728 protein-coding genes, 23 tRNA genes, 3 rRNA genes, 2 other RNA genes, 22 pseudogenes and 1 riboswitch (2 of these 779 running past the window's edge) are annotated in these 922,746 nt (G+C 39.7%); of the genes and pseudogenes, 458 read left to right on the forward strand and 320 right to left on the reverse strand.

The features are described from left to right. From E2I05_RS02660 to E2I05_RS02675, 4 genes are all read right to left on the reverse strand, one after another. Positions 1–749 carry the 5' end (the start) of a hypothetical protein gene (locus E2I05_RS02660; RefSeq protein ID WP_121853016.1) on the reverse strand. The gene continues 2,674 nt to the left of window position 1, outside the view, so only the first 749 of its 3,423 coding nucleotides appear in the window; the start codon lies at positions 747–749; the stop codon falls past the left edge of the window. Between the two features lie 116 nt (positions 750–865). Next, a complete protein-coding gene (gene priA, locus E2I05_RS02665) occupies positions 866–3,061 on the reverse strand; it encodes a primosomal protein N' (RefSeq protein ID WP_121853015.1) in 2,196 nt (731 codons plus the stop codon). A gap of 306 nt (positions 3,062–3,367) precedes the next feature. Further along, complete coding sequence (locus tag E2I05_RS02670; protein ID WP_179952735.1) at positions 3,368–3,655, reverse strand: hypothetical protein; 288 nt, start codon at positions 3,653–3,655, stop codon at positions 3,368–3,370. Between the two features lie 87 nt (positions 3,656–3,742). Then, a complete protein-coding gene (locus E2I05_RS02675) occupies positions 3,743–5,311 on the reverse strand; it encodes a pentatricopeptide repeat-containing protein (protein ID WP_121853014.1) in 1,569 nt (522 codons plus the stop codon). 1,498 nt (positions 5,312–6,809) lie between these two features. On the opposite strand from E2I05_RS02675, the pseudogene E2I05_RS22900 reads away from it, so the two are divergent. The 4 genes and pseudogenes from E2I05_RS22900 (at position 6,810) to gad (ending at position 11,899) form a co-directional block, all read left to right on the forward strand. Next, a pseudogene (locus E2I05_RS22900) lies at positions 6,810–7,809 on the forward strand (IS110 family RNA-guided transposase). Between the two features lie 601 nt (positions 7,810–8,410). Next, the gene (gene rpmE / locus E2I05_RS02690) at positions 8,411–8,623 is read left to right on the forward strand and encodes a 50S ribosomal protein L31 (RefSeq protein ID WP_121853011.1); all 213 of its coding nucleotides are present in this window, start codon (positions 8,411–8,413) and stop codon (positions 8,621–8,623) included. Between the two features lie 503 nt (positions 8,624–9,126). Beyond that, positions 9,127–10,374 (forward strand): malic enzyme-like NAD(P)-binding protein, encoded by a 1,248-nt coding sequence (locus E2I05_RS02695; protein ID WP_121853010.1) that lies wholly within the window; start codon positions 9,127–9,129, stop codon positions 10,372–10,374. A gap of 148 nt (positions 10,375–10,522) precedes the next feature. Then, the gene (gad, locus tag E2I05_RS02700; protein WP_121853028.1) at positions 10,523–11,899 is read left to right on the forward strand and encodes a glutamate decarboxylase; all 1,377 of its coding nucleotides are present in this window, start codon (positions 10,523–10,525) and stop codon (positions 11,897–11,899) included. 287 nt (positions 11,900–12,186) lie between these two features. Here gad and E2I05_RS02705 read toward each other — a convergent pair whose 3' ends face one another. Together E2I05_RS02705 and E2I05_RS02710 are read right to left on the reverse strand one after the other, a co-directional pair. Continuing rightward, complete coding sequence (locus E2I05_RS02705) at positions 12,187–12,939, reverse strand: substrate-binding periplasmic protein (RefSeq protein WP_165905457.1); 753 nt, start codon at positions 12,937–12,939, stop codon at positions 12,187–12,189. A 619-nt stretch (positions 12,940–13,558) separates the two neighbouring features. After that, entirely contained in the window at positions 13,559–14,434 is an 876-nt protein-coding gene (locus tag E2I05_RS02710) for a TraB/GumN family protein (RefSeq protein ID WP_121853008.1), read from the reverse strand. Between the two features lie 42 nt (positions 14,435–14,476). Between E2I05_RS02710 and E2I05_RS02715 the strand changes: the two genes are divergently transcribed. Then, positions 14,477–14,788: a prephenate dehydrogenase gene (locus E2I05_RS02715; protein WP_121853007.1), complete on the forward strand. Its 312-nt coding sequence runs from the start codon at positions 14,477–14,479 to the stop codon at positions 14,786–14,788. A gap of 69 nt (positions 14,789–14,857) precedes the next feature. Here E2I05_RS02715 and E2I05_RS02720 read toward each other — a convergent pair whose 3' ends face one another. Then, on the reverse strand, positions 14,858–15,391 hold the full coding sequence (locus E2I05_RS02720; protein WP_121853006.1) for a DUF3016 domain-containing protein: 534 nt from the start codon (positions 15,389–15,391) through the stop codon (positions 14,858–14,860). Between the two features lie 201 nt (positions 15,392–15,592). Here E2I05_RS02720 and E2I05_RS02725 point away from each other — a divergent pair, with 201 nt between their 5' ends. The 4 genes from E2I05_RS02725 (at position 15,593) to ltrA (E2I05_RS02740) (ending at position 20,857) form a co-directional block, all read left to right on the forward strand. After that, positions 15,593–15,988, forward strand: coding sequence for a hypothetical protein (locus tag E2I05_RS02725; RefSeq protein WP_243641059.1), 396 nt, complete (start codon positions 15,593–15,595; stop codon positions 15,986–15,988). A 157-nt stretch (positions 15,989–16,145) separates the two neighbouring features. After that, positions 16,146–16,418 carry an HU family DNA-binding protein gene (locus E2I05_RS02730; RefSeq protein WP_121853005.1) on the forward strand — a complete coding sequence of 91 codons (273 nt, stop codon included), beginning with the start codon at positions 16,146–16,148 and terminating at the stop codon, positions 16,416–16,418. Positions 16,419–16,632: 214 nt separating this feature from the next. Next, entirely contained in the window at positions 16,633–18,555 is a 1,923-nt protein-coding gene (gene csrD, locus E2I05_RS02735) for an RNase E specificity factor CsrD (protein WP_121853004.1), read from the forward strand. A gap of 1,021 nt (positions 18,556–19,576) precedes the next feature. Next, positions 19,577–20,857, forward strand: coding sequence for a group II intron reverse transcriptase/maturase (ltrA, locus tag E2I05_RS02740; RefSeq protein WP_133309448.1), 1,281 nt, complete (start codon positions 19,577–19,579; stop codon positions 20,855–20,857). A gap of 1,076 nt (positions 20,858–21,933) precedes the next feature. Here the strand turns inward: ltrA (E2I05_RS02740) and E2I05_RS02745 are convergent. Next, a complete protein-coding gene (locus E2I05_RS02745) occupies positions 21,934–23,067 on the reverse strand; it encodes an IS110 family RNA-guided transposase (protein ID WP_133309449.1) in 1,134 nt (377 codons plus the stop codon). Positions 23,068–23,294: 227 nt separating this feature from the next. Between E2I05_RS02745 and E2I05_RS02750 the strand changes: the two genes are divergently transcribed. The 27 genes from E2I05_RS02750 (at position 23,295) to ltrA (E2I05_RS02880) (ending at position 56,751) form a co-directional block, all read left to right on the forward strand. Continuing rightward, positions 23,295–24,200: an MSHA biogenesis protein MshI gene (locus E2I05_RS02750; RefSeq protein WP_121853533.1), complete on the forward strand. Its 906-nt coding sequence runs from the start codon at positions 23,295–23,297 to the stop codon at positions 24,198–24,200. A gap of 125 nt (positions 24,201–24,325) precedes the next feature. Further along, complete coding sequence (locus E2I05_RS02755; RefSeq protein WP_170179609.1) at positions 24,326–24,829, forward strand: PilN domain-containing protein; 504 nt, start codon at positions 24,326–24,328, stop codon at positions 24,827–24,829. 13 nt (positions 24,830–24,842) lie between these two features. Continuing rightward, on the forward strand, positions 24,843–25,508 hold the full coding sequence (locus tag E2I05_RS02760) for an MSHA biogenesis protein MshJ (protein ID WP_121853531.1): 666 nt from the start codon (positions 24,843–24,845) through the stop codon (positions 25,506–25,508). Then, positions 25,492–25,833: an MSHA biogenesis protein MshK gene (locus tag E2I05_RS02765; RefSeq protein WP_133309450.1), complete on the forward strand. Its 342-nt coding sequence runs from the start codon at positions 25,492–25,494 to the stop codon at positions 25,831–25,833. Before E2I05_RS02760 ends, E2I05_RS02765 begins: the two co-directional genes overlap by 17 nt. A gap of 3 nt (positions 25,834–25,836) precedes the next feature. Further along, positions 25,837–27,549, forward strand: coding sequence for a pilus (MSHA type) biogenesis protein MshL (gene mshL, locus E2I05_RS02770; protein ID WP_121853529.1), 1,713 nt, complete (start codon positions 25,837–25,839; stop codon positions 27,547–27,549). 9 nt (positions 27,550–27,558) lie between these two features. Then, the gene (locus E2I05_RS02775) at positions 27,559–28,473 is read left to right on the forward strand and encodes an ExeA family protein (RefSeq protein ID WP_121853528.1); all 915 of its coding nucleotides are present in this window, start codon (positions 27,559–27,561) and stop codon (positions 28,471–28,473) included. After that, entirely contained in the window at positions 28,470–29,534 is a 1,065-nt protein-coding gene (locus E2I05_RS02780; RefSeq protein WP_165905483.1) for a tetratricopeptide repeat protein, read from the forward strand. The genes E2I05_RS02775 and E2I05_RS02780 overlap by 4 nt, the downstream gene beginning before the upstream one ends. Beyond that, complete coding sequence (locus E2I05_RS02785) at positions 29,531–31,291, forward strand: GspE/PulE family protein (protein WP_121853526.1); 1,761 nt, start codon at positions 29,531–29,533, stop codon at positions 31,289–31,291. The genes E2I05_RS02780 and E2I05_RS02785 overlap by 4 nt, the downstream gene beginning before the upstream one ends. Positions 31,292–31,293: 2 nt before the next feature. Further along, on the forward strand, positions 31,294–32,511 hold the full coding sequence (locus E2I05_RS02790; protein WP_121853525.1) for a type II secretion system F family protein: 1,218 nt from the start codon (positions 31,294–31,296) through the stop codon (positions 32,509–32,511). A gap of 1 nt (position 32,512) precedes the next feature. Then, on the forward strand, positions 32,513–33,088 hold the full coding sequence (locus tag E2I05_RS02795) for a hypothetical protein (RefSeq protein WP_121853524.1): 576 nt from the start codon (positions 32,513–32,515) through the stop codon (positions 33,086–33,088). 81 nt (positions 33,089–33,169) lie between these two features. After that, entirely contained in the window at positions 33,170–33,907 is a 738-nt protein-coding gene (locus tag E2I05_RS02800; protein ID WP_133309451.1) for a hypothetical protein, read from the forward strand. A 253-nt stretch (positions 33,908–34,160) separates the two neighbouring features. Beyond that, positions 34,161–34,655 (forward strand): type II secretion system protein, encoded by a 495-nt coding sequence (locus E2I05_RS02805; RefSeq protein WP_121853522.1) that lies wholly within the window; start codon positions 34,161–34,163, stop codon positions 34,653–34,655. A gap of 187 nt (positions 34,656–34,842) precedes the next feature. Beyond that, a complete protein-coding gene (locus E2I05_RS02810; protein WP_179952743.1) occupies positions 34,843–35,340 on the forward strand; it encodes a prepilin-type N-terminal cleavage/methylation domain-containing protein in 498 nt (165 codons plus the stop codon). A gap of 137 nt (positions 35,341–35,477) precedes the next feature. Next, the gene (locus E2I05_RS02815) at positions 35,478–37,652 is read left to right on the forward strand and encodes a hypothetical protein (RefSeq protein WP_121853521.1); all 2,175 of its coding nucleotides are present in this window, start codon (positions 35,478–35,480) and stop codon (positions 37,650–37,652) included. A gap of 1,081 nt (positions 37,653–38,733) precedes the next feature. Then, positions 38,734–39,243: a prepilin-type N-terminal cleavage/methylation domain-containing protein gene (locus tag E2I05_RS02820; protein WP_165905482.1), complete on the forward strand. Its 510-nt coding sequence runs from the start codon at positions 38,734–38,736 to the stop codon at positions 39,241–39,243. Then, positions 39,243–40,082, forward strand: coding sequence for a PilW family protein (locus E2I05_RS02825; RefSeq protein ID WP_121853519.1), 840 nt, complete (start codon positions 39,243–39,245; stop codon positions 40,080–40,082). Before E2I05_RS02820 ends, E2I05_RS02825 begins: the two co-directional genes overlap by 1 nt. Continuing rightward, positions 40,072–40,512: an MSHA biogenesis protein MshP gene (locus E2I05_RS02830; RefSeq protein WP_121853518.1), complete on the forward strand. Its 441-nt coding sequence runs from the start codon at positions 40,072–40,074 to the stop codon at positions 40,510–40,512. Before E2I05_RS02825 ends, E2I05_RS02830 begins: the two co-directional genes overlap by 11 nt. A 4-nt stretch (positions 40,513–40,516) precedes the next feature. Continuing rightward, on the forward strand, positions 40,517–43,204 hold the full coding sequence (locus tag E2I05_RS02835; protein WP_121853517.1) for a DUF6701 domain-containing protein: 2,688 nt from the start codon (positions 40,517–40,519) through the stop codon (positions 43,202–43,204). A 213-nt stretch (positions 43,205–43,417) separates the two neighbouring features. Then, entirely contained in the window at positions 43,418–44,467 is a 1,050-nt protein-coding gene (locus tag E2I05_RS02840; RefSeq protein ID WP_121853516.1) for a rod shape-determining protein, read from the forward strand. Between the two features lie 36 nt (positions 44,468–44,503). Continuing rightward, a complete protein-coding gene (gene mreC, locus E2I05_RS02845; RefSeq protein ID WP_121853515.1) occupies positions 44,504–45,364 on the forward strand; it encodes a rod shape-determining protein MreC in 861 nt (286 codons plus the stop codon). Further along, complete coding sequence (gene mreD, locus E2I05_RS02850; RefSeq protein ID WP_121853514.1) at positions 45,361–45,849, forward strand: rod shape-determining protein MreD; 489 nt, start codon at positions 45,361–45,363, stop codon at positions 45,847–45,849. The genes mreC and mreD overlap by 4 nt, the downstream gene beginning before the upstream one ends. A 2-nt stretch (positions 45,850–45,851) precedes the next feature. Continuing rightward, positions 45,852–46,442 carry a Maf family protein gene (locus E2I05_RS02855; RefSeq protein ID WP_165905481.1) on the forward strand — a complete coding sequence of 197 codons (591 nt, stop codon included), beginning with the start codon at positions 45,852–45,854 and terminating at the stop codon, positions 46,440–46,442. Between the two features lie 103 nt (positions 46,443–46,545). Further along, a complete protein-coding gene (gene rng, locus E2I05_RS02860; protein WP_179952744.1) occupies positions 46,546–48,009 on the forward strand; it encodes a ribonuclease G in 1,464 nt (487 codons plus the stop codon). An 8-nt stretch (positions 48,010–48,017) separates the two neighbouring features. Continuing rightward, positions 48,018–52,268 (forward strand): YhdP family protein, encoded by a 4,251-nt coding sequence (locus E2I05_RS02865; RefSeq protein WP_165905480.1) that lies wholly within the window; start codon positions 48,018–48,020, stop codon positions 52,266–52,268. Continuing rightward, positions 52,192–53,019, forward strand: coding sequence for a carbon-nitrogen hydrolase family protein (locus tag E2I05_RS02870; RefSeq protein ID WP_121853510.1), 828 nt, complete (start codon positions 52,192–52,194; stop codon positions 53,017–53,019). The genes E2I05_RS02865 and E2I05_RS02870 overlap by 77 nt, the downstream gene beginning before the upstream one ends. A 44-nt stretch (positions 53,020–53,063) precedes the next feature. Further along, positions 53,064–54,506, forward strand: coding sequence for a metalloprotease TldD (tldD, locus tag E2I05_RS02875; protein WP_121853509.1), 1,443 nt, complete (start codon positions 53,064–53,066; stop codon positions 54,504–54,506). A 964-nt stretch (positions 54,507–55,470) separates the two neighbouring features. Beyond that, positions 55,471–56,751 carry a group II intron reverse transcriptase/maturase gene (ltrA, locus tag E2I05_RS02880; RefSeq protein ID WP_133309452.1) on the forward strand — a complete coding sequence of 427 codons (1,281 nt, stop codon included), beginning with the start codon at positions 55,471–55,473 and terminating at the stop codon, positions 56,749–56,751. A 205-nt stretch (positions 56,752–56,956) separates the two neighbouring features. Here ltrA (E2I05_RS02880) and E2I05_RS02885 read toward each other — a convergent pair whose 3' ends face one another. Then, complete coding sequence (locus E2I05_RS02885) at positions 56,957–60,475, reverse strand: pentatricopeptide repeat-containing protein (RefSeq protein WP_121855170.1); 3,519 nt, start codon at positions 60,473–60,475, stop codon at positions 56,957–56,959. Between the two features lie 347 nt (positions 60,476–60,822). Here E2I05_RS02885 and E2I05_RS02890 point away from each other — a divergent pair, with 347 nt between their 5' ends. Beyond that, a complete protein-coding gene (locus tag E2I05_RS02890) occupies positions 60,823–61,407 on the forward strand; it encodes a hypothetical protein (RefSeq protein ID WP_121855169.1) in 585 nt (194 codons plus the stop codon). Between the two features lie 630 nt (positions 61,408–62,037). On the opposite strand, the gene E2I05_RS02895 is transcribed toward E2I05_RS02890, so the two are convergent. From E2I05_RS02895 to E2I05_RS02910, 3 genes and pseudogenes are all read right to left on the reverse strand, one after another. Beyond that, the gene (locus E2I05_RS02895; protein ID WP_165905602.1) at positions 62,038–62,634 is read right to left on the reverse strand and encodes a transposase; all 597 of its coding nucleotides are present in this window, start codon (positions 62,632–62,634) and stop codon (positions 62,038–62,040) included. Between the two features lie 74 nt (positions 62,635–62,708). Next, positions 62,709–63,925 (reverse strand): annotated as a pseudogene (locus tag E2I05_RS22905) (ISAzo13 family transposase). Positions 63,926–63,973: 48 nt separating this feature from the next. Then, positions 63,974–64,468 carry a transposase gene (locus tag E2I05_RS02910; protein WP_133309455.1) on the reverse strand — a complete coding sequence of 165 codons (495 nt, stop codon included), beginning with the start codon at positions 64,466–64,468 and terminating at the stop codon, positions 63,974–63,976. A gap of 918 nt (positions 64,469–65,386) precedes the next feature. Here E2I05_RS02910 and ltrA (E2I05_RS02915) point away from each other — a divergent pair. Next, positions 65,387–66,667 (forward strand): group II intron reverse transcriptase/maturase, encoded by a 1,281-nt coding sequence (gene ltrA / locus E2I05_RS02915; RefSeq protein ID WP_133309438.1) that lies wholly within the window; start codon positions 65,387–65,389, stop codon positions 66,665–66,667. 120 nt (positions 66,668–66,787) lie between these two features. Here ltrA (E2I05_RS02915) and yjgA read toward each other — a convergent pair whose 3' ends face one another. Then, positions 66,788–67,318: a ribosome biogenesis factor YjgA gene (yjgA, locus tag E2I05_RS02920; protein WP_121854497.1), complete on the reverse strand. Its 531-nt coding sequence runs from the start codon at positions 67,316–67,318 to the stop codon at positions 66,788–66,790. Positions 67,319–68,080: 762 nt separating this feature from the next. Between yjgA and pmbA the strand changes: the two genes are divergently transcribed. After that, on the forward strand, positions 68,081–69,424 hold the full coding sequence (gene pmbA / locus E2I05_RS02925) for a metalloprotease PmbA (protein ID WP_121854496.1): 1,344 nt from the start codon (positions 68,081–68,083) through the stop codon (positions 69,422–69,424). 183 nt (positions 69,425–69,607) lie between these two features. Then, positions 69,608–70,765: an ankyrin repeat domain-containing protein gene (locus E2I05_RS02930; RefSeq protein WP_121854495.1), complete on the forward strand. Its 1,158-nt coding sequence runs from the start codon at positions 69,608–69,610 to the stop codon at positions 70,763–70,765. Between the two features lies 1 nt (position 70,766). On the opposite strand, the gene E2I05_RS02935 is transcribed toward E2I05_RS02930, so the two are convergent. The 9 genes from E2I05_RS02935 to E2I05_RS02975 form a co-directional block, all read right to left on the reverse strand. Then, entirely contained in the window at positions 70,767–71,765 is a 999-nt protein-coding gene (locus E2I05_RS02935) for a hypothetical protein (RefSeq protein ID WP_121854494.1), read from the reverse strand. Between the two features lie 300 nt (positions 71,766–72,065). Beyond that, positions 72,066–73,235, reverse strand: a complete 1,170-nt coding sequence (gene prpF, locus E2I05_RS02940; protein WP_121854493.1) for a 2-methylaconitate cis-trans isomerase PrpF — start codon at positions 73,233–73,235, stop codon at positions 72,066–72,068. A 212-nt stretch (positions 73,236–73,447) separates the two neighbouring features. Further along, complete coding sequence (gene acnD / locus E2I05_RS02945; protein WP_165905540.1) at positions 73,448–76,036, reverse strand: Fe/S-dependent 2-methylisocitrate dehydratase AcnD; 2,589 nt, start codon at positions 76,034–76,036, stop codon at positions 73,448–73,450. A gap of 101 nt (positions 76,037–76,137) precedes the next feature. Further along, entirely contained in the window at positions 76,138–77,262 is a 1,125-nt protein-coding gene (gene prpC, locus E2I05_RS02950) for a bifunctional 2-methylcitrate synthase/citrate synthase (RefSeq protein WP_121854491.1), read from the reverse strand. 113 nt (positions 77,263–77,375) lie between these two features. Further along, positions 77,376–78,254: a methylisocitrate lyase gene (prpB, locus tag E2I05_RS02955; RefSeq protein ID WP_121854490.1), complete on the reverse strand. Its 879-nt coding sequence runs from the start codon at positions 78,252–78,254 to the stop codon at positions 77,376–77,378. Positions 78,255–78,304: 50 nt separating this feature from the next. Continuing rightward, positions 78,305–78,994 (reverse strand): GntR family transcriptional regulator, encoded by a 690-nt coding sequence (locus E2I05_RS02960; protein WP_121854489.1) that lies wholly within the window; start codon positions 78,992–78,994, stop codon positions 78,305–78,307. A gap of 458 nt (positions 78,995–79,452) precedes the next feature. Next, positions 79,453–80,361, reverse strand: a complete 909-nt coding sequence (locus E2I05_RS02965) for an acyltransferase (RefSeq protein ID WP_121854488.1) — start codon at positions 80,359–80,361, stop codon at positions 79,453–79,455. A gap of 1 nt (position 80,362) precedes the next feature. Beyond that, a complete protein-coding gene (locus E2I05_RS02970) occupies positions 80,363–81,265 on the reverse strand; it encodes an acyltransferase (RefSeq protein ID WP_121854487.1) in 903 nt (300 codons plus the stop codon). Positions 81,266–81,331: 66 nt separating this feature from the next. Further along, positions 81,332–82,852: a YifB family Mg chelatase-like AAA ATPase gene (locus E2I05_RS02975; RefSeq protein ID WP_121854486.1), complete on the reverse strand. Its 1,521-nt coding sequence runs from the start codon at positions 82,850–82,852 to the stop codon at positions 81,332–81,334. Between the two features lie 1,214 nt (positions 82,853–84,066). On the opposite strand from E2I05_RS02975, the gene ltrA (E2I05_RS02980) reads away from it, so the two are divergent. After that, the gene (gene ltrA, locus E2I05_RS02980) at positions 84,067–85,350 is read left to right on the forward strand and encodes a group II intron reverse transcriptase/maturase (RefSeq protein WP_133309456.1); all 1,284 of its coding nucleotides are present in this window, start codon (positions 84,067–84,069) and stop codon (positions 85,348–85,350) included. A 391-nt stretch (positions 85,351–85,741) separates the two neighbouring features. On the opposite strand, the gene E2I05_RS02985 is transcribed toward ltrA (E2I05_RS02980), so the two are convergent. From E2I05_RS02985 to lptF, 4 genes are all read right to left on the reverse strand, one after another. Continuing rightward, on the reverse strand, positions 85,742–86,728 hold the full coding sequence (locus tag E2I05_RS02985; protein WP_133309457.1) for a hypothetical protein: 987 nt from the start codon (positions 86,726–86,728) through the stop codon (positions 85,742–85,744). Positions 86,729–87,057: 329 nt separating this feature from the next. Beyond that, positions 87,058–88,554 carry an endonuclease/exonuclease/phosphatase family protein gene (locus tag E2I05_RS02990; protein WP_133309458.1) on the reverse strand — a complete coding sequence of 499 codons (1,497 nt, stop codon included), beginning with the start codon at positions 88,552–88,554 and terminating at the stop codon, positions 87,058–87,060. 2 nt (positions 88,555–88,556) lie between these two features. Further along, a complete protein-coding gene (gene lptG / locus E2I05_RS02995; RefSeq protein ID WP_133309459.1) occupies positions 88,557–89,615 on the reverse strand; it encodes an LPS export ABC transporter permease LptG in 1,059 nt (352 codons plus the stop codon). Further along, positions 89,612–90,748 (reverse strand): LPS export ABC transporter permease LptF, encoded by a 1,137-nt coding sequence (gene lptF / locus E2I05_RS03000; protein WP_133309460.1) that lies wholly within the window; start codon positions 90,746–90,748, stop codon positions 89,612–89,614. Before lptF ends, lptG begins: the two co-directional genes overlap by 4 nt. Positions 90,749–91,022: 274 nt before the next feature. Between lptF and pepA the strand changes: the two genes are divergently transcribed. The 3 genes from pepA to E2I05_RS03015 all read left to right on the forward strand — a co-directional run bounded on the left by pepA (position 91,023) and on the right by E2I05_RS03015 (position 95,957). Further along, positions 91,023–92,531 (forward strand): leucyl aminopeptidase, encoded by a 1,509-nt coding sequence (gene pepA / locus E2I05_RS03005; protein WP_133309461.1) that lies wholly within the window; start codon positions 91,023–91,025, stop codon positions 92,529–92,531. 70 nt (positions 92,532–92,601) lie between these two features. After that, a complete protein-coding gene (locus E2I05_RS03010) occupies positions 92,602–93,066 on the forward strand; it encodes a DNA polymerase III subunit chi (RefSeq protein ID WP_133309462.1) in 465 nt (154 codons plus the stop codon). A 14-nt stretch (positions 93,067–93,080) separates the two neighbouring features. Further along, entirely contained in the window at positions 93,081–95,957 is a 2,877-nt protein-coding gene (locus E2I05_RS03015; RefSeq protein ID WP_133309463.1) for a valine--tRNA ligase, read from the forward strand. Between the two features lie 383 nt (positions 95,958–96,340). Here E2I05_RS03015 and E2I05_RS03020 read toward each other — a convergent pair whose 3' ends face one another. Next, positions 96,341–96,694 carry a hypothetical protein gene (locus tag E2I05_RS03020; RefSeq protein WP_133309464.1) on the reverse strand — a complete coding sequence of 118 codons (354 nt, stop codon included), beginning with the start codon at positions 96,692–96,694 and terminating at the stop codon, positions 96,341–96,343. A 332-nt stretch (positions 96,695–97,026) separates the two neighbouring features. On the opposite strand from E2I05_RS03020, the gene E2I05_RS03025 reads away from it, so the two are divergent. Then, on the forward strand, positions 97,027–98,496 hold the full coding sequence (locus E2I05_RS03025) for an ISKra4 family transposase (RefSeq protein ID WP_133309465.1): 1,470 nt from the start codon (positions 97,027–97,029) through the stop codon (positions 98,494–98,496). Here E2I05_RS03025 and E2I05_RS03030 read toward each other — a convergent pair. Both E2I05_RS03030 and E2I05_RS03035 read right to left on the reverse strand, forming a co-directional pair. Then, a complete protein-coding gene (locus E2I05_RS03030) occupies positions 98,479–99,633 on the reverse strand; it encodes a hypothetical protein (RefSeq protein ID WP_121855244.1) in 1,155 nt (384 codons plus the stop codon). The two genes, E2I05_RS03025 and E2I05_RS03030, sit on opposite strands and share 18 nt — an antisense overlap. A 539-nt stretch (positions 99,634–100,172) precedes the next feature. Continuing rightward, positions 100,173–100,769, reverse strand: a complete 597-nt coding sequence (locus E2I05_RS03035; protein WP_121855243.1) for a putative adhesin — start codon at positions 100,767–100,769, stop codon at positions 100,173–100,175. A gap of 550 nt (positions 100,770–101,319) precedes the next feature. Between E2I05_RS03035 and E2I05_RS03040 the strand changes: the two genes are divergently transcribed. The 5 genes and pseudogenes from E2I05_RS03040 (at position 101,320) to E2I05_RS03050 (ending at position 106,435) form a co-directional block, all read left to right on the forward strand. Then, positions 101,320–101,649 carry a 5-carboxymethyl-2-hydroxymuconate Delta-isomerase gene (locus tag E2I05_RS03040; RefSeq protein WP_121855242.1) on the forward strand — a complete coding sequence of 110 codons (330 nt, stop codon included), beginning with the start codon at positions 101,320–101,322 and terminating at the stop codon, positions 101,647–101,649. Positions 101,650–101,792: 143 nt separating this feature from the next. Beyond that, a pseudogene (locus tag E2I05_RS22910) lies at positions 101,793–101,894 on the forward strand (transposase); the annotation flags it as partial. Between the two features lie 78 nt (positions 101,895–101,972). Then, positions 101,973–102,059: pseudogene (locus E2I05_RS22915) on the forward strand (IS1 family transposase); the annotation flags it as partial. Between the two features lie 73 nt (positions 102,060–102,132). Beyond that, positions 102,133–102,531 carry an IS1 family transposase gene (locus E2I05_RS22920; RefSeq protein ID WP_425325194.1) on the forward strand — a complete coding sequence of 133 codons (399 nt, stop codon included), beginning with the start codon at positions 102,133–102,135 and terminating at the stop codon, positions 102,529–102,531. A gap of 145 nt (positions 102,532–102,676) precedes the next feature. Then, positions 102,677–106,435, forward strand: coding sequence for a pentatricopeptide repeat-containing protein (locus E2I05_RS03050; RefSeq protein ID WP_165905581.1), 3,759 nt, complete (start codon positions 102,677–102,679; stop codon positions 106,433–106,435). Between the two features lie 87 nt (positions 106,436–106,522). On the opposite strand, the gene E2I05_RS22925 is transcribed toward E2I05_RS03050, so the two are convergent. The 4 genes from E2I05_RS22925 to E2I05_RS03065 all read right to left on the reverse strand — a co-directional run bounded on the left by E2I05_RS22925 (position 106,523) and on the right by E2I05_RS03065 (position 112,064). After that, positions 106,523–106,828, reverse strand: coding sequence for an IS66 family transposase (locus E2I05_RS22925; RefSeq protein ID WP_376707888.1), 306 nt, complete (start codon positions 106,826–106,828; stop codon positions 106,523–106,525). Positions 106,829–106,843: 15 nt separating this feature from the next. Next, a complete protein-coding gene (locus E2I05_RS22250) occupies positions 106,844–107,416 on the reverse strand; it encodes a hypothetical protein (protein WP_207805340.1) in 573 nt (190 codons plus the stop codon). Between the two features lie 799 nt (positions 107,417–108,215). After that, a complete protein-coding gene (locus E2I05_RS03060) occupies positions 108,216–110,405 on the reverse strand; it encodes a S9 family peptidase (protein WP_243641090.1) in 2,190 nt (729 codons plus the stop codon). A 714-nt stretch (positions 110,406–111,119) separates the two neighbouring features. Next, the gene (locus E2I05_RS03065; RefSeq protein ID WP_121853963.1) at positions 111,120–112,064 is read right to left on the reverse strand and encodes a LysR family transcriptional regulator; all 945 of its coding nucleotides are present in this window, start codon (positions 112,062–112,064) and stop codon (positions 111,120–111,122) included. A 118-nt stretch (positions 112,065–112,182) separates the two neighbouring features. Here E2I05_RS03065 and E2I05_RS03070 point away from each other — a divergent pair, with 118 nt between their 5' ends. From E2I05_RS03070 to E2I05_RS03080, 3 genes are all read left to right on the forward strand, one after another. Next, entirely contained in the window at positions 112,183–113,361 is a 1,179-nt protein-coding gene (locus tag E2I05_RS03070) for a multidrug effflux MFS transporter (RefSeq protein WP_121853962.1), read from the forward strand. Positions 113,362–113,484: 123 nt separating this feature from the next. Continuing rightward, positions 113,485–114,900 carry a hypothetical protein gene (locus E2I05_RS03075; RefSeq protein ID WP_121853961.1) on the forward strand — a complete coding sequence of 472 codons (1,416 nt, stop codon included), beginning with the start codon at positions 113,485–113,487 and terminating at the stop codon, positions 114,898–114,900. Between the two features lie 156 nt (positions 114,901–115,056). Continuing rightward, positions 115,057–116,022, forward strand: coding sequence for a class 1 fructose-bisphosphatase (locus tag E2I05_RS03080; RefSeq protein ID WP_121853960.1), 966 nt, complete (start codon positions 115,057–115,059; stop codon positions 116,020–116,022). A gap of 182 nt (positions 116,023–116,204) precedes the next feature. Here E2I05_RS03080 and E2I05_RS03085 read toward each other — a convergent pair whose 3' ends face one another. The 9 genes from E2I05_RS03085 to pepB all read right to left on the reverse strand — a co-directional run bounded on the left by E2I05_RS03085 (position 116,205) and on the right by pepB (position 127,661). Next, on the reverse strand, positions 116,205–116,654 hold the full coding sequence (locus tag E2I05_RS03085; protein ID WP_121853959.1) for a GNAT family N-acetyltransferase: 450 nt from the start codon (positions 116,652–116,654) through the stop codon (positions 116,205–116,207). 183 nt (positions 116,655–116,837) lie between these two features. Further along, positions 116,838–117,068, reverse strand: coding sequence for a DUF7661 family protein (locus tag E2I05_RS03090; RefSeq protein ID WP_121853958.1), 231 nt, complete (start codon positions 117,066–117,068; stop codon positions 116,838–116,840). 13 nt (positions 117,069–117,081) lie between these two features. After that, a complete protein-coding gene (locus tag E2I05_RS03095; protein WP_121853957.1) occupies positions 117,082–117,261 on the reverse strand; it encodes a glycine zipper domain-containing protein in 180 nt (59 codons plus the stop codon). Positions 117,262–118,160: 899 nt separating this feature from the next. Further along, entirely contained in the window at positions 118,161–118,412 is a 252-nt protein-coding gene (locus E2I05_RS03100) for a hypothetical protein (protein ID WP_121853956.1), read from the reverse strand. Positions 118,413–118,477: 65 nt separating this feature from the next. After that, the gene (locus E2I05_RS03105; protein ID WP_121853955.1) at positions 118,478–119,707 is read right to left on the reverse strand and encodes a dicarboxylate/amino acid:cation symporter; all 1,230 of its coding nucleotides are present in this window, start codon (positions 119,705–119,707) and stop codon (positions 118,478–118,480) included. A gap of 551 nt (positions 119,708–120,258) precedes the next feature. Next, complete coding sequence (gene mrcB, locus E2I05_RS03110; RefSeq protein WP_121853954.1) at positions 120,259–122,586, reverse strand: penicillin-binding protein 1B; 2,328 nt, start codon at positions 122,584–122,586, stop codon at positions 120,259–120,261. 22 nt (positions 122,587–122,608) lie between these two features. Further along, positions 122,609–125,131, reverse strand: a complete 2,523-nt coding sequence (gene hrpB / locus E2I05_RS03115; RefSeq protein ID WP_121853953.1) for an ATP-dependent helicase HrpB — start codon at positions 125,129–125,131, stop codon at positions 122,609–122,611. Positions 125,132–125,279: 148 nt separating this feature from the next. Then, positions 125,280–126,095, reverse strand: coding sequence for a hypothetical protein (locus E2I05_RS03120; RefSeq protein ID WP_121853952.1), 816 nt, complete (start codon positions 126,093–126,095; stop codon positions 125,280–125,282). A gap of 285 nt (positions 126,096–126,380) precedes the next feature. Then, a complete protein-coding gene (gene pepB / locus E2I05_RS03125; RefSeq protein ID WP_121853966.1) occupies positions 126,381–127,661 on the reverse strand; it encodes an aminopeptidase PepB in 1,281 nt (426 codons plus the stop codon). 107 nt (positions 127,662–127,768) lie between these two features. Between pepB and sfsA the strand changes: the two genes are divergently transcribed. The 5 genes from sfsA (at position 127,769) to E2I05_RS03150 (ending at position 136,173) form a co-directional block, all read left to right on the forward strand. Further along, entirely contained in the window at positions 127,769–128,470 is a 702-nt protein-coding gene (sfsA, locus tag E2I05_RS03130) for a DNA/RNA nuclease SfsA (RefSeq protein ID WP_121853951.1), read from the forward strand. A gap of 280 nt (positions 128,471–128,750) precedes the next feature. Continuing rightward, positions 128,751–129,194: an RNA polymerase-binding protein DksA gene (dksA, locus tag E2I05_RS03135; protein ID WP_121853950.1), complete on the forward strand. Its 444-nt coding sequence runs from the start codon at positions 128,751–128,753 to the stop codon at positions 129,192–129,194. 125 nt (positions 129,195–129,319) lie between these two features. Then, complete coding sequence (gene gluQRS / locus E2I05_RS03140) at positions 129,320–130,183, forward strand: tRNA glutamyl-Q(34) synthetase GluQRS (RefSeq protein ID WP_121853949.1); 864 nt, start codon at positions 129,320–129,322, stop codon at positions 130,181–130,183. 547 nt (positions 130,184–130,730) lie between these two features. Next, a complete protein-coding gene (locus tag E2I05_RS03145) occupies positions 130,731–131,492 on the forward strand; it encodes a hypothetical protein (RefSeq protein ID WP_121853948.1) in 762 nt (253 codons plus the stop codon). Positions 131,493–132,234: 742 nt separating this feature from the next. Beyond that, complete coding sequence (locus E2I05_RS03150; protein WP_133309466.1) at positions 132,235–136,173, forward strand: ankyrin repeat domain-containing protein; 3,939 nt, start codon at positions 132,235–132,237, stop codon at positions 136,171–136,173. A 427-nt stretch (positions 136,174–136,600) separates the two neighbouring features. Here E2I05_RS03150 and E2I05_RS03155 read toward each other — a convergent pair whose 3' ends face one another. Genes E2I05_RS03155 through E2I05_RS03170 form a run of 4 tightly spaced genes read right to left on the reverse strand, consistent with a single transcriptional unit; the run spans position 136,601 to position 140,028 of the window. Then, complete coding sequence (locus E2I05_RS03155) at positions 136,601–137,554, reverse strand: D-2-hydroxyacid dehydrogenase (RefSeq protein WP_121852547.1); 954 nt, start codon at positions 137,552–137,554, stop codon at positions 136,601–136,603. Continuing rightward, on the reverse strand, positions 137,554–138,333 hold the full coding sequence (gene djlA / locus E2I05_RS03160) for a co-chaperone DjlA (protein ID WP_121852548.1): 780 nt from the start codon (positions 138,331–138,333) through the stop codon (positions 137,554–137,556). The genes E2I05_RS03155 and djlA overlap by 1 nt, the downstream gene beginning before the upstream one ends. A gap of 22 nt (positions 138,334–138,355) precedes the next feature. Beyond that, on the reverse strand, positions 138,356–139,027 hold the full coding sequence (gene murU / locus E2I05_RS03165) for an N-acetylmuramate alpha-1-phosphate uridylyltransferase MurU (RefSeq protein ID WP_121852549.1): 672 nt from the start codon (positions 139,025–139,027) through the stop codon (positions 138,356–138,358). Beyond that, the gene (locus E2I05_RS03170; protein ID WP_121852584.1) at positions 139,024–140,028 is read right to left on the reverse strand and encodes an aminoglycoside phosphotransferase family protein; all 1,005 of its coding nucleotides are present in this window, start codon (positions 140,026–140,028) and stop codon (positions 139,024–139,026) included. Before E2I05_RS03170 ends, murU begins: the two co-directional genes overlap by 4 nt. A 242-nt stretch (positions 140,029–140,270) precedes the next feature. Between E2I05_RS03170 and lptD the strand changes: the two genes are divergently transcribed. The 11 genes from lptD to E2I05_RS03225 all read left to right on the forward strand — a co-directional run bounded on the left by lptD (position 140,271) and on the right by E2I05_RS03225 (position 153,732). Continuing rightward, entirely contained in the window at positions 140,271–142,610 is a 2,340-nt protein-coding gene (lptD, locus tag E2I05_RS03175) for an LPS assembly protein LptD (RefSeq protein ID WP_121852550.1), read from the forward strand. 136 nt (positions 142,611–142,746) lie between these two features. Further along, positions 142,747–144,036 carry a peptidylprolyl isomerase SurA gene (surA, locus tag E2I05_RS03180; protein ID WP_121852551.1) on the forward strand — a complete coding sequence of 430 codons (1,290 nt, stop codon included), beginning with the start codon at positions 142,747–142,749 and terminating at the stop codon, positions 144,034–144,036. A 12-nt stretch (positions 144,037–144,048) separates the two neighbouring features. Further along, on the forward strand, positions 144,049–145,035 hold the full coding sequence (pdxA, locus tag E2I05_RS03185; RefSeq protein WP_121852552.1) for a 4-hydroxythreonine-4-phosphate dehydrogenase PdxA: 987 nt from the start codon (positions 144,049–144,051) through the stop codon (positions 145,033–145,035). Positions 145,036–145,049: 14 nt separating this feature from the next. Further along, on the forward strand, positions 145,050–145,850 hold the full coding sequence (rsmA, locus tag E2I05_RS03190) for a 16S rRNA (adenine(1518)-N(6)/adenine(1519)-N(6))-dimethyltransferase RsmA (RefSeq protein ID WP_121852553.1): 801 nt from the start codon (positions 145,050–145,052) through the stop codon (positions 145,848–145,850). Between the two features lie 35 nt (positions 145,851–145,885). Next, positions 145,886–146,266 carry a Co2+/Mg2+ efflux protein ApaG gene (gene apaG / locus E2I05_RS03195; RefSeq protein ID WP_121852554.1) on the forward strand — a complete coding sequence of 127 codons (381 nt, stop codon included), beginning with the start codon at positions 145,886–145,888 and terminating at the stop codon, positions 146,264–146,266. A gap of 933 nt (positions 146,267–147,199) precedes the next feature. After that, positions 147,200–148,027 (forward strand): symmetrical bis(5'-nucleosyl)-tetraphosphatase, encoded by an 828-nt coding sequence (locus tag E2I05_RS03200; protein WP_121852555.1) that lies wholly within the window; start codon positions 147,200–147,202, stop codon positions 148,025–148,027. A gap of 480 nt (positions 148,028–148,507) precedes the next feature. Next, positions 148,508–150,529 carry a methyl-accepting chemotaxis protein gene (locus E2I05_RS03205; protein ID WP_121852556.1) on the forward strand — a complete coding sequence of 674 codons (2,022 nt, stop codon included), beginning with the start codon at positions 148,508–148,510 and terminating at the stop codon, positions 150,527–150,529. Positions 150,530–151,081: 552 nt separating this feature from the next. Beyond that, positions 151,082–151,240 carry a helix-turn-helix domain-containing protein gene (locus E2I05_RS03210; RefSeq protein WP_121852557.1) on the forward strand — a complete coding sequence of 53 codons (159 nt, stop codon included), beginning with the start codon at positions 151,082–151,084 and terminating at the stop codon, positions 151,238–151,240. A gap of 488 nt (positions 151,241–151,728) precedes the next feature. Beyond that, positions 151,729–152,250 carry a Pycsar system effector family protein gene (locus E2I05_RS03215; RefSeq protein WP_121852558.1) on the forward strand — a complete coding sequence of 174 codons (522 nt, stop codon included), beginning with the start codon at positions 151,729–151,731 and terminating at the stop codon, positions 152,248–152,250. Beyond that, positions 152,250–152,978: an adenylate/guanylate cyclase domain-containing protein gene (locus E2I05_RS03220; protein ID WP_207805258.1), complete on the forward strand. Its 729-nt coding sequence runs from the start codon at positions 152,250–152,252 to the stop codon at positions 152,976–152,978. The genes E2I05_RS03215 and E2I05_RS03220 overlap by 1 nt, the downstream gene beginning before the upstream one ends. Before the next feature lie 442 nt (positions 152,979–153,420). Then, positions 153,421–153,732 (forward strand): hypothetical protein, encoded by a 312-nt coding sequence (locus tag E2I05_RS03225; RefSeq protein ID WP_133372173.1) that lies wholly within the window; start codon positions 153,421–153,423, stop codon positions 153,730–153,732. Positions 153,733–154,014: 282 nt separating this feature from the next. On the opposite strand, the gene E2I05_RS03230 is transcribed toward E2I05_RS03225, so the two are convergent. The 5 genes from E2I05_RS03230 to rplU all read right to left on the reverse strand — a co-directional run bounded on the left by E2I05_RS03230 (position 154,015) and on the right by rplU (position 157,196). Then, positions 154,015–154,383, reverse strand: coding sequence for a DUF3718 domain-containing protein (locus E2I05_RS03230; protein WP_121852561.1), 369 nt, complete (start codon positions 154,381–154,383; stop codon positions 154,015–154,017). A 64-nt stretch (positions 154,384–154,447) separates the two neighbouring features. Beyond that, positions 154,448–154,930, reverse strand: a complete 483-nt coding sequence (folA, locus tag E2I05_RS03235) for a type 3 dihydrofolate reductase (RefSeq protein WP_121852562.1) — start codon at positions 154,928–154,930, stop codon at positions 154,448–154,450. A gap of 396 nt (positions 154,931–155,326) precedes the next feature. Beyond that, positions 155,327–156,493 (reverse strand): Obg family GTPase CgtA, encoded by a 1,167-nt coding sequence (gene cgtA, locus E2I05_RS03240; RefSeq protein WP_121852563.1) that lies wholly within the window; start codon positions 156,491–156,493, stop codon positions 155,327–155,329. Between the two features lie 120 nt (positions 156,494–156,613). Beyond that, positions 156,614–156,868 carry a 50S ribosomal protein L27 gene (gene rpmA, locus E2I05_RS03245; RefSeq protein WP_121852564.1) on the reverse strand — a complete coding sequence of 85 codons (255 nt, stop codon included), beginning with the start codon at positions 156,866–156,868 and terminating at the stop codon, positions 156,614–156,616. Positions 156,869–156,884: 16 nt separating this feature from the next. Continuing rightward, the gene (gene rplU / locus E2I05_RS03250; RefSeq protein ID WP_121852565.1) at positions 156,885–157,196 is read right to left on the reverse strand and encodes a 50S ribosomal protein L21; all 312 of its coding nucleotides are present in this window, start codon (positions 157,194–157,196) and stop codon (positions 156,885–156,887) included. Between the two features lie 275 nt (positions 157,197–157,471). Between rplU and ispB the strand changes: the two genes are divergently transcribed. Next, positions 157,472–158,443 carry an octaprenyl diphosphate synthase gene (gene ispB / locus E2I05_RS03255; RefSeq protein WP_121852586.1) on the forward strand — a complete coding sequence of 324 codons (972 nt, stop codon included), beginning with the start codon at positions 157,472–157,474 and terminating at the stop codon, positions 158,441–158,443. A 16-nt stretch (positions 158,444–158,459) separates the two neighbouring features. On the opposite strand, the gene ung is transcribed toward ispB, so the two are convergent. From ung to E2I05_RS03270, 3 genes are all read right to left on the reverse strand, one after another. After that, the gene (gene ung, locus E2I05_RS03260; RefSeq protein WP_376707889.1) at positions 158,460–159,125 is read right to left on the reverse strand and encodes a uracil-DNA glycosylase; all 666 of its coding nucleotides are present in this window, start codon (positions 159,123–159,125) and stop codon (positions 158,460–158,462) included. Between the two features lie 3 nt (positions 159,126–159,128). Then, a complete protein-coding gene (locus E2I05_RS03265) occupies positions 159,129–159,749 on the reverse strand; it encodes a LysE family translocator (RefSeq protein ID WP_121852567.1) in 621 nt (206 codons plus the stop codon). Positions 159,750–160,324: 575 nt separating this feature from the next. Continuing rightward, positions 160,325–161,839, reverse strand: coding sequence for a S10 family peptidase (locus tag E2I05_RS03270; RefSeq protein WP_243641041.1), 1,515 nt, complete (start codon positions 161,837–161,839; stop codon positions 160,325–160,327). A gap of 212 nt (positions 161,840–162,051) precedes the next feature. Here E2I05_RS03270 and E2I05_RS03275 point away from each other — a divergent pair, with 212 nt between their 5' ends. Next, positions 162,052–163,047: a hypothetical protein gene (locus tag E2I05_RS03275; protein WP_121852569.1), complete on the forward strand. Its 996-nt coding sequence runs from the start codon at positions 162,052–162,054 to the stop codon at positions 163,045–163,047. 646 nt (positions 163,048–163,693) lie between these two features. Here the strand turns inward: E2I05_RS03275 and E2I05_RS03280 are convergent. The 7 genes from E2I05_RS03280 to E2I05_RS03310 form a co-directional block, all read right to left on the reverse strand. After that, a complete protein-coding gene (locus E2I05_RS03280; protein WP_121852570.1) occupies positions 163,694–164,149 on the reverse strand; it encodes a copper chaperone PCu(A)C in 456 nt (151 codons plus the stop codon). A 283-nt stretch (positions 164,150–164,432) separates the two neighbouring features. Further along, on the reverse strand, positions 164,433–165,083 hold the full coding sequence (locus E2I05_RS03285; protein WP_121852571.1) for an SCO family protein: 651 nt from the start codon (positions 165,081–165,083) through the stop codon (positions 164,433–164,435). Positions 165,084–165,093: 10 nt separating this feature from the next. Continuing rightward, on the reverse strand, positions 165,094–165,930 hold the full coding sequence (locus E2I05_RS03290; RefSeq protein WP_121852572.1) for a hypothetical protein: 837 nt from the start codon (positions 165,928–165,930) through the stop codon (positions 165,094–165,096). 679 nt (positions 165,931–166,609) lie between these two features. After that, positions 166,610–167,782, reverse strand: a complete 1,173-nt coding sequence (nirK, locus tag E2I05_RS03295) for a copper-containing nitrite reductase (protein ID WP_121852573.1) — start codon at positions 167,780–167,782, stop codon at positions 166,610–166,612. 269 nt (positions 167,783–168,051) lie between these two features. Next, positions 168,052–168,834: a PepSY domain-containing protein gene (locus E2I05_RS03300; protein WP_121852574.1), complete on the reverse strand. Its 783-nt coding sequence runs from the start codon at positions 168,832–168,834 to the stop codon at positions 168,052–168,054. A gap of 77 nt (positions 168,835–168,911) precedes the next feature. Further along, positions 168,912–169,433: an FMN-binding protein gene (locus E2I05_RS03305; protein WP_121852575.1), complete on the reverse strand. Its 522-nt coding sequence runs from the start codon at positions 169,431–169,433 to the stop codon at positions 168,912–168,914. Between the two features lie 103 nt (positions 169,434–169,536). Beyond that, a complete protein-coding gene (locus E2I05_RS03310; RefSeq protein WP_121852576.1) occupies positions 169,537–170,688 on the reverse strand; it encodes a porin in 1,152 nt (383 codons plus the stop codon). Positions 170,689–171,105: 417 nt separating this feature from the next. On the opposite strand from E2I05_RS03310, the gene E2I05_RS03315 reads away from it, so the two are divergent. Further along, a complete protein-coding gene (locus tag E2I05_RS03315) occupies positions 171,106–171,819 on the forward strand; it encodes a DUF3581 domain-containing protein (protein WP_121852577.1) in 714 nt (237 codons plus the stop codon). Between the two features lie 266 nt (positions 171,820–172,085). On the opposite strand, the gene E2I05_RS03320 is transcribed toward E2I05_RS03315, so the two are convergent. Then, positions 172,086–172,280 carry a hypothetical protein gene (locus tag E2I05_RS03320; RefSeq protein ID WP_133309467.1) on the reverse strand — a complete coding sequence of 65 codons (195 nt, stop codon included), beginning with the start codon at positions 172,278–172,280 and terminating at the stop codon, positions 172,086–172,088. Positions 172,281–173,161: 881 nt separating this feature from the next. On the opposite strand from E2I05_RS03320, the gene E2I05_RS03325 reads away from it, so the two are divergent. From E2I05_RS03325 to E2I05_RS03350, 6 genes are all read left to right on the forward strand, one after another. Continuing rightward, positions 173,162–176,833: an ATP-binding protein gene (locus E2I05_RS03325; RefSeq protein ID WP_121852580.1), complete on the forward strand. Its 3,672-nt coding sequence runs from the start codon at positions 173,162–173,164 to the stop codon at positions 176,831–176,833. Continuing rightward, positions 176,833–177,507 (forward strand): condensin complex protein MksE, encoded by a 675-nt coding sequence (locus E2I05_RS03330; protein WP_179952736.1) that lies wholly within the window; start codon positions 176,833–176,835, stop codon positions 177,505–177,507. The genes E2I05_RS03325 and E2I05_RS03330 overlap by 1 nt, the downstream gene beginning before the upstream one ends. Positions 177,508–177,516: 9 nt before the next feature. Then, positions 177,517–178,737: a phosphoenolpyruvate carboxylase gene (locus tag E2I05_RS03335; protein ID WP_121852581.1), complete on the forward strand. Its 1,221-nt coding sequence runs from the start codon at positions 177,517–177,519 to the stop codon at positions 178,735–178,737. Positions 178,738–178,845: 108 nt separating this feature from the next. After that, positions 178,846–179,628 (forward strand): DUF7281 domain-containing protein, encoded by a 783-nt coding sequence (locus tag E2I05_RS03340; RefSeq protein ID WP_133309468.1) that lies wholly within the window; start codon positions 178,846–178,848, stop codon positions 179,626–179,628. Positions 179,629–180,167: 539 nt separating this feature from the next. Next, complete coding sequence (locus E2I05_RS03345; RefSeq protein ID WP_121852583.1) at positions 180,168–183,173, forward strand: TonB-dependent receptor; 3,006 nt, start codon at positions 180,168–180,170, stop codon at positions 183,171–183,173. 781 nt (positions 183,174–183,954) lie between these two features. Further along, the gene (locus E2I05_RS03350; RefSeq protein ID WP_133309469.1) at positions 183,955–185,253 is read left to right on the forward strand and encodes an IS4 family transposase; all 1,299 of its coding nucleotides are present in this window, start codon (positions 183,955–183,957) and stop codon (positions 185,251–185,253) included. Positions 185,254–185,525: 272 nt separating this feature from the next. On the opposite strand, the gene E2I05_RS03355 is transcribed toward E2I05_RS03350, so the two are convergent. Further along, the gene (locus E2I05_RS03355; protein WP_121855004.1) at positions 185,526–185,927 is read right to left on the reverse strand and encodes an SMI1/KNR4 family protein; all 402 of its coding nucleotides are present in this window, start codon (positions 185,925–185,927) and stop codon (positions 185,526–185,528) included. A gap of 94 nt (positions 185,928–186,021) precedes the next feature. Then, positions 186,022–188,106 carry a M13 family metallopeptidase gene (locus tag E2I05_RS03360; protein ID WP_121855005.1) on the reverse strand — a complete coding sequence of 695 codons (2,085 nt, stop codon included), beginning with the start codon at positions 188,104–188,106 and terminating at the stop codon, positions 186,022–186,024. 164 nt (positions 188,107–188,270) lie between these two features. Between E2I05_RS03360 and E2I05_RS03365 the strand changes: the two genes are divergently transcribed. Beyond that, positions 188,271–189,203 (forward strand): Dyp-type peroxidase, encoded by a 933-nt coding sequence (locus E2I05_RS03365; RefSeq protein WP_121855006.1) that lies wholly within the window; start codon positions 188,271–188,273, stop codon positions 189,201–189,203. A gap of 714 nt (positions 189,204–189,917) precedes the next feature. Here E2I05_RS03365 and argR read toward each other — a convergent pair. Continuing rightward, a complete protein-coding gene (gene argR, locus E2I05_RS03370; protein ID WP_283105952.1) occupies positions 189,918–190,385 on the reverse strand; it encodes a transcriptional regulator ArgR in 468 nt (155 codons plus the stop codon). A gap of 419 nt (positions 190,386–190,804) precedes the next feature. Here argR and mdh point away from each other — a divergent pair, with 419 nt between their 5' ends. The 3 genes from mdh to E2I05_RS03385 all read left to right on the forward strand — a co-directional run bounded on the left by mdh (position 190,805) and on the right by E2I05_RS03385 (position 194,139). Further along, on the forward strand, positions 190,805–191,740 hold the full coding sequence (mdh, locus tag E2I05_RS03375) for a malate dehydrogenase (protein ID WP_121855008.1): 936 nt from the start codon (positions 190,805–190,807) through the stop codon (positions 191,738–191,740). Between the two features lie 315 nt (positions 191,741–192,055). Continuing rightward, positions 192,056–192,784, forward strand: coding sequence for a dihydromonapterin reductase (gene folM, locus E2I05_RS03380; RefSeq protein WP_121855009.1), 729 nt, complete (start codon positions 192,056–192,058; stop codon positions 192,782–192,784). Positions 192,785–193,845: 1,061 nt separating this feature from the next. Further along, positions 193,846–194,139, forward strand: coding sequence for a cupin domain-containing protein (locus E2I05_RS03385; RefSeq protein WP_121854044.1), 294 nt, complete (start codon positions 193,846–193,848; stop codon positions 194,137–194,139). 447 nt (positions 194,140–194,586) lie between these two features. Here the strand turns inward: E2I05_RS03385 and E2I05_RS03390 are convergent, their stop codons facing one another. Together E2I05_RS03390 and E2I05_RS03395 are read right to left on the reverse strand one after the other, a co-directional pair. Then, the gene (locus E2I05_RS03390; protein WP_121854045.1) at positions 194,587–195,027 is read right to left on the reverse strand and encodes a SufE family protein; all 441 of its coding nucleotides are present in this window, start codon (positions 195,025–195,027) and stop codon (positions 194,587–194,589) included. 14 nt (positions 195,028–195,041) lie between these two features. Further along, a complete protein-coding gene (locus tag E2I05_RS03395) occupies positions 195,042–196,292 on the reverse strand; it encodes a SufS family cysteine desulfurase (protein ID WP_121854046.1) in 1,251 nt (416 codons plus the stop codon). A gap of 375 nt (positions 196,293–196,667) precedes the next feature. On the opposite strand from E2I05_RS03395, the gene E2I05_RS03400 reads away from it, so the two are divergent. Further along, on the forward strand, positions 196,668–197,846 hold the full coding sequence (locus E2I05_RS03400; protein ID WP_121854047.1) for a hypothetical protein: 1,179 nt from the start codon (positions 196,668–196,670) through the stop codon (positions 197,844–197,846). Between the two features lie 140 nt (positions 197,847–197,986). Beyond that, positions 197,987–199,594 carry a hypothetical protein gene (locus E2I05_RS03405; RefSeq protein WP_121854048.1) on the forward strand — a complete coding sequence of 536 codons (1,608 nt, stop codon included), beginning with the start codon at positions 197,987–197,989 and terminating at the stop codon, positions 199,592–199,594. A gap of 337 nt (positions 199,595–199,931) precedes the next feature. Here the strand turns inward: E2I05_RS03405 and E2I05_RS03410 are convergent, their stop codons facing one another. Both E2I05_RS03410 and yjjX read right to left on the reverse strand, forming a co-directional pair. After that, a complete protein-coding gene (locus E2I05_RS03410) occupies positions 199,932–200,465 on the reverse strand; it encodes a GNAT family N-acetyltransferase (protein WP_121854049.1) in 534 nt (177 codons plus the stop codon). Then, positions 200,455–200,997 carry an inosine/xanthosine triphosphatase gene (yjjX, locus tag E2I05_RS03415; protein ID WP_121854050.1) on the reverse strand — a complete coding sequence of 181 codons (543 nt, stop codon included), beginning with the start codon at positions 200,995–200,997 and terminating at the stop codon, positions 200,455–200,457. The genes E2I05_RS03410 and yjjX overlap by 11 nt, the downstream gene beginning before the upstream one ends. 183 nt (positions 200,998–201,180) lie before the next feature. Between yjjX and E2I05_RS03420 the strand changes: the two genes are divergently transcribed. After that, positions 201,181–202,086, forward strand: coding sequence for a L,D-transpeptidase family protein (locus E2I05_RS03420; RefSeq protein ID WP_121854051.1), 906 nt, complete (start codon positions 201,181–201,183; stop codon positions 202,084–202,086). Positions 202,087–202,200: 114 nt separating this feature from the next. Further along, a complete protein-coding gene (locus E2I05_RS03425) occupies positions 202,201–202,653 on the forward strand; it encodes a hypothetical protein (protein ID WP_121854052.1) in 453 nt (150 codons plus the stop codon). A gap of 78 nt (positions 202,654–202,731) precedes the next feature. On the opposite strand, the gene E2I05_RS03430 is transcribed toward E2I05_RS03425, so the two are convergent. Together E2I05_RS03430 and rluA are read right to left on the reverse strand one after the other, a co-directional pair. Beyond that, positions 202,732–206,652, reverse strand: a complete 3,921-nt coding sequence (locus E2I05_RS03430; RefSeq protein ID WP_121854053.1) for a rhombosortase-dependent M36 family metallopeptidase — start codon at positions 206,650–206,652, stop codon at positions 202,732–202,734. A gap of 321 nt (positions 206,653–206,973) precedes the next feature. After that, on the reverse strand, positions 206,974–207,651 hold the full coding sequence (gene rluA, locus E2I05_RS03435; RefSeq protein WP_121854054.1) for a bifunctional tRNA pseudouridine(32) synthase/23S rRNA pseudouridine(746) synthase RluA: 678 nt from the start codon (positions 207,649–207,651) through the stop codon (positions 206,974–206,976). Between the two features lie 374 nt (positions 207,652–208,025). On the opposite strand from rluA, the gene E2I05_RS03440 reads away from it, so the two are divergent. From E2I05_RS03440 to E2I05_RS03485, 10 genes are all read left to right on the forward strand, one after another. Then, entirely contained in the window at positions 208,026–209,360 is a 1,335-nt protein-coding gene (locus tag E2I05_RS03440; RefSeq protein WP_121854062.1) for a Na(+)-translocating NADH-quinone reductase subunit A, read from the forward strand. After that, positions 209,360–210,559, forward strand: coding sequence for an NADH:ubiquinone reductase (Na(+)-transporting) subunit B (locus tag E2I05_RS03445; RefSeq protein WP_121854055.1), 1,200 nt, complete (start codon positions 209,360–209,362; stop codon positions 210,557–210,559). Before E2I05_RS03440 ends, E2I05_RS03445 begins: the two co-directional genes overlap by 1 nt. Continuing rightward, positions 210,552–211,355, forward strand: coding sequence for a Na(+)-translocating NADH-quinone reductase subunit C (locus E2I05_RS03450; protein ID WP_121854056.1), 804 nt, complete (start codon positions 210,552–210,554; stop codon positions 211,353–211,355). The genes E2I05_RS03445 and E2I05_RS03450 overlap by 8 nt, the downstream gene beginning before the upstream one ends. After that, the gene (locus E2I05_RS03455) at positions 211,355–211,987 is read left to right on the forward strand and encodes an NADH:ubiquinone reductase (Na(+)-transporting) subunit D (RefSeq protein ID WP_121854057.1); all 633 of its coding nucleotides are present in this window, start codon (positions 211,355–211,357) and stop codon (positions 211,985–211,987) included. Before E2I05_RS03450 ends, E2I05_RS03455 begins: the two co-directional genes overlap by 1 nt. Before the next feature lie 5 nt (positions 211,988–211,992). Further along, on the forward strand, positions 211,993–212,601 hold the full coding sequence (nqrE, locus tag E2I05_RS03460) for an NADH:ubiquinone reductase (Na(+)-transporting) subunit E (RefSeq protein WP_121854058.1): 609 nt from the start codon (positions 211,993–211,995) through the stop codon (positions 212,599–212,601). A 46-nt stretch (positions 212,602–212,647) separates the two neighbouring features. Then, positions 212,648–213,874 (forward strand): NADH:ubiquinone reductase (Na(+)-transporting) subunit F, encoded by a 1,227-nt coding sequence (gene nqrF / locus E2I05_RS03465; protein ID WP_121854059.1) that lies wholly within the window; start codon positions 212,648–212,650, stop codon positions 213,872–213,874. Positions 213,875–213,997: 123 nt separating this feature from the next. After that, positions 213,998–215,026, forward strand: a complete 1,029-nt coding sequence (locus E2I05_RS03470) for an FAD:protein FMN transferase (RefSeq protein WP_121854060.1) — start codon at positions 213,998–214,000, stop codon at positions 215,024–215,026. 12 nt (positions 215,027–215,038) lie between these two features. After that, positions 215,039–215,263, forward strand: a complete 225-nt coding sequence (nqrM, locus tag E2I05_RS03475; RefSeq protein ID WP_121854061.1) for a (Na+)-NQR maturation NqrM — start codon at positions 215,039–215,041, stop codon at positions 215,261–215,263. A gap of 960 nt (positions 215,264–216,223) precedes the next feature. After that, entirely contained in the window at positions 216,224–217,504 is a 1,281-nt protein-coding gene (ltrA, locus tag E2I05_RS03480) for a group II intron reverse transcriptase/maturase (RefSeq protein WP_133309423.1), read from the forward strand. 2,035 nt (positions 217,505–219,539) lie between these two features. Continuing rightward, positions 219,540–220,535 (forward strand): NAD-dependent epimerase/dehydratase family protein, encoded by a 996-nt coding sequence (locus E2I05_RS03485; protein WP_243641167.1) that lies wholly within the window; start codon positions 219,540–219,542, stop codon positions 220,533–220,535. 612 nt (positions 220,536–221,147) lie between these two features. Here E2I05_RS03485 and E2I05_RS22930 read toward each other — a convergent pair. The 6 genes and pseudogenes from E2I05_RS22930 to E2I05_RS03505 form a co-directional block, all read right to left on the reverse strand. Continuing rightward, a pseudogene (locus E2I05_RS22930) lies at positions 221,148–221,566 on the reverse strand (IS1 family transposase). A gap of 53 nt (positions 221,567–221,619) precedes the next feature. Further along, the gene (locus E2I05_RS22935; protein WP_133372209.1) at positions 221,620–221,802 is read right to left on the reverse strand and encodes an IS1 family transposase; all 183 of its coding nucleotides are present in this window, start codon (positions 221,800–221,802) and stop codon (positions 221,620–221,622) included. Continuing rightward, a complete protein-coding gene (locus E2I05_RS22940) occupies positions 221,745–221,909 on the reverse strand; it encodes an IS1/IS1595 family N-terminal zinc-binding domain-containing protein (protein ID WP_121854663.1) in 165 nt (54 codons plus the stop codon). The genes E2I05_RS22935 and E2I05_RS22940 overlap by 58 nt, the downstream gene beginning before the upstream one ends. A gap of 97 nt (positions 221,910–222,006) precedes the next feature. Further along, complete coding sequence (gene olsF / locus E2I05_RS03495) at positions 222,007–223,734, reverse strand: bifunctional ornithine lipid synthase OlsF (RefSeq protein WP_121854662.1); 1,728 nt, start codon at positions 223,732–223,734, stop codon at positions 222,007–222,009. 11 nt (positions 223,735–223,745) lie between these two features. After that, a complete protein-coding gene (locus E2I05_RS03500) occupies positions 223,746–224,717 on the reverse strand; it encodes a UDP-2,3-diacylglucosamine diphosphatase (RefSeq protein ID WP_121854661.1) in 972 nt (323 codons plus the stop codon). Between the two features lie 137 nt (positions 224,718–224,854). Continuing rightward, positions 224,855–226,213, reverse strand: a complete 1,359-nt coding sequence (locus E2I05_RS03505; RefSeq protein WP_243641133.1) for a YjiH family protein — start codon at positions 226,211–226,213, stop codon at positions 224,855–224,857. A gap of 1,208 nt (positions 226,214–227,421) precedes the next feature. Between E2I05_RS03505 and E2I05_RS03510 the strand changes: the two genes are divergently transcribed. Next, positions 227,422–227,994, forward strand: coding sequence for a hypothetical protein (locus E2I05_RS03510; protein WP_121854660.1), 573 nt, complete (start codon positions 227,422–227,424; stop codon positions 227,992–227,994). Here E2I05_RS03510 and E2I05_RS03515 read toward each other — a convergent pair. Together E2I05_RS03515 and ubiU are read right to left on the reverse strand one after the other, a co-directional pair. Continuing rightward, on the reverse strand, positions 227,991–228,851 hold the full coding sequence (locus E2I05_RS03515) for a U32 family peptidase (RefSeq protein ID WP_121854659.1): 861 nt from the start codon (positions 228,849–228,851) through the stop codon (positions 227,991–227,993). The genes E2I05_RS03510 and E2I05_RS03515 overlap by 4 nt on opposite strands. A 225-nt stretch (positions 228,852–229,076) precedes the next feature. Continuing rightward, a complete protein-coding gene (gene ubiU, locus E2I05_RS03520; RefSeq protein ID WP_121854658.1) occupies positions 229,077–230,078 on the reverse strand; it encodes a ubiquinone anaerobic biosynthesis protein UbiU in 1,002 nt (333 codons plus the stop codon). A 134-nt stretch (positions 230,079–230,212) separates the two neighbouring features. Here ubiU and ubiT point away from each other — a divergent pair, with 134 nt between their 5' ends. Then, entirely contained in the window at positions 230,213–230,743 is a 531-nt protein-coding gene (gene ubiT / locus E2I05_RS03525) for a ubiquinone anaerobic biosynthesis accessory factor UbiT (RefSeq protein WP_121854657.1), read from the forward strand. A 489-nt stretch (positions 230,744–231,232) separates the two neighbouring features. Then, positions 231,233–234,061, forward strand: a complete 2,829-nt coding sequence (locus tag E2I05_RS03530; RefSeq protein WP_121854656.1) for an ExeM/NucH family extracellular endonuclease — start codon at positions 231,233–231,235, stop codon at positions 234,059–234,061. Positions 234,062–234,380: 319 nt separating this feature from the next. On the opposite strand, the gene E2I05_RS03535 is transcribed toward E2I05_RS03530, so the two are convergent. Then, positions 234,381–234,830 (reverse strand): DUF4124 domain-containing protein, encoded by a 450-nt coding sequence (locus tag E2I05_RS03535; protein WP_121854655.1) that lies wholly within the window; start codon positions 234,828–234,830, stop codon positions 234,381–234,383. Between the two features lie 799 nt (positions 234,831–235,629). On the opposite strand from E2I05_RS03535, the gene E2I05_RS03540 reads away from it, so the two are divergent. From E2I05_RS03540 to lipA, 8 genes are all read left to right on the forward strand, one after another. Next, positions 235,630–237,171 (forward strand): 16S ribosomal RNA (locus tag E2I05_RS03540). Between the two features lie 203 nt (positions 237,172–237,374). Beyond that, positions 237,375–237,451: transfer RNA gene (locus tag E2I05_RS03545), tRNA-Ile, on the forward strand. A 131-nt stretch (positions 237,452–237,582) separates the two neighbouring features. Continuing rightward, a tRNA-Ala gene (locus E2I05_RS03550) sits at positions 237,583–237,658 on the forward strand. Positions 237,659–238,025: 367 nt separating this feature from the next. Continuing rightward, a 23S ribosomal RNA gene (locus tag E2I05_RS03555) occupies positions 238,026–241,021 on the forward strand. A 160-nt stretch (positions 241,022–241,181) separates the two neighbouring features. Continuing rightward, positions 241,182–241,297 (forward strand): 5S ribosomal RNA (rrf, locus tag E2I05_RS03560). Together the 16S, 23S and 5S rRNA genes with 2 tRNA genes alongside form the textbook arrangement of a ribosomal RNA operon. Before the next feature lie 201 nt (positions 241,298–241,498). After that, a complete protein-coding gene (gene ybeD / locus E2I05_RS03565) occupies positions 241,499–241,765 on the forward strand; it encodes a DUF493 family protein YbeD (protein WP_121854991.1) in 267 nt (88 codons plus the stop codon). Positions 241,766–242,147: 382 nt separating this feature from the next. Beyond that, entirely contained in the window at positions 242,148–242,798 is a 651-nt protein-coding gene (gene lipB / locus E2I05_RS03570) for a lipoyl(octanoyl) transferase LipB (RefSeq protein WP_121854990.1), read from the forward strand. Between the two features lies 1 nt (position 242,799). Continuing rightward, positions 242,800–243,765, forward strand: a complete 966-nt coding sequence (lipA, locus tag E2I05_RS03575; RefSeq protein ID WP_121854989.1) for a lipoyl synthase — start codon at positions 242,800–242,802, stop codon at positions 243,763–243,765. An 86-nt stretch (positions 243,766–243,851) separates the two neighbouring features. Here the strand turns inward: lipA and E2I05_RS03580 are convergent, their stop codons facing one another. Continuing rightward, entirely contained in the window at positions 243,852–244,598 is a 747-nt protein-coding gene (locus tag E2I05_RS03580; protein WP_121854988.1) for an ABC transporter permease, read from the reverse strand. Positions 244,599–244,601: 3 nt separating this feature from the next. Then, on the reverse strand, positions 244,602–245,504 hold the full coding sequence (locus E2I05_RS03585; RefSeq protein WP_165905568.1) for an ATP-binding cassette domain-containing protein: 903 nt from the start codon (positions 245,502–245,504) through the stop codon (positions 244,602–244,604). Positions 245,505–245,663: 159 nt separating this feature from the next. Here E2I05_RS03585 and E2I05_RS03590 point away from each other — a divergent pair, with 159 nt between their 5' ends. From E2I05_RS03590 to ltrA (E2I05_RS03620), 8 genes are all read left to right on the forward strand, one after another. Further along, complete coding sequence (locus E2I05_RS03590) at positions 245,664–247,130, forward strand: histidine kinase (RefSeq protein ID WP_121854986.1); 1,467 nt, start codon at positions 245,664–245,666, stop codon at positions 247,128–247,130. Between the two features lies 1 nt (position 247,131). Next, positions 247,132–247,764 carry a response regulator transcription factor gene (locus E2I05_RS03595; protein WP_121854985.1) on the forward strand — a complete coding sequence of 211 codons (633 nt, stop codon included), beginning with the start codon at positions 247,132–247,134 and terminating at the stop codon, positions 247,762–247,764. 537 nt (positions 247,765–248,301) lie between these two features. Then, entirely contained in the window at positions 248,302–249,480 is a 1,179-nt protein-coding gene (locus E2I05_RS03600) for an ankyrin repeat domain-containing protein (RefSeq protein ID WP_121854984.1), read from the forward strand. A 224-nt stretch (positions 249,481–249,704) separates the two neighbouring features. Next, positions 249,705–250,838, forward strand: a complete 1,134-nt coding sequence (locus E2I05_RS03605) for an IS110 family RNA-guided transposase (RefSeq protein WP_133309449.1) — start codon at positions 249,705–249,707, stop codon at positions 250,836–250,838. An 864-nt stretch (positions 250,839–251,702) separates the two neighbouring features. After that, positions 251,703–252,158, forward strand: coding sequence for a DUF3592 domain-containing protein (locus E2I05_RS03610; protein WP_121855283.1), 456 nt, complete (start codon positions 251,703–251,705; stop codon positions 252,156–252,158). A gap of 224 nt (positions 252,159–252,382) precedes the next feature. Continuing rightward, a complete protein-coding gene (locus E2I05_RS22420; RefSeq protein ID WP_243641173.1) occupies positions 252,383–252,970 on the forward strand; it encodes a helix-turn-helix domain-containing protein in 588 nt (195 codons plus the stop codon). A 57-nt stretch (positions 252,971–253,027) separates the two neighbouring features. After that, complete coding sequence (locus E2I05_RS22425) at positions 253,028–253,363, forward strand: hypothetical protein (protein ID WP_243641174.1); 336 nt, start codon at positions 253,028–253,030, stop codon at positions 253,361–253,363. Between the two features lie 907 nt (positions 253,364–254,270). Beyond that, complete coding sequence (gene ltrA, locus E2I05_RS03620) at positions 254,271–255,551, forward strand: group II intron reverse transcriptase/maturase (protein ID WP_133309471.1); 1,281 nt, start codon at positions 254,271–254,273, stop codon at positions 255,549–255,551. 420 nt (positions 255,552–255,971) lie between these two features. Here ltrA (E2I05_RS03620) and E2I05_RS03625 read toward each other — a convergent pair whose 3' ends face one another. The 12 genes from E2I05_RS03625 to E2I05_RS03680 form a co-directional block, all read right to left on the reverse strand. Continuing rightward, entirely contained in the window at positions 255,972–257,063 is a 1,092-nt protein-coding gene (locus tag E2I05_RS03625; RefSeq protein WP_121852588.1) for a hypothetical protein, read from the reverse strand. A gap of 768 nt (positions 257,064–257,831) precedes the next feature. Then, on the reverse strand, positions 257,832–258,965 hold the full coding sequence (gene nagA, locus E2I05_RS03630) for an N-acetylglucosamine-6-phosphate deacetylase (protein WP_121852590.1): 1,134 nt from the start codon (positions 258,963–258,965) through the stop codon (positions 257,832–257,834). An 11-nt stretch (positions 258,966–258,976) separates the two neighbouring features. Beyond that, the gene (locus E2I05_RS03635) at positions 258,977–259,900 is read right to left on the reverse strand and encodes an ROK family protein (protein ID WP_121852591.1); all 924 of its coding nucleotides are present in this window, start codon (positions 259,898–259,900) and stop codon (positions 258,977–258,979) included. Positions 259,901–259,909: 9 nt separating this feature from the next. Then, complete coding sequence (locus E2I05_RS03640; protein WP_121852592.1) at positions 259,910–261,034, reverse strand: SIS domain-containing protein; 1,125 nt, start codon at positions 261,032–261,034, stop codon at positions 259,910–259,912. A gap of 3 nt (positions 261,035–261,037) precedes the next feature. Further along, positions 261,038–262,321, reverse strand: a complete 1,284-nt coding sequence (locus tag E2I05_RS03645) for a D-tagatose-bisphosphate aldolase, class II, non-catalytic subunit (RefSeq protein WP_121852593.1) — start codon at positions 262,319–262,321, stop codon at positions 261,038–261,040. Positions 262,322–262,994: 673 nt separating this feature from the next. Beyond that, positions 262,995–263,843 (reverse strand): fumarylacetoacetate hydrolase family protein, encoded by an 849-nt coding sequence (locus E2I05_RS03650; RefSeq protein ID WP_121852594.1) that lies wholly within the window; start codon positions 263,841–263,843, stop codon positions 262,995–262,997. Positions 263,844–263,869: 26 nt separating this feature from the next. Next, positions 263,870–264,643, reverse strand: coding sequence for an SDR family NAD(P)-dependent oxidoreductase (locus E2I05_RS03655; RefSeq protein ID WP_121852595.1), 774 nt, complete (start codon positions 264,641–264,643; stop codon positions 263,870–263,872). Positions 264,644–264,678: 35 nt separating this feature from the next. Continuing rightward, a complete protein-coding gene (locus E2I05_RS03660) occupies positions 264,679–265,887 on the reverse strand; it encodes a UxaA family hydrolase (protein ID WP_121852596.1) in 1,209 nt (402 codons plus the stop codon). Then, entirely contained in the window at positions 265,880–266,221 is a 342-nt protein-coding gene (locus E2I05_RS03665) for a UxaA family hydrolase (RefSeq protein ID WP_121852597.1), read from the reverse strand. Before E2I05_RS03665 ends, E2I05_RS03660 begins: the two co-directional genes overlap by 8 nt. A 10-nt stretch (positions 266,222–266,231) precedes the next feature. Continuing rightward, entirely contained in the window at positions 266,232–267,065 is an 834-nt protein-coding gene (locus E2I05_RS03670; RefSeq protein WP_121852598.1) for an amidohydrolase family protein, read from the reverse strand. 1 nt (position 267,066) lies between these two features. Further along, complete coding sequence (locus E2I05_RS03675) at positions 267,067–268,095, reverse strand: aldo/keto reductase (protein ID WP_121852599.1); 1,029 nt, start codon at positions 268,093–268,095, stop codon at positions 267,067–267,069. 193 nt (positions 268,096–268,288) lie between these two features. Further along, positions 268,289–269,443, reverse strand: coding sequence for an alpha-hydroxy acid oxidase (locus tag E2I05_RS03680; protein WP_121852600.1), 1,155 nt, complete (start codon positions 269,441–269,443; stop codon positions 268,289–268,291). A gap of 210 nt (positions 269,444–269,653) precedes the next feature. Here E2I05_RS03680 and E2I05_RS03685 point away from each other — a divergent pair, with 210 nt between their 5' ends. The 6 genes from E2I05_RS03685 to E2I05_RS03710 all read left to right on the forward strand — a co-directional run bounded on the left by E2I05_RS03685 (position 269,654) and on the right by E2I05_RS03710 (position 278,328). Next, entirely contained in the window at positions 269,654–270,481 is an 828-nt protein-coding gene (locus E2I05_RS03685) for an IclR family transcriptional regulator (RefSeq protein WP_121852601.1), read from the forward strand. Between the two features lie 107 nt (positions 270,482–270,588). Further along, on the forward strand, positions 270,589–273,318 hold the full coding sequence (locus tag E2I05_RS03690; RefSeq protein ID WP_121852602.1) for a TonB-dependent receptor: 2,730 nt from the start codon (positions 270,589–270,591) through the stop codon (positions 273,316–273,318). Positions 273,319–273,421: 103 nt separating this feature from the next. Continuing rightward, complete coding sequence (locus tag E2I05_RS03695) at positions 273,422–274,561, forward strand: Gfo/Idh/MocA family protein (protein WP_121852603.1); 1,140 nt, start codon at positions 273,422–273,424, stop codon at positions 274,559–274,561. 392 nt (positions 274,562–274,953) lie between these two features. Further along, complete coding sequence (locus E2I05_RS03700) at positions 274,954–276,750, forward strand: sodium:solute symporter family protein (protein WP_121852604.1); 1,797 nt, start codon at positions 274,954–274,956, stop codon at positions 276,748–276,750. A gap of 8 nt (positions 276,751–276,758) precedes the next feature. After that, positions 276,759–277,187, forward strand: coding sequence for an RbsD/FucU family protein (locus E2I05_RS03705; protein ID WP_121852605.1), 429 nt, complete (start codon positions 276,759–276,761; stop codon positions 277,185–277,187). A 28-nt stretch (positions 277,188–277,215) separates the two neighbouring features. Then, positions 277,216–278,328, forward strand: a complete 1,113-nt coding sequence (locus E2I05_RS03710) for a glycoside hydrolase family 172 protein (RefSeq protein WP_207805259.1) — start codon at positions 277,216–277,218, stop codon at positions 278,326–278,328. A gap of 313 nt (positions 278,329–278,641) precedes the next feature. Here E2I05_RS03710 and grpE read toward each other — a convergent pair whose 3' ends face one another. Further along, positions 278,642–279,250 carry a nucleotide exchange factor GrpE gene (gene grpE, locus E2I05_RS03715; RefSeq protein WP_121852607.1) on the reverse strand — a complete coding sequence of 203 codons (609 nt, stop codon included), beginning with the start codon at positions 279,248–279,250 and terminating at the stop codon, positions 278,642–278,644. Between the two features lie 97 nt (positions 279,251–279,347). On the opposite strand from grpE, the gene nadK reads away from it, so the two are divergent. The 9 genes from nadK to E2I05_RS03760 all read left to right on the forward strand — a co-directional run bounded on the left by nadK (position 279,348) and on the right by E2I05_RS03760 (position 290,342). Continuing rightward, positions 279,348–280,226 carry an NAD(+) kinase gene (gene nadK / locus E2I05_RS03720; protein WP_121852608.1) on the forward strand — a complete coding sequence of 293 codons (879 nt, stop codon included), beginning with the start codon at positions 279,348–279,350 and terminating at the stop codon, positions 280,224–280,226. 460 nt (positions 280,227–280,686) lie between these two features. Then, complete coding sequence (locus E2I05_RS03725) at positions 280,687–281,112, forward strand: hypothetical protein (protein ID WP_121852609.1); 426 nt, start codon at positions 280,687–280,689, stop codon at positions 281,110–281,112. Positions 281,113–281,971: 859 nt separating this feature from the next. Next, positions 281,972–282,268, forward strand: a complete 297-nt coding sequence (locus E2I05_RS03730; RefSeq protein WP_121852610.1) for a c-type cytochrome — start codon at positions 281,972–281,974, stop codon at positions 282,266–282,268. A 277-nt stretch (positions 282,269–282,545) separates the two neighbouring features. Continuing rightward, on the forward strand, positions 282,546–284,624 hold the full coding sequence (gene nosR, locus E2I05_RS03735; RefSeq protein WP_243641042.1) for a transcriptional regulator NosR: 2,079 nt from the start codon (positions 282,546–282,548) through the stop codon (positions 284,622–284,624). Positions 284,625–284,684: 60 nt separating this feature from the next. Continuing rightward, entirely contained in the window at positions 284,685–286,574 is a 1,890-nt protein-coding gene (gene nosZ, locus E2I05_RS03740; protein WP_121852612.1) for a TAT-dependent nitrous-oxide reductase, read from the forward strand. 106 nt (positions 286,575–286,680) lie between these two features. Beyond that, complete coding sequence (locus E2I05_RS03745) at positions 286,681–288,078, forward strand: nitrous oxide reductase family maturation protein NosD (protein ID WP_121852629.1); 1,398 nt, start codon at positions 286,681–286,683, stop codon at positions 288,076–288,078. Then, entirely contained in the window at positions 288,068–289,015 is a 948-nt protein-coding gene (locus E2I05_RS03750; RefSeq protein WP_121852613.1) for an ABC transporter ATP-binding protein, read from the forward strand. Before E2I05_RS03745 ends, E2I05_RS03750 begins: the two co-directional genes overlap by 11 nt. Continuing rightward, the gene (locus E2I05_RS03755; protein ID WP_121852614.1) at positions 289,015–289,833 is read left to right on the forward strand and encodes an ABC transporter permease; all 819 of its coding nucleotides are present in this window, start codon (positions 289,015–289,017) and stop codon (positions 289,831–289,833) included. Before E2I05_RS03750 ends, E2I05_RS03755 begins: the two co-directional genes overlap by 1 nt. After that, on the forward strand, positions 289,833–290,342 hold the full coding sequence (locus E2I05_RS03760; protein WP_121852615.1) for a nitrous oxide reductase accessory protein NosL: 510 nt from the start codon (positions 289,833–289,835) through the stop codon (positions 290,340–290,342). The genes E2I05_RS03755 and E2I05_RS03760 overlap by 1 nt, the downstream gene beginning before the upstream one ends. Before the next feature lie 52 nt (positions 290,343–290,394). Here E2I05_RS03760 and E2I05_RS03765 read toward each other — a convergent pair whose 3' ends face one another. Further along, positions 290,395–290,919 (reverse strand): hypothetical protein, encoded by a 525-nt coding sequence (locus E2I05_RS03765; RefSeq protein WP_121852616.1) that lies wholly within the window; start codon positions 290,917–290,919, stop codon positions 290,395–290,397. Positions 290,920–291,229: 310 nt separating this feature from the next. Here E2I05_RS03765 and E2I05_RS03770 point away from each other — a divergent pair, with 310 nt between their 5' ends. Then, complete coding sequence (locus tag E2I05_RS03770; protein WP_121852617.1) at positions 291,230–291,877, forward strand: thiopurine S-methyltransferase; 648 nt, start codon at positions 291,230–291,232, stop codon at positions 291,875–291,877. Positions 291,878–291,930: 53 nt separating this feature from the next. Here the strand turns inward: E2I05_RS03770 and E2I05_RS03775 are convergent, their stop codons facing one another. Together E2I05_RS03775 and E2I05_RS03780 are read right to left on the reverse strand one after the other, a co-directional pair. Next, positions 291,931–293,337, reverse strand: a complete 1,407-nt coding sequence (locus E2I05_RS03775) for an ankyrin repeat domain-containing protein (RefSeq protein ID WP_121852618.1) — start codon at positions 293,335–293,337, stop codon at positions 291,931–291,933. A 174-nt stretch (positions 293,338–293,511) separates the two neighbouring features. Then, positions 293,512–294,012 carry a zinc ribbon-containing protein gene (locus tag E2I05_RS03780; protein WP_121852619.1) on the reverse strand — a complete coding sequence of 167 codons (501 nt, stop codon included), beginning with the start codon at positions 294,010–294,012 and terminating at the stop codon, positions 293,512–293,514. A 193-nt stretch (positions 294,013–294,205) separates the two neighbouring features. On the opposite strand from E2I05_RS03780, the gene leuS reads away from it, so the two are divergent. From leuS to nadD, 4 genes are all read left to right on the forward strand, one after another. Then, entirely contained in the window at positions 294,206–296,785 is a 2,580-nt protein-coding gene (gene leuS / locus E2I05_RS03785; RefSeq protein ID WP_121852620.1) for a leucine--tRNA ligase, read from the forward strand. 262 nt (positions 296,786–297,047) lie between these two features. Beyond that, on the forward strand, positions 297,048–297,539 hold the full coding sequence (locus E2I05_RS03790; RefSeq protein WP_121852621.1) for an LPS-assembly lipoprotein LptE: 492 nt from the start codon (positions 297,048–297,050) through the stop codon (positions 297,537–297,539). 2 nt (positions 297,540–297,541) lie between these two features. Beyond that, entirely contained in the window at positions 297,542–298,570 is a 1,029-nt protein-coding gene (gene holA / locus E2I05_RS03795) for a DNA polymerase III subunit delta (RefSeq protein WP_121852622.1), read from the forward strand. Positions 298,571–298,577: 7 nt separating this feature from the next. Further along, a complete protein-coding gene (gene nadD, locus E2I05_RS03800) occupies positions 298,578–299,204 on the forward strand; it encodes a nicotinate-nucleotide adenylyltransferase (protein ID WP_121852623.1) in 627 nt (208 codons plus the stop codon). A gap of 18 nt (positions 299,205–299,222) precedes the next feature. On the opposite strand, the gene E2I05_RS03805 is transcribed toward nadD, so the two are convergent. Then, positions 299,223–299,603, reverse strand: a complete 381-nt coding sequence (locus E2I05_RS03805; protein WP_121852624.1) for a hypothetical protein — start codon at positions 299,601–299,603, stop codon at positions 299,223–299,225. Between the two features lie 674 nt (positions 299,604–300,277). Here E2I05_RS03805 and E2I05_RS22430 point away from each other — a divergent pair. Continuing rightward, positions 300,278–301,054, forward strand: a pseudogene (locus E2I05_RS22430) (IS982 family transposase). A gap of 317 nt (positions 301,055–301,371) precedes the next feature. Here E2I05_RS22430 and E2I05_RS03820 read toward each other — a convergent pair. Next, complete coding sequence (locus E2I05_RS03820; protein ID WP_121852627.1) at positions 301,372–301,905, reverse strand: hypothetical protein; 534 nt, start codon at positions 301,903–301,905, stop codon at positions 301,372–301,374. Between the two features lie 270 nt (positions 301,906–302,175). After that, the gene (locus E2I05_RS03825; RefSeq protein ID WP_121852628.1) at positions 302,176–302,784 is read right to left on the reverse strand and encodes a peptidylprolyl isomerase; all 609 of its coding nucleotides are present in this window, start codon (positions 302,782–302,784) and stop codon (positions 302,176–302,178) included. A gap of 558 nt (positions 302,785–303,342) precedes the next feature. On the opposite strand from E2I05_RS03825, the gene E2I05_RS03830 reads away from it, so the two are divergent. Together E2I05_RS03830 and E2I05_RS03835 are read left to right on the forward strand one after the other, a co-directional pair. Further along, positions 303,343–307,119, forward strand: coding sequence for a pentatricopeptide repeat-containing protein (locus E2I05_RS03830; RefSeq protein WP_133309472.1), 3,777 nt, complete (start codon positions 303,343–303,345; stop codon positions 307,117–307,119). Positions 307,120–308,202: 1,083 nt separating this feature from the next. Next, positions 308,203–308,517: a hypothetical protein gene (locus E2I05_RS03835; protein WP_121854005.1), complete on the forward strand. Its 315-nt coding sequence runs from the start codon at positions 308,203–308,205 to the stop codon at positions 308,515–308,517. A gap of 23 nt (positions 308,518–308,540) precedes the next feature. Here E2I05_RS03835 and E2I05_RS03840 read toward each other — a convergent pair whose 3' ends face one another. Genes E2I05_RS03840 through E2I05_RS03850 form a run of 3 tightly spaced genes read right to left on the reverse strand, consistent with a single transcriptional unit; the run spans position 308,541 to position 309,851 of the window. Continuing rightward, positions 308,541–308,810, reverse strand: a complete 270-nt coding sequence (locus E2I05_RS03840; protein ID WP_179952720.1) for a hypothetical protein — start codon at positions 308,808–308,810, stop codon at positions 308,541–308,543. A 38-nt stretch (positions 308,811–308,848) separates the two neighbouring features. Further along, positions 308,849–309,178, reverse strand: coding sequence for a nuclear transport factor 2 family protein (locus tag E2I05_RS03845; RefSeq protein WP_121854004.1), 330 nt, complete (start codon positions 309,176–309,178; stop codon positions 308,849–308,851). 34 nt (positions 309,179–309,212) lie between these two features. Next, a complete protein-coding gene (locus tag E2I05_RS03850; RefSeq protein WP_121854003.1) occupies positions 309,213–309,851 on the reverse strand; it encodes a hypothetical protein in 639 nt (212 codons plus the stop codon). Positions 309,852–310,527: 676 nt separating this feature from the next. Between E2I05_RS03850 and E2I05_RS03855 the strand changes: the two genes are divergently transcribed. Then, entirely contained in the window at positions 310,528–311,700 is a 1,173-nt protein-coding gene (locus E2I05_RS03855) for a discoidin domain-containing protein (protein WP_121854002.1), read from the forward strand. A gap of 246 nt (positions 311,701–311,946) precedes the next feature. Here E2I05_RS03855 and E2I05_RS03865 read toward each other — a convergent pair whose 3' ends face one another. Together E2I05_RS03865 and E2I05_RS21900 are read right to left on the reverse strand one after the other, a co-directional pair. Beyond that, entirely contained in the window at positions 311,947–312,789 is an 843-nt protein-coding gene (locus tag E2I05_RS03865; RefSeq protein WP_121854000.1) for an ISL3 family transposase, read from the reverse strand. After that, positions 312,741–313,160: a hypothetical protein gene (locus E2I05_RS21900; protein WP_121853999.1), complete on the reverse strand. Its 420-nt coding sequence runs from the start codon at positions 313,158–313,160 to the stop codon at positions 312,741–312,743. Before E2I05_RS21900 ends, E2I05_RS03865 begins: the two co-directional genes overlap by 49 nt. Before the next feature lie 527 nt (positions 313,161–313,687). Between E2I05_RS21900 and E2I05_RS03870 the strand changes: the two genes are divergently transcribed. After that, a complete protein-coding gene (locus tag E2I05_RS03870) occupies positions 313,688–314,227 on the forward strand; it encodes a hypothetical protein (RefSeq protein ID WP_121853998.1) in 540 nt (179 codons plus the stop codon). Positions 314,228–314,265: 38 nt separating this feature from the next. On the opposite strand, the gene dxs is transcribed toward E2I05_RS03870, so the two are convergent. Genes dxs through xseB form a run of 3 tightly spaced genes read right to left on the reverse strand, consistent with a single transcriptional unit; the run spans position 314,266 to position 317,288 of the window. Beyond that, positions 314,266–316,131, reverse strand: a complete 1,866-nt coding sequence (dxs, locus tag E2I05_RS03875) for a 1-deoxy-D-xylulose-5-phosphate synthase (RefSeq protein WP_121853997.1) — start codon at positions 316,129–316,131, stop codon at positions 314,266–314,268. A gap of 21 nt (positions 316,132–316,152) precedes the next feature. Further along, positions 316,153–317,046 (reverse strand): (2E,6E)-farnesyl diphosphate synthase, encoded by an 894-nt coding sequence (ispA, locus tag E2I05_RS03880; protein ID WP_243641092.1) that lies wholly within the window; start codon positions 317,044–317,046, stop codon positions 316,153–316,155. Positions 317,047–317,048: 2 nt separating this feature from the next. Further along, complete coding sequence (xseB, locus tag E2I05_RS03885) at positions 317,049–317,288, reverse strand: exodeoxyribonuclease VII small subunit (RefSeq protein WP_121853996.1); 240 nt, start codon at positions 317,286–317,288, stop codon at positions 317,049–317,051. 367 nt (positions 317,289–317,655) lie between these two features. On the opposite strand from xseB, the gene pomA reads away from it, so the two are divergent. Together pomA and E2I05_RS03895 are read left to right on the forward strand one after the other, a co-directional pair. Then, positions 317,656–318,423 (forward strand): flagellar motor protein PomA, encoded by a 768-nt coding sequence (gene pomA, locus E2I05_RS03890; RefSeq protein WP_121853995.1) that lies wholly within the window; start codon positions 317,656–317,658, stop codon positions 318,421–318,423. 4 nt (positions 318,424–318,427) lie between these two features. Further along, positions 318,428–319,360, forward strand: coding sequence for a flagellar motor protein MotB (locus E2I05_RS03895; RefSeq protein ID WP_121853994.1), 933 nt, complete (start codon positions 318,428–318,430; stop codon positions 319,358–319,360). A 473-nt stretch (positions 319,361–319,833) separates the two neighbouring features. On the opposite strand, the gene E2I05_RS03900 is transcribed toward E2I05_RS03895, so the two are convergent. Then, on the reverse strand, positions 319,834–321,279 hold the full coding sequence (locus tag E2I05_RS03900) for a hypothetical protein (RefSeq protein ID WP_121853993.1): 1,446 nt from the start codon (positions 321,277–321,279) through the stop codon (positions 319,834–319,836). A gap of 537 nt (positions 321,280–321,816) precedes the next feature. Beyond that, on the reverse strand, positions 321,817–324,720 hold the full coding sequence (locus tag E2I05_RS03905; RefSeq protein WP_133309473.1) for a methyl-accepting chemotaxis protein: 2,904 nt from the start codon (positions 324,718–324,720) through the stop codon (positions 321,817–321,819). A gap of 271 nt (positions 324,721–324,991) precedes the next feature. Here E2I05_RS03905 and thiI point away from each other — a divergent pair, with 271 nt between their 5' ends. Then, complete coding sequence (thiI, locus tag E2I05_RS03910) at positions 324,992–326,446, forward strand: tRNA uracil 4-sulfurtransferase ThiI (protein ID WP_121853991.1); 1,455 nt, start codon at positions 324,992–324,994, stop codon at positions 326,444–326,446. 276 nt (positions 326,447–326,722) lie between these two features. Here the strand turns inward: thiI and E2I05_RS03915 are convergent, their stop codons facing one another. Continuing rightward, on the reverse strand, positions 326,723–326,995 hold the full coding sequence (locus tag E2I05_RS03915; RefSeq protein ID WP_121853990.1) for a hypothetical protein: 273 nt from the start codon (positions 326,993–326,995) through the stop codon (positions 326,723–326,725). A 188-nt stretch (positions 326,996–327,183) separates the two neighbouring features. Here E2I05_RS03915 and E2I05_RS03920 point away from each other — a divergent pair, with 188 nt between their 5' ends. The 6 genes from E2I05_RS03920 (at position 327,184) to rlmM (ending at position 332,971) form a co-directional block, all read left to right on the forward strand. Beyond that, positions 327,184–328,095, forward strand: a complete 912-nt coding sequence (locus E2I05_RS03920) for a transcriptional regulator GcvA (RefSeq protein ID WP_121853989.1) — start codon at positions 327,184–327,186, stop codon at positions 328,093–328,095. Between the two features lie 50 nt (positions 328,096–328,145). Then, entirely contained in the window at positions 328,146–328,775 is a 630-nt protein-coding gene (locus E2I05_RS03925; RefSeq protein ID WP_121853988.1) for an alpha/beta fold hydrolase, read from the forward strand. Next, complete coding sequence (locus tag E2I05_RS03930) at positions 328,768–329,160, forward strand: DUF423 domain-containing protein (RefSeq protein ID WP_121853987.1); 393 nt, start codon at positions 328,768–328,770, stop codon at positions 329,158–329,160. Before E2I05_RS03925 ends, E2I05_RS03930 begins: the two co-directional genes overlap by 8 nt. A gap of 368 nt (positions 329,161–329,528) precedes the next feature. After that, entirely contained in the window at positions 329,529–329,786 is a 258-nt protein-coding gene (locus tag E2I05_RS21865; protein ID WP_133309794.1) for a hypothetical protein, read from the forward strand. A 505-nt stretch (positions 329,787–330,291) separates the two neighbouring features. Further along, positions 330,292–331,572 (forward strand): group II intron reverse transcriptase/maturase, encoded by a 1,281-nt coding sequence (gene ltrA / locus E2I05_RS03935; protein ID WP_133309423.1) that lies wholly within the window; start codon positions 330,292–330,294, stop codon positions 331,570–331,572. A 316-nt stretch (positions 331,573–331,888) separates the two neighbouring features. Then, positions 331,889–332,971, forward strand: coding sequence for a 23S rRNA (cytidine(2498)-2'-O)-methyltransferase RlmM (gene rlmM, locus E2I05_RS03940; RefSeq protein ID WP_121853135.1), 1,083 nt, complete (start codon positions 331,889–331,891; stop codon positions 332,969–332,971). 63 nt (positions 332,972–333,034) lie between these two features. Here the strand turns inward: rlmM and E2I05_RS03945 are convergent, their stop codons facing one another. Continuing rightward, positions 333,035–336,373, reverse strand: a complete 3,339-nt coding sequence (locus tag E2I05_RS03945) for a hypothetical protein (RefSeq protein WP_133309474.1) — start codon at positions 336,371–336,373, stop codon at positions 333,035–333,037. A 1,292-nt stretch (positions 336,374–337,665) separates the two neighbouring features. Between E2I05_RS03945 and E2I05_RS03950 the strand changes: the two genes are divergently transcribed. Then, the gene (locus E2I05_RS03950; RefSeq protein ID WP_121853137.1) at positions 337,666–338,706 is read left to right on the forward strand and encodes a hypothetical protein; all 1,041 of its coding nucleotides are present in this window, start codon (positions 337,666–337,668) and stop codon (positions 338,704–338,706) included. Positions 338,707–339,464: 758 nt separating this feature from the next. On the opposite strand, the gene E2I05_RS03955 is transcribed toward E2I05_RS03950, so the two are convergent. Next, on the reverse strand, positions 339,465–340,472 hold the full coding sequence (locus E2I05_RS03955; RefSeq protein WP_121853138.1) for an isocitrate dehydrogenase: 1,008 nt from the start codon (positions 340,470–340,472) through the stop codon (positions 339,465–339,467). Positions 340,473–340,706: 234 nt separating this feature from the next. Here E2I05_RS03955 and E2I05_RS03960 point away from each other — a divergent pair, with 234 nt between their 5' ends. Continuing rightward, complete coding sequence (locus tag E2I05_RS03960; RefSeq protein ID WP_121853139.1) at positions 340,707–343,508, forward strand: S9 family peptidase; 2,802 nt, start codon at positions 340,707–340,709, stop codon at positions 343,506–343,508. A 134-nt stretch (positions 343,509–343,642) separates the two neighbouring features. On the opposite strand, the gene E2I05_RS03965 is transcribed toward E2I05_RS03960, so the two are convergent. From E2I05_RS03965 to E2I05_RS03990, 6 genes are all read right to left on the reverse strand, one after another. Then, positions 343,643–347,140, reverse strand: a complete 3,498-nt coding sequence (locus E2I05_RS03965) for an ankyrin repeat domain-containing protein (RefSeq protein WP_121853140.1) — start codon at positions 347,138–347,140, stop codon at positions 343,643–343,645. Positions 347,141–348,025: 885 nt separating this feature from the next. Beyond that, positions 348,026–348,169, reverse strand: a complete 144-nt coding sequence (locus E2I05_RS21905; RefSeq protein ID WP_165905467.1) for a hypothetical protein — start codon at positions 348,167–348,169, stop codon at positions 348,026–348,028. A gap of 80 nt (positions 348,170–348,249) precedes the next feature. Continuing rightward, on the reverse strand, positions 348,250–348,636 hold the full coding sequence (locus E2I05_RS03975) for a DUF3192 domain-containing protein (protein ID WP_121853141.1): 387 nt from the start codon (positions 348,634–348,636) through the stop codon (positions 348,250–348,252). A 391-nt stretch (positions 348,637–349,027) separates the two neighbouring features. Then, complete coding sequence (gene xni, locus E2I05_RS03980; RefSeq protein ID WP_121853142.1) at positions 349,028–349,792, reverse strand: flap endonuclease Xni; 765 nt, start codon at positions 349,790–349,792, stop codon at positions 349,028–349,030. Beyond that, positions 349,789–351,144 (reverse strand): nucleotide 5'-monophosphate nucleosidase PpnN, encoded by a 1,356-nt coding sequence (gene ppnN, locus E2I05_RS03985; protein ID WP_121853143.1) that lies wholly within the window; start codon positions 351,142–351,144, stop codon positions 349,789–349,791. The genes xni and ppnN overlap by 4 nt, the downstream gene beginning before the upstream one ends. A gap of 53 nt (positions 351,145–351,197) precedes the next feature. After that, positions 351,198–352,754, reverse strand: a complete 1,557-nt coding sequence (locus tag E2I05_RS03990) for a GGDEF domain-containing protein (protein ID WP_121853144.1) — start codon at positions 352,752–352,754, stop codon at positions 351,198–351,200. 246 nt (positions 352,755–353,000) lie between these two features. On the opposite strand from E2I05_RS03990, the gene E2I05_RS03995 reads away from it, so the two are divergent. Beyond that, positions 353,001–354,821 carry a M61 family metallopeptidase gene (locus E2I05_RS03995; protein ID WP_121853154.1) on the forward strand — a complete coding sequence of 607 codons (1,821 nt, stop codon included), beginning with the start codon at positions 353,001–353,003 and terminating at the stop codon, positions 354,819–354,821. An 810-nt stretch (positions 354,822–355,631) separates the two neighbouring features. Here E2I05_RS03995 and E2I05_RS04000 read toward each other — a convergent pair. Next, a complete protein-coding gene (locus tag E2I05_RS04000; RefSeq protein ID WP_121853145.1) occupies positions 355,632–356,405 on the reverse strand; it encodes a death domain-containing protein in 774 nt (257 codons plus the stop codon). A gap of 932 nt (positions 356,406–357,337) precedes the next feature. Here E2I05_RS04000 and E2I05_RS04005 point away from each other — a divergent pair. The 5 genes from E2I05_RS04005 to leuD all read left to right on the forward strand — a co-directional run bounded on the left by E2I05_RS04005 (position 357,338) and on the right by leuD (position 365,554). Further along, positions 357,338–360,622 (forward strand): S41 family peptidase, encoded by a 3,285-nt coding sequence (locus E2I05_RS04005; protein ID WP_121853146.1) that lies wholly within the window; start codon positions 357,338–357,340, stop codon positions 360,620–360,622. 247 nt (positions 360,623–360,869) lie between these two features. Continuing rightward, on the forward strand, positions 360,870–362,426 hold the full coding sequence (gene leuA / locus E2I05_RS04010) for a 2-isopropylmalate synthase (protein ID WP_121853147.1): 1,557 nt from the start codon (positions 360,870–360,872) through the stop codon (positions 362,424–362,426). Further along, complete coding sequence (gene leuB, locus E2I05_RS04015; protein WP_121853148.1) at positions 362,414–363,535, forward strand: 3-isopropylmalate dehydrogenase; 1,122 nt, start codon at positions 362,414–362,416, stop codon at positions 363,533–363,535. Before leuA ends, leuB begins: the two co-directional genes overlap by 13 nt. A 1-nt stretch (position 363,536) precedes the next feature. Then, positions 363,537–364,940, forward strand: coding sequence for a 3-isopropylmalate dehydratase large subunit (leuC, locus tag E2I05_RS04020; RefSeq protein ID WP_121853149.1), 1,404 nt, complete (start codon positions 363,537–363,539; stop codon positions 364,938–364,940). Positions 364,941–364,957: 17 nt separating this feature from the next. Further along, on the forward strand, positions 364,958–365,554 hold the full coding sequence (leuD, locus tag E2I05_RS04025; RefSeq protein WP_121853150.1) for a 3-isopropylmalate dehydratase small subunit: 597 nt from the start codon (positions 364,958–364,960) through the stop codon (positions 365,552–365,554). A gap of 803 nt (positions 365,555–366,357) precedes the next feature. On the opposite strand, the gene E2I05_RS04030 is transcribed toward leuD, so the two are convergent. Beyond that, entirely contained in the window at positions 366,358–366,858 is a 501-nt protein-coding gene (locus tag E2I05_RS04030) for an outer membrane protein assembly factor BamE (RefSeq protein ID WP_121853155.1), read from the reverse strand. A gap of 1,306 nt (positions 366,859–368,164) precedes the next feature. Between E2I05_RS04030 and E2I05_RS04035 the strand changes: the two genes are divergently transcribed. From E2I05_RS04035 to E2I05_RS04045, 3 genes are all read left to right on the forward strand, one after another. Beyond that, complete coding sequence (locus tag E2I05_RS04035) at positions 368,165–368,956, forward strand: SAM-dependent methyltransferase (protein WP_121853151.1); 792 nt, start codon at positions 368,165–368,167, stop codon at positions 368,954–368,956. Positions 368,957–369,020: 64 nt separating this feature from the next. After that, positions 369,021–369,239 carry a hypothetical protein gene (locus E2I05_RS04040; protein WP_121853152.1) on the forward strand — a complete coding sequence of 73 codons (219 nt, stop codon included), beginning with the start codon at positions 369,021–369,023 and terminating at the stop codon, positions 369,237–369,239. Beyond that, positions 369,220–371,073 carry a diguanylate cyclase gene (locus E2I05_RS04045; RefSeq protein ID WP_133309475.1) on the forward strand — a complete coding sequence of 618 codons (1,854 nt, stop codon included), beginning with the start codon at positions 369,220–369,222 and terminating at the stop codon, positions 371,071–371,073. The genes E2I05_RS04040 and E2I05_RS04045 overlap by 20 nt, the downstream gene beginning before the upstream one ends. Here the strand turns inward: E2I05_RS04045 and E2I05_RS04050 are convergent. The 3 genes from E2I05_RS04050 to E2I05_RS04060 form a co-directional block, all read right to left on the reverse strand. After that, positions 371,033–371,854, reverse strand: a complete 822-nt coding sequence (locus E2I05_RS04050; protein ID WP_121855141.1) for a M90 family metallopeptidase — start codon at positions 371,852–371,854, stop codon at positions 371,033–371,035. The genes E2I05_RS04045 and E2I05_RS04050 overlap by 41 nt on opposite strands. A gap of 61 nt (positions 371,855–371,915) precedes the next feature. Then, positions 371,916–372,305, reverse strand: a complete 390-nt coding sequence (locus E2I05_RS04055; protein ID WP_121855140.1) for a hypothetical protein — start codon at positions 372,303–372,305, stop codon at positions 371,916–371,918. After that, positions 372,271–373,011, reverse strand: a complete 741-nt coding sequence (locus E2I05_RS04060) for a nucleotide-binding protein (RefSeq protein ID WP_121855139.1) — start codon at positions 373,009–373,011, stop codon at positions 372,271–372,273. The genes E2I05_RS04055 and E2I05_RS04060 overlap by 35 nt, the downstream gene beginning before the upstream one ends. Before the next feature lie 362 nt (positions 373,012–373,373). Between E2I05_RS04060 and E2I05_RS04065 the strand changes: the two genes are divergently transcribed. Both E2I05_RS04065 and E2I05_RS04070 read left to right on the forward strand, forming a co-directional pair. Further along, the gene (locus tag E2I05_RS04065) at positions 373,374–373,583 is read left to right on the forward strand and encodes a DUF3820 family protein (protein ID WP_121855138.1); all 210 of its coding nucleotides are present in this window, start codon (positions 373,374–373,376) and stop codon (positions 373,581–373,583) included. A gap of 50 nt (positions 373,584–373,633) precedes the next feature. After that, positions 373,634–374,008: a ribonuclease E inhibitor RraB gene (locus E2I05_RS04070; protein ID WP_121855137.1), complete on the forward strand. Its 375-nt coding sequence runs from the start codon at positions 373,634–373,636 to the stop codon at positions 374,006–374,008. Between the two features lie 73 nt (positions 374,009–374,081). Here the strand turns inward: E2I05_RS04070 and E2I05_RS04075 are convergent, their stop codons facing one another. Further along, positions 374,082–375,404: an oligosaccharide flippase family protein gene (locus E2I05_RS04075; RefSeq protein WP_121855136.1), complete on the reverse strand. Its 1,323-nt coding sequence runs from the start codon at positions 375,402–375,404 to the stop codon at positions 374,082–374,084. A 272-nt stretch (positions 375,405–375,676) separates the two neighbouring features. Between E2I05_RS04075 and E2I05_RS22945 the strand changes: the two are divergent. The 4 genes and pseudogenes from E2I05_RS22945 to E2I05_RS04105 form a co-directional block, all read left to right on the forward strand. After that, positions 375,677–376,332, forward strand: a pseudogene (locus E2I05_RS22945) (IS1 family transposase); the annotation flags it as partial. A gap of 848 nt (positions 376,333–377,180) precedes the next feature. Further along, positions 377,181–378,260, forward strand: a complete 1,080-nt coding sequence (gene ltrA, locus E2I05_RS04095) for a group II intron reverse transcriptase/maturase (RefSeq protein ID WP_133309479.1) — start codon at positions 377,181–377,183, stop codon at positions 378,258–378,260. 18 nt (positions 378,261–378,278) lie between these two features. Then, the gene (locus tag E2I05_RS04100; protein ID WP_133309480.1) at positions 378,279–378,614 is read left to right on the forward strand and encodes a group II intron maturase-specific domain-containing protein; all 336 of its coding nucleotides are present in this window, start codon (positions 378,279–378,281) and stop codon (positions 378,612–378,614) included. A gap of 122 nt (positions 378,615–378,736) precedes the next feature. Further along, positions 378,737–378,853, forward strand: a pseudogene (locus E2I05_RS04105) (IS1 family transposase); the annotation flags it as partial. Positions 378,854–378,866: 13 nt separating this feature from the next. On the opposite strand, the gene E2I05_RS04110 reads toward E2I05_RS04105, so the two are convergent. Genes E2I05_RS04110 through E2I05_RS04120 form a run of 3 tightly spaced genes read right to left on the reverse strand, consistent with a single transcriptional unit; the run spans position 378,867 to position 381,472 of the window. Next, positions 378,867–379,916, reverse strand: coding sequence for a FecCD family ABC transporter permease (locus tag E2I05_RS04110; RefSeq protein WP_121854848.1), 1,050 nt, complete (start codon positions 379,914–379,916; stop codon positions 378,867–378,869). Further along, on the reverse strand, positions 379,913–380,809 hold the full coding sequence (locus E2I05_RS04115; protein WP_376707914.1) for an ABC transporter ATP-binding protein: 897 nt from the start codon (positions 380,807–380,809) through the stop codon (positions 379,913–379,915). Before E2I05_RS04115 ends, E2I05_RS04110 begins: the two co-directional genes overlap by 4 nt. Before the next feature lie 33 nt (positions 380,810–380,842). Then, positions 380,843–381,472, reverse strand: coding sequence for a histidine phosphatase family protein (locus tag E2I05_RS04120; RefSeq protein WP_121854849.1), 630 nt, complete (start codon positions 381,470–381,472; stop codon positions 380,843–380,845). Positions 381,473–381,593: 121 nt separating this feature from the next. On the opposite strand from E2I05_RS04120, the gene metH reads away from it, so the two are divergent. Then, the gene (gene metH / locus E2I05_RS04125) at positions 381,594–385,325 is read left to right on the forward strand and encodes a methionine synthase (protein ID WP_121854850.1); all 3,732 of its coding nucleotides are present in this window, start codon (positions 381,594–381,596) and stop codon (positions 385,323–385,325) included. A gap of 208 nt (positions 385,326–385,533) precedes the next feature. On the opposite strand, the gene E2I05_RS04130 is transcribed toward metH, so the two are convergent. Then, a complete protein-coding gene (locus E2I05_RS04130; RefSeq protein WP_121854851.1) occupies positions 385,534–387,270 on the reverse strand; it encodes a flotillin family protein in 1,737 nt (578 codons plus the stop codon). Between the two features lie 15 nt (positions 387,271–387,285). Then, positions 387,286–387,921: an OB-fold-containig protein gene (locus E2I05_RS04135; RefSeq protein ID WP_165905554.1), complete on the reverse strand. Its 636-nt coding sequence runs from the start codon at positions 387,919–387,921 to the stop codon at positions 387,286–387,288. 535 nt (positions 387,922–388,456) lie between these two features. Between E2I05_RS04135 and E2I05_RS04140 the strand changes: the two genes are divergently transcribed. Next, positions 388,457–388,711, forward strand: coding sequence for a DUF2960 family protein (locus E2I05_RS04140; RefSeq protein WP_121854852.1), 255 nt, complete (start codon positions 388,457–388,459; stop codon positions 388,709–388,711). Between the two features lie 3 nt (positions 388,712–388,714). Next, on the forward strand, positions 388,715–389,233 hold the full coding sequence (locus tag E2I05_RS04145; protein ID WP_121854853.1) for an RDD family protein: 519 nt from the start codon (positions 388,715–388,717) through the stop codon (positions 389,231–389,233). A gap of 283 nt (positions 389,234–389,516) precedes the next feature. Here the strand turns inward: E2I05_RS04145 and E2I05_RS04150 are convergent. From E2I05_RS04150 to E2I05_RS04160, 3 genes and pseudogenes are all read right to left on the reverse strand, one after another. Further along, positions 389,517–390,651: pseudogene (locus E2I05_RS04150) on the reverse strand (IS630 family transposase). A 568-nt stretch (positions 390,652–391,219) separates the two neighbouring features. After that, positions 391,220–393,823 (reverse strand): ankyrin repeat domain-containing protein, encoded by a 2,604-nt coding sequence (locus E2I05_RS04155; RefSeq protein ID WP_121853054.1) that lies wholly within the window; start codon positions 393,821–393,823, stop codon positions 391,220–391,222. 107 nt (positions 393,824–393,930) lie between these two features. Next, the gene (locus E2I05_RS04160; protein ID WP_121853053.1) at positions 393,931–394,461 is read right to left on the reverse strand and encodes a GNAT family N-acetyltransferase; all 531 of its coding nucleotides are present in this window, start codon (positions 394,459–394,461) and stop codon (positions 393,931–393,933) included. A gap of 162 nt (positions 394,462–394,623) precedes the next feature. Here E2I05_RS04160 and E2I05_RS04165 point away from each other — a divergent pair, with 162 nt between their 5' ends. Further along, entirely contained in the window at positions 394,624–395,895 is a 1,272-nt protein-coding gene (locus tag E2I05_RS04165) for a hypothetical protein (protein WP_121853052.1), read from the forward strand. A 617-nt stretch (positions 395,896–396,512) separates the two neighbouring features. On the opposite strand, the gene E2I05_RS04170 is transcribed toward E2I05_RS04165, so the two are convergent. The 3 genes from E2I05_RS04170 to E2I05_RS04180 all read right to left on the reverse strand — a co-directional run bounded on the left by E2I05_RS04170 (position 396,513) and on the right by E2I05_RS04180 (position 400,479). Next, positions 396,513–397,154, reverse strand: coding sequence for a peroxiredoxin-like family protein (locus tag E2I05_RS04170; RefSeq protein WP_121853051.1), 642 nt, complete (start codon positions 397,152–397,154; stop codon positions 396,513–396,515). A 71-nt stretch (positions 397,155–397,225) separates the two neighbouring features. Then, entirely contained in the window at positions 397,226–398,518 is a 1,293-nt protein-coding gene (locus E2I05_RS04175) for a DEAD/DEAH box helicase (RefSeq protein ID WP_121853050.1), read from the reverse strand. 164 nt (positions 398,519–398,682) lie between these two features. After that, positions 398,683–400,479 (reverse strand): aminopeptidase P family protein, encoded by a 1,797-nt coding sequence (locus E2I05_RS04180; RefSeq protein ID WP_121853049.1) that lies wholly within the window; start codon positions 400,477–400,479, stop codon positions 398,683–398,685. Positions 400,480–400,622: 143 nt separating this feature from the next. Between E2I05_RS04180 and E2I05_RS04185 the strand changes: the two genes are divergently transcribed. Further along, on the forward strand, positions 400,623–401,852 hold the full coding sequence (locus E2I05_RS04185; protein WP_121853048.1) for a M24 family metallopeptidase: 1,230 nt from the start codon (positions 400,623–400,625) through the stop codon (positions 401,850–401,852). Positions 401,853–402,529: 677 nt separating this feature from the next. Here the strand turns inward: E2I05_RS04185 and bamJ are convergent. Next, on the reverse strand, positions 402,530–403,006 hold the full coding sequence (gene bamJ, locus E2I05_RS04190) for a BamJ family beta-barrel-assembly machinery protein (RefSeq protein WP_121853055.1): 477 nt from the start codon (positions 403,004–403,006) through the stop codon (positions 402,530–402,532). 526 nt (positions 403,007–403,532) lie between these two features. Between bamJ and E2I05_RS04195 the strand changes: the two genes are divergently transcribed. From E2I05_RS04195 to E2I05_RS04205, 3 genes are all read left to right on the forward strand, one after another. Continuing rightward, complete coding sequence (locus E2I05_RS04195; RefSeq protein ID WP_121853047.1) at positions 403,533–405,422, forward strand: hypothetical protein; 1,890 nt, start codon at positions 403,533–403,535, stop codon at positions 405,420–405,422. A gap of 167 nt (positions 405,423–405,589) precedes the next feature. Further along, positions 405,590–406,024, forward strand: a complete 435-nt coding sequence (locus E2I05_RS04200) for a GNAT family N-acetyltransferase (RefSeq protein ID WP_170179612.1) — start codon at positions 405,590–405,592, stop codon at positions 406,022–406,024. Positions 406,025–406,056: 32 nt separating this feature from the next. After that, positions 406,057–406,728, forward strand: a complete 672-nt coding sequence (locus E2I05_RS04205) for a nitroreductase family protein (RefSeq protein ID WP_121853045.1) — start codon at positions 406,057–406,059, stop codon at positions 406,726–406,728. Positions 406,729–406,808: 80 nt separating this feature from the next. Here E2I05_RS04205 and E2I05_RS04210 read toward each other — a convergent pair whose 3' ends face one another. From E2I05_RS04210 to bufA2, 3 genes and pseudogenes are all read right to left on the reverse strand, one after another. Beyond that, positions 406,809–407,648: an HvfC/BufC N-terminal domain-containing protein gene (locus tag E2I05_RS04210; protein ID WP_121853044.1), complete on the reverse strand. Its 840-nt coding sequence runs from the start codon at positions 407,646–407,648 to the stop codon at positions 406,809–406,811. Continuing rightward, on the reverse strand, positions 407,648–408,517 hold the full coding sequence (bufB, locus tag E2I05_RS04215; protein WP_121853043.1) for an MNIO family bufferin maturase: 870 nt from the start codon (positions 408,515–408,517) through the stop codon (positions 407,648–407,650). The genes E2I05_RS04210 and bufB overlap by 1 nt, the downstream gene beginning before the upstream one ends. Positions 408,518–408,838: 321 nt before the next feature. Further along, a pseudogene (gene bufA2 / locus E2I05_RS04220) lies at positions 408,839–409,289 on the reverse strand (BufA2 family periplasmic bufferin-type metallophore). A 1,229-nt stretch (positions 409,290–410,518) separates the two neighbouring features. Between bufA2 and E2I05_RS04225 the strand changes: the two are divergent. Next, complete coding sequence (locus tag E2I05_RS04225) at positions 410,519–412,774, forward strand: ExeM/NucH family extracellular endonuclease (protein ID WP_243641062.1); 2,256 nt, start codon at positions 410,519–410,521, stop codon at positions 412,772–412,774. 106 nt (positions 412,775–412,880) lie between these two features. After that, positions 412,881–413,336, forward strand: a complete 456-nt coding sequence (locus tag E2I05_RS04230) for a PaaI family thioesterase (protein ID WP_121853040.1) — start codon at positions 412,881–412,883, stop codon at positions 413,334–413,336. 505 nt (positions 413,337–413,841) lie between these two features. On the opposite strand, the gene E2I05_RS04235 is transcribed toward E2I05_RS04230, so the two are convergent. Then, positions 413,842–414,396 carry a TMEM165/GDT1 family protein gene (locus tag E2I05_RS04235; RefSeq protein ID WP_121853039.1) on the reverse strand — a complete coding sequence of 185 codons (555 nt, stop codon included), beginning with the start codon at positions 414,394–414,396 and terminating at the stop codon, positions 413,842–413,844. Between the two features lie 277 nt (positions 414,397–414,673). Between E2I05_RS04235 and E2I05_RS04240 the strand changes: the two genes are divergently transcribed. The 4 genes from E2I05_RS04240 to E2I05_RS04255 all read left to right on the forward strand — a co-directional run bounded on the left by E2I05_RS04240 (position 414,674) and on the right by E2I05_RS04255 (position 422,213). Beyond that, positions 414,674–415,924, forward strand: a complete 1,251-nt coding sequence (locus E2I05_RS04240) for a lytic polysaccharide monooxygenase (RefSeq protein WP_121853038.1) — start codon at positions 414,674–414,676, stop codon at positions 415,922–415,924. Positions 415,925–416,133: 209 nt separating this feature from the next. Continuing rightward, the gene (locus tag E2I05_RS04245) at positions 416,134–417,342 is read left to right on the forward strand and encodes an aromatic amino acid transport family protein (RefSeq protein ID WP_121853037.1); all 1,209 of its coding nucleotides are present in this window, start codon (positions 416,134–416,136) and stop codon (positions 417,340–417,342) included. Positions 417,343–418,116: 774 nt separating this feature from the next. Then, positions 418,117–419,691 (forward strand): hypothetical protein, encoded by a 1,575-nt coding sequence (locus tag E2I05_RS04250; RefSeq protein WP_121853036.1) that lies wholly within the window; start codon positions 418,117–418,119, stop codon positions 419,689–419,691. A 365-nt stretch (positions 419,692–420,056) separates the two neighbouring features. After that, positions 420,057–422,213 carry a S46 family peptidase gene (locus E2I05_RS04255; protein WP_121853035.1) on the forward strand — a complete coding sequence of 719 codons (2,157 nt, stop codon included), beginning with the start codon at positions 420,057–420,059 and terminating at the stop codon, positions 422,211–422,213. A gap of 599 nt (positions 422,214–422,812) precedes the next feature. Here the strand turns inward: E2I05_RS04255 and E2I05_RS04260 are convergent. Then, entirely contained in the window at positions 422,813–423,466 is a 654-nt protein-coding gene (locus E2I05_RS04260; protein ID WP_121853034.1) for a glutathione S-transferase, read from the reverse strand. 113 nt (positions 423,467–423,579) lie between these two features. Between E2I05_RS04260 and E2I05_RS04265 the strand changes: the two genes are divergently transcribed. Then, positions 423,580–425,871 (forward strand): peptidase U32 family protein, encoded by a 2,292-nt coding sequence (locus tag E2I05_RS04265; RefSeq protein WP_121853033.1) that lies wholly within the window; start codon positions 423,580–423,582, stop codon positions 425,869–425,871. 50 nt (positions 425,872–425,921) lie between these two features. Here the strand turns inward: E2I05_RS04265 and E2I05_RS04270 are convergent, their stop codons facing one another. After that, positions 425,922–426,602: a hypothetical protein gene (locus tag E2I05_RS04270; protein ID WP_121853032.1), complete on the reverse strand. Its 681-nt coding sequence runs from the start codon at positions 426,600–426,602 to the stop codon at positions 425,922–425,924. A 766-nt stretch (positions 426,603–427,368) separates the two neighbouring features. On the opposite strand from E2I05_RS04270, the gene E2I05_RS04275 reads away from it, so the two are divergent. Beyond that, positions 427,369–428,694, forward strand: a complete 1,326-nt coding sequence (locus E2I05_RS04275) for a Na+/H+ antiporter NhaC family protein (RefSeq protein WP_121853031.1) — start codon at positions 427,369–427,371, stop codon at positions 428,692–428,694. Positions 428,695–428,845: 151 nt separating this feature from the next. On the opposite strand, the gene E2I05_RS04280 is transcribed toward E2I05_RS04275, so the two are convergent. The 3 genes from E2I05_RS04280 to ltrA (E2I05_RS04285) all read right to left on the reverse strand — a co-directional run bounded on the left by E2I05_RS04280 (position 428,846) and on the right by ltrA (E2I05_RS04285) (position 430,369). Then, positions 428,846–429,094 carry a hypothetical protein gene (locus E2I05_RS04280; RefSeq protein ID WP_121853030.1) on the reverse strand — a complete coding sequence of 83 codons (249 nt, stop codon included), beginning with the start codon at positions 429,092–429,094 and terminating at the stop codon, positions 428,846–428,848. Positions 429,095–429,104: 10 nt separating this feature from the next. Further along, positions 429,105–429,389 carry a group II intron maturase-specific domain-containing protein gene (locus E2I05_RS22255; RefSeq protein WP_207805269.1) on the reverse strand — a complete coding sequence of 95 codons (285 nt, stop codon included), beginning with the start codon at positions 429,387–429,389 and terminating at the stop codon, positions 429,105–429,107. A 128-nt stretch (positions 429,390–429,517) separates the two neighbouring features. Then, entirely contained in the window at positions 429,518–430,369 is an 852-nt protein-coding gene (gene ltrA / locus E2I05_RS04285; RefSeq protein WP_207805268.1) for a group II intron reverse transcriptase/maturase, read from the reverse strand. Between the two features lie 98 nt (positions 430,370–430,467). Here ltrA (E2I05_RS04285) and E2I05_RS04290 point away from each other — a divergent pair, with 98 nt between their 5' ends. From E2I05_RS04290 to E2I05_RS22950, 5 genes and pseudogenes are all read left to right on the forward strand, one after another. Further along, a complete protein-coding gene (locus E2I05_RS04290; protein WP_133309481.1) occupies positions 430,468–431,595 on the forward strand; it encodes an IS4 family transposase in 1,128 nt (375 codons plus the stop codon). Positions 431,596–431,684: 89 nt separating this feature from the next. Beyond that, positions 431,685–431,837, forward strand: coding sequence for a hypothetical protein (locus E2I05_RS21910; RefSeq protein WP_170179613.1), 153 nt, complete (start codon positions 431,685–431,687; stop codon positions 431,835–431,837). A 168-nt stretch (positions 431,838–432,005) separates the two neighbouring features. Continuing rightward, positions 432,006–432,380: RNase P RNA component class A (gene rnpB / locus E2I05_RS04295), an RNA gene on the forward strand. A 143-nt stretch (positions 432,381–432,523) separates the two neighbouring features. Further along, the gene (locus E2I05_RS04300) at positions 432,524–433,051 is read left to right on the forward strand and encodes a hypothetical protein (RefSeq protein ID WP_121855303.1); all 528 of its coding nucleotides are present in this window, start codon (positions 432,524–432,526) and stop codon (positions 433,049–433,051) included. A gap of 65 nt (positions 433,052–433,116) precedes the next feature. After that, positions 433,117–433,537: pseudogene (locus E2I05_RS22950) on the forward strand (IS1 family transposase); the annotation flags it as partial. 19 nt (positions 433,538–433,556) lie between these two features. Here the strand turns inward: E2I05_RS22950 and E2I05_RS21920 are convergent. Both E2I05_RS21920 and E2I05_RS04320 read right to left on the reverse strand, forming a co-directional pair. Beyond that, positions 433,557–433,709 (reverse strand): hypothetical protein, encoded by a 153-nt coding sequence (locus tag E2I05_RS21920; RefSeq protein WP_170179613.1) that lies wholly within the window; start codon positions 433,707–433,709, stop codon positions 433,557–433,559. Positions 433,710–433,798: 89 nt separating this feature from the next. Continuing rightward, complete coding sequence (locus tag E2I05_RS04320; protein WP_133309482.1) at positions 433,799–434,926, reverse strand: IS4 family transposase; 1,128 nt, start codon at positions 434,924–434,926, stop codon at positions 433,799–433,801. An 82-nt stretch (positions 434,927–435,008) separates the two neighbouring features. Here E2I05_RS04320 and E2I05_RS04325 point away from each other — a divergent pair, with 82 nt between their 5' ends. Continuing rightward, positions 435,009–436,295, forward strand: coding sequence for a pentatricopeptide repeat-containing protein (locus tag E2I05_RS04325; RefSeq protein ID WP_133309483.1), 1,287 nt, complete (start codon positions 435,009–435,011; stop codon positions 436,293–436,295). A gap of 385 nt (positions 436,296–436,680) precedes the next feature. Here E2I05_RS04325 and E2I05_RS04330 read toward each other — a convergent pair whose 3' ends face one another. The 3 genes from E2I05_RS04330 to E2I05_RS04340 all read right to left on the reverse strand — a co-directional run bounded on the left by E2I05_RS04330 (position 436,681) and on the right by E2I05_RS04340 (position 438,003). Further along, positions 436,681–436,965 (reverse strand): hypothetical protein, encoded by a 285-nt coding sequence (locus tag E2I05_RS04330; protein ID WP_121855290.1) that lies wholly within the window; start codon positions 436,963–436,965, stop codon positions 436,681–436,683. A 440-nt stretch (positions 436,966–437,405) separates the two neighbouring features. Next, positions 437,406–437,648 (reverse strand): hypothetical protein, encoded by a 243-nt coding sequence (locus tag E2I05_RS04335; RefSeq protein ID WP_121855288.1) that lies wholly within the window; start codon positions 437,646–437,648, stop codon positions 437,406–437,408. 16 nt (positions 437,649–437,664) lie between these two features. Beyond that, on the reverse strand, positions 437,665–438,003 hold the full coding sequence (locus E2I05_RS04340) for a hypothetical protein (RefSeq protein ID WP_133309484.1): 339 nt from the start codon (positions 438,001–438,003) through the stop codon (positions 437,665–437,667). Between E2I05_RS04340 and E2I05_RS22735 the strand changes: the two genes are divergently transcribed. Beyond that, positions 437,997–438,128 carry a hypothetical protein gene (locus E2I05_RS22735; protein ID WP_279387052.1) on the forward strand — a complete coding sequence of 44 codons (132 nt, stop codon included), beginning with the start codon at positions 437,997–437,999 and terminating at the stop codon, positions 438,126–438,128. The genes E2I05_RS04340 and E2I05_RS22735 overlap by 7 nt on opposite strands. A 100-nt stretch (positions 438,129–438,228) precedes the next feature. On the opposite strand, the gene E2I05_RS04345 is transcribed toward E2I05_RS22735, so the two are convergent. Then, on the reverse strand, positions 438,229–438,459 hold the full coding sequence (locus tag E2I05_RS04345; protein WP_165905599.1) for a hypothetical protein: 231 nt from the start codon (positions 438,457–438,459) through the stop codon (positions 438,229–438,231). Positions 438,460–438,653: 194 nt separating this feature from the next. Here E2I05_RS04345 and E2I05_RS04350 point away from each other — a divergent pair. Further along, positions 438,654–439,542: pseudogene (locus tag E2I05_RS04350) on the forward strand (site-specific integrase). Further along, entirely contained in the window at positions 439,542–440,609 is a 1,068-nt protein-coding gene (locus tag E2I05_RS04355) for an IS91 family transposase (protein ID WP_133309854.1), read from the forward strand. The pseudogene E2I05_RS04350 and the gene E2I05_RS04355 overlap by 1 nt, the downstream one beginning before the upstream one ends. A 226-nt stretch (positions 440,610–440,835) precedes the next feature. On the opposite strand, the gene E2I05_RS04360 is transcribed toward E2I05_RS04355, so the two are convergent. After that, positions 440,836–441,225: a hypothetical protein gene (locus E2I05_RS04360; RefSeq protein WP_133309485.1), complete on the reverse strand. Its 390-nt coding sequence runs from the start codon at positions 441,223–441,225 to the stop codon at positions 440,836–440,838. A gap of 573 nt (positions 441,226–441,798) precedes the next feature. Between E2I05_RS04360 and E2I05_RS04365 the strand changes: the two genes are divergently transcribed. Then, entirely contained in the window at positions 441,799–442,764 is a 966-nt protein-coding gene (locus E2I05_RS04365; protein ID WP_121855110.1) for an integron integrase, read from the forward strand. Between the two features lie 322 nt (positions 442,765–443,086). After that, positions 443,087–443,752 (forward strand): hypothetical protein, encoded by a 666-nt coding sequence (locus E2I05_RS04370; protein WP_121855111.1) that lies wholly within the window; start codon positions 443,087–443,089, stop codon positions 443,750–443,752. A gap of 307 nt (positions 443,753–444,059) precedes the next feature. Here the strand turns inward: E2I05_RS04370 and E2I05_RS21925 are convergent, their stop codons facing one another. Further along, entirely contained in the window at positions 444,060–444,224 is a 165-nt protein-coding gene (locus E2I05_RS21925; RefSeq protein ID WP_165905578.1) for a hypothetical protein, read from the reverse strand. A gap of 15 nt (positions 444,225–444,239) precedes the next feature. Beyond that, positions 444,240–445,091 carry an ADP-ribosyltransferase gene (locus tag E2I05_RS04375; protein WP_207805338.1) on the reverse strand — a complete coding sequence of 284 codons (852 nt, stop codon included), beginning with the start codon at positions 445,089–445,091 and terminating at the stop codon, positions 444,240–444,242. Between the two features lie 219 nt (positions 445,092–445,310). Here E2I05_RS04375 and E2I05_RS04380 point away from each other — a divergent pair, with 219 nt between their 5' ends. Then, positions 445,311–446,339 (forward strand): phage integrase, encoded by a 1,029-nt coding sequence (locus E2I05_RS04380; RefSeq protein ID WP_121855112.1) that lies wholly within the window; start codon positions 445,311–445,313, stop codon positions 446,337–446,339. Positions 446,340–446,370: 31 nt separating this feature from the next. Here E2I05_RS04380 and E2I05_RS04385 read toward each other — a convergent pair whose 3' ends face one another. From E2I05_RS04385 to E2I05_RS04395, 3 genes are all read right to left on the reverse strand, one after another. After that, positions 446,371–447,207 (reverse strand): Fic family protein, encoded by an 837-nt coding sequence (locus E2I05_RS04385; protein WP_243641162.1) that lies wholly within the window; start codon positions 447,205–447,207, stop codon positions 446,371–446,373. Positions 447,208–447,457: 250 nt separating this feature from the next. Then, a protein-coding gene (locus E2I05_RS04390) for an IS630 family transposase (protein WP_133309486.1) occupies positions 447,458–448,593 on the reverse strand; the annotation gives its coding sequence in 2 pieces (ribosomal slippage) (positions 447,458–448,170 and positions 448,170–448,593; 1,137 coding nt in all). A gap of 33 nt (positions 448,594–448,626) precedes the next feature. Beyond that, positions 448,627–448,923 (reverse strand): Fic/DOC family N-terminal domain-containing protein, encoded by a 297-nt coding sequence (locus E2I05_RS04395; protein ID WP_243641177.1) that lies wholly within the window; start codon positions 448,921–448,923, stop codon positions 448,627–448,629. A gap of 332 nt (positions 448,924–449,255) precedes the next feature. On the opposite strand from E2I05_RS04395, the gene E2I05_RS04400 reads away from it, so the two are divergent. The 8 genes from E2I05_RS04400 (at position 449,256) to E2I05_RS04440 (ending at position 455,681) form a co-directional block, all read left to right on the forward strand. Beyond that, positions 449,256–449,522 carry a type II toxin-antitoxin system TacA family antitoxin gene (locus tag E2I05_RS04400; protein ID WP_121855322.1) on the forward strand — a complete coding sequence of 89 codons (267 nt, stop codon included), beginning with the start codon at positions 449,256–449,258 and terminating at the stop codon, positions 449,520–449,522. A 170-nt stretch (positions 449,523–449,692) separates the two neighbouring features. After that, positions 449,693–451,254, forward strand: a protein-coding gene (locus E2I05_RS04410; protein ID WP_425325188.1) for an IS3 family transposase whose coding sequence is annotated in 2 segments (ribosomal slippage) — positions 449,693–450,173 and positions 450,173–451,254 — 1,563 coding nt in all. Because the reading frame shifts where the segments join, the coding sequence is not laid out codon by codon here. A gap of 5 nt (positions 451,255–451,259) precedes the next feature. After that, on the forward strand, positions 451,260–451,739 hold the full coding sequence (locus tag E2I05_RS04415; RefSeq protein WP_121855263.1) for a GNAT family N-acetyltransferase: 480 nt from the start codon (positions 451,260–451,262) through the stop codon (positions 451,737–451,739). Positions 451,740–452,028: 289 nt separating this feature from the next. Further along, positions 452,029–452,349 (forward strand): type II toxin-antitoxin system HigB family toxin, encoded by a 321-nt coding sequence (locus E2I05_RS04420; protein WP_121855262.1) that lies wholly within the window; start codon positions 452,029–452,031, stop codon positions 452,347–452,349. Positions 452,350–452,371: 22 nt separating this feature from the next. Further along, positions 452,372–452,788, forward strand: coding sequence for a helix-turn-helix domain-containing protein (locus tag E2I05_RS04425; RefSeq protein ID WP_121855261.1), 417 nt, complete (start codon positions 452,372–452,374; stop codon positions 452,786–452,788). 263 nt (positions 452,789–453,051) lie between these two features. Further along, on the forward strand, positions 453,052–453,573 hold the full coding sequence (gene mobC, locus E2I05_RS04430) for a plasmid mobilization relaxosome protein MobC (RefSeq protein ID WP_121855260.1): 522 nt from the start codon (positions 453,052–453,054) through the stop codon (positions 453,571–453,573). After that, a complete protein-coding gene (locus E2I05_RS04435) occupies positions 453,566–454,102 on the forward strand; it encodes a relaxase/mobilization nuclease domain-containing protein (RefSeq protein WP_121855259.1) in 537 nt (178 codons plus the stop codon). Before mobC (E2I05_RS04430) ends, E2I05_RS04435 begins: the two co-directional genes overlap by 8 nt. Positions 454,103–454,211: 109 nt before the next feature. Then, positions 454,212–455,681, forward strand: coding sequence for an ISKra4 family transposase (locus E2I05_RS04440; protein WP_133309488.1), 1,470 nt, complete (start codon positions 454,212–454,214; stop codon positions 455,679–455,681). 10 nt (positions 455,682–455,691) lie between these two features. Here the strand turns inward: E2I05_RS04440 and E2I05_RS04445 are convergent, their stop codons facing one another. From E2I05_RS04445 to E2I05_RS04455, 3 genes are all read right to left on the reverse strand, one after another. Further along, complete coding sequence (locus E2I05_RS04445) at positions 455,692–456,258, reverse strand: hypothetical protein (protein WP_121855306.1); 567 nt, start codon at positions 456,256–456,258, stop codon at positions 455,692–455,694. Positions 456,259–456,407: 149 nt separating this feature from the next. Beyond that, entirely contained in the window at positions 456,408–456,782 is a 375-nt protein-coding gene (locus E2I05_RS04450; RefSeq protein ID WP_121855305.1) for a VapC50 family PIN domain-containing toxin, read from the reverse strand. A gap of 114 nt (positions 456,783–456,896) precedes the next feature. Beyond that, on the reverse strand, positions 456,897–458,402 hold the full coding sequence (locus E2I05_RS04455) for a transposase (protein WP_133309489.1): 1,506 nt from the start codon (positions 458,400–458,402) through the stop codon (positions 456,897–456,899). Between the two features lie 121 nt (positions 458,403–458,523). Between E2I05_RS04455 and E2I05_RS04460 the strand changes: the two genes are divergently transcribed. From E2I05_RS04460 to E2I05_RS04470, 3 genes are all read left to right on the forward strand, one after another. Continuing rightward, a complete protein-coding gene (locus E2I05_RS04460; protein WP_121854167.1) occupies positions 458,524–458,796 on the forward strand; it encodes a transposase in 273 nt (90 codons plus the stop codon). 176 nt (positions 458,797–458,972) lie between these two features. Continuing rightward, positions 458,973–459,599: a nuclease-related domain-containing protein gene (locus E2I05_RS04465; protein ID WP_279387044.1), complete on the forward strand. Its 627-nt coding sequence runs from the start codon at positions 458,973–458,975 to the stop codon at positions 459,597–459,599. A 36-nt stretch (positions 459,600–459,635) separates the two neighbouring features. Further along, entirely contained in the window at positions 459,636–460,076 is a 441-nt protein-coding gene (locus E2I05_RS04470; RefSeq protein WP_121854900.1) for a GNAT family N-acetyltransferase, read from the forward strand. A gap of 38 nt (positions 460,077–460,114) precedes the next feature. Here E2I05_RS04470 and E2I05_RS04475 read toward each other — a convergent pair whose 3' ends face one another. After that, complete coding sequence (locus E2I05_RS04475; protein WP_121854901.1) at positions 460,115–461,062, reverse strand: hypothetical protein; 948 nt, start codon at positions 461,060–461,062, stop codon at positions 460,115–460,117. 532 nt (positions 461,063–461,594) lie between these two features. Between E2I05_RS04475 and E2I05_RS04480 the strand changes: the two genes are divergently transcribed. Next, positions 461,595–462,311 (forward strand): zeta toxin family protein, encoded by a 717-nt coding sequence (locus E2I05_RS04480; RefSeq protein ID WP_121854902.1) that lies wholly within the window; start codon positions 461,595–461,597, stop codon positions 462,309–462,311. A gap of 12 nt (positions 462,312–462,323) precedes the next feature. Continuing rightward, positions 462,324–462,485 (forward strand): hypothetical protein, encoded by a 162-nt coding sequence (locus E2I05_RS21930; RefSeq protein WP_165905561.1) that lies wholly within the window; start codon positions 462,324–462,326, stop codon positions 462,483–462,485. Positions 462,486–462,553: 68 nt separating this feature from the next. Here E2I05_RS21930 and E2I05_RS04485 read toward each other — a convergent pair whose 3' ends face one another. The 4 genes from E2I05_RS04485 to E2I05_RS04500 all read right to left on the reverse strand — a co-directional run bounded on the left by E2I05_RS04485 (position 462,554) and on the right by E2I05_RS04500 (position 468,393). Beyond that, complete coding sequence (locus E2I05_RS04485) at positions 462,554–464,899, reverse strand: TOTE conflict system archaeo-eukaryotic primase domain-containing protein (protein ID WP_243641147.1); 2,346 nt, start codon at positions 464,897–464,899, stop codon at positions 462,554–462,556. Between the two features lie 582 nt (positions 464,900–465,481). Next, on the reverse strand, positions 465,482–466,108 hold the full coding sequence (prfH, locus tag E2I05_RS04490) for a peptide chain release factor H (RefSeq protein WP_121854903.1): 627 nt from the start codon (positions 466,106–466,108) through the stop codon (positions 465,482–465,484). Then, the gene (locus tag E2I05_RS04495; protein ID WP_121854904.1) at positions 466,105–467,271 is read right to left on the reverse strand and encodes an RNA ligase RtcB family protein; all 1,167 of its coding nucleotides are present in this window, start codon (positions 467,269–467,271) and stop codon (positions 466,105–466,107) included. Before E2I05_RS04495 ends, prfH begins: the two co-directional genes overlap by 4 nt. A gap of 351 nt (positions 467,272–467,622) precedes the next feature. Next, positions 467,623–468,393 carry a phage integrase gene (locus tag E2I05_RS04500; RefSeq protein WP_121854905.1) on the reverse strand — a complete coding sequence of 257 codons (771 nt, stop codon included), beginning with the start codon at positions 468,391–468,393 and terminating at the stop codon, positions 467,623–467,625. A gap of 87 nt (positions 468,394–468,480) precedes the next feature. Between E2I05_RS04500 and E2I05_RS04505 the strand changes: the two genes are divergently transcribed. The 3 genes from E2I05_RS04505 (at position 468,481) to E2I05_RS04520 (ending at position 471,206) form a co-directional block, all read left to right on the forward strand. Continuing rightward, on the forward strand, positions 468,481–469,626 hold the full coding sequence (locus tag E2I05_RS04505) for an ISAs1 family transposase (protein ID WP_133309417.1): 1,146 nt from the start codon (positions 468,481–468,483) through the stop codon (positions 469,624–469,626). A gap of 564 nt (positions 469,627–470,190) precedes the next feature. Next, positions 470,191–470,637: a helix-turn-helix domain-containing protein gene (locus tag E2I05_RS04515; RefSeq protein ID WP_121853056.1), complete on the forward strand. Its 447-nt coding sequence runs from the start codon at positions 470,191–470,193 to the stop codon at positions 470,635–470,637. Continuing rightward, entirely contained in the window at positions 470,637–471,206 is a 570-nt protein-coding gene (locus E2I05_RS04520) for a PIN domain-containing protein (protein WP_121853057.1), read from the forward strand. The genes E2I05_RS04515 and E2I05_RS04520 overlap by 1 nt, the downstream gene beginning before the upstream one ends. Before the next feature lie 174 nt (positions 471,207–471,380). Here the strand turns inward: E2I05_RS04520 and E2I05_RS04525 are convergent, their stop codons facing one another. Further along, the gene (locus E2I05_RS04525; protein WP_121853058.1) at positions 471,381–472,103 is read right to left on the reverse strand and encodes a helix-turn-helix domain-containing protein; all 723 of its coding nucleotides are present in this window, start codon (positions 472,101–472,103) and stop codon (positions 471,381–471,383) included. Between the two features lie 57 nt (positions 472,104–472,160). On the opposite strand from E2I05_RS04525, the gene E2I05_RS04530 reads away from it, so the two are divergent. The 5 genes from E2I05_RS04530 to E2I05_RS04550 all read left to right on the forward strand — a co-directional run bounded on the left by E2I05_RS04530 (position 472,161) and on the right by E2I05_RS04550 (position 475,677). Next, a complete protein-coding gene (locus E2I05_RS04530) occupies positions 472,161–472,361 on the forward strand; it encodes a MerR family transcriptional regulator (RefSeq protein WP_121853059.1) in 201 nt (66 codons plus the stop codon). A 66-nt stretch (positions 472,362–472,427) separates the two neighbouring features. Beyond that, on the forward strand, positions 472,428–472,946 hold the full coding sequence (locus tag E2I05_RS04535; RefSeq protein WP_165905462.1) for a phage regulatory CII family protein: 519 nt from the start codon (positions 472,428–472,430) through the stop codon (positions 472,944–472,946). 14 nt (positions 472,947–472,960) lie between these two features. Then, positions 472,961–473,335 carry a hypothetical protein gene (locus E2I05_RS04540; RefSeq protein ID WP_121853061.1) on the forward strand — a complete coding sequence of 125 codons (375 nt, stop codon included), beginning with the start codon at positions 472,961–472,963 and terminating at the stop codon, positions 473,333–473,335. 56 nt (positions 473,336–473,391) lie between these two features. After that, positions 473,392–473,652, forward strand: a complete 261-nt coding sequence (locus E2I05_RS04545; protein ID WP_121853062.1) for a hypothetical protein — start codon at positions 473,392–473,394, stop codon at positions 473,650–473,652. A gap of 27 nt (positions 473,653–473,679) precedes the next feature. Continuing rightward, a complete protein-coding gene (locus E2I05_RS04550) occupies positions 473,680–475,677 on the forward strand; it encodes a replication endonuclease (RefSeq protein WP_121853063.1) in 1,998 nt (665 codons plus the stop codon). 337 nt (positions 475,678–476,014) lie between these two features. Here E2I05_RS04550 and E2I05_RS04555 read toward each other — a convergent pair whose 3' ends face one another. Next, entirely contained in the window at positions 476,015–476,755 is a 741-nt protein-coding gene (locus tag E2I05_RS04555) for a hypothetical protein (RefSeq protein ID WP_121853064.1), read from the reverse strand. Between the two features lie 366 nt (positions 476,756–477,121). Here E2I05_RS04555 and E2I05_RS04560 point away from each other — a divergent pair, with 366 nt between their 5' ends. Then, positions 477,122–477,490, forward strand: a complete 369-nt coding sequence (locus E2I05_RS04560) for a glutaredoxin family protein (protein WP_165905463.1) — start codon at positions 477,122–477,124, stop codon at positions 477,488–477,490. A 1,008-nt stretch (positions 477,491–478,498) separates the two neighbouring features. Then, positions 478,499–478,963 (forward strand): hypothetical protein, encoded by a 465-nt coding sequence (locus E2I05_RS04565; RefSeq protein WP_121853066.1) that lies wholly within the window; start codon positions 478,499–478,501, stop codon positions 478,961–478,963. On the opposite strand, the gene E2I05_RS04570 is transcribed toward E2I05_RS04565, so the two are convergent. The 3 genes from E2I05_RS04570 to E2I05_RS04580 are packed head-to-tail and all read right to left on the reverse strand — an operon-like array spanning position 478,960 to position 480,566. Beyond that, on the reverse strand, positions 478,960–479,484 hold the full coding sequence (locus tag E2I05_RS04570) for a hypothetical protein (protein WP_121853067.1): 525 nt from the start codon (positions 479,482–479,484) through the stop codon (positions 478,960–478,962). The genes E2I05_RS04565 and E2I05_RS04570 overlap by 4 nt on opposite strands. A gap of 1 nt (position 479,485) precedes the next feature. Continuing rightward, on the reverse strand, positions 479,486–479,899 hold the full coding sequence (locus E2I05_RS04575) for an acyl-CoA thioesterase (protein WP_121853068.1): 414 nt from the start codon (positions 479,897–479,899) through the stop codon (positions 479,486–479,488). A gap of 16 nt (positions 479,900–479,915) precedes the next feature. After that, positions 479,916–480,566 (reverse strand): XRE family transcriptional regulator, encoded by a 651-nt coding sequence (locus tag E2I05_RS04580; protein ID WP_121853069.1) that lies wholly within the window; start codon positions 480,564–480,566, stop codon positions 479,916–479,918. 272 nt (positions 480,567–480,838) lie between these two features. On the opposite strand from E2I05_RS04580, the gene E2I05_RS04585 reads away from it, so the two are divergent. From E2I05_RS04585 to E2I05_RS04660, 18 genes are all read left to right on the forward strand, one after another. Beyond that, a complete protein-coding gene (locus E2I05_RS04585) occupies positions 480,839–481,291 on the forward strand; it encodes a hypothetical protein (protein ID WP_121853070.1) in 453 nt (150 codons plus the stop codon). A gap of 98 nt (positions 481,292–481,389) precedes the next feature. Then, positions 481,390–481,917, forward strand: a complete 528-nt coding sequence (locus tag E2I05_RS04590; RefSeq protein ID WP_121853071.1) for a hypothetical protein — start codon at positions 481,390–481,392, stop codon at positions 481,915–481,917. After that, positions 481,896–482,564 carry a biosynthetic peptidoglycan transglycosylase gene (locus tag E2I05_RS04595; RefSeq protein ID WP_121853072.1) on the forward strand — a complete coding sequence of 223 codons (669 nt, stop codon included), beginning with the start codon at positions 481,896–481,898 and terminating at the stop codon, positions 482,562–482,564. The genes E2I05_RS04590 and E2I05_RS04595 overlap by 22 nt, the downstream gene beginning before the upstream one ends. A gap of 104 nt (positions 482,565–482,668) precedes the next feature. Next, positions 482,669–483,004, forward strand: a complete 336-nt coding sequence (locus E2I05_RS04600; protein WP_121853073.1) for a TrbC/VirB2 family protein — start codon at positions 482,669–482,671, stop codon at positions 483,002–483,004. Between the two features lie 10 nt (positions 483,005–483,014). Further along, positions 483,015–483,338 carry a VirB3 family type IV secretion system protein gene (locus tag E2I05_RS04605; RefSeq protein WP_121853074.1) on the forward strand — a complete coding sequence of 108 codons (324 nt, stop codon included), beginning with the start codon at positions 483,015–483,017 and terminating at the stop codon, positions 483,336–483,338. Next, positions 483,335–485,785, forward strand: coding sequence for a VirB4 family type IV secretion/conjugal transfer ATPase (locus tag E2I05_RS04610; RefSeq protein ID WP_121853075.1), 2,451 nt, complete (start codon positions 483,335–483,337; stop codon positions 485,783–485,785). The genes E2I05_RS04605 and E2I05_RS04610 overlap by 4 nt, the downstream gene beginning before the upstream one ends. Continuing rightward, positions 485,782–486,447 carry a type IV secretion system protein gene (locus E2I05_RS04615; protein ID WP_121853076.1) on the forward strand — a complete coding sequence of 222 codons (666 nt, stop codon included), beginning with the start codon at positions 485,782–485,784 and terminating at the stop codon, positions 486,445–486,447. The genes E2I05_RS04610 and E2I05_RS04615 overlap by 4 nt, the downstream gene beginning before the upstream one ends. 52 nt (positions 486,448–486,499) lie before the next feature. Continuing rightward, positions 486,500–486,676, forward strand: coding sequence for an EexN family lipoprotein (locus tag E2I05_RS21935; protein WP_165905464.1), 177 nt, complete (start codon positions 486,500–486,502; stop codon positions 486,674–486,676). Positions 486,677–487,030: 354 nt separating this feature from the next. After that, complete coding sequence (locus tag E2I05_RS04620) at positions 487,031–488,050, forward strand: TrbL/VirB6 family protein (protein WP_121853077.1); 1,020 nt, start codon at positions 487,031–487,033, stop codon at positions 488,048–488,050. Next, positions 488,043–488,198, forward strand: coding sequence for a hypothetical protein (locus tag E2I05_RS21940; RefSeq protein WP_165905465.1), 156 nt, complete (start codon positions 488,043–488,045; stop codon positions 488,196–488,198). Before E2I05_RS04620 ends, E2I05_RS21940 begins: the two co-directional genes overlap by 8 nt. Beyond that, positions 488,188–488,901: a VirB8 family type IV secretion system protein gene (locus E2I05_RS04625; RefSeq protein WP_121853078.1), complete on the forward strand. Its 714-nt coding sequence runs from the start codon at positions 488,188–488,190 to the stop codon at positions 488,899–488,901. Before E2I05_RS21940 ends, E2I05_RS04625 begins: the two co-directional genes overlap by 11 nt. Next, positions 488,902–489,729 (forward strand): P-type conjugative transfer protein VirB9, encoded by an 828-nt coding sequence (gene virB9 / locus E2I05_RS04630; RefSeq protein WP_121853079.1) that lies wholly within the window; start codon positions 488,902–488,904, stop codon positions 489,727–489,729. Then, complete coding sequence (gene virB10 / locus E2I05_RS04635; protein WP_121853080.1) at positions 489,729–490,856, forward strand: type IV secretion system protein VirB10; 1,128 nt, start codon at positions 489,729–489,731, stop codon at positions 490,854–490,856. The genes virB9 and virB10 overlap by 1 nt, the downstream gene beginning before the upstream one ends. Then, entirely contained in the window at positions 490,834–491,862 is a 1,029-nt protein-coding gene (gene virB11 / locus E2I05_RS04640; protein ID WP_121853081.1) for a P-type DNA transfer ATPase VirB11, read from the forward strand. The genes virB10 and virB11 overlap by 23 nt, the downstream gene beginning before the upstream one ends. Then, positions 491,843–493,687 carry a type IV secretory system conjugative DNA transfer family protein gene (locus tag E2I05_RS04645; protein WP_121853082.1) on the forward strand — a complete coding sequence of 615 codons (1,845 nt, stop codon included), beginning with the start codon at positions 491,843–491,845 and terminating at the stop codon, positions 493,685–493,687. The genes virB11 and E2I05_RS04645 overlap by 20 nt, the downstream gene beginning before the upstream one ends. After that, positions 493,684–494,355 carry an LPD7 domain-containing protein gene (locus tag E2I05_RS04650; protein WP_121853083.1) on the forward strand — a complete coding sequence of 224 codons (672 nt, stop codon included), beginning with the start codon at positions 493,684–493,686 and terminating at the stop codon, positions 494,353–494,355. Before E2I05_RS04645 ends, E2I05_RS04650 begins: the two co-directional genes overlap by 4 nt. Continuing rightward, positions 494,339–494,488, forward strand: a complete 150-nt coding sequence (locus E2I05_RS04655) for a hypothetical protein (RefSeq protein ID WP_207805271.1) — start codon at positions 494,339–494,341, stop codon at positions 494,486–494,488. The genes E2I05_RS04650 and E2I05_RS04655 overlap by 17 nt, the downstream gene beginning before the upstream one ends. A 3-nt stretch (positions 494,489–494,491) precedes the next feature. After that, entirely contained in the window at positions 494,492–495,493 is a 1,002-nt protein-coding gene (locus E2I05_RS04660) for an ArdC family protein (RefSeq protein ID WP_121853084.1), read from the forward strand. Between the two features lie 66 nt (positions 495,494–495,559). On the opposite strand, the gene E2I05_RS04665 is transcribed toward E2I05_RS04660, so the two are convergent. Then, entirely contained in the window at positions 495,560–496,231 is a 672-nt protein-coding gene (locus E2I05_RS04665) for a LemA family protein (RefSeq protein WP_121853085.1), read from the reverse strand. A 118-nt stretch (positions 496,232–496,349) separates the two neighbouring features. Here E2I05_RS04665 and E2I05_RS04670 point away from each other — a divergent pair, with 118 nt between their 5' ends. After that, the gene (locus E2I05_RS04670) at positions 496,350–496,847 is read left to right on the forward strand and encodes a DUF3592 domain-containing protein (protein ID WP_121853086.1); all 498 of its coding nucleotides are present in this window, start codon (positions 496,350–496,352) and stop codon (positions 496,845–496,847) included. A 10-nt stretch (positions 496,848–496,857) separates the two neighbouring features. Here E2I05_RS04670 and E2I05_RS04675 read toward each other — a convergent pair whose 3' ends face one another. From E2I05_RS04675 to smpB, 5 genes are all read right to left on the reverse strand, one after another. Next, positions 496,858–497,502 carry a relaxase/mobilization nuclease domain-containing protein gene (locus E2I05_RS04675; RefSeq protein ID WP_121853087.1) on the reverse strand — a complete coding sequence of 215 codons (645 nt, stop codon included), beginning with the start codon at positions 497,500–497,502 and terminating at the stop codon, positions 496,858–496,860. Next, on the reverse strand, positions 497,495–498,016 hold the full coding sequence (gene mobC / locus E2I05_RS04680; RefSeq protein ID WP_121853088.1) for a plasmid mobilization relaxosome protein MobC: 522 nt from the start codon (positions 498,014–498,016) through the stop codon (positions 497,495–497,497). The genes E2I05_RS04675 and mobC (E2I05_RS04680) overlap by 8 nt, the downstream gene beginning before the upstream one ends. A gap of 181 nt (positions 498,017–498,197) precedes the next feature. Then, positions 498,198–498,860: an Ntn hydrolase family protein gene (locus tag E2I05_RS04685; RefSeq protein ID WP_121853089.1), complete on the reverse strand. Its 663-nt coding sequence runs from the start codon at positions 498,858–498,860 to the stop codon at positions 498,198–498,200. A 147-nt stretch (positions 498,861–499,007) separates the two neighbouring features. After that, positions 499,008–499,373, reverse strand: a transfer-messenger RNA (tmRNA) gene (ssrA, locus tag E2I05_RS04690). Positions 499,374–499,452: 79 nt separating this feature from the next. Then, complete coding sequence (gene smpB / locus E2I05_RS04695; protein WP_121853090.1) at positions 499,453–499,941, reverse strand: SsrA-binding protein SmpB; 489 nt, start codon at positions 499,939–499,941, stop codon at positions 499,453–499,455. Positions 499,942–500,085: 144 nt separating this feature from the next. On the opposite strand from smpB, the gene E2I05_RS04700 reads away from it, so the two are divergent. Together E2I05_RS04700 and E2I05_RS04705 are read left to right on the forward strand one after the other, a co-directional pair. Beyond that, entirely contained in the window at positions 500,086–500,532 is a 447-nt protein-coding gene (locus tag E2I05_RS04700; RefSeq protein ID WP_121853098.1) for an SRPBCC family protein, read from the forward strand. A 2-nt stretch (positions 500,533–500,534) separates the two neighbouring features. After that, complete coding sequence (locus tag E2I05_RS04705) at positions 500,535–500,867, forward strand: RnfH family protein (RefSeq protein WP_121853099.1); 333 nt, start codon at positions 500,535–500,537, stop codon at positions 500,865–500,867. Positions 500,868–501,663: 796 nt separating this feature from the next. On the opposite strand, the gene argH is transcribed toward E2I05_RS04705, so the two are convergent. The 5 genes from argH to argC are packed head-to-tail and all read right to left on the reverse strand — an operon-like array spanning position 501,664 to position 507,560. Next, complete coding sequence (gene argH, locus E2I05_RS04710; RefSeq protein WP_121853091.1) at positions 501,664–503,511, reverse strand: argininosuccinate lyase; 1,848 nt, start codon at positions 503,509–503,511, stop codon at positions 501,664–501,666. 1 nt (position 503,512) lies between these two features. Beyond that, positions 503,513–504,748: an argininosuccinate synthase gene (locus E2I05_RS04715; protein ID WP_121853092.1), complete on the reverse strand. Its 1,236-nt coding sequence runs from the start codon at positions 504,746–504,748 to the stop codon at positions 503,513–503,515. Between the two features lie 45 nt (positions 504,749–504,793). Then, positions 504,794–505,708: an ornithine carbamoyltransferase gene (locus E2I05_RS04720; protein WP_121853093.1), complete on the reverse strand. Its 915-nt coding sequence runs from the start codon at positions 505,706–505,708 to the stop codon at positions 504,794–504,796. A gap of 36 nt (positions 505,709–505,744) precedes the next feature. Further along, positions 505,745–506,515, reverse strand: a complete 771-nt coding sequence (gene argB / locus E2I05_RS04725) for an acetylglutamate kinase (protein WP_121853094.1) — start codon at positions 506,513–506,515, stop codon at positions 505,745–505,747. Then, complete coding sequence (gene argC / locus E2I05_RS04730) at positions 506,508–507,560, reverse strand: N-acetyl-gamma-glutamyl-phosphate reductase (protein WP_121853095.1); 1,053 nt, start codon at positions 507,558–507,560, stop codon at positions 506,508–506,510. The genes argB and argC overlap by 8 nt, the downstream gene beginning before the upstream one ends. A 140-nt stretch (positions 507,561–507,700) precedes the next feature. On the opposite strand from argC, the gene argE reads away from it, so the two are divergent. Next, a complete protein-coding gene (gene argE / locus E2I05_RS04735) occupies positions 507,701–508,864 on the forward strand; it encodes an acetylornithine deacetylase (RefSeq protein WP_121853096.1) in 1,164 nt (387 codons plus the stop codon). 1,396 nt (positions 508,865–510,260) lie between these two features. Here argE and E2I05_RS04740 read toward each other — a convergent pair. Together E2I05_RS04740 and E2I05_RS04745 are read right to left on the reverse strand one after the other, a co-directional pair. Further along, complete coding sequence (locus tag E2I05_RS04740) at positions 510,261–511,289, reverse strand: hypothetical protein (RefSeq protein WP_121854392.1); 1,029 nt, start codon at positions 511,287–511,289, stop codon at positions 510,261–510,263. Positions 511,290–511,381: 92 nt separating this feature from the next. Next, a complete protein-coding gene (locus E2I05_RS04745; RefSeq protein ID WP_121854391.1) occupies positions 511,382–511,822 on the reverse strand; it encodes an OsmC family protein in 441 nt (146 codons plus the stop codon). A gap of 101 nt (positions 511,823–511,923) precedes the next feature. Here E2I05_RS04745 and E2I05_RS04750 point away from each other — a divergent pair, with 101 nt between their 5' ends. Both E2I05_RS04750 and hpf read left to right on the forward strand, forming a co-directional pair. After that, on the forward strand, positions 511,924–512,166 hold the full coding sequence (locus E2I05_RS04750) for a hypothetical protein (protein ID WP_121854390.1): 243 nt from the start codon (positions 511,924–511,926) through the stop codon (positions 512,164–512,166). Between the two features lie 307 nt (positions 512,167–512,473). Next, positions 512,474–512,830, forward strand: a complete 357-nt coding sequence (gene hpf / locus E2I05_RS04755; RefSeq protein WP_121854389.1) for a ribosome hibernation-promoting factor, HPF/YfiA family — start codon at positions 512,474–512,476, stop codon at positions 512,828–512,830. 28 nt (positions 512,831–512,858) lie between these two features. On the opposite strand, the gene E2I05_RS04760 is transcribed toward hpf, so the two are convergent. Together E2I05_RS04760 and E2I05_RS04765 are read right to left on the reverse strand one after the other, a co-directional pair. Then, positions 512,859–515,927 (reverse strand): efflux RND transporter permease subunit, encoded by a 3,069-nt coding sequence (locus E2I05_RS04760; RefSeq protein WP_121854388.1) that lies wholly within the window; start codon positions 515,925–515,927, stop codon positions 512,859–512,861. Next, positions 515,920–517,062, reverse strand: a complete 1,143-nt coding sequence (locus tag E2I05_RS04765) for an efflux RND transporter periplasmic adaptor subunit (protein WP_165905531.1) — start codon at positions 517,060–517,062, stop codon at positions 515,920–515,922. Before E2I05_RS04765 ends, E2I05_RS04760 begins: the two co-directional genes overlap by 8 nt. 129 nt (positions 517,063–517,191) lie before the next feature. Between E2I05_RS04765 and E2I05_RS04770 the strand changes: the two genes are divergently transcribed. Next, positions 517,192–517,806 carry a TetR/AcrR family transcriptional regulator gene (locus tag E2I05_RS04770; protein ID WP_121854386.1) on the forward strand — a complete coding sequence of 205 codons (615 nt, stop codon included), beginning with the start codon at positions 517,192–517,194 and terminating at the stop codon, positions 517,804–517,806. Positions 517,807–518,084: 278 nt separating this feature from the next. Here the strand turns inward: E2I05_RS04770 and E2I05_RS04775 are convergent, their stop codons facing one another. From E2I05_RS04775 to E2I05_RS04785, 3 genes are all read right to left on the reverse strand, one after another. Then, complete coding sequence (locus E2I05_RS04775) at positions 518,085–518,645, reverse strand: chalcone isomerase family protein (RefSeq protein WP_121854385.1); 561 nt, start codon at positions 518,643–518,645, stop codon at positions 518,085–518,087. 529 nt (positions 518,646–519,174) lie between these two features. Continuing rightward, positions 519,175–519,654, reverse strand: coding sequence for a DUF2947 domain-containing protein (locus E2I05_RS04780; protein ID WP_121854384.1), 480 nt, complete (start codon positions 519,652–519,654; stop codon positions 519,175–519,177). A 433-nt stretch (positions 519,655–520,087) separates the two neighbouring features. Beyond that, entirely contained in the window at positions 520,088–521,620 is a 1,533-nt protein-coding gene (locus E2I05_RS04785) for an ABC transporter ATP-binding protein (protein WP_121854383.1), read from the reverse strand. An 861-nt stretch (positions 521,621–522,481) separates the two neighbouring features. On the opposite strand from E2I05_RS04785, the gene E2I05_RS04790 reads away from it, so the two are divergent. From E2I05_RS04790 to E2I05_RS21945, 13 genes are all read left to right on the forward strand, one after another. Beyond that, entirely contained in the window at positions 522,482–526,000 is a 3,519-nt protein-coding gene (locus tag E2I05_RS04790; RefSeq protein ID WP_121854382.1) for a pentatricopeptide repeat-containing protein, read from the forward strand. A 660-nt stretch (positions 526,001–526,660) separates the two neighbouring features. Further along, positions 526,661–527,908, forward strand: a complete 1,248-nt coding sequence (locus tag E2I05_RS04795) for an IS66 family transposase (protein ID WP_218939896.1) — start codon at positions 526,661–526,663, stop codon at positions 527,906–527,908. A 299-nt stretch (positions 527,909–528,207) separates the two neighbouring features. Next, entirely contained in the window at positions 528,208–529,086 is an 879-nt protein-coding gene (locus E2I05_RS04800; RefSeq protein ID WP_145964463.1) for a hypothetical protein, read from the forward strand. A 637-nt stretch (positions 529,087–529,723) separates the two neighbouring features. After that, positions 529,724–530,845, forward strand: a complete 1,122-nt coding sequence (rlmN, locus tag E2I05_RS04805) for a dual-specificity RNA methyltransferase RlmN (RefSeq protein WP_121854064.1) — start codon at positions 529,724–529,726, stop codon at positions 530,843–530,845. A 32-nt stretch (positions 530,846–530,877) separates the two neighbouring features. Then, on the forward strand, positions 530,878–531,660 hold the full coding sequence (pilW, locus tag E2I05_RS04810; protein ID WP_121854065.1) for a type IV pilus biogenesis/stability protein PilW: 783 nt from the start codon (positions 530,878–530,880) through the stop codon (positions 531,658–531,660). Continuing rightward, positions 531,660–532,643, forward strand: coding sequence for a RodZ domain-containing protein (locus E2I05_RS04815; RefSeq protein WP_121854066.1), 984 nt, complete (start codon positions 531,660–531,662; stop codon positions 532,641–532,643). Before pilW ends, E2I05_RS04815 begins: the two co-directional genes overlap by 1 nt. Positions 532,644–532,750: 107 nt before the next feature. Beyond that, entirely contained in the window at positions 532,751–533,866 is a 1,116-nt protein-coding gene (gene ispG / locus E2I05_RS04820) for a flavodoxin-dependent (E)-4-hydroxy-3-methylbut-2-enyl-diphosphate synthase (RefSeq protein ID WP_121854067.1), read from the forward strand. A 769-nt stretch (positions 533,867–534,635) separates the two neighbouring features. After that, positions 534,636–535,910, forward strand: coding sequence for a histidine--tRNA ligase (gene hisS, locus E2I05_RS04825; RefSeq protein ID WP_121854068.1), 1,275 nt, complete (start codon positions 534,636–534,638; stop codon positions 535,908–535,910). 14 nt (positions 535,911–535,924) lie between these two features. Continuing rightward, complete coding sequence (locus tag E2I05_RS04830) at positions 535,925–536,545, forward strand: YfgM family protein (RefSeq protein WP_121854069.1); 621 nt, start codon at positions 535,925–535,927, stop codon at positions 536,543–536,545. 10 nt (positions 536,546–536,555) lie between these two features. Next, positions 536,556–537,737, forward strand: a complete 1,182-nt coding sequence (gene bamB / locus E2I05_RS04835; protein WP_121854070.1) for an outer membrane protein assembly factor BamB — start codon at positions 536,556–536,558, stop codon at positions 537,735–537,737. 74 nt (positions 537,738–537,811) lie between these two features. Then, the gene (gene der, locus E2I05_RS04840; protein WP_121854071.1) at positions 537,812–539,275 is read left to right on the forward strand and encodes a ribosome biogenesis GTPase Der; all 1,464 of its coding nucleotides are present in this window, start codon (positions 537,812–537,814) and stop codon (positions 539,273–539,275) included. A 254-nt stretch (positions 539,276–539,529) separates the two neighbouring features. Beyond that, entirely contained in the window at positions 539,530–541,509 is a 1,980-nt protein-coding gene (locus E2I05_RS04845; protein WP_121854072.1) for a methyl-accepting chemotaxis protein, read from the forward strand. A 56-nt stretch (positions 541,510–541,565) separates the two neighbouring features. Continuing rightward, positions 541,566–541,721, forward strand: a complete 156-nt coding sequence (locus E2I05_RS21945) for a hypothetical protein (protein ID WP_170179616.1) — start codon at positions 541,566–541,568, stop codon at positions 541,719–541,721. Between the two features lie 251 nt (positions 541,722–541,972). Here the strand turns inward: E2I05_RS21945 and E2I05_RS04850 are convergent, their stop codons facing one another. After that, on the reverse strand, positions 541,973–542,482 hold the full coding sequence (locus E2I05_RS04850) for a hypothetical protein (protein ID WP_121854073.1): 510 nt from the start codon (positions 542,480–542,482) through the stop codon (positions 541,973–541,975). A gap of 712 nt (positions 542,483–543,194) precedes the next feature. Between E2I05_RS04850 and E2I05_RS04855 the strand changes: the two genes are divergently transcribed. The 3 genes from E2I05_RS04855 to ltrA (E2I05_RS04865) all read left to right on the forward strand — a co-directional run bounded on the left by E2I05_RS04855 (position 543,195) and on the right by ltrA (E2I05_RS04865) (position 550,911). Beyond that, complete coding sequence (locus E2I05_RS04855; protein ID WP_121854074.1) at positions 543,195–546,011, forward strand: hypothetical protein; 2,817 nt, start codon at positions 543,195–543,197, stop codon at positions 546,009–546,011. A gap of 102 nt (positions 546,012–546,113) precedes the next feature. Continuing rightward, the gene (locus tag E2I05_RS04860) at positions 546,114–548,786 is read left to right on the forward strand and encodes a TonB-dependent receptor domain-containing protein (RefSeq protein WP_121854075.1); all 2,673 of its coding nucleotides are present in this window, start codon (positions 546,114–546,116) and stop codon (positions 548,784–548,786) included. 844 nt (positions 548,787–549,630) lie between these two features. After that, entirely contained in the window at positions 549,631–550,911 is a 1,281-nt protein-coding gene (ltrA, locus tag E2I05_RS04865; protein ID WP_133309438.1) for a group II intron reverse transcriptase/maturase, read from the forward strand. Between the two features lie 206 nt (positions 550,912–551,117). Here the strand turns inward: ltrA (E2I05_RS04865) and E2I05_RS04870 are convergent, their stop codons facing one another. From E2I05_RS04870 to E2I05_RS04880, 3 genes are all read right to left on the reverse strand, one after another. Then, on the reverse strand, positions 551,118–551,600 hold the full coding sequence (locus E2I05_RS04870) for a hypothetical protein (RefSeq protein ID WP_121852970.1): 483 nt from the start codon (positions 551,598–551,600) through the stop codon (positions 551,118–551,120). 522 nt (positions 551,601–552,122) lie between these two features. Next, the gene (locus tag E2I05_RS04875) at positions 552,123–552,536 is read right to left on the reverse strand and encodes a VOC family protein (protein ID WP_121852971.1); all 414 of its coding nucleotides are present in this window, start codon (positions 552,534–552,536) and stop codon (positions 552,123–552,125) included. Positions 552,537–552,833: 297 nt separating this feature from the next. Continuing rightward, positions 552,834–553,427, reverse strand: a complete 594-nt coding sequence (locus tag E2I05_RS04880) for an NADPH-dependent FMN reductase (protein ID WP_121852972.1) — start codon at positions 553,425–553,427, stop codon at positions 552,834–552,836. Positions 553,428–553,566: 139 nt separating this feature from the next. Between E2I05_RS04880 and E2I05_RS04885 the strand changes: the two genes are divergently transcribed. Both E2I05_RS04885 and E2I05_RS04890 read left to right on the forward strand, forming a co-directional pair. Continuing rightward, entirely contained in the window at positions 553,567–554,232 is a 666-nt protein-coding gene (locus E2I05_RS04885; RefSeq protein ID WP_121852973.1) for a helix-turn-helix transcriptional regulator, read from the forward strand. After that, a complete protein-coding gene (locus E2I05_RS04890) occupies positions 554,222–554,944 on the forward strand; it encodes a 16S rRNA pseudouridine(516) synthase (protein WP_121852974.1) in 723 nt (240 codons plus the stop codon). Before E2I05_RS04885 ends, E2I05_RS04890 begins: the two co-directional genes overlap by 11 nt. On the opposite strand, the gene E2I05_RS04895 is transcribed toward E2I05_RS04890, so the two are convergent. Continuing rightward, positions 554,916–555,725 carry a hypothetical protein gene (locus tag E2I05_RS04895; RefSeq protein ID WP_121852975.1) on the reverse strand — a complete coding sequence of 270 codons (810 nt, stop codon included), beginning with the start codon at positions 555,723–555,725 and terminating at the stop codon, positions 554,916–554,918. The genes E2I05_RS04890 and E2I05_RS04895 overlap by 29 nt on opposite strands. Before the next feature lie 224 nt (positions 555,726–555,949). Between E2I05_RS04895 and purT the strand changes: the two genes are divergently transcribed. Then, the gene (purT, locus tag E2I05_RS04900) at positions 555,950–557,125 is read left to right on the forward strand and encodes a formate-dependent phosphoribosylglycinamide formyltransferase (RefSeq protein WP_121852976.1); all 1,176 of its coding nucleotides are present in this window, start codon (positions 555,950–555,952) and stop codon (positions 557,123–557,125) included. Between the two features lie 19 nt (positions 557,126–557,144). On the opposite strand, the gene E2I05_RS04905 is transcribed toward purT, so the two are convergent. Further along, positions 557,145–557,564: a hypothetical protein gene (locus E2I05_RS04905; RefSeq protein WP_244935412.1), complete on the reverse strand. Its 420-nt coding sequence runs from the start codon at positions 557,562–557,564 to the stop codon at positions 557,145–557,147. Positions 557,565–557,940: 376 nt separating this feature from the next. Here E2I05_RS04905 and E2I05_RS04910 point away from each other — a divergent pair, with 376 nt between their 5' ends. Beyond that, positions 557,941–558,282 (forward strand): DUF3634 family protein, encoded by a 342-nt coding sequence (locus E2I05_RS04910; protein ID WP_121852978.1) that lies wholly within the window; start codon positions 557,941–557,943, stop codon positions 558,280–558,282. Between the two features lie 30 nt (positions 558,283–558,312). Here E2I05_RS04910 and recN read toward each other — a convergent pair whose 3' ends face one another. The 3 genes from recN to barA all read right to left on the reverse strand — a co-directional run bounded on the left by recN (position 558,313) and on the right by barA (position 563,496). Further along, positions 558,313–559,971: a DNA repair protein RecN gene (gene recN, locus E2I05_RS04915; protein WP_121852979.1), complete on the reverse strand. Its 1,659-nt coding sequence runs from the start codon at positions 559,969–559,971 to the stop codon at positions 558,313–558,315. Between the two features lie 140 nt (positions 559,972–560,111). Next, a complete protein-coding gene (locus E2I05_RS04920; RefSeq protein ID WP_121852980.1) occupies positions 560,112–560,714 on the reverse strand; it encodes a YjaG family protein in 603 nt (200 codons plus the stop codon). A 4-nt stretch (positions 560,715–560,718) separates the two neighbouring features. Next, entirely contained in the window at positions 560,719–563,496 is a 2,778-nt protein-coding gene (gene barA, locus E2I05_RS04925) for a two-component sensor histidine kinase BarA (protein WP_121852981.1), read from the reverse strand. 164 nt (positions 563,497–563,660) lie between these two features. On the opposite strand from barA, the gene rlmD reads away from it, so the two are divergent. The 13 genes from rlmD (at position 563,661) to rpoS (ending at position 577,446) form a co-directional block, all read left to right on the forward strand. Next, entirely contained in the window at positions 563,661–564,986 is a 1,326-nt protein-coding gene (gene rlmD, locus E2I05_RS04930; protein ID WP_121852982.1) for a 23S rRNA (uracil(1939)-C(5))-methyltransferase RlmD, read from the forward strand. 24 nt (positions 564,987–565,010) lie between these two features. Beyond that, the gene (gene relA / locus E2I05_RS04935; protein ID WP_121852983.1) at positions 565,011–567,224 is read left to right on the forward strand and encodes a GTP diphosphokinase; all 2,214 of its coding nucleotides are present in this window, start codon (positions 565,011–565,013) and stop codon (positions 567,222–567,224) included. 37 nt (positions 567,225–567,261) lie between these two features. Next, on the forward strand, positions 567,262–568,068 hold the full coding sequence (mazG, locus tag E2I05_RS04940) for a nucleoside triphosphate pyrophosphohydrolase (protein ID WP_279387030.1): 807 nt from the start codon (positions 567,262–567,264) through the stop codon (positions 568,066–568,068). 114 nt (positions 568,069–568,182) lie between these two features. After that, positions 568,183–569,814: a CTP synthase gene (locus E2I05_RS04945; protein WP_121852984.1), complete on the forward strand. Its 1,632-nt coding sequence runs from the start codon at positions 568,183–568,185 to the stop codon at positions 569,812–569,814. 168 nt (positions 569,815–569,982) lie between these two features. Continuing rightward, positions 569,983–571,278, forward strand: a complete 1,296-nt coding sequence (gene eno / locus E2I05_RS04950; RefSeq protein ID WP_121852985.1) for a phosphopyruvate hydratase — start codon at positions 569,983–569,985, stop codon at positions 571,276–571,278. A 143-nt stretch (positions 571,279–571,421) separates the two neighbouring features. Next, positions 571,422–571,724: a cell division protein FtsB gene (ftsB, locus tag E2I05_RS04955; RefSeq protein WP_121852986.1), complete on the forward strand. Its 303-nt coding sequence runs from the start codon at positions 571,422–571,424 to the stop codon at positions 571,722–571,724. Between the two features lie 15 nt (positions 571,725–571,739). Next, positions 571,740–572,471 carry a 2-C-methyl-D-erythritol 4-phosphate cytidylyltransferase gene (gene ispD, locus E2I05_RS04960; protein WP_121852987.1) on the forward strand — a complete coding sequence of 244 codons (732 nt, stop codon included), beginning with the start codon at positions 571,740–571,742 and terminating at the stop codon, positions 572,469–572,471. Beyond that, the gene (gene ispF, locus E2I05_RS04965; RefSeq protein WP_121852988.1) at positions 572,468–572,947 is read left to right on the forward strand and encodes a 2-C-methyl-D-erythritol 2,4-cyclodiphosphate synthase; all 480 of its coding nucleotides are present in this window, start codon (positions 572,468–572,470) and stop codon (positions 572,945–572,947) included. Before ispD ends, ispF begins: the two co-directional genes overlap by 4 nt. A 21-nt stretch (positions 572,948–572,968) precedes the next feature. Continuing rightward, a complete protein-coding gene (gene truD / locus E2I05_RS04970; RefSeq protein ID WP_121853002.1) occupies positions 572,969–574,006 on the forward strand; it encodes a tRNA pseudouridine(13) synthase TruD in 1,038 nt (345 codons plus the stop codon). Between the two features lie 4 nt (positions 574,007–574,010). Further along, on the forward strand, positions 574,011–574,760 hold the full coding sequence (gene surE / locus E2I05_RS04975) for a 5'/3'-nucleotidase SurE (protein ID WP_121852989.1): 750 nt from the start codon (positions 574,011–574,013) through the stop codon (positions 574,758–574,760). Positions 574,761–574,811: 51 nt separating this feature from the next. Beyond that, positions 574,812–575,447: a protein-L-isoaspartate(D-aspartate) O-methyltransferase gene (locus E2I05_RS04980; protein ID WP_121852990.1), complete on the forward strand. Its 636-nt coding sequence runs from the start codon at positions 574,812–574,814 to the stop codon at positions 575,445–575,447. A gap of 81 nt (positions 575,448–575,528) precedes the next feature. After that, the gene (locus E2I05_RS04985; protein ID WP_121852991.1) at positions 575,529–576,386 is read left to right on the forward strand and encodes a peptidoglycan DD-metalloendopeptidase family protein; all 858 of its coding nucleotides are present in this window, start codon (positions 575,529–575,531) and stop codon (positions 576,384–576,386) included. Between the two features lie 82 nt (positions 576,387–576,468). Further along, positions 576,469–577,446, forward strand: coding sequence for an RNA polymerase sigma factor RpoS (gene rpoS, locus E2I05_RS04990; RefSeq protein ID WP_121852992.1), 978 nt, complete (start codon positions 576,469–576,471; stop codon positions 577,444–577,446). Positions 577,447–577,505: 59 nt separating this feature from the next. Here the strand turns inward: rpoS and mutS are convergent, their stop codons facing one another. Then, complete coding sequence (mutS, locus tag E2I05_RS04995; protein ID WP_121852993.1) at positions 577,506–580,085, reverse strand: DNA mismatch repair protein MutS; 2,580 nt, start codon at positions 580,083–580,085, stop codon at positions 577,506–577,508. A 259-nt stretch (positions 580,086–580,344) separates the two neighbouring features. On the opposite strand from mutS, the gene recA reads away from it, so the two are divergent. The 11 genes from recA (at position 580,345) to E2I05_RS05050 (ending at position 587,720) form a co-directional block, all read left to right on the forward strand. After that, positions 580,345–581,403 carry a recombinase RecA gene (gene recA, locus E2I05_RS05000; RefSeq protein WP_121852994.1) on the forward strand — a complete coding sequence of 353 codons (1,059 nt, stop codon included), beginning with the start codon at positions 580,345–580,347 and terminating at the stop codon, positions 581,401–581,403. An 8-nt stretch (positions 581,404–581,411) separates the two neighbouring features. Further along, positions 581,412–581,846, forward strand: coding sequence for a regulatory protein RecX (locus tag E2I05_RS05005; RefSeq protein WP_312018403.1), 435 nt, complete (start codon positions 581,412–581,414; stop codon positions 581,844–581,846). Positions 581,847–582,717: 871 nt separating this feature from the next. Next, positions 582,718–585,342, forward strand: coding sequence for an alanine--tRNA ligase (gene alaS, locus E2I05_RS05010; RefSeq protein ID WP_121852996.1), 2,625 nt, complete (start codon positions 582,718–582,720; stop codon positions 585,340–585,342). A gap of 8 nt (positions 585,343–585,350) precedes the next feature. Then, a complete protein-coding gene (locus E2I05_RS05015; protein ID WP_244935413.1) occupies positions 585,351–586,589 on the forward strand; it encodes an aspartate kinase in 1,239 nt (412 codons plus the stop codon). A gap of 117 nt (positions 586,590–586,706) precedes the next feature. After that, positions 586,707–586,889: a carbon storage regulator CsrA gene (gene csrA / locus E2I05_RS05020; RefSeq protein ID WP_121852998.1), complete on the forward strand. Its 183-nt coding sequence runs from the start codon at positions 586,707–586,709 to the stop codon at positions 586,887–586,889. A gap of 217 nt (positions 586,890–587,106) precedes the next feature. After that, positions 587,107–587,198: transfer RNA gene (locus E2I05_RS05025), tRNA-Ser, on the forward strand. 25 nt (positions 587,199–587,223) lie between these two features. Next, a tRNA-Arg gene (locus E2I05_RS05030) sits at positions 587,224–587,300 on the forward strand. Between the two features lie 24 nt (positions 587,301–587,324). Continuing rightward, positions 587,325–587,401: transfer RNA gene (locus E2I05_RS05035), tRNA-Arg, on the forward strand. A gap of 43 nt (positions 587,402–587,444) precedes the next feature. After that, positions 587,445–587,521, forward strand: a tRNA-Arg gene (locus E2I05_RS05040). Between the two features lie 25 nt (positions 587,522–587,546). Then, positions 587,547–587,623: transfer RNA gene (locus E2I05_RS05045), tRNA-Arg, on the forward strand. Between the two features lie 5 nt (positions 587,624–587,628). After that, a tRNA-Ser gene (locus E2I05_RS05050) sits at positions 587,629–587,720 on the forward strand. 83 nt (positions 587,721–587,803) lie between these two features. Here the strand turns inward: E2I05_RS05050 and E2I05_RS05055 are convergent. Next, on the reverse strand, positions 587,804–588,547 hold the full coding sequence (locus tag E2I05_RS05055; protein ID WP_121852999.1) for a hypothetical protein: 744 nt from the start codon (positions 588,545–588,547) through the stop codon (positions 587,804–587,806). Between the two features lie 274 nt (positions 588,548–588,821). Next, positions 588,822–590,102 (reverse strand): dicarboxylate/amino acid:cation symporter, encoded by a 1,281-nt coding sequence (locus E2I05_RS05060; protein WP_121853000.1) that lies wholly within the window; start codon positions 590,100–590,102, stop codon positions 588,822–588,824. 222 nt (positions 590,103–590,324) lie between these two features. On the opposite strand from E2I05_RS05060, the gene E2I05_RS05065 reads away from it, so the two are divergent. The 5 genes from E2I05_RS05065 to E2I05_RS05085 all read left to right on the forward strand — a co-directional run bounded on the left by E2I05_RS05065 (position 590,325) and on the right by E2I05_RS05085 (position 595,792). Then, complete coding sequence (locus E2I05_RS05065) at positions 590,325–590,729, forward strand: YqaA family protein (RefSeq protein WP_121853003.1); 405 nt, start codon at positions 590,325–590,327, stop codon at positions 590,727–590,729. Between the two features lie 597 nt (positions 590,730–591,326). Further along, positions 591,327–592,832 (forward strand): transposase, encoded by a 1,506-nt coding sequence (locus E2I05_RS05070; protein ID WP_133309491.1) that lies wholly within the window; start codon positions 591,327–591,329, stop codon positions 592,830–592,832. Between the two features lie 286 nt (positions 592,833–593,118). Continuing rightward, positions 593,119–594,711 (forward strand): glutamate--cysteine ligase, encoded by a 1,593-nt coding sequence (gshA, locus tag E2I05_RS05075; protein WP_376707920.1) that lies wholly within the window; start codon positions 593,119–593,121, stop codon positions 594,709–594,711. Continuing rightward, positions 594,692–595,123: a hypothetical protein gene (locus E2I05_RS05080; RefSeq protein WP_121855235.1), complete on the forward strand. Its 432-nt coding sequence runs from the start codon at positions 594,692–594,694 to the stop codon at positions 595,121–595,123. The genes gshA and E2I05_RS05080 overlap by 20 nt, the downstream gene beginning before the upstream one ends. A 54-nt stretch (positions 595,124–595,177) precedes the next feature. Beyond that, complete coding sequence (locus E2I05_RS05085; RefSeq protein WP_121855236.1) at positions 595,178–595,792, forward strand: transglycosylase SLT domain-containing protein; 615 nt, start codon at positions 595,178–595,180, stop codon at positions 595,790–595,792. Positions 595,793–596,664: 872 nt separating this feature from the next. Here the strand turns inward: E2I05_RS05085 and E2I05_RS05090 are convergent. The 5 genes from E2I05_RS05090 to rdgC form a co-directional block, all read right to left on the reverse strand. Beyond that, a complete protein-coding gene (locus E2I05_RS05090; RefSeq protein ID WP_121854865.1) occupies positions 596,665–597,912 on the reverse strand; it encodes a sensor domain-containing diguanylate cyclase in 1,248 nt (415 codons plus the stop codon). A 233-nt stretch (positions 597,913–598,145) separates the two neighbouring features. After that, the gene (gene purK / locus E2I05_RS05095; RefSeq protein WP_121854866.1) at positions 598,146–599,228 is read right to left on the reverse strand and encodes a 5-(carboxyamino)imidazole ribonucleotide synthase; all 1,083 of its coding nucleotides are present in this window, start codon (positions 599,226–599,228) and stop codon (positions 598,146–598,148) included. Then, positions 599,225–599,719, reverse strand: a complete 495-nt coding sequence (gene purE, locus E2I05_RS05100) for a 5-(carboxyamino)imidazole ribonucleotide mutase (protein ID WP_121854867.1) — start codon at positions 599,717–599,719, stop codon at positions 599,225–599,227. The genes purK and purE overlap by 4 nt, the downstream gene beginning before the upstream one ends. A gap of 138 nt (positions 599,720–599,857) precedes the next feature. Next, positions 599,858–600,268: a DUF2809 domain-containing protein gene (locus E2I05_RS05105; protein WP_121854868.1), complete on the reverse strand. Its 411-nt coding sequence runs from the start codon at positions 600,266–600,268 to the stop codon at positions 599,858–599,860. Between the two features lie 124 nt (positions 600,269–600,392). After that, positions 600,393–601,304: a recombination-associated protein RdgC gene (rdgC, locus tag E2I05_RS05110; protein ID WP_121854869.1), complete on the reverse strand. Its 912-nt coding sequence runs from the start codon at positions 601,302–601,304 to the stop codon at positions 600,393–600,395. 359 nt (positions 601,305–601,663) lie between these two features. Between rdgC and E2I05_RS05115 the strand changes: the two genes are divergently transcribed. The 6 genes from E2I05_RS05115 to E2I05_RS22435 all read left to right on the forward strand — a co-directional run bounded on the left by E2I05_RS05115 (position 601,664) and on the right by E2I05_RS22435 (position 608,140). Further along, positions 601,664–602,620 (forward strand): porin, encoded by a 957-nt coding sequence (locus E2I05_RS05115; RefSeq protein ID WP_121854870.1) that lies wholly within the window; start codon positions 601,664–601,666, stop codon positions 602,618–602,620. 197 nt (positions 602,621–602,817) lie between these two features. Then, positions 602,818–603,507, forward strand: a complete 690-nt coding sequence (gene phoB / locus E2I05_RS05120) for a phosphate regulon transcriptional regulator PhoB (protein ID WP_121854871.1) — start codon at positions 602,818–602,820, stop codon at positions 603,505–603,507. Positions 603,508–603,658: 151 nt separating this feature from the next. Next, on the forward strand, positions 603,659–604,972 hold the full coding sequence (gene phoR / locus E2I05_RS05125; RefSeq protein WP_121854872.1) for a phosphate regulon sensor histidine kinase PhoR: 1,314 nt from the start codon (positions 603,659–603,661) through the stop codon (positions 604,970–604,972). A gap of 460 nt (positions 604,973–605,432) precedes the next feature. Continuing rightward, positions 605,433–606,404, forward strand: a complete 972-nt coding sequence (locus E2I05_RS05130; RefSeq protein ID WP_121854873.1) for a PstS family phosphate ABC transporter substrate-binding protein — start codon at positions 605,433–605,435, stop codon at positions 606,402–606,404. Between the two features lie 1,007 nt (positions 606,405–607,411). After that, entirely contained in the window at positions 607,412–607,579 is a 168-nt protein-coding gene (locus E2I05_RS21950) for a hypothetical protein (protein ID WP_170179597.1), read from the forward strand. Positions 607,580–607,885: 306 nt separating this feature from the next. Beyond that, positions 607,886–608,140 carry a group II intron maturase-specific domain-containing protein gene (locus E2I05_RS22435; protein WP_243641169.1) on the forward strand — a complete coding sequence of 85 codons (255 nt, stop codon included), beginning with the start codon at positions 607,886–607,888 and terminating at the stop codon, positions 608,138–608,140. 1,060 nt (positions 608,141–609,200) lie between these two features. On the opposite strand, the pseudogene E2I05_RS05145 reads toward E2I05_RS22435, so the two are convergent. The 5 genes and pseudogenes from E2I05_RS05145 to E2I05_RS05165 all read right to left on the reverse strand — a co-directional run. Continuing rightward, positions 609,201–609,545, reverse strand: a pseudogene (locus E2I05_RS05145) (IS1595 family transposase); the annotation flags it as partial. Positions 609,546–609,731: 186 nt separating this feature from the next. After that, a pseudogene (locus E2I05_RS05150) lies at positions 609,732–610,325 on the reverse strand (IS1595 family transposase); the annotation flags it as partial. 357 nt (positions 610,326–610,682) lie between these two features. Then, positions 610,683–611,294: a transposase gene (locus E2I05_RS22440; RefSeq protein ID WP_244935414.1), complete on the reverse strand. Its 612-nt coding sequence runs from the start codon at positions 611,292–611,294 to the stop codon at positions 610,683–610,685. Next, positions 611,291–612,067, reverse strand: coding sequence for a transposase (locus E2I05_RS22445; RefSeq protein WP_244935415.1), 777 nt, complete (start codon positions 612,065–612,067; stop codon positions 611,291–611,293). The genes E2I05_RS22440 and E2I05_RS22445 overlap by 4 nt, the downstream gene beginning before the upstream one ends. A 676-nt stretch (positions 612,068–612,743) precedes the next feature. Continuing rightward, the gene (locus E2I05_RS05165; RefSeq protein ID WP_121854442.1) at positions 612,744–614,468 is read right to left on the reverse strand and encodes a chloride channel protein; all 1,725 of its coding nucleotides are present in this window, start codon (positions 614,466–614,468) and stop codon (positions 612,744–612,746) included. Positions 614,469–614,527: 59 nt separating this feature from the next. Between E2I05_RS05165 and E2I05_RS05170 the strand changes: the two genes are divergently transcribed. The 3 genes from E2I05_RS05170 (at position 614,528) to E2I05_RS05180 (ending at position 616,485) form a co-directional block, all read left to right on the forward strand. Next, positions 614,528–615,334 carry a DUF6776 family protein gene (locus tag E2I05_RS05170; RefSeq protein ID WP_121854443.1) on the forward strand — a complete coding sequence of 269 codons (807 nt, stop codon included), beginning with the start codon at positions 614,528–614,530 and terminating at the stop codon, positions 615,332–615,334. Between the two features lie 63 nt (positions 615,335–615,397). Next, positions 615,398–615,814, forward strand: a complete 417-nt coding sequence (erpA, locus tag E2I05_RS05175; RefSeq protein ID WP_243641116.1) for an iron-sulfur cluster insertion protein ErpA — start codon at positions 615,398–615,400, stop codon at positions 615,812–615,814. A 95-nt stretch (positions 615,815–615,909) separates the two neighbouring features. Further along, complete coding sequence (locus E2I05_RS05180) at positions 615,910–616,485, forward strand: 5-formyltetrahydrofolate cyclo-ligase (protein ID WP_121854444.1); 576 nt, start codon at positions 615,910–615,912, stop codon at positions 616,483–616,485. 68 nt (positions 616,486–616,553) lie between these two features. Here the strand turns inward: E2I05_RS05180 and E2I05_RS05185 are convergent, their stop codons facing one another. Continuing rightward, positions 616,554–618,644: a cytochrome-c peroxidase gene (locus tag E2I05_RS05185; RefSeq protein WP_165905538.1), complete on the reverse strand. Its 2,091-nt coding sequence runs from the start codon at positions 618,642–618,644 to the stop codon at positions 616,554–616,556. A gap of 248 nt (positions 618,645–618,892) precedes the next feature. Here E2I05_RS05185 and E2I05_RS05190 point away from each other — a divergent pair, with 248 nt between their 5' ends. Continuing rightward, on the forward strand, positions 618,893–620,365 hold the full coding sequence (locus E2I05_RS05190) for a protein adenylyltransferase SelO (RefSeq protein WP_121854446.1): 1,473 nt from the start codon (positions 618,893–618,895) through the stop codon (positions 620,363–620,365). A gap of 210 nt (positions 620,366–620,575) precedes the next feature. Beyond that, positions 620,576–621,223, forward strand: coding sequence for a ribose-5-phosphate isomerase RpiA (gene rpiA / locus E2I05_RS05195; protein WP_121854447.1), 648 nt, complete (start codon positions 620,576–620,578; stop codon positions 621,221–621,223). Positions 621,224–622,084: 861 nt separating this feature from the next. Here rpiA and E2I05_RS05200 read toward each other — a convergent pair. The 3 genes from E2I05_RS05200 to E2I05_RS05210 form a co-directional block, all read right to left on the reverse strand. Next, complete coding sequence (locus E2I05_RS05200; protein WP_121854448.1) at positions 622,085–622,813, reverse strand: HDOD domain-containing protein; 729 nt, start codon at positions 622,811–622,813, stop codon at positions 622,085–622,087. A 936-nt stretch (positions 622,814–623,749) separates the two neighbouring features. After that, positions 623,750–625,723, reverse strand: coding sequence for a TonB-dependent receptor (locus E2I05_RS05205; RefSeq protein ID WP_121854453.1), 1,974 nt, complete (start codon positions 625,721–625,723; stop codon positions 623,750–623,752). A gap of 123 nt (positions 625,724–625,846) precedes the next feature. Next, a riboswitch (cobalamin riboswitch) is annotated at positions 625,847–626,032 on the reverse strand. A gap of 56 nt (positions 626,033–626,088) precedes the next feature. Continuing rightward, a complete protein-coding gene (locus E2I05_RS05210) occupies positions 626,089–626,736 on the reverse strand; it encodes a hypothetical protein (RefSeq protein ID WP_121854449.1) in 648 nt (215 codons plus the stop codon). A 165-nt stretch (positions 626,737–626,901) separates the two neighbouring features. Here E2I05_RS05210 and E2I05_RS05215 point away from each other — a divergent pair, with 165 nt between their 5' ends. The 3 genes from E2I05_RS05215 to E2I05_RS05225 all read left to right on the forward strand — a co-directional run bounded on the left by E2I05_RS05215 (position 626,902) and on the right by E2I05_RS05225 (position 630,483). Then, positions 626,902–628,362, forward strand: a complete 1,461-nt coding sequence (locus E2I05_RS05215; protein ID WP_121854450.1) for an NAD-dependent succinate-semialdehyde dehydrogenase — start codon at positions 626,902–626,904, stop codon at positions 628,360–628,362. 506 nt (positions 628,363–628,868) lie between these two features. Then, the gene (locus E2I05_RS05220) at positions 628,869–629,273 is read left to right on the forward strand and encodes a DoxX family protein (protein WP_121854451.1); all 405 of its coding nucleotides are present in this window, start codon (positions 628,869–628,871) and stop codon (positions 629,271–629,273) included. Positions 629,274–629,349: 76 nt separating this feature from the next. Further along, positions 629,350–630,483 carry an IS110 family RNA-guided transposase gene (locus E2I05_RS05225; RefSeq protein WP_133309449.1) on the forward strand — a complete coding sequence of 378 codons (1,134 nt, stop codon included), beginning with the start codon at positions 629,350–629,352 and terminating at the stop codon, positions 630,481–630,483. 618 nt (positions 630,484–631,101) lie between these two features. Here E2I05_RS05225 and E2I05_RS05230 read toward each other — a convergent pair. Beyond that, the gene (locus tag E2I05_RS05230; RefSeq protein WP_121854934.1) at positions 631,102–633,306 is read right to left on the reverse strand and encodes an Ig domain-containing protein; all 2,205 of its coding nucleotides are present in this window, start codon (positions 633,304–633,306) and stop codon (positions 631,102–631,104) included. Between the two features lie 234 nt (positions 633,307–633,540). Between E2I05_RS05230 and E2I05_RS05235 the strand changes: the two genes are divergently transcribed. The 3 genes from E2I05_RS05235 to E2I05_RS05245 all read left to right on the forward strand — a co-directional run bounded on the left by E2I05_RS05235 (position 633,541) and on the right by E2I05_RS05245 (position 637,581). Then, positions 633,541–633,789 (forward strand): FAD assembly factor SdhE, encoded by a 249-nt coding sequence (locus tag E2I05_RS05235; RefSeq protein ID WP_121854939.1) that lies wholly within the window; start codon positions 633,541–633,543, stop codon positions 633,787–633,789. Beyond that, on the forward strand, positions 633,770–634,189 hold the full coding sequence (locus tag E2I05_RS22825) for a protein YgfX (protein ID WP_312018412.1): 420 nt from the start codon (positions 633,770–633,772) through the stop codon (positions 634,187–634,189). The genes E2I05_RS05235 and E2I05_RS22825 overlap by 20 nt, the downstream gene beginning before the upstream one ends. Before the next feature lie 365 nt (positions 634,190–634,554). Then, a complete protein-coding gene (locus E2I05_RS05245; RefSeq protein ID WP_121854936.1) occupies positions 634,555–637,581 on the forward strand; it encodes a pentatricopeptide repeat-containing protein in 3,027 nt (1,008 codons plus the stop codon). A 431-nt stretch (positions 637,582–638,012) separates the two neighbouring features. Here the strand turns inward: E2I05_RS05245 and E2I05_RS21955 are convergent, their stop codons facing one another. The 6 genes from E2I05_RS21955 to E2I05_RS05265 form a co-directional block, all read right to left on the reverse strand. Then, positions 638,013–638,156 carry a hypothetical protein gene (locus E2I05_RS21955; RefSeq protein ID WP_165905565.1) on the reverse strand — a complete coding sequence of 48 codons (144 nt, stop codon included), beginning with the start codon at positions 638,154–638,156 and terminating at the stop codon, positions 638,013–638,015. 1 nt (position 638,157) lies between these two features. Further along, on the reverse strand, positions 638,158–638,676 hold the full coding sequence (locus E2I05_RS05250) for a hypothetical protein (RefSeq protein ID WP_121854937.1): 519 nt from the start codon (positions 638,674–638,676) through the stop codon (positions 638,158–638,160). A gap of 57 nt (positions 638,677–638,733) precedes the next feature. Next, positions 638,734–639,141: a hypothetical protein gene (locus tag E2I05_RS05255; protein ID WP_121854938.1), complete on the reverse strand. Its 408-nt coding sequence runs from the start codon at positions 639,139–639,141 to the stop codon at positions 638,734–638,736. A 553-nt stretch (positions 639,142–639,694) separates the two neighbouring features. After that, positions 639,695–639,865, reverse strand: coding sequence for a hypothetical protein (locus tag E2I05_RS21960; RefSeq protein ID WP_165905566.1), 171 nt, complete (start codon positions 639,863–639,865; stop codon positions 639,695–639,697). 70 nt (positions 639,866–639,935) lie between these two features. Beyond that, positions 639,936–640,121: a hypothetical protein gene (locus E2I05_RS05260; protein ID WP_133309493.1), complete on the reverse strand. Its 186-nt coding sequence runs from the start codon at positions 640,119–640,121 to the stop codon at positions 639,936–639,938. 55 nt (positions 640,122–640,176) lie between these two features. Next, positions 640,177–641,304 (reverse strand): IS4 family transposase, encoded by a 1,128-nt coding sequence (locus E2I05_RS05265; RefSeq protein WP_133309407.1) that lies wholly within the window; start codon positions 641,302–641,304, stop codon positions 640,177–640,179. Between the two features lie 359 nt (positions 641,305–641,663). Between E2I05_RS05265 and E2I05_RS05270 the strand changes: the two genes are divergently transcribed. Next, complete coding sequence (locus E2I05_RS05270; RefSeq protein WP_121854171.1) at positions 641,664–643,109, forward strand: hypothetical protein; 1,446 nt, start codon at positions 641,664–641,666, stop codon at positions 643,107–643,109. 276 nt (positions 643,110–643,385) lie between these two features. On the opposite strand, the gene nadB is transcribed toward E2I05_RS05270, so the two are convergent. Continuing rightward, on the reverse strand, positions 643,386–645,047 hold the full coding sequence (gene nadB / locus E2I05_RS05275) for an L-aspartate oxidase (RefSeq protein ID WP_121854172.1): 1,662 nt from the start codon (positions 645,045–645,047) through the stop codon (positions 643,386–643,388). Positions 645,048–645,223: 176 nt separating this feature from the next. Here nadB and rpoE point away from each other — a divergent pair, with 176 nt between their 5' ends. From rpoE to recO, 9 genes are all read left to right on the forward strand, one after another. After that, on the forward strand, positions 645,224–645,802 hold the full coding sequence (gene rpoE, locus E2I05_RS05280; protein WP_121854173.1) for an RNA polymerase sigma factor RpoE: 579 nt from the start codon (positions 645,224–645,226) through the stop codon (positions 645,800–645,802). 21 nt (positions 645,803–645,823) lie between these two features. Continuing rightward, on the forward strand, positions 645,824–646,435 hold the full coding sequence (locus E2I05_RS05285) for a sigma-E factor negative regulatory protein (protein WP_121854174.1): 612 nt from the start codon (positions 645,824–645,826) through the stop codon (positions 646,433–646,435). An 8-nt stretch (positions 646,436–646,443) separates the two neighbouring features. Then, positions 646,444–647,379: a MucB/RseB C-terminal domain-containing protein gene (locus E2I05_RS05290; protein ID WP_121854175.1), complete on the forward strand. Its 936-nt coding sequence runs from the start codon at positions 646,444–646,446 to the stop codon at positions 647,377–647,379. 12 nt (positions 647,380–647,391) lie between these two features. Further along, positions 647,392–647,877 (forward strand): SoxR reducing system RseC family protein, encoded by a 486-nt coding sequence (locus tag E2I05_RS05295; protein WP_121854176.1) that lies wholly within the window; start codon positions 647,392–647,394, stop codon positions 647,875–647,877. Positions 647,878–647,977: 100 nt separating this feature from the next. Next, positions 647,978–649,768, forward strand: coding sequence for a translation elongation factor 4 (gene lepA, locus E2I05_RS05300; protein ID WP_121854177.1), 1,791 nt, complete (start codon positions 647,978–647,980; stop codon positions 649,766–649,768). Between the two features lie 265 nt (positions 649,769–650,033). Next, entirely contained in the window at positions 650,034–650,945 is a 912-nt protein-coding gene (lepB, locus tag E2I05_RS05305) for a signal peptidase I (protein WP_121854178.1), read from the forward strand. A 1-nt stretch (position 650,946) separates the two neighbouring features. Next, positions 650,947–651,627 (forward strand): ribonuclease III, encoded by a 681-nt coding sequence (rnc, locus tag E2I05_RS05310; RefSeq protein ID WP_121854179.1) that lies wholly within the window; start codon positions 650,947–650,949, stop codon positions 651,625–651,627. Beyond that, positions 651,624–652,631, forward strand: a complete 1,008-nt coding sequence (era, locus tag E2I05_RS05315; RefSeq protein ID WP_121854180.1) for a GTPase Era — start codon at positions 651,624–651,626, stop codon at positions 652,629–652,631. The genes rnc and era overlap by 4 nt, the downstream gene beginning before the upstream one ends. 46 nt (positions 652,632–652,677) lie before the next feature. Continuing rightward, positions 652,678–653,370 (forward strand): DNA repair protein RecO, encoded by a 693-nt coding sequence (recO, locus tag E2I05_RS05320; RefSeq protein ID WP_121854181.1) that lies wholly within the window; start codon positions 652,678–652,680, stop codon positions 653,368–653,370. On the opposite strand, the gene E2I05_RS05325 is transcribed toward recO, so the two are convergent. From E2I05_RS05325 to E2I05_RS05340, 4 genes are read right to left on the reverse strand one after another with little or no spacing between them, the layout of a single operon-like run. Then, positions 653,363–653,989, reverse strand: coding sequence for a DUF2785 domain-containing protein (locus E2I05_RS05325; RefSeq protein WP_121854182.1), 627 nt, complete (start codon positions 653,987–653,989; stop codon positions 653,363–653,365). The genes recO and E2I05_RS05325 overlap by 8 nt on opposite strands. A 39-nt stretch (positions 653,990–654,028) precedes the next feature. Continuing rightward, positions 654,029–654,295, reverse strand: coding sequence for a hypothetical protein (locus tag E2I05_RS05330; protein ID WP_121854183.1), 267 nt, complete (start codon positions 654,293–654,295; stop codon positions 654,029–654,031). Between the two features lie 47 nt (positions 654,296–654,342). Further along, positions 654,343–655,539, reverse strand: coding sequence for an MbnH family di-heme enzyme (locus E2I05_RS05335; RefSeq protein ID WP_121854187.1), 1,197 nt, complete (start codon positions 655,537–655,539; stop codon positions 654,343–654,345). Continuing rightward, positions 655,536–656,357 carry an MbnP family copper-binding protein gene (locus E2I05_RS05340; protein WP_121854184.1) on the reverse strand — a complete coding sequence of 274 codons (822 nt, stop codon included), beginning with the start codon at positions 656,355–656,357 and terminating at the stop codon, positions 655,536–655,538. The genes E2I05_RS05335 and E2I05_RS05340 overlap by 4 nt, the downstream gene beginning before the upstream one ends. 190 nt (positions 656,358–656,547) lie before the next feature. Between E2I05_RS05340 and E2I05_RS05345 the strand changes: the two genes are divergently transcribed. After that, positions 656,548–658,785 carry a choice-of-anchor B family protein gene (locus tag E2I05_RS05345; protein ID WP_121854185.1) on the forward strand — a complete coding sequence of 746 codons (2,238 nt, stop codon included), beginning with the start codon at positions 656,548–656,550 and terminating at the stop codon, positions 658,783–658,785. Between the two features lie 10 nt (positions 658,786–658,795). On the opposite strand, the gene E2I05_RS05350 is transcribed toward E2I05_RS05345, so the two are convergent. Beyond that, entirely contained in the window at positions 658,796–660,265 is a 1,470-nt protein-coding gene (locus tag E2I05_RS05350; RefSeq protein WP_133309465.1) for an ISKra4 family transposase, read from the reverse strand. A gap of 100 nt (positions 660,266–660,365) precedes the next feature. Here E2I05_RS05350 and E2I05_RS05355 point away from each other — a divergent pair, with 100 nt between their 5' ends. From E2I05_RS05355 to acpS, 3 genes are all read left to right on the forward strand, one after another. Then, the gene (locus tag E2I05_RS05355; RefSeq protein WP_121853565.1) at positions 660,366–661,199 is read left to right on the forward strand and encodes a PKD domain-containing protein; all 834 of its coding nucleotides are present in this window, start codon (positions 660,366–660,368) and stop codon (positions 661,197–661,199) included. Between the two features lie 597 nt (positions 661,200–661,796). Then, a complete protein-coding gene (gene pdxJ / locus E2I05_RS05360) occupies positions 661,797–662,534 on the forward strand; it encodes a pyridoxine 5'-phosphate synthase (RefSeq protein WP_121853564.1) in 738 nt (245 codons plus the stop codon). Then, positions 662,534–662,914 carry a holo-ACP synthase gene (gene acpS, locus E2I05_RS05365; protein WP_121853563.1) on the forward strand — a complete coding sequence of 127 codons (381 nt, stop codon included), beginning with the start codon at positions 662,534–662,536 and terminating at the stop codon, positions 662,912–662,914. Before pdxJ ends, acpS begins: the two co-directional genes overlap by 1 nt. A 214-nt stretch (positions 662,915–663,128) precedes the next feature. Here the strand turns inward: acpS and E2I05_RS05370 are convergent, their stop codons facing one another. The 7 genes from E2I05_RS05370 to E2I05_RS05400 all read right to left on the reverse strand — a co-directional run bounded on the left by E2I05_RS05370 (position 663,129) and on the right by E2I05_RS05400 (position 670,294). After that, positions 663,129–664,967, reverse strand: a complete 1,839-nt coding sequence (locus E2I05_RS05370; protein WP_121853562.1) for an FAD/NAD(P)-binding protein — start codon at positions 664,965–664,967, stop codon at positions 663,129–663,131. Between the two features lie 721 nt (positions 664,968–665,688). Beyond that, positions 665,689–666,825: a radical SAM family heme chaperone HemW gene (gene hemW, locus E2I05_RS05375; RefSeq protein ID WP_121853561.1), complete on the reverse strand. Its 1,137-nt coding sequence runs from the start codon at positions 666,823–666,825 to the stop codon at positions 665,689–665,691. A 3-nt stretch (positions 666,826–666,828) separates the two neighbouring features. Further along, positions 666,829–667,428: an RdgB/HAM1 family non-canonical purine NTP pyrophosphatase gene (gene rdgB, locus E2I05_RS05380; RefSeq protein WP_121853560.1), complete on the reverse strand. Its 600-nt coding sequence runs from the start codon at positions 667,426–667,428 to the stop codon at positions 666,829–666,831. A 122-nt stretch (positions 667,429–667,550) separates the two neighbouring features. Further along, positions 667,551–667,985, reverse strand: coding sequence for a DUF4426 domain-containing protein (locus E2I05_RS05385; RefSeq protein WP_121853559.1), 435 nt, complete (start codon positions 667,983–667,985; stop codon positions 667,551–667,553). A 128-nt stretch (positions 667,986–668,113) separates the two neighbouring features. Next, positions 668,114–668,662: a YggT family protein gene (locus tag E2I05_RS05390; protein ID WP_121853558.1), complete on the reverse strand. Its 549-nt coding sequence runs from the start codon at positions 668,660–668,662 to the stop codon at positions 668,114–668,116. Positions 668,663–668,724: 62 nt separating this feature from the next. After that, on the reverse strand, positions 668,725–669,543 hold the full coding sequence (gene proC, locus E2I05_RS05395) for a pyrroline-5-carboxylate reductase (protein ID WP_121853567.1): 819 nt from the start codon (positions 669,541–669,543) through the stop codon (positions 668,725–668,727). A 64-nt stretch (positions 669,544–669,607) separates the two neighbouring features. Next, the gene (locus E2I05_RS05400) at positions 669,608–670,294 is read right to left on the reverse strand and encodes a YggS family pyridoxal phosphate-dependent enzyme (protein WP_121853557.1); all 687 of its coding nucleotides are present in this window, start codon (positions 670,292–670,294) and stop codon (positions 669,608–669,610) included. 31 nt (positions 670,295–670,325) lie between these two features. Here E2I05_RS05400 and E2I05_RS05405 point away from each other — a divergent pair, with 31 nt between their 5' ends. The 3 genes from E2I05_RS05405 to hemH all read left to right on the forward strand — a co-directional run bounded on the left by E2I05_RS05405 (position 670,326) and on the right by hemH (position 673,578). Next, positions 670,326–671,363, forward strand: a complete 1,038-nt coding sequence (locus tag E2I05_RS05405; protein WP_121853556.1) for a type IV pilus twitching motility protein PilT — start codon at positions 670,326–670,328, stop codon at positions 671,361–671,363. 9 nt (positions 671,364–671,372) lie between these two features. Further along, complete coding sequence (locus tag E2I05_RS05410) at positions 671,373–672,491, forward strand: PilT/PilU family type 4a pilus ATPase (protein ID WP_121853555.1); 1,119 nt, start codon at positions 671,373–671,375, stop codon at positions 672,489–672,491. A gap of 67 nt (positions 672,492–672,558) precedes the next feature. Further along, positions 672,559–673,578, forward strand: a complete 1,020-nt coding sequence (hemH, locus tag E2I05_RS05415; protein ID WP_121853554.1) for a ferrochelatase — start codon at positions 672,559–672,561, stop codon at positions 673,576–673,578. An 84-nt stretch (positions 673,579–673,662) separates the two neighbouring features. Here hemH and ruvX read toward each other — a convergent pair whose 3' ends face one another. From ruvX to E2I05_RS05435, 4 genes are all read right to left on the reverse strand, one after another. After that, on the reverse strand, positions 673,663–674,085 hold the full coding sequence (ruvX, locus tag E2I05_RS05420) for a Holliday junction resolvase RuvX (protein WP_121853553.1): 423 nt from the start codon (positions 674,083–674,085) through the stop codon (positions 673,663–673,665). A 38-nt stretch (positions 674,086–674,123) separates the two neighbouring features. After that, positions 674,124–674,687: a YqgE/AlgH family protein gene (locus E2I05_RS05425; RefSeq protein WP_121853552.1), complete on the reverse strand. Its 564-nt coding sequence runs from the start codon at positions 674,685–674,687 to the stop codon at positions 674,124–674,126. Positions 674,688–674,709: 22 nt separating this feature from the next. Beyond that, on the reverse strand, positions 674,710–675,039 hold the full coding sequence (gene yciH, locus E2I05_RS05430) for a stress response translation initiation inhibitor YciH (RefSeq protein WP_121853551.1): 330 nt from the start codon (positions 675,037–675,039) through the stop codon (positions 674,710–674,712). 109 nt (positions 675,040–675,148) lie between these two features. Then, the gene (locus E2I05_RS05435) at positions 675,149–675,463 is read right to left on the reverse strand and encodes a hypothetical protein (RefSeq protein WP_121853550.1); all 315 of its coding nucleotides are present in this window, start codon (positions 675,461–675,463) and stop codon (positions 675,149–675,151) included. Between the two features lie 153 nt (positions 675,464–675,616). On the opposite strand from E2I05_RS05435, the gene E2I05_RS05440 reads away from it, so the two are divergent. The 8 genes from E2I05_RS05440 to E2I05_RS05475 all read left to right on the forward strand — a co-directional run bounded on the left by E2I05_RS05440 (position 675,617) and on the right by E2I05_RS05475 (position 682,304). Next, complete coding sequence (locus tag E2I05_RS05440; protein WP_121853549.1) at positions 675,617–676,177, forward strand: DUF4136 domain-containing protein; 561 nt, start codon at positions 675,617–675,619, stop codon at positions 676,175–676,177. A gap of 489 nt (positions 676,178–676,666) precedes the next feature. Beyond that, positions 676,667–677,281 (forward strand): redoxin family protein, encoded by a 615-nt coding sequence (locus E2I05_RS05445; RefSeq protein ID WP_121853548.1) that lies wholly within the window; start codon positions 676,667–676,669, stop codon positions 677,279–677,281. After that, entirely contained in the window at positions 677,282–677,512 is a 231-nt protein-coding gene (locus E2I05_RS05450) for a cysteine-rich CWC family protein (RefSeq protein ID WP_121853547.1), read from the forward strand. A gap of 63 nt (positions 677,513–677,575) precedes the next feature. Beyond that, positions 677,576–678,112, forward strand: coding sequence for an SRPBCC family protein (locus E2I05_RS05455; protein ID WP_121853546.1), 537 nt, complete (start codon positions 677,576–677,578; stop codon positions 678,110–678,112). 287 nt (positions 678,113–678,399) lie between these two features. Next, entirely contained in the window at positions 678,400–679,416 is a 1,017-nt protein-coding gene (ltaE, locus tag E2I05_RS05460) for a low-specificity L-threonine aldolase (protein ID WP_121853545.1), read from the forward strand. A 118-nt stretch (positions 679,417–679,534) separates the two neighbouring features. Beyond that, positions 679,535–680,293: a pyridoxal-phosphate dependent enzyme gene (locus E2I05_RS05465; RefSeq protein WP_170179617.1), complete on the forward strand. Its 759-nt coding sequence runs from the start codon at positions 679,535–679,537 to the stop codon at positions 680,291–680,293. 101 nt (positions 680,294–680,394) lie between these two features. Further along, positions 680,395–680,952 carry a GNAT family N-acetyltransferase gene (locus tag E2I05_RS05470; protein ID WP_165905484.1) on the forward strand — a complete coding sequence of 186 codons (558 nt, stop codon included), beginning with the start codon at positions 680,395–680,397 and terminating at the stop codon, positions 680,950–680,952. A 14-nt stretch (positions 680,953–680,966) separates the two neighbouring features. Then, positions 680,967–682,304, forward strand: a complete 1,338-nt coding sequence (locus E2I05_RS05475; RefSeq protein WP_121853543.1) for an NAD(P)/FAD-dependent oxidoreductase — start codon at positions 680,967–680,969, stop codon at positions 682,302–682,304. On the opposite strand, the gene nhaC is transcribed toward E2I05_RS05475, so the two are convergent. From nhaC to mutY, 3 genes are all read right to left on the reverse strand, one after another. Beyond that, positions 682,301–683,752 (reverse strand): Na+/H+ antiporter NhaC, encoded by a 1,452-nt coding sequence (gene nhaC / locus E2I05_RS05480; protein ID WP_121853542.1) that lies wholly within the window; start codon positions 683,750–683,752, stop codon positions 682,301–682,303. The two genes, E2I05_RS05475 and nhaC, sit on opposite strands and share 4 nt — an antisense overlap. A gap of 641 nt (positions 683,753–684,393) precedes the next feature. Further along, a complete protein-coding gene (locus tag E2I05_RS05485; RefSeq protein WP_121853541.1) occupies positions 684,394–684,666 on the reverse strand; it encodes an oxidative damage protection protein in 273 nt (90 codons plus the stop codon). Positions 684,667–684,668: 2 nt separating this feature from the next. Further along, positions 684,669–685,745, reverse strand: coding sequence for an A/G-specific adenine glycosylase (mutY, locus tag E2I05_RS05490; protein WP_121853540.1), 1,077 nt, complete (start codon positions 685,743–685,745; stop codon positions 684,669–684,671). A gap of 110 nt (positions 685,746–685,855) precedes the next feature. Between mutY and trmB the strand changes: the two genes are divergently transcribed. The 3 genes from trmB (at position 685,856) to E2I05_RS05505 (ending at position 689,198) form a co-directional block, all read left to right on the forward strand. Beyond that, positions 685,856–686,572, forward strand: a complete 717-nt coding sequence (gene trmB, locus E2I05_RS05495; protein ID WP_121853539.1) for a tRNA (guanosine(46)-N7)-methyltransferase TrmB — start codon at positions 685,856–685,858, stop codon at positions 686,570–686,572. A 216-nt stretch (positions 686,573–686,788) separates the two neighbouring features. Beyond that, positions 686,789–687,595 carry a YggN family protein gene (locus E2I05_RS05500; protein ID WP_121853538.1) on the forward strand — a complete coding sequence of 269 codons (807 nt, stop codon included), beginning with the start codon at positions 686,789–686,791 and terminating at the stop codon, positions 687,593–687,595. A gap of 661 nt (positions 687,596–688,256) precedes the next feature. After that, positions 688,257–689,198, forward strand: a complete 942-nt coding sequence (locus tag E2I05_RS05505; protein WP_121853537.1) for a LysR family transcriptional regulator — start codon at positions 688,257–688,259, stop codon at positions 689,196–689,198. Between the two features lie 441 nt (positions 689,199–689,639). Here E2I05_RS05505 and E2I05_RS05510 read toward each other — a convergent pair whose 3' ends face one another. From E2I05_RS05510 to E2I05_RS05530, 5 genes and pseudogenes are all read right to left on the reverse strand, one after another. Next, on the reverse strand, positions 689,640–690,032 hold the full coding sequence (locus tag E2I05_RS05510) for a Cif family virulence factor (RefSeq protein WP_121853536.1): 393 nt from the start codon (positions 690,030–690,032) through the stop codon (positions 689,640–689,642). A 736-nt stretch (positions 690,033–690,768) separates the two neighbouring features. Next, positions 690,769–691,053, reverse strand: a pseudogene (locus E2I05_RS05515) (ISKra4 family transposase); the annotation flags it as partial. A gap of 36 nt (positions 691,054–691,089) precedes the next feature. Beyond that, positions 691,090–692,559, reverse strand: coding sequence for an ISKra4 family transposase (locus E2I05_RS05520; RefSeq protein ID WP_133309494.1), 1,470 nt, complete (start codon positions 692,557–692,559; stop codon positions 691,090–691,092). 125 nt (positions 692,560–692,684) lie between these two features. Beyond that, positions 692,685–693,887, reverse strand: coding sequence for an ISKra4 family transposase (locus E2I05_RS05525; RefSeq protein WP_133309495.1), 1,203 nt, complete (start codon positions 693,885–693,887; stop codon positions 692,685–692,687). A 266-nt stretch (positions 693,888–694,153) separates the two neighbouring features. Then, a complete protein-coding gene (locus E2I05_RS05530) occupies positions 694,154–695,992 on the reverse strand; it encodes a DUF885 domain-containing protein (protein ID WP_121855192.1) in 1,839 nt (612 codons plus the stop codon). Between the two features lie 947 nt (positions 695,993–696,939). Between E2I05_RS05530 and E2I05_RS05535 the strand changes: the two genes are divergently transcribed. The 6 genes and pseudogenes from E2I05_RS05535 (at position 696,940) to E2I05_RS05555 (ending at position 706,097) form a co-directional block, all read left to right on the forward strand. Next, entirely contained in the window at positions 696,940–697,464 is a 525-nt protein-coding gene (locus tag E2I05_RS05535; protein WP_121855190.1) for an Mpo1 family 2-hydroxy fatty acid dioxygenase, read from the forward strand. A 186-nt stretch (positions 697,465–697,650) separates the two neighbouring features. After that, entirely contained in the window at positions 697,651–698,697 is a 1,047-nt protein-coding gene (locus E2I05_RS05540) for a septum formation initiator family protein (RefSeq protein WP_218939897.1), read from the forward strand. 69 nt (positions 698,698–698,766) lie between these two features. Further along, the gene (locus E2I05_RS22260; protein WP_207805356.1) at positions 698,767–699,213 is read left to right on the forward strand and encodes an IS66 family transposase; all 447 of its coding nucleotides are present in this window, start codon (positions 698,767–698,769) and stop codon (positions 699,211–699,213) included. A 480-nt stretch (positions 699,214–699,693) separates the two neighbouring features. Further along, positions 699,694–700,545 (forward strand): annotated as a pseudogene (locus E2I05_RS05545) (IS4 family transposase); the annotation flags it as partial. Beyond that, positions 700,503–700,688: a hypothetical protein gene (locus tag E2I05_RS05550; RefSeq protein WP_133309406.1), complete on the forward strand. Its 186-nt coding sequence runs from the start codon at positions 700,503–700,505 to the stop codon at positions 700,686–700,688. The pseudogene E2I05_RS05545 and the gene E2I05_RS05550, both read left to right, overlap by 43 nt. Before the next feature lie 426 nt (positions 700,689–701,114). Beyond that, complete coding sequence (locus E2I05_RS05555; RefSeq protein ID WP_121854682.1) at positions 701,115–706,097, forward strand: hypothetical protein; 4,983 nt, start codon at positions 701,115–701,117, stop codon at positions 706,095–706,097. Positions 706,098–706,840: 743 nt separating this feature from the next. On the opposite strand, the gene E2I05_RS05560 is transcribed toward E2I05_RS05555, so the two are convergent. The 4 genes and pseudogenes from E2I05_RS05560 to E2I05_RS05575 form a co-directional block, all read right to left on the reverse strand. Next, positions 706,841–707,293, reverse strand: a complete 453-nt coding sequence (locus tag E2I05_RS05560; RefSeq protein WP_121854681.1) for a transposase family protein — start codon at positions 707,291–707,293, stop codon at positions 706,841–706,843. Between the two features lie 63 nt (positions 707,294–707,356). Beyond that, positions 707,357–707,657 (reverse strand): annotated as a pseudogene (locus E2I05_RS05565) (IS1/IS1595 family N-terminal zinc-binding domain-containing protein); the annotation flags it as partial. A 178-nt stretch (positions 707,658–707,835) separates the two neighbouring features. Next, on the reverse strand, positions 707,836–708,945 hold the full coding sequence (locus E2I05_RS05570; RefSeq protein ID WP_121854680.1) for an anhydro-N-acetylmuramic acid kinase: 1,110 nt from the start codon (positions 708,943–708,945) through the stop codon (positions 707,836–707,838). A gap of 7 nt (positions 708,946–708,952) precedes the next feature. Continuing rightward, on the reverse strand, positions 708,953–710,335 hold the full coding sequence (locus tag E2I05_RS05575; RefSeq protein ID WP_121854679.1) for a peptidoglycan DD-metalloendopeptidase family protein: 1,383 nt from the start codon (positions 710,333–710,335) through the stop codon (positions 708,953–708,955). Positions 710,336–710,460: 125 nt separating this feature from the next. On the opposite strand from E2I05_RS05575, the gene tyrS reads away from it, so the two are divergent. Beyond that, the gene (gene tyrS / locus E2I05_RS05580) at positions 710,461–711,657 is read left to right on the forward strand and encodes a tyrosine--tRNA ligase (RefSeq protein WP_121854683.1); all 1,197 of its coding nucleotides are present in this window, start codon (positions 710,461–710,463) and stop codon (positions 711,655–711,657) included. Between the two features lie 97 nt (positions 711,658–711,754). Here the strand turns inward: tyrS and E2I05_RS05585 are convergent, their stop codons facing one another. The 6 genes from E2I05_RS05585 to E2I05_RS05610 all read right to left on the reverse strand — a co-directional run bounded on the left by E2I05_RS05585 (position 711,755) and on the right by E2I05_RS05610 (position 715,563). Continuing rightward, positions 711,755–712,237 carry a nuclear transport factor 2 family protein gene (locus E2I05_RS05585; protein WP_121854678.1) on the reverse strand — a complete coding sequence of 161 codons (483 nt, stop codon included), beginning with the start codon at positions 712,235–712,237 and terminating at the stop codon, positions 711,755–711,757. Next, complete coding sequence (locus E2I05_RS05590) at positions 712,237–712,857, reverse strand: trimeric intracellular cation channel family protein (protein WP_121854677.1); 621 nt, start codon at positions 712,855–712,857, stop codon at positions 712,237–712,239. The genes E2I05_RS05585 and E2I05_RS05590 overlap by 1 nt, the downstream gene beginning before the upstream one ends. Next, positions 712,854–713,249 (reverse strand): DUF2721 domain-containing protein, encoded by a 396-nt coding sequence (locus tag E2I05_RS05595; RefSeq protein WP_121854676.1) that lies wholly within the window; start codon positions 713,247–713,249, stop codon positions 712,854–712,856. Before E2I05_RS05595 ends, E2I05_RS05590 begins: the two co-directional genes overlap by 4 nt. 638 nt (positions 713,250–713,887) lie before the next feature. Next, positions 713,888–714,496, reverse strand: a complete 609-nt coding sequence (locus tag E2I05_RS22960) for a transposase (protein ID WP_133309497.1) — start codon at positions 714,494–714,496, stop codon at positions 713,888–713,890. A gap of 255 nt (positions 714,497–714,751) precedes the next feature. Beyond that, complete coding sequence (locus E2I05_RS05605; protein ID WP_145964465.1) at positions 714,752–715,318, reverse strand: transposase; 567 nt, start codon at positions 715,316–715,318, stop codon at positions 714,752–714,754. Between the two features lie 17 nt (positions 715,319–715,335). Then, complete coding sequence (locus tag E2I05_RS05610; protein ID WP_121854298.1) at positions 715,336–715,563, reverse strand: hypothetical protein; 228 nt, start codon at positions 715,561–715,563, stop codon at positions 715,336–715,338. A 127-nt stretch (positions 715,564–715,690) separates the two neighbouring features. Between E2I05_RS05610 and E2I05_RS05615 the strand changes: the two genes are divergently transcribed. From E2I05_RS05615 to ispH, 7 genes are all read left to right on the forward strand, one after another. Beyond that, positions 715,691–715,963 carry a hypothetical protein gene (locus tag E2I05_RS05615; protein WP_121854299.1) on the forward strand — a complete coding sequence of 91 codons (273 nt, stop codon included), beginning with the start codon at positions 715,691–715,693 and terminating at the stop codon, positions 715,961–715,963. Positions 715,964–715,980: 17 nt separating this feature from the next. Continuing rightward, positions 715,981–716,691, forward strand: a complete 711-nt coding sequence (locus E2I05_RS05620; RefSeq protein WP_121854300.1) for a hypothetical protein — start codon at positions 715,981–715,983, stop codon at positions 716,689–716,691. A gap of 326 nt (positions 716,692–717,017) precedes the next feature. Beyond that, positions 717,018–717,953 carry a bifunctional riboflavin kinase/FAD synthetase gene (gene ribF, locus E2I05_RS05625; RefSeq protein ID WP_121854301.1) on the forward strand — a complete coding sequence of 312 codons (936 nt, stop codon included), beginning with the start codon at positions 717,018–717,020 and terminating at the stop codon, positions 717,951–717,953. Positions 717,954–717,994: 41 nt separating this feature from the next. Further along, positions 717,995–720,817: an isoleucine--tRNA ligase gene (ileS, locus tag E2I05_RS05630; protein ID WP_121854312.1), complete on the forward strand. Its 2,823-nt coding sequence runs from the start codon at positions 717,995–717,997 to the stop codon at positions 720,815–720,817. Positions 720,818–720,858: 41 nt separating this feature from the next. Further along, on the forward strand, positions 720,859–721,380 hold the full coding sequence (gene lspA, locus E2I05_RS05635) for a signal peptidase II (protein ID WP_121854302.1): 522 nt from the start codon (positions 720,859–720,861) through the stop codon (positions 721,378–721,380). After that, on the forward strand, positions 721,381–721,803 hold the full coding sequence (gene fkpB, locus E2I05_RS05640) for an FKBP-type peptidyl-prolyl cis-trans isomerase (RefSeq protein WP_121854303.1): 423 nt from the start codon (positions 721,381–721,383) through the stop codon (positions 721,801–721,803). A gap of 92 nt (positions 721,804–721,895) precedes the next feature. Further along, positions 721,896–722,825 (forward strand): 4-hydroxy-3-methylbut-2-enyl diphosphate reductase, encoded by a 930-nt coding sequence (ispH, locus tag E2I05_RS05645; protein ID WP_121854313.1) that lies wholly within the window; start codon positions 721,896–721,898, stop codon positions 722,823–722,825. 142 nt (positions 722,826–722,967) lie between these two features. Here ispH and folD read toward each other — a convergent pair whose 3' ends face one another. Further along, entirely contained in the window at positions 722,968–723,822 is an 855-nt protein-coding gene (gene folD, locus E2I05_RS05650; protein ID WP_121854304.1) for a bifunctional methylenetetrahydrofolate dehydrogenase/methenyltetrahydrofolate cyclohydrolase FolD, read from the reverse strand. Positions 723,823–724,352: 530 nt separating this feature from the next. On the opposite strand from folD, the gene E2I05_RS05655 reads away from it, so the two are divergent. From E2I05_RS05655 to E2I05_RS05695, 9 genes are all read left to right on the forward strand, one after another. Beyond that, positions 724,353–724,429: transfer RNA gene (locus E2I05_RS05655), tRNA-Pro, on the forward strand. A 78-nt stretch (positions 724,430–724,507) separates the two neighbouring features. Then, a tRNA-Arg gene (locus tag E2I05_RS05660) sits at positions 724,508–724,584 on the forward strand. 7 nt (positions 724,585–724,591) lie between these two features. Next, positions 724,592–724,667: transfer RNA gene (locus E2I05_RS05665), tRNA-His, on the forward strand. 261 nt (positions 724,668–724,928) lie between these two features. Beyond that, entirely contained in the window at positions 724,929–726,239 is a 1,311-nt protein-coding gene (gene tig, locus E2I05_RS05670) for a trigger factor (protein WP_121854306.1), read from the forward strand. Positions 726,240–726,563: 324 nt separating this feature from the next. Then, entirely contained in the window at positions 726,564–727,175 is a 612-nt protein-coding gene (gene clpP / locus E2I05_RS05675) for an ATP-dependent Clp endopeptidase proteolytic subunit ClpP (RefSeq protein ID WP_121854307.1), read from the forward strand. Between the two features lie 83 nt (positions 727,176–727,258). Beyond that, the gene (clpX, locus tag E2I05_RS05680) at positions 727,259–728,539 is read left to right on the forward strand and encodes an ATP-dependent protease ATP-binding subunit ClpX (protein WP_121854308.1); all 1,281 of its coding nucleotides are present in this window, start codon (positions 727,259–727,261) and stop codon (positions 728,537–728,539) included. A 249-nt stretch (positions 728,540–728,788) separates the two neighbouring features. Continuing rightward, entirely contained in the window at positions 728,789–731,158 is a 2,370-nt protein-coding gene (gene lon / locus E2I05_RS05685) for an endopeptidase La (RefSeq protein ID WP_121854309.1), read from the forward strand. 247 nt (positions 731,159–731,405) lie between these two features. Beyond that, the gene (locus E2I05_RS05690) at positions 731,406–731,678 is read left to right on the forward strand and encodes an HU family DNA-binding protein (RefSeq protein ID WP_121854310.1); all 273 of its coding nucleotides are present in this window, start codon (positions 731,406–731,408) and stop codon (positions 731,676–731,678) included. A gap of 182 nt (positions 731,679–731,860) precedes the next feature. Then, the gene (locus tag E2I05_RS05695; RefSeq protein WP_121854311.1) at positions 731,861–733,753 is read left to right on the forward strand and encodes a SurA N-terminal domain-containing protein; all 1,893 of its coding nucleotides are present in this window, start codon (positions 731,861–731,863) and stop codon (positions 733,751–733,753) included. 168 nt (positions 733,754–733,921) lie between these two features. Here the strand turns inward: E2I05_RS05695 and E2I05_RS05700 are convergent, their stop codons facing one another. Continuing rightward, on the reverse strand, positions 733,922–735,391 hold the full coding sequence (locus E2I05_RS05700) for an ISKra4 family transposase (protein ID WP_133309465.1): 1,470 nt from the start codon (positions 735,389–735,391) through the stop codon (positions 733,922–733,924). Positions 735,392–736,508: 1,117 nt separating this feature from the next. Here E2I05_RS05700 and E2I05_RS05705 point away from each other — a divergent pair. Further along, positions 736,509–738,407 (forward strand): SET domain-containing protein-lysine N-methyltransferase, encoded by a 1,899-nt coding sequence (locus E2I05_RS05705; protein WP_170179619.1) that lies wholly within the window; start codon positions 736,509–736,511, stop codon positions 738,405–738,407. Positions 738,408–738,987: 580 nt separating this feature from the next. Here the strand turns inward: E2I05_RS05705 and E2I05_RS05710 are convergent. The 8 genes from E2I05_RS05710 to pspF form a co-directional block, all read right to left on the reverse strand. After that, entirely contained in the window at positions 738,988–740,097 is a 1,110-nt protein-coding gene (locus E2I05_RS05710; protein ID WP_121854154.1) for a hypothetical protein, read from the reverse strand. A gap of 283 nt (positions 740,098–740,380) precedes the next feature. Further along, positions 740,381–741,583, reverse strand: a complete 1,203-nt coding sequence (gene fabV, locus E2I05_RS05715) for an enoyl-ACP reductase FabV (RefSeq protein WP_121854155.1) — start codon at positions 741,581–741,583, stop codon at positions 740,381–740,383. A gap of 125 nt (positions 741,584–741,708) precedes the next feature. After that, positions 741,709–742,479: a peptide ABC transporter ATP-binding protein gene (locus E2I05_RS05720; RefSeq protein ID WP_121854156.1), complete on the reverse strand. Its 771-nt coding sequence runs from the start codon at positions 742,477–742,479 to the stop codon at positions 741,709–741,711. After that, positions 742,460–743,467: an oligopeptide/dipeptide ABC transporter ATP-binding protein gene (locus E2I05_RS05725; RefSeq protein ID WP_121854157.1), complete on the reverse strand. Its 1,008-nt coding sequence runs from the start codon at positions 743,465–743,467 to the stop codon at positions 742,460–742,462. Before E2I05_RS05725 ends, E2I05_RS05720 begins: the two co-directional genes overlap by 20 nt. Before the next feature lie 3 nt (positions 743,468–743,470). After that, a complete protein-coding gene (locus E2I05_RS05730; protein WP_121854158.1) occupies positions 743,471–744,361 on the reverse strand; it encodes an ABC transporter permease subunit in 891 nt (296 codons plus the stop codon). Further along, positions 744,348–745,379, reverse strand: a complete 1,032-nt coding sequence (locus E2I05_RS05735; RefSeq protein WP_121854159.1) for an ABC transporter permease — start codon at positions 745,377–745,379, stop codon at positions 744,348–744,350. Before E2I05_RS05735 ends, E2I05_RS05730 begins: the two co-directional genes overlap by 14 nt. Then, entirely contained in the window at positions 745,379–747,022 is a 1,644-nt protein-coding gene (locus E2I05_RS05740) for an ABC transporter substrate-binding protein (RefSeq protein ID WP_121854160.1), read from the reverse strand. The genes E2I05_RS05735 and E2I05_RS05740 overlap by 1 nt, the downstream gene beginning before the upstream one ends. Before the next feature lie 106 nt (positions 747,023–747,128). Next, entirely contained in the window at positions 747,129–748,205 is a 1,077-nt protein-coding gene (gene pspF / locus E2I05_RS05745; protein ID WP_121854161.1) for a phage shock protein operon transcriptional activator, read from the reverse strand. A gap of 175 nt (positions 748,206–748,380) precedes the next feature. Between pspF and pspA the strand changes: the two genes are divergently transcribed. The 16 genes from pspA to E2I05_RS05820 all read left to right on the forward strand — a co-directional run bounded on the left by pspA (position 748,381) and on the right by E2I05_RS05820 (position 762,568). Continuing rightward, entirely contained in the window at positions 748,381–749,061 is a 681-nt protein-coding gene (gene pspA, locus E2I05_RS05750; protein WP_121854162.1) for a phage shock protein PspA, read from the forward strand. Between the two features lie 29 nt (positions 749,062–749,090). Next, positions 749,091–749,333 (forward strand): envelope stress response membrane protein PspB, encoded by a 243-nt coding sequence (gene pspB / locus E2I05_RS05755; protein ID WP_121854163.1) that lies wholly within the window; start codon positions 749,091–749,093, stop codon positions 749,331–749,333. Then, entirely contained in the window at positions 749,317–749,712 is a 396-nt protein-coding gene (pspC, locus tag E2I05_RS05760) for an envelope stress response membrane protein PspC (protein ID WP_121854164.1), read from the forward strand. The genes pspB and pspC overlap by 17 nt, the downstream gene beginning before the upstream one ends. Before the next feature lie 107 nt (positions 749,713–749,819). Then, on the forward strand, positions 749,820–751,265 hold the full coding sequence (locus E2I05_RS05765) for a YcjX family protein (protein ID WP_121854165.1): 1,446 nt from the start codon (positions 749,820–749,822) through the stop codon (positions 751,263–751,265). Further along, positions 751,258–752,313 (forward strand): TIGR01620 family protein, encoded by a 1,056-nt coding sequence (locus E2I05_RS05770; RefSeq protein WP_121854166.1) that lies wholly within the window; start codon positions 751,258–751,260, stop codon positions 752,311–752,313. The genes E2I05_RS05765 and E2I05_RS05770 overlap by 8 nt, the downstream gene beginning before the upstream one ends. 278 nt (positions 752,314–752,591) lie before the next feature. After that, on the forward strand, positions 752,592–752,864 hold the full coding sequence (locus tag E2I05_RS05775) for a transposase (RefSeq protein ID WP_121854167.1): 273 nt from the start codon (positions 752,592–752,594) through the stop codon (positions 752,862–752,864). A 158-nt stretch (positions 752,865–753,022) separates the two neighbouring features. After that, complete coding sequence (locus tag E2I05_RS05780; protein ID WP_121854168.1) at positions 753,023–754,201, forward strand: trans-sulfuration enzyme family protein; 1,179 nt, start codon at positions 753,023–753,025, stop codon at positions 754,199–754,201. 86 nt (positions 754,202–754,287) lie between these two features. Then, positions 754,288–754,602: a ComEA family DNA-binding protein gene (locus E2I05_RS05785; RefSeq protein WP_121854169.1), complete on the forward strand. Its 315-nt coding sequence runs from the start codon at positions 754,288–754,290 to the stop codon at positions 754,600–754,602. Positions 754,603–755,156: 554 nt separating this feature from the next. Then, a complete protein-coding gene (locus tag E2I05_RS21965; RefSeq protein WP_170179620.1) occupies positions 755,157–755,324 on the forward strand; it encodes a hypothetical protein in 168 nt (55 codons plus the stop codon). 47 nt (positions 755,325–755,371) lie between these two features. After that, positions 755,372–755,965, forward strand: coding sequence for a reverse transcriptase domain-containing protein (locus E2I05_RS05795; protein ID WP_244935416.1), 594 nt, complete (start codon positions 755,372–755,374; stop codon positions 755,963–755,965). Positions 755,966–756,087: 122 nt separating this feature from the next. Then, positions 756,088–756,255: a group II intron maturase-specific domain-containing protein gene (locus E2I05_RS22455; protein WP_243641071.1), complete on the forward strand. Its 168-nt coding sequence runs from the start codon at positions 756,088–756,090 to the stop codon at positions 756,253–756,255. Between the two features lie 298 nt (positions 756,256–756,553). After that, entirely contained in the window at positions 756,554–756,742 is a 189-nt protein-coding gene (locus E2I05_RS05800; protein WP_165905475.1) for a ComEA family DNA-binding protein, read from the forward strand. Between the two features lie 87 nt (positions 756,743–756,829). Next, on the forward strand, positions 756,830–757,960 hold the full coding sequence (locus E2I05_RS05805; RefSeq protein ID WP_121853361.1) for a 4-phosphoerythronate dehydrogenase: 1,131 nt from the start codon (positions 756,830–756,832) through the stop codon (positions 757,958–757,960). Positions 757,961–757,962: 2 nt separating this feature from the next. Next, a complete protein-coding gene (locus tag E2I05_RS05810) occupies positions 757,963–758,979 on the forward strand; it encodes an aspartate-semialdehyde dehydrogenase (protein ID WP_121853362.1) in 1,017 nt (338 codons plus the stop codon). Between the two features lie 219 nt (positions 758,980–759,198). Next, the gene (locus tag E2I05_RS05815; protein ID WP_121853363.1) at positions 759,199–761,814 is read left to right on the forward strand and encodes a FimV/HubP family polar landmark protein; all 2,616 of its coding nucleotides are present in this window, start codon (positions 759,199–759,201) and stop codon (positions 761,812–761,814) included. A gap of 346 nt (positions 761,815–762,160) precedes the next feature. Continuing rightward, complete coding sequence (locus E2I05_RS05820) at positions 762,161–762,568, forward strand: bactofilin family protein (protein ID WP_121853364.1); 408 nt, start codon at positions 762,161–762,163, stop codon at positions 762,566–762,568. On the opposite strand, the gene E2I05_RS05825 is transcribed toward E2I05_RS05820, so the two are convergent. The 6 genes from E2I05_RS05825 to galE form a co-directional block, all read right to left on the reverse strand. Further along, the gene (locus E2I05_RS05825; RefSeq protein ID WP_121853365.1) at positions 762,562–763,239 is read right to left on the reverse strand and encodes a DUF2982 domain-containing protein; all 678 of its coding nucleotides are present in this window, start codon (positions 763,237–763,239) and stop codon (positions 762,562–762,564) included. The two genes, E2I05_RS05820 and E2I05_RS05825, sit on opposite strands and share 7 nt — an antisense overlap. After that, complete coding sequence (locus E2I05_RS05830; protein WP_244935417.1) at positions 763,232–763,948, reverse strand: YdcF family protein; 717 nt, start codon at positions 763,946–763,948, stop codon at positions 763,232–763,234. Before E2I05_RS05830 ends, E2I05_RS05825 begins: the two co-directional genes overlap by 8 nt. A 38-nt stretch (positions 763,949–763,986) precedes the next feature. Next, the gene (gene mak / locus E2I05_RS05835) at positions 763,987–764,889 is read right to left on the reverse strand and encodes a fructokinase (RefSeq protein WP_121853367.1); all 903 of its coding nucleotides are present in this window, start codon (positions 764,887–764,889) and stop codon (positions 763,987–763,989) included. Positions 764,890–764,911: 22 nt separating this feature from the next. Then, a complete protein-coding gene (gene cysQ, locus E2I05_RS05840) occupies positions 764,912–765,709 on the reverse strand; it encodes a 3'(2'),5'-bisphosphate nucleotidase CysQ (RefSeq protein ID WP_121853368.1) in 798 nt (265 codons plus the stop codon). Between the two features lie 137 nt (positions 765,710–765,846). Beyond that, positions 765,847–766,332 carry a ferredoxin-type protein NapF gene (napF, locus tag E2I05_RS05845; RefSeq protein WP_121853369.1) on the reverse strand — a complete coding sequence of 162 codons (486 nt, stop codon included), beginning with the start codon at positions 766,330–766,332 and terminating at the stop codon, positions 765,847–765,849. 12 nt (positions 766,333–766,344) lie between these two features. Beyond that, positions 766,345–767,358, reverse strand: a complete 1,014-nt coding sequence (gene galE / locus E2I05_RS05850) for a UDP-glucose 4-epimerase GalE (protein ID WP_121853370.1) — start codon at positions 767,356–767,358, stop codon at positions 766,345–766,347. A gap of 257 nt (positions 767,359–767,615) precedes the next feature. On the opposite strand from galE, the gene phhA reads away from it, so the two are divergent. The 5 genes from phhA to maiA all read left to right on the forward strand — a co-directional run bounded on the left by phhA (position 767,616) and on the right by maiA (position 772,401). Then, positions 767,616–768,434 (forward strand): phenylalanine 4-monooxygenase, encoded by an 819-nt coding sequence (phhA, locus tag E2I05_RS05855; RefSeq protein ID WP_312018405.1) that lies wholly within the window; start codon positions 767,616–767,618, stop codon positions 768,432–768,434. A gap of 27 nt (positions 768,435–768,461) precedes the next feature. Beyond that, positions 768,462–768,800 (forward strand): 4a-hydroxytetrahydrobiopterin dehydratase, encoded by a 339-nt coding sequence (locus tag E2I05_RS05860; RefSeq protein ID WP_121853372.1) that lies wholly within the window; start codon positions 768,462–768,464, stop codon positions 768,798–768,800. Positions 768,801–768,988: 188 nt separating this feature from the next. Beyond that, a complete protein-coding gene (tyrR, locus tag E2I05_RS05865; RefSeq protein ID WP_121853373.1) occupies positions 768,989–770,533 on the forward strand; it encodes a transcriptional regulator TyrR in 1,545 nt (514 codons plus the stop codon). Positions 770,534–770,677: 144 nt separating this feature from the next. Beyond that, the gene (locus E2I05_RS05870) at positions 770,678–771,664 is read left to right on the forward strand and encodes a fumarylacetoacetate hydrolase family protein (RefSeq protein ID WP_121853374.1); all 987 of its coding nucleotides are present in this window, start codon (positions 770,678–770,680) and stop codon (positions 771,662–771,664) included. A 74-nt stretch (positions 771,665–771,738) separates the two neighbouring features. Next, positions 771,739–772,401 (forward strand): maleylacetoacetate isomerase, encoded by a 663-nt coding sequence (gene maiA / locus E2I05_RS05875; RefSeq protein ID WP_121853375.1) that lies wholly within the window; start codon positions 771,739–771,741, stop codon positions 772,399–772,401. Positions 772,402–772,456: 55 nt separating this feature from the next. Here maiA and E2I05_RS05880 read toward each other — a convergent pair whose 3' ends face one another. Beyond that, positions 772,457–773,677: an MFS transporter gene (locus E2I05_RS05880; protein ID WP_121853376.1), complete on the reverse strand. Its 1,221-nt coding sequence runs from the start codon at positions 773,675–773,677 to the stop codon at positions 772,457–772,459. A 261-nt stretch (positions 773,678–773,938) separates the two neighbouring features. On the opposite strand from E2I05_RS05880, the gene E2I05_RS05885 reads away from it, so the two are divergent. The 6 genes from E2I05_RS05885 to E2I05_RS05910 all read left to right on the forward strand — a co-directional run bounded on the left by E2I05_RS05885 (position 773,939) and on the right by E2I05_RS05910 (position 785,721). Continuing rightward, positions 773,939–775,123, forward strand: coding sequence for an efflux RND transporter periplasmic adaptor subunit (locus tag E2I05_RS05885; RefSeq protein WP_121853377.1), 1,185 nt, complete (start codon positions 773,939–773,941; stop codon positions 775,121–775,123). A gap of 14 nt (positions 775,124–775,137) precedes the next feature. Beyond that, on the forward strand, positions 775,138–778,296 hold the full coding sequence (locus tag E2I05_RS05890; RefSeq protein ID WP_121853378.1) for an efflux RND transporter permease subunit: 3,159 nt from the start codon (positions 775,138–775,140) through the stop codon (positions 778,294–778,296). 477 nt (positions 778,297–778,773) lie between these two features. Then, complete coding sequence (locus E2I05_RS05895; protein ID WP_165905476.1) at positions 778,774–779,157, forward strand: group II intron maturase-specific domain-containing protein; 384 nt, start codon at positions 778,774–778,776, stop codon at positions 779,155–779,157. A 203-nt stretch (positions 779,158–779,360) separates the two neighbouring features. Continuing rightward, positions 779,361–779,654, forward strand: coding sequence for a hypothetical protein (locus tag E2I05_RS05900; RefSeq protein WP_121853380.1), 294 nt, complete (start codon positions 779,361–779,363; stop codon positions 779,652–779,654). Between the two features lies 1 nt (position 779,655). Then, complete coding sequence (locus tag E2I05_RS05905) at positions 779,656–782,490, forward strand: immune inhibitor A domain-containing protein (RefSeq protein WP_121853381.1); 2,835 nt, start codon at positions 779,656–779,658, stop codon at positions 782,488–782,490. 612 nt (positions 782,491–783,102) lie between these two features. Next, entirely contained in the window at positions 783,103–785,721 is a 2,619-nt protein-coding gene (locus E2I05_RS05910; RefSeq protein ID WP_121853383.1) for an immune inhibitor A domain-containing protein, read from the forward strand. Here E2I05_RS05910 and E2I05_RS05915 read toward each other — a convergent pair. From E2I05_RS05915 to E2I05_RS05935, 5 genes are all read right to left on the reverse strand, one after another. Beyond that, positions 785,692–785,767: transfer RNA gene (locus E2I05_RS05915), tRNA-Val, on the reverse strand. The two genes, E2I05_RS05910 and E2I05_RS05915, sit on opposite strands and share 30 nt — an antisense overlap. A gap of 35 nt (positions 785,768–785,802) precedes the next feature. After that, positions 785,803–785,878 (reverse strand) — tRNA-Val (locus E2I05_RS05920). Positions 785,879–785,914: 36 nt separating this feature from the next. Beyond that, positions 785,915–785,990: transfer RNA gene (locus tag E2I05_RS05925), tRNA-Val, on the reverse strand. Between the two features lie 36 nt (positions 785,991–786,026). Continuing rightward, a tRNA-Val gene (locus E2I05_RS05930) sits at positions 786,027–786,102 on the reverse strand. Positions 786,103–786,138: 36 nt separating this feature from the next. Continuing rightward, a tRNA-Val gene (locus tag E2I05_RS05935) sits at positions 786,139–786,214 on the reverse strand. 343 nt (positions 786,215–786,557) lie between these two features. Here E2I05_RS05935 and gltX point away from each other — a divergent pair. The 10 genes from gltX (at position 786,558) to E2I05_RS05985 (ending at position 790,623) form a co-directional block, all read left to right on the forward strand. Next, positions 786,558–787,967 carry a glutamate--tRNA ligase gene (gene gltX / locus E2I05_RS05940; RefSeq protein ID WP_121853384.1) on the forward strand — a complete coding sequence of 470 codons (1,410 nt, stop codon included), beginning with the start codon at positions 786,558–786,560 and terminating at the stop codon, positions 787,965–787,967. Positions 787,968–788,069: 102 nt separating this feature from the next. Then, positions 788,070–788,145, forward strand: a tRNA-Ala gene (locus tag E2I05_RS05945). Between the two features lie 27 nt (positions 788,146–788,172). After that, positions 788,173–788,248: transfer RNA gene (locus E2I05_RS05950), tRNA-Glu, on the forward strand. A 173-nt stretch (positions 788,249–788,421) separates the two neighbouring features. Beyond that, positions 788,422–788,497 (forward strand) — tRNA-Glu (locus tag E2I05_RS05955). 298 nt (positions 788,498–788,795) lie between these two features. Then, positions 788,796–788,871, forward strand: a tRNA-Glu gene (locus E2I05_RS05960). A 173-nt stretch (positions 788,872–789,044) separates the two neighbouring features. Next, a tRNA-Glu gene (locus E2I05_RS05965) sits at positions 789,045–789,120 on the forward strand. A 173-nt stretch (positions 789,121–789,293) separates the two neighbouring features. Then, positions 789,294–789,369, forward strand: a tRNA-Glu gene (locus E2I05_RS05970). A gap of 173 nt (positions 789,370–789,542) precedes the next feature. Beyond that, positions 789,543–789,618, forward strand: a tRNA-Glu gene (locus E2I05_RS05975). Between the two features lie 412 nt (positions 789,619–790,030). After that, positions 790,031–790,198: a hypothetical protein gene (locus tag E2I05_RS21970; RefSeq protein WP_170179620.1), complete on the forward strand. Its 168-nt coding sequence runs from the start codon at positions 790,031–790,033 to the stop codon at positions 790,196–790,198. A gap of 227 nt (positions 790,199–790,425) precedes the next feature. Continuing rightward, positions 790,426–790,623: a hypothetical protein gene (locus tag E2I05_RS05985; protein ID WP_244935418.1), complete on the forward strand. Its 198-nt coding sequence runs from the start codon at positions 790,426–790,428 to the stop codon at positions 790,621–790,623. A gap of 564 nt (positions 790,624–791,187) precedes the next feature. On the opposite strand, the gene E2I05_RS05990 is transcribed toward E2I05_RS05985, so the two are convergent. Together E2I05_RS05990 and E2I05_RS05995 are read right to left on the reverse strand one after the other, a co-directional pair. Beyond that, positions 791,188–792,323, reverse strand: a protein-coding gene (locus E2I05_RS05990) for an IS630 family transposase (protein ID WP_133309486.1) whose coding sequence is annotated in 2 segments (ribosomal slippage) — positions 791,188–791,900 and positions 791,900–792,323 — 1,137 coding nt in all. Because the reading frame shifts where the segments join, the coding sequence is not laid out codon by codon here. Positions 792,324–792,436: 113 nt separating this feature from the next. Further along, positions 792,437–792,694 carry a LexA family protein gene (locus E2I05_RS05995; RefSeq protein WP_133309855.1) on the reverse strand — a complete coding sequence of 86 codons (258 nt, stop codon included), beginning with the start codon at positions 792,692–792,694 and terminating at the stop codon, positions 792,437–792,439. Positions 792,695–792,716: 22 nt separating this feature from the next. On the opposite strand from E2I05_RS05995, the gene E2I05_RS06000 reads away from it, so the two are divergent. From E2I05_RS06000 to E2I05_RS06045, 9 genes are all read left to right on the forward strand, one after another. Then, positions 792,717–793,214: a helix-turn-helix domain-containing protein gene (locus E2I05_RS06000; RefSeq protein WP_133309500.1), complete on the forward strand. Its 498-nt coding sequence runs from the start codon at positions 792,717–792,719 to the stop codon at positions 793,212–793,214. A gap of 794 nt (positions 793,215–794,008) precedes the next feature. Further along, positions 794,009–795,289: a group II intron reverse transcriptase/maturase gene (ltrA, locus tag E2I05_RS06005; protein ID WP_133309452.1), complete on the forward strand. Its 1,281-nt coding sequence runs from the start codon at positions 794,009–794,011 to the stop codon at positions 795,287–795,289. Positions 795,290–795,463: 174 nt separating this feature from the next. Next, the gene (locus E2I05_RS06010) at positions 795,464–795,811 is read left to right on the forward strand and encodes a transposase (protein ID WP_170179621.1); all 348 of its coding nucleotides are present in this window, start codon (positions 795,464–795,466) and stop codon (positions 795,809–795,811) included. A gap of 58 nt (positions 795,812–795,869) precedes the next feature. Then, positions 795,870–796,241: a hypothetical protein gene (locus E2I05_RS06015; RefSeq protein ID WP_133309502.1), complete on the forward strand. Its 372-nt coding sequence runs from the start codon at positions 795,870–795,872 to the stop codon at positions 796,239–796,241. Next, positions 796,238–796,570 carry an IS66 family insertion sequence element accessory protein TnpB gene (gene tnpB / locus E2I05_RS06020; RefSeq protein ID WP_133309503.1) on the forward strand — a complete coding sequence of 111 codons (333 nt, stop codon included), beginning with the start codon at positions 796,238–796,240 and terminating at the stop codon, positions 796,568–796,570. The genes E2I05_RS06015 and tnpB overlap by 4 nt, the downstream gene beginning before the upstream one ends. Before the next feature lie 90 nt (positions 796,571–796,660). Beyond that, a complete protein-coding gene (locus E2I05_RS06025) occupies positions 796,661–798,268 on the forward strand; it encodes an IS66 family transposase (protein ID WP_133309504.1) in 1,608 nt (535 codons plus the stop codon). Positions 798,269–798,367: 99 nt separating this feature from the next. Then, positions 798,368–798,694: a transposase gene (locus tag E2I05_RS06030; protein WP_121854325.1), complete on the forward strand. Its 327-nt coding sequence runs from the start codon at positions 798,368–798,370 to the stop codon at positions 798,692–798,694. A gap of 325 nt (positions 798,695–799,019) precedes the next feature. Beyond that, complete coding sequence (locus E2I05_RS06040; protein WP_121854324.1) at positions 799,020–799,544, forward strand: protein tyrosine phosphatase family protein; 525 nt, start codon at positions 799,020–799,022, stop codon at positions 799,542–799,544. Positions 799,545–799,592: 48 nt separating this feature from the next. After that, the gene (locus E2I05_RS06045) at positions 799,593–800,504 is read left to right on the forward strand and encodes a ribokinase (RefSeq protein ID WP_165905528.1); all 912 of its coding nucleotides are present in this window, start codon (positions 799,593–799,595) and stop codon (positions 800,502–800,504) included. 32 nt (positions 800,505–800,536) lie between these two features. Here E2I05_RS06045 and E2I05_RS06050 read toward each other — a convergent pair whose 3' ends face one another. The 8 genes from E2I05_RS06050 to E2I05_RS06085 form a co-directional block, all read right to left on the reverse strand. Next, on the reverse strand, positions 800,537–801,733 hold the full coding sequence (locus E2I05_RS06050; protein WP_133309507.1) for a coiled-coil domain-containing protein: 1,197 nt from the start codon (positions 801,731–801,733) through the stop codon (positions 800,537–800,539). A 118-nt stretch (positions 801,734–801,851) separates the two neighbouring features. After that, positions 801,852–802,208 carry a hypothetical protein gene (locus tag E2I05_RS06055; RefSeq protein WP_133309508.1) on the reverse strand — a complete coding sequence of 119 codons (357 nt, stop codon included), beginning with the start codon at positions 802,206–802,208 and terminating at the stop codon, positions 801,852–801,854. A 312-nt stretch (positions 802,209–802,520) separates the two neighbouring features. Beyond that, positions 802,521–803,234: an RluA family pseudouridine synthase gene (locus E2I05_RS06060; RefSeq protein ID WP_121854321.1), complete on the reverse strand. Its 714-nt coding sequence runs from the start codon at positions 803,232–803,234 to the stop codon at positions 802,521–802,523. Positions 803,235–803,245: 11 nt separating this feature from the next. After that, positions 803,246–803,713 carry an OsmC family protein gene (locus E2I05_RS06065; protein ID WP_121854320.1) on the reverse strand — a complete coding sequence of 156 codons (468 nt, stop codon included), beginning with the start codon at positions 803,711–803,713 and terminating at the stop codon, positions 803,246–803,248. Between the two features lie 217 nt (positions 803,714–803,930). Next, on the reverse strand, positions 803,931–805,760 hold the full coding sequence (locus tag E2I05_RS06070) for an ABC transporter ATP-binding protein (protein WP_121854319.1): 1,830 nt from the start codon (positions 805,758–805,760) through the stop codon (positions 803,931–803,933). Between the two features lie 132 nt (positions 805,761–805,892). Then, entirely contained in the window at positions 805,893–806,735 is an 843-nt protein-coding gene (locus E2I05_RS06075) for a class I SAM-dependent methyltransferase (RefSeq protein ID WP_243641108.1), read from the reverse strand. A 193-nt stretch (positions 806,736–806,928) separates the two neighbouring features. Next, positions 806,929–807,162: a hypothetical protein gene (locus E2I05_RS06080; protein WP_133309509.1), complete on the reverse strand. Its 234-nt coding sequence runs from the start codon at positions 807,160–807,162 to the stop codon at positions 806,929–806,931. 35 nt (positions 807,163–807,197) lie between these two features. Beyond that, complete coding sequence (locus E2I05_RS06085; protein ID WP_133309510.1) at positions 807,198–807,749, reverse strand: class I SAM-dependent methyltransferase; 552 nt, start codon at positions 807,747–807,749, stop codon at positions 807,198–807,200. 428 nt (positions 807,750–808,177) lie between these two features. Here E2I05_RS06085 and E2I05_RS06090 point away from each other — a divergent pair, with 428 nt between their 5' ends. The 7 genes from E2I05_RS06090 (at position 808,178) to ltrA (E2I05_RS06120) (ending at position 817,908) form a co-directional block, all read left to right on the forward strand. Next, on the forward strand, positions 808,178–808,654 hold the full coding sequence (locus E2I05_RS06090; protein ID WP_121854317.1) for a nucleoside deaminase: 477 nt from the start codon (positions 808,178–808,180) through the stop codon (positions 808,652–808,654). Positions 808,655–809,406: 752 nt separating this feature from the next. Next, positions 809,407–809,715, forward strand: coding sequence for an ArsR/SmtB family transcription factor (locus tag E2I05_RS06095; RefSeq protein WP_165905527.1), 309 nt, complete (start codon positions 809,407–809,409; stop codon positions 809,713–809,715). Positions 809,716–809,991: 276 nt separating this feature from the next. After that, the gene (locus E2I05_RS06100) at positions 809,992–811,941 is read left to right on the forward strand and encodes a DNA topoisomerase III (RefSeq protein WP_121854316.1); all 1,950 of its coding nucleotides are present in this window, start codon (positions 809,992–809,994) and stop codon (positions 811,939–811,941) included. A 251-nt stretch (positions 811,942–812,192) separates the two neighbouring features. Beyond that, positions 812,193–812,852 (forward strand): cupredoxin domain-containing protein, encoded by a 660-nt coding sequence (locus E2I05_RS06105; RefSeq protein WP_121854315.1) that lies wholly within the window; start codon positions 812,193–812,195, stop codon positions 812,850–812,852. A gap of 11 nt (positions 812,853–812,863) precedes the next feature. After that, positions 812,864–815,209 carry a bifunctional diguanylate cyclase/phosphodiesterase gene (locus tag E2I05_RS06110; RefSeq protein WP_243641107.1) on the forward strand — a complete coding sequence of 782 codons (2,346 nt, stop codon included), beginning with the start codon at positions 812,864–812,866 and terminating at the stop codon, positions 815,207–815,209. A gap of 33 nt (positions 815,210–815,242) precedes the next feature. Further along, a complete protein-coding gene (locus tag E2I05_RS06115) occupies positions 815,243–816,475 on the forward strand; it encodes a hypothetical protein (RefSeq protein ID WP_121854314.1) in 1,233 nt (410 codons plus the stop codon). A 299-nt stretch (positions 816,476–816,774) separates the two neighbouring features. Then, complete coding sequence (gene ltrA, locus E2I05_RS06120; protein ID WP_133309511.1) at positions 816,775–817,908, forward strand: group II intron reverse transcriptase/maturase; 1,134 nt, start codon at positions 816,775–816,777, stop codon at positions 817,906–817,908. A 282-nt stretch (positions 817,909–818,190) separates the two neighbouring features. Here the strand turns inward: ltrA (E2I05_RS06120) and E2I05_RS06125 are convergent, their stop codons facing one another. From E2I05_RS06125 to E2I05_RS06150, 6 genes are all read right to left on the reverse strand, one after another. Next, on the reverse strand, positions 818,191–819,378 hold the full coding sequence (locus tag E2I05_RS06125; protein WP_121852206.1) for a hypothetical protein: 1,188 nt from the start codon (positions 819,376–819,378) through the stop codon (positions 818,191–818,193). A 181-nt stretch (positions 819,379–819,559) separates the two neighbouring features. Further along, positions 819,560–819,997, reverse strand: a complete 438-nt coding sequence (locus E2I05_RS06130) for a DUF3010 family protein (RefSeq protein ID WP_121852207.1) — start codon at positions 819,995–819,997, stop codon at positions 819,560–819,562. Positions 819,998–820,042: 45 nt separating this feature from the next. Next, the gene (locus tag E2I05_RS06135) at positions 820,043–821,386 is read right to left on the reverse strand and encodes a DEAD/DEAH box helicase (RefSeq protein WP_121852208.1); all 1,344 of its coding nucleotides are present in this window, start codon (positions 821,384–821,386) and stop codon (positions 820,043–820,045) included. Between the two features lie 710 nt (positions 821,387–822,096). Continuing rightward, positions 822,097–824,148: an ankyrin repeat domain-containing protein gene (locus tag E2I05_RS06140; RefSeq protein ID WP_121852209.1), complete on the reverse strand. Its 2,052-nt coding sequence runs from the start codon at positions 824,146–824,148 to the stop codon at positions 822,097–822,099. A gap of 974 nt (positions 824,149–825,122) precedes the next feature. Beyond that, positions 825,123–825,497 carry a hypothetical protein gene (locus tag E2I05_RS06145; protein ID WP_121852210.1) on the reverse strand — a complete coding sequence of 125 codons (375 nt, stop codon included), beginning with the start codon at positions 825,495–825,497 and terminating at the stop codon, positions 825,123–825,125. 174 nt (positions 825,498–825,671) lie between these two features. Next, positions 825,672–826,673, reverse strand: a complete 1,002-nt coding sequence (locus E2I05_RS06150) for an NADP-dependent oxidoreductase (RefSeq protein WP_121852211.1) — start codon at positions 826,671–826,673, stop codon at positions 825,672–825,674. Positions 826,674–826,794: 121 nt separating this feature from the next. Between E2I05_RS06150 and E2I05_RS06155 the strand changes: the two genes are divergently transcribed. From E2I05_RS06155 to E2I05_RS06180, 6 genes are all read left to right on the forward strand, one after another. Further along, positions 826,795–827,232 (forward strand): MarR family winged helix-turn-helix transcriptional regulator, encoded by a 438-nt coding sequence (locus E2I05_RS06155; protein ID WP_121852212.1) that lies wholly within the window; start codon positions 826,795–826,797, stop codon positions 827,230–827,232. Positions 827,233–827,461: 229 nt separating this feature from the next. Beyond that, positions 827,462–829,579, forward strand: a complete 2,118-nt coding sequence (gene nrdD, locus E2I05_RS06160) for an anaerobic ribonucleoside-triphosphate reductase (protein ID WP_121852213.1) — start codon at positions 827,462–827,464, stop codon at positions 829,577–829,579. Positions 829,580–829,620: 41 nt separating this feature from the next. Beyond that, positions 829,621–830,085: an anaerobic ribonucleoside-triphosphate reductase-activating protein gene (nrdG, locus tag E2I05_RS06165; RefSeq protein ID WP_121852245.1), complete on the forward strand. Its 465-nt coding sequence runs from the start codon at positions 829,621–829,623 to the stop codon at positions 830,083–830,085. A gap of 441 nt (positions 830,086–830,526) precedes the next feature. Then, a complete protein-coding gene (locus E2I05_RS06170; protein WP_121852214.1) occupies positions 830,527–830,883 on the forward strand; it encodes a YibL family ribosome-associated protein in 357 nt (118 codons plus the stop codon). Between the two features lie 127 nt (positions 830,884–831,010). Further along, the gene (ribA, locus tag E2I05_RS06175) at positions 831,011–831,622 is read left to right on the forward strand and encodes a GTP cyclohydrolase II (protein WP_121852215.1); all 612 of its coding nucleotides are present in this window, start codon (positions 831,011–831,013) and stop codon (positions 831,620–831,622) included. A 379-nt stretch (positions 831,623–832,001) separates the two neighbouring features. Then, the gene (locus E2I05_RS06180) at positions 832,002–833,549 is read left to right on the forward strand and encodes a hypothetical protein (RefSeq protein ID WP_133309512.1); all 1,548 of its coding nucleotides are present in this window, start codon (positions 832,002–832,004) and stop codon (positions 833,547–833,549) included. 64 nt (positions 833,550–833,613) lie between these two features. Here E2I05_RS06180 and hppD read toward each other — a convergent pair whose 3' ends face one another. Together hppD and E2I05_RS06190 are read right to left on the reverse strand one after the other, a co-directional pair. Beyond that, positions 833,614–834,654: a 4-hydroxyphenylpyruvate dioxygenase gene (gene hppD / locus E2I05_RS06185; protein WP_121852217.1), complete on the reverse strand. Its 1,041-nt coding sequence runs from the start codon at positions 834,652–834,654 to the stop codon at positions 833,614–833,616. A 56-nt stretch (positions 834,655–834,710) separates the two neighbouring features. Then, entirely contained in the window at positions 834,711–835,874 is a 1,164-nt protein-coding gene (locus E2I05_RS06190; RefSeq protein ID WP_121852246.1) for a homogentisate 1,2-dioxygenase, read from the reverse strand. A 143-nt stretch (positions 835,875–836,017) separates the two neighbouring features. Between E2I05_RS06190 and E2I05_RS06195 the strand changes: the two genes are divergently transcribed. The 4 genes from E2I05_RS06195 to E2I05_RS06210 all read left to right on the forward strand — a co-directional run bounded on the left by E2I05_RS06195 (position 836,018) and on the right by E2I05_RS06210 (position 841,702). Beyond that, positions 836,018–836,905 (forward strand): LysR family transcriptional regulator, encoded by an 888-nt coding sequence (locus E2I05_RS06195; RefSeq protein ID WP_121852218.1) that lies wholly within the window; start codon positions 836,018–836,020, stop codon positions 836,903–836,905. A gap of 55 nt (positions 836,906–836,960) precedes the next feature. Further along, complete coding sequence (locus E2I05_RS06200) at positions 836,961–837,755, forward strand: TIGR00266 family protein (protein ID WP_121852219.1); 795 nt, start codon at positions 836,961–836,963, stop codon at positions 837,753–837,755. 41 nt (positions 837,756–837,796) lie between these two features. After that, the gene (locus E2I05_RS06205) at positions 837,797–839,173 is read left to right on the forward strand and encodes an SLC13 family permease (protein ID WP_121852220.1); all 1,377 of its coding nucleotides are present in this window, start codon (positions 837,797–837,799) and stop codon (positions 839,171–839,173) included. Between the two features lie 495 nt (positions 839,174–839,668). Next, positions 839,669–841,702 carry a hypothetical protein gene (locus E2I05_RS06210; protein WP_121852221.1) on the forward strand — a complete coding sequence of 678 codons (2,034 nt, stop codon included), beginning with the start codon at positions 839,669–839,671 and terminating at the stop codon, positions 841,700–841,702. 25 nt (positions 841,703–841,727) lie between these two features. Here E2I05_RS06210 and E2I05_RS06215 read toward each other — a convergent pair whose 3' ends face one another. The 4 genes from E2I05_RS06215 to dinG all read right to left on the reverse strand — a co-directional run bounded on the left by E2I05_RS06215 (position 841,728) and on the right by dinG (position 846,022). Further along, entirely contained in the window at positions 841,728–842,408 is a 681-nt protein-coding gene (locus E2I05_RS06215; protein WP_121852222.1) for a DUF2057 domain-containing protein, read from the reverse strand. An 8-nt stretch (positions 842,409–842,416) separates the two neighbouring features. Beyond that, a complete protein-coding gene (locus E2I05_RS06220) occupies positions 842,417–843,085 on the reverse strand; it encodes a primosomal replication protein (protein WP_121852223.1) in 669 nt (222 codons plus the stop codon). After that, positions 843,076–843,849, reverse strand: a complete 774-nt coding sequence (locus E2I05_RS06225) for a sulfite exporter TauE/SafE family protein (RefSeq protein ID WP_121852224.1) — start codon at positions 843,847–843,849, stop codon at positions 843,076–843,078. The genes E2I05_RS06220 and E2I05_RS06225 overlap by 10 nt, the downstream gene beginning before the upstream one ends. A gap of 100 nt (positions 843,850–843,949) precedes the next feature. Continuing rightward, the gene (gene dinG / locus E2I05_RS06230) at positions 843,950–846,022 is read right to left on the reverse strand and encodes an ATP-dependent DNA helicase DinG (RefSeq protein ID WP_121852225.1); all 2,073 of its coding nucleotides are present in this window, start codon (positions 846,020–846,022) and stop codon (positions 843,950–843,952) included. A gap of 711 nt (positions 846,023–846,733) precedes the next feature. Here dinG and E2I05_RS06235 point away from each other — a divergent pair. From E2I05_RS06235 to E2I05_RS06285, 11 genes are all read left to right on the forward strand, one after another. Continuing rightward, a complete protein-coding gene (locus tag E2I05_RS06235; RefSeq protein ID WP_121852226.1) occupies positions 846,734–851,635 on the forward strand; it encodes a SidE phosphodiesterase domain-containing protein in 4,902 nt (1,633 codons plus the stop codon). Between the two features lie 48 nt (positions 851,636–851,683). Next, positions 851,684–854,038, forward strand: a complete 2,355-nt coding sequence (locus E2I05_RS06240) for a DNA polymerase II (RefSeq protein WP_121852227.1) — start codon at positions 851,684–851,686, stop codon at positions 854,036–854,038. Positions 854,039–854,192: 154 nt separating this feature from the next. Beyond that, complete coding sequence (locus E2I05_RS06245) at positions 854,193–855,398, forward strand: porin (RefSeq protein WP_121852228.1); 1,206 nt, start codon at positions 854,193–854,195, stop codon at positions 855,396–855,398. Positions 855,399–855,971: 573 nt separating this feature from the next. Further along, positions 855,972–858,818: a TonB-dependent receptor domain-containing protein gene (locus tag E2I05_RS06250; RefSeq protein WP_121852229.1), complete on the forward strand. Its 2,847-nt coding sequence runs from the start codon at positions 855,972–855,974 to the stop codon at positions 858,816–858,818. Between the two features lie 67 nt (positions 858,819–858,885). Further along, positions 858,886–860,349, forward strand: coding sequence for a tryptophan halogenase family protein (locus tag E2I05_RS06255; RefSeq protein ID WP_165905433.1), 1,464 nt, complete (start codon positions 858,886–858,888; stop codon positions 860,347–860,349). Positions 860,350–860,570: 221 nt separating this feature from the next. Then, on the forward strand, positions 860,571–861,353 hold the full coding sequence (locus E2I05_RS06260) for a DUF3450 domain-containing protein (protein WP_121852231.1): 783 nt from the start codon (positions 860,571–860,573) through the stop codon (positions 861,351–861,353). Then, positions 861,353–862,708 (forward strand): MotA/TolQ/ExbB proton channel family protein, encoded by a 1,356-nt coding sequence (locus tag E2I05_RS06265; RefSeq protein WP_121852232.1) that lies wholly within the window; start codon positions 861,353–861,355, stop codon positions 862,706–862,708. Before E2I05_RS06260 ends, E2I05_RS06265 begins: the two co-directional genes overlap by 1 nt. After that, positions 862,708–863,235 (forward strand): MotA/TolQ/ExbB proton channel family protein, encoded by a 528-nt coding sequence (locus E2I05_RS06270; protein WP_121852233.1) that lies wholly within the window; start codon positions 862,708–862,710, stop codon positions 863,233–863,235. Before E2I05_RS06265 ends, E2I05_RS06270 begins: the two co-directional genes overlap by 1 nt. A 13-nt stretch (positions 863,236–863,248) precedes the next feature. After that, a complete protein-coding gene (locus E2I05_RS06275) occupies positions 863,249–863,653 on the forward strand; it encodes an ExbD/TolR family protein (protein ID WP_121852234.1) in 405 nt (134 codons plus the stop codon). A 1-nt stretch (position 863,654) separates the two neighbouring features. Next, complete coding sequence (locus E2I05_RS06280; RefSeq protein ID WP_121852235.1) at positions 863,655–864,272, forward strand: energy transducer TonB; 618 nt, start codon at positions 863,655–863,657, stop codon at positions 864,270–864,272. Positions 864,273–864,277: 5 nt separating this feature from the next. Next, the gene (locus E2I05_RS06285) at positions 864,278–865,522 is read left to right on the forward strand and encodes a tetratricopeptide repeat protein (protein WP_121852236.1); all 1,245 of its coding nucleotides are present in this window, start codon (positions 864,278–864,280) and stop codon (positions 865,520–865,522) included. A 262-nt stretch (positions 865,523–865,784) separates the two neighbouring features. On the opposite strand, the gene E2I05_RS06290 is transcribed toward E2I05_RS06285, so the two are convergent. Beyond that, complete coding sequence (locus E2I05_RS06290; RefSeq protein WP_121852237.1) at positions 865,785–866,294, reverse strand: GGDEF domain-containing protein; 510 nt, start codon at positions 866,292–866,294, stop codon at positions 865,785–865,787. Between the two features lie 148 nt (positions 866,295–866,442). Here E2I05_RS06290 and E2I05_RS06295 point away from each other — a divergent pair, with 148 nt between their 5' ends. The 8 genes and pseudogenes from E2I05_RS06295 (at position 866,443) to E2I05_RS06330 (ending at position 876,065) form a co-directional block, all read left to right on the forward strand. Then, complete coding sequence (locus E2I05_RS06295) at positions 866,443–868,257, forward strand: DUF885 domain-containing protein (protein WP_121852238.1); 1,815 nt, start codon at positions 866,443–866,445, stop codon at positions 868,255–868,257. A 68-nt stretch (positions 868,258–868,325) separates the two neighbouring features. Beyond that, the gene (locus tag E2I05_RS06300; RefSeq protein ID WP_121852239.1) at positions 868,326–868,859 is read left to right on the forward strand and encodes a GNAT family N-acetyltransferase; all 534 of its coding nucleotides are present in this window, start codon (positions 868,326–868,328) and stop codon (positions 868,857–868,859) included. Positions 868,860–868,891: 32 nt separating this feature from the next. Then, positions 868,892–869,113, forward strand: a pseudogene (locus tag E2I05_RS06305) (RNA-binding S4 domain-containing protein); the annotation flags it as partial. Between the two features lie 15 nt (positions 869,114–869,128). After that, a complete protein-coding gene (locus E2I05_RS06310) occupies positions 869,129–869,515 on the forward strand; it encodes a ribonuclease E inhibitor RraB (protein ID WP_121852247.1) in 387 nt (128 codons plus the stop codon). A 97-nt stretch (positions 869,516–869,612) separates the two neighbouring features. Then, positions 869,613–870,380, forward strand: a complete 768-nt coding sequence (locus tag E2I05_RS06315) for a TSUP family transporter (protein WP_121852240.1) — start codon at positions 869,613–869,615, stop codon at positions 870,378–870,380. Positions 870,381–870,388: 8 nt separating this feature from the next. Continuing rightward, on the forward strand, positions 870,389–871,531 hold the full coding sequence (locus tag E2I05_RS06320) for an exonuclease SbcCD subunit D (protein ID WP_121852241.1): 1,143 nt from the start codon (positions 870,389–870,391) through the stop codon (positions 871,529–871,531). Then, the gene (locus E2I05_RS06325; protein ID WP_121852242.1) at positions 871,531–874,587 is read left to right on the forward strand and encodes an AAA family ATPase; all 3,057 of its coding nucleotides are present in this window, start codon (positions 871,531–871,533) and stop codon (positions 874,585–874,587) included. The genes E2I05_RS06320 and E2I05_RS06325 overlap by 1 nt, the downstream gene beginning before the upstream one ends. A gap of 176 nt (positions 874,588–874,763) precedes the next feature. Beyond that, positions 874,764–876,065, forward strand: a complete 1,302-nt coding sequence (locus E2I05_RS06330; RefSeq protein WP_243641033.1) for a peptidoglycan DD-metalloendopeptidase family protein — start codon at positions 874,764–874,766, stop codon at positions 876,063–876,065. 24 nt (positions 876,066–876,089) lie between these two features. Here the strand turns inward: E2I05_RS06330 and E2I05_RS06335 are convergent, their stop codons facing one another. Then, positions 876,090–876,545: a hypothetical protein gene (locus E2I05_RS06335; RefSeq protein ID WP_121852244.1), complete on the reverse strand. Its 456-nt coding sequence runs from the start codon at positions 876,543–876,545 to the stop codon at positions 876,090–876,092. Between the two features lie 1,173 nt (positions 876,546–877,718). Here E2I05_RS06335 and ltrA (E2I05_RS06340) point away from each other — a divergent pair. After that, on the forward strand, positions 877,719–878,999 hold the full coding sequence (gene ltrA / locus E2I05_RS06340) for a group II intron reverse transcriptase/maturase (RefSeq protein WP_133309423.1): 1,281 nt from the start codon (positions 877,719–877,721) through the stop codon (positions 878,997–878,999). A 155-nt stretch (positions 879,000–879,154) separates the two neighbouring features. On the opposite strand, the gene E2I05_RS06345 is transcribed toward ltrA (E2I05_RS06340), so the two are convergent. Continuing rightward, positions 879,155–880,360 carry a M56 family metallopeptidase gene (locus E2I05_RS06345; protein WP_165905579.1) on the reverse strand — a complete coding sequence of 402 codons (1,206 nt, stop codon included), beginning with the start codon at positions 880,358–880,360 and terminating at the stop codon, positions 879,155–879,157. Continuing rightward, complete coding sequence (locus E2I05_RS06350; protein ID WP_121855118.1) at positions 880,357–880,734, reverse strand: BlaI/MecI/CopY family transcriptional regulator; 378 nt, start codon at positions 880,732–880,734, stop codon at positions 880,357–880,359. The genes E2I05_RS06345 and E2I05_RS06350 overlap by 4 nt, the downstream gene beginning before the upstream one ends. 261 nt (positions 880,735–880,995) lie before the next feature. On the opposite strand from E2I05_RS06350, the gene E2I05_RS06355 reads away from it, so the two are divergent. Next, positions 880,996–881,874, forward strand: coding sequence for a hypothetical protein (locus E2I05_RS06355; protein ID WP_121855117.1), 879 nt, complete (start codon positions 880,996–880,998; stop codon positions 881,872–881,874). Here the strand turns inward: E2I05_RS06355 and E2I05_RS06360 are convergent. Both E2I05_RS06360 and E2I05_RS06365 read right to left on the reverse strand, forming a co-directional pair. Further along, on the reverse strand, positions 881,864–882,685 hold the full coding sequence (locus E2I05_RS06360) for a lipase family protein (RefSeq protein ID WP_121855116.1): 822 nt from the start codon (positions 882,683–882,685) through the stop codon (positions 881,864–881,866). The two genes, E2I05_RS06355 and E2I05_RS06360, sit on opposite strands and share 11 nt — an antisense overlap. A gap of 248 nt (positions 882,686–882,933) precedes the next feature. Further along, on the reverse strand, positions 882,934–884,829 hold the full coding sequence (locus E2I05_RS06365; protein ID WP_121855115.1) for a hypothetical protein: 1,896 nt from the start codon (positions 884,827–884,829) through the stop codon (positions 882,934–882,936). 1,354 nt (positions 884,830–886,183) lie between these two features. Between E2I05_RS06365 and ltrA (E2I05_RS06370) the strand changes: the two genes are divergently transcribed. Together ltrA (E2I05_RS06370) and E2I05_RS06375 are read left to right on the forward strand one after the other, a co-directional pair. Next, positions 886,184–887,464 carry a group II intron reverse transcriptase/maturase gene (ltrA, locus tag E2I05_RS06370; protein ID WP_133309513.1) on the forward strand — a complete coding sequence of 427 codons (1,281 nt, stop codon included), beginning with the start codon at positions 886,184–886,186 and terminating at the stop codon, positions 887,462–887,464. A gap of 504 nt (positions 887,465–887,968) precedes the next feature. Continuing rightward, a protein-coding gene (locus E2I05_RS06375) for an IS630 family transposase (RefSeq protein ID WP_133309486.1) occupies positions 887,969–889,104 on the forward strand; the annotation gives its coding sequence in 2 pieces (ribosomal slippage) (positions 887,969–888,392 and positions 888,392–889,104; 1,137 coding nt in all). A 336-nt stretch (positions 889,105–889,440) separates the two neighbouring features. Here the strand turns inward: E2I05_RS06375 and E2I05_RS06380 are convergent. The 9 genes and pseudogenes from E2I05_RS06380 to E2I05_RS06420 form a co-directional block, all read right to left on the reverse strand. Next, positions 889,441–890,703 carry an IS4 family transposase gene (locus E2I05_RS06380; RefSeq protein ID WP_133309514.1) on the reverse strand — a complete coding sequence of 421 codons (1,263 nt, stop codon included), beginning with the start codon at positions 890,701–890,703 and terminating at the stop codon, positions 889,441–889,443. Between the two features lie 738 nt (positions 890,704–891,441). Next, a pseudogene (locus E2I05_RS06385) lies at positions 891,442–891,924 on the reverse strand (FKBP-type peptidyl-prolyl cis-trans isomerase); the annotation flags it as partial. A 114-nt stretch (positions 891,925–892,038) separates the two neighbouring features. After that, on the reverse strand, positions 892,039–892,224 hold the full coding sequence (locus E2I05_RS06390) for a DUF3545 family protein (RefSeq protein ID WP_121853927.1): 186 nt from the start codon (positions 892,222–892,224) through the stop codon (positions 892,039–892,041). A gap of 741 nt (positions 892,225–892,965) precedes the next feature. Further along, positions 892,966–894,603, reverse strand: a complete 1,638-nt coding sequence (pgi, locus tag E2I05_RS06395) for a glucose-6-phosphate isomerase (protein WP_121853926.1) — start codon at positions 894,601–894,603, stop codon at positions 892,966–892,968. Positions 894,604–894,797: 194 nt separating this feature from the next. Then, entirely contained in the window at positions 894,798–895,754 is a 957-nt protein-coding gene (gene tal / locus E2I05_RS06400) for a transaldolase (protein WP_121853925.1), read from the reverse strand. Positions 895,755–895,969: 215 nt separating this feature from the next. Continuing rightward, positions 895,970–896,866, reverse strand: coding sequence for a hypothetical protein (locus E2I05_RS06405; RefSeq protein WP_133309515.1), 897 nt, complete (start codon positions 896,864–896,866; stop codon positions 895,970–895,972). A gap of 823 nt (positions 896,867–897,689) precedes the next feature. Next, on the reverse strand, positions 897,690–901,454 hold the full coding sequence (locus E2I05_RS06410; RefSeq protein WP_121853923.1) for a hypothetical protein: 3,765 nt from the start codon (positions 901,452–901,454) through the stop codon (positions 897,690–897,692). Positions 901,455–901,970: 516 nt separating this feature from the next. Further along, a complete protein-coding gene (locus tag E2I05_RS06415; protein ID WP_121853921.1) occupies positions 901,971–902,756 on the reverse strand; it encodes a protein kinase domain-containing protein in 786 nt (261 codons plus the stop codon). A gap of 874 nt (positions 902,757–903,630) precedes the next feature. Beyond that, positions 903,631–904,041, reverse strand: a complete 411-nt coding sequence (locus E2I05_RS06420; protein WP_133309516.1) for an IS110 family transposase — start codon at positions 904,039–904,041, stop codon at positions 903,631–903,633. 495 nt (positions 904,042–904,536) lie between these two features. Here E2I05_RS06420 and E2I05_RS21975 point away from each other — a divergent pair, with 495 nt between their 5' ends. Next, positions 904,537–904,680, forward strand: coding sequence for a hypothetical protein (locus E2I05_RS21975; RefSeq protein WP_165905507.1), 144 nt, complete (start codon positions 904,537–904,539; stop codon positions 904,678–904,680). Between the two features lie 57 nt (positions 904,681–904,737). Here E2I05_RS21975 and E2I05_RS06425 read toward each other — a convergent pair whose 3' ends face one another. Next, entirely contained in the window at positions 904,738–907,149 is a 2,412-nt protein-coding gene (locus E2I05_RS06425; RefSeq protein WP_121853918.1) for a pentatricopeptide repeat-containing protein, read from the reverse strand. A gap of 421 nt (positions 907,150–907,570) precedes the next feature. Here E2I05_RS06425 and E2I05_RS06430 point away from each other — a divergent pair. From E2I05_RS06430 to E2I05_RS06475, 10 genes and pseudogenes are all read left to right on the forward strand, one after another. Continuing rightward, positions 907,571–908,333, forward strand: a protein-coding gene (locus E2I05_RS06430) for an IS1 family transposase (RefSeq protein WP_376707911.1) whose coding sequence is annotated in 2 segments (ribosomal slippage) — positions 907,571–907,839 and positions 907,838–908,333 — 765 coding nt in all. Because the reading frame shifts where the segments join, the coding sequence is not laid out codon by codon here. A gap of 628 nt (positions 908,334–908,961) precedes the next feature. Continuing rightward, positions 908,962–909,195: a hypothetical protein gene (locus E2I05_RS06435; RefSeq protein WP_133309517.1), complete on the forward strand. Its 234-nt coding sequence runs from the start codon at positions 908,962–908,964 to the stop codon at positions 909,193–909,195. A gap of 79 nt (positions 909,196–909,274) precedes the next feature. Next, positions 909,275–909,744, forward strand: a pseudogene (locus tag E2I05_RS22965) (ISAzo13-like element transposase-related protein). Between the two features lie 165 nt (positions 909,745–909,909). Then, a pseudogene (locus E2I05_RS06450) lies at positions 909,910–910,326 on the forward strand (ISAzo13-like element transposase-related protein); the annotation flags it as partial. Positions 910,327–910,579: 253 nt separating this feature from the next. Then, positions 910,580–910,747, forward strand: a pseudogene (locus E2I05_RS22470) (IS110 family transposase); the annotation flags it as partial. A 448-nt stretch (positions 910,748–911,195) separates the two neighbouring features. Further along, on the forward strand, positions 911,196–914,267 hold the full coding sequence (locus tag E2I05_RS06455) for a hypothetical protein (RefSeq protein ID WP_121853914.1): 3,072 nt from the start codon (positions 911,196–911,198) through the stop codon (positions 914,265–914,267). Between the two features lie 322 nt (positions 914,268–914,589). Then, positions 914,590–916,059, forward strand: a complete 1,470-nt coding sequence (locus E2I05_RS06460) for an ISKra4 family transposase (RefSeq protein ID WP_133309519.1) — start codon at positions 914,590–914,592, stop codon at positions 916,057–916,059. Between the two features lie 485 nt (positions 916,060–916,544). After that, on the forward strand, positions 916,545–917,159 hold the full coding sequence (locus tag E2I05_RS06465; RefSeq protein WP_121855309.1) for a hypothetical protein: 615 nt from the start codon (positions 916,545–916,547) through the stop codon (positions 917,157–917,159). Between the two features lie 899 nt (positions 917,160–918,058). After that, positions 918,059–918,883, forward strand: a complete 825-nt coding sequence (locus E2I05_RS06470; protein WP_133309520.1) for a reverse transcriptase domain-containing protein — start codon at positions 918,059–918,061, stop codon at positions 918,881–918,883. A 75-nt stretch (positions 918,884–918,958) separates the two neighbouring features. Next, a complete protein-coding gene (locus E2I05_RS06475; RefSeq protein WP_170179605.1) occupies positions 918,959–919,339 on the forward strand; it encodes a group II intron maturase-specific domain-containing protein in 381 nt (126 codons plus the stop codon). 423 nt (positions 919,340–919,762) lie between these two features. Here E2I05_RS06475 and E2I05_RS06480 read toward each other — a convergent pair whose 3' ends face one another. Both E2I05_RS06480 and E2I05_RS06485 read right to left on the reverse strand, forming a co-directional pair. Beyond that, complete coding sequence (locus E2I05_RS06480; protein ID WP_121852327.1) at positions 919,763–920,422, reverse strand: fumarylacetoacetate hydrolase family protein; 660 nt, start codon at positions 920,420–920,422, stop codon at positions 919,763–919,765. Between the two features lie 792 nt (positions 920,423–921,214). Then, positions 921,215–921,673 (reverse strand): hypothetical protein, encoded by a 459-nt coding sequence (locus E2I05_RS06485; protein WP_121852326.1) that lies wholly within the window; start codon positions 921,671–921,673, stop codon positions 921,215–921,217. 167 nt (positions 921,674–921,840) lie between these two features. On the opposite strand from E2I05_RS06485, the gene E2I05_RS06490 reads away from it, so the two are divergent. Next, a protein-coding gene (locus tag E2I05_RS06490; protein WP_121852325.1) for a hypothetical protein crosses the window boundary here: on the forward strand, positions 921,841–922,746 show its 5' portion. The gene runs 612 nt beyond the window's last position; the window shows 906 of its 1,518 coding nt (coding positions 1–906); the start codon lies at positions 921,841–921,843; the stop codon falls past the right edge of the window.

Raw genomic sequence — 922,746 nt, forward strand, 5'->3', positions numbered from 1 at the left:
GCAGAATTCCTATCTACAAAGCCGCTTAAATCACCTTCCATTCCAACATCTGCACGGATTAATCTTCTAACCGCTGTACTTGAAAGGGTTGATGCAGTTAAGCCTAAACCGTAAATTTCCATCCCATTGTTGTTAAAATGAAATTGCGGTAAGTTGGCAGTATAAGACATGTTGTTTTCAGAAACACTCATAACAGCTGAGCAGTTCGTTACTGAGGCAGATGTAAAACTTAAGGTACAATGAGCGAGCGCACCGTAGCGAGTCGAGTCAGCAATAGAGAAGTGGGTGATCCCATCGTTCGTAAAATTACTTCGCTCCATATGTAATATGTTGCCACTTAAGGAACTAATACTCATTATTTCTCGTGATGTTGCAAAATCAGCAAGTCTGGATTGGTTGGTTATTCTACCGTCATTATTAGTAAGCAACGAGTAAAGCTGATTTGAATTTCTTTTTAAAATATATAAACGTCGCTGATCGGGGTGTGCAACATCGCTAGAAGACGGAGCAATGGCTACAATGTTATAGGGCTCGATTAAATTAGGTACTTGAAAGTTTTGGCAGGCAGAAAGGCCATTATTGGTTATCACGCATTGAAGAATTGCGTTGTGATCGGTATTTGCTATATAAACAATATTGTGTGGCCCTTTTGCTATGTCAGTCGGTAAATCAATGGTTAGAGTAGCGTAGGAGATTGTTGAATAAAGTAATAAAGTTAAGCAGTAGATAGTTTGTATTGTTCTTCTCATAATTAATACTCATTCAAAATGGAATAAATAATGAGTCTATTCTTCTAATGATGAGCTAATAAATAATCAAATCTTATAATCCAAATTCAACAAGAATAAATTTTTAATACAATGTGTTACAGTAAGTCTTGAGGATCTCTATCAATGCTCCAACGGCATTTCTTAGCTTCTGGTAATAACTCGGCTTGTGTTTGCGCATGAGAAAAAGCTTGTTGCAGCATTTTACGATGTTTGCATTGAAACATTAAATGGCGGCGAAACTTTCCTGCTTTTCTATCCATGGGCGCAGGCATTGGGCCAATAATTTCACAGGCTTCATTTTGAGGTAACAATTGGCCAAGTTTATGAAGAAATGCGTCAGCATCTTCAGCATTGTGAGCTTCAGCGCGAATTAACACCATATGCCAAGCTGGTGGCAATAAGGCTTGTTGTCGTTCATTCAGTTGGCTACGCGCAAATTCACCATATCCACGGTTTAGCAAGTCTCGTAATAACGGGTTATCGCTTTGGTGTGTCTGTAACAATACAGTGCCGGGTTTTGTTGCCCGTCCAGCCCGTCCGGCGACTTGTGTGTAAAGTTGACCAAAGCGCTCTGGTGCTCGAAAGTCAGCGCTAAATAGTGCGCCATCCACATCCAATAAACCAACCAAAGTCACGTCAGGAAAGTGGTGACCTTTTGCTAGCATTTGAGTACCAACCAATATCTTGAACTCCCCTTTATGAATAGCATTTAAGTGGCTTTCTAGAGAGCCTTTTCGTCTTGTACTATCGCGATCTATTCGCACTACCGGATAGTTAGGAAATTCATTCTGTAATGCTTGTTCGAGTTGTTCTGTGCCAATACCTTGACCAATCAACATGGTACTGCCACATTGATGACATTGTTTTGGTATTGCATACTGGTTACCGCAATGATGACAGCGGATTTCATTAAGCCCTTGATGTACAGTGAAAAAGGCGTCGCAACGGTCACATTCATGCAAATGTCCACATTCGTGGCACAGTAAGGCCGGAGAAAACCCACGGCGATTAAGAAAGAGCAGAACTTGATTACCTGAATCCAAGTGAATACGGATTTCATTAATCAAAGCCGCTGACATTCCAGCTTTTAAAGGTTGATTTCGAATATCAATAATACCTTGACGAACTTTTTCAGCCACTCCCGCTCGGTGGGTTAACGACAAATGTTGATATCGACCATTTAACGCATTTTGTAAAGTTTCAAGTGAAGGTGTTGCTGAGCCTAAAATAACCGGAATGTTTTCAATATGCCCACGCATAACGGCGAGATCTCTAGCATGATATTTTACGCCTTCTTGTTGTTTAAAGCTGGAATCATGTTCTTCATCCAATATGATGATGCCGGGATATGGCATCGGGCTAAATAGTGCTGAACGTGTACCAATTATGATGACGGCTTCGCCTGAACGAGCCAATTGCCATGCTTCTAGACGTTGTTTGTCGGTGAGAGCTGAATGCATCACAGCGACAGTAACATCAAAGCGACGTTTAAAACGGCTAATGGTTTGCGGTGTTAAGCCAATCTCTGGCACTAAAATCAGTGCTTGTTTGCCTTGCTTTAAGACAGATTCAAGTACCGCAAGGTAAACTTCAGTTTTTCCTGAGCCTGTAACCCCTTCAAGTAAGCTGCAATGATAACCATCTTGATTTGAGAGGGTTGCGACAGCAACGGCTTGCTCTTTGTTAAGACGATGAGGAGCCTCAAGCAGAGTAAGGTGTGAACGCCATGTCAAATCAGTTTGAATTTGGCGCTCAATTTGTTCCACCCAGCCTTTATCTCGGGTCGCTTTTAATGCGGCTTTACTGAGTTCAAGATCATTAAATTCAAGCTGAGTAAGCGGCTGTGTTTTGAGTGTTTCCAATAATCGCTTTTGTGCCGGTGATCTTTTGAGGGTATCAAAATCGAGTGCAAGACCAGTGTGAGTGAGTTGAAGCTCAGATATGGTACCTTGCTGACTGTCTGCACCTTTACGTAATGCCACTGGTAAAGCTTGGCTTAACATTTGCCCGTGGCTGCAAAAGTAATATCCTGCTGCCCAATCACAGAGTTTTGAAAGGCTAGAGGGGAGTAGCGGTTTATCATCTAGTACAGCAGTGATGAACTTAATCTTATTTTCGGGGACATCACATTCATTAGTAAGACTTAGTACCAAACCAATGAGTTGTTGAGGGCCAAAAGGCACTTTAACACGGGCACCAATACACACATCGCCTTGTATATTTTCAGGTAAACGATAACTGAAGTTTCGACGCAATGGAACAGGTAATGCAATTTCCACAAAAGTAGACATAAAATGATGATAAACAGAATGAATACGTTAAGTGTACTTAGGCTGTTTTGTAAGAGCCAGTGATATTATTAGATACTCAAGTTTCGGTGTTCATTTTTAACTAAAATCATAGGTACTTTCCAGTAAAAATAGCCTCTTGGCGTAATGTAAAAGTATCCATTTGCAAGACTTGATTAAAAAACGAGGTCATTTCTTCGTTGATTTTATTCAGTATGATTTCGCTTTCTGTTGTTGATAACGAAGAAATACTAGAAACTGCATCGCTGAACAAAGCCTTAAATAAGCCCCATAATTTACAAGCAAAATCTAATTTTTGTAGACTGTCGCAAAGCAGGTTTCTTGAGTCACAGACTTTGGCTGAGTAGTGACTCTATTAGCAAACATAGATATGGTGTCAACTTTCAACCAAACCCAAAGCATTAGTAAGTAAACGACTTCGGTTGCTTCAATACCCGAACGTTTACTGAAGCCACAAGATGTCAACATTGAAACAAAACCAAGCAGTTTCCATGATGTGCTGAACGAATTATTAATTTGAATGCCTGAACGCTGTAAAAAATTAGAAGTAAGTGATGGAAGCGAAAGTGATTTCATGTCAATATTTGTCTGAGAGTTGGTGTGTTTTAGTTTTTGTCTAAGCAACAAAATTATAACACACTAACTCTCACATTTTTTTATATATCAGTAAAATACGCACACTTTGTTATTGGTTTTGAACTTCGAATGAGAGTATAACCTAAGTTGCAGCTTCTCTAAGGGGAAGTCTAAGGGGGTGTCTAGCAATACAATCATTCCAGACTTGAATTTATCCTCGATAAACTCAAGTCCAAATTCATCTTTGAGAAAACTTATCATTCCATTTTTTAAAGTATTATTGCCATGGCATCCAGTTATGATCGATGTTATGTTGGGTTCATTGTTTTGTTTGTGGTAACAAAATAATAGTTTTGCGAAAGCTAATGAAACACCTTGAATATGTGTATCATTGCCTGAATGTCCTTCGAATATTTTATCCATATGCAAATCTATACAATGATTCATTAAGCCAACATTTTTTTTATATATTCCTTGTGTTATCCCTTTATCAATCATGCTTGCGAAATTATCTTTTTCAAGCGGCGCAAGTTGAGCATGTATTTGTGAAGGAGTACTCATGTTACATTTTTTCATTATTTTTTCTAAATACCATATTCCAGTGTCAAATTCCTTAGCCTTAATACATACTTTAATAAAGGCATTGTAAATGGCAACATTAGGTTTGATACCCCATTGCTGCATTAAGCTGGATGTAACTGTATTGCCATCGCCTAACACCAATGATTTGGCTTCGGCATAACGTCCCGGTTCAGCGCAGGCCGTCAGCAAATTCAGGCAGGTGATTGAATCTGCCTTTAGTGGTAGTTGAGGTGCCATCAAGGGCTTATCACCACACACCAGTTGCCAAGCACTATCAAACTGGCCCGTTTTAGCGCATACCGTGATAAAGGCATTGTAAATGGCAACATTAGGCTTGATACCCCATTGTTGCATTAAGCTGGCTGTAGCTGCATCGCCCAACACCAACGATCTGGCTTCTGTAAAACGCTCCATTTCAGCGCAGGCAGCCAGCAAATTCATGCAGGTGATTAAATCTGCTTTTAATGGTAGATGAGGTGCCATCACGGGCTTATCACCACACATCAGTTGCCAAGCACTATCAAACTGGCCCGTTTTAGCGCATACCGTGATAAAGGCATTGTAAATGGCAACATTAGGCTTGATGACCCATTGTTGCATCAAGCTGGCTGTATCGCCATCGCCCAACACCAATGATTTGGCTTCGGCATAACGCCCCGTTTCAGCGCAGGCCGTCAGCAAATTCGTGCAGGTGATTGAATCTGCCTTTAGTGGTAGATAAGGTGCCATCACGGGCTTATCACCACACACCAGTCGCCAAGCACTATCAAACTGGCCAGTTTTAGTGCATACCGAGATAAAGGCATTGTAAATGAAAATATCAGGCTTAATGCCCCATTGTTGCATTAGGCTGACTTCAGCTGCATTGCCTAGCACTAATCCTTTGGCATCTGAAAAATTTAAATTTAACTTACTTAATTTCAGTAATAGCGTGCATGTTTTCGCTTCATAAGAAGATTTAAATCGTGTTATGCCACTAAAAATACCATCAAAATTAGATGAATGGCTGTCAGAAAACTCGGTAGCTTTGTGCAACAATTCATGGACTAACCTTATGTTCCATGATGTTTCCATGACCCGTTTGTCGTTTTTTAGGGTGTGAATGATTTCAATAAGCTTCGAAAGTTTAGTGCAACCACTAATTAATGCATTTAACTCAATACCCAGTTGATTTTTGCTTTTCTGTTCAAGTTTTCAAGAGTGAATGAGCGCACGGGTCTGAGTATCAAAGGAATTAGGGGAGGAAGATGGTTGGTGTATTTGCTTAGCATATTGAGTGTTTGATTGTGGAGCATTGGAGAAGGGCTCAGTTGCAAAATATGGGCAAACATTACTTGGATTCTCACAATTATGAGCCTCTCGCGTGTGAGAGTTGGAGTGAGTCGACGATGATTCAGTGTTGAAAAAGTCATACAGCTTTTGTTTATTGTTATTGCTTAATACTTGATAACTCTGTTGTAAGTCTTCATTATCATCAAATTTTGAAACCTTAAAGTTTAGATAGGATACGGCTTCGCTTGGGTATTCTTAGAGGCTTTTGAGTACGGATTCATATATTGATTGTTGTTCAGCAGGAGTGCGCACTGTCGCCATCGCATTACTCAATAAGTGAGTGAATTAATAAGCTAAGATATAACGCACTGAAAAGATAAATACAAAAATATTCAGCTTTAAGGTATTCTATAAATGTATAACAGAAGATTATCCACCGCACAGGGGAGCTGTTTGGTAGCTCATCGTTGTATCCCAGACTCAAACAAAAAATAATGAAATTGAACGTAAATTGGTTTTATCCAAAGCCTTGCTAGCTTGGTCTTCTGGCGCATTTTTGCCCCAAACCCATTTAGAACATTAAAACAAAATGGTAACTACTCAATAAGTTGTGGTAAGTCATCAAACTGTAAGATTTTGTAACGATCATGCGAACAATTTGACTACTTATACCAATTACAGTAATTAAATGCTCAACTCAGAGCTATGTATTTGCTCAAAGTGCAATCGAAATTGATGAAGACATAGTTGTTACCGACATACAAAACGGGTGTTCAGCCCAACTAATGTGAGACTCTGAATTAAAATATGGAAAAATATGGAGTATTATGGAGTATTATGGAGTTTAAATTTATACCACTTTGCATAACGCTATGTCTTCAGTCATCATATCTTCGAATTCCTCAGAAACTCAAATCCTGCTCACCATTAAACATAATGACTCTATGCTTTCCTTCGAAGATCAGCTTCAATCAGAGGGGTGTTCAGCCTAATTGATGTTAGTTTTTTAACTTATTGACTTTCTGTAAGCGAACAAATAAAAATACCTGTAAATGGCTTTCACCTTTATAACTACTTAGTCGCCATTTCGGTAAAAATATCTAGTTTTAACCTTATTTTTAAGGTTAAAACAGCAAAATCTGGTATTTTTTGAATTTGAAATTTTAGCTAACATCATTTAGAAAGAACTAAGTGGACATATTACCTTTACATGTTCCTAACTTTTAAAACAAAGGAACTTTCTTCTTATATCTTCACATTATTTAGGCTGAGCACCCCTCTGCCTTGCATAAAATAACCAATTTATCGCTGTAAAAACAATCACGAAAGATCAACAGTCCCTAACGCATTTGGAAAGGTCATTAAACGAGTTAAGCGTAAGCGTCAAGAGTTGCTGAAGTTTATAGCGAACACTGAGCCTTCAATTATTGTTATGGAAGCTTGTGGCAGTACCTATCATTGGGCGAGAGAATTTAACAAGCTGGGTCATGAAGTGAAAGCCATTGCACCTCAGTACGTAGTGCCTTTTAGAAAGGGGTACAAGAACGATTACAACGATGCTTTGGCAATAGCGGAAGCATCTCAACGAAACTCTATACGTTTCGTCCCGATTAAAACGGTTGAGCAGCAAGGAATACAAGTACTGCACCGAATAAGAGAGCAACGGACTAAAATGCAAACAGCTAGGCAATCAAATTCGTGGTCTATTGGCTGAGTTTGGTATTACTGTAGCGAAAGGAGCCGCTAAGTTGAAAGCAGAGTTACCTTTCATCCTTGAAGATGCTGAAAATGAATTGCCTGATAGCGTACGAGGTTGCCTGAGTGACTTACAAGAAGAATTGTTGCATATCAAAAAGAAACTCAATGAAATTGATGTAAAAATACAGCAAGTGAGTCAGCAAAATTCACTTTGTCAGCAACTGATGACCATGCCAGGAATTGGACCAATTATTGCGACCATTTTATATGCCTCAATGGGAGATGGTAATCAGTTCAAAAATGGTCGACATTTCAGTGCTTGGCTTGGCATTGTGCCTAAACAGTACATAACGGGCGACAACCCGAACTTAAAAGGGATAAGTAAGCGTGGCAATGCGTATTTAAGAAAACAATTGATTAACGGTGCTCGCTCTGTCATCACTCGGGTAGAGAAGAAAAACGACCGAGTGAGCCGCTGGTGTCAGGAACTAAAGCAACGCTTGCCGTTCAACAAAGCCGTTGTTGCTTTAGCCAACAAAATGGCTCGTATGGCTTGGGCAATGCTTAACCACAACGAAGATTACAAGCTGAAAATAGCTTAACAGTAAGAAAGAGAATGAGTAGCAAAGCTACTAAATAAGGTTAATATTCAACGGGTTGCTCCAGAATTTGCAACACATTAATTGATGAAAAACGGTTCAGCACCGCTTTATTGAAACCTGATAATACCTAAGACCGTTATAGGTCGTGATAATTGATAAGGTAATAGGGGCGGATAACCATCAGGGCTACAAGGTTAATATTTTGATAAATAAGGCGAATATATGACAGCAATGAACCCTGTTTTTTTAATAATTAATGCCTTGCAAATTGGGAGCGACCATATATGGTATTATACTTGAATACCCAAAGTCACTTGGTTTCCGTTTTTATGTAAATTATACCAATTACACCCTTATAGATTTCGTTATTCAAAGTTCAGGTTAAATAAATATGAACAAATGCTCATGATTTATCCACACCACTTCCTCCCTTTGTTACTGATTTTCTCTTGAAGCTTTAAGGCGTATAAGATAGAATTCTGCGCCTTATGGATGATCGTCATTGATGAATCCTTCATAAAACGAATTTTTTATTTTAACGCATGTGGTGTCCAGCTTCGGGTTGGGAGAGCGACATGGCCTTAAATTTGAGGTAATCCGAATGAAACCAGGTATTCACCCTGACTACGCAGAAATCACAGCAAACTGTACTTGTGGCAACGTTATTAAGATCAAATCTACTGTAGGTAAAGATCTTCACTTAGACGTTTGTGGTGCATGTCACCCATTCTACACTGGTACACAGAAAGTTATGGACAGTGGCGGTCGTATCGACAAGTTCAACAAGCGTTTTGGCGCATTGTCTAAGAAGTAAATACTTCTCATTGAACTTGGAAAGCGCCTTAAAGGCGCTTTTTTTATGCCTGAAAACCTGATTTAACGAATTTTTGTTCGAATTTTAAGTTCGGTGCTGGTCTGATGTGCTGATAGTTATAAGGTTTATTTTTGTTTAAAACCCTTGTCCCTCTCGTGTTCTTTTTTATCATTTTTTGATAAAAAAAGTCAGTAAATATAATTAAATAATTTTTTAAGACATAGATAATATCCAAACTTTATTTTAAATAACTAAATCGTTATTTTATTTCATTAAAACGTGCTTGTTTATGTTAATAACTATTAGTGATTATGTTGTAAATATTGAATGTAGTTAGCTAGTTAGGTAAAAGTTATACATTATAAATATCTTGTTTGAGGATGGGTTAAAGTCTAAAATTAGCCCCTCATTTTGCGAAACCCCTCAAATTTTATTTCGCACTATGTTTACTCTTTATTTTCTGTAATAGAAATACTAAATCAGCACACTCTCAGGACGTGAACATGCCCAACATTCGTCAACAAGCACTCGATTACCATGAATTTCCATCCCCAGGAAAAATGGCCGTTTGTTTAACTAAACCTGCAAAAACCAGTCATGATCTTTCTTTAGCATACAGCCCCGGTGTAGCAGAGCCAGTACGAGAAATTGCCGCCGATCCAGAAAATGCTTATCGATATACCGCCAAAGGAAATACAGTTGCAGTTATTTCAAATGGTACGGCGATTCTTGGTTTGGGTAATCTTGGTCCTTTAGCCTCTAAACCCGTCATGGAAGGGAAGGCCTTACTATTTAAAACATTTGCCAATATCGATGCAACTGACATCGAAGTAACAAATGATACCCCTGAGCAGTTCATTAACACCGTTGCGTCGATTGCAGATACGTTTGGTGGGATTAACCTAGAAGATATTAAAGCGCCTGAGTGTTTTGAAATTGAGAAAGAGTTAATTAAGCGTTGTAAAGTGCCAGTATTTCATGATGATCAACATGGAACTGCAATTGTAACAGCAGCCGGAATGATTAACGCCCTAGAAATTCAGGGCAAAAAAATTGAAGAAGCTGTTTTTGTTTGTCTTGGCGCAGGTGCGGCAGCCATTGCATGTATGAGCATGTTAATTAAATGTGGCGCACAGCGTGAGCACATTTATATGCTTGATAGAAAAGGCGTCATTCACACCCAACGTGAAGATTTAAACGAATATAAAGCCTTATTCGCTAACAATACGGATAAGCGTACTTTACAGGATGCCATTAAAGGTGCAGATGGATTTTTAGGCTTGTCAGGGCCAAATCTTTTATCAGCTGAAGACATTAAGTTAATGGCTGAAAACCCTGTGATATTTGCCTGTTCGAATCCAGATCCAGAAATTAAACCTGAGCTTGCTAAAGAAACACGCCCTGACGTGATCATGGGGACGGGCCGCAGTGATTATCCAAATCAAGTGAATAACGTATTGTGTTTTCCTTTCTTGTTCCGTGGTGCGCTTGATGTACGTGCGAAAGAAATCAATGATGAAATGAAGGTCGCAGCGGTTTATGCGTTGGCAGGATTGGCTAAAGAGCCTGTTCTTCAAAATGTACTTGAAGCCTATCCTGACGTGGCAGAGCTTAACTTTGGCGCTGAATATGTTCTGCCAAAGCCTATGGATCCAAGATTATTGCCTCAAATAGCGAGAGCAGTTGCACAGGCTGCTATTGACTCAGGGGCTTCTGAGTTAACAGAACTTCCGGCAGGCTATTTTTCATAGACTGAAATCTGAAGCGTTACTGAAAGGAGCATGTTTGCTCCTTTTTTTATGTTGGCATAGCAAAGAAAACTATTTTCATTCTGGCAGGAAAAATGCGCTGATTGCGATTAAGCTTGAATATAATTTACTTGTATTCATGGGAAATTTTATGCTACATAACAAGCAAACCAAATCCAATGCTGGCGTATTCACTTCGCCAGAATCTCAACATGAGCTTGAAAAAAACAGCTTACCAGATGGTTGCCATTCATCCCAAGTCGTACATCAATTGATTAAAGATGAGTTGATGTTAGATGGTAACTCAAGACAAAATTTAGCGACCTTTTGTCAGACATGGTTTGAGCCTGAAGTCATCGATTTAATGTCAATTGCCATTGATAAAAATATGGTTGACCGAGATGAATACCCGCAAACAGCCGAGATCGAAAAACGCTGTGTGAGCATTTTATCTGATTTATGGAACGTGGATGATTCAAAAGATGCGGTTGGTACTTCAACAACCGGTTCCAGTGAAGCAGCCATGCTCGGTGGACTGTCTCTATTACGAAAATGGCAGGCGCAAAGGAAGCAACTTGGTTTACCTTTTTATAAACCAAATATAGTGACAGGCCCTGTGCAGGTGTGCTGGCACAAATTCGCACGTTATTGGGACGTAGAGCTCAGAGAAGTTCCTATGGAGCATGAGCAATACTTACTTACGCCAGAAAGTGCTGTGGTACATTGTGATGAAAATACCATAGCTGTCGTAGCCACATTAGGGGTAACATTCACAGGTCAGTACGATCCCGTTGCTGAAATTGCCCATGCATTAGATGATTACCAAGATGAAACTGGCATTGATATACCCATGCATATTGATGCGGCGAGCGGTGGCTTTGTCGCACCTTTCTTACAGCCTGAATTAGAGTGGGACTTTAGGCTTGATAGAGTGCGTTCCATCAATGCTTCTGGGCATAAGTTTGGTTTAACGCCACTAGGTGTTGGCTGGATTATTTGGCATGAAGCATCAGATTTACCCGAGGAGTTGATTTTTCATGTGAACTACCTTGGCGGCAATATGCCTGATCTAGCATTGAATTTTTCTCGTCCTAGTGGGCAGATCATTTCGCAGTATTATAATTTTTTGCATCTCGGACGAGAAGGTTACACATCAATCCACCAGTGCTGTAGAAATATCGCGGTGTATTTAGCGGAAGAAATCAATAAGCTTGGTTACTTCGATATTATTTACAACGGTGAAGGGGGGATTCCGGCGCTGAGTTGGAAACTAAAACCAAATACAGATGAATTTACCTTATATGATTTAGCAGATAGGTTAAAGAATAAAGGTTGGCTCGTACCAGCTTATGCCTTGCCAGTTAATCAGCAGCAGACAGTTGTACAGCGAATATTAGTAAAACGAGGCTTCAGTTTCGATTTAGCCAGTTTACTCATTGAAGACTATAAACTGGCCATTGAACACCTACTTTTGCATCCTACGAGTGTGGCATTAAATGAGAAAGAGGCTGGTAGTTTTCGGCACTAAAGAACTGTCTCAAAATAACTTACCGATTTGTTACTGCTTAAAATTGTCAATATCAAGGCACGAAGAATGAAGTTTAGTTATTCTAAATGAAAAATGAGTAACGCAGAGAGTGGCAATTTTAAGCGTAACTCTTTGGGCTGTGTTTATTTTTGGCTTCTACTGTGTTGTCGAAAGCTTATGTAGAGTAACTACACCACACTTTCTTCGCCTTGTATAAGCTCAAAAATAAACGACAGCAAAACAGGGAAGTTATTTTGGGACAGTTCCTAACTTATTTTGCTCGAAAACTATTGTTCATTGTGGCAATAATTTTCTATTGAAAATTCAAGAGGTTCACTCATGATCACGTGGTTAATGTTTTCCAGTAACACATCATTGTTTACAACAAAACTGAAGGATTCGCCAAAATCACGTTTGAGTATTGTACTGAAATATGGGTTTTCCCTTACCTGACAATCATTGCCTATTTCACCTCTTCCTATTGCATCAATTTCATGACTTTCTAACGCTGTTAACAATGTCGTTTCGTCAGCATAGTCAACGATAACCGAACTAACATCTAAACCAGCTTCTTGAGCTCGTTGTACTGCGAATGTTTTGCCTGTTGTACCGGGGACAACACCAATTCTTTTATGATTGAAATCGGCATAGCTTTCAAATTCATCAGCATCAGAGTTTCTTATCAATAGAGACTGTGAGAAGCGAGCTGATGGCAGGCTAAATATTGCACCTTGCTCTTGTCTTGTTTGAGTAACTGAAAACCCACCGATGGATACGTCACATAAAGTGTAAGCTTTTGATGGCATAGACCAAAGCTGCTCGTAAATTTCCTCGGGGAAAAAATCAATTTTTAAATCTAGAGATTGAGCAATATGTCGCATGTAATCTGCCTCGAAACCTTTTCCTACGCCATAAGTAATGGGTTTGAACTGTGAATAGGAACACACTGTGAGTTTTCCTGGGCGCTTAGTTGGCATGTCGGCATGAGCATAAGTTGTTGAAGTGGCTAGAATTACGCCAAATAATGTGATCATTTTCATAATAAGTCCAAAATTCATTAAAATCGAACCATAAAAACAATGCTCCCTTCACATAATAGGGTCAACCAATGATGAAGCTAATTTAACCGTACTTATGGATGAAAAATTATACCAATTACAGTAATTAACTTCCCACTCAGCAGAGCTAAAGGATTTCAGTACAAGGCGCAAGTTTGAAGTACTATATACCCTAAGATCGCCATACAAAACTGGCGTTCAACGCACTTAGTGCTTTTGTCGGGATAATTCAAAAACTTGTAACCTAGTAATGGAATCCTTTAGCCTTGCCCTTCGGGAGCTTGTATGTGTCCAAATTACTACGCAAAACTGTCTCAACGTAGCAATGTAATAACGACAGTTTTGTATGTCGGTAATAACTATGTCTTCATCAATTTCACTTGTACTTTGAACACATACATAAGTACCTGTCGATAAGTTCTTTGATATTTATTGTGTTCAGGTTTAGTGCTATACAAGACGCAATGCAGGGCGCATAGCCGTAGCTATGTAACCGAAGTTGCAACACCGTAGAGTGCTGAAACTGGGCACTAGAAAATCTTAAGAAACTTATGGTCAGGTACTTAGCTCTGAGTTGGGAATTTAATAACTGTAATTGGTTTTACTGTTCACAAAGATTTGGCCAGCAGTACATCACTTCGGCACCTTGTTGTTTCAGGAACTGATTAATGCTGTTTTGGCCAACAAGATGAACAGCGCCTACGACGACAAAAAAGCTGTTTTGTTGATTTTTTTCTGATAACAGCTCAATGAGCTTGTCGCTCATACTTCGATTTCGTTGCCACAACATCTTATCAATCAACTCATCATTACCGTTTTGGGTTAACTCTGATTCAGTCAGTAGTGCCAACCCGTTTAGATCGCCATTTCTCCATAAATTAAACATATTGCTGAGTTTTGAATCCTCACCCTTGATGGCTTCGATGACCATAGCCCACTGGGTATCACTCGATAAAGAATTCAGTAATGAAAACTGGTACTCCATGCTTTCCAATTGTTCAATTTGTTTGTGTTGAGCATTTTTTAAGAAATAGGCATCAATGCCAAATTGAGGTGAAAACCCTTTTCCACTTAAACGGAAAAGCGTGATTTGAGCCGCTTGTAGCCAAGGCGGTAAATTTTCAATTACTTTACAAAATTGAATTTTATCCTCGCAATACTGTTTCAATAACTTGTCGATTTTTTTATCTTTGGCTGGCATATCAGTGTATTGGGTTAATAGCTTTGTGTCATTTTTAGAAGGTATGGCCTCAACAATGAGCGTGTTGCTTTTATTGAAATGCTGCTGAATTGTTGGAGTTAGCGGATAGAAATCTGCCTTTCCAACATGAACCGAACCCAACAAATACATAGTGTTGCCGTTTAAATGCACCTTAAAAAAAGGTGGCGTATCTTTAACATCGGCAAAAACCTGAACCGGAAATAAGCTTAAGGCAGCTAAAAATAAAGGAAGGATGTTTTTGCGGCTGAGGTTCATTTTTTTTATAATCCTACAAGTTTATTATTTGAGAAGTCTTTTATGCCATACAGTAAGGTTTTTGAGCAAGTACAACAAAATATTCAATTAGCATATCGACAAGCCATTGATGCCGATGCTCGATTAGATAGTTTACAACAAGCAGGTTTAGGAAAATTTAAAGCGATATTCAGTAAAGACCAAGGCTTTTCAACAGAAAGTAATCGTTTTAAACCATACGTCGCAGAGTTAGTTGAACTGTATGATGATATAAAAAAAGATGCTGAGCCTGATACGGAGCTACTCAAAGATCTTGTCGCGCAGTTAGGGCTCGTATTGCAGATGATGCAAGAGTTTAAACAAAAGTCGAAATAAAACCTGTTTGGTGCAAATTGTTACCAAGGTTAAGACGCGGCCTGACGGTGTCTTAACCTTGTTGTTTTTTTAATCTTGTGAAAGTTGTTCCTTGAGCGTGCGGTTTACCCAGTTTTTAAGTAATTTGGTTTCGTAATTGAATGGCTTGTTCATCGCATTGTGAATGGTATCCATAAACGCCAAATCAGAGAGTTTTTCATCACCCTTGAAAACCTCATTCTTACCCTCAAGCACTTTATAACTGAAAGTAATTCGAGGAGGATAAATGTTTTTTATCACTCTAATATCATTGCTTGCAGCGCTAAATGTAGGTCTAACGTCTCCCGCTAAATCAAGGTTAGTTACCTCAAGGGAGATGGTTTGGTTTTCTTTGAGTACATTTGACGTCAGTTTATTGATATTTTTTGTCAGTGTTTCAAATAAACGATTTTGAAAGCGTGACTGCCTTTCTCCTGAAGACTTGATATCACGAAAGTGAGTAGGATCTTTCCAAGTAATGGTGACCGCGCCATCTTGAGTGATCGGATTTTTATCCGCAGTGTCGTGAGCCATAATAGAACCACTGAATGTGATCGCGATTAGAGTTAACAGTGCTTTTTTCATTTCATTGACTCCTCAAATTGTATAATAATGTATAATAATGTGTAATTAGAGCGTAAATATTATACTAAAGCGTGATTATTCATCACATTAACTATATCGAGTTAGAAAGAAAATACTTATTAAAGTTCCGCAATTGAATACTTTTGTGAACGAAATAGGCATAATTAATTTTCATTTTCAGTTTTTACAGATGGCAAAAACATGTCAAAGATCCCTGCTTTACTTCGCGTGTTAATGATGATGTACATTATGGTTGTTTTAATTGCTGTTTGGCGATTTTTTGAAGTACAAGAGGTTGATTTATTCACGTTAGGCGCCGCGCCTGTTATCTTTGGTATTTGGCATCAAAAGCCTTGGACGCTAATTGTCATGCGGGTTTACCTTGCTATTCAAACCCTCGCATTTTCGGCATTAGGCGTGACGGCTATTATTGCCTATCAATTAACACCTGAAGATGTTGTGGTGACGTTTAAAGGCGTGACGATTCCAATGTTACCGTTAGTGTTGAGCATTATTTTACTATTAGGATTTCAGATTTTTGTGGCGTTTACAAAACAAACTAAGCACTACTTGAAGACAAATACTGTTACTTCTTAAATTTGTGGCTATACTTGCTGGTGTACGCAAAGTACAGGGTAACTGTGCTGAAGTTAATATTGGTCGTAATTCTATTGTGCGTTTCATGAATTCAATATAAAGTCTTACCTGAAAGCGTTTATTTCTTAATTATCTATGGAAAGCAGAGACAAACAATATGAATAAAAGCGAACTAGTAGCAATCATGGCTGAAAAAGCTGACTTAACAAAAACTGAAGCCGCTCGTGCACTAAGTGCATTTGAAGGTGCAGTGACTGGTGCTCTTAAATCTGGTGATAAGGTTGCCATTTTAGGGTTCGGTTCTTTCGAAACTTCTCAACGTTCAGCTCGCACCGGACGTAACCCACAAACGGGTAAAGAAATTCAAATTCCTGCAGCAACAGTGCCTAAGTTCAAAGCAGGTAAAGCACTCAAAGACAGTGTTAACTAAGACAATTGATAATGTCTTAAGGTGTAATGCAATAGTTTGATTGCACGCCAAAGTGTTACAAAGCTTCCAATTGGAAGCTTTGTTTGTTTTAAGGGGAAATGGATTTTTTGTTTTGGATGGATCAGGAATAAAGTTGCCTTTTTCGATGTGCTCGCCAATAATCGCAATATTCAATGAATAAAAAAATAACAATAATCAGCAGGAAAGCAGACACATGAAACTCACTCGAGTGCTTACAAAGAAGCTGGCCAGTTTTTGGTTTTTTTCATTAGCATCAGTAGCGATTGTGTTTGTATTAGCGGCCTTCATCAGTTTTTTTCATTTAGCTAATCGTATCCAAGAACAACAAGTTGCTGAACTAAAAACTATGTTGATTGATCATCATAAGCAATATGAAAGCTGGGATCTTGAAACTTGGCTACCACCTGTGCTCATGAGTTATAAAACGATCAGTTTTGAACTTAAGGAAAACCATCAGCAGCATTTTGTCTACCAAGGTAATCTTACCACCTCATTTACAAGAGAATATGATCTTTTAATCGATGAAGATGCCCAGCTTACTATGTATTTAAAACTTGAAGCGCCATATAAATTGCATCGGATAGACGGCTTTGAAGTGGCGTTTATGTTGCTTGCGTTGAGTTTGATTGGGTTATTTGTTCGATTTGGTTTCAAGTGGTTATCAAAACAACTTTTTGGAGTAGAGGAATTAATTGAACGAGGACAACTTATTCTCGAAGGTAATCATAATCAAGCAATCGAACAAGTTGGTAATGGTCAGCCTAAAATCTTGAATGAGGCGATCACTCAATTGCTTGAAGAGTTACAAGATGCACACAAAGAGCGTTCTCGGTTTGATAAATTTATTCGTTCAAATACTTTTTTAGACGCAGAGACAGGCATAGGTAATCGACTTTTTCTAAAAAATCGATTGGCGGCTTTATCTAATGATTACGGAATGTTATCTCATGGCGTAGTGTACTTTTTAGAAATGGAAGAACTCGATATTGTTCAGCAAGAGATTGGCGATGTTGCTGTTATGGAGTTCTTACTGACCTGCGTTAATGGAATCGACACAGTATTGCAAAGCCAAGCCAATAGCTTTTTAGCAAGACGATCTTTCAATCAACTGGCGATAGTTGTCCCGCAAATTTCATTAATGGAGTCAGATTCGCTTGCTGGAAAAATTTTAAATATTTGTTTACGTCTGCCGCTTCCAGAGGGCGTGAAAGCGGATAATTTCTTTCATATTGGCGGAGCCTATTTTAGCGTAGCCGATGACAGTAACCAATTGTTAGAAGAAGCTGAAATGGCTTTGCGCGCCGCACAGTATCAAGGAAACAGTACTTGGTTCATGTATGACAAAGGCATTGTTGATCAAGAATTCGCCAAAGGCTCTGTGCGTTGGCGAAGCTTGTTAGAAGTGGCAATAGAGAAACACAAATTCGAAGTTTTTGTACAGCCTGTCGTTGACTATGAAGAATCTCCTTTACATCTAGAAGTGTTTGGGCGAATTCGTGAATCTAAAGAAAGTTATATTCGTGCACCACAGTATGTGCCAATGGCAGTGAAATGCGGGTTGATGCCGCAAATTGATCGCCTTGTGATTAACATGCTGCTGACGCAGTTTTTAAAACAAGCAAAATATCGAGATAATCACTATTGTATCAATTTAAGTCTTGATTCCATTTTAAGTGACAGTTTTGTTCACTGGCTTAAAAATCAATTGCTTGAGCACCGTAACTTGGTAAAACTACTCACTTTTGAAATTACCGAATCGATTGCTATCCGTCATCAAGCCCAGATTAAACCCGTATTTAATTTGCTGGCTAAGATGGGCGCATCTTTAAGTGTCGATAGTGTAGGGCAGCAGGTTGTTGGGAGTCAGTATCTCAAAGAGTTGGGTGTTCATTACATCAAACTTCACCCATCCATTGTTCGTCAGATTCATTTACGGCCAGAGAACCAATTATTCGTGCGCAGTTTAATAGGTTCGCTTTATAGAACTGATGTGCAGTTATGCGCGCAAGGTGTCGAGACTTTCGAAGAGTGGCAAACATTGAAAATTTTAGGCGTAAGTGGCGGGCAAGGCACGCTTTTTAGCGACATAGTTTCCTTGTATACCCGTGTTGCCTGAAATCACGCATCTTCAGATTGTATTTGTGGTAATTTCGTCATTCCCACGAAAGTGGGCAATGAAATAACGACAGTTTTGTATGTCGGTCATCTAGCGCCTTATATTGGAACACACAAATTTACTGGATTCCCGTTTTTACGGGAATGACGGATAATAAAGCCTACGGCTTTTGCTTGAACCTAAAAACATCAGTTGAACGCTGAGTATACGAGTAACTGTTTGAGCAATACGATGATTTTATTATCATGTTTTTCACCCAATGAGTGAAATGCTCTACGCTCACAAGCATGCTAAAATGGCTGCTATCTGCGTTGTAACTTTTGCAAGTAGAATAACTACTTGCTGCAAGCTACGTCTTAATATCAGCCATTTCTTCTACGCTTGAGAACGCAGTCAACTGATGTTTCTAGGGAGCGCCACGAAGCGCTTTATTCTGTTGCGGGATTTGTCTTAACGTATACGCAGCCAAGCGATTACATGGCCATAAACCAGAGACAGCAACGTTATTATTTATAATAAGTCCATCAGGTTGAAACGTACCTGACGGGATAATTACCAGTTCATCCCGAAATCTGACGGGCATGCATAATGGGTAACCGCTATGACATGAAGCCCTGTGACAAAGGCCTTGAATAAAGGTTGAGATGCAATGTAGGCCGCAGCATCAAGCGAATTCAGTTAAGCGTCGTAAATCAAAAAATGAAGATGGGGAGTCTTTCCTAGTTGACGAACCCTGACACAAACAGAGAAGCAACTGGTAAATGCATCTGTTTGATCTTCCGGCGTAATATGAAGTGGCATGTATTGAAGGAAATAAAGTGAACGTGGGAGAGCCTGAGTGTTGGAAGGTAGTGACTTGCACTATCCGAATATAAGGTAAACCGAAATTTCAGATAGGGCGCTCAGGCAGTCGGATGAGCCCATAGTACCGTTAACCGTGAAGACAACATAACTTTACATCAGGGAAGGGGCTCAGTGTTACACCCGTTTTTTAACGTAACTTTTGAGGTGGAATTGCCATATGGCTAACACTCCAGTAAATATCAGAATATTACAGCGAAAACTTTACTTACGCTCAAAGCTTAACTCGGAGCTTCGATTTTACAGCTTGTACGATAAACTCAGTCGCCTAGATATACTCGAAGAAGCCTATCGACGATGCAAAGCCAATAAAGGCGGAGCAGGAATTGATGGCATCACATTCAGTTATCTAGAGCAGCAAAAGAAAGTCGTTGCGCTGTTAAAAGAAATTCAAACTCAATTACAACAGAAAAACTATCGACCTAGCCCAGTCAAACGAGTAGAAATACTCAAAGACAACGGCAAAACGCGGAAACTTGGGATCCCGATAATCAGTGACAGAATTGTGCAAATGGCGATGACAATAGTGATGCAACCCGTCTACGAACCTCATTTACATGAACACAGTTATGGTTATCGTCCATGTCGAAGCGCCCAGCAAGCGGTAAAAGTCATTGAAATGAGCCTAAAACAAGGCTATCAGCACGTACTCGATGCTGACTTGAGCGCCTATTTCGATACCATCCCGCACGCTAAGTTGATGGCAAAAGTAGAAAGGCGAATAAGCGACAGCAGCTTTCTGAGTTTACTGAAAAGCTTTATCAAAGCGCCCATCAGCGTAGAGACGGTCAACGGGAAATGGCGAATAGAAGCAAGCCGATGTGGCACTCCGCAAGGTGGAGTTATCTCTCCACTACTGGCTAACATCTATCTCAACGATTTCTGTTTGAAAATACACGAAAAAACACCGTGTAAAATCGTTACCTATGCAGATGATTTTGTTGTACTTCATAAGCAAACCTACACACAAGAGCAACTGGACTGGATAACACAGCAATTAAGTGATGAAGGTCTGAAGCTAAATCAAAGTAAAACCCACTGTGTGGATATGGGAAAGCTGATGAATGAGTTTGATTTCCTCGGTTTTAACTTTCAACGGATCACAGGCCTCATCAAAGGCACCAGTTACATTAAGATACAGGCGTCTAAGAAGAGCCAAACAAAGCTGAAAAATAAAATCAGAGACATAGTGAAACACCGAACCTCAAATACACTTGGCGTACTGATAAATAAAGTTAATCAAGTTCTGAGGGGATGGAAACACTATTTTGGTGGGATAGGTTATCCCAGAGGTGTATTTTTCAGAATAAATGGATTTGTAGTAAACCGGTTCTATCGCTGGCATCGTCGCTTAAGTCAACGTCGAAGCAAGTATCTATCACGAGGTGCTTACGAAAAATTACGCCAAGCTGGTCTTGAGTATTTACCCACGACAAGATGATAAGCAAAGTGAAGGGGCTGAGAGAAGTGTAACAACAGAGCCGTGTGAGGGAAAACCTCATGCACGAAATCGAAGAGGGGCTGCTGGATAAGCGATAGCGAAGCCAGTAGCCTACTCTACTTGAAAAACATTCATGCTTTTACCCTGACAATAATTGGCCGTTAATTTATGAAATAATAATTTACAGCTGTTTTTAGGGCTCACTCTAGAGGCTGTTTATCTTTCAGGATTAAATTTTTTGCTATTTGAGCGTTTATCTGTTCAACCTAAATAAATCGGTTGGGAGCGTTCATATACGCAGAAAAAATTATTGATAGCAAGGCATGAATAGCAGCAAGTAGTGGTTACCGACATACAAAACTGTCGTTACTTCGTTTCTACTTGCAAAATTTATAACGCAGCTAGCGGTGATTTTGGCAAGTATATGAATGTTCAGCACTCACCTGATGGGTGAATTCGGGTTGTTTAATCTTGTATTTAACTTCAATAGATTAAAGTTAAATTGTGCGTTCAACTGATATATTTAGGTTCAAGGCGTAAGCAGTGAAGCTTAGCCATCTAAGTAAACGGGTTACAACACAGAACAGTGAACGCTCAAAAGCATCGAAAAAAGAGAGAGCGTAAATTGGTCGCTCTTTCTAAATCAAAGGTGCTGCGTTATCACTTGCTTATTTGGAAACGAAGTAACGACAGTTTTGTATGCCGATAATACCAAACCGTACAAGCTCTGTCTTGTATAAAATGACCAATTTATCGCTGCAAAAATAATCACGAAAGATAAACAGCCCCTTCTATGAGGACATCTTTGTCAAGCCCTTCAGTTTTTAATTTATTTCATTCAGTTTCTCTGGTTAAAAGTGTTGCTCAGGTTTTGTTGTGTCAGCTTAATGGCTAACCACCTTCTATCCGTTCTGACTTTAGTCAGTCACCTTAAATTGCATGCGCATTATCACGCCTAACCTGAATAATGATACTAACTCTTCTAGAAAAACGATTTAGCCTTGCTTATCAAGGGGCTGTACAGTTAGCATCGAACAACGCTTTACTACATTTTACTCTTTACTTGGTTATTTTGATTAAAGTGACATCGTTGCACCTGATGGCACTTCTCCATGCTCTAAATACTTCCACAGTTTGATAAGAAGTTTACGTGCCATAGCAACAATGCCGATGCGTCTCATTCGTTTACTGCCATGAGCGAAACGCTGTTCGAACCATAAACTCAATTCTGATTTGGGTTGATACCGTAACCAAAACCAACTGAGTTCAACCATAATCTTTCGTATTCGTCGATTACCTGACTTGCAAATGCCTTGCTCTCTTTGACTGTCACCACTATCGTAAGGCGTTGGTGTCATTCCTGCACAAGCTCCCACTTGTTTAGCGTTTTTAAATTCTCGCCAATGGAAAAACTCTGTTACTAATACCCAGCTCGATTGCCAGCCTACGCCTTTAAGCTGCATGAGCTGATTAATTTTTTGCGATGCGTCATCACAGTCATCAAGAACACGTTGTTTTTGTAATTTCTCAATTGCTTTAATTTGCTTGTCGACAATTTCATGCCTATCAAGTTCTCGCTCTATTTCCGTCACTAAATCTGTCGGTAAAGGCTTATTGAGAACCGCCGTCTTAAGTTGATTAACTTTCCCTTTTAGTTTAGAGATATTTTCCACGCTGATACCATGCAAACACAGAAGTGACTTAATTCGTGCGCTGTGACTGCCACGCTCTTTTACTAATCGTTCTCGCTCTCGGTTAATTCGACGCTTATCTTCAGCTTCTACATTTGGAACATTGATGATATTTAAAGCTTCTTGCTCTCCAGAGTGATAACGCATCAGTAAACGGAGCAAAGCAATCACATCAACTCTATCGGTTTTGACTTTCTTCTGTTTTCGGCTGACTTCAATACTAGCTGAGTCAATCACATGATTTTCGATGCCGTCTTTAATTAGCGCTCTGTGTATCCAGAATCCGTCTCTACCTGCTTCGTAACAGCTAATGACTTTGCAGTTTTCAACGCAGAATAGCTTTTCTTTTGCTAAGGCTATTTCATGATGTAGGGCTTTCCAGTCTCGGGAATCAATCGTTTTGACTCTCTTTTTTTCACCATTTGAAAAGCCAAGCTTCCAAGTTTTACTGCTAAGTTCAAAAGCAATGTACAAATTAACAAATTTTGCGTTATCTTTTACTTGAAGGACGGTGCTCATAATATTCCCCTTGTGTTGTGGTAACTAAAGGGTAGTTGAGTTACTGTCCTTCATAGTTTCTAGTACTATGAATTATAAAATTTTTGCTCACATGAGAGAAAGTGTTTTGTTTCTTGATACGAAAGGTGATTTACTTGACCAAGTAGTATTAATTGTTAGAAGATGGTTACAATCTGCTCAGCAAGCAGTGCGCGAAGTATAAAAACAATAATGATAAAGGCGGTGAGATGAGGCAAAGTCTGAGCAGGAGACTTATTTTTTGGGCTAAGTCCAAAAGGTCAAAATCGATAGGTATTTATGTTGCCAAAGCATCTCTTTGGTTACACACTAAAAATGATAATAGCGATAATACTCAATCATCTAAGAGCTTTGAAATACCATTTACGGATAATGATTGGGATAAGGCTTTTTCTGTCATTGCTTCACATTTCTCTAATGCTCAACTCTTCATCACTCTCGGTGTTGGCCGTTATCAACTGATACAAACGGATAAGCCGCAAGTTCCAGATTCTGAAATGACGCAAGCTTTACAATGGTCAATTAAAGATTTAGTCAACCTACCCCCAGCCAATGTTCATTTAGATTATTTTCATTCCCCAGTCGACAATAGTGGCAAGATTAATGTTGTTGCTCTTGAGCATAATGAAATGAAAAGGCTTGCTATTGCAGCAAAAAAATCAGGCTTAACAATAAGAGGTGTGTCGATTGAAGAGTTAGTTTTGAGTAATATGCCGCCGCTTGGTTCAAGCACTCACTCTCAGTCACGTCTTATCATTTGCCACCAATCAGGTGGTGATTTATTGCTGGCTGTTATTAAGAACAACGAGTTGCATTTACAGCGACGGGTTCGGGGGTTTCATGCATTAAATGCTATGAGTAAAGACGATTTAACTTATGGCGGGGCTGAAAATATAAGCTTGGAAATTCAGCGTTCTATGGATTTTTATGAAAGCCAACTGCGCCAAGCTCCGATTCATGCAATTGACATTCTGGTCGAAAATGTTGCTGAGCATCTAGTACCGCTGTTAGGTAAGAACTTTAGCCAGCCAATTAATATTGTAACCCATTCTAACGTGAGTGAGTTCTTAGCGACACTCGCCTTTGCTGAAATGCAGCGGGAGGCAAAATCATGAATATGTCTGAGAGCAGCTTAAAAACCAGAATCAATCTTTATAACGAAGGCCTTTTACCTAAGCAGTTAAGCATCTCCTTTAAACGGCTATTGTGGCTTATCTCGGGGTTAATTGGAGTGACAATTGTGACTGTTTTAACTTTGTATTGGCAGTCTTTGCAAGTGACTCAACAACTGAGCCAGTCCAAGCAGCAATCGATTGAATTAGAAAATCGACAAAAACAGCTCGAACAACAAATACTGGCTCATAAAGCATCAAATAACTGGGAGGTGATTGTTGATAAGCAAAGACAGTTACTGAGCATGAAAACAAAATTGCTGAGCGAGTTATCACAGCAAAAAGACGTTCAGAGTGAAAGTTATGTCTCCTTGCTGACGGAATTAGCCGAAACCGCAGATGGTGATAGTTGGTTAACTCATATACAAGTCAATGATGATAATCTTCAGTTGGCCGGAAATGCGATAGAAGCTGCCGCGGTACCACGCTGGCTCGAGCGACTCCAAGCCACAAAAACGCTGTCGGGACGTAAGTTTGATGGCGTAAAATTTAATCGTGATATAAAAGGCGCGCTGAGTTTTGAATTGATTGTTAATCCATCGGCTAAATCTGAGCTGAACAACCAATTATAGGAGCCCTATTCGAATGAAGAAATTACTGATTTGGGCTGATAGATTCAACACCCTTAGTATCCGTGAAAGGAGTTTAGTTGTAACAGCTTCTATAGCGTTAGTCGGGTGGTTGTGCTTTTTATCCCTAGAGTCATTCTACCTGACCAGTCAACGAGCGCACATGCAGCTTAGGGATCTGAACAAGCAAAACGAGTTAACCGAGCAGTTGCTGACAAATTATCAACAACAGCTCGCTCAAGATCCTAATCTTGATTACCGCAATCAGCTCAAACATGTTGAAAGCGAAATTCAGCTACTTGATGATCGGTTAAAAACGAAATTTGTCGATATTGTGCCTTCAGATAAAATGCCGCTTTTGTTGCAACAGTTATTGAGTCGCTCAAAAGGGGTTAGATTGATCGCAATGGAATCTATAGCTCCAAAGCCTTTGCTCGATTTTAAGGATAGTGAAACCAAAATGATTTCGTTAAATTTGTATCGTCATGGGATCAAATTGAGGCTAAATACTGATTATTTCAGTTTTTTAACTTTTATTAAATCCATCGAGGCATTGCCGAATAAATTGTATTGGAAGCGTCTTGATTATCAGGTTATCGAGTTTCCACAAGCCGAAGTTGAGTTGGAATTATATACCTTGAGTGTCAGTAAGGAGTTCATCAGTGTTGCAAAAGCTCAGTAGTGTTTTTATCGTGAGCCTGACTCTGTTGGCTTTGCTTAACAACGCAGTCGAGGCGCAAACAAAAGATCAAACCTTGAGAGATCCTACTCAACCCAGTAAGTTTACAGCTTTAAGATCAGATAATATCGGTAATAATGGAAAGTTAACGCTTAATAGCATAGTGACAGGAAGTCAGCCTTTTATTGTGGTCAACGATGAAATAAAAACCATTGGTGACAGCATTAATAATGTAAAAATAATTCAAATCGAGACAAACAGTGTCGAATTGGCTGATGGACGAAGATTGACTTTGTTCGAAACAATAACGAAGTCAAAGGGAAAATAATCTATGCGCATAAACCAGTACGGAATCACTCTGTTATCTTTATCTCTTGTCGCGTGTCAAAGCACTGACCGACCAGTACCAAGCTCAGCTAAAGCTGAGCTGAACCATGCCATATCAGCGGTAACTAAAGCACAAAACAGCACAAGCCATATTGCTCCACCTCCAGCCTTACCAACGGCGGTTCAACAAGAATTAGCCGCTGATCAGTTGTTAGCAAAAAAATTAATAGCGCCCAAAGAACGCCGATTTGATGTCAATGCTAAAGACGTGGATGCCAAAGTTTTTTTCCCAAGTTTAATTCACAATACGCCACTGAGCATTGTGGTTCATCCTAATGTTTCGGGTAAAGTCTCGTTAGCATTGAAGGCCGTTACCTTAGCCGAAGTTTTGCAAGTTATACAGGATATTTATGGCTACGAAGTCAGTCGAGAAGGGCGAATTCTTAGGGTTTATCCTGCTGGCCTTCGCACCGAAACGTTTCCTGTTAATTATTTGTATATGCAACGAGAAGGCTTATCAATTACGTCAGTCAATTCTGGACGTTTGAGCGATAACCAAGGCAATAATCGAAGTAATAATCAGAGTAATCGAAATAGCTCTGGCAGCCGAAGTGGTAGTAGTAATGAGTTTAACAGTGAAAGTAGCCATAGCTCGGGTAATAACAATACAAACGGCACCTTCATTCGTTCTACCAATAAAACTGATTTCTGGAAAGACTTACAGCAAACATTAAGTTCAATTATTGGCAGTTCAGGTAATGGTCGCCAAGTTGTGACAACGCCTCAAGCGGGGCTAGTGACTGTGCGCGCATTTCCTGACGAGTTACGTCAAGTGCGTGAGTTTTTATCAAAAGCGGAATCACATTTACAACGGCAAGTGATCCTTGAAACTAAAATCATTGAAGTAACGCTTTCAGATGGTTACCAACAAGGTATTCAATGGAGTGATGTGGTCAGTCAAATTGGTCACAACGACAATACCAATGTCAATTTCGGCACATCACAAGGTGATGTACTGTCCGATGTCATTTCTCGCTCTCTTGGTGGCGTAACCTCATTATCGCTAACGGGTACCGATTTTACAGCAATGATTAATTTGCTGAAAACTCAGGGCGATGTGGATGTATTGTCGAGTCCACGAGTAACAGCCTCAAATAATCAAAAAGCCGTGATAAAAGTGGGATCCGATGAATATTTCGTTACTGACGTTTCATCAACGGTTATTTCAGCGGTTAATGGTTCAAACCCTGTAGCGCAACCAGAAGTCGAACTGACGCCGTTTTTCTCTGGCATAGCTTTAGATGTCACACCGCAAATTGATGATAATGGTGGTGTGCTTTTGCATGTGCATCCATCGGTCATCGACATTAATGAGCAAACCAAGAGCATTAATATCGGTGACAATCCGTTGATTTTACCGCTGGCACAAAGCCAAATCCGTGAGTCAGATACCGTGATTAAAGCGATTTCAGGAGATGTTGTGGTAATTGGCGGTTTAATGAAAACCGAAAAACAGGACGCAACGTCCAAAGTCCCATTGTTGGGGGATATTCCTCTAATAGGCGAATTATTTACTAATCGTAGTAAAGTGAATCGTAAAACGGAATTGATAATTTTATTAAAGCCAACAGTAGTCGGTGAAGGTACGTGGAAGTCAGAGCTTGAACGTTCACAGCAGTTACTTGACCGCTGGTATCCCGAAGGCCATGGGAAGTAAGTACAGCCTATGTATTTGCAGCACTTTGGTTTAACGGAACTGCCGTTTTCACTCACCCCAAACACCAGCTATTTTGTGCAGCTGGCACCGCACGTTGAGGCAATGCAAGTGCTGCAAACGGCGCTGCAAATGGGCGAAGGCTTTATTAAAGTCACAGGTGAAGTGGGAACAGGAAAAACCCTATTATGTCGGAAGTTACTCAATGAATTATCCGATGAGTTTCAATGTGCTTATATTCCTAACCCGTATCTTACGCCTGCTGAATTAAGCTGGGCGTTCGCTAAAGAGTTAGGCATGGATGTTGATGCGAGCATTAATCAAGTTCAACTTGCCCAAAGTATTCAACAGCGTCTACTTGAGTTAGCGCTAGCCGGTAAAACGGTCGTTTTAGTGTTAGACGAAGCGCAAGCCATTCCAGATGAAACTTTGGAAGCATTGAGGCTTTATACCAATCTAGAAACAGAGCAACGTAAACTGCTGCATTTAGTTTTATTCGGTCAACCTGAACTGGATCAACGCTTGATGACAGATAAATTTAGGCAGCTCAGGCAACGGATCGGGTTTAGTTATCAACTTCGACCCCTTAATCAAACGGAAGTACATAACTATATTGAACAGCGACTACGTGTTGCAGGTTTTACTGGTGTCAGTGCTGTGGATCATAAAGTAACAGGGTTAATTGCAACGGCTTCAAGAGGCACGCCCAGACTGATCAATATTTTGACCCATAAAGCGCTTATGGTGTGCTTTGGTGAAGGGCAACATAAGTTGACAAAAAAATATGTCATCGCCGCTGTGACAGATACCGAAGATGCCAGTACATTAAGACATTCATGGTTTAATATTCCTGTTTTAAGCAGCGTGTTACTCATCATTCTTGGCCTTGTATTTGCGATGAAACAATGGGGAGTGTTGCCGTTATGAGCGTGATAAATAAAGTGTTGCAAGATCTTGATAAACGCCAACAGCCACATCAGCTTGAAAATGTGCAGATATTGAGTACTCCGTCAACTCAGCCAAAGCAGCCTGCGACTTGGTTTTGGGTATTCGGGATTGTTATTGTTGCTGCTGTTTTCACTGTTTATCAGTTGTATCCCACTTTATTTTTAAGTACTGAAAGCCAAACACCGATTCAAGTTGCATTGGAAAAAGATGACACTCTGGTGGATGAAAAACAAGTTGTAGCGCCAGAGGTTGTTGAACCTAAAATTGTGAGTGAACAAGCCGCTGTGCCACACGAACTTGAGCCTGTAACAACACAAAACCCTCAAGCGTCGCCATTACCAATACAGCAAACTGAAAAACAAATAGATGAGCCAGAAATCCAGCCTAAAAGGATTCAAACATCAATAGCTGAAGAAAAACCACAAGCCATTTTGGAGATAAAACCCGTAGAGTTAACGCCTAAGCAATTAGCTGAAAAGTATTACAAACAGGGCGAGTCAGCGATAACGCAAGGGCAGGTGGATAATGCCATCGCTCACTTTCAGCGTTCATTGAGCTTCGATAACAGTTTTCATCCAGCGCGCAAGCAACTGGCCGCTCTGTATTTTGGTCGTAAGCAAAATAATAAAGCCATGACATTATTGCAAAGTGCTCAGCAACAATTCCCACAATACAGTGAGTATTCATTGATGTTGGCTAAAATAGATTTCAGTAATAACCAATACCAAAGTGCGATGCAAAGGTTGGCCAATATTCCAGACAGCGATGAACTCGCACCAGAGAAATGGATGCAACTTAGTACTATTTCACAGCAGCAACAAGATCACCCCATAGCTGTGGCTGCTTTTAAAAAGCTCACAGTGTATCGTCCTAGGGAAGGACGATGGTGGTTAGGGCTTGGATTTAATTTAGATGCACAGCAGCAATATGTGGAAGCCAGAGTAGCTTACCAACACGCGCTGGATACTCATTCGTTATCGAAAGCCAGTATTCAATATATTCAGCAACGTTTGCTGCAAATCAGTGAGGGATCAAAATGAAGCCAGCACTTAAAAAACGGCTTGGTGATTTGTTAGTTGATAATCAGATTATTTCTGATGAGCAGTTGCAACAAGCGCTAGCAGATCAAAAAGCTACAGGTAAAAAACTAGGTAAGACGCTGATTAGTTTGAACTACATTAGCGAAACTCAGCTACTGACTTTTTTATCACAGCAGCTTAACTTGCCGTTTATTGATATCAGCCGTCGACCTATTTCGGCTGAAGTCGTGAACTTATTGCCTGAAGTACAAGCTCGGCGTTTTCGAGCCCTTGTCATCGAAGACATGGGTGACAAAGTTAGAGTTGCCATGAGTGATCCCGCTGATTTACAAGCACTTGATGCACTTGAGGCACTGTTAGCGCCCAAAGCCATTAGCTTAGCCGTTGTACCAGAGCAACAACTGCTGACAGCCTTTGATAATTTATATCGCCGAACTCAAGAAATTGCTCAAATAGCAGGCGAGTTAGAGCAAGAGTACGCCGCTGACGAGTTATTCGATTTAAGCAGCATAACCGATAGTGATGCCGATAACGAAACCACAGTCGTTAAACTATTGCAGTCGATCTTTGAAGACGCCGTACAAATGCGAGCATCGGATATTCATATCGAGCCCGGTGAAAAACAATTACGCATACGCCAGCGTATTGATGGTCAGCTTCATGAAACGGTGCTGAACGAAGTTCATATTGCGTTAGCCTTGGTTTTACGGTTGAAGTTGATGGCTGGCTTAGATATTTCGGAAAAGCGATTGCCCCAAGACGGTCGTTTTCATATTGATATTCGTGGTCATAAAATTGATGTGCGGATTTCAACCATGCCTGTGTATCACGGCGAGTCAGTGGTCATGCGATTACTCGATCAATCTGCAGGCCTATTGACCTTAGATGAAACAGGTATGCCGCCAGCGATTTTGGCGCGAGTGCGTCAGCAAATAAATCGACCCCATGGCATGTTATTGGTGACAGGGCCAACAGGTAGCGGTAAAACCACCAGTTTATACGGGATTTTGAGCGAATTAAACACGCCTTATCGTAAAATCATTACGGTTGAAGATCCGGTAGAGTATCAATTGCCGCGCATTAACCAAGTACAAATTAATCATAAGATAGGTCTCGATTTTTCTGGTGTATTACGTGCCACGTTACGACAAGATCCCGACATCATCATGGTGGGGGAAATGCGTGATCAAGAAACCGTAGAAATTGGTTTACGAGGCGCATTAACGGGTCACTTTGTATTATCGACCTTACATACCAATGACGCGGTAACCAGTGCATTACGCTTGTTAGATATGGGAGCCGCTAGTTATCTGGTCGCCAGTGCACTTAGGGTGATTATTGCTCAGCGATTGGTACGGCGGGTATGTAAAAACTGCGCGGTAGATACTCAGCTCAGCCATCAAGATTTAATGTGGCTGCTTAACATTTCAAACCGCGATTTCAGTCAGGCCACATTAAAGGTCGGTACAGGTTGTCAAAGCTGTAACGGCAGTGGTTATCATGGTCGAATCGGTGTGTTTGAAATGTTGGAAATTGACGACGAATTAATGGACGTAATGCGCAGCGGCGATCCTCAATCCTTTGCATTAGCCGCAAAAAATAACCCTAACTTTGTACCGTTAGCCCAATCGGCGCTTGATTATTTATACCAAGGTTTAACCACCATAGAAGAGGTGGCTAAGCTGGTGGAAACCGTCAATGATGATACCGCTCCAATGACAACTCCAGCGGCAACCGTTTATGAGCCAGAGGTGTAACTATGGGGTGGTTTGAATATCGAGGCCGGGATAACCAAGGACAAGCTGTTTCAGGCAAGTTAGAAGCGCAATCAGAATCAGCGGTCGCTGATTTACTGATGTCTCGTGGCACCATCCCTATTGAAGTCATAGCGGTCAAAGAAAGCAATGATGTTGATTTAAGTAGCCTGTTTCAGCGCAAGGTAAGCTTAGAAGAATTGCAAATCTTTGCCAGACAGATGTACTCACTAACCCGCGCAGGTATTCCTATCTTGCGTGCCATATCGGGGCTTTCCGAGAGTACGCATTCAAAACGAATGAAACAAGCGCTCGACTCCGTATTGGAACAGTTAACCTCTGGTCGACCTTTGTCGTCTGCAATGAATCAGCATCCCGATGTTTTTAGCTCTTTGTTTGTGTCTATGATACATGCAGGTGAAAACTCGGGTAAGCTTGAAGAAACATTTATTCAGCTGTCGGTTTATATCGAACGAGAGCAAGAAACTCGCCGCCGGATCAAATCGGCCATGCGATACCCAAGCTTTGTGTTAGTAGCCATTGTGATGGCCATCGCGATTTTGAATATCTTTGTTATTCCTAAATTCGCCACCATGTTTAGTCGATTCGGTGCTGACTTACCTTGGGCGACCAAACTATTGATTGCGACCTCTAATGCGTTTGTTGAACATTGGGTAGCGATGATAATAGTTACCTTGGTGACGTTTTTTGGCATTCGATATTGGCATAAAACACCAAGTGGTGAAAGGCAATGGGACAAATGGAAGCTGAGCTTACCTGTTGTGGGTTCGATCATTGAGCGTTCGACCTTGTCGCGATATTGTCGCTGTTTTTCAATGATGCTCAGTGCAGGAGTCCCGATGACCCAAGCGCTGAGTTTGGTGGCTGATGCTGTCGATAATCAATATATGCACGACAAGATTGTTAAAATGCGCCACGGTATTGAATCCGGCGAATCAATGTTACGCATCTCATCGAATAGCCAGTTGTTTACGCCATTGGTGTTACAAATGGTGGCGGTCGGTGAAGAAACTGGGCAAATGGATCAACTGCTTAACGATGCCGCCGACTTTTACGAAGGCGAAGTGGATTATGATCTTAAAAATTTAACCGCTAAGTTAGAGCCGATACTTATTGGCGTTGTGGCCGCAATGGTATTGGTGCTTGCGTTGGGGATCTATTTACCCATGTGGGATATGCTCAACTTAGTGAAAGGCGGATAACTTGGCTGGGCAAGCAAGGCAAGATTTTAATGCCATGCTGACGTTTACACGTGTCCTATCGGTGGCTGTGGTATTCATTTTACTCGCGGTGGCGGCTGTTAGCTTGACCAAAGATGTAGAGAAATTCAGTAATCAAGCTTGGCAACAACAATACGCCCGATTAGTTCACAGTGTAAATGCCATCTACAGTCAATGGTTGATTCGAGGTAAACCACAGCGGTTAACCCTAGGTTGGCAAACTTTGTCGCTAGTTGGGACGCGAGAGTCATCGAACCTGAAAATAAATAAGTTGAGTGCTCGTCAAGACGCGATAGCGGAAACAACCAATGAAATCTGGTTATCTAATACAGGTTTTCCGCAATTGAAGGCGAAAGATAAGAGCGGCTGCCAGAGATTGTGGCATGACTTATTGGGGCAAAAGTTGGATGAAAACCTGAAGCATGAGTTAAAACAAACAAGACAGACAGCAATTACAATCTATCGGCAGGAACCACAGAGATGTTTGTTTCAAGGCGAAGGAGGTAGCCAAATAATTATCGATTTTTCTATTGAAAAATTGAGTTTTATCGAAGGTTAGCGCTACACCTTGTTAATAAAATGTGTCAGTCTACAAATGCGGCATAGCGATAAAAATAATAAAAATGAAATAAGGGCATTCATGTTAAGTCGAGTACGTGAACCTAGGTTGTTAAGAATAGTATTTTTAATAATAGGGCTGTTAACCGCGGCCGCCTATGTTCATAAAGTGTATTTTTATCACGAGCGAGATGCTTATGGCTTGCATCAAGAGCACCTCAAAGGATTATTCGACCGTGCCACAAAGCGGGTGCATCAGTTGTGGTTAGAGAGTGGCAAGACCGCTAACTTTGTGATGTTAGATGGGAAAAAAGTTAATATAGACCCTCGTTTTGGCTATCCATCAGGCATTAGCCACGCCGCTGATGATATGCAGCTGATAGATTGTGAATATGTGCTCGAACAAATCATGACCAGACCACCCATTATGGTGTATTACTTTGAGCCCGCACGAGGCTCACATTTTGCGGTGCAAGCCACAGATAAAAGTGCAGGTGATGCCGTCGACGAAAATGATAATATCCTCTACAAAGATATGGATGGATGTGTATATTATAACACTAGAGAAATCCCGTTAAATGAACGCACTGGGATACCCGATCCGATCCCACTCATGTTAAGTGAAGGTGCTGAAGGTATTGTTTATAAACCTCATGTGGGCCGAACTTTTACTTTTAGACCAGAAGACATGAGTGAATACAAAATTTATAAGAAAAAATCGACGCCAGAACTTGAGCGTTTAGAAGCGACATATTCATTGGAATTAAGAGCAAAGTTACGTGAACAAGCACGCAAGAAGCTGGAGGATGAAAAACACTGATTTTGAGTGTTATTGAGGACGCGATAAGCGCGTAACTCAACAAGAATTTGGAGTAGTTATACAGGTAAGTAAATTGCTGTTACCTGTATACATCACGGACGATTAGGGGTAGCTGCTGTATTGCAATGTTTTATTTGCGATCATGTAGTTTTTTGGGCGAGCCAATAGGTTCGGTAAACTTAAGGGACAAGGTTGTCAGTGAGCGCTATTGGCATTCTGTAGTATTAAAAGTATTAAAAAAAGAGATAAGATTATGAAATTAAAACAACAAGGTTTCACCCTAATCGAATTAGTGGTCGTGATTATTATTCTAGGTATTTTGGCGGTAACGGCTGCGCCTAAGTTTATTAATTTTCAAGGAGATGCGAGAGAATCAGCTTTGCAAGGGTTGAAAGGTGGGATTCAAGGTGCGAATTCTATTTTATACTCAAAAGCTGCATTTTCGGGTAACCCTCATGAGGCAACTACAGTTGAGCTTGATAATGGAGTTGATGTAATTTTAATCGCAGGATATATGCGAGCAACTAAAGCTTCTTTAGAAGCTGGTATGGATTCAAAATTTGATGTATTGGCAGATCCACAGCTTAGAACTGGAGATTGGATTATTGATACAACTGCAGCGACAAACGATGCAGCCGGTAAAGCTAAAATTTATGCTCATGGTTCTAAAGACACTTGCTCTTTAACTTATACAGAAGCTACAGCAACAACTTCACCTGATTATACTTTCGACACATCTGGCTGTTAAAGCATGCAGGCCTACCTACGTAGGCCTTCTTCTTCAAAAACAATAAGCCACAAATATTCAATGAATTCTCGTTCATGTTGCAGTAATCGAACTATTTTCAACCCCGTTTTTCATTCGAATCATTCGGGCTTTAGCCAAAAAGGGGAGTCGATTGCGCTTACCATCGAAAGTCGCTCTTGCTGATCTGTTGACGTTAAGCAAGCCAAATTGTCACAGCAGTTACCTAAATAAGCCGTTAGGCTTTACGCTTGTGGAGTTAGTCACCACAATGGTTTTGCTGGGTATTTTGGCAGTAACAGCACTACCAAGGTTTATCGGAACCAGTAGTTTTAGTGCGTACAGTGTCCGTAGTGAATTCATTTCAGCCCTGCGTCAGCTGCAACAGCAAGCATTGAGTAATACCGACCAATGTTATCGCATGAATGTCACTCAAGCAGGTTATCAAGCCGAAGTATCGGCAAGCTGTGACACGACATATCAAGCATTAAATCCCTTAAGCCTTAGCACATCTCGAATTGAGTGGCCAAATGGTACTCAAGTTCAATTCGCCAGCAGCGGTGCAGAGAGCTTTGTCCTTAATTTTGATCGACAAGGCATCACTCAAGCTTGCAATGGCCGCTGCATAAACATTATTGCGGGCGATAGTGTCGGCATTGATATTTCGGCCGAGGGCTATATTTATTGAATAAATTACATTCAAATTAATCGCTTAAAAATAATTTGCTAATAGGTTCATTATGCTCATTATTCTTATGGTATTGGTTAAGCTTAGGTTCACGGTATGAGTGTTAGGCTGTTCGAAATTTTACTGGGGATTAACCTATGTCATTACCAGCTATATCCACATCAGGTGCTACTGCACGCAGAGAATTGGAGAATGTCCCTCAGCCTGAAATTCTAGATCTAACTTCAAATAGATACCGTGTAGCCATTAGTCCTGAAAATATTGACCACATTGTTACGTGGTTTCGTACAGGAGAAAAATTACGTAGTGTTGCTGGGCATCTTGGCTATTCTTATGCTCATGTTAGAGATATTGAGACAGATTTTGATTTCGACAATTCCCGCAGCTGGAAGGCGTTTCTAAATGAATGGAGTCAAAAGCCTACTGCTCAACCAAGCGATTTAGTGAAAGCATTTAATGATAGTAACCAAAAACCTATTGCTTCATTAATAGAGGATTTTCTTCGTAAAAGTCCCCAAGAACAACAAGCCGAAAGAGATAATGCTTACTCTGATCCTAGGCGTTTTGACAATGGGCACCCAATGAATGAACTGGCCATTGTAAATTATATACATTCAGGTGATCGTGCCAATTGTTCACTTAAAAATTTGGTGCCTCTTTTAAAAATGCCACGATCATTAGCGTTAGATAACGAGTACAAGAATGTACAAGAACAATGGTTAAACGTTCTCCTAGAGTGGGGTGAAAAGTATAAAGAACATGCAACGGTTGAGTGGTTAGCAATGTCATTACTAAACCTAGGTTTTAGAGATTCTGCTGAAAAATTGCTTGATAAACATGGTATTAGCTTCGGCAATGTAGCCGAGTCACAACCACTAAGTGTCGCAACAAACCTAAGCCAACCTCCGATATCTCACCAGCCTCGACCAGTTATTACTACAGTGCCTCCAGTGCCTTTTCATCAGCCCCAAACTGCTGAAGTTTCAGTACACCAAGTAATTCCAATCATTTCAGCCAGCGCCACTATCAGTGAGAGAACGATAATGGATATTGTGTGTGCCTTGAGCGGAGAATCGTGGAAAACGCTTGCTTCCTATTTAGGGTTTAGTTCCACAGAGCGCAGTGATATTTCCAGAAATCATAGTGATTATAGTGAACAATGGGGTGGGGTATTAAGTGAATGGAAATCGACACAAGGCTCTGATGCAACTTATGATAAGTTGTTAAAAGCTTTCGAAAAAGCAGAAATGATGTTGTTACATCAAAAGCTTAAGCAACTCATGGGGCAAGATATAGGCACATCAAAGACAGTTATGCCTACTGAAATAGCGAGGGAGAATCACAAATTTAACCTTCCTAAATACCAAGTTCCTATGACAATAGACGCCGCTTGGGATTTCCGTATGGATATCCTAAAGGAAGGCTGCACAGAGAGCTGGCAGCCTGTCGCTGCAAGGCTTGGTGCCCGCAATAATGGAACAGAGCTATGGACAAAGGACTATAGTTATGACCCTAGTGAGCCTTGGTCTATAATGTGTATGGGGTGGATAGCAAAAGAACAAGAAAATGCAACGTATTCAACATTCCTTTCGGCTCTGTGCGGTGCAGGGTATTACGCACTAGCAGAAGATTTTAGTGCGTGGGTGGATAATGAAATTGCACCAAAACCAATAGTGGCTCAAGCTGCTGCGCTAAACAGTGAAGACTTAAACCGAAAGCTATTGTTAGGAAAAGTTGTTGAACCGGCTGATGTTATTCAGCTTATAACTAAGCTGATACCGGGTGGTGTGGAGGCTAATAGTTTGGCTGTGGAATTAGGTTTACAGTCTATCGATTGTGAGGATTTTAAACATATTGATAATACACAAGCCAGATTCTTAAAATTTTTCAAAATTTGGTTAAGTCGAAGTGCTAATCATGCGACGTGTCAAAAATTGTATGATGCGTTTTTGGCTCTCGAAGAAAATACACTTGCTGTAAAGTTTATAGAACACCTTCAACGAAGAGCTAATGTATTGGCTCAGGGAGGAACGCCTATGGCAATTGAAGATAAAACCTCTAGTTTAACTGATTCGATGGTAATACAATTTTCTCATCGATCAGACTGTAGCGTTGATTCGACTGTATTAGCGTATGCTCTTGGTATTAGTAAATACCCTTCGGCTGAAGAAGAGCCTGATAAACTCAAGAATCTTTTAGAGGAATTTCGTCGGAGGAATGGGAGTGATGCTACACTAGGAAAGCTTAAGGCTGCCCTTGAGTTATGTGGTGACAATGCAGCAGCTCATTGGGTATCTGCCAAATATATGTGAAGCGAGGACTAGGTTGAGGAAGGGCAAGGCTAAAACTAAAGCTAAAACTAAAGCTAAAGCTAAAGGGTGCCATTACTGCGTTACAAGCACTTGAATTATCCTGACAACAGCACGAAGTGTGTTGAACGCCAGTTTTGTATGGCTGCCGTAGGGAATATAGTACTTCGAGCTTGTGTCTTGCACTGAACCCCTTTAGGAAAGTTGCGGAAAAAGTACACCGATGAGTTCTCGTCACTCCAGCGCAGGCAGGAAACGAAGTAACGACAGCTTTGTATGTCGGTAGTCTAGTGCCTTTGCTTTTTTCTTTTTTCTTTTTTCTTTTTTCTTTTTTCTTTTTTCTTTAAAAGCCACTGGATACCAGCCTTCGCTGGTATGACAAAGATTGGTACTTTCTAAATCGCTAGCTCCCTTAGCTCTTGTTGAGTGAGTGAAAGATTAATTACTGAAATTGGCATTATTAAATTTTTTGTTGTTTGTGCTAAAGTCGACGATGAGAATGATTACTAAGATATTCCGCTTTATTTGGATAGTCTGAGAGGGCGCAGTTATTGAATTTTAATGTTTAATAAATGTAGAATGAAGATAGGCTTACTTTATTTTTTCTGGTGGCCCTTTCAGGCTTAAGAACGCAGGGTGTACTGTAAATAACAATAAGGAAAGTTGCGGAAGAAAGTATACCGATTGGTTCTTGTTACTCCAGCGCAGGCTGGAAACGAAGTAACGACAGTTTTGTATGTCGGTAGTCTAGTGCCTTTGCTTTTTTCTATAAAAGTCACTGGATACCAGCCTTCGCTGGTATGACATAAATTGGTACTTTCTAAATCGCTAGATCCCTAACAATAACAATAAAAAAAGGAAAATGATTTGATTGATCAATTGGGGCATAATGAACCGATAAAATTAATATTTTTTTTGGGCATTAACTCAGCCGAAACAATCAGATTTGTTTTTTTATATTTTTTCTACTTTTGGAGTGTTAGCGCTCTAATTTCCTTCTTTGCTATTTCTGTTAACTCCCTATATGTGCGTGTTTTGTTGAGCGATTATCAGCAATCACAATTTAGTCATCATGAGCATAGCTATGGGCAGTAATTCATTGAAGTCTTGTAACAACTATGGCTTCACACTTATTGAGTTAGTCGTTGGCATGTTAGTCATGAGCATTGCTATTGTAATGCTATCAACCATGTTGTTTCCCCAAGCGGATCGCGCCGCTGAAAATTTACATCGAATGCGAGCGGCTGAGCTGGCACAGTCCATCATGAACGAAATTTGGCCTAAGCGTTATGACCAAAATACTGGCGTTAATGGTGGCGTTCCAGCATGTGGTAGCCTTGATGGACTGACTTGCGCCAACAGAAAAGTGGGTAATAAAAACCGTAACGACTTTGACGTGCTGGATGACTACAACGGTTTGAACCAAAGCAGCTTAATGTTAAATTCCACTCAAACTTATGCCGATGTTTATCCAAACTATCAAATGCAAGTGACCGTAAGTACAGGCACGGCGAATACAAAAAATATCGCAGTGGTGGTCACGACCCCAATGAACGAAGCCATTCGCTTTGATGCGGTTCGGAGTAATTACTGATGGTCAGTTACCACTGCCAATCGGATCAACAGGGGTTTACCCTCGTTGAGTTAATCACAGTTATTATGATCCTTGGCATTGTGCTTATTGGTGTCAGTGGGTTTATCACTTTTGGTACCCGTATTTTTGTCGATTCCAGCTCGGTTGACCAAGCCTTGAGTGATAGCCGCTTTGCGTTGCAGCGCATGACACGAGAGCTACGCACCGCAATGCCGAACAGTTTACGGGTAACCTCTGGAGTGGGTTATCAATGCATTGAGTTTGTACCCATAGTAACCGCCAGCAGTTATGTCATCTTGCCGTTTCAGGACAAGCCTTCAAACGGAACAGGCAGAATATTGGCCGATGATAATCCAACTCGAGTAAAGGCAGATCATCGCGCTTATGTGTACCCGCTTACCCCAGAGGAGGTGTATCAAGCACCATCTATAGTGACTAAACACGGGATCGTGACTGGCGTTACTCAAAATGACAGCGAAATTAACCTCACATTTGCCACCGTTGGATCTCAGAACATTCAATTTAGCGAAGCCTCTGCGCAAAAAAGAATTTATTTTACTCATACCCCAGTCAGTTACTGCTTTTCGAGTGTGACTCAAACATTGAGGCGTTATAAAGAGTATGGTTTTTACGCCCTGCAACCTGATCCTGTTCAAATGGGAGACGGCGCCTTATTAGCTGGCAATATTGTGAATCAGCAGATCGGAAATGACTATCCAATTACACTTACGCCATCAACATTAGTCAACAACGCACTGATTCATTTACAACCGAGATTCACCGTTAATGGTGAAACCATTCAGTATCAGCATCAAGTGCAGGTGATTAATGTTCCTTAAATCAAATTCATCCTTAAACACAAGGTTAGCTTCTCGGCAAAAAGGCAGCATGTTAGTGATTGCGATTTTCGTGTTGACCGTCATGTTTTTACTGGCCGCAGCCTTGATTAATATCTCACAACACGAAGATAAAGCACTGACTCAAGAAGTCTGGGGGGCTCGGGCTTTGTTTACGGCTAATAGTGGTGCTGATGCGGCATTGGCTAGGTTATTTCCATTGGATGGTAGTCAGGGGACTTGTGAAATGAGTAGCGTATGGACTCCGCCAGCACTCGTTGGTTTTTCAAGCTGTCATGATGTTCACTTAACTTGCCGAGCCTTCACTGCCGATACAGTCACTCAATACCTTATTGGCAGCAAAGCAATTTGTGGATCAGGTGAGCTCAGAGTCAGCCGCCAAGTTGAAGTATTGGCTAAAAAAGAAGGATGATGAAATGACGCATTGTATTACTATTATCCGAACCCTGTTGGTGCTTGTGTTATTTTTATGCCCAATTGCAGCTCAAGCGATTGAACTGTGCAATACAATTTTTACAGATCCACCGACAGGTAACCACCATGGTTTATTCCTAGCACCTATCGGTATTCCTGACACTAATGGCAACTTAAAATGCGACGGAGAGACTACGCCAGACTGCAATAAAAGTGATGATTTTGTAGCCGGTGACTTTAATTATCATACTGGCGACTTTAGAAACGGTAATTACATTACGACTTCAGGTACAACAACTCGGCTGTACTTTAATTCTTTAGAGGTATTCAATGCAAACCTAAATTTAGATGGAAAAGCTGAAGATTTAATTATCTATGTGCGTGGCGCCTTCTCAATGTCAGGTTCAAGTCAAATTAATGGATTGGTTTACACCCCAACTGCGACTTTAAGTGGAGATTCACGTATTACAGGGGGACTCGCCGCTGGTGGGCATATAGCCATTCAAGGTAATGCCACCGTAACGGTCGAACCGGATGCCATTGAAAACGCTGATTTCGCAGGTATGTGTTATAACGGTCAATTTCCAGATCCTTCTAAACCACATCATTTTGAATTCGAAATCGAGTCAAGCTTACTCACTTGCAAACCATCGGCGGTAACATTAAAGGCTTGTGCAAATGCTGAATGTGATACCTTATTTGCTGATGATCTAAGCGCAAATTTATCACCAAACATTGCTTTCAATAATGGTGGCTGGTTTCAAAATGGCAATCGGGTACGGCAAGTTGTAATCGAAAATGGCCGCGCCAATATCGACTTACGTCACTTTTCGACAAATCCAATATCGATTAACGCGACCATGTTGAATGGCAGCGGGCTGAATGAAACTTTGTGTCAAATTGGAAACGGAGCAAAGTCAAACGCGAACTGTCAGTTAACCTTTGCAGATAGCGGTCTCCTCCTTACTATCGATGATAAATATGCTAATAAGCCCGAAAATGCGACGATTCAGGCGGTTCAAAAGTCAAATAACTCACCGCAATGCGTCCCAGCTTTTGCCAATAAGCCCAAAATTGTCCGATTTACAAGTGACTACATAGAGCCTGCTTCACCAGTAAATGAACCCATCGTCACAATAAATGGTGATAATACGATAACAACGCCAATTCATGTGCTTAATTTTAATAATGAAGGTCTAGCTAATTTTAGTATTAATTATCCCGATGCCGGTAAGCTGGAGATTGCCGCTCAGTTAATTGGAAGCGGTGATGAAGGCAGACTAATAATGACGGGGATGGGCTCATTCATCTCGGTGCCCTACGGTTTTTGTATTCAAGCGCCAGAAGCAAACTCGCAGTGTGTGACTGAAGATGCAAATTGTAGTGCCTTTAAAGCAGCTGGCTCCAACTTTTTTTTAGATATTCAAGCTAAGGCTTGGTCTACTAATAATACGCTGATTTGTAATAACAAAACGACTCCCAGTTATGCTCAAACTGATGTTGGGCTGATCCATCAACTGATCCAACCTGCAGGTGGTGAGTTAGGCGCTTTAAGTGTGATTGATTATTCACACATTGCTTCTATTCAGCCTAATAGAGAACAGCAAAGCGTGACAGAAACTGGTGTATTTCAATTTATTACTGTTCCTCCAGCATATTTAGGTAGTAACTTAGCTATTCAAGTGAATACCAGTGATTCAATTGGTCGTTTTGTACCCGCCAGTTTTGAGTTGTCGACCCCAAGTGTGCAATCTGTTTGTGAAACGGGAGTAAGCCAGAGTTACAGTTATTTGGATCAGGCCTTTAACACGAGATTTATCTTGCGAGCGTTAAATGTGAACGGACAAGTAACCCAAAATTATAGAGGGGATTTCGGTAAAGCCAGTATTGATTTGGTAGCACAAAATCAACCTTATACTAGTCAGTTAAATAGTGCACAGCCTGACTATGATAAGTTTCTTGAACTAACACACCGATTGAGTTTAGCGCAAGGGAGAGACAATATTATCGCAGAAAATGGCTGGACAGCAGGGCAAGCTTCTTTTGTGTTAGATCCAAAACTCAATCGACTTGATTCAAATATCAGTAATGGTGTCGATGGCCCTTTTAGTCGTATGACCATTGGACTTAATCTTGATGATCAAGAAACGCCCAATATTGCACAAGTATTGAATCCTGATATGCAAGCGTCGCTCGCAGCTAATTGTCAATTAACGGATAGCTGTGACGCTAAAGTGATTGGGCGAGTATTGATGCGTCATGGTCGTTTGGTGATGGACAATACTTATGGCCCTGAAACTCAGCAGCTTGTTATGCCAATACGAACTGAGTATTGGAATGGCAGCGGATGGCAAACGAATACTGATGATAATTGCACTCAAATTGAAGTTGCAGACGCCAGTTCTAAAGCCGCATTTATCTATGAGCCTGCACTAGACAATGGTGAGTCAGTCGCCCGTAAATTAGAGGTGAGTCTTAACCCATTTATTTCTGGTGCTGGTCGCTTGTTGTGGCAATCTGACGGTGTAAATCCTTATCGAGGTAAAATTACTTCGCCATTAATTGTGCCGGATTATCTACAATGGTATTGGGATGCAACTCCTAACTATGCTAACCCGTCAGCAAGTGTATATTTTGGACGATTTAGAGGTCATGATAAAATCATTTATTGGCGTGAAGTTGGACAGTAATTGGTATAAATGCGTTATTCGATTTCAAAATTGCCATTTTAGGCTGTGGTATAAATTTGTTTTCTGTCTAAATGGAACAGTTAACTGAATTAATCTAAAATAATTACAATCAAATGCGCATGTAATCGGCATTGCTCTTGTGGAATTGACAGGGCATTGATAGAGTTAACCGAATTTTTCTTTTTATGATTCCATTGAATACAGGCCTGACACATGTTTAAAAAGCTGCGTGGTGTTTTTTCAAACGATCTTTCAATCGATTTAGGAACAGCCAATACTCTTATATACGTTCGCGATCAGGGCATAGTGTTAAATGAGCCCTCTGTTGTTGCTATTCGTAGCGAACGTAGTGCTTCCAACCATAAGTCGGTTGCTGCAGTTGGCACAGAAGCTAAGCAAATGCTGGGACGGACTCCAGGAAACATTCAAGCCATTAGGCCAATGAAAGACGGAGTCATTGCAGACTTTTACGTGACTGAGCGTATGCTGCAACATTTTATTAAACAAGTACATAATAACGGTTTCTTTAGACCAAGTCCGAGGGTTTTGGTTTGTGTGCCAGTTGGCGCTACCCAAGTTGAGCGACGTGCTATCAGAGAGTCAGCAATGGGCGCAGGCGCTCGTGAAGTTTATCTTATTGTTGAACCAATGGCAGCGGCCATCGGTGCTGGTCTTCCGGTTTCCGAAGCGACAGGCTCTATGGTTGTTGATATTGGTGGCGGCACCACTGAAGTTGCGATTATTTCGCTCAATGGCGTAGTGTACTCTTCATCGGTTCGCATTGGTGGTGATAAGTTTGATGATGCCATCATCAACTATGTTCGTCGTAATTACGGTAGTTTAATTGGAGAAGCTACCGCTGAGCGCATTAAGCATACGATTGGTACGGCTTACCCGGGTGATGAAGTCCTTGAGATTGAAGTGCGTGGCCGTAATTTAGCTGAAGGCGTACCAAGAAGTTTCACCTTGAACAGCAATGAAATTTTAGAAGCCTTACAAGAACCACTGAGTGGTATTGTGAGTGCCGTCATGGAAGCGTTAGAACAGTCACCGCCAGAGTTAGCATCAGATATTTCCGAGCGCGGCATGGTACTTACCGGTGGTGGTGCGTTATTACGTGATTTAGATAGATTATTAATGCAAGAAACGGGTATTCCGGTAGTCGTAGCTGAAGATCCTCTTACATGTGTGGCTCGTGGCGGTGGAAAAGCACTTGAAATGATTGATATGCATGGTGGTGATCTGTTTTCTGAAGACAGCTAATGTGATTGGTTAGGCGACGGAAGTCGCCTATTTCTTATGAAGCCTATTTTTGCACGTGGAATTTCTCATCAAACGCGACTGCTTCTAGCAGTCGCTTTATCGATCTTATTAATCGCTACCAATAAATATCTTGATCCATTTCGCAGCTCTTTAGCAAGCTTGCTTGCGCCTGTTCAATATTTAGCGAGTGTCCCCGGTGCCTTGCTTGACTGGTCAGCGGAAAGTTTAGCCACCAGAGAAATGCTCGAAAAACAGAACACTCAGCTACTTAATCAGCAGTTAATGATGAGTGAACGCTTACAGCGTTTTGAACATTTACGTCAGGAAAACCAACGACTGCGCACATTGCTTGATTCTCCTATTCAGATCGATACCCGTAAAAAAGTCGCTGAAATTGTTGAGGTGGCCAGTGATCCTTATCATCAATATGTTGTGTTAAATCATGGTAGTAATAGTGGTGTTTTTGTGGGGCAACCTGTTATCGACGCACAAGGCATTGTGGGGCAAGTTGTTCAAGTTAATGCCTTAACAAGTCGAGTATTATTGCTGACGGATAGCACTCATGGATTACCTGTTCGTATTACTCGTAATGATGTTAGTTTGATTGCTAATGGCACTGGAATATTGGATGAGCTTGAATTAAGGCATGTATCAAAAAGCACAGATGTCCGTATTGGTGATTTATTAGTGACTTCAGGGCTTGGGCATCGTTTTCCAGAAGGTTACCCCGTTGCTCGGGTGATTAAAGTACAGCGAGATAGTGGCCAAAATTACGCACAGATCATCGCTCAACCCTTAGCGGCACTTGATCGGATTCGATATGTGTTGCTGATCTGGCCAGATTCTCAAATGCAAAATGAATTGATTGAGTCCAGCATCGCCAAGGAGTCACAATGAATTATCAAGCTGCTAATGGTCGTCCTGTTGCTTGGTTGACCTTTATTGTCGGATTAGTACTACAGGTGATGCCACTTCCAATGGAAATAAGCGCGTGGCGGCCAGATTGGTTGCTGCTTATCCTTATGTGTTGGACGCTGCATTTGCCTCATCGATACAGTATTTTTACCGCTTTTATATTGGGTGTGATACTGGACGTGTTACTTGGTTCCCATTTAGGTGTGAATGCGTTAGCACTTTCTATTTCAGTGTATTTTGTGCTCTTATATCAACAACGTTTGATTAACTTTCCTCAATGGCAACAAGCACTTGTTGTGTTGGCGATTATGATCCTTTATCACTTAATTGTTTTCTGGATTGAATTCATTCTAGGTGAAACCGAATTTAGCTTAGTCTTATTTTATCCGGCCTTTGCGAGCTTTATTTTTTGGCGCTGGGGCAACTGGATGATAAGGCGTATTGCTTTAAAATATAGAGTAACTTAATTGTGGAACTAGTATTGGCATCAACGTCTCCAAGACGTAAAGAACTGCTTGCATTGATTACCCAGTTAATGCCAGAAAAAACCTTTGACTGTGTTTCACCTGACATTGACGAGTCACAACTCGAATTTGAAATCGCAACGGATTATGTTAAACGTTTAGCGCTACAAAAAGCTAAAGTCGGTGCAGTATTGTTTGGTGATGAGAAGGCGATAGTGCTGGGGTCGGATACGATTGTTGTGGTGGATGATGATATTCTCGGCAAGCCAACAAGTTATCAAGATGCATTCGATATGCTGACACGATTATCAGGCCGTGAGCATCAAGTTATGACCGCCGTGGCGGTCGTGAGTCAAGATGGTTCAAATGTGCTAATGGTAGAAACTCAGGTTGAGTTCTGTGATTTAACGGCCAGTGATATTGAGTCGTATATAGAGTCTGGAGAGCCGATGGATAAAGCTGGTTCTTACGGTATTCAAGGTATAGCCGGTGCATTTATTAAAAATATTATTGGCAGTTATTCAGCGGTTGTTGGGTTGCCGATGATGGAAACAAGACAGTTATTGCTTAATGCACAAAGTATGAATTCGAAATAAAGTAGCCCTATCTAACGGATGAGCGAAACCGCGAAACGTCACGATGGGTAAATGCAAGGCAACAGTGATGAATCAGCGCGTAAATAATAAAGCTCAACGGAAAATGGGTTCAGAACTCCTAATTAATGTCACGCCGACAGAGGCTCGAGTGGCATTAGTTGAACATGGTGTATTGCAAGAGGTTCACGTCGAAAGACGTATGAAACGTGGACTGGTTGGTAATATTTACAAAGGCAAAATTAGCCGTGTATTACCGGGAATGCAAGCCGCATTTGTAGATATCGGCTTGGATAAAGCGGCATTCTTGCATGCATCAGACATTGTTCCTCATACTGAGTGTGTTGCCGATGGTGAAAAACGTAATTTTGTCGTGAGAGATATTAGTGAGCTGGTAAAGCAAGGCCAATTCATAGTTGTTCAAGTGGTTAAAGATCCGCTAGGCACGAAAGGAGCCCGTTTAACGACAGATATTACCCTGCCTTCTCGTTATTTAGTCTTTATGCCGGGTGCGGCTCATGTCGGTGTCTCACAACGCATTGATAGTGGTGAACGCGATAGACTGAAAACCATTGTTGAACCTTTTGTTGATGCCGATGGTGGCTTTATTATTCGCACCGCTGCAGAAGGCGTTGGCGAAGAAGAATTTATTCAAGATGCCGCGTTTTTGCGCCGAGTGTGGGGCAAAGTCAGTGAACGGCGAAAACGCTTAGGTGCGTGTTTGCTTTATCAAGATTTGCCACTGCAAGTGCGTATTGTTAGAGACTTTGTGGGGGCTAATTTAGATCGTATTCAAGTGGATTCAAAAACTACCTTTGACGAACTGGAACTGTTTGCTGAAGAATTTATGCCTGAAGTTGCAGATAAAATCGAACACTTCTCAGGGCCTTCTCCTATTTTCGATTTATACGATGTTGAAAACGAAATACAGCGGGCACTTGAACGCAAAGTTGAGCTTAAATCTGGTGGCTATTTGATCATCGATCAGACCGAAGCTATGACAACGGTAGATATTAATACGGGTGCTTTTGTCGGCCACCGTAATTTAGAAGAAACCATTTTCAATACTAATTTGGAAGCGACTCAAGCCATCGCGAGACAACTTAGGTTACGAAATTTAGGTGGCATCATCATTATCGATTTTATTGATATGCTTGACGAAGAACATCAACAACGAGTATTAGCGAGCCTTAGTTCTGCGTTAGGTCGCGATAAAGTTAAATCTAGCGTGAGTGGTTTCTCTGGCTTGGGTTTAGTTGAAATGACACGTAAACGCACTCGCGAAAGCATTGAGCATGTATTGTGTGAAGAATGCTCAATTTGTAACGGTTCAGGCAGCATGAAAACAGTTGAAACCGTTTCTTATGAAATATTTCGTGAAGTAATTCGCCTGCATCGAGCTTACGAGGCTGATGAGTTTGTTCTTTATTGCTCGCCTTCAGTGCATCACAGTCTCACTGGCGACGACAGTCATCTAGTGGCTGAACTGGCCGCTTATTCGAATAAACGAATTAAGGTTCAAGTTGAGCCCATGTATGCCCAGAACAAATTTGATGTGGTGATGATTTAGTGACGAAAATGACCCGATTTTCAATCATCAATCGCTGGTGCTGGAAAATTCTGGCAGGTTTTTTAGTGCTTTTTGCGCTGCTTGTCAGTTTGATACGGGGGCTGTTACCACAATTTGATAACGTTCGTCATGATTTAGTTAGTTTCATTAGTAATGAATATCAAATTGAAGTTTTTATAGGCAAAATCTCTGCAGAATGGCAGGCTTATGGGCCATCAATTACTGTAGATAACCTTATATTACCTCCGCAAGAGAAATTACCCGCAACGGTTATTTTGCAACAAGTGCAGTTTAAAGTAGATTTTTGGCAAAGCTTACTGACACTATCACCTAAAATTGAGAATGTTTTAGTGGATGGCGTTCATCTCGGTATCGATATCGATAAATTGCAATCGGCTCGCCAGCCCAGTAAAAAACAACAGGAAAAAAACAAGAGTACTGAAGCCGTTAAAGCGATAACGAACCATAATTTAGACTGGTTGTACTCCCTTATGCTCGAGCAATTTTCTCAATTCACTATGTTCAATGTGAATTTGCAAATGCTGAGTGCTGAGCAAAGTTATCGCCCTATTAGAATTAATAATTTTCATTGGTCAAATGATGGCAATAAACATTTAGGGCAAGGCGAAGTCTTGTTGGATCTTAGTCAAGAGAAACCTGAAAATTTATCACTTAGGTTTGATTTTACTGGCGATGGTTTCAAGCCTGAAACCGTCACTGGGCTTGCGTATCTTGATGCAACTTCACTCGATATTGGTGAGTGGACGGGGAAACAACCCAGCGTAACCAAAAGTGGAGTGGTCGATTCTTTACCCGCTAAAATAGAAGGGGTTGTGAACTTGCAAGCCTGGGCAGATTTTTCGAAACGGAATTGGAATTCGATATTCGTAAAATTTGAGCCAAGTTGGCTGAAATGGAATGCTGCTGATATTCAGAAATTTGAAATTAATAGTGCTGAACTATTATGGCAAAGCACTGAGCATGGTTGGCAATTAAACAGTAACCAACTCGATTTTGTCAGCAATGATAAGGCATGGCCTGAATTGTCTGTACAGGCAAACTATCGTAACGGTGTTGCGACGGCAAATATTAATCAGCTTAATCTTGAGTATTTTCAACCATTGCTTCCGTTGTTGCCGATGTTAGGCACTGATAAATTACCACAGTGGCAAGCATTAGCACCTAAAGGGCAAATTGGGCCAATTCAGTTTTCTTATAATCCAGCAGACGGCTCTACTTTGCATACCAATATTGAACAGCTTACTTGGGCATCCGTTGATAATAATATTGGTATTCAGCCGATAGCTCTAAACCTGCTTGTCACAGACAATAAGGTACAATTGCACTTGCCTGCTCAGGAATATGAATTAGATTTTGGTGAGGGCTTTATTGCACCAATTCACCTCGAAGGCAAAGAAGCGGTGGCTCAGTTTGATTTGAATTCAAAAACTTTATTATTGCCACAACTGGCGATGAAGAATAATGATATAGAGCTGGATGCTGCGTTGTGGCTTGATTTTGAAGGCTCGGCCGAAATGGCGCTTTCAGCGAATATGAAAATCAACAACGTGAGCCATGCTTTCCTCTACTTTCCTCACTCCGTAATGGATACATCATTAATTGATTATTTAACGGGAGCACTGCAAGCCGGTAAAATTCCTGATGCGAAAATTGTGTGGCAGGGGGAATTTGCCAATTACCCCTTCTCTGAACATGAAGGAATATTTCAAGCTGGTTTTAGCCTTACGGACAGTAACTTTCGTTTTCAGCCAGACTGGCCATCGATTACTGAACTTGATTTAGATGCCTTATTTGAGAATAAGCGCATGGATATTTGGGTGAACCGTGGTCAATTACAAAATGTCGCCGTTGATGGCGCTCATGCATTTATTCTGAACTTAGGCAACAATGCTGAACTTGGGGTACAAGCTGAAGTAACACCAACAGGTGAAGATGCAACAGAGTTACTACTCTCGTCGCCTTTGTCTGATTCAGTGGGCGAAGTATTGAATGTCGTTCAAGTGCAAGGACAAGTGGTTGGTGTTTTAGATATGAATTTTCCGCTTTATGAAGGCGGTGTTGAAAATGTACGCGGTCAAATTGAGCTAAACGATAATTCAGTGTTTATTGAACAACCGGGCATTGATTTAGGTAAGGTTAAGGGAAAAGTACGATTTCATAATGATGTTGTTGAAGGCGATGAGCTGACGGCAGTTTTATTTGAACAACCCTTTAATTTTTCATTTGATACAGGGCCAAAAGATTTTGGCTTGAAGGGGGAAGGCTCAGCACTTCACGCGAATTTTGGTGGTGAATGGGATTTGTCGAAACTGCCATCATCTCTCGATAATCCTTTAAGTGAATATTATTCTGGAAATTTTGATTGGAAAGGTCAGTTAAAAATTCTGTTTACAGAGCAAAACTTCACATTACAAGCTAATGCGAGTTCAGATCTTGTTGGCACAACATTGTTATTGCCTGCGCAGTTTGCAAAGCAAAGTGCTGATAAAGAGCAATTACAAGTGGAGCTAATGGGCGATAATGCAAAAACGACTTTAGGAATCAAGCTTGGTAAGAAAATGGAGTTTTGGGGGGAGTTAGGAACATATCATGCGGAAAAGCTTAAATCCTTCGACGTTATTTTAGGTCGTCAATTTAAAGCTGGAGATCAATTATCTGAGTCGGGAGGACAACTTAATGTTGAGCTTTCGCAATCGACATTAAATGACTGGCTACCTATCATTAATCGTTTTACTCAGGTGAATGAAGAAAATGGTCAACATCCTGATACCCCTGAATCTTCAACCGCTCAATCGGTAGGTTTTTTTCCGCCATTGCAATATATCAATGCAAAAATCGATGAACTGAATGTATTTGGGCAAGCGTTACGCCAGTTAAATTTGCAAGGGAAAGATAATAACGGTGTCTGGACAATGGATGCTGACTCTGACAATTTCACTGGCCAGTTGAAATTCTATCCAGATTGGGAACGACAGGGTTTGCAAATAACAGCCGAAAAGTTGTATCTGTTTTCTGAACTCGAAAACGATGAAGCAACACCTGAATTGGATAAAACAAGCGAAAGTGAAGTCAAGTTAGCAAAAATTGATGTGCAGAATAACCAAGCTATTTTAAATAGCTTGCCTGCTTTAAAAATCGATGCAAAGGATTTTACTTTTTTTGGAAAACCATTTGGACAATTATCTCTGACAGGGATGAAAAGCGAGCAAGGTTATCGCTTAGACAATGTTGAACTCTCAACTGAGCAGACAAGTATAAAAGGGACTGGCTTGTGGCGTTTTGCACAGCAAAATGGAACAGACGCCACTGAATTAGATTTTACCCTTACCGCAAGTAAATTCGATTATCTGGCGGAGCAGTTTGATAGCGATCCCGGAATGAAAGATGCGCCAGTGAATTTACAGGCGCAAATTAACTGGATTGGTGCCCCGTACGACTTTGCTTTGCAGCGCTTAAATGGTGATCTACATTTTGAGTTAGGTAAAGGCCATTTATCTGAAGTAAGTGATAAAGGAGCGAGAATATTTTCGCTATTTAGCTTAGATTCACTGCTGAGAAAGTTGTCTTTTGATTTCTCTGATGTGTTTGGGAAGGGTTTGTACTTTGATACCTTCGAAGGCGATCTACGAGTTGACGACGGCGTAGTAAAAACAACCAATACGATTATGGATGCCGTGGCTGGAACCATAAAAGTCAGAGGCTATACGGATTTAAGTCAAGAAAGCCTTAATTATGATATTCGCTTTTCTCCTAAACTGGCTTCCAGTGTTCCAGCCGTCGTATTGCTGAGTACCAGTGCGTGGACGCTCGGTGTCGGCGCTTTTGCACTAACAAAAGTATTAGAACCTGTTATTGAAATCATATCCGAAATTCGTTTTCGATTAACAGGCACATTATCAGATCCAAAAATCGAAGAATTAGAGCGTAAAAGTAAAGAGATTGAAATACCTGAAGCTGTTTTGAGAGAAGTGAACCCAGATGCTGTCATCCCAGCAAAAGAAGCCAATGCCGAAACAAAGCAGCCTGAGGAGCAAGAACCCACCAAACAGGATAGCACTCAGCCCACTGAAGAAGATAACAAACAAAAAATAATAAAACGGAAAAAGAACCATTCTGTCCAACCTTCGAAAGTGATTCCTCTTACGTTTAATGGAGCCAGCCATGCAGATAAGTTTATTGCAATGTCAAAGCAGTCGAGATGTTCAGCAAAATTTGCAGTTTATCCGCGAGCAGCTTGAGCAGCTTACACGCACCGATGAAGCACAATTGGTTGTATTGCCTGAATGTGTCCTGTTATTTGGCGGTCATGAAAGCCAACAACTAGCAGTGATTGGTGAGACAGAATCTCACTCTTTAAAGCATACAATGGCTCAACTCGCCGCTGAGTTTAAGGTTTATTTAGTGGCTGGCAGCATCCCAGTGCAAGCGGATGAAAACCGTGTATTTAGTCGGTGCTATTTGTTCGATCCTCAGGGTCAGTCATTGGGGCATTACGATAAACTACATTTGTTTGATGTCGATGTTGAAGATGGCACTGGGAACTACCGAGAAAGCGATACCTTTTGTCCAGGCCAGCATATTACTGTCATTGAGACACCAATAGGTAAAATTGGTTTAGCAATCTGTTATGATCTACGCTTCCCAGAGATGTTTCAAGCTATGCGCCAAGCAGGAGCCGAAATTATTGCGTTACCTTCAGCATTCACTAAAGTAACGGGAGAAGCGCATTGGCAAACACTCATACAAGCAAGAGCGATTGAAACTCAATGCTATGTATTAGCCGCGGCACAATGGGGGCAACACTCACAAGGTCGACGTGAAACTTGGGGACAAAGTATGATTGTTGACCCTTGGGGCGAAATTTTAGCACAAAAACACACAGGATTAGGTTGGGTTCAAGCTGAGCCTGACATGGCAAAACTAGCCAAAATTAGAACTCAAATGCCGATTGTGAAGCATAAGCGTTTTCAGTCGCTCATACTCAAATAAAAACAGTCTGCCGATGGCGGGCTTAACCGAGAGATTAAAAATTAATGTTAACCCAAGTAGGACAAAGTTTACTCGGCAACACGCTGAGTTTAGATGATTTACAGCATTATCTGAATATCATCCACCAACACAAGATTGATTTTGCCGATTTATACTTCCAAGGTAGTCGCCATGAATCATGGATGCTGGAAGACGGCATTGTCAAAGAAGGCAGTTTTCATATCGAACGTGGTGTCGGTGTGCGTGCGATCAGTGGTGAAAAAACAGGGTTTTCTTACGCCGATGAAATTACACCATCAGCGTTAGAATCAGCGGCATTGGCGGCTCGCAGTATTGCATCTTCAGGAAAAGGTGAAGTGGTTCAAATTGCCAAAGCATCGGATCATACGCCTTTATACCAAGCGCAAGATCCAATTGCTTCGATGGCAGAAACTAAAAAAATTGACTTGCTGAAACAAGCCGATGCTTATATTCGTTCTTTAGATACAAGAATTTCACAAGTGGTTGTCAGTTTATCTGGGGTTCATGAAGAAATTCTTGTCACGGCAACGGATGGGACGTTGTGTGCGGACACACGGCCACTTATTCGTTTTAATTGCAGCGTATTGATTGAAGATGACGGTAAGCGAGAACGAGGCTCCGCTGGCGGCGGTGGTCGTCATGACTACGAGCGATTATTCACCACGGACGATGAGGGGCTGCCTGTTTGTTTTCAATTTGCTCGTGAGGCTGTACGTCAAGCGCAAGTCAATATTAACGCCATTGATGCACCAGCGGGTGAAATGCCAGTTGTCCTTGGCAGTGGTTGGCCGGGTGTTTTGTTGCATGAGGCTGTAGGTCATGGGTTAGAAGGTGACTTCAACCGTAAAGTCAGCAGTGCGTTCAGTGGACGTGTTGGCGAGCAGGTTGCTTCGTCTTTAGTGACTGTTGTGGATGATGGCACGATTCATGATCGCCGCGGCTCATTGACCATTGATGATGAAGGCACGCCGACCCAAAAAACGACCTTGATTGAAAACGGGATCCTTAAAGGTTACATGCAGGATAAATTAAATGCCCGTTTGATGGGGGAAGCCTCTACAGGTAATGGTCGTCGTGAATCCTATGCTCACTTGCCTATGCCTCGTATGACCAACACTTATATGGAAGCGGGAGAGTCTGATCCTGCAGACATTATTGCTTCAGTTAAAAATGGTATTTATGCTCCTAATTTCGGTGGTGGCCAAGTTGATATCACTTCAGGTAAGTTTGTGTTTTCAGCTTCTGAAGCTTATTTAATTGAGAATGGCGAGGTCACTCAAGCCATTAAAGGTGCAACGCTAATTGGTAACGGCCCTGAATCAATGGGACAAATTAACATGGTGGGTAACGATTTAGCCTTAGATAAAGGCGTTGGTGTTTGCGGTAAAGATGGTCAAAGTGTGCCTGTAGGTGTAGGGCAGCCAACCCTAAAATTAGACCGCTTAACAGTAGGTGGTACGGCTTAAACCGCTCGACGTTAAACTGATACTTGCGGGCTGATCCCCGTGTTACCTGAAGATGCATGATTTCAGCAAGTATATGAATGCTCAGCACTCACCCAATGAGTGGAGTGCTCTACGCTCACAAGCTTGCTAAAATGACTGCTATCTGTGTTGTAATACCAATTACAGTAATTAAATTCCCAGCTCAGAGCTATGTGTGTGTTCAAAGTACAAGTGAAATTGATGAAGACATAGTTATTCTACGTTGAGACAGTTAGGTATAACTTTTGCTAATGGAATAACTACTTGCTGCAAGCTACGTCTTAATATCAGCCATTTTTTCTACGCTTGAGAACGCAGTCAACTGATGTTTCTAGGGAGCGCCACGAAGCGCTTTATTCTGTTGCGGGATTTGTCTCAACGTATACGCAGCCAAGCGATTACATGGCCATAAACCAGAGACAGCAACGTTATTATTTATAATAAGTCCATCAGGTTGAAACGTACCTGACGGGATAATTACCAGTTCATCCCGAAATCTGACGGGCATGCATAATGGGTAACCGCTATGACATGAAGCCCTGTGACAAAGGCCTTGAATAAAGGTTGAGATGCAATGTAGGCCGCAGCATCAAGCGAATTCAGTTAAGCGTCGTAAATCAAAAAATGAAGATGGGGAGTCTTTCCTAGTTGACGAACCCTGACACAAACAGAGAAGCAACTGGTAAATGCATCTGTTTGATCTTCCGGCGTAATATGAAGTGGCATGTATTGAAGGAAATAAAGTGAACGTGGGAGAGCCTGAGTGTTGGAAGGTAGTGACTTCCACTATCCGAATATAAGGTAAACCGAAATTTCAGATAGGGCGCTCAGGCAGTCGGATGAGCCCATAGTACCGTTAACCGTGAAGACAACATAACTTCACATCAGGGAAGGGGCTCAGTGTTACACCCGTTTTTTAACGTAACTTTTGAGGTGAAATTGCCATATGGCTAACACTCCAGTAAATATCAGAATATTACAGCGAAAACTTTACTTACGCTCAAAGCTTAACTCGGAGCTACGATTTTACAGCTTGTACGATAAACTCAGTCGCCTAGATATACTCGAAGAAGCCTATCGACGATGCAAAGCCAATAAAGGCGGAGCAGGAATTGATGGCATCACATTCAGTTGTCTAGAGCAGCAAAAGAAAGTCGTTGCGCTGTTAAAAGAAATTCAAACTCAATTACAACAGAAAAACTATCGACCTAGCCCAGTCAAACGAGTAGAAATACTCAAAGACAACGGCAAAACGCGGAAACTTGGGATCCCGATAATCAGTGACAGAATTGTGCAAATGGCGATGACAATAGTGATGCAACCCGTCTACGAACCTCATTTACATGAACACAGTTATGGTTATCGTCCATGTCGAAGCGCCCAGCAAGCGGTAAAAGTCATTGAAATGAGCCTAAAACAAGGCTATCAGCACGTACTTGATGCTGACTTGAGCGCCTATTTCGATACCATCCCGCACGCTAAGTTGATGGCAAAAGTAGAAAGGCGAATAAGCGACAGCAGCTTTCTGAGTTTGCTGAAAAGCTTTATCAAAGCGCCCATCAGCGTAGAGACGGTCAACAGAAAATGGCGAATAGAAGCAAGCCGATGTGGCACTCCGCAAGGCGGAGTTATCTCTCCACTACTGGCTAACATCTATCTCAACGATTTCTGTTTGAAAATACACGAAAAAACACCGTGTAAAATCGTTACCTATGCAGATGATTTTGTTGTACTTCATAAGCAAACCTACACACAAGAGCAACTGGACTGGATAGCACAGCAATTAAGTGATGAAGGTCTGAAGCTAAATCAAAGTAAAACCCACTGTGTGGATATGGGAAAGCTGATGAATGAGTTTGATTTCCTCGGTTTTAACTTTCAACGGATCACAGGCTTCATCAAAGGCACCAGTTACATTAAGATACAGGCGTCTAAGAAGAGCCAAACAAAGCTGAAAAATAAACTCAGAGACATAGTGAAGCATCGAACCTCAAATACACTTGGCGTACTGATAAATAAAGTTAATCAAGTTCTGAGGGGATGGAAACACTATTTTGGTGGGATAGGATATCCCAGAGGAGTATTTTTCAGAATAAATGGATTTGTAGTAAACCGATTCTATCGATGGCATCGTCGCTTAAGTCAACGTCGAAGCAAGTATCTATCACGAGGTGCTTACGAAAAATTACGCCAAGCTGGTCTTGAGTATTTACCCACGACAAGATGATAAGCAAAGTGAAGGGGCTGAGAGAAGTGTAACAACAGAGCCGTGTGAGGGAAAACCTCATGCACGGAATCGAAGAGGGGCTGCTGGATAAGCGATAGCGAAGCCAGTAGCCTACTCTACTTAAAACAAAAATGCATTTAACATTATAATATTGTCGTTGTTCTATGATGCGATCATACTAAAAAGTGTGCTTGCTAGTATCAAGTTAATGGCTAGACTCGCTCAATACTATTTTTCCTGAGTTGAATTTATCCTCGATAAACTCAAGTCCAAATTCATCTTTGAGAAAACTTATCATTCCATTTTTTAAAGTATTATTGCCATGGTATCCAGTTATTATCGATGTTATGTTGGTTTCATTGCTTTTTTTGTGGTAACAAAATAATAGTTTTGCGAAAGCTAATGGGACACCTTGAATATGTGTATCATTGCCTGAATGTTCTTCGAAGATTTTATCCATATGCAAATCGATACAATGATTCATTAAGCCAACATTTTTTCTATATACTCCTTGTGTTATCCCTTTATCAATCATGCTTGCGAAATTATCTTTTTCAAGCGGCGCAAGTTGAGCATGTATTTGTGAAGGAGTACTCATCTCACATTTGCTCATTAATTTTTCTAAATACCATATTTCAGTGTCAAATTCCTTAGCCTTAATACATACTTTAATAAAGGCATTGTAAATGGCAACATCAGGCTTGATGCCCCATTGCTGCATTAAGCTGGCTGTACCTGCATCGCCATCGTCCAACACCAATGATTTGGCTTCTGCATAACGCCCCGTTTCAGCGCAGGCCGTCAGCAAATTCAGGCAGGTGATTTGACAGGCCTTTAATGACAAATTAGGTGCCATCACGGGCTTATCACCACACACCAATTGCCAAGCGCTATCAAACTGGCCCGTTTTAGCGCATACCGTGATAAAAGCGTTGTAAATGGCAGCATTAGGCTTGATGCCCCAATGCTGCATTAAGCTGGCTGTAGCTGTATTGCCATCGCCAAACACCAATGATTTGGCTTCGGCATAACGCCCCGCTTCAGCGCAGGCCATCAGCAAGTTTATGCAGGTGATTGAATCTACCTTTAGTGGTAGATGAGGTGCCATCACGGGCTTATCACCACACACCAGTTGCCAAGCACTATCAAACTGGCCCGTTTTAGCGCATACCGTGATAAAGACACTGTAAATGGCAACATCAGGTTTGATGCCCCACTGCCGCATTAAGCTGGCTGTAGTTTTATCGCCATCGCCCAACACCAATGATTTGGCTTCGGCATAACGCCCCGCTTCAGCGCAGGCCGTCAGCAAGTTCAGGCAGGTGATTGAATCTACCTTTAGTGGTAGATGAGGTGCCATCACGGGTTTATCACCACACACCAGTTGCCAAGCGCTATCAAACTGACCAGTTTTAGCACATACCGTGATAAAGGCGCTGTAAATGGCAACATCAGACTTGATGCCCCATTGTTGCATTAAGCTGGCTGTATCGCCATAGCCCAACACCAATGATTTGGCTTCTGCATAACGCCCCGCTTCAGCGCAAGCCGCCAGCAAATTCATGCAGGTGATTGAATCTTCCTTTAGTGGTAGATGAGGTGCCATCACGGGCTTATCACCACACACCAGTTGCCAAGCACTATCAAATTGGCCGGTTTTAGCACATACCGTGATAAAGGCATTGTAAACGTCAACATGAGGCTTGATGTCCCATTGTTGCATTAAGCTGGCTGTAGCTGTATCGCTATCACCCAACACCAATAATTTGGCTTCTGCATAACGCCTAGCTTCAGCGCAGGCTGTCAGCAAATTCAGGCAGGTTACTTTATTGGCCTTTAATGACCAATGAGGTGCCATTACGGGCTTATCACCACACACTAGTTGCCAAGCACTATCAAACTGGCCAGTTTTAGCGCATACCGTGATAAATGCGCTGTAAATGGCAGCATTAGGCTCGATGCCCCAATGCTGCATTAAGCTGGCTGTGGCTATAGCTGTATTGCCATCGCCCAGCACCAATGATTTAGCTTCTGCATAACGCTCCATTTCAGCGCAGGCCGTCAGCAAGTTCATGCAAGTAATTTGATTGGCCTTTAATGACAAATTAGGTGACATCACGGGCTTATCACCACACACCAGTTGCCAAGCACTATCAAATTGGCCAGTTTTAGCGCATACCGTGATAAAAGCATTGTAAATGGCAACATCAGGCTTGATGTCCCATTGCTGCATTAAGCTGGCTGTATCTGTATCGCCCAACACCAATGATTTGGCTTCTGCATAATGCCTCGCTTCAGCGCAGGCTGTCAGCAAATTCATGCAGGTGATTTTATTGGCATTTAATGACAAATGAGGTGCCATCACGGGCTTATCACTACACACCAGTTGCCAAGCACTATCAAACTGGCCCGTTTTAGCGCATACCTTGATAAAGGAATTGTAAATGGAAACATCAGGTTTGATGGCCCATTGTTGCGTTAAGCTATCTGTAGCTGTATCGCCATAGCCCAACACCAATGATTTAGCTTCTGCATAACGCTCCATTTCAGCGCAGGCCGTCAGTAAATTCAGGCAGGTGATTTTATTGGCTTTTAATGGCAGATGAGGTGCCATCACAGGCTTGTTACCACACACCAGTCGCCAAGCACTATCAAACTGGCCAGTTTTAGCGCATACCGTGATAAAAGCATTGTAAATGGCAGTATTAGGCTCGATGCCCCATTGTTGCATTAAGCTAGCTGTAGCTGTATCGCCCAACACCAATGATTTGGCTTCTGCATAATGCTTCATTTCAGCGCAGGCCGTCAGCAAATTTATGCAGGTGATTGAATCTGCCTTTAGTGGTAGATGAGGTGCCATCACGGGCTTATTACCACACACCAGTTGCCAAGCACTATCAAAGTGGCCAGTTTTAGCGCATACGGTGATAAAGGCATTGTAAATGGCAACATTAGGCTTGATGCCCCATTGTAGCATTATGCTGGCTTCGGCTGAATTGCCTAGCACCAATACTTTGCCATCTGAAAAATTTAAATTTAACTTAATTAATTTCAGTAATAGTATGCAAGTTTTCGATTCATAGGACGATTTAAATCGTGTTAGGTCACTAAAAATACCGTCGAAATTAGATGAGTGGCTGTCAGAAAACTCGGCCGATTTGTGTAAAAGTTTATGGATTAACCTTATGTCCCATGATGTTTCCATGACCCGTTTGTCGTTTTTTAGGCTGTGAATGATTTCAATAAGCTGCGAAAGTTTAGTGCAACCACCAATTAATGTATTTAACTCAATACCCAGTTGATTTTTGGTTTTCTGTTTAAGTTTCCAAGAGTGAATAAGCTCATTTGTCTGAGTAAAAAAGGAATTAGGGGAGGAAGGTGATTGCTGTATTTGCTTGGGATGCTGAGTGCTCGATTTTGGAGTAATGGAGCGGTGCTCGGTTGCAAAACGTCGGTAAGCATTACTTGGCTTCTCACAATAATGAGCCTCTCGTGTGCGAGAGTTAGAACGAGTCGACGATGATTTATTGTTGAAAAAATCATACAGCTTTTGTCTATCGGTTTTGCTTAATAGTTGATAGCACTCTTGTAAGTATTCATCACCATCAAACTTTGAAACCTCAAAGTTCAGATATGATACGGCTTCGCTTGGGTATTCTTGGAGACTTTTGAGCATGAATCTATATATTGATTGTTGCTCAGCAGAAGTGCGCACTGTCGCCATCACATTACTCAATAAGTGAGTGAATTAACAAGCTAAGAAATAACGCACTGAAATGATAAATACAAAAATATTCAGCTTTAAGGCATTCTATAAATGTATAACAGAAAATTATCCACCGCACAGGGGAGCCGTCTGGTAGCTCATCGTTGTATCTTAGACTCAAAAAAACAATGAAATTGAGTGTAAATTGGTTTTTTCCAAACCCTTGCCATCTTGGTCGGCTGGAGCATTTCTGCCCCAAACCTTATTTAAAAATTAAAATATACTTACTATCAATTAAAAAAAATTAACTTGTGTAAAAAATTGAACCTTATTATTTTCAAATTTTCATATTAAATGAATTTGATATGAGCACAGAAAGTATAGCAAGTCAGGCTAATTGTAATTACCTAACAGATTTATTTTTTGAAGCTGTTGAAGAAACGGCTTTACCTGCTGCTATTGGTCTCGCAACAGCTGGACCAGTAGGTGCTGTATCAGCCTCATCATTTGCATTAGGTTTATTCTTCACAGAAAAAACAGCTGAATATTTCCTGCCAGATTTAAAAGGTAATAAATACTATCAAGTTGGAAAGCACTTATTTAGAGCAGGTTTTACTGCGGCTAACTCAGCAAACTTAATGAAATCTAAACATTTTTGCTTAACTAAAGATTGGGTTTTGAAATCTGGTAACTTTGCATTCGATGTCGGGAAATCTATTTGTGGATATATATTTGGTAGTACAGTGCATCGAGCAAGTGATTCTGTAATGAATCAATGTAATGTGAAGTCAGAAAAATTGAAATTGGTTGTAAGGACAGTATCAGGAGTCGTTTTAGGGTATCTAACGATAACAACGCAAGATTCCTTTTATGTACAAAAATATTACTGTTCGCCATCGGGATTTGTTGCTCCCATGTGTGAAAGTTGGAAAAGTAAATGTAACAGATAACAAAAAATTGTAACTTTAACCAGTTACAACATTCTGATTGTATAGCAAAATTTTAAAAATATTTAAATATGGTTTTATCTAGGGGCTGTTTATCTTTCAGGATTAAATTTTGTGCTATTTGAGCGTTTATCTGTTCAAAGCGTAAGCAGTGAAGCTTAGTCATCTAAGTAAACGGGTTACAACACAGAACAGTGAACGCTCAAAAGCATCTAAGACAGCGTAAATTGGTCATTTCTACTGCGTTATCGCTTGCTTATTTGGAATACCAAACCGCACAAGCTCTGTCTTGTATAAAACGACCAATTTATTGCTGCAAAAATAATCACGAAAGATAAACAGCCCCTTCTATGAGGACATCTTTGTCAAGCCCTTCAGTTTTTAATTTATTTCATTCAGTTTCTCTGGTTAAAAGTGTTGCTCAGGTTTTGTTGTGTCAGCTTAATGGCTAACCACCTTCTATCCGTTCTGACTTTAGTCAGTCACCTTAAATTGCATGCGCATTATCACGCCTAACCTGAATAATGATACTAACTCTTCTAGAAAAACGATTTAGCCTTGCTTATCAAGGGGCTGTACAGTTAGCATCGAACAACGCTTTACTACATTTTACTCTTTACTTGGTTATTTTGATTAAAGTGACATCGTTGCACCTGATGGCACTTCTCCATGCTCTAAATACTTCCACAGTTTGATAAGAAGTTTACGTGCCATAGCAACAATGCCGATGCGTCTCATTCGTTTACTGCCATGAGCGAAACGCTGTTCGAACCATAAACTCAATTCTGATTTAGGTTGATACCGTAACCAAAACCAACTGAGTTCAACCATAATCTTTCGTATTCGTCGATTACCTGACTTGCAAATGCCTTGCTCTCTTTGACTGTCACCACTATCGTAAGGCGTTGGTGTCATTCCTGCACAAGCTCCCACTTGTTTAGCGTTTTTAAATTCTCGCCAATGGAAAAACTCTGTTACTAATACCCAGCTCGATTGCCAGCCTACGCCTTTAAGCTGCATGAGCTGATTAATTTTTTGCGATGCGTCATCACAGTCATCAAGAACACGTTGTTTTTGTAATTTCTCAATTGCTTTAATTTGCTTGTCGACAATTTCATGCCTATCAAGTTCTCGCTCTATTTCCGTCACTAAATCTGTCGGTAAAGGCTTATTGAGAACCGCCGTCTTAAGTTGATTAACTTTCCCCTTTAGTTTAGAGATATTTTCCACGCTGATACCATGCAAACACAGAAGTGACTTAATTCGTGCGCTGTGACTGCCACGCTCTTTTAGGGATCTAGCATTTAAAAATCTACCGCAATTGGAGTGATTGTAAGATCCCATTTTGGTAATTCACTATTTCTGACTATTTTACTTTCCAGCTCTTCTTTTTCTTTGTTATTGAGCTTGACTCCTTTTGAGTAAATTTTATCAATTAAATTGACTACTGGGCTCATCGCTTTCCATGTCATTGTTTTTGTCCATTCTATTACTGTTTTGGCTGTACTCAGTAATGTGCCATTCCAATGCCTCTCTAACGATGACCAGACTCGTTCTATCGGGTTGTACTTACTGTGGTATGGCGGGTAGTAGACGTTTCGAATCTTGAGTTTCGATTGTTCACTAAACGCTACTAATCTAAACAGGTATTGAGTACGACAGCCACTATTTTCAGGACCATTATCTGAAAAAATAATGAGTTCTTCCACTTCTAGATTTTCACTTTTAACTGAATCCCACCACCATTCAAGTGCGTCACAAATGAAGTCACTTGTTTTATTTGAGTTGCCATAAAAAACATGAAGTTGATCATTGTCGAGGTTAAGAATTCCGAACGGGATCATTTTCTTTTTTATTTCCATATCATGATCCAACGCTTGAACAGCATCAGCACTACGAGATTTACCGTAACGGGAATACTCACCAACATTAACTGTCGCTTTACAGTCGATACTAATACGGATGACTTTTTTATTACCGGTTGTTTCTTTATTGATTTTGTTTACGTTTTCAAAGATAGCGTCTGTTTGAGGAATTTTTTTTGGGGTTTAGTTTTTTGGACTCGTCGAAGTCTGTATCCCAGTCGATTTAATATGTCGTTAATGGTTCTTTCTTTAGGTAATTCTTCAGGTAGCCAGCCTTTTTCTTCAATTAACTTTTTTCTGACGCCTTTCGCTGTAATTCGGGTATACACAAACGTATTTTTAAACTTCGGGTCGGCTTGCGATTCAGGATCTACTAACGCTCTAATATCTATTTCTAATTGAGGCTGACTCACTTCACTTCGAGGTTTTCCGTCATAGTGTCCGAAACACTCGAAGCCCGTTTCTTGTTCATGAAGCCCAAGCGCAACAGCCTTTCGACACCAGCCAAATTCTGTTTCAGTTAAGCGTGGACTCCCACAGCAGAAGGTTTTGGATACTTCGGCCATAAAAACTCTTTTCTCCATCCCATGAAGTTTACTGGATGCAAGTTTAATTATCCTTTTGGACTCACTAGAAAGGTAAATTGAAGTAGACATTTGGCTGCAACCGTAAATTACTCTGTTTGGATTATACGTCGGTATAACCTAAGTCGCAGCATCCCTTACTAATCGTTCTCGCTCTCGGTTAATTCGACGCTTATCTTCAGCTTCTACATTTGGAACATTGATGATATTTAAAGCTTCTTGCTCTCCAGAGTGATAACGCATCAGTAAGCGGAGCAAAGCAATCACATCAACTCTATCGGTTTTGACTTTCTTCTGTTTTCGGCTGACTTCAATACTGGCTGAGTCAATCACATGATTTTCGATGCCGTCTTTAATTAACGCTCTGTGTATCCAGAATCCGTCTCTACCTGCTTCGTAACAGCTAATGACTTTGCAGTTTTCAACGCAGAATAGCTTTTCTTTTGCTAAGGCTATTTCATGATGTAGGGCTTTCCAGTCTCGGGAATCAATCGTTTTGACTCTCTTTTTTTCACCATTTGAAAAGCCAAGCTTCCAAGTTTTACTGCTAAGTTCAAAAGCAATGTACAAATTAACAAATTTTTCGTTATCTTTTACTTGAAGGACGGTGCTCATAATATTCCCCTTGTGTTGTGGTAACTAAAGGGTAGTTGAGTTACTGTCCTTCATAGTTTCTAATAACGTGTATCGTTCGGTACGATTCTTTATTACTTCATTTTTCTTGTGAGGGATATAGCGATTTAGAAAGTACCAATCTTTGTCATACCAGCTAAGGCAGGTATCCAGTGACTTTTATAGAAAAAGCAAAGGCACTAGACTACCGACAGTTTTGTATGTCGGTAACCATTACTTGTTGTTATTCATAGTCTTGCTATCAGTAATTTTTTCTGCGTATATGAACACACCCAACCGATTTGTCTAGGGAGCGCCACGAAGCGCTTTATTCTGTTGCGGGATTTGTCTCAACGTATACGCAGCCAAGCGATTACATGGCCATAAACCAGAGACAGCAACGTTATTATTTATAATAAGTCCATCAGGTTGAAACGTACCTGACGGGATAATTACCAGTTCATCCCGAAATCTGACGGGCATGCATAATGGGTAACCGCTATGACATGAAGCCCTGTGACAAAGGCCTTGAATAAAGGTTGAGATGCAATGTAGGCCGCAGCATCAAGCGAATTCAGTTAAGCGTCGTAAATCAAAAAATGAAGATGGGGAGTCTTTCCTAGTTGACGAACCCTGACACAAACAGAGAAGCAACTGGTAAATGCATCTGTTTGATCTTCCGGCGTAATATGAAGTGGCATGTATTGAAGGAAATAAAGTGAACGTGGGAGAGCCTGAGTGTTGGAAGGTAGTGACTTGCACTATCCGAATATAAGGTAAACCGAAATTTCAGATAGGGCGCTCAGGCAGTCGGATGAGCCCATAGTACCGTTAACCGTGAAGACAACATAACTTTACATCAGGGAAGGGGCTCAGTGTTACACCCGTTTTTTAACGTAACTTTTGAGGTGAAATTGCCATATGGCTAACACTCCAGTAAATATCAGAATATTACAGCGAAAACTTTACTTACGCTCAAAGCTTAACTCGGAGCTACGATTTTACAGCTTGTACGATAAACTCAGTCGCCTAGATATACTCGAAGAAGCCTATCGACGATGCAAAGCCAATAAAGGCGGAGCAGGAATTGATGGCATCACATTCAGTTATCTAGAGCAGCAAAAGAAAGTCGTTGCGCTGTTAAAAGAAATTCAAACTCAATTACAACAGAAAAACTATCGACCTAGCCCAGTCAAACGAGTAGAAATACTCAAAGACAACGGCAAAACGCGGAAACTTGGGATCCCGATAATCAGTGACAGAATTGTGCAAATGGCGATGACAATAGTGATGCAACCCGTCTACGAACCTCATTTACATGAACACAGTTATGGCTACCGTCCATGTCGAAGCGCCCAGCAAGCGGTAAAAGTCATTGAAATGAGCCTAAAACAAGGCTATCAGCACGTACTTGATGCTGACTTGAGCGCCTATTTCGATACCATACCGCACGCTAAGTTGATGGCAAAAGTAGAAAGGCGAATAAGCGACAGCAGCTTTCTGAGTTTGCTGAAAAGCTTTATCAAAGCGCCCATCAGCATAGAGACGGTCAACGGGAAATGGCGAATAGAAGCAAGCCGATGTGGCACTCCGCAAGGCGGAGTTATCTCTCCACTACTGGCTAACATCTATCTCAACGATTTCTGTTTGAAAATACACGAAAAAACACCGTGTAAAATCGTTACCTATGCAGATGATTTTGTTGTACTTCATAAGCAAACCTACACACAAGAGCAACTGGACTGGATAACACAGCAATTAAGTGATGAAGGTCTGAAGCTAAATCAAAGTAAAACCCACTGTGTGGATATGGGAAAGCTGATGAATGAGTTTGATTTCCTCGGTTTTAACTTTCAACGGATCACAGGCCTCATCAAAGGCACCAGTTACATCAAGATAGAGGCGTCTAAGAAGAGCCAAACAAAGCTGAAAAATAAAATCAGAGACATAGTGAAACACCGAACCTCAAATACACTTGGCGTACTGATAAATAAGGTTAATCAAGTTCTGAGGGGATGGAAACACTATTTTGGTGGGATAGGTTATCCCAGAGGTGTATTTTTCAGAATAAATGGATTTGTAGTAAACCGGTTCTATCGCTGGCATCGTCGCTTAAGTCAACGTCGAAGCAAGTATCTATCACGAGGTGCTTACGAAAAATTACGCCAAGCTGGTCTTGAGTATTTACCCACGACAAGATGATAAGCAAAGTGAAGGGGCTGAGAGAAGTGTAACAACAGAGCCGTGTGAGGGAAAACCTCATGCACGGAATCGAAGAGGGGCTGCTGGATAAGCGATAGCGAAGCCAGTAGCCTACTCTACTTAAAGCGCTTCACATTGTAAATACTTAAATAATTCTTTAGCTGCTTTTGACTCTTTTCCAGAAGCTATTTCTTTGTTTGATTTTCTCACCAGTTGACGCAGTTTTTGTCTATCAAGATTTGAATGCTGTTCAACTAAATGTTGAATGGCTTGATCACCTTCACTCAAGAGTTGTTGCTGCATCTTTTCAACTCGTTGCTCTTGAACGGACTGATTGTTGGTACGTGTGCGAAGACGAGTTAAAGAGCGCTTTAGTTCATCAATATCAATTTGGCGCATAATTTTGCCAAGTAATTGCAATTGACGGCGGTAAGCTTCTGTTTTTTGTTTGATGCTCATTAAGGCAATGAGGCAATCATAAAGGCGTTCTTCTAAATCCAGTTGAAGCAGCTCTTTCTTGCTGTATTTTAGCAAGGTTAAGCCAAACTCCTGTAACTCGTCGCTTTCACGTTTATCTTCAGTACGACTGATATAATCGTTGTGATTATCATAAGGCTGTTTATTCAGTTCTGCTTCGTCAATAATTTTCATAAGTCATAATTGATTTTTACATATTGCTAATATGATACCACTTTCAACTTAAATAAATCGGTTGAACGCACAATTTAACTTTAATCTATTGAAGTTAAATACAAAGTTAAACAGCCCTAATTCACCCATCAGGTGAGTGCTTATACCAATTACAGTAATTAAATTCCCAGCTCAGAGTTATGTATGTGTTCAAAGTACAAGTGAAATTGATGAAGACATAGTCATTACCGACATACAAAACTGTCGTTATTACATTGCTACGTTGAGGCAGTTTTGCGTAGTAATTTGGACACATACAAGCTCCCGAAGGGAAAGGCTAAAGGATTCCATTACTAGGTTACAAGTTTTTTGAATTATCCCGACTAAAGCACTAAGTGCGTTGAACGCCAGTTTTGTATGGCGGCCGTTAGGGTATATAGTACTTCAAACTTGCGCCTTGTACTGAAATCCTTTAGCTCTTGCTGAGTGGGAAGTTAATTACTGTAATTGGTATTAACATTCATATACTTGACAAAATTACCGCTAGCTGCGTTATAAATTTTGCAAGTAGAAACGAAGTAACGACAGTTTTGTATGTCGGTAACCACTACTTGCTGCTATTCATGCCTTGCTATCAGTAATTTTTTCTGCGTATATGAACGCTCCCAACCAATTTATTTAGGTTCAAGGGAATTATTTTTGGATGTTACTGTGAATTGCTGCTCCAAATATTGCAGGGGTTTGGTATGCTAAAGCAATAGACATGAACTAAAGAGTAAATTAGTGGCCTCTCATCAAATTGATAGTGAACTGAATAGTTTAAAAGGTGCAGTGGAAACTGCCTTGGATTTTGCCAAGAGTTTGGGTACAGATGCCGCCGAAATGGCCGTCAGTAAGCAGCAGGGGTTGTCGGTGTCAACTCGGCAAAAACAAGTGGAAACTGTTGAATTTAATAAAGATGGTGCACTGGGCATTACCGTATATCGAGACGGTTGTAAAGGCAGTTCGTCAACATCAGACCTCAGTGTTGAAGCGATAAAACAAGCCGTTAAAGCCGCTGACGATATTGCTCGTTTTACCAGTGAAGACCCTTGTAACGGGCTTGCTGATGCTGAGTTGATGGCAAAGGTGAATACTGATTTGCAGTTATATTATCCAGCAGATGTTGATGCTGAGCAGTTAACTGAACTTGCCATTCGTGCAGAAACTAGCGTGTTAGATTTCGACAATAAAATTAAAGCTTCTGACGGTGCAAGCGCTAATGCCCATACAGGATTAAAAGTATATGGTAATAGCCACGGATTTCTCGAAGGCTATTGCAGTTCTCGCTTTAGTTTGAGTTGTGTTGCGATTGGAGAAGACTCTCAGGGTGGGATGCAACGTGATTACGAATATACAGTTGCACGTAAATATCATGAGTTAGAAGCGGCAGAGCTGATTGGCTCTAAAGCTGCGAAAAAAACCGTGGCTCGTTTGGATGCAAGAAAGATTGCAACGGGTAAAATGCCAGTCTTGTTAAGTCCTGAAATTGCGACAGGCTTGATTGGTCACTTCGTTGGGGCTATCAGCGGGAGCAGTTTATATCGTAAATCTACTTTTTTGCTTGATGCACTTAATACTCAAGTATTTCCTGAATGGTTTAATATTGAGGAGCAGCCCCATCTCATTGGTGGATTAGCGAGCGCCAATTTTGATTCTGAAGGGGTGGCGACTCAAGATAGAATGATTGTTGATAACGGCTTGTTGATGTCGTATTTATTGACCAGTTACTCAGCCAGAAAGTTATCGATGCAAAATACAGGACATGCTGGTGGCATCTATAACTGGACTTTAGGTCATACTGGGCAAACTTTTGACGAGTTAGTCAAACAAATGGGTACAGGTCTTATTGTTACTGAAGTGATGGGGCAAGGTGTGAATACGGTTACAGGTGATTATTCTCGTGGAGCCGCTGGTTTTTATGTGGAAAATGGTCAAATTATCCACCCTGTTGAAGAAATCACCATGGCTGGAAACTTAAAGCAAATGTACTCAGGTATTCAAGCGGTTGCTAAAGATCGCGATTTACGTTCATCAATCAGAACTGGCGGAATTTTACTGGACTCCATGCAAATTGCAGGGAGTTAATGTAAAAACTTAGTTTAAAATCAGGAGCCATTTAATTGTGATTAAATGGCTTTTCTAGTAGGAGTTCTCTTAGAACCTTTGTGCGTAAAGGTAAACCAAACTTAAATTATCGTTCATTTTCATTGATAGCGAACATGTCCTAGCCTAACTTAATAGTTTATTAAGTCATCATGAAGGCTGATTATGAGTATTTCTCCACTTAATAAGGCCAGCTCAAGCGATTTTGTCGGCTATCAGCATCACAAGGTTTTGCAAGCTGAAATTCTGCTTGAAAAAGAAGAGTACCATCCGCTTGATTTCGCCGACTCAGGCCTGACAATTCAAGCATTCAAAAAATCAGCGGAATATAAAAAATTTGTTGAAAGATACAAGCACTTAATTAGTTATATTCAATCAAAGATTCAACACCAGCTACCCAATTGTAACCGTGCCGAAAAAAGTGTTTTCTGTGGCATGTTGGATAATTTTTTAGCTAAAGCATTCGATGATAGTAAATCAGGATTCAAAGTATTTTCAGAAGGTGATCTTGAACAACACATTTATACGAGTGTGCATAAAAACCTACATGAATTTACGGCTCAGCTTGATGAAGCTGGAGATAGCCTTTCGCCAGAAGATATTATGAGGGCTGTAATTTTATTACTTCCTGAAAAAGAATACGGTAGTGCATGGATTAATTATTGCACCCAATTGGCACTCCATACATTGATTGTTTCGCAAAATAACGCTCGGGACTTGCCAAACTTACCCGTTAAGGCAGAGCCTAAGACCCCTATTTTTATTGCCACCATGCATGACAAATTTGATGTCGTTCGAGAATTACTCAGAAGTCGAAACACGACCCTTAGAAATGATGAAACTGATGAATCTGGAAAAAATTTACTATTGATGCTCGCTTCTAAAGGACACTCTGGGTTGACTGAGCAGCTAATGGCAAGAAAATCGCCAGTTTTTAGACCAACAGATACAGATAATAAAGGCAATAATGCGTTACATGACGCTATTTCAAGTGGCTCTATCAGTACAGTAAGAGCTGTAATGCCTTACATGGGAGACAATTTACTTAAGGCGAATGATGCAGGGGAAACGCCGCTGCATTTTTCTGTTCGTTCGAACAATAATAAAATGTTAGCAATATTACTTTCAGTAGCTGATCCCCTTGATGTTAATCAGCAAGATGATGCGGGTAACACGGCGGCGCATCTAGCTATCCAATTAGGTAACCCTGCTGCCGTCAGAATGTTGGTTGTGTCTGGTGCGAGTACAAAGCCAGTTAACCATGCAGGCCACTCGATGATGTCATTGATATTGAATCTAAGAGGATCGACACCTCAAGGTTAAACTAAGGCTTAACATCGCCAATTTTTTCAGAAATGTCTGTTATAGATGAGTTTAGCATTTTTTCGAAAAATGCTTCTTTAATATCATCACAACCGCGGTTGTGATGAAAAGCGGCTTTCCATTGTGGGTGTTCGTCCATAATTGTTTTAAACGTTTCTTTATTGGCCCAGTCTTTAAACCCATAGTCTAAAGTCTGAGCGAACTCGAATGCTTTATCATAATCAAAGTCAGGAACAGGTTCATCACTAATTGGCTTATGCTTATGCAGGTATACTGCAATGCTTTGTTTGATGTGCTCGCATTTAGTTGTATCAACAGTGCTGAGTAAAGGTTTCCAGCTTGGGTTTTCGTCGACCGCAGACTTAAATTCTTCTAAAGAATATTCTTTTAACTCCACAGCTAGGTGTTCACACAAAAAACGGTGCGCAGCTTGGTAGTTAAATTCTGGCTGTGGGGAAACTAATTGTTTTTTTGGTTGGGCTGAAGCAACGCTAGAATATGACATTACTGCTTCTTTAAGCCCTATAGAGTGTTTTTGGGAACTTTCTAAAGAATTACTGGAAAGAGGTATATAGCTTGGATAAAGAGCTTGTGTTGTACTTGGTTCTGTTTCTGACTTCTCTAGTACACCTTGAGAGCCGTTGTAATTGCTGTTACTTGCTGTTCGGTGAGTCTTGGTTGTTTGTGGTTTAGGAGCTTTATAACTATTTAACTGTGAGAAGAATTTACCGAATATTAGAGTTGTTTCGGTTTTAGTGTCACGTTTACGGGCCGTATCTAGATAGTTTCGTCCGTGTTTTTTCATTGAAATCGTGTATTGTTGATACTTGCTTTCATCAGTAAAAGTTACTCTTAATGTGCATTTAGCTTTTGATTGCTCATCAAGGGGTAATGTTTTTATTGCAGCTAGTTCGGCTTTATTTTTAAACTCTAGGGTTTGCATCGCTCTGTCATAAGTTGCGTTTACTGTTACATTGGTATTACTAGCCGATGTAGCCATAGAGCCTCTCTTTCGTGATGCATAATGAGTGAAACTAGAGTTTTCACTAAATGTTTGAAGTTGTTACGACATGTTTTTACAAGAAAAACTTAGATAAGTCATATTAATTATTGTTTAGAATCAGTGATATTAAACCGTTGAGCTATGGTTGGTATAATCCTGATGGAAGCTGTTATGGAAGGTATTGTAAAAAAGAAAAGAAACAACAAATGCTTAATTTGTTGTTTCTTAATATTACCTATTTCAGTAATTAACCTCTCACTCAGCAAGAGCTAACTTTCTATAATTAATAGTATAAGTTTAATTAGGCACTCTCACCCAGCCTTCCATCAATATTCGTGCTGTGCGGCTCATAATGGCTTTATCTACGCTCCATTGTGAATCTATTTTTGTTGCTGCGGCTCCGACTTTTAATGTGCCAGAAGGGTGGCCAAAACGAACACTTTGTTTTTCACCGCCACCAGCGGCTAAATTAACTAAAGTACCGGGAATGGCGGCTGCGGTGCCAATCGCCACAGCAGCTGTACCCATCATGGCATGGTGTAATTTACCCATTGACATAGCGCGGACTAATAAATCAACGTCAGTTTCAATTATGGTTTTACCGCTAGAAGCTTGGTAAGTCTTAGGTTGAGAAACAAAAGCAATTTTAGGGGTATGCTGTCGCTGCTTGGCTTCTGAAATATCTCTGATTAATCCCATTTTTACCGCCCCATAAGCGCGGATGGTTTCGAATCGAGCTAAGACTTGTTCATCATTATTGATATCATCCTGTAACTCGGTGCCGTGATAGCCGATGTCTTCAGCATTAACAAAAATGGTGGGGATACCTGAGTTGATCATGGTAGCTTTAAAGGTGCCAACATCAGGAACAATGAGATCATCGACTAAGTTTCCCGTTGGGAATAAGCTTGCAGACTTATCCGCTGGATCGATAAATTCAAGTTCAATTTCTGCGGCGGGAAAGGTCACACCGTCTAGTTCGAAATTACCTGTTTCTTGCACTTCGCCTTTAGTCATGGGGATTTTAGCTATGATGGTTTTACCGATATTTTGTTGCCAGATTTTAACCGTGGCGATGCCATTTTGTGGTAATTTTTTGGCATCAATAAAACCACTGTGAATGGCAAAAGCCCCAACTGCTGATGATAAGTTACCGCAATTTCCGCTCCAATCGACAAACGCTTTATCGATAGCGACTTGACCAAAAAGGTAATTGACGTCATGCTCACCATCATCCGCTTTGGCTACTATTACTGTCTTACTGGTACTGGAAGTCGCACCGCCCATGCCATCCGTTTGTTTTGCGTATGGATCTGGGCTACCAATTACGCGCATAAGCAGATTATCTCTGACTCCTCCAGCGGTTTGTGCTTCGGTTGGCAGATCTTGCAAACGAAAAAACACCCCTTTACTGGTTCCGCCGCGCATATAAGTAGCGGCTACTTTAATTTGTGGTGCAAAACTCATGTGAGCATCCTTTAAAAAGCCGAGGCAAAGCCCCGAGTGTCTATTATACCAATTACTGTAATTGGTATTACTTCTCAAAATTGTCTTGACGTAGCAATGTAATAACGACAGTTTTGTCTTTCGGTAACAACTATGTCTTCATCAATTTCACTTGCACTTTGAGCACATACATGGCTGTGAGTTGAGTATTTAATAACTGTAATTGGTATTACTTAACCATACGACTCTAAAAAGTCCTGAGCGAAACGCTGCAGAACACCACCAGCGCTGTATACATGTACTTCTTCAGCGGTATCTAAGCGGCAGGTCATTGGTACGTCGATTTGTTCACCATTTGCGCGGTTTATGCGTAATGTTAGGGTGGCAAGCGGTGCTGGAGTACCTAATACATCGTAGGTTTCGGTGCCATCTAGCCCAAGGGTTTTACGGTTAGTACCGGCTTTAAACTCAAGAGGAAGCACACCCATTCCGACCAAATTAGTACGATGAATACGCTCAAACCCTTCAGCTGCTATAGCTTCAACACCAGCCAAACGAACACCTTTAGCAGCCCAATCACGTGATGAACCTTGGCCATAATCGGCACCAGCCACAATAATCAGTGGTTGTTTGCGATCCATATAGGTTTCGATGGCTTCCCACATACGCACTTGTTGGCCTTCAGGCTCAATACGGGCTAATGAGCCTTGAATAACTTTGCCATTATTATCCAGACACATTTCATTCAACAATTTAGGATTCGCAAATGTCGCTCGTTGAGCAGTGAGGTGATCCCCACGGTGAGTGGCGTAGGAGTTGAAGTCTTCTTCTGGCAACCCCATTTTTGCAAGGTATTCGCCAGCGGCACTGGTGGCCAAGATAGCGTTAGAAGGTGATAGGTGATCGGTAGTGATATTGTCGCCTAATACGGCTAATGGTCGCATGCCTTTCATGGTGCGCTCGCCCGCCAAGGCGCCTTCCCAATAGGGAGGTCGGCGAATGTAAGTGGTCGTTGGACGCCAGTCGTACAAAGGGCTTGGAGCTTGCTCGGCATCACCTAAGTTAAACATTTGAATGTACACTTGCTTGAACTGCTCAGGCTTAACAAAGTCACGCACTATCGCATCGATTTCTGCATCTGTTGGCCAAACGTCTTTAAGAGTGATTGGATTGCCGTTTTGATCATGACCTAAGGTGTCTTTTTCGATATCAAAACGCATGGTGCCAGCAATCGCATAGGCAACAACAAGCGGCGGCGACGCTAAAAAGGCTTGTTTAGCATAAGGGTGAATACGGCCATCGAAGTTACGATTGCCAGATAGTACAGCGGTTGAGTAGAGATCTCGGTCAATAATTTCTTGCTGAATTTTTGGATCTAAAGCACCGCTCATGCCATTACATGTGGTGCAGGCATAACCGACAATACCAAATCCAAGTTTTTCTAGTTCAGGCAAGAGATCCGAGGCTTCAAGGTATAAACGCGCCACTTTTGAGCCTGGTGCAAATGATGTTTTCACCCAAGGCTGGCGGACTAATCCGAGTTCATTGGCTTTCTTTGCTACCAATCCTGCAGCAACAACATTTCGGGGATTACTGGTATTGGTACAAGAAGTAATGGCTGCGATGATCACCGCGCCATCTGGCATTACGCCTTGCTCTTTTTTCCATTCTGTTGCAATGCCGCGTTTGGCAAGATCAGTTGTTGGTAAGCGGCGATGTGGGTTGGAAGGCCCTGCCATGTTACGGCATACGCTGGATAAATCGAACTCTAATACTCGCTCGTACTGGGCTTCGCTCATGTCATCGGCCCATAAACCAGTGGTCTTGGCAAAGTTCTCAACTAAAGCTACTTGCTCTGGTTCGCGACCAGTGAGCTTTAAGTAGTCGATGGTTTGCTCATCGATGTAGAACATACCCGCGGATGCACCAAATTCTGGAGTCATGTTTGAAATCGTGGCTCTATCACCTATGGTAAGCGCGGGCACACCATCACCGAAAAATTCTAAATAGGTAGATACAACTCGTTGTTCACGTAAAAACTCAGTCAGTGCGAGCACGATATCGGTTGCGGTAATGCCTTCTTGGCGTTGGCCTGTGAGCTTAACACCAACAATATCAGGTAGGCGCATCATAGAAGGGCGACCTAACATGACGGTTTCAGCTTCGAGGCCACCAACCCCCAATGCAATCACGCCAAGGGCATCAATATGCGGAGTATGGCTGTCGGTACCGACACAGGTATCAGGGAATGCAATCCCGTCACGTGATTGTACTACTGGTGACATTTTCTCTAAGTTGATCTGATGCATTATTCCGTTACCCGCTGGGATAACATCAACATTTTTAAATGAGGTTTTGCACCATTCGATGAAATGGAAACGGTCTTCATTACGGCGATCTTCAATGGCGCGGTTTTTGTCGAATGCTTCAGGATCAAATCCAGCCGCTTCGACGGCCAGTGAATGATCTACGATCAGTTGTGTGGGTACGACAGGGTTAACTAAAGATGGGTCGCCACCTTTTTCGGCAATGGCGTCACGTAGTCCTGCTAAATCAACAAGGGCGGTTTGCCCCAAAATATCATGGCACACCACACGAGCTGGATACCATGGAAAGTCTAAGTCGCGTTTGCGTTCAATTAACTGTTTGAGTGAATCGGTTAATGTCTCTGGAGAGCAACGACGTACGAGCTGTTCGGCAAGAATTTTTGAAGTGTAAGGAAGGTGTTTATAAGCATCTTCTGAAATTGAGTTAATTGCGGCCTCAGTATCAAAGTAGTCAAGCTGAGTATCTGCAAGCGGTTTACGGAATTTAGTATTCATGAGTCTTTCCACACACTGTGCTCGGTCTATTGCCGAGTTAGAAACAAAAAGCCTTGCTGATATAAAGTAAGCAAGGCTTGATTAGTACAAAGCATCGGTGATTAACGTTCAGCGATTGGCTTTACGCGGCGTGGTTCTTCCCCAACGTAATCGGCGCTTGGACGAATAATGCGGTTGTTTGAGCGTTGTTCCATCACGTGTGCGGCCCAACCTGTTAAGCGTGAACAGACGAAGATAGGCGTAAATAATTCAGTAGGAATACCCATGTAGTGATAAGCCGAAGCATGGAAGAAGTCAGCATTACAAAACAGTTTCTTTTGCTCCCACATAATTGATTCACAAGCGACGGATACGCGGTATAAACGGTCGTCACCGAAGTCGGCGGCAAGTTGTTCAGACCATGATTTGATGATGGCATTACGTGGATCTGACTCACGATAAATCGCATGTCCAAAGCCCATGATTTTATCTTTACGAGCCAGCATTCCAGCGAGAGTGTCACGGGCATCTTGCTCATCTTTTAGATTTTCAATCAATGCCATTGCGGCTTCGTTTGCACCACCGTGCAGCGGGCCACGTAAAGAACCAATAGCGCCAGTTACACAAGAATGCATATCTGACAAGGTTGACGCGCATACACGACCTGTAAAGGTTGAGGCATTGAATTCATGCTCAGCGTAAAGGATCAATGAAGAGTCCATGACTTTTGCATGTAAATCGCTTGGTTTTTTACTATGTAACAAGTGTAAGAAATGGGCGCCAATATGTTCGTCGTCAGTTTCAGTCTCAATGCGAACGCCATCGTGGCTGAAACGATACCAATAACAAATAATTGAAGGGAAAGCGGCCAGTAAGCGATCTGCGGCTTCATTTTGCTCGTTAAAACTGTGCTCAGGTTCTAAATTGCCTAACATAGAGCAGCCCGTTCGCATCACATCCATAGGATGTGTATCTGCAGGAATACGCTCTAGCACTTCTTTTAATGCGGTTGGCAGTCCGCGCAAGCTTTTTAATTTTATGACGTATTCATTGAGTTGCTGCTGGTTTGGTAATTCGCCTTTTAATATTAAGTAGGCGACTTCTTCAAAACAGACATTATCAGCGAGATCTTTTAAATCATAACCTCGATAGGTTAACCCTGAGCCTGATTTTCCTACTGTACTTAGTGCGGTTTCGCCAGCGCTTTGGCCTCGTAGGCCTGCGCCGCTCAGCTTTTTATCTGTCATGTCTAAATTCTTCCATTGTTGTAAGGTAATGGTTGTTGTTATCGTTTCAAACTGCGTATTGTTAAGCTATTGGACTTTCGTCTATTTATCTTTGTTAAGCTTTTTATATGCTTCTATTTATCTTCGCTAAATAGGGCATCAAGCTTGTTTTCAAAGACGTGATAACCAAGGTGTTCATATAGATCAGCACGAGTTTGCATAGTGTCGACAACATTGCGCTGATGGCCGTCATCTTTCAAGGCTTGCATCACATTTAATGCCGCTTGGTTTGCTGCTCGGAAGGTGCTCAGTGGATACAAAATCATATCAGCGCCAGCTTCAGATAACGCTTCTTTATCGAATAACTCCGTTTTACCGAACTCAGTCATATTCGCAAGAATAGGCACCTTGACTTCGGCTCTGAAATGACGATATTGCTCAAGTTCCGTTAAGGCTTCTGCGAAAATCATATCTGCACCTGCTTCCACGTAGGCTTTAGCGCGAGCAATTCCTGCTTCTAGTCCTTCAACGGCGACAGCGTCAGTACGAGCCATGATGACAAAGTTTTCATCGGTGCGTGCATCAACAGCCGCTTTGATTCTATCGACCATTTCTGCTGTACTTACCACGGCTTTATTTGGACGATGGCCACAACGTTTTTGCGATACTTGATCTTCCATATGTACAGCGGCTACACCAGCTTTTTCAAATTCTTGAATGGTACGGGCTATATTGAATGCACCGCCCCAACCAGTATCAATGTCCACCAACAATGGTAAATCAGTAGCCGACGTAATTCGGCTGGCATCTATAATGACGTCATTCATTGACGTCATGCCTAAATCAGGCAATCCATAAGACGCATTAGCGACACCAGCACCAGATAGGTATAGAGCTTGGAAGCCTGTGTGCTCAGCCATTAGTGCAAAGTAAGCATTAGTCGTACCGACAATTTGCAATGGTTTAGCATTGGCTACGGCTTGGCGAAAACGTAATCCTGCGCTTTGTTTCATGGTGGTATCCTTGTAATTGTATGGAGACACTTTAGCTCATGGCTCAATAATTAATTTGCTAAAAGTGTCTCTGTGGCGGCTTGCTGCTGTTGCCGCTCGATGAGTTTAAGTTCAGTATTCTTACGGCCTTTTTCAATGTGTCGCTGCATTAAAATATTAGCCAGTTGACCATCGCGATCGGCAATCGCTTCAACAATCCTCTTATGCTCTGCTATCGCACTCGTGGGACGTCTATTATTACTGCATTGATAACGATACATGCGCAATAAGTGGTAAAGGTTACCGATTAATGTTTCTTGCAGGTGACGATTACCACTGGCTTTAATAATTTGATAATGAAAGTCGATTTCACTTTGCTGTTGGAAGTCATAATCGCCTGCATCGAGAGCCGATTGTTGACGATCTAATAAAGCGTGGAGTTCGACAAGTTGTGCAGACGTAATATTTTTGGCTGTCAGTTCGCAAGCCATTCCTTCCAAAACACTGCGTAATTGATAAAGCTGGTTCAATTCATTGATGGTGAGCTGTGCGACTCTAGCACCTACATGTGGTACGCGAACGACCAAACGTTGCCTTTCTAGAGTTTGTAAAGCCTCACGAGTCGGGCCACGACTTATTCCATATTTTGCGGCTAATGTCTGCTCATTAATTTTACTGCCAGCAGCCAATTCACCAGTAATAATACTGGTTTGAATTTGAGATAAAATTTTATCAGCCAGAGTTTTGGATTTATCTGTCATGAAAATGAAGAGTTAATGAATTCTATAAAGCTTAAACTAGAACTTTACAAGCTCATTGTCAACAATAGGTTAACTTGCAAGTAAGCTTTAGGAGGTAATTAGCAGTAATATGTAATTACTTATTGTTTATTGTTGACAATGTTAGGGCTGATTCGATTACTTTGACCTCTGAAATTCTTTTTGTACTTTGGCTATGATGAAGACATAGTTATTACCGACATACAAAACTGTCGTTATTACATTGCTACGTTGAGACAATTTTGCGTAGTAATTTGAACACATACAAGCTCCCGAAGGGCAAGGCTAAAGGTTTCCATTACTAGGTTCCAAGTTTTTGAATTATCCCGACAAAAGCACTAAGTGCGTTGAACGCCAGTTTTGTATGGCGGCCGTAGGGAGTATAGTACTTCAAACTTGCGCCTTGTACTGAAATCCTTTAGCTCTTGCTGAGTGGGAAGTTAATTACTGTAATTGGTATTACTTAGGATCTCATCAATTTGAGTATCCTTTTCTGCCCAAAGCCCATTAAGCCATCGTTGGAACTCGACTCGATATTCACTTTCTTTGAAATAGCGCTCATCATTGATTTCAGGTACAGGCAGGGCTTCTATACGTACAACGACTTTTTTAAGTTTGCCTGACATCGCTTTGGCAAGGGTATCATTTGGTGTATCGGGATAAACCAAGGTCATATTGAGCACTTGGCTAAATTGCTCTCCCATTGCTGACAGTGCAAAGGCTATACCAGCAGCTTTAGGACGTAATAAATGTTGATAGGGCGAATTCTGACGCTCGCGCTTTTCTTCGGTAAAGCGGCTTCCTTCTACATAATTCATTATTGAGGTTGGTAAACGCTTAAATTTTTCACAAGAACGACGTGTGGTGGCTAAATCTTTTCCACGCAATTTTGGATTTTTTTTAAGTTTTGCAGAGCTAGTGCGGTTCATAAAGGGCATATCGAGTGCCCAGCAACCAAGCCCCATGAAAGGCACAAAAATTAATTCACGTTTTAGAAAAAATTTAAGCATAGGAATATGGTTGCGCAACACGTAAGTTTGTGCGGCGATGTCGAAGCCACTTACATGGTTACAGATAACTAAATACCAGGAATTTTTATTGAGCGAATCTAGGCCTTCAACATCCCATTCAATATTAGAGGTTAATTTTAAAATCAAGCCATTACCGCTGGCCCAAGCCCACATGAACTTGTTTAATACTTTTGTGATGGATGTTTGAATTGGCTTAAACGGAAGGATGAGTTTAAGTACTCCACCTGAGATCAAAAATACAGTACATAAAAACGTATTTAGGATTAATAAGAGCCCACTAATAACATAAAGCACTGGTGCAGGTAAGAAACTTAACATACTACTTTCGACCTTCCTTTGATTTTTCTATGAGTTGTTCAAAAATGAGATCTTTACTGTTCCAACGTTCGGTAAGAGATTGTTGAAAACCTTGTTTAAATTTACGATCGTTGGCGTAATCGCCTTTCATGTTTTCATCAATATCATTGACGCTAATATGCACGTAAACTTGGTTGACTTGTCCACTGATGTATTGCCAGAAACTGGGCGTGGTTTCAGGGTAATGAATAGTGACATCAATTAACTTATTGATGCAATCATTCATGGCGCTGAGTGTGAAGGCCATTCCACCGGCTTTTGGTCGCAAAAGGTGCTTGAAGGGGGAATTTTGCTTTTGATGTTTCTGCGGAGAAAAACGCGTGCCTTCCACAAAATTCATAACACTAACAGGTTTGTTTTTAAATTTTGCACAAGCAGCTCGAGTCACTTCAATGTCTTTTCCTTTTAACTTGGGATTTTTTCTAAGCTGGCTTGTGCTATAACGATGCATGAATGGAAAGTCTAATGCCCACCATGCCAATCCTAATACCGGTACATAGAGGAGTTCCTTTTTTAAGAAAAACTTCAAAAAAGGAATTTTTCGGTTAAAAATGCTTTGGAGAATGAGAATGTCAACCCAAGATTGGTGATTGGCTGTGACCATATACCATTCTTTAGTTGAGAAATGCTGAGCGCCACTGACGTTAACAGTAACAGGGTGAAAAACCCGTTCAATAAGGGCGTTGACTGAAATCCAATTACTCGCACAATGATCGAGTAAGTAACTGCAACCATTTGTGATTGAGTTTAAAGGCAACAATTTTAATGCACTGACACAGAGGATAGGAAGCATCCAAAAAAGGGTATTAATGACGTAGCAGGTAAATGCCAGCAAACCACGTAGGAGAGCCACAGATAATCTCACTCTAAAATTAACAAAAGTGCTATCTTACCTGTATCCGCTATGAGTTCAAGATATGGTTGGTAATTGCTATTTATTCAATCGTGTTAACAATCGATCCATCGCGCGGTAACCCAAGGCTTGCGAAATATGACTGCGATTGACATGGCGCTCACCTTGTAAGTCAGCAATGGTTCGAGCAACTCGTTGCAGTCGATGAAAGCTGCGAACAGATAGCCCAAGTTTGTGGACACTTTGTTCAAGGAATATTAAATCATCTTCGCTAAAACCACCGGTTTGTTTTAACTGCTTACCGCTGAGTTGGCTGTTTAAAACACCTGCTCGGGCTAATTGAGACTCTCTTGCGAGTTTGACTCTTTTCGCGATTGAAACACTGGTTTCTGAATTCTCTGCTTTTTGAGTTAATGTGCCTTGCGGTAACTTAGGGACATCAATAGTGAGATCAAATCTATCCAAAAAAGGGCCCGATAATCGGGATAGATATCGATGAATTTGCACCGGAGAAGCACGGCTTTGGTCATCGACATCACCACAGGGACTTGGGTTTAACGCGGCAATGAGCTGAAAACGACTCATAAAAGTCAATTTGGCGGCCGCCCGTGAAATAATGATTTCACCAGTCTCCATTGGCTCACGTAAACAATCTAACACTTTTCTCGGAAATTCAGCGACTTCATCAAGGAACAACACGCCTTGGTGGGCTAAAGAGATTTCTCCGGGCTTGGGTACGCTGCCACCGCCTACTAAAGAGATGCCAGAACTTGTATGATGGGGTGAACGGAATGGACGATTGAAAAATTGTTTTGGCGTTAAGCTCTGTCCGGCGACAGAGTGAATCGCAGCGACTTCGAGTGCTTCGTCATAACTTAATGGGGGCAGCAGTGACATAACACGACTGGCTAGCATCGTCTTACCAGTGCCCGGAGGGCCAAGCATCAATAGGTTGTGTCCTCCGGCTGCTGTAATCTCTAATGCTTGTTTGGCTTGATATTGTCCGATAACTTCACTCATGCAATATTGATGAGTTTGATCATCTTGTGAAATCCACTCGGCTCTAGGATCAACTCCCGCAAGTTTTTCTTGGCCATGTAAATAGGCTGAAACTTGTGTAAGTTGATTGGCAAAAAAGACTTGGTGATAGTCTACTAGCTCTGCATCATGCCGATTGGCTAACGGCATAATGAGTTTGTGATCACAATTTTTAGCGGCAATGATAACGGGCAATAACCCCGTACAGGGCTGAATTTGACCTGATAGGGCGAGCTCACCGACAAATTCATGGCCTGTTAGACTGTTTAGGGGGATTTGCTCTGAAGCGGCTAAAATGCCAATCGCAATGGGTAAATCGTAGCGGCCACCTTGTTTTGGGAGATCGGCAGGGGAAAGGTTGACGGTGATCCGCCGCATGGGGAATTCAAATCCAGCATTGATTAAGGCGCTTCTAACGCGCTCACGAGCTTCTTTCACTGAAGTTTCGGGCAAGCCGACAAGATTAAATGCAGGTAATCCGTTACTCAGGTGAACTTCGACGGTGACGGGAGGAGCATCTACACCACAACTGGCTCTTGTAAGCACACTAGCAATCGCCATCAACATATCCTTATGTTTAAATACTTAATTAAAGTACTCCACTAGAATATTAAACTCTTTGTTTTTTAGCAATTTAAATTGATTTTATTTTATGGCATTTAGCAGTAATCGGAAGTTTCTTAATCTTTGTTACTTAGGGGCTGTTTATCTTTCGTGATTATTTTTGCAGCGATAAATTGGTCGTTTTAAACAAGACAGAGCTTGTGCGGTTTGGTATTCCAAATAAGCAAGCGATAACGCAGTAGAAATGACCAATTTACGCTGTCTAAGATGCTTTTGAGCGTTCACTGTTCTGTGTTGTAACCCGTTTACTTAGATGACTAAGCTTCATTGCTTACGCCTTGAACAGATAAATCTAAATAAATCGGTTGAACCTAAAAACATCAGTTGAACGCTGAGTATACGCGTAACTATTTGAGCAATATGATGACTTTATTATCATGTTTTTCACCCAATGAGTGAAATGCTCTACGCTCACAAGCTTGCTAAAATGGCTGCTATCTGCGTTGTAACTTTTGCAAGTAGAATAACTACTTGCTGCAAGCTACGCCTTAATATCAGCATTTTTCCTACGCTTGAGAACGCAGTCAACTGATGTTTCTAGGGAGCGCCACGAAGCGCTTTATTCTGTTGCGGGATTTGTCTCAACGTATACGCAGCCAAGCGATTACATGGCCATAAACCAGAGACAGCAACGTTATTATTTATAATAAGTCCATCAGGTTGAAACGTACCTGACGGGATAATTACCAGTTCATCCCGAAATCTGACGGGCATGCATAATGGGTAACCGCTATGACATGAAGCCCTGTGACAAAGGCCTTGAATAAAGGTTGAGATGCAATGTAGGCCGCAGCATCAAGCGAATTCAGTTAAGCGTCGTAAATCAAAAAATGAAGATGGGGAGTCTTTCCTAGTTGACGAACCCTGACACAAACAGAGAAGCAACTGGTAAATGCATCTGTTTGATCTTCCGGCGTAATATGAAGTGGCATGTATTGAAGGAAATAAAGTGAACGTGGGAGAGCCTGAGTGTTGGAAGGTAGTGACTTCCACTATCCGAATATAAGGTAAACCGAAATTTCAGATAGGGCGCTCAGGCAGTCGGATGAGCCCATAGTACCGTTAACCGTGAAGACAACATAACTTCACATCAGGGAAGGGGCTCAGTGTTACACCCGTTTTTAACGTAACTTTTGAGGTGAAATTGCCATATGGCTAACACTCCAGTAAATATCAGAATATTACAGCGAAAACTTTACTTACGCTCAAAGCTTAACTCGGAGCTACGATTTTACAGCTTGTACGATAAACTCAGTCGCCTAGATATACTCGAAGAAGCCTATCGACGATGCAAAGCCAATAAAGGCGGAGCAGGAATTGATGGCATCACATTCAGTTATCTAGAGCAGCAAAAGAAAGTCGTTGTGCTGTTAAAAGAAATTCAAACTCAATTACAACAGAAAAACTATCGACCTAGCCCAGTCAAACGAGTAGAAATACTCAAAGACAACGGCAAAACGCGGAAACTTGGGATCCCGATAATCAGTGACAGAATTGTGCAAATGGCGATGACAATAGTGATGCAACCCGTCTACGAACCTCATTTACATGAACACAGTTATGGTTATCGTCCATGTCGAAGCGCCCAGCAAGCGGTAAAAGTCATTGAAATGAGCCTAAAACAAGGCTACCAGCACGTACTCGATGCTGACTTGAGTGCCTATTTCGATACCATCCCGCACGCTAAGTTGATGGCAAAAGTAGAAAGGCGAATAAGCGACAGCAGCTTTCTGAGTTTACTGAAAAGCTTTATCAAAGCGCCCATCAGCGTAGAGACGGTCAACAGAAAATGGCGAATAGAAGCAAGCCGATGTGGCACTCCGCAAGGCGGAGTTATCTCTCCACTACTGGCTAACATCTATCTCAACGATTTCTGTTTGAAAATACACGAAAAAACACCGTGTAAAATCGTTACCTATGCAGATGATTTTGTTGTACTTCATAAGCAAACCTACACACAAGAGCAACTGGACTGGATAACACAGCAATTAAGTGATGAAGGTCTGAAGCTAAATCAAAGTAAAACCCACTGTGTGGATATGGGAAAGCTGATGAATGAGTTTGATTTCCTCGGTTTTAACTTTCAACGGATCACAGGCCTCATCATCAAAGGCACCAGTTACATCAAGATACAGGCGTCTAAGAAGAGCCAAACAAAGCTGAAAAATAAAATCAGAGACATAGTGAAACACCGAACCTCAAATACACTTGGCGTACTGATAAATAAGGTTAATCAAGTTCTGAGGGGATGGAAACACTATTTTGGTGGGATAGGTTATCCCAGAGGTGTATTTTTCAGAATAAATGTATTTGTAGTAAACCGGTTCTATCGCTGGCATCGTCGCTTAAGTCAACGTCGAAGCAAGTATCTATCACGAGGTGCTTACGAAAAATTACGCCAAGCTGGTCTTGAGTATTTACCCACGACAAGATGATAAGCAAAGTGAAGGGGCTGAGAGAAGTGTAACAACAGAGCCGTGTGAGGGAAAACCTCATGCACGGAATCGAAGAGGGGCTGCTGGATAAGCGATAGCGAAGCCAGTAGCCTACTCTACTTGAACGCACAATTTAACTTTAATTTATTGAAATTAGTTACAAAATTAAACAACCCTAATTCACCTATTAGGTGAGTGCTGAACATTCATATACATGCCAAAATCACCGCTAGCTGCGTTATAAATTTTGCAAGTAGAACCACTACTTGCTGCTATTCATGCCTTGCTATCAGTAATTTTTTCTGCGTATATGAACGCTCCCAACCGATTTATTTAGGATAAACGCTCAAATAGCACAAAATTTAATCTTGAAAGATAAACAGCCCTAGGCTTACTCAGACAAAATGGGCATGCTGTCATTCCTTTTCGGTACTTCAGTTAAAACGGAATCTAACGTTAAATTGTCAGAAGTGACGGCTCTGAAGTCGCTAGCCGTTAGCTCATTTTTGTGAAAGAGAAAATCACGAGTATCCATGTTTTCTGGTTCTGAAAATATGATGTGTCGAGCTCCAGTCCTAGAGACTGTTTTCCATACTTCTTTGCGACTCACTGCATTAAGTGTTTTTACTTGAATTGCATTAATGCTACTTAAGGGAAGGAAGGTAATTGGGCAATAGTATCTTGGTTTTTCTGGTAGTTTTTTTATCGAAAATCCAAATAGTTGATGAGGTCGGGTCATCGAAATGTGATCTGGAACATATGGTATTTGTGAGAGGTGTTCAACCACTAGTTTCATTCGCTCCCCTCGTTGGCTTTGGATAAAGACATTAATATTACTCCAGTTTTTATGGATTATTTTCGGAATGGTTGTTATTTGACAGAGACTATAATCATCATCTTTGGTAGCTGATAATTCATTCATTTGTGAGCTATTTTTTTTCCGTGTCGTGGTTGCTAAAGCTTCTGAAACTGTATTTGTTTGCTGTGCTTTAGTGTCTGTATCGCCATGCTGTTTATTTTTCTTTAAAGGAGGAATATATTCTTGTTTTGTGACTATAGTTATTCTTCCTTTTGATACTAATTCAGAATAAGATTCGTGTTTAACGCCCTCTCTTTCAAAAACGGCTTCAATGAGCGCAATTTCCTTTTTAACGGATTTAGGCACTTTGGTGTCAGCTGTAATTTCAGAATCCAGTTCACTTGAATGGAATTTTATAACCCATTCATTGAGGTTAAACCAACTTTTGTTATCGTTAGGAAAATAAGTATAAGTGTGGTCTCCAATTGCAATCGTATTTGTTTCGCCTTCGATAGGATTTAACCAAACCTGAAGCGAAATGTTTTCAGCTGTAGAAATGTTAGAAGCGATAGATGCCATATTAATTACCTATCTTATGAAACTAAAGGTCAAGAGAAAATGGGAGTAAAAAAACAAATTGAAAAGGTATTTTAAGGAATAGAAAGAGGTTGTCATTGAATGTAATTAAAGATTAATTTAATTTAATCACTTCGGGTTTAATTCTTCGCACCTTGGGATGAACTAACACAAAAGGTTTGTACCTTGTCATACCTGTGTAGCCTGGTATCCAGCGACTTTCACTAAACAAGAAAAAGCCTCTAGACTCCCGCCTTCGCTGGAGTGACGATACCTCGCCCCTCTGTCGGGGGAATTCATTTTTAATCTCGTAGGCTTTAATTCCTCGCCCGCTAATTGAATTGAATATCAACCCAGACTAATCGGTGATCTGAAGAAACAGATTTACCTTGTTCTCCAGCTTTATTTTCAAATAAATAGCGGTATTTTTCACCTTTTGCTTGCCAATATACTCCAGAATCGACAACTTTTAAGTCAGCCGATGGCAACACATAGTCTAAGCGTAATGGAAATAAATGCGTCCAATAATTTGGCGTGCCGGTAAAGGTTTTTTGAGTTAAATACTCTGTACCACCAGTAGATGCAGGGATCATATCGCCAGTTGCAACAGCTTGAGCAATACGGGGATGATTAAGCAATTGTTTAATAGAAAATTGGTACGAGTCGCCATCAGCGGGATCTGCATTCAAGTCACCGGCAATAATGAATGACTCATTAGTTCCTAAACCACCTTTGTTGCCTTGATCGTCAATGAGATAAGTACTTTGTCTGGGGTCGTTACTCACATAATCAGAAAAAAGACGAATTTCATCATGATTACGGCGACCATTTCTGTCTTCGTCACCATCAAATACTGGAGGGGTAGGATGCATGGCTAATAAGTGGATGGTTTTGTCTTCGTTTATTCTAATTGGCAAATCAATGTGGTTTTTCGATGATAAACGGAAATGTTCTAAAGTGCTTTCTTGGTAATAAGGCGTACCGTCAGCACGAGCAGGCAATGCCGCGTTTGGCATATCTTTCCAAAGGAATTGTTGAAAACTCCTTAAGTTATCGGTAACAAGTTCATATTTAGATAAGACAATAAAGCCGTATTGGCCATGATAAAAACCAAAACCGTAGGCGTCAGTGGGAAGTGTTATTTTTCCATCGCCATTTAAATCCTGCTCGGCAAGACCTGTGTTGGTTGGAGCAATATAAAAATATGGATAATCAATAGCCTCAGCGCCATTCTGCGACTGGTTTAAATAGTAAGTGATAAAGTTTTCAACTACCGTCGAATCATTACCTGAACCATCGTGATCAAACTCGTTGAGTAGTAATACATCAGGACGTGTACGTTGGATGACTTCGGCGACATGCTTAATTTGCAAGTTATCACCAGCCGCCATTTCTGCTGGCAGAGTGTCAGCTGAAGTGCGATCAAACGAGGCGTTATAGGTAGCAAATTTGACCTTATTTGCAGTCACATTAGTTGTCTCATCAAAAAGTTTATTTTGGATATGTCCAGAAGCCATAGCATACAAAATAAAACCGACCGAAGTGAGAGCAAATACCGCATTTAAAATATAAACAGCAGACCAAATTTTTCGATTAAATCCAGATCTAACCCAGCGCCCTTTATTCAGTAAGATTACTCCACTTAACAGAATACAAATTATTGCTGTCATCAACATTGGGAGAGAAATGCTAACAATGGGCAGCATTAATGCAGCGCCTGACGATTTTGACCTAGTTGCAATATCGTCAGCTAACATCGAAAAACAAAAATAGATGATTGCCAATGCAACTGTCCATAGTAATAAACCTATTCCCTGTAAATATTTCATTATTATCGCCTAATTAAGTAAATAGCAATCATGGCGAACAATAAACTCGGTGCTGCAGCACCGACAATCGGTGATAATTCATAGACCAAACTGAGAGGACCAAAAATTTGATTACAGATATGAAAGCTAAACCCAGCAATGACACCCATTAATACCCGCGCACCCATGGTAACAGTTCGAAGGGGTCCAAAAATAAATGACAGAGCCACCAACAGCATCACGGCAACGGTAAAGGGCTGCATGATTTTACGCCACAGAGCAAGTTGATACTGACTTGCATCTTGGCGGTTAATTTTCAAATAATCGAGATAATCAATTAGGCCTTGAATTGACAATGATTCTGGTTTTGCGGAAACCACGCTCAGTTTGTCTGGCGTTAAGGTTGATTGCCAATCATATTCTATCAGTTTGCTGTCAGTGATTTTGCTATCGGTTAAATGGGTTTGCGTCACTTGGTGCATTTTCCACGTCCCACTAATGAAGTCGGCGCTTTTGGCGAAGATCATGTGGCGCAGTTTATGCCGTTCATCGAAGCTGTATAGTGTAATGTTCGATAAGCGGTTTATGCTGTTTACTTGACCGATATTGACAAAAAACTCCCCGTCTTTCGCCCATACCCCTTGTCGTGACTTAATTAAACTACCACTCGATATACGGCTTGCTCTCAACTCGTAAGCTTTTTTCTCTGCAACTGGCGCTCCCCATTCACTGAGAGCCATAACGAGTAGCATTAGTGGAACGGCGGTTTTCATTACTGAGAAAGTGATTTGCAACCGTGATAAGCCAGAAGCTTGCATGATTACAAGCTCAGAGTTTGAGGCGAGCATACCTAAACCAATGAGTCCACCTAGCAACACCGCCATAGGAAAGAACAGCTCAATATCACGGGGCACAAGAAAAAGGACATAAATCCCTGCATCGAGAACGGTGTATGCACCACGTCCGACGACACGCAACTGATCGACCCATTTAATGATGCCTGAAAGTCCAGTTAAAATAAGTAAGCATAATGCCGAAGTGCTGATCAGGATCCGTGCAATATAGAGGTCAAGAATCTTCATTTTGCATCCTTTACTTGCTTAGGCTTGTTTTTATTTTTTTCTTTGACCAAACCGGTCATTCTGGCACCGATAGGACGTTCTTTACTCAGCAGCAAAACAGCTATGATGAACGCAGACAAATGAATCCACCACATGCCTAAATAGCTTGGGTATACTTCATCTTCCAGTGCTTTTTTGGCTGCGACCATCATTCCAAAATAACCTAGATATAACAAAATCGCTGGGAACATCTTAGCGAACTTGCCTTGACGAACATTCACTCGTGACATGGGGACGGCAATTAAGGTCATCATGATAATGGCCAAAGGAATAGCCACGCGCCAATGAAACTCAGCAGCGGCCTCTGGACCTGATGTGTTGAAAAGCTCAAAGGAAGACATAGCAGACAGTTTACGTCGACGTTCTTCGACTTCTCTGTCTTGAATCTGCATTTGGTAACCGCCAAATTCGATAACTTGGAAGTTTAATGAGTGAGGAGAGCCTTGATAGCGTACGCCTTGATCCAGTACTAACTGTTGCTCACCATCTTGACGTTCGACAACACGCCCAGACTCAGCAACCACAATGTTTGTTTGGCCGCTGGTATTATCTTTTTCAGGTAGCTGCGCAACAAATACATTACTTAAATTATTCTTTTTGTCTTTATCTTCAATAAACAGCACTGCGCGACCATTAGCACTGGTTTGAAATCGACCGGGAATGATGGCAGATAGTCCGGCTTCGGATTGTGCTTTTTCAAGTAATACGTTTTGCTGTTCTTCTGCCCAAGGAGCAATATAAAGTGATAATGCTGCGGTAATTGCAACATTAAATATTGTGACCGCCAAAGTGACACGGGTAACGTACCACTCACTGATGCCTACACTATGAAATACCACCATTTCATTTTCTGCATACATCCGACCATGAGCCAACATAATGCCAAGAAATAAGCTTAAAGGTAAAATCAACACGGCTAAAGTGGGCAGTTCGAGCGCAAGTAAAGTGGTTATGAGTGAAGCGGGAAAATCGCCGTCAGTGGCATCGGCCAAAATTCTCACAAAGTGCTGACTGATAAAAATGGTGAGTAAAACTGTTAAAACAGCGAGTTGAGCTTTAAAAACTTCTCGGATTAAATATCTAAATACAATCACAGGCCTGCCCGGAATCTAATCTTGTGTTTTTGCTGGAATAGGAATAAGTTTCATGTAAACTGTCAGCACTCAGTGATTTTAGCTTACTTTACAGCAAAAAAAACAGACTATATCACCTTTAGAACTGGAATATTAGTGCGCTAAAGTTGCAGTTCGTCATTATCATGTATCCGTGAATGTTGAAAATGCTTTGCAACCTCTCTAAAACCAAGCATCTTCATGATTCACGTGTAATTAAATTATAATTTTTGTATTTAAGAATCTAGGAGTGCTCATGGAGTTTAGCGTAAAGAGTGGTAGCCCAGAAAAACAACGTTCTGCATGTATTGTTGTCGGTGTTTATGAACCTCGTCGTCTATCTGGAATCGCTGAGCAACTTGACCAAATCAGCGATGGCTACATCAGCAACTTACTTCGCAAAGGCGATCTTGAAGGTAAGTCAGGCCAAATGTTGCTATTACACCACGTACCCAATGTATTGAGTGAACGTGTCCTATTAGTAGGTTGTGGTAAAGAGCGTGAATTAGATGAACGCCAGTACAAGCAAATCATCGCTAAAACTATTAATACCTTAAATGAAACTGGTTCGATGGAAGCCGTATGCTTTTTATCAGAACTGCACGTGAAAGGGCGCGATATTTATTGGAAAGTGCGTCAAGCGGTCGAAACCACGAATGACAGCTTATATTGCTTTGATACGTTAAAATCGGTTAAAGATGAAACACGTCGTCCATTGCGGAAAATCGTTTTTAATGTCCCAACTCGACGCGAATTACCAGCAGGTGAGCGTGCGATTGAACATGGTAACTCAGTGTCAGAAGGCATGAAGCTTTGCCGTGACGTGGCTAATATGCCACCGAACATTTGTAATCCAGCTTACTTGGCCTCTCAAGCTCGTCAAATGGGCGAAACCTATAATAGCCTAACGGTGTCAACTGTTGGCGAAGAGCAAATGGCTGAATTGGGTATGCACTCATACCTTGCGGTTGGTCGTGGTAGTGCCAATGAGTCTATTATGACTGTAATGGAATACAAAGGCGCTGCAGATAACACCGAAAAGCCGATAGTTTTAGTGGGTAAAGGACTGACTTTCGATGCGGGTGGTATTTCGTTGAAACCTGGTGAAGGTATGGACGAAATGAAGTATGACATGGGCGGCGCCGCAGGTGTTATTGGTACCATGAAATCACTATGCGAAATGAACCTTCCAATTAATGTAATCGGTATTTTAGCTGGTTGTGAAAACATGCCATCAGGTAATGCTTATCGCCCTGGCGATATTTTAACAACAATGTCAGGACAGACAGTTGAAGTATTGAATACAGATGCAGAAGGCCGCTTAGTACTTTGTGATGTATTAACCTATGTTGAGCGTTTCGATCCTGAATTGGTTGTTGATACTGCAACTTTAACAGGCGCTTGTGTGATTGCATTGGGTAAGCATGCTTCAGGCCTGTTTTCATCACACAACCCATTAGCACATGAATTGTTGAATGCTGGTGAGCAAAGTGGCGATAGAGCGTGGCGTATGCCGTTGTGGGATGAATATCAAGATATGTTGGATAGCCCGTTTGCCGATTTCACCAACTTAGGTGGTCGTCCAGCAGGTTCAATAACAGCTGCATGTTTCTTGTCACGCTTTACCAAAAAGTACAACTGGGCGCATTTAGATGTGGCTGGTAGTGCATGGAATAGTGGTCAAAATAAAGGATCTACCGGACGTCCTGTACCGATTTTAACTCAGTTTTTGATTAACCGTTCAGGTGTTGAGCTCGGAGAGTAAAGGCTAGCAGGTTAGCAATGAAATGAGGCGAAGCATTAGCTTCGCCTTTATTTTTAAGGAGCAAGAATAGATGAGCCAAGCTACATTTTATCTAATGGAACCCGATGAGAATCTAGATGCAATTGAAGCTCTGCAAGGGTTCGCTTGTCAATTAGCTCATTTTTATTATGAAAAGCAATTACGGATTTATGTGCATTGTGGCAATCGTACAGATGCACACCAAATTGATGAATTGCTTTGGCGCTTCGAAGCCAGTGCTTTTGTGCCACACAACTTAAAAGGGAGTGGTCCTCAAGGAGGATCACCAGTAGAAATTGGTTACGATCCACAAGGACCGCAACAGATTCGACACCTATTGATAAATCTTGCAGACCAAGCCCCTGCTTTTGCGGTAAACTTCAGCCAAATTATCGATTTTGTTGCTGCAGATGACGTTAAAAAAACGCTGGCTCGTGAACGTTATCGCCAATATCGCGGAATGAGTATTGAGTTACAAACTCAAGATCTCGCCAAAGATGCATTTAAATTTGTTTGAGAAAGAATATTTCCATGGAAAAAACATACGATCCTCAGTCTATAGAACAAACGCTTTACCAAAATTGGGAAGCACAAGGTTATTTTAAGCCCCACGGCGATACTAGCAAGGGCAACTATTCCATTATGATCCCGCCACCAAACGTGACGGGCAGCCTGCACATGGGGCACGCGTTTCAAGATACTATTATGGATACCTTGACGCGTTACCAACGCATGAAAGGTAAAAATACCTTATGGCAAGTGGGTACCGATCATGCTGGTATCGCTACCCAAATGTTGGTGGAACGTAAGCTTGATGCTGAAGAAGGCCAAACGCGTCATGATATTGGTCGTGATGCGTTTATCGACAAGATCTGGGACTGGAAAAATGAATCAGGCGGCACTATCACTAAACAACTTCGCCGCTTAGGGGCTTCAGTTGATTGGGATCGTGAACGTTTTACTATGGACGCGGGCTTATCAAAAGCCGTGCAAGAAGTTTTTGTAAAATTGTACGAAGATGACTTAATTTACCGTGGTAAACGCTTGGTGAATTGGGATCCTAAATTGCACACCGCGATCTCAGATCTTGAAGTTGAAAACAAAGAAAAACAAGGCTCAATGTGGCACCTTCGTTATCCATTAGCCGATGACGCATTAACCGCAAACGGTAAAGATTATCTAGAAATTGCCACTACTCGACCAGAAACTATGCTCGGTGACAGTGCGGTTGCTGTCCACCCAGATGATGAACGTTACCAAAGCTTGATTGGTAAGTTTATTATCCTACCAATTGTTAATCGCCGCATTCCTATTGTTGCCGATGATTATGTGGATCAAGAATTTGGCACTGGCTGTGTAAAAATTACGCCAGCACACGACTTTAACGATTACGAAGTCGGAAAGCGTCATAACCTGCCAATGTTTAATATTCTTACTATTGATGCGGCAATCCGTAGCGTGTCAGAAGTGGTTAATACCGATGGCACGAGTAATAGTACGATAGATGGTTCTTTACCTGAACGTTATGCCGGTCTAGATCGTTTTGCGGCCCGTAAAGCTGTCGTTGCCGAATTTGAAACTTTAGGTCTGTTAGTAAAAATTGAGCCACACGGGTTAAAAGTCCCTTATGGTGATCGTTCAGGTGTAGTTATTGAACCTTTGTTAACCGATCAGTGGTATGTCGCTGTTGAGCCAATGGCGAAAACGGCGATAGAAGCTGTTGAAAACGGTGAGATTAAGTTTGTTCCGCAGCAATACGAGAACATGTATTTTTCATGGATGCGTGATATCCAAGATTGGTGTATCTCACGTCAGTTGTGGTGGGGACATCGTATTCCTGCTTGGTATGACGACTCAGGTAAAGTTTATGTTGGTCGAGATGAAGCTGAAGTCCGCGCCAAACATAAGCTAGATGATTCAGTAGTGTTAAATCAAGATAACGACGTACTTGATACATGGTTTAGCTCGGCTTTATGGACCTTTTCAACATTAGGTTGGCCAGATAATCTGGAAGACTTAAAAACCTTCCACCCAACTGATGTGCTTGTAACCGGTTTTGATATCATTTTTTTCTGGGTTGCCAGAATGATCATGATGACCATGCATTTTATTAAAGATGAAGACGGCAAACCACAAGTACCATTTAAGACTGTATACGTCACAGGACTTATCCGCGACGAAGCGGGCAACAAAATGTCGAAGTCAAAAGGTAATGTACTTGATCCACTCGATATGATTGATGGTATCGATCTTGAGTCCTTAGTCAGTAAGCGTACTGGCAACATGATGCAACCTAAATTGACTGCGAAAATAGAAAAAAGCACTCGCAAAGAATTTGCCGAAGGAATCGAAGCTCACGGCACAGACGCGCTTCGCTTTACCTTAGCAGCAATGGCTTCAACAGGACGTGATATTAACTGGGATATGAAACGTCTTGATGGCTATCGCAGCTTTTGTAATAAGCTTTGGAATGCGTCTCGCTACGTACTGATGAACACAGAAAGCGAAGATTGCGGCTTTGGTTCAAATCAAGATATGGAGCTATCTCTAGCCGACCGTTGGATCACTGGATTATTTAATAACACAATAAAAGTATTTGACGATCATATGGCGGCTTATCGTTTCGACTTAGCCGCAAATACTTTGTATGAATTTACTTGGAATCAGTTCTGTGACTGGTACTTAGAGTTGACTAAACCTGTGTTACAAAGTGGTACAGAAGCCCAAATGCGTGGTACTCGTCATACCTTGATTACCGTATTGGAAGCTATGCAACGCTTAATGCACCCAATCATGCCGTACATCACTGAAACTATTTGGCAACGTGTTAAACCAATGCTAAACCCAGAGTCGAATGTGGAAAGTGAAACCATCATGCTCGCAGCATTCCCTGAGTTTGATGCTAAGCAAGTCGACCAACAAGCCATGGATGATTTAGAGTGGATTAAACAAGTGATTGTAGCGGTACGAAATATTCGTGCTGAATTAAACATTGCACCATCTAAACCACTTAAAGCGTTGCTTAAGAATGTGAATGCTCAAGATAAAGCACGTGTTGAAGCTAATCAAACGTTTTTCAATACGTTGGCGAACCTTGAGTCAATGACCATACTTGCTGATGATGAAACTCCGCCTATGTCGACAACGGCTTTAATCGGCGACCTTGAACTCTTGATTCCAATGGCGGGTTTAGTTGACGTTGCGGCTGAAACAGCACGTATTGATAAGCTACTTGAGAAACTCGAAAAAGAAGTTTCACGCATTAATGGCAAACTTTCTAATCAAGGCTTTGTGGCTAAAGCGCCAGCAGCCGTTATCGATAAAGAAAAAGCTAAGTTAGCCGACCTTGAACGTGATATGGAAAAACTCACAGAGCAAAAAACTGAGCTGGCTAAGTTAGACGGATAAGGAAAGTTGCGGAAGAAAGTATACCGATGAGTTCTCGTCACTCCAGCGCAGGCTGGAAACGATAACGCAGCACCTTTTATTTAGAAAGAGCGACCAATTTACGCTCTCTCTTTTTTCGATGCCTTTGAGCATTCACTGTTCTGTGTTGTGACCAGCTCACTTAGATGGCTAAGCATCACTGCTCACGCCTTGAACAGATAAATGCTCAAATAGCACAAAATTTAATTCTGAAAGATCAACAGACCCTAGTGCCTTTGCTTTTTTCTATAAAAGTCGCTGGTATGACAAAGCTTGGTACTTTTTAAATCGCTAGATCCTTAAGGTAAGTAGTGGCTCTGAAGGAAGTTTGCTTCAGAGCCATATGTTTTAATAAAAAAGCAAAATCAATATGTTGGGTTAGTAACGATAATTGAACCTTGGTCTTTCGAAAGTTCTACATCTTTAAAGAATTCCTTAAGGAATGGAAAGAGATTATCTCTAAGCACCACGCCATTGTTTTTTCCTGTTATTACTTGTTGAAAATCCGTTTTGTTTTTTATGTGATGTTTAATCAACACCATAGCAACGTATAGTGAAATGCCGCTGCTTGCTTCATCTTCAAGTTTTTGATAAATATATTTAGCATGAAGGTTGAGTGCTTTATTTATTATACCAAGATTGGTCAGAAACAACTTATATTTGAGACCTTCTTCTACGATTGACTGGATCCAGTCAATGTCTTTACTCAGGTAGGCCATTTCAGAACAAAATTGAATGCCTATGACGGTTAGATCTTTAGCTAATGTAGGGCAAGCTATGATAGCTTCCCAAGCAGCTTTTCCTTCACGAAAGTTTGATGTAGCAAGGCATAAATGAAGGAATTTCCCATGAAGAAGAATGTTGGGAGTAAATGCTTTTTGTGACTGAGCTTCTTGCCATATTAATTTGGGTGTAGATCTTTTTGATCGACGAAAACCATGAAAAGATCATTAATTATCAATTGGATGGGTTTAATAAATGGTGCGAAAGGAGCAATTTTATAGTACTTATCAGTTTCCACACACAACAAGTATATAAAAAGGCTCCTTTCATGAAACTAGCATACTCAAACTCACTCGAATTTTCATTCTTTTCTGAAGCCAAATTGCAATTTGAACGTATTATTTCGCACCTCGAAGACGAGCAAGTTAAGCAAGAGAGCCATGGAGAAGTTGAAGCCTATATCGATACCGAAGGAACTGAGTTGTTGCGGTGTTTATTACAGGGTTTCTTAGATATCAAAACTGCTGAAGAGCCCCGTCAGCAAGTTTGTTCCAACCGTGACATTGCATTGAATCATTTGAAAAATAACTGCAAACGAAACTTAGAAAGTTTATTTGGTACCGTAACGATGCATCGAAAAGGTTACAGTCAACGTCGGTGTGATAGCGTGTTTCCAATGGATGGTGAGCTGAATCTTTCGAAAGATAAATACTCTGATGGTGTACGCCTAAGACTCGCTACAGAAGCAGTCAAAGGCTCATATGATGATGCAGTAAGCTCAATAGATACCACCACAGGTGCGCACGTGCCCAAGCGACAAGCAAGGCAAATTGTGCAGGATATTGCACAAGATTTTGATGGTTTTTATCTCCAGCAGAGATACCTTAAGCCAGAAAATACATCTGATTTACTGGTATTGACTATGGATGGAAAAGGCATCGTTATGCAACCTAATAGCTTGAGAGAGGGCACGCAAAAAGCAGCGAAACAACAGAAGCTCAAAGGACGCCTAAGTGCTGGAGAAAAAAAAGACCGCAAACGAATGGCAGAAGTTGCAGCGGTATACACCACCAAGCCTTTGCATCGTACCCCAGAATCAATCATGTCTAGAAACGATAATTCAAATGTTCGTCCATTACGTGTGCCACCAAGAAATAAACGTGTGTGGGCAAGCGTAGAAAGAAGCGCTGCGACTGTGATTGAAGAAGCATTTTTAGAAGCTCTGGAACGAGACCCAACTCAAAGCCGTCAGTGGGTTGTACTCGTTGATGGTCATCCTCATCAGCTAAAACAAATTTATCGGGTGATGAAGAAACTCAACATCAATGCAACGGTGGTCATGGATTTCATCCATGTGCTTGAATATCTCTGGAAAGCGGCGTGGTGCTTATTTGAAAAAGATGATCCAGAAGTCGAAGATTGGATAGAAAAGCGAGCGACTGAAATCTTACGAGGTAATGCGTCACAAGTAGCAAAAGGCCTTGGGATCAGTGCAACAAAACGGAAATTAAAACAACGAGAAGGCATTAATAAGTGCATCGGTTATCTATTGAGAAATAAATCAAGATTAGAATACGGTAAAGCGTTAGAGCAAGGTTTCCCAATTGCTAGCGGTGTCATTGAGGGAGCTTGTCGTCATCTGATTAATGATAGGTTGGATATCACTGGAGCGAGATGGAGTCTTGAAGGTGCAGAAGCTATATTAAAACTTAGGTCGTTAAGATCGAGTGGTGATATTGAAAAGTATTGGGAGTATCACAAAAAGCAATCCAAACAGAGGTTATACAGATGTGGATAACTTCGTCGTTTTAAAAGACCCACACCCTATTAATTTACCACGACTCATGTTTTTAGATAGAACACAAGCGGTCAGATAATTGCTGTAAGTGAACCAATTTGGCTGCCAATTTTTAACAGTAATGGTTTTGTGTAAAAAATCAGCAAATGGCAGGTGTTCAGCACAATTGCATGACATTATCAGTGAGTTAAGCGTTCTTAAATTGAATTCGACTTTATTACCTTCAATCCAATTCCACACATCAAAAGCCGAGTGATAATCGTGAAAAGTACTACAAGCGTTTATAAATGCATTAATTGCGACAATTCCCAAATTTGTTTCAGAGTGGCTATTTAATAAACATTCTTTTGACTCGCCCCAGAGTTCTTGTGCTAAGGGCTGATTACGAGAATGTCTACATATAGTGAATAAACAAGCATAGGTTTTAGCTTCTGGTTTGATTTTCTGGCGTCTCATATACGCGATAATTTCATTCAAATGTTCAAAATCACGCATTTCAGTCATATAGAGTAAGGCTTCATTTATCGCTCTTATTTCAAGTACCATTCCTTTTGAAAGCATAGTTAGGAGTATATTCATGTACTGTTCAAATTGATTTTGTGCTTTGCAGACAGCCATATATGAGGTGCATGCACAGAATTTTGGAAAATACTTTGAGCTAGGGTTTGTGAGTTCTAACCAAATATATTGCGCGCTTGAAAAGTCATTACTTGTTGAGCAGTTTTTGAAAAATGTAGCAAAAACTCGCCCTGTGAATTCGTTAGAACTGTTGTTCCAAACTTCTTTTATTTGTCTGATAATAAAAATGCCATTTAAAGGAGAGGTTTCTTTTCGAATAATACTACAAGCCATTTTGTCGACATCTTCATGAGTAATGATTTTTTCACTAAATAGCTCCATCATTGTGTCAGCCGTAGTAAAAAATTTTAAATGAATAATTTTCAATTCTTCAGAAGACAAATTACTGTAGGCACAAAACAACGCATAATTTGGGTCAAAACCAGAGTTTAAAAATAATAAGTACTTTTGAGCTTCTACTTTGTTGACGTTTAATGTAGCACTGACGAACTCAAAATGAGTGACAATTTGTTGAAATTGAGTTTGTGGTCTAAATATGCCTGCAGCTACAAGAGACATGATCTGAATCTCAATTTTATTACCTTTAGTGACAGTTAATGGTAAATATCAATTTGAATAAGTCACGTTAAATGAGCTTAATATTATGCAAAGTATGAGTCGTCGAGGCAACTATTGGGATAACGCAGCGATGGAAAGGTTCACCATCAATAAATAAAGAAAAATGGCAGACAAAATCCCCAGTTATACCAATTACAGTAATTAACTTCCCCCTCAGCAAGAGCTAAAGGATTTCAGTACAAGGCGCAAGTTTGAAGTACTATATACCCTACGGCCGCCATACAAAACTGGCGTACAACGCACTTAGTGCTTTTGTCAGGATAATTCAAAAACTTGTAACCTAGTAATGGAATCCTATAGCCTTGCCCTTCGGGAGCTTGTATGTGTCCAAATTACTACGCAAGACTGTCTCAACGTAGCAATGTAATAACGACAGTTTTGTATGTCGGTAATAACTATGTCTTCATCAATTTCACTTGTACTTTGAACACATACATAGCTCTGAGCTGGGAATTTAATTACTGTAATTGGTATTAGCTTTATTTAGGAGCGCTGTAAGTACGAATGTTTTTTTCTAAATTGCTAATACAATCATGGCCACTAGGTTTAAAAAGGGTAAGGCTTGAGCAGCGGCAAAAGGCGCAGAGTATAGCGCTGTAACTGAACTCACTGCTTTCCTGCTCCAGTTGCATGACGACGTCTTTAAGTGTCATTGAATTAAAAGAATACCAAGGACGCTTATCTATGGTGGCCAAGGCAACAGGTCGTGTTTCAGGCAATGACCCGAAATTCTCCATGTCCTGATTTTTAGCCTTAACCCAGCTTCCAAACCAAACAGGAGAGAGATCAACCATCTCATCAGGATCTTCGAAATTGCTGAGATCATAGTTTGGGCATGATGCGCCACTTGAATATATTTCGTAAGGGTGAGTGTCCAGCTTGCTGAAATTGAGAACATTGATGTCCCTAAGAGCCGTTCCATCTGGGCAATAAAACCAGATTTGTGTATAGAGGGGAATAATAAATGGAGTTCCCCCTTGACAACCGTGTGCGGATAAAAGCAGCTGCGCTGCAGGGAATTCAGGGTTGTAGTGAATCGTTAACCCACCACGGCAGTATTTTTTAGCATTTGGCATTTACATAACTCCTGCTTAAATATTTATGATGGAATGGAACAATTTAACGGCTCTATTTGAGTGTGAGCTAAGTAAGGAAAATTGAAGCTCTTTTTTATTTTAATAATTAGTCTATTTTTAAAAGCACCATCTTTGAATGCATAAAGTACGGCATTATTTCCTTAGTTTTTTGCACTGTAAACTCCTTAGCTGTATTCCACAAGCTTTGACGAGCTTATTAATTTGATGGCTGACCCCAACGGCAAACGTAGTATCAGCAAGATGAGTGATGGATTTTTCTTGCACAGTACAATTTACATAAACACACATAAACAATGCCATCTTCTGCGTTTTTCCCGTGAAGCTTGAGAGATAACGCAAAGATTTTTTCAACACTTTGAGCAGATCCCTAGGTTACTTGTTTGATTTTATATAAATTCAATGTGTTAACTCCAATGAGCTGTACTGTTCCCTCCCTTAACTCATCAAAGCCATTTAGATTCGGATGTTTAATAAGGTACTATGAGGCGATATAAACAAGTCAATTTTATCAAATTCATAGGACTACACAGTGCCACATTGCATTATTGAGCATTCTGATGATTTTAATTCCTCTATACTCGTAGAGGCTGTTTTTAAAGGAGCATTGACGAGCCGACTGTTTGAGAGCCAAGACATCAAAGTAAGGGCTCAACCTTTTTCACATTATCAAGTTGGATTTAAACGCAGTGCTTTTATTCATGTTACGTTAAGAATGATGTCTGGTAGAGGGTACGAACAAAAAGTAAATTTAGTGCAAAGTGTTGTTGAACAGCTTAAAGGGTTAAATTACGATGAGGTTTCAATAACCACTGAAATACAAGAAATCGATGAGCGTACTTACTGTAAGCAGCTTGTGTAATAATTAGGCTGTGTGAAGTGAACGAATAGTTCAGAAACAAAAAACCGACGGTAGCGGGCTGAAGCAGTGAATTGATCTATCATGGTTGCACTCTAGTTTCATTTATTTTAGAGAATATCATGCGTCACTCTGTAGATGTTCAATGCCCTCACTGTCAAAGTACTTCAATATCAAAAGCAGGAAAAAGCCCAAAGGGGCAGCAAAGATATTTATGTACCAACTCTGAGTGCCCGAAAAAAACATTCTTACTTCATTATGTTAAGCGTGCTTGGGAAGATGGAGTAAAAGAAACAGCCATTGACATGGTACTTAATGGTAGCGGAATAAGGGATACAGGTAGAGTGTTAAATATACACAAGAATACAGTGATAAACGCCATTAAAAAAAAGAAAAGAGCATTGTCCACGTAAATCCTAATTACACTCAAAGAGATAGCAACTCAAACATTGAAATCGATATAGAGTTGTCTGGGAAGAAGCAGAGATCGATGAGCAATGGTCATTTGTAGGTAAAAAGGTTAACCAGAGGTGGCTATGGCATGCCATAGACCATAGTACGAATACAGTTGTAGCTTATGTCTTGGGGAAAAGAACAGACGAGGCGTTCAAAGAGTTACAGACATTGCTCGAGCCACTAGGCATAAAGAAATATTATACCGATGACTGGGGTGCGTATAGGCGTAATTTGCCAACAGAACAGCATGAAGTAGGAAAAACTAATACCCAAAAGATTGAGAGGAAAAACCTCAATTTTAGAACTTGGATTAAAAGGTTAGCACGAAGAACGATTTGTTTTTCAAAGTTAGAAAGTATGCACGATACGGTAATAGGTTTGTTAATCAATCGAGTAGAATTTGGGATTGATATTCATGCCTACCACTAAATTAGCCCACTACCCGGCTCCCCTGTGCGGTGGATAATCTTCTGTTATACATTTATAGAATGCCTTAAAGCTGAATATTTTTGTATTTATCATTTCAGTGCGTTATTTCTTAGCTTGTTAATTCACTCACTTAATGAGTAATGTGATGGCGACAGTGCGCACTCCTGCTGAGCAACAATCAATATATAGATTCATGCTCAAAAGTCTCCAAGAATACCCTAGCGAAGCCGTATCCTATCTAAAATTTGAGGTTTCAAGGTTTGATGGTGATGAATACTTACAACAGTGTTATCAAAGACTAAGCAAAACCGATAGACAAAATTTGTATGATTTTTTTAACAATAAATCATCGTCGACTCGCTCTTACTCTCGTACACAAGATGCTCATTATTGTAAGAGACCAAGTAATCCATGCCGACGTTTTGCAACTGAGTCCCGCTCTATTACTCCAAAATCGAGCTCTCGATATACCAAGCAAATACAGCAACCACCTTCCTCCCCTGATCCCTTTTTTACTCAGACCAGTGCGCTTATTCACTCTTGGAAACTTAAACAGAAAAGCAAAAATAAACTGGGTGTTGAGTTAAATACATTAATTGGTGGTTGCACTAAACTTTCGCAGCTTATTGAAATCATTCACAGCCTAAAAAACGACAAACAGGTCATGGAAACATCATGGGACATAAGGTTAATCCATAAATTGTTACACAAAGCGGCCGAGTTTCCTGACAGCCATTCATCTAATTTCGACGGCATTTTTAGTGACATAACACGATTTAAATCGTCCTATGAATCGAAAACATGCATACTATTACTGAAATTAATTAAGTTGAATCTAAATTTTTCAGATGGCAAAAGATTGGTGCTAGGCAATGCCGCTGAAGCTAGCTTAATGCAAAAATGGGGCATCAAGCCTAATGTTGCTATTTACAATGCCTTTATCACGGTATGTGCTAAAACCGGCCAGTTTGACAGTGCTTGGCGACTGGTGCGTGGTGATAAGCCTGTGATGGCACCTCACTTGTCATTAAAATCCAATCAAATCACCTGCATGAATTTGCTGACGGTCTGCGCTGAAATGGAGCGTTATGCAGAAGCTAAATCATTGGTGTTGGGCGATGGCGATACAGCCAGCTTAATGCAACAATGGGCCATCAAGCCTAATGTTGCCATTTACAATGCCTTTATCACGGTATGCGCTAAAACGGGTCAATTTAATAGTGCTTGGCAACTGGTGTGTGGTAATAAGCCCGTGATGGCACCTCATTTGCCACTAAAGGCAGATACAATCACTTGCATGAATTTGCTGACGGCCTGCGCTGAAATGGAGCGTTATACAGAAGCCAAATCATTGGTGTTGTGCGATGGCGATACAGCCAGCTTAATGCAACAATGGGGCATCAAGCCTGATGTTGCCGTTTACAGCGCCTTTATCACGGTATGCGCTAAAACTGGCCGGTTTGATAGTGCTTGGCAACTGGTGTGTGGTGATAAGCCCGTGATGGCACCTCATTGGTCATTAAAAGCCAATCAAATTACCTGCATGAACTTGCTGACGGTCTGCACTGAAGCGGGGCGTTATGCCGAAGCAAAATCATTGGTGTTGGGCGATACAGCTACAGCCAGCTTAATGCAACAATGGGGCATTAAGCCTAATGTTGCCATTTACAATGCTTTTATCACGGTATGCGCTAAAACTGGCCAGTTTGATAGTGCTTGGCAACTGGTGCTTGGTGATAACCCATTGATGGCACCTCAACTACCACTAAAGGCAGATCCAATCACCTGCATGAATTTGCTGACGGCCTGCGCTGAAATGAAGCGTTTTACAGAAGCCAAATCATTGGTGTTGGGCGATACAGCAACAGTTACATCTACAGCCAGCTTAATGCAACAATGGGGCATCAAGCCTAATGTTGCCATTTACAATGCCTTTATCACGGTATGCGCTAAAACGGGTCAGTTTGATAGTGCTTGGCAACTGGTGTGTGGTGATAAGCCCGTGATGGCACCTCATTTACCACTAAAGGCAGATTCAATTACCTGCATAAATTTGCTGGCTGCCTGCTCTGAAACGGGGCATTACTCAGAAGCCAAATCATTGGTGTTGAGCGATGTCGCTACAGCTACAGCCAGCTTAATGCAACAATGGGGCATCAAGCCTGATGTTGCCATTTACAATGCTTTTATCACGGTATGCGCTAGAACTGGCCAGTTTGATAGTGCTTGGCGACTGGTGTGTGGTGACAAACCCGTGATGGCACCTCTTTTACCATTAAAGGCCAATCAAATCACCTGCATGAATTTACTGATTGCCTGCGCCGAAATGGAGCGTTATGCAGAAGCCAAATCATTGGTGTTAGGCGATAAAGGTACAACAAGCTTAATGCAGCAATGGGGCATTAAGCCTAATGTTGCCATTTACAGTGGCTTCATCACGGTTTGCGCAAAAACCAACCAATTTAATAGTGCTTGGCAACTGGTGTGTGGTGATAAGCCCGTGATGGCACCTCATCTACCACTAAAGGCAGATCCAATTACCTGCACGAATTTGCTGACGGCCTGCGCTGAAACGGGGCGTTATGCAGAAGCCAAATCATTGGTGTTGGGCGATGGCGATACAGCTACAGGCAGTTTAATGCAACTGTGGGGCATCAAGCCTAATGTTCCCATTTACTGTGCCTTTATTATGGTATGCGCTAAAACGGGCCAGTTTGATATTGCTTGGCAACTGGTGTGTGGTGATAAGCCCTTGATGGCACCTCATCTACGACTAAAGGTAGATTCAATCACCTGTATAAATTTGCTGATTGGCTGCGCTGAAGCGGGGCGTTATGAAGAAGCCAAATCATTGGTGTTGGGTGATGCTGATACAGCTAAAGACAGCTTAATGCAGCAGTGGGGCATCGAGCCTAATGTTGCCATTTACAGTGCCTTTATCACGGTATGCGCTAAAACTGGCCAGTTTGATAGTGCTTGGAAACTGGTGTGTGGTGATAAGCCCGTGATGGCACCTCATTTGCCACTAAAGGCAGATTCAATCACCTGCATGAATTTGCTGGTTGCTTGCGCTGAAACAGGGCGTTATGCCGAAGCCAAATTATTGGTGTTGGGCGATAGCGATACAGTTACAACCAGCTTAATGCAACAATGGGGCATCAAGCCTGATGTTGCCATTTACAATGCTTTTATCACGGTATGCGCTAAAACTGGCCAGTTTGATAGTGTTTGGCAACTGGTGTGCGGTGATAAGCCCGTGATGGCACCTCATTTGCCACTAAAGGCAGATTCAATCACCTGCATTAATTTGCTGACAGCCTGCGCTGAAACGGGGCGTTATGCCGAAGCCAAATCATTGGTGTTGGGCGATACAGGTACAGCCAGCTTAATGCAGCATTGGGGCATCCAGCCTGATGTTGCCATTTACAATGCTTTTATTAAAGTATGTATTAAGGCTAAGGAATTTGATACTGGAATATGGTGTTTAGAAAAAATAATGAACAAATGTAACATGAGTACTCTTTCACAAATGCACACTCAACTTGCGCCGCTGGAAAAAGATAATTTCGCAAGCATGATTGATAAAGGGATAACACAAGGAATTTATAAAAAAAATGTTGGTTTAACGAATCACTGTATCAATTTGCATATGGATAAAATCTTCGAAGGACATTCAGACAATGGTACACATATTCGAGGTGTTCCATTAGTTTTCGCAAAACTCTTATTTTGTTACCACAAAAAAAACAATGAACCCAACATAAAATCGATCATAACTGGATACCATGGCAATAATACGTTAAAAAATGGAATGATAAGTTTTCTCAAAGATGAATTTGAACTTGAGTTTATCGAGGATAAATTCAACTCAGGAATGATAGTATTGAGCGAGTCTAGCCATTAACTTGATACTAGCGAGCACACTTTTTAGTATGTTCACGTCATAAAACAACAACCATATTATAATGTTAAATACATTTTTGGTAATTTCTCAATAACCCGTGGCAGCCCTCGTTTTTTTTAGCACCAATTCTCCCAAGGATGGAATACTATTGCTCATTGAAAGTCGATCCTGAAGATATTGCCAAAACGATATTTTCAGTTTCCGACAAGTCTTCTTTAGACTGGAAAATGTATCCCTACATTGTCGCCCTAAATCACTTCTCGTCCCACCGCTGATTTTTCGTCTCTTTACATGTTCCCTTAAGTCGTTTTCACTGTCGTTGGTGTGAAGTGGTATTTCTGGTCGGTCTAATACTCGAAGCAATGATGATTTATGTTTATGTAATCGCTTCAGTTGTTGATTGAGAAGCTAATAACTGGTTTTTTGAGTGAAAATTCGCTCAAACTCCTTTTCTAACTCTGTTTTCTTGCTGGGTTGTGGTTGAGCTTTATACCGTTTTAAATCTCGATATAGATCCCAAATTTCACCTCTAACCTTTTTGATGTCTTCTCGGTGCGCTTCATTCAATGGCACAAGCTTATAAACTAAGCGTTCAGTGTGAACCCAGCACAACGCATGAATAAGAACATTAAATTGACCAGCACCGTCACTGACAACAACCAGTGATTCAATGGAGTGTATCTCAATAGCTTGCGCTAGTAATGCGCCTTCAGTAGCGGCATGCATGTGGTGCTTTCGAGTGATGTTCAACTGGTTAAGATGTGCATCCCACTTTTCTTTGGTTTCAAAAAATTGGCAAGGATGGTTGGCAAGTTGCTTTCTTTGGACTTCTGGTAGCTTGTACTCTTTCATATACTCAAAAGCCGTAGCATTTAGCTTGTAGCCCTGCTGTTGACCGCAAAGAATTGAGAGAAAGTTAATTCGACTTTTGCTATCCGAACTTTGAAACCAAGCGAAAAACTCATTACCAATATGAGTCACATAACCATTATTCCCTAAGTGACTTCCACCAGTATCATCAGTCGTAATGTAACCAGTACTGCTCAGGCCTTTATCCTAGAAACATCAGTTGACTGCGTTCTCAAGCATAGAAAAAATGGCTGATAGTAAGGCGTAGCTTGCAGCAAGTAGTTATTCTACTTGCAAAAGTTACAACGCAGATAGCAGTCATTTTAGCAAGCTTGTGAGCGTAGAGCACTTCACTCATTGGGTGAAAGCCATGATGATAAAGTCATCTTATTGACTCAAACAATTACTCATATACTCAGCGTTCAACTGATGTTTTTAGGTTGATGAGTTAGCTTTCAACATCGTTAGGGTGGCACAGGGGCCTTAGTAACTGCGACGCACTAAACGAATTTGGGGTCAAAAAATAAGTTTACACATATAACTGACATTGCGCACGCGGAATAGTTATGTGGTTAAGGTTGAATAAAAAATCACCTTTTATCTGTGTTTTACTTAAAATTTACCGATATGAACATTTTCACAACGCAAAAGTGAGTAACTATTCATTAATTTTGGGTTTTCAATAGATGTGCTCAATGTCAGATATAAAAAATGGGCAATTGATGAGGTACTGAATTTCCCATTATTAACCTTTCTTAGGGACGTGGCGGAAGAATGTATACCAATTTTATCGTCACTCCTGCGAACGCAGGAGTCCAGAGTCTTTGGTTAATTTGGGCACAAGTCGCTGGATACCTGCGTTCGCAGGTATGACAAATTAAGCGTTGAAATTTAAATTGGTATTATTTGAACTGCGACATCCCTTACCACATTACTTTAGCTGTCTTTCAAGAAAATCAGCCAATGAGCGATACAAATGGTTTCTCACTTTCTCGCCACGCATCGAGTGCTTAGATCCCGGGTAATCAATCATCTGAAATAATTTCCCTTCATCTTGCAACGCCTTGTAGACACGTGTGCTGTTTTCAAACAATACGTTGTCATCAGCCATACCGTGATACATCAACAAACCAGACTGGTAGCCTTTCACATAGGGCATGATACTGCTGGCATCATAGCCTTTTTTATTTGAAACAGGGTTGCCTAAATAACGTTCGGTGTAATGAGTATCGTATAAACGCCAGTCTGATACTGGTGCGCCTGATATAGCGGCTTTGAAGTAATCAGGCGCTTTGAATAAACTCATGAGTGCCATGTAGCCACCGTAACTATGTCCATAAATAGCAATATTATCGCCATCAACGTAAGGTAGGCTTCGCAAGTAATCGACACCTACTTTTTGGTCATCGACTTCAACTTTACCTAAATGATGGTATATCGCGTGCTCAAACTGAGTACCACGATGCGCACTGCCACGATTATCTAACTGAAATACAATAAAGCCTTGCTGGACAAGATACTGAGTAAAGTAATCTTGTTCACTCCAACTGTTGGTTACCAGCTGTGCATGAGGTCCTCCATAAACTCGTACGACAACAGGATATTTTTTGGCAGCATCAAACGGAACGGGTTTAAAGATTCGGCTATAAAGGGTTTGTCCATCTTCAGCTTTAAGTTTGTTAAATTCAGGAGTACGCCATAGACCTGAATGGTCAAATATAGGGTGACCTTCTACAACAGCATTTTGTTCAACCCATGTTATTTTTTCTCCAACAGCGTCGTGCAGGCTTATCTGAGGCGGCTGAGTTAAGCTGTTAAAATAATCGAGATAAACGCTCTTTTCTTCTGCAAACACAGCATTGTGCATACCCGATCTGCTGCTGATCTTCTCTGGCTCGCCGCCCATAAGAGGAACACGATATAAATGGCGTTCAGTTGGTGTATCTTTACGACCACTAAAATAAACCCAGCCATTTTCTTCATCCACATGCTCTAGGTTATCAACTGCCCAATCTCCTTGGGTCAATTGAGTTTTTACTTTGCCATTGAGGTCATACAAATATAAATGAAGATATCCATCACGCTCAGAGGCCCAAATAAAGGCATTTTGTTTTTCTAAGAAATATAAATCCTTATTAAGATTGATCCACGCTTTGCTGCGTTCAGTAACCAGCACTTGTGATGAGTCAGGCTTGTTGGTTGAAACTACTCGAAGTTGTAGATCTTTTTGATCACGGCTTTGCCATTGGAATGACAGTTGTTCGCTTCCTGGTAGCCACTTGACCCTAGGCAGATAAATATCCTGCTCTTTGCCTAAATCGATCCAAATTGTTTTTTTAGAGCCGATATTAACAACACCTAATGCAATTTTTACGTTATTTTTGCCCGCATAAGGATAACGTTGCTCAGTAAGTTTAATACCATCCGCATAAATTTCGTTACGGGTTACCTGTTCGACGTCGGATTCATCAACGCGGGTAAAAGCAATTTTTGATTCATCATCAGACCACCAATAACCGGTATAGCGGCTCATTTCTTCTTGAGCGACAAATTCAGCCATACCGTTTTTAATCGCACCGCCACCATCTTTAGTAAGAGGCTGTAGTTTATTGTTTGATAAGTCGAGGACAAATAAATTTTGATCACGGACAAAAGAGACAAACCGTCCGTTTGGTGATAAACGTGCATCTGTGGCAAAACCTTCATCAGTGGCAAGTTCAGTGACCTTTTTGTCGGCGAGTGAATAATAATAAAGTTTGCCTGCTGAGGGAATTAAGACCGCTTTGCTGTCAGCAGACCAATCGTATTCCATGATACCTTGGCCGTAGATGCGCTGACGTTCCCGTCTTGCTTTTTCTTCATCTGAAAGTTCTCCACCAGCCAACTTGTCAGCGTTTACTAAGATGCTGGTCTTTTGAGTTGCGACGTCCATTTGCCATAAATCATAAAAACTTTGGTTATCGGCACGACCCACAAGATAAGTGACACGCTTACCGTCTGGCGAGAGTTTTAGTCCTCTTGGGCTCGTACCGGCGAGTGCTGGAGAAGCATTAAAACGTTCGATCGTAAGCGGAGACTTATTACCATCCATGTGTGTTTCCATTGCATGAGCATTTATCATCGGGGCATTTATTAACAAGGGTATGCTTGCTAATAGGCTATTTATCCAAATTTTGTTCATTATTATTCTCATTCATTATGTTTTTATTTTGTTCAATTCAGTTCTATTTTGCCAAAACTGGAATGAATTTGCATTTCAATTATTTATGCTTGTTGAACTATGGATTATCTTAGAGGCTGTTGATTTTTCAGGATTAAATTTTATGCTATTTGAGCATTTATCTGTTCAACCTAGAAACATCAGTTGACTGCGTTCTCAAGCATAGAAAAAATGGCTGATAGTAAGGCGTAGCTTGCAGCAAGTAGTTATTCTACTTGCAAAAGTTACAACACAGATAGCAGTCATTTTAGCAAGCTTGTGAGCGTAGATCACTTCACTCATTGGGTGAAAGCCATGATGATAAAGTCATCTTATTGACTCAAACAATTACTCATATACTCAGCGTTCAACTGATGTTTTTAGGTTCAAGGCGTGAGCAGTGATGCTTAGCCATCTAAGTGAGCTGGTCACAACACAGAACAGTGAATGCTCAAAAGCATCGAAAAAAGAGAGAGCGTAAATTGGTAGCTCTTTCTAAATAAAAGGTGCTGCGTTATCGTTTTCTTATTTGGAAACGAAGTAACGACAGTTTTGTATGTCGATAATAACCATACCTCACAAACTCTACCTTGCATAAAATAACCAATTTATCGCTGCAAAAACAATCACGAAAGATCAACAGACCCTAGGAGGTGGCTGTTTTTTTAAATTATTAATAATCAGCTCTCTTAACCATTTATGGCCAAGATCATGTTCAAAGTGCTGATTCCAGATCAAGAAAAATGCTCCAGGAATAATGTTGATGGGTAATGGAAGTACTTTCAGTTTATGAATTTGAATCATCTCTTGTACTTGCCGATACGGTGCACAAAGTAATAGATCACTGAATTCACATAGACGAAATGCTCCTTGGAAATCAGGCATTTCAATTGCGATGTCACGATGCAACTGTTGCTGAAACAATACTTCATCTAATACCCAACGGCTCGCGCCACCGCCTGTAACTTGTATATGTCGGTATTGAATGAAAGTGTCTAAATTCCAAGGTTGAGTCAATAGTGGGTGGTTCTCTCTTACTAAGCAGACGGAATGATCTTGAATGAGTTCGGCATAATGTAAATCTGGCTCTAGTCTATCAATATGTAATTCAGAGCGAGGATCGTGCTCTCGACAAGTGATGCCAAACTCAATTTCACAATTGAGAAGTTGCTCAATGGTATTTTGATCCCAAGTTTGTATGTTTACTTTAACGTTGTTTGCCGTAGCCAGTATCTCAGGCATGAACTCAGGAATAATATTGGCATAGGCTAGTTCAATCATATCAATATGAAATCGTCTTGAACTCTGTGCTGGTATAAATTTATTTGGACGAGTGAGTTGTTCAACATTTTGAAGTAGCGGTTTAATACTATGGGCAAGCTCTATGGCTTTTGGGGTTGCAATTAAACGGGAAGACTTTCGAGTTAATAGTGGATCATTGAACATTTCTCTAAGTTTTGCCAAGTGTTTACTTACCGCAGATTGACTCAAGTTGAGTCTCATTGAGGTCGCCGTAACACTTTTCTCTTCTAGTAGGATATCTAATACCCTAAGGAGATTTAAATCAAAAGATTGGTTCATAACGCTTCCCTCTATCACTATCATTATTCCATTGTGGAATGATACGGATTCACATAAATCATTACTATTCATACTACTTGAGTTCATATAATAGGGCTATCAGAGATATGGAGTTGATATGAGCAAGTTACGTTTAATGATGATTTTTATCCCTATGGTGATTTTTAGCCCATTGGCGATTGATATTTTTTTACCAGCATTGCCTGAAATGGCAAGCAATATGTCGACATCAATGATCAGTATGCAATGGACGATAACTTGCTTTATTTTAAGTTTAGGAATTGGGCAGCTAATCTTCGGGCCGCTTTCAGATCGTTTTGGTCGCCGTCCAATCGCTTTAGGTGGTATTATTGTTTATGGGATCAGCGCATTATTGATGTCGATGATTCATCAGTTTGAATGGCACATAGCTTTGCGTTTTCTTCAAGGTATCGGGGCTTGCTCAATTGTGGTGACAGCCTATTCGAGTGTCCGAGATCGGCTTAACACTACTGAAAGTAGTGCCGTATATAGCTATCTAAATGGTGCAATTTGTTGCATTCCAGCTTTAGCCCCCGTGCTGGGGTATCACTTAAGTCGTGATTTCGGCTGGGAAAGTACATTTCTCTTTATGGCAGGGTTTGCCGTGATTTCTGGCTTGCTGATTTATTTCACTTTCGATGAGTCAAGACCAGCCACATCAACCAGTAACAGTCAGTCAATCTCATTTGCGAATTATCGAGCAGTCCTTGCTGAGTCTAAGTTCACCTTTCATGCGATACTAGTCATGTTGGCGATGTCGATAATCTTAGCTTATGTCAGCAGTGCTCCAGCCTTACTGATGGATAAATTAGGGTTAAGCCAAGAAGATTTTACTTTTTGGTTCAGTGTTAACGCTGTGGTATGTATTGTTGCCAGTATTATCGTGCCCCATATCGCCAAGAACCTAGGTGTTAAAAGGGCTATTGAATTAGGTCTTGTATTACTGATGGGTGTAGGTGGGCTGCTTATTGTGCAAGAAACTATTACATCAGCTGTAAATTACATGATACCTGTTATTGTCAGTTCTATCGGCTTCTCATTATTAATGGGAGTATGTACAGGACAAGCACTGTCGCCGTTTAAGCATACAGCAGGAACAGCCGCTGCTGTTTTAGGGTTTATTCAAATGAGTGGCGCGGCGCTATTGGTGACATTTATTCAAGCTATGGGATTTGGTGCAAGTGAACAATTGATTTTACTGTCCATATTGGTTTTATGCACATACATTTATTGGAAAATCCCCAGATTCAATCGCAAAATCTTAGCGCATAATTAAACGTGCTTTAAAACTTAAAGTATGTGAACTTGTATCTTAAAAATCATTAATTTTCATTTAACTAAGTGATTACTTAAGCCATGATAATATCGATGTAAATTATGATCGTAAAGGTTAAACAGAATGGTACCAGCTATACAGATACCAGTTTTAGGAGAATCAGAAGGGGTTTCAACAACGAATTTAACTCCTAATGAAGAAGATCTTTTTTGCTGTGATCAATCGAGTACCGTTTATCAAACCCTGACTCCAGTGCCATCGGAAGTAGACGATGCCGTAAAGTCCTTTTTAAGCACTTCTATGGAAAGTATTGGGTGTTTTCATTTTGAACAGGATTGTTTTTTTGAAAAGTATCACTGTGCAAATTTCGACTTACAAACATCAGCAGTTCAAAGCCATACTGAAGAGAGCTGCCAGAAAAAGATTTCAAATATTAGCGATAAAATCCCTGAGCTTAGGGGAAAGCTAATTTTTTGGTTTAATCAAATTTTAATTGTCAGCCCTGAGAAAATATCTAGCCCTTTTACTCGTTATCATTCTTTATTATTTCATTTAGAGAAAGCTGCTATCGAACAGGGCGGTGCGTTAGGTGACTTTGAAAAAGCTAAGCCGATGCTTGTGCCAAAAAATTGTGCAGAAGCAAAAAAGTTACACTGTGAATGTACAAACTACTTAAAACGTGTAAATTTCCCAGAAGATCGACAAACAATATTTGAATATCAACTTGAAGAGCTTAGATGTTCGACAATCAGTCATCGTCAAATTAATGCGTTAAAGCATTTGCTTACTACTATGAAAAATGAGCATAGTGAGATGAACGTAGCGAGCATCATGACTGAGCTAACGGAATTTACTCAGGCATTTGAACAAGAGGTTTTTGGATTATTAATCAGTAAATTACAAGCTAGAAAAAATGAGTTTTTATCGAAACATTACGCAGAAACAATGCCGAAAATGAGTTCTGTCGCAGCATTTAAAGAGCAACAAGCTCAAATAATCGAAAACGTTGTAGCTAATAAAGTTGAATGTGAGAAGGTTTGTCTTGTTATTAATCAGTTGAGTCGTGTGTATCCTGAAAAAGCAGAGGCGTTCACCGCTGAATTCATCGACGATTATTTAGCATCAACTTCTATTCTTTTTCTTGGATTGAGATTGGAAAAATATGCAAAAGTTATTGATGAATCACGCCTTCATATTTTAAATAAAAAAATAAAAGTAATCAAAGCGTTGGCAAAAGAGATTTCTAAATTAGAAGCTGAAAATGCTTGTATTTCAAGTGTTGCCAATGAACAAAGGCAAAGTGTTATTCAACTAGAAATTCCAGACTCTGAGTGTCTAAAGAAATGTGAACGTTTAATCAATATCATTAAATTGGTCATTGAGGGTTTAAAAAAGTTGTCTTTTTATGAAAGTGCTCAGCTGTACTCCACCAAAGATATTTTGAACATAAGAGCACAAATAATATCGATTTTTCAAAAACCACTGTCAGATGAACAAATAGCAAAAATTTTGGCTTTTGAACCTCAATATTCACTTTGAGGTTTATTGCCAGAGTTATACCTGTGATTTTCGAATATGCATCTTCAGGTAATAGGGTACTAAATTTAAAATAACTGTTTTTCGTTGTGCTATTTTGTAGCAAGCTCATGTATGATCGACCAGCAGAAAAAGACCCTTCTCTATTAAGGATTTGAGATGCAAACCTTTACTCAATATGTGGCTGGATCAAATATAGATACTAGCCTCAAACAGTTGCTTCATACTCTTGTTAATACTTCAAAAGAAATTAGTAAAGCCGTAAGTCACGGAGCGCTTGCAGGCGTATTGGGCGAAACAGAGCAGCAAAATGTTCAAGGGGAAACCCAGAAAAAGCTTGATATCATCACCAATGATATGCTCAAAAATGCATTAGACAATGATTTAACCGTTAAAGGCATCGCTTCTGAAGAAGAAGATTATGTGGTGGCGGCTAATGAAAATGGTCAGTATCTCGTTTGCTTTGATCCACTTGATGGCTCATCTAACATCGATATTAATTCGTTAGTGGGGACGATTTTTTCGGTATTGCCAGCAACAGAAGATGAGTTGACCGAAGCGAGCTTTTTGCAAAAAGGGTGTAATCAAGTTGCTGCTGGGTATGTGTTATACGGCCCATCAACCATGTTAGCTCTGACAACCGGTAACGGTGTGCAAATGTTCACTCTGCATCCAGAAACCAACGAATTTATGCTAACAGAAGCTCAAGTTGCTATCCCTGTAGACACTAAAGAATTTGCTATTAATATGTCGAATCAACGCTTTTGGCAGCCAGCCATGCAAACTTATATTAATGACTTGATTAAGGGGGATACGGGTGTGCGGCAAAAGAACTTTAATATGCGTTGGATAGCGGCGATGGTTGGAGATGTTCACCGTGTTTTATCACGTGGTGGTATTTTTACGTATCCAGCCGATACCAAAAATCCTAAAAAACCGTTTAAGCTACGTTTGATGTACGAGGCCAATCCTATGGCTTTACTGGTTGAACAATCTGGTGGTCTTGCATCAACAGGATATGAGAACATTCTTGATATTCAGCCACAAGAGATTCACCAACGGGTTGCTGTCATTCTAGGCAGTAGCAATGAAGTTGAAACGTGCTTGAACTATCACGCGCTATAGATTTGATTTGCTAAGAGGAATCGTGTCCTCATAGGGATCTAGCGTTTTAGAAAGTACCAATCTTTGTCAAACCTGCGAAGGCTGGTATCCAGTGACTTTTATAGTAAAAAGCAAAGGCACTAGACTCCAGCTTGCGCTGGAGTGACGAGAACTTATCGGTATACTTTCTTCCGCAACTTTTCTTAGCTCTTATACTTTCCTTGATATTTAGTTTTAGATACCATGTGATATTCATAGAAATCTTCACCAACTATCTTAAAACCTAATCGTAAATACAGCTTAAGTGCAGGGTTATCTTTTAACACAGTTAACGAAACGCTTTTAGTGCCTGCTCTGTCTTGTATTTGCTCAATAATCCCTTTTCCAAAACCTTTATTTTGATGTTCTGGCGCTATTTGAAGCTGCATGATTTCAATATTAGTATCAGTAGACTTGTACTTTAAAGTCCCGATTAAGGCACCCTCAAAATAGGCTAAATGAGAGCAGTCATATTCATCATCGAGTCTTATGTCATGCTCACGTTCTGATAGATACTGACCTGAGTTTTCTAAATGTTTGACCATGGTTGATTTGCGCAGTTCAAGCAAATAACTTCGATCTGACAATGTCGCTTTTTGAAATTTAAATACCATGAACTTCCTTTGGTGCTAATTCAAACGAGTAACGGTTAAGGGACGTGGCGGAAGAATGTATACCAATTTTATCGTCACTCCTGCGAACGCAGGAGTCCAGAGTCTTTGGTTAATTTGGGCACAAGTCGCTGGATACCTGCGTTCGCAGGTATGACAAATTAAGCGTTGAAATTTAAAGTGGTATTATTTGAACTGCGACATCCCTAAGTCGTTTTGTGTGGCGTTTTCATGGAAAATATCAGCTAAATAGGTGGTGAGTTCGGACTCATTTAAGTTTGAAGGGATCACAACGTCATAAACTCGTGTACGTAGTCCTGTGCCTGAATCTACAAACAGTAGCCATTCATTGTTCTTTCTTTGAACCGCCATCGATTTACCAAATACGTTGAATTTTATCAGTGTCTTTACTGGCATGATTTTTAAATTTTCACTTTGATTTGTTATGCTTAAATGCAGCTCCAAAGGCCGAACCCAGTGCGATACCCAGGCTAATCCAAACGCTCATGTCGCCAGTGATTGCTCCAATAGCGGAACCTAAGGCCACACCAAAGCAAAGACCTAGTGCGATAGGCGTGTTTTCATTTTTTGAGTTTTTCCATTTACTCATAAATTTCCCTTTTGATTACATTACAAATATTAATAGTATTATCAGATTCAAGCAGCAAAGTATAATACCAATTACAGTAATTAAATGCTCAACTCAGAGCTATGTATGTGCTCAAAGTGCAATCGAAATTGATGAAGGCATAATTGTTACCGACATACACTGCTGTCGTTATTACATTGCTACGTCAAGACAATTTTGAGAAGTATTCTTTATCCTAAATAAATCGGTTGGGAGCGTTCATATACGCAGAAAAAATTACTGATAGCAAGGCATGAATAGCAGCAAGTAGTGGTTCTACTTGCAAAATTTATAACGCAGCTAGCGGTGGTTTTGACAAGTATATGAATGTTCAGCACTCACCTGATGGGTGAATTAGGGTTGTTTAATTTTGTATTTAACATCAATAGATTAAAGCTAAATTGTGCGTTCAACCGTTTTATTTAGGTTTATAAACCTAGAAACATCAGTTGACTGCGTTCTCAAGTGTAGAAAAAATCGCTGATATTAAGGCGTAGCTTGCAGCAAGTAGTTATTCTACTTGCAAAAGTTACAACGTAGATAGCAGCCATTTTAGCAAGCTTGTGAGCGTAGAGCATTTCACTCATTGGGTGAAAAACATGATAATAAAATCATCGTATTGCTCAAACAGTTACTCATATACTCAGCGTTCAACTGATGTTTTTAGGATAAACCAAAGTGAGCACGTACAAGCTCCCGAAGGGCAAGGCTAAAGGGTTCCATTACTGCGTTACAAGCACTTGAATTATCCCGACAAAGCACTAGGTGCGTTGAATGCCAGCTTTGTATTGCGGCCGTAGGGATATAGTACTTCGAGCTTGTGTCTTGCACTGAAAACCTTTATCTCTTGCTGAGTGAGAGATTAATTATTGTAATTGGTATTAGTTATCATCTGAGCTGAATAAACTCACTAAACCTTGAAATAACATATTTAAAATACCATTGGCGGCATCTTCACTGTTTGGAGAAGTATCTTGATGGCGACTTGATGCCTTTTGATTGCGAGATTGATGGCTTTCTTGAGCACCTTTAGCGAAGTCACCAAGTGATTTTTGAGCTTGTGAACTGGTGCAACCAACAGTTAAAGCAGAAAGTAATACGAGCACTAAAAAATTAGAATAAGCTTTATTCATAATGTCACATCCTGTGAATAAAAAAATTAAAAGGGGGAAGTGGCGCCCCCTCATGCAGTTACAAATTAAATCTGATGTTTCTTTTCCGTTTGGTCAACAATGGTTACTACGGCACTGTCGCCAACGACATTGCTAGACGTCACAAACATATCGATGATACGGTCGATTGCCGCAACAATAGCAAATGCTTCAATGGGTAAGCCTGTTTGGTGGATTAACACACCTATCATCACCATACCGCCACCCGGTACACCGCCAGCACCCACAGACAGCAAAAAGATACTGAATATTAAGGCGGGAATTTGCTCCATAGTAAATGGCGTGCCAAAGGCGTTGGCTACAAAGAAAATTGCCACCGTAATATAAATGGATACCCCGCCCATATTCATGGTCGCGCCAAGTGGCACACCAAAACCAGCAACGGCTCTATTGACACCTAACTTTTCAGTCAGGGTACGCATAGTGACAGGAATGGTGGCATTCGAGCTGGCTGTTGAAAGCGAAAACAATACTTGCTCTTGAGTCTTATCTCGGAACGTTTTAGCTGAAATGTTAGTAAATAAGCTCACTGCAAATGGGTAAACCACAAAAATCCACAATACCAACAAAACTAAAATCAATATCACGTATTCAGCTACGCTGATGAAGGCGTCGGCTTGTAATGTTGCGCCTAATTTAAACATCAAAGCAAATACACCAACAGGGGCAAGATTCATCACAACAGTGATCAATTTCATCATGATTTTGTTGGCCGTTTGGAAACCTGAAACAGCGCTTGAAACGTGCTCACCCAACGACTTAATTACACCTCCAACAAGTAATGCCATGAAGATAATTTGCAGCATGTTGCCATCGTAAAACGCTCGAATTGGGTTACTTGGTACAATGTTTACAAGTAATGACATTAAATTAGGTAGCTCAGTTGCAGTGATAGCAACTTGAGAATCACTGCTCATGTCTACACCTGAGCCGGGTTGTAAAATTAATGATACGGTTAATGCTGCACTGATGGCGACGACGGTATTAATGATATAAAAGCCAAAGGTCTTGCCACCTAGTCGCCCGAAACTTTTTAAATCCGGTAATTCACACACACCGCATACAATACTGACGAAAACCAAAGGCACAACCAGCATCATGATCATATTAACGAACATGCTGCCAATGCCACTAAAAAAGCTAACCAAAGATCCCGAGAAAAAACTGATATCAGCCAATGCATATTGCACTGTCGTGCCCAGCAGTAGACCGAGAAATAGACCAATAAAAATTTTGGCCGAAAGTGACTTCATCATAATTTATCGCTACCCAATGTTGTTGTTCTATTGCTTCCAAGCTCGTTTTTATTAAGCAAAGATTTTTAATCTAGTCGAGAAATATAACACTTACCGCTCCCAAAAGTCACAATAGAAATTCATTGAGGCTTCAAGGGTAAAAGTCTTACCTGATTACCGACAAAGCTCAGTTAATACCAGTTACAGTAATCTCTCACTCAACAAGAGCTAGGGGATCTAGCGATTTAGAAAGTACCAATCTTTGTCATACCAGCGAAGGCTGGCATCCAGTGACTTTCTATAGGAAAAAGCAAAGGCACTAGACTCCAGCCTGCGCTGGAGTGACGAAAACTCATCGGTATACTTTCTTCCGCAACTTTCCTAAAGGTTTTTTGGTATAACTTTGTCGTCACTCCAGCTAAAGCTGGAAAAGAAGTAACGACAGCTTTTTATGTCGGTAGTCTAATGGTTTTCTCGTTTTCTAGAAAAAACACTAGATACCAGCCTACGATGTTATGACGATATAGTAACTGAATTTTTCAATAAATTATTTAATGGGTAATCAAAAAATCTTAAAATACTTTTTGCCACCAAGATAAAGGCTTGCCACAGTTTTCAACGGGTCGATAACTTTGTTTTACTGCGGGCAATGACACCACACTTTCACAGCTAGCTTGTTTGGCATCGCCATTGGTTTTATCAAAGTAGCCTGTAGTGATATTACTCGGTGGGGATAGTCTCAAACTAATTGGTGCTCGGTTTTTCAAAAAGTTTTGATAAATTGCCATTGCACCACTGCTGCCGTACAAGTGTGTTTTACTGTTGTCATCTTTGCCTACCCATATGGCGGCCACATTACGCTCATCAAAACCCGCGAACCATGAATCACGATTATTATTACTGGTTCCCGTTTTCCCTGCGAGACGTGTATTGGGGAAAGCCTTTCCTAATCGTGCTGCTGTGCCAGACTGCACCACTTGATTCATGGCGTATTGGATTAAATAAGCCGTGCTTGGGTCAATGGCTTGCTCAGCATCTGCTTGGTAGGTGATGATCAGCTTATCTTGATTATCCAGAACATGAGTGACAGCCTGTAGAGGTCTAAAACGGCCATTATCAGCGACAGTTTGGAAAATTTGAGCCACCATATATGGTGACCCATTTAAGGCTCCCAGCAACATGGATGGATAACCGGATACAGGCTCTTTCCAGCCAGAGTCCATTAATGTGTCAACGACGTTATCTAAACCTAATGCCATGCCTAAATTTACCGTAGGTACATTGCGTGATTTTTTAAAGGCATAGAGCAATGGTACTTGGCCGAGAAACTTCTTATCCACGTTTTGTGGCGACCAAGTTTTTCCTTTACCATTTTTAAGTGTAATTGGCTGATCGGCTAATGGCGTTGCTAAGGTATACACGTTTGGCTTAGCCAATGCAGTTGCATAAACGAAGGGTTTGACTAAGGAACCAATAGGGCGACGAATGGTCATTGCACGATTATAACCACGGTAATCAGGTCGACGATCGCCAACCATAGCTGCAATTCCTGCGTTATATTTGTCCGTCACTACCATACCGGCTTGAACATTTTGCGGTTGTTTATTTAAGCGTTTCATTGTATCAATTACCGCTTTTTCTGCCGCTTTTTGCGCCAGTGGATCTAAGCTAGTGTAAACCTTAATTCCGGACTGTTTGAGTAACTCTGGACCATATCGCTGGGCGAGTTCTTGCTTCACCAAATCGAAGAACGCTGGCAGTTTTGAGCGAACGTCTCGCTCGCTATTTCTCAGGCCTAATGGAGAATTAACCGCAACACGGTATTGCTGGACATTAAGATCGCCAGCTTCCATGAGCAATCTCAGTACCAAATCGCGACGTTGCTGAGCTCTTTCTGGGTTCCTCCAAGGGTTGTAATAGGATGGACCTTTAATCACAGCCACCAAAAATGCTTGCTGTGATAAGGATAATTCTCGGATGGGGCGTCCAAAATAAAATTGCGATGCGAGTCCCATACCATGAACTGAACGAGACTTATCTTGCCCCATATACACTTCGTTCAGGTAAGCCTCTAAAATTTCATTCTTGCTATAGCGATAATCGATAATGATCGCCATTAATGCTTCTCTTGCTTTACGCACTAATGTTCGTTTACTGGTTAGAAAAAAGTTCTTTGCCAGCTGTTGAGTTAGGGTTGACCCCCCTTGAACAGTGCGGCCAGCAGAAATATTAACAAATACCGCGCGTAAAATAGCAAGAGGACTAACACCATGATGGAGATAAAAGTCCCGATCTTCAGTTTGTAATAGTGCTTTGACCACTAGTGGCGGTATCTTCTCTGAAGGAACAAATAGGCGATCTTGACCATCATTGGTAATGATCCTATCCAGTAATTTCGGCTCCATATAAAAAACGGCCAGTTGCCTGCCATCAGGACGAGTGACTTTATTAATGCCTAATGAGTCGAAACTTATCATCACTCGCTGCTCAGATTGACTGCCTTCAGGGTGTTGAAATGGGCGCCGCCATAAATCCACTTTTGTTTTTGAAGCTGAAAATTCACCCACTTGTTGAGGGTGACGAACTTTTCGATAACCTAAGAGTTTTAATTCTGAAATAAACTGTTGATGACTTATGGCCGCAGAAGGATAGAGCGCCATTGAGCGGCCATAAATTTGAGCGGGCAAATGCCATTTTTGGCCTTCAAATTTACGTGCGATGATTTGATCTAAATAAATGCCATAGCTGCACACAGCGACTAAGATAATTAATGCCACTTTCCAAAAAAACGACCAAATTCGCCTTAATACACCAGAGCTTACTGTTTTCTTCGTTTTCGCTTTAGTTTTGTTTTTTGCTTTTGCTGGTGGCTTTTTAGTGCTTGCCTTAGGCTTAGTCATTAATATCCTGCTTGATTTTAAATCAGTTTTTTGCGAGTTTTCTTTTTGTTAGCTTAGTCGCTTGAGCTTGTAGTGGATCGTCTGGCCATGGGTGCTTGGGGTAACGACCTCGCATTTCTTTTTTTACTTGCTCATAAGAGCCACTCCAAAATGCCGCTAAATCAGCAGTAATTGCTAAAGGACGCCTAGCTGGAGAAAGTAGCTCCATAGTAACTAACAGCTTGCCTTTAGCCAAGCTTGGGCTTTGTGCCTGCCCAAAAGCTTCTTGCAGTTTTAAGCTCATTAAGGCTCGACCATCTTCGGTATAGCGTATTGGTGCTTTAGTACCAGTAACAAGCGACCATTTTTCAGGAAACTCTTGATTGAGTAATTGCTGTTGTTGCCAATCAAGTTGGTTGAATATGAGCTGAAACGTATCAAGTTTCGCCAACTGTTTTAAATTGTTTATTTCAGTAACATATGGAGCTAACCAATCTTTGCAAGTACTAAGCAAACTTTTTGCATCGACATCTGGCCATTTCATGGTTTCACTCAACAAATTTTTTGCCAGTTTTATCCGGATTTGTAATTGTTGTGTGTTTTCAGGCCATTCGAGTAAATCTAGGCCTTTATTCTCAACTTGCTGAAGAATTGCTTGCGTGCGTTGCTCTGTAGATAGCTTTCTTATTGGTTCACGTTTAATGACAATTGCGCCTAATGCGTGCTGCTTCTCTGCAATAAAACGGCCTGTATTTTCATCCCAGCTGCTGTGTAGTTTCGAGGTCACTAAGTAGTCGAGGTGAGTTCCCAATGAAATAGGGTTTAATTGGCAAGCTAAGTAAGCTTTAGCGTTACTTTTGCTTTCGGTCTCTTGTAGAATGGCGATTACGACAAACTTGGCTTGAGCAAGTGACTCTTCTTCGGCAATCACAACACCGCTGCCAATGGCTGTGATAAAACTGCCGTTACCGCGGTTTTTGGCAATTCTATCGGGAAACGCAAACGCTAATAATAAGCCGATATCCTGCCAGCGAGCTAATTGGGTTACTTGGTTTACATTGGCTGAAATCCCAAACTTTGCTAACCATGCCTTGGTTTGCTTTGCTGCTAAACCGCTATGGCTGATATTGAGATAATTTTGAATATCGCAGCCACGTCGAGGTAAACCACGAGCTTCAAGCACACTGGCTAAAACACAGGCTAGAACGAGTAACTGATTATCTTGAGTTGCTGTTAATGCTTGGGCTCGCAACAGCATGTGTGCCAATCTGGGATCGCACCCCAATTCGTATGCTTTTTTTCCTTCAATTGTGAGTTTGTTATCGTTGTCGACAAACTCTAAGCGCTTCAATAAATTCCAAGCTTTTATCTCATGAATTGCTGGGGGTTGGTTGAGCAATGGAAGATCGTTAAACTGCCGAGCTCCCCAATAAGCACAATTATGCGCCATGCTCAGCAAGTCGGCATTCATAATCTCAGGTTCGTCGTTTTCAAGGCGACGTAAATGATCTTCTTCACGCCAAAGGCGAATACATTGTCCGGCACTTACTCGCCCAGCGCGTCCACTGCGCTGAGTCGCTGATGCTTGGCTAATGGGTTTTAAACTTAAGCGAGTGACATCAGATTTTGGGTTATAACTGGCGTGGCGCTTTAAACCACTATCGACAACTGTGCGTATGCCTTCGATGGTTAGACTGGATTCAGCGACATTGGTGGCAAGCACAATTTTTTGTTTTTGTCCTTGCTGGCCAGTATGAGGCTTTATCGCTGCATCTTGTTGTTGATGGCTAAGCTCTCCGTATAATGGCATTACGATACACTGCTGACTGATGCGTTGATCAAGATACGATTGGAGCTTAAGGATTTCAGATTTTCCGGGTAAAAATGCCAATATATCTCCCACTTCATTCATGCTTTGGCTTGTTGATGTCAGCCGGAGGATAGTTTCTCCCATATGATCAAGCCAAGGTGAAGTGCCATGTACGGCTGCACTTTTGGGTGATGAGTAACTGATGTTTACCGGAAAACTCCGGCCTTCGCTTTGTAGGATTATGGCATTGGGCAGCTGAGCTTTTAATTCTTTTTGTGCCAAAGTGGCTGACATTAAAATAATTTTTAAGTCTTCTCGCAGACTTTGTTGTACTTCAAGAGCCAATGCTAACCCTAAATCTGTTGTGAGATGCCGCTCATGAACTTCATCAAAAATGATGGTATCAATGCCTGTTAGTTCAGGATCTTGCTGGATCATTCGCGTGAGTATGCCTTCGGTGACAATTTCTAACCGAGTGTGCTTACTTACTTTGGTTTCACCACGTACTCGATAACCAACTTGTTGCCCAACATGTTCTCCTTTTAGTTTAGAGATATACTCGGCAATGCTACGGGTCGCAACGCGGCGTGGTTCGAGCATAAGGATTTTGCCGCTGATTTCAGGCCAATCGAGAAGAACCGCAGGAAGTGCTGTGGATTTACCCGAACCTGTAGGGGATTGAATCAAAAATTGTGAGCAGGTGGAAAAACTTGCTTTTAATGAAGGCAGTATTGAGTTTATGGGCAATAATTTCAAGATGTGTACTGTTTTAACGTTGATTCTTCGATGTTAACACAAAGAGTAAGATTTGCAGAAAACAAGTATTACGGGTAGTTAAGATTTATCGCTTGAGCAAAGGCTCAGTAATCACTGAGCCAATAACACTGCTGTTGCTAGAGCTTTTCTATCCTTTAAAGCCACCCATGCGATGTAAAGCTTTAGCTGGTGAGCGGGAGCTCGATTCCACGTTTTCAGCTTGATAAAGACTTACTAGCCTTGCAAGTATTAAATCATCTCTGAATATACCTAAGTCTTCCATGAAATATTTTAATTCTGCTGCTTCTGGGCAGTGCTCTAAGAAACTTCTAACCTCTTCGATTTCTTGTAGCGCTTTTTCTGACAAGCCTGAAGCGCTGAAAGAGGATTCTATGTTAATTGATTTATCAAAATTGCAAGCATAACTGTTTGCTTTGCGAATAAGACAAGACATTAATGGTGAGTTCCCCATTGTACACTTATCAAGTATGAGTTTAATTGGTTTTTGTAAAATACGACTGCCCGCAATAACAAAGATGAGCTCATTATCATCATTAAAAGAAACCTTAAACTGGCTTTGAGCTTCAGGCTTTGCCATCTTTTTAAGCTGGTAAAACTTACTGATAATGCCTAGATCTGTGCAATAGGACTCTGCATCCACAGCGTATAGTGGGTTGCTCATCATTGATGCATCAAGTATGTTTTGTTCGTTGTTAAAATCGGCAGCTTCTGTTTGCTCGACCTGATGAGAGTCTTGCGTCCCTTTCATTATATCGCTAAGCAAATCGAGTGCTTTTTGTTGCTTTTGGCCTCTAAAAAAATCGATAAATTTTTCTAAAAAACTCATTGATTTAATTTTGTCCGCATCACCTTCGATAAAAGATTGCGCGCGCGCTTTATTAAGGCCGATGTTTAAATCGGTGTTAGCGTCTTGTGAACGTACAGTGAGTTCAATCATAGCCATAACTACTTCCTCATATGGAAAGGCTTATAATTAAAGATAATGCTTGATTGTAGAGTGTGCAACTTAATGCTTTTATTATGAAAAAAGCTTAATAGCTCAGATAAGAATGGTTTAAGTAACTTTATAAAATCTTTAAGGGTGAGTAGTGCATTAAGTGTTTAAATTCAGTGGTTTGTAAAGTTTTTGTTAAGTGAAACCGCTTTTCGTATCTGCGCCTAAAAATTTTCATTCAGATAGAAAAGCAGCTCTACATGTTACTTATCCAGAGTTCAGGATATTTAGTCTTTAATTATTAATTAACTCTGCAATAGTTAATACACCGTGAGTGGTTGCTCCTGCAGCCCAAAGGGATGAATTATTATCTTCGAAGGCTGCGGCTAAATCCATGTGTAACCAGTTAGCATCTTCTCTTACAAAACGAGATAAGAAGCCTGCTGCATTAGAAGCGCCCCCCGCACCACCACCTTTAGCTGGGCGGCTGTTTGCGGTATCCGCATAAGGGGATGGGCACATGGTTTTATGCCAAGGATCTAGTGGAAGCGGCCAAACACGTTCAGCAACGTCACCAGCCTTATTACGAGCCAGCTCAAGCATTTCAGGTTGTGGTGAGAAAATGGCATTGTAGTTCGTGCCAACAGCCATTACCACTGCACCTGTCAATGTTGCTGCGTTAATGATCAAAGGTGCGCCCGTTTCGGAAGCGGCTTGCAATCCATCAGCAAGTACTAAACGGCCTTCAGCATCGGTGTTTACAATTTCAACCGTGGTGCCATTTTTATAAGTAATAATGTCACCAAGTTTATAAGCGTGGCCACTAATCAGGTTTTCAGCGCAGCAAAGGAACAATTTTACACGCTTTGTTAGTCCTGATTGGATTGCTAATCCTAATGCTGCGGTTACCGTTGCTGCACCACCCATGTCAGCTTTCATACCCAGCATGCCTTCTGAGCTTTTGATGCTGTAACCACCAGAGTCGAAAGTGATTCCTTTACCAACAAGAGCAATATCAACGTCCGCGTTTACATCACCACTTGGGTTGTAATCTAATTCGAGCAATGCTGGTGGGCGTTCACTACCGCGACCAACGGCATGAATACCAGCCCATTCATGAGTCAGCAAGTCATCGCCTTTAATGATTTTAAAGCTGATTTTGTCAGCGGCCAGTTCTTTTAACCAGTTTGCAGACAGTTGAGCTAATGATACTGGTGGGAGATCTTCAGGAGTTGCATTTACTAGTTGTCGTGCAAAAGTTGCACTGTAACGACGGTATTCGAGTTGCTGTTGAACTTCATCACTGCCAGTCCATTGCACCTCGTACCCTGTCTTTGCTGTCGCAAAGCCTTGGAAGAATGCCCATTGGCAGTCAATACTCCATAAATCACCTGCCAGTGAGACTTGGTTTAACCCTTGTGAGCGAAGTTTACGGGCTGCCATTTGTATTTGGCGAAGGTCATCCGAACCTTTTAGATGAATTGAAGCTGAGTTGCTGTCGAAGCTAACATCTGCTTTTCCCCACAAGCTTTGTGGTGGCTGTTGGGTCAGTGCTACAGTAATAAATTGTGTCATTTTATATCCTTGAAGCATAAATTTAAGCGACATTCAGTGTACCTGCAACAATACTCTGAGGGAAATTTGTGTTAGTTTTTAGGCCAAATTTTGTAAGTGAGTGAATTATGGAGTTTGAGCCTGGGCTTGAGTGTGGTGTTTTAATTAAACGTTACAAGCGATTTTTAGCCGACGTTCGTTTGCAAGATGGTTCGGAAGTCACCATTCATTGCCCTAATACAGGCTCAATGAAAAACTGCCAATTCCCTGATCAGCAAGTTTGGTTTTCTACTTCTGACAACCCGAAGCGCAAGTACAGCCGAACATGGGAGCTCATGGAAACCCCAGTTGGTGATTATATTGGAATTAATACTGGCCGAGCCAATCAATTGGCTGCTGATGCTATTAATACTAAGGTGATCCAAGAGCTTGTTGGTTACCACTACATTAAGCGTGAAGTCAAATATGGCAGTGAGAATAGCCGAATAGATATTTTGCTGACGTCGAGCGGTAAACCTGACTGTTACGTAGAAGTCAAAAGCTGTACATTGCTCGAAGATGGAAAAGGTTATTTTCCTGATTCTGTGACCACTCGAGGACAAAAACACCTACGGGAATTAATACAGATGGTAGAAAACGGCCATCGAGCCGTGTTGTTATTTGTTGTTCAACACACGGGAATAGATACTGTCTCGCCAGCAAAACATATTGATCCAGCTTATGCGAGTTTATTCTATGAGGCGATGTATCAAGGGGTAGAAGTTTTAGCCTATAAAGCAGCACTCTCTCCCACAGAATTTGTCTTAACAGATAAAGTAAATATATTATAAGTTTTTATTCTATTGATTTTTATAACTAATTTTAATTTTTAAAATTTTTGATATATCTCGGAGAAGGTGGCTATACTTTCTGGTTATGCTTTGAAGATTAGAGCGGTGGTTAATTACTCTTTTCAGTTATTGTTACGTCTATCTGGATGTTTTATCTGCTATTGAGTCAATTAACGGGCTATAAAGTACTAAAAAATTTGCCTAGCTGTTAAACTTTTGGTATAGATAGCGGCCGTTCTTAAAGACGCCCTAAAACGCAATTAAAGACAGGAGATGCGTTATGCCTGAAGGCAACAAACAACTTGGCGTGCTCGCTATCGCAGGTGTGAGTCCATACCAAGATAAGCCGGGTGAGGAGTATATGAACGCTGATCAGCTGGACCACTTTAAGACTATTCTTGAAGCGTGGAGAAACCAGTTGCGTGAAGAGGTCGACAGAACTCTTAATCATATGCAAGACGAAGCAGCTAACTTCCCTGACCCAGTTGATCGTGCAGCCCAAGAAGAAGAATTCAGTTTAGAGTTAAGAGCTCGTGATCGTGAGCGTAAGCTGATCAAAAAAATTGAAAAAACACTTCAAAAGATTGAAGATGATGATTTCGGTTTCTGTGATTCATGCGGTATCGAAATTGGTATTCGCCGCTTAGAAGCTCGACCAACAGCAGATCAATGTATTGATTGTAAAACACTTGCAGAGATCAGAGAAAAGCAGATGGTTGGCTAATCGCTGCGATTTAGATTTGAGTGGGAAGGCATTGACTTCCCGTTCTTGATCTACTCGTTTTACTTTACATACTGATATCTAATCATAAAAGGTTAAATCAACTCACCTTGATTACACCGCCCGTTATGCCATCACAATATCTTGGCCGTTTTGCTCCATCTCCTTCAGGTTCCTTACACTTTGGTTCACTTGTGGCTGCGCTTGGTAGTTATCTGCGCGCACGATCGGTAAACGGAAAGTGGTTACTGAGAATCGAAGACATAGATCCTCCAAGAGAAGTGGCTGGTGCTGCCGATGATATTATGCGAACGCTTGAAGCCTTTGGACTGTATTGGGATGAAACCGCCCTCTATCAAAGCCAGCGAATTGATGCTTATGAAGCTCAACTCGAACAACTTCGGCTAAATAACCAAGCCTATTACTGCCAATGCACACGTAAGCAGATAAAAGCTATGGGAGGCGTATATGATGGCCGATGTTTTGAGACAAGGTCAGCACAAGGTGCGATTCGAGTTCGCAACTCTGCAGGAGTCTCCCAGTTCAATGACATGTTAAAAGGGCAAGTTAATACCGATGCTCATTTTGCCAAAGAGGACTTTATCATAAAACGCAGTGATGGATTACAAGCCTACCAACTGGCTGTTGTCCTCGATGATGCCTATCAGGGTATTACTGAAGTGGTACGTGGAAGTGACTTGCTTGAAGTGACCTGTAGACAACTTAGCCTTTACCAGATATTTGAATTATCGGCACCCAATTGGATTCACTTACCTTTAGCTTGCACTAAACCTGGTTTTAAACTTTCAAAACAAAACTCAGCAACGGCTGTTGATGCAAAACATCCTCATGAAAGTCTGCAATTAGCGCTGCAATTCCTCAACCAAAAAACTGTGGAGTATCACACTGATATTTCACTTATGATCGAACAAGCTGTTAAGCAGTTTCAGCTGAAGGACATATCAACAGAAAATGAAATTCTGATAAAGTAATTCATGATCATCGCTTTTATGTGTATGATTTTAATTGATTTATGTGTGAGGTGTCAACTTGGTTTATCATCTTCGCATAGCACAAATATGATAGATTTGTGTTGGTTTACATGAATCATATTTAACCTCACCTTAGCTACTAATTATCTCACTCTGAACCATAATGAATGGTAATAAAAATTGTCAGTAAAGGGTAAACTTAAATAAATCGGTTGGGAGCGTTCATAAACGCAGAAAAAATTACAGATAGCAAGGCATGAATAGCAGCAAGTAGTGGTTACCGACATACAAAACTGTCGTTACTTCGTTTCTACTTGCAAAATTTATAACGCAGCTAGCGGCGATTTTGGCAAGTATATGAATGTTCAGCACTCATCTGATGGGTGAATTCGGATTGTTTGATTTTGTATTTAACTTCAATAGATTAAAGTTAAATTGTGCGTTCAACCGGTTTATTTAGGGTAAAGGAATCATGGAGGAATAAACTGACTAATAATAGTCAAATAATGATAAGTAACTGAATGATGAAGTGTGAGGAGTAATGTCGATGGCGGTAATTTTGGGCGATGAAGTCCGATTTTCATTGAAAGGTGAACATAAAAAATTAAGAGAAAATCAATTGAGTATTAAAGGTACTAGCCAGTCTGCTTTTGTACCGCATCATCAATCCCCTCATCTCACTGATATATTTTATAAAAAACAACAGAAACAAGCCTCAGAGTATTTATACTTATTTGAAAACACCCATTGGCAGATTTGTAATGAACTCGCTGAAGTACACCAACGAATAGGAATATTTAACTGGCTTAAATATCAATGCAAAATGAAACATCGACCTCATTTGAATTTGAATATTTCGATGAATGCCAATAGGCAATTCGTCTGTCGATTACAGTTTAAGCAAGATTGTCAGAAAAGTAATGACTTATCGATCGAACTGAATGAAAGTATAGAAAGTAAAGCCACATTGATACTCGATATAAAGCGAGAAATTAAGTTTGTTTTTAAGGTTGGAAATTTAGCTGTGACACGGCTACCTCAACCTACATTTCACGATCAAAAAAATCGTTATTTTGATTTTTTATTTAGCCATTATCGTTTACTGCTTGGATGCAAAATCATGGATGCTGCTACAGAGTTTGAAACGAGGTGGAATCAAGCGGTTGAAGTTTGTATTGTAAATTTAGTAAATAGAGCGACGCAACAGCTTGCTGGTACGAATGGATTTTCTCAATTTCCAAGTATTATGGAAATTGAATCGAGTTTTGCTGAATCGATAATTGCGAAAGCGCTGGAACTTGTTTTTTGATAATTTTTTGAAATTTCGAAAGCCGTGGGCTTTCCGCTCACACTCGAATGTCCTGAAGCACATGGATGTGCGAGAACGACCTGTATCCCAGAGCTTGGTTCGACGCCCATGTATCACCCATGTCATTTTATATTAAAATTACCTTTAACTTAGAAAAATCAGTTGGTGGCGCTCTTAAATGCAAAGAAAATTTTCGATAGCAAGGCGCGACTTGAAGTAATACCAATTACAGTAATTAAATGCTCAACCCAGAGCTATGTATGTGCTCAAAGTGCAATCGAAATTGATGAAAACATAGCTGTTACCGACATATAAAGCTGTCGTTATTACATTGCTACGTCAAGACAGTTTTGAGAAGTATTCTTTATAAACCCAACCGATCCATTAGATTTAATATAAAACTTTGAATTCTGTGATCTTTGTGTCGGATAGATGACAGTGAACAAATACTGTCTTCCTAAGAGCCTCAATAATTCATAGCTTTGTTGTTGAATGTATCTCATTACGTCACCGTGTTCAGAGTTTTGTGGTGCGGACTTAATGAGGCTGTTAACCATTAAACTCGGGTTTCAGAAAGAATGAAAATCTTGGCAGTTAACGTATTCTGCTTGCATAGAGGGGTATATTGGTTAGCAGTTAGATATAAGAGATAGTTATTACCATTAAACTAAATTTTGAATGACGCTTCATATTGACCGCTTACAATTTATCAACTCATCGAAGACAAAGAATCGGAATGTGAATGTGCAATCCCCTAGGCGCCGTCAGCTCAAATACTTCAATCGCTGCACAGTTAGACTTTCAGCCTCAGCAGGCAAACCTTGAATCAAACACCGTTGATATTGACGGTCAGTTGTTTAGGGTCAGCCTGCTTGGGCAATATGATGCATTCCTCAAATTTATTCGTGATGAAGAAGTAACGAAAAACCACGCTGAACTAGAGTTAACTGATGATGTAGCGAAGTTACCAGGAGCAAATTTTGATGAAAAATTAACAGGCGTGATAATGCGGGCTGAGCAACAAGGAAAGGCCATTCTAGCTCGGGACACCAAAGGCAGGGAGGATTATTTTGCGCGACTCGAAAAATTAAAGACGCATATTATTGGTCAAATCAATTTCGCTCAACAATTACCGGATGACGCCTTACTTTTTCTTGTTGAATTTTCAAACAGACTGGACGAAATGAAACTCTGGCCTGAGTCACAGCAACTGCTTCATCTCGGTGCCTTTCCTATGGCGGTTGAAAGCGAAGGTGAATGGCGGTGCATAGACGGTCTTCGAATTCGTTTGGATTTGTGTGATAGACCATCGACAACGATTTTTAATTTATTGTGTCGGGATCAAATGAATGACGCATTACTGAAGTTAACTTCAAAGGTTAAGTCTGCCAATCGTGTACATTTAGCGGCGGCGGTGCCTTGGGTGCTTACGGGGATCGACTCTCAGAAAGACACTCATTTTAAGTTACCGCTGCACGATCTGTGTGCGTCAGATATTTATGATTTACTTCTCACTGCTCCAGAAGATTATCACCGCCATTTATTGAGCAGTATTGACGATTATTTGGAATTATCGCAGCAGGTATTATTTCTGAAAGAGCAATACATTCAGTCAGAGGATGATGATCTGCTAATGGAAATAGATGGCATAGTTGATCGGTTAAAGGAAAACGCTTGGACTGCGTTATTAAAACTGGCTCCTAACCATTTTTATGATGGCAGCCAGACAAGAGAGAGTATCAGTAATGAGCTTTTAAAGCGTATTCAGACAAACCAGCAGCTAACACGTTTTATAAAAAGTGTATTTACACCGGAAAAGCCTGAGCTAACGGATTACACTGACAATATCAGCCACTGGTGTGAAAAACTTTATTGTGGTGATTTCTGTGCGCTGGCAGCACTGGTTGTTTACTGTCTCCCCGTGTTTGATAAACGTCCGTTGATGATGTGTTTATTGTCACATACATGGCGAACTCTCTACAGTGATACGCTATGTAGGCACCTTGAACAGTTAAAAGTTAAGTCGGAGTTTGTCACTGTTTGGAGTAAGCAAATTGTTGAGCGATTAACTGAATTTAATGCAAAATACGATGAGGTAGTAGAAAAATACCTGAATAACAGAGAGGTTTGGCAAACCTTACCGTTAAACCGTAAACAAGACTTATTGCAGCAATGCATCTCAGGCGGCGTCAGTTTTTCTATAATACAAGCGCTTCATAACTCAGGAGCTGATGAGGTACCTTTAAGTTCACTTAATTGGCGAGCTTGGGTAAATTCAAGAGACTGGCCAAAATTAATTGATTTATTGAGTCATCAGGTTAATTTCAATGAAGTAATACATTACTCTTTACCTATCATTAGAAATGATAATCAACTGTTGCATATCGCAGCGTACTTTGGGCGGGCAGATGTGGTGGAAGCATTATTGAAGACTCCGGATATTGAGGTTCATAGCGCTAACAAAAACGGGTATACGCCATTGCATGTGGCCTGCGGTCTTGGTAAAGAGAAGGTGGTGAAGGTATTGCTGGATTATAAGGGGCAGCCCCCTAATGCCGGTATTGGGCTAACCAGGGAGCATTCAACAAGTAATAATTCACCACTGTTTGAGGCTTGTGTCGCTGGTCATGATGGTGTGGTGAAGGTACTACTGGATTATAAGGGGCAGCACCCTGAGGCTGATATCGGGCTATCCAGAGAACATTCAACACATAAGAATACGCCACTGCATGAGGCTTGTATAGATGGTCATGATGGCGTGGTGAAGGTACTGCTGGATTATAAAGGGCAGCACCCTAATGCCGATATTGGGCTGCTCAGGGAGCATTCAGAAACTAAGAATACGCCACTGCATGAGGCTTGTATAGATGGTCATGATGGCGTGGTGAAGGTACTGCTGGATTATAAGGGGCAGCACCCTAATGCCGATATTGGGCTGCTCAGGGAGCATTCAACATTTAATACTACACCACTGCATGCGGCCTGCAGTATTAGTAAAGAGAAGGTGGTAAAGGTACTGCTTGATTATAAGGGGCATAACTCTAAGGCCGATATCGGGCTAACCAAGGGGCATTCAACACATCAAAATACGCCACTGTATGAGGCTTGTATCGCTGGTCATGATGGTGTAGTGAAGGTACTGCTGGATTATAAAGGGCAATACTCTGAGGCTGATATCGGACTGAGCAGAGAGCATTTAACACATAAAAATACGCCACTGCATGCGGCTTGTATCGCTGGCCATGATGGTGTGGTGAAGGTACTACTCGATTATAAGGGGCAGCACCCTGAGGCTGATATCGGGCTGCTCAGGGAGCGTTTAACATATAAGACCACGCCACTGCATACTGCTTGCCGTCTTGGTAAAGAGGGGGTGGTTAAGTTATTGCTGGACCATAAGGGGCAGTACCCTGAGGCTGATATTGGGCTAACTCGGGAGCATTCAACATATAAAAATACGCCACTGTATGAGGCTTGTATCGCTGGTCATTATGGTGTAGTGAAGGTACTACTGGATTATAAGGGGCAGCACCCTGATGCTAATATCGGACTGACCAAGGAGCATTTAATATATAAAAATACGCCACTGCACGCGGCTTGTATCGCTGGTCATGATGGTGTGGTGAAGGTACTACTGGATTATAAGGGGCAGCACCCTGAGGCTGATATCGGGCTATTCAGGGAGCGTTTAACACATAAGACTATGCCACTGCATGCAGCTTGCCGCCTTGGTAAAGAGGAGGTGGTTAAGTTATTGCTGGACCATAAGGGGCAGTACCCTGAGGCTGATATTGGGCTAACATGGGAGCATTCAACATATAAAAATACGCCACTGCATGAGGCTTGTATCGCCGGTCATGATGGTGTGGTGAAGGTACTACTGGATTATAAGGGGCAGCACCATAATGTCGATATCGGGCTAACCAAAGAGCATTCAGAATCTAAGAATACGCCATTGCATGCGGCTTGTATCGCCGGTCATGATGGTGTGGTGAAGGTACTGCTGGATTATAAGGGGCAAGATCCTAAAGCTGATATCGGGCTAACCAAAGAGCATTCAATATACAAAAATACGCCACTGCATGCGGCCTGCATTCTTGGTAAAGAGAAAGTGGTGAAGTCATTGCTGGATTATAAGGGGCAGTACCCTAAAGCCGATATTGGGCTAGCAAAAATGCACGCCCTTTACCCCAATACGCCATTGCATGTAGCTTGTATCACCGGTCATGATGGTGTGGTGAAGGTACTGCTGGATTATAAGGTGCAGTACTCTAAGGAGGATATCGGGCTAACCAAGGAGCATCCAAAATCTAAGAATACGCCACTGTATGAGGCTTGTATCGCCGGTCATGATGGCGTGGTGAAGGTACTACTGGATTATAAGGGTCAGTACCCTGAGGCTGATATTGGGCTGACCAGTAAGCATTCAACATATAAAGATACCCCATTGCATGGGGCCTGCTGTCTTGGGGAAGAGAAGGTGGTGAAGGTACTGCTGGACTATTTATCCATACATCCGATAGATTCTATTCGATTGTTTAGTAAGGAATTTGGAATGTCACCGCTAAAACTGGCATGCAAATATAAGCGCGAGGTTGTAATTACTCTCATACTCACATGGAAAGGTATTGAGTTGGTGTCCAGGAAAGATAAAATAGGTGTGTTTTTTGCGAAAAAATAAACTGTAAGCGAGTGAAGATGGTATTCTCTACTCGCTTAGAACTTTATTGGTGTAAGTGTAACATGTTGATTTGTAGGTGAAGATCGATTTTACCCATAAGCTTGCTTCATTCTTTACGCTACCTAGCCAGCGTAAAGTGGTAAATAAAGTTCCTCTTATCTGTATCTGACAAGAGGAACAGGAAGAGACCTAAAGAATCTAGCGATTTAGAAAGTACCAATCTTTGTCATACCAGCGTAGGCTAGTATCCAGTGACTTTTATAGAAAAAAGCAAAGGAACTAACTATGTCTTCACCAATTTCACTTGTACTTTGAACACCTACATAGCTCTGAGCTGGGAATTTAATTACTGTAATTGGTATTACTTCGTTTCCAGCCTGCGCTGGAGTGACGATAACTCATCGATATACTTTCTTCCGCAACTTTCCTAAGCATGCACAAGGTTCTGCAACTCACCTGCCAAATAACTTTTAATATTAGCAACTGTCACTTTTATCAAAGCTTGTCTTGCTTCTAATGTTGCCCAAGCAATATGAGGGGTAATGCTGATATTTGGTGCTGATAGTAATGGATTATCTGTCGCTGGTGGCTCTGTCGATAACACGTCAACACCAGCGAATAATGTTCCAGTTTTGAGCTTGTCGGCTAAATCTTGTTCATTGATTAAGCCACCTCTGGCGCAATTGATGAGCAGGGCATCTGTTTTCATTAGCGAGAGTGTTTTATGGTTAACTAACTGCTCTGTATGAGGAGTTAACGGACAATGTAAAGATACAATATCAGATTGTTGAAATAACGAAGATAAATCACTCAATGTGGTATTAGGTGGCAAAACTTCAGGCTGAGTTCGTGAGTGTACTATGACCTTCATGCCAAACGCTGCGGCGATTTGAGCCGCTTGTTTACCGGTTTCACCAAAACCGATAATCCCAATAGTCTTATTTTTTAATGATTGTAGAGAACCATGACGAAAGCAAAAATCATTGCAGTTTTGCCAATCACCTTTAGCTACGGCTCGGTGATGCTGAGCGACTCGCTGGTAGTGGTTTAATATATGTGCAAACACCATTTGAGCGACAGACTCAGTGCTATAAGCCGGAACGTTACACACTGTGATACCCAGCTTATTAGCTGCAGCAATATCAACAACATTGGTGCCAGTAGCTAATACGCTGATCAATTTTAAATTGGGTAAATTAGCAAGAGTTGTGGCTGAAAGCGGCGTTTTATTGGTGAGAATAATTTCACTTTCAAAGGCTCTATCCACAATATCTTTTTCAGCCGTTCTTGGATAACAGGTTACATTGGCCAAATTTAATAGCTCGGAGTCGTCAATGTCACCTGAGTTTAAAGTGTGATAGTCAAGTACAGTTATGTTCATTATTTAAACCCACGGGTATGTTTAATTTTGTCGTAAGCGGCTTGGATATCTTGGGCTTTGCGTTTGGCTAGCTCCATCATCTCGTTAGGTAACCCCTTTGCTACTAATTTATCGGGGTGATGCTCATTCATCAGTTTACGATAGGCGCGTTTGATGTCTTTATCTGATGATGATCCCGTAAGCCCAAGCAGTTGGTAAGCGTCGGCCTCAGAAGTGGTATTGCTGCCCGAGGCTGACTGCTGGAATTTAAATTCTGCTTTCCAGCGTTCTAACATGCTTTCGAGTTGCTGCTGACTAAAACCAAGCTGCTTGGCTATAGAGGATAAAACTTGCAGCTCTTTGGGGTGAAGTTCGCCGTCCGCTAATGCCGTTTGGATTTGAATTTCTAAGAACATCTTGAGCAGTTCAGTGCGTCGGCCAGCGATTTGTCTAAAGCTTTGTAAGCAAGCTTCTAAATCAAAATCAGCCTGTTTTCCTTCACGAAATGCATTTTGAGCATCACGTTTAGCATCACCTTGTAAGCGCATTTGCTGCATTAACATTGTAGCAATGCGGATATCAGTTTCAGTCACTTGACCAGATGCTTTAGCGACGTGACCCATCACTGCAAAAGTGCTGTTAAAGAACTGAGCTTGGCGTTGTGCTGCTGTTTTTAATAAGCCGACCATTCCTTGACGACGATCGTAAGCGTGACCTAACCAGAGTCCAAGTAAGGCACCAAAAAATCGACCAAACATAAAGCCGATAATTACACCAAAGACCTTGCCCCAAATCTTCATTTTTCTACCTTTTAATTTATGTCTATTGTTTGTTCATTGATTGGTTTAATTCATTCAAACGTTGCAATGTACCCACATCACACCAATTGCCTGATAGCAGCTCACCATTGATTTTGTTATTGTCGATGGCAGGGCGCAATATCTGCGGTAATGGGAAGGCGCCATCAGGTGCATTGGTAAATAGATCGGGATGATATAGGCCAATGCCTGCAAATGTATATTTGTTTTCGCCAATATTGCTGATTTTATTGTCTATTAACGAAAAATCACCATTTAGGTTGTGATTTGGGTTTTTCACCAACCATAAATGCGCTAATCGATTTTTATTTAGCTTAATGTCCTGAAGCGATGTGGGTAAGGCATCAATGTAAACATCGCCATTGATAACAAAAAATGGCGCATGGCCCAGTAATGGTAAAGCATTTTTTATGCCTCCTCCGGTTTCTAGGGCCTCAATTTCATTGCTGTAAATGAGTTCAATGTTCCACTGGCGGCCATCACCTAATGCTTTCGGCAACATTTCACCCAACCATGCCGTATTAATGACGATTTGTTTGAAACCTGCTGACGCTAAACGCTCTATGTGATAAACGATTAAAGGTTTGCCGTTTACTTCAACCAAAGGTTTAGGTTTGGTGTCTGTCAGAGGGGCTAAGCGAGCGCCGCGACCTGCGGCAAGGATCATAGCTTTCATAATTTATCCTCAACGCGAGGTAATATCTCACATTCAATCCAGTGCTTTAGTGATGCGAATTCTGAGTATTTAGCTGAAACTTGGATAAGATATTTAAGTGCTTGAGGAATATCTTTTAGATAGCCACTTTTATTATCACGATGATAGAGTCTGGCAAAAATACCGGCAATTTTAATATGACGTTGCATTCCCATTAAATCAAACCAGTGTTGGTATTGAGCAAAACTGATGCTTTCATTAATGAGTTTGTGCGCTTTGCAGAGCTGATAATGATGTTGCATAAGTTGCTGAATACACTCTTCTGGCCAAATAATATAGCAATCACGTAAAAGCGATACGGCATCGTATGTTACAGGGCCAATGACTGTGTCTTGAAAATCGATTAAATGTAGCTGATTATCTTGCAACATGATATTTCGACTATGATAATCTCGATGCATAGCATACTGAGGTTGTTGCAAGGCATTGTTTGTTAAGTCTTCAAAGCAAGTGTCAAGCATGGTTTGAGTTTCTGAGTCTATTTTTAGATTTAAATGAAACTCGAGTAGCCACTCGTTGAAAATATTCAGCTCTTTTAAGATAAATGCTTGGTCGAACTGAGGTAGAGCATGCTGAGTAGTGCCATTGACTCTCGTCACTTTTGGAAGCAAATTTAATGCTTCTGAATAATAGTGATGTACAGTATTTTCGGTTAGTTGGTTCAGTAGTTGAATATCGCCAAGGTCGGATAACAGCATAAAGCCTTGAGTTTTATCAGTAGCGATTACTTTTGGAACTTTTAATCCCGCTAGGGTATAAGCATTTGCCATCTCGATGAACGGATCTATTGGCACGAGATCGACGGGTGAATCAACGGCAATATAGTTAGAGTTTGGTCGTATGACTCGGAAGTAACGACGAAAACTGGCATCACCCGAAACAAGTGAAATGGATACTGGCTCGCCAAAATATTTTTCAAGCCATTGGGTTAAACAAATAAATCTCGGATCTGACAAAGGCATATCTTGGCTCTTATAGGAAAATTGATTTATTATAGCGATTAATTTTGTGGAAACAGCTAAAGAAATCATAAAGCTGGTTCTAATTTCTTCTGATGGAAACTTATTAAATACCTGAACATAAGTTTTCTGCCACTTTTTTGGAATAGTTGCCGTTTTGCGGTATGGTCATTTCACGACACTAAATGAAAGCTATGTACCAAAAATATGAGATAAATTACGTTCAGGTATTTAATGAATAATTAATGAAAATTCGCTACTTTCTGGCTTTGAGTTTGTCACCTCAGCTCGGGTTTGCTCAAGATATTACGACAAGCAACACTCAGACTTCTGCTCCTACACAGGCTGCCGCAGGGCAGTGTGTCATTGTTACTCCGGTTGCGCCAAGGCGTAATGTTCTCACCAACGCCGATATTGAAAGTGGGGACATTAATGTTGAGGCTGATCATGCCGAAGCTAAAATGGGTAAAGAGGCTCATTTTTCTGGTGGGGTAACCTTTAGTCATGGAGAGCGACAAATCTATGCTGAAGAAGCTACGTTAAACCGCGAAACACAACAGCTATCCGCTAAAGGCAATCTTACCCTTGAAGATCCACGATTAACCATTACTGCTGACTCCATTGATGCTGAGATCGAAGCCAATAATGCAGTGATGAAGGGCGCAGAATATTGGATTAAAGGGCAGCAAGTACATGGCGCTGCCCGTGAGCTTGAAATTACGCCGAATAATGATTTGATACTATCAAACAGTAGTTTCACAACATGCCCACCCGGACAAGAATCTTGGAAGCTTCAAGCGGGTCGCATTAAAATAAACAGCGAAGAGGAATGGGGCGAAATTTGGAATGCGAAGTTAAAAATTGCTGATGTACCTGTGTTATATATTCCTTATATGAGCATTCCTATTTCTGATAAACGAAAATCAGGTTTGCTGTTTCCAAAGTTTAGTACCAGCACAATTAATGGTGTTGAAGTCGCAACCCCAATTTATTGGAATATAAATCCTCAATATGATTTAACCTATACACCGCATTACATGTCTAATCGTGGCTTGTTCAATAAGCTCGAGTTTCGTTATTTATTAGACAATGAACAAAGTGGTCAACTTAATGTTGAATACCTGCCAACAGATGATTCATTGAATGGTAGCCCAAACCGTTATTTATATCACTGGGATCATCAAGGTAAAGTCGATGATAACTGGCGGTTTATGGCAAACTTTACAGATGTTTCAGATAATAACTACTTCACCGACCTTGATTCGGACATCAGAAAGTCCCATGACAATCAATTAATTCGTGTTGGTGAAGTTAATTATTTAGAAAAAAATTGGGATTTAGGGTTAAAAGTTCAAGACATTAAAGTATTAGGGATATCTGATAAACCCTATCAAGTGATGCCCCAATTGAGGTGGAACTACCGAGCGCTTAATGTGTTTAAAAACATCAATTTTTCGATGTACTCTGAAGTCAGTAATTTTGAAAATAAAGATAATGCACAAAGTTCAGCGACTCGTCTTCACCTTGAACCCAGTGTTATTTTGCCAATTTATGGTCCTGCAGGCTCATTTACTACCGAGCTAAAATTGTATCAAACCAATTATTGGCAAGATGATTCTCGAGTTGCTGAAGCGGCGCAATTATCACCACTAGATGATAGTGTGAGCCGCACCATTCCATCGGTAAGAATACATGGACAAATTAATTTTGAAAAACAACTCCAGCTTTTCAATCAATCCTATCGTCAGACACTAGAGCCACAGGCACAGTACCTTTATGTGGGACACCAAGATCAATCCAAAATAGGCCTTTATGATAGTGCATTATTACAAGAAGATTATTATGGCTTATTTAGAGATCGTCGCTTTTCAGGTTTAGATCGTATTGCCGATGCCAATCAATTTACAGTTGGTCTTACCACGCGTTTATTTGATGAACACAACAAAGAGCAAATGAAGTTCAGTTTTGGACAAATTTTCTATTTGCGAGATAGCCGTGTGAATTTAAATAATTCTGAAAATATCGTGAATCGACCGTCTTCATCTGTCCTTGCTGCTGAATTGGATGCGCATATTTATAACGATTGGTATTTAGGCTCAGAAATACAGTATGACACCAAGAACAGAGAATCTAAAAAGACGGAGTTTACACTTGATTTTCGACCAGAAAATAACAAGTTATTTCAATTGAGTTATCGATTTGTGCCCGATTTGCTGAATACCAATACGAATAACCAAGTGGATATCGCTCAGGCCGGCACTCGAGTAGCATGGCCCATAAAAGACAACTTATATTATGTCGGCAATTGGTATTACGATCTTAAGCAAAAGCGAAGCGTAGAAGCTTATACAGGCTTTCAATATGAGTCATGTTGTTGGGCTGTTAGACTAAGCTATCGTTATCGTATAAAAGCGAACTATGACGATAATTTTACGCCAACTCCTGATGAGAGAGAGCAATTTGAAAGTGGTGTATATTTGAACTTTGTAATTAAAGGACTCGGTAGCGCCGGTTCATTAGGTGTAACAGATATGTTGAACGATGGCATATTTAATTATCGAAAACCGCTTTATTTACGAAATTAATGTGATAGATTGCTGAACCTCAACGAGTTCTTACAGTCAAATGAAACTCATGGACTGCATTTGTGCTCAGTGTTAATGCTGAGTAATGCTCAGTTTGTATCGAATAACAACTTATTATCAGCCAAGGATTTTCTGGATGAGACTCTGTAAACAACTGATTTGTGCGATTTTTACTTTGGTTTTAAGCCAACAAGTTACAGCAATTCCACAGCCGCTCGACAAAGTGGCTGTACAGGTAGATGACGGCATTATTTTAGAAAGTGAAATCCAAGATTTGATCTCCTCTGTTAAATCTAACGCAGTTACGAATAAACAGGAACTCCCTTCTGACAATGCTCTTAGAACTCAGGTTGTAGAACGATTGATCCTGACGCATTTGCAATTGCAAATGGCGGCAAGAATTGGTTTACACATTGGTGATTTACAACTCGATCAGACGATAGAAAATATTGCAAAAGAACAAAATCTGTCGATTGAGGAAATGAAGCAACAAATTGAAGGCAGTGACGGCAGTTTCTCACAATATCGTGAGCAAGTGCGTAAGGACATGACAATCGGAGAAATTCAACGAATTCAAGTTCAGCGTCGTATTCAAGTTTCACCCCAAGAGATTAATAACTTAGTTAAGTTGATCCAAGAGCAAGGCAACAAGAACGTTGAATATCAAATTGGTCACATTTTGATTGAAGTACCATCAAATCCAAGCGGTGAACAGCTGGAAGCTTCTAGTAAACGTGCTAAAGCAGTATTGAAGCGTTTAAATGACGGTACAGACTTTAAAAGAACCGCTATTGCTGCATCTTCTGGCCCTAAAGCCCTTGAAGGTGGTATTTGGAATTACATGAACATCAATGAGATGCCAACATTATTTGCTGAAGTTGTTAATGGTACTCATACAGACGATATCTTAGGCCCAATAAAAAGTGGCTCAGGGTTTCATATCATTAAAGTCATAGACGTACGTGGTCAACAAATCCAAGAAATTAAAGAAGTTCGAGCTCGTCATATTCTGTTGAAACCTTCACCAATTTTATCTAATGAACGCGCTCAAAAATTACTAAGCCAGTTGCTTGAGCAAATTCGTTCAGGTAAAGCAAAATTTGAAGATTTGGCGCGTAAATATTCGGAAGATCCGGGTTCGGCCACAAAAGGCGGAGAACTTGGATGGGCTCAACCTAATGTTTATGTCCCTGCTTTTGCTAAGACATTGAACGAGCTAGATATCGAGCAAATCAGTGAACCCTTCCGTACCAGTCACGGTTGGCACATTGCACAATTGGAAGAGCGTAGAACCGTTGATGCAACCGATAAAAATAATACCAATCGAGCGCACCAATTGATTTACCGTCGTAAATTTAATGAAGAATTACAGAAGTGGTTTGATGAAATGCGAGCTGACGCATTTATCGACGTATTAAATCAATAGAGGTTAAGTTATTTGACGATCAAACGTATCGCCATCACTCCGGGGGAGCCAGCAGGTATAGGTCCGGATCTTGTTATTCAGCTAGCTCAACAGGCTTGGCCTGCTGAGCTAGTGGTTTGTGCAGATCCTAATTTACTTGCTAATCGAGCGAAAAAGTTAGGGCTGCCACTCAAATTAAAACCCTATCAACCGACACTCGAACCTAAGCCACAAGAAGCGGGCAGTTTAACGATTGTTCCCTTTTCTTTAGCCGTAGAATGCGAAAGTGGGAAGTTAGATGAGCAAAATAGTGGCTATGTTGTTGAAACACTTACCTATGCTGGCGAGCACAACATGAATGGTGAGTTTGATGCGGTAGTTACTGGCCCTGTGCATAAGGGCATCATCAACCAAGCAGGTATTCCATTTAGTGGCCACACAGAGTTTTTTGCGAATCAGGCCAAGTGCCGTGATGTGGTCATGATGTTGTCCTCACCTGAATTACAAGTGGCGTTAGTAACGACTCACATACCGTTAGCTTATGTATCTAAAGCGATTACGCCAGAACGACTGCGAAATATCCTATCGATTTTGAATAAGGACTTAATTAATAAGTTCGGGATTGCTCGTCCAAGATTTTATGTATGTGGCTTAAATCCCCATGCTGGAGAGGATGGGCATTTAGGGCGGGAGGAAATTGATATTATTATTCCAACCCTCGACGCGATGAGAACAGAGTTTGATATGGATATCGTAGGCCCTTTACCCGCGGATACCTTATTCCAACCAAAATATTTGGAAGATGCAGACATCGTCTTAGCCATGTATCATGACCAAGGTTTGCCCGTTTTGAAGTCTCTTGGATTCGGCAAATCGGTAAATATCACCTTAGGGTTGCCATATATTAGGACTTCCGTTGATCATGGCACAGCCCTTGAGTTAGCGGGGTCAGGTCAGGCTGACATAGGAAGTTTTGTCTGTGCGTTAAATAAAGCCATTGAACTGGCTCAAAAAAATTAGATTAGTAAAAATTCATGAGTAGTAAAGTACATTTAGGCCATACGGCCAGAAAACGTTTCGGTCAAAACTTTTTAACTGACATTAATATTATTGACAGTATTGTTGGAGCGATTTCGCCTGATAATGATCACGTTATGGTCGAGATTGGTCCAGGGCTGGGAGCATTAACCGAACCCGTTGCTGAAGGTATTGAAAAGCTGACAGTCGTTGAGCTCGATAGAGATCTGGTTGAGCGTTTGCACAATCATACTGTGCTTAAAGATAAGCTCGAAATCCATCAAGGCGATGCATTACAATTTGATTTTAATCAGCTGATCAAGCCGGGGAAAAAATTAAAAGTATTTGGTAACTTACCGTACAATATTTCTACGCCTCTGATGTTCCATTTGTTTACCTTTGCAGAATCCATTGAAACGATGCATTTCATGCTTCAAAAAGAAGTCGTGTTGCGTTTATCTGCGAGTCCAGGGACCAAAGCATACGGTCGTTTGACAGTAATGGCACAATATTATTGCCAAGTAGTACCTGTCATTGAAGTACCACCAGAAAGTTTTGCTCCACCGCCAAAAGTAGACTCAGCCGTCGTTCGTTTGATACCTTATGAAATAAAACCTTGGCCATGTGACGACACCGAAGTGCTTCGTAAACTTTGTGCTCAAGCTTTCTCCATGCGTCGTAAGACGTTGAGAAATAATTTAAAATCGTTGATCAATGATGATGACTTCAAACAATTAGGCATTGATGCCACGTTAAGACCAGAACAAATTAGCGTTGAACAATATGTCAATATGGCTAATTTACTGTGTCGTAGATAATTTATCGTCAGACATTAAGCATTTCAGGATTGATAATGACCGAAGTAAATACTTCTATTCGAGTGGAAGTGAAAACCCAATATATTGAAGAGCAGTCTTCTCCAAAAGAAGAAAAGTATTTGTTCAGCTATACAATAACCATTGTTAATCTTGGTAAAAAGCCAGTTAAGTTGATGACTCGTCATTGGGTTATCACTGATGGTAATGGTCAAAAAAGTGAAGTGCAAGGTGAAGGCGTTGTAGGTGAGACACCTATCATTGATCCTGACACGGCTTATCAATATACCAGCGGTACCATGCTCGATAGTCCACTAGGCTTTATGGAAGGTTACTACGGCATGGTGGTTGATGATAGCGAACCATTTCATGCTGTAATTCCAAGATTTAGACTAGCGGTTCCAGGACTACTGCATTAGTTCATATATCTGTGATGCTTGAACCTAAATAAATCGGTTGAGAGCGTTCATATGCGCAGAAAAACTACTGGTAGCAAGGCATGAATAGCAGCAAGTAGTGGTTACCGACATACAAAACTGTCGTTATACCAATTACATTAATTAATCTCTCACTCAGCAAGAGGTAAAGAGCTAAAGAGTTTCAGTGCAAGTCACAAACTCGAAGTACTATATACCCTAACGGCCGCCATACAAAGCTGGCGTTCAACGCACTTCGTGCTTTTGTCGGGATAATTCAAGTGCTTGTAACACAGTAATGGAACCCTTTAGCCTTGCCCTTCGGGAGCTTGTATGTGCTCACTTTGGTTTATAAACCTAAATAAATCGGTTGGGAGCGTTCATATACGCAGAAAAAATTACTGATAGCAAGGCATGAATAGCAGCAAGTAGTGGTTCTACTTGCAAAATTTATAACGCAGCTAGCGGTGGTTTTGCCAAGTATATGAATGTTCAGCACTCACCTGATGGGTGAATAAGGGTTGTTTAGTTTTGTATTTAACTTCAATAGATTAAAGCTAAATTGTGCGTTCAACCGATTTATTTAGGATAAAGAATACTTCTCAAAATTGTCTTGACGTAGCAATGTAATAACGACAGCTGTGTATGTCGGTAACAACTATGCCTTCATCAATTTCGATTGCACTTTGAGCACATACATAGCTCTGAGTTGAGCATTTAATTACTGTAATTGGTATTATTTCGTTTCTACTTGCAAAGTTTATAACGCAGCTAGTGGTGATTTTGGCAAGTATATGAATGTTCAGCACTCACCTGATGGGTGAATTCGGGTTGTTTAACTTTATATTTAACTTCAATAGATTAAAGTTAAATTGTGCGTTCAACCAATTTATTTAGGTTGAAGATGTACACAAGAATAAATAGGGATTTTGATTGATGGCGCACTATTTTGTTGGTGATGTACAAGGATGCTTTCTAGAGCTTAACGCTTTACTTAATAAAGTCGATTTTAATCCTTCCAAAGATCAACTCTGGTCAGTAGGCGATCTTGTGGCTAGAGGCCCTGATTCACTTGCAACCTTGCGTTTTTTTCACCAATTGGGCGAGAGCGCCAAAGTTGTATTAGGTAATCATGATCTCCATCTGCTTGCCTTAGCAGCAGGGATAAAAAAGCCAAACCCGAAAGATCAGCTTCAGTCGTTACTTGATGCTCACGATTTACCGATGCTTACCGATTGGTTGCGCCAACAACCCCTTGTTAGAGAGTTACCTCAATATCATGTGCTTATGAGTCATGCAGGCATACCTCCACAATGGGACTTGAATACATTAAGAGCACAATCGTCAGCTGTGTCTGCGGCTTTGCAGTCAAACGATTATGTCGAGCAAATCATTTCTAGAATGTATCACTCTAAGCCAGCTCAATGGCATCAGTGCGGATCAAGTTTTGAGAAATTGTTATTCAGTATTGATGGACTCACTAGAATGCGATATTTGCATCGTGACGGCAGCTTGAACTTTTCTTGCAAGCAGCCTCCAGAGCTTTGTACTGATAACAGTCTCGTACCTTGGTACCAAGCATCTAGTGAACTGAGAAATAACCATACTTTAGTATTTGGTCATTGGGCCGCATTAATGGGAAATGTACCACAGCAAAATTTACAAGCCCTTGATACAGGGTGTGTTTGGGGAGGAAATATGACGCTATGGCACATTGAAACGAATGAAAAAATTACCCAGAAAAAATTACCCAGAAAAAATTAAAGTAAGTGTGAAATGATGCCGATAATAACGGTGTAAATATAAACCTAAAAACATCAATTGAACGCTGAGTATACGAGTAACTGTTTGAGCAATACGATGATTTTATTATCATGTTTTTCACCCAGTGAGTGAAGTGCTCTACGCTCACAAGCTTGCTAAAATGACTGCTATCTGCGTTGTAACTTTTGCAAGTAGAATAACTACTTGCTGCAAGCTACGTCTTACTATCAGCCATTTTTTCTACGCTTGTGAACGCAGTCAACTGATGTTTCTAGGATAAAAGCTTAAATTCGCAATAAGCGTTGAAAAAATAAAAATTATAAAAGTAAATTTAACTGTGTTCAGTGCGGCTACACACATAATGAATACCTGCCAGTGTGAATTATTTTACTTCAATCATAATCGACTCCGTTACGGATAATGGTGTCATTGGTCTCGTTGTGTTGTATCTAATAAGAACTATCAGAGTCGGAGTACCCTATGAAAATATCTGTTGCCAGTCGAGTGATTGGTGGTTTTAGTATTATTACATTGATGTTGATAGTTCTTGGGGTGTTATCCCATACGAGCAACAGCAGCTCAAAAGAAAGTGCACTTGTTATGCAACAAGTCAGCTTACCTGCTTATAAGTCGACCAGTTTATTGTCTAAAACATTAAGTGAACAACAACGATTATCCTTAGTCGCTTATCACGAGGTGAATTCTAATAAGCTACCTAAGGTCATTAATGACTTTAGGCTGCAAGCGCAAACATTTGAATCCCAGCATCGTGCGTTAATCGAGCTAATGAGCTCAAACGATCAATTCACTCATAGTTTGAATCAGGCAGGCCAACAGTTTGAACAATTCAGACGAGCCAGCAATCAGATGTTAGAACAACATCAACAAGCACGTTTATTACAAGAAAGTATTATTCAGCAAGCGGATAGATTAGAAACGCTTACTGATGATACGTCTTCTCTATTACTGGATTTGATTGATTTTGAAACCAGTGACGATGCTCAACTAAGAGATATTGCAGCGACTGCCGCTTCGATAGATCAAAGTTTGATCAGTATGATCACGGCTATTCAAGATCTTGTTAAGAGCAAAGAGAAAAAACATTACCAAGTGGTCTCTAAGGAACTGAATTTTAGTGTGAGTGATATTCGTGAAAAGAAAGATTATCTTCAAAGACAGAATGTTTCGGGCGAAGTTGAAGATACACTAAAACAAATCACGACAGAGCTTGAAAAAGTAATAAATGCCTTAGCTGGGAGTAACGCGCTTACTTCACTGAAAGATAAGCAAATTAATACGGAACTCACTACAAAGCAGCATTTTAAATCAACGGAAAGCTTTGCTAGTTCGTTATCTAAAACCTTGCAAAATCTCAATACTCAAATTGACGAGTTTAGTGAAGGCATCAATATGCAAGCGATCGCTGACATAGACAGTGCAAGCTTCACGACAAAAATTGTAGAAGCCATTGCATTCATTGTCGCTGTTGTTGTCAGTTGGGCTGTTGTGGTGCCATTGAGAACATCATTAAATGAAGTCAATCATGCGTTGCAAGTATTAGCCTCTGGTGACTTAACTCATAAGCTTGATGATTCCGGACATGATGAATTTGCTACACTAGCGGTAAATTGTAATAAGTTGGTTGATAGCCTTCGCTCGGTGGTAACAGGAATACTTGATCGCTCAACACAACTTGCAGCGGCTGCGGAAGAAACGTCATCAATTACCATGCAAACGACAGCTGGTATTAAGCAACAGAAAGAACAAGTCGATTTAGCGGCAACCGCAACAACAGAGCTTAACTCTAGCGCCCAACAAGTTTCTGAAAGTGCTGAGCAAGCGTTACTACAAATTAAGCAAGCCGATGAAGAAGCCAAACACATTCGTGAAATAGCAGAAGATAATAAACAAACCATTTTAGCCTTAGCTGACGAAGTGACTAAAGCGGGGCAAGTGATCAATAAAGTGCATTCTGATAGCGCGTCCATTGGTTCTATTTTGGATGTTATTAGAGGCATTGCCGAGCAAACTAACCTATTAGCATTGAACGCTGCTATTGAAGCAGCACGAGCAGGCGAGCAGGGTCGTGGTTTTGCTGTAGTAGCTGATGAAGTCAGAAACTTAGCATCACGTACTCAAGAGTCGACCAGTGAAATTCAACAAATGATTGAAGTACTGCAACAAGGGACTGAACAAGCGGTTAAAGTCATGGATGTGGGGCGTGCACAAGCCAGCAGTTGTGTGGAAAAGACTGAGCAAGCCAACCAAGCACTTGAAGCTATTAGTGATTCTGTGCATAAGGCTTATGATTCTGGTAGCCATATTGCCAATGCCGCGCAAGAGCAAAACTTGGTCAGCCATCAGGCTTCTGAAAAATTAGAATACATAGCAGCGATTTCTCAAGAAACAGCAGTCGGTGCCGATCAAACCGCAGTATCGAGCCATCAAGTGGCTCAATTAGCAGAAGAGCTGCAAGTTTCAGTCGGTGAATTTAAAGTGTAATGCTTCTTTATTCAATCGAGGGCCTGCTATGAATACAGTCATTGCAGGCCTTTTCTTTTATATCACTGAAAATTCTGTAATATCTATCAATATTCATCTTCATATTCTCCAATGAATAACTAATACCAATTACAGTAATTAAATGCTCAACTCAGAGCTATGTATGTGCTCAAAGTGCAATCGAAATTGATGAAGACATAGTTGTTATCGATAAACAAAATTGTCGTTATTACATTGCTACGTCAAGACAATTTTGAGAAGTATTCTTTATAAACCAAAGTTAGCACAGACAAGCTCCCAAAGGGCAAGGCTAAAGGGTTCCATTACTGCGTTACAAGCACTTGAATTATCCCGACAAAATCACGAAGTGCGTTGAACGCCAGCTTTGTATGGCGGCCGTTAGGGTATATAGTACTTCGAGCTTGTGCCTTGCACTGAAACCCTTTAGCTCTTGCTGAGTGAGAGATTAATTACTGTAATTGGTATAAAAATTTGTTATTGAAACAAAGAGATGGGATCTATTTTTGAATCTTGAACAAAAGGAATTAAGCAATGACACTTGGTCAGATAATTAAACAAATTAGAGTTGAAAAAGCATTAAGCCAACCAGAACTCGCTGAGAAAATAGGCATAGAACAGTCGTATTTATCAAAGCTAGAAAATGACAAATCCCTCCCATCGAATGAAATGCTACAAGCTATTCTGTTGTAATGAGGTAATAAAGAATCATACTGGGCAATAAAGATTCATACTAAACAGCTTGAAATGATGATATTTTCAATCCTTGCTAACACACAATTGCCCCAAAACGTGTTTCAACCTTTGTTAGTTACCACTTGTAAGTTGCTAATTTAATTAACTAAGATTGATAAATTAGCTCGAATAGAGTTTTGGTCAAAACTACTAATTATTAACTTCTCATACGTAGTCTTTTTTAACTAAAGTAATCGACTATTTTAAACCGTTCGTGGGTGATTCTATCTGAGTGCAGCTTTGGGAGTGCGCAATAAGACACGTTATGGTAAATAAGACTTAATTTCCAAAGCAATAAGTGCCTAGTACACACTTTTGGTACTTGTTCTTCCACCTAGGAGGTATGTTGTTTAACTATGTAAGACCCCTATGTCTATGTATAGATAAATAATAAGTGATAAAATTCCGCTTAATTGTTCTGTTAGAATCACTAAGGTTACTCCTAGATGGACGAAAAACTTAAGGATATATTTTCAAATATTAATGATTGGCTGAAATATGCGGAAGCAAAATCTGCAACTTTAATCGCAGGCAATGGTGCATTAATTTGGGGGTTGGTAAGAGTCTCAAAATCCTTTGAACTAAGCTATTCCTTCAATATTTGCCTATTAATTTCAGTATTGCTCTGTGTTGCATCTTTAGTGGTATGTTTACTTTCCATTATTCCATCATTAAATATGCCGTGGGAGGTTAAACCCAAGGGGAAAGCAGATGATGATAATCTTCTATATTTTGCTGACATATCAAAATATACTCCTGTAGCATTCTTAAATGCTTTGGAAACTAAACTTGGTTTAAAACATAGTGAATACACGGGGTATCAAAAAGACATTTCCAGTCAGATCATAGTCAACTCAGTAATCGCTAATGCTAAGTATAAAAACTTTCAGATTGCAATTTGGTTAACTCTATCCGCTTTGATAACTCCGATTGGAGTTTTAGTCATATTTTTAATAAGGAAATCTTAATGAAGGATGGGATTGTTTCAAAGGTCAAGCAAATTATCGATGATAGTTTTGACGTCACAGATATTACAGATGTCCCCAATATAGACGATACTCGGTTAACTTTTGGCAATAAAGGTTTGCGATTTGAAGCGACAACCTTGTTTATTGACATGAGGGGATCCACTGCTGTTCTAAATAATCATAATCGGACTACCGTAGCCAAGATACATAAAGCATATTTTCACACAATAGTTACGATAGCTAAGAACCTTGGTGGAGAGGTGCGAAGTTTTAATGGTGATGGTATGTTGGTGTTCTTTCAAGGGACTTCAAAAGTCACATTGAGCAACGCAGTTGAAGCAGCCATGAAAATGAAATGGATGCTCTCTTCCTCTGATTCTGAAGTTAAAAAAAAGATGGAAAAATATTCTACTGTCGATTTTGGTATTGGAATTGATGATGGAAAAATACTCTGCGCAAAGGTAGGTATTGCTGGTGCCGATAATAGAGATTTAGTTTGGATTGGTAATGCTGTAAATAAGTCGGTAAAGGTAGGTGATATGTTACACGGTAATATAGGCATATCATCATATGTGTATAGTAATTTACTCGATCGAGTGAAATATTATACAGAAAAGGATATATGGGGCCATGAAGTTCAGAAAGATATGTGGCAGTCCGCATACTTCGAATACAACGGGAAGCAGGAGTTGTATTATTTCACTACTTATCATTGGGTTGTGTCGTGATTCTAACAAGTTGTTTCACACGGATAATTTACTCGCTCCGCTCATAAATTACCGATGAGCAAAGCGTTTTAATTCAAAACCTATTTACCATAACCGCCGTTGTGCGCACTTCTGTTGCAAGCCCTAAGTTGTTTTTTTAGGGCTTATCGTGATTTTGAGCAATTTGATGTTCATAATCTGACTTTAGAGGCATTTTTTGCTAATGCTATCGGATGATTATTAATTGAAGCCGAAACACGGAAATGTCCAATAACGTGTTTCGTTCGGTATGATTCTTTATTACTTCATTTTTCTAGTCAAAATGCCTTTAAGAGCAAATCAGTATGAAACTTAAGCTTTTATAGCTCAAGTTTCAACGTATTAATCAGCTCTACAGAGTAATCGAGGATGAATCTTTATTGCCCGACTACATCTGTTGGCATTTGGTATCAAGCTTGAAGCCATGCTTTCACTTATAGATTCAAACAGCGAGAAGCAACGTCTCAAACAGATACCCATTGTAAATGACTGCTATCAAAACCAAGCTAAGTATAATTTCGAAAAGCAACGGCGTTATTTGTACCTGAGTAGTCTACTGATTATTTTGGGTATCTGTGTATTTTATGCCGGATTCAGCAAAGAGTTATTCAAAGAAGTTAAATATGAATATAAATCGAGGGGAGTAGTTTTAGAAGGCGAACCAGTTGATATATATTGGGATTGGCGCAGTTTTGTCAAAAGAAGCCCGCAGAATATACAAGAACAAAAAAACTAGAAATAGGCAAAAGAAAATCACCAAATACATTGTTGCTAACGAGCTATAAAGGGGAGTCTTTTGTTACTGAAACTGAAGGGGGAAGAAGGCTGTATTATTTAAATAATGATGACGATGGTGGTGTAAAGCAGATACCTGATATTAGAAATTTGTACATAAAAGTTATTGGCTTATTCTTGCTCTGCTCAGGTGTATTTGGCTTCGTGCTTGAGCAAAAACTATTTAAGTAACCAGAAATATAAAGAAGCCACTAAAAATAGTGGCTTCAAGTACATGAGCATTTTATAGCTTGAGTTTAGACTTTAGTGCCGCAGTAATTGGGCTGTCGGCATGTCCATTTGCATTCGCCCAGTCCCATACTTTGCTTTGAGTCAACGCTTTACTTGAAACACGCTTTACGATGTATTCACCAACTTCATCAGCACTGCTTGAGTAAGCGGTTTGCAATAAGTTGTTGCTATTACATTTTAGATCGGCATAGATATTTCTTAAGGTAATGCGACCTTCTTTTAGTTTTTTACGTAAGCGACTTTTATCATTATCTTTCACATAGCTACAAACACTGATTAAAAGTTGTTCGTTAGCATGAGAGGTTGGAACGATGAACGATGTGGCAATCAGAACCACTCCAGCGAGGATAATACTACGCATCTGATACTCCATAGGGGCGAGAGTTTAGTTATTAATGTTATAAAGTGACAAAAAACGCTTTAATTTAACATTTTTTAACTAAAGTTAAAAATCTATATTCAATACCTTTATCATTCACTTTATTAGTGCAACTTATCTGTAACCAGTTGCCGTCATCCCAATATGGAAAATAGGTATCTCCTGCAACATCAATGTTTATTTGGGTTAGATACAGCTTGTCCGCTTGTGGAAGTAGAGCTTCATAGAGCTGTCCGCCACCGATAACCACTAATTCATCACATGTACCTACAAGCTCTTTAGCTTGCTCAAAACTCGATACGACACTGATGCCTTCTTGAGCATAATCAGGTTGGCGACTGATAACAATATTGTGTCGACCCGGTAAAGGGCTACCAATTGATTCAAAGGTTTTTCTTCCCATCACAATAGGTTTGTTCATCGTCATGGCTTTGAAATGCTTAAGATCTTCGGGTAAATGCCATGGCATTTTATTGTCTTTTCCTATGACTCGGTTTACCGTCATAGCTGCAATCATTGCGATTTGCATAATTTCTTCCTGAAAATGTTCATTATTGGACTAGGGGCTGTTTATCTTTCGTGATTATTTTTTGCAGCGATAAATTGGTCGTTTTATACAAGACAGAGCTTGTGCGGTTTGGTATTATCGACATACAAAACTGTCGTTACTTCGTTTCCAAATAAGCAAGCGATAACGCAGTAGAAATGACCAATTTACGCTGTCTTAGATGCTTTTGAGCGTTCACTGTTCTGTGTTGTAACCCGTTTACTTAGATGACTAAGCTTCACTGCTTACGCCTTGAACAGATAAACACTCAAATAGCACAAAATTTAATCCTGAAAGATAAACAGCCCCTAGCATGTTACTGAAATAGTATTGATAAAAAAGAGAGCCAAAAGTAGGCTCTCATGAATACTGTTTTTACTAACGCTCGTAAACGACTTCTACATCGTAGTCATCATCATCGAAATCATCGTCAAAATCGTCATCGTAGTCATCATTCAGCTCTGCATTCGTGGCTTCATGATAATTATCCCACTTAAATTCAACTTCAGCATCAGGATCTTTTTCTTCCTCTTCATCCGGCAAGCTTTGAATGAAGTCAAGTAATTGAATGCTTAGATCTTGAGTACCATCACGGTTATAAGCAGAGATCTTATGGATTTGACCGTTCCAATTTAGCGCGTCAACCACCCGTTGGATGCGCTCTTCTAACTCTTCTTCAAGGACAAGATCGGTCTTGTTGATCACAAGCCAGCGCGGTTTAGCTGCCAACTTGGGCGAATACTTTTCGAGTTCTTCAATAATAGATGTTGCTGCTTCAACGGGATCACTTTCGTCGATCGGGTCAATATCAATGACGTGCAAAAGTATACGGCAACGCTCTAAATGCTTTAAAAATCGAACACCTAAACCGGCACCATCGGCAGCACCTTCAATAAGTCCTGGAATATCGGCTATCACAAAGCTTTGTCCTGGGCGTGGATTTACCACACCTAAGTTAGGCACGAGCGTTGTAAATGGATAGTCTGCAACTTTTGGCGTAGCACGTGATACTGAACGAATAAACGTTGATTTACCCGCATTAGGTAAACCTAATAGGCCAACATCAGCAAGCAATAAAAGTTCAAGCCTTAAACTGCGTACTTCCCCGGGAGTGCCCAAGCTTTTTTGTCGAGGGGCACGGTTCGTACTGCTTTTAAAGCGAGTATTACCAAGGCCATGGAATCCACCTTTTGCTACAAGTAACTTTTGCCCATGCTCCGTTAAGTCGCCTAGAGATTCTCCGGTTTCATCGTCTATCGCTCGAGTACCAACAGGAACATTAAGGATTAAATCCTTACCACCGCGTCCAGTACAATCACGACCACGACCGTTTTCGCCACGTTCAGCCATGTGAAACCGTTCAAAACGAAATTCAACTAAGGTATTCATATTCTCATCAGCGAGTAAATAGACATTACCGCCGTCGCCACCGTCACCACCGTCAGGGCCGCCATCGGGAACGTACTTTTCACGTCTGAAGCTGACACAACCACTGCCACCATCACCGGCTTCAACCCGGATGGTTGCTTCATCGATAAATTTCATATTAACTCCTGAATCGCTTGAATATCGCGATTATACTCTTTCTTAAAATGCATCTAAAGCTCAGAAAAACAAAAGCCCCGCCAAAGGCAGGGCTAATTTATGTAGCAGTTGAAGTTTAAATTAAGCTTCGATGCTAATAAATTTACGGTTCTTAGAACCTTTAACTTCAAATTTTACTTTGCCGTCAGTCAATGCAAACAAAGTATGGTCACGACCAATACCTACGTTTACACCAGCGTGGAATTTAGTGCCACGTTGACGAACGATGATGTTACCAGCTAAAACTGATTCACCACCAAAACGCTTAACACCAAGACGTTTGCTTTCTGAATCGCGGCCGTTACGAGTAGAACCGCCAGCTTTTTTATGTGCCATGAGTTAGACTCCTAATTTATGCTGTAATAGCAGTTATTTTAACTTCAGTGAACCATTGACGGTGACCCATAGTCTTGTCATGGTGCTTACGACGTTGGAACTTAACGATGCGAACTTTTTCACCGCGACCGTGGTTAACAACTTCAGCAACAACTTTGCCACCAGCAACTAATGGTGAACCTACATGAACATTTTCACCGTCAGCAACCAAAAGTACTTGGTCAAATTCAATGGTTTCGCCTGTAGCGACTTCTAATTTTTCTAAACGTACTACGTGGCCTTTAGCAACTCTGTGTTGCTTGCCGCCACTTTGAAAAACAGCGTACATAGCTATTTTACTCCGAGATCGTTAGTGCACTGCGCACGGTATGCGTCAATGGACTACAAAAATTTTTAATGACAATGGTCGCGGATTTTACGTGAAGAATATAAAGTTGACAAGCCTTTAATGGCAAAGATTAATAAACATCTGATGAGTTTATGCAAAAGCGAGGTAAAAGCTGTCTTATGGCGTAAATTTAGGTAAAATCCAGTTAATTTACTTACTATATGATTTACATTGGAGTGGCTCAATTGCGTTACTCCCATAAACTAGAGTCTACTATGGATTTAAACGCCATTCGAGCGCTGGCTGATACTGATATGAAAGCAGTGGATCAGCTAATTTATAAGCAGTTAGAGTCAGATGTTGCACTAATCAGTCAACTCGGATTTTACATCGTCAATAGTGGCGGTAAGCGTTTAAGGCCTTTATTGTCAATTTTAGCGGCAAAAGCGGTCGACTATTCGGGAAACGATCATTTAAAACTTGCTGCGATCGTAGAATTTATTCATACCGCGTCATTACTTCATGATGATGTCGTTGATGAGTCAATGATGCGCCGTGGTCGTCAAACAGCCAATGCTATGTTTGGTAATAGCGCATCTGTTTTAGTGGGTGATTTCTTATATACTCGCTCATTTCAAATGATGACAGAGCTCAATAGCTTAAAAGTACTGAGGATACTGGCTGATACCACAAATGTACTTGCTGAAGGCGAGGTGATGCAATTGATGAACCTCAATGAGCCTGATACCAGTGAAGAAAACTATATGCGCGTCATTTACTGTAAGACCGCAAGATTATTTGAAGCGGCAACTCAGTTAGGCGGAGTGTTAGCCGACGTTGATGAATCGACAGAAAAAGCACTGGGTGAGTACGGTAAATATCTAGGTACAGCGTTTCAGATCACTGACGATCTTTTGGATTATACCGCCGACAGTGAGGAGCTAGGCAAAAACATTGGCGACGATTTAGCTGAAGGCAAACCAACGCTACCACTGATCTACGCTTTAGCTCATGGAAATCCAGACGAACAAAAGCTGATCCGTAGTGTGATCGAAAAAGCCGATGGAACGCAAGTCATCGATCAAGTGATAAAGGCCTTTAAGCGTACTGGAGCATTGGAGTACACTCAAAAGCGCGCAGAAGAAGAGTCAGATAAAGCCATATTAGCTCTGAATGTTTTACCTGAGAGCGATTATAAACTTGCGCTACTTTCTCTAGCTAAGATTGCGGTTAAACGCTCAAGCTAAAATACATTCCTAGTTGCTATAATTGCCATTTGATCGGCTGTTGAGCATTTTTTTCGAGTAATTGATTGGTCGATGAAAAATGCCTACAGCCGAAAAATCCTCGATAAGCCGATAACGGTGACGGATGAGGGCCTTGCAAAATTTTATGTGCAGGGTTGGTAATTTTTTCTGATTTCTTAATCGCATGACTTCCCCACAATAAAAAGATAATTTGCTGTGGTTGCTGATTCAACAATTCTAATGCCTTATCGGTGAATTGCTCCCAACCTTTTTTTGCATGAGAATGGGCTTTGCCTTGTTCAACGGTAAGTACAGTATTAAGCATTAAAACGCCTTGCTCTGCCCATGCTCTTAAATCACCGTGTTGAGGTTTTTCAAACCCTTCAATATCCGTGGCTAATTCTTTATATATATTTGCCAATGAAGGTGGAATCTTCACGCCTTTGTTTACTGAGAAGCTTAATCCATGTGCTTGATTTGGGCCGTGATAGGGATCCTGCCCGATGACGACAACCTTGACTTTGTTTAATGGGGTTAACTCAAATGCGCTGAATACATCTTCTTCATTTGGGTAAATCACTTTCCCTGCATTTCGTTCAGACGTAATAAAATGCTGCAATGTTTGATAGTAAGGTTTATTAGTTTCTGTTTCGATAAAGGATAGCCATGAGCTTGTCATCAGGATTTATAACTCCAAAGTAAATAGAACACGGGCGGCGAGCAATAAAAGTACTATGCCTGAAAGTTTGTCTATCCAAATCGATTTTTCTCGCAACTTTGGCAGTACTGCTGGATGAGAAAGGATGAGTGCGATGATGGTGTACCAAATACCGTCAGTGAGTAAAGGTGTCACTACAATGATGATTTGGCTAACGTGATCGCTAGCATCACGGACAAATTGGCTGAATAAGGCCAGAAAAAATAATAAAATTTTAGGATTAAATAGTGATATGGCTAAGCCATCGCGTGCCGCTTGCCATAAACTGGCGGAGTCACCTTTTGCTAATTTTTGTTCCATACCACCGTTGGAACCGAGAGCTTTAACACCCATCCATGCTAGGTAGCCAGCACCCATTAATGAAATGCTATTAAACAATAATGGTGATTGTTTAAAAATAATTGCAAGGCCAAATAAAGTAATTAGCGCATAAAAACCAATACCAATAGAATGTGTCCAAGCACAGACAATACCGTGCAAACGACTACCACCAACTGTATGACGAATGACCATAGCTAAAGATGGCCCTGGTGACATTGCGCCTAAACAACAAATAGCGAGTAGGCCAAACCAAACACTTAATGACATAATGTTTCCTTCAAAAGTATAAAGCCCAGTATGTTGACTGGGCTTTATGATACTAGGGGCTGTTTATCTTTCAGGATTAAATTTTGTGCTATTTTAGCGTTTATCTGTTCAACCTAGAAACATCAGTTGACTGCGTTCTCAAGCGTAGAAAAAATGGCTGATATTAAGACGTAGCTTGCAGCAAGTAGTTATTCTACTTGCAAAAGTTACAACGTAGATAGCAGCCATTTTAGCAAGCTTGTGAGCGTAGAGCATTTCACTCATTGGGTGAAAAACATGATAATAAAATCATCCTATTGTTCAAACAGTTACTCATATACTCAGCGTTCAACTGATGTTTTTAGGTTCAAGGCGTAAGCAGTGAAGCTTAGTCATTTAAGTAAACGGGTTACAACACAGAACAGTGAACGCTCAAAAGCATCTAAGACAGCGTAAATTGGTCATTTCTACTGCGTTATCGCTTGCTTATTTGGAATACCAAACCGCACAAGCTCTGTCTTGTATAAAACGACCAATTTATCGCTGCAAAAATAATCACGAAAGATAAACAGCCCCTAATTAATTACAGCAGTATATTAGCGATAAAAGGATTGCAAGTCTTGAGCAAGTTGCTTTAACGACTCAGGCTCGATATACATCATGTGTCCAGCGGGGTAATACTTCATCTCGACCCGCTTTGGATCAAAGCCATTATCAGCGATGGTATTCTCGGTGGCGAAAAAAGGGGTCGCAAAATCATAATACCCATTACCAACGAAAATTTTAAAGTCTTTGTTTTCACGCTGTGCTTTGCTTAAATAGGGCGCAACATTAATATAATGCATTTGTTTACCACTGATGTGCCAATCCCAACTACGATTTACATCAATGGATAACACATTAAATGGACGATCGAGTTTTACTTTTAGATCGTTAATTAGATAATGGTTGATGGCTGCGGTATAGGCACCATCAATGCCATAACCTGAAGGATCATTATCAAATCGTTCACCGCCAGAGTCGTAATCTTTACCGATAAATCGACTGTCTAAACGTCCTACCGTTTTGAACTGTTTTCTTAATAATTGTTTTTCATAACGACTTGCGCTGACGCGTAAGTTCACTTGCTCAAGGTAATTTTGCTCTAGACCTGTGAAACGAGATAGCTCAGCTAATACTTGTTGTTTCTTGTTGGCTTGGAGACGATTTCCTTGGATGAGTGCGCTGGCGTAATCACCAAGTGCAAATTGGCGTGAAGCTTCAATAAACGATTCTAAGCCCAGCTTTTTATCTTCTTGAGATACTTTGTCATGGTAATACGAAGTGGCGGCCATTGTAGGTAAAAACGCAATGTAGGGTTGGTTATTGCCGGGCTGGTAACGAGCGTGACTGAAATCCAAGATCGATGAAATCAGCATAACCCCATTTAATGAGACATCAGTCCAACCACTTTGAAGCTCATGAGTAACGGCAGCTGCGCGGGTGGTGCCATAACTTTCGCCAGCTAAGTATTTTGGAGAGTTCCAACGGTTATGTTTTGTTAGCCACAGCTTTATAAACTGTGCGATGGATTTAGCATCCTGTTTTACACCCAAAAAGTCTTTATTTTCTCCCTCTCCGACAACATGGCTGGTGCCAGTGCCGACAGGATCGATAAATACTAAGTCGGTAGTATCCAGTAACGAATATTGATTATCTACAAGTTGATAAGGCGCAGCACCATCATCTTTCGCATGAGCAGGAAGAATAATGCGTTTAGGTCCATATAAGCCAAGGTGTAACCATATCGATGCCGATCCTGGGCCGCCGTTGAAAACAAAAGTAACTGGCCTTGGGGTTTTATTGTTAACGTTCAAACGCAAGTAAGTGGTGGAGAATATATTGGCCACGGCTTGCTGTTTGTCATTTTTTAACAGGGTACCGCCAGCGGTGGCCTCGTATTTAATTTTTTGCCCATTAATCTCAACTGTGTGTTTGGTACTTGATAGGATAGGGTCAGTGACCGCAATGACAGGCTTAGTACTCTTTTCGGCTGAAAACGCGACGGTACTGAAGACTAAAGGGGAAATTAATAGAATACTGAGTAAGGGTTTAAATGTGTTGACGGTCATAAATGTTTCCATCTTATTTTTATATTTTCACAGATTAAATTTTAATGACTTTGATTGCAAAGGAATAATTGAAACAGAGTATATTGAAACGAGAAGGCGGTTTTCACTTCTACCTGCTTGTTGAATATATGCTGACAGTATTGAGTTTTTAAATCGAACCAAATGCAAACAAGCATTAGAGTCAGAAAAGAGTCAATAAAAATAGAGGAACTATGGCAACATATTTACCCGTTAACAGCGCCTCGGAAAACGGAATCTGCATATTGGGGAGTGAAAGTTATCCTGCAGATGGGGACAAACTCGAAATTAATTTTCAAAGTGAATACTATATCGCTGTTATGCAATTAGAAAAGCATTCATTCTTAGTGGCAGGGGTGTATTCTGATGATCAAAACTACCAGCTCGCTCGATTTGGAAAAACATGCCCTCCCATTAATGAGACATCTAAGTTTACTCGCTTTTTTAAAATGTACTTGAGTGAGAATCCAGCCTCAATGAAACGAGAAGGTTTGTTATTGAATGGTTCGTTCAGATATTCAGCTCACACAATATCTAAGGAAATGTATCAGCGTCTTGTTGAATTCATGCCTGAGTTCAAATATAAGAAAGAAGCAGGTTGTTATTATTTAAACGGCTCAGAACAAAGCTATCAATACAAAACTTTTCATCCCATAGAATCTTGCAATGCTCAATCTAGTTTGGGTTTTGAGGAGCAAGAAATTATTGAAGAAGCTAAGACACTGACCAATAGCAATAGCTGCAGGACAACGGCTTCGAGGATTGTTGAAATGGTGACAAACGGTAATGTCAAAATAAGTCGAAACCACCGAATCCCTTTACCTTGTTATGATTCGTTTGCAAGAGGAAAACCTGAGCAATTTTTGTATGTAATGCCAGAACCAGCAAGCTTGTTTTTAACCGCAGACAGCTTTGTGTTGCAGGCTATATATCAAAGAATGGATGTGTTAAGAACAAGAACAGGAGGTGTCGATAAATTTAAGGCACTAAAAAAATTATACGCTGATATAGCTAAAGTTCCCGCTGAAGATCAACAACAAATTTTAAGTGTACTGACACAATTTAAAAAAGAGCAAAAAGAGGTATTAACACGCCGCCGTAATCAATTTGATTGGGTACATCGCAGTACAAATACAGCCATATTGATAGATTATTTACTAGCCACAATGAGGCTAAAACGAGCTATGTGATTACTGTTAGTTAGCTTTGTAAAATTTAAAACGCAGCTAGCGGTGATTTTGGCAAGTATATGAATGTTCAGCACTCACCTGATGAGTGAATTCGGTTTTTTTAATTTTGTATTTAACTTCAATAAATTAAAGTTATACCAATTACAGTAATTAAATTCCCAGCTCAGAGCTATGTATGTGTTCACAGTACAAGTGAAATTGATGAAGACATAGTATTACTGACATACAAAACTGTCGTTATTACATTGCTACGTTGAGACAGTTTTGCGTAGTAATTTGGACACATACAAGCTCCCGAAGGGCAAGGCTAAAGGATTCCATTACTAGGTTACAAGTTTTTGAATTATCCCGACAAAAGCACCAAGTGCGTTGAACGCCAGTTTTGTATGGCGGCCGGAGGGAATATAGTACTTCAAGCTTGCGCCTTGTACTGAAATCCTTTAGCTCTTGCTGAGTGAGAAGTTAATTACTGTAATTGGTATTAAATTGTGCATTCAACCAGTTTATTTAGGTTAAAAGGGCTGGAATAATCAGCAATTCATAAAGGTAATAATAAAAACCTGAGAAAAATAAAAAGCCAGTCAATTGACTGGCTTTTTATTTTTAACGGTTACCGCTTTTTATATTCAGAAAGTAACTCAAGATCTTAATGATGATGACTATGATCTTCCGTATCGGCGCTCATTTTTACTGTTGCGGTAATGCTAACTTTATCGCCATTGCTTAAGGTGAGAGTTAAAGGTACAGACTCACCTTTTGCTGGTACACCATCGGTAAAATTCATTAGCATGCCGTGAAATCCAGCTGGTTCTAATTTGCTCTTTCCTCCAGCGGAAATGTCGACTTTGTCGACCTGTTGCATGCGCATCATGCCGTCTTTCATCAAGGTTTGATGAATTTCTACATAACCTCTAGGACTGCTAATTGCAGTCAAGGAGACTGTTTTTGAACCAGTATTTTCCATTGTTAAGTAAATCGGTACAACCCTTGAGGTTGGTGGCATAGCGCGGATCCAAGCATCATCAATTTTAACGTCTGTTGCAAAGGTACTGCTGCTGAAAACTGAAACAAGCGCAACAAAAATGGTTGAAATCATTCGCATTGGAATCTCCTACAATTCTTAAACCTAGAAACATCTGTTGACTGCGTTCTCAAGCTTAGAAAAAATGGCTGCTGGTAAGGCGTAGCTTGTAGCAAGTAGTTATTCTACTTGCAAAAGTTACAAAGCAGATAGCAGTCATTTTAGCAAGCTTGTGAGCGTAGAGCACTTCACTCATTGGGTAAAAGCCATGATGATAAAATCATCCTATTGCTCAAGCAGTTACTCGTATACTCAGCGTTCAACTGATGTTTTTTGGTTAAACCAAAAATTAAAAATACTGTATCTACAAAAGCTCAATTATTTGTTCGCGCATTTCTGCTAATGGTGTTCCTGTGTAGAAGAAGCCACGAACACGACTCTTGCCATCAATAACAAAGATTTTTGCCGTATGTGAATACAAATAACCTTTGCGCTTTGGAGCATTCTTTTCTTCAACACTCAGTTTTTTAAACTCTGTGGTGACTTTAACATCAGCCAATTTTGCATATTCGGCACTGTAAAGTTTGGCTACATGTTCGGTTTTTTCGGTATCATCGACCAAACCGATAAAGCTAGGATCAAAATAACTTAAGTATTTATTCAAATGCTTAGGTGTATCATACTCGCTATCAATACTGACAAACAATACTTGAACTTGTGCTTTTTGTTCAGGAGTCAGTTTGCGCATCATTTGGCTGATGTGGGCCATAGTTGTTGGGCAAATATCTGCGCAATTGGTGTAACCAAAAAACATGAGTACCACTTTGCCCTTGAAATCTGACAAACTTACATCGCCACCTTTACTGCTTTTTAAGGTGAAGTCTCCGCCAATTCCTTTAAGTATTGGCATCTGAGCATGGCTAAATGAAGCTGTGCTGGTAAATAATGCGACCACCAATGAAAAGCATATTGATGCCGATAGTACGACTTTGAATACTGGTTTTAAAATGTTCATAGCATAACTCCTAGCAGCGGATCTCTGCGCCTAAATCGGTAACTGGTGGAAGGTAATTCGCTTTATATCGATGGATGATGATTTGCCCGTTTTTGATCTCTAACTCAATGTTAATTCCAACTTGAGCGAGCTCATTCTCATCATATGAATTGATGCCTTTCCATTGATATTCAAATTCAACACTATAACGAGTGCTATTATCTTGGAGCGAGTTAGATTGTGCTCTGATGTTGAGGTTTTTAATTTCATGGCGACTATTTTTCATCTGTAAAGTCGACAAATACGCTAAATAGTTAGGGATAGATTTCAAGCCAGATTCTTCTGGATTGAAAGTAGACTTGCTCGAAAATTGTTTTTGCCATTGTTTAGGATTAACTTGTTTACTTGTACTGGCGTTGTCTAATAGTTGACTCCAACGGTATACGAATGCACGGATCAAATTTGTATCACTTGAACTGCGATATCGCGATGTAAAATCATCCACTTCGTCTAATACGACTTCAGTATTTTTTACTTGTGCGTTAACGGGATTTATCAGAATTTTTTGAATTTGGTAGTGACCGACAATTTCATCACTGCCAATCTTTTGAGGAAGATACTCGAGCTCAACTTCGACTTCTGTTAACCCATTTTTCATCCTTAGTGGGGTAATAGAAAGTATATGGTGAGCACCGTTCTTACCTTTTTTTTGTGGAGTAATATCCAATTGACCGTACCAAGAGTACACCGCACCTTGAAGCTGATAATCGAGTTTAGTAGTTGCAGCGTATGTGGTTGGGACGAAAGAAACAAAAAAGATCAGTAAACAAAATGACCATTGATAGGGCAAAGTAGATGCAAGTTTCATAGCAGGCCTCTCTTTTGGGTAATACCAATTACAGTAATTAATCTCTCACTCAGCAAGAGATAAAGGCTTTCAGTACAAGGCGCATGTTCGAAGTTCTATATACCCTAACGGCCGCCATACAAAGCTGGCGTTCAACGCACTTCGTGCTTTTGTCGGGATAATTCAAGAACGTGCAATGCAGTAATGGAAACCTTTAGCCTTGCCCTTCGGGAGCTTGTATGGGCACACTTTGGTTTATAAAGAATACTTCACAAAATTATCTCAACGTAGATAACTATGTTTTCACCAATTTCGTTTGTACTTTGTGCGCATACATAGCTCTGAGTTGAGCATTTAATTACTGTAATTGGTATAATACTCCATTGATCAAACAGGGAGTGCAATTGCACTCCCTATGTTAATCCTAGAAAAATCAGTTGGACGCATAGAAGTAAGATAAATAACTCAAGTTCAACCATAAAAGTCATAAAGTGTATTCATCCATTGAGTGAATGCTTGATGTTCGTAAACTGGTTAAAATTACCGCTTGCTGTGTTGTAACTTTTATAAGTAGAAACGAAGTAACGACAGTTTTGTATGTCGGTAACCACTACTAACTTCAAGTCACGCCTTGCTATCGAAAATTTTCTCTGCGTTTAAGAGCGCCACCAACTGATTTTTCTAGGTTAATGATGACGACTTAAACGATTGGAGCTGGTTTTTTAAGTTGAACCATTAGGTTGTCATCCCATTCACCATCGACTTTCACATGAGCCGCAGCACCTTTCATGATGGCTTCAATCAAGTTGTGATTAACGTACGCATACAAACCAGGCTGAAGGAAAGTATATACCGCGGCACCTGTACAGCCTCCAGGGATACCCCAAGTCTCTAGATCTGTTTGAGGTGCATCATTAAATGACCCCGTTGGCCATACATAGTCACCGTGGCCACCAATAAGATGCGGACGTGTATCACGGTTTGGCTGCGAGTGAATAAACATAACAGTCTCACCGACTTTGGCCGTCATAGAGTTTTTGCCCGTTATGGCACCAACTTTACCATTGAACACGATGTGCGATGGAGTAAGGGTCTTCATGACTTCCAAGGTATCAGCCATGCTGCCAGTTACAGTGTCATAAGTCTTATAGTTACCATTTTTGTCGGTTGGTACGTAGAAGTCTTGCTCTCCGATGTAATAAGCTTTGTCATAAGTGATTGGGTGACCATTTCCGTCTTTTAAACCATCACGTGGGAGTACCATAATCGCACCAGCCATACCCATTGCAACGTGCCAAGGGATCATGATACCGCCCGGTGCACAGTGATACACAAAAGTACCTACTTTAGTCGCTTTAAAGCGGAATGTAACTTGCTCACCTGGTGCGACTAGAGTTAGCTCACCACCACCTAATGCACCTGTTGATGCGTGTAAATCAATGTTGTGTGCTAAGGCGTTAGCTTTTGGGTTAATTAATGTCAGTTCAATGTAGTCATGCTGATGACAAACGATAAGAGGACCTGGAACACTGCCGTTAAATGCGCTAACCCAAGCTTTAACACCATTTTCTAACTCTACTTGTTTTTCTTCGACAGTAAGAGTGACTTCGATGACTTTTGGCTTACCTTTAGCAACTTGATCATGCTTAGGCACCATAGGAGGAGCAACTAATGTTTGAGTCACACGCTCTAATTGGTCTGCAGTGTAGTTAGCCATACGATCGTGTTTTTTATGGTTTGATGCAGACGCTGAAGTTGATACTAAACCCGCGGCTAAACCAGCACCTACAATGCCAACGCCTACAGAACCGCCTAAAAAGTTACGACGATCAGTATTCACTTCAGTTTTTTCTACCGTGTTGTTCTTATCCATTATATGCTCCGAAATTCGCATTACATGTTGTCGATGTTGCACAACTGCAGCCTTTTCTATAACAGGCCATCTCTTGTGCTGTTGCGGTAAGATTAAACAGAGTGAAAAATATGGAATTGACTTTGGTCAATTAGAAGTGAAATTTTTGTTTTAATTGATTAGTTATTGATAAAAAACATAACTAAGATCACGTTTTAGTTACATTTTATGACTGGCTGTTTATTTTGATATAAAAATTAAGAATTCTATATGAAAATCTATAAGTTAGATCATTTTTTACTTTTGGAGTTTCTAAGGTAAAGCGTCATTCCTGAAACGGCTAAAAATATTAAACAAAAAGCCACTAAGTCCCAGAGAAATTTACCAAAAACACCGAGTAATTGACCGCTATGTAGATCTAATATCACTTTTTGCCAATTGAGGTGGATACTTCTAGCTTGCAACACAAGTTCAGGCTTTGTTGATTCTGTTAAGTTGATCCAAGCTAAAGGCGCTTTAGGCTGTCCTAGATACCAGTCGATCATGTCTGCATCACTTTGATAGTGAGTTTCGTTGCTTCGTATCCAAAGGGTATTGTTTTCATCAATGGCCATTGCATCAACGGGTGTTGGTAAGCCTGTACTTAGGTCTTGAGTTTCTTGCAGTTCACCGATTTTGTTCAATACATAAAGCTGATTTTTATTTGCCACAACAATATAGTCATGAGTTATAGCAGCCATTGTTAAACGAGAATCTGCTTCTAAAATAAAATGGTCATTTAGCCAAACCAGATTGTCTGCAATGGTAACGGTTTGTTTCTGGATAGAGTGTGTAAGTAATTGATTAGGTGCTTTTATTTTGTAAATATCCAGTAGCCATTCTTGAGTGACAGGGGTTTGTGCAAGATCAAATTCTTTTGTGTGATTAATGGCTAGGCCAGTAACACTAATGATAATAATAAAAGTCGCACAGACAAGACCAAGTTTATGGTGCAAGGATTTGAGGCCACGCATGAGCTTTCTATTCAATTTTTTATTGCGCTTTTTACCAACACGATGTTGTTTGTGGCTCATGAGCTATCCATACAATCAGAAAACGCCAATATTGTTGATGAGATTTCAGATTATATCAATCAAATTGATAAGAAACCTTATTCTGATAAAACCTCTTTATGCAGCATTAAGGCAATTCTGGATACTTTTGTCAGTGCATTAACAGAAAGGGTCGCACCTGAAATACCATCAATATGCTTAGATAATTTGAGTTCATCAGTTAATTCAGCATTAACAAATTGGTTAGTAAAAAAATCATGTCGAACTTCATCACCGCGGCTTTCACGATAAACCAGTACTTTTGTTCTGACGATTTTATTATCACGAATATGAATGCCAATGGTAATCGGAGACTCTTTGCCGATTTCATTTAAGATCCAAACCGTTTGTTGCTTATGTTGCCAATACCTTAAGCGTAACTTTTTAAATCTATGCCCTAAGATAGATTCGATTGTTTTCTTAGTATCATCTTCTAACCAGTAGACTTTTCGTTGGCTTGGTTCGCCATTAAACGATTGGCTGATGAAGTCCTTTGAAGACAAGTATTCTTTAGCCAAAGACAGAGGAGAAATACATAATGACAGCGAAAAACAAAAAATAAGCAACTGGATTTTTTTCATGAATATTTAACCTAGCTTCAGGAATACCTAATAGAAACAAAAAGTGCCGCAGATAGACTGCAGCACTTTGAAGGTTAACATAAATGTTAAGGGCTACTGATTATTAGAAAGAGTAACCAACACCTAAGTTAAAGCCTTTAGAGTCGTTGCGACCGCCTTGCTTTTCGTAATCAGCTTTGAATACAACGTGCTCGTTTAACCAGTAGTTAACACCATAGTTGTACTGTTTAACGTCTTCAGCATCGCTGCCAGCTTCGTTGTTATAAACATTGTAGCGAGCGAAAACACCAAAGTTTTCGTCAATGCGGTATGCAGGCTCTATATAATAACCCATCTGCTCATCACGACCCAAAGCTTCAGCTTCTTTACCATCAACATTCCACTGTGCATATAGTGCTTTTACAGTAAAATCTTCGATGCTGTAGATAGCATGCGCGCTGAATAACGTTGCTGAAGCGGCATCAGTAGCTGCGTTACCTTGAGTAATATCTGTTTGATGTTGTAGTGTTGCAGCTAATTCTAAGCCATTAACACCAGTGTATTTAACACGACCGGTATAAGCTAAATCGTTTGCTTTTGCTTTTGCCACTTTTTGGCGACCACTACGGATTTTAAAGCTATCATCAACTTCTAAACCAGAAGTAACAGCAACATCAAATGCAAGGCCTGGAGCGGCTTTAATATTTAATGCAGCACCTGCTTCCCACCAAGTAGCTGGGATAATGTTTTTCTCAACTGGGTTACGCTCAACACCATAAAACGTTTCTGGTTCATGAGTTTCATTGATTATGCCAACAGGTACTAAGAATAAACCTGCTTTACCAGTATAAGTATCACTGAAATCATGCTCAATATAAGCTTGTTCTAGTTCAACTTCACCTGGTTTACCATCACCTGAAAGAGAGTGTTCTACTTCTAATTCAGAGAAAAAGCGAGTTGTTTCGTTAAATTCATGACCAACGAAAAGTACAAAACGGTGGAAATCGATTTTATTATCTTTTCCGTCTATGTTGTTATAGTGAAGTTCACCATAGCCACCAATTGTTGTCGCACTTGTGCTTTCTGCTTTGTCTTCTACGGCATCAGCTGTTTTTTCAACACGCTTTTCAGTTGCTTCAAGACGTTTTTCAAGTTGCTTCAATACTTTTTGCTGTTCTTTAATGATCTTGCGAAGTTCAGCGGTATCATCAGCAGCGAAAGCGCCTTGGCTTGCAAAAAATCCAAGCATTGCTGTAGCGAGTAGAGTCTTTTTCATCGTTTCTTCCCGTGTTATCGGTTCGTTGATAATATAAGTGATATACAATTTGGCGCAGATTTTAGTCAATTGAGTTGGTTAATGCAAACCATTATCATTGTTATTTATTGATCTAGAGCAATTTTTTTTACTTTTTTAATGTGTGCTTTGTTTTGTGACATTTTAACCTTTTGATTTATATGTTTTTAATTTCATCTTGTGAGAATGGCGTATCTGGTCAGATAAGTTGGTCATCGGGTGAGTTATTTAGGTCTTATCGTGTAAGCTGTGCGCATTAATTACTTATGCGATTAATCAATGAAGGTGAGGGAAGTAAATATTTTTATTGATTAAGGGTATATATCCGTTTTAACGCTCAACTTCCGATGAAAGTAAATCATTGCGAGTCTACGCTTTATAGATCTATTTAGAGGCTTTATGTTTTTATCTCCGTACTTTTCAAAAAACCAACAATCAATTTGTGTATCAGGAGAGCAGGCCAGTGATTTTGCCAAAAAAATCGCCAAAGACTTTAACCCTATCCATGATGTTGCAGCAAAAAGGTTTTGTGTTCCCGGCGACCTATTATTTGCATTAGTATTAAATGAGTATGGACTGAGCCAACAAATGAAGTTTAGCTTTTCCGGTATGGTCGGCGATAGTGTTGAGCTTCAATTTCCAAATACTTCTGATGAAGACTTTTCGATTTCAGATAACAAAGATAAACCTTACTTAAATGTGAAGCGAGAAGGAAATGTAGAGCATGATCAGGCTCAAATTGAGGCATTTATTAGGAGTTACGTTGCATTCTCGGGGCATAACTTCACTCAAGTACTTGTTCCTTTGATGAAAGAACATCAGGTTATGATCAACCCTGCACGTCCATTAGTGATATACGAAAGTATGTCATTTCATCTCAATCACTTTGAGTTTTCTAGTATTGAGCTGCAACTTGTCAAAAGTGAGTTAAAAGTGGATGGTAAGCGTGGTGATGTCACCCTATTATTCGAACTGTGTAATGGTGATAAAATTGTAGGCTCTGGTGAGAAAACTTTAGTGCTAAGTGGGTTAAGGGCTTATGAAGAAAAAGCAATGCATGGAATGTGTGATTTGTATGAACAGCGTTTCAACCAGTTTATGCAGGTTGCATAATTCTAGAAACATCAGTTGGCTGCGTTCTCAAGCGTAGAAAAAATGGCTGATAGTTAGGCGTAGCTTGCAGCAAATAGTTATTCTACTTGCAAAAGTTACAACGCAGATAGCAGTCATTTTAGCAAGCTTGTGAGCGTAGAGTACTTCACTCATTGGGTGAAAGCCATGATGATAAAATCATCGTATTGCTTAAACAGTTACTCTTATACTCAGCGTTCAACTGGTGTTTTTAGGATAATTGAAAAGGTAGCCGTTAAAGAAAGGTGTTAATTGCCAGAGCTTGGAGTAACACCGTCTTTTGCATGTTTGATTAAATCCTCAATGATTTGTAATAACTCTTTGGCTGAGTCTCGAACATCGCTGTAAGCATGAAGGAATGGCTCCTTGTCACTTGCTGGAACAACTTTACTAAACTTTTTAAGCGTGCGTAACTCCTCTCTCAGTTGCTTTGTTACTCTCACTTCCGCCTCTTCATTTTTGTTTATAAAGAAATTTATTAAACGTTGAGATGTGTCTTGAGGTGCACCTTTAGATGAAAAATCATTTATACCAATTACAGTAATTAATTTCTCACTCAGCAAGAGCTAAAGGGTTTCAGTGCAAGGCACAAGCTCGAAGTACTATATTCCCTACGGCCGCCATACAAAGCTGGCGTTCAACGCACTTAGTGCTTTTGTCGGGATAATTCAAGAGCTTGTAACGCAGTAATGGAACCCTTTAGCCTTGCCCTTCGGTAGCTTGTATGTGCTCACTTTAGTTTATAAAGAATACTTCTCAAAATTGTCTTGACTTAGCAATGTAATAACGACAGCTTTGTATGTTGGTAACAACTATGTCTTCATCAATTTCGATTGCACGTTGAGCACATACATAGCTCTGAGTTGAGCATTTAATTACTGTAATTGGTATTACTCTAGAAGATGCTATTTGCAAAACCTCTAATTCAGTTGGGGCTTTCTTAGGTACTGTGTAACTAGCAATATCAGAAGCATGCCTTGACTTAGGCACCCGTGAAGGCAATTAATCATTATTATTCCAATTTGAAGGGGGTTTAAAATCATAATCAGTATATGGATTTGATTTTGAACAAGGTCCTATAGCCATCAAATTTTTCCTGCAATGTTGCTCAATTATCGATAAGTTTATATAAGCATCACTGAATGTTAAGTGAACGAGATACGAAATAAGCTTCTGGCTGGCGCAATAGTCGTCGAGTAGACTGAGAAATATTGCCTTCATAAAATCAATTCGGTTATCCTGCGTTATATTCGGCAAAAATCACTTCAGTTTTCTCGATTCGTAATCTGAAATTGACTTTCATTATGTTTGCAAAAGGATAAGCATGCCAAGCTTGATTCGTATTGTGTTAATAGACACACACCTTCCGGGTGTCGTTGAGTTAGAACTCGACGGACACACCAATATTTGTGGTACAAATGCATCGGGTAAAACCACACTTCAGCGTTTGGTACCTGTGTTTTATGGTGAATATCCCAGCCGAGTTGTTCCTTCAACTCGTGATAGTTTTGAACGTTGGTATTTACCTCACGATGGCAGTTACATCATTTATGAATACAGAAAAAGTGACGGGCTTATTTATCAAGCGGTATTGTCGTCAGCCGGTGATGGCAAAGGCGTAAACTACCGCTTTATTGCTAAGGCATTTGAGCTTGATGATTTTGTAAAAACACGCCATGGCGACAATATTATTTGCCATACTACTGCGGAGTTAGGTCGGCAGTTCAAACGTGATGGGGTGTTAGTTTCAAAACACCTTAATACTCGTGAATACCGCGCGGTTATTCAGCACGATAGAAGTTTGTTAAATATTGGCAGTAGCCGTAGTGAGCTACGGGGTTATGCTAATCAGTTTTCACTGTGTGACTCTGAGCATTCATTACGTCATATCGAGAAACTGGCCAAAGCGGTGCATTCTAAAGAAGGCAAAATGGAGACGATTAAGTCTATGATTGCCGCTATTTTAGAAGAAGACGGTGTTAATCCTCCCAGTTCTCGGGTTAACCCTCAGCACGTTGAAGCGTGGATTAATGAAAGTCAATTAGTGAAGGGTTTTGAGCAACTTCAGCCAGAATACGTAAAACTAGAACAAGAATTTAATCAATTATTGAGCGTTGAACATCGTCTAAGCAGCTTAACTCGCGTTTACAAAAACGATGAAGAGCTTGAAATTCAACGTAAAGAACTCGCTGAAAATAAAGCAAAAGAAGAATGTATCAAGCTTAAAATGCTTGAAGAAAATTGGAAAGAAACCCGCGACGAGTTAAACCAAGAGCTTTCAGCCGCAAAAGCAGATAGTAGCAAATACGAGCAAGAACTTGATTTAATGGAAGAGCAGCATGGCGCTTTTCTGGATGCCGATATTGAGCAAGCGAAAATAGATCTTACCTTAATCCCAAATTGGCAAACTGATTTGGAGAATATGCGAGAGCGTCATAAGCTTCAAACCGAAAAACACCATGATGTTGAGTCGGCTTATAACGAACGGCGCAGTAAAATCAGTGAAAAACTCAATCGTGATTTAGAAAAGCTGCATACGCAACTAGAAACACAGCGCGAGCAAAAAGAACAGCAGCGAGATACGGCTCGCAAAGATATAGAAACACTTAACGACAAAGCACGCGAGCAAATTGCCAGTATTAATGCTGAACACAATGAGCAGCGCAGCGAATTTAAACTCAAAGCCGCCGAGTATAATATTCAGCTGCAAAACGTCACATATACACAAGCTGAAAAGCACACGCTGGCTGAATTTGATGCGCGTATTAATCTAGGTCGAGAACAAGAGCAAAGTAGCAGTCACAAAGTAGATCGGTTAACCACAGAAGAACGTAAATTACGTGCAAAGCGCGAACAAGCCAATGAAACACTGCGAAGTGCAAGTAAACGGGTGATTCAGCGTCAGCAGCAACTCGACGAAGTTGAACAAGCCTTGTATCCGCAATCTCATACACTACTCGAATTTTTGAGGAAAGAAGCGGATGGTTGGGAGCAAAACGTCGGCAAGGTGATTGCACCTGAGTTGCTACATCGAACCGATCTTCATCCTCAGGTAGCAACGGAGGTTCATGATAGTTTATTTGGCATCCATCTTGACTTAAAAGCAGTTGAGGTGCCTGAGTGTGCAGAGACAGAGCAAGCACTTAGGATCCGCTTTAATAAAGCAGAAGAGGCGGTCGAGCTTGCAAAAGAGCAACAGCAAATTGCAGAAGCTCAGTTGGTTGAAGTGAATACGCAATTAGATGATCTTAGCCGTGAGTTAACGATTGCTCGTACAGCTTATCGAAATTGTCGTGATGATTTACAGCGTTTATGGGAAGACAAAACCACGGCACAAGAGAAAATAGATCAAGCGTTGAAATCACGGCAATCAGATACTCAGCAGTTGTTAGTCAAATTAGAGAGCGAGCTAAAGCGTCAAGCTCAACAGCATCAAACTCGCGTAGAAGAGCACCAAGCTCAAGCCCGCGATGACAAAATGGAGCGACAAGCCTACTGGCAAGAAGTCATAGGCGTCATTGACAACCAAATCAACCAAACACGCAACAGCATCGACCAGCGTAAAACTAATGCAAAAGTAGAGCAAAAAGAGTGTGATGTTTGGTACAAAGACGAATTGCAATCTCGCGGCGTCGATGAAGGAAAAATCGTTAAGCTAAAACAAGACATCAACAATTATGAAACGCGAATTTCCAATGCAGAAAGTCGCCGCAATGATGTCCTGAAATTTGATGATTGGTATCAACGAGAATGGATAATACGTAAGCCGAAGTTACAGACCATGCTGACCGAAGTAAAACAAGCTGTGGCTGAATTCAGTCAACGATTGTCAACGGAATCAAGCAAAGTTAAAACCCAACGTGAAACGATTGATAAGACACGTAAACAACAAGAAGCCATACAGGTTGAGACTTCAGAAAACTTAACTCGATTACGTGAGCTTATTCGTAAATTGTCTGACTTAAAACTGCCAGCCAATGACGACGAAGTACAGGGCGGGCTTGCAGAAAGAATGCGGCAAGGCAGTGATTCACTCTTGATGCGGGAAAACTTACTCAGCTCAATAAAACAATATGTTGAACATTTTGACTCTATTATTGCCAGTAAATCAGGTTCACGATTTGCGGAAATGTGGGAAAAATCTCGCGAAGAATCAAGTTCAGTGAATGATAAAGGGATCCGCATACTCGATTATCGTAAATTAGTCCCTGAGCTGGACAATCTCCTCAATGTGATTGTGTCGCAGCAGTTTAGAGCGATTCAAGAGCAAGGGCGAATTTTTGGTGTTGATTTAACGGCTTACTATGATGTGCTTGCTGATATTGATCGTCGCATCGCCTCACAAAGTGCGCGCATCACACGTGAAGTGGGCGAAGAACTGTTTTTGGATGGTGTTTCAGAATCGGCCGTTAAAATTCGCTCTCGCATCTCCGAACTAGAATTTTGGCCTGAACTCGAACGCTTTGTAAAAGCCTTCGCAACATGGAAGGCGTCAGGTTTTGATGGATTACCAGATGAAGATTACATCATTAGCATGCGCAGAGTGCTAGATATTATTGGACGCTCAGCATTAGCTGGTGGCATTTCAAAACTTTTAGAAATTGAATTGAGGTTACGTGAAGGTCACAGTGATTTAGTGATCCGCACTGACCGTCAGCTTAATGAATCATCCAGTCATGGTATGGCTTATTTGATTTTGTGTAAGTTCCTTTTAGCCTTTACACGTCTGTTACGTGGGAGAGCACAGGTGACTATTCACTGGCCGATTGATGAACTTGGCACTCTGCATCACAATAATGTGAAAAAGATTTTCGATGCCTGTGAAAATAACCAAATATCAGTGCTAGGTGCGTTTCCAAACCCTGAGTCAGAGGTGCTAACGTTATTTAAAAATCGGTACATAATCGACAAAAAAACCAAAAAATTGCAGGTCGTGAAACCTAAAGTGAACCCAATTGCTGAGAAGTTAAAAAATCGTCTTAAGGAGAGCGCATAATGAGTGAGTTAGCCAATATGAGCCATGAATCGACAGGATCAGTAATGGTGGGCACCAGCGCATTGATTGAGTCTTTGCTAAAAGGTGATTTTGTTTGCCGTACCACAGATGAAGACAGTTGGCGTGCACTGCAAAATCAAGCGACTCGCGATCGAATCGAGCAGTACTTGAACCAAATTAATCGCACATTAGCCTCTGCTGCCGAGGGCGAAGTGTACTTTTGTGGCTATTTAGAACTTGGTGACAATGAGCGCAAGGTAATATCAAGTCAGTTTCGTGATATTTGCCAGTCATTAACTCCACTGGTGGAATGGCTCGTGTTAGTGCAAGAGTCCAGTGGTGCCGATGCGCCATTGACTCAAGGTGCGCCCATTCGGCTTACTGAGCTGCAAACGCGCATTGAAGATACCCCCGCTTTTCGTGAGCAACTTAGCCAGTTGAGTCAATATCGCTTATTTGGTTCGACTAGCTCGGCCGCTGATAATCAAATTAAACTTGTATTTAAGCGGTTGCTGGAGTTGGGCTACCTCATAAGACCTAATAAAGATAAACAAATATATATCGCCACAGGCAAGCTTGATTACCTTTATGAAGTGATCCGTTTTATTGACGAAACCGAGGCGCTTAGTCTTGAAGCTCAAGCTGAAACGATCACTCAAGCGGATTTAATCTAGGAGTTCGTGATGAGTAATAATTTACATCAAGCGGGTGTTAAGCTGCTCAAACAACTGAGTAAACACGCTGATTTGATCATGGATGCTTATGTGGCAGGCTCAGTTGATGAAACCAAAGCTGAGTCGAAAGCGATCGACAAACTAAAAAATGCTGGCATTTTGTGGCGACCTGATCTAGAGCAAGATCTCAGGTTAACTCGAACTGTGCGAGCAATGCTGGAGGAAGCATTAAGCGATGAACGCAATCGGCAAATCGACTCAAATGCTGGTTCGGCATTAGCAACGATTAAGACCTTAGCTAATCATTATAAAGAAGCTCGTCATAATGTTGATCATGCTGCCGCAGAAGCTTATCTGGCTGACTTAAGTGAGCATGTATATAGCTTTACTGAAAGCTTGGCATACTCAACCCGTGTACTTTGGAGCCGTATTAATAATGACTTCGGTTATGTTGGCAGCATAAATGCCAAAATTCGCGAAAACGAACTCGCTCAAACTCAGGTGACAGAGCTACTCAATGGATTGGAGATGTTTCAATTTGAAGAACTGACAGAGATAGCAGGTGATGTACGTGAGCTGCGAAAGTTGCTAGTGACAGCACTGCATGAAAGCTTAAGTTTGAATATCGAAGAATTAAGTTTAGTTCAAGGTCGCTTACTTGAATTATTAGGGCGTTTTCGCCAAATACGTGGGCGTACTCGTTTACTGAAAGGCTGGTTGTTAAATGCAGAAATGCATCCAGATTACACTCCTGATAACCATGTTAATCACAAGCAAATCCCTTCAATTTTTAATCAAGCCGAGTCACTCTTAGCACCAGCTTCGGTAGATATTCGCAACACAATGCATGAGGCTGAAATTATGCAATTAGTCGCTAAGGTTAAAAGCTTTAGTGACAGGCCTAAATCTACCGAATCTGAAAAAGAATTATCTAGCTTTACTTTGGAAGATACACAAGATTTTGAAATCATAGAAAGCGCCATTAAGGTGGCGGTTGATAAGTATTTGTGTGACGTCATTGAAAGTGGTCAACCGACTTCAGCATTGGAGTACTTATCAGCCAAACAATTAGCTTTTGATAGCGAAAGTTGGCTGTATCAAGTTATTGGTGGATATGAAGGCCTAGCTGAAGAATATAAAGAGCACTTCAGTTTATTAGCTGAAGGAAAAAATCACTCTGTTTATACAGGTAACTTTATTGTGAGTGATATTATTATTGGATTAGATTGATAAACATCGAGGACGAAGACTACATTGGGTAAACTCACGGACATGCATTTCAAGGCTATTGCGAATCTTGTTAAACAGCGACGACAAGTGACTTTTCGATTAAATCCAATGTGGCAAGAAATTTATGATGTGACCGAAATCGGGGATTACATTCAGCAGAGCCGGAAATTGATATTGTCTGCTAGTCACTTAAAAACTCTTCGCCAAACTATCAAAGATATTTGCAAAGTTGATGTGTTGAGTTATTCGCCTGATATTGAACGAATAGAAATGACGACTCAAGGCGCTGACGATAAACTGGCTAAAATTAAACCCGAAGATGATTTTGTCCTGTTTAAGATCTTGGGTGTGACTTTTAATTTTCAGCCTTTTACAAACGCATGCTCAATGAGAGTGAAAGTCGATGAGCTTTTAGCTTTTTTCGCAAATGAAAATATTTCAACAGTTTTAGTCGTAGAGAATCTTGATATTTTTGATCGAATTTATGAGTTTGATCTCCCTTGTAATAAAGAATCAACTTTGGTGGTTTATCGTGGAGATAGCAAACATTCACCAACAGGGTTGAAACGATTTTTAGTTAACATACCTAAGAAAAGTGAGATCATTGCTTTTACCGATTTTGATCCAGAAGGATTAAGAATTGCTTTAACACTTCCATCCATAAACGCTGTATTGCTTCCAAATCTGAAACATATACCTGTGGAAACCTTGCGTAAGTATAATCAAATTGATGACTACGTAAAGCAAAGTAATGCTAGAAGTTTTTTAAGCACATCTTGTAATGAAAAAATCGAACCAGATTGGCAGTTCATGAAAACTCATCGATTGAGCATTAAACAACAGACTATGTTGTCTAACCAAGTACCATTGAAATTGAACACGATTAATTAGGGGCTGTTGATCTTTTAGGATTAAATTTTGTGCTATTTGAGTATTTATCTGTTCAAGGCGTGAGCAGTGATGCTTAGCCATCTAAGTGAGCTGGTCACAACACAGAACAGTGAATGCTCAAAAGCATCGAAAAAAGAGAGAGCGTAAATTGGTCGCTCTTTCTAAATCAAAGGTGCTGCATTATCGTTTTCTTATTTGGAAACGAAGTAACGACAGTTTTGTATGTCGATAATAACCAAACCTCACAAACTTTGCCTTGCATAAAATAACCAATTTATCGCTGCAAAAACAATCACGAAAGATCAACAGATCCTAATCATAACTGCGATTTCATAAATTTTAGGCCTGTCTTTAACCATCGTACACCTATTTTATTTCCAATATATTTCAGTGGAAACATTTTTACACATAACTCGAGTATAAAATAGATTGTATACAGTATTCATTTGGTGTATGTTTTCGTTGTTCGAGTAAAAAATAGGCAATAACTAAGCGGTAATCGCCTCGAATATTACCTCAAAGGGATGAAGGAAAGGTTTATGAATACGAATTATTTTATAAGTAAATGTCCATCCCGAAAAACGCTTGCTGCCATTGCGGTTAGTTCAGCGTTGTTGTTTTCGGCTCCTGCAGCTTTAGCTGTGGATGGTAGCGGTATCGTCAAAGGTCATATTGAAAATGTTTCAGGTCAAAGCATTGCTAACGCAACGATAACCTTGAAGCACAAAACTAAAGGTTTGGTTTATTCTATATCAACTAATGACAACGGTGAGTATATTCTTCGTAATGTTCCTGTCGGGGACTACGATATAACGATCAGCAAAAACGGATTTTCACAAGCTTCTGAAAACAATGTTGAAGTGACCATCGGGCAAGCTCTAATACTAGATAGTCAACTTCAAAGTGCTTCAAGTGAAAATATTGAGCGTATCGAAGTTACTGGCAGCAGTATTCGTCGAGTAGATTTAGAAAACTCAACTTCTGGCGTAACCTTGACCCAGGCAGAATTGAATGTATTGCCTGTTAGTACAGGTTTTGAAAGCATTGCTTTATTAGCGCCAGGTACAGCAGCACCTGGCGGTAGTAACTTTAAAGGTGCTTCAAGTTTTGGTGGTGCTTCTTCTGCTGAAAACGGCTACTATTTGAACGGATTGAATGTCACTAATATTCGTACTGGTTTAGGTTCTATAGCCTTGCCATGGGAAGCGATATCTCAGACGCAAGTCCAAACGGGAGGAGTTACTCCTGAATTTGGCGGAGCAATGGGTGGAATAGTGAACGCAGTTTCTAAATCAGGTAACAATGATTTTAGTTTCGGCGTAGAAGCAAGGTGGGATCCTTCTTCACTTCGATCTGAACACCAATCAATTTATGATTCTGAAGGTGTTATCCAAACAAACACTCAGCGTGATAGTACTGATTTTAAATATGTAAGACTTTGGGCTAGTGGCTCAATTATTGAAGATAAACTGTTCTATTACGGTTTGTATGCACCACGCAGAACTGAGAGCGAATGGGCTGGCCAAACAACAGCAACTGACAGGGTTTATGAATCGGATCGGTATTTTGCTAAAGTCGATTGGTTTATATCGCCAGAACACTCTATTGGCTTGACTGCAATGAATAATAAAGAAACATACGAAACAAGTGTGTTTGGTTATGATGCAGATACCAATGTTGTGAGCGCCCAAATAGGCTTAACCTCTCCAGGTCGAGAAGGCGGGCAAGTCTACGGTATCAGTTACAATGGTTATTTTGGCGATAACTTTTCTGTTTCAGCTGTCGCAGGTAGAACATCAGAAAACATTGATAATGTCGCGATATCTGCAGATCCTGGTGTTTGGGATCGCAGGTTTGGAACGACTTTAAGCCAACATACTCAGTCTAGTATTTCTGAAGAAGAATACATTCGTGATCAAGCTCGTATTGACTTTAACTGGGATCTGGAATCTCATTCAATACAGTTTGGTGTTGACTACACGAATGTAAGTGTAGACTTTACTTCAGGTCAGAATGGTATTGGGGATGCAGAAGGTTGGTGGAACGTTAGGACCTCTAACGGTGATGATTTGTCAGGCTTAGATGCTGGCGAGCACTATATTGAGCGTCGTGTGAGAACAAGGTTTACTGACTCAGAAGTGAACTCTTTAGCTTTTTATGCCAGTGACACTTGGCAAGTGACTGATGAACTTGTATTAAAATTTGGTGCTCGTTACAGTGGCTTTGAAAATACCGTAAGTGATGGTCGCGCTTATGTCGATATTGATAATCAATTTGCACCAAGACTGCAAGCTATTTACGATGTATTTGGTGACGGAACGTCAAAAGCTTATGCAACATTTGGTCGTTACTTCCAGCCAGTATCCGCCAACATGAATATTACTCAAGGTTCATCTTCTATCGAATGGTTTGAACATTTTTCATTAGCTGAGCTTGATGGTGATGGATCTCCTACGCTTTCTGCTGATGGTTCTCCAAATCGTGGTGCTATGGTTCGTGATAGATTTTATCGCCAACGTGGCATTACCGAACCTGGTTTGATTTCTTCTGCTTCAATAAAACCTATGTATTCTGATGAATTTACACTGGGCTATGAGCAAGAAGTGTTTGGTGACATGACAGCAGGTGTTCGTTTTGTTTATCGAGAACTTGGACGTAGTGTAGAAGATACAGATGTAGGTCCTGTTCTTGCGAAAAAACTTGCAGAGTTGGGTATTGAAGATAACGTCGGCCAAGGTTCGTACTATGTCTTGAATAACCCAGGTGAAGCGATTCAAATGTCATATGACTTTGATGGTGATGGCACAATTGATAATGTAAATTTAAGTCAAGATGAGTTGCAATTGCAGCAGCCAGAACGTAAATACCTTGCTTGGGAGTTTACGCTTGATGGAAAAGTAAACGACGATTTAAAAATTGATGCTTCCTATACTTGGTCTCACAGTTACGGAAACACAGAAGGGTTAGTTAAGACGGATAATAACCAAGCTGATCCAGGTTGGACTACGTCTTACGACTACGCCGATTTAATGGATCACGCTTATGGTGACTTACCAAACGATCACCGACACTCGTTTAAGTTCAATGGTACGTATGCTATTACAGAAGAGCTTACACTTGGTTTAGTGAGTAGAATGACTTCTGGTCGCCCTACAAACTATTTCTCAGTTCATCCTGTTGACGTTGATAGTTGTCAAACAGGTAGCCCATGGGATGCATGTATCAGTAAGTACTATGGAAATGCATCACATTATGATTATAACGGCAGACCTGCGCCTAGAGGCTCAGTGGGTAACTTACCTTGGGTGATTAATGTTGACATGTCACTGACGTATCAGACTGAAATATTCGGACATGACTTTTCTGTAAAAGGAACGGTTTATAATCTGTTTAATGATGATGCTGCATTAAACATTAACGAATCGCGCCAAAAGTTCGTTACAGTTGGTGATGAGAGCGTTGCTGTTGTTGATCCTGAATATGGTCGTGTAACCAGCCGTCAAGGTGCTCGTTACTTCTCGATTGTAGCTCGTTACGAGTTTTAACCTCCCTGTAAAACTTATATGAGCAAGGTAAAAGCCAGCTAATTAATTAGCTGGCTTTTTTCATTCTTTATGTCATGAAATCTGTATCACTCGATTACGTCAGTTTTTAAACCTAGAAAAATCAGCTGGTGGCGCTCTTAAACCTAGAAACATCAGTTGACTGCGTTCTCAAGCGTAGAATAAATGGCTGATAGTAAGGCGTAGCTTGCAGCAAGTAGAACCACTACTTGCTGCTATTCATGCCTTGCTATCAATAATTTTTTCTGCATATATGAACGCTCCCAACCGATTTATTTACCGTGAAAATAGCCGCTAACACCTATTCCCAAGCCTGTTAGTGAAAGCATAAAAGCTAAAAATCACTTCGCCTTTAGCTTAGGTTGGAAATAATCTTCAAATCTCAGCGAATACAATTTTCATGGTGTAGGGTGATAGAAAAATAGTAGCCAAAGTAAACACATATGACATCTATGCCTATCATGAACGTTTAGGTTGAAGTACTATATTCCCTACGGCCGCCATACAAAACTGGCGTTCAACGCACTTAGTGCTTTTGTCGGGATAATTCAAAAACTTGTAACCTAGTAATGGAATCCTTTAGCCTTGCCCTTCGGGAGCTTGTATGTGTCCAAATTACTACGCAAAACTGTCTCAACGTAGCAATGTAATAACGACAGTTTTGTATGTCGGTAATAACTATGTCTTCATCATTTTTCACTTGTACTTTGTACACATACATAGCTCTGAGCTGGGAATTTAATTACTGTAATTGGTATTACTAATGCTTTGGGTTTGGTTGAAGGTTGATACCATATCTATGTTTGCTAAAGAGTCACTACTCAGCTTTTCTTCTGCTAAGAAAGATGTGCTTTATGATTTACTCAACCGAGAAGACTTGAATTGGAGAAAACTGCAACTTTACACCGCTAAAAAACTCATAAAACAGGAAGGCAAGAGTAAAGTCAGAGCTTTTGTTGTCGATGATTCAGTAAAGCAACGTCGTGGTAAGAAAATGCCCGGCGTATCCAGTCACTTCGACCATTTGACAGGGCGTTGTGTTATGGGACAGCAAGTACTGAGTTTTGGCTACGCTTCTGATAGTCAATTTGTCCCACTGGATAATGAACTCTTCATCAGTCAAACCAAAGCACAATCTCTAACCCGTAAATTTAAAGATGAGCGCTCAATAGTCGCTAAACGTTACAAGCAATCTGTGGCTCAAACTAAGCCTGCTATGGTTGCAGGTATGGTTAAACGTGCGCTGGGAGTAGGTATTGAAGCTGATTATTTTCTTGCAGACTCTTGGTTTGCCACCAAGCCTATTATCAGCATGACGCTTGAGCATGATTTGACGGCTATTCTCCGAATGAAAAAAAACAAAATGAAGTACCGCTTAGCGGATAAATCAGAGTGCAGTGCCGCCGAACTATTCAAAACTCAAGTAAAAGGCCGATGGCAAAAACTAGCAGGGTTGCCTTATCAAACAAAGTCCATTGTCGTTGAGTTGAATCTAGCAGAAACGGCAAAGCTTGAGCCGAATTGGATTAAGGTTAAACTCGTCTTTTGTCGAGGTGTTAATCCTGATAAGAAAAAAGCAGGTAAACACGATTGGGCATTATTTTTAAGTACGGACGCTTCGCTAAGCGATGAAAAAATTCTTGAGATTTACGCTTTGCGTTGGGGAATTGAAGTGTACTTCAAGGAAGCCAAACAACATCTTGGCTTTTTGAGTGAGCAAAGTCGTCATTACAGTGCTTATATTGCTTCAATTCATCTAACAGGGTTGAGGTTTTGCTTGCTTCTGCATGCGAAGCAAAATGATGAAAACAGCAAAGTCTGTGACTCAAGGAACCTACTTTGCGACAGTCTACAAAATTTAGATTTTGCTTGTAAATTATGGGGCTTATTTAAGGCTTTGATCAGCGATGCAGTTTCTAGTATTTCTTCGTTACCAACAACAGAAAGCGAAATCATACTTAATCAAGTCAACGAAGAAGTGACCTCGTTTTTTAATCAAGTTATGCAAATGGATACTTTTACATTACGCCAAGAGGCTATTTCTACTGGAAAGTACCCATGATTTTAGCTAAAAATGAAATCCGAAACTTGAGTTTTTAACACTAATTAATGATTTTCGCTATCACTCTGTAGACAGACTATCCCGCCGATCAGGATAATTTGATTCGTATATGTTAAGACAAAATTGCTTCCATGCAATGTTAATTCTTTTACTATTTAGCGATTGTGGGTCGCGTAACTCGATAATTGATTTGGTAGGTTTATCGGCGGTTAATTTGAAAGTGTGGACAGTAATGGACTGTTTTTTAGGATCAATTTATAGTGAATGAACCTTTAATTTTTTAACCAAACCTCATCAATCCAATGCCACAATGTTTCCCAGCTTTTCGAGGCCAAACGACCATCCTTCCATAAGAGAATTTGACCTGATTGGTCGATGCAATAGAAGTCTTCACCTTGCTGGCACACGGCAATATATTCTCGGGGCATTCCAACAGACCAAGCATAACTGGTGACTTCTGGTAAATAAGTATGAGCATAAGTATCAGCCGCAGTGACGGGTTCAAGGTGCCCAAAAATAACATCGCTTGCTTCAAGCAAGTATGTTTTTAGTGATTTTGGTAAAGGGATTAATATTTGCTCTTCAACTTCAACTAGTTGCTCGAATGTCGGTAGTTCAAGAGGAAAGGCTGTAGCTTGGTTGGCTTCTTGAAGTTGCTCAATAATTTCGTTCATAGTAATTCAATCTAATGGTTAATGCGGCAAGTATAAAAAAAGCGTCGACCGAATGGCAGACGCTTTTATGATTATTTACGATTTTATGAAGGCATTACCAAATTTTCACACGCTTTTCAGGTGCAAGATACATCTTATCGCCTTCTTTTACGTCATAAACTTTATAAAATTCAGGCATGTTTGATAATGAACCTAATGCACGATATTCAGGTGGTGAATGTGGATCGGTTGCAATACGGTTACGAGCGGCCGCTTCTTTCAACTTAGCACGCCACACTTGGGTAAAGCCGATAAAGAAACGTTGATCACCGGTTAACCCATCGATTACAGGGCCTTCTTCACCATTTAATGACTTTTTATAAGCTTTATAAGCGATGGTCACACCGGATAAATCGCCGATGTTTTCACCCAGTGTCAGCTCACCATTAACGTGTAAATCATCAAAGACATAGTAACCATTGTATTGAGACACAAGCGCTTTAGCTTTCGATTCAAAGGCTTTCAAATCGTCAGCAGTCCACCAATCGCGAAGGTTACCTTCGCCATCAAATTTTGCGCCTTGGTCGTCAAATCCATGCCCCATTTCATGACCGATTACCGCGCCGATGCCGCCGTAGTTAACCGCATCATCTGCTTCCATATTAAAGAAAGGTGGTTGAAGAATAGCTGCCGGAAATACAATTTCATTCATGGTTGGGTTGTAATAGGCGTTGACGGTTTGAGGTGTCATACCCCAAGCTCCTTTATCAATTGGAGCACCTAGTTTTGCTAAGTCCTTTTCATGCTCTAATGCGCCAGCACGTTGAGCGTTACCATATAAGTCATCCGCTTTGATCACAAGTTTACTGTAATCTTTCCACTTATCAGGGTAACCAATTTTAGGATTGAATTTAGCTAATTTGTCTTGGGCGGCGGCTTTGGTGTCTGCACTCATCCAACTTAATTCGTTGATGCTGTCACCGTATGCTCCACGGAGGTTCTCTACCAAAACACTCATACGAGTTTTGGCTTCAGGCTTAAAGTGGCGCTTAACATACACTTTACCAATCACTTCACCTAAAATTCCGCTGACTGTCGAAACACCACGTTTCCAACGAGGCTGTTGTTCTTCTTGACCATTTAATGTTTTAGAGAAAAATTCAAAATTTTCTTTGTCTAAAGGCTCTGAAAGTTGACTGGCAGCATGAGTCAGTGTTTGCCAAATCAGGTAGGCTTTCCAGTCGTCTAAGCTTGTTGATTTAACTACATCGTTAAGGCCCGTAATGTAACTCGGCTGATTGATGATGATATCGGCTTGCTTGTCAGCACCAAGGGCTTTTAAATAACCATCCCAATTAATGTCTGGTGCCAATGTTGGCAAATCTTTAACTTGATACAAGTTGTAAGTTTTGGAGCTGTCACGACTATCAACCACATTCCAATGCTTATCTGCAATGGCAGTTTCTAGTGCCATAACGGTTTTTGCCCGTTCTTTTGCTTTAGGTAATCCAGCCAATGTAAACATGGTTTCGATGTGTTTTAGGTAAGCAGTACGAATGCTTTCGAAACGTTCTTCTTTATTAAAATAATAATCTTTTTCTGGCAGGCTTAAACCGTATTGCCAAATGTGTGTAGCATATCGGCTTGAATTTTTAGCATCAACACTAATGTAGAATGCCATAGGTGTTCCGCCACCAATAATTTGGCTTTTGCCGAAATAACTGGCTAATTGATCTTTATTTTCGAGGAAGGCGATTTCGTTTAACTGTGCTCGAATTGGCTCAATACCGAGCTTGTTTAGTGTATCTACATCCATGAATGAACGATACAAATCAGCGACTTTTTGCTCGTCTGATCCAGCCTGAAGGTTTTCGGCTTTAGAAACATCGTCAATAATGGCTTTTACGTCATTTTTAGATTTTTCACGTAAATCATAAAAGGCACCTGCGCTGGTACGATCGCTGGGTATTTTGGTTTCTTTTAACCAAGTGCCATTAACGTAGCGGTAGAAATTATCTTGAGGGCGAACAGTCTTGTCAAAGTTGGCAAAGTCAACACCTGATGTAAGTGCTTGTTGCACTGCTGTGGCAGTTTGAGTTTGCTCCGCTGGTAATTGTTGCTCAGTGCTTTTATTATCTCCGCAAGCCGTAAGCCCAAGAAGAACAGAGGCAGCAAGACCTCCAATAACAATCTGTTTCATGTAAAATCCTTAAGTTTGTTTAGCTGTCGTAACCTAAATGATTTTTTGGAATGATACAACGCTATTGTGTGTCAAATTGTTATTGTTTGGTTATTAAAATTAGAAAACTAAAGTGAAGTTAGTTAATTATTTGTTTACTATGGTTGCATTCTGAGGAGACACATATGGATCTTGAAACAATGCCACGAGAACAACTCGGTATTTGCGCTGAAGGAAATTTACACAGCATTTATTTAATGTTTAACGCAAAAGATCATGTTGAGCCGCTGTTGCGTCCTTGTCTGGCCTCAGTGGCACAATATATCTTTGAGCTTACAGATCAACATGCTGATAGTGCATTTAACGGTTTTGTTGCCATAGGTGCTAATTATTGGGACAGTTTATACAGTGATTCTCGCCCTGAGCTGCTTAAACCGTTTCCTGCTATGCAGAATAACGACTTAATTGCACCTGCTATCGAGTATGATCTTTTTTTTCATATACGTTGTGACAGATACGATATTTTGCATTTAGTGGCTAATGAAATTGACCAAATGTTAGATGGATTAGTTGAGCTTGTTGATGAAGAACGTGGATTTAGGTACATGGACAGCCGTGACTTAACGGGGTTTGTTGATGGCACCGAAAACCCGAAAGGGCGACATCGACAGCAAGTTGCTTTGTTAGCGGAAGAAGATGAAGACTTTAGAGGCGGCAGTTACGTTCATGTTCAAAAATATGTGCATAAACTCTCTCACTGGCAACGCTTACCACAACAAGCTCAAGAAGATATCATCGGTCGCACAAAACAGGATGATGTCGAATATGCATCAGAAGATAAGCCACTCACAAGTCATATAAAAAGGGTGAATTTGAAAGACGAATATGGTAATTCAAAAGAAATTTTACGTCAGAGTATGCCGTTTGGGACTTTACACCAACAGGGGCTGATGTTTATTTCAGTGTGCCGTACACCTCGGAATTTTGAAGATATGCTCAAAAGCATGATTGTTGGCGATGCTCATGGCCACAGTGATCATCTAATGAATTATACGCAAGCCGTGACAGGCTCATCGTTCTTTGCTCCGTCATTAGACTTTTTATTAGAGTCCGCTTGATTAATCCTAAAAACATCAGTTGACTGCGTTCTCAAGCGTAGAAAAAATGCCTGATAGTAATACCAATTACAGTAATTAAATTCCCAACACAGAGCTATGTATGTGTTTAACCTAAAATCATCAGTTGAACGCTGAGTATATGAGTAACTGCTTGAGAAATATGATGATTTCATCATCATGGCTTTCACCCAATGAGTGAAGTGCTCTACGCTCACAAGCTTGCTAAAATGGCTGCTATCTGCGTTGTAACTTTTGCAAGTAGAATAACTACTTGCTGCAAGCTACGCCTTACTATCAGCCATTTTTTCTACGCTTGAGAACGCAGTCAACAGATGTTTCTAGATTTAAAGTACAAGTGAAATTGATGAAGACATAGTTATTACCGACATACAAAACTGTCGTTATTACATTGCTAGGTTGAGACAGTTTTGCGCAGTAATTTGGACACATACAAGCTCCCGAAGGGCAAGGCTAAAGGATTTCATTACTACGTTATAAGTTTTTGAATTATCCCGACAAAAGCACTAAGTGCGTTGAACGCCAGCTTTGTATGGCGGCCGTAGGGAATATAGTACTTCAAACTTGCGCCTTGTACTGAAATCCTTTAGCTCTTGCTGAGTGGGAAGTTAATTACAGTAATTGGTATTAATACCTTAAGGCAATAAAAAAGAGCTTCCCAACAAGCTCTTTTTTATTTTTGAATAAGTACAAAAATCACTCAGTGTAGTTGAATAAAGCTTTGACTGTTTCTAATGTCGTGAGTATTCCGTCTATGTTTGATGGGCTGATGAAAATCGTATCGTCTCCAGCAATGGTTCCCAAAATTCCTTCAGGCTTGCCTATTGAGTCAAGTAATCGAGCAATAAGCTGCGCGGCTCCTGGGCTAGTACGTACAACAATCATAGATTGATTGTGATCCACATCTAAGACTAAGTTTTTAAGCGGACTACCCGCGGTAGGTACACCTAGTTCAGCAGGTAAACAGTAAACCATTTGTTGTTTTGCATTTCGGGTTCGAACAGCCCCAAACTTGCTGAGCATTCTAGATACTTTAGATTGGTTTATGTTTTCAAAGCCTTCAGCTTGCAAAGCCGAAACTATTTCACTTTGAGAGCCGAAGCGCTCTTCTTTTAAAATTAACTTGAATGTTTTTACGAGCTCGTCTTGGTTTTTTATAGTCATAATAATTATTTTCGTTGTTTTACTTTGTTAATACTGCGACCCGAGATAACTAAATTCTAAATGAATTGCTAACTCTCAGTGATAACTAGAGATAAATGAATTCAATCAGTATTAGAGTATTTCTACTAACCGATTATTATACAGTGCGATGTACTCAAAAAGCATCATCAATGTTTGTAATATTCAAAAGTTGAGAAATTATTGCATAACATTTGAATTTTAGCCAACTTACTCTGCATATTCTCGCATAAAAATTCAGTGTTTTATTGGGAAACTTTGCTTTACAGGGGCGGTCAATTTCGGCTTAACAACAATGCTCCAGCAGCCTGTGTTTTATTGATATTTAAACGGCATTCCAGTAAGGTGACGACCATAATTATGATCTATGTCACATATCCGCTACATTAACGGAGATAGCTATGAAAGTTACCGTACTTGGTGCTGCTGGTGGGATTGGCCAAGCCTTAGCCCTATTATTAAAAACTCAACTTCCTGCAGGTTCGAAATTATCATTGTATGATATTGCACCTGTTACGCCCGGTGTAGCCGTTGATTTAAGTCACATCCCTACAGATGTAGAAGTAAAAGGATTTGCAGGACAAGATCCGTCAGCGGCTTTAGAAGGTGCTGATGTGGTATTGATTTCTGCTGGTGTTGCACGTAAGCCTGGGATGGATCGTTCTGACTTATTTAATATTAATGCTGGGATTGTTCGTAACTTAATTGAAAAGGTTGCGGTATCTTGCCCTAAAGCACTTGTAGGTATCATTACTAACCCTGTAAACACTACTGTCGCCATTGCGGCCGAAGTACTAAAAAAAGCAGGTGTTTATGATAAAAACCGCTTATTCGGTGTAACGACACTTGATGTCATTCGTTCTGAAACTTTCATTGCTGAAGCAAAAGGACTGAATGTTGCTGACGTGAACATCAACGTAATTGGTGGGCACAGTGGTGTTACAATTTTGCCATTACTTTCGCAGATTGAAGGCGTAAGCTTTTCAGATGAAGAAGTTGCAGCTTTAACAACTCGTATTCAGAATGCAGGTACTGAAGTGGTTGAAGCTAAAGCCGGTGGAGGAAGCGCGACATTATCAATGGGTCAAGCGGCATGTCGTTTTGGTTTATCATTGGTTCGCGGCTTACAAGGCGAAGCAAATGTTGTCGAGTGCGCTTATGTTGATGGCGGCAGTGAACATGCTGAGTTCTTCGCGCAACCAGTATTGCTTGGCAAAAACGGTGTAGAGAAAGTATTACCTTATGGCGAATTAAGCGCTTTTGAAGCTAACGCTCGTGATACTATGCTTGATACATTGAAAGGCGATATCAAAATTGGTGTTGAATTTGTAAAATAATTCAAACGAATTTGATACATGACGGAGCCTAGTGCTCCGTTTTTTTTGCTTGATTGAACCTAAATAAATCGGTTGGGAGCGTTCATATATGCAGAAAAAATTATTGATAGCAAGGCATGAATAGCAGCAAGTAGTGGTTCTACTTGCAAAATTTATAACGCAGCTAGCGGTGATTTTGGCAAGTATATGAATGTTCAGCACTCACCTGATGGGTGAATTCGGGTTATTTAATCTTGTATTTAACTTCAATAGATTAAAGTTAAATTGTGCGTTCAACTGATATATTTAGGTTGAAGCTAAAATAGGAGAAACTCAATGAGTGATAAAAGAAAGGATGCAATACTCATTACAGGCGTTGGAAAACGCGTTGGCTTTGTTTTAGCAAAACACTTTCTCGCAGTAGGTTATGAAGTTATAGGGACTTATCGTTCAGACCGCTCTCAAATCAAAATACTTATGTCAGCTGGTGCAGATCTTTACCAGTGCGATTTTAATCAGCAAAACCAAGTCGATGCATTTATCCAGAAAATTATACAGCGTTATCAGTCGCTTAGAATGGTGATACATAATGCTTCTGCTTGGCTGCCTGATGATTGTGAGCACAGTGCTGTGTCTGTATTGAATCAAATGATGACGGTACACGTAAATGTGCCTTATCAAATGAACCTAGCTTTTGAGGCCTTATTAACCACTTCGAGCGAGTCTGTTGGTCAGAGGGATATCATACACATCAGTGATTTTGTGGCCACAAAGGGCAGTACAAAACATATTGCCTATGCTGCAAGTAAAGCTGCCATGGATAATCTGACGTACTCTTTTGCGGCAAAACTGGCTCCTACAACTAAAGTAAATTCAATTGCACCTGCTCTTATCATGTATAACGATGAAGATACTGATAGTTACAAATTGAAGGCCGCATCAAAGTCTTTAATGGGGATTGTAGCTGGCGTTGATGAATTAATTAACACGGTGAATTATGTTATGAACAGTCACTATGTTACAGGGCGAGTCTTACACTTAGATGGTGGACGCCATCTTAAGTAACCTGAACTCTGGATAAGCAAACCTATACAGCACAGCTATTTTCGCCTATTCCAGTGTTGTAATTCTCTGAAATAGACCCGCTTTTACAGAAAATTACGCCTCTTATACCAATTACAGTAATTAATCTCTCACTCAGCAAAAGATAAAGGTTTTCAATACCGGCGAGTCTTACACTTAGATGGTGGACGCCATCTTAAGTAACCTGAACTCTGGATAAGCAAACCTATACAGCACAGCTATTTTCGCCTATTCCAGTGTTGTAATTCTCTGAAATAGACCCGCTTTTACAGAAAATTACGCCTCTTATACCAATTACAGTAATTAATCTCTCACTCAGCAAAAGATAAAGGTTTTCAATACAAGGCGCATGTTCGAAGTACTATATTCCCTACGGCCGCCATACAAAGCTGGCGTTCAACGCACTTCATGCTTTTGTCGGGATAATTCAAGAACGTGCAACGCAGTAATGGAAACCTTTAGCCTTGCCCTTCGGGAGCTTGTATGTGCTCACTTTGGTTTATAAAGAATACTTCACAAAATTATCTCAACGTAGATAACTATGTTTTCACCAATTTCGTTTGTACTTTGTGCGCATACATAGCTCTGAGTTGAGCATTTAATTACTGTAATTGGTATTACTAGGGTCTGTTGATCTTTCGTGATTATTTTTGCAGCGATAAATTGGTTATTTTATGCAAGGCAGAGTTTGTGAGGTTTGGTTATTATCGACATACAAAACTGTCGTTACTTCGTTTCCAAATAAGAAAACGATAACGCAGCACCTTTTATTTAGAAAGAGCGATCAATTTACGCTCTCTCTTTTTTCGATGCTTTTGAGCATTCACTGTTCTGTGTTGTGACCAGCTCACTTAGATGGCTAAGCATCACTGCTCACGCCTTGAACAGATAAATGCTCAAATAGCACAAAATTTAATCCTGAAAGATCAACAGACCCTAGACAAAACTAGCCACACTTTAGATTGAATTTAAACTTATTGTATATAAAACATTTAGTTATAGATTTTATTATCCCTAGTTCAGGTTAAAGTAAGGAGTTTACTTTGAATAATCTCTTTAAAGATATTCCCACTGATTTATCAAAAGAAGTTATTCAGGTACTCGCGGAAACTCCCCAAACGAGAATTGAGCGGATCGTGTCCTTCGGTCAAAAGAGCTCTGAAAATTTTTGGTATGATCAAGATGAAAACGAATGGGTTGTTGTCATAAAAGGACGTGCTCAAATCGACTTTGTTGACGGCAGAAAATGTATTCTCGGCCAAGGTGATTTCTTGAACCTAAAAACATCAGTTGACTGCGTTCTCAAGCATAGAAAAATGGCTGATAGTAAGGCGTAGCTTGCAGCAAGTAGTTATTCTACTTGCAAAAGTTACAACGCAGATAGCAGTCATTTTAGCAAGCTTGTGAGCGTAGAGCACTTCACTCATTGGGTGAAAGCCATGATGATAAAGTCATCTTATTGACTCAAACAGTTACTCATATACTCAGCGTTCAACTGATGTTTTCTCGTGAAAATAGCCGCTAACACCTATTCCCAAGCCTGTTAGTGAAAGCAGAAAAGCTAAAAATCACTTCGCTTTTAGCTTAGGTTGGAAATAATCTTCAAATCTCAGCGAATACAATTTTCATGGTGTAGGGTGATAGAAAAATAGTAGCCAAAGTAAACGCATATGACATCTATGCCTATCATGAACGTTTAGGTTGAATATTCCAGCCCATGAAAAACATCGAGTAGCATGGACTGAAGAAGGGATAGAAACTACTTGGTTGGCTGTTTTTTATTGCTAGCTTTTAGCGTATGAAACCATTTTAGCAGCCAGTGCTTGTAATCCATTAGCGCGTGAGGGACTGAGTTGGTTTAATAATCCTAGCTGTTCAAAAGTAGCTTCGATCGGTGATCCGCAAATGGTTTTACTGTCTTGTGAGTGAAACATGATCAATAAAATCGAAATTAAACCTTTAACTATGCGAGCATCACTGTCTGCTAAGAAATAATGCTTATCATCTTGTTGATAGTGATACAACCAAGCAGCGCTCTCACATCCGTCAACTTGTTGAGGCTCAACTTTATACTCATCAGAAATTGATGGAACTGACTTTCCTAATAACATTAATAGCCGATATTTTTCTTGCCAATTGTTTGTAACAGCAAATTTATGTTTTAAATTTTCAATAGATTCGACTTCATATAAAAAACGTTCATTTGCAGGTATAAAAGACGACATTTAGTAGGACCTTTTTAATCTTTCAGTAATTGTTGGACTTGTTTCAAAGCATCAATAAAACAATCAATATCAACTTTTGTTGTGTACAAACCGATAGAGACACGGCAGCAGCCATTTATTTTCATTAAGTCCATTAATGGCATCGCGCAATGGTGACCACATCGAATGGCGATACCTTGCTGATCGAGTAAGATACCAACATCTTGATGGTGTTCACCTTTAACATTAAATGAAACCACACCAAGATTATTTTCGTTTGATGCATAAATTTCGATATCATCAAGCTCTGCTAACGAGAATTGCAAATAATTCAATAACTGTTTTTCTTCATCTTGATGTTCTTTGGTGAAATACTGGTTCATAAACTTGATAGCAGCCCCAAGACCGATCACTTCTGAAATTGGCGGTGTACCCGCTTCAAGTCGATTGGGTAATTCGCCAAAAATAGTGTTATCAAAGCTGACTGTTTTTATCATTTCCCCACCAGTGAGCATTGGTGTGAGCTGAGCTAATTTTTCTGTTTTACCATAAAGTATACCAACACCCGTTGGGCCGTACATTTTGTGCCCAGAAAAAGCATAAAAGTCACAATCAAGCTCACTAACATCAACAGAAGTATGTGCGATCGCTTGAGCACCATCCACCACAGTAATGGCGTTGGCTGTTTTTGCTAATGAGATTATTTGACTAACGGGATTAACAGTGCCGAGAGCGTTAGTGACATGAGAAATTGCAACCAGTTTGGGTCTCAATTTAAGTAGCTTTTGATATCCGATTAAGTCAAGATTGAAATCTTGATCAAGCGGAATCGCCTTTACAAAGGCACCTGTGCGTTGTGCCAGTTGTTGCCAAGGGACAATGTTGGCGTGATGGGCGGCACTGTCGATTAAAATCAAATCACCAGCAGAAAACGTACTTTCTAATCCGTAGGCCAGCATATTCAAAGACTCTGTAGTCCCATGTGTAAAGATGATTTCTTGTCGGGTTCTAGCATTGATAAACGTTACTAAATCATTACGGACTTTTTCATAATCAACTGTAGCACGAGCAGATAGTTGGTGAGCAGCGCGGTGAACATTCGAGTTATAGGTATGATAATACTCATTCATTGCATCAATCACGCAATGGGGCTTTTGACTTGTAGCTGCTGTATCGAGGTAGCATAATTTAAGTGGGTTTTGATGATTATTTAGTAATGGGAATTGGGACTGAATTTTGCTTGCTAGAGTTGAGGTTATTGTTTCACACATTACTGATTTTACCATGCTGCTTATTGTGTTCTTCAAATGAAAATTGATCTTCAGGGATTTTACCGATTATTGCAAGCTTATGTTTGAAAAAACGAGAATTTATAATAGTGATTATTTGTGGATAATTAGCGAGTTAAATTGTCTTTAATATCAAGATCAAATAAATCAAAATGCATTTTTTATTTAGTTTGAATGGTGCAGGAGGAAGTAGTAGGTTTTTCTGTTAATTATTATTTTATATTCATAAAGCTTGAAGCTCATAAATTGATAAGTTAACGCTATATTAATATTGTTTTTTAAATCAATAAAAAACACCAAAAGTAATTGAATAAAGCTTATTATTAATATAGGGAAAAATTGTTCGTTGTCTTATTAAGTGTAGGGGGATAAATGGCCGTTAAAGTTGCAAGAGCAATGTGGTGCTCTGATACTAAAAGTTTAACAAATTACGGACCTCTTAAATATTGGGTTGAGACTAAAGGTAAAAGCGAACCTTCTAAGTTAAAACCTGAGTTTGAATTTGAGCTTGATGTTGTTGACATCAGTGGAATAACGAAAAAAACCTATAAATTAATGGCAAAAAAAGAAAGAGGTTGGTGGTGTGTTAATGCTAAGTTTTTCAATAACTTTTTTGAGAAACATAGTGAACAATGGAATGATGCTCGCAGTAGTGTTGTGGGTTATCTAAATAAAGGTTTAGCTGAGTGTGATTCAACAGTTTTAATAGAGTGCGATAAAGATAAAGGCACTGAGAGTTATGTGGTTGTTGCTAAAGTTGGAAGTCAGTCTGTTGATGTTATTGTTGAAGGTGAAAAACACTCTGATGTAGTCGATGAAGATGTATTGCTTACAATCTCTAAATTTGCAGATCAAGCAAGTAAAAAAGCATATGAAGAAGTAAAAGCAAAAGCAGCGATAAAACCAAAATTAAAATTTGAAAAAGATGGTGATTTTGATTTAGTCGAGCATGAGCATGCTCTTCTGGCGGATGTGAATTATTCTATAGCTGAAGTAAATTACCATGCGGGAAATTTAAAGAAACGTATAGGGACAACAACAGCGAATAAAATTGCACGAGATACCATTTTTAATTTAATTAGTGCAAAAGAAACAACTGCAAAAGAAACAACTGTAAATATACATATATTGGAACTTGAAGAACAAGATGTTAGATCATGTAACTTAACGTCATACTTATGGAATATTCAAAAACAGATTGAAGAAAAATCTGTAAATGGTGTTCAAATGGTTATTGTGGGGATAACTCACAGAGGTTACTTCCATTCTTCTATGGAAAATCACGCCATACTTGCTGTTTTTACCCGTAAAGGCGTTGAGATTATTGACTCGAAAGCAGGAAATAAATATTCCAGTGATTTTATTCATCATATTTCTGCTTTTCAAGATGAAAATGATCATCTGAACTGTGCACGATATTCGGCATATACGGCTATCGAAATGGCAAAATTAATTAAAGAAGAAAGTAACGATATAGACGTCGGTGAGTTACTTAATAAAATAAGTAAACCTAGCTTAGATCTTCTGAGTTCAATTTTTTGGAAATCTTGATTTAATATAGATAGTGAGAAATATATTATAATAACTGTTGTATAGGTAATTATTAAAATGACATTGCAGCTTACTTTAAGGAACGTTTATTTTATCATTAATGTCAGTAATCGTTTGATTGTAAATGTAAGGAGGAATATTTGAGTAGAGAGTATATTCTTTGTTGGCGTTCAAACACGTTTGATTATAATGTAAATGATTTAAGTTTTAGTCGAATGGAGAGTTTAGTCGCTGATAAAAACAGTAAAGTGGTTAAGGTGTACTTTCAAAGAAATGAGGAAACTTCAAGTGACTTTGTTGAATTTAAAGTTAGCCATAAAAAAGGAGAATGGTCTGTTTCAAATGGGTCAGTCTTTGATTTTTTCAAATATAAAGAGATGAAAGCGCAATTAACTAAAGATTTAAAAAATGCTCAATTTAATTCTTATAAAAGTACCAGCGAGTTCTCAAAATTAAATAAAGGTCCTATTAAAGATCTCCTTCCAGAAGAGGGGGATGTTGACTCAGAAGAAACTTATGTGGATTTAGAGGAAATAGCAAAAAAAATTATAACACCTGAGTTACCTAGACGAGCTACTCCAAACTCTGCTACAGCTTCATTGTCTTCAAATAATACTTCTGTTGATTTAAGTGCTGAAGGGAGCTCTGAAGCATCCGTTACTTCACGAAATAAACTTATTTATGCTACACGATTAGATGAAGCCTACAGGCATTATAGTCAAGCAGATTCTCGTCGAAATTCGATTTCTAGTATGTCAGTGAACTCCTCAACATCTTCGTCGCCGCAAAATAATGAGGTATTGCAGGGCTCCACTTCAACGCTAACAGAAGCTTTTGATTTAAGTTCACCACAGCAAGGTGGAGTTGGTGACTTAACTCCAGCCACACCTCGAAAGCCTCTTTCAACAAAGTATGATTCAACTCGAGAATACGCTGCAGTAGGTTTGGTGAACCCTGATGAGGATTCAGAAACTGTCTTTGTAGAGTATATTGATAACTCAACTATAAAATCCGCAGAAAGAAAAAGAAAACGCCAAAATTCCAAAGGAGATTGTAGGCTTGTTGATCAAAAAATAATGAGTCTATACCCGAAAGAGTGTAAGTCAGTTGCTTTATGTGAACGGTCTATTGTGCCTCTGCCTTATTTATCAACCTATCTCCAATTAATACAACAAATTGACTTACCCAGGGTCGAGAAGCCCATTATGGTCATGCCCATTGGAATTAGAGAGCGAGGTATGTTGCGCGAAGAGCATGTTGTAATTGCTGTCATTACACGAGATGGAATATATATCGTCGACTCTAAAAATAATGAAGACGATTACAAACCTCCATTAGAGTTTTTAACAACCAGTTTTCAAAGTGTTTTTAATCGAACGGATTGTTCTCGCTATGCAGCATATACAGCAATTAACCTCATTCATAAACTCGATGAGCTAGCTCGTGAAAAGTTAACTGACTCAATTAACGTGGAGACAGTAGCTCAACAAATATTGCAAAATGCTTTAAAACGTGAAAAGAAAAGTAAACAAAGCCTCGATGGGCAATCATATGATGTTGTAACACCTGAGGATGTAGTCAAGTCGAGAAATGCGGCTAAGCTAGGTGAACTTGAAAAATTGGATGATAAAAAAGAACGGCCGTTTAACGGCATTAAGTTTACTTTTGATAATATTCAAAACTTGGTTGTTAGCATTCCACCTCCTAAAAAAGAAGAACTAAGGAAAATATTTGATGACGTTGATTAATCAATCAATATTTCTAGATTACTAGGGGCTGTTGATCTTTCAGGATTAAATTTTGTGCTATTTGAGCATTCATCTGTTCAAGGCGTGAGCAGTGATGCTTAGCCATCTAAATGAGCTGGTCACAACACAGAACAGTGAATGCTCAAAAGCATCGAAAAAAGAGAGAGCGTAAATTGGTCGCTCTTTCTAAATAAAAGGTGCTGCGTTATCGTTTTCATATTTGGAAACGAAGTAACGACAGTTTTGTATGTCGATAATAACCAAACCTCACAAACTCTACCTTGCATAAAATAACCAATTTATCGCTGCAAAAACAATCACGAAAGATCAACAGACCCTAAAGTAAAGCCTTCAGCATGAGAATTTCACAATTTGAGTGACCAGTATTTCCAATTCTTTGGTTAATTTCTTCAAAACCAAGTTTTTTATATAAATGATATGCACCTTTTAACACCGCAGTTGTTTCTAAATAACAATGAGTAAAGCCTTTCATTTTGGCAAAATTCAAACAATGTTCAGATAGCTTTTGGCCTAGTCCAAGTCCTCGGGTATTTGATAAAAAATACATTTTTTGTAATTCGCATACAGTTCGAACATCGTTCGATTCTATCGGCGAAATGCCAGCTCCACCCACTAGCTTACCTTGATATTCTATGACCCAATAGCCACTTACTTCATTTTTATAGTAATGGCTTAAAGGCTTTTTGGCCAAATCAGACACTCCATAACCTTCATTTTCTGAAAATCCATATTCATTCGATACTAGTCTAATAATTTCCGCCATTTGCTCATTATCCTCAAGTGTTAACTGGCGGATAATAAAGCCATTGTGCTGATGTTTTGAGTTCATGTGTTCAAGATTACTTTTCATAAAGTGCTCGGTGAGTTATAGGAGCCATAGCCAGTGTGATCGCTTGTATATAGTTCGTTTCACGATTGGCAAGTTGATTGGTGAGCAACCCGATGGCACCACCTTTTTGTTTAATATTTTCAGTATTAAATAATTCGTCCATAACATGCCCAAGTTCCTGGCCCGCAACCAGTTGTCGATGAACAATATTAGGTAGTGGTAAGCATGCACTTTTGGTAACAATTTGCTGTTTTTGGTGGCAGATAACGATATAAGCAAATGTTACAGGACCGTCTTGTGTGACGTCCAACCCACCTTCAATGGCAACAAAATAATCGGCCTGATACAAAGCTTGGCAATGTGATACTCGATTTAGAGCACCTTGTCGAGTTTCTTGGGCTGTCATGGGTTGATCAGCAACATTCGACGGAGCATCTACTCCTTGTGTATTAATCAGAACATTTGGAAAGTAGGCTTCGAATACGGCTTTGGTAGCATTGACCTTTACAGGGTTTAATGAACCGACAATAACTTTTATTGAATTTAATGACATTAACAGAAGTCGTGATTAGAAATTTGTACTTTAATACAAACTCTTGGTTGGAAAAAGGTAAATGTTTATCTGATAAGTTTTGTAGTGAAAAGAAAAGCAATTCAACAGCATCATTTTGAAAACCTACTAAATTCACATATTATGGAAGAAGTTTATTGTATTTTAAGGTGTGTTGTTCTTTCTATGAAACGTATTAGCCTAGTTATTATTAGTTTGTTGATAAGCCTACCAAGTCAGGCACTTGTGTATTCATTGCCTGAAGACGGTAGTCGATTAGTTGGCCATAATGAGACTTATATCGTCCCTAATGGAAAATTACCTTTAGAAGCCATTGCAGATAAATTTCAACTTGGATTGACAAATATTATGCAAGCTAATCCTGGGGTCGATCCATTCTTACCAAGGCCGGGTACTCAACTGACTATCCCTCATCAGTTAATTTTGCCAGATGCACCTCATAAAGGAATTATCATTAATTTAGCTGAAATGCGCTTGTACTATTACCCTAAAGGCGACAAAACGGTTGAAGTTTATCCGATTGGCATTGGAGAAGTCGGGCGAGATACGCCTGAAAACTGGGTAACTCGAGTGTATCGTAAAAAAGAAAATCCTACATGGACACCTACAGCTCAAACTAAAGCCGATCACGCTGCCAAAGGTGACATACTCCCAGATGTTTGGCCTGCAGGCCCTGATAATCCTATGGGATTGTTTGCACTGTACATTGGTAATTTATATGCGATTCATGGGACCAACGCGAGTTTCGGTATTGGCCTTAGAGTAAGTCATGGCTGCGTGCGCTTAAGAAATAACGACATTGAAGAAGTATTTAAAAAAGTGCCAATAGGCACACGGGTGCAATTTATCAATAATCCCGTTAAGGTTGCCGTTACCCCTGATGGACATCGCTTTATCGAGGTACATGAACCGCTTTCTAAATCCATTGAAGATTACGAGTCTAATGACGTATTACCGCTTGAGTTTACTCAAAAAGTAAAACGGTTTCTTGCGAACTCTGAGACGGATTCTTCATTGTTAAAGCAAGTGCTAGAGCAAAGAAGTGGAATGCCTGTTAGGGTTGATGAGTGATTCATTTTAAATTGAAACTAACTGATTTTATTTTTAACAAATTTGTTTTTGGTAATTTTTTAGGGTTTAAATATTTCAAGTATGGATAGTAAGTTCACAATTCAAAGGAGTGATATGAAAATAGTATTGGTTTTTAGTACGTTATTTTTGTCAGCATGTAATGGTGTAGTAAAAGAGCCAGTTCAAGGCTCTTCAAGTGATAGGCACCAAGTCACTCGATTGCCAAATAAAGCATCCACTAGTCAGGCTCTCTATAACTTGTACTTTAACGGTGCTGTGTTTGAATCTAATAGTCGTCGTTTGGTTTCTGGTCAGCGAGTGTTTAACAAATCTATGGGTGAATACGGTGTAGTTAAAGGCGAGTTAATTGTTGTTAGTTCAAAACACCCTAGAGCAGTGCTTGATGACAAAATGGAAATACGAAAAATAGCTGAAGATACTTGGAAAGTTCAAGTGAGTTCGAGCCAAAATGTATATCAACTATATCGTGAATTACTGAATCAGGCTTTGAAAGTAGAGATATCTGTCGATTATAGCTCTATGGGTCGGACTAACATAGTGATGTAACGACTAATAGAAAGTAAATTTGAAAAAATAAAACCACCTATCATTAGGTGGTTTTATAGTTAGAGGGATAGCTAAAACTTAATTTTTTCTACGGCGTAAGAAAGCTATTGGAGTTAACAGTAATGCCAACCAACCAAGGGAGCCACTAGAGCTTCTATTTTCATTGTCTGTTGGTGTTACAACAGCTGCAGGAATATCTCTTACTTTCACATCAACTGTCGAAACAACATCGCTTGTACCGTCATTAACTGTTAGTTCGAACGTAAGTTGATTAACAGCTTCGTTGACTTCTGGGGCAGTAAATGTAATTTCAGGAGTGTTATTTGCTGAAATTGACGCTTCAGTACCGACAGTTTGCTTCCATGAATATGTCAATTCATCACCAGCGTTTGCATCTATTGCAGTCGCTGTTAATGTAACTGATTCACCTTCTTGAACATCCCCAGCACTCGTTTTAATCACGACATTGGGTAAGCGATTGTCACAGGCAATGGTATGTCCAGCAACTTGATCATGAAATACTGAAGTGGTGATGTTTGTGAGTGAAACATTATCAATAAACCAGCCAAACTCGTTGCTGTTTTGATCAGTAACAAGACGGAAGCGGAATTTGACTTGGTTACCATTTAAGCCTGTGCCAAAATTAATGCTTTCACTACCACCTGGAAATGAAGCAAAACCTGTAAACGCTTCACGTTCTGGCAATAGATTTCTCAACTCTCCATCGTAACCAGTGCCTTCAAACGTTCCGCCGACCTCTGTAACGTCAACCCATTCACCATTGTTTATGCTGATTTCAACAACACCACCGTCCCAGCCATCTTCGATTTCATAGTAATGATCCCAACTAATTTTAAAGTCACCACCGAAGCCAACAGAAAATGCTTTTGTTTCAAGTGCGACATCTGATTCAAAGCCGTTATTGTTGATGAGCAAATAATCTTGCTCAGCCCAAGGGAAAAGGAATGAAAAGCGATCATCAGTAACTGAGGTGCCCTTAGCGGAATCACCACCTTGATAAATCGTTTCTACAAAATCTTTAAGACCAGCAAATCCATTTACACCACTTACTGATGAATTATTATTTACTGCTTTCTCTTTGAAATCATAGTTAACAGGCAAATCTACAAAATATTCTGGAGCAACAGTGTCTTCGCCTTCAACAGGGAGTTGCAGCCTTAAAGTCAAGTTGTCGCCGTTTCCAGCACGATCAATCTTAAATTCAAGTGGTTTACTTGTAGTGTTATTAAGCACACTGAGGTTCTCGAATACGACTTTTCCTTCATTAGAAAAAGTGACGTCATGATCGCTCACAACTTCTACGGTAGCCTCTAATTTTTCGATGGATGATGCACCACGATTCTTGACTGTAAAGCTAACTGTACCTGTTTCACCTTGATCTAATACATTATCGTTAGTGCAATAACCGACAGTAAGGCCTTCGTAATTTGTATTCAACTCATGGCTCTCACCTGTTATAGATGAACCTTCAGTTTTGAATGATTCAACAACGTTTGAATGAGTGATATCGTCACGAGCAGGAGATTGAGCACCAATTCCCATGCCACGGCGTGCAAATGCTTTTAATATGACTTGGTAATCTTCTTCATCACTGGCTAAAGCTGATGCTAGTAATGCGTCACGAGCTTCGGTATAAGTTGGTGCAATTGGAGTAAGTTTGTAACCTGCAACTAAGTATTCCATCATCCTACTTTTGGCTTCAGAATAAGTATGGCGCTCATCGTTAACTAAGCCAACAAAACTATCCCAAAGCATAGCAGCCCAAGGCTCGCCAGCATCATGGACTTCAGCACTACCATTTTCCAGTTGGAATACATTTGGAGATGAAGCAGATACATCTTTAAAGGTTAATGGATTTATGTCCATATCCGTTGAGTATGGGAAATTACGAATGCCGCTATAAAAAGAAGAAACGTAAGATGTCGCTGCATACGGTTTTTGTAACTTATCGTTTCCTACAATGCTTAAGTCACTTTCTTCAGATAATAATAAAAGTGCATGGAAATCACCCCATCCTTCGCCCATCGAGCGACCTTGATTGTTGATCAAGCCATTACCATTTCCGACAAGACGATTACTGATGTAATGTCCCCATTCATGAGCGACAATACCGTTATCCCAAGAACTGCCTTTGTATAACTTATCATCGAACATCGAAACAGTAACTGTCTCACCATCTTCAATCATTTGATATATTTTCTGGCCATCATTAAGTGATAATCCCATTGTTGGGATGGATGGGTCATCAAGATCCGGATCTGCGCCTACTGGTGCTGGTTCTGTGGTACCTCTGTTGTTCACAATAATTGCTGCAATTGCGCCAGCTTTCTCAGCTTCTGCAGCTTTTGTTTCAAAAGAACATACGCCACGATTAATTATCGCTATTTTTCCTAGGATAGCATTAGGATTTTCTAATGTGGTACAGCCATCAGAAGCTTCATCAACCGAATCTGTTACTCTGACAACTTCAGCGGTAATATTAAATTGCCCCTTACCGAATGAAGCCCTTTGAGTCGATGACAAAAGCGTGTTGTCACCAGCAGTGATAGAAATGCCATAATCTTCACCAACAACAGCATCTTTACTATCAAAAAGATACATTTGCATTCTTGGTGAGCCACCATCAGCTGGCGTTGACATATTTGCATTATTAAAGCCTGAGTTATCTTGTACTTCAGCTCTAATAGGATCACCTTCCACGCCACCTCGTCCATAGTTTGATTCTTGTGCGTTTCCAGAAGATTCATCAAAGCCGTGATCATAAAATTGATCGTGAAGGTAATTATTGAGATAGAACAGGTTTACGATGGCAGCATTTCTGTTGTTAATTGAGTTTTCACGTTCGTCTACATTGTATGCATAGTCGAAAGTTTTATCAGAGTTTGTCGTTGCTGCAAAATCTCCTGCACTAAAACCATCAGGTGCGATAGCATCGACATATGCACTCACATTGTTACCAAAAGTTGTTGTCGCATCTTCAGCTAACCACGGATCTTGAGTGCTAATTGGACCGTGAGCTAGGTTAACAAGAGGAGCACTTAAATACTCACTGGAATCAATTTGGTCTGAGCTTGTCGCTGGAATAACATTCCCATGAGGACTATCCCATGGCGCACCAGATTCGTTTGCATAGACGCGATAGTTAAAATCACTGTCTTTCGCAGTCATGTTATTTTTGAAAAGAATTTTATTGTCAGAACTGCTTACAACGAATGAATAATAATCGCTATCAACTGAATTTTTAGATGCAACTTCTAATTCAACATAGTGGGCTTTGACTAATTTGTTATTGAGTTCGATATATACCTTTTTGGTTCTTGGTGTACCAATAACTTTTTTGTTTGTATTCAATTCGTCAGCAACGAACATTGAATATTTACCAATTGATTCGGTTGACGTTAAATTTATGTTTTCAACACCAACTGCTTTAGCTGCGGTTTTTACGGCTGATATTGGATTACTGAATGATTCAGTAAAGCCTTTCAAGCTTGTACCAACAGCGGCAGTTGAAGCCGACATACTTCCTGACGATGCAACCAGATTATAGCTTTTGTCCATAAGGATACTGAACTTCTTATTGAATACTTCAATACCATTTAATTCTTGAGCATAAGTCGCAACTGTAGGCCCACTTTTCGCGGTATGCATGCTCGATAAAACTGGACGAAGTTGGCTATCTTTTTCACTTGAGAAGCCTGTGAGTTTGTTTAAATAAAAGTCAGCAGCTGCAGAAGTTTGTATGTCTGCTTTTAAGGCGCTCACATTCGGCTTAGTTACGCCTTTTTTAGCCCACTGAAATGTAATTTCTCCTTTATCATTATGATGATCTTCCAATGGCTTTATATTCTGATTACTCATCTTTGTTACACTTGTTTTTGAAAGTGAACTTAATGAAGAGTTAACGGATTGATTGTTTTCTGAATGAGCAGTACTACTCAGCAGTGCTGCAGATATGGCGAGCGCGAGTTTTGTTTTCACAACTATTTTTCCTTGTCAACAGGAGATACGACGTTGTTAAAGGTCAATATCAAACATTTATTTATTGTTTTTAAGTGCTAAATACAGTTTTCATCCTCGAGAACCGTTAACACTTAAATATTTCTAACATATAGAGCTGCTTTGTGTAATCTTTATTTCACAAAAAATTCACATTCGCGCTGGGTAAGAGAGTAAAAAGTAAAATTTTACTTTTTACGATATCTAAAACTATAAACTCAGCAATTAGTTACAAAAAAAACGCTCTAAAACTGAGCGCGTGAAAGTTATTATGTTAAAAATGTTAATAAATGTTAATAAATGTTACTGCGAAGGTGAGGTGTTTAAAAAAGGTACTAATGTTGAAAAGGTTTGCAAAGCTTGAGAATAAGGATGGGTAAAATTCAAAGACGTTGCATGTAATTGCAATCTTGAGCTTAGGCTTTTGGCTAATGGATCGGCATAAAACCCATCACCAAGGATTGGGTGTCCGATCGCCATCATGTGAACACGTAGTTGATGAGAGCGCCCTGTAATCGGCGTTAGTTTCACCAGTGTCGAACGTTTACCATAGCTCACTGCTTCAACGTAAGTAAGTGATGGTTTGCCAACTGTGTGATCGACTTTTTGCTTGGGACGATTAGGCCAATCACAAATTAACGGTAAATCTACTTTGTCAATTTTTGAGCTTACATGCCCAGCAACTCGTGCATAATAGACTTTTTGTGTTTCCCTTTCTCTAAATTGTCTTTTGAGTTCGCTTTCTGCTTTTTTGCGTAGTGCAACGACCATCACACCTGAAGTCGCCATATCTAATCGGTGTACGATTTGTGCATTTGGAAACAAACTGCGCACACGACTGTATATGCTGTCAGAATGCTTTGGGTCTCGTCCAGGGACGGATAACAATCCTGCTGGCTTGTTTACGACCATAATATCTTTATCTTGGTGTAAAATATCCAACCAAGGCACTTTAGGAGGGTTATATACAAAATTAGGCATGGGCGTTCTCAAAAAATAAGGCGGGGCAAAGATAGCGGTAGCGAATATCGAGTGCAAGTTTTATTGCATGCTCAGGTGCTTATTTTCTTCCATTGAATTGTACCCAAAACAATTATTTTAATCTCTGTAATTTGTTCGTTAATTATTCTATCGACATAACTTAACCAAAGCTGACTTTCGTAATACCCACACTGAAATAACCTATATTTTTCGTGGCGATGCGTCTTTATTTGGGGTAAAATGCGCGCGACCAACGTGATTGCGATCGCATTTCTGTGATAATTCTGCGTCAGCTCAATGCCTGAAACCCTTGTGGCGATAGGGACTTGGACGACGTACGCATTTTATTTCCTTCAAACGTAGTGCTTGTGGATATGATTACAATTAAGAAAGGATTGGAACTGCCTATTGCAGGCGGACCAGAACAAGTTATCCATAATGGCCCAGCCATTAAACAGGTAGCGACACTGGGTGAAGAGTATATTGGCTTACGTCCGACGATGAAAATCAAGGTCGGCGATAAAGTAAAAAAAGGTCAGGTTATTTTCGAGGATAAGAAAAACCCTGGCGTTAAATATACCGCTTCAGCGAGTGGCACTGTTACCGAAATTAACCGAGGCGCTAAGCGTGTCTTACAGTCTGTTGTTATTAACGTTGAAGGCGATGATGCCGTTACTTTTGACAAATATGACACAGCACAATTAGACAACTTAGATTCAGCTAAAGTCCGTGAAAATCTGATTGAATCAGGTCTTTGGACTGCGTTGCGCACCCGTCCATTCAGTAAAGTACCTGCAGTCGATTCAAATGCCGCAGGTATTTTCGTGACTGCGATTGATACTCAACCTTTAGCGGCCGATCCGGTTGTTATTATCAATGAACATAAAGATGATTTTGCAAATGGCCTTAAGCTACTTGCTCAATTAACTGACGGTAAAGTCTTCCTATGTAAAGCTCCAGGTGCCGATATCCCATCAGCAAACGCTCAAGTTGAAGAGTTTGGTGGTATTCATCCTGCAGGCTTAGTGGGAACTCATATCCATAACCTACTTCCAGCTTCTGCAAATCGCGTAGTTTGGCACATTGGCTATCAAGACGTGATCGCCATGGGTCAGTTATTTACTACAGGTACATTGAACGTTAATCGTGTTATCGCCGTTGGCGGACCTAAGGCGTTAAAACCTAGATTATTACGCATAGTGTTAGGAGCTAATACTGCTGAGTTGATGGCGAAAGAAATTCAAGAAGGCAATGTCCGTTTGATTTCTGGTTCAGTATTAAATGGCCGCACAGCGATGGGACCTCACGCTTATCTTGGTCGCTATCATCAACAGGTAAGCGTGGTAGAAGAAGGCACTGAGCAAGAGTTTTTTGGTTGGGCAATGCCTGGTGCGAAAAAGTTCTCTGCGACTCGTGCATTCTTGGCTCATTTATCGCCATCACGTTTGTTTAGCTTAACAACAAGCACAGGTGGGTCAGATCGTTCTATGGTACCAATTGGTCTGTATGAGCGTGTTATGCCACTCGATATACTTCCAACTATGTTACTGCGTGATTTAATTTCTGGTGACAATGATGGTGCAGCTTCTTTGGGTGCATTAGAGCTGGATGAAGAAGATTTATCACTGTGTACGTTCGTATGTCCGGGCAAATATGACTATGGTACATATCTGCGTGACTGTTTAGATACGATCGAGAGGGAAGGCTAATGGGCTTGAAGAATTTTTTCGACCGTATTGAGCCAAGCTTTGAAAAAGGCGGCAAATACGAAAAATGGTATGCGCTTTTTGAAGCCATATATTCTGGTTTTTATACACCAGGTAAAGTAAACAAAGGTCGCACTCACGTTCGTGATAACATCGACTTAAAACGTATCATGATTACGGTATGGGCATGTACGTTCCCTGCCATGTTTATGGGTATGTATAACGTTGGTTTGCAAGCTCAAGACGCATTAATTGCGGGTTTTGCTTCTCCTGATATCTGGCAAGTTGATGTGTTCAGTTTATTTGCTGGAGAATTAACGAAAGATGCAAGCTGGATCACCTTAATGTTTTATGGTGCCTGTTTCTTTTTGCCGATTTATGCAGTTACATTCGCGGTAGGCGGTTTCTGGGAAGTCTTATTTGCATCGGTGCGCGGACATGAAATTAACGAAGGGTTCTTTGTTACTTCAATTCTGTTTGCATTAACGCTACCAGCAACAATTCCTCTGTGGATGGTTGCATTAGGTATTACCTTCGGTGTAGTTGTTGCTAAAGAAATCTTCGGTGGTACTGGGCGCAACTTCTTAAACCCAGCGCTTGCAGGTCGTGCTTTCTTATTCTTTGCTTACCCTTTAAATATGTCTGGCGACACCACATGGGTTGTTGCGGATGGATTTTCAGGTGCAACAGCATTAAGCCAAGCAGCTGCCGGTCAATTGAGTTATGCGTTCGATCAAAGCTGGTGGGATGCATTCCTAGGCTTTATTCCTGGCTCTATGGGTGAGGTATCAACATTAGCAATTTTGCTTGGTGGTATGGTGCTGATTTATGCTCGCATTGCATCATGGCGTATTGTTTTAGGTGTTATGCTCGGTATGGCGGCAATATCAACATTATTGAATGTGATTGGCAGTGATACCAACCCAATGTTTGCTATGCCATGGTACTGGCACTTGTCCTTGGGTGGATTCGCGTTCGGGATGATGTTTATGGCAACAGATCCTGTATCGGCTTCATTTACTAACAAAGGTAAATTAGCTTACGGTATGTTGATTGGTGCAATGGTTGTATTTGTTCGAGTGATTAACCCAGCCTTCCCAGAAGGGATGATGTTGGCTATCTTATTCGCAAACTTATTTGCACCATTATTCGATCACTTCGTGGTTCAAGCAAACATCAAACGGAGGATCGCTCGTGGCTAATGCAGCAAACAAAGATTCGTTCGGAAGAACCTTATTTATCGTTGTTGGTTTGTGTCTGATCTGTTCAGTATTAGTGTCAGCAGCAGCGGTAATTTTAAAGCCTACTCAGGAACAAAATAAGTTACTGGATAAGCAAAAGTACATTCTTGAAGCCGCGAACCTTATCAATACTCGTGAAGGTAAAGTATCGAAAGAAAAAATTCTTGAACTTTATAATCAACGTGTTGAAGCTAAAGTAGTTAATTTAGCGTCAGGTGACTTTGTAGCTGATATTGATGGTAATACGTTCGAGATGGATAAAGCCGCTCGTGACTTAAGCGTTTCATTCAAACCGAAGAATGATATCGCTTCTGTTAAGCGGGTTGCGAATAACGCTGTAATTTACTTAGTTCGTAATGAGCAAGATCAATTAAATACCGTTATTTTGCCAATCAAAGGCTACGGCTTGTGGTCAACCATGTATGCATTTTTAGCGGTTAAACCAGATTTCAACACAATTGAGAACTTGGTTTACTATGACTTCACCGGATCAGGTGAAACACCAGGATTAGGTGGCGAAGTTCAAAACCCTAAATGGATCGCAAAGTGGAAGAATAAAAAATTGTATGATGCGCAGGGTAACCTTGCAATTAAGGTTACTAAAAACCCTGTAATTGCATCTTCTGAGCACGGTGTTGATGCACTTTCAGGGGCAACTTTAACCAGTAACGGTGTACAGCATTCTATTGACTTTTGGCTAGGTAATGAAGGTTTTGCTCGCTTTATTGATAAAGCGCGTGATGGAGGCTTAAACTAATGGCTGATACTAAAGAACTTAAAGGGGTACTAACCGGTCCTATCGTTAGTAATAACCCAATTGCGTTACAAGTCTTGGGTGTGTGTAGTGCGTTAGCGGTAACCAGTAGCATGGAAGCGGCTTTGGTAATGACACTTGCTTTAACGGCTGTAACTGCGTTCTCTAACTTGTTTATTTCGATTATCCGTAATCATATTCCAAGCAGTGTGCGTATTATCGTGCAAATGACCATTATTGCGTCATTAGTTATCGTCGTTGACCAAGTGCTTCAAGCTTATGCTTACGACGTTGCTAAACAGCTTTCGGTGTTCGTCGGCTTGATCATCACTAACTGTATCGTGATGGGGCGTGCTGAAGCCTATGCAATGAAGACTCCTCCATTGATGAGCTTCATGGATGGTATCGGTAACGGTCTTGGATACGGTGCCATTTTACTCGCCGTTGGTTTCGTGCGTGAATTGTTTGGTAGTGGTAGCTTATTTGGCATTGAAATCATGAAAAAGATTTCAGAAGGTGGCTGGTATCAACCGAATGGTTTGCTATTGCTACCGCCAAGTGCGTTTTTCCTGATCGGTATTCTGATTTGGATTATTCGTACTTACAAGCCTGATCAAGTAGAAGCGAAAGGGTAAGCGCAATGGAACATTATCTTAGTTTGTTAATTCGCTCTGTTTTCATTGAAAACATGGCACTATCCTTTTTCCTTGGTATGTGTACTTTCCTAGCGGTTTCTAAGAAAGTCACCACAGCTATGGGCTTAGGTGTAGCAGTTATCGTTGTACTTGCAATTTCAGTACCTGCAAACCAACTTATCTATCAAGGGTTATTGGCTCCTGGTGCATTAACTTGGGCAGGCTATCCAGATGCTGACTTGAGCTTCTTGAAGTTTATTACCTTTATTGGGGTAATCGCGGCTCTCGTTCAAATCTTAGAGATGACCTTAGATAAGTATTTTCCACCTCTGTATAACGCATTGGGTATTTTCCTACCTTTGATCACCGTAAACTGTGCAATTTTTGGTGCGGTATCATTCATGGTTGAACGTGACTACAACTTGGGTGAGAGTGTGGTCTTTGGTATTGGTTCAGGCATTGGTTGGGCATTGGCGATTGTTTTACTTGCGGGTATCCGTGAGAAAATGAAATATGCAGATGTACCTGATGGTCTGCGTGGTCTAGGTATTACCTTTATCACAGCGGGTCTTATGGCCTTAGGTTTTATGTCATTCTCGGGCGTCTCTTTATAAGACGCTGCGAGTGGTGTGGTAATTAGGATCCTCCAAGGATAAATTAATGGATATTCTATTTTTAGGCGTGGGGATGTTTACCTTAATCGTCTTGGTTTTGGTATTAGTGATTTTATTCGCTAAGTCAAAACTTGTAGCGTCAGGTGACATCACAATCGGCATTAATGGTGATGCAGATAAAGCAATTACAACAGCTGCTGGCGGTAAACTACTCGGTGCATTGTCTGAAAGCGGTATTTTCGTATCAAGCGCTTGTGGCGGCGGTGGTTCATGTGGTCAGTGTCGTGTAAATATTAAGTCTGGTGGTGGTGATATTCTGCCAACTGAGCTTGATCATATTAGTAAAGGTGATGCGCGTAATGGTTGTCGTTTATCATGTCAGGTTAATGTTAAAAGCGATATGGAAATCGAGCTGGACGAAGAAATCTTTGGTGTGAAGAAGTGGGAATGTGAAGTTATTTCAAACGATAACAAAGCCACTTTCATTAAAGAGCTTAAACTTGGTATTCCTGATGGCGAATCGGTACCTTTCCGTGCTGGTGGTTACATTCAGATTGAAGCGCCAGCGCACCATGTTAATTATGCTGACTTTGATGTTCCAGCTGAATACCGTGGTGACTGGGAGCATTTTGGCTTCTTTAAGTTAGAGTCAAAAGTTGACGAAGAAACCATTCGTGCTTATTCAATGGCTAACTATCCTGAAGAAGAAGGCATCATTATGTTGAACGTGCGTATTGCTACGCCGCCTCCACGTAATTTGAGCCTACCTTGTGGCAAAATGTCTTCGTTCATTTGGAGCCTTAAAGCAGGCGACAAAGTCACAATATCAGGTCCATTTGGTGAGTTCTTTGCAAAAGATACTGATGCTGAAATGGTATTTGTGGGTGGTGGTGCAGGTATGGCGCCGATGCGTTCTCACATATTCGATCAGCTTAAGCGTCTTAATTCTAAGCGTAAAATGTCATTTTGGTATGGTGCGAGATCGAAACGAGAAATGTTCTACGTTGAAGATTTCGATGGCCTAGCCGCTGATAATGAGAACTTTGATTGGCATGTTGCACTTTCAGATCCTCAACCAGAAGATAACTGGGATGGGTATACAGGTTTCATTCATAACGTTTTGTATGAAAACTACCTAAAAGATCATGAAGCGCCAGAAGATTGTGAGTTCTACATGTGTGGTCCTCCAATGATGAATGCGGCTGTAATCGGTTTGCTGAAAGACCTAGGTGTTGAAGACGAAAACATCTTATTAGATGACTTTGGTGGTTAAGCCCAAAATTATCAGATAAAAAAAGCCGCATGATTCTCAAATTAATGAGTTCATGCGGCTTTTTTGTTGCTGTGTATTAGACTTGTTTATGCGGAAGACAACATAACATTAGGAATAGAGCTCATGATTAAAGCAAAACAACAGATCCATTGGAGTTTGCTGTTACTGATCACCTTTGTGGGTGGACTGGTAGCATGTAGTAAAACGGCAGATACTATTTCTTTATCTGGCAGCACAATGGGTACGACTTATAATGTGAAATTGGTATCAAATAATAAAGTACCAGACCTTGATACTCTTCACGCTGAAATTGACTTGGTACTTGAGCAAGTCAATGATCAAATGTCTACTTATCGTCCAGATTCAGAGCTATCAACATATAACCGTTTGCTCAACGGACAAGGTATGAAGGTTTCACCAGATACTATCACTGTAGTAAGTGAAGCAAAGAGGCTTAATGAACTCACGGATGGTGCATTGAATGTAACCGTTGGTCCTTTGATCAATTTATGGGGGTTTGGCCCTGGTAAGCGCCGTGTAGAGCCGCCAGTCCAGTCAGAAATTGATGCTGCAAAAGCCATGATGAATATTAGTGCCGTTATGATAGATGGTAATCGACTAATCAAAGGCAGCGATGATTTATATGTAGATTTATCGGCAATTGCAAAGGGGTTCGGTGTTGATAAAATTGCATCAATACTTAATAAATACGATGTCACTGGTTATTTAGTAGAAATTGGTGGCGAGCTTAAGTCTAAAGGCACTAAAGCAGATGGTTCAACTTGGAAAGTCGCGATAGAAAAACCAACCACTGATGAACGAAAAGTGCAACAAATTGTGTCTTTAAAAGATATGGCGATGGCCACATCAGGTGATTATCGCAATTATTTTGAGAAAGATGGTAAACGCTTCGCTCACATTGTTGACCCTAGATCAGGCTTTCCAATTCAGCACACTTTGGCTTCAGTCACTGTGCTACATGATGATTGTATGGTTGCAGATGGTTTAGCGACAGCAATGATGGTGATGGGCACTAAAGACGCATTAAAGCTTGCCAAACAGCAAGAGTTAGCGATAATGCTGATTGAAAAACAGGGGGATGGTTTTAAGGTCATTTATAGTGATGCTTTTAAGCCTTTCATTACTGAGTAATTTGGAGTTTATATGGGCACCTTTATCGCCGCATTTGTTGTGTTATTAGCGTTTTTTTTACTGATGTCGATTGGTTTTCTTGTTAAGAAGAAGGCCGTTGAGGGAAGTTGTGGTGGCTTAGGTGCTTTAGGAATTGAAAAAGCTTGTGATTGTGACGATCCTTGTGACAGGCGTAAACGTCGTATGGAAAAAGAGCAAGAAAGGCAGGAAATGTTACAAAAAAATCGTATCATCTAACTCCATAATGGGTTTAATGTATTACTTACATTGAACCCGTTTTATCTTTTAAATACTCACATTCCCTCATTTATCTCATTTATCTCATTTATCTCATTAATGTTTTTAGAACATTAAACCTAAAAACATCAGTTGAACGCTGAGTATACGAGTAACTGTTTGAGCAATTGGATGATTTTATCATCATGGCTTTCACCCAATGAGTGAAGTGCTCTACGCTCACAAGCTTGCTAAAATGACTGCTATCTGCGTTGTAACTTTTGCAAGTAGAATAACTACTTGCTGCAAGCTACGCCTTATTATCAGCCATTTTTTCTACGCTTGAGAACGCAGTCAACTGATGTATCTAGGGAGCGCCACGAAGCGCTTTATTCTGTTGCGGGATTTGTCTCAACGTATACGCAGCCAAGCGATTACATGGCCATAAACCAGAGACAGCAACGTTATTATTTATAATAAGTCCATCAGGTTGAAACGTACCTGACGGGATAATTACCAGTTCATCCCGAAATCTGACGGGCATGCATAATGGGTAACCGCTATGACATGAAGCCCTGTGACAAAGGCCTTGAATAAAGGTTGAGATGCAATGTAGGCCGCAGCATCAAGCGAATTCAGTTAAGCGTCGTAAATCAAAAAATGAAGATGGGGAGTCTTTCCTAGTTGACGAACCCTGACACAAACAGAGAAGCAACTGGTAAATGCATCTGTTTGATCTTCCGGCGTAATATGAAGTGGCATGTATTGAAGGAAATAAAGTGAACGTGGGAGAGCCTGAGTGTTGGAAGGTAGTGACTTCCACTATCCGAATATAAGGTAAACCGAAATTTCAGATAGGGCGCTCAGGCAGTCGGATGAGCCCATAGTACCGTTAACCGTGAAGACAACATAACTTCACATCAGGGAAGGGACTCAGTGTTACACCCGTTTTTAACGTAACTTTTGAGGTGAAATTGCCATATGGCTAACACTCCAGTAAATATCAGAATATTACAGCGAAAACTTTACTTACGCTCAAAGCTTAACTCGGAGCTACGATTTTACAGCTTGTACGATAAACTCAGTCGCCTAGATATACTCGAAGAAGCCTATCGACGATGCAAAGCCAATAAAGGCGGAGCAGGAATTGATGGCATCACATTCAGTTATCTAGAGCAGCAAAAGAAAGTCGTTGCGCTGTTAAAAGAAATTCAAACTCAATTACAACAGAAAAACTATCGACCTAGCCCAGTCAAACGAGTAGAAATACTCAAAGACAACGGCAAAACGCGGAAACTTGGGATCCCGATAATCAGTGACAGAATTGTGCAAATGGCGATGACAATAGTGATGCAACCCGTCTACGAACCTCATTTACATGAACACAGTTATGGTTATCGTCCATGTCGAAGCGCCCAGCAAGCGGTAAAAGTCATTGAAATGAGCCTAAAACAAGGCTACCAGCACGTACTCGATGCTGACTTGAGTGCCTATTTCGATACCATCCCGCACGCTAAGTTGATGGCAAAAGTAGAAAGGCGAATAAGCGACAGCAGCTTTCTGAGTTTACTGAAAAGCTTTATCAAAGCGCCCATCAGCATAGAGACGGTCAACGGGAAATGGCGAATAGAAGCAAGCCGATGTGGCACTCCGCAAGGCGGAGTTATCTCTCCACTACTGGCTAACATCTATCTCAACGATTTCTGTTTGAAAATACACGAAAAAACACCGTGTAAAATCGTTACCTATGCAGATGATTTTGTTGTACTTCATAAGCAAACCTACACACAAGAGCAACTGGACTGGATAACACAGCAATTAAGTGATGAAGGTCTGAAGCTAAATCAAAGTAAAACCCACTGTGTGGATATGGGAAAGCTGATGAATGAGTTTGATTTCCTCGGTTTTAACTTTCAACGGATCACAGGCCTCATCAAAGGCACCAGTTACATCAAGATACAGGCGTCTAAGAAGAGCCAAACAAAGCTGAAAAATAAAATCAGAGACATAGTGAAACACCGAACCTCAAATACACTTGGCGTACTGATAAATAAGGTTAATCAAGTTCTGAGGGGATGGAAACACTATTTTGGTGGGATAGGTTATCCCAGAGGTGTATTTTTCAGAATAAATGGATTTGTAGTAAACCGGTTCTATCGATGGCATCGTCGCTTAAGTCAACGTCGCAGCAAGTATCTATCACGAGGTGCTTACGAAAAATTACGCCAAGCTGGTCTTGAGTATTTACCCACGACAAGATGATAAGCAAAGTGAAGGAGCTGAGAGAAGTGTAACAACAGAGCCGTGTGAGGGAAAACCTCATGCACGGAATCGAAGAGGGGCTGCTGGATAAGCGATAGCGAAGCCAGTAGCCTACTCTACTTAAAAATAGAGTTTTCTACCTGCCAGTTATATGCCAGTTATATGCCAGAGTATAACCTTGCCCATGCTCCTAAATGAATCAGGTGAGTGCTTAACATTTATATATTTGCCAAAATCACCGTTAGCTGCGTTATAAATTTTGAAAGTAGAAACGAAGTAATACCAATTACAGTAATTAAATGCTCAACTCAGAGCTATGTATGTGCTCAAAGTGCAATCGAAATTGATGTAGGCATAGTTGTTACCGACATACAAAACTGTCGTTATTACATTGCTAAGTCAAGACAATTTTGAGAAGTAGTTTGAGCACATACAAGCTCCCGAAGGGCAAGGCTAAAGGGTTCCATTACTGCGTTACAAGCACTTGAATTATCCCGACAGTACTTCAAACTTGCGCCTTGTATTGAAATCCTTTAGCTCTTGCTGAGTGGGAAGTTAATTACTGTAATTGGTATTATTATTGTTGTTGGTGATGTAATTCTGTGTAGTGAAAGTCAAATTCCCAACTCTTACTGTGGAATTTTAATCACTTCGGGTTTAATTCCTCGCCCCTTTTGAGGGTGATTCATTTATTTTCCAAATTTGTATTGAAAACGTAGCCTTGTACTAGCCAAAAAGAGTGAGTTCCTCTTTTTTATTTCAATTCACTATCACGTTCATTGCATTGTGAAGATTAACAACTATGCTCATTAATAAAGTTCCAGTTTCATAGATGACTCGGTTGTTTCGGGTAACTTTTTTGAATTAAAGATGAAAATGGATTGACTGGTATTACCATTAGAAAACGCATTCAACCTAGAAACATCAGTTGACTGCATTCTCAAGCGTAGAAAAAATGGCTGATATTAAGACGTAGCTTGCAGCAAGTAGTTATTCTACTTGCAAAAGTTACAACGCAGATAGCAGTCATTTTAGCAAGCTTGTGAGCGTAGAGCATTTCACTCATTGGGTGAAAAACATGATAATAAAATCAGCAAATTGCTCAAACAGTTACTCATATACTCAGCGTTCAACTGATGTTTTTAGGTTCAATACAATTCAGCAATTAGTCTGTTGGCAAATGATGTATCTCGCATTATTAATTCCAGTCAAAAATGAGCAAGGTAACTAGGGGCTGTTTATCTTTCATGATTAAATTTTGTGCTATTTGAGCGTTTATCTGTTCAACCTAGAAGCATCAGTTGATTGCGTTCTCAAGCGTAGAAAAAAAGGCTGATAGTAAGGCGTAGCTTGCAGCAAGTAGTTATTCTACTTGCAAAAGTTACAAGGCAGATAGCAGCCATTTTAGCAAGCTTGTGAGCGTAGAGCACTTCACTCATTGGGTGAAGTGCCATGATGATAAAGTCATCTTATTGACTCAAACAGTTACTCATATACTCAGCGTTCAACTGATGTTTTTACCGTGAAAATAGCCGCTAACACCTATTCCCAAGCCTGTTAGTGAAAGCATAAAAGCTAAAAATCACTTCACCTTTAGCTTAGGTTGGAAATAATCTTCAAATCTCAGCGAATACAATTTTCATGGTGTAGTGTGATAGAAAAATAGTAGCCAAAGTAAACGCATATGACATCTATGCCTATCATGAACGTTTAGGTTCAAGGCGTAAGCAGTGAAGCTTAGTCATCTAAGTAACGACAGTTTTGTATGTCGGTAGTCTAGTGCCTTTGCTTTTTCCTATAGAAAGTCACTGGATACCAGCCTCCGCTGGTATGACAAAGATTGGTACTTTCTAAATCGTTAGATCCCTAGGTACTGAAATTAGTAGTTATTAAAATGATACAAGCGTCGACTTGGTTATGATCATCGGAGAAGTTGGTATTTGTTAAGTCAAAAACAATGATTGAGTGATTGTGATAAACCGAAACTAATAAAAAGTTATAAATACTCACCGTACAAGGATGTGGAATTTTAATATTGAATAAAATCAACACTAAGAAGCCGATTTTAGTCACTGGAGTTGCGGGATTCATCGGTTTTCATATTGCAAAACGTTTACTAGAAATGGGAATGACGGTCATCGGAATTGATAATCTGAACGATTATTACGATCCTATGCTTAAAGTCGCTCGTCTCGGGATACTACAGGACTATGAAACATTTCGATTTACCCATGGTGATCTCGCTGATCTTGTTAGTTTAGAACAGCTGTTCTATGAGCATGAATTTGACTATGTAGTCCATCTAGCAGCTCAAGTCGGTGTGAGGTACCCTATTGAAGCACCGGTAAGTTATAGCAAGAGCAATTTGGTTGGTATGACTCATATTTTGGAGTGTTGCCGTCATCACAATACAAAACATTTATTGTTTGCTTCATCAAGCTCTGTTTACGGAACATCGAATACGATGCCTTTAGCCGAAACCGCACCAACGGATGAGCCCGTTTCATTATATGCTGCCACTAAGAAAGCCAATGAAGTTATGGCCTATAGCTATAGCAAACTCTATCAGCTTCCCATTACTGGAATGCGTTTCTTCACTGTTTATGGTCCCTGGAACCGTCCGGATATGGCTTTATTTAAATTTGTCGAGGCTATTGATGCTGAACAAGAAGTAACCCTTTATAACTATGGTAAAATGATGCGAGATTTTACCTATATTGACGATGTGGTAGATGTAATCTCAAGCTTAATGGTTAATAGGTTAAATACAGATAAAGTTGTTCCATTTGAACTCTACAATATTGGTTCAAATAACCCTCAAACACTATTTGATTTCATTTCAGTCATCGAAAATACGATGGGTGAAAAAGCCAAATTAAACTTGCACCCCATTCAGGCGGGTGATGTTCAAGACAGGTGGGCAGATGTGACTAAACTTAAGTCTAATGGTCATCCCTTACCAAAAACATCACTGCAAGAAGGTATTCAATCTTTTGTTGATTGGTACCACAGTTATACCCATGATGCTTAACCTAAATAAATCGGTTGAACGCACAGTTTAACTCTAATCTATTGAAATTAAATGCAAAATTAAACAGCCCTAATTCACCTATCAGGTGAATGCTGAACATTCATATACTTGCCAAAATCACCGCTAGCTGCGTTATAAATTTTGCAATTAGAAACGAAGTAACGACAGTTTTGTATGTCGGTAACCACTAATTGCTGCTACTTATGCCTTGCAATCAGTAATTTATTCTGCGTATATGAACACTCCCAACCGATTTATCTAGGGAGCGCCACGAAGCGCTTTATTCTGTTGTGGGATTTGTCTCAACGTATACGCAGCCAAGCGATTACATGGCCATAAACCTAAATAAATCGGTTGAACGCACAATTTAGCTTTAATCTATTGAAGTTAAATACAAAACTAAACAACCCTAATTCACCCATCAGGTGAGTGCTGAACATTCATATACTTGCCAAAATCACCGCTAGCTGCGTTATAAATTTTGCAATTAGAAACGAAGTAACGACAGTTTTGTATGTCGGTAACCACTAATTGCTGCTACTTATGCCTTGCAATCAGTAATTTATTCTGCGTATATGAACACTCCCAACCGATTTATGGTAGTGGGCTAATTTAGTGGTAAGCATGAATATCAATCCCAAATTCTACTCGATTGATTAACAAACCTATTACCGTATCGTGCATACTTTCTAACTTTGAAAAACAAATCGTTCTTCGTGCTAATCTTTTAATCCAAGTTCTAAAATTGAGGTTTTTCCTCTCAATCTTTTGGGTATTAGTTTTTCCTACTTCATGCTGTTCTGGTGGCAAATTACGCCTATACGCACCCCAGTCATCGGTATAATATTTCTTTATGCCTAGTGGCTCGAGCAATGTCTGTAACTCTTTGAAAGCCTCGTCTGTTCTTTTCCCCAAGACATAAGAACAACTGTATTCGTACTATGGTCTATGGCATGCCATAGCCACCTCTGGTTAACCTTTTTACCTACAAATGACCATTGCTCATCGATCTCTGCTTCTTCGCAGACCAACTCTATATCGATTTCAATGTTTGAGTTGCTATCTCTTTGAGTGTAATTAGGATTTACGTGGACAATGCTCTTTTCTTTTTTTTAATGGCGTTTATCACTGTATTCTTGTGTATATTTAACACTCTACCTGTATCCCTTATTCCGCTACAATTAAGTACCATGTCAATGGCTGTTTCTTTTACTTCATCTTCCCAAGCACGCTTAACATAATGAAGTAAGAATGTTTTTTCGGGCACTCAGAGTTGGTACATAAATATCTTTGCTGCTCCTTTGGGCTTTTTCCTGCTTTTGATATTGAAGTACTTTGACAGTGAGGGGATTGAACATCTACAGAGTGACGCATGATATTCTCTAAAATAAATGAAACTAGAGTGCAACCATGATAGATCAATTCACTGCTTCAGCCCACTACCCTTACTTCTATGCGTCCAACTGATTTTCTAGGTTAAATACTTAGCTCGCTTTTTCGGTAATAGCATGTGCAGATCAACGAGAACAAGGCCATCAACGCAATCACTAAACTCTGTATCGATTCCAAAATCTAAAAATTTGACACCATTTGGTTCGCAAAGCTCGCTGTATTGCTTAAATAGGGTGGGGACGGCGACGCCTTGTTCGGCTAATAAATGCTTGAGGGTTCGAAAATCAGTTGAATAATTTGATGCTTCTAAATCAACAGTAGAGTCATAGATTGTATTCAACTCTTGTTGTCTTGAGTTGGAAATGATGAATGGCGAGTGTGAGGTCGCCAGTGGTTGAGCAGGGGCAAATTGTGTTTGATAAAAGTGCACCAGTAACTCTTTGGCCTGTAAAGGAAGTTGACCGCTAATTGTGACTGGCCCAAATAAATATCGATATTGAGGGTGTTTTGCGAGAAATGCACCTATGCCATACCACAAATACTCTAAACTGCGTTTCCCCCAATATTTAGGTTGAACGAAGCTACGCCCGAGCTCCAAACCGCGCTCAAAATATGGAGAGAAATTGTCATGGTAGTCGAACAAAGATTGACTGTATAACGCTGTGTTGTCTTGTTGCTTATGAGTATCAACTGCACTAGCAAAACGATACGCGCCAACAATTTCTAAGTCTGATTTATCCCATAAAACGAGATGCAGATAATAAGAATCATACTTATCAATATCGCGGCGCTGTCCTGTGCCTTCGCCAACGGCTCGAAAAGCTATTTCTCGTAGACGTCCTATTTCTCTCATGATTGGGCTTGATGACTGATGTTTGTACAAGTAAATAAGCTTGTCATCTGCGGTTGTACCTAGAAGCTCACATTGTGTCAAAGCTTGCTGTAATTCAGCACGATCGACAGGATGAGCAATAGGGCTTTGGGTGTTGAATAATTCAGAACGATCTTTTGCTATACGATATAAGTGGTTTTTGAGTAGTTTTACTTTTATTTTAAGTGGAAAGTCATTGTTACTAATAGCGTCACAGGGGATTAATCGGCCAATTCGTATGGGCATGTTTTTCTCAGCTTGCTTGAACATCTCTTTGACTAAAAGCAGTGTTGCTAAGGGTTTGTAAATCATGGATGCGCCATAAAACATAGCTGAGTTTTTGGCATCGGCAAACATAGGTAAAAGTGGTGCATTACAAGCGGCAGCCATTTTTACAAAACCTGTTTGCCAAGTAGTATCTCGAACTCCTTGAGGGCGAAGTCGTGATACTTCTCCTGCTGGAAAGATTAAAATGGCACCGTCGTTTTTCAGGTGTGCATGGATATTTTCTAGATTTTGCTTAGGTGTGCCGCCCGTCATATTGCGTACAGGCAAAAGGATATTATGTAATGGAGTGAGTGCCATCAATAACTCATTCGCGATGACTTTGATATCGCTTCTTACTTCACTGATCAGTTTAATGAGTGCAAGGGCATCCAAAGAGCCTATAGGGTGATTAGCAAAAATGATTACTCGACCTTCCTTAGGAATATTCTCAAGTTCATTGTTGGGCACTGAGTAACTGAAATTGAAGCTTTCTAATACCTTTTCAACAAAATCGATACCTGTTTGATGTGCGTGTTTTATCGCTATTTCGTTACATTTTTTTTCATTTAACAAGTAACGGAGCATGGCTTTAGTCGGTTTTGCCAGCCATTGCTTTTGTTCAATGCGGGGTAAATTATCTTTGACCACTTTATCGACAGTAAAAATCATGGTGATCCTCTTTAATTATTATGCATCGAGAGTGATGGGATATGTTCATCAATGATGTCCGTTGCTGTCACAGGAGTGTTCGATTTAACTGGGGAGTTAAAGGGAGGGATAGTGCTTAGGACTTTAGTGTTTTGGTTCGCATCATCCCACTGTAGTAGTTGCAGTTCACCGCATTTTTGCTCAGCGATTAAAGTACAGTTTTCAATCCAATCACCGTCATTGCCGTAAATCACTCCAGCTTCTTCTACCAGCTCTGGTTGGTGAATGTGTCCACAAAAAATACCATCCACTTCTTTTGATTTCGCGTAGTTAACTACAGCTTGTTGGTAACGCTTAATCGCTTCCTGCGCTTTATTTACTCTCAATTTTATATAACTGGCTAAAGACCAATATGGATGGCCAAACTTACGACGTATGGCATGAAGGTGACGGTTGATGAAGAGCAAGAAATCATAAAGGTGATCGCCTAGTTTGGCATAATAGCGTGCTATGCAGACTTGAGAGTCAAATTGATCGCCGTGCACCATGAGTAACTTCTTTCCTGATGCCGTGATGTGTTGATACTCAGGATGGATTTCTATTTGGCTGAAACTGATGCCGTGATAATCTTTTAGTAATTCATCATGGTTACCTGGCACAAAGATAACACGTGTGTTTCCTTGTGCAATGGTAATGATTTTTTGAAGCACTTTTTGATGGGAAGTTGGCCAAAATAAACGCTTTTTAAGTGCCCATAAATCAATAATGTCGCCAATCAGGTAGAGGTTGTCGAAGCTGGTTTGCTCTAAAAGTTGCAGTAGAAACTCGGCCTTACAATCTTTGCAACCTAAGTGAATATCTGAGAGCCAAATGGCGTTGTAATGTTGGTGTTCTGGTTGTTTTTTTCTGTTTGGAGCTGACGTTTTATGCTGGTTATCTTGTTCAGTTAATGGGGTAAATACTGAGTTAGGTTGCTGGTTTTCACCCGTTCTCACAAAAGTCATGTTTATTCCTTGAACAAGCTATTGAGGTATTTCAATCAAAAGCTTAGTTAAGGAAGTTTAACGATAAATGAATAATTTGTGACGTTAGAATGACAAAGGAGAAGCGGTTGCTTCTCCTTTAGGCTATCAATCAATGACTAAAAAATAAGATGTGCTGCGCCAGCAATGACTGGTAGTGTAACTAAGGTTCTCAGTACGAAGATCATTAATAATTCTAAAAAGTTCACAGGAATTTTGCTGCCAATGAGCAATGCACCGACTTCACTCATGTAGATCAACTGACTTACTGATAATGCAGCAATAACAAAACGAGTTAAATCAGATTCAATTGATGCTGCTAAAATCGCGGGCAAAAACATATCAGCAAATCCAACTACAATACTTTTAGATGCTTGAGTGGCTTCGGGTATTTGTAGCAGTTCAAGTAATGGAATGAATGGCATACCCATATAATCAAAAACAGGCGTTTTATCGGCCACTACAAGCGCCACTGTGCCAATGGCCATTACCACAGGGATAATGCCGAATACCATGTCTGCCACATTTTTTAGACCCTCTTTAAAGAAGCTCTTTACGTTCGGTGCATGCTGAGCTTTTTCAAGTGCAAGTTGATAACCCCATGATAACGAGCTACGACCTGCTGGGATTATGTCATCGTCTTTCACTCTGACTTCGCCATTAAGAAAGGTATCTTTTTTTCGAGACAACGGTGGCAATTTAGGCACGATAATGGCAGCAACAAAACCGGCTAAACAGACGGTTAAATAAAATGGCAAAAACAAATGTGCTAAGTTCACTTGAGTAATAACAACCAAACTAAAAGTGATAGACACAGCTGAAAAGGTTGTTGCGATTACTGCGGCTTCCCGTTGGGTAAAAGTATTATTCTCATATTGTTTTGCCGTCATCAAAATACCGACGCTGCCATCGCCGAGCCAAGAAGTAATACAACCAATAGCACTGCGACCAGGTAGTTTGAATAGCGGACGCATAATTTTTGTGAGTAGCGCACCAGCTATCTCTAATAAACCGAAGTTTAGTAGTAGTGGTAAAAGCAGACCTGCAATGATGAATACAGAAAATAAAACCGGCAATAACTCATGAAAAACTAAACCGCCAGTGTCGGCTGAACGTACTGCTTCAGGTCCTACTTTGAAAAAGGTGAGAGCTATGAATATCGCACCGAAAACACGCACAATAGTCCAAAACCAATTTGGGTTGAACAACTCGTTAAAGAAATGGTGATTGACAATTTTGGCTGGTCTAAAAATTTTCACGCCTATTGTTAAGATGCTCATACCAATAACAATAGCGGCCAGTAGGGGTTGAATGAAACCACTAAATTCTTGTTGTAAAAACTTAGCCACGACCGCAATCGGAATCGTGATATCACCGTTATGACTAACAGGGGTCATAAAGATCAATAAGCCTATAATTGAAGGTATCAAAAAGGTGAGAATGGTTTTTATGTTATGTTTTTGTTTTTTTTGTGTCACGTGATCTCACCTTAATTTGTGATGTGTTTTCATATTGTTCAAAGAACAAGTCTCGATTGAATATTCAAACTAAACATTGTGCAGAATTACAAAAGTTATGGCGCAAGGTTACCGAGTTAACGGTTAGCTGTAAATTTTTTATCATATTTTTGCATTGATTTTTGAAGTGATGCTTATTGGTGCTAAATTTGCAGATTTAGGGATCTAGCGATTTAGAAAGTAGCAATCTTTGTCATACCAGCGAAGGCTGGTATCCAGTGACATTTATAGAAAAAAGTAAAGGCGCTAGACTACCGACATACAAAACTGTAGTTACTTCGTTTCCAGCCTGCGCTGGAGTGACGAGACCTCATCGATATACTTTCTTCCGCAACTTTCTTTACATTCAACCTAAAAACACCAGTTGAACGCTGAGTACACGAGCAACTGTTTGAACAATACGATGATTTTATGGTTCAATTTTATGCCTTTTGGTTCAGAGTTGAGGTTTTTAAATGTAATCAATAACTGTAACGTGTATTCAGTTCGAGTTAAGAGCAGAGTGATAATCTAATACCAATTACAGTAATTAATCTCTCACTCAGCAAGAGTTAAAGGGTTTTAGTGCAAGGCACAAGCTCGAGGTACTATATTCCCTCCGGCCGCCATACAAAACTGGCGTTCAACGCACTTAGGCTTTTGTCGGGATAATTCAAGTGCTTGTAACGCAGCTATGGAACCCTTTAGCCTTGCTCTTTGGGAGCTTGTATGTTCTCACTTTGGTTTATAACGAATATTTCTCAAAATTGTCTTGACGTAGCAATGTAATAACGACAGCAGTGTATGTCGGTAACAACTATGCCTTCATCAATTTCGATTGCACGTTGAGCACATACATAGTTCTGAGTTGAGCATTTAATTACTGTAATTAGGGGCTGCTTATCTTTAGTGATTATTTTTGCAGCGATAAATTGGTCGTTTTATACAAGACAGAGCTTGTGCGGTTTGGTATTCCAAATAAGCAAGCGATAACGCAGTAGAAATGACCAATTTACGCTGTCTTAGATGCTTTTGAGCGTTCACTATTCTGTGTTGTAACCCGTTTACTTAGATGACTAAGCTTCACTGCTTACGGCTTGAACAGATAAACGCTCAAATAGCACAAAATTTAATCCTGAAAGATAAACAGCCCCTAATATAAGTAGTTTAATAGTAGAGACCTTCAGACAATGAATAATCCTGTTGATTTTCCTGCAATGAATCGCCTTTCTGGACATGTGATTTACGCTGAAGCAAAAGATGACACAAGCTTCAATAAGTGCGATCAATTGCGCCAACCTTTAATGGATCAAAGTGGGAAGGTCAAAGAACATCAATTAATCAATTCACATTACTTTGATATTGACTCTGAGGTCTTTCCTTGTTCTTCAGAAAGCTATTATGTGTTTACTTTTAGGGTGAAAAGAAAATCAAGTACTTTTGATGATTTCCTGAGAACTTTTTTCCATTCCAGTTTTATGGATCTACATGTTCATTCATCAATCTTAAACTATGTTTCTGTCACAAAAGGAACTGTCCAAGAAGTGGATATTCCAGCATACATAGACTTTCCATATGAGCCGAAAGACTCTATCAAGTTAAGAGTCGATAGAGCGTTTTCTGGGCGTTATAGTATAAAGTATGTAAGGCACCCCACCTCTATATGGAATGTTGTTCCTCACTTTGATGAAGGTGAAAATGAAATTACTCGAGCGTTGGAAGCGCTAGTTAATTCAAACCGTCTGTTGCCACACAATGCTTAAGTTTGACACTGATTAAACCCTGCTTCACCAAACCAATAACCATCACATGTGTTTGAGTTAGTAGGAATAAGTTGGCCACTCATTAATTTTTCTGCGATTTCAATACTTGCCATACTCGACGGCGATAATCTGAAATGTGAAATCCCCATGCTTTCCATAACAGTAATCTCACTACTCAAATCAGTACATGCAGCAGCTTGAGTTTGGATACCATTGAGTCTGAGCAAAGGCTCGTCTTCTTGGGTTTGTGCCAGTAATCCTTTTGGGTACTTGATGCAGACAAACTCACATTTATCTTTAGCAATACCTTTGTGCCTAGCTGTGAAGCAACGGGCAGAGAGAGCTAGAGGTGCATGACCATGACCAAATACTTCGACTTCGAAAGGAAGCGGTCCCTCATGCGCGTCCATAACTTTTTGTAACCAATCTTTTGATAATTCGACCGGAACAACAAATCTCGTCATACCCCACTGGTGCATTTTCAATAAACTTGCTAGGTTGTAATTGTTAATCGTAGGCCCACAAACAAACGGAATATTCATTTCTTTGGCGACATGCACAGCAGCAAGATCGTTGGCTTCAATTTTTAAACCTGCTGTCTCGATTTGACGCTTCAATTCTGTGTATTCAGATGGCGTTTCAAGTAACGCTAACGTTGAAAGGTAGACTTGTTTTCCGGCTGACTTAAGCATAGTGGCAAGTTCAAGATAATCTTTAAATTTGAGCTCACGGCGGCGGGTACACACTGCTTCTCCAAGGTAAACAACAGGAATGTTGCTTTGTGCTACTTGCCTATAGAATTCGAATACTTTTTCTTTTGGCCAAAAATATAATAATGGCCCTAAACTGATCTGCATTTGCTACTCCTCAAACCTAGAAAAATAGTCGGAAGCATTCTTAGACCTAGCAAAACTTTTTGATAGTAAGGCTTGAATCGCAGCAGGTAGGAGTCTTACCTGTAAGATTCGTAACACCGCTAACAATAATTTTAGCAAGTATAAGGATGCCTAGTGTTTTACTTCTTCTAGGTTAAAAATATTTGAGTTTAAACCTTAAGCGTCTAACTGTTTTTCTAGGTTCTCTTATTGCCAGCTGCGTTCGTACGCGCCTAATGTCGTTGTTTGGCCTTCAGATACTTTGTCTAAAGCTTGATTCCACTCTTTTTGGCAAGTGAAGGTTTTAGGAAATTTCATGAAGGTATCAATCGCATTGCGCCAGACACGAGTGACTTGCTCAACATAAGCAGGACTACGTTGACGGCCTTCAATTTTTAGTGAAACTACCCCCGCTTTATGTAATTCAGGGATCAGGCTTAAGGTGTTTAAGCTGGTGGGAGATTCCAACATATACTCGGGATTATTATCTTCTTCCGTGACGTAACTCCCTTTACAGACGACGGGGTACCCCATTTGTTCATCTTTGCCACTTTTGTCTATCATCACATCGTTCAGACGGGTGATTTGATCCCCGCCTTGTTCTTGCCACCGGACATGTTGTGCCGGTGAGCAGCTTCCGCCAGTATTAGGCGATTGACCCGTTACGTAGGATGATAAATGGCAGCGACCTTCAGCCATGATGCATAAACTACCGAAAGCAAACACTTCTAGATCTACAGGGCTAACTTTAGCTAAGTCTCTGACTTGTTTCATTGATAACACACGAGGAAGTACAGCGCGTTCGATATTAAACTCTTGCTTGTATAAACTCAGCGCCCCAAGGTTGGTCGCACTCGCTTGTACAGAAAGATGCAGCGGAAGTTGTGGATGGTTACGGTGAGCATAATCGAGTAAAGATAAATCAGCCATAATCAGCGCATCCATATCCAGATCAGCTGCTATATCTATGGCTTTATACCAACGTGCTTCTTCGTTCGGTTTTGGAAAGGTATTAATGGTTAGATAAATCTTTCTACCCATGTCTTTCGCAATATCAACGGCTTGTTGTAACTTTTTCGGACTAAAGTTAAGCCCTGCGAATGAGCGGGCATTTGTGTCATCTTTTAAGCCAAGATAAACCGCATCCGCCCCAGCGTTATACGCTGTTTTTAAGGATGCTAGATTACCAGCAGGGCAAAGCAATTCCATAGTGAATCTCTCAAGTATTATTTGAGCGAGCAGTTTAATGGCATTTGTTTGCCTAAGAATTGATGTAAGACAGGTTTGGGGCGATAAAGGTTAGTTAGAATGCTGGTTGTTCATTGTTTTCTGCTAGGATTATTATGCTGTCTACCATGCCATCATTTGCTGCTAAGCAAGTGTTAAAGCGAGTCCCTACAATCGCTCAACATTCATTATCTGTCGTGCCATTTGCATTAAAGGCAAAAATTATCACAGAGTTATTGTCTGTATTAATGAAAGAGCAAATGGAAGATGAAGAGCTTGGTTTTCTCATTGGTCGCTGGGTTGCAATCAAAGTGACCGATTTTAACCTTAGCTTTGAGGTCAGTTACGACAACAAATGGTTAGTGCGCGAACCGTTTGAGGCCGATGTGACATTCAGTGCTGATTCAATTGCATTGATACAAGTTGCGGCTGGTGTGGAAGATCCAGATACATTATTTTTCCAACGTCAGTTATGCATTGAAGGTGATACAGAACTTGGACTAGAAGTTAAAAACTTATTATTGGCTATCGAGTTAGATCAGCTTCCAACCTTTATGCGAAAGTCAGTAGAGCAATTGGCGCGCGGGGTAGCAACGCTTCAGCGTAAATCATCGGAGATGCTTCACCAAAAAAATGCCAGTCTGTAAGTCTTGTTAAATCTCTTTTTGGCGTTTTTACTTTTAAACCTAAAAACATCAGTTGAACGCTGAGTATACGAGTAACTGTTTGAGCAATACGATGATTTTATTATCATGTTTTTCATCCAATGAGTGAAATGCTCTACGCTCACAAGCTTGCTAAAATGACTGCTATCTGCGTTGTAACTTTTGCAAGTAGAATAACTACTTGCTGCAAGCTACGCCCTACTATCAGCCATTTTTTCTACGCTTGATAATGCAGTCAACTGATGTTTCTAGGTTAAACCTAAATAAATCGGTTAGTTTAAAGACGTCAAAAAAGTGCAACTTCTCTGTAATTTAATTCTTTTAGGGTATGTACCCGATATAGTTTAAGATGCAAAAATTTCTGCTGTCTATAAATACATTTTGAAAAACAACGGACTAAACTTTCATTATATATCTTTTGAGTGTTTGTTAATGAAAGTGATAGTGAAATAACATCTAAAAGGATTTTTTATGCGAACCAAATTAATTGGCTTTGCGTTAGCACTTGGTACTACATCGCTAACCAGTTTAGCCGCGGACAATTTACTCATCACAGAATACGTCGAAGGTAGCAGCAATAACAAAGCTATCGAACTCTATAACCCCACCAACGCGCCAATCGACCTGAGTAATTTTAAACTTAATTTTTATTTCAACGGTAGTACATCAGCGGCAACCCAAATCGAGTTACTCGGGATATTAGATGCACAGGAAGCCTTTGTTGTTGCTGAAAATAATGCAAATGCAGACATACTTGCGGTTGCAGACATGACGAGTACGAAAAGTTTCTATAACGGTGATGATTTGATCACTCTCACTCAAAACGATCAAGTTATCGATAGTATTGGTCAATTCGGTGTTGATCCTGGGTCACAATGGGGAAGTGGTGATATATCAACAAGAGACAATACATTAAGAAGAATAACAACTGAGCTAGTCGCCGATACCGATATTAATGATGACGTCGACTTAACATTGGTTTGGCAAGGTTTCGAAAGAAACAACATTAGTGATCTTGGTATGTTTAGCGGCGATGGAGGAGATCCTACCGATCCGGTAGATCCCGTTGAGTTAACCTGTGAAGCAGAAACTATAGCAATCCATAATATTCAAGGCTCCGGAGAGCAAAGTCCTCTTAATGGCCAACAGGTTACAGTCGCAGGGATTGTTACTGCCAATTTCGAATATCAAGATGGGCTTCAAGGTTTCACGCTTCAAGCGCCTGAATCAGAATACGATGCCGACAATAACAGCTCAGAAGGCATATTCGTTTATACAGGTAACACAGCACTCAATTATCAAGTTTCAGATAGCATTATATTGATTGCAGATGTAGCCGAATTTAATGGGCTGACTGAATTAACCAATGTGTCTGCTCATACATTGTGCGGGCAGCAAGCTTTACCAGCCGCTACCACAATTGAGCTTCCTTTCGAGGATCAGCAACAGCTTGAAGCCGTTGAAGGAATGTTAGTGAGTTTCCCACAAAGTTTGGTCGTTAATGAAGTACACAACTTAGCACGTTTCGGTGAGGTGCTCCTTGGTAGCCAACGTCATTATATAGGAACTCAAGTCGCTATGCCGGGGGATGCGGCATTATTGGTGACTGAAAACAACCTTAAAGACTCCATACTACTGGATGATGCATCAACAAAACAAAACCCCGAGTTAATTCGCTATCCAGCACCTAATTTAAGTGCTGGAAATACCCTTAGAATCGGAGATTCAGTAACTAGTCTGTCTGGTATTATTCACTACGGCTTTAATCAATATCGCATTATGCCAATCAATGAGCCTTCATTTGTTGCCAGTAACCCACGAACTGATTCGCCTGAACTGAATGAAATAAGTAACCTTAAAATAGCGAGCTTTAATGTACTGAATTACTTTAATGGTGATGGTCAAGGTAATGGCTTTCCTACCCAGCGAGGCGCTGATACACCTTTTGAATTAGTAAGACAACAAGACAAGATTGTTGCTGCAATGGCAGTGATTAACGCCGATGTTTATGCGTTAATGGAAATGGAGAATGATGGATTTGGAAATGATTCTGCCATCGCGCAATTAACTGCTAACTTAAATGAGATGATGACAGGTGCAATGTTTAACTACGTAACACCGACTCAGTCATTAGGTGATGATGATATTGCTGTTGGGGTAATCTATCGTTCAACAACAGTAGAGCCTTATGCACCAGCAAAAGTATTAACCAGTGCAAACTCGCCACTAGATGCAGCGGGAGTTCCATTATTCAATGACAGTAAAAATCGTCCAATGTTGGTACAGGCATTTACTCATTCTGATTCCCAAGAGCCAATTATTATTGCGGTTAATCACTTGAAATCTAAAGGGAGCGATTGCGATAGTTTAGACGATCCAGATTTAGGTGATGGACAAGGTAATTGTAATATTACTCGTACTCGAGCAGCGCAAGGTATCAGTGAGTGGTTAGCTTCAGAATTCCCTGATCAAAATGTTCTACTACTAGGTGATTTAAATGCTTACGCCAAAGAAGATCCAATTCAACAGCTTAAACAGAATGGCTATGTAGATATTGTTTCAGAGTTTTCTGGTCTTGATGGCTATTCTTTTGTATTTAGAGGCGCAACTGGTCAGTTAGATCATGCACTCGCAACGGCAGATCTTGTCGACAAAGTTGTTGATGTAAATAGCTGGCACATTAACGCCGATGAACCAAGAGCACTGGATTATAATGAAGAGTTCAAATCAGCAACGCAGTTAGAACAGTTATATGCTGCTGATGCATACCGTTCATCAGATCATGATCCTATCATTGTATCCTTGCTGATGGAGCGTTTAACGGTAGCTCCTACAGTGAACTTTACATATAACATTGTACAACAGAATGTGGCATTCGAAGCGCAGGCCGCAGATGAAGATGGCGAAATTGTTTCTTACTCTTGGGATTTTGGAGACGGAACTCAAGGTGCAGGTGAGACAGTGCAGCATGCTTATCAACAAGCTGGTGAATATAATGTGGTATTAACCGTGACGGATAATGATGGCTTAACAGCGCAAACCTCTCAGGTTGTGACTATTGAACAGGTTGGCGAAGCCCCAGTAGCAGACTTTTACTTTATTAAAGGCAGTTACATAAGCTTGTTTGTCTCTAAGAGTTACGATCCGGATGGAATGATTAAAAAGCATAACTGGCAGTTTAACGATGGTTTTTCTAGTAATCGTAGAATGGTGTTGCGTTTAAGTCGAGCTGCAAATCATGTTCGATTAGAAGTTACTGATAATGATGGTCAGACATCGGTTAAAGAGTTGTCCTATTAAAAAGATAACATCTACCTAATTGATAATTTTAAAACCCTAGGGGTTGTTTATCTTTCGTGATTATTTTTGCAGCTATAAATTGGTCGTTTTATTCAAGACAGAGCTTGTACGGTTTGGTATTCCAAATAAGCAAGCGATAACGCAGTAGAAATGACCAACTTACGCTGTCTTAGATGCTTTTGAGCGTTCACTGTTCTGTGTTGTAACCCGTTTACTTAGATGACTAAGCTTCACTGCTTACGCCTTGAACAGATAAACGCTTAAATAGCACAAAATTTAATCCTGAAAGATAAACAGCCCCTAAAGTAGCAAGCCTACTTTAGTGTTTTTTAGTTTCAGGGCAAAACAACTTTACTCTCTTACGTTGTTGTATAATCTCTTCCTGGCGTTGTGCTTCAGTAAGTGTTGTCGCTTTACTTCCATCATCAGCTTGTTTTATTAAATTAGTATGGGTCGTCAGCAGATTAAGACTGTGCTTAGCACGGTCACAAATTTCACTTGCTTGAAGTTTACTTTCAGTAGAAGCAGCTTGACTATGAGGCTGGCCCACTTCTGTGTTTTGCTTGGTTGGCGCAACACTACCAACTTTAGCAGGTTCTAATGAATGACTATTAATTTCCTCAAATTTCTGATTTACAGGTCTCACTTGACTAAAATGAGTAACGCCTTTTTTATCTACCCATTTATATATAACAGTAGCGTTCGCGGAAAAACAAGCACATGTCAGCAAAAAAACAAAGCGTAATTGACGCACATTAAAGGTAAACATCCTTGAACCCTCATCATTAAATAGATAAATCTGTAACTAACATAAGCCATTTTAGTTTAAGAATAAATAAAAGCTTAATGAAATCCTAGTGTTAAGTCATAATGAAACGAATGTGAATACATGTGTTTTTTATCAATCTGATTTAAGTTGCTTTAAATCAATTGGTTAGCTTTGTTCGTGAATGTGGAAGGTCAACATTAAAGCCTGTGTTGCACAAAAAAGGTTCGAACAGAAATTTTCTTCAAAAAAGCCCTTGCGCAGTTTCAGAATCTCCCTATAATGCGCATCCACTGACACGGCACAGCAGCTCTTCCTAGCATAAAGAATGCGATTAAGCAGCAAGGTTGGCGAGTCAGGTTCAGTCGAGAATAAGGCGCTTTTTAAAAGTAAATTAACCTCAGATTGAACGGCAGAAAAAAGTTTGCAAAAACTGCTTGACGCCAACAACAAGGTCTGTAGAATACGCAGCCCTGACCCGCTGAGGACACTGATTAAATCAAGGTTTGAAGCGCAGAGTCAAAACGCTCTTTAACAATATATCAAGCAAATCTGTGTGAGCACTCACAGAGATTGACAAAATCGAAACTGTATTGGTTTATCACTTCGGTGAATAGATTAAGCAGTCAAAAATTTTCTCAATTAATTGTGTTCACGCAAACTTTCAAAGTGATGACTTACGTTAAGTAAATAAGCATTTTGAACATGCAAATTTGGTTTACTTTCCTTTTCATAAAGAGAAGTAAGTCAAATCGACAGAATTCATTGAGCAGAAGCTTTCATTAGCTTCGAGCAAAAACTTTAATTGAAGAGTTTGATCATGGCTCAGATTGAACGCTGGCGGCAGGCCTAACACATGCAAGTCGAGCGGTAACAGAGAGTAGCTTGCTACTCTGCTGACGAGCGGCGGACGGGTGAGTAATGCCTGGGAATTTGCCCAGTTGTGGGGGATAACAGTTGGAAACGACTGCTAATACCGCATAAACCCTACGGGGAAAAGCAGGGGACCTTAGGGCCTTGCGCAATTGGATAAGCCCAGGTGGGATTAGCTAGTAGGTGAGGTAAGAGCTCACCTAGGCGACGATCCCTAGCTGTTCTGAGAGGATGATCAGCCACACTGGGACTGAGACACGGCCCAGACTCCTACGGGAGGCAGCAGTGGGGAATATTGCACAATGGGCGAAAGCCTGATGCAGCCATGCCGCGTGTGTGAAGAAGGCCTTCGGGTTGTAAAGCACTTTCAGTGGGGAGGAAAAGTTGTTGGTTAATAACCAGCAGCCGTGACGTTACCCACAGAAGAAGGACCGGCTAACTCCGTGCCAGCAGCCGCGGTAATACGGAGGGTCCGAGCGTTAATCGGAATTACTGGGCGTAAAGCGTGCGCAGGCGGTCTGTTAAGTCAGATGTGAAAGCCCCGGGCTCAACCTGGGAATAGCATTTGAAACTGGCAGACTAGAGTCTTGTAGAGGGGGGTAGAATTTCAGGTGTAGCGGTGAAATGCGTAGAGATCTGAAGGAATACCGGTGGCGAAGGCGGCCCCCTGGACAAAGACTGACGCTCATGCACGAAAGCGTGGGGAGCAAACAGGATTAGATACCCTGGTAGTCCACGCCGTAAACGATGTCTACTCGGAATTTGGTCTCTTGAAGACTGGGTTCTCAAGCTAACGCATTAAGTAGACCGCCTGGGGAGTACGGCCGCAAGGTTAAAACTCAAATGAATTGACGGGGGCCCGCACAAGCGGTGGAGCATGTGGTTTAATTCGATGCAACGCGAAGAACCTTACCTACTCTTGACATCCAGAGAACTTTCCAGAGATGGATTGGTGCCTTCGGGAACTCTGAGACAGGTGCTGCATGGCTGTCGTCAGCTCGTGTTGTGAAATGTTGGGTTAAGTCCCGCAACGAGCGCAACCCTTATCCTTATTTGCCAGCACTTCGGGTGGGAACTTTAGGGAGACTGCCGGTGATAAACCGGAGGAAGGTGGGGACGACGTCAAGTCATCATGGCCCTTACGAGTAGGGCTACACACGTGCTACAATGGGCAATACAAAGGGTTGCGAAGCCGCGAGGTGGAGCTAATCTCATAAAGTTGTTCGTAGTCCGGATTGGAGTCTGCAACTCGACTCCATGAAGTCGGAATCGCTAGTAATCGTAGATCAGAATGCTACGGTGAATACGTTCCCGGGCCTTGTACACACCGCCCGTCACACCATGGGAGTGGGCTGCAAAAGAAGTGGGTAGTTTAACCTTCGGGAGAACGCTCACCACTTTGTGGTTCATGACTGGGGTGAAGTCGTAACAAGGTAGCCCTAGGGGAACCTGGGGCTGGATCACCTCCTTATCGGCACGATTTTGTTGTTTTTGTAGAGTGTTCACACAGATATGCTTGATATAAAGAAAGAATAAAAGCTCAAAATAGACATTTTTGAGGATTTTGTGCGTTAATCAAGGCACTTGAAGAGACTCGCAAGGAGTGAACATAAGTTCATGACTTAGAATCGATGAGAGTAACGCTGAGTAACACGCAAAAGGCCAAAAAGAAATGGGTCTGTAGCTCAGCTGGTTAGAGCGCACCCCTGATAAGGGTGAGGTCGGTGGTTCAAGTCCACTCTGACCCACCAAATCTTCGTTATTTCTGCGTTAGATTTCTCCTCGTTTATAAAACTAAGCGTCGTCAAAATCTGCCTTGAATTAACTCGATTTGGCTTTGCCAACTTGATTGGTTTTTTGACTTTTATTCACTGCATGTAATGGGGCTATAGCTCAGCTGGGAGAGCGCCTGCCTTGCACGCAGGAGGTCTGCGGTTCGATCCCGCATAGCTCCACCATTACATCTTATAATGTTAATTATGAGAAGCATGCACAGTTAGAGAGGCCAAAGATAAAACATAATTTATCTTTGGCTTTTTTAAGCCCGTTCTTTAACAATTTGGAAAGCTGATAGTAGGATTTATTGTTCATTTGAATAGTAAATCATACGAAAAATCTCAAAAACGATGCATTACATTAAATGGTAAAGCATCAAGAGTTCTCAAACACTTTATTAAGTGTCTTGAATATTCAAAACTAAGGCGATATCAGCATCAACTTACCCGTTGATGCAATGATTATCAGTAAAAACCAGCTAGTTGCAATGCAGCTCAATGATGTTAACGACTTGTTTTTAACAAGAAGTGAAACTCATCTGGGTTGTATGGTTAAGCGACTAAGCGTATACGGTGGATGCCTTGGCAGTCAGAGGCGATGAAGGACGTGTTAATCTGCGATAAGCTCAGTTAAGTCGATAAAAGGCGTTACAGACTGAGATTTCCGAATGGGGCAACCCAATCACATAAGTGATTATCATACAGTGAATACATAGCTGTGTGAGGCGAACGTGGGGAACTGAAACATCTAAGTACCCATAGGAAAAGAAATCAACCGAGATTCCCCTAGTAGCGGCGAGCGAACGGGGATTAGCCCTTAAGTCTTTGGGGTGTTAGTGGAATACGTTGGAAAGCGTAGCGGCACAGGGTGATAGCCCCGTACACGAAAACTAACCGAAGATGAAAACGAGTAGGACGGCACACGTGACATGTTGTCTGAACATGGGGGGACCATCCTCCAAGGCTAAATACTCCTGACTGACCGATAGTGAACCAGTACCGTGAGGGAAAGGCGAAAAGAACCCCTGTGAGGGGAGTGAAATAGAACCTGAAACCGTATACGTACAAGCAGTGGGAGCGGTTCTTGAGACCGTGACTGCGTACCTTTTGTATAATGGGTCAGCGACTTACATTTTGTAGCGAGGTTAAGCGAATAGCGGAGCCGTAGGGAAACCGAGTCTTAACTGGGCGTTGAGTTGCAAGGTGTAGACCCGAAACCCGGTGATCTAGCCATGGGCAGGTTGAAGGTTGAGTAACATCAACTGGAGGACCGAACCGACTTATGTTGAAAAATGAGCGGATGACTTGTGGCTGGGGGTGAAAGGCCAATCAAACCGGGAGATATCTGGTTCTCCTCGAAAGCTATTTAGGTAGCGCCTCGAGCGAATACCATTGGGGGTAGAGCACTGTTAAGGCTAGGGGGTCATCCCGACTTACCAACCCTTTGCAAACTCCGAATACCAATGAGTACTACTCGGGAGACACACGGCGGGTGCTAACGTTCGTCGTGGAAAGGGAAACAACCCAGACCATCAGCTAAGGTCCCAAAGTTATTGCTAAGTGGGAAACGATGTGGGAAGGCTTAGACAGCTAGGAAGTTGGCTTAGAAGCAGCCATCTTTTAAAGAAAGCGTAATAGCTCACTAGTCGAGTCGGCCTGCGCGGAAGATTTAACGGGGCTAAGCAATACACCGAAGCTATGGGTGTTTGTGCATCACCAGATGCGATTTCAGCTAACTGACATTTGTTTTTTAAATGTCAGTTTAAGCACGCAACACGTTGAGGCGGTTGTGGAGAACAAGTCGTATGTGGGATGCACAAACGCGGTAGAGGAGCGTTCTGTAAGCGGTTGAAGGCGAAGGGGTAACCCACGCTGGACGTATCAGAAGTGCGAATGCTGACATGAGTAACGATAAAGGGAGTGAAAAACTCCCTCGCCGAAAGACCAAGGGTTCCTGTCCAATGTTAATCAGGGCAGGGTGAGTCGACCCCTAAGGCGAGGCCGAAAGGCGTAGTCGATGGGAAACCGGTTAATATTCCGGTACTTCTGCTTACTGCGATGGAGAGACGGAGAAGGCTAGGCGAGCGTGGCGTTGGTAGTCCGCGTTTAAGGCTGTAGGCTGTAGACTTAGGCAAATCCGGGTTTACATTAGGCTGAGAGCTGATGACGAGTCACTAAGGTGATGAAGTCGTTGATGCCCTGCTTCCAGGAAAATCTTCTAAGCTTCAGGTAAGTAGGAATCGTACCCCAAACCGACACAGGTGGTTGGGTAGAGAATACCAAGGCGCTTGAGAGAACTCGGCTGAAGGAACTAGGCAAAATGGTACCGTAACTTCGGGAGAAGGTACGCTCTTGACGGTGATGAGACTTGCTCTCTAAGCTGTTGGGAGTCGCAGATACCAGGTGGCTGCAACTGTTTATCAAAAACACAGCACTGTGCAAAATCGCAAGATGACGTATACGGTGTGACGCCTGCCCGGTGCCGGAAGGTTAATTGATTGGGTTAGACTTAGGTCGAAGCTCATGATCGAAGCCCCGGTAAACGGCGGCCGTAACTATAACGGTCCTAAGGTAGCGAAATTCCTTGTCGGGTAAGTTCCGACCTGCACGAATGGCGTAATGATGGCCACGCTGTCTCCAGCCGAGACTCAGTGAAGTTGAAATTGCGGTGAAGATGCCGTATACCCGCGGCTAGACGGAAAGACCCCGTGAACCTTTACTATAGCTTGGCACTGAACATTGACCCTACATGTGTAGGATAGGTGGGAGACTTTGAAGCGTTGTCGCTAGATGATGTGGAGTCAACCTTGAAATACCACCCTTGTAGTGTTGATGTTCTAACTTGGCTCTCTCATCGAGAGTAAGGACAGTGCCTGGTGGGTAGTTTGACTGGGGCGGTCTCCTCCCAAAGAGTAACGGAGGAGCACGAAGGTTGGCTAAGTACGGTCGGACATCGTACGGTTAGTGCAATGGCATAAGCCAGCTTAACTGCGAGACAGACACGTCGAGCAGGTACGAAAGTAGGTCATAGTGATCCGGTGGTTCTGAATGGAAGGGCCATCGCTCAACGGATAAAAGGTACTCCGGGGATAACAGGCTGATACCGCCCAAGAGTTCATATCGACGGCGGTGTTTGGCACCTCGATGTCGGCTCATCACATCCTGGGGCTGAAGTCGGTCCCAAGGGTATGGCTGTTCGCCATTTAAAGTGGTACGCGAGCTGGGTTCAGAACGTCGTGAGACAGTTCGGTCCCTATCTGCCGTGGGCGTTAGATGATTGAGAGGAGCTGCTCCTAGTACGAGAGGACCGGAGTGGACGAACCGCTGGTGTTCGGGTTGTTATGCCAATAGCATTGCCCGGTAGCTACGTTCGGAATCGATAACCGCTGAAAGCATCTAAGCGGGAAGCGAGCCTCGAGATGAGTCATCTCTAGAGCTTTAAGCTCTCTAAAGGGCCGTCCGAGACTAGGACGTTGATAGGCAAGGTGTGTAAGCGTTGTGAGGCGTTGAGCTAACTTGTACTAATGACCCGTGAGGCTTAACCATACAACCCAGATGGGTTTTACAACCTTAGTGAATATATAAGCGCTTAATAAAGTAAGAACTTTGAGATAATTTCTTGTAAAAACAAGTATCAGCCAACCAAATTATTAATTTACGGCTAAAAGAGCGGTAAATAAAGAAAAGAACAAGCAAACAGAATTTGTCTGGAGACAATAGAGCTGTGGCACCACCTGAATCCATTCCGAACTCAGAAGTGAAACGCAGTATCGCCGATGGTAGTGTGGGGCTTCCCCATGTGAGAGTAGGTCATTTCCAGGCGCCAAATTAAAAAGGCCACCCATTAGGGTGGCCTTTTTGCGTTTGGAAGATATATATTAAATTGATTACTTTAACTGTACAGAATCAACATTCATTGATTTCGATAAGTTTTCCTCATCTATTATTTACTCACCTCTTCCCTTGTTTTCGGTATAATAACCACCATATATTGTTTTAATCTTGTGTAAATTGGTCAATTGTATGTTGGATACTAAGTTTGATGAATTAATGGAGTTTCCTTGCTCCTTCCCATTTAAAGTGGTTGGTGATGCGAGTGATACATTAGCTGATCGCGTTGTAGCTGTCGTGCAGAAGCATGCACCGGGTGATTATTCACCTCAAACAAGGGCTTCCAGTAAAGGTACATATTACTCAATAACGATTAGAATAAAAGCCACTAGCAAAACACAGGTTGAAACCCTTTATGTTGAGCTTGCTAAAATAGATGGTGTTAAACGCGTTTTATAGTTATACCAATAACAGTAATTAAATTCCCAGCTCAGAGCTATGTATGTGTTCAAAGTACAAGTAAAATTGATGAAGACATAGTTATTACCGACATACAAAACTGTCGTTATTACATTGCTACGTTGAGACGCGTAGCAATTTGGACACATACAAGCTCCCGAAGGGCAAGGCTAAAGGATTCCATTACTACGTTACAAGTTTTTGAATTATCCCGACAAAAGCACTAAGTGCGTTGAACGCCAGTTTTGTGTGGCGGCCGTAGGGAATATAGTACTTCAAACTTGCGCCTTGTACTGAAATCCTTTAGCTCTTGCTGAGTGGGAAGTTAATTACTGTAATTGGTATTAGACAATCGTGATTATTTTATTTGGGAGATAGCCTCTTGCAAGACGGACAATTAATTATAAGAAACCTGGGACGACAGGACTACAGTACCGTTTGGCACGCGATGCAGGAATATACTGATAATCGTGACGCAGAAAGTGTGGATGAGCTTTGGGTAGTCGAACATACTCCTGTCTTTACTCAAGGTCAGGCTGGCAAGAGCGAACATATTTTAGCGCCTGGAGATATCCCTGTCATTCAAGTAGATAGAGGTGGACAAGTGACTTATCATGGGCCTGGTCAGTTAGTGGTCTATCCATTGATTGACATAAAACGGCTTAGGATAGGGGTCAGGCAGTTAGTGAATACCATTGAACAAAGTATTGTCGACCTGCTTAAACCTTATGGGATAGAGGCTTACCCTAAAGCTGACGCTCCAGGTGTTTATGTCAGTGATAATAAAATTGCATCGCTAGGTTTAAGAATTCGCAAAGGCTGTTCGTTTCATGGTCTCGCGCTGAATGTTAATATGGATATGGAGCCTTTCCATCGTATTAACCCCTGTGGTTATGCAGGATTGCAGATGATTCAATGCAATGATTTAAACGGACCAAAGTCGGTGCAGGAAGCAGGCGATAAACTTGTCCATATATTAAGTGGCTTATTAGGTTATAAGCAACTGGTTCAATATCAAGGATTAGCAGAGTAAAATGAGTAGACCTGAGAGATTACAACCAGGGGTGAAGTTGCGAGATGCTGATAAAGTATCACGTATCCCTGTGAAAATCGTTCCTTCTGAACGTGAAACTATGTTGCGTAAGCCTGATTGGCTGCGTGTGAAACTCCCCGCATCTAATCAACGCATTACTGAAATTAAGCAAGCACTTAGAAAAAATGGCCTGCATTCTGTTTGTGAAGAAGCATCTTGTCCTAATTTGTCCGAGTGTTTTAACCACGGCACCGCGACATTCATGATTCTTGGCGCTATATGTACACGCCGTTGCCCTTTCTGTGATGTGGCTCATGGCCGACCACTAAAACCAGATGCAGAAGAACCTATTAAGCTTGCTAAGACAATTCGTGACATGAAGCTTAAATACGTTGTTATCACATCTGTAGATCGTGATGACCTACGCGACGGCGGGGCACAACATTTTGCCGATTGTATCCGTGAAATTCGCAAACTCAATCCAGATATTAAAATTGAAACCTTAGTACCGGATTTTCGTGGTCGTATTGATGCAGCACTAGACATTCTAGCTGGTGATCCGCCAGATGTGTTTAACCACAACTTAGAAACTGCGCCGATGCACTATCGAAAAGCTAGGCCCGGTGCAAATTATCAGTGGTCATTAGATTTACTGAAAAAATTCAAAGATCGCCATCCAAACGTTCCTACTAAATCAGGATTGATGATGGGACTTGGTGAAAGTAATGATGAGATAGCTCAAGTTTTACGTGATTTACGTGCCCATAATGTTGAAATGTTGACTTTGGGTCAGTACCTGCAACCTTCTAAGTTCCACTTACCTGTAGAGCGTTATGTACCGCCAGCGGAGTTTGATGAGCTTAAAGCATTAGCCGATGAATTAGGCTTTACTCACGCCGCCTGCGGCCCAATGGTACGCTCAAGCTACCACGCAGATTTGCAAGCAATGGGTAAAGAAGTTAAATAATCTTTATCGTTTTATTTTTAAGGATCGCTTTAAAATGCCAGTCTCGGTTAAGTTGACTGGCATTTTTTTATTGATATCGTAATAAACTAAGTCTCAAACACTCGTGATCGTGTACTTAATAATGAAGCGATAACTAAAAGGGATAACCCTACTCCCAACCCAAGATATAGTGCAGTAAGTTTAACCTGATCATCAGAAACCATGGCACCAATTAAAGGATATGTCCAAGGATCAAAAGCCCAGTATTTTGGAGAATGACTGACTGACATTGCGGTCATGGTCATGATTACTCCAACAACTAAAGGAGCAACCATATTCTTTATATTCCACCCGATAATGATACCGATAACAATGATTGGTAATCCAGTAATGACAGCAGGTAGCGCATGCTCAAGAAATGAAAAATTTACCATATCAGTGCCTTGAAAACCGATAATTGACAGAATAAAAATGCTTATCCACGTTAAGATGAATAAGATGATAGAACTGAGAATAACAAACAATGAAGCTACGGAGCATTTGACGATAAATAACAGCCTAATATTAATTGGTAAACTGCCCATTAAACGCCAACCATTGTTTTTATGTTCAATTGAGCAAATCAAGCAAGTTATTAATGCAATATAGAGAGGGAGCATAAAGTTATACCACAGTGTTGTTGCTCCCATCCAATATAAATTCCAGCCCTTGAGCGCGATGAATTCACCGCCATTCTCCCAAGCCATAATAAATTGCAATAACACAACAGTTAAGGGGCAAAGAAAAGCCATCAGTAAAGCTAATGAGCGTTTAAGCTTATAAATTTCGCAGATAAATAAATTAAGTAGTGCCATCACTCAATCCTTATGTTGTTGGTGGAAGATAGTTTCAAGTGAAGGTGTACAGTATCTCGATTGAAATATATCAATGCCTGAATTCACTAATATCCGGTGGATTGGTGGCGCTTCAGTTAATTCAATATTTTTAACTTTTAGTCCATCACTTGTGAGCACGACTTCAAGCTTATGACCAAACTTTTGATTGAGTATTTTAATCGCTTTTTTAGGGCTATTAATGCATACAGACAAATCAGACTGAGCATTTTTGCAAAGCTTACTGAGTTCTCCTTCTAATACCAGTCCACCATCTTTTAATACGCCAACATGAGTGGCCATTTTCTCAACTTCATCAAGCAAATGGCTAGAGACAAGTACACTTACAATCATCTGCGACGGCAGCCACCGTATTAGTTCTCTAATTTCTTCCATCCCTTCAGGGTCAAGACCATTTGTAGGCTCATCGAGGATTAATAGCTGTGGCTCACCGAGTAGGGCATTTGCTAAAGCGGTTCTTTGTTTCATACCGAGTGAGCACTGACTGATTAGCCGTGAGCGGGAACCCGTGAGTGAGACTATCTCCAAAACTCGGTTAATCTGTGTTTTGGGGTATTGTTTTAATGTACAAGAAAGAGATAAAAATTCATCAATGGTAAGGTTAGCATAAAGGCAAGGTGAGTCGATAATACAGCCGATTTTCTGCTTACTGTGTAGCGTGACACCTTTGGTGCCTAAGATCGAAAATTCGCCGGATTGCTGTTTTATCAAGCCCATGAGTATTCGTATTAATGTTGATTTTCCTGCACCATTATTGCCTAAAAAACCATAAACTGAACCGACAGGAACATGCATATTAAGCTGATTAAGTACTTGGATATTTTTAAACGATTTAGAAATGTTTGAAACTTCTATGGCATGTTTCATGACCATTCCCGAATGAAGTGATAAATAATGAGCCTATTAAAGCAACAATTTATTATTTCTACATCCTACGCAGCACGTAATTTGAATAGGTCTGGAGACCTATATCGCTTACTGAATAACTGCATTACAATTGATTAAAACATAAATAACGGACTATTGATGAAATTGATACTTAAGCCTAATTCTATAAGGGTAAAGCTACTTTTAGGCTTGGCATTAGTGAGTTTTTTTATTTGTTTTAGTTTGATGTTTGGTCAGTTCTTTGTGAATCAACAAGCACGTTATGCTGTGAGCCATGGAGCATTCGATGAATGGTTTGATGACACAGTTACGAATCCTATTCTCGCTTCAATTCATGACACTCCCGAACTCACAAAGAGTTTGAAACAAATCACAGAGCCAATATTTATTGATCCACAAAACTGTAATGAATTGCCACGAGTCATAGCGATAGCAATAGTGGATAAGCAATCTAAACTAGTGAGTCAATCAGGTGATTTCGATTTTAATGCTGGAGATCTCGGGGCTCAGTTGCCTATACGCTCGAGGGATGATTTATCAGATGTGTTGATGGACAGATATAACACAGGTATTGAACCGTATATTGGTGATAATAAACTTGTTATCAAGCCTATTGTCGACAGTAATGCTCAAACAATTGGCGCCACAATTACCGTTATTAAAGATGTACAATATCTTTTAAATGATCATTGGACAGTGATATTAAAAAAACAGAATCTACTTGATACAGTATTCAGTGCGTTAATGGTCAGTTTGATGATGATACCCGCAGGAGCCATTGTGATTTTTATTGCTGGTAGAAAGTTGAATCAGCGTCTAGGACATCTTCACGATGTAATTCATCAATGGTATCAAGGCAAGTTTGAAGCAAAGATTCGTATCAAAAGTAATGATGAAATTGGTCAAAGTTTTGAGCGTTTAAATCAACTTTCCGAAAAGCTTAATCAGCTGGTTACAGAAAGACAACATCATGCGGCTGAATATGAACGAGAAAAGTTAGCCAGTGACTTACATGACACAGTAAAACAAAAACTATTTGCGAATAATTTACTACTAGCAAGTTGTCTGAAGCTTTCTGAAAATTTACCCGAAAACTTAAATGAAAACACACTTAAAAATACTTTAGCTCAGGTGATTACAAGTAATCAACTCGCTTTCAAGCAAGTAAACGATTTAGTTGAGCAGCGTTACGAAAGCTCATTTGTTCCGATTAAAATTTATTATCAGAAGTTAGTTCACACTTGGCAAGCAGAAACGAATATTACGGTAGAACTTAATATTGATTTAACTGATAAGCATGAAAATTCTGCACTCTTTTTAGACAATTATTTAATACTGTGTTCAGCATTGAAAGAAGGGCTGCAAAACGTGAATAAACACAGTCAAGCGAGCAAGGTAAAAGTGGAACTATTAGAAAGCAATGGAGGAGTCATGCTGATTGTGAAAGATAATGGAAGATTAACCGAAAGCTCAACGTTAGAACTCGGCCAAGGTTTGTCTATTTTAAGGTCTCGTGTTGAAAAGCTTTTTGGTCGTTTCGATTTCGAATTCATTTCAACAGCTCCATTCACAGGTGCAAAACTCACAATCTGGTTGGTGAGCTGATATGACAAAAGGCACCATTAAGGTTTTTACTATTGATGATCATGAGATGGTGAGAGCAGGGATTTCTAGTTTTTTGAATTTACAGCTAGGGCTTGATGTAATTGGTGAAGCCAATTCACTTGAAGCCGCATTACCAAGCATTGAATTAACACCACCAGATGTAGTTTTAATGGACTTAATCATTGAGGACAAGCTTGTTGGTGTTGATGCAACTCAAGCATTGAAGGCTTGTTATCCAGAGATTCAAGTTGTGATCTTAACTTCGTATCATGAGGACAAAATGATTTTCCCTGCACTCGATGCTGGCGCGGTGTCTTATTTATTGAAGGATATCACGCCAAATGATCTTGCTGATGCTGTTTTTAGAGCCAATAAAGGAATTACAACGCTTTCTCCTATCGTCGCGACTAAAATCCTCAAGGCACAAAAACAGCAACAAGTGCTATTAAGTGATCGAGAAATTGAAATACTCATTAAAGTAGCTAATGGTTTCTCTAATGCTGAAATCGCTGAAATACTGTTTATCTCAGTTAAAACCGTAAGAACACACGTCAGTAATATTTTAGGAAAGCTTAATTTAAGAGATCGGACTCAAGCTGCAGTACATGCTTGGAAGAGTGGGTTAGTGGAGTAACATTTTTTTCAATGTGAGCAAACTTTGAATCTGTTGTTAATGCTCTATACGTTTTAAAATACACCAAGTATTAAAGCACACAATTTGGTTTACTATTTGTATTCCTTTACTTTAGTTTCACGGCTTCATTATCATAGCCAGCGTGAGATATTTTAGTGATTTTTAATTCCAGTCGCAGTATTCTTTAAGAAGACACTTCACTCCAACTCCATTTTGGGCATCACTGAAATACCGTTTCTTTCCTATTATTGGGTTGATAATGGTAACTTATCCGTGGCATGTTCTTTCTATTTATTCAACAGACCCTAATATTATTTTACTCTGTTGTGATTTACTAAAATAGCAAGACTAACCAGCATTAATATTTAGGTGGTATATCATAAGTTATTGAAAATAAGTGTAAATAACTTTTGTTTTACTGCGAGGGTTATTGAGGTTATAGTCTCAATAATTATTAATATTAGCCTGCATGTTGACCAAGTATATAATACTCCATCTCTTGTGAAGCTAATGCATTGATATCATAAGAGAGTATGAATGTGCTTTATTGGCCAAGCTAATCCTTTGTCACCCTATTCAAATAGAAAGAATGGCTTTGAAGATTCCCAGCAGCGTCAACCTTCATTAACTGCTAGTAATTTTCAAAAATTAAATGATTCCTTTTCAAGTAATACTGACTCAGGGTATGCAGACTCTCAGAACAATGTCGCGCAGACTAGAGTTCGGTATGCAATATTTCACAATCAAGCCTCTTTAAACTTGGGGCGACATGCACAAAAAGAGCACTCATGTAGAATGAAACAGGAATACGTATGTTCGAGCTGTTCAAGTGCTAGAACAGCTTACTTGTGTAATAGCACCAAATCTGAAAAAGTTACTTCTTTATCCACGTTAGCTTTAACCCATGGTTCAAGAGAAAAAAAGCGGAGTACATCACCAAAAATTACTGAACAAATAAAGGGAAAGCGTCTCGTTAATGCCAAAAGTGAAGCCCAAAGCGTGCCACTTAAAAGTGAGTATAGAGATCGAAATTTGTCTGACTTACTATTTAAGTTTTATAAAAGTGTTAAAACAGTTCACGTGTTTAATGAGATAGAGCAACTTCTCTTGTCTACCGAGGTAGGCATAACTCATGAACATTTAAAAAGTGCAATTGATTGTGGTGTACCACGACTTGTGAGCCTGTTACTTAGACACTGTTCTATTGAAAAGTCTTATTCGAAAAATACCCCAATGGCAAATGTGATGGATTATTGTATTGAGAGAGTTTTACCTCAAAGAAAGTCACCGTCTTTATTGGTTTATGCCGTTCAGTCAAGGAACTCTGAAATTGTCAAAGTAATCATAGATGCTGGGTATTCTCTATCATCAACATATAATGACGGCAGAAATATTTTGCATGTGGCTGCTGATATAGGGCAACTTAACACTTTTTCGGTTTTAATCGATGAGCTCGAGAAAAGGTTCACTTCTAGCTATATTAATATGCTGCTGCTCACTCGTGATGCAAAAAAGGGTCAAACTCCAGAAGAAATTATATTTGAAAAAGGAGACATTGATCTGTGCCTATATATAATATCAACTCGATGGAAAGAAAAAAATATAAACCCATCATTTGATATATTTACACTGTTACGGCAAAGAGGTGACTTTGCCGATATTTTACAGGAATTATTGGAACCCAAACATCTTATATCAATCGGCACTCAAATGTGACCTACTCCCAAAGGGCAAGAAGAAAGGCCTCCATTACTGTTACAAGTTTTTATGTTATCCCGACAAAAGCACTAAGGGATCTAGCGATTTAGAAAGTACCAATCTTTGTCATACCTGCTAAGGCTGGTATCCAGTGACTTTTATACAAAGAAGCAAAGGCACTAGAAACTATGAAGGACAGTAACTCAACTACCCTTTAGTTACCACAACACAAGGGGAATATTATGAGCACCGTCCTTCAAGTAAAAGATAACGCAAAATTTGTTAATTTGTACATTGCTTTTGAACTTAGCAGTAAAACTTGGAAGCTTGGCTTTTCAAATGGTGAAAAAAAGAGAGTCAAAACGATTGATTCCCGAGACTGGAAAGCCCTACATCATGAAATAGCCTTAGCAAAAGAAAAGCTATTCTGCGTTGAAAACTGCAAAGTCATTAGCTGTTACGAAGCAGGTAGAGACGGATTCTGGATACACAGAGCGTTAATTAAAGACGGCATCGAAAATCATGTGATTGACTCAGCCAGTATTGAAGTCAGCCGAAAACAGAAGAAAGTCAAAACCGATAGAGTTGATGTGATTGCTTTGCTCCGTTTACTGATGCGTTATCACTCTGGAGAGCAAGAAGCTTTAAATATCATAAATGTTCCAAATGTAGAAGCTGAAGATAAGCGACGAATTAACCGAGAGCGAGAACGATTAGTAAAAGAGCGTGGCAGTCACAGCGCACGAATTAAGTCACTTCTGTGTTTGCATGGTATCAGCGTGGAAAATATCTCTAAACTAAAGGGGAAAGTTAATCAACTTAAGACGGCGGTTCTCAATAAGCCTTTACCGACAGATTTAGTGACGGAAATAGAGCGAGAACTTGATAGGCATGAAATTGTCGACAAGCAAATTAAAGCAATTGAGAAATTACAAAAACAACGTGTTCTTGATGACTGTGATGACGCATCGCAAAAAATTAATCAGCTCATGCAGCTTAAAGGCGTAGGCTGGCAATCGAGCTGGGTATTAGTAACAGAGTTTTTCCATTGGCGAGAATTTAAAAACGCTAAACAAGTGGGAGCTTGTGCAGGAATGACACCAACGCCTTACGATAGTGGTGACAGTCAAAGAGAGCAAGGCATTTGCAAGTCAGGTAATCGACGAATACGAAAGATTATGGTTGAACTCAGTTGGTTTTGGTTACGGTATCAACCCAAATCAGAATTGAGTTTATGGTTCGAACAGCGTTTCGCTCATGGCAGTAAACGAATGAGACGCATCGGCATTGTTGCTATGGCACGTAAACTTCTTATCAAACTGTGGAAGTATTTAGAGCATGGAGAAGTGCCATCAGGTGCAACGATGTCACTTTAATCAAAATAACCAAGTAAAGAGTAAAATGTAGTAAAGCGTTGTTCGATGCTAACTGTACAGCCCCTTGATAAGCAAGGCTAAATCGTTTTTCTAGAAGAGTTAGTATCATTATTCAGGTTAGGCGTGATAATGCGCATGCAATTTAAGGTGACTGACTAAAGTCAGAACGGATAGAAGGTGGTTAGCCATTAAGCTGACACAACAAAACCTGAGCAACACTTTTAACCAGAGAAACTGAATGAAATAAATTAAAAACTGAAGGGCTTGACAAAGATGTCCTCATAGAAGGGGCTGTTTATCTTTCAGGATGAAATTTTGTGCTATTTTAGCGTTTATCTGTTCAAGGCGTAAGCCGTGAAGCTTAGTCATCTAAGTAAACGGGTTACAACACAGAATAGTGAACGCTCAAAAGCATCGAAAAAAGAGAGAGCGTAAATTGGTCGCTCTTTCTAAATAAAAGGTACTGCGTTATCGCTTGCTTATTTGGAATACCAAACCGCACAAGCTCTGTCTTGTATAAAACGATCAATTTATCGCTGCAAAAATAATCACGAAAGATAAGCAGCCCCTAGACTACCGACATACAAAACGGTCGTTACTTCGTTTCCAGCCTGCGCTGGAGTGACGAGAACTCATCGGTATACTTTCTTCCGCAACTTTCCTAAGTGCGTTTAACGCCAGTTTTGTATGGCAGTCGAAGGGAATAAAGTATTGCAAATTTGTGCCTTGTACTGATAGCCTTTAGTTCTTGCTGAGCGTTCACTATTGAATGCGGATTGCTATTAATTACCGACAGTTTTGATAGATAATAATAACGAGGATGTCAGTTATTACTTTGTTAGGCCCTACAACACGGAGAGTTAGATGTTCCCATACATATTTATAATTGTTGGTTCACTTATCATTCTTGCTTTGGGTATAGTGGCCTTTAAAGCATTTTTAAGTAACGGCTGGACTGAAACAACTGGTATAATATTAAAATCTGGTAAAGCCTTGCGAATTACTGAAAGCAATACTCTCCATGAAAAAAGGAGTTGGAAATCACTTCATATCGACATGGAATATAGATACAAGGTAGAGGGAAAAGAATATCGTTCTACACGAGTAACATTCACTGATTTTGTTTTCAAGCCAGAATCATCACTAAATAAATTGCTTCAAGAATACATTGAAAACAAACAAATCAGAGTATTTTACAACCCTAAAAATCCAGAGAAATCTGTTTTAGTTCAGGGCATGTCCATCTTTAACTTTACGCCAATGATTACAGCAGGTTTATTAATCGGGGCTGGTGTCTACATGCTCAAAACAATGGCCTAACAAGTCATTCCAGGTGACGCCTACGGCGCACTTGAATGAGGCGTTACATTGAAACTTCCCTTTATCAGCCCTTTTTACCTTGGTAAGCTGCGGCTAATAGCCAAGACCTTCAAAATAGTCTAAATTGCAACCACTGGTTGACAAACTAATAACCTAACTTGCTGGTCTGCAACTGGCTAACTTCCTATGCTTAGCGCTCAACAACAGACAAAGGAGTGAGACTTGTGATATTAGCAGATAAGATCATCAGATTAAGGAAGCAGTTGGGTTGGTCTCAGGAAGAGCTAGCTGAAAAAATGAAGGTTTCTAGGCAATCAGTTTCTAAATGGGAAAGCACAAATAGCATACCCGACCTAAATAGGATTATTCTGTTAGCAGAAATATTTGAAGTTTCGACTGACTTTCTTTTAAAAGATGATCAAGAAACCTGTGACTCCCGAAGTCCGGCTAAAGAGCCTAATACTACTCAAATTAATTTAGAACAAGCTCTGCACTATGTTCAAAGTAAGGTAGAAATATCAGAGTTGATTACTAAAGGGGTTATGTTCTGTTTATGCTCAGCGGCTCCACTGTTTTTCTTTCTAGCCATGGCTGAAACCAACCGATTGAATCTGACTAGTGATGTTGCAACAATTATTGGAGTTGTGAGCATATTACTTATGGTCTCTATTGGAGTGAGTTTTTTTATTCGAACGAATCAATATGAGGATGATATCTCTCTAATAGATAATGAACCATTTGAATTAGCTTATGGTGTGCACAGTGCCTTTACAGATAAACTACAGAAATTCAGGGCTACTTATAATTTATGATTATCGATTGGCATATTTTTGTTCATTATCAGCTTTGTACCTTTGATGGTTTCGATCATGTTCTTTGGAGGCTCAGAAATTGTGCTCATGATGCTCATTATATTGCTTCTTATCATAACAGCAGGGATCTACATAGTCGCACCTGTTTCAGCTCAATACGATGCTTATAACCATATTCTGAAAGATCATGTGCTTGAGAGAGAGAAAAGCAAACGTGTGAAACGAGTAGAGAAGTTGGCAGCGTTTTATTGGCCTTTACTCATAGCGCTTTATCTTGGTTGGAGCTTATGGACAATGGATTGGGGAACAACTTGGATTGTATGGCCTGTTGGTGGAGTTCTTTTCGCTGCATTGATCGGATTAATGGAGCTATTGGATAAGAAATCGTCTTGATAACACGGGTATAATACCAATTACAGTAATTAAATTTCCAGCTCAGAGCTATGTATGTGTTCAACCTAAAAACATCAGTTGAACGCTGAGTATATGAGTAACTGTTTGAGTCAATAAGATGACTTTATCATCATGGCTTTCACCTAATGAGTGAAGTGCTCTACGCTCACAAGCTTGCTAAAATGGCTGCTATCTGCGTTGTAACTTTTGCAAGTAGAATAACTACTTGCTGCAAGCTACGCCTTACTATCAGCCATTTTTTCTACGCTTGAGAACGCAGTCAACTGATGTTTCTAGGGAGCGCCACGAAGCGCTTTATTCTGTTGCGGGATTTGTCTCAACGTATACGCAGCCAAGCGATTACATGGCCATAAACCAGAGACAGCAACGTTATTATTTATAATAAGTCCATCAGGTTGAAACGTACCTGACGGGATAATTACCAGTTCATCCCGAAATCTGACGGGCATGCATAATGGGTAACCGCTATGACATGAAGCCCTGTGACAAAGGCCTTGAATAAAGGTTGAGATGCAATGTAGGCCGCAGCATCAAGCGAATTCAGTTAAGCGTCGTAAATCAAAAAATGAAGATGGGGAGTCTTTCCTAGTTGACGAACCCTGACACAAACAGAGAAGCAACTGGTAAATGCATCTGTTTGATCTTCCGGCGTAATATGAAGTGGCATGTATTGAAGGAAATAAAGTGAACGTGGGAGAGCCTGAGTGTTGGAAGGTAGTGACTTCCACTATCCGAATATAAGGTAAACCGAAATTTCAGATAGGGCGCTCAGGCAGTCGGATGAGCCCATAGTACCGTTAACCGTGAAGACAACATAACTTCACATCAGGGAAGGGGCTCAGTGTTACACCCGTTTTTAACGTAACTTTTGAGGTGAAATTGCCATATGGCTAACACTCCAGTAAATATCAGAATATTACAGCGAAAACTTTACTTACGCTCAAAGCTTAACTCGGAGCTTCGATTTTACAGCTTGTACGATAAACTCAGTCGCCTAGATATACTCGAAGAAGCCTATCGACGATGCAAAGCCAATAAAGGCGGAGCAGGAATTGATGGCATCACATTCAGTTATCTAGAGCAGCAAAAGAAAGTCGTTGCGCTGTTAAAAGAAATTCAAACTCAATTACAACAGAAAAACTATCGACCTAGCCCAGTCAAACGAGTAGAAATACTCAAAGACAACGGCAAAACGCGGAAACTTGGGATCCCGATAATCAGTGACAGAATTGTGCAAATGGCGATGACAATAGTGATGCAACCCGTCTACGAACCTCATTTACATGAACACAGTTATGGTTATCGTCCATGTCGAAGCGCCCAGCAAGCGGTAAAAGTCATTGAAATGAGCCTAAAACAAGGCTATCAGCACGTACTTGATGCTGACTTGAGCGCCTATTTCGATACCATCCCGCACGCTAAGTTGATGGCAAAAGTAGAAAGGCGAATAAGCGACAGCAGCTTTCTGAGTTTGCTGAAAAGCTTTATCAAAGCGCCCATCAGCGTAGAGACGGTCAACAGAAAATGGCGAATAGAAGCAAGCCGATGTGGCACTCCGCAAGGCGGAGTTATCTCTCCACTACTGGCTAACATCTATCTCAACGATTTCTGTTTGAAAATACACGAAAAAACACCGTGTAAAATCGTTACCTATGCAGATGATTTTGTTGTACTTCATAAGCAAACCTACACACAAGAGCAACTGGACTGGATAACACAGCAATTAAGTGATGAAGGTCTGAAGCTAAATCAAAGTAAAACCCACTGTGTGGATATGGGAAAGCTGATGAATGAGTTTGATTTCCTCGGTTTTAACTTTCAACGGATCACAGGCCTCATCAAAGGCTCCAGTTACATTAAGATAGAGGCGTCTAAGAAGAGCCAAACAAAGCTGAAAAATAAACTCAGAGACATAGTGAAGCATCGAACCTCAAATACACTTGGCGTACTGATAAATAAAGTTAATCAAGTTCTGAGGGGATGGAAACACTATTTTGGTGGGATAGGTTATCCCAGAGGTGTATTTTTCAGAATAAATGGATTTGTAGTAAACCGGTTCTATCGCTGGCATCGTCGCTTAAGTCAACGTCGAAGCAAGTATCTATCACGAGGTGCTTACGAAAAATTACGCCAAGCTGGTCTTGAGTATTTACCCACGACAAGATGATAAGCAAAGTGAAGGGGCTGAGAGAAGTGTAACAACAGAGCCGTGTGAGGGAAAACCTCATGCACGGAATCGAAGAGGGGCTGCTGGATAAGCGATAGCGAAGCCAGTAGCCTACTCTACTTCAAAGTACAAGTGAAATTGATGAAGACATAGTTATTACCGACATACAAAACTGTCGTCATTACATTGCTACGTTGAGACAATTTTGCGTAGTAATTTGAACACATACAAGCTCCCGAAGGGCAAGGCTAAAGGATTCCATTACTAGGTTACAAGTTTTTGAATTATCCCGACAAAAGCACTAAGTGCGTTGAACGCCAGTTTTGTATGGCGGCCGTTAGGGTATATAGTACTTCAAACTTGCGCCTTGCACTGAAACCCTTTAGCTCTTGCTGAGTGGGAAGTTAATTACTGTAATAGTTATTTATTAGCACAAGCATCGCGTTTAGATTTGATATCAGCTATCCATCTGTGCTTTATTTCTTTGTTTAATAAGTAGCTGTCACCATCTCTAGGGATGAAGCGAAGAAGGAATGTTACACAGGCATCCAAAATTGTTTTGGATTCCATTAATGATTCTGTAGTACTTAAATCAAAATGTAGGCGTAGAACTTTCTCAGATGACAAGGGTAGTTTACTAGAGGTTGGAGTAGGTATAACGTATTTATCACATATAGAATTGTCAAATTTAGATTTTAGAAATGTTTTTAATCTTGCTTGAATAAATGGGATGTCATTGAATTTTAATTCTTGAATTTTACTGTTAAATAAAATGATAAATGTAAATGCTTCCACTTCTGCTTGAGAACCATGCAGATTTGTCTGTAATTGAGAGTCTGTTCTTAAACGATCATGTTTTAGTGATCTAGGTTCAAGCGTACCAACTAATTGTTGATCTTCTACCACTGTTTCATTTTGTGTTTGTAGTGATTTAATGCAACCGACGGCTGTATTCCAAGCTTCAACCCAAGTTTCACTAGCTCCAGAACTATATTCTAGGGAAGAAAAATAATTGATTGTCGACAGTATGTTAGGTGGTATGTCGATAGCGGCAGATTTTGAAAGTATTGGACTATAATTAAACGTTATTTGAAAAAAATTTACAGAATTATTACTGGACTTGATTGAGGGGAGAGTGACTTCAATGGAGTCGGTTACTCCTTCAATTCTAAAATGAAAAGTGAGTATCCCTGCTTCATCATTATTTTCAACTTCTGCTTTAAACCTATTTTTAACGTGATGAAGCGGCATGGATGCTAACTCTTTAAAGGCTTCAACTTGTTTCATTAGTGCATCAGGTCTATTTTGTTGTAAATACTGAATATTTGTTAAGAAATACAACTGTCTTTTGACTTTGTCTAAATCATCAGGGAAAAACCAATTGCTGATTTTGTTAAAAACTACCTCAGTAAGCTTTGTTGATTCAGATTTGCTATTAATTCGAGTATCTACTTTTGCGGCATAGGCATAATTACATAAAGGCGGTGTTGTTTCTGAAACTGCTGATGCCATAAATCAATTTACCTCAATGTTTTATTGTAATTGGAATAAGTTATAAATAACAATACTTAATTATTACGTTAATTATACTGTTTACTGTAAAGTTGTTGATTAAGTGTTGATGCATTAAGGATTAAATATTCTTGATGAACCTAGGGGCTGTTTATCTTTCAGGATGAAATTTTGTGCTATTTTAGCGTTTATCTGTTCAAGGCGTAAGCCGTGAAGCTTAGTCATCTAAGTAAACGGGTCACAACACAGAACAGTGAACGCTCAAAAGCATCTAAGACAGCGTAAATTGGTCATTTCTACTGCGTTATCGCTTGCTTATTTGGAATACCAAACCGCACAAGCTCTGTCTTGTATAAAACGACCAATTTATCGCTGCAAAAATAATCACGAAAGATAAACAGCCCCTAGCAAATCTAAAAAACTCAGTATGCCTTAAGGTGTCGATATATACAGTATTTCAGTCTCACTCACTGTTTAAGTGTGTTAGGTTTTTTAACTCGAGATAACAATGCGTTGGCTTGTGGGTAAAGGTGGGGCGGAAATTAAATTATTTTTGTTGGTTCTGACTCAGCGTAAGCAAACCTCAACAGCACGACGAGTTATGCTAATTTCAGCGTTGAAATTGCTTAAAATAGCATGCCATTCATCACAACTACGCCTTGATCTTCAAATAAATAACAGAACTGAAGATAAGGCTTTAAATTTAATTAATGGTGAGAGAAATGATTTATATCATTCCAAAGGGAACCATTGAATTACAGGAGAAAGTTAACACCCAGCAACCCATGTTTGCTCAACATCGAAGTTAGGTGAAAGAGCAACTAGGTTCGCGATATATCCCTTTTTTATAAACCCAAGTTTGTTCTCCATTCCAATTGCTCTGGCTGGGTAAACTGTTGCCATTCGTACAGCTTCTGTCCAATGTAATCCTGTAAATAGGCTGGTGTTTTTAATCGCAGAAATCATGTTTAGATCAGAGCCAGCCAAAGAACCTGCTGCGTTGATGCATTTACCGTCTTTCACAAAAATTTCTTCGCCATTTAACGTAAATGAAGCGTTTGTGGATCCTACTGTTGGCATGGCATCGGTTACTAAAATAGCTTTACCGCGTTTTTTAGCTTTAATGGCGACATTGAGTGATGCTGGATGAACGTGGTGTCCATCAGCGATGATCCCAAACCAGCTGTTCTCATCCTCTAAGGCTGCACCAACCATTCCCGGATCTCGACTTTGAAAAGGCGTCATGGCGTTAAATAGGTGGGTAAAGCCCGTAACGCCAGCTTGAAGTGCAACCTTAGTTTGTTCGTAGTTGGCGGCACTGTGACCGGCACAGATGATCACTCCTTGTTCTTTTAACATTGAAATTTGCGAAGGTAAAAAGGTTTCTGGCGCAATGGTAGCTATTGTAATACCTTTAGATGCTTGCGTCAGCATGGCTATGCCTTCAGCATCGACGGTTTTGATCTTTTTACTATCGTGCGCTCCTTTCTTTTGTACGTTTAAGAAAGGACCTTCTAGGTGAATGCCTAATACGGAAGATAAATTGTTCGCTATCGCCGTTTTTACTGCGTCAATGGCTTTTGACATTACTGGGTAATCGTCTGTGATTAAAGTCGGCAGCAAGGCTGTAGTGCCATACTTTCTGTGTGCTTGAGTCATGCATTGAATACACTCAATTGTTGGATTTTCATTAAAAAGCATGCCACCGCCACCGTTGACCTGCAAATCGATGAATCCAGAGGTTAAATAGCTACCAGATAAGTCGATGACTTCATCAACATTAGGAAGCGGTAGATCAGAAGCCTGCACAGCTGTTATCAGGTTGTTTTCAATTAACACTGAATGATGAGACAAAATCTGTTCACCATCGAAAACCGTGGCGTTTATTAGAGCTTTTTTCATTATTTGCCTCTTTATTGGGAGCGAGTTAGCGGTATCTGGGTAAGCATGGCTGCTCCTCTTGAACCTGCAGACTTTTCAAATAGTGCAGAAACAACGATAGGGGGATTAACATTGGTAAACAAAAATGGCTGCATTGCTTGAGGTAAACTCTTGACTATTTCCGTCACTTGCGACATGCCGCCACCCAGAACGATAATATCAGGATCATGATGCATAACAATGGAGGAAAAAGTGTACCCTAAGAGCTCTAAGTAACACTGAAAAACTTGAATAGCAATAGGGTCGCCTTGACGGTATTGTGCTATTACATTATAGGTGTCAATGGACGAGTTATCGGGACTCATGTGCTGATAAAGGCGTTCTAATCCCGGCCCAGCGACATATTGCTCCATACAGTCATTTAAGCCGCACCCGCAGGATTGATGGGGGAGCGAGTACTTTCTTTGCAAAAAAGCCGGCAGTGGTATGTGACCATATTCACCAGAAATACGATTTTTTCCCATGGCAATATTGCCATCAACAAACAAGGCTCCCGCTGCACCAGTACCCAAAATGGCGGAAAAAACTCGTTGGAAACCTCTCCCTGCACCATCAATTGTTTCTGCCAAGGCAAAACAAACACAGTCATTCTCTGAAGTAACGTTTCTGTCTAATAATTTTTTTAGATCTGCTGTTAACGTTTTGCCCGTAATGCAGGGAATATTCGCTGATAAGTGGCGACCATTAACGTCAATGATGCCGGGGAAACCTATGCCAACATGTGATTTGTAAGAGAACGTCTTATCAATTTCATCAACGAGTGTTTTTATCAGTGACAAAAATTCAGAATAGTCAGAAGTTGGCGTTGAAACACGTCTTTGAATATATTGGTTATAGCTAGAATCAAATGCTGCAATTTCAATTTTTGTGCCGCCGATATCAATACCGCAGATCATAATCAGTCCTTATTTAACTCTATGATAAGGATGTATATTCACACCTTGTACGACTCGATTTACTTGCCCTGTTTCGCATGGAGTATCAGGAGATGATCCCAGTTTTATTGACTTTTCCATGGCTAAAAATTGTGCATAGACTAAATAAACCAAAGCAAGCCAAGTACCTTCTAGATGTTGGCCATCAAGATCGTTGTGATCAAAAAAGACAATATTTTGCGCTACACCGTCATGCTTGAGTTCTTGGTATAAATCAAGATCGTATTGACGAGTATAGGCATTGTTTTCGCAAAAAATAATCACTTGAGTTTGGTCGTCAATGGCAAACTTTGGACCATGACGTAAACCTAAGCTTGATTGAAAGTAACTGTCGATTTTCCCTGCCGTCAGCTCTAAATACTTTAAAGAGGCTTCTTGAGCTAAACCCAGTAAACAACCTGATCCAATAAAGATGATGCGTTGATTATCATTACTTATTGTTGATGTTAATTTGCTATTAAGGTGTTTGAATGCAAAATCACTGGCTTTTAAGAGTTGGTTTAGCTTGGCTCTATTATGATCAAAAATACTTAATGCAGCCATAACCATAGTGCTGGCGCTGCTGGTCATTGCAAAGCTGACATCGTGGGTTTGCTCTGGTAGCACAACGCTGTATGCGTTGGTTGTGTCAATAGCATATTGTGCAAGCTCACCGTCTTGATTACAGGTTATAACAAGGTGGTATACGTCATTAACACACTGATTAATCATATTAATGGCTGCAACACTTTCAGGACTGTTGCCTGAACGACCAAATGAAACCAACAAAACCGGTGTAGTTGGTGGTAAGTATTGTTGAGGTGCAGCAACAAGGTCAGTCGTGCTGATAGACTCAAATAAGTGACCATTTTCTTGAGTAAGATATGGTGCGAGCATGTCGCCAATGTAAGCAGAGGTACCAGCTCCAGTAAAAATGATCCTAATACCATCTTTCTCTAGAGTAGGAGCCAGCCATTGTTGAATTTGTTTCTGCTCAGAGCTGATTTTTTCGAAAATTTCAAGCCAGCAGTTAGGTTGTTGATTAATCTCTTTTGCAGTCCAATAAGCCCCTTTTTGTTTGAGAAATTCTGCTTGATGATTTAAATAGGTTTCCATAATTTATTCCCCATTTAGCAAGTGTAATGCACAGGCTTTCGAATAACTGGCTAATACTTGTTGAATATTGTACTCAACCCAATCTATTGGTTCTAATGATAATGTTCCAGATTTAATCGCCAAATATTGCTTAGGCAAATATTGGCTAATGAGCGGGTTAGGTATATTCGTTTTTTGTAAGTTAGAAAATAGAGTTGCTACTGCGTTTTTTACTTGTGGGTGATTCCAATAATAGCGTATTCGGTCGCTATAGCTGAACAATAGCGTTAATGATCCCGCTTGTTCACCATAAAATTTCTGCCAATGTGCAGGATTTTCCTGCATGACAGATCCGCAAACATTCATAAGATTTGATTGCAGTTTTGATGGAATTATTTGGCGTTCAATTTCAACCAGTGCAAATAAAGCTTCACGATAAGCAAATGTGAGCTGAGGCCCGACCTTTAAAATGGCAAAGTGATCTTTCACTAGCAAATTATAAGCAGCTTGGCTTTGATAATCGGTGGAATGTGCTTCAAACACCATATTATTGTAATTTTTAATTGTTGTAGCCAAAGTACGAGCTTCTTTAGGTTGATACTCAACAACATTGAAATTATCAAACTCAACGCCGGGTTGTACTACAAGTGCAATCACCCGTTGCCAAGCCGAATTCAGTTGGTGTTCAAAAAAGATCTTTTTGTGTATGTCGATAGTTTCAATGGCATCTTTTGTCGGGGTCACTGTAAGAGTATCTATTTGTTCAGAGGCTCCCCCCGGTGGTGGTACTTCAGTACCAATAACATAAACAATTTCAGAGTGCCCAAACGTATCCATTGCCGTTTGTTCTGCAACCTGACACAATTTAGCAGCACGAGAAGCCACGTCTTCATCAGTCAAGGGTGTTAAGTCATCAGCGCACTGCATGCTTGTATCCAAGTGGATTTTAGTAAAGCCTGCGGCAACAAACGCTGCAATCAACTCTTGTGATTTCTGCATGGCCACAGTAGCCACTTCCGACGTCCAACAAGTTGGACCAAGGTGATCGCCACCAAAAATAATCCGCTCTTTGGCAAAGCCTACTTTTTCTGCAATATTAGAAACAAACTGAATAAAATCTTTTGGGGTCATATCGGTATACCCCCCAAATTGATTCACTTGGTTAGCTGTAGCTTCAATGAGTAAAGGTGTGTTTTCTTTATGTGCATGTTTCAGTGAAGCTTCAATTACTGCAGGGTGAGCGCTACAAACTGAATAAATGCCAACGGCTTTACCTGTACAATGTTGTTGAATAATGTCTTTTATCAAAAGTTCCGCCTGTAAGTTCTGTTTTATTTTCAAACTGAAAAATCACGCTAAATTTTTGTATCTTCATTAACGAGTATAAATTGCGATTATTTCTTTAAACCTGAATAAATAGGTTGAACGTGTAATTTAATTTAATTTAATCTATTGAAGTTAAATACAAAATTAAACAACCCTGATTCACCGATCTGGTGAGTGCTGAACATTCATATACTTGCCAAAATCACCGCTAGTTGCGTTATAAATTTTGCAAGTAGAAACAAAGTAACGGCAGTTTTGTATGTCGGTAACCACTACTTGCTGCTATTCATGCCTTGCTTTCAGTAATTTTTTCTGCGTATATGAACATTCCCTATCGATTTAGCTAGGTTAAATTGAAAGTGTGCACTCAACCTAAAAACATCAGTTGAACGCTGAGTATACGAGTAACTGTTTGAGCAATACGATGAATGTTTTCAATCCAATAAGTGAAATGCTCTACGCTCACAAGCTTGCTAAAATGACTGCTATCTGCGTTGTAACTTTTGCAAGTAGAATAACTACTTGCTGCAAGCTACGCCTTACTATCAGCCATTTTTTCTACGCTTGAGAACGCAGTCAACTGATGTTTCTAGGTTCAATAGAACTGATGAAATAATACGTGCGAATTTAAGCCTATATTATTGATAATGAGACATCATTTAGGCGACACTACGGTTTGTTTTTGTGTGCCTAAACTTTCGATACCAAGCTCAATGACATCTCCTTGCTCTAGATAGATAGGCGGCTGTTGACCTAAACCAACACCGGGAGGTGTTCCCGTTGAAATGACATCACCGGGCTCTAAAGTTGTAAATTGACTGAGGTAACTTACAATGGTTGCGGGCTGAAAAATCATAGTATTGGTGCTGCCGTTCTGATAGCGTTTTCCATTAACTTCAAGCCACATTTTTAATTTAGTTGGATCTGATACTTCGTCTTTTGTGACTAAGTAAGGCCCAAGCGGACCAAAACTGTCACAGCCTTTACCTTTATCCCACTGAGAGCCTCTTTCAAGTTGAAAGTTACGCTCGGAGACATCGTTGCAAACACAGTAGCCAGCAATATAACTTTCAGCTTCATCAGTACTAACATAGGAGGCTTTTCTACCTATGACGATTGCTAACTCGACTTCCCAATCCAGTTTATGGCTATTTCGAGGCATAATAATGTTGTCATTGGGGCCTGAAATTGACGACGTAAATTTGGAAAAAACTTCAGGCTCTTGCGGTATTGGCATGCCTGACTCAGCAGCATGATCAGCATAATTCAATCCAATGCAGATAAATTTACCAACATCAGCAATACAGGCGCCAATTCTGTCAGGGGATTGGATTAAAGCTAGCGTTGTAAGATCTAAGCTTCGCAACTTAAGCATGGTTTTTTTGTCCGCTAATACGGTACCATTAACATCGCTAATGATGGCAGATAAACAACGTAAATCACCGTTGTCATCTATGATAGCGGGTTTTTCTTGCCCTTTTATTCCGTAACGTAATAGTTTCATTTGTTCCCTATTTGCTATCTTTGTGGTTAACTGTTTAGCGTGGTAAAGCCACCATCTATTGGAAAGTTACTTCCTGTAATAAAAGCGGCTTCATCCGAGCATAAATAAGCAATTAAAGAGGACACTTCTTCAACTTTCGCCATTCTTCCGATAGGCTGACTTTTAGATAATGTCTCGAACATTTGTTGTTGATTATCGGGATAGTTTTTCTCTAAAAAGTTGTCAACAAATGGAGTGTGAACACGACCGGGAGAAATACAATTACAGCGAATTCCTTGGTTAATATAATCCTTAGCAATTGAATAGGTCATGGTCAACACTGCGCCCTTAGTCATTGAATATGCGAATCTGTCTGCAACAGCAACGCATGATGCAACTGAAGCAAGATTTAAAATGACACCTTTGCTGCGCTGAACCATTGAAGGTATCACTGAGGATATGGTGTTATAGATCCCTTTAATGTTGACTTGATACAAGCGGTCAAGATCTTCCTCTGAGGTTTGTTCAATGGTACCGACATGGGCTATACCGGCATTGTTGATTAGAACGTCTATATAAAATTGTTTTTTAATGTTTTCAAAAACTTCTCTAACGGTTTTTGTTAAAGAAAGGTCGCAGGGAAAGCTATGGGCTTCACCACCTTGTTGCTTGATCTGCTGGCAAAGAGTCGCAAGTTGTGGCTCATTTAAATCAACGGCAATCACCTGAGCACCCTCTGAGGCTAAACGTAAACAGGTATCACGACCGATACCGCTGGCTGCTCCTGTCACTAATACTGTTTTATTCACAAATCGTTTCATGTTAATTCCGATGTTTGAGAAAGGCTTGAATGGGGTTAATGAGCAAAACTCAAACAAGCAGGCCCTATAGGTTCAAACTTTTTATAGGTAAGGATGAATTCTTGGTGACCAAGCTCTTCAGATTTAGAACGTTCGCCTTGGGCTACGGCAATCACTAGATCAAAGGTTTCATCTCCCACTTGTTTTGGGGTGGCATCACCGCGTAAAATTTTCCCTGCATTAATGTCCATATCGTCTGCAAGCTTTTCAAATGTATCCGGATTAGCACAAATTTTGATAACGGGAGAAACGGCACTCCCTACCACTGAACCACGACCTGTGGTAAACAGAGTAAGGTGACAACCGCATGCGATCATTTCAACAATTTCAGCGTTGTCAGAAATGTTTGGAAAACCAAACATGGGCTCACCATCTGGCACCACATCTAACAAATAAAGCCCACCTTTAGGTGGGATATCACCGGGTTTTATTAAGCCGTTAATGGCAGAATCACCTGATTTGCAGTATGCACCCATCGATTTTTCTTCTTGGGTGGTTAAGCCACCTTCAGCATTGCCGGGAGCAAAACTGCCATAGCCCATTTTTTCATAATAATTGGCGGCTTTTTGTAGGCAGAGATCTATTTCATGGGCAAGTTCGGCAGTCGCAGCCCGTTCAATCATGACTTGCTCACAACCAATAAGTTCGCCAGTTTCTTCGAAAATACAACAGGCGTTATGTTGGATAAGCTTGTCAAAACAGTGACCGACGGCAGGGTTCGCTGTAATACCACTGGTGCCGTCAGAGCCGCCACAAATAGTACCAATGACAAGCTCATTAATTTTCATATCGCATCTAGGTGTTTGAGCTATCTGGCTTTTCAGCTTGTTCACCATAGACAGTCCTTTTTCAATGGTTGAAGTTGTGCCACCTTCCTGTTGAATCACTAAGGTTTCAATTGGGCGACCACTGTTTTTTATGGTTTTCTGTAAATGTTCACGATTAAAGCCTTCGCAGCCAAGTGATATCATCAATGCTGCACCTACATTGGGGTGAGTACACACACCTTGCATAATTTTGAGCGCATAATCATTCGGGTAACAGCCAGGAAAACCAATTAAATGCACATCAGTATCATTAGATAAATCGACGATTCTACGAGCAACATGATGTGCACATTCAACTAAATAACCAACAACGACAACATTTCTGATGCCTTTCCTCCCATCACTGCGCTGCCATGCTTTTATGTTAATGTCATTCATTAGCCGCACCCTTACTGTTATTTGATTCAGAAGTTAGCCCAGCACGAGTATGGCTTGGTATGTAATCGCTTTTCATATTATGCAGATGAACATGTTCTCCACGATTGATGTGCTCAAGTGCTGAACCAATTGCCACTCCATACTTATAAATTTTCTGATTTTTTTTAATATCAACTCTGGCGACTTTATGCCCAATTTCAATGTGTTGAGTTAAGGACACTTTTTCAGAATCAATTTGTACTTGTTGTTGGGGTCTGATATTTCGACAACAAATCAATATATTGTCGTTTTTATGGAGTAGCAGCAGTTGGTTTTTGGATTTATTCTCTGGCATGCTCTTTATCTCAAATTCGGTAAAAATGAGCAGCGCACTGCTGCATGATTTGGTTTCTGTCTTCAGGAGTCAATTTTTGTAAGCAGGCCAAAGTCATGGCTAACCACTCGTGATAATCAGAAACTAAGTTGAGTACTGGCCAATCACTTCCCCACATCAACCGACTAGCACTAAATTGTTTGAGTAAAAAATCGAAAACGGGTTGTAACTCTGCTGCCCGGATGCCGATTTTTGCTTCAGTCAATAACCCCGATATTTTGCAATACACATTTGGTTGAGCAGCTAATGCCGACATATCTCGCTGCCAATCAGTAAGGTTGGCTGATTTCAAATTAGGTTTAGCGGCGTGATCGATAACAATATTTAATTTTGGGTGGCGTATTGCTAACTGCTGTAATGCTTTTAAATGCTTAGGTAAAACGAGAGCATCAAACGTTAAGTTATGCTCACTAAGAAACTCAAACACAGGCGTTAATGTGCTATTCAACATCCAGTCTTGATCCTTAATATCTTGGATCATTGGGCGAATGCCTTTGAAGTATTGATTGTTTATTAACAGATTTAATTGGGCAATTGCTGAATCTGACTCCATATCAATCCAGCCTACAACGCCAGCAACAGCATCGTTTTCTTCAGCTAATTTGAGCAAAAAGATGGTCTCAGCATAGGTTGGTGCCGCCTGAACTAAAATGGTTTTCGCAACAGGACTTACTTTGATCAGCGACTCAAGCTCTTTAGGAAGGAAGTCTCTATATAGTTCTGGTAACTCTGGTGTGAGCCAAGCGTAGTCACCTCGAGAGAGTTGCCAAAAGTGCTGGTGGCTATCAACGTAAGTTGTGATCATGTTATAGATCTCCGAACAAAGGTGATGTTTCAGTTACTAGGCCTTGCTCACGGATTGTTTGCCAGAATTGAGATGGAATGTTGTAGTTAAATAGATCAATACTTTGCTGAATACGTTTTAGCTCTCCAAGTCCTGGAATAACGCTGACTACAGCAGGGTGTGCTATGGGAAATTGTAACGCAGCAGCGGCAAGAGGGACTTGATATTCATCGCATATGGCTTCGAGCTGTTTAACTTTATCAATGACGGCTTTACTAGCTGGTGCATAGTCATAATAAAGAGGGGAGTTTGTACGGGTACCTGTAGCCAAAATTCCTGAATTATAAGGACCGCCGAGAATGATTGAGCAGTTACGCTCGAGACATTTAGGTAAAAAGTGTTGATTGGCCTCTTGCTCTAATAGGGTGTAACGCCCAGCGAGTAAAAAACAATCCCAATCGCCAAAATCAAGGGCTTCTTCACAAACTTGATATTCATTCACACCCAAACCGAAGGCTTTAATAACACCTTGTTTCCGTAGACTATCTAATGCTTTATACCCACCCGTCATGGCTTGAAAAAATAATCCTTCATTTTTGTCACCATGAGTTAAGCGCCCAATATCATGCATATAGAGAATATCGATTTTATCGAGCCCAAGACGCTGCAAACTGTCTTCAAATGATCGCATCACACCGTCGTAACTGTAGTCATACTCAATATCAAATGGCATTGGTGAAAAAAAGCCATGACGATGAGTACGAGAACCAGCCGGTTTCAATAAACGTCCCACTTTAGTAGAAAGCACATATTCTTCAGCTGAGTGTTGCCGCAAAAAGTCGCCTATTCTTCGCTCACTGAGCCCTTGCCCATAGTGAGGTGCAGTATCAAAATGTCTAAAGTTACTGTTCCAAGCCGTTTCTAATAATGCTCTCGCATCTTGATCTGCAATGGGACGATACAAATTTCCTAATGGTGCCCCTCCAAACCCTAGTGTTGGCAATTTAAGTTGTTTTTTTGCAACTACGGGGTTTTCACACATGATATTCATACACTTCCTCCTTGGAATTGGGCAAGTAGATAAAAACAGGCCCATTGAATACCACCGCAATGAATTTGCTCGAACATTGGGTTACGAGACCAATATCTCAGTGTTGTATTTGTGTTTACCATCGACATTATTTAAGTGGTTTTTAATCATCAGAACTAAAAATGATTTAACCAAGCTCCTATTTTAATTCTTATTAGTTCGCTGAGACCAAACGTGAAGCTAAGTCATCGCTCGTGGCACATCGTAGCTGTGTCATGACTTGTTGCAATTGTTGCTCAAGCGAGTTAATCAAGTGATACGCCCCTTTTTCTCCAAGCGCACCTAGACCATATAAAAAAGGTCGACCAAGAAAGGTAAGATCAGCACCGGAAGCCAGCGCTGTAGCAATATCAGGTCCATTACGTAAGCCGCTGTCCATAAATATTTTTATGTTTGAAGCATGCTTCTTACTGATTTCAGGCAAGACGCTGATTGGAGCTACTCCGATATCTAATTGACGCCCACCATGATTCGATATTACTACACCATCCGCCCCTAGCTCGACAGCAGCAGCGACATCATCAACGTGTGTAAGACCTTTAAGTACTAGCGGTCCATTCCATTGTTCTCTTAGCGGCTTGAGCGCTTCAAAGTCGACCCGACCCATCACTGTTTTATTCATAAAACTGGCTAATTGATCAGCTGGAAGGTTTTTTGGCATATAAGGCTTTAAAGTCTGCATTTCGGGTTTTCCAGCAAGTATGGTTTGCCACAACCATGAAGGGCAAGAAAGCATTTGCCTAATATTGTTGATGGTCATTTTGGGCGGCATCGATAATCCATTTCGAATATCCCTATGGCGATACCCGAAAGTTGGAACATCAACAGTAACAACTAATACTGGATACCTAGCGGCTTGAATGCGTTTAAGCAAATCTTTACGGATAGTATCATCGGTAGGATTATAGAGTTGAAACCATGCTTGTCCTTCCGATATTTCAGCAATCGATTCAAGGCTTGCTGAAGATACTGTGCTGAGAATAAAAGGGATATTTAACTCTAAAGCCGCTTTAGCTAATATCTCAGGTGCTTTAGGCCACATTAGTCCTTGAAGCCCAATTGGAGCTACGCCAAAAGGTAGACGAAAAGATTGACCGAAAATTTTTGTTTCAAGCTGACTTTTTTCGAATGGATTTAGTAACTGACTATTGAATTTAACTCGTTTAATTTCATTAAGGTTATGTTGCAAACCTATTTCAGCATTACATCCGCCTTCGAGATAATCAAAAGCAAATTGAGGTATTCGGCATTTGGCTTTACGCTTTAAATCTGAAACATCAGGATATTTAGAGTTAAAATAATTTTTCATCTGACACAATCCAATTATTGTTATTTGGTGCAAGAATCACTCACATAATTGAGTAAAAAGTATCACCTTTATTATTTTGATCAGTAAGAATCATTTACATTGATATGAATAAAATATCATTTTACATTTAAAATGCAAGTCAATGTTGTTACTTATTTAAAATATCTGATATAAAATGATCACACCAATGAGATTAATAAAAATTACTCCATGACAATAGATGAAAAAAAACGTCAGTATTCTGCTCCAGCACTTAGTAAAGGTTTAGATATTCTAGAGCTGATGGCAAAGCAATCAGAAGGCTTGAGTTTAAAACAAATTAGTGACTTACTCGGCAGGCAAAAAACCGAATTATTCAGAATGTTAGTTGTGCTAGAGGAGCGAGGCTATATTCAACTCGTACCGGATTCTGATAAGTATGTGATTACGTTAAAATTGCTCGGTATGGCGCATCAACAACCAGGGATAAAGCGCTTGTCAGCAATGGCAGATCCTTTCATGCGTGAGTTGGTAACTAAAATAGAACAATCATGCCACTTGGTGATAGAACGTGCATCAGAAGGTATTGTTATTGCTCAAAAAGATAGCCCAACCGATCAGCGTTTTGGAGTACGTGTTGGAGCGAAGGTACCTCTACAAAATTCATGTTCAGGACATATTATTTTAGCCTTTGCTGACGATAAAAATCGAAAGGTAATGATGGATGGTATTCCTGCAGCGAAACATTTACCGACATCAAAATTAAAAACGATAATCGAGCGAGTAAAACAACAAGGGTATGAATGCATCGAGAGTCTGCAGGTTCAAGGTGTTAAAGATATTGGTTACCCTATATATAACTATACTGGAAAAGTAGTAGCCGCACTTATTGTGCCGTATTTAGGCCACATAGATCATTCTCAGTCAGCTGATATTGATTCAGTTAAAGAATACCTTTATGACATTTCTTCGAAGCTTTCAGAATCATTGGGCTACCTTCCTCCGACCCTAAGTGATGATGTTAAAAAAGAGTTAAGAGAATCCCAAAAGGTATTTTAAATAAGAAACATTGTTTTACTTGTTGAATATTTGTAAAAACTCTGCATAATCGAATATTGAAACGTTATCCAAAGCAGTTTACCAATCATAAAAATAAGAGACATACTATGAAAACTATGTTTAAAAGGTCTGCAATAAGTGTTTCAATATCAATGTGTTTGCTTGGCGGTGGAACATTTGCAAGTTCTGCTTTAGCCCAAGAAGACAATAAGGATGTTGAAAGAATAGAAGTAACAGGGATTAAAGGCAGCTTGCAACGTGGGCTGATGCTAAAGCAAAACTCAGCCAATTTTGTTGACGCAATATCAGCAGAAGATGTAGGAAAGTTACCTGATCATAATATTGCTGAAGCGTTACAACGTGTTACAGGTGTTTCGATTCAACGTAGTCGTGGTGAAGGTGATTTTGTCTCCATTCGTGGTCTTGGTCCTGATTTTGTACGTGGTACCGTCAATGGACGTTCTATGGTCAGCGCTACTGAATCGTTCGACTCAACCTTAAGTGGCGGTAGTAGAAGTAGTACTGGTCGTGCGACTAACTTCGATGTTTTACCTGCAGAAGTTATTAGCACACTTGAAGTGATCAAATCGCCTTCAGCTGAGCATGTTGAAGGTGGCATTGGTGGTATCGTCAACATTAAAACCGCTCGTCCTCTTTCAGTGGATAATAAATTCGTGGTAAGCGCAAAGGGCACTTATCGTGAGTTTGAAGGCGATACTGATCCTAATTTATCTGCACTGTACAGTTGGGTTAATGATGAAAGTGATTTCGGAATTTTAACTTCTGTATCTTATTCTCAACGAAACATTAGAGAAGATTTTTCAAGAAGCTTTGGTTGGTTGCCATGGGGAACCTATGATACTAATGCTGACGGAGCCGCCGATCGTGATGCCTTGATACCATTATCAAATAACCTTGATAGTTACCAAGAAACTCGTGACCGCATCACAGTGAATAGTACCATGCAATGGACTATTGACGATAGTTCAGAAGTTATCTTTGATATTCTATACAGTGATCGCAGTATTGAGCATGATGAGCAATCAGCAATTCTAGTGGCTTTACCCGTTGGCTACAGTGCTAACCCTGATGGTAGTTTTGTTGTCGATAGCAGCCAATTTAATGGGACTGCATTACCAAATATTTTAAGTAGCTTACCACCTGAGCTTGTTAGTGATCAGCAAAAAAGTGATGACTCTATGCTTAACCTTGGGCTGCAATATATTAAGCAGCTTGGTGAGTGGCAGTTAACCACAGATTTCAGTTATGCCGATGCGAGTGGCAGCTTAGATTTCGATAGAGCCGTTATTGTTGGTAATGGCGACGCAGATGGTGGTAACTATTTCTATGACTTTAATGTTAATCAAGATGGTTTCGCCGTTGATTACACAGGTAAAGCAAGTTTATCCAACCCAGGAAATTATTTTTTACGAAATGGTCGCGTAACCCGTACTGAAAATGATGACTCTGAGTTTGCGGTTCAATTTGATGCTGAGCGTGATATTGATAGTGACTTTATCTCAGCTATTAAAACCGGTTTTCGTTATCGCAACCGCGATAAAGAAATTAAACGCTCCGATTTTGATGGCGGTTTAGGTGATTTTGCATTTACGGATATCACAGGTGACAGTCATTTTAATGGTATAAGCAATTTCATGGATGGCTCACTGAATAATAATTTCGATTACAGTGACATGATTTTTGCTAACCCACAAGTTGCTCTGGCCTATGCTGCTCAGCAAGGCATTGATATCGTTCCGAAACAGGATGCTCTTGGAACCTATGATATTCAAGAACAAACCTATGCGGCTTATTTTCAAGTTGATCTTGATGGTTCAATAGGTGATGTTGGTTTCATCGGTGACTTTGGTTTTAGACTTGTATACACCCAACAAGATGTCAATGGCTTATCTCGTCCGTTTACGATTGATGGCACTACAACGCCTGGTAGCTTAGTGTTTACTAGCCCTGATAGTCAAAATGTTTCCTTTGACGATTCATATTTAAATGTTTTGCCTTCACTAAACTTGCGCTTTGAAGTTCAAGAAGATTTGTATTTGCGTGTTGCAGCATCAAAGTCTTTAACGCGACCTACGTTTAGTGATCTTGCCCCTTCTATTGCGATAAATCCAAGTGCAACAGTTGATTTAAATGGTGATGGGATTGCTGCTACGGCCAATATGGGTAATCCTAACCTTGCTCCATATGAATCAACCAACTTTGATATTGGTTTTGAATGGTATTTTGGCGATGCCAGCGCATTATATGCAGGTATTTTCTATAAAGAAATTGAAGACTTTATTGCAACAGTTACTAATTTAGATACTGAAGTTGAAGGTACAGTGTTTGACTCTGTAAGTCAGCCCGATAACCAAGGAACGGCACAATTAACTGGTCTGGAAGTTGGCTTGCAAGATTCTTATGAATCAGGGTTCGGTTATCTTGTTAATATATCTTTGACCGAAAATGATGCAGAGTTTGAAGAAGGTGGCGACATTCCATTCCCTGGGGTATCTGATTACAGCTATAACGCGACAGTATACTATGATAATGATGGTTTCGAAGCACGTTTAGCATACAGTTATCGTGATGATTACTTACTACTTGCTAGCGATGTTTTTGCTAACCAAGTATTCACAGAAGGTTATGGTCAGCTTGATGCTTCAATCAGTTATGAAGTTTCAGATGGTATTGATGTTTATCTAGAAGCGGTTAACCTAACCGATAATAATGCTAAGTTATTCACATCTAATGAAGATACTAACCTATCTCAACAATTCCTATCAGAATCACATGTGGGAAGACGTTTGGGCTTAGGTATCCGAGCTTCTTTCTAAGTGAGTCTGATAAAAGTCTCTTTCGTTGAAAGAGACTTTTTATTTTCTATTCTTTACGTTATAAAAATAATACAACAATAATAATAACTTTTAGAGGTGAACTATGAGAGTAGGTCTTTGTGGACTCGGGGATAGACTTAGCTATGTAGCAAAAGTCATGTCTGATTTAATTCCAGGTTTCGAAATCATTTCTTATGCTGATCCAACCCCTTCTAAGCTTGATTACATGCTAGAACGTAAGATAGAAATGCGTGGCTACCATTGCCTTGAAAGCATGTTAGAAACCGAAACTCTTGACTTTCTAATGATAGGATCTCCCAACCATCTACATCTTGAGCAAATAAAATTAGGACTTAAAAACGGATTAAAAATATTTACAGAAAAGCCTGTAGTAATTACAGAGTCTGAAACCTTCGAATTATTAGATTTAATCAAACAGTATGATGCTGCCGATGACATCCTTGTTGGTATGGTACTGAGATACTCTCCGCTCTATAAAGACTTAATAGCTTCAAAACAAAACGGTGATCTAGGTGAACTTGTTAGTATTGAAGCTTCTGAGCATATAGCCCCAGAACATGGTGCTTTTTTTATGCGTGATTGGCGCAGAAACCCTGCAATGTCTGGTGGGTTTATGCTGGAAAAATGCTGCCATGATATTGATTTATATCAAGGAGTCGTTGGTTGTCGCCCTAAAAGAATCGCCAGTTTTGGCGGACGAAAAACCTTTACAGCGGATAATTCAGCCCAAGAGCATCTTTCTATCTATCATGAAAGAAAGTCTCGATGGGGAGGGACAAATACCGTATTTAATGATGGACAACTTATTGATAATCAAGTTGCAATTATCGAATATCAAGATGGCACAAATCTTTGCTTTCACACTAATTTAAATGTGCCTGACGAATACCGACATTTTTGTGTTGTAGGAACAAATGGTATGGCTGAAGGTGATTTTGTTCGTGCTCACTTTAAAGTACACGATGCTAAAACATCAGCTCTTATCAAAGATATTACCTATCAGCATGATGATACTATTTCTATGCATTATGGCGCAGAAGAGCAAATGGCCGCAGATTGGATAGATCATTTTGAAAATGGAACACCACTCCCTGTTTCTATTATCAATGCACTCGAAGCAGGCTTGACCGCCATAAAAATCGACGAAGCAAGAACCCAAAACTCTATCATTGATCTCACTGAGCTATGGGAGCGCTTTGATTCTTACGGATTATCGGTTTAACCTAGAAAAATCAGTTGGTGGCGTTCTTAAACGCAGAGAAAATTTTCGATGACAAGGCGTGACTTGAAGTAAGTAGTGGTTACCGACATACAAAACTGTTGTTACTTCGTTTCTACTTATAAAAGTTACAACGCAGCAAGCGGTAATTTTAGCCAATTTACGAACGTCAAGCATTCACTCAATGGATGAATACACTTTATGGCTTTTATGGTTGAACTTGAGTTAGTTATCTTACTTCTATGCGTCCAACTGATTTTCTAGGTTTAATGCCACCATAGCATTTGGAAATGTCTATGAGCTTTTGTAAACGGTAAATAAATTTAAGCACGAATTAAGCTCTGAGTTTTCGTTAGGATCAAAAATAATAATTATAAAATAACAAGGAAAAAGTTATGAGCACGTTAGATTGGATAATCGTTGCCATTTATGTGTTTGCGGCCATCGCTATCGGCTTGTTGTTTACCAAAAAAGCCAGTGCGAGTACAACAGACTTCTTTGTTGCTGGTCGTTCCTTACCTTGGTACATCGCTGGCACATCAATGGTCGCTACCACGTTTTCTTCTGACACACCCTTGTTTGTCGCTGGAGCGGTAAGAGAGCAAGGAGTTTATGCCAACTGGATTTGGTGGATTGGTTTAATCGGGATCATGGTTTCGGTATTCTTCTTTGCTAACTTATGGCGTCGTTCTCAAGTGTTAACCGAAATTGAACTGATCCGGTTAAGGTACGATAGCAGTATTTTTGTCGACGGATTAAGAATATTCAAAGCACTCTTTGATGGTGTATTTATCAATAGCATTATCATTGCCTCCGTCACTCTCGCGATGTCAAAAATCATCGTTGCGATTCTAGGGCTGTCATCAGAACCACTGTTCGTACTTCCACTTTTTGGTGCTATTACGGCAACAACAGCCATTTTAATTCTATTGTCTGTCGCTGCGGTTGCTTACACGGCATTATCAGGCTTATACGGTGTCGTCTATACAGACTTAATTCAATTCGGTTTAGCCATAGTGGGCGCGATTGCATTAGCGGTCATCGTGTATGTTGATTTATTGCCTCAAGGTGGTATTGCGGTCGCATTACAACAAGCCCCGGGATTTAAAACGGACACGCTAAACTTTTTTCCTGAACTTAATTGGGATTTAAAAACCGCCACATTTGCTATCTTACTAGTCATAGGCTGGTGGAATGCAGCACCTGGATCTTCATTTTATCTACAACGCACATTGGCATGCCGTACAGAAAAAGATGCCATGCTGAGCCTTTATTGGTTTGCTTTTTGCCATATCGTGATTCGAAGTTGGCCTTGGATTGTGGTTGGCGTGGCTTCATTGATCTATTTTCCTGCATTGGCTGATGCCGAGCATGCTTATCCGCAGATGATTGACTCCTTTTTACCTGTAGGGCTTAAAGGGGTTATGGTTGCCTCGTTACTGGCCGCATTTATGAGTACTTTGGATACCCAGCTTAATTGGGGCTCATCGTATCTCGTAAATGATATTTACCAACCTTTTATTGCTAAAAATAAATCAAAGCATCACTACGTAAAAGTCGCACGTTATAGCATGTTAGTTTTGGCGGGTATCGCACTATTAGTTACCACCCAACTTACCAGTATTCTCTCTGCCTACGAGTACATTGCGGTTATTATTACACCGGTTTCTTTAGTGCTGATCATGCGTTGGTATTGGTGGCGAATTAATGTTTGGTCAGAAATATCTGCTTTGATCGGTGCAGCAGTAATTGGCAACGCCATGCTTTGGATTTTACCTGATGAAAAGGGTGAGCATTGGTTTGCTGTTCGAATGCTTATTACGACAGTCATCACTTTAGTCCTTTGTTTAACTGTCACTTTGTTTACATCAAGAAAAGGGCCAAGTGAGCAAACAAAACGGTTTTATCAGCAGCTTCGTATTCATGGTTCAGGATGGGAACGTGTTAGAGTTGAAACACAAGTTGAACCAGTATCGGCTGGAATAAAGGATAATACTATTGCTTGTATTAGCAGTATTGGATTTATTTATTGTTTACTTTTTTCAATCGGTTACTTTATATTTGATCAATTGCAGCTTGCTATCATCAATCTTGTTTTAGCTGGCTTTTTCGGGTTCATTATTAAACAAAAGTTACCCAGTATTATTCGCAAATTAAAAGAGTTTCCGATACAAAATAATATTGCACAATAGGGACTAAAATGCTGCTAAATATTAATCCAATTTTAACACCAGATATTTTGCATAGCCTTCGATCAATGGGGCACGGTGATACTTTAGCGATAGTAGATGCTAACTTTCCAGCAAACAGTAATCATGATGAAGTTATTACATTAGCAGGCTTAAGTGTAACTACCGTTTTGGAAGCCGTGTTGTCTGTCTTACCTTTAGATACTTTTGTAGCAGCACCATGCTGTACGATGAAGGTAGTTGATAAACCTGATGCAGTACCGGAAATTGTTAATGACTTTAAAACCATTGTTTCGCAGTCACCATCTAAAGGCTCCCCTTTTGAATCACTAGAACGGCATGCTTTTTACCAAGCCGCTAAAGATTGCTTTACCATTATTCAGACAGGTGAAACCCGTTTATATGGCAATATCATTGTTACCAAAGGGATTATTTTCTAGGGAAAATAACAACGCCAAGGAGTACAATATGTTTAATGGTTTAGGCAGTCTTTCTCATTTATCCAATGCAAGATCACGATCTATCACTCCTGAAAATTTTTCAGGAGAAGCAGGGAAGGGCGGCATGGCAACCACAGGGACGGGCGCTATTCCTTCTCGGGAGTTGGGTGTTGGCTGGAAAGTTTCTCCTTCGATAGATTTAAAAGCCGGTGAGACTTTCACACTTGCAGATATAAATAAACAGGGCATGATTCAACACATTTGGCTGACAAAACTGGCAGATGTGAAAGGCCGAGATTTAATATTGCGCATGTATTGGGACGATCAAGTTCACCCATCAGTTGAAGTACCATTAGGGGATTTTTTTTGTAATGGATGGGAACATTATGCTGAGGTAAATTCAATGCCTGTAGCCGTACTTCCCGGTAAGTCCTATAACTGTTTTTGGGAAATGCCTTTTCGTAGTCGAGCTAAAATAACATTAGAAAATCGTTCAACTTGCGACACACAAATTTATTATCAAGTTGATTATTCAGAAACTGAAATTGATAAACATTGTGCTTACTTTCATGCGTCATTTCAGCGACAAAATCCAACTGAGCCGAAAACTGACTTCACTATTGTAGATAATATAGAAGGGCAAGGACATTATATTGGAACATATATGGCTTGGGGTGTTAACTCGCCAGGTTGGTGGGGTGAAGGTGAAGTTAAATTTTATATCGACGATGACAAAACTTACCCTACCATTTGCGGTACGGGAACAGAAGACTACTTTTTAGGCTCTCATAATTATGATATAGGTGTCGCTGAGCCTGGAAAGGAAAGTGCTTACAGCCGTTATAATTCTCTTTTTGCAGGTGTCCCACAAGTTATCCGTCCAGACGGTGTTTACCAATCTCAAACACGATTTGGGATGTACCGTTGGCATATCCCAGATCCAATACGATTTAAGCATCATTTAAAGGTGACTTGCCAAGTATTAGGCTGGTTTGATTTTGCGAATTGGGATGGTGATATCAAAAACAGAAAATATCGACCTAGGCAGGATGATGTTTCCGCTGTTGCTTTTTGGTATCAAACTTTGCCTTCAGTTCCGTTTAAGTTACTTCAAACTCGGGATGAACTATCAACAAACTGACCAGAAACTTGCTTATTCAGAGCCGTTGTTTTAGCAATCTAAGCGGAATTGCAACGCAGTAAAGTGCTAAAACTTGACGTTAAAAATGTTAGCTAACACTTGGCAAGATACCTAGGCACGATATTGTAATTAATGGTATTACTTCGTTTCCAGCGTACTTTGAAGTGACCGCAAAGTTAGCTGAACTTTGTAGGTTTCAGGTAAAAGTTAAACTTTTTCCCCCATTTACAGACTAGATTTCAAAAACGTAAAACTAATAAAGGGCTGATTATGAAAATCAGCCCTTTATTATACTGTAAACCGTAATCGAAGATTAAGCTTCAGTATTTACACTGGCACCGCCTTGCGACACCATCACCATGGCAGGGCGTAATAAACGGTCATTCAATAAATAACCTTTTTGCATCACCATCATAACTGTATTAGCTGGAAAATCAGGACTTGGCTGCATACCGATGGCTTGATGTTGATCTGGGTTGAAAGCGTCACCTTGTGGACTCAATTCTTTCACTCCAAATTTTTCTACGGCACTTAATAAGCTCTTACGTGTTAATTCAACACCTTCATGTAGTGCTTTCATTGCACCTTCTTCCGTATCAATGTTCAAACCAGCAACGGCATGATCCATATTATCTAATACTGGAAGTAGTTCATTAATAAACTTTTCGAGTGCAAACTTACGTGCTTTTTCGACATCTTGTGCTGCACGACGGCGAATATTATCGACTTCAGCGGCAGCGCGAACAACCGAATCTTTTTGCTCATCAACTTTAGCTGAGGCTTCTGAAAGAGCCTGTTCAAGCTCTTCAACCCGAAAGCTAGCTTGTGTTAATTCGTCAATTAAGCTTGCTTCTTCAGTAACTGTTTCTGCTACAACGTCTTCCATCTGGTCTTCTTCTGTCTTGATTGATTCGTTACTCATTTCCACTCCAGCTAAAAATACTTTGTTTCTGCATGCTCTGGGCATATTATGGGGATAAATTCTAGCGTTTCAAGTGTAAAGCGACTATCAATATTATATGAAAACCAAATTTCAAACTGTCGGCCTTATCGGTAAGCCGCATCATCAAGATACAAATACTACTCTTAAAGCACTTAACTACTGGTTAAGAGAAGAAGGGTTAGACGTAGTAATTGAAGAGCGAGTTGCTAAAGATATTGATACAACAGCAACTCCAGTTAGCTTGCTTGAATTGGGGCGCCAATGCGACCTTGCTATTGTCGTTGGAGGTGACGGCAACATGCTAGGGGCGGCTAGAGTGTTATCTCGTTTCGATATCGGCGTGATCGGCGTAAATCGCGGCAACCTTGGTTTTCTTACGGATTTAGATCCCGAGAACTTCGAAAGTTGCTTAAGTAAAGTATTAGAAGGTGATTTTGAAACCGAGCATCGCTTTTTGCTAGAAGCAGAAGTACATCGTCACGGCAAACTCAAGTCAAGTAATACCGCTGTAAACGAAACCGTACTACACCCCGGTAAAATTGCCCACATGATTGAATTTGAAGTTTATATTGACGACAAATTCATGTATAGCCAACGCGCCGATGGCATGATTGTTTCAACACCCACAGGCTCTACTGCATATTCGCTTTCCGCTGGCGGCGCAATTTTAACCCCAAATCTTGATGCACTGATCCTTGTGCCAATGTTTCCACATACTCTATCTTGCCGACCGATTGTTGTAGATGCCAATAGCACGATAAAGTTGCTGGTTTCACCCGATAATGGCGATAACTTGGAAGTGAGCTGTGATGGTCATGTGCATTTAGCCGTTTTGCCCGGTGACGAAATCATCATTCGTCGCAGCACTGATAGGCTTCGCCTTATTCATCCTGATGGGCACAATTATTTTCATGTTCTTAGGAATAAACTTGGTTGGGGCAGTAAACTGTTTTGATTGTAGCTTTTAGCAGTAAATCTCTATCGATTAAGGTTGCTTATTATGGCAGTATTGTTTCCATAGGTGTTTATTTTTTCCACAGAAAATACTTTAACAAGCAAAATTGTTATTAGATGTAATTTTCTATTATTAGCGCTTCAGCCAAAAAGAAGTTATCTTCAGCACGTAATAAATCTATTGGGAGCGTTCATATACGCAGAAAAATTACTGATAGCAAGACATGAATAGCAGCAAGTAGTGGTTACCGACATACAAAACTGTCGTTACTTCGTTTCTACTTGCAAAATTTATAACGCAGCTAGCGGTGATTTTGGTAAGTATATGAATGTTCAGCACTCACCTGATGGGTGAATTCGGGTTGTTTAATTTTGAATTTAACTTCAATAAATTAGAGTTAAATTGTGCATTCAACCGATTTATTTAGGCTCAACATCATTAATTCGATGAGGATTTCGTTATGTCATTTCTAGGACTTAATTTGAACAGTAGCTCATCCTATTTCATGGTTACACAAGACATGCCTAAGCAGGAACGAGGTAGTGCTGTTGACCGTAGAAAGCGAAATATCACCTCTCCTTTGCTTGAGTCAAATTCATTAACAGATCAAGAACAAGCTATACCTCACGAAGCGCTCCTAAACTCACCAAAAACAACTAGAGTGCAGAATCAAACTGCCAGAACAAACGTAAAAGCACTGCATCTGAATATGGACTTTAAAAGGCAACTAACAAGCATTAATCAAAAAATTAAGAATCTTAATTCACGACTCAAAAGAGATATAAATCCTGGACAAATTGCATCTATAAATGCACAGCTGAACGCTTTAAAAACAAAAAAGCAAATTATTAACCTCCAACTGCTTGAATTAAAAACCGTGAGATAGTCATAAAGTAATCACCAATAACTTAATTAAACGGCAATCCAATCAATTATTTTGCATTTTTATTTTGGTGTCATTTATAGAAAGAATACGCTGAGTCTGCAAATATAGAACTCTCTGCACGAATATATCGATTATTCCTATATCCCTCTTTTCTTCAAAACCTCTACACTTGAGTTTCCACTTGTCTCAAGTCAATTACTTATGTCGACAACTCGGTACACTTATACCAATTACAGTAATTAATCTCTCACTCAGCAAGAGATAAAGGTTTTCAGTACAAGGCACAAGCTCGAAGTACTATTGGGATAATCCAAGAACGTGCAAAGCAGTAACGGAAACCTGTAGCCTTGCCCTTCGGGAGCTTGTATATGCTCACTTTGGTTCATAAAGAATACTTCTCAAAATTGTCTTGACGTAGCAATGTAATAACGACATTTTTGTATGTCGGTAACAACTAAGTACCTGTCGATAAGTTTTTTGATAATTATTGTGTTCAGGTTTAGTGCTATACAAGACGCAAAGTAGGGCGCATAGCCGTAGCTATGTAACCGAAGTTGCAACACCGTAGAGTGCTGAAACTGGGCACTAGAAAATCTTAAGAAACTTATGGTCAGGTACTTATGCCTTCATCAATTTCGATTGCACTTTGAGCACATACCTAGCTCTGAGTTGAGTATTTAATTACTGTAATTGGTATTAATTTGGAATATCGTTATCAAAAATGTCGATAAAAGTGTGGCAGATCACACTTTAAAACCATTTAAGTTACTTTTTAGTAAAATAACTGTATAAAAACAATACAATAAACTTTAAGATTGCTTTTGGAACGTCAAAATAGAAAGCACTCTGAGGAGAAATAATGAAAAAGTTAGTTTTGCTTGCGTTGGCTAGCGCTCTCACTATGCCAGCAATTGCTGCTGATATTGCAGCGGGTAAGGCGAAGTCTGGTATGTGTGCGGCATGTCATGGCGCAGACGGTACATCAGCGATCCCTATGTACCCTAACCTTAAAGGTCAACATGCCCAGTATCTTGAAAAGCAGTTGAAAGCATTTAAAGATGGTACTCGTAAAGATCCAGTCATGGGTCCAATGGCTATGCCTCTATCTGATGCTGATATGAAAAACATTTCAGCCTACTATGCAAGTTTGAAGTAATTTTGCATTGTTTACGATTAAAAGCGCTACATGTTGTTAGCGCTTTTTTTATTTTTAATAATAGGATTTAATAATAACAATAATATTTCACTACTCATCAATTTGTACAACCTTTCATCTATTTATTGATCTCAATCATGATGCTTTGATCTAACACTCATTAAACTTGCCTCATTAAAGGCTGCGACAATTTGTCGCACTCTGTATAAAGGCGAACGCGGCAATGCGCACAATAAAGTTAAAAAGCCAATTGAAAAGTTGGTGGTCAATATTTTTAATGGCTGGACTATGGTTATTCTCTGCCAGTAGTTTTGCCTTGTTCGTCAGCCCACCAAAAGACCCGCTTCCTATTATTGAACAGACATTCCCCGAAGCCACAACGATTAGTGATAAAGAAGGTGAACTGTCACTAAGAACTATTTACAAAGGCGAAGAAATCATTGGTTACGCCTTCGAAACTAATGATATTGCGAGAATTCCCGCTTATTCAGGCGAACCTGTCAACATGTTAGTGGTAATCGACCCCGCTGGTAATTACCTAACTGCAAATGTGCTAGAGCACCACGAACCAATTATTCTCGCAGGCATTCCAGCCAGTAAACTTGATATTTTTGCCGACCAATATAAAGGACTATCTGTTTCAGATCGTCTAAAAGTTGGTGGTAATAAAACTCAAGGTACTGTGGCTATTGACGGTTTATCTGGCGCAACTGTTACTGTAATGGTGATGAATGTTGCAATCACCAAAGCCGCCACTAAAGCCGCTATTGAACTTGGGATCATTGAGCCTAAATCAAACGTCATACAACCACTTTCAACCATCAAAAAAGAGATCTTCACAAAAGAAAACTGGCAAACACTGGTTGGTGATGGCTCTATCAGGAAACTGTTCTTAAATCGAAATACCGTCGATGAAGCTTTTATAGGCACTGCCGCAGAACATGTTGACGAAGCAACAACGACACAAAAGCAAGACATGTTCGCAGAGGTTTTTTATACCTTAGCTGACATTCCTACCATAGGTCGAAATTTACTTGGCGATGCAGAGTACGATTATCAAGTACAAAAGCTGAAAGCTGGCGAGCACATTGTTGCCCTTTTAGGCAATGGATATTCGTTCAAAGGCAGTGGCTATGTACGAGGTGGTATTTTTGATCGTATCCAAGTTCACCAAAATGAAGAAGCCATTTCGTTTCGCGATCTCGATCATCAACGACTTACTGACAATTACATTGATGGTGCGCCATCATTTAAAGAAATGTCACTGTTTCGAGTTCAAGAGCATTTTGAGTTTGATCCGGGTGCTCCGTGGCAATTGGAATTATTAGTTAGACGCCAAACAGGTCCAATTGATAGCTTATTTACCAGCTTTAAAGGTCAATATGATCCTCTAGAACAATATGTCGATACACCACCAGCCATTATTCCTGAGCCAGAGTTAACACTGACTCAACAAGTTTGGAAAGAAAAAACACCTGAGGTTGTAGTGTTATTGTTGCTCATTGGTGTGCTACTGCTGATCTTATTTTTCCAAGATATTTTGGTTCAACACCCTACTTTCATGCACCGCTTACGACATGGTTTTCTTATTATGACTGTCGTGTTTATTGGTTGGAGCTGGGGTGGACAGCTTTCTATCGTCAACGTATTTACCTTCTTACAAGCCTTAATGTCGAACTTTAGTTGGGACTTATTCCTGCTTGATCCCATTATATTCGTGCTCTGGTGCGCTGCTGCCGTCACTATCATTCTTTGGGGGCGGGCTGTGTATTGTGGCTGGTTATGCCCATTTGGCGCACTGCAAGAACTGGTTAATGTGTTTGGCCGTTGGCTGAAACTCCCTCAACTTGAATTACCATTTGCTGTTCATGAACGTTTATGGGCGATTAAGTATCTTATTCTACTTGGCTTATTTGGTTTATCGCTTGAATCACTCGCTACCGCTGAACAGTTTGCTGAAATCGAGCCTTTTAAAACAACTTTCTTATTAAAGTTTAGCCGCGAATGGCCCTTCATTGCATGGGCGTCCTTGTTGATTGTAATTAATCTAGTGAACCGCAAAACATTCTGTCGCTATTTATGTCCGCTTGGCGCTGCACTTTCTGTTGGCAATGGTGTGCGTTTATTTGATTGGTTAAAACGCCGCAAAGAATGCGGGCAACCTTGCAAGACTTGCGCTAAAGAATGCGAAATCCAAGCCATTTATCCGAATGGTGAAATCAATATGCGCGAGTGCCATTACTGTCTCGACTGCCAAGTCACTTATTTTGATGATGAAAAATGCCCTCCTTTGAAAAAGATGGCGTACAAAAAACGGAAAAACGAACAACAAATACCAGCAGTTAATGTTGGATAAAGATAACACTTAACGACTTTTATACAACGGCTACGCCGGTAGCCATAACGGAGAAGCACCATGCAAGATAAAGATAACAAGGAACTTCAACAAGAAGTCCAAAACGTTGACAGACGTCGGTTCATGGGCAAATCAGCGCTTTTAGGTGCCGGCGCAGTTGCAGCACCAATGACAGCTGCTATGTTTGCTTCAATGGCGAAAGCTCAAGCAAAAGAAGCGGGCAACAGCGCAGTAGTTCACCCTGGTGAGTTGGATGAGTATTACGGATTTTGGAGTGGTGGTCACTCTGGAGAGGTACGTATTCTTGGCATTCCGTCAATGCGTGAATTGATGCGTATACCTGTATTTAACGTTGATAGCGCCACAGGTTGGGGGATAACCAACGAAAGTAAACGCATTAAAGGTGATAGCGCCCATTTGCTTGCGGGCGATTCACATCACCCACACATGAGTATGACGGACGGAAGCTACAACGGTAAGTATGTTTTCATTAACGACAAAGCGAACACTCGTGTAGCTCGTATTCGTTGTGATGTTATGAAAACAGATAAAATGCTCACTGTACCAAATGTGCAAGCGATTCATGGTTTACGTGTTCAAAAAGTCCCCTATACAAAATACATCATTTGTAATGGTGAATTCGAAATTCCAATGAACAACGATGGCAAAGCATCACTGGAAGATGTGAGCACTTACCGCTCATTGTTCAATGTCATCGATGCTGAAAGCATGGAAGTCGCTTTCCAAGTCATGGTTGATGGCAACTTGGATAACACAGATGCTGATTTCGATGGCAAATACTTCGCGTCAACGTGTTACAACTCTGAAATGGGGATGAACCTTGGTGAAATGATCACCGCTGAACGTGATCATGTTGTGGTATTTAACCTTGCACGTTGTGAAGCCGCAGTAAAAGCAGGTAAGTTCAAAACTTACAATAGTAACAAGATCCCAGTACTAGACGGTCGTAAAGGTTCTGAACTCACCCGTTATATCCCAGTACCTAAATCGCCACACGGTTTGAATACTTCACCTTCTGGTCAATATTTTGTAGCCAATGGTAAGTTATCACCAACAGTCTCAATCATTGCAATCGACAAGTTAGACGATCTATTCAACGACAAAATCAAGCCAAGAGATACCATTGTAGCTGAGCCAGAATTAGGCTTAGGCCCACTGCATACGGCATTTGATAATCGCGGCAACGCTTATACAACCTTGTTCTTAGACAGCCAGATTGCAAAATGGAATGTTGAAGACGCTATCCGCGCTCATAATGGTGAAAAAGTTAACTATCTACGCCAAAAGTTAGATGTTCACTATCAGCCGGGTCATAACCATACATCACAAGGCGAATCGCGTGATGCAGATGGTAAATGGCTAATCTCACTGTGTAAGTTCTCTAAAGATAGATTCTTGCCAGTAGGTCCGCTGCGCCCAGAGAATGATCAGCTCATTGACATTTCAGGCGACGAAATGAAGCTAGTTCACGATGGCCCAACTTTCGCTGAACCTCATGACTGTATGATTGTTCATCGCAGCAAAGTGAAGCCTAAAAAACTTTGGACTCGTGATGACCCAATTTTTGCAGATACTGTCACTATGGCGAAAAAAGACGGCGTAACGCTAGAAACTGACAACAAAGTTATCCGTGAAGGCAATAAAGTGCGCGTATACATGACATCAATTGCACCGAACTTCGGTATGAATGAGTTTAAAGTCAAACTGGGTGATGAAGTTACTGTTGTAGTGACAAATTTAGACCAAGTTGAAGATGTGACCCATGGTTTTTGTATGACCAACCACGGTGTGCAAATGGAAGTTGGTCCACAAGCAACATCTTCTGTGACCTTTATCGCCAATCAGCCGGGCGTACAGTGGTATTACTGTAACTGGTTCTGCCATGCACTACACATGGAAATGCGTGGCCGTATGTTGGTTGAAGCTTAATTCAACCGATTTATTTAGGTTCAACATTAAGTTCGCGTACTAAGCCAGAAGCACCGCAAGGTGCTTCTGTTATTTTCAATCTCAAATGGAATGGATATACGATGATATGACGCATTTGATAATTTTTACTCTTTCCACGCAGGTCGCCTTTAAGGCTTTGCGTCGTTTTCTTTATCGTCCTTCTTACTTTAAAGCCATTTTTTTTTCTTTGGCGATATTACTTTTCCCTCATGCCGCTTCCAGCGCCACTCATATCGCAACGCCATCAGACAATTTACAACACATCCTCAATAACGCTCAAGATGGCGACACCATATTGCTATCAGAAGGCACTTATCAAGGCAATTTCACGATTCCCCACGCCATCACGCTAAAGGCAAAAACTGACAAGCAAGCCATCATTGATGCAAATGGAACAGGTAACGCGCTATTTATCGAACAATCACATACCAACATCGAAGACCTTAAGATTATCAATTGGGGGCAAGACCTAACGGAACAAAATGCAGGCATTTATTCAAAAAAAGGCAGCGAACATTTAGTCATCAAGAATAATTATCTAAATGGTGATGCTTTCGGTATTTGGTTGGAAAAAGGAAAGTTCATTCAGGTAATGAATAACGTCATTATTGGCAATCCGAAATTACGCTCAGCAGATCGTGGTAATGCCATCCAACTGTCTATCGTTCAAAACGTCGAAGTGCGTAATAATGATGTCAGCAAGGTTCGCGATGGTTTGTACATTATATCAAGCCAAAATAATGTATTAGAAAATAATACCATGCACGATTTACGTTATGGGATCCACTACATGTACTCCCACAGCAATACGGTGAAATACAATACCGCTTATAATACTCGAGCGGGCTACGCATTAATGAGCTCTCGTAACCTTGATGTTCACCACAACATCAGCCGCGACAGTGAAGATTACGGTTTTTTACTCAATTTCATTACCTCCTCAAAAATTCATCACAATCAAATTTATAACGTCTGGACTAAGCCTGAACATAAAGTATTAGGCCGAGAAGGAAAAGGCTTATTTGTGTATAACTCGGCTTATAACAGCATTGATCATAATACTGTAGATACGGCTGAAATAGGTATTCACCTCACCGCGGGTTCGGAAAAAACCAAAGTTTTTGCTAACAATTTTATTAATAACCCAGTCCAAGTAAAATTTGTGGCAAATCGCGAAGAAGAGTGGAGCAAAGACGGCATAGGTAACTATTGGAGTAACTACCTAGGCTGGGATTTAAACAACGACAACCAAGGTGATGCGCCTTTCGAACCCAATGATGGCATTGATAAATTAGTCTGGCAGTACCCTGAGGCAAAAATGCTGCTCGACAGTCCGGCAGTGCTTATTTTGCGGTGGATACAAGGGCAATTTCCAGTATTAAAACCAGCCGGTGTAAAAGACAGCCATCCGCTAATGCAACCCATTATGAATGATGATAATAAAAGTACACTAACTATGGCGAATAACACTCATGAAAAATAACGCGGATCAGCCAGTAGTGACAATGCACAATGTTGCTAAACATTATGACAAAGTAACCGCACTTAAAAACGTCAACTTAAATTTATTTGCCGGTGAAGTACTCGGCTTATTTGGCCATAACGGTGCCGGAAAAACCACAATGATGAAGCTTATCTTAGGCATCATCAAATCAACTCACGGCGAAGTAAAAGTCTTTGATACTGATCCTATGTCAGCGCAGGCATTTGAAAGCCGTAAACATATTGGTTACTTACCTGAAAATGTCAGTTTTTATGACCACCTGACAGGTAAAGAGGTACTCACTTACTTTGCAAGGCTCAAACAAGCACCTAAGTCTCAAGTGGTTGAGTTACTTGAGCAAGTAGGATTAACTCATGCAATGAAGCGTCCTGTAAAGACTTACTCTAAAGGCATGAGACAACGACTGGGCCTCGCACAAGCCTTTCTCGGTACTCCCAAGTTATTACTGCTTGATGAACCGACTGTGGGGCTCGACCCTATCGCAACACAAGAGTTTTATCAGAGTGTTGATAAACTCAAAGTCAGTGGTGCAAGTATTATCTTATGCTCTCACGTGCTGCCGGGCGTTGAGCAACATATTGATAAAGCCATGATCATTTCAAGTGGTCAACCTCTTGCTCAAGGCAGCTTAGTTGAGCTTAGAGAGCGAGCTCAATTACCCGTGAATATTAAAACCAAAGGGTTGAACGGTGCATTAGTAGCGGATGAACGTTTTGTCGACTTTTTGGTGAAAGCCAATCATCTACAGGTTCCTGAATCACAAAAACTCACCATTACAAGGCAGTTGTTGGATATGGAAAGCATCACTGACATTCAAGTCGAGCCTGCGGATTTAGAACAAGTCTATCAATATTATCTTTCTGGAAAGTTCAACGCGAGCCATAAAGCACACACGCTCACACAGGAGCAAAAATAATGAATCCGATCCTCTCTGTTGCCATAAAAGAGTTTCAAGATGGACTGAGAAACCGTTGGTTTATCTCCATTACCTTGATTTTTGCCGTTTTATCGCTTGGGCTGAGCTATTATGGCTCCGTCGCATCCGGACAAATTGGTATTGCGTCGTTATCATCGACCATTGCCAGCTTATCCAGTCTTGCTGTTTTTTTAATCCCACTGATTGCATTGCTTTTAGCTTATGACAGCTTTGTAGGGGAACAAGAGTCGGGTACGTTATTGTTGCTGCTCACCTACCCGATCAGTCACCGCCAACTTTTGCTTGGAAAATTTACAGGACAAGGCGCCATTATAGCGCTGGCTACGCTGATAGGCTTTGGCAGTGCAGCCATACTGCTGAGCACGCAATCTGATCCAGCTGCGGTTTTTCATAGCTTTGGATTATTCATCGCCACTGCTATTTTGCTTGGTTTAAGTTTTATATCTATTGCTTATGTGATCAGCTTACTCGTCAATGAAAAATCCAAAGCGGCAGGGCTTGCGCTTATCTTATGGTTCTTTTTCATATTAGTGTTTGATTTAGCCATGCTCGCTGTTTTAGTGGGCATTGAAGATGGCTTATCACAGCAGCAACTGGTGCAACTCATGCTATTCAATCCGGCTGATATATTTCGTATGGTCAATCTTGCGAGCCTTGATACCTCAGATGTAAATGGCGTATTAGCTATCGCCATTAATGGCAGCATTTCACCAATGGGTTTATTAGGGTTGCAGATCGCATGGATAGCCACACCTTTATCGGCCGCTGCGATTATTTTTAATAGGAAAACACTTTAATGATTAACCTAAATAATAAAATAAACATCAACTTGAAGACGGCTTTTACACTTTTGTTCATCACTTTTGTCTCGGCTTGTGGTCAAAATGAATCTGAACTAAGTGTAAGGCAGGCTCAGCAAATCCATGCTGGCGACGAATGTCATTTATGCGGCATGTTAATTACAAATTTTCCCGGGCCAAAAGGTGAGCTATACACCAAAACATCAGATAAAGTGAAAAAGTTTTGCTCGACTCGCGATATGTTCAGTTTCTTACTCGACCCTGAATACCAAAAGCAAGTGAAAGAAGTGTTTGTGCACGACATGAGTAAGAGCCACTGGGATAAGCCAGATGATAGCTACTTCATTGATGCCCGAAAAGCATGGTTTGTTGTAGGCTCAAATAAAACTGGCGCGATGGGAAAAACCATAGCCAGCTTTAGCTTAAAAACCGATGCTGAAAAATTTTCACAAGAATTTGGAGGAAAAGTATACCCATTTAAAGACATTAAGATGGGCATGCTATAAATGTAAAGAATGAAAGGCTGTAACTAGTCAATCGCAGCCTTTTTACTCTGCATTACTGTTTGAATGCAATTTTAGGGTCAATGACACAAGACTTAATGGACTTAGGATTGTTAGCACGATTTACTAACCAGCACTCATTGTAAATAGAGCAATAGCATAATTCTATTTCTACACTCTTATCAATTTCAAGAAACTTTTCATTATCCTTTGGCTTGTTTCGTAAACTCGTCATTGGTACAAGCTTATCTTGTGCAGCTAAAATTAATTGGCCTAAATGGGACTGAATATGTTGAGGAAATTCAGGAATATCGTTCCAACGAGATATAGGCTTAGATTGGTAAGTCACTTTTGCATACTTAATGATTGAAGGCCCATTGCCTGGGTTGTTCACACCATAACTAAAATGAGTATCCCCATAGCTTCTATATATCTGCAGCCTTGGCCAAACAGAGGCTCTGGCATAAGAGCGGTCAATATATGCGGAATAAACTGATACAGTTGTCGTTACAAGTGTCATCACTAACGCCGACATCGCTACAATCATTTCTGGCTTTTTATACCATTTTTTATTTGTCATAAACTCTCTTTAACCTAGAAACATCAGTTGACTGCGTTCTCAAGCATAGAAAAATGGCTGATAGTAAGGCGTAGCTTGCAGCAAGTAGTTATTCTACTTGCAAAAGTTACAACGCAGATAGCAGCCATTTTAGCAAGCTTGTGAGCGTAGAGCACTTCACTCATTGGGTGAAAGCCATGATGATAAAGTCATCTTATTGACTCAAACAGTTACTCATATACTCAGCGTTCAACTGATGTTTTTAGGTTTAACTTTGTTATTTTTTGTATAATCTAACACACTGTTTTTATTATTCTAAGCGCTAATCATTATGAGTCTTCAAGACTGGACAAACCGTTGGAGTGAAGGTCGTATTGGCTTTCACCTTGCCGAAGTAAACCCACACTTAATTGAACATTGGCAAAAAGTCACTTCAATACGAAAAAATGTATTTGTCCCACTTTGTGGAAAAAGTCAGGACTTAATGTGGTTACAAAAACAAGGACTTAAAGTTGTTGGTGCCGAGCTGGTCGAAGTGGCTGTTGAGTCATTTTTTAACGAGCAACAACTTAACCCTAAAATTGAAAAATCGGGCTCAAATCATCTGTGGTGCGATGATGGTATCAATATTTATCAAGGTGATTTTTTTACTTTGCCAATAGGTGAAATTAGCAGTGATGTATTTTATGATCGCGCCGCACTCATTGCGCTCCCACGAGGATTACGCCAGCAATACGTTAATCAATTATTAACCGTTGCAAGTGAGCTACAACAAGGCTTATTAGTTACTCTCGACTACGACCAAAATAAGGTTGATGGCCCACCATACTCCGTCCCAAAATACGAAGTTGAACAACTATTCTCGAAGGACTTTATCATTCAAAAATTATCTGAAACGATAGTAGACACTCCACCTGGATTTAGAAAAAATGGCATTATGCAGATGCAAGAAACGGTTTATAAATTAACGAAAAAATGACTCTATCGCATTCATAAAACTCAATTAAGCTAATGAATCCCCCATCTTATTAATTAGGGAGCCTCTTTTGCGAATTTTGATTCAGCTGTGGTGATAAATTCCTTTAGAGTTGGTTGCTTGCATAATTCAGCTCTATGCTTTTTATTCGCCGACAACAGAGAAATTTGTTTCGGTTCTAGTTTAATAATTTCTGCAGCTGCTTTTAGGTCTCTTGCTTTAAGTGCAAAATATAATATTGTCTGGCCTGTGGCATTAGTAGTTGCTGCTCCGCCAATAAGATTTAGCAAAGCTTCCGTTTTATAAATTGTCGACGCGCTTTTCTTGGTGTCTAGCTCTTTCACTAGCTGCGTGCCTCTAGTCTGGTCTGCTTTTAAGAAACCGATGGCGACTGACCAACAATCCTTTTCAATGGCATATTTTAAAAAAGTGGTTTCTGCAGGAACCGTTGCGTCACTTTCAAATTCGTCTGCAGCTTTTCCATACACAGAAAATGGCGTTTCTCCTTTTTTATCTTTTACATCAAGGTTCGCATCATAATCAATCAAAAGTTGTGCGTGCTGCATGCATCTATTCGCAATGGCATGAAACAGTGCCGTTCTTCCTGCTGAATTAACAAAGTCTACTTTCGCCCCTCTTTGCAGTAACAACTGCATTACTTTTATATCAGCCGCGTGTACAGATTCCATTAGCGGTGTGCTTTGAAACTCTGGGCAACAGCCATCGACATCGGCTCCATTATCAAGTAATAAGGTAACTAATTTAAGTGGATTATCATCTCTCAACACAGCCCATGCCAGTGGTGATATTCCCCCTTTTGGAGTTTTAGGGTTTGGATTAGCGCCATTATTAAGCATGGCTTCAACGACTTTATAATCGCCACGTTCACAAGCAAAACTTAAGGCACATCGATTACCTCGAGTTGAATCAATTTTAGCGCCAAATGAGATTAACTGTTTTATCGTAGCTGGTGCCGATTTCTTACTGGCACATGCCGCAAGTAAAGGTGTGCAACCATCGTCCATACAAAAATTCACAACCCTTTTCGCTTCATCCTTATCTTCGATAGTTTTGTAGGAAATATTTTCCCCATGTTGAGCATTTACAAAGAGCTTATAGATGAAATCTAATTTTTGACTAAAATGACGCAGTTTCGCTTTAAATTCAGTCACTACTCCGTTCTTATACTCCTCATAATTTGGATGTATTGGGTTTAAGAAGCCTAATTGCTCGACCGCAATTTCAGAACACACAAAAGACCAATGAGGAGACTGCTTACTCTCTCTGACTTGATATTGTTTTTCAACTTGTTTACCCAAAGTCTCACTATATAAACTCACTATCAAGTTTTTGCCGCTAGTAGCTGCATCACTGCATAGTTGAAGATCGAATTCAGATACTGATGTCTCTGAATTTTTTTGTGTCGAGATAACGAGCATTGGTGACGCCGATTCAACCGCCATATTTATTTAGCCTTCTCAATCTATAAGTAAGTAAAATTCAATAGAAAATGAAGATGATAATAGGCGACTGTCGATCTAAAGTGCAGCGATTAAACAATTATTAATAACTACTTAATGACTGTTTAATCACATAAAACTTTAATAAGTAGATAGACTAAATCTGAGAGTATGTTTCTATGGTTCTAAAGGCTCTCGACTAAACTGCTCACAGTCACATTCAGTACAAGACGGAATCGTGGTTGGAAACTCAATGTTGAAGCCATGTCCACATTGATTACAAATAATTTGCCCTTGACTGACTATATCGCCAACCTGATAGAAACCATGGTGTTCAAATTCCTGTGCAAGCTCATGCCATTCGACTTGACTGCGATCGCTAATTTCACCAAGCCAGTGCCAGAGTGTATTTTCAATTGCTAGCATCGTCGGGCTTGATGCTAAGCTAGATTCATTCTGTTGTTTCAAAAAAGCCGAAATATCACGTTTTAAAAATTCTTCGACCAATGCAAGCTCTTTTATGTCAGAACCCTGCTTAAGTGCTAAAAACTGCTTACCATGTGCAACTGACTGAAATAAATCATTTGCTGTCAGTGTGTTATCCATTTGGTACTCTTGTTGGATCTGTTTTATTAAGCTTTGATACAACTTAAGTAATGCACTGCTTCTTTCACTCATATTTAGTACTCCATTAATCAGGTGATAACCGCTAATTTTAAGTACAAGGTGGACTTAATATAGTTTATCCTATGCCTAATTATTTATGGAAACCACGCGCCAGATCAAAAATATACGATCTAGACTTTTCTGCTTACATATCGAGCAATTGAGTATGATTTATAGATGATTTGGGCACTGCCGGAAGAAGTTGATGCAAGAGCAATATAATCCCTCAGAAATTGAAGCTAATGTTCAAAAACACTGGGCTGAAAGTAAAACCTTTGAAGTAACCGAAGACGAAAGCAAAGAAAAATTCTACTGCTTATCAATGTTCCCATACCCTTCAGGTCGTTTGCACATGGGTCATGTGCGTAACTACACCATCGGTGATGTTGTGGCACGCTACCAGCGTCTACAAGGCAAGAATGTTCTACAACCTATCGGTTGGGATTCATTTGGTCTTCCAGCAGAAAATGCCGCCATTAATAATAAAACGGCACCCGCTCCGTGGACATACAAAAACATCGATTACATGAAAAACCAGCTTAAAATGCTAGGTTTTGGTTATGACTGGAGCCGTGAAATTGCAACTTGTACTCCAGAGTATTATCGCTGGGAGCAATGGTTTTTCACTAAACTTTACGAAAAAGGTTTAGTTTATAAAAAAACAGCTTCTGTTAACTGGTGTCCCAATGACCAAACAGTATTGGCGAATGAACAAGTACAAGATGGATGCTGTTGGCGCTGTGATACCCCTGTAGAGCAAAAAGATATTCCACAGTGGTTCATAAAAATTACCGCCTATGCTGAAGAATTGCTTAACGATTTAGATGATTTACCTGAATGGCCAGATCAAGTTAAAGCTATGCAGCGTAACTGGATTGGTCGAAGTGAAGGGGTTGAAATTACCTTTAATGTTGCCGATAGTGACCAAAGCTTCGATGTATATACCACTCGCCCTGATACCTTAATGGGCGTGACTTATGTCGCTGTTGCTGCAGGTCACCCATTAGCCGAAGAAGCCGCAGAAAATAATACCGAACTTGCCAACTTTATCGATGAATGTAAAAACAGCAGCACCTCCGAAACAGACATTGCTACCATCGAAAAAGCTGGCGTATTTACAGGCCAATATGCAACGCACCCTCTTACAGGTAAACAAGTACCTATTTGGGCCGCAAACTTTGTGTTGATGAGCTACGGTACTGGTGCGGTTATGTCTGTACCTGCACACGATCAACGTGACTATGAGTTCGCCACAAAATATGGCTTAAACATTGAAGCCGTGATCAAACCAAATGAAGGTGAGCTCGACATCAGTAAAGTGGCTTTCATAGACAAAGGCGTATTGTTTAACTCGGGCGAATTCGACGGTTTAGCCTTTGAACAAGCCTTTGATGCGATAGCAGCTAAGCTAGAGTCGGAAAACAAAGGCACTCGTAAAGTTAATTATCGTTTGCGTGATTGGGGCGTTTCTCGTCAGCGTTACTGGGGAGCTCCTATCCCTATGGCGACATTGGAAGACGGTACAGTCATGCCAATTCCAGAAGAGCAACTGCCTTTGGAATTACCTGAAGATGTTGTAATGGATGGCATTCAAAGCCCAATTAAAGCCGATACTAAATGGGCTGAATTGACGATTAACGGTCAAAAAGCGATGGCTGAAACCGATACGTTTGATACCTTTATGGAGTCAAGCTGGTATTACGCACGTTACTGTAGCCCTCATGCTGATCAAATGCTTGATCCAACCAAAGCAAACTACTGGTTACCGGTTGATCAGTACATTGGTGGTATCGAGCATGCTTGTATGCACTTATTGTACTTCCGTTTCTTCCATAAATTACTGCGTGATGCAGGGTTGGTTGATTCAAATGAGCCTGCAAAACGATTACTTACTCAAGGCATGGTGTTGGCTGATGCTTATTACTACACCAACGCTAAAGGAGCTCGAGTTTGGGTTTCGCCACAAGATGTAGTAGAGCTTGAGAAAGACGATAAAGGCCGTGTCATTAAAGCAGTTGATAAAGATGGCAACGTGTTGACTTACACCGGCATGAGCAAAATGTCTAAGTCTAAAAATAACGGTATCGACCCACAAACTATGGTTGAAAAGTACGGTGCGGATACGGTTCGTTTATTCATGATGTTTGCATCGCCTCCAGAGTTAACACTTGAGTGGCAAGAGTCTGGCGTTGATGGGGCACACCGTTTCATCAAGCGTATATGGAAACTTGCAAGTGATCATCTTGCACAAGGTGACACGGTTAATTTAGATAAATCAGCCCTGAACAGCGCCCAAAAGACGCTTCGCCGTGAACTGCATAAAACCATTCAAAAAGTCACTGATGATATCGGTCGTCGTCAAATGTTCAATACGGCCATTGCTTCAATAATGGAATTAATGAATCACCTGACTAAAGCGAAAAAAGAATCCGAACAAGACAGAGCTATTATTGCCGAAGCTCTGTCAGCGATCGCACGTTTACTTTACCCAATCACGCCTCACATGAGTTTCCAACTGTGGAATGAATTAGGCAACACTGGCGCAATCGAAGATAGCCGCTGGCCAGAGGTCGATGAATCAGCATTGGTTGAAGACAGCAAACTTATAATTGTTCAAGTAAATGGTAAGGTAAGAGCCAAAATCACCGTTGCGGCCGATGCGACTAAAGAGGAAGTTGAAGCATTAGGATTGAGTCATGAACACGTGGCTAAATTTACTGACGGTAATACTATTCGTAAAATCATTTATGTACCGGGTAAGCTACTGAATATTGTTGCGAACTAAAATAGGTTGAAAAGGCGCTTTGATGCTTGATGAAAGGTAATGGATTCAAACTCAAAGCGTTTTGTTTTTCAATCTGTCATACTTAACCTGAGTTCGAGATAATGAAATCTATAATTTAATGTTTTATAGACAATAAGTTTAAATTCAATCTACAGTGTGACTAGCTTCGTCTAGTACAAGGCGAAAATAGCAGCACTGTAGAGGTTTGCTTATCCAGAGTTCAGGTTACTTAATATGTTGATAAAAAAGGATTCGATTACATATGCTTATAAAGCGCATTGGTTTTACCATTATGGCACTGACAATTTTATTCAGTGCTGGATGCGGCTTTAAATTACAAGGCAGCTATTCAATTCCTGATGAGCTACAAACTCTCAGTCTTTCAAGCCAAGATAAATACAGCGAACTCACTCACTTAGTCCGTGAGCGACTGCGTTTAAACAGCATCAATTTGATTGAGCCAAATGATAAGACACCTCGATTAAAACTGATCAAAGATTCTCTTGATCGCACGACGCTTTCACTTTACCCCACAGGTAATGTGGCAGAATATGAACTCATCTATCAAGTTGAATTTACCATCAGCTTTCCAAATCAAGAAGCTCAACTATTTCAAGCTATCATACGACGCGATTACCTCGATGATCCTCGAACATCTTTAGCAAAAAGCCGAGAAATGGCTTTGTTAGTTAAAGAAATGCGATTACAGGCAGCGGATAAAATCATCCAAACGCTTGCCGCATTCGAGCAGTAACCATGCGCGTATATCCGGATCAGATTGCTAGAAATTTAGGTCAACTGAAACAAGTCTATATTTTGTTTGGTGATGATCCATGGTTGATTGATAATTGTAAGCAACAAATTGTCGCTGCGGCTCGACAGCAGGGATTTGATGAGCGTATTCAACTCTACCAAGAAATCGGTTTCAACTGGAGTGATTTAACGTCTGAGTGGCAAGCCCTCAGTTTATTTTCCAGCAAACGAATTATTGAACTGACCCTGCCCGCATCAAAGCCAGAAACTGAAGGCGCCAATACATTTAAAGAGCTCATGACTCAGCCTAATCCTGATGTACTCTTGATTATTCAAGGCCCTAAAGTCACCGCTGAGAAAACGAGTAGCAAATGGTTTAAGACGCTGGACAGCCAAGGTATATACCTGCCTTGTACCACACCTGAAGGCACTCAGTTTCAGCGCTGGCTGGATAACCGGATTAAATTTTTCAAGTTAAAACTGCAACCCGATGCGCGCGCGCTATTGGTGACCTTATATGAAGGTAACCTATTAGCAGCCGATCAAGCACTTCAATTATTACAGCTTTTAGCACCAGATCGTTTAATCGATGCTGAAGAACTTAAGCATTACTTTGAAGATCAATCTCGATTTACTGTATTTCAACTCTGCGATGCTATATTAGCGAACAAGCATAATAAAGCTATGCACATGTTGTCACAGTTAAAAGCTGAAGACATCGCTTTACCAATTATCTTATGGGCGCTATTTAAAGAGCTAAACACATTACTTAAGCTCAAACATGCACAACAAAATCGAGAAAACTTGTCGCCTTTATGGAGCAAACTTAGTATTTGGGATAAACGTAAACCCATTTATCAAGATGCACTAAACCGATTAAGTCTATCTAACATCGAGCATATGCTTTCGATGGCTTCGAATATTGAGCTAAATTTAAAACAATATGGCGTTGAAGACTGGACAGCCATCAGCCATCTCTGTTTATTGTTCGATCCCGTTGCTCATCAATCTTTAGCACATATACAAGAGTGAGCTAATTATGCGGATAGGTATTCTCGGAGGCACGTTTGATCCCATCCATTATGGACATATTTTACCTGCGCTAGAGGTCATGTCTGCTTTAAATTTAGATAAAATATGGTTGATGCCAAACCATATCCCGCCACATAAAAATACCGTTAAAACGAGCTCTCAGCATCGTATGAATATGGTTCAATTAGTGTGTGATCAATACACTGAATTTAAGCTTTGTGATATTGAAATAACTCGTAAAACACCAAGTTACACTGTCACTACAATACAAGAACTGAATGAACAGTTTCCAGAGCATCAATTTACTTTTCTCATGGGAACAGATTCATTGCTTTCATTAGATAAATGGTATCAATGGCAAAAGTTATTTGAACTTTGTGATATAGCTGTAATGCGCCGCCCAGATTATCCTCATAAGAAGATATCAAATCTCAATTTTTTAGATAATCACCAATTTACTCACTGCATTGAGTCAGTAAAAAATAAAAAGGGAAGGCTATTTGATATAGAAGTTAAACCACAAAACATTTCTTCAACAGTTCTAAGGCGTAAAATAGTGGAGCAAAACTCCATAAAAAAAATGACACCAACTTATGTGCAAAACTACATTAAAAATAATTATTTATACAGGTAAGCGTTAATGTTCAACTAACTACGAATAGCCATGTTCTTTGAAAAACTTTTGAAAGTAAGCATCATTTTTTTCTTGTATTTTTTGTAAACCTAACTTTCTTTGTTCCATGATTTGATTATATTCAGCTTTCGTTACCAAGTTTTGCGTTGTTTTAGCTGTTGATTTTTCACCATTGGAATTAAAAAGCAAAGAAAAAAAGTGTTTCCATCCGCTACTATGAACTGCAGTCTCTTTCGTCTCTTCTACTCTTGTGTGACACTGGTAACTATTAGGATCTTGTTTACCTGCTTGGCCTATTGTTAAAATAGGGTTCATTTCTATTGGCTCGGAATAACCTGTTCCACCATAATTATTTCTGACGACTTCGCTTGATTGACTAGTACCATTTAAACCTGACATTTGAAATATCTTCTTGATGAAAACAAACTATAAAATAATCTATAAAATCATTAAGAACCAGTAAATTAATTTTTATAATCTTATCAATTACAGTAATGAATTCTCCATTCTGATAGTGTTATCGTCTCCATTTTTTGGTAGTTAGTACTTAGTCCATACTATTAATTACAGTTATTAGAACTAATTCTAAAAACGGCTAATGTACCACTCTGCAAGTTCAGCAAAATGCTCATTAACAGCATCAACATGAGTCAACATGTTCCTGTGAACATAATCATGTAAGCTCCTATTATTCCTAGACAATAACGTATATTTGCATGCTCTAGACCGCATTCTTTCATGGTTGCTTTTACATCATTTGGGTTACCTAACACGGTATCGTTTTGCGCAGCAATAAACCAACACGGCGGCCATTGAGTGCCTGAACCTAAAAACATCAGTTGAACGCTGAGTATACGAGTAACTGTTTGAGCAATACGATGATTTTATTATCATGTTTTTCACCCAATGAGTGAAATGCTCTACGCTCACAAGCTTGCTAAAATGACTGCTATCTGCGTTGTAACTTTTGCAAGTAGAATAACGACTTGCTGCAAGCTACGCCTTACTATCAGCCATTTTTTCTACGCTTGAGAACGCAGTCAACTGATGTTTCTAGACTGAAGGATACGATCATGCTTGTCGAAGATTTTATCATTTATGTTTACTGTTTAGTTGATGATTTTTACCAGAAAGAAATAACCATTCCTTTAAGAACTCGTGGGAGGGAGCCTAAACTCACTGATCCTGAAGTAATTACAATGGAAATTGTTGGTGAGTGGAGTGGACATCATACAGATAAAGGAATTTGGGAGTATTTCAAGGGATATTGGCTGCCCTTATTTCCCAATTTACCTGCTCGTTCACATTTTGTCAGACAAGCAAGTAACCTTTGGAAAGTAAAGCAACTATTTCATCAATATTTATGCCATCAACTCAGAGCCGATACTTGTAATGTTCATTTGATTGATGGATTTCCCATTGAGCTTTGTAAGCTCACCCGTGTCAGAAAGTGCAAAAGCTTTAAAGGATATGCAAATTATGGCTACTGTGCCTCTAAGAGTATGAGATACTACGGTTTTCATGGGCATCTACTTGTTGATGAAAGAGGCATTCCAGTAGAGTTCACTTTAACTGCCGAAAATGTTGACGAACGTGATGCCGCTTAAGAAATTATCAATAATATCAAAGGCCTTTTAATTGGTGATAAAGGGCTTATTAGACCAATACTCAATGAAGACTGTCTTCAAGCTGACATTGATTTACAAACACCGTTTCGAAAAAATATGAAAGATATTCGTCTTAAATGGGCAGTAAAGCTATTAATGAATGTACGTAGAAGGGTTGAAACCCCCATAGGAGAACTTGTTATATATTTTGGTATTGAGCATGTTAACTGCCGAGACTTGTGACACTTGACCAGCCGAATGGGAAGAAAGATGCAGGGATTAACTATTGGTGCTTATCTCAATCTTGAGTTTGGTAGAGATGCAATGAAATTTGAGGGAATGTTGGCAGTCTAACTGCGCCACTGAACCTTTCAAACGTCCGTCATTCCCGCATGTTGTAAGCGGGAATCTAGTGCCTTTTTGCTCTAAAAAAGAAAAGACGCTGGATTCCTGCCTTCGCAGGAATGACGATGTAAGCAATTTCAATGAGTTATAAAATTCACACATCAGGTTAAAATAAATAGTGGAATACAACTACAAAAATGTGGATGCAAAAATTCTCAATTTCCATCTGTTTCTGAACACTCCGGATCCTCATGCCCATTAGCTCGGTAATTAACACCAAGGTTACCGACAAATTTAATTTGAGATAAGTCGCTGGCTTGCAACACACCTTTAGAGTGTTCAACATCAGATTTTTCTCTTCCCAACAAAAAAGATATCAACTCTGAATCTTCAGGTGGTAATTGAAATTTACCTTCTATTTGAGGCTCAGGAACCGTGTATTTGGCGGCATAATACACTGGCTTGGGATCTTCTATATCTTTTTTACTTTCAAAAAGAGCACTGATCCGACTAAAAAAGTGGAAAAATGATCCACCAACACCTACGAAAAAACTGTTATTTGTTTCAATTGCATTATTTGATAAATCTGAAGGCGGCTCATCTGAAACAGTATATGTTTCTAATAGTAATTCATTATTTTCACTCAATTTTGCAGGATACGGTACCCATCGTATCTCATTGATTTTTTCATAATTAGTTTGTTGATAACAAGGATCGTTCGTCCCCTCTCTTGTTACGGCTACAGCCATCTTTATCACCATAAAATGAAAAAAGTAAAAACAATGATATTCTATTAAAATATCAGTCAACAATTAATTATATTTAATAAAATCAGATGATAATAAAGTTAAAATTGATAAGCAGAAAACTTTTTTTGTTATCTCTGTAAGCTAGAAGGCGTAGTTGACCTCTAGACAAGCATAGTGTGCATTACAGTTTGATAATCAAACTGTAATGACACAACATATCAAGTCGTAAAGTACGCAGAGATTGAGTGTTTCAAGCTATAAAATCTCAAATCATTGGCATTGCTTTTCAGTAACCGTATTTATCACTACATCTGTTACTGGTACATGGCTAAACCCGTTACTTGTATGAATATCAACGATATTTATTTGGTCTACTACCTCTATTCCTGAAGTCACTTTTCCAAATACAGCGTGCCCAGGAAATGAACCGGAATAGTCTAAATTGGTGTTATCAATAACATTGATAAAAAATTGCGAAGTCCCAGAATCAGGGTTGTTCGTTCTTGCCATAGATAAAGTACCACGGACATTACTCAGACCTACATTGGCCTCATTTTTAATTGGGTCTTTACCTTTTTTAGCCACTAAACCTGATGTAAAACCACCCGTTTGGTTAACAAAATTATGCACAATCCTATGGAATATTACTCCATCGTAAAAGCCTTCATTAGCATAGGATTCAAAGTTTTTTCCTGTAATTGGAGTATTTGTTAAATCGATTGCTACTTCAAACTCACCCAATGTTGTATCAAAAAGATAACATTTATCACTTGCCAATACAGGTACAGGCTTAGGAATTGGTGCAGGTGTCGACTTTGAGTCATCAGAACCACAGGCAGCTAACAAAAACGGAAACATTAATACTACGGCTTTTTTCATTTAATATCCCTACTCATTAATTCAAGGAAGAAAAGGCAGCCACTGTTTTATTTAGTATTAATTTATAATGCAATGGCAATTGAGCCGTTTACTTGTCAAGTAGGCTAATAACTGTTTTTTGTACGGTTTTTTAATGAACTTTATTCAACCTAGAAATGCAGTCGGGTAATAAAGTTTCATCCTTAATCATACTTTAGCCTTGATTCGTACGTTTAAACTTTAGCTGTCGAATGTCTAAAGTTTCATACTGATTCGCCCTTAAAGGCATTTTTACAAGATAAATGAAGTAATAAAGTATCATACAGAACGAAATACGTTATTGGGCGGAAACGCGCCAGCATCTCAAGCTAGCAAGGTTTTGGATAAAACCAATTTACGCACAATTACATTATTTTTTGAGTCTGAGATACAACGATGAGCTACCAAACGGCTCCCCTGTGCGGTGGATATTTTTTTGTTATACATTTATAGAATGCCTTAAAGCTGAATATTTTTGTATTTATCTTTTCAGTGCGTTATTTCTTAGCTTGTTAATTCACTCACTTATTGAGTAATGTGATGGCGACAGTGCGCACTCCTGCTGAGCAACAATCAATATATAAATTCATGCTTAAAAGTCTCCAAGAATACCCAAGCGAAGCCGTATCCTATCTAAACTTTGAGGTTTCAAGGTTTGATGATAATGAAGAGTTACAACAGGGTTATCAAAGATTAAGCAAAACCGGTAGACAAAATCTGTATGATTTTTTTAACAATAAATCATCGTCGACTCGCTCTAACTCTCGTACACGAGAGGCTCATCATCGTAAGAAGCCAAGGAATGAATACCGAAGTTTTGCAACTGAGCCCCACTCCATTACTCCAAAATCGAGCACTCAGTATCCCAAGCAAATACAGCAACCACCTTCCTCCCCTAATTCCTTTTTTACTCAAACCAGTGGGCTTATTCACTCTTGGAAACTTAAACAGAAAAGCAAAAATAAACTTGGTATTGAGTTAAATGCATTAATTAGTCGTTGCACTAAACTTTCGCAGCTTATTGAAATTATTCACACCCTAAAAAACGACAAACAGGTCATGGAAACATCATGGGACATAAGGTTAATCCATAAACTGTTACACAAAGCGGCCGAGTTTTCTAGCAGCCATTCATCTAATTTCGACGGTGTTTTTAGTGACATAATACGATTTAAATCGTCCTATGAATCGAAAACATGCATACTATTATTGAAATTAATTAAGTTAAATTTAAATTTTTCAGATGGCAAGAAATTGGTACTAGGCAACGCAGCTGAAGTCAGCGTAATTCAACAATGGGGCATCAAGCCTAATGTTGCCATTTACAGCGCATTTATCACGGTATGCGCTAAAACTGGCCAGTTTGATAGTGCTTGGCAACTGGTGTGTGGTGATAACCCCGTGATGGCACCTCATCTACCACTAAAGGCAGATTCAATCACCTGCCTGAATTTGCTGACGGCCTGCGCTGAAGCGGGGCGTTATGCAGAAGCCAAAACATTGGTGTTGGGCGATGGCGATACAGATACAACCAGCTTAATGCAACAATGGGGCATCAAGGCTGATGTTGCCATTTACAATGCCTTTATCACGGTATGCGCTAAAACTGGCCAGTTTGATAGTGCTTGGCAACTGGTGCGTGGTGATAAGCCCGTGATGGCACCTCATTTGCCACTAAAGGCAGATTCAATCACCTGCATGAATTTGCTGGCTGCTTGCGCTGAAGCGGGGCGTTATGCAGAAGCCAAATCATTGGTGTTGGGCGATGGTGATACAAATACAGATACAGCCAGCTTAATGCAACAATGGGGCATCAAGCCTGATGTTGCCATTTACAATGCCTTTATCACGGTATGCGCTAAAACGAGCCAGTTTGATAGTGCTTGGCAACTGGTGTGTGGTGATAAGCCCGTGATGGCACCTTATTTGCCATTAAAAGTCAATCAAATCACCTGCCTGAATTTGCTGACGGCTTGCGCTGAGACGGGGCGTTATGCAGAAGCCAAATCATTGCTGTTGAGCGATGGCGATACAGATACAGATACAGATACAGCCAGCTTAATGCAACAATGGGGCATCAAGCCTAATGTTGCCATTTACAATGCCTTTATCACGGTATGCGCTAAAACGGGCCAGTTTGATAGTGCTTGGCAACTGGTGTGTGGTGATAAGCCCGTGATGGCACCTCATTTACCACTAAAAGCAGATTTAATTACCTGCATAAATTTGCTGGCTGCCTGCGCTGAAATGGAGCGTTATGCAGAAGCCAAATCATTGGTGTTGGGCGATTGCGATACAGATACAGCCAGCTTAATGAAACTATGGGGCATCAATCCTGATGTTGCCATTTACAATGCTTTTATCACGGTATGCGCTAAAACTGGCCAGTTTTATAGTGCTTGGCAACTGGTGTGTGGTGATAAGCTCGTGATGGCACCTCACTTATCATTAAAATCCAATCAAGTCACTTGCATAAATTTGTTGACGGCCTGCGCTGAAGCGGGGCGTTATGAAGAAGCCAAATTATTGGTGTTGGGCGGTGGGGATACAGATACAGCCAGCTTTATGCAACAATGGGACATCAAGCCTAATGTTGCCATTTACAGCGCCTTTATCACGGTATGCGCTAAAACGGGTCAGTTTGAGAGTGCTTGGCAACTGGTGTGTGGTGATAAGCCTGTGATGGCACCTCATCTACCACTAAAGGCAGATTCAATCACCTGCACGAATTTGCTGGTTGCCTGCGCTGAAGCGGGGCGTTATGCAGAAGCCAAATCATTAGTGTTGGGCGATACCGCTACAGCCAGCTTAATGCTGCAGTGGGGCATTAAGCCTAATGTTGCCATTTACAGCACCTTTATCTCGGTATGCGCTAAAACTGGCCAGTTTTATAGTGCTTGGCAACTGGTGTGTGGTGATAAGTCTGTGATGGCACCTCATCTACCACTAAAGGCAGATTCAATCACCTGCACGAATTTGCTGGTTGCCTGCGCTGAAGCGGGGCGTTATGCAGAAGCCAAATCATTAGTGTTGGGCGATACCGCTACAGCCAGCTTAATGCTGCAGTGGGGCATTAAGCCTAATGTTGCCATTTACAGCACCTTTATCTCGGTATGCGCTAAAACAGGCCAGTTTGATAGTGCTTGGCAACTGGTGTGTGGTAATAAGCCCTTGATGGCACCTCATCTATCACTAAAGGCAGATTCAATCACCTGCCTGAATTTGCTGACGGCCTGCGCTGAAACGGGGCGTTATGCAGAAGCCAAATCATTAGTGTTGGGCGATACCGCTACAGCCAGCTTAATGCTGCAGTGGGGCATTAAGCCTAATGTTGCCATTTACAGCACCTTTATCTCGGTATGCGCTAAAACAGGCCAGTTTGATAGTGCTTGGCAACTGGTGTGTGGTAATAAGCCCGTGATGGCACCTCATCTACCACTAAAGGCAGATTCAATCACCTGCCTGAATTTGCTGACGGCCTGCGCTGAAACGGAGCGTTATGCAGAAGCCAAATCATTGGTGTTGGGCGATGGCGATATAGCTACAGACAGCTTAATGCAGCAGTGGGGCATCGAGCCTAATGTTGCCATTTACAGCGGCTTTATCAAGGTATGCGCTAAAACGGGCCAATTTGATAGTGCTTGGCAACTGGTGTGTGGTGATAAGCCCGTGATGGCACCTCATTTGCCACTAAAGACAGACTCAATCACCTGCATGAATTTGCTGACGGCCTGCGCTGAGACGGGGCGTTATGCAGAAGCCAAATCATTGGTATTGGGCGATACAGATACAGCCAGCTTAATGCAGCATTGGGGCATCCAGCCTGATGTTGCCATTTACAATGCTTTTATTAAAGTATGTATTAAGGCTAAGGAATTAGACACTGGAATATGGTATTTAGAAAAAATAATGAACAAGTGCAACATGAGTACTCTTTCACAAATGCATGCTCAACTTGCGCCGCTTGAAAAAGATAATTTCGCAAGCATGATTGATAAAGGGATAACACAAGGAATATATAAAAAAAATGTTGGCTTAATGAATCAATGTATCGATTTACATATGGATAAAATCTTCGAAGAACATTCAGGCAATGATACACATATTCGAGGTGTTCCATTAGCTTTCGCAAAACTATTATTTTGTTACCACAAACAAAACAATGAACCCAACATAACATCGATCATAACTGGATACCATGGCAATAATACGTTAAAAAATGGAATGATAAGTTTTCTCAAAGATGAATTTGGACTTGAGTTTATCGAGGATAAATTCAACTCAGGAATGATAGTATTGAGCGAGTCTAGCCATTAACTTGATACTAGCGAGCACACTTTTTAGTATGATCACATCATAAAATGAACATCATAAAACAACGACAATATTATAATGTTAACTGCATTTTGTTTAACCTGAATAAGTACCTGTCGATAAGTTCTTTGATAATTATTGTGTTCAGGTTTAGTGCTATACAAGACGCAATGTAGGGCGCATAGCCGTAGCTATGTAACCGAAGTTGCAACACTGTAGAGTGCTGAAAGTGCTGAAAGTGCTGAAAGTGCTGAAACTGGGCACTAGAAAATCTTAAGAAACTTATGGTCAGGTACTTAAATCGGTTGGGAGCGTTCATATACGCAGAAAAAATTACTGATAGCAAGGCATGAACAGTAGCAAGTAGTGGTTACCGACATACAAAACTGTCGTTATTTCGTTTCTACTTGCAAAATTTATAACGCAGCTAGCGGTGATTTTGGCAAGTATATGAATGTTCAGCACTCACCTGATAGGTGAATTCGGGTTGTTTAACTTTGTATTTTATACCATTTACAGTAATTAATCTCTCACTCAGCAAGAGCTAAAGGGTTTCAGTGCAAGGCACAAGCTCGAAGTACTATATTCCCTACGGCTGCCATACAAAACTGGCGTTCAACACACTTCGTACTTTTGTCCGGATAATTCAAGTGCTTGTAACGCAGTAATGGAACCCTTTAGCCTTGCCCTTCGGGAGCTTGTATGTGTCCAAATTACTACGCAAAACTGTCTCAACGTAGCAATGTAATAACGACAGTTTTGTATGTCGGTAATAACTATGTCTTCATCAATTTCACTTGTACTTTTAACTCATACATACGTCTGAGCTGGGAATTTAATTACTGTAATTGGTCTTACTTCTCAAAATTGTCTTGACGTAGCAATGTAATAACGACAGTTTTGTATGCTGGTAACAACTATGTCTTCATCAATTTCGATTGCACTTTGAGCACATACATAGCTCTGAGTTGAGCATTTAATTACTGTAATTGGTATAACTTCAATAAATGAAAGTTAAATTGTGCATTCAACCGATTTATTTAGGTTTAAGGAAAGGTTTGGGCTTATAACTAATTAGAGGTGTTTATGCTTTTTACAAAATTTGTTAACCCTATACAGGCAACCTACTCACTAACTACTGCAGGGGTTAAATTAAATGTAATACAAACTGATGAAGTTACACAAATTCAACAAACTCTTTCAGCCTCGTCAGGGAAAAATAGTAAACTTGTAGTCCCATTAAAATTATGCCCAGAAAGTCAAACCTGCGGTGGGGTTAGAGATTTCGAAATCTCTTTATTTAATAATGGCAAAGAAATTCGACGAGCGGGTGCTAATAAACTAAATGATCCTTTCTTAAAAAAAATTTATGAACAGTTATTAAAATTCTTCAATCAATAGTAAATACAGAACTAAAATAAGTACTAACCATCATCTGAATCACCGTCATTTTGTTTATTCTTTCGCTGTTCTATTTTGGCCTTTTCAACATTTTTAAATGTTGGAGGTGGTATTGGAAATATTGAAATAAGCGGAAAAATAGCAAGCATAAGAAAAGCTGCTTTTGGCATTCCTTTTGCCCATTTGACTATTTTTAGTAAACTCCAAATGCCAATGATAAATAGCAACGAGTCTGCAAAAATATATAGTATTCCAAGCTCTGCAATTGCTGAAATTAAGTTATCTATACCCACATCAATTAATCCGTTATATGGATATAAATGGGGCTAATTCAATTCAATTCAATCGGGTATATTGAAATTGTCGCACTTGGTTCCTTGATGATAAGCTCATCTTCACCACGTTTAAAAGCAGATTGGTAAACCAGCATCACACTATCATTTGAAAGAACTCGACCTTCAAAGCTCGAAGTCTTAACGATGAATGTTGACTCATCTGGTAATCGATTCAAAACCTCAGTTTTACCAAATCGTGCACCAGTGCTTGCAACCTCAATAAAATCATCGGCAATGAGTGTATTCAACTTAGATTTGGATGCTCTAACCTTTTCAGTAAACAAAGACTTTTCAAGTTGAATGATGTTGTCTGTAATATCTAGCAAATTTAAGTCTACCTTACTTAATCTATATATAACTTCAGGAAGAAAGAGATTTGATCATTTTTTTCAGACAGTAAACTGGAAAATAAAAAATAGATGTGATTGTGTTTTTGGGTAAAACCTTTTCTGACATCGACTTTTTAATCTCATGTGCTTCAACTCTTATGTCAATGGCAAAATTATCGTCTTTCTCATTTTGTTTTGCGTATAAGATTTCTCTATCTAATTGAGAGTAATACTCTCTTCTTAGTTCGCTCGAATTATGAGGATCTTCTGCCATTAATAATATATTTATTTGATGTTGGAGTAGTCCTTCGAGATAAAAGAGATGGCTAATTTTTAAGTTGGCAAAGTCTCCCCAACGTACCTGAACTTTTATACGTGTGCGATTCAAGCCATCTCTTGCAAACTTAAGCTGCTCTGTCCTAACGTTATAGCGCAAAACTAATTGTTCAAATGCACCTCGACTCCTAGAAAACTCGCTGTAGTTTGAGTACGGACGTCTTAAGTCTAATAAAGCATACTCGTATTGATACAAAGCAACCAAAAATTCCTCAACGATTTCTAAGTTCATTTTTGTTCGCCAAGTATTAATCCCGCGGAATGCAACAATAGCTGTAACCCAAGTCCCTATTACTCCAGATAAAGCTGCAAGCTCTTTGATTGTTAAAGACATACAACCTAATATTAATAAATATAATCCTAATAACTTACTCTTATTTGATGATTATTTCTAGCCTCTACCGACTATGGAACTATTTTGGTATTTTTAATCAGGTGTATAAGATAATTACTAAAAATGTAAATGTTATTCAACATACCAGCCACAACAATAAAAACAATTAGATTAACTACTCTAAAGCAATAAACCATTAGAGTAATTGACTTATTAATACATTTATTAAACTGCAAATAGAATATTAACTCAAAGAGTCTTAACGCATACAATTAAAATAAAATATTAGAGTTAAAACTTAATTTCAACAGATACACGAGAATACAAAATCATACAACACGAAAACACAAAAACAACTGCAAAATCAACACGCCACAACCGAGAATGTCATTATCAAACCTTACTCAAAATCAATGTTTAAACATAATTTCAACTAATTACTAAAAATTCTTAATCAATTTAAGTATAACATATAGCAAAAAATAATTAGAGTTATCGCACTCTTATAACCAATTAAAAACAATCAGCTTTAAATATTAATTTAATAAATTAACCCAACAAATCATCTGATATGTATATATTTTCACACTGGTACAATATCATTAAATTTAGCTTAACATTATCATTGTTAATAACAGATATTGTTTAACAATAATTAGAAACATACGAGGGAATTATGAAGTTACATAGTTATTTAATTATCACTTCCAGCCTATTTATGGCAACTGCAGTTGCAGCTGAAACCATCGAACCAGATGATTTTTATAAAACTTCTGGTTGTTATCGATTTTATGATCAAAACACCAAAACCGTCACACTTAATGGTACAGATAATGTAAATACAAAATTTACCTGTTTAAGTGCTGATGATTTAACTGGATTGCCCGAGCCCCTTATTGACTTTCACGCACTTAACAGGGGAGTGACGGTATTACATTCAAATGAAGGTACTTCAAGTGAGCGTATGGTCTTTATGAGACAAGGGAGTGTAAACTCCCCACTACAAAGCGATGACTTAATCTTTGGACAGTTATTTAACAGTGACGGTGCAAATACTAAAGTAAACTCTAATGTCTTAATGTCAGCGAATATTTATAATGACGGACATAATTCTGCCGAGTTATTCATATCCGCAGAAAACAACGACCGAACTTCTAGTATAGCTGAACTTGTGTTTTATAATTCAGAACACCATGGCTCAGACTCAACCACCTCTGTTGATTTTAGAGATTTTATTGCAAAGCCAGAGCAACTTGCTCGTGAAGCGAATAATTTTTATATTCCGCTAATAAACACTTATAACACTAAATACGCCAATATCTTTACCCCAACAGTAGCCAACCTTAAATATCCACCTCTGCCAGTTGAAGTTGAACCAGAGCCTGAGCCAAAACCTGAAGTACAACCAATCGCACCAAAACCTGAAGAGCCAACAGCAATAAGGCCTTCTGGTCGTGTTAATTTAGCCTTAAACAAGCCTGTCACTTCATCAAATAGTTACAATAGAGCTGAGCCACCTGAGAATGCGGTTGATGGCTCCGATCATACTCGATGGCTTGCTGCTGGTGGACACCATGGAAAGTACCTGACCGTTGATCTTGAAGATAAATATTGGGTATCTAGAATCGTTTTTACCACAGGGGAGTTCCATAAATTTTACAGTCAGATGCAAGGGGCTGTTAACTATACTATCGAATATTGGGATGGTGAAAAATGGAATTTACTATTTAAGAGAAACGGATATAAGAGTCCAAGTCAATCTATTGAGTTCAAGCCAGTTATCGCCTCTAAGATCAAATTTTCTTCACCCGATTATTGGGTAAGATTACACGAAATTTCTGTATATTAACTTGAATTAATCGAATTAAAAAAGAGCAACTACTGTGTTGCTCTTTTTTTGTTTGCCCAGCGAAGCTGGCAAACCCGACAGGCAGAAAGAAGCCTGTACCACCCAGACTGAGGGGAAGATAATCCGAGTGGCAAGGGCGTTGTTGGCTAACGGCAAGGTCTGAAGGAAGCCATAGGAAGTTAGAGGTACACAGCGAAAGCGAACCTGATTCGGCATGATAGGGAGGTAAGCGTGCGAAATAGCGGTTCATCCGGTTAATGAATACTTGGCTTCATGGCTTGCTTTTATTTTTAGCTCAAAAAACTCCCAATCTCGATATCCATAAGCAATCTTAGATAATGTTTTTGTACGGTTATTGACTCCTTCGACTTTGCCGCTTGTCATTTTTTCATCGTAATAAGCCAGTATTCCTTGCTTGTGTTTGATTAGGATCTTGGCAAAGCTTTGCAGCAGAGTAATCTCTGAGTCTTGCGCTTGTTCAACCCAATCATCAAGCCACGCTTCCCCTAGCTCTTTTGTTGGTTGAGTCCACAGTTGCCTGAGCTTTTCTTTGAAATAATAGACCGTTGCTAATGGTTGATTAGCCTCAAGTGCTTGCTTTAACTTGTCTGCCCCTTTTTCACTTAAGTTTTCTGGATTTCTGAGTAAAAGCCATCGTGTGTTTTTCAGAAATTGAGCGTCATCTTTTGACTCCATTTCATTTTGTATTTTTCGCCGAAACTGACTCAACCTCTCATTGAACCTTTTGACTACGTGGAATCGGTCTATGACTAAACTGGCTTGAGGTGCATGCTTCTTTACCGATGAAATGTAGGCTGGCCCCATGTCAGTTGCAACCGCGACTATAGGTTGCTTGCAGCGATTCTTTCGTTCCCAAAACCCATCAAGGCTAGCCGCTTTCTTTCCTTTTTCGGTGTAGATAACTGCACTGGTTTTCATATCAATAACGACTGTCATAAAGCCTGATTTAGAACCACAGTAAATTTCATCAATACCAATATAGGTAACGTTTTTGTAATTTGGTTTTTGATAGCGCTTTTTTAGATGCCTTTTTGAATGGCTTTGATGCAATCCCAACCAACATTGCAAAGCTTCGCTATCGAGCTAATGGTCATTTTTTCAATTGATAATAACAGTACATATCTCTCGAAGGCTTTGATGTAACGGACTTTAGGCCGTGGAATGAACTTCAGTGGTAAATACTGGATTACTTTGCAAATCGTACATTGAATACGCTGATGTAATATTCGGATTAACGTTTTCTTGATGCCTATTGGAGGGCCTATAAACTCACGTTTTTTGGTTCCTTTCTTGATCACTTTCCGACTTTGGCAATCAGAGCATTTCATTCGGTGGTTATGGGCAATGTTAAAGATCGTTGAACCATTTTCATATTTGGAAGATAAGTAATGATAAGGGCCTTGTATTCCAAAGGAATGGTAAAGAAGTGAAGTCGACATCTACTCTAATTTTTTAGAATATTTTACCTTATCTCAGACCTAAGTATCGATTAACCGGATGAACCATAATTTTGTGAAGTATTCTTTATAAACCAAAGTGTGCGCATACAAGCTCCCGAAGGGCAAGGCTAAAGGTTTCCATTACTGCGTTGCACGTTCTTGAATTATTCCGACATAAGCACTAAGTGCGTTGAACGCCAGTTTTGTATGGCGGCCGTAGGGTATATAGTACTTCGAACATGCGCCTTGTACTGAAAACCTTTATCTCTTGCTGAGTGAGAGATTAATTACTGTAATTGGTATAACGACAGTTTTGTATGTCGGTAGTCTCGCTGCTTTGGAAAAATTAACAAAAAGTCACTGGATATCAGTCTTTGCGGATATGGTGTAAGTGTTTGAATTACGCTGCTTTTAAGCTAGCTATACTTTTTTGTAGTGTACAGTGAACACAAGTATTAAAAAAATAAATCATAAAGAATTCAAAATAAGAGTAGAATAAAACTCGTGGTTACTTTTGGAAAACGATTTTGGCAGCAGCAAATACTTCTATGGACGTTAGGCTGAGTGCTCAAGTGGCACAAGCAATTGCACCAATAGGTGTTTATGCCAACACTTACCCAACTCCAATAAATGGGTACTTATATTTTCAAACTACTGACAATGTGATTAGCCAGTTTCATCAATCAGCACTGCATTCAGTACAACAACCTCTTGTTATGGCTCCAATGGTTATGACTCCTCCTTTATATTCCTGCTCATTTTCATCAGATTTAAATGTGACATCGAGTGATAATCAAGTTTTTTCTTCCCAGATACCATTCAGGAGGCAAGAATACGACCATTCTAAAGAGATGGCAAAAGTGGACAGAGTAAGAAAATTGGGTGAACAAATACAGAAAAACGAGAAAAAATATCAACAAATTTTAAAAGAAAAAGAAACAGCAAACGCAAGCAATATCATGCAGTTGCAAATGGATGAAGAGAAGGTATTACAAAAATTAACAAAAAGTCGAAGGAATCTAGCACAATATAAAGCGCAATTGTCAACAGATACCCGTGATACTTGAAGTAACACAGGTATACATTGCTTCTTGACTGGGTTAATTTACGACAGATATTCATTGATTTGGGCTAAAATTCCCTCGCCATCAAGTTGATATTCTGCAGTGATTTCGTCTGGAGAACCATGTTTAATAAACTCATCAGGTAAGCCAATTTGAAGCACGGGCTTTAGCAACTTATTTTTTTGCAAAAACTCTATCACACCTGAACCAGCCCCCCCCATAATGGCATTGGCTTCAACAGTAACCAAAACATCGTATTCATTAGCAATCTGGGTTAGTAGATCTTCATCTAATGGTTTTACAAAGCGCATATCAACAACAGTTGCATCGAGTGCATCAGCAGCTTGAGTGGCCGACCCCAACGTGGTGCCAAAATTGATGATGGCAACTTTATTGCCTTGGCGTACCATTCGACCTTTACCTATCGGTAGTGCAGTCATTTGTTCAATTTGCTCTGCGCCTGTTGCACTCCCCCTAGGGTAACGCACGGCTGTTGGCCCATCGTTATAGCAGTAGCCAGTATAAAGCATTTGTCGGCATTCATTTTCATCAGACGGTGTCATGATTACCATGTTTGGAATGCAGCGCATAAAGCTTAAGTCAAAAGCGCCTTGATGAGTTGCGCCATCAGCACCGACAATACCACCTCTGTCAATCGCAAATAAAACCGGTAGTTTTTGTAATGCGATATCGTGGATCAGTTGGTCGTAACCACGTTGTAAAAACGTGGAATAAATAGCAACAACAGCTTTAAAGCCTTCTACAGCAAAGCCAGCACCTAAAGTGACGGCGTGTTGCTCTGCAATTGCGGCATCAAAGTATTGTTTTGGGAATCGCTGGGAAAACTCGACCATGCCAGAGCCTTCTCGCATTGCTGGAGTAATCGCTAATACCTTCTCGTCTTGCTCGGCTATGTCACAAAGCCACTTCCCAAACACTTGAGAAAATGTAGGATTGGAAGGCTTAGCCGTCGGTTTTTTAAATTGTGCAGGATCGAATTTAGGTACAGCATGCCAACCGATAGGATCTTTCTCTGCAGGGGCGTAACCACGACCCTTTTTAGTCATAATATGTAAAAACTGAGGACCTTTTAGTTGTCGCATGTTGGCCAGAGTTTCAACGAGCGCATCGACATCATGCCCATCTATAGGACCTATGTAGTTAAAGCCTAGTTCTTCAAATAAAGTGCCCGGAACAACCATTCCTTTTAAATGCTCTTCGGTACGTTTTGCCATTTCTTTAAAAATAGGCATACCATCAAGTACTTTTTTACCACCTTCACGAATGGTGGTATAAAAACGACCTGACATAATTTGTGCAAGATGGTTGTTTAATGCGCCAACGTTTTCTGAAATTGACATCTCATTGTCATTTAACACTACTAGCATGTCATTGTTGAGATCGCCTGCGTGATTAAGTGCTTCGAAAACCATGCCTCCAGTTAAAGCACCATCACCGATTACTGAAACAATTTTGCGACCAGCTTGTTCTTTTTCGGCGGCAATCGCCATGCCTAAGGCGGCACTCACTGATGTACCTGAGTGTCCAACGCTAAAGGTGTCGTATTCACTTTCTTCACGCCAAGGAAAGGGGTGCAGTCCGTCTTTTTGGCGAATGGTATGCATGCGATCACGGCGAGCGGTTAAGATTTTGTGTGGATAAGCTTGATGCCCCACATCCCAAATCAGCCGATCAAAAGGGGTGTTGTAAACATAATGCAAGGCTACCGTTAATTCGACGGTACCAAGTCCCGATGCAAAGTGGCCACTTGATTTACTTACCGATGTAAGTAAAAACTCCCTGAGTTCTTTGGCGAGCTGTGGTAACTGGCTTTTAGTCAGTTGTCTGAGTTCTTCTGGGGTATTAGCTTTGGCTAGTACCGGAAATTTGGAAATGTCCATGCTCATAATGAGATACTTTGACTGTTGTTATACTCGACGCGCCACAATGTAACGTGCGAAATCTGCAATTAACTGGCTATTGTATGGCAATTTAGTCAGCGCTGATAGTGATTCATTAATTAGCTGATCGGCGGTTTGTTTTGCACCATGCAGCCCTAATAATTGTGGAAAGGTACTTTTATTAGCTTTGGTATCAGAGCCTTGCGGTTTGCCTAACTCTTCGGTTGTCGATGTGATATCTAAAATATCATCTTGAACTTGAAAGGCTAGCCCTACATTTTTCGCAAAAGATCGCAATGATTCCGTTTCTTCATCGCTGGCGTTTGCAGCAATAAGTGCTAATTCAACGGAGCAAGAGATTAATGCTCCTGTCTTTAATGAATGCAATAACGTTAAGGTGTCAATGTCAATGGATTGATCGGTTGAGGCCAAATCAATAGCTTGACCACCACACATTCCAGAATAACCAGCGGCTTTAGATAACACTTTAATCATTCGAACTTGTTGATCTGCGGTTAGGTTATTTTGAGCATCCGCAAGCATTTCAAAAGCCAGTGATTGAAGCGAGTCGCCGGCTAATATTGCCGTGGCTTCGTCAAACTTCACATGCACAGTGGGTTGGCCTCGTCTTAATGCGTCGTCATCCATAGCAGGTAGGTCATCATGGATCAAAGAGTAGGCATGAATACATTCTATTGCAGAGGCGCAGGCATCAAGTTGTTGTGGTTGCACGCCGAGCAATTCACCAACACTGTAAACTAAAAAAGGACGAATACGCTTCCCACCAAGCAAAGCGCCGTGTTTCATTGCAGCTTTTAGATTTGGAGCATCATCAGGTAACTGGTCAAGTCGATTTTTAAGATAATTATTCACACGATTTTGATAATGAACAATTGCATTAGTCAAGGCTGTTTCAGGCACGCTTATTCGCCCTCGTTTTCGAATGGAACAAGCTTGTCGTCAGGCTTTTCATTGAGCAAAATGGATACTCTTTGCTGAGCTTGATCTAATTTGCTTTGACTGTGTCTGACTAGAGTGATTCCATGTTCGAATTGCTTAAGCGCATCATCTAATGAAATATCGCCTTTTTCTAGTTCAGAAACAATGGCTTCTAATGTGCTTAGTGATTCTTCGAAACTCAAATCTGCATTATTTTTAGTCACAATAACATCCTTTGGTTAAAGTGTGACACAAGGTATATCAGGGGGCGTCTGTGGTCAAATTTAGCGGTATGATTCTTGCGCAGTAACAAATTTGTCATTATTTTTTCGAGTGAAAACTTCAAATTGAATTAAACTTGCGCTGAATTTGTCCGATAATAAGAGACAGCTCTTAGAATAACAAAATCTGTTAAAAATCGGCTGGGAATAAAAAAGTGGTTAAATTGTAGATTGGTTGGTTGGATTGTGAACAATTTTAGCTTTTTTGAAGAGGTGTGTAGATTTAATTTACAGTACAATGATCTCGGTTTTTAAAGGTTATACCACAAATTTTTAATTCATCACGAAAAATATTGGGCGAGGGACTGTTGTGGATTTAGCAACATTAATAGGGTTAATTGGCGCGTTTGGTTTCGTGATCGGAGCAATGGTGACCAGTGGTGGCATTGGTATCTTTATTGAAACGTCATCAATTTTAATCGTGGTGGCAGGTTCATGTTTTGTAGTCATGATGAAATTTAACCTAGGACAATTTTTGGGTGCCGTTAAAATCGCCATCAAGGCATTCATGTTCAAACTCGATAAACCTGAAGATCTTATTGAACAATCTGTGAATATGGCTGACGCTGCTCGAAAAGGAGGTTTTTTAGCGTTAGAAGAAGCGGAAATAACCAATAACTTTATGCAAAAAGCCGTCGATATGTTGGTTGATGGTCACGACGGAGACGTGGTTAGAGCTGCGCTCGAAAAAGACATAATATTAACGGAAGAACGCCATAAGTCTGGCATTAGCATTTTTAAGGCTATGGGTGATGTAGCGCCTGCAATGGGTATGATTGGTACCCTTGTTGGCTTAGTCGCTATGTTGTCAAATATGGATGATCCTAAATCGATTGGTCCTTCGATGGCGGTTGCACTTCTTACAACACTTTATGGTGCCATTATTGCTAATATGGTTGCTTTACCTATAGCAGACAAGCTTGAACTGCGAATGGGCGAAGAAATGCAAAACCGAAATTTGATAATGGATGCGATACTTTCTATTCAAGATGGTCAAAATCCTCGAGTTATCGAGAGCTTTTTGAAAAGTTACTTGTCAGAGAAAAAACGCTCCGCTGGCACTGTGGACGGAGAATAACTGGATGGCTAAGGAAGGGTGTGATTGTCCACCACCAGGCGCTCCAATGTGGTTGGCAACATTTGCTGATCTCATGTCGTTATTAATGTGTTTTTTCGTATTATTATTAGCGTTTTCAGAAATGGACGCACAAAAATTTCAACAACTTGCTGGTTCAATGAAATATGCTTTCGGCGTTCAAAATAAAGTTGAAGTGAAAGATATCCCTAAAGGCACTTCTGTTATCGCATTAGAATTTCGTCCTGGCAAACCTGAACCCACACCGATAGAAGTTATCAATCAACAAACCAATGAAATGACAGAGCAGATGCTTAAGTTTCAAGAAGGTGAGGATGATAGTGCAGGCGGCCAGCAAGAGCAAAAAGGCGAGCTACGCGGAGGTGACGCTAGCGCTACGGCTCAAGAAAAGTCAGAAGCTAAGGAAACCGCTGAAGCCCTTGCAAAACAAGAGCAAACCAATGAGCAGTTGAAAAAAATCGCTGAAAAACTGGATCAACACATTCAAGATGGTGCCGTTGAGCTTGAGTCTCTTGGTCAGCAAATTATTATTCGGATCCGAGAAAAAGGTTCTTTCGCTTCTGGTTCGGGCTTCTTACAACCTCGTTTTCGTCCTATTTTGCGGGAAATTGGTAATTTGTTGAAAGATGTTCCTGGGATTATCACTGTGTCTGGACATACAGATCATGTACAAATTAACAATGAGCTCTATCGTTCTAACTGGGAGCTTTCGAGCAAACGTGCGCTTTCTGTCGCCCATGAATTGATTAAAGTCAAAGGGTTCGATGAGTCGAGAATGAAAGTGGTGGGAATGGCTTCGACAGCTTTACTTGTTCCGCCGAACTCACCGGGTAATAGGTCGCGAAATCGCCGCGTTGAAATTGCCATTGAGCAAGGAAAGGCAAAAGAGTCTGACGAGATTCGAGTTGGCGACTTGTAATACCAATTAGGTTAATTAAATGCTCAACTCAGAGCTATGTGTGTGCTCAAAGTACAATCGAAATTGATGAAGACATAGTTGTTACCGACAAACAAAACTGTCGTTATTACATTGCTACGTCAAGACAATTTTGAGAAGTATTCTTTATAAACCAAAGTGAGCACATACAAGCTCCCGAAGGGCAAGGCTATAGGATTCCATTACTGCGTTACAAGCACTTGAATTATCTCGACAAAAGCACTAAGTGCGTTGAGCGCCAGTTTTTTATGGCGGCCGTAGGGAATATAGTACTTCGAGCTTGTGCCTTGCACTGAAACCCTTTGGCTCTTGCTGAGTGAGAGATTAATTACTGTAATTGGTATTATTACTGACATACAAAACTGTCGTTACTACGTTTGTCTTTAAACTTTAATTTTCGAGCCTTGATTTTGTCAGTTTTTAGCGATAACAAATGGAAATGACTAATTGAGGCTTTATTTTTGTGCAACGGAAGAAATTGATGAGTTGCTGGAGGAATGTTGGGGTTGTAAAACAACCGCTCTAAAATCGTCACAAGTTAATTCTGTACGGTCTACTGGATTGCAAACTATCGCACTAGATTTTAATAAATTTCTAATTGCAGTTTTAGAAACTAAGTGCCACACATAAGGATTTTGCCCGCTTCTTATTTCGATGATTTCTTGCTCTTTTTCTTTTTTAAAGTTAGTGCGCATAATGCAGCACTCTGCATCTTCGGGAACTTGTGAGTAATTTATTACTGGCAAGGCGTTAACCATGTCTTTAATATCAGGAATCGTTTTCGGGACTCTTATTCGTCTCTCTAATTCAATCTCTTGATCATGTAGATTTAGTTGTTCGAAAACATCTGAAGAAAGTTGGCGTTTTATTTCTTGAACTATTTGTAATGCCATTGAAGGTGCTGTGTTGCTTAATATAGAGATAAACGTTATAAATTCACCTAAAGACTGAGTTTGCCTTTGGCTCGTTTGGCTTCCTTCGACTGTGAACACTATAGTCAGTCTTCGGTCAAGTTCTTGCCTTAATGGATGACGGCTATCATTAGCAAAAGTAGCGAATAGTGGTGCATTTATAAATGAAAACATTGCAAAGAGTCGATTTATTAAAGCAAGGGTTGGCTCAGCTCTATTTTGATGCTGTGCCAAGATATTAGGGAGATTCTCGTCAGTTGCTAATCTGTCTCCGGCACCGAAAAAATTCCTATGACAAAGTGCAGCTATGGCACTGGCTACTATGCATTCATTTTCATTCACAACTTGCTTTAAACGAATGATGTATCCTTTTTGTACGTAATCTGAGCATTGCTCGCTTGAAATTAACGTTACAGAGAGTTCATTCGAAGTACAGATAAAGCGAACGTGGTAGCCATATGCATAAAATGATCGATGTGTTGCTGCCACTCCTCTAAGCCGTATAGATTGAAGATAACTTTCTTGGAGTTCGGAGCATGTTGGTATCAAGCTATCACTTACTTTAAGTGCTCCTTGAGTCGTCAATCTACAAAATCCTTGGCACTCAGGAGGGACTGGTTGATGATTTACATGATAACGTTCGAATAATTGCGCATTTTCTCTTACTGCAGGTGTGTTTAAGACCCGTTTATATTGTTTATCCAAGCCGATGGTTTGTGATTGAGTATCTGCTTGGTATTTGTAATTTTTTTGAGGATGGCAAGATTTTTGTATTAAAGTGGGGGAAGACATGAACTCATGTATGCTTGAACTTGGTTCAAATATTGATTGAGCATCCTCGCTAGGTACTTCTGACACTGAAAATGTTGTATTACCAAGAGTTAATGACGAGTGTGTGTTTTTTAATCCATGATGGATAATACTGTGATAATAATCAGCTTCAATTTTTTGAGCGGACCAAGTTGAAGTGAAGTCAGAAGATGTGGCCATATTCGCTTGCTTGGATATCATTAACTAAAATGAGTTTATCACTTGCCCAATACTGTTTTTGTTAAATATAGTTCATGTAATATTTAATATCTTCGGGGTTTAATTCCTCGCCTCTTGGGGCGAACTAACTTTGTTTTTTTGTGGTGTACTTGTGGTCATACCTGCGAAGGCCGGTATCTAGTGACTTCATCTAAGTACCTGAAGTTTCCTAAGATTTTCTAGTGCCCAGTTTCAGCACTCTACGGTGTTGCAACTTCGGTTACATAGCTACGGGTATGCGCCCTACATTGCGTCTTGTATAGCACTAAACCTGAACACAATAATTATCAAAGAACTTATCGACAGGTACTTAAACAAGAAAAAGGCGCTAGACTACCGACATAAAAACTGTCGTTACTAGGTTTCGAGTCTCGCTGGAGTGGCGATAACGCTAAACGATACCTCGCCCCTCTGGAACGGGGTGATTCATTTCTTTAGCTTGTTTAAGGCGCAATTTAATCGAGTTTTAGTCATAAAACATAACGATTATTGAAATAACTATTCTCTGCGTTTTAAGGCTTTATAAACTTTCTTCACTCCCTCTTCATCAACTTTTTTACCTAAAAAGTCACTTGTTTTAAGCCCGAAACTGTAGAAGAAAACACGTAACTCTCCATATTGTTCAATATAGCTTTCAAATTTATCGTCATCAGTAATGTCTTGCTCTGCAAAAGCAACGAAAAATTGAAATAATGACTCAATTAATCGACAGCGAAGTACATGTTTTTCTTCGTTCGAATGCAAATCTTCTTGATGATTATGGTAGCTTTGTTTTAACCAGTTTATGGTAATAATACTGGCTTTTGATAATGCTATTCCAAGCGATAAACCGGCTCCCACTTCGCTGGTTACGCCGCCAAGTTTTAGAATATCTCCTGTCACAGAGGCCAAGTCGAAAAAAATCTTGTAAGAGGCACTTATCACTCTTTTACGGCAAACTTTTTTTAGTTCACAAACCATAGAGTAACGCTTAGCTTCTCTTATTACTTCTGGAGACAGGTTTACGAATATTTTTCCATCATAAGCAATGTCATTGAGGGTGTAATAGTTAGTTCTTTGTTCTTCGTCAAGTATGAATGAAAGAATAGCGTGATCAGGAAAATACTCTTGATCTCTTACTTTCATTTCAGATAACTGGGCCATGTAATAAGCATTGTTTCCAAGGTATAGTGAGCGCTGGACAATGTCTATGATGCTTATGACAATACCTAGCCCTGGTATTGCTTTGTTAAGACCGATTGATGCTTTACCTGTTATTTCTAAAATATCCTTAGCGGCAAACAGTACTTTTTGAAGAATTGAGAAAAGAGATTTTGATAATTCGGCAATTAAAGTGAGTAAATCACAGGATTTAGCTATGCCAGACAAAGCAACTTTATCGTCACTTTTGGTGAATTGCTTTACAAGTTGGACAATTTCCAGAGTTACATGTTGAATTTCCTGTAAGCAGGACTGGATGCGGTCAATGGCACTTGCTGACTCTGATATCGTTGAAGCCATTTGCTGCATGTGTGCTGGTAATAAGTTACCAATACCGTCAGATACGGCTGATGTTGTATTAAGGACTACAGAAGTGAGTTCAGACAGCGAACGAGTGGCATGTCCAATCGTTGAAGCATCCCACTTTTTGAAAACTTCTTTAGCCATGGCAAACTGAGTAACAAGGGCTGCTGAATGAAATATGGCTTTGGAATATAATTCAACACCTTCATCAATCCCATAACTGTCTAGTTGGTTTACTAATGAGTCTACAACGTCTGTGAATTGGCTCGATGTCGAATCAGAAGTTGCCTTTATGGATGCTAAAGATTTTTTTAAGCCTTTAGTCACGTTTGATAATTCTGCTTTTGAAGCAGCTTCTGACTCATGATGTTGCTCGATTAGTTTTTGTTCGACTAAGAGTAAAGTTGGACTCCAGAGGCTTGGCTTTGTGCTTGAATTTTCAGTGGGGATTGAGTTAACTAAACGTTTAGATTTAATCTGTGTAAATACCGATTTCCACCGCATAACCGATTCTGATTTTTCTGCTGGGGACATTATACCAGGAGAAGTTGGAGCTTCTTCAAATGTTACCCATTCTCCCGTTTTTCTTGATGATTCTGAAAATGTAAAGGATTGAGCTTTCGATATTGGTGTTGGCGTCATTTTGAGTGATTGTTGTCTTGTTACCCTCACTTTCTGACGTAGGCTATCCCGCTGTGATAATGCGGCTTGTGCTTTGGCTTCAATGTCTTTGAGTCGCTTTATATGTTCTCTATACAATTGCAGTTTTTGAATTGTTACTTTTTTTTCCTTGTCTGATAATACGTGAAGTGGTGATAGGGGAGGGATTACGTAATCTTCTTCGCTTGATTTGGCATATACATCGCTCCCAATGAACGCTCGATTGTGTATTAGGCTTAATTCATCTTCTGGACGATGAGCATGATGAATTCTAGACGTCAATTTTGAAAATGAATGCTTCGACCATTGCTCGAAATGAGTAAACCCACTTTTTATTTTCCGTTCGAACTTGAGAAATGGTGAGGTTGGGTGAAGCGTTTTTTTTGATAAGTATTCTGTGCTTTTTGACACTTTTTTTCTATAGCTTATAGGAGCTGGATCAAGTTTTAACGGTACGGTTTTTTCTTTTTTGAGCTTTGACTTTGTTTCAGAATTGGCTGAAGAAGAAAAAGAAGAAAGCTCTGATAAAGAGGAAGAACGACGGCGCTTACTCCAATTCAAGTGGAAATGTTGATTAGTTTCTTGTGGCGGAATTGAAGGTTTTATTCCTTCTAAATCTTCTAATTTTGGTAGCTCAGATGCAACATCAAAGTTAACTAAAGACTCGATGGTTGCTTCAGAGTAGTACTCAGGATGGCTGGCAAGGTACATGAGCAAAGGTTCACCGTTAACTCTGCATTGCCACAGCACCCCTTCTTTTTTTAATCTAGCAAATATTACTGAGCGGAGTGATAAAGCGTCATCCCACTCAGTTTTAAGCCCAAATTGTATTATCGGGCAGTTCATTTTATCTTGATAAGTGAGTGGGATATTCTCGACTAAGTACTCTAGTAATTTTAGCTTTTCGCTGTTGTTTTCGTCTGTTGGGGAAAATAAAGTTTTAAGTAACATAACCGCAGGCATCAAGGTGCTTTTAAAGTCCAAGTTTTTACAAATACAATGCTTTGAAATACAGAGCAGTGCATCGTATTTTTGCGTATTTATTAAATAGGTAACTAGAGGTTGTTTTTGAGCATTAAAGGTAAAAGTTAGATTTGGATGCTTATTAATGAAAGACGTCAATTGCTCAATGTTATTAGCGTTAATGAGTGAAATAATGTGGGCTTGATGCTCAACTCCTGTGTCGTAGGATAATATAGCTGTAGGTTGGGAAGATAGAGGGTGAAAACTCGCCATCATTCATCACTATGCTGCTGCTTTTAGTCATTGGTTTATCACAAACTTAAATTTCGAATCAAAAAAAAGAAATGTGGTGACAGCAATAAGAAAGGTATGTTGTTCTTGTATACTTTTGTGATGGTCGAAATTGCAACTTTGAATGAAGATTTTTAATTGTTCTTTAAATTAAATTGAGGAGTTATTAATCGTGTTCACGATTATCATTTTATTCGCCCCTTCTGTATAATCAGCGCCACTTTTTTGTTCAACCATTTTTGAGCGCGGACCTCCAATGAAGTTTATTGTTAAGTTGTATCCTGAAATTATGATGAAAAGCAAATCGGTAAGAATGCGATTTACTAAAATGCTTGAATCGAATATGCGTAACGTATTGAAAATCGTTGATGAAAACGTTCGGGTGCAACGTCAATGGGATCGAATTCTTGTCAATGTTCCTCATGCGAATGAAAGGTTAATCGCTGCTGTTTCTGAGCGTCTTGGGTGTATTCCTGGTATCGCGCACTCACTTCAAGTCGAAGAGTCAGAATTTAAAGGTATTGACGATATTTATCAGCAAGTGCTGCCTATTTACAAAAATGAACTTGCTGGAAAAACATTTTGTGTTCGAGTCAAGCGCAGCGGGAATCACGACTTTAAATCTATCGAAGTTGAGCGTTATGTTGGTGGCGGACTAAATCAACACACAGAAGCTGTCGGGGTTAAGCTTAAAGATCCTGATCTGACAATCAATTTAGAGATCAACCAAGATAAACTTTATTTGGTCGTTAAGCGTATTAAAGGGTTAGGTGGCTTCCCAATGGCCACTCAAGAAGACGTATTGTCGTTAATATCGGGTGGTTTTGACTCAGGCGTTTCAAGTTTTCAGTTCATCAAAAAAGGAGCTCGTACGCATTATTGTTTCTTTAATCTTGGTGGCGCTCAACATGAGATCGGCGTGAAGCAAGTTGCTTATCATTTATGGAAAACATACGGTGAATCACACAAAGTTAAATTTATTACGATTCCTTTTGAAGATGTTGTTACCGAAATCTTAGAGCGCATTGATAATGGTCAGATGGGGGTTGTGCTTAAACGTATGATGATGCGTTGTGCAGCCAAAGTCGCTGATAAAATGGGTATACAAGCTCTTGTGACAGGTGAAAGTTTAGGGCAAGTTTCGAGTCAGACGCTGACGAACTTAAATGTAATTGATAGAAGCACTGACTTACTTATTTTACGTCCATTGATTGCGATGGATAAGCAAGACATCATCAATGAAAGTCGTCAAATTGGCACGGAAGATTTTGCTAAAGCGATTCCAGAGTATTGCGGCGTTATTTCACAAAAGCCAACAGTTAAAGCTGTGTTGTCTAAAATTGAAGCTGAAGAAGAAAAGTTTACAGATGAACTCATCGAAAAAACTGTCGCGAATACTAAGGTAATGACTGTACGTGATATTGCAGCCGAAATGGACGAGCAAGTTACCGAAACTGAAACGGTTACAGATTTAAATGGTCATGAAATTGTCATCGATATACGTTCAAGAGAAGAGGAAGAAAAATCTCCACTCGAAATTGAAGGCGTGACAGTCAAACACATTCCTTTCTTTAAGCTGGCAACCGCCTTTGATGAGCTTGATAAAGCGAATACGTACTTATTATATTGTGATCGTGGAGTAATGAGTAAGTTACAAGCATTGTATTTGGTTGAGCAAGGGCATAAAAACGTCAAAGTTTATCGTCCTTAATTAACCAGTTTAAACCTAAGCATCAGTTGAACGCTGAGTATATGAGTAACTGTTTGAGCAATAAGATGACTTTATCATCATCCTAAATAAATCGGTTGGGAGCGGTCGTATACGCAGAAAAAATTACTGATAGCAAGCTACGCCTTACTATCAGCAATTTTTTCTACGCTTGAGAACGCAGCCAACTGATGTCTCTAGCTTACAGGCATAAAAAAAACCGCAGTTATTGCGGTTTTTTTATGCCTGTAACAGGACAAAAGAAATTTCAATGAATATTTATTCTTCGGCAGTACTTTCAGTTTTAGTGGTGATTTTGTCTTCACGTTTTGTTAAAAGTACTTTATCTTCTGTATGAGCAATCAGTATTGCAGCATGCTGTTCTTCAAGTAAAGAGCGCATGATTTTATCCATTTCTTTCTCAATATTTAACGCTAATTCCGCTTGAATATCGTTACTGTTGAGTTGGGTGTTATGCACTTCTTCTGCAATAGAATTTGTAGAGAGTAGCCCAAAAATAATAATGCTTATTACGGTAGTGAGTTTGCTCATAGTCATCGCCTTAATGTAAGTAGTCGCCTTTAGCCAGAGTTTAGCCTCGCTACTACTTGAGGCTTATCTGAGTTCATTCTCAATGGCGTGAAATTTAGCCAAAAATACTGGTAATTACAAACGATTAAATGTAACAATATCGATTAGAAAAACTAATCCATATAATAATAAGAAAAGAGTAACTAAATATGCCAAGACGCTTGCCCCCCTTAAATGCACTAAAAGCCTTTGAAGCTGCGGCTCGTCACTTAAGTTTTACTCGTGCAGCGGAAGAATTATTTGTCACACAAGCAGCGGTTAGCCACCAAATAAAAGCGCTTGAAGACTACTTGGGCCTGAAATTATTTAGGCGTAAAAATCGCTCCTTGCTTTTGACTGAAGAGGGGCAGAGTTATTTTCTCGATATTAAAGATATTTTTGTTCAAGTTGCCGAATCGACAGAAAGACTATTGGCAAGAAGTGCAATCGGATCACTCACTGTGTGTATGCCTCCAAGTTTTGCTATTCAATGGTTAGTTCCTCGTTTAGCCAAATTCAGTGAAAAAAATCCTGAGATTGATGTCAGAATTAAAGCCGTAGATAGTGATGAAATTCCATTAACGGATGATATTGATGTCGCAATTTATTATGGTGAAGGACATTGGCCTGAACTTCACGCTGATAAACTGCGTAATGAAGTTTTGATCCCAGTTTGTTCTCCGGCTTTATTGAATGGCCCGAAGCCATTGACGACACCTGAAGATTTGAAAAAGCATACTTTATTGCATGATATGACTCGTCAGGATTGGCAGTTATGGTTTAAAAAATGTGGCGTGACAGGCATGAATGTAAACCAAGGCCCAATTTTTAGCCATTCATCATTAGTGCTTCAAGCGGCCGCTCATGGGCAAGGTGTTGCTTTAGGGTACAGTGTTCTAGCCGCGCCAGATATTAAAGCGGGGCGATTGGTGTTACCTTTCCAAGATGTTCTTGTGAGCCGTAATGCTTACTACTTAGTTTGTCAGCCGAGTCAGGCCGAATTAGGAAAAATTGTCGCTTTCCGTGAATGGATGCACGAAATGTTTGCTGAAGAATCTCACAGTGACTTATTAGTAAATTGAGAACATTCCATAGACCGCGACTATTTAAAGTAACTTTGTTGGACTAAAATATGAATTTTCGAGTAGATGGTCATTCTGATGACACATTAGTAGTCTTTGCTCATGGAGCAGGGGCTGGGATGGACTCTGACTTTATGTCTCAATTTGCTAAACAGTTGGCACTTCACTCAATTCGAGTTCTACGCTTTAACTTTGGTTATATGCAAGCTAATGCTGAAGATGGTAAACGGCGGCCACCTGAACGTATGCCTAAATTACTCGATCATTTCGAAGATGTTTTACAACACGCTATTCATGAATATAAACCTAAACGACTTTTTTTGATGGGAAAGTCAATGGGAGGCCGCGTTGCTACAATTCTTTGTGCTAATACTAAGCATACTGTCAATGGAGTAATGTGTTTAGGCTATCCTTTTATTCCGATAAAAGGCGGTAACCCTAGACTCGAACCTTTGGAACTCTGCCCTGTACCTGTGTGTTTAATACAAGGAGAAAGAGATCGTTTTGGTAATCGAGAGCAAGTAGGGCAATGGCAATTACCTGACACAATAAAGATGTGCTGGATAAGCGATGGCGATCATAGTTTACAACCTCGAAAGATGTCAGGTCATACTTTAGAAAAAAATTTACAAAATGCAGTTTCTGAGTGTATTAAATTCATTGGAGGAATTCATGCGTAAAGGGATATTTTTAATTGCATGCTTGAGTGGCTTTTTAGCGACGGCATTAGGTGCATTTGGCTCGCATGGTTTAAAAACCGTTGCTAGTGATGAAATGATAAAAATATTTGAACTAGCAGTCACTTATCACTTCTATCATACTTTTGCGTTGCTCGCTACGGCGCTTGCTGGACATTGGCTCTCGTCTAGATTACTTGACTTCTCAGCTTATGCTTTCATTTGTGGCATTGTGTTATTTTCGGGATCTCTATACACATATGTGCTAACGGGGACGAAAGTGTTTGCTCTTATCACACCGCTCGGTGGGATGTGTTTTTTAGTTGGTTGGTTATTACTGGCGGCAACGGTTTGGAATCATCGAAATGAAAATGTATTTAAAAAATGATGATGAAACTTAGGGCACGCACTAGGGGCTGTTTATCTTTCGTGATTATTTTTGCAGTGATAAATTGGTTATTTTATGCAAGGCAGGGTTTGTGAGGTTTGGTTATTTTCGACATACAAAACTGTCGTTACTTCGTTTCCAAATAAGAAAACGATAACGCAGCACCTTTTATTTAGAAAGAGCGACCAATTTACGCTCTCTCTTTTTTCGATGCTTTTGAGCATTCACTGTTCTGTGTTGTGACCAGCTCACTTAGATGGCTAAGCATCACTGCTCACGCCTTGAACCTAAAAACATCAGTTGAATGCTGAGTATATGAGTAACTGTTTGAGTCAATAAGATGACTTTATCATCATGGCTTTCACCCAATGAGTGAAGTGCTCTACGCTCACAAGCTTGCTAAAATGACTGCTATCTGCGTTGTAACTTTTGCAAGTAGAATAAACTATTTGCTGCAAGCTACGCCTTACTATCAGCCATTTTTTCTACGCTTGAGAACGCAGTCAACTGATGTTTCTAGGGAGCGCCACGAAGCGCTTTATTCTGTTGCGGGATTTGTCTCAACGTATACGCAGCCAAGCGATTACATGGCCATAAACCAGAGACAGCAACGTTATTATTTATAATAAGTCCATCAGGTTGAAACGTACCTGACGGGATAATTACCAGTTCATCCCGAAATCTGACGGGCATGCATAATGGGTAACCGCTATGACATGAAGCCCTGTGACAAAGGCCTTGAATAAAGGTTGAGATGCAATGTAGGCCGCAGCATCAAGCGAATTCAGTTAAGCGTCGTAAATCAAAAAATGAAGATGGGGAGTCTTTCCTAGTTGACGAACCCTGACACAAACAGAGAAGCAACTGGTAAATGCATCTGTTTGATCTTCCGGCGTAATATGAAGTGGCATGTATTGAAGGAAATAAAGTGAACGTGGGAGAGCCTGAGTGTTGGAAGGTAGTGACTTGCACTATCCGAATATAAGGTAAACCGAAATTTCAGATAGGGCGCTCAGGCAGTCGGATGAGCCCATAGTACCGTTAACCGTGAAGACAACATAACTTTACATCAGGGAAGGGGCTCAGTGTTACACCCGTTTTTTAACGTAACTTTTGAGGTGAAATTGCCATATGGCTAACACTCCAGTAAATATCAGAATATTACAGCGAAAACTTTATTTACGCTCAAAGCTTAACTCGGAGCTTCGATTTTACAGCTTGTACGATAAACTCAGTCGCCTAGATATACTCGAAGAAGCCTATCGACGATGCAAAGCCAATAAAGGCGGAGCAGGAATTGATGGCATCACATTCAGTTATCTAGAGCAGCAAAAGAAAGTCGTTGCGCTGTTAAAAGAAATTCAAACTCAATTACAACAGAAAAACTATCGACCTAGCCCAGTCAAACGAGTAGAAATACTCAAAGACAACGGCAAAACGCGGAAACTTGGGATCCCGATAATCAGTGACAGAATTGTGCAAATGGCGATGACAATAGTGATGCAACCCGTCTACGAACCTCATTTACATGAACACAGTTATGGCTACCGTCCATGTCGAAGCGCCCAGCAAGCGGTAAAAGTCATTGAAATGAGCCTAAAACAAGGCTATCAGCACGTACTTGATGCTGACTTGAGCGCCTATTTCGATACCATCCCGCACGCTAAGTTGATGGCAAAAGTAGAAAGGCGAATAAGCGACAGCAGCTTTCTGAGTTTACTGAAAAGCTTTATCAAAGCGCCCATCAGCATAGAGACGGTCAACGGGAAATGGCGAATAGAAGCAAGCCGATGTGGCACTCCGCAAGGCGGAGTTATCTCTCCACTACTGGCTAACATCTATCTCAACGATTTCTGTTTGAAAATACACGAAAAAACACCGTGTAAAATCGTTACCTATGCAGATGATTTTGTTGTACTTCATAAGCAAACCTACACACAAGAGCAACTGGACTGGATAACACAGCAATTAAGTGATGAAGGTCTGAAGCTAAATCAAAGTAAAACCCACTGTGTGGATATGGGAAAGCTGATGAATGAGTTTGATTTCCTCGGTTTTAACTTTCAACGGATCACAGGCCTCATCAAAGGCACCAGTTACATCAAGATACAGGCGTCTAAGAAGAGCCAAACAAAGCTGAAAAATAAAATCAGAGACATAGTGAAACACCGAACCTCAAATACACTTGGCGTACTGATAAATAAGGTTAATCAAGTTCTGAGGGGATGGAAACACTATTTTGGTGGGATAGGTTATCCCAGAGGTGTATTTTTCAGAATAAATGGATTTGTAGTAAACCGGTTCTATCGCTGGCATCGTCGCTTAAGTCAACGTCGAAGCAAGTATCTATCACGAGGTGCTTACGAAAAATTACGCCAAGCTGGTCTTGAGTATTTACCCACGACAAGATGATAAGCAAAGTGAAGGGGCTGAGAGAAGTGTAACAACAGAGCCGTGTGAGGGAAAACCTCATGCACGGAATCGAAGAGGGGCTGCTGGATAAGCGATAGCGAAGCCAGTAGCCTACTCTACTTGAACAGATAAGTGCTCAAATAGCACAAAATTTAATCCTGAAAGATAAACAGCCCCTAATTCACTACATAGAACTGAGTGTATTCTTTAATTAAGTCTTTTGTGTGGCGCTAAGGCGATAGAAATACACAAATCCAATAGAAATGATATATAATTTCGGGTCATACTGCTCTCATCATTCATATTGTAGAACCCCGTGAATAATTTAATTTTATATTGCCGTTCAGGCTACGAAAAAGACTGCGCGGCTGAAATTCAGCAACGAGCGCAGGAAGTCGATGTTGCTGGTTTTGTAAAAACCAATCGAGATGACGCTTACGTTGTGTATCAAACATTTGAGGAAAATGGTGCCGAAGTACTGTTGGAAAAACTGCCATTAACTTCGCTGATTTTTGCAAGACAAATGTTTGCCGCTGGTGAGCTATTATCAGGCTTGCCAGAAGGTGATCGTGTTACCCCCATCGTAGCTGCACTATCTGATGTACAACGTGCTGGTGAAATTCGCGTTGAAACGCCTGATACCAACAAAGCAAAAGAGCTTTCAGGGTTCTGCCGAAAATTAACGGTACCACTTCGTCAAGGACTCAGAAAAGCGGGGATATTACTGGCGAAAGAAAACCCAAAAAGACCGATTATCCATGTGTGTTTTGTTGCACCGGGTAAGGCCTATGCTGGATACTCACTTAGTTATAATACATCACCTCATTTTATGGGGATTCCTCGCCTTAAATTTCCATCAGATGCACCGAGTCGTTCAACATTAAAACTGGACGAAGCCTTTGGTCAATTTTTGACTTCACAAGAGCAAGAAGAAAGGCTATGCAGTGGTATGAACTCTGTTGACTTAGGTGCCTGTCCCGGTGGTTGGACATATCAGCTAGTAAAAAGAGGTATGTTTGTTGCGGCGGTTGATAATGGCCCTATGGAACAAAAGTTAATGGATACAGGGCAGGTTAAGCACTATCGTGCGGATGGTTTTAAGTTTGAGCCGCCAAGAAAAAACATTTATTGGTTAGTTTGCGACATGGTTGAAAAGCCTTCTCGTGTTGCTGAATTAATGGAGTATTGGGCTATTCAAGGTTGGTATCGAGAAGCGATATTTAATCTTAAACTTCCCATGAAAAGTCGTTATAAAGAAGTTAGTCAAATCTTATCCACGATGTCTGAAATTTTGAAAGAAAACCAAGTAAAAGACTTTAAAATACAATGCAAACATTTGTATCACGATCGTGACGAAGTCACTGTACATTTGTGGTTGAACCCAAACCAAGGTATTTAATTTTATAACCTAACTTATATGCTCTTTACGTAAGCGGTTAAATAAACCTTTTAGGTTTATTAATCAGTGATTTTCAACGGGTTGAGGGCGACTTCGCCCTTCGCTAAGTTCAAAACATTGAATCATTTTGGGAGTCACAAAACTTAGAGCCTCATGCTGACTTCTTGCTAGCGCCAGTACTTTAGTCATTATCGGTTTACATTTTGAGACTGTTAACTGCTTGCTCTCGAAAACAGTGCTGCGTAACAATTGTTCTTTGAGGAACCATGCTATTTGAACTAATGTGTTGGACGGAGGTGAGCTCTTGCCTTCGAGTTTCAAATTTAGAATATCAAGGAGGGTTTCAACATAGGGAAGTAAATTTAAACCATAAGGGTTATTGTTATGCAGCACTGTAAAAATTTGTTTTGCATATAACTCAATAATTTCTATAGGTATGTTTTCTTTAAGTTGTCGGTAGCAGCATATGACAGAGTGCAAACTGTGAATGGCTTTCTCTAGGTGACAACCTTTGCATTCCGTTTCTTTTAAATATAACAGTAAGACTACTTCGGCTTCTAATGCGCGAAGGCTACTTAGTCTTGCTTTTAATCTATAAGTTTGTGTTAAGTTTACCCTAGAAAAGATTGAACCATGCCAAACCCGTGCAGCATCACCTGGTTCTATCATATTTTTTTTAACCGAAAGATGAAGCAGTCGAATAATGTCTAGCTGTAGTTCAAGGAAATTGAATTCATTACACGTAGGAGGAGGAATAACGGCCTCTTGTAACCAGTAATATCTAAAGCCATTAAAGAAATTCTCCCATTCAGGTTCAGAATGCAGGTTTTCAGTCGATTCAGTTGATAATTGGCTTTGTAGCCAAGTCACTAAAGAATGAAAACTATCAAGGTTTATTTCTGAATAAAGCCGCCCCAATAACATATAGTTTGGGTAATCTTTTGTAATAGATTTAAGCCGTTCTAACCCTTCAAACCATTCAATTTGCTTATCATAAGTTATTGCTTCTTCGCTTTTTTGGGGAGTGCACTCCGCCAGCTGAATGATGAGTTGAGCTTCTAGTTCATCAATCTCTACTAATTGGCAAAGTCGCTCTTTAAGCTCAGTAGATATAGGCGTGGGTTGCTTGGATAAGAAAACAAGGTATTCAAAAAATACTTTATTGAGTATAAGTTGCCATGTTAGGTTTTCTTGTTTTTTTAGTTCGATTTCTTGTATAAGCGTTTCGAAAGCAGAAGAAACTTGCGCAACATCAACCATGCTGTGTTGAAGCGAATTTATTTTTACAAGTTGATTTCTTACTTCTATTTGCCTTTTAAAGCTGAGCTCTTCTGGATGCTCTGTGGTTAAATCAATATGGTCGTTTAATTCTTGTAGTAGTCGTTTCGTTCGTTGAATATCTTGTGGTGACATAGTTACTAATAATGAAATTTTTGCGTGTAAGCTGTTCATTTCAATTGATAATAATGCGGTATCGGCATTTCCGTTACGGGCTGCACTGTTACAAAGTGAAACCAATTTTTGTACCTTTTCTTGAAATAAGTAATTACTGCTTGTTTTTTGCAAATTATAAAATACATCGCTGGCCAACTTGTATTCGACTTCGGCTAGTTGGCGTTTTTCATCATCAGTTAACAGGCTTTCATTAATTGTTCTTTTTGCGAGGTATTCATCAGCATCTTTTTCTGTTAAACGGTTTTTTTTGTGGCAAATGTTTTCTATGGTGAGCCAAAGAATCTTGATTTCGACTTGATGTTTTAATTCTAGTAATTTGCTATTTGGGCCATCCTCATTGAGAGTTTGATCAATTTCTAGTATAAGACTTTGGTAATTACTCATGTTCGGTGACGAGTGTGAAATGTGTTCGAATGTTATGAAAGCCTCTTTAAATTTGAACTCTTGCTTGATTTTTTTAAAGGCGAAAGTTTTTTCCTGTTTTGTCTGTCCATTATTTTTTACATAGACAGCGCCAACACTGTCTTTAAGTAACTCAAAGTCTTTAAGAGGTACGCTGCTACTAGATTGGCTTTTCAAAGAAATTTGAACGCTAAGAATGGAAAGTTGCTGCTTTAGCCTCACTTGTTCAATGAACTCACCTTCCTTCCTTATAGAGCACGCTTTAATTGCACTTTGTAATTCTTGTTGACACTCCATGCAGGGGATGCTTTCCCAATCTTTCGTTTTATGTGATTCGAGCCATTCATGGAAGTCTGAGGAATTGATGATAATCGGGAATGTTGCACGGCGACACTGTGGGAGCAAATCTTTTGTTTCCCACTTGAAGGCTTCACCTTTAAAGCGACGAGGGGCAAGGCAGCGCTCTAACATTGTAATTTGGTAACGGTGACGAGCTTGTGCAATCGCAGACAACTTTTGCATAGCATCTAACTGAATTTTTATTATTAGGGTGCTAATAAGTGCGTTTCGCAGTAGTACATACTCTTTTTTCCAATAACCTGGTCCATTCTTGTGATGTGCGAGCAAAGCCCTTGGCCCCTCTAAATCAGATAGCATGGTATTGATTATGTGGTCAACAGCATCTATATGTTCCGCTGAACTTATGGCACTTTCTATAGCTTCTATAGCTTGGCGCTTTAATTGTTTTGACAACAGAATGACAACGATTGATTTTCTATTGGTGCTGGGGGAAATCAAGTGAGTAGTGTTCAGGCGTCTTAAAAAAATTGTGATCATATCAACAGGAAGTCGATTCAAACAGGCTTCTGTTGATGATGCTCTAAGTAGTGATTCTAAAGCGCTTGCTAGAGTTCTTAGGTTAGAGTCGCATGACCTCTCCAGCAAGTAACTCGCATGTTTACCAGAGCTATTTCTAAGCCACAGAATTGCTTCGTACCCTTTTGTTGTCGCTTGAATGAATTTAACACTTAAAGGGTTTGTATGAGGTGTTTGAAAGCCGCAAGATTCAATATACTTAATTAGTTGGTCGATGTAGGTTTCGAGTAATAAGGCTAATTCTTCTTGTTCGTACATAGAAAGCAATCCGAATTTAGTTTGACTGTTTTCGAATGTTTCTATAAACAAAAGCAAGTGTGAGAGTGTTACCTTTTGTTCCTTATTATTGAGCAAAGCTGAAAGAGCAATAATATGTTTTTTATTATTAAAATCTATTTTTTCTGATTGAGTATCTTCCTGTTTGTGTTCACAAAGGCTATTAGGTTTTAGCTGGAGCAGAGGGTGAACTGTAGTGGCGTCGGTATGCTCAGTGCGTGTGTGGAAATTGTGCGTATCTCGAGTGAGTTTAGCTGTCACATGAGTACTCAAATCGTAAGTACGCGAACCAGGATTCGTAGGAAAGTTTAATAGTGAAGGTGCCGATAATTCGTCTTCATTGGCGCTTGGTGCGCACTCCAAAGGCAGTGAACGTAAATCTTCGATAGACATATATTTTCCAGCATATAAGTACCTATGCAAATGAAACCACACATTCTGACTCGCTATCTAAGCACACTACTACGTTCCAGCTCAGGTTACATAGAGTGGCTATGCGCCCATCGCTGCGCCTTGTATTGTGCAAATATATCAAGCCAGAATTATTCGATTACATTTGCATAGGTACTTATATCAGAGGCTAAGCGCAAAAACCTTTAGATATTATCAAGTGGGTTATTCAATATTTAAGTAAGGCTATCCATTTGATATAGCTTTAAAATTACACATTTTAGTATACTAGGTGTAGCCAAAAAGTTAAGCAATAAAAGATGCAGACTTGTTCAATGCTTATTCAGGGAGAGCGCACGTAGAAGGTTATAATCAAGGTCGACAATAAACGAAAAGGTAGCGAATGAAACAGAATATTATACCAAATACAGTAATTAATCTCTCACTCAGCAAGAGCTCAAGGTTTTCAGTACAAGGCGCATGTTCGAAGTACTAAGGAACTGTCTCAAAATAACTTACCGATTTGTTACTGCTTAAAATTGTCAATATCAAGGCACGAAGAATGAAGTTTAGTTATTCTAAATGAAAAATGAGTAACGCAGAGAGTGGCAATTTTAAGCGTAACCCTTTGGGCTGTGTTTATTTTTGGTTTCTACTGTGTTGTCGAAAGCTTATGTAGAGTAACTACACCACACTTTCTTCGCCTTGTATAAGCTCAAAAATAAACGACAGCAAAACAGGGAAGTTATTTTGGGACAGTTCCTAAGTACCTGACCATAAGTTTCTTAAGATTTTCTAGTGCCCAGTTTCAGCACTCTACGGTGTTGCAACTTCGGTTACATAGCTAAGGCTATGCGCCCTACATTGCGTCTTGTATAGCACTAAACCTGAACACAATAATTATCAAAGAACTTATCGACAGGTACTTATATACCCTAACGGCCGCCATACAAAGCTGGCGCACAACGCACTTAGTGCTTTTGTCGGGATAATTCAAGAACGTGCAACGCAGTAATGGAAACCTTTAGCCTTGCCCTTCGGGAGATTGTATGTGCTCACTTTGGATTATAAAGAACACTTCACAAAATTATCTCAACGTAGCAATGTAATAACGACAGTTTTGTATATCGGTAATAACTATGTTTTCACCAATTTTGTTTGTACTTTGTGCGCATACACAGCTCTGAGTTGAGCATTTAATTACTGTAATTGGTATTACTTATCTTGGTTGAATTTTATCCAGAGATAAGCTAGTTTGTGGCAACGTTTCAAGGAGTGAAAACAAAACATACCTTATGTATCAAAAACAATTAGTTATATTTAAAAATAATTTCAGTTTGATGAAAGACTCACTGACTAAAATCCAGCAAAATAGTATTCAATGGTTCGTTAGGTTAAGTCACCCTCAAAAAATCTACTTAACGGCACTTTTATCTTTAATCGTTTTTAACGGAAATCTGAAACTGGCTGCGGCCATCGCGTTTATGGCAATGATCTTAGAATGCTTACCGATAGTCACATACGTGTGGCATACCCTGATTGGTAAAGCCATTATCTTATTGTCCTATGCACTAATTGCAAATTTCGCACTGGCTAATGCAGCATCATTAGTCAACGGTGTTGTCGGAGTGGCGAGTGCACAGTTTAGTTATAGCCATAACTTTGCAACTTTATTGTATGTTCCTACATGGATGGTAGGTTTAACCATCGTCGGCTTGATGATGGTCCAAGTTGTTTTAGTGGGTTATATCCAATTGTTGTTACTTCTTAGAATGATAGGGTTCACCAAGAAGTGGCAGTTATCGAAATATCCATATTTGATCACCACCATGTTTGTCAGAATTTTTATGACGAGCCTTGTTCTTTGGGTGATTTACGAAGCAAACATTTCTGAATTTGAAGATCGTACAAAAGGAAGTGTAATTACTGTAAGCGTTGAAAAAGACGCCCAAAGCCAATTTCAGCATCAAGAACAAAACGGGAAAGAAGTTCATGCACAGGAGTTGAGTGAAATAAAAGCCGATCCTGATAGCTCTTCGATGGAAAAGTTTTTTACTGAATCTGTATCAAGCTTTTTTTCGCAAAAATTAAACAATAAAAAACAATTGGCAAGCGAACAGGTTTCATTTGCGAGCATTCTCGTTGCGCATTTTGTTTATTATTTTGATTCGGATGAGTTCAGCCGCTGTGAACTGACGACAAAGTCACATGGTATTGAATTAAATGACTATGAAGTCCTTCAAATTACACCGAATCCAAAACGGCCTTTAGGTTATGATTTTGTTGTTCGAACCTGCATTTCTCCGGCATTCCCTGAGTCATATTACAATAAATAATACCAATTACAGTAATTAAATTCCCAGCTCAAAGCTATGTATGTGTTCAAAGTACAAGTGAAATTGATGAAGACATAGTTATTACCGACATACAAAACTGTCGTTATTACATTGCTACGTTACAAGTTTTTGAATTATCCCGACAAAAGCACTAAGTGTGTTGAACGCCAGTTTTGTATGGCGGCCGTAGGGAATATAGTACTTCAAACTTGCGCCTTGTACTGAAATCCTTTAGCTCTTGCTGAGTGGGAAGTTAATTACTGTAATTGGTATAACCTGAGTTCAGGTTAAATCGTTTTTATGTAATGTGGAAAGAGCATTCAGGGGTAAAAAGAGTTGCTGAGGCGTAAAGGATAAGGAAATATTAAAACTGACATTGCATACGCAGAATAGTTACGCGTCAAGACTGAGTAAGGAGTCACTTTTTATCTATGCTTTACTTAAAATTAACCGATATAAACATTTTCACAACGCAAAAATGAGTAACCATTCATTAATTTTGGGTTTTTAATAGATGTGCTCAATGTCAGTTAAAAGAGGCTCCAATATAAGCTAATGCAGGTTAGTTAAGATAAATCTAGAGAAAATTATCGTCGCTCCTGCGAAGGCAGGAGCCCAGCGATTTTGATTTTACTCTGTAAGTCACTTGATATCTGCCTTCGCAGGTATGACATTTCCCTTAACTGATTGGCATTACTCCAATATAGGTATAAGCCTCTTTATCTCAAGTAATGACTTTAAAGACACTATCTTGAAATTTACAGTCTTTCTAAAATTGCATCTGTGAAGTCAGTCGTACCATAAGTACCACCTAAATCACGGGTAGTGCGATCGCCTGATGCGATAACTTCGGTAACGGCACTGCGAATAGCTTCAGCTTTATCAGCCATTCCCAAATGTTCAAGCATTTGAATAGAAGCTAAAATTACAGAAGTTGGGTTTGCTAGGTTTTTACCAGCAATATCAGGCGCGCTGCCGTGTACTGCTTCAAAAATAGCGGCATTGCCGCCAATATTAGCACCCGGAGCCATACCTAAACCACCGACAAGACCTGCACATAAGTCAGACAAAATATCGCCGAATAAGTTAGTCGTTACAATGACATCAAAGTTTTCAGGATTCATGACAAGCTTCATGCAAGTTGCATCAACAATCATTTCTTCAGTAGTAATGTCTGGGAAGCGTTCGCTGACTTCACGAGCGACTTTCAAGAACAAACCTGAAGTTGACTTCATGATGTTGGCTTTGTGTACGATAGTGACTTTCTTACGGTTTTCTTTACGTGCTAATTCATAAGCAAATACCGCAATTTTTTCAGCACCTTTACGGGTGATGATACTGGTTGCTTCAGCAGTACAGCCGTCATCAGAAACCGTTTGTCCGAGGCCTGAATACATGCCTTCAGTATTTTCACGTACAGTGATAATGTCGATATCTTCGTAGCGTGCTTGCGTACCTTTTAAAGAGAGTACAGGGCGAACATTAGCATAAAGTGCAAACTTTTTACGCAAGGTAACGTTAATAGAAGTAAAGCCACCGCCAACAGGCGTCGTTAAAGGCCCTTTTAGAGTGATTTTATTTTTTTCGATTAAATCGAGTGTTTGTTGTGGAAGTAATTCACCGTGCTTTTCTAGCGCGACAAGGCCGGCATCAGCAAAATCATATTCAAAGTCACAACCGACTTTGTCTAAAATTTTTAACGCTGAATCGATAATGCTAGGACCAATTCCATCACCTGGAATTACGGTAATTGTACGTTTTGACATTTAAAATCCTTCGACTACGTTGTCTTACTGCTTTTATTTGGTGCCGTCGACCTTAATATTTTTATTATTCGTCGCGGCCAAACGTTTACTTGAGGTATGACCACGTATTGTAAACAAATTTCACTATTTTTCACAGAAAATAGTGAGCAATGTCGAGCTTTTTTCGTTATCGTGACAGGGTAGGAATTTGCTTTCAGTTATAACGAAAACAAGATCAAATCATAAAAAGAGAGGATGCTGGTGAAACTTTCAAATCTTGCTGCAGCCATACTGGTGACGACATCATTGTCTACAATTCCAGTTGTTAACGCTGCTAAACCGCTAACACTGCCTGATATCATGCAATTTGAGTCGTTAGCTAAGCCAATAATTGCTGATAATGGTGAAACTCTAGCCGTGGAAGCTAAGCCCGATAGAGGCGATAGCCGAGTGATAGTTAAAGACTTAGCCACGGGTAAATCGTTTAACCTTGCTGGCGCGAAAAAGCCAAAAGTGAGTGCGGATGGTCGTTATGTTGCAATGGTTAAGGCAGTGCCGCTTTTAGAAAAAGAAAAAGCCAGCGAGAAAGAAAAGAAAAAGCTAAAATCTGGATTGATATTGCTCGACACTCAAACAGGTAAACAAGAAGTGTTTGAGAGAGTGAAATCGTTTTCTTTTAATGAAACCGCCAGCCACCTAGCGATACACTTCGAAAAACCAGAGCAAGCAAAAAAATCAAAAGATGGCGGCAAGCCTAAAAAAGATGAAAGCAGCATAAAAGTCGATAAGTTCGACAAGGGGCATCCATTGCGACTTATCACACTGGCAGATGACAGTGTGACGAATTTTGATAATGTCACGAGTTTTTATTTTGATAAATTAGGTCATGGTGTAGCCATCGCTGTGAACGACTCTGCAACTAAACAGCATCAAGTGATTCGTGTCGATTTTAAGGCTAACCAGCAGACACAAATATTCACATCGACAGACTTGCAAATTGGTAACCTAGCGTTAACCGATGATGGTAATTGGCTAGCATTCACTACAGGACAAGCCGATGAAAAGCCGTATGGCCGTGAATATAAACTGAATCTGGTTGACTTGAATTCAAAGAATGGTTCATTCTCGTTAACCAGCATACCAAACACGAAAGAGTGGACACTCAATCGCTACTCAAAATTATCGTTTTCAGATGACAATAACAGGCTTTTTTTTGGACGAGTGCCTGAGGTTAATCAACAGCTGACAATTGCAAAAGTAACCGAACAGAAAGACTTGTTGGATGCTGATGTAATTACCGGTCAGCGTAATCTTCGAGTATGGAATGGTGAGGATCCACTCATAAAACCCAACGAGGTGAAGCATTATAAAGATGAATTAAAGCGTACATACTTAGCTGTACTAGACGTGGCGAACCAATCCGTCACTCAGTTAGCTGACTCGAACGTGTTGGATGTTGAACGACGTGAACAGTCTATGCGCTTTTTAGGTAGTTCAGATCTTAAATATCGTAAGATGATCACTTGGGCGGGTTTTTACCGAGATGTATTCTTAGTAGATAGTAGAACTGGGACTCAGACTCAAGTTTTGACACAATATCCTAGCTATTGGGCACCAAGCTTATCGCCTAAAGGAAACTATATTGCGTACTACCAACACGGCAATATTTATCTGTATAACGTCGAAACAGGTACACGAAAAAATGTTTCAAAAGGCATAGAGACAGGTTTTGCTAATGAAGATCATGATTACCCATCAAATGCACCCGGTTATGGTTTTGGCCCTTGGTTAACGGATGAAAATGCAGTATTGGTTAACGATAAGTTTGATGTCTGGAAACTAGACACTCACTCTGGGAAAATGACCAATTTGACTCGTGGTAAGGGTCGTAAACAAGGTATTCAATTCCGCGTAACAGGTTTGGTCAAAGACGGTGACCCAGCAACATTAACAGTAGGACAAAAAGTACTGCTTAAAGGGTATAACGAGAGGAGTAAATCTGACGATTTTTATCAGCTTAATCTTGCTGGTGGTTTTAAGCAGCTAACTTCAGAACCTGTGAAGATGAAAGTGTTGGCGCGCAGCAAAAAAGCCGATACTTTGGTGTATTCGAAAGAGCGTTATGATCAATTTCCTGATCTCTATACTTCGAGTTATTTAGCGCCACAAAAAGCGACTCAACAAACTGATTTAAATCAACAAATCAAACCGTACCAATGGGGTAATGCTGAATTAGTGCATTGGACAAATGGTGATGGAAAACCATTAGATGGCGTTTTAATAAAGCCTGCAAGTTATAAACAAGGGCAGCGTTTGCCTGTTTTAGTCTATTTTTATCGTTTTATGAGCGATCGCTTACATTCTTTCCCGCAAATGAAAATTAACCATAGACCAAATTTTGCTTGGTTTGTTGAAAATGGTTACGCGATTTTCCTGCCTGATATTCGATTTGAAGTTGGCTACCCTGGATTATCATCAGTTCAAGCACTGACTTCAGGTGTGCAACACTTAATTGATTTAGGAGTGGCTGATCCTGATGCGATTGGTATTCAAGGGCATTCTTGGGCGGGTTATCAATCGGCGTTTGCGGCAACTCAAACTAACATTTTTAAAGCGATTATAACCGGTGCGCCAGTATCAAACATGACGAGCGCTTACAGTGGTATTCGTCATGGCAGTGGTTTAGCACGTCAGTTCCAGTATGAAACAGGTCAAAGCCGTATTGGCCCAAGTCTGTATGAAGCCCCTCAAAAGTATATTGAGAACTCGCCGATTTTCTATGTGGATCGGATTAAAACGCCAATGATGATTATGTTTGGCGATAAGGATGATGCGGTACCGTGGGAACAAGGTGTCGAGTTGTATCTTGCTATGCGACGTGCGGGTAAAGATGTGGTGTTTTTACAGTATCAGGACGAACCACATCATTTGAAAAAGTATCCGAACAAACTGGACTATACCATTAAGATGAAACAGTACTTTGATCACTACTTGAAAGGTGAACCAGCGCCTGAGTGGTTAACTAAGGGTGAAGCCTACTACGAGTATCAAAAGTAGCTTGATTTTAAGGCCGTCAATAGTATGACATACCAATTACAATAGTTGGTATAACATACTGTTGACGGCTTTATTTGTTGTTTGTTAACGCGGACTGCCTTGAAATTAATTTTATAGCACTTTATATCTGGGAATTAAGACGGAGCCGGTTCGTATAAAGTTTCATTGCTTTCTTCCACTTTAAGTAACTCAATAATTTGGCTATATTTTTCTTTTGCTTCACGGGACGTTACTTGTTGATGCTGCCTTTTAGCAATATCTACCGCAAAATGAAAAACTCTATCCTGACTGCTCTTATAGCGGAAAAAGTGAACCGCTTTATCGGCTTTAAATTTTAATAAAAGTCTAACCATTTTATCAAAACCACTAAACGCTGCACAATAAAGTGGAGTTGGAGTTAACACCTCAAAATTAAGTAACTCACCATGCATATGGGCATTAACGTCACAATTGTTGCTTAATAAAAATTCAGCAACCTCTAATGAATTATTTAAAACAGCTAAATGAAGTGGCGAAAAATAGTGGCCATTTTTCATAATACATTTTAGCTCGAATTGTTCACAACAAAGAGGCTTTGGTATTTGAAAATCTGCAGGAAATTTAACTTTTTCATCGAGTGGTAAGTGCCGTTGTTTTAATTGTTTGATCATGTCCAATCGGTTGAGTTGTGCCGCTAAATGGACGGCGGTTAAACCCTTTGATGTTTTAGCTTGGTCAATAGTTTGCACGATATAAGGAGTTGCTAAGAGTATTTTAAAGCAATCTGGCGAATTTTGATTTATTGAAATTAAAACATGATTAGGATTAGCTTTTGACCCGAGTCTAATTAATAGATTTAATATGTGGTGTTGATTATGAAAAATGGAAAAACCAATTAAGGATATTTCTTTTTGAGCTCCTTTATCCATTATTGTTAGTTTAGGCCATTGTACTGAGAGTGCTAGTAATTTTTTACATGCTGACACGTGGCCATACTTAATGGCTAAATGAAGCCCATTTTCACCAGCAACAGATCTGTGTGCAAGCACATCGATTCGATTCGAAAGGTACTCTATACATTGTGTTTTACCTGTGCGGCACGCTGCTAAAAAGGGGGTGAAACCTGCGTCATTGGCATGTGTGAGCAGTTCTGGGTGAGTTTTCGAAACGGTGTTCACCATTTCATAAAGTCCATAGTACGCCGCAATAACGAGCAAACTTGAACCATCTTTTGCCGGTATGCTCTTGTCATACTCCGTTGTTAATAACGTCCTATAAAACAGGTGTTTTTTATTTTTTATTGCAAAAAATAGCGGTGTGTCACCAAATTTATTTTGTGTATTTATCAGTTGCTTGTCTCGTTTAATCAATGCCTGAGCGATTTCGAGACTTCCCATGTGAATGGCATGGTGTAACAGAGAACCGTACTCACTTATTTGGGTGTTTTTTAAGTTAGGCGCTCTCTCAATTAGCGCTAAGAATGCTGTTGCTTTATGTTTTTCAATTGCATATATGAATGGGTTAACCGTCGGTGTTAATTTATCTTCCGCACTAGAATTTTCATCAGCACTTTCTTCATTTTCTAGATATTTGAATTGAGATGAAATTGAAAGTTCGGTTTGTATTCCTTCGTGTGAAATTAAGTCATGAAGGCAACTATCTTTCTGTATTGCTATCAGTAATGGAGTCATGCCAAATGAATCTGAAATATTTGAATCAATAAGAGGGTGGGTTAAAAGTAAATTAATGGTTGCGCTATTTTCACTCATAACGGCTAGATGAACGGCCGTTCGACCAAAACGATTTACGCTGTTAACGTCTGTCTTGGTGTTAAATAATATATATGTCATTAATTCTGGTGGAACGAATTCACGACAACTTGCTAATAAGTGAATGATATTATTTTGATTAGGATCAGTTGCCTCTATTATGGTCTCATCACGTTTAATTTGCTGCTCTGCCAGTTCAAAATGTTTTTGTCTAATTAAGTAAAACAATACAGGGACTTGATTTATTTTAAAGTTGAGGTTTATTTTTAATGCCAATAAAATGTTAAGGGCTTCTTTGTTGTTACTCGGAATTACTGTTTTGGCAATTGCTATAATTTCTTCTTTATTAACAAGCTTTTTAAGTGGTTTATAAGAGATGACTTCACATAAAAGCAAGAGTGACTCTGGTTTATTAATTGATAGTAATAACGGCTCGAATTTACTGTAATAGGTGGGATCTTTGCTTTTTAAGGTTTTAGCTTCTAGTTTAAGTATTCTTTTAACTTGTAAACGTTTTTGGGCTCTATTGTCAGAAATGAAAGTGTGAGTCATTAACGTGGTAATAATACTCCATAAGTCTTCAAAACATTTTGTCTTAATAAATAAATGGTGAATAATAACTCGACGTGCTTCTTTTTTCATGCCATTAAATTCTATATTTGCTAAATCTTGAGCAAAAAGCTCACGTCGTTGTGAATCCTCCATTATGTAAACTTGTTGCTCGGAATCGAGCATGACTAACGTGTTTGTCGAGCCTGAAAATGCACCTAGTAATTCATCCTTCGTTTCCTCCAGTGCTGGAGTTCTTAAACTTGTGGTTATTTTAGAACGTGTTACAACTTCCTCTTCGATAACAGCCTCCCCATCTTGATACTGAACTGATTGCCTCACAGATACTGACAGACTTGCGCTTGTTCTATCTCCTGTTTGGGAATCAACAAATTCTCTATGCTGAATTTGCACTCTTTCTGAGGTTGTGCCTCGATTATTATGGGTAAAAGATTCATGTGTTGTTGTTTCTACTATTGGTTGAGCAAGTGGTCGAGGATAAGTCGTAGGACATAATGGGAGTTGAGTAGTGTCTTTTGTAATAAGTAAAATGTCACATAATCCAGAAAAAATATCATTTTGTAATCTAGTTAAAGAGTCTATTGTCGTAGAGCTTAAATGGACTTCAATTAAGTCTAAAGTGGACGTGTTTTTTGTAAACAAAATGCATAAATTATCGGGCAATGAAGGGGTTAAGTTATCAGGGATTACCAGTTGTTTCGCAAATTCGTCAGCTATCGCTTTAATAATGCTTTTTATTGGAAGATTTGTATTTAGTTGAGCTTGAAATGAATCCAATTGTTCAGCCGTAAGAGTTAAAGTGTAAGCCTCTGCCTTCGGAGGTAAGCCCAACCAAGTACAAGCTGTATTAAATAGTTGGATCACTGCAGCTTGTTTACTTTGGGTGATGGAGTGAGACTGAAAATAGAGCTCAATCTCATTAAATAATAAGACCCTAATAACGGCTTGGGCATTTTTGAGTAATCCTGACTTTTCCATCACGAGGGTTAAAATTGCCATCGTTGTTTGATGCTGAGTCAAGCCAGTCTGATGATGAATGGTCACTTGATGTTGTTTTATGGCAATGACTCTGATTGCTTCTGGAATAGATGTATCTTTTATTAAGTCTTCAAGCAAAGTGATCTGTTTAATTTGATGTGTCAAAGTATGTTGGTCAGGTTGATGCTCAATTGCTAATTGTTGTAATTCGCTTGGTAAGGAGGTAATAAATTGTTGCGACGGTTCAGAGAAGGGGATAATAGCTTGGTTGAGTGGATTTGTAGTCGACGATTCTGCTAAAGCAAGGTTTTGAGATGTCGATGAAGACTCAAACATAATATATCCAAAACGTTCTAAATTTTGAAGGAATAATAACCAATTATAATTTGAATAATAATAACTTTGTATGCATGTTAAAGCATTAATAGTTATTAAAAATGAGGGTGCATGAGCATTATCCTAAATAAATCGGTTGGGAGTGTTCATATACGCAGAAAAATACAGATAGCAAGGCATGAATAGCAGCAAGTAGTGGTTACCGACATACAAAACTGTTGTTACTTCGTTTCTACTTGCAAAACTTATTACGCAGTTAGCGTTGATTTTGGCAAGTATATGAATGTTCAGCACTCACCTAATGGGTGAATTCGGGTTGTTTGATTTGGTAATTAAATTCAATGGATTAAGGTTAAACTGTGCGTTCAACCAATTTATTTAGGATTATAGTAAATTTATACCAAACAATTTGGCAAAAGCAGCAAACAGAATAAAACAAACCACAGAGATAAATGCACAAAGCCCCAATGTTACCCAAAAGCTAAACTTAGCGTGCAAATAAGGGAAAACCAAAAACATCGGTAGGGTAGGCACAACATACCAAAAAGTATAAAAAGCGTGGTTATTAAGCTTTTCTGTTCTTTGACCTTCGATGTACATCCAAATTAATACCAATTACAGTAATTAACTTCTCACTCAGCAAGAGCTAAAGGATTTCAGTACACGGCGCAAGTTTGAAGTACCGGGGTAATTCAAAAACTTGTAACCTAGTAATGGAATCCTTTAACCTTGCCCTTCGGGAGCTTGTATGTGTCCAAATTACTACGCAAAACTGTCTCAACGTAGCAATGTAATAACGACAGTTTTGTATGTCGGTAATAACTATGTCTTCATCAATTTCACTTGTACTTTGAACACATACATAGCTCTGAGCTGGGAACTTAATTACTGTAATTGGTATAAGGCCAGAATCGTCACCATTGGCATTGCTGCGGTAAGAGCGCCAAATTTATCACTACGCTTGGCGATTTCAGAAATCGCCACCACAACTGCAGGAGTAAGAAGATATTTAGTGATAATCCAGTACATTGTTTATCCTATTTTTAAAAGAATAAACGTATTGTACCGATACTCTTTTAAAAAATAGAAATGAAAATGAGTGCGGGAATTTATAATGTGATCTCTGACTCAATATATTGTTGATAGGTATCGGTTCCCCATGCTACAAGTTTGTTGTCTATAAACAAAAGCGGAGTGCATTCATCTTTAGTCGTTTTACCGTCAGATTTACCTTTGTGAGTTCGGTAAAATAAAACATGCATCGGTTTGCCATTACTGTGCTTTGCTTCACTGAAGTCGGCAGCTCCAAAACGGGCTCTGATGCTGTCAATGTGTTGTCCTAAATTGAGATGGGTTAAATTTTGTTGATTAAAACTCTGACGGTCTTCCCAATCCATGTCTTCGATTTTGGGTTCATAAAACATCATAGTTATTGCCACAAATATGACATAAATCGTGAACACAACACCAATAACAACCGGAGCTTTTGATTTCATTTAGATAAATATCCCTATTTTTATAGCAAAACGTTAAACACTTAATAGTTTGAAGTAAGCATTGTAAACGTCAATGATTATATCGTAACTTTATGTTAACTAACTTAACTTATATAGCTGGTTGGAGGACTATGGTGATCACTGGTATAAACTATTATCCTAGAAACATCAGTTGACTGCGTTCTCAAGAGTAGGAAAATGGCTGATAGTAAGGCGTAGCTTGCAGCAAGTAGTTATTCTACTTGCAAAAGTTACAACGCAGATAGCAGTCATTTTAGCAAGCTTGTGAGCGTAGAGCATTTCACTCATTGGGTGAAAAACATGATAATAAAATCATCGTATTGCTCAAACAGTTACTCGTATACTCAGCGTTCAACTGATGTTTTTAGGATTATTTGTTACCAGCATACCTAAATGCGCTTAGACTTAGGTTAAGCGGCATATTGCACTGCAGTTGAACCAGCTTGTAACTCAGTTTTGCCATCTCTTTACCTTCCGCAAGTTTCTTTGCTTGTTTGTCACCAATGGCATCAAGTGACGCATAAATATTGGTAATGCTGCGAAACACTTTAAGCAGCTCTGCCGCAGACTTTGGACCTATGCCTGTTACACCAGGTATTTTATTTCCTGTGGCCCCAGCGAGTGACCAATATTCAACAAACTGGGCTCTTTCGACACCAAATTTTTGCTCTAGAGCATTGATATCTAAATACTGCTGTGAAAAGTGATCCCATTGCTTGATGTTTGGGTGAAGTAATTGAGTAAAGCCGTTATCTGTTGAGACGATAATGGCTTCTCCGCCCGAGCTTGTAAGTTTAGTTGCTAATGTGGCAATGACGTCATCCGCTTCAGATTCAGCATCTAAGTTATGCCAATTATTCTCAGATAATGTGTTTTTTAAACTCGGTAAACCAGAAGCCAATGACTCAGGCATGGGTTTACGGCCTTTCTTATAATCAGCGAATAATCGTTTACGCCAAGATTCTTCAGAACCGTCCCAAACAAGCACAATATGACTAGGCTCATGAAACTTTAGAAGCTTATTAATTGCCGATACCGTTCTTAATGTGAGGGATTGGATATCACTCTCATCAGGTTGAGTAGCGTGCATACGACGGACAAGGTTAAGTGCGTCAATAATTAATAAACGATTCAATTTAATACCTTATAACATGGAATGTATTGGCTGCCTGGGAGCTTCATACGTTGTTGTTTTACAAATGCACTTAATAACGTATCCATTAGTGCCATGAGTTTCGGATCACCGTTAATCTCAAATGGCCCTTGAGATTTAATAAGTTTAATTGTATCACCTTTAACATTTCCGGCGACAATGGCCGAAAATGCTCTTCTAAGATTAGCCGCAAGATCTGCTTTTTCCATATCAAAACTTAGCTTAAGTTTTTTTACGGCTTCATGAGTGGGTATGAATGGAAGTTGAAACTCTGGTTCGATCTTTAATGCCCATGCGAATTTATAAGAGTCACCAATTGTGCGCCGATAGTGTTTCACGTCTTCCATGGCGTTTGACATGATTCGGGCAACTTTTTGGGGATCATCAATGATTATCTGGTATTTTTGTTGTGCATCATGACCTAATGTCTGCTCAATAAATTTATCTATTTCATCGAAGTAGGCGGCTGACTCTTTAGGCCCTGTAAGTACAACTGGAATGGGGTTTTCAGCATTGTCTGGGTGAAGCAAAATACCCAATAAATATAGGAGTTCTTCAGCGGTTCCAGCACCGCCAGCAAAGATAATTATCCCATGGCCTAATCGAACAAAAGCTTCTAAGCGTTTTTCGATATCAGGCATAATGAGAAGCTCATTAACGATTTGATTGGGCGGCTCGGCGGCGATGATGCTGGGCTCGGTAAGACCAATATAACGAGCTGATTTTATCCGTTGCTTGGCATGGCCGATGGTAGCGCCTTTCATCGGACCTTTCATTGCGCCTGGGCCGCAGCCTGTGCAGATATCAAGTGCTCGTAAACCTAATTGGTAGCCCACTTCTTTGGTATACATATATTCAGTTTGATTGATGCTATGACCACCCCAACACACAATGATGTTTGGTCCCTTGAGTTTTTCAAGCATCCGAGCGTTACGCAGAATATCAAATACCATATTGGTGATATGCTCATTGATCTTAGCTTCGCGATTTTTAAGAGTGTCATACTTATTGGCGATGTAGATAATATCTCTGAGTACAGCAAATAAATGTTCTTGAGTTCCGCTAATGATTTGATCATCGACAAACGCTTTTGCTGGTGGGTTGGTCAGCTCTAACTTAACGCCACGAGGGCGTTGAAGTACATTGATATCAAAATCTTGGTGTGCAGAAAATAGATCAAGGTCATTGTCACTTTCGACACCAGCACACAGTACGGCAAGAGAGCATCGGCGATAGAGTTGGTATAACTCGCTGTGAACACGAAGCTGTAATCGGCTGACTTCTAATTGAGAAAGCTGCTCCATGCTTCCTCGAGGGCTGATAGATACTTTCATGTACATCTCCAAAAAATCAATGATAGTTTAGAGTGAAGGAGAAAAGTGAACGATTAACTGATGATGATCACTCTATCTCTACTCTCATCTTTTGCTCGATATAAGGCCGCGTCAGCTCTGTCGAAAGTTTCTTCGATTTTTTCTTGGAAGTGAACTTTTGCCGCACCAATAGATACTGTTACGGTAATCCGCTGATCCTTAAACTTAAAAGGGATACTTTTTATTTTTTCTCGTACTCGCTCTAATAAAGGTGAAATGTCATTATCACTGACATTTGGCAATAATAAGACAAACTCTTCTCCACCGTAGCGTGCAACAAATTCCGTATCTCTCAGAGCATTTTTCATCACTTGGGCGATAACTTGCAAGGCTTTATCACCCGTACTATGGCCAAATTTGTCATTAATACTTTTAAAGTAATCGATGTCAGCAACCGCAACCCAAAGATTCCCATTTTTGCGTTTAAGTTTTTGATACTCTAACGACATTCTATCTTCAAGTGCGGCTCTATTAGGTAGTTGGGTTAGTTGGTCGGTCTGATTGAGCTTTTGTAGTTCGTGTAATTTGTCTTTATAAACCTCAAGCTCTGAGCTTAGACCGCCAATTTCATTTCGCATATTTTGAAATGAATGTTGCAATTGCATTTTTTCTTTTTGTTCAATTTCACTTTTATGTGCTAAAGCCGTTTTTAACTGATCGAGTTGACCTCGAACTTGAAGTTTCAAAAAGTCGAGATCATTGGTGTCACGAATTGCAGACTCAACTTCACCAACATATCCCTGAATTTTTTTATCAAGTTTGCCTTTTGATAGTTGATTTTTGGCATCGTTGTTTTGCATGGTAAATGTCAGATCACTGACCACAGTGAGCGTTTCATTTAATGCACTTAAAAATTCTTGAGCTGAATTTTTTTCACGAACCAGGTTTTCGACTAATAATGAAATAATTGCGTTATAGGCACTTAATAAATCATCAGCAGTAAATTCACCATTGAGGACTGCTTGAATCGTTGACACTTTATCTCGTTGCTCATTTCGAAACTCTAGCTCTGATATTAAACGGAGCAACTCCTTTGCGAGTAATTGATACTTAGGCGTTAAATCAAGTTTACTATCGATGTTAAATTGAAGCTCAATAACCTGCTCATAGAAGAGCGAGAGCTTTTCCAGTTTGGGCACATAGTCCCAAACCGTATGAAATGGCTTGTTTAAGTCTTGTTTAAAATAACTTAACTCTTTTTTTACTACCTCGGGTAAAGATGTTACACGCAGTAGTTGATTAGTGATATTAGTTAAACTGGTTCGGCTATTGTCGAGTGATATTGTGATTTGATGATATTGATTTTTAAGTAAACGCTCGATATCTACCACATCAGCAATGCTGTTTTTCAAGCTTTCGTAATCATCAAACTGGCGACGAAATTTAGCAAGCTTATTATCTAACTCAGGGTTATGTCCCTTACAGGCAATGCTTAAGCTAAAGATAAAACTTTGTAAAATTTTAAACTTGTCGTTTCTATCCAGTGTGAGCTGATCAAGCTCCCTCTTAGATGTTTGTAATTGCTCTTTTAACGCACTGAGTGCAACTGTTGCCGTTGCTGAATCGTTCATTACCTTGTATCCCTACTTGAACCGTGTCTTAAAGGCGATTAATGCAAAAAACTATTTTATGAAAGAATAGTGGGAAAGGCTTATATTATATCAAAGTGATCGCAGGTCAAAACATGATTTTGATATTTACCCCTCATTTTGAATAAAAATGTTATTAGCGCCGCATTTATTGTCGGGCTTGTTGCAGTCAAGTTTGGGTTGTTATACTGCAAATTGATTTTTGCCTTCATGCAACTCCAATTTATAATGAAAACTAAGGAATTCTCTGTGGACTTCACTCGTTTTGCTTGGCTTACTGCCAGCACGCTTATTAGCGCCTCAAGCTTTGCTCAAGTTGAATATCATATTGATTTAACTCAGCCTGATCATCATCTTGCTCAAGTTGAGGTTCAGTTTCCAAAAACAGCATCAGATAAGTTAACCATAAATTTACCCGTCTGGCGTACAGGTAAGTATCAAGTTCAACCGATATCAGACGGTGTGCGTAACTTTGTAGCGAAAGACAATGAAGGCAATGTATTAAGCTGGGAGAGGACTGAAACAGGCGAGTGGCAAGTTGATTTGAGCAAGCCCACTCAAGTAACGGTTAATTATCAATTGTATGCTAATGAACTCGGTCAACGAACTCGTCATATTAGCAGTACCCATGCCTATTTAGACAGCAGCGCTGTGTTTATGTATAGCCCAGAGTACCGTGATGAAGAAATTACGGTTGGTTTATCGGTACCAAAAACTTGGAAAAGTTACTCTGGACTAGAATATGGTGACAACAAGCACAGCTTTGTGGCACCAAACTATGATGTGTTAGTCGACTCGCCAATTGAAACGGGTATCAGCCAACATCGTTCATTCAGTGCCGATGGTCGTGATTACGAGTTAGTTGTGTGGGGACAAGGTAATTACGATATCGAGCAAATCGTTACCGATCTAAAAAAAATCAGCGGCGAAGCTGAGCGTTTGTGGGATGACTATCCATTCAAACGTTATGTTTATATTGTCCACGCAACCAGTGGTGCACGCGGGGCAACAGAACATTTAAACTCCACTGTTATTCAATTACCGCGTTTTATGTTTCGTGAGCGTAAGGATTATTTACGCTTCATCAGTACAGCATCTCATGAGTTTGTTCATACTTGGAACGTTAAAGCCTATCGTCCAGCGCCAATCGCCACTTATGATTATCAGCACGAAACAGTGACTGACTTGCTATGGCTTGCCGAAGGTTCAACCAGCTATTTTCAAAACCAGTTATTACTCAGCGGCGGTATCATGAAGCCTAAGGAGTTTTTTGAAGACTTAGCCAAACGGGTGAACGCTAATCAAAAGAAACCGGGTAAAATCGTTCAATCTGTCAAAGAAGCCAGCACAGGCAAATGGGCTGCTAGAGGTGGAGATTACGCCCATAACAACAGCGTAAACATCTACTCTGAAGGTTACATGGCATCGTTGGCTCTCGATTTTTCAATCTTACAACAAACCAAGCTCGACAAAAGCTATCGTGATGTACATCGCAATTTATATCGCGATTACAAATTACCGAAAGGCTATACCGCAGATGATATAAAAGCCATTGCTACAAAGTTAACTGGTGAATCATATGACGATTGGTGGCAACAACATATCGAATCACCACTTACCATCGACTTCGATGAACTGCTGGCGCATGCAGGTTTGAAAGTGAATACTGGAGATAAGCAAAAAGTCGATGCAGGTATGAGTCTTGACGGTAGACACAATTCACTTAAATTAGGGCGAGTGCAGAAAGGTGGCCCAGCGTGGTCGGCTGGCATTGTATTTGGTGATGAAATCGTGGCTATCAATGGCTTAAAAGTGACTGCCAAAGGTTTTAAAAAACGCTTAGAAGATTTTAAAGCAGGAGATAAGCTTGAAATCACACTATTTAGTGATGATCAGCTTAAAACTGTGACATTAACTTTAGCTGAACAAGCTAAAGATAAGTTGAAAATTACTGCTGTGAAAAGCCCTAGCAAACAGCAAAAAGCCTTTTTAGAAGCATGGCTTGGTATCGACTGGCCGTTCGATGAAGAAGGCAAGTTTAAAAAATAAAACGGATATTCAAATATTGGTTTATTAGTGAAATATCCAGCTTAGGCCTGTCTCTTGAGCAGGACAACCGCACGAGAGAGTGATATATAAACAACTCCATGTGGTAATTTCGCATTCCCACGAAAGTGGGAATCTAGCGGCTTATATTTGAATACCCAAAGTCACTGGTTTCCCGTTTTCACCGGAATGACGGGCTATAAAGTCTACGGTTTTTGCTCGAAAAACATTCATGCGTTTACCCTAGCCTCTTGAGTAATACCAATTATACCAATTACAGTAATTAACTTCCCACTCAGCAAGAGCTAAGGGATTTCAGTACAAGGCGCAAGTTTGAAGTACTATATTCCCTACGGCCGCCATACAAAACTGGCGTTCAACGCACTTAGTGCTTTTGTCGGGATAATTCAAAAACTTGTAACGTAAGTACCTGACCATAAGTTTCTTAAGATTTTCTAGTACCCAGTTTCAGTACTCTACGGTGTTGCAACTTCGGTTACATAGCTACGGCTATGCGCCCTACATTGCGTCTTGTATAGCACTGAACCTGAACACAATTATTATCAAAGAACTTATCGACAGGTACTTAGTAATGGAATCCTTTAGCCGTGCCCTTCGAGAGCTTGTATGTGTCCAAATTACTACGCAAAACTGTCTCAACGTAGCAATGTAATAACGACAGTTTTGTATGTCGGTAATAACTGTGTCTTCATCAATTTCACTTGTACTTTGAACACATACATAGCTCTGAGCTGGGAATTTAATTACTGTAATTGGTATTACTGTAATTGGTATTACTGTAATTGGTATTATCTATGATTTCTTAAGTTGTGTTAGCCGCTGAATGGCTAAGTCAATGCTGGATCTTGTGCTATTGGAGGCTTTTGTCATCTTGCCTTGAGTTATATAAGTTGCCTTCTTAGTGTCATTCATTTTACTTAGTGCCTGTATAAGGGCATCGATAGTAGGGAAACTTACAGAGTCTCTTGAATCTTTTGGTTTCCACTCTAGCCAACATGATAATACTTTTGAAAAGTAAGGTTCAGCACCTCCCGTTCGTAATTTTCTGTCTGTTTGGATTTCTGAAATTTCATCTTGAGTGAAACCTAGATTTTTTGCTAAATCTGACCAATCATTCTGGAATATTTCAATTATGGCACGTACATCGTGATAATTATCATCATAAGTGACTTGATTTTTCACCTTAGGAGTAGATTCTGTTTTAACTATAAACCCACGGCTACTTTGTTGAGCTTGCTGATGGGGAAGCGGAGTTGTTGAAGTTTGTTTGGAAGAGGATTGGAATTTTTTGTTGACAGTATAACGTGAATATTTTTGTGAAGGGTGTGCTTCTTTGCCTAGTGCATACGTAAAAGGTGTTTGTGGTCGATGTTTATCTCTGAAACATTGATGAGTTTTTGGGGGAAGTGTAGTGGACTTAGTGTCAGCTCTTTGTGGTGAAACAGTATAAAATTGACTAGGTGTCTCAAATTCAGTTTTCGGAGCTTTTTGTTTAAGTTTTGTGGATTCGCTTTCCGTATGGATTGGATAAAAGGACACTTGAGCTGGTGTAGTTTCATGAGCCATGAGAAAGTCCTCGAAGTTTATAGTGTTTAACGACTTTATTATGTGAACAATAAATCTTCAAAACTTATTTAAATAAAAGCTTGTTTATGACAGCTGTCTTTCAGTTGATTAAATGTATGCACCTTTATATACCTGTGATACAGGAAGATGCAACTTTCAGGGCATTTTCAACTGTTAGTTTTGTTAATACCAATTACAGTAATTAATCTCTCACTCAGCAAGAAATAAAGGTTTTCAGTATAAGGCGCATGTTCGAATTACTATATACCCTAACGGCTGCCATACAAAGCTGGCGTTCAACGCACTTCGTGCTTTTGTCGGGATAATTCAAGAACGTGCAACGCAGTAATGGAAACCTTTAACCTTGCCCTTCGGGAGCTTGTATGCGCACACTTTGTATTTATAAAGAATACTTCACAAAATTATCTCAACGTAGATAACTATGTTTTCACCAATTTCGTTTGTACTTTGTGCTCATACATAGCTCTGAGTTGAGCATTTAATTACTGTAATTGGTATAAGGCGTGAAAGTGCTGGAGTAGTGGGCTGATACAAGCTTTCCCAACCTAGAAGAATAAGCGCCTTGTCAAAACGGCCATTAATCCTCATTGAAATTATCCATCTTCAGGTAACACGGGCAAATAATCTTTGAACGACAAAATATTTAATACCAAATAAAGTTTATGATCACTATGTGTTTCTAACTGGAATAGTGCTGTCAAGAGCCAACAAACTAACGCACTTCTGTTTAGAAAACTGATGCGTTCGACATGCTCTTTTAGTCAATTAGCATTAAAATTTATCGAAGTTGTGAAGACCGTGAGCATCAGGATAAACCCTGACACATTTTTTTAAACTTATTTTGTGTTGTTTTGTTCGACCATTTGTTAACGTCAATACACAAAAAATAGAACGATAATGGACCATCAACAATGAAGTTAAAATACAGTGTAGCCAGTATAGCGCTGGCGATGACAGCGTTAACCTCAAGTCTTTCTTTTGCCTCAACTCATTCAGAACATGGTTATTACCGCGCGCCAACTCTGTATGGCGAACAGTTAGTGTTTACCGCTGAAGGCGATTTATGGTCACAAAAGCTGTCACAGCATTATGCGAGCCGTTTAACCAGCCTACCTAGTGAGGAAATCGATGCCAAAATTTCTCAAGACGGTAAATGGGTGGCGTTTTCAGCGGATTACGATGGCGCTCGAGAAGTATATATCATGCCAATTGAAGGTGGTGTGGCGAAGCGAGCCAGCTTTGAAAACAGTCGAGTTCGCTTACAAGGCTGGACATCGACAGGTGATATTTTATATTCAACCGATAATGCTCATGGCCCTGCCAATTATTGGGTATTACGAACGATTAACCCTGAAACTCTAGAAACTCAAGATTTACCATTATCTGATGCGATAGAAGGCAGTATTGATTCAAGCGGAAAGTATGTGTATTTCACGCGTTTTGGGCTACAAGCTACAGGTGATAACGCAAGAGATTATCAAGGCGGCGCAACAGGAGAGTTGTGGCGTTACAAAATAGGCAGTAAAAAAGAAGCGCAGCCGCTGACGAAAAACCATAAAGGATCAGTGCGACAACCTATGGTATGGAACGACCGCTTATATTTTATCAGCAATCAAGACGGTAATGATAACTTATGGTCAATGTCGTTGCGTGGTGGTGATGTTAAGCAACATACCAGATATCAAGACTTCTCCATTCGTTCAGCCAGTATGGATGATGGAAAAGTGGTTTTTCAATATGGCGCTGACATCAAGCTGTTTGACATAGAAGCGGATCAAGATAAAAACCTCGACATCAGTTTGGTTTCCGATGCTCCAAGGCAGCGTGAGCAATGGGTTAATAATCCGGTTAAATATCTTACTGCAGCAAATTTATCTCCAGAAGGTGATAAAGCGGTGATCACAGCCCGTGGTCATATCGCGGTAACCAGTGCAGATGGCAAGCGACTTATTGAAGTAAAAAGTCCCCCAAATAGCCGTTTACGCAATGGCGTAATGAGCAATGATGGCAAGTGGGTATATGCCATTGCAGATACTTCTGGTGAACAAGAAATCTGGCAGTTCGCGGCAGACGGCAATAATGACTCAAAGCAATTGACGCATAATGGCTCAAGCATGCGAATGACTTTGAGTTTGTCGGCGGATGGTCGTTATCTGGCTAATGATGACTATGACGGTAATGTATGGCTGCTTGATCTCGAAAGTGGCAAAAATAAAAAAATCATTACCCAAGGAGAAGGACTTGGGCCTTATGAAGACATTGTTTGGTCAGCCGATAGCCGCTTTATTGCTTTAACTAAATCTGAAATTGGCAAGATGCGTCAGCAAGTGGTGTTGTATTCGTTAGATGAAGATAAAGCACAAACGTTGACAAGCGATAAGTATGAATCTTTTTCTCCGAGCTTCAGCGCTGACGGCCAATGGTTGTACTTTTTATCGAACCGCCAATTTAATGCGACGCCAAGTTCACCTTGGGGTGATCGCAATATGGGACCTGTGTTTGATAAGCGCACTCTCATCTTTGCGTTAGCACTGACTAAAGATGCGGTATTTCCATTCCAAAAAATCACCGAATTAATAGAGCAGAAAGAATCGGTTGACGATACGGATTCTGAGAGTGAAGACGAAAAAGAGTTATCTATTGATTGGAATGGCTTGAATCAACGTTTATGGCAAGTGCCTGTGGCTGCCGGAAATTATAGCCGTTTAACGGTAGCGGATAATAATTTGTATGTAATGGATCGCGCTGCAAATAAACAATCACTTAAATACATTAAATTTGCCAATCGGGCTCCTAAAATCGATACCTTTGGTGATGGTATAGAAGGCTATCAATTATCGAATGATGGTAAAAAGCTATTTGTAGCTAAAAATCGGGCTAAATCCTTATATATCGTTGATGCTGGGAGTAAAATGCCTTCTGACATTTCACAGTCAACGGTGAATACCAAAAGCTGGAAACTAGCGTTACATCCAAAATTAGAATGGCAACAGTTATTTGATGATGCTTGGTTAATGCACCGTGATTCGTTTTTCGATAAAAATATGCGTGGTGTTGACTGGATAAAAGCCAAGAAAAAATACCAAAAACTTGTCGATAGAGTGACGGACAGAAACGAGCTTAATGATGTGTTTAAGCAAATGATGGGCGAGCTTAACTCGTTACACTCGCAAGTTCGTGGTGGTGATTTAGTTAAAGATCCAAAACGCCCAAAAGCAGCAAGTCTAGGTGCATGGTTAAAGCAAACCAAAAAAGGTGTGCAAATCGCCCATATTTTTAAAGCCGATCCTGAATTACCGTCATTGGCCTCACCACTAAATAAAATGGGTGTTGATGCCAACGAAGGTGACATCATTGTGTCTATCAATCATTCGCCTGTAAAAACTGTGGCTGATGTAAACCAATTACTGCGTAATCAAGCAAACCAACAAGTGTTGCTGGAGCTGAAACGTAAAGGCAAGATGTCCAAAGCCATTGTTAGCCCAATTACTCTTTCAGCTAATGCTAAAATGCGCTATCAAGATTGGGTTGAATCGAATTCTGAGAAAGTAGATCAAGCCAGTAATGGTGATGTGGGGTATTTGCATTTGTACGCTATGGGAGCTGGCGACATCGCTAATTTTGCACGTGAATTTTATGCCAATTACAACAAAGAAGGTTTGATCATCGATGTAAGGCGCAATCGCGGTGGCAATATTGATAGTTGGATTATCGAAAAGTTACTTCGTAAAGCTTGGGCATTTTGGCAACCGACTCATGGTTCAGCCAGTACCAACATGCAGCAAACTTTCCGAGGTAAGTTGGTGGTGCTTACTGATCAATTAACCTATTCAGATGGCGAGACATTCTCTGCTGGCGTTAAAGCACTTGGGCTAGCACCACTGATTGGTAAGCAAACATCAGGTGCAGGTGTATGGCTCTCTGGTCGAAATCGTTTAGCGGATAACGGTATGGCAAGAGTGGCAGAATATCCTCAATATTCAATTAATGGTGATTGGATTGTTGAAGGGCATGGTGTTGAGCCGGATATTGAGGTTGAAAATTTACCTGTCGCTACATTCAAGGGCACTGATGCTCAGCTTAATAAGGCCATTGATTATTTGAATCAAGCGATCAAAAAGGATCCTTTATCTAAATTGAAAACTAAACCAATGCCTGCATCAGGCAAAGCCGCTGATATTAAAAATAGTTTTTAATCGATAAAAAATGTTGACAAAGTTGATCATTGAGCGTTATAAATGAATGAATACTTAGTTTTTACGCATATTTTATAGTTTAATGACTTTCACTAATCAAGCTTCAACACATCAAATACTTCTTAACCTGCTCCTTTCAAGGAGCGGGAAGTTTGGTTAGGTGTACATAAAAACCATAACAAAACCCGCCAAATAGAGCGGGTTTTTTTGTGCTTGAATTTTAACTTATATCAGAAAGGGATGAGCAATGGATAATCAGGTTATCATATTTGATACAACATTACGGGACGGAGAACAGGCGTTAGCGTCGAGTTTGTCGGTACATGAAAAACTGCAAATTGCTTTAGCTATTGAACAGTTAGGTGTAGATGTAATGGAGGTAGGTTTTCCAGTTTCGTCACCAGGAGATTTTGAATCAGTTCAAACTATAGCTAAAACAGTTAAAAACTCAAGAGTATGCGGATTAGCTAGAGCCATTGAGGCTGACATCAAAGCGTGTGCTGATTCGTTATCTGTTGCTGAACAATTTCGAATCCACACCTTTATCTCAACCTCTGATATTCATGTGACTCAAAAGCTAAAGCGTGATTTTTCTGACGTTGAAAAAATGGCAGTCAGTTCGATTAAATATGCAAGGCAATTTACCGATGATGTTGAGTTTTCTTGCGAGGATGCAGGGCGTACACCCATTGATAATTTATGTCGTATGGTTGAAAGTGCGATAAATGCGGGCGCCACCACAGTGAATATACCAGACACTGTAGGGTACACATTGCCTAGTGAGTTTGGTGACATTATTACTCAGCTATTCAATCGAGTACCGAATATTGATAAAGCCATCATCTCAGTGCATTGCCATAATGATTTGGGCATGGCAGTAGCAAACTCAATGGCAGCGGTTGAAGCTGGTGCTAGACAGGTGGAATGTACTATTAATGGTATTGGCGAGCGAGCGGGTAATTGCTCGTTAGAAGAAATTGCCATGATTTTGCAAACTCGCCAAAACAAGTTGCAATTGAATACGGACATAAATCATAAAGAAATTGCGAAAACTTCAAAATTAGTAAGCGAACTTTGCAACATGCCAGTTCAGCCTAATAAAGCTATCGTAGGCAGTAATGCTTTTAGCCATTCATCAGGCATTCACCAAGATGGCATGTTAAAAGCCAGTAATACCTACGAGATCATGACGCCTGAAAGCGTTGGTATTTGTAAAACTAATCTGAACCTTACTTCACGCAGTGGTCGTCATGTCATCAAACACCGAATGGCCAGTCTTGGTTATAAAGAATCGGACTTTGATCTAGAAAAGCTATACAACGACTTTTTAACCTTAGCGGATAAAAAAGGTCAAGTATTTGATGATGATCTTGAAGCTCTTGTTTTCAATATTAATCAGCAAAGTGGTGATGATTTTTTCCAACTAAATACTCTAAACGTTCAGTGTGGTACAGGGGATTTTGCAACGGCAAGTCTCGAGATTGCCATTGGTGATAACCATAAAGTGAGTTCAGCAACAGGCAATGGTCCCGTTGATGCATTCATTCAAGCTGTTAAACAAGCGATAGATTTTGAATTTAAAGTTGAAGATTACAAAATTTCTAACAAAGGTTCGGGTGCTGACGGTTTAGGTAAAGCAGCTATAGAAGTATCGTGGAATAGTCGTCGATTCCATGGGTATGGTATTGAAACTGATATTGTCAAAGCATCAGCATTAGCATTGATTGATGCACTTAACAGTATTCATCTTGCTCAAACTGTCTATAAACTAAAAAATAATGAGGAATTTCAATGTCGAGCGTAGCCATTTTAGCAGGAGATGGGATTGGTCCAGAAGTAATGAAACAAGCAATTAAAGTGTTGGAATGTGTTTCTACCCATTTTAATTTCCCATTGAGCTTTAATCATTACAATGTTGGTGGCTGGGCCATTGATAAAAATGGCGTGGCTTTACCTGAGTCAACACTGACGGGTTGTGAACAAGCTAAAGCAATTTTATTTGGTTCAGTAGGCGGAGAAAAGTGGTCAAATTTACCGCCAGCGCAACAGCCTGAGCGTGCTTCATTACTTGGTTTACGTGGTCACTTTGGCTTGTTTTGCAATATGCGTCCAGCGAAATTACAGCTTTCACTTTCGTCATTATCACCACTTCGCAGTGATATTTCAGTAAAAGGTTTTGATATTTTAGTGATGCGTGAGTTAACAGGTGGTATTTACTTTGGCGAGCCTAAAGGGCGAAAATTTGAAAATACGCCTGAAGAAACGGCGTTTGACACTATGATATACAGTCGCTCTGAAATTGAACGTATCACACATTTAGCTTTTGAAGCGGCACAAAAGCGTAATCAAAAAGTGACTTCGGTTGATAAAGCCAATGTGTTGGCATCCTCCCAGCTATGGCGTGAAACCGTAATTGAAATTGCCAAACAATATCCAGATGTCGAAATAGAGCATATGTATATTGATAACGCTGCGATGCAGTTGGTCAGAAACCCAGTGCAGTTTGATGTGATTTTATGCTCCAACTTATTCGGCGATATTTTATCGGATATTTGCGCCATGATCACTGGCTCAATGGGACTATTACCTTCGGCAAGTCTGAATCAATCAGGTTTTGGTATGTATGAACCTGCTGGTGGCTCAGCACCAGATATTGCAGGAAAAGGGATTGCCAATCCAATAGCGCAAATTCTTTCAGCAGCGTTGATGTTACGTTACAGTTTAAATCAACCTAAAGCCGCTGACGCCATTGAAAAAGCCGTATCTACCGCCTTAGAGCAAGGCTTTAGCACCCGAGACCTAGTAACAGAAAATAGCAACACCAATGTGTTGTCGACTAGTGAAATGGGGGCAAAAATTTGTGAAAACATTATGAGTCAGGTTGCTGTCTCTCAGTGGATAGAGGGAGAATAACATGGCTACAACACTCTACGACAAATTATGGCAACAACACTTAGTTGAGCATAAAGAGAGCGAAACACCGCTAATTTATGTAGATAGGCATTTGATCCACGAAGTAACCTCACCACAGGCCTTTGCGGGACTGAAATTTAATGATCGTAAATTACGTCACCCAGAACGGACGTTTGCGACCATGGATCACAATGTTTCTACTCGCTCGGTAGAAATTAATGCCGCAGGCGATAGTGCTGCAAACCAGCTAAAAATTCTTGAGAAAAACTGCATTGAATTTGGTGTTACTTTATTTAATATGGGGCATAAAAATCAGGGCATCGTTCACGTAACAGGGCCTGAACTTGGATTGACATTACCGGGAATGGTAATTGTTTGCGGGGATTCTCATACCGCAACTCACGGTGCGTTCGGTGCCTTGGCTTTTGGCATTGGTACTTCAGAAGTCGAACATGTATTTGCGACCCAGACTTTACGTCAAAATAAAGCCAAATCAATGAAAATTGAAATAAAGGGTAAGGTTGCTAAAGGGATAAGCGCAAAAGATATTATCCTTAGTATTATTGGTAAAACAGGCTGTGCAGGTGCGACTGGACATGTTGTTGAGTATTGCGGTGAAGCTATCGAAGCGTTGAGCATGGAACAGCGCATGACCATTTGTAATATGAGCATCGAATTTGGTGCCAAAGCCGGTTTAATTGCACCAGATCAAACTACTTTTCAGTATTTAGAGGGTAAAGAATATTCTCCTCAAGGTGACAATTGGACAAAAGCGGTAAGCGATTGGCAAGCATTAAAAACTGACGATGGTGCTGAGTTTGATAAAGTTCTGACGATGAACGCTGCTGATATTAAACCTCAAGTCACTTGGGGGACTTCGCCAGATCAAGTTACGTCTCTGGACAGTACTGTTCCGCACCCTGATGATTTTGAAGATGCTGTTGAAAAAGAATCCTGTGCGAATGCACTTGAATATATGGGGCTAAAGGCTGGAACTAAGATTTCGGATATTCAGATCTCTCATGTCTTTATCGGGTCGTGCACAAACTCCAGAATTGAAGATTTACGCGCTGCGGCAACGCAGGTTAAAGGGCAAACTGTTTCCTCAAAGGTCACTGCCATTGTGGTTCCCGGCTCTTATCGAGTTAAACAGCAAGCCGAGCAAGAAGGTCTAGATAAAATCTTTATCAATGCTGGGTTTGAGTGGCGTTTACCGGGCTGCTCTATGTGTCTTGGCATGAATGATGACATTTTAAAAGAAGGTGACCGCTGTGCTTCAACTAGTAATCGTAACTTCGAAGGTAGACAAGGACGAGGCAGTCGTACTCATCTTGTGAGTCCTGAATTGGCCGCTGTTGCAGCAATTACTGGGCATTTTGTTGAACCTGCAGTACTAACTGTGTGAAGGTAGGAAAACTAACAATGGATAAATTTATTAAACACAGTGGCATTGTAGCCCCTCTTAATCACGCGAATGTGGATACGGATCAAATCATTCCTAAGCAATTTTTACAAAAAACTGAGCGAGTGGGTTTTGGACAGCACCTTTTTCATGATTGGCGATATTTGGATAATCTGGGGAATATTAGTAACCCTGATTTTGTCCTGAATGCACCTAAATATAAAGGCGCAAGCGTCCTAATTGCGAGAGAAAATTTTGGTTGTGGTTCAAGTCGAGAACACGCGCCTTGGGCATTACAAGAATATGGCTTTAAAGTCATTATTGCCCCTAGCTTCGCTGATATTTTTTATGGTAACAGTATTAACATTGGGGTCTTGCCGATTATTTTATCTGAGTCGGAAGTTGAGCAAATATTTTCGATGACTGAGAGGGAGGTAATCACCGCTGAGGTGAATTTACCTACAAAGACTTTAACGGTAAACGGTATCCTGTTCACTTTTTCAATCGAAGAAGTGCATCAAAAAGCCTTATTAGACGGAGTTGATAGTATCGGTAAAACCTTAAAGTGTATTGAAACTATTAAAGCATACGAGCAAAAGCTACCAGTTTGGCAGTAACTTTTAAACATACTTGAGGGCACCATGATTCATCTTTGATCAAAAGAGCTGAAGATGTCTCAAGCATTTAGTTTAATCACTTCGGGTTTATACCAATTACAGTAATTAATCTCCCACTCAGCAAGAGATAAAGGTTTTCAGTACAAGGCGCATGTTCGAAGTACTATATACCCTAACGGCCGCCATACAAAGCTGACGTTCAACGCACTTCGTGATTTTGTCGGGATAATTCAAGTGCTTGTAACGCAGTAATGGAACCCTTTAGCTTTGCTCTTCGGGAGCTTATATGTGCTCAAATTACTTCTAAAAATTGTCTTGACGTAGAACAACTATGTCTTCATCAATTTCGATTGCACTTTGAGCATATACATAGATCTGAGTTGAGCATTTAATTACTGTAATTGGTATAAGGGCTCTGGCGATTTAGAAAGTACCAATCTTTGTCATACCAGCGAAGGCTGGTATCCAGTGACTTTTATAGAAAAAAAGCAAACGCACTAGGCACTGTCGATCTTTCATGATTAAATTTTGTGCTATTTGAGCATTTATCTGTTCAAGGCGTGAGCAGTGATGCTTAGCCATCTAAGTGAGCGGGTCACAACACAGAACAGTGAATACTCAAAAGCATCGAAGACAGCGTAAATTGGTCGCTCTTTCTAAATAAAAGGTGCTGCGTTATCGTTTCCAGCCTAGGCTGGAGTGACGAGGACTCATCGGTATACTTTCTTCCGCAACCTTCCTAACTAGATTTATGCTTACTAAAAAAGCGCCCTTAGACGTTTTTTTATGCCAAAAGAAACCATTTATTTTTTATGTTCAATGGATTTTTTGATTTGTGGCTCAGCGGTATTTTCTTTCACTAAGGGTTTGGCTTCAGGTCGAAGCTCAGGGTTAAGTGGCGAAGTATCGGCTGTACTGGTCTCTGGTAAAACACTTTGATCAAGAGGTGTTGAGAAATCAGGACTCAATGTATAATCACCCGTGACCTTGGCTAAAACGTCACCATTAAAATGTACGATTAGTTCTTTATGAATGATGCTTGCATCGCGACCACTTTTATAGTGATACACATAATACCAAGTGTTATCAGCAAAACTGTCTTTTAAAACAGGATGTCCTAAAACGTATTGAACCTGCTCTTTATTCATGTCGATACGAAGCTTTTCTACCTGTTGCTGATCCATATAGTTGCCTTGAGGCACATCAGGTTTATAAATCAACCAATCAAAAACACTACAAGCACTAAGTGAAACAGACAGCGCAATTGCGCTTAAAAGGGTGAATCCCTGCTTTTTATCGATCATGTTAACCACTGTTATGTAATTTCTGCCAGCCATAATACCCAAGCTATCCCTATGATGACAAGAGGGTATCTACGTTCAAATTTAAGATAAAAAAATACAGTTACAATACTTTAAATCTATCTGACACAAAATTTATCAATAAGTTCACAATAGTTAACACAAGTGTGTTTAATCTAAATAAATCGGTTGAACGCACAATTTAACTTTAATTTATTGAAATTAAGTACAAAACTAAACAACCCGAATTCACCCATCATCCTAGAAACATCAGTTGACTGCGTTCTCAAGCGTAGAAAAAATGGCTGATATTAAGACGTAGTTTGCAGCAAGTAGTTATTCTACTTGCAAAAGTTACAACGCAGATAGCAGCCATTTTAGCAAGCTTGTGAGCGTAGAGTATTTCACTCATTGGGTGAAATTCATGATAATAAAATCATCCAATTGCTCAAACAGTTACTCATATACTCAGCGTTCAACTGATGTTTTTAGGATCATGAGTGCTGAACATTCATATACTTGCCAAAATCACCACTAGCTGGGTTATAAATTTTGCAAATAGAAACGAAGTAACGACAGTTTTGTATGTCGGTAACCACTAATTGCTGCTATTCATGCCTTGCTATCAGTAATTTTTTCTGCGTATATGAACGCTCCCAACCAATTTATTTAGGTTTAAACCAAAAAGTCATTTAATGACTGTTTTATTTAGTAAATACTAGGGTCTGTTGAACTTTCAGGATTAAATTTTGTGCTATTTGAGCATTTATCTGTTCAAGGCGTGAGCAGTGATGCTTAGCCATCTAAGTGAGCTGGTCACAACACAGAACAGTGAATGCTCAAAAGCATCGAAAAAAGAGAGAGCGTAAATTGGTCGCTCTTTCTAAATAAAAGGTGCTGCGTTATCGTTTTCTTATTTGGAAACGAAGTAACGACAGTTTTGTATGTCGATAATAACCAAACCTCACAAACTCTGCCTTGCATAAAATAACCAATTTATCGCTGCAAAAACAATCACGAAAGATCAACAAACCCTAATATCTTTCATGACTATTAAGTCAGTTAAAGCTATTAATTATAAAATGATTAATCGGGGTCTATAGAGCCGAAACACTAATGTGTCGCGAACTTCGTGCATATTATTGTGTTTTAAATAATTACTCAAATGTTAAATTGTTAGTTAGATATAGGCAAATCACATTGTTTTACAGATTATTTCTCTGCAAATTAAGCATTGACTATCAAGCCGTTAGTGTTTAAATTTCGACACATAACAATAATTCTAAATGTTACATTGAGGTGTTTTTAATTGAGCTCACTCGTTTGCGTAGGTACTGGCCTACAACTCGCCGGACAAATAAGCGTTAGCAGTAAAAGCTATGTTGAACACGCTGATATCGTATTTTCGTTAATGCCCGACAGTCTTGCACAAAAATGGCTCGAAGGTTTAAATCCTAATAATGTTGATCTACAACAGTTTTACGCCAAAGAAGGTGAAGTCAAAAACCGCCGCGATACTTATTCTCAAATGGTTGATGTCATTCTTAATGCAGTAAGATCCGGTAAAAAAGTGGTCTGTGCACTGTACGGACACCCCGGTGTATTTGCATGTGTCTCACACTTGTCAATTAAACAAGCTCGAAAAGAAGGGTTTCGTGCGCATATGGAGCCGGGTATTTCAGCCGAGTCATGTTTGTGGGCTGATGTTGGTATCGACCCAGGCAATTCAGGCCACCAAAGTTTCGAAGCCAGCCAGTTTATGTTTTTTAAACATACGCCCGATCCAACAACGCATTTATTATTATGGCAAATTGGCATTGCAGGTGAGCATACGCTTACTGAATTTCATACTAATTCTGATCGGCTACAAGTGCTGGTGGAGCAGCTCAATGAGTGGTATCCGCTTGAACACGAAATTATTATTTACGAAGGTGCAAACCTGCCTGTTTTCAAGGCACGTATTGAGCGCCTAGCACTAAAAGATTTGCCGCAAGCCGAATTGAGCTGCATAAGTACTTTATTAATACCACCTTCAAAAAAACTTGAATACAACTTAGCGGTGCTTAATAAATTAGGGATAACACCTGAAGACTTTGGATGATTTGTGTTTAGGCGCTCAATCATGGCCTAAATTTTTGGGAAAATGCAAAAAAAGGAAAAGAAGAATGTTAACTAAATTTTTAGAAAAATTGGGGCAAGATACTGAGCTATTAGAAGCTTATAAAAAAGACCCTAAAGGCGTGATGCAAAAACATGGTTTGAGTGATGAAGAAGTGAAAGCTGTGTTGAGTGGTGATGATCAAGCGATAAAAAAAGTAACCGGTAGCGTTAAAGTTCAATCATATATCTTAGTTGTTATTGGGAATGATGAAGACGCTAAGTAAGTTACTTTTATTAAGTTTTATTATTTCAGGGCTTTTTTGCCCTGTTTTTGCGCAGGTTACTTATGAGACTGAATTTAAATCAATAAGCTCTTTATTACAGAGTGATTTATCATTAGCGGAGAAAAAAATACACGAACTTGAGATTCAAATTGGCGATATGACGTCACATCAAAAAGCCATTTTTTTTCTAGTTAGTGGACACGCTGCAGTTTTTAAAGGAGAGTATAATAAAGCGGTAAGTTTGTTATCAAAAGCTCAGTTATTGACATTAGATAAGTTATTGCTTTCAAAGATTTACGGCCTTCAAGTCACAACCTATTTATCTACAAGACAATACACTAACTCTTTTAAAGCTGCGAAAAATAGTTTATCAACGATAGACTTTATATCTGATAAAAAAATAAAGCGTGAAACTTATATTCGATTGTCAGGCGTTTTCAATGACTTAAATGCGCATCAATGGGCGAGAAAATATGCTTCAGAAGCGCTGTTAATTGCAAATAATAAAGCTGAAATTGCATGTAGCGCAAAAATTTATTTAGCCGTTTCAGATTTAAAACAAAATGATTTTCAGTCCTCATACTCTGGATTTGAACAATCAAAAAAATATTGTGAAAAAAATGAGCTGTATTTATTGGCTACCATAGCACTAAAAGGAATGGGGCATTCTAAGCTTGAGTCTAAAGACTATATTAATGCCAAAGAGTTGTTAAAAGAGGCATTGAAAGGATATAAAGAATTTCAGTATCAACTAGAACTTGTGCATACTCATTCCTTATTAGCTAAAACAAATTATTTTTTGAATAATTTTTCAAGTGCATTAAAACACTCTTCAGTTGTTGTTTCTCAGCAAGAAAAACCAGCCTTTTACGAAGCCAAACACAACGCTCATCAAACCCTCAGTAAAATCTATCACGCTCAAGGCAATTACAAGTTGGCGTATGAGCATGGCCAAAAAGAACATTTTTATCAAAATTGGTTGTACGACGACAATAAAATGAAAGCTTTAGCGGTTGAGGCGGCTAAATTTAATTTTGATGAATTAGAGCGACTATTGCAGCTTAAAGAAAAGCCCGTATACGCTGGTTTGCTTAGAGAAGATGAAATCGTTGCTGAAAGTAACGCCCGTGAATTGCAGCGTTTTTTATGGCAGTCAGCAGCAATTTTAATTACTACTTTTTTTATATCAGCATTATCGGCCATTCAGTTTTTATTAGACAAAATGCGATTTGATAAAAACTCTGAAGTCGGTTTACTTAGATTAGACTATATGAATTATGCTGCCAGAGAGCTGATGTATAAAATGCGCTTTTCAGGTGAGCCATATGGCGTTATCGCTTTTAATTTAGACAGCCTTCCTGCCATTAATGAAACCTTTAACCATACCCGTGGTGATATTGCGATTGAATGTGTTGTCAATGCTATAAGAGAAGAGTTAAAAGGTAAGCCAAATGTACAGATTGGTCGCCACAGCGATACACTTTTTTATGTTTATGTAACCCATGCATTAACCGATGAGTTAGTGAAGCATTGCCAAAATTGTTTGGAGGTGATTCACAACTTTACTGAGGACGACTTGGCCTCGAACTATCGTATGCGGGTGACTTTTGGTGTCGGTGTTATTAGCGATTGCGAAGAAGCGTTTTCAACGGCCGAAGTTTTGAAAAAAGCTGATCTTGCACTAAAAAGGGCGCAAGAGCTTGGTGGTGATACCGTGGTTGGCTATGATGATTCAATGGAGGTTGAAGAAGAGGAATCACATCCTCGTCGCCAAGCCCGATTTGTGCATTTTATTAATCCCAAGTTAATGGGTTCACCACGTAAACTTTTATAAGTTGCTGATAAAGCTGCGGGTAATCTTGATGCATTGCCTGTGGCTGCTCGAAAAACACTTCTGTTATTACTGCAAAAAATTCCGCCGGATTGGTGGCACCATAATAATCGAACAGCGAGGGAATTTGTTGCTCAGCACACTGTTGTAATTTTATAAATTCTTGGTTGAGTATTTTTGACCACATTTCGTAGTCGTCATTATTGGGTAAAAATGGTGCGCCATTGGCATTGCCTGATTCTTGATCGAGTTGGTGAGCAAACTCATGAAAAATCAGATTATGGCCGTCGTAAGGATCCTCGGCTGATATCAGCGTGTCACGCCACGACAATATGACTTGCCCTTGTTGCCATGACTCACCCAGTAACAAACGTCTTTTTTTAGACACAATACCATTATCGTTTTGCGGTGAGTTGACGTAAAACGCCGCTGGGTAAACCAATATTTGCCTGAGTTTTGGGTAATAATCGGTAGGTTTGTTGAGTAGTAATAAACAGGCTTGAGCAGCAATGGTGACTTTAACCTCGTCGGTGATCTGCATGCCGTCGCAACCAATGAACTGTTTTTCATCAATAAAGACTTGAATATGACGTTTAAGTTGCAGCTTTAGGTGATCGGGTAAATGGAGGAAAAACGGCAAGCGCTGCTTAATATAACTCCGCCATTGCTTTGGAAACGGTTGCGACATTACTGCTTTACGGCGCTTTTGTTTACGCCAATTGCTGCTTAACAACCATGTGCAAACACCAACGCCTACGAGTAATAACAGAATGATTGGAAGCATATGTTCTTAATGTTTTGTTTTTGTTATTTATATACCTTGGGGCGTGTGATTGAAAAATCAACTAACGCAAGCCAGAGCTTTTTAATAGCTGGTTTCTGAGCTTTTTAGATTTATAGAAATGCTGCTCGATCAGTATCCTTAGTATTCTTGATTTGGCGATCAAGTTTTCAGAAGCCAACTCGGTTAACTGCTCAAAAGCAGATTGGCTTAAACTGAAAGTCGCGTTACGAAATGGATTGGACTGTTTCTCGTCTACCGATTTTGTCACACGGCCGAGCATGATAAACTGCGGGCGATGCGAGTTAATGTCAACAACATTATCGTTGCCTGCACATCGGCTTTCGGCCCTACCCATAGCATAATGTGAAGCTTGGTTTATGAACTCATCAGCAGACACATTTTGTGTTAAAACAGGCTTATCCGATTGAATTTTTTTCTTGAGATCGAGCATTGGCATGATTTCCTCGCAAAACATTAGGCTGTTTATTTTGTAACTTATGTTGAAGCTGTTTGACACTGGTGACTTGCAGTAACTCTAGGGAAATGTTTTGTATCTCTTGTGTGGCTTTGCCTTTTGGGTCGAGCTCAATGACGGACAAGCCAGACTCTTCACTATCATCGTACAAGTTACGGCTGTATGTAATAGCATCAAGCACATCAATTTCGTAAGTTCGGCACACTTCTTTAGCCTCAATAATTCTCTTAGCTTGGCTGGGCAGACTTGGGCATTGTGTTATCACAAAAGCAGCTCGAAGTTCAGGGTTTATCATCATACAAGTAGCGACAATATCATCCATGTGGCTAACAGTTTTTAAGTCTCGGCGTTTTGGCCTGAGTGGCATTAATACGTGACTTGCTATAGACATTGTCGCACGCAGTGCAAGGTTATCTTGCCCGCCACAGTCAACTATCACGAAATCATAATGTTGCTCTAGGCTCATTAAATCGTTACGGATTTTTCCGTACAATTGCACACAATTGATTGCTGTAAGTTGGTTATTATTTCGCGCTTGGATCCAGTCAGATGTCGTGCGTTGTGGATCGCAGTCAACCATAATGATTGATGCTTCGCACTCTGTTGTTAAAAACACTGCTATGTTTTGTGCTAGGCAGCTTTTACCGCTTCCGCCTTTTTCGCCACCAACCAATAAGATCATGATACTGTCCTTCCTTGATATGTTCGTTCAGCTCGAAACTCTGTCGTCTTGATATTAAAACGTAGACACGAAATGGTATGAGCGCCACTGCTTGATTTTTGGCGTTTATCAGTATTTCGTAACGATGACGGTTTATTGACAAAATCAGTGAAAAGTCATTTATTTGTCGTGTAACCTTCGAGGCTGTTGCGCTGTAATATGTTGATAAATAAGCTTTATTTGTTTTTGCGTGTTTTTACTTGTTGAATGAATAAATTGTCCACTAAAATATTGAGCCATTGCGAACCTAAAATTTTTTGAAAATTAACCCTCAGAATGAAACAAGTTACCAATATTGAGACTGTTAGGAATAATAAAGCCTTATGAGTCAAGAGTTACTAGAAGCGATTAATCAGACCATGCCATTTGGAAAATATGCTGGTTGTCCTTTGCTAAAATTGCCGGAACCTTACTTGGTATGGTTTAAGCAAAAAGGGTTTCCCGAAGGCAAACTCGGTAAACAACTAGCATTAATTTATGAAGTGAAATTAAACGGTTTAGAGCCGATGCTCATGCCAATGTTACGGGAGTAAAATTTTAGTGGGCATGGTATCCTTCGGAAAATTTTTTAAAGAGTTAAATTATGTCTGAAATTACTATTGAACAAATTTCTGAATTCTTCGAAGAAACGCGTCAGTTTACTCAAGAAGCGAAAGCAGACTTTGATATTGATAAAGTATGTCGTTGGTCTTACTTTTTTGGTGACACCGATGAAGAAAAGCTAACTAAGTTTGGTAGCTATTTAGAAAGCGATGGTTATGAGCCCATTGGCTTCATTGAAGCTGAAGAAGACGATGAAAACCCTGAGCTGATTTACCTTCGTGTCGATAAAGAAGAGTTACACACAGTTGAGTCATTAGATGTACTTAATGTTAAGCTCTATGGTTTAGTGAAAGAATACGACATTGAATCCTATGAAGGCATGGATGTTGGACCTGTTGATGAACCAGTAGAATAACGATTTGTTAGACTCATTCATAGAGTCAAGAATAAACCATGAATGAGTCTTTTATCCTAAATAAATTGGTTTATTAAACCTTTGCTTCAACCATTTCTTTTTTACTGTTAAGTGTCCAGGGTAGAATGTTTAAATGCCTAAACATCAAGATGGATAATGTCACTCCAGATAGGATCAATGCGGTTGATGTGGCTATCGCCGCTCCTTCAATATCAAATATCGGAATAAGCAAGGCATTAAGTATGATGTTGATGGTTACAGTACACAATAATGTCGCCATTACGGTTTTTTCTTTGCCTGAATACTGCAACCACAATGTTGCAAAGCCTAATAGTGAGCCGACTGCATAGCCTATAAGTAAAGTTAGCATAGATAAATAGGCGGTTTCGGTATCGTGTCCATAAAATTCCAGTATCGGATGACCAAAGTAACTGATCGTAATGGCGATGGGCAAGACGACTTTCACCATCATTAAAAAGCCGCGACGATTTAGTTCCACTATTGATAAATGGCCTGAAGCCAGAGAAGTGACAATAAGTGGTGTGACGAGTCCATATAGAGCCATTTGAATAGAACTTACTGCTTTGGCTGTTGTTTGTGCAGCTGCAAAATGTCCTACCGCTGTTTCGCCTACCATGTACTCAATCATGTATATGTCTGATTGCATCATCATCATTTGCATAATAGCGATAAACATCATAGGGGTAGAAACGCGTAGCCATTCTTTGTAATTAGGCTTTTTTTGAGCTCTTTGAAATGGCATTAATGAAAGTCGATGGATGAAAAGCAAAGAAAATAGTGCGATAGAGATTGAAGTGATGAGTGTGATTACAATGGCTTGAAAGCTGCTTAATTCACCAAACATCCAAAAATAAAAACTACATATGGTTAGACGCATCAGAGGATCTCCGATACGCCATGGTATAAATGCTAAATCGATGCGTTTTGCCACTTGAAGTATCCCACCAAGTAATGCAGACATGGCTGCAACGGGAATGGCTAAACTGGCGAGTAATATAGGGTGATAACTATCACCGTCGACAATGCTTAAGTGATACTCGTGGCCAAAATAAACAGCCATGATTAAAAAAGTAGAGCTTACTAGAATCACTTTAATGTAAAAACGCGTGTAATCCCAAACACCTTCGCCATTTTTGTTGTGAATTGGCTCGGGAAGAAATCGCGCGACAGCTTTTGAGCCGCCCATTAAAACCAACATACTTCCTAAATTTAGGAATGCTTCGGCAACTTTGAAATCACCATACTCATGAGGGCCAAGTATTCGAGAGACTACTACGTTAAAAAAATAGAGGGCAATAAAACCACCAATAAAAGTGCTAATGATGAGAATACTGCCACGACTTAAATAGCTACTTTCTTTTTCAATATCATTCATAGTTTTTATTAATCACTGCGGAAAGTTAAAAATGAATTAAGTAGCGCATTAATCTTATTGTTTTTTAAACATAGCACAGGATTTTGAGTCGATATTTAAGAAGCCATTTTTGTGTAAGGTTTTATAGATATGCAATGAGATGCAGCTACGAGTGTGAATGAAACAGATGTTGAAATGGCAGCGCTTTGAATATCGCTAACCCTAATGGGTAGTGGGCTGAAGCAGTGAATTGATCTATCATGGTTGCACTCTAGTTTCATTTATTTTAGAGAATATCATGCGTCACATCTGTAGATGTTCAATGCCCTCACTGTCAAAGTACTTCAATATCAAAAGCAGGAAAAAGTCCAAAGGGGCAGCAAAGATATTTATGTACCAACTCTGAGTGCCCGAAAAAAACATCCCTACTTCATTATGTTAAGCGTGCTTGGGAAGATGGAGTAAAAGAAACAGCCATTGACATGGTACTTAATGGTAGTGGAATAAGGGATACAGGTAGAGTGTTAAATATACACAAGAATACAGTGATAAATGCCATTAAAAAAAAGAAAAGAGCATTGTCCACGTAAATCCTAATTACACTCAAAGAGATAGCAACTCAAACATTGAAATCGATATAGAGTTGGTCTGTGAAGAAGCAGAGATCGATGAGCAATGGTCATTTGTAGGTAAAAAGGTTAACCAGAGGTGGCTATGGCATGCCATAGACCATAGTACGAATACAGTTGTAGCTTATGTCTTGGGGAAAAGAACAGACGAGGCTTTCAAAGAGTTACAGACATTGCTCGAGCCACTAGGCATAAAGAAATATTATACCGATGACTGGGGTGCGTATAAGCGAAATTTGCCACCAGAACAGCATGAAGTAGGAAAAACTAATACCCAAAAGATTGAGAGGAAAAACCTCAATTTTAGAACTTGGATTAAACCTAAAAACATCAGTTGAACGCTGAGTATACGCGTAACTGTTTGAGCAATATAATGATTTTATCATCATGGCTTTCACCCAATGAGTGAAGTGCTCTACGCTCACAAGCTTGCTAAAATGACTGCTATCTGCGTTGTAACTTTTGCAAGTAGAATAACTACTTGCTGCAAGCTACGCCTTACTATCAGCCATTTTTTCTACGCTTGAGAACGCAGTCAACTGATGTTTCTAGGGAGCGCCACGAAGCGCTTTATTCTGTTGCGGGATTTGTCTCAACGTATACGCAGCCAAGCGATTACATGGCCATAAACCAGAGACAGCAACGTTATTATTTATAATAAGTCCATCAGGTTGAAACGTACCTGACGGGATAATTACCAGTTCATCCCGAAATCTGACGGGCATGCATAATGGGTAACCGCTATGACATGAAGCCCTGTGACAAAGGCCTTGAATAAAGGTTGAGATGCAATGTAGGCCGCAGCATCAAGCGAATTCAGTTAAGCGTCGTAAATCAAAAAATGAAGATGGGGAGTCTTTCCTAGTTGACGAACCCTGACACAAACAGAGAAGCAACTGTCTTGCAAAACACCGCTGTTTGATCTTCCGGCGTAATATGAAGTGGCATGTATTGAAGGAAATAAAGTGAACGTGGGAGAGCCTGAGTGTTGGAAGGTAGTGACTTCCACTATCCGAATATAAGGTAAACCGAAATTTCAGATAGGGCGCTCAGGCAGTCGGATGAGCCCATAGTACCGTTAACCGTGAAGACAACATAACTTTACATCAGGGAAGGGGCTCAGTGTTACACCCGTTTTTTAACGTAACTTTTGAGGTGAAATTGCCATATGGCTAACACTCCAGTAAATATCAGAATATTACAGCGAAAACTTTACTTACGCTCAAAGCTTAACTCGGAGCTTCGATTTTACAGCTTGTACGATAAACTCAGTCGCCTAGATATACTCGAAGAAGCCTATCGACGATGCAAAGCCAATAAAGGCGGAGCAGGAATTGATGGCATCACATTCAGTTATCTAGAGCAGCAAAAGAAAGTCGTTGCGCTGTTAAAAGAAATTCAAACTCAATTACAACAGAAAAACTATCGACCTAGCCCAGTCAAACGAGTAGAAATACTCAAAGACAACGGCAAAACGCGGAAACTTGGGATCCCGATAATCAGTGACAGAATTGTGCAAATGGCGATGACAATAGTGATGCAACCCGTCTACGAACCTCATTTACATGAACACAGTTATGGTTATCGTCCATGTCGAAGCGCCCAGCAAGCGGTAAAAGTCATTGAAATGAGCCTAAAACAAGGCTATCAGCACGTACTTGATGCTGACTTGAGCGCCTATTTCGATACCATACCGCACGCTAAGTTGATGGCAAAAGTAGAAAGGCGAATAAGCGACAGCAGCTTTCTGAGTTTGCTGAAAAGCTTTATCAAAGCGCCCATCAGCATAGAGACGGTCAACGGGAAATGGCGAATAGAAGCAAGCCGATGTGGCACTCCGCAAGGCGGAGTTATCTCTCCACTACTGGCTAACATCTATCTCAACGATTTCTGTTTGAAAATACACGAAAAAACACCGTGTAAAATCGTTACCTATGCAGATGATTTTGTTGTACTTCATAAGCAAACCTACACACAAGAGCAACTGGACTGGATAACACAGCAATTAAGTGATGAAGGTCTGAAGCTAAATCAAAGTAAAACCCACTGTGTGGATATGGGAAAGCTGATGAATGAGTTTGATTTCCTCGGTTTTAACTTTCAACGGATCACAGGCCTCATCAAAGGCACCAGTTACATTAAGATACAGGCGTCTAAGGGATCTAGCGATTTAGAAAGTACCAATCTTTGTCATACCAGCGAAAGCTGGTATCCAGTGACTTTTTATAGGAAAAAGCAAAGGCACTAGACTCCAGCCTGCGCTGGAGTGACAAGAACTCATCGGTATACTTTCTTCCGCAACTTTCCTAAGAAGAGCCAAACAAAGCTGAAAAATAAACTCAGAGACATAGTGAAGCATCGAACCTCAAATACACTTGGCGTACTAATAAATAAAGTTAATCAAGTTCTAAGGGGATGGAAACACTATTTTGCTGGGATAGGATATCCCAGAGGAGTATTTTTCAGAATAAATGGATTTGTAGTAAACCGATTCTATCCATGGCATCGTCGCTTAAGTCAACGTCGAAGCAAGTATCTATCACGAGGTGCTTACGAAAAATTACGCCAAGCTGGTCTTGAGTATTTACCCACGACAAGATGATAAGCAAAGTGAAGGGGCTGAGAGAAGTGTAACAACAGAGCCGTGTGAGGGAAAACCTCATGCACGGAATCGAAGAGGGGCTGCTGGATAAGCGATAGCGAAGCCAGTAGCCTACTCTACTTAAAAGATTAGCACGAAGAACGATTTGTTTTTCAAAGTTAGAAAGTATGCACGATACGGTAATAGGTTTGTTAATCAATCGAGTAGAATTTGGGATTGATATTCATGCCTACCACTAAATTAGCCCACTACTCATCTTTTCTTATTTTTTCTGGCCAAAATCCCCAAAAAGAACAAACTGCCAATGGCGGCCGTAATAATACCAACGGGCAACTCTTGCGTCGCTAAGGCTGTGCGAGCAAGCACATCAACCCATATCAGGAAGCTTGCCCCTAAGGTAGCTACCAATAAAAAAGACATTTGATTGGGGAATAATAATCGCACAGTGTGAGGGATCATCAAGCCCACAAAAGCAATACCACCACAATGAGCAACAATAGTGGCCGTAACGACTGAGCACAATAGCAATACTCCAAGTCGTAACCTAGCTACGTTAATACCGAGTGTATGTGCGGTTTCATCACCTAAAAGTAAGGCTGAAATGTCTCTTCGAAATAGCAACAACATACTCAGCGCAAAACAAACAATTAAGGCCGGTAGCCATAATGTTTCCCAACTCGCTTTCGTCAAACTGCCCAGCGTCCAAAACAAAACTGCTGAAGCTGCCTGTGCTTTTGCAAAATACAGTAATAAGCTACTCATGGCACTAAACATAAAGGAAACCGCTACCCCTGCCAGTAACATTCTCTCTATTTGGCGATTGATACCAAATCCCGCTAATGCCAGCACGAGCACTACTGATATTCCAGCGCCAATAAACGCAGCTGTTGATAGTCCGACTGATGACCAAATACTGGTTTGAATCACACTGGACACCAAGACAGTTAAATATAAAACCGCACCAAAAGAAGCCCCTGAGCTGATACCTATCAAATATGGATCGGCCAATGGGTTACGCGTAACAGTTTGCAGAGCGTATCCCGAAATGGCTAATCCCGCACCTGCGATAATAGCCAGCATAATCCTCGGTAATCTCAGTTCAAGTACAATTTGGCTGAGTAAATAATTGGAATCGGTCACTGTCTCAGCTCCTGTAAGCCAATGAGTTATCACTGTAAATACTTGAGATAAATTAATTTTTGCTGCACCAAAACTGGCCGATAGCACAATGCTCGCCAGCAAGAATAGAACACTAGCTAACAATGGAATATTTTGTGAAATCACTAACTTTTTTAAAGTCACAGACTCTCCGCTTCTGCAGTCGATTGCATTGTTTCTGGTTCAGTTCCTTGTAACTCTTTTGTTATTGCAACACTTTGCTCTTGGTATTGATCATAAAAATATTGTATCTGCGGATTGCCATATTGCGAGTGACGTGACACCTGACATCGGACATCAAACACTTGATCAATTAGGTTTTCTGTCAGCACATTTTCAGGTGTGCTCATTGCGACCAGTTGCCCTTCATTTAACATCAATAATTGATCACACATCGCGCTGGCTAAATTAAGATCATGAATAGAAGCAATGACAGTGATACCTAAACTTCTTACGAGTTCGAGTATTTGAATTTGATAACGAATATCGAGATGATTAGTCGGTTCATCAAGGATGAGCAATTTCGGCTGTTGAACAATCGCTCTAGCAATTAATGCTCGCTGCTTTTCACCACCAGACAACAATGTAAACTCTTGCGCGGCTTTATGACTCAACTCAACTTTAGCGAGCGCACTTGCCACAAACTCTTTATCTTGCGCCGTAGTAGATGACAGTAATGTTTTGTGCGGCGTCAACCCCATAAAAACTAATTGCTCGGTTGTGATAGACAATTCGGTAGGCGTATCTTGCTGCACTACCGCAATGATCTTTGCCAGTGAACGTGAAGAATATGATTGCCCATCTCGGCCAAACAGTTGAATACGGCCTTGGTTTGGGCAAATAAATCCATAAAGGCAACGTAATAAACTCGACTTACCTGAGCCGTTTGGGCCAATAACACCCAGCATTTCACCTTCATTGAGCTGAAAATTAATATCAGTGAGCACATTCGCCTGATATGGCTGCCAATATAAACCTGAGACTTCTACTGCGGTTACTTGAATATGCTTGCTGTTTGGCAAATGACGTTGGGTCACAAGATATGCTCTAATTTTTGATTATTTTTTAGTTCAGTCAATGACTGTCGGCCATTGTAACCGTAAGTGCCGTCGGCCGCTGTCATCTTCGATCAAGTTTATTTCTACCATTGCCGCATATGGTAAATCGAGATCTTTATATAAACCATGTCCAGATTCAAGACTCAGAGCTTGCGACATAACATGACGTACCACTCCGGCATGGGTTATCACTAATGCCGTCGGGGTTGTGTCAACACCTTCGCCACAGTGAGTTAAAATATCATCGATAATTTGCTCAATAGCCGCCATGACTCGAGTTTCAAAGATCACTAAAGGCTCAGCTTCCGGAGGAGTATTATCCCAAGGCTCATCCCAAAATGCAGACAAAGCTTCAGGTTGTTTTTCAAGGATTTCTTCAACCGTTTTTCCGTCCCAATCGCCAAAATCCATCTCCATTAATGAGGGCATTACAATACTGTTTTTCTCATAGGACGAAGCGAATTCTAGACATCTTTTTAGTGGCGAGGTAAAAACTAAATCAGGCTTAGTTTTTAGTCGCTCGACTGCGGTTTGCATTTGCTTAACACCAATCTCTGACAAAAGCACATTAGTTAAACCCCGAAAAATTTTACCGCCTTTACATTCTCCATGACGCAATAGTATTAGCTTAGCGTTTTTCATAAATTCCTCACTCGTTTAATTTTTGCACTTGCCTTAAACTGCAAAACTCGACTAATATAGACGTCTAAACGTATAAATGTCTACTGTTCATTTTAGAGCTCTATTAAAAGGTTAACACTTTATGGCAATACCCCAAACTTTCGCGGCGCATATTTATTATCAGCTCCAACAAGATCTTAATCATAGAATCTTGATGCTTGATGGCGCTATGGGGACCATGATCCAGCAGTACGAACTGGAAGAGGAAGACTATAGAGGGGATGAATTTGCTGACTGGAACAGTGATTTAAAAGGCAATAATGACCTTCTAGTGTTAACCCAACCTAACATCATCAAACAAATTCATTTAGATTACCTGAATGCCGGCGCAGACATTATTGAAACCAATACCTTTAATGCCACCAGCATTGCTATGGCCGACTACCACATGGAGCATTTAGCTGCTGACATCAATTTAGCCGCCGCCAAAATAGCTAGAGCGGCGGCCGATGAAGTCACCGAAGTGACAGGTATAAAACGCTATGTTGCTGGTGTATTAGGTCCAACGAATCGAACTTGCTCTATCAGCCCTGATGTCAACGATCCCAGTTTTAGAAATATCAATTTTGATCAACTCATTGAAGCCTATGAAAACTCAACTAACGCGCTCATTGATGGCGGCAGTGACATTATTTTAGTTGAAACCATTTTTGACACACTTAACGCCAAAGCCGCACTTTTTGCTATTGATAAAGTGCTTACACAGCGTTTTGGCGACGATCCTAGCCAGCGCTTACCCGTGATGATTTCAGGCACTATTACTGATGCATCAGGCCGCACGCTTACAGGGCAAACAACCGAAGCTTTTTATCACTCCTTAAGGCACATAAAACCCATATCTATCGGCCTAAATTGCGCGTTGGGGCCAAAAGAATTAACACCTTATATTCAAGAACTGTCTCGTATCTGTGAATGCGCCGTATCTGCCCACCCTAATGCGGGATTACCCAACGAGTTTGGTGGTTACGATGAAACTCCAGAACAAATGGCTAATATTATCGGTGATTGGGCTCAGTCAGGTTTTTTAAACATTATTGGCGGCTGTTGCGGCACTACACCTCGGCACATAAACGTCATTAAAAATGCCGTTAACCCTTTTCCAGCACGAAAAATTCCTGAGCTTGAGATCGTTTGTCGATTATCTGGATTAGAGCCACTGCTCATTGCGCCTGATTCATTATTTGTTAACGTGGGTGAACGTACTAATGTAACTGGTTCAGCTCGATTTTTACGTTTGATCAAAGAAGAGCAGTTTGAAACTGCACTCAGTGTAGCCCGTGAGCAAGTCGAAAACGGCGCACAGATCATCGACATCAACATGGACGAAGGCATGTTAGATGGCGTTGAAATCATGGCTAAGTTTCTTAAACTTATTGCTTCCGAGCCAGAGATCAGCCGCGTTCCGATAATGCTCGATTCATCAAAATGGGAAGTCATTGAAGCCGGACTGAAATGCATTCAAGGTAAAGGGATCGTTAATTCCATATCATTAAAAGAAGGTGAAGCCAGTTTTATTGAACACGCACGATTAGTAAAACGCTATGGTGCAGCCGTTATCGTAATGGCATTTGACGAACAAGGTCAAGCTGACACTAAAATACGTAAGGTTGAAATTTGCCAGCGCGCATATAAGATTTTAGTTGAACAACTGCACTTTCTTCCTGAAGACATCATTTTTGATCCCAACATTTTTGCTATCGCTACTGGCATTGAAGAGCACAATAATTACGCGGTAGATTTCATTGAAGCAACCCGTGAGATAAAACAAACATGTCCTCATGCAATGATCTCTGGCGGTGTTTCGAACGTATCATTCTCATTTAGAGGTAATAACCCCGTTCGTGAAGCCATTCATGCTGTGTTTCTATACCACGCCATTAACGCTGGTATGGATATGGGCATTGTGAACGCAGGTCAACTGGCCATTTATGACGACATTGAGCCAGAGCTAAAACTGCATGTCGAGCGCATTGTATTAAATCTCCCTTGTCCAATCGAAGACAGTAGCAATACTGAACTATTATTAGAAGTCGCAGAAAAGTTTCGTGGTCATGGACAACAAACAACTCAAGATACCCAAGAGTGGCGTGGATTTGAGATCAATAAACGTCTTGCCCATGCTCTTGTTAAAGGCATAACTGACTTTATTGACCAAGATACTGAAGCAGCCCGCCAGCAAGCCAACAAACCCTTAGATGTCATAGAGGGACCACTCATGGACGGGATGAACATCGTTGGCGATTTATTTGGCAGCGGTAAGATGTTTCTCCCACAAGTGGTCAAGTCGGCTCGAGTCATGAAAAAAGCCGTGGCCTATTTAAATCCATTCATTGAGAAAGAAAAAGTCGCCGGCCAATCCAATGGCAAAATTTTAATGCTCACGGTAAAAGGTGATGTACACGATATTGGTAAAAACATCGTAGGCGTAGTATTAGCCTGTAATGGTTATGAAGTGTTCGATCTTGGCGTAATGGTGCCAGTTGAAAAGATCATTCAAACCGCAATCGATGAAGACATCGATATTATTGGTATGTCAGGGTTAATTACCCCAAGCCTTGACGAGATGGTCCACAATGTAAAAGCCTTTGACAAAGTTGGACTCAAGCTTCCCGCTATTATTGGTGGCGCGACCTGCTCAAAGATCCACACTGCTGTAAAAATCGCACCGCATTATCCACATGGTGCCATTTACATTGCCGACGCCTCACGCGCCGTACCTATGGTAAGTAAACTGATTAGTAACAAAACACGCCAACAAGTGATCGACTCTAGTTATCACGAATACGATGTAATACGACAGAAAAGATTGTCACAAATCAAGCGCAAAACCATTGTCAGCATTAAAGACGCGCGAGAAAACCGCTGTAAAATTTACTGGTCACAATACACACCTAAAAAGCCTAATGAATTAGGCATTACTGTTTTTGATGATTATCCTCTTGATGACTTAATTGAGCGTATCGACTGGACACCTTTCTTTAGAAGTTGGGAGCTCCACGGGCACTTCCCAAAAATTCTCGATGATAAAATCGTTGGCGCTGAAGCAAGAAAACTGTTCGAAGACGCCAAGCACATGCTCAAACAAATCATTGATGAAAAGTGGCTTATCGCGAAAGCCGTGATTGGCTTGTTTCCTGCTAACACGGTCGATCACGATGATATTGAGCTTTACACTGACGATAGCCGACAACAGGTATCACATAAGCTACACCATTTACGAATGCAAATTGAGCGAGTGGATAACGACAATTTTTGCTTAGCCGATTTCGTTGCCCCAAAAGAGTCTAATATTGCTGATTATACTGGAGGGTTTGCCGTTACTGCAGGACATGGAATAGATGAACATGTTGCGCGTTTTGAAGCCAATCATGATGATTACAACGCTATCATGCTTAAATGTCTGGCCGATCGTTTAGCTGAAGCCTTAGCAGAAAGAATACACGAGCGAGTCCGCAAAGAGTTTTGGGGATATGCCTGCGATGAAGTATTAGATAATAAAGCATTAATCAAAGAGAAATATCAAGGGATACGGCCAGCTCCTGGTTACCCAGCCTGCCCCGATCACACAGAGAAAGCTACCTTATGGGAGCTGTTAAAACCCGACGAAACCATTGGATTAGACATCACCGAAAATTTTGCCATGTTCCCAACTGCGGCGGTCAGTGGTTGGTACTTTTCGAATCCAAAAGCCCGTTATTTTGGTGTGACTAATATTGGACGCGATCAAGTTGAAGATTACGCTATTCGTAAAGGTATGAGTGTTGCTGAAGCGGAAAAATGGTTAATGCCAGTTTTGGGCTATGATACTGAGTAAAAGGTTTAATCCTGTTGATAAATTGACCTTGTTAGCAGATTATTTTACTGTTTTAAGTTTCGTAGGAACTTCAATTAAGTGGCGTAAGTTGGGATAGTTTCATTTGAGAAAATTAACTTAAAATTACCCCAAAATGCGTCAAAGTTCTTGTTATCGACAAACAAATAAGCCCACTGGAAAGTGGGCTTATGGCTTACAAAATAAGCCGTTACTCCTGTTTAACCTTAGCGGTTTGAGCTGCACCAACTTCAGCCACAGTCGACTGCACGACTTCATTATTACCTGTCAGTAAATCCACTAAGCTACCGTTCTCATTGTTTACTAAGCCAATGTCTTTGAGCATCGAATCGACCATTGGCGCGTTGGCGCGATAATCCAATGCTGCAGCGGTGACTTGCTCGGCAAAACTGCCTTGACCAGATGCTGATTTACCGCCAGTTTGGGCTGAGCTACCTGCTGAGCCAGAATAACCTTGAAGGATTTTAATGCCTTCAATGTTTTCAAGTGGCTTAACAGATTGAGCAATGATTTCAGGTAGGGAATTCAAAATAGCGATGGATTTTTGCAGCGCTATCTGTTCATCGCTTAAAACGTTTTCAGCTTCGTGTAAGGCTTGCTTACCAGCGGCTTCAACTTCATACACTTTTTCATCAGCTTCAGCTTTAAGTTTTAATGCATCAGCGTTGGCTTTGGCTTCAATAAGCACGGCAGAAGATTTATCTTCAGCAGCACGTTTTTCGGCTTCAGCTTGAGTGACAACACCAACGGCTTCGCGCTCAGCTTCTTTACGGGCGTCGATGACTTCAATTTCTTTTTGACGATTTGCTTGAGCCACTTGCTTAGCGGTGATTACCGCTTCTTCTTTTTCGACTTTAGCTTTTTCAGCTTCAGCGGCTTGGGCACGGGCAGCAGATTCTTCTTCTGATTTTGCCGCTACCGCAATGCGTTTGTCTTGCTCTGCGACTTCGATTTCACGTTGTTGTTGAATGCGTGATTGCTCAATGGCTTGACGTTTTTCAATTTCGCGGGTTTCAACATCACGACTTTTTTCAATTTCAGCGGTTTCAATGGCGCGATCTTTCGCGATGACTGCTTCTTGCTCTTCCTGTGATTTTAATTCTTTTTGTTTGGTAATTTCAGCTTGTTGCTCTGCACGTTTAAACTCTAGGGCTTGTTGCTGAGTCAGTTTCGCTTCTTGCTCGAGTTTTTCAACTTCGAGTGATTGTTTTTCAGCTTCAAGGTTACGTTGCTCAATTTTGATGCGGTTTTCTTGCTCAATATCATTGGTTTCTTTGCGTTTCTCTTCAATGATTTTCGCAAGTCGTGCCCGACCTTCAGCGTCGAACGCATTATTTTCGTTAAAGAACTGCAAGTCTGTTTGATCAAAACCAGTCAACGATACGGACTCTAGTTCGAGACCGTTTTTCTCAAGATCATTGGCGACATTGTTCTGCACTCGTTGCACAAAATCAGAGCGTTGCTCATGCATTTCAGTCATGCTCATTTCTGCCGCTACTGCACGTAGAACATCCACGAATTTAGATTCCATTAACTGCTTAAGCTCTTCTACACGATTGGTACGGTTACCGAGTGTTTGTGCCGCCATTGAAATGCCTTCAGCATTTGGAGCGACTCGTAGATAGAAGTCCGCCTTGACATCAACGCGCATTCTATCTCGGGTTATTAAGGCATCTTTTTGGGTTTTTTCAACTTCGATACGCAAGGTGTTCATGTTGACGAAAATAGTCTCGTGAAGCACTGGTAATACGATGGCACCTCCGTCTTTAATGACTTTTTCACCACCAAAACCAGTACGAACAAACGATAATTCTTTTGTGGCACGTCGGTATAGTTTGGCAAACAACAAACCTATGACTAAAAATGCAAAAATTGCCATACCTATGATGACAAAACTAAAGCTACTTCCCATATCTAAACTTTCCATTAATATTCCTTTTAATTATTTTGTTAAGCGCGCGGCGAACCAAATATTGTTTTTACGTCTGAGCAAGACAATTTGTGTGCCTTGTTCGAATTGTTCTCCTGCGGTATCAGGCATAACCCGCACATAATGTTTTTGCGTAAAAGCATCTTTAATCATTGCTTCTGCTGGGGTTTCTTGAGTGGCGCGGCCTACGGTTATTGTACCAACGCTTCCTGCAAGTTCACTGTGACTAATGGCACTGGTTTCATTTTTCGGCATTTTTTTAGCCAGAGCCCCGCCGACATATCGACAGCTGAACAGCGTTAAAATAGCCGCTGAAATCAGCGCATAGTGCTCGGGGAAAAAATGAAACATAAAGCTTAAGCTTAAATAGTTAATCGTTAGGCCAAAAATGGCAAAACTGGTTAACACAAGCACTAACCAAACCAGTAAGGGAAGTCGCCCTAAACATAGCCAGCCTAAAATTCTTGTAATACCGTCAGCTCCGGATGAAGCGTCTGCGTCTATATTGATGGGCAATAAGTCATCGAGTGCACTCAATAAACTGAGCCCAACTAGCATTGAAATTAACTCAAATAGGCCAAGAGCGATAACCAGAATAAAGGCTAAGGTAAACGGCCAATTTTGATGAGCTAACAAATAATCCACCATACGTACTCCTTTTGATGGGTAATATTCCTAACGGTTACTTAACCATAATCGGCGGACAAATAAAACAAATTAGAACGTTTTTAATATCAAAAATACGGAAACAAAATAATCCTAACTAAATCGGTTGAACGCACAATATAATACCAATTACAGTATTTAACTTCCCACTCAGCAAGAGTTAAAGGATTTCAGTACAAGGCGCAAGTTTGAAGTACTATATTCCCTACGGCCGCCATACAAAACTGGCGTTCAACGCACTTAGTGCTTTTGTCGGGATAATTCAAGTGCTTGTAACGCAGTAATGGAACCCTTTAGACTTGCCCTTCGGGAGCTTGTATGTGCTCATTTTTGTTTATAAAGAATACTACTCAAAATTGTCTTGACGTAGCAATGTAATAACGACAGTTTTGTATGTCGGTCATAACTATGTCTTCATCAATTTCACTTGTACTTTGAACACATACATAGCTCTGAGCTGGGAATTTAATTACTGTAATTGGTATAATAGGATTTCTTATGAAGTTTTGGAGTCAAAATGGCGCGTCAAGTTCGATATACTTTTAAAGGCCAGACAAAAACAATAGCTTTCAGTTACAGCATCCATAATGATATTTATGAAGCGGCTGCAACCGCTGAAGGGATAAATTTAGATGCCTTTTATAAAATGGAACAACAAGTTGCTATGACATCAAGGAAAGGGGCTCGAGCTGAACGAAACTTCCATAAAGTTGAATTTGAAAGAATGGGGTTCAGCAACATTCATTTTGTGCGAGAAGAAGATCAGGAATAACTCATGGCAAAAATAACTCCAGAACATGCAAACTGTCCACGAGCCAGCTTTTTTCGTCGTATCGGTGCGGCTACTTATGATGTGTTGGTCGCAGCGGGGATATTAATTTTTGCGCTGATCTTTGGGTTTATTGTTTTTACTATCATGGTGAAATCAGGTTTGCTGAGTGATCACGGTTATGAAATTATCTCGGATACTCTTTTGGCCGTTCCTGTATATAAAGCGGTTTGGCAACTGTATCTTACCCTTGTGATTGTGAGTTTCTACGCTTACTTTTGGAGCCGAGGCGGACAGACTTTGGGTATGCGTGCATGGCGCTTGAAGGTACAACATCCTAATGGTCAAAGTTTAAGTTTGATCACCGCTTATGCAAGAGTCCTTTGGTCACTTCTCGGTGTGGGCAATGTGTTTATGCTGCTGTCGCCGGAAAAATTATCTTTACAAGATAAGATGACACGTTCAGAAGTCGTGATATTAACAAAAGAAGCTAATAACATGACGAGCTGGAAAAAAGCAAAATAAAGGTTATACCAATTATGCTAGTAGTCCATTCATATGAATTCTACAGTTAAAGCTGTTCTGGTAAACCATAGTCATAGGAGAGCTAAGAATCATATATCGATATTTATTGTTTTAAACTCTTACTTAACTTTTGTTCACAATCAATTGACAAATAAGTGATATCTGAACAAAACACCTCCTCCCACCCCTTGGCAAGTCAGTAGGATTCTAGCTTTTCATGCTTTGATTAACGAATGTGTAACTGGATTTCGTTAATCAGTGAACTTCTGTTAAAAGGCTCACTTTACTCTGGGAGTACGGGGTAAAGTTTCTTTAATTTTATACGTGCCTCCTCAGTCGTGAACTGCCAGTTCATCTTAGCCTTGGACTCATTACGCTCGGTAACCCAGGCTTCGACTTCAGTATTTAGTGTTTCCTGATCGGGTATTCTTCGGTTTAAGCATTGCCTGCTCAAGATACTTAATTCAATTTCAGCCATATCCAACCAACTTCCGTGCTTTGGCGTGTAATGAAATTCTATTTTATTGATCAACCTACGAGCTTCTTCTGGTTCGAAGGCCTTATAAAATGAAGCCGGTGTATGAGTATTCAAGTTATCCTCAACTAATACAATTGTCTCAGCGTCCTTATAACGCCCGTCTACTAAGGCTTTTACTTGATGAGCCCAATCAATGGCCGTTCTGTGTTCAGTGACTTCAACATGTCGCCAGCCCGCTAAAGGCTCAAATATCATGAACAGGTTGCTGACACCGTTACGCTCATACTCTGTATCGTATCGCTCTGGATAACCTGAAACTAAGGGTAACGGATTGCGAACTTCTTTAACTTGTTGTTTGCTGGTTTCATCAAGGCATACTAAAGGACGCTTAGGATTGTAAGGAAGTTTATAGAGTTCTAATATATCTTCCATAGCACTCACGAAAGCAGCGTTTTCCTCTTTAGGTATACACCACTCTTCTTTAAGCCATGGTTTAAGTTCGTTTTTTTTAAAGCATAATGAACAGAAGTTCTTGATATGTTATCGATATATTTGAGTTCAATCATCTTGTCTCTAAGAAGATTTAATGTCCAACGGCAACGTCCTTCAGGAGGCGTAGAGCAGGCCAGTGCAATTAGGTGGGCTTCGGCTTCGCCATCCATTATGCGTCTGCGGCCTTGATGGCTGTGTTTGCTATTCACAGCGACTTCTAATCCTTCTTCGACAAACGCTTTCTAAGGCTCGTTACTGCAAGTGGTGAGATGTTTAGTGCTTTAGCAATCTGTTGATTGGTCAGTGGCGAATTATTCTCATCAATAGCAAGTAAAATTTGGGCGTGTCGTTTCTTATGTTGAGCAACACGTGGTTTCTTCTGCTTTATCAAAGCCTCAAGCATTGAACGTTCTTCATTACTCAAACGAACGTGGTATTTAACCCTCATAACAACTCCAGTGTTTCTTGTGTTCAGGAGTTGTTAGGATATAACCATTCGGTCATTATTTGTTCTTGAATGGACTACTAGGGTCTGTTGATCTTTCGTGATTGTTTTTGCAGCGATAAATTGGTTATTTTATGCAAGGCAGAGTTTGTGAGGTTTGGTTATTATCGACATACAAAACTGTCGTTACTTCGTTTCCAAATAAGAAAACGATAACACAGCACCTTTGATTTAGAAAGAGCGACCAATTTACGCTCTCTCTTTTTTCGATGCTTTTGAGCATTCACTGTTCTGTGTTGTGACCAGCTCACTTAGATGGCTAAGCATCACTGCTCACGCCCTGAACAGATAAATGCTCAAATAGCACAAAATTTAATCCTGAAAGATCAACAGACCCTAATTAAATGATCTACTCAGAGCGCTGTACGTGTTCAAAGTACAATACTTATCAAAGAACTTATCGACAGGTACTTATTACCGCGAATAAGCGCCCTGTTTAAACCGCAATTAATTCTCGCTGAAATCATGCACCTTCAGGTAACACGGGTATAATTACTGTAATTGGTATAAGTTAACTTTTTAGGGTATGTAAGCCACCATGCCCTTCCGATCGTTTGTGTTTTCGATGTTGTGCAATTGTGCCGTCAAGATTGTATTGATATGTCATTATCAATCGGTCGGTATAGTTATGTTGAGTTATGTTCAATAAAGTCTGCTTAAATTCTTCCCTACCTGTTATCCAACTATTATTTCCTTGCCATGAATTAATATGTTTTGTTCCGTTTTGAAATTTTGTATAGGTGGCCGCGAGCACTTCGCCATCTTCACATACGATAACATTACTCATTGCTGCGGTGAAAAGAGGCCTTCGATTAAACTCGATAAGCATGGTTCGCATCAGCTCCTTAAGAAATGTACCATTTGTTTTTTTACTGGAGTCTATGCCGCAGTTGCAGGAAGTGAGTGACACTTTTAAATCCCTTTCTTTGCTGATCCGCCAATGGCACAACAAAGACTCTAATTTTCTGGCGAATTCGCTCCCACTTAAACAGCAAAGATGGGGACCATGACCATGAATAACCACTTTATTTTGTGATACTTTGGATGGATTAGTGGCAGGTTTCAATTCGTTGAAGTTAATTCGATCCTGAGGTTGGTCTTTTTCTATTGCTGTAATTTGTGCATTGGGATTTTTTAATAAAAAACCGTTCGCTGAAGCGAAGCGTATCTTATCAGCAGTATCATCAACGAAAATGAAATGAGCTTGTTCATTTAATTTTTCTTCACCTTGTGTTAACGGGCATAAAGGTAATACTAGATTCCATACAAACCTCATGGATTGCTCGTCCAAATTGGCAGCCACAGCGATGCTAAAGTGCTTATATTGCTGCGCCGTTAAGCTAAAGTGTTGCTTAATTACCATAGAACGAGCTTGCTCTAGAGGCTGATAGAGGAAAGTTTTAGCAAGCCTGTCTATTTCAGTTAATGCTCGATGGAAAAAGCCGATCTCAATCAATATCTGCAACCCTGTTTTCCCATCGCTGCTCGTTGCACCAAATTGAAGCCCTGCTCTTGTTAATTTTTCTATTTGATAATCGCCGTCAACTCCTTTTAAAAAGTGATGCATAACATCCACAGAGACTTTTCTTACTCGGTTTTCACAAATATTATCCCATGCTTGTTTTCGTACACCTGCAATATCGAACCATGAATGACCTTTCAAAGTAGCCTGCTGGAGAACATCTTGAAACCCCTCATTAGCAGCAATGTGAAGTAAAGATTGGTTTTTATAATCTGTTTCTGTAGGAACCCCTTCAAACTTGAAAAAAATACGACATGCGTAGTTCAAAAAGCCCTTTGGAGCATAATAAGGAAATGTTCTCATTTTAGTGTCAAGCGCATTTACTTGGCATCCGGCATGGATTAAAAACATTGCAGCGTGATTAAATTCAGCCTGATCTGTAAATTCTCTTAACATACAAGTGTGTAGTAACGTGAACATACAATCATTTTGCACGTCTTTAAGTGCTGGAAAATTATTGAGTAAGTCTTTAACTAGCTCAAAGGGTGCATGTTTAGTTATCCAAAAAATGAGTAACGAATTGTCAAATATAGGCGCGATAAGATCATCAAAGGAAAGTTGAGGCATGAGTACGTTTAGACATTCAACTTTATTTAATTGGCAGCAGTCTGACCAAAATGTTGCTCGTTCTTGCTCGGTAAGCAAAGGGAACCATTGGCTAATGTCTTTCGTGTAATTATTGTCTCTTAACCAAGAAATATATTGTGGTAATGAAGACATTGGCTGATTTTTCTCGTAGTGACATGCTTTTTGAAAATGGCAACTGTTGAGTCGAGAATGAAGTTGTTCCCAATCGACATTAAGTTGGTAAGCGCTTAGTAATCCAAGTAAATCAAAACGAGCATATTCAGCAGCGTGACGAGCCGCGTCTTCAGGTATTGGCATTGTGTTTTCGATTGCATTTATTAACATGCCTTCAAAATCCCCAAAGCTTATTTTTGGGTACAGACTTTTGTTGGTAAATGGCTTAAATATATTGTTTTCAGGCTGGATAGATTGAGGTTTTATTTTTTCTACAGCTTTAGGGTGCTTTGATCGAATGGCTTGCTGAATTTTATGATGCTCTATTTTTATTTGTTCAGCTGGTTTTGATTGAGGTACAGCGGATGGGGTGTGAAGCTCAGCTGAGCTAATGTGATCAGAAAATCGGGTGATATAATTGGTAAGTTGCTCAATAATCAGGGGGGGTAATGCATTGTCAATTGCTAGCTCTAGTGGGAATTGACGCTCTCGGTTGGGAATATTTGGGTTTACTTTGAAGTCCAATAATGCCGTTATCGCTGCTTGTTGTTGATTTTTACAAGCGATATGTAATGGCGTCTCGCCATCTGCATTTTTTGCATTGATATCTACTCCCAAATCAACAAATTGCTTTAAGTACTTAATGTGCCCAGTGGCACAGGCAATATGAATGATATTACCCTTTGCCCATTGATGTGTTTTGTCATTTTTTAGGTAAGTTAATAAGGCTTTTGGGGAGTTTGATTCTAGCTGGCGAATGGCAATAGTTTCGAGGTGTAAATAAGGCGTCGCTTTAAGGGAAGTCAGCGGTTGTTGGCATGCTGTAGTATTAGTGACTCGTGGGAAACTCATGTAAACACGATTATTTAAACTAAATGATTTATGAATGCTACCGATTAACAGTCAATGATGGAATAAAAGTAAAATAAGATTAACTTCTGAGTAACCCGCATAACCCGCTAATCACATAGCAAATAATATCCTTGGTTGTCGAAATCGAAAAAATCAATTATTTGCATCTGGCCTTTTTTGGTATGGGCAAAATAAGAATGTTGGTTTGCTTCGGCGATAAAGGTCACCATGTGTGAATATTTTTTCCTGCTTAACTGACGAACTTTATCCACTAATTTTTCAAATATTCCTTGTCCACGATGGATACTGGCAATCCAAATTGGGCCATACTGGCAACTGTTGCTTTCGTTAAGGTTTACGCCATTAAAGCCAGTATTACTTAGCTGTTTTACTATGTGTTTATAAATAGAGAACTGAGTGAAGAAATGCCAAGAACCAGCGATAACATAACCAATAATTCTCGTGTCGATTTCAGCGACAACTATCCAACCCGTGTTTAATATTTTATTAAGATCATTAGCCGAGTAACTTTGTCCCGTCATGGTGGCTGAATCCCCATCTAATTCATCACTGAGGTGCTGGCGTTCAAGTTGAGCTATTTTTGGGATATCTTGGAGAGTTGCTTGGCGGATCAGCATTTAGTCATCATTAAGAAAATGGTACCTATTATTATCCTTGATATGAGTAAAATTGGGTAGGAAATTAATCTTTATTTTTTGTTGTTAGTTAAAATATATTTAATTTTAGTTTAATAAAGAAAAACGTTAAGTTTTACTCAAATTTATAATTTGAGACTTAATATGCAAGCTGCAGCGCTGACCGATGAATCTAGAGTTTATTTCTCTGAATGTTATATCATAGAAGTTTCTGAACAGAACGCTTTAGTCTACAAAAGCCATTATGAGTCAGCGACACCAAAATACACTTTTATTATAAGTGGACTGCCGGATAAACAATATGCTGTTAAATTAATTTCTGCCACATCACTTAATGGTGGTAGTTTATCGTTAATTATTAATAGGTTGCAAGATAGAAAGGCGGGCGAGGGGAAACTATTTTTAGCTAATAATTTGAAGAAGCGTTATAAAGTTGAATCCATTACCACAGCTGAAACCGATCTGGTTAAATCTTGGTTTCCTACAGCGTCTTTTACCACGTCTGAAGTAAATGAAAAATCTGCAGAGTTATTGATGAAAAAATTTGCCGGTTCTGAAACGAAGCTAAAAAGCAAAACCTCTTCTGAAAGAGATGCTCTGAGTGAGTTCTATGGTCCTGAAGTGACAAATATAATGATGCTGGAACTGTTTAAGCAATCTAAAGAGGGGGCGAGCAATCAAGCGGAATTAGTCGCTTATAATGGCTGTATAAGCACTTTAACCAGCTACTTTTTGGAACAAGTGCCTGAACGAGTGGATTCAATTGAAAATATTAGTAAAAAATTGGGTTTAGAGTTTTCAATTGAAGATGCTCAAAGATTAAGGTGGAAAGGCAATGAAGATAAGGTAAATTTTTTACAGTTATACGCGCGTACTCTTATGAAAGTGTTGGGTATTCTTGAACCTCACAATCAGGTTTTTTGCCGAGGGGTAAAAGATATTATCCAAAGCTTAAGTCTGCCTGCGGTAGAAGTTTGTTCAGGTAGAGGTTTGTTTACAGCGGCTCTAAAATCAGTTGGGCAAGAGGTCATAGAAACATCAGATCTTAAAGAGCAAACTCGACCTTGGAATGGGGTGCGTTTGATAAAAAAATCAGCAGAGGAAAGTGTCGCCGAGCATAAAACAGATGTTATTTTTTTAACCAGTCTGTTTGATATAAGTGTACTAAAAAAATTGATTGACTCTGGAGAGACATTTTTATTGTTTCAAACTGGAGAAAACTATGATGAAAGTTTAGGAAGATTTAAAAAAAGTATTCAGACAATAGGGTTAACTATCAAAGGGTACGCAGGGGCACATTCAAGTTTTGGTACTCGAATCGTCGGCGTTAATATGCCCAAAGAAAAGTTTTTATCTTATCAATCTAAAATTCCGAGTAAATATGTTATCAAAGATGATAAAACAACTACTAGTTAGGGTCTGTTGATCTTTTAGGATTAAATTTTGTGCTATTTGAGCATTTATCTGTTCAAGGCGTGAGCAGTGATGCTTAGCCATCTAAGTGAGCTGATCACAACACAGAACAGTGAATGCTCAAAAGCATCGAAAAAAGAGAGAGCGTAAATTGGTCGCTCTTTCTAAATCAAAGGTGCTGCGTTATCGTTTTCTTATTTGGAAACTGTCGTTATTACATTGCTACGTTAAGACAATTTTGCGTAGTAATTTGGACACATACAAGCTCCCGAAGGGCAAGGCTAAAGGATTCCATTACTGCGTTGCAAGTTTTTGAATTATCCCGACAAAAGCACGAAGTGCGTTGAACGCCAGCATTGTATGGCGGCCGTTAGGGTATATAGTACCTCAAACTTGTGCCTTGAACTGAAACCCTTTAGCTCTTGCTGAGTGGGAAGTTAATTACACCATTGATATCTTCTAACTACTCTTTCATTTGAACCTAGAAACATCAGTTGACTGCGTTCTCAAGCGTAGAGCGCTTCACTCATTGGGTGAAAGCCATGATGACAAAATCATCGTATTGCTCAAAAAGTTACTCGTATACTCAGCGTTCAACTGATGTTTAGGTTGAACTGACGCTATTTGCTTTTTTTCATTACTAGCTCAGCGGCTGTCATTAAGAGTTCTGGTTCAGCACGAACTCGGAAGTTAGGATTGACATATTGGAAATGGATTAAGCCTTTTTTATCGGCAACATAGATGGCAGGAACAGGCAGTACTAGACGTTTTTCACCATTTTCCATAGCGACAAATTTACTGATATAATCTGCTTTTTTAGCGAAACGTTCAGTGGTTCGTGCACTAGTGAAAAAAGCGACACCAAAGGCTTTTGATGCTTTTAAATCAGCATCAGATAATAATAAGTAATCAAGCTTATTCTTGGTCAATGAGGCTTTTAGTTGCTCAGGCGTGTCAGGTGATATGCCGACAATTTGAAAACCCATTTTAATCAACTTAGGCTGAATCGCTTGCAGTTGACCCATTTGGGCATTACAAAACGGGCACCATCCACCGCGATAAAAGAAAAAGATGGTTGGTTTCTTTTGGGTAAGCTCAGTAAGGTTATAGCTTTTACCATCGACTGAAGTCAGGTTTACACTCGGAATGTGATGACCGTTCAGTAGCGGCGCGACGTCGTTGTCACTTTGGGCAATCGGTTTTGCAAATAGGCTAAAGCAGGTCAATACGGCTGCAAATCCGAATAAAATGCGGCGTAGCATGGGCAGATCCTTTTATTATTAAAAATAGTGAGAATTTGATTAGATTCTTACAGACCTGCCTAATGCAAATTTTATTTCAATTTTTTTGCTTTATTGGTCGCATTTAATTTCACGCGGCGACCGGACATGCTTTTTTCAGCGACAATTTGCTCTCGTACATTATCGGTACGTTGTTTGTTTTTGGCAAAACTACGGCGTTTTTGAAGCTGTTTTAGTAGTAAGTCACGGTTGCTGACTTCGTAACCCGGTACTTCGATTCGACGGATTTTCTGGCCGATTAACTTTTCAATATCTTTTAAAGTACGCTCTTCTTCACGGCTAACCAGTGAAATGGCGACACCTGATTTCCCCGCGCGTCCAGTACGGCCAATACGGTGTACATAATCTTCAGCAAGGAAAGGTAAATCGTAGTTAACTACATATTCAAGATCTTGGATATCCAGACCTCGTGCCGCAATTTCTGTCGATACCAATACTTTGATTTTGCCTTCCATGAACTCACGAAGTGCACGGCGGCGGTTACCTTGGTTTTTGTCACCATGTACTACTTTTGAAGGGATCCCATCAAGATTTAATTCTTTATTTAAGCGGTCGGCATCTTCACGAGTGGCACTGAATACCAGCACTTGTTTCCAGTTTTTCTTACCGATTAATTCAGACAACAGTTCGCGTTTACGGCGTTGTTCAACAGGGTAAACCACTTGGCTAATGGTATCTGCGGTGGTGTTTTGCTTATCGACGCTTACCACCTGAGGTTTGTTCATCATCTCATTAGCCAGACGATTTACTGCACTTGAGAAGGTCGCAGAAAATAACATGCTTTGTTTTTGTTTATTGGTGGCTTGCAATATCTTCTGGATATCGGTGCTAAATCCCATGTCTAACATGCGATCAGCTTCATCTAAAACCAAAAACTCGATGTTCGAAAGACTTAAGCTGCCGGCGATAAGATGTTCTAGCAGCCGACCAGGTGTGGCGACAACGATATCAACCCCAGCTCGAAGTTTTTCTGCTTGTGGCGCGACTTTAGTGCCACCATAAATCGATATTACGGAATAGTTTAAATACTTAGAATAAGCCTTAATGTTGTCGGCAACTTGAGAAGCAAGCTCACGGGTTGGGGCTAAAACTAATGCTCGAGTATTCGCCGCAGCTGTGGTTACGGGCTTATTTGCCATTTTATGTAAAATAGGTAACGCAAAAGCCGCTGTTTTACCTGTGCCCGTTTGCGCACTGGCAATCACATCATTACCACGACGGATCACAGGAATCGCTTTTTGCTGCACAGGGGTCATGGTTTTGTAACCACAGTCACTAATGGCTTGCATTATCTCGGTTGGAAAATTAAACGACTCAAAATTCATAACTGTAATCCTGTGAGTACTCAGCACCTTTATAATGTGAAGAGTATATAAAAAACGACCGACTATTCAGACAGTAGAATAATCGGTCGCGGAGTATACCAAACTCTCAGCAGGCTTACACTTAATCACAATATTTAATAACCTGAGCTTTGGTTAAATAAGGACTAAATGGTCGCCGTTGCTTGCTGTAGCCATGCTAGATCTTCGCCAGTAAGACTTGGGCTTAATGCATCTTCAACTTGCTTGTGATATTGATTTAACCATTGAATCTCAGTCTCTGTCATTAAGCTAATATCCAACAAACGAGCATCAATTGGAGCTAGGGTGAGCGCTTCAAATTTGAGGGTTTCACGTTCAGGCTGAAACAGTGTCGTGCAACGAGTAACGGCCACTAAGTTTTCGATACGAATACCAAATTCATTGGCGCGGTAATAACCGGGCTCGTTTGAAATCACCATTCCTTCAAGTAAAGGTACAGCATTACTGTTTTTTCCGACTCGTTGGGGGCCTTCATGAACGCTCAAATAGTGGCCAACACCGTGGCCTGTACCGTGATCATAGTCATAACCATATTGCCATAAATATTGACGAGCCAAAGGATCAAGTTGTTGACCAGTAGTGCCTTTTGGAAATTTAGCTGAGTCTAACGCAATATGACCTTTAAGGACTAAAGTAAACATTTGCTTTTGCTCTGCGGTCACTTTACCAATGGCCACCGTCCGAGTGATGTCGGTGGTGCCATCAAGGTATTGCGCGCCAGAGTCAACGAGATAAAGGCTATTCATTGGCATGACGGCAGGAGTGCCATTATTGTGATTGTAATGACACATTGCGGCATTGCCACCGACTGCCGAGATGGTGTCGAAACTCGGTTGTTGATAAAGCGGATCGTGCTTACGGAAACTTTCCAGTTTCTCGGCCAGCTGACCTTCATCATAAAGCCGATTTTGCTGGACTTCTTTATCTAACCAAGCAAGAAACCTGCTCACAGCGAGACCGTCGCGAACATGGCAGTCTCTGAATCCGTTTAGCTCAGTAGAATTTTTTTGCGCTTTTAGTAATGCAATGGGATCATCGCCTGCAATTAACACGGCATTATTCTTTTGGGCGGTGAGCTGGATCCATGCGTTTGAAGCGGTTGGATCGGCTAATAATTTTTTTCCAACTAATTGAGCGAGGTGATTAGCTAATTCGGTGTCCGCGAAAAAGGTAACGCCTTGACCCACATGTTGCTCGATGTTGTCTGGGAGCTTATTTAAATCAACAAACAGTTTTACGCGTCCTTGTGTGTCGATTAATGCTGTAGACAGTACAACAGGCAAACGTGGAACGTCAGCACCACGAATGTTCAGTAACCAACAAATTGAGTCGAGCGCAGTAACCAGTGCGAGGTCGGCACCTGGCTGTTTCACTTTTTCGGCAATGAGGTTGCGTTTATCTTGGCTTGTTTGTCCGGCGCGGTCATCACTGAAGAGTACAATTGGAGAAGTTGGTGCCATCGGGCGAGATTGCCAGCATACATCAACAGGGTTATTGTTGATTGAAACTAGCGTAATCTCAGCTTTTGTCAGCTCTGCTTCTGCATTTTTAAACCATTCATAAGTGTGCAACTTAGCGTCGACACCCACCCGACTGCCAGCTTTTAATTTTTTTACGAGGTAACTGATCTGTGGTGTGTCGTATAAACTTTCAAAATCGAACTGATCAGCATCGACCTGTTGACGCACTTGTACGGTATAGCGGCCATCAGTAAAAATTGCGGCTGAGTGCTTGAGTATGATGGCGGCACCTGCCGAGCCAGTAAAATCAGTGGCCCATAATAAGCGTTCATTATGAGCAGGAACATATTCACCTAAATACTCATCAGCACGAGGTATGATGAATGCGTCTAATTTTTGGCTGCGCATTTCGTTACGAACACTGTGTAAACGTTCATTGATGGAGATAGGTGTAACTGACATGGTGGCTCCAATGAAGATAGGGTAAAAGATCATTATGTTTCGATTATCGCAACTGCTTTGCAATGAATGCAAGTAGGTATTTAGTGACTTAGTTGGATAAATTGTATATTTTATTCTTAAATTGCAGGTTAAGGAAAATAATAATGACTATTGGAATCGGTGGTTCAACCGCAGAAGTCGAGTTAGCCAAGCTTCGAAATATGACTCAACACTTGACTCGAAACTTAGTGCCTATCGGTCTTAATGAGCATCAACAGCGGATCAAAAAAGCGCAACGGTTGATGAAAGCCAATCAACTTGATGCTATCTATCTCAATGCAGGTACTAATTTATATTATTTTACAGGCACACAGTGGTATACCAGTGAACGAATGGTAGCCGCTATTTTACCGGCAGAAGGTGAACTGGTTTATATTGCGCCTGCATTTGAGCTGGGTACCTTGCAAGATTATATGTCTGTGAAAGCCGAAGTCGCGACATGGCATGAAGACGAAAGCCCGTACGAGCTCTGCGCACAAGTTTTGTCAAAGATGGGCATTACTAAAGGTAAAATAGGCATTGATGAATCTACGTCATTCTTTTTGTTTGATGGGTTACGTCAGGTGTGTCCTGACATCAATTTTGTCGATGCTAAGCCAATTACGGCTGGTTGCCGCGCTGTGAAATCAGAGGCAGAGCTTTCCATTTTACAATGCGCAAAAGATATGACGCTTGAAGTGCATAAAGCCGTAGGACGAATACTTCGAACAGGTATTACTACGGCAGAAGTTGAGAGCTTTATCAATGAAGCACATAAAGCTGTTGGAGCGTCATCAGGCTCGTACTTTTGTATTGTGTTGTTTGGCGAAGACAGTGCCTTTCCTCATGGCGTAAAAACACCGAAAACGTTAGATGAAAATGAAATTGTATTAATTGATACAGGTTGTGAATTATTCGGTTATCACTCAGATATTACCAGAACATATGTGTTTGGTGAGCCTAATGATCGCCAACGACAACTGTGGCAAGTCGAGCAAGATTCACAACTTGCAGGTTTTGAAGCGGCTCAGCTTGGGCAAACTTGTGCCAGTGTTGATAGGGCGGCTCGAGATGTTATTGTTGCAGCAGGTTTTGGCCCTGAATACGAATTGCCGGGGCTGCCGCATCGTACGGGTCATGGTATTGGGCTTGATATTCATGAATGGCCATACCTAGTTGCGAGTGATTCTACGGTGTTAGACGTTGGAATGTGCTTTAGTAATGAACCTATGTTGTGTGTGCAAGGAGAGCTTGGTGTCAGACATGAAGATCATTTTTACATGACTGAAACTGGGCCTAAGTGGTTTACAGAACCCGCACATTCGATTGACGATCCTTTTGGTTATGAAAAATAGGGTTAAAAAGAGCCGCTTAAGCGGCTCTTTTATCCTAAATAAATCGGTTGGGAGCGTTCATATACGCAGAAAAAATTACTGATAGCAAGGCATGAATAGCAGCAAGTAGTGGTTACCGACATACAAAACTGTCGTTACTTCGTTTCTATTTGCAAAATTTATAACGCAGCTAGCGGTGGTTTTGGCAAGTATATGAATGTTCAGCACTCACCTGATGGGTGAATTTGGGTTGTTTAGTTTTGTATTTAACTTCAATAGATTAAAGCTAAATTGTGCGTTCAACCGATTTATTTAGGTTTATGGTTGGAGAGGTGTTATACCAATTACAGTAATTAATCTCTCACTCAGCAAGAGCTAAAGGGTTTCAGTGCAAGGCACAAGCTCGAAGTACTATATACCCTACGGCCGCCATACGAAACTGGCGTTCAACGCACTTGTGCTTTTGTCGGGATAATTCAAGTGCTTGTAACACAGTAATGGAACCCTTTAGCCTTGCCCTTCGGGAGCTTGTATGTGCTCACTTTGGTTTATAAAGAATACTTCTCAAAATTGTCTTGACGTAGCAATGTAATAACGACAGCTGTGTATGTCGGTAATAACTATGCCTTCATCAATTTCGATTGCACTTTGAGCACATATATAGCTCTGAGTTGAGCATTTAATTACTGTAATTGGTATTAATCTTCGTTGATCCCCAATAATTCAACCTCAAAAATCAACACTGAATTGCCTTCAAACTTACCAACACTGCGTTTGCCGTAAGCTAATTCACTCGGAATGAAGAATTTAAATTTATCGCCAACGACCATGAGCTGTAACCCCTCAGTCCAGCCTTTAATCACACCATTAAGTGGAAATGAAATCGGCTCACCCCGATCGACTGAGCTGTCAAATACAGTACCATCAATCAATGTTCCATGATAATGCACTTTAACTTTATCGCTTGCTTTAGGATGCACGCCCCCTTCCGCTTTTAACAGTATTTTATACTGCAAGCCTGAGTCAGTAGTAAACACGTCTTCTTCAGTTTTATTCATAGCCAGAAACTCTTGTCCTTTGACTAAGTTCTCTGCAGCGGCTTTGCTGTTATTCGATTGAGTGAAAAAATAAAAAATGGCACAAGCAATAACAACAATGGCTAGCAATACTTTCATGATCATGGAGTCCTCTTGAGTAGTTTTAACTCATGGTAGCAATTTTATTTTGTTACTGGCTACAGCGAATCAACGCCAAAGTTTCATTAATGATTATTAACTAAAAACTTTTTCTTTTTCGGTCATTATTCTTGTGGGGGAAACAGTGAAACATTTCCTTTGGAATTGCTTAAGATGAAAGGGCTACTCACCTATTTCCCATTATCCTAAATAAATGGTTGGGAGCGTTCATATACGAAGAAAAAAGTACTGATAGCAAGGCATGAATAGCAGCAAGTAGTGGTTACTGACATACAAAACTGTCGTTATTTCGTTTCTACTTGCAAAATGTATAACGCAGCTAGCGGTGATTTTGGCAAGTATATGAATGTTCAGCACTCACCTTATGGGTGAATTCGGGTTGTTTAATTGTGTATTTAACTTCAAAGGTTAAAGCTAAATTGTGCGTTCAACCGATTTATTTAGGATTCTGATATTTGTTGATGTTAAACCTTGAATTGTAAATGCGGTCGATGAGGGAGTCGTAATGATTAGTGAAACAAGACCAAAAGATATAGCTCCAGTTGCTTTTGACGACCTTTCGTTAGAAAGCCAGATTGAAGCTGAACATCATGAACTGATCGAAAAGCTTAATAAATACACATGTAGCGATAAAGAAGTCGTAAAAGAATTTATTGAATTGATTAATAAAGATATTAATTACAACAAGACTTGTAGTAGGAGTAGCCATTATTTAGAGCTATTTAAAGTTCTGATCACGGAATTGTCGAAACCAATCAAGAAAAATTTTTATGTTCAAATGGCGGTGATTTACAGTGATGAAGGTCCAGTATGGGAAGTCAGAACGCTCATGACTAATTGTGACGAGGGTCATGTTATTGCCCAATTAGTGAGTCCTCTGGAAGGGGGAATTGGAGTGGGAACCGACGAGTTTAGTCGTTGCCGTGAATTAGTGAGTGAAATAAATAAAATCACTAAAACTCCGGGCGTCGATAGGCCTGTAGCACAATTATTAAGAAGTGTAACCCCTAAAATAACATGGGAAGCTACTGAAAAAATTCAATCAGAACCAGCGGGAACCAGACTAATCTCTCAATTAAGTGATACACAGAGCAAACCTTCGAAAGTTGCCAAAGCCGCAGAGTTTGATTTAGAGCTTGTAGATGGTGTTGGACAAATCACTTATTTTGAGAACAAAAGCACTGTCTTTTTGCGAGAGAAGAATGCATCAGGAAATACGATTGCTTTAGTGGATACCATTATTGAGACTCCTGGAATTTATAATTTTTCATTTATTATTGAAAATGATCAAGGGGCAAGTTGTTGTTTGGGGATCATGCCAAAGCCAACGGCTGGAAAAAGCAACCTTAAGCCAATTACTAGAATGGAAGAAAGTTTGTGTATGTCTAAGCAGCTTTCCTTAATACGTTCATATTGTGGGGAAATTTGGACGCATGGCCGTAAAGATAGAACACGAAATGTAGAAGAATTTTGGGCTATATCTACATTAGTAGAGATGAAAGTTGTGGTGAAAGAAGATAAAAAAGCGGATGTGTATTTTACCAATAACGGTGAAGCTCAACTTAATGGTCAAGCTGTCTTTTCAAATGAAAAAGTACCGTTGCAAGCGTTCGTGGGCTTTTATGCGGCTATGGCTAAGCGAGTGAACTTAATTCATAGCGATTATGAACCCAAAACAGATCTTCATCCGTCAAAAGTGGTAAAACCGGAAAAAATGCCAAGCTCTGAGAGTAAAGCGCTTATGCCTAGTGCTCAACCTAAACCTAGTGCCAGTTCTTTGCGTTGCATAATTCCAGAATTAACATCTAAGGCTATGGATAAAGTTGAAGATATACAATTTTCTGCCAAATTGGCATTAGGTTCGGCAAAGGTTCTACATTTTAGTGGAAAAACTAAGCTGGTGAGGGAGTCAGTAGATGAAAATATTGGCATTGGTTTTTTAAACTGTGTGTGTAGCAAAAAAGGATATTATCAGTTTACGTTTTCAGTGAAGGACAAGAATAATGGTACCTGCATTGGTTTTTGTACACAAAAGGATCAACAAGATATCAAGAAAAATTTTAGTACAATAAATACTGAAAGTTTATTTGATTCTACTTGGTCTGTACTATTTAGGTTGTCTGATGGGCGTTTGTTCGATAGGGGAGATAGCTGCAATATCGATGGATTGCTTATCACAGATATTGAAAGCACAAATTTTGCGTTCGAACTTATAGTGAATGAACAAGGAAACACTCAAATTACGGCATTGATAACGCCTGAAACAGGCGACTTAAGAAGTTACCCATTGGTCGATTTTTCTGATGCCGTTATTCCTTTTGTGGCGTTTTTTGGCAAAGGAAACCAAGCTGTAGAGTTAAAAGAGCTACCGAGTTACTTCGCAGATGAGGTGTGAACCTTTTGACTAGTCTTTGGTTGGGTTTTGCACTTTCAAGCTTCACGAGTCCAGAAAGCGGTATTCAAGAGTAATGCAGTGGCTATTTTCACTTAACGCAGGCTGTGTTAACTTAAAATGTAATCCAAATGTTATTATAGGTTTCCAGATATTACATGCTTTCTAGATTGAAACTCAGATCTCCTTTGCCAGATGATGTAGAAATCTTATATCAACAACAAGCTGATCCAGCTGCACATCAAATGGCACGCTTTGAACCCCGTGACGTCATTACGTTTTATCAACACTGGCATGATATTACTCATAACCCTGAAATCACAGTATTAGTGATAGAACATGATAACAAAGTTATTGGTGATCTTGTGTGTTGGACTGAAGAAGGGCAACGAATAGTCGGCTATTGGCTTGGACAAGAATACTGGGGGCAGGGATTTGCTTCTCAAGCCTTGTCGTTATTCACAGAGCAGCTAGAACATCCCTTGCATGCATACGTGCATCAGGCTAATTTACCATCACAACGTGTGCTGGAAAAGTGCGGTTTTATTCCTTGCGGACAATTTAGTGTCGATGATGGTATCGAATTACTTTTCCGCTTAGATTAAACCGCCCCAAATAACAATAAAAGAGGTTAGTTATGTCGGAGCTACATCACCCATTAACGGATTTTGTCGAATACCCTGAATCGGAAATGCTGATCCGAGCGAAAGCAAATTATCAAGCGATAAAACGCCGCCATTCTATTCGTAATTTTTCAGATCGTGCGGTTCCGCAAGAAATTATTGAGCAATGCATTTTAGCGGCAGGCACAGCACCCAATGGTGCCAATCACCAACCTTGGCATTTTGTTGCTATTAATAGTGCTGAAGTAAAGTCGCAAATTCGTGAACAGGCTGAAGCGATTGAACGTGGATTTTATGAGGGGCGAGCAGGCGAAGAGTGGTTGGATGCTTTGAAGCCTCTGGGTACAAACGCCAATAAGTCATATTTAGAAACGGCCCCTTGGTTAATTGCGATTTTTACACAAAAGCGCTCAGAAGCAGAAGAAGGTGAGAAGAACAATTATTATGTCCATGAGTCGGCTGGTATTGCGACTGGATTTTTGATCCAAGCGTTGCATGAAGCTGGTTTAGGTACACTTACTCATACGCCAAAACCTATGAGCTTTTTAACGAAAGTGTGTCAACGCAACTCAGATAACGAAAGGCCTTATATGTTGCTGGTGGTCGGTTATCCCGCAAAAGAAGCGACGATTCCAGATCATGCTATTCACAAAAAGCCGCTTGAAGAGATACTTACAATATTATGATATTTAACTTGAGCAATGTTTACGCAAAGCTCAGGTTATTTATACCCGTGTTATCTGAAAATGCCCTGAAAGTTGCACCTTTAAGTATCACGGGTACTGACAGCTTTTATTGAAGGAGTTTCACCGAGGCTCCTGATCAACCCCATACTAAACCATGCTTGCAGCGCACCAAGTACTTCAGTTGTCGCTTGCTGTTCATCAAAGTATACCAACATCACATCACACTGAGCTGCTATCGTAGCACCATCAATAAAACCACGAATGAGGTCAAACTGATGAGGTGATAAGGAAATAAACTCAGTGAGCCGAGTGTGGCCGCGCCATAATAACCAGTGTCTTTGATTGTCAATATCAACATCTGGCGGTGTTTCTTCCGCTTTCACAGCTTGCCAAATTTCTACCGCATTACTGTGGCAACTAAACAGCTGCACGCTGGGATGAAATCGAAGTTGGGTTTGAGGCCAATACTCCGCGGGTAGGCTTTGTAATTCTTCAAAAGTAGCACGCTCAGCGTCTTGCGCATCAAAGGCATTCAGTAGTCGACGTTCAAAAGTTGCAATGTCAGCAATTTGTGGGAATTCGTTAAAAGGTGCTGTATTAGTTAAGAATGCTGGTAAGGCATCACAGAATTGTCTGAGTGAACGAAAATGTGATGGCTGCGATGTCACATATTCTTGAACCATTTTTTCAAACAACTCATCGCCAAGATAATGAGCAAGGGTGTCATGATCGGTTTCTATGGTTGATCGTAATCGAGCGAAATAGCCGTTTGAGTATATTTGCAAGCGTGTTTCTGGACTAATACCAGACTGCTGAGCAACTTGAGTGTAAAAAGGGTGATCTTTTGCGTCTACTTCATTGGCACTTGCACGCATAATGTAATCAAAAAAACTATCTTGCAGGGCTTTTAGATTACTCATTAAGCCACTCCTACTACGTTCTTGCTACTAAAAACGTCTTCTGAAATTGCTCGAGCTTGGTTAAGTTCGTTGATAAGCGTTGTGAGATCAGGAATATTGTCGTCACGTTCAATCATGGTGCTGACATTACCAAATCGGTTCAATGCGTGGCGGTATAGTTCCCACACACTAGGCGGTACATCGTGATCGTGAGTATCGATAATGTAATCACCAAAATCACTGTGTCCAGCAAGGTGAAACTGTTGAACTCGACGAGGATCAATATTATTTACGTAGTCTAGACTATTGAAGTCGTGGTTACGGCTGCTGACATAGATATTATTGATGTCTAATAATATCAAGCAATCGGCGGCCTCAGAGACTTGAGTTAAAAACTCCCACTCAGTCATGGTTGAATCTTTGTAGGATAAATAGCTAGAAACATTTTCTATCAGAATGCGTTGCCCAAGAAAATCTTGGACTTGCTGAATGCGTTGTGCCACGTGGTTTATTGTTTCTTCCGTGTAAGGAAGTGGCAATAAATCATGACTGTTTACCCCATGAATCGAAGTCCAACAAATGTGATCGGATATCCATTTGGGTTTAACGTCATTAACCAGTTTTTTGAGCGACTTGAGATAATCCATATCAAGAGGATCGGTGCTACCAATCGACATAGAAACCCCGTGCATGACTAACGGGTACCTTTCACGGATTGCATCAAGATAGTAGCGAGGTTTACCGCCAGCCACCATATAGTTTTCTGACAGAATTTCGAACCAATCAACGTCAGGAGATTGATTAAGAATATCTTCGAAGTGTGGTGTTCTTAGACCCAGTCCAAAACCAAGTGGGTCATGTGTAATTATACTATCTGTTTGAATTGTCATGAGATGCTATCGCGTAATCAGTAATCTAACAAAAGAAAATAAGTGTAACTAACTTGAGCTGTGCATAAGTAAACTTCTACAGCACAGCTATTTATTTATGCGAATTTCAGCGTTGTAGTTGTTTAAAACAGCACGCTATTTCTTAACAACTACGCCTTGAACTTCAAATAACTATCTGCACTGTAGATAGTATTTTGAGTATTTTTCAATCATACTCTTACTAGCACTAGGTTTCGTTACGTAAAGCTTAGGTTAACTTAAATAATGATTAGGCTGGTTGATATCTATCAAACCAGCCTTAGATTAAACGACTTAACGTTATTAACCTTTTTTACCGCCGATATCAGCACAAGCTTTTACTGGAGTCAGTACGAAACCAGTGCCTTTACAGCTTGCATGACCCGCACAGGCATTCTTGTCTGTTTTACAGTCATTATGACCTTTACATACGTTCACACCTAGACAATGAACAAGCTCAGACTTAGCAACTTTACCCATCCATTCATCGCTTACTTTACCACCAACGTCTTTACAGCTCTTAGATGGCATAGCAACGAAACCAGTACCTTTACAGCTCGCGTGTCCGCCGCAAGCATTTTTGTCTGTTTTACAATCATTATGACCTTTACAGACATTTACACCGTAACAATGAACTAAATCAGTGCTTGAGCCAGCAGGCCCCAGCAGGTGCGGCTTGAGCTGCAGTGCTCATACCCGCCATTGACATCGCTAGTGCTGCACCAGTTAGTGCGGTTTGTGTTTTTCTATTCATTTCAGATTCCTTACCTTATTCTTGTAGAAAGAGTACGGATTGGTTGTTTGGAAACAAAGCTTGTCAGTGAAGCGGTTTATGGTGCATGGTCTTACAAACGCTTTGTTACCAGAACAACTTGGCTAAGCCTATCCATGTTCGCGAGAATAGACCAGCAAAGAGTAGTAGATATTTCAGACTAACGAAAAAAAATTTTTTAATACAATTGGATACTTGTTAGAAATTAATTTTTGAAGACGATTAGCTATTAAAGTAACGAAAAAATGTCATAACAGTTATGTTTGTTTAATAATTGCTGGTGTTGGTTGTCTTTATTTGTCACTGTTTTTTTATTTGTTTGTTTTTTTAATGAATGTAATTGTATTAATTACGCCTTTGTTGTTTCCAAATGTTATTTATTAATATAAGTGTTTTTTATTTCTTATACATTGATGAAACTTACTTTACTCATGAGGTTATGATTCTGTGTAGGCTTTATAGTCCGTCACACCCATTTTCGTGGGCAATGACGAAATTAACACATGGAGTTGGGCGTATCACTCGTGTGATTGCCATGAAAAGCTATTGGTTTTATATAGTTAAAAGTAAATAAAACATCAATGCTTACTTGTTATAAATATAAAAGATTAATGTTTTTACTGTTTTTTATATTCTTTTTTTATTTTGACTTATATCACGAAATTATCTCGGTCTTGTACGTTATGCTGAATTAAGGCAGCTTTTATTTGTTTGTAAGTTATTTTTAAATATGCTGTTTAGTTATTAAGCTGTGAGAGGTTCCCTATTGTTTTAACTAATCTTCTCGGGGCAATTTGCTTTAGTGGTAAGAATTAAATGTTTGGCATCTTAAAAATATTAGGGTCTGTTGATCTTTCGTGATTGTTTTTGCAGCGATAAATTGGTTATTTTATGCAAGGCAGAGTTTGTGAGGTTTGGTTATTATCGACATACAAAACTGTCGTTAATTCGTTTCCAAATAAGAAAACGATAACACAGCACCTTTGATTTAGAATGAGCGACCAATTTACGCTCTCTCTTTTTTCGATGCTTTTGAGCATTCACTGTTCTGTGTTGTGACCAGCTCACTTAGATGGCTAAGCATCACTGCTCACGCCTTGAACAGATAAATGCTCAAATAGCACAAAATTTAATCCTGAAAGATCAACAGATCCTAATAAAGAACATAAATCTAACCAATTATAAAAGATGGGGTTGATGTAATGATTAATATGAACAAACTAACAGCGGTAGCCGCAGCGGTTACTGCTACGTTGTGGTGTGCAGCAAATGCCGCTGCAGTGATGGATGGCACTAACATTACCGATGTCTACGGTGAAGTATCAACAGCTCAACCCAAAAATACTATTTCTGATTTGGGTTTATTTGGCAGTGAAGTTAAGTCTGTAGAATCTTATAGCTGTGAAGGCGTAGAACTGACCTTTATTCATGATGTTCAAGGAAATGGTGGGCGCAGCCCGTTTGCTACCATTGATATTTCTGATGGCGATGAAAATATTTACGAGTCTGAGAGCACTATTACAGTAAAAGGTATTGTTACCGCTCGTGGTGAAAGCTTACAAAAAGGCTTTTATCTCCAAGACATCGAACTTGATGGTGACTCATCAACATCTGACGGTATTTTCGTAAACATGAAGACTACGGCGCCAGCAGCTATCCAACCGGGTGCAGAGGTGTGCGTAACGGCAAAAGTTAGAGAGTTTTATAACCAAACTCAATTAGAACTATCCGCAGATACGACCAAATTTGAAATTATCAATGCCGAAGGCGCTGTGCCTGCCGCAACACCATTTGTCGTTAATGATGGTGAAACACTTGATCACGCACTTGAGCGTTATGAAGGCATGAAAGTCGTGTTAGATGCAGGCAGTAAAATGAAAATCACTCGTTCATTCAGTTATGACTTTGATGCTCGCCGCAATAACATGCTGGCTTCGTACAATGCTCCGCTGGTAAAAGCGACTCAGCTTTTCATGGCGGGTACCGATGAAGCTGTCGCACGTGAAGCCGCAAACCGAAAAAATGAACTTTACTTAGAGTCCGACTTTAGAGCGCCAAATGGTGTGCTTCCTTATATGTCTGACTTTAATGCTGAAACAGGTTATATACGAATTGGTGATCAAGTGACGAACCTTGAAGGGATGGTTGGGTATTCATTTGGTCATTATCGTTTAATTGTAGGCGCGGATGAAAACATCACCGTCGGTGATTTCATTCGTAATGATGATCGTACTGATGTGCCAGCTATTGCGAGTGAGGGCGATCTACGGATCGCGAGCTTTAATGTACTGAACTACTTTAATGACTCTGTGGGTGGCGATGCCAGTGCTTCAGGTCAAAATCGTGGTGCTGAAAACCAGTTTGAATTCCGCCTGCAGCGCGAGAAAATTGTTAATGCTATTGTCAGCATGAATTCTGATATTGTCGGATTAATGGAAATCGAAAATAACGGTTTCGGTGAAAAGAGTGCGATTCAAGACTTAGTGAATGCGCTGAATGCTGAATTGAGCGATGAAGACGCATATAGCTTTGTGACTATTAATACGGCCGACATGCACAATGAAAAGTTTTTTGGTAGTGATGCCATTATGGTTGGTTTACTGTACCGAGCGGCTAAAGTAACTCCTGCTGGCGATGCGTTAGTGATTGAAACACCAGAGCAACATGCTGCTGCTGGTGTGGCGACTCGTGGTGAAGGCGACGATGTAGAATCAAGCCCTGCATACGATAAAATTCAACGTCATTCGCTTGCTCAAACCTTTACTGTAGAAGGTGGCAAACTCACTGTTGTGGTTAATCACCTTAAGTCGAAAGGCTCTGCGTGTTTAGAAGACTGGTTAGCATTTGAGTCAGAACGATCTGATCCAGAGCCTGCCGATCTACAAGGTCACTGTAACAGTTTCCGAGTGAGTGCTGCGGATGCAATTGGTCAAGCGCTTGAAAGTGTCGATGGTGATGTACTTATCATTGGTGATTTGAATGCTTATGGTAAGGAAGATCCACTACAGGTATTGACGGATTACAACCCTTTAACTCACGAAGGTAAAGTCATTAAAACAGCGGCACATACTACCTTGGGTGGTGAAGCTTTCGATCAACAACAGCGTATCGTTACTGAAAGTTATGGTTATGTTAACTTAAATACAAAGTTACATGGCGCTGATACATTCGGTTATAGCTTCAATGGCGAGTTAGGTAATTTAGATCATGCCTTGGCTAATGCCAGCTTAACCGATAAAGTCGTGGCTATTGAGGATTGGCATATCAATGCTGTTGAATCTAATCTATTTGAGTACGAGTCTGGTTTTACCGGTAAATTGGTTAAATCAGATAATGTATTTTCTTCATCAGATCATGATCCTGTGATTGTCGCTATTGATCTACCTGAATCAAGTAAGAGCAGCAGTGGCTCACTAGGCTTCTTAAGTTTAGCGTTATTGTCATTATTTGGTCTTAGACGTCGTTAAATGACTGAGCTTTTGAGTAGAAGGGATGGCATTTTGTCATCCCTTCTTCTTTATCAGGTATAATACAAGTAGGATTAACAAAAACCTCAAAGGAATAATAATAATTATGAATGCGAATGACAGTATTTGGTTTCGCCAAGTGACCTTAGAAGATTGTAAAAGGCTGGATAAAGGATTACATGGTAAAGGTACTCTCATGCAAACATTGGGGATCGAAATTACTGAAATTGGTGATGACTATTTAATCGGGACAATGCCAGCGGATCCATCAGTACATAACCCGATAGGGATTGTACATGGCGGGGCTAATGTGGCGCTCGCCGAAACCGTTGCCAGCTATGCGGCGAATTTTGTTGTGGATTTTGAAAACTTTTACTGCGTGGGACAAGAGATTAATGCCAATCATCTTAAAGCATCTCGCAATGGTGTATTAACCGCGATAGCAAGACCTATTCACCTCGGAAAACGCAGCTCAGTGTGGGAAATAAAGATCACTAACAGTGCTCATGATCTTGTTTGTATTTCTCGGATGACAGCGGCTGTGGTTAAGCGTAATAGCTAAATCATTATAAGGAAAGTTGCGGAAGAAAGTATACCGATGAGTTCTCGTCACTCCAGCGCAGGCAGGAAACTAAGTAACGACAGTTTTGTATGTCGGTAGTCTAGGGGCTGTTTATCTTTCGTGATTATTTTTGCAGCGATAAATTGGTCGTTTTATACAAGACAGAGCTTGTGCGGTTTGGTATTCCAAATAAGCAAGCGATAACGCAGTAGAAATGACCAATTTACGCAGTCTTAGATGCTTTTGAGCGTTCACTGTTCTGTGTTGTAACCCGTTTACTTAGATGACTAAGCTTCACTGCTTACGCCTTGAACAGATAAACGCTCAAATAGCACAAAATTTAATCCTGAAAGATAAACAGCCCCTAGTGCCTTTGCTTTTTTCTATAAAAGTCACTGGATACCAGCCTTCGCTGGTATGACAAATATTGGTACTTTCTAAATCGCTAGATCCCTAAACCAGCCTCTACAGAGAGCTCCGAGATCGTCATTTTATATTGAGTTAGCTATATCAGTAGCGTACTTATACCTATTATGGTAAATAAACAGGCACAGCTAATTCTGATCCATTTCAGTGGTAATTTCTCGGCACTAAAATGACCAATAAAAACAACTGGAACGTTTGCCAATAACACCCCAATTGTAGTGCCTGTAATGACAGGCGCTAATTGTTGATATTTAGCGGCTAATAACACGGTGGCGACTTGAGTTTTGTCGCCCATTTCGGCGATAAAAAACAGTAACAATGTCGCCAAAAAAGGCCCGTAGCGATACCATTTAGATTCTTCACTCTCAAGCTTATCGGGTATGAGTATCCATGCCGCAACCCCAAAGAAACTTAACGCAATAATATACTTTACGTATAGAGGGTTAAACCACCCAGAGATCCATTCACCAACAATCGCAGCGAGAAAGTGATTCATAACGGTTGCCACAAGCATTCCTGAAATAATGGCGGTTCGATTACTGAATCTGGCTGCAAGTAACAGGGCGAGCAGCTGCGTTTTATCACCTATTTCAGCGATGGCAACGCTAAAGGCGGATATGAATAAAGCTTCCATTTGATGCTCATGGGGTTTAGGTGCGGATATTCTTCATCAAATCAATCTTATGGGCAAGAAAATAACGATTAAACGCTCTAACAATGTTAATAGGTTTAACTTGTTGTTTATCAGGAGATTAACTTTTTTATTTGTAGTGAGAATGATTAGTATTAATAATTATTAATGATATAGCGTCTTTTCTAAGGTGTTCACCTTAGAGCCAATACGGCATTTCAGCGGATAAACTTAACTTTAATGTTCATGATATTAATCCTCATTCACGAGGAGCAGGAGAATGACTCTGATGAGTGACGCGCATTCAATATTATTCAGACGGATAGCTTGTTGGTTTTTCATGCTTGGTGCCGGATTATTTTTTTCTATAGATATGGCTCAAGCCCAAGGCTATGTAGTTCAACCCGAATCGAGATCTTACGCTTGTAAACTTAACCATAACGCATTTTGTGGTGAAGCAAAGTCACTGCCTGGAAAAATCATAGGCCTAGGAGGATTCCCTGACAGTGAAAATGGACCAAAAGATGCGCACCTAGCCAGTGGTGGCAATATTTTATTTTCTGATTTAGATGAGCAAAGCCCAGACCGATGGTGTAAAAAAACTGAGGTAAATACGGGCAAACAAACCTTCAGATGGAAATTTGATCAACCAGAAGCTACGCAAGATTGGCGTTACTACCTAACAAAAGCGAATTGGGATCTTTATAGCCCATTAACACGTGCAAGCTTTGAACTTAAGCCGTTTTGTAAATACAACGGTGGTATGACAGCTCCAACGGGTTTCGTTGAACATACCTGTAATATTCCGAAAAATAGAGTCGGCTATCAAGTCGTATTAGCTGTTTGGGATACTGCCGATACCCACAAAAGTTATTATCAAGCGATTGATTTAACTGTTATGGATCCGTCACTCGCGAAATCTGATAGGCGCCTAATAGGCGTGATTAATCCAGTTAAAAATTTAGATGTCGGTGATAAAGTGACTGCAAAACTTTATGATAAAGAAGACAACTTGATCCCTGAACAAGTCAGTATTGAGATTAATGATACAGAACAAGGCAACGCCAAAAGATGGTCATATACTTTGGCGGATGCGATAAACCACAATTTAGCAGGGTTGCGTTCAGGCCAGCGTAATGCTCAGGGGATTGTTAGCCCAATGTACAGTTGTAACTCTGTTTATGCATCAAAACAAAGTGTTGTAAGTCGTATAGAAACTTTGGTGTCAAAGGTGAAAGAAAACGAAACCGCGAGCATATCAGGCTTAACCGATAATATAACGCTTACTGATCAAGGCGCAGAGGTCAGCTTTGATGTTGAATCGGGTAATGGAGTCATGGTTACCGCAAAATTATTCAACCAGAATGATATGGCTTCAGGGTTTGCTGAAAAAACAGTATCCGAGGGCAATGACAATATTTCAATGCACATCCATGCTGCTACTGCAGGTGAATATCGCTTACAGGTGATGTTTAAAATGACAGATGGATCGCTCATTCAACAACAACGAAAAATCACTGTGGTAAATTAATCTAAGGTATTCAGGGGAAGTTCATCATTAGACTTGCCGAGGTTAGTTAGTTTTGATAGGTTCGATAACAGCTTGCACGTTTGCAAGCTTTTTTATGCGTACCTTATGACGTTTTAAGCTGTGTTATCCCAACCGGATAAATTACATCGGTTTGGTGAGCTTTCAGGGGATGCCAATGTAAAAAGTACCAATAATTAGGATAATTTTCAGTGAATTCAAAAATGCTTGGCTCAATTGCCATTGTATCAGGAACCGCGATTGGTGGTGGAATGCTTGCCTTACCACTAGCCACCGCTGGGTTGGGCACCTTACCAGCATTAGCAATGTTAGTCGTGATTTGGGTGATTTCAGCTTATACGGCGCTATTAATGTTAGAAATAAACCTAAAGTCTGGTGTGGGCGAAAATGTTCATGTCATTACAGGTAAATCATTAGGCAAAGTCGGGCAATTTCTACAAGGGGGATCATTTTTAAGTTTATTGTATGCGTTAACCATGGTGTATTTATTGGGTGGCTCGTCGCTGCTGAATGCTAAATATGAATTAATAACGGGACATGAATTAGATTCAAAAACTGCCATTGGTTTGTTCACACTGATTTTTGGCGGTTTAATTGCAGTCGGTGTATCTTGGGTTGACAGAGCTTCCCGCTTACTTTTCCCAATAATGATAGTGTTGCTGATTGTACTGGTCATGTTTTTACTGCCAGAAGTCAGTTTATCGAGCATCGTTGGTGAAGGGATCCGCAGTGGTCTAGCAGAAGGCGGCTTTTCTGGTGTCTTTATGGCAGCGATTCCTGTTGTGTTTACCTCTTTTGGCTTCCATGTTTGTATCGCTACTTTAGTGGGCTACCTAGATGGCGACGCTAAGAGCTTACGAAAAGTCTTATTGATTGGCTCTACCTTGCCGCTAATTTGTTATGTCTTTTGGTTATTGGTGACCCTTGGCACTGTTGGTGGTGACACTATCAGCGCATTTGGTGGTTCATTACCAGCGTTAGTAAAAGCTTTGCAAGATATTGCACAACTCTCATTCATCGACCAATGCATCAGTTTCTTTGCTGACTTAGCATTAGTAACGTCATTTTTAGGCGTCACCATGAGCTTATTTGATTTCCTTGCAGAATTAACCCGAGCTAGGAATACCCTAACAGGCAGAGCAAAAACTTGGCTGCTGACTTTTATACCGCCATTATTGTGTGCCTTATTTTACCCTGACGGCTTTGTAAAAATATTGGGATATGCAGCTGTGCCGCTCGTTATGATGGTGATCTTTCTACCGATAGCGATGGCAATAGTTCAGCGGAAACAAAGTAAAGAAGGTTATCAAGTATCAGGTGGTACGCCAGCGCTAGCATTACTTGGGTTAGCTGGTTTTGGTATAATTGTTGCTCAGTTCATAGTAGCAAGTGCGAGCTAGTAGTATTTTGATACTAGCGCTGTTATTACGAGAAAATAACACCTTAGGGATCTAGCGATTTAGAAAGTACCAATCTTTGTCATACCAGCGAAGGCTGGTATCCAGTGGTTTTTATAGAAAAAAGAAAAGGCACTAGACTCCCGACAAAAACTGTCTTTACTTCGTTTCCAGCCTACGCTGGAGTGATGAGAACTCATCGGTATACTTTCTTCTGCAACTTTCCTTAAAAGGTGTTATTTTCTCGTACTCATCGCTCTCTCTTCAACCAAATTTCATTTGATTTTTACAAATAGTCAATATCGCCCTCTTGTGAATTTAAAAAGCTGCAGCTGACATTACGCACACGGATAGTTATGTAACTAAGGTTGAATAAGAAATCACTTTTTATCTATGTTTTACTTAAAATTAACCGATATGAACATTTTCACAACGCAAAAATGAGTAACCATTCATTAATTTTGGGTTTTTAATAGATGTGCTCAATGTCGGCTGCAGTTGATTAAGAGCGCTTATACCATTTGTACCAATTAACTATGTTATAGATTGAGCATTTGCTTTGCTAATGCTCCCTAATATCCATAGTTAATAAGTGTGAATGGTATTATTCGCTATCACCATTTTGTTTTCACTTTTCCTAACTAGCTGCATTGAAGCCAACACTTTGCGTCCATTTATCAATTCTAATTGATTTTGTTACAAAAAAGGTAGAGCAAATCTCTATAATCTTTACGTGTACTATAATTGAGCTATTACAATAGCTTAAGGTTACTTTTGATGAGTATTTTATCTGCAGCACAACTTGAACAATTTATTACTGCTAGAGGGGCTGATTGCATCAATCCTGACAGCTTATTTCCTGAGAGTTTTTTTGAAATAGATTTAGACGGAAATGGTATTTACCGTGTTGAATTTAAAAGAAGTAACCAAGAAATTGAAGTCTCGCCTATGTGCTCTTGCGCAAATACTGCTGTTGATCAGGAATCACAGGCTAAAGCGCTCAGCACATTATTTAAGAGTCAGTTACCAACGTGGTTTGCAAGTACAAAATCGACAGGCGGTAAAACTGGTAAATTAAAATTATACCTGCTACCGAATGAAAGGCATAGCGACAACGCAAATGCGGATAATTTGATAAAGGAATATGGTTTTGTTGCAGTTGATTGTCCATGTCTTAAAAAATATAGGCTATCGCTGCCTGTCGTTACAGCATTCAAGCGATTCATGGTAGGAGAACTTGAAGAGAATACAGTCGTTAAAGTGGCTGGCAATCATGGGTTTGATCCTGTAACACCATATCTGAATATCGCCAGACAGAAAAAAGCACATAATAAAGAAAAACGAGAAAAAGATGAATTGGAACGTGTCGCACAAATCAAAGCCGCATTAAAGCGCAAAGCTCAACAGTTACAGCGTCAGTCCACGTCGCTCGAATTTGACTCAAATTTGCCTGTAAAACTGAAATCGGCACTAGAACGTCTTGTTATTGATGAAGTTGATGAAACCTTTGTAATGGAAATGGCTTTACGGATGAACATTTCTGAGATCGCAATTGTTGCCGCATTAGAAACGGTAGAAAAGAAAAAAGCACATAATGAGAAGTGTGCACAAGAGAAACAAATTCTGCTTGATAAGCAAATAGCCCAGCGTAAAGCAGACGAAGAATTAAAGGAGTTAGAAAAACAAAAAATGGCAAAATGGTTATTGGAAAAAAGAGCCAAAGAAGCCGAAGAAATAAAAAATAATCAGGAGTATGTAGAAAAGGCGCTCGCGCTTTTAGAAACCACAACGAAAGGTAGGGGGCACGCGTTATTAGTTGAGGCAGCAGGCCGCTTACAAAAAAACCAAATTACTATTGAAGCGTTTGAGTTTATGAGACAAAAATATTCTGAATCACAAAGTTTTCGAATATTTCCAATGGAAAATAATATTGAAGCTGAAACTGAAGTTGAAGCCGAAACTGAAACAGGGAATGAAACTGAAACTGAAACAGGAATTGAAACAGAAACAGAAGCCTTTACAGGAAAAGAAACAGCTTCAGCCTCAGATGAAAAAAATTGGGAAGCATTAGCTCCTCAACTTAATATTAATGACTTGGAATTATCAGAGGAAGCACGCGGCGATAAAATACTTACTATGCTTATGGATATGGATATAAATCAGCATGTTGATGAATCGGCAAATATCAGTTTTGAAGAACAAGGCTACAAGCAAAGAGCGGCGGAATTTAATGCTTTGACTAATGAGCACGAGGAACAACAGATAGAAAGCCTAGAATTATTTTCAAAAGAAGAATGGGCAAGTTTCAGTGAGAAAGTCACCCCATTAATGAAAGGTGAAGAGGCGCTTTAATTTAAGTACCTGTCGATAAGTTCTTTGATAATTATTGTGTTCAGGTATAGTGCTATACAAGACGCAATGTAGGGCGCATAGCCGTAGCTATGTAACCGAAGTTGCAACACCGTAGAGTGCTGAAACTGGGCACTAGAAAATCTTAAGAAACTTATGGTCAGGTACTTATGAATAGAAAAATGAACGTAACTCATAGAGAACGCTCTCTGGATCTTAAGTGCTCTTTAGCTGATTTGGTATAAACATCTTCAAGTAAAAAATTATTTTTATGTTACATTTTTGTATTAAGTCAGGCTATGCGCCTGACTTTTTTTCATGTATTTTCGTAGCTGAAAAAACATTTAATAAAAAAGACGGACAACAATATGAAAAAATGGTTACTTACTGCAGCCGTTGCTGCAAGTTTTGGTAGCGTTGCAGATGAAGGAATGTGGCAGCCATATCAGCTTCCAGCAATGGCTGATGAACTGAAGGCAAAAGGGTTAGAGATCAGTGCTGATTCTATTTCTAAGCTAACAGAATTCCCGATGAATGCAGTGATCAGTCTTGGTGGTTGTACTGCATCATTTGTATCACCAAAAGGCTTAGTGGTTACCAATCATCATTGTGCCTACGGTTCAATTCAATATAACTCAACGGCTGATAATAACTTACTTAAAGATGGTTTTTTAGCAAAATCATTTAAAGATGAATTACCAGCAGCACCAGGTTCACGAGTTTATGTAACTTCAGAAGTCACTAACGTAACGGACAATGTAAAATTTGGTCTTGAAAGCAAGACAGGTAATGATTTTTATAAAGGCATAGAAAAACAAGAAAAAGCACTGGTTGCAGAGTGTGAAAAAGAAGCCGGATATCGTTGTAATGTCTATAGCTTCCACGGTGGATTAGAGTATTACCTGATCAAACAAATGGAAATTCGTGATGTGCGTCTTGTGTATAACCCTGCAGGAAGCGTAGGCAAATACGGCGGCGACATCGACAACTGGATGTGGCCTCGTCATACAGGTGACTTCTCATTCTATCGCGCTTACGTCAATAAAGATGGGCAGCCAGCGGATTACAGTGAAGACAACGTTCCATATGAGCCAAAAAGCTTCTTGAAAGTGTCAGCGAAAGGCGTTCAAAATGGTGATTTTGTCATGGTAACGGGCTACCCAGGTCGTACCAACCGTTATCGCACCTCTGCTGAAGTTGAAAATCAATTTGAATGGAATTACCCATACAGTAAAGAATTACGCGAAACCATCATTGATATCATTAAAGAAACAGCGCCAGCAGGTAGCGAAGACCGCATTAAGTATGAAAGCACCTTGGCAGGTCTAGCTAATTATGCGAAAAACTTTACTTCAATGATTGAGTTCTACGGTAAATCAACCATGTTGCAAGATAGACAAGCGAGAGAGCAAGCGCTTGCCGATTGGATTGCAGCAAATTCTGAGCGCAGTGCTAAATATGGAAAGACATTGGCTGAGCTGACAGATCTAGTGAAACAAGGTGAAGCGCATCAAGAACGTAAATTGATCACAGGTTATATGGGCTACAGTTCAATGATGTCGAGTGCTGAGCGCTTATATCGTCTGGCGCACGAGAGAGAGCTTCCAGACATGCAACGTGAGCCGGGTTACCAAGACCGTGATATGAAACGATTTACTTCTGGTCTTGAGCGCATTGATAAACGTTTTGCGCCAAAAGTAGAGAAAGCCATTGTATTTGATTTGCTCAAACGCTATGCCAAATTAGCAAAATCTGAACGCTTAGCGGCAATGGATAAGGTATTCGGTATCAATGGTAAAGCTAATGATGCTGCAATTTTAGCTCGCCTTGATGAAATGTACGCCAAAACAAGCTTGAATGACAAAGCTACTCGCCTAGGCTGGATGAAAAAGTCAGTGGCGGATTTTAAAGCATCGAATGATCCATTCATTCAATACGCAGTAGCTATGTTTGACACCGATATGGCCGCAGAGAAAAAAGCCAAAGAGCGTGCAGGTAAGTTGATGAAAGTACGCCCGCAATACATGGATGCCATCATTGCCTACAATCGTGAGCAAGGTAAACCAGTATATGCGGATGCGAACTCAAGCCTACGTGTAAGCGTGGGCCATGTGAAAGGTTATTCGCCAGAAGATGGTTTAATTGCTGAGCCATTTACTCGTCTTGAAGGTATTTTAGCGAAAGATACAAGTGTTGACCCATTTGATGCTCCGAAGAAGCAGTTAGAGCTCATTAAGCAGAAACAATACGGTGATTATTACATGAAAGAAATTGGTTCTGTGCCAGTTAACTTCTTGTCGACACTCGATACCACAGGCGGTAATTCAGGTTCACCAACCTTAAACGGTCGTGCTGAATTGGTCGGTTTGTTGTTTGATGGTGTGTACGAGTCAATCATTGGTGATTGGGGTTACGATCCACAAACGAATCGCTCAATTCAAGTAGACAGTCGTTATATGTTGTGGGTGATGAAGTATTTAGATAATGCAGATAACCTATTAGAAGAAATGGAAATCGTAAGGTAATACGATTTTAATTATCAAAAAGCGACCAGAAGGTCGCTTTTTTTGTGTAATGTTATTAATCGTTCTTGATATTTGAGGTTTAAACTAAATCCTGAACTAAGTTGCAAGCCCTCTAGCTTCGAAGATAAGGTGCTCAAATTGGCATTTTATCCCTAACCCTGAAGCCAACATCCTTCTTTTAAGGAAAGTTGCGGAAGAAAGTATACCGATGAGTTCTTGTCACTCCAGCGCAGGCTGGAGTCTAGTGCCTTTGCTTTTTCCTATAAAAAGTCACTGGATACCAGCTTTCGCTGGTATGACAAAGATTGGTACTTTCTAAATCGCTAGTTCCCTAAAATACCCACGATATTACAACATTACAGAAGTTTTGGTGGTGAGTGCTACTTTGTGTTATTTCATTAATCAACCTGAACTCAGGATAAGCAAACCTCTACAGCACAGCTATTGTCGGCTATTACAGAGTTGTAACTCTCTGAAAAAGATTCGCTATTACAGAAAATTACGCCTCGTACTAGACGAAACTAGCCGCTCTGTAGATTGAATTTAAATTTATTGCTTATAAAAAATTGGTTTATAGGTTTCATTATTCCGATATCAGGTTATTCAGCACCAAAAACAACATCTTCTTTTGAATCCAACCACATTGGATATTGCGCCATTACCTTGCTGAACATTTTGCTTTGTAGATAGCCGTTAAGCCACTGCCTGAGGTTTGGATAAGGTGATTGTAAATACCATTGTCGCTCGACTCGGGCAAACTGACGGATGAAGGGCATTAAGGCGAGATCCGTTAAGCTTGGTTTGTCAGACATCAAATATTGATGCTGGCTCAGTCGTGACTCTAAATCCGCCAGATAACGCTCACATTGCTGCCTATCTTCAAGCAATGATGGTTCATGATAGCGTTTTGAGCAGCGATACTTTTCAAGATGCCCTTTAAATTCGTTATCAAATAGTGCAATAACTGACAACATTTCAACCAAAGCAGAAGTGTGTGCTTTATTAAGGTAATCATCAGGATCAGTTTGAGAAAATGCCCACTTCATGATTGATAGGCTTTCATCAATCACTTGCTTATCCGCTGTGACGAGTACTGGCACCGTTCCTTTGGGGGATACGATGAGCATTTCAGCGGGCTTGTTGCTAAGCACTATGTCACGTAATAGTACCTGTTGGCCAGACGCATAAAGCGCCAATCTTGCTCGCATTGCATAAGGGCAATTTCTTAAAGAATACAGTATCGGTAATGCCATGATTTAATTCATTGTCAGGTAACGGGTTTAGGAATAATTTACTTTAACGATATTCATTAGCAAAATATACGGGTAACATCCCCCCAATTAATTATTAAAGGCAAGTTGTAACCATGGATCCAAAGATTGAATTATTAGCACCAGGCGGAGATATTGATGCGATTAAGGCGGCTATCATCGCCGGAGCCGATGCGGTCTACTGCGGCTTAGATAACTTTAATGCTCGTAATCGTGCCTCTAATATTTCCTTTGATGAATTGGTTGGGATCATTCGGTTAGCGCATCAATACGAATGCCAGATATTTCTTACCTTGAACATTGTTATTTTAGAAAACGAATTTAAGTCGTTAGCCAAGTTGCTGAGTCGATTGGTGAACACAACGCTTGATGGTGTGATTGTTCAAGATATTGGTATGTTTCATTTGCTTAGAAAACATTTTCCAACTTTGGACATTCACGCATCGACACAGCTTACGACTCACAATGCTGGACAAATTTCTTTTTTGAAAAAGCTGGGTGCCTCGCGAGTGAATTTATCACGAGAGCTCAATTTACGTGAGATAACGGCATTAACCGCAACCGGCCACGAGCATGGTATTACCACTGAAGTGTTTGTGCATGGTTCATTGTGTATTGCGTTTTCGGGTTTGTGTTACTCTACTTCCGCGAGTGTGGGTAACTCGGGGAATCGAGGCCGTTGTAGCCAAGCGTGCCGAGAAGAATATGAAACTACCGAGTCTGGTCATAATTTCCCGCTTAATATTAAAGATAATTCGGCATTTTTCGATTTACCGGCATTAATCGAAGCTGGTGTGCACTCGTTTAAAGTTGAAGGCCGAATTAAAGGGGCTGAATATGTTCATACGGTCATCGACAGTTTCCGAAAACAAATCGATGGCTATCTTAAAACGGGTGAGCTGCTTGAAGATGGTGAACGCCTTTACAAAGTTTTCAATCGCGATTTAACTAACTCTTTTTTAAAGGGTGATTTGAATCAGTCGATGTTTATTGATAATCCACGGGATAACTCAAAACATCATCTAAAAGATAAACTCACTCAAAATGGCACTCAATCTATTTCCATTGTTCAAATTCATGATGCTGAGAAAGAGTTAAAGCTCGAAAAACGACAAATTCAAGCTACTGTAAAAGACAAAATACAACACTTGAGTGTCGGCAAACTGCCATTGACTTTAGCTTTTTCAGGGCAACAAGGACAACCACTGACGATTACAGTGACTACCCAAGATTTTGTTGTGGCACAAACTCAGTTAGAGGATAAAGTGTTTACTTTTCAGTCACAACATTTGCTCGCTCCAAGCGATGAAGCAAGCATTGACTTAAGCGCGATAGAAAAACGCTTTAAAGGCTTAAATAATGCTGAATTTGATTTAAAACCATACAATATAGACGGCTTAGCGTCTGGGCTGAGTATTCCTTTTAAGGAATTGACGACCCTTAAAAAACAAATTTCATTGGAGTTGAACCACGGCGTTTCCGTAAAGCCTGCGGTTGAATTACCAAAACTTATTAACCACCCAAAAGCTGAAACTGGAGTAGCGCAGTTATCCGTTTTAATTTGTGATAAAGCCGATATTAGTTTTGTAGAACACACTAAAGCTGACGTTTACTTTAAATTGCCGGATGCTTATAAGCGTGGCTGCACTCAGTATGTTGACTTTTTTAAGCAAAACCCGCGACTGATCCCTTGGTTCCCGTCAGTGCTTATCGGTAAAGACTATGATGTGGCGCTCAATGTTTTAGAGCAAGTGCGGCCAGAACTTATTGTCACCAACAATACCGGTATTGCACATCGTGCTTATGAACTCGGAGTTAAGTGGATTGCAGGGCCCTTTTTAAATACCACCAACTCTTATGCTTTACTGGCGATGCAAGAGCAATTTGACTGTCACGGCGCCTTTATTTCTAATGAAATTAACCGTCAACAAATTAGGCATATTGCACGGCCTGCTAATTTTAAAATGATGTACAGCGTCTATCATCCTATTTTGTTGATGGCGAGCAGACAATGTTTCTTCCAACAAAGTGTTGGCTGTGAAAAACCGCGTATAGATAATGGTTGTATGCTGTCTTGTGATAAGAAAACTAGTATCACTAATTTGAAAGGCGATGAGTTTGCAATCGATAAACAAAAAGGCGGTTATCCAAGCATTTATAACCAAGATCAATTTTTAAATACTGAGATCATTGATGACTTAGCACATCTGTTTGATGGCTTTATGATTGATTTAACCAATATCGGTGCTGGAGATAAACCGTCCCCCGATAAGCTGCAGCTTATCAAAGAGTTTGAGCTGCTTTTAGCTGGGCAGCCTTCTTCGGCGGAAAGGCTCGATAATATGGTGACTCAATCCACTGTGCTGCAATATCACAACGGTTTATAAGAGTATAAAAAAACGGCAAACTTTGTTGCCGTTTTAATTTTGCGTAGCGATTAGAAACGGTACAATACGCCCAGTGTAACAACTGGATACCATTTGTATTCTTGAATGTCTTCTTCTAGCTTATCTTGCTCGATTCGTACATCGGCGAGTAATTGATCACATAAGGTTTGTTCAAGTGCAGCACCACAGGTGACATTAAGTTGTGATTCTGGAGTGTCTTGATAAAACGCACCAATATCGAGGTTAAATGCCCAACTCGAAGTACTGGTTGGCGAGGCCGACCAGCCAAAACCAATGTACGGGGCTACTTTTTTAAACTCGATTTTACCATCAGCAGACGCGACATCTTCCACTTGATAAACATCACCATTAAACTCGTATTCACCATCAATTGCCTGCGCAGCGGCATTGACTTTATTACCGTTGTAATAAGCGCCAGCGCTTAAGCGGAAGCTCGATGAATCCCAAGGATGATAATCGAATACCACTGAGGCACTACGCAGCTGTATTTCTGCTTCGTAGGTAATATCATTTTCAGTAAAATCGTCATCGTAATTGAAACCGTTGATCCCGAAACGGAGATTAACGTTATCTGAAATTCCAGTGTAGTACTCGATACCAGCTCCCGCGGATCCCGCTTTAATGGCAACACCATTAGCTGAGTCCGCTTGAGCCTGAGAAGAAAGTAAAACAGAAGAAATGATTAATGCTACGGCAGTTAAAGATTTCATTTTTATCCTTAAAAACATTATTTATTGTAAACAATCACTGAATTATAGACGGATAAGGAAGTGTATGCGTTGTATTGGTGATACTTTTACTCAAAATAGAGCGACCCAATGTGAGCTTTCTGAAACTTTTTAGCCGTTCATTTAACCTAAAAATATCAGTTGAACGCATAATTTAACTTTAATTTATTGAAATTAGGTACAAAATTAAACAAGCCGGATTCACCTATCAGGTGAGTGCTGAACATTCATATACTTGCCAAAATCACCGATAGCTGCGTTATAAATTTTACAAGTAAGTACCTGGCCATAAGTTTCTTAAGATTTTCTAGTGCCCAGTTTCAGCACTCTACGGTGTTGCAACTTCGGTTACATAGCTACGGCTATGCGCCCTACATTGCGTCTTGTATAGCACTAAACCTGAACACAATAATTATCAAAGAACTTATCGACAGGTACTTAGAAACGAAGTAACGACAGTTTTGTATGTCGGTAACCACTACTTGCTGCTATTCATGCCTTGCTATCAATAATTTTTTCTGCGTATATGAACGCTCCCAACCGATTTATTCAGGTTTAAACAACCTTATTGTCAATTAGCGGACTTCTAGCCATCTAGATTGACATTGAGTGGCATCATATTTACACTCCATGTCACTTTTAAATAATCACTAAGCCGTTGTTCGAGTCTTGTATCAGCCGTAATAGGTGTAACATCTAAGTAACAGTTGCTATGGTGAGTAATAATGTCACCAAATAGAGAAATACAGTGAATCAGAATTCCGATCAAAAAACGGCAGCCAGTTCTGCACTTGCGCTATTACCGCTCATTTTATTCATAACTCTTTTTGTTGGAGCAGGGCTTTACTATCAAAGCATTAATGTCGAATTTGCTTTTTATCAGTTACCGGGGCCTGTTGCGGTGCTTCCCGCTATTGTTTTAGCGGTTATTCTCTCGAAGCAAAAAATTAATCAAGCCATTGAAACATTTATTGGAGGTGTGGGACACAGCAATATTGTCGCTATGTGTATGATTTATCTGCTGGCGGGAGCTTTTGCTGCGGTAGCGAAGGCTACTGGCGGCGTGGATGCAACGGTTGCATTAGGGTTATCTCTCATACCTGCTGATTTTCTCCTGCCCGGCTTGTTTATTATTTCAGCATTTATTGCGACGGCGATGGGTACGTCAATGGGAACCGTTGCCGCTGTCGCACCTGTTGCTTTTGGGATTGTGGATCAAACGAGTATTCCTGCAGCGTTGATGGCAGGCGCAGTGATCTCTGGCGCGCTTTTTGGGGACAATTTGTCGATCATTTCGGATACCACTATTGCAGCAACCCGTACTCAGGGTTGTGAAATGAAAGATAAATTTCGTGAAAATCTTATCTTTTCTGTTCCTGCAGCATTGATTGCTTTGGTGTGTTTTGCGCTAAGTAGTCAGCAGACGGTTGAGTTAGCTCAAAATGATTTTGAGTTGATGAATGTGATTCCTTATCTTGCAATACTTGCTTTAGCGGTTGCTGGTTTAAATGTGTTTGTGGTACTGACTCTAGGGATACTACTGGCGGGAGGAACAGGTGCGATAATTACAGATTACTCACTGCTCCAATTTGGCAAAGATATTTATGTCGGATTTGGCAACATGCAAGAAATATTTATTCTTTCTATGCTAGTCGGTGGGCTTGCCGCATTAATACAACAGCAAGGTGGGTTGACTTTTGTCAGTCAAAAAATAGAAACACTTTGCCATAAGTTTAGCCGCTCAGCACACAGCCAAGTCCCTAGGGCTGCAGAGTTTAGTATGGCGTCTATCGTTGCTTTGACTAACAGCTGTGTTGCCAATAATACGGTATCTATTGTTGTCACTGGAGATATCGCTAAAGACTTAGCAACTAAACACGGTGTCAGTTCAAAACGTGCGGCCAGTATTTTGGATATATTTTCTTGTGTGGTTCAAGGTCTAGTACCTTATGGTGCACAAGCCTTATTAATCGCCTCTATTTTTTTAATCAGTCCGATTGAAGCTATTTCTTATGCTTGGTATTGCATGATTTTGGCGGTAGTTTCCGTTGTAGTGATTGCGATAAGGAAGTAGTGATTTTTGATTAACATCTCCTTTATGTTATCAAGGCCGTAAAGATGTTCAGGTAGTGAAAGCTCCTTAAAAAACGATTATTTTCACAATCACAGTTATTTTTTATGAGCTTCATAGCAGTTTCGGCAGGGCGGGATTATTCTTTGATGAATTATTCACCAAACAAAATCTCAGCCCTAAATTTTTCATCCCAGCTGGTTCGCTGCATCTTGCCAGCAACACTGTCTTTTGAAGTGTGACTTTTCACCAAGTTCAAAATTTTTCGCCTAATGGTTGCTAAATTTCTTGCGTCATCATCAGCATAAATTTTACAGTCATCACTCTTTAAAAGTGAGTAGAGTAGACCGCTGGAACCTCCCAGCAGCCCCTCGCAGAACGGTACGTGAGCCTCTCGACTCATACCGCTCCCATTAAACCATCGATCCTTTCATTCCTGCTCGCCAATGGGCAAACAAGTAGCGATGAGAGTTTGCAATATTTTCCATAAACTTACCCGCTCTCGTTTTACGTCGCTGGAGTTTCTTGTATTTGTGCCTAGCCCACCAGATTAATGCTTTATTTACCTCGCGGAAAACCCTATACAGCTCTGAACGACAGAAGCTACCATAATAATTAATCCAACCATTAATGATCGGATTTATCCATTTGGCTATTTGCTCAAGACTTAAATCGGTTCGCTTTCGGATACCTAACATTCTGATCCTCTTTATCATCCCCTTTTGAGCAACTCTGCTCGCTGCGGGCGTAAAGCTGACAAATATACCCTGTGTTTGCCTATTACGACAAAGCCGTGGTCTGAAGGTATATCCTAAAAAGTCGAAACTTATATTCTCGTACTTGCCTTTTCGAGTGCCATCTTTGCAATATGCAATATGCAATATGCAATTTTGGTTTTCGTTGGGTGAAGTTCTAGTCCACAGGCTTCAAATCTTTCTTTAAGCTCGATTAACAATTGCTGAGCTTGCTTTTCACTATCACAGTGAACAAGCCCATCATCGGCATAACGACACCATTTCACATTCGAATGATTTCTTTGCATCCATTTGTCAAAAACATAATGAAAAAATAAGTTGGCTAACACAGGACTCACGACACCACCTTGCGGTGTCCCTTGTGTGCGCCCTATTATTTCACCGTCCGCTTTTATCATCGGCGCTTTTAACCAACGCTCAATATACAGCAGCAACCATTTACAATCTGTATGTTTGCGTACTGCTTTCATTAGCAATTCATGTGAAATGTTGTCAAACAATCCTTTTATATCAAATTCCAGAACCCAATCTTGATACCAACAGCGCTTTCTTGTCACTCGCAGTGCATCTATTGCTGACTTCCTTGGACGATAACCATAGGAATCTTTTAGAAACTCAGGCTCAACCAAGGGTTCAAATGAAAGCCTTGCTATCATTTGAGCGATACGATCTTGGATCGTAGGGATACCTAGTATCCTCTCTCCTCCTGATTTCTTTGGTATCGCCACAGCTTTAACTGCAGGTGGGAAGTAGCAGCCAGAAGACATTCGATTCCATATTTTATAAAGGTTGTTCTTTAAGTCTTTTTCAAAATCCAGCATTGATTGCTTATCAATGCCAGCCGCTCCCTTATTTGCTTTTACTAATTGATAGGCCTTAACTACTTGCCATTTATCAATATTGAATCGATGTGTATTCGTCACTATATCTCAATGGCACTAACTTAAGATTTAGCTGAAGGTTTACTAATTGAACAATAGAGAGTAAATCATACAGATTAAGGTTTTTCTAGTGTCACGCCATGAATACTAAAACTCGCCAATTCTTCAATGATGCCCCAGAATTGTTACGTCGCTTTGCTCAAACGGAAGAAGATGAACTTTCTTCAATTCTCACTCTGCAAGATTTAGAAGATTTTCAAAAAGATAATACTCAAAGAGTACGCAAATATCCCGCCTGCCACACACTTTCGCTTTTCATGAAGCAAGTTGCCAGTGAAAACAAGTCTTGTCGTTGCACACTAATCAGTGACGCTAGAGATCAAATTGCTATAGGTCGAGAGAAAAACAGCACAATTACAGGTCCCTACTGCAAAGCAAGAAAACGGTTATCTCCAGAGTCAATTAAATCGCTATTGAAGAAATCAGGAAAAAACTTAGATGAAGCGATTCAAGGGAAATACTTATGGCATGGTCGTAGAGTGCTATTAACTGACGGCTCAACACTATCTATGCCTGATACGCACGAGAACCAAGCCCAATTCCCTCAACCTAAATCACAAAAAGAAGGGCTGGGCTTTCCTCAGCTGCGGATTTTAGTGTTAATTTCTTTGGGTAGCGGTGCAGTCATTGACTCGGCTGTTTCACCTTGTAAAGGGAAAGGTACTGGCGAGCAGGCACTATTAAGAAGTATGCAGTCAGACTTGAAACAAGGTGACATTGTGCTGGGAGATGCTAATTTCGAAAACTACTTTGTTCTTGTAGGACTAATGGGGTTAGGCGTTGATGCTGTTTTCGAAAAAAACGGAGCCAGAAATGTCGATTTCAGAACCTGTGAAGAAAAGCTGGGTAAGCGAGATGGTTTATTTAAGCTAATTCGTCCATCCTGTCCAGAATGGATGACCCCAGAGGATTACGCTCAAGTGCCAGAAGAGCTTATCGTCAGAATGGTAGGAACAAAGAAACGTATCATTGTTACCACCCTCACGGTTAAAGAAGTCTATCCGAAGCAAGATATTATTGATTTATACGTTTCACGATGGCATATCGAGTTGGATTTTAGGTCAATCAAGACCATGATGAAAATGGATATTTTAAGGTGTGGTAGTCCAGATATGGTGCGTAAGGAAATTGATGTTCATTTGTTAGTTTACAACATGATAAGGGCACTTATGTGCCGAGCGGCAGAAAAAAAAAGGAATATCGCCTAGAGAGGCAAGTTTTAAAGCCGCACATGACGCATTGCAAGATTTTCAGATATTACTTTTGCAAGCCACCGAAGGGGGTCATTGACACTTTATTGGATGTGATAGCAGATATTATCGGCGAGCATATCGTTGGCAATCGCCCGGGGAGAAAAGAACCGAGAGCAAAGAAAAGGCGACCGAAACCGACACCAAGGTTACAACATTCAAGAAAACAAGCACGTAGGCTTAAGGTATATCAGAAGTAATTCTTAAGTTAGTGCCATTGACACATACATAGCTCTGAGCTGGGAATTTAATTACTGTAATTGGTATAACTATTTGTTCAAGACCTAAAGCACGATCCCGCCCTGCTATTTTATACGATTTCATATAGTTTTTCTGGTAAATGTAAGCAAAATCTCTATAATGACCGCTGAGTCAATTGGACAGTCGCCGCGTTAGTAATAACGGGGAGGAAAGTCCGGGCTCCAATGAGCAGGGTGCCAGATAACGTCTGGGCGGCGTGAGCCGACGACAAGTGCAGCAGAGAGAAGACCGCCACTTCACTTGTGTAGTGGTAAGGGTGAAAGGGTGCGGTAAGAGCGCACCGAGCCACTGGTAACAGTTGGTTGCAAGGTAAACTCCACTCGGAGCAAGATCAAATAGGGTTCCACCTCTTATTTATAAGAGCAGGCGTGGCTCGCGTTGGAACCGGGTAGATCGCTTGAGCCTGTGAGCGATTGCAGGCCTAGATGAATGACTGTCACTCGAAAGAGGTACAAGACCCGGCTTACAGATTGTCTCGATGAATTCAAGCAAGTGTTTGTTTTACAAGCGCTTGTTTGAATTCACTCCAATCAATATCGTACACATTTACTCACCTGTTACACCATCTGTTACACTCCTTGTTACACGGTTTATCATACTGTATGCGTAAGGTGGGGTGCTTATCATGAAAGCAGTTCACGGATTCAAGCATCTTTATCTTCGAAAAAATACCTACTACTTTCGTCTTGTCTTGCGTAGACATCGAACAAAGTTTCAAATTATACTCAGTCTGCAAACCACAAACCTTTCAGAAGCCGTTGTTTCATTAGGAAAAGTTAATACGGAAATTAGTAGAGTTAAAAAACTGATAACCGTTTCTTCTCCGAATGAAGTCGAGGCAATTCGAAGTTCGATAAATGGATTTAAACAACGAATGCAAAAGCAGTTACAGATGCACCATTTAGATTCGATGGTTGCAGAAATGGAACAGAGCTTCAATAACACCGCTCATGTAGCTAAACTCTTCAGTAATATTTATCCACATGACTTTCCTCCAAGATTTGAACTGAAAATTAAAGAGCTTGAAGCTCATATTGGGCAAGAGACATATCACGAGGCAGTACATGACTTCGTTGAAAGTCTTTCCAATATGGATAAACAACTTTTTGCTATTCATTTATCAAATGGATTAATGAATAACTCGAATGGGTAGTGGGCTGAAGCAGTGAATTGATCTATCATGGTTGCACTCTAGTTTCATTTATTTTAGAGAATATCATGCGTCACTCTGTAGATGTTCAATGCCCTCACTGTCAAAGTACTTCAATATCAAAAGCAGGAAAAAGCCCAAAGGGACAGCAAAGATATTTATGTACCAACTCTGAGTGCCCGAAAAAACATTCCTACTTCATTATGTTAAGCGTGCTTGGGAAGATGGAGTAAAAGAAACAGCCATTGACATGGTACTTAATGGTAGCGGAATAAGGGATACAGGTAGAGTGTTAAATATACACAAGAATACAGTGATAAACGCCATTAAAAAAAAGAAAAGAGCATTGTCCACGTAAATCCTAATTACACTCAAAGAGATAGCAACTCAAACATTGAAATCGATATAGAGTTGGTCTGCGAAGAAGCAGAGATCGATGAGCAATGGTCATTTGTAGGTAAAAAGGTTAACCAGAGGTGGCTATGGCACAATGGCACTAATTTAAGAATTACTTCTGATATACCTTAAGCCTACGTGCTTGTTTTCTTGAATGTTGTAACCTTGGTGTCGGTTTCGGTCGCCTTTTCTTTGCTCTCGGTTCTTTTCTCCCCGGGCGATTGCCAACGATATGCTCGCCGATAATATCTGCTATCACATCCAATAAAGTGTCAATGACCCCCTTCGGTGGCTTGCAAAAGTAATATCTGAAAATCTTGCAATGCGTCATGTGCGGCTTTAAAACTTGCCTCTCTAGGCGATATTCCTTTTTTTTTCTGCCGCTCGGCACATAAGTGCCCTTATCATGTTGTAAACTAACAAATGAACATCAATTTCCTTACGCACCATATCTGGACTACCACACCTTAAAATATCCATTTTCATCATGGTCTTGATTGACCTAAAATCCAACTCGATATGCCATCGTGAAACGTATAAATCAATAATATCTTGCTTCGGATAGACTTCTTTAACCGTGAGGGTGGTAACAATGATACGTTTCTTTGTTCCTACCATTCTGACGATAAGCTCTTCTGGCACTTGAGCGTAATCCTCTGGGGTCATCCATTCTGGACAGGATGGACGAATTAGCTTAAATAAACCATCTCGCTTACCCAGCTTTTCTTCACAGGTTCTGAAATCGACATTTCTGGCTCCGTTTTTTTCGAAAACAGCATCAACGCCTAACCCCATTAGTCCTACAAGAACAAAGTAGTTTTCGAAATTAGCATCTCCCAGCACAATGTCACCTTGTTTCAAGTCTGACTGCATACTTCTTAATAGTGCCTGCTCGCCAGTACCTTTCCCTTTACAAGGTGAAACAGCCGAGTCAATGACTGCACCGCTACCCAAAGAAATTAACACTAAAATCCGCAGCTGAGGAAAGCCCAATCCTTCTTTTTGTGACTTAGGTTGAGGGAATTGGGCTTGGTTCTCGTGCGTATCAGGCATAGATAGTGTTGAGCCGTCAGTTAATAGCACTCTACGGCCATGCCATAAGTATTTCCCTTGAATCGCTTCATCTAAGTTTTTTCCTGATTTCTTCAATAGCGATTTAATTGACTCTGGAGATAACCGTTTTCTTGCTTTGCAGTAGGGACCTGTAATTGTGCTGTTTTTCTCTCGACCTATAGCAATTTGATCTCTAGCGTCACTGATTAGTGTGCAACGACAAGACTTGTTTTCACTGGCAACTTGCTTCATGAAAAGCGAAAGTGTGTGGCAGGCGGGATACTTGCGTACTCTTTGAGTATTATCTTTTTGAAAATCTTCTAAATCTTGCAGAGTGAGAATTGAAGAAAGTTCATCTTCTTCCGTTTGAGCAAAGCGACGTAACAATTCTGGGGCATCATTGAAGAATTGGCGAGTTGTAGTATTCATGGCGTGACACTAGAAAAACCTTAATCTGTATGATTTACTCTCTATTGTTCAATTAGTAAACCTTCAGCTAAATCTTAAGTTAGTGCCATTGAGCTTAATGCAACAATGGGGCATCAAGCCTGATATTGCCATTTACAGCGCCTTTATCACGGTGTGCGCTAAAACTGGCCAGTTTGATAGTGCTTGGCAACTGGTGTGTGGTGATAAGCCCGTGATGGCACCTCATCTACCACTAAAGGCAGATTCAATCACCTGCATGAATTTGCTGACGGCCTGCGCTGAAACGGGGCGTTTTACCGAAGCCAAGTCATTGGTGTTGGGCGATGGTGCTACAGCTACAGCCAGCTTAATGCAGCAGTGGGGCATCAACCCTGATGTTGCCATTTACAGTGCCTTTATCACGGTATGCGCTAAAACGGGTCAGTTTGATAGAGCTTGGCAACTGGTGTGTGGTGATAAGCCCGTGATGGCACCTCATCTACCATTAAAGGCAGATTCAATCACCTGCATGAATTTGCTGGCTGCCTGCGCTGAAGCGGGACGTTATGCAGAAGCCAAATCATTGGTATTGGGCGATGGCGATACAGCCAGCTTAATGCAACAATGGGGCATCAAGGCTGATGTTGCCACTTACAATGCCTTTATCACGGTATGCGCTAAAACTGGCCAGTTTGATAGTGCTTGGCAACTGGTGTGTGGTGATAAGCCCGTGATGGCACCTCATTTGCCATTAATAGCCAATCGAATCACCTGCCTGAATTTACTGACGGCCTGCGCTGAAGCGGGGCGTTATGCCGAAGCCAAATCATTAGTGTTGGGCGATGGCGATGGCGATACAGCTACAGCCAGCTTAATGAAACAATGGGACATCAAGCCTGATGTTGCCATTTACAATGCCTTTATTAAAGTATGTATTAAGGCTAAGGAGTTAGGCACTGGAATATGGTATTTAGAAGAAATAATAAACAAGTGTAACATGAGTACTCTTTCACAAATACATGCTCAACTTGCGCCGCTTGAAAAAGATAATTTCGCAAGCATGATTGATAAAGGGATAACACAAGGAATATATAAAAAAAATGTTGGCTTAATGAATCATTGTATCGATTTGCATATGGATAAAATCTTCGAAGGAGATTCAGGTGATGGTACACATATTCGAGGTGTTCCATTAGCTTTCGCAAAACTATTATTTTGTTACCACAAACAAAACAATGAACCCAACATAACATCGATCATAACTGGATACCATGGCAATAATACGTTAAAAAATGGAATGATAAGTTTTCTCAAAGATGAATTTGGACTTGAGTTTATCGAGGATGAATTCAACTCAGGAATGATAGTATTGAGCAAGTCTGCCCATTAACTGTAGTTGCTTGCATTTATAAATCGGTTTGCTCGCATTTATCCGTCATTTTCTGCTCACAATAAATGACTTTATAAAAACGAGCTTGCTCACAATAATCGCTTTTATCAAATTAGTTGCTCAGATTAAGTGATTTAATAAAGCTATGTTGCTCACTTTAAATGATTCTATAAATGAACCAATTTAAATGAGATACAAATTAAATAATATCATATGGTTGACTCGTTTTTGGACAAAAATGAGATAGGGTTGTAAATTTACTCGAATAATTTTGCATTATAAAACCTAATCCAAATCGTATAACTACGCCCGTATCAAACGACGCCGAATAATCGCAGGAATGAGCTAGAAATTTATGTTATATGCTGTTATTTAGAATGAGTATCTAAAACGGTATTTCTAAGTCGTCTTCATTATATCTATCGCCATCAACTTTGATTTCATCTTCTGTATTAATCAAATGCCATAACTCATTCTGGTGCAACCATATCGAGCCAGCATTTTCTCTAATGAAATCATCTACTGGTTGCCCATCAATTTCAGGTTCTCTTTGAACTTTTACTTGCTTTCCATTAATGAAAATAAATTTGTACTTTTTCCTTTGCTTAATTTTTTTATTTCGTTGTATTTTTTTCTGATTGCCAGAAGGAGGTTTTTTAGATGCGTTCATAATTTGCTGCCATAACAACTATGCCAATTGTCATAGTGGACTATATCAGCTGACATAACCTGCCTCTTAGAAGTTGATAAGGAATCACCGCAAAAGGGACAACAGTATATCTCAACTATTGTTTGCCAGATTGTATCACCTACCTCCTCAAGGTAATGATTTTCTTCAAGGTCAGCTTCTTCTGCTGTACGCTCTACTATCATATTCCAAACATGCTTATCGTCGCTAAGAAACTCATTACTATAGATAATGGTAATGCCTTTCTCAGGTAGAGATTTACATTCGTGATATCTATGCATGTACCTGTCCTTGCACGTGATTTATATAGCTGTTAACGTCGTAAACAATAGCACGTAAGTTAAAGAATTTTTTCACTTTTAGGTTTTGCAATAAGTGTGAAAATTGTTCAAAAATTCATTGATTTGCCTGTTAGCTGCTTTCTAGCTTATTGAATACTTGCTAGAAATTTTAACTTTAAGTTCGCCAACTGTCTTTATAAAAGGTTGAATTGAACACATACCAGCAGCAATAAGACCCATTGAACCATAATTTGATGGTAAGCCAAATTCTTGTGACATGATATTGTAACCAGCCAAGTATCCGATGTTATAAACTGCACCAATAATGATAAGGGGCAAAATAATTAAGCATGCCCAAAAACGAATTTGTGATAATGAATTCATAACTAATCCTTTAGATTTATACTTTTGCAGCTAACGCCCAAATCAGGGGCTGCGCCGAAGGCGAAGTCCCCTGGATTTTTTTGTTAGTCGTGAAGGCTGCATTGAACTCTTTTTTTGCACAGAGCTTGCAGCACCGTTGATAAAAAGCCCGAGATTTACTGAATGCTTGCCAATTGCAACCGACTAAAATATCCAGAGTCGAATACAAACAACCCAAAAATAACAGACTAACAAACTCAGAAACACGCGCTGGCGTAGCACGAAACAAAAAGGCACCAGACTTTTTCTGCCAGCATTCTCTGAACTTAAAGACAGAGAAAGTTACTGAGCTGGCAGCCACAGAACAAAATGGCACAAAACTCACCCGCCAGCTTCACTGAGCAGAAAATGTTAGATTCTGATGCTGAACAACCCAACCATCTCAAACCTTTTCTCGCAAACTGCACGACACCGACTTTTACTACCAATATTGAGGAGTAAAACGGCTAACGCCCACAATAACAGGCAAATGGTGCTTGGCTAAAATTTTGGAACGCAGTGACAAAAGCCAAGCAGTATTTGTCCTTGTTGATTTGTTTTGTTAGGTTTGATGCTCATTTGTTTCATTGAACTTTCTTTTTAAATATTTTAGGTTCGCATTAAGCTCTTTGATTTCCATGCGGTACTCACGAGAGTTATCCCTCATTTCTTTCACTCTTTTGTTGATAAGGTAAATGAAAACTGGAACTGCAACCCACAAAACAATAAATAAGAAGTAAAATAACCCAAGAACTATACCTGCGCCACCAAATAAACCTGTTGATATATCCATATGTACAATATTCCTTTTAAAACCTAACGCTTGGTTCAGGTGCGCCGCCGAAGGCGGCGTCACCTGGAACCACTTGTTGAACGAAGCCGCTGTGCGGCAGAAACAGCGGTTAAACAACAATTAATCATATCATTATAAGCTCTGAGTAATACTTCTCTTACCGCCATGTGGCTGGATAACTTAAGGAGTATTTTATGACACCCTACGAACAACAACGTTTTGATTTTCTATATAAACAACATATTACCAACTTACGACTGCAAGGCAAGCGCAAGGCAACGATTGACAGTTACAGTCGTGCCGTGAGGCGCATTGCCAACCATTTCGGTCGGTGTCCTGATAACCTTTGTACCCAAGAACTCAAAGATTATTTTAATGCATTAATACTTTCGCACTCATGGAGCACCGTCAAGGTTGACCGTAACGGCTTGCAATTCTTTTATGCGTTCACCCTCAATAAGAAGTGGCAATGGCTCGATATTGTTAAACCTCAGCAGGTAAAACGATTACCTGATACGTTATCCGTTGATGAAGTCGCTTTGATAATAAGTCGTACCGAGCAGCTGAGATATCAAGTGTTCTTGTTGACACTTTACAGCCTAGGACTTCGACTCAATGAAGGCATTCATTTACAAATCGGTGACATCGACAAGGCCAGTATGCAAGTCCATGTGCGTGACGGCAAAGGAGGTCAAGACCGATTGGTTCCACTTCCTCGAAGAACGCTTGCAACACTTCGAGCTTATTGGCAAACACATCGACATCGCAATTGGTTATTCCCCAGTAAACATAGCCACTCTAACCAACCAATGGATAAGGGCGGAGTACAAAAAGCCATGAGAAAAATTGTCACTGAATGTGGCATTTTTAAAAAAAATCAGTCCCCACACTTTACGTCATTGCTATGCAACCCATCTTCTTGAGCGAGGCGTTGACCTACGCAGCATTCAAGTGGCGCTCGGTCACAAAAGCCTCAACACCACACTCATTTATACCAAGCTGACCGAAGTTAAATCACAATCTACAAGAGACACCATTAATGACTTAACCGACTCACTTCCTCTCACTTGGAGGGATAAGTGATGCACTTCGTAGACATATTATCTGAGCACCTTGACGCCTTTAAACTTGAATATCAGCATAAGCTCACCAATGAACACCATCAGGCCATGAATGCCATGCTCAGTTGCAAGACCTTCAATAAAGGTTGCAGCCAATGGCAATGCGATGACTGTCATCGTTATCAAGACTTGCCACTGTCATGCGGTCATCGCAGCTGTAATTTATGCCAACACAATACGACTCAAGATTGGCTTAATCGTCAGCAAATGAAATTGTTGCCTGTCGATTACTATATGGATACGTTCACTTTGCCATCACAGTTGCGAGCGTTGACATTTCAACATCAGCAAGCCGTGTTTGATGCCATGTTCGCAGTAGTAGCCAGTATTTTGAAAGACTTTGGCCGCAATAAAAAAAGCTGGCAGGCCGATATCGGTTTCACCTGCGTGTTGCACACCCATGGTCGCCAGCGTCAATTTCATCCACACATACACGTGATAATACCCGCTGGCGGCTACCATAAAGGCCGTAATGAATGGCGCAAAAATAAAGGAGATTATCTGTTTAATACGGATAGCCTTGCCAAGGTTTGGCGAGCAAGAATGCTCGAAGCCTTGAACCATCAACTCAAGCTTAAGCTGCCCAGTAAAATCCCTAAAAAATGGGTCGTGAATTGTCGCCATGTGGGTAAAGGTTTGCCTGCGCTTAAGTATCTGTCTCGATACCTTTACCGTGGTGTATTACCCGACAGAGATATCGTTAAGGTAGCCGATGACACCGTTAGCTTTCGCTACATCGACAGTGAAACCAAACAAACACAGATTAAGACATTGCCGACACTTAAGTTCTTGTGGCAAATACTGCAACACGTCATCCCTAAAGGATTTCGGCGAGTCAGAGATTATGGATTACTGCATGGCGGAGCAAGCAAGACGCTCAAGAAAATTCAGCTGTGTTTAATAATGGCGCACAAGTTGGATTTAAGCATTATAAAGCCAGTCGCTCGGAAAAAAGCACAATGCCTGTGCCGTTGTTGTCAGCAGCCTATGATCTTTTTAGGCATTACTAGACCGTTCGGTTATGGCTGAAAATACGATTGAAACGAATAATAAGGATAATGTAATGGTTAATTTTAGAGGGCATAAATAAGCAAAAAACGACAATCAAACGAAACAAGGTATTGATGGTAACAAGAATCGCAAGATCGCCATCAAGGATGAGTCACACCTTTTAAAAAGTGAGTCGAGAAATGGCTCACTCCAATCTTAAAAACATATCAGAGATATTTGCATATATAAGTGGCGTCGGGCTTGTTCAACAACTGGATAAGGCGCAGGCTTCGCTACGCCTATCCTTATTTGTTAGGTGGCTGCTTAGGAGTGGACGAGAAAGTGAATGGTCAAAAGTTAACAAGGAAACCTCCCTTGTTATATTGTATAAATACATACAGTTGCCATCATTAAATGTGAGAAGTGCGGCATTATTATTCGGTAATGGTGTAGGAAGGCTACTCAATAACCAAAAATTTAATACATTACCGTGATAAAGTAGTGCATACATTACTCCTCCCTCAGTTTGATGGTATCTAACTACATAGGTTTTGCCCTCAGAAGATGTTCCATAAAACTGATCAACTACCTTATCCCCTGCAATAACAGCAGCACATTTAAAGAAAAAAATAGCAATTAGCACATATTTTCTCATAACCTTTTCCGTGACCACGGCTCTCTTGTTTGGTTACTTGATTTTTGAGCTCTCAGCTGGCAATTAGTAACCAGTGGCAGTTTTTCACTAGTTTCCGGAATCAACAAAATTTACTGTTCGATCAGACAGAAAAAATTCTGGAAATCAGATTCCCCAGATGTTTTATGACGCAATCCTTATTCATTTGGGTTGTTGTGCTGGCTTTTTAAGGATGCTGAGTAGCTATAAAAGTTCACTATAGGTCAGCTTCGGATATTTGCCACCTAACATTTTAATACTGCGCATGCTCAATTACCCAAAATAGATAAAAAGCTAAGGTAAACGCAACACTATGTTTTAATAAATAAAATTATATTATCTTAATTCCTTAGCTCTGGCAAAGCGAGAATGCGCGTTTATCCTGTTCAGCATTCTCATTATCCCCAATTAGATATTGCTTATATCTTCTATATCAGATGGTTATGATTTACTAAGGTGTGTGTGTTAGACCTTGTGATTTACGAATAACGCTTGATTTTTAAATTCAGCCAATCATACTGTATAAAAACACAGTTAAGCAAATGGAATTGCGCTATGTCAAATAAAAGCCCATTTTTAGAGTCAATAAGAGCTGAAATTCGATTACGGGGTTACAGTATAAGAACAGAAAAATCATATTTGTATTGGATTAAACGTTACATTTTATTTAATCATAAGAAACATCCCACAGATTTATCCCCTGGTCACATTAAGGTATTCTTAAGCTGGTTAGCTACTGACAAAAATATGGCTGCTAACACGCAAAAAGTTGCATTGAATGCTCTAGTTTTTCTATACAAAAAAATCTTGAAAGAAGAGATTGGTGATCTCGGTTTTACACTTGCGACAAAGCAGCGGCAATTACCAATTGTTCTTAATGTATCTGAAGTACACACAATATTAAGTTTATTATCTGGAAGAAATGCTCTTATTATTCAATTACTTTATGGCAGCGGGCTAAGAATAACGGAATGTTTGCGTTTAAGGGTGCAAGATATTGATTTGGAAAAACTTTCGCTTACTATTAGAGATGGTAAAGGAAATAAAGACAGGCAAACGATATTAGGTCAGCATTGTGCGAAACAACTCGAAGCTGTGATTGAAAATGCAATTCAGCTACAACAAGCTGACAATAAGCAAGGAGTAGGCCCATCTTTACCATTTGCTTTGGCAAAGAAGTACCCAAATGCCTTTCGTCAAGCAGCATGGATGCATGTGTTTCCCTCATCAACCATTTGCCCTCATCCAGAAACTGGTGAAGTCGTGCGGCATCATCTACATGCCAGTTCTATTAGAAAGGCTTTACAATCAGCCGTTAAACAATCTGAGATCAGAAAGAAGGTGAATTGCCATACTTTTAGACACTCTTTTGCTACTCATCTTTTAGAGCAAGGGCAAGATATTCGCACCGTTCAAGAGTTACTTGGGCATAATGATTTGAATACAACTCAGATATACACCCATGTTCTTGGTCAGCACTATGCTGGAACAGTAAGCCCTCTAGATAGATTAGGGTTATGATTATTACTTAAATCGGCTAATTAGCTTTCTTTTCACAAAGGAAACTATAACGTTACTTAGAGGAAACAACAGAAATATTTTTGCTATAAGTCAGCATATCGGATATTAGGATGCTGTTTGCATTAGCTAATCTAATACAAAAATCAAAAACAACAGAAGATTTAGATTAAAAACTCTAACCAGTAATGGGGCAAAAATGAGTTAGGACTTCAAAAGACACTGACCTTAAACAATTATTAATTTTACTGCTTCTATCATTTCCCTTAACTTACTGACTTAGATACACAATAGAGTTGCAAATAGTTAAGTCAGAGGTGAACTTTTGCCCAAGCAGTATAAAACTAAACTTAGTAAGCCTGTTGCACATAAAAAATTATTCGGCCTTCTAGAAAGAATCCAATTTTGGAATAACGAGTACAGTGAGTATTATCAAATTGAAAAAGCAGCTTTGGTAGGAAGTCTAACAAGAGACGGTGAGCGATTCGGTGATATTGATGTTTGTATTGATCTGAAACGTAGTAAAAAGTTTAATCCGGCAGATCATAGCGAGGATTATATTTATTGGAGGCAAGAAGTTTTAGGCTATGCCCCTCCTAGAGATTTTTTTGCTGAGCTATCCATGTACGACAAGGATGTGTTTCGGTTCGTAAAAAATAAAGATGGCAGAATTGAACTACTTCGATGGAATCAATTTGACCCAATCTGCCTTACCCTAAAACCGTTCGTAACATTAGTTGAAAATGGAGTTTGTCTCGTTAATTCAATCTCAGATCTAGCAAAGAATAAAAACTCTTTTACCGCTGAACAAGCATTAGAGCTGGTTAAAAATGACACGCCTCATAAACCAAATGAAATCTGCGGAATCTACTGGGATTCTTATTGTCAGTCACTTTCTGTTTATCCAGCATCAATAAGAAATGCAATTCTTAAACGAGATTCTGCCCAAGAAAGGTATGATGCCTATTTAGCGTCAAATAATGATTCTTAGTTCATTGATTCTGCTTACACTCATGTATATTTTTGACACTTTAAACATGCAACAATATTCTTCTACCAAGGTTTAATACTCACCGCTTGGCAATAGTCTTCAAAAGGCACTTACCTTTGTAGTGTTGACGGCGCAGATCAAGTTGGTGAATTAAGACTATTACCAGACTGGAAAATCTACTTCTATGACGAAGATGAAAAATATCATGTTAATACTGAAACAACTGAGGTTAAGGGAAGAGTGGTAAAAAAGGTGTTGGATGGAAAATAAGCTAAGTAAGCTGCTACCATTATTAGCAGCTCATATCTTATAAATAGGCTGACGCCGGAGACGTTGAGTTATCTAGCTGCTTAATAAAAGCCTGTTTTTTAGATAACTTTTTAGCGAATGCTTTTTTCTTCTCAAAAAGCTCTTTTGCCTGAAGGCGAACAGCTGAAGGTGCATCCTTTTTCTTAGCAGTATTTTGATTCATATTATCACCCTAGCACTATACAATATCTGCGTAAATTTTAGCATTGAACTCATCAAATTCAAAATGAGTTGGAAGAAGTTGAATATCTCTTGGCAGTAGAACTTCCATCTGTCCTTGATTATGATTAACTTTTTTTAGAGCATCAGGCACTATAAAAGGTAATTCTTCTTTTCGATTAGTTAAAACTAAAACAATATCAGTTAAGTCGTTTGCAACGTCTGGTTCTATACGCAGCTTGCCTAGATATGATAATGCTGAGAATGCTTTAGCAATACTTTCACTTAAAGAAGTCGACATATAGTTCGTATTAACAAAAGGTTGACCACCTTCAGAAGAGTCGATGTACTTTTGCAATTCTTTCTCCGAAATGCTTACACCACGATATAGTCTCTGCCCTTTGCTTAGTGACAAATACTGTTTACTAATATCAAAGGCTTCATCTAAATGCTTTACGACAATTTGCGCACTCTGTGTTTGTGCAGAGGTTACCTCTTGGCTGTTAAGTAAATACTGATGAATATATTGATGAGGTTTCAGACCATCTATTATCTTATCTCGGCTTGCACTTTGGTATAGAGCTACCGCTTTTTGGTGTCTTGGTTTAAATGCTCCATCAAACTCTTTTATAATTTGATATTGTTTAGAACGAGAATTCTTGGCTAACCGTATGTAATCCAGCTTATGGGAGTTGGCAATGCATTGAAGAATCACACCAATAGGTAAGTCAAAGTCCTCAATATCTTTTGATGACGTACTTGATTCCAAAGCATTACAAGCTTCGGCTAGAAACTCACTCACACAATTGATAGCGGTATGTTCATGAATCAACTCTGTTTTATAGTCAATAATCAATGCGTTTAGCGCCATATGAAATCGAATAAGCGATAACTATACCCCTTCAACCAGTAGATGAAAAGATGCTAAGTTCTAATGATGCCAACCTATTTGAGTAACCAAAGCTCTCATGACTTTATGTATATTTTCGTAGAATTAAACATGCAACGATAGCCTTGCACTAATGTTTAATGCCGTCCATAGAGTAACAAAGCTCAATGTTAAAAATGAGTATCTGAAAGTGGAGCTAACATGGCTATCATCAACCTCAAAGATGGCAGTGATCAGCCTTGGAAGTTAGACATTCGATTATCTGGTAGAGAAAGCAAACGTCTCCGTAAACGCTTTGCTACTCGTGGTGAAGCGGTTGCATTTGAGAAGCATATTCTCAACAAAGTTGAAGATAAGCCTTGGCTTGGTGAAAAGACTGATAGTCGAAAGCTTTCTGAACTTATCCAGCTTTGGCATGATCTTCACGGTCAACAGCTAGCAGAACCAACAAACCGTTTAAAGAAACTTCAGCTAATTTGTAATGGCCTTGGTGATCCTATAGCCAGTAAGTTGACCGTTAATGATTTTGCCCACTATCGCCAAATGCGCTTAGACGGTGAAATTGAAGATATGCAGGGAAACAATTTTTGCGTAAAACCGAATACAGTCAACCATGAGCAAGCATACTTAAATGCTGTATTCAGTGAACTTAAGAAATTAGGCGAATGGAAGTTACCTAATCCACTTGATGGACTCAGCCCCTTCAAAATTGCTGAGCAAGAATTAGCGTTTCTCTATCCTGAAGAAATACCACTGCTACTTGAAGAATGCCGTAACGCAAAATACGAGCACTTGATCACTGTTGTTAAAATCTGTTTAGCAACTGGCTCAAGATGGTCTGAAGCCGAAGGCTTAACTGGCAACCAAATAGCCAATAACCGAATTACCTTTATTAAGACTAAAGGTAAGAAAAACCGGACAGTGCCAATTTCAACAAGCTTGGCGGCAGAATTACCAAGAGTAAGAGGCAACCTTTTCCGCCCATGCCGTAAATCATTTCAGGAGGCGGTAAAACGTGCCCGAATCCAGTTACCTGAAGGACAAATGACCCACGTTTTACGCCACACCTTTGCCAGCCACTTTATGATGAATGGAGGAAATATATTGGTGTTAAAAGAGATTTTAGGCCACTCAGATATTAAAGACACCATGCGCTACGCTCACTTTGCACCTACACATTTAGAAGATGCTATTAGTAAGAATCCCCTTGAAAACGCTGGTGAACAGTAGCTTCAAACCTCGAAAACATCTTAACTAAATTCTAAACAAGCCTTGTAAGTATGTCACAAAGGGGTTGATTCATATAATAATTAACCCTACCTACTTTGTGTTTCTTTAAAAAACCATGCTCTACCAATTGCTCTAGATATTTAGTTGCAGTAATTCTAGTTACGCCTAAATCATCCATCACAAATTCAATTTTTGTGTAAGGGTGATTAAACAAATTATTCAATAAATCTTGGCTATAGATTTTTGTTAAATCATTACGCATTCGATGCTTGTATTCCGACATCAGCACTTTCATTTCTGTAATAAGCTGAATCGTATTTTTTGCGGTATCGACAATACCTGTCAAAATATACAAAAACCAAGGCTCCCAGTTTCCAGAGTCTCGAACATCCTGCAGTTTTTGATAATAATCAGATTTATTCTGAATGATAAATCTACTCAAATAAAGCACTGGTAGATTTAATAAATCTTGTGCCACTAGATACAAGATATTGATGATTCGACCTGTTCTGCCATTACCATCATAAAATGGGTGTATGCTCTCAAACTGGTGGTGAATAATTGCCATTTTTACAAGTGGATCTGCATCGCACAATGTATCGTCATTGATATACTGGACTAAATTATCCATCAATTCAGCAATATCATCTGCGTGCTGCGGAGGAGTATAAATTACCTCCCCTGTTCGAGCGTTTTTAAGATCGGTTCCCGGCAGCTTTCTCAAGCCAGCATTATTATGTTCAAGGTGTTGCTGTACCGATAAAATGTCATCTAAACGAATAATTTTCTGTTTTCTGACGTTCTCAAATCCCTGTTTCAAAGCAAACGCATAATCTTGAACTTCTTTTGTGGCTAGTAGTCCATTCATATGAATTCTACAGTTAAAGCTGTTCTGGTAAACCATAGTCATAGGAGAGCTAAGAATCATATATCGATATTTATTGTTTTAAACTCTTACTTAACTTTTGTTCACAATCAATTGACAAATAAGTGATATCTGAACAAAACACCTCCTCCCACCCCTTGGCAAGTCAGTAGGATTCTAGCTTTTCATGCTTTGATTAACGAATGTGTAACTGGATTTCGTTAATCAGTGAACTTCTGTTAAAAGGCTCACTTTACTCTGGGAGTACGGGGTAAAGTTTCTTTAATTTTATACGTGCCTCCTCAGTCGTGAACTGCCAGTTCATCTTAGCCTTGGACTCATTACGCTCGGTAACCCAGGCTTCGACTTCAGTATTTAGTGTTTCCTGATCGGGTATTCTTCGGTTTAAGCATTGCCTGCTCAAGATACTTAATTCAATTTCAGCCATATCCAACCAACTTCCGTGCTTTGGCGTGTAATGAAATTCTATTTTATTGATCAACCTACGAGCTTCTTCTGGTTCGAAGGCCTTATAAAATGAAGCCGGTGTATGAGTATTCAAGTTATCCTCAACTAATACAATTGTCTCAGCGTCCTTATAACGCCCGTCTACTAAGGCTTTTACTTGATGAGCCCAATCAATGGCCGTTCTGTGTTCAGTGACTTCAACATGTCGCCAGCCCGCTAAAGGCTCAAATATCATGAACAGGTTGCTGACACCGTTACGCTCATACTCTGTATCGTATCGCTCTGGATAACCTGAAACTAAGGGTAACGGATTGCGAACTTCTTTAACTTGTTGTTTGCTGGTTTCATCAAGGCATACTAAAGGACGCTTAGGATTGTAAGGAAGTTTATAGAGTTCTAATATATCTTCCATAGCACTCACGAAAGCAGCGTTTTCCTCTTTAGGTATACACCACTCTTCTTTAAGCCATGGTTTAAGTTCGTTTTTTTTAAAGCATAATGAACAGAAGTTCTTGATATGTTATCGATATATTTGAGTTCAATCATCTTGTCTCTAAGAAGATTTAATGTCCAACGGCAACGTCCTTCAGGAGGCGTAGAGCAGGCCAGTGCAATTAGGTGGGCTTCGGCTTCGCCATCCATTATGCGTCTGCGGCCTTGATGGCTGTGTTTGCTATTCACAGCGACTTCTAATCCTTCTTCGACAAAACGCTTTCTAAGGCTCGTTACTGCAAGTGGTGAGATGTTTAGTGCTTTAGCAATCTGTTGATTGGTCAGTGGCGAATTATTCTCATCAATAGCAAGTAAAATTTGGGCGTGTCGTTTCTTATGTTGAGCAACACGTGGTTTCTTCTGCTTTATCAAAGCCTCAAGCATTGAACGTTCTTCATTACTCAAACGAACGTGGTATTTAACCCTCATAACAACTCCAGTGTTTCTTGTGTTCAGGAGTTGTTAGGATATAACCATTCGGTCATTATTTGTTCTTGAATGGACTACTAGGTTAGTTACCACTTCTTCAAATAGATTCGCTTTATACAGCTCATCATGCGTTGTCACGATATTTTCAACTTCTGAACTGTCCTTTGCTTCCTGCAAAGATAGCGTATTGATCAGAATAGCTTCATTAGGGATACTTGCTGCAATGCCTTTTAGTTCTGCTAAGTAACGATGAGCTTCAGCTGATTTTTTTAAAACAACTCTGGTTTCCCATTGCTCAATGTTAATAAGTGGTAACGATGATATAGGCATTTTTAGTAGCCCTTAAGCTCATATTCGATAACTTGAATTATATGTATAGAAAATCGATTTTTCTATACATATAGCAAGAGATATGTATAGAAAATCGATTTTTTTATACATGTTAGCTAAAACATACATAGAAAAGTAAAAAAAATATACATATGCTGACCTTCATGTATAGAAACAGCAAAAATCTTCAACTTACAGCTTGGCTATGTCATAAATAATTCGACGTTTGTTAAAAACAAATAATTACGGAATCACTCCGTATAATTGCCTTATCTATACTTTAACTTTATACTTATGCCATCCGTATGACCTCCGTACAACAGGAGACTATTATGGCAACTGCACGTTTAGATATTAGGCTTGATGAAAAGATCAAAGCTAAAGCAGAAAAAGCCTCAGCACTACTAGGGTTAAAAAGCCTTACTGAATATATCGTGAAACTGATGGATGAAGATGCAACTCACGTAATTGCTGAGCATGAAAGTATTACTGTCGAAGACAATATTTTTGATCAATTTCTTGCTGCATGTGATAAGGCGCAAGAACCAAACACTGCGTTATTAGATGCAGCGAAGTTTACCAAGGACAGTGGTTTTTAAGTGGACTACTCAAAAACCTTTGAAGAGTTAAGTAAATCAAAACATGATCGTAAATCATTCGATTGTGGTGAAGAGGAGCTTAATGACTTTATCCCCCTGTGTCAGACTTGTTGTCACTCCTAAAATTTAATCAATTTAAACTGTTTAGGGAGCGGAAGTTAGACACCTAAATGACACATTATTCAATTGAACGTAAAGAAGCTGTACTGAGTAAAATGCTTCCTCCACACAATATGACAATCGCTGCGATTTCAAGAGAAGAAGGCATTTCTGTACATACCCTGTATTATTGGCGAGATAAAGCAAAAGAAGCAGGACATCCAGTGCCAGGGAAAACCTTAAATACAGACAATTGGTCAGCCGAAGCAAAGCTAGCTGTTGTCATTGAAACCGCAATAATGACTGAATCTCAGTTAAATCAGTATTGTCGTGAGAAAGGAATATTTAAAGAGCAAGTCAAGCAATGGAAACAAGATTGCCTCGGTGGTTTTCAGTCAAGCACAGCGCAAAAAGTAAAAGCAAAAAAACAGGCTAAACTCGACAAATCTGAGATTAAATCACTGAAATTAGATCTAAGACGAAAGGAAAAAGCCTTAGCAGAAACAACGGCTTTGTTGGTGCTAAGAAAAAAGCTCAACCTCTTATGGGAGGACGAAAACGAGGAGAATTAACGCCACTGAATCTAAGGCAGCAACTTATCGAATTAATCCAAGAAGCGTGCCGTGCAGGTGCGAGACTAGAACCTGCTTGTAAGGAAGTTCCGTTGAGCAAAAGAACCTATCGCCGTTGGTATAAAGATGGTCAAGTTCAAAAAGATTTGCGCCCTGACTCGGTTCGCCCCGAGCCTCAAAGCAAGTTGTCTGAGCAGGAACGTCAGCTGATTTTAGATACCTGTAATCAAAATGAATATGCCAGTTTGCCACCGTCACAAATTGTTCCGTCTTTGTTGGATAAAGGGATTTATATTGCGTCAGAGTCGAGCTTCTATCGAGTGCTAAAGCAACATAACCAACTTAATCGTCGAGGCCGAGAAAAAGAAGTGAAAAAGAGAAGCAAACCAAAGAGCTACAAGGCATCAAAGCCGAATCAGATTTGGTCATGGGACATCACTTATTGTGCGTCGATCATCAAAGGTAAGTTCTATTATCTGTATATGTTTGAAGATATTTACAGCCGAAAAATAGTTGGTTATGAAGTCCATGAACAAGAGTGTGGAATTAAGGCCGCAGAGCTTATACAGAGGACGATGTTACGAGAGCAATGCTTTAATACACCACTGATTTTGCACTCAGATAATGGTGCGCCAATGAAGTCTTTTACTATGAAAGCAAAGCTAGAAGAATTAGGCGTTACACCATCATTGAGTCGCCCAAGTGTGAGTAATGATAATCCTTACTCTGAAGCATTATTCAGAACATTAAAGTACCGCCCAGACTGGCCGGCGAAAGGTTTCGCAAGCTTAGAAGAGGCTCAAGATTGGGTTGAAAGCTTTGTACAGTGGTACAACAAAGAACATAAACACAGCAAGATCAATTACGTCACCCCTCAAGAGAGGCATGAAGAGAGAGACAATTTGGTATTAATGAAGCGAAAAGAAGTATTGAAGTCTGCAAAAGCTGAGCATCCATCTCGCTGGTCGGGTGATGTTAGGAACTGCGAACCTGCTGGGGATGTGATGTTAAACCCAGATAATGAAAACGATACTGAGAAAGATGAAAAAAATGTAGCTTAAATTTCATGCAAAGAGTGACAACTGTCTTGCAAAACACCGTTATCAAAACTAAAGCGATGAAACATATGCAGGCTGGTATTAGCAGAACCATGATACTGCCTGCAAAACTTCCATTACTGAATCAAAAGTATCCAATTTGCTCATTTTACTCCATTGCTCCCAGCAGTATTAACAGAAGCACTTTACCTGAGAAGTACGGAAAAAAACTACCTCACTATCCAATTCCTGTTTTTCTTATTGCTCAGCTTGCTGTTCATAAAGAATTTCACAGTACAGGTTTAGGAAAAATAAGCCTTATTAAAGCCCTAGAATATTTATGGGAAGTGAATGCTCATATGAGGGCTTTTGCTGTTGTCGTAGATTGTTTAAATGATGCTGCACAAAACTTTTACGCCAAATATGGTTTTGAGGTATTGTGTGACCACAATGGTCGTACGAGAATGTATCTTCCAATGAAGACTGTTAAGCAGATATTTGAGCCATAACTTACACTGTTTATAGAAATTTTTGGAAATAACTCATGTCCACAAAGTGTCCACACAGCCGCTACCTGATGCTCTCCGATGGTACGCATAGACATTATAAGTTATTGAAAATGCTCTATAACGCCCATGAAACGGTTACTAAAATAAAATGTAGGCGACAAAATGGCGGCAGCGAGAAAGTTTGTGGCGGTCAAAGATCACCTAAGTGAACTTTCATTAATATTTCTACCTTGCATAATCTCCAACAAGCCCCTACAATGTTCACATAATGTGAACACCAAAATAAATCATGCACGTCGTAAAAAAAGAAGCTTTTGAAACAGCAAAAATTCTGCATCCGAAATATGCAAAAGCTATTGATGATACATATAAGGTACTGGATAAAAGTAAGCCCAAAAACCCAGATGAACTAAAAAAGTTATTCCCGAGTCTCGATAACTTTAAGTATGTAGATAAATGGTATGTGATAGACATTGGTGGAAAAAAACTCAGATTAATTGCTTTTATTACTTTTTTAGGTGATGGGCACTTCTATGTTAGGCATATTTGTACTCATGCCGAATACGACAAAATTGTTGATGAATACAGAACAAAAAGCAAAAAGAAGTAACCTAAATCCGTCGAGGTATATTATGAACTTACATGAAATGGTAACAGCTGCTAATAACGCTTTCATAGCGTTACCTTGGATTGCAGGGATTCAAAGCCGAGATCAATATGACGAGCTAATGGAGCTTGCTGATGAACTTGTAGAAGACTATGAAAAAAATCATACCTTGATTGAGCTATTGCTCCCTGTTATTCATAAGTACGAAGAAGAAGCTGACGAATTTAAAGAGTTTAAAAAAGATATCGACGCCATTGACCCAGCCATCGCTATGTTGAGAGTCATTATCGATCAACATCAATTAACTTATAGCGACTTTAAAAATGAAATTGGGGGAAAGTCTCTCGTATCTATGATACTAAATGGTGAGCGCTCATTAACGCTTAGCCATATTAAAGCCTTATCTTTACGATTTGGAATCGATAAGGCGATGTTTATTTAAGCCATAAAAATTAAATGAACTCTTTAATCAACAGCTATTTTTTATTCCAATGGAGCTAACGAGTACCATAACAAACTAGCCTCATCTTCTTCCTCTAATTTCTAATGCAGGATTCGCAAAAAGATGGCATTTAGTACCAAAGTTGCTGGCATTTGGTACTAAAGCCATTTTTCATCTTCAAAGCACATTCCTAAACCTAGCAATTTTAAAAAAAGCATGACATAACGATAGTTGCCCTCTCTTGTGATTTTAGGAATAAAAATATGGGAGTCAATTTAACTAAAACTCTGTTATCTGAAGTTGAAAAATCTAACTGGAAAAACTTCTGTAATTCGCATGGAATGAGCGAAGCAGAAATGTTGCGGATGTTGATCAATCGAGTATCACCTGAAGCTTCAAATACCGATCACTTTCGTGAGAACCGAAACGACAAAGTTACTGTCAGGCTCTCAAATGAGAACCACAAAAAGCTCAGCTATCGAGCGAAGTCAGAAGGCTACCTAAGTGACACAAGTTGGGTAAATGCTTCCGTCATGGCAAATTTGTACCGTGAGCCAATACTCACTCAAGAAGAAATGGGAGTTTTACGAGATTCCAACCGCCAACTTGCAGCTATTGGCCGAAACCTAAATCAAATAGCCAGAGTGCTTAATATTGAATTCAGAGAAAGTGACAAGATCACTAAATCAATGATTCAAGGTTTATCAGAGCAAATTAACGAACATAAAAATAAAGTCTACAAACTGCTCCACCAAAACCGACATCGCTGGAATATTCATGACTAACCTATTGCGAGATCAAATATCTGGCTTACTTTCTGGTGATGTGAGGCTCAAATCTAACCGTATAAAATCACTTCGGCATTACAATAAAAAACCGCCTGAAGTTATGGTTAAAATCAGCGGCCATTGCAAAAACATGGCGCATATTCAAAGCCACTTTGAGTACATCAGTCGTAACGGCCAGCTTGATGTTGAAGACGAGCTTGGACAAGTTTACCAAGACACTGACGACTTACATCAAATGGCAAAACAATGGTGCAGCGATACCAGTTCAACCAAGCCAAACACACGCCATACGACTCATATAGTGCTTTCCATGCCCAACGGCACTGAACCTTATGCCGTAAAAAAAGCCGCCAGAGCTTTTGCTAAAAATACCTTTGCTGACAATTACCAATATGTCTTTGCCTTACACACTGACACCGACAGCCCACACGTTCACCTCACTATTAAAAACTTAGGTTTTGATGGTAAACGATTGCATATTAGAAAGGGATTGGGTGTAGATCTTTTAGATCGACGAAAAGCATGAAAAGATCATTCATTATCAATTGGATGGGTTTAATAAATGGTGCAAAAGGAGCAATTTTATAGTACTTATCAGTTTGCAAACACAACAAGTCTATAAAAAGGCTCCTTTCATGAAACTAGCATACTCAAACTCACTCGAATTTTCATTCTTTTCTGAAGCCAAATTGAAATTTGAGCGTATTATTTCGCACCTCGAAGACAAACAAGTTAAGAAAGAGAGCCATGGAGAAGTTGAAGCCTATATCGATACCGAAGGAACTGAGTTGTTGCGGTGTTTATTGCAGGGTTTCTTAGATATCAAAACCGCTGAAGAGCCCCGTCAGCAAGTTTGTTCCAACCGTGACATTGCATTGAATCATTTGAAAAATAACTGCAAACGAAATTTAGAAAGTTTATTTGGTACCGTAACGATGCATCGAAAAGGTTACAGTCAACGTCGGTGTGATAACGTGTTTCCAATGGATGGTGAGCTGAATCTTTCGAAAGACAAATACTCTGATGGTGTACGCCTAAGACTCGCTACAGAAGCAGTCCAAGGCTCATATGATGATGCAGTAAGCTCAATAGATACCACCACAGATGCGCACGTGCCCAAGCGACAAGCAAGGCAAATTGTGCAGGATATTGCACAAGATTTTGATGGTTTTTATCTCCAGCAGAGATACCTTAAGCCAGAAAACACATCTGATTTACTGGTATTGACTATGGATGGAAAAGGCATCGTTATGCAACCTAATAGCTTGAGAGAGGGCACGCAAAAAGCAGTGAAACAACAGAAGCTCAAAGGACGCCTAAGTGCTGGAGAAAAAAAAGACCGCAAACGAATGGCAGAAGTTGCAGCGGTATACACCACCAAGCCTTTGCATCGTACCCCAGAATCAATCATGTCTAGAAATGATAATTCAAATGTTCGTCCATTACGTGTGCCACCAAGAAATAAACGTGTGTGGTCAAGCGTAGAAAGAAGCGCTGCGACTGTGATTGAAGAAGCATTTTTAGAAGCTCTGGAACGAGACCCAACTCAAAGCCGTCAGTGGGTTGTACTCGTTGATGGTCATCCTCATCAGCTAAAACAAATTTATCGGGTGATGAAGAAACTCAACATCAATGCAACGGTGGTCATGGATTTCATCCATGTGCTTGAATATCTCTGGAAAGCGGCGTGGTGCTTATTTGAAAAAGATGATCCAGAAGTCGAAGATTGGATAGAAAAGCGAGCGACTGAAATCTTACGAGGTAATGCGTCACAAGTAGCAAAAGGCCTTGGGATCAGTGCAACAAAACGGAAATTAAAACAACGAGAAGGCATTAATAAGTGCATCGGTTATCTATTGAAAAATAAATCAAGATTAGAATACGGTAAAGCGTTAGAGCAGGGTTTCCCAATTGCTAGCGGTGTCATTGAGGGAGCTTGTCGTCATCTGATTAATGATAAGTTGGATATCACTGGAGCGAGATGGAGCCTTGAAGGTGCAGAAGCTATATTAAAACTTAGGTCGTTAAGATCGAGTGGTGATCTTGAAGAGTATTGGGAGTATCACAAAAAGCAATCCAAACAGAGGTTATACAGATATGGATAACTTCGTCGTTTTAAAAGACCCACACCCAAACAAAATACCCACCTAAATCAATTCCTGCCTTTCCAATCAACCAATTTAAATGTTTTTCGCAATCTCTTATTTGGAGTAAAGATGACTGAATCACTACAACATGGTTGTCAAAAACCGCAAAATACATTATTGAATCTAAAAACTGTCTTCTCTTTCCATCATCCGTTTTAGGTGGTGCAACTTGTTCAATGGAAAGGTGCTTAGCGTTATCATCAACTGTAACCATTGATTTAAAAGCACCATCAGAATAACGAACTACTTCACCAAATAAAATCCCATAAGTTGTTACATAATGGTTAATAAAAACTTTTACTTGCTCAAGCCCTTCTTCTTCCCCTGCCATATCATCAACATTGATTAATTGATAGCGATCTTTAACTAGAGGAACTGAGTTTAATGCTGCTGTTAGATATGATTGTAACGTAGAAGTATTAATATCCTCACTACATTTAGCTCTTCTATAATGTAGCATCTTTGACTTGTACTCAATTTCATCCTTCATAGATATTCCATTCTGCTTAAAAATAACAAAGGCAATAAAGCCCATGTTTAAATCATCCTCATCAAAAGATGACGTGCATAATGGATTGAAAAACTTAAAAAATCAAGTGATTAGCATGATTTTACTGAACACCTAGAACTAATTGATTCAGCGCAATTCCTTTGAATTATAATAAGCCGTACCACATCAAAATATCAAATCGTAATGGCAAAACTTCTTAGCTTCGAAACAAAGTTAGGTAGCTTCTGCCGTTGCAAACAATCGAGGTATTCATTGGCTGTTAAAGCTGGTTTTCTTAGACTAGCTCTATGCTTTCGAGCTGCTTCAATAACTTTGCTCGCATCCAGTTCAAACATATCACTTAAGAATTCATCTGGATGAACAGCATATATATCGTATACATCAAGTGCTGAAGAAGGAAAGTCTTTGAGGTTGAATGTAATGATTGACTCAGCTTGCCCTTTGATTGCAGCAGCTACTACATGTCTATCATCAACATCTGGCAGAGTGATCCCGTCTATTAGGGTTTCGTAGCCTTCAATCAAACAATCAGGAATATGAGAGTTCATTAGCTTCCGCAGGACTGATCAAAACATAGGTCTTAAAGGTAACAAATCAAAGAGAGATCGCCAGCTCAACCTCAGTTGAACCGCTACCGTAAATCACACAAAGTTTGTGAGTGCTTAGTGGTGTAAATCCGAAGGTGGAAAATTCAGCATTGTTAGCCAGTCATCAACTTTTTTCCCTGTGATATTCTGATACGATGAAGTTCCTTTATGTTTCCCCCAGCGTCTTGAGCGAAGGTTGTACCAAGCTTTAAATAACTCGAGGAAACCTTGATTGACTCCTTTACGGACATAAAGGTAAGACCGTAGAGTGGCATTAAATCCTTCAATGGCACTTGATGCTCTGTGGCGAGTTTGATGCAACGCTTCCACTTGCAGCATAAGTTCGCTGGCACTCTTGCCTAAACGGAGTCGCAACCACTGATAACTGCCAACTAATTCTTTCTGATACCGCGCTATTTTCCAAGGTTTAGCTTTTCGTAATTGGCGCTTTCGTTCAGAGAAGCGACAAGCCACTTCAACGCATTCTTGAGGATAAAGTTCGCCAAGTTTCAGTAACTTTTCGTGAAGTGCTTGAGTTGCTAATGTCAGTCCTTTCAAACGATTTTTTATGTATCTAGCAGCGGTGATGCCATCTTTATGCTCAGTATTTTTTAAGCCATCAACAGCCTTCGTTAGCAAGGCTTCAGCCTGTTTTTTCGTCATGAGGCTACCCGTTTTCATGGAAATACTGGTCAAAGCTTGGTGGAGATGATTTCTGCTTTTCGTTCCACTTTCATATTGCTCAATCGCTTGCTCACATTTCGCTTGCACGCCTAAGAAATCAACCATTGCCTGCTGCTTTTTTTCTGTATCGAATACATCTTTATGCAATCTTTTTTCCAAACTAGCCTCTTTATCAATGTAGTAGTACGCCCGACGTTCAACCTTTCTCAGCGCCTTACCTACGATATACAACGCATGGAAAGCATCATCACGTTGCTCTGCATGTTCAAAGCTCATGCTAACGCCTTTCGCTATTCCTTTTGCTCCATCTTTAACGACGTGCTGAGGTGATAATCCTTGTGATTTAGCTTCACCTAAAACTCGTGCCCAAGTTTCACCGTCACGCTTTTGTTCGTGAGAGAGTGAAAATAAATAACCACTTTCGAGATCTATCCCAGCAAGTACGGGGTCACCTTGGCTGAACATCTCATCGATGGCCACACTCTTTATGGCTGATAGCGACACTTTTTCGTTAAATAACTTAGCCTGCTCTTGAGCTTCAACGATAACGCCTTGAATGTAACCGTAACTGACTTTACAGCCTGGATAAATGAGTGGGATTTGTTCTTCAATTGCTCGAATAGAGTTAGGTGCTGTGATTGATAAAGCCACAATAGAACGGCGAAGATGTGGTACGTCAACATTTACAGATGTAATGACATCAGATTCGTCGTTGGTAGTAACAAGGCACTTTAGTGCCGATTGAGCCGCATATTTAGCGGAGTAAACGGCTTTACGAGAAACATTAAATTCATCAGAAAGAGAAGAAACTGCACCATGCACTTGGCAAGCGATAGTTTTTAAGAGAAGATCGAATTTGTCTGAGGAGTTAAGCGGTGTTCGGTCGAGTATCGGCATTTTATTGAAAAATTAAAACCACGTCCTGTGGGCGTGGTAATCAGCGGCAGGCTATGCCTGTAGCATCTACCCATGTTAAGACTTTTCTCGTTGTCCCCACAACAGAGAAAGGATCTATAACATGAGTAGATTTGAAAAATTATCGCACGTTTTATGGCATTGCCAATATCACATTGTTTGGGTTCCCAAGTATCGATTTAGAATACTAAAGGGCAGAACAGCAATAAGGATATTTAAACAGTTCCCACATATACGGAAAAAGCCATATTGGGGCAATCATTTTTGGGCTAAAGGGTATTGTGTTGATACAGTAGGCATAGACGCAGAAATGATAAGAAAGTATGTCAAATATCAGGAAAAGCTTGAAAAGCGACAAGAAAGATTTGATTTTTAATTCGTAAGTATCGGGGACAACAGCTTGCCTTCTAAGAGGGCAAGCACCAGCCCCCTTATAGGGGGCAAAAAGCAAAGCCACCTTCTAAGAAGGTGGATTCTTTAACTTTGAGAATAGTTTTAGTCGGCTTATTATCTCAATAAATAACGTTTTTCTCCTCAGATTTTCTCATTTATTTGTTACCCGTATCTGATGGGTTCCAAAATGTCACGTTACCAACTGAAGATGGTTCGACTCAGATTGATCATATTATTGTGTCGAAATTTGGCATTTTTGTGATTGAAACTAAAAATATGAAAGGCTGGATTTTTGGTAGTGCTCACCAAAAGGTCTGGACGCAAAAAATCTTTAAGCACACGTCAAAATTTCAAAATCCACTGCATCAAAACTATAAACATATTAAAACACTTCAATCTTGTTTAGGGATTGAAGGTGATAATGTGTTTTCTGTGATTATTTTTATCGGAGATAGTCACTTTAAAACAGAGATGCCTGAGAATGTGACTTTTGCTAGAGGTGGTATTGAATACATCAAGAGCAAAAATGACATCGTTTTTTCAGATGAACAGGTTTCAGGCTTCATCAAACAAAATGAATCAGGTCGATTACAACCGAGTATTAAAACCAACATACAGCACACAAAGCATGTAAAAGAAATTGTTCGTAATAAAAACGATAACAAAATATGCTCAAGGTGTGGTTCTGCAATGGTATTACGTAAAGCGGCTAAAGGTAAAAATGCTGGTAATAAATTTTGGGGATGCAGTGCATTTCCCAAATGTCGGAATGTTGTAGCTGCTTGATTAGGTGGAGTCATCAAATATAAAAAAGGAACCGTTTTGAATCTGTCATTACAACCCATAACCAAACAAAACTACGAAGCTGTATGTGAACTTGATGTGACCAAAGAGCAAGAGGATAATGTGGCATCAAATATGTGGTCAATTGTCGAGTCTAAGTTCAATGAGGGTTATGAAACAAGAGCTATATATCAAGGCGAAGAGCCTGTTGGCTTTTTTATGTGGGTAAAAGAGTCAGCTGACAAGGTTTCAATCTGGCGGTTTATGATCGACAAAAGTCATCAAAATAAAGGTCTTGGTCGCAAAGCACTTGAACTCGCTTTGAATGAAATTAAGCAAGATTCTAATACCAAAGTGATAGAGATTTGTTATGACCCAAGCAATCCCGTTGCTAAGGATTTTTATTCCAGTTTTGGCTTCAATGAAGTTGGAATGGATGATTACAACGAAGATATGTTAGCGGTAATTAAATTAGGTTGATGTGTAAATGACCGCATCAACCTAATTCGTAGAAACTGTTAGTTTAATTCCGGTGCTTTCCAAGTAAATTCATCAGGTTGTTCATGAACTTTTCTTGGCTGAGTGATATCAGTTATATCAACAGTTTGAAACCATTCTGGAAAATACGGGTGGTCAGGGAAAGTGTAGCCAAGCTCTCGTCTCGCACATTGAGCTAGTCCAATCAGGTCTAATGGAAAGTCCAACTGCCTATAATCACGCTTTTTACTATAGGCAGCATAACGTTTTATGGCATCCGCCACCGCTTCTTGATACTTTTCTTGCCCTCGTTGACAGAAAACTGCCATCATTACATTCATTAATGGAATATCTAACGCTTCAATATGAGGTACTGAATCTCCTGGGGGGTTCGTCGGAAACTCAATACTCATATACTCTTTTAAAGCAATTTCAATTCGAGTTCCATCAAAGCTTAGCAATGCCTGCATCAGGTCAAACTCAGAATATTTAAACGGCGACATATACTGTACATTTTCATCTAGTGCTATGTCATTTTTAGAGAATTGCTTTAATAATTCGAGCCCTTGTTTATCATTAAAGAAAAGTGCCATTGTTACAGCTTTTAGCCAATCACCATTCCGTAAATATGAATTTAACTGTCTACCTTTCCTATTAATCCTTATACCATCGAAAGCTAATTCAAATGGATGTGAGATATCTGGATGAAGATGCACTTTAAAATGTGTGAGTATTCCTTGGTAATAATGATTTAACCACCAAAGACTTTCAGAATACGGTCTATCATAGTGAATAGAGTATGCAAATCCATAGAGGTAGCTATTTCCCATATTAAATTCATATGAGTCGCTTGATACAAGACTTTCTAATCTAGCTTTTGATTCCTGTTGATTTTTATACCCTCTAGTCATTCTCCATAATTGCTCTTCATAAACGAAGCTTGGATAATAATCAGGATCTTCTTTACGAAGTTTATTGAAATGATGCACTCGTATTCCCATCTGAGCCTCACTGAAATTTTAGCTGTATATAAAAAGAAAGAATTAATTTTTGATGCTAGTTTTTGAGTCAAAAAAATCCACTTACGAGATCTTTTCATCAAAAACTTTTAGCTGTGTGGACACTTGGTGGAGGCGGCGGGACTTGAACCCGCGTCCAGAAAGCCTACATCCTTTCCATGCCACCTTAAAACAATCACTTAGCTGATTACATTAACTTTTACTGACGGTATTCAATGGTATCTAATGTATGTAAATGAGGAATGCCGCCACTTTGCCGCCACTTTTTTTAAAACAAAAAAATGAAAAATCGAGATGATTGATTTCTTGCTGTTGAGAATTAAACGGTGATTTTATCAGAGTTTACTCGATTCATTCTGTCTTTTTTTGGTGGAAATATGTCAATGTTCCAATAATGCGAACGATTATTTTTGATTTTCTGCCTACTGATAACTAGAAAATTTATCGTCATAACATACAACTTCATATACACTTTCTTCAATAATATAGTTAAGTCATAAGTATGAATAGTCTAGAGATTACAGAAAAATCCATTTGTGAAGCAAAGGCACTTAAAAAGAAAACTGCTGAGCATATGATTGATTTATTGCCTGAAGAAGAAACTCCAGTTTCGGTATTCATGGCTGGCTCTCCAGGAGCAGGTAAAACAGAAACTGCTAGAGGGATCATTAAAAGGTTTAAAAGTGAACATGAGGTGGATATTGTTCATATCGAAAATGATGAACTTAGAAAAGAGTTTAGTGATTACAATGGAGTGAACTCTCCACTTTTTCAAAGAGCATCTACTATTTTAGTTGAAGCTATTCATGATCGAGCATTAAAAAAAAGAGTTAGTTTTTTATTAGACTCGACTCTATCTAGTTATGAGAAAGCCAAAAGTAATATCCAGAGATCACTAAAAAGAGAACGTTATGTTCTAATTATTTTTGTTTACCAAAAACCGGATCAAGCTTGGCGACTGGTCAGAGCTAGAGAAGCCATTGAAGGACGAAGAGTACCTCCTGAAGTATTTGTAAATCAGTTTTTGAACTCACAATATGTCGTAACGGAATTAAAAAAGATTTTTCAAGATCAAATTGAAATCATGTTTATTGAAAAAAACATCGATGGTTCAAGCGAAAAATCATATACGGGAGTAAGCAATATTGACGACTTTCTGGACAAGAAGTACAATCGTTCTATGCTTGAAAATATAGTCGGTATTTCTGAGAGCAAGTGAAAGGTATTCAAAATGCAAGCAGCTAGAAAGAAAGTTAAATCTACGCCTTTTTCTGATTTTGTGCGAAATGCATCATCACAAGAAAAGAAAAAGTTTTTTGAGAAAATAATTAAAGATTCTGTTGCAGAACAAAGAGCGTTAGTTCAGCAAGCAGAAGCAGCTGGTAAAATATAATTCAATTTAACCCTTAAATTAAGTGTATCTACAGGTCTGTAGTTGTACTTAAAAGCATTACAATTCTGTTACTTAAACTCCAAATCTAGTGGTTTTTGCTCTGCATTATCGCTGTTATATATTGTAAACCCTAACGCTTCATACCCCTTCTCTCTCTTTTTATACATCCTTTCGAGCATGGGGAAACCTGACTCAACATAGTCATACACAATGACTTTCTCTTTCCCTGTATACAGTCTCTGAATTCGCCCTACATACTGTGTCAGAGCACCTTTCCAAGAAATGGGTAACACTAAAAACAGTGTATCTAGTTTTGGGAAATCAAAACCTTCTCCGACATACTTGCCCGTAGCGACCAAAACTTGAATTTGATCTAGATGATTGAGAATATGTTGTTTCTCTTTTTCTTTCATTACGCCATGTAACATTTTTACTTCAACAATTTGTTCGCTTAACATTTTAGTGAGTAATTCAGCGTGCTCACGCCGCTCTGTTAAAACAATTGATGTCCTGTTTGATTTAGCTGCAATAAGAATGTCTTCTACTATGGCTTTATTTCTTTCTTCATTAGTGGCGAGCCAACGATATATTTTAGATATGTGAGGGCGGTTTCCGTTATCTTGTAATTCTGCAGGAATAGACAAATTAAGCTTGTTCAGATTCACTTGCTTTATAAATTTTTTATCTTCAGAACTTGCTGTGTACCTAATGGCACCTGCTTGCATGAAGATGATTGGTTGATGCCCATCTTGTCTGTTTGGTGTCGCAGTGATCCCAAGCACATATTTGGCATGCACCTCAGAAAGTAATCTTTCATATTGAGGAGCGGAGACATGATGGCATTCATCAATGATAATCTGCCCGTATTCATAGATGATGGGATCAATACTATTATCCTTACGGTTAACCAAACTCTGATAGGTTGCAACATCAATTTGTTGAGTCGGTTTGTTTTTTCCCGCTCCAATCACTCCGATATCAGTGCCTGCTATAAATGCTTGAAGCCGTTCTTTCCATTGAGTCAATAACTGACGACTATGAACGAGAATAAGCGTGTTAACTTTTCTTTTATGAATGATACCAATGGCTGTAACCGTTTTACCAAAAGCGGTAGGTGCATGGAGAATGCCGACATCATGTTTCAATAGTGTAGCTACTGCTTTACTTTGCTCTTTTCTTAACTCTCCCTGAAATTCTAACTTAGTTAACCTACAGCCTGTTTTGCGTTTATCTTCGAGCTCGAGGACAACTTTATTATCTTCAAACAGCGAAATTACATCATCAATACAACCCCTTGGTAATGAAAGATATCCATCATCTTTTTCAGCTAAACAAATGAATCTAGGGATACCATTGGTTGAAAATCGTAAAGCCTGAGTTTTAAAAAATACAGGATTTGAGAAGCTAGCGGTTCGTTTCAGTAGAGTCAATAGAGCTTGAGGAAGTTGTTTTGTGTCGATGAAAATACGATTGGCTAAAATCACTGAAACATCTTTAGGGCAGCCTGCAATTAAAGTAGATTGTTTGGCAAAATTTAGCTCCCATGGTTTTTTATCTAGTTTTTCTGTTTGAAACGGTTGTTTTTCGTTAATTAATTGATCAACGTGCAATCTAGAAACTTTCTTTACATCTAATAAATGCTGCCATTGTTCTGTAACTTGGTTGAAACTCTCATCAATGAAAACTGAGTTTCCTTGTTGTCTTGGATGGTATTGCAATGGGAGAGCAATCAGATTACCAAACCCTCCGGTTGGAATCGTGTCCTGATTTGGAAATAACCGATCATAAGACTCAAATGAAAGACCTGAATGAAACTCCATGGCTTTATCAAGTAGTAAGAATCCTAACTCTCTAGCCTTAGAGGCAGGTATTGGTGTTTCAAAAAAAATCCAAATGTGCGCTCCGTTACCTGAACGAGAACGTTCGATATAACAATAGATCTTATAAAACTGACAAGAGTGGCGGAATGAACTGACAGCTTCTTTCCAATCTGATTTATCAAAGTCAGCAGCTAATAACCAGCAAGTATTATCGTTAAGGAGAGGGTACAGACCTACAGTTTGTTTGCCGATTAAATGACTGTGTATGGCATTGTCATCTAATGTCTTGAATGCTTGATGTTTGCACTCACTACACTTCACTTTAGGTTTAAAGCAGATCCCCTGCTTCCATTCATTGTGGCAAGCAACTGAATAGCCAGATCGTCCACTCTGGTTTTGCCAACGTAATGCATGAGCCTCCATTCTTCCTTTGAATAAATTCAAGAATAGAGCAACTTTTTCTCTAGAGCTAAGTAGCTTTCCGCTCGCAGGTTGATTTAAAAGTATCTTTTTACGGGCAAGTAACTTTTCACGTTGCAGCTCAAGATCTTTTAACTGTTGCTCGATCAATTCAAGCTCAGAGTATATTGGCAAGGCATTTCTCTAAAGAGTTATGACGTTAGTTAATTTTCATTGAGCAATGCATTTTAATCAAGAGTTTGTTTTATGGGACATTCTTCTTGTATATCACAGCTGTTAAGCATCACTTAATGAAATTGCTTTGAACATGGATGAAACATCCAAGGATGTAGACTTGTAATATGATAATTAAATCTAATAAATTCAGCTTATTAAAATATAAGAATGGACATAGTAAGTAATGGTTATGGTAGTTTTTTAAGGCAAGTGGCGGCAGTGATGTGGACGTTTTGTGGTCATTAAAAGAGAAAAAGGGCTTAGCGTTTCCGCTAAGCCCTTGTTTTAATTGGTGGAGGCGGCGGGACTTGAACCCGCGTCCAGAAAGCCTACATCCTTTTCAAGTCAACTTAAAACAATCACTTAGCTGATTTTATTAACTTTTATTGACGGTATTCAATGGTATTCAATGTATGTTAATGAGGAATGCCGCCACTTTGCCGCCACTTTTTTGCTTTACAAAATTGCTTTTGGATTCAGGTCTAGCAGACTTATATTTCATCCAATTAGATTGTGCAATGAAAACCATTCGTTTTAGTCTTAATTAGATAAGAGAAACTTTTCTCCTTTAAATACCTTAACAGGATTACCACGTTGAAGCTCCCAATGTTGCTGCCATCGAGTTTTATCTTGTTGTGACATGGCCTCGTGTTTTGCCAATTCTAATTTTTGAGATATTAATGCTTTTGCTAAACGTTTATTAGAGTGCTGGCTCCGTTCACTTTCAACTCGCACCGATATACCTGTTGCAGTGTGTGTTGCTCTTACAGCCGAATCCGTTGTATTTACGTGCTGCCCGCCTGCGCCGGAAGATCTACATGCTTGATAAGTGATTGCATTATCGAGATCTATATCATTTACTTCATAAACTTGACCGCTAAAGAACCAGTTTTTCCGTTTATGTTTGGGACGATATTTGCTTTGGCATACCCATAACATCGCACCTTGCCATGATTGAGCGAATTGTTTAGCAATTTCTTTTGGTACTGAATCAAACTGCATCAATACCGATTTGAAACAGCCACTTTCTTGTGCAGATATTACTTCCACTAAGTTAAATTGGACTTTTTTATCACTGCATTGCTTCTGAATTAACTTAATCGCTAATCCTACAGCTTTGCAACACTCAGTCGGTCCTTGCCCAGCCGAAAGTTGTAATAAAATCATGCTGAACAATCTCCATTGGTTTTAAAAGTTAATACAGGACGTAATTTAGCAACGACTTCAATTAGTCCAGCATCAACCATATCACTGATAACAGATTCACATTTTTTGTAAGCTTGAGGTGCCTCATCATATAGAAGCTCTTTGTTGCCACAAATAACACGGCTACCTAAAGCCGTACGGTACAAGTCTTCGCGCTTATATTTATTACTAAGCCGCCCCTGACATTCTCCACGTTTCCATTTACGACCCGCACCATGCGCAAGAGAAAACAAATTAGTAGATTGAGAGGCATTTGGGTTCCTAAGTGGCTTAACTAAATAACTATAATCTCCACGTGAACCGGGTATCACGACAAAGCCATTATCGCTTGGTGTTGCACCTTTGCGATGCAACCAGCCATCAGTATCATCAATGCATTTTGGTGAAACTAAGTTGTGGTTAACATCTAAGGAGCAATGTCCTTGAGTTCTTATGGCTTCCATAAATCGCTTGGCTATTAACTCTCGGTTAAGTTCAGCCCAACTCACAGCCTCATCGTGTTTAGCTAAATATTCCTGAAAATCACTACTTCCAATTATCAATCCATTATGATTATGCAAAGAGATATGCTCCATCAGAATGGATTGTCCGAATCCTCTTGAGCCTGAATGCACTAATAGTTGAAGCTGCCTAGGATTCAGCTTTAGTAAATCTATTGATTCTTGACAGAAAACTTCATCTATTGCTTGAAACTCAGCAAAATGATTTCCGCCACCAATAGTACCTAATGCGTGATCAAAGCCATCAGTTTTGATGTTTTTTTCATATTTACGGGTTTCAACCGTCGCTGACCAGCTATCTTCTAACGGTTGCTCAATGTGTCCAAACCGTTTAGACAACTTGTCTAAGTTCAATTTGCTTACTTTGGTTGATGTCTGCCATAGAGACATACCACAGCCAATATCATTACCTACTAAAGCTGGGTAAACTTTACGAGTGTTGAAAAATGCTGCACCGATTGGGTAGCCTCTTCCAGGATGCAAATCTGGCATACCAGCGACGCAGTGCATTCCATCAAGTTCAGAGGTTTTAATTAGTTGTTGTATCGCTAGCCCTTCTATCCACGTATCTTCAGACGCAATTAGGCTAACGTTATCAGTTAAATTTTGGACGGATTTGCCCATAGTACCAATTCCTATTCTTTAAGGATTTAATCGTAAAACGAATTGGCAGGTCTTAATTGAACAGTATAAATACTGGAAATAATCGAAATGCAGCTTTGCTGGAAAGCTAAAGAAATAGAATAGCTTCCTGCTACTTAGCGAATTAGACCCGCAAAGGATAATGTTAAATTTTTCATGATTGATACTCCTCCACAGTTAGTTGATGATTGAATTACGAGCGCATGCATGATAGTTAATTGGAAAATGGAAATCAATAGTGTTTTCAAATTAGGTTATTTTTTAATATTCTTTATCAACTTTGGAAGCATCACAGTTTTAAATACATCTAAGTGACTACTTCCGCCATTATATTCATAAACTTGCCAACGGGTTCTTGCTAATAGCATCCTCTAAATGAGTAGGTGCGAAGTGTGCATAGCGCATAGTGTCTTTGATATCTGAGTGACCTAAAATTTCTTTCAGCACCAAAATATTTCCACCATTCATCATGAAATGACTGGCAAAGGTATGACGAAGGACGTGTGTCATTTGTCCCTCAGGTAGGATTATTTTTGCTCGTTTTACCGCTTCTTGAAATGACTTTCTGCAAGGTCTAAATAGCTGGCCTCTTGCTCTTGGAAGCTCATTTGCTAGTTCATCAGAAATAGGAACGGTTCGATTCTTTTTACCTTTGGTTTTGGTAAAGGTAATTCGATTATTTGCAACTTGACTGCCTCTCAGTCCTTCAGCTTCAGACCAACGAGCACCAGTAGAAAGACAAACTTTTACAACGGTGGATAAGTGTTCGTATTTGGCATTGCTGCACTCCTCTAATAACAGAGGTATTTCTTCAGGATAAAGGAAGGCTAGTTCAGTATCTTGTGTCTTAAATGGTTCAAGTCCCTCAATAGGATTTGGATGACTCCACTCTCCAAGCTTCTTTAATTGCGAGAATACTGAGTGTAAATAAGCGTGTTCATGATTGACGGTATTAGCTTTAACTTTAGTCTTTGTACCTTGTAGATCTTCAATTTCACCATCAAGACGCATTTGTCGAAAACTAGCAAAATCATTCAGCGTCATTTTGCTTGCGATAGGGTTTTTTAAGCCATTACAAATTAGTTGAAGTCTTCTTAAGCGCATATCCAGGGCGGGATCGCGCTTTAGGTCTTGAAAAAAATAATTAAAGAAATTTTGAACTTTCCTCTATAACGATGATCAGATCGACAAATGAATACTGATTTGAGCCTGATTATGGACGTAATGAAAGAGATTGAGCAAATTGAAGACCATCGTGTAGAAGCCAATAAAGAGTATGATTTAGCGGATATTATTTTTCTTACTATTGCCGCAGTGCTTTGCGGTGCGACAGGGTGGAAAGCCATCAACATTTTTGGGGAAGCTCAATTAGATTGGTTAAGACAATACCGTCCATTTAGTAACGGTATCCCGACAAGACATTCAATTGGAAGAATAATTAGAGGTGTTAAAGCCGAAAGTATGATGTCTTGCTTTATTAACTTTTCCAACACATTACGGGAACGAGATGGTAAAGAGCATATCAGCTTTGATGGTAAAGTGGCTTGTGGTTCTAAGCACGGGGATAACGTAGCAGCGCTTCAACTAATGACGGCAATGGTTGTGGATAATGGACTGATAATACGTCAAAAAGAAACGTCGACTAAAACGAACGAAATCCCTGTAATGCAATCCATGCTAAAACACATGGACATTGAAAATGCAGTTATTACCGCTGACGCCATGCACTGCCAGAAAGAAACTACAGCCTTAATACGTGAGGGAAAAGGTGATTACGTTCTTCAAGTGAAAAAGAATCAAGGTAAATTACTTGCTGAAATTGAAGCTTATTTTCATAAGTGCTATAGAGATACACCAGAGCTTTTAAAAAAGAATCACTTTACAGAATTAGACGGTGAGCACGGACGAATTAATGAAAGACATTATCGCCTTTTGCCAATTACAAATTGGTTTGACGAAACAGCTAAATTTGTAGGCAGTCATGCCGTTGTTGAAGTCACTCGAATGCGAGAGCTGAAGAATAAATCAAGTCAAGAAACGTCTTACTACATAACTTCGTTAGCCAGTGATGTGAAAGATATCGCTAAATATATACGGAAGCATTGGGCAATTGAAAATAGTCAGCATTGGGTTCTCGATGTCACTTTTAAAGAGGATGCCTGTAAAATTTATGCTGATGATGGTGCAAAAAATTTGGCTACAATCAGAAGAAAGATTTTGAACTTAGTTAAAAGTCACTCTTCAAAAGACAGTGTTGCTGGCAAGATGCAGAGAGCCTGCTGGGATGCAAAATTTAGGGCTGAGATTTTGTTTGGTGAATATTTCATCAAAGCATAATCCCGCCCTGAGCGCATATCAGGATCAGCAAGTTGTTGGCCATGAAGTTCATGCCATCGATTGATGAGTTCTGATAGCCTTCTATTATCGACTTTATCACCCAACCAAGGCTTATCATCTACAGCTTTTAGTGTGTGCAGCTCAAAAGCTTGGGCTTCGCTTTTTGTAGCGAATCTTTTTCTGACACGCTTTTCGTTACGCCCATTTGGATAACATTCACAAAGCCAAGGTTTGGCACTGCTATCTTTTAAATTACGAACTGACATATGAATCATTTCCAACTTAAAACGAACGATTGAATAAGATTATCTTGGAAGATAAGGTCATTAATCTGAGCATACCCAAGAACCACTCAGCAGTCTTCTATAATTAGGTATATTTAATGTTTACTTTCTGCCAGTTCAAACATGTCAGTATAGTCACGAAATGAGTTTGGAGATAAAAGACAGTCAAAAGACAAATTTTATTTAACCCAAAATTATTTCGAATAATTCGAATACTTGACTTTTTTTCGAATATTTCGGATAATTGTGTTATTAGTCCATTTTTATTAGGAAAAGTATTATGGCAATTACAATACCGAGTGCGGAAGAAGTTGCTTTAGCAAAACTTGGTAGTCAGGAGCTTTCAGCATTTATTGATGTTGATGGTAGCCCACAAAAAATTAGTGTTCTTGATAAAGCAGGGCAAAAGCATGAAGTGAGTTTACCAGCGAGTGCATTAAAACTGATGGTTGATATATTAACTGAACTAGGTCAGGGTAATTCTGTGAATATCACACCAATTCATGCTGAACTTACGACTCAAGAAGGTGCTGACATGCTCAATATGTCACGTCCTACGTTTATTAAATTATTGGATAACTTGGCAATTCCTTTTCACCGTAAGGGTAATAGGAGAAAAGTCGCTTTCTCTGATGTGTTAGCTTACAAGCAGTCTCTTAAAGATAAAAGACTTGAAGCTTTAGACGAACTTTCAGCGCTAGATCAGGAATTAGGTATGGGTTACTAATGGCTACCTACACCGTAATCTTTGATGCATGCGTAATGTACCCAGCACCTTTACGCAGTCTATTGATGTATTTAGCAAACACTGACTTATTCAGGGCTCGCTGGACTGATCAAATTCACGATGAATGGATTAGAAATCTTCTAAATAATAACCCCTCAGTAACTGAAGCTGGATTAGATAAAGTACGGAAGCTAATGAACTCTCATATTCCTGATTGTTTGATTGAAGGCTACGAAACCCTAATAGACGGGATCACTCTGCCAGATGTAGATGATAGACATGTAGTAGCAGCTGCAATCAAAGGGCAAGCTGAGTCAATCATTACATTCAACCTCAAAGACTTTCCTTCTTCAGCACTTGATGTATACGATATTTATGCTGTTCATCCAGATGAATTCTTAAGTGATATGTTTGAACTTGATGCAAGTAAAGTTATTGACGCAGCTCGAAAGCATAGAGCTAGTCTAAGAAAACCAGCTTTAACAGCCAATGAATACCTTGATTGTTTGCAACGGCAGAAGCTACCAAACTTTGTTTCGAAGCTGAGAAGCTTTGCTATTACGATTTGATGTCAGCTGCAAATATTAGTTAGCTATTCAATGCAGGGTAGCACCGTAACTTGAACAGAACTCGAAACTATAAATACCCGTTTAGAAAAAGAAGCTCCATATTGCGATGAAGACAGAAAGTTTTTTGACGGAGCAAAATAGAATTGTTTCTTTGGAAGAAAATAAAAACAGAAATTAATCACCACTCAAAACCGAAACCACCTTGCCATGTACTTGGGTGGTTTCTCTGTTTACCACATACTTCTCATTACCATCGTAAAAATAGGTGTTGCCGTCAGGTTGCAGCTTTAATTCACCGACCTGATAAGCACCGTTAACGCTGAAAAGATATTGGCCTTTGGTGATAACTTGTTGTTGAGTGTTGATGAATAACAGATTACCTGACTGCTCAAGTGCGTAATCATTCTGAGTGATCCCGAAACGGGTGTAGAAGTTTGAGTCTACGGTTAACTCTTCACTCTTTACCAATTCACCATTGCTGATCACAAAGATAGGTAACTGGAATAATTCATCATTATGAACTTCTTTTGTAAAGTGCTGAGTTGTTTTAGTTAAAGAGTTCGATTCAGCTTTTTGGAATATATCTGGTACGCCGCTTCCTTCACCAAAGCATAGATACTCAAGTGGAACGCCTGTGGCTAAATTGATTCGCACCAGTGTTTCATAAGGGGTGGTATTTCTGGTCTGCCAAGTAGAAAAGGTGCCGGGATGAGTATCTAAGACTTCAGCTAATTCCAGTCGATTGCGGACACCAAAAAGTCTTATAAGTCGCTCTACGATAGTCTTTCCACCGTCAGCTTCAACTTGTCTAGTTAACTTTTGATGAAAATCTGAACTTTTTATCTTGACTAGATTGCTCACTGGATCAATAATCTCTGTCGTTCGTTGAATTGTCATCTTTCAATCGCCTACCACAGCAAGTTTGAAAGGCAGTTGTGATAAGGATACATATAAATGAGTGAAATTGCGATTCAAATAGCTGTACCTTACTTGACTATAGAGCAATACTCTAACTTTTCAGGCATTCCTGAAAACACGATACGCTCCATGATCCAGCAAGGACGGCTTCCTATCAGAAGCAAAATCAAATCCAAAGAAAAACCCTTAATAAATTTATTGGCGCTTATGCGAGAAGCCAATGATCAAGTTGTATAACTTTTATATTCTAACGACTCACTAACTTAGTCTTTAGAAGTTTAAAGTAAAGTTGAGGTAATGAATATGTTTGCAAGTGATAAGTATATACAGTGTCACGTAGACAGTGCATACAGGGAATTTGCCGCAGAGGAAAACATCAAGGAAGTTGCATTAGCGGCAGGTTTTCAAAATCCACAAATTTTACGGAATAAACTTTCGTTAAAACATACTCATCGGTTGACTGTGTATGAGCTAGTCAAAATTGTAAAAGCCAGCGGTAACCGTTGCATCATTGATGGGATTCTTTTAGAGGTAGATTGTCAGCCATCTCAGCCTTATCAAGATTGGCAGCAAGCAGAATCACAGTCATTTGAAGACTGCTTATCGCAGACTTACGTTGAGCTAGGTACGTTGTCAGCCATATTTTCTCAGGTCAAACAGGCACGAGGTTTAACGATTGATAAACGACACCAGATGATTAAACGCCTGAATGTCTTAATCAATGAGTTTAGGCAACTGATCCAACGTGTCGAAGATAAATGCCCGATTTCTCCATTAGTTGAAATGGGTAGTACACATTCAAGGCTAAAAGCCGCCTCCTAAAAGGAGAATGCACTATGTATCATTCTGCAGATTCTTATACAGAATTGAGGGAGCAGCAAAGAGCAAATGAATGCAAGAGAGCAGCGGGTGACATAGCAATTCAAGCTATGCGAGCCAAACTCGGCAAAAATAGCATTGCCAGCCACTTTGACAAGCTAAGCAAAGCACAGAAAAAACTGCTGCTTCATTATGCTGGAATTAATGCAGATCTACTCTGGGAACACCAATTTTCAGAGTTTGACCGCAAGCAACGAAACGAGATCCGCCACGCCATTATTGAAGTAACCAACTTAGCGCATATCTTTGACAAAGTGAGCTTGTGTAAAGACCAATGCCACTTCCAACAATCCATTTCATCAAAACCTAAATTTCGTATATCAAGCGGCTAAATAACCCGAATTTACCGCTAACTCAACACCTTAATTCACTTTATAGGAGAATGCTTATGCCTTCCTACGCCTTTGATCTATCTAAAAATCAGCATGTGGCGGTTCGTCGTTTAATGGCTGAGGTATACACCAAGTTTACACTTGCCATTCGTCAGCAACATTTTACCTGTGCTCATAAATACTCAGGTATGGCTTCAGCATTAGTTCGGGTTTGTTTAGTGGTGCTGAACGATTACGAACTGTATCTCATGTGTGAACTGCTTGCTGACGTTCTACAAGCTCAAATGGAATATCACCAATACCTCAAAGCTGCTTAATGTTGTGATGGCATTGGATAACCTGCAATGGACATTAATGAATTTGAGGAGCAAACAAGAATATCGTTGTCTGCGGTATTCACAGGCTCTGCTAATGCAGATTTACAATGTGTGCTGACTTATCTTGCGTCTATTCCTGATGAGCTAGCCTTTCCATTATTACTCGGTTTCATCGGTCAATATCCCAAACTCTCTGAACTCCAAATTCAAAATGTTAAACGTGATATCGAAGTAAAAGCGCACAATATCGAAACCAATCTCAAGTGGATGAAAAAGTTATTACAACGCATCCCAGATGATCCCGCCCGTACACTGAAAAATGAATATCTACGCAGATATAAAAAATACCCTAATGGACGCAGCTCCAATATCTGGCTCAGGAAAAGCGTCGAGTTTATCGATAAGGTGATGCGCAAATTTCCAGTGCCACTGTATTACCTGAGTACAGAAGCTAGACGCACAGAAATCGCACATAAATGGTCGAGCAGCTGCTCACTTGAACTTGAAAGAGTTACAGAGCAGAGAAGCAAATCTGTTGATGCCATTGAACTAATAACTGCTGTAAAGCAACCCGCAGATCTTTGGGGTTTCTGTCCTTGCTTACCGAACCTAAAGAAGATGAAACAAAAGCAAGAGCAGGGCAAAGATATCTCAGACGAGCTCGATATTATTGCCAGAGCACTGGCTCGACTGATTGATGAAAAGTGGTGGTTAAGCCAACTCGAAAAGGCATACAAACAATTCAAAGAGCACGCCGCTATTATCGTCGGGAAAGTCCGAAGTGGCGTCTCGCCTTATGTCTCTTATAAAACACTGATTGACTATCAAGCTCGTAAAACAGCGAACAGCAACTGGATAAAAATGATGATGGTGGTTAATGAGGAGCATGAATTAGAGCTGCCATTAATCGAGGCTGTTAAAGCATCTATTTCCAATCCTGAAAATCGACGAACTGAGTTGATGGTCAGAATGCGAGGCTTTGAACAACTAGCCGAAGAGCATGGTTATATCGGTGAGTTTTATACTTGGACGGCACCCTCAAAGTACCACAGCTGGACTAAAAATGATTCAGGCAGAAGCTATGCTAATGCCGCTTATCAAGGTGCAACACCACGAGACACACAGCAATACCTTTGTAAACAATGGGCGAAAGTCAGAGCTAAGTTTGAACGGGAAAAAATTGAGCCCTTTGGCTTTCGGGTAGTTGAACCACACCATGATGGAACACCACACTGGCACTTATTGCTGTTCTTTAAGCCAGAACAAGTTGAACTGGCTCGGCAGATTATTTGTGAATATGCGGTTCAGCACGATAAAGAAGAACTCAACATAAAAGACAACAACTTTACGCCAGATGATTGCAGCCCACGCTTTGATTACAAAACCATAGATCCAGCTCAAGGCAGTGCCACAGGCTACCTTGCCAAATACATCGCCAAGAACATTGATGGTGCTTATGTCGATGTGGATTATGAGGCCGAAAGCTCAGGTAAACACGCTGCTGAAGGTGTCGCAGCTTGGGCAAGCACATGGCGAATTCGGCAGTTTCAACAAATCGGTGGAGCGCCCGTTACGGTATGGCGAGAGTTAAGGCGCTTAAGAAAGGCCATCGTCAAAGATGATGTTCTAGAGCGTGCCAGAAAAGCCGCCGATGCTGCTAATTGGCAAGGTTACATTGAGGCTAATGGTGGTCTTGGTTGTAAGCGAGGAAATCGCCCTGTAAAACTCGCCAAAATCGTCAATGAAGCTGCCAATCGTTATGGTGAGGATATCATCAAAATCATTGGTGTAATGGCGAACACCAAAGTCGAAACTCGACTTGAAGGTTGGAAGCTTCAAAAAGCCGAACCAGAAAATACTGAAGCCAAAGTAGATGCTCAATGCGATGAAGCCGTTTGCTCTTTAAGCAGCGACAACTGCGCCTCTTGGAGATCTGACAATAACTGTACGGAGGGAATTGCTTTTGCTAATTTCGAAGAGCAACAACGTCACAATTCCCTAGCTGTTTTTCATGATTCTGGGTAAATGGAAAAGGTTCGTCAGTTTATTAATAGTTGTTTGTTGAATGTAGCTTCTTTGTTCGCATTTAATGCTAACGAAGTACGCTGCTTAAAGGAGTTCATGTTCAGTGATATCCCCGTGAACCAACTCATTTGTGGACAAAAGCAAGTTAGTGTAATTACTCAATAAACTTCATTCTACACAAAAAAGTAAGTTGGTGTATTTAGTCTATGTTAAGCACCTTTTGTCCTTCAAGCCCTATAACTCACTGAGGCGTGGTTAAAAGCTAAACTAATCATTGTGTTGGAGAACAGAAAACATGTTTGCGTGTCGATATCCATCCCACAAAATCTCTCTGACTTTAAGGGGTTCTCTTAAGCATGTCAGAAAGAGTATTTTCGTCATTGTCACGACTTATGAATACAGATGTAGATTCACCATCATCAGACGTTTCATAAAAAACAATATTCTCTGAATACCAACCTTGATCTTTCATTGCAAATATAAAGTTTGTTGAAATATCTACATTGGAATTTTGCTGTGATGGTAGTAACTCAACAGCGCACCACCTTTCTTTACATTTTACCTCGGTAATACCTAAAGATTGTAGGTTTTCATTATCATTAATTAGAGACCAAAGATTCTCTTCTTGCTTAGGAGCCCATTCGTAATCTACTTCTTGATGAACAAAATTACTTTCTAAACTGTCATACACAGATACACCAGATTGCATTGCACTAATGATGATCTCATCAGCAGTTTTTTGAGGCTTATAGTTTTTTTCCTCGTTAATAACTGGTTGTTTTATAACGACTTGATCTGGATTGTCTGAGTTTGTGTTATGAGTTATTACTTTCACAAGCTTACGATTAGCCAACTCTAATTTTTTTGATAGCATTAAATTCTGTTGCTTCAGATCTAAAACTAATTGTTCAAGCTGATAGATACTTTTCATGCTGAGTTGTAATTCATCGGAAAGTTTTTTGGCATTCTCAGATGAGTCTATTTGAAGTAAAACCTCACCTGATTCCTTTTGAACAACGAGTAAATAAATTAAAGCAATAAATGCAAACAAAATTAAAGTGGCTAATGTTTTTTTCATCGTTTGATATCCTATTGACCGCCAGGTCCTGGTTGAGCAACAAGTGCTCTACATGATCCAGAACTTAAGTCGCAAATAACACAGAAATTATTAACGCAATGCACGCATTGTGTTGAAGTGCAAACTGAACTTGATGTAGTTCCTGCCAAAGCTCCAAAAGATATAGCCAACAGAGAAAATCCTAGTTTTTTCAATGACATTGATATATTCCTCTATACTTTAGTTTTTAATAAGATGATATTTTCAATATAGCCAAATATCGATACAGCAGGATTTTAAAAATCAAATCATTGACAAAAAAATATTGCCACAAATCAGTTGTTATGTAAATGTTGATTTAAATTTGTTATTAGGATGCTCTTTCGGATGAAAATTATTAAGAACACTATATTAATTGCTTTGCTTGGACTGTTAGGTTTTTTTTCAACATGGAGTATTAACTATTTCAATTCCCCAGAAAGTGTATTTATTGGCGATTATTCAAATCATTTCGAAGGAACGGAAAAGAAAGTGTTATTTTACGGAACAAACTGGTGTAAGTACTGCCAAAATGCCCGAGAATTCTTTAAAAGAAATAAGATAGACTATTATGAATATAACCCTGAAGTGGATGACGTTGTAATGGAAAAGTATAAATCTCTTGGGGTTAAAGGTTACCCAGCCGTTATTATAGGCAATAAATTAATACTTGGATTCAATGAAGATGAAATCAGAAGAGCTTTAAGTGAAATTTAAATTTATCACTTACTGCGCAATTTGAACAACTTAAGAGATTCACTATTGGCAATAAATACGGCTTGTACCATACCGTTATAACAAGTTGTGAGCACAGAATGAATTGTGTTTGATATGTTAAATGGCGTTAAATGGTAATTTACACAATCAAGATGGGATATATGTGTAAGCCCTTGATAAATAACAAGTAAAACTCTAAGGGCTGTTAATCTTTTCTCGGTTTTTATTCACCTGAGTGGTTTTGTACTTTTTATTCGCTATTTACTTGTATAATAAGATGTCTTGCAAAGAATTAGGAGTGTTAAAAGCGACAAATACATCAACCGTATGAGTTTCATACAAAGATCAACGCTCCCTAAGCAATATGCCTGTAAAAATAATATAGCAGATACCCCACACTTTAAGGTGACGGTGGATCTTTTATTAGATCTAAATTTACCATAATGCGTTTTGCGCACTTCCACACAAAAGTCATCTTAATGTAAAATTACAACTAACCTCTCAAATGAACACATTATCTTGATATAAAACGACAGATTTAAATTAGTTAGTGGGTGGTTATTTTCACCACAACGTCACTTGAGCCAATTCTCTGGCACGAGCCACAATAAATGTCAACCTAAACGTTTACTTTTCGTACGAAAAGGTGGTCGGCTGAAAATGATTTTTAACTACTAAACATTAGAAATAGTATTGCAGTGAATGTTCGTTGCCAGCACAGAATGGGGCAAAAACGAGCCAGCGGTGCAAATAATCAACTAGCTGGTGCCTTATGAAAAAATTGCTCAATTAACGATGCTGGGCTAGAAAACCATTAAATTTTGTTAATGCTTAAATCTTTGCAGTTACCTTTCATTAGTTTTCGTTTGTTTCCTATCGTTTGCATTTTTTTGTGTTTGTTTGCGATTGTTTTCGCAATTTTAAATTAACTCACCAGCCGAGCGTTTGCTTTTTATTTATGTAGCGGGTAGCGTGCAATTCAGGCCGAAACTTACTGAGACTATGGTAATGACTTTATTGATAAACTTGCGTTACTCAGATCTTAGTTTTGATGAGATGATGCAAAATTGGGAAAGCTGTTTTTTGGGGTATCAAACAGAATACGAGCAGCTCATTTATCGATTTCCAAATGTCACCTTTGAGCTTAAAAAGTTCTCGCTATTTGTCACAGATAAAATCTTAATCGACAAATGCACAGTCTTCGACTTCTGCCTTTGTAGAGCTATGAACCAATATCTAATCCATAAAGGTACAAATGAGTTTCTTGCTTTGGAAGCTTTTAGACAAACATTACTGAGCACAGCCATAGAAGAGCTGAAATGTATCTCTATTATTGATGCTTCAGGTAATAAATGGTTCGCAGAAGAAAAAATCCCTTTTAAAAATTGGCTAGATGCTAAGCCTCAAAGATATTTTGAACTCAAACATTCAAAGCTATTATTGGATAATAACTTTGAAGCGAAAGTTGCTTAACTTCGTAGGTTTCTACTTGCTATTGACTTTGTTGACATCAACCTCTCCCTAAAAGCTACTCTTCGCATCCTCAATAAAAACCAGTCCATTTCTGGTTTGTTCATTAATAACAATTGTGGGAATGTTTGGTGGCTTTTGTCGGTGGCTAAGCCTAAAAACTCTTTTGAACCGTGGTAACTTTTACCAAAGCTTAGTCCGTTGTGGATTTTAAATTCAGTGCGGATGCCGTTGATTTCGTGTTCGTCTTTACTGACTGTTTTGATGTCGTTCCAACGGAATACGGTTTCAAAGCAGCCTTTTCGAGTCATAAAGCGTTTGCCTAATCGGAATAGGGCGCAGCGGTCTAGCAGGTTTTCACCAAAGTAAATGCTGTTCCATTCTTGATTGGTGGCGTGAGTGACACGATGGCCTTTATGCTCGAACACATACGACATATAAGTGCAGCCATAGTTGTAAGCTAAGTCCTGATAGATTTGCTCAAAGGTATCGTTGAAGTGAGTCGTTGCGATGATGTTTCCCATATTATTTGCCTCCATATTCAATGAGCTTGGCAAAGCCTGTAGCGTTTTTCACCACTTTCTTGGTTTGGTTATCCAACAAAATCATGGTTTCGAAGGCATGAGCAACAGGGGCGTTATCATCGTTCTTGGTGATCAACGCTTCAAAGGTGCATACGGCTCTGGTGGTTTCGGACACTCGATAATTGAAGTGCAATACATCATGCAAAAACGCTTCGCCTTGATAATCTACATTAAGCTGTTTGATGTAAGCTGTAGCACCATTAACATCAAGCTCATCAATGCCAAAGTGCTTAAAATATTCAAGCCGAGCATGGTGCAGCAGCGATACCAATCCGTTGTAGCCTAAGTGATTACCATAATTGAGATCAGCGACTCTGACCGTTAAATCAACAGTGAAAAAATGTGGTTGTTGCATGAATATTGCTCCTATCTTAAATAGTGACTATATCGGCACGACGATGCCAAATGACTTGAGCAATCCTTTGTATTTTACAATCCGAAATAAATGCGTTTTCAGCTTGGGTTTCATAGTTCAAACTGTATAAATTTAATCGTCCTTCTTTACCTTGCTGTACTCGGCGGATCACTACTTGACCCGTTTCAAGTGTCACAATGCAGTCTCTACCAATGAGCTGTTGCGCCTTGTTCGATAACAACTGGCAGCCACCTACATAGTCACCAATTTGATAAAATGGCTCCATGGAGTCATCGCTGACAATCGAGACAATAGGTAACGGGTTGTTCTGCTCGAAATAAAAAACTTCTTTTAAAATACGGGCATCTAATTCAAAGCACTCCGTCTCGGGTTGATGATAGCGTGGTGCTAATCCCTCACCAGAAAGCAGCCAATTGGTTGTGCAGTTAATATTGAGCTTTTCGAATGCATCAACTAATTTTTTGGCACCTTTAACTGAAAGAGGGTGCTTGCCTGTTTCCCACGCTGTCAGTGTTGCAGCAGATACACCTGAAGCTTGTTCAAAATTCTTGCGGCTTAGCCCTAACATCATTCGCAAACCTTTAACTCTTGAAGGTGGCGTTTGATATGCGTCATTGGGCAGTTCGGGTATGGTTTCTTTAATCATTAATAACCCCTTAGTATCGTGCAATGCGTAAAATGAAAGAGCTGGAGAATTAAAGGCAATGCAAAAAGTTTCAATTTTACGCAAAACCTTAAAAATGCAAAAAATGCCAATAATGCCAATAATGCAATTATTATTAAAAATACATATTTTGTGTAATAAAAATATCTAATATCGATATAAAAATTAAATCTAATAGAGCTATTTCAATAAATTCTATGGCTGTTAGTATCTTGATCTATTAAAAATCTTAAGCTGATTTTTGTAGGTCATATATGACAAAACCAGATATCACTTTGCTTACACCGGTTATGACTTTTGATGAAACAATGGCGCATTGGTCGAACTGTAATCCTGTTTATGAAAAATGCCTTGAATCCATGGTTCAAAAATTCCCAATAGCAGTTCAAGAGATCAAACAGCTTTTCATACTGCTGACAGATGCTATCTATATAAACGATGGTCTGCTGTTCGATTATTGTCTTTGTAAAGCCATGCACCAGTATCAGATATTGTCCAGTAAGGGAGAGATTGTTGCTTACGATGGGTTTATCAAAACCTTAAACGATACAGCAAAAGAAGCATTGAACAGCTACATTATCAGAGATCCGAAAGGTGGTAGCTGGTCGATTAAACAAGGTATGAATTTTAGGGATTGGTTAGAGGAAGAGCCAAGTAGATTCAAAAAGCTTGAATCTTGGGAGTTGGAGGTGTTTGAGAATAGGTAAGGCTTGTGTATTACGATAAATATCTATTTTAAATAGGGGTATAATGCAGTTCTAAGGATAATATTTTTATTATAAAGTATGGAGTTTTAGGAGAAATAATGAACTTTTTAGATGCTTTTTGGCCTAGTTTTTGGTCGGCAATAGCGGCAGGTTTTTCATTAACACTACTTTTTTTTCTGATTAGAGAGAAAGTATATGGAAAAACGGACATCTCAGGTAAATGGCATTTTAACATGACGACTGAAAAAACTGCATATAACCCATATAAAAATATGGAATTGAGGTACATTGCAATTTTGTGGCTTGAAGGAAATGAAATTCACGGTACTGTAGAGAAAGTTCATGAGTTTTCTAGCACAACTAATGAAGCTGGGAGGTCATATGTTGGCGAAAACCGCTCAAGAGGTGTTGTAACAGGTGTTTATGAAAAAAAATACTTTGGTAAAGATAAAATCCATATTCATATTTCAGAACAAGGAAAAGGAAGAGAATCAACTAACTTTTTCACTCTGAGATTTTCGAAATGTATAAATTTCAGAGTTGAAGAAATAAAGCTAAGCGGTACATTTAGTTCATTTGTTGCTGATCAAGAAGGAAGTTCATCTTGGCAAAGAAAGTGTTTTTAAGACTTTTTTATCTGCTATTCTCTTTTCCGATGATTTTAGTCGCAGCTCTTTTCTATGTGTTGAATATTTTTAATGTAAAAGATTATTTCAACCAATGCAAAGAACTGCTAAAACCAGTTTACCCTCCAGTAAAAGGTGAACTACTTGTCTGCTTACAACTTGCTGAGGATCGAAGGAATAAATACCATTTAGGTGTTGATTACATAGGGCTTGTAAGGGCTATATTTGCAAATTTTCGTGGTTCAATACAAGGTGCAAGTACGATAGAGCAACAATTCGTTAGAACAGTTATAAAAAGATATGAGAGAACGTTTTCTCGTAAAATACTTGAGCAAATGATTGCGCACTTATTATGTTTGAGGTGTAGCAAAAATCAGATATCTAAAGCATATTTAAATATTGCTTATTTTGGTACTGGAATTCATGGGTATCATTCTTTAATTAAATCAACTTCAAACACTGAATTGGATTTGATATTGTTCTCTGAAATTATTGCCAGACTGAAATATCCTGAGCCTAAATCATTATCTTACAAAGCCCAGTGGTATCCAAAAATGCTAAATAGAAGAAACTTTATAATACGAGTATTTGAATCAAACTACGCCAGAAAAGATAATAGCCTCAAAAATCTTGAGTATGGCTTATAGCTTTCTTGAAAAGTATATGTAGGTATTTTCAAACCTACCCAACAACCAATCATCGCCATAAACTGCCTTTCAAACACACTCTCTAATCCGAAGGAGAGTTAAGAATGAAAGGCTTTTTCGTTCCTAACACTATACAAATTACTACACCTGCGATTCAGCCATATCGAGCTGTAATGGCACAGCTATGGCTGCTTTTTTTCCTTTTTTTAGTTCCTGAAATCGCTTTCGCTAACCCAATCACTGAGGGGGTTAATTGGGTGATGGATTTGCTGACTAATGGCATAGCCCGTAGTGCTGCGGTGATTGGTATTGCCATTCTTGGTTATCTGGCTTGGTTTGGTCGCATAACAGGCGAGACTTGCGGCAAATATATTGCTGGCATTGTGTTGGTATTCGGCGGTACCACCATTGTCGATATGATTATTTCTGCGGTGAAATAGAGGACAGATTATGAACGAACATGATCCTCTATTTGTTGCCGTAACTCGTCCTGCAATGAAATGGGGCGTTACTTTAGATGGCATTATCATCACTGGCGCTTTAGTTGCGGTATTGATGATTATCACCAAAAACCCACTCATTTTGCTGCTGTACCTGCCTGTTCATGGGGTGCTGTATGTGCTGTGTTTACGTGATCCAAGACTATTTCGCTTAACGTTGCTTTGGTTAAAAACTAAAGCTAAGTCGATTGCATGGCGATTGTTTAGTGCCGCTTCAGCTTGCCCTTATCGTAATACTCGTAGTCGCAGTTCAATGTTGAGGAACATCTTATGATTTCTCAAGTTCCTCAACATATTTGGAAAAGTGAAAACGAAGCTGCTGAGTTTGTTCCGTATCAAACGCATGTTGATGAACATACCGTAAAAACTCATAGCGGTGATTATTTGCAAGTGATTAAACTGCAAGGAGTGGCTCATGAATCGGTGGCACCTGAGCAGGTGTTACTTTGGAAAGAACAGCTCAACTTATTACTGCGGAATATTTCCAGTCCTGATGTATGTATCTGGACTCACTTAATACGCAGGGAACATAAGGTATTCCCAAAAGGTGAATTTGATTGTGAGTTTGATAGAAAACTCAATGACAAATATGCAGTTAAGGTTTGTCAAAGCCAACTGATGATCAATGAATTGTATCTGACCGTTGTTTATCGCAACCAAAATCACGCTTTATCATCCTGGTTCAGTAAGGCGAGTAAAGTAACTCAAGAGCAAGCTATTACTGGAATTAAACACGCAATAAATACATTGAATGAGATTGTTAGCACTGTAGTTGCATCGATGGAAAGTTACCAATCACAACGATTAGGCACTTATTTATCTAATGATATTGTTTATTCAGAGTTATTGACCTTTCTGGATTATTTGGTCAATGGAGAATGGCAACAAAGAGCCTTACCCCAAGTTAATATTGCTGACTCATTAGTGAGAGTTCGCCCGCTATTTGGTGTTGACACTTTTGCCTTGAAAGGCATTACGCAAACCCGTTTTGGATCTTGTTTAGGGATATCGGAATATCCTGAGCAGACGGAAGCGGGTTTGCTTAATGCTTTGCTATCAGCACCGTTTGAACTGATATTGACTCAAAGCTTTCAGTTTATATCCAAGCCTGTTGCAATTGAGTTATTGCAACGACAACAAAAGCGATTATATACCACAGGTGACTTCGCTCATTCTCAAATTGAAGCGATTGACATTGGGTTGGATGATATTACTTCAAACCGCATTGTTTATGGTGAGCATCATTTAGTGCTTACGGTGCTAACGGACTCACAAACTAAGATCGAAAAGCACCTGTCTCAACTTAAATCTGAGCTGGCTGATATGGCGATTATTCCCGTTCGGGAAAGCACTGCACTTGCTGCAGCGTTTTGGTCGCAATTACCTGCAAACAGTAAATATCGGCCTCGTCCTGCACCTATATCTTCTAAAAACTTCACAGGTTTTTGTAGTTTTCATAATTATCCATCAGGTCAAATTACAGGAAACCAGTGGGGAGAAGCGGTTACTTTATTGAAAAATGCTTCTGGCTCACCTTATTACTTCAATTTCCATGAAACAAATTTGCTTGAAATAAAGGGGGGTAAAAGTAAATCAAGTCGCAATCACTCTACGGAAACCACGCTTAAGGATGAGCACCACGCTTTAGGCAATACCTTGATAATTGGTGCGTCTGGCAGTGGTAAAACAGTGTTGCAGGGCTTCTTAATGTCGCAAAGTAATAAATTTAAACCAACACAAATTCTATTTGATAAAGACCGTGGATTAGAAGTGTATGTCAGAGCCTGTGCAGGTTTGTATCTGTCATTACAGATGGGAAAGCCAACAGGCTTTAATCCGTTTCAGTTAGAGAGTGCATCGAGCAATCAACTGTTTCTAACTCGGTTAATCAGTAAATTATGCGGCGATAATCTCAATCATAATCAGCAGCGAGAAGTCGCAGATGCGATTAAGGGCGTCATGAGCCTTGATAAACCCATGCGCCGTTTGAGTCGGTGCTTGGAGTTTCTTGATCCTGTTGAAACTGATGGTTGCTATGCAAAATTACAAAAATGGTGTCAAGGTGGTGAGTTAGCATGGGTGCTGGATAACGAGATAGATGAGCTGGATGTAGAGAGTCACAAACGGCTAGGTTTTGATGTGACTGAATTTTTAGATGTGCCAGAGATCAGAACCCCGATTGTGATGTATTTGTTCCATCGTATTGAAAGCTTGATTGATGGTCGCAGGTTGCAAATCATCATGGATGAATTTTGGAAGTTATTAGCGGATGAATATTTTGAAGATTTAGCTAATAACAAACAAAAAACCATTCGCAAACAAAACGGCATTATGATCTACGGAACACAATCTGCTCGTGATGTTTTGAACTCTCCTATAGCGCATTCTTTGGTAGAGCAATGTGCAACGCTCATTCTTATGCCCAACCCTAAAGCTAGACGGGAAGATTACGTCGATGGCTTGCACTTAACTGAGCGTGAGTTCGAACTGATTAAAACTGAGTTACAACCTAATTCACGGCAATTTATTGTGAAACAAGGTCATTCAAGCTCTGTTCGTGGATTGGATTTAAATGGGTTTGATGAAGAGTTAGCAGTCATATCGGGGACAACAGACAAAGTGCAACTGATGACACGTCTCATTGAGCAAGTGGGTAATGAGCCGAATACTTGGCTACCACTTTATTACGATGGCTTGTTGGAGCAGCGAGGTGAAGGATGAAGCTTCAATCGTTTATTAAAACAAAGCCACTGGTTACCTGTTTTCACGGGTACGACAGAATCATACTGCTTCTTTTTTTCTTATCAATATCAGCTCAAGCTTTTCCTGTGATTGATGCTGCGAATCTGCATCAAAATATCATTCAAGTTCAAAAACTGCTGCAAGAAATTAATACCCTCAAACAACAGTTACAAACGGCGAAGTCTCAGCTTAGTAGCATGAATGGTGTACGTGGAATGGGTAATGCCATTGATTCTGTTTATGACGTGACCGTTAAAGTTGACCCAAATCTCACGTTAAATAAGCAAGGTATACATAACAGTGAATGGCTTAAATTAGGCGGTGATACAGCAGGTTTATTTGATGACATTAATCGTTATCGAGGCCAATGGTTTGGGCAAACACAAGTTTCGCTACAGCAAACACAAGAACGCTATCAGCAGTTAATGCGTCTGATAAGTAAAATCGATAATGCCCCTCAGCAAAAAGATATTCAAGACTTACAAGCTCGTATTAATGCTGAAGGCGTAATGCTTGAAAACGAACAGGCAAAGTTGCAATTGCTCAATGCTCAAGCGCAAGCCAATGAGGCATTGACTCAACAAAAAATTACCCAGATGGCGATTGAGTCGGCTGGGGAACTTAAACCGATAGATTGGTAAAACTTATTGGAATCAAGTGTCCAAGGACGGCAGATAACAAAGAGGTATCTGCATGAAATTATCACCCCTTGTTTTAGTTGCTGTCACGTCGATGATGATGACGGCTTGCTCACAACCTGAAACCAAATCTCAAAAATCTTCACATACGGTCACATGGTTTCTCAAGCATAACGAAATACTGGATCAGACTTTAAAGCTCTGCAGTGATGATCCTGCCAAATACAACTAAGAGCCTGATTGTATTAATGCGCTACACGCTGCGAATCAACGTTCAGCTGGCGAACTGCACCCGATTGATTGGGGCAAAGGGGAAAATCCCCGTGCTCAGTGATAGTTAAATATTTCAGCGAGAATTAATTGTCATTAAGGCAAGGCGCTTTCTCGCAGTAATAGAGATCTATTACAAGTGGAAGTAACGCTGGATGAATGACAATTAAACTCGCACTTCGTGGATGTTTCAGCACTGACTTTTCTGTGTTGTAAAAGCTTGAATTAGCCCACTAGTTCTTCACTTTTACGCCTTGAAAAACACAGCGCTGAAACATCCTGAAACTTGAACTTTCACAGAGCACGGGGATTAACTGTGGCTGCCAAAAGTAATTTGTATCAGGGGATCTTTGATTTAGTTGATAAGTCATTGCACAACTATGTACAGCAAGGTTCTGAACGTCTTATTCATTTTTTGGTGCCTCTATTTTCTAGCATGATGATCATTTGGTTGGCTATTTGGGGCTATGCATTGATGACAGGTAGAAGTGAAGCCCCTTTGCAAGAAGGGTTTTATCGTATTTTGCGGATAGGATTTATTTTGTCATTAGGTCTAACAGTCGGGCGTTACAACCAAACTGTAGTCACGTTTTTAAGTGATACCCCACAAACTATTGCTTCAATTGTTTCAGGTGGCCACTCGATGGATGCCGCACATTTGTTGGATCGATTATTCAGTCAAGTGTTTGAGCTTGCCGATAATGCTTGGAAACAAGGTGGAGTGATGAACGGTAACTTCGGTATGTATTTTATTGCCGTTGCTGTGTTGTTGATAGGCAGTTGTTTAACTTTACTGGTGGCTTTTTTCATTCTGTTAAGCAAGGTGATGGTCAGTATATTGCTGGCAATCGGTCCTGCTTTTTTTGTCTTACTGCTGTTTCAGGCAACACAACGTTTTTTTGAAAGCTGGTTAGGCATGGTGCTGAATTTCGGTTTTGTGCTGTTACTCGGCGTGACATCTGGGAAATTGATGGTGTCAGTGGCGAACAGTTATCTGCATAAAATAGCCGCAAATCATTCAACGATGACCACTCTCAGCGACAGCTCCATGCTGTGTATTGTGTTGGGGCTGTGCATTTTAGTGATGAAACAAATTCCCGCTATGGCATCAGCACTCGGTGGTGGCGTTGCGATTGCGGCAAATGGAGCCATCGCCAATAGCATACATTCATTAAGGCCGACCACTCTGAGGCATAAATATCGAACATTAAGACGAGATATGAATTATACCGGTCAAGCTTTGGCTGCACCCGTTAAGCCACTTGGTATTGGTTATCACGCTTATCAAAAACGGTTCGGCGGTAACAGTATTTCTGGGAGAGCAAACCATGAATAAAACGTTCGTGATTGTACTTAGTTTATTGCTGACACACTGTGCTAGTGCGCCTAAACCACCACATTGTAATGATGACGGCAAAGGACTGAAACCTGTTAATCATGCACCTGTAAAACTCAAATCTGTTGGTCAACATAATGAACGATAAGGAGCTGCTTAAGCAGTATTTTACTGAGGCTAGAGGTTGGGACTCTGAGTTAAGTGTTCGGATAAAAAAATCTGAACAACGAGCTTGGCGATGCTGTGTTTTATTCACCTTTATTGCGGTGTTGCAAGGCGTTGGATTGTTGTGTTTGTTACCACTAAAAACCATTGAACCCTTTGTTATTCGAGTTGATAACAATACTGGATTAGTCGATGTAGTTTCAACTCTGGCGAGTCATGGGAAAGTGAAGCTGCGAGCTCAAGAAGTGTTAGATAAATATTGGCTGGCTCAGTACGTTCGTCATCGTGAAAGCTACCAGTGGGAAACTCGACGTTACGACCGTAAGTTGATCGGACTAATGTCAGACGATACTGTTCAACAGGATTATGCCGCACAAACTGATCCTAAAGTTAACCCACAGGCGCCAATTGCAATTTACGGTCAACAAGCACAGGTTGATACTCGCATTAATGCCATCAGCTTTATTTCAACCGATAAGGTGAGCAGTGAGCAACGTGTTACTGCACTCATTCGTTACTCAAAACAACTCAATCGAATTGGTGAGACTCATCCACTGATTCATTGGGTAGCAACCGTTACTTTTGTATATCGTAACGCTCCTATGTCATTACAAGACCGACAGCTCAATCCGCTTGGTTTTCAAGTGCTGAGTTATCGTAATGATCAAGCAACGGGAGGTGATTAGATGGCACGTTTCCTTATGTTGCTCTTAATTATAAGTACATCAGCTGTGGCACTCGAAACCCCACATTCAGGCCACTTTGATAGGCGAGTTAAGCACATCAACTTCAACCCTCAGCAAGTGGTGAAGTTAGTCGGACATTATGGTTTTTCTACTGATATTGAATTTTCGAATCAGGAATCTATTAGCCAAATCGCAATGGGTGATGCAGAAGCATGGGCAGTAACACCAGTGGCTAATCATATTTTTATTAAACCCAGAGCACAAAATGCGATTACCAATATGACGGTACTGACGCAATCAACAACTGGACACCATGTTTATAATTTTGAATTAATGGCGCATTGGTCACAACATGGGGCACATCCAAAACCAAACGATATGATGTTTCAGGTTCGCTTTTTATATCCTAACCAAGTTAAAGCTTCAGAGCAGTTTAAGAAAAAACAGCGTCAACTGAGTCAGCGATTGAACTCAATTTCAGCTCCTACAATAAAAAATCAAAATTACTTCTACAAAGGTAATGATTCGTTAGTACCTGTTTCTGCATTTGATGACGGACGTTTTACCTACATTACATTTAACGGCAAGCAAGATTTACCCGCTGTCTATCTGGTCGACAGAGATAATAATGAAAGCTTAGTGAACTCCAATATCAACTCTGCATTTCCATACACGATTATTGTTCAGCGAATCGCTAAACAGCTTGTCTTACGGCATGGCGATAAGGTGTTATGCCTATTCAATCAATCTTTTGGAACAGAAAAAGCTGCTGAATACACAACTAGCAATATTTCTAATGTCGAACGACATCTAAAAGGAGGTAAATAATGGACGGCGGTTCAACTCCCAATAGAGGAACTGATCCAGAAATATTGGAGGACTTACCACAGTTAGGTTCATCAATTTCTCGCAAGTCTAGCTTTAATAAAGGGTTGCTAATAATGTTTGTGGTTGGTGTCATTGCTGCCTTAATTGCAGTAAATGTGATTACCGTTAACGGCTCTCAACAAGATAAAACAAACCATCACTACACCATTGCGGATCACCTTGGCGCACCACCTGAACAACCGAAAGCTTCAAAACAAAATGATGTTAACCGAGTTGACTTAACTCACTCGAAAGTTTTGCATACTGGCCTAATTACAACACAACCCCAGTACGCCGTTATCGGTAGCCAGAATAAAGCACAGCAGACACCACAACAACGCAAACAATTAGACGGTTTACTTGCGTTTGATCAATCTGCATCGGCTCAAAAGAACAGCTCACAGAATCATGAACCGCAATCAACACAAGCAGTAAATTCAAATCAGAATGCTCTGCAGCAGCAACTGCAGGCGAGCAAATTAAAAGGCAGTTTAGCCAGTCGAATTGTTAATCCTAACTTATTCATTACCAAAGGCGCTTTTTTAGATTGCATATTGGAAACCGCTATTAGTTCAGATGTGCCAGGGATGACTCGATGCCAGTTAAGCCGAGATATTTATTCCACTAATGGCAAAGTGCTGTTACTCGAAAAAGGCAGTCATATTGTTGGGCAGTATCAAGGTGGATTACAGCAAGGGATAGCTCGTATTTTTGTGTTGTGGGATCGTATCGAAACGCCTAACAGTGTGATCATAGATTTAGATTCAGCAGGCACTGATACCTTGGGTCGCAGTGGTCATAGCGGTTTTGTTGATGGTCACTTTAAACAACGTTTTGGCAGTGCGATGTTACTGAGCTTGATAGGTGATATAGGTCAATACGCTGCTAATAAGGCCAATAGCGGTAATAAAAATCAGATTCAATTTGGCAACACCATTGGCGGCAGTAAAGATCTAGCGGCTATCGCTTTACAAGATTCCATCGGTATTAAGCCGACATTACTTAAAAATCAGGGCGAACACATCAATGTGTTTGTAGCTCGTGATCTAGATTTTAGGAGTGTCTATGATTTGCGACTTACCGACTAAAGTGAATCAGCACTGTCAAAGTTTGGCACTCGATTCACACTTGAAACTATTATCTGAATTTTTAACTATGGCGTCTGTCACTGAAATAGTGATTAATCAGCCTCGGCAAGTGATCATCGAAACATCGCAAGGTTGGCAGTTTCATCAGCATGACAAACTCACATTTGAATATTGCCAACGACTTGCAAAATTAATTGCCACTTATTCAGGCCAAAAACTGGATAGCCGCCATCCGATATTATCAGCGACTTTGCCTCAAGGTGAACGAGTTCAGATTGTCATTCCGCCTGTAACTATGGCAGGGAGAATAAGCTTCACTATTCGTAAGCCCGCAGAAGTCAGTTTTACCCTAGCGGATTATCAACAGCAGGGTTATTTCAATCAATGCCGACCAAGCAAGAATAATCAAAGTAATGATGATGAACTGAGTAAATTAAAGCAGCAAGGTGATATTGAGGGATTTCTAAGGCTGGCAATTAAGCAGCGGAAAAATATCATTGTTGCAGGTGCAACTGGCTCAGGTAAAACTACATTTTTTCGCTCTTTGTTGGAATTGGTTCCAAGGCATGAACGCTTAATTTCCATTGAAAATGTGGACGAACTGCAGCTATCGCGTACTCACCCAAATAGTGTCAGCTTGTTTTACTCGTCGGGGCAACAAGGTATTGCGCCGATCACTCAAAAGCAACTGTTAGAAGCAAGTTTACGCATGAAGCCCAACCGTGTGTTTGTTGCTGAGCTTATTCGTGGTGATGAAGCATTCTACTTTCTTCGGAATATCAACTCTGGACATCCCGGAAGCATTACGACGATGCACGCTGGCAGCCCGAAACTGGCATTAGAGCAACTGGTATTGATGCTGAAAGAAAGTCAGGCGGGAAATTCGTTAGCCAGAGAAGACATCAAGCAACTCCTTCATTTATGTGTTGATGTGATTGTGCAACTACAAAACATCGATGGTAAAAGGTTTGTCAGTGAGGTGTATTATGAAAATCACACTGACTAAATGGCATTACCTTATACTGTTGGCGGTTGGTATATTGCTTAGCCTATGGCTTAGTAGCACCATTTATTTGTATTTCGCTAACCTTAATTATCATCAGGCTACACCCTTTACCGTGTTTGAGTATGGCTACTATTATGGACACGACAATAAAACACGATTCTGGTTAACGCTGTCAGTGGTGTTTGGCTTCGCACCTTTTTCATTATTGATGGCGGCCAAGTTCAAGACAAAAAAGTTACCACTATACGGTGAAGCACGATTCGCATCCGAAAAGGACATTAAACAAACAGGGCTACTTGGCAATAAAGGTATTGTTGTTGGTAAACAGTGCCAAATGTTCAATCAAAGATACTTACAATTCGGTGGCCAGCAGCACGTACTGATGTCAGCACCAACACGAAGCGGAAAAGGTGTTGGTGTGGTGATCCCTAATCTACTCAGTTGGCAGGATTCGGTTGTGGTGCTGGACATCAAGCAAGAGAACTGGAATATCACTGCAGGCTTTCGGCAGTCTCATGGTCAGCAATGTTACCTTCTAAATCTTGCGCCTCGGGACTATCGAAGCCACCGTTGGAACCCTTTGCATTACATCAGTAACGATCCAAGTTTTCGGATTAATGATATTCAGAAAATTGGCCAGATGCTGTTTCCAAATATCGATAATGAATCACCGGTTTGGCAAGCCTCATCACGCTCACTTTGGCTCGGTTTAGTGTTGTACCTTATCGAAACGCCACCATTGCCAGTGACGATGGGGGAAGTATTGAGGTTGTTGACTCAAGGGGATGAACATCTGGCTGAACAGATTACACAGCGAATGGAGTCAAACACTCATTTATCAGCCCAATGTTTTTTATCATTGAAAGAATATCTTGATACACCAGAGCGAACCCGTGGTTCAATTCGTAAAAGCTTCACTTCTGCTTTGGAGCTTTTCTATAACCCTGTAATTGATGCGGTTACGGCAAGCAATGATTTTGATTTGCGAGAGTTACGCAAACAAAAAATCTCCATTTATGTCGGCGTCACACCTGACGACTTAACAAGGCTCGCACCACTCATTAATCTGTTTTTTCAACAGCTGATTGATCTCAATACCAGAGAGTTACCAGAACAAAACCCGAGCTTGAAACATCAAGTATTACTACTGCTTGATGAGTTTGCTGCGATTGGAAAAATCAGCATTCTAAGTCGAGGGATCAGTTATGTTGCTGGCTACGGATTACGGCTACTCACTATTATTCAGTCTCCTTCGCAATTGCGTGAAATCTATGGGCATGATGGCGCAGAAACTTTAATCGAAAACCATGCACTGCAAATTGTGTTTGCGCCAAAGAATCCCAAAGTGGCAAGGGAAATTTCTGAAACATTGGGCAATACCACCATTAATAACCGTAGTCGCAGCAAACAGCTATCGGGCAAAGGCGGCAAAAGCGAGAACATCAGTGATCATCAACGAGCCTTACTACTCCCGCAAGAAATCATTCAGCTAGGGCAAGATAGAGCATTATTACTTGTTGAAAATTGCCCGCCGATAAAATGCAACAAGATCCGCTGGTATCAAGATGGTTTTTTGATGAAGCGAGGTAATCAGAATGGAAAGCTGTTATGGAAAACGCCTGTGATCTCGGAAGTAAAACCTAAAACAGTTCCTGTGACTCAATTTACGGCAAAGGCGAAACAAGAAGGTGATGATGCGTGTTCACCAGATACGGCTTCAATGTCTTTTAATCATCAATCACAAGAAGAGGTAGAACTAACAGATATTGAGTTAGATGATTTGGTCGATGCTTTTAGTCAACAAGTTGTTCGAGGTAAAGAATGAGCACCGAAACAAAAATAACTCCTGAGATGAATAGCATTGAACTACTAACGAAAAAACATCTTAGTGAATCAGACAAGGCTAAAAATATACCTGTATTTCCTGCCCTTGATGAACAGTTAAACAAAGTGGACTGTTATCAAAAACCACAACCTGCCGAATCGAGATTACCCGTGAATCTGAGCCAACGTTATTTTTCAGTACAAAATAAGTTTTACTTTAGAACGCCACCACAATCACTGGCTTTTACAGACAAAAAGGTAAAACTTCAAACAAGGCTAACTAACCGCAAAATTGTCACGGATTTACTGGTCATAGCGTCTAATCGTCAATGGTCAGAAGTACGTTTATCCGGTTGTCAGGCGTTCAAAAAAGAGGCTTGGTATCAAGCACAAACGCAAGGTTTTAAAGTCACAGGTTATCGCCCAAATGAAGCTGATTTAAAACGTCTCTCTCAATCTCAAGAGCCAAAAAAATCAGAGGCAGCCAATCAACAGATAAATCCAAAGGAGATTTTAAAGAAAGCAAGTGAAGTTGAGCGTCACTTACCTGAAGGCAGCAGGCAGAAATTTATGGATAAAGTGATGCAAAAAATCGGAATTACTCCGAAAAAGCAATACGACAAATTTCAATCAAAATCACAGGAGCAAGAAAATGAACTTGAACGATAAATTATTAACACTGAATAGTGCAGGGGAAGAAGTTGAACTTACTCAGCAAGAAGCAGAAGAGCTAGGCGCCGTTGAAGAAACAGCAATTACGGAAAAGGAAGCTGTTGAGTCTACTCAAACTGATGAGGGCTAAAGTATGGCGGCAGATGATAAAAAGATTCCGTATTATCAGCGGATAGCGAATGAGCTAATTGAACAACTCAAAGTCGGAGCAGCACCTTGGCAAGTGCCGTGGGAAGCTGGAGTTCCAAAAATGCCACATAATCCGATAAGCGGTACTCGCTACAAAGGCGCAAACGCCCTTTGGTTAGCGATGCAAGGCAGAGGTGACTCCCGTTGGATGACCTACAAACAGGCACAGGGCATTGATGCTCAAGTTAAGAAAACCGAAAGAGGCACATTGGTTCAATACTGGAAGCTGTTTGATCAAATCACTAAAAAAGATGATAACGGCAAACCAATTTTAGGTAGTGACGGAACACCGATTAAAACCACAATCAAACTGGATAAACCTAGAGTGTTTTCTGCCATAGTGTTCAATGCTGAGCAAATTGAAGGGTTACCAGAGTTAGAGGCCAAAGCAGAACCTGACTGGCAACGGCATGAACGAGCAGAGAAAATCATTAACGCTTTAGGTGTGCCAATCTGTCATGATCAGCACAATAACGCCTACTATTGCCCTTCAACTGACAGCATTCATTTACCAAGACGAGAACAGTTTGATACCGCAGACAAATTTTATGCAACCATTCTGCACGAATGCGGTCACGCAAGCGGCGCAAGTCATCGCCTAGACCGTGATCTAACAGGCCGCTTTGGTGATGAATCTTATGCTAAAGAAGAATTAAGAGCTGAAATCGGCTCATTAATGCTCGGTGATGAATTGCAAATCGGTCACGATTACGGCCAACATGCCGCCTACGTAGACCACTGGGTTAAGGTACTGCAAGATGATCCCAAAGAGATTTTAAGGGCATCAAGGGATGCAGAGAAAATTCATGATTATGTGATGGAGTTTGAGAAGGAAAACAGCAAGGTGGTGACTGTTGAGCAAAGTCGCTCTAGTCAGCCTAAGAGTGTAGTTGAGTTGGCTGAGAGGTTGAAGGTAAGGGAATTGGGCGAGGAGTTAGAGAGGTGACTCTAGCTGACGTTAAGTTACAGCTGAAGTCACGTATATTATTTGTAATGAAAATTGAAGTTGCAGTTATTTTTGAATAGCATCAGATTCTTCAGCTTTTGGTTCTTCTGGGCTCTTTTTTTCAAGGTTTTCTTTAAGTTCCTTGATTTGACTTGATGCTGAATCAGCGATTTTTTGAGTTGAACGTTTGATGGAATTGGTTGATGATTCGATGATAGCCCTTACTGCTTCAGAGTCGTCACGGGAGAAGGTGGCAATATTATTCAAAGACTCCTCGTCATTTGAATCGTAATAGCTGGCTGCCTCGAAGCTTAATTTATTCGCAACAAGCATTGTTGGGAAGCTAGAACGAAAGCTATTATAGTTTTTCACCGATTTATTATACGACTCTCTTCTTTCCGAAATGCTGTTTTCTAAATCATGAAGTTGATCCATTAACTTAAGATACGTTTCATTAGCCTTTAATTCTGGAAAGCTTTGGGATAAAGCAGATAAGTTTTCTATACTCGCTGTTTGAGCTGATGAAACTTGGAGGTGTGTAAGTTTTTCATGATCTCCAACACCCTTAGCAATATCAATAATACGAGAAGCTAAGTCAGTTCGTTTTTTCTGAGAGACTTGAATATTGGAAGATTGCTCAATAATTTCTTGTTTTTGAGCTTGAAGTTTGTTGTAGGTGGTAATTCCCCAAAATGCGAAACCTATAGCAATGATAAATAGCAGTACAATAAAATCCATGTCTTTCTTCCTTGATGAATCGAATTAATTGTTTATCTTCAATAAACTATCATGTTAAATGAGAAAATAGAATTACTCTTGAATTTTGTTTTTCGAGGAATTTAACAAGGACATACAAATGGATTTGATAGAAACATATAACAATACGCCATTGTTCATATTAATAGTGCTTGTGTCACTAATTTTTGTGACTATCTATTACTCCATTTTTTCTATAGGTAGAGCTGTTAGGACATTCTTTTTTCCTTCCGTTATGGGAAAAATTATTGAGTCTGACGTTGTTTCTAAAGTATCTGATTTGAATACAGAACCAAATGCTAGAAAGCAGGTTTATCAAACAGAAATTTTGTATAAATATAATGTTGATGGGAAAGCTTACACTTCAAATAAACTAAGCTGGCATGAGCTTAAATCAACCATTCATTCAATTCATGAATCAGAGTTGAGTGATTTTGAGGAAGGGAAGTTAGTTAAGGTGTACTACAACCCAAAGAAACCATCGGTGGCTGTATTAAAGAGAGGTTTAGTCTTTGCTTCTTTCTTCAATTTACTTTTTTTATTTTTATCTATAGCGACTGTTTTTTTTATCATTTTTAAGAAGTATTTGGTTGTGTAGGTTGGGCTATCTATAAATCGTTTTCTTGCTCCCGTTTTTTAAGAGGTGTCATATTACTGGTGGCTAACAATCTATTCAAATGCGGTGTCGCTTCAGCAGCTACGCCTAGTCTTTCCAATTCATTAGCAAATTGTTCTCGCCAGATTTGCGGCTGTCCTTTCTTGATATGAAGTCGTTTACCGTCAAAGCCTAGATTTTTAATGGTGAGGTGAACGTGTGGGTTGTCGGTATCAGTGTGTAGGGCAAAGACGTATTGATAATTTTCTGCAAAGGTCTTTTTAGCAAACGCTCTTGCCGCTTGTTTTACAGCTTTCGGTTCGGTGCCGTTCGGCATGGAAAGGACTATGTGAGTAGTGTGACGAGTGTTTGCTTTTGTTGAAGTTGTATCGCTACACCATTGTTCTGCCATTTGATGTAAGTCGTCAGTGTCTTGGTAAACTTGTCCAAGCTCGTCTTCAACATCAAGCTGGCCGTTACGACTGATGTATTCAAAGTGGCTTTGAATATGTGCCATATTTTTACAATGACCACTGATTTTAACCATAACTTCAGGCGGTTTTTTATTGTAATGCCGAAGTGATTTTATACGGTTAGATTTGAATCTCACATCACCAAAAAGTAAGTTAGATATTTGATCTCGCAAAAGGTTAGTCATGGATATTCCAGCGATGACGATTTTGATGGAGCAGTTTGTAGACTTTGTTTTTATGTTCGTTTATTTGCTCTGATAGTCCTTCAATCATGAATTTAGTGATCTTGTCACTCTCCCTAAATTCAATATTAAGTACTCTGGCAATTTGATTTAGATTTCTACCAATAGCGGCAAGTTGACGATTGGAGTCTCGTAATACGCCCATTTCTTCTTTAGTAAGTATTGGTTCTCGGTAAAGGTTCGCCATTACGGAAGCATTTACCCAGCTAGTATCACTCAAATAGCCTTCAGCCTTTGCCCGATAGCTGAGCTTTTTGTGGTTTTCATTTGAGAGCCTGACAGTAATTTTGTCGTTTCGGTTCTCACGAAAGTGATCGGTATTTGAAGCATCAGGTGATACTCGGTTGATCAGCATACGCAACATTTCCGCCTCACTCATTCCATGCGACTGACAGAAAATTTTCCAGTTAGATTTTTCGACTTCAGATAGCAGAGTTTTAGTTAAATTGACTCCCATATTTTATTCCTAAAATCACAAGAGAAAGCAACTATCGTTATGTCATGCTGTTTTTAAAATTGCTAGGTTTAGCAATGTGCTTTGAAGATGAAAAATGGCTTTAGTACCAAATGCCAGCAAATTTGGTACTAAATGCCATTTTTTTGCGAATCCTGCATTAGAAGTTAGAGGGGATAATAAGCTAAATCGGAAATTCAGTTTGGAATTCGTCTATGTGTTGAAAGTCTTCATCAATGGGAAAGTTGTCAATAATTTTCTGCTTAGCAGAAATTAATTGAATAGGAAATCCAGTACTGGTGTCATTAACACAGACTTGTTTTAAAGTTTCAATTGCCCAATTATCTAACATGAGCTTTTGGTTTGTTTTTCTTAATTCTGAAAGGACATGTTCAGAAGTTTTTATTAAGTTTGAAGTATCAGTGCCCATATGGAACATAGCTCCATGCCCTCTCTTAAAGTGAGGGGTGAAATTATTTAAGCTACTAATTGAGCAGATAAAACCTTCATTGTGTTCATCTTGACCTGCTAAGATACAAACAAGGTTTATTCTATGATCTGGAGCTTGTTTAAAAGATTCTTTATATTGGAAATCAAAAATCATTCTAGCTGCTAAAATTAAGTCTTCTAAATGTAAATTTTTTCCATAAATAGACTTGATTAGCATCTCCCTCGCTTTATGCCCATAACTGCCGAGCCCACCCGTAGCAATAATAATCTTATCCGTTAACTGGACAACTTTTTTTACGGGATTTTGATGCGGTTGCTTTGTATCCACATCTATTCTTCTCGAATCAGCAGCTAAAAATGCACCATCTTTATAGCAATAACCGATTATTGTTGTCATAGTTTTCCTTGAGGATAAATATTAAAAAGTAGAATTAGAGAGTTACTCAATTGAGTCTTTGCCGCCACAAACTTTCTCGCTGCCGCCATTCTGTCGCCACAGGCAAAGAAAAAGGGCTTAGCGTTTCCGCTAAGCCCTTGTTTTATTTGGTGGAGGCGGCGGGACTTGAACCCGCGTCCAGAAAGCCTACATCCAAGGCGCTACATGCTTAGTCTTTCATTTATTTAACCTGAGAGAGCTCCGAAAGACAGGATATCGTCAGGTGAGTTTGGTACTGTTTCGCGGTTCACCCCCAAACAAGGTTCCCTCGCTATCAAATGTTAGATGACCATTCAAAAACTCTGCCCATTTGCAAAACGTGAGTAGAATGGGGAGGCTTTACGCTTGTAGGCGCAGCTCTCCGTATGCGTTATCGTCGTTAGCAACTATAACAATGCGGCTTTTTACGAGGCCAACCGCCCCTCGGCATGCTCCCAGGGTTTCGTGAATCCTGTCGAATCCAAAATCGCCCCCAAGACTTTTAGTATACGCTGATGAAACAACAACAGCCAGTAACATTTAGCGTATTTTGAGTCAGTTGTTGATTAAATCATCACTGACGCAAACTTTCTTTCATTGTGCGAGACTTCTCTCGCTGCCACTCACGCTCTTTGGTGTCATCGCGCTTGTCATGTTCTTTTTTACCTTTACCTATGCCTATTTCGACTTTTACCCATGCACCTTTACGCCAGTACATAGATAGCGGCACGATGGCATAACCTTGTCGTTCGACCAAGCCTGCTAATTTGTCGATTTCACGACGTTTAAGCAGCAGTTTTTTTGTGCGGACAGGATCACAATAAACATGAGTAGACGCCGTATTGAGTGGGATAATTGTGCAGCCGTGCATAAAGCATTCACCATTTTTGATGTATACATAGCAGTCAGATAAGTTCACTTTACCCATACGGATAGATTTAACTTCCCAGCCTTGGAGTTCAAGACCAGCTTCGATTTTCTCTTCGATACGATACTCGAAGGTGGCGCGCTTATTCTTAGCAATGCTTGCTGGCGCGGCTTTTTTTGATTTTTTCTTTGCCATAATCGCACCATTATACGCGTGTAGGCACAATTTGGAATTGCTAAAATGCAGGTTTTACGCTTTTTTCTTTTGAATAATCAATAGTCGATGCGATTTTATGGTTTCATGATAAAATCTTTGCCAAATTCATCAGTTTTAAACCTTATGCCACAAATCGCTCGAAGTATGTTAGTTCGCTTTAGTGCCATGCAAATGTATCAACTGGTTAATGATGTTGAATCCTACAAGGAGTTTTTACCCGGCTGTGTCGGCGGAAAAATATTAAGCTTGGATGATGACTCTATGGTGGCTTCGGTTGATGTCAGTAAAGCTGGAGTGAGTAAAACATTTACTACTCGTAATATTCTTAATTCAGGTAAATCCATACAGTTAGAGCTTGAAAATGGCCCATTTAAGCATTTACGTGGATATTGGCGATTTATCGAGCTGGCTGAAGATGCCTGTAAAGTTGAGTTCGAACTCGATTTTGAGTTTAGTAATTCTCTAGTAGATTTTACCTTTAGTAGAATGTTTAAAGAGTTAATGGGTTCAATGGTAACGGCCTTTACCAAGCGTGCTAAAGAAGTTTATAACAACGAAAATAGGGCATGAACATGAGTCAAACACAACAAAGTTATGACGTTGATGTTGTTTATGCACTGCCTAAACAACAGAAAATTATTTCGGTGACTATTACGTCCGGTACAACCGCCATCGAGGCACTTAAGCAAAGTAAAATGCAGCAGTTTTTTCCTGAAATTGATCTTGAAAAAGTAAAATTGGGCGTGTTCAATAATTTGATAAAGCACGACACTGAATTACAAGCAGGTGATCGACTTGAAGTGTACCGTCCTTTAATTGCCGATCCAAAAGATGTTCGTCGTCGCCGCGCTGAAAAAGCCATAACGGAAGGGCGAGCGAATAAAATAACAGGCGCAAAAATTTAATTACTGTAATTGGTATAACAACAAAGCTGTGCGAGGAAAAACTTCATGCACGGAATCGAAGAGTGGCTGCTGGATAAACCATAGCGAAGCCAGTAGCCTACTCTACTAAAAATGCCCTGAAAGTTGCATCTTCAAGTCTCACGGGTATAAGTATCTGTCGATAAGTTCTTTGATAATTATTGTGTTCAGGTTTAGTGCTATACAAGAAGCAACGTAGGGCGCATAGCCCTAGCTATGTAATACCAATTACAGTAATTAATCTCTCACTTAGCAAGAGATAAAGGTTATCAGTACAAGGCGCATGTTCGAAGTACTATATTCCCTACGGCCGCCATACAAAGCTGGCGTTCAACGCACTTCGTGCTTTTGTCGGGATAATTCAAGAACGTGCAACGCAGTAATGGAAACCTTTAGCCTTGCCCTTCGGGAGCTTGTATGCGCAAAAATCACTTCACAAAATTATCTCAAAGTAGATAACTATGTTTTCACCAATTTCGTTTGTACTTTGTGCGCATACATAGCTCTGAGTTGAGCATTTAATTACTGTAATTGGTATAACCGAAGTTGCAACTGATATTGAGCATATCCATTAAAAAACCAAAATTAATGAATGCTTACTCACTTTTGCGTTGTAAAAATGTTCATATCGGTTAATTTTAAGTAAAACATAGATAAAAAAGTGATTTCTTATTCAGCCTTGATCATATAACTATTCCGTGTGCGCAATGTCAGTTGCAACACCGTAGAGTGCTGAAGCGGGGCACTAGAAAATCTTAAGAAACTTATGGTCAGGTACTTATATCAATCGATTTAAATAATAAATTAATGCCGTTTCGTCGCAAGCGTGCTTTCGAGGGCACATATCGCAATCTTTCATCACTTTTTCTGGTAATTGATCTTTGTCTGAAAATGCAAAGTCGAGTTTTGTAAAAAATTGTGGTTTTCTAGTCAAGACTAGAACTCGATTTAAAGCTAAGTTCTCAGCACGTTTGAGTAAGTGTTGCACCAGTGCTGTGCCATAACCTTTACCTTGATGATTTGTAGATACTCCTAGTGAACGTATTTCAGCAAGCCCTGTACTGTAGATATATAACGCCGCACAGGCGAATATTTGACCATTATCTCCCTCAGTGACTGCGAAATCCCTTATGGATTGAATGAGTTCATGCTCTGGTCTAGGTAAATTTTCTTCTTTATTTGCCCAGTACTCAACCAGCTTACTGATCCCTCGTAGATCGGTGAGTCTGGCATCCCTAACGACAAAGTCTGCTGCACCTAGCTCATGACGAATTTTATCGATAGCTTGATTTACAGAGCTAATACCTGTGCCACCAAGGGCACTGCGTTTATCGACTAGATACTCAAGTTCAAGTACGGAATATACATCAGCCTCAATTAAAGCGGAAAATTGTTGCAGTTCATCTAAGCGCAAACGCTCAATCGGTTCTTGTTGACTGATGGCGTATAGCACCACTTGACCTGCAATTTCATGAGCCGTTCTGAACGGAATTCCCTTGGTAACCAGATAATCAGCCAGTTCGGTAGCGTTAGCATAACCTTCAGTGGCTGCTTTTTTACAGCGGTCGCTTTTTATTTCAATAGAGTTAATGACCTCTCCAGCCATCAGCATACAGTTGTGCCACTGTTTAACTGCATCAAATAAACCTTCTTTATCTTCTTGCATGTCTTTGTTGTAAGCTAAAGGTAAGCCTTTAAGAGTTACTAGAAGCGCTTGAAGTGAACCAAATACTCGGCCGCATTTACCTCGAATGAGCTCCAAAGCATCAGGGTTTTTCTTTTGTGGCATTAGTGATGAGCCTGAAGTCACTTGATCTCCTAAGGTGATAAAGTTGGCTTCACCGGAATTGAAGAAAATTAAATCCTCAGCAAATCTAGATAAGTGCATCATACCTGTACTGGCAGAAAACAAGAGTTCAAGTACAAAATCACGATCGGATACGGCATCTAAACTATTTAGACAAGGCGAATCAAAGCCGAGATCATTCGCTAACTTTTCTCGATCAATATCATAAATTGAACCTGCTAACGCACCGCTCCCAAGTGGACATTGGTTTAAATGCGTTTTCGCAAAATTAAGGCGCTGGCAATCACGTTTGAACATCTCAACATAGGCCAAACACCAATGAGCAAAGCGTACAGGCTGCGCTCTTTGTAAGTGTGTGAAGCCAGGAAGAATGTGCTCTTTGTTATTTTCTGCCAGTATCAGTAACTGACGCTGGCAGTGGTTTAATGCATCGAGCAAAATACTTATCTGATCACGACACCATAACCTTAGATCTGTTGCCACCTGATCGTTACGGCTTCTACCCGTATGCAGTTTCTTAGCAATATCGCCGAGATTTTTCGTAAGTTTAGCTTCAACAAAACTATGAATATCTTCTGAACCTGAGCTCATGATATCAAGCTCGCCACATTCGGCTTGCTTAGATAAATTAAGAAGTTCTTGTTCTAGTGCTTGCTGCTCATCAAAGGTTAATACCCCTGCTTGATGAATGGCTTTTGTCCATCCTATTGAGCCGTATATATCTTGTAAAATAAGTGCCTGATCAAAATGCAGTGAGTCGTTAAACTCTTTAAATAGAGCGCTACTACTAGATTGAAACCTTCCTCCCCAGAGTGCCATACTATTGCTCCCCAAGTTGATTTTTTTGTAATGCTTCAATTCTGCTAGGTAGGCTGAATAATCGTATAAAACCTTCGGCGTGCTTTTGATCGTAAACATCGTCTGCACCGAAAGTGGCAAATTCTTCAGAATAAAGGCTGTTAGGTGAAGAGCGTTGAATAACCGTAGCTTGTCCTTTGTATAGCTTAACGACAACTTCGCCAGTGATCTTTTCAGCAAAAGAAGCGGCAGCCGCTAATAACGCTTTAGATAACGGTGTGAACCAGCGACCGTCATACAGAACATGTGAAAATTCAAGTCCTACAGATTCACGGAATTTTAGCGATTCTTTATCTAAGATTAATGATTCTAGTCCCTTATAGGCCGCCATTAAAACAGTGCCACCTGGGGTTTCATAACAGCCTCGTGATTTCATGCCAACTAGGCGATTTTCAACGATATCAACTCGGCCAACACCATGTTGACCTGCTTTGGTATTTAGATAATCAAGTAGCTTATTAGCAGGAAGCTGTTGATTGTCAACAGCTATAAGTTCCCCCTTGATAAATGAAAGCTGAATTTTCTCTGAGGTGTTTGGTGCGTTTTCAGGTGCGGTCGTCATTGTCCACACCGCTTTGGAGGGTTCGCACCAAGGATCTTCCAACTCTCCACCTTCATGGGAAATATGCCAGAGATTGGCATCTCGGCTGTAGATTTTGGTCAGTGAAGCTGAACAAGGGATATCGCGAGTAGCAAGGTATTTGAGCAGATCTTGCCGTGAAACCATATCCCATTCACGCCACGGTGCAATAATCGTTAGGTGCGGTGCAAGGGCGGCGAAACAAGATTCAAAACGTACTTGGTCGTTACCTTTACCTGTACAACCGTGACAAACCGCATCCGCTCCGACTTTCAGTGCCACTTCGACATGAGCCTTTGCGATGATTGGGCGTGCTAACGAAGTGCCAAGCAAGTACTGACCTTCGTAAACAGCACCAGTTTTGATGCTTGGGAAGATGTAGTTGGCAATAAATTCTTGCTTCAAATCGACAACATGGCATTCGCTTGCACCAGAAGCCATCGCTTTTTCTTTAATGCCTTCAAGTTCGACCTCACCTTGACCTACATCGGCGCAAAAAGCGATGACTTCGCAGTCATCATAGTTCTCTTTTAACCAAGGGATAATCGCTGAAGTATCTAGACCTCCAGAATATGCAAGTACTACTTTTTTTACTGATTTGTTTTTTATAAATGCCATTTTTCACCACCTAAATTTGGTTTTGAATTATTTTTCGTTAAAAAATTATTGAATGAATAAGGTTAAAAGCACGGCACACTGTGCCCACATTCTGTTTTCTGCCTGCTCTGTCGCCACTGAAAATTTGCTGTCAAATAGCTCTTGAGTGATTTCTTGATTAAGGTGAGCTGGTTGACAGTGCATCACAAAGCGAGCGGAGGTTTTTTTAACGAGTTGATGGTTTACTTGGTAAGGCATAAATGTTTTTAATATTTGTTGAGTGTCTTTATCGTCGCCCATCGAAATCCATGTGTCGGTATAAATGGCAGTTTGCTCTCCAATCGAGTCAATATCATGGATTTGAGTAAATTTAGCTCCGCTTTGTGCTGAAACAGTCTTGGTTTGAGCGAGCATTGCGGTTGATATGCCAACTTCTTTTGGGCATACCAGAGTAAAGTCAATGCCTAAGGTTAATGCCATCAGCATTAATGAATTTGAGACATTATTAGGATCGCCAACATAGGCTAGTTTTACACTGGATAAATCGTCAGTTTGCTCCGCTAAGGTTAAGAAGTCAGCCAATGCTTGACAAGGATGATAGAGATCACTCAATGCATTGATTACAGGTATGCCGGCATATTCGGCAAGTTCTTCTAAGGATTTTTGATTAAATACTCTTGCGACAATGGCATCTGACCAGCAGGCAAGATTTTTGGCAACATCAATAACACGCTCTCGCTCGCCAAGTTTACCGTTTTGTTGGCCGATATAAACCGAATGTCCACCAAGTTTTTGAATACCGATATCAAAACTAATGTGAGTTCTTAACGAAGGTTTTTCAAAAAGCATGACAACGGATTTTCCCGCCAGCGCTTGTTGATAATTCTGTGGGGATTGCTTAATGTTTTTTGCTAGGTTTATAAGTTCAAGTAATTGGGCTTTGTTAAATTGATCGTCAGCCAAAAAATGTGAATATGACATAGTATTTCCACTTATATAGGTAATTCAAAAATAGGGTTAATAAGGAAAAATGCGAGTGCCTATTGACTGACCTGATAATAAGCCTTTGAGCTTTTCAGGCTGTTGCCAACTGGCAATCGCGATACTTCGTCGTAATTTATTGGCTGCAGCGAATGCGGCATTGACTTTGGCCGTCATTCCTCCGCTAATAACACCTTGTTTGATGAGTTGCTCAGCTTGTGTATACGCTAACGTTTGTAGATAATCTCCATCGGCACCTTTAACGCCTGCCACGTCAGTAAGTAAGATCAAATCACCATCAACCAACTGGCAAATGGCTACAGCGGCATCATCGGCATTCACGTTAACCAATTCACCATTTTCAAATGAGCCAATAGAAGCAATAATAGGCATAAAATTACTGCTGAATAAGGCTTTGATAAGTTGGCCATTATTAGGTGAAGGGATACCAACCTGACCAAGATCAAGAGGGTGTTTTTTACAGTTGATCATATTGCCGTCTGTTAGGGATATTCCAACGCTTTGTAATCCAAATTTATTGGCAATTGCCACAATATGTTTATTCACACTGCCTGCTAATACACCACAAACAAAAGGCATTTGCGTTTTTGGGGTGATACGTAAACCCTTTGTTTTCTCCGTAGTGAAATTGGCTTGATTAAGCATACTTTCAACCGTACTACCACCACCATGAACAAGAATAATGTTTCTACCTTTGAGGGTGGTTAACACAAACAGTAAGGTCTCTAAAGCTGTATCTTGATCAAGAATAGTGCCACCGATTTTTATCACTAAAGGCTTAGTCATTACGGCTTCCTTTCTTTTCTGGTATAAGGCTGTGTTGCGATGGCAACCCTAAGGTAATATTCAAGCATTGAACCGCTTGTGAGGCAGCGCCTTTGAGCAGATTGTCAATGGCACAGCATACTACGACCACTTGATTTTTATCATCAAACTGCCAATGAATATCTGCAAAAGGAGTGTGGGCAACATTATCTATCCTTGGCCATGTACCGAGTAAACGGATCATAGGTTGATCCTGATAAGCTTGAGTGAAGACTTGCTCTACATCAGCTTGGGTTAATCCAGATTTGAGATTGAGTGTAACTGTTGACAGTAAGCCTCTTTTATAAGGGGCTAAATGAGGGTTAAATACCACTTCAACACTGGCTTCTTGGGATATCTCAGGTTGGTGACGATGCTGAAGAATGTTGTAAGGTGCTAAACTGACTTCGTTAAAACTGGTCGCCAGATTTGTTTTACGGCCTGCGCCGCTGACACCACTGATGCCATTGACCGCGATCAGACCGTTTTTAAGATGAAGCCGATTTGATGTCAAAGGTTTTAACGCCAGTAAACTGGCCGTTGGATAACAGCCCGGGACAGCAATTAAATTGGATCTTTCAATGGCTTCATATTGCCATTCAGCAAGGCCATAAACAGCATTAGTAAGTAATTGAACTTGTTGATGTTCAAAGCCGTAAAATACAGGGTATTTTGAGGCGTCTTTTAGCCGAAACCCGCCTGATAAGTCGAATACTTTTACTTTTTTAGTGATGAATATCTGCGCTAGATTTACGCTGACGTCATGAGGCGTTGCGAAAAAAACCGCATCAAGCTTATCAGCGTTTTGCTCGATCCAAGTTTCAGACAATATTTGAAACGGTAAATCGCAAATGTTTTTCAAGCGAGGATGAATATCACTAAAGCACAAATTAGAGGCATCACTACTTTGAGATACCATGAGCTGTAGCTCGCTGATTAATGGGTGCTGATTTAACAGTTCAACTAACTCGGCACCAACATAGCCACTTGCACCTATAACTGCAATTTTTAAATATGTATTTTGCAAAACTATTCACCGTTAAAATTTAAGATTTCACAAATAATAACAATGTTAATCTAGTGTTGGAATTATTTATGATTCTGTGTAATCTATCTTCAAATGGTTAAGTATTCAATATTTAAGAATAATTATTTTAGGTTTTAAGTGTGAAATTGCCGAATTTTGAACAATCACTCAGTGCTTTAGTCGAACTATCTTCAATCAGTTCGACAAATGCTTGTTGGGATCAAACCAATAAACCTGTAATTGATTTACTGGCTAATTGGTTTGATTATCTTGGTTTTAGCGTAGACATAAGTTTAGTGCCTGATAGCCGTAATAAATACAATATCTTGGCAAAACTTGGTAGCGGTGAAGGCGGACTGCTGTTAGCTGGGCACAGTGATACAGTGCCCTACGATGAAAGTGGATGGCTATCAGATCCATTTTCAATAAAGCAAAAAGATGGCAGATTTTATGGGCTTGGTACCTGCGATATGAAAGGTTTCTTCGCTTGCATTATGCAAGTTTGTCGTAATTTATCAGTAACGGATCTAACTAAACCGTTATATGTGCTGGTAACCGCAGATGAAGAAACCAGTATGGCTGGAGCTCGTTTTTTTTCAAAATCACAAACGATTCGACCCGATGTTGCTGTGATTGGTGAACCTACAGAGTTGACGCCAGTCATTATGCACAAAGGACATATGTCACATCGAATTACGGTTTTGGGAAAATCTGGGCATTCGAGTCAGCCAGCAGGTGGTGTTAATGCAATTGAAATTATGCACCATATTATTTCAAAGTTGCTGAAACTAAAACGACAACTGGCTTTGAACTACAGTAATCAGGCTTTTGATGTTCAGGAACCAACACTAAATTTTGGTGCTATTCGAGGCGGCGACAGTCCCAATAGAGTATGCGGTCATTGTGAACTCGATATTGATCTCAGAGCCTTACCAGGAATGAAAGATGAGGAGTTGTTGTACTGGCTATCAGAATCCTCCAAAGACATTGCCAATCAATATGTAGGAAGAATTAAGTTTGATGAAATCGACCCTAGTGCACCAAGTTTTGAACAAAATAAAGATAGCGATGTGGTTCTATTTACTGAAAAGCTCAGTGGTCATAATTGTTGTGCGGTTAATTACGCCACTGAAGCACCATTTATTCAAAAACTAAGTGGACAGACAATCGTATTTGGGCCGGGAAGTATCTCTCAAGCACATCAACCAAACGAATTTTTGGCTGAAGATCAAATTAGTAAGACGCTGAATATACTGACTCAGATGATACAAAGATATTGTATCACTATAAACGACAAAACTTAGTGGATTTGGCTGACACTCGGTTATTGCTGCATATTATAACCGTGTTATCTGAAGATGTAGGAAAGTTGTCTCTTCAACCTAGAAACATCAGTTGACTGCGTTCTCAAGCGTAGAAAAAATGGCTGATATTAAGACGTAGCTTGCAGCAAGTAGTTATTCTACTTGCAAAAGTTACAACGCAGATAGCAGCCATTTTAGCAAGCTTGTGAGCGTAGAGCATTTCACTCATTGGGTGAAAAACATGATAATAAAATCATCCAAATGCTCAAACAGTTACTCATATACTCAGCGTTCAACTGATGTTTTTACCGTGAAAATAGCCGCTAACACCTATTCCCAAGCCTGTTAGTGAAAGCATAAAAGCTAAAAATCACTTCGCCTTTAGCTTAGGTTGGAAATAATCTTCAAATCTCAGCGAATACAATTTTCATGGTGTAGGGTGATAGAAAAATAGTAGTCAAAGTAAACGCATATGACATCTATGCCTATCATGAACGTTTAGGTTCAAGTATCACGGATACAGGCTATCATTGTAAATGCTTATTGATCTTCCCTCTAGCAAGTCTTGATACCGCTATTTTTTATGTTGCAATAGCCGGAGGAAACTCTAGATGCTATCTAATGTTTAAATGTCATAAGTCATTGAATTTGATTAATTTGTTATTCCTGCGAAAGCAGGGGTTCAGCGATTTTTCATTTTTGAGCAAAAAGGCACTGGATTCCCGCACAAAACACGCGGGATTGACCGCCGTTTAAACCTAGAAAAATCGGTTGGTGGCGCTTTTAAACGCAAAGAAAATTTTCGACAGCAAGGCGTGATTTGAAGTAAGTAGTGGTTACCGACATAAAAAACTGTCGTTACTTCGTTTCTACTTATAAAAGTTACAACGCAGCAAGCGGTAATTTTAACCAGTTTACAAACGCCATGCATTCACTCAATGGATGAATACACTTTATGGCTTTTATGGTTGAACTTGAGTTATTTATCTTACTTCTATGCGTTCAGCTGATTTTCTAGGTTAAAGCTTCAGCAGAGCAATTAGCTTGCTAGCATACTCTTAAACTTCATTGCATTTCTGCCAAAAATAATCATACATCAGGTTAGGGGCTGGTTATCTTTTAGGATTAAATTTTGTGCTATTTGAGCGTTTATCTGTTCAAGGCGTAAGCTGTGAAGCTTAGTCATCTAAGTAAACGGGTTACAACACAGAACAGTGAACGCTCAAAAGCATCTAAGACAGCGTAAATTGGTCATTTCTACTGCGTTATCGCTTGCTTATTTGGAAACGAAGTAACGACAGTTTTGTATGTCGATAATACCAAACCGCACAATCTCTGTCTTGTATAAAACGACCAATTTATCGCTGCAAAAATAATCACGAAAGATAAACAGCCCCTAATTACTGTAATTGATATTACACCTTTCAAAGAAGTTGGATATCAATTCGGACATCCCTTTAGCAAGGAGTTCATCGAAGGCTGCACGCTCTTTTTTTAGATGAGGGTGGTATTTATATACACAATCCATTGTGTCTAAGTTAGTTGATGATGATTTAGAATCTTTTACGCATTCTCGTCTGAATTGTTCATGCTTTTGAGGAACGGAGCCAAGGTAATGAAAGCTTTGGCAAGGGAATTTATGCAGTTGGCATGTTTTTAATAATTGCTCTATAACTTGCAAGTTATCATCGACAATGATGATTTGATCATAATTTTTATCTTTAAGTTGGGCATGTTTAAGGAAGCGCTCAGATTTATCTAAGCTATCATCCTTAGTTAATGGGTATTGCTCTTGAAATATATCTGGTGAAATGCCACCACAGAACAATTTTGTTTTTACTGATGATTGCTCGGAATTAGTAATTAAAATGAAGTCGACATGCGGCATTTTGGCTTTTGCTTGAGTTAATTGATAACCGATCGCTTTTTCAATTGGGAAAGGGGTAAAATAAAGAAGGCTCTCACTATATTGATTGGTAACTAAGGTTTCGTCTAAGTCGAAAATGACAAGTGGGTGTTTACCACAAATACTACCCCAAATTTCTTCTATTAACAGAATTGGCTGTGGAACTGTTGGATCAGGTCTAGACATTATTGTCTCAAAAACGATGCAGAATTTTTGTCTTATTTTATCGTAAAGCTTTTTATTGATTCCATGGTCACGGTTTAGGCTCTCATGGAAACTCAATAAATGATTTGATGGAGAAGGTACAGTGTTGTTTTCAGGCAGTGATAAGCGAAAGGCTGTACCACTATCTGGTTTCGTTATTACATATTTTCTTAAAAGTAAGTCATGACCAATTTTTTTACAGAAAGTGATAAATTCCGTTTGTATCCAATCAGATATCTCTTGAGTTTTGTCATTCCATGTAAAGTAAAATGAAGGTTGAACAGTTTGTGCCGTGGGTAAATTTGTTGAAGCCATATGTCTTGTAACCAGCTAAAAAAATAGTTTTTCTATTGTTACAGATTTTTAACTTGTTGAAATGGTGATGGAATTAAACTTTCTTAATAGTGTTAGTTTGTTTTTATTGTTACTTTCGATGAAATACTGTTTGCAATAAAACAGTTCGCATGTGCTTTCTCATGAATTTTTTGTATGGTTTTAACTGTCACTTCAACGCCTTCCTCAAATACAATTTCTGGCGATAAAACCATTTCCGTTACCGCGAGTTTGCCTGATTCAATCCGTCCTAATATAGCCATTGCATTGTCTTGATACGACAATACAGGCAGCCTTTTTAAGTGGGCGATGGCTAAAAAAGTGAGCATATGACAAGAGGACAATGCGGCTAATAAACTTTCTTCAGGATTAACAAAGTGTTCATTACCTTTATATTCTGATGCCGAGGAAGCATTTACAGTCTGACCACTTCCAAATGTTATGGTATGGTCTCGACTAAATTCACCATCATAGTTTTGTTTGTTATCCCATTTTATTAACGTATTAAAGCTCATAAGTATTCTCTTAAAGTATTTGGGGCATTTATTATTGGCAATTCGTGGTTGGTTTGTTAAGTTGGTTTACATCATATTAACTTTAACAGGGAGTGCTTATTATGAAGTTAGTAGAGAAATTTGTCGCGCTTTTATTATGGCTAGGGATTTCTGCTTCGCCGACCTTAATTGGGATATTGCTTGGTGGGGTCGTGGGGCTCTCTAATGGATTACTTGAAATGTCGATTCTTGTTTGTGGCGGTGTTGGTTTTTTCATCGGAGGACTGTGGGCGGAAAAAGTTCGACGATCTACAGGCTTAGCTCATTTCTGGGGGAGACTCATTGGCGCAAGGGATCCTATTTAATCCTTTATCACGTTTATCGCAATAAATAATAAGGCGTAAAGGGATAAGTGATCACGATCACGAATTGTGATTATTCCAAGTGTTATAACGAACCATCGCGTTTTTTAAGATGTCTTACCTACCGAGCTTTGAAATTGTGAAATTGATTCAGAAACAGTCTTTAAGTGGGCTATACAAAAAGTACAGAGTGGAAAGCTGAAAACTGAGACACAAATGAACGATGCTCGACGCGAAAATCCAGTTTTTTAAATGAAGTCTTGTTATACCAATTTGGGTATTACGAAAGACTTAATACTAAGGAAGTTCTATGAAGATAAATTTATCGGGTCACCATGTAGACGTTACTGACACTGTTAAAGAGCATGTCAGTGACAAATTTAGCAAAATTGGCAAACATTTTCCTTCCTTAATCGCCCTCGATGTTACTATTTCTAAAGAACATAATGAATTTCAAGTTGAGTTACGTACCCACTACGAAGGTAGTTCGTTAGCCGCATCCGGAGCCAATGCTGTGATGTATCCCGCAATTGCAGAAGCAGCCGATAAACTGAACGCAGCACTGAAACATCGAAAAGGTCAGTTGAAAGCTGATCGTCATCAAAAACCGACTTGCACAACACCAGAAATCGCTCATGAAATCATTCAAGATATGAAATTGGTATAAGATGGTGTATTGAGTCAATTTTGATTCATTAAGTTGACTCAATAACTGCTGATGACGTTTTGTTGCGCATGATCATAAAATAAGCGCTCGGCACCCAAATCAATGATATTAATGTGGTCAGTAATGTGCCCCCCGCGATAGCCACTGCAAAGGGCGGCCAAAAACCTCCTCCAGCTAGGATCAGTGGTAAAAAACCACCAATTGTTGTAACCGTTGTTGAGCTAATATGCCGCGTGCAGCTATTTACTAGTGAGACAATGGTTTTGCTTTCGCCTGCTCTTGCCATTGGCTCTGTTTCAAGTTCAGCAATGATCACAATAGCCGCATTAATGGCCAGCCCCATTAGCCCGAGTAACCCAATGATAACGGTAAAACCAAATGGGTAATTAAAGCAGTAAACGGCCAGCAAACCCAACCCTGCTGACTGAAGCGCGCTAATTAATATAATTGCCGTTAATCGGAAGGAATTGAATGATAATACGAGCACGGTAAATAATAAGGTGAGCACGAGAGCAACACTTGACATTAATTTTCCGACAGCAGCGTTCCGTTTGGCACTTTCTCCACCAACTTCGATGCTATAACCCATTGGCAAATCAATCGCCATGATGTCTTGTTGCACCTCTTGCAACACTTTTGCCGGCAACACATCGGCAATGATGTAGGCTTCGACAGTATTAACTCGTTTGCCATCTCTGCGTGGAATTGCACTGCGGCTCACTTGCATTTGAGTGGTAGCAATTGCAGCCAGTGGAAGAAACTGCCCTAATGGTGTGATGAGGTTCACTTCAGATAATCTTTGCACATCAGAATGATATATGTCGTCAATACGCAATCTAATTGGGAGTGATTCTGTTTGTTCTAATAAAGTGCCACCAATGACTCCCGTTGTGGCCATCTGCATTTGTTGAGCTATCTCGGATAAACTGAGTCCAAGTGCTGAGCTTGCTTCCTCATTGACGTCGATAGAGACTTTAGGCGTGCCAGAGCTTAGGGTAGTTCGAGTATGAGTCACAAATTGTGACTGGCTAAGGCGCTGCCGAACTTGGTCACCAATTTGGTTTAGGGTATCGAGATTATTGCCGAAAACTCGAAACTCAACAGGTGCGTGAAATGGCGGGCCTTGTTCGAGTTTTCTTACTAGAATTTGAGCTTTAGGAAACAAGGCATCAAGCTCATTTTGCAACTCAGGGATAAGTTGGTTAGCCACTGTATAGTTTTGTGTCTTTACCATGGCTTGTGCGTAGTTTTCTGCACCAGTTTGTCTCTGAGTCAGGTTATAGTAAAAAGAGGGAACATTTCCGCCAACTACCCAGTTTACTTGAGTAACACCATTTTTATCGGTTAAGTAACTGTTTAGCTTTTCGGTTAATTGCGCTGAATTTTGAATGCTGGATTGCGTAGGTAAATAAGCTTCAATTTGAAACATATCGCGATCAGATGAAGGAAAAAATTGTTCAGTTAACTGACTTGCGGCTATAAAACCAAGTAATGGCAACAGCCCAATAGACAGTGTTGTTAACAGTGGTTTTTTAAGACTCGCATTAAGGAATTGCTGGAACCGTCTTGTTAATTGTGGAAATTGAGCTCCATTATGAAACCAAGCATGATTACTATGATTACAAGCGCTAAAACGACCTGCCAATCCAGCAATGAGGGTATGTGATATCAGATAAGAGCCAATGAGTGCAAAAATAACTGAAATAGCAATACCCCCTACAAACTCACCTGAAGCGCCCGGCATTAGTACAATTGGAGTAAAGGCTAAAATAGTGGTGATGGTAGAGCCTGCTAATGGCAACCATAAATGCTTTAATGTGTTGCTAACGGCATCAAGCTTTGATTGGCCTTCAGCTCTGCGCTGGCCTATTGCATCGACGATGACAATCGCATTGTCGACCATTATGCCGAGTGCCACGACTAAGCCTGTTACTGACATCTGATGAATTGGTAACCCGACAAACTTCATACAGGTTAAAGTGAAAAGAGCAGTTAATGGTAAAGAAAGTGCGACAATCAAGGCATTTCTTAGCCCTAGAGTCAGCATCAACACAGTTAAAATAATGATAAAGCCTTGCAGAAGGTTGATCAGTAGTTCACCGAGCCTTGTCGACGTGTAGCTTTTTTGCTCGAACAACCAGTTAACTTTTATATTTGCAGGCACTAATTGCTGAAATTGCTTAACATCTTTTTCAACTTCACTTTGCCATAGATCGACTCGAGCACTGTCAAGCATTCGAATGGCAATCATGACACCTTGCTTTCCATTCACAATCGCTTTGCTTGCAATAGGTGTTTTAGGTTGACGCTTTATAGTGGCAATATCTCTAAGCCGCGTGATCTGATGATTTTGAGTGGCTTTAATCGGTATACTGCTAATACGTTCAAGGCTATCAAATTCACCATTGACTTCAATCAGCGCTCTGAAACTTAAGTTATTGACTTTTCCTGCAGAGATTTTACTGTCAGCATGATTGAGTTGCCTTGCGACTATAGCTGGAGTAAGCCTTAGCTTAGCCAGCTTATTAGAATGCAAAGTAACTTGAATTTCTTCCTCAGGCGCACCGTAAAGTGTAACGAAGTCAGTGCCGTCAATTAACCGAATTCTATTTTGTAATTCCTTCGCGTAACGGTTGATAATATCGATACGTTCTTGCGTTTTTCCTTGCCAATTAACTCCTAAAATAACGGTACTGGCATAACCAATTTGGTCATCTAACCTAGGCTCATGTACGTTATTAGGTAGCAGTGCTCGACTGTCATTGAGTAAATCTCTTGCCCTTGACCAAACCATTTCAGTTTGAGTAATTGAGTCTTTGAGCTCAATTTGAATGACTGATACACCTGAGCGAGAAGTAGATTGTAAGAGCTTAAGTTCTTCCATTCGCCTGAGTTGGTTTTCAATGACGTCAGTAACGAGTGCTTCTACACGTTCGGAGGATGCACCGGGGTAAGTTGTGATAACCGTTGCAAACCGATTGGTGATTTCTGGATCTTCCGTTCTTGGTAGGCTGCTTAGCGCACCGAAACCTGCGACGATAAGCAATGCGATAAATAGTGCAGCAAGACGGCCGTTTTCGATGAATGATTTAATCATGTTGTACCGCCTTATGGGCTGTACGCACTCGCTGATTTGATACTAATTTGTGAATACCTGAAGATACAATTTGTTCACCATCACTGAGAGCTCCAGTGATAAAAGCTTGCTCGCCAGTGATGTAGAGTATTTCAATATCACGTCGCTCAACCTTGTAGGTATCATTTTTAGTAGGAAATAATGCATAGACATTCCAAAGACCTCTCACACCATCAGTTAATGCTGATACTGGTACCCAATATCCAGATTGATTAATAGTATTTTTCTGGCTGATATAAGCAATGTCACCGTGGGATAGGTCGTTGTTACTGGGCAATCGCAATCGGATTTGCCTAGTGTGGGTTGATTCATTAACGGCTCGGTTTACACCGATAATTTGAGTAGGAAATACTGTGTCATTAATATCGACATTTATAGCGTTTCCTATTTTAAAATCTTGGGCGCTCTGTGATGGAACATGGAGCATTACTTCCATTTTTTCTAGATTAACAAGCGTAAGCACAGGAGTTCCAGCGTTTGCTACATTACCTATTGACTGGTGCTTTTGAGTGATTTGACCAGTAAAAGGTGCAATGAGTATCGATTTGTTAAGACGGATTTTAATACCGATTAATTGGGCTTTAATACGCTCATGTGCAGCTTGCAGCTGGTTCACTCTGCTTTGAGCTTCATCCAAACCTTGCGCGGAAACGAAGTTATCTTCAATCATTTGATTATTTCGGTTTAATATCTGTTGTGCTAACAAAAGATCGGCGTTGTTTTGCTTGAGCGTGGCCAGTAATTGTTGACGCTCTACTTCAAGTAGTTCCGTATCCAGTGTTGCAAGCTGCTGATCTTTCTGCACCATGTCACCGCTGTTTACATCAATCTTTGTGAGTTTTCCTGCGAGTTCAAAGGATAAAGCGGCATGTTGCTCAGAAGTCACTTGCCCGACATAGTGATGAGTTGTTTGGTAGTTCGGCTGCTGGTGGACAAATTGGCTTTCGACAAAAGTTGTTGATGATTGCTCTACAGGTGTTGAAGAATCACTGCAGCTGCTGGTCATTATAATTAAGAATACTGCTAAGAATATTTTTAACCGTGTCACGATTACTGTTTGAATCATCCTAAGAAATAAGGTAGTTACGCCTTTCATCTCTTTTGTCCTTTGTGGGTGATAATTATCCATACTGGACTAGACAGTCTAGTTTTTTAAGACTAGACTGTCTAGTCTTGTTTATGGTTAAATCATAAAAAAAATAAATGACAATTTGATGGATTAAACATGGCCCTTGAAACACCACTCAATCGTAGTGAGCAAAAAAATCTCGATATTTTGATCGCGGCGATAAAGCTATTTTGTGAAAATGGCTTTCCTCACACCAGTATGGATGAAGTGGCAAAAGAGGCTGGTGTATCAAAGCAAACGGTTTATTCTCATTTCGGATCAAAAAATGATCTGTTCGTCGCGGCCATAGAATCGAAGTGCTTATCCCATCAGCTTTCGGATGGAATATTAGATGACGCGCATTATCCAGAAAAATGCTTAGCCTCATTTGCTACTCACTTTGGTGAAATGATAGTGAGTCCTGAAGTGGTTAAAGTTTTTAAGGCTTGTACGGCACAATCAGATACCCATCCAGAACTTTCTAAATTGTTTTTTGATGCAGGCCCTAAACATGTGATTCAATTACTGAGTAACTATTTAATTCGAGTGGAATCAGTCGGGGAATACCATTTCCCTGATGCACATCACTGTGCAATTCGTTTATGTTTAATGCTGTTTGGTGAGTTAAGATTGAAGTTAGAATTAGGTTTGGAAGTCGAAGACTTGTTGGGTGATAGGGAGCAGTATTTAAAAGAAAGTGCAGCAATGTTTTTGCGTGCTTATAAAAAATAGGAGGCGTGTTTTTATCAACAGTGGCCTCTTAATTCAACCTAGAAACATCAGTTGACTGCGTTCTCAAGCGTAGAAAAAATGGCTGATAGTAAGGCGTAGCTTGCAGCAAGTAGTTATTCTACTTGCAAAAGTTACAACGCAGATAGCAGTCATTTTAGCAAGCTTGTGAGCGTAGAGCACTTCACTTATTGGGTGAAAGCCTTGATGATAAAATCATCATATCGCTCAAATAGTTACGCGTATACTCAGCATTCAACTGATGTTTTAGGTTCAATAGTTCATTTACCAAGCATTTTCTTTTTTAAGCTTTTTTGTGCAGGTTTATCACCAAGCCAGATAGCGAATAAGGCGTGACGAAAAGCTTCACCTTTAATTTCGCTAATTTTTACATCATTTTTAAAAGCGGTAATACCAATATCTTTTTGTGCGAAAAAAGTAAATTGATCACCTTCTTTTATGCCTGATTCGAATAAGTCAATAAACTCATCAATTTGGGTTTGTAATGGTGCAAGTTGATTATGTGTAGCCGCTTCAAAACCTTCAATAACGGCATTTTGCATTTTTTCAGGTGTAATTAAACCTGAAGTTATATTTAACCGTATCAAAGCAAAACGTGAATCCATAGCTTTTTGAAAGTCAGATGTTTTTTTCGGCAAATATAAGCTACCAACGTATAAATCAAAAAATAATTTACTGCGAACGCCTGCGCCATTTAAAACGAGATTTTGGTTACCTACCGATAACCTGTCGGCAATTTCAACATCAGAAATAGTCTTAGATAATGTAACATTACTTATTAGCAACGTTGCGGTAAATAACACTTTTACAAATAACTTCATAATGACCTCATTAATAAATGTAATAGCTGTATACCTGATAAAATCAACTCGTTCATTTTTAACCTAGAAACATCAGTTGACTGCGTTCTCAAGCATAGCGAAAATGGTTGATAGTAAGGCGTAGCTTGCAGCAAGTAGTTATTCTACTTGCAAAAGTTACAACGCAGATAGCAGTCGTTTTAGCAAGCTTGTGAGCGTAGAGCGCTTCACTCATTTGGTGAAAGCCATGATGATAAAATCATCGTATTGCTCAAACAGTTACTCGTATACTCAGCGTTCAAATGATGTTTACCGTGAAAATAGCCGCTAACACCTATTCCCAAGCCTGTTAGTGAAAGCATAAAAGCTAAAAATTACTTCGCCTTTAGCTTTAGGTTGGAAATAATCTTCAAATCTCAGCGAATACAATTTTCATGGTGTAGGGTGATAGAAAAATAGTAGTCAAAGTAAACGCATATGACATCTATGCCTATCATGAACGTTTAGGTTTAATATTCACAAGTATAGACTAAAGGGGCTTTGATCAAGTTTATCCACGCACACCAAGCTGATATTGACCGTCTTGTTGAAACCAAGCGGCTTGTTTCAGTTTTGGAGAAAATAATAGTGGTCCATCGTCAAAAAATAAAAAACATTTCCAATTACTTTTGAATATTTTCCATTTTGTTTCGATTATCTGATATTTTTCGTAGGCAAAATACACAGTGGTTTCATCTGACCAATCAAAGTGCTCAATAAACATTGCCGGTAATGCTGGATCTTCACTGTCCCATGCTGACTGCCAGTGATCTGTTTTTACCCAAGAATTATTGCGTGCAGCCCAGTCTCCTTTACCGAATAACTCAGCACGGCTGCATTTATTACTGATCCAACGGTTCCAAACTTCCATTGCTGATTTATCGCTTAATGGCTTTATCGCCATTTTGTCATCTTCAGTGACAGGTAAATCTTTATGGTTAAATATCCATTTACGTCGATATTGTTCGAGTGGAATGTATGAGTGGGTCAAAACCTCTCCTAGACAATAAGAATAAAAAAGAAAAGATTATACCCGTGTTGCCTGAAGATGCACGACTGCAACGAGAATTAATCTCTGTGGACTTAATTCCCCGCCCCTTGGGGCGAAGTAATCAATGAGATACTTTTGTTATCATACCGGCGAAGGCTGGTATCTAGTGACTTTTCTAGAAAAGAGCAAAGGCGCTAGACTCCAACCTTCGCTGGAGTGACGATACTGTAAAATTATACCCCGCAGCTTGCGGCGGGGTTGTTGATTTGCTGTTTAGGAAGGCACCTATTCAACTGGCTGACATTCTACTTCAGATTCAATTTGGCCTGATCCCATTTGAATAACTCTGTCATTTGGAGTGAGTACATCGAGATCGTGGCTGATCATAATCACAAAAATATCCTTTGATAGTGCTCTGACTAATTTCATTAACTCAAATAGTATTCGTATCATCTAGCGCTGATGTTGGTTCATCTAATAAAAGCACTTGAGTTTTTCTTATCATTGCTCTTGCTATTGCAAAACGCTGTTTTTCACCACCAGAGAATTGATTGACCTGCTCAGACACCATGAGTGATAAATCGTGGCTTATTCTTTCAAGCCAGTCATGCAAACCAACGGCTTTTAGTTGTAAGAAAAGTACCTTATCATCTATAAACTCAGGAAGACCTAAAGTAAGATTATCTCGAATGCTTGCATTTAATAACTTTGGCTCTTGATCAACCCATGCAACAGCTTGTCTTATTGAGGCTAAGTTATATTGATCTAATGTCTTATTGTTAATAAGTATCTCTTGATGTGTTTCAGGATAAAAACCAAGTAGTTGATTGAGTAATGTACTTTTTCCGCTGCCACTTTCACCTATGACAAACCATAAGCCTTTGCCTGAAAAACAATAATTAATATTATTCAATATCTGCTTATCATTGGGTTTAAAATTGAGGTTTTGAAATGAAAAACTTTCAATTTGTTCAAGTTGAAAGCCAGATCCTTGCGTGCACTCTTTTGGTATGTTTGCAATTTCAGTCAGTCGACGTGATACGCCTGACGCTTTGTTCAAGTTACTAAAAAACATGGCCATCGACATTAAAGGAAAAGTAAGGCCGAATAAATATAATAGAAATGCCGTCACTGTTCCTAATGTCATCGTTCCTTGTTCAAGCCAGTATGCTGAGAATGCTAAAATTGCAATCATGCTTATCATGAGTACCAAATTAGCAATCGGCCCAATGAATGACATTACTTTAGTTTCTCGCATTTCTTGTACGAAACATTCATTAAGTAATGCATGTGACTTTTGATGGAAGTGGTTGCTCGCATTGTGAGATTTGAGCAATTTAGTATTACGCACCCATTCAGTACAATTTTTCAATAAATTGGCTTCAGCCGCTTGTGATTTTGCGCCAATGTTATTCATCAGCAGACTAATAGGAGTGATAAGAATAAAACCGATTAACACACAACTCAGCAATACTAAGGTCAAACGCCAATCAAGTAAAAACATGATGGTGACAACGGAAATGAGAGAAATTAAGCCACTGAATAAACCAATCAAGTCTCCAGCTAACACAGACTTTACAATATTGGAGTCGTTAATTACATGAGCACTTAATTCTGCACTATGCTCTTTTTCTAAATTTTCAGTATGACCATGAAGTAACCGCCCAATTAAACTGAATCTGAGTTTGAAGTTGATTTTGTGTCCAACTCTTCCACCAAACCAACTTAACACGGCTTCTAATAATGCACTGATTAAAACAATCACCACTAGGCCGACAATCAGGAGTTTATCAATACCTTCTGCGCTAATTGAGTCCACTAAGTGACTTGAATAAAGAGGTAAAATTAATTCTAATCCAGTCGTAATAAGGGTTAAGATTGCTAAATAAATAAAAGAGCGAGTTTTAGGTTTATGGGGAGATAAGAGTTTCCAAAGTGATTTGGTATCACCAGTTGATTGTTCCATTATTCTCTATAATTCCATGTTGTTATTTGTATAAGCTATTTGGGAAGCCGCTGCTATTGTCGTTTTAGTCGGTTTCTTTTTCAATCTTTGTTTGTTACAAAAAAATAACACGATACCCAAAATAATGAATGGATGTTTCTTTCTTATTGATGGTCTCATTGTATTGCCAATTCTTTGCTGGTTCATGATTGATGACAAAAAAGAATCGCTAATTAAATTGGCGTTTATTCCTATTTTGTTGTAGATGTCTCTTATCGACTTCCTGCGATGAGAGAAGAGGTTTACATAGCTATTGACTCAACTGAACTCAAGGTGTTTGGTGTAGGCTTTTCTGGAAAACAGAAAAGCATGATGCCGAAAGCGACGAACTTGGCGAAAGCTTCAGGCTGATGAGAGGGAAATGATTTGGGAAGCAACGTCCATTCAAGTGCTTGTAATGCAGTAATGGAACCCTTTATCCTTGCCCATCGGGAGCTTGTATGTGCTCACTTTGGTTTATAAACCTAAATAAGTCGGTTGAATTGTCTGTTGATAATAAAGATTGATATAAAATGGCTTAAATTAACCCTAAAATTGACAGGTTTTCACGTGAAGTTTGATAATTTTTTATGGATCAAATGAGTTAAAAAAATAATGTAGTTTGATAATTCTTAACTCATTTTTGGACAGAACCAATTTACGCACAATTACATTATATTTTGAGTCTGAGATACAGCTATGAGCTACGAAACGGCTCCCCTGTGCGGTGGATAATTTTCTGTTATACATTTATAGAATGCCTTAAAGCTGAATATTTTTGTATTTATCTTTTCAGTGCGTTATTTCTTAGCTTGTTAATTCACTCACTTATTGAGTAATGTGATGGCGACAGTGCGCACTCCTGCTGAGCAACAAGCAATATATATATTCATGCTTAAAAGTCTCCAAAAATGCCCAAGCGAAGCCGTATTATATCTGAACTTTGAGGTTTCAAAGTTTGATGATGATGACGACTTACAACAGTGTTATCAAAGATTAAGCAAAATAGATAGACAAAAGCTGTATGATTTTTTCAACAATAAATCATCGTCGACTCGCTTTAACTCTAGCACACGAGAGACTCATTACTGTATGAAGCCAAGTAATGCTTACCGACGTTTTGCAACTGAGCCCCGCTCCATTGATCCAAAATCGAGCACTCAATATACCAAGCAAATACAGCAACCACCTTCCTCCCCTGATTCTTTTTTTACTCAGACCAGTGCGCTTATTCACTCTTGGAAACTTAAACGGAAAACCAAAAATCAACTGGGTATTGATTTAAATGCATTAATTGGTGGTTGCGCTAAACTTTCGCAGCTTATTGAAATCATTCACACGCTAAAAAACGACAAGCAGGTCATGGAAACATCATGGGACATAAGGTTAATCCATAAATTGTTACACAAAGTCGCCGAGTTTTCAGGCAGCCATTCATCTAATTTCGACGGCGTTTTTAGTGACATAATACGTTTTAAATCGTCCTATGAAGCGAAAACATGCACACTATTACTGAAATTAATTAAGTTAAATTTAAATTATTCAGATGCCAAAAGGTTGGTGCTAAGAAATGCAGCTGAAGCCAGCTTAATACAGCAATGGGGCATTGAGCCTAATGCTGCTATTTACAATGCTTTTATCACGGTATGCGCTAAAACGGGCCACTTTGGCAGTGCTTGGCAACTGGTATGTGGTGATAAGCCTGTGATGGCACCTCATTTGCCATTAAAATCCAATCAAATCACCTGCATTAATTTGCTAACCGCCTGCGCTGAAACGTGGCGTTTTACAGAAGCTAAATCATTGGTCTTGGGCGATGACGATACAGCTACAGCCAGCTGCATGCAGCAGTGGGGGATTAAGCCTAATGTTGCCATTTACAATGCCTTTATCACGGTATGCGCTAAAACTGGCCAGTTTGATAGTGCTTGGCAACTGGTGCGTGGTGATAAGCCCGTGATGGCACCTCACTTATCATTAAAATCCAATCAAGTCACTTGCATAAATTTGTTGACGGCCTGCGCTGAAGCGGGGCGTTATGCAGAAGCCAAATCATTGGTGCTGGGCGATGGCGATACAGATACAGCCAGCTTAATGACACTATGGGGCATCAAGCCTAATGTTGCTATTTACAATGCCTTTATCACGGTATGCGCTAAAACGGGTCAATTTGATAATGCTTGGCGACTGGTATGTGATGATAAGCCCGTGATGGCTCCTCATTTGCCATTAATGGCCAATCAAATAACCTGCCTGAATTTGCTGACGGCCTGCGCTGAAACGGGGCGTTATGCAGAGGCCAAATCATTGGTGTTGGGTGATGGCGATACAGCTAGAGCCAGCTTAATGCAACAATGGGGCATCAGGCCTGATGTAGCCATTTACAGTGCCTTTATCACGGTATGCGCTAAAACGGGCCAGTTTGATAGTGCTTGGCAACTGGTGTGTGGTGATACACCAGTGATGGCTCCTCATTTGCCATTAATGGCAAATCAAATAACTTGCCTGAATTTGCTGACGGCCTGCGCTGAAACGGGGCGTTATGCAGAAGCCAAATCATTGGTGTTGGGTGATGGCGATACAACTACAGCCAGCTTAATGCAGCAGTGGAACATAAAGCCTGATGTTGCCATTTACAGCGCCTTTATCACTGTATGCGCTAAAACAGGCCAGTTTGAGAGTGCTTGGCAACTGGTGTGTGGTGATAAGCCCGTGATGGCACCTCATTTGCCATTAAAAGCCAATCAAATCACCTGCACGAATTTGCTGACGGCCTGCGCTGAAACGGGGCGTTATGCAGAAGCCAAATCATTGGTGTTGGGTGATGGCGATACAACTACAGCCAGCTTAATGCAACAATGGGGCATCAAGCCTGATGTTGTCATTTACAGCGCCTTTATCACGGTATGCGCTAAAACAGGCCAGTTTGATAGTGCTTGGCAACTGGTGTGTGGTGATAAGCCCGTGATGGCACCTCATTTGTCACTAAAGGCAGATTCAATCACCTGCACTAATTTGCTGACGGCCTGCGCTGAAACGGGGCGTTATGCAGAAGCCAAATCATTGGTGTTTGGCGATGGCGATACAGCTAGCTTAATGCAACTGTGGGGTATCAAACCTAACGTTGCAATTTACAGTGCCTTTATCACGGTATGCGCTAAAACGGGTCAATTTGATAGTGCTTGGCGACTGGTATGTGATGATAAGCCCGTGATGGCACCTCATTTGTCATTAAAGGCCAATAAAATCACTTGCATGAACTTGCTGACGGCCTGCGCTGAAGCGGGGCGTTATGCCGAAGCCAAATCATTGGTGTTGGGCGATGACGATACAGCTACAGCCAGCTTAATGCAACAATGGGGCATTAAGCCTGATGTTGCCATTTACAGTGCCTTTATCACGGTATGCGCTAAAACGGGTCAGTTTGATAGTGCTTGGCAACTGGTGTGTGGTGACAAGCCTGTGATGGCACCTCATTTGCCATTAAAAGCCAATCAAATCACTTGTATGAATTTGCTGGCTGCCTGCGCTGAAACGGGCCGTTATGCCGAAGCCAAATCATTAGTGTTAGGCGATGGTGCTACAGCCAGCTTAATGCAGCAGTGGAATATCAAGCCTGATGTTGCCGTTTACAGCACCTTTATCACTGTATGCGCTAAAACAGGCCAATTTGATAGTGCTTGGCAACTGGTGTGTGGTGATAAGCCCGTGATGGCACCTCATCTACCACTAAAGACAGATTTAATCACCTGCCTAAATTTGCTGACGGCCTGCGCTGAAGCGGGGCGTTATGCCGAAGCCAAATCATTGGTGTTTGGCGATGGCGATACAGCCAGCTTAATGCAGCATTGGCACATCAAGCCTGATGTTGTCATTTACAATGCCTTTATTAAAGTATGTATTAAGGCTAAGGAATTTGACACTGGAATATGGTGTTTAGAAAACATAATGAACAAATGTCACATGAATACTTTTTCACAAATACATGCTCAACTTGCGCCGCTGGAAAAATATAATTTCGCAAGCATGATTGATAAAGGGATAACAGAAGGAATATATAAAAAAAATGTTGGCTTAATGAATCATTGTCTCGATTTGCATATGGATAAAATCTTCGAAGGAGATTCAGGCGATGGTACACATATTCGAGGTGTTCCATTAGCTTTCGCGAAACTATTATTTTGTTACCACAAAAAAAACAATGAAAACAACATAACATCGATCATAACTGGATACCATGGCAATAATACGTTAAAAAATGGAATGATAAGTTTTATCAAAGATGAATTTGAACTTGAGTTTATCGAAGATAAATTCAACTCAGGAATGATAGTATTGAGCGAGTCTACCCATATAACTTGATACTAGCGAGCACACTTTTTAGTATGATCGCATCATAAAATGGACATAATAGAACAACGACCATATTATAATGTTAAATGCATTTTTTTTAATGTTCTAAATGGTTTTGGGGGAAAAGCGAGTTAGTTTACCCAGACGATGAAGGGTACAAACAAGCAAAAAATGACAAACTCTATTATAAATTATCAAATTTTATTATAGTCGCACATGAATGCATAATTTAGTAACTTCTCAATAACCCGTGGCAAAACACCGAAATTGTAACAGTTAGTTACGATCGCAAGATCATGCTTGACCGATCTTGCCATGCTTTCATAATGCCTTTAAATTAATCTAATCATTGTTTAACTTGAAACTACCACTTCCCGATTTTTCCAATTCAGTATGCTCAAAATGTCGACCTATCGTCGAAGCACTGCAGTAAATCATTGAGCTTCAAGTTCAAGAAATTGTCGAGCTTAAAAATCGAATTGAAATTCTGGAAGATGAAATTCGCGAGCTAAAAAATATCAGTAAAAAACCTAAGATAAAGCCTAGCGGAATGGAAAGCGCAGTAAAACCGCCTCTCTGAGCATTCATCACGAAAAAATTATCCAGCACTCTGAGCCTTTACCAGAAGGGGCAAGGCTTAAAGGCTACTGAGAGTTTGTCGTTCAAGACATGAAAATCGAATCATATAATACCCTTTATCGTCTTGCGCATTATCAACTTCCTGATGGCTCAACGTTGACGGGGAAATTACCAAAAGAGCTAAACGGGCAACATTTTGGTAACGAGTTAAGAAGTTATGTACTGTATCAATATCATCACTGTCAAGTCACTCAACCTTTATTATGTGAGCAATTACGTGATTGGGGAGTCGATATTTCATCAGGTCAATTAAACCAAATACTACAACAAGGTCATGAAGGCTTTCATCAAGGAAAAGATGATTTGCTTAATAAAGGCCTGAGCAGTACTGGTTACATTACGACTGATGATACTGGTGGACGTCACTTAGGGAATAATGGTTATGTGACTCATATTGGTAATGAGTTTTTCGCTTGGTTCCAAAGTTCAGATAGCAAAAGTCGAATTAACTTTCTCTCAATTCTTTGCGGTCAACAGCAGGGCTACAAGCTAAATGCTACGGCTTTTGAGTATATGAAAGAGTACAAGCTACCAGAAGTCCAAAGAAAGCAACTTGCCAACCATCCTTGCCAATTTTTTGAAACCAAAGAAAAGTGGGATGCACATCTTAACCAGTTAAACATCACTCGAAGGCACCACATGCGTGCCGCTACTGAAGGCGCATTACTAGCGCAAGCTATTGAGATACACTCCATTGAATCACTGGTTGTTGTCAGTGATGGTGCTGGTCAATTTAATGTTCTTATTCATGCGTTGTGTTGGGTTCACGCTGAACGCTTAGTTTATAAGCTTGTGCCATTGAATGAAGCGCACCGAGAAGGCATCAAAAAGGTTCGAGGTGAAATTTGGGATCTATATCGAGATTTAAAACGGTATAAAGCTCAACCACAACCCAGCAAGAAAACAGAGTTAGAAAAGGAGTTTGAGCGAATTTTCACTCAAAAAACCAGTTATCAGCTTCTCAATCAACAACTGAAGCGATTACATAAACATAAATCATCATTGCTTCGAGTATTAGACCGACCAGAAATACCACTTCACACCAATGGCAGTGAAAATGACTTACGGGAACATGTAAAGAGACGAAAAATCAGCGGTGGGACTAGAAGTGATTTAGGGCGACAATGTAGGGATACATTTTCCAGCCTAAAGAAGACTTGTCGGAAACTGAAAATATCGTTTTGGCAATATCTTCAGGATCGACTTTCAATGAGCAATAGTATTTCATCCTTGGGAGAATTGGTGCTGGAAAAAGCGAGTGCTGCCAAGGGTTATTGAGAAGTTACATAGGTATAAGATAACTCATTAATAAACTTTAACTTTAATAAACAATTAATTATTTTAAACTGTCCGGCATTAGCAATAAAGAAGTATAAAATATGTGCAGCCTAGCCGTTCCTTCTAACTCCCCTACTCATTTTGAACCACTCAAAAACACAGTTGACAGTAACAAGCCGTCAGAAAATGCTTTGACAACCGAGCTTCTAAAAACCAAAGCTAAAGAATGGCTCAAAGCTGAAACATCACTCACTGAATCTCGGGTTGATGAGATTTGCGACAACCTTGAGAGCGATGAAGTGACTATCGATGTTAAGTTATCACAGCTTTGTGAATTAATCGGTAATATTAAAAATGAGTATCTAAAGGAATTTGAGTGTATTTGCACATTGGACGGTAATGAATATGAAACTTTGCATTTTGAACTAAGTTTTTCAGGGAGTAAGCTTTTAAAAAGCCATGATCAAAATATCTTCAATTCTCGCTTAGATAGCTCAAGTTTAACATCAGCAATCTCCAGCCTTAAACGGATAGAGGCTGAACTATGCAATGCGGAATCACCTGAACTTTCCGTACTACAGGCAACGAGGCAAAGACCACCAGCTAAAGTTATCTTCGATGTAGAGAATACTCTAGGTAAGTTAAAGGTTATTAATAGTTCTACAGACAGTAAAGTTGTAAGAGAGATATCAGAATTTGATAAATCCGAAAAAGGATTTGCATTTTTAAATTGCATTTGCCAGCAAGACGGATGCTACCAGTTTGACTTTACAATTGAGTTAGATCAAGGAGCAAGTACTTGTATTGGTGTATCACAATCTCTTAAGGCTAGTAAAATGCAAGTTGCAATCGATGCGTCAAGCGTGATGTGCATGTGTAATCAACTTTCATTTTTTCAATCTTACGAAGGAAAAGTGATCAGAAAAGGGGCAGTTGAAAGTGAAAAGATAAAAGGTAAATCCCAAATTCAGCCTTTTTATGAAAAAGGCACAGAAGTATGTCTTATGATTTCAGTGGAAAAACAATTAGCCAAAGTAGAAATTAAAATTAATGGTAAATTTCAAGACAGCGTAATTGAAAGGCTTAGAGTACCGCTTGTTCCATGTATTATCTTTTATGCTGGCATGAATAAAGAAGTAAAAATCACTGACAGCCATTTCCAAGGTACATCTGGATAGCGAACCTACGATGTCCTAGTATATAGCGTCTTCCCTTAATCCAACACTTTGGACAGTTTTGAACTTTAAAGTAGCTTATACCAATTACAGTAATTAAATTCCCAGCTCAGAGCTATGTAGGTGTTCAAAGTACAAGTGAAATTGATGAAGACATAGTTATTATCGACATACAAAACTGTCGTTATTACATTGCTACGTTGAGACAGTTTTGCGTAGTAATTTGGACACATACAAGCTCCTGAAGGGCAAGGCTAAAGGATGCCATTACTACGTTACAAGTTTTTGAATTATCCCGACAAAAGCACGAAGTGCGTTGAACGCCAGCTTTGTATGGCGGCCGTTAGGGTATATAGTACTTCATACTTGCGCCTTGTACTGAAATCCTTTAGCTCTTGCTGAGTGTGAAGTTAATTACTGTAATTGGTATTACTCTCATTGAAAAAAAGAAATGAACAGTTCATTTAGGCAGTAAACTGATATTTCTATAAATATTCGTTTTACCTTATATTAATAAACTCATCGCTTAGCCAAAATCAGTCAGGTAACACGGGTATATCTGGTCAAAGCAGTGTTGGGACTGTATAATCTTCCGCCCCTATTGAGGGGCTTTTTAGTTTGTATTTTTGAGGTTAGTTACATGAGTGATAAAAAGATCAATTTATTAGATCTCGATCGTAAGGCAATGCGACAGCTATTCGCCGATATGGGTGAAAAACCGTTTCGTGCTGATCAACTGATGAAATGGATCTATCACTTTGGTGTTACTGACATTGAAGATATGAACAACATCAATAAAAAATTGCGTACAAAACTCATTTCGAAGTGTGAAATAGTGGCACCAGAGATCTCCAGTTTCCAAAAGTCTGAGGATGGTACCATCAAATTTGCAATTGATGTGGGCGATGGTCAAGAAGTTGAAACTGTTTATATTCCTGAAGAAGACAGAGCAACGCTTTGTGTTTCATCACAAGTGGGTTGCGCATTGGCTTGTACGTTTTGCTCGACAGGACATCAAGGTTTTAACCGTAACTTATCTGTGTCAGAAATTGTCGGTCAAATCTGGCGAGTGTGCGACTTTTTAGGTTTTCAAAAAGAAACGGGCGAGCGTCCAATCACTAATGTTGTAATGATGGGAATGGGTGAGCCATTATTAAATTTATCGAATTTAATACCTTCTCTAAAGATTATGCTAGATGATTTTGGTTTTAGTCTATCGAAACGCCGCGTGACGGTTTCTACATCAGGTGTCGTACCAGCATTAGACAAAATGGGCGATGAACTTGATGTTGCATTAGCCGTGAGTATTCACGCACCTGACGATGAACTTCGCGACGTTCTGGTTCCCGTTAACAAAAAATATCCGTTAAAAGAATTTTTGGATGGGATCAGACGCTATATTGCTAAATCGAATGCGAACAGAGGTCGGGTGACGATTGAATATGTCATGCTGGATCACATTAATGACAGTACCGATCAAGCTCATGAATTGGCAAAACTGTTAAAAGATACGCCATGTAAAATTAACTTAATTCCGTTTAACCCTTACCCAGGTTCTCCGTACGGTCGTTCATCAAACTCTCGTATTGATAGATTCTCCAAGGTGTTAATGGGGTACGATGTAACTGTTATTGTTAGAAAAACTCGTGGTGATGATATTGATGCGGCATGTGGGCAACTTGCAGGAGATATTCGAGACAGAACCCAGCGACTAGCAAAAAAACGCATGCAAGAGCAACAAATTTCGGTCACAATGGATTAACTTTTAATTAGTTCAATGTCTTAGGGTTTGTTATGAAACAGGGATTGCTTCAAATCAGCTGTATTGCTACAGCGTTATTGTTATCAGCTTGTGTCAGTGAGCGAACTTATAATGGAACTGGTGATCCGGTTTCAGAATATAAATTTGATCCCGTTTCGGCTGCGAGAGAAAGAATGCAATTAGGATTAACTTACCTGAGACGTGGTAACACTGAACAAGCTAAGTTCAATTTAGATAAAGCACTAGAATATGCACCTGATCTTGAAGAGGTGCATACAGCACTGGCTTACTACTACCAAAAAGTAGGAGATACCCGCAAAGCTGAGAAATCATATAATAATGCCATTAACAGTAAAAATGTAACTGGCGACTCTTATAACAACTTTGGAGTTTTTCTTTGTCAGCAAAAAAAGTTTTCTGAATCTGAAAAAATGTTTCTTGCTGCGATTGATATGCCCAAATACACACGCTCTGCGTCAAGTTACGAAAATTTGGGGCTGTGTAGCCAAGAAGCGGATCAGTTAGAAAAAGCGCGAAAGTATTTTGAATTGGCGCTAAAGTATGATTCTAGAAGAGCAACGTCATTATTAGAGCTAACGAGAGTTTACTTCCAGTTAAAACAATTACCGCAAGCCAAAGCTGAATTAGAGCGGTATCACAATGTAGCATTTCAAACGGCGGAAAGTTTATCGTTAGGGATTGATATTGAACTTGGACTTAATGATAAAACGGCTGCTAAAACTCTTGCATTAGTATTACAAGCAAAGTTTCCTGCCTCTCCACAAGCCAAAAAAATTCGAGCAAATATGCACTAATGAAAGACTTAAAATCAGACGTGTCTGAAACACAAGCACTACAACAAGAAGAACCAGTACATACAATAGGTTCATTGCTAAAATCGGCAAGACTAGCGAGAAATCTCAGCATTGAAAGTGTCTCGAAATCACTGAATTTACGTATGACTATTGTAAATGACATCGAAGCGGATGACTTTAGCAACATAGGTTCTTCAACTTATGCTCGTGGATACATAAAAAATTATGCGAGATTGGTTGTTGCTGATCCTTTGTTAATTCACGAATGTATTGATAGCCAATTGGGTAAACTGTGCGACCCAGCGATGCAGAGTTTTTCTCGTAAAACGACTCGAGAAGCAACAGACAGTCGTTTGATATGGTTGACTTACCTTATAGTATTCACGTTACTCGCACTATTTATTCTTTGGTGGATACAAAAAGCCGAGCTATTTGGGACAAAAGCTGATTTATCTCAACCAAGCATTGAAGAAGTAGAGCAATTAGCGATTCAAACGGTGCCTTCAAGCATTCAATCGCAGACTACCACTGACGAAATTAAATCAAATAAGGCAATACTTCCTCAAGATAATAATCCAGTGGTGAGTGTTTCAGGTGAGGAAAGCCATTCTGTTTTACCAAGAGGGCAAGATGAAGCTCCCCGAGAAGAAGTTAATATTGAGGACGCTGAAATCACTCAGGATAATGCAACCTCACAAGTAAACGATCTGAAACTTGTTGAAGCAAACGATACAGTATTAACAGAAATTAATTTAACTTTAACTGGCGATTGCTGGATAAAGATTCAAGATGCTACAGGTGAAGTGATTGTTTCTGGTTTGAAAAAGTCAGGTAGATCAATAACAGTTTCAGGCCAAGCACCCTTCCAAGCAATTTTTGGTGCTCCACGCGTGATTCAGCTAAGTTTAAATGGAAAAACTGTTAATTTGGATAAATTCCCTTCAGGGCGAGTGGCAAGAATGACTTTGCCTCTTAATGAATAAAAGCTCGATTTATCTAAAACGTTAGTCCGAATTTTGGTTACTTACTTCAGTGCGTTGTTTGCTTTTTGATAAAAGTCAGTAACAACGACGTAGTACGGAGAAAAACTATGTACAGCGAAAACCCTATTAAAAGACGTCCATCAAAACGTATTTATGTGGGAAATGTTCCGATAGGTGATGGTGCACCTATCAGTGTTCAGTCTATGACGAATACAAGCACGACGGATGTAGCCGCGACAGTTGCTCAAATTAAGTCGTTAGAAAAAGTTGGGGCTGATATCGTTCGGGTATCTGTACCTACAATGGATGCCGCTGAAGCATTTAAATTGATCCGTCAACAAGTCCAAGTTCCTCTTGTAGCTGATATTCATTTTGATTATCGTATTGCGCTTCGTGTGGCTGAATATGGTGTGGATTGCTTACGTATTAATCCTGGCAATATTGGTAATGAAGACCGAATTCGAAGCGTGGTTGATTGCGCACGGGATAAAAATATCCCGATCCGTATCGGAATTAATGGCGGTTCATTAGAAAAAGATCTCATGGACAAATACAAAGAACCCACACCTGAAGCGCTGCTTGAATCAGCCATGCGTCATGTCGAAATTCTTGATCGCTTGAACTTTGATCAATTTAAAGTCAGCGTAAAAGCGTCTGATGTATTTCTGGCTGTTGAGTCATACCGACTATTGGCAAAGCAAATTGAACAGCCGTTACATTTAGGCATCACTGAGGCTGGTGGACTGCGCAGTGGTTCAGTGAAGTCGTCGGTTGGGTTAGGTATGTTATTGGCTGAAGGTATCGGTGATACGATACGTATTTCATTGGCTGCCGATCCAGTTGAAGAAATTAAAGTTGGTTTCGATATTTTGAAATCGCTGCGCATTAGAAGCCGTGGGATTAATTTGATTGCTTGCCCATCCTGTTCACGCCAAGAATTCGATGTAATTGGTACTGTCAATGCGCTCGAAGAACGACTCGAAGATATCATCACTCCAATGGATGTATCTATTATTGGTTGTGTGGTTAATGGTCCAGGCGAAGCTTTGGTGTCAGATTTAGGCTTAGCTGGAAGCAGTCATAAAAGTGGCTATTACGAAGATGGTGTTCGTCAGAAAGAGCGGCTTGATAATAACGACTTAGTGGATAAACTCGAAACAAAAATTCGTGCTAAAGCCGCAATGATGACGCAAAGAATTTCAGTTGAAGATGCTACGGACTAAATTAATCGTTTTTATCATCTTGTTATTACGCTGAATTGTTAGTGGCTGTTTATCTTTCAGGATTAAATTTTGTGCTATTTGAGCGTTTATTTGTTCAAGGCGTAAGCAGTGAAGCTTAGTCATCTAAGTAAACGGGTTACAACACAGAACGCTCAAAAGCATCTATGACAGCGTAAATTGGTCATTTCTACTGCGTTATCGCTTGCTTATTTGGAATACCAAACCACACAAGCTCTGTCTTGTATAAAACGACCAATTTATCGCTGCAAAAATAATCACGAAAGATAAACAGCCCCTAGGGTAATACCAATTACAGTAATTAAGTGCTCAACTCAGAGCTATGTATGTGCTCAAAGTGCAATCGAAATTGATTAAGACATATTGCTCTACGTCAAGACAATTTTGAGAAGTAATTTGAGCACATACAAGCTCCCGAAGGGCAAGGCTAAAGGGTTCCATTACTGCGTTACAAGCACTTGAATTATCCCGACAAAAGCACAAGTGCGTTGAACGCCAGTTTCGTATGGCGGCCGTAGGGTATATAGTACTTCGAGCTTGTGCCTTGCACTGAAACCCTTTAGCTCTTGCTGAGTGAGATATTAATTACTGTAATTGGTATAATATGTTGCTAGTTACGTATGAAACCCTTAATGCTGTATTTTCATGGCTTTTAGGCGTAATAGCGAACTTAAATGATTGTATCGAAACACGAGAAACGCCTATAATGCTAGGCGTTTTTTTATTTTTACTAGAGTAACGAGTCAATACAGTGGCAAAACAGATCCAAGCTATTCGCGGAATGAATGATATTCTGCCAACTCAAAGTCCTCTTTGGCAAAAACTTGAAACAGCATTACGGTCAATCGTAGGTGCGTACGGATACAGTGAGATCAGAACTCCTATTGTCGAGAGTACAGATCTGTTTAAGCGTTCAATCGGCGAAGTTACTGATATTGTAGAAAAGGAAATGTACACCTTTGCTGATAACAATGGTGATAGCCTGACCCTTCGACCTGAAGGTACAGCATCTACAGTTAGAGCTGGCAATGAAAACGGCTTACTGTATAACCAAGAGCAACGCTTGTGGTACATGGGACCGATGTTCCGTCACGAACGACCTCAGAAAGGGCGTTATCGTCAGTTCAATCAATTCGGCGTTGAAGTTTATGGCATTGGTAGTGCAGATACTGACGCGGAAGTATTGATGCTTTCAGCACGCTTATGGAAAGAACTTGGTATCAGTGAATATGTAACACTAGAGCTTAATACCCTTGGTGACAGTGATGAACGTGCCAATTATCGACAAGCCCTGATTGAATATTTAGAGCAACACTTAGATCAACTTGATGAAGAAGGTCGACGTCGTATGTACTCCAACCCATTGCGAGTATTAGACAGTAAAAACCCTCAAGTTCAGCAAGCGTTAGCTGATGCGCCTGAATTGATGGACTACTTAGGTGATGAATCTAAATCACATTTTTCAAAATTATGTGAACTCTTAGAAGCCGTTGGCATCCAATACACAATTAACCCCCGTTTAGTTCGCGGGTTAGATTATTACAACCGCACTGTTTTTGAGTGGGTAACTTCCAGTTTAGGGGCTCAAGGTACCGTTTTAGCTGGCGGTCGATATGATGGACTTGTATCTCAGCTTGGCGGTAAAGATACGCCGGCTGTAGGTTTTGCAATGGGAATGGAACGTATCATTTTGTTGCTACAAGAATTGGAACTCGATAAAGACATTACCCCGACGGTTGACGTTTATGTTACTGCAATGGGTGATGCTTGCCAGATAGAAGCTGTTAAAATTGCTGAAAACTTGCGTGAAACCTTGCCACAGCTTAGAGTGATGAGCCATTGCGGTGGAGGTAACTTTAAAAAGCAAATGAAACGTGCTGACAAAAGTGGTGCAAAATTAGCGTTGATTATTGGCGAAACTGAAGTGTCCAATAATCAAGTTGGAGTGAAAGACCTCCGCGAAAGAAATGAACAACAAATGGTTGCCTGTGATCAATTGGCAGCTTTTCTTGAAGAACGGATTTAACAAGGGGCCTGCTCGTGGAAATTTATAGCTCAGAAGAACAACAAGTAGATGCTATCAAGCAGTTTTGGAAAGATTACGGCAATTCGATCATTGTTGGAGCTGTTGTTGGTTTAGGCGGCTTATATGGTTGGAACTATTATTCAGCTCATAAAGTCGAACAAGCACAAAACGCTTCAGATGCCTATCTAGCCGCTGTGAATGATACAAGCGATGAAGCTAAGCTCGCTGGTGATTTTGCTAAATTTAAAAAAGAATATAGCCAGCAAGGTTATCAAGCCATGTTGCAACTAATGATGGCTAAATCAGCTGTTGAAGCTAGCCAATTGGATAAAGCCGTCACAGTATTGAAAGAAGTCATTGCCGCTAAACCCGGTCATGGAATTGAAGATATCGCAACGCTACGTCTAGCGAGAATTCAAGCGGAACAAGACCAAGTCAGTGCGGCATTAACAACACTTTCTCAAGTGACCAGTGCATCATTTTTAGCTCAGCGCGATGAACTTAAAGGTGATTTATTGGTTCGACAAGGTGATGTTGAACAAGCTAAAGCCGCATACGAAGCCGCAATGGGTATTGCAAAAAATGCAACTAACCCTGTATTAAAAATGAAGCTGGATAACTTAAATCAAGCATAAGGAATTTTTCATGACGTTTTGGTGTAAAAATTTACTTGTTGCAGGCTTAAGTATCGCTGCGTTATCTGCATGCTCTTCAAGTGATGTGGAAGAAGTTAAAATCAGTGAACTACCAGAAATAGAGGCGACGGTAGCGCCTGTTATAAGCTGGAGTACGGTTGTTGGTTCGGGTGTTGGTGATTATTACTCTCGTCTTCGTCCAGCGGTAAAGTACGACAAACTTTTTGCAGGCGATCGTAATGGTCAACTTGTTGCGTTTGATCAAAAAACACATCAACAGTTATGGAAGCAAGATCTCAATGATATTATCCATGAAGCTGGAATCAAAAAAAACTTTCTCTTAGCCGCAGGTGTGAGTGTTTCACGTAATAAAGTTTTTGCTGGCGGCGAAGCGGGTGTTTTAGTTGCGCTGGACGCAGAAACCGGCGCACTGGCGTGGCACGTAGAAACTGACGGAGAGCTATTATCAACTCCAACAATAGGTGAAGATGTTGTTGTCGTTGCGACATCTTCAGGGGCTATAGAGGCTTATGATGTTGATTCAGGTGAGCAACGTTGGATTAGCCAATCACAACTGCCTCCGTTAACCTTGCGCGGTACTGGTGCGGCAAGCTACGAAAGTGGTGGTTTTTTTCTTGGAACTGCTGATGGCAAAGTGCAAGTTATTGTACAGAAAAATGGTCAAGTCGCATGGGAATCTGCTGTTTATACACCCAAAGGTGGTAATGAGTTTAGTAGACTAGCAGACGTTGATATGAAACCACTTCTGTCTGGTGAAAACCTTTACGCTGTGAGTTATAATGGCAACCTAGTATCAATGGAAGCTCGTACTGGACGCGTAGTTTGGTCACGTAAATATTCGAGCTTTCATGAGCTTGCAGAAGCAGGTTTGAGTTTATTTTTAGTGGATGATTCAAGTCGAATCTATTCGGTAGATAAACGCAATGGATTAGAGCTTTGGAGTAATTCAGAGTTAGAAAATCGCACCCTGACTTCTCCAGCCGTATTTGAGCAATATTTGATAGTTGGTGATTTTGAAGGCTATCTGCATTTTATTGATCGTATTAGCGGCGAGATAACAGGTCGAGTGCAAGTCGACAGTGATGGTTTATATGTTCAGCCCGTTGTTGTTGATAATAAAGTTTATGTTCAAGGACGTAGCGGTAAGCTCGCTGAAGTTACGCTTCCTTAGTTTTTTGATTAGTGTTTAATAAAAACCCTCGCACTGATTGGTTCGAGGGTTTTTAGTTGTATAGAGGCAATAAAATGATCCCAGTAGTGGCGCTTGTTGGCCGTCCCAATGTCGGGAAATCAACCCTGTTTAATCGACTCACTCGAACTCGAGATGCATTGGTGGCAGACTTTCCTGGTTTAACTCGAGATCGAAAATACGGTCGAGCGTTTCTTTCTGGGTATGAATTCATTGTGGTTGATACCGGTGGTATTGATGGCAGCGAAGAAGGTATTGAAACTAAAATGGCTGAACAATCGTTAGCGGCGATTGAAGAAGCTGATGTCGTATTATTCATTACTGATGCTCGTGCCGGAATGACCTCGGCTGATCTAGCCTTGGCACAACATCTTCGAAGTCGAGAAAAAACCACCTTTGTCGTTGCCAATAAAGTTGATGGCATTGATGGTGACTCAGCTTGCGCTGAGTTTTGGTCATTAGGGCTTGGTAATGTTTACCAAATGGCCGCAGCGCAAGGTCGTGGTGTTACGACCATGATTGAGCATTCACTCGCACCGTACGCTGAAGCGATGGGAATCGAGCGTGATACTGAGCTTGATACTCCTGAAAAAGTGCTTGAATTTACCGAAGAAGAAGCGGAAGAAGAACAGAAGCGCCTGCAAGATCTTCCTATTAAGCTCGCGATTATTGGTAAGCCTAATGTAGGTAAGTCGACGTTGACAAACCGTGTGTTGGGTGAAGATAGAGTTGTCGTATACGACGAACCCGGCACCACACGTGACAGTATTTATATTCCACTCTCACGTGAAGATCGTGAATATGTAATTATTGATACGGCAGGAGTCAGGCGACGGAGTAAAGTTAACGAAACCGTTGAAAAGTTTTCGGTAATTAAAACCCTTAAAGCCGTAGAAGATGCCAATGTTGTGTTATTAGTGGTTGATGCAAGAGAAGGCATCAGCGAACAAGATCTTGGTTTACTCGGTTTTGTGTTGAATGCTGGGCGAGCCCTTGTCATCGCTGTGAATAAATGGGATGGCATGAGCAATGACGACCGAGAGTTTGTGAAAAAAGAACTTGATCGCCGTTTAGGGTTTATTGATTTTGCACGTATTCACTTTATCTCTGCATTACATGGTACAGGTGTTGGTCACTTGTATGAATCAATCGAAGAAGCTTATGACAGTGCAACGCGTCGAGTCAGTACATCAATGTTAACGCGTGTGATGCAAATGTCTCAGGATGATCATCAGCCACCAATGGTGAATGGTCGTCGAGTTAAGCTTAAATATGCGCATGCAGGGGGTTATAACCCACCTATTGTTGTCGTGCATGGTAACCAAGTGAATAAGCTGCCAGATTCATATAAGCGTTATATGATGAATTACTTCCGTCGCTCCCTAAAAGTTGTGGGTACGCCGATTCAATTACGTTTCCATGAGAGCGCTAACCCGTTTGAAGGCAAAACTGAAAAATTGACGTTAAGCCAAGAGCGACGTAGAAAACGTGCAATGAGCCACATAAAAAACCGCAAATAACTTTTTGTTATTATTATGTAACAAAGAAGTATAAGGAGCCGAAAGGCTCCTTTTTAATATCTATAATACTGTTAAAATGACATTAACTACTACTTTGAAGCACTTTGCTAGTAGATTGTATTGTATTGTTTTTTATTTCAGCTGCTCGTTGTAATCCCTTAATTTATTTATGGTTGTATGTACCTCTATAGGACATAAACTGTCACTAATAAAATTATTATTATCATTGATAGATAAACCATTCGGGAAGCAGGATGCGATTGCAAAATAAACTCTTAACCATGTTCTTATGTGTTGGAATTATCCCATCACTGATCATTGCCCTAGTTTCTGTATGGAGTGCGAGTGAAAGTTTAGAGCATCAAATATACAATCAACTTACCTCTATAAAATTCATAAAAAAATCTCAAGTCGAACAATTTTTTGAAACGACTGAAGCAAACCTTACCGTTATTGATGATGCTGTAGCGGACTATTTAACGAATAGTCAATCAAAAGATTTAGCGGTTATCGGTCAACAACATGATTACTTTTTCCATGAATTTATTGAATTAGAAGGATATGAAGATTTTTATATCATCAAGCCAAATGGAGATATTGTTTATTCGGTAGAAAAGCGCTCAGATTATAATAGCAATTTACTTACAGGGGCTTCTCGAAATACCAATTTTGGAGCAATGTTTCAGCAAGTAAAGACAAGTCGTCAGTTGAATATTCAAGACTTTGAACTTTATTCGGTAAATGGTAATACCCCTCAAGCTTTTGCTGGAATGCCTCTCTATGATGATAATCAGTTTATTGGCATTGTCGCACTTCAATTCGGTATTGATTCCATCAACAAATTTATGCAACAGCGGGATGGAATGGGAGAGACAGGTGAGAGTTATCTCGTCGGCCAAGATTTGAGAATGCGCTCTGATTCTTTTCTTGATCCAAATGGTCATTCGGTCGAAGCCAGCTTTTCAGGAACAGTAGCAAAAAATGGTGTGAACACGAGAGCAGTAAAACAAGCGCTAGCAGGAGAAACAGGTACTGAGATTATTATTGATTACAATGGTAATCCTGTTTTGTCTTCTTACACCCCGATTCATTTACACGGAATCAATTGGGCATTACTGGTCGAAATTGATGAATCAGAAGCGTTTGCAAGCATTTATCGGTTAGAAGTAATTATTGGTGGGATTTTACTGCTTACTGCGCTAGCGATTATTGCAGTAGCCATAATTATTGCGCGTTCGATTTTAATGCCGATTGGTGGTGAACCAGAACAAATGGGACAGCTCAGTGAACTAATTGCTGATGGTGATCTTTCTACGCAGTTGGATGAAAGTAAAAAAGTAACTGGCGTATTTCAATCAATGATCAAAATGAGCAAAAATTTACACCAAGTGGTAGGTACCATTGTGGAATCGTCAGAGCGATTGTCGTTGACTTCTGAGCAGACTCGAAGTGCCAGTGAACAGTCAAAGCATGGTTTACAAGAGCAAAGTGCCAATATTGATACGGTTTCTGCAGCACTAAATGAAATGTCAGCCGCAGTTGAAGATGTGGCGAATAATGCGCGCACTGTGGCAGATTTTAGTATAAGTGCTCAAAAGACGTCTGAAATTGCAGATGAAAGCGTAGAAAAAACCATTAAGAGTATGACTAGCCTTGCACAAGAAGTGAACTTAGCCACGGATTCAATTCAAAATGTTGAGTCAAATTCACAGCAAATCGGAACAGTGTTAGAAGTGATCAGAGGTATCGCCGATCAAACGAATTTGCTTGCCCTTAACGCAGCAATTGAAGCCGCGAGAGCAGGTGAGCATGGTAGAGGGTTTGCCGTAGTGGCTGATGAAGTACGACAGCTGGCTCAAAAAACACAAGATTCAACCAGCGATATTGAAAGAATGATAGTGCAGTTACAGGCTGGAACTCAAGAGTCGGTCAATGTCATGCAAGGCTCTAGAGCGTCCGCTGAAAAGACCATAGAGCTTGCCACCTCTAGTTCTAGTGCGATTAAGAAAAACCTCACTGAAATTAAAAACATTGCCCTAAATGCTGAACAAATCGCCTCAGCGACCCAGCAACAATCAGTGGCTGGTGAGGAAGTCAATCAAAGTATTGTGTCCATTAATCAAGCTGCCATTGATAATGCCGCCAGTGCTGAGCAAGTGTCTCAAGCGAGCGAGGAATTGAGTCAGCTAGCGCTACAATTGAAAAAAATAACCGGCCAGTTTAAGTTATCTTAACCTTGTAGCATTAATCGAAGTTTTATTTGTGAAATGTAGTGTTTCAATGTAGTCGAGTGAAAAATACTTTACTTGACTACACAATAATTTTGAAGCTGGTCAAGCCTATGGCATTTTTATCTGAAATAACGTTAGGGGCTGTTTATCTTTCAGGATTAAATTTTGTGCTATTTGAGCGTTTATCTGTTCAAGGCGTAAGCAGTGAAGCTTAGTCATCTAAGTAAACGGGTTACAACACAGAACAGTGAACGCTCAAAAGCATCTAAGACAGCGTAAATTGGTCATTTCTACTGCGTTATCGCTTGCTTATTTGGAATACCAAACCGCACAAGCTCTGTCTTGTATAAAACGACCAATTTATCGCTGCAAAAATAATCACGAAAGATAAACAGCCCCTAGTTTTTTCTAAAAAAAATGGCCTGTACCTAAACCTACAGGCTCGATTTACCTTAACCCAGTAAGATCATTGTAAATCCTCTGGATCAAAGCTGTGTGAAAAAGAATAGGGTTTTGTTCTTAAATTGGGTACCTGATGTGTTAAATCTTTAATAAAATCACCAGATTCAGGGTTAATCATTCCTATTTTAGATATCCATGGGTTTAGATTGTTATCATCTAAATAATTATCTTTTACCCCAAAAGAATGATAGTGCAAATATCTTTCTCGATAGCTTTTTTTCTCTCCATTAACAGTTAATATTACTTCCCAAGTAAATTGCTTGTGCTTGTCCCAGCAATGGGTAAAGGGTTTATTGCTATCGGTGTGCCTTAATACTTTTTTAGTTTCACCTGCCTCAATTCTTACAGGTGTCACAGGAGCAGAGTTAATACAATAAGAGCTAATTAGTTCCAATGTAATATCGTATGGAGTCTTATTTTCGTAATTAATCTCAAATGTAGTACCTGCTGCAGCATTAAACCCTAAAAATATCATGAGAAAAACAATAGTCTTTAGCCATAATCCTTTATGCATTTCAACGTCCTTAATTGTTTAAAAAAGCTTCTTGTTTGATTTTATACCAATTTCAGTAATTAATCTCTCACTCAGCAAGAGATAAAGGTTTTCAGTACAAGGCGCATGTTCGAAGTACTATATACCCTAACGGCCGCCATACAAAACTTGCGTTCAACGCACTTAGTGCTTTTGTCGGGATAATTCAAGAACGTGCAACGCAGTAATGGAAACCTTTAGCCTAGCCCTTCGGGAGCTTGTATGCGCAAAAATTACTTCACAAAATTATCTCAACGTAGCAATGTAATAACGACAGCTTTGTATGTCGGTAATAACTATGTTTTCACTAATTTCGTTTGTACTTTGTGCGCATACATAGCTCTGAGTTGAGCATTGAATTACTGTAATTAATGGTATTAGTACCTGCTTTTGTTATTTCAATTTTTAAAATTTGATAAGGAATGAACAACAATTTTGAGTTTTTGCTATCAAATGCACTGAGCTAAACGCACTCAAAATATTAAGATTTCACGGTACAATATGAAAAACTAATTCCCAAACAAGAAGTGTTATTTCATCGGTTAACTTTAGGTGGGTATACAGAAGTGATTGAAATCTATTTGAAATATTAAATACACAAATAAGAAATATAACTGCAGTTAATTTGTCATTTACGACAGGTAGTTTTATGTGGCCTACAAACTAACCTGAAAATCCGTCCTCGGAGATGACAATGGAACTGAAGAATATTTTTAAACTTGGTGCATTAGCTACTGCACTTGCCTTAGCCGGTTGTGGTGGCGATATCAACGTCAACACAGGTAGTGAAACAACACCTATAGTTACACCTCCCCCTGTTGCAACCCCAACCAATGAAGAAAAAGCATATAGCGGTTTTGCAACGAGAAGCACTACTTTATCAGAAGTAGATGGTAAACAAGTGTGGACACTTAGTGGTGTGCTCAGACCTTCTTCTGCTGCATCAACAATCAATGTTGGCGGTCAAGATGGATCTAAAATCGTACTGGGTAATGATGTTATTTGGTTACTTGATGATGCAGTTATTGCTGGTGGCGATAATGATAATTCAGTTCAATTAGAAATTTTAGCAGGCACGAAAATACTCGGCGGCAGAGAGTCTTATTTGGTGATCAGTCGTGGCTCTCAAATTAAGGCTGAAGGAACGGCAGAAGCGCCTATTGTATTCACATCAGTAGAAACCGCCGTTGGTGGACAAGGTGCTGCGGGGCAATGGGGGGGGTTGGTTTTACTCGGTAATGCACCAGTAAATACATGCCCTGATTTGAATAACTGTTCAGCATCTTTTGAAGTGGGTAATCACAACTACGGCGGTAATGACGAAACAGATAACTCTGGCGTCATTACTTATACGCGTGTCGAGTTTGGTGGATTTAAAATTAACGACACTCAAGAAATGAATGGCATCAGCTTTGCTGCAGTGGGTAGTGGTACAGAAGTAAATAATATTCAAATTCACAAAAATAACGATGATGGCATCGAGTTCTGGGGCGGTAATGTGTCAGTCAATAATGTTGTACTGACTGACAACTTTGATGACTCATTAGATTGGACAAATGGCTGGAGAGGTTCTGCTCAGCACGTTTATATCCGCCAGGAAAACAATGCTTCTAACCGTGGTATTGAGGCTGATAGTAATAGCGATGCAACCAAAACTCCGTTATCTCAACCTGCTTTAGCAAACATCACGATTCAAGTGGCCGATGGTACTAATTCCGGTGGCGATGATGCTGAAGGGATTTTATTCCGCAAAGGTACTGGGGCAAATGCCTATAACATACTTGTTAAGGGCGGGGCTAATTCTGGTGAATGTCTAGAAATCAATGGTGATAACACTGTTGATAATGCGGCTACGCCAGAGCTAACCATTGAAAACAGCTTGATTGATTGTGTTGAACCGTTCAAAAACGCTAAAGTTGATGCTTCTAAAGGCTACACAAAAACGCTTGATGTTAAAGCTTGGTATGAAGGTCAAACAGGCAACCTCGTTGGCGCTTCAGATTTAACAGGTTACATGCCAAACAGCTCGTCTGTTGCACTGACTGGCGGCAAAGAAAGCCTAGCAAATGTCGATGCTCGTTTAGAAAACGCCAACTACATAGGTGCTTTCAATGATACGGATTGGACAGAAGGCTGGACAACAGACATTCATGAAACGACTAATGTACCTCCTGTATCTAAATTACCGACATTAAATACTTGCCCTGTCGGCACTTCAACTGAGTCAGTTGTAGCAGGTTTATATTCTGATGAAAATGTAAATTTAGTTTGTAGCTTGTCTGGCAATATTACGACGAATGTGACCCTGCTTGCGGGTGAAAACGTCCTGTATAAGTTGGATGGTGGTGCTGTTGTAGTAGGTGGCGATAACACAAACTCAGCTACTTTAGCCGTTCAAGCTGGTGTAAACATGTTTGCTACCAACGACAGCTACATTGCAGTTAGCCGTGGCTCTAAAATTATGGCATTAGGCACAAAGGAAAATCCAATTGTCATGACTTCTGAGGAAGACGTCATTGACGGTGCAGTGGCCGAACGTGGCCAATGGGGCGGATTAGTGCTTCTTGGAAATGGTAAAACCAACAAGTGTTCAGATCATACTCAGTGTGATGCGACCTTCGAAGTTGGCGACCATAACTATGGCGGTAATGATAATACGGATAACAGCGGCCAAATTAGCTATGTTGTCGTTAAGTATGCTGGCTTTAAAGTGAATGATACTCAAGAAATGAACGGAATATCATTTGCAGCAGTCGGTAGCGGCACTCAAGTTGACCATATTCAAGTCCATGCGAATGGCGATGATGGTGTCGAGTTTTGGGGCGGTGCAGTTAATCTTAAATACGTTTATCTAACAGATAATTTCGATGACAGCCTTGATTGGACAAACGGCTGGACAGGTAAAGCCCAATACGTATTTATCACTCACGAAGATGGTAATGCAAACCGTGGTATTGAAGGTGATAGCCATAAAGGCTCTGACGATACTCCTGTTTCTATGCCAACGATTTCAAATCTGACTATTCTACCTGGAGTTGATACAGAGAACGGCAGTGGTGACAAAGGTGAAGGAATCTTACTTCGCGTTGCAACTGGCGCAGCACTTCACAATGTATTGGTTCAAGGACGTAAAGGTTCGACTTCTAACACTGAAAGTGGCGAATGTTTAGAACTTGATGGTTCTAAAGTTGGCTTACACGACAATGTGGAAAACGGCATGTTGGTAATGACTCACTCTGTGATTGATTGTAACGAGCCATTTAAGTACAGCTCTGATACAGACCATGGTTTTGATTCTAGCTTTACTAAGACTTGGTTTGAAGGTCAAACGGGTAATACTGAAGCTGAAGTTGTTTTGACGAATGGTATTCCTGCTTATGATGATGCTGTATTGGTTGGCACTGGTAAGGATTTAAGAACAGACGATAACTTCTTTGATTCAACGACCTTCATTGGAGCGTTCGATGGTCAAGTTGATTGGACTGAAGGCTGGAGCTTTAAGCCTGAATAACTGTCCTCAAAGCCCTGCTATCACTCTTGGTAGCAGGGCTTTATTCGTTAAAAGTTACTAGTTACATAGCCTTATATAAATTGAGACAGGATAGTCATAAATATGAAAACCAAGCCGAACTTTTCTGTTAATAAGCTGAGTCGTGCTATTGCATTTGCATTGTCAGCTACAGCAGCGATGCTTACTGCATTGCCTACTTATTCTGCAGAAGAAAGAACTGATCCGAGTGAAGACTTTCCAATTGATCCAATTGAAGTCATTCAAGTCACAGGGAGGTTACGCACTTCAGCTTCTGAAGCAATGGAAGAAAGACGTGAACAAGCTGTCGTGGCAGATCTGATGGGTGCTGAACAAATAGGCAGAACGGGTGACAGTGACGCAGCTTCAGCATTGCGACGTATTACAGGATTAACATTAAAAGATGGCAAGTTTATCTATGTGCGTGGCTTAGGTGAACGTTACTCATCAACGTCACTGAATGGTGCGGTCGTTCCGTCACCAGATCCGACTCGAAATGTGGTGCCATTAGACTTGTTTCCAGCATCAATCATTGAATCACTATCGGTACAAAAAGCGGCCTCAGCTAATATGCCTGCTGCATTTGGTGGTGGCCATGTAGATATCAGAACCAAATCTATTCCATCTGATTTCTTTTTCAAAGCTTCAATAGGCACTCGTTATAACACTAATGATGATAATGACACTTATACCTATAATGCTGGAGGCAATGATTGGTTAGGTCGTGACGATGGCGCCCGACAGCTTCCAAGTAGTATTCTAAATACGACTAATCAATATGGTGGTATTAGTCCAATTGATATTGTGACGGGATCTAACGGTGCAGTAGATTTCCCTTCGGCACAGCAATTTAATCGTTCATTAGTGTCTGATCTAAATCGTGATATGACCGTGGAGCAAGAAGATACAAATCTCGGCCTGCGAGGCAATATCGCTGTAGGGAATAATTGGGAAATCGGCGACGAATCAATCTTTGGTTTTATGGCTGCGGTATCCTATAAAGGTCAGCTGGAAAACTATACCAAGTTAGATGTTGAGCTCGATGGTGACGAGACTCAAACTCAAATTCAAAACTCAAAAAATGTTAATGGCACTGATTACGTTATTCAAACATCTGGCATGGTTAACATGGGTTTTGAGTTAAACGAAAATCATAAAATTGAGTCGTTTACTAATTATCTACGTGATACCTCCGATGATGTATCAGTCGCTCTAGAAGAAACCATCGATACCCTCGGTGAGCCGAACGCATTATTGGTAAACAAAATTGATTATGAAGAAAGAAGCTTGATCAGTAACCAAGTTAAGGGTGAGCATTATTTAGAAGATTGGTGGGACATTGAGTTCAATTGGATGTATTCGGACTCTCGTTCACGCCGATACGCTCCTAGTGAATTATCATATACCTATAATGTGTTGGTTGAAGAAGATGGCAGGGTTGGTGAACGCTTTTTGAATACGCAAGATGCACCTAAATATGTATTTAGCGATTTGCAAGATGACTCAGAAAACTACAGTTGGGATGTCTCGTTACCGATTGAATTTGGTGACACAGTTGTCAAACTCAGCACAGGTTATCAATATTTTGAGCGTAAACGTGAAAGTTATGCAACACGTTTAGGGCTTGAAGTTGGGCTCAGCCCAACAGATGTCAATGGCGATATTCTAAGCGGAAACTTCAATAGCATATTCTCCAATGAAAATATTGAAAGCGATGTGCTAGATCTTCAATTACGTGACGCATCTACAGACACAGAAGATTATGTTGCCGCAGAAAAGAATGATGCAGGATTTGTAAGTGTCGATATTGACTTTGACGATGTATGGCGAGTTTATGCTGGCGTGCGATATGAAGATTTTAGGCGCGCAACATTACCATTAACGCCAGAGGGTGAAATATCAGATGAAGGCGGGCGCTACCAGTTAACTGACTACGTGATTACTGAAGACGGTTGGTTCCCATCGTTGTCTCTGACATGGAAAGACTCTGATAATACCCAATGGCGTTTGGGTACCAGTAAAACGGTAGTGCGTCCTGATCTACGAGAAGTCTCACCAGTTCGATTCCAAGATCCCGTTACAGGTTTTGACTTTTTCGGTAATCCAGAACTTAAAAGTTCAGACATCTTAAACTTTGACCTTAGGTGGGAGCTCTATACTGAAGACGGCAACAACTTAAGCATCGGTGGCTTTTATAAAGACGTTGATGCTCCAATTGAACCGATACAGCGAATTTCGGAAGCAGGGCGTCAGCTTAAGTTCTTTAACGCTGAGTCAGGTGTTATATACGGAATCGAAACTGAATTTTTGCACGATCTCGACTTCCTCGGAGATATTGGAGAAAACTTTTTTGTTGCGGGCAACTTAACACTCAGTGATTCTGAAATTGAAATCGCAGCCAGTGGCGAAATTGATCCAACAAACAGCAAGAGACGTATGACAGGGCATAGTGAATGGGTAGCCAATTTACAATTGAGTTTTGACTCACCTGATGAAATGCACAGTTCAACTCTGGTTTACAATGTCTTTGGTGAGCGTATCGCTTATGGTGGTCGTGGTGGATTAGATGACGTGTTAGAAAAACCATTTCATAGTTTAGATTTCACTTATAGCTTCCTCCCTGATGAATTTTGGACCGTTAAGTTTAAAGCTAAAAACTTATTAGGCTCTGAAACAGAATATGAGCAACAAGGTATTCAAGTGTACGCCAAAGAGCCGGGAACAGAGTTTACTTTACAAGTAAGTTATAGTTATTAAACCTAAAAACACCAGTTGAACGCTGAGTACACGAGCAACTGTTTGAGCAATACGATGATTTTATCATCATGGCTTTCACCCAATGACTGAAGTGCTCTACGCTCACAAGCTTGTTAAAATGACTGCTATCTGCGTTGTAACTTTTGCAAGTAGAATAACTACTTGCTGCAAGCTACGCCTTACTATCAGCCATTTTTTCTACGCTTGTGAACGCAGTCAACTGATGTTTCTAGGGAGCGCCACGAAGCGCTTTATTCTGTTTGCGGGATTTGTCTCAACGTATACGCAGCCAAGCGATTACATGGCCATAAACCAGAGACAGCAACGTTATTATTTATAATAAGTCCATCAGGTTGAAACGTACCTGACGGGATAATTACCAGTTCATCCCGAAATCTGACGGGCATGCATAATGGGTAACCGCTATGACATGAAGCCCTGTGACAAAGGCCTTGAATAAAGGTTGAGATGCAATGTAGGCCGCAGCATCAAGCGAATTCAGTTAAGCGTCGTAAATCAAAAAATGAAGATGGGGAGTCTTTCCTAGTTGACGAACCCTGACACAAACAGAGAAGCAACTGGTAAATGCATCTGTTTGATCTTCCGGCGTAATATGAAGTGGCATGTATTGAAGGAAATAAAGTGAACGTGGGAGAGCCTGAGTGTTGGAAGGTAGTGACTTGCACTATCCGAATATAAGGTAAACCGAAATTTCAGATAGGGCGCTCAGGCAGTCGGATGAGCCCATAGTACCGTTAACCGTGAAGACAACATAACTTCACATCAGGGAAGGGACTCAGTGTTACACCCGTTTTTAACGTAACTTTTGAGGTGAAATTGCCATATGGCTAACACTCCAGTAAATATCAGAATATTACAGCGAAAACTTTACTTACGCTCAAAGCTTAACTCGGAGCTACGATTTTACAGCTTGTACGATAAACTCAGTCGCCTAGATATACTCGAAGAAGCCTATCGACGATGCAAAGCCAATAAAGGCGGAGCAGGAATTGATGGCATCACATTCAGTTATCTAGAGCAGCAAAAGAAAGTCGTTGCGCTGTTAAAAGAAATTCAAACTCAATTACAACAGAAAAACTATCGACCTAGCCCAGTCAAACGAGTAGAAATACTCAAAGACAACGGCAAAACGCGGAAACTTGGGATCCCGATAATCAGTGACAGAATTGTGCAAATGGCGATGACAATAGTGATGCAACCCGTCTACGAACCTCATTTACATGAACACAGTTATGGCTACCGTCCATGTCGAAGCGCCCAGCAAGCGGTAAAAGTCATTGAAATGAGCCTAAAACAAGGCTACCAGCACGTACTCGATGCTGACTTGAGTGCCTATTTCGATACCATCCCGCACGCTAAGTTGATGGCAAAAGTAGAAAGGCGAATAAGCGACAGCAGCTTTCTGAGTTTACTGAAAAGCTTTATCAAAGCGCCCATCAGCATAGAGACGGTCAACGGGAAATGGCGAATAGAAGCAAGCCGATGTGGCACTCCGCAAGGCGGAGTTATCTCTCCACTACTGGCTAACATCTATCTCAACGATTTCTGTTTGAAAATACACGAAAAAACACCGTGTAAAATCGTTACCTATGCAGATGATTTTGTTGTACTTCATAAGCAAACCTACACACAAGAGCAACTGGACTGGATAACACAGCAATTAAGTGATGAAGGTCTGAAGCTAAATCAAAGTAAAACCCACTGTGTGGATATGGGAAAGCTGATGAATGAGTTTGATTTCCTCGGTTTTAACTTTCAACGGATCACAGGCCTCATCAAAGGCACCAGTTACATCAAGATAGAGGCGTCTAAGAAGAGCCAAACAAAGCTGAAAAATAAAATCAGAGACATAGTGAAACACCGAACCTCAAATACACTTGGCGTACTGATAAATAAGGTTAATCAAGTTCTGAGGGGATGGAAACACTATTTTGGTGGGATAGGTTATCCCAGAGGTGTATTTTTCAGAATAAATGGATTTGTAGTAAACCGGTTCTATCGCTGGCATCGTCGCTTAAGTCAACGTCGAAGCAAGTATCTATCACGAGGTGCTTACGAAAAATTACGCCAAGCTGGTCTTGAGTATTTACCCACGACAAGATGATAAGCAAAGTGAAGGGGCTGAGAGAAGTGTAACAACAGAGCCGTGTGAGGGAAAACCTCATGCACGGAATCGAAGAGGGGCTGCTGGATAAGCGATAGCGAAGCCAGTAGCCTACTCTACTTAAATGAACTGAAAAGAAAACTTATTTACCAAAAAGCCAAATATCGGCACACTGACATTTGGCTTTTTATTAAATAAATATTGAATTATTTAAGCTGCAGGCTGCTTCTAATTTTTACATTCATGTCACTGAGAGACTGTTCATAAACGCGATACTTTTTTGCGGCATCTTCTACCGATTTTAACACCGATTGAAATTTACTCGATACTTGATTAATCAGAATTCTACTTTTCAAATCCCCGCTACTCTGTAAGTCAGGTCGCTGAATCAAACTTTGGCTGACTGAGCTGAGCTTTTCGGTTACTTGCTGGTACTTTTCGATGAAGTCGCTGTCAGATTTCTTATCTTCAATTCTTAATGCTTCTTCTGAATCAGGAAGGTTAAGAGCTGCTTGCTTGAGTTCATTGAGCTGCATATCGAGTTGATGCATTTGGGTAGTAAATTTTTCATCCAGAAAAGCATCTAATTCGCTTGATTTAATATTTTTAGGCTCGTTGAGCCGATCAGATAAGCGATCAAGAGAACTCGGCCTAACACTAGGAGGACCAGCTGGTATCGATGAGCTCATAACAAACCTCATTATTGTTAATCAAAGCATGCCAAAGTGCTGTGCATTGAATTAAGTATAGAAAGTTTCTAGATTGAAATGTGTAATAATTGGATGATTAATGTTTGCTATCTGATTTTACGCCCTGAAATAATACTAATTACAGTAATTAAATTCCCAGCTCAGAGCTATGTATGTGTTCAAAGTACAAGTGAAATTGATGAAGACATAGTTATTACCGACATACAAAACTGTCGTTATTACATTGCTAAGTTGAGACAGTTTTGCGTAGTAATTTGGACACATACAAGCTCCCGAAGGGCAAGGCTAAAGGATTCCATTACTACGTTACAAGTTTTTGAATTATCCCGACAAAAGCACGAAGTGCGTTGAACGCCAGCTTTGTATGGCAGCCGTTAGGGTATATAGTACTTCAAACTTGCGCCTTGTACTGAAATCCTTTAGCTCTTGCTGAATGGGAAGTTAATTACTGTAATTGGTATAACACATTCTCATAGAGTGCTGGAACACATTTATCTGATCTCAATACTTATTTCTTTCGCTTGGAATATCGGTTAAGTATTGGACGAATTCGACTTCGAAACCATCTGGATCGATGAAATAGACACTTTTTTGAGTACTATCTTGAGCGCCATTTATTGCTATTTCAAATCCAGCTGACTCAAGCCTAGTTATCAAGGCGGAAATATTATCAACACGATAAGCAAAATGCGCTAAGCCTACTTGATCGCCCTTTAGATCGCGGTTTTCTCTTTTACCGTGATCGCTAAACGATATGTAGTTATAGTCATCGCCAAAATGTATCCAGTTTCTTGGCTTGCCATACCATTCACTTTTTCCACCACCACGAACTTGCCAGTGAGGAAATGCAGCTTGATAAAATTCAAGTGCTCTAGGGATATCTTTTATCACTAAATTTATATGCTCTAGTATCATGGCGTTTCTCCTTCTGAATAAGATTAGGAACTGTCTCAAAATAACTTACCGATTTGTTACTGCTTAAAATTGTCAATATCAAGGCACGAAGAATGATGTTTAGTTATTCTAATTGAAAAATGAGTAACGCAGAGAGTGGCAATTTTAAGCGTAACCCTTTGGGCTGTGTTTATTTTTGGCTTCTACTGTGTTGTCGAAAGCTTATGTAGAGTAACTACACCACACTTTCTTCGCCTTGTATAAGCTCAAAAATAAACGACAGCAAAACAGGGAAGTTATTTTGGAACAGTTCCTTATTTACATTCCAAAGCTAAAATTACCTTGATTTGGGTAGGGCTGATCTTGCAGTTTTAACCTCATCGATTTTAATGCTTCGGCGTACATGAATAGCATGTGTAAGCTATAGTCGATTCTTTTACGCAGCTGCTGATCACGTTCAGACTCACATTCAGCAAGCAATACCTCGTTTGCACTCCGTACGATGATGTGATCGGGGATGGGGAGCATTTTATTATTTTTAAACGCATTCATTTTTAATTCTGCAATAGGGTAAACACCGCTTACTCCACTTGAAACGGATACCAGCAAAACAGGTTTATTTGCCGTAATAGCACCATCGCACATCATCAGAAAGTTTTTTAATAATGGAGAAGCAACCCCATTCCATTCGGGCGTAATCAACACTATTGCGTCAGCTTCATTAAGTGATTGGTTTAGTGCTTCCCAGTGTTGGCCTTTATTACTAGAGCCATCCCAAAAAGGTAAATCAATTTCCTGTAATTCGATGTGTTTCGATTGAGAAAACTTTCCTAGGTTAAGTCGAATAAACTCCCCGACTTTAGCGCTTTGAGAACTCTTCCGTTGACTGCTACTAAAAATAACTAGCTTCATATTATATAAACCTTTTACTATATAAATTATATAAGTAAGGTAAATTGTTTATTAAACAGTGTAAAGGGGTAAATTCAAAAAAATAAATAAAAAAGTTTACTTATTCGAAGGAGAAGTAATAATAGGGCAAGGAGGTGATATGAAAACCACAGAAAAAATACTCAATTTGTTGAAAGTTCATGGCCCTTTGACCGCAAAGTTTTTGTCAAAAGAACTCGCTTTAACAACAATGGGAGTTAGACAGCATCTGCAGCTACTGGAAGACAATGGTGATGTTGCAACAGAAGATAGAGCGCAAGGGCGCGGAAGACCAACGCGATATTGGTATTTAACCGAAGGCAGCGCTAGCCACTTTGATGATAGGCATGAAGAGTTAACATTGCAATTGATTGATTCAGTCATTCAGGTATTCGGTGATGGTGGGCTCGATAAGTTGATAACAGCAAGAGAAAAAAGCAGTTTTGCACAATACGATCGTGTTTTAGCATTAACTACAAACCTTGAAGAAAAATTACAGGCACTTTGTGAGTTACGTAGCAATGAAGGATACATGGCCTCTTGTGACTTTAGTGATAAAGACTATTGGCTTTACGAGAATCATTGCCCAATCTGTGCAGCGGCAACCAAATGTCAAAACTTTTGTCGTTCCGAATTAGAAATGTTTCAAAAGCTTTTTGAACAAATTGCTTCAGTGTCTAGGGAAGAGCATATTATTGAAGGCGCACGTCGCTGCGCTTATAAATTTTCCCCATTTTCGAGTGCTAAAACCAGTGAAGATGTGACAGAGGTGGCTAATGCAAAGTAAGCGAAGCCGCTTGGATAGATTTTTGTGTAAAAAACTTAATTTACCACAGAAATCTGTACGAATATTATTGATAAATAATAGAGTAAAGGTCGATAGAAAAGTCACTACATCGCTTGATTTACAAATTGATGAGTTTAATCACATTCAGTTCGATGACAATGTATTGCAAGATAAGACAGCCATTTATTTAATGATGAATAAACCTGTTGGGGTGGTGAGTGCAACTAAAGATGCAGAGCATAGTACAGTGATTGATCTGCTTACTCACTCTCAAAAAAATGAGCTACATATAGCAGGTCGATTAGACTTAAATTCTTCTGGATTAATCTTGCTAACGAATGATAGCCGCTGGTCAAAGGGTTTAATGTCGCCAGAAAATAAAGTTGATAAAGTATACCGAGTGACGCTAGCAGATCCGATTTCAAGCAAATACATAGAAGGTTTTAGAAAAGGATTTTATTTTGAATATGAGAATGTTACGACTAAACCTGCTGCTTTAGAAATTATCGGTGAGCGTGAAGCAATAGTTACACTTAGTGAAGGAAAGTATCATCAAATTAAAAGGATGTTTGGTCGATACCGAAATGCTGTAGTTGGGTTGCATCGTTTATCCATTGGTGGTCTTTATTTGGATCGAACTCTTGAACCTAGCCAAAGTCGTGAGCTATCAGAGTTGGAACTGCTTAAACCGTTGTTTGCCTGCCCCAAATGATACAGTCATGTAATGGCTCACTTAAGGTGGTTGCGTCTGAGTCAGTTAATAATCGATAAACTTCGTCACGATGCTTACTGGAAACATTGAGTTTAATCCATTGTTTTAGAAGTGTTTTTAGTTGTTCAACTTCTTTTGGATCTTTACCCGTTGGTATTTCTATTTCGTTATATGCTCTAAATTTTGAATCAGAACAAAGCAACATAATTTGCAGCAAGTGACGCGTATTCTCTCTTACGAGTGAATCAAATTTCGTGCTCGCAATGACTGGAACTGAAGCTTCAGATTCTGTTGAAGCAAGTAATTCATCTGACTTTATAAGCGACACGCTTTTGTTTTCATACGAGAATACGAACATGGTTAAATTTAGTTTTAAATATGCTTTGCGCTCATTGTGAGTGAGTTTCAATTGCTCACAAACAGATTTAAAAGCTAAAACAGGTACTGCACTGTTTGGATTTAATGATGTGAGCGGCTTATTTTCAGTCTTAGGGTTCTTAACTTGTTTTGGTAATCTTGTGTATTTTGAAACAGCTTCTAGGATTATGCTTTCACCAATATTCCCCTTTTGATAAGTAATGGATATAGAATTAAAAGCTAGGTCAAGCTGAAAAAAACCTCTCAAAGCAACGACTTCTTTCTTTCCCTCAAAATTCGACTCTATTTTATAGCAGGAGTTGTTTGGCAAAAATAAAAAATAAATATCATCTTTGCGCTTTAAAGCACTCGGGTTATTTTGTAAGTAAGCTAATAAGCTTGGAACCGTGAATTCTACAGACATTTTCTATTTTACCGATTTTTTAAAACTGCCTTTAAACTTCAAATTAACAAAAGCCTCTCCATAAATGAAAGCTCGTCTAATTATTAATCCTACTTGTTATGCCAGTATTCAGCTTGCAGTAGATTTATCAAAAACTCTTCTTTATTCTCCCAAAACTGACAGATTCTGCTTCAACAATTAATTTTGCACTAAACTCATTTCATACACTTCAATTTGGAGCCAAGATGATAGGTACCGCGTTATGCAAAAATTCGATTAAAGCCATGTTATTAGGCAGTGGTGAGTTAGGCAAAGAGGTCGCTATTGAGTTGCAAAGGTATGGAATAGAAGTGATTGCCGTTGACCGTTACGCTAATGCTCCTGCTATGCATATCGCTCATCGTTCGCATGTTATTGACATGATGGATTCTGCTGCACTTAAATCTGTCATTGCGCAAGAAAGCCCTAATATTATCATTCCAGAACTAGAGGCGATTAATACTCAGGTACTTGTTGAAGTTGAGTCTTTTGGGGTGAAAGTTGTACCAAATGCCAAAGCGACTCAATTGACAATGAACAGGGAAGGGATAAGACGACTAGCGGCGAATACATTAGGTCTACTTACTTCGAGATTCTTCTTTTGTGATAGCAAAAAAGAAATGGAGAAAGCGATTACGACCATTGGATTTCCTTGTGTTATAAAGCCAATTATGAGCTCATCTGGTCATGGGCAGACAGTCGTAAAATCTGAGCTTCAATTTGATGCCGCGTGGGAGGTTTCGCAAGAGGACGCTCGTGGTGGAAAAGGAAGAATTATCGTTGAAGACTTCATTGAATTCGACTATGAAATCACCTTGTTAACGGTTAGCGCTGTTGATGGCATTCATTTTTGTGAACCTATCGGCCACCGGCAAGAAGACGGTGATTATCGTGAGTCATGGCAGCCCCAGCAAATGACGAATGAGCTCATACAAATTTCAAGAGAAATGGCAACCAAAGTCGTTAAATCACTTGGAGGATTTGGCGTTTTTGGCGTGGAAATGTTCATTAAAGGTGATCAAGTATATTTTTCAGAGGTTTCCCCTAGACCCCATGATACAGGGATGGTTACATTGATCAGTCAAGATAAATCAGAATTCGCGTTGCATGTTAGAGCTATTTTAGGGTTTCCAGTGGGGAGTATTTTGCAATATGGTCATAGCGCTTCGGCGGTTTTACTTGCCGACGGACACTCAGTTAATATAGGTTTTGAAGGTGTACGTGAAGCCTTATTGGAAGCTGGTACTCAGCTTCGTTTGTTTGCAAAACCTGAAATTAATGGTCAACGGCGACTCGGTGTCGCGTTAGCACTATCTGATAATACTCAATCAGCCCTTGATAAAGCGAAACGAGTGGCAGAGCAAGTGAAAGTGATTTTTTGAAGCATCTTAATAAAGTCGTTTATTCAAGCGTAGTCAGCCTTATATTGATCTCGTCGCGGGTCGCTTCAATGGCTGAAACAACTTGTTCAGTTGCTAATTGGCTTTCCTCTATGCTGCTCCAATTACTTGACCAAATTTGCATAAGTTTTTTTGACTTTACCATCACTTCTTCACCAGCTAAGGGGCTCAAGTCATTGATTAAGCCAACCTTCACCCAGCCCTTTCTCGGACTTCCTTCTACTATATTTTTATCGTAATGAGCATAATAAACAAGTTGTTCGAGTGCAGATAGCTCAAGTAATATTTCAAAGCTAGCGGTACGTATCGTATTGTTATTTTCTGTAGATTCAAGACGCCAAACATTGTAAGAAAAACCGACTAAAGAGAGCAATATGCTGAAAATTACAAAGTAGTATTGATATTGGTGAATTTTTGCCACTCTCATGTCATACCTCTAAAATTATTAACTTATTTGTGAAATTAGAAATTCATTCGATTAACCTAGAAACATCAGTTACTGCGTTCTCAAGCGTAGAAAAAATGGCTGGTAGTAAGGAGTAGCTTGTAGCAAGTAGTTTATTCTACTTGCAAAAGTTACAACGCAGATAGCAGTCATTTTAGCAAGATTGTGAGCGTAGAACACTTCACTCATTGGGTGAAAGCCATTATGATAAAGTCATCTTATTGCTCAAACAGTTACTCATATACTCATATACTCAGCGTTCAGCTGATGTTTTTAGGATTAATTAATGTAATTGGTATTAGAGTATAGTTTAGCAATAAATGATAAGACTTTTAGTCGAAGGGGAAAAATAATGGATACAGGCTTGAAACTCCTTTTCATGTGTATTGGCATTGCGGTATTAATTTATTTTGTATTTGGATCTAAAAGAGGTTTAGTTATTTTTGAATTACATTTCAAAAATGGAAGATTAGACAAGCATAAAGGCAAAGTACCTGAAAAATTTATGCGTGAAGCTCGTCAGTTGGCCAAACACAATAAAATGACAGGTACTGTACGAGCTGAAAAGAGCGGTGATGTTCGATTACACATTTCTGCCAATGTTTCCGACGACTTAACGCAACAACTACGAAATTTATTTCCATTCGAACTGTATGATATTAAGTCCGTCGATCACAGTCGAAATACAGGCTAATAACGGCTTTAATCTCTTAACGAGTTAGCATCAACCGTGAAGTAGTTCTCTAGCATTCGCTAATGAACTACTGGTTATGGTGTCTCCAGCTAAAAGCCTCGCGAGTTCTTGTACTCTTTGTTCATGGTTCAATGCTGCCATAGAGGTTTCTGTTTGATCTTTTTTAGCTTCTTTATTTACGAACATATGTTGGTGCCCATTACCTGCTACTTGTGGTAAATGAGTTACGCAGAATACTTGGGTCGACTCCCCTAAGCTGCGAAGCATTCTCCCAACAACAGCGGCTGTTGGGCCAGAAATACCAACATCAACTTCATCAAAAATTAGGGTAGGCGTCGCGACTTTTTGTGCAGTAATAACTTGAATGCCTAAGCCAATACGAGATAGCTCACCACCTGAAGCAACCTTGGCAATGGCTTGCATTGGTTGCCCTGGATTTGCTGTGACGAGAAACTGAACCTGATCAGCTCCAACGCAACTCATTTGCTCAGCATTATAGGTAATTTCTATTTGGAATTTGCCTTTTGGCATGTTGAGTTCATTAATGGATTGAGTGACTAATTTATTTAATTCTTTGGCATATCGTTGTCTACTTTGGCTTAGTTTTTTTGCGGCTGAATAGTATTGTGTTTGAGCGTCAACAAGTTGTAAGTTCACATCGTCTAGCTTGTTTACGTCTTGTGACAAACCCTCCAACTCAATCCTGATTTTTTGGTGAAAACTTGCCAATTCAGAAGGTGATATTTGATGTTTTCGAGCTAATTGTAACGATTTTGAGAGTCTTTGTTCGAGAAAATTAAAATGCTCTGGATCTTGTTCGATATTGCTAAGATACAACTGGACTTCACTACTGCTTTCTTGAACTTGTATCAGCGCGTCGTTGAGCATATTGCTGACATTTCTAAATTGCGGGTCAATCGTTTCAATTTGTCCGATCACAGCAACGGCATGGTTTAATAATGAAGCGATATTAGCTTCATCTTCGTTGAGTAATGCCACGCTTTGTTGACATTTTTCAATGAGATCAGAGCTGTTTGCAAGGCGCTTATGTTCTTGCTCTATGGTTTCAAATTCGCCGAGTTTTAAATCAAATTCATTTAACTCTTCAATTTGATATTCTAACAGTTGCTGCCGAGATTTTCGTTCTTCTTGACTGAGTTTAAGCTGCTTAAGCTCGGCTTCAACTCGTTTTACTTTGTGATACCGCTGAGACACAGACTCAATTAATGACGAATGGTTGGCGTAACCGTCAAGCAAGGTTAGTTGGTGCTCTGTTTTGAGCATAGCATGGTGGGCGTGCTGTCCATGTACAGATACGAGCAATTGCCCTAATGCTTTTAATTGAGTGATAGGGACAGGGTTACCATTGATGTAAGCTCGAGAGCGTCCATCGTTACTAATGACACGTCTGAGAATACATTCATCATCGTGATCTAAGTCTTGATCTTCTAACCAGCGTTTAGCCATCGGTAACTTGTGAAGTGAGAAGCTAGCGCTGACTTCGGCTTTGTCTGAACCTGAACGTATAGAGTTTACGTCAGCACGGTTACCTAAACATAAACCTAACGCGTCAATTGCGATAGATTTACCAGCACCGGTTTCACCTGTAATACTGGTCATTCCAGATTTAAAATCGAGTTCAAGAAAACGAACGATAGCAAAGTTATGGACACTGAGTTGACAAAGCATAATGATATCCTATCAAAACCACTGTATTGATGAACAGTATATACTGTTTTTTCATACAGTAAATGGTTGTAGGATAATTAGACGGTTTTTTTATGGGAAATTATATGGATAGGCATCCATGCCTTGAGTTATAGCCTGACTTATTCGTTCATGCTAATACCGATATTTGAAATTCCGCTTGAAACGATTTCTTTACGTAACTCTTTGACCATGTCAGAAGTAATTTTGTTCGATTCAATAATTTCAAGTAAATCACCTTGAACAGCCCTTTCTTCTACCATTGCTGGGTGCTCAAAAATATAATCATCCAGTTGAGTTTCGTTCTTAAACTCCATATCACAAGTCGCTTCAATGTAATTAGCAACTGTGCTCGATGACAGCTTACTGACGTTAGTGATGTCTTCTTCAACCTTGCTTTGAAGTGCACTGAGGAGCTGAGTTAACGCCACGGCTGCATCAAGGGCAGGGTATACACCATACATATCAAAGTCTTCTGGCTCTGGAGTTATTGAGTCAATTTTATCAAGATATAAATCAGTGTTTAATTTTAACTTTTTATCATATTGCTTCTGCCATAGCAGATTAAGTGTTGTGTCGAGCACAACAGGGTTACCGAATTCAGTAACTGTTGAAAATAAATGATAATTTGGATACATACGCTGACATAAAGCAATCGCAAATAATTCTTTTTGCTCAATCTTTAACGCTTTCAACCGCTTAAAAAAACCTACCTTTTTAGTCATAGACTTATTCCATCGACATCTGGGAAATCACTTGTTTAGCGGCAGATTCTACCTTAGTTAGCTCATCGAGTAACTCAAGTATTTCAGGCTCTAACATTTCTATTGTTTCACCTTGCTTTAGCGAAGATTCTATTTGATTACACAGTTTTTGAGTGGTCGGAACCCCGCAATAACAACAAGCACCATGTAGTTTATGCACAATGGATAGCATTTTGTCATTATCTTGTGTCTGTAGGCCTTGATTGAGCTCGTTTACTGTTTCAGGCAAAGAGGCAAGCAACATTTGCAGCATTTCTATAGCCAATGGTGCTTTTTGGCTGGCTTGAGATAAGCATAATTCCCAATTAAGAGTATGGGAATCAAAGTGAGTAAATGTAGGACGAATGACCCATTGCTCGATAATATCATTTAATGCTTTTTCATCGATAGGTTTTGGAAGGTACCCTTCCATGCCACTATCAAAAATGCGCTGCTTTTCATCTGAAAGTGCGTGAGCAGTTACGGCTATTATCGGAGTATTATGATTCAGAGAATCTCGGCGGATCACATTTGTAGCCTGAATGCCATCGATATCAGGCATCTGAATGTCCATTAATATAAGGTCAAAGTTTTTTGTTTTCGCGTATTCGATGGCTTCCGTGCCACTTGGTGCAATGGTTACATTGGAGACAATATCGTTGAGTAACGTTTTGATCAGCTTCAGGTTTGCTTGATTATCATCAACGGCTAACACATTTATATTGTGCTTTGATTTCAGTGGCTGTATAGGTTTATCCAATTCAACAGGGACACTGATCTGCTGTGAAAACAGCATCTGTTTGGCTAATGCCAATGCAGTAAATGGAGTTTTTATAATATTGTCTGTGTATGGGCGAACTCGGTCAATTAAGTGATCTTGTTTGAGACAATCATGGATCAAAATGATTCTATCTACTTTGGGCCTGGCAAGCTTAAGAATCTTAAGTAAATCAGTTTCAGAGCAAATATCGTGGCAACTTAAGAGTAAGTACTGATATTGAAGTGATGAATTCAGTTTTTCAAGGATGTCTTGGGTACTTGAGGCTATTCTAAAGTGAGTATTCCATGACTTAAGAGACGTTGAGAGCATTTCGGCTGACAAGCTTCTGGGCTCATAAACCAATACTGATTTGTTATTTAAAGAGTGTAGGGGAATCGAGTCAGATAATTGGAATTGGCAAAGTTCAAGAGGGATTGAAAACCAAAAATTTGAACCTTGATTTTCTTCAGATGAAAAACTGATTTCACCACCTAATTCATCGACCAAACGCTGAGTAATAATCAGCCCTAGGCCTGTACCGCCAAAACGCCTTGAAATAGAGGCGTCGGCTTGTGCAAACGCTTGAAATAATAACTGTTGGTGTTCAAGGTTGATACCGATTCCTGTATCTACAACATCAAATCGAATGATGGCTCTTTTAAGATGCTCTGAAACTAGGCTCACTTTAAGAAGTATACTGCCGTTTTCAGTAAACTTAATGGCGTTTCCGACTAAGTTGGTAATAATTTGGTTGAGATGCATGGCATCACCAATCACATTATCAGGTACATTGGGAGCAACATCAATTACGATTTCAAGGCCTTTTTGGTGTGCCGCTGCTGCTGTTAACGTCATCGTCTCATCAAGAGAATCTCTTAAGCAAAAGGGAATATTCTCAATAACCATCTTTCCAGCTTCTAATTTAGAAAAATCCAGAATATCGTTGATAATGTTAAGTAAGTTACTTGCGCTTCGCTCGATGGTTTGTATGTATTCAAGTTGGCTCTTATGTAAAGGTGTTTTAGCCAATTGCCTCGAAAACCCTATCACGCCATTAAGTGGCGTTCTGAGTTCGTGCGACATATTAGCTAAAAACTCAGATTTAGTTTGACTCGCTGCCTGAGCGCGTTTCTTTGCAATATCCAATTCAATATTTTGAATTTCAATTTGTTCAAGGGTTTTGAGTAGATCGCTTGTGGCTTGTTCAATGTTATTTTGCGTTTCGTTTTTGTAAATATTCAATGATTTTGCCATTGAATTAATGCCCGACTTTAGCGTGTCTAACTCACTGATGAATGCCCCATCAATTTTTTCAACAAATTTACCTTGGCGAATTTTTGAGACAAACAGCACCATGCTATTGACTGGAATGGTAAAAAACTTAACCAAACGAATGGTAAAAAGTAGATTTAATTGAATACCGGCTAAAAATACAATAAAAGCAACAATGATGGCGGTATATTGTGATTCTATTGTTTCTTCTTTGGTGACGAGCATCGTAATATAGCCAAGAAAATTCCCGTGCGGCTCAGTTGATTTTTGAAAGTCAGGGTTATCTATTTCGGCTTGAGAAAGTGAAAAAATGGGTGTTTTTACCAAGATAAACTCACCGATATCTTCTACCTCAGACTGCTTAAGTGTAACCAGTGAGCTGTCATAGCGCATGTTATCGAAATCTTTATGATAGTGAGAGGTAACTAATAACTGGTTATTTGCGTCGAACACAGCAATAGATTTAATGAATTTAGGCTCATAAATTTGCATTTGTGTGAGCAACCGCTTGGCTTCATCGCGATTATTTGATGCAATGGAAACGCTGATTGCAAGTGCTGCAGGTACTGTTATTTGTTCAATTCGATCTAAATTATTTTGTTCTAATTCTATGCTTCGATTAATGGTGAAAAAACTGGCGAGTAAAAAACCAACAACTACAGTTGGTATTAATGCCAGAGCGAGTACCCATGAACGCAGATTATATTTGGTCGTTTCACTGCCATCTGTCATGATTTTATTTTTATTTCCTTGGCAAATTTAGTGGCCTTTCCCTCATAATGTACAACCTGAGTGAAGTGCATTTTGGCATTTTTTATAAAAAACGAAAAAGTAAGTAGAACGCTTTTTAGTGAAATTTTTACTGATGCTAATACTTTATCAATTTTGAGGCAATTATGGCGCAATTTTTTACCGCAAAAACCAAGAAGAAAAATCTAATTTCAGCCAAAATGACTCTTAATGTGACACAACTTGACCACATTGGTGCAGGCATCGCCCATCATCAGGGTAAAATTGTTTTCGTGCCCGGCGCACTGCCGGGTGAAGATGTGAATTTACAACTGGTTGAACAGAGGAAGAACTTTGCCAAAGCGAAGTTGATTAATGTCGTCAATCCTTCAGAGCATAGAGAAGTGCCAGCTTGTCCTCATTTTGACGAGTGTGGTGGTTGTGATTTGCAGCATTTGAACCTCGAGGCGCAGCATCAATATAAATCCGATACTCTTTCTAACTTAATGGCACAGCATGCTCCCCTGGAGAAGGTATCAAAGTCTACATTGACGGGTGAAGCTTGGCATTATCGTCGTAGGGCTAAATTAGCGACGAGTTATAATAAGCAAACTAAAAGACTCAATATTGGTTTCAGAAAAATCAGTAGCCATGACATTGTACCAATCAATGAATGCCCAGTGTTAAAGCACAGCTTAAATGCTCTTATTAATCCGCTTGTGAAACAGGTTAATAAACTTAAAGATCGCAAGACCTTGGGGCATATTGAGTTGATAGAGGGCAGTAACGGCGTGTTTGTTATTATTCGCACTCCGGTAAGTATTTGCGATAGTGATAAGCAAGCGTTAGTCGATTTTGCTCATGCCAACCAAGTAAACCTCCAATTGCAACACGAAAACGAATTTGAAGTTTTGGCAGGCCTGCAATTAAAGCCGAGTTACACATTAAGTCAAGAAGTTAATCTCAAGTTTCAAGCTGGTGGTTTTGTGCAGGTAAATACAGAAATAAACCAAGCTATGATTAACCAAGCGATAAATTGGCTTGAGCCTGAAGAACATGAACGGGTATTGGATTTGTTTTGCGGGATGGGTAACTTTAGTCTTCCCATTGCTAAACTTGGTACGTACGTTATTGGCGTCGAAGGTGTCGATTCGTCCGTGGAGCAAGCAAGAATTAACGCCCAAGAGAATGACTTAAAAAATGTTGAATTTCATGCTTGTGACTTAAGTTCAGATTTGTCTGCTCAACCTTGGCTTAGAAAAATTGATAAATTACTTTTAGATCCTGCTCGAGCAGGTGCTTATGACTGCTTGAAAAGGCTTAAAGAGCTAAACCCAAAGCGAGTGGTTTATGTTTCTTGCAGTCCGACTAGTTTAGCCAGAGATACCAGTATTTTGTTATCTTACGGTTATCAATTGCAGAAGCTATCAATGATTGATATGTTTCCTCAAACCCATCACACCGAAGCGATGGCATTGTTTGTTAAAAAGTAGTTGTGAGTTTAAGGAAGTTGGCCCATGGTATCGGTTCGTGAAACACACTTTAATCATCAACAGTTTCAGCTGGATGATTGGATCAATCGCTATATCTTTGATGAAGAAGACGCAAAAGCGTTAGAACAACTTTTTATCGAGTTATTGACCGATAAAGCTGATAAACCAGCACTGTTACAGGCTGAGCTTTTTGAGCGAACCCGAGAAATGGTCGAGATCCTTGCGCCTTTGAATATGGATATCGATACATTAAAAGCGGCTGTCTTATTTGTTTTATTAGACGCTGAAAAGCTCACTCAAGAATTTATTGAAGAGCAATATGACGCAAGCCTTGCCTCATTAGTTCGCAGTGCCATAACAATGGAAGCTATTGGTGCGTTAAAAACTAATCCCCATAGTAAGACTTCTTCTTCACAAATCGACAATATTCGTAAAATGCTTTTGGCCATGGTTGAAGATGTTCGCGCTGTGGTCATCAAACTAGCTGAACGTGTCTGTTTGCTACGAGCAGTAAAAAATGAGGATGAAGAAACGCGTGTTTTACTGGCAAGAGAAATCGTTGATATCTATGCACCTCTGGCAAACCGATTAGGCATTGGGCAGTTAAAATGGGAACTTGAAGACATTTCCTTCCGCTACCTTCACCCTGAAACTTATGTCGACATTGCTAAGCAATTGGATGGTAAACGTTTGGACCGCGAATCATTCGTTGATGCATTTGTGGCTGAGCTACAAGGGAAATTAGATAAAGAACACATCAGAGCAAAAGTGTATGGTCGTCCTAAGCACATTTATAGCATCTGGCGAAAAATGCAGGGCAAAGATCTTAAATTTGATGAACTGTTCGATGTAAGAGCGGTGAGAGTCGTTACTGATCGTCTGCAAGACTGTTATAGCGCATTAGGTGTTGTCCACACCCTTTGGCACCATATTCCGAATGAATTTGATGACTATGTTGCCAATCCAAAGCCAAATGGCTATCAGTCAATACATACCATTGTTGTGGGGCCTGAAGGAAAAACAGTAGAAATCCAAATCCGTACACAAGAAATGCACGAAGATGCCGAGTTGGGCGTTGCAGCGCATTGGAAGTATAAAGAAGGCAAAAGCTCCGGCAAGCCGAATGGCTATGAAGAAAAGATAAACTGGCTGCGTAAAATTCTTCAATGGCAAGATGACGTATCAGAAAGTGGCAACTTAGTTGATGAAGTGCGTAGCCAAGTCTTCGAAGATCGAGTTTATGTGTTTACGCCAAAAGGCGAGGTCATCGATATGCCGGCTGGTTGTACTGTGCTTGATTTTGCTTACTACGTACATTCTCAAGTTGGGCATCGTTGTATCGGAGCAAAAGTCGAAGGCCGCATTGTGCCTTTTACTTATCAAGTGCAAACCGGAGAACGGGTTGAGATTATTACCGCTAAACAACCGAACCCTAAACGAGATTGGCTAAACCCAAATATGGGTTATGTAAAAGCATCTCGGACACGCTCAAAAATTCAACACTGGTTTAAGCAGCAAGATAAAGATAAAAATTCTGCCGCAGGTAAAGAAATGCTTGAAGCTGAATTAGCAAGGTTAGATTTATCAATAAAAGACGCTCAAAGTGCTGTTGAGCGTTTCAATATGCTTAATCTCGACGATTTGTTAGCAGGCATTGGCGGTGGTGATGTCAGGCTCAATCAAGTTGTCAATCACATTCAGAGTCAATTTAAAAATAAGAAAACAGAAGCGGAAGCTTCTGCAGTTGAAGATTTACTGAAAAAAGGTCAAGCGAGGAAAACGACTCAAGGTAAAGGACAAATTGAAGTCAACGGCGTAGGCAACTTAATGAGCCATTTAGCTCGCTGTTGTCAGCCTGTAGCCGGTGATGAAATTATTGGTTTTATTACTAAGGGGCGAGGTATTTCAGTCCACCGTGACGACTGCGAGCAAGTCAAAGAGTTAATGAGAGTTCAACCTGAGCGCAGTGTCGATGTCATTTGGGGAGAGAATTATTCTGGCGGTTATAAAGTTAACTTGAAGATTATTGCCAATGATAGAACGGGGTTATTACGAGATGTAACCACAGTGCTTGCGGCAGAGAAATCCAATGTACTGAATATGAGTTCTTCATCAGACACAAAGAAGCAGCTCGCAACCGTGGAGTTAGAGCTTGAGTTGTATAACGTTGAAGGTCTATCTCGATTAGTGGCTAAATTGTTACAGATAGAAGGTGTTTTTGAAGCAAGACGCCAGTAAATATGATGCTGAACCATTCAATAGCAGCGAGTGAAAATTGAAAACAGAAAATAAAGGCATTGAACAGCTACTGCAAATCATGCAAAAACTGCGGGATCCTGAGCTAGGATGCCCGTGGGATAAAAAACAAAATTACGACAGTATTGTCCCCTTCACGATTGAAGAAGCGTATGAAGTAGCCGATGTCATCGAACGTAACGCGTGGGATGAATTGCCAGATGAATTGGGTGACTTGCTGTTTCAAGTGATCTTTTATTGTCAATTGGCAGCAGAAGAAGGACGCTTTGAATTCAATACCGTAGTGGAGCGTTTATCCAACAAACTGTTACGACGCCACCCGCATGTTTTTGGTAACCAAAATCAGATTTATGATACCAAGCAGCAAAACGATTCTATTGATTGGGAGGCCTTAAAGAGCCAAGAGCGTCAGCAGCGTGATCAATTATCGGTATTAGACGATATACCAACAGGACTACCTGCTTTATCGCGCTCGAAGAAAATTCAAAAAAGAGTGGTTGCCGTTGGCTTTGATTGGAATGACATCAAGGATGTCGCGGCTAAAGTTACAGAAGAGCTCGAAGAAGTGATGCAAGAAGTACATCAAGAAAAGCAACGAGCAGACAGAATTCAAGATGAAATGGGAGATTTACTTTTTTCGGTGGTGAACTTAGCGCGTCATTTAGGCATTGATCCAGAGCAAGCATTAAGGCAAGCAAACTCAAAATTTGAACGACGTTTTCGTGGTGTCGAAAAAGCAGTTAAAGATGATAATCATCAGATAGAAAAGCTAGGTTTAGACATACTTGATGACTACTGGAAACAGGTAAAAGCGATAGAAAAATAGTCGCTTTTAATATAATTGCTATTTGTTAAATTGAGTCGACTTTAGTATACTACTTTCCCGTCCTAGTACTTTCTTACAAGTACATATTTTCCAACTCATTTTCTCAGGTTCAGCATGACTACAAGATATATCTTCGTAACTGGTGGTGTAGTTTCGTCACTAGGTAAAGGCATTGCAGCGGCATCACTAGCAGCTATTTTAGAGGCAAGAGGCCTTAAAGTTACTATCATGAAGCTGGACCCGTATATTAATGTTGATCCTGGCACTATGAGTCCAACTCAACATGGTGAAGTTTTTGTCACTGAAGATGGGGCAGAAACTGATTTAGATCTTGGTCACTACGAACGTTTCATTCGAACCAAAATGAACCGCCGCAATAACTTTACAACGGGTCGCATTTACGAAGAAGTACTTCGCAAAGAACGTCGTGGCGATTATCTCGGAGCAACCATTCAGGTTATTCCTCACATCACAAATGCAATTAAAGATAAAGTACTTGCTGGTGGTGAAGGTCATGATGTAGCCATTGTTGAAATTGGCGGAACGGTTGGTGATATTGAATCTCTACCATTCTTAGAGTCAATTAGGCAACTTGGTGTTGAGCTAGGCCGTCAACGCACTTTATTTATGCACCTGACTCTAGTGCCATTCTTGGGCGCGGCGGGTGAAGTAAAAACGAAACCGACTCAACATTCAGTAAAAGAGTTACGTTCAATTGGCATTGCTCCGGATGTGCTAATTTGTCGTGGTGATCGCGCAATTCCTGTTAACGAAAAAGCGAAAATATCATTATTTTGTAATGTTGAAGAACGCGCTGTTATTTCCCTTAAAGACGTAGACAGTATTTATAAAATCCCAGCACTACTTAAGTCTCAAGGCTTAGATCAATTAGTCACTCAACGTTTCGGAATTGAGTGTAAAGAAGCTGATTTGATTGAATGGGAAAATGTGGTTTTCCAAGAAGCGAATCCAAATAAAGACATCACCATTGGTATGGTTGGTAAGTACATTGAACTGCCAGATGCCTATAAATCTGTCAATGAAGCACTTAAACATGCTGGTTTGAAAAACCGTGTTTCTGTCACGATTAAATATGTAGACTCTCAAACCGTAGAAGCTAAAGGCGAAGAGGTGTTACAAGGACTTGATGGTATCTTGATCCCGGGTGGCTTTGGTGAACGTGGTGTTGAAGGAAAGGTTCTGGCTGCTCAATATGCGCGTGAAAATAAAGTGCCGTATTTCGGAATATGTTTAGGCATGCAAGTGGCTCTTATTGAGTTTGCACGAAACGTAGCAGGCATGACAGATGCTCATTCAACCGAATTTAATAAAGAATCACCTTTCCCAGTTGTGGGCTTGATCACGGAATGGATCGATAAAGAAGGTAAGATCGAACAACGTAGTGAAGTATCTGATCTAGGCGGAACCATGCGTTTAGGTGCTCAGGTTTGTCACCTAAAAGAAGGTACACTTGCTGCGAAAGCTTATGGTGCTAAAACGTGTGTTGAACGTCATCGCCATCGTTACGAAGTGAATAACAACTTTGTTAAAAAACTAGAGAAAGCTGGTATAGTGTTCAGTGGATTATCATCGGATCGTAAACTTGTAGAAATGATTGAAATACCGAACCATCCTTGGTTTGTTGCGGGTCAATTTCACCCAGAGTTTACTTCGACACCCAGAGATGGACATCCATTGTTTGAAGGCTTTATCGCAGCGGCTTCTGAGTATCAGAAACAAAGCTAGAGTTTAATGACATAATAAATCCATGGCCGGAGATAACTACTCCGGCTAATTTTTTAGAGCTCTATACCTATTTTAATTCTTGACCGTTTACATTTTAGACGGAACAAGGTAAAGCAAAAATAGGTATGAGTTTTTTTGTATTAATCAAATCTTAAATCGAGGACAACAATGGCTAAGATTGTTAAAGTAATTGGTCGTGAAATCATGGATTCACGTGGTAACCCAACCATTGAAGCTGAAGTTCACTTAGAAGATGGGTTCGTTGGAATGGCGGCGGCACCATCAGGTGCATCAACAGGTAGCCGTGAAGCACTGGAGTTACGTGATGGCGACAAAACTCGTTATTTAGGTAAAGGTGTGCTGGCTGCCGTTAAAAACGTAAATGAAGTGATTGCACCGGCTTTAATTGGGAAAGATGCAACAGTACAAGCTGAATTAGATCAAATTATGATTGATCTTGATGGTACAGAAAATAAAGATAAACTTGGTGCAAATGCTATTTTAGCTGTGTCTTTGGCAAATGCTAAAGCGGCTGCGGCTTTTAAAGGTATGCCATTATATGCGCATATTGCTGAATTAAATGGCACTCCTGGCCAGTATTCTATGCCTGTCCCAATGATGAATATCATCAACGGTGGTGAGCATGCTGACAATAATGTCGATATCCAAGAGTTTATGGTACAGCCTGTGGGCGCGAGTAGTTTCCGTGAAGCACTGCGTATGGGAGCTGAAATTTTCCATGCACTCAAGAAAGTATTAAAAGATAAAGGCTTGAATACAGCCGTTGGTGATGAAGGTGGTTTCGCACCAAACCTTGAATCTAACGCAGATGCACTTGCCGTGATTAAAGTTGCCGTTTCAGCAGCAGGTTATGAGCTTGGTAAAGATGTCACACTGGCACTTGATTGCGCCGCATCTGAATTCTATAAAGATGGCAAGTATGATTTGTCTGGTGAAGGTAAAGTATTTGATTCTAATGGCTTCTCTGACTTCTTGAAAACATTGGCTGATGAATACCCAATCGTGTCAATTGAAGATGGTCTAGACGAATCTGATTGGGAAGGCTGGGCGTATCAAACTCAAATTATGGGCGATACAGTGCAGTTGGTCGGTGATGATTTGTTTGTTACAAATACTAAAATTTTAGCTCGAGGTATTGAAAACAAAATCGGTAACTCGATTCTGATCAAATTCAACCAAATTGGTTCTTTGACTGAAACACTTGCCGCTATTCGTATGGCGAAAGAAGCTGGATTTACAGCGGTTATTTCTCATCGTAGTGGTGAAACAGAAGACGCAACAATTGCTGACTTAGCAGTTGGTACTGCAGCTGGACAGATAAAAACAGGTTCACTTTGTCGTTCTGATCGTGTTGCTAAATACAACCAGTTACTTCGTATCGAAGAGCAATTAGGTGAAAAAGCTGTTTATCGCGGTTTAGCTGAAATCAACTGTAAACATTGATTCAACCCGATTGTTTGCTAATTACTGATTAAATTTACTCTGATTGAGTATACTTAATCCGGAATAGATTAAAGCCACCTATTTAGGTGGCTTTTGTTTTTAGGTATAGTTATTTCTTTTGGCTTGGTATTTGAATTGCTTTTATGAAACGTATATCTGCATGCTTAGTTATTTTGTTTGCCTTGCTGCAATATCGCCTTTGGTCAGGGGAGAACAGTTTGCGCGAATATTTTGGGTTGCAGAAACAGATTCAGGCACAGAAACTCAGTAATGAAAAATTAATTGCCCGTAATCAAATTTTAAAAGAAGAAATTGCAGATCTAAAAGGCGGAACTGAAGCCTTAGAAGAGCGAGCTCGAAATGAACTTGGCTTGGTTAAAGAAGGTGAGACCTTCTATCGAGTAGTCACAGGTAAAAAACAAAATAGATTCCCCGAATCTCAATAACCGGAGTTTTTTGGCATGAGCCAATCTTTGGATCACGTTGTTGCCATCATCCCCGCAGCGGGAGTTGGACAGCGAATGGGAGCTAATATCCCGAAACAATATTTAGAAATTGATGGAATATCCATTCTCAGCCACACCGTCAAGGCATTCCTTAATCATCCCAAAGTTGATGTAGTCATTGTTGCTGTTAGCAAAGATGATCAGTATTTTGATCAATTACCTGAATCGAATCATTCGAAACTTGTGAAAGTTCAAGGTGGCTCTGAGCGAGCTAATACTGTGCTTGAGTCACTTAAGAGTGCAAGTCAGTTGGGATATGAAGATTCATGGGCGTTAGTACATGATGCCGCTCGTCCATGTATAACAAGAAGGGATATTGACTTGTTGCTTAAATCACGTGAGAACTATCCCAATGGTGCCATTCTTGCTATGCCTGTGCGAGATACAATGAAACGTGCTGATTCTAGTAGTTTAATTAAAAATACGGTTTGTCGTGAATTATTGTGGCATGCGATGACACCGCAAATGTTTGTTGTAAGTGAATTGCAAAAGAATTTGAATGAAGCTCTCAATGATAATGTCCTGATAACTGATGAGTCTTCTGCAATGGAATGGGCCGGTATCAACCCAGGCTTAATTTCAGGACGTGCTGATAATATAAAAGTGACTCACGCTGAAGATTTACAACTTGCTGCATTGTATTTATCAGAACATAAAAAGAATGAAATTCAAGGTGAAAACTCATGAAAATTCGTATCGGCCATGGTTACGACGTTCATAAATTTGGTGGCGATAAACCTTTAATGTTGGGAGGCGTTCATGTTCCGTATCACTGCGGTTTGTTGGCGCATTCTGATGGTGATGTCGTATTGCACGCTATTTGTGATGCAATTTTAGGAGCCATGGCGTTAGGAGATATCGGTAAACACTTTCCTGATACCGATGAAAATTTTGCTGGTGTAAATAGCCGCGAGCTTTTAAAACATTGTTATCAACTTGCTAGAGAGAAAGGCTTCGAGTTAGGAAACCTTGACGTCACAATTATTGCTCAAGCACCTAAAATGGCATCTCACATTACTGATATTTGTAATATTTTAGCTGCAGACTTACAGACATCAATAGATGATATTAACGTTAAAGCCACAACAACGGAAAAGTTAGGGTTTACAGGTCGAAAAGAAGGTATTGCAGTTGAAGCTGTCGTACTGATGCAATCAATGTAAAGAATCAAAAGAAAAGTTATGATTGAAAATTTAAGTTATTTATACGGTAAGCCTTTATCCGAAGCAGACTTGCGAACATCAAATGAAGACTTTCAAGTGCAAGAAATTATTCCATTTGTACCATCTGGAGAGGGTGAACATCATCTTCTTCATATACGAAAAAATGGCTTAAATACTACCTTTGTTGCCGAAAAGCTTGCAAAGTTTGCTGGTGTTCACCCTAGAGATGTCACTTACGCAGGACAAAAAGACCGTTATGCAATTACTGATCAATGGTTTGGTATTAGAATCCCAGGCAAGGACACCCCTGAATGGATTAAATTAACCGATGATAGTTTACAAGTGTTATCGAGTCATCGGCATAGCAAAAAATTGCGAATTGGTGCATTGACTGGTAATTACTTCAAGCTCGTATTACGAAATGTAACCGATCCTGAAGATGCTATTAAGCGAATTGAAAAAATCAAACGCCTTGGTGTACCAAACTATTTTGGCGAGCAGCGTTTTGGCAGACAAGGAAAAAACTTAGAGTTTGGCCGTCAGATGTTTGCTGGTAAGAAAGTAAGAGATAAAAACAAACGCAGTATGTATTTATCTTCTATTCGTTCATTCCTCTTTAATGAAGCAACCTCGTATAGATTACTTAACCATGGACTTGAACCATTAAATGGTGATTGTGTTCAGCTTGCAGGGAGTAAAAGTTTTTTTACCGTAGATGAATGGGATGAAACATTATTGGCTCGCTTATCAGAGAAAGATATCCAATTGTCTGCACCTATGTGGGGAAGAGGAACATTACCAGCAAAAGCCAATGCTGAAGACATGGAGCGTAACGCGTTATTAAATTATGTGAATGATAGCGAAGGTCTTGAAAACGCAGGATTGAATCAAGAGCGTAGAGCCATGATATTACATCCTGAAAAAATGAAGTATACGCTGGACTTAGCAACATTAACTATTGAATTTATTTTACCTGCTGGCAGCTTTGCTACATCCGTATTAAGAGAAATTGTGGATTATACTGACATTAGACAAGCGCCTCAAAACTCGGCGAAGTGAAACGATGATTAATATTTTAGTGAGCAATGACGATGGGATTAACGCTGAAGGCATACGAGTATTAACTCATTCATTGAAGAGGATAGGGAATGTACTAACCGTTGGCCCAGATAGAAATTGTTCTGGTGCCAGTAACTCATTAACCTTGACTAACCCATTGAGAGTTAATAAGTTAGATAATGGTTTTATATCCGTCAATGGTACACCTACAGATTGTGTACATGTAGCGATCAGAGAGCTATTCGAAGTCGAACCTTCGATAGTTGTTTCAGGAATTAATGCTGGCGCTAATATGGGCGATGATGTTTTATATTCTGGAACAGTTGCGGCCGCGATGGAAGGACGATTTTTAGGACTTCCAGCGATAGCAATATCTCTTGTTGGAAAAGAACTCAAACATTATCAAACGGCGGCCAGTTGGGCGGCAAAACTTGTTAATGGACTGTTGGATAATCCAATAGCAAATGATCAAATTCTTAATGTAAATATTCCAGATATTCCTTTAAGCGAGGTGAAAGGTATAAAGGTAACTCGCCTTGGTGCGAGGCATAAAGCAGAAGGCGTTATTAGAACTAACGATCCAGCTGGTCGAGAAATATTTTGGTTAGGTCCACCTGGAACTACACAGGATGCAGGTGAAGGTACAGATTTTTTTGCTGTGAACAATGGTTACGTTTCTATTACACCATTGACGGTAGACTTGACGGCATATAAGCAATTAACGTCATTAAGTAGTTGGGTTGAAAAGCTTTGACTGAGAAATTGTAACGTTTTTAGTGGTAGACAATAGTTAGATAGGATAGTTATGAGAAAAGCAGTGACAGCTGCCACAACAAATTTGGCAAGGAAGCTCACAGAGCTAGGTATTCAAAATCCAAAAGTCTTGCAAGTTGTAGCAAATACCCCAAGAGAACATTTTTTAGATCCGGCCCTTGCCCATAAAGCTTATGAGAATACAGCCTTGCCTATTGGGAGTGGGCAAACAATATCTCAACCTTATATTGTTGCTCGAATGACGGAATTAATATTGAGTAACAATCCGCAGAATGTGCTAGAAATTGGCACAGGTTCAGGTTACCAAACAGCGATACTGGCTCAATTAGTTTCTAAAGTTTCAACGGTCGAGCGCATTAAAAGTCTACAAGTCCAAGCTAGGCAAAAAATGAAATGGTTAGATTTACACAATATTTCATTCAAATATGGTGATGGTTGGAAAGGCTGGGCGAACAAAGGGCCTTTTGATGCTATTTTGGTGACGGCAGCAGCCTCTACGATTCCTGAATCATTGCTTTTACAGTTGGTTGATGGTGGTAATTTAGTAATACCTGTCGGGAATGAAACACAACAGCTTTTACAGATAACTCGAAGTGGTAATAGTTATCAATCGAAAACTGTTGAAGTAGTAAGATTTGTACCTTTAGTTAATGGTGAATTGGCCTAAAACATGATTTAACATTTTTAGGTAATAGCAAAGGATGCCGTACATGCAAAAACTATTGACAAGCCCTAAAGGTAAATTCGAGTGAATGTATACCGCGGTTTACTCATTGTTGTACTCTTGACATTTGTTAATGCATGTAGTGTGTCATCTTTCTCTCCAGCTCCAGTTAGCACGGCGAGTGCAAATAAGTATAAAACAAAAAAGAAAACGATTCATTCGAGGCGTTATAAAGTTAAACGGGGTGATACGCTTTATTCAATTGCTTGGGCTGCGGACAAAGATTACAAAGCCATTGCTTGGTTAAATAAATTAAAAAAACCTTATGTAATTTACCCAGGTCAATGGCTTACAATTGTTAAATTAAATCCTAAACAAGCCAATAGGAATAAGACTTCTGCAAAAGTGAAAAAGACCTCTCCTTTACAGAAAAATAATGACAAAAAGATTTCATTACAAAATCGTTCGAAAAAAATACTTGATAAAAAGAAACCGCCTGCATATTCTGTAACGGAGTCACAACAAAAAAATAACAATAAATCTATCCAAAAGGATGGAATTTCCCTCAAAAAAGTTAGCCGATGGAATTGGCCTTATAAAGGCAAAATCATCAGCCGATTTTCAAATAAAACTCAGGGGAATAAAGGATTAAAATTTGCTGGTCGTCGCGGGGATGCGATAAAAGCGGCCGCAGCTGGGAAAGTTGTTTACGCTGGTAACGCGCTTAGAGGATATGGAAATTTAGTTATTATTAAACATAATAATAACTATTTAAGCGCTTATGCTCATGCTGAAAAAATTCTCGTAAAAGAACAACAGCAAGTTGCCCTTGGCCAAGCTGTTGCAACAATGGGTAGCACTGGTACCAACCGAGTAATCTTGCATTTTGAGATTCGTTATCACGGAAAATCGGTGAACCCGCTTCAATACTTACCTAAGTGAGTTGACTTAGGAGCCAAATTTGGCACAAAGGGAGTAAACGGTGAGTTAACTAAGGAATAGTTTCCACTTGGGGGGATCCGACATGGGAAGTCAGAATAATACAGCAGTGATTGAAGACGTTGAAAATTTAGCAATTGGAAAATTGGATAGCGGTCGACATGACAATAAAGATCAAAATGAAGAAGCCGATTCGGTTTCTCAGGATGATGCACCCCGAAGCTTAGATGCAACTCAACTTTATTTGAGTGAAATAGGCTTCTCACCTCTATTATCAGCAGAAGAAGAAGTCTTTTTTTCTAGAAAAGCATTAAAAGGTTGCGAGAAATCTCGTAATCGAATGATTGAAAGTAATCTTAGATTAGTCGTAAAAATCGCCCGTCGATATAACAACCGTGGATTAGCGCTGTTGGATCTTATTGAGGAAGGTAACTTAGGCTTAATTCGAGCTGTTGAGAAATTTGATCCTGAACGTGGCTTTAGGTTTTCAACCTATGCGACATGGTGGATCAGACAAACAATTGAACGGGCGATCATGAATCAAACCCGAACAATACGTCTACCTATACATGTCGTTAAAGAGCTTAATGTTTATCTCAGAACAGCTAGAGAGCTGGCTCATAAACTAGATCATGAGCCTACAGCTGAAGAAATTGCTGAAAAACTCGATGTTCCTAGTGCGAATGTGAGTAAGTTACTTAAGTTAAATGAAAGGATTACGTCAGTCGATACCCCTATAGGTGGGGAAAACGACAAAGCTCTGCTTGACGTGATTCCTGCCGAAGATATGGTGGGGCCAGATCATAAAGTTCAAACGAAAGATATTTCTGATTCTGTTGTGAAATGGCTGAACGAATTAAACAGTAAACAGCGTGAGGTATTAGCTAGACGTTTTGGTTTACTTGGTTACGAACCTTCAACTTTAGAAGATGTCGGTGAAGAAATTGGGCTCACTCGTGAACGGGTGAGGCAAATTCAAGTCGAGGCACTGAAACGACTACGAGATATAATGAGTTCACAAGGCTTATCGGTTGAGACATTGTTTCAACAAAGTACCGTATAAAATAAATTTTTGTTGGATGTTAAAGCCCCTCTACTTGTGAAAGCTGAGGGGCTCTGTGTTTAGATTAACGTAGATTTGATTCTATATAGAAACTCTAACGCTTGTTTTGGTGTCAAATCATCAGGCTGTAATTGTTTAAGCATCGATTCAACTTGAGCTAGTTCATCAGAAATACTGGGTGCAGAAAAGTTAAGGTCGAATGATTGTTGCTGGGTTGAATGCACGTCATGATCCCTGCTTTCTAGTTGGTGCAGTTTTTGTTTTGCAGATTTAATTACAGGAACAGGTACACCAGCTAATGCTGCTACTTGAAGTCCGTAGCTTTTACTTGCAGCTCCTTCTTGAACGGCATGCATAAAAGCAATTGTGTCGCCATGCTCGACAGCATCAAGATGCACATTAACAACACCTTTCATATGTTCTGGTAACTGAGTTAACTCAAAGTAGTGAGTCGCAAATAAAGTCAAAGAATTGAGCTTACTGGCAAGATACTCGGCTGCTGACCAAGCTAGAGATAACCCGTCATAAGTTGATGTACCCCGACCAATTTCATCCATTAAAACAAGACTGTTTTTGGTTGCATTATGGAGAATGTTAGCGGTTTCGGTCATCTCTACCATAAATGTAGAGCGCCCGGATGCGAGATCGTCGGAAGCGCCAATTCGGGTGAAAATTCTATCAATCGGTCCGATAATGGCTGATTCAGCGGGTACAAATGAACCGATATGAGCCATTAAGGTTATCAGGGCGACTTGACGCATATAAGTCGATTTACCACCCATGTTAGGTCCTGTCACAATTAACATTCGTCGATCGCTATTAAGAATGACAGGATTTGCAATAAAAGGCGATTCTGTCACTTGCTCAACTACAGGGTGTCGGCCTGCATTAACATATATGCCAGTCGTTTGTGATAACTCTGGACAGCTATAATTTAACATTTCAGCTCGTTCGGCAAAGCAACTCAATACATCAAGTTCTGAAGTGGCTTTTGCAAATTGCTGTAGTTCATGCAACTTAGGTAATATCTGATCGAACAACTGCTCCCACAACTTTTTCTCTAAAGCTAATGCTTTTCCTTGGCTGGAAAGTACTTTTTCTTCATGCTCTTTAAGTTCAGGTGTTATATAGCGTTCAGTATTTTTAAGAGTTTGTCGGCGTTGATAGCTTAAAGGCATATTGATCGACTGCGCCTTGCTGACTTCGATATAATAGCCATGAACTCGGTTGTAACCTACTTTGAGTGTAGGGATTCCAGTTTGTTCTCGCTCCCTTAATTCGAGTTCCTCTAAGTAGTTCGTCGCCCCTTCGCTTAATCGGCGCCACTCATCCAATTCTGCGTTATATCCCTCTCGTATGACACCACCATCACGTATCAGTACAGGAGGGACATCGACGATGGCTCGCTGAAGTAATGAAGATTCTTCGGGAAAATCGCCTAACTGACACACAAGCTGTTGTATATGACTCGATGCTGTCTCAGATAACAAATGCTTGAGTGTCGGAAGTACATCTAATGCTTGTCTTAAACGAGCAAAATCCCTTGGTTTAGCCGAACGAAGCGCTAATCGAGACATAATGCGTTCAACATCACCAATGACTTTTAAGTGTTCATGGAGCTCATCATACAGGTTTGATTCAATAAACTCGGTAACGACATTTTGTCTGGCGTTAATTTTAGAATGGCTTGTCAGTGGCTGATGGATCCAACGTTGAAGCATTCTGCTTCCCATTGGAGTTGCAGTACTGTCTAGAACAGAGGCAAGGGTGTTCTCAATACCACCACTTAAGTTTTGAGTAAGCTCTAAATTTTTTCGTGTCGCGGCATCCAGTACTATGCTATCAGTTTGATTAAAGCGAGTAATAGCATTGATGTGAGGTAAAGATGCTTTTTGAGTATCTCTCACGTACTGCATCAAACAACCAGCAGCTTGAATTGATAAATGAGCGTCACTTACCCCGAATCCGGTTAGATCTTTGGTGCCAAATTGGTCTAAAAGTAATTTAAGAGAAGTGTCATAATCAAATTCCCACTCTGGGCGTCGACGTTTTCCACTAAACGTGTCAATTAAGTGTAAGTCATCAAGCTCTTCACTGAATAATAATTCAGCAGGTCGTGTTCTTTGTAATTCTGCTTCTAATGCTTCTTCACCAGCTAATTCACTGATGACGAAACGCCCTGAGGCTAAGTCTAGTGTCGCATATCCATAAAGGGATTTATGTTGATAAACAGCGGCAAGTAGATTGTCTCTATTCTCGTGTAGTAATGCTTCGTCGGTAAGCGTACCAGGAGTAATTATACGGACAACCTTACGCTCAACAGGTCCTTTTGACGTTGCGGGATCACCAATTTGTTCACAAATAGCAACGGATTGACCAAGTTGAACCAATTTTGCTAAATAACCCTCAATGGCATGATAAGGAATTCCGGCCATAGGAATGGCATTACCGCCTGATTTGCCACGTGCAGTTAATGAAATACTGAGTAGTTCGGAGGCTTTTTTAGCGTCATCGAAAAATAGTTCGTAAAAATCACCCATTCGGTAAAACAACAACATATCAGAATGTTGTGCTTTCATGGTCAAGTACTGACGCATCATAGGGGTGTGATTGTCTAAATTGGGTAGCTCAGCTTTCATTGGTGCAGGTTATCTCGGCTATTTCATCAAATATCTAAAAGCAATACTAGCAAGTTTTTAACAGAAAAATCCCAACAATTTTTACTGGTTTTAAAGTCAATATAAATAAATTTGTCGAATCCTCTTGATACTGTATGATTGTACAGTATACTAACAATCATTAAGAATTAGTTAGAGAAGTTCACAATGGGTGACTTCAGAAAGCTAATTACAACTTTATATTATTCAAAATGATAACCCGATACTGAGAGGATAGAAAATGAAGAACGATCCAAATAAAGAAAAAGCGCTCACCGCAGTATTGGGCCAGATTGAAAAGCAATTTGGTAAAGGTTCTATCATGAAATTGGGTGAAGATCGCTCAATGGATGTTGAAACTATCTCAACGGGATCATTAGCACTTGATGTTGCATTAGGAGCAGGTGGTTTACCTATGGGACGTATTGTTGAAATATACGGCCCTGAGTCATCAGGTAAAACAACGTTAACATTGGAAGTTATCGCTGCAGCACAAAAACAAGGGAAAACCTGTGCATTTATTGATGCTGAGCATGCTTTGGATCCTGGCTATGCAAAAAATCTTGGTGTAGATATTGATAATTTACTGTGTTCACAGCCAGACACTGGTGAACAAGCATTAGAAATCTGTGATGCGTTAACACGTTCAGGAGCTGTAGATGTCATTATTGTCGACTCGGTTGCAGCATTGACACCAAAAGCAGAAATAGAAGGTGAAATTGGTGATTCACACATGGGCTTAGCGGCACGTATGATGAGCCAAGCAATGCGTAAGCTTGCTGGTAACCTTAAGCAATCCAATACACTGCTTATCTTCATTAACCAAATTCGTATGAAAATTGGTGTAATGTTTGGTAACCCAGAAACAACAACTGGTGGTAACGCGCTTAAGTTTTATGCTTCTGTTCGTCTTGATATTCGCCGTACAGGTGCCATTAAAGAAGGCGACCAAGTTGTTGGTAACGAAACCCGCGTTAAAGTCGTTAAAAACAAAATTGCAGCACCATTTAAACAAGCTGAATTTCAGATTTTATATGGGAAGGGCATTAATAGCATGGGCGAGTTAGTTGATTTGGGCGTTCTGCACAAGTTAGTTGAAAAAGCGGGTGCTTGGTATAGCTACAAAGGTGACAAAATTGGCCAAGGCCGCGCTAATGCTGGTAAATTTATGGTTGAGAACCCTGGTATAGCTCAAGAACTTGAAGAAACATTGCGTTCATTATTATTAAGCAAGCCATCCGCATCTGACTCTGCTACTAGCGAAGAAAATGTAGATTTAGAGACTGGTGAAGTATTTTAACCGTAGTCATGATGAAATATACGGCTTATCAAACCGCGGTTTGGCTTTTAGCCAGCCGCGATTATTCTCACAATCAAATCAAAGCCAAACTTCTTGATAAAGGATACGAAGAGCCTGAAATAGACACTACCCTTGAACGGTGTGTAACGAGTGGCTATATCGATGATGCAAGATATGCTACTGCTTTAATTAGAAGCCACATAAATAAAGGTCATGGAGTAATGCGCATTCGACAATCTCTGCATCAAAAAGGGTTACAGGCTGATATTATCACTCTAAGAATCGAAGAATCAGAGTGTGATTGGTTCGAACTTGCTAAGTGTAAAGCTCAAAAAAAGTTTGCAGATAAATCCATTGTTGATTACAAAGACAAAGCAAAGCGGATTCGTTTCCTTATGGGGCAGGGTTTTGATTATGAGCAATCTTGTTATGCTTTAACCTAGAAAAATCAGTTGGTGGCGCTCTTAAAGGCAGAGAAAATTATCGATAGCAAGGCGTGACTTGAAGTAATACCAATTACAGTAATTAATCTCTCACTCAGCAAGAGATAAAGGTTTTCAGTACAAGGCGCATGTTCGAAGTACTATATACCCTAACGGCCGCTATACAAAGCTGGCGTTCAACGCACTTCGTGCTTTTGTCGGGATAATTTAAGAACGTGCAACGCAGTAATGGAAACCTTTAGCCTTGCCCTTCGGGAGCTTGTATGCGCACACTTTGGTTTATAAAGAATACTTCACAAAATTATCTCAACGTAGCAATGTAATAACGACAGTTTGTATATCGGTAATAACTATGTTTTCATCAATTTCGTTTGTACTTTGTGCGCATACATAGCTCTGAGTTGAGCATTTAATTACTGTAACTTTTATAAGTAGTGATTCTACTTATAAAAGTTACAACGCAGCAATTGGTAATTTTAGCCAGTTTACGAATGTCAAGTATTCACTCAATGGATGAATACACTTTATGGTTTTATGGTTGAACTTGAGATATTTATCTTACTACTATGCGTCCAATTGATTTTTCTTGGTTTAACACGCGATGAAGCAGCTGAGTAGCTTATTTGATTGATTCGTTTCTATTTTGATCACTAATTAACGTCTTCATTTGTTGTTTGCTTTATTGAAACTTATCTCACTTGTCATAAATTGAATCAATCAGCATTCTAAATGTGAAATCTATGTGAGGATAAAAGCACTGGTCGTTATCCTGCCGTATATTTTAACATGCTATATGTATATAATGCCGCCCATAAATATTTAAAACGATTCATCGTTAGCCTTTCAAACTTTCCAAATGCAGGATGATTTCATGTATCAAACTACCGCATCGCTAAGAACGGCGTTTTTAGAATTCTTTGGTCGCAACGGTCACCAAATTACTGACAGTAGTTCGCTGGTTCCACATAATGATCCAACATTGCTTTTTACAAATGCGGGCATGAATCAGTTTAAAGATCTTTTTTTAGGCCAAGAAAAACGATCATACACTCGTGCAACAACCTCACAACGTTGTGTACGCGCTGGTGGAAAGCATAATGACTTAGATAATGTTGGCTATACGGCTAGGCACCATACATTTTTTGAAATGCTAGGTAACTTTAGTTTTGGGGATTATTTTAAAGAAGATGCCATTCGTTTGGCATGGGCCTTTTTAACAGAAGAATTAAAAATACCGAAAGAGCGTTTGTGCGTTACAGTTTATGAAACCGATGATGAAGCTTTTGATATCTGGAAAGATAAAATCGGTGTGCCAGTAGAAAATATTATCCGTATAGGTGACAACAAAGGCTCACAATACGCGTCAGATAACTTTTGGCAAATGGGAGATACTGGACCATGTGGCCCTTGCACTGAAATTTTTTATGATCACGGTGAACATATATGGGGCGGCCGACCAGGTACCCCAGAAGAAGATGGTGATCGTTTTATTGAAATCTGGAATCTAGTGTTCATGCAGTATAACCGTCAGCCTGACGGAATCATGGTTCCACTCCCAAAACCTTCAGTTGACACCGGCATGGGAATTGAGCGTATTGCGGCAATTCTACAAGGCGGTCATTCGAATTATGATATTGATATTTTTCAGAAATTAATTGCAAAAGCGGCCGATGTTGTTGGGACGAAAGATTTAGAAAATAAATCGCTAAGAGTGATTGCAGACCATATAAGATCTTGTGCATTTTTAATTGCCGATGGCGTGATGCCGTCAAATGAAGGTCGAGGTTATGTTTTACGCCGGATTATTCGAAGGGCTGTTCGACACGGCAACAAGCTAGGTGCGACAGATGCCTTTTTCTACAAGCTTGTACCCACATTGATTGAAGTGATGGGTGATGCGGCTAGTGGTTTAAAAGATGTGCAAAATGTTGTTGTTAAGTCTTTGAAAGCAGAAGAAGAGCAATTTGCCCGAACATTAGAGCGTGGCTTAAACATTTTAGATACGGCGCTAACAGAGCTCAATGGCAAAGTACTTGATGGCAACACACTATTCAAGCTTTACGATACCTATGGCTTCCCTGTTGATTTAACGGCTGACGTTTGCCGTGAAAAAGATATTGAAGTTGACGAAGCTGGGTTTGATAGAGAAATGTCTAAACAGAAGACTCGAGCTCAAGCCGCAGGACAATTTAGCACAGATTACTCTTCAAGTATTTCTCTGGATGAAGCGACTGAATTTACGGGCTATGAATTATTGCAAGATTCAGGAACGATAATAAAGCTACTGAAGTCTGGTGAGGATGTTTCAAGCATTAATGAGGGGGATGAAGCTATCATAGTATTAGAGCAAACTCCTTTCTATGCCGAATCAGGTGGTCAAGTTGGTGATTCAGGCCTGTTAACTGGTGACGAGTTTGAGTTCGAAGTCAAAGACACTCAAAAATATGGCTCGGCTTTCGGACATATAGGAAAGTTATTATCAGGAAGGGTTACTGTAAATACCAAGCTGACAGCGAAAGTTAATGCTTATAAACGTCAAAGTACTCAGCTTAACCACAGTGTTACGCATTTGTTACATGCCGCTTTGCGCCAAGTGCTAGGCACTCATGTGAGCCAGAAAGGTTCTTTAGTAGACCCAGATAAATTACGTTTTGATTTCTCAAACTTTGAAGCTGTTAAAGCTGATGAATTGGTACAAGTTGAAAACTTGGTGAATCAACAAATCCGCCTTAACCATAAACTCAATTCAGAAGTTATGGATATTGATTCAGCCAAAGCAAAAGGCGCAATTGCGTTGTTTGGTGAAAAGTATGATGCTGAAGTTCGAGTGGTGACTATGGGTGATTTCTCTATAGAACTCTGCGGCGGAACGCACGTTGGCAGAACGGGTGATATTGGTTTGTTTAAGATCACTCAAGAGTCCGGTATTGCAGCTGGAGTTCGCCGTATCGAAGCTGTTACAGGGAATGCGGCTATTGAATTAGTAAATAACCAACAGGCATTGTTAACAAACGCTGCTTCATTGTTAAAAGCAGAACCTAATACCGTTGTTGCTAAACTACAGGCTCAAATAGATAAAACAAAATTGCTCGAAAAAGAAATCACTCAACTTAAAAGTAAGTTAGCTTCAGCTGCGAGTGCGGATCTAGTGTTAGATGCGGTTGATCTTAATGGGATCAGGGTGTTAGTGAAAAAACTGGAAGGGGTAGATGCTAAGTCATTGCGTGGCCTACAAGACGAATTAAAGCAAAAATTAGGTTCTGGCATTATTGTTCTTGGCATTGCTAGCGAAAGCAAAGTTAACTTGATTGCAGGTGTAAGCAAAGATTTAGTTGGGATTGTTAAAGCTGGTGAATTAGTTGGAATGGTTGCGAGCTTGGTTGGTGGAAAGGGCGGTGGCCGTCCGGATATGGCTCAAGCAGGTGGCAATCAGCCAGAAAACCTTGATGCGGCTTTAGCTAAAGTTTTGCCATGGATCAGCGAGCGTTTAGCTTAGGGGTTGATGTGCAAGAAAAGAAGCTGAGCAGTAATAGGCTTTATATAAAAAAATTTGGTGGAACCTCAGTATGCTCTGTTGAGCGTATTGAGGTCATTGCGGATAAAATAGCGGCTTCTCATCATAAAGGTGATAAGCAAGTTATTGTGTTGTCAGCAATGGCTGGCGAAACAAATAGATTGTTTTCGCTTGGCCAACAAATTGATTCAAATGCCTGCAACCGAGAACTTGATGTATTAGTGAGCACAGGTGAGCAAGTTAATATAGCTTTAATGGCAATGGCTTTAATTAAACGTGGTATAAAAGCACGTTCAATGACAGGCGTACAGGCTAATATACGTACCTGCTCTCAGTTTGGTTCTGCTCAAATAGAGTCAGTGGATGCGACTAATATCCAAAGTTTACTTAACGAAAATATCATACCTATAGTTGCGGGATTTCAAGGGCAAGATTCTGATGGAAATATAACCACTTTGGGGCGTGGAGGATCTGACACGTCTGCGGTAGCAATAGCGGCAGCTCTACAAGCTCAGGAATGTATGATTTATACCGATGTGGATGGTATCTATCATATAGATCCTAAAATTGTATCCGAAGCGATTAAGTTTAAGTCTGTAAGTTTTTCGGTAATGCATGAAATGGCTAAATTAGGAGCAAAAGTGCTTCATCCTGATTCTGTCTATTATGCTCAAAAGTATAAAGTACCAATTCGTGTTTTATCGTCTCTATCAGATAAGAGCGAAGGAACGTTAATTGATACAAATAATACAACAAGTACGAAATCCGAAATAATCAGTATTGTTGCTCAAGAACGAATTGCAATTCTTGATGGCAGTATTGAAAATAATATTAATAATTTATGCAATGAAACTGCGCTTAACAAGGTCTGCTTAAGTGACGGTTTGATTTGGGAAAATCCGATTAAAGGAAATAATTGTGGGCAATACTATGCTGCTCCACAAGTTTATCTGGAACCAAGTTTACATAAAATTGATTCAAACAGCTTATGCTATAATTTAGAGCACTTCGTTTCAGAATCTGAGCTGGTTTGTATTTCATTAATTGCAGAACCTGAACAGAAAGTAGCTGAAAACCTTACACGTGTGTTAGATATCTTGGGAAAGCAAGATATTCATGTTAAGTTAACCGCGACATCTGAAAAAGGGTTATCTATCATTGTTGATGATGAAATGTTATATCAAACCGTGCGAACATTACATTGTGAGTTCGGATTCGATAAACTGTAATTCAATTGCTTTAACAAGCATTAATTACTATTAATTTATACTAAGCTGACCTTATAATACGCGGATATCGGAATAGTGTCGGATGTACGCTGAAATGGAAATAATAGGAGCGATCGAATGCTGATTTTGACTCGTCGAGTTGGTGAAACACTGATGATTGGTGATGAAGTCACTGTTACAGTGCTAGGAGTAAAAGGTAATCAAGTTCGTATTGGTGTTAATGCACCAAAGGAAGTTTCAGTACACCGCGAAGAAATATATCAACGCATTCAATCTGAAAAAGAAAATTCGTCAGAATAATTGTACGATTACTTGTAGTGAATTTGTATTCTTACATACAGAAAAAGTCAGTTTGTTAACTGGCTTTTTCTTTATATTGAGTATGGAAGTGTGTTTTTAGACTTGTGTTCAGTGTGATTCACGTTCAAAGTGCTCAAAAACAGCTCAGTCGAGGAGTGAACCTTAAAAAGGGTTTGACTTATTTTGGGCAAACAGTAATATGTGCGCCAACAAGAACGGAGAGGTGGCCGAGTGGCCGAAGGCGCTCCCCTGCTAAGGGAGTATGGGCTTTAACTCCCATCGAGGGTTCGAATCCCTCCTTCTCCGCCATTTCTTGTTAATAGTAGATATTGATGCGCGTGTAGCTCAGCTGGATAGAGTACCTGGCTACGAACCAGGCGGTCAGAGGTTCGAATCCTCTCACGCGTACCATCATAAAAAAGAAAAAGTAAAAATGCGCGTGTAGCTCAGCTGGATAGAGTACCTGGCTACGAACCAGGCGGTCAGAGGTTCGAATCCTCTCACGCGTACCATTTTCTTTTTTAGTTTATAGCTGCTGATGTAATTTTGTTGTATGCGCGTGTAGCTCAGCTGGATAGAGTACCTGGCTACGAACCAGGCGGTCAGAGGTTCGAATCCTCTCACGCGTACCATCATCAAAAAGAAAAAAGTAAAAATGCGCGTGTAGCTCAGCTGGATAGAGTACCTGGCTACGAACCAGGCGGTCAGAGGTTCGAATCCTCTCACGCGTACCAGACCCGGAGAGGTGGCCGAGTGGCCGAAGGCGCTCCCCTGCTAAGGGAGTATGGGCTTTAACTCCCATCGAGGGTTCGAATCCCTCCTTCTCCGCCATTATTTGTTATCGAATTTTCTTCAAAAAAAATCGAAATATTTCTATTTCGATTTAAAATCTAAAAAACTATTAAATTTAACTTCTAATTGATACTTTTTTTCATAGCTTCATAATGGTCTTTTCTGCTCTGCTCAAGTTGTTCTTCAACATGCTTTCTTGATTCTTCACTTACAGTTTCGTCGTGAGTTAGCGAGCTGTTTGGGTCAAAGAGGGCTTTGCCTTCATCATCAGAAGTTCTAGTTTGCTCTTCATCAGGTAAAATAGATGGAGTGTGAGCTTCTGTAAGTACTTCAGCTTTTTCGTCGCGTAAACTTTTAGAGTCAGCTTCGTGCTTTCTCGTTAGATCGTAACTAACTAAATTATCAAAGCCATCGGCTATACCTTGTGATGAGATTGCTCCGTCCGCTTCATCTTTGGATGTTGTGACTTTACGTAAATCGATTACTGTTGCTTCAGATTGCCCAGAGCGTTTTACTTGGCCTACAAGCATAATAGTTGGATTACTGTTGGAATGATCAGCGTACTGCTCTGCTCTGATGCTTAACGGCTCTCCACTTCTTTCATGTTCTGGGTACATCAGGCCATTAAAAGCTTTCAAACTTATAAGCATTTGAACTAAGTTTGTTGCGTCCATCATTCCTGAAACATGTCTCTTAGCAACTTCTTGTTTATCACTTGGAACCACTTCCAGATCAGTGATTAAGCTAATGATCAAATCTTGTGATGTAAGAGTGCTTTTGCTTGTCGTGTTATCCGTTGAACTTACGGGATCTAAGCATGAAGGGAATGTATTTGGTAACTGACCTGAAATTGGGCTTGTAGACATGCTATCTACCTCTTAAATGTATAGTTAATGTGCGATTTTTATCTGTATTGGCAGTGTAGTATTCTGCGACTAATCAGTTTAAACAGTGTATTTAATGAACTAATTATAGTATTGAGATTAGGTAATATCAGCTTAAAGTTTGTTAACCTTTTAAACTGTTGTTCTCTGAGGTTTTTTATGCGAGTTTGGTAGTTTTAGGCTTGGAGAAATATTTGAGTAGGACAATGAATCATTGACCCACTCAAATTGAGTTATATTAGGACGCGCTAGATAACTATGCGCAGTTATCTGTTGGATTCACTTTGTCATCGTTTGCTGGAATAACGGCAGTATTGTTTGAATAGAATTTATCGCTGTCTAATTGACCTTCAGATTGACCAACCACCACAGCAGTCATCATATCCCCAGTAACATTAGTCGCTGTTCTTATCATATCAATGACACGATCAATGGCTGCAATAAATGCAATACCTTCTAGAGGTAAACCAATCACTCCAAGAGTTACAGTTAGCATTACCATTGCGCTTCCAGGGACTCCAGCTGTACCAATAGAAGCGACAGTTGCTGTTACAGCAATTAACATGTAGTCCGTTGCATCAAGAGGAATACCATAAATTTGTGCAATAAATATGGCTGCAATGGCAGGATAAATACCACCACAACCATCCATATTCATAGTTGCACCCAGTGGTAACACAAATGAACGATAACCTTTCGATACTCCCATAGACTCTACACTACGGGTACTGGCTGGTAATGTCCCAAAGCTTGATGCTGTTGTGAAAGCGACTAATTGCGCAGGCAAAGCTTTGCGGAAAAACTGAATAGGACTCAATTTTGCAACGAATTTTACCATTCCGCCGTAAACCAGAATTATGTGTATTAATGCAGCAAGATAAATCACACCAATAAACTTAGCTAAGGGGAGCATAGTACTTAACCCATATTTACCAACAACCCAGGCCATTAAACCGAATACACCTATTGGAGTGAGCTTCAGCACTAAACTAGTGAGTGAATACATAACCTCGGCACCTGAATCAAAAGCGGCTCTAAGTGCATGGGCTTTTTCACCGACTTTATTAATGGATATACCAACTAGCGCCGCAAAAACAATAATTTGAAGTACGTTTCCATCAGCGAGTGATGCAAAAGGGTTAACGGGTACCATGTTTAATAGTACTTGAGCAAAACCAGGGATATCTCTTTCTCTGACTTCACCAGCTATAAGCTGCAGTGAACCGCCCATATCAATGAGACTTCCAAGCGCTAAACCAAGCAAAGAAGCAATGGTGCCAGTTACCATAAACATACCTAAGGTTTTGAACGTAAGCCTTTTTAGGTTACCCTCAGCTCCGTAAGACGTAATACTGGTTACAATGGCGCAAAAAATGAGTGGCGCAACCAGCATTTTTATCGCACTGATGAATAAGTCACCTAGGGGTTTAAGTACGGTGGCTTGCTCGCCAAGTACAACACCTAATAAAGCCCCTGAAATAAATCCGGCAAGCACTTTTTGCCAAAAGGGGATGCGTTGAAATGTGGTTATTAACATGATATTTCCAATTTAAAATTAGTGTGAAACATTTAACTTGTTGATTTTTAGTTGTTTACTTGTGTAACTGAGTTGTTTTTATAACACAGAGATAAAATATTTTTTACTATTCTATAGATAGAATAGGTAAATAAAAAATTTCATTTTCTTATAACTTATTATAATTCACTTTTATTTTTTTATGCCTGTTGGTTATTTGAGGTGTGATTTGTGCTTTGGTTAATGTTCAGCGGTGCTTTTGTGGCTGCAACGATTTTCCCTGGAGGTTCTGAATTGCTATTAACGGGTTTCTTATCCAGTGATCCTGAACGATGGAAAACCTTGGTAATTGTAGCAAGTATTGGGAATACTCTTGGGGCGTTAACGAATTATGCCCTTGGTCTATTAGGGCAAAAAGCGTTTTCATCAGATGAACTTGAAAAAAAGAGTGCTCGATTTGCAGTGAACCTTGTGCATAAGTATGGGTATTGGGCTTTACTTTTATCGTGGCTGCCATTAATTGGAGATGTACTCTGTGTGTTTGCCGGATGGGTAAAATGTCCTTTTTTGCCGTCACTGCTTATGATCACAATTGGCAAGACACTGCGATATCTATTTATTGCTAGTATTGCGTTGTTGTGGTTTTGAGTTAATAACAAAATCACTGTATTTCAGGATATCGAGTATTCAAACAGGTATTCTAGCTGAACCAGTATTCTATCGAAATCTGGCACTCAATAATTTGAGAGATAACAAACGAAATACTTAGCTTCTTTAACTTAAAAACATCAGTTGAACGCTGAGTATATGAGTAACTGTTTGAGCAATAAGATGACTTTATCATCATGGCTTTCACCCAATGAGTGAAGTGCTCTACGCTCACAAGCTTGCTAAAATTACTGCTATCTGCGTTATAACTTTTGCAAGTAGAATAACTACTTGCTGCAAGCTACGCCTTACTATCAGTCATTTTTCCTACGCTTGAGAACGCAGTCAACTGATGTTTATAGCTTTAAAAGTCATAAATGATGAATACAACCAGTTTTTAAGGGACAAATTAGAGTTAAATCAACAGGTGATGTTTAGTACTGAGAATGAGAAAAGTTGAAAGGGGTAAAGTTGTGAGTTTATCTAATTGAAATACAGGAACCCATCAGATACGGGTAACAAATAAATGAGAAAATCTGAGGAGAAAAACGTTATTTATTGAGATAATAAGCCGACTAAAACTATTCTCAAAATAAAATGCCGATACTCGACCGAATACCGCTTAACTCCTCAGACAAATTCGATCTTCTCTTAAAAACTATCGCTTGCCAAGTGCATGGTGCAGTTTCTTCTCTTTCTGATGAATTTAATGTTTCTCGTAAAGCCGTTTACTCCGCTAAATATGCGGCTCAATCGGCACTAAAGTGCCTTGTTACTACCAACGACGAATCTGATGTCATTACATCTGTAAATGTTGACGTACCACATCTTCGCCGTTCTATTGTGGCTTTATCAATCACAGCACCTAACTCTATTCGAGCAATTGAAGAACAAATCCCACTCATTTATCCAGGCTGTAAAGTCAGTTACGGTTACATTCAAGGCGTTATCGTTGAAGCTCAAGAGCAGGCTAAGTTATTTAACGAAAAAGTGTCGCTATCAGCCATAAAGAGTGTGGCCATCGATGAGATGTTCAGCCAAGGTGACCCCGTACTTGCTGGGATAGATCTCGAAAGTGGTTATTTATTTTCACTCTCTCACGAACAAAAGCGTGACGGTGAAACTTGGGCACGAGTTTTAGGTGAAGCTAAATCACAAGGATTATCACCTCAGCACGTCGTTAAAGATGGAGCAAAAGGAATAGCGAAAGGCGTTAGCATGAGCTTTGAACATGCAGAGCAACGTGATGATGCTTTCCATGCGTTGTATATCGTAGGTAAGGCGCTGAGAAAGGTTGAACGTCGGGCGTACTACTACATTGATAAAGAGGCTAGTTTGGAAAAAAGATTGCATAAAGATGTATTCGATACAGAGAAAAAGCAGCAGGCAATGGTTGATTTATTAGGCGTGCAAGCGAAATGTGAGCAAGCGATTGAGCAATATGAAAGTGGAACGAAAAGCAGAAATCATCTCCACCAAGCTTTGACCAGTATTTCCATGAAAACGGGTAGCCTCATGACGAAAAAACAGGCTGAAGCCTTGCTAACGAAGGCTGTTGATGGCTTAAAAAATACTGAGCATAAAGATGGCATCACCGCTGCTAGATACATAAAAAATCGTTTGAAAGGACTGACATTAGCAACTCAAGCACTTCACGAAAAGTTACTGAAACTTGGCGAACTTTATCCTCAAGAATGCGTTGAAGTGGCTTGTCGCTTCTCTGAACGAAAGCGCCAATTACGAAAAGCTAAACCTTGGAAAATAGCGCGGTATCAGAAAGAATTAGTTGGCAGTTATCAGTGGTTGCGACTCCGTTTAGGCAAGAGTGCCAGCGAACTTATGCTGCAAGTGGAAGCGTTGCATCAAACTCGCCACAGAGCATCAAGTGCCATTGAAGGGTTTAATGCCACTCTACGGTCTTACCTTTATGTCCGTAAAGGAGTCAATCAAGGTTTCCTCGAGTTATTTAAAGCTTGGTACAACCTTCGCTCAAGACGCTGGGGGAAACATAAAGGAACTTCATCGTATCAGAATATCACAGGGAAAAAAGTTGATGACTGGCTAACAATGCTGAATTTTCCACCTTCGGATTTACACCACTAAGCACTCACAAACTTTGTGTGATTTACGGTAGCGGTTCAACTGAGGTTGAGCTGGCGATCTCTCTTTGATTTGTTACCTTTAAGACCTATATTTTGATCAGTCCTGAAATACACATACTTTAATATCTTTATACATTAACTCGGCTTATCAGTCCTTTTTTCAATGAAAGTGGATGTAGATTTGCCACTTATACTATATAGTTCTATTTTGTCTTTTACAGTGAAATCGAATGTGCATCTGCTTGGTCTCACAGTATAATATCTGTCTTTGATGACACGTAACTTGAATAGAGAAGTCAATATTGAAGCCATTCAGTCAGTCGCTTGCTTTCCTTGCAAATGAAAACGGACGCCACGCCCTTCTTGGGATGCAACGTGGTATTGAAAGAGAAACTTTGCGTATCGACGCCGACAGCCATCTAGCTAGTGATGAACATCCGAAAGCTTTAGGTTCAGCGCTTACACATAGCCGTATAACAACAGATTATAGTGAGTCGTTACTGGAGTTTATTACGCCAGTGTACAATAAAATCCCAGAGCTTTTAGCCGATCTTACCAAAACTCATGCGTACACGGTTCGCAACCTTAACGGTCAGTACCTCTGGCCAGTCAGTATGCCTTGTTTTGTTAATGATGTGGGCAGTATTCCTATTGCTCAATATGGTACTTCTAATATTGGCAAAATGAAGACGTTATATCGTAAGGGTTTGACCGCTCGATATGGCGCTCAAATGCAAGTGATTTCAGGGGTACATTTTAATTTTTCCGTAAGCCAAGAACTTTGGGAGCTATTGTATAGCCAATCAGATAAAGCGTTATCACTTGACGATTTTATTTCTGATTCTTATTTTGGATTAATCAGGAATTATCGTCGAAATATGTGGGTATTGCCTTATCTGTTCGGAGCATCTCCTGCATTGTGTGGCTCATTTTTAGATGGCTTAGATGTTGACTTGCCCTTCCAAAAAACGGGTAAAGGAACATTATACCTACCTTACGCAACATCTTTACGAATGAGTGATTTAGGTTACACCAATAAAGAGCAAGACACGCTAGGTGTAAGTTATAATTCGTTGCCTGATTATCTTGATGGTATGAAAAAAGCCATTAAGATGAAATCCCAAAAATTTGCTGATATTGGAGTTAAAGTTAATGGCGAATACCGCCAACTCAACGATAATATTTTACAGATTGAAAACGAATTCTATTCACCAATTAGACCTAAACGCGTTGCCAATGAAAATGAAAAACCTTCAGAAGCATTAGCTCGTTCAGGTGTTCAATATGTCGAAGTTCGTGCGTTGGATAACAACCCATTTAATCCCGTAGGTATCAGTGCTTCTCAAGTTCGTTTTCTCGATTTGTTCTTATTGCATTGTTTATTATCACCTTCCAAGAAAAATTCACAGAAAGAGAATCAAGAGATAACGAGTAACTTAAATTCGGTGATATTAGAAGGTCGAAAACCAGGTTTAACTTTAAAGCGTGAAAATAATCCTCTTCTTCTACAAGAGTGGTTAACTGATTTATTTAAAGAGCTTTCCGCAATTGCATCAATCATTGATGATGATAGTTGTACAGAATATCAAACCTCACTTGATTTGTGGTACGAGGCGGTGTTGAACCCTGATAAAACCTTATCAGGTAGAATGTTGAATCAGTTTGTTGGCCCAAATATTGACCATGGCCGTTGGGCTATGGAGCTTGCTAATCATTACCAAGCCTTTTTAAAAGAATATGTGCTATCTGAAACTGATCTTGCTGATTATCAACAGCAAACCGATAATTCGTTGGCCGCTTTAAGTGAGATTGAAGCGAATTCAACTCAATCGTTTGATGGTTTTTTAAATGATTATTTCGATGACGTTATCAGCAAATAAACTGTTACGTCAGCTGACGTATTTTGGGACTATTCTGTTGGCTGGTTGTGCCAATTTCAATGCTTCAGAATGCGCAGCTGTTGCTAGCTATATTGTGCCAGACGAACAACAAGATCTATTTCCAGTAATGATTACACACATTGACGGAGAGCCAGTTATTGCTAAGGCTTATTATGTGTTAACACCAGGTGTTTATAAGGTAACAGTTGCTGAGCTTGTTAGCGCGCCATCGTTGCAGGTTGCGCTCAAATATCGATTACCAAAAACGATTGAAGTTAATGTCTTAGGTGGTAGTCGATATCATTTGGCTGCGTGGTTTGATAGTAAAATGCATCAACCTGCTGAAAGTGATAACTTTTGGCAACCGATCATGTGGAAGAAAGAATCTTTTTCGTGTGAACTTAACACCTGATTTAGCAAAGTAAAAAGAATTAAGCAGGATGAATGATGTTTCGTAGGGATGATAATGAATAAAAATTATGTGTTATTGGGCTTCACATGCTTATTAATCGGTGGTTGTGCAACGCCTCCTCCAAAAAATCCAGATAATATTTGCGAAATTTTCAGAGAGCACCGCTCTTGGTATGATGCTGCGACAGATGCCCGTGATAAATGGGGCGTGCCTGTGCATGTACCGATTGCAATGATGTACCAAGAAAGCTCATTTAAACATAATGCGGCGCCTCCAATGGAATACTTTTTAGGTTTTATTCCAACGGGACGAGCGAGCTCAGCCTACGGATATGCTCAAGCCAAAACGATGACATGGGATGATTATGTCAAAGAAACGGGTAACAGCTGGTCAAGTCGCAGTAATTTTGATGATGCGATGGATTTTATGGGTTGGTTTATCACTAAAACCCATAAAATTAATGGCGTATCGAAATGGAATGCCAGATTACAGTACTTGAATTATCACGAAGGTTGGGGCGGATACCGCAGAGGCAGTCATAACAAAAAGGCTTGGCTTGTGAAGGTCGCTAGAAAAGTTGGCTATCGCTCATCCCGTTATGCGAAACAATATAAAAGTTGCAAAAAGGAGCTTGATCGTTCTTGGTTATGGCGACTCTTTTTTAGCTAACAGTTACCTTATAGATAGGCCGCAGTTAAATTATTCATCTTTGTTTTACCTAAAAAAATCAGTTGAACGCACAATTTAACTTTAATCTATTGAAGTTAAATACAAGATTAAATAACCAGAACTCACCCATCAGATGAGTGCTGAACATTCATATACTTGCCAAAATCACCGCTAGCTGCGTTATAAATTTTGCAAATAGAAACGAAGTGACGACAGTTTTGTATATCGGTAGTCTAGGGGCTGTTGAACTTTCAGGATTAAATTTTGTGCTATTTGAGCATTTATCTGTTCAACCTAGAAACATCAGTTGACTGCGTTCTCAAGCGTAGAAAAAATGGCTGATAGTAAGGCGTAGCTTGCAGCAAGTAGTTATTCTACTTTCAAAAGTTACAACGCAGATAGCAGTCATTTTAGCAAGCTTGTGAGCGTAGAGCACTTCACTCATTGGGTGAAAGCCATGATGATAAAATCATCATATTGATCAAGCAGTTACTCATATACTCAGCGTTCAACTGATGATTTTAGGTTCAAGGCGTGAGCAGTGATGCTTAGCCATCTAAGTGAGCTGGTCACAACACAGAACAGTGAATGCTCAAAAGCATCGAAAAAAGAGAGAGCGTAAATTGGTCGCTCTTTCTAAATAAAAGGTGCTGCGTTATCGTTTTCTTATTTGGAAACGAAGTAACGACAGTTTTGTATGTCGATAATAACCAAACCTCACAAACTCTGCCTTGCATAAAATAACCAATTTATCGCTGCAAAAACAATCACAAAAGATCAACAGCCCCTAGTTCCTTTGCTTTTTTAAACGTCACTGGATACCGATCTTTGCTGGTATGACAAAGATTGGTACTTTTTAAATCGCTAGTTCCCTAACTGATCATGTCTTGAATATATCTAATTTTATTTCCGGCTGATTTTTTTGCTCGTTTTTGTAAATACATTTCTGTATCGGCTTGTTTAAATGCATTTTGCCAATCACCACAATACTCGGCCACACCAAAACTAAACTGGATCCCGTCATTCACACTAAGTTGGCTTTGTAATTGTTCAACTTCAAGTTTAAATTTTTGTTGAGGACCATAAGCTAATAAAACAAACTCGTCCCCTCCAAATCTACCTGTTAAAATTGGGCTTGCCCAATGTTTTTTTATACCTTCTGCGAGCTGCTTTATTGCAGTATCACCAGCTTGATGACCTAAATTGTCATTAATTTCTTTAAGGTTATCCATATCAATGATGGCCATAAAAGAGCCAAGATGTGGTTTATCCTTCCATGACGTCAATAAATGCTCGAAGTGTTGTCGATTGCAAAGCTGAGTATGAGGATCAAAATTAGCGAGTTTATGAATTTCTTGGTTCTTTTTAAATAAGGTAATCGCGTTACAGGCTTCTTGAGTAAGGATTGAAACCAAATTACTGTCGTAGTGGCTAAATGCTCCGAAACGAGTGCTGTCAAGATTGAGCATTGCGTACAGTTTGCCATCAATGTGAATGGGTGTTGATAAGGTGGATCGAATGGGGTTATCTGATGCATTGAGCAAAATGTCTTGTTCTTTACGACTGAGTGAGCTTTTTTTATTGATGTCATTCATATCGTTAATTACGACTACTCGGTCACACTTACCGTTGGTTAAACGATATTCAAAAGTCTCCTTGAGAGAAAATCTTATTTTGCTTAATTTATTAATATCTAGGCCTACAGCCGCATCAAACTTGAGCTCATTGGTTTGTGAGTCGACAAGAATAATACTTCCCATTTCGGCGCCGTTGATTGAACTGACGGCTTTTTGGAGTAGTGCATTTAAAAAAGCGTGTTGATCATGGTACTGATTGGAAAGTCGAACGAGTTCGTATGTGGTGTCATTTATATTGATGACGTGTTCAAGGTGTTGCCATAAACGGGTCAAACGGCCTTGGTGCAAGTAGTAACACAGGCTATAACCTACTAAGTAAATCATGCACATTAAAATAGTGGCGAGATAACTACTTGAAGAAAATGATGCGAGTAGCTGAAAACTAAATACAATAAGTAAAAGTGGTAGCAGAAGTAATAGAATATGGTAACGAAGATCTAAACGGTCAATTTGTTTTGTTTTTAAGTTATCTTGCTGCTTCAATGCATTACACCCAAATGTGCAATATATTCACCAGTAACCTGCTTGGATTACATAATGTTATGGGAATACTTTGCTACTAAAAATCCTATTGTATGAAGCTATTTTACTGGTTCGTGTTACAAAGTGCTAGATCTGAGTGAATATGTAATTGGTATTATATTCGATAATTAATGGTTCATTTCGTAAAGTGCAAAATGAACCATTAGGGCGAGCCTTCGTTATCAGCAAGGTATTCAGCAGATTTCAGAGCGTAGCCATTCTAAAGGTGTTTGATATTGCTCAGGAAGCCATTGCTTTAGTTTATCAATGCTGTTGCTTGTCGCAGTTATATCATCAATTGATAAATTCAAATGACCGACTTTTCGACCTAGGCGTACTTCCTTGTTATACCAGTACAGTTCAGCATTCGAAAGTGATAACCAACGTTGATCGTTTTCGGTACCAATTAAATTCACCATGGCACAATTAAAGGTAACTTTAGGTTGTGGAATAGGTAAATTACAAAGAGCGCGCATATGTAATTGAAATTGATCGATATGAGAGCCAGTTTGGGTCCAATGTCCTGAATTATGAACCCGAGGGGCAAGTTCGTTTACCAGCAATTTATCACCAACTCTAAAGCATTCCATTGCCATCACACCAACATAATCAAGTTTATTCATGATGCTGGATAGCATTGACTCAGCTTGAGCTTGTAAGTGAGATAAACGAGATAGAGGAGCAATCGACACTATTAAAATGCCGTCTTGATGTAAATTCAGAGTCAGCGGATAAAAAATACAATCTCCGTTAGCTTGTCGAACTCCTACTAAGGATACTTCCTCATCGAAGTTTATCGCTTGCTCAGCAATGGCTTCATTGCGCCAATCTGCGGGAATAACTGAATCAGAATCTTGTTTTAACCAATGTTGCCCTTTGCCATCATAACCACCAGTTCTGCGCTTAAGCAGTACATTTGAGCCGTATTTGTGGTGTAACACTTGTTCAGATACGTCGTCATCAACTAATTGCCACGGAGCACTGTCAATAGAAAGCTCATTCAGTAAACTTTTTTGCGTGTATCTGTCGGCAAGAAGACCAAAAACACTACTGTTGATAAAATTAGGATGTTCGCTTAATTGGAGGCTAAGCGATGATTCGGGCCATTGTTCACGTTCGGCAGTTACAACGTCGTTGCTAGACATTGGCAGAACTCTATTATCAGGATTAACAATATCAATAGCTTCTACATTTATTGCTAATGGTTCTGATGCATGAGTTAACATTGCACCAAGTTGACCATTACCTAAAATCCAAACTTTAGGAGTGTTATTCATGAGTTATCTCTAGGATCTGAGTTTTCAAGTATTGTTTCGGTTTGCTTCATTCTGAAGGTCTCAATTCGCTGTGCCAACTCAGAATCGTTGTTTGCCAGCATCTGGCAAGCTAATAAACCAGCATTAAATGCACCAGCAGTACCGATTGCTAACGTGCCTACCGCAACACCTTTAGGCATTTGAACGATTGATAACAGGCTGTCCATGCCTGACAAAGTTTTACTTTGAACAGGAACGCCTAAAACTGGTAAACGCGTTTTGGATGCTATCATTCCTGGTAAATGCGCGGCGCCTCCAGCCCCCCCAATAATGATTTGAAAACCTTTGATTGCAGCGGTATCTGCAAATTGCATCAGTTTGTCAGGAGTTCTGTGTGCTGAAACAACTTCAACGTGATACGGCACTTGCAGCAAATCCATAATCTCAACAGCAGCTTCCATGGTGGGCCAGTCACTTTTTGACCCCATAACAACGGCAACAAGGGCTTGCATTGAGCCTCCTTAAGAGTGTTATTTAATTTTGTAGGTACAGATAAATAGTGTGATACAGAACAGATAAATGGATCATAACATGTATTGATAAAGGAGGATGAACAGAAATATAAGCTGGATTTGAAAACTGAATTTTGATTAAGAACCAGTTTTATAACGCCGCCATAATCGATATTGAGTTTGCAAATAACCGCCAAAAATAAGAATAAGATAACCTAACAAATAGGCTAGCAATTCGACTAACTGGTAATGATTCCCCATGATGGCCCAGGCGAGAGGGCTTTGGTGTAATTCAATTAAGCTAAGGTATTGAATAAATTGAGCTACTTCGTTGGTTAAAGCCAGCAGTAATGATACAAGGGCTAGAGATTGGATGGGGTATTGGAAAAAAGATTTAAGTAGAAAAAACGTCATGAGGACAAGAGTGACATCAGCTAGCATATCTTGCTGAACTCCAAATTTCATAAAAGAACTGATGGAGTAATAAAAAATAAAGCATGCCATTGTGACAATGAATGACCATGCTTTAAATTTGATTCTTATCTTCATGAATTTTAAGCTTTAACTTGGTTACTTTATTAGCAAGCTAAGCACAGCTTTGGTGACTTTACAAGCAAGCCATGCAGGTGAAACTTCTACTAATAAAAAACTAAGAGGCTATTTCATTTCCGAATTATGCGTGCTCTTCTATTCCGCCAAAAGCTTCAATCACGGCTTTTAGCAGAGCTTCTAACTCTCCACACATTAACGCAAAATCAGCATCTAAGCGTGCAAGAGGATCTTCATTACCTATTTCGTCATTGCTTGCACGAAACTCTTCAGAAAACTTTAACCGTTTAAGACTCGCATCGGATTGCATCACGAAAGCGACGGATTGACCAAAATGAAGCGCAAGTTTATGGACTTGCTTACTGTTTTCAATATGAGCTAACACCTCTTCTTCGAACAATTCTTGTTGTTTGAAGCGAACAATCCCGCCTTCGTCGGAAATTGATTTTAATTCGGCTTCGTCTTGTGCTTCAAAAGCGGCAGGAACCACATTCTTAACGAGCCATTCTGTTAAACTGTCTTCAATTGGACGAGTATAAGTAACAGGTACAATGGGTAAGCTTCCTAGTGCCTTTCGAAGTAGAGCCAAAAGTTCTTCTGCCTTTGTTGCGCTTGAGCTGTCGACGAGAATGAGTTCAAGTGCAGGCATGATAAGCGCACGAACTTGGCTGCGACGAGAAAAAGCTCGCGGCAACAGCGTCATGATTATTTCATCTTTGAGCCCGTCTTTTTCTTTCTTAGTCACTTTACGTGACTCTTGCTCTTCGATTACTGCTACTTTTTCTTCCAATGCTTCTTTGATTACTTGAGAAGGGAGCAATTTTTCTTCTTTTGTTATGCAAAGTAAATGATTGCCGTTAGCTGAATGCACTAATGTTTGCCCTAACTTTCCAAAAGCAGGACTAAACCCTAACTTGCTAACATCTTGGCTTGAGCAAGGAGTGAAATTAAAGTTTGATAAAGCGTCTTCTAAGGTATCTACATCAACAGAAAAAGGCTTGTTAAAACGATATAAGGTAAGGTTTTTAAACCACATAGTAATAGCCTGAAAAAAGTAAAGATGCAGTTTAAGGGATAAGGCAATAAGGGTAAAGCAAAGGCGTGTTTCTAATTGTTAAAGCCACGCAATGAGGCGGTCAATAATATAAACCGCATTATATAAAAGGTTGAATTTGACTGTTTGCTGACTTAAATAAAGTGAATTAAATGCAGATAATACATAAACCGCTATAATCCTCTTTTTTGAAGTTCTCATGTCATTAATAAGATAGTTTCATGTCACAATTAAGGCGATTTTATTTCAGTTATGAAATAAAACTGAAACATAAATATTGCAAAATCTGCAACAAGTAAATTGAATACTCCAGATGAAACTGTCATCACAAGGAAATTAAGATGAAAACGCTTAACAAAACTATTTTAGCTTCTTTAGTCGCCGCATTTGCTTCGGGGGCTGCACTAGCTGCTGATGGCGTTACCGTTTACGGTAAATTAAACGTAACGGCTCAAAAAAGTGATTACTACACAAAATCTGCGTCTGGTGAAATAACGAATACGAACGAAACGAAGATCCAGAGTAATGCTTCGCGTCTAGGTGTAAAGGGAGGCTTCGATCTCGGTAACTCGCTCGAAGCCTTTTATACCATTGAATATGAAGTCGATACGGACTCCGTTGATAAAGATAATTTTGAAGCACGTAATCAATTTATCGGGTTGAAGGGTAATTTTGGTTCTGTTGCCGTAGGACGCAATGATACCGTTACTAAAAAGTCTCAAGGCAAGATTGATCAATTCAATGATTTAGACGCTGATCTTAAAAAATTATTTAAAGGTGATAACCGCTTAGCACAGACTGTCACGTATTTATCTCCTACATTTTCAAATTTTAAATTTGGTGCTACATACACTGCAGAAGGTGACAACAAACAAGGTGAAGATGATACAGGTATCAGCTTAGCGGCAATGTACGGTGATGCAAAACTGAAGAAATCAAAAATTTTCGCTTCAATAGCTTATGATGCTGAAGTAGCTGGGTATGACATTTTACGTGCCACAGTCCAAGGTAAAATTGGTGCGCTCAAGTTAGGCGGTATGTATCAACAACAAGAGTCTCTAAAAGCTGGAAGTGAAAGTAAAACCGGTTATCTCGTTAGCGCCGCTTACACGATTGATAAAATCACACTGAAAAGTCAATTCCAAGATATGGAAGATAAAGGTGATTCTTGGTCTGTTGGGGCTGACTATAAGCTAGGCAAGCCGACGAAGGTCTTTGCGTTTTATAGTACCCGTTCAGATGAATTATTAAACGAAGATAATGATTACTTAGGCGTTGGGGTTGAGCATAAATTTTAAACGAGTGTTCAAGAGGCCTGTTGGGCCTCTTTTAGTATGTAACTTTTTTGAATGTTAACTGTTTTCAATATGATTGAAAACGTAATACCTTATAGAAACTACGAAGTTATGACACAATTTGGAACGTGATTCATAATTCTGTAATACTATTTTTATTTAATAAGATAACCGTTAGATACCAGAACAGAGAGTCAAATATGACAGCAAGGATTTTGATCGTTGAAGATGAGTTAGCCATCAGGGAAATGTTGACTTTTGTGTTAGAACAGCACGGCTTTACCACCATTTCTGCCGGTGATTTTGACTCTGCTATTGCAGCGCTTAAAGAGCCGTATCCTGACTTAGTATTATTAGACTGGATGTTCCCTGGTGGGAGTGGCATTCAATTTGCTAGAGTTGTTAAACAAGACGAGTTTACCCGTCAAATACCAATTATTATGCTAACGGCTCGTGGTGAAGAAGAAGATAAGGTGAAAGGACTCGAAGTCGGTGCCGATGACTACATGACTAAACCATTTTCACCAAAAGAGTTAATTGCAAGAATTAAAGCAGTACTACGTCGTACAGCTCCTACACGTTTAGAAGAAACAATTGATGTGCAAGGATTACAATTAGATCCAATAAGCCACAGAGTTTCTGTTGGTGAAGCTGTTTTGGATATGGGACCCACAGAGTTCCGTTTACTGCATTTCTTTATGACTCATCCTGAGCGTGTTTATAGCCGCGAACAGTTACTCGACAATGTTTGGGGAACAAATGTGTACGTTGAAGATAGAACCGTTGATGTCCATATTCGAAGATTAAGAAAGGCAGTAGAATCCTCTGGGCACGATAGGTTGATCCAAACCGTACGCGGTGCTGGTTACCGATTTTCAGCTCGAACGTAATAATGATAATCAGCTGGGTTAATCTAATAAGTTCGGCTGATTTATACGATAACAAATTAAAAAATAATGTTTTTAATATTAGGGTTGTCGCTATAAAATAGCGGCATATTCAATGCTTCATTGGTTATCGAAAGCAACTTCAGGAAATTTTATGTATGAGTCTTATTCAGGCTATCGTCTAGCCACTCGTATCATTGTCTTCTTTTTAGTTTTTTTGCTTATCGGAATCATCTTCAAACAAATTTCGCTTTCATTATTATTAGGAAGTCTTCTGCTTTTAATGTGGAATTATCGTCAGCTTACCCGCTTAAATTATTGGTTATGGCTTGATAAACGATTAACGCCTCCACAGGGAAATGGAAGTTGGGAAGGCATTTTTAATGGTATTTATAGACTGCAAGGCAAAAATAGGCGTCGAGTTGGACAATTGGCTTCGCTTTTGGCTCGCTTTAGACAAGGTGCAGAAGCATTGCCTGATGCTGCCATTGTTTTGGACTCACAACACAACATCCAATGGTGCAATAAATTAGCACAGTTGAATCTAGGTTTGGTTTGGCCTCAAGATAATGGCCAGAGAATTGATAATTTAATCAGGCATCCTGACTTTTCAACTTACCTCAAAAAATCAGACTTTCAAGATCCGTTAGAGCTTATTTCTCCTGTATCGGAGCAGCGTTTACTTGAAATTCGACTCATGGCTTATGGTAATCGTCAGCTACTTTTAGTCGCAAGAGATATTACTCGCATTCGGCTTTTAGAGGGAATGAGAAGAGAGTTTGTGGCTAATGTGTCTCATGAGCTGAAAACACCGCTTACTGTGCTACAAGGTTATCTTGAAATGATGCAAGAGACCATTCCTGAAAATGATATGAACCAACAAGCTTTGAAGTTAATGAATCAACAATCAAAGCGGATGAAGTCTATGGTTGAACAATTGCTTGCGTTATCAAGAATTGAGGATGCCGCAGATGTTGATCTTCAGAATACTGTTGATATGTCTCACATGATGAGCATGCTTGAAGAAGAGGCTAATGCACTTGCTCAAGGGCAGTATCAATTCGAATTTAGCTGCGAAGCCGGTATTAACCCACATGGTAATGAAACCCAGTTATTTAGCGCTTGTATTAATTTAGTTTCAAATGCAATTCGATATTCTGATCCTGATAGTAAAATTCAGGTTCGTTGGGCTTTGGTCTCTTCAGGTGCAGAGTTTAGTGTTACAGATAATGGTCTTGGAATAGCGACACAGCACATTGTTCGATTAACAGAAAGGTTTTATCGAGTGGATGATGCTCGATCACGTAAAACAGGCGGCAGTGGCTTAGGGTTAGCTATTGTGAAACATGCGTTGAGCCATCACCATAGTGAACTATCTATTACAAGTGAAGTCGGGAAGGGCAGTCGCTTTAGCTTTATTATTCCAATGCATTTGATCGAGTTGCCAGCTTCTCAACATAAAGTGTAATACAAGCATTATACCAATTACAGTAATTAACTTCCCACTCAGCAAGAGCTAAAGGATTCCAGTACAAGGCGCAAGTTTGAAGTACGGGATAATTCAAAAACTTGTAACGTAGTAATGGAATCCTTTAGCCTCGCCCTTCGGGAGCTTGTATGTGTCCAAATTACTACGCAAAACTGTCTCAACATAGCAATGTAATAACGACAGTTTTGTATGTCGGTAATAACTATGTCTTCATCAATTTCACTTGTACTTTGAACACATACATAGCTCTGAGCTGGGAATTTAATTACTGTAATTGGTATTACTATCGTTTAAATGTGAATATTCCGTAGTGATATCTTCATAAAAGTGTCTTGTATGTAACTTAAGTGTCATTTATAAGTAATATAATTGTCATTATTTCAATTGATACTGAAGCTGTTTTCAAACAAAGTTTGCCTATAAAAAACTGGAGCATAAAATGAAACTCTCAAGGCTTGTTGGCGCAATGACATTGACAGCCGCTGGACTATTTTCTGTCGCCTCTTCGGCAGCAATCGATCCAACGCTACCGACTTATGAAAAAACAAGTGGTGTATCAGGTAACTTATCTTCTGTAGGTTCAGATACATTAGCAAATATGATGACGCTTTGGGCTGAAGAGTTTCAACAACTTTATCCAAATGTAAATATCCAAATTCAAGCGGCAGGTTCATCAACTGCTCCGCCAGCATTGACGGAAGGCACATCTCAGTTTGGCCCTATGAGTCGACGCATGAAGCCAAACGAAGTTGAAGCTTTTGAAAAGCATTATGGTTACCAGCCTGTTGCTGTTCGTGTCGCGATTGATGCACTGGCCGTATTCGTTCATAAAGATAACCCAGTCAAAGGGATGAGTATTGAACAAATCGATGGCATTTTTTCATCAACACATAAATGTGGTGGCAATGACGTTCAGCGTTGGAGTGATGTTGGGTTAACAGGTAACTGGGCTGCGAAAGACGTGCAATTGTACGGACGTAACTCTGTTTCTGGCACTTATGGTTACTTTAAAAAGAAAGCTCTATGTAAAGGTGACTTTAAAGCAAATGTTAACGAACAACCGGGCTCAGCATCTGTTGTTCAATCAGTCTCTCAATCGTTAAATGCGGTTGGCTATTCAGGTATTGGCTATAAAACTGCTGGTGTAAAAGCTGTCGCTTTATCTAAAAAAGGTAAGCGTTATGTGGAAGCTACAGCAGAAAACGCAGCAAATGGTACATATCCGCTATCTCGTTATTTGTATGTTTATGTAAATAAACACCCGAATAAAGCGCTGGATCCTATGCAAAGAGAATTCCTACGTTATATTTTATCAAAGCAAGGACAGCATATTGTTGAGAAAGATGGTTATGTTGGTCTACCAAAGAAAGTCGTCATGAAAGATCTTAAAAAACTGGGTATAGAGTTATAAGTACCTGTCGATAAGTTCTTTGATAATTATTGTGTTCAGGTATAGTGCTATACAAGACGCAATGTAGGACGCATAGCCGTAGCTATGTAACCGAAGTTGCAACACCGTAGAGTGCTGAAACTGGGCACTAGAAAATCTTAAGAAACTTATGGTCAGATACTTAATCACTTCGTTAACAACTTTTCCTAAGGAAAGTTGCGGAAGAAATATACCGATGAGTTCTTATCACTCCAGCGCAGGCTGGAAACGAAGTAACGACAGTTTTGTATGTAGGTAGTCTAGTGCCTTTGATTTTTTCTATAAAAGTCACTTGATACCAGCCTTCGCTGGCATGATAAAGATTGGTGCTTTCTATATTGCTAGATCTCTAAGGCCTCAATTGAGGTCTTTTTTGTTTGCCCAGCGAAGCTGGCAAACCCGACAGGCAGAAAGAAGCCTGTATCACCCAGACTGAGGGGAAGATAATCCGAATGGCAAGGGCGTTGTTGGCTAACGGCAAGGTCTGAAGGAAGCCATAGGAAGTTAGAGGTACACAGCGAAAGCGAACCTGATTCGGCATAATAGAGAGGTAAGCGTGCGAAATAGCGCAACGCCATATACTCAGTCAGCTCTATCATCCTAAATAAATCGGTTGGGAGCGTTCATATACGCAGAAAAAATTACTGATAGCAAGACATGAATAGCAGCAAGTAGTGGTTACCGACATACAAAACTGTCGTTACTTCGTTTCTACTTGCAAAATTTATAACGCAGCTAGCGGTGATTTTGGCAAGTATATGAATGTTCAGCACTCACCTGATGGGTGGAGTAGGGTTGTTTATTTTTGTATTTAACTTCAATAGATTAAAGCTAAATTGTGCGTTCAACCGATTTATTTAGGATCATGTGCTTGAGGGTGGGATTTCTAACAGGGAGCGAGTGCAGTAACTGGGGAAGCCTGACACCTTATCTGGGATAGTCCAGAAGCTTTTATACAAGAGGAAACTCAAGGTAGAAGTTGGTGCGAGGTGGCCGATGAGCCCGTAGTAGTGAGTAAAATCCAGCCGATGAAAGCCAGTAATAGTGTGGAGGGCAAAACTGGATTGACCAATGACGTAGTTTATTGGCGACATCAACAGCTAAAAGCCAAAAGCCTTGATGTTGGCGAAGGGGTGAAGCTTAATTTAAGTTTGTGATGGACAGGATTTTTTTTCACAGATACAGAAAATCACAAAAAGATGAGTGAGGCATTTCCGACTGGAGGCATTAGGAATAATGACTCTGGAGACCGAAGCCGTATACGGGAGTAATTATGTCACAGTCGCAAAGGTGCAGATAATGCACTGAAGCAAGCGACAAAGCTACTCGAAAAAGACTTAAAGCTGACAGTAAATCGAAGTAAAACTCACATAACTCATAGTGATGATGGGGTAAAGTTTCTCGGAGTAGAGATTGGCAGTAACTATACGACAATCCAAACCAAGAAACTGAAAAGCTTCAAAGTGCAGCTTAAAGCGCTCACCAAACGCAACGGTGGTAAGCCATTACAACGGGTGATAAAAGAGTTAAACCCGAAACTAAGAGGTTTTAGCCAATATTTTCGAATAGCGAATGCGAGCAACGAGTTCAAGAAGCTAGCCGCATGGTTAAGGCGACGACTGAGAAGCATACAATTAAGACTGTGGAAAAACCAGGTAGGCTACACCGCAGACTTAAGCAACTTGGTTATAAGCCACCATTTAAGTTCATTCAAATGATGAAGTGGAAGAACGCAAGTAGTCCACTCTCTCATTATGCAATGCCGAATAAATGGTTTGCAGAGATGGGGCTATACAATCTTGAAGAAGTACGAACGGGCTATGTGCTCAGTACAAAGTAATTGAATAAAATTAAGCAGGAGCCGTATACGAGACCCGTACGTACGGTTCTGTGAGAGGGATGGGGCACTAACGCCTCACCCTACTCGATGTGCCCATTCCCTCATCATATTTTAAAATATATTTATAGTTCACGATCTGTGCCTGAATAAGTGTTGATGTTCAGGTTTTACATAATAAGGGAGAAGTCTTTCTCGTATGGAAGGCAATATTGAGGTGACTCCAAATTTTGAACGTCCATGAAAAACAGAATGTATTATAGGTTTTAAAAATGGTGATTGAGGTTTTTCTGTAGAAGCCGTTTGGATTTGTGGAAGGTGCACTGGACTTGTTTTTAGTGACGATATCGTTGAGTTTGAACTTAGTGAAGAAGTACTAAGACTGTCACATTCACGACGTTTCATCTTATATCGAAATTGAGCTAAATAGCTGTCCAAGTCATCAATGCATGGAGAGTGCTCTTGAGAGTGCTTTTTATGGGGTGTTGTCTCCACTCTGGTACTTTTATTCTCCACAGGGTTTGATGGCCTTGGTGGATTCGCATTTAACTTTTTGGTATTTATCTGTGGTAACTTGCTCCTTGAGTTGCAAAATTGACTAAAAGGCTTATTAATAGAATCTTGCTTGAGCCCGAAGCGATGTTTGGCCAATTTTGTAGAAGCAGCTTTCATAAAATGGAAGGAATGTGGATGTTTGAAGGCACGTTTTGTTTCGGATAAGTAGTGAGACGTAGTATTGTGGTGATTTAATAAATATGGCGTCATACAGTTATCCAAAATATGAATTAAAGAGGTTGTTTTTATACAATTTAATTCTACTGTGGTTCTGTCGCAAATTTGTTTGTGAATCAGTCAATGTTGGTTAAGGAAGCTATGCACATTCCTTTTGAAATTTAAGAATAGAATGTTCTGCTAGAGGCCTCTAATACCAATTACAGTGGCTATGTTGGTATCAACTGTTGTTGAGTTTTAAAGAAACTGTTTTCGTTACAGTTTTCTTTTTTCTCCATAAATCGGAACCAGCCAAGATAATGAGTCAGATATTTGGTCGCTACTCCATGAAACTTAGATAACCATAGCTTTAGCTGATTATGATAAGCATTAACATGTTGGATATGAAAGACGTTCTCTAAAACCCTTATTCCTGCTGAGATATTTAGCCTTTTATGTATTAAGTCATTATTTTTGCTAAATGCGATGTAAGCCTTGAACCCATCGGTACACAGCACGCTGTCCTTTTGTACTTTAGACTCAAGTTCTCTTGTTAGAGCATCACTGGTTACATGTTCAAAGGTATTGTCATAAGGGATGTCGCAGTTCAAATAATACCAATTTAAATTTCAACGCTTAATTTGTCATACCTGCGAACGCAGGTATCCAGCGACTTGTGCCCAAATTAACCAAAGACTCTGGACTCCTGCGTTCGCAGGAGTGACGATAAAATTGGTATACATTCTTCCGCCACGTCCCTAAGTATGATGAGCTCTATCTTTAACGGTAACGATTTTTACCCAGTCATCATTTGACCGCCCTGGCTTTTTTGCCTTCATTCCACGTTTTCTTGGTTTACGATTTAGTGTTCGACTTCCTTTTTCTGAATAAGGATGAAAGGTTTCATCTGCTTCAATAATTCCTTCCAAAACAGATGGCTGCATGGTAGTTGGGATTTCTAAGAATCGATGACGCCAGTTAAAAGAAGTTTTCAAATCTAGGTCACAGTGTTTAGCCGCCTCTCTTAAGCTCATACTCTGACTCATGCAGTAAAAGTAATCCAACCAACGCTCTATATGGTGCAATCTCGCAAGAGGAGTTCCTGTAGTCGCCACGAACGTTTTAAGGCAATTTTTACAGCGATACCTTTGGTGTCCATCGGTTTTTCCGTGTCGATTGATTAGGTTGCTGTGACAATGAGGGCATTCAGGATGCTTTATCAGACGTGATTCAAGCTGTTGGGATACTGGATCTAAAGTGGTTTTTTCGTTGAGTGCTGAAGCCAGTTCCAATCGTTGTTTATCGTTCAATCCTTGTAGACTTTTTATCAGCTTACGAAATTGGGCTATGTTCATCCTAAAAACATCAGTTGAACGCTGAGTATACGAGTAACTGTTTGAGCAATACGATGATTTTATTATCATGTTTTTCACCCAATGAGTGAAAAGCTCTACGCTCACAAGCTTGCTAAAATGACTGCTATCTGCGTTGTAACTTTTGCAAGTAGAATAACTACTTGCTGCAAGCTACGCCTTACTATCAGCCATTTTTCTATGCTTGAGAACGCAGTCAACTGATGTTTCTAGGATCATAACTCAAGTTTCGGAGTTCATTTTTAGCTAAAATCATGGGTACTTTCCAGTAGAAATAGCCTCTTGGCGTAATGTAAAAGTATCCATTTGCATGACTTGATTAAAAAACGAGGTCACTTCTTAGTTGATTTTATTCAGTATGATTTCGCTTTCTGTTGTTGATAACGAAGAAATACTAGAAACTGCATCGCTGATCAAAGCCTTAAATAAGCCCCATAATTTACAAGCAAAATCTAAATTTTGTAGACTGTCGCAAAGTAGGTTCCTTGAGTCACAGACTTTGCTGTTTTCATTATTTTGCTTCGCATGCAGAAGCAAGCAAAACCTCAACCCTGTTAGATGAATTGAAGCAATATAAGCACTGTAATGACGACTTTGCTCACTCAAAAAGCCAAGATGTTGTTTGGCTTCCTTGAAGTACACTTCAATTCCCCAACGTAAAGCGTAAATCTCAAGAATTTTTTCATCGCTTAGCGAAGCGTCCGTACTTAAAAATAATGCCCAATCGTGTTTACCTGCTTTTTTCTTATCAGGATTAACACCTCGACAAAAGACGAGTTTAACCTTAATCCAATTCGGCTCAAGCTTTGCCGTTTCTGCTAGATTCAACTCAACGACAATGGACTTTGTTTGATAAGGCAACCCTGCTAGTTTTTGCCATCGGCCTTTTACTTGAGTTTTGAATAGTTCGGCGGCACTGCACTCTGATTTATCCGCTAAGCGGTACTTCATTTTGTTTTTTTCATTCGGAGAATAGCCGTCAAATCATGCTCAAGCGTCATGCTGATAATAGGCTTGGTGGCAAACCAAGAGTCTGCAAGAAAATAATCAGCTTCAATACCTACTCCCAGCGCACGTTTAACCATACCTGCAACCATAGCAGGCTTAGTTTTAGCCACAGATTGCTTGTAACGTTTAGCGACTATTGAGCGCTCATCTTTAAATTTACGGGTTAGAGGTTGTGCTTTGGTTTGACTGATGAAGAGTTCATTATCCAGTGGGACAAATTGACTATCAGAAGCGTAGCCAAAACTCAGTACTTGCTGTCCCATAACACAACGCCCTGTCAAATGGTCGAAGTGACTGGATACGCCGGGCATTTTCTTACCACGACGTTGCTTTACTGAATCATCGACAACAAAAGCTCTGACTTTACTCTTGCCTTCCTGTTTTATGAGTTTTTTAGCGGTGTAAAGTTGCAGTTTTCTCCAATTCAAGTCTTCTCGGTTGAGTAAATCATAAAGCACATCTTTCTTAGCAGAAGAAAAGCTGAGTAGTGACTCTTTAGCAAACATAGATATGGTATCAACCTTCAACCAAACCCAAAGCATTAGTAAGTAAACGACTTCGGTTGCTTCAATACCCGAACGTTTACTGAAGCCACAAGATGTCAACATTGAAACAAAACCAAGCTGTTTCCATGATGTGCTGAACGAATTATCAATTTGAATGCCTGAACGCTGTAAAAAATTGGAAGTAAGTGATGGTAGAGAAAGTGATTTCATGTCAATATTTGTCTGAGAGTTGGTGTGTTTTAGTTTTTGTCTAAGCAACAAGATTACAACACATTAACTCTCATCTTTTCTTTATATATCAGTAAAATACGCTCACTTTATTATTGAATTTGAACACCGAAACTTGAGTTCATAACTAAATTCCAAACGCTACAATTTAAAATCAGTATACGCCTACCAACAGTTTATGAAAACATAGCCATTACAGTAATTAAGTGCTCAACTCAGAGCCATGTATGTGCTCAAAGTGCAATCGAAATTGATGAAGGCATAGTTATTCTACGTCAAGACAATTTTGAGAAGTATTCTTTATAAACCAAAGTGAGCACATACAAGCTCCCGAAGGACAAGGCTAAAGGGTTTCATTACTGTGTTACAAGCACTTGAATTATCCCGATAGTACTTCGAGCTTGTGCCTTGCACTGAAATCCTTTAGCTCTTGCTGAGTGAGAGATTAATTACTGTAATTGGTATAATGCAATAGTCAAAAAAAAGCGACCAATTTAAGGTCGCTGGATTCCTAAAAGGAATTGATGATAAATATTATCAATAAAGGGAGAATGATGATGAACAATCAAAGTTTAAGTAACCTGTTCATATAGTCAGACAGCCTCTTTTAAAATTAGTTCAAAATATTTTTCAATAATTTGAAAAATATTTTGAAGGGTTAAACGTAACCTTTATTGATTTCAGTTTGTAGATTTGACCAACTGATTACACCTATAATATTTGTATGGTTGTTTTGATAGATAGCCACTTCTCCTGCGCGTTTTGGAGATAGAAGTTTGTAGGCGTCATCAATACTGGCAGTGTCTGGTAATAATGGCACAGGTTGAGCTGAAAGCGCTGAATCTTCCCCATCTACCTGCACTTCGAGTTGAAGCATATGTATTTGCTCATCAGGTTTTCTGATCAATACAGGTCTTCCATCCGCGCGTTTTAATACTTCTAACAACAATTCTGAATTTTGATTCATCACAATAAATTGAGTATTCATCATTGAGCGTACGCCTCTTTTTTGTAGGCCTAAATTTAAAGGTGGAACTTTATAGCCGAGTCCCATAATTTCAAGTTGTTTGAAAAATATCGAGCGACAATTAAACACCTGATATGCGATTAAAAATGCAGGAACTGTGACAAACATAGCGGGTAAAATAATACTGGTGTCATTCGTTAACTCAAGTAATGCGACTAAAGCGGCTAGTGGTGCACTCAGGCAAACTCCCATCATGGCTGTCATGCCAATAACAGCATATAAGCCAATATAAGGTGCGCTTTCAGGAAATATTAGGACACTGAGTAATGCTATGATAGCCCCCAGTAATGCGCCTATCCCGTACAATGAACCAATTATTCCCCCCGGAACGCCAAGCCCTATAGCACAAGAGGTGGCGATAGTTTTTGCGAACAACAGGGCAATGAGCAGCCCTAAACCAGAATGCTCACTGATGGCAGCATTTATGGCTAGTTCGCCATTACCAAGGGCTTGAGGAAGGAAAAAACCTATTGTTGTGGTAATTAATCCAGCAAGTAATAATTTATTGAGTAAAGGCCAAGGTTTACTTTTTTCAGTAACGATTAGCAGTGAAAAGTTAAAAAATGCTGAGCAACAACCTAGTGCTAATCCGCCAATCAGTAATATTGGATAGTGATCAAGCGGGATGTGGATAACATTGATGATTTCGAACTCATGTACATTTCCGAAGGCGAGTCGGCTACTGAGCGCCCCACACACTGCGGCCAGTAATATCGGAAAGAAATAATGTATTCGGTATTCTCGAACGATGACTTCAAAGACAAATATTACGGCCGCGAGAGGAGCATTAAACGTTGCTGCGATACCAGCAGCAACGCCGCTGGCACACATGATTCGAATACAGTTATCAGGCAGTTTAAACTTCTCAGCAATGACACTTGCGGTTACAGCTCCAAGGTGAATTGCGGGCCCTTCTCGACCGACTGAAAAATTGCAAGCTAACGCGACTAAAGCTTGAAAAAATTGCCCTGGCGCCGATTGCAGAGGGATTTTTCCATAATGAAGTTTGTAGCGATGCATCACATAGGCAATCCCCATTCTTTGGTATCGCTTGGAGGTTATTTTAGCTATTCCCCAGATAACTAAAGCGCCCAACAAGGGAAGATAGATACGATAATCAGTATAATCTGGACTAAAGCTCATCTGTTTAAGCTCAGTATAATCGTAAGAAGCATTCAAAATGAGTCGGAACATTATAATTACAGCAGAAGCTGCAATCGCAAAAGCTAATGCAAGCAAGCACAGCTGTATACTTGTCTTACCTTCCGATAAGTGATCCTTTAAACCATTTCTTAAATAGTTGTTAATGGCTAAGAAACTGCGAGTATTTGCGACTTTTTTTATAGTAGAATGCACTAAGTTGGCCTGAGTTAATCTAGGATTAAGAATGGTTTTTAGCTAAAAGGTAATAATTAATGCCAAATTATGAGCGCTGGCGCAATCGCCTGCAAGTGATTGAACATAAATATCTTCCATTAAATCGATATTTATTTTTGATCGTTGTTCTGGCTTTCTGTCTAGGAGTCGTAAGTTATTACTATTCTCAAGACTTCCTATCCGAAAAATCACATGAAGCCCATGAAATAGCAAAGCTTAAGAAAAGCTTGAATCATCAAGCGCAAGAATTAGCCACGAGAAACCTTGAAATAAGCATCGAAAAAGAAGCTAATGCGAATATGGAAGTGATGTTTCTTGAGCAAGAACATAAGATAAAAAAACTTGCGCGTGAGTTATCTTTTTATCGCAGTATTATGACACCAGAAAAAACGGCTGAAGGGATCAGTGTTTATGATTTAAAACTTGAGCCATCAATTATTCAAGATAAAAAAGATCTCACTTTAGTATTGATCCAGCAATCAAAGCGGCAACGCTCAGTTAAGGGACATGTTCAACTCACATTGATTGGTGTGAAAGACGGTAAAGAAGTTCGGCAATCTCTTAATGAGCTCTCTCAATCAAAATTTAAATTTAACTTTAGGTTTTTTCAGGAGCTGAATGCGAGGTTATCTCTCCCTAGTGAAGTAGATTGGAAAAAAGTGTTAGTAAAAGTAATTGTGCCAGCAAGTCGTTGGAGCAAAGCTCAGCAAACTGAAAGAGGATTTGAAATGACAGAGCTTGAGGCGAACAAAGCTTCGTTGATACAAGACGCCGTTGATGATTTAATGCAGCAAAAAGCACTTAAAGATGAAACAAAAGTAGAAGCTGGAACTGAAACTCAGTGAATACTTGAACAAACAACTAAGGTATTAGATAATTCCTCACAATAGAGAAATTAAGAGGTTTTGATGTCGGAACAAACTGAAACTGCGGTAGTAGAAGTAGAACAATTTGGAAATGATCAAGAAAATGCAGTTGAAGAACAAACAGATGCAGCATTGCCAATCCAGTTCTCCGACGAAGCAGCGAGCAAAGTAAAAACCTTACTTGAGGAAGAAGAAAATCCAGAGTTAAAGCTTCGAGTTTATGTAACTGGTGGTGGATGTTCTGGTTTCCAGTATGGTTTCACATTCGATGAAAAAGTAAACGAAGGCGACTTTACGATTGAGAAACAAGGCGTATTATTGGTTGTCGATCCAATGAGCTTGCAATATTTAGTCGGTGGTGTCGTTGATTATACTTCTGGGCTTGAAGGCTCTCGGTTTTTTGTGAAAAACCCTAATGCCACGACGACTTGTGGTTGTGGAGCGAGCTTCTCAGTTTAGTAGTTTGCTGAAATAGCAACTGATTTAGCCGGATTTATCCGGCTTTTTAGTACCTGAAAATGGGTATAAAACTGAAATGTACGGAATCTGATTTTATGGATCGAAAAAGCTTGCGACAATCGATAAGAAAGCAGAGAAACGCGCTTACAAGGCAGCAGCAAGAGAGCTTTTCTTTCCAAGGTGCGTCGAGAATACTTGATTGCCTTAAAAACAAACAAGTGAAGACAGTTGCTTTATATTTATCGAACGATGGTGAGCTTGATACCACTCCGCTCATAGAGAAATTGTGGGAAAAATCTATTCGAGTTTGTTTACCTGTTTTGCACCCATTTAATAAAGGCCAGCTATTGTTCCTGCATTATGATGGGAAAAGTAAAATGCGATACAACAAATATGGTATTGCTGAACCTTGTCTTGATATTCGTAATGTTATTCCGGTGACAGAGTTAGATGTGATAATTACACCTTTGGTGGCTTTTGATTGTCATGGTAATCGAATGGGTATGGGAGGTGGGTATTATGATCGCACTCTCGCAAATGTTGACTTAGTAACAACAAAGGTAATTGGTTTTGCCCATGACTGTCAGCAGATATCAAAGGTACCAATAGAATCTTGGGATGTTCCACTTTCAACTATCGTTACACCGAGTACTTTACATCAGTTCGATTAAAAAAACTCACCAATCGCCGAGACGAAAGGTGAGTTTGCGATACTTGTTTTAACCAATTTCAATAAGGGTTAAGGGTTACCTTGCCCTGAAAGCATAAGTAAATTGTAACTGATTGGAGTTGTTATTTCGCTATCATCTTGATGACGTAATTTGATAGTGTGGCTGATACCGTCACCCGGTGTTATCACACCATTTTGTAAAAACAACCTAAAGTAAGGTTCGTCATTTTCAGTCATACCGTTGTGTTGCAATACTACAACGTCATCAGGTAAGTCTTTTAATACAATGATCAAGTGAGTATCAATCATCGAGTCACTAGTGTTGTGAATGATGTGAGTATCTTGCTGCTCCGTATCATTGACTATTGATTGCTTACTGAGTGATACAGTAAGTCTATCAGTGACGTCCAATGGTGGATCAATGCCCAAGTCTCTTCGAGATAATAAATCGTTATTATCTTGTGGAAGCCCACTGGCGACTCGACCATCAACTGCGCCTAATGTTTCCAAATCAGGACGGTGCAAAGAGTAAGTTAAATCTCTTTCGTTAAGCTGAAAAGTATCGGTGGTTGAGTCAGGATCAAAAGTCACAAACGCTGGATCAAATAAGCCATCGTTAATGAATGCGGTTAAGTCATTAATTTCATCTTCAGAAAGCCCTAATCCAGGCTCAGAGCCTTCCCCTCTTGGATGAGTAAAGCGTGTCGATAATGTAGAAGCATTACCAGCAATACTATCCTGAGGTACACCATTATTGAAATATTCAACGACATCTTTTACCGATGTAAACTCTCCGTTATGGAAGAAAGCACCTGAATCTCGAATTTGGCGTAGCGTAACCGTCCTAAACTCAAAAGCATCTTCATCTCTTAGAGTAATTTCTTTACGGCCATCATCACGAAACTCTGGGTCATTACGAACATGTCGATTTAATGCTTGTAGAGGGTGATCACTTAGCCCTAAGTTAATAAAGTTTTCTTCAATAAATTGGCCTGTGCCTACTACATCAGGATCATTATGTTGCTTGTTTAGCATTGGTCCGCTGTGGCAACTAAAACAACCTGCACCACCATTGCCATCAGCTGGATCAGTGAAGAATAGTTTGGCTCCACGTAATTGAGAGTCTGTTAAAGCATTGTTGTCTCCAGCGAGAAATTTATCCCACGGGCTGTTACGAGTGACAACGGTTCTCATGAACGTCGCAGTAGCTCGAAGTATGGTTTTATCATTGATGAGTAAGTTCAGATCATCTTCTTGTTCAGCTCTAGCGGCTTCCTCAGGAAATGCATCAGTGAATAGCTTTTTGTAAACAGGAATCCTTTGCAACTCGGCGGATTGTGCTTCTAGCATTCGGTGAGCATCTAGCAGTAATAAAGCTATGTTTTCTTGAGCAGGGTGGTTAAATGGATTTAACCCTCTGACTGAATTATGATCTTCACCAGCAAAACCACCGAGTAATAGGCGATTATTAAATGCCGCACCCACTACACTTGGCGCATTGCGAGAAACACTGTCAAGTGCATCAAATCGTCCAGATTGTAAAAGCTCACCTGGGTTTGGATCCTTAATTGCAATAGATGGAATTCCAATATCATCCTCATAAACATCTGTGAGAGTTGGCAAATGATCGACCATTAGATCGCCAACAAAGAGCGGCTCTTGGCGTAATCTTGGTAAAATATCCAGTTGCGGCCTTCTTCTTGGAATGAAGTTACCTTCAGCATCGGTATACCCTCGACCTTCACCGCCGACATTGAAATTAAATTGCATACCCGCTTTAGAGCCTGCTTCACCAAAGTGACAGCTGCCACATGAACCCGTTCCCGCAGCTTCAATAACGCCGCCTTTAGCCGCGTCAAGACGTACCGTTCTGACTGGATCATGAAACAACTGCTTACCTAAGTAGCGTTTAGCTTCTGTTGTTTCAAAAGTGGGATCTGGTGTGCCGTCATCAAGAAGAGGTTGTGGCAAGTCAGCGTTTGTTTCTGGAACTTTAAGGTTATCTAACCCTCCCACCTGCTCACTGATCAAGTTTCGAACAACGACAGCTTGAGGTTCCACGACTGGTGTAATGACCTCTGTTTTTTTGTCATTTCCACCACAACTAATTAATGGAAGCGATATTAAAATAGAAATCGCGATACGTGCTTTGGATAACATCCTTGTAACTCCTTTAATACAATATGCAACCATATGATTGTAGGTCATAAAAAATACTATCTACAACAAATCAGTAGAGGCTAGCTTGATTCTCCTTGTTTTAGAGGGAAATAAGATTTATTTGGCTAAATCTGGGTTTTCAACATTTTCATAGTATTATGGTGTTAGGCGTGATTATTAGAAGGCATATAAGTCTCTAGTTGACAGCATTGATTATCGCAAAGGCATAATCAAATAAGGAATCGTTCATGCAATTTGATAACACCTATATTAATCTTGGCGAATCTTTTTTTGAAAGAGCTGAGCCAGTTACTGTGGTTGAACCGAGTTTATTTTTATGGAATGAACTTCTAGCACAACAATTAAATGTTATTGATTCAATACAAGGTAATGCAGAAGAGCTAGCGGTTTTTTTATCCGGTAATCAAATTTTTTCTGGCTCTATACCTATAGCGTTAGCTTATGCAGGGCATCAGTTTGGACATTATAACCCTCAACTTGGCGATGGAAGAGCGCATTTATTGGGAGAGCTGATAGATGTTGATGGACAACGGTGGGATCTACAACTTAAAGGTTCAGGAGTAACTCGTTTTTCCAGAGGTGGTGATGGTCGTTGCGCTATCGGCCCAGCTATTCGTGAGTTTATCATGAGCGAAGCGATGCATGCTTTAGGTGTTCCAACAAGTCGCTGCTTGGCCGTTACTACTACTGGTGAATATGTTTATCGTGAAGAAGCGCATTTAGGCGCTGTGGTAAGCCGTGTAGCATCGAGTCACATTCGAGTTGGGAGCTTTCAATATTTTGCGGCGACTGGCGATATTATTTCACTTAAAAAACTGGCCGATTACACGATAAATCGACATTACCCGAGTATTTTTAGTTCTGACGGCAACCCTTATGTAATGCTACTTGATAAAGTAATCGAAAATCAGATAAGGCTAATTGTACAGTGGATGCGTGTCGGGTTTATTCATGGTGTAATGAATACGGATAATACGGCAGTTTCGGGTGAAACAATAGATTTCGGTCCTTGTGCCATGATGGGGGATTATGATCCTAAAGCGGTATTTAGCTCAATCGATAGACAAGGTCGTTATGCCTTTGGCAATCAACCGCATATCGCACAATGGAATATGGCAAGGTTAGCCGAAAGTTTATTGCAACTTGGTGAGAATGATACGTCAAATAAAGATTGCGATTCTGATATGTTGTCTTCTATGCAATCGTTAATAAATGGTTTCTCTAAACGATTTAAACAAGAATACGTGGAAATGATGTCTGGAAAAGTGGGATTGATTGAACCGCGACTTAAAAATGAAGCTTTCATCGATTCATTTACTCAACAATTAAAAGAAAGACGGCTAGATTATACGGTTTGCTTTCATCTATTAACAAAATCAATTACCTGCAAAGAAGCTGAGCAACAAATGCTTGCAGACTTAGGTGAGCATTATTTTGAGTGGAAAAAAAGAGTGGTTTCACAGCGGTATACGGATGTTGAGATCCAAGCGTTTATGCGAGACTTTAATCCTGTTGTTATTCCAAGAAATCATCATGTAGAAAATGTAATTAAAGAGTGTGAAGCAAGTGGTGATCCCAAAGCAGCGATTCTGTTTTTAAATGCTTTGCGACACCCTTATCATGAAAGCGAGTTGACTCAGCCGTTTCAAACTCCAGCAGAAGATCATGATATGAATTACAAAACCTTCTGCGGGACTTGATGATGAATATGAATATGGAGCAATCAACTCTCTGAGCTTTTGTTAAATACGCGCGCTTTTATATTGATAGCTCCATTGAATATAGAAAGAGCGATGGCACAAGCTCTAAGTACTATAATCTTATCCATTTTGTTAGATTGATAGCACTTTTTTAAATATAAACTAGGTATAATACGGCCATTATTAATCCCTGAAAAAATGAGATTGAACATGACCCAAGATGAAATGAAAAAAGCCGCAGGCTGGGCTGCTTTAAAATATGTAGAAGCGGACACTATTGTTGGTGTTGGTACTGGCTCTACGGTAAACCACTTTATCGATGCACTAGCAACCATGAAAGCAGATATTGACGGTGCGGTCTCAAGCTCAGAGGCTTCAACCGAAAAGCTAAAGTCTTTGGGTATACCTGTTTATGACTTGAATTCAGTGGATAAGCTATCTGTTTATGTCGATGGTGCAGATGAAATTAATGCACAAATGTCGATGATTAAAGGTGGTGGTGCAGCTTTGACTCGTGAAAAAATAATCGCAGCAGTTGCGGATAAGTTTATTTGTATTGTCGATAATACTAAGCAAGTTGATATTCTCGGTGACTTTCCTTTGCCCGTCGAAGTAATCCCTATGGCTCGTTCATATGTCGCTCGCCAATTGGTTAAATTAGGTGGCGACCCAGTTTATCGTGAAGGCGTGATTACTGATAATGGCAATGTGATACTGGATGTCCATAATTTGAAAATTATGGACCCTAAAAAACTTGAACAACAAATCAATGCAATTGTTGGTGTAGTTACAAACGGTCTATTTGCAGAGCGTGGCGCAGATGTATTATTGGTCGGGACTCCAGACGGAGTGAAATAGACCCACCGTTTAAGTTCACTACCTCAAAGTTATACTAATTACAGTAAGTAAATGCTCAACTCAGAGCTATGTATTTGCTCAAATTGAAATCGAAATTGATGACGGCATAGTTGTTACCGACATACAAAGCTGTCGTTATTACACTGCTAAGTACCTGTCGATAAGTTCTTTGATAATTATTGTGTTCAGGTTTAGGGCTATACATGACGCAATGTAGGGCGCATAGCCGTAGCTATGTAACCGAAGTTGCAACACCGTAGAGTGCTGAAAATGGGCACTAGAAAATCTTAAGAAACTTATGGTCAGGTACTTACGTCAAGACAATTTTGAGAAGTATTCTTTATAAACCAAAGTGTGCACATACAAGCTCCCGAAGGGCAAAGCTAAAAGGTTCCATTACTGCGTTACAAGCACTTGAATTATTCCGACAAAAGCACGAAGTGAGTTGAACACCAGCTTTGTATGGCGACCATAGGGAATATAGTACTTCGAACATGCGTCTTGTACTGAAAACCTTTAGCTCTTGCTGAGTGAGAGATTAATTACTGTAATTGGTATTATCTTTTTTAGATAACTATGAGGTAGTGACGGAAATGTTTTACAACTCTGCTTAACACAAACAAATTATACTTATTCCAGTGTGCTATCTATTCACAATGAACAAAGCCTTGTATTTTATTTAGAGTTAAGGGAACGAGCGATTTAGAAAGTACCAATCTTTGTCATACTAGCGAGGGCTGGTATCCAGTGACTTTTATAGAAAAAAGCAAAGGCACTAGACTTCAGACTGCGCTGGAGTGACGAGAACTCATCGGTATACTTTCTTCCGCAATTTTCCTAAGTAGAAAAATTTCAGCGTAGTTAAATTGGGTTTATCAGTATATTTCTATTGTCTAATATATTTCTTAGTATAAGGCCAACGGAATGTTCGTTTTCACTTTGACGTAAATTATGGGCGATTAAAAATTCACTTTCTAGTTCATCGTCTAGTTTAAGGGCTTTGAAAGCATCCAAAGTGAATGTCTGTTGTTGTTCATCGATTAACTTCTTTACAATAGTTAGAGGGATGCTTTGTTGTAATTCTTGCTCTAAATAGGCAAATGCCGTTAAGGCGATAACTTGGCCAAACACACTGAAAAGGGCGAGTGTTTGGAGCTCATCAACATCAAGAGACAATTCGCCTTTCTCGTGCAGCAAGTTTATTGCTTCTTCTGCAATATCTTCAGTTAATTGCCAATAGCCTTTAACTAATCTCTGGTATGGTTGGGGTAATTCATCAAAATGTTCTTTTAAGTAAAACGTAAAGGTATAACGATAAATGTTCACTTGACCAAGTCGAATAAGTGCTTCCTTTAATGTTTTAGGCTTTTTGAGTGATGAACTGCCTGCGTTGGCAGAATTAGTGCGCCAAAGTAAATGTGCGGCAATGGCGGGATCACTCGCGATGATATCGATGACATTTTGAATATCACCATCAGCAATAATGGCTTTTTTTAAAGGGATAAACACCCCACGACGACCAATGACTTGTTCTTCGTTCGCGATGATATTTTTTACTTGAGTAAATACTGTTTGCTCAAGATCAGTCATGTTTGCTGATGCCTATGTTGTATGTTCGAATCATTATGAGAATTTACCCATATCTAGAGTGTTTGAGTCAAGTACTGATAACGACATATATTCAAATAACTTTAGTAAAGGTGCTCAAGATCGTCGTCAAATGTGATCAAAGTTGCTTTTCGACTCAAGCGGGACGAAAAAAGCCCAAATTCAGTGATAGATTCACTGAATTTGGGCTTAGGGATCTAGCTATTTAGAAAGTACCAATCTTTGTCATACCAGCGAAGCTGGTATCCAGTGACTTTTATAGAAAAAAGCAAAGGCACTAGGGGCTGTTTATCTTTCAGGATTAAATTTTGTGCTATTTGAGCGTTTATCTGTTCAAGGCGTAAGCCGTGAAGCTTAGTCATCTAAGTTAACGGGTTACAACACAGAATAGTGAACGCTCAAAAGCATCTAAGACAGCGTAAATTGGTCATTTCTACTGAGTTATCGCTTGCTTATTTGGAATACCAAGCCGCACAAGCTCTGTCTTGTATAAAGCGACCAATTTATCGCTGCAAAAATAATCACGAAAGATAAACAGCCCCTAGACTACCGACATACAAAACTGTCGTTATTACATTGCTACATTGCTACGTTGCACGTTCTTTAATTATCCTGACAAAAGCCCATGCGTTGAACGCCAGCTTTGTATGGCGGTCGTAGAGAATATAGTACTTCGAACATGCGCCTTGTACTGAAAGCCGTTATCTATTGCTGAGTGAGGGATTAATTACTGTAAGGGACGCTGCGGAAGAAAGTATACCGATGAATCCTCGTCACTCCAGCGCAGGCTGGAGTCTAGTGCCTTTAAGCTTTTCTATAAAAGTCACTGGATACCAGCCTTTGCAGGTATGACAAAAAAATTTAAAATATTGATTGGTACTTTCTAAATCGCTAGTTCCCTAATTGGTATTAATTTACTCAGAACTGGTAGCGTAAACTGAAACGCCACCTTCTTCCTTCACCAGGGTAATATCCACTACTAAAGCTGCTGTAATATCCTGCGCTCACGTATTCTTTATTTAATACATTGTCAGCCCGTAAACTGGCTTGCCAATCGTTAAAAGTATAATTAATGGCGAGGTTTGCTAAGGTGTAGCTTGATAGTTTTGGATCACTATTGCTGTTATCACCTTCAATAAATCGTGATCCAATGTAATTCGCTTCAGCATAGATTTGCCAATCTTTAGTTATATCTGCGCTTGCACTAATTTTAGCTGTATGTTCGGCAACCCATGATAGTGCTTTTCCTTTATTGCTTCCCTCGGTAAATTCAGCGTTAATATAATTATATTGAACACCAATGTTTAGAATACTGTTTGCTTGAATATTCCAGTCGAAGTTTGTTCCAATGCGACGGGAGGCGTCAGCATTGATGTTTGCACCTGAGAATGAGGTTGGTGTAGGAGGCGTAGCACTAGGGTCAAAAACAATTTCGTCTTCTAATTCTAAGTGATATAAACTGATTTTTAGGTTTTGTTTTTGAGTGTTATAGTCCCAACCAGCTTCATAAGAGCGACCTGTTTGTGGCTTTAAGCCGAACACATTGGGTGAGGTGAAAGCTTGCTCGTCAACTTTTGCAAATCGGAAGTTGTCTTCAGCGCGTAAGTAAAAACGTTGGTGAATACTTGGGCGATAATTTAAACCGAGCTCTAAAGCGTGAGCGCTTTCATCCAAATTAATTCCATTTGGATATTTTGTGGCATCAATCAGGTCGTCTTTAACTTTAGAATAACGCCCACCCACAACATAGTTGAGTTTATTGGATAGTGGAACGGAAGCTTGGGTGTAAAGACTCCCTAATTTTTGAGTGTTGCTGCGGCCAAATAAAAATTCAGATTCTCCACGACTAACGTCGGCCCCAATGATTAGATTTAACGATCCGCGGTTAGTTGAATAGTTCCCTATAAATTTAGGGCTGATATTTAATAATGAACGCTGGTTTTTGGTTGCTCCACCATAGCTTATGCCATTGATTTCTGAATTTGTGTAATCAATGTTAGCGTCGAATCGCCATGTTTTATTGATAGCTTTTCCGTAGCCACTTCGTGCCACTTTAGTGATGTCATGAAAATAATCTGTAGGCTTGCCATCAAAACTAAAAGTTACAAATTGGCGAGGGTTATCATTGAGTTGGTCGATATTCAATGCATTAGCTAACTCACGATTATTGTCGTAATAGCTGCTTTCAACAAAAAAGGTACTCTCATCAGATTGGTATTGTAATCGTCCAAGCAAAGACCCTGTTTCATTGGCATTATGATGGCGGTAATTATCGCTTTGTTGGTGATGTCCTGTTAGGTAGTAACTCCAATCATTATTGATTGCACTTGCAACATCAGCTCGACCTTCAATAGTGTCTAAGTTGCCAGCAGATAACGTTACAGAGCCTCCGGTATTTTCTGGTGAGCGGGTTACAATGTTGATTACACCTCCAACCGCTTGATCTCCATATAATACCCCAGCGCTTCCTGATAATATTTCAATGCGCTCTACTTGATTCAGTGGAATAGCACTAATGCTCGGTGCCGCAATGTCGATATTATTAAGGCGCCGCCCATCAACCAGTATCAAAGTATTGTTTGCAGCCTGTCCAGCACCAAATCCACGTAATGAAAATACTGCACCAGAGTTAAAATCTGAAACTTGAATGCCAGCTTCACCTCTTAGAATATCTACAATATTGGTTGCTCCGCTTAGAGAAATATCAGTATTGTTGATGATTTTTATATGGCTTGCCAACTCAAGAGGCTGGCTTGTTTTACGACCAATAACAGTGATGTGTTCTATATCTTTTTTAGCTTTTAATGTTGGTGTCGTAGCAACAGCGCCAAAGCTAGAAAAAGCTATAGCTGGTGCTATAGATAGCGCTAATAGTGTAATTGAAGTTCTCATTTTCATTGATTCCAAAAAGGGAAAATGAGGCAGTGTAGTCACGTTCTGCTCCACAGTATTAATAGTAAATGAACTATCATAGATACGAACAGCATCGCATTTCGAGATCTGCCCACCGAAATCATCGAAATCACTTATGTGGCCGGTCTCCGGACTGAGGTTATATTTTGCTTTTAAACATAATGCGGCTTTAGAGCAAGTTGTGCGCCAAGCCTTACCATCACCGTTGCGGGGGCAGTGTCAAACTTTCATTGACTTCCCGATTATCTCTATCTTAATTAATAGAGCACCACAAAAAGCTAACAAGCAAGATTTTAAATCTTGCCTGTTATTATAGACGTCTAGAAGTCTGTTTGTCTAGTGGTTTATTTACGAGAAAAAAGTGTGTGTACAAAAGTGGCGTAATTGTCTTTTGTGAGAGGAGGGAGGTTAGGTGAGAAGACTTTTCCTCTCATGGACTTATGAAGTAAAATTACCTGAGAATCCCTAGTCAGTGCCGTGTAATAACCCATTTCTCCCTGAGGTTTTGATACAAATTGCTGCGGCCGACCAATGCTAATCGTATGAATGTTAGGCATACGAGTGCAGCCAATAAGGCCATGAGAGCCTGAATAATTGTTAACTTTAATATCCCCTAAAGATTCAAAAACGACTTCACCATTGCAATGTTCTTTATATGTAGAAGCTAATGATTCAAGGAATGTTTCAGAGGTTAAATCGTCAGAAATATTTTTGAAGCCTTGAATACAAATTAACTCGCTCCATTGGCTCATTTTTTCATTATTTGGAATGAATTCAGCCGAATACATATCTGCGAGTTGATCTTCTCGAGTTTGTTTCCAGTTTTGTGGGATATTGAAACTTACAGGCTGAGAAAAGATATCTAAAGTTATCACAGAAGGTGAATCGGCTTGTTTAGCTTTAGCTGGTAAGCTGAACAGAGCAATACTGAGTAATATAAATGAAATAAGAAATGCAGAAGTTCTTTGATTGAAACCTAGTTGCACTGTCATGGGTAGCATTCCTATTTCATTATTTTTAGATAAGCGATTGATATAGTAAACTAAGATGGTTCAAATAATAAAGTAAAAATTGTTATAAAAATGTATAACGATTGGTGCGACCGCTTTTAAATTGTGCACTTTTTAGTTTTTTAGAAAAAATTAAGTAGGAACAGTATGCCCCTGAATGATCTTAGTTTGTTAAAGACAAAATGTTACCTCAATGGAGTGTGGGTAGATTCCGTCGACAATAGCTTTATTGATGTTATTAACCCTGCGTTATTACAAAAAGTAGCGAGTGTTCCCAATTTAACAGGTCGAGAAACTCATGACGCTATTAATGCAGCTGAGCTAGCCTTAAAAGATTGGAGTAAGCGAACAGCGTCAGAAAGAAGTGAGTTATTAAAAAAATGGTTTGTTCTCATTAAAGAGAATATTGATGATCTGGCTTGGTTAATCACACTTGAACAAGGCAAACCTTTATTAGAATCCCAAAGGGAAGTGAAATACGCGGCGTCTTTCGTTGAATGGTTCGCTGAAGAGTCTAAACGAGTTTACGGGGAAGTTATTCCTCAACATCAATCAAGTAAGCGCTTACTGGTGATTAAGCAACCTGTGGGTGTAACGGCTGCAATTACGCCGTGGAATTTCCCTGCAGCAATGATCACACGTAAAGCAGCTGCTGCACTGGCTGCAGGTTGTACTATGATCGTTAAACCTGCTCCTGAAACGCCTCTTACTGCTCTGGCATTGGCTGAATTGGCAGATAGAGCTGGCATACCAGCTGGCGTTTTTAATGTGATAACCGGTGATGCAGTTGCCATAGGGAATGTACTTTGTGACAGCCCTGTGGTGAGGAAGTTATCTTTTACTGGCTCAACGAATATTGGGCGTTTATTGATGTCTCAATGTGCCCACTCGCTTAAAAAACTATCACTTGAACTTGGTGGCAATGCGCCATTTATTGTTTTCAACGATGCAGATATTGATGCGGCGGTTGAAGGTGCAATAGCGGCTAAGTTTCGAAATACTGGGCAAACTTGTGTTTGTGCAAATCGAATCTATGTTCAATCTGAAGTCTATAAAGCATTTTCTGAAAAGTTCACTCAAGCAGTTTCTTTGTTAAAAGTAGGTACTGGAACCGATACGGAAACGACTATTGGACCATTAATCAATAAAGCTGCTGTGCTAAAAGCTATGGATCATGTAAATGATGCTGTCGCTAAGGGCGCGAAGTTAGTCGCTGGTGGACAACAGTTATTGATGTCAGAAGATATTGTTGGTTATTTCTATCAGCCAACGGTGTTGATTGACGTTGATGCAAGTATGAAAATTGCTCGTGAAGAAACATTTGGACCAGTAGCACCCTTATTTAAATTCGATGGTGTTGATGATGTTATTGAACAAGCAAATGATACAGAGTTTGGCTTAGCCGCTTATTTCTATGGGCGTGATGTATCTTTGATCTGGAAAGTCTCTGAAGCATTGGAATACGGTATGGTGGGTGTTAATACAGGCATTATTTCAACTGAGGTTGCTCCATTTGGCGGAATAAAGGCGTCAGGACTAGGTAGAGAAGGTGGTCATCAAGGAATAGAGGAATACTTAGAAACAAAATATGTCTGTATGGAGATTTAATACCAGTTACAGTAATTAATCTCTCACTCAGCAAGAGCTAAAGGTTTTCAGTATAAGACGCATGTTCGAAGTACTATATTCCCTATGGTCGCCATACAAAGCTGGTGCTCAACGCGTTTCGTGCTTTTGTTGAGACAATTCAATGACTTGTAGCGCATAGGTGGAACCTTTTAGCCTTGCCCTTCGGGAACTTGTATGTGCACACTTTGGTTTATAAAGAATACTTCTCAAAATTGTCTTGACGTAGCAATGTAATAACGACAGCTTTGTATGTCGGTAACAACTGTGTCTTCATCAATTTCGATTGCACTTTGAGCACATACATAGCTCTGAGTTGAGCATTTAATTACTGTAATTAGTATTACTATGGGTTTAGGCTTTTTAAGTTCCCATTTCTGACTACCGGCTTGCAGAACTCTTAGTTTATTTAGGCTGTTGTTTACATTAGACAAGTGACCACTGCAATATGTCTTTCGATTCCGTCTTGAATACAATTAGGAGTGAAGATGTTAGACAAACACATTAGTACTGAACTCGGTAAACTTATTTTAAGAGTAACAGTTGCTGGGCTTATGCTGTTTCATGGTGTGGCAAAAATGATGCACCCACAGTCACTCGAATTCATTTCCTCTATGTTGACCAATGCCGGGTTGCCAACCTTTATTGCTTATGGAGTTTTTGTTGGTGAAGTTGTCGCTCCGTTGGCAATTCTTGCCGGTTTTCACACTCGTCTTAGTGCCATAATTATTCTGATAAACATGTTATTTGTTCTAGGATTGGTGCACATGGGGGAAATATTTAGCTTAACATCTAGTGGTGGATTGGCTGTTGAGTTGCAATTGTTTTATTTGTTATCAGCAATCGCAATCGCTTTGTTAGGAAGTGGAAAGTTTGCTTACAAGCCTGATTAATTGGGCAGAATTTCTAGAAACTATGAAGGACAGTAACTCAACTACCCTTTAGTTACCACAACACAAGGGGAATATTATGAGCACCGTCCTTCAAGTAAAAGATAACGCAAAATTTGTTAATTTGTACATTGCTTTTGAACTTAGCAGTAAAACTTGGAAGCTTGGCTTTTCAAATGGTGAAAAAAAGAGAGTCAAAACGATTGATTCCCGAGACTGGAAAGCCCTACATCATGAAATAGCCTTAGCAAAAGAAAAGCTATTCTGCGTTGAAAACTGCAAAGTCATTAGCTGTTACGAAGCAGGTAGAGACGGATTCTGGATACACAGAGCGCTAATTAAAGACGGCATCGAAAATCATGTGATTGACTCAGCTAGTATTGAAGTCAGCCGAAAACAGAAGAAAGTCAAAACCGATAGAGTTGATGTGATTGCTTTGCTCCGTTTACTGATGCGTTATCACTCTGGAGAGCAAGAAGCTTTAAATATCATCAATGTTCCAAATGTAGAAGCTGAAGATAAGCGTCGAATTAACCGAGAGCGAGAACGATTAGTAAAAGAGCGTGGCAGTCACAGCGCACGAATTAAGTCACTTCTGTGTTTGCATGGTATCAGCGTGGAAAATATCTCTAAACTAAAAGGGAAAGTTAATCAACTTAAGACGGCGGTTCTCAATAAGCCTTTACCGACAGATTTAGTGACGGAAATAGAGCGAGAACTTGATAGGCATGAAATTGTCGACAAGCAAATTAAAGCAATTGAGAAATTACAAAAACAACGTGTTCTTGATGACTGTGATGACGCATCGCAAAAAATTAATCAGCTCATGCAGCTTAAAGGCGTAGGCTGGCAATCGAGCTGGGTATTAGTAACAGAGTTTTTCCATTGGCGAGAATTTAAAAACGCTAAACAAGTGGGAGCTTGTGCAGGAATGACACCAACGCCTTACGATAGTGGTGACAGTCAAAGAGAGCAAGGCATTTGCAAGTCAGGTAATCGACGAATACGAAAGATTATGGTTGAACTCAGTTGGTTTTGGTTACGGTATCAACCCAAATCAGAATTGAGTTTATGGTTCGAACAGCGTTTCGCTCATGGCAGTAAACGAATGAGACGCATCGGCATTGTTGCTATGGCACGTAAACTTCTTATCAAACTGTGGAAGTATTTAGAGCATGGAGAAGTGCCATCAGGTGCAACGATGTCACTTTAATCAAAATAACCAAGTAAAGAGTAAAATGTAGTAAAGCGTTGTTCGATGCTAACTGTACAGCCCCTTGATAAGCAAGGCTAAATCGTTTTTCTAGAAGAGTTAGTATCATTATTCAGGTTAGGCGTGATAATGCGCATGCAATTTAAGGTGACTGACTAAAGTCAGAACGGATAGAAGGTGGTTAGCCATTAAGCTGACACAACAAAACCTGAGCAACACTTTTAACCAGAGAAACTGAATGAAATAAATTAAAAACTGAAGGGCTTGACAAAGATGTCCTCATAGAAGGGGCTGTTTATCTTTCGTGATTATTTTTGCAGCGATAAATTGGTCGTTTTATACAAGACAGAGCTTGTGCGGTTTGGTATTCCAAATAAGCAAGCGATAACACAGTAGAAATGACCAATTTACGCTGTCTTAGATGCTTTTGAGCGTTCACTGTTCTGTGTTGTAACCCGTTTACTTAGATGACTAAGCTTCACAGCTTACGCCTTGAACAGATAAACACTCAAATAGCACAAAATTTAATCCTGAAAGATAAACAGCCCCTAGCGTTTTCAATTAACCCGTAATGCACCTAACTTAGAATATACATTACGGGTTAATTAAGGCTGATTATTATGGTTTAGTTAAATAATCATTATAAGTGGCTCTTTGATGTGCGATGCCTGGGTCTTCATGAGTTAACCAACTGGCTCCTTCAGTATGTGGATAGGGCATACCTTTTAATACTGGATACTCCCCATTAGTGATATCAAAGTGACTATCAGCTTCTATCCACTTACCAGTGAAAGTTGCTGCTTGTTTTAATTGTACCTCACTGATCCCTGCACCAGACATGTCACGGCCAGTATCAGTAGTATTTTCATCAGCCATACCATCGTTGTTGCCGTCGCGATCATAATTACCTACATGTCTTATTATTTCAGGAGCATTGCGATCTGTAACAAAACGCCAGCGGTAATCGTTGCTTGTTGTGTCGCCATCAGGATATTGAATATGCTTTCCGGCGAGGCCACCGACAAACAAACGATCACCAGTTCCTTGAATTTGAAAATCAATGGCACTTAAAAACAATGATTCACGGAATCGTTCGGAATAGCTAAAAGTTGGAAACCCAACTAAGCCACCAATGCTGACCGTCGAAAAATTGCTAGGTATTGAAGCATTCACTGCACCATTACTGTATGCAGATTCAAAAAAGAAGAAAGAAGCGATACCAGAAAAAATACTGCCGAGTTCAAGACGGTTTAAGCTATTGATGTGTCCAATATCGAAATAAATATTGGTATAAACCTTACGTATAGCGTCCTGTGCTGCACGAATGGGAGCTACGCGCATGTTTGTGGCATGCTCTGGTGTTGCTATTCCGCTAATATATAAGGTGTCAATTCGCCCCTTGCTCATTGAAATAAATTGAGACTTCATTTTGACATTATCGAAGCCAATATTTTTGATTTTACCATTTTGTACATTATTGATATTGTTCACAAAGCCTAATGTATCTACATGAAGGTTTTGAATAACATGATGGCGTCCATTTATTGTTCCGTGTAAAGCTATTGCAGACCATAATGAGTCTTTACTCATTGTGGCGTCAATGTCTCTATCAAGAGAAACAAAAAGGTTATCAACATTTTGTTGTTGACTGTTTTCGTGTCCACCTAACTGGATTTCATCAAATCCGATTGCTTCACTAACAAAATGACCTTGAGCAAAACTGACTAACTCAGAATAACTACTGATAGTAAGTGGCTCGGCTTCTGTGCCTTTCTGTAAATCGTACAGTCTTACCAGTAATGTTTGCTCATCATCACCTAATTGCAAGTCAATCTCATAAAAGGCGGCATCCGTTTCAAAATTAAGCTGTTTTTGAAGTCTTACTTCTACTTCACCGGTAGAGGGATCCACGAAGAGTTCAAATAACTGAGCGATATCTGACGGCTCTGTAAAGTTTTGATTATTGCTCGTTCGCACTTGAGAGATTAGATTTGGAAAACCAGATGACTGTATATACAGAGTGGAGTCTATATCTGCGATTTCTGTTCGAAGAGAAACAGGCGAAGTTGAAGGCTTATCATTCTCGCTTACGACTGCAACGTAATCGAATGCGAATGGATCTGGACCATCACCAGTATATTGGCTTATTTCATTAACAATAATACTGAAGCTCACGCTATCTGAACCACCTGAGTTGGTGGCCGTTACCGTGTATTCCGTTAAAGGACTGCCTGCAGTTGGCATACCTGCAATAGAACATACTCCATTGTCCATAGACAACCCAATCCCTGAAGGTAAAGCTGGCGAGATTGTACAATCAGTAATAAAACCAGAATCACTCAGTGTGAGAATCTCAAGGTGAAATTGTTGTCTATCATTCAACTCAAAAGGTTCGGCTGGTAGTGAGGCCAATAATGGAGCTGGATGGTTTGCACCCATTGTAAATTCTACTTGTGAATTACCAACATCATTTATACCTGTGACGGTATACGTTGTTGCCTCAAAAGCTTGTGTTGGCGTACCAAGGACAACGCACGTCCCGCCAATTTTTTGAGACTTCAGATCTGAAGGTAATTGAGGTGATATAGTGCAACTTTCTACAGCATCACCTGTGTTATTAAATTCCAATGTAAATAACTGGTTAAGAGGAATTGTGAGTGTTGATTCTCCTGTAATACTTAATTCAGGTTTTTTAGGTTGCTGAACAACAGGAGGTGGAGGAGTGGTACTACTTGGTTCTGTTTTATCATCTGAACCACCACATCCTTGTATTGCTATCGCACCACTTATGGTGAGAAGCAGTAATAATCCATTTATTTTCATTTTTTTTAGCGCCTTTATAGAAATTAATTGTTATTTTTATGTTACGTAAATTAGCTTACTATTTTTTAAACGAATTGTAATGGCTTAATATAGTCTCTGAAGTTAGAAATTTAATCATTCGCTTTTGAATTGTTGGGGTAAGTTTTGTGAACTGATAAACTACATATACTCGTGATGCTTGAAGATGCAATTTTAGGTAACACGGGTATATATATGATTTATGGAGGGTAGGTGTTGGAATTAATGAATATCGCACGAGTTCGTTGGGCGTGTCGCCGCGGAATGCTTGAATTAGACGTAATATTTCAACCTTTCGTTGATCAGCATTATGAAAATTTGAACGATATTGATAAACACACTTTAGTGCGTTTATTAGAGTGTGAAGATCCTGAATTATTCGCATGGTTTATGGGGCATGAAGAGTGTCCTGATAAAGAACTTGCGAAAATGATTGTGACCGTTCGTGGCCGCCCTGCGCCATAGGTTTTCGGTATCTTCGTCTTTTAAACAAAAGTTATCCTTTCTTTTGGGTGGATGCTTTTGTTTTTCCAGCTTTCAATTCTGGCCAGATTTCCACTCATTTTGGTTTGAGTTTTTCAAGTACATATTTTTAGCATTGTTATTCGGCGTTTTTATATACCAATTTTACCGGTTAAAGCTTTGGAAGTATCAGTTTGAATTGAGTCGAAATCAAGAGGTGAGAGTCGTTGGTGATTCATCTTTATATGTTGCAAAAAAACTTTGGGTTGCTCCTTGGTTATGTGGTTTTTACGTCGTCAATCAAAACGGTAAGTTTATGAGTTTGGTGTTTATTTTTAATGATATGTTGGATGATACTGATTATCGAAACTTATGCCGTATACTTCTTTCTAGCGAAGATTGAGTCAGACATATCCGATGCTGTTTTTTCTATTTTTTATTTTCTTAAAGCAGGTTAACTATTACCTTGAATAAGCGCTTTGTCTAATTGGTGTGCACTGACAATAAAGTCTGCCCGTAGTGTCATTAAAAATTAGGGACGGTCTTGCTGAATCAAACAAGGAAATGGACAAAACCAATTTACGCTCAATTTCATTATCTTTTGTTTGAGTCTGTGGTGCAACTATGAGCTACCAAACGACTCCCCTGTGCGGTGGATAATTTTCTGTTATACATTTATAGAATGCCTTAAAGCTGAATAATTTTGTATTTATCTTTTCAGTGCGTTATTTCTTAGCTTGTTAATTCACTCACTTATTGAGTAATGTGATGGCGACAGTGCGCACTTCTGCTGAGCATGAATCAATATATAGATTTATGCTCAAAAGTCTCCAAGAATACCCTAGCGAAGCCGTATTATATCTTAACTTTGAGGTTTCAAAGTTTGATGGTGATGAAAACTTACAACAGTGTTATCAAAGATTAAGCAAAACCAATAGACAAAAGCTGTATGATTTTTTCAACAATAAATCATCGTCGACTCGCTTTAACTCTCGTACACAAGATGCTCATTATTGTAAGAAGCCAAGTAATGCTTGCCGGCGCTTTGCAACTGAGCCTCGCTTCATTACTCCAAAATCGAGCACTCAATATACCAAGCAAATACAGCAACCATCTCCCTCCGCTGACTCCTTTTTTACTCAGATAAGTGCACTTATTCACTCTTGGAAACTTAAACAGAAAACCAAAAATCAACTGGGTATTGATTTAAATGCATTAATTGGTGGTTGCACTAAACTTTCTCAGCTTATTGAAATCATTCACAGCCTAAAAAACGACAAACAGGTCATGGAAACATCCTGGGACATAAGGTTAATCCATAAACTGTTACACAAAGCGGCCGAGTTTTCTGACAGCCATTCATCTAATTTCGACGGCATTTTTAGTGACATAATACGATTTAAATCGTCCTATGAAGCGAAAACATGCACACTATTACTGAAATTAATTAAGTTAAATTTAAATTTTTCAGATGCCAAAAGATTGGTACTAGGCAATGCAGCTAAAGCCAGCGTAATGCAACAATGGGGCATAAAGCCTAACGTTGCCATTTACAGTGCCTTTATCACGGTATGCGCTAAAACGAACCAGTTTGATAGTGCTTGGCGACTGGTGTGTGGTAAGAAGCCTGTGATGGCACCTCATTTGCCATTAAAAGCCAACCAAATCACCTGCATAAATTTGCTGACGGTCTGCGCTGAAATGGAGCGTTATGCCGAAGCCAAATCATTGGTGTTGGGCGATGGCGATACAGCTACAGCCAGCTTAATGCAGCAGTGGGACATCAAGCCTGATGTTGCCGTTTACAGCGCATTTATCACGGTATGCGCTAAAACTGGCCAGTTTGATAGTGCTTGGCTATTGGTGTGTGGTGATAAGCCCGTGATGGCACCTCATTTGCCATTAAAGGCTAACCAAATCACCTGCCTGAATTTGCTGATAGCCTGCGCTGAAACGGGGCGCTATGCAGAAGCCAAATTATTGGTGTTGGGCGATATAGCTACAGCCAGCTTAATGCAACAATGGGGCATCAAGCCTAATGTTTTCATTTACAATGCCTTTATCACGGTATGCGCTAAAACGGGTCAGTTTGATAGAGCTTGGCAACTGGTGTGTGGTGATAAGCCCGTGATGGCACCTCATCTACCACTAAAGGCAGATTCAATCACCTGCATGAATTTGCTGGCTGCCTGCGCTGAAGCGGGACGTTATGCAGAAGCCAAATCATTGGTATTGGGCGATGGCGATACAGCCAGCTTAATGCAACAATGGGGCATCAAGCCTGATGCTTCCATTTACAATGCTTTTATCACGGTATGCGCTAAAACCGGCCACTTTGATAATGCTTGGCAACTGGTGCGTGGTGATAAACCCGTGATGGCACCTCATCTACCACTAAAAGCAGATTCAATCACCTGCATGAATTTGCTGGCTGTCTGCGCTGAAACGGGGCGTTATGCCGAAGCCAAATCATTAGTATTGGGCGATGGCGATACAGTTTCAGCCAGTTTAATGCAGCATTGGGGCATCAAGTCTAATGTTGCCATTTACAATGCTTTTATCACGGTATGCGCTAAAAATGGCCAGTTTGATAGTGCTTGGCGACTGGTGTGTGGTGATAAGCTCGTGATGGCACCTCATCTACCACTAAAGGCCAATCAAATCACCTGCATGAACTTGCTGGTTGCCTGCGCTGAAACGGGGCGTTATGCAGAAGCCAAATCATTGGTGTTGGGCGATGCCGATGGCGATACAGCCATAGCCAGCTTAATGCAGCAGTGGGACATCAAGCCTGATGTTGCCGTTTACAGCGCATTTATCACGGTATGCGCTAAAACTGGCCAATTTGATAGTGCTTGGAAACTGGTGTGTGGTGATAAGCCAGTGATGGCACCTCATCTACCACTAAAGGCCAATCAAATCACCTGCATGAATTTGCTGACGGCCTGCGCTGAAACGGGGCGTTATGCAGAAGCCAAATCATTGGTGTTGGCCGATGATGATGGCGATACAGCTACAGTCAGCTTAATGCAGCATTGGGGCATCAAGCCTAATGTTGCCATTTACAATGCTTTTATCACGGTATGCGCTCAAACGGGCCAGTTTGATAGTGCTTGGCAACTGGTGTGTGGTGATAAGCCCGTGATGGCACCTCATCTACCACTAAGGGCAGATTCAATCACCTGCCTGAATTTGCTGACGGCCTGCGCTGAAATAGGGCGTTATGCAGAAGCCAAAACATTGGTGTTGGGCGATGGCGATACAGTTTCAGCCAGCTTAATGCGACAATGGGGTATCAAACCTAATGTTGCCATTTACAATGCCTTTATTAAAGTATGTATAAAGGCTAAGAAATTTGATACTGAAATATGGTATTTAGAAAAAATAATGAACGAATGTAACATGAGTACTCCTTCACAAATATATGCTCAACTTGCGCCGCTTGAAAAAGATAATTTCGCAAGCATGATTGATAAAGGGATAACACAAGGAATATATAAAAAAAATGTTGGCTTAATGAATCATTGTATCGATTTGCATATGGATAAAATCTTCGAAGGAGATTCAGGCGATGGTACACATATTCGAGGTGTTCCATTAGCTTTCGCAAGACTATTATTTTGTTACCACAAACAAAACAATGAACCCAACATAACATCGATCATAACTGGGTACCATGGCAATAATACGTTAAAAAATGGAATGATAAGTTTTCTCAAAGATGAATTTGGACTTGAGTTTATCGAGGATGAATTCAACTCAGGAATGATAGTATTGAGCAAGTCTACCCATTAACTGTAGTTGCTTGCATTTATAAATCGGTTTGCTCGCATTTATCCGTCATTTTCTGCTCACAATAAATGACTTTATAAAAACGAGCTTGCTCACAATAATCGCTTTTATCAAATTAGTTGCTCAGATTAAGTGATTTAATAAAGCTATGTTGCTCACTTTAAATGATTCTATAAATGAACCAATTTAAATGAGATACAAATTAAATAATATCATATGGTTGACTCGTTTTTGGACAAAACCGTGTTTCGTTTTCAATTACTAATTAAGTGGTTGCATTAGAAAAAGTATCTCTAAAACCCAATTATGAACATAGAGCTTCTGATAACTGCGACCAGCCCTAAAATTACAACTTAGGGCTAGCAACAAAAATACGCTCAACGGCGGCTATGGTAGATAAGAGCGCCTAAATCGATCACCTGGTTTTTTTATGTTTAACGTCGAGGCCAAGGTTTACCAGGCTCAACATGATTTGGAATTATAGGTTTATCTCTACTGCCATCAGTTGTTGGACGTGGAGTTTGTCTTGGTGGTTGTTTAGGCGGCTGTTTAGGCGGTTGCTTTGGTTTATTAGACATTTCACGTCCCCGGTATAAAAAATGAGTTAATTGGATATTCTTTTATTACAGCCTCTTGGCATGCAAGTTTTGTTTTTTCATTTTCAGTGCGTTCTGGTGATTTTGCAGCTAGAGTTCTTTGCTTTTCAATTATTTTTTTGAATTTTAATTGATGGTTTTTTGTATAAGACTGACTTTGAGTGATGTCAATTTTTAGATCCTTTAAGTCATGGCATAACAACCTATAGCCAGCAAGAAGTTCCTCATATAACCTTATTTTTTTTGTAAGGTTAATTAATGGCTTAATGGTTGCTATTACAGCTGATAATACGAGCAGAAACTTCCAAATATCACTTCCTGTTTCTGTATTCCAGAAAGCAAAACTTGCTATAGCTGAAGAAGATGAAGTTATGGCAACTATAATCTCAGACCAGAAATTCCACTGTTCATGCTTTTGAAGTTGAGCCCCATAATATTTTTCATTTAATCGGGCAGTTCTTAACTGATCGTAGACATCCCAAACAGGATGATTATCTCTCATTGTTACTCCTTAAAGATACGTCAGCATAACAGCATTGCGTTTTTGCTGATGCAGCACTTAGTTTACGCCTAAAATTATTCTGAATTCATTAGCTAAGCCACTAATTGCACTTTTGATTTTGTCTTCTACTTTTTTATGGATTTCATCCCAATTTTTTGAGATATCACTTCCGTTATTCATTTCAATTTCAGTCATGAAACTAATTGCTGTTGTTTTAATTTCATCTAAAATATTTTTAATATTTAGGCTAAGTTCACTAGACAAATATAAAGAGTTTAAGTCGTGATATTCACCTGTTTTAGAAAGTAACTCTGAAACATTTTCACGTTTCCCTTTCATTTCATTATTAGTTCGTGCTTGAAATTCTGTCGTATAATCTTTCAATGAAGAATATAATTCACACATATATTTATGAATTTGAAAGATACGTTCTGCTTGCTTTTCGTGCAGATGATTAATTTGCACATTAGACTTTATTTCAGAAATTTTTAATGTTGCCTTAAGTTCTTCTAGCTCTCGGTTAGACTGTGCTGATAGTGACTCTTTGTATTCACTAAGCTTTAGGTCGTATTCATGCTTCAGTTGCCCTTTAATTTTTTAACTTAAATAGCTTTTTACTAAAAAAACTAAAAAACTAGTGAGTCCGAGACTAAAAACTGTCGAAATAACTAATTGAATTATAAATTCAGACACCAAACTCTCCATACTAAGCTAACAGCTTATTGTAAGTAGACATCACAGTAACTCACCGCTGTCTGTTATTTTAAATAGACAAAATACCATACTGTTAACTAGCCAAATAACTTTTTTTTAGTGTGTTACTAAGAATTCAAAGTAATTTATGTAAACAGATCATTTTTGTAGATAATTATTGAGTCTTCAAGGCTTGATAAATGCGGATACATAAAAAGTTATTTAACGTATCTTGCATGCATTTCAGAAAGTATGGGCTTACAACAGATGCTCACAACGAAAGGTTATGGTAAATAGGTTTGGGATTACGTCCGCTTAAAGCACTTTATTGTTCTTCAAGTAGCTTGTTCGCTTGCTTTATAACGATTTTTTTAGATATATCTATAACTGCAGAAAGACCTTCTTTTTGAAATTTTTCTTTAATTACGCTTAAAACGCTTGGTTTATTAAGAGCTAAAGCAAAGTCATAACCTTCAGAAGTAATTCGCCATAGCATGCCTGAGGTGAACTCATATTTTCCTAGCTCGTCAAAACCTAGTTCTATTCCAATGGCACTAACTTAAGAATTACTTCTGATATACCTTAAGCCTACGTGCTTGCTTTCTTGAATGTTGTAACCTTGGTGTCGGTTTCGGTCGCCTTTTCTTTGCTCTCGGTTCTTTTCTCCCTGGGCGATTGCCAACGATATGCTCGCCGATAATATTTGCTATCACATCCAATAAAGTGTCAATGATCCCTTCGGTGGCTTGCAAAAGTAATATCTGAAAATCTTGTAATGCGTCATGTGCGGCTTTAAAACTTGCCTCTCTAGGCGATATTCCTTTTTTTTTCTGCCGCTCGGCACATAAGTGCCCTTATCATGTTGTAAACTAACAAATGAACATCAATTTCCTTACGCACCATATCTGGACTACCACACCTTAAAATATCCATTTTCATCATGGTCTTGATTGACCTAAAATCCAACTCGATATGCCATCGTGAAACGTATAAATCAATAATATCTTGCTTCGGATAGACTTCTTTATCCGTGAGCGTGGTAACAATGATACGTTTCTTTGTTCCTACCATTCTGACGATAAGCTCTTCTGGCACTTGAGCGTAATCCTCTGGGGTCATCCATTCTGGACAGGATGGACGAATTAGCTTAAATAAACCATCTCGCTTACCCAGCTTTTCTTCACAGGTTCTGAAATCGACATTTCTGGCTCCGTTTTTTTCGAAAACAGCATCAACGCCTAAACCCATTAGTCCTACAAGAACAAAGTAGTTTTCGAAATTAGCATCTCCCAGCACAATGTCGCCTTGTTTCAAGTCTGACTGCATACTTCTTAATAGTGCCTGCTCGCCAGTACCTTTCCCTTTACAAGGTGAAACAGCCGAGTCAATGACTGCACCGCTTCCCAAAGAAATTAACACTAAAATCCGCAGCTGAGGAAAGCCCAGCCCTTCTTTTTGTGATTTAGGTTGAGGGAATTGGGCTTGGTTCTCGTGCGTATCAGGCATAGATAGTGTTGAGCCGTCAGTTAATAGCACTCTACGGCCATGCCATAAGTATTTCCCTTGAATCGCTTCATCTAAGTTTTTTCCTGATTTCTTCAATAGCGATTTAATTGACTCTGGAGATAACCGTTTTCTTGCTTTGCAGTAGGGACCTGTAATTGTGCTGTTTTTCTCTCGACCTATAGCAATTTGATCTCTAGCGTCACTGATTAGTGTGCAACGACAAGACTTGTTTTCACTGGCTACTTGCTTCATGAAAAGCGAAAGTGTGTGGCAGGCGGGATACTTGCGTACTCTTTGAGTATTATCTTTTTGAAAATCTTCTAAATCTTGCAGAGTGAGAATTGAAGAAAGTTCATCTTCTTCCGTTTGAGCAAAGCGACGTAACAATTCTGGGGCATCATTGAAGAATTGGCGAGTTGTAGTATTCATGGCGTGACACTAGAAAAACCTTAATCTGTATGATTTACTCTCTATTGTTCAATTAGTAAACCTTCAGCTAAATCTTAAGTTAGTGCCATTGAGGTATATCCAACTATATTGAAAGTGTTGAAGCTAGAAGGTTAGAATATTCTGAAGATGAATCATCTTCAGAATTATTTGTTCGAGTTAACGGAGATAGTAAAGAGTATCTAGTTAGTGAAAGCGTTACCTCTGATCTAGGTAATAAAAACTCTTTAGGGTCGTCTTGTTTCTGTCGTTTCTTCGGAGAAAAGGAAAGTGGTTGCTATGTCTGCGACGATGATTCTTTTGCAAAAAGTACAAGCTTGCTCAGTGAATCAGAATACTCAATGGATGAAGACGATTTATCTGCATGGCGCATAGTAGACGATGAAGTATTAAACGCTGAAGCATTTTATTATCATACAGGTTATCCTTATTACAGACTGTATGAAAATGGTGAGTTTGGTCAAGGTACTCTGGAGTACGAGCCTCCGACAGCAAAGGTATTTACATGTCAACGTCCACAAATTTTTGATTTACAGTCAGAGGTTAAACCTACAGATCAAGACTGGAGTAGTTCATCTCAAGAGTTTTATCATACTGAAAAGGATTGGAGTATGTTTGCTCAAGAGTTAGATGAGAAAGCCATCCGAGTCAGTGAAGGTACACAATCAATGCCATGTATGGCAGAAACATCAAAAGTTATTTTAAGCCAAATTGATTTATATCTTGCTGCTCAGTGGCTTAATAATACTGAAAAAGAAGCAATTAATTACTATAAACAACAGGTTCAGGCTTTAAAAGATAAAAATTATCCATACAAAGAGTCTCTTAAGTTGGCTCTAGAATTTACCTTGGTTCAAGATGTTTTTAACATTTTGTCGATCCCACATGTTTCTGAGGAGGAAGCGAAAGAAATTAGAAACTCATCAATTGGAACACTGATAAAAGATTGGGACAAAGAAGCTGAGAATTACGCAAAGAGTCAGCGTTTTTATGGTGTAGGTAGAGAATTTGGCCCTCTTTCGTTAGCAAACATTATATATCAAGATTGGGATGTCGGCTTATTTGGGATATCAAATAGTGAAGCTGAGAGTGTGCAAGCTGGTCATAAAACTTGGCATATATTGCAAGCAATATTCATGCAGTTTTCATCGGAGGACGTAGAGCAGATATTCTCAACACTCAAAACCGTATCAGAAGAAAAACTCGTTGTTCCTGCATTTTGTGGGTTCTCTGTAAAAACGATGAATTTATCACAAAATACTGCTTTAGTCCCTGTTGGATTAACGATTAAGAGAAGTGAAAAACATGACATTGATCTAATGAGTTCATCATTGCTAGCATTTCATGATTTATTGCACGAATCTCGCATAAAGTCAGGGATAATGAAGAGTAATATTGAAAAAAAGCTCGGGCACACTACGGTTATCTCACTTTATAATAACTCCAAACAAGTAGATGAATATATACATTTTATAGCTGAAAATATCGCATTTATATTTGGACATGAACTTGGAAAGTTACTGACTTATTTTATAGAGTCTCCGTTAGATATAGATTTAGATGAATCGAATTTAAAAATGTTTATTGGAGAGTATTTGCCGAATAATTTACTACCTCATGCATTTTCTGTTGAAGATGAAAATTACAATGAAAAAGCCCTAGAAGGCCTAAAGTGGTTAAAGGCTCATGTCCTACAAATGTTTGTGCCACATACCTCCAATTCTAGCGTATTAGCCGTATGTATCAGATTGCGAAGAGAAATTCAGCTCAGTGTTTCAAATGTTTAACTAGATACTTTCCTGTCCATACTTATAAGAAAGAAAGTATCTAGTTTACCAGAACTTCAATATATACTCGCATTGTTACATTACGAGTTAAACCTAAAAACATCAGTTGAACGCTGAGTATATGAGTAACTGCTTGATCAATAAGATAACTTTATCATCATGGCTTTCACCCAATGAGTGAAGTGCTCTACGCTCACAAGCTTGCTAAAATGACTGCTATCTGTGTTGTAACTTTTGCAAGTAGAATAACTACTTGCTGCAAGCTACGCCTTACTATCAGCCATTTTTTCTACGTTTGAGAACGCAGTCAACTGATGTTTCTAGGTTAAATGTATCTTTTGGGTTTAGTATGGTTGGTTTTTCGGTATCTAATTTCTTAGGGTAGTCAGTGTTGAAATGCAAGCCACGGCTTTCTTTACGCTCCATCGCGCAACGTATTATCAATTCAGCAACCTGTACCAAATTGCGCAGTTCAAGCAGATTGTTACTGACACGGAAATTACTGTAATACTCCTGAATTTCTTGTTGCAGCATCATGCAGCGTCTCAAGGCTCTTTCTAGCCGTTTATTGGTTCTCACTATGCCAACGTAATCCCACATGAATAATCGGAGTTCATGCCAATTATGGGCAATAACCACTTCTTCGTCAGAATTTGAAACTTTACTTTCGTCCCATTGTGGTAATTTGACTTGGGTATATTCCTCACTGAGCATTTCAAAAATATGTTGAGATGCAGCGCGAGCATACACAATACACTCTAATAACGAGTTACTTGCAAGACGGTTAGCGCCATGTAAGCCCGTGTAAGAGACTTCACCAACAGCATATAAACCGTCCAAATTAGTTTTGCCATTTAAATCGATCATCACACCACCGCATGTGTAATGTGCAGCAGGCACAACAGGGATAGGGACTCTGGTTATATCAATACCTAACTCAAGGCAGCGTTCGTAAATGGTAGGAAAGTGCTTGATAATGAACTCTGCGGGCTTGTGAGTAATATCAAGATACATGCAATCAACACCTAAGCGCTTAATTTCGAAATCAATGGCTTGAGCAACGACATCTCGTGGGGCCAGCTCTGCGCGTTCATCGAAATCAGGCATAAATCGGCTACCATCAGGGCGCCTTAAGTATGCACCTTCCCCGCGTAAGGCTTCAGTAAGTAAAAAGTTTCGAGCTTCAGGGTGGTAGAGGCAAGTTGGGTGAAATTGATTAAATTCCATATTGGCGACACGACACCCTGCTCGCCATGCCATAGCAATGCCATCACCACTCGATACATCAGGATTTGAGGTATACTGGTAAACTTTAGAGCTGCCACCAGTGGCTAAAATGATAAACCTTGCACTCACAGTTTCGACTTGCTCACTATTACGATTCCATATATAAGCGCCTAGCACTCGGTTGTCTCGGCGCTGTAACTTTTGGCTAGTAATGAGATCAACAGCATTGTAACGCTCAAGTACTTGAATATTAGGATGCCTAATAGCGCGTTGTTGCAGAGTTAATTGTATTTCTTTTCCAGTCGCATCCGCCGTATGGAGAATACGCCTATGGCTGTGCCCACCTTCGCGAGTGAGATGGTATTCAGTACCTTCAGGAGGCTGCTTGATATCTTTATCAAAAGCAACGCCATTTTCGATAAGCCATAGAATAGCATCTTTGCTGTTTTCAATGGTGTGCCTTACCGCAGACTCTTCACATAAGCCAGCACCAGCAATTAACGTATCTTGAACGTGTGAGTCCACACTGTCGCTATCATCAAAAACAGCGGCAATTCCTCCTTGCGCGTAATAAGTGGAACCTTCGAAAAGTTTTGATTTTGAGACTAAAATTACTTTACACTGTTCAGCAAGCTGAAGAGCTAAAGTGAGACCTGCGGCGCCACTGCCGATCACCAAAACGTCAGATTGGTGTTCATTTAATTGCTTCATCGAGTATTATGATGTTTTTATGAATGTCTAACATGGTAAATCAAAATAAATTTTATTGCTGTAGCATTTTTTTAATAAAAATTAGAACTTTTTCAAGTTGCATGGGTCTACATTATTGAATGTACTTCGAGCGACTGAGAAATCAGTAACTTATGATTTGGGAGTAGTCGGCTCGGATGAGTGGACAGAATAGTGATCAACAGATAATCGAACGGGTACAACGTGGAGATAAGCAAGCTTATAACCTGTTAGTGCAAAAATATCAGAGTAAAGTGATGAGTCTAATTTCACGTTATGTGAAAAGTCAGGCTGATGTTGCTGATGTTGCTCAAGAAGCTTTTATTAAAGCTTATCGAGCTTTGCCTAACTTTAGAGGTGAAAGTGCGTTTTATACATGGTTGTACCGAATTGCGGTGAATACGGCTAAAAACTACTTAGTTTCTCAAGGACGTAAAACGCCAGCAAATGATATCGATGCAGAAGAAGCTGAGTACTACGATGGTAGTGACGCATTAAAAGAATTTGCTTCCCCAGAAAGGCTATTACTTTCGAAGGAAATCAAAAAAGCAATTTTTGATACTTTAGATACACTACCCGAAGAGTTAAAGATGGCGATAACTTTAAGGGAATTGGAAGGTATGAGTTACGAAGACATTTCTCAAATAATGGAATGTCCCGTGGGAACCGTTCGTTCAAGAATATTCCGAGCTCGTGAAGCCGTAGATAAAGTATTAAAACCAATGTTGGAACAATAGACCTAATTAGACAGGTGAGTAATGGATAAGTTAGATCAAGAGTGGATATCAGCAGCTGTTGATGGCGACGTTAACAACGACCGCTTTGATGAGTTAGTTGGTGATGAGCTTTCACAAGCTAAATGGCAACGTTATCATGTGATTGGTGATGCACTCCGCGATGAATTACCAGAAACCTTTTCACTCGATTTGTCGGCAAATATTGCGGTAGCCTTAGAAAGTGAGCCTGAAATTGTAGCGCCTGTGCCGCCAAAGCAGAGTCAAGGTACGTCAGGAATAAAGGCGAAAATTGTTCCATTGTTTAAGCAATTTGGTCAATATGCGATTGCTGCTTCTGTTGCAGTATTTGCTGTGATTGGAGTTCAGAATTACCAACAACAAGGCTCGATTGAAAACAATTCCATACCTATGATCAACACTGTACCTTTAGTGGGGAGTGCGTCGCCTGTGAGTTTACAAACAGGGCCATCAACGGCAAAATTGAGTAAACAAGAGTACAATGAAAAGATACTTGAGCAGCGACGTCGCGTTAATGCTTACCTTCAAGATCATATGTTACAACAAAGGTTAAATGCTGGAATCCAAGTGCAAGATATAAGCCCTCAAGCTTCTGCATCTAAAAATCAGCGTTAGGAGTTCGTTTGCGTTCGTTTTTGTTAATACTTACAGCTGTAGTATTTCCAGCTTTTGCCCAAAATAATTTATCTGCCGAAGCTTGGCTAGAAAAGATGAGTCAAGCTTTACAAGAAACCCAATACAGGGCATCAATGGTTCAAGTACAAGCTGATCATATACGTCCGCTTGTCTATTTACATGGTAACGTTGATACCCAAGAAGTAGCATTCTTAGAGTACCTCAATGGCCCACCACAAAAAGCCGTTCGGGTGGGGGGAATTGTTACGTTTTTAGAGCATGATCAACCAGCGTACAGTGTTCAAGCCAATAGAATTCAAGGTACGTGGCCTCAGTCTTTTTCTGGAAATATTCAGTCTTTAGCTAAGGGATACCAATTTGTATTGGGAGGTCGAGGTCGAATTGCTGGTCGCCCAGGACAGTTGATCCGTTTTATTCCAAATGATCAATATCGCTTCGGATATCAAGTTTGGCTTGATATGGAAAGTTATTTACCCCTTAGGTTTGATACTCTTAGTCGCGAAAAAAGTCTATTAGAGCAATTAATGGTCGTTGAAATGGCTGTGCTAGACTCTACCCCCCTAGTGCTTACTGAAGCGATAAAACGTAGCTGGCCAGAAGCTTCCGAAACAAATCGACGACCGAGTGGCCGAGAATGGAGTTTTTCTTGGTTACCAGATGGTTTTAAGATAGTCATAAGCGATCTTCATCAATTATTTGGGAGTGGGCAGCCCGTAGAATATATTTCACTTTCTGATGGTCTAGTCAATTTATCTGTTTATGTCGCACCAACAGGAAGAGGTCCCTTGCCTGAAGAGCTAACGACGACTAATGGCCTTTCGATTGTTACTGAAAAAATGGGGGATTTTGAAATTGTTGTTGTCGGACAAGCACCTTCAGATACCTTAATGACAATAGCTAAAAGTCTCAAATTAAAAAAATAGGGGATTTTTATTATGATGGAAGAAATCGCAAAAGTCATAAAGAATCATCACGATGGCTGGGTTTCTATAGAGGTTGAAAGAAAAAGCGCCTGCCACAGTTGTGCTCAAGATAAAAGCTGCGGTACGGCGACCGTAGCAAAAGCTTTTTCACCAAAGAAGCAAACGTTTGCAATTGAGACTTCGCTTGATCTACAGTCCAATGAAATGGTTAAAATTGGCTTGCCAGAAACCGTAATTTTAAAAGCAGCGGCTTTGGTTTATATACTACCTTTGTTTGGTTTTTTTGCATTAGCCGTTTTAGGAACATTTTTAACAGATGGCATAGGGCTCTCTTTTTCAATTAGTTCAGATTTCACATCGATATTGTTTGGAACAGTAGGTGCGCTTGTTGCTTTTTTTTATGGGAAAAGTAAAGCGAAACTACTCGAAGTCCAAGCGCAACCTATCATCATTTCTCGGCTCGGTGACCAAATAGATGTAGCAACTCATCGGTCCTAGTCTAATATGAATTGGTATCTGTCAAACAATCAGGTACAATTCACCACTTTTTGAGCCCGTTCATTTTCATACTTAAAATACAGCAGATCACAGCAGCATAATGAAACAAATTAGAAACTTTTCGATTATCGCCCACATCGATCATGGCAAATCAACTTTGTCAGATCGCCTTATTCAACATTGCGGCGGTTTAACTGACCGCGAAATGGCTGCTCAAGTGCTGGATTCAATGGATCTTGAACGTGAACGCGGCATCACAATTAAAGCACAAAGTGTCACACTTGATTATAAAGCGAAAGATGGTGAGACTTATCAGTTAAACTTTATTGATACACCGGGTCATGTTGACTTTTCCTATGAAGTATCACGCTCGCTTGCCGCTTGCGAAGGGGCATTATTAGTTGTCGATGCAGGACAAGGTGTTGAAGCCCAAACACTCGCTAATTGCTATACAGCATTAGAAATGGATCTAGATGTTGTACCCATCTTAAATAAGATTGACTTACCTCAGGCTGATCCTGAACGCGTTGCAGACGAAATTGAAGATATTGTTGGTATTGAAGCGGCTGATGCCGTTCGATGCTCTGCAAAAACGGGCATTGGTATCGATGACGTTTTAGAGAATATTGTTTCAGATATTCCTGCTCCAACAGGCGATCCAGATGGGCCACTGCAAGCTTTAATTATTGACTCTTGGTTCGACAGTTACTTAGGTGTTGTCTCTTTAGTACGTATCAAAAATGGTGTACTGAAGAAGGGTGACAAATTCAAAGTCATGTCGACAGGTCAAACTCATAATGCTGACCGAGTTGGTATTTTCACGCCGAAGCAAACCGATATGCCGCAGTTAAATACTGGTGAAGTGGGCTATGTTATTGCTGGTTTGAAAGAGATTCATGGCGCGCCTGTTGGTGATACACTCACCCACGCGAAACATGGTGCGACAGAAGCGTTACCCGGTTTTAAAAAAGTTAAACCACAGGTTTATGCTGGCGTATTCCCAATATCCACGGATGAATACGAAAACTTCCGTGATGCCTTAAGTAAACTTAGCTTGAACGATGCTTCTTTGATTTATGAGCCTGAAAGTTCATCGGCACTCGGCTTTGGTTTCCGTATTGGTTACCTAGGTTTATTGCACATGGAGATCATTCAAGAGCGTTTAGAACGTGAATACAATCTTGATTTGATCACTACAGCACCAACAGTTGTCTATGAAGTTGAACAAAACAATGGTGAAGTTGTTTATGTCGACAATCCGTCCGATCTGCCACCGATTAATAATATTGCAGAAATTCGTGAACCTATCGTTGAAGCTAATATTCTTGTGCCTAAAGAATATTTAGGCAACGTTATTACACTTTGCATTGAGAAACGTGGCGTACAAAAAAATATGGTTTATCACGGTAATCAAGTTGCGATTACTTACGAAATTCCTATGGCAGAAGTTGTGATGGATTTCTTCGACAGATTAAAATCAACCAGCCGTGGCTACGCGTCGCTTGAATATAATTTTGTCCGTTTTGAAGCCGCAGACATGGTGCGTTTAGATGTACTCATCAATGGCGATCGCGTTGACGCTCTTGCTATGATTATTCACAGAACGAACATTCGTCACAAAGGCTTGGCTCTTGTGGATAAGATGAAAGAGTTGATCCCAAGGCAAATGTTTGATATTGCCATTCAAGCTGCTATTGGTAGCCAAATTATTGCACGCTCTACCGTTAAAGCACTGCGTAAAGACGTAACTGCAAAGTGTTACGGTGGTGATGTTTCTCGTAAGAAGAAGCTACTACAAAAACAGAAAGATGGTAAGAAACGCATGAAGCAAGTGGGTAATGTCGAAGTGCCACAAGAAGCCTTCTTAGCTGTGTTAAAACTGAATGAGTAAACGCAGAAGTTGACTTTATTGAGTTGTAAAGCGCCGCATTTTGTGGCGCTTTAGCATTTAGAGAGTCGATAAAGTTTTAAAGCAAATATTTTAGCGGCGGTTCTTGTTATTTAATCAAAACCTAACAGCGACTAAGTTTTTGTTATACTCATACTTAGTTACATTTGTTTTTGAACCTTCGTTGATAATGAACATCCACAGTATGTATAAATAAAATGTTCAATTTATTAAATATTGTAATTAACAGCCAGGAGTAAAAAATACGATGGCAGCTTATTTTTCACTAATTCTTGTGATTATTACTCTAGTGTCCGGTATTATTTGGGCCATAGATGCATTCGCATTCGCACCAAAACGTAAACAAGCTTTAGCATTGGCTGAAACGAAGCAAAGCTTAGATGATGACGCGAAAGAAAAAATCCTTCGTGAACCTGCGGTAGTGGAAACAGCACATTCTATTTTTCCGGTAATAGCCTTTGTTCTGGTTTTGCGTTCGTTTATTTATGAACCTTTTCAAATCCCTTCCGGTTCGATGATGCCAACCTTGCTGGTTGGAGATTTTATCTTGGTTGAAAAATTCAGTTATGGCTTAAAAGATCCTGTATGGCGAAGCCAACTTGTTGAAACAGGTAAGCCAAAACGTGGTGATGTCGTTGTATTTAAATATCCAGTAGATCCAAAAGTTGATTACATTAAACGAGTGATTGGTTTGCCAGGTGATAAAATTATTTATCGTAATAAACACCTTTCAATTGTTAAAGCTTGTGTTGATAAATCCGATTGCCCGAAGGCTGAAGTAGTCCATACTGATGAACTCAACCGTGGTGAATTTAACCAAGACGGTGTAGCGATGTTGCGTTATGAAGAGCAGTTGGGTGATGTTAATCATGATATCCTGATTAACCCATCGCGCCGTGAAATGACTCAGGCCTACCTTAGACAAGCTGGAACTAAGTCTTATGAGTTTGTTGTACCTGAAGGCCAGTATTTCATGATGGGCGATAACCGAGATAATAGCCTTGATAGCCGTTTTTGGGGATTTGTTCCTGAAGCTAATTTAGTGGGTAAAGCAGTAGCAATTTGGATAAGTTTTGAATTTGAGCGCACGGAAGCTGATTTATTGCCGACTTGGATACCAACAGGTGTTCGATTTAATCGCGTAGGCGGAATTGTGTAGTATGAAATCGTGGAAAAATAACGATCGTTTGTTACGTACTTTAGGGTACAAATTTAAGAATGATAAACTGTTAACCCAAGCTTTGACTCATAGAAGTGCTAGCCACAAGCATAATGAGCGGCTTGAGTTTTTAGGTGATTCAATTTTATCTATTGTGATTTCTGATGCTTTATATCATCAGTTTCCTAAGGCAACAGAAGGTGACATGAGCCGGATGCGAGCAACGCTTGTTCGTGGCGATACATTGGCTGTGATAGGTCAAGAGTTCGGATTGGGTGAGTATTTGCATTTGGGCCCAGGCGAACTGAAAAGCGGTGGCTTTCGCAGAGAGTCAATTCTAGCGGACGCTGTGGAAGCTATTATAGGTGCCATTTATTTAGACTCAGATCTCGAAACTATCAGGCAACTACTTTTAGACTGGTACGCAGTGCGTTTGAAAGAGATACTGCCAAATGTAAATCAAAAAGATCCTAAAACCTTGCTTCAAGAACATCTTCAAGGGCTTAAAAAGCCACTCCCAGACTATAGGGTCAAGAAAATTAAGGGTGAAGCACACGATCAAACATTCACTGTTGAATGTAAAATAGAAAAAGTCGGTCAACCCGTTATCGGAGTTGGCGGATCTCGCCGTAAAGCAGAACAAAATGCTGCGGCTCAAATGTTGGAGCTGTTAGCTAAATGAGTAGTAACCAAAAATCGTCAGAAACCTCAGCTGTAGAACCTAGCCTCGATGAACTACTAGCCAGTATAAATAAAACCTCTCCACAAGCGGTACAGTATGACGAAACTTTTTGTGGAATGGTCGCCATTGTTGGTCGTCCTAATGTAGGTAAATCAACTTTGTTGAATCGTTTACTGGATCAGAAAATCAGTATTACGTCTAAAAAGCCGCAAACCACACGTCATCGTATTATGGGCATTCATACTGATGGGCCGAGACAAACGGTTTTTGTTGATACTCCGGGGCTACATATTGAAGAACGTCGTGCGATTAATCGATTGATGAACCGAGCCGCATCGAGTTCGTTAGCTGACGTTTGCATGGTAGTGTTTGTGGTTGATGGAATGAACTGGACCGCAGATGATGAAATGGTCTTGCAAAAGCTTACACGTGGTGCAGAAGCGCTCGACCGTAAAATCGTGCTAGCTATTAATAAAGTTGATTATATTACAGATAAAGAAGCTCTGTTTCCGTATCTTGAACAAATCGCAACTAAAGCAAAATTTGATGAAATATTGCCTATTTCAGCTAAAAACGGCACCAATGTTGAACGTATTTTAGAGCTTGCTAATGAAGCACTACCAGCTTGTCCTCACTTCTTTCCTGAAGATTATGTGACCGATCGTTCTCAACGGTTTATGGCTTCAGAGATTGTACGCGAGAAATTGATGCGATTTTTGGGTGACGAGCTGCCGTATGATGCTACCGTTGAAATCGAGCAATTTAAGCTCATGGAAAATGGTGTTTACCACATCAATGCGCTCATTCTTGTGGAGCGAAAAGGCCAGAAGCGTATGGTCATTGGCAATAAAGGCGAACGCATTCGCACGATTGCGACTCAGGCTCGATTGGATATGGAAACTCTATTTGATAATAAAGTATTCCTAGAAGTTTGGGTAAAGGTAAAATCTGGATGGGCTGATGATGAACGCGCTCTCCGTAGCTTAGGTTACGGTGAAGAATAACAAATTCTATCAGCATAGGCTGCAAAACAACTAGGAAATAACGCCAATGGAGCGAGGTTACGTTTTACATCACCGTCCTTTTCAAGAATCGAAAGCTTTAGTTAACTTGCTAGTCGATGGAAAGGGCAGAGTGGATGCCGTAGCTCGCTTAGGTAGTGGCAAACGTTCAATTAAATCTGTACTACAGCCATTTCAACCGCTTATATTTACGCTTTCCGGTCGTTCAGAACTAAAAACATTGGGGCAGATCGAGGCCGCTGCTCCAGCAGTCCCACTATCAGGCCAAGCCTTATATTCAGGCATGTATCTTAATGAGCTGACTGTGCGCGTTTTGTCGATTCATCATGATGCAACAGAGTTATTTCAGATTTATCATCGAACCTTGTTACAAATGGCTTCTGAATTTTGTCAGAGCCAATTGCGTCTTTTTGAATATCATTTATTGCAAGAGTTAGGTGCAATGCCAAGCTTGCAGTTTGATGAAAATAGAGATCCTTTCGAAGAAGATATTTATTATCGGTTTATTTCCGAGCAAGGCTTTAGTCCTTGCTTAAACACTAAAATTGAAAGCAGCTTTTCAGGTCAAAGCTTAATAGCTTTACGAGAAAACAACATCCAACCTGCTCACTTTAAAGAGCTTAAATTTCTAATGAGGGAGATGTTGAAACCTTTACTTGGGCAAAAAACACTATTGAGTCGACAATTGTTTTTAACATCACGCAATAAACCAGCTAGTTAATTCTTTTCATAGCGGCTTCTATCGCTGGAACCATCTTTTTTAATGTCTCGTTTTTACTATTTTTGATATTGGCATACAGCGAAAATAAAAAGCTTTTGGTGTTATGTAATTTTGCTAAACTTTGCTGGCTTTTGAATACATGATTCCAATTTCGATAGGGTTCAGGGTTACTGATTTTAGCAATAAAAAAGTCCCATTCAGCAAGTGTGTGTTGTTGTCTTAAAAAGGTATAAATAATAGGCCGTGCAATTCGTTCAGGCTCACCGTAAATATAGAAGTGCCCATTTTGTGGTGTGATTTGGTTAGCCAACGCAGTGAGCATTTCGTCTAGGCTGTTCTTTTCTACTTGCTGATTCAGCATGAGTTGTAACATCAAGTCAGCGCCGTGTGCGATAGCATGCCGCCAACCTACAGTGTCATCAAAACCTCGATAATCATTGATACTATTTAAATACTGGACGGCTGTTTTAACAGCAAGCAATCTTTGTTCTGCAGTTAGGTAAGGTGACTTACGGTCTACGCGAACAACCTCAGCAAGTACTAATGCAGAAAAAGATTTATAAACACCATGTGAATCATTGACTTCTGAGCTTAACGTATTAATGAGGAAATTAAACATATCCAGTTGAGTTGATTTGTTGATTTCATCGGCTCTTAATCACTGGCTTAGTGCTGAGTAAGCAACCCCATCTCTAATTTGGGGTTTTGGACTGGCTAAGCAATTGAGTAAAAATATAGATAATTTTTGTTTCTTATCATTATTTTTTAATTCGAAGTTTTTCTTTTTAAGCGCTATAAGCTCGTTGACGAAGGCATTGTTATTATCGCATTTTTCACTTGCCGAATTTGCATTAATAACCTCTTTACTTTGTGTTACTGTGCTGAACAATAGGGTTATGAGTAATACCCCAAAAGTTATTTTCATTCGATTGTCCTTATCATTATTGAAAACGTTGTAGTCTTATAAGTCCATTAGTGCCATGGGTTTTTATGTTTAGGATTTTGTATAAAATTTAGGTCAGTGAGTGTATGAAGAAACTCAATAAGTTGTTCTTTTTCTTTCTTAGTTAATTCAAAACCTTTCACAAAAGGACTTTTGAGCGGATGCAGCCTTCCATCACCCGGATATTTTCCGGAAGTAATATTACGTCCACCTGCAGCATATACATCAATGACTTCTTCAAGAGTGGCAATGCTGCCGTCGTGCATGTATGGCGCAGTTAAAGCAATGTTCCTAAGAGTTGGCGCTCTAAACCTCCCATCATCTAAAAAGTTGCCACTTACTTCGGCTAATCCAGTATCTACTTGAGGATAACCTTTACTGACACCTTGTTGATCAAGTTGAGTTAATACAAAATCGGGACGCTCGGTATAATAAAGACCAGTATTATGAAACGGTCGTCTATCTAGAGGTTGTTTTTCATGAGTGGTGGATTGAGTAAAGTTGAACCCACCATGACAATGATGACATTCTAGTCGCTCTGAAAAAAATAAGTTCATCCCTACTAATTCATCCGGCGTTAATGCTTCATCTTGTTGCTGATAGGCGTATTTATCAAACTTTGTGTCTAAAGAAATTAAACTTCGAACAAAGCTTGATAATGCTTGGGTGATATTGGTGAATGTCGGTTTTACATTTTGGCTCGCAAATGCGGCGTCGAAAAGTTTGGGGTATGGGGCTCGTTTAAAACGACTTAATACCATCTGTTCATTTCCACTCACACCAAGCTCTATTGGATTATCACCAAAGATAGGCAGTAAAATTTGTCGTTCGAGTGTTGTAATCCCATCATGTGACCAAGTTAGGGTTTTATTATATGCAATATTCACCAATGCAGGAGAATTACGTCGATGATGTTGGCCAGTACTTCCTGTTGATGTGACTTTAGGTTCAGCAAAAGCTAATGATTGTATATGACAAGTTGCACAGCTTTGTTTTTGATTAGCTGAAAGGGACTTATCATAAAAAAGGAAGCGTCCTAACTCTACCTTTGCATCAGACATGGGGTTTGCTTTCGGTACTGCAGGTTTAGGGAATCCGTCTGGAATTTCCCAAGCATAAGCTTCTTGAGTCGTTTCTTTTGAAGCTTTGTCTGGCTGGCAACCTAGCAATATAAAAAGAAAACTAAGAGAACAGACTAGCTTAAATTTGGAGTTTAAAGAGTTCATTTGAGTTGCCATACCCCTTCATCCAACTGTAGCGAGCTAACTAATTGGCGACAGGTATTTGAGGTCATATTCGACATACAAGAAGTTCTACTCATTTCTGGATTGGTGAGTATTGGCGCTAAAAGTGGTTTGAGGTTAAACACCAGAGAAGATTGATTCTGATAATCAAAACTAAAATGGATTTGGTTAGGGTATCGACATGGAGTTTTAGGTGAACGCAATATACTTTCGGCTTTACACCCTGTAGAACCAAGGTGAAATTGCCAGCCTGTTTGATAGTATGTTTTTGGATCTTTTGTTCCTTTACCAAGATCAATTCTTAAAAATTTATGCCCTTGTTGCCACGTCCAAAACATATCACTTTGGTTTAATGGAGCTGATTGTTTAAGTGGATTGAGGTGATTAATTTTAAAAGGCACGCCTAACGTAAAGCTGAATGTTCCTTCCTCAATCTCATTGTTGAAATATAGATTCCAATTTGCGTTTTGAGTGTTTTTCTCTCCGTTGCATGGGCTGCCGATCAGAGCAATTGATGACTGTTGGTGATGATTATTTTTTGATATTAAAGGTAAGCTTTGGCCGTTGTTTTTGAACTCACTCAGGTAGAACTGAATTTGGTTAAGTGTCCACTTACTTTCAATGGGTAAAATGCTTGCGCAACTGATTGGAGTTTGATCCCACATCAGCCTGACTTTTAGAGTAGATCCAGTTTGTTTGCAAGAACTCAGCAACAAGGAGCAAAAAATCACAAAGAAGTTAAAAAAAAGATAATGAGGTCTTAGACGAAAAGCTGATGAACCCCCAAAGCAACAAAGCATATTTAAAGCCTTTTTGTATTTATTATGAATGTATAAATATCTGCTTATAAAAAAAATGACAAGCAAATTGTTATAAAAAAGTTGAATATTAATATATTGACCATTATGTTAGTTGTAAAACGGATTTACTGACTAATCGCCAAAATAATCAGAGCGATGGTTCAGTGCTATTGCTCAGGGAATTTTATTTATGCAAGTCATTTCTTCTATTTTTCGTTTCTCATTTTTGGCTTTTTCACTTTTTTGCCTTGATGCAAACCTTTCACGTGTTTTGGCTCATTCTGAACATGACAAAGCTCGCTTTGTAGATTCAAATGGAAAAGATATTGGACGGTGTGATAGTCCATTACGACCCTGTAAAACTATTACCTATGCGGTTAATCACGCCAATAAGGGAGATAAGATTTTGGTCGCTGGTGGGGAATACCGCCTAAATGATGTCGAAGACGTATTTTTGATGACCAGCAAGATTGTGCCAGTTCTAGGGGGGTATAATCGTTACGATCATTTCCTTTCTCAAGCACCGCAGTTGAACTCAACAACGTTAATAGGCGTACCTGAAGAATTTGTCGATGATTTGCGTAATAGTGGCTTCCATGTTGTTAATGACGGTATAGCTCGATACGGTGCTAGGTTGAAAGATAGGCTAAAAAATCATGCTGATCTACAGAACAGTCACCGCAAAACAAGCTGTGTTGATGGTAAAGCGGGTAATTTTAACTGTAGCAATATTGATTTAGTCTCACATATGTCGTTAGGGGATTTTTCATCAAATCCGCCTTCAGCCAATGATATATGGGGACACGTTGATCTTAATACTGGCACAGAGTATGCCATTATAGGTTTGAGGAACGGTACTTCAGTGGTGAGTCTTGAAGACCCAGAGAGTCCTAGAGAAGTTGGTTTTATTACTGGAACATCAACAAGCTGGCGAGATATTAAAGTTTACCAATGGTTTGATGAAGCCAGCTTAAGTTGGAAAGCTAATGCTTATGTTGGCTCGGAAGGCTCAAACTATATACATATTATTGATTTAAGCCAACTTCCTGATTCAGTTTCAAAACTCAATACAGATAAAGCGAGCTTAAGGGCTCATAATGTTTATATAAGTAATGTTGACTATACGACCAACACTGCATTAGAAGGTGCTTCACCTTCTTTACATTTAGTAGGACAAAATGTTGGCGGAGGTGAATTTAGAAATTATAGTTTGGCTGATCCAAGTAAGTTGCAAATCCAATACGCCCGCTCTGGAAATCCGCGTTCTTTCTATACACATGATGCTAGCTCAATGCTTGTTAAAGGAGCTAGAGCTGAAAGTGATTGTAATTCAGCTTCTTGTGCAGTTTTATTTGACTTTAATGAAGAGGAAATGCGGATTTGGAATATCAGTGATCCAACTCAAGTAGATGAATTGTCTAACATTACATACCAGAATGCGTCTTACGTTCATTCGGGCTGGTGGAGTGAAGATAAACAATATGTTTTTGTGCATGATGAGCTGGATGAACAAAATCACGGATTAAATACCACAGTACGTGTGTTTGATATAAACAATTTACAAACCCCGAGGTTAGTAAAAACATGGACAGGTCCTTCAAAAGCTATTGATCATAATGGTTTTGTAAGAGGAAATCGTTATTACATGTCAAACTATCAGCGTGGTGTAACGGTTTTAGATATATCAGATGCAGCCGATCCTAAGCATATTGGATATTTTGATACTTATCCTGCATCAGACAGTAACGCGTTTAATGGTGTATGGGGAGTTTATCCATATTTACCCTCTGGGCTTATTATTGCGAGTGATATAAATAGCGGTTTATATATTTTAAAAGATAACACGTTAGCTAGCTCATCCGGCTCAGTCAGTTTTGAACGTAAAGAATCTCTAATCATACCGGGAAATACAGCAAGGTTAACCATACAGCGACCTGAAGGCCGTGGTGCGGTGAGTGTCGGCTATGAAACCTTAGCGGCTTCAGCAGAAAGTGACGTTGATTTTCAGCCTCAATCAGGACGACTTAATTGGGAAGCGGGAGATAATAGGGCAAAGTCCATTGAATTAGTAAGTTTGGACAGTGGTAAAAATAAGGAATTACTCGTATTTGTAAGATTATTCGATCCCAAAGGTGGATTGACATTAACCTCTCCTAGTTATCACACCTTAAAAGTTGGCGTAAACCCTATTCAAGCCGGAACTATCAGCTTCTTAGGCAATGACAATGTCGTTAATGAAGGTGATGGAAGCGTATCGGTTAAAGTGGCCAGAACAGGTGGTAGCTCGGGATCGGTCAAGGTTAATTATCACTTGCAAAGCGGAACGGCTAGCGTTGGTGAAGATGTGGTTGAAGTATCAGGTGAACTTGAATGGAGTGATGGTGATAATCAACTAAAGACAATTACTGTTTGGGTGTGGGTCTTTTAAAACGACGAAGTTATCCACATCTGTATAACCTCTGTTTGGATTGCTTTTTGTGATACTCCCAATACTTTTCAATATCACCACTCGATCTTAACGACCTAAGTTTTAATATAGCTTCTGCACCTTCAAGACTCCATCTCGCTCCAGTGATATCCAACCTATCATTAATCAGATGACGACAAGCTCCCTCAATGACACCGCTAGCAATTGGGAAACCTTGCTCTAACGCTTTACCGTATTCTAATCTTGATTTATTTCTCAATAGATAACCGATGCACTTATTAATGCCTTCTCGTTGTTTTAATTTCCGTTTTGTTGCACTGATCCCAAGGCCTTTTGCTACTTGTGACGCATTACCTCGTAAGATTTCAGTCGCTCGCTTTTCTATCCAATCTTCGACTTCTGGATCATCTTTTTCAAATAAGCACCACGCCGCTTTCCAGAGATATTCAAGCACATGGATGAAATCCATGACCACCGTTGCATTGATGTTGAGTTTCTTCATCACCCGATAAATTTGTTTTAGCTGATGAGGATGACCATCAACGAGTACAACCCACTGACGGCTTTGAGTTGGGTCTCGTTCCAGAGCTTCTAAAAATGCTTCTTCAATCACAGTCGCAGCGCTTCTTTCTACGCTTGCCCACACACGTTTATTTCTTGGTGGCACACGTAATGGACGAACATTTGAATTATCGTTTCTAGACATGATTGATTCTGGGGTACGATGCAAAGGCTTGGTGGTGTATACCGCTGCAACTTCTGCCATTCGTTTGCGGTCTTTTTTTTCTCCAGCACTTAGGCGTCCTTTGAGCTTCTGTTGTTTCGCTGCTTTTTGCGTGCCCTCTCTCAAGCTATTAGGTTGCATAACGATGCCTTTTCCATCCATAGTCAATACCAGTAAATCAGATGTATTTTCTGGCTTAAGGTATCTCTGCTGGAGATAAAAACCATCAAAATCTTGTGCAATATCCTGCACAATTTGCCTTGCTTGTCGCTTGGGCACGTGCGCACCTGTGGTGGTATCTATTGAGCTTACTGCATCATCATATGAGCCTTTGACTGCTTCTGTAGCGAGTCTTAGGCGTACACCATCAGAGTATTTATCTTTCGAAAGATTCAGCTCACCATCCATTGGAAACACGCTATCACACCGACGTTGACTGTAACCTTTTCGATGCATCGTTACGGTACCAAATAAACTTTCTAAGTTTCGTTTGCAGTTATTTTTCAAATGATTCAATGCAATGTCACGGTTGGAACAAACTTGCTGACGGGGCTCTTCAGCGGTTTTGATATCTAAGAAACCCTGTAATAAACACCGCAACAACTCAGTTCCTTCGGTATCGATATAAGCTTCAACTTCTCCATGGCTCTCTTGCTTAACTTGCTCGTCTTCGAGGTGCGAAATAATACGTTCAAATTGCAATTTGGCTTCAGAAAAGAATGAAAATTCGAGTGAGTTTGAGTATGCTAGTTTCATGAAAGGAGCCTTTTTATATACTTGTTGTGTGTGGAAACTGATAAGTACTATAAAATTGCTCCTTTCGCACCATTTATTAAACCCATCCAATTGATAATTAATGATCTTTTCATGGTTTTCGTCGATCAAAAAGATCTACACCCTTACTGTTTCAGTTATCGAAGATGAAGTTAGGGAAAATGAGGAGCAATTTGCTGTTGTGTTAGAAAGTGTCGATGACAGCGTAATTAGCGGTGGAGATTCAACGATAAAAATAATCGACAACGATAGAGCGAATACTGCACCAGTTGTTTCAGCTGGTGACGACAGAAGTGTTAATGCTGGTGAAACAGTGAGCTTAACTGCGTCTGCGACAGATGCTGAAGGCGATGCCCTGGCCTATCAATGGAGGCAAGTCAATGGTGAAACGGTTGAGTTAGCCCAAAGCAACAGCGCAACAACTTCATTTGTTGCTCCGCAAACCTCATCAGAATTAACTTTTGAAGTGACTGTAACAGATAGCTTTAATGCAATGATTAGGGCTCAGGTTAATATCTCAGTTATTGCTGTAGAAAACCAAGCACCTCAATTGACAGTATCAGCAGTCCAAGATGTTTCAGGAAGGAGTTCGGTGACTTTATCTGCAAACGCAACTGATCCGGAAAACCAAGCTTTATCTTACCAATGGTCTCAAAAGAGTGGCGATAATGTCAGTCTTTCAAACAATGATAAAGACACTGCGAGTTTCGTGGCGCCAAATAAAACCACAGTGCTTATTTTCGAAGTCATGGTTTCGGATACTCTTGGCGCGACCTCAACAGCCGAGGTGAGGGTAAATGTAACAGAAATAGTAACGACATCCCCTCCATCTGAGCTGCAAGGACAATCGAGTTCGGGAGGTGCACTAAGTTGGTTGCTGATATCAATGTTGCTATTGGTAAGAAGACGAAATTAATCCTAGCTCTCATTATCTAATTGATTGGTATTGTTTCGGTTAGCCGATACAATACCTTGCATCACTCAGGGCTTAATTCCTCGCCCCTTGGGGCGAACTAACACAAAAGGTTTGTGTTAGGGTCTGTTGATCTTTCGTGATTGTTTTTGCAGCGATAAATTGGTTATTTTATGCAAGGCAGAGTTTGTGAGGTTTGGTTATTATCGACATACAAAACTGTCGTTACTTTCGTTTCCAAATAAGAAAACGATAACGCAGCACCTTTGATTTAGAAAGAGCGACCAATTTACGCTCTCTCTTTTTTCGATGCTTTTGAGCATTCATTGTTCTGTGTTGTGACCAGCTCACTTAGATGGCTAAGCATCACTGCTCATGCCTTGAACAGATAAATGCTCAAATAGCACAAAATTTAATCCTGAAAGACCAACAGACCCTAGTTCATACCTGCCTAGGCTGGTATCCAGCGACTTTCATTAAACAAGAAAAAGACGCTAGACTCTAGCCTTCGCTAGAGTGACTATAACGTTAAACGATACCTCGCTCCTCTGGGGCGGGGTGATTCATTATTAGAAAGAGACAGTCATTTAGGAGCTTTTAATGAGCCGAATTTTATTGGGCGTTAATATCGACCATATTGCAACATTACGTCAGGCTCGTGGCACGAACTATCCTGATCCTGTGCATGCAGCAGCCGTTGCTGAAAATGCAGGGGCGGAAGGCATTACCATTCATTTACGTGAAGATCGCAGGCACATCATAGATCGTGATGTTTACACATTAGCGAACACGTTAAAAACAAGAATGAACCTTGAAATCGCGGTCACGGATGAGATGCTTGATATCGCTTGTGAAGTTAGACCTAGTTATGTGTGTTTAGTGCCAGAAAAACGTGAAGAGTTAACCACTGAAGGTGGGCTTGATATTGCTGGGCAGCAGCAAAAAATTACAATGGCAGTGGCTAAGTTAGCCGCGCAAGACATAAAAGTATCCTTGTTTATTGATGCTGACCCAATTCAAATCGATGCCGCAGTTGAATCAGGTGCACCATATATTGAAATTCATACTGGTTGCTATGCTGATGCTAAAAATGATGCTGAACAGCAAGAAGAACTAAATCGAATTCGTAAGATGGCGACTTATGCCCACAGCAAAGGCTTAATTGTTAATGCTGGACATGGATTGCATTATCATAATGTGAAACCTATCGCTGCTATCCCTGAGTTATATGAACTTAATATTGGTCACGCTATTATTGCTCGTGCAGCGATTGACGGTTTGGACTTAGCCGTTCGAGATATGAAACAGCTTATGCTGGAAGGCCGTAGAGGCGAATAATGGCGATCATTGGGTTAGGAACAGATATTGTTGAAATAGCCAGAATAACAGCTCATGTTGAACGTGGTGGAGATAAACTTGCTAAGCGAGTGTTAACGCCCGTTGAGTTAAATATTTATCAGCAACATTCTCAAGCTAACCGTTACCTTGCAAAGCGTTTTGCAGCGAAAGAAGCCGCAGCAAAAGCGTTAGGCACAGGTATCGGCCGCGGAGTTTCATTTCAGCATATTCATATTAGTAATAATATGGAAGGAACGCCTTTGATATCGTTTACTGATGGGGCGCATGAAAGGCTGGTATCACTGGGTGGAAGCAGTGCTTCAATTTCGATAGCTGATGAAAAAAACTATGCGGTATCAACCGTTATTATAGAATCTTAGCTTATACCAATTACAGTAATTAACTTCCCATTCAGCAAGAGCTAAAGGATTTCAGTACAAGGCGCAAGTTTGAAGTACTATATACCCTAACGGCCGCCATACAAAGCTGGCGTTCAACGCACTTCGTGCTTTTGTTGGGATAATTCAAAAACTTGTAACGTAGTAATGGAGTCCTTTAGCCTTGCTTAATAACTGTAATTGGTATTAGAGGCGGCTAGGCGAGTTTCTTATCAGAAACCTTAGGTAGGTCTTCTAAGCCTAAATCACACCTGAGCTGTAGAGAGGTTACGCTGATATTGGTCATTTTTTTCAGCACTAGCCTTTCTACTTCAGCGTTTGCAAATCGCCTTGATTGCTCTAAGCTGCTAAACTCACTCTCTAATGCATTAGCCAAGCACTCACAGCTTTGAAGCATTTTTGGAAGAGTATCTCGTTTGTCTTGTCGAGTTCGAGCGCTAAGCCAAATAATTCTATGTGTGACTGCGTCTTCAAGCAATTTGGTGTGTTGATGCTCAAAACCCTCGATATCCGTTAAATCAAGCTGATTTACTCTTGCAACAATACTTAATGCGGCTGTGATAGATTGATTTTTTATTGTGGCGATATTGTGTGCAAAAGCACCTTGACGACCATAAGTAATAATTTCATCTCCTTCGCGGGGAATACCAACCGTATATAAATTTTTTGATATGGTTTTATCAGGCTGTATAAGCTCACCCAACCGAGTGACTTCAATTCCTCTTGCCGTTTTTTGGTGCGGGATAGCTAGTTTCTGTTTATCAATTAAATTTCTCCAAAGTGGATTGCTCACTTTGGAGTAGTCGGTTTCTTGGTTTAAATTTGAAACCAGCATTTGTACATTCAGTGTTAAATTGGTTTGCGATTTTTTATCATAATAATGAATGGCTAACGTATTGTCTTGGTTGATGGTAACGGATTTGATGTTTGCTACGATGAGGGTTACGTCATGCTCTCTAAGAGGCTCTACTCTATTTGTTGTTACAGACATAGCTGATACCCGCATTTTGGTAATAATAGAGTTATATTTCATGAGTAACATTGAAACATCTTTTTTTGGTACTTTCGCGATAAGCTCAGGCAAATATGCTTCCCATGCTTTACAAATTCGCTCTGGAATGATGCTCTCTGGAATATCAGGAACAGCAGATTTTATTTTCTTTTTAACTTCTTGCCATTCAAGTTTGACCGCTTTTACTAGTTGTTCAGGTCCTTGATAAGTTTGCTCTATAAAAGCGGGTTTTCTTACCGAAATTACTTGATGTTCATGATTAGTTGGATAGGTAAATGGCGTTAACCCTGCTCGAGAAAACATAGTGATGTGACCTTGATGCTTAAAGTCTTCTCGAAGCGTGATGACAGTGTCATAAGCCGATAAGCTTGAACCAATAATAGCGATGTGATCATTTTTGTTTAATGAGTGTAATCGCGAATAACCTTCATCAATGTACTGACATCTTAAAAAGTTTGGATGATTTTCAAGTGGTTGAGTAAAAGGGAAACTAGAAAGCTCATTCCCAGTACCTATGATGACATGTTTTGCATTAAGAGTTTGAAGGGTATTATTATTTGAACTTAAGTGAATTTGATAGCCACTTTCTTTAGCCACAACGTCAATTACTTCGGAATCAAGCTCAGTTAAAATGGTGCCACTAACAGAGTTCGCGAGTGCTTGATTCATCCGTGTTTTTAAATACTCGGTGTAAACCCTTCTAGGAGCTGGACTGCTTATGCCAAAAACAATATGTTTCCATTTATCAGGCCAAGTGCTTCTATCGGCTTCTTCATTTAACCAGTTCAAAAAATCATTAACGTCTTCACGGAAGATAGACATTCGTCCTGCTTGAATGTTGAAAACATGATTCCAGCTATTTCCACCGCCAGCATAGGCTAAACCGCCATATTTATGGCTGCTTGTTTTTTCGGAAACAGCAATGGATAAAGGTTTATTAGAAAATTGAAGCAATCTAATAACAGTAGCTGTAGAGGCTGCACCAGCTCCAATGACGAAAACATCGACATGATTCATTGTCATCCTGACAATCCTTTAAATCCATTTAAGTTTATAAATTATAGCGCGTTTAAATTAAGAATATTAATTTGTTCTAGTTAAGTACAAGCCGCAATTAAAACAATAATACCAATTACAGCAATTAACTTCCCACTCAGCAAGAGCTAAAGGGTTTCAGTACAAGGCGCAAGTTTGAGGTACTATATACCTTAACGGCCGCCATACAAAGCTGACGTTCAACGCACTTCGTGCTTTTGTCGGGATAATTCAAAAACTTGCAACACAGTAATGGAATCCTTTAGCCTTGCCCTTCGGGAGCTTGTATGTGTCCAAATTACTACGCAAAATTGTCTTAACCTAGCAATGTAATAACGACAGTTTTGTATGTTGGTAATAACTATGTCTTCATCAATTTCACTTGTACTTTGGACACATACATAGCTCTGAGTTGGGTATTTAATTACTGTAATTGGTATAATATAGAGGTCTTATTAAACTTTAACCTACCGTGAAAATAGCCGCTAACACCTACTCCCAAGCCTGTTAGTGAAAGCATAAAAGCTAAAAATCACTTCGCCTTTAGCTTTAGGTTGGAAATAATCTTCAAATCTCAGCGAATACAATTTTCATGGTGTAGGGTGATAGAAAAAATAGTAGTCAAAGTAAACGCATATGACATCCATGCCTATCATGAACGTTTAGGTTGAAACGCAACAATAGCCCGTTTGATTTTATTTTTTGAAGTTCAGAAAAACAAAGTCAGTAATTCATTCACGAACATGTGGCCTTTGGAAGTTAATATCCAATGAGACTCCGTTTCAGTGACTAATTCTTTTTTCTTAGCTGTTTCCATTCCACCAGTTATTAGGTCTCTATCTAACCCAGTTCTTCCTTCGAATTCTGATTTCGGGATCGGTGATATCAATCGAAAGCGATTCATTAAATACTCTAAAGCTCGGTCGTCTTTTTCGACATCCGTAGACTCAAACATATATGACTTGGCGCTTAAATAACCTTTAGGGTGTTTAATTTTTACAGTTCGAATAATTCTATCTTCGTTAGGAAGGGTGATTTTTCCATGAGCACCGCAACCAATACCAAGGTAATCGCCAAACTGCCAGTAATTAATGTTATGTCGACACTGATATCCAGGCTTTGCATAGGCGGATATTTCATATTGTTGGTAACCTAAATTGGCCAGTTTTTGTTGCCCTTGCTCATAAATATGCCATAGCGATTCATCATTCGGTAGCTGTGGTGGTTTAGAGTGAAAAAGAGTATTAGGTTCAATAGTTAATTGATACCAAGATAAATGAGGTGGATTTAAGCTTGTAGCTTTATCAATATCGAACATGGCTTCATCGAAGCTTTGGTCGGGCAGTCCATGCATGATATCTAAATTAAAACTGTTGTAATTGGCGCTATGGGCGTGCTTGGCTGCATTTTCAGCTTCAGCTTCATCATGGATTCGACCCAGTAGGTTTAACTTTTGGGCTGAAAAACTTTGTATGCCAATCGATAAACGAGTTACACCTGCTTGCCGGTAAGCCGCAAAGTCATCATGCTCCAAGGTGCCAGGGTTGGCTTCCATGGTGATTTCAATATCATGATTAAACGGGATAAGTTTATCTACTTCAGTAAGCAGCTTAGCAATCGAATTGGCCGAAAATAGAGAAGGCGTGCCGCCGCCGATAAAAATACTATGTAACTTTCTTCCTTGGCAATATTGTAGATCTTGAGTCAGATCTTCAATAAGTGCGTCAATATATGCATTTTCTGGTAGCGGTCCCTTTTGTCCATGAGAATTGAAGTCACAATAGGGACATTTTTGAACACACCAAGGGATATGCACATATAAACTCAGTGGAGGCAGTATTAACATAAATTATCCGATTATCTTTTGCTGTTTAAGTGCATCGATAAGTAAGGCCAAAGCTTTTCCACGATGACTAATAGAATTTTTATGTTGAGCATCCATATGGGCGACAGTTTGTGAGCTTCCTTCGGGAATGAATATAGGATCGTAACCATGACCGCCATTACCGTCAGCTTCATAAGCGATGGTTCCTTCCCAAGAAGCTTGAGCAATAATTGGAGTAGGATCTTTTGCATGACGCATATAAATAAGTACACATTGAAAGCGTGCGCTTCGAGCTTCAACGTTTTTTAATGCTTCAAGTAGCTTCTCATAATTTGAGGTTTCAGTGGCATTTTCGCCAGAATATCGTGCAGAGTAAATCCCTGGCTGGCCATTGAGAGCGTCAACTTCAATGCCTGAATCATCGGAAATCGTTGGGCTTTTACAAAACTCAGCAGCATGCCTTGCTTTGATAATGGCATTCTCAACAAAAGTGGTACCCGTTTCCGCGACTGATGGGACATCAAACTCGCTTTGAGGTAATACTTGAACTTTATATTGATTAAACAGCTGATTAAATTCTGCAAGTTTTCCTTTATTTCCACTTGCAAGCACTATCTGAGTCATGATGATCACCACATTTAAAAATTCGTGGCAATCATACGCAATCGTTTTGTGAGTTTCTACCGTGTATCAATATAAATAGAGCCTGAAATCAGGCTCAAGTGAAATGATAACAAGCGGGAAAATTATTCTACATAAAATTTTTGTTTGAACTTCACTTTAGTACTGAGCTCTTTACCGTGCATGATATTAATATCGAAATTGATCGTTCCGTCATCACGATATGGTACTTCAGCGATGTAATAGGTGGCATCACCTTCGCGTACCTCTTTAAACTCTAAATTAATATGTGAATCAAGGATGTTTTTTGCCACACCGTCAATTTTTACAGGTACGGACGGCTTGTTTTTCAACCGATTATCTAACACGGTTATATTGACAATACCCGTATATTGGCTTCGTTTTATATTGTAGGTTTTTGCAATGCTTGGGGTTAAAAATGTACTGCCGAAGGCCATGTAGTGAATATCAAAATTACCGACAACCGTTTTTTGTTCTGCTTGAGCAACCCCGAACAAGCCAGCGGTTAACATGAGTATCGCACAAAGATTCTTAAGCATGATGACACCTTTCTTGTGGTCAGATATGCGATGAGTATATACCCATCGAACAGAGACCTCAAAAGTCTGATTTTTCGCTATTTAGGGGCAAACAGATAGCGGCTGAAATAGCCGCCACAATATGAAAGTTAAATGATATTCCAGAACGGAATGTACTGTGCAAACAATAAATTTAAGAAGTGCAGTCCGATAAACAATGCCATAACAGATAAATCTAACCCACCCATTGGTGGGATGATACGACGTATTGGGGCTAGCAGCGGATCGGTAAGTTGTCCTAGCATCATGACAAATGGGTTATAACCTTGGTTAAACCAGCTCAAAATTGCTCTGATTAATAACATCCAAAATAGTAAGGTGCCAGTATGTTTAATGACCGATACAAATGAAATCATCAAGATAAATAGGAAGTCTATTGAGCTGCCGACAATTAAAGATAAAAGTGTCAACTTTAGTGTGACAACAGCTAAAGCCAGCACAAAAGTCGACGTGTCAAAACCACCTATCGAAGGTAAAACTCTTCTCATAGGAGCCAAGATTGGTTGAGTTACTTTGACTACGAACTGAGAAAAAGGATTGTAAAAATCGGCTCTTGCCATTTGGAGCCATAAACGGAGTATGACAACGGTTAAGTAGAGATCGAATATTGTTGTTATTAGAAAGCTCATTGCATTCATAGTGTCGATTCGCCTGTAATTGATAGTGTAATCTGTAAACTCTAATTTCTGATTTTAGAGTGTTAAAAAAGTTTTTCCATGTCTTCTGCTTTTTTTATGCAATTCTTCATTGAAGATTCAATTAAGTCTCTTAAGCCACCTTTTTCAAACGTCGCAATGGCTTCAGCGGTTGTTCCGCCTTTTGATGTAACATTTTGTCTAAGCTCAGCAGCACTGAGTTGTGGGTTTTGCTTGACCATTTCAGCGGCGCCCAGTGCGGCTTGTTGCACCATTAGTCGAACACTTTCAGCAGGCATGCCCAATTCTTCGCCTACTTGAATCATAGATTCCATGAACATAAAAAAATAAGCTGGTGAACTTCCTGCTAGTGCAATGACATTATTTAAGTCGGATTCTTTTTCAACCCAAACGACATCACCGCCTGTTGCCATGATAGTTTGGCAAAGTTGCTTTTGAGGTTCAGTGATATTCGCTGGAGCAAAGACTCCTGTGACACCAACACCGATTTGTGTAGGTGTATTTGGCATGGTGCGAATAAGGTTTATTGGTTGGTTCAGATAATCAGAATAGCGCTTAGCTGGGATACCTGCCGCGATAGTTATTATCAATTTACTACTAACGTCGATATTTTGTAAGTGTTCGCAAACTGCTTGCATTAGCTGTGGCTTTACCGCTAAAACAATGACGTCAGCATTTTGCGCGGCTTGGTGATTATCGTGTGAAACTGAAATTCCAAATTCAGATTGCAGTGCCGTGAGTTTTCCAGCACTTGGGTTGGTTGATTCAATTAAATTCGCTGGATACCCACCATTTACCAAGCCACTAATGATACTGCGAGCCATGTTGCCTGAGCCGATAAAGCAAATTTTACGTGATGTAATAGACATAATTTGTTAATTCTCGTTAAATTAAATACATTTGTGCTGTTCGGTTAAATTACAAGGATTAACGCTTGCCAAATATTGCACTGCCAACTCTTACCATTGTAGAGTCGTGTTTTACTGCGAGCTCTATGTCATTGCTCATTCCTAAAGATAAAGTGTCAACATTCGGGTAACGAGCTTGTAGTTTTTTGAAAGCGCTTTGCATTGAGCTGAACTCTATAGAGAGCTTCTGTTCATCGTCGATAGAACTCGGTATTGCCATGAGACCGCGTAATGCTAATCGTGGCAGTGAATGTATTAGTTCAGCTAAAGTGTCAACGTCACTGAGTAGTACACCTGATTTTGAACTTTCTTGGCTAATATTAACCTGAATGCAAATATTCAGCGGTGGGAGAGCATCCGATCTTTGATTATTTAATCGAACGGCTATCTTTTCGCGCTCAATGGTATGGATCCAATCAAAATGCGTTGCGGCATCAGCGGTTTTATTTGACTGTAAAGAGCCAATAAAATGCCACACTATATCGTTGTGGCTTGAGGATAAAGCTTGGATCTTTTGGATGGCTTCTTGAATATAGTTTTCACCGAAGTCTCTCTGCCCAGAGTCATAAGCTGTGATGATGTCAGAATTCGGTTTTGTTTTGCTAACGGCGAGTAATGTGACCGAATCAGGTACTCTATGATATTTGTCGATAGCGAGTTTGATTCTATCTAAGGTCTGTGCCAGTCTGTCAGTTATTGTTATCATGGTGTAATCGCGTTTTAACGGAATTCTATTTATGGATATTACAGAATTATTAGCCTTTAGTGTAAAACATAAGGCATCAGATTTGCACTTGTCAGCAGGTGTTTCGCCGATGATCCGCGTTGATGGCGAAGTGAGAAAAATCAACTTACCAGCGCTTGATCATGCTGCCGTACAAAATTTAGTGTACGACATTATGAATGATAAGCAGCGCAAAGACTATGAAGAACATTTAGAAATTGATTTTTCATTTGAAGTTCCTGATTTAGCCCGTTTTCGCGTCAATGCATTTAATCAACAACGTGGTGCAGGAGCCGTGTTTCGTACTATCCCGAGTGACATTCTTACATTAGAGCAACTCGGCGCGCCTGAAATATTTAAGAAAATTTCGAGTTTCCCACGTGGGTTAGTTTTAGTTACTGGGCCGACTGGCTCAGGTAAAAGTACGACTTTAGCAGCGATGATCGATTACATTAATGAAAACCGCCACGATCATATTCTAACTATTGAAGATCCAATCGAATTCGTTCATGAAAACAAGCAGTGCTTGATCAATCAGCGTGAAGTGCATCGTGATACACACAGCTTCAATGCGGCATTGCGCAGTGCATTGCGTGAAGATCCGGATGTTATTTTAGTCGGGGAAATGCGCGATCTCGAAACCATTCGTTTAGCCATGACAGCTGCCGAAACAGGCCATTTAGTGTTTGGTACGCTGCATACAACATCAGCCGCCAAAACCATTGACCGTGTAGTCGATGTTTTTCCTGCCGCCGAAAAAGATATGGTTCGTACCATGCTATCAGAATCTTTGCAGGCTGTGATTTCACAAACTTTAATTAAAAAAGAAGGCGGTGGCCGTGTGGCCGCACATGAAATCATGATGGGTACTCCTGCAATACGAAATTTGATCCGAGAGGATAAAGTGGCGCAAATGTACTCAGCGATTCAAACGGGCATGTCCCATGGTATGCAAACACTTGAACAGTGTTTACAGAATTTAGTTAATCGAGGCGCAATTAGCCGAGAAAATGCTCAAGCTAAAAGCTCAAGCCAACACACTAATTTTTAAGGATTGATCATGGATGTTAGCCCGTTTTTAAGAGTGATGATTGAACGTAAAGCGTCAGATTTATTTGTAACTGCGGGCTTTCCACCGAGCGCTAAAATCGATGGTGAATTGCGTCAACTTACAGATTCTCCCTATACACCTGAGCAATCATTGAAGTTTGTTGAATCATTAATGAATGACGCACAAAAGGCAGAGTTTCACGAAACTAAAGAATGTAATTTTGCTTTTTCAGCCAAAGAACATGGCCGATTTCGAGTTAGTGCATTTTGGCAACGAGAAGCACCTGGATGTGTGATGCGACGCATTGAAACACAGATCCCTGCTGTTGAAGATTTACAGTTGCCAAGCATTCTTAAAGAGTTAGTCCTGAGTAAACGTGGTTTGTTTATCATGGTTGGGGGAACTGGCACGGGTAAGTCCACCTCACTAGCTGCGCTTGTTGGGTATCGTAATGTTAATGCTCGTGGTCATATCTTGACTATTGAAGATCCGATTGAATTTGTTCATGAACATCGTAAAAGCATTATTACTCAACGAGAAGTCGGAATTGATACTGATTCGTTTGATGCGGCTCTGAAAAGCTCTTTAAGACAAGCACCTGATGTCATTATGATTGGTGAGATTCGAACTCAAGAAACGATGGAGTTCGCACTATCGTTTGCTGAAACAGGCCATCTTTGTCTTGCAACGCTGCATGCAAATAATGCTAACCAAGCATTAGATCGTATTATGCACTTAGTCCCAAAAGAGAAACATCAGCAATTGTTATTTGATTTATCCCTCAATCTGAAAGGAATTGTGGCTCAGCAATTGGTACCAAGATCTGATGGTTTAGGAAGACGAGCAGCCATCGAAGTGTTGATAAACACTCCACGTGTTGCCAGCATAATTGCAAATAATGAATTGCACTTTCTGAAAGAAACGATGGCAAAATCGACAGAGCAAGGCATGCAAACCTTCGATCAGTCGCTGTTTGCGTTATACAAAGAAGGTGAGGTGAGTTATGCCGATGCATTGCATCATGCCGATTCACCTAATGATTTACGACTAATGATAAAACTTGATACTACCAATTCGTCAGATAAAAATAACGGCTTTATGGATGGAGTAACTTTAGATCTAGATTAAGTCATGGTCTACAGAGTTAAGTGCTGATAAAATCCGTTTTTTTTGAATACTTGTAGCAGGTTAAGCAGTGAACAATTTTTCAGGGTTATCTAAAGAGCAAGGGCACAGCAAAAGAAATAAAAAAGCTGTGCTATTGATTAATCTAGGTACACCAGATGAACCAACTACTGCTTCAGTGAGACGTTATTTAGCTGAATTTCTAGCAGACTCCCGTGTTGTTGAAATTCCTAAGCTGTTATGGAATGTGATCTTACACGGAATTGTTTTAAGGACTAGACCTGCTAAATCAGCAGCACTTTACAAGCAAATTTGGACCGAAGAAGGTTCTCCTTTGTTGGCTATTAGCAAACAACAAACCAGCAAATTACAAACTGCTTTAAATGCTGAAGAGTTAGATACAGATGTTTATCTGGCAATGCGCTACGGCAACCCTTCTATTCATGAAACACTCAGAAAAATGCATCAATCAGGTATTGATGATATCACTGTGTTACCGTTATATCCTCAATATGCAGCACCTACAACAGGATCAAGTTTTGATGCGATAAGCAAAGAATTACAAACTTGGCGTTATTTACCTTCATTGCATTTTATAAACACTTACCATGATCATCCTGATTATATAAAGGCTCTAAGCGCTTCTATTACTAATGACTTTAGTCTTCATGGCAAACCTAAAAAGTTGGTATTTTCTTACCATGGTATGCCAGAAAGAAACCTTAAACTGGGCGATCCATATTATTGCTTTTGTATGAAGACAACTCGACTTATCGTTGAATCGCTTGGCTTAAGTGAGCAAGATTATGTTGTTTGTTTTCAGTCTCGTTTTGGTAAAGCTAAATGGCTTTCCCCTTATACTGATGCAACACTGACCAAACTTGCAAAAGAAGGTGTTGATGATGTTGCTATTATCTGTCCCGCATTCAGTGCCGACTGCCTTGAAACTTTAGAAGAAATTGAAGAAGAAAATCGATTAGTGTTCGAAGCGGCTGGTGGAAAAAAATATCGTTATATTGCAGCGTTAAATGATGATGAATTGCATATTGAAATGATGAAAAATTTAGTTAAACCCTATTTGAAAAACTGAAGTAGTATGACTTTTGTGTCGTAATGTGAATTACGACACAAAACAAACGCTTAATTTATAATATAGTAAATGGTATAAGAGCACTTATGAATAATGGTTCTCGAAATAGCTTTCAACAATCAGTACAGCAGAAACTGAATCCACTTGATCTTTACTTAACTTCTTAAAACCGCCAAGTTCAAAGAGTCGTGCTTTTGCATCCGTAGTGGTTAATCGTTCATCTTGCAGTGCGATTTCAATGCCAAAACGCCCATGTAAACGGTTAGCGAATTTTTTCGCCCGCAGGGTCAGAGGTTGCTCTGTGCCATCCATATTAAGAGGCAAGCCGATAACTAATAAGTTTGGCTTCCAACGTTTAATAATCGTTTCAATTACATTCCAATCAGGTATGCCATCATTGGCTTTAACGGCTTGCTCAGGGGATGCTTGAAAAGTGATGTTTTGTCCGACGGCAACTCCGATACTTTTGGTACCAAAATCAAAGCCCAATACTGTCATTGTTGTCATTATTTTGTCTTATAACTTACTGATGCTGTAGGCACTATCTATGAGTGACCGACTTGAGAAGAAACTTGCCAAGATTCAAATCCGAGTATTTTACTAGCTTCTTGCCAACGTTGTGCTGGCTCAACGTCAAATAAAACTTTTGAAGTCGCTGGAATCGTTAACCATGAGTTAGCGGCTACCTCTTCTTCGAGTTGATCTTTTCCCCAGCCGGCATAACCTAAAGCCACAATAAAGTTATCGGGACCTTTTTGTTTCCCCATGGCCGTCAATACATCGCGAGATGTTGTGATCATAATATCGGGTGTAATCGCTAAGCTATTTGTCCAACCTGGTTGGGTGGAGTGCAGTACAAAGCCTCGATCTGGACTTACTGGACCACCAACTAAAACTGGAGAATTATTAACACTCGAATGAAGAATAGTTTGAGTGGCTAAATCCATTTGCTCAAGGAGTTCACTGACTTCAATGCCTATTGGTCGATTAATAACAATCCCCATGGCTCCTTTATCGTCATGTTCACAGAGATAGATCACTGAACGCTCGAAAAAAGTACCGTCCATAGAAGGCATTGCGACAAGAAAATGGTTCTGTAAACTTTCCATAGGAACTCCGATTAGTTACTGCTTAACCGCCTGCTAGTTTTACTGTATATCCCATTTTTTCTAAAAGAGATTTCAGTTGATCGCGGTTGTCTGTTTGTACCTCAATATTGAAGTCTTTGACTGTCCCACCACAACCACATTGCTTTTTCAGCTTTTGTGCGAGTTTTTTCAAAGCTACAGAATCAAGCTGTAGACCTTGAATTATAGACACTCCTTTACCTTTTCGACCTTTAGTATCTCGATGAATTCTAATTATCCCATCACCTGTCGGTGCTCTTGTTGGGGTATCTGGAGTGGTAACTCTGCCAGTTTCTGTGCTGAACACTAGAGAAACATTAGGATCTAAGTTCATATTTATTAATATTTGAGTGCGCTTGAGTTAAGTCTATCAAATCCTCAAAAAATCCCCAAACCCAAAAAGGATACGTTGAATTTGGATAACAGATAAAAGCAAAGAAACACTATTGGAATATGAGTGATAACAGCAAAGTTGCAGTGGCGATAGCCGAAGGTAGGAGCAAAGCATGTAATTTGGGAATCGCAACAAAAAACGATGTTAGAGTAAACCCTATAGCAGCAAAGTTAATGAGTGACGGAGAATAAAAGCTGTACACCGCACACAAAATGCAACCGCTCATTGCAATCGAAGATAGTAACTTAACGAGTTTTTGGTCGATTTTAAATGCTGGCTCTATATTTTTGATTTGAGTGACAGCTTGTGGCACATAAATAAATGTAACACTTGCCAATACAAGTGCAGTAATTAACCAATACATGTAAAGCCTCTCCTGGTAATCATAATGAGAATTATTATCATCTTGATATTGGGGATTGTCAATGCTTATGTATAAATTTATCTAAATCAATTTGGTGATCAAGGCATTGCGTTGTAAGCTGATATCAATAGTTATTTTATCTGCGGAGTTCACATGAAAAAAATACTGGCATTGCTTAGCATATTAGCTTTAGGAGCTTGTAGCTCACTAAAAGGAAACTGGGACTTTGATCCACAGGTAAACTTTTCTAACTTCAAAACTTATGCTTGGATTGTTAAAAAAACAGATGATAGTGGCTATCATCTCGATGGCTTGATGGAGCAACGAGTTCACGATGCAGTAGACGCACAGTTATCTGCTAAAGGGATCAGTAAAGTTGATGAAACATCAGCGGATATTCTAGTTAATTACCTAACGAAAACAGATAAAAAAGTCGATGTTGATACCTTTAACAGCAATTTCGGTTATAACCCCTACTATGGTCGGAACTGGTGGTGGGGTGGAAGTACTCAAACACAGACTACGGTTAGAGAATATGAAATTAACACTTTGATGGTTGATGTTGTTGATAATAAAACTAAAAAGTTAATTTGGAGAGGGTCTATAAAAGACACTCTCAAGAAAAATAAAACGCCCCAGCAGAAAACAGAATCGATTAATAAAGCTATTTCACAAGTAATGGCTAATTTCCCACCGAAGCCAAACGAAGGCTAGGGTCTGTTGATCTTTCAGGATTAAATTTTGTGCTATTTGAGCATTTATCTGTTCAAGGCGTGAGCAGTGATGCTTAGCCATCTAAGTGAGCTGGTCACAACACAGAGCAGTGAATGCTCAAAAGCATCGAAAAAAGAGAGAGCGTAAATTGGTCGCTCTTTCTAAATAAAAGGTGCTGCGTTATCGTTTTCTTATTTGGAAACGAAGTAACGACAGTTTTGTATGACGATAATAACCAAACCTCACAAACTCTGCCTTGCATAAAATAACCAATTTATCGCTGCAAAAACAATCACAAAAGATCAACAGACCCTAAGACAAATATTCATTAACTTGAATACGACTAAACGGCAGAAATGCCGTTTTTTTATACCTGAAATGTACTTGTAGGCTGCTATTGGGGGAAATTTATCTTCGTTTGACCTGAAAGTTGCGTCTTCATGTATCAGGGGTATATTATCGGTTATGTTCTCATTTTCGGTATGAGTTATGGCATCAGCTGAATCATGGAAAGTATCGCTTAAATTAATGAGCTTCGCTCTGATTATTTTTTCAAGTTCACTTCAATCTAAAGAATTTCAAAACTCAAGTATTTGGGTCAACGTTTCAGGTCAAGAACGATCACTTATTGGTGCTTTACCGAAGCTTTATGAACTTGCCCCTGCTTTTATAGCCAAAGACTTACAATCGAATTCGATAGATTTAACGGACTTTAAGGGACGAACTGTTCTTGTTAATTCTGTTCCGAGTTTAAATACTGGTGTGTGTAGGTTACAGGGAAAACAGTTTAATGATGAAATAAGTCATCTTTCAAATGATGTCACTATGCTGACAATAAGCACTGAAACATCTTTCTTACAAAGTCGTGCTTGTTATTCTGATAATGCCGATAATATTGTGATCCTGTCAGATTCTGTTTGGCACGATTTCAGTAAAAACTATGGTTTGTTAATCGAAGGGACTGATCTGCTTGCTAGAGCAATAATGGTGATTAATAAAAAAGGTCAGTTAGAGTATCGTCAAGTAATGGATGATGTGATAAAAGAGCCTGATTATGCAGATGCACTCATTGCTTTAAAACGAATCAACCGAGAAGATTTTTAAATGGAAGCGATATCTCCTAAATCAAGCATTGCATCAACTTGCCCACTTTGTCGTGAAAACAATAAATGCGCCGTTAGTCAAGGAGGGAGTTTAGATGAGTGTTGGTGCAGTAATCAAAGTATGTCTTATGGCAATTTTACCGATGAACAATCTGAGGTGGTAAAAATAAATCCTTTAAGCTGTATCTGCCAATCTTGCTCTGTCAATCTAACAGAGAAAAACGAATGTTAATTTTCGGTTAATTCCTGTAGTTTATAGTTTTGTTTCTGCAAGGCTAAATTTAGGAGTTCCCCCGTGTTGAAAAAAATTGCAATAGGTCTGCTTGTCATTATCGCAATCCCATTTATTACCGCTTTGTTTGTTCAAACCGATTATTCAGTGGTTAGAAGTGTCACCATAAATCAGCCCCTTCCTAAAGTTTTTGAATATGTAAAATTGTTAAAAAATCAAAATGAATATAGTGTCTGGGCAAAAGCGGATCCAAATACTAAACATTCTTATTTAGGTAATGATGGAGAAGTCGGTTTTATTTCAATTTGGGAAAGTGAAAATCCTGAAGTTGGTTTTGGCGAACAAGAGATAAAAAATATTATACCCAATCAACGTATTGATTTTGAGCTGCGCTTTTTCAAACCTTTTGAAGCCACAGAGCCTGCATATATGGCTATTGAGACAGTTAATAATGCTGAAACAAAAGTCAGTTGGGGCTTCAGTGGCCACATTGATTACCCGTTAAATTTGATGTTCCTTTTTGTTGATTTTGAAAAACGAATTGGTGATGACTTACAAGAAGGTTTGCAAAACTTAAAAGTTATTATGGAAAAAAATTAACCTTATTGACTGTATCTTCCATCAGCGATTTTTCAATGATGAACCGCTGATGGAATCAAAAGAGAGATATAAGGTTATTCAGTTTTACTCATTTTTAGTGCCTTTCATCACATTCATACCCAGCAACTGTCAATGGAAAAGTATCTGAACTAAAAGCAAAAGTTAGCAAAGTTGAACCAGTGCCTTTAATTATTATCTTCATTCAGCCTACTCTATTTGTTTTAGTAAGAAAACAGGTTAAGTTATAGTACAAACTCTAATTTACCTAGCCAAAATGACTTATAAAGATGATTGATCTTCGTAGTGATACAGTAACTCAGCCAACACCTCAAATGAGAGCTGCAATGGCAAATGCACCAGTCGGTGATGATGTTTTTGGTGACGACCCATCAATTAATGAATTACAACAAATGTCTGCTGAGATGTTTGGTTTTGATGATGCATTGTTTACCTCATCGGGAACTCAGGCAAATTTACTTGCCTTAATGAGCCATTGTGATCGGGGTGATGAATATATTTGTGGTCAGCAAGCCCATAATTATAAATTTGAAGGTGGTGGAGCAGCCGTTCTTGGCAGTATTCAGCCACAACCCTTGACTAATAATACCGACGGTACAATTAATCTTTCTGACGTTAAAACTGCCATTAAACCGGATGACTTTCATTTTGCTCGAACTCGCTTGCTGAGTTTAGAAAATACTATTGGTGGTAAGGTGCTTCCACAAAGTTATTTGGCTGAAGCGCAAGCTTTTACATTTAATCATGGGTTAAAGATCCATTTAGATGGTGCGCGAGTTGCCAATGCTGCCGTTGCTCAAAACCTCAAAATATCTGACATTACGGCACATTTTGACTCGGTTTCAATTTGTTTATCGAAAGGGCTTTGTGCTCCAGTGGGGTCTTTGCTATTGGGTGACGAAGTGTTTATTGCTAAAGCTAAACGCTGGCGCAAAATGCTCGGTGGAGGTATGCGCCAAGCCGGAATTTTAGCTGCGGCGGCAAAACTTGCGATTACAGAGCAAGTTGATCGCCTTGCGGAAGATCATGACAACGCTCAACATTTGGCTCATCAGTTACAAAGTATTGATGAACTCAAAACAGACATTAATCAAGTGCAGACAAATATGGTTTTCTCTGATTTTAGAACTCGTACTGACATCAATTTGTTAGCATCAGAGTTGAAACAACAAGGCGTGTTGGTTTATCCCTCTCAGCAGCTGCGCTTTGTCACCCATAAAGATGTGAGCAAACAAGATATTGATAAAGCAGTGTTAGCAATTAAAAGTAAACTTACTAGAAGCTGACAACAAGTAAGATAGATGTGTTAGTCAATCTTAAACAGAGCTATGGTTGGCAATAAATACATATACTGAAATAAGTTATATGAAAATAGAATTATCACCTCCAGTGGTTATAACTCATATGCATATAGCAAATAAATGTTTGCACGTTATCCGGGATGATTTACTTCCTGGAGGCACTAAACAACGTGCAGCAGCACAAATGCTTCAAAATCTTGCTGAAGATGGTTTTACTGAGTTTGTGTATGCTTCTCCATTCTCAGGTTTTGCACAAATAGCGCTAGCATCAACTTGTAAGCTTCTGAACTTGAAATGTACCTTGTTTTGCGAACAAAACAGGAGCTTACTTACAAAAAATCAAACACTGCATGAGTTCTCTGAAATAGCAAAACAGTCAGCGGATAGTGTGTATATTGAGTCAAGTTTACAGTCAGCGGAGAAAGCCGCAAAAGCCTATTGCGAATTAAAATGTGGAAGTTACTTAATACCCCTCGGCTTTCAATGTAATGAATTTACTATAGAACTAGCCAAAATCCTTTCTGTTGAGTGGAGTCATATTTGTAAGAAGCTTGGACGACAGCCAAGCGTGCTATGGCTCCCAGTTGGCAGTGGAACATTAGCGAGAACATTCCGAAAAATACTCCCTCAATCAGTGCTATTAAAGTGTGTAAATGTGAATGTACTTACGTTGGACGATCCAAGGATTTTGGATCTTGCATCTCAATCTGGTATTGAATTATATCATTTGAAGCAACCATTTATTGAACCCGTAGTTGATTCTCCCCCCATTCCTTCAAACCGCTATTATGATGCCAAACTATGGAAACTGATTGAGAAACATATTTCTAATGATGATGTATGGTGGAATGTCGCTCGTTGATGAAGGATCTTTTGAACAGAATTTTATTTTGTATTTTCGATGCTTGCATTGAATTGCAGTCAGGCTAATATGAATTCAATTTACATTATCTTGGTATAATTATGAATATTCGACCTATGCATGAAGAGGATTTTGAGCAAGTTATCGAGCTTGGTAATTTAGTGCATGGTGCAGGGTATCTGGATTTCCAATCGCTGAGTGATATCTATTTTAAGGGTATTAAAAATGATATTAATGCTAATTTTGTTGCATTAGACGAACAAAGGTTGCTTGGCTTTCGGCTGACTTATGCTGCAGATAAGTGGTCTATAGATAAATGGTGCAGTATAGCCCAATGGGGTATTAAACCTGAACTGGTTTGTTACTTTAAATGTAACACTGTAGCTGAAAATGCTAGAGGTAAAGGGCTTGGGGGGTTGTTGCTATCCAAATCAATCGAAGCCGCTCGTCAGCAAGGTGCGAAAGCAGGGTTAGCGCATTTATGGAAACAAAGCCCGCAAAATTCAGCAGTTCGGTATTTCACTAAAGCAGGTGGCAAGCTAATTAAAGAGCATCAAGAGCGTTGGAGTTGGGAGAATATGAGTCGTCACTATAATTGTATTTTGTGTGCAGGGGATTGCCGTTGTACGGCTTGTGAAATGCTTTTGAATTTTGAATAAAAGATCACATCAACATGTATGATCCATTAATCGATGCTTCTCCAAACCGTTTATCATTACCTAATAGTTATTGGGCAAGTCAAATATCATTGGGGAAACTTAGCCCGTCGCTTCTAGGAAACCACTCAGCAGATGTTGCCATTATAGGTGGCGGCTATACAGGCTTATTGACCGCTTATTACCTTGCAACAGAGCATCAAATAGATTGTCATGTGCTTGAAGCTAATCAAGTAGGCTTTGGTGCTAGTGCTCGCAATGCCGGTTTTGTTTTAAAAGGTTCTGGCCGACTTGGTTATGCGCAAATGGCTAAGAAATGGGATCTTGATACAGCGAAAGGGATTTACCATGAGTTTTCAGATGCCGTAGCAAGAGTCGATGATTTAATTGTGAGTAATCAGATCGATTGCGATAAACAAGAATATGGTTATTTGAAAGTCGCTCATAACGCCAAGGCAATGCAACACCTACAAAATGCAGCCGATTTTATTAAGAATAATTTTGGAGGTAGCGATAATAGCGTTGAATTTATTAACCGAGATAAATTTTGCAAGCAGTACATGGATCATCATCAAGCCTATGGAGCCCTGAGGTTAAGTGATGGGTTTGGTGTTCAGCCATTAAAACTATTATTAGGCTATAAGGACTTAGTAACAAAAAGTTCAGTGACAGTATCTGAGCAGTCTTGTGTGCAAGAGTGGGTTGAAGAATCGGGTAAACATCGTTTGATCACTGATAATGGTGAGTTAACTGCTCAAAAAGTCATTTGTGCAGGTAACGCGTACACACCTAAATATTTTAATCAAAGAATCGATAATAAGTACCTCCCCATTTTGAGTAATATCATCGTGACAGAGCCTCTTAGCGAACAACAGCGTCTTGAAGCAGGGATACATACACATCAAGTGACGATGGACACAAGAATTCTTAAATACTATTACCGATTGTTGCCAGACAATCGTCTGTTATTTGGTGGTCGAGGTGCTGTTTGGGGAAAGGGGGCGAATAACCCTATTTATAGTCAGCGGTTAAAGCAGGCGCTTGATAGATGCTTTCCTTCACTTGCTAAAGTCAAAGTCGAGTATAACTGGACAGGTTGGATTGCGGCGGCATTTGATGACATGCCTCATGTATATGAAAAAAAAGGTGTGGGATACAGTTTAGGGTACTGCGGGGCAGGTTTGTCATTCAGTGCTCAAGCGGCCTATCAATTGGCACAATCAATAGCGGGTGAAACCGTACCTGAGCTACCCTTATACAAAAGCCCATTACCACCAATGCCATTTTCTAAAATGAAGCGTTGGGGACAATGGGCTTATTACCATTACGGTTATCTAAAAGACCGATTTTCTTAAGCGGCAGTTTCTTCACCGAGTGGTTCTAGTTTAAATTTGAAATAAGCGTAAGAGCCACTGACTAACGGGCAAATTAAATTAAAGAAAGCAAAAGGTAAGTAAGCAATAGTAGCTACACCTAGTGTACTGGCCATAAACGCACCGCAAGTATTCCAAGGGACTAATGGGCTTGTGATAGTGGCAGAGTCTTCAAGAGAGCGGCTTAAATTAACAGAAGCTAAATCATACTTACCATATTCAAGCTTCAACATTCTGCCCGGCAATAAAATAGCGATGTATTGATCACCACAAACAACGTTTGCGCCAATACCGCAGCCCAAAGTGGCAATAATCAAACTTGAACTGCTTCGAACCATTTTCAGCACACCTAGTAATAGGCGAGACAATAAACCTGTTACTTCCATAACTCCGCCAAATGCCATCGCACAGAGAATCAACCATACTGTAGTCACCATGCTGCTCATGCCGCCTCTGCTTAACAAATTATCTAATACGGCATCGCCTGTATTTGCCGTATAGCCATCAAACATTGCAATCCATACACCTTTCAGTAATGCAACCATAGGCATTAAAGACTTATCTTCAACAGATTGAATGATTGGATCATACTGGAATGCTACAGCCATAGCCGCTCCAGCTAATGTACCTAAAATGACCGTAGGAAAGGCTGGCATTTTTTTGTAAGCTAACCCAAGGACAACAAGCAATGGAAGTAATAAAACAGGGCTAGGGTCAAAGTGTTGCTCCAGTAAATTGAGGCTTGAAGTTAAGTCGGTATTCAGCTCTGTAGTATCAGTATTTAAACCTAAAAAGAAAAATACAATCAGAGCAAGTATTATGCTTGGCACAGTGGTCCATGCCATATATTTAATGTGGTCAAATATATCAGCGCCAGCTACAGCTGGCGCTAAATTAGTTGTGTCAGATAATGGCGACATTTTGTCACCAAAATAAGCACCACTGATAATTGCACCCGCCGTGATTTCAACGCTTAATCCTAAGGCTCCTGCAATTCCAACAAGTGCAATACCAAGAGTTCCCGCAACCGTCCAAGAGCTGCCAACGCTAAGCGCGACTAACGCACATAAGACACAGCATGCTGCATAAAAGTATTCAGGGTTTAACACCTGCATACCATAATAAATCATAGTTGGAACTGTACCAGCTAATATCCATGTTCCTATGAGCGAACCAACAGCAAAAAGAATTAATAATGCTGGAGTGGCGACACTAATGCCCTCGATGATACCCTTTTCCATTTCTTTCCAGCTGTAGCCATTTTTGACACCAATGACCAAAGCAACACAAGCAGCAAGAATAAGTGCTATTTGGTTTGCACCAGAGGAACTGTCGGATGAAAATAAATACACTGATGTCATCAGCATGGTGATCAGTGCGGCTACAGGTAGCAATGCATCAAGTAATGTGGCGGGTTTATGTTGAGACATAAAACTTCCTTGAGTTTATTATTATTTTTTGCGATTACCGTTTATGTTCAACATTTAGAATGTACTAGCTGGTGGGTAAAAAGTAATCTGACTGTCATTGATATGAAGTTATCGTGACATAGATCACCTTAGTTTGTCGAATTTGATGCTAACTCTATCGGGGTTATAAAATGACTTTTGTTTGTGCAGAGAAATAAATGAAGATATATAAGTATGTTATTTGAATTAGGCTCATTTTCTTAAAGGCACCTCGCGGTGTCATTATACGAAGTGCATATTATACCAATTACAGTAACTTAATGCTCAACTCAGAGTTATGTATGCGCACAAAGTACAAACAAAATTGGTGCAAACATAGTTATTACCGACATACAAAACTGTCGTTATTACATGGCTACGTTGAGATGATTTTGTGACGTATTCTTTATAAACCAAAGTGTGCGCATACAAGTTCCCGAAGGGCAAGGCTAAAGGTTTCCGTTACTGCGTTGCATGTTCTTGAATTATCCCGACAAAAGCACTAAGTGCGTTGAACGCCTGTTTTGTATGGCGGCCGTAGGGTATATAGTACTTCGAACATGCGCCTTGTAGTGAAAACCTTTAGCTCTTGCTGAGTGAGAGATTAATTACTGTAATTGGTATTACTTATCTTCAGGCACGTAGCCTTCAACTGTTACATCTTTGCCTTCAAACAAAAATTCAATCATGTTTATTTCTAGAAAGCTGCGGTCTTCAGCATTCATCATGTTGAGCTTGTTTTCGTTGATAAGCATAGTTTGCTTTTTTTGCCATAGCCCCCAAGCTTCTTTACAAATATTGTCGAAAATACGTTTTCCAATATCACCTGGGTAGAGTTGAAAATCTAAACCATCAGCTTCTTTTTTTAAATATACGCAGTTGACTGTGCGAGCCATAATTAATCCTCTTTAGTGGTCGCTTTAACTTCAGCTAAAACACGTTCTGTGGCGGCAGCGAGTCCAACTTTATCTGGTGTGATTAGGTCATACCAAAGACCAGAGTAATTGTTGGTGTAAGTGGCTTCCATCACTTGATTATTGATTGAGTTTAAGTTTATCAGAGTCGCCGACACATCTAAATGAAAGTGGCTAAAGGTATGACGAAAACTAGACAATTTTTGCTGTTTAACTTTAGTTAAGTTGTGATTTTGTATATGCGTTTGTAATTCGTCACTTGTGCTGAACTCGGGAAAACACCAAAGTCCGCCCCAAATACCTTCAGAGGGACGTTGTTTTAGTAACACTTTTTTGTGCTCTAAGAGTACTAAAAAATGTGCTTGTCGGGTGGGCTTATCAGTTTTTGGTTTTTTTCCAGGAAAGTCAGTTTGACGCCCCTGTAACTGTGCTTGGCAATCGATAGCAATAGGGCACTCTGAACATTTTGGTTTGCTTCGAGTACAAATTGCAGAGCCGATATCCATTATGGCTTGATTGTATTTCTCAATACCTTTTTGCGGAGTATAGCGTTCAGCTTGCTCCCACAGTTGATTTTCTATTGGCTTTTTACCGGGCCAGCCTTCAATGGCAGCGTGTCGAGCTAAAACCCTTTTTACATTGCCATCAAGAATAGCAAAGTACTTACCGCAAGCTAGTGATAAAACGGCGCCAGCTGTTGATCGCCCAATACCAGAAAGTGCGACTACATCGTCAAAGGTATCAGGAAACGTGCCACTATATTTATCACGTATGGTTTGTGCGGCCTTGTGTAAATTGCGAGCTCTGGCGTAATAACCTAAACCAGTCCAATGATGGAGTACCTCGTCTTGGGTTGCGTTTGCCAGTGAAACAACGTCAGGAAAGCTACTCAAGAACTTGTTAAAGTAAGGGGTTACAGTCGTCACTTGAGTTTGCTGTAGCATGACTTCTGAAATCCACACTTTATATGGAGTCTTATCAAGCTGCCATGGGAGAGTCTTACGACCAAATTTGTCGTACCAATTGATTATACGATTGGAGAAGCTATGTAAATTTTTCATGGCGGAAGTGTAATAGTGATCTTCTCCCTAAACAAGAAGCTTGCACTTAAAGCACAAGTTTGGATAATGCACCTTCTTTTCTGCATCGCTAAATTTAATTTGAGGCAACAATGAGCGAAGTTACTACGGCTGAGTTTAATGAAGAAGGCAAATACCTTCGTAAAGTAAGAAGTTTTGTTTTACGAGAAGGACGTTTGACTAAAGGACAGGCGCAGGCGATCGAATCTCATTGGGCATCAATGGGGTTGGAATATACGCCAGAAGGTATTGATCTAAATACTATCTTCAATCGAGAAGCTGATACTGTGTTAGAAATTGGCTTTGGTATGGGCGCATCACTTGTGGAAATGGCTGCCGCTGCCCCAAATAATAACTATATAGGTATTGAAGTACATAAACCTGGTGTTGGTACTTGTCTAGCTGGTGCCGCTGAAGCCAATATCACTAACCTACGTGTTTACCATCATGATGCAGTGGAAGTTTTAGAAAACAGTATTGCAGATGGTTCTTTAGCTCGTGTGCAATTATTCTTCCCTGATCCTTGGCATAAAAAGCGTCATCACAAGCGTCGTATCGTTCAACTTGAGTTTGTAGAGTTATTAAGACGCAAGCTTAAAGTAGGTGGTGTTTTTCATATGGCTACAGATTGGGAAAACTACGCTGAACACATGCTTGAAATTATGAATGCTGCGCCGGGGTATAGAAATCAATCTCAGACAGATAATTATGTTCCTCGTCCAGAATATAGACCCCTAACAAAATTCGAAGCTCGTGGTCAACGCTTAGGGCATGGTGTATGGGACTTAATGTTTGAACGTGAAGCTTAAAAACATTTATTTTTTCCACGCAAAACTAAGAGTTAGTAAATTTCACTAACTCTTAGTTTAAAATAGTTAACTTTTTAATCCGTTTGAACACATCTATTCATTAAATCTAATTTAAATTCAAGCTAATCAGTATGTTGACGTGTTGGCTTATTTCCTGCTTTATCACTATCAGTTAACACCTTATTTACTAATTTTGATTAAAAAAGGAATTTATCTATGACTTATAAAAAAACATCCACAGCACTTATTATTAGTGCACTATTTTCTACAACTGCAGCATTAGCTCATGAAAATAAGGATTCTGAATGTGATGTTGCCCTGAACTATGATATTTCATTGACCTCTGACAGCTTGGTTGTAAGTGATAATGGCAAAGAAAAGTATCGAATTGAAGATAATAAGCTATTTGTACTGGGTAAAAAAATACCTCTCGATAGTAGACAATCTCAATTGTTGAATAAGTACAGTGATGAAATGTCAGATCAAGTACCTGAAGTGATTGAACTGGTCAATGATGCTGTTGAAATGGCATCAGGTGCAGTGAGTATTGCCTTAACTCCTCTTTTAGGAGATACGGCAGGTGCGAAAATGGATGACATGATGAAAGGTATCGAAGCACGAGTGGCCGAAGTTGCTTATCAAAATGGAGATGAATATTACTTAGGAGCCACAGAATCAACACTTGAGAATGTTTTTGATGAAGAGTTTGAAAAAGAAATTGAAACCGCAGTTCAAAGCTCAATTGGCAGCATAATGATGGCTGTAGGGGGACAACTGATGTCTTCAGAAGGAGGGAGCTTTGAAGAAAAAATAGCTTCTTTTGAAAAGAAAATGGAAGGGATTGGCTCTCAAATTGAATCGCAAGTAGAAGTACAATCGGCCAATTTTGAGCAAAAAGCAGAGCTGATGTGTGAGAATTTTAAATCTCTTGCCACTTTGGAAGAGCAAGTGAGAAATGAAATCCCTGAGTTAGCGGATTTTGTCGTTGCAGTTAATGAATCTGAGTATAAAAACTTAAAGTAATACAATTACAGTAATTAATCTCTCACTCAGCAAGAGCTAAAGGGTTTCAGTACAAGGCACAAGCTCGAAGTACTATCGGGATAATTCAAGTGCTTGTAACGCAGTAATGGAACCCTTTAGCCTTGCCCTTCGGGAGCTTGTATGTGCTCAAATTACTTCTCAAAATTGTCTTGACGTAGCAATGTAATAACGACAGCTTTGTATGTCGGTAACAACTATGCCTTCATCAATTTCGATTGCACTTTGAGCACATACATAGCTCTGAGTTGAGCATTTAATTACTGTAATTGGTATAAAAAGTATCTTCACCTCGTAGTACCTCCCTTTAACGGCATCACAAGATGTCGTTTTTTTATTAAAAAGACAATGATTTTAGAGCTTTTACTTATTAGGAGAAGTACAGAAAATCAAGCTGTTATGAACTTTATGGTAAACACTGTGTTTCTAATGGTGGAATATTGTATATTCATTTTGGTATACTGCTAAAAAATAACAAAAATTCTGATTCATTTTTTAAATATATTTATAACGATGATACTTTGATACTTACATTTAATTTTTTGATTAAAGACCTAGTTATTAGGTTGGTCAATATATTTTAATAGTATCAATGTGTTGATAACAATAAATAATAATACTTGCATTGGTTGAGGCCACCTTTATGTTAGAACTATTAGAACCTATTGCGATTTTTACTCATGTCGCCCGCGCTGGTAGTTTCAGCTCTGCTGCTCGTAAATTAGGTATTTCCAAGTCGAAGGTGAGTACACAAGTTGCCGATCTAGAACATAAGCTTGGTATTCAACTGATCCAAAGAACTACCCGCAGTTTAAGTTTAACTGAAGCTGGAAGTTTACTTTATGAACGTGGCGAAGAATTGCTCAGAGATGTTGAGCAATCTGTTGCGAGCGTGCATAATTTAAATGAGTCTACCCGCGGTGTATTAAAGGTAGGCATTTCACAATCATTTGGTACTATGCATATCATACCTGCGTTACCTGATTTCATGGCTCGTCACCCAGAATTAGAATTACAAATTAGCTTATTAGATCATAAAGTTGATGTTGTTAACGAAGGCTTAGATTTATTATTGACTATGTCTGAGCAATTACCCTTAGGTATGGTGGCAAGGCCGCTAATGAAAAGCCAGTTTGTATTAGTCGCTTCTCCTGAATATATTGCTAAACATGGAGACTTAACACGTCCAGAGGAATTAGTTGATCATAATTGCTTGGTATATCACGGTGAGTGGCATGAGCACAGTGTGTGGCAGTTTAAACGAGGTGATGATTATTGCGAGATAGGTGTGTCTGGTAATTTCCGAGTCGATAATGCTCCAGCGTTGAAGTCTGCTGCTGTAAGTGGACTTGGTGTGGTTTATTTAGCGTCTTATTTACTTGAAGATGAGATTGAAAAAGGTACATTAGTTCCTTTGTTAAGAGATTGGCAGTTAACCAATCATTTACCACTTCAAGCTGTTTATCCTCGACGTAAACACCTCGCACCTAAAGTGAGTGTTTTTATCGAGTTCATTAAAGAGCATATTGGGACTCCTCCATATTGGGATAAACAACTTATTGAGCTTTATTCTGAAAGAAACTAATTGTTTTCACTCATAAAATAAGCCGCTAATAGTGTATTTTTTACAAAAACACTGTTCTCGGAATGGAATACTGAATAACAGCTATTAGCTGCTATTTTTGTATTCTGTATACAAATCAATGAGTTTTGAATTTATTTTTGTGATATTTTTGTGATTCTTTAGTTTGTGAAAAGTGAATTTCTATTTATGGATGTTGCAGTCTGTTCTGATATCAATACAATAGAAACCAGTTAGTTTAGAACGACTTGTTTCCATGTTTCAGATAAGAATCGACCCCTCTTATCTGAGACAGGCTGGTCAGCTTCGGCAAGTTTTAGATTAACGTCGGTAACTTAACTTTCTAGTTACCGGCCTTAAAACCACACCCTCGTTTTGGTTAGCCCCGAACTCTGTTTCGGGGTTATTTTTATTATGTAGCCTAGTAAATAAAGCATTTTAGCGCTATCTTTCGCCTTGAACTTCAAAATAATCACTTTTTAAACGTGCTTTGCCATCGAGATCAACTATCCAATGTTCACGATGAACAACGCCAAATGCCTTATTCATGGTCCATTTTGAAGTTAAAATAAAGCCTTCGTCATTTTCTGCAGGGAACCAAGCAACATCAGTATAATTAACATCGTTGAAGCCTTGGTCCATAATATTCTGCCAAAAAGCTTGTACCTCTTGCCGTCCAGTAAATGTGCCAAAGGGTTTTGCTTCCATCACAGTAGATTCTAGATACTTTTCTGCACACCCGGCTGCGTCTTGGCTGTTAAACGCTGTTTGCCAAGCAGCAATACCCTGTTTGCAAATTTCTAAAGCTTGTTCTTGAGATAATTTATTTGAAGACATCGTTCAACCGCCCTGACTTTAATTAAGATAAAAGTAGATTATGAAATAAATCGAGTATGAAAAACAAAATAATTAGGATAGATCGTTAAGTTAATGGCTCGTCAGACACGGATATATATTTATTTGACTTTAGATTAGGGGCTGTTGATCTTTCGTGATTGTTTTTGCAGCGATAAAATGGTTATTTTATGCAAGGCAGAGTCTGTAAGGTTTGGTTATTCCAAATAAGAAAACGATAAGGGATGTCGCAGTTCAAATAATACCAATTTAAATTTCAACGCTTAATTTGTCATACCTGCGAACGCAGGTATCCAGCGACTTGTGCCCAAATTAACCAAAGACTCTGGACTCCTGCGTTCGCAGGAGTGACGATAAAATTGGTATACATTCTTCCGCCACGTCCCTAACGCAGCAGAAATGACCAATTTACGCTGTCTTCGATGCTTTTGAGCATCACTGTTCGGTGTTGTGACCAGCTCATTTAGATGGCTAAGCATTACTGCTCACGCCTTGAACAGATAAATGCTCAAATAGCACAAAATTTAATCCTGAAAGATCAACAGACCCTAAACAAATTGTGCATAGCAAAAATAAAAATGCCGACAGTGATAACTATCGGCATTTATTAGGGAACTAGCGATTTAGAAAGTACCAATCTTTGTCATAGTAGCGAGGCTGGTATCCAGTGACTTTTATAGAAAAAAGCACAGGGTGTGGGTCTTTTAAAACGACGAAGTTATCCACATCTGTATAACCTCTGTTTGGATTGCTTTTTGTGATACTCCCAATACTTTTCAATATCACCACTCGATCTTAACGACCTAAGTTTTAATATAGCTTCTGCACCTTCAAGACTCCATCTCGCTCCAGTGATATCCAACCTATCATTAATCAGATGACGACAAGCTCCCTCAATGACACCGCTAGCAATTGGGAAACCTTGCTCTAACGCTTTACCGTATTCTAATCTTGATTTATTTCTCAATAGATAACCGATGCACTTATTAATGCCTTCTCGTTGTTTTAATTTGGGTGTGGGTCTTTTAAAACGACGAAGTTATCCACATCTGTATAACCTCTGTTTGGATTGCTTTTTGTGATACTCCCAATACTTTTCAATATCACCACTCGATCTTAACGACCTAAGTTTTAATATAGCTTCTGCACCTTCAAGACTCCATCTCGCTCCAGTGATATCCAACCTATCATTAATCAGATGACGACAAGCTCCCTCAATGACACCGCTAGCAATTGGGAAACCTTGCTCTAACGCTTTACCGTATTCTAATCTTGATTTATTTTTCAATAGATAACCGATGCACTTATTAATGCCTTCTCGTTGTTTTAATTTCCGTTTTGTTGCACTGATCCCAAGGCCTTTTGCTACTTGTGACGCATTACCTCGTAAGATTTCAGTCGCTCGCTTTTCTATCCAATCTTCGACTTCTGGATCATCTTTTTCAAATAAGCACCACGCCGCTTTCCAGAGATATTCAAGCACATGGATGAAATCCATGACCACCGTTGCATTGATGTTGAGTTTCTTCATCACCCGATAAATTTGTTTTAGCTGATGAGGATGACCATCAACGAGTACAACCCACTGACGGCTTTGAGTTGGGTCTCGTTCCAGAGCTTCTAAAAATGCTTCTTCAATCACAGTCGCAGCGCTTCTTTCTACGCTTGCCCACACACGTTTATTTCTTGGTGGCACACGTAATGGACGAACATTTGAATTATCGTTTCTAGACATGATTGATTCTGGGGTACGATGCAAAGGCTTGGTGGTGTATACCGCTGCAACTTCTGCCATTCGTTTGCGGTCTTTTTTTTCTCCAGCACTTAGGCGTCCTTTGAGCTTCTGTTGTTTCGCTGCTTTTTGCGTGCCCTCTCTCAAGCTATTAGGTTGCATAACGATGCCTTTTCCATCCATAGTCAATACCAGTAAATCAGATGTATTTTCTGGCTTAAGGTATCTCTGCTGGAGATAAAAACCATCAAAATCTTGTGCAATATCCTGCACAATTTGCCTTGCTTGTCGCTTGGGCACGTGCGCACCTGTGGTGGTATCTATTGAGCTTACTGCATCATCATATGAGCCTTTGACTGCTTCTGTAGCGAGTCTTAGGCGTACACCATCAGAGTATTTATCTTTCGAAAGATTCAGCTCACCATCCATTGGAAACACGCTATCACACCGACGTTGACTGTAACCTTTTCGATGCATCGTTACGGTACCAAATAAACTTTCTAAGTTTCGTTTGCAGTTATTTTTCAAATGATTCAATGCAATGTCACGGTTGGAACAAACTTGCTGACGGGGCTCTTCAGCGGTTTTGATATCTAAGAAACCCTGTAATAAACACCGCAACAACTCAGTTCCTTCGGTATCGATATAAGCTTCAACTTCTCCATGGCTCTCTTGCTTAACTTGCTCGTCTTCGAGGTGCGAAATAATACGTTCAAATTGCAATTTGGCTTCAGAAAAGAATGAAAATTCGAGTGAGTTTGAGTATGCTAGTTTCATGAAAGGAGCCTTTTTATATACTTGTTGTGTGTGGAAACTGATAAGTACTATAAAATTGCTCCTTTCGCACCATTTATTAAACCCATCCAATTGATAATTAATGATCTTTTCATGGTTTTCGTCGATCAAAAAGATCTACACCCTTTTAATTTCCGTTTTGTTGCACTGATCCCAAGGCCTTTTGCTACTTGTGACGCATTACCTCGTAAGATTTCAGTCGCTCGCTTTTCTATCCAATCTTCGACTTCTGGATCATCTTTTTCAAATAAGCACCACGCCGCTTTCCAGAGATATTCAAGCACATGGATGAAATCCATGACCACCGTTGCATTGATGTTGAGTTTCTTCATCACCCGATAAATTTGTTTTAGCTGATGAGGATGACCATCAACGAGTACAACCCACTGACGGCTTTGAGTTGGGTCTCGTTCCAGAGCTTCTAAAAATGCTTCTTCAATCACAGTCGCAGCGCTTCTTTCTACGCTTGCCCACACACGTTTATTTCTTGGTGGCACACGTAATGGACGAACATTTGAATTATCGTTTCTAGACATGATTGATTCTGGGGTACGATGCAAAGGCTTGGTGGTGTATACCGCTGCAACTTCTGCCATTCGTTTGCGGTCTTTTTTTTCTCCAGCACTTAGGCGTCCTTTGAGCTTCTGTTGTTTCGCTGCTTTTTGCGTGCCCTCTCTCAAGCTATTAGGTTGCATAACGATGCCTTTTCCATCCATAGTCAATACCAGTAAATCAGATGTATTTTCTGGCTTAAGGTATCTCTGCTGGAGATAAAAACCATCAAAATCTTGTGCAATATCCTGCACAATTTGCCTTGCTTGTCGCTTGGGCACGTGCGCACCTGTGGTGGTATCTATTGAGCTTACTGCATCATCATATGAGCCTTTGACTGCTTCTGTAGCGAGTCTTAGGCGTACACCATCAGAGTATTTATCTTTCGAAAGATTCAGCTCACCATCCATTGGAAACACGCTATCACACCGACGTTGACTGTAACCTTTTCGATGCATCGTTACGGTACCAAATAAACTTTCTAAGTTTCGTTTGCAGTTATTTTTCAAATGATTCAATGCAATGTCACGGTTGGAACAAACTTGCTGACGGGGCTCTTCAGCAGTTTTGATATCTAAGAAACCCTGTAATAAACACCGCAACAACTCAGTTCCTTCGGTATCGATATAGGCTTCAACTTCTCCATGGCTCTCTTGCTTAACTTGCTCGTCTTCGAGGTGCGAAATAATACGTTCAAATTGCAATTTGGCTTCAGAAAAGAATGAAAATTCGAGTGAGTTTGAGTATGCTAGTTTCATGAAAGGAGCCTTTTTATATACTTGTTGTGTGTGGAAACTGATAAGTACTATAAAATTGCTCCTTTCGCACCATTTATTAAACCCATCCAATTGATAATTAATGATCTTTTCATGGTTTTCGTCGATCAAAAAGATCTACACCCAAAAGCACAAGCACTAAACTACCGACATACAAAACTGTCGTTACTTCGTTTCCAGCCTGCGCTGGAGTGACGAGAATTCATCGGTATACTTTCTTCCGCAACTTTCCTTATTACTTTAAAAGCTTATTTGGTCTTTGCGATCCAATTATCTACTTGTTGCTCAAGGGTGCTTAATGGCAGTGGGCCGTTTTTCAAAATTAGCGTGTGGAAATCACGGAGTTCAAACTTATCTCCAAGTTCCATCTTAGCTTTTATTCTGAGTTCTAGAATTTTTATCATTCCAATCTTATACGCAGTGGCTTGTGATGGCATAACAATGTGGCGTTCTACCATTTTTACGGCATCGGAAACAGCGTTTGGAGTGTTGGATGTGTAATACTCAATGCTTTGCTCACGAGTCCATTTCTGAGCATGGATACCTGTATCAACAACTAAACGGCAAGCTCTCCAAAGCTCCATTGCTAAGCGGCCAAAATCAAAATACGGATCCTCATATAACCCCATTTCTTTGGGGAAGTATTCGCTGTATAACCCCCAACCTTCAATATAGGCCGTGTAGCCACCAAAACGACGGAACTTAGGGATACCTTTTAATTCTTGAGAAATTGCGATTTGCATATGGTGTCCAGGAATACCTTCATGGTAAGCCAAAGCTTCCATTTGATATTTTGGCATCGCTTTCATGTCGTAGAGGTTGGCGTAGTAGGTACCAGGGCGAGAACCATCTGGAGCAGGTTGCTGATAGAATGCTTTACCCGCTGACTTTTCCCTAAAGGCTTCAACTTGTTTTGCAATTAACGGTGCTTTTGGCTTGATTTTGAAAACTTCATCAAGTCGGCTTTCCATATTGTCGATAAAAGACGTTGCTTTGGCTAAGTAAGCGGCTTTGCCTTCGTCATTAGTTGGGTAATAAAATTGCTCGTCATCACGCATGAAAACAAAGAATTCTTGCAAGGTACCTTTAAAGCCAACTTTTTTCATGATTTGACGCATTTCGGCATGAATTCGATCTACTTCACTTAGACCGAGAGTGTGAATGTCATCAGCACTCATAGTGGTCGTTGTTGTACGGGCTAAGGCATTGTTGTAATACGCTTTGCCATTTGGAAACTTCCAAGCACCATCATTAGTATCAGCTTTGCTTTGGAGCTGCTGTGCGTACTCAATAAAGCCTTGGTATGCAGGAAGAACACTTGTCATTAATGCTTTTTTCGCATCATACTCAAGCTGAGTTTGCTGCTGAGGCTCAAGTTCGAGTGCTGAAACTTTTTTCTTAAAATCAGCCCATAGCACGCTGTCTTTGCCATCGGTAAATGGTGCGCCATTGATAATGTTTTTGCTGTCTGAAATCACATAATTGAATACAAATTTAGGAGCAATGATTTTTCGTTTTGCTCTTTCTTCAAGGGCAACTTCTAACTGCTTAAAACGAAGGTTAATACCGTTTAAGCGGCTAATGTAAGCTTCAGCGTCTTTAACATCAGTTATTTGATGTTGATTAATGAGAAATGATGGAGTAGTGGAATGCACACCATACATTTGGTTTACTGGATAGGTGTGAAAGCGCCACTGATAATCAGCAATTTCATTTTGCAAATTTTGCTTTAAAAGCGAATAGCTAAGCTGAGCTTGTTCGTCCAATTTAGCAAAATCAATTGTCATTAATCTTGTTAAATTTTGCTTCGTGCGGGCGAGCTCTTTTTCATTAGCCGCTTCGCTGATTTCATCCCACTTACCATAATCTTTTTTTATGCCCAAATAAGTTTGGGTCATCGGACTTGCCATTACGCCTTCATTAAACATTGATTCAAATAAAGCGTTGGCTTTTTCACTTTCAGTTTGCTTTTTTGTTTCTGCAGAGGCTTGCGGTGTGACTGAGTGAGTGTTTTCAACGCTGCCGCAGCCACCAAGAATAAGAGATAAGGATAAGGCAAGTGTACTTACTGTAGTTTTTAGAGTCATTAGATTTGCACTTAATTGAACCATGAATAATTGTGATCCTAATGAAGCTTCATGTAAAAGTATTTTGTTAAGTGTTAGCAAATGTTTCTAAATCGAAATCTATATTTATTGACAATAATTTTCTCATACAGAGCAAGAAAGTATTTCATCGGAAATAAAAGTTGGCAAACTTGGTGATTTTAAATTCAAACATCACTAAGTGATGTTTTACGGTTTTAGAGCCTAAGGTAGTGATAAAAGGTGGAAAGATTGTCGTAATATTATCCTAAAAACATCAGTTGAACGCTGAGTATACGAGTAATACCAATTACAGTAATTAATCTCTCACTGAGCAAGAGATAAAGGTTTTCAGTACAAGGCGCATGTTCGAAGTACTATATTCCCTACGGCCGCCATACAAAACTGGCGTTCAACGCACTTAGTGCTTTTGTCGGGATAAATCAAGAACGTGCAACGCAGTAATGGAAACCTTTAGCCTTGCCCTTCGGGAGCTTGTATGCGCACACTTTGGTTTATAAAGAATACTTCACAAAATTATCTCAACGTAGCAATGTAATAACGACAGCTTTGTATGTCGGTAATAACTATGTTTTCACCAATTTCGTTTGTGCTTTGTGCGCATACATAGCTCTGAGTTGAGCATTTAATTACTGTAATTGGTATGAGTAATTGTTTGAGCAATAAGATGACCTTATCATCATGGCTTTCACCCAATGAGGGAGGTACTCTACGCTCACAAGCTTGCTAAAATGACTGCTTTCTGCGTTGTAACTTTTGCAAGTAGAATAACTACTTGCGGCAAGCTACGCCTTACTATCAGCCATTTTTTCTACGCTTGCAAACGCAGTCAACTAATGTTTCTAGGATTATTGAATAAATACTTTAAAGTCAAGGATGTGTAGGGTATGTTGGTTGAATAAGTACAATAATAAGGATTTTGAATATCCATGAAATCAATTACAGAACAGTTAGCTCGATATAAAAGTGTGCATTTAAATAGCAGTAATATTAAGACGCACTTTGTAGGAATTCCTCTTATAATTTGGGCCATATTCGTAGGACTTGGCTCACTTAGTTTTAGTATTGGCGAGTCAGGAGCAAACATAAGTCTTGGAGTTATTTTTGCTGTTGTAGTCTCGATTTATTATTTTAAATTACACTTTGGCCTAGCTGTAGCTATGTTAATTTTCATCATTCCAGTTATTTATTTGGCCGATTTTGTCGCACATACAGAAAATGGGCTTTGGGTGGCTCTCATTGCTTTTGTGATTGGGTGGATATTCCAGCTTATTGGTCATAAACATGAAAAAGCAAAACCTGCCTTTATTGATGATATAAACCAGTTATTGATTGGCCCCTTGTTTTTGATGGCTGAAATTTGTTTTGTTTTCGGAAGATTAAAGCAAATGAATGAAAATGTGACTCGTCAAGCTATTGAGTTCCGAAAACAATTAGAAGCAAGCAAACGCTGATTGTAAAATGAAGTCACTAATATCTCGGCAGTGCTTTATCCTAAATTAATCGGTTGAACGCACAATTTAGTAATTACTCAATAAGTTGTGGTAAGCCGACAATTTGTAAGACTTTGTAACGATCGTGCGATCAATTTGACTGCTTATTTTAAGGCTTCATACTCTCATCAAGTTTAATTATTTCACTTGATTCTGAAGCTAAAAATTCCTGATTTATCTGATTCAGTTTGCCCTGAATGTCGTCCTACTGTCGAAACTCTACAACAAACTATTGTAGAGCTTTCTGAGCGTGTTCAAATTTTAGAAGATGAAATCAAAGAGCTTAATACTGACCCTGATAACGATGAAAACGGCTCTAACAAAGGGAAGTCTAGCAAGCGAAAAGGAAAGCGCAGTAAAACGGCTAACCTACAAATTCATAATGAAAAAGTCATAGAGCCTGAAGCTCATATTCCATCAAACGCTCAATTCATCGGCTATAAAACATTTGTTGTTCAAAACATCGAAATTAACAACATCAACACTTGTTACAAGATGGCTCGCTATCGTCTTGCGGATGGCTCCATAGTGTCAGGTCAACTCCCTGCAGAGCTCAAAGGCTCGCACTTTGGTACAACATTAAGAACTTATGTGCTGTATCAACACCATTATTGCCAAGTGACTCAGTCACTACTGCTTGAGCAACTCAGAGAATGGGGCGTTGATATTTCAGCAGGCCAACTTAACCGTTTGTTATCAGAAAAATATGATGACTTTCATCAAGAAAAGGATGATTTACTGAACAAAGGGCTAGGCAGTACCGGTTACATCACGACTGACGATACAGGTGGACGCCATCAAGGCAAAAATGGCTTTGTCACTCATATAGGTAATGAGCTTTTTGCTTGGTTTCAAAGTTCAAGAAGTAAAAGTCGAGTAAATTTCTTGTCCTTGCTGTGCGCAGACCAACTCGGATATCGCATTAATACGGCTGCGCTGAATTACATGAAACAAAAAAAATTACCCATTGCACAGCGGAAAAGTCTTGCCAATCATCTATGTCAATTTTTTAATAACGAAGCACTATGGCAAGAGCATTTACAACAGCTAGGCTTTTCCTCTGACCGTCATATGCGATGGGCGACCGAAGGGGCGTTATTTGCTCAGGCTCTTGAAGTGCAACCTATCGAATCCTTGGTTGTTGTCAGTGATGGTGCAGGACAATTTAAAGTACTCATTCATGCGTTGTGCTAGGTTCATGCAGAAAGGCTCATTCACAACCTAATTCCACTTTGCCCTGAGCATCGGAGCGATATCAAAAAAGTGAGAAATGAGATTTGGGATTTTTACCGTGAGCTTAAATATTATAAAGTTCAGCCTTGTGCCAAAAAAGCAGATCAACTCTCTAAAAAATTTGATGATATTTTTACGCAAAAGACCAGCTATCAAACCTTGAATCAACAACTAAAACGACTGCACAAACATAAATCGTCTCTACTTCGAGTGCTGGAACGGCCTGAAATTCCGGTACATACCAACGGCAGTGAAAACGATTTGCGAGAACAGGTCAAAAGGCGAAAAGTAAGTGGTGGAACAAGGAGTGATTTAGGACGCCAATGTCGAGACACCTTTTCGAGTTTGCGCAAAACCTGCCAAAAACAAAACTTGTCATTTTGGGCGTTTTTAAATGACAGGCTTTCTCTTAAAAACACCATCCCTTTACTGGGAGACTTGGAGATGAAAGGGACTCGAACTACCACAACTTATTGAGTAGTTACAAGAAATAGCCTATTTACCCATAAAAAGGCACAGGAAAATTAAAAGCGAAGCTACACCTTATGATCCTGAGTATGAAGTTTATTTAAATGAACGGAAACTCAGCAAGGGAAGTAGAAACTCTTGGTTTGCGCCAATACTGTCAGCGTTGTGAGTTGCTGGGTAACATAACACGCCTTCGTGGAGACTTGAGCCCAGTGCAGTGAAAGTTGAACGCTGGGTTCTTAGGAGGCTGCATCTGGTTACAGGTGCCGCCTATCCGACTATGATACTTTATTACTTCATTTCCTTTGTAAAAATACCTTTAAGAGCAATTCAGTATGAAACTTTAGACTTTTGATAGCTAGAGTTTCAACGTACTAATAAAGGCTACAGGCCGATTGAGGATGAAACTTTATTGCCCGACCACATCTCCAGAATCCATTAAATCGCTATTGAAGAAAGTCAGGCAGAAACTTAGATGAGGCGACTCAAGAAAAACACTTGTGGCATGGCCGTAGAGTGCTATTAACTGACGGTTCAACACTATCTATGCCTGATACGCACGAGAACCAAGCCCAATTCCCTCAACCTAAATCACAAAAAGAAGGGCTAGGCTTTCCTCAGCTGCGGATTTTAGTGTTAATTTCTTTGGGTAGCGGTGCAGTCATTGACTCGGCTGTTTCACCTTGTAAAGGGAAAGGTACTGGCGAGCAGGCACTATTAAGAAGTATGCAGTCAGACTTGAAACAAGGCGACATTGTGCTGGGAGATGCTAATTTCGAAAACTACTTTGTTCTTGCAGGACTAATGGGGTTAGGCGTTGATGCTGTTTTCGAAAAAAACGGAGCCAGAAATGTCGATTTCAGAACCTGTGAAGAAAAGCTGGGTAAGCGAGATGGTTTATTTAAGCTAATTCGTCCATCCTGTCCAGAATGGATGACCCCAGAGGATTACGCTCAAGTGCCAGAAGAGCTTATCGTCAGAATGGTAGGAACAAAGAAACGTATCATTGTTACCACGCTCACGGATAAAGAAGTCTATCCGAAGCAAGATATTATTGATTTATACGTTTCACGATGGCATATCGAGTTGGATTTTAGGTCAATCAAGACCATGATGAAAATGGATATTTTAAGGTGTGGTAGTCCAGATATGGTGCGTAAGGAAATTGATGTTCATTTGTTAGTTTACAACATGATAAGGGCGCTTATGTGCCGAGCGGCAGAAAAAAAGGAATATCGCCTAGAGAGGCAAGTTTTAAAGCCGCACATGACGCATTACAAGATTTTCAGATATTACTTTTGCAAGCCACCGAAGGGATCATTGACACATTATTGGATGTGATAGCAGATATTATCGGCGAGCATATCGTTGGCAATCGCCCGGGGAGAAAAGAACCGAGAGCAAAGAAAAGGCGACCGAAACCGACACCAAGGTTACAACATTCAAGAAAACAAGCACGTAGGCTTAAGGTATATCAGAAGTAATTCTTAAATTAGTGCCATTGAGCTTTAGAGAGCTTAATTACGGCACTCCATGACTCGTTGCCCGAACGGAACTCTAGCAGGCATATGGCAGGTAGAGATTTAGGTCATCAGGAAGAAACTTCTTCATTAAAATGCCATGCAAAAATATTTCAGAATATGGATTGTGCTGCATGATTGTCAATTAAGAAAAACTGTAGCATCGAGTATCAGTAATTTTTTTTGCGTATATGAACGCTCCCAACCAAAACACTAAGCTCAGTTTGCTGAAGCAGCAAAGCGTTTGATTTTAATTAATCTTTATTTAGTTATCCTTGTAAGACACTTAACCTCCGAATTATGCTTTTTGTATGTTCACAACCGTGTTACTTAGCTCTAAATATTTAAATATTTAAAATTAGTTTTGTAACAGTAGCTTCAAGGGGATCTATGCAATTTCCAGTTAATTTAAACAAAGCAGGAGGTGTGGGCCTTGAACTCATGGATATTAGTAGTGAAACCCCAATAAAAAAGACCTTACAAGGCAAAATGAAAATCAGTCATGATTATTGCTTGGCTGTTTGTAAAGAAACTAACAAGCTTTTTGGATGTCGTATAAGAGATTTTCACGATCCAAGTAAATATATTTTTGTGGGAGGAAACAGTCACAAGCATAAGACTATTCAGGAATTTGTTGACTCAGCAATAATGAATGAGACTCTACCGATTAGTGTTTTGCATAACTCCATTAAAGATTTCAGTCGTGAAAATATAGACCGAGTATTGTTAGCACTAAGTTCAAATAAGCTTGGTGAACTGATGGTGTACACAGCATCTGGTCACAACCTTCCCAATTTTCCAATGGAGCAATTATCTGATTGGATGGCCAATAAATTATCTCAAAACCCTAGAGTAGTTGGAGTGATGTTAAAAGCTGCTGAAGGTGAGTTCAGGAAAGCTTTTATAGCGCGAACTGATGTCAAAAAGACATTTATCATTACTGCTATTAATTCATTAAATAAACAGAGCAAATTAGAATTAATATGTAGTTTAACCAATGATGAAAAGCGAACTTTATTTAGCATTAGCTCCCCAGTATTTAAAGTTAATGGGGATCAAACTTGCAATGATGAAGACATGATTTCCTTGGCATTGCCTATAGGAATAGAAGAAAAAGATCTCCCAAAATTAGATTTGTCTGTTGTTAACGCATCAACAGTAGAGGTCAATATAGTTGAACTTGATGTATATAAGTTGATTGCAGAAAACACCGACGTTTCGCAAGTTATTGGATTTCTTAATGACTGGACTGATGAATCTGCATTAGTGCTGTTAAATGAAGTGGATGTTGCTTGCTGCGCGCAGTTTCTCAAAGAACTACCTCAAGCAAAAGCTTCAAGCCTTTTTATGAAGATGTGTTCGGGCCAATTTGAGTATTCTTTTATTGAAGAAAGTCTAGAACAAAGTAATTCAGTTAAAGAATCAGGGACAGAGGCTGTTGGAAGTACGAATGACACAGCTTCTGATGCTGGCCTAATTGAAAGTAAAGAGTTATCAGATGATTTTTGTTCACTATCAGTTAAGCCTTCTAGAGCTGCGCGGGTGCTGCGTTACATGGATGGAGTGCAGTTTGAACTTGATACCAACTTGTTAACTACCAGAGAACTGCATGTCTTGATTACAGATTTACATAACACTAATAAAGCGCTTTGTGACGATTTAATCATGCAATTGATCGAAAATGACATTGAAAAGCTCATTAACCTTGTAAAAATATCAGGAAGCCTAATCATCAGGTTGTTGAATGATAGGCAATTAGCAACTTTAGTAGCTGCACACGAATCTGATAAAGATTTCATGGGGCAGTTAGAACCTTATATTAACGAAAATCCAGAAAGAACTGAAGGTTTTGGAAAAATATTGTTTACCTCAAATTGTACATCATTCGTTAATTTAGCCTCTCAAGTTAATGAAAATGCACTTATCGCGCTTACTGCAAGCCTATCAAGTGAAGAAAAGGCTCAATTGACATTTTCAATACCGCAAGAAAGAGTGAGTGAACTTATATTTTGTGGGAATTCGAGTGAAAATTTAATTGAATTATGTAAATCCAAAAATTTAAAAGAAGCAACATTGCTCTACATATTTTACATGTATCTTAACACGGGCGGCTCAGTGCAAACGGTTGCTCAAGCTTGTTGTGCAATTGAATCAGAATCAACTTTGATCTCGTTACTAAACTCTTTTCAACTCGATAAGGGTAATGCAGATTTTGTTAATTTATTTATTGAGCTTGTTAAGCAAGACCCTGCTTTATCATTAGTAGCCTTATTACGCATGGATAAAAGCCATAAGCGAGTTTTGCTGGATAGTAGTCAGTTTTCAGGTAAGATTTTGATTGAAATTGGAAAAAAAGTAAACATTAAAGAGTTTTTAACCTTGATTAAAGCTTTTCCAAGTGTGAATGGAGGCAAAATAATTAATATTATTTTGGCTTACACAACTGCAAAAGAAAGTGAAGTATGTTCTTTCTTTGCACAAACACAAGAAGTTGAAAATATTAAACTGCTAGCAAAATTTGGTGCACAGTATTTAGCTAAGATATTTAATATAGCTGAACTAGAGCAAAGGTCTCTTATTATTAGTCTGTTATTAAACAGTGTACAAGAGTCGTTTGAAGAAGGCGTTGATTGTAACGATCATTTGAACCAAGTTGTTAAATTTTTTGAATTGCAGGATGAAATTTTTTCATTAAACAACAAGTTTAGCTTTTTGCTTAAACTGAATGATGATCATGCGATAAATGTATTGCTTAAGTTAGAAGAAAAAGAGTCTGAACAAATGATTCAATTAGCAATCCATAACTTTCCAGATAATAAAGTAAAATGGCTACAACATAATGTGAAAACTGCAGCAGCTCTATTAGTTCATTGTTGCCCTAAGGAGAAGTCAGAGCAATGGATTAGATGTATATTGAAAGACAAAAAAATTAACCATGAAGAGTTACTTATTGAGTTAGCAAAATTTTCTAAAGGACGTATAGTAATAAATTCTTACTTGATACCGAGCATTTCTATTGAAGATTTATCGTGTATTTATGGTTACAAAAAAATAAGTAGCGATAATGTTTCTCAGTTATTGTGCATGATGGACCCAAGTGTCGCAGGTCGATGTTTACTCCAAATTGATCCTTTAGCAAAAAGAATGGAGATTGCCCGTAGTTGTGGACAAAGCTTACCTTCGATAGTCGTTACTCTTTCGCAAGAGCAGTCATCTGGAATCATTGACTTACTCGGCTCAGACTACTTTCAAGCGTTGTTTTTAAATTTCGACATTAACAATATTCAAGGAGAAATTTCTCATTACTTAGCACTAATAAAATTAATTCCAGTAATCGAAGCCGAGAAGCTCGTTGAGGTGATAAAGAATCAGTGCGTAACACTTCCAAACCCTCAATTATTGGCAACTTTACTTTTGAAAATAAACAGTAAACGTTTTGCAGCCGCAATCATTAAATTAACACCTCAAAATGAAATACAAATGCATAAATGCATGAAAATTATTGGTACCGAACGCATAATAAAGGTGATTTTAGATCAAAAAGAAATTGAAACTCGAGTCGGTGTAAATCTACTTAAGTCTATTCCACCACAGCAATCGTCATCGGTGTTGATAGAAGTTCATAAGGCTTATGTTGAAAAGAAGAATGTCGCAGTCATTAGTTGTTTACTGAGCGATGGTGAACTTAGTGAGCATATAGGAGAGCAGGCAACAAAGGTATTGAAATATTTACTTGAGAATGGCTATGTTAATGCAGTGTCGTTTTGGAGTGAGGTATTGCCAGAAGAAACAGTTATTTCGGCTGTGGCAGAACAATTAACATTGAAATCTAAACACCTTCTCACTTATTCGACGTTTTTGGCAGAATTTAAAACAGGTTTGAAAAAACAACGTTGGAAAAAAATAGTCGTTGGTGCCGTTGAGCAAAGTAGCGTTGCTGTCCGAACTTTAATATTTCAACATGGCTCTTACAAACTGTGCCTAGAACTCGCAAGAAAGATGGACGCATCTAAAACAATTGAAGTATTTAAAACTGATGGTGTTGCACAGGATGTCATTGACAAATTATCGCCTAAAGATGCTGAAGATGTTACCTTATCGATTGATCCAACCTTGGCTAAAAGCAGTCCCACCAAGCAGAAACAAATATCATTTCATCCTTTGTCAATACTTTTACTGAAAGCACCTGCAGAGTTGCTGTGTTGGTGTATTAAAAATACTGAGCTTGATACTTCTGATTGGATTAATGCACTGCCTAACCAAAAACTATTAAGGGAATCTTTGTTATTTTGCGTGTTAAAGTCCTACGAAGATAACGGTACTCTTTGCCTCATGAATGATAGGAATGATACGCGAAGGGATGCAGAGTATCGATTGAGTGATGTGTTTAAAACGTTAAGTTCTACAAAGACTGAAATGTGGCTAAGCGCAATGAACCCAAAAAGAAGAGCTGAAGCACTCTTGCTACTCACTCCTGAAACCGCCACTGAAATGATCTTCAAATTTGGAAGGGATGAATTAGTTCAAATGTTGGATACTCCTTCGGGGGGAGAATTGATTAGTTACATAGAACCCGAAGCGCCTCTTATGGCAGTTAATGAGTGCATAGAGCTTGTGGGTGATGAATTCCTAATAGAAGGTAAACAAATTGAAAGGAAAGAGAGTCCAAGTAAATTAATGCTTAAACAAAGGAGAGTGAGTATTTCTGATACTGTAAGAGAAACTCTTGAAAAGGGGTCACCCCAACGAGTCAGTTTTGTTCGTACGCTAAGTAAAAATAAGAGTGAACCTTCTGAATCGACAATGCAATCTAAAACTTTGATGGCTAGCTTGATGGAGAAAACCACACCTGAAGATGCTTGCCATATTTTGAAAAGAATGGATTCTAGAGTAGCCAATGATGTATTAACACAAATGGCTCAAGAATGTGCAATTGGAATAGCTAAGGCTCTGATGAATCAATATTATGCAGATATGTCGGCACCTCAAATATTGGATTTGTCTCAACGAGTCAGTGCAGAGATATTAGTGAGTGTGATTTTCCCTAATAAAAATGACCTAAGTGAAATCGCAAACGTGGTGGGTACATTATTAGATCCTAAAATAATTTCTACTGGGGATGATTCAGTTCTTGAGGACAATTTGAGAGGGATAGAAACTGTTATAGAAATAATTGAATTTTTAACACTTCATGAGTCAGTAGAATTAATTCGTGCTTTACCTATTTTCGCCGATATGATTTTGCCACTTTGCCCCGATTCAATGGCCGTTACAGCCGAATTTGATCAAAGTATGTGGGAGATGCTCGCTAACGTTTTGGAGCAAGCTGAGTATAAAAACATTATAGAGGTATCAGTGAAGGGGATGCCCTAAAGAAATGTTTAATAATACCATATATGGACTCTCCCCATTTGCAAGGCATTAATTATTAAAAAAAACAGGGTTCATTGCTGTCATATATTCGGCTTATTTATCAAGAGATTAACCTTGTAGCCCTGATGGTTATCCGCCCCTATTACCTTATCAATTATCACGACCTATCACGGTCTTAGGTATTATCAGGTTTCAATAGAGCGGTGCTGAACCGTTTTTCATCAATTAATGTGTTGCAAATTCTGGAGCAACCCGTTGAACATTAACTTTATTTAGTAGCTTTGCTACTCATTCTCTTTCTTACTGTTAAGCTATTTTAAGCTTGTAATCTTCGTTGTGGTTAAGCATTGCCCAAGCCATACGAGCCATTTTGTTGGCTAAAGCAACAACGGCTTTGGGTGTGGGGCTTTTAACCTAGAAACATCAGTTGACTGCGTTCTCAAGCGTAGAAAAAATGGCTGATAGTAAGGCGTAGCTTGCAGCAAGTAGTTATTCTACTTGCAAAAGTTACAACGCAAATAGCAGTTATTTTAGCAAGCTTGTGAGCGTAGAGCACTTCACTCATTGGGTGAAAGCCATGATGATAAAGTCATCTTATTGACTCAAACAGTTACTCATATACTCAGCGTTCAACTGATGTTTACCGTGAAAATTAATAGTATTAGACGCAACATAGTCCTCCCCGCAATTATTGAAGGGATAAAAATAAGTCTGGCTGTCTGTTAAGCTTTTTGCTTAACTGTTTATACCATATTGTATTTAACCATCATTTGAAGCCATCGGGGACTATTTCTCCTGACCATTAACTCCTCGTAGTTAATATCTGGGTCAAAATAGGCTTTCCTTCGGCTTAATACTGTGTAGATAATACGTAAATATCTCTCGAAAGCTTTGATGTAACGGACTTTAGGCCGTGGAATGAACTTCAGTGGTAAATACTGGATTACTTTGCAAAGCGTACATTGAATACGCTGATGTAATATTCGGATTAACGTTTTCTTGATGCCTATTGGAGGGCCTATAAACTCACGTTCTTTGGTTTCTTTCTTGATCACTTTCCGACTTTTGCAATCAGGGCATTTCATTCGGTGGTTATGGGCAATGTTAAAGATCGTTGAACCATTTTCATATTTGGAAGATAAGTAATGATAAGGGCCTTGTATTCCAAAGGAATGGTAAAGAAGTGAAGTCGACATCTACTCTAATTTTTTAGAATATTTTACCTTATCTCAGACCTAAGTATCGATTAACCGGATGAACCAGTGTGGATTTACGTGGACAATGCTCTTTTCTTTTTCTAATGGCGTTTATCACTGTATTCTTGTGTATATTTAACACTCTACCTGTATCCCTTATTCCGCTACCATTAAGTACCATGTCAATGGCTGTTTCTTTTACTCCATCTTCCCAAGCACGCTTAACATAATGAAGTAGGAATGTTTTTTTCGGGCACTCAGAGTTGGTACATAAATATTTTTGCTGCCCCTTTGGGCTTTTTCCTGCTTTTGATATTGAAGTACTTTGACAGTGAGGGCATTGAACATCTACAGAGTGACGCATGATATTCTCTAAAATAAATGAAACTAGAGTGCAACCATGATAGATCAATTCACTGCTTCAGCCCACTACCGAGAATGCTTATGATTGCGCCAACTTCAAAAATCAACCCAGTAACAGCAAAAGCTAAATAGAAACTCAGTAAAACAATTAATCTTTTCGGCATTGTAATTCTATCTTGTTAGACGGCAGGGAAACGAGCACCGAGAATAGCTTCACGGCTTGCACCTGTTACTTCAGGTAAGTTAGCAGGTAGATTATTGTGGAAGCGATAAGCTAACCAAGCAAATGCAATGCCTTCAACCCACTGCGGCTCAACACCTAAAGCCTCTGTTGTTTCGACTTGATAACCTGAAAGTAAGCTAGCTAATCGTTTCATCAACGCTCGGTTTCTGGCTCCACCCCCACAAACAAATAGTTCACCATGCTGGGAAATAGAGGATATTGCATCAGCAATACTGTGGCAGCTCAAATCGAGTAAAGTTGATTGTATGTCCGAAGCATCGAGATGTGAGTAGTTACTTAGTTGTTGCTCTAACCAAGCCTGACTGAATAACTCTTTCCCCGTGCTTTTGGGATGTGGCTGCGAGAAATACACATGGGATAATAAGTGTTTTAAAAGTTCAGGGTTTGTTACCCCCGACTCAGCCCACTCACCATTATGATCAAACGGCACTTTGTGATTTTGCTGTATCCAAGCATCGATTAATGTATTTCCTGGGCCTGTATCAAAGCCGGTAATTTGTTCGGTATTTTTTGGTAGATGGGTAATATTAGCGATTCCACCAATATTTAAGATAACTCTGTTGGTATCTTTTTTGGTGAAGACTTGTTGATGAAATGCTGGAACAAGTGGGGCACCTTGACCGCCCAACGCTACGTCTTTGCGTCTAAAGTCTGCGATAACATCAATACTGGTTTCAACGGCAATGGTATTTGGGTCGCCGATTTGTAGAGTGAAACTGACTTCTAAATTGGGCATGTGCCTAACGGTTTGTCCATGACTGCCAATAGCGATAACGTGTTTTTTATCAATACCAGATTTAGCCATCAGTTCATTAACCGCTGTTGCAAAAGCAAGCCCGACTTGACGGTCAAGACGACCCATTCGGTTAATTTCATCTGTGCTAGGTTGGCTTAATCGCTGAAGGCCCTTAAATAAATGCTCGGGAATGGACTCTGTATGAGTGGCAATGAGCTTCGGGGTATCGCCAGCAAAATCTACAAGGACAGCATCAATGCCGTCCATACTAGTGCCAGACATAAGCCCGATGAAATAAGCGTGTGTCATGTTAAGGTTACTCTGTAATGTTTCCGGCTAAACGCAACTGTTTTTGATGTTCAAGTTGGGCAATCATTTGCTTACTCACAGTAAGGAAATTTGCTTTTTCTTTTTTCGCAATTGAGGTCGATTTTGGCAGCTTAACGGTACGTGGATTGCGGTGAACCCCATTGACGATAAACTCATAATGAAGGTGTGCGCCAGTCACTCGACCTGTGCTTCCTAAGGTGCCAATTATCTGTCCTTGCTTAACCGTTTGACCTGTTTTTACTTTACGCTTTTGAAGATGTAAATACTTAGTTGTATAAGTATCATTATGCTTAATGAAAACATAATTACCATTATATTTAGAGTAACCTGACTTAATGACTCTGCCGCGACCAGTTGATTTAATCGGTGTACCGCGTGGGGCAACATAATCGACACCGCGATGAGCTTTTACTCCGCCTGTTACAGGGTGTATGCGTCTTGGATTAAAACTCGAGCTGATCCGAGTAAAGTCGACAGGTAAGCGTAAAAACGCTTTTTTCATACTACGTCCAATTTCTGAGTAATATTCCCCATTACTGTATCGAATCGCTGTGAAGCGTTCATTTTGATTAATGAACTCAGCAGCAAGAATATTACCATTTTTCAGAAATTCCCCGTCGGCATATTCTTGTTCGTAAATGAGTGAAAAACTATCCCCTTTTCTAAGATCTAAAGCAAAATCAATATCCCAACCAAATAATGTAGCAATTTGCATTATTTGATTAGGTGTTAAACCAGCATCTACGGCCGCATTCCAAAAATTGCTATCTATACTTGCTGAAGCAAACTGAGAACGGGACTCTACTTGTTTAGTGACAAGTTGTTCGTTGTAGGTATCGTTTAACTTTGAAATTTTCAATGTTGTGATGGGATCAATAATGTAATTCAAATGCACAAATTCGCCATTTGAGTTTTTGGCTATTTCAATTTGTTCACCAGGCATTAATTTCAATAAATTTTTTTTAGCCAAAGAAAGTTGCGATATCTCGTAAACATCCCTTGAGGTTAATCCAATGCGATGAAAAAGTTTTGCTAATGTATCACCAGATTGGACTTTAAATTTGTCTGTGTTGAGGGAGTGACTTTTGTGGGTACTAGCCGAATTATCACTAGAATTGATAGCGTTAATTTCAGTTTCAACAAGCTGTTTTTGATTGTTTTGTTCAAATTTTGGAGGTTCAGGTTTGCGGAATGCTAATGGAACAGTATAGCGAGTATTGGCTGAGTATTGGTTTTCAACTGTTTGTTTTGAAGCTTGTGCATTTTCAGAAGGCAACAATACAATAACCACTGAAACTAAAAATAAAGAACTTAATATGATTCTATGCGCAATAGGCAACAACTTAAATAATGTAATGACTCTCAACATCTACTCTGTAACCATTTTTTAATATCTATGCTTCCTATCAGTGTACACGCTTTCATTTGTGCTGGCTAACAAGTAACATTACTGTCTTTTGATTTTGAGATTACGCGCATAGAGGTGCTATGGCAATGGCTGATTTAGAAAAAGCATTAGCTGAGATTAAACGTGGTACCGATGAGATACTACTAGAAGCAGATTTAGTTGAAAAACTAAAACTAGGAAAACCATTAAAAGTCAAGCTGGGTGCTGATCCTACCGCACCAGATATTCATCTTGGTCATACTGTTATTTTGAACAAGTTAAGAACATTTCAAGAGCTTGGACATGAAGTGATTTTTTTGATTGGTGATTTCACTGGGATGGTTGGTGATCCAACAGGGAAAAACAGTACCCGTCCACCGCTTACTAAAGAGCAAGTGGCTAAGAATGCTGAAACCTATAAAGAGCAGGTTTATAAAATCCTTGATCCTGCAAAAACTCGTATTGAATTTAATTCAAGCTGGTTAGAACCATTAGGTGCCGCGGGTATGATCCGCTTAGGATCAAAGCAAACTGTTGCACGTATGATGGAACGTGATGATTTTAAAAAGCGTTACAATGGTGGGCAAGCGATTGCAATCCATGAATTTATGTATCCATTATTGCAAGGTTATGACTCTGTGGCGCTTGAAGCAGACGTTGAGCTAGGAGGCACAGATCAAAAATTTAATCTGCTTATGGGGCGAGAGCTGCAAAAAGCAGAAGGGCAACGTCCACAAACTGTAATTATGATGCCGCTTCTTGAAGGCTTAGATGGCGTTAAAAAAATGTCTAAGTCAGCAAATAACTATATTGGTATTGGTGAGCCTGCAAATGAAATGTTTGGCAAAATTATGTCCATTTCAGATGACTTGATGTGGCGTTATTTTGAATTATTGTCATTCCGTCCACTTGATGAAGTCGAGGGATTTAAACAAAGAATTGCTGAAGGGACTAACCCTAGAGATATTAAAATTGCTCTGGCAAAAGAAATTATTGCTCGTTTTCATGATGAAGCTGCTGCTGAAGGTGCGCATCAAGAGTTCATTAATCGTTTTCAGAAAGGAGCGATTCCAGATGATATTCAAGAGATGGAAATTGCCGCTGGAGATGGAATTGGCCTTGCCAATTTGCTTAAAGAAGCTGGTTTAGTGAGTTCAACATCAGAAGCTATGCGTATGGTTAAACAAGGTGCCGCTAAGCTTGATGGTGATAAATTAGCAGATGCTAAGCAAGTATTTACTGTGGGAACCGTAGGTGTTTTCCAAGTCGGTAAGCGTAAATTTGCTAAGCTCACTCTCGTTTAATATTTTCAATTTAAAATCTTAGTGAACGGTTAATCAAGAGCCTGAACTTGTGATGAGTTCAGGCTTTCTTGTATTTGTACTTTTAATAAAGTGGTGACTACTGCACAGCCAGTTGTTCGGAGAGCATTTGGTAGTCAATCATATCGACGTGTTTTTTGATTCGATGATTTTCAGTATCAAGCTCTAACGTCGTCACACTGGGAACGGTTAGGCTAATGACCTTTCCTGGTTTGCCGAACTGAACCCCTTTGCCCTTGAAATGATATTCACCAATCATTACGACAAAAGAACCTTTATTATATATATGAGTGATGTCAAATTTGTACTCTATCATTCCATGATAAGCACGTTTAAAAAAGTCGATAATGTGTTGACCGCCAGTGTATGTTTTACCTGCAGTCTTATCACTAAATACACTATCTCTATCATAGAAGGCTTTAAGTTTAGTGAGATCATGCTGAGTGAGGGTTTGCATATACTCGACAGCAATTTTTTGCTCTTTGGTTAATTCTTTCGAGTTTGCCAAAGCTGAAATGGAAAACGCCAAAATGATAAAGCCAATATAAATACAACGAAACATTATGCTCTCTTTAAATCAAAGGCAGGTAGGGATAACTGCCATTTTATGGCTGCAAGTCGGATGACGAATGCACTCGTCATAGCAACAACAACCGCAGCCATTGAGTCAAATTCCATATTTAAACATAAGCAGTAAATGATAGCCCCGACAATTGACGAAGTCGCATAGATTTCAGTGCGCATTATCATTGGAACTTGTCGGCATAAAATGTCACGGAGTACACCACCGCCAACGCCAGTGATAACGCCCATGATGACGATTGATACCTCACTTAACCCAAGTCCCATCGCTTTTTCTGCGCCGATCACTGTAAATAATGCTAAACCGAGTGCATCGGCAATAGGTAATAAATACCATGGTGCACTATGGTTCGTTCTGGTGAATGATAATGTCAGCATGACTGTCGTCAGAACGACGAGTATATAAGTTTGGTCTTGTAACCAAAATACGGGCGTGGTTCCCATTAATGCATCACGAATGCTTCCACCACCGACGGCGGTTACACCGGCTAGTACAAAAACGCCAAAAGGATCCATTCTGTGGTGGCCAGCTGCAAGCGCGCCTGTTAAGGCAAATACTGCTGTGCCCCATAAATCGAAAAAATAAATCCATTCGTTCATTTTATTTTGCTCATTTCCTTCAAGTGAATATTTAAGGCATCCACTGAAATTCTAATTTCAATGACGGATAACAGTAGTGAATATAAAAGTAATAACAAACTGCAACCAAAGACGAGAGAGCCAATGTGATTTTGACCGATATAAATCAAAATCATACAGATTACGCACATAGCAAATGCTAAAACGCCTGCTTCTTGCATTCTACGAATAATCGCTATGCGTTGACGCAGGTTTTTAATCTGATCATTAAGTACAGGCTTGTTGTCAGCGCTCAAATTGCGAATTAAAGCAGCTAAAGCAAAAAATCGATTGGTATAGGCCAGCAACAGCAAGGATATTGCCGGAAATAGCAATGCTGGTGTTGTTAACGATATGCGTAAATTGTCGAACAAAATAGTAGCCCTGTTAGTTTAGTTATTGAGCTGAATTATACCTGTAGTTTTATTACAAAAGGAGTGGTGAATTGATATTTTTACTTTCAATTGAAAGTAAAAATATCAAAATAAATTGAACACTAGGGTCTGTTGATCTTTCGTGATTGTTTTTGCAGCGATAAATTGGTTATTTTATTCAAGGCAGAGTTTGTGAGGTTTGGTTATTATCTACATACAAAACTGTCGTTACTTCGTTTCCAAATAAGAAAACGATAACGCAGCAGAAATGACCAATTTACGCTGTCTTCGATGCTTTTGAGCATTCACTGTTCTGTGTTGTGACCAGCTCACTTAGATGGCTAAGCATCACTGCTCACGCTTTAAACAGATAAATGCTCAAATAGCACAAAATTTAATCCTGAAAGATCAACAGCCCCTAGGGTTCGCAAGTATTATTTGTGAAATATTTTATAGAACTACGAATTTAAATACATATTTTTAATTAAGTACCTAGTCAAATGCTTTTTTCTCAAGAAGTCGCTAATGACAGGCGTTTTAGCAAGAAAAATATTAGATTACATTTGACTGGGTACTTAAACCTAGCTCTAGTTTTATACAGTATTAACTCAAGTTTCGGAGTTCATTTTTAGCTAAAATCATGGGTACTTTTCAGTAGAAATAGCCTCTTGGCGTAATGTAAAAGTATCCATTTGCATAACTTGATTAAAAAACGAGGTCACTTCTTCGTTGATTTTATTCAGTATGATTTCGCTTTCTGTTGTTGATAACGAAGAAATACTAGAAACTGCATCGCTGATCAAAGCCTTAATTAAGCCCCATAATTTACAAGCAAAATCTAAATTTTGTAGACTGTCGCAAAGTAGGTTCCTTGAGTCACAGACTTTGCTGTTTTCATCATTTTGCTTCGCATGCAGAAGCAAACAAAACCTCAACCCTGTTAGATGAATTGAAGCAATATAAGCACTGTAATGACGACTTTGCTCACTCAAAAAGCCAAGATGTTGTTTGGCTTCCTTGAAGTACACTTCAATTCCCCAACGCAAAGCGTAAATCTCAAGAATTTTTTCATCGCTTAGCGAAGCGTCCGTACTTAAAAATAATGCCCAATCGTGTTTACCTGCTTTTTTCTTATCAGGATTAACACCTCGACAAAAGACGAGTTTAACCTTAATCCAATTCGGCTCAAGCTTTGCCGTTTCTGCTAGATTCAACTCAACGACAATGGACTTTGTTTGATAAGGCAACCCTGCTAGTTTTTGGCCATCGGCCTTTTACTTGAGTTTTGAATAGTTCGGCGGCACTGCACTCTGATTTATCCGCTAAGGGACGTGGCGGAAGAATGTATACCAATTTTATCGTCACTCCTGCGAACGCAGGAGTCCAGAGTCTTTGGTTAATTTGGGCACAAGTCGCTGGATACCTGCGTTCGCAGGTATGACAAATTAAGCGTTGAAATTTAAAGTGGTATTATTTGAACTGCGACATCCCTAAGCGGTACTTCATTTTGTTTTTTTCATTCGGAGAATAGCTGTCAAATCATGCTCAAGCGTCATGCTGATAATAGGCTTGGTGGCAAACCAAGAGTCTGCAAGAAAATAATCAGCTTCAATACCTACTCCCAGCGCACGTTTAACCATACCTGCAACCATAGCAGGCTTAGTTTGAGCCACAGATTGCTTGTAACGTTTAGCGACTATTGAGCGCTCATCTTTAAATTTACGGGTTAGAGGTTGTGCTTTGGTTTGACTGATGAAGAGTTCATTATCCAGTGGGACAAATTGACTATCAGAAGCGTAGCCAAAACTCAGTACTTGCTGTCCCATAACACAACGCCCTGTCAAATGGTCGAAGTGACTGGATACGCCGGGCATTTTCTTACCACGACGTTGCTTTACTGAATCATCGACAACAAAAGCTCTGACTTTACTCTTGCCTTCCTGTTTTATGAGTTTTTTAGCGGTGTAAAGTTGCAGTTTTCTCCAATTCAAGTCTTCTCGGTTGAGTAAATCATAAAGCACATCTTTCTTAGCAGAAGAAAAGCTGAGTAGTGACTCTTTAGCAAACATAGATATGGTATCAACCTTCAACCAATCCAAAGCATTAGTAAGTAAACGACTTCGGTTGCTTCAATACCCGAACGTTTACTGAAGCCACAAGATGTCAACATTGAAACAAAACCAAGCTGTTTCCATGATGTGCTTAACGAATTATCAATTTGAATGCCTGAACGCTGTAAAAAATTAGAAGTAAGTGATGGTAGAGAAAGTGATTTCATGTCAATATTTGTCTGAGCAACAAGATTATAACACATTAACTCTCATCTTTTCTTTATATATCAGTAAAATACGCTCACTTTATTATTGAATTTGAACTCCGAAACTTGAGTAATAACTGATCATTTACATATCATGCACGCATTTCTTTGACCGTATAAACCATTGCCAAAATGTGCTGAAGAAATTAAATCAACTTTTGGTGTAAGTGCTTTAGAGTTGCTTCGTAGAACCCACCCAAACTTATTAGAACTAGCTTATAAAACAGATGAACTGCCATTGGTTCATCAATTTCTTGAGCATTTCGAAATGCTGTTTAAATTTATGACTGAAAGTATGAATAAAAATGGGTATTTCAAATGTTCTATGTCTCTTTCTCATGTTTCAGATGATGTTGAGGTTGTTATTGCTAAGCATTTAAGCGAAAAAAACCGTTAGAAATTGAAGTTGATGGAATGAAAGCACAACTCACTAATAACGTTAAAAAAGATCTGCATAGGATGCATTTTTACTTTACAACAGTTAATGATGAAGGCCGTAAAATAAGTCATGATACTTATCGTATCGAATGGTCACAAAGCATTGAATTGTTACATAAAGGTTTAGTTAGTATTGCTGGTTTTTCTGTAGGGCGAGAATCTATCAATGCTCTTAAAATGGTGTGTACTATGTTGAACCAACAGGTATATTTTGCAGTTTTAGCTAATATGTTTGCCCGTGGAGTAGGAATAAGTTTTAAACAACCAAAAACTATCTATGGTAATGGTGTTAGTCAAAGTGATTGGATTAAAATACATGAGAATGGCACTATTAGTTTAGTTAAGGCGATTAAAATAGGTGCTTTTTGCACAGAGGTTAGCTATGGAGACAATACAGAAATATTGATTCAAATGAGTTGTTCGACTTTCTTTTCAACTCTGGTCTCCACAAAAACAGAAGGTGGATTAGCCGCGAAGTATTTTAAGTTACTGAAAAATGAAGCTGAAAAGCTTGAAGTTTGCGAAGCAAAGTTTGAGTTGAATTTTGTTTTAGACAAAGAGAAGGCAAAGAATGGAGATCTATCCCTGAGCATGAGGAACTCATCAGTTGTAATGGAAGGAAAGCTTGAAATATTGCAGGACGTGGATATATATGATCAACCCACAACTCGCGAAGAAACATCGTAGTAATTAAATCAACCTTTAAAGTAAGTTTTTGTATTTAAGTGTTAATTTCGGTATTTTGAGCCCTCTGTAATATAGGGTTAACTTGCTTAACTTTAGTGTAAATAATGCAGTATTTATTTTCGTCCTATTATTAATCGTATATACAGCATTACCTAGACCTAGAGATATTATTATAAAAATCCTCCGGTAGATTATCTTACACACTGAATGTTGACTTAATGTTCAACTAAATGAAAGGGGCTAAAAATTCACATCACACCTGAGTCTTGAAGTAGTAGATGTATAGTATATACTTGCGCAACTTATGCGTGTCTAAAAGCTCAAGAATGGAATTAATACGCGGGATTCATAATATTTTGCCAACACACCATGGTTGTGTGCTGACTATCGGGAATTTTGATGGAGTGCACCGTGGGCACGCTAAAGTGATCGCGAGCTTGATCGATAAAGCAAAGCACTTTTCCCTGCCCGCAACTCTAATGACATTTGAGCCACAACCTCAAGAGTTGTTTCGTGGTGAAAATGCTCCAGCCAGACTCAGTTTATTGCGTGATAAGGTATTATTACTGGATGAGTTAGGTATCGAACGACTTTTGTGTGTGAACTTCAACCATAAGTTTGCCACTATGCCTGCAGAAGAGTTTATTGAAGAATTACTCGTCAAACAACTTGGTGTCAGATATCTTGTTGTTGGGGACGATTTTTGTTTCGGTGCAGATCGTAAAGGCAATTTTGATATGTTGCTTAAAGCGGGCGACAAGCATGGTTTTACTGTTGTAAATACCAAGAGTTTCATAGTCGGAGATACTCGAGTGAGTTCTACTGCGATTCGAGAAGCGTTATCCCATGGCAATTTTGAGCTAGCAAGGCGCATGCTCGGACACCCTTACTTATTAAGTGGTCGAGTTGCACACGGTAAAAAAATCGGTAGAACAATCGGTTTTCCTACAGCAAATATTGCACTTAAGCGCAATGTCGTTCCCGTAAGAGGGGTATTTGCTGTTCGCTGTTTTTGGGATGGTAGCGATGTTTACGAAGGTGTGGCCAATGTTGGCTTTAGGCCTACAGTAAATGGGCAAGATTGTCAGCTAGAAGTCCATTTGTTTGATTTTGATGAGGACATTTATGGCCAATACATTGAAGTCGAATTGATGGCGAAAATACGTGAAGAACGGCCTTTTGAGTCGCTTGATGCACTAAAAAAACAAATTTTAAATGATGCGAATGAAGCAAAAGCTTTGTTTAGTAATGACGCCAGTTAGCTTTTATTTAAAGGCACTGGATGAGCAACGGTATGGGATCAATGAGCGACTATAAATCAACACTGAATTTACCGGAAACAGGGTTTCCGATGCGTGGTAATTTGGCAAATCGTGAGCCAGAAATGTTAAAACGCTGGAAAGAAGACGATTTGTATAAAGCAATTCGTGACAGCCGTACTGGACGCACGCCTTTTATTTTGCACGATGGCCCTCCATACGCGAACGGTAATATTCATATTGGTCACTCAGTAAATAAAATCTTAAAAGATATTATTATCAAATCTAAGACTATGTCTGGCTTTGACGCACCTTATATTCCGGGCTGGGATTGTCACGGTTTGCCAATCGAACTAAAAGTAGAGCAAAAAGTCGGTAAGCCTGGTCATAAAATCTCAGCGGCTGACTTTCGTGAGGAATGCCGTAAATATGCGGCTAAGCAAGTTGACGGTCAGCGTGATGACTTTATCCGTTTAGGTGTTTTTGGTGATTGGCAAAACCCTTATTTAACGATGGACTTTAGTACGGAAGCGAACATCATTCGTTCATTGTCTAAAGTTATCGACAATGGTCATTTACATAAAGGTGTTAAGCCTGTTCATTGGTGTACTGACTGCGGTTCTGCTCTCGCAGAAGCTGAAGTTGAATATGAAGATAAAACATCACCAGCCATTGATGTTGTATTTACAGCGGTTGACGGTGCTGATGTCGCAAGCAAATTTGGTGTGAGTGATTATCCACATACGGTTTCAACTGCAATTTGGACGACAACACCTTGGACTCTGCCTGCAAACCGTGCGTTAGCCGTAAGCGGTGAGCTCGATTACAGCTTGGTTGAATTTACTAAAGATGGTAACACTCAAGCGCTCATTATTGCTGGAGTACTGGCTGAAGACTGCGTAACTCGTTATGGTGCTGAAAGTCATACAGTACTTGGCAGTGCTAAAGGTGCTGAGCTAGATTTATTGCGCTTTAACCATCCATTTTACGGCTTTGATGTACCAATGATCCTAGCTGAACACGTGACTACCGATGCTGGTACTGGTGTTGTTCATACGGCACCTGGTCATGGTCAAGACGATTTCGTTGTTGGTCAAAAATATGGCTTAGAGGTCGCAAATCCAGTGGGTGATAACGGGGTTTATAAAGCGGATACAGAAATTTTTGCGGGTCAGCACGTATTTAAAGCAAACAAAAATGTGGTCGAACTGCTTGCTGAAAAACAAGCGTTGCTGAATCATGAAAATATTCGTCATAGCTATCCACATTGTTGGAGACATAAAACACCGATTATTTTCCGTGCTACTCCGCAGTGGTTCATCTCAATGGACAACAATAAGCTTCGTACCCAAGCTTTGAGTGAAATAGAGCAAACTCAATGGATACCTGAATGGGGACAAAGTCGCATTGAAAAAATGGTTGAGAATCGTCCAGATTGGTGTATTTCACGTCAACGTACCTGGGGCGTTCCAATCACTTTATTTGTGAATCGTGAAACTGATGAATTGCACCCTGACAGCGTATCCATGATGGAACGAGTAGCGCATCGTATTGAACAACAGGGTATCCAAGCTTGGTTTGATTTAGAGCCAGAAGAGTTATTGGGTGATGAAGCCGAACAATACCGTAAAATAACTGATACGTTAGATGTTTGGTATGACTCGGGTTCAAGCTTCTCTTCTGTTGTCGCATCACGTCCAGAATACAATGGCGCAGAAATTGACTTGTATCTCGAAGGTAGTGATCAACATCGAGGATGGTTCATGTCATCCTTGATGATTTCAACCGCAATGCATAATAAAGCGCCATACAAACAAGTACTGACTCACGGATTTACCGTTGATGGACAAGGACGCAAGATGTCTAAATCCATTGGTAACGTTATTTCTCCACAGCACGTAACCAATAAATTAGGTGCAGATATTCTCCGTTTGTGGGTTGCTGCCACTGATTACAGCGGTGAAATGACGGTTTCTGATGAAATTCTAAATCGCAGTGCAGACTCTTATCGCCGTATTCGAAATACCGCACGTTTCTTATTAGCGAACTTAAATGGTTTTAATCCAAAGACTGATACCGTTGCTGTGAGCGATATGGTGGCATTAGATCGTTGGATTGTAGGGCGTGCGAATACTCTGCAACAAGAAATCATTGAAGCTTATGAACAATATAACTTCCATTTGGTCACTCAAAAATTGATGCACTTCTGCTCAATTGAATTAGGTAGCTTCTATTTAGATATTATTAAAGATCGCCAATATACAGCTAAAACCGATGGTCATGCTCGTCGTAGTTGTCAGTCAGCGTTATATTTAATTGCTGAAGCTATGGTACGCTGGATTGCGCCAATCTTAAGCTTTACTGCTGATGAAATCTGGCAGTTATTACCGGGCGAGCGTGATGCTTATGTATTCACTCAAGAGTGGTATCAAGGTTTAGAGTCAACAAGCACAGAAAATGATTTAAGTGATGAGTATTGGCAACAACTACAATCTGTTCGTAATGAAGTGAACAAAGTAATTGAGCAAGCACGCCGCGATAAACGCATTGGTGGTTCGTTAGAAGCAGAAGTGACACTTTATGCAACTACAGAGTTAATTTCAGAATTGGCGAAAGTCGGTGATGAGCTTCGTTTTATCTTGCTTACATCAAATGTGAATGTTCAGCCTTTAACTTCAGCTCCCGCAGAAGCTATTGAAACGGAACTTAGCTCATTAAAATTAGTCATTACTAAGAGTGAAGCTGAAAAATGTGAGCGTTGCTGGCATTACCGTGAAGAAGTCGGCAAAGTTGAAGCACACACAAGCTTATGTCAGCGTTGTGTGACTAATATTGAAGGTGAAGGCGAAGTTCGTCACTTTGCTTAACATACATATTCGCATAGCGAAAACTATATAAAGGAAATTGTATGCCGTTAGATTGGAAACAAAGTGGATTGAGATGGTATTGGGTTGTTGTAGTCGTATTTATAATCGATCAACTCACAAAACAGTGGGTCATTGCTAATTTTGATTTGTACGAATCAATCAATTTAATGCCACTGCTTAATTTTACTTATGTTCGAAATTACGGTGCGGCATTCAGCTTTTTAAGTGATGCAGGAGGATGGCAACGCTGGTTTTTCACTGCAATAGCCGTTGGGATCAGCGGCATTTTGTCATTCTGGTTACGGAAACAACCGAAAACAATGTGGCGCTTAAACTTAGCATTCACTTTGGTCATTGGTGGTGCACTAGGAAATTTAATCGACAGGTTGATGCACGGTTTTGTTATCGATTTTGTTGATGTTTACTGGAATACAAGCCACTACCCAGCCTTTAACGTTGCTGATTCAGCAATATGCATTGGCGCAGGATTAATTATCTTGGATGCATTTGTTGGTGAAAAGCCAACCACGGATACTCAGAAAAAGAAACAAGAGGTAAGTTAAGTGACTGATGCAACAGCTTATATCTGTCATGTGGAAGTTATTTTGGATGACGGCTCAACAGCTGATAGTACCAAAGCTTCTGGAAAACCAGCACGATTAAATATTGGTGATAAAAGTTTAAGCCCTGCATTCGAATCAGAGCTAGCAGGACTTAAACAAGGCGATAAGCACAAATTTACATTACAAGCTGTTGATGCATTTGGTGAGTCAAACCCAGATGCAATTCATTACTTAGATAAAACTCGTTTTCCAGCAGATATGACATTGGAAACGGGCGTAATTGTAAGCTTTGCTGGACCTGGTGGTAGTGAAATACCAGGAATAGTACGTGAAGTGGCGGGCGATTCGGTAACGGTGGATTTAAATCATCCACTTGCTGGTCAACCTGTTACTTTTGATCTCGAAGTTATGCAAGTAATATAAGTTGTTCAGGTTTTTAACCGGCGCCAAAACAGGTTTTATAAAAGATGCAGTCATCAGATAAAATTGAAATTCAACACATCGATGCCACTGGCATGAACATTATGCTTGCCAACCCAAGAGGTTTTTGTGCTGGAGTTGATCGTGCTATTAGCATTGTTGAACGTGCTCTAGAGTTATTTAAGCCACCGATTTATGTTCGACACGAAGTTGTTCATAATCGATACGTGGTACAGAATCTTAAAGATCGCGGTGCTATTTTTGTTGAAGAGTTAGATCAAGTTCCTGATGACTGTATTGTTATATTCAGCGCACACGGTGTTTCACAAGCGGTACGAGCAGAAGCAAAGCGTCGTAGCTTAAAAGTCTTTGACGCGACTTGTCCGTTGGTTACAAAAGTACATTTACAAGTGACTCGTGCTAGCCGTAAAGCCATTGAATGTATTTTAATTGGTCATGCTGGGCATCCAGAAGTTGAAGGTACCATGGGACAATACGATAACGCTGAAGGCGGTGTTTATCTGATAGAGTCCATTGAAGATGTTGAAAAACTAACACCTAAACATCCAGATAATTTATGTTTTGTTACTCAAACGACATTATCTGTTGATGAAACCATCGATATCATAGAAGCGCTTCAAGCCAAGTTCCCATCGATTGAAGGGCCAAGAAAAGACGATATTTGTTATGCAACTCAAAATCGTCAAGATGCAGTGAGGCATTTATCTCCTCAAGCTGACTTAATGGTTGTCGTAGGCTCAAAAAACAGTTCTAACTCAAATCGATTACGTGAACTTGCAGAAAAGAGCGGTATTGAAGCGCATTTGGTTGATAACGCCGATGATGTTGATGCGCATTGGTTTGATGGTAAAAACAAAGTAGCTGTTACTGCTGGGGCTTCTGCTCCCGAGGTGTTAGTTCAGCAAGTCGTTGATGCAATAAGCACTATAGCGCCAAGCGTAGTAACAGAAGTCGAAGGACGTAAAGAAGATACAGTGTTTGCGGTTCCTGCAGAACTTCGTTAAACCTAAATAAATTGGTTGGGAGCGTTCATTTACGTAGAAAAGATTACTGATAGTAAAGCTACGCTTTACTATCAGTAATCTTTTCTAGGCTTGAGAACGCAGTCAACTGATGTTTCCAAGTTTAATCTGCTATATAGATAATCTAGTCGTGGTATTTCTCAGCCGCATACAAGGTGTTTTCAAGTAAACTTGCAATTGTCATTGGCCCGACACCACCCGGTACAGGCGTAATCCAACTTGCGTGTTTTGTTGCAATGTCATATTCAACATCACCGATCAAACGACCGTTAGCAAGGCGGTTGATACCCACATCTATTACGATAGCTCCCGGTTTAACCCATTCGCCAGGGATAAAACCAGCCTTACCAACGGCGACAATCAATAAATCGGCTTGACGTACTTTTTCTTCTAAGTTTTTGGTAAAGCGATGACACGTTGTTGTAGTACATCCAGCGAGGAGGAGTTCGAGTGTCATTGGACGACCAACGATATTCGATGCACCGACGATAGTCGCATCAAGACCGTAAGTATCGATACCAGTGGACTCAATTAAGGTCATGATTCCTTTTGGAGTGCAAGGGCGTAATACTGGAATACGCTGGGCTAAACGACCTACATTGTAGGGATGAAACCCATCGACATCTTTATCAGGTTGAATTCGTTCAATAATTTTTTCTTCGTTGATGTGCTCAGGCAATGGCAGCTGAACTAAAATCCCATCGATTGTGGGATCTTGATTACATTTATCAATTAGTCTGAAAAGTTCAAGCTCTGTAGTGGTTGAAGGTAGATCAAAAGAACGAGAGATAAAACCTACTTCTTCGCAGGCGCGGCGTTTACTGCCAACATAAACTTCAGATGCAGGATCTTTACCTACTAATATCACCGCTAATCCCGGGGCACGTAACCCTTTATTTATGCGGTCACTGACTTTTGATTTCAGTGTCTTGCGAATAGATTGAGCGATCGCTTTGCCATCAATTATCTGGGCGGTCATGGGTGTAGGGTATCCTTTTTGTACGACGCGATTGGAGTTAATCGAGCGACTTCTCAGAAATGACTTGTATTTAAAAGCAATTTTTCGTCAATTCCCAGTTTCTTATAGTGAAACTTTTATTCAAGTCATAGTTCCTATGCTAAACATTGAACAAATCTTCATTGGTCTGGTAGATATCAACATGAGAAATCGAAAATATTTCCTGATTACTTACAAAGCTCAGTTAACTTTGTTGTCATTCCAGCGTAGGCTGGTATGACAATATCGTTACTGTATTGTTCAATGAGTTATTTTACCTACAGTAACTTTAGATGAGCTTAATGGGTAATCAGTAAATATTTTACCAGTGAGACGGAAAAGTGTCATGAACATTCCTTTCCTTTATTCGAAAAAAAAGAATCCGAAGTAAATTAGATTGATAATTCAGCACATGAAAGTATTTTTAAAAAAAATCGTTGACGAGTTATCAGCAAGGCATTAAGATTCGCCCCGTTCTAAAGTGCAGTACACATACTACTTTAGAGCTGACTCGGTGATTAGCGCAGCCCGGTAGCGCATCTGGTTTGGGACCAGAGGGTCAGAGGTTCGAATCCTCTATCACCGACCAATTTTATTGTCATTTACCCTTGTGAATGACTAGAATAGCTAATGAAGTTATTCAACGGTTTGGATTTGTTCTAAACATGCGCCCGTAGCTCAGTTGGATAGAGCATCCGCCTTCTAAGCGGATGGTCGCAGGTTCGAATCCTGCCGGGCGTACCATATTATGGTGATTGTAGCTCAGTTGGTAGAGTCCCGGATTGTGATTCCGGTTGTCGTGGGTTCGAACCCCATCAGTCACCCCATTCTTCTTGCATTAAGCAAAGAATATAAAAAAAGCGACCTAAAAGTCGCTTTTTTTATGCCTGTCATTCAGCGATTGACTATTGATACTCGACTCATTAGATAAGCATCGCTATAATGTCGCGTCTTAATATAATTGATTAGGCCGAACCCCAACTTTAAAGGGGCATAACGGTAAGTTTAGATAACTAAGAAACGAATACTTAACATAGCTGAACGATCGGCTATGACTAAAGGACGTTAGACAAATTTGAGGTAAAATAATGCAAGTTTCTGTTGAAGCAACTCAGGGCTTAGAGCGTCGCATGACTATTTCTGTGCCTGCAGGCGGTCTTGATAAATTAGTTAAAAGTGCAATGCTAAACGAAGCAAAACGTGCACGTATTCCTGGGTTCCGTCCTGGTAAAGTACCAATGAGCGTAATCGAAAAACGTTATGGTAAAGCAATTCGCCAAGAAATTTCGGGTGAATTCATGCAGCGTAACTTTATTGAAGCGATTATGGCTGAGAAAATTAATCCAGCGGGCGCACCAAAGTTCACAATGGGAACTACCGAAGGTGAGAACTTTGAGTTCACAGCAACTTTCGAAGTATATCCAGAAGTAGAACTTACAGGTTTAGATGCAATTGAAGTAGAAAAACCAACTTCAGACGTTACAGATGCAGACGTTGACAGCATGATTGAAACCTTGCGTAAGCAACATGCGACCTTTGAAGTTGTTGAACGTGCAGTTGAAGACGGCGACAAAGTCAAAATGAACTTTGTTGGTTCTGTCGATGGTGAAGAGTTTGAAGGCGGAAAAGCTGATGACTTCGAACTTGAAATGGGTTCAGGTCGTATGATCCCTGGTTTCGAAGAAGGTATACTCGGTAAAAAAGTCGGTGACGAATTCGAGATCGAAGTGACGTTCCCTGAAGATTACCATGCTGAAGACCTGAAAGGTAAAGGCGCTAAATTCGCCATTACTTTGAACGAAGTTCAAGGTGCTAATTTACCTGAAGTGAACGATGAGTTTGCTTCTAAGTTTGGTATTACAGACGAAGGTGTTGACGCACTTAAAGTTGAAATTCGTAAGAACATGACCCGTGAACTTGAGCAAGCATTAAAAGCTAATATTAAAGATCAAGTGATTAGTGGTCTTTTAGCCGCTAACGAACTTGATTTACCGAAGTCTTTGATTGACGGTGAAGTAGAAGTGTTACGTAAGCAAGCAATGCAACGTTTTGGTAACCAGCAACAAGCCGCAAACATGCCAGAACTTCCTGCTGAATTGTTTACAGAGCAAGCAGAACGTCGCGTAAAAGTTGGTCTTCTACTTGGTGAAGTGATCAAAGTTAATGAATTGAAAGCTGAAAATGATCGCGTTAAAGCATTAATTTCTTCAATGGCTTCGGCTTACGAAGATCCTTCAGAAGTTGTAGAGTACTACAACAAGAATGAAGAAATGATGCAAAATATGCGTAACGTTGCTTTAGAAGAGCAAGCTGTTGAAGCGCTTTTAGAAAAAGCTAAAGTTTCTGAAAAAGAAGTGGCATTTGAAGAGTTCATGAACAAAGCAACTGGTCAAGCATAAGCTACACTTGACTTGATTAGCTGTTAGCCATTTATAATGGCTCGTATGGGGCTTCTCGTACGAGCCATTTTTTATAAAAACCAGTTTCAATAAGTACTTGTTTGATCCAAACTGTTTAATCAGAGAATAAGTGAAATTGGCGCGTGTGGGATGGTTTTAATAGTTAGGATTTTTCACAACATATCGCAATTTATGTAGCTGTAAAATCGTGCACTTTCTTATCCATGACACTGAACTGAAGTTAATCTTGCAGCTTAGAGGATCACAGGAAGAAATTGCAGATATAGACAGATACTTATTGAAATTGGTACAAGGAATTAAATAATGCAGAAAGCACCAGAATCGATTTTAAACTCTCTAGTTCCAATGGTTGTAGAACAAACGGCCAAAGGAGAGCGTTCATACGACATTTATTCTCGTCTGTTAAAGGAGCGTGTCATATTTTTAGTCGGTCAGGTTGAAGAGCATATGGCTAATCTGATTGTGGCTCAATTATTATTTTTAGAATCAGAAAGCCCTGAGAAAGATATTTATCTTTATATTAATTCACCAGGTGGATCGGTGACAGCGGGTATGGCTATTTATGATACAATGCAGTTTATTAGACCAAACGTAAGTACTGTTTGTATGGGGCAGGCTGCGAGCATGGGAGCATTCTTGTTAGCTGGAGGCGCAAAAGGAAAACGTCATTGTTTACCTAACTCAAGAGTTATGATCCATCAGCCCCTAGGCGGTTTTCAAGGTCAAGCCTCTGATATCGCAATCCATGCTCAAGAGATCCTAGGGATTAAAAATAAGTTAAATGGAATGTTGGCAGAACATACAGGCCAACCAATGGACGTCATTGAAAGAGATACAGATCGTGATAATTTCATGAGTGCGAATGAAGCACTTGAGTACGGTCTTGTTGATAGTGTAATGACTGAACGTGGCTGATTTTTTCACAGTTCTGAGTTATGCTCGGAAATATTAAACTGAATTTTCTATGTTACTCATAAGTGGCATAAAGAGGTAAAATAATGGGCGATAATAAAAGTGACGGTGATAGCGGTAAGCTACTTTATTGTTCTTTTTGTGGTAAAAGCCAACACGAAGTTCGCAAATTAATTGCTGGCCCATCAGTATATGTTTGCGACGAATGTGTAGAGCTTTGTAATGATATCATTCGCGAAGAGATCAAAGAAATTTCACCAAAACGCGATACTGATAAATTACCTACACCTCATGAACTACGCAATCACCTTGATGATTACGTGATTGGGCAAGAAAAAGCAAAGAAAGTACTTTCTGTCGCGGTTTACAATCATTATAAACGACTGAAGAATGCTTCAGCGAAAGATAATATCGAGCTAGGTAAAAGTAATATTTTGCTGATTGGCCCAACTGGTAGTGGTAAAACTCTATTGGCTGAAACACTTGCTCGTTTCTTGAATGTACCCTTTACCATGGCGGACGCAACCACATTAACCGAAGCGGGATATGTTGGCGAAGATGTTGAAAACATCATTCAAAAACTACTTCAAAAATGTGATTATGATGTTGAAAAAGCACAACGTGGTATCGTATACATTGATGAAATTGATAAAATCAGCCGTAAGTCTGAAAACCCATCGATCACTCGTGATGTTTCTGGTGAAGGTGTTCAACAAGCCTTGCTTAAGCTAATAGAAGGTACCGTTGCATCGGTTCCGCCTCAAGGTGGTCGTAAGCATCCACAACAAGAGTTCTTACAAGTCGACACGTCTAAAATCCTCTTCGTTTGTGGTGGTGCATTTGCAGGGCTTGAAAAAGTAATTGAGCAACGAATCGATGTAGGTACAGGTATTGGTTTCGGTGCCACAGTTACAGCTGAAAACGATAAAGAGACGGTTTCACAGATTTTCCAGAAAGTTGAACCAGAAGATTTAGTTAAATTTGGTTTGATCCCTGAATTTATCGGTCGCTTACCTGTCGTTGCAACTCTAACTGAATTGGATGAAAGCGCGCTTGTTCAAATCTTGTCTGAACCTAAGAATGCAATTACTAAGCAATATGCTTCTTTGTTCGAAATGGAAGACGCTGAGCTTGAATTCAGAGAAGATGCACTAAAAGCAATTGCTCATAAAGCGATGACCCGAAAGACAGGTGCACGTGGTTTGCGCTCAATCGTTGAAAATATTTTGCTTGATACAATGTATGATCTACCTTCAGAAGAAGGGGTAAGTAAAGTTGTGGTTGATGAGTCTGTAGTTAAAGGCGAGTCTCAACCCATTCTTATTTACGATACACAAGAGACACAAGCTGCAAGCGGTGAACAATAACCATTTGTTTTGACATTTTTTAAAAGGAGCCGTTTGGCTCCTTTTTTTATATCTTTGTTTCATTTTTTCAAAATAAAGCCCGCAGTATTTTATAATTCTCATAGAATTAAATTAGTGTTTAGTTTGAACTATAAATTCGTTTTGATACATTTTTATTCGAGAACACTCCTTTTTTTACCTATGCTATTGAAACTTTAAAATCTATCCCAATATACTTCTAATAGACTTATCATCATACGGAATTGCAATATGACTCAAGAGAGTGAAGCGCATATAGAACTTCCCGTACTACCACTTAGAGATGTAGTGGTATACCCGCACATGGTTATTCCATTGTTCATTGGACGCGAAAAATCGATTCGCTGTCTGGAAGCTGCAATGGAACAGGATAAACAAGTTATTCTAGTTGCACAGCGCGACGCAGATCTTGATGAACCCACTACCGATGACATCTTTGATGTTGGTACGTTAGCTTCAATTTTACAGCTTCTTAAATTGCCAGACGGAACAGTAAAAGTTCTTGTTGAGGGCAATAAACGTGTTTCAATCAATAAATATACTCAAGCAGAAGAGTTTTTTATTGCAACAGCAGAATTCAAAGCGTCAGATGAACTCGAATCAAAAGAAGAAGAAGTTCTGGTTCGAAGTGCAATTGGGCAATTTGAAGGTTACATCAAGCTAAATAAAAAAATACCACCCGAAGTACTGACTTCACTTTCAGGTATTGATGAAGCTGCCCGACTAGCAGACACAATGGCTGCTCATATGCCACTTAAACTAAATGACAAGCAATCAGTGCTTGAAATGTTTAATGTGGGTGAGCGACTAGAGTATTTGATGAGCATGATGGAATCGGAAATCGACTTGCTACAAGTTGAAAAACGCATTCGTTCTCGTGTTAAAAAGCAAATGGAAAAGAGTCAACGTGAGTACTATTTGAATGAGCAAATGAAGGCCATTCAAAAAGAACTTGGCGATATTGATGAAGGGCATGATGAGTTCGAAGTACTCACTCGCAAAATCGATGAAGCTAAAATGCCTGCAGAAGCACGCGATAAAGCAATGGCTGAGCTCAATAAGCTTAAAATGATGTCTCCAATGTCTGCCGAAGCTACGGTAGTTAGAAGTTACGTAGAATGGATGACATCAGTACCTTGGAAAAAACGCTCCAAAATTAAGCGTGATTTAGCCGCTGCAGAGTCAGTACTTGATACCGATCACCATGGTTTAGAAAAAGTAAAAGAACGAATTTTAGAGTACTTAGCAGTTCAGAGCCGAGTTAAACTACTAAAAGGACCAATTTTGTGTTTAGTAGGACCTCCAGGCGTTGGTAAAACATCACTAGGTCAATCGATTGCTAGAGCGACAGGTCGTAAATACGTTCGAGTAGCTTTGGGTGGTGTACGTGACGAAGCTGAGATTCGTGGTCACAGAAGAACTTATATTGGCTCAATGCCGGGGAAAGTGATTCAAAAAATGTCAAAAGTGGGTGTTAAAAATCCACTATTTTTACTCGATGAAATCGACAAAATGAGTTCAGACATGCGTGGTGATCCAGCATCGGCGCTGTTGGAAGTGCTAGATCCTGAGCAAAACGCTTCATTTAATGATCATTATTTAGAAGTCGATTACGATTTATCTGATGTGATGTTTGTAGCAACTTCAAACTCGATGGACATTCCCGGCCCATTACTTGACCGTATGGAAGTGATTCGCCTTTCGGGTTACACCGAAGATGAAAAATTAAATATTGCGGTTAAACATTTACTGCCTAAACAAATTGAACGCAATGGCTTAAAAGCCTCTGAAATCAATGTTGATGATAGTGCAATTATTAGCATTATCCGTTATTACACCCGTGAAGCAGGTGTACGTGCATTAGAGCGTGAGCTCTCTAAGATTTGCCGGAAAGTCGTTAAACAGATTTTATTGGATAAATCGATTAAAACTGTTTCAGTGAGCGAGAAAAACATCAAAGAGTTTTTAGGTGTTCAACGTTGTGATTATGGAAAAGCTGAGTCAAGTAACCAAATTGGTCAGGTGACGGGACTTGCTTGGACACAAGTTGGTGGAGACTTACTTACCATTGAAGCAACGTCGGTTCCCGGTAAAGGTAAATTGGCTTATACTGGCTCACTGGGCGATGTAATGCAAGAATCGATTCAAGCCGCTATGACAGTCGTTAGAGCTCGTGCGGAAGACTTGGGCATTAATGGTGATTTTCATGAAAAGCGTGATATTCATGTTCATGTTCCTGAAGGTGCTACACCAAAAGATGGGCCATCAGCAGGTGCGGCAATGTGCACAGCATTGGTTTCAAGCTTGACTGGAAATCCTGTTCGTGCCGATGTTGCAATGACTGGTGAAATTACACTCCGTGGTGAAGTTTTGCCTATAGGTGGATTGAAAGAAAAGCTATTAGCTGCGCATCGTGGTGGAATAAAGCGTGTGTTAATTCCTCATGAGAATGAGCGAGATTTGGAAGAAATACCAGATAACGTGATTGCTGATCTAGAAATTCACCCTGTAAAATGGGTAGAACAAGTTCTCGAACTTGCTCTAGAAAACCCTGTAAAAGGCTTTGAAGTGGTAAAAAAACCGCAAAAAGCTAAAAAATAACACTTTTCATGTAAAAAAGTTAAAAAAAGGGCTTAACAAAACATTGACCTGTGTTAGCCTAGAGAAGTGGAGAATTAGATGCCCCAATCCCTTGGGGTATCTGGTTTCTAGCTATTTCCAATTAATTATCATTGGTTTTGATAGTCAGCTTGAACTTTAGTTTTAAGCTTGTTATAAAAGCCTCCGCAAACCGCGTAATAGACGGACTTGGTTGCGGTGAAGAAAATAATACATTCAAGGGGATGACATGAACAAATCTGAACTAATTGAGAAAATTGCATCTGATGCAGATATCACTAAAGCGGCTGCAGGTCGTGCATTAGATTCTTTTATCACTGCTGTTACTGACGGCTTAAAAGACGGTGAGAAAATTTCTCTTGTTGGTTTTGGTACTTTTGAAGTGCGTCAACGTGCAGAGCGCACTGGACGTAACCCTCAAACGGGTGCAGAAATTAAAATCGCAGCAGCGAATATTCCTGCATTTAAAGCAGGTAAAGCTTTAAAAGATGCTGTTAACTAAACAGTTTTTTTGTAGCCTTCAAAGGTTCTGATATTAAGCACTGCTATGGCAGTGCTTTTTACGAATTAGAGGTGATGCTCTGGAGTTTTGATATTTATTCAGGTTTCAATACTCTATCTAACCGAAATAAAGGCGCATTATCAATGCGCCTTTTTATTTGTTAATAATAAGCGAGAAGTCTGATGTTAGAAAAAATTCGCGAAGGTTCACAAGGCGTAATTGCGAAAAGCATACTCGTACTTGTGATACTTTCATTTGCCTTTGCTGGGATCAGTAGTTATCTAGGTACAACAACTGAAGCACCAGCAGCGACAGTTAATGGCGAAGAAATAAGTAAAGCTGAATTTGATCAAGCTTATCAAAATGAACGTGGAAGACTGCAACAACAATTAGGGGAGATGTTTGACACATTAGCCGCTAATGACAGCTATTTAGAAACAATAAAGCAAAATGCCCTTGATCGTTTAGTTTCTCAAAAATTACTTGATCAAACGGCAGCTAAACTAGGCCTAACGGCTTCAGATGAACAAATTCGCCAAGCGATAATAGCGGAGCCAGCGTTTCATGTTGACGGTGTATTCGATAATGATCGTTATTTAGCATTACTAAGCCAATTAGGGTATCAGCCACTTGCATTTAGAAATACTATGCGAGTTGATTTAACTCGTCGTCAGTTAATTAACGCCACCGTAGGCAGCGAATTTGCACTAAAAGGTGAAGCTAAGCAAATTGCAGAATTACAAGGTCAAAGCCGTGACATTCGTTATGCGATTGTAAATTCTGAACCATTTTTAGCTGGTATTACCGTTACCGACGAGCAAGCAAAAGAATATTACGATATTAATACAACTCAATTTATTCGACCTGAAATGGTGAGCTTAGATTATGTTGAATTAAATGCCGTTGATTTGTCGAATAATATCTCAGTTACTGAAGATCAAGCACAAGCTTATTATGATGAGCACAAAGCTCAATATCAAACTATTGAAAAGCGTTTACCTGCCCATATTCTTATTCAGTTTGGTGACGATGAAGCAAAAGCAGAAGTTAAAATCAAAGCGATTAAAAAGCAGCTTGATGAAGGTGCTAATTTTACTGAACTAGCCAAAAAAGATTCTGAAGATACCTTTAGTGGTGCAGAAGGCGGAAAGTTAGATTGGTATGAGCAAGGCGTTATGGATCCTGCATTTGATGATGCAATGTTTGCATTAGAGAAAGGTCAAGTATCAGATGTCGTTAAAAGTGATTTTGGTTTTCATTTAATTAAATTACTTGATGTTCAGCCTGTAAAAACTCAATCATTTGCAGAAGTCAAAACTCAGATTATTGATGATTTGAAGCAAAATGAAGCTCAAGATAAGTTCTTCACTTTACAGCAGTCTTTAGCCGATACAAGCTACGAAGTACCTGATTCTCTAGATGAAGCAGCTGAAACTATTAATGCTGAAGTGAAACACACCGCTTTATTTTCGCGTAACACTATTCCTGCTGAGTTAAATAATCCAGCAGTGATCAAAGCCGCATTTTCAGATCAAGTTTTACAAAGTGGCTTAAACAGTGACGTTATTGAATTAGGTGACGATCACGTACTTGTTTTACGTGTCAATGAGCACAAAGTAGCCGGCACAAAAAGTTTTGATGAAGTTAAGCTTGACGTCATTACTCGCATTAAGCAAGAACAAGCAACTGAAGCGGCACAAGTGAAAGTTGATGAATATGCCGCTAGTATAAAAGCAGGGAAGTCAGAAGTTGAATTAAAGACTAAGACGAAATTGCATCGCTATGATCGCGAGTTAGATTCAGCTATTGTGAATAAAGCGTTCCAGATGACAGGTTCTAAGTCAGAATCTGCAATGAGCATTGCGACAGTATCTTTAGCTCAAGGTTCAGCAGTAGTGATTGTAGATAAAGTGAATGCGGCTGAAGGTATTGATGACACAGTGATTGATTCATTAAAACTACAGTTGACTAATCAATACAGTGAACAAGATTACAGAGCCCTAATCGCATATCTAAAAGCCCATGCTGAAATTACTTATTCAAGCAATTTAGATGAAGAAAAAGGTTTATTGTAAACCTTAAAATTCCGTAGATCGAAAAAAGCCTCTGAGTATTCAGAGGCTTTTTTTTAGCTCATCTTGAATATGTTTATGCTGTGAAATACTTATTAATAAGACGTTTTCTAAGATATTTTTGCTTTGTATGCAATAAGAATTGGGTGTGGGTCTTTTAAAACGACGAAGTTATCCACATCTGTATAACCTCTGTTTGGATTGCTTTTTGTGATACTCCCAATACTTTTCAATATCACCACTCGATCTTAACGACCTAAGTTTTAATATAGCTTCTGCACCTTCAAGACTCCATCTCGCTCCAGTGATATCCAACCTATCATTAATCAGATGACGACAAGCTCCCTCAATGACACCGCTAGCAATTGGGAAACCTTGCTCTAACGCTTTACCGTATTCTAATCTTGATTTATTTCTCAATAGATAACCGATGCACTTATTAATGCCTTCTCGTTGTTTTAATTTCCGTTTTGTTGCACTGATCCCAAGGCCTTTTGCTACTTGTGACGCATTACCTCGTAAGATTTCAGTCGCTCGCTTTTCTATCCAATCTTCGACTTCTGGATCATCTTTTTCAAATAAGCACCACGCCGCTTTCCAGAGATATTCAAGCACATGGATGAAATCCATGACCACCGTTGCATTGATGTTGAGTTTCTTCATCACCCGATAAATTTGTTTTAGCTGATGAGGATGACCATCAACGAGTACAACCCACTGACGGCTTTGAGTTGGGTCTCGTTCCAGAGCTTCTAAAAATGCTTCTTCAATCACAGTCGCAGCGCTTCTTTCTACGCTTGCCCACACACGTTTATTTCTTGGTGGCACACGTAATGGACGAACATTTGAATTATCGTTTCTAGACATGATTGATTCTGGGGTACGATGCAAAGGCTTGGTGGTGTATACCGCTGCAACTTCTGCCATTCGTTTGCGGTCTTTTTTTTCTCCAGCACTTAGGCGTCCTTTGAGCTTCTGTTGTTTCGCTGCTTTTTGCGTGCCCTCTCTCAAGCTATTAGGTTGCATAACGATGCCTTTTCCATCCATAGTCAATACCAGTAAATCAGATGTATTTTCTGGCTTAAGGTATCTCTGCTGGAGATAAAAACCATCAAAATCTTGTGCAATATCCTGCACAATTTGCCTTGCTTGTCGCTTGGGCACGTGCGCACCTGTGGTGGTATCTATTGAGCTTACTGCATCATCATATGAGCCTTTGACTGCTTCTGTAGCGAGTCTTAGGCGTACACCATCAGAGTATTTATCTTTCGAAAGATTCAGCTCACCATCCATTGGAAACACGCTATCACACCGACGTTGACTGTAACCTTTTCGATGCATCGTTACGGTACCAAATAAACTTTCTAAGTTTCGTTTGCAGTTATTTTTCAAATGATTCAATGCAATGTCACGGTTGGAACAAACTTGCTGACGGGGCTCTTCAGCGGTTTTGATATCTAAGAAACCCTGTAATAAACACCGCAACAACTCAGTTCCTTCGGTATCGATATAAGCTTCAACTTCTCCATGGCTCTCTTGCTTAACTTGCTCGTCTTCGAGGTGCGAAATAATACGTTCAAATTGCAATTTGGCTTCAGAAAAGAATGAAAATTCGAGTGAGTTTGAGTATGCTAGTTTCATGAAAGGAGCCTTTTTATATACTTGTTGTGTGTGGAAACTGATAAGTACTATAAAATTGCTCCTTTCGCACCATTTATTAAACCCATCCAATTGATAATTAATGATCTTTTCATGGTTTTCGTCGATCAAAAAGATCTACACCCATAAGAATTAGAGTACACAAACGGGTATTTGAAGAATGTTATACTGTCTTCAACAGACTAAATTTATTGAGTTATTGTTACTCTTGTGAACACGAAAAACGTCTTTGGGAAAATTAATAAAAGTCGCTGGATATCCGCCTTCACAAGTATGACATAATGTTTTGAATTTACGTTATTATTAAACAGGATTTATTTTTTGTCGTGTACAGTGATATTTTTAAATAAATGACTAGGGTCTGTTGATCTTTCGTGATTGTTTTTGCAGCGATAAATTGGTTATTTTATGCAAGGCAGAGTTTGTGAGGTTTGGTTATTATCGACATACAAAACTGTCGTTACTTCCGTTTCCAAATGAGAAAACGATAACGCAGCTGAAATGACCAATTTACGCTGTCTTCGTTGCTTTTGAGCATTCACTGTTCTGTGTTGTGACCAGCTCACTTAGATGGCTAAGCATCACTGCTCACGCCTTGAACAGATAAATGTTCAAATAGCACAAAATTTAATCCTGAAAGATCAACAGACCCTAGCCGCTCTGATGGTACATTTTAAAAGCAGGCCGCCTGAATGTTGTAAAGCACATGGATGTGCGAGAGCGACCTGCACTTCAGAGCTTGGCTCAACGACAATGTCTCACCCACGTATATCATATTCAAAAGTACTTTTAACAGCTTAGACGGGAATTGCTTTAATTGGTATAACCAGCACAAGCATTTGTTTTAGAAGCTTTGCACTCTTAATTTAAATATTTATATTGGCTAAAAGGAGCGCTGATGAACCGAATAGTAGAGTTACCAACACCTGTTAATTTTCAGCAATATCAGTTTAGTGATAGTCAACCCAGCTATCTAACTCGATACTCGGTACGCAAGCTAACTGATAGCATTGATAATCTACCACAATCAACAGCAAGTACCTGTTATGAATTCAAAAGTAAAGGTTCGCTGCTAGGCAAAAGAAAGCTAGCTGATTATTTGTCGAATGGATCAGATGATGAGCAAGCAGTCAAAAAGCATCATAATAGTCACAAATACGAAACATCCAAGAAAGCATCTAAACAAGGGAAAAAAGCCTTTTTGCATTCTGCAAAAGTAGATAAAAATCAGGAGATTGCGAGAGCTGAACTTCAATTGGAACTTGATGAAAAAAAAGCACAAAGGGAAGCCCTTACTTTTGGTCAAGGTCGCCTAATATTGCAATGCAACAGCCTTGGCGTCAGAGGCCTGTATGCCGATCGAAACTTCAAAGAAGGTTGCTATATAACTAAATTTGATGGTTTTCACCAGACAATTGATCAAAAACGTTTGAAAGAAATTAAAGCAGATAGTGATCTGTGGGCTCATATGACTATGCTCGACAATAAAACAGTTATTTTTGGTTATAAGGAGCCTGTAGAGGGAGAAGGGGCTGCATGTTTTGCTAATGACGGGAGAATCAGCGTCCTTCATCCGAGTAATGCGGTATTTATCAGGTTTTCGAGTGGAAGTATCTACTTAAAAGCTACGAAAAACATCGCTCTCGGTGAAGAGATACTGGTAGATTATGGTGACAAAGAGCACTGGAAACTAGTAAAAGAGCATGATAGGCAGACTTATCGGCAGATATTTAAAAAGCAAGTAAGGAGCCGCAAGCAGGTAATGAAGCTGGTTGGCAATCCTCATAAAAGTGAGCAGTTAAAATGCGTCTTGCCTGCTTTCGACTCCACTCCAGTACCACAGTTTCCTGAATGGAAAACAGCTACACGGCAATGGACCAACAGTCTGCTAAGGTACACCTTATACAAAAGAAAGATATGTACAGGTAACATTATCAACCTAGATGTTTTGCGACAATTAAACCCTGCGGGTAATGATTACCTGAATGCTATGCTTAGCTATTTTGAAGCTAATGACGGTGAAGTGGAAAGCTACTATCAATATTTTAACAAAGCCGGAAACGGACTTGATGTACCGGATGTTGGTATTTTTATTGAACCTAAACAGTGGCATTTTCAGTACTTTCACTACCTTATTTGGAGGTGTGGTAAAAAAAGGGATTTGACCAAAGATAAAGTAACTGGAATTTTGAAAGTTATTGATACTGGCCATCCTGATTACTGTAAACTTATACATCAGTATTGTATGATGACATTAGGCCCTCTTGAAGAGGAAGCAACACTGGATGCTTCTGACTCTGAAATGCATGCCAAATTATCTCAGATTTTTACCAACTTTCAGTCTGCTCACGTAGAACTGCCGAAGATCCTGACACAGGGAACAGGGTGTCACAAAGTCTGGTCTCTCTTGGCCATAATTGAGTTGCTCAATCATATGGGGGTCGATGTGATAAGTTCTGCAGAAAACAGAGTACAGGTACTTTCTAATAGGCTGGCTAAGTCAGCCGAAACGGGGGATAAAGCTTGTTACTATTTAACCCTGAAGAAAATTCTTATTAGGAATGACTACAAGCTCAGCCATGTCATCAGTCATTATAAAGTCAGGAATCACCCTCTGGCGAAGCTGCCGTATGAGTTTTCAGGGGTTAATTGGTGTGAAAGTAAGCCAACTTCTTATTTTCTCGCATTGCACCTCACTGGAAATGGGATCAGTTCCGATGCACTAAAACATTCTAATATGACACAGTTAGCAAATGTACTTTCACTCATTGACCACAAAAGGCATCTAAAAACAGTAAAGGAAATTTTAGCAATAATGGCTGCGAGCTATTCACATCCGGATTCACTTGGACAAGCCATGCGTAAAAGAGGATTGAAACCACCAGTTGGTGTTGATTGGAGTCGATCGTATATTGAGACTCTTAAACGTGAAGCCAAACTAAACTTACTGACTTTGATTATAAGAAAACCTAGAGCAAAACCAGAACAATTTAAGTAAGTTTAATTGTTATGGATAAAACAACGACAAATAATCACGAGCTTTGGGGAGCAGGTAAACCGCACGAGTGAGTGATATATGCACAACTCAATGTGGTAATTGAAAAGATATAGTTGGTTACTTTTATCATTTGGAATCGGGATAATTTATTTTGAATTTATCCCAGTAACTTTTCATTTCTGAAATGGTTATTGCCCATGTTCGAGTTATACCAATTACAGTAATTAACTTCCCACTCAGCAAGAGCTAAAGGATTTCAGTACAAGGCGCAAGTTTGAAGTACTATATGCCCTAACGGCCGCCATACAAAACTGGCGTTCAACGCACTTAGTGCTTTTGTCGGGATAACTCAAAAACTTGTAACGTAGTAATGGAATCCTTCAGCCTTGCCCTTCGGGAGCTTGTATGTGTTCAAATTACTACGCAAAATTGTCTCAACGTAGCAATGTAATAACGACAGTTTTGTATGTCGGTAATAATTATGTCTTCATCAATTTCACTTGTACTTTGAACACATACATAACTCTGATCTGGGAATTTAATTACTGTAATTGGTATTAATAAATCTGATTCGACTCTTTCACGTTAATGCAGGGAAATAATAATAGGGACGATCATCCTCTTGATGCTGTCTCATCATTTCTGCACATCCTCCGAACAGTAAGCCTCCAGTTATCGCTCCTTTTGGTCCATTTGTTAAGAATCCCACTAAAGCCCCTGAACAAGTTGCTATAAAAGTATGTTCTCCCTTTAACTTTATATTTGGTATTGGCCTTTTTTCTGCTGCTTGTTTTGGATAATCACAATAAATTGAATCACGTAGGTATTTAGCAATGAAACGAGGTTTAGGAGGGCATAAATATGTATTAATATAGGCTTCGTTGCATCTTAACTCTCTTAATGAGTCAATGGTCCTCAAAAAATATACCTCACCTAGAGATTCCACCACAAGGTGCTTAATTCCTGCTTGCTGTGGATCATCAATTAATCTGAAATAGACTTTTGCTGGATGTACTTTATTAAGCCCCGCTATTATTTCTTCTATAATAGGAATAAGTGGAATATCATCAAAAATAAAGGAAACCATTGTTTTAAATTTTTTTGAGTGACCATAAGTACCAAAAAGATCGATAACTTTATCTTTTGATAATTGTTCTAGATAATTATCTTTACGTGTAAATTCCTTCCGTTCGAAAACAGTTTTCGCTCTTAGTTGGTTTTTATGAATAGCCTCTAGTTTGTTCAAATATGGAATAATTACTCTTGGTGAAGCTACCGTAGCATCCAGTTTTGTGAGAATGACTTCTTTAGTTCGGTTTTTAGTTACTTCATAGAAAACAACTTTATAAATAAATTGTAGGTTTTCGCTTTCGCCTTTTATTTCTACTTTAAATGTTACCATAGGGTTTAAATTTAGTTGTTTCAATCGCTTCATTGCTCCTTTACATATAGATGAGTCCTCATGTATGTGAGCAAGATATTGAATACATTCTTCAGCAATACGAACAGTAGGGCAGAAAAGCTCTCGAACAGCCAACACGAGCTTTGTAAGGTTTGGTGCTTTATCTGTACAAAAGTATTCTTTACTTGCAACCATTTTTTTTACTGTGTCACAAGGTATAGTATTAGTATGAAAACTCCCAAAAAATCCAAAAAATGGATGTTCAGCGAAAACTAATGCTTCATTCATGCTTCACCTACCTGCTAGTTTCACTTGGCACTTTGATGCTAAACATCGAACAACAAAAAAGAAAGGATGAATTACTTGAGTCTAAGAAAAATATTGTTTACTCATTAAAAGTCAATAAGCTAATCTAGATTAATTGTTATTAACCGTACTTCGTATATCACTAAAAATTTATTTCCGATGACGCCTTTTTCTAAAGCCAAGAGGGCGTTTCAATCTGTTAAGAGCTAAAATAAAAATGCCGCTTTGAATGCGGCATTTTTACAATCGGGGATTAATGGTTAAATTAAAGCTGAATAACGTCAAATTCTACATTTGGGTTTACATCAGCATCGTAATCAATGCCTTCTACTCCAAAGCCAAATAATTTTAAGAACTCTTCTTTGTATTCACGGTAATCAGTTAGCTCAGCTAGGTTCTCGGTAGTGATTGTTGGCCACAAGTCACGACAATGCTGCTGAATTTCATCGCGTAATTCCCAATCGTCTAAACGTAGGCGATTATCTTCGTCCGTTTCTGCGGCTGCGCCATCTTGACGGTATAAACGGTCGCTCACCATGCGGTTGATTTGCTCAATACAGCCTTCGTGTAGGCCTTGCTCGCGCATTTTTTTGAATACCATAGCAATGTATAGTGGCATTACAGGAATTGCAGAACTGGCTTGCGTCACGACACTTTTCAATACAGCAACATTGGCACTGCCACCCGATGTCGCTAATTTTTCATTTAGAGCATGAGCGGCACGATCTAAATCCATTTTTGCTTTGCCTAAAGCGCCATGCCAGTAGATAGGCCAGGTTAACTCAGTTCCGATGTAGCTATATGCAACCGTCTTACAGTCGTTAGTTAATACTCCAGCTTCTGCAAGAGCATTTATCCATAACTCCCAATCTTGACCGCCCATTACTGTTACTGTATCTGCGATTTCGGCTTCAGTCGCAGGTTCAACACTTGTTTCAATAATCGTGTCTTTATTGGTGTCAACAGCGGTTGAACGATATGGTTCAGCAATAGGCTTGAGGGATGAGCGAACCATTTCGCCTGAATCAGGCAGTTTACGAACTGGAGATGCTAATGAATATACCACCATATCGACTTGACCTAAGTCTTGCTTAATAAGCTCAATAGTCTTTTGCTTAGCTTCGTGACTGAATGCGTCACAGTTGATGCTTTTTGAATATAAACCTTCGGCTTTAGCTAGCTTGTCGAAAGCTGCTGAATTATACCAACCGGCGGTGCCCGGCTTAGTGTCTGTAGATGGTTTTTCGAAAAACACGCCGAGAGTAGCAGCTTGGCTCCCGAATGCGGTTGTAATGCGTGAAGCTAACCCATATCCACTTGAAGAACCGATTACTAATACTTTTTTAGGGCCGTTGGCTAATTTTTTGTTAGCTTTGGTGATGTTTATCTGCTCTTGTACATTGGCTTCACAGCCAACTGGATGAGTTGTTGTACAAATAAATCCACGAATTTTTGGTTTAATAATCATGTTGGGTCTTCTGTTGGAAATTTCTGACTTAGGATAATGATTTAATCACGACAATGTCACTATTTTTATAAAAAATCTGTTTAATATTACAGTGGTTGGAGCAGTAGCTTTATGCAAAATAACTTTTAATCGAATTGATCTCTAAGTAATTTTCGTGTGTGTGAATGTTGAGGATCGGCAAATAATGTTTCGGTAGCAGCCTGTTCAATGATTTCACCTTTGTGCATGACAACAATATTATCACTCATGTGTCGAACGATACTTAAATTATGAGTAGCAAAGATAAAAGACAGGCCCAGTTCTTGTTGGAGTGTGATCAATAAATTGAGTATCTGAGCTCGTACAGATAAATCTAAGGCCGTTAATGCTTCATCGGCAATAATTATCTTCGGGTTTAACATTAAGGCACGCGCTACGGCCACACGCTGTTTTTGTCCTTCAGAAATCATATGAGGATAGAATTCAGCATGCTCAGGTAATAATCCAACTTTTCTCAGAGTACTGATGACCTGATCTCGTCGTTGTCTGCCAGATAGAAGCGTATTAAACCTCAATGGTTCGTCTAATAATTCACCAATAGTTAACCTGCTATTTAAAGAGGTATTTGGATCTTGAAAAATCATTCTGATTAATCGACAACGCTGCTTTACGTTCCGGCGCTCAAGAGATGTTCCTTCGAAGTAAATTTCTCCACTGCTGCGCTGTTCTGCACCCACTAAAATCCGTGCCAGTGTACTTTTACCTGACCCCGCTTCACCAACGATAGCCAGTGTTTTTCCGGGTTCAAGAGTAAAAGATATGGGCTTTAACGCCTGACTAAATTGCTTTTTAAAACCTTTATAGCCTGAACAATATTTTTTACTCAGGTTCTTTACTTCAAGTAGTGGATTGGCCATTTTTATCTTCTCGATTAAACGGAAAGTGGCACGCAAAGTTGCGCTGTTTATCTTGGGTTAGTTTTGGCTGATTAACGCATTTCCGCTCTGCTTGAGGGCAGCGTGGCCCTAAGCGACAACCTATTGGCAGGTGCTGCAAGGATGGAATTGAGCCCGGTAAAGTTGGCATAATCGCTTTATGTTCGATGTTATTCTTATGATCTGGGATATGTGATAACAAGGTTTTGGTATAAGGATGGTAAGGCTTATTAATGATTTTTTGTGTTGGGCCTGATTCAGTGACTTGACCACAATATAAAAATGTTAGGCTATCTGACCATTTGATCATGTTTTCAAGTTCATGGCTGATCAATAAAATAGTGACGTTTTGTAGCTGGTTTAATTGAGTTAACAAACGAAATATTTGTGCTCGGGTGCTGGGCTCCATGTTGGTCGTTGGTTCATCAGCAATAAGTAATTGCGGTTTGCCAGCAATAGCCATTGCAATCATGGCTTTTTGACATTCACCTTCAGATAATTCCCATCCGTAGCTGGACATCACACGTTTAGTATCTTTAATACCTACTTTATGTAACCATTTTTCGGCTTGTTTATTTTTGGCTGAACTCCTGTTCCAAAACATTGTACCTTTGGGAACAAGCATGACTTCAATAAGCTGAGAACCAACAGTTTTGGCAGGGTCAAAGCTGCCAGACGGGTCTTGAAATATCATTGATATATTACTGCCCATCAGCTTTCGACGTTCATATGAAGTCATTCTCATGAGGTTCTTTCCATCAAACATCATGCGATCGGCATTAAGTGTCCAGTTTGGCTCAGTTAATCCCACTATGGCTTTGGCCAGTAGGCTTCGACCTGAACCAGACTCACCAACCAGCCCTCTTATTTCGCCAGCGTTTAGAGTCAAACTTACCTTTTCTAATACCTTAACTTTCCCGTTAGGGGTATTTAATTCAATCGTTAGGTTACGTATATCAAGTAATGGCATCGTTTAGCGCCTCTTTGGTGTGAGTGCTGAACGTAAACCGTCACCAACCAAGTTAATAGCTAATACTGTAATTAGAATCGCAAACCCAGGAATTGTGACCGTCCAAGGCGCTATCAAAAAGTGATCCGTACCTTGGAGGATCATTGCACCCCATTCAGAGCTTGGAGCTTGTGCCCCAAGATTTAAAAAGCCCAATGCGGCAACATCTAAAATCGCTACAGAAAGCCCAAAAGTTGTTTGGATAATTAACACATCCCAGACATTCGGCATGATGACGTACCAATATATTTGTATGGAATTAGCACCATCAAGTTTGGCTGCTGTTACATATTCTTTCTGTAACTCATCATGGATAGCTTGATGTATTGCACGGACGAATTGAGGAATAAGAGCCAAGCCAACAGCCCAAAAAACGTTTTCCAATCCTGTACCTAAAACAGCAACCACCAACATAGCCATGATTAAAGATGGAATGGACAAAAGGGCATCTAATAAGTGAGCTAAAATACTGGACTTTATGCCTCGCATCATTCCCGAAATCGAGCCAATAACAAACCCTACCGACATCGAAAAGAAAACAACAATCAGTGAAAGGGCGAAAGTAAGGTGAGTGCCATGTAATAATCGACTGAGAATATCACGGCCTAAATCATCCGTGCCTAAAAAGTGCCTGACAGACCCATTTGGATCCCATGAAGGTGGTACTAACAAAGCCGTTGAGTCTTGAATTTCAGCAGGATAAGGGGCTAGGTAATTGGTAAAAATAACTATGACCAAAAGCAAAACTACAATCCATAACCCGAGTAGAGCAAATGGATTGGCCAAAAACGCGTTCCATGTTCTTTTCCTAGGCGATGGAATTTCATCGTTCTGATACATATTAATTTGTGCCATAAAATTCTTTTTTAGTGATCGGGTTAGAAGCTGTATGTAAAACATCTATTAAAATATTTAAAAAAATAATTAACAGTGCAACAGTACAAACACCACCTTGAATGACGGTATAATCACGTTGATAAATCCCCGAGACTAGCCAGTAACCTACTCCAGGCCAAGCAAAGCTCACTTCTACCAAAATGGCATAACTTGCAAAAGACCCAAGCATTACCCCTAGCTGTTTGAGTATAGGTATAAGTGCATTCGGAAGGGCATGTCGCAGCACAATTTGACCTGTATGAAGCCCTCTTGCTTCGGCTGCTCGAATATACGTTTGGCTCATTACTTCAATCATTGCTGAACGAGTCATTCGTATCACAACGGTTAAGGGTAATACACATAATGTTATAGCGGGTAAGACGATGTGTTGTAAGGTGTCATAAAAAGCAGCCATTCCATATTTATCGCTAGCTAAAAAACTGTCGATAATGAGAAATCCAGTAATAGGTTTAATATCGTAAAGTAAATTAATTTGCCCAGAAATAGGCAACCAGTCCCTTTGAACTCCAAACCAGTGTGCCAACATTAACCCTAACCAAAAAACAGGTACTGAATAGCCCGATAACGTAGCTGAAATAATAATATTTTGTGTCATTTTATGTTGATTAAATGACGCTAAAACACCAATAGGTACACCGATAATGCTTGCGAGCAAGCCAGCTATTATAGAAAGTTCGAATGAAGCTGGAAGTACGTTAATAAGCTCTTGGCTAACGGGTTGCTGTGAGGTGATGGATAATCCAAAATCCCCCGATAAACGATGAGTTATATAAGCATAAAATTGACTGAAAATATTACTGTCTAAGTGATAGCTGTGCACAATGTGTAATTTATCGGCTGAATTTGGATTAATTACTCCACTCAGAGCGACAACTTGATCTGTTGGAAACAAGTTTGTTGCATAAAAAAGCACAGCTAACATGACCAATGACGTGGCAATAAATAAATTGAGTCGTCTTAATAGATACCAAGCCATTATTGAGTTCCTTTCTTTTGCTCATTGATATTTTGTACATGTTTAGCTTTTGCAAAAGAAATTCCACCAAAAGGCGTCAAATCAATTCCGCTGATATCGCTACGCTTTAAAACCATACGATTACTGTGCGCAAGAGTGACGATTGGTTTTTGTTTTTCAATTATCGTCTCTGCTTGTTGATATAGAATACGGCGTTCAGATTGTTGTTGAGTAGATTTAGCTCGTTGGAGTAATGCATCAAATGATTTTGAGCACCACTTGGAGCGATTATTGTTTGATTTTAATGAAGCGCAACTGAGGAATGGAGAGAAGAAATTATCAGGGTCGCTATTATCAGCCGTCCAACCAATTAAGACTGAATCGTAACTGGTAGAGTTTAATTTGTGGATAAAAACGCTCCAATCATAGTTAATGATATTTACTTTTACGTTAATTCTAGTCAAATCGGCTTGAATTAATTGAGCAGTTTTAATTGGATTTGGATTGTAAGCTCGAGCGGTTGGCATGGTCCATAAATCAATTTCGAGATTTTGTATTCCTTCAGTTTCAAGAATTCGTCTTGCACGAGATGGAGAAAATGAAATTTCTTCAATGGCTGAACTGTGTGACCATGATGCTGGCGGAAGAATACCTTTGGCCTCTCTAGCGGTATCGTTATAAACCGTATGTAAAATGTCTTTTTTATTGATAGCCATAGCGATAGCTTGCCGAACTTTAACATTGTTAAAAGGTGGTTTTTGAGTATTGAATGCCCAATACGATACGTTCATTCCATTTTGTTGTTGCAGCTCAATATGATTATTTTGCTCGACTACTTTGATTTCACTTGGCTTGGGTAATGCCGACACATTACAGTCACCGGTGATGAGTTTGGCTAATCGTTGAGAGCTTTTGCGAGTGATATCGAAAACAAGGTTTTGAATGTGGGGGCGATCTCCCCAATAATTATCATTTCTTAAATAGCGTATATATTCATTTTTAGTATATTGCTTGAGTTGGAAAGGACCTGTGCCAATTGCATCAAGATCAAGCTTTTGAGGCATTCCAGCTTGTAACAAATGATCAGCATACTCTTTTGATAGAATAACAGCAGAATCCGAAGCCATGTTTGCTAGAAAACTGGCATCACTTCGGTTTAAGTTGAACACAACTTTATTAGCAGTTGGTAATTCGATTGATTTTACCAGTTTGGCAAAGTCAATACTTTGAAAAAACGGGTAACCGTTACGAGACAAAAAGTGATATGGATTGTTTTGATCGATAACTCTGTTAAAGGAAAATAGCACATCAGATGAATCAAAATTTCGAGTTTGGGTAAACAATTCAGAATGATGAAAACTGACATTTTCTCTTAAGATAAATGTGTATTGTTTTCCATCTGGGCTGATTGTCCAAGATGTAGCGAGAGCCGGTCTAATGTTACCAGTGGCAGTATCATACTCAACAAGATGGTCGTATATTTGATGCGAAGTCGCATCTAAGGTTGTTCCTGAAGTCACTAATTGTGGATTAAAGCTTTCAGGGTTACCTTCTGAGCAATAAACAAGGCCACTCGGTGCTTGGGAAGGTTGGCAGGCTATTAATCCACTGGCAGTAATAGAGGCGAAAACCAGTTTAAACAATCGCTTTAGCACCGGAGTCATGAGTAACTCATTATTTTTATTGATCTGAATGGCGCATTTTAACAGTTAACTACAATTCTGAGCAATGCGCAGTTATTGACAGCGGTAATTGAATCTTCCATATCTTCTATGTTTTCTCCAATAAATTGTATTTTTTAAGAATTCCGCGTAATTGGTGATAACTTAAACCGAGATTTTCAGCTGTCTTTTTTTGGTTAAATTGACTATCAGATAGCGCCCTTTGGATGAGATCTACTTCAAATCTTTCGGTTTCTTCTTTGAAATTAATCGGAAATTGACACAAAGGCAATGTTGGTTCAGGAACTTTTTCTGTGCTCTCTAGTGTGCTTTCAGCATTAACATAAGTTTCTGAAATTGGTGCAGCCTGTTGCGAATGGGTTCTTATTCTTTGTTTAGGGCGGTAAGGCGACTCAAACGGGTTAACTGAAATCAGTTCGATTGGCGTTTCCTCTCTGCCATTTCGATAAACACTGCGTTCGACGACGTTTTTAAGTTCGCGGATATTGCCAGGCCAATGATGATCAAGTAATTGCTCGGTTGCGGCACGTGAAAAACCTGAAAATAAAGGCATACCTAACTGGCGCACCATACCTAGCGCAAAATATTCAGCGAGTTGCATAATATCTTCTTTTCTATAGCGCAGTGGTGGCAGGGTAATAACGTCAAATGCCAGCCTGTCCAATAAATCGGCTCTAAATTCGCCAGCTTCTGCTAAAGAGGGTAAGTCTTCATTCGCTGCACAGATCAAACGCACATCGCTTTGTACTGTTTTGCTACCGCCAACACGCTCAAACTCACCGTATTCGATAACTCTTAACAACTTCTCTTGGATTAATCCTGAAGTATTAGCGAGTTCATCAAGAAATAAAGTGCCACCATCAGCACGTTCAAACCGACCTTCATGCCTCCCTTTAGCGCCTGTAAAGGCTCCAGACTCATGACCAAATAGTTCACTTTCTAATAGATTTTCACTTAAAGATGAGCAATTAAGCTTAATAAAGCTTTGATCCCAGCGCGCAGATAGGTAATGTAGGCGCTCAGCAATTAACTCTTTACCTGTGCCACGTTCACCAATGATTAACACTGGTTTTGAAAGTGGAGCAGCAAGAGATACGTGCTCTAATACTTCGAGTAAAGCATTAGATTGTCCAATGAGATTGTCTTGTTTAAATGAGTTAGCCACAGTATTTGTTGGTCTTTCACACTAATTATTGGTGAAATTTATAATATGTCGCTAGTGAGATAAATGAAAGAAAAAGTTAAATAATTGTTTAAGTAGTTGTTATTATTTGTTTTGTTATAGTTGGCACGAAGTCTGTATTACTAAGTTCGACATTAACAATTTTGAGGAAAGAATTATGGGTATATTCTCACGTTTTGCAGACATCATTAACTCGAACATCAGCTCGCTGTTAGATAAGGCTGAAGATCCAGAAAAAATGGTTCGTCTAATCATTCAGGAAATGGAAGATACATTAGTAGAAGTTCGGTCAACAAATGCAAAAGTGATTGCAGAAAAGAAAGAATTGTTGCGTCGCATCTCGAAAACTGAAGAGCAAGTTCAGGATTGGCAAAGTAAAGCTGAATTGGCTTTATCTAAAGATCGTGAAGACTTAGCAAAAGCGGCCTTAACAGAAAAACAAAGGTCTACGGATTTGGTTAAAGCTCAAACTGACGAACTGCTTGTGGTAGAAGAACACCTAGTGCGTTTGAAGGAAGAGGTTGTACAGCTTCAAGAAAAACTGGCAGATGCTAAGGCTCGACAAAAAACCATTATCATGCGTACGCAAACGGCTTCATCGCGTTTGAATGTTAAGAAACAGCTTGATTCTGGTAAAGTTGATGATGCAATGCTGAAGTTCGAACAATATGAGCGTCGTGTTGAAGGTTTAGAAGCTCAAGTAGAATCATACGACTTAGGTAAGAAAAACACATTGGCTGATGAGTTTGCAGCATTAGAAGCTGAAGAGTCTGTTAATAACGAACTTGAAGCGTTAAAGGCAAAGGTTCAGGCTAAAAAAGCAAAAACGAAATCTTAACTCATCTGAGCAAAGGAGAGAGGTGACTTATGGATCCAGAAGTGTTAATTGTCCCAATTGTTTTGTTCTTGGTAGTTGTTGCACCTATATGGTTAGTTTTGCATTACAAGAGTAAAAGGCAAGTAAGTCAGGGACTTTCAGAAGATGAATTTAAGCAACTAAATGAATTGATTACTCGAGCTGATAAAATGGGACAACGTATTGAGACTTTAGAAGCCATTCTTGATACCGAGGCTCCTGAATGGAGGGCTAAAGATGACAGCAGCAAATAAGCGTCCTTTATATCGTATCCCTTCGCAGGGGAAAATCTCAGGGGTTTGTGCCGGTGTTGCAGACTACTTTGGATTTGAAACATGGTTAGTGAGAATCGTAACAGCTTCGATATTTTTGCTCGGTGGTTATGGAATTGTATTTGTTATCTATATTGCTTTATGGATGATTTTAGATATAAAACCAGCAGAAGCCACTGCGGCAGGCATTCACAAAGATATCGAAATTAAAAAGAAAATATGGCAATCCGGTGAGCCAGCTCAGCAAGCACTTCGTGACGTAAGTTACAAGTTTAGAGCTTTAGAGTTAAGATTAAGAAATCTTGAGCGCCATGTGACTTCCGATAGTTTTGACTTGAAGCGACAAATTGATAATTTATAAAGACGTAACAGGTAGCGAAACACGGCATTGAAGGCGCACTTTTATTACTTTTAACGAGTAAATAAAAGTGCGTCTTTTTGGTTTTAAGCAATAAAAATAGTGGAACCATGAATTTCGTATCAAAAACATTAACCAAAGCTAAAAAAGAAACTAAGTCAGTATTACGGCGGAGTACGGACAAACATGTCAGGGTGGCGGTCACAGGACTTTCTGGATCAGGTAAAACAGCGTTCATTACCGGGCTAGTTCATCAATTATTAAAAGCGGGTATCACAGATCAGGCATCAAGTTTGCCCTTATGGCATGTCAATCGAGAGCAACGGTTATACGGTGTAGAAAGAGAATTACAGCCCGATCTCGCTATTTCGAGCTTTGATTATCAGGGAGCGATAAATTCTTTAACTGACTCACCGGCAAAATGGCCAACTTCAACTCGCAATATTAGTGAATTAAGGCTTGCAATTCATTACCAACCAGAGTCAGGTGTACTAAGTAAATTCACTGATCGTTCTACAGTAATCTTGGATATTATCGATTACCCAGGAGAGTGGTTACTGGACTTACCGTTACTCGATCTGAGTTATACAGAATGGTGTCAACAACAAGGTGATAAAAAAGTATTAATGCAGAGTTCTCCGTACTATAAGGCATTTTACCAATCACTTTTACAGTTAGATCTACAGAAAAAGGCTGAAACAGTAGAAATTGAACATGTGGCGAAGTTATATCAAACGTTATTACAAGACTTATTTAATGAAAGAGGGTATTACCTCGCTCAGCCAGGAAGAATGTTATTACCCGGTGATTTAACGGGTTCGCCAATGGTGACATGGTTCCCATTACTGCACTTGAGCCCTGATGAATTAGCTAAATTTGATAAAGAGTCATCAAAAGACAGTCTTTACCAAGTAATTCAGAATCGCTATCAAGGGTATGTTGAGCAAGTTGTAACACCTTTTTATCGTAATCACTTCTGTCATTTTGACAGACAAGTTGTACTGGTCGATAGTTTAACTGCACTCAATCAGGGACAGCAGCAATTTAACGATATGTTGCAGGCACTTTCTCAGATAATCCAAAGCTTTCAATTTGGTAAATCTAATTTTCTTCGTCGGCTTTTTTCACCAAAAATTGATAAATTACTATTTGCTGCCACTAAAGTTGATCACATAACCAGAAATCAACAATCTAATTTACTACAACTCCTGAATGACATGCTAAGGGAAACGCGGCAAAAAGTATCACTGAAAGGCTGTGATGTAGAAACTATGGCAATCAGTGCAATAAAAGCGACAAAGCATGGGATGGTGGAGTCAAATGGCAAAAAAATCGAAGTGGTTAAAGGTCGTAAACTTGGCAGCTATGAACAGGTAACTTTATTTCCCGGTGATGTGCCCAAACGATTACCCAAGCCTGATTTTTGGCAGCAACAAGGCTTTCAATTTTTAAGTTTTGCACCACCCAAAGCACTAGAGGGTGAAGTGCAACCTGAACTTGAACACATTAGGCTCGACCACTTACTGCAGTATTTGCTAGGAGATAAGCTTGAATAATCTAGATGATATGACAGACAAATTGCAAGGGGCTCGCGAGTTTAAAGATGTAAAATATGATGACATAGAGAGTAATGAGCAACCACTTAAATTTGCCCAAGACTTTAGTGATGAAAAATTTAGCGAGTCCCAACTTGATAAAATATTTTCAGTTCCTAATGCAACATCAGATTTGGTATCTGGCAGCAAAATTCGAAAGATAGAGTCTTTGTCTTGGCTTGCAAAAAGCGCTCTTGTTGCTCTGGTGGTGCTGTTGTTGACTGAAGTGGGGACAACTTTGGTTGATGCTTGGATTCAAAGTCCAATACTTTTTGCCGTATATTCAAGTGCAATTGGCGTAATCAGTGCGTGGGCTTCTTTGGGCATTTTTCGAGAGTTTAATAAATTAAGACAACTCAAAAATATTGAAAATCAACGTCGGGTTGCTGAACGCATATCTAAAAGTATGCAAGTAGGAGAGGCTGATAAAGTCATTGCTTCTATTGATTTAAAAAATGTAGAAAGTATGACGCTTCAGCGATTTCAAGATTCATTATCATTAGAGCTTAATGATGCCGAAAAATTACACCTTTTCGATGAAATTATCTTGAAAGAGCAAGACGAAAAAGCGAAAAAAATAGTTCACAAATACGCAGCAGAATCAGCACTATTACTTGCAGTGAGCCCCTTTGCAATGTTGGATATGGCGTTAGTATTGTTGAGAAACCAGCGAATGCTTACTGAGTTGGCTCAATGTTATGGCATTGATTTAGGGTATGCGAGTCGAGTTAAATTGATAAAAGGTATTATTGGTAATGTGTTATTTGCAGGAAGTGCTGAGCTACTTACTGATATAGGCAGTCAGCTGTTGTCTTTAGAGTTAACAGGAAGATTATCAGCAAAACTAGGGCAAGGACTTGCGGGAGGGCTATTGACTGCAAGATTAGGTTATCAGGCGATGAGTTTATGCCGACCAATTTCATTTTCGGCAGATAACAAGCCTAAGTTATCAGGCATTCATAAGTCGCTATTATTAGAGTTAAAGATCTTATCTAATGAATTGAAATAATTGAATAAAAGCTTGCGTGCGTAACATATTTTTTACATAAATAAAAATTTAATTTGAATATGAACTACTCCATTTTGTGATTTGAACGGTAAGTTAGTTCCTCAGCTTTTAACTGTTTATTTTAATAAGCAGTGCTCAAAGGATTGATAACAGTTTTTTTATTGAAAAATTAAAACCACGTCCTGTGGGCGTGGTAATCAGCGGCAGGCTATGCCTGTAGCATCTACCCATGTTAAGACTTTTCTCGTTGTCCCCACAACAGAGAAAGGATCTATAACATGAGTAGATTTGAAAAATTATCGCACGTTTTATGGCATTGCCAATATCACATTGTTTGGGTTCCCAAGTATCGATTTAGAATACTAAAGGGCAGAACAGCAATAAGGATATTTAAACAGTTCCCACATATACGGAAAAAGCCATATTGGGGCAATCATTTTTGGGCTAAAGGGTATTGTGTTGATACAGTAGGCATAGACGCAGAAATGATAAGAAAGTATGTCAAATATCAGGAAAAGCTTGAAAAGCGACAAGAAAGATTTGATTTTTAATTCGTAAGTATCGGGGACAACAGCTTGCCTTCTAAGAGGGCAAGCACCAGCCCCCTTATAGGGGGCAAAAAGCAAAGCCACCTTCTAAGAAGGTGGATTCTTTAACTCAGAAACCAAATGATTAAACCAATAATTTCTGAATGACTATTGGGGGAAGTATGCAATCAAAATGGAATATCGCAACAAAAGCAATCCACGCAGGACGTAATAAAACAACTCATGGCGATTTAGTCTCTCCATTACATCAAAGTGCGACATTTGCATTCGACTCAGTGGAACAAGGTGGGGCTCGATTCAGCGGTGATGAATCAGGTTATATTTATACTCGTTTAGGTAACCCTACCACGACAGAGTTAGAACTTAAAATGGCTGAGCTTGAAGGAGCTGAGTCAGCTGCTGCAACAGCATCTGGTATGGCTGCTGTTTCTGCTGCATTACTAGCAAACTTGCAAGTGGGCGATCACTTAATCGCTTCTCGCACAGTTTACGGATGCAGTTTTGCATTAATGACTCATCAGTTTGCAAGATTCGGTATTGAAGTGAGCTTAGTGGACTTCGCCGACATGAGAACTGTGGAAGCAGCCATTAGACCAAACACTAAAGTTGTGTATTGCGAAACGCCAGTTAATCCTCATCTTGAGGTTTTTGATTTAAAAGAGTTGACTAGAATTTCTCGAGAATATGAGCTTGTTTCTATCGTTGATAACACCTTTATGACTCCATTATTGCAACGCCCTCTAGATCTTGGCATTGATATGGTCATACACAGTGCGACAAAATATCTTAATGGCCATGGTGATGTAATAGCAGGGATTGTTTGTGGCAAAAATGAGATCATGAACAAGGTGAAGTATGAAATTTTAAAAGATATTGGTGGGGTGATTTCACCTCATGATGCGTGGTTAATTTTACGCGGTTTAAAAACGTTGGATGTAAGAATTCAACGTCATTGTGACAGTGCGGAAAAAGTGGCTGAATTCTTAGAAGGACACTCGAAAGTCGCTAAAGTTTATTATCCAGGCTTATTATCGCATCAAGGCTACCCGTTTCTTGGTAACCAAATGTCCCGTAGCGGCGGTGTCATTGCATTTGAATTGAATGACAATTTTGCAAATACGGTTAAGTTTGTTAATCAACTTGAACTATTTACCATTGCAGTAAGCTTAGGCGATGCTGAATCGCTGATTCAACATCCAGCCTCTATGACGCATTCTCCGTATACCACTGAGGCAAGATTAGAATCAGGTATTACCGATAACCTGATCCGTATATCCGTTGGACTTGAAGCGGTAGAAGATATTATTAACGATTTAAGAATTGGTTTGGAAAAGCTTTAAAAAACTGGTTGATTTTTACTCAGATCTAGGTAGTTTATGTTCTTGATACATAGTAAATCAATAGTTTTTTAACAAGGAGATAGCCGATGAAAGGATTTATTCAGGCTTCATTGATTGCGCTAGCTGTTTTATCTGCACCTGCTTATGCAGGAGATAAAGAAGCGAAACATGAAGCAAAAGCTGCAGTGTCTAAAAAGGCAGAAAAATTAGCCGTTATTAACATTAATACCGCTGATGTTAACCAACTTCAATTACTGAAAGGTATTGGAGCTTCTAAAGCTTTAGCTATTATTGAACACCGAGAGAAAAATGGTAAATTTAAGTCTTTCGATGATTTGCTTAAAGTCAAAGGCATAGGCAGTAAGTTTGTCGCTAAAAATAAATCTACGATAGCTTTTTAAATATAAGTACCTGTCGATAAGTTCTTTGATAATTATTGTGTTCAGGTTTAGTGCTATACAAGACGCAATGTAGGGCGCATAGCCGTAGCTATGTAACCGAAGTTGCAACACCGTAGAGTGCTGAAACTGGGCACTAGAAAATCTTAAGAAACTTATGGTCAGGTACTTATGTATCGTGTACAAGGCGGAAATATATTCCGCCTTTTTTGTTTCCCCAGCGAAGCTGGCAAACCCGAGAGGCAGAAAGAAGCCTGTATCACCCAGACTGAGGGGAAGATAATCCGAATGGCAAGGGCGTTGCGGGCTAACGGCAAGGTCTGAAGGAAGCCATAGGAAGTTAGAGGTACACAGCGAAAGCGAACCTGATTCGGCATGATAGGGAGGTAAGCGTGCGAAATAGCGCAACGTCATATACTCAGTCAGCTTTATCATGTGCTTGAGGGTGGGATTTCTAACAGGGAGCGAGTGCAGTAACTGGGGAAGCCTGACACCTTATCTGGGATAGTCCAGAAGCTTTTATACAAGAGGAAACTCAAGGTAGAAGTTGGTGCGAGGTGGCCGATGAGCCCGTAGTAGTGAGTAAAATCCAGCCGATGAAAGCCAGTAATGGTGTGGAGGGCAAAACTGGATTGACCAATGACGTAGTTTATTGGCGGCATCAACAGCCAAAAGCCAAAAGCCTTGATGTTGGCGAAGGGGTGAAGCTTAATTTAAGTTTGTGATGGACAGGATTTTTTTTTCACAGATACAGAAAATCACAAAAAGATGAGTGAGGCATTTCCGACCTTCAGCCGTCAAACGGGTAGAAATCTCGAAAGATGATGGTGGAGTGAGAAAGCTTGGGATACCAACAGTTCGAGACCGAATCGTACAACAATGCCTAAACGATATACTAAGTCCGATATTTGAAGAGCAGTTCCATCCATCAAGCTATGGATATCGACCACACAGAAGCGGCCATGATGCCATAAACAAAGCCACGATGTTTATCCGTCAATATGACTTAAAACATGTGGTGGATATGGATTTATCCAAATGTTTTGACTTACTCGACCAAGAGCTAATCTTAACGAGCATAAGCAGAAGGGTAAAAGATGGCAGTATCTTAAGGTTGATAAAACAGTTCCTTGAAAGCGGTGTTATCGTAGGAGGCAACTGGCAAGCAACAGTAACAGGAGGTCCACAAGGTGGCGTTATCAGTCCACTGATAGCGAATATCTACCTTGATGCCTTTGACCAAGAGATGAAACGTAGAAATCATCGATTGGTCAGATACGCAGATGATATCCTGATATTATGTCGCAGTCGCAAAGGTGCAGATAATGCACTGAAGCAAGCGACAAAGCTACTCGAAAAGACTTAAAGCTGACAGTAAATCGAAGTAAAACTCCTATCACGCATAGTGATGATGGGGTAAAGTTTCTCGGAGTAGAGATTGGCAGTAACTATACGACAATCCAAGCCAAGAAACTGAAAAGCTTCAAAGTGCAGCTTAAAGCTCTCACTAAACGCAACGGTGGTAAGCCATTACAACGGGTGATAAAAGAGTTAAACCCGAAACTAAGAGGTTTTAGCCAATATTTTCGAATAGCGAATGCGAGCATAGAGTTCAAGAAGCTAGCCGCATGGTTAAGGCTATACAATCTTGAATAAGTGCGAACGGGCTATGTGCTCAGTACAAAGTAATTGAATAAAATTAAGCAGGAGCCGTATACGAGACCCGTACGTACGGTTCTGTGAGAGGGATGGGGCACTAAGGGAACTAGCGATTTAGAAAGTACCAATCAATATTTTAAAATTTTTTTGTCATACCAGCAAAGGCTGATATCCAGTGACTTTTATAGAAAAGCTTAAAGGCACTAGACTCCAGCCTGCGCTGGAGTGACGAGGATTCATCGGTACACTTTCTTCCGCAGCGTCCCTAACGCCTCACCCTACTCGATGTGCTCAAGTGATTAATAACAATGCTGCAAATGTTATTCAGTTGCAAAGTTTGGTTGTGATTGATGCAGGAAAAGAGAATAACATTGTAATGCAGCGAAGTATTATTGGTCAATTAACTGCCTTGAGGCAACTTTCATCGGTAGAAGGAATAGATGGAAAGCTGTTGGAACTTAATTTACAGTATTTTTCACTGTAATCATTTTCAATTTATAGAGATGAAGCAATCATACTCACCTTACATTTCATGTTAAAATCTTCCTAATTGCTCTCAAAACACATTCAGATGAAAATATTAGCCGATGAAAACATGCCATATGCCGAAGACTTGTTTAGAGAATTCGGCGAAGTTGAGTTAGTTGATGGCCGCTCTATCACAGCGTCACAAACTGCAGATGCAGATATCTTATTGGTAAGATCTGTGACCAAAGTTAATCAACAATTATTAGCCAATAGCAACAAGCTAAAGTTTGTAGGCACTGCGACGATTGGAACCGATCATGTGGATATTGATTATCTCTTATCAAAAAATATCGCCTTTTCGAGTGCGCCAGGCTGTAATGCGATAGCCGTTGGTGAGTTCGCGTTTATTGCAATGTTAGAATTGGCCAAGCGGTTTTCTTCTCCATTAAAAGAGAAAACGGTAGGCATTGTGGGTGCGGGTAATACAGGGGCCGCCGTTGCTCGTTGCTTAACGGCTTATGGGGTTAAAGTTTTGTTGTGTGATCCGATAAAAGAAGCAGAAGGGGACTCTCGAAGTTTTTGCAGTCTGGATGACATACTAGCAAGGTGTGATGTGATCAGTTTACACGTGCCATTAACTCAAAATGGTGAGTTTAAAACTTGCTACTTATTTGATGAACTACGTTTAAATGCATTGAAAAAAAATGCTTGGCTATTAAATTGTTGTCGTGGAGAAGTTATCGATAACAATGCCTTGATAAAAGTTAAACAGACACGTCCTGATTTAAAATTGGTATTAGATGTATGGGAAGGCGAGCCATTTCCAATGTCAGAGCTTATCCCATTAGCTGAACTCGCCACGCCTCATATTGCAGGTTATAGCATGGAAGGCAAGGCTAGAGGTACCCTCATGCTATATCAAAAAGTGTGCGAGCTACTTAATAGACCATCGAGCAAGTCAATAACTTCATTATTACCAGAGTTTATGGTTTCAAATTTAACCGTTAATACATCAATTTCTGAAAGTGAATTATTACGCATAATTAGGCTGGTATATGATGTTCGAGATGATGATCAAAAGTTTCGCTCAATAGATTTTGTTAATGGTGGTTTTGATCAAATGAGAAAAAGTCATCGACATCGTCGAGAATTCAGTGCACTCATAATTGAAAGTTGTATACAATCTAATGTAAGTTGGATTAATGAATTAGGTTTTACAGGAGCAAAAGGTTAGCTATGTCACAACAATATAACGTTGTCGTACTTGGTGCGTCGGGGAATGTGGGTCAAACAATCATAGAAATTCTTGAAGAAAGAGAATTTCCAGTCGCAAATTTATACCCACTAGCTAGCCATAAAAGTGCCGGTGAAACATTAGAGTTTAATAATGACACTGTAACGATCATAGATGTTGAAACGTTTGATTGGTCTCAAGCTCAAATTGCGTTCTTTTCAGCTGGTGGAGACATTTCAGCAAAGTGGGCACCTATTGCCGCTGAAGCAGGGTGTGTTGTTATCGATAATACTTCACATTTTCGCTACGACATAGATGTGCCATTAGTCATTCCAGAGGTTAATCCAGAAGCCATCGCTGATTTCCGTAATCGTAATATTATTGCCAATCCAAATTGTTCAACAATTCAAATGTTGGTTGCGTTAAAACCAATTTATGATGCTTTTGGGATTGATCGTATAAATGTGGCTACTTACCAATCCGTATCAGGATCAGGAAAAAAAGCGATAGAAGAGCTCGCGCAACAATGTGCGAAACTCTTGCAAGGACTTCCGTCTGAGTCTGAAGTCTACTCAAAGCAAATTGCGTTTAATGTGCTTCCTCATATCGACGTATTTACAGAAAATGGCTTTACTAAAGAAGAAATGAAAATGGTGTGGGAAACTCAAAAAATATTGGGTGACACTAGTGTTACGGTAAATCCAACGGCTGTTCGTGTGCCTGTTTTTCACGGACATTCGGAAGCTATTCATCTAGAGACTCGTCAACCGGTTGAACCTGAAGATATTAAAGCCGTCTTGCATAATGCAGAGGGAATTGAACTTTTTGACAATGACGAAGATTACCCTACAGCAGTCACTGATGCAGCAGGAACGGATCCTGTTTACGTTGGGCGTATTCGTAATGATTTATCTCACCCTAACGGCATTAATATGTGGGTAGTGTCAGATAATATTCGCAAAGGCGCAGCCTTAAACAGTATTCAAATTGCTGAAATACTTATCAGAGATTATTATTAGTTTACAATTTACGCTCTATTGCAAATATATATGCGATATAAAGCTTGTCATTGGACAGGCTTTTTTTTGAGCCGAAAATAACAGTTTTTTACACTTGAATAAGTTTTGCTATATATAGCAGCATTATGCTTTCTAGTTTATAGTAAACTAAACAAATACAAACGCCTAGTAGAGTCAGCTTGCATTTATTGTGATGCAGCGCTAGAAAGGGAATGGTTAATGAATTTTCGCACGTCAAATATTATTGGTACTTTAGTTCTAGCATTTATAGCTTCCTTCGGTGGTTTTCAGTCTTTTCCAGTTAATTCTGAGACGTTAAAAATCACAGGCCCTGAGGGAGAAACGCATTCAGCTAATCGTCAATATGGTCCAACAACAAAGTCGGATACATTTTGGGGTATTGCACAGCGAGTTCGTCCAGAGAGAAGAGTCAGCGTTTACCAAGTTATGGCAGCGATATACGATGCTAACCCTCACGCATTTACGACCCCAAATTACAATAGCCTCGAAGTTGGAATGATTCTCCTCATTCCTCCTACAGACTCTATGTTGGCAATACCTAAAGACCTTGCAAAATATCGTGCGCAAAATAATGATCGCAACTGGCAAAAACGCAGTGTGAAAAACGAACTAGTACGCAAAGAAAGCAAGCAACAGGAACAAATAAATACTGAAATAAAAAAAGTTGAGCAAGAACCTAATAATCAGAAAAAAATTGATGAATTATTAGGCCTGTTGGAATTAGAAAAAAGTCAAACGATGACATTAACCGATGATCTTGGGCGTACTCAAGATGAATTAAGAACGGCTCAAGATGATTTGTTAACACTAAAAGCAAAGTTGAACGAATTGAATGATCGTATCGCCGCTTTGGATGATTCATTACTCGAAACACGCCAACAAAATGCCGCTTTAAAAGCAGAAAATAAAGCATTAGAAGATGCCGCAACGTTAAAGCAAATAGAAAAGCCAACAAATATATGGCGCTCGTTACTTGATAATCCGTTACTTCTTGTCTCTGCTGCGGTATTACCAGCTTTACTTCTGATTGGTTTGATTGTCTTATTCATCCGCCGTAGACAGAGTAACTCCCAAGAAAGTGCGTTGACAACAGAGTCAAAAGACACAGCTTCCGCTGATAATGATATTTTGCCACAAGATGTCGATCTAGAAGCTGAAACTGAATTAGAAGCTGTTGAAGATAACTTAGAAGAACTCGCCGTTTATTTGGATGAAGAATCTGAAAACTCGGAACCCGTAGTTGAATTAGACGATAGCATTGTTGAAGAAGTCGCTGAGAAGCATGATTCAGATGCGAATCTAGATGACCTGTGGTCAGAAGCGCTGGATGAACAAATTGAAGGTAAAGAAATTAGTTCAGATGTTGAAGAGTTGCTTAATAAACTTGATGACATGGGAGAAGACGTTGAACCCAATGAGTCTCAAGTAGAAAAAGAGTTAAGTGATTCAGAAAATATCGATGCAATGCCTGAAAATCAAGATATTGATGATGTTGCAGAAGAGACTGAACCTGTAAATGATACAAGCTCAACAGACGACATAGATCTTGAAACAATGTTGGATGATGCAGAGAGTGAAGGTGCAGCAGCTCCCGAAAAAGAAGAATTAGAAAATTTAGATGATGATGAATTATTGAAATCATTTTCGATAGACACACTTGATAATGACGATAGCGACGTCGTTAATACAGACAATAACATTGATATAGACTTGAACGATTCTATTGATTTTGATATTGAGCCAGAAGTCGATGAAAGCACAACTGAAGTAACAGAAACAGAAGTTGAAGCTTCATTAGAAAATGTGGATAACAGTATCGAATTTGATTTGCCCGTTGAAAATAACGAAGAAATGATGGAAGAAGTGAGTAATGCTGCTTCTGAACCTGTTACAGCCAATCTAAATAGTGATCTTTTGGAAGAAGAATCTTCATCAGATGATTTGGACGTCATGCTTGATCCCATTGAGCCAGATGAATCAAAAGAAGAAGTAGAGCAACAAGGACAAATAGCTCAGGCCGCAGCCAAAGAGCTAACAAACGAATTTGGTGAAGAACTTGATGAGCTAGATGCGCTAATGGCTGAATTTGGCGTTTCTCCAGAGGCTGAAGAACAAACTGAAAACCAAACCGAGGCAGCTACTGTTTCAGCTGAAAAAGAACCTGAAATTGCAGCGGAGACTATTTCTAAAAATAAAGTTGAACCAGATATTATAGAAGCAGAGCCTTTTAGTTCAGAAGATGAAACGAGCTTAGAAGATAATGTAGATGATTTAAGTGAATTTGAGTCAACTATCCAAGATCCGATTACTGATGATGAATTACTGGCTTCTTTTGCAAAGATTGATAGTGAGATAGAAGAAACAGAAACCATGCTTGAAAATGACTTTTCATTTGAAGGTGATAATATGACTGTTAATGAAGCATTAGCGGTTTTAGAGGATGAAACACCTGAAAAAGAGGAATCGTCTTCAGTAACTGACAGTGACCTTAGTCAATTTCAAAAAGAGAATGGTTTTATCGATATTGATAAATTGTTAAATGAAGCGACCGAATCTTCCGATGAGATTGATCAATATAAAGAGATTAATGTTGATTTAGGTGTTGGTGACGAAAATGAAAACCTACTCGAAAATGCCTCAATGATTGATGTTGACGACGCAGAGAACACGGTAAATGCAAAGCTTGATTTAGCTCGCGCTTATATCGAAATTGACGATAATTCCAGTGCAAAAGCCTTACTTGGAGAAATACAAATAGAAGGTAATGAAAGACAAAAAAAAGAAGCGATGAATTTATTGGATAGCATCGAATAAATCATAACTGTTAAAAGCTTTAATGAGTTGAACGGTGACACAATTGAGTGCTGCCGTTTTTGTTGATAAATTGAACCGTTACTTAACAAGTGAACGTTAGATCTGACAAGAGCAAATAATTAGGATAAAACGTTAAGAACTTCGAATTTCGGTCGTTTAAGTTAGAAATCTTTCGGAGTAAGTAGAAAGCGCAAATTAAATTGTTCGAGAAGCAGATAGTTAGTAACCCTGACTTGTTCTTGAGCTTGATTAAACCTATAGGATTTAAGGGTAATAAACTGGTATTTGAAGAATTGTTAATATCAAGATATTATTCGAGCAATCTATCAACAAAAGAGCCTTTAGAATGTTTGGAAAAAAACACACATCTGCTGAGTTAACATATATAGCCCCAGGCACAAAAGTGACTGGAGAAACTGTTTTTGCTGGTGATGCGTTGATAGGTGGTCGTTTAATCGGAACCATTACTTCAAAATGCAAAATCATCATAGAAGAAGATGGGCGAGTTGACGGTGAAGTTGATTGTGTTGAAGTTTTTATCTCTGGCCATTTCAATGGCAAATTACATTGTGACAAGCTGACCATAACCAATTCAGGTATTTTTGAAGGCGAAGTTAGCAGTGCAAGTATCGAAATATCAGAAGGTGGTCAATTCATAGGTACTCGATTAACCGCTAAAACGGTCGAAAAAAAGAAAGCAAAATTTGTTGTTGAGCCTGACACAAAAGCAGCACCTATCGAAGCAGCTCAATAAGTTACATTACCTTTATCATGATTTTCTTTAGTTTCCCGTAGTAGCTTGAGAAAATCATTGATGTCTCTATCAAAGCTATCTGCAGGAATGTATAAATGATAGCCAAGAAACCGCTCTAACATTAAGCTCCGACGACCAAACATCGCAAGAACCCCTCTGTATCGTTCATCATTTACCGTTAAAGGCAGAAATTCATGGTTTAAATATGCTTCAAGAGCATGCTCATCTTCTGTTTGCGCACTCGCTGTTATCATTAACGATCTCTGCTCAGTCAATAGTCCGGTAGCCAGTCTTGGTGAGATAGAATCTAAAATTGGATTGATGCGTTTTAATTTTACCCCAATATATGGCAGCTCAATCATTTCTAAACCATTGGCTACTCTGAGTACATCAATACGTTGAATATTTTTCCAATCAATGTCTACCAGACCTCGACGATGAAAGTAAGTGAAACCATTAGTTGAAAGCGTAAAGCTAATTGAAGGCTCAAGGAGTTGCGCTGCACCTAAGATTAATGAAACAGCTCCTAGGGTGAAAAAAACAAGGCCTGGTGCAAAATAACTACTGGAGATAAACAGAGTAAAACTGATTATTAGTCCGAGAAAACCGCAAAACGTAAACGTTGAGCCGTCATATTTCTTTCTTGGACAAATGTGAAATTCTTTAATCACTGGAAGCCTTTAAGACTGATTTTATGTGAAACCAAGCCAACCCCAAGTATTCGTGGATAGCCCGTTGTGATGCATTAAGTTGTTTAGCCTCTAAACGCCACCACTTACTGGGTGAATTGATAAAGTCTGTAGGGGCCGGCTCTGGAACCAAACCACGTTGCTTGAAAATCGCGATGGCTCTGGGCATGTGAGTTGCAGAGGTTACTAATCTAAATGGTGCACCTCCCTGCAACTGTTTTAGATATACAGCTTCTTCATCGGTATCTTTTGCGAGAGGCATTTTATCTATTCTGTCTGATGGTATGCCTAGCTCTACGGCGGCTTCTGCCATTACTTCAGCATGACTTCGTAGGTGTGAACCATCATTCCAGCCAGACACAACGAAGCGGCAGTTTTGGCTCAATTTAAATTGCCTGACACCTTCGACTAGTCGAGCTAAAGCAGTACTTGATAATTGCTGAGTTGCGGATAAATCGGTCATATCATTATGACCGGAACCCAAAATTAAAACTGTGCACTTCGATTTCATTGGAGCATTGTTCGCCGAGTATTGAGACTCTAGTGGGTTAACGAATAACCAGTTGGAAATGGGAGAAGCCAGTATCATAATCATTAATATTGTAGTCGCAATACTGGCACGAGCAAAACGGCGATGGCGTATCCATAGCCAAGTGGAAAGCAATATTAGTACGACCAAAGGTAATGGCATAAAAAACTGAGATATTATTTTTTTTAGCCAGAACATCATTAATCTTTAGCCCATAACCAGGCTGCACCACGAACACCTGAAGAGCAGCCAAATTGGTTTTTCAAAAATTTCGTTTTACACTCACCGCCTAACACATATTTATTAAGCAACTGTTGAACTTGAGGATAAATTTCATCAATATTTGACATTCCACCACCTAATACAATGGCTTCGGGATCAAGAATATTAATGAGATGCGCTAATGATCTGGCAAGCCTATCACAATATCTTTCTAAAGCTTGTTTCGCAGGCTCAGCACCTTGACGGAATAAGTCCATGATTTCTACACCAGAAGTTAACTCTAGGCCTGTTGACTGATTAAAATCACGCACAAAACCTGTGCCGGAGACGTAAGTTTCGATGCAATCATGACTGCCACAAAAGCACTGTGTTGATTGAAATTCACTTTTATTCATCCAAGGTAATGGATTATGTCCCCATTCGCCACCTATTCCATTGCCGCCACCATGAACCTTGCCATTATTAGCAATACCACCGCCACAACCAGTACCAATAATCACACCAAATACAAGTCCCATACCAGCGGCCGCACCATCGGTTGCTTCTGAAACTGCAAAACAGTTAGCGTCGTTGGCAACTCGCACTTCACGCTCGAGCAAACGGCTTAAATCTTTGTCTAAAGGCTGACCGTTGATCCAAGTTGAGTTGGCATTTTTAACTAATCCAGTAAAAGGGGAAATAACGCCAGGGATACCGACTCCGACACTACCAATAACATTTAAATGAGATTCGGCTTCTTGAACCAGATTAACAATCGTAGTCAAAGTAGCTTGGTATACTTTTGGTGTTGGCACCCGCTTCCTAAAGACTTCTTTTCCGTTGTGGTCTAGAGCCACTAATTCAATTTTTGTACCACCTAAATCAACACCAAAACGTACCATTGATTGTTACTCCATTATTATTTTATTTTTGCACTGTATTTTTTGCGAGAGCCAAAAAGTGTGGGTTTAATGTACTTTTTTTCTGGTTATACCGTAACGGTGTGGTTGAATTTAATTCAGTGACTTTGCCGCCAGCCGCTTCGAGCACAGCTTGTCCTGCGGCAGTATCCCATTCATGAGTAGGCCCTAAGCGTGGATATAAATCTGCACTTCCTTCAGCCAGTAAGCAAAACTTTAAAGAGCTGCCAACGCTTGTTAACCGATATTCATCAAATCGAGTTAAATATTCTTGAGTCTGAGGGCTAGGGTGAGAGCGGCTTCCAACAATAGTGAGTGGATGATTAGCATGTATCTTAATTGGAAGAGGCTGAACGCCATCTTGAGACTCTACCCATGCGCCGACTTTCAGTGCGCCATAAAAATTCTTTTTTAGTGCAGGAGCATATACTACACCAGCAATAGGTTGACCTTTGTGCACTAAGGCAATGTTGACAGTAAATTCGCCATTTTTAGCTATGAATTCTTTTGTGCCATCAAGCGGATCAATTAACCAATAAGTTTGCCAAAGTTGGCGTTGTTTCCAATCGGCAACGCTCGCTTCTTCAGACATGATTGGAAATTGGGGGAAAGCAGACGTAAGTCCCTTTATAATTTCATTGTGGCTAGCAATATCCGCATTTGTTACTGGCGTATCATTAGACTTTACGCTGATATTTACATCGTCATTATTGTAAATGCGTAAAATTTCCTCACCAGCATTTTTAGCAATACTGCACAGTTGTAAAAGCTCTGATTTTGATATCAACGGGTGATTATGCACTGTTACAAGCCTAAAGTTATTGAGTCCGCTGATTATGCCACTATTTGTTTTATCAATAAAATTAACTCGAGCTTCGACTTTAATTTACATACGTATTCAAAGAGAAGTCAGGAGCATTTTGAACGAATTTTAGTTAGTTACTCAGGTTTGAAAATGCGAATTGAATTACTTGGACAAGGCTCAACGCAAGCACCGCAACCTGTACATGAGTCAGTGTCAATGGTTGGTATTGGTGCTTGTTTCAACAATAAAGCAAAGCTTATCGCTTCTGCTTCGCAAGCGTCCTTACAGCTTTGACAAAAAATACCATGATACGCTAAGCATGAATTTTGAATGTCAGCGATAAGTGACCATGGTGAAGATTGCTGTTTATCGAAAATAGCTTCGGGGCATGCATCAGCACATTTTTCACAAAAGGTGCATTCAGCGTGACTAAAATTAAGCTCAGGAAAGCCACCATCACCTCGAGTAATAACCTTGGTTTCGCAGGTATCGATACAGGCATTACAGCGGGTACATGTATCAATGAAATTTATTTCAAGACTTGTCCACGGTGGACGAAGTGCATTATCTTTTTTCCGTCTAAAAAAGTTTCTTCGACTTGAGTCAAAATGGCCTGCCATAAACGTTAAACCTTATTCACCATAACCATTTGGATTTTTCGATTGCCAGTTCCAACTACTATTAGTCATGTCTTCAAGGCTGTGTGTCGCTTTCCAATTTAATTCTTTTAAAGCAAAAGCAGGATCACCGTAATATGAAGCAATATCACCAGAGCGTCTTGCAACCAAATCATAGGCAATTTTATTTCCGCATGATTTTTCGAATGCTTTAACGACATCCAGCACACTGTAACCAATGCCTGTACCTAAGTTATAGGTAACTAATCCAGGTTTTGTATCAAGTTTTTCAAGAGATTTTAGATGACCAATAGCTAAATCGACAACATGTATGTAATCACGTACGCCTGTTCCGTCATGGGTTGGATAATCGTCACCAAAAATAGACAGCTTTTCTCTCTTTCCAATTGCAACTTGTGAAATAAATGGCATTAAATTATTGGGGATATCATTTGGATCTTCACCTATCAATGCACTTTTATGTGCTCCAACAGGGTTGAAATAACGCAGTCGAGCAATATTCCAACTTGGATCTGAGTGATGTAAATCAGCGAGCATTTCCTCAACCATTAGTTTTGAGCGACCATATGGGCTCGCGGCTTGGGTTGGGAAGCTTTCTTTAATCGGTAAAATCTCTGATTCTTTATATACAGTCGCCGATGAGCTGAAAACCAAGTTTTTAATACCAAATTGGGCCATCACTTCACATAATATTAAAGTGCCTGTGACATTAGTTTCGTAGTATTTAAGGGGTTTAGCCACGGATTCACCGACAGCTTTTAAACCTGCAAAGTGAATGACAGATACGATGATATTATCGGTAAATACTTTTTGAAGTAGGGCTTTGTTTAGTATGTCACCTTGATAGAAGGTAACTTCTTTGCCGGTAATTTGTTGAATACGATCTAATACGACTATGCTCGAATTAGATAAATTATCAACGATAATGACATCCATATTATTATTCAGTAACTCTACAACGGTATGACTTCCGATATAGCCTGTACCGCCAGTAACTAAAACCGCCATTCCCTGATCCCTTAATTAAATTAACAACGACAAACATTGTACTTTGTCCGTAATAGCCATGCCATACAAATTAGGGAAATAATGACACTTTAGTATTAGAAAAAAGCGTTTATGAAGACTAAAAAAACTAAAGAGGTATTGAAATATTAATAGTTACGTAAACCTTTGTTTACGAATTTTCTTATAGCTCTACTGAGCAAAAGCAGCAAGACAGTTAACAAAAAGTGAGTCATAGCACAGTATGTAGAGAAGAGTTAATAGAAAAGAAGAATCGAACGATGAGTAAAGAAACGAAATACGTTGCCAAGATAGCGGATGAATCAGGCTTCATCCATTATTCGGATGAAGAGCACGACGTGTGGCGCCAACTTTATGCTCGTCAAGAAGTCAATTTGCCGGGAAGAGCTTGCAAAGAATACATATATGGTATTGAGGCACTTAATTTACCTAAAGATCGAATTCCACAGCTTAGTGAAATTGACAGCGTTTTGATGGAAACTACGGGTTGGAAAACGGAACCTGTACCAGCATTAATTTCATTTGGACGTTTTTTTGAGTTGTTGGCAAGTAAGCGATTTCCGGTAGCCACCTTTATCCGCAGTAAAGAGGATTTCGATTATCTTCAAGAACCGGATATTTTCCATGAAATCTTTGGACATTGCCCATTATTAACCAACCCATCGTTTGCTAATTTTTCTCATGTCTACGGGCAACTTGGATTAGCAGCTACAAAACAAGAAAGAGTATTCTTAGCACGCTTATATTGGTTTACTGTTGAGTTCGGTTTAATGCAAGGAAAAGGTGAAGAACTCAATATATACGGTGGCGGAATATTAAGCTCACCGGGTGAGACGCTTTATGCCATGGATAACATTCCTGAAAGAAAAGAGTTTGACTTAGTAACGGTGATGAGAACACCTTACAGAATTGATATTATGCAACCCATTTACTATGTCATCGAAAACATCAGCTTTTTAGATGAAGTAGTTAAGATGGATATAATGGCTGCAGTTAAAAAAGCTCAAGAGCTTGGTTTGTTTGCACCCAAGTTTGAACCAAAAGCTAAAGCTAGCTAAACGACCAAATTTAGGAGAAAAAGAATAATGACTGAATTATCTAAAATGAAGTGTGAAGCATGTCATGCTGACGCGCCAAAAGTGACTGACGAAGAGCTTGGTGAGTTGGTACGAATGATCCCAGATTGGGGAGTAGAAGTGCGTGACGGTATTATGCAGCTTGAACGAGTATATAAATTTAAAAACTTTAAATTGGCTTTAGCATTTACCAATAAAGTTGCAGAACTTGCTGAAAAAGAGTTCCATCATCCTGGTATTTTGACTGAATGGGGTAAAGTGACTGTAACTTGGTGGTCACACTCAATTAAAGGCCTTCATCGTAACGATTTCATTATGGCAGCAAAAACAGATCAATTATTAGACTGATTTGACTCTGCCTTAAATGTATTAACTAATCAGCATGTTATAGTTTATGGCATGCTGTTTTTTTATGTTAGTAACAACATCTTATCTGTAAACAAGACTTGCCACATAAGCAATAAACCACTACCGTATAGCCACATTTTGCGTTTGTCAGTCCTCATGTTGTTTGTAAATAATGGAATATAAGCACTATGCGCTTGGAAATCAGTTGTCACGATAGAGTTGGTTTAGCGAAAGATATTTTAGAAGTATTGGAGCGATATGGCATTAACTTGCTTGCTATCGATGCCAGTAACTTCGGTTTTATTTATTTACAGTTTGCTGAAATTGAATTCGACACGCTCAGCGAGCTAATGCCTCAATTAAGAAAAGTAGAAGGGGTATATGATGTTAGAACTGTGTCTTTCATGCCCTCCGAGCAAAAACACTACGCATTAAAAACACTGTTAAAAACCCTTCCAGATCTTGTATTTTCAATTGATGTTAAATCTAGAGTCAGAATTGTTAATGAATCAGCCTTAATGGCGTTAGAACTTCCAGAAGAAGAAGTTATTGGAGAGCTACTCAATCAGTGGGTACAAGGCTTTAGCTTTAGCCGTTGGATCACCGAGCCTCAAGTGCTTGCTCAAGCAACTCGGGTACAAATTGGTTCCAATGAATATATAGCAGAAATGTTGCCTTTGTATTTGCCTGACGAGCAAGAGGAGGGGGAATCCGTCATGGTTGGCGCTGTAGTTTCACTTAAGTCAGCCGCTCGCGTCGGAAAGCAGTTTAATGCTTTACAAAGCCAAACGACCAGTTTTGAAACTGTTTTGGCGACGAGCGATAAAATGAAGGAAGTGCTTCAAACCGCGCAGCGTATGGCTCAATTGGACTCACCACTATTAATTACAGGTGAAACAGGAATTGGCAAAGAACTTATGGCTAAAGCCAGCCACGAAGCCAGTATGCGCCGTGAGCAGCCTTTTGTTGCAATCAATTGTGCGGCTCTTCCTGATCATATTGCTGAAGAAGAATTATTTGGTTTACATGAAGATGGTGAGCTAAAAAAACGTGGCTACGTTGACGAGGCGAAAGGCGGTACTATCTTCTTCGATGAAATTGCAGAAATGTCTTCCGCCGCTCAAGTGAAATTATTACGATTACTGCAAGATGGTTCCTTCAGGCATATCGGTGGCGGGCAAGAAATCAAAGCTGATATTCGAATCATCTGTTCGACACAAAAGAACTTAGCTGAACTCTGTCAAACAGGTGAGTTCAGGGAAGATCTCTATTATCGAATCAATGTACTGAATTACCACATCCCATCTTTGAGAGAAAGAAAGCAGGACATCATTCCATTGACAGAGATGTTTTTAGAACATTATAGCCAACAGCTTTCAAGCCCTACAAGGAGAATATCTTTGCAGTGTAGAGATGTCTTACTGAGCTATGCATGGCCGGGGAATGTCAGGCAACTCAAGAATGCTATTTTTAGAGCTGTATCAATGCATAGTGGTGGGAATGAACTTGAGGCAGAGCAACTTAAGCTTCCGTCCTATGCAGAAGGTTTTGGGTATTTTGATAACGAATTCGAAGGTAGTCTTGATGATGCAATGAAGCAATTCGAAGCCGGTTTGTTAAGACGTTTGTATCCAGCTTATCCAAGTACTCGTCAACTTGCGAGAAAATTAGGTGTGTCTCATACTGCTATCGCCAACAAGCTAAGAGATTATAAAATAACGAAAAAGAAGTAATTGTAAGCATTTTTTTACGCTAATCACACGCTTAAGCTAAAGTGTGATTTAGCTCACGCTATTTCTATTTTTAGCTGTTTAGGGTATTTGTTACAGTCACAACGAAAATGAATTAATTATTTGCATTGGTGCAGAGGAGTATAGATGAAATTAGCAACTTATAAGAACGGGCGCCGTGATGGCCAATTAATGTTGGTGAGTCGAGATTTAACAAAGGCGGTTGCCGTTCCTGCGATTGCTAACACGATGCAACAGTTAATGGATTCATGGGACTTATTAGAGCCACAGTTACTGGAATTATATGAAGCACTCAATGCTGGTCAATTAGAGAATACTGTTGATTTTGATCAGGGTAAGTGTGAATCACCTTTACCTCGTGCCTACCAATGGGCAGATGGAAGCGCCTATGTAAACCATGTTGAATTAGTTCGTAAAGCTCGTGGTGCCGAAATGCCTGCAACGTTTTGGACAGATCCATTGGTATATCAAGGCGGTTCGGATAGCTTTATTGCACCAAAAGCAGACATACCTTTGGGTAGCGAAGATTGGGGGATTGATTTTGAATCTGAAATCGCTGTGATCACCTCTGATGTACCTATGGGGGTTGATGCTAAAACAGCTGCCTCACACATTAAACTATTGATGCTAGTTAATGATGTCTCTCTACGTAATTTGATCCCTGGTGAGTTGGCTAAAGGTTTTGGTTTCTTTCAATCTAAGCCTTCAAGCAGTTTTTCTCCTGTTGCAATCACGCCTGATGAGCTGGGTGAAAGATGGCAGGACTCGAAAGTACACTTGCCTCTGATCACACACTTAAATGGTGAACTATTTGGTCAACCCAATGCAGGTGTCGATATGACGTTTGATTTCAGTCAGCTGGTGTCTCATGTAGCAAAAAGTCGACCAATAGGGGCTGGAGCAGTAGTCGGTTCAGGCACGATTTCTAATTATGATCGCAGCGCAGGTTCAAGCTGCCTTGCAGAAAAACGCATGTTAGAAACAATTACTGATGGTAAGCCAAGTACTTCATTCATGAAATTTGGCGATACAGTTAAAATCGAAATGCTTGATGATAATGGCGTGACAATCTTTGGCTCAATTGATCAAAAAGTAGTTGAATATAAAGCTTAAGGCTTTGTTTGATGAATAAACAATAGAATGGACTTCCACATATCGTGCAAGTCCTTTTTTTTAAGGATTTTATAATGAAACTATACGGCTACTGGCGTTCTAGTGCGGCTTATCGAGTAAGAATTGCATTGAATTTGAAAAATATTCAAGTTGAGCACATCTCTGTTCATTTAGTCAAAAATGGTGGTCAGCAACATCAGTCTGAATATACAAACATGAACCGCCAAGAGTTAGTACCTACTTTTGTTACTCAAGATGAAATATCAGGAGAAACGCTTACACTCACTCAATCTTTGGCAATTATTGACTACCTTGATGAGTTACACTCCCAAGGGAGTTTATTACCTGCCTCTATACAAGATAAAGCGCTAGTGCGCAGTATGGCATTATTGGTGGCTTGTGATGTTCATCCTTTGAATAATTTAAGTATTCTTCAATACTTGTCGAATGATTTAAATATTGATGATGAAGCTAAAACAAAATGGTATCACCATTGGGTTCATAAAGGCTTTATTGCTCTAGAAGCTATGCTAGAAAAGCACAGTGGGAAATACTGTTTTGGTGATACGGTAACTTTAGCGGATCTCTGCTTAGTGCCTCAAGTTTATAACGCTAATCGTTTAAAAGTTCCAATGGAAGCCTATCCAAATATTGTCAGAGTCTGGAATGCCTGTAATAAACTAGAAGCCTTTGATAAAGCATTACCTGAAAATCAACCGGATGCAGTTGTGCAATAATCCTAATAAAAAAGTAAGGGGTAATATTTGCTTACCCCCTTAATTTTTGTTGGCATTACTTTTCCCAAAGTGAAAATTTGAAGTGTCCAAGAAAAAATAAACTTGATGCCACAACAACGCAAAAACCAGAAGCGAAGAGAGTATAATCAACTTCAATCAGTGATATAGCACTTCCTAGCCCAGCAGCGGCAAGGTTTCCCACGCAGAAAACAGTAACTAACATTCCCATTAGTTTTCCTTGAGCTCTATGTTCGTAGGCTGTAGAAAGATAGCTTGAAAGAAAACCATTATAGATCCCGACACCTGCTCCAATGAGCCCAAATCCAATTAAGAAACTTTGTGCTCCTAAGTAAGGCACTAATACTAAAGATAGTCCTACGATAACCATTCCTAACAAACTTGCTTGAGCTGTCGTCATTTTGTTACGTATTCTAGGGTTAATCAGTACACTTGAGGTGATCATACAGCTGGTAATAAATACTGTTGCCCACCCAATATCTTTGGGTGTATAGGAAAGTTTCTCTACCAGCCAGAGGGGATAAAACTCATAATAAGTATTGATACCTAGCATGAGTAAAAAATAAATAAAAAAGAAACGGCGCAGTGCAATATCTTTTAATAAATTAAGGCTAGAGCCTGTTTCTGCGTTATGAGCTTTACGATCTAAACTTGGCGGTAGCTGAAAATAACAAAGTAGGGTTGCGGCCAAACACGCGGCTGAAGCCCAATAAAATACGACCTCTGTCCCTAAGTATGCGAGTTGTCCTCCAACAAGAGGCCCTATGAGATAACCACCAAATCCCATTGCACTGATCCACGATAAACTTTTAGTTTTATCGATTGTAGGATGTAAGTCAGTCGCAATGGCTCTTGCAATCGAAATATTACCTTCAAGTAAACCAGTGATGAAACGTGATAAACAAAAGAGTAAAAAATTTCCTGAGATGACAGCGTAAGCAGTAAGGATGTAGCTCAACGAACTACCGAGCATAGTAAAAATTAATACTTTTCTTCTACCGTGTTGATCAGAAAAAGCTCCAATTAAGCTTGAACCGATGATTAGGCCTAGTGGGTAAATACCAATGACAATACCAAACAAAATCTGTTTGGGTATCGACATAAAATGAGTCAAAGGGCTGGTGCCAGCATCAAAAAGTGGAGCGAGTAAAGGGTAAGGTAAAGCAATACCTGAAACACTAATTAAGGTAACCAATAAGGTTACGGTGAGAATAGAATTAGCCTGTGTCTCTAATCTATTGGTTTGATTGTTTGGCATAACTTCTACTTTTTTATGGCTGAATTATCGATACTATGTCATTGGTTAGATAATAAGTAAAGTTTTTTGCTTATATAATAAAGGCCGACGTTTTTAAATTTATCAGCCAGATCATTACTTGTCATAAAAGATGAATATTATTCTCTGACATATTTATTAACAATATGGATCATATTTCTAAACAAATATTCATTATTATAGAACCATGAAAAACCAAGCTGATGCTTATGGTTATTGAGAATGCTTAAAGAGGACAAGTAAGTGGCTACTATCAAACAAATTATCCTACCAATTGTAGTTATCGGCGGAGCCGTGATGATTGCTGTTGGACTGGCTTCGATGAAGAAACCACCAGAGGAAAAGCCCAAGACTGATAATCGTCCGGTTGTTTCGATTCAAGTAAATCAGCCTATCAATCATGTTCACACAATTAAATCTTATGGTGTGGTAACAGGCAAGTACGAAACTGAACTTGTTGCTCAGGTCTCGGGAGAAATTCAATTTATAGCTGACGCATTTGTTCGTGGTGGCTTCGTTCGTAAAGGTGAGATTTTAGCTAAAGTTGACCCTATTGATTACGAGGCCAACCTAATTGATGCTGAAGCTCAACTGGCAAGTGCGCAAGCATCACTGGTGACAGAAAAAGCCCAAGGAAAAGTCGCTGAGCGAGAGTGGGCCGAAATCACCAAAGGAACACCAACAGAGCTTAGTCTACGTAAACCACAATTAGCACAAGAGCTTGCTAGATTAAAATCTGCTCAAGCTAATTTAAAACGCGCAAAACGAAATTTTGAGAGAACGATTATTCGTGCCCCGTATGATGCATTAGTTGAAGCACGTAATGTGGGATTAGGTTCATACGTCAATACTGGCAGTATGCTTGGCAAAATAATTAGTGTTGATACCGCAGAGGTTCGCCTACCTGTAGCTGATAAAGAGTTAGCGTTTTTGAACAGAAGTGGTGAACAAGCGACTGTTACAATCGAAACCAATTTAGCTGGAAAAGTACAATCTTGGAATGGGAAAATAATTCGTTCAGAAGGTGTTGTTGATAAAAACAGCCGGATGACATATTTAGTGGCCCAAGTAATGGATCCGTATGGTTTGAATTCTGAACAGCCTAAATTGAAGTTTGGCTCTTACATCACAGCAAGAATCTCAGGAGAGCAAGCTAGACAAGTCAGTATTATTCCTCGGCACTTAATAGTTGAAGATAAAGTTGCGGTGTTAGGCGATGACAAACTTTTAAAGCTTAAACCCGTCACAATACTTCGTGAATCAGGTACCGATGCCATTATTTCTTCTGGCTTGGAAGCAGGAGACAGAATCATTATTTCGGCTTTAGATTATCCGCTTGAAGGGATGGAGCTTGCTTTACCTGAGGATATTAAAAAATCTAAATCGAAGCCAACCGCTGAAAAACAAGAAGCTGAAAGCACTCAGTAGGGCGAGGAAATAAAATGATTGACACGAATAAAGGACTGATTGCTTGGTTCGCTCGAAATAATGTTGCTGCTAATCTACTCATGATAATCATTATCGTTGGTGGCCTACTAACAGCAAATTCAATTCGTAAACAGTTTTTTCCTGCTGTTGAGGATAACTGGCTGCAATTTTCGGCTGTGTATCCTGGAGCAGCGCCACAAGAAGTGGAAGAAGGTATTACGATAAAAATCGAAGACGCTCTAGAGTCAGTACAAGGTTTAAAGCGTATTATTACCTATTCAAATAGGGGCTCATCGAATGGGTGGTTTGAAATCGATGAAACCTATAATCCGCAAGTAGTGCTCGATGAAGTGAAGTCTGCGATTGATACTATCTCTACTTTCCCAGCCGCGATGGAACCACCTCAAGTTGTTCGTAATAAATACGAACAAGAAGTGATGTATATTAGCTTGTACGGCGATTTGTCTCCAAAACAGTTAAAGGATTTAGGGCAAACAATCCATGACGAAATTTTACAATTACCTTTAGTTAATATTTCAGATTTTTTTAGCGGCTTACGTTATGAAATATCAATAGAAGTCAGTAAAGACAAATTACGTGAGTACGGCTTAAGGTTCTCAGATGTTTCTAATGCCGTAAGAAACTATTCACAAAATATGTCAGCGGGGCAAATTCGCACTCAAAATGGCTATATTAATTTACGTGTTGAAAATCAAGCTTATGTAGGTTTTGAATACGAGAAAATCCCGTTAATAACTCTAGCTGATGGCACTAATATCAAATTAGGTGATATTGCTAATATTAATGATGGTTTTGAAGAGGGGATTCAGTATTCAAAATTTAATGGCAAAAATGCTGTTACCTTTTCAATAAAAGCATCAAGTGATCAATCTATTACTGATGTAGCCAAAGTCGTGAAGAGATACCTAAATGATAAGCAAGCAGTATTACCACAAGGCGTAAAAATAGAGCCTTGGGTAGATATGACATATTACTTAAATGGCCGATTAGATTTAATGTTAGACAGTATGAAAACGGGTGCTGTCTTAGTATTTTTAATGCTAGCATTATTCTTGCGAGTGCGTTTAGCATTTTGGGTGATGGTAGGTTTGCCAGTATGTTTTTTAGGTACCTTACTGTTAATGCCTTTGAGTATGATTGATGTCACCATCAATGTGATCAGTTTATTTGCATTTATTCTGGTGCTTGGGATAGTCGTCGATGATGCCATTGTAATGGGAGAAAGTGCCCATACCGAGTGCGAAGAGCAAGGGCAATCAATCGATAGTGTTATTAGAGGTGTTAAAAAGGTTGCCATGCCAGCCACCTTTGGCGTGCTCACAACCATTGCAGCATTTTTACCTTTTACTCAGGGGACTGGGCCAGGATCAGCATTCGGGCAAGCGATTGGTTTTGTTGTTATATTGTGTTTATTGTTCTCGTTAGTTGAATCAAAGCTTATATTACCAGCGCATTTAGCGCGTATGAAACCACCAAAAGTGGTTAAGCCTGGTTCTAAAAATCCACTGGATTGGTTACGGTTAGGTATTGGTTTTTTACAAAAACGTATTGACAATGGTTTGCAACACATCATTAGTAATATCTATCGCCCGTTTTTAACTATTGCAGTTAAATATCGCTATACAGTGATCATGAGTTTTGTCGGTTTTCTCATTGTGTGTGCGGGCTTATATGGTGGTGGTTTTGTTCGTTTTATCGGCCAACCAAAAATCCCTTCAGACTTTCCACGTATTTCACTAGAGATGAAAGTGGACGCTTCCGAAAAGGCTACACTCGCAGGTGCAATGGCCGTAAAAGATACGTTAATTCGCATCGATAACGAAATCGAAAAAAAGTATGGTCAAAAAATGCTTACGGATATTCAAGTTCGATTACAAGGTCGAACACGAGCGCAAATTAGTACTAAGCTCGTTGATCCTGAATTAAGACCTATGGATACCTTTGCCATTGCTGATATGTGGCGGAATGCTTTTCCTATAATTCCAGGAATGAAAACACTAACAGTGCAGGATAGTTTACTTGGTGGTGGTCGAGATGACGGTGATATTTCATTCCGATTACAAGGAAAAGACGAATCACAATTAATTGAAGCTGGGAAGGAGTTAAAAGCAAAACTGCAAAGTTTGAAAGGGGTAGGTGATGTCAATGACAGCCGTCAGAGCAGCACCAAAGAGATACAGTTTGAGCTAAAACCACAAGCATATGCACTTGGTTTGACATTACGTGATGTAGCATTGCAAGCTAACTATTCATTTTATGGGCTAGAAGCTCAACGAATTATCCGTGACGGTGAAGAGTTAAAAGTGATGATCCGTTACCCAGAGCATGAGAGAAACTCAATTGCTCAAGTATCAGACTTACTTATTCAGACAAAATCTGGCGATGAAGTTCCACTATCTGATGTTGCAACAATTCAACTGGTAGATGGTGTTAATAGCATTAGGCGTGAGAATGGTAACCGCACGGTTAATGTTTGGGCTTCAATTGACGCTGATCAGGTTGAACCGTTTGAAGTAGCAAAGGAGCTTCGTGAGAATTATTTGCCTGATCTATTGAAAAAATACCCAAGAGTTAAAAGTGAACTGGCGGGTAATATTCAAGAGCAGCTTGATAGCACTAGCACTCAGCTTCGTGATTTCATTATTTCACTTTTAGTGATTTATAGCCTATTAGCAATACCTCTGAAATCTTATGCTCAACCTATGATTATTATGTCTGTAATTCCATTTGGTATTATTGGCTCAGTATTAGGGCATATGATTTTAGGTATTGATCTCAGTGGGTTATCAATTTTAGGGATTATTGCTGCAGCTGGCGTTGTTGTAAACGATTCGTTAGTGATGGTGGATTACATTAACAATGCGAGAAAGCAAGGTATCGTTATGAAAACAGCAGTTGTGAATGCTGGCTGTCGACGCTTCCGTGCGATTCTATTAACCTCACTAACAACGTTTATTGGTGTTACCCCGATAATATTAGAAACCAGTATGCAAGCTAAGATGGTCATCCCTATGGCCGTGTCACTTGGTTTTGGGGTATTGTTTGCGACAATTGTTACTTTGTTATTAATACCTTGTGTTTATTTGTTTATTGAAGATACTAAGCGCTTTTTCAGAAATTTATTTACTTGGACTAATCCAACTAATACTTAAAAATGTCTAGATTCTAGTTAAATATTCCAAGGGAAGCGTAGCTTCCCTTTTTTTATGGTGAACAAATATAATTCTTTATAATTAGGGTCTGTTGATCTTTCGTGATTGTTTTGCAGCGATAAATTGTTCATTTCTACTGCGTTATCGCTTGCTTATTTGGAATACCAAACCGCACAAGCTCGAAGTACTATATTCCCTACGGCCGCCATACAAAGCTGGCGTTCAACGCACTTAGTGCTTTTGTCGGGATAATTCAAGTGCTTGTAACGCAGTAATGGAAGCCTTTAGCATTGCCCTTCGGGAGCTTGTATGTGCTCAAATTACTTCTCAAAATTGTCTTGACGTAGAACAACTATGCCTTCATCAATTTCGATTGCACTTTGAGCACATACATAGCTCAGAGTTGAGCATTTAATTACTGTAATTGGTATAACGCTAAACCAAAGTAAAACCCATTGTGTGGATATGGAAAGACTGATGAGCGAGTTTGATTTCCTCGGTTTCAACTTTCAACGGATCACAGGCCTCATCAAAGGCACCAGTTACATTAAGATACAAGCGTCTAAGAAGAGCCAAACAAAGCTGAAAAATAAACTCAGAGCCATAGTGAAACACCGAACCTCAAATACGCTTGGTGTACTGATAAATAAAGTAAATCAAGTTCTGAGAAGAGGGTGGAAACACTATTTTGGTGGGATAGGTTATCCCAGAGCGATATTTTTCAGAATAAATGGATTTGTAGTAGACCGATTCTATCGATGGCATCGACGCTTAAGTCAACGTCGGAGCAAGTATCTATCACGAGGTGCTTACGAAAAATTACGCCAAGCAGGTCTTGAGTATTTACCCACGACAAGATGATAAGCAAAGTGAAGGGGCTGAGAGAAGTGTAACAACAGAGCCGTGTGAGGGAAAACTTCATGCACGGAATCGAAGAGGGGCAGCTGGATAAGCGATAGCGAAGCCAGTAGCCTACTCTACTTAAATGTTTTTCTTGTGTTGTTATGGAATTAAATGTTAATTTTTTGTTTCATCGCTAGGTGTTTTTTGCAAGGAGGCTGAATTTGAAGTTTTTTAAAGTACTTGTTTTGGCGCTAATGCCATTTCTGTTTACGGGTTGCAGTAATGGTGAAATAAATGATCCTCTAAAAAAAGAAGCTAAATCTACCAAACCCATCGAACAAGTTGTGTGTCGCTCATCTCCACCCATTTTAAATTCTGAGGGAATAAAAAGGAATTTAATAAAAAGAGGGGTTATTACTTCAGATATGTCGGCCTCTGAGGCCGAGAAAAAAGTATCGGAATTCATCAATAAAAAAAGAAGTGCATTCAAAGATTGTGGGAATAAGAAGAAATAATATGAATATAAACTATAAGCGTATAGCTTTAGCAATTGGTCTAGCATGTACAGGCATGTTACAAGTTGTTCATGCTGCACCCGCTGAACAACTTTCGATGGCCGCTGATGCAGGTTTAATCAATGAGCAGCAAATTATATATTGGATGGTGAAACGTGGTGAACTTTCCGCTTCAGCCACAGATGCTGAGAAGCGAGCTGCGCTAGCAGCGTTTACCGCTAAAGCCAAAGGCTACCCTGCTGAAGAGCATCATGCACTCAAAAATAGCATGAAGCAAAAGCTCAAAGCCAAAGCCAAAGCCAATCTACAAAGAGTAAATGGCGCAGTGCGTGCTGAGTCGAGTGATGTTGAAAAAACCGTTAAAGTACTTGCTGTTCTTGTGGATTTCCCAGATTTGCCCCATGAAGCTAACAGGCTAACAGCTGCTGATACGGGCATGTTTTATGAAAGTTACCCAGCTTCACACTATGAAAATTTATTATTTTCACCTACAGGTTTTCAGGGCCCACAAAGCCAAAATTTCCAATCAGCTAATCAGTATTTTAGTGCTGTTTCGGGTGGTACATTTTTCTTTGAAGGAGGAGTAAAAGGTTGGGTTACTGCATCAGAAAACGCTGCTTTTTACGGTGGTAATGATGCTGACAATAACGATGATGATAAAGCCGTACCAGAGCTTGTAAAAGAAGCTGTAACAGCCGTTGTCGCTAATATGTCAGAAGCTGAATTGAATAGCTACGATATAGAAGATCCCTATGATCACGATAGTGATGGTAATACTGATGAGCCTGACGGGATTATCGACCATCTTATGCTATTCCATTCTAGCGTTGGTGAAGAAGCGGGCGGCGGCGTTTTAGCTGATGATGCTATTTGGTCACACCGATATTTTGTTTTAGATACAAGAACGGGTTATAGAATCCCAGGTACTAATAAAAATGTATTTGGTTATACTGTTCAGCCAATCGATGCCGCAGCGGGTGTTTGTGTTCATGAATTTGGCCACGACTTAGGTTTGCCTGATGAATATGACACTCAAGCAGGCGCTACTGATTCAGGTTCTCCAGTTGGACTCTGGTCAGTTATGTCAGGCGGAAGCTGGGCAGGTGCAATACCTGGATCAGAACCGACAGGGTTTAGCCCCTATGCTCGTTCATATTTACAAGATCGATATGAAGGCAACTGGTTAAATGAACGAGTTATCACTCAAGAATCAATAATAAATCAAGATCTGGATATTGAGCTGTTCTCTGCAGTAAATAACAATCAAATTAACCAGTTATCAATTCCTCTTCCACCTTTAAAAGTTCAATTTAAAGCACCGCATACTGGTGATTATCAGTATTATTCTGGTGAAGGGCACAGAATGGAAAATTCAATGTCATTTGATGTGGCCTTGCCCAGGTCTTCATCGTTAACCTTATCGATGAAAGCACATTGGAACATTGAGCTTGATTATGATTACATTCAGGTGCTTATAAATGGTACGGCAATATCGGGCAACTATACTAAGGCTGCTAACACATTAAATGATGCTGCTCATATCATCACTGGTGAGTCTTCAGAGCTTCCTGATTCTGAAGGTGATAATCATTGGGTAAATTTGGAATACGATTTAACGGGCTTCGCAAATAGCACTGTTACGGTAAAAATTGTTTATGTAACAGATGAAGCTGTTGGTGAGTATGGTTTCGTAGCCGACGAAATTAAAGTGTTAAATGGCTCTGAAATCATTTATCAAGATGGTGCAGAAGAAGCTAATGATACCGTTCTAGCCGGCTTTAAACGTGTTGGTGATAAAGTAGATGATAAACCAATGCGTTATATTGTTCAGTTAAGAAATTATCAGGGGGTTGATTCAAGCCTCCAAATAGATTCGTACGAGCCGGGAGTTTTGGTTTGGTTAGAGAACATGAATCAAACTAATAATAATGTCTCTAAGCATGAGGCACAAAGTTTAATTGGTGTTGTTGATGCCGATCAAAGCTTAATTGGAACTAGACGTACATCTATTCAGGTTAGAGATGCGACATTCAGTAAGTTTGAACAATCAGTGTTTACTGGTGATACCCATTTGAGTGCTAGTTCTACTTTCAGAGATAGCGATAATTATATTTCGTCGAAACAACCACAGGGAGGAATGTTTTTACGTAACCTTGGAATTTCGCTAGAGGTCGTTGAACAGGCTGAAGACAGCAGTACAGCTACTGTTCGTCTAACACGAACCATTGAGGATGAAAATAATCCAGAGCGAATTGCCGCTTATTTTTACTTAGAGCAAGATGAATCAGAAATAAACTTTTTACCTCTAATTACTCCATCCACTTCAGTTTCGTATTCATGGAATTTTGGTGATGGAAATACCAGTGATGTAGCAGCACCTAATCATACTTACTCAGAAGAAGGTGAGTACACAGTTAGTTTAACGGTTACTGACCAAGATGATTATCAGATAAATGTAGAAAGACAGGTAACAGCCTCTGCAGCTCCTGAATCGAAATTTACCTATTCAGCTTCCAATTTAGTGGTTACTTTTACTAACAATACAACTGGTGGCTCTGGTGAGTTAACTTATGCTTGGGCATTTGGTGATAATAATACGAGTACATTAGAGTCCCCTCAGCATACTTATTCAGCAGCAGGCACTTATTCTGTAACGTTAAAAGTTACGGATGCTAATGGGAAGATTTCATCTGCTACTGAAAATGTCACTGTAACAGCACCTGTGGTTACTCCACCACCTCCTCCTGCTGAAGAGAAGTCTTCGGGTGGCAGTTTGTCTTGGTTTGGCGTAATACTAGTGTCATTACTTGGGCTTAGACGAAAGTACCGATATTAGGGGCTGTTTATCTTTCGTGATTATTTTTGCAGCGATAAATTGGTCATTTTATACAAGACAGAGCTTGTGCGGTTTGGTATTCCAAATAAGCAAGCGATAACGCAGTTGAAATGACCAATTTACGCTGTCTTAGATGCTTTTGAGCGTTCACTGTTCTGTGTTGTAACCCGTTTACTTAGATGACTAAGCTTCACCTAAAAAAACTGATTTGTTCAGGTTTTTTGTTTTTTCAATCCTACATCTTTTTCTTTGAACTATATTTAATCAAGTCACGCTTTTTTTAGATTTTCTGCTGGTTGTTACTGTGAGGTTTAGTAAATGCAGATTATAAAGGCCAGTTTTTGGTTAATCAATGCAATACCATTTTCTTTGAGCGATATTCTGCTTACAGAGAGTCGTTTCATTTCTGCTATAAAAAATACTTCTTCTTCAAAAAAGTGTCAGCTAATTAAACTGATATTTCTACAGTATTTACAACAATCTTTATATTTAAATCTAAGCAAGCTTGCATTAACTACTCATAAATTTAAGCCCAAAAAGCAAAAGATTTAAGAGTGTATTCAGTCAAAAGACACGGATTAGTCGTTGTCGTGAATAGTGAGAAGTTAGCTTATGTTCAGTCATGCAATCGTGCGTAAGATGTTTTCGGTTATTCTTATACTACCCATTGGTAGTGGTTTCGTATTAGCGCAGCCTGTTAGCCATACACCAGCAGATATCGGTGTAGTTAATGAAGAAAGAATCATCTATTGGATGAAAAAAAATGGCCATTTATCTGAAAACGCAACAAGTGAAGAAACGAAACAAGCGTTAGCCCGCTACACATCAAAAGCACAACCTTATTTTCCACATCAAATTACAAAAGAGGCTGCAAATGCTGAAAGAAGGCGCTTAAATAGACTGACTGAAAACAAGCATCTACATAAAGCACCAGCCGATTCATCCGATAGCGTTAAAACAGTTAAGGTGTTGGCTGTACTCATCGATTTTCCTGATTTACCACATAACAATAATCGTTTATCTTCTCGTGATACAAGGATGTATTACAGTAGTTATCCGAAGTCGCATTATCAAAACATGCTTTTCTCCACGACAGGGTATTCTGGCCCTCAATCGCAAACATTACGTTCAGTGCATCAGTATTATGATGATGTTTCCGGTAACAGCTTTAAATTCACCGGTGATGCAAAAGGCTGGTTCAGAGCAGAGCAAAATGCCCAGTATTACGGTAGAAATGACTCTTCACGCAACAATGCAGACAATGCAGCAACAGAATTAGTCAAGGAAGCTGTATCTGACGCTGTAGCGACAATGTCTCAAGACGAACTCAATAGTTTTGACATCGAAGATCCGCGAGATTTAGATAATGATGGAAACATTAACGAGAGTGATGGAATCATCGACCATATAATGGTCTTTCATTCTAGCATTGGAGAAGAAGCTGGTGGAGGGGTATTAGGTTCGAATGCTATTTGGTCACATAGTTTTGCTGTTAACGCTTCATCAGGCGGCTATACACTTCCAGGCACGAATAAAAAAGTACTAGGCTATACTATTCAGCCAATTGATGCAGCAATCGGTGTATGTGCGCATGAATTTGGACATGATTTAGGACTACCAGATGAATATGATACTCAATCAGGAGGTGATGGTTCGCCTGTGGGACTATGGTCGATTATGTCTGCAGGTACTTGGGTTGGAACTATCCCTGGTAGTCAACCAGTAGGGTTTAGTCCTTACGCGCGCTCTTATCTGCAAAACAAGTTTAATGGCCGTTGGGTTAACGAACAAGATATTAGTTTATCATCAATCACAAATACACCAACCGACTATGTTTTAGCATCGGCGATTGATAAGCAAAATATAAATCAATTAGCAATTACTTTAGACTCTCCACCTATACCATTTAAGCAAGCTTATTCAGGTGAATATCAATACTACTCAGGTCAAGGCGATCAGCTTGAGCACTCTATGTCATTTGCAAGGCAACTTCCAGTTTCTTCATCAATAATATTAACGATGAAATCACACTGGGAGATGGAGAACAGATTTGATTATGCACAAGTGCTAATTAACGGAGTAGCAATAGCAGGTAACCATACTAATGAAACTAACTCCACTACAAACGATCGTCATACGATCACTGGGAAATCGAAATCCATTGTTGGTGCAGAAGGGGAGAATGGCTGGGTTGATCTTGAATATAATTTAACACCATATTCAGGTCAGAATGTGACGATTAAAATGGTTTACAAAACAGATACTGCGGTTACAAAATACGGAATCGTCGTTGACGATATTAAAATTCATAATGCTGGCTCTCAAATCTATCATGATGACTCAGAAACGCAGGGGAGAGTAACACAAGCAGGTTTTACTCGAATAAATAACAGTAGGCCGGGGAAAAATATGCGGTACTTGATTCAGTTGCGTAACCATCAAGGAGTCGATGACGGACTTGGGGGCAGTGGTTATGATCCAGGTGTGGTAATATGGCTTGAGAATTCAAATCAGTTCGATAATCGTGTTTCAAGTCACCCAGGGCAAAGTCTAATTGGTGTTATCGACGCCGATCAAGTCTTAATAAGTAATCGAAATAGCCGAACTCAAATGCGTGATGCAGCCTTTAGTTTGTATGATCAAACACCCTATTCAGGTGATAATCATTTGATAGCCAATGCTCATTTCTCTGACTCAGACGATTACACGGCGCCGGAGAAACCTCAACAAGGCATGATCTTGCCGAATATGGGCTTATCAGTATCAGTGGTTGAGCAAGCGCAGGACAGCAGCTCTGCACGTGTAAGAATAAATCGTACTTTTGAGCCTAACGATGATCCCGAGAATGCATTAGTGAGTATTAGCTCCACGATTAATGGCAGTACTGTAAACTTTACTGCTGCTATTAGCGGTGGTAGTGGTGGATATAGTTATTTGTGGAATTTTGGTGATGGAAATACAAGCACAGAGGTTTCACCACAGCACACTTATACGCAATCAGGAAATTATACCGTGATACTTCAACTAACATCTTCTAGCGGTGCTGTTTCATCTGTTACAAAGAGAGTTACAATAGGAGAGTTAAATCATCAACAAAAAGATGGAGATACTAATCAATCGAAAAATTCTGGAGGCAATTGGTCTTGGGTGATGACTTTGATGTTGTCAGGCTTTGCAATATGTAGACGAAGAAATAAAATATGGTGGTCGTTACTGGGCTCGAACCAGTGACCCCTTCCTTGTAAGGGAAGTGCTCTCCCAGCTGAGCTAAACGACCTGGGATTTACTATCTTTTAATACTTAGTAAAAGTATGGTGGTCGCTACTGGGCTCGAACCAGTGACCCCCTCCTTGTAAGGGAGGTGATCTCCCAGCTGAGCTAAGCGACCTGGGATATACTATTTTTTAATACTTGGTAAAAAGTATGGTGGTCGTTACTGGGCTCGAACCAGTGACCCCTTCCTTGTAAGGGAAGTGCTCTCCCAGCTGAGCTAAACGACCTGAGATTTACTATTTTTTAATACTTAGTAAAAAGTATGGTGGTCGCTACTGGGCTCGAACCAGTGACCCCCTCCTTGTAAGGGAGGTGCTCTCCCAGCTGAGCTAAGCGACCTGGGATATACTATTTTTTAATACTTAGTAAAAAGTATGGTGGTCGTTACTGGGCTCGAACCAGTGACCCCTTCCTTGTAAGGGAAGTGCTCTCCCAGCTGAGCTAAACGACCTCGCTGTGTGGAGCCGTATTATAGGGAGGCGGCTTTCAGTGTCAACGGTTTTTGAATAAAAACTTGTTACACGGTCTAATTTTGTCCATTTAGGTGTATTGTTCATCAAAGGCGGTGATTATGTGAGTCGTAAGCATTCAGAATTAGGTTGTTTCGATAATTACCATAACGACTATATACTATCGTTCTGTAGAACATTTATCACAGAGTATGGCACCGACTCTGTTTACCCTGATAGAATATCCGCAATTTAGACATCTATACCCGTAATCAATGAAGATGCTCTGAATCGAGCACTTTCATTAATTACGGGTATATACTTTATAAAGGTAAGTATTCCGTTATGACAGTTAAAACTCGTTTTGCTCCAAGTCCTACTGGTTTCCTCCATGTTGGTGGTGCTCGTACTGCTTTATATTCTTGGTTATATGCAAAAGCAAACAATGGTGAATTTGTTCTTCGAGTTGAAGACACAGATATTGAACGTTCATCTCAAGAAGCTTGTGATGCCATTCTTGATGGTATGAACTGGATTGGTTTGGAATGGGATGAAGGGCCGTATTATCAAACAAAACGTTTTGATCGCTACAATGAAATTATTGCTCAAATGTTAGAAGCGGGTACCGCCTATAAATGTACCTGTTCTCGTGAACGTGTTGAAGCACTTCGAGAGGATCAAGCGGCTAAAGGTGAGCGCCAAGGCTATGATGGCTGTTGTCGTGATAAAGCGATTACTGAAACTGATGAAGAATATGTGGTTCGTTTCAAAAACCCGTTAGATGGCAGTGTAGTGTTTGATGATCATGTTCGTGGTCGTATTGAAATTGCAAATTCTGAATTAGATGATTTTATTATTGCGCGCACAGAAGGTACACCAACATATAACTTTTGTGTTGTTGTGGATGATTGGGACATGGGAATTACTTGTGTTGTACGTGGTGAAGATCACATCAACAATACACCAAAACAAATAAATATCTTAAAAGCGCTTAAAGCACCAATACCTGAATATGCGCATGTCGCGATGATTTTGGGTGATGACGGTGCAAAACTATCTAAACGTCATGGTGCAGTTGGCGTTATGCAGTACCGTGACGATGGTTATTTGCCTGAAGCATTATTAAATTACTTGGTGCGTTTAGGTTGGTCACATGGTGATCAAGAAGTATTTTCTGTTGAAGAAATGAAAAACCTATTTAGCCTTGATGACATTAATAAAGCCGCATCAGCTTTTAATACAGAGAAACTACAATGGTTGAACCAACATTATATTAAATCTCTACCAGCGGGATATGTAGCAGAGCATTTAGCTTGGCATATGAAAGATCAAAACATTGATACTTCAAACGGCCCAGCATTAGCTGATGTTGTTACAGCATTATCTGAGCGTGCAAAAACATTAAAAGAACTTGCAGCATCGAGCCGCTATTTCTATGAAGATTATGAAGAGTTTGAAGCAACAGCAGCCAAGAAACACTTAAGAGGTGTTGCAATGGAGCCTTTACAGCTTGCTCATCAGAAACTAGCAGAATTAAATAATTGGACGCCAGAAGCTATTTATCAAGTAATTGAAGATACAGCAGCCGAGTTAGAAGTTGGTATGGGTAAAGTTGGTATGCCTTTACGTGTCGCGGTTACTGGAGCAGGGCAGTCGCCGGGATTAGATATTACTTTAAACTTAATCGGCAAAGAACGTTCTGTGCAAAGAATCCTCAAGGCGGTCGAATTTGTAGCAAATAGAATAAATTCGTAAAAAACGAGTTGACACTTTTGGGTACGCTGCATAGAATGCGCCTCGCAGTTGAGACACAGGGTGGCCTACCCAAATTGTGCTCAAAGGTGTTTTGATAAATTCGGGGCTATAGCTCAGCTGGGAGAGCGCTTGCATGGCATGCAAGAGGTCTGCGGTTCGATCCCGCATAGCTCCACCAATTTATCAATTCAATAGTAAGTCCAGGGTCCCCTTCGTCTAGAGGCCTAGGACACCGCCCTTTCACGGCGGTAACAGGGGTTCGAATCCCCTAGGGGATACCAAAATTTATGCATTTGGAATCAATTCCAGGTTTCAGATTTTTGCATTTGGGATCAGTTTCAGGTACAAGTTTTGTGTTTTTTGGATTCATATTCGATTAACGCTACGGTATCAGCTTTTAGCCTACAGGAGCTGGTGTTAAATATTCAGAGATGAGTTTAAACATCAGTCCAGGGTCCCCTTCGTCTAGAGGCCTAGGACACCGCCCTTTCACGGCGGTAACAGGGGTTCGAATCCCCTAGGGGATACCAAAATCTTTGCGTTTGGAATCAGTTTTAGGTACAAGTTTTTGCATTTGGAATCAGTTTCAGGTACAAATTTTGCATTTGGAATCAGTTTCAGGTACAAATTTTGCATTTGGAATCAGTTTCAGGTACAAGTTTTTGCATTTGGAATCAATTCCAGATACAAGTTTTTACATTTGGGATTAATTCCAGATACAAGTTTTGTGTTTTTTGGATTTATATTCGACTAACGCTACGGTATCAGCTTTTAGCCTACAGAAGCTGGTGTTAAATATTCAGAGATGAGTTTAAACATCAGTCCAGGGTCCCCTTCGTCTAGAGGCCTAGGACACCGCCCTTTCACGGCGGTAACAGGGGTTCGAATCCCCTAGGGGATACCAAAATTTTTGCATTTGGAATCAGTTCCAGATTTCAAGTTTTTGCATTTGGGATCAATTCCAGGTACAAGTTTTGTGTTTTTTGGATTTATATTCGACTAACGCTACGGTATCAGCTTTTAGCCTACAGAAGCTGGTATTAAATATTCAGAGATGAGTTTAAACATCAGTCCAGGGTCCCCTTCGTCTAGAGGCCTAGGACACCGCCCTTTCACGGCGGTAACAGGGGTTCGAATCCCCTAGGGGATACCAAAATTTTTGCATTTGGAATCAGTTCCAAATTTCAAGTTTTTGCATTTGGGATCAATTCCAGATACAAGTTTTGTGTTTTTTGGATTTATATTCGATTGCCGCTATGGTATCAGTTTTTAGCCTACAGAAGCTGGTATTAAATATTCAGAGATGAGTTTAAACATCAGTCCAGGGTCCCCTTCGTCTAGAGGCCTAGGACACCGCCCTTTCACGGCGGTAACAGGGGTTCGAATCCCCTAGGGGATACCAAAATTATGGGGTTTGGAATCAGTTCCAGATTTCAAGTTTTTGCATTTGGGATCAATTCCAGATATAAGTTTTGTGTTTTTTGGATTTATATTCGATTGCCGCTATGGTATCAGCTTTTAGCCTACAGGAGCTGGTATTAAATATTCAGAGATGAGTTTAAACATCAATCCAGGGTCCCCTTCGTCTAGAGGCCTAGGACACCGCCCTTTCACGGCGGTAACAGGGGTTCGAATCCCCTAGGGGATACCAATATTTTTTGAATTTAGAATTTATTTTTGATTCAAACATTCTAACCACCTTAATGGTGGTTTTTTTGTTTGCCCAGCGAAGCTGACAAACCCGACAGGCAGAAAGAAGCCTGTATCACCCAGACTGAGGGGAAGATAATCCGAATGGCAAGGGCGTTGCGGGCTAACGGCAAGGTCTGAAGGAAGCCATAGGAAGTTAGAGGTACACAGTGAAAGCGAACCTGATTCGGCATAATAGAGAGGTAAGCGTGCGAAATAGCGCAACGCCATATACTCAGTCAGCTCTATCATGTGCTTGAGGGTGGGATTTCTAACAGGGAGCGAGTGCAGTAACTGGGGAAGCCTGACACCTTATCTGGAATAGTCCAGAAGCTTTTATACAAGAGGAAACTCAAGGTAGAAGTTGGTGCGAGGTGGCCGATGAGCCCGTAGTAGTGAGTAAAATCCAGCCGATGAAAGCCAGTAATGGTGTGGAGGGCAAAACTGGATTGACCAATGACGTAGTTTATTGGCGACATCAACAGCCAAAAGCCAAAAGCCTTGATGTTGGCGAAGGGGTGAAGCTTAATTTAAGTTTGTGATGGACAGGATTTTTTTCACAGATACAGAAAATCACAGAAAAAGATGAGTGAGGCATTTCCGACTGGAGGCATTAGGAATAATGACTCTGGAGACCGAAGCCGTATACGGGAGTAATTCAGTCATATCAAAGTAAATTGCCAAGGGCTAGAAGGCTTTGAGGCTGAGTGAAATACACCAACTGATGAAAACAAGACACTGAACCCAAACAACGCACACAGAGAGGTCAATGAGAGTTTATTACAGCTTGTATGGTCGCTTACTTAACAAAGAATCACTGTACAACGGATTTAAGAAAGTGTGGAGAGCCAAAGGCACTGCTGGAATTGATGAGCAGAGCTTAGAGCAATTCGCCTCAAATTTGAGTAACGAACTTGATAAACTTCTTATCGAACTCAAAACCAAGCAATACCGACCTTCAGCCTAGAAACATCTGTTGACTGCGTTCTCAAGCATAAAAAAATGGTTGATAGTAAGGCGTAGCTTGCAGCAAGTAGTTATTCTACTTGCAAAAGTTACAACGCAGATAACAGTCATTTTAGCAAGCTTGTGAGCGTAGAGCACTTCACTCATTGGGTGGAAGCCATGATGATAAAGTCATCTTATTGACTCAAACAGTTACTCATATACTCAGCGTTCAACTGATATTTTTAGGTTAAAGTATTTACTTTATTTTAGGATGAATAATGAGTTTTACGTCTAAATTTTTTTCAATCTTCTATACACTAGTAGTCCATTCATATGAATTCTACAGTTAAAGCTGTTCTGGTAAACCATAGTCATAGGAGAGCTAAGAATCATATATCGATATTTATTGTTTTAAACTCTTACTTAACTTTTGTTCACAATCAATTGACAAATAAGTGATATCTGAACAAAACACCTCCTCCCACCCCTTGGCAAGTCAGTAGGATTCTAGCTTTTCATGCTTTGATTAACGAATGTGTAACTGGATTTCGTTAATCAGTGAACTTCTGTTAAAAGGCTCACTTTACTCTGGGAGTACGGGGTAAAGTTTCTTTAATTTTATACGTGCCTCCTCAGTCGTGAACTGCCAGTTCATCTTAGCCTTGGACTCATTACGCTCGGTAACCCAGGCTTCGACTTCAGTATTTAGTGTTTCCTGATCGGGTATTCTTCGGTTTAAGCATTGCCTGCTCAAGATACTTAATTCAATTTCAGCCATATCCAACCAACTTCCGTGCTTTGGCGTGTAATGAAATTCTATTTTATTGATCAACCTACGAGCTTCTTCTGGTTCGAAGGCCTTATAAAATGAAGCCGGTGTATGAGTATTCAAGTTATCCTCAACTAATACAATTGTCTCAGCGTCCTTATAACGCCCGTCTACTAAGGCTTTTACTTGATGAGCCCAATCAATGGCCGTTCTGTGTTCAGTGACTTCAACATGTCGCCAGCCCGCTAAAGGCTCAAATATCATGAACAGGTTGCTGACACCGTTACGCTCATACTCTGTATCGTATCGCTCTGGATAACCTGAAACTAAGGGTAACGGATTGCGAACTTCTTTAACTTGTTGTTTGCTGGTTTCATCAAGGCATACTAAAGGACGCTTAGGATTGTAAGGAAGTTTATAGAGTTCTAATATATCTTCCATAGCACTCACGAAAGCAGCGTTTTCCTCTTTAGGTATACACCACTCTTCTTTAAGCCATGGTTTAAGTTCGTTTTTTTTAAAGCATAATGAACAGAAGTTCTTGATATGTTATCGATATATTTGAGTTCAATCATCTTGTCTCTAAGAAGATTTAATGTCCAACGGCAACGTCCTTCAGGAGGCGTAGAGCAGGCCAGTGCAATTAGGTGGGCTTCGGCTTCGCCATCCATTATGCGTCTGCGGCCTTGATGGCTGTGTTTGCTATTCACAGCGACTTCTAATCCTTCTTCGACAAAACGCTTTCTAAGGCTCGTTACTGCAAGTGGTGAGATGTTTAGTGCTTTAGCAATCTGTTGATTGGTCAGTGGCGAATTATTCTCATCAATAGCAAGTAAAATTTGGGCGTGTCGTTTCTTATGTTGAGCAACACGTGGTTTCTTCTGCTTTATCAAAGCCTCAAGCATTGAACGTTCTTCATTACTCAAACGAACGTGGTATTTAACCCTCATAACAACTCCAGTGTTTCTTGTGTTCAGGAGTTGTTAGGATATAACCATTCGGTCATTATTTGTTCTTGAATGGACTACTAGTACCCAAACACAGTGAAGATGTTCGATTGAACTCACTTTAAAGTTGGTATTAATTCATCCAGAGCAAGCACGTAAATACTGCGTGGCGTTTTAGGTTTTTTTCTAATTAAGCCTTTATTTTCTAGCGTCTTTATCATTTGATTGACGGTCGGTGGGGTAACGTCAAAATATTTTTGAAAATCTGTGTGTGCAGGCGGGACTTTATTTACCTTTGTGTACATTTTTATGAACGCTAAATACTGACCTTGTTTCTCTGTAAATGGGGCTTTTTCTGACTCAGGGATCGACATGTTTCTCATTTTGTGATCAATTATGGTAATTGTTAACTACCTCCATAGTGCCATGAACATCAAATATTTAGTAGAGCTTTTAAACGAAGAAAAATCGTTCCTAGTCGACTTGATTGCAAAGGGGAAAACATCGGCTAGAAAATTGAAACGAGCCAACATCTTGCTCATGTCGAACAATAGAATGAGTCAAGATAAAGAAATATCTTTAGCGCTTAATGTTGGTACAGCAACCATTTATAGAACAAAGAAACAGTTTGTTGAGGAAGGTCTTGAAGCTGCTCTGAATGAAGGAGCCCGAAGCGGCATGCCTCGGTGTTTGGATGGTAACCAAGAAGCCTTGCTTATTGCCTTAGCCTGTAGCAAACCACCAGAAGGACTTTGTCGATGGACATTGAGTTTAATCACGGAAAAACTTATCGCATTAACTGAACTCGATGAAGTTTCGACAGAAACCGTGCGAAGACGCTTTAACCTAGAAACATCAGTTGACTGCGTTCTCAAGCGTAGAAAAAATGGCTGATATTAAGGCGTAGCTTGCAGCAAGTAGTTAATCTAATTGCAAAAGATATAACGCAGATAGCAGCCATTTTAGCAAGCTTGTGAGCGTAGAGCATTTCACTCATTAGGTGAAAAACATGATAATAAAATCATCGTATTGCTCAAACAGTTACTCATATACTCAGCGTTCAACTGATGTTTTTAGGGAGCGCCACGAAGCGCTTTATTCTGTTGCGGGATTTGTCTCAACGTATACGCAGCCAAGCGATTACATGGCCATAAACCAGAGACAGCAACGTTATTATTTATAATAAGTCCATCAGGTTGAAACGTACCTGACGGGATAATTACCAGTTCATCCCGAAATCTGACGGGCATGCATAATGGGTAACCGCTATGACATGAAGCCCTGTGACAAAGGCCTTGAATAAAGGTTGAGATGCAATGTAGGCCGCAGCATCAAGCGAATTCAGTTAAGCGTCGTAAATCAAAAAATGAAGATGGGGAGTCTTTCCTAGTTGACGAACCCTGACACAAACAGAGAAGCAACTGGTAAATGCATCTGTTTGATCTTCCGGCGTAATATGAAGTGGCATGTATTGAAGGAAATAAAGTGAACGTGGGAGAGCCTGAGTGTTGGAAGGTAGTGACTTCCACTATCCGAATATAAGGTAAACCGAAATTTCAGATAGGGCGCTCAGGCAGTCGGATGAGCCCATAGTACCGTTAACCGTGAAGACAACATAACTTCACATCAGGGAAGGGGCTCAGTGTTACACCCGTTTTTTAACGTAACTTTTGAGGTGAAATTGCCATATGGCTAACACTCCAGTAAATATCAGAATATTACAGCGAAAACTTTACTTACGCTCAAAGCTTAACTCGGAGCTACGATTTTACAGCTTGTACGATAAACTCAGTCGCCTAGATATACTCGAAGAAGCCTATCGACGATGCAAAGCCAATAAAGGCGGAGCAGGAATTGATGGCATCACATTCAGTTGTCTAGAGCAGCAAAAGAAAGTCGTTGCGCTGTTAAAAGAAATTCAAACTCAATTACAACAGAAAAACTATCGACCTAGCCCAGTCAAACGAGTAGAAATACTCAAAGACAACGGCAAAACGCGGAAACTTGGGATCCCGATAATCAGTGACAGAATTGTGCAAATGGCGATGACAATAGTGATGCAACCCGTCTACGAACCTCATTTACATGAACACAGTTATGGTTATCGTCCATGTCGAAGCGCCCAGCAAGCGGTAAAAGTCATTGAAATGAGCCTAAAACAAGGCTATCAGCACGTACTTGATGCTGACTTGAGCGCCTATTTCGATACCATCCCGCACGCTAAGTTGATGGCAAAAGTAGAAAGGCGAATAAGCGACAGCAGCTTTCTGAGTTTGCTGAAAAGCTTTATCAAAGCGCCCATCAGCGTAGAGACGGTCAACAGAAAATGGCGAATAGAAGCAAGCCGATGTGGCACTCCGCAAGGCGGAGTTATCTCTCCACTACTGGCTAACATCTATCTCAACGATTTCTGTTTGAAAATACACGAAAAAACACCGTGTAAAATCGTTACCTATGCAGATGATTTTGTTGTACTTCATAAGCAAACCTACACACAAGAGCAACTGGACTGGATAGCACAGCAATTAAGTGATGAAGGTCTGAAGCTAAATCAAAGTAAAACCCACTGTGTGGATATGGGAAAGCTGATGAATGAGTTTGATTTCCTCGGTTTTAACTTTCAACGGATCACAGGCTTCATCAAAGGCACCAGTTACATTAAGATACAGGCGTCTAAGAAGAGCCAAACAAAGCTGAAAAATAAACTCAGAGACATAGTGAAGCATCGAACCTCAAATACACTTGGCGTACTGATAAATAAAGTTAATCAAGTTCTGAGGGGATGGAAACACTATTTTGGTGGGATAGGATATCCCAGAGGAGTATTTTTCAGAATAAATGGATTTGTAGTAAACCGATTCTATCGATGGCATCGTCGCTTAAGTCAACGTCGAAGCAAGTATCTATCACGAGGTGCTTACGAAAAATTACGCCAAGCTGGTCTTGAGTATTTACCCACGACAAGATGATAAGCAAAGTGAAGGGGCTGAGAGAAGTGTAACAACAGAGCCGTGTGAGGGAAAACCTCATGCACGGAATCGAAGAGGGGCTGCTGGATAAGCGATAGCGAAGCCAGTAGCCTACTCTACTTTAAAGAAAACGACTTAAAACCTTGGCAGAAAAAAATGTGGTGTGTTGGCAATATGAATGCAAATTACATCGCACAAATGGAACATGTTTTAGATGTTTATGCTCGCCCTAAAAACTCAGCTGAGCCAGCGGTTAATTTTGACGAAGCGATGAAGCAATTGGTTTCAGATGTTGCCCCTCCATCCCCAGTAAAATCAGGGCAATCAGCCAGAATCGATTATGAATACAAGCGGGTTAGCGTGGCTAATATTTTTATGTTTTTTGACCGCCATCGAGGCTGGAGAAAGGCTAAGGCAACACAGAGTAAGACCGCAGTCGATTTCGCTCAGTGCATGAAAGAACTTGTCGATGAACACTATCCGGATGCACATAAAATTCATGGTGAGTTTACGGCAGCATAGTGCAACTTTAACCCAATAATTTGATGTAATGATGGCAGATTAATTATCGGAGCCCATCATGCCAAATATAGAGCCATTAACTCGCGTCGCCACAGTCTTCGCCCATTGGCGCATAAATAAGCCGAGTCGCGGAACTAAAATACCAAACACTCTCCGCGAGCAAGCCATTTCATTGCTAGAGCATTACTCATCATCACAAATTTGCACCGCTTTACGTATCAGTAGCTCTCAATTTAAACAATGGTGCCAGGTATCAAACTCGGCAGAGTCCATTACAGACTTCATTGAATTACCCAACTTACCTGAGGTCATCAAGCCCAATTCCCCAGTAAAACTTGAGTTGAATCTATCTAATGGCGACAATATTCATATACAAGGTGTGGTGGATGTTCACTTTATTTGCGCCCTTATCTGGGCAATGAAATCATGATCTATTTAACTTCCAACAGTCGTATCTTCATTGCGACTCAGCCTGCTGATTTTCGCTGTGGTATCGATGGACTGGCGGCCGTGTGCCAACAGCGCTTGTCGAGTAATCCGCGTTCAGGCTCGATATTCGTCTTCATTAATCGCAACAAAACCATGATACGAGCCCTCACTTATGAGCATAATGGCTTTTGGCTGATGACCAAACGGTTATCAAAAGGAAAATTTCATGGATGGCCACGTCATCATGGCGTTATGCAACCGATGGCTGCGGCACAATTACGGCAATTACTGAGTGGTGAACCTTATTTATCTTCAAGTCGCTTGAAATAAATCGCACTTACCGGTTGATTATTTTATTTATCGGATCATACTGCCCGCCGAATTCATTTTTCCTATTCGCCTAAGCTGGACTGTCCTTTAATGAGTAAACCGTTTACTGATATCGACCACAACGCGCTGGAAGCACTGATAGTTCGTGTTACTGAAGCCAAAGAGCATGAATTAGCACTGTCTCCAGAAGATTGTCAGTTGTTACTTGATGCCTTAGTGACGTTATCGACGATGCAGCAACGATTAACCAATCACGATGTCACCGTGCACAAATTGCGTAAGTTACTTGGCATTGAAAAGTCTTCAGAAGCCTTGTCTCGTGTCAGTAAAAGCAATAAAGGAAGCGGTAAACACACTGCGGGTAAAAATCGTAAACCCAAAGAGAGCGGTGAAGATTTCACTCCCGCTAAGCCAGTTGTGATAGTGCATCAGAGTACAGATGTGAAAAAAGGTGATAACTGCCTAGAGTGCCACATGGGTAAAATGTACAAAACCGACCCAGGCAGTTTACTGCGTATCACAGGGCAAAGTCCGTTTAAGCCAGAGCAGCATGTCATGGAGCGCTTTCGCTGTAATGCTTGTGGCGCTTACGCTACCGCCGCTTTGCCAGTTGAAGTGTTAGCCGACGGGAGCGAGCAACAAAAATACGGCTACTCAGCTCGGTCATTAATGGCCATACACAAGTATTTTGCCGGGTTGCCGTTTTATCGCCAAGGGAGCATTCAAAAGCTGCTTGGTGTCAAAATCACTGCGTCTACTGTGTTTGACCAAGTTGAATATGTGGCCAATGATATTTACCCTGTTTATCAAATGTTGGTTAACCTCGCGGCCGATGCGAAGCATTATTATCTCGATGACACGACTCACCGAATTTTGGATGCTACGCCAATAGAAAAACCGGTGCGTAACAGTGACAAGACACAAATGCGCAGCGGCGTGTACACATCAGGTGTTATTGCGACCACTCAAGCCAATGATAGTATCGTGTTGTTTGAAACTAATATTGGTCATGCTGGCGAATTCATCGATAGCCTGTTGCACAAACGCGGTACTCATCAATCTAGGCCGATAATGATGAGTGATGCTCTGGTCAGTAATCGCCCTACGGTAAGAGAATGTCTGCTGTCATTGTGTAACAGTCATGCCAGACGACAATTTGTTGATGTCATTAACCATTTCCCCGATGAAGTCGAGCACGTACTGACACGTTATGGTGAAATTTGGGCTTACGAGCAGCACACTAAAGAGCAAAAGTTTACGGCAACAGAAAGGCTGAGTTACCATCAGCAACATTCGTTGCCTGTAATGAAAACCATCAAGCAGTGGTGTACAACACACCTTAACGATGAAACAGTTGAAGAGAATAGTGGTTTAGGTAAGGCGATGCGATATTTTGTCAAACACTATGTTGGCTTGAGCTATTTTTGCCACTACGAAGGTGTATACATCGATAATAACCGTATCGAAGCCATGTTAAAAATCATCGTTCGTGACCGAAAAAATGCGATGTTCCATAAGACGTTACTTGGCGCTACGATTGGTGATGTCATCACGTCAATGATTGCAACAGCAAGTGAAGCTGGCATCAATGTGTTTGAGTATTTCACATTTTTACAGAGAGAGAAGGATAAAGTGAAAACCAATCCTGAAGAATACCTACCGTGGAATTATCGAGAAACAGTCGGCACTGAAAAATAATACAGCTGTAAAAAATGGACTTGGGCTAATCGCCTAGGTCTAGCTGTACCTGAAATAATTTAGTTTTGCACGCTATGCTGCCGTAAGCTCACAATTCATGTGGTAATGGATAATTACACGACACATACGGCAGGCTCGTTATACAAAGCATTTAAGCCAGAGGAGGCGCTAAGGATTTTGAACAAACTTGAATTTCATTTCACGCCTAAGCATGCCAGTTGGCTCAATATGGTTGAAATAGAAATCGGTAATATGAATCAACAATGCTTAGGTCGTCGCATAGAAAGCTGGGAAATGCTGCACAAAGAGCTTTCGGCTTGGGAGATGCGGAGAAACGATGCGCAGGCAAGCATAAATTGGATGTTTAATGTCGACGGTGCACGTGAGAAATTCACGAAAGCTTATGCAAATCTCAATCAATCATAACTTTTGTGTCGAGGTACTAGTATTGTCCTTTTGTTTGGTTTCTTTGCACTCTGTAAATGCGGCAACATGGAAGCAGTCAGAGTCTATAGATGCACGAACAGCTAAAAAGATATTAGCATTCTCAGGTACTGGATCTTTTAAAGTGTTCCCTGCGAATAGCAATAAAGTTGTCGCCGATTTAACTATATCTGTAGTGCTGAGGTAAATAATATTTCAATATCACTAACCAAAACCATCTATCTCGACGCCACTCAACTTTTTATTTTGTACATTAAAAATTAAGTTATCATTAACGATTACTAATGAAAGGTAAAGAGGAATTATCATGCGGTCCAAAATCATAATACTACTTACAAGCTTGTTTGTTTTTATAACATCACTGAGTGCAATTGCAGGAATTGATATTAACAAATTACAACATATAGAAATTAAAAAATTAAAAACAGTCTCAGAACAGATTTTGACTGGTGGGCAGCCAACCAAAGCGCAGCTCAATCAATTGAAACAGTTAGGTATTAAAAATATAGTCAATTTACGTCCGCAAACTGAGCAAACTTGGAACGAGAAACAATATGTAGAGTCGTTGGGGCTAAATTACTATTCGTTATCTGTAGCAGGTGCAAAAGGTGTCAATTCTGATAATGCGGATAAGCTTGCTTCGTTGCTTGACCAATTGTCTGGCGAACCTGTATTTTTACATTGTGCGAGTGGTAATAGGGTTGGCGCATTAGCAGCATTAAACGAATTCAAATCTAATGGTGGTGATCTGGAATCTGCGATTGCAACAGGAAAAAAGTGGGGACTAACTCGCTTAGAGAAAGTTGTTCGTGAACAACTTAACCCAAAATGATATTGATGTTGTAAAATAAACACCAACTCGATGTTTGTGGTGCAGTATATGAAAAATAAAATATTTATTTTAGGTTCTTTTAATGTTGATATCGTATCTTACCTTGATGATTTTCCCCTCCCAGGGCAGACGATAGAAGCCACAAATAGTGAGATTATTTGTGGGGGGAAAGGAGCTAATCAAGCTTATGCTGCATCCCAAAATGGCGTTGAAGTAAATTTTCTTACCAAAATTGGCAAAGATGGTTTTGCACACTTTGCCAAAGAGCAGTTAGGTTTAAGAATAAAACAAAATAATTATATATTGGAAACAGAGAAAGCTGCGACAGGTGTGGCCAATATTTTTGTCCGAGGGGCAGATAAAGAAAACCAAATAGTGATAAACCTCGGTGCCAATAAATGCATTACTGAGAAAGAAGTGCAATACTATAAATCGCTGATTGAAGAGAGCGATATATTGATGGTTCAACTCGAAAATAACTTCGATGCAATTGCTTGTGCACTTAAATTAGCCCATGATGCGAACGTCACCACACTGCTTAACCCAGCACCTATATCTCCTCAAATATCAAGACTACTTCCACTGGTTGATATCATCATTCCAAATGAAACCGAATTGCAAGGCTTGGGTAAAATGCCAGTCTCATCATTGGATGAAACAAAAAAAGCCGTTTTAGCGTTTTCCAAATCATCCGGGATCCAAACTATCGTTGTGACTCGTGGTGCCAAAGGAGCACTTTGCTTTCAAAATAATATTTTTACGCTGATACCAAGTATTGAAAATGTGAATGTTGTCGATACTACAGGAGCCGGAGATGCCTTTAATGGCGCGTTAGCTGCAAAATTAGCAAATGGTTTAAACCTCGAAGAAGCGGCACGATACGCAAATTTTTACGCTTCACTCGCGGTTGCAGGAAAAGGCGCTTCAAACATGCCAGAAGGTGTTGGGCTTCTTATCTAAAAGCACGATGTTATGACACATAGTTGAGATGTTTAATTTAGCCAGTCGTTAGAAAGAAATGGAACCAAGGCATCTTGTAAGTCTTCTTCCAAAATACCAAAAGATTCTCTGGTTTCTAAGATAGGTTTCACAATATCTATAAACTTTTTAGTATTGTTAGGGTTTATTTTGTTGATAATGTCTAAAAAAATTAATTCAAGTTTTTTGCTTTTTTCGTGACCAATAAGATTATCTAAAAGAGTTTCTGTTAACTCGGGCTTTATTAACTTTGCTACTCTTCTCCAGCCTGTTTTCCATGTTGTACCTTCCTCATTAGTTATTTCAAAAAATGATGTTAAAGCTCGAGCAAGAATAAAATTATCACATTGCTTTTGTAATAGGTCGACACCAGCTAGCTTTCTTAACTTTTGGGCTAGACAAGTATGTTTAATGAATAAATCTCGAGCATATTTTGAAGCACCGTCTGCGGTGGGTGGAAGTTCATGTTTAAATGATTTTAATGCTTGTATTTCTTTTTTTTGAGCTGATATTGTGTTTTCTAGTTGTTTTTGCATTGTGCATGCTTCTTGTGATTTCTGAGAAAGCTCAATATCTAGCTCTTCAACTTTTTTATGAGATGCACGATAACTTAGTTGCAGGTTCGCCAGTGTTTCTTCTCTTTTTTGTGCGGCAGTCTGATATTGCACTTGTACCTTTCTAACGTCAGATTCTGCTTTTGTTTTTGCTTGCTCTAAAGTTTGCAATTTTTGTTTCAATTGTGAATAGGCATTACTAGCTTCAACATTCCTTGAATTAATAATAGATCTAGCGTCTGATAACTCTCTTTCTAACTTTTTGACTTGTCCTTTGAGTTCATCAGCTTCCTTTTTAGACACGCTTGATTGTAGTAGCCCTACGAGCCCACTTTTTGTTCGAGAAAGTTCCGATTTTAGTTCAACGATTTGGCTTGATAGGTTCTGATTATCTTCTTTAAGTTGTTTGGCTTTTTCTTCTAAAGGTTTATTTGTCAAATGCTGGATTTGAGATTGTAATTCTTCAATTTGCTCCATTAACTTATCTCGCCCGATTTCAAGCCTAGTTATTTCACCGCCCAAGAATGTATTGTGTGTTTTTTGAGAGGTTAACTCTTGTTGAACTCTATGTAACTCAAAAGAATTTGGAGGAATAAAATATGGATATAAAACCGACTCTTTAGAAGGCGTTGTTGATAGCAATTCATTTTGGAACATCGTTTGCTGTAAACATTCATATGTAGCTTCAACATCTTGTCGCCAGTAGCATAACGAATTATAAACCGCTTTACTTAAATCTTTTTGAGAAACTTTTGTAGATTTCGAGGCTTTGCTGTCAATGCCAGTGTGTTGGCATATTCGGGCCGCCTTTAGTGCTCCAAGAGTGGCCTAAACCCTCAGCAACTTTTTTTACAAACTCTATTTTTTTATTTTTAGGCCAGTGTAAATCCAGATGCAGTCTGTCAATATCAAGACCTACTCTATGAAACCAAACGCCTTTTAATTGAAAATGGCCGCTCTCTATATTTGTAGCGCCTGAATTATATTGATATTGCGTTTGGTTTAAATGAATTTGTTGGGAGCTTTGAGGCGGAAAATATTCTGGAGGTGGTTCGTTTGGAGCAACATGAGTTTGATTGCCTAAATATGGGGCTGAAGGAGATGTTTTACTGGAACAATCGGAGAAAGCCATTTTGTATCTCCTTATTATTTGAAGTTTTTAAAATAATTATTTTCAGTAGGTTCGCTTTGAGATAATGCACCTGAATATTTTTGAGTATCTGGAGATTGATTTATAATCATGTGCCACTTTAATTTTAAGGCACAAGATCAAATATGCTGCTAAAAGACGAGCCTATTATTGGCGACGGCAACTTCTGTTTTGGATTTTTTGAGAAAGCTTCGCTCAAAGAGAGTTGTGTAATGTCCTTAGGCCAATTGATACTCTGATAAACGAATTATTTCAATGGGAAAAGGATTAAATTAAGTTAATTCTTCTCGCTTTCTAAAATGGGTAAGGGCAATGACCATGAAATGGTTTACCACTTATTGGGTGCTCAAAATACAAATCACAGGCGTGTAAAAGTAGTCGGTCTGACATTTGTTCACTTTGATTATTTTTATATAAGTCACAGCCAAGGATAGGATGTCCCATTTCATGGCTGTGGATTCGTAACTGATGTGTACGGCCTGTATGTGGTGTATATTGCACTAAAGTCCGCTTAGGCTCACCTAATCGCTGCAAAATAATGTATTCACTGACGGCAGCCTTACCTTTTTCTGGACAAATTTTTACTCGTGGGAAAAGGGTTTTATCTTTTGCAATAGCGGCGGTAATCTTGCCATGCCTATCAGTAACCCAGCCATCTAACATAGCGATATAACGTTTTTGAATTAATCGTGCTTGAAATTGTTTATTAAGATGTTGCGATGATTCAGCATTTAAACCTACGACCATAATGCCAGATGTGCCTAAATCGAGTCTATGTGGTAATTTTACGTCAGGAAAAGGAGGTGTAAGGCCTTCTTGACCATGTACTAAACGATAATGTACAGAATCCCAATTGAGCGGGTTTTTACCAGATAAACTGAATAATCCACTGGGTTTATTGATCAATAAAATATCATCGTCTTGATACAGAATTTCCACAAAACCATTGCATTTAGATGCAACAAAATTATCAACAATGGTATATACAGAAGTCGGGAATTCGGACATTTAGTGTATCTCTACATGATGATTTCTGTGGTGATTTTCGTTTTTACTGAATTTGCAATAAAGCATTGCTCATGAGACTGATGGTGCATTTTTTCGAGCTGTTCGAATGTTGGTTTTTTATCACCAGAAAACCGAATATGGGGTTTGAGCGTAACTTGTGTCATTGCAATTTTTCCATCGCTGTCTTGCTCCATAATTCCTACAGCATCATCAGTATAGGAATCCACTATATACTTTCTTTTTGCAGCAATAGATAAAAAGAATAACATGTGACAACTGGACAAGGATGCAACAAAAGCTTCTTCAGGATCAACATTAGCTTCAACTGAAAGTGGTAGAGGTACAATGTGTGGTGATGAAGACGCTTGTACGATGACACCACCGTCAAAAATCCATTCATGGGCTCGACTATATTGGTTATCAATATAGCTTTCACTTTTATGTCGAACCCAATTTATTCTGGCAAAATACTCTGACATTTTCGTCTCTAAAAACTTGTGTAGTAAAAATATGATTAGTTATCTATTCTTGAACCTGTAACAGCAATCCTTTCAGCATCAGCAGCGTAAAGAGGGGAATATGTCACAAAAATGAAGAAAAATAAGTCCTTTAAATTTCATGTATTTCTCCTTGCTTTTTATCTTATTAATTTATTGTGATGAATGCTTAACACTCCAAAGAGTAAAGCCTTAAGCTTTACTCTACCCCCAAGAAAGCACCAGTTTGGTGTTCCCATAGTTGGGCATAAATACCGCCAGAGCTGATCAACTCAGCATGAGTACCTTGCTCAAGTATCTTGCCTTCATCCAGTACAATTAACCTGTCCATTGCTGCAATCGTTGACAGGCGATGTGCGATGGCAATCACCGTTTTACCTTCCATTAACTGATATAAGCTTTCTTGAATGGCGGCTTCAACTTCAGAATCAAGTGCTGAAGTGGCCTCGTCTAAAATTAAAATTGGCGCGTTTTTCAATAACACCCGTGCAATTGCGATTCTCTGGCGCTGTCCGCCTGACAGTTTAACGCCGCGCTCGCCAACTTGTGCGTCAAGCCCTTTGTTACCTTCAGGGTCGGTTAAGTCATGAATAAAGCGTGCTGCTTCGGATTTCTCAATCGCTTGCAGCAGTTCTTCTTCACTCGCGTCAGGCTTGCCGTAAAGAATATTTTCACGAATACTACGATGCAATAAAGAGGTGTCTTGTGTCACCATGCCGATTTGTGCGCGGAGTGATTCTTGAGTGACTTTTTTGATGTCCTGATCATCAATACAAATACTGCCGTCACTGATATCATGAAAACGCATGAGCAAGTTTACAAGGGTTGATTTACCTGCACCTGACCGACCAACTAAACCAACTTTTTCACCTGCTTTGATTGAGAGTTGAAGATTTTCTATCACAGAATGGGCATCGTCGTAGTTAAAGTCTACGGCGTTATAGTCAATTTTCCCTGCTGATACAGCAAGTGGTTTAGCTTCATCGACATCTTCGATTTCTACATCTTTAGATAACGTATTCATACCATCGGCGACGGTACCGATATTTTCAAATAATGAACTGACTTCCCACATTATCCATTGAGACATACCGTTGAGGCGCAGAGATAAACTCACGGCGATGGTAATAGCACCCACAGTGATGGCCGATTCAGTCCAAAGCCAAATTGACACCGCAGCAATACTAAACGCAAGGGTATAGTTTAGGGTTTGAACGCCTGCGCCCATCCCTGTTACAAGACGCATTTGCTTGTGCACGGTTTTCAAAAAGTCCTTCATGCTTCTTTTGGCATATTGCGCTTCTTGATCGGTATGTGCGAATAACTTGACGGTTGAAATGTTGGTATAGCTGTCAACGATTCGACCTGTCATGGTCGAACGGGCATCCGCTTGCTCTGTTGATACTTTTTTGAGATTAGGCAGAAAATAGAATTGCAGTCCGATATAGCAAGCCAGCCAAATAATCATCGGGATAACTAAGCGTAAATCAGCGGAGGCTATCATAACTAACATGGCTGTAAAGTAGACCAATATATATACTAAAACATCAAGCAATTTCATAACGGTTTCACGTACCGCCAGTGAGGTCTGCATAACTTTTGTGGCAATACGCCCAGCAAAGTCGTCTTGGTAAAATGAAATACTCTGTTTGAGCAAATACTTATGTGCTAACCAACGAATAGACATGGGGAAATTACCCATTAAAGTCTGGTAAACAACTAAAGCATGAAGCAAAGTTAAAAGCGGCAATACGATAACAGTCAGTACTGCCATTGTGAGTAATTTCGTGCCTTCTTCTTGTATTAACGTTTCTGGATTTTTAGTGACTAGCCAGTCGACTAGCTGTCCCATAAAACCAAAAAGAGAAACTTCAAGTATTGCAAGAAGTGCTGTTAAGCAAGACATTATGATGAGTTGTAATTCATAACCGCGGGCGTAATGGCGGCAAAAAGCATAAATGCCTTTTGGTGACTGTACAGCTTTATCATCGGGTAGAGATTGCACTAAAGATTCAAAAAGTTTGAACATGAAATTCCATATCATATCTTAAAAATAATGAGGAATATCATATCTTAGAAATTGAAACAAAAGGTGGAGTTTTTGGCGATAATTAAAATAAAAAAAGCCAGACTGATTTCTGGCTTTCAATGGCTCTATCTGTTAAAGCGGCTTTCTGAACTTAAGTGTCATTCGGTCACTTTCACCGATTGCTAAATATTTATCTTTATCAATACTTTTTAACCTTAAGGTTGGTGGTAACGTCCATACGCCCGAAGGGTAATCTTTAGTATCTTTCGCGTTTGCGTTTATTTCACTACTTCCTACAAACGTAAAGCCTGCTTTTATGGCTTGTTGTCTGACGAATTCTTCAGTGACATATCCAGATTTAATCATCTCTAGTCGACTTGTACCCGCATTAGCTCTGTGTTCAACAACACCAAATATTCCACCCGGCCTAAGTGCGCGGTAAGCAGCTGCAAAGACATCGGCTTCAAGGTTTTTGCCCATCCAATTATGTACATTTCGGAAAGTTAGCACAACGTCAGCCGTTTCTTCTGGTGCCATATTTGGGTTCATTGGCGGCTCAAAGTTTGAAACGCTGAATTCACCATACCGCTGTACATTGGCGGTAAATTTTTGGTCAAATTTAGCTCTATGCACTTTAAAAAAGTTTACTTTTGAATCCTTTGGCCAATGAGCAGCAACGTAATGACCTTGATTTTTAAGTGCAGTAGCAAGCACTTGAGTGTACCAACCACCGCCTGGCCAAATTTCAACAACAGTATCTGTTGGATTGACTTCAAAAAAAGAAAGGGTCTCCTTTGGATGGCGGTATTTATCTCTTGCTTGTTCTTTATCAGAGCGATATTGAAAATCATATTTAAGCGGTACCGCATTGGCTTGTTCGGCTGCTGTTACGGTTGAAATTGAAGCGAATTGAGTGGTGATGCAAACAGCGGCAGTAATTGCAGCCCCGCAGAGTTTTGATTTTGAAAGTAGCATGTGTTTTCCCCAAAAGTGTTGGAAACAGTGTGTATTGGGTACGTTTATAACGGAATTTACAATTTTGTGCGATATTTAAAATGTAAATTTTTCATACGAAATTAAAGTTATCATTCTGAAATGATATAAATTTAGTTGTTGAGATGTTTATCTTTGTTCGTAAGTTATCGCAGATATAATGCGATAACTCATGTTATTTAGGTTTTATAAACATCAAAGTCATGCGATCACTTTCACCAATAGCAAGATAGTGATCTTTATTGGTTTCGCCTAACCCTAACGTTGGTGGTAATGTCCAAACGCCATAAGGATGATCTTTGGTGTCCAAGGGGTTTGCATTTACTTCACTGCTTCCCACAAAATCAAATCCGATAGATTGAGCAAGATGTATAATAAAATCTTCAGTGATATAACCAGAGTCAATCATTTCTGAGAATGGTGTACCAGCTTTAGCTCTGTGTTCTACAATACCAAAAGTCCCCCCGGCTTGAGTGCTTTGTAAATGGCTTTGAAAGCATTTTTATGCTGTTGGTTGCTCATCCAATTATGGGTATTTCTAAAGGTTAATACCAGATCGACGGTTTCTGTTGGGGCGATGCTTGCATATTCAGGGAGATTAAAGCGGTTAATGACGACTTGGCCGTATCTTCTTACTTTTCCAGTAAAGTTATGTTGAAATTTTGCTTGGGTGCTCATGGTGAATTGGTTATTCACTACAGGAGGAATTTGCGCCGCAATATATTGGCCAGAATGTTTTAAATACGGAGCGATAATTTGGGTGTACCAACCGTTTCTCGGCCATATCTCAACTACAGTGTCAGCAGGTTTTATTTTGAAAAAAGTGAGGGTTTCTTGTGGGTGTCTGTATTTATCTCTAGCTTGTTCTTCTATGGTGCGATAATCATTATTTACCTTAAAAACTGGAAGCGGTTTGCTTTGTAAGTACGAAAGAAACAAGTAACTTGTTGCTGTGATGCTCATTGCAATTTTAGTTTTAATTTTGTTAAGTCCCATTCCTTGGCACTCCATTTTGTATTCTATTTAAGGGGTCTAGTGATTTAGAAAGTACCAATCTTTGTCATACCAACGAAGGCTGGTATCCAGTGCTTATAGAAAAAATCAAAGGCACTAGACTACCGATATACAAAGCTGTCGTTACTTCGTTTCCAGACTGCGCTGGAGTGACGAGAACTTATCGGTATACTTTCTCCCGCAACTTTCCTAAGTTATAGAACATTGATTAGGGGCACGCCATCAACGCGAAACTTTCCTTTTCTCAACCACATGAACTTTGCTTAAAGAAATCAATAAAGGTTTGCTAGCACAAAGGTTCAAGTCAGGACACTTAACTGAATAAAAACTTGCTAAGTGTTAGTTAATATTCAGTTTTTAATAAATTATCCTGTAAAATTAGTAGAATAAAGGTAAGTGGTGGTGACTAAATGAACAGTACTCATAAATATTATATGAGCGAAGCCATTAAGGCTGCTGTGAAAGGGCTTAAAAATAATGATGGTGGACCATTTGGTTGCATTATCGTGAAAGATGGAAATATTGTTGGTTTAGGTAATAACAAAGTTACCTCAACGAATGATCCAACGGCACATGCTGAAGTCATTGCTATTCGTGATGCTTGTAAAAATCTTGGTACGTTTCAGCTTGATGGGTGCACGGTTTACACTTCATGCGAACCTTGCCCAATGTGTTTAGGTGCGATTTATTGGGCTCGTCCAGAAAAAGTGTTTTATGGGTCAAATAAAATTGATGCCGCCGCCGTTGGCTTTGATGATGAATTTATTTATCAGGAAATTGAATTACCATACAAAGAGCGAAATATTCCCTTTGAACAGGTATCAAGAGCCGAGGCACTACAATTATTCGAGCAATGGAGTAACACAGAAGACGCAAAGCAATATTAACCTAAACGTTCATGATAGGCATAGATGTCATATGCGTTTACTTTGACTACTATTTTTCTATCACCCTACACCATGAAAATTGTATTCGCTGAGATTTGAAGATTATTTCCAACCTAAGCTAAAGGCGAAGTGATTTTTAGCTTTTATGCTTTCACTAACAGGCTTGGGAATAGGTGTTAGCGGCTATTTTCACGGTAAGTAAACTGTTTCTAACTTCAGTTGAATGCGAGTAGTGTCTAATACCAATTACAGTAATTAATCTCTCACTCAGCAAGAGATAAAGGTTTTCAGTACAAGGCGCATGTTCGAAGTACTATATTCCCTACGGCCGCCATACAAAACTGGCGTTCAACACACTTCGTGCTTTTGTCAGGATAATTCAAGAACGTGCAACGCCGTAATGGAAACCTTTAGCCTTGCCCTTCGGGAGCTTGTATGCGCAAAAATTACTTCACAAAATTATCTCAACGTAGATTACTATGTTTTCACCAATTTCGTTTGTACTTTGTGCGCATACATAGCTCTGAGTTGAGCATTTAATTACTGTAATTGGTATAACTCATGATTGCTTTCTTATTGATAAACAATATCAATACAGTGCATTTTCGTGGGTCAGTTCAAACCATGTAAACATGCTCTTCATAAATGGCTGATATATTAATTCTCGGTAGTGTTAAATTGAGTTTGATTAAATTGACAAATGAATGTCACGACTGAACAATGCTTTCATAAAGTAAAAACTAGGGGCGAACATGATTGAAAAGTCAGAAATTGATGTCGAGCACATGAGGAATCAAGCACGACATGTTGTTGGATTATTAAAAGCCATCAGCAATGAAAATCGCTTATTGATTTTATGCCATTTGTGCCAAGGGGAGCTAGCCGTAAACGAGCTCAATCAATTGGTGGACTTAAGCCAATCAGCATTATCTCAACACTTAGCTAAACTAAGGCAAGATGGGTTGGTAAATACACGGCGTGAGTCACAATCAATTTACTATTCATTAGGCAGTGACGAAATGAAACGTTTGATTGGCGCGTTGCATAAAGAATTTTGTTAGTACGGCATTTTTATTTAAAGGGTATTAATTATACAGCAAACGTTATCAGTTTTAGTGACATACATGGCAAGGTTTGATGGTTGTGGTGTTCCACTGAAATTGATTATTAATTATTGTATTCTCATAAATTAAACAAATTTCTCAATAACTGCTTTTGAATTTTATGCATATTTTAGTTAAGTGTGCTTATGCTCTTGTGGGATCTAAGGTTCAAAATATTTACATAGAATGTATTATTCCTTATAGTTACTGTAAATTTATCCAGTATCAACAAGAATGATTCTTTATATTGCTGAAAAACCAAGTTTAGGCCGTGCTATCGCTGATGTCTTACCCAAACCTCATAAAAGACACGATGGTTACATCGAAGTTGGTAATGGCGATTGCGTATCTTGGTGCATAGGTCATTTACTGGAGCAAGCAGAACCTGACACATACAATCCAGAATTTAAATCGTGGAAGCTTGAGCACTTACCCATAATTCCCTCAGAGTGGAAACTAAAACCTAAAAGCAATACTCGTAAGCAGTTTACCGCATTAAAAAAGCTGATCAAACAAGCGAGTCAATTAGTTAATGCGGGTGATCCTGATAGAGAAGGCCAACTTTTGGTTGATGAAGTTATCGCACATGTGGGCGTATCATCAACTAAACAAAGAGCCGTTCAACGGCTATTAATCAGTGACTTAAACCCTTCAGCAGTAAAAAGGGCGCTAGGCAATTTACGTAGTAATCAAGAATTTGTCCCCTTAGCGACTTCAGCGTTAGCTCGAAGTAGAGCAGACTGGCTTTTTGGGATTAATTTGACTCGTGCATATACCATTCAAGGTCGAAAAGTAGGTTATAACGGTGTGTTGTCTGTAGGACGGGTTCAAACTCCAATTTTGGGGTTAGTGGCGAGACGAGATCAAGAAATTTTGAATTTTGAATCAAAAGCGTTTTATCAAGTATTGGCACACTTAAAGACTGAGTCTTCACAAAGCTTTACCGCTAAATGGCGGCCGAGCGAGGCTTGTTCGCCATATCAAGATGAAGAAGGTCGAGTGTTATCAAAAGGTTTGGCTGAAAATGTTGTTCAACGCATAAGCAACCAAGCTGCAAAGGTAAGTAAATTAGAAAGTAAACCTAAGAAACAAAATCCTCCACTACCTTATAATTTGTCTTCTCTACAAATAGATTGTGCTAAGCGGTTCGCGATGAGCGCTCAAGAGGTATTGAATGTCTGTCAGGGATTATATGAAAAGCATAAACTCATTACCTATCCTCGTTCAGACAGTCGATACCTCCCTAAAGAGCAGCATCAATTAGCGCCCAGCATTATCAACGCCGTAACAAAAGGTGCATCTGAACTCGTTGAGGGAGTGAATGCACCAAACCCAAAATTGAAATCCAAAGTGTGGAATGATGCAAAAGTCGATGCGCACCACGCCATAGTACCTACGGAAAAACCACCTAATTTATCGGCGTTGTCACAGAAGGAAAAACAAGTCTATTTACAAATCGCAAGACAATATTTGGCTCAGTTTTATCCAGCTTATCATTATCAAGAAACAGCTGTTGAAGTGACCATTAAAGGTGGGGTGTTTACGGCAAAAGCTAAGCAAGATAAATCACAAGGCTGGAAAGTACTATTTAAACTGCCGAAACCAAAAGATATAGCTAATGAGCGAGATGATAACTCTAATAAAGCAGAGAGCGAGCATCAAACTCAATTGCCAGAGCTTTCACTAGGTCAAGCGCTTCATTGTGTTCAAGGTGAATTAATTGAAAAGCAGACACAGCCACCTCAACATTTTACTGACGCTACTTTATTGAGTGCAATGACAGGCATAAGTCGCTTTGTTAAAGATGCAAAAATCCGTCAGATTCTAAAAGAAACCGATGGGCTAGGAACTGAAGCTACACGTGCGGGAATCATCGAATTGCTGTTTAAGAGGAACTTTTTACAACGACAAGGCAAACAGATAAGAGCAACTGAAATAGGCCAAGGATTAATCAATAGCTTACCAGAGTCGGTGACAACACCAGACATGACTGCTATGTGGGAGTCTAATTTAGAATCAATTAGTCGTAAGGAATTAAAATACCTTTCATTTATGGAGCCTATGACTGATAGCTTACATGCGCTTATTTCAGCGGCTAAACAACAATTACCAACAGCATTACAAGGTGTAAAAGGGCAGAAGTTTGCGAAAAAGAAAAATTATAAAAGGAAAAAACGCACATAAATTCACTTTAAAACTAAATTTACCTCATTTATACCGTATGGATAACCTAGGATGTGATGTTTATTTGGCTAATTAAACGTTCAATGTCACTTAATTGCTACTCAAAAACACAACTTAATGCTTGTTTATGTATAATGAATGAAATTATGTCTGTAGTAAGCCTTTCTTTAATTTGAAGAAGAAAGCTCATCTTGCCAAATGCAGTTTGGGCTTAATAGCAAAATCAAATTAAAAATTGGGGCAAAGAGTTAATGATAATCAGCAATAGATTTTGGTTGTTTTATTTAACCATTATTTTTTCCAGTAGCACCTTCGCAAATCACATAGAAGTGAATCGCAAAAACGAACAACCCGCAGTTGGTTTCGCAGCCTTTCTATTACCAAAATTTATCCTCGATAGAACTCAATATTCGGCAAGTAACCACGTTGCAACGATTATTCAAGAGCATAAAAAATTTGCACCTTATTTGACCGTTATTTCAAAAAACACCAAGACATCATTTGTGAACAAAGATGATATTACTCATCATGTTTATTCTGCTATTGGCCCTGAGCGATTTTCTTTTAAATTAAAGGCAGATGAAACAAATTCTTCAATAAGTTTTGAAGAGTCAGGTCATGTTGCTATGGGGTGTAATGTTCATGATTGGATGAGTGGGCATATTCTTGTGGTAGACACTCCTTTTTATGGATTAACTAGCGATACTGGTAATATTGATTTTTCACATGTGCCAGTCGGTGAATATCAACTGGTTATTTGGCACCCTCAATTACAAAGTGCTGAAAATAGGCAAGTCGAAGATATTGTACTGCCGCTTAAATCAAAGCTTACGATTAAACTACAAGCCGAGATGGCAGCGATTCCAGAGCAAGATACTTTGGATGAGTTTGAATTTTTGGAAGGTTATTAATGCTGTTATTTATGAATCGCTTGCAAACACGCATTTTTGGATTTTTTGTTTTACTGCTAATTGCAGTGCAGGCGTTTTCATTTTGGATGGCCTATTACTCTTATAATAAGCTAGAAAAACAACAGCTAGACAACCGAATGTCAGTTGCTGAAAAAGTATTCCGTTCAGAATTCGATAATCGTAATCATTACTTGTCTATTTTCGCAGAAACGGCAGCTAAGGACTTTGGTTTAAAAGAAATTTTTATTGATGGTGAACAAAAAAGCTTTTTAATCGCCTTGAATAATCACCGTGGGCGAATCGGTGCAAATATGGCGATGGCCATTTCGAAAGATGGTAAAGTTATTGGTCAACTCGTCAATGAGATGAACGATGCTGGTAAATCTAAGGTTAAAATTGGCTCTGAGCAAGGAACGCACACAGCATTAATGCTTGAACAATCGATGGCCGACTTTGATTCTTTATATCGCTTAGATGGAAAGATTTATCAATTACGCTTTGCAACACTAAAAAGCGGTAGCACTACAATCGGTTGGGTTGGATTTGGATTTGTGGTTGACTCCAATTTAGCGAGTTTAATGGAGGATCAAACCGGCCTTCCTACTGGTTTTGCGTTATCGTCTGAATTGACTCCCCCTCAATTCCTTGCGCACTCAGGAATAGATATTGCTTCAAATATAAAAGCTGTTTTGGGATCCTTTTTACAAAAAGGAACCGAAAATGAAGACTACCTATTATGGAGTCTACCTCTTGGGCAGTTAGGTAATCAATCATTATACGCTTATATGTATTTGCCCAGAGCTGATGTATTAAAGGCTTTGCAAAAGCAATGGTGGCGACAGTTATGGTTGGTACTATTAATGTTGCCTGTATCTTTATTTGCAGCATTTGGCATTTCGGGCAGCATAACAAAACCGATTATGCGTTTAATTGAGCAAGCTAAATTTATTGCCCAAGGTAATTATGATGCCAAAGTAAAGCCCAGCTCAACACTTGAACTTGCACAACTCGCTCACGAATTCACGGAAATGCAAACGGCCATTTTAAGCCGTGAAAAAAAGATTGTTCATCAGGCGTTTCACGATACGTTAACTAATTTACCCAACAGAAATGAACTTGAACGACTTGTATCAGAATGGATACAAAACGGAAGCCATGTGATTGTTTGTTTACTCAATATAAGACGTTTAACAGATGTAAATGTCACCTTGGGGCATATGGTTGGTGATGAAGTTATCAAAGAAGTAGGGCACCGCCTCGAAAATATGAATAATGTGGATTTAGTTTGCCGACTTTCAGGCGATGAGTACGCATTGGCTTTAAAAGATTTTGATGATGTGGGGATATCAACCTTATTACAAAGAATCCAACTGCAAATGGCGAAACGTTATTGCTACCAAGATGTTTCTTTACATTTGCAACTGACAGTAGGCGTGAGCATTTTAAAGTCAAACCTTGGCTTATCTCAACTATTGCAGCAAGCAAACACAGCAATGCAACATGCTAAGGCGAATAAATTAGATTTTGTCATTTATGATCCGAAAATTGATCAGCACACATTAGAAACCTTTGAACTGGTTAATGCATTAACATCAGCGATTGAAAATAACGAGCTTGTATTGTTTTATCAGCCAAAATTGTGCTTAGAAAAGAAAAAGGTTGTACAAGTAGAAGCGTTAGTTCGGTGGTTACATCCTCAAAAAGGCACAATTCCACCTGACGTGTTTATTCCTATTGCCGAAAAAACAGGGCAAATGAACACACTCAGTCGATGGGTCATTATCGCAGCTATCAAGCAATATCATAAATGGCGTTCAGAGGGCATTGAGCTGTCAATTGCAGTTAATATTTCTGCTGAGAACTTGAAAGATTCAGAGTTTTGTCAGTGGTTACTAAATACGGTTGAGCAATTGAAAATGCCAGTATCAGCATTAACATTAGAAATAACTGAAGATGCTGTTGTCGAAGATCCTGAAAGTGCAATTATGCAATTAAGCCACTGGCGTGACCGTGGGTTAAAATTATCGATTGATGATTTTGGTACAGGATACTCTTCATTGGGACAGCTGAAGCAGTTACCTGTTCATGAAATTAAAATTGATCGTTCATTTATACAGCATTTGATGTCGAATGATGAAGATAAAATTATAGTAAACTCAACACTCGAACTTGCCCATAATTTAGGGTTGTCAGTGGTTGCTGAAGGGGTTGAAAATCTTGAAACTTTAGAGTGGCTAACCGAGCATAACTGCGAAATGGCTCAAGGTTTCTATTTATCAAGACCTATTCCAGAAGATGAACTGGCTCAATGGCTTCTATCTAGTCACTTTAGCTACATAAAACCAAAAATTCATTAATCAACTGAAAATAACAATAAAAACAGGATGAATATGAAGACGCTTTATGGGCTTATTTTATTAGCGATGAGTACCAACGCTAATGCGTTAGAGCATGAACTTAAAGGTATCATTGACTTAAGGCTCACATCCGTTGACGGTGTTGACTCATACTTCAATGGTGGGTTAGGAAAGTTTCGTTTTAATAATGATGAACGACTTTCCGTCGCACAATTAGGGCTAACTTATCAAGTTGACTGGGATGATTTTTGGTCAATGAAAACAGTCGTAAACGGCTATTTGGATGGCGTTGTAGATAATGTTGGCATCACAGAGTTATTTGTTAATTATAAAGGTTTACCTTTCGACTCTGGTTACCGAATAGATGGTCGAGTCGGGCTGATGTATCCAGATATCACACTTGAAAATTTAGCAACTGCATGGGCGTCCCCCTACACATTGAGTTATTCAAATATAAACTCGTGGCTTGCTGAAGAAGTGAGACATTTGGGTACAAAATTAAGTGTGACTCGTTTAGGTAAATATCATCAATCTAAACATGACTTCAACTTAACCAGTGAGTTTTTTGTCAATAATGATACTACTGGCGCTATGTTGGCGTGGCATGGTTGGACAATAGGATCTCAACAGACTTTATGGCAAAACACAATTAAAACTCCATCAACTCCGGCTTTAGATTCTGGTGGCTCTTTAGAAGGTCAAGCTAAGCGTTCCGATCCATTTCTTGAACTTGATAATAGAATAGGTACGCATTTTTCAGCCGAGTGGAATTGGAATGGGAATGGTAAAGTGAAGGCAGGCTATTATGATAATAATGCTGATACGCGTATTGTTAAACATGGTCAATACACTTGGGGCACTCGCTTTTCTCATGTGGGTATAAAGTGGCGTTTACCTTTGCGTATTGAGTTACTTTCACAAATGATATCTGGCGATACCTTAATGGAAGCGCCGACAGGTGAAGATGCCGTAAATATCAAATATAGCAGCTTTAATGTGTTGTTAAGTCGGCGTTGGAATACCCATAGATTCAGTGTCCGTTTTGAAGATTTTTCAGTCTCCGATAGAGATTTAACACCTGAAGATAATAATAATGAAACAGGCAATAGCTATACAGTGTCTTACCGTTATCAAATTAATAAGGGTTGGTTTATACATACCGAATTTAATTTTATTGATAGTAATAGACCTGCTCATGAGTATATCAATGCAGAGCAAAATCTTATTGAACGCCAGTGGCAATTGAGTTCAAGGTACTTCTTTTAATTTAACCTAGAAAAATCAGTTGGTGGTGCTCTTAAACGCAGAGAAATTTTTCGATAGCAAGGCGTGACTTGAAGTAAGTAGTGGTTACCGACATACAAAACTGTCGTTACTTCGTTTCTACTTATAAAAGTTACAACGCAGCAAGCGGTAATTTTAGCCAGTTTACGAACGTCAAGCATTCACTCAATGGATGAGTACACTTTATGGCTTTAAGGTTGAACTTGAGTTATTTATCGTACTCCTATGCGTCCAACTGATTTTTATAAGTTTAACCTAAACGTTCGAGGTTAAATTGCCATATGGCTAACACTCCAGTAAATATCAGAATATTACAGCGAAAACTTTACTTACGCTCAAAGCTTAACTCGGAGCTACGATTTTACAGCTTGTACGATAAACTCAGTCGCCTAGATATACTCGAGGAAGCCTATCGACGATGCAAAGCCAATAAAGGCGGAGCAGGAATTGATGGCATCACATTCAGTTATCTAGAGCAGCAAAAGAAAGTCGTTGCGCTGTTAAAAGAAATTCAAACTCAATTACAACAGAAAAACTATCGACCTAGCCCAGTCAAACGAGTAGAAATACTCAAAGACAACGGCAAAACGCGGAAACTTGGGATCCCGATAATCAGTGACAGAATTGTGCAAATGGCGATGACAATAGTGATGCAACCCGTCTACGAACCTCATTTACATGAACACAGTTATGGTTATCGTCCATGTCGAAGCGCCCAGCAAGCGGTAAAAGTCATTGAAATGAGCCTAAAACAAGGCTACCAGCACGTACTCGATGCTGACTTGAGTGCCTATTTCGATACCATCCCGCACGCTAAGTTGATGGCAAAAGTAGAAAGGCGAATAAGCGACAGCAGCTTTCTGAGTTTGCTGAAAAGCTTTATCAAAGCGCCCATCAGCATAGAGACGGTCAACGGGAAATGGCGAATAGAAGCAAGCCGATGTGGCACTCCGCAAGGCGGAGTTATCTCTCCACTACTGGCTAACATCTATCTCAACGATTTCTGTTTGAAAATACACGAAAAAACACCGTGTAAAATCGTTACCTATGCAGATGATTTTGTTGTACTTCATAAGCAAACCTACACACAAGAGCAACTGGACTGGATAACACAGCAATTAAGTGATGAAGGTCTGAAGCTAAATCAAAGTAAAACTCACTGTGTGGATATGGGAAAGCTGATGAATGAGTTTGATTTCCTCGGTTTTAACTTTCAACGGATCACAGGCCTCATCAAAGGCACCAGTTACATTAAGATACAGGCGTCTAAGAAGAACCAAACAAAGCTGAAAAATAAACTCAGAGACATAGTGAAACATCGAACCTCAAATACACTTGGCGTACTGATAAATAAAGTTAATCAAGTTCTGAGGGGATGGAAACACTATTTTGCTAGGATAGGATATCCCAGATGAGTATTTTTCAGAATAAATGGATTTGTAGTAAACCGATTCTATCGCTGGCATCGTCGCTTAAGTCAACGTCGAAGCAAGTATCTATCACGAGGTGCTTACGAAAAATTACGCCAAGCTGGTCTTGAGTATTTACCCACGACAAGATGATAAGCAAAGTGAAGGGGCTGAGAGAAGTGTAACAACAGAGCCGTGTGAGGGAAAACCTCATGCACGGAATCGAAGAGGGGCTGCTGGATAAGCGATAGCGAAGCCAGTAGCCTACTCTACTTTAAGACTTTTACTTTACATAATGGCACACATTTGAGCGCGTCGTATTTCCATTAAATCATCTTCACTGGCTTTTTGCTGCTCTACCTCATCCCAAAACTTTTTTGGGCTATTAACTGTTGTACACAATTGAGGTTTGATCAAGATCCGAGAGTAGGCACATAATGCTTGCTCAGAAAAGGGGAGGCGTTTTAAATGCCCATATTCTGGGCTATCACTATCAGATTGCCTATCTACAATTGGAAGATCCAATATATTGGTAAAGTTAGCGGCATCTAAACCTACCTTATTTGCTCTCAAAATGGTTGCAAATGCATCAGTGGATTTTGGACAGAGGACATTAATATAGACGGGAATAACTGTTAATTCGCGGAGTGCTAATTTAACTTTTTGGAGACGTTGGTTAGAGCTAAAAACATGGTTATCTTTTAAGCCTAATCTAGAGTAATGATAATCCTTCTCTAACTGTTTCATGTCATTAATTTTTCTTTCTTTATTCGCGTCATACAACTTATACAAATGATTTTTTAGATCAGAGAGGTATTGGTTTTCTTCAGGAATAGATTGGCAACCTGTAATAAATTCGATACTAAACAAAATGGAATGCAAAACTAAGGGATCGTTATCTAAGATAAAGATAATGCCATATTTTGCGACTTCAGGTGCAATAGAAGGAAAAGATGATTCACCAATAAAAAATGAGCTAGGGGTGTATTCCCCCTTAGTTAAAGTGTGTTTGTCGAATGCTTGTATGGTACTGTTAAAATCAAGGTTAGGAAAATGAAATGGAAACTCATTACTAAAGTAAAATCTTTCGTATGCTTTTTCATTACCAGCTCTTTGATTGCGATGAACTATTGAAGAAGGCAGAGGAAACCTTTCACATATCTGCTTTTTGCAATTAAGCGCAATAGCCTGAGCACTTGATAAAGAGATTGAGTCATTTTGCTCTTGTTTCACAGTGTAGTTATTGTGACTGTTAAATAAACGATTTGCGGTTTCGGGAGCTGGGGGGGTAAGCGTTGATGTGAATTCTCGCACTACATCATGTTGCTGGCTTTCCACTCGTCCATCATCTGAGTCATTCTGTACTTCGAATATAGAGCCTGCATTTGATGAAAAAATCACGTGTTTATTCGCTTCAGGAATTGGAACAGTAATTGAACAAGAAGTTTGAGCAGCAGGGATTGTTGGGGTTGTCACGGCGTTCACTTTTAAGGTTGATTAGTCGTAATACGCTCGATTATATCAATACTAAATAAGCTTTATTGTGAATAAAAGTTCATGAGGTTTAAGGTGTCACGTGTATAGTAAACTGGTTTTTATCGTTAAGCATAATCGAGCTACCAGGCTGATTACTCCTAAGTAGCTCAACTTATTAGAACTAGTTTTTTTCGTAAATCTTGGTGTTTTGATAGGTATAAGCTACATCAAATGCAGGTTTTTGAAAGCGTTTTAATTCAAGCGCGTCAAAGTCAGCTTGCATAGGATTACGTTTAAGTTGTTCTTTAATTTGTTTGGTTGGCATCAATGAAACAGGGCGAGCTTGTAACTGAATGGCCGCTTCTAATTTAAAACCTGTAGCACCACCTGCAAACTTTCCTTTTTGGAAGCGTTCAATAATAACGATTTCATCGACTTTATAATCTTCCATCAATTTATCGAAAGCAAAATGGAAATCACGAATATTTTCTGCTTCAGATGAGTTAGAAACAGTAAACACTCTCTGACGACACTCAGGCACGTTGAATGCTTCACCATCATAATTCAACAAGCAAATAATGGCTTCACTACCTTTTAATTCAACACCACAAACTCTCATGTTTTTTTCCTTTAATTCTATAAATCAAGAACAGTGATGAGGTGATTACTCATCATCGTCTAATGGTAATTTTCCAGCAGACTTGCGGCGCATTGGTGCATCACCAACATCAACGGCATTAAAGAAACGTTTATCACGTTTAGCTGCTGGTTTTGACTTTTTCGCTGCTGGTTTACGTTTTGCAGCAACTTTAGATTTGGAATGATTAGCTACAGACTTTTTATCCGTTTTAGGTTTAAGCCCTTTGAATTTAGCTTTTAATCCTTCAATCGTTGAGAATTCAAAAGTTTTACGCAAGAACGTTTGAATTTTTACAAAACTTTCCCAATCCTTAGGTCCTACAAGGGAAATGGCATCCCCTTTAGCGCCTGCGCGACCAGTTCGCCCAATTCGGTGAACGTATTCTTCACTCATTTTAGGCATATCAAAATTTATGACCAAAGAGACATTTAATAAGTCTAAGCCACGAGATGCAATATCTGTTGTCACAAGGATTTGTTGTTGTCCACGGCTGAAGTCATCCATAATGCTATTGCGTTCACTTTGGCGTAAATTGCCACTGAGTGCAGCAGTTTTAAAGCCATCCGCAGTAAGCTTGTCGGCTAAACGTTGGGTGTCATTTCGAGTGGCGGTAAACACAATGACTTGTTTATGCTCTTGGTTAGTGAGCAGGTGAGTCAATAAGGATTCTTTGTGATCAAGGTGATCGCATAAATAAATCTTTTGGGTAATATCTGCATGTTCAGCAAAACTATCATCGACATTGATGTGGTGCGGCTCATTGAGTAATTCGTCGGCAATATCGAGTATTTCATTATGATCAAGGGTAGCAGAAAACATTAAAGTTTGACGACGTTTATGATCCGCAGCGGTATTGATTTGTTTTAACTGTTGTGCAAAGCCTAAGTCCAACATTCTATCGGCTTCATCTAAAATAAGTAACTCTAGGCCATTTAAATATAAGTTTCTTTGAGTTAAGTGATCGGCGATGCGACCGGGCGTGGCAACAATAAAATGTGGATCGCGCGCTAACGTTTTAACTTGGTCGTTAAAGTTTTCACCACCTAAAATGCTTACGGCTTTAAATTTAGTATTAGCAACTAAAAGACGGAGTTGACTGTATACTTGATGCGCCAGCTCACGGGTTGGTAACAGAATGAGTACTCTTGGATCTCTTTTACTGAGTGCTTTGCTATTCATGATCCTTTGTAGAGCGGGCAATAAAAACGCTAAGGTTTTACCTGAACCTGTTTTGGATGACGCCATTAAGTCTTTACCAGTTAAAGCTACTGGAATAGCGAGTTCTTGAATATTGGTCGCACTGGTAAATCCCATATGATCGATACTTTGGACAAGACGTCGATCTAAGGATAATTCGGTAAATTGCAAAAGAGATCTCCTAATACCAATCAAGTTATTGAAAAGCCGTCATTGAGTATTTTGGCAGGATTGGCATGAATGTAAAAAAAGCGGTGTATTGTACCTGTTATTCAGTATTTGTTACAGGAAGAAAATGTAACCCGTGGTATTTTTTGTCTATCAGTAATACCAATTACAGTAATTAAATGCTCAACTCAGAGCTATGTATGTGCGCAAAGTGCAATCGAAATTGATGAAGACATAGTTGTTACCGACATACACAGCTGTCGTTATTACATTGCTACGTCAAGACAATTTTGAGAAGTAATTTGAGCACATACAAGCTCCCGAAGGGCAAGGCTAAAGGGATCCATTACTGCGTTACAAGCACTTAAATTATCCCGACAAAAGCACGAAGTGCGTTGAACGCCAGCTTTGTATGGCGGCCGTTAGGGTATATAGTACTTCGAGCTTGCGCCTTGCACTGAAACCTTTTAGCTCTTGCTGAGTGAGAGATTAATTACTGTAATTGGTATAACATAAGTACCTGACCATAAGTTTCTTAAGATTTTCTAGTGCCCAGTTTCAGCACTCTACGGTGTTGCAACTTCGGCTACATAGCTACGGCTATGCGCCCACATTGCGTCTTGTATAGCACTAAACCTGAACACAATAATTATCAAAGAACTTATCGACAGGTACTTATAAAAATGTCTAAAATAGTTAATTGGAAACGCCCTCTATGTTAGATTAACCCATCCTTTCGCATTCAAATTCTGTTCCATTGCTTTTATCAATTGATTTTGAGCATCTATTTTATATTGATGGAATTTACGAGTAAATAATGCCGTTAAGGTTCTATTTTTGATAGAAACAATAAATTGGAATGTCGACTCTCCCTTACTATTCATAACATCGAGTAAAGCCTGTTCTTCTAATGTACCCAATTGATTAATAATGAGTTTGCAAATAGTTACGCGCTTTTGGTCTGTTAACTTATTTGCAGCTAAAATAAGAATACTTGAATCAGAGTTCGGAACGTGAAGCTCACATTCAGCACTAAAAAGTTGTTTTATCAATTCAATATGTTCATCATCTTTAAGGCCTTGGCAATCAATTGCTTTTTGGATAATCCTAATTGGAATTTTGATTTGTTGCTCCGATAATGACGCAATACAAGCTTTTGCTTTGTCCATATTGTTGGTTGCAATGGCAGCTTCTAGAATTGTTATTTGGTGTGATTTCAGTTTGCCTTTATTTACATGATTGGATAACAATATGATTGCTTCGTTTTCGCCAGAATTTGAAGCTGCGATAAATGCATCATAGAGTTGTTGTTGCTTTTGTGTTTCAGGGATTGTTGTAGGGGAAGTCACAAAACATTGCAATGCATCTATGTTACCTAAACGAGCAGCAAGAACAATTGGGCTCTCTGCCTCTCCAAGTTTAAAAAATGGATTGGCTTTTGCGACAACCAATGCATTCATAGCATTAATATTTTTATGCATCACAGCTAAATAGAGTGGTGTTAAAGCACCAACAGAAGTTCCGAAAGCATCTCCGCCGTCTGTTAAAGAGAACTTCTTAATCAAAATGTTAATTAATTCTTCATCTCCTTTCTGTGCAGCATAATGGAGTATTGAATTATCTTCTATGATTTGTTGAGCAACTTGGCATGTTTCTGTTTCTAGCATAAAGCTGAGTATTTTATGAGCATTGTTGTTAATCGCAATTTGTAGTGGTGTTTCGCCTGTAAAGTTTGCTTTTATCTGTTGAATGTTTATATCAGCACCGGATTTAATAAGCATTTCAGAGATCTCTAAATTTTTACTTCTTACTGAATAATGTAAGGGGGTTAGACCTTCGGCATCAACTGCATCAATGCAAGTCGAACCTTCAAGTAACGAAGAAATACATGATATAAACTTGTTCTGTACAGCGTAGTGCATTGCCGTACTTCCTTTCGAGTCTTTTAAATTTTGACTGGCGCCAGCTTTTGCTAAAGCGGCTACGATTTCAGGCTTGTCACACATGGTAGCGACAAAAAGTGGAGCTAACTTCTTGGAGTATAAGGAACTGAGTACAAACTGGGCGTTATCTCCCCAATATAAATGAGGAGAATTGTTGTTATAATCTGTTTTGATCATTATGCCGTTGTGACTTACTGTTCTTGTATGTAATGTTTCATTCCAAGTTATCGGTAAGGAAATATTTAATGCATCGCTCCCTGGGGTTGTAATTTCGACTTTATTTTGATTTCTCTTAGAGAAAAATGTTACATATATTGGAAAACTATCTGATGTTATATGAGTGTTTAAATTGACGCCATCTTCAATTATTTGCTCTACAGATTGTAAATCACCAGAAAAAATGGCAAGTACAAGTTCAGTGCATTGACCTTTCAAATTGAGTTGATCCTCAAAATATTGAACGCTTTTAGTTGGAGTTGGAATCGGAATTGCTTTTGATGCTGTTTTTCTTTTGGTAGGAATAGGATCAGCGGTGAGAACTTCGACTTTCCAACATTTGCAATCAAGAGGTTCGTGGCTTATTCGTATTTTTGTTTCATTTATAGAGTCTCTAGTGCTTGAATGTGTATGAAATAAAATGACAGCTTCTAAATGAGATCCCGCTTCAGGTAAAACCGCAGTCAATTGCGATAATTGTCGAGTTAACGAATATTCTTGTGAGCGTGGACTGATTAGCCTAACTTCGGATTCACAATATTCGTGTACATCGAATCTAGGTTTTTCATTCAATTCTACGTTATAGGAAGAAGGGGCAACCGACATAATTTATCCTCTACACCACAGTATAATAAGTAAGCAATATGGCTATCTTTTTAGTCAAGTGTAGAGTGATAATTTTAATGACAAGATTAAAATTTAGTTAGTAAAAGTTTATGAAATAGTTATTGATGTTTTTTAAATATTATATTCAGAGGATCATATTAATGGATAGTAACAATTTCAGTTAACAATGCTGAGCGATTTAGTGTTTTTCCAAAGAGTGGACTGGCAGCGAAATTTTGTTGTTGAGGAGTTCTGGGCTTGAACCTAAATATATCAGTTGAACGCACAATTTAACTTTAATCTATTGAAGTTTAATACAAGATTAAACAACCCGAATTCACCCATCAGGTGAGTGCTGAACATTCATATACTTGCCAAAATCACCGCTAGCTGCGTTATAAATTTTGCAAGTAGAAACGAAGTAACGACAGTTTTATATGTCGGTAACCACTACTTGCTGCTATTCATGCCTTACTATCAATAATTTTTTCTGCGTATATGAACGCTCCCAACCGATTTATTTACCGTAAAAATAGCCGCTAACACCTATTCCCAAGCCTGTTAGTGAAAGCATAAAAGCTAAAAATCACTTCGCCTTTAGCTTTGGTTGGAAATAATCTTCAAATCTCAGCGAATACAATTTTCATGGTGTAGGGTGATAGAAAAATAGTAGCCAAAGTAAACGCATATGACATCTATGCCTATCATGAACGTTTAGGTTGAAGAAACTATTGTTTCAATGATCAGGTTAAGGAAAGTTGCGGAAGAAAGTATACCGATGAGTTCTCGTCACTCAAGCGCAGGCTGGAACTGGAAACGAAATAACGACAGCTTTGTATGTCGGTAGTCTAGTGCCTTTGCTTTTTCTATAAAAGCCACTGGATACCAGCCTTCGCTGGTATGACAAATATTGGTACTTTCTAAATCGCTAGATCCCTAAGCGATATCTTAGGTACTTTATTTAACTGAAAAACTTAGTTTGAACCTTGAACTCGATTGTATGTGTGAGTTAATTGACCCTGTAAACAGCGAGATAAATGACCTCGAATATGTAATGCAGCCAAAAACCAATTTATCCATGTGGTGTGTTGTACTTGAAAAGCTTTGCCATTGGTGTGGCGACCGTCGTCAACCATCCTTATATGATAAGTTTTTTTTGTAGTATTAAATTCACTATCTGTTTTATGTCTAGTTTCGATTATTAACACTTGCCAGTTTGGATTGTTTCTAGTTCGTGATTTAATTTCGTCATAATCGTTTCTTTGAAGAGTTTCGAGATGGTTCGTTGCTCTATTCCATACATATCGGCTCGTTAAAGCAATTTGATGAAGTGGCGTTGCTTCAGTCATAGGTTAAGGCCCGTTTTCTTTTAAACAGGAAATGCAAATAGCCTACCAGCAATATAAATAAAAATAAGTTATCTTTAATTAATTCTTGAACACTTTTGTTATTAGTTTTCGATTAATGTAATTATTGAACGCTGTTCTATTGTAAGTGAGTAGCGTTCAATAACATTCATGCCTCTATGAGGTAAGTTTTACGATCATTTTGCCTTTATTTTTACCTTCAAATAATCCAATAAAGGCTTCTGGCGCATTTTCCAAGCCTTCATAGATAGTTTGTTCAGCTTGAATTTTTCCTGAAGCTAGCCATTGCGCCATTTCTTTAGCAAATTCACCGTAATGAGACCAATGATCAAACACAATAAAGCCTTCTAATTTAAGCTTTTTAACGATAATTTGGAATAGGTTTTCAGGCCCTGGGGTTGGCGTAGTATCGTTATATTGAGAGATCATTCCGCATACTGCGACACGGCCATAATCGTTCATATTATTTAATGTTGCTCTTAGGTGTTCACCACCAACATTTTCAAAGTAGACGTCAATACCTTCTGGTGCCGCTTTGGCTAGCGCTTCGTTTAAATCACCACAGGTTTTGTAATTGATAACTTCATCTGCACCTAACAGTTTCAATTTTTCAGCTTTTTCGTCGCTTCCTACAGAACCAATAACTCTTGCGCCCATAAGCTTACCTAATTGGCAAGCCACGCTACCAACAGCACCTGATGCAGCTGATACAAATAGTGTTTCGCCAGCTTTTAAATTGGTGATGCGAGTCAGGCCTGTCCATGCTGTCATGCCTGGCATGCCCATAATGCCAAGAAAGTGGGATAAATCGAGCCCTGTCTCAGGAACGACAGTAAGGCCTTCTTCTCCAGAAACAAAATGATTTCTCCAACCCAACATATTACTGACTTTAGTGCCTACTGGAAGTGTACTGTTTTTAGATTCAATGACTTCGCCAATTGCGCCGCCTTCAAGAGGTGAGTCTATTTCAAAAGGTGCAATGTAACTTTTGCGATCGATCATCCGTCCGCGCATATACGGATCTACTGACATCCATAAGTTTTTGACTAGCACTTCGCCGTCTTTCAATTCAGGTAATTCTGTGGTTTGAAGTTTGAAGTTATCTGCAGTAGGTAAACCTTCAGGACGAGAATTAAGGATTATTTGTTGTGTATTCATATTCATTTTACCTATTTAAAATCTATATACTTTGTGCGCTAACTAAATTTATTGTGGTAGACTATACGCCTCGTAAAATAAGAACGCAATTACTTTGCGCGCAAATAAAATGTAGTCGTTTATGAAACCAGATCCAGAACACAAATTATCAGATAATGTTTGTTTTGCTGTTTACTCCGCTAACAATGCCATCATTCGTGCCTATAGGCCATTACTTGAACAATATGATCTCACTTTTCCACAATATCTTGTGATGCAAGCCTTGTGGTGTAAAGACGCGATAAGCTTAACTCAATTGTCACAGCAGACGGGTCTCGATTTAGGTTCATTAACACCGATTGTAAAGCGCCTTGAAGTTAAAGAGTTACTCATTAGAACCAAAGACCAGCATGACGAACGAAAAAAAGTGATTCAATTGACCGAGTTTGGTTTAGGAATTCGTACTGAAGCTTTAGAGTTAAAACAGACTTTGTTAGAGAAAGTTAGTCTGTGTGAAGACGAGTTAGTTCAGCTCAGAGATCAATGTTTGAAAGTAGTAAAAGAGTTAGACATAAAATAATTTTATTACGGTTATAATTGCAATACGCTAATTGTCAACTCTTGACATTCCACTTTAGTGGACTGGTGAGCATAACTCACCAGTCTTTTTTTTGCGCTTTAAAAAGATGATCTGGATCATAGTTCATCAACGGTTAATCGTGCCTAATACAGCTCATCTAGTAGTGAACTCGTTTATTGCCTACTAGATATTGTGTTTGTAACAATGTCATTGTTAATAGGAGAGCGACATGCCAGTAGTGATTAAGCGTGATGGTATCAGAACAAAGTTCGATACAAATAGGATTTTCAATGCCGTTCAAGCCGCAGCACAAGAAGCGGGTGTTGATAATCCAAATTATGCTGATTCCGTTGCTGAAACAGTGTCTAAATATGTTGCCTCTTATGATGAGATTGCCGTTATAGAATTACAAAAAATCGTAGAAAACGAATTGATGTCAGGTCCTCATAAGTCAGTGGCTCGTCATTATATCGAATACCGACACGATAGAGATGTCGCACGTGAAAGCAGTGGCTCATTGAATATCGAGATTCGAGGTTTGATTGAACAAAGTAATGCGGCATTACTCAATGAAAATGCCAATAAAGACGCAAAAGTGATTCCTACTCAGCGTGATCTTTTAGCAGGTATTGTGGCTAAACATTATGCCAAAACCCATATGTTGCCAAAATCAGTTGTTCAAGCACATGAGAGTGGAGAGCTGCATTATCACGATTTAGATTATGCGCCCTTCTTCCCAATGTTTAACTGTATGCTGATTGATCTTGAAGGCATGTTAACCCAGGGTTTTAAAATGGGTAACGCAGAGATAGAAACACCAAAATCTATTTCAACCGCAACGGCGGTTACCGCGCAAATCATTGCTCAAGTTGCGAGCCATATTTATGGTGGAACAACGATTAATCGTATTGATGAAGTGCTCGCTCCATTTGTGACTAAAAGTTATCAAAAGAATGTCGAAATCGCGCAACAGTGGGGCATTACTGATGGTGAAGCATTTGCCAAAGCTCAGACAGAAAAAGAGTGTCATGACGCCTTTCAATCATTAGAGTATGAAGTCAATACCTTGCATACTGCTAATGGCCAAACGCCATTTGTTACTTTTGGCTTCGGCTTAGGAACAAGTTGGGAATCTCGATTAATTCAGCAATCTATGATGCAAGTTCGCATTGCTGGACTCGGTAAAAACAAAAAAACAGCGGTTTTCCCTAAGTTAGTTTTCGCGATTAAAAATGGTATTAACCATAGAGTTGGTGATTGTAACTATGACATCAAACAGCTTGCTCTGAAGTGTGCGGCAAGCAGAATGTACCCAGATATTCTTAACTTTGAACAAGTAGAAAAAGTCACTGGTTCATTTAAAACTCCAATGGGTTGTCGAAGCTTTTTGGGCGCTTATGAAGAACAAGGTGAATTAATTCACGAGGGTCGAAATAATCTTGGCGTAGTAAGTTTAAACCTTCCTCGTATTGCTATTGAAGCGAAGGGAAATGAACAAGAGTTTTATCGTATTCTCGATGAACGTCTATTGGTCGCAAAGCTCGCTTTGGATACCCGTATCGATAGATTAACAGGTGTCAAAGCTAAAGTGGCGCCAATTCTTTATATGGAAGGTGCTTGTGGGGTACGTTTAAAAGCTGATGATGATATTTCCAACATTTTTAAAAACGGACGAGCTTCAATTTCGTTAGGTTATATAGGCTTACACGAAGCTATTAACGCTTTATACCCCGCAAAAGAACATCTATATGACAGTGAAAGTTTGAGAATTAAAGCGCTTGCAATTATTCGACATTTAAAAGCGGCAACAGAATGTTGGAAACAAGAAAGTGGCTACGGGTTTAGTTTATACAGTACGCCAAGTGAAAACCTATGTAGTAGATTCCATCACCTTGATGTTAAGCAGTTTGGTGAAATTAAAGGTGTGACGGATAAAGGCTATTACACTAACAGTTTTCATTTAGACGTTGAAAAGAAAGTAAACCCTTACGACAAAATTGATTTTGAACAACCATATCCAGCACTCACAAACGGTGGTTTCATTTGTTATGGCGAATATCCAAATATGCAACATAACATCGAAGCGCTCGAAAACGTGTGGGACTATAGTTACTCGAGGGTTCCATATTACGGAACCAATACACCCATTGATGAATGTTATGAGTGTGGCTACTTAGGGGAATTCGAATGCACCAGTAAAGGCTTTACATGCCCTAAATGTGGTAATCACGATCCTAGCCGAGTTTCTGTCACACGCAGAGTTTGTGGTTATTTAGGTAGCCCTGATGCAAGGCCGTTCAACTTTGGCAAGCAAGAAGAAGTAAAACGCCGAGTTAAACATTTATGATTACTGGCTTGATAAATGTAAACACGAAAAACAGTAATGAAATGTATTATGGCGCTTATTATTCTGTAGATGTGATTAATGGGCCGGGTACGCGAGCGACTTTGTTTGTTTCTGGCTGTATTCATCAATGCCGAGGTTGTTATAACCAAAGTACGTGGAACCCAAAATCAGGTAAAGTTTTTGATGCTGATATGGAGCAGCAGATCATTGATGATTTGAATGACACCAGAATAAAGCGTCGAGGATTGAGTTTGAGTGGCGGCGATCCATTATTACCGTCAAATTTACCTGGGATTACTAAGCTTGTTGATCGAGTCAGATCAGAATGCCCAGATAAAGATATCTGGCTTTGGAGTGGTTATTTGCTTGAGGAATTATCGAAAGAGCAGCAACAACTTATTGACAAAGTAGACGTATTGATTGATGGTAAATTTGATGAAAACTTAGCAGATCCTTCACTTAGCTTTCGTGGCAGCAGTAATCAGATCATTCACCGGATTTTATAAAATTCAGCAGCAGTCTCATAAAGCAGTAACTTGCAGTGCCAAGTTGCTGTTATAATGCCAACCAATTTTTTATATCGGGTAAACGCTCGATATTCCGTATTACTGATTGTACAGGTAATCATAATCCTAAATAAATTGGTTGGGAGCGTTCATATACGCAGAAAAAATTACTGACAGCAAGGCATGAATAGCAGCAAGTAGTGGTTACCGACATACAAAACTGTCGTTACTTCGTTTCTACTTGCAAAATTTATAACGCAGCAAGCGGTGATTTTGCTAAGTATATGAATGTTCAGTACTCACCTGATGAATGAATTCGGGTTGTTTAATTTTTTATTTAAATTTAATAGATTAAAGTTAAATTGTGCGTTCAACCGATTTATTTAGGATAATTGGTAATCGTGTTTTATATGTCTGACTTGTCGACATAAAGGGTTTGAAATGAATGTAAAAGAAGAGCTGCATAAATTAAGCGATAAATTAGACAAATTCCGTCGTAAACTGGCTGCGGCAACAGAGCGTGGTGATCAAGCTGTTATGAAACAGTTTAATCGAGAAATTGCTGCGACTACAAAAAAAATAACCTCGCTCAAAAATCAGCAAACTCGTACACTTAGCAAAGCTGGTGGTGATGTTAGATCACTGGCTTTTAACCGTGTGCTGACTAAAGCAGAGCAAGCTGATATGGGTAAGCTAAAAAAGTCGGTTAAAGGTTTGGTTGTTGTTCATCCTATGACAGCACTAGGTCGCTCAATGGGTGTAACCCAAGTAACAGGTTTCGCACCTAAAGAATTCTGATTGTTATCATACTCTTAAATTTTTAGATTATGATCTAAGTATTGGATTACGATTAATGTTAAGCAGGAACGCTTAGTTGAGATTCCGAATACTCTTAGGGATTGAGAGTTTTTGTTAAGGTTGTTTCATGTCGGTAAAGTACGTCGCATCTTCAAAGTTACCTACCCCTTGGGGCGTTTTCACGATGCATGGTTTCGAAGATCTTAAGTCAGGTAAAGAGCACGTTGCATTAACGTTTGGCGAATTAGAGGCTAATACGCCTATATTAGGCCGTATACATTCAGAGTGTTTAACCGGCGATGCATTATTCAGTTTACGCTGCGATTGTGGCTTTCAATTGCAAACGGCGATGCAGCATATTGCAGAAGCAGGGCAAGGATTCATCTTATACCTACGTCAAGAAGGCCGTGGTATTGGCTTAATTAATAAGATTCGTGCTTATGAGTTACAAGATGCTGGTGCCAATACCGTTGAGGCCAATGAGCAACTTGGTTTTGCTGCCGATATGCGTAAATACGATATGATCGCACCGATGCTTAATAAAATCGGAGTAAACCAAGTTAAATTAATGACTAATAACCCACGTAAAGTAAATGCACTTAAAGACAACGGTGTTGAAGTGAGCGAGCGAGTGCCTTTACAAGTCGGCAAAAACCGTTACAACGAATCTTATTTAAAAACAAAATCAACAGTACTTGGGCATTTAATGTCTGAACATCATTTTCATGATAATGATTGATGTTAATAAGGAAAGTTTCGGAAGAAAGTATACCGATGAGTTCTCGTCACTCCAGCGCAGGCTGGAAACGAAGTAACGACAGTTTTGTATGTCGGTAGTTTAGTGCCTTTGCTTTTTTCAGTAAAAGTCACTGGATACCAGCCTTCGCTGGTATGACAAAGATTGGTACTTTCTAAATCGCTAGATCCCTAACGAGTAAGTCAACCCTGTCTTGCTCGTTACTTTCAAAAGGTAATTTTCTCCTTTCTTTCAAATCCATATTTTTTTAAAGAACTAAAATTAACTAATTGTTAAATTAAATTAATTTGAGATCTAACTCCCTGTCTACAATGCCGTTTTGAATTATGTTGTTTCAAATTTAGCAATCGGCATGGGTAGTATGGCACAAGAAATTGCATCAAATACTAGTAGTTCCTCTGTACTAGATGGTTATCATTCTGAAAGTGTAAAAGTTGCTGTTTCAGGAACTACCCTAAAAGACTCTTTCCTGCTTATATCAACAGATGAATCGCATCAAAATAGGCTGTACGCTACAGGTGTAGGAGATTCAACTCCAGCTGTTCGCTTTCATACCAATGAGAATGCTGATAGTTCACAAGCCAGTGGTACAGCAACAGGAATGAAAATAAACGATGAGCAACATACTGACTTATCTGAAGATGAAATTGCGCTATTGGGTTTACTGAAACAAGAGGAAATTAAACAGGAACACGTTAAGCAACAAGAATTTGCAACATCAGAAGTTTCAATTCCTGCCACTAGATTAAAACCAGTATTTGTACGAACAGAAACTCAAGAAATAAAAATTAAGTATCAAAAAGATAACTTGAGTGGTCCTACTTTAATGCATCAAAGAGAGCCAATACATTCTACGCAATATTCATTTGAGCACTTCACGTTTAATGAAGAAGAAAAAAGAATTCGAGAGCAAGAAACGAGGCAGATAAATAGTGAAAGGTTATTAGATAAAAAAGCTTATGAGTCGGAAAAGCAAAATCGCTTGTATTATAGACCGTCATTGTCTCTTGATTTTAAGACAGATTTACAGACATTATTTCTCAGCAAGGAAGAAAATGAGTTTGGCTATAAAAAAATATCCATGGGAGGGAGAGACTTTTATGTAACACGCCAAACACTCCAAAAGCCTTTATACAAGCCCGTTGAAGCGCCTAAAAGGATTACTCATGGGAAAACAGAGAAAATGATTGCAGTGGATGATCATTTTGTTGCTTTGGAGCGAGCAGCACACCGTGGATGTTACTCGGTGCAAGATCAACAAGAGATGCAAAAAAGGCTCGAATTATTTCAAGATAACCCGATTATCGTAAAAGCATGGATTGTTGATTCTCGATTGGTTATTGCAGAGTATGGAGGGACAAATGTTAGGAAACTTCATGTTAGAGAGGAGAGTAAAGTTCAGTTAAAACAGTACAAGCCTTTCCTTGAATTTGTCACTACGCTTCATGCAAATGGAGGCAGACTATGCTGTATATCAAACGATAATTTACTTTGCCCGAATGATAATGGCGCATTAAATTTCACTGGGTGGAAATACATTGCGACACCTGATGTGGGGAGTTTTGACGAGATGATGTTCGATGAATACATATATACTCAGTCTTTGATAGATAAAACGAATAAGGTATCAATCTTAGAAGAACGAAAACAATGGATGGCTGTCGCAGAAAAACATGCAATTTTACTAATGGTGTGTGAAGGTACAACGCCAAGACTTGCCTGCGCTATTAATACCAGTCAACTAAGAGACTGTAAAACCACAATACTTAACAAAAAAAACCAAGGTAAATTTATTGAATGGATAACTCAACATGTTCATAAAAAGTATAGAAATGAAGTCATTCTATTTTTAAAAGATCCAGTTAAGCATCCTTTAGAATACCCTGTAAGTGAAGTGTTAAAACTGTAATTGGTATCAGAATAAAAAAGGCGCAAAATGCGCCGATTAAAAAGTATTCATATTTCTCAGTCTGCTACAGCACGCCGCGACGCATTTGATCGCGTTCGATTGATTCGAACAAGGCCGTAAAGTTGCCTTCACCAAAACCGAGATTGTTTTTACGTTGAATTATTTCGATGAAGATAGGGCCAAATAAGTTTTTGGTAAAAATTTGGAGTAAATAGCCATTTTCATCTCCATCGCACAAAATTTGATGATGCTTAATACGATCGCGATCTTCAGTAATTTGTGGCAATTTATCGAAAATTGTATCGTAGTATTCAGGAATGATATCCAATGTTTTAATTGATGAACCTTCCATCGCATCTAAAGATGCCACGATATCACGGCTTGTAAATGCTAAATGTTGCACACCTGGGCCATCGTATTCTTTCAAATATTCATCAATTTGGTTTTTGTCATCATTCTTACCTTCATTAATCGGAATGCAAAAACTACCATCTGGTGAACGCAATGCGAATGATGTGAGACCAGTTTGTGCGCCGTTGATGTCAAAATAACGAACTTCAGTAAATCCAAAGATATCTTTATAGAAATCCGCCCAATGCTGCATGGTGCCTTTATAAACATTGTTTGTAAGATGATCAACTTCCATGAAACCTTTATCTGCAATGACTAGCGGCTCAGAGAGATCAACAAAGTCATTTTTGTAGATATTGTTGTCATCACCATAAATATCAATGAAATAAATTAAGCTGTCACCAATGCCATAAATGGCTGGATATGGCATGTCTTTCGCTGAATCACTTGCTGGTTTTGCACCACGTTCAACCGCAGCTTTAAATGCAAATTCAGCATCTTCAACACGCCAGCCCATTGAGCAAATTGCAGGGCCGTGAGATTTAGCGAAGTCAGCAGAAAATCCAGTTCGTTCTTTATTTAAAAAGAAGTTGATGTTGTTTTGCTTGTAATAAGTAATGTCTTTAGTGGCATGCTTTTTAAGCATAGAAAAACCAAAATCAACAAATATTTGATGCATAAAATCATTGTCAGTAGTTGCGAATTCAGTGAATTCGATACCTTGTAGACCCAGTGGGTTTAGTTCAGTAGGCATGTTCATATCCTTTATTTTTAACTCATGTATTAAATGTGGTCTTGGCGTTTATTGGTTTATTCTTCTTCAAGCCAAGAGCGGTTGTAGTCTTCACTCATGCATTGCTGCACATGTTCAGTTAATTTTAGTGGTGCAAAGGTATCTACCATGACAGCGTATTCATGGGTTTCAGTTTTTCCAATGGATGCTTCGGTTTTACCCGGTTGTGGCCCATGAGGTACACCTTTTTGATGTAACGTCATATAGCCTGGTCCAATTCCCGTTCGGCTCATAAAGTCGCCATCAACATAGTAAAGTACTTCGTCACTATCGATATTATTATGAAAGTACGGTGCTGGAATGGATTGAGGATGGAAATCATAAAGACGTGGCACAAAATTACAGACGACAAAGTTGTGCGCTGTAAAAACAATATGATCAGAAGGCGGTAAATGAATTTTACCCACTTTAGGCGCATATTCAGTGATGTTAAACGACCAAGGGTAAACAAAACCATCCCAACCAGCTAAATCAAAAGGGTGCCACACTAATGATGTGTGTTGATATTTGTCACCAAATTTACTGATAAGCGCAAAATCGCCTTGCTCTACGACAGCATCTTGCAATTCTGGGGTGCGAATATCACGTTCGCAATAAGGTGCAGACTCTAGCAGTTGACCGTATTCGTTACGAAAATGCTTTGGTATTTCGACCATCGAAGCGGACTCAATAACAAATAAGCGTACGTTGTTGTAGCTGTTAAATTTTAGCTGATAAGTTGTTCCACGAGGGATAACAAGGTAGTCCCAGCGTTTAACTTCTAATGCACCGTATTCGCTATAGAGCACGCCTTCACCTTCGTGAACGAATACCACTTCGTCACAATAAGCATTACGGTAAAACTCTTCAGTATCTTCAGATACTTTTGCCGTATAAAGGCTGACATCTGAGTTAAAAAAGATCTTATTACGTGCGCTAAAAAAGTTACCTTCACGATCAGTAAGTTTCGAGTCTAATTTATAGTTTTGAACTAAAGAATCTTCCCAGCTAAAACCATGCTCCATGTGATATGGCGATACAGAGCGCGCTTTACATGGCATGTTATGATGGTATTTATTGGAATAAATATTAGAAAATCCATGAGTAGAAAAAAGCTCCTCACGGTATAACTCGCCATTTTCCTTTTCAAAAGTAATGTGACGTTTTGCAGGGATTTTCCCTTGTTTGACATAAAACGGCATGGCTTTTATTCCTTCGTAAAATGAAAAGTGTGATCTACCTAGCAATTTAATTGCATAACTCAATAAAAAAAAGAATAATAAATCGCTTAAGATCATCAAAAATATAGATGATGTTTTAAAGCCTTGATATATAGGTGATGAGAATGAAAATAGACATTGATGCATTTCATGTTATGCAAATTATTGTAGATGAAGGAAGCTTTGCTAAAGCGGCTGAAAAGCTACACAAAGCTCAGTCAGCCGTGAGCTATCAAATCAAAAAGCTTGAAACGCATCTTGGTGTTCAATTATTCAATCGCGATCAATATAGAGCTCAATTAACGCCACAAGGAAGTGTGATCTTAAAAGAAGGGCAAAAATTGCTGCAACAGCTCTCAGGTATTGAAAGAGTCGCTAATCGTTTCAGTGATGATTGGGAACCCAGTCTCGAACTTGTTATCGATGGTGCTCTACCAATGGATCCCATTATGAATGCACTAAAACGGATGACCGAGCACAATATCCCCACAAAAGTTCAGCTCAATACAGAGTTCTTGGGTGGCGTTCAGCATCGGTTTGAACGTGATAATGCCGATTTGATGTTGGTGAAAGATTATCGAACAGGGCCAAATTATACGCCTATAGCGCTACCTACAATAACGAATATTTTAGTTACTTCAAATCAACACCCTTTGGCTAGCAAGAAACAAGTAGAGCTCTATGAACTGCAAAAGCATGTTGAACTGACCATTGAAGATTCCGCACCAAAGAATAACCTTAAAGATGAAATGCAATTTGGCGGTGATAAAGTGTTTTACCTTTCAGGATTTCGTATTAAGCGAGATGCACTTGAACGAGGACTCGGTTTCGGGTGGTTGCCCGATTTTTTAGTCCAACCTTATTTAGATGCGGGGAAGTTAGTCGAAGTGGATTTTGTTGGTGGTAGCCGTTACACCTTCACCCCTCAGTTAGTATCGTCCCTTCAACGTCCATTAGGTCGAGCGGGTAAGTTATTTACCGATCTGATTTTAGAAGAGTTCTTGCAATCGTAACAGTTTTTATCGTAGTTTATTCTGATTGAATAGCGACCAACCAAAGGAAATGACAATGAGTCGACAAAGTCACGAAGTGGATTATGAAATTAAAGGGCATGATATGCAGCTGGTGGAAGTGGAGCTGGATCCACAAGAAACTGTAGTGGCAGAAGCAGGGGCGATGACTTATATGGAGGAAGACATCGCCTTTGAAGCAAAGATGGGTGATGGTTCAGAACCAGACGCAGGTTTCTTTGGCAAATTAATGAGTGCAGGAAAACGTGCCATATCGGGTGAAAGTGTGTTTATGACGCATTTTACCAACAATGGTTTCACTAAAAGACGAGTAGCCTTTGCCGCGCCTTATCCCGGAACGATTTTAGCCATTGACTTAGCACAATGCGGCGGTGAGCTAATTTGTCAGAAAGACAGTTTCCTTGCCGCAGCGATGGGAACGAAAGTAAGCACACGATTTAACCGTAAACTAGGTGCTGGCTTCTTTGGTGGAGAAGGTTTTATCCTTCAAAGTTTACAAGGTGATGGTATGGCATTTATACATGCGGGCGGCACCTTAATAAAGAAAGAACTCAATGGTGAAACATTACGTGTCGATACAGGGTGTATCGCGGCATTCACTCCAGGAATTGATTATGATATAGAGCGAGCTGGCTCAATGAAGTCAATGTTCTTTGGCGGCGAAGGACTGTTTTTAGCGACCCTTTCAGGTCATGGAAGTGTGTGGCTGCAAAGTTTGCCGTTTTCAAGAATGGCAGATCGTATTATCGCAAATGCACCTTCTTCTGGTGGTAGTAGTCAGGGAGAAGGATCGGTGTTAGGCAGCATTGGTCGTATGATTGATGGTCGTTAATCGATCAAAATACTCACAATTCACTAAATAATAACAATAATATGAAATTAACTCGACAACACTTTATTTTTCTCGGCCCATTATTTTCATGGGCTTTTTACTTTTTCCTCATATCGATGGGTTTGGATTCAGATCCGGCCATCACCGCAGGTATTACTTTATTGACCGTAATATGGTGGGTGACAGAAGCAATACCCATTCCCGCAACTTCTCTGGTTCCTTTTGTTTTGCTGCCATTGTTTGGAATAGTCGATCACAAAGGAGTGGCTGCGTCATTTGGTAGCCACGTTATCATACTGTTAATGGCGGCGTTCATGTTGTCAAAAGCATTGGAGAAAAGTGGTGTCCATCAAAGGCTTGCCGTTTACATGGTAAAGTTTGTGGGAGTGAGTAGCGCTAAAAGACTCGTATTTGGTTTTATGTTGGCGACAGCTTTTTTAAGCATGTGGATATCGAATACTGCCGCTACGCTGATAATGTTACCTATTGCTCTAGCTATTTTAAATGGAGTTAATAACCCCAAACTGAGTATCGCACTTATTTTAGGCATCGCCTATGCCGCGAGTACAGGTGGAATCGCGACACCTATAGGTACACCACCCAATGTAATATTTATGGGAATTTATGAACAACATACAGGAGAGACATTCAATTTTGAAGATTGGATGAAAATTGGTGTGCCAATTGTTTTGGTGGCAATTCCGTTAATGGCATTGTGGCTTACCCGTGGTATTAAATTAACAGATAAAATTATTCTTCCTGAACAAGGAGTTTGGAGAAGCGAAGAGACACGAACTTTAATCATTTTCGGGTTAACCGTTTTGGCTTGGGTAACGAGGCATGCACCTTTTGGCGGTTGGTCTGACGCTTTAGATATTGATCTTGCTGGCGACAGTACAGTAGCACTCACTTCTGTTGTAGTAATGTTTTTAGTGTCAAATGGCAAAGGCGGTCGAATTCTCAATTGGGAGAGCGCAAAGGACATTCCATGGGGGATGTTGTTGCTATTTGCTGGTGGTATTGCGCTTGCTAAAGGAATGTCGGCTTCAGGTTTAAGCAACATGTTAGGTGAGTGGTTATCGTCCATGTCCTACATTTCAATTTTTGCACTGGTATTACTGATATGTATTGTAGTGGTGTATTTAACTGAAATTACCAGTAATACGGCCACGGCCACATTATTGATGCCTATTTTGGCTGCGGCAGCATCAGGCGTAGGTGTTATGCCTGAAGTTCTTATGATCCCCGCGGCAATGGTGGCAAGTTGTGCCTATATGCTTCCGGTTGCAACGGCACCGAATGCCATAGTTTATGGAGCAGGAAAAGTTGCTATTGCCGATATGGTGCGAGAAGGGGCGAGTTTAAGTTTATTTATGGCACTACTTATCGGTTGTTTTTGCTATATTTTATTAACTTAGCCTGAGCTTTGCGTAACAAAATTGATAAGAGTGCCTGTTTAATCACTCCGGGTTTAATTCCTCGCCCCTTGGGGAGAACTAACATAAAAGGTTTGTGTTTTGTCATAGCTGCGTAGGCTGGTATCCAGCGACTTTCACTAAACAAGCAAAAGGCGCTAGACTATCGACATAAAAAACTGTGGTTACTTCGTTTCCAATCTTCGCTGGAGTGACGATAACGTTAAACGATACCTCGCTGCTCATCTAGGGCGGGGTGATTCATTCAACAAATAGTATAATTTTACTAATTGCGGATATACTTATTTCTATAAGTAAAAATTAAAAACGTATTGGCTTTCCAATTTCATCTCGAACATCTCTTCTTAAACATTTATCTGAACACCACCTTACTTTAACCGAGGTAATCTTTAATTTACTTGCAGCCCCAAATGGCAATGTGTTTATTTGTACAGGTGTCATATGAGCAAGGAGGCGCCAACTTTGTGAGGTGCAGCCATGTTACCCGTTCCAACGAGCCTACCATGGAAAGCTTACCCAGGAATGAACTGCACTGCTGAAGATGCGTCAGCAGAAAGTGAGCCAGCAAGAGAGAAGCTCTTAAAGCATACAGGGAGTTATGGCGCTACAGAACAAGCTTCACCCACTGTTACTATTAAAGTGACAGCTCCGACATCAAAAACTCGCGTTGTGGCGAGCCGATTGATCGACTTCAATCACCTTCAAATTCCACTCCCTGAATTAAATAAAAACTTACTCGAAGAAATCGAATCAGAAAAAAACGAAGCAATAGATCAAGCTAAAAAAGAAAGTGAAGAAGCTAAACAAGCAGGGATTCAGCTTGCTAAAAAGAATTTTTTTATAAAACTAGTCGGTTCAATCATTGCTTTGGGGGCTTTAGCACTAGCTATAGGGCTTGCAGTACCTACAGGCGGTGCATCAATTGCCGTTGCGGGTATTTTAGGTGTGGTATTCGTGTTATCGGTTTCTGATACGTTTTGCTCATTTATTGACTGGCGGCAGAAAGTGAATGGAAAGGAAGGACTGCCAATGGAAGGTGACTTCATTGGTAACTTAGTTTTTGGAGCCTTGAGGTGTTCGAAGTTAAGCGACAAGAAAAAAACGACTATTGCTCGGTGGGTGTCTGTGGTAACTACACTGGGGCTTTCTGTCGGCTTGTTATGGACGGAAAGTATTAGCCCAAAGAAATTTTTAAAACCTTCAACAGTCATAGAAAATGGCGGGAAATTAGTAGATAAAGCGACAGGAAAGTTGACAAAGTATGCTGATTTTTTGAACGCAAGCGAAGTTAAGCTTAGAGAAGAAGAAAGTGAAGCTGATATAGCAAATCGTGAAGCGAAAATTAGAACACAAGGTTTTGCAGATATTTTTAAATTGAATGAATTAAGGGGGGAAGCGAATCAAGTGCTTTCAGAAAAGCTAGAGAGTAGAACATTAGAAGCAAGAAAGCAGCAAAGAGCTAAAGCTCAAGAGTTTGCAAAAGTAAAAATGTTTAATCAGCAACTTGAGACCGCTGTATCTGAGTTACCTAAGCAATATCAATCGTTCATTTCAGAGTTTGATGAATTAAAAAAAGCATCTGAAATTAAAGCAGTGAGTAAACAGCCTACAGCCACTTTAAGTCCATTCACACCTTCAAAAGTAAAGTTGGAACCTGCTAATGATGAGATAGCGGATAATATTTTGAAAACATCGCAAACCGCAGTTGAAACGGCAAAAAAATCAATAGAAGATTTAAAACAATATGAAATTCGCGCAGCCAAAAGAGTATTTATCGGAAAGTGCTTAAAAGGGTTTTTTTCATTACTTGGTATTGGTGGAGCTATTGCAGTAACAACCTTGTCTGGCGGAACGGGTGGACTGTTACTGGTCTTGATGACGGGTAATTCAGTATTAGCATTTTCAGATGCGATAGCGGCTTATCAAGAGTGGCAAAATAAAGTTCATGGTCGACCTGAATTACCACTAAAGACCGATGGTGCAGGAAATGCATTTTACAGGTTATTAAGCAAGACGAGTATGAGTGAAGCTAATTCCTTGAAGTGGGCCAAAAGGCTTTCAACAGGGCTGCATTTATTGCTTTCAGCAGGTTCAGCATTTCCTAAGACGGGAGAAGTAGGCAAGGGGATAGAAGAAGCCAAAAAGTTGCTTAACCCGCTTTGTGAAGGTATTGCAAAAGAGCAAAAAGAACATGAAAATGAGGAGCTAGAAGATGTAAAACTTCAAAGTGATTTAGCGCTTCTTTCAAGAGATCTCGCTTCTGAGCAAGTCTATGATTTGCAAATCGTGCAAGGGTTTAGCCGAACTCGAGAAACCTACATTAGAAAATGTAACGAGCTACGTATGCGTAGAATTGCACTTGAATTAAATAAGTATAAAAGTGAAATAGCCAAAGCCAATAGATTTAAGGAAAATGCTTTAGCTTTGCTATCTCAGTTACCTCCAGATGTCTCTGCAACTATTGATAAGTTAAAGGCACAGACGCAAAAAATGGCAAAAAGAGTGGCTTAATTTTATTGACTGGTTATTCGAGCATTTATTCTTGCTCTGTGGTGCTAGAAGCCCACTCTAAAAATGCTTCTTTTGTTTTTTTATCAGCCTGCTGCCACCAGTATTCCAACATTTTTTTTGCCTGAACGGTTTCACTGTCTGTTGTTACGATGTGCTTAGATGTGGATGCTTTCGTAGAGTGAACAATAGATGATTCGTTTGGGCTTGATAATCGCGTTTTTTGAGCGATGAAATCTCTAAAATTTTGATGGGTACTACCGTGAACAACTTGAGATAAAAAACCACTTTCTTTAACTTGAATTTGCGTTATTTTATATTGAGTTTCACCGTCATTTCGGCTAATGACAATCTTGGGTTTTTGTGCATAACGCTCAGGATCATTTGAAATGAGATCACTATCGCTTTTAAGTTGGAATAAATCATCACCATCAATGAAAATGCTGATTATAAATGGAGCGGATTTTACAAATTTATGGCTGTCTGAAAAGTCATCGACAATGAGTTCATTATATCTAAGAGCAATATTGTGCATTCCATTAGTTAACGGAATGCTTGATGTTCGGCTAAATAAGCCAGACTTAATTGTAGTTCCATCTGCAGCTAGAAACTCAAAGGAATCAGGAATGCTGAGCTGAGCAGCAAAGCTGCTAAATGAACTCATGAACACAGTGAACATTGGAATAATTACTTTAGTGAGTTTAGTCATTTTGTTTCCTAGCGATTATTTTTGTAATTAGGTCGTTCAAGCATTTGAATACGCTCTTCAATATAACTAATGGCTTGACGACATTTCCCAAGCCGTTTATGCATGGAGAGTATTTCATTTTGTAATTTTAGTTTGTCACGGCTTAAGCAGCTTTCTAATTTTAAATCTAATTCATGTATTCTCTGCTCAAATTTTGATACCCAATTTAAATGTTTATTGAGTTCTTCGTACAGTTGATGGCTACTTTGCATGACGTTACTGGCAATCCATTCAAAACCACTTTTTTGGTGGTTTTTTTTCTGGCGTGAAAGGTAACGAGCGCGTGCACTGGCTTTTTGTTGACGAACTGATTTTAAGTTGAGGTCGGTCGTATTTAATGCACGCTTAACAGCTGAAAACTGATCTTGAATACGCAAACAACTTGTTTCGATTACCTCGGTGGTTAAACCAACTTTAATTCTTTTTTCTAACTGCGTAATGCCTTTTCTTATCTGGTTAATACAAGGGCCCAATTGAGCACCTGTTTGGATAAATAAACTCTCATTGAAACGGTCAACGTTTTGTAGAAGTGTTTTTTGACCTTTTGCTAGGGCTGAGTCGTGCTGTAAAACTTCTTGTTCTAGCTTTTCTAAGTGACGTTTTAATAGACTTAAAGATTCGGTGAGTCTCAAAACCATGCACTCCATGCAAGATGTATCGACATAATGATCACGACACAGATAAAGATAGGTTTTATAAAAGGTGAGCCAAATCGAATAGCGAAATGAGCGCCAATAAAAGATCCTAACATCATGAACATACCCATGGCTAACCCGATGGTAAAATTGACCTTACTCTGAAATAAAAATATCAGTAATGCCGTCAAATTACTGATCAAAGTCATGGAACGAGCAAGAGCACAACTATTGAGAAGAGGTAATTGAAAAAGCTTAGAGGATGAAATTGTCCAAAACGCACCAATGCCAGGTCCCGCAAAACCATCATATCCTCCCCAGAAAAAACCTGTTAACCATTGATAAAGTTTGTTGGGTTTAGATTGTGGTACTTGAGTGTTTTTACAGCCAATGGCGTTCGGATTTAATGCTGTATAAAGCGCAACAGCAATGATCATAATGGGCAACATCTTAACTAACCAGTCATTATCTATCATTAAAACAATAGTGCTGCCAAGTACTGCACCTAAAAAGGTCGCTATTGCGCAATGGTACCAAAGGGTTGGTGAAAAAAATTGTTGTCTGAAGTAAGTCATCGCTGACGTAAAAGAACTGAAGCAAGCGGCTAATTTGTTTGTGCCAAGTGCCATATGAGGAGGGATACCCATCGATAATAACGCCGGTATAGACAGCAATCCACCTCCTCCGACTACAGCATCGATAAACCCAGCACTGACACCGACAGTGAGTAAACTGAGCCACTGACTTGTTTCTAACAACATAAGCATTTACTTCTAGAAAGTGCAATTCGCTTCATTGAATGAAATGATCCGTTTAAATTTTAAAAGATTCGTTAATTCATTTTAAACATAAATTGGTTCGACTGCATTATTCAATGACTTTGCGAAAGGGCGGTAATGCATCAATTAGTGATTTACCATATCGTTTGGTTATTAGACGCCTATCCAAAATAGCGACTCGTCCATAATCTTGTTCCTTACGCAGTAATCGACCACAACTTTGTATTAGCTTTCTCGAAGCGTCAGGTACGGTGAGCTGCATGAAGGGATTACCACCTTTGAGTTTTATATATTCAGCGTGAGCTTGTTCAACTGGTGAGGTTGGTACCGCGAAAGGCAATTTAGTCACTATAAGGTTGGTTAAATAGTCACCGGGTAAATCTAAACCTTCTGAAAAGCTACCAGTACCAAATATCACACTTGGTAGCTGATCATCACAACGTTCAGTATGAGTCTTTAATAACTGTTGCCGAGGCTGTGTACCTTGAACCAGTATAGGGACTTTAACTTTTGATTCTACAAGCTCAAGGGTTTTATCCATTTGCCAATAAGATGCAAATAGCACTAATGTGGCCATTTCACCTTCGATAAGTTTAATTATTTTTTCAGCAAGCTCTTCAGTGAATAAATCGTGAGTGGGTTCAGTCTTCATATGTGGAATAAATAAGGTGCCGTTATTCTCATAATCAAAAGGTGATTGAAGCGCTAAATAGCGACTACCATCTTGCAAGGATAATCCAACTTGATGGCAAAAATGGTCAAATTTATTTAAGGCCCTGAGTGTTGCACTACAGAGCACAACACCTGCCGCTTTTTGCCACAACATGTGCTCAAGCATAAATCCAACTTCGATGGGAGAAGCTTGCAATAGATAATCAGTTTGCTTTCCTGTTAATAGCTCAATCCATCTAGCAGAAGGAGCGCCTTTTGCGCTGTCCTCTTTCGCTATAGACTTCCAAAGTTTGGCTGTATTTTCTAATCGTTGAAGCATAAACCCTGCTTCAGTCACGAGTTGCTCGGCTTGATGTTTAGGAATATCACCATCTTTTATTGCTTCACTCAAAATAGACTGAATTTTCCCTAACTGTTTGACTGCTGAATTTGAGGATGACGTGAGATTTTCAGCTGGGATCACCAAACTTTGAGGGATTTTGCCGTGTTCGAAGCGCCAGCGAGATTCAGGGTTATCGAATTGCTTGAGTTGTGTGTCAAGAAATTGAGCAACCAAATTAGAGGCGCTGACCATTTCAGAAATATGATCCATGATGTTTTGTGCAGGACTAATTATCTGATCGCTTTTAATTTGATTTTGTAATTTGGAAACCGTTTTATTCAGTTTTTCTAACCAATCTATGGTGCCCCTTAACGTGGCTTGGGCACTGGAAAAGTCACGAGCAACAAGGGGAAGGTGATGTGCTTCATCAATGACATAATAAGCTTCTTCAGGATCAGGCAAAATAACACCGCCACCCAATTCTAAATCAGCAAACAATAAACTGTGGTTTACTATCAGTACATCCCACGTATCCATTTCATCACGTGCGCCATGAAAAGGGCATAATCTGTGGGCAGCTACTTGACGATGGCATGAGTGTTTATCGGAAGATATTTGTTGCCATAGATGGTCAGGGATTGGTTTCGTGAGGGTGTCTATTTCACCATTCCATTTACCTTCATGAAAATCTTTAAGTAAGCTTTGTAGCAAATCGATTTGGCTTTGATCTGGTTTTGTTTGCCACATCGCAACTTGAGCACCAGAATCAGAGCCAATCATCATTTCTAATTTTGATAAGCATACATATCGCTGCCTACCTTTTACTAAGCCAAATTTAAAATTTAGTTCTGACTGAGCTAAAAAGAATGGCAAATCCTTATGCAAAAGCTGTTCTTGAAGGGCCACGGTTGCCGTAGCAATGACGACTTTTTTCTTTTGTACCAAACCTAGTGGAATGGTACCTAATAAATAGGATAACGACTTGCCAATGCCTGTACCTGCTTCAACAACAACGATCCGACGATGTTTGTCATACTCACCAGCCAAGGTTTTTGAAATCTCAGCCACCATATAATTTTGCTCTCGGCGAGACACAAAATTAGGTAAAGCTGCTGCTATGTCTTTATAAATAGCGCGGATTTGAGTTTTAACTTTGTCAGCAAGCATAAAAAGTCGGTATCATGGCATAGAGTATAGCTGTATATAATAACAGGCTTAACGGAGTGGGTGTACAAAATATTCCAGTGTTAACAATGTCAAAATGTTAATAACTAATACCAATTACAGTAATTAATCTCTCACTCAGCATGAGCTAAGGAAAGTTACGGAAGAAAGTATACCGATGAGTTCTCGTCAGTCCAGTGTAGACTGGAAACGAAGTAACGACAGTTTTGTATGTCGGTAGTCGAGTGCCTTTGCTTTTTTCTATAAAAGTCACTGGATACCAGCCTTCGCTAGTATGACAAAGATTGGTACTTTCTAAATCGCTCGATCCTTAAAGGGTTTCAGTGCAAGGCACAAGCTCGAAGTACTATATTCCCTACGGCCGCCATACAAAGCTGGCGTTCAACGCACTTCGTGCTTTTGTCGGGACAATTCAAGAACGTGCAACGCAGTAATGGAAATCTTTAGCCTTGCCCTTCGGGAGCTTGTATGCGCACACTTTGGTTTATAAAGAATACTTCACAAAATTATCTCAACGTAGATAACTATGTTTTCACCAATTTCGATTGCACGTTGAGCACATACATAGCTCTGAGTTAAGCAGTAATTGGTATAAACACAAATCATGGTGTTTATGAAGATTATTTAACGGGAATTATTCGCACCATTTGTATACAGTACAGTATGTTTTTAATAACTGTTTGTAGTGTTTAAATGCTTCCGAGTTCAGCGACGAAACCATCAATAGACATTGAAATGCAACCAATGGCGCAATGCAATGTTGGAAGAATTGAAGATGAAAATGTTGTTAAGTTAAGCCGATATTTTCAAGCTGAAAAATTAGTTGATATTGAACATGAAATATCATCACTCTCATTAATAAAAAACGTCTCAGATCTTGAACAGTGGCTCAATCAATTACCATCAATTGAAGGAGTAAGCTTTCAAGTAATACATGAGGGATACTACAGCGTACAAAAACCTAATCCACTTTCTTGCTTTAAAGTTTATTTATTAATTAATGATGAAAAAAAACCTTGGTTAATTAAAAGCTTAAATATACATGCTGATTGTGAATTGAATGTAGTGACCAAAGACTCTACCAAAAATGGAAAAATTTATTCAATACAAGAAATTACTAGTGATGGTAAAGAGTACATAGAAATCAGTTCAGATATAGTTAGACCAGCTTCCTCTGGCATTGTCGCAAAACCACAATCCGTAGCGCGTTCGAGAGTAAATACTGAGTCACAACTAATACTGAATGGATCATTTTTTGAAGAATGCCAAATTCTCATGCGTCGGTTTCTATATCAACCTGTTTCTGGGCAAAACCTATCAGTTGGAGAAATAGCTAGACCAATTCATGGCGCAGTTCATGGAGCTAGAGCGGCAATGTGGATCCCTATATTGATTGCTTTAAGGGCTGAGTTTGGCGAACAACAAGCCATTAATTACCCGAGAGAAAATATTCCATTATTAATGAAAGCGGCATTGTTACATGACTCTGGGCGTAAAGGGGAAGGTAAAGACACCCCTGTATGGGAGAAAAAAAGTGGCGAAAACTGTGAAGATCATTTACTTGCTATTGGCTGCAGTGCTGAGCTAAGTGCTAATTATAAAAACGCTATTATTGGTAAAGATGATGAATATAAAGTAAATAAAAACTTCGACGCCCAATTAGTGCACGATGCAGACTGTTTGGAAATTATGCGATGTAGCAAAAAGTTCTATTTTAACCAACTGAATACAGTAAAAAAATACAGCTCAGATAAAAATAAACTTAAAGAAATATTTAAAATTCTTGATTGTATACAATGCTTTATTCAAGCTCAAGAAGGGAAGCAAGGTTGTGATATTGATACATCTGGACTCAAGTTTCATCATCTTAAAAGCTGTCTTAATCCGTTAACATCCCCCCCTAAACAAGAACTGGAATTCGCTGATAACGTTTTGCACTTTCAACTAAAATTGTTAAGAGAAACAATGCCAACTTTATTTGGTTTATTGGTTCAAAGTACCGGAGGTTTTTCTGAGGATATTTCAAAAACAGTTGTCACATGTAAGCCACTGTCGAGTCAACATGATGTCAGTGAAGTTATCAATATAGAATCGGCAAAAAACACCTTACTAATGGGCAAACTTGCCAATGTCATGGGGATTTTAGTTCCTGATATGCGACTGTATCAGGACAACGGTCGCTATTATTTAGCGGGAGAAAAGGTTGATGAAAGCAATTTTCGAAAAAAGCAGTTTAATGAGATAACAAAACCAGAACTGGCAAAAATATATTTGGTTGCGTCGGTGCTTGGAAATCCTACGGCTTTTATTGATAAAACAGACCAGTGCTGGGTATCAAAGACTGGACAAGTATTGTTGCCTGATTGGGAGGCAAGTGGAGAATACGGTTTTCCCTCAAAAATGGAGAGAAAAGTAGGGTGCTTTGGATCAACTGTTTTCGAACTTAATGGACTGTTAAATCCAAATTCGTTGAGCGCTGAAAAGCTTGGTGTTGCGATACCTCCGGAATTTTTGCATAAAACGGCTGAATTACTAAAGACCATTCCTGAAAAGGAAATTTGTAAAGCAGCGGCTCAATTGCTCAACTTGCCAATTGATGAGTTATTACTACTTATTGAACGATTTGGGCCTGATAAACCTTACGATTTAATGCGCCTAAAACGGGTTGTGATGGAAAGAATCGCTTATTTAGGACGAGTATTCCCTTCAGCTTGCAAGTTACCGTTAACCCCTGCCGAATATGGTGCAATAAAAGCAAGTGGCGTTCGAGGATATTCTATTCCTCTTGATTCTGATGAAATCAAAAATCATCAAGCAAAATTTTATCAATATTACGATGCTCAACTCCAGCCTAAAACGGCGTGTTGGCTAAGGCTCACACCAGAGGCCACACACCAACTTGCCGAACGCTTAGGCTTGCCGATTGAACTGCAACATCCATTAAACAAAATAAATAATACCGTCGAATGGTTGCAAGACTCCCCGGAAATGACAAATCAAATCCGATGCAGCATTTTAGATACATTAGAGCAAATTGCATGGTTAAAAAGTGAATGTCAAAGATTGTTTAAAAGCTCGCGGCTACCAGAAGTGCAAGAAATAAGCATTTTTCTTCGACAATTTGAAGAAATTGAAACGATTTTAAACGACTTTTTAACTTGTAAAAATGGTGATGTATTACAGATAAAACCTCATATAAATATAATTAAAGTGTTGCCAAGAATATTCCCTTCTAGGGTACTAACTGCAGAATTTGATCCCAAAACTCAATTTAAATCAAGAGACTTTCGTTATTACAGGGCGTGGGAAAACGAAACAAAAATTGCGGTAGAGCATGATAAGTTTCTCAGTGTTAATTTGGAACTCCCAATTAATGGGGAGCAAAGTAAATCGCTGGCAATACAGTTTTTTGGAGATACAGCTGCAAATTCGCAAGCTTTACATGGAGTCGTTAAGTTAACCGTAAATGGGGAAAAATATGAAGATGTAGCCTCTTTGTTTAAAGGATTAGAATTGATCGGTGTATCGGATGCGCGTCAGACTAAATTGTCTATCCAAAACCAATACTTAGATTCAATAGCGCAATGTTATGGGGTTGAATTAGAAGAAAAGTTTGAACATCATGAAAATATTAATCGTGAGTGTTGGCTGCAAAGGCGTACGGGCTTAACTCGTGAGCTAAATTGGCAAGAGAATCATGCTGTAATGAATGGGGAGTGGGTCTTTTATCGACCAGAAACTGATTCAGTAAAAAAAGCTGAGGGTGATAGTTGTATGATTCTTCATAACTATAAATTATATAGGAATTTCCCACAGCAAACGATATTGAATATTTTCCATTCAGGAGAGAACCTGTTGTCTCGAATTGAAAGGTTAAGGATCGGACAGCTAAAATTTGTCAGTTCAACATTTCCCAAGTCCAGCTCTGAAGGAGCAAACTTTGTTTTTATGAAGTTATGCCCACACGATGAAAGCACAAAGGGGATGTGTTGTTTTAAAATTAAACCCTCAACTTTACTCAGAACAGACATCATTGTTTTCCATTATACCGCAACCCAATGTGGTGTGCTTAATCGGCACAAAGAAAGTTATAAGCCAAGCGCTGTAACGTTCAAAGGTATGACAAAATTTGAACATAATGAAACCATTTTACCATTTATCAATTTTGAAGAAGTCCAAGCACTATCTGAATCGTCGATGATAGATGTAAATAATCACGTACTAAGGGATAGAGAACAAGGGCATAATACCTTACCTGATCAATTGGTTAATTGGTCTGATGGAAGGCCTTTGGCAAGTTTTTTTGAGCAACTTAATTTCACTGGAATCAAAACTCTTGAATTAAAAGAGCTTGATTTAACTCAAAAAGTGCTAGGAAATAAATTATTACAAGCTGAATTATATAAATGTAAATTGACAACAGCCCAATTTGCGGCAACCTTGTTCGTGCAGTGCAGCCTTATTAAATGTATTTTTATTGATAGTGAGTTAAATAAAAGTGTAATTACAGTCCGTAACCTAAAATTTGAACAGTGTAATTTTAGAGGTACTGACTTAAGAAATTTAGAGTTTGATAATTGTACATTTGTAGACTGTGATTTTTATGAAACTAAAATGGATATTAGGACAATTCAGCAGTCATTTTTTACTTTCGACAAAATCGATTTTTGCTCAAGTGATGATGAAAGATCCATACATAGTGTGAGGTTACTGCAACACACCATCTTACTTGGTGAATCTCCAGACTTTAGGGAGTACGCCAAAGCGCCTAAAGTTAATTTATTTACTCGGTTGACTAGAGCCCTAGGTGTTAAGTCGCAGTTCAGTTCTTTGCGACAATATCGATATCTTAAATTTGTGGAAGCAGATTATTCAGTTGAAAAGATTGAGATGATGGAACGTATAGGCTTGTTTACTGACCATGAAGCATGGAATTCAGTAGTCCAAAGAAGAGTCCTTAACGAGATTAAAACTAATCCCTCTTATTATCCAAGTAAAATAATTGAAAAAAGATTAGCATATTCTTTTAAGATAAAATTTAATTTGGCACCGAACACTACGGAATGTAGGGCTGCAAAAGTTATATTGACTAATTTTAAAGATTTTGAGCTCATAAAGTTACTGCGACAAGTAGATAGTGAGAAGATAGAGCTACATCATTTAAAACACATGAAATTATTTCCTCAAGGATTTCTGGATTTATGCGCTCTAGACATATTGAGTAAAAAGGAGAAGTTTGAGTACATAATGGATTACCTTTGCATTTATATGGAAGACAAAGAAAGGAGTCTTCAGGATTTTAATGAAAGAATAGATATGTTTTTTAAAGTCATTTACGCCCCTCAACTTTCAGTAAAAATAGCGGCTCGACTTGAAACGTTACATTTTGATAGTCAGTTAATATACACTTTCATATTTAATGTTATGCGAGATGAACAAAGTGAAAGGCTTGTAGGGGGAGATAATAGATATAAACTTATTGCAATGAATTATCGTGAAACCCAAAAAGCAAAAGGAGAAAGATATAAACACTTAGATACACAATTTTTAGATTTATGCTGGGAAAAATACAAATCAAATTTAAAGCATAGTTAATTGGTACGAATGGTATAAAATGTGTGTTTTGTCACCCTCAGGGATTAAATGAAAGTTCTCAAAGGCTTGATATTAACAAGAAGGTGTTTAACTCAGGGCTCACATAGTTTGCTTGAATATTATATTCTAACAAATGATGGGGCGGTTAGAGTCGTTGTTGATAACAAATGTTGGATGTGCTTTTGTCTAACCAGTGACTCTAGTAAGCTCAAAAATATATCCAAAAACCTTATTCACCAAATAAAACCCCTTCAATTAACTAATTTTGAAAAACAACCTGTTTCAGTTTTATATTTTTTTAATCGTCAAAGTTTTAAAACAATGCAGAGGCTTGCATTAGATCTTTCTATTCCATTATACGAAGCAGATATAAAGCCTGAGAATAGGTTTTTAATAGAAAGGTTTGTTCATTTTGATGCTGAATTTTTAGGCGATTTCTCTCAAAAAAGCGACGATGGCTCGAAAAGTTTTATAGCAACTAAAGCAAGAAAAGCCTCCACCATCAATTTAAAACCTAAATGCATATCTTTAGATTTTGAGTGTAGCCCGTTTAATGAAATTTACTCAGTAGGGCTTTATGCTGACGGCTATCGAAAAGTCATAATGGTTGGTGAATCTGAGAATAACAGTCCAGATTACGTATTTTGGGTGGCTGACGAACAAGCATTGATATTTGCGCTTATTGAATGGTTTAAAAATTACGATCCCGACGTCATTATTGGTTGGGCTGTTGTGGTGTTTGATCTTGCATTATTGTCTAAACGGGCTGAGTTTCATCATATTCCATTAACACTTGGAAGAAATCAGCAATTACTGAGCTGGAAGGTTGATGGGAAATATCGTCCTGAAACGCTATCACTGCCAGGAAGGGTTGTGCTTGATGGTATCGATTGGTTAAAAGCCGCTTTTTATTCTTTCGAAAGTTTTTCTCTTGAAAATGTTTCACGTGAGTTATTGGACGAAGGTAAAGCCATTGACAACGTAAAAGGGCGTGGCACTAAAATTAATGAAATGTTTGAAAATGATAAATTATCTTTAGCGCATTACAATATTACCGATTGTCGATTAGTTTGGGATATTTTTGAAAAAACTAAACTGTTGGACTTTGCTATTGCTCGATCTCGGTTAACAGGACTAGAGTTCGGTCGTGTAGGAGCTTCGATTGCTGCCTTCAATAACTTATATTTACCACATTTACATCGACATGGTTATGTCGCACCAGGATCACCAGCAAGTAATGGGTTAGAAAGTCCGGGTGGATACGTTATGGATTCGGTGCCCGGTTTATATAAAAATGTGATACTTCTGGACTTTAAGAGCCTTTACCCATCAATTATTCGAACTTTTTTGATTGATCCCAAGGGGTTGATTGAAGGTTTATTAACCGTAGATGATCAAAAGAGTGTCGATGGATTCCTTGGCGCTCGATTTGCTCGTGAAAACCCTATACTCCCCTCATTAATTGCTGAATTAACATCAAAAAGGGAGCTAGCAAAAAAATCTGGCGATGCACCTTTATCTCAAGCCATTAAAATTATAATGAATTCACTTTACGGTGTACTTGGCTCAACAGGCTGTGTATTCCATGATGCAAAATTAGCAAGTTCAATCACCATGCGTGGCCATCAAATCATGAAACAAACACAAAAATGGATTGAAAATGAAGGCTGCCAAGTTATCTATGGTGATACAGATTCAACCTTTATATGGATAGGTGATTCAATCAATGAAAATGAAGCCAAACAAAAAGGACATGATTTGGTGAGCATAATCAATCGGAACTGGAATCAAGAATTAAAAAAAACCTATAACTTAGAGTGTTTTTTAGAGCTTGAGTTCGAAAGACTTTATGAACAATTCTTCATGCCGACATTAAGAGGGTCTGAGTTAGGCAGTAAAAAGCGGTATGTAGGCACTTTTCGCAATGAGCAGCAGCAAATAGAATTGATCTTTAAAGGGATGGAAAATGTACGTAATGATTGGAGCAAACTTGCTAAGCGTGTGCAATTTGAACTTTATACACGACTATTTGAAGGACGTCCTTTAAGTGAGTTTTTAAGTGAGCAAATATCTCTATTAAGAATGGGGAAGCTTGATTATGAGTTGTTGTTTTCAAAGAAGTTATCTCGTGATTTAGACAAATACTCAGCAAAGGCATCACCTCATGTAAAAGTGGCGCAATCGTTATTAACAGAGACAGGTGATGAGGCTTATCGTAAACGAGGTACAAGGATTGATTACTTAATCACAGTACTTGGCCCCCAAGCGTTACAATTAAAAACTGCCGAGATCGATTACCAATATTACGTAGATAAGCAACTAAAGCCAATCGCAGAACCTGTTTTTGCAGCTGCGGGAGAATCATTGACAAATGTACTATCCAACCAATTGAATTTGTTATAATCATAGTGAAAATATGAACAATGTTTAATTACATAAGTTGGGAGTAAATCTATAGTTTTGATATAAGAATGGCATCTCTATGAATTAAGTATAAACATCGGACGTTTTACTGAGCTTCATTAATTAGTCAAAACGTCAGAGGATTTACTTACTTATGAAAGTATCGATCTTAGCTACAACTCTTGCGACAATTTTAGTTGCTCCTTCTATTTCTGCAATGCCAATTTATTCTGATCATATTAACTCTGTAACGGGTTATGGTGCCTTAGGGGTATCTGTGATTAACACGAATGATCAAACTGAGCTCGTAAATGGTGGTAGCAGTGTAGGGTTAAACTTTAGCCATAAACTTGAATCAGGTTGGGATGTAATAGGGCAGTTTGAGTGGGGCGTAAACCCTGTAGGTGAAAGTAAGATAGTTTTTAACAGTGACAGTTTAGTTGAACAACTAGACGGTGACTTTTTTTATAATCGCATAGGCTATGTAGGCTTCAAGCATGATAAGTACGGTACTGTTACTTTTGGTAAACAGTGGGGAGCTTGGTTCGATGTCGTAAAAGATACAGATTATGGCGCTGTTTGGGATGGGAACGCGGCTGGCGTGAATACCTTCTTATCAGATGGTGGCATAAATGGTGTAGGGCGCAGCGAACAGACTATCCAATATAGGAATGTTTACGACAATTTAAGTATTGCACTACAAATGCAGATAAAAAAAGATAGTTTTGATATTAATGAAAACAACGGGAATAGTCCGTTTCCACAAATGGGAACACGAAACCAACAAAAAATAGTAATCGATAATGACGGCCGCATGAGCGAAGTGGAATATGGTAATACTTATGGAGTAAGTATGCGTTACATCATTAACCCCGACTTTACTATTACTGCGGGATACAATCGTGGTGAGTTTGATGTGAACCATGTTAATGGTGGCCAAACTTCAGAAATTGACGATATTTATGGTGCAGGAATAGTTTACGGCAAATGGAAACATGTTGGTTTATACGCTGCAGCAAACTATAGCCAAAGTCATTATCATGATACCGATAACATAGGTAGAATCTTACCAGAAAGCGAAGGCGTTGAAGCTGTCGTGTCCTATTTATTTAAAAACGATATAAGAGCTTATGTGCAGTATGATGTATTAAATGCTGGTACTGAATACCAGAAAGCTTATTCAGGAGATAATTTCCTACGAGAAAACGTCATAGCAAGTTTACAGTTTCAGTGGGACCCACAAACCTTAATTTATCTCGAAGAACGATTTGATTTCAGTGATTTCAACGGTGCACACAAATCTGCAATGGAGCCATATGATGATGGTGGAATTGCAGTAGGTTTGAAATATAAATTTTAATCTCAGTAGGGTAAATTCCTTGCCGCTTGCGGCGGACTAACGTCTTTATCTAACTAATTGATACCTCGCCCCTTGGGGCGGGGTGATTCATTAAAAGATAGCAGTCTGTTTGCTATCTTTTTTCATTTTGTCCGAAACAAGCTATAGAACAAATGTTACTCATTTGTAAATAATTCTGTGAATTAGTTATCAATACACTCGTACATACCGATAAAATTAGTTAAACCTCTCTATATTTTTTCCACGCTTCCTTTTTAAAATAACAACAACTAATTACCGCTCAAATAATAAACGAAAAAAATCAATATTATCTAACTCATTGTTTTTTTAATGGTTAATATATATTTTAGATTAATTAATCTACATATGGCATTTAAAAGTAAAAACACTGTTTATATTATTTACAAAAAGTTCAATAAATTTGTCATAAATGTTGATTAAATGTTTCCAATGTGATTTTATTGCGTCAGTAATTTTTCAAAGTGATAACCTTACTTTGCTAAAAATCAAAAACTATCCGTCAGTATTTAGAACGGTAGATTATAAGAAGTGTTATACCCAGGGAGATAGAGAATGCTTAAGAACAATCTGATAGCAAAATCAGTAAGATTTGCACTGATCGGTGGTGCAGCAACAGCTGCATTGACAACTGCACCAACAGTTTTTGCTGCTGAAGAAGGTGACAAAGTAGAACGTATTGCTGTTACAGGTTCACGAATTCAACGTGCTGACTTGGAAACTGCACAACCAGTATTAAGTGTTCAACGTGAAGATTTGCTTGCTTCAGGTTTGACATCGGTTGGTGATTTCATTAACCAACTTACTATTGGCGCTGCTTCGATTAATACGCAAAGTAACAACGGTGGCGACGGTTCTACTCGTTTAAGTTTACGTAACTTAGGTTCAGGGCGCGTACTTGTATTAGTAAATGGTCGTCGTTGGGTAGGAGATGGTGGCTCTGTTGATTTAAATACTATCCCATCAACAATCATTAAGCGTATCGATATCCTGAAAGACGGCGCTGCTGCAGTTTATGGTTCAGATGCTATCGCTGGTGTTGTAAACGTAATTACACGTGATGATTTTGAAGGTGTTGAGCTAAGCGCTTACACTGGCGGCTCTGAGCGTGGTGATGGTGAACAAGATCAATTTGATATATCAATCGGTCAAGCAGGTGAAAAAGGCTCTGTTTATTTCAATGCGTCATATGTAAAAACATTACCTATTTGGGCTGGAGATCGCCGTCTTTCTCGGGAGCCAGTATTTGGGACAGGAAATACACAAGGTAGTTCTGGTACACCAAGTGGTCGTATTACATTTGTCGATGACAATGACAACTATAATAATGTGACATTGAATGATGACTTCACATATAATGGAACTAACCCAATAGCTCCTACTTATGATGCTGACGGTAACATTACTAATGCAGATGAAAACAACTATCATACATTTACTAATGATGACCGTTATAATTATGCTCCGGTAAACTATTTACTTACTCCTCAAGAAAGGTGGAGTGCATTTGTTCAAGGTAAATATGAGCTGTCTGATGACGTTCGATTATCGAGTGAAGTCCTGTTCAATCATCGTGAATCTTCTCAGTTATTAGCTCCAGCACCACTGTTTATTGGTCCTTGGGCGGGTGGCGCGCAGTCATTAGACCCAACAGTTGTTTCTGCAGAGAATATTTATAACCCATTTGGGCAAGATATTTTTGCTCCGGATGAAGACGGTGATGCGGCTACAGTTGGTTTTATTGGCCGAAGAATGCTTGAAGGTGGTGGTCGTGTATTTAGGCAAACTAAGGACACTTGGCGCTTTGGTATGGCTTTAGACGGTGATTTTGAATTCTTAAGCCAAGATTGGGGATGGTCATTAGGGTATTCATTTGCTGAAAATGCAGGTACAGACTATGCAGAAGGTAAATACGTAACCACACGTATTCGCCATGCATTGAGTGCTGAGTGTAATGCTGACCCAAGTTGTGTTCCGCTAAACTTATTCGGTGGTGAAGGTGCAATCACTAAAGAACAGTTAGATTATATTTCATACAATGAGCATAACACTAACGGTGACACGTTAATTAATTACTCTGCTAACTTATCAGGCGCGCTAGTCGAACTACCCGCTGGCCCATTAGGAGTTGCTGTTGGTTGGGAATATCGTCGTGAAAAAGGTTTTGATAGCCCTGATTACATTGTCACATCTGGTCAAACTTCAGGTAATGCGCGTAAAGCAACAGAAGGTTCATTCTCTGAATATGCATATTATCTAGAACTGAATGTTCCAGTTTTAGCAGATATGCCATTTGCAGAATCATTAGAGTTTGACTTTGCAATTCGTCAAACTGAATTAGAGAATTCTGTAGGCCTTAAAAATGATAATACATCTGGTAAAGTTGCAATGGCTTATAAGCCAATCTCGGATGTGTTAGTGAGAGCGAGTTGGTCACAAGGTTTCAGGGCTCCGACAATTAATAACTTATTTGGCGGGTTAAGTACAACTTTCCCAACGGTTACCGACCCTTGTAATGATGGTGGCGGTAGTTTGCCTGGTTGTTCAGGTGTGCCTGATGGTTATTCTCAACCAAACAGTCAAGTTCAAGGTCAGGTTGGCTCAAACTCTAACCTAACACCAGAAACGTCTGAAAGCATCAGTGCTGGTATTGTTTATTCTCCATCTTCATTAGAAGGATTTGATGTTTCAGTTGATTATTGGGATATTCAGATAGATGACCGTATTACTCGTGCAGGGCATCAACAAGTGTTAGATACTTGTGCTGGCGTAGCTGGTGAAACGAATCATCCTGTAGCTGAATTTTGTGACCAAATTCTACAGCGCGCACCAGGTGGTACACCAGTTTTATTTGCAAACCCGTCCTTGAACCTAGGTAGTCTCAATACAAGTGGTTTCGATTTGACAATGAACTATGGCTTCGAAACCAGTGTAGGTGATTTCCGAGTGTCTTGGGATAACACCTATACTGACAATTATTCAGTAACGAATAATGAAGGTGTAGAGACCAAGTTTGCTGGTGAAATTGGGTTGCCACGTTTAAAATCGAACTTGACTCTTTCATGGGGTATGGATGACTTAAGTGCTACTTGGAAAACACGCTTAATTACGGACCAAAGAGATGATTGTCGCAGTGCTTATGCAGATTTCGACTTGTGTAATGCGTCAGAAACGGATGCAGATGGTGACGTAACTTACTTCCGTGACTTAGGTGATTACTATGTACATGATTTACAAGTCGGTTACTACTTCACTGAGTTGAACTCAAGATTTACACTGGGTGTAAATAATGTGTTTGATGAAGAGCCACCTTTAGCGCCAAATCAAACAAACTCGTTTGATGGTACGCAGTATGATGGTACTGGACGTTATTTCTACGGACGTCTAACCGTTAACTTTTAATATTTAGTTTTTAAAAGTTAGTATGAAAATGCTGCCATTTGGCAGCATTTTTTTTAGAGGTTATAACATGAAAAAAAAAATAGATGTTAAAAAAGTCATTATTGTTGGTGGTGGAACTGCTGGATGGATGACGGCAGCAATGCTAAGCAAACTGTTAGGCACTCAAATTGAAATTACCCTTGTGGAGTCAACGACTGTCGGAACAGTTGGCGTCGGTGAGGCTACCATTCCAAGTATTCAACTATTTAATAGTACATTGGGTATCAATGAAACAGATTTTGTTAAAGCCACTCAGGCTAGTTTTAAATTAGGGATTCAGTTCGAAGGTTGGGGAAATGAAGACTCTGACTATATGCATGCCTTCGGTGTCATAGGAAAAGACTTAGGTTTATCTAGTTTTCATTATTATTGGCTACAACAGGCTGAATCCGCAAAAAAGTTTTGGGATCACTCTTTAAATTATCAAACAGCCAAAGCTAATAAATTTTCACTAACTAAAACACAAAATGAAGAATTAGCTTATGCCTATCATTTCGATGCTAATTTGTATGCTCAATATCTAAAAAAAATAAGTCTATCGCAAGGTGTTAAGTGTGTCGAAGGATTTATTTCTGAAGTTAGGCTTAATGATGAATCTGGCTTTATCCAAGAAATTGAATTAGAGACTGGAGAAATACTAAGCGCAGATCTATTTATTGATTGTTCTGGGTTTAAAGGGTTATTGATTGAGCAAGCATTAAATACAGGTTTCGATGACTGGTCAGATTATTTACCATGCGACCATGCTTGGGCAGTACCATCAGAAAAAATTGATTCTATAAAACCTTACACACGATCTATAGCAAGAGATGCTGGTTGGCAGTGGCAAATACCTCTTCAGCACAGGGTCGGCAATGGTTTGGTGTTTTCTAGTACATATATGAGCCCTGATACCGCAAAAAAGAAACTTATTGCCAGCCTACCAAGTAAGCCACTCGCAGAGCCTAAGTTAATCAAATTTAAAACAGGTATGCGAAAGAAGCAATGGAACAAAAACTGTGTAGCTATAGGGTTATCAAGCGGATTTCTTGAACCTTTAGAATCAACCAGTATTCACTTGATTCAATCTGCAATCTTACGCTTAATACAACTATTTCCAAAAACAATAACAACAGAAATAGAAGATGAGTTTAATCATTTATCTAGAATGGAGTTTGAAGAAATCCGTGACTTTATCATTCTACATTATCATTTAAATAATAGACGAACTAGTTTTTGGAAATATTGTAGAGAAATGGACATTCCTGAAAGTTTGTCTCGAAGAATTAGATTGTTTACAAAACATGCAAGAACAAACATTGGGAATCAGGAATTGTTTTCAGCGACGGCTTGGCAACAAGTAATGATAGGGCAAGGCATTATACCTGAAAATAATCATCCGATAAGCAATGTGGCGAACGAAAAACAAACAAAAGCATTTATGCAACATAATAAATTAAGAATACGAGAAATTGTAAAAGGTTATGAAAGTCATGAATCTTTTTTCATCTAAACATTTTACTCAAATTTAAGTTGGCTACATATATTGACACTGGTCAATGTTTTGTGGAATTATGCCAACGGGTCTATGCCTTTAGCGGCATAGAAAAGGGAAAATAAAAACAAACGTAAGATAAAGCTGTGCTTATGTGATGGTATGTTGTTACTGGTAATGCAGGGCTTCTTTATCAGTAAGTTAACACTTTTTAATTCACTTCAAATTGGTTGGGAACTATGTCCAAGGTAAGCAATAGAACTAAAATCGCTACTGCTCTGGTAGGTGCTATGGCATTAGCCAGTAGTAACCTAGTAGCAGCAGATCCTCTTGCCGACGCACAAAAAGCTGATACTCAAATTCACGCTGATGCTGCTAAGTCGCAAAAGAAAATTGACAAATATTTTGATCAAGCACAAGACATGCTTTTTGAGTATGGTTCTGTTGCAGATGAACGTGAGTCGTTAAAATCTTATAATGACTATGTTGCAAAGTTAGTTGCCGATCAACAAGCTACTATCAATGATATTCAATCGGACATTGATGGTGTAGATGCATTGCGTCAAGGCGTTGTTCCTCTAATGTTTAAGATGGTTGACGCATTAGAAAACTTCATCAAACTAGACTTGCCGTTTAACCTTGAAGCACGTTTAAACCGTGTTGCAAACCTTCGAGCAACTCTAGATTCGTCAAACGTAACACTAGCTGAAAAGTATCGTTTGATTCTTGATGCGTACAGCATTGAGCGTGGCTACGGCGCAAGCTCTATTGCTCGTGAAGGTCAATTAAATATCGGCGGTAAAGAACTACTTGTAGATTTCGTAAGCTTCGGACGTGTTGGTTATTACGCGCAAAGCTTAGATCAAAAGCAAGCTTGGATGTATAACAAGGAAACTAAATCTTGGGATGTGCTAAGCGATGGTTACTTGCGTAACCTTTCTAAAGCAATTAAGCAGGCTCGTGGTCAAGGCGCTCCTGATATGTTTGCTCTACCAATCCCAGCTGCGGAGGCTGCACAATAATGAAAAAGTTAATTACATCCGCGCTAGTGGCTGCTAGCTTTTCTTTAACGGCTGGCATGGTTAGTGCTGCTGATGCACCAACATCTATCGATCAGTTGTTGCAACAAGTAAAAGCTGACCGTAAAAGCGACGCAAGAATAAATAAAAAGCGTGAAGCAGAATTTAAAGCTGAACGTGGTGATAAAGCCGCATTACTAAAGCGTGAAAAGCGCGCTTTAGCCAATGAAAAACAACGTGGCAAAGATTTGAACCAAGCCTTCTTAGACAACGAACGTAAGATTGCTCAATTAGAAGCCGATCTTATTGTTGCTCAAGGTGATTTGGGTGAAATGTTTGGTGTTGTTAAAGGTGAAGCCGGAGATTTCTCAGGTAAGCTTGAAGCTTCAAACATCAGCGCTCAGTATCCTGGACGTGAAAAGTTTATAGCTGAATTAGGTGCTCGTAAACAGCTTCCTAAAATTCATGAACTAGAAAAGTTCTGGGAAGAGCAACTTTTCGAGATGGTTCAACAAGGCAAAATTGTAAAATTTAACGCTGAAATTACTGGTATAGATGGTAGTGTTCATAATTCAGAAGTAACACGTGTTGGTGTATACAATCTTCTTGCTGATGGACATTATGTTGTTTACAAGCCTGAGCTTGGCTTGATTCAAGAGCTAGCGCAACAACCAGGTGGCGAGCACGTTTCAAGTGTTAAAGATTATGTAGGTACAACTTCAGGTTACGAAAAATTATTTGTAGACCCTGCACGCGGTACATTACTTAATGTTTTCACTCAAAAAGCAACCATTGAAGATCGAATTGAAGCGGGTGGACCAATTGGTTACATCATCATCGGTATTCTAGTTATTGGTGCTGCACTTGCTTTATTCTTGATGTTCTCACTATTCAGTGTTGGCGCTAAGGTTAATGCACAGCGTAAAAACTTAGGCACTCCAGGTAACAACCCACTTGGTCGTATTTTGAAGGCTTACCATGACAATAAGAATTCAGATGTTGAAACCATTGAGTTAAAACTTGACGAAGCTATTTTGAAAGAAACACCTGCACTTGAAAAAGGCTTATCAATCATTAAAGTTTTTGCTGCTATTGCACCTATGATGGGTCTACTTGGTACTGTTACCGGTATGATTGCAACTTTCCAAAGTATTCAATTATTTGGTACGGGCGATCCTAAACTTATGGCTGGTGGTATTTCTATGGCACTTATCACAACTGTTCAAGGTTTGATTGCTGCATTGCCTCTAATGTTACTACACGCGATTGTTTCAGCTAAAAGTAAGTCTGTTGTTCAAGTTCTAGAAGAACAAAGCGCAGGTCTTGTTGCACAGCACGCTGAGAAGAGGGCTGACTAATGATGCTATTCCTGATGGACATTTGGGATTCCGTCAGGGGCTTCATGGCCTCCGGAGGCAACGTCCTCTGGCTGGTTGCGGGAGTACTGTTCCTAATGTGGGTTTTAATGCTTGAACGTTATTGGTACCTTAATTGGATTATGCCAACTAAAAATAAAGCAATTATCGCTGCATGGGACGCACGAGAAGATTCGACTTCTTGGTACGCTCACCGCATTCGTGAAGCTTGGGTATCCCAGGCCAAACAAGAACTAAACGCGGGTATGTTGATTATCAAAACGCTGGTTGCTGCTTGTCCTATGATTGGACTGCTTGGAACAGTGACAGGGATGATTACCGTATTTGATGTGATGGCAGTTCATGGTACGGGTAATGCTCGTATGATGGCCGCTGGTATTTCCATGGCGACCATGCCGACAATGGCGGGAATGGTTGCAGCATTATCAGGAGTATTTTTTAGTACTCGTCTTGATGCAAAAATGAAAATCAGCATGGAAAAGCTAAAAGATAGCTTGCCACACCACTAGAGAGAGATTGAACATGGCACGTAAAAAGCATTCTGGCGTAGAGGATGAAGCACAGATCGATATGACTCCGATGCTCGACATCGTTTTCATTATGTTGATCTTCTTTATTGTAACTACGTCGTTCATCAAGCCATCGGGTCTTGATTACAATAAGCCAGAAGCATCGCAGGCAACGACTAAGAAGTCCGCGAATATCTTCATCGGCGTAAGCAGTACAGGCGTTATTAAAATGGAAAACCGTCAGGTTGACATTGAGCGTGTAACGGCAAACGTTGAACGTATGTTGGCTGAGTCCCCTGAAGCTGCGGTACTGATTGAAGCTGATAAAAAAGCGGAACACGGTATAGTCGTTAAGGTACTCGATAGTGTTAAAAAAGCTGGCATAGATAAAGTTTCTGTTTCAGCAGGGAAGGATTAATATGCTCAGAGGAATAGTATCTGTCATCGTTGGTGGAGCTGTTACCTTTGGACTGTTTGTCTTCATGGCCTTTTTGGTCGGTGGCGGCGCTAAACGCGCCGACACCAAAACTGAATCTCCAGTGATTGAGATCAGTATGGAGGAACCAGATTCCAAAGCGCAGCAAAAGCCACGGGTAAAACCAAAGCCACCAGCTCCGCCTGAGCAGCCACCTAAGCCTAATGTACCACCGCCAGATAATTCGTCTGACATTGATACAAGTTTATCGTTTAATCCGTCAGGATTATCATCAACAGCAGGCCGCGGTACCTTTAAATTGGGTAATATGATGACACGTGATGGTGATGTTACGCCTATCGTTCGTATTAACCCACAGTATCCACCCGCTGCAGCACGTGATGGCAAAGAAGGTTATGTAACCTTAAGCTTTGCAATTAACACACTCGGCGGTGTTGAAGATGTGAAAGTTATCGATGCTAAGCCAAAGCGTATTTTTAACAAAGCTGCACGTAGAGCTTTGAAAAAGTGGAAATACAAACCGCAAATTGTTGATGGTAAAGCGCAAAAGCGTAGTGGTTTAAAAGTTACTTTGGACTTTACATTGGATCAGGAGGGGTAATAAACATGGCTAAGTTTAATAAACTAGCGACTGCATTGTTGCTCTCTTTTGGTGCTGTTGCAATTGCTCCAGCGGTCAATGCTGCCGATAAATGCCCTATTGAATTACGTAAATCAAAAGCAATGGGGCAAAGCACAGGTAAAAAGATTCAAAAAGCCTTTAAAGCTTATGGCGAAGATTTGTTTGATGAATCGATAGCCATTTTGCTTGAAGCTAATCCTAAAAATGACTTTGACAAAGCCAGTGTTGCACGTTTTTTGGGTAACTTGTACGCCCAAAAGGAACAATATACCAAGGCTTTGAATCAGTTAAAATTAGCGGCTGATACGAATGTTTTGGGTGGCACTGAACACGCGGATACACTTCGTGCTGTTGCTGATTTATCCATGCAAGATAAGAATTACAAACAAGCGATCGAACACTATGAAAAGTGGATGACGTTTACTTGTAAGTCTGATGTTAAAGTCTATACCTTATTAGCAGTTGCACATGTGCAATTAAAGCAATGGGATGATGTGATTGTAAACGCTGATAAAGCGATTGCCATTGCAGATAAGCCAATCAAAGACTTGTATAACGCAAAAGTAAATGCTTATTTTAATAAAAAGCAAAATAAAAATGCGATTAAAGTGCTTGAAACAGCTGTTCAATTGTTTGACGATGATGGTGCACTGTGGCGTCAATTAGCTCAGTTTTATTTAGCAACTGAAAACTATAAGCAAGCGTTAGCTACTTATGATTTAGCTTATAAAGCAGGCTTTTTGGAATCAGCAAGCGATATCACTCGTCTAGCTCAATTATTGAGTCAAGGTGGTTCTGGCTATAAAGCTGCTAAAGTGTACAATAAGCACCTGAAATCTGGACTTATTGAGAAAAATGCTAAGAGCTTTAAACAGCTTGCTGTGTTTTATCAATCGGCTAAAGAGTTCAAGTTAGCGGCTGACAATTATGGTGAAGCGGCAGCCTTAGATAATGATCCAAAGCTTTATTTAAAGCAGGGACAGTTTTTAACTTTATCAGAACGATATGGACAAGCTGTTAATGCGTTTAATAAGGCATTGAAAGCGAACATTAAAAATCGTGGTGCTGTTCATGTAGAGCTTGGGAGAGCTTACTTGGAGCTTAAGCAATATAAATCTGCTTACAAGAGCTTCCAGTTAGCAATGAAGGACAAAAAATCCGCTCGCACAGCCAAAGGCATGTTGTCTTACGTGAAAGAAAAAGCCAAAATACATAAAGTTTCTTTGTAGTGATTCTTTCATAAAAAAACACCTCCAATATGGAGGTGTTTTTTTATGTCTATTCGGGAAATTATACCAATTACAGTAATTAAATAGCCAACTCAGAGCTATGTATGTGTTAAAAGTTTTTGAATTATCCCGACAAAAGCACTAAGTGCGTTGAACGCCAGTTTTGTATGGCGGCCGTAGGGAATATAGTACTTCAAACTTGCGTCTTGTACTGAAATCCTTTAGCTCTTGCTGAGTGGGAAGTTAATTACTGTAATTGGTATCAATCCCAATAAATGACTTCGAGCTGCTTTTTAGGTTGATTGGCAAGTTTTTCAGAGGCTTTTTTCACTTTAATAAAAAGTCCATCAGATTGCTTACATATAGACGGCATACAATGCCCAGCAGTTATTTTACAATCAAAGCGTTGATTATAATTATGATGAGCATCTAAGCGCACTTCCTCAATAGCATCTGTTACACGCTGAATAGTGGCCTTCATGCCATAATCATCAACATTGAACACACCAATAGTGAAATAACCTTTTTCATGTCTTGCAATTAAGTCATTATTTCTTAATAAACGACTTTTTAGCTTAGAAGATAGTTTTTTGATGACAGGACTCATATTAGGTATTTCATCTATGTTAGTCCGCAGATACAATAAGGCTAACCCTTGTTGCTTTGATAAATGTTTTTGCCATTCTCGATTGAACGCTTCAATAAAGTATGTGTGATTATATACACCGGTCTCTGTATCTCTAAAAGCCGGTTTTCTCCATGAGTACAACATGCTTTACCCCTAAAAAAGCACTCAACAAACAGCTACAAGTATAGATGACTATTTTGTAATAATTTTAATAACCCTTTATTTCACAAGTAAATAGCAATAATTAATGTTTGCTTGAGATGAATTTTAGATAAGACTTGCAGGTATAAAAATGAAAAAATCCCTCATCATGTTAGCCGTTGGAGCAGTGCTTTCACTGTCTGCCTGTGATAACAATTCAGCACAAAATCAATCAGAGCAAAAAACGACCGAGCAAACAAAGCAAGTTAAAGCAGGTGCGGCGTACAATAAGCTTGTCGATCAGTTTTTTAAAGATCAATTGGCTTTGAATCCATTGATGGCGACATTTGTTGGTGTGAGTGATTATAACGATCAATTTGGCGGTGATTTAACCGAAAAATACCTTAAAGATCGCCATGATCTTAACCAAAGCTATTTTGATAAAGTTAGAAAAATTGATCGTAATGCTCTGTCGCCTGATCTGCAATTGAGTTACGATTTATTTGCTTATGATCGTGATATGTCGCTTATCGGTGAAACCTTTCCAGATCGTTGGTTGCCGATTAACCAGTTTTACAGCACGGTAATTACTATGGTGCAGCTTGGCAGTGGAGAAAGTGCGCAACCGTTTAATACCGTAGCCGATTATAAAAATTGGTTATCACGCCTAGACGGCTTTATTGACTGGACAAAACTGGCACAACAACGGATGGATGAAGGCATTGAAAATAAAGTCGTGCTGCCAAGAGTGCTTGTCGAGCGTTTTATTCCTCAGCTGCAAGCCCAAATTGTTGCCAAACCAGAGGAAAGCATTTTTTATTCGCCAATCAACAATTTTCCAGAAAGCTTCTCGGCTGATGATAAAACCAAATTAACCGCTGAATATCAATCGATGATTGTTGAAAAGCTTATGCCAGCATTTACTTCTTTAGAGAAGTACTTTGTATCGACCTATTTGCCGAACGCCCGTGCTTCCGACGGTTGGTCAGCAATGCCAAATGGTAAAAAGTGGTATCAATACTTAGCAAACTCGCACACCACAACAAAATTACCAGTTGATGAAATTCACGAAATTGGTTTAAAAGAAGTTGCACGAATATTATCTGAAATGGATCAAGTTCGTGAAAAAGTTGGATTTAAGGGTGATTTAAAAGCCTTTTTCGGTTCACTTTCATCAGAGTCTCAGTACTTTTTCACAGATAGACAAGGATTAGTAGATGGCTATATGGATCTTAAAAAGACGATAAATAAAGAGCTTCCTAAATACTTTAATGTTATGCCTGTTGCGGATTATGTGGTTAAGCCTGTAGAAAGCTTTCGTGAAAAGTCAGCGGCTGGTGCGTCCTATGAGTCTCCCGCGGTGGACGGTTCACGCCCTGGTATCTTTTATATCAATACCTATAACTTAAAAGCTCAACCAAAATGGGGGATGACGACGTTGTCGCTGCATGAAGCCGCACCTGGTCACCATTTCCAAATTGCGATTAAGCAAGAATTGCAAGGTGTACCTGAGTTCCAACGTTTCAGTGGCTATACCGCCTTTGAAGAAGGCTGGGCATTATATGCAGAATATTTAGGTATCGAGATGGGCGTGTTCTCAGATCCTTATCAATACTTCGGTAAGCTTTCTGATGAAATGCTGCGTGCAATGAGACTTGTTGTTGACACAGGCTTGCATGCAAAGGGTTGGAGCCGTGAGCAAGCTATTCAGTATATGAAAGATAACTCACCGATGGCTGAAACAGACATTGTTGCCGAAGTTGAGCGGTACATGGCAATTCCTGGGCAAGCCTTGTCATATAAAATTGGCCAGTTGAAAATTATTGATCTCCGCGAGAAGGCGGAAAAAGCACTTGGCACTAAGTTTGATTTAAAAGATTTTCATGATCAAATTCTAACCACAGGTTCATTGCCAATGGCTGTCATGGAGCAAAAAATTGATCATTGGATTTCATCTAAAAAGTAAGCCAATTTAATTTGATAAAATGACTAATAGTTTAAACGCCACTATTAGTCGTTTCTTTAAGGAAGAAGATGACACAACTTGAAACTAAAAATTTATCATTATGTCCGCTAACTAATGATGACTGGTCTGATTTTCTAAATTTAAATTTAGATGCAGAAGTTAACCGCTATATCCGAGTTCCAGATTCGCCTTCAATGATCAAAGAGAAGTTTGAGGGTAGAATAGGGCCTTGGACGTTTGAATCAGAGGAATGGTTAACGCTTGTTATAAGAGAGCATGACGGCAGTTTCGTTGGACTTAGTGGTTTTCATTGCACTGATAAAGACTTTAAGCATGTAGAAGTTGGTTATATGCTTGCTTTGACCGCTCAAAGAAAGGGTTATGCAACCGAAAGCTTAAAAGCCATCATCGATTGGGGAATAACTCATTTCGATGTTCATAAATTCTCAGCGTTTGTGTCAGTAGATAATATTGCATCTCAAAGGGTTTTGATTAAATCAGGGTTTCAACAAGAAGGCCTGTTACGAGAGAACAATAAAGTGGGCGATGAGTGGCAAGACGATTATTTATTTGGCCTGCTTAGTCGTGATTTTAAGGTATAATTGTTTTTTTGTATTAGTAATAAGGCATACAAATGTCTGAGATAGAGCAACTTCACCTGCGTGATGGTGACGAGTTCATTGAACTTTATAAAATCTTAAAAATTCAAGGCATGATCGCATCGGGCGCCGAAGCCAAGCAACTTATTGCCGATGGTTATGTGTTAGTAAATGGTGAAGTTGAAACACGCAAGCGTAAAAAAGTAATTTCAGGTGAAACCGTAAGTTTTAATGGTGAGTCGGTAATTATCCTAGCTGAAGGAGAAGAACTAATGGAACTCCCAGATGATGATAATGGCAAAATGTTGGCTGCAATGGCAGAAGCTGGTATGGATTTAAGCTTACCAACTGATATTGACTTCTTTTTAGTTTTCGAAGGGCAACGTGACGCAGAAACAGCATTAGAAGATCTTGTTAATTCTGATCTTGAAGGTGAAGTTGAGTTGTTATTCAACGAAGAAACCGCAAAGTGGGAATTGATTGTCAGCATAAATATGGTGCCTGAGTACGACGCAATTATTACTCAAGAGTCAACATTAAATGGATTCGCTGAAGAATTTGACGGTATTAGCGATGGCTGGGGCGTGATGCAACAGCAAGAAGGTGATACTGAGTTTGCTGATGAAGAACATGAATGCAGTGATGCTTGTTCACATTAACCGATAGATTACTGTTTATTCAGGTTATTGAGAAAACCACCTAATGGTGGTTTTTTTATAATGACCTTTTATTTCAATCAATAAAATAAAGAGTCCTATGGAATTCGAGCTTACCTTACAAATTGCACTACTGCTTTTTATTACTGCAGTATTAGCTGGCTTTATCGACTCGATTGCTGGGGGCGGTGGGTTAATTACAATTCCAGCACTTATGTGGGCGGGAATTCCTCCTATAGCCGCACTTGGTACCAATAAATTGCAGTCTTGTGGGGGAAGTTTTTTTGCAAGTTTGTACTTTGTTCGTCATGGCGTGGTTAAGCTGAACAATATGTGGCTTTCATTAGGATGTGCATTTTTTGGCGCCGCTGTTGGTGCTTTATGTGTTCAGCAAATTGACGCAAGTGTGTTGAAAATTGTTTTGCCGTTTTTAGTATTGGGTATTGGGGTTTACTTTTTGTTATCTAAAAAACTGTCGGATGAAGACCGCCATCAAATATTAAGCCCAGCATTATTTTCTTTCACAGCGGCATTATTAATCGGTTTTTATGATGGTTTTTTTGGCCCTGGCACAGGGAGCTTTTTTGCATTGGCTTTTGTCACCTTATCTGGTTTTGGTTTAGCGAAAGCAACCGCTCATGCCAAATTACTCAATTTTTCTACCAATATTGCGTCTTTGTTGTTGTTTGCTATAGGTGGGCAAGTATTATGGACAGTTGGGCTAATGATGCTTGTTGGTCAAGCGTTTGGGGCAAATATAGGTTCTAGATTGGTAGTAACAAAGGGCAGCAAGATTATTCGACCACTGGTTGTGGTGATGTCATTAGCAATGAGTGGCAAATTATTGTTCGATCAATTTTATTCATAGGGCACTCGATGAAATTCATTCATACATCGGATTGGCACATTGGCCGCCAATTACATCATCAATCGTTACTAGACGATCAAGCCTTCGTGTTAGAACAGATTGTTTTTTTAGCGAAAGCTCATAAAGTCGATGCTGTTGTTATTGCAGGCGATATTTATGACCGTTCTGTTCCACCTGCCAACGCGGTTGCATTGCTTAACGATGTAGTCACTCAGCTCATTCAAGACGCAAAAGTACAAGTGTTGATGATTGCTGGGAATCACGATAGTCATGAGCGGCTAGGTTTTGCGGCATCGCAAATGTCTTCCAGTGGGTTACATATTATCGGCCCTCTCACTAGTACAGTGAGTCGAGTTCAATTAACAGGTAAAAATGGAGACGCAATCTTCTATTCAATTCCTTATGCAGAGCCTTCGAGAGTTCGTAGTTTATTGGATGTTGAGGTTTCAACTCATGAAGATGCAATGCAAGTTTTACTTAAGCAAACCACACAAGATGATAGTAAGGGCTTACCTAAAGTTGTTGTGAGTCATTGCTTTTTGGATGGTGGCAGTGAGTCAGAGTCGGAGAGACCGTTAAGTATTGGCGGAGCTGATAGAATCAACCCAGACCTTTTTAAGCCTTTTGATTATGTAGCGTTAGGGCATCTTCATGGGCCACAGTATAAAGGAGCGGAGTATATACGTTACTCTGGTTCTCCACTTAAATACTCTTTTAGTGAAATCAATCAAAATAAGTCGGTTACTTTAGTAGAGTTAAATCAACAAAACAAACCGCCTTCAATTGAATTACTGCCTTTATCTGCTTTGCGTGATGTTCGCGTAATTTCAGGCTTTCTAAATGATGTGCTTGAAGAAGGAAAAGCAGATCAGAACAAAGATGATTATTTGATGGTTCGTTTACAAGACAAACACGCTATTTTAGATGCTATGGGTAAGTTACGGAATGTATACCCTAATGTATTACATCTCGAACGCTCGGGACTTATGAGCGAATCAAGCAACATCGAAATAAAAAAAGATCATATTAAGCAAAACGAAATGGACATGTTTTCGAGTTTCTTTTCGCAAACAACCGGTGATGAGCTTTCAGACTCACAACAAACATTTATGAAGCAACTCTTGAATGGATTGCATGGAGCAGAAGAATAATGAAACCAGAGTTGCTTACTATGTCTGCTTTTGGGCCGTTTTCTGATACCCAACATATCAATTTTAATGAGCTTTCCCAAAACGCTTTATTTCTAATCAATGGTCCCACGGGTTCAGGTAAGACTACCATTCTTGATGGAATTTGTTTTGCGCTTTATGGTCGTACTACAGGTAATGAGCGTGAAGGTAGCCAAATGCGCTGTGACATGGCGCCTGACTCATTACTCACTGAGCTTACTTTTCAGTTTAAACTGGGTGACGTTCAATATCGTATTCGCCGAATCCCTGAGCAAAACAGGAAAAAGAAAAGTGGTGATGGTTATACAGTTCAAAAGCCTGAGGCGCAGTTATACCGAATAAGCATCGATGGTGAAGAAAGTCTGTTAGTTGAAGCTAAAGTATCTGAAGCAACCAATCAAATAGAAGCATTACTTGGGCTCGATGTTGATCAGTTTCGGCAAGTCATGGTGTTACCACAAGGCAAGTTTCGTGATTTGCTGATGGCCGATTCAAATACCCGAGAAAAAATCTTTGGTCAATTATTTCAAACCCAAATTTACCGAAAAATTGAAGATAAACTAAAGCTTCAGTCGAGCGAGATCCGTCAGCAAGTACAAGCGCAGCAGAATCGCCGTGAAGGTGTGCTGCAAGCGGCAGAACTTCAAACAGATAAAGCGTTAGCAGAAAGGCTAGAAGCATTAAATCCACAAGTATCGCAAGCCGCAGAAAATAAGGCGCAAACAGCTAAAGCCTTTTTACAAGCTCAAAAAAACTATGATGCTGCGGAGCAACTAAAAAACCAGTTTACTCAGCTCACTGAACAACAGTCGATTCAAGGGCAACATTTGCAACAAAAGCCTTTCATTGAGCTACAAGAAGCGACGATTAAAAAAGCGATTAAAGCCGCTAATTTGGTACCATTACAATCCAGTTATGATCAACGAAAACATGAACTTCAGATAGCAGAGCAGCAACTTAATAAATGCGAAATTGCACTGAGTGATGCAAACAAAGCACAAACCTTATTTCTGCCTCAAATTGACTCTTTGCCTCAGTTAGAAGATCAAATAATACAAACTGAACAGCAGAAACAGTACTTAGCTGAGTTGCAGCCTTTATTTCATACAAAAACAGAGCTAGTAAACAAACACGCTTCAGTAACAACAGAGCTGAATAAAAGCAAAGCGCAACAGACATCGATTGGGCAACAGAATCAAACGCTGCGGCAACAAATATCAAGTATTCAAGCTGAACAGCCACAATTACAGTTAGAGTCAGCCGAGCAGTTAAGCATTCAACAAGCCCTGAATCAGCAACAACTGCTCATAGAGAATTATCAACAGTATGATTTTTTACAAAAACGTAAGTTGGAGCTTGATTCAAAACTACATCAAGCAAAAGCTCATGGTGAGCAATTACGCCAGCTGTTTGAAAAGGCGAATACCGAGCAGCAAACCTTGCAGCTTTCATGGCATACCAATCAAGCCGCGGTGTTAGCGGCTCAGCTCCAAGTAGGCGAACCTTGTCTTGTTTGTGGGAGCCTAGAGCACCCACAACCTGCAATTTCTCAAGGTAAACCGCCTACTGAAATGGAGTTACAATCGTCAGCTGATGCTACAGCTCTGGCTTCAGATAAATATCATGAGGCTCGCCGTGGTTATGTTGAGTTAATGCAGCAACAAAAGAGTGTTGTGGAACAACAAAAACCAATAGCCGAATTACTTGGTGATGTTTTATCTCAACCAATTGCAGCTTGCCAAACACGTTTAGCGGAGCTCCAGCATCAAGGTTCAAAAGCTGTTAACGCGGCAGACAAGCTTGTGAAAAACCAAAAGCTTTTGACGGAGTTAAATCAACAAGAGCAGAGTTTCCAATCTCAGTTGGATTCTGTTGGAGTTTTGATTCAAGAGCAGCTAAAGGCTGTTACCGAAGTAAGCACTCAGCTAGAAGAACTTGATAAACGCTTACCTGAGTCGTTGTCGACTGAACAGCAATTAATTACCGCTCAGAGCGAAAATGCTCAAAAGCTTAATGAATATACTGAAAAGCGTGAAAAGATTAAGCAGCAACAAATCAAGCTTACTCAGCAAGTTGTTTCGGCTCAAACAGCGTGTGAGTCATCAATCAAGCAGCAGCATGAGATGAAAGAGAGATTGCAAAAAGCGTCTACTGACTTTCAGCAAGCATTATTATCGTCAGGATTCGATTCCGAAGATGTTTTTACTCAAGCCGTTTTACCAGATATTAAGCTGACTGAATTAAAGCAACAAGTGTCGAAGTACCAGCAGGATTGGGCCGTAAATCAGGCGAAATTAAAAGAATTATCCGAACTATTAACGGACAAAACTGCACCTGACACTGAACTACTTGAAGTGGAACAACAAAAAACAAATGTGCAGATGCAACAAGCTGATGCACACTGGCAACAACTGCATGCAGAGCAATCACAGCTTAATCAAATCCAGCAGAAACTGGTTGAAGTAGATAAAATTGCAACAGCATTAGAAGATCAATATGCAGTGATAGGCACTTTGTCTGATGTGGCTAATGGTAAAACTGGTAACCGAATTAGTTTAAATCGCTTTGTGTTGAGTGTATTACTCGATGATGTGTTGTTAGATGCTAGTCAACGACTCAATATGATGAGTAAAGGGCGTTATCGACTAATACGTAAAGAGCAAAAATCGAAAGGCAATAAAGCTTCAGGACTAGAACTTGAAGTTGAAGACGCATACACCTCAAAAGTGCGAGATGTTGCGACACTGAGCGGTGGCGAAAGCTTCATGGCTGCGTTATCAATGGCGCTGGCTTTATCGGAAGTTGTGCAAGCCTATGCAGGAGGTATCAAACTCGATACATTATTTATTGATGAAGGTTTTGGAAGTTTGGATCAAGATTCACTTGAACTGGCTATTCGCACATTAATGGATCTGCAATCGTCTGGAAGAATGGTTGGTGTGATTTCTCACGTGAGTGAAATGAAAGAGCAAATTACTCAACGAATTGATATTAATAAAAGTTCTTCAGGAAGTTGTATTAAGTTAATTAATGGTTAATAGTAAATATCTCATGTAATCAAATGGTTGTGATTGTGGTGATAATCCATTTTTGTTCATTATTTAATCGGTTTTAATTTTGCGAGAATGGTTTTTTTTGATATAACTTTGCTCGTTTCTGCATTTGGCGGAGGACTATTTTTATTTTTATCAATTAAATTATGGTGGTACGAGACTTGACACTATCAAAGTCCCGATTAACTTTAGTGAAGTTTTCTTCGGTAAAATCGCATATTCAAAGTCTTATTTATATTTATAAACGACCATTTTTAATTGGTAGTGTGCTTATCCTTGGTGCACTGTTTTGGGGGATCACTTCAACTCATTCATCACTTAATCATCGGATTGAATTAAAGCTGGGTACCTATCTTGCCAAAATTGCAGCAACTACGGAATTTAGAAATGTTTTCTTATCAGAACCAAAGTTTAAACATACGGTAGTAAAAGGAGATACCTTAAGTAAGCTATTTATTGAGGCGGGTTTACCTCAATCAACTATGTATAAAGTCCTAGAAGCAGATTTGGATGTGTTAGTTTTAGATTCCTTACTGCCGGATAACATAATTGAATTCTGGGTGAACGATGAAGGTGGCTTACAGAAGTTAGTTGTATTTTATAACGCAGCAAAACAAATCGTATTCACTCGAATCCTTGACGGCAGCTTTCAAGTAGAAATAGTAAAACATGAAGGGGTATGGCAGCACAGAACGGTATCTGGAGAGATCACAGATTCTTTTTATCAGTCAGCAATAAGCAATGGATTAACTGATCAGCAAGTTCTCAATATTACCAATGTGTTAGAAAATAAATTCAATTTTAGTCGAGATATTCGTTCTGGAGATAAATTTAAAGTTCTACTTGATGATCAATATATAGATGGTGACGCTACCGGTGAAAGTAAGATACTCGCAGTTTATGTTTTGAGTATAAATGGGACTTACAGTGCTTTTCAGTTTTCTGATGGCAACTTTTATGATGAAAATGGCCATAATTTATATGCTGAATTCCAACGTATCCCGTTAAATCATAAAGCCAGAATGAGTTCTAAATTCAACCCTCATCGCAAGCATCCAATAACAGGAAGGATCACCTCCCATAATGGAACCGATTTTGCGGTGCCTGTTGGCACAAAAGTGTTAGCTACAAGTGATGGGAGGGTGGAACAAGTAACTAAGCATCCATATGCAGGCAATTATATTGTGATTGAGCACAGTGAAAAGTATCAAACACGGTATTTACACCTTTCAAAATCCTTAGTAAAAAAAGGCCAGAAGGTCAGCAAAGGACAAATTATTGCATTATCAGGGAATACGGGTCGGACTACAGGTCCGCATTTGCATTATGAATTACATGTAAACGGTAGTCCTGTAAATCCGTTAACCGCAAAAATACCTTCGGGAGTTTCGTTGACACGGCGGCAATTTATTAACTTTCTATCATTGGTAAAACGAAGAAAGATAATGATGGATTTGAGTTAAAACATCAGCCGAGGATAACGATTTTTAGCTAACCTTAGCGTTATTTGCCATTACTTTCAACGCGCATCGACATAGCCCATTTTTCAGTGCAGGGCAGCCGCCACAAGGTTTTTTCTTAAGTGGTTTATCCGCTCTAATCTCTGTATCAGGCTTAAATATGGATACATCGGGTGTCACGATATTAATGACTGTAGGCTCATGCTGATTTGTTTCAAAATATACAGCATCGTTTTGGCTTTCAAGCGGTTTGATAATCTGGTTAAGAGTCTGACAGATTTGCTGTTTTATTGCTTTTTTTGTTGGTTGAACAAGTTGGTGTTTTAATTCTTGGTAGGTTTTTTTAGCAAGTTTTTTGTTCTTTTTCTTTAATAATATTTTCTCTTGCTTACTTGATGCAATATCGACTCGGCCCATTTTCTTTACGGTCTTTTTAACCTGTTTTTTGCAGATTTTTTTAAGAGACTTTTTTAAATTAGCCATTATATTTTCTTAACTCGTGAATACTTAATGCAAGTTTAAATGAAAATTATTCTCAGTCAAGACTGGTGAAAAGATTAAATAGTTATAGATAAACACGAAATGTGTACAGGATTCTTAAATCAGAGTATTTGTCGAATCTATCCTATACCATTAATTACTGTAATTGGTATTATCCTAAATAAATTGGTTGAACACACAATTTAACTTTAACCTAGAAGCATCAGTTGACTGCGTATATGAACGCTCCCAACCGATTTATTTAGGATTATTGATACTTATACAGCATTTATTGAGTATCACCTTTACACACGGAGATTTATTTAGATTAAACCTAAAAACATCAGTTGAACGCTGAGTATATGAGTAACTGTTTGAGTCAATAAGATGACTTTATCATCATGGCTTTCACCCAATGAGTGAAGTGCTCTACGCTCACAAGCTTGCTAAAATGACTGCTATCTGCGTTGTAACTTTTGCAAGTAGAATAACTACTTGCTGCAAGCTACGCCTTACTATCAGCCATTTTTTCTATGCTTGAGAATGCAGTCAACTGATGTTTCTAGGGAGCGCCACGAAGCGCTTTATTCTGTTGCGGGATTTGTCTCAACGTATACGCAGCCAAGCGATTACATGGCCATAAACCAGAGACAGCAACGTTATTATTTATAATAAGTCCATCAGGTTGAAACGTACCTGACGGGATAATTACCAGTTCATCCCGAAATCTGACGGGCATGCATAATGGGTAACCGCTATGACATGAAGCCCTGTGACAAAGGCCTTGAATAAAGGTTGAGATGCAATGTAGGCCGCAGCATCAAGCGAATTCAGTTAAGCGTCGTAAATCAAAAAATGAAGATGGGGAGTCTTTCCTAGTTGACGAACCCTGACACAAACAGAGAAGCAACTGGTAAATGCATCTGTTTGATCTTCCGGCGTAATATGAAGTGGCATGTATTGAAGGAAATAAAGTGAACGTGGGAGAGCCTGAGTGTTGGAAGGTAGTGACTTCCACTATCCGAATATAAGGTAAACCGAAATTTCAGATAGGGCGCTCAGGCAGTCGGATGAGCCCATAGTACCGTTAACCGTGAAGACAACATAACTTCACATCAGGGAAGGGGCTCAGTGTTACACCCGTTTTTAACGTAACTTTTGAGGTGAAATTGCCATATGGCTAACACTCCAGTAAATATCAGAATATTACAGCGAAAACTTTACTTACGCTCAAAGCTTAACTCGGAGCTTCGATTTTACAGCTTGTACGATAAACTCAGTCGCCTAGATATACTCGAAGAAGCCTATCGACGATGCAAAGCCAATAAAGGCGGAGCAGGAATTGATGGCATCACATTCAGTTATCTAGAGCAGCAAAAGAAAGTCGTTGCGCTGTTAAAAGAAATTCAAACTCAATTACAACAGAAAAACTATCGACCTAGCCCAGTCAAACGAGTAGAAATACTCAAAGACAACGGCAAAACGCGGAAACTTGGGATCCCGATAATCAGTGACAGAATTGTGCAAATGGCGATGACAATAGTGATGCAACCCGTCTACGAACCTCATTTACATGAACACAGTTATGGCTACCGTCCATGTCGAAGCGCCCAGCAAGCGGTAAAAGTCATTGAAATGAGCCTAAAACAAGGCTACCAGCACGTACTCGATGCTGACTTGAGTGCCTATTTCGATACCATCCCGCACGCTAAGTTGATGGCAAAAGTAGAAAGGCGAATAAGCGACAGCAGCTTTCTGAGTTTACTGAAAAGCTTTATCAAAGCGCCCATCAGCATAGAGACGGTCAACGGGAAATGGCGAATAGAAGCAAGCCGATGTGGCACTCCGCAAGGCGGAGTTATCTCTCCACTACTGGCTAACATCTATCTCAACGATTTCTGTTTGAAAATACACGAAAAAACACCGTGTAAAATCGTTACCTATGCAGATGATTTTGTTGTACTTCATAAGCAAACCTACACACAAGAGCAACTGGACTGGATAACACAGCAATTAAGTGATGAAGGTCTGAAGCTAAATCAAAGTAAAACCCACTGTGTGGATATGGGAAAGCTGATGAATGAGTTTGATTTCCTCGGTTTTAACTTTCAACGGATCACAGGCCTCATCAAAGGCACCAGTTACATCAAGATACAGGCGTCTAAGAAGAGCCAAACAAAGCTGAAAAATAAAATCAGAGACATAGTGAAACACCGAACCTCAAATACACTTGGCGTACTGATAAATAAGGTTAATCAAGTTCTGAGGGGATGGAAACACTATTTTGGTGGGATAGGTTATCCCAGAGGTGTATTTTTCAGAATAAATGGATTTGTAGTAAACCGGTTCTATCGCTGGCATCGTCGCTTAAGTCAACGTCGAAGCAAGTATCTATCACGAGGTGCTTACGAAAAATTACGCCAAGCTGGTCTTGAGTATTTACCCACGACAAGATGATAAGCAAAGTGAAGGAGCTGAGAGAAGTGTAACAACAGAGCCGTGTGAGGGAAAACCTCATGCACGGAATCGAAGAGGGGCTGCTGGATAAGCGATAGCGAAGCCAGTAGCCTACTCTACTTAAACAGACTTTATACCAATTACTGTAATTGGTATTAGTGCTGATCTCCGCTTTCAATTTTGATGCGCTCAAGCGTTTCATCTTCAGGTGCGATACTAAAGTCCAAGCGAACTTTTACCGTTTCAGTTGTGTCAGGGTTAGGCTTGTACTTCCATTTTTTGACAGCATCTAACCCAGCTTGATCGAATACCCCAGCAGGGGAAGACTCGCTGACATGAGCGGAATGAACCGAACCATCTTTTTCACTAACCTTAAATTCAATAACAACAAATCCTGTTTGTCCCAATTTTGCTGCTTCTTGAGGATATTGAGGGTTCACTCGGACGATGGGTTTTGGACCTTGGTGGTCGTTACCTGCGATAACCGGCAAATTGGTCAATACTCCAATTGTACTCATTATCATAATGACGGCTAAGGTCAGAATTGTGCTTTTACCTTTTTGTTGGTGGTTTTTAAGTTGCATTATGCGCTCCTTGATTGTGGTTTTGTTTCCGTAGGGTGTAGTAAATAGGTGAGTTGCATGGTGCTGAGAAAAATTCACTAACATTTGGCTGTAATTTTGTTTTTGTTTTGTATTATATTTAACCGTTACATCAGCGTCACAGGCGAGTTCTTGATCTTGTCTGAATCTTTTGTAAGCCATCCAAGCAAGCGGATTACACCAAAGCAAGCTTAAAAATACCCATGCAAATAAATTCGCCAGTAAATCATTCCTTTGATGGTGAGCTTGCTCATGAGCCAAAATGCTTTCTTGATCCTCAGATGAAAGTTGTTTGAAATTAGCTGGAACAAGAATGCTTGGCGACAAAAAGCCAGCAAGAACTGGGGATGAAATATCCTTATGGCTGAATACTGATAACATCTTAAAACTTAATTCTTTTTCAGCTGTAGACTTAAGTTGATTAAGTTGACCGAGTTGGAAAATAAAGAATGTCTGCATTAACGCAAAACCAGTAACCCATAGGTAAATGGCAAGGTTATTATTAATGAAGGTTTGGTGTTGTGATAATTCAGATGCACTGTAGGTGCTTATTACTTTAACGAGTTCAATATCCAAGCTAACCACAGAGCCAAATATCCACGGCGTTAATGCAAAAGCAATCACAAAATAAGGTATTGAATACCAAAGGCTATAAACGGCGTGAATGCCAAATAAACGATTAACAGGCTTTCTTAAAATAAATATCAAGCAGGCAATCAACACAAAAATCACATTCAGGAATACAAATTGAGCAATCATTTTTGTTGCTCCTTTTTCCATTGGTCAATAATTTGTTGCAGTTCATTGATATCTGCAGCATTGAGTTTGTTATCAGAGGCGAACCCTGCAACTAAGGGAGCAAGCTTGCCGCCAAAAATTCTTTCTATGAATGACCGACTTTCCTTCTTTTGATAAACACTTTGCTCCAACAGAGGAAAATATGAATAAGCGCGGCCTTGTTTTTCAAAGCCGATAGCTTGTTTGTTAACGAGTCTATTGAGTAATGTTTTAATGGTTTTATCTTGCCATTCATGTTTACTCGATAAATCTGAGACTATCTCGCTGGCAGTCATAGGGCTTTGTACCCATAGTAATTTTAAAACAATGAGCTCGGCAGGGCTGATGTCTTTCATAATAAAAACCTTAATCTTATTGATTACAGTTGTAATTTATTGATTAAGATTACGCCTGTAATCATTTTATGCAAGAGATTTTAAAAATTAATTTCAAGTGAGTAAACTGAATGATTAAATAATTGGTATGAATACCATTCCGATACGGATCAAACGAGAAGTGAATATATTAAACTCAAAAACACAAGCGATTAACGACAATTAACTAGTTAGTCATTTATCAGGTTGATAACATTGCGCCAAATTCCAAAAGAGTTATGAATGATGCTGCCTTATGCCCCAATGCTATATATATCAGGGCAAGTCCCTGACTGTCTAAATGCTGATGAGAAAAATACAACAAATTTAAAAGGGGAAGTAGGCGTTAGTTGCATATCTGTTGACTCAGATTCAAGCTCAGGTACAAAAAAGGAATGTAGCGTTGAAGAAAAAAGGCGAACACTCCAGCTGCTAGGTTGTACATTGGATAGAAAAATAAATGATTTTTATAGGCACTTGTCAATCTATAGAGTTGGAGACAAATTATATGTATCTTCAAATAAGTCAGTCGAAGATAAGCCGTATTTTGAGCAATTGATAACTTTCCTTTCTGAGCATGCAGAAAAAGGTGAAGTCGTGGGTGTGTTTAATAGTAAAAGTGGCGTGCCATTGGTACTTGAAATAGTTTCACTTCAAATTGTAGATCAGTTTGTTGAGACGAAAAATGTTCTCTCATGCCGTTTATATGCTATAACTATTTCATGTTTTTCGTATGAAAAAGTACTTGATTCAGTCGTTGATTGGATTGAAAACTTAGGCCAAACATTACTCATCTTGTTAGCCCATATTGATGAAACCCATTCGCTTAATAGGGAAGCACATAGTGAAACTGTAAGTTTGCAAATTTTTGAGCAACTATCATGGGAACAAAAAAATGGCTGTTATACCGAGTTATCTCATTCCCTTTTTTCAGTAATAAGTCGATTGGAATACTGCACCATAGCCAATTGCTTGAAAGAAGTGCTTTCTTATCTACATAAGGCTATAAATGGTACTTTGACCGCAAAACAACACAAAAGTGAATTACTCACTATTATCAATAAATATCGAGTTATGGTGAACGCTGAAAAAAAATTGTGTCAACAAGGGATCACTCCTTGAAGTTCCAGATCGATATTGCTTCAAAGTAACTGTTCATCTTATGATCTTCAAAAGCATCGATACCAGATTCTTTAATCGCAGATAAAATACCGTCTAAGGCATCTAGAAATCGCATCCAAAAACCAAGCTCTTGATGAATTTCTTGTTCTTGTGAAATGTATAAGTATGTTCCAACATGGCTATAACCCATTGAACGTGTCGGGATACGGGTAACTATGTCATTATTATTATGGAACCGAAAAAACCGCGTTTTGCATTCATCATTAAAAATCCTTGATGTATTACGTGTCATTGCTCGCGGCTGCCCAAAAGTATATACGCTAGTGAAAGGTGAGTCTGTATGTATGAATTTTGCTGCTGCAATGGTGGCCATAGCGCCACCTAAACTGTGCCCAGTAAGAAAAAGTGGTCGAGGTTTACTTTTTTTGAGCTGCAAGTATTTTTGTTCTAAAGGCTTCCAAATATCATTAAAAGTGTTCCAAAACCCTTTGTGAAACTCGCCAAAAAGTACTTTTTTGTGAAATATATTAAGATTGCTGAGCCAGTCTGTTTTTTCATCTGATCCGCGAAAAGACATGCAAAGGTAATATTCATGCACAACTAAAATGGCCTGGGCATTGTTTTTGTTAAACCCATACACAGCTTCAAAGTTTGGATCGTGGGCTTGCAATTGTACAAGAATTTCAACTTCGTCTGGGATTGGGTTGTCATCAGACTTACTGGTATACACAGCTTGAGCAAGTAATGCCATCCAATAAGCATTACCAGCATCAAGTGAGGTTTTAAGTGGAGAAATAGCTAAAGACGTCATCCATGTTCCTTGTCGTTTTTCATTTCAATATAGAAAAATGTTGAAATCACTATCTGTCGATTTAGGTCAAATTATGTCAGTGGCATTTAACCTAAAAACATAAGTTGAACGCTGAGTATACGAATAACTGTTTGAGCAATAAGATGATTATATCATCATGGCTTTCACCCAATGAGTGAAGTGCTTTACGCTCACTTATCAATGATAATGCAAAACTATATCCAGCTGATTCAGTTGGTTTTTTCATTTTATGACTGTGACTCAGGTTCTTGTTGGTGCTCAAACTCTTTTAGCTTATTTTGTTGTTGCAAATAGCCAGCGGCCTCGTCCACTTTACTATTTGGCTGAGTTGGAATTGCACGAGTTTGTTCATTTAGGGCATGTATCTGTGACGCGTTTCCTAAATCTCGCTCACTTGTTATTGCAGCAATCGATTCTCGATCTCTCAAGAATGAAATTAAATCGTTTTTGATTGCCATTAGTTCTGCATCATCTTTGTGTATTTCTAATATATGCCTCGGATGTTCGAGGTTTTTCATGCCAGTGGCGGCATAGGTCGTCGAAATGATTTTAGTAACAATGATCCAAGGCGTAATTGAGCTACGTACCAAAGTGTTTTCTGAGCGTGTGCTGTCATGTATGCCAGTACCGGTTGATATTTGTGACTCAGTAAAAGTCCCTTCACATTTGAAGTAGATCAATGTGGACTCAAATTGGATTTCAGCATAAAACAAATGAGCTGAATTTTTAAACATACGAGCAAAAATAGTGACAATAAATGCAATGAGACCCCAGTGCCAAATACTCGATATATAAGGCGATAGCGCTGAAAGTTTTGCTGGTTCAGTGAGTTGAGCAAGGTTAAATGGCGCAAGATTTGTTGCATAACTATAGAGATCAATACTAGCGTAAGTTAAAAACAAAATAGCGATAGAGACTAGAGTAAATAAACAAGCACCAATAATTAAAGACGCGACTCTGAATTTTTCAAACGTTGCGCCAAGTTGTAATGGTCTCACCTTAGGTTGGACTTCTTGCATCATCTTACCGCTGAATGTTCCTTTTCCTTTCACTTGTTCAGTCAGCTTAGGGTCTAAAGCTTGGTAGATGCGATTTGGAACTTCCTTATAACGACGGTTTGCCATTACTAAGTTATCGAGATTAATGAAAATTTCATCGGGATGAACAGACTCTTGCCAATTCTCACGTAACTCTGATACTTCAGCAATTGGATCAACTTTTAGTAGGCGCGCTCGTAAAAGAAATGTTGTGACTGCTGTAACGGCAGCAGCAAAGATGCAAATAACAAATATGTAACTACTAGTGAAAGCCTCAGGGGCAGCAAGTAACCAGTTTTTCGCAGTTGTAATGTTACTCGAACTCGCAAAGTAATTAATACCGACACCAATGAGAGCGGGAGATACGAGTGAAACCGCTATGACATGAATAATATCTTTAACGCCTAAAGTCGATATATGTTGTTCCGCTATCCGATTAATGGGGTTTGCAGCCTTCTTCCATATAAAAATCAAATAGAGAGTAATAAGGAGCGAATAAAAAGGGAAAATCAACTCACCTGACTGACCAGCCAAACCTGTTAAACAAACAAAAGCCGTCAGAGCATAAGCAACCATTGAAATACAGGTTTTTACCCAAGCGCCAAAAATGGTTTGCGCCATGTTGCGTATTGGATATGGCATAAAGAGTAATTTAGGCAACAGAGTGTGCAATAACCTTGCGAGAAAACCATTTGGCTCGACAAAAGTAGAGTTTTTCCGCCCGAGTAACATCTCTTCTAACTCTTGGCTTTTATAGCCTACATATTTTTTTTCTTCATCTGAGGTTAATCCCTGTGATGGACTATGGTTTTTAGCCAAAGAAGTAGGGTGGTTACGACCAACAAAATAACGCATTGTGGCGTAAATCCCTGAGCCTAAAAAGTAAAGACCACGGCTTAGTAAAAGTATGCCGAAGCCGACCAAAATCCAACTAATACCAAGATCTAGTTTGACAGTTTGTGCGGCGGAAAATAATAAAAATATACCTAAACAAGTTTCGATGGTGCCATGTGCGGCAGTCACCCAACCTTGAAATTTAAAAGGATTTTTGAGACCTAAATTTATCGAACCATAATCAAATGACATGAAGCTACTCCGTTAACTCATTTTTTTTATCATATCATGATGATTTTAAATGGGTAGTGCTGCATCATACCCTAGGGTCTGTTGATCTTTTAGGATTAAATTTTGTGCTATTTGAGCATTTATCTGTTCAAGGCGTGAGCAGTGATGCTTAGCCATCTAAGTGAGCTGGTCACAACACAGAACAGTGAATGCTCAAAAGCATCGAAAAAAGAGAGAGCGTAAATTGGTCGCTCTTTCTAAATAAAAGGTGCTGCGTTATCGTTTTCTTATTTGGAAACGAAGTAACGACAGTTTTGTATGTCGATAATAACCAAACCTCACAAACTCCGCCTTGCATAAAATAACCAATTTATCGCTGCAAAAACAATCACGAAAGATCAACAGACCCTAATAATCTTGGTTCGATTTTTTGTTTTTTCAGACGGCTTGAATGTATTGGTTTATCTGCCCGGAGGCTGGTTATACCAATTATAGTAATTAAATACCCAGCTCAGAGCTATGTATGTGTTCAACCTAAAAACATCAGTTGAACGCTGAGTATACGAGTAACTGTTTGAGCAATACAATGATTTTATTATCATGTTTTTCATCCAATGAGTGAAATGCTCTACGCTCACAAGCTTGCTAAAATGACTGCTATCTGCGTTGTAACTTTTGCAAGTAGAATAACTACTTGCTGCAAGCTACGCCTTACTATCAGCCATTTTTTCTACGCTTGAGAACGCAGTCAACTGATGTTTCTAGGGAGCGCCACGAAGCGCTTTATTCTGTTGTGGGATTTGTCTCAACGTATACGCAGCCAAGCGATTACATGGCCATAAACCAGAGACAGCAACGTTATTATTTATAATAAGTCCATCAGGTTGAAACGTACCTGACGGGATAATTACCAGTTCATCCCGAAATCTGACGGGCATGCATAATGGGTAACCGCTATGACATGAAGCCCTGTGACAAAGGCCTTGAATAAAGGTTGAGATGCAATGTAGACCGCAGCATCAAGCGAATTCAGTTAAGCGTCATAAATCAAAAAATGAAGATGGGGAGTCTTTCCTAGTTGACGAACCCTGACACAAATAGAGAAGCAACTGGTAAATGCATCTGTTTGATCTTCCGGCGTAATATGAAGTGGCATGTATTGAAGGAAATAAAGTGAACGTGGGAGAGCCTGAGTGTTGGAAGGTAGTGACTTGCACTATCCGAATATAAGGTAAACCGAAATTTCAGATAGGGCGCTCAGGCAGTCGGATGAGCCCATAGTACCGTTAACCGTGAAGACAACATAACTTCACATCAGGGAAGGGGCTCAGTGTTACACCCGTTTTTAACGTAACTTTTGAGGTGAAATTGCCATATGGCTAACACTCCAGTAAATATCAGAATATTACAGCGAAAACTTTACTTACGCTCAAAGCTTAACTCGGAGCTTCGATTTTACAGCTTGTACGATAAACTCAGTCGCCTAGATATACTCGAAGAAGCCTATCGACGATGCAAAGCCAATAAAGGCGGAGCAGGAATTGATGGCATCACATTCAGTTATCTAGAGCAGCAAAAGAAAGTCGTTGCGCTGTTAAAAGAAATTCAAACTCAATTACAACAGAAAAACTATCGACCTAGCCCAGTCAAACGAGTAGAAATACTCAAAGACAACGGCAAAACGCGGAAACTTGGGATCCCGATAATCAGTGACAGAATTGTGCAAATGGCGATGACAATAGTGATGCAACCCGTCTACGAACCTCATTTACATGAACACAGTTATGGTTATCGTCCATGTCGAAGCGCCCAGCAAGCGGTAAAAGTCATTGAAATGAGCCTAAAACAAGGCTATCAGCACGTACTCGATGCTGACTTGAGTGCCTATTTCGATACCATCCCGCACGCTAAGTTGATGGCAAAAATAGAAAGGCGAATAAGCGACAGCAGCTTTCTGAGTTTGCTGAAAAGCTTTATCAAAGCGCCCATCAGCGTAGAGACGGTCAACAGAAAATGGCGAATAGAAGCAAGCCGATGTGGCACTCCACAAGGCGGAGTTATCTCTCCATTACTGGCTAACATCTATCTCAACGATTTCTGTTTGAAAATACACGAAAAAACACTGTGTAAAATTGTTACCTATGCAGATGATTTTGTTGTACTCCATAAGCAAACCTACACACAAGAGCAACTGGACTGGATAACACAGCAATTAAGTGATGAAGGTCTGAAGCTAAATCAAAGTAAAACCCACTGTGTGGATATGGGAAAGCTGATGAATGAGTTTGATTTCCTCGGTTTTAACTTTCAACGGATCACAGGCCTCATCAAAGGCACCAGTTACATTAAGATACAGGCGTCTAAGAAGAGCCAAACAAAGCTGAAAAATAAAATCAGAGACATAGTGAAACACCGAACCTCAAATACACTTGGCGTACTGATAAATAAGGTTAATCAAGTTCTGAGGGGATGGAAACACTATTTTGGTGGGATAGGTTATCCCAGAGGTGTATTTTTCAGAATAAATGGATTTGTAGTAAACCGGTTCTATCGCTGGCATCGTCGCTTAAGTCAACGTCGAAGCAAGTATCTATCACGAGGTGCTTACGAAAAATTACGCCAAGCTGGGCTTGAGTATTTACCCACGACAAGATGATAAGCAAAGTGAAGGAGCTGAGAGAAGTGTAACAACAGAGCCGTGTGAGGGAAAACCTCATGCACGGAATCGAAGAGGGGCTGCTGGATAAGCGATAGCGAAGCCAGTAGCCTACTCTACTTAAAGGCACTAGACTCCAGCCTGCGCTGGAGTGACGAGGATTCATCGGTATACTTTCTTCCGCAGTGTCCCTAAGTGAGCTGGTCACAACACAGAACAGTGAATGCTCAAAAGCATCGAAAAAAGAGAGAGCGTAAATTGGTCGCTCTTTCTAAATCAAAGGTGCTGCGTTATCGTTTTCTTATTTGGAAACGAAGTAACGACAGTTTTGTATGTCGATAATAACCAAACCTCACAAACTCTGCCTTGCATAAAATAACCAATTTATCGCTGCAAAAACAATCACGAAAGATCAACAGACCCCTAGTAGTCCATTCAAGAACAAATAATGACCGAATGGTTATATCCTAACAACTCCTGAACACAAGAAACACTGGAGTTGTTATGAGGGTTAAATACCACGTTCGTTTGAGTAATGAAGAACGTTCAATGCTTGAGGCTTTGATAAAGCAGAAGAAACCACGTGTTGCTCAACATAAGAAACGACACGCCCAAATTTTACTTGCTATTGATGAGAATAATTCGCCACTGACCAATCAACAGATTGCTAAAGCACTAAACATCTCACCACTTGCAGTAACGAGCCTTAGAAAGCGTTTTGTCGAAGAAGGATTAGAAGTCGCTGTGAATAGCAAACACAGCCATCAAGGCCGCAGACGCATAATGGATGGCGAAGCCGAAGCCCACCTAATTGCACTGGCCTGCTCTACGCCTCCTGAAGGACGTTGCCGTTGGACATTAAATCTTCTTAGAGACAAGATGATTGAACTCAAATATATCGATAACATATCAAGAACTTCTGTTCATTATGCTTTAAAAAAAACGAACTTAAACCATGGCTTAAAGAAGAGTGGTGTATACCTAAAGAGGAAAACGCTGCTTTCGTGAGTGCTATGGAAGATATATTAGAACTCTATAAACTTCCTTACAATCCTAAGCGTCCTTTAGTATGCCTTGATGAAACCAGCAAACAACAAGTTAAAGAAGTTCGCAATCCGTTACCCTTAGTTTCAGGTTATCCAGAGCGATACGATACAGAGTATGAGCGTAACGGTGTCAGCAACCTGTTCATGATATTTGAGCCTTTAGCGGGCTGGCGACATGTTGAAGTCACTGAACACAGAACGGCCATTGATTGGGCTCATCAAGTAAAAGCCTTAGTAGACGGGCGTTATAAGGACGCTGAGACAATTGTATTAGTTGAGGATAACTTGAATACTCATACACCGGCTTCATTTTATAAGGCCTTCGAACCAGAAGAAGCTCGTAGGTTGATCAATAAAATAGAATTTCATTACACGCCAAAGCACGGAAGTTGGTTGGATATGGCTGAAATTGAATTAAGTATCTTGAGCAGGCAATGCTTAAACCGAAGAATACCCGATCAGGAAACACTAAATACTGAAGTCGAAGCCTGGGTTACCGAGCGTAATGAGTCCAAGGCTAAGATGAACTGGCAGTTCACGACTGAGGAGGCACGTATAAAATTAAAGAAACTTTACCCCGTACTCCCAGAGTAAAGTGAGCCTTTTAACAGAAGTTCACTGATTAACGAAATCCAGTTACACATTCGTTAATCAAAGCATGAAAAGCTAGAATCCTACTGACTTGCCAAGGGGTGGGAGGAGGTGTTTTGTTCAGATATCACTTATTTGTCAATTGATTGTGAACAAAAGTTAAGTAAGAGTTTAAAACAATAAATATCGATATATGATTCTTAGCTCTCCTATGACTATGGTTTACCAGAACAGCTTTAACTGTAGAATTCATATGAATGGACTACTAGGGTTACCAGAATAAATAAGATGAAGAGTATTTATTTTAACTCAAGTTTCGGAGTTCATTTTTAGCTAAAATCATGAGTACTTTTCAGTAGAAATAGCCTCTTGGCGTAATGTAAAAGTATCCATTTGCATAACTTGATTAAAAAACGAGGTCACTTCTTCGTTGATTTTATTCAGTATGATTTCGCTTTCTGTTGTTGATAACGAAGAAATACTAGAAACTGCATCGCTGATCAAAGCCTTAAATAAGCCCCATAATTTACAAGCAAAATCTAAATTTTGTAGACTGTCGCAAAGTAGGTTCCTTGAGTCACAGACTTTGCTGTTTTCATCATTTTGCTTCGCATGCAGAAGCAAGCAAAACCTCAACCCTGTTAGATGAATTGAAGCAATATAAGCACTGTAATGACGACTTTGCTCACTCAAAAAACCAAGATGTTGTTTGGCTTCCTTGAAGTACACTTCAATTCCCCAACGCAAAGCGTAAATCTCAAGAATTTTTTCATCGCTTAGCGAAGCGTCCGTACTTAAAAATAATGCCCAATCGTGTTTACCTGCTTTTTTCTTATCAGGATTAACACCTCGACAAAAGACGAGTTTAACCTTAATCCAATTCGGCTCAAGCTTTGCCGTTTCTGCTAGATTCAACTCAACGACAATGGACTTTGTTTGATAAGGCAACCCTGCTAGTTTTTGCCATCGGCCTTTTACTTGAGTTTTGAATAGTTCGGCGGCACTGCACTCTGATTTATCCGCTAAGCGGTACTTCATTTTGTTTTTTTTCATTCGGAGAATAGCCGTCAAATCATGCTCAAGCGTCATGCTGATAATAGGCTTGGTGGCAAACCAAGAGTCTGCAAGAAAATAATCAGCTTCAATACCTACTCCCAGCGCACGTTTAACCATACCTGCAACCATAGCAGGCTTAGTTTGAGCCACAGATTGCTTGTAACGTTTAGCGACTATTGAGCGCTCATCTTTAAATTTACGGGTTAGAGGTTGTGCTTTGGTTTGACTGATGAAGAGTTCATTATCCAGTGGGACAAATTGACTATCAGAAGCGTAGCCAAAACTCAGTACTTGCTGTCCCATAACACAACGCCCTGTCAAATGGTCGAAGTGACTGGATACGCCGGGCATTTTCTTACCACGACGTTGCTTTACTGAATCATCGACAACAAAAGCTCTGACTTTACTCTTGCCTTCCTGTTTTATGAGTTTTTTAGCGGTGTAAAGTTGCAGTTTTCTCCAATTCAAGTCTTCTCGGTTGAGTAAATCATAAAGCACATCTTTCTTAGCAGAAGAAAAGCTGAGTAGTGACTCTTTAGCAAACATAAGTACCCAGTCAAATGTAATCGAATATTTTCCTTATTAAAACGCCTGTCATTAGCGACTTCTTGAGAAAAAAGCATTTGACTAGGTACTTAGATATGGTGTCAACTTTCAACCAAACCCAAAGCATTAGTAAGTAAACGACTTCGGTTGCTTCAACCTAGAAACATCAGTTGACTGCTTTCTCAAGCGTAGAACAAATGGCTGATAGTAAGGCGTAGCTTGCAGCAAGTAGTTATTCTGCTTGCAAAAGTTACAACGCAGATAGCAGTCATTTTAGCAAGCTTGTGAGCGTAGAGCACTTCACTCATTGGGTGAAAGCCATGATGATAAAATCATCATATTGCTCAAACAGTTACTCATATACTCAGCGTTCAACTGATGATTTCAGGTTCAATACCCGAACGTTTACTGAAGCCACAAAATGTCAACATTGAAATAAAACCAAGCTGTTTCCATGATGTGCTGAACGAATTATCAATTTGAATGCCTGAACGCTGTAAAAAATTAGAAGTAAGTGATGGAAGCGAAAGTGATTTCATGTCAATATTTGACTGAGAGTTGGTGTGTTTTAGTTTTTGTCTAAGCAACAAGGTTATAACAAGCTAACTCTCATCTTTTCTTTATATATCAGTAAAATACGCTCACTTTATTATTGGGTATGAACTCCGAAACTTAAGATTTTAAATACATCACTCAGAAAAATGATTAACTGAGTGATGTCGGCATGATCTGCGGCTAATGCTCGCAGTCTGAACCAGCTGCATGGATATGACCATGATCAATTTCGTTTTCAGTTGCAGTGCGAACTTCGATTACTTCAACGTGGAAACTTAAGTCTTTACCTGAAAGAGGGTGGTTGCCGTCAACAATAACGGTGTCGTCTTTTACTTCTGTAATTTGAACAGGGATTTCACCATTATCTGTTTCAGCCATAAAGCGCATACCTGGGGCGATGTCTTCAATGTCACCAAAAGCGTCTAACGGGACTTCTTGTCTAAGCTCTTCAACAATCTCTCCATAGCCGTCCTTAGCAGCGATGGTTACATCAATTTTGTCCCCAACTATTTTGCCTTCTAATGCGGCTTCAAGTCCTGGGATCATATTATTCGCACCGTGCAAATATAACATTGGCTCGGCATCGAATGAGTCTTCAATCAATTGGCCGTCAGCGTCAGTTAAACGATAGTGTACAGTTACAGCAGAGTGTTGAGCGATTTTCATTATTACTCCAGAAAAAAAATTTCGCGCAATGATAACCTATCAGGTTGCGAGTTTAAAATAAGTGTTTACTGGGGCAAGACACAAAAAGAGCGCCAATTGGCGCTCTTAGGTTATTTAGGCAAGTACATCATTAAAGTCTAAGTTAAAACTGTTATCGATTTCTTTTAGTTCTTTTAACAGGCTATGTTTATCTTTTAGTGTTTCTATTTCACGCCATTTACGTTTTTTAGGTGAGCTTTTTGTCCGTGTAGGGCGTTCTACTACATTATCGAGTGCACTAGCAAAATCCAATTGTCCCATCGCAACCTCCTGTTGTTTTAGCGAACAGTTATTAAATATCATAAGTTAGAAACACAATGCAATAAATTTGTTTCAAATTTGTGATGAGTTAATGGTTTATTTCGACTATAGAATAACAATGAAATCGTATTAAAACTCAATGATTATGTGGAAAGTTAGCTTAGTTAACTGACTTTAAATATAAAAATAGTTTAAGACTCTTTTTTTATTTTTTTACAGCTTGATAAATTGTTCGGTTGGGAGAACAGAGTCATAAAATATTCATAAAGACAAAAGGATGGCCATCAGTAAATATGGCCATTATTAACCTAAAAGTTCATGATAGGCATAGATGTCATATGCGTTTACTTTGACTACTATTTTTCTATCACCCTACACCATGAAAATTGTATTCGCTGAGATTTGAAGATTATTTCCAACCTAAAGCTAAAGGCGAAGTGATTTTTAGCTTTTATGCTTTCACTAACAGGCTTGGGAATAGGTGTTAGCGGCTATTTTCACGGTAAACATCAGTTGAACGCTGAGTATATGAGTAACTGTTTGAGCAATAAGATGAATGGCTTTCACCCAATGAGTGAAGTGCTCTACGCTCACAAGCTTGCTAAAATGACTGCTATCTGCGTTGTAACTTTTGCAAGTAGAATAACTACTTGCTGCAAGCTACGCCTTACTATCAGCCATTTTTTCTACGCTTGATAACGCAATCAACTGATGTTTCTATGATTACGGGTACGCCCTAGATTATAATGAACCTTTTTTAAACAGGTTAATAAGCGAATTACTTGAACTATCGAGCTCTGAACATGACTTGTCACTGCCAAGACGATTTAAAACATCCACGCCTAACACCTTGCCCAGTTCGACTCCCCATTGATCAAATGAGTTAATGTCCCACACCGCACCTTGAACAAAAGTTCGATGCTCATACAGAGCAATGAGAGCACCAAGAGTTTTTGGTGTGAGCTTGTCCATGAGTATGGTATTACTCGGACGATTACCAGGCATCACCTTATGTTTTGCAATGATATTTTTTTGTTCTTCCGATAAATTGCTGTTTGAGAGTTCTGCTTTGGCTTCTTCAAACGTTCTACCTTGCATCAGAGCTTGAGTTTGGCCAAAACAGTTTGATGCGAGTTGGATATGATGATTACCAAGCGGATTATGGCTAGTTAATGGGAAAATAAAGTCCGCAGGGATCAGGGCTGTGCCTTGGTGAATAAGTTGATGGTAAGCATGTTGACCATTTGTACCTTCACCACCCCATATAACAGGGCCAGTATTATAATCTAGCGAGTTGCCTGCTAAATCCACGGATTTACCATTACTTTCCATATCTAACTGTTGAATATAAGCAGGAAGGCCACGCAGATAGTGATCATAAGTGAGTATTACTTGCGATTCACTGCCGTAAAAATTGCTGTACCAGAGTGAAATCAATCCCATCAGGACAGGCATATTTTGCTCTAATGGTTGCGTTGCAAAATGCTCATCCATTTCTGCTGCACCATTAAGTAATGTTTTAAATGTTTCAAATCCCGTAAGAAGCACAATCGGCAAGCCAATGGCTGACCAAAGGGAGTAACGGCCACCAACCCAATTCCACATCGGAAATGTGTTTTTTTCTTCAATTCCAAATTCTGTTGCTTTAGCAACGTTTGAGGTAATGGCGACAAAATGTTTTGCAACGGCAGCTTTATCGGCGCCACTTTTAAGTAACCAATTTCTAGCTGAAAGGGTATTGGTGAGTGTCTCTTGGGTGCTGAATGACTTTGAAGACATGACGAATAACGTCGTTTCTGGATCTAGAGGCTTAAGCTTTTCAACGATGGATGTGCCGTCAACATTGGCAACAAAATGGCAATTAATATGACCCGTCCAATAGGGACGAAGTGCTTGAGATACAATTTTAGGACCTAGAAATGAGCCACCGATACCAATACTGACTATATCAGTAATGGTTTTGCCTGTGTAACCAACCCATGTGCCATTATGAACATCATTAACAAACTGCTCCATTTTTTTCAAAGTTTGTTGTATTTCAGGCATCACATTTTGGCCGTTTACAATAACTTCAGTATCGGAAGACGCTCTAAGGGCTGTATGAAGCACCGCACGGTTTTCGGTAGTATTTATCGCATTGCCAGCAAACATTGCTTGTATTTTTTCGGTAAGCTTTGTTTCGTTTGCTAGTTGAAATAAATTTGACAAAGCTGTTTCATCGAGACGGTTTTTAGAGTAATCCAATAATAGTCCGCAACCTTTTACCGACATTTTCTCGAAACGTTGGTTGTCTTCTGCAAATAATTCACGCATGTGCTTAATGTTATCGCGATGTTTGGCGAGAGCTTGCCAACTTTTAGTGTCTGTGAGGTGGGACATGGAACCGATCTCCTGAAAATATTGTAGTGCAGTTTTTAAAATTGAAAAATAAGGTATGAAAAATATTTGAAGGCTAATATTCTATAGCAAGATAAATGACAGTAACATTAATTGGTTAACTAATTATGACGTTAACCAATGTGAGGTGATTTTTAATACCCGTAAGACATTTTTGAGTATCACGGGTATACAAGTTAAACCAATAGCTGCTTATGTAACATAACTTCGAGCTTGTTTTGGTCAATAGCAAAATTACGAATGCCTTCAGCCAACTTATCAACAGCCATTGGGTTTTGATTGAATGCCCAGCGGAACTCTGATTCGGTTAAAGCCTTGCTAGGTTTTTTACTCGCTGAAGTTGCGGTCAGTTTTCGTTCTACTTTCACAGTCGAATTCGCCAATTCTTCAAGTAATGAAGGACCAATGGTTAAACGATCACAACCTGCAAGTTCTAGAATTTCACCTGTATTGCGGAAGCTTGCCCCCATCACAACCGTTTTGTATCCGTTTTCTTTATAGTAGTTATAAATCTCAGATACAGAAACAACACCCGGATCTTCTTGTGCTGAATATTCTTTATTTTCGTTTTTCTTATACCAATCTAAAATTCGACCAACAAAAGGAGAAATAAGAAACACACAGGCTTCAGCACAAGCTCTGGCTTGAGCAAAACTAAACAATAGGGTTAAGTTACAGTTAATGCCTTCTTGCTCTAGTTCTTTTGCGGCAGAAATTCCTTCCCACGTAGATGCGAGCTTAATGAGAATTCGTGACTTATCGATACCTGCGTCTTGATATAGTTTGATCAATTTGTGAGCTTTAGCTATTGACGCTGTTTTATCAAAAGAAAGTCGTGCATCGACTTCTGTAGACATACGGCCTGGGACGTGCTTTAAAATTTCTACACCAATATTAACGGCCAGTTTATCGCCCGCGTTTTCAATTTGCTGCTCAATATCGTCACTTTGAGATTTTGCCCAATGAATCGCATCATCGATTAAATTAACATACTGAGGTAATTCAGACGCTTTTAGAATAAGAGATGGATTTGTAGTGGCATCTTGTGGGTGATAGCGTTTAATCGCTTCAATATCACCAGTGTCAGCAACTACTGTGGTTAGTTGCTTTAATTGTTCTAAGGTGTTTGTCATGAATAATATCCAAAAAGGAAAGCAGCAATCGAATGATAGTATTAGAAGCGATTTTTATGCTGATTCCAACCGAAAATTAAAAAAATTACTAAAATGTTTTTAATTTACTTTTAATATTTCTTTTTATATCCATTTCAAGATTAATTTGATACCAAATTTCAATTATTTGTAATATTAATTTCATTTTATTGTGGTTGTCAGGTAAGAGAAGACGTTTACATCACTATGCAATGACTGCCTGTAGGTTTCGGTCGTTCATGGGAAGTGCTTATCGGGGTTTTAGTAATGGATGCATGAAGGCAATATAAGTTGTCTTGGCTGATCAAAAAAACAGAATGATATTGAATAGTTTGATATTTGGGTTGGCGGTGTTCAGGGTTTTCAAGAGCTCGCTTTTCGTCTAGCTTTGTATAGCGTTCAAATTCAAAGTAGATGACTCCGGAATCGAGAAGATTGAAACGGTATTGTCTATTAAGATCTTTATGGAAGCTTTCTTGTGGTTCAGAGTCAATTACATAACAGAAGTCTCCGATAAAACCCTGCATACCGAGGTAATAACACATTCGTTTTTGGAAATCATTTGTAAACACTGTAGTTGCAGTATCTAGCTTGTATTCTTTTGGTATTTTATCTCCACTTTCAAAACATATAGTTTCGCTTCCCCATTTGAAAAGATAACTATCTCGATCGCAATCCTTGCGGTACTTATATAGTGCATCTTCAACAGAAACGGAGGTCGTATGTTGAATAACAAGTTGCTCAAGTTTTTGTTCAAGACTACCTTGCGTGAGGGATATGTGAGCCTTAAAATTAGTAGACGGATTTACGATATCCAAATTACAACATCTATTTTCACCGTCTTGCTGAAATGATGTAGAAAAATTTGCTTTAAAAGACATACCTACATTATCGAGTAATGAAATAAAAGCGTAGAAACGTTTTACTGTAGAGGTAACACTATGTAAAAACGTGCTGAAACATTTTTGTGCTGTTTCTTGATATTCAGTAGGGAACCACTCTCTAATTTCTGTCCATTTCTTTTGTAAGTCAGTAACGTGAGCAGAAGCTTCACTACTAGGAGTTTTAGTAAGATTGGAAGTTGTAACTCTCATTTCCATGATGCTCTAAGCGTGAGATTGTGTTTAGTTGATACTAACAAAATCAAATGGTTATACATATTTTAAAATGAAGATTAGTTTAAAGTCGAAAACGAAGGAAAGATTGTTTTTTTATTTTATTTTATTTTATTTTTATGTAAAACAATGTCTAGGGTCTGTTGATCTTTCAGGATTAAATTTTGTGCTATTTGAGCATTTATCTGTTCAAGGCGTGAGCAGTGATGCTTAGCCATCTAAGTGAGCTGGTCACAACACAGAACAGTGAATGCTCAAAAGCATCGAAAAAAGAGAGAGCGTAAATTGGTCGCTCTTTCTAAATAAAAGGTGCTGCGTTATCGTTTTCTTACTTGGAAACGAAGTAACGACAGTTTTGTATGTCGATAATAACCAAACCTCTCAAACTCTGCCTTGCATAAAATAACCAATTTATCGCTGCAAAAACAATCACGAAAGATCAACAGACCCTAATACCAATTACAGTAATTAAATTCCCAGCTCAGAGCTATGCATGTGTTCAAAGTACAAGTGAAATTGATGAAGACATAGTTATTACCGACATACAAAACTGTCGTTATTACATTGCTACGTTGAGACAGTTTTGCGTAGTAATTTGGACACATACAAGCTCCCGAAGGGCAAGGTTAAAGGATTCCATTACTACGCTACAAGTTTTTTTAATTATCCCGACAAAAGCACGAAGTGCGTTGAACGCCAGCTTTATATGGCGGCCGTTAGGGTATATAGTACTTCAAACTTGCGCCTTGTACTGAAATCCTTTAGCTCTTGCTGAGTGGGAAGTTAATTACTGTAATTGGTATTAATGGGTAGACTCGCTCAATACTATCATTCCTGAGTTGAATTTATCCTCGATAAACTCAAGTTCAAATTCATCTTTGAGAAAACTTATCATTCCATTTTTTAACGTCTTATTGCCATGGTATCCAGTTATGATCGATGTTATCTTGGGTTCATTGTTTTTTTTGTGGTAACAAAATAATAGTCTTGCGAAAGCTAATGGAACACCTCGAATATGTGTACCATCGCCTGAATGTTCTTCGAAGATTTTATCCATATGCAAATCGATACAATGATTCATTAAGCCAACATTTTTTTTATATATTCCTTGTGTTATCCCTTTATCAATCAAGCTTGCGAAATTATCTTTTTCAAGCGGCGCAAGTTGAGCATGTATTTGTGAAGGGGTACTCATGTTACATTCGTTCATAATTTTTTCTAAATACCATATTCCAATGTCAAATTCTTTTGCCTTGATACATACTTTAGTAAAGGCATTGTAAATGGCTACATCAGGTTTGATGCCCCATTGTTGTATTAAGCTGGTTGTAGCTGTATCGTCATCGCCCAACACCAATGATTTTGCTTCGGCATAACGTTCCATTTCAGCGCAGGCCGTCAGCAAATTTATGCAGGTGATTAGACTGGCCTTTAATGACAAATGAGGTGCCATCACGGGCTTGTCACCACACACCAGTTGCCAAGCACTATCAAACTGGCCCGTTTTAGCGCATACCGTGATAAAGGCATTGTAAATGGGAACATTAGGCTTGATGCCCCATTGTTGCATTAAACTCTCTGTAACTGTATCGTCCAACACCAATGACTTGGCTTCTTCATAACGCCCCGCTTCAGCGCAGGCAGCCAGCAAATTCATGCAAGTGATTGAATCTGCCTTTAGTGGTAGATGAGGTGCCATCACGGGCTTATCACCACACACCAGTTGCCAAGCTCTATCAAACTGACCCGTTTTAGCGCATACCGTGATAAAGGCACTGTAAATGGCAACATCAGGCTTAATGCCCCATTGTTGTATTAAGCTGGCTGTAGTTGTATTCCCATCGTCATCGCCCAACACCAATGATTTGGCTTCGGCATAACGGCCCGCTTCAGCGCAGGCCGTCAGCAAATTCGTGCAGATGATTATATCGGCTTTTAATGGCAAATGAGGTGCCATCACGGGCTTATCACCACACACCAGTTGCCAAGCACTATCAAACTGGCCAGTTTTAGCGCATACCGTGATAAAGGCGCTGTAAATGGCAACGATAGGCTTGATACCCCACAGTTGCATTAAACTAGCTGTATCGCCATCGCCCAACACCAATGATTTGGCTTCTTTAAAACGCTCCATTTCAGCGCAGGCCGTTAGCAAATTAATACAGGTGATTTGATTGGCCTTTAATGACAAATGAGGTGCCATCAATGGCTTATATCCACACACCAGTTGCCAAGCACTATCAAACTGGTCAGTTTTAGAGCATACCGTGATAAAGGCATTGTAAATGGCAACATTGGTCTTGATGCCCCATTGCTGCATTAAACTGGCTGTATCTGTATCGCCATCGCCCAACACCAATGATTTGGCTTCTGCATAACGCCCCGTTTCAGCGCAGACAGCCAGCAAATTCAGGCAGGTAATTTGATTGGCTTTTAATGGCAAATGAGGTGCCATCACGGGCTTATCACCACACACCAGTTGCCAAGCACTATCAAAATGGCCCGTTTTAGCGCATACCGTGATAAAGGCGCTGTAAATGGCAACGTTAGGCTTGATACCCCACAGTTGCATTAAGCTAGCTGTATCGTCATAGCCCAACACCAATGATTTGGCTTCTGCATAACGCCCCGTTTCAGCACAGGCTGTCAGCAAATTCGTGCAGGTGATTTGATTGGCTTTTAATAGCAAATGAGGTGCCATCATGGGCTTATCACCACACACCAGTTGCCAAGCACTATCAAATTGGCCAGTTCTAGCGCATACTGTGATAAAAGCGCTGTAAACGGCAACATTAGGCTTGATGCCCCATTGTTGCATTAAGCTGGATGTAGCTGTATCGCCATCACCCAACACCAATGACTTAGCTTCTGCATAACGCTCCATTTCAGCGCAGGCAGCCAGCAAATCCATGCAGGTGATTGAATCTGCCTTTAGTGGTAGATGAGGTGACATCACGGGCTTGTCACCACACACCAGTTGCCAAGCACTATCAAATTGGCCCGTTTTAGCGCATACCGTAATAAAGGTGCTGTAAATGGCAGTATTAGGCTTGATGCCCCACAGTTGCATTAAGCTGGCTGTAGCTGTATCGCCCAACACCAATGATTTGGCTTCTGCATAACGCCCCGTTTCAGCGCATGCCGTCAGCAAATTCATGCAGGTGATTTGATTGGCCTTTAATGACAAATGAGGTGCCATCACGGGCTTATTGCCACACACCAGTTGCCAAGCACTATCAAACTGACCCGTTTTAGCGCATACCGTGATGAAGGCATTGTAAATGGCAACATCAGGCTTGATGCCCCACTGCTGCATTAAGCTGGCTGTAGCTGTATCGCCCAACACCAATAATTTGGCTTCAGTAAAACGCTCCATTACAGCGCAGGCAGCCAGCAAATTCATACAGGTGATTTGATTGGCTTTTAATGGCAAATGAAGTGCCATCACAGGCTTGTCACCACACACCAGTCGCCAAGCACTATCAAACTGGCCGGTTTTAGCGCATACCGTGATAAAGGCGCTGTAAATGGCAACACTAGGCTTGATGTCCCACTGCTGCATTAAGCTGGCTGTAGCTGTATCGCCATCTTCATCGCCCAACACCAATGATTTGGCTTCTGCATAACGCCCCGATTCAGCGCAGGCCGTCAGCAAATTCAGACAGGTGATTGAATCTACCTTTAATGGTAGATGATGTGCCATCACGGGCTTGTCACCACACACCAGTCGCCAAGCACTATCAAACTGGCCCGTTTTAGCGCATACCGTTATAAAAGCATTGTAAATGGCAGCATTAGGCTCAACGCACCATTGTTGCATTAAGCTGGCTTTAGCTGCATTGCTTAGCACCAACATTTTGGCATCTGAAAAATTTAAATTTAACTTAATTAATTTCAGTAGTAGTATGCATGTTTTCGCTTCATAGGACGATTTAAATCGTATTATGTCACTAAAAATGCCGTTGAAATTAGATGAATGACTGTCAGAAAACTCGGCCGCTTTGTGTAACAATTTATGGATTAGTCTTATGTCCCATGATGTTTCCATGACCCGTTTGTCGTTTTTTAGACTGTGAATGATTTCAATAAGCTGCGAAAGTTTAGTGCAACCACCAATTAATGCATTTAACTCAATACCCAGTTGATTTTTGCTTTTCTGTTTAAGTATCCAAGAGTGAATAAGTGCACTGGTCTGAGTAAAAAAGGAGTCAGGAGAGGAAGGTGGTTGCTGTATTTGCCTAGTATATCGAGTGCTCGATTTGGGAGTAATAGAATCGAGCTCAGTTACAAAACGTTGGCGAACATTACTTGGCTTCTTACAATAATGAGCATCTTGTGTACGAGAGTTAAAGCGAGTCGACGATGATTTTTTGTTGAAAAAATCATACAGATTTTGTCTATCGATTTTGCTTAATCTTTGATAACCCTGTTGTAAGTTTTCATCACCATCAAACCTTGAAACCTCAAAGTTAAGATAGGATACGGCTTCGCTAGGGTATTCTTGGAGACTTTTAAGCATGAATCTATATATTGATCCATGCTCAGCAGGAGTGCGCGCTGTCGCCATCACATTACTCAATAAGTGAGTGAATTAACCAGCTAAGAAATAACGCACTGAAAAGATAAATACAAAAATATTCAGCTTTAAGGCATTCTATAAATGTATAACAGAAAATATCCACCGCACAGGGGAGCCGTTTCATAGCTCATTGTTGTACCTAAGACTCAAACAAGGAATAATGAAATTGAGTGTAAATTGGTTTTTCCCCTCCCTTGCCAACTTGGTCGGCTGGCGCATTTTTGCCCCATTCCTTTTTTCACAAGGCCATCAATTGCAATATTATTTCTAATGGTTAGTCGTTTAAAATCATCTTTTTTTGAGAGAACGCTTTGTGAAGAAGCAGACCTAAAGATTAACATTTATAGTGGTTCGTGCTATAAATTTGCTTCAAGTGCTGTTGTAGTGAAACCACCATTTTTAACTGACTTAATTCAACAATTTTTCGTCGAGATAATATGTTCTTTTGTGACGTTAGCGGTGATTTTACCTGAAGTTACTTTCTGAAGTGCATGCAAGAAGGCGTTATGGTAAATGGCTCTTACTCATATAATTTAACAAATGGAATCTTTCAAGGCATTCTTCCGCACTAGGAGTCGGACTTCCTTCGGTAAAATCAATAATGTCTGCAAAATATTTTCTTTCTTCTTTGGATAAATAGTTAGTGAAAGATTCAACTATTTTTCCAGAGTTTTTTATATCTCTTTCTTTTAAGATGGCTAAGTGAGGCATATATTCGCATGAGTCCCCAAAATCGCATATTTTTAGCTTACCATCGCTTCCTAACAGCATGTTATCAATATAAAAATTATTATGTATTATATTGTTTTTATGTATATAAGCTAATCCTTCAAAAAGACTTCTAATATAAATAGCCATACCTTTAAGCTCTACTGGAGAATGTTTACACATCCATTTTCTTATGTCAGTCCCTTTTTTTTCAGTTATAGATACCACATCACCATTAGAGTCAACCTCTTCACTAACAAATTGAATAATATTTTTATGACCAGAAAGTATCTTAAGAAAACGTGATTCGTTATTCATTTTTTTTATGCAGTCATCATAAAGTTGTTTATCAACTCTTTTTGATTGTAGAGAAATTTTATGGGGTTTTAGCAGCTTTACAACCAACGGCTCCCCATCTTTACTGACTTCATAAACATCGCAATAAGCGCCACTCCCAATAGGGGCTATTGGATAACAAGCCGAAATAATATCATTATGTAATTTTTGATATTCTGATTTTGGTGATTCTTGGTTGTTACTATAAGGCAAGCAACAACCAATACCTTTAATGGCTTCTGACATGATTATTAAAACTTTAAATATAAATAGGTTAAATAAGTTTAGCAACACCCATTTTATATATCATTAATCACTGTTAATCATTATTTTAATAATGAGAATTAAAAAATGTCTGTTTACCATAACCTTTCGTTGTGCGCATTTCTGTTTCAAGCCCTAAGTGGTATTTTTAGGGCTAGTAGTAACTTTAAAAAATTCGATACACATCATTTGATTTTAGAGATACTTAAACTAATGAAATCTGTTGATTATGAAATGAAACCGAAACACGCTTTCGTCCAAAAACGAGTCAACCAGCTGATATGATTTAATTGGGTGTCCAGCCTAATTGATGTTAGTTTTTTAACTTATTGATTTTCTGTAAGCGAACAAGTAAAAATACCTGTAAATGGTTTTCACCTTTAAAACCACTTAGTCGCCATTTCGGTTAAAACAACAAAATCTGGCATTTTTTTGAATTTGAAATTTTAGCTAACATCATTTAGAAAGAACTAAATGGACATATTACCTTTACATGTTCCTAACTTTTTAAAACAACGGAACTTTCTCCTTATATCTTCACATTATTTAGGCTGAGCCCCCATTTAATTGGGTGTTCAGCCTAATTGATGTTAGTTTTTTAACTTATTGATTTTCTGTGAGCGAACAAATAAAAATACCTGTAAATGGCTTTCACCTTTATAACCACTTAGTCGCCATTTCGGTAAAAATATCTAGTTTTAACCTTATTTTTAAGGTTAAAACAGCAAAATCTGGCATTTTTTTGAATTTGAAATTTTAGCTAACATCATTTATAAAGAACTAAATGGACATATAACCTTTACATGTTCCTAACTTTTTAAAATAAAGGAACTCTCTTCTTATATCTTCACATTATTTAGGCTGAGCACCCCACGAGTATTTGCCCTGATTTCCCGTTAATGTCGCTAATAAACCCGCCCAGACGAATACCAGCATCATCTAAGGTTTTATGTAATCGATTTTTCTCATTACTCAATTCCTTTTTTTGTTTGTCTCTTCTGCGAGTCAGTAATCTGAGTTGCTCCTGCTGTGGCGCTGGAACGAAACTTGACCGAACGAGTCCATAGTGACCAAGTGAAGCGAGCCATTGACTGTCAATGACATCTGTCTTTCGACCGGGAACATTCTTGACATGTCTTGCATTAACGACCTGCGTTTTTATGCCAGTAGTAACAAGTGAAAGGTAGATGCTTTTCCAGTAAACACCTGTACTTTCCATGACAGCTAGCTCAATATGATGCTGCTTGAGAAAATGGCATAATTTCAAGCGTTCTTTTTTTAAAGTACCAAAGGATTGAGTGATTTCTTCAATTCCCTGCTCTGTCTCCTAGCGGATAGTGACCATGACCATCATCTTGTGGACATCTAATCCTGCACAACTTTTTACAATAGGTTCCATAAAATACTACTCCACTGAATTAAAGTGAGTAGCAAAACCTAGTGGATAGATTGGATTGCCAAAAACTCTAACGAGAACTGGTCATTTTACCGTTCATTCAATGCGTAAAAGCTGAAATAGCCGAGGGTACGAGCAACCATATCCAGATCAGTTTAGGTTCAGTTATGAAAACTAAAAAAAATGCGACCACGATTTAAGCTCTGCTAATAGTTAGAATAAAACAGAAAGAATTTTCATGGTGTAGGGTGATAGAAAAATAGTAGTCAAAGTAAACGCATATGACATCTATGCCTATCATGAACGTTTAGGTTCAAGTATCTCAACAATAGTGTTGAGTAGGGTCACTGAGCGATGAGGTAGTAAATGCGGGCTGCGCTGGGCTACAAATCAATAGCGGGAGCCAAAGTCATAATCGCTGGAATTGAGCTCTGGAAAACGATAAAAAAGCAAGATGAAAGAGGCACTGGTTCAATCGATTTCGTAGATCCTTACTCAGTGGCAGCCTAATTGTTCATGAAGTTCAGTGTTCCCGTGTTTAATATCGAAGAAGATGTAAAAGCCCTCTTAGTTCATAGGGTCATTCAATACAATTTGCCCTGGATTAGTTTCTTTCCCGACAAACTCCAATCCAAATTGCTCTTTAAGAAATTTTATCATTCCATGTTTTAAAGTATTTCCCCCATGATACCCAGTTGCAATGGTTGTGACTTTGTTCTTTTTTTCTTTATAGTGGTAACTAAATAGTAATTCAGCAAACTCCAATGGAACACCTTGAAGAAGGGCATTATGTTCTTCTTTTTCGAAAATCGCATTAATATGCAAGTCTAGACAATTATCTGTTAATCCAACACTTTCTCGATATACGCCTTTCTTTATATCACTATCAATAGTGTTGGCAAAATTAGTTTTATCAAACATTGCAAGGTGAGCATGCATTTTATGGGAAACACTTATCTCATATTCTTTCATTATTTTCTTTACAATAACTTTTCCTACTTCAAATTTATCAACTTTAGTGTAAACCTTGATAAAAGCACATAAAATCCCTTCATCAGGCTTAATCCCCCATTGTTTCATTAAGCTCACATCAGGGGAATTGCCCAGCATTAATGTGTTGGCCTTTTCAAAATTTCCAGTTTCAGCGCAAGCAGTGAGCAGATTCAGGCAGGTAATTCGATCGGGTTGCAGCGGCAAATCGGGCGCCATCAATCGCTTAACACCATGCACCAGTTGCCAAGCAATATCAAAATTATCTGTTTTACCGCATACTGTAATAAAGGCATTGAAAATCTTTTCATTAGGTTCAATCCCCCATTGTTTCATTAAGCTGCCATTAGGGGAGTCATCGCCCAGCACTAATGCATTGGCCTTTTCAATATTTCTAGTTTCAACACAAGCGCTGATCAGATTCATGCAGGTGAGTATGTCAGCTTGCAGCGGCAAATCAGGCGCCATCAATCGGTTTTTGCCGTGCACCAATTGCCAAGCAACATCAAAATGGTTAGTTTTACCGCATACTGTAATAAAGGCACCGTAAATTTTTACATCAGGCTCAATTCCCCATTGTTTTATTAAACTGCAATTAGAGGCGTTGCCCAGCACTAATGTTTTAGCCTCATTGAAATATCCAGTTTCAGCGCAAGCAGTGAGCAGATTCAAACAGGTGATTTGATTGGCTTGCAGCAGCGAACCGGGTGCCATCATTTGCTGCACCAGTTGCCAAGCATCAACAAAATGGTTAGTTTTACCGCATACCGTAATAAAAGCATTGTAAATTTTTAAATTAGGTTTAACCCCCCATTGTTTCATTAAGCTGCCATAAGGGGGATTGCCCAGCACCAATGCTTTGGCCTTTCCAAAATGTCCAGTTTCAGCGCAAGCCTTGAGCAGGTTCAAGCAAGTGACTTGATTGGCTTGCAGCGGCGAGTCAGGCGCCATCAATCGATTTTCACCGTACACCAGTTGCCAAGCAGCATCAAAATGGTTAGTTTTACCGCATACTGTAATAAAAGCGCTGAAAATTTTTACATCAGGCTCTATCCCCCATTGTTTCATTAAGCTGCCATCAGGGGAGTCATCGCCCAGAACTAATGCTTTGGCCTTTCCAAAATGTCCAGTTTTAGCGCAAGCAGTGAGCAGATTCAAACAGGTGACTTGATTGGCTTGCAGCGGCGAATCCGGCACCATCAACCGCTTGTTGCCGTGCACTAGTTGCCAAGCAGTATCAAAATGATTAGTTTTCCCACATACCGTAATAAAGGTATTGTAAATTATTACATTAGGCTCAATCCCCCATCGCTTCATTAAGCTATCATTGGGGAATTCACCCAATACTAATGACTTTGCATTTGAGAAGTTTAAATTTAATTCAATTAACTTAAGGAGTAATGTGCAGGTTTTAGCCCTATAAGGCGTGCTTACAGTGAAAGATATTATGTCGTTAAAGATGTTATCGAATTTTGATGATTCCAAATCATTAAAAACAGCAACTTTGTGCAATAGTTTATGAATAAGCCTTATATCCCACTGTGTTGCTCGTGCTATTTTGTCTTTCTTTACGGTATGGATGATATCAATGAGGTCTGAAAGTTGAGTACAAGTCTCAATCAATGAACTTAAGCTAATGCCTACGAACTTTGCACTTTCCTGATTAGAATTCAATTGCTGGATGATGTTTTTGGTCTTATCAATAAAGGAAAGGGATGTGTCAACATGAACTCCAGTTTCTCTATGCTCAAGATGTTCGCAGGATTTTGAACTCGCACTTGTTTGTCCTCCACAAAAAAAAAGATGAAGTTGTTTTGTTTCGGCGGCGTCCAACTTGCAATAATACTCTTTTAAAATTTTATACCCATCGAAGATTGAACTTTCGGAGTGGAGATATAATACCGCCTGCTCTGGGAAATATTGGAGTGTTTTAGACAAAAAATTGTATGGTGACAATAGTTCAGCTGTCGTGTAATCAGCTCTATTCATAATACTGAGTGTGTAAGTGACCTATAGTTCAAAACCATAGCGTATAAAAAAATAAACACAAAAATAACTGTTCATCTATATCTTGATCATTCAGCATAGCCTAGTTTCTATTCAGTTTGGGTAATGGCTAACGTTTATGAGGGAAAGCATTCAGTGCATGGATTTAGTTGTTCTATCGTTGTTTTAACGGTGTAACTTATTGTAGTTATAAATTTTTTGGATTTAATGTATTTTTACGTTTGTTGAATGTTGTCGTTCGCTTCAATTAAGTTAAAAGAAATGGAGTTATTGATCTAGGTTGCTAATAAAATGGTACGTTCTACCCGACATCCAAGTTAATACCAATTACAGGGTAGTGGGCTGAAGCAGTGAATTGATCTATCATGGCTGCACTCTAGTTTCATTTATTTTTGAGAATATCATGCGTCACTCTGTAGATGTTCAATGCCCTCACTGTCAAAGTACTTCAATATCAAAAGCAGGTAAAAGCCCAAAGGGGCAGCAAAGATATTTATGCACCAACACTGAGTGCCCGAAAAAAACATTTCTACTTCATTATGTTAAGCGTGCTTGGGAAGATGGGGTAAAAGAAACAGCCATTGACATGGTACTTAATGGTAGCGGAATAAGGGATACAGGTAGAGTGTTAAATATACACAAGAATACAGTGATAAAGGCAATAAAAAAAAGAAAAGAGCATTGTTCACGTAAATCCTAATTACACTCAAAGAGATAACAACTCAAATATTGAAATAGACATAGAGTTAGTGTGCTATGAAGCTGAGATAGATGAACAATGGTCATTTGTCGGAAAGAAAAGCAACCAGAGATGGATGTGGCATGCCATAGACCATAGTTCAAATACAGTCATTGCTTACGTCTTGGGGAAAAGAACAGACAAGGCTTTCAAAGAGTTACAGACATTGCTCGAGCCACTAGGCATAAAGAAATATTATACCGATGACTGGGGTGCATATCAGCGTAATCTGCCACCTGAAAAACATGAAATAGGTAAAACTAACACTCAGAAAATTGAAAGAAAGAATCTCAATTTCAGGACTTGGAATAAAAGATTAGCACGGAAAACAATTTGTTTTTCAAAGTTAGAAAGTATGCACGATATTGTAATTGGGTTGTTGCTCAATAGGGTTGAGTTTGGCATAGATATTCATGCTACTCGCTAAATTGACCCGCTACCAATTTTTGAAGATACCATGTCAGACATTAGGGTCTGTTGATCTTTCAGGATTAAATTTTGTGCTATTTGAGCATTTATCTGTTCAACCTAGAAACATCAGTTGACCGCGTTCTCAAGCGTAGAAAAAATGGCTGATAGTAAGGCGTAGCTTGCAGCAAGTAGTTATTCTACTTGCAAAAGTTACAACGCAGGTAGCAGTCATTTTAGCAAGCTTGTGAGCGTAGAGCATTTCACTCATTGGGTGAAAAACATGATAATAAAATCATCGTATTGCTCAAACAGTTACTCGTATACTCAGCGTTCAACTGATGTTTTTAGGTTCAAGGCGTGAGCAGTGATGCTTAGCCATCTAAGGGATGTCGCAGTTCAAATAATACCAATTTAAATTTCAACGCTTAATTTGTCATACCTGCGAACGCAGGTATCCAGCGACTTGTGCCCAAATTAACCAAAGACTCTGGACTCCTGCGTTCGCAGGAGTGACGATAAAATTGGTATACATTCTTCCGCCACGTCCCTAAGCTAAGGAACTGTCCCAAAATAACTTTCGTGTTTACTTAATCTCGTAAGGTGGTTCAATATAAGCCTTCTCCCCCAGCTTTCTCTGAAATATCATGAACACCTACTCTTCTACCGTAAAGAAACAAATGTTACGATTTTACAAATCATTTAATCAACGAGATCGTAGACGATTTGCTGCCATTGAAGCCTTAAAACTTGGGCATGGAGGTATAGAGTACATTTCCAAGGTATTGAAATGTGACCCCAGAACTATAAGTCGTGGGATTCATGAGTTAGAAGATGAAGTAGAACTGAGCAATAAAGGGCAAAGAAAAAAGGGGAGGTAGAAAAAAGCTGACACAAACTTTTCCCAATTTAGATGATAATTTGCAGGCAATTCTAAAAAACCATACCGCTGGTGATCCTATGCGCCAAGATTTAAGGTGGACAAACGTGTCACGTAGACAAATATCTTGCAAGCTATACGCCAACGGAATACCCGCCAGTAAAAACCTCGTTTCAAGATTATTGCGTCAGCAGGGTTTTCACCGTCGTAAGGCTCAGAAAACCAAAACGATGAAACAACATGTCGATCGTAACGCCCAGTTTGAAAAACTGGCTCAACTGAAACAAGACTATCTTGATAAGGGAAACCCGTCCTGAGTATCGATACAAAAAAGAAAGAACAATTAGGTAATTACTTTCGTGATGGAGTCACAGATGCCGCTGAGCCGACAACCGTTAATGATCATGATTTTCCGAGTATTGGTCATGGTAAACTCATACCTCACGGCATCTACGACCTAAAAAATAATGAAGCCTGTCTACACCTGAATACAAGCAGCGATACATCAGAGTTAGCCTGTGACAGTATTGAACTGTGGTGGAATGAATAAGGAAAACAAGCTTAGGGATGTCGCAGTTCAAATAATACCACTTTAAATTTCAACGCTTAATTTGTCATACCTGCGAACGCAGGTATCCAGCGACTTGTGACCAAATTAACCAAAGACTCTGGACTCCTGCGATCGCAGGAGTGACGATAAAATTGGTATACATTCTTCCGCCACGTCCCTTATGGTGAGCAAGACGAAATACTGATTTTGTGTGATTGTGGTGGAAGTAATAGTGCCAACTCGTACTTATTTAAAGAAGATCTGCAATCGTTGTCTAATCGTTTAAAAATGAAGATCAGAGTTGCTCATTATCCAGCTTATTGCTCGAAGTACAATCCAATTGAGCACCTTGTCTTTCCTCATGTTACAAGAGCTTGTAAAGGTGTTCCTTTCGAGGCTGTTGAAGTTGCAAAGCACTATATGGAGAAGGCAGAGACCACCAAAGGATTAAATGTAAAAGTGAAAGTTATGGACAAAATTTATGAGAAAGGACGAAAATACGCATTATCATTCAAGGAAAATATGACCATCTTATTTGATAAGGCGCTACCTAAATGGAATTACACAGTAGTTCCTGTTTGAACTGGAAATCGGGAAGTTATTTTGGGCTCACTTCCTAAGTGAGCTGGTCACAACACAGAACAGTGAATGCTTAAAAGCATCGAAGACAGCGTAAATTGGTCATTTCTGCTGCGTTATTGTTTTCTTATTTGGAAACGAAGTAACGACAGTTTTGTATGTCGATAATAACCAAACATCACAAACTCTGCCTTGCATAAAATAACCAAGTTATCGTTGTAAAAACAATCATGAAAGATCAACAGACCCTAATGCAATTGGCATAGATTTAGGAAGAAATACTTTCCATCTTATTGCTCATGATCAAACTGGACGAGAAGTCATTCGTAAACAGCACAGTAGATCTTTCTTACTACAATTTCTGTCACTACAAGAATCAACCATTATTGCTATGGAGGCTTGTAATGATGCTCATTGGTTAGCCTGGTACAAAGTATGGATTTATATTTAATTAGATTACTGTTTATACCTGTTCAGTCTCTTTTATCTTTTTTTCATCTTGATTTGAATGATTTTTAGTTATTATTCTAATTAGGCTATTTCTAATACCAATGCCATGAAATAACGGATCGTTAACAAGAGCAAGAGGTTTTCAATGCAAGACATCAGTTTGCTGTTCTTCTATGTAGGGTAATTAAAGTAGGGTAATTAAAGATTTTTGTTATTACTCGAAGATCTGCATTTCAAATATTTCGGTTGAATAACGACATATCCTAACCTCTGTTTTACTTGAACCAAAAATAGTTATGCAATTCAATCGTATAATTGAAAGCAGACCATAGTATTCCTTTACATTCACACTTCAATGGATTTGACATAACAGACAAGATAAAAACAAATTTAAATACCAGTATGTAAAAGAGGGCGTAACTATGTCGACATATATTATCGGTGCCTTTAGCTTATTTCTTCTGTTTTATTCTTGTTTTGCTCAAGCCATTCCAAGGCTTTCAGAGCCCAGTGATGTTGTGCGAACAAAAGATGATGTTGTCTATATTTCGAATACTGGAAATTCGAGTTTAATGGAATGTCGTGTGGTCGATTCGTTGCTGCAAGAATGCCGAATGCGAACTTTCGACGACTTTATGCATCCGTTTAGATTGATTTCAGTTTCAGCTGAAAATGGAACCGGTCAACTCTATATTTCTAAAAAAAATACCAATCTTATCTATAACATTCCCACTCAAAATGATGGTCGCATCGCAATGGGGGTTCTGAATATCGACAGAACAAATCTGGTGTTTCCAAATAATATTGCTGCGAATGTGATTGATATGAAAAAAAGCCCTTCAAATGGTTTAATTTATACTGCAATCGATAGGGCCAATCACTTTGGTCAAATCGGCAAGTGTCAGTTTAGTGTTGGTACGGCTGTGTTTTCTGATTGTGAATTATTTCCTAATCTGAATCTTCCTTCGTTTAACATCCCTTATGGTGGGGATAGGCTGGTAGGCATAGGACGTCAAAGCTCAACAATGCAAGCGTCGGATTCACGATATGCTTATATCGCTTGGCTCAATGATGATGGCAGTATTATAAGTCCAGAAGGCGGGAGTTTTGGTGTTGGCTCTCCCGCATTTCCAGTCAGCTCATTTTCGTTAGCGGGAGGATTCAATGAGTTTTGGGTGACACACAATACTGAGCAGAAATTTACCTATTTCAACGAGCATTCATCAAATACGTTTTTTCCCATATCTGTGTTTTCAGAAGATGCTTATACGGCACCGTCATCAAGGAATGTTTGGGTTAAAACGGTATTAACGACTCGGCCCAGTCGTCCTAATAGTCGAACATACAACTTTTTTTCTTTATTTGGAGATGATAATAAAATGGGTGAGTGTTTAGGTTATCACAACTATTTTACGTGCCGTGATGTGTTTCGTTACTTGTCCAAAGTGAGTGTCGTTGAAGAACTGAATAGCCAAGGCCGAATACAAAGAGAAAGAAGAATAAGGGGAAGTATTTCCGTTAATTCTGAAAGCCATGGCCTGATTCGCTTCAGTAATGTGAATTACAGTTCTATTGAGAGCAATGAGGTGACAAGGGTGAACGATCTTCCTGAAGAAGTGATGCCAGCTTTTGATGCAACATCGGCAGATTCTTGCTTAAATAAAACGAATTTTACGGCTAAAGACACTGTGAACAGCAGCTGTATTCTACGCTACGATTTTCGAGTATTAAGTCTATCAAGTCCTTTAACTGGACGTAGCCGATTCAGTTTTGATGTGAACGGCTCATTTAATGCACAGACTCCCATACCGTACTCAGTATTCTTTGACTTTAATTTATTGAGGGTTAATGTTCCTCATTTGGTGTTTAGGCAGCGAAACTCTGTCATCGACTCGATCGACTTTCAAGCTGGTGAGTCGGGAACGATAGAAGCGTATAATGCGGCGCTAGGGACTGGGCTATTGACGACGCCGATGATCACTTTTAATGATACCAGAATAGGGGCTTACTTTGATGTGACAGCTTGTGATACGGCTTTAGGGGATGGAGAGAGTTGTACTGTTCGTTACAATATCCCAGCCTCGCCGATCAATGGTCGGTTCAAAATGTCAGTGCAAAGCACCGAAGACACTTCGGCTCATCTTGTGGATATCTCTATTGCAAGAGGTGCGAATATTGTGGCCAGACGTCTAGGTATGGACACCGATTTATCTCAGATAATGCTGGTTCCAGGTAATGTCGGAGACATCAACTTTAGTAATGTTGGGGGATCTGATGTGAATGATTTTCATCTAGATTTGGCAAGCCTCCCCGAGTACATTCGACCTTTTTTTAGTGGTAACTGTTTCACCTCACAACGCTTGTCGGCTTTAACTGATCATTGTACTTTGCATTACGATTTGCCTATAGACACTCGTATTGATGGGCGTTATCGTTTAAATGCATTAGGTCATATTTTAACGGATGTTGGCTTTACGCTGGTGATAGGTAATGTCGATATAAGTGGTGAACTTAGGTTGACCGATTCGAATACTCAGTTGGCAGTGCAAGCCGCCAACCTTATACCTTTGAATGCTCAGGGGAGGTGGACATTAACGAATGCGACCAATGCGATTATTTCTGATCTGCATTTACAACTGCAACATGAAGAATTAAGGCGCAACAATGTTATTGGAGGGGAATGTTTTGAGGTGAGCCGATTATTAATCGGTGAAAGCTGTGACATCACTTATCAAATAGGTCAGGACAATGAACTCCCACGAGAAACATTGCTAACGGTTCAGTACGACGGTGGACGGCATCAAACTGAGTTTCCTATACGTTTTTCTGCACTATCTATTATCGGTATTCTCAAATCTGAGACGTTGGTGGGTAATCATGGTTTTTCGATGAGTGCGATCAATAATCAAGTTACGCTCTCAATTGTTAACAATGCGGGTTATCCTCTCATGGGGTTGACTGCCCGACTTTCTTCTCAGATTCAAAGTACTGAACAATCCAACCAATGCAATCATGTGACCCTCAAACCTAGAGGGATATGTGAGATTCACTTATCATTATCAGACGCTTTGGCTTTAGTTGGGCACTATACATTAACCGTTTCTGGCGACAATTTTGTCGTACGAACCGTGCCAGTTTCTATTCGTGAGGCTCGGACAGATCGAATACAAGTCGATAATCGCGGCGGATATGTCATGTATGTTCAATACACACAATATCATCAAAACGTTGATGGACAGGATTCTGCATGTTCAGGAGGGAGCGATTGTTATGCGCTGGCTTCCAGTGGTCGATTTTCAAACCCGCAGTCAAAAACAATCCAAAATTTACATGGTAGAAAAATTTATTTCAAAATCGTTGCGGGAAAAACGCGCACTCTCCCTTCCTGTGACGGAGGTAAAGTTCGCTGTAGTCGTGCGACATTGAACCCTCATTGCTATTATTATTCCGATGGCTCTGGGGAGGCGAATCAACAGAATAATTGCGCAAGATAATGTACAACGCTCCCTGATTTTTATCACTGTTATTTAGTAGAAATAAAAAATCTCCTATAACGTGTCAACTCTGCTGGGGGGAGACTCGCATAGGTTCCACCTTTACGACGGTATCGATATCTTCTTAGCTCGACCAAAAGCTAGAAGGTAGTACCTATGCGAGATTATAATACTAATTGGGTGTAGATCTTTTTGATCGACGAAAAGCATGAAAAGATCATTCATTATCAATTGGATGGGTTTAATAAATGGTGCAAAAGGAGCAATTTTATAGTACTTATCAGTTTTGCAAACACAACAAGTCTATAAAAAGGCTCCTTTCATGAAACTAGCATACTCAAACTCACTCGAATTTTCATTCTTTTCTGAAGCCAAATTGCAATTTGAACGTATTATTTCGCACCTCGAAGACAAACAAGTTAAGAAAGAGAGCCATGGAGAAGTTGAAGCCTATATCGATACCGAAGGAACTGAGTTGTTGCGGTGTTTATTGCAGGGTTTCTTAGATATCAAAACCGCTGAAGAGCCCCGTCAGCAAGTTTGTTCCAACCGTGACATTGCATTGAATCATTTGAAAAATAACTGCAAACGAAATTTAGAAAGTTTATTTGGTACCGTAACGATGCATCGAAAAGGTTACAGTCAACGTCGGTGTGATAACGTGTTTCCAATGGATGGTGAGCTGAATCTTTCGAAAGACAAATACTCTGATGGTGTACGCCTAAGACTCGCTACAGAAGCAGTCCAAGGCTCATATGATGATGCAGTAAGCTCAATAGATACCACCACAGATGCGCACGTGCCCAAGCGACAAGCAAGGCAAATTGTGCAGGATATTGCACAAGATTTTGATGGTTTTTATCTCCAGCAGAGATACCTTAAGCCAGAAAACACATCTGATTTACTGGTATTGACTATGGATGGAAAAGGCATCGTTATGCAACCTAATAGCTTGAGAGAGGGCACGCAAAAAGCAGTGAAACAACAGAAGCTCAAAGGACGCCTAAGTGCTGGAGAAAAAAAAGACCGCAAACGAATGGCAGAAGTTGCAGCGGTATACACCACCAAGCCTTTGCATCGTACCCCAGAATCAATCATGTCTAGAAATGATAATTCAAATGTTCGTCCATTACGTGTGCCACCAAGAAATAAACGTGTGTGGTCAAGCGTAGAAAGAAGCGCTGCGACTGTGATTGAAGAAGCATTTTTAGAAGCTCTGGAACGAGACCCAACTCAAAGCCGTCAGTGGGTTGTACTCGTTGATGGTCATCCTCATCAGCTAAAACAAATTTATCGGGTGATGAAGAAACTCAACATCAATGCAACGGTGGTCATGGATTTCATCCATGTGCTTGAATATCTCTGGAAAGCGGCGTGGTGCTTATTTGAAAAAGATGATCCAGAAGTCGAAGATTGGATAGAAAAGCGAGCGACTGAAATCTTACGAGGTAATGCGTCACAAGTAGCAAAATGCCTTGGGATCAGTGCAACAAAACGGAAATTAAAACAACGAGAAGGCATTAATAAGTGCATCGGTTATCTATTGAAAAATAAATCAAGATTAGAATACGGTAAAGCGTTAAAGCAAGGTTTCCCAATTGCTAGCGGTGTCATTGAGGGAGCTTGTCGTCATCTGATTAATGATAGGTTGGATATCACTGGAGCGAGATGGAGCCTTGAAGGTGCAGAAGCTATATTAAAACTTAGGTCGTTAAGATCGAGTGGTGATATTGAAAAGTATTGGGAGTATCACAAAAAGCAATCCAAACAGAGGTTATACAGATGTGGATAACTTCGTCGTTTTAAAAGACCCACACCCATTGCATTTTAAACACTGATACATCAAAAGGTTAAAGGATAAAAATTAAAATCAATAAGTTACGATTTATTTGCTTTATAATTTAAATTCAACAAGTTGACTTCACCATTTTTAACAGTGTGCGATACTACTGGTATGGCCAATTCAGTAATTTATTGTTTTCTTAACTATATTCAGGTTCGGAAAGTGGGTTCATTGATCTTTTCCAATATGTTCTCACTTTCTTTTGCTGATAATGATGAGATACTCGAAATAGCATCACTGATCAGAGCCTTAAATAGGCCCTATAATTTACAAGCGAAATCTAAGTTACGAAGACTGTCACTAAGCTGGCTTCTTGAGTCGCATAATTTGCTCGAGCCACTATTCAGCTGGGTGTTCAGTCTAATTAATGTCATGAATGTTAGAATTAAATGAGATAACATTCAGAAAGTATTTGCTTGCCTTGTAGTAATGCTATGTCTGCACAAATAATCTCCTCATCCAACCAAGAAACTCAAATTCTACTTACCGTTAAGCATAAACACTCAATGCTCGAATTTGAAGATACCTTGCAAACAGAACTTAATTTAGTCGGAATGTTGGCCGAGAGTAAACTGCTCGAATTTTTAGACAGTGATGGTACACCTATTTTCATGGGCTCAATGAAAATGACCAGTAAGCGTAAAAAAGAGCCTAAAGTCTACGAAACACCATGGGGAGCTGTGAAAATATCTCGCTTCGTTTACCAAAGTTCACAAGGCGGCTCTACATTTAGTCCGTTAGATCAAAATGCTAGGATTATTGTCAATTCGACTCCAGCATTTGCTCGTATGATAAGCTGGAAATATGCTCAAATGGCCGCGCCTCAAGTTGAAGAAGATCTTAAACAAAATCATGGTAGATATAGTAGCAGAGCGACTCTGCGTGACATATCTGATGTGATAGGTAGTATCGCTCAGGCCAAGGAAGAACATTGGACGTACGACATTCCGGAACACCCGCGCCCAGTCGCAACGATATCTTTGGGATTGGATGGCGTTAACCTGCTTTATCATGAACCTAAAAAATCAGTTGCCCCTTCACCCTCGTAATTTAGTGTCTCGATCAAGCGTTGATCAAATTGAGTTTCTTGTCTTCAGCGCATTATCCTAAAAACATCAGTTGAACGCTAAGTATATGAGTAACTGTTTGAGTCAATAAGATGACTTTATCATCATGGCTTTCACTCAATGAGTGAAGTGCTCTACGCTCACAAGCTTGCTAAAATGGCTGCTATCTGCGTTGTAACTTTTGCAAGTAGAATAACTGCTTGCTGCAAGCTACGCCTTACTATCAGCCATTTTTTCTACGCTTGAGAACGCAGTCAACTGATGTTTCTAGGGAGCGCCACGAAGCGCTTTATTCTGTTGCGGGATTTGTCTCAACGTATACGCAGCCAAGCGATTACATGGCCATAAACCAGAGACAGCAACGTTATTATTTATAATAAGTCCATCAGGTTGAAACGTACCTGACGGGATAATTACCAGTTCATCCCGAAATCTGACGGGCATGCATAATGGGTAACCGCTATGACATGAAGCCCTGTGACAAAGGCCTTGAATAAAGGTTGAGATGCAATGTAGGCCGCAGCATCAAGCGAATTCAGTTAAGCGTCGTAAATCAAAAAATGAAGATGGGGAGTCTTTCCTAGTTGACGAACCCTGACACAAACAGAGAAGCAACTGGTAAATGCATCTGTTTGATCTTCCGGCGTAATATGAAGTGGCATGTATTGAAGGAAATAAAGTGAACGTGGGAGAGCCTGAGTGTTGGAAGGTAGTGACTTCCACTATCCGAATATAAGGTAAACCGAAATTTCAGATAGGACGCTCAGGCAGTCGGATGAGCCCATAGTACCGTTAACCGTGAAGACAACATAACTTCACATCAGGGAAGGGGCTCAGTGTTACACCCGTTTTTAACGTAACTTTTGAGGTGAAATTGCCATATGGCTAACACTCCAGTAAATATCAGAATATTACAGCGAAAACTTTACTTACGCTCAAAGCTTAACTCGGAGCTACGATTTTACAGCTTGTACGATAAACTCAGTCGCCTAGATATACTCGAAGAAGCCTATCGACGATGCAAAGCCAATAAAGGCGGAGCAGGAATTGATGGCATCACATTCAGTTATCTAGAGCAGCAAAAGAAAGTCGTTGCGCTGTTAAAAGAAATTCAAACTCAATTACAACAGAAAAACTATCGACCTAGCCCAGTCAAACGAGTAGAAATACTCAAAGACAACGGCAAAACGCGGAAACTTGGGATCCCGATAATCAGTGACAGAATTGTGCAAATGGCGATGACAATAGTGATGCAACCCGTCTACGAACCTCATTTACATGAACACAGTTATGGCTACCGTCCATGTCGAAGCGCCCAGCAAGCGGTAAAAGTCATTGAAATGAGCCTAAAACAAGGCTACCAGCACGTACTCGATGCTGACTTGAGTGCCTATTTCGATACCATCCCGCACGCTAAGTTGATGGCAAAAGTAGAAAGGCGAATAAGCGACAGCAGCTTTCTGAGTTTACTGAAAAGCTTTATCAAAGCGCCCATCAGCATAGAGACGGTCAACGGGAAATGGCGAATAGAAGCAAGCCGATGTGGCACTCCGCAAGGCGGAGTTATCTCTCCACTACTGGCTAACATCTATCTCAACGATTTCTGTTTGAAAATACACGAAAAAACACCGTGTAAAATCGTTACCTATGCAGATGATTTTGTTGTACTTCATAAGCAAACCTACACACAAGAGCAACTGGACTGAATAACACAGCAATTAAGTGATGAAGGTCTGAAGCTAAATCAAAGTAAAACCCACTGTGTGGATATGGGAAAGCTGATGAATGAGTTTGATTTCCTCGGTTTTAACTTTCAACGGATCACAGGCCTCATCAAAGGCACCAGTTACATCAAGATACAGGCGTCTAAGAAGAGCCAAACAAAGCTGAAAAATAAAATCAGAGACATAGTGAAACACCGAACCTCAAATACACTTGGCGTACTGATAAATAAGGTTAATCAAGTTCTGAGGGGATGGAAACACTATTTTGGTGGGATAGGTTATCCCAGAGGTGTATTTTTCAGAATAAATGGATTTGTAGTAAACCGATTCTATCGATGGCATCGTCGCTTAAGTCAACGTCGAAGCAAGTATCTATCACGAGGTGCTTACGAAAAATTACGCCAAGCTGGTCTTGAGTATTTACCCACGACAAGATGATAAGCAAAGTGAAGGAGCTGAGAGAAGTGTAACAACAGAGCCGTGTGAGGGAAAACCTCATGCACGGAATCGAAGAGGGGCTGCTGGATAAGCGATAGCGAAGCCAGTAGCCTACTCTACTTCAAAGTACAAGTGAAATTGATGAAGACATAGTTATTACCGACATACAAAACTGTCGTTATTACATTGCTACGTTGAGACAGTTTTGCGTAGTAATTTGGAGACATACAAGCTCCCGAAGGGCAAGGCTAAAGGATTCCATTACTAGGTTACAAGTTTTTGAATTATCCCGACAAAAGCACTAAGTGCGTTGAACGCCAGTTTTGTATGGCGGCCGTTAGGGTATATAGTACTTCAAACTTGCGCCTTGTACTGAAATCCTTTAGCTCTTGCTGAGTGGGAAGTTAATTACTGTAATTGGTATTACTTAACAGATGTTGTTACCATAAAATAATCGTCAAGCTTGCCAGTTAATGTATCCCCTTTGGATAATACTCCGACGCCAGCTGGTGTGCCTGTAAGTACAATGTCACCTGGAAGCAAGGTAAAATGGCAACTGGAGTATTGTACTAATGAAATGATATCTACAATCATATCTGTCGTTTTGCCATGCTGGCGAAGCTGACTGTTAATTTCCAGTGTTATTTCTAACTCATTAAAAGCTTTAATATCGCCTGTATAAAATTGACTCGTGGGGCAGCTAGCATCAAATGCCTTGGCCTTCTCCCAAGGGTAGCCTTTGTCTTTGAGAGCTTTTTGAAGATCTCGATAGGTCAAATCTAAGGCCAGCCCAATACCACAGATAGCGGCCTCAGCCTCTTCTGAAGTTGCGTTTTTAAGCGTGTTTTTGATTAATACCGCAATTTCTAATTCATAGTGAAGTGGATAAGAAGCTTCTGAGGAGTTAATGTCGAACTCAAAAGGTGAAAAAGCGGTCGCAGGCTTTAAAAACAATAGTGGCTCATCTGGAACAGCATTATTGAGCTCCTTAGCATGTGCAACATAATTTCTGCCAACACATACTATTTTTCCGAGAGGAAGGTTTAGCTGGTTTCCGTTGGTGTCGGTATGTTGATAACGCATTAATAACTCCCTTTTTTTGTATTTATAATTTGGACACGTACGCGCTTCATAAAGGCAAGGCTAAAAGTTTTCATACTGTGTTGCAAGTTTTTGAATTATCCCGACAAAAGCACGAGGTGCGTTGAACGCCAGCTTTGTATGGCGGCCGTTAAGGGATATGGTACCGCAAACTTGAGCTTTGTACTGAAACCTTTTAACCTAGAAACATCAGTTGACTGCGTTCTCAAGCGTAGAAAAAATGGCTGATATTAAGGCGTAGCTTGCAGCAAGTAGTTATTCTACTTGCAAAAGTTACAACGCAGATAGCAGCCATTTTAGCAAGCTTGTGAGCGTAGAGCATTTCACTCATTGGGTGAAAACCATGATAATAAAATCATCTTATTGCTCAAACAGTTACTCATATACTCAGCGTTCAACTGATGTTTTTAGGTTTAACTCTTGCTGAGCGAGCAGTTAATTAATGTAATTGGTATTAGGGTCTGTTGATCTTTCGTGATTTTTTGCAGCGATAAATTGGTTATTTTATGCAAGACAGAGTTTGTGAAGTTTGGTTATTATCGACATACAAAACTGTCGTTACTTCGTTTCCAAATAAGAAAACGATAACGCAGCACCTTTTATTTAGAAAGAGCGACCAATTTACGCTCTCTCTTTTTTCGATGCTTTTGAGCATTCACTGTTCTGTGTTGTGACCAGCTCACTTAGATGGCTAAGCATCACTGCTCACGCCTTGAACAGATAAATGCTCAAATAGCACAAAATTTAATCCTGAAAGATCAACAGACCCTAATATTAAAATTGGTAGCCAATTTGAAGCAATGCTCCAGACTCTATTCCATCTTGTCCGTCGCCTCCAGTAATGGTTACGCCTAAATTAGTGCCTGATTCACCAATACCGTTAAAAAAGTAATGGTAGCCAATGCCTGCACCGTAAAGTGCTTTGCGATCACCGTAATTGGTTTTAGTACCAACGATACCTACATATAAGCCGAGCCCATGGTTTACAGTTTGTGACTCGAAAATGTCACTTTTTATCCAGCCCACTCCAACACCACATGTTTCTCCGTATACATTGGAATAACTGACACAACCGACAGAAAGGTGTTTCATTTCGGTATTAGATTGTTTGGTGATGTTGATTCCAATACCAGCATATAAACTCCCAAGACCAGCGCCGAAAGAAACTTTATCATTTGCTGAAGATGTTGATGCAAAAAGTAATGCAGATATGAGGATGATGTTATTTTTCAAGAAAGTGTTCCTTACTTCTTTAAAGGTAAAACGGGAATTGATTATAGCATCACTGGTTCTATGAATGGATTTATAAAGCATAATTAACTTGTTTAAAAGCTTAAAAAAGTTAAGTTTGTTTTCAGTTATTCACTTCTTTTAATCTCAATATATTTAAAAGGTTTTAAATGATACCTTGCAGCTTTAGCACTTTTAATGAAAGTTTTGATGATAAATTGAGTGGTCAGCAGTTAGAACAGCCAAATAATAGCAGTCGAGAAATCACTAATGAAAACCATGCATCACGCCTTGAGCTTCCCTTTGTTGATGCCATAGAGTTTTCACAACCAGTTTCATCTCGGTCTAGTTTACTAAATGTTTATGATATTCAAGAACATAAATCTGTTTCTGAAAGTCTAAATGACTGGTTAAACGCTCGTGAAGAAGGGGGCTGTGCGTCCGTCAGTGGGGGATCACCAAGTTGTGATAATAAAGAAATAAAAGAAACTACTCCCTTTCAATTATCTAATAATCATACAGGTGACATTCCAGTTAATGAAACACATTTACTAAATGTTTATGATATTCAAGAATATCAATCTGTTTCTGAAAGTCTAAGTGACTGGTTAAGCGCTAGTGAAGATGGGGATTGTGCGTCCGTCAGTGAGGGATCACCAAGTTGTGATAATAAAGAAATAAAAGAAACTACTCCCTTTCAGTTGTCTAGTAATTATACCGCTGATAGTCCAGTTCCTGAAACACATGCCAACGAAAATGATACAGAGCCTCAACCTTCAAAGGGACTGAGAAGAGCAACGCCGCGCAAGAGAGAAAGACCCGCAAAATTAAATGATTTCCTATTTGACAGTGACCTTGGGGTTAAGAAAGCAAAACCTAATAAAAGGGAAAACACAATAGCAACTCGATTAGAAGCAGAAAGTGGCGCCAAAAAAGTTACTGACTCAACTTTTAGTAACGAAACAGAGAAAACACTTATCACTCCTAAAAATCCAAAAAAGAAAGTAATCCGAGGTAAAGGGATTCCATTAAATGTAGTCATGACATACCAAGAAGCGAAGGAGTATGTTCAAGCT

Source organism: Parashewanella spongiae (assembly GCF_004358345.1).
Taxonomy (GTDB): Bacteria; Pseudomonadota; Gammaproteobacteria; order Enterobacterales; family Shewanellaceae; genus Parashewanella; species Parashewanella spongiae.

What these genes read in the sequence shown, in the direction of transcription:
- E2I05_RS02710 (WP_121853008.1), bottom strand. Translation starts at nt 14,434, where the DNA reads ATGAACCTCAGCCGCAAAAACATCCTTCCTTTATTTTTAGCTGCCTTA.
- E2I05_RS03830 (WP_133309472.1), top strand. Translation starts at nt 303,343, where the DNA reads ATGGCGACAGTGCGCACTCCTGCTGAGCAACAATCAATATATAAATTC.
- E2I05_RS05910 (WP_121853383.1), top strand. Translation starts at nt 783,103, where the DNA reads ATGTTCAGTCATGCAATCGTGCGTAAGATGTTTTCGGTTATTCTTATA.
- E2I05_RS03955 (WP_121853138.1), bottom strand. Translation starts at nt 340,472, where the DNA reads ATGTCAAAACGTACAATTACCGTAATTCCAGGTGATGGAATTGGTCCT.
- E2I05_RS03420 (WP_121854051.1), top strand. Translation starts at nt 201,181, where the DNA reads ATGAAACGTATTAGCCTAGTTATTATTAGTTTGTTGATAAGCCTACCA.
- cgtA (WP_121852563.1), bottom strand. Translation starts at nt 156,493, where the DNA reads ATGAAATTTATCGATGAAGCAACCATCCGGGTTGAAGCCGGTGATGGT.
- E2I05_RS02785 (WP_121853526.1), top strand. Translation starts at nt 29,531, where the DNA reads ATGAAGCCAGCACTTAAAAAACGGCTTGGTGATTTGTTAGTTGATAAT.
- nirK (WP_121852573.1), bottom strand. Translation starts at nt 167,782, where the DNA reads ATGGATAAGAACAACACGGTAGAAAAAACTGAAGTGAATACTGATCGT.
- E2I05_RS02805 (WP_121853522.1), top strand. Translation starts at nt 34,161, where the DNA reads ATGAAATTAAAACAACAAGGTTTCACCCTAATCGAATTAGTGGTCGTG.
- ltrA (WP_133309438.1), top strand. Translation starts at nt 65,387, where the DNA reads ATGGCTAACACTCCAGTAAATATCAGAATATTACAGCGAAAACTTTAC.
- E2I05_RS03780 (WP_121852619.1), bottom strand. Translation starts at nt 294,012, where the DNA reads ATGAGTGAAAGAAGCAGTGCATTACTTAAGTTGTATCAAAGCTTAATA.
- E2I05_RS05870 (WP_121853374.1), top strand. Translation starts at nt 770,678, where the DNA reads ATGAAATTAGCAACTTATAAGAACGGGCGCCGTGATGGCCAATTAATG.
- E2I05_RS05525 (WP_133309495.1), bottom strand. Translation starts at nt 693,887, where the DNA reads ATGAAACTAGCATACTCAAACTCACTCGAATTTTCATTCTTTTCTGAA.
- hppD (WP_121852217.1), bottom strand. Translation starts at nt 834,654, where the DNA reads ATGCCTACTGAACTAAACCCACTGGGTCTACAAGGTATCGAATTCACT.
- E2I05_RS03120 (WP_121853952.1), bottom strand. Translation starts at nt 126,095, where the DNA reads ATGGCTATGATTGAACTCACTGTACGTTCACAAGACGCTAACACCGAT.
- E2I05_RS03085 (WP_121853959.1), bottom strand. Translation starts at nt 116,654, where the DNA reads ATGGTATTTAAATTTCAAAAAGCGACATTGTCAGATCGAAGTTATTTG.
- E2I05_RS04130 (WP_121854851.1), bottom strand. Translation starts at nt 387,270, where the DNA reads ATGGAAAGTTTAGATATGGGAAGTAGCTTTAGTTTTGTCATCATAGGT.
- ltrA (WP_133309452.1), top strand. Translation starts at nt 55,471, where the DNA reads ATGGCTAACACTCCAGTAAATATCAGAATATTACAGCGAAAACTTTAC.
- E2I05_RS03470 (WP_121854060.1), top strand. Translation starts at nt 213,998, where the DNA reads ATGATTAAAGCAAAACAACAGATCCATTGGAGTTTGCTGTTACTGATC.
- lptD (WP_121852550.1), top strand. Translation starts at nt 140,271, where the DNA reads ATGAAAATTCGCTACTTTCTGGCTTTGAGTTTGTCACCTCAGCTCGGG.
- E2I05_RS03895 (WP_121853994.1), top strand. Translation starts at nt 318,428, where the DNA reads ATGGCTAAGGAAGGGTGTGATTGTCCACCACCAGGCGCTCCAATGTGG.
- E2I05_RS05730 (WP_121854158.1), bottom strand. Translation starts at nt 744,361, where the DNA reads ATGGCACAAATTAATATGTATCAGAACGATGAAATTCCATCGCCTAGG.
- csrD (WP_121853004.1), top strand. Translation starts at nt 16,633, where the DNA reads ATGAAACTCACTCGAGTGCTTACAAAGAAGCTGGCCAGTTTTTGGTTT.
- tal (WP_121853925.1), bottom strand. Translation starts at nt 895,754, where the DNA reads ATGACAAACACCTTAGAACAATTAAAGCAACTAACCACAGTAGTTGCT.
- E2I05_RS03325 (WP_121852580.1), top strand. Translation starts at nt 173,162, where the DNA reads ATGCCAAGCTTGATTCGTATTGTGTTAATAGACACACACCTTCCGGGT.
- surA (WP_121852551.1), top strand. Translation starts at nt 142,747, where the DNA reads ATGAGACTCTGTAAACAACTGATTTGTGCGATTTTTACTTTGGTTTTA.
- nadK (WP_121852608.1), top strand. Translation starts at nt 279,348, where the DNA reads ATGAAAACCAAATTTCAAACTGTCGGCCTTATCGGTAAGCCGCATCAT.
- E2I05_RS03510 (WP_121854660.1), top strand. Translation starts at nt 227,422, where the DNA reads ATGAATAATCCTGTTGATTTTCCTGCAATGAATCGCCTTTCTGGACAT.
- E2I05_RS05895 (WP_165905476.1), top strand. Translation starts at nt 778,774, where the DNA reads ATGAGCGAGTTTGATTTCCTCGGTTTCAACTTTCAACGGATCACAGGC.
- E2I05_RS03665 (WP_121852597.1), bottom strand. Translation starts at nt 266,221, where the DNA reads ATGCCAGAGAATAAATCCAAAAACCAACTGCTGCTACTCCATAAAAAC.
- E2I05_RS04330 (WP_121855290.1), bottom strand. Translation starts at nt 436,965, where the DNA reads ATGAACGCATCTAAAAAACCTCCTTCTGGCAATCAGAAAAAAATACAA.
- E2I05_RS04455 (WP_133309489.1), bottom strand. Translation starts at nt 458,402, where the DNA reads ATGCCGATACTCGACCGAACACCGCTTAACTCCTCAGACAAATTCGAT.
- E2I05_RS05530 (WP_121855192.1), bottom strand. Translation starts at nt 695,992, where the DNA reads ATGACTCTAAAAACTACAGTAAGTACACTTGCCTTATCCTTATCTCTT.
- E2I05_RS05700 (WP_133309465.1), bottom strand. Translation starts at nt 735,391, where the DNA reads ATGAAACTAGCATACTCAAACTCACTCGAATTTTCATTCTTTTCTGAA.
- mreD (WP_121853514.1), top strand. Translation starts at nt 45,361, where the DNA reads ATGAATTATCAAGCTGCTAATGGTCGTCCTGTTGCTTGGTTGACCTTT.
- E2I05_RS04135 (WP_165905554.1), bottom strand. Translation starts at nt 387,921, where the DNA reads ATGGTGGATTATTTGTTAGCTCATCAAAATTGGCCGTTTACCTTAGCC.
- E2I05_RS04170 (WP_121853051.1), bottom strand. Translation starts at nt 397,154, where the DNA reads ATGCTACGCCGCATTTTATTCGGATTTGCAGCCGTATTGACCTGCTTT.
- olsF (WP_121854662.1), bottom strand. Translation starts at nt 223,734, where the DNA reads ATGATTTTTACTGTCGATAAAGTGGTCAAAGATAATTTACCCCGCATT.
- prfH (WP_121854903.1), bottom strand. Translation starts at nt 466,108, where the DNA reads ATGATTTTATTACAACTTTCGGCTGGGCAAGGACCGACTGAGTGTTGC.
- E2I05_RS02745 (WP_133309449.1), bottom strand. Translation starts at nt 23,067, where the DNA reads ATGAGCACCGTCCTTCAAGTAAAAGATAACGCAAAATTTGTTAATTTG.
- E2I05_RS04070 (WP_121855137.1), top strand. Translation starts at nt 373,634, where the DNA reads ATGTCTGAAATTACTATTGAACAAATTTCTGAATTCTTCGAAGAAACG.
- ltrA (WP_133309423.1), top strand. Translation starts at nt 330,292, where the DNA reads ATGGCTAACACTCCAGTAAATATCAGAATATTACAGCGAAAACTTTAT.
- E2I05_RS06460 (WP_133309519.1), top strand. Translation starts at nt 914,590, where the DNA reads ATGAAACTAGCATACTCAAACTCACTCGAATTTTCATTCTTTTCTGAA.
- E2I05_RS03675 (WP_121852599.1), bottom strand. Translation starts at nt 268,095, where the DNA reads ATGAATATCATGTGTGAAAACCCCGTAGTTGCAAAAAAACAACTTAAA.
- recO (WP_121854181.1), top strand. Translation starts at nt 652,678, where the DNA reads ATGGAGCGAGGTTACGTTTTACATCACCGTCCTTTTCAAGAATCGAAA.
- E2I05_RS03950 (WP_121853137.1), top strand. Translation starts at nt 337,666, where the DNA reads ATGTATCAAAAACAATTAGTTATATTTAAAAATAATTTCAGTTTGATG.
- E2I05_RS06115 (WP_121854314.1), top strand. Translation starts at nt 815,243, where the DNA reads ATGAAGACGCTTTATGGGCTTATTTTATTAGCGATGAGTACCAACGCT.
- E2I05_RS03010 (WP_133309462.1), top strand. Translation starts at nt 92,602, where the DNA reads ATGAGCCAAGCTACATTTTATCTAATGGAACCCGATGAGAATCTAGAT.
- E2I05_RS04790 (WP_121854382.1), top strand. Translation starts at nt 522,482, where the DNA reads ATGGCGACAGTGCGCACTCCTGCTGAGCAACAAGCAATATATATATTC.
- E2I05_RS05535 (WP_121855190.1), top strand. Translation starts at nt 696,940, where the DNA reads ATGAAATCAATTACAGAACAGTTAGCTCGATATAAAAGTGTGCATTTA.
- E2I05_RS06390 (WP_121853927.1), bottom strand. Translation starts at nt 892,224, where the DNA reads ATGGGACAATTGGATTTTGCTAGTGCACTCGATAATGTAGTAGAACGC.
- nosZ (WP_121852612.1), top strand. Translation starts at nt 284,685, where the DNA reads ATGCAAGATAAAGATAACAAGGAACTTCAACAAGAAGTCCAAAACGTT.
- E2I05_RS22425 (WP_243641174.1), top strand. Translation starts at nt 253,028, where the DNA reads ATGTTCTTTGGAGGCTCAGAAATTGTGCTCATGATGCTCATTATATTG.
- E2I05_RS06095 (WP_165905527.1), top strand. Translation starts at nt 809,407, where the DNA reads ATGATTGAAAAGTCAGAAATTGATGTCGAGCACATGAGGAATCAAGCA.
- E2I05_RS03905 (WP_133309473.1), bottom strand. Translation starts at nt 324,720, where the DNA reads ATGATGGCGAGTTTTCACCCTCTATCTTCCCAACCTACAGCTATATTA.
- E2I05_RS06010 (WP_170179621.1), top strand. Translation starts at nt 795,464, where the DNA reads ATGAATGCAAATTACATCGCACAAATGGAACATGTTTTAGATGTTTAT.
- E2I05_RS04420 (WP_121855262.1), top strand. Translation starts at nt 452,029, where the DNA reads ATGCACGTCGTAAAAAAAGAAGCTTTTGAAACAGCAAAAATTCTGCAT.
- E2I05_RS06455 (WP_121853914.1), top strand. Translation starts at nt 911,196, where the DNA reads ATGTCGACATATATTATCGGTGCCTTTAGCTTATTTCTTCTGTTTTAT.
- rpiA (WP_121854447.1), top strand. Translation starts at nt 620,576, where the DNA reads ATGACCCAAGATGAAATGAAAAAAGCCGCAGGCTGGGCTGCTTTAAAA.
- rng (WP_179952744.1), top strand. Translation starts at nt 46,546, where the DNA reads ATGGGTTCAGAACTCCTAATTAATGTCACGCCGACAGAGGCTCGAGTG.
- E2I05_RS06210 (WP_121852221.1), top strand. Translation starts at nt 839,669, where the DNA reads ATGTTACCCGTTCCAACGAGCCTACCATGGAAAGCTTACCCAGGAATG.
- E2I05_RS05210 (WP_121854449.1), bottom strand. Translation starts at nt 626,736, where the DNA reads ATGACAGTGCAACTAGGTTTCAATCAAAGAACTTCTGCATTTCTTATT.
- ltrA (WP_133309511.1), top strand. Translation starts at nt 816,775, where the DNA reads ATGGCTAACACTCCAGTAAATATCAGAATATTACAGCGAAAACTTTAC.
- E2I05_RS05070 (WP_133309491.1), top strand. Translation starts at nt 591,327, where the DNA reads ATGCCGATACTCGACCGAATACCGCTTAACTCCTCAGACAAATTCGAT.
- E2I05_RS04775 (WP_121854385.1), bottom strand. Translation starts at nt 518,645, where the DNA reads ATGAAGTTATTTGTAAAAGTGTTATTTACCGCAACGTTGCTAATAAGT.
- E2I05_RS05205 (WP_121854453.1), bottom strand. Translation starts at nt 625,723, where the DNA reads ATGAGAACTTCAATTACACTATTAGCGCTATCTATAGCACCAGCTATA.
- E2I05_RS03215 (WP_121852558.1), top strand. Translation starts at nt 151,729, where the DNA reads ATGGACGAAAAACTTAAGGATATATTTTCAAATATTAATGATTGGCTG.
- E2I05_RS03050 (WP_165905581.1), top strand. Translation starts at nt 102,677, where the DNA reads ATGGCGACAGTGCGCACTCCTGCTGAGCAACAATCAATATATAGATTC.
- E2I05_RS06100 (WP_121854316.1), top strand. Translation starts at nt 809,992, where the DNA reads ATGATTCTTTATATTGCTGAAAAACCAAGTTTAGGCCGTGCTATCGCT.
- E2I05_RS04590 (WP_121853071.1), top strand. Translation starts at nt 481,390, where the DNA reads ATGAACTTTTTAGATGCTTTTTGGCCTAGTTTTTGGTCGGCAATAGCG.
- E2I05_RS06465 (WP_121855309.1), top strand. Translation starts at nt 916,545, where the DNA reads ATGTCTGCACAAATAATCTCCTCATCCAACCAAGAAACTCAAATTCTA.
- E2I05_RS03100 (WP_121853956.1), bottom strand. Translation starts at nt 118,412, where the DNA reads ATGAATAAAGCTTATTCTAATTTTTTAGTGCTCGTATTACTTTCTGCT.
- E2I05_RS03705 (WP_121852605.1), top strand. Translation starts at nt 276,759, where the DNA reads ATGCTGCTAAATATTAATCCAATTTTAACACCAGATATTTTGCATAGC.
- E2I05_RS06425 (WP_121853918.1), bottom strand. Translation starts at nt 907,149, where the DNA reads ATGAATAGAGCTGATTACACGACAGCTGAACTATTGTCACCATACAAT.
- E2I05_RS04445 (WP_121855306.1), bottom strand. Translation starts at nt 456,258, where the DNA reads ATGGGCTTTATTGCCTTTGTTATTTTTAAGCAGAATGGAATATCTATG.
- E2I05_RS03975 (WP_121853141.1), bottom strand. Translation starts at nt 348,636, where the DNA reads ATGAAATCAAAAGCTCCGGTTGTTATTGGTGTTGTGTTCACGATTTAT.
- E2I05_RS04870 (WP_121852970.1), bottom strand. Translation starts at nt 551,600, where the DNA reads ATGAGCTCATCGATACCAGCTGGTCCTCCTAGTGTTAGGCCGAGTTCT.
- E2I05_RS03065 (WP_121853963.1), bottom strand. Translation starts at nt 112,064, where the DNA reads ATGAACCAATCTTTTGATTTAAATCTCCTTAGGGTATTAGATATCCTA.
- nagA (WP_121852590.1), bottom strand. Translation starts at nt 258,965, where the DNA reads ATGAAAAAAGCTCTAATAAACGCCACGGTTTTCGATGGTGAACAGATT.
- E2I05_RS03965 (WP_121853140.1), bottom strand. Translation starts at nt 347,140, where the DNA reads ATGTTTGAGTCTTCATCGACATCTCAAAACCTTGCTTTAGCAGAATCG.
- E2I05_RS03760 (WP_121852615.1), top strand. Translation starts at nt 289,833, where the DNA reads ATGATTAACCTAAATAATAAAATAAACATCAACTTGAAGACGGCTTTT.
- E2I05_RS06435 (WP_133309517.1), top strand. Translation starts at nt 908,962, where the DNA reads ATGAACACCTACTCTTCTACCGTAAAGAAACAAATGTTACGATTTTAC.
- E2I05_RS04250 (WP_121853036.1), top strand. Translation starts at nt 418,117, where the DNA reads ATGAGTATTTTATCTGCAGCACAACTTGAACAATTTATTACTGCTAGA.
- E2I05_RS05295 (WP_121854176.1), top strand. Translation starts at nt 647,392, where the DNA reads ATGATGGAAGAAATCGCAAAAGTCATAAAGAATCATCACGATGGCTGG.
- E2I05_RS04615 (WP_121853076.1), top strand. Translation starts at nt 485,782, where the DNA reads ATGAAGCTTCAATCGTTTATTAAAACAAAGCCACTGGTTACCTGTTTT.
- E2I05_RS05620 (WP_121854300.1), top strand. Translation starts at nt 715,981, where the DNA reads ATGAAAGCACAACTCACTAATAACGTTAAAAAAGATCTGCATAGGATG.
- rnc (WP_121854179.1), top strand. Translation starts at nt 650,947, where the DNA reads ATGAAATCGTGGAAAAATAACGATCGTTTGTTACGTACTTTAGGGTAC.
- barA (WP_121852981.1), bottom strand. Translation starts at nt 563,496, where the DNA reads ATGACAGATGGCAGTGAAACGACCAAATATAATCTGCGTTCATGGGTA.
- purE (WP_121854867.1), bottom strand. Translation starts at nt 599,719, where the DNA reads ATGCAAGCCCTTGTTGCCGTTGTTATGGGGTCAAAAAGTGACTGGCCC.
- ltrA (WP_133309452.1), top strand. Translation starts at nt 794,009, where the DNA reads ATGGCTAACACTCCAGTAAATATCAGAATATTACAGCGAAAACTTTAC.
- E2I05_RS05820 (WP_121853364.1), top strand. Translation starts at nt 762,161, where the DNA reads ATGTTTGGAAAAAAACACACATCTGCTGAGTTAACATATATAGCCCCA.
- E2I05_RS04645 (WP_121853082.1), top strand. Translation starts at nt 491,843, where the DNA reads ATGAAAATCACACTGACTAAATGGCATTACCTTATACTGTTGGCGGTT.
- E2I05_RS03930 (WP_121853987.1), top strand. Translation starts at nt 328,768, where the DNA reads ATGCGTAAAGGGATATTTTTAATTGCATGCTTGAGTGGCTTTTTAGCG.
- rpoS (WP_121852992.1), top strand. Translation starts at nt 576,469, where the DNA reads ATGGGAAGTCAGAATAATACAGCAGTGATTGAAGACGTTGAAAATTTA.
- E2I05_RS04235 (WP_121853039.1), bottom strand. Translation starts at nt 414,396, where the DNA reads ATGGAAGCTTTATTCATATCCGCCTTTAGCGTTGCCATCGCTGAAATA.
- E2I05_RS06405 (WP_133309515.1), bottom strand. Translation starts at nt 896,866, where the DNA reads ATGAGAGTTACAACTTCCAATCTTACTAAAACTCCTAGTAGTGAAGCT.
- dinG (WP_121852225.1), bottom strand. Translation starts at nt 846,022, where the DNA reads ATGCTTGCTGACAAAGTTAAAACTCAAATCCGCGCTATTTATAAAGAC.
- E2I05_RS06295 (WP_121852238.1), top strand. Translation starts at nt 866,443, where the DNA reads ATGAAAAAATCCCTCATCATGTTAGCCGTTGGAGCAGTGCTTTCACTG.
- E2I05_RS02930 (WP_121854495.1), top strand. Translation starts at nt 69,608, where the DNA reads ATGAGTATTTCTCCACTTAATAAGGCCAGCTCAAGCGATTTTGTCGGC.
- E2I05_RS03730 (WP_121852610.1), top strand. Translation starts at nt 281,972, where the DNA reads ATGAAAAAGTTAGTTTTGCTTGCGTTGGCTAGCGCTCTCACTATGCCA.
- E2I05_RS03650 (WP_121852594.1), bottom strand. Translation starts at nt 263,843, where the DNA reads ATGAAACTATTACGTTACGGAATAAAAGGGCAAGAAAAACCCGCTATC.
- E2I05_RS03340 (WP_133309468.1), top strand. Translation starts at nt 178,846, where the DNA reads ATGTGGCAAGAAATTTATGATGTGACCGAAATCGGGGATTACATTCAG.
- E2I05_RS02835 (WP_121853517.1), top strand. Translation starts at nt 40,517, where the DNA reads ATGACGCATTGTATTACTATTATCCGAACCCTGTTGGTGCTTGTGTTA.
- E2I05_RS03075 (WP_121853961.1), top strand. Translation starts at nt 113,485, where the DNA reads ATGGTACCAGCTATACAGATACCAGTTTTAGGAGAATCAGAAGGGGTT.
- E2I05_RS21925 (WP_165905578.1), bottom strand. Translation starts at nt 444,224, where the DNA reads ATGAATCAAAATACTGCTAAGAAAAAGGATGCACCTTCAGCTGTTCGC.
- leuS (WP_121852620.1), top strand. Translation starts at nt 294,206, where the DNA reads ATGCAAGAGCAATATAATCCCTCAGAAATTGAAGCTAATGTTCAAAAA.
- E2I05_RS06200 (WP_121852219.1), top strand. Translation starts at nt 836,961, where the DNA reads ATGAGTCGACAAAGTCACGAAGTGGATTATGAAATTAAAGGGCATGAT.
- E2I05_RS06065 (WP_121854320.1), bottom strand. Translation starts at nt 803,713, where the DNA reads ATGTCAGAGTATTTTGCCAGAATAAATTGGGTTCGACATAAAAGTGAA.
- E2I05_RS05270 (WP_121854171.1), top strand. Translation starts at nt 641,664, where the DNA reads ATGGATGAAGACGATTTATCTGCATGGCGCATAGTAGACGATGAAGTA.
- E2I05_RS04300 (WP_121855303.1), top strand. Translation starts at nt 432,524, where the DNA reads ATGAAAGCAGTTCACGGATTCAAGCATCTTTATCTTCGAAAAAATACC.
- E2I05_RS06040 (WP_121854324.1), top strand. Translation starts at nt 799,020, where the DNA reads ATGCGGTCCAAAATCATAATACTACTTACAAGCTTGTTTGTTTTTATA.
- E2I05_RS05720 (WP_121854156.1), bottom strand. Translation starts at nt 742,479, where the DNA reads ATGGCCAATCCACTACTTGAAGTAAAGAACCTGAGTAAAAAATATTGT.
- E2I05_RS06025 (WP_133309504.1), top strand. Translation starts at nt 796,661, where the DNA reads ATGAGTAAACCGTTTACTGATATCGACCACAACGCGCTGGAAGCACTG.
- E2I05_RS03580 (WP_121854988.1), bottom strand. Translation starts at nt 244,598, where the DNA reads ATGGCACTACTTAATTTATTTATCTGCGAAATTTATAAGCTTAAACGC.
- E2I05_RS22445 (WP_244935415.1), bottom strand. Translation starts at nt 612,067, where the DNA reads ATGAAATCACTTTCTCTACCATCACTTACTTCCAATTTTTTACAGCGT.
- E2I05_RS03500 (WP_121854661.1), bottom strand. Translation starts at nt 224,717, where the DNA reads ATGACTTTTGTGAGAACGGGTGAAAACCAGCAACCTAACTCAGTATTT.
- E2I05_RS04180 (WP_121853049.1), bottom strand. Translation starts at nt 400,479, where the DNA reads ATGTCAGTTACACCTATCTCCATCAATGAACGTTTACACAGTGTTCGT.
- E2I05_RS04715 (WP_121853092.1), bottom strand. Translation starts at nt 504,748, where the DNA reads ATGGCATTTATAAAAAACAAATCAGTAAAAAAAGTAGTACTTGCATAT.
- nadB (WP_121854172.1), bottom strand. Translation starts at nt 645,047, where the DNA reads ATGAAGCAATTAAATGAACACCAATCTGACGTTTTGGTGATCGGCAGT.
- E2I05_RS02730 (WP_121853005.1), top strand. Translation starts at nt 16,146, where the DNA reads ATGAATAAAAGCGAACTAGTAGCAATCATGGCTGAAAAAGCTGACTTA.
- E2I05_RS05390 (WP_121853558.1), bottom strand. Translation starts at nt 668,662, where the DNA reads ATGAATGCAATGAGCTTTCTAATAACAACAATATTCGATCTCTACTTA.
- E2I05_RS03535 (WP_121854655.1), bottom strand. Translation starts at nt 234,830, where the DNA reads ATGTTTACCTTTAATGTGCGTCAATTACGCTTTGTTTTTTTGCTGACA.
- E2I05_RS06345 (WP_165905579.1), bottom strand. Translation starts at nt 880,360, where the DNA reads ATGATTGCTCAATTTGTATTCCTGAATGTGATTTTTGTGTTGATTGCC.
- E2I05_RS05785 (WP_121854169.1), top strand. Translation starts at nt 754,288, where the DNA reads ATGAAAGGATTTATTCAGGCTTCATTGATTGCGCTAGCTGTTTTATCT.
- E2I05_RS21975 (WP_165905507.1), top strand. Translation starts at nt 904,537, where the DNA reads ATGCGGGCTGCGCTGGGCTACAAATCAATAGCGGGAGCCAAAGTCATA.
- E2I05_RS04525 (WP_121853058.1), bottom strand. Translation starts at nt 472,103, where the DNA reads ATGACAATTCAACGAACGACAGAGATTATTGATCCAGTGAGCAATCTA.
- E2I05_RS02725 (WP_243641059.1), top strand. Translation starts at nt 15,593, where the DNA reads ATGTCAAAGATCCCTGCTTTACTTCGCGTGTTAATGATGATGTACATT.
- E2I05_RS04320 (WP_133309482.1), bottom strand. Translation starts at nt 434,926, where the DNA reads ATGAATACTACAACTCGCCAATTCTTCAATGATGCCCCAGAATTGTTA.
- E2I05_RS05690 (WP_121854310.1), top strand. Translation starts at nt 731,406, where the DNA reads ATGAACAAATCTGAACTAATTGAGAAAATTGCATCTGATGCAGATATC.
- E2I05_RS05780 (WP_121854168.1), top strand. Translation starts at nt 753,023, where the DNA reads ATGCAATCAAAATGGAATATCGCAACAAAAGCAATCCACGCAGGACGT.
- E2I05_RS06250 (WP_121852229.1), top strand. Translation starts at nt 855,972, where the DNA reads ATGCTTAAGAACAATCTGATAGCAAAATCAGTAAGATTTGCACTGATC.
- E2I05_RS03365 (WP_121855006.1), top strand. Translation starts at nt 188,271, where the DNA reads ATGGATCTTGAAACAATGCCACGAGAACAACTCGGTATTTGCGCTGAA.
- E2I05_RS06335 (WP_121852244.1), bottom strand. Translation starts at nt 876,545, where the DNA reads ATGGCTAATTTAAAAAAGTCTCTTAAAAAAATCTGCAAAAAACAGGTT.
- nrdG (WP_121852245.1), top strand. Translation starts at nt 829,621, where the DNA reads ATGTATTATGGCGCTTATTATTCTGTAGATGTGATTAATGGGCCGGGT.
- nqrE (WP_121854058.1), top strand. Translation starts at nt 211,993, where the DNA reads ATGGAACATTATCTTAGTTTGTTAATTCGCTCTGTTTTCATTGAAAAC.
- tnpB (WP_133309503.1), top strand. Translation starts at nt 796,238, where the DNA reads ATGATCTATTTAACTTCCAACAGTCGTATCTTCATTGCGACTCAGCCT.
- nadD (WP_121852623.1), top strand. Translation starts at nt 298,578, where the DNA reads ATGCGGATAGGTATTCTCGGAGGCACGTTTGATCCCATCCATTATGGA.
- tig (WP_121854306.1), top strand. Translation starts at nt 724,929, where the DNA reads ATGCAAGTTTCTGTTGAAGCAACTCAGGGCTTAGAGCGTCGCATGACT.
- E2I05_RS04550 (WP_121853063.1), top strand. Translation starts at nt 473,680, where the DNA reads ATGGACATTAATGAATTTGAGGAGCAAACAAGAATATCGTTGTCTGCG.
- E2I05_RS06090 (WP_121854317.1), top strand. Translation starts at nt 808,178, where the DNA reads ATGAACAGTACTCATAAATATTATATGAGCGAAGCCATTAAGGCTGCT.
- E2I05_RS05505 (WP_121853537.1), top strand. Translation starts at nt 688,257, where the DNA reads ATGTTAGAACTATTAGAACCTATTGCGATTTTTACTCATGTCGCCCGC.
- E2I05_RS06150 (WP_121852211.1), bottom strand. Translation starts at nt 826,673, where the DNA reads ATGAATACACAACAAATAATCCTTAATTCTCGTCCTGAAGGTTTACCT.
- E2I05_RS06080 (WP_133309509.1), bottom strand. Translation starts at nt 807,162, where the DNA reads ATGATTGACTCTGGTTATATCACTGAAGATTTTATTATACATCTTGCT.
- fabV (WP_121854155.1), bottom strand. Translation starts at nt 741,583, where the DNA reads ATGATTATTAAACCAAAAATTCGTGGATTTATTTGTACAACAACTCAT.
- mreC (WP_121853515.1), top strand. Translation starts at nt 44,504, where the DNA reads ATGAAGCCTATTTTTGCACGTGGAATTTCTCATCAAACGCGACTGCTT.
- dksA (WP_121853950.1), top strand. Translation starts at nt 128,751, where the DNA reads ATGCCTGAAGGCAACAAACAACTTGGCGTGCTCGCTATCGCAGGTGTG.
- E2I05_RS03655 (WP_121852595.1), bottom strand. Translation starts at nt 264,643, where the DNA reads ATGAAACGATTTGTGAATAAAACAGTATTAGTGACAGGAGCAGCCAGC.
- E2I05_RS04665 (WP_121853085.1), bottom strand. Translation starts at nt 496,231, where the DNA reads ATGGATTTTATTGTACTGCTATTTATCATTGCTATAGGTTTCGCATTT.
- grpE (WP_121852607.1), bottom strand. Translation starts at nt 279,250, where the DNA reads ATGAGTAACGAATCAATCAAGACAGAAGAAGACCAGATGGAAGACGTT.
- E2I05_RS06145 (WP_121852210.1), bottom strand. Translation starts at nt 825,497, where the DNA reads ATGACTGAAGCAACGCCACTTCATCAAATTGCTTTAACGAGCCGATAT.
- lepA (WP_121854177.1), top strand. Translation starts at nt 647,978, where the DNA reads ATGAAACAAATTAGAAACTTTTCGATTATCGCCCACATCGATCATGGC.
- E2I05_RS02840 (WP_121853516.1), top strand. Translation starts at nt 43,418, where the DNA reads ATGTTTAAAAAGCTGCGTGGTGTTTTTTCAAACGATCTTTCAATCGAT.
- E2I05_RS05350 (WP_133309465.1), bottom strand. Translation starts at nt 660,265, where the DNA reads ATGAAACTAGCATACTCAAACTCACTCGAATTTTCATTCTTTTCTGAA.
- pepB (WP_121853966.1), bottom strand. Translation starts at nt 127,661, where the DNA reads ATGACACAATTTATTACTGTAGCACTGACCCAACAGCCACCACAAAGC.
- E2I05_RS05085 (WP_121855236.1), top strand. Translation starts at nt 595,178, where the DNA reads ATGAATAAAAATTATGTGTTATTGGGCTTCACATGCTTATTAATCGGT.
- E2I05_RS03855 (WP_121854002.1), top strand. Translation starts at nt 310,528, where the DNA reads ATGAAGTTACATAGTTATTTAATTATCACTTCCAGCCTATTTATGGCA.
- E2I05_RS04920 (WP_121852980.1), bottom strand. Translation starts at nt 560,714, where the DNA reads ATGACTAAAAAGGTAGGTTTTTTTAAGCGGTTGAAAGCGTTAAAGATT.
- E2I05_RS04360 (WP_133309485.1), bottom strand. Translation starts at nt 441,225, where the DNA reads ATGAGAAAATATGTGCTAATTGCTATTTTTTTCTTTAAATGTGCTGCT.
- E2I05_RS04260 (WP_121853034.1), bottom strand. Translation starts at nt 423,466, where the DNA reads ATGGCATTACCGATACTGTATTCTTTAAGAAATTGCCCTTATGCAATG.
- E2I05_RS05470 (WP_165905484.1), top strand. Translation starts at nt 680,395, where the DNA reads ATGAATATTCGACCTATGCATGAAGAGGATTTTGAGCAAGTTATCGAG.
- priA (WP_121853015.1), bottom strand. Translation starts at nt 3,061, where the DNA reads ATGTCTACTTTTGTGGAAATTGCATTACCTGTTCCATTGCGTCGAAAC.
- E2I05_RS05805 (WP_121853361.1), top strand. Translation starts at nt 756,830, where the DNA reads ATGAAAATATTAGCCGATGAAAACATGCCATATGCCGAAGACTTGTTT.
- E2I05_RS03020 (WP_133309464.1), bottom strand. Translation starts at nt 96,694, where the DNA reads ATGGCCTACCTGAGTAAAGACATTGACTGGATCCAGTCAATCGTAGAA.
- E2I05_RS04655 (WP_207805271.1), top strand. Translation starts at nt 494,339, where the DNA reads ATGAACTTGAACGATAAATTATTAACACTGAATAGTGCAGGGGAAGAA.
- E2I05_RS06235 (WP_121852226.1), top strand. Translation starts at nt 846,734, where the DNA reads ATGCTTCCGAGTTCAGCGACGAAACCATCAATAGACATTGAAATGCAA.
- E2I05_RS02715 (WP_121853007.1), top strand. Translation starts at nt 14,477, where the DNA reads ATGCCATACAGTAAGGTTTTTGAGCAAGTACAACAAAATATTCAATTA.
- hpf (WP_121854389.1), top strand. Translation starts at nt 512,474, where the DNA reads ATGAAGATAAATTTATCGGGTCACCATGTAGACGTTACTGACACTGTT.
- E2I05_RS03770 (WP_121852617.1), top strand. Translation starts at nt 291,230, where the DNA reads ATGAGTCTTCAAGACTGGACAAACCGTTGGAGTGAAGGTCGTATTGGC.
- E2I05_RS04555 (WP_121853064.1), bottom strand. Translation starts at nt 476,755, where the DNA reads ATGAAAAAAACATTAGCCACTTTAATTTTGTTTGCATTTATTGCTTTA.
- galE (WP_121853370.1), bottom strand. Translation starts at nt 767,358, where the DNA reads ATGGCGGTTTTAGTTACTGGCGGTACAGGCTATATCGGAAGTCATACC.
- E2I05_RS03585 (WP_165905568.1), bottom strand. Translation starts at nt 245,504, where the DNA reads ATGAAACATGCCATAGAAGTTTCAAACATTTCTAAATCGTTTAAAAAT.
- E2I05_RS05340 (WP_121854184.1), bottom strand. Translation starts at nt 656,357, where the DNA reads ATGCTTTGTTGCTTTGGGGGTTCATCAGCTTTTCGTCTAAGACCTCAT.
- E2I05_RS04795 (WP_218939896.1), top strand. Translation starts at nt 526,661, where the DNA reads ATGAAAATCGAATCATATAATACCCTTTATCGTCTTGCGCATTATCAA.
- E2I05_RS03590 (WP_121854986.1), top strand. Translation starts at nt 245,664, where the DNA reads ATGAAATTGATACTTAAGCCTAATTCTATAAGGGTAAAGCTACTTTTA.
- rdgC (WP_121854869.1), bottom strand. Translation starts at nt 601,304, where the DNA reads ATGTGGTTTAAAAACCTTACCTTATATCGTTTTAACAAGCCTTTTTCT.
- folA (WP_121852562.1), bottom strand. Translation starts at nt 154,930, where the DNA reads ATGCAAATCGCAATGATTGCAGCTATGACGGTAAACCGAGTCATAGGA.
- E2I05_RS21955 (WP_165905565.1), bottom strand. Translation starts at nt 638,156, where the DNA reads ATGTCTAATAAACCAAAGCAACCGCCTAAACAGCCGCCTAAACAACCA.
- E2I05_RS02960 (WP_121854489.1), bottom strand. Translation starts at nt 78,994, where the DNA reads ATGACAGATAAATCCAAAACTCTGGCTGATAAAATTTTATCTCAAATT.
- acpS (WP_121853563.1), top strand. Translation starts at nt 662,534, where the DNA reads ATGGCGATCATTGGGTTAGGAACAGATATTGTTGAAATAGCCAGAATA.
- der (WP_121854071.1), top strand. Translation starts at nt 537,812, where the DNA reads ATGATCCCAGTAGTGGCGCTTGTTGGCCGTCCCAATGTCGGGAAATCA.
- pspA (WP_121854162.1), top strand. Translation starts at nt 748,381, where the DNA reads ATGGGTATATTCTCACGTTTTGCAGACATCATTAACTCGAACATCAGC.
- ltrA (WP_133309423.1), top strand. Translation starts at nt 877,719, where the DNA reads ATGGCTAACACTCCAGTAAATATCAGAATATTACAGCGAAAACTTTAC.
- tyrS (WP_121854683.1), top strand. Translation starts at nt 710,461, where the DNA reads ATGGCTGATTTAGAAAAAGCATTAGCTGAGATTAAACGTGGTACCGAT.
- rluA (WP_121854054.1), bottom strand. Translation starts at nt 207,651, where the DNA reads ATGCCTAATTTTGTATATAACCCTCCTAAAGTGCCTTGGTTGGATATT.
- E2I05_RS06310 (WP_121852247.1), top strand. Translation starts at nt 869,129, where the DNA reads ATGGAACTCCCAGATGATGATAATGGCAAAATGTTGGCTGCAATGGCA.
- E2I05_RS03310 (WP_121852576.1), bottom strand. Translation starts at nt 170,688, where the DNA reads ATGAAAAAGACTCTACTCGCTACAGCAATGCTTGGATTTTTTGCAAGC.
- E2I05_RS02890 (WP_121855169.1), top strand. Translation starts at nt 60,823, where the DNA reads ATGAGCACAGAAAGTATAGCAAGTCAGGCTAATTGTAATTACCTAACA.
- E2I05_RS06475 (WP_170179605.1), top strand. Translation starts at nt 918,959, where the DNA reads ATGAATGAGTTTGATTTCCTCGGTTTTAACTTTCAACGGATCACAGGC.
- murU (WP_121852549.1), bottom strand. Translation starts at nt 139,027, where the DNA reads ATGAAAGCTATGATCCTTGCCGCAGGTCGCGGCGCTCGCTTAGCCCCT.
- E2I05_RS04240 (WP_121853038.1), top strand. Translation starts at nt 414,674, where the DNA reads ATGACTCTGATGAGTGACGCGCATTCAATATTATTCAGACGGATAGCT.
- E2I05_RS03995 (WP_121853154.1), top strand. Translation starts at nt 353,001, where the DNA reads ATGAAAACTAAGGAATTCTCTGTGGACTTCACTCGTTTTGCTTGGCTT.
- erpA (WP_243641116.1), top strand. Translation starts at nt 615,398, where the DNA reads ATGTCGGAACAAACTGAAACTGCGGTAGTAGAAGTAGAACAATTTGGA.
- E2I05_RS04345 (WP_165905599.1), bottom strand. Translation starts at nt 438,459, where the DNA reads ATGGATATATCAACAGGTTTATTTGGTGGCGCAGGTATAGTTCTTGGG.
- E2I05_RS04270 (WP_121853032.1), bottom strand. Translation starts at nt 426,602, where the DNA reads ATGAAATCTTTAACTGCCGTAGCATTAATCATTTCTTCTGTTTTACTT.
- relA (WP_121852983.1), top strand. Translation starts at nt 565,011, where the DNA reads ATGGTATCGGTTCGTGAAACACACTTTAATCATCAACAGTTTCAGCTG.
- E2I05_RS03410 (WP_121854049.1), bottom strand. Translation starts at nt 200,465, where the DNA reads ATGAAAAGTAATCTTGAACACATGAACTCAAAACATCAGCACAATGGC.
- E2I05_RS05555 (WP_121854682.1), top strand. Translation starts at nt 701,115, where the DNA reads ATGCAATTTCCAGTTAATTTAAACAAAGCAGGAGGTGTGGGCCTTGAA.
- folM (WP_121855009.1), top strand. Translation starts at nt 192,056, where the DNA reads ATGAGTGATAAAAGAAAGGATGCAATACTCATTACAGGCGTTGGAAAA.
- E2I05_RS21905 (WP_165905467.1), bottom strand. Translation starts at nt 348,169, where the DNA reads ATGTACTGGATTATCACTAAATATCTTCTTACTCCTGCAGTTGTGGTG.
- E2I05_RS04030 (WP_121853155.1), bottom strand. Translation starts at nt 366,858, where the DNA reads ATGATCGATAAAAAGCAGGGATTCACCCTTTTAAGCGCAATTGCGCTG.
- E2I05_RS04415 (WP_121855263.1), top strand. Translation starts at nt 451,260, where the DNA reads ATGCAAAGAGTGACAACTGTCTTGCAAAACACCGTTATCAAAACTAAA.
- E2I05_RS04160 (WP_121853053.1), bottom strand. Translation starts at nt 394,461, where the DNA reads ATGCTGATCCGCCAAGCAACTCTCCAAGATATCCCAAAAATAGCTCAA.
- E2I05_RS04945 (WP_121852984.1), top strand. Translation starts at nt 568,183, where the DNA reads ATGACTACAAGATATATCTTCGTAACTGGTGGTGTAGTTTCGTCACTA.
- E2I05_RS04005 (WP_121853146.1), top strand. Translation starts at nt 357,338, where the DNA reads ATGAAGTTAAAATACAGTGTAGCCAGTATAGCGCTGGCGATGACAGCG.
- E2I05_RS04450 (WP_121855305.1), bottom strand. Translation starts at nt 456,782, where the DNA reads ATGAACTCTCATATTCCTGATTGTTTGATTGAAGGCTACGAAACCCTA.
- thiI (WP_121853991.1), top strand. Translation starts at nt 324,992, where the DNA reads ATGAAGTTTATTGTTAAGTTGTATCCTGAAATTATGATGAAAAGCAAA.
- mutS (WP_121852993.1), bottom strand. Translation starts at nt 580,085, where the DNA reads ATGAAAGCTGAGCTACCCAATTTAGACAATCACACCCCTATGATGCGT.
- gad (WP_121853028.1), top strand. Translation starts at nt 10,523, where the DNA reads ATGCTACATAACAAGCAAACCAAATCCAATGCTGGCGTATTCACTTCG.
- nqrM (WP_121854061.1), top strand. Translation starts at nt 215,039, where the DNA reads ATGGGCACCTTTATCGCCGCATTTGTTGTGTTATTAGCGTTTTTTTTA.
- bamB (WP_121854070.1), top strand. Translation starts at nt 536,556, where the DNA reads ATGACGTTTTGGTGTAAAAATTTACTTGTTGCAGGCTTAAGTATCGCT.
- E2I05_RS06365 (WP_121855115.1), bottom strand. Translation starts at nt 884,829, where the DNA reads ATGTCATTTGATTATGGTTCGATAAATTTAGGTCTCAAAAATCCTTTT.
- E2I05_RS05510 (WP_121853536.1), bottom strand. Translation starts at nt 690,032, where the DNA reads ATGTCTTCAAATAAATTATCTCAAGAACAAGCTTTAGAAATTTGCAAA.
- alaS (WP_121852996.1), top strand. Translation starts at nt 582,718, where the DNA reads ATGTATCAAACTACCGCATCGCTAAGAACGGCGTTTTTAGAATTCTTT.
- E2I05_RS05710 (WP_121854154.1), bottom strand. Translation starts at nt 740,097, where the DNA reads ATGAATGAAGCATTAGTTTTCGCTGAACATCCATTTTTTGGATTTTTT.
- E2I05_RS06300 (WP_121852239.1), top strand. Translation starts at nt 868,326, where the DNA reads ATGACACAACTTGAAACTAAAAATTTATCATTATGTCCGCTAACTAAT.
- E2I05_RS05370 (WP_121853562.1), bottom strand. Translation starts at nt 664,967, where the DNA reads ATGACAATGAATCATGTCGATGTTTTCGTCATTGGAGCTGGTGCAGCC.
- E2I05_RS05080 (WP_121855235.1), top strand. Translation starts at nt 594,692, where the DNA reads ATGACGTTATCAGCAAATAAACTGTTACGTCAGCTGACGTATTTTGGG.
- E2I05_RS05355 (WP_121853565.1), top strand. Translation starts at nt 660,366, where the DNA reads ATGATCTTTTCATGGTTTTCGTCGATCAAAAAGATCTACACCCTTACT.
- bamJ (WP_121853055.1), bottom strand. Translation starts at nt 403,006, where the DNA reads ATGAAAGTATTGCTAGCCATTGTTGTTATTGCTTGTGCCATTTTTTAT.
- clpP (WP_121854307.1), top strand. Translation starts at nt 726,564, where the DNA reads ATGCAGAAAGCACCAGAATCGATTTTAAACTCTCTAGTTCCAATGGTT.
- E2I05_RS03210 (WP_121852557.1), top strand. Translation starts at nt 151,082, where the DNA reads ATGACACTTGGTCAGATAATTAAACAAATTAGAGTTGAAAAAGCATTA.
- rplU (WP_121852565.1), bottom strand. Translation starts at nt 157,196, where the DNA reads ATGTACGCTGTTTTTCAAAGTGGCGGCAAGCAACACAGAGTTGCTAAA.
- ltaE (WP_121853545.1), top strand. Translation starts at nt 678,400, where the DNA reads ATGATTGATCTTCGTAGTGATACAGTAACTCAGCCAACACCTCAAATG.
- E2I05_RS04480 (WP_121854902.1), top strand. Translation starts at nt 461,595, where the DNA reads ATGAATAGTCTAGAGATTACAGAAAAATCCATTTGTGAAGCAAAGGCA.
- E2I05_RS06140 (WP_121852209.1), bottom strand. Translation starts at nt 824,148, where the DNA reads ATGTCGGTTGCCCCTTCTTCCTATAACGTAGAATTGAATGAAAAACCT.
- surE (WP_121852989.1), top strand. Translation starts at nt 574,011, where the DNA reads ATGATTAATATTTTAGTGAGCAATGACGATGGGATTAACGCTGAAGGC.
- E2I05_RS06315 (WP_121852240.1), top strand. Translation starts at nt 869,613, where the DNA reads ATGGAATTCGAGCTTACCTTACAAATTGCACTACTGCTTTTTATTACT.
- E2I05_RS06325 (WP_121852242.1), top strand. Translation starts at nt 871,531, where the DNA reads ATGAAACCAGAGTTGCTTACTATGTCTGCTTTTGGGCCGTTTTCTGAT.
- E2I05_RS04210 (WP_121853044.1), bottom strand. Translation starts at nt 407,648, where the DNA reads ATGAGTAATCTAAAAGCCCTGCAAGATAGTTTTTTTGATTACATTATG.
- E2I05_RS05190 (WP_121854446.1), top strand. Translation starts at nt 618,893, where the DNA reads ATGCAATTTGATAACACCTATATTAATCTTGGCGAATCTTTTTTTGAA.
- E2I05_RS05055 (WP_121852999.1), bottom strand. Translation starts at nt 588,547, where the DNA reads ATGTCTACAAGCCCAATTTCAGGTCAGTTACCAAATACATTCCCTTCA.
- E2I05_RS06075 (WP_243641108.1), bottom strand. Translation starts at nt 806,735, where the DNA reads ATGCTACTTTCAAAATCAAAACTCTGCGGGGCTGCAATTACTGCCGCT.
- folD (WP_121854304.1), bottom strand. Translation starts at nt 723,822, where the DNA reads ATGACCGCCCAGATAATTGATGGCAAAGCGATCGCTCAATCTATTCGC.
- E2I05_RS03315 (WP_121852577.1), top strand. Translation starts at nt 171,106, where the DNA reads ATGTTTTTATCTCCGTACTTTTCAAAAAACCAACAATCAATTTGTGTA.
- E2I05_RS03390 (WP_121854045.1), bottom strand. Translation starts at nt 195,027, where the DNA reads ATGTCGTCTTTTATACCTGCAAATGAACGTTTTTTATATGAAGTCGAA.
- E2I05_RS03445 (WP_121854055.1), top strand. Translation starts at nt 209,360, where the DNA reads ATGGGCTTGAAGAATTTTTTCGACCGTATTGAGCCAAGCTTTGAAAAA.
- E2I05_RS02885 (WP_121855170.1), bottom strand. Translation starts at nt 60,475, where the DNA reads ATGGCGACAGTGCGCACTTCTGCTGAGCAACAATCAATATATAGATTC.
- E2I05_RS04670 (WP_121853086.1), top strand. Translation starts at nt 496,350, where the DNA reads ATGGATTTGATAGAAACATATAACAATACGCCATTGTTCATATTAATA.
- E2I05_RS02760 (WP_121853531.1), top strand. Translation starts at nt 24,843, where the DNA reads ATGAAGAAATTACTGATTTGGGCTGATAGATTCAACACCCTTAGTATC.
- E2I05_RS05890 (WP_121853378.1), top strand. Translation starts at nt 775,138, where the DNA reads ATGATTGACACGAATAAAGGACTGATTGCTTGGTTCGCTCGAAATAAT.
- E2I05_RS02800 (WP_133309451.1), top strand. Translation starts at nt 33,170, where the DNA reads ATGTTAAGTCGAGTACGTGAACCTAGGTTGTTAAGAATAGTATTTTTA.
- nosR (WP_243641042.1), top strand. Translation starts at nt 282,546, where the DNA reads ATGGCTGGACTATGGTTATTCTCTGCCAGTAGTTTTGCCTTGTTCGTC.
- E2I05_RS03755 (WP_121852614.1), top strand. Translation starts at nt 289,015, where the DNA reads ATGAATCCGATCCTCTCTGTTGCCATAAAAGAGTTTCAAGATGGACTG.
- E2I05_RS02750 (WP_121853533.1), top strand. Translation starts at nt 23,295, where the DNA reads ATGAGGCAAAGTCTGAGCAGGAGACTTATTTTTTGGGCTAAGTCCAAA.
- pepA (WP_133309461.1), top strand. Translation starts at nt 91,023, where the DNA reads ATGGAGTTTAGCGTAAAGAGTGGTAGCCCAGAAAAACAACGTTCTGCA.
- E2I05_RS05560 (WP_121854681.1), bottom strand. Translation starts at nt 707,293, where the DNA reads ATGTCGACTTCACTTCTTTACCATTCCTTTGGAATACAAGGCCCTTAT.
- ftsB (WP_121852986.1), top strand. Translation starts at nt 571,422, where the DNA reads ATGAAACGTATATCTGCATGCTTAGTTATTTTGTTTGCCTTGCTGCAA.
- E2I05_RS03605 (WP_133309449.1), top strand. Translation starts at nt 249,705, where the DNA reads ATGAGCACCGTCCTTCAAGTAAAAGATAACGCAAAATTTGTTAATTTG.
- E2I05_RS05830 (WP_244935417.1), bottom strand. Translation starts at nt 763,948, where the DNA reads ATGCCATTACCTTTGGTCGTACTAATATTGCTTTCCACTTGGCTATGG.
- E2I05_RS03680 (WP_121852600.1), bottom strand. Translation starts at nt 269,443, where the DNA reads ATGAAAAATTATTTTAACTCTAAATATCCTGATGTTTCAGATTTAAAG.
- E2I05_RS05880 (WP_121853376.1), bottom strand. Translation starts at nt 773,677, where the DNA reads ATGCCAAACAATCAAACCAATAGATTAGAGACACAGGCTAATTCTATT.
- ispH (WP_121854313.1), top strand. Translation starts at nt 721,896, where the DNA reads ATGAACATTATGCTTGCCAACCCAAGAGGTTTTTGTGCTGGAGTTGAT.
- E2I05_RS03725 (WP_121852609.1), top strand. Translation starts at nt 280,687, where the DNA reads ATGTCATTTCTAGGACTTAATTTGAACAGTAGCTCATCCTATTTCATG.
- E2I05_RS03070 (WP_121853962.1), top strand. Translation starts at nt 112,183, where the DNA reads ATGAGCAAGTTACGTTTAATGATGATTTTTATCCCTATGGTGATTTTT.
- E2I05_RS04055 (WP_121855140.1), bottom strand. Translation starts at nt 372,305, where the DNA reads ATGCTCGATCTCAAGAAAAAAATTCAATCGGATAAGCCTGTTTTAACA.
- E2I05_RS04335 (WP_121855288.1), bottom strand. Translation starts at nt 437,648, where the DNA reads ATGAATTCATTATCACAAATTCGTTTTTGGGCATGCTTAATTATTTTG.
- leuD (WP_121853150.1), top strand. Translation starts at nt 364,958, where the DNA reads ATGGATAAATTTATTAAACACAGTGGCATTGTAGCCCCTCTTAATCAC.
- E2I05_RS06265 (WP_121852232.1), top strand. Translation starts at nt 861,353, where the DNA reads ATGAAAAAGTTAATTACATCCGCGCTAGTGGCTGCTAGCTTTTCTTTA.
- E2I05_RS04520 (WP_121853057.1), top strand. Translation starts at nt 470,637, where the DNA reads ATGGCTACCTACACCGTAATCTTTGATGCATGCGTAATGTACCCAGCA.
- E2I05_RS04885 (WP_121852973.1), top strand. Translation starts at nt 553,567, where the DNA reads ATGAAAACCACAGAAAAAATACTCAATTTGTTGAAAGTTCATGGCCCT.
- E2I05_RS06380 (WP_133309514.1), bottom strand. Translation starts at nt 890,703, where the DNA reads ATGTTTGCTAAAGAGTCACTACTCAGCTTTTCTTCTGCTAAGAAAGAT.
- prpB (WP_121854490.1), bottom strand. Translation starts at nt 78,254, where the DNA reads ATGAAACAAAGCGCAGGATTACGTTTTCGCCAAGCCGTAGCCAATGCT.
- E2I05_RS05445 (WP_121853548.1), top strand. Translation starts at nt 676,667, where the DNA reads ATGGCATCAGCTGAATCATGGAAAGTATCGCTTAAATTAATGAGCTTC.
- E2I05_RS03700 (WP_121852604.1), top strand. Translation starts at nt 274,954, where the DNA reads ATGAGCACGTTAGATTGGATAATCGTTGCCATTTATGTGTTTGCGGCC.
- E2I05_RS04505 (WP_133309417.1), top strand. Translation starts at nt 468,481, where the DNA reads ATGAATACTGATTTGAGCCTGATTATGGACGTAATGAAAGAGATTGAG.
- mdh (WP_121855008.1), top strand. Translation starts at nt 190,805, where the DNA reads ATGAAAGTTACCGTACTTGGTGCTGCTGGTGGGATTGGCCAAGCCTTA.
- E2I05_RS05485 (WP_121853541.1), bottom strand. Translation starts at nt 684,666, where the DNA reads ATGGCTCGCACAGTCAACTGCGTATATTTAAAAAAAGAAGCTGATGGT.
- E2I05_RS03440 (WP_121854062.1), top strand. Translation starts at nt 208,026, where the DNA reads ATGATTACAATTAAGAAAGGATTGGAACTGCCTATTGCAGGCGGACCA.
- E2I05_RS05860 (WP_121853372.1), top strand. Translation starts at nt 768,462, where the DNA reads ATGACTGAATTATCTAAAATGAAGTGTGAAGCATGTCATGCTGACGCG.
- E2I05_RS03660 (WP_121852596.1), bottom strand. Translation starts at nt 265,887, where the DNA reads ATGAATGACATTAACATAAAAGCATGGCAGCGCAGTGATGGGAGGAAA.
- E2I05_RS04760 (WP_121854388.1), bottom strand. Translation starts at nt 515,927, where the DNA reads ATGATTAAATCATTCATCGAAAACGGCCGTCTTGCTGCACTATTTATC.
- mobC (WP_121855260.1), top strand. Translation starts at nt 453,052, where the DNA reads ATGGGAGTCAATTTAACTAAAACTCTGTTATCTGAAGTTGAAAAATCT.
- E2I05_RS06050 (WP_133309507.1), bottom strand. Translation starts at nt 801,733, where the DNA reads ATGTTCCAAAATGAATTGCTATCAACAACGCCTTCTAAAGAGTCGGTT.
- E2I05_RS03200 (WP_121852555.1), top strand. Translation starts at nt 147,200, where the DNA reads ATGGCGCACTATTTTGTTGGTGATGTACAAGGATGCTTTCTAGAGCTT.
- yjjX (WP_121854050.1), bottom strand. Translation starts at nt 200,997, where the DNA reads ATGTCATTAAATTCAATAAAAGTTATTGTCGGTTCATTAAACCCTGTA.
- lptG (WP_133309459.1), bottom strand. Translation starts at nt 89,615, where the DNA reads ATGAAGATTCTTGACCTCTATATTGCACGGATCCTGATCAGCACTTCG.
- E2I05_RS06070 (WP_121854319.1), bottom strand. Translation starts at nt 805,760, where the DNA reads ATGTTCAAACTTTTTGAATCTTTAGTGCAATCTCTACCCGATGATAAA.
- E2I05_RS06245 (WP_121852228.1), top strand. Translation starts at nt 854,193, where the DNA reads ATGAAAGTATCGATCTTAGCTACAACTCTTGCGACAATTTTAGTTGCT.
- E2I05_RS03150 (WP_133309466.1), top strand. Translation starts at nt 132,235, where the DNA reads ATGTGCAATCCCCTAGGCGCCGTCAGCTCAAATACTTCAATCGCTGCA.
- ltrA (WP_133309456.1), top strand. Translation starts at nt 84,067, where the DNA reads ATGGCTAACACTCCAGTAAATATCAGAATATTACAGCGAAAACTTTAC.
- E2I05_RS06105 (WP_121854315.1), top strand. Translation starts at nt 812,193, where the DNA reads ATGATAATCAGCAATAGATTTTGGTTGTTTTATTTAACCATTATTTTT.
- mutY (WP_121853540.1), bottom strand. Translation starts at nt 685,745, where the DNA reads ATGAAAAATTTACATAGCTTCTCCAATCGTATAATCAATTGGTACGAC.
- E2I05_RS05265 (WP_133309407.1), bottom strand. Translation starts at nt 641,304, where the DNA reads ATGAATACTACAACTCGCCAATTCTTCAATGATGCCCCAGAATTGTTA.
- E2I05_RS03790 (WP_121852621.1), top strand. Translation starts at nt 297,048, where the DNA reads ATGCTTATAAAGCGCATTGGTTTTACCATTATGGCACTGACAATTTTA.
- E2I05_RS04535 (WP_165905462.1), top strand. Translation starts at nt 472,428, where the DNA reads ATGTTTGCAAGTGATAAGTATATACAGTGTCACGTAGACAGTGCATAC.
- clpX (WP_121854308.1), top strand. Translation starts at nt 727,259, where the DNA reads ATGGGCGATAATAAAAGTGACGGTGATAGCGGTAAGCTACTTTATTGT.
- E2I05_RS06470 (WP_133309520.1), top strand. Translation starts at nt 918,059, where the DNA reads ATGGCTAACACTCCAGTAAATATCAGAATATTACAGCGAAAACTTTAC.
- E2I05_RS05220 (WP_121854451.1), top strand. Translation starts at nt 628,869, where the DNA reads ATGTTAGACAAACACATTAGTACTGAACTCGGTAAACTTATTTTAAGA.
- E2I05_RS21935 (WP_165905464.1), top strand. Translation starts at nt 486,500, where the DNA reads ATGAAATTATCACCCCTTGTTTTAGTTGCTGTCACGTCGATGATGATG.
- E2I05_RS04435 (WP_121855259.1), top strand. Translation starts at nt 453,566, where the DNA reads ATGACTAACCTATTGCGAGATCAAATATCTGGCTTACTTTCTGGTGAT.
- mshL (WP_121853529.1), top strand. Translation starts at nt 25,837, where the DNA reads ATGCGCATAAACCAGTACGGAATCACTCTGTTATCTTTATCTCTTGTC.
- E2I05_RS04675 (WP_121853087.1), bottom strand. Translation starts at nt 497,502, where the DNA reads ATGACTAACCTTTTGCGAGATCAAATATCTAACTTACTTTTTGGTGAT.
- E2I05_RS04400 (WP_121855322.1), top strand. Translation starts at nt 449,256, where the DNA reads ATGGCAACTGCACGTTTAGATATTAGGCTTGATGAAAAGATCAAAGCT.
- E2I05_RS03745 (WP_121852629.1), top strand. Translation starts at nt 286,681, where the DNA reads ATGACGCATTTGATAATTTTTACTCTTTCCACGCAGGTCGCCTTTAAG.
- E2I05_RS03635 (WP_121852591.1), bottom strand. Translation starts at nt 259,900, where the DNA reads ATGATCTGCGGTATTGATATCGGCGGCACAAAAATTGAAATTGCAGCA.
- E2I05_RS03035 (WP_121855243.1), bottom strand. Translation starts at nt 100,769, where the DNA reads ATGCCAAATGCTAAAAAATACTGCCGTGGTGGGTTAACGATTCACTAC.
- E2I05_RS02815 (WP_121853521.1), top strand. Translation starts at nt 35,478, where the DNA reads ATGTCATTACCAGCTATATCCACATCAGGTGCTACTGCACGCAGAGAA.
- E2I05_RS05065 (WP_121853003.1), top strand. Translation starts at nt 590,325, where the DNA reads ATGTTCAGCGGTGCTTTTGTGGCTGCAACGATTTTCCCTGGAGGTTCT.
- nqrF (WP_121854059.1), top strand. Translation starts at nt 212,648, where the DNA reads ATGGATATTCTATTTTTAGGCGTGGGGATGTTTACCTTAATCGTCTTG.
- E2I05_RS04540 (WP_121853061.1), top strand. Translation starts at nt 472,961, where the DNA reads ATGTATCATTCTGCAGATTCTTATACAGAATTGAGGGAGCAGCAAAGA.
- E2I05_RS03900 (WP_121853993.1), bottom strand. Translation starts at nt 321,279, where the DNA reads ATGGCCACATCTTCTGACTTCACTTCAACTTGGTCCGCTCAAAAAATT.
- rsmA (WP_121852553.1), top strand. Translation starts at nt 145,050, where the DNA reads ATGAGTAGTAAAGTACATTTAGGCCATACGGCCAGAAAACGTTTCGGT.
- E2I05_RS03640 (WP_121852592.1), bottom strand. Translation starts at nt 261,034, where the DNA reads ATGGAAACCTATTTAAATCATCAAGCAGAATTTCTCAAACAAAAAGGG.
- E2I05_RS02825 (WP_121853519.1), top strand. Translation starts at nt 39,243, where the DNA reads ATGGTCAGTTACCACTGCCAATCGGATCAACAGGGGTTTACCCTCGTT.
- E2I05_RS04815 (WP_121854066.1), top strand. Translation starts at nt 531,660, where the DNA reads ATGAAAGACTTAAAATCAGACGTGTCTGAAACACAAGCACTACAACAA.
- leuB (WP_121853148.1), top strand. Translation starts at nt 362,414, where the DNA reads ATGTCGAGCGTAGCCATTTTAGCAGGAGATGGGATTGGTCCAGAAGTA.
- E2I05_RS03835 (WP_121854005.1), top strand. Translation starts at nt 308,203, where the DNA reads ATGCTTTTTACAAAATTTGTTAACCCTATACAGGCAACCTACTCACTA.
- phoB (WP_121854871.1), top strand. Translation starts at nt 602,818, where the DNA reads ATGACAGCAAGGATTTTGATCGTTGAAGATGAGTTAGCCATCAGGGAA.
- E2I05_RS05500 (WP_121853538.1), top strand. Translation starts at nt 686,789, where the DNA reads ATGACTTATAAAAAAACATCCACAGCACTTATTATTAGTGCACTATTT.
- E2I05_RS06480 (WP_121852327.1), bottom strand. Translation starts at nt 920,422, where the DNA reads ATGCGTTATCAACATACCGACACCAACGGAAACCAGCTAAACCTTCCT.
- E2I05_RS06180 (WP_133309512.1), top strand. Translation starts at nt 832,002, where the DNA reads ATGGCACAAGAAATTGCATCAAATACTAGTAGTTCCTCTGTACTAGAT.
- E2I05_RS03750 (WP_121852613.1), top strand. Translation starts at nt 288,068, where the DNA reads ATGAAAAATAACGCGGATCAGCCAGTAGTGACAATGCACAATGTTGCT.
- nrdD (WP_121852213.1), top strand. Translation starts at nt 827,462, where the DNA reads ATGCCAGTAGTGATTAAGCGTGATGGTATCAGAACAAAGTTCGATACA.
- E2I05_RS02935 (WP_121854494.1), bottom strand. Translation starts at nt 71,765, where the DNA reads ATGGCTACATCGGCTAGTAATACCAATGTAACAGTAAACGCAACTTAT.
- E2I05_RS05230 (WP_121854934.1), bottom strand. Translation starts at nt 633,306, where the DNA reads ATGAAAATAAATGGATTATTACTGCTTCTCACCATAAGTGGTGCGATA.
- E2I05_RS05325 (WP_121854182.1), bottom strand. Translation starts at nt 653,989, where the DNA reads ATGTTTAATTTCCTCATTAATACGTTAAGCTCAGAAGTCAATGATTCA.
- E2I05_RS06085 (WP_133309510.1), bottom strand. Translation starts at nt 807,749, where the DNA reads ATGGGACTTAACAAAATTAAAACTAAAATTGCAATGAGCATCACAGCA.
- E2I05_RS04530 (WP_121853059.1), top strand. Translation starts at nt 472,161, where the DNA reads ATGAGTGAAATTGCGATTCAAATAGCTGTACCTTACTTGACTATAGAG.
- E2I05_RS04365 (WP_121855110.1), top strand. Translation starts at nt 441,799, where the DNA reads ATGTCAAATAAAAGCCCATTTTTAGAGTCAATAAGAGCTGAAATTCGA.
- E2I05_RS03230 (WP_121852561.1), bottom strand. Translation starts at nt 154,383, where the DNA reads ATGCGTAGTATTATCCTCGCTGGAGTGGTTCTGATTGCCACATCGTTC.
- E2I05_RS02675 (WP_121853014.1), bottom strand. Translation starts at nt 5,311, where the DNA reads ATGGAAACATCATGGAACATAAGGTTAGTCCATGAATTGTTGCACAAA.
- apaG (WP_121852554.1), top strand. Translation starts at nt 145,886, where the DNA reads ATGACCGAAGTAAATACTTCTATTCGAGTGGAAGTGAAAACCCAATAT.
- acnD (WP_165905540.1), bottom strand. Translation starts at nt 76,036, where the DNA reads ATGAATACTAAATTCCGTAAACCGCTTGCAGATACTCAGCTTGACTAC.
- E2I05_RS04145 (WP_121854853.1), top strand. Translation starts at nt 388,715, where the DNA reads ATGGCAAAAATAACTCCAGAACATGCAAACTGTCCACGAGCCAGCTTT.
- pspC (WP_121854164.1), top strand. Translation starts at nt 749,317, where the DNA reads ATGACAGCAGCAAATAAGCGTCCTTTATATCGTATCCCTTCGCAGGGG.
- E2I05_RS21940 (WP_165905465.1), top strand. Translation starts at nt 488,043, where the DNA reads ATGAATAAAACGTTCGTGATTGTACTTAGTTTATTGCTGACACACTGT.
- E2I05_RS04255 (WP_121853035.1), top strand. Translation starts at nt 420,057, where the DNA reads ATGAAAAAATGGTTACTTACTGCAGCCGTTGCTGCAAGTTTTGGTAGC.
- tyrR (WP_121853373.1), top strand. Translation starts at nt 768,989, where the DNA reads ATGCGCTTGGAAATCAGTTGTCACGATAGAGTTGGTTTAGCGAAAGAT.
- E2I05_RS05130 (WP_121854873.1), top strand. Translation starts at nt 605,433, where the DNA reads ATGAAACTCTCAAGGCTTGTTGGCGCAATGACATTGACAGCCGCTGGA.
- yjgA (WP_121854497.1), bottom strand. Translation starts at nt 67,318, where the DNA reads ATGAAAATTATTGACGAAGCAGAACTGAATAAACAGCCTTATGATAAT.
- virB10 (WP_121853080.1), top strand. Translation starts at nt 489,729, where the DNA reads ATGGACGGCGGTTCAACTCCCAATAGAGGAACTGATCCAGAAATATTG.
- gluQRS (WP_121853949.1), top strand. Translation starts at nt 129,320, where the DNA reads ATGCCATCACAATATCTTGGCCGTTTTGCTCCATCTCCTTCAGGTTCC.
- argB (WP_121853094.1), bottom strand. Translation starts at nt 506,515, where the DNA reads ATGACTAAGCCTTTAGTGATAAAAATCGGTGGCACTATTCTTGATCAA.
- E2I05_RS21865 (WP_133309794.1), top strand. Translation starts at nt 329,529, where the DNA reads ATGAGTGAAGTGCTCTACGCTCACAAGCTTGCTAAAATGACTGCTATC.
- E2I05_RS06045 (WP_165905528.1), top strand. Translation starts at nt 799,593, where the DNA reads ATGAAAAATAAAATATTTATTTTAGGTTCTTTTAATGTTGATATCGTA.
- E2I05_RS05520 (WP_133309494.1), bottom strand. Translation starts at nt 692,559, where the DNA reads ATGAAACTAGCATACTCAAACTCACTCGAATTTTCATTCTTTTCTGAA.
- rpmE (WP_121853011.1), top strand. Translation starts at nt 8,411, where the DNA reads ATGAAACCAGGTATTCACCCTGACTACGCAGAAATCACAGCAAACTGT.
- E2I05_RS03060 (WP_243641090.1), bottom strand. Translation starts at nt 110,405, where the DNA reads ATGATAAATGCTCATGCAATGGAAACACACATGGATGGTAATAAGTCT.
- E2I05_RS03915 (WP_121853990.1), bottom strand. Translation starts at nt 326,995, where the DNA reads ATGAGCAAACTCACTACCGTAATAAGCATTATTATTTTTGGGCTACTC.
- E2I05_RS04720 (WP_121853093.1), bottom strand. Translation starts at nt 505,708, where the DNA reads ATGTCATATTCACATTTTTTGGCTGACGATCAATTTAACAAAGCCCAA.
- E2I05_RS03095 (WP_121853957.1), bottom strand. Translation starts at nt 117,261, where the DNA reads ATGAGTAAATGGAAAAACTCAAAAAATGAAAACACGCCTATCGCACTA.
- E2I05_RS02830 (WP_121853518.1), top strand. Translation starts at nt 40,072, where the DNA reads ATGTTCCTTAAATCAAATTCATCCTTAAACACAAGGTTAGCTTCTCGG.
- E2I05_RS02870 (WP_121853510.1), top strand. Translation starts at nt 52,192, where the DNA reads ATGCAGATAAGTTTATTGCAATGTCAAAGCAGTCGAGATGTTCAGCAA.
- leuC (WP_121853149.1), top strand. Translation starts at nt 363,537, where the DNA reads ATGGCTACAACACTCTACGACAAATTATGGCAACAACACTTAGTTGAG.
- E2I05_RS04230 (WP_121853040.1), top strand. Translation starts at nt 412,881, where the DNA reads ATGAATGCGAATGACAGTATTTGGTTTCGCCAAGTGACCTTAGAAGAT.
- E2I05_RS03400 (WP_121854047.1), top strand. Translation starts at nt 196,668, where the DNA reads ATGGCCGTTAAAGTTGCAAGAGCAATGTGGTGCTCTGATACTAAAAGT.
- E2I05_RS05725 (WP_121854157.1), bottom strand. Translation starts at nt 743,467, where the DNA reads ATGCCATTACTTGATATACGTAACCTAACGATTGAATTAAATACCCCT.
- E2I05_RS03270 (WP_243641041.1), bottom strand. Translation starts at nt 161,839, where the DNA reads ATGACCGTCAACACATTTAAACCCTTACTCAGTATTCTATTAATTTCC.
- djlA (WP_121852548.1), bottom strand. Translation starts at nt 138,333, where the DNA reads ATGAAGATTTGGGGCAAGGTCTTTGGTGTAATTATCGGCTTTATGTTT.
- E2I05_RS05440 (WP_121853549.1), top strand. Translation starts at nt 675,617, where the DNA reads ATGAAAAAAATACTGGCATTGCTTAGCATATTAGCTTTAGGAGCTTGT.
- E2I05_RS05225 (WP_133309449.1), top strand. Translation starts at nt 629,350, where the DNA reads ATGAGCACCGTCCTTCAAGTAAAAGATAACGCAAAATTTGTTAATTTG.
- rpmA (WP_121852564.1), bottom strand. Translation starts at nt 156,868, where the DNA reads ATGGCACATAAAAAAGCTGGCGGTTCTACTCGTAACGGCCGCGATTCA.
- E2I05_RS03355 (WP_121855004.1), bottom strand. Translation starts at nt 185,927, where the DNA reads ATGAACGAAATTATTGAGCAACTTCAAGAAGCCAACCAAGCTACAGCC.
- purK (WP_121854866.1), bottom strand. Translation starts at nt 599,228, where the DNA reads ATGAATAACACTCCTAAAGTTTGGATTTTAGGTAATGGTCAACTTGGT.
- yciH (WP_121853551.1), bottom strand. Translation starts at nt 675,039, where the DNA reads ATGAACTTAGATCCTAATGTTTCTCTAGTGTTCAGCACAGAAACTGGC.
- trmB (WP_121853539.1), top strand. Translation starts at nt 685,856, where the DNA reads ATGAGCGAAGTTACTACGGCTGAGTTTAATGAAGAAGGCAAATACCTT.
- dxs (WP_121853997.1), bottom strand. Translation starts at nt 316,131, where the DNA reads ATGAGCATGGACATTTCCAAATTTCCGGTACTAGCCAAAGCTAATACC.
- E2I05_RS06275 (WP_121852234.1), top strand. Translation starts at nt 863,249, where the DNA reads ATGGCACGTAAAAAGCATTCTGGCGTAGAGGATGAAGCACAGATCGAT.
- E2I05_RS03335 (WP_121852581.1), top strand. Translation starts at nt 177,517, where the DNA reads ATGAGTAATAATTTACATCAAGCGGGTGTTAAGCTGCTCAAACAACTG.
- mak (WP_121853367.1), bottom strand. Translation starts at nt 764,889, where the DNA reads ATGGTACGTTTTGGTGTTGATTTAGGTGGTACAAAAATTGAATTAGTG.
- E2I05_RS02990 (WP_133309458.1), bottom strand. Translation starts at nt 88,554, where the DNA reads ATGAAATATTTACAGGGAATAGGTTTATTACTATGGACAGTTGCATTG.
- purT (WP_121852976.1), top strand. Translation starts at nt 555,950, where the DNA reads ATGATAGGTACCGCGTTATGCAAAAATTCGATTAAAGCCATGTTATTA.
- pspB (WP_121854163.1), top strand. Translation starts at nt 749,091, where the DNA reads ATGGATCCAGAAGTGTTAATTGTCCCAATTGTTTTGTTCTTGGTAGTT.
- E2I05_RS04440 (WP_133309488.1), top strand. Translation starts at nt 454,212, where the DNA reads ATGAAACTAGCATACTCAAACTCACTCGAATTTTCATTCTTTTCTGAA.
- lspA (WP_121854302.1), top strand. Translation starts at nt 720,859, where the DNA reads ATGCCGTTAGATTGGAAACAAAGTGGATTGAGATGGTATTGGGTTGTT.
- E2I05_RS05405 (WP_121853556.1), top strand. Translation starts at nt 670,326, where the DNA reads ATGGATATTACAGAATTATTAGCCTTTAGTGTAAAACATAAGGCATCA.
- E2I05_RS03805 (WP_121852624.1), bottom strand. Translation starts at nt 299,603, where the DNA reads ATGTCAGGTTTAAATGGTACTAGTCAATCAAGCGAAGTCGTCAGAAAT.
- E2I05_RS05765 (WP_121854165.1), top strand. Translation starts at nt 749,820, where the DNA reads ATGAATTTCGTATCAAAAACATTAACCAAAGCTAAAAAAGAAACTAAG.
- E2I05_RS04910 (WP_121852978.1), top strand. Translation starts at nt 557,941, where the DNA reads ATGGATACAGGCTTGAAACTCCTTTTCATGTGTATTGGCATTGCGGTA.
- E2I05_RS03265 (WP_121852567.1), bottom strand. Translation starts at nt 159,749, where the DNA reads ATGTCATTAAGTGTTTGGTTTGGCCTACTCGCTATTTGTTGTTTAGGC.
- E2I05_RS03225 (WP_133372173.1), top strand. Translation starts at nt 153,421, where the DNA reads ATGCTTTCACTTATAGATTCAAACAGCGAGAAGCAACGTCTCAAACAG.
- E2I05_RS04740 (WP_121854392.1), bottom strand. Translation starts at nt 511,289, where the DNA reads ATGGCTTCAACAAATTTACCCACGGCACAAACTGTTCAACCTTCATTT.
- E2I05_RS04165 (WP_121853052.1), top strand. Translation starts at nt 394,624, where the DNA reads ATGCAAGCTGCAGCGCTGACCGATGAATCTAGAGTTTATTTCTCTGAA.
- E2I05_RS22940 (WP_121854663.1), bottom strand. Translation starts at nt 221,909, where the DNA reads ATGCGTCACTCTGTAGATGTTCAATCCCCTCACTGTCAAAGTACTTCA.
- E2I05_RS04195 (WP_121853047.1), top strand. Translation starts at nt 403,533, where the DNA reads ATGATTAGTGAAACAAGACCAAAAGATATAGCTCCAGTTGCTTTTGAC.
- E2I05_RS05345 (WP_121854185.1), top strand. Translation starts at nt 656,548, where the DNA reads ATGCAAGTCATTTCTTCTATTTTTCGTTTCTCATTTTTGGCTTTTTCA.
- E2I05_RS03925 (WP_121853988.1), top strand. Translation starts at nt 328,146, where the DNA reads ATGAATTTTCGAGTAGATGGTCATTCTGATGACACATTAGTAGTCTTT.
- E2I05_RS05105 (WP_121854868.1), bottom strand. Translation starts at nt 600,268, where the DNA reads ATGAAGATAAGAATCAAATTTAAAGCATGGTCATTCATTGTCACAATG.
- prpF (WP_121854493.1), bottom strand. Translation starts at nt 73,235, where the DNA reads ATGAGTTTTGCACCACAAATTAAAGTAGCCGCTACTTATATGCGCGGC.
- E2I05_RS05905 (WP_121853381.1), top strand. Translation starts at nt 779,656, where the DNA reads ATGAATATAAACTATAAGCGTATAGCTTTAGCAATTGGTCTAGCATGT.
- E2I05_RS04225 (WP_243641062.1), top strand. Translation starts at nt 410,519, where the DNA reads ATGAACAAACTAACAGCGGTAGCCGCAGCGGTTACTGCTACGTTGTGG.
- recN (WP_121852979.1), bottom strand. Translation starts at nt 559,971, where the DNA reads ATGCTTTGTCAACTCAGTGTCCATAACTTTGCTATCGTTCGTTTTCTT.
- E2I05_RS04265 (WP_121853033.1), top strand. Translation starts at nt 423,580, where the DNA reads ATGGATCCAAAGATTGAATTATTAGCACCAGGCGGAGATATTGATGCG.
- ruvX (WP_121853553.1), bottom strand. Translation starts at nt 674,085, where the DNA reads ATGACAACAATGACAGTATTGGGCTTTGATTTTGGTACCAAAAGTATC.
- E2I05_RS06260 (WP_121852231.1), top strand. Translation starts at nt 860,571, where the DNA reads ATGTCCAAGGTAAGCAATAGAACTAAAATCGCTACTGCTCTGGTAGGT.
- E2I05_RS04700 (WP_121853098.1), top strand. Translation starts at nt 500,086, where the DNA reads ATGCCACAAATCGCTCGAAGTATGTTAGTTCGCTTTAGTGCCATGCAA.
- E2I05_RS05330 (WP_121854183.1), bottom strand. Translation starts at nt 654,295, where the DNA reads ATGAAAATAACTTTTGGGGTATTACTCATAACCCTATTGTTCAGCACA.
- virB11 (WP_121853081.1), top strand. Translation starts at nt 490,834, where the DNA reads ATGATTTGCGACTTACCGACTAAAGTGAATCAGCACTGTCAAAGTTTG.
- E2I05_RS03220 (WP_207805258.1), top strand. Translation starts at nt 152,250, where the DNA reads ATGAAGGATGGGATTGTTTCAAAGGTCAAGCAAATTATCGATGATAGT.
- rlmN (WP_121854064.1), top strand. Translation starts at nt 529,724, where the DNA reads ATGAGTGATAAAAAGATCAATTTATTAGATCTCGATCGTAAGGCAATG.
- hemW (WP_121853561.1), bottom strand. Translation starts at nt 666,825, where the DNA reads ATGTTAATACTGCCTCCACTGAGTTTATATGTGCATATCCCTTGGTGT.
- E2I05_RS04575 (WP_121853068.1), bottom strand. Translation starts at nt 479,899, where the DNA reads ATGCAACAACCACATTTTTTCACTGTTGATTTAACGGTCAGAGTCGCT.
- E2I05_RS03300 (WP_121852574.1), bottom strand. Translation starts at nt 168,834, where the DNA reads ATGAGCCACAAACAACATCGTGTTGGTAAAAAGCGCAATAAAAAATTG.
- E2I05_RS06215 (WP_121852222.1), bottom strand. Translation starts at nt 842,408, where the DNA reads ATGACTAAACTCACTAAAGTAATTATTCCAATGTTCACTGTGTTCATG.
- E2I05_RS03530 (WP_121854656.1), top strand. Translation starts at nt 231,233, where the DNA reads ATGCGAACCAAATTAATTGGCTTTGCGTTAGCACTTGGTACTACATCG.
- E2I05_RS05335 (WP_121854187.1), bottom strand. Translation starts at nt 655,539, where the DNA reads ATGAACTCTTTAAACTCCAAATTTAAGCTAGTCTGTTCTCTTAGTTTT.
- E2I05_RS04580 (WP_121853069.1), bottom strand. Translation starts at nt 480,566, where the DNA reads ATGATTAAAGAAACCATACCCGAACTGCCCAATGACGCATATCAAACG.
- E2I05_RS04355 (WP_133309854.1), top strand. Translation starts at nt 439,542, where the DNA reads ATGCACTTCGTAGACATATTATCTGAGCACCTTGACGCCTTTAAACTT.
- E2I05_RS05180 (WP_121854444.1), top strand. Translation starts at nt 615,910, where the DNA reads ATGGATCGAAAAAGCTTGCGACAATCGATAAGAAAGCAGAGAAACGCG.
- E2I05_RS04050 (WP_121855141.1), bottom strand. Translation starts at nt 371,854, where the DNA reads ATGCTTCCAATCATTCTGTTATTACTCGTAGGCGTTGGTGTTTGCACA.
- E2I05_RS03305 (WP_121852575.1), bottom strand. Translation starts at nt 169,433, where the DNA reads ATGAAAAAAATCCAGTTGCTTATTTTTTGTTTTTCGCTGTCATTATGT.
- argR (WP_283105952.1), bottom strand. Translation starts at nt 190,385, where the DNA reads ATGACTATAAAAAACCAAGACGAGCTCGTAAAAACATTCAAGTTAATT.
- smpB (WP_121853090.1), bottom strand. Translation starts at nt 499,941, where the DNA reads ATGGCAAAGAAAAAATCAAAAAAAGCCGCGCCAGCAAGCATTGCTAAG.
- E2I05_RS02985 (WP_133309457.1), bottom strand. Translation starts at nt 86,728, where the DNA reads ATGGCATCTATCGCTTCTAACATTTCTACAGCTGAAAACATTTCGCTT.
- E2I05_RS03610 (WP_121855283.1), top strand. Translation starts at nt 251,703, where the DNA reads ATGTTCCCATACATATTTATAATTGTTGGTTCACTTATCATTCTTGCT.
- E2I05_RS05285 (WP_121854174.1), top strand. Translation starts at nt 645,824, where the DNA reads ATGGATAAGTTAGATCAAGAGTGGATATCAGCAGCTGTTGATGGCGAC.
- E2I05_RS03920 (WP_121853989.1), top strand. Translation starts at nt 327,184, where the DNA reads ATGCCAAGACGCTTGCCCCCCTTAAATGCACTAAAAGCCTTTGAAGCT.
- lon (WP_121854309.1), top strand. Translation starts at nt 728,789, where the DNA reads ATGACTCAAGAGAGTGAAGCGCATATAGAACTTCCCGTACTACCACTT.
- E2I05_RS06290 (WP_121852237.1), bottom strand. Translation starts at nt 866,294, where the DNA reads ATGTTGTACTCATGGAGAAAACCGGCTTTTAGAGATACAGAGACCGGT.
- E2I05_RS04685 (WP_121853089.1), bottom strand. Translation starts at nt 498,860, where the DNA reads ATGACAACAATAATCGGTTATTGCTATAAAGATGGTGCATTTTTAGCT.
- E2I05_RS05185 (WP_165905538.1), bottom strand. Translation starts at nt 618,644, where the DNA reads ATGTTATCCAAAGCACGTATCGCGATTTCTATTTTAATATCGCTTCCA.
- E2I05_RS04600 (WP_121853073.1), top strand. Translation starts at nt 482,669, where the DNA reads ATGAAAGGCTTTTTCGTTCCTAACACTATACAAATTACTACACCTGCG.
- E2I05_RS06280 (WP_121852235.1), top strand. Translation starts at nt 863,655, where the DNA reads ATGCTCAGAGGAATAGTATCTGTCATCGTTGGTGGAGCTGTTACCTTT.
- E2I05_RS04545 (WP_121853062.1), top strand. Translation starts at nt 473,392, where the DNA reads ATGCCTTCCTACGCCTTTGATCTATCTAAAAATCAGCATGTGGCGGTT.
- ppnN (WP_121853143.1), bottom strand. Translation starts at nt 351,144, where the DNA reads ATGAAAGTATCTATCAGCCCTCGAGGAAGCATGGAGCAGCTTTCTCAA.
- E2I05_RS05450 (WP_121853547.1), top strand. Translation starts at nt 677,282, where the DNA reads ATGGAAGCGATATCTCCTAAATCAAGCATTGCATCAACTTGCCCACTT.
- pdxJ (WP_121853564.1), top strand. Translation starts at nt 661,797, where the DNA reads ATGAGCCGAATTTTATTGGGCGTTAATATCGACCATATTGCAACATTA.
- E2I05_RS03960 (WP_121853139.1), top strand. Translation starts at nt 340,707, where the DNA reads ATGCTGGTGAAACTTTCAAATCTTGCTGCAGCCATACTGGTGACGACA.
- E2I05_RS04765 (WP_165905531.1), bottom strand. Translation starts at nt 517,062, where the DNA reads ATGAAAGGCGTAACTACCTTATTTCTTAGGATGATTCAAACAGTAATC.
- E2I05_RS06320 (WP_121852241.1), top strand. Translation starts at nt 870,389, where the DNA reads ATGAAATTCATTCATACATCGGATTGGCACATTGGCCGCCAATTACAT.
- E2I05_RS03710 (WP_207805259.1), top strand. Translation starts at nt 277,216, where the DNA reads ATGTTTAATGGTTTAGGCAGTCTTTCTCATTTATCCAATGCAAGATCA.
- E2I05_RS04280 (WP_121853030.1), bottom strand. Translation starts at nt 429,094, where the DNA reads ATGAGTCGAGAGGCTCACGTACCGTTCTGCGAGGGGCTGCTGGGAGGT.
- maiA (WP_121853375.1), top strand. Translation starts at nt 771,739, where the DNA reads ATGAAACTATACGGCTACTGGCGTTCTAGTGCGGCTTATCGAGTAAGA.
- E2I05_RS04625 (WP_121853078.1), top strand. Translation starts at nt 488,188, where the DNA reads ATGAACGATAAGGAGCTGCTTAAGCAGTATTTTACTGAGGCTAGAGGT.
- E2I05_RS04205 (WP_121853045.1), top strand. Translation starts at nt 406,057, where the DNA reads ATGTCGGAGCTACATCACCCATTAACGGATTTTGTCGAATACCCTGAA.
- eno (WP_121852985.1), top strand. Translation starts at nt 569,983, where the DNA reads ATGGCTAAGATTGTTAAAGTAATTGGTCGTGAAATCATGGATTCACGT.
- rdgB (WP_121853560.1), bottom strand. Translation starts at nt 667,428, where the DNA reads ATGACTCAGATAGTGCTTGCAAGTGGAAATAAAGGAAAACTTGCAGAA.
- E2I05_RS03600 (WP_121854984.1), top strand. Translation starts at nt 248,302, where the DNA reads ATGTGCTTTATTGGCCAAGCTAATCCTTTGTCACCCTATTCAAATAGA.
- E2I05_RS02965 (WP_121854488.1), bottom strand. Translation starts at nt 80,361, where the DNA reads ATGTTAAGTTTCTTACCTGCACCAGTGCTTTATGTTATTAGTGGGCTC.
- E2I05_RS05475 (WP_121853543.1), top strand. Translation starts at nt 680,967, where the DNA reads ATGTATGATCCATTAATCGATGCTTCTCCAAACCGTTTATCATTACCT.
- napF (WP_121853369.1), bottom strand. Translation starts at nt 766,332, where the DNA reads ATGGCAGGCCATTTTGACTCAAGTCGAAGAAACTTTTTTAGACGGAAA.
- E2I05_RS06240 (WP_121852227.1), top strand. Translation starts at nt 851,684, where the DNA reads ATGAAAGTTCTCAAAGGCTTGATATTAACAAGAAGGTGTTTAACTCAG.
- bufB (WP_121853043.1), bottom strand. Translation starts at nt 408,517, where the DNA reads ATGACAATTCAAACAGATAGTATAATTACACATGACCCACTTGGTTTT.
- ribA (WP_121852215.1), top strand. Translation starts at nt 831,011, where the DNA reads ATGTCGGTAAAGTACGTCGCATCTTCAAAGTTACCTACCCCTTGGGGC.
- E2I05_RS04060 (WP_121855139.1), bottom strand. Translation starts at nt 373,011, where the DNA reads ATGATCTTATTGGTTGGTGGCGAAAAAGGCGGAAGCGGTAAAAGCTGC.
- E2I05_RS04880 (WP_121852972.1), bottom strand. Translation starts at nt 553,427, where the DNA reads ATGAAGCTAGTTATTTTTAGTAGCAGTCAACGGAAGAGTTCTCAAAGC.
- E2I05_RS21960 (WP_165905566.1), bottom strand. Translation starts at nt 639,865, where the DNA reads ATGCTATGGCGAATTACTTCTGAAGGTTATGACTTTGCTTTAGCTCTT.
- E2I05_RS04495 (WP_121854904.1), bottom strand. Translation starts at nt 467,271, where the DNA reads ATGGGCAAATCCGTCCAAAATTTAACTGATAACGTTAGCCTAATTGCG.
- E2I05_RS05465 (WP_170179617.1), top strand. Translation starts at nt 679,535, where the DNA reads ATGCATATAGCAAATAAATGTTTGCACGTTATCCGGGATGATTTACTT.
- E2I05_RS06060 (WP_121854321.1), bottom strand. Translation starts at nt 803,234, where the DNA reads ATGTCCGAATTCCCGACTTCTGTATATACCATTGTTGATAATTTTGTT.
- E2I05_RS05400 (WP_121853557.1), bottom strand. Translation starts at nt 670,294, where the DNA reads ATGATAACAATAACTGACAGACTGGCACAGACCTTAGATAGAATCAAA.
- E2I05_RS04770 (WP_121854386.1), top strand. Translation starts at nt 517,192, where the DNA reads ATGGCCCTTGAAACACCACTCAATCGTAGTGAGCAAAAAAATCTCGAT.
- E2I05_RS04850 (WP_121854073.1), bottom strand. Translation starts at nt 542,482, where the DNA reads ATGCATAAAGGATTATGGCTAAAGACTATTGTTTTTCTCATGATATTT.
- mrcB (WP_121853954.1), bottom strand. Translation starts at nt 122,586, where the DNA reads ATGACTAAGCCTAAGGCAAGCACTAAAAAGCCACCAGCAAAAGCAAAA.
- E2I05_RS05385 (WP_121853559.1), bottom strand. Translation starts at nt 667,985, where the DNA reads ATGCTTAAGAATCTTTGTGCGATACTCATGTTAACCGCTGGCTTGTTC.
- tldD (WP_121853509.1), top strand. Translation starts at nt 53,064, where the DNA reads ATGTTAACCCAAGTAGGACAAAGTTTACTCGGCAACACGCTGAGTTTA.
- E2I05_RS03690 (WP_121852602.1), top strand. Translation starts at nt 270,589, where the DNA reads ATGAAAACTATGTTTAAAAGGTCTGCAATAAGTGTTTCAATATCAATG.
- E2I05_RS21930 (WP_165905561.1), top strand. Translation starts at nt 462,324, where the DNA reads ATGCAAGCAGCTAGAAAGAAAGTTAAATCTACGCCTTTTTCTGATTTT.
- E2I05_RS21900 (WP_121853999.1), bottom strand. Translation starts at nt 313,160, where the DNA reads ATGTCGACTTCACTTCTTTACCATTCCTTTGGAATACAAGGCCCTTAT.
- E2I05_RS03455 (WP_121854057.1), top strand. Translation starts at nt 211,355, where the DNA reads ATGGCTGATACTAAAGAACTTAAAGGGGTACTAACCGGTCCTATCGTT.
- E2I05_RS05200 (WP_121854448.1), bottom strand. Translation starts at nt 622,813, where the DNA reads ATGACTGATCTTGAGCAAACAGTATTTACTCAAGTAAAAAATATCATC.
- E2I05_RS02695 (WP_121853010.1), top strand. Translation starts at nt 9,127, where the DNA reads ATGCCCAACATTCGTCAACAAGCACTCGATTACCATGAATTTCCATCC.
- E2I05_RS03990 (WP_121853144.1), bottom strand. Translation starts at nt 352,754, where the DNA reads ATGAACGATTCAGCAACGGCAACAGTTGCACTCAGTGCGTTAAAAGAG.
- E2I05_RS06155 (WP_121852212.1), top strand. Translation starts at nt 826,795, where the DNA reads ATGAAACCAGATCCAGAACACAAATTATCAGATAATGTTTGTTTTGCT.
- lepB (WP_121854178.1), top strand. Translation starts at nt 650,034, where the DNA reads ATGGCAGCTTATTTTTCACTAATTCTTGTGATTATTACTCTAGTGTCC.
- E2I05_RS04155 (WP_121853054.1), bottom strand. Translation starts at nt 393,823, where the DNA reads ATGAGTTTCCCACGAGTCACTAATACTACAGCATGCCAACAACCGCTG.
- E2I05_RS04515 (WP_121853056.1), top strand. Translation starts at nt 470,191, where the DNA reads ATGGCAATTACAATACCGAGTGCGGAAGAAGTTGCTTTAGCAAAACTT.
- E2I05_RS03015 (WP_133309463.1), top strand. Translation starts at nt 93,081, where the DNA reads ATGGAAAAAACATACGATCCTCAGTCTATAGAACAAACGCTTTACCAA.
- E2I05_RS03825 (WP_121852628.1), bottom strand. Translation starts at nt 302,784, where the DNA reads ATGAAAAAAGCCGTAGTATTAATGTTTCCGTTTTTGTTAGCTGCCTGT.
- E2I05_RS04585 (WP_121853070.1), top strand. Translation starts at nt 480,839, where the DNA reads ATGACAAAACCAGATATCACTTTGCTTACACCGGTTATGACTTTTGAT.
- lipA (WP_121854989.1), top strand. Translation starts at nt 242,800, where the DNA reads ATGAGTAGACCTGAGAGATTACAACCAGGGGTGAAGTTGCGAGATGCT.
- ltrA (WP_133309438.1), top strand. Translation starts at nt 549,631, where the DNA reads ATGGCTAACACTCCAGTAAATATCAGAATATTACAGCGAAAACTTTAC.
- E2I05_RS02720 (WP_121853006.1), bottom strand. Translation starts at nt 15,391, where the DNA reads ATGAAAAAAGCACTGTTAACTCTAATCGCGATCACATTCAGTGGTTCT.
- ybeD (WP_121854991.1), top strand. Translation starts at nt 241,499, where the DNA reads ATGTTGGATACTAAGTTTGATGAATTAATGGAGTTTCCTTGCTCCTTC.
- E2I05_RS04890 (WP_121852974.1), top strand. Translation starts at nt 554,222, where the DNA reads ATGCAAAGTAAGCGAAGCCGCTTGGATAGATTTTTGTGTAAAAAACTT.
- E2I05_RS03625 (WP_121852588.1), bottom strand. Translation starts at nt 257,063, where the DNA reads ATGGCATCAGCAGTTTCAGAAACAACACCGCCTTTATGTAATTATGCC.
- ltrA (WP_133309513.1), top strand. Translation starts at nt 886,184, where the DNA reads ATGGCTAACACTCCAGTAAATATCAGAATATTACAGCGAAAACTTTAC.
- E2I05_RS06130 (WP_121852207.1), bottom strand. Translation starts at nt 819,997, where the DNA reads ATGAGAGTTTGTGGTGTTGAATTAAAAGGTAGTGAAGCCATTATTTGC.
- E2I05_RS03330 (WP_179952736.1), top strand. Translation starts at nt 176,833, where the DNA reads ATGAGTGAGTTAGCCAATATGAGCCATGAATCGACAGGATCAGTAATG.
- E2I05_RS04980 (WP_121852990.1), top strand. Translation starts at nt 574,812, where the DNA reads ATGAGAAAAGCAGTGACAGCTGCCACAACAAATTTGGCAAGGAAGCTC.
- E2I05_RS05605 (WP_145964465.1), bottom strand. Translation starts at nt 715,318, where the DNA reads ATGTTTGCTAAAGAGTCACTACTCAGCTTTTCTTCTGCTAAGAAAGAT.
- E2I05_RS05005 (WP_312018403.1), top strand. Translation starts at nt 581,412, where the DNA reads ATGATGAAATATACGGCTTATCAAACCGCGGTTTGGCTTTTAGCCAGC.
- E2I05_RS05740 (WP_121854160.1), bottom strand. Translation starts at nt 747,022, where the DNA reads ATGACTCCGGTGCTAAAGCGATTGTTTAAACTGGTTTTCGCCTCTATT.
- E2I05_RS06110 (WP_243641107.1), top strand. Translation starts at nt 812,864, where the DNA reads ATGAATCGCTTGCAAACACGCATTTTTGGATTTTTTGTTTTACTGCTA.
- E2I05_RS04500 (WP_121854905.1), bottom strand. Translation starts at nt 468,393, where the DNA reads ATGCGCTTAAGAAGACTTCAACTAATTTGTAATGGCTTAAAAAACCCT.
- era (WP_121854180.1), top strand. Translation starts at nt 651,624, where the DNA reads ATGAGTAGTAACCAAAAATCGTCAGAAACCTCAGCTGTAGAACCTAGC.
- E2I05_RS02820 (WP_165905482.1), top strand. Translation starts at nt 38,734, where the DNA reads ATGGGCAGTAATTCATTGAAGTCTTGTAACAACTATGGCTTCACACTT.
- E2I05_RS03025 (WP_133309465.1), top strand. Translation starts at nt 97,027, where the DNA reads ATGAAACTAGCATACTCAAACTCACTCGAATTTTCATTCTTTTCTGAA.
- E2I05_RS06285 (WP_121852236.1), top strand. Translation starts at nt 864,278, where the DNA reads ATGGCTAAGTTTAATAAACTAGCGACTGCATTGTTGCTCTCTTTTGGT.
- E2I05_RS03090 (WP_121853958.1), bottom strand. Translation starts at nt 117,068, where the DNA reads ATGCCAGTAAAGACACTGATAAAATTCAACGTATTTGGTAAATCGATG.
- E2I05_RS04560 (WP_165905463.1), top strand. Translation starts at nt 477,122, where the DNA reads ATGAAAATTATTAAGAACACTATATTAATTGCTTTGCTTGGACTGTTA.
- E2I05_RS06415 (WP_121853921.1), bottom strand. Translation starts at nt 902,756, where the DNA reads ATGTCAGAAGCCATTAAAGGTATTGGTTGTTGCTTGCCTTATAGTAAC.
- E2I05_RS06255 (WP_165905433.1), top strand. Translation starts at nt 858,886, where the DNA reads ATGAAAAAAAAAATAGATGTTAAAAAAGTCATTATTGTTGGTGGTGGA.
- E2I05_RS03080 (WP_121853960.1), top strand. Translation starts at nt 115,057, where the DNA reads ATGCAAACCTTTACTCAATATGTGGCTGGATCAAATATAGATACTAGC.
- E2I05_RS03395 (WP_121854046.1), bottom strand. Translation starts at nt 196,292, where the DNA reads ATGGTAAAATCAGTAATGTGTGAAACAATAACCTCAACTCTAGCAAGC.
- E2I05_RS05570 (WP_121854680.1), bottom strand. Translation starts at nt 708,945, where the DNA reads ATGACACACGCTTATTTCATCGGGCTTATGTCTGGCACTAGTATGGAC.
- E2I05_RS04185 (WP_121853048.1), top strand. Translation starts at nt 400,623, where the DNA reads ATGACTATTGGAATCGGTGGTTCAACCGCAGAAGTCGAGTTAGCCAAG.
- pgi (WP_121853926.1), bottom strand. Translation starts at nt 894,603, where the DNA reads ATGTCCCACCTCACAGACACTAAAAGTTGGCAAGCTCTCGCCAAACAT.
- E2I05_RS05985 (WP_244935418.1), top strand. Translation starts at nt 790,426, where the DNA reads ATGAGAGTTTATTACAGCTTGTATGGTCGCTTACTTAACAAAGAATCA.
- sfsA (WP_121853951.1), top strand. Translation starts at nt 127,769, where the DNA reads ATGGAGTTTGAGCCTGGGCTTGAGTGTGGTGTTTTAATTAAACGTTAC.
- E2I05_RS06015 (WP_133309502.1), top strand. Translation starts at nt 795,870, where the DNA reads ATGCCAAATATAGAGCCATTAACTCGCGTCGCCACAGTCTTCGCCCAT.
- E2I05_RS05425 (WP_121853552.1), bottom strand. Translation starts at nt 674,687, where the DNA reads ATGGAAAGTTTACAGAACCATTTTCTTGTCGCAATGCCTTCTATGGAC.
- phoR (WP_121854872.1), top strand. Translation starts at nt 603,659, where the DNA reads ATGTATGAGTCTTATTCAGGCTATCGTCTAGCCACTCGTATCATTGTC.
- E2I05_RS05585 (WP_121854678.1), bottom strand. Translation starts at nt 712,237, where the DNA reads ATGTTTCGTTGTATTTATATTGGCTTTATCATTTTGGCGTTTTCCATT.
- E2I05_RS04860 (WP_121854075.1), top strand. Translation starts at nt 546,114, where the DNA reads ATGAAAACCAAGCCGAACTTTTCTGTTAATAAGCTGAGTCGTGCTATT.
- E2I05_RS03685 (WP_121852601.1), top strand. Translation starts at nt 269,654, where the DNA reads ATGACAATAGATGAAAAAAAACGTCAGTATTCTGCTCCAGCACTTAGT.
- E2I05_RS22255 (WP_207805269.1), bottom strand. Translation starts at nt 429,389, where the DNA reads ATGTTAGGTATCCGAAAGCGAACCGATTTAAGTCTTGAGCAAATAGCC.
- E2I05_RS06410 (WP_121853923.1), bottom strand. Translation starts at nt 901,454, where the DNA reads ATGGCGACAGCGCGCACTCCTGCTGAGCATGGATCAATATATAGATTC.
- gltX (WP_121853384.1), top strand. Translation starts at nt 786,558, where the DNA reads ATGACAGTTAAAACTCGTTTTGCTCCAAGTCCTACTGGTTTCCTCCAT.
- E2I05_RS04660 (WP_121853084.1), top strand. Translation starts at nt 494,492, where the DNA reads ATGGCGGCAGATGATAAAAAGATTCCGTATTATCAGCGGATAGCGAAT.
- recA (WP_121852994.1), top strand. Translation starts at nt 580,345, where the DNA reads ATGAAGAACGATCCAAATAAAGAAAAAGCGCTCACCGCAGTATTGGGC.
- E2I05_RS05810 (WP_121853362.1), top strand. Translation starts at nt 757,963, where the DNA reads ATGTCACAACAATATAACGTTGTCGTACTTGGTGCGTCGGGGAATGTG.
- E2I05_RS03945 (WP_133309474.1), bottom strand. Translation starts at nt 336,373, where the DNA reads ATGTCTATCGAAGATTTACGTTCACTGCCTTTGGAGTGCGCACCAAGC.
- E2I05_RS06350 (WP_121855118.1), bottom strand. Translation starts at nt 880,734, where the DNA reads ATGAAAGACATCAGCCCTGCCGAGCTCATTGTTTTAAAATTACTATGG.
- E2I05_RS02705 (WP_165905457.1), bottom strand. Translation starts at nt 12,939, where the DNA reads ATGAAAATGATCACATTATTTGGCGTAATTCTAGCCACTTCAACAACT.
- E2I05_RS04140 (WP_121854852.1), top strand. Translation starts at nt 388,457, where the DNA reads ATGGCGCGTCAAGTTCGATATACTTTTAAAGGCCAGACAAAAACAATA.
- rlmD (WP_121852982.1), top strand. Translation starts at nt 563,661, where the DNA reads ATGGCGCAATTTTTTACCGCAAAAACCAAGAAGAAAAATCTAATTTCA.
- mobC (WP_121853088.1), bottom strand. Translation starts at nt 498,016, where the DNA reads ATGGGAGTCAATTTAACTAAAACTCTGCTATCTGAAGTCGAAAAATCT.
- ispF (WP_121852988.1), top strand. Translation starts at nt 572,468, where the DNA reads ATGAAAATTCGTATCGGCCATGGTTACGACGTTCATAAATTTGGTGGC.
- ubiU (WP_121854658.1), bottom strand. Translation starts at nt 230,078, where the DNA reads ATGGAATTGCTTTGCCCTGCTGGTAATCTAGCATCCTTAAAAACAGCG.
- E2I05_RS22735 (WP_279387052.1), top strand. Translation starts at nt 437,997, where the DNA reads ATGGCACAAAACTCACCCGCCAGCTTCACTGAGCAGAAAATGTTAGAT.
- E2I05_RS02780 (WP_165905483.1), top strand. Translation starts at nt 28,470, where the DNA reads ATGAGCGTGATAAATAAAGTGTTGCAAGATCTTGATAAACGCCAACAG.
- E2I05_RS06205 (WP_121852220.1), top strand. Translation starts at nt 837,797, where the DNA reads ATGAAATTAACTCGACAACACTTTATTTTTCTCGGCCCATTATTTTCA.
- E2I05_RS04705 (WP_121853099.1), top strand. Translation starts at nt 500,535, where the DNA reads ATGAGTCAAACACAACAAAGTTATGACGTTGATGTTGTTTATGCACTG.
- E2I05_RS02975 (WP_121854486.1), bottom strand. Translation starts at nt 82,852, where the DNA reads ATGGCGATTGCTAGTGTGCTTACAAGAGCCAGTTGTGGTGTAGATGCT.
- E2I05_RS03765 (WP_121852616.1), bottom strand. Translation starts at nt 290,919, where the DNA reads ATGACAAATAAAAAATGGTATAAAAAGCCAGAAATGATTGTAGCGATG.
- E2I05_RS02670 (WP_179952735.1), bottom strand. Translation starts at nt 3,655, where the DNA reads ATGAAATCACTTTCGCTTCCATCACTTACTTCTAATTTTTTACAGCGT.
- E2I05_RS05590 (WP_121854677.1), bottom strand. Translation starts at nt 712,857, where the DNA reads ATGAACGAATGGATTTATTTTTTCGATTTATGGGGCACAGCAGTATTT.
- leuA (WP_121853147.1), top strand. Translation starts at nt 360,870, where the DNA reads ATGGATAATCAGGTTATCATATTTGATACAACATTACGGGACGGAGAA.
- pilW (WP_121854065.1), top strand. Translation starts at nt 530,878, where the DNA reads ATGAAACAGGGATTGCTTCAAATCAGCTGTATTGCTACAGCGTTATTG.
- E2I05_RS04290 (WP_133309481.1), top strand. Translation starts at nt 430,468, where the DNA reads ATGAATACTAAAACTCGCCAATTCTTCAATGATGCCCCAGAATTGTTA.
- E2I05_RS02910 (WP_133309455.1), bottom strand. Translation starts at nt 64,468, where the DNA reads ATGAGCACCGTCCTTCAAGTAAAAGATAACGAAAAATTTGTTAATTTG.
- E2I05_RS06195 (WP_121852218.1), top strand. Translation starts at nt 836,018, where the DNA reads ATGAAAATAGACATTGATGCATTTCATGTTATGCAAATTATTGTAGAT.
- E2I05_RS04040 (WP_121853152.1), top strand. Translation starts at nt 369,021, where the DNA reads ATGTTAACTAAATTTTTAGAAAAATTGGGGCAAGATACTGAGCTATTA.
- ribF (WP_121854301.1), top strand. Translation starts at nt 717,018, where the DNA reads ATGGAATTAATACGCGGGATTCATAATATTTTGCCAACACACCATGGT.
- E2I05_RS03695 (WP_121852603.1), top strand. Translation starts at nt 273,422, where the DNA reads ATGAGAGTAGGTCTTTGTGGACTCGGGGATAGACTTAGCTATGTAGCA.
- E2I05_RS06270 (WP_121852233.1), top strand. Translation starts at nt 862,708, where the DNA reads ATGATGCTATTCCTGATGGACATTTGGGATTCCGTCAGGGGCTTCATG.
- E2I05_RS05775 (WP_121854167.1), top strand. Translation starts at nt 752,592, where the DNA reads ATGAGTAGATTTGAAAAATTATCGCACGTTTTATGGCATTGCCAATAT.
- E2I05_RS03030 (WP_121855244.1), bottom strand. Translation starts at nt 99,633, where the DNA reads ATGTCTCTTGTAGCTGCAGGCATATTTAGACCACAAACTCAATTTCAA.
- E2I05_RS06360 (WP_121855116.1), bottom strand. Translation starts at nt 882,685, where the DNA reads ATGACGTCTTTAGCTATTTCTCCACTTAAAACCTCACTTGATGCTGGT.
- E2I05_RS04460 (WP_121854167.1), top strand. Translation starts at nt 458,524, where the DNA reads ATGAGTAGATTTGAAAAATTATCGCACGTTTTATGGCATTGCCAATAT.
- E2I05_RS03170 (WP_121852584.1), bottom strand. Translation starts at nt 140,028, where the DNA reads ATGCCTTTGTCAGATCCGAGATTTATTTGTTTAACCCAATGGCTTGAA.
- E2I05_RS05695 (WP_121854311.1), top strand. Translation starts at nt 731,861, where the DNA reads ATGTTAGAAAAAATTCGCGAAGGTTCACAAGGCGTAATTGCGAAAAGC.
- E2I05_RS04380 (WP_121855112.1), top strand. Translation starts at nt 445,311, where the DNA reads ATGGCTATCATCAACCTCAAAGATGGCAGTGATCAGCCTTGGAAGTTA.
- ispB (WP_121852586.1), top strand. Translation starts at nt 157,472, where the DNA reads ATGGATTTAAACGCCATTCGAGCGCTGGCTGATACTGATATGAAAGCA.
- E2I05_RS04395 (WP_243641177.1), bottom strand. Translation starts at nt 448,923, where the DNA reads ATGCCTATATCATCGTTACCACTTATTAACATTGAGCAATGGGAAACC.
- E2I05_RS05610 (WP_121854298.1), bottom strand. Translation starts at nt 715,563, where the DNA reads ATGTGTTATAATCTTGTTGCTCAGACAAATATTGACATGAAATCACTT.
- E2I05_RS05215 (WP_121854450.1), top strand. Translation starts at nt 626,902, where the DNA reads ATGCCCCTGAATGATCTTAGTTTGTTAAAGACAAAATGTTACCTCAAT.
- E2I05_RS03775 (WP_121852618.1), bottom strand. Translation starts at nt 293,337, where the DNA reads ATGGCGGTTGAATCGGCGTCACCAATGCTCGTTATCTCGACACAAAAA.
- E2I05_RS04375 (WP_207805338.1), bottom strand. Translation starts at nt 445,091, where the DNA reads ATGGCGCTAAACGCATTGATTATTGACTATAAAACAGAGTTGATTCAT.
- ltrA (WP_133309448.1), top strand. Translation starts at nt 19,577, where the DNA reads ATGGCTAACACTCCAGTAAATATCAGAATATTACAGCGAAAACTTTAC.
- holA (WP_121852622.1), top strand. Translation starts at nt 297,542, where the DNA reads ATGCGCGTATATCCGGATCAGATTGCTAGAAATTTAGGTCAACTGAAA.
- E2I05_RS05115 (WP_121854870.1), top strand. Translation starts at nt 601,664, where the DNA reads ATGAAAACGCTTAACAAAACTATTTTAGCTTCTTTAGTCGCCGCATTT.
- E2I05_RS04745 (WP_121854391.1), bottom strand. Translation starts at nt 511,822, where the DNA reads ATGAGCTTTAATACGTTAATAAAATGGGATAACAAACAAAACTATGAT.
- E2I05_RS04120 (WP_121854849.1), bottom strand. Translation starts at nt 381,472, where the DNA reads ATGAAAAACGCTAAGCTAATACTATTGCGTCATGGAGAATGTAAAGGC.
- ispD (WP_121852987.1), top strand. Translation starts at nt 571,740, where the DNA reads ATGAGCCAATCTTTGGATCACGTTGTTGCCATCATCCCCGCAGCGGGA.
- E2I05_RS06225 (WP_121852224.1), bottom strand. Translation starts at nt 843,849, where the DNA reads ATGCTTATGTTGTTAGAAACAAGTCAGTGGCTCAGTTTACTCACTGTC.
- E2I05_RS05815 (WP_121853363.1), top strand. Translation starts at nt 759,199, where the DNA reads ATGAATTTTCGCACGTCAAATATTATTGGTACTTTAGTTCTAGCATTT.
- E2I05_RS04605 (WP_121853074.1), top strand. Translation starts at nt 483,015, where the DNA reads ATGAACGAACATGATCCTCTATTTGTTGCCGTAACTCGTCCTGCAATG.
- E2I05_RS06190 (WP_121852246.1), bottom strand. Translation starts at nt 835,874, where the DNA reads ATGCCGTTTTATGTCAAACAAGGGAAAATCCCTGCAAAACGTCACATT.
- E2I05_RS06170 (WP_121852214.1), top strand. Translation starts at nt 830,527, where the DNA reads ATGAATGTAAAAGAAGAGCTGCATAAATTAAGCGATAAATTAGACAAA.
- E2I05_RS02775 (WP_121853528.1), top strand. Translation starts at nt 27,559, where the DNA reads ATGTATTTGCAGCACTTTGGTTTAACGGAACTGCCGTTTTCACTCACC.
- E2I05_RS03670 (WP_121852598.1), bottom strand. Translation starts at nt 267,065, where the DNA reads ATGATCACAACTTACGTTGATAGCCACCAGCACTTTTGGCAACTCTCT.
- E2I05_RS03345 (WP_121852583.1), top strand. Translation starts at nt 180,168, where the DNA reads ATGAATACGAATTATTTTATAAGTAAATGTCCATCCCGAAAAACGCTT.
- E2I05_RS04065 (WP_121855138.1), top strand. Translation starts at nt 373,374, where the DNA reads ATGAGTCAAGAGTTACTAGAAGCGATTAATCAGACCATGCCATTTGGA.
- E2I05_RS22440 (WP_244935414.1), bottom strand. Translation starts at nt 611,294, where the DNA reads ATGAAGTACCGCTTAGCGGATAAATCAGAGTGCAGTGCCGCCGAACTA.
- E2I05_RS06055 (WP_133309508.1), bottom strand. Translation starts at nt 802,208, where the DNA reads ATGGCTTTCTCCGATTGTTCCAGTAAAACATCTCCTTCAGCCCCATAT.
- E2I05_RS02790 (WP_121853525.1), top strand. Translation starts at nt 31,294, where the DNA reads ATGGGGTGGTTTGAATATCGAGGCCGGGATAACCAAGGACAAGCTGTT.
- E2I05_RS04175 (WP_121853050.1), bottom strand. Translation starts at nt 398,518, where the DNA reads ATGAATTTTGAGTCGTTTAATTTTCCAACCGAGATAATGCAAGCCATT.
- E2I05_RS05575 (WP_121854679.1), bottom strand. Translation starts at nt 710,335, where the DNA reads ATGTTGAGAGTCATTACATTATTTAAGTTGTTGCCTATTGCGCATAGA.
- prpC (WP_121854491.1), bottom strand. Translation starts at nt 77,262, where the DNA reads ATGACAGATAAAAAGCTGAGCGGCGCAGGCCTACGAGGCCAAAGCGCT.
- E2I05_RS03595 (WP_121854985.1), top strand. Translation starts at nt 247,132, where the DNA reads ATGACAAAAGGCACCATTAAGGTTTTTACTATTGATGATCATGAGATG.
- E2I05_RS05435 (WP_121853550.1), bottom strand. Translation starts at nt 675,463, where the DNA reads ATGTATTGGTTAATTACTGCACTTGTATTGGCAAGTGTTACATTTATT.
- E2I05_RS04045 (WP_133309475.1), top strand. Translation starts at nt 369,220, where the DNA reads ATGATGAAGACGCTAAGTAAGTTACTTTTATTAAGTTTTATTATTTCA.
- E2I05_RS05735 (WP_121854159.1), bottom strand. Translation starts at nt 745,379, where the DNA reads ATGGCTTGGTATCTATTAAGACGACTCAATTTATTTATTGCCACGTCA.
- E2I05_RS05250 (WP_121854937.1), bottom strand. Translation starts at nt 638,676, where the DNA reads ATGAGAGATAATCATCCTGTTTGGGATGTCTACGATCAGTTAAGAACT.
- rpoE (WP_121854173.1), top strand. Translation starts at nt 645,224, where the DNA reads ATGAGTGGACAGAATAGTGATCAACAGATAATCGAACGGGTACAACGT.
- csrA (WP_121852998.1), top strand. Translation starts at nt 586,707, where the DNA reads ATGCTGATTTTGACTCGTCGAGTTGGTGAAACACTGATGATTGGTGAT.
- E2I05_RS04385 (WP_243641162.1), bottom strand. Translation starts at nt 447,207, where the DNA reads ATGAATGGACTACTAGCCACAAAAGAAGTTCAAGATTATGCGTTTGCT.
- E2I05_RS03205 (WP_121852556.1), top strand. Translation starts at nt 148,508, where the DNA reads ATGAAAATATCTGTTGCCAGTCGAGTGATTGGTGGTTTTAGTATTATT.
- E2I05_RS04785 (WP_121854383.1), bottom strand. Translation starts at nt 521,620, where the DNA reads ATGGAACAATCAACTGGTGATACCAAATCACTTTGGAAACTCTTATCT.
- ispG (WP_121854067.1), top strand. Translation starts at nt 532,751, where the DNA reads ATGTACAGCGAAAACCCTATTAAAAGACGTCCATCAAAACGTATTTAT.
- E2I05_RS03275 (WP_121852569.1), top strand. Translation starts at nt 162,052, where the DNA reads ATGGCAACATATTTACCCGTTAACAGCGCCTCGGAAAACGGAATCTGC.
- E2I05_RS04650 (WP_121853083.1), top strand. Translation starts at nt 493,684, where the DNA reads ATGAGCACCGAAACAAAAATAACTCCTGAGATGAATAGCATTGAACTA.
- E2I05_RS04855 (WP_121854074.1), top strand. Translation starts at nt 543,195, where the DNA reads ATGGAACTGAAGAATATTTTTAAACTTGGTGCATTAGCTACTGCACTT.
- E2I05_RS03145 (WP_121853948.1), top strand. Translation starts at nt 130,731, where the DNA reads ATGGCGGTAATTTTGGGCGATGAAGTCCGATTTTCATTGAAAGGTGAA.
- ltrA (WP_133309423.1), top strand. Translation starts at nt 216,224, where the DNA reads ATGGCTAACACTCCAGTAAATATCAGAATATTACAGCGAAAACTTTAC.
- E2I05_RS04000 (WP_121853145.1), bottom strand. Translation starts at nt 356,405, where the DNA reads ATGGCTCATGAAACTACACCAGCTCAAGTGTCCTTTTATCCAATCCAT.
- E2I05_RS04845 (WP_121854072.1), top strand. Translation starts at nt 539,530, where the DNA reads ATGCGATTGCAAAATAAACTCTTAACCATGTTCTTATGTGTTGGAATT.
- E2I05_RS03515 (WP_121854659.1), bottom strand. Translation starts at nt 228,851, where the DNA reads ATGCAGATCAGTTTAGGGCCATTATTATATTTTTGGCCAAAAGAAAAA.
- E2I05_RS03155 (WP_121852547.1), bottom strand. Translation starts at nt 137,554, where the DNA reads ATGAACATAACTGTACTTGACTATCACACTTTAAACTCAGGTGACATT.
- ileS (WP_121854312.1), top strand. Translation starts at nt 717,995, where the DNA reads ATGAGCGACTATAAATCAACACTGAATTTACCGGAAACAGGGTTTCCG.
- metH (WP_121854850.1), top strand. Translation starts at nt 381,594, where the DNA reads ATGGCAATACCCCAAACTTTCGCGGCGCATATTTATTATCAGCTCCAA.
- E2I05_RS03280 (WP_121852570.1), bottom strand. Translation starts at nt 164,149, where the DNA reads ATGCGAATGATTTCAACCATTTTTGTTGCGCTTGTTTCAGTTTTCAGC.
- E2I05_RS04610 (WP_121853075.1), top strand. Translation starts at nt 483,335, where the DNA reads ATGATTTCTCAAGTTCCTCAACATATTTGGAAAAGTGAAAACGAAGCT.
- E2I05_RS04075 (WP_121855136.1), bottom strand. Translation starts at nt 375,404, where the DNA reads ATGAATGATATTGAAAAAGAAAGTAGCTATTTAAGTCGTGGCAGTATT.
- E2I05_RS06220 (WP_121852223.1), bottom strand. Translation starts at nt 843,085, where the DNA reads ATGGTTTTGAGACTCACCGAATCTTTAAGTCTATTAAAACGTCACTTA.
- ubiT (WP_121854657.1), top strand. Translation starts at nt 230,213, where the DNA reads ATGCTGTCTACCATGCCATCATTTGCTGCTAAGCAAGTGTTAAAGCGA.
- E2I05_RS04875 (WP_121852971.1), bottom strand. Translation starts at nt 552,536, where the DNA reads ATGATACTAGAGCATATAAATTTAGTGATAAAAGATATCCCTAGAGCA.
- ltrA (WP_133309471.1), top strand. Translation starts at nt 254,271, where the DNA reads ATGGCTAACACTCCAGTAAATATCAGAATATTACAGCGAAAACTTTAC.
- E2I05_RS03360 (WP_121855005.1), bottom strand. Translation starts at nt 188,106, where the DNA reads ATGAAACAGATTGTTATTGGAGGTCTTGCTGCCTCTGTTCTTCTTGGG.
- E2I05_RS03820 (WP_121852627.1), bottom strand. Translation starts at nt 301,905, where the DNA reads ATGGCTGTAGCCGTAACAAGAGAGGGGACGAACGATCCTTGTTATCAA.
- argH (WP_121853091.1), bottom strand. Translation starts at nt 503,511, where the DNA reads ATGGCACTCTGGGGAGGAAGGTTTCAATCTAGTAGTAGCGCTCTATTT.
- E2I05_RS06000 (WP_133309500.1), top strand. Translation starts at nt 792,717, where the DNA reads ATGGTAATTGTTAACTACCTCCATAGTGCCATGAACATCAAATATTTA.
- E2I05_RS04565 (WP_121853066.1), top strand. Translation starts at nt 478,499, where the DNA reads ATGACTTTATTGATAAACTTGCGTTACTCAGATCTTAGTTTTGATGAG.
- E2I05_RS03350 (WP_133309469.1), top strand. Translation starts at nt 183,955, where the DNA reads ATGCTTTGGGTTTGGTTGAAGGTTGATACCATATCTATGTTTGCTAAA.
- E2I05_RS05245 (WP_121854936.1), top strand. Translation starts at nt 634,555, where the DNA reads ATGGCGACAGTGCGCACTTCTGCTGAGCATGAATCAATATATAGATTT.
- E2I05_RS06355 (WP_121855117.1), top strand. Translation starts at nt 880,996, where the DNA reads ATGATGCTGCCTTATGCCCCAATGCTATATATATCAGGGCAAGTCCCT.
- E2I05_RS05060 (WP_121853000.1), bottom strand. Translation starts at nt 590,102, where the DNA reads ATGTTAATAACCACATTTCAACGCATCCCCTTTTGGCAAAAAGTGCTT.
- E2I05_RS05170 (WP_121854443.1), top strand. Translation starts at nt 614,528, where the DNA reads ATGCCAAATTATGAGCGCTGGCGCAATCGCCTGCAAGTGATTGAACAT.
- E2I05_RS03285 (WP_121852571.1), bottom strand. Translation starts at nt 165,083, where the DNA reads ATGAACATTTTAAAACCAGTATTCAAAGTCGTACTATCGGCATCAATA.
- E2I05_RS03105 (WP_121853955.1), bottom strand. Translation starts at nt 119,707, where the DNA reads ATGATGAAGTCACTTTCGGCCAAAATTTTTATTGGTCTATTTCTCGGT.
- E2I05_RS03425 (WP_121854052.1), top strand. Translation starts at nt 202,201, where the DNA reads ATGAAAATAGTATTGGTTTTTAGTACGTTATTTTTGTCAGCATGTAAT.
- E2I05_RS04750 (WP_121854390.1), top strand. Translation starts at nt 511,924, where the DNA reads ATGAAGTTAGTAGAGAAATTTGTCGCGCTTTTATTATGGCTAGGGATT.
- E2I05_RS04895 (WP_121852975.1), bottom strand. Translation starts at nt 555,725, where the DNA reads ATGTCTGTAGAATTCACGGTTCCAAGCTTATTAGCTTACTTACAAAAT.
- E2I05_RS02865 (WP_165905480.1), top strand. Translation starts at nt 48,018, where the DNA reads ATGACCCGATTTTCAATCATCAATCGCTGGTGCTGGAAAATTCTGGCA.
- E2I05_RS04425 (WP_121855261.1), top strand. Translation starts at nt 452,372, where the DNA reads ATGAACTTACATGAAATGGTAACAGCTGCTAATAACGCTTTCATAGCG.
- E2I05_RS05410 (WP_121853555.1), top strand. Translation starts at nt 671,373, where the DNA reads ATGGATGTTAGCCCGTTTTTAAGAGTGATGATTGAACGTAAAGCGTCA.
- nhaC (WP_121853542.1), bottom strand. Translation starts at nt 683,752, where the DNA reads ATGTCTCAACATAAACCCGCCACATTACTTGATGCATTGCTACCTGTA.
- E2I05_RS03290 (WP_121852572.1), bottom strand. Translation starts at nt 165,930, where the DNA reads ATGAAACTTGCATCTACTTTGCCCTATCAATGGTCATTTTGTTTACTG.
- E2I05_RS05995 (WP_133309855.1), bottom strand. Translation starts at nt 792,694, where the DNA reads ATGTCGATCCCTGAGTCAGAAAAAGCCCCATTTACAGAGAAACAAGGT.
- ltrA (WP_133309479.1), top strand. Translation starts at nt 377,181, where the DNA reads ATGGCTAACACTCCAGTAAATATCAGAATATTACAGCGAAAACTTTAC.
- E2I05_RS04570 (WP_121853067.1), bottom strand. Translation starts at nt 479,484, where the DNA reads ATGGGAAACATCATCGCAACGACTCACTTCAACGATACCTTTGAGCAA.
- E2I05_RS03850 (WP_121854003.1), bottom strand. Translation starts at nt 309,851, where the DNA reads ATGTCTTTAACAATCAAAGAGCTTGCAGCTTTATCTGGAGTAATAGGG.
- virB9 (WP_121853079.1), top strand. Translation starts at nt 488,902, where the DNA reads ATGGCACGTTTCCTTATGTTGCTCTTAATTATAAGTACATCAGCTGTG.